The sequence below is a fragment of the Candidatus Tisiphia endosymbiont of Xenochironomus xenolabis genome (genome assembly GCF_964264705.1).
Lineage (GTDB): Bacteria > Pseudomonadota > Alphaproteobacteria > Rickettsiales > Rickettsiaceae > Tisiphia.
In genome coordinates this window covers 1-922,746 of the sequence record NZ_OZ183473.1, presented here as the reverse complement: position 1 = coordinate 922,746, position 922,746 = coordinate 1, and the positions used below count along the sequence as shown (strand labels likewise).

The 922,746-nt window shown below is 32.9% G+C and carries 827 protein-coding genes, 25 tRNA genes, 2 rRNA genes, 2 other RNA genes and 27 pseudogenes (1 of these 883 only partly in view); 413 read left to right on the top strand and 470 right to left on the bottom strand.

Going from position 1 to position 922,746, the window contains the following annotated elements; all coding sequences use genetic code 11:
• From ACFELY_RS04540 to ACFELY_RS04525, 3 genes are all read right to left on the bottom strand, one after another.
• Nucleotides 1–156, bottom strand: partial view of a cbb3-type cytochrome c oxidase subunit I gene (locus tag ACFELY_RS04540; RefSeq protein WP_375333750.1) — the start only. Its footprint begins 1,185 nt before the window's first position; 156 of the gene's 1,341 nt are visible here — the first part of the coding sequence; the start codon lies at nt 154–156; its stop codon lies off the left edge, out of view.
• 15 nt (nt 157–171) lie between these two features.
• Nucleotides 172–248, bottom strand: a tRNA-Ile gene (locus tag ACFELY_RS04535).
• Nucleotides 249–481: 233 nt separating this feature from the next.
• Nucleotides 482–557, bottom strand: a tRNA-Lys gene (locus ACFELY_RS04525).
• A gap of 121 nt (nt 558–678) precedes the next feature.
• Between ACFELY_RS04525 and ACFELY_RS04520 the strand changes: the two genes are divergently transcribed.
• A complete protein-coding gene (locus ACFELY_RS04520; RefSeq protein WP_375333749.1) occupies nt 679–1,410 on the top strand; it encodes a 3-deoxy-manno-octulosonate cytidylyltransferase in 732 nt (243 codons plus the stop codon).
• Nucleotides 1,411–1,544: 134 nt separating this feature from the next.
• On the opposite strand, the gene ACFELY_RS04515 is transcribed toward ACFELY_RS04520, so the two are convergent.
• From ACFELY_RS04515 to nuoN, 4 genes are all read right to left on the bottom strand, one after another.
• Nucleotides 1,545–2,471 (bottom strand): biotin--[acetyl-CoA-carboxylase] ligase, encoded by a 927-nt coding sequence (locus tag ACFELY_RS04515; RefSeq protein ID WP_375333748.1) that lies wholly within the window; start codon nt 2,469–2,471, stop codon nt 1,545–1,547.
• 263 nt (nt 2,472–2,734) lie between these two features.
• Nucleotides 2,735–3,313: an ankyrin repeat domain-containing protein gene (locus tag ACFELY_RS04510; protein WP_375333747.1), complete on the bottom strand. Its 579-nt coding sequence runs from the start codon at nt 3,311–3,313 to the stop codon at nt 2,735–2,737.
• Between the two features lie 133 nt (nt 3,314–3,446).
• Complete coding sequence (locus tag ACFELY_RS04505; RefSeq protein WP_375333746.1) at nt 3,447–4,247, bottom strand: glycosyltransferase family 2 protein; 801 nt, start codon at nt 4,245–4,247, stop codon at nt 3,447–3,449.
• Nucleotides 4,248–4,255: 8 nt separating this feature from the next.
• Nucleotides 4,256–5,659: an NADH-quinone oxidoreductase subunit NuoN gene (nuoN, locus tag ACFELY_RS04500; protein WP_375333745.1), complete on the bottom strand. Its 1,404-nt coding sequence runs from the start codon at nt 5,657–5,659 to the stop codon at nt 4,256–4,258.
• A gap of 605 nt (nt 5,660–6,264) precedes the next feature.
• Between nuoN and ACFELY_RS04495 the strand changes: the two genes are divergently transcribed.
• From ACFELY_RS04495 to ACFELY_RS04470, 6 genes are all read left to right on the top strand, one after another.
• Nucleotides 6,265–6,534 (top strand): helix-turn-helix domain-containing protein, encoded by a 270-nt coding sequence (locus tag ACFELY_RS04495; RefSeq protein WP_341759389.1) that lies wholly within the window; start codon nt 6,265–6,267, stop codon nt 6,532–6,534.
• A 222-nt stretch (nt 6,535–6,756) separates the two neighbouring features.
• Complete coding sequence (locus ACFELY_RS04490; RefSeq protein ID WP_375329958.1) at nt 6,757–8,019, top strand: M16 family metallopeptidase; 1,263 nt, start codon at nt 6,757–6,759, stop codon at nt 8,017–8,019.
• Nucleotides 8,016–8,717, top strand: a complete 702-nt coding sequence (locus ACFELY_RS04485; RefSeq protein WP_375333744.1) for a uroporphyrinogen-III synthase — start codon at nt 8,016–8,018, stop codon at nt 8,715–8,717. The genes ACFELY_RS04490 and ACFELY_RS04485 overlap by 4 nt, the downstream gene beginning before the upstream one ends.
• Nucleotides 8,698–9,360, top strand: a complete 663-nt coding sequence (locus ACFELY_RS04480) for a hypothetical protein (protein WP_375329960.1) — start codon at nt 8,698–8,700, stop codon at nt 9,358–9,360. Before ACFELY_RS04485 ends, ACFELY_RS04480 begins: the two co-directional genes overlap by 20 nt.
• A gap of 9 nt (nt 9,361–9,369) precedes the next feature.
• On the top strand, nt 9,370–10,434 hold the full coding sequence (locus tag ACFELY_RS04475) for a tetratricopeptide repeat protein (protein ID WP_375333743.1): 1,065 nt from the start codon (nt 9,370–9,372) through the stop codon (nt 10,432–10,434).
• Between the two features lie 121 nt (nt 10,435–10,555).
• Nucleotides 10,556–11,092, top strand: coding sequence for an invasion associated locus B family protein (locus ACFELY_RS04470; RefSeq protein WP_341759394.1), 537 nt, complete (start codon nt 10,556–10,558; stop codon nt 11,090–11,092).
• Nucleotides 11,093–11,343: 251 nt separating this feature from the next.
• On the opposite strand, the gene ACFELY_RS04465 is transcribed toward ACFELY_RS04470, so the two are convergent.
• The 7 genes from ACFELY_RS04465 to ACFELY_RS04435 form a co-directional block, all read right to left on the bottom strand.
• Nucleotides 11,344–12,585: an AmpG family muropeptide MFS transporter gene (locus tag ACFELY_RS04465; RefSeq protein WP_375333742.1), complete on the bottom strand. Its 1,242-nt coding sequence runs from the start codon at nt 12,583–12,585 to the stop codon at nt 11,344–11,346.
• A 185-nt stretch (nt 12,586–12,770) separates the two neighbouring features.
• Nucleotides 12,771–14,018: a histidine--tRNA ligase gene (gene hisS / locus ACFELY_RS04460; protein ID WP_375333741.1), complete on the bottom strand. Its 1,248-nt coding sequence runs from the start codon at nt 14,016–14,018 to the stop codon at nt 12,771–12,773.
• Between the two features lie 5 nt (nt 14,019–14,023).
• Nucleotides 14,024–15,418 carry an amino acid permease gene (locus ACFELY_RS04455; RefSeq protein WP_375333740.1) on the bottom strand — a complete coding sequence of 465 codons (1,395 nt, stop codon included), beginning with the start codon at nt 15,416–15,418 and terminating at the stop codon, nt 14,024–14,026.
• A 40-nt stretch (nt 15,419–15,458) separates the two neighbouring features.
• A complete protein-coding gene (gene mnmA / locus ACFELY_RS04450; protein WP_094649639.1) occupies nt 15,459–16,556 on the bottom strand; it encodes a tRNA 2-thiouridine(34) synthase MnmA in 1,098 nt (365 codons plus the stop codon).
• Between the two features lie 539 nt (nt 16,557–17,095).
• Nucleotides 17,096–18,784 carry a hypothetical protein gene (locus ACFELY_RS04445; protein WP_375333739.1) on the bottom strand — a complete coding sequence of 563 codons (1,689 nt, stop codon included), beginning with the start codon at nt 18,782–18,784 and terminating at the stop codon, nt 17,096–17,098.
• A gap of 362 nt (nt 18,785–19,146) precedes the next feature.
• On the bottom strand, nt 19,147–19,635 hold the full coding sequence (locus ACFELY_RS04440) for a hypothetical protein (protein WP_375329968.1): 489 nt from the start codon (nt 19,633–19,635) through the stop codon (nt 19,147–19,149).
• Between the two features lie 56 nt (nt 19,636–19,691).
• Entirely contained in the window at nt 19,692–19,973 is a 282-nt protein-coding gene (locus ACFELY_RS04435; protein ID WP_341759402.1) for a BolA family protein, read from the bottom strand.
• Nucleotides 19,974–20,049: 76 nt separating this feature from the next.
• Between ACFELY_RS04435 and ACFELY_RS04430 the strand changes: the two genes are divergently transcribed.
• The gene (locus tag ACFELY_RS04430; protein ID WP_375333738.1) at nt 20,050–21,261 is read left to right on the top strand and encodes an EAL domain-containing protein; all 1,212 of its coding nucleotides are present in this window, start codon (nt 20,050–20,052) and stop codon (nt 21,259–21,261) included.
• A 257-nt stretch (nt 21,262–21,518) separates the two neighbouring features.
• Here the strand turns inward: ACFELY_RS04430 and ACFELY_RS04425 are convergent, their stop codons facing one another.
• The 5 genes from ACFELY_RS04425 to acnA all read right to left on the bottom strand — a co-directional run bounded on the left by ACFELY_RS04425 (nt 21,519) and on the right by acnA (nt 29,258).
• Nucleotides 21,519–24,554 (bottom strand): efflux RND transporter permease subunit, encoded by a 3,036-nt coding sequence (locus ACFELY_RS04425; protein ID WP_375333737.1) that lies wholly within the window; start codon nt 24,552–24,554, stop codon nt 21,519–21,521.
• An 11-nt stretch (nt 24,555–24,565) separates the two neighbouring features.
• Nucleotides 24,566–25,225, bottom strand: a complete 660-nt coding sequence (locus ACFELY_RS04420; protein ID WP_375333736.1) for an amino acid ABC transporter permease — start codon at nt 25,223–25,225, stop codon at nt 24,566–24,568.
• 177 nt (nt 25,226–25,402) lie between these two features.
• Entirely contained in the window at nt 25,403–26,233 is an 831-nt protein-coding gene (queF, locus tag ACFELY_RS04415) for an NADPH-dependent 7-cyano-7-deazaguanine reductase QueF (RefSeq protein WP_375333735.1), read from the bottom strand.
• 1 nt (nt 26,234) lies between these two features.
• Complete coding sequence (locus tag ACFELY_RS04410) at nt 26,235–26,591, bottom strand: DUF4870 family protein (RefSeq protein ID WP_341759407.1); 357 nt, start codon at nt 26,589–26,591, stop codon at nt 26,235–26,237.
• Between the two features lie 18 nt (nt 26,592–26,609).
• Nucleotides 26,610–29,258: an aconitate hydratase AcnA gene (acnA, locus tag ACFELY_RS04405; RefSeq protein ID WP_375333734.1), complete on the bottom strand. Its 2,649-nt coding sequence runs from the start codon at nt 29,256–29,258 to the stop codon at nt 26,610–26,612.
• A 505-nt stretch (nt 29,259–29,763) separates the two neighbouring features.
• On the opposite strand from acnA, the gene ACFELY_RS04400 reads away from it, so the two are divergent.
• From ACFELY_RS04400 to rpsD, 4 genes are all read left to right on the top strand, one after another.
• Nucleotides 29,764–31,236, top strand: a complete 1,473-nt coding sequence (locus tag ACFELY_RS04400; protein ID WP_375333733.1) for a hypothetical protein — start codon at nt 29,764–29,766, stop codon at nt 31,234–31,236.
• A 447-nt stretch (nt 31,237–31,683) separates the two neighbouring features.
• The gene (locus ACFELY_RS04395; protein WP_375333732.1) at nt 31,684–33,027 is read left to right on the top strand and encodes a hypothetical protein; all 1,344 of its coding nucleotides are present in this window, start codon (nt 31,684–31,686) and stop codon (nt 33,025–33,027) included.
• A complete protein-coding gene (gene ccmA, locus ACFELY_RS04390; RefSeq protein ID WP_341759411.1) occupies nt 33,028–33,639 on the top strand; it encodes a heme ABC exporter ATP-binding protein CcmA in 612 nt (203 codons plus the stop codon).
• Between the two features lie 117 nt (nt 33,640–33,756).
• Nucleotides 33,757–34,374: a 30S ribosomal protein S4 gene (rpsD, locus tag ACFELY_RS04385; RefSeq protein WP_341759412.1), complete on the top strand. Its 618-nt coding sequence runs from the start codon at nt 33,757–33,759 to the stop codon at nt 34,372–34,374.
• A gap of 67 nt (nt 34,375–34,441) precedes the next feature.
• Here the strand turns inward: rpsD and ACFELY_RS04380 are convergent.
• Nucleotides 34,442–34,816, bottom strand: a pseudogene (locus tag ACFELY_RS04380) (transposase); the annotation flags it as partial.
• A 265-nt stretch (nt 34,817–35,081) separates the two neighbouring features.
• Here ACFELY_RS04380 and ACFELY_RS04375 point away from each other — a divergent pair.
• A complete protein-coding gene (locus tag ACFELY_RS04375; protein ID WP_375333731.1) occupies nt 35,082–36,284 on the top strand; it encodes a hypothetical protein in 1,203 nt (400 codons plus the stop codon).
• Between the two features lie 222 nt (nt 36,285–36,506).
• Here ACFELY_RS04375 and ACFELY_RS04370 read toward each other — a convergent pair whose 3' ends face one another.
• The gene (locus ACFELY_RS04370; protein WP_341759414.1) at nt 36,507–37,085 is read right to left on the bottom strand and encodes a ribonuclease HII; all 579 of its coding nucleotides are present in this window, start codon (nt 37,083–37,085) and stop codon (nt 36,507–36,509) included.
• Nucleotides 37,086–37,219: 134 nt separating this feature from the next.
• On the opposite strand from ACFELY_RS04370, the gene ACFELY_RS04365 reads away from it, so the two are divergent.
• A complete protein-coding gene (locus ACFELY_RS04365) occupies nt 37,220–37,405 on the top strand; it encodes a hypothetical protein (RefSeq protein ID WP_341759415.1) in 186 nt (61 codons plus the stop codon).
• A gap of 155 nt (nt 37,406–37,560) precedes the next feature.
• On the opposite strand, the gene ACFELY_RS04360 is transcribed toward ACFELY_RS04365, so the two are convergent.
• The 3 genes from ACFELY_RS04360 to ACFELY_RS04350 form a co-directional block, all read right to left on the bottom strand.
• Complete coding sequence (locus tag ACFELY_RS04360) at nt 37,561–37,923, bottom strand: TrbC/VirB2 family protein (protein WP_375333730.1); 363 nt, start codon at nt 37,921–37,923, stop codon at nt 37,561–37,563.
• A 170-nt stretch (nt 37,924–38,093) separates the two neighbouring features.
• Entirely contained in the window at nt 38,094–38,948 is an 855-nt protein-coding gene (locus ACFELY_RS04355) for a cytochrome c oxidase subunit 3 (RefSeq protein ID WP_341759417.1), read from the bottom strand.
• Nucleotides 38,949–39,472: 524 nt separating this feature from the next.
• Nucleotides 39,473–41,005, bottom strand: coding sequence for a patatin-like phospholipase family protein (locus ACFELY_RS04350; protein WP_375333729.1), 1,533 nt, complete (start codon nt 41,003–41,005; stop codon nt 39,473–39,475).
• 316 nt (nt 41,006–41,321) lie between these two features.
• Here ACFELY_RS04350 and ACFELY_RS04345 point away from each other — a divergent pair, with 316 nt between their 5' ends.
• From ACFELY_RS04345 to pal, 4 genes are all read left to right on the top strand, one after another.
• Nucleotides 41,322–42,602 carry an MFS transporter gene (locus ACFELY_RS04345; RefSeq protein WP_375329978.1) on the top strand — a complete coding sequence of 427 codons (1,281 nt, stop codon included), beginning with the start codon at nt 41,322–41,324 and terminating at the stop codon, nt 42,600–42,602.
• Nucleotides 42,603–42,672: 70 nt separating this feature from the next.
• Nucleotides 42,673–43,506 carry an oxygen-dependent coproporphyrinogen oxidase gene (gene hemF / locus ACFELY_RS04340; RefSeq protein WP_375333728.1) on the top strand — a complete coding sequence of 278 codons (834 nt, stop codon included), beginning with the start codon at nt 42,673–42,675 and terminating at the stop codon, nt 43,504–43,506.
• Between the two features lie 340 nt (nt 43,507–43,846).
• Complete coding sequence (alaS, locus tag ACFELY_RS04335) at nt 43,847–46,534, top strand: alanine--tRNA ligase (protein ID WP_375333727.1); 2,688 nt, start codon at nt 43,847–43,849, stop codon at nt 46,532–46,534.
• A 287-nt stretch (nt 46,535–46,821) separates the two neighbouring features.
• Nucleotides 46,822–47,286, top strand: coding sequence for a peptidoglycan-associated lipoprotein Pal (gene pal, locus ACFELY_RS04325; protein ID WP_375334134.1), 465 nt, complete (start codon nt 46,822–46,824; stop codon nt 47,284–47,286).
• 195 nt (nt 47,287–47,481) lie between these two features.
• Here the strand turns inward: pal and ACFELY_RS04320 are convergent, their stop codons facing one another.
• A complete protein-coding gene (locus tag ACFELY_RS04320) occupies nt 47,482–47,571 on the bottom strand; it encodes a palindromic element RPE2 domain-containing protein (RefSeq protein ID WP_410521666.1) in 90 nt (29 codons plus the stop codon).
• Nucleotides 47,572–47,656: 85 nt separating this feature from the next.
• Here ACFELY_RS04320 and dut point away from each other — a divergent pair, with 85 nt between their 5' ends.
• Entirely contained in the window at nt 47,657–48,097 is a 441-nt protein-coding gene (gene dut / locus ACFELY_RS04315; protein ID WP_341759421.1) for a dUTP diphosphatase, read from the top strand.
• Between the two features lie 277 nt (nt 48,098–48,374).
• Here the strand turns inward: dut and ACFELY_RS04310 are convergent, their stop codons facing one another.
• The 7 genes from ACFELY_RS04310 to odhB all read right to left on the bottom strand — a co-directional run bounded on the left by ACFELY_RS04310 (nt 48,375) and on the right by odhB (nt 59,787).
• Nucleotides 48,375–48,932, bottom strand: a complete 558-nt coding sequence (locus ACFELY_RS04310) for a VUT family protein (RefSeq protein ID WP_341759422.1) — start codon at nt 48,930–48,932, stop codon at nt 48,375–48,377.
• A gap of 507 nt (nt 48,933–49,439) precedes the next feature.
• A 5S ribosomal RNA gene (rrf, locus tag ACFELY_RS04305) occupies nt 49,440–49,554 on the bottom strand.
• A gap of 383 nt (nt 49,555–49,937) precedes the next feature.
• Nucleotides 49,938–52,697, bottom strand: a 23S ribosomal RNA gene (locus ACFELY_RS04300).
• Between the two features lie 416 nt (nt 52,698–53,113).
• Nucleotides 53,114–54,061, bottom strand: coding sequence for an Rpn family recombination-promoting nuclease/putative transposase (locus ACFELY_RS04295; RefSeq protein WP_375333726.1), 948 nt, complete (start codon nt 54,059–54,061; stop codon nt 53,114–53,116).
• A gap of 99 nt (nt 54,062–54,160) precedes the next feature.
• Nucleotides 54,161–54,889 carry a hypothetical protein gene (locus ACFELY_RS04290; protein ID WP_375333725.1) on the bottom strand — a complete coding sequence of 243 codons (729 nt, stop codon included), beginning with the start codon at nt 54,887–54,889 and terminating at the stop codon, nt 54,161–54,163.
• A 47-nt stretch (nt 54,890–54,936) separates the two neighbouring features.
• Nucleotides 54,937–58,545, bottom strand: a complete 3,609-nt coding sequence (locus ACFELY_RS04285; RefSeq protein ID WP_375333724.1) for a pentapeptide repeat-containing protein — start codon at nt 58,543–58,545, stop codon at nt 54,937–54,939.
• 42 nt (nt 58,546–58,587) lie between these two features.
• Nucleotides 58,588–59,787 carry a 2-oxoglutarate dehydrogenase complex dihydrolipoyllysine-residue succinyltransferase gene (odhB, locus tag ACFELY_RS04280; protein ID WP_341759426.1) on the bottom strand — a complete coding sequence of 400 codons (1,200 nt, stop codon included), beginning with the start codon at nt 59,785–59,787 and terminating at the stop codon, nt 58,588–58,590.
• Between the two features lie 298 nt (nt 59,788–60,085).
• On the opposite strand from odhB, the gene ACFELY_RS04275 reads away from it, so the two are divergent.
• Nucleotides 60,086–60,871, top strand: a complete 786-nt coding sequence (locus ACFELY_RS04275) for a hypothetical protein (RefSeq protein WP_375333723.1) — start codon at nt 60,086–60,088, stop codon at nt 60,869–60,871.
• 119 nt (nt 60,872–60,990) lie between these two features.
• Here the strand turns inward: ACFELY_RS04275 and ACFELY_RS04270 are convergent, their stop codons facing one another.
• The 4 genes from ACFELY_RS04270 to fabD form a co-directional block, all read right to left on the bottom strand.
• Nucleotides 60,991–61,983: a ribonucleotide-diphosphate reductase subunit beta gene (locus tag ACFELY_RS04270; RefSeq protein WP_375333722.1), complete on the bottom strand. Its 993-nt coding sequence runs from the start codon at nt 61,981–61,983 to the stop codon at nt 60,991–60,993.
• A 238-nt stretch (nt 61,984–62,221) separates the two neighbouring features.
• Nucleotides 62,222–64,051: a ribonucleoside-diphosphate reductase subunit alpha gene (locus ACFELY_RS04265; protein ID WP_341749238.1), complete on the bottom strand. Its 1,830-nt coding sequence runs from the start codon at nt 64,049–64,051 to the stop codon at nt 62,222–62,224.
• Nucleotides 64,052–64,180: 129 nt separating this feature from the next.
• Nucleotides 64,181–64,378 (bottom strand): hypothetical protein, encoded by a 198-nt coding sequence (locus tag ACFELY_RS04260; protein WP_375333721.1) that lies wholly within the window; start codon nt 64,376–64,378, stop codon nt 64,181–64,183.
• 118 nt (nt 64,379–64,496) lie between these two features.
• On the bottom strand, nt 64,497–65,426 hold the full coding sequence (gene fabD, locus ACFELY_RS04255; RefSeq protein ID WP_375333720.1) for an ACP S-malonyltransferase: 930 nt from the start codon (nt 65,424–65,426) through the stop codon (nt 64,497–64,499).
• Between the two features lie 68 nt (nt 65,427–65,494).
• On the opposite strand from fabD, the gene ACFELY_RS04250 reads away from it, so the two are divergent.
• From ACFELY_RS04250 to hpf, 6 genes are all read left to right on the top strand, one after another.
• The gene (locus tag ACFELY_RS04250; RefSeq protein WP_375334132.1) at nt 65,495–67,417 is read left to right on the top strand and encodes a lytic transglycosylase domain-containing protein; all 1,923 of its coding nucleotides are present in this window, start codon (nt 65,495–65,497) and stop codon (nt 67,415–67,417) included.
• A gap of 152 nt (nt 67,418–67,569) precedes the next feature.
• Entirely contained in the window at nt 67,570–67,944 is a 375-nt protein-coding gene (locus tag ACFELY_RS04245; protein WP_341759433.1) for a cupredoxin domain-containing protein, read from the top strand.
• Nucleotides 67,945–67,961: 17 nt separating this feature from the next.
• The gene (locus ACFELY_RS04240; RefSeq protein WP_341759434.1) at nt 67,962–68,777 is read left to right on the top strand and encodes an FTR1 family protein; all 816 of its coding nucleotides are present in this window, start codon (nt 67,962–67,964) and stop codon (nt 68,775–68,777) included.
• Between the two features lie 23 nt (nt 68,778–68,800).
• On the top strand, nt 68,801–69,349 hold the full coding sequence (locus tag ACFELY_RS04235; protein ID WP_375333719.1) for a septation protein A: 549 nt from the start codon (nt 68,801–68,803) through the stop codon (nt 69,347–69,349).
• A 285-nt stretch (nt 69,350–69,634) separates the two neighbouring features.
• A complete protein-coding gene (locus tag ACFELY_RS04230) occupies nt 69,635–70,009 on the top strand; it encodes a hypothetical protein (protein ID WP_375333718.1) in 375 nt (124 codons plus the stop codon).
• Between the two features lie 421 nt (nt 70,010–70,430).
• Nucleotides 70,431–71,006 carry a ribosome hibernation-promoting factor, HPF/YfiA family gene (gene hpf, locus ACFELY_RS04225; protein ID WP_341759437.1) on the top strand — a complete coding sequence of 192 codons (576 nt, stop codon included), beginning with the start codon at nt 70,431–70,433 and terminating at the stop codon, nt 71,004–71,006.
• A 335-nt stretch (nt 71,007–71,341) separates the two neighbouring features.
• Here hpf and ACFELY_RS04220 read toward each other — a convergent pair whose 3' ends face one another.
• A complete protein-coding gene (locus tag ACFELY_RS04220) occupies nt 71,342–71,680 on the bottom strand; it encodes a PIN domain-containing protein (protein ID WP_341759438.1) in 339 nt (112 codons plus the stop codon).
• On the opposite strand from ACFELY_RS04220, the gene ACFELY_RS04215 reads away from it, so the two are divergent.
• The gene (locus ACFELY_RS04215) at nt 71,633–71,875 is read left to right on the top strand and encodes a palindromic element RPE2 domain-containing protein (protein ID WP_341759439.1); all 243 of its coding nucleotides are present in this window, start codon (nt 71,633–71,635) and stop codon (nt 71,873–71,875) included. The genes ACFELY_RS04220 and ACFELY_RS04215 overlap by 48 nt on opposite strands.
• Here ACFELY_RS04215 and ACFELY_RS04210 read toward each other — a convergent pair.
• Nucleotides 71,848–72,096 (bottom strand): AbrB/MazE/SpoVT family DNA-binding domain-containing protein, encoded by a 249-nt coding sequence (locus ACFELY_RS04210; RefSeq protein ID WP_341759440.1) that lies wholly within the window; start codon nt 72,094–72,096, stop codon nt 71,848–71,850. The genes ACFELY_RS04215 and ACFELY_RS04210 overlap by 28 nt on opposite strands.
• A 501-nt stretch (nt 72,097–72,597) precedes the next feature.
• On the opposite strand from ACFELY_RS04210, the gene ACFELY_RS04205 reads away from it, so the two are divergent.
• Complete coding sequence (locus ACFELY_RS04205; RefSeq protein WP_375333717.1) at nt 72,598–72,924, top strand: DUF167 family protein; 327 nt, start codon at nt 72,598–72,600, stop codon at nt 72,922–72,924.
• Nucleotides 72,925–72,941: 17 nt separating this feature from the next.
• Nucleotides 72,942–74,801, top strand: a complete 1,860-nt coding sequence (htpG, locus tag ACFELY_RS04200; protein ID WP_375333716.1) for a molecular chaperone HtpG — start codon at nt 72,942–72,944, stop codon at nt 74,799–74,801.
• Between the two features lie 244 nt (nt 74,802–75,045).
• On the opposite strand, the gene ACFELY_RS04195 is transcribed toward htpG, so the two are convergent.
• The 6 genes from ACFELY_RS04195 to ACFELY_RS04170 all read right to left on the bottom strand — a co-directional run bounded on the left by ACFELY_RS04195 (nt 75,046) and on the right by ACFELY_RS04170 (nt 79,413).
• A complete protein-coding gene (locus tag ACFELY_RS04195) occupies nt 75,046–75,549 on the bottom strand; it encodes a CarD family transcriptional regulator (RefSeq protein ID WP_341759443.1) in 504 nt (167 codons plus the stop codon).
• A gap of 147 nt (nt 75,550–75,696) precedes the next feature.
• A complete protein-coding gene (locus ACFELY_RS04190; protein ID WP_375333715.1) occupies nt 75,697–75,819 on the bottom strand; it encodes a hypothetical protein in 123 nt (40 codons plus the stop codon).
• Nucleotides 75,820–75,860: 41 nt separating this feature from the next.
• Complete coding sequence (fabF, locus tag ACFELY_RS04185; RefSeq protein ID WP_375333714.1) at nt 75,861–77,120, bottom strand: beta-ketoacyl-ACP synthase II; 1,260 nt, start codon at nt 77,118–77,120, stop codon at nt 75,861–75,863.
• 9 nt (nt 77,121–77,129) lie between these two features.
• Nucleotides 77,130–77,375, bottom strand: coding sequence for an acyl carrier protein (gene acpP / locus ACFELY_RS04180; RefSeq protein ID WP_341752469.1), 246 nt, complete (start codon nt 77,373–77,375; stop codon nt 77,130–77,132).
• Between the two features lie 500 nt (nt 77,376–77,875).
• A complete protein-coding gene (locus tag ACFELY_RS04175; protein WP_341759445.1) occupies nt 77,876–78,775 on the bottom strand; it encodes a TerC/Alx family metal homeostasis membrane protein in 900 nt (299 codons plus the stop codon).
• Nucleotides 78,776–78,843: 68 nt separating this feature from the next.
• On the bottom strand, nt 78,844–79,413 hold the full coding sequence (locus ACFELY_RS04170) for a YqgE/AlgH family protein (RefSeq protein WP_375333713.1): 570 nt from the start codon (nt 79,411–79,413) through the stop codon (nt 78,844–78,846).
• Between the two features lie 165 nt (nt 79,414–79,578).
• On the opposite strand from ACFELY_RS04170, the gene ACFELY_RS04165 reads away from it, so the two are divergent.
• The 9 genes and pseudogenes from ACFELY_RS04165 (at nt 79,579) to recF (ending at nt 91,748) form a co-directional block, all read left to right on the top strand.
• Nucleotides 79,579–80,271 carry a CvpA family protein gene (locus ACFELY_RS04165; RefSeq protein ID WP_375333712.1) on the top strand — a complete coding sequence of 231 codons (693 nt, stop codon included), beginning with the start codon at nt 79,579–79,581 and terminating at the stop codon, nt 80,269–80,271.
• A gap of 110 nt (nt 80,272–80,381) precedes the next feature.
• A pseudogene (gene tatC / locus ACFELY_RS04160) lies at nt 80,382–81,136 on the top strand (twin-arginine translocase subunit TatC).
• Nucleotides 81,114–82,400, top strand: coding sequence for a serine--tRNA ligase (serS, locus tag ACFELY_RS04155; RefSeq protein ID WP_375333711.1), 1,287 nt, complete (start codon nt 81,114–81,116; stop codon nt 82,398–82,400). Before tatC ends, serS begins: the two are co-directional and overlap by 23 nt.
• A gap of 84 nt (nt 82,401–82,484) precedes the next feature.
• Nucleotides 82,485–84,923, top strand: a complete 2,439-nt coding sequence (locus ACFELY_RS04150) for a VirB4 family type IV secretion/conjugal transfer ATPase (protein WP_375334131.1) — start codon at nt 82,485–82,487, stop codon at nt 84,921–84,923.
• A 16-nt stretch (nt 84,924–84,939) separates the two neighbouring features.
• Nucleotides 84,940–88,320 (top strand): hypothetical protein, encoded by a 3,381-nt coding sequence (locus tag ACFELY_RS04145; protein ID WP_375333710.1) that lies wholly within the window; start codon nt 84,940–84,942, stop codon nt 88,318–88,320.
• A gap of 367 nt (nt 88,321–88,687) precedes the next feature.
• Nucleotides 88,688–89,389 (top strand): response regulator transcription factor CtrA, encoded by a 702-nt coding sequence (gene ctrA, locus ACFELY_RS04140; protein ID WP_375330003.1) that lies wholly within the window; start codon nt 88,688–88,690, stop codon nt 89,387–89,389.
• A 190-nt stretch (nt 89,390–89,579) separates the two neighbouring features.
• Nucleotides 89,580–89,930, top strand: a complete 351-nt coding sequence (locus ACFELY_RS04135) for a hypothetical protein (RefSeq protein WP_375333709.1) — start codon at nt 89,580–89,582, stop codon at nt 89,928–89,930.
• Between the two features lie 61 nt (nt 89,931–89,991).
• Nucleotides 89,992–90,660, top strand: coding sequence for a DUF5394 family protein (locus ACFELY_RS04130; RefSeq protein ID WP_375330005.1), 669 nt, complete (start codon nt 89,992–89,994; stop codon nt 90,658–90,660).
• Nucleotides 90,660–91,748, top strand: a complete 1,089-nt coding sequence (recF, locus tag ACFELY_RS04125) for a DNA replication/repair protein RecF (RefSeq protein ID WP_341759895.1) — start codon at nt 90,660–90,662, stop codon at nt 91,746–91,748. Before ACFELY_RS04130 ends, recF begins: the two co-directional genes overlap by 1 nt.
• Nucleotides 91,749–92,076: 328 nt before the next feature.
• On the opposite strand, the gene ACFELY_RS04120 is transcribed toward recF, so the two are convergent.
• The 32 genes from ACFELY_RS04120 to ACFELY_RS03960 form a co-directional block, all read right to left on the bottom strand.
• A complete protein-coding gene (locus ACFELY_RS04120; protein ID WP_375333708.1) occupies nt 92,077–93,825 on the bottom strand; it encodes an ABC transporter ATP-binding protein in 1,749 nt (582 codons plus the stop codon).
• A 571-nt stretch (nt 93,826–94,396) separates the two neighbouring features.
• A complete protein-coding gene (rpsT, locus tag ACFELY_RS04110; protein WP_250310928.1) occupies nt 94,397–94,660 on the bottom strand; it encodes a 30S ribosomal protein S20 in 264 nt (87 codons plus the stop codon).
• Nucleotides 94,661–94,684: 24 nt separating this feature from the next.
• On the bottom strand, nt 94,685–95,104 hold the full coding sequence (rplQ, locus tag ACFELY_RS04105; protein WP_094648910.1) for a 50S ribosomal protein L17: 420 nt from the start codon (nt 95,102–95,104) through the stop codon (nt 94,685–94,687).
• 14 nt (nt 95,105–95,118) lie between these two features.
• Complete coding sequence (locus ACFELY_RS04100; RefSeq protein WP_375333707.1) at nt 95,119–96,135, bottom strand: DNA-directed RNA polymerase subunit alpha; 1,017 nt, start codon at nt 96,133–96,135, stop codon at nt 95,119–95,121.
• A gap of 14 nt (nt 96,136–96,149) precedes the next feature.
• The gene (gene rpsK / locus ACFELY_RS04095; protein WP_094648908.1) at nt 96,150–96,536 is read right to left on the bottom strand and encodes a 30S ribosomal protein S11; all 387 of its coding nucleotides are present in this window, start codon (nt 96,534–96,536) and stop codon (nt 96,150–96,152) included.
• A 12-nt stretch (nt 96,537–96,548) separates the two neighbouring features.
• Nucleotides 96,549–96,926: a 30S ribosomal protein S13 gene (gene rpsM, locus ACFELY_RS04090; RefSeq protein ID WP_341749194.1), complete on the bottom strand. Its 378-nt coding sequence runs from the start codon at nt 96,924–96,926 to the stop codon at nt 96,549–96,551.
• A gap of 60 nt (nt 96,927–96,986) precedes the next feature.
• Nucleotides 96,987–97,625, bottom strand: coding sequence for an adenylate kinase (locus ACFELY_RS04085; RefSeq protein ID WP_094648906.1), 639 nt, complete (start codon nt 97,623–97,625; stop codon nt 96,987–96,989).
• A gap of 721 nt (nt 97,626–98,346) precedes the next feature.
• The gene (gene secY, locus ACFELY_RS04080; protein WP_375333706.1) at nt 98,347–99,648 is read right to left on the bottom strand and encodes a preprotein translocase subunit SecY; all 1,302 of its coding nucleotides are present in this window, start codon (nt 99,646–99,648) and stop codon (nt 98,347–98,349) included.
• 3 nt (nt 99,649–99,651) lie between these two features.
• Nucleotides 99,652–100,107 (bottom strand): 50S ribosomal protein L15, encoded by a 456-nt coding sequence (rplO, locus tag ACFELY_RS04075; RefSeq protein ID WP_094648904.1) that lies wholly within the window; start codon nt 100,105–100,107, stop codon nt 99,652–99,654.
• A gap of 10 nt (nt 100,108–100,117) precedes the next feature.
• Complete coding sequence (gene rpmD / locus ACFELY_RS04070; RefSeq protein WP_375330537.1) at nt 100,118–100,306, bottom strand: 50S ribosomal protein L30; 189 nt, start codon at nt 100,304–100,306, stop codon at nt 100,118–100,120.
• A 295-nt stretch (nt 100,307–100,601) separates the two neighbouring features.
• Nucleotides 100,602–101,144, bottom strand: a complete 543-nt coding sequence (gene rpsE / locus ACFELY_RS04065) for a 30S ribosomal protein S5 (protein WP_375333705.1) — start codon at nt 101,142–101,144, stop codon at nt 100,602–100,604.
• A 15-nt stretch (nt 101,145–101,159) separates the two neighbouring features.
• Entirely contained in the window at nt 101,160–101,516 is a 357-nt protein-coding gene (gene rplR, locus ACFELY_RS04060) for a 50S ribosomal protein L18 (protein ID WP_094648901.1), read from the bottom strand.
• Between the two features lie 23 nt (nt 101,517–101,539).
• Nucleotides 101,540–102,073, bottom strand: coding sequence for a 50S ribosomal protein L6 (gene rplF, locus ACFELY_RS04055; protein ID WP_341749199.1), 534 nt, complete (start codon nt 102,071–102,073; stop codon nt 101,540–101,542).
• Between the two features lie 9 nt (nt 102,074–102,082).
• Nucleotides 102,083–102,481: a 30S ribosomal protein S8 gene (gene rpsH / locus ACFELY_RS04050; protein WP_094648899.1), complete on the bottom strand. Its 399-nt coding sequence runs from the start codon at nt 102,479–102,481 to the stop codon at nt 102,083–102,085.
• A 16-nt stretch (nt 102,482–102,497) separates the two neighbouring features.
• Nucleotides 102,498–102,803, bottom strand: coding sequence for a 30S ribosomal protein S14 (gene rpsN / locus ACFELY_RS04045; RefSeq protein ID WP_341759454.1), 306 nt, complete (start codon nt 102,801–102,803; stop codon nt 102,498–102,500).
• A 16-nt stretch (nt 102,804–102,819) separates the two neighbouring features.
• The gene (gene rplE / locus ACFELY_RS04040) at nt 102,820–103,359 is read right to left on the bottom strand and encodes a 50S ribosomal protein L5 (protein WP_375334129.1); all 540 of its coding nucleotides are present in this window, start codon (nt 103,357–103,359) and stop codon (nt 102,820–102,822) included.
• A 2-nt stretch (nt 103,360–103,361) separates the two neighbouring features.
• Nucleotides 103,362–103,691: a 50S ribosomal protein L24 gene (gene rplX / locus ACFELY_RS04035; RefSeq protein ID WP_375333704.1), complete on the bottom strand. Its 330-nt coding sequence runs from the start codon at nt 103,689–103,691 to the stop codon at nt 103,362–103,364.
• A complete protein-coding gene (rplN, locus tag ACFELY_RS04030; protein ID WP_341759455.1) occupies nt 103,691–104,059 on the bottom strand; it encodes a 50S ribosomal protein L14 in 369 nt (122 codons plus the stop codon). The genes rplX and rplN overlap by 1 nt, the downstream gene beginning before the upstream one ends.
• A 305-nt stretch (nt 104,060–104,364) precedes the next feature.
• Nucleotides 104,365–104,610 carry a 30S ribosomal protein S17 gene (rpsQ, locus tag ACFELY_RS04025; protein WP_341750565.1) on the bottom strand — a complete coding sequence of 82 codons (246 nt, stop codon included), beginning with the start codon at nt 104,608–104,610 and terminating at the stop codon, nt 104,365–104,367.
• Nucleotides 104,611–104,614: 4 nt separating this feature from the next.
• Nucleotides 104,615–104,827, bottom strand: a complete 213-nt coding sequence (gene rpmC / locus ACFELY_RS04020; protein ID WP_094648894.1) for a 50S ribosomal protein L29 — start codon at nt 104,825–104,827, stop codon at nt 104,615–104,617.
• A complete protein-coding gene (rplP, locus tag ACFELY_RS04015) occupies nt 104,820–105,230 on the bottom strand; it encodes a 50S ribosomal protein L16 (RefSeq protein WP_341750563.1) in 411 nt (136 codons plus the stop codon). Before rplP ends, rpmC begins: the two co-directional genes overlap by 8 nt.
• A 15-nt stretch (nt 105,231–105,245) precedes the next feature.
• Nucleotides 105,246–105,902 (bottom strand): 30S ribosomal protein S3, encoded by a 657-nt coding sequence (gene rpsC, locus ACFELY_RS04010; protein ID WP_375330009.1) that lies wholly within the window; start codon nt 105,900–105,902, stop codon nt 105,246–105,248.
• Between the two features lie 3 nt (nt 105,903–105,905).
• Complete coding sequence (gene rplV, locus ACFELY_RS04005; protein ID WP_094648891.1) at nt 105,906–106,265, bottom strand: 50S ribosomal protein L22; 360 nt, start codon at nt 106,263–106,265, stop codon at nt 105,906–105,908.
• Between the two features lie 2 nt (nt 106,266–106,267).
• On the bottom strand, nt 106,268–106,546 hold the full coding sequence (gene rpsS / locus ACFELY_RS04000; RefSeq protein ID WP_094648890.1) for a 30S ribosomal protein S19: 279 nt from the start codon (nt 106,544–106,546) through the stop codon (nt 106,268–106,270).
• A 13-nt stretch (nt 106,547–106,559) separates the two neighbouring features.
• Nucleotides 106,560–107,381, bottom strand: a complete 822-nt coding sequence (gene rplB / locus ACFELY_RS03995) for a 50S ribosomal protein L2 (RefSeq protein WP_094648889.1) — start codon at nt 107,379–107,381, stop codon at nt 106,560–106,562.
• A gap of 1 nt (nt 107,382) precedes the next feature.
• A complete protein-coding gene (locus tag ACFELY_RS03990) occupies nt 107,383–107,679 on the bottom strand; it encodes a 50S ribosomal protein L23 (protein WP_094648888.1) in 297 nt (98 codons plus the stop codon).
• Entirely contained in the window at nt 107,676–108,299 is a 624-nt protein-coding gene (gene rplD / locus ACFELY_RS03985; RefSeq protein ID WP_375333703.1) for a 50S ribosomal protein L4, read from the bottom strand. Before rplD ends, ACFELY_RS03990 begins: the two co-directional genes overlap by 4 nt.
• A 5-nt stretch (nt 108,300–108,304) precedes the next feature.
• A complete protein-coding gene (gene rplC, locus ACFELY_RS03980; protein WP_341759897.1) occupies nt 108,305–108,955 on the bottom strand; it encodes a 50S ribosomal protein L3 in 651 nt (216 codons plus the stop codon).
• Nucleotides 108,955–109,278, bottom strand: a complete 324-nt coding sequence (rpsJ, locus tag ACFELY_RS03975) for a 30S ribosomal protein S10 (protein WP_094648885.1) — start codon at nt 109,276–109,278, stop codon at nt 108,955–108,957. The genes rplC and rpsJ overlap by 1 nt, the downstream gene beginning before the upstream one ends.
• A 165-nt stretch (nt 109,279–109,443) precedes the next feature.
• A complete protein-coding gene (tuf, locus tag ACFELY_RS03970; RefSeq protein ID WP_375333702.1) occupies nt 109,444–110,628 on the bottom strand; it encodes an elongation factor Tu in 1,185 nt (394 codons plus the stop codon).
• 87 nt (nt 110,629–110,715) lie between these two features.
• Nucleotides 110,716–110,789, bottom strand: a tRNA-Gly gene (locus ACFELY_RS03965).
• Nucleotides 110,790–110,810: 21 nt separating this feature from the next.
• Nucleotides 110,811–110,896: transfer RNA gene (locus tag ACFELY_RS03960), tRNA-Tyr, on the bottom strand.
• Nucleotides 110,897–111,185: 289 nt separating this feature from the next.
• Between ACFELY_RS03960 and rlmB the strand changes: the two genes are divergently transcribed.
• A complete protein-coding gene (gene rlmB, locus ACFELY_RS03955) occupies nt 111,186–111,917 on the top strand; it encodes a 23S rRNA (guanosine(2251)-2'-O)-methyltransferase RlmB (RefSeq protein ID WP_341759459.1) in 732 nt (243 codons plus the stop codon).
• Nucleotides 111,918–111,929: 12 nt separating this feature from the next.
• On the opposite strand, the gene ACFELY_RS03950 is transcribed toward rlmB, so the two are convergent.
• The 6 genes from ACFELY_RS03950 to ACFELY_RS03925 form a co-directional block, all read right to left on the bottom strand.
• Nucleotides 111,930–112,502 (bottom strand): NifU family protein, encoded by a 573-nt coding sequence (locus ACFELY_RS03950; protein ID WP_375333701.1) that lies wholly within the window; start codon nt 112,500–112,502, stop codon nt 111,930–111,932.
• Between the two features lie 26 nt (nt 112,503–112,528).
• A tRNA-Leu gene (locus ACFELY_RS03945) sits at nt 112,529–112,614 on the bottom strand.
• A 229-nt stretch (nt 112,615–112,843) separates the two neighbouring features.
• Nucleotides 112,844–116,551 carry a Sca4 family protein gene (locus ACFELY_RS03940; RefSeq protein WP_375333700.1) on the bottom strand — a complete coding sequence of 1,236 codons (3,708 nt, stop codon included), beginning with the start codon at nt 116,549–116,551 and terminating at the stop codon, nt 112,844–112,846.
• Nucleotides 116,466–116,996: a hypothetical protein gene (locus ACFELY_RS03935; protein ID WP_375333699.1), complete on the bottom strand. Its 531-nt coding sequence runs from the start codon at nt 116,994–116,996 to the stop codon at nt 116,466–116,468. The genes ACFELY_RS03940 and ACFELY_RS03935 overlap by 86 nt, the downstream gene beginning before the upstream one ends.
• Before the next feature lie 502 nt (nt 116,997–117,498).
• Entirely contained in the window at nt 117,499–119,610 is a 2,112-nt protein-coding gene (locus ACFELY_RS03930; RefSeq protein WP_375333698.1) for a Sca4 family protein, read from the bottom strand.
• Nucleotides 119,611–119,811: 201 nt separating this feature from the next.
• Nucleotides 119,812–120,354: a disulfide bond formation protein B gene (locus ACFELY_RS03925; protein ID WP_375333697.1), complete on the bottom strand. Its 543-nt coding sequence runs from the start codon at nt 120,352–120,354 to the stop codon at nt 119,812–119,814.
• A 134-nt stretch (nt 120,355–120,488) separates the two neighbouring features.
• Here ACFELY_RS03925 and ACFELY_RS03920 point away from each other — a divergent pair, with 134 nt between their 5' ends.
• Both ACFELY_RS03920 and ACFELY_RS03915 read left to right on the top strand, forming a co-directional pair.
• Nucleotides 120,489–122,069, top strand: coding sequence for a lysine--tRNA ligase (locus ACFELY_RS03920; RefSeq protein ID WP_341759464.1), 1,581 nt, complete (start codon nt 120,489–120,491; stop codon nt 122,067–122,069).
• On the top strand, nt 122,050–122,799 hold the full coding sequence (locus ACFELY_RS03915; RefSeq protein ID WP_341759465.1) for a TlyA family RNA methyltransferase: 750 nt from the start codon (nt 122,050–122,052) through the stop codon (nt 122,797–122,799). The genes ACFELY_RS03920 and ACFELY_RS03915 overlap by 20 nt, the downstream gene beginning before the upstream one ends.
• Nucleotides 122,800–123,046: 247 nt before the next feature.
• Here ACFELY_RS03915 and ACFELY_RS03910 read toward each other — a convergent pair whose 3' ends face one another.
• Entirely contained in the window at nt 123,047–123,814 is a 768-nt protein-coding gene (locus ACFELY_RS03910) for an NAD kinase (RefSeq protein WP_341749448.1), read from the bottom strand.
• A complete protein-coding gene (locus ACFELY_RS03905) occupies nt 123,805–124,473 on the bottom strand; it encodes a phosphatase PAP2 family protein (RefSeq protein ID WP_375333696.1) in 669 nt (222 codons plus the stop codon). The genes ACFELY_RS03910 and ACFELY_RS03905 overlap by 10 nt, the downstream gene beginning before the upstream one ends.
• Nucleotides 124,474–124,536: 63 nt before the next feature.
• Here ACFELY_RS03905 and ACFELY_RS03900 point away from each other — a divergent pair, with 63 nt between their 5' ends.
• Both ACFELY_RS03900 and metK read left to right on the top strand, forming a co-directional pair.
• The gene (locus ACFELY_RS03900) at nt 124,537–126,210 is read left to right on the top strand and encodes a ribonuclease J (RefSeq protein WP_375333695.1); all 1,674 of its coding nucleotides are present in this window, start codon (nt 124,537–124,539) and stop codon (nt 126,208–126,210) included.
• A gap of 74 nt (nt 126,211–126,284) precedes the next feature.
• Nucleotides 126,285–127,445, top strand: a complete 1,161-nt coding sequence (gene metK, locus ACFELY_RS03895) for a methionine adenosyltransferase (RefSeq protein ID WP_375334128.1) — start codon at nt 126,285–126,287, stop codon at nt 127,443–127,445.
• Here metK and ACFELY_RS03890 read toward each other — a convergent pair.
• The gene (locus tag ACFELY_RS03890) at nt 127,434–127,574 is read right to left on the bottom strand and encodes a hypothetical protein (RefSeq protein WP_341759468.1); all 141 of its coding nucleotides are present in this window, start codon (nt 127,572–127,574) and stop codon (nt 127,434–127,436) included. The two genes, metK and ACFELY_RS03890, sit on opposite strands and share 12 nt — an antisense overlap.
• Before the next feature lie 169 nt (nt 127,575–127,743).
• Here ACFELY_RS03890 and ACFELY_RS03885 point away from each other — a divergent pair.
• A pseudogene (locus ACFELY_RS03885) lies at nt 127,744–129,072 on the top strand (MFS transporter).
• Here the strand turns inward: ACFELY_RS03885 and ACFELY_RS03880 are convergent.
• The 3 genes from ACFELY_RS03880 to ACFELY_RS03870 all read right to left on the bottom strand — a co-directional run bounded on the left by ACFELY_RS03880 (nt 129,060) and on the right by ACFELY_RS03870 (nt 131,640).
• Complete coding sequence (locus ACFELY_RS03880; RefSeq protein ID WP_375333694.1) at nt 129,060–129,281, bottom strand: hypothetical protein; 222 nt, start codon at nt 129,279–129,281, stop codon at nt 129,060–129,062. The pseudogene ACFELY_RS03885 and the gene ACFELY_RS03880 overlap by 13 nt on opposite strands.
• A complete protein-coding gene (locus tag ACFELY_RS03875; protein WP_375333693.1) occupies nt 129,278–129,736 on the bottom strand; it encodes an HD domain-containing protein in 459 nt (152 codons plus the stop codon). Before ACFELY_RS03875 ends, ACFELY_RS03880 begins: the two co-directional genes overlap by 4 nt.
• A 407-nt stretch (nt 129,737–130,143) precedes the next feature.
• Nucleotides 130,144–131,640: an Npt1/Npt2 family nucleotide transporter gene (locus tag ACFELY_RS03870; protein ID WP_375333692.1), complete on the bottom strand. Its 1,497-nt coding sequence runs from the start codon at nt 131,638–131,640 to the stop codon at nt 130,144–130,146.
• Nucleotides 131,641–131,840: 200 nt separating this feature from the next.
• Here ACFELY_RS03870 and ACFELY_RS03865 point away from each other — a divergent pair, with 200 nt between their 5' ends.
• Genes ACFELY_RS03865 through ACFELY_RS03850 form a run of 4 tightly spaced genes read left to right on the top strand, consistent with a single transcriptional unit; the run spans nt 131,841 to nt 136,247 of the window.
• Nucleotides 131,841–132,236, top strand: a complete 396-nt coding sequence (locus ACFELY_RS03865; protein ID WP_375333691.1) for a hypothetical protein — start codon at nt 131,841–131,843, stop codon at nt 132,234–132,236.
• Nucleotides 132,236–133,549, top strand: a complete 1,314-nt coding sequence (gene tilS / locus ACFELY_RS03860) for a tRNA lysidine(34) synthetase TilS (protein WP_375333690.1) — start codon at nt 132,236–132,238, stop codon at nt 133,547–133,549. The genes ACFELY_RS03865 and tilS overlap by 1 nt, the downstream gene beginning before the upstream one ends.
• Before the next feature lie 11 nt (nt 133,550–133,560).
• Nucleotides 133,561–135,447, top strand: coding sequence for an ATP-dependent zinc metalloprotease FtsH (gene ftsH, locus ACFELY_RS03855; protein WP_341759473.1), 1,887 nt, complete (start codon nt 133,561–133,563; stop codon nt 135,445–135,447).
• Between the two features lie 14 nt (nt 135,448–135,461).
• A complete protein-coding gene (locus ACFELY_RS03850; RefSeq protein WP_341759474.1) occupies nt 135,462–136,247 on the top strand; it encodes a succinate dehydrogenase iron-sulfur subunit in 786 nt (261 codons plus the stop codon).
• A gap of 306 nt (nt 136,248–136,553) precedes the next feature.
• On the opposite strand, the gene ACFELY_RS03845 is transcribed toward ACFELY_RS03850, so the two are convergent.
• From ACFELY_RS03845 to ACFELY_RS03805, 9 genes are all read right to left on the bottom strand, one after another.
• Complete coding sequence (locus ACFELY_RS03845) at nt 136,554–141,878, bottom strand: autotransporter domain-containing protein (protein WP_375333689.1); 5,325 nt, start codon at nt 141,876–141,878, stop codon at nt 136,554–136,556.
• A gap of 276 nt (nt 141,879–142,154) precedes the next feature.
• A complete protein-coding gene (locus ACFELY_RS03840; protein ID WP_341759476.1) occupies nt 142,155–142,490 on the bottom strand; it encodes a transposase in 336 nt (111 codons plus the stop codon).
• 404 nt (nt 142,491–142,894) lie between these two features.
• Nucleotides 142,895–143,896 carry a GTPase ObgE gene (obgE, locus tag ACFELY_RS03835; protein ID WP_341759477.1) on the bottom strand — a complete coding sequence of 334 codons (1,002 nt, stop codon included), beginning with the start codon at nt 143,894–143,896 and terminating at the stop codon, nt 142,895–142,897.
• Nucleotides 143,897–144,227: 331 nt separating this feature from the next.
• Complete coding sequence (locus ACFELY_RS03830) at nt 144,228–145,154, bottom strand: S49 family peptidase (RefSeq protein ID WP_375333688.1); 927 nt, start codon at nt 145,152–145,154, stop codon at nt 144,228–144,230.
• Between the two features lie 3 nt (nt 145,155–145,157).
• Nucleotides 145,158–145,892, bottom strand: a complete 735-nt coding sequence (locus ACFELY_RS03825; protein WP_341759901.1) for a TlpA disulfide reductase family protein — start codon at nt 145,890–145,892, stop codon at nt 145,158–145,160.
• 123 nt (nt 145,893–146,015) lie between these two features.
• A complete protein-coding gene (locus ACFELY_RS03820; protein WP_375333687.1) occupies nt 146,016–146,642 on the bottom strand; it encodes a dioxygenase in 627 nt (208 codons plus the stop codon).
• A 230-nt stretch (nt 146,643–146,872) separates the two neighbouring features.
• The gene (locus ACFELY_RS03815) at nt 146,873–148,090 is read right to left on the bottom strand and encodes a type IV secretory system conjugative DNA transfer family protein (RefSeq protein ID WP_375333686.1); all 1,218 of its coding nucleotides are present in this window, start codon (nt 148,088–148,090) and stop codon (nt 146,873–146,875) included.
• Between the two features lie 315 nt (nt 148,091–148,405).
• Nucleotides 148,406–148,564: a hypothetical protein gene (locus ACFELY_RS03810; RefSeq protein WP_375330030.1), complete on the bottom strand. Its 159-nt coding sequence runs from the start codon at nt 148,562–148,564 to the stop codon at nt 148,406–148,408.
• Nucleotides 148,565–148,723: 159 nt separating this feature from the next.
• A complete protein-coding gene (locus tag ACFELY_RS03805; protein WP_341759481.1) occupies nt 148,724–148,924 on the bottom strand; it encodes a hypothetical protein in 201 nt (66 codons plus the stop codon).
• A 210-nt stretch (nt 148,925–149,134) separates the two neighbouring features.
• On the opposite strand from ACFELY_RS03805, the gene ACFELY_RS03800 reads away from it, so the two are divergent.
• The 4 genes from ACFELY_RS03800 to ACFELY_RS03785 all read left to right on the top strand — a co-directional run bounded on the left by ACFELY_RS03800 (nt 149,135) and on the right by ACFELY_RS03785 (nt 155,482).
• Nucleotides 149,135–149,656, top strand: coding sequence for a DUF3576 domain-containing protein (locus ACFELY_RS03800; protein WP_375333685.1), 522 nt, complete (start codon nt 149,135–149,137; stop codon nt 149,654–149,656).
• Nucleotides 149,657–149,703: 47 nt separating this feature from the next.
• The gene (gene leuS / locus ACFELY_RS03795; protein WP_375333684.1) at nt 149,704–152,247 is read left to right on the top strand and encodes a leucine--tRNA ligase; all 2,544 of its coding nucleotides are present in this window, start codon (nt 149,704–149,706) and stop codon (nt 152,245–152,247) included.
• A gap of 155 nt (nt 152,248–152,402) precedes the next feature.
• A complete protein-coding gene (locus ACFELY_RS03790) occupies nt 152,403–152,537 on the top strand; it encodes a hypothetical protein (RefSeq protein WP_375333683.1) in 135 nt (44 codons plus the stop codon).
• An 83-nt stretch (nt 152,538–152,620) separates the two neighbouring features.
• Nucleotides 152,621–155,482 carry a DEAD/DEAH box helicase gene (locus ACFELY_RS03785; protein ID WP_375333682.1) on the top strand — a complete coding sequence of 954 codons (2,862 nt, stop codon included), beginning with the start codon at nt 152,621–152,623 and terminating at the stop codon, nt 155,480–155,482.
• Nucleotides 155,483–155,600: 118 nt separating this feature from the next.
• Here the strand turns inward: ACFELY_RS03785 and ACFELY_RS03780 are convergent, their stop codons facing one another.
• The 5 genes from ACFELY_RS03780 to ACFELY_RS03760 all read right to left on the bottom strand — a co-directional run bounded on the left by ACFELY_RS03780 (nt 155,601) and on the right by ACFELY_RS03760 (nt 160,564).
• On the bottom strand, nt 155,601–156,683 hold the full coding sequence (locus tag ACFELY_RS03780; RefSeq protein ID WP_375333681.1) for a hypothetical protein: 1,083 nt from the start codon (nt 156,681–156,683) through the stop codon (nt 155,601–155,603).
• 14 nt (nt 156,684–156,697) lie between these two features.
• The gene (locus ACFELY_RS03775) at nt 156,698–157,030 is read right to left on the bottom strand and encodes a ferredoxin family 2Fe-2S iron-sulfur cluster binding protein (protein WP_375333680.1); all 333 of its coding nucleotides are present in this window, start codon (nt 157,028–157,030) and stop codon (nt 156,698–156,700) included.
• A gap of 26 nt (nt 157,031–157,056) precedes the next feature.
• Nucleotides 157,057–159,039, bottom strand: a complete 1,983-nt coding sequence (locus ACFELY_RS03770) for an Hsp70 family protein (protein WP_375333679.1) — start codon at nt 159,037–159,039, stop codon at nt 157,057–157,059.
• Entirely contained in the window at nt 159,030–159,530 is a 501-nt protein-coding gene (gene hscB, locus ACFELY_RS03765) for a Fe-S protein assembly co-chaperone HscB (RefSeq protein ID WP_375333678.1), read from the bottom strand. The genes ACFELY_RS03770 and hscB overlap by 10 nt, the downstream gene beginning before the upstream one ends.
• A gap of 518 nt (nt 159,531–160,048) precedes the next feature.
• The gene (locus ACFELY_RS03760; RefSeq protein ID WP_375333677.1) at nt 160,049–160,564 is read right to left on the bottom strand and encodes a hypothetical protein; all 516 of its coding nucleotides are present in this window, start codon (nt 160,562–160,564) and stop codon (nt 160,049–160,051) included.
• 385 nt (nt 160,565–160,949) lie between these two features.
• On the opposite strand from ACFELY_RS03760, the gene murC reads away from it, so the two are divergent.
• The 5 genes from murC to ftsA are packed head-to-tail and all read left to right on the top strand — an operon-like array spanning nt 160,950 to nt 166,344.
• The gene (murC, locus tag ACFELY_RS03755; protein ID WP_375333676.1) at nt 160,950–162,401 is read left to right on the top strand and encodes a UDP-N-acetylmuramate--L-alanine ligase; all 1,452 of its coding nucleotides are present in this window, start codon (nt 160,950–160,952) and stop codon (nt 162,399–162,401) included.
• A 56-nt stretch (nt 162,402–162,457) separates the two neighbouring features.
• Nucleotides 162,458–163,351 carry a UDP-N-acetylmuramate dehydrogenase gene (gene murB, locus ACFELY_RS03750; RefSeq protein WP_094649061.1) on the top strand — a complete coding sequence of 298 codons (894 nt, stop codon included), beginning with the start codon at nt 162,458–162,460 and terminating at the stop codon, nt 163,349–163,351.
• Entirely contained in the window at nt 163,344–164,309 is a 966-nt protein-coding gene (locus ACFELY_RS03745) for a D-alanine--D-alanine ligase (RefSeq protein ID WP_375333675.1), read from the top strand. The genes murB and ACFELY_RS03745 overlap by 8 nt, the downstream gene beginning before the upstream one ends.
• Complete coding sequence (locus ACFELY_RS03740; RefSeq protein ID WP_375333674.1) at nt 164,306–165,100, top strand: cell division protein FtsQ/DivIB; 795 nt, start codon at nt 164,306–164,308, stop codon at nt 165,098–165,100. The genes ACFELY_RS03745 and ACFELY_RS03740 overlap by 4 nt, the downstream gene beginning before the upstream one ends.
• 5 nt (nt 165,101–165,105) lie before the next feature.
• The gene (gene ftsA / locus ACFELY_RS03735; RefSeq protein ID WP_375333673.1) at nt 165,106–166,344 is read left to right on the top strand and encodes a cell division protein FtsA; all 1,239 of its coding nucleotides are present in this window, start codon (nt 165,106–165,108) and stop codon (nt 166,342–166,344) included.
• Between the two features lie 322 nt (nt 166,345–166,666).
• Here ftsA and hemA read toward each other — a convergent pair whose 3' ends face one another.
• The 4 genes from hemA to ACFELY_RS03710 all read right to left on the bottom strand — a co-directional run bounded on the left by hemA (nt 166,667) and on the right by ACFELY_RS03710 (nt 171,400).
• Nucleotides 166,667–167,911, bottom strand: coding sequence for a 5-aminolevulinate synthase (hemA, locus tag ACFELY_RS03730; protein WP_375333672.1), 1,245 nt, complete (start codon nt 167,909–167,911; stop codon nt 166,667–166,669).
• Between the two features lie 587 nt (nt 167,912–168,498).
• The gene (mutL, locus tag ACFELY_RS03720) at nt 168,499–170,493 is read right to left on the bottom strand and encodes a DNA mismatch repair endonuclease MutL (RefSeq protein ID WP_375333671.1); all 1,995 of its coding nucleotides are present in this window, start codon (nt 170,491–170,493) and stop codon (nt 168,499–168,501) included.
• A complete protein-coding gene (locus ACFELY_RS03715) occupies nt 170,493–170,651 on the bottom strand; it encodes a zinc-finger domain-containing protein (RefSeq protein ID WP_094649254.1) in 159 nt (52 codons plus the stop codon). The genes mutL and ACFELY_RS03715 overlap by 1 nt, the downstream gene beginning before the upstream one ends.
• A gap of 107 nt (nt 170,652–170,758) precedes the next feature.
• Entirely contained in the window at nt 170,759–171,400 is a 642-nt protein-coding gene (locus ACFELY_RS03710) for a phosphatase PAP2 family protein (RefSeq protein ID WP_375330042.1), read from the bottom strand.
• A 39-nt stretch (nt 171,401–171,439) separates the two neighbouring features.
• Here ACFELY_RS03710 and ACFELY_RS03705 point away from each other — a divergent pair, with 39 nt between their 5' ends.
• The 5 genes from ACFELY_RS03705 (at nt 171,440) to ACFELY_RS03680 (ending at nt 177,140) form a co-directional block, all read left to right on the top strand.
• A complete protein-coding gene (locus tag ACFELY_RS03705) occupies nt 171,440–172,186 on the top strand; it encodes an MBL fold metallo-hydrolase (RefSeq protein ID WP_094649422.1) in 747 nt (248 codons plus the stop codon).
• A gap of 1 nt (nt 172,187) precedes the next feature.
• The gene (locus tag ACFELY_RS03700) at nt 172,188–172,910 is read left to right on the top strand and encodes an amino acid ABC transporter ATP-binding protein (protein ID WP_094649421.1); all 723 of its coding nucleotides are present in this window, start codon (nt 172,188–172,190) and stop codon (nt 172,908–172,910) included.
• 26 nt (nt 172,911–172,936) lie between these two features.
• Complete coding sequence (locus ACFELY_RS03695) at nt 172,937–173,611, top strand: TIGR02281 family clan AA aspartic protease (RefSeq protein WP_375334127.1); 675 nt, start codon at nt 172,937–172,939, stop codon at nt 173,609–173,611.
• A 270-nt stretch (nt 173,612–173,881) separates the two neighbouring features.
• Nucleotides 173,882–176,167, top strand: a complete 2,286-nt coding sequence (locus ACFELY_RS03685) for an N-6 DNA methylase (RefSeq protein WP_375333670.1) — start codon at nt 173,882–173,884, stop codon at nt 176,165–176,167.
• Between the two features lie 382 nt (nt 176,168–176,549).
• Nucleotides 176,550–177,140, top strand: a complete 591-nt coding sequence (locus ACFELY_RS03680; RefSeq protein WP_375333669.1) for a hypothetical protein — start codon at nt 176,550–176,552, stop codon at nt 177,138–177,140.
• A 195-nt stretch (nt 177,141–177,335) separates the two neighbouring features.
• Here the strand turns inward: ACFELY_RS03680 and ACFELY_RS03675 are convergent, their stop codons facing one another.
• Entirely contained in the window at nt 177,336–178,166 is an 831-nt protein-coding gene (locus ACFELY_RS03675) for an SDR family oxidoreductase (protein WP_375333668.1), read from the bottom strand.
• Nucleotides 178,167–178,456: 290 nt separating this feature from the next.
• Between ACFELY_RS03675 and ACFELY_RS03670 the strand changes: the two genes are divergently transcribed.
• On the top strand, nt 178,457–178,744 hold the full coding sequence (locus ACFELY_RS03670; protein ID WP_375333667.1) for a hypothetical protein: 288 nt from the start codon (nt 178,457–178,459) through the stop codon (nt 178,742–178,744).
• 415 nt (nt 178,745–179,159) lie between these two features.
• On the opposite strand, the pseudogene ACFELY_RS03665 reads toward ACFELY_RS03670, so the two are convergent.
• The 6 genes and pseudogenes from ACFELY_RS03665 to ACFELY_RS03640 form a co-directional block, all read right to left on the bottom strand.
• Nucleotides 179,160–179,446, bottom strand: a pseudogene (locus ACFELY_RS03665) (IS110 family transposase); the annotation flags it as partial.
• A 142-nt stretch (nt 179,447–179,588) separates the two neighbouring features.
• Entirely contained in the window at nt 179,589–179,915 is a 327-nt protein-coding gene (locus ACFELY_RS03660) for a DUF721 domain-containing protein (RefSeq protein ID WP_341759501.1), read from the bottom strand.
• A complete protein-coding gene (locus ACFELY_RS03655) occupies nt 179,896–180,915 on the bottom strand; it encodes a UDP-phosphate alpha-N-acetylglucosaminyltransferase (protein WP_341759502.1) in 1,020 nt (339 codons plus the stop codon). Before ACFELY_RS03655 ends, ACFELY_RS03660 begins: the two co-directional genes overlap by 20 nt.
• Entirely contained in the window at nt 180,912–181,592 is a 681-nt protein-coding gene (gene radC, locus ACFELY_RS03650) for a RadC family protein (protein WP_341759503.1), read from the bottom strand. Before radC ends, ACFELY_RS03655 begins: the two co-directional genes overlap by 4 nt.
• Before the next feature lie 9 nt (nt 181,593–181,601).
• Nucleotides 181,602–182,393 (bottom strand): type I methionyl aminopeptidase, encoded by a 792-nt coding sequence (gene map / locus ACFELY_RS03645; RefSeq protein WP_341749368.1) that lies wholly within the window; start codon nt 182,391–182,393, stop codon nt 181,602–181,604.
• A gap of 76 nt (nt 182,394–182,469) precedes the next feature.
• On the bottom strand, nt 182,470–183,042 hold the full coding sequence (locus tag ACFELY_RS03640; protein ID WP_341759504.1) for a cytochrome c oxidase assembly protein: 573 nt from the start codon (nt 183,040–183,042) through the stop codon (nt 182,470–182,472).
• A 122-nt stretch (nt 183,043–183,164) separates the two neighbouring features.
• On the opposite strand from ACFELY_RS03640, the gene rpoH reads away from it, so the two are divergent.
• The 3 genes from rpoH (at nt 183,165) to hemW (ending at nt 186,370) form a co-directional block, all read left to right on the top strand.
• Nucleotides 183,165–184,046, top strand: coding sequence for an RNA polymerase sigma factor RpoH (gene rpoH, locus ACFELY_RS03635; RefSeq protein WP_375333666.1), 882 nt, complete (start codon nt 183,165–183,167; stop codon nt 184,044–184,046).
• 107 nt (nt 184,047–184,153) lie between these two features.
• Entirely contained in the window at nt 184,154–184,816 is a 663-nt protein-coding gene (locus ACFELY_RS03630; RefSeq protein WP_375333665.1) for a GNAT family N-acetyltransferase, read from the top strand.
• A 267-nt stretch (nt 184,817–185,083) separates the two neighbouring features.
• Nucleotides 185,084–186,370: a radical SAM family heme chaperone HemW gene (hemW, locus tag ACFELY_RS03625; protein ID WP_375333664.1), complete on the top strand. Its 1,287-nt coding sequence runs from the start codon at nt 185,084–185,086 to the stop codon at nt 186,368–186,370.
• A 461-nt stretch (nt 186,371–186,831) separates the two neighbouring features.
• On the opposite strand, the pseudogene ftsZ reads toward hemW, so the two are convergent.
• The 4 genes and pseudogenes from ftsZ to ACFELY_RS03605 form a co-directional block, all read right to left on the bottom strand.
• Nucleotides 186,832–187,822 (bottom strand): annotated as a pseudogene (gene ftsZ / locus ACFELY_RS03620) (cell division protein FtsZ); the annotation flags it as partial.
• 98 nt (nt 187,823–187,920) lie between these two features.
• On the bottom strand, nt 187,921–189,303 hold the full coding sequence (gene fumC / locus ACFELY_RS03615; protein WP_375333663.1) for a class II fumarate hydratase: 1,383 nt from the start codon (nt 189,301–189,303) through the stop codon (nt 187,921–187,923).
• 195 nt (nt 189,304–189,498) lie between these two features.
• Nucleotides 189,499–190,158: a DUF2278 family protein gene (locus ACFELY_RS03610; RefSeq protein WP_341759510.1), complete on the bottom strand. Its 660-nt coding sequence runs from the start codon at nt 190,156–190,158 to the stop codon at nt 189,499–189,501.
• Between the two features lie 126 nt (nt 190,159–190,284).
• Entirely contained in the window at nt 190,285–191,775 is a 1,491-nt protein-coding gene (locus tag ACFELY_RS03605) for a carboxypeptidase M32 (RefSeq protein ID WP_375333662.1), read from the bottom strand.
• Nucleotides 191,776–192,099: 324 nt separating this feature from the next.
• Between ACFELY_RS03605 and metG the strand changes: the two genes are divergently transcribed.
• Entirely contained in the window at nt 192,100–193,656 is a 1,557-nt protein-coding gene (gene metG, locus ACFELY_RS03600; RefSeq protein WP_375333661.1) for a methionine--tRNA ligase, read from the top strand.
• Nucleotides 193,640–194,140, top strand: coding sequence for a methylated-DNA--[protein]-cysteine S-methyltransferase (locus tag ACFELY_RS03595; protein WP_341759513.1), 501 nt, complete (start codon nt 193,640–193,642; stop codon nt 194,138–194,140). Before metG ends, ACFELY_RS03595 begins: the two co-directional genes overlap by 17 nt.
• A gap of 54 nt (nt 194,141–194,194) precedes the next feature.
• Here ACFELY_RS03595 and ACFELY_RS03590 read toward each other — a convergent pair whose 3' ends face one another.
• From ACFELY_RS03590 to lepA, 7 genes are all read right to left on the bottom strand, one after another.
• A complete protein-coding gene (locus ACFELY_RS03590; RefSeq protein ID WP_375333660.1) occupies nt 194,195–194,860 on the bottom strand; it encodes an ABC transporter ATP-binding protein in 666 nt (221 codons plus the stop codon).
• The gene (locus tag ACFELY_RS03585; protein ID WP_375333659.1) at nt 194,853–196,100 is read right to left on the bottom strand and encodes a lipoprotein-releasing ABC transporter permease subunit; all 1,248 of its coding nucleotides are present in this window, start codon (nt 196,098–196,100) and stop codon (nt 194,853–194,855) included. The genes ACFELY_RS03590 and ACFELY_RS03585 overlap by 8 nt, the downstream gene beginning before the upstream one ends.
• Before the next feature lie 2 nt (nt 196,101–196,102).
• Entirely contained in the window at nt 196,103–197,275 is a 1,173-nt protein-coding gene (locus ACFELY_RS03580; protein WP_375333658.1) for an MFS transporter, read from the bottom strand.
• Nucleotides 197,276–198,081: 806 nt separating this feature from the next.
• Nucleotides 198,082–199,350, bottom strand: coding sequence for an MFS transporter (locus tag ACFELY_RS03575; protein ID WP_375333657.1), 1,269 nt, complete (start codon nt 199,348–199,350; stop codon nt 198,082–198,084).
• A gap of 12 nt (nt 199,351–199,362) precedes the next feature.
• The gene (gene aspS, locus ACFELY_RS03570) at nt 199,363–201,177 is read right to left on the bottom strand and encodes an aspartate--tRNA ligase (protein WP_375333656.1); all 1,815 of its coding nucleotides are present in this window, start codon (nt 201,175–201,177) and stop codon (nt 199,363–199,365) included.
• Nucleotides 201,178–201,285: 108 nt separating this feature from the next.
• Nucleotides 201,286–203,262, bottom strand: coding sequence for a UvrD-helicase domain-containing protein (locus ACFELY_RS03565; RefSeq protein WP_375333655.1), 1,977 nt, complete (start codon nt 203,260–203,262; stop codon nt 201,286–201,288).
• Between the two features lie 210 nt (nt 203,263–203,472).
• On the bottom strand, nt 203,473–205,275 hold the full coding sequence (gene lepA, locus ACFELY_RS03560; protein WP_375330058.1) for a translation elongation factor 4: 1,803 nt from the start codon (nt 205,273–205,275) through the stop codon (nt 203,473–203,475).
• A gap of 194 nt (nt 205,276–205,469) precedes the next feature.
• On the opposite strand from lepA, the gene prfB reads away from it, so the two are divergent.
• From prfB to ACFELY_RS03520, 8 genes and pseudogenes are all read left to right on the top strand, one after another.
• A protein-coding gene (gene prfB / locus ACFELY_RS03555; protein ID WP_375333654.1) for a peptide chain release factor 2 occupies nt 205,470–206,574 on the top strand; the annotation gives its coding sequence in 2 pieces (ribosomal slippage) (nt 205,470–205,538 and nt 205,540–206,574; 1,104 coding nt in all).
• A gap of 298 nt (nt 206,575–206,872) precedes the next feature.
• A complete protein-coding gene (locus ACFELY_RS03550) occupies nt 206,873–208,387 on the top strand; it encodes an Npt1/Npt2 family nucleotide transporter (RefSeq protein ID WP_341759906.1) in 1,515 nt (504 codons plus the stop codon).
• 19 nt (nt 208,388–208,406) lie between these two features.
• Nucleotides 208,407–209,204: pseudogene (blaOXA, locus tag ACFELY_RS03545) on the top strand (class D beta-lactamase).
• Between the two features lie 262 nt (nt 209,205–209,466).
• The gene (locus ACFELY_RS03540; protein WP_375333653.1) at nt 209,467–210,957 is read left to right on the top strand and encodes a hypothetical protein; all 1,491 of its coding nucleotides are present in this window, start codon (nt 209,467–209,469) and stop codon (nt 210,955–210,957) included.
• A gap of 3 nt (nt 210,958–210,960) precedes the next feature.
• Nucleotides 210,961–211,140: a hypothetical protein gene (locus ACFELY_RS03535; protein ID WP_375333652.1), complete on the top strand. Its 180-nt coding sequence runs from the start codon at nt 210,961–210,963 to the stop codon at nt 211,138–211,140.
• A 400-nt stretch (nt 211,141–211,540) separates the two neighbouring features.
• Entirely contained in the window at nt 211,541–212,473 is a 933-nt protein-coding gene (locus tag ACFELY_RS03530; RefSeq protein ID WP_094648722.1) for an AEC family transporter, read from the top strand.
• Between the two features lie 36 nt (nt 212,474–212,509).
• Nucleotides 212,510–214,780, top strand: a complete 2,271-nt coding sequence (locus ACFELY_RS03525) for an NADP-dependent malic enzyme (protein WP_375333651.1) — start codon at nt 212,510–212,512, stop codon at nt 214,778–214,780.
• A 586-nt stretch (nt 214,781–215,366) separates the two neighbouring features.
• Nucleotides 215,367–216,062, top strand: a complete 696-nt coding sequence (locus ACFELY_RS03520) for an outer membrane protein (RefSeq protein WP_375333650.1) — start codon at nt 215,367–215,369, stop codon at nt 216,060–216,062.
• 120 nt (nt 216,063–216,182) lie between these two features.
• On the opposite strand, the gene rpiB is transcribed toward ACFELY_RS03520, so the two are convergent.
• The gene (gene rpiB, locus ACFELY_RS03515) at nt 216,183–216,617 is read right to left on the bottom strand and encodes a ribose 5-phosphate isomerase B (protein ID WP_094649443.1); all 435 of its coding nucleotides are present in this window, start codon (nt 216,615–216,617) and stop codon (nt 216,183–216,185) included.
• Between the two features lie 92 nt (nt 216,618–216,709).
• Here rpiB and ACFELY_RS03510 point away from each other — a divergent pair, with 92 nt between their 5' ends.
• Nucleotides 216,710–217,624, top strand: coding sequence for a LysM peptidoglycan-binding domain-containing M23 family metallopeptidase (locus ACFELY_RS03510; RefSeq protein ID WP_341759525.1), 915 nt, complete (start codon nt 216,710–216,712; stop codon nt 217,622–217,624).
• A 205-nt stretch (nt 217,625–217,829) separates the two neighbouring features.
• Here ACFELY_RS03510 and ACFELY_RS03500 read toward each other — a convergent pair.
• Nucleotides 217,830–219,617, bottom strand: a pseudogene (locus tag ACFELY_RS03500) (ABC transporter ATP-binding protein).
• A gap of 145 nt (nt 219,618–219,762) precedes the next feature.
• Here ACFELY_RS03500 and ACFELY_RS03495 point away from each other — a divergent pair.
• The 6 genes from ACFELY_RS03495 to ACFELY_RS03470 all read left to right on the top strand — a co-directional run bounded on the left by ACFELY_RS03495 (nt 219,763) and on the right by ACFELY_RS03470 (nt 228,314).
• On the top strand, nt 219,763–222,216 hold the full coding sequence (locus tag ACFELY_RS03495; RefSeq protein WP_375333648.1) for an AsmA family protein: 2,454 nt from the start codon (nt 219,763–219,765) through the stop codon (nt 222,214–222,216).
• Between the two features lie 403 nt (nt 222,217–222,619).
• Entirely contained in the window at nt 222,620–222,952 is a 333-nt protein-coding gene (locus tag ACFELY_RS03490; protein WP_375330065.1) for a hypothetical protein, read from the top strand.
• 127 nt (nt 222,953–223,079) lie between these two features.
• Nucleotides 223,080–223,628, top strand: a complete 549-nt coding sequence (pgsA, locus tag ACFELY_RS03485; RefSeq protein ID WP_341750472.1) for a CDP-diacylglycerol--glycerol-3-phosphate 3-phosphatidyltransferase — start codon at nt 223,080–223,082, stop codon at nt 223,626–223,628.
• Between the two features lie 283 nt (nt 223,629–223,911).
• Complete coding sequence (locus tag ACFELY_RS03480; RefSeq protein WP_375333647.1) at nt 223,912–225,318, top strand: hypothetical protein; 1,407 nt, start codon at nt 223,912–223,914, stop codon at nt 225,316–225,318.
• Nucleotides 225,315–227,579, top strand: coding sequence for a tetratricopeptide repeat protein (locus tag ACFELY_RS03475; RefSeq protein WP_375333646.1), 2,265 nt, complete (start codon nt 225,315–225,317; stop codon nt 227,577–227,579). The genes ACFELY_RS03480 and ACFELY_RS03475 overlap by 4 nt, the downstream gene beginning before the upstream one ends.
• 108 nt (nt 227,580–227,687) lie before the next feature.
• A complete protein-coding gene (locus ACFELY_RS03470; RefSeq protein ID WP_341759531.1) occupies nt 227,688–228,314 on the top strand; it encodes a bifunctional (p)ppGpp synthetase/guanosine-3',5'-bis(diphosphate) 3'-pyrophosphohydrolase in 627 nt (208 codons plus the stop codon).
• A gap of 348 nt (nt 228,315–228,662) precedes the next feature.
• Here ACFELY_RS03470 and ACFELY_RS03465 read toward each other — a convergent pair whose 3' ends face one another.
• The 5 genes from ACFELY_RS03465 to dcd all read right to left on the bottom strand — a co-directional run bounded on the left by ACFELY_RS03465 (nt 228,663) and on the right by dcd (nt 234,036).
• On the bottom strand, nt 228,663–230,189 hold the full coding sequence (locus ACFELY_RS03465; RefSeq protein WP_375333645.1) for an HlyD family type I secretion periplasmic adaptor subunit: 1,527 nt from the start codon (nt 230,187–230,189) through the stop codon (nt 228,663–228,665).
• Between the two features lie 11 nt (nt 230,190–230,200).
• Complete coding sequence (locus ACFELY_RS03460) at nt 230,201–231,958, bottom strand: type I secretion system permease/ATPase (protein ID WP_375333644.1); 1,758 nt, start codon at nt 231,956–231,958, stop codon at nt 230,201–230,203.
• Between the two features lie 310 nt (nt 231,959–232,268).
• Nucleotides 232,269–232,532: a membrane protein insertion efficiency factor YidD gene (yidD, locus tag ACFELY_RS03455; RefSeq protein ID WP_341759535.1), complete on the bottom strand. Its 264-nt coding sequence runs from the start codon at nt 232,530–232,532 to the stop codon at nt 232,269–232,271.
• 459 nt (nt 232,533–232,991) lie between these two features.
• Nucleotides 232,992–233,441 carry a protein-export chaperone SecB gene (gene secB, locus ACFELY_RS03450; protein WP_375333643.1) on the bottom strand — a complete coding sequence of 150 codons (450 nt, stop codon included), beginning with the start codon at nt 233,439–233,441 and terminating at the stop codon, nt 232,992–232,994.
• 28 nt (nt 233,442–233,469) lie between these two features.
• Complete coding sequence (dcd, locus tag ACFELY_RS03445) at nt 233,470–234,036, bottom strand: dCTP deaminase (protein ID WP_375333642.1); 567 nt, start codon at nt 234,034–234,036, stop codon at nt 233,470–233,472.
• A gap of 234 nt (nt 234,037–234,270) precedes the next feature.
• On the opposite strand from dcd, the gene ACFELY_RS03440 reads away from it, so the two are divergent.
• The gene (locus tag ACFELY_RS03440) at nt 234,271–234,738 is read left to right on the top strand and encodes a helix-turn-helix domain-containing protein (RefSeq protein WP_375333641.1); all 468 of its coding nucleotides are present in this window, start codon (nt 234,271–234,273) and stop codon (nt 234,736–234,738) included.
• A gap of 90 nt (nt 234,739–234,828) precedes the next feature.
• Here ACFELY_RS03440 and ACFELY_RS03435 read toward each other — a convergent pair whose 3' ends face one another.
• Nucleotides 234,829–234,960: a tetratricopeptide repeat protein gene (locus ACFELY_RS03435; protein WP_375333640.1), complete on the bottom strand. Its 132-nt coding sequence runs from the start codon at nt 234,958–234,960 to the stop codon at nt 234,829–234,831.
• Between the two features lie 297 nt (nt 234,961–235,257).
• Here ACFELY_RS03435 and ACFELY_RS03430 point away from each other — a divergent pair, with 297 nt between their 5' ends.
• Nucleotides 235,258–235,857 carry a bifunctional (p)ppGpp synthetase/guanosine-3',5'-bis(diphosphate) 3'-pyrophosphohydrolase gene (locus ACFELY_RS03430; RefSeq protein WP_375330072.1) on the top strand — a complete coding sequence of 200 codons (600 nt, stop codon included), beginning with the start codon at nt 235,258–235,260 and terminating at the stop codon, nt 235,855–235,857.
• A gap of 204 nt (nt 235,858–236,061) precedes the next feature.
• Here the strand turns inward: ACFELY_RS03430 and rsmA are convergent, their stop codons facing one another.
• From rsmA to ACFELY_RS03410, 4 genes are all read right to left on the bottom strand, one after another.
• The gene (rsmA, locus tag ACFELY_RS03425) at nt 236,062–236,898 is read right to left on the bottom strand and encodes a 16S rRNA (adenine(1518)-N(6)/adenine(1519)-N(6))-dimethyltransferase RsmA (protein ID WP_375334126.1); all 837 of its coding nucleotides are present in this window, start codon (nt 236,896–236,898) and stop codon (nt 236,062–236,064) included.
• Between the two features lie 14 nt (nt 236,899–236,912).
• On the bottom strand, nt 236,913–237,800 hold the full coding sequence (locus ACFELY_RS03420) for a hypothetical protein (protein ID WP_375333639.1): 888 nt from the start codon (nt 237,798–237,800) through the stop codon (nt 236,913–236,915).
• Nucleotides 237,801–237,824: 24 nt separating this feature from the next.
• The gene (locus ACFELY_RS03415; protein WP_375333638.1) at nt 237,825–239,972 is read right to left on the bottom strand and encodes an LPS-assembly protein LptD; all 2,148 of its coding nucleotides are present in this window, start codon (nt 239,970–239,972) and stop codon (nt 237,825–237,827) included.
• Between the two features lie 410 nt (nt 239,973–240,382).
• Nucleotides 240,383–241,120, bottom strand: a complete 738-nt coding sequence (locus ACFELY_RS03410; RefSeq protein ID WP_375333637.1) for a hypothetical protein — start codon at nt 241,118–241,120, stop codon at nt 240,383–240,385.
• 186 nt (nt 241,121–241,306) lie between these two features.
• On the opposite strand from ACFELY_RS03410, the gene ACFELY_RS03405 reads away from it, so the two are divergent.
• The 11 genes and pseudogenes from ACFELY_RS03405 (at nt 241,307) to ACFELY_RS03345 (ending at nt 253,652) form a co-directional block, all read left to right on the top strand.
• A complete protein-coding gene (locus ACFELY_RS03405) occupies nt 241,307–241,708 on the top strand; it encodes an Rrf2 family transcriptional regulator (protein WP_341748629.1) in 402 nt (133 codons plus the stop codon).
• 75 nt (nt 241,709–241,783) lie between these two features.
• A complete protein-coding gene (locus ACFELY_RS03400; RefSeq protein ID WP_094649487.1) occupies nt 241,784–242,899 on the top strand; it encodes a cysteine desulfurase family protein in 1,116 nt (371 codons plus the stop codon).
• Nucleotides 242,892–244,148 carry an IscS subfamily cysteine desulfurase gene (locus ACFELY_RS03395; RefSeq protein WP_375333636.1) on the top strand — a complete coding sequence of 419 codons (1,257 nt, stop codon included), beginning with the start codon at nt 242,892–242,894 and terminating at the stop codon, nt 244,146–244,148. Before ACFELY_RS03400 ends, ACFELY_RS03395 begins: the two co-directional genes overlap by 8 nt.
• 254 nt (nt 244,149–244,402) lie before the next feature.
• Nucleotides 244,403–245,395, top strand: a pseudogene (locus ACFELY_RS03385) (Rpn family recombination-promoting nuclease/putative transposase).
• 145 nt (nt 245,396–245,540) lie between these two features.
• Nucleotides 245,541–246,650: an Rpn family recombination-promoting nuclease/putative transposase gene (locus ACFELY_RS03375; RefSeq protein ID WP_375333635.1), complete on the top strand. Its 1,110-nt coding sequence runs from the start codon at nt 245,541–245,543 to the stop codon at nt 246,648–246,650.
• A gap of 356 nt (nt 246,651–247,006) precedes the next feature.
• The gene (gene iscU / locus ACFELY_RS03370; RefSeq protein ID WP_094649773.1) at nt 247,007–247,387 is read left to right on the top strand and encodes a Fe-S cluster assembly scaffold IscU; all 381 of its coding nucleotides are present in this window, start codon (nt 247,007–247,009) and stop codon (nt 247,385–247,387) included.
• 8 nt (nt 247,388–247,395) lie between these two features.
• Nucleotides 247,396–247,728: a HesB/IscA family protein gene (locus tag ACFELY_RS03365; protein WP_094649772.1), complete on the top strand. Its 333-nt coding sequence runs from the start codon at nt 247,396–247,398 to the stop codon at nt 247,726–247,728.
• Nucleotide 247,729: 1 nt separating this feature from the next.
• The gene (locus tag ACFELY_RS03360; RefSeq protein WP_375334124.1) at nt 247,730–249,187 is read left to right on the top strand and encodes an NAD-dependent succinate-semialdehyde dehydrogenase; all 1,458 of its coding nucleotides are present in this window, start codon (nt 247,730–247,732) and stop codon (nt 249,185–249,187) included.
• Nucleotides 249,184–249,516 (top strand): YraN family protein, encoded by a 333-nt coding sequence (locus tag ACFELY_RS03355; RefSeq protein WP_375333634.1) that lies wholly within the window; start codon nt 249,184–249,186, stop codon nt 249,514–249,516. The genes ACFELY_RS03360 and ACFELY_RS03355 overlap by 4 nt, the downstream gene beginning before the upstream one ends.
• 235 nt (nt 249,517–249,751) lie before the next feature.
• Entirely contained in the window at nt 249,752–250,942 is a 1,191-nt protein-coding gene (gene glf, locus ACFELY_RS03350) for a UDP-galactopyranose mutase (protein WP_375333633.1), read from the top strand.
• Nucleotides 250,943–250,952: 10 nt separating this feature from the next.
• A complete protein-coding gene (locus tag ACFELY_RS03345) occupies nt 250,953–253,652 on the top strand; it encodes a glycosyltransferase (RefSeq protein ID WP_375333632.1) in 2,700 nt (899 codons plus the stop codon).
• Between the two features lie 81 nt (nt 253,653–253,733).
• Here ACFELY_RS03345 and xth (ACFELY_RS03340) read toward each other — a convergent pair whose 3' ends face one another.
• From xth (ACFELY_RS03340) to ACFELY_RS03305, 7 genes are all read right to left on the bottom strand, one after another.
• Nucleotides 253,734–254,510, bottom strand: a complete 777-nt coding sequence (xth, locus tag ACFELY_RS03340) for an exodeoxyribonuclease III (RefSeq protein ID WP_341759550.1) — start codon at nt 254,508–254,510, stop codon at nt 253,734–253,736.
• Between the two features lie 14 nt (nt 254,511–254,524).
• Nucleotides 254,525–254,671 (bottom strand): hypothetical protein, encoded by a 147-nt coding sequence (locus ACFELY_RS03335; protein WP_375333631.1) that lies wholly within the window; start codon nt 254,669–254,671, stop codon nt 254,525–254,527.
• Between the two features lie 2 nt (nt 254,672–254,673).
• Complete coding sequence (locus ACFELY_RS03330; protein WP_375333630.1) at nt 254,674–254,949, bottom strand: DNA cytosine methyltransferase; 276 nt, start codon at nt 254,947–254,949, stop codon at nt 254,674–254,676.
• The gene (locus ACFELY_RS03325) at nt 254,936–255,607 is read right to left on the bottom strand and encodes a DNA cytosine methyltransferase (protein ID WP_375333629.1); all 672 of its coding nucleotides are present in this window, start codon (nt 255,605–255,607) and stop codon (nt 254,936–254,938) included. Before ACFELY_RS03325 ends, ACFELY_RS03330 begins: the two co-directional genes overlap by 14 nt.
• A 101-nt stretch (nt 255,608–255,708) precedes the next feature.
• Nucleotides 255,709–257,313 carry a transporter substrate-binding domain-containing protein gene (locus ACFELY_RS03320; RefSeq protein ID WP_375333628.1) on the bottom strand — a complete coding sequence of 535 codons (1,605 nt, stop codon included), beginning with the start codon at nt 257,311–257,313 and terminating at the stop codon, nt 255,709–255,711.
• A 156-nt stretch (nt 257,314–257,469) separates the two neighbouring features.
• Nucleotides 257,470–258,810, bottom strand: coding sequence for an exodeoxyribonuclease VII large subunit (xseA, locus tag ACFELY_RS03310; RefSeq protein ID WP_341759909.1), 1,341 nt, complete (start codon nt 258,808–258,810; stop codon nt 257,470–257,472).
• Between the two features lie 308 nt (nt 258,811–259,118).
• Nucleotides 259,119–259,634 (bottom strand): hypothetical protein, encoded by a 516-nt coding sequence (locus ACFELY_RS03305; protein ID WP_341759554.1) that lies wholly within the window; start codon nt 259,632–259,634, stop codon nt 259,119–259,121.
• A 383-nt stretch (nt 259,635–260,017) separates the two neighbouring features.
• Between ACFELY_RS03305 and ACFELY_RS03300 the strand changes: the two genes are divergently transcribed.
• Both ACFELY_RS03300 and ACFELY_RS03295 read left to right on the top strand, forming a co-directional pair.
• Nucleotides 260,018–260,293 carry an HU family DNA-binding protein gene (locus ACFELY_RS03300; RefSeq protein WP_375330082.1) on the top strand — a complete coding sequence of 92 codons (276 nt, stop codon included), beginning with the start codon at nt 260,018–260,020 and terminating at the stop codon, nt 260,291–260,293.
• A 149-nt stretch (nt 260,294–260,442) separates the two neighbouring features.
• Entirely contained in the window at nt 260,443–261,456 is a 1,014-nt protein-coding gene (locus tag ACFELY_RS03295; RefSeq protein ID WP_375333627.1) for an aminoglycoside phosphotransferase family protein, read from the top strand.
• A gap of 244 nt (nt 261,457–261,700) precedes the next feature.
• Here the strand turns inward: ACFELY_RS03295 and ACFELY_RS03290 are convergent, their stop codons facing one another.
• Entirely contained in the window at nt 261,701–262,585 is an 885-nt protein-coding gene (locus tag ACFELY_RS03290) for a M15 family metallopeptidase (RefSeq protein WP_375333626.1), read from the bottom strand.
• Between the two features lie 442 nt (nt 262,586–263,027).
• Between ACFELY_RS03290 and truA the strand changes: the two genes are divergently transcribed.
• Nucleotides 263,028–263,789, top strand: a complete 762-nt coding sequence (gene truA, locus ACFELY_RS03280; RefSeq protein WP_375334122.1) for a tRNA pseudouridine(38-40) synthase TruA — start codon at nt 263,028–263,030, stop codon at nt 263,787–263,789.
• 140 nt (nt 263,790–263,929) lie between these two features.
• Here truA and ACFELY_RS03275 read toward each other — a convergent pair whose 3' ends face one another.
• Nucleotides 263,930–264,421, bottom strand: a complete 492-nt coding sequence (locus ACFELY_RS03275) for a copper chaperone PCu(A)C (RefSeq protein WP_341759559.1) — start codon at nt 264,419–264,421, stop codon at nt 263,930–263,932.
• Nucleotides 264,422–264,508: 87 nt separating this feature from the next.
• Entirely contained in the window at nt 264,509–264,769 is a 261-nt protein-coding gene (locus ACFELY_RS03270; protein WP_341759560.1) for a DUF2671 domain-containing protein, read from the bottom strand.
• Nucleotides 264,770–264,884: 115 nt separating this feature from the next.
• Between ACFELY_RS03270 and ACFELY_RS03265 the strand changes: the two genes are divergently transcribed.
• From ACFELY_RS03265 to gltX (ACFELY_RS03245), 5 genes are all read left to right on the top strand, one after another.
• Nucleotides 264,885–266,654 (top strand): ABC transporter ATP-binding protein, encoded by a 1,770-nt coding sequence (locus tag ACFELY_RS03265; RefSeq protein ID WP_341759561.1) that lies wholly within the window; start codon nt 264,885–264,887, stop codon nt 266,652–266,654.
• A 115-nt stretch (nt 266,655–266,769) separates the two neighbouring features.
• Nucleotides 266,770–267,372, top strand: a complete 603-nt coding sequence (locus ACFELY_RS03260) for a peroxiredoxin (protein WP_341759562.1) — start codon at nt 266,770–266,772, stop codon at nt 267,370–267,372.
• A gap of 291 nt (nt 267,373–267,663) precedes the next feature.
• Complete coding sequence (gene dprA, locus ACFELY_RS03255) at nt 267,664–268,803, top strand: DNA-processing protein DprA (protein WP_375333625.1); 1,140 nt, start codon at nt 267,664–267,666, stop codon at nt 268,801–268,803.
• 2 nt (nt 268,804–268,805) lie between these two features.
• Nucleotides 268,806–271,235: a type I DNA topoisomerase gene (topA, locus tag ACFELY_RS03250; protein WP_341759564.1), complete on the top strand. Its 2,430-nt coding sequence runs from the start codon at nt 268,806–268,808 to the stop codon at nt 271,233–271,235.
• A gap of 14 nt (nt 271,236–271,249) precedes the next feature.
• Complete coding sequence (gene gltX, locus ACFELY_RS03245) at nt 271,250–272,584, top strand: glutamate--tRNA ligase (RefSeq protein ID WP_375333624.1); 1,335 nt, start codon at nt 271,250–271,252, stop codon at nt 272,582–272,584.
• Between the two features lie 226 nt (nt 272,585–272,810).
• Here gltX (ACFELY_RS03245) and ACFELY_RS03240 read toward each other — a convergent pair.
• Nucleotides 272,811–272,886: transfer RNA gene (locus ACFELY_RS03240), tRNA-Phe, on the bottom strand.
• Between the two features lie 211 nt (nt 272,887–273,097).
• Nucleotides 273,098–273,943: a peptidylprolyl isomerase gene (locus ACFELY_RS03235; protein WP_375333623.1), complete on the bottom strand. Its 846-nt coding sequence runs from the start codon at nt 273,941–273,943 to the stop codon at nt 273,098–273,100.
• A 139-nt stretch (nt 273,944–274,082) separates the two neighbouring features.
• Here ACFELY_RS03235 and secA point away from each other — a divergent pair, with 139 nt between their 5' ends.
• The 3 genes from secA to tyrS all read left to right on the top strand — a co-directional run bounded on the left by secA (nt 274,083) and on the right by tyrS (nt 280,566).
• The gene (secA, locus tag ACFELY_RS03230) at nt 274,083–276,815 is read left to right on the top strand and encodes a preprotein translocase subunit SecA (RefSeq protein WP_375333622.1); all 2,733 of its coding nucleotides are present in this window, start codon (nt 274,083–274,085) and stop codon (nt 276,813–276,815) included.
• A 503-nt stretch (nt 276,816–277,318) separates the two neighbouring features.
• A complete protein-coding gene (locus tag ACFELY_RS03225; protein WP_375333621.1) occupies nt 277,319–279,061 on the top strand; it encodes an ABC transporter ATP-binding protein in 1,743 nt (580 codons plus the stop codon).
• Nucleotides 279,062–279,285: 224 nt separating this feature from the next.
• Complete coding sequence (gene tyrS / locus ACFELY_RS03220; protein ID WP_375334121.1) at nt 279,286–280,566, top strand: tyrosine--tRNA ligase; 1,281 nt, start codon at nt 279,286–279,288, stop codon at nt 280,564–280,566.
• Nucleotides 280,567–280,677: 111 nt separating this feature from the next.
• On the opposite strand, the gene ACFELY_RS03215 is transcribed toward tyrS, so the two are convergent.
• The 17 genes from ACFELY_RS03215 to ACFELY_RS03135 all read right to left on the bottom strand — a co-directional run bounded on the left by ACFELY_RS03215 (nt 280,678) and on the right by ACFELY_RS03135 (nt 293,012).
• Complete coding sequence (locus ACFELY_RS03215) at nt 280,678–281,166, bottom strand: adenylyltransferase/cytidyltransferase family protein (RefSeq protein WP_375330094.1); 489 nt, start codon at nt 281,164–281,166, stop codon at nt 280,678–280,680.
• Nucleotides 281,159–281,503: an iron donor protein CyaY gene (gene cyaY, locus ACFELY_RS03210; protein ID WP_341759568.1), complete on the bottom strand. Its 345-nt coding sequence runs from the start codon at nt 281,501–281,503 to the stop codon at nt 281,159–281,161. The genes ACFELY_RS03215 and cyaY overlap by 8 nt, the downstream gene beginning before the upstream one ends.
• A gap of 2 nt (nt 281,504–281,505) precedes the next feature.
• Nucleotides 281,506–282,486, bottom strand: a complete 981-nt coding sequence (mltG, locus tag ACFELY_RS03205; RefSeq protein ID WP_375333620.1) for an endolytic transglycosylase MltG — start codon at nt 282,484–282,486, stop codon at nt 281,506–281,508.
• A 155-nt stretch (nt 282,487–282,641) separates the two neighbouring features.
• Complete coding sequence (locus tag ACFELY_RS03200) at nt 282,642–282,980, bottom strand: DUF2672 domain-containing protein (protein ID WP_375333619.1); 339 nt, start codon at nt 282,978–282,980, stop codon at nt 282,642–282,644.
• A 3-nt stretch (nt 282,981–282,983) separates the two neighbouring features.
• Complete coding sequence (gene ettA / locus ACFELY_RS03195) at nt 282,984–284,651, bottom strand: energy-dependent translational throttle protein EttA (RefSeq protein ID WP_375333618.1); 1,668 nt, start codon at nt 284,649–284,651, stop codon at nt 282,984–282,986.
• A gap of 118 nt (nt 284,652–284,769) precedes the next feature.
• Nucleotides 284,770–285,096: a PD-(D/E)XK nuclease superfamily protein gene (locus tag ACFELY_RS03190; RefSeq protein ID WP_375334120.1), complete on the bottom strand. Its 327-nt coding sequence runs from the start codon at nt 285,094–285,096 to the stop codon at nt 284,770–284,772.
• Nucleotides 285,097–285,114: 18 nt separating this feature from the next.
• Nucleotides 285,115–285,237 (bottom strand): hypothetical protein, encoded by a 123-nt coding sequence (locus ACFELY_RS03185; RefSeq protein ID WP_375333617.1) that lies wholly within the window; start codon nt 285,235–285,237, stop codon nt 285,115–285,117.
• Nucleotides 285,230–285,934, bottom strand: a complete 705-nt coding sequence (locus ACFELY_RS03180) for a DNA adenine methylase (RefSeq protein ID WP_375333616.1) — start codon at nt 285,932–285,934, stop codon at nt 285,230–285,232. The genes ACFELY_RS03185 and ACFELY_RS03180 overlap by 8 nt, the downstream gene beginning before the upstream one ends.
• A complete protein-coding gene (locus tag ACFELY_RS03175; protein WP_375333615.1) occupies nt 285,882–286,133 on the bottom strand; it encodes a hypothetical protein in 252 nt (83 codons plus the stop codon). The genes ACFELY_RS03180 and ACFELY_RS03175 overlap by 53 nt, the downstream gene beginning before the upstream one ends.
• 54 nt (nt 286,134–286,187) lie before the next feature.
• Nucleotides 286,188–286,412: a hypothetical protein gene (locus tag ACFELY_RS03170; RefSeq protein ID WP_341759573.1), complete on the bottom strand. Its 225-nt coding sequence runs from the start codon at nt 286,410–286,412 to the stop codon at nt 286,188–286,190.
• Nucleotides 286,413–286,504: 92 nt separating this feature from the next.
• Complete coding sequence (gene fsa, locus ACFELY_RS03165) at nt 286,505–287,155, bottom strand: fructose-6-phosphate aldolase (protein WP_375333614.1); 651 nt, start codon at nt 287,153–287,155, stop codon at nt 286,505–286,507.
• Nucleotides 287,156–288,028, bottom strand: coding sequence for a ParB/RepB/Spo0J family partition protein (locus tag ACFELY_RS03160; protein ID WP_250311630.1), 873 nt, complete (start codon nt 288,026–288,028; stop codon nt 287,156–287,158).
• Nucleotides 288,025–288,789 (bottom strand): ParA family protein, encoded by a 765-nt coding sequence (locus ACFELY_RS03155; RefSeq protein ID WP_341749395.1) that lies wholly within the window; start codon nt 288,787–288,789, stop codon nt 288,025–288,027. Before ACFELY_RS03155 ends, ACFELY_RS03160 begins: the two co-directional genes overlap by 4 nt.
• Entirely contained in the window at nt 288,764–289,363 is a 600-nt protein-coding gene (gene rsmG / locus ACFELY_RS03150; RefSeq protein WP_375333613.1) for a 16S rRNA (guanine(527)-N(7))-methyltransferase RsmG, read from the bottom strand. The genes ACFELY_RS03155 and rsmG overlap by 26 nt, the downstream gene beginning before the upstream one ends.
• Nucleotides 289,363–291,213, bottom strand: coding sequence for a tRNA uridine-5-carboxymethylaminomethyl(34) synthesis enzyme MnmG (mnmG, locus tag ACFELY_RS03145; RefSeq protein ID WP_094648990.1), 1,851 nt, complete (start codon nt 291,211–291,213; stop codon nt 289,363–289,365). Before mnmG ends, rsmG begins: the two co-directional genes overlap by 1 nt.
• A gap of 7 nt (nt 291,214–291,220) precedes the next feature.
• On the bottom strand, nt 291,221–291,643 hold the full coding sequence (gene ndk / locus ACFELY_RS03140; RefSeq protein WP_094648980.1) for a nucleoside-diphosphate kinase: 423 nt from the start codon (nt 291,641–291,643) through the stop codon (nt 291,221–291,223).
• Between the two features lie 88 nt (nt 291,644–291,731).
• The gene (locus tag ACFELY_RS03135) at nt 291,732–293,012 is read right to left on the bottom strand and encodes an MFS transporter (RefSeq protein WP_375334119.1); all 1,281 of its coding nucleotides are present in this window, start codon (nt 293,010–293,012) and stop codon (nt 291,732–291,734) included.
• 167 nt (nt 293,013–293,179) lie between these two features.
• Here ACFELY_RS03135 and ACFELY_RS03130 point away from each other — a divergent pair, with 167 nt between their 5' ends.
• On the top strand, nt 293,180–293,359 hold the full coding sequence (locus ACFELY_RS03130; RefSeq protein WP_375333612.1) for a DUF2706 domain-containing protein: 180 nt from the start codon (nt 293,180–293,182) through the stop codon (nt 293,357–293,359).
• Nucleotides 293,346–294,092: a ComF family protein gene (locus ACFELY_RS03125; RefSeq protein WP_375333611.1), complete on the top strand. Its 747-nt coding sequence runs from the start codon at nt 293,346–293,348 to the stop codon at nt 294,090–294,092. Before ACFELY_RS03130 ends, ACFELY_RS03125 begins: the two co-directional genes overlap by 14 nt.
• Before the next feature lie 67 nt (nt 294,093–294,159).
• Here ACFELY_RS03125 and der read toward each other — a convergent pair whose 3' ends face one another.
• Nucleotides 294,160–295,521, bottom strand: coding sequence for a ribosome biogenesis GTPase Der (der, locus tag ACFELY_RS03120; RefSeq protein WP_375333610.1), 1,362 nt, complete (start codon nt 295,519–295,521; stop codon nt 294,160–294,162).
• A gap of 177 nt (nt 295,522–295,698) precedes the next feature.
• Here der and tolQ point away from each other — a divergent pair, with 177 nt between their 5' ends.
• The 3 genes from tolQ to ACFELY_RS03105 are packed head-to-tail and all read left to right on the top strand — an operon-like array spanning nt 295,699 to nt 297,885.
• A complete protein-coding gene (gene tolQ, locus ACFELY_RS03115; protein ID WP_375333609.1) occupies nt 295,699–296,424 on the top strand; it encodes a protein TolQ in 726 nt (241 codons plus the stop codon).
• Nucleotides 296,424–296,858, top strand: coding sequence for a protein TolR (tolR, locus tag ACFELY_RS03110; protein ID WP_094649070.1), 435 nt, complete (start codon nt 296,424–296,426; stop codon nt 296,856–296,858). Before tolQ ends, tolR begins: the two co-directional genes overlap by 1 nt.
• Nucleotides 296,848–297,885, top strand: a complete 1,038-nt coding sequence (locus ACFELY_RS03105) for an energy transducer TonB (protein ID WP_375333608.1) — start codon at nt 296,848–296,850, stop codon at nt 297,883–297,885. The genes tolR and ACFELY_RS03105 overlap by 11 nt, the downstream gene beginning before the upstream one ends.
• A gap of 69 nt (nt 297,886–297,954) precedes the next feature.
• Here the strand turns inward: ACFELY_RS03105 and ACFELY_RS03100 are convergent, their stop codons facing one another.
• The 19 genes from ACFELY_RS03100 to ACFELY_RS03010 form a co-directional block, all read right to left on the bottom strand.
• Nucleotides 297,955–300,894: a hypothetical protein gene (locus tag ACFELY_RS03100; protein ID WP_375333607.1), complete on the bottom strand. Its 2,940-nt coding sequence runs from the start codon at nt 300,892–300,894 to the stop codon at nt 297,955–297,957.
• 26 nt (nt 300,895–300,920) lie between these two features.
• Nucleotides 300,921–302,207 carry a citrate synthase gene (locus ACFELY_RS03095; protein ID WP_341759578.1) on the bottom strand — a complete coding sequence of 429 codons (1,287 nt, stop codon included), beginning with the start codon at nt 302,205–302,207 and terminating at the stop codon, nt 300,921–300,923.
• A 112-nt stretch (nt 302,208–302,319) separates the two neighbouring features.
• Complete coding sequence (locus ACFELY_RS03090; RefSeq protein WP_341748633.1) at nt 302,320–303,525, bottom strand: dicarboxylate/amino acid:cation symporter; 1,206 nt, start codon at nt 303,523–303,525, stop codon at nt 302,320–302,322.
• A 149-nt stretch (nt 303,526–303,674) separates the two neighbouring features.
• The gene (gene cutA / locus ACFELY_RS03085; protein WP_094648709.1) at nt 303,675–303,989 is read right to left on the bottom strand and encodes a divalent-cation tolerance protein CutA; all 315 of its coding nucleotides are present in this window, start codon (nt 303,987–303,989) and stop codon (nt 303,675–303,677) included.
• On the bottom strand, nt 303,990–304,406 hold the full coding sequence (locus ACFELY_RS03080) for a 6-pyruvoyl trahydropterin synthase family protein (protein ID WP_375333606.1): 417 nt from the start codon (nt 304,404–304,406) through the stop codon (nt 303,990–303,992).
• A gap of 504 nt (nt 304,407–304,910) precedes the next feature.
• On the bottom strand, nt 304,911–305,852 hold the full coding sequence (locus tag ACFELY_RS03075) for a DNA-methyltransferase (RefSeq protein ID WP_341759582.1): 942 nt from the start codon (nt 305,850–305,852) through the stop codon (nt 304,911–304,913).
• A gap of 60 nt (nt 305,853–305,912) precedes the next feature.
• Nucleotides 305,913–307,304, bottom strand: coding sequence for a Ppx/GppA family phosphatase (locus ACFELY_RS03070; RefSeq protein WP_375333605.1), 1,392 nt, complete (start codon nt 307,302–307,304; stop codon nt 305,913–305,915).
• Between the two features lie 30 nt (nt 307,305–307,334).
• Entirely contained in the window at nt 307,335–309,104 is a 1,770-nt protein-coding gene (locus ACFELY_RS03065; RefSeq protein ID WP_375333604.1) for a type IV secretory system conjugative DNA transfer family protein, read from the bottom strand.
• A gap of 2 nt (nt 309,105–309,106) precedes the next feature.
• Nucleotides 309,107–310,099, bottom strand: coding sequence for a P-type DNA transfer ATPase VirB11 (gene virB11, locus ACFELY_RS03060; protein ID WP_375333603.1), 993 nt, complete (start codon nt 310,097–310,099; stop codon nt 309,107–309,109).
• The gene (locus ACFELY_RS03055; RefSeq protein WP_375333602.1) at nt 310,096–311,550 is read right to left on the bottom strand and encodes a TrbI/VirB10 family protein; all 1,455 of its coding nucleotides are present in this window, start codon (nt 311,548–311,550) and stop codon (nt 310,096–310,098) included. Before ACFELY_RS03055 ends, virB11 begins: the two co-directional genes overlap by 4 nt.
• 62 nt (nt 311,551–311,612) lie before the next feature.
• Nucleotides 311,613–311,990 carry a TrbG/VirB9 family P-type conjugative transfer protein gene (locus ACFELY_RS03050; protein WP_410521665.1) on the bottom strand — a complete coding sequence of 126 codons (378 nt, stop codon included), beginning with the start codon at nt 311,988–311,990 and terminating at the stop codon, nt 311,613–311,615.
• Between the two features lie 61 nt (nt 311,991–312,051).
• Entirely contained in the window at nt 312,052–312,792 is a 741-nt protein-coding gene (locus tag ACFELY_RS03045; protein WP_375333601.1) for a virB8 family protein, read from the bottom strand.
• Nucleotides 312,793–313,025: 233 nt separating this feature from the next.
• Nucleotides 313,026–313,475, bottom strand: a complete 450-nt coding sequence (gene mlaD / locus ACFELY_RS03040; protein ID WP_341759588.1) for an outer membrane lipid asymmetry maintenance protein MlaD — start codon at nt 313,473–313,475, stop codon at nt 313,026–313,028.
• Nucleotides 313,475–313,816 carry an NADH-ubiquinone oxidoreductase subunit NDUFA12 family protein gene (locus ACFELY_RS03035; protein ID WP_375333600.1) on the bottom strand — a complete coding sequence of 114 codons (342 nt, stop codon included), beginning with the start codon at nt 313,814–313,816 and terminating at the stop codon, nt 313,475–313,477. Before ACFELY_RS03035 ends, mlaD begins: the two co-directional genes overlap by 1 nt.
• A complete protein-coding gene (rnhA, locus tag ACFELY_RS03030) occupies nt 313,804–314,307 on the bottom strand; it encodes a ribonuclease HI (protein WP_375333599.1) in 504 nt (167 codons plus the stop codon). Before rnhA ends, ACFELY_RS03035 begins: the two co-directional genes overlap by 13 nt.
• A 50-nt stretch (nt 314,308–314,357) precedes the next feature.
• Nucleotides 314,358–314,840, bottom strand: a complete 483-nt coding sequence (locus tag ACFELY_RS03025) for a ClpXP protease specificity-enhancing factor SspB (RefSeq protein ID WP_341759591.1) — start codon at nt 314,838–314,840, stop codon at nt 314,358–314,360.
• A gap of 117 nt (nt 314,841–314,957) precedes the next feature.
• Nucleotides 314,958–315,300: a transfer-messenger RNA gene (gene ssrA, locus ACFELY_RS03020) on the bottom strand.
• Nucleotides 315,301–315,413: 113 nt separating this feature from the next.
• On the bottom strand, nt 315,414–316,124 hold the full coding sequence (locus ACFELY_RS03015) for a class II aldolase/adducin family protein (RefSeq protein ID WP_375333598.1): 711 nt from the start codon (nt 316,122–316,124) through the stop codon (nt 315,414–315,416).
• Between the two features lie 14 nt (nt 316,125–316,138).
• The gene (locus tag ACFELY_RS03010) at nt 316,139–317,308 is read right to left on the bottom strand and encodes a mechanosensitive ion channel family protein (protein ID WP_375333597.1); all 1,170 of its coding nucleotides are present in this window, start codon (nt 317,306–317,308) and stop codon (nt 316,139–316,141) included.
• A gap of 289 nt (nt 317,309–317,597) precedes the next feature.
• Between ACFELY_RS03010 and lgt the strand changes: the two genes are divergently transcribed.
• From lgt to ACFELY_RS02985, 5 genes are all read left to right on the top strand, one after another.
• Nucleotides 317,598–318,392 (top strand): prolipoprotein diacylglyceryl transferase, encoded by a 795-nt coding sequence (gene lgt, locus ACFELY_RS03005; protein ID WP_341759595.1) that lies wholly within the window; start codon nt 317,598–317,600, stop codon nt 318,390–318,392.
• Complete coding sequence (locus ACFELY_RS03000; RefSeq protein WP_375333596.1) at nt 318,371–319,450, top strand: class I SAM-dependent methyltransferase; 1,080 nt, start codon at nt 318,371–318,373, stop codon at nt 319,448–319,450. Before lgt ends, ACFELY_RS03000 begins: the two co-directional genes overlap by 22 nt.
• 154 nt (nt 319,451–319,604) lie before the next feature.
• The gene (locus tag ACFELY_RS02995) at nt 319,605–320,879 is read left to right on the top strand and encodes an HlyC/CorC family transporter (RefSeq protein ID WP_375333595.1); all 1,275 of its coding nucleotides are present in this window, start codon (nt 319,605–319,607) and stop codon (nt 320,877–320,879) included.
• Nucleotides 320,872–322,731 carry a heme lyase CcmF/NrfE family subunit gene (locus tag ACFELY_RS02990; RefSeq protein WP_375334118.1) on the top strand — a complete coding sequence of 620 codons (1,860 nt, stop codon included), beginning with the start codon at nt 320,872–320,874 and terminating at the stop codon, nt 322,729–322,731. The genes ACFELY_RS02995 and ACFELY_RS02990 overlap by 8 nt, the downstream gene beginning before the upstream one ends.
• Before the next feature lie 152 nt (nt 322,732–322,883).
• Nucleotides 322,884–323,564 carry an HD domain-containing protein gene (locus ACFELY_RS02985; protein ID WP_375333594.1) on the top strand — a complete coding sequence of 227 codons (681 nt, stop codon included), beginning with the start codon at nt 322,884–322,886 and terminating at the stop codon, nt 323,562–323,564.
• Nucleotides 323,565–323,919: 355 nt separating this feature from the next.
• Here ACFELY_RS02985 and ACFELY_RS02980 read toward each other — a convergent pair whose 3' ends face one another.
• Nucleotides 323,920–325,248: an MFS transporter gene (locus ACFELY_RS02980; RefSeq protein ID WP_375333593.1), complete on the bottom strand. Its 1,329-nt coding sequence runs from the start codon at nt 325,246–325,248 to the stop codon at nt 323,920–323,922.
• 356 nt (nt 325,249–325,604) lie between these two features.
• Here ACFELY_RS02980 and ACFELY_RS02975 point away from each other — a divergent pair, with 356 nt between their 5' ends.
• Together ACFELY_RS02975 and ACFELY_RS02970 are read left to right on the top strand one after the other, a co-directional pair.
• Nucleotides 325,605–325,859 carry a type II toxin-antitoxin system Phd/YefM family antitoxin gene (locus ACFELY_RS02975; RefSeq protein WP_375333592.1) on the top strand — a complete coding sequence of 85 codons (255 nt, stop codon included), beginning with the start codon at nt 325,605–325,607 and terminating at the stop codon, nt 325,857–325,859.
• Entirely contained in the window at nt 325,859–326,281 is a 423-nt protein-coding gene (locus ACFELY_RS02970; RefSeq protein WP_375333591.1) for a type II toxin-antitoxin system VapC family toxin, read from the top strand. The genes ACFELY_RS02975 and ACFELY_RS02970 overlap by 1 nt, the downstream gene beginning before the upstream one ends.
• Here the strand turns inward: ACFELY_RS02970 and ACFELY_RS02965 are convergent.
• The 4 genes from ACFELY_RS02965 to hemE form a co-directional block, all read right to left on the bottom strand.
• Entirely contained in the window at nt 326,278–328,230 is a 1,953-nt protein-coding gene (locus ACFELY_RS02965) for a primosomal protein N' (RefSeq protein ID WP_375333590.1), read from the bottom strand. The genes ACFELY_RS02970 and ACFELY_RS02965 overlap by 4 nt on opposite strands.
• Nucleotides 328,231–328,394: 164 nt before the next feature.
• The gene (gene hemJ / locus ACFELY_RS02960) at nt 328,395–328,832 is read right to left on the bottom strand and encodes a protoporphyrinogen oxidase HemJ (RefSeq protein ID WP_375333589.1); all 438 of its coding nucleotides are present in this window, start codon (nt 328,830–328,832) and stop codon (nt 328,395–328,397) included.
• Nucleotides 328,833–328,859: 27 nt separating this feature from the next.
• A complete protein-coding gene (gene hemH, locus ACFELY_RS02955) occupies nt 328,860–329,957 on the bottom strand; it encodes a ferrochelatase (RefSeq protein WP_341759604.1) in 1,098 nt (365 codons plus the stop codon).
• Complete coding sequence (gene hemE, locus ACFELY_RS02950; protein ID WP_375333588.1) at nt 329,935–330,954, bottom strand: uroporphyrinogen decarboxylase; 1,020 nt, start codon at nt 330,952–330,954, stop codon at nt 329,935–329,937. The genes hemH and hemE overlap by 23 nt, the downstream gene beginning before the upstream one ends.
• A 394-nt stretch (nt 330,955–331,348) precedes the next feature.
• Between hemE and ACFELY_RS02945 the strand changes: the two genes are divergently transcribed.
• Nucleotides 331,349–332,224 carry a pyruvate, water dikinase regulatory protein gene (locus ACFELY_RS02945; RefSeq protein WP_375333587.1) on the top strand — a complete coding sequence of 292 codons (876 nt, stop codon included), beginning with the start codon at nt 331,349–331,351 and terminating at the stop codon, nt 332,222–332,224.
• 49 nt (nt 332,225–332,273) lie between these two features.
• Here ACFELY_RS02945 and ACFELY_RS02940 read toward each other — a convergent pair whose 3' ends face one another.
• The gene (locus ACFELY_RS02940) at nt 332,274–333,041 is read right to left on the bottom strand and encodes an N-acetylmuramoyl-L-alanine amidase (RefSeq protein ID WP_375333586.1); all 768 of its coding nucleotides are present in this window, start codon (nt 333,039–333,041) and stop codon (nt 332,274–332,276) included.
• A gap of 335 nt (nt 333,042–333,376) precedes the next feature.
• On the opposite strand from ACFELY_RS02940, the gene trxA reads away from it, so the two are divergent.
• From trxA to ACFELY_RS02925, 3 genes are read left to right on the top strand one after another with little or no spacing between them, the layout of a single operon-like run.
• The gene (gene trxA / locus ACFELY_RS02935; RefSeq protein ID WP_375333585.1) at nt 333,377–333,700 is read left to right on the top strand and encodes a thioredoxin; all 324 of its coding nucleotides are present in this window, start codon (nt 333,377–333,379) and stop codon (nt 333,698–333,700) included.
• Nucleotides 333,701–333,716: 16 nt separating this feature from the next.
• Nucleotides 333,717–334,454, top strand: coding sequence for an ABC transporter ATP-binding protein (locus tag ACFELY_RS02930; RefSeq protein ID WP_375333584.1), 738 nt, complete (start codon nt 333,717–333,719; stop codon nt 334,452–334,454).
• Nucleotides 334,454–335,230 (top strand): ABC transporter permease, encoded by a 777-nt coding sequence (locus ACFELY_RS02925; protein ID WP_375333583.1) that lies wholly within the window; start codon nt 334,454–334,456, stop codon nt 335,228–335,230. The genes ACFELY_RS02930 and ACFELY_RS02925 overlap by 1 nt, the downstream gene beginning before the upstream one ends.
• A gap of 131 nt (nt 335,231–335,361) precedes the next feature.
• Here ACFELY_RS02925 and ACFELY_RS02920 read toward each other — a convergent pair.
• A tRNA-Val gene (locus ACFELY_RS02920) sits at nt 335,362–335,438 on the bottom strand.
• A 161-nt stretch (nt 335,439–335,599) separates the two neighbouring features.
• On the opposite strand from ACFELY_RS02920, the gene cmk reads away from it, so the two are divergent.
• The 5 genes and pseudogenes from cmk to ACFELY_RS02895 all read left to right on the top strand — a co-directional run bounded on the left by cmk (nt 335,600) and on the right by ACFELY_RS02895 (nt 341,880).
• Complete coding sequence (cmk, locus tag ACFELY_RS02915) at nt 335,600–336,250, top strand: (d)CMP kinase (RefSeq protein ID WP_375330129.1); 651 nt, start codon at nt 335,600–335,602, stop codon at nt 336,248–336,250.
• 200 nt (nt 336,251–336,450) lie between these two features.
• The gene (locus ACFELY_RS02910) at nt 336,451–338,196 is read left to right on the top strand and encodes a 30S ribosomal protein S1 (RefSeq protein ID WP_375333582.1); all 1,746 of its coding nucleotides are present in this window, start codon (nt 336,451–336,453) and stop codon (nt 338,194–338,196) included.
• Nucleotides 338,177–338,329: a hypothetical protein gene (locus tag ACFELY_RS02905; protein ID WP_375333581.1), complete on the top strand. Its 153-nt coding sequence runs from the start codon at nt 338,177–338,179 to the stop codon at nt 338,327–338,329. Before ACFELY_RS02910 ends, ACFELY_RS02905 begins: the two co-directional genes overlap by 20 nt.
• Nucleotides 338,296–338,530: pseudogene (locus tag ACFELY_RS02900) on the top strand (IS481 family transposase); the annotation flags it as partial. The gene ACFELY_RS02905 and the pseudogene ACFELY_RS02900, both read left to right, overlap by 34 nt.
• Before the next feature lie 158 nt (nt 338,531–338,688).
• On the top strand, nt 338,689–341,880 hold the full coding sequence (locus ACFELY_RS02895; protein WP_375333580.1) for an FAD-dependent oxidoreductase: 3,192 nt from the start codon (nt 338,689–338,691) through the stop codon (nt 341,878–341,880).
• Nucleotides 341,881–342,103: 223 nt separating this feature from the next.
• Here ACFELY_RS02895 and rplI read toward each other — a convergent pair whose 3' ends face one another.
• The 3 genes from rplI to rpsF are packed head-to-tail and all read right to left on the bottom strand — an operon-like array spanning nt 342,104 to nt 343,348.
• On the bottom strand, nt 342,104–342,655 hold the full coding sequence (rplI, locus tag ACFELY_RS02890; RefSeq protein WP_341759612.1) for a 50S ribosomal protein L9: 552 nt from the start codon (nt 342,653–342,655) through the stop codon (nt 342,104–342,106).
• Nucleotides 342,656–342,668: 13 nt separating this feature from the next.
• Nucleotides 342,669–342,953, bottom strand: a complete 285-nt coding sequence (rpsR, locus tag ACFELY_RS02885) for a 30S ribosomal protein S18 (protein WP_341750523.1) — start codon at nt 342,951–342,953, stop codon at nt 342,669–342,671.
• A 20-nt stretch (nt 342,954–342,973) separates the two neighbouring features.
• The gene (rpsF, locus tag ACFELY_RS02880) at nt 342,974–343,348 is read right to left on the bottom strand and encodes a 30S ribosomal protein S6 (protein WP_341759614.1); all 375 of its coding nucleotides are present in this window, start codon (nt 343,346–343,348) and stop codon (nt 342,974–342,976) included.
• Nucleotides 343,349–343,822: 474 nt separating this feature from the next.
• Here rpsF and ACFELY_RS02875 point away from each other — a divergent pair, with 474 nt between their 5' ends.
• The 4 genes from ACFELY_RS02875 to ACFELY_RS02860 all read left to right on the top strand — a co-directional run bounded on the left by ACFELY_RS02875 (nt 343,823) and on the right by ACFELY_RS02860 (nt 347,366).
• Nucleotides 343,823–344,533 carry a winged helix-turn-helix domain-containing protein gene (locus tag ACFELY_RS02875; RefSeq protein ID WP_341759615.1) on the top strand — a complete coding sequence of 237 codons (711 nt, stop codon included), beginning with the start codon at nt 343,823–343,825 and terminating at the stop codon, nt 344,531–344,533.
• A gap of 274 nt (nt 344,534–344,807) precedes the next feature.
• Nucleotides 344,808–346,031, top strand: a complete 1,224-nt coding sequence (locus ACFELY_RS02870) for a multidrug effflux MFS transporter (RefSeq protein WP_375333579.1) — start codon at nt 344,808–344,810, stop codon at nt 346,029–346,031.
• A 561-nt stretch (nt 346,032–346,592) separates the two neighbouring features.
• Nucleotides 346,593–346,669 (top strand) — tRNA-His (locus ACFELY_RS02865).
• 127 nt (nt 346,670–346,796) lie between these two features.
• Nucleotides 346,797–347,366, top strand: coding sequence for a hypothetical protein (locus ACFELY_RS02860; RefSeq protein WP_375333578.1), 570 nt, complete (start codon nt 346,797–346,799; stop codon nt 347,364–347,366).
• 37 nt (nt 347,367–347,403) lie between these two features.
• Here the strand turns inward: ACFELY_RS02860 and ACFELY_RS02855 are convergent, their stop codons facing one another.
• The gene (locus tag ACFELY_RS02855; RefSeq protein ID WP_375333577.1) at nt 347,404–347,745 is read right to left on the bottom strand and encodes a transposase; all 342 of its coding nucleotides are present in this window, start codon (nt 347,743–347,745) and stop codon (nt 347,404–347,406) included.
• A 124-nt stretch (nt 347,746–347,869) separates the two neighbouring features.
• Nucleotides 347,870–348,079, bottom strand: a complete 210-nt coding sequence (gene iscX, locus ACFELY_RS02850; RefSeq protein WP_341759619.1) for a Fe-S cluster assembly protein IscX — start codon at nt 348,077–348,079, stop codon at nt 347,870–347,872.
• A 216-nt stretch (nt 348,080–348,295) separates the two neighbouring features.
• Here iscX and ACFELY_RS02845 point away from each other — a divergent pair, with 216 nt between their 5' ends.
• Nucleotides 348,296–350,110 (top strand): Ulp1 family isopeptidase, encoded by a 1,815-nt coding sequence (locus ACFELY_RS02845; protein WP_375333576.1) that lies wholly within the window; start codon nt 348,296–348,298, stop codon nt 350,108–350,110.
• Nucleotides 350,111–350,129: 19 nt separating this feature from the next.
• Here the strand turns inward: ACFELY_RS02845 and dusB are convergent, their stop codons facing one another.
• Together dusB and ACFELY_RS02835 are read right to left on the bottom strand one after the other, a co-directional pair.
• Nucleotides 350,130–351,101 (bottom strand): tRNA dihydrouridine synthase DusB, encoded by a 972-nt coding sequence (dusB, locus tag ACFELY_RS02840; protein ID WP_375334117.1) that lies wholly within the window; start codon nt 351,099–351,101, stop codon nt 350,130–350,132.
• Nucleotides 351,102–351,347: 246 nt separating this feature from the next.
• Nucleotides 351,348–351,614 carry a hypothetical protein gene (locus ACFELY_RS02835; protein ID WP_375333575.1) on the bottom strand — a complete coding sequence of 89 codons (267 nt, stop codon included), beginning with the start codon at nt 351,612–351,614 and terminating at the stop codon, nt 351,348–351,350.
• A gap of 400 nt (nt 351,615–352,014) precedes the next feature.
• Here ACFELY_RS02835 and ybeY point away from each other — a divergent pair, with 400 nt between their 5' ends.
• The 5 genes from ybeY to lpdA (ACFELY_RS02805) all read left to right on the top strand — a co-directional run bounded on the left by ybeY (nt 352,015) and on the right by lpdA (ACFELY_RS02805) (nt 357,441).
• Entirely contained in the window at nt 352,015–352,512 is a 498-nt protein-coding gene (ybeY, locus tag ACFELY_RS02825; protein WP_375330138.1) for an rRNA maturation RNase YbeY, read from the top strand.
• A 5-nt stretch (nt 352,513–352,517) separates the two neighbouring features.
• Nucleotides 352,518–353,438 (top strand): hemolysin family protein, encoded by a 921-nt coding sequence (locus ACFELY_RS02820; protein WP_375333574.1) that lies wholly within the window; start codon nt 352,518–352,520, stop codon nt 353,436–353,438.
• Complete coding sequence (locus ACFELY_RS02815) at nt 353,435–355,069, top strand: ABC-F family ATP-binding cassette domain-containing protein (RefSeq protein WP_341759624.1); 1,635 nt, start codon at nt 353,435–353,437, stop codon at nt 355,067–355,069. Before ACFELY_RS02820 ends, ACFELY_RS02815 begins: the two co-directional genes overlap by 4 nt.
• A 364-nt stretch (nt 355,070–355,433) precedes the next feature.
• Nucleotides 355,434–355,967: a GNAT family N-acetyltransferase gene (locus tag ACFELY_RS02810; protein WP_375333573.1), complete on the top strand. Its 534-nt coding sequence runs from the start codon at nt 355,434–355,436 to the stop codon at nt 355,965–355,967.
• A 76-nt stretch (nt 355,968–356,043) separates the two neighbouring features.
• Entirely contained in the window at nt 356,044–357,441 is a 1,398-nt protein-coding gene (lpdA, locus tag ACFELY_RS02805; protein WP_375333572.1) for a dihydrolipoyl dehydrogenase, read from the top strand.
• A gap of 164 nt (nt 357,442–357,605) precedes the next feature.
• Here the strand turns inward: lpdA (ACFELY_RS02805) and ACFELY_RS02800 are convergent, their stop codons facing one another.
• Entirely contained in the window at nt 357,606–357,956 is a 351-nt protein-coding gene (locus ACFELY_RS02800) for an HIT domain-containing protein (RefSeq protein ID WP_375333571.1), read from the bottom strand.
• A 12-nt stretch (nt 357,957–357,968) separates the two neighbouring features.
• A complete protein-coding gene (locus tag ACFELY_RS02795; protein WP_341759628.1) occupies nt 357,969–358,328 on the bottom strand; it encodes a DUF2628 domain-containing protein in 360 nt (119 codons plus the stop codon).
• A gap of 109 nt (nt 358,329–358,437) precedes the next feature.
• Here ACFELY_RS02795 and hslV point away from each other — a divergent pair, with 109 nt between their 5' ends.
• The 3 genes from hslV to ACFELY_RS02780 all read left to right on the top strand — a co-directional run bounded on the left by hslV (nt 358,438) and on the right by ACFELY_RS02780 (nt 361,922).
• Nucleotides 358,438–358,983 carry an ATP-dependent protease subunit HslV gene (gene hslV / locus ACFELY_RS02790; RefSeq protein ID WP_375333570.1) on the top strand — a complete coding sequence of 182 codons (546 nt, stop codon included), beginning with the start codon at nt 358,438–358,440 and terminating at the stop codon, nt 358,981–358,983.
• A 107-nt stretch (nt 358,984–359,090) separates the two neighbouring features.
• A complete protein-coding gene (gene hslU / locus ACFELY_RS02785; protein WP_375334116.1) occupies nt 359,091–360,401 on the top strand; it encodes an ATP-dependent protease ATPase subunit HslU in 1,311 nt (436 codons plus the stop codon).
• Entirely contained in the window at nt 360,402–361,922 is a 1,521-nt protein-coding gene (locus ACFELY_RS02780; protein WP_375333569.1) for a YifB family Mg chelatase-like AAA ATPase, read from the top strand. It begins immediately after the preceding gene.
• A 142-nt stretch (nt 361,923–362,064) separates the two neighbouring features.
• On the opposite strand, the gene ACFELY_RS02775 is transcribed toward ACFELY_RS02780, so the two are convergent.
• Both ACFELY_RS02775 and ACFELY_RS02770 read right to left on the bottom strand, forming a co-directional pair.
• Complete coding sequence (locus tag ACFELY_RS02775; RefSeq protein ID WP_341759629.1) at nt 362,065–362,289, bottom strand: hypothetical protein; 225 nt, start codon at nt 362,287–362,289, stop codon at nt 362,065–362,067.
• 182 nt (nt 362,290–362,471) lie between these two features.
• Nucleotides 362,472–364,358 carry a DUF3857 domain-containing protein gene (locus ACFELY_RS02770; RefSeq protein ID WP_375333568.1) on the bottom strand — a complete coding sequence of 629 codons (1,887 nt, stop codon included), beginning with the start codon at nt 364,356–364,358 and terminating at the stop codon, nt 362,472–362,474.
• 365 nt (nt 364,359–364,723) lie between these two features.
• On the opposite strand from ACFELY_RS02770, the gene rpmG reads away from it, so the two are divergent.
• From rpmG to ACFELY_RS02740, 6 genes are all read left to right on the top strand, one after another.
• Nucleotides 364,724–364,894: a 50S ribosomal protein L33 gene (gene rpmG / locus ACFELY_RS02765; RefSeq protein ID WP_094649033.1), complete on the top strand. Its 171-nt coding sequence runs from the start codon at nt 364,724–364,726 to the stop codon at nt 364,892–364,894.
• A gap of 17 nt (nt 364,895–364,911) precedes the next feature.
• Nucleotides 364,912–365,247 carry a 30S ribosomal protein S16 gene (gene rpsP / locus ACFELY_RS02760; protein ID WP_341759631.1) on the top strand — a complete coding sequence of 112 codons (336 nt, stop codon included), beginning with the start codon at nt 364,912–364,914 and terminating at the stop codon, nt 365,245–365,247.
• Nucleotides 365,248–365,439: 192 nt separating this feature from the next.
• A tRNA-Thr gene (locus ACFELY_RS02755) sits at nt 365,440–365,514 on the top strand.
• Between the two features lie 26 nt (nt 365,515–365,540).
• Complete coding sequence (locus ACFELY_RS02750) at nt 365,541–367,286, top strand: ABC transporter ATP-binding protein (protein ID WP_375333567.1); 1,746 nt, start codon at nt 365,541–365,543, stop codon at nt 367,284–367,286.
• Between the two features lie 154 nt (nt 367,287–367,440).
• The gene (locus ACFELY_RS02745) at nt 367,441–367,611 is read left to right on the top strand and encodes a hypothetical protein (protein WP_341759633.1); all 171 of its coding nucleotides are present in this window, start codon (nt 367,441–367,443) and stop codon (nt 367,609–367,611) included.
• Nucleotides 367,612–368,158: 547 nt separating this feature from the next.
• Nucleotides 368,159–369,550 (top strand): ankyrin repeat domain-containing protein, encoded by a 1,392-nt coding sequence (locus tag ACFELY_RS02740; RefSeq protein WP_375333566.1) that lies wholly within the window; start codon nt 368,159–368,161, stop codon nt 369,548–369,550.
• Between the two features lie 236 nt (nt 369,551–369,786).
• Here the strand turns inward: ACFELY_RS02740 and fabG are convergent, their stop codons facing one another.
• The 5 genes from fabG to mnmE all read right to left on the bottom strand — a co-directional run bounded on the left by fabG (nt 369,787) and on the right by mnmE (nt 374,718).
• Complete coding sequence (gene fabG / locus ACFELY_RS02735) at nt 369,787–370,512, bottom strand: 3-oxoacyl-ACP reductase FabG (RefSeq protein WP_094648950.1); 726 nt, start codon at nt 370,510–370,512, stop codon at nt 369,787–369,789.
• A 65-nt stretch (nt 370,513–370,577) separates the two neighbouring features.
• A complete protein-coding gene (gene recA, locus ACFELY_RS02730) occupies nt 370,578–371,612 on the bottom strand; it encodes a recombinase RecA (RefSeq protein WP_375333565.1) in 1,035 nt (344 codons plus the stop codon).
• Nucleotides 371,613–371,927: 315 nt separating this feature from the next.
• Nucleotides 371,928–372,347: an RNA polymerase-binding protein DksA gene (dksA, locus tag ACFELY_RS02725; RefSeq protein WP_094649386.1), complete on the bottom strand. Its 420-nt coding sequence runs from the start codon at nt 372,345–372,347 to the stop codon at nt 371,928–371,930.
• 64 nt (nt 372,348–372,411) lie between these two features.
• Nucleotides 372,412–373,356: a tyrosine recombinase XerC gene (locus ACFELY_RS02720; protein ID WP_375333564.1), complete on the bottom strand. Its 945-nt coding sequence runs from the start codon at nt 373,354–373,356 to the stop codon at nt 372,412–372,414.
• Between the two features lie 3 nt (nt 373,357–373,359).
• The gene (gene mnmE, locus ACFELY_RS02715) at nt 373,360–374,718 is read right to left on the bottom strand and encodes a tRNA uridine-5-carboxymethylaminomethyl(34) synthesis GTPase MnmE (RefSeq protein WP_375333563.1); all 1,359 of its coding nucleotides are present in this window, start codon (nt 374,716–374,718) and stop codon (nt 373,360–373,362) included.
• 192 nt (nt 374,719–374,910) lie between these two features.
• On the opposite strand from mnmE, the pseudogene ACFELY_RS02710 reads away from it, so the two are divergent.
• From ACFELY_RS02710 to ACFELY_RS02685, 7 genes and pseudogenes are all read left to right on the top strand, one after another.
• Nucleotides 374,911–375,450, top strand: a pseudogene (locus ACFELY_RS02710) (glutamate dehydrogenase); the annotation flags it as partial.
• 273 nt (nt 375,451–375,723) lie between these two features.
• Nucleotides 375,724–377,334 (top strand): annotated as a pseudogene (locus ACFELY_RS07475) (palindromic element RPE1 domain-containing protein); the annotation flags it as partial.
• Between the two features lie 147 nt (nt 377,335–377,481).
• Nucleotides 377,482–380,001 (top strand): annotated as a pseudogene (locus ACFELY_RS07470) (NAD-glutamate dehydrogenase domain-containing protein); the annotation flags it as partial.
• 6 nt (nt 380,002–380,007) lie between these two features.
• Nucleotides 380,008–380,361 (top strand): helix-turn-helix domain-containing protein, encoded by a 354-nt coding sequence (locus tag ACFELY_RS02700; protein ID WP_094649412.1) that lies wholly within the window; start codon nt 380,008–380,010, stop codon nt 380,359–380,361.
• Nucleotides 380,358–380,567, top strand: a complete 210-nt coding sequence (locus ACFELY_RS02695) for a hypothetical protein (RefSeq protein ID WP_094649411.1) — start codon at nt 380,358–380,360, stop codon at nt 380,565–380,567. The genes ACFELY_RS02700 and ACFELY_RS02695 overlap by 4 nt, the downstream gene beginning before the upstream one ends.
• 5 nt (nt 380,568–380,572) lie before the next feature.
• Nucleotides 380,573–380,890: a cell division protein ZapA gene (locus ACFELY_RS02690; RefSeq protein ID WP_094649410.1), complete on the top strand. Its 318-nt coding sequence runs from the start codon at nt 380,573–380,575 to the stop codon at nt 380,888–380,890.
• Between the two features lie 239 nt (nt 380,891–381,129).
• Entirely contained in the window at nt 381,130–383,355 is a 2,226-nt protein-coding gene (locus ACFELY_RS02685; protein WP_375333562.1) for a DNA translocase FtsK, read from the top strand.
• A 196-nt stretch (nt 383,356–383,551) separates the two neighbouring features.
• Here ACFELY_RS02685 and ACFELY_RS02680 read toward each other — a convergent pair whose 3' ends face one another.
• The 4 genes from ACFELY_RS02680 to ACFELY_RS02665 form a co-directional block, all read right to left on the bottom strand.
• A complete protein-coding gene (locus ACFELY_RS02680) occupies nt 383,552–384,880 on the bottom strand; it encodes a DUF2748 family protein (protein WP_375333561.1) in 1,329 nt (442 codons plus the stop codon).
• A gap of 19 nt (nt 384,881–384,899) precedes the next feature.
• Nucleotides 384,900–385,532, bottom strand: a complete 633-nt coding sequence (lipB, locus tag ACFELY_RS02675) for a lipoyl(octanoyl) transferase LipB (protein WP_375333560.1) — start codon at nt 385,530–385,532, stop codon at nt 384,900–384,902.
• Between the two features lie 151 nt (nt 385,533–385,683).
• A complete protein-coding gene (gene hemC / locus ACFELY_RS02670; RefSeq protein ID WP_375333559.1) occupies nt 385,684–386,598 on the bottom strand; it encodes a hydroxymethylbilane synthase in 915 nt (304 codons plus the stop codon).
• A gap of 13 nt (nt 386,599–386,611) precedes the next feature.
• Nucleotides 386,612–389,098, bottom strand: a complete 2,487-nt coding sequence (locus ACFELY_RS02665) for a valine--tRNA ligase (RefSeq protein WP_375333558.1) — start codon at nt 389,096–389,098, stop codon at nt 386,612–386,614.
• Between the two features lie 45 nt (nt 389,099–389,143).
• On the opposite strand from ACFELY_RS02665, the gene ubiA reads away from it, so the two are divergent.
• Complete coding sequence (ubiA, locus tag ACFELY_RS02660) at nt 389,144–390,001, top strand: 4-hydroxybenzoate octaprenyltransferase (RefSeq protein ID WP_375330478.1); 858 nt, start codon at nt 389,144–389,146, stop codon at nt 389,999–390,001.
• 409 nt (nt 390,002–390,410) lie between these two features.
• Here the strand turns inward: ubiA and ACFELY_RS02655 are convergent, their stop codons facing one another.
• Nucleotides 390,411–390,821 carry a DUF2660 domain-containing protein gene (locus ACFELY_RS02655; protein ID WP_375333557.1) on the bottom strand — a complete coding sequence of 137 codons (411 nt, stop codon included), beginning with the start codon at nt 390,819–390,821 and terminating at the stop codon, nt 390,411–390,413.
• A gap of 65 nt (nt 390,822–390,886) precedes the next feature.
• Complete coding sequence (gene ykgO / locus ACFELY_RS02650) at nt 390,887–391,012, bottom strand: type B 50S ribosomal protein L36 (RefSeq protein WP_094648811.1); 126 nt, start codon at nt 391,010–391,012, stop codon at nt 390,887–390,889.
• A 407-nt stretch (nt 391,013–391,419) separates the two neighbouring features.
• Here ykgO and sdhC point away from each other — a divergent pair, with 407 nt between their 5' ends.
• From sdhC to ACFELY_RS02630, 4 genes are all read left to right on the top strand, one after another.
• Nucleotides 391,420–391,806 carry a succinate dehydrogenase, cytochrome b556 subunit gene (gene sdhC / locus ACFELY_RS02645; protein WP_375334115.1) on the top strand — a complete coding sequence of 129 codons (387 nt, stop codon included), beginning with the start codon at nt 391,420–391,422 and terminating at the stop codon, nt 391,804–391,806.
• Between the two features lie 23 nt (nt 391,807–391,829).
• Nucleotides 391,830–392,210 carry a succinate dehydrogenase, hydrophobic membrane anchor protein gene (gene sdhD, locus ACFELY_RS02640; RefSeq protein WP_375333556.1) on the top strand — a complete coding sequence of 127 codons (381 nt, stop codon included), beginning with the start codon at nt 391,830–391,832 and terminating at the stop codon, nt 392,208–392,210.
• 218 nt (nt 392,211–392,428) lie between these two features.
• Nucleotides 392,429–394,222 (top strand): succinate dehydrogenase flavoprotein subunit, encoded by a 1,794-nt coding sequence (gene sdhA, locus ACFELY_RS02635; protein WP_375333555.1) that lies wholly within the window; start codon nt 392,429–392,431, stop codon nt 394,220–394,222.
• A gap of 25 nt (nt 394,223–394,247) precedes the next feature.
• A complete protein-coding gene (locus ACFELY_RS02630; protein ID WP_341759642.1) occupies nt 394,248–394,901 on the top strand; it encodes a histidine phosphotransferase family protein in 654 nt (217 codons plus the stop codon).
• Here ACFELY_RS02630 and ACFELY_RS02625 read toward each other — a convergent pair.
• The 6 genes from ACFELY_RS02625 to grxC form a co-directional block, all read right to left on the bottom strand.
• Complete coding sequence (locus ACFELY_RS02625) at nt 394,898–395,455, bottom strand: phosphatidylglycerophosphatase A (protein WP_375333554.1); 558 nt, start codon at nt 395,453–395,455, stop codon at nt 394,898–394,900. The two genes, ACFELY_RS02630 and ACFELY_RS02625, sit on opposite strands and share 4 nt — an antisense overlap.
• A gap of 11 nt (nt 395,456–395,466) precedes the next feature.
• Nucleotides 395,467–396,693: an aspartate kinase gene (locus tag ACFELY_RS02620; RefSeq protein WP_375333553.1), complete on the bottom strand. Its 1,227-nt coding sequence runs from the start codon at nt 396,691–396,693 to the stop codon at nt 395,467–395,469.
• Between the two features lie 42 nt (nt 396,694–396,735).
• Nucleotides 396,736–396,981, bottom strand: coding sequence for a 50S ribosomal protein L27 (gene rpmA, locus ACFELY_RS02615; RefSeq protein WP_341750792.1), 246 nt, complete (start codon nt 396,979–396,981; stop codon nt 396,736–396,738).
• A 24-nt stretch (nt 396,982–397,005) separates the two neighbouring features.
• A complete protein-coding gene (rplU, locus tag ACFELY_RS02610; RefSeq protein WP_341759644.1) occupies nt 397,006–397,323 on the bottom strand; it encodes a 50S ribosomal protein L21 in 318 nt (105 codons plus the stop codon).
• 434 nt (nt 397,324–397,757) lie between these two features.
• Entirely contained in the window at nt 397,758–398,021 is a 264-nt protein-coding gene (locus tag ACFELY_RS02600; protein ID WP_375333552.1) for a hypothetical protein, read from the bottom strand.
• Nucleotides 398,022–398,290: 269 nt separating this feature from the next.
• Nucleotides 398,291–398,560, bottom strand: coding sequence for a glutaredoxin 3 (grxC, locus tag ACFELY_RS02595; RefSeq protein ID WP_094649417.1), 270 nt, complete (start codon nt 398,558–398,560; stop codon nt 398,291–398,293).
• A gap of 75 nt (nt 398,561–398,635) precedes the next feature.
• Between grxC and uvrB the strand changes: the two genes are divergently transcribed.
• From uvrB to ACFELY_RS02545, 9 genes are all read left to right on the top strand, one after another.
• Entirely contained in the window at nt 398,636–400,624 is a 1,989-nt protein-coding gene (gene uvrB, locus ACFELY_RS02590; protein ID WP_341759919.1) for an excinuclease ABC subunit UvrB, read from the top strand.
• A gap of 386 nt (nt 400,625–401,010) precedes the next feature.
• Nucleotides 401,011–401,319, top strand: coding sequence for a HigA family addiction module antitoxin (locus ACFELY_RS02585; RefSeq protein WP_341750787.1), 309 nt, complete (start codon nt 401,011–401,013; stop codon nt 401,317–401,319).
• Nucleotides 401,320–401,404: 85 nt separating this feature from the next.
• A complete protein-coding gene (locus ACFELY_RS02580; RefSeq protein ID WP_410521664.1) occupies nt 401,405–405,040 on the top strand; it encodes an acyl-[ACP]--phospholipid O-acyltransferase in 3,636 nt (1,211 codons plus the stop codon).
• A gap of 32 nt (nt 405,041–405,072) precedes the next feature.
• Nucleotides 405,073–405,882, top strand: a complete 810-nt coding sequence (locus ACFELY_RS02570; RefSeq protein ID WP_341748655.1) for a DsbA family protein — start codon at nt 405,073–405,075, stop codon at nt 405,880–405,882.
• An 895-nt stretch (nt 405,883–406,777) separates the two neighbouring features.
• Nucleotides 406,778–408,130, top strand: coding sequence for a transcription termination factor Rho (gene rho / locus ACFELY_RS02565; RefSeq protein WP_341759647.1), 1,353 nt, complete (start codon nt 406,778–406,780; stop codon nt 408,128–408,130).
• A 20-nt stretch (nt 408,131–408,150) separates the two neighbouring features.
• On the top strand, nt 408,151–409,095 hold the full coding sequence (gene mdh / locus ACFELY_RS02560; RefSeq protein WP_341759648.1) for a malate dehydrogenase: 945 nt from the start codon (nt 408,151–408,153) through the stop codon (nt 409,093–409,095).
• Nucleotide 409,096: 1 nt separating this feature from the next.
• Nucleotides 409,097–409,849, top strand: coding sequence for a YaaA family protein (locus ACFELY_RS02555; protein ID WP_375333551.1), 753 nt, complete (start codon nt 409,097–409,099; stop codon nt 409,847–409,849).
• Nucleotides 409,850–409,978: 129 nt separating this feature from the next.
• On the top strand, nt 409,979–411,007 hold the full coding sequence (locus tag ACFELY_RS02550; RefSeq protein ID WP_375333550.1) for a hypothetical protein: 1,029 nt from the start codon (nt 409,979–409,981) through the stop codon (nt 411,005–411,007).
• A gap of 413 nt (nt 411,008–411,420) precedes the next feature.
• Entirely contained in the window at nt 411,421–412,758 is a 1,338-nt protein-coding gene (locus tag ACFELY_RS02545; RefSeq protein WP_375333549.1) for an MFS transporter, read from the top strand.
• A gap of 188 nt (nt 412,759–412,946) precedes the next feature.
• Here ACFELY_RS02545 and ppdK read toward each other — a convergent pair whose 3' ends face one another.
• The 3 genes from ppdK to rpsU form a co-directional block, all read right to left on the bottom strand.
• Nucleotides 412,947–415,616: a pyruvate, phosphate dikinase gene (gene ppdK, locus ACFELY_RS02540; protein ID WP_375333548.1), complete on the bottom strand. Its 2,670-nt coding sequence runs from the start codon at nt 415,614–415,616 to the stop codon at nt 412,947–412,949.
• Between the two features lie 345 nt (nt 415,617–415,961).
• Nucleotides 415,962–417,152: a hypothetical protein gene (locus ACFELY_RS02535; RefSeq protein ID WP_375333547.1), complete on the bottom strand. Its 1,191-nt coding sequence runs from the start codon at nt 417,150–417,152 to the stop codon at nt 415,962–415,964.
• Nucleotides 417,153–417,478: 326 nt separating this feature from the next.
• Nucleotides 417,479–417,679 carry a 30S ribosomal protein S21 gene (gene rpsU, locus ACFELY_RS02530; protein ID WP_094649364.1) on the bottom strand — a complete coding sequence of 67 codons (201 nt, stop codon included), beginning with the start codon at nt 417,677–417,679 and terminating at the stop codon, nt 417,479–417,481.
• 108 nt (nt 417,680–417,787) lie between these two features.
• On the opposite strand from rpsU, the gene ACFELY_RS02525 reads away from it, so the two are divergent.
• Together ACFELY_RS02525 and ileS are read left to right on the top strand one after the other, a co-directional pair.
• A complete protein-coding gene (locus ACFELY_RS02525; protein WP_375334113.1) occupies nt 417,788–418,417 on the top strand; it encodes a COQ9 family protein in 630 nt (209 codons plus the stop codon).
• A gap of 25 nt (nt 418,418–418,442) precedes the next feature.
• Entirely contained in the window at nt 418,443–421,652 is a 3,210-nt protein-coding gene (gene ileS, locus ACFELY_RS02520) for an isoleucine--tRNA ligase (protein WP_375333546.1), read from the top strand.
• Between the two features lie 472 nt (nt 421,653–422,124).
• Here the strand turns inward: ileS and ACFELY_RS02510 are convergent, their stop codons facing one another.
• Complete coding sequence (locus tag ACFELY_RS02510; protein ID WP_375333545.1) at nt 422,125–424,704, bottom strand: N-6 DNA methylase; 2,580 nt, start codon at nt 424,702–424,704, stop codon at nt 422,125–422,127.
• A 196-nt stretch (nt 424,705–424,900) separates the two neighbouring features.
• On the opposite strand from ACFELY_RS02510, the gene ACFELY_RS02505 reads away from it, so the two are divergent.
• Nucleotides 424,901–426,766, top strand: a complete 1,866-nt coding sequence (locus ACFELY_RS02505) for an AAA family ATPase (RefSeq protein ID WP_375333544.1) — start codon at nt 424,901–424,903, stop codon at nt 426,764–426,766.
• A 504-nt stretch (nt 426,767–427,270) separates the two neighbouring features.
• Nucleotides 427,271–428,512: a hypothetical protein gene (locus tag ACFELY_RS02500; protein WP_375333543.1), complete on the top strand. Its 1,242-nt coding sequence runs from the start codon at nt 427,271–427,273 to the stop codon at nt 428,510–428,512.
• 317 nt (nt 428,513–428,829) lie between these two features.
• On the opposite strand, the gene ACFELY_RS02495 is transcribed toward ACFELY_RS02500, so the two are convergent.
• The 4 genes from ACFELY_RS02495 to ubiE all read right to left on the bottom strand — a co-directional run bounded on the left by ACFELY_RS02495 (nt 428,830) and on the right by ubiE (nt 438,389).
• Nucleotides 428,830–434,628, bottom strand: a complete 5,799-nt coding sequence (locus ACFELY_RS02495) for an autotransporter domain-containing protein (protein WP_375333542.1) — start codon at nt 434,626–434,628, stop codon at nt 428,830–428,832.
• 639 nt (nt 434,629–435,267) lie between these two features.
• Complete coding sequence (xth, locus tag ACFELY_RS02490; protein ID WP_341750883.1) at nt 435,268–436,059, bottom strand: exodeoxyribonuclease III; 792 nt, start codon at nt 436,057–436,059, stop codon at nt 435,268–435,270.
• Nucleotides 436,060–436,245: 186 nt separating this feature from the next.
• Nucleotides 436,246–437,628 (bottom strand): 2-polyprenylphenol 6-hydroxylase, encoded by a 1,383-nt coding sequence (gene ubiB / locus ACFELY_RS02485; protein WP_375333541.1) that lies wholly within the window; start codon nt 437,626–437,628, stop codon nt 436,246–436,248.
• Entirely contained in the window at nt 437,625–438,389 is a 765-nt protein-coding gene (gene ubiE, locus ACFELY_RS02480) for a bifunctional demethylmenaquinone methyltransferase/2-methoxy-6-polyprenyl-1,4-benzoquinol methylase UbiE (RefSeq protein WP_375333540.1), read from the bottom strand. The genes ubiB and ubiE overlap by 4 nt, the downstream gene beginning before the upstream one ends.
• A gap of 189 nt (nt 438,390–438,578) precedes the next feature.
• Here ubiE and mutM point away from each other — a divergent pair, with 189 nt between their 5' ends.
• The 5 genes from mutM (at nt 438,579) to ACFELY_RS02450 (ending at nt 441,630) form a co-directional block, all read left to right on the top strand.
• Entirely contained in the window at nt 438,579–439,397 is an 819-nt protein-coding gene (mutM, locus tag ACFELY_RS02475; RefSeq protein ID WP_375333539.1) for a bifunctional DNA-formamidopyrimidine glycosylase/DNA-(apurinic or apyrimidinic site) lyase, read from the top strand.
• Nucleotides 439,398–439,626: 229 nt separating this feature from the next.
• Nucleotides 439,627–440,019 (top strand): DNA-directed RNA polymerase subunit omega, encoded by a 393-nt coding sequence (gene rpoZ, locus ACFELY_RS02465; RefSeq protein ID WP_341759663.1) that lies wholly within the window; start codon nt 439,627–439,629, stop codon nt 440,017–440,019.
• On the top strand, nt 440,016–440,405 hold the full coding sequence (gene acpS, locus ACFELY_RS02460; protein WP_341759664.1) for a holo-ACP synthase: 390 nt from the start codon (nt 440,016–440,018) through the stop codon (nt 440,403–440,405). The genes rpoZ and acpS overlap by 4 nt, the downstream gene beginning before the upstream one ends.
• Before the next feature lie 201 nt (nt 440,406–440,606).
• Nucleotides 440,607–440,681 (top strand) — tRNA-Cys (locus ACFELY_RS02455).
• Nucleotides 440,682–440,700: 19 nt separating this feature from the next.
• A complete protein-coding gene (locus ACFELY_RS02450) occupies nt 440,701–441,630 on the top strand; it encodes a site-specific tyrosine recombinase XerD (protein WP_341759665.1) in 930 nt (309 codons plus the stop codon).
• Nucleotides 441,631–441,640: 10 nt separating this feature from the next.
• Here ACFELY_RS02450 and pheT read toward each other — a convergent pair whose 3' ends face one another.
• Together pheT and pheS are read right to left on the bottom strand one after the other, a co-directional pair.
• Nucleotides 441,641–444,022: a phenylalanine--tRNA ligase subunit beta gene (pheT, locus tag ACFELY_RS02445; protein ID WP_375333538.1), complete on the bottom strand. Its 2,382-nt coding sequence runs from the start codon at nt 444,020–444,022 to the stop codon at nt 441,641–441,643.
• On the bottom strand, nt 444,019–445,068 hold the full coding sequence (gene pheS, locus ACFELY_RS02440; RefSeq protein ID WP_375333537.1) for a phenylalanine--tRNA ligase subunit alpha: 1,050 nt from the start codon (nt 445,066–445,068) through the stop codon (nt 444,019–444,021). Before pheS ends, pheT begins: the two co-directional genes overlap by 4 nt.
• A 430-nt stretch (nt 445,069–445,498) precedes the next feature.
• On the opposite strand from pheS, the gene ACFELY_RS02435 reads away from it, so the two are divergent.
• Nucleotides 445,499–445,666 carry a hypothetical protein gene (locus tag ACFELY_RS02435; protein WP_341759667.1) on the top strand — a complete coding sequence of 56 codons (168 nt, stop codon included), beginning with the start codon at nt 445,499–445,501 and terminating at the stop codon, nt 445,664–445,666.
• A gap of 182 nt (nt 445,667–445,848) precedes the next feature.
• On the opposite strand, the gene ACFELY_RS02430 is transcribed toward ACFELY_RS02435, so the two are convergent.
• Complete coding sequence (locus tag ACFELY_RS02430; protein WP_375333536.1) at nt 445,849–446,448, bottom strand: bifunctional (p)ppGpp synthetase/guanosine-3',5'-bis(diphosphate) 3'-pyrophosphohydrolase; 600 nt, start codon at nt 446,446–446,448, stop codon at nt 445,849–445,851.
• A 321-nt stretch (nt 446,449–446,769) separates the two neighbouring features.
• On the opposite strand from ACFELY_RS02430, the gene ACFELY_RS02425 reads away from it, so the two are divergent.
• Nucleotides 446,770–449,766, top strand: coding sequence for an NB-ARC domain-containing protein (locus ACFELY_RS02425; protein WP_375333535.1), 2,997 nt, complete (start codon nt 446,770–446,772; stop codon nt 449,764–449,766).
• A gap of 20 nt (nt 449,767–449,786) precedes the next feature.
• On the opposite strand, the gene lpxB is transcribed toward ACFELY_RS02425, so the two are convergent.
• Nucleotides 449,787–450,950, bottom strand: coding sequence for a lipid-A-disaccharide synthase (gene lpxB / locus ACFELY_RS02420; RefSeq protein ID WP_375333534.1), 1,164 nt, complete (start codon nt 450,948–450,950; stop codon nt 449,787–449,789).
• Nucleotide 450,951: 1 nt separating this feature from the next.
• A complete protein-coding gene (locus ACFELY_RS02415; RefSeq protein WP_375333533.1) occupies nt 450,952–452,514 on the bottom strand; it encodes a phosphoethanolamine transferase in 1,563 nt (520 codons plus the stop codon).
• Nucleotides 452,515–452,553: 39 nt separating this feature from the next.
• On the opposite strand from ACFELY_RS02415, the gene ruvX reads away from it, so the two are divergent.
• Nucleotides 452,554–453,021 carry a Holliday junction resolvase RuvX gene (gene ruvX / locus ACFELY_RS02410; RefSeq protein WP_341759672.1) on the top strand — a complete coding sequence of 156 codons (468 nt, stop codon included), beginning with the start codon at nt 452,554–452,556 and terminating at the stop codon, nt 453,019–453,021.
• A gap of 173 nt (nt 453,022–453,194) precedes the next feature.
• Here the strand turns inward: ruvX and ACFELY_RS02405 are convergent, their stop codons facing one another.
• The 12 genes from ACFELY_RS02405 to ACFELY_RS02350 form a co-directional block, all read right to left on the bottom strand.
• Nucleotides 453,195–453,611: a nucleoside triphosphate pyrophosphohydrolase gene (locus ACFELY_RS02405; protein WP_375330182.1), complete on the bottom strand. Its 417-nt coding sequence runs from the start codon at nt 453,609–453,611 to the stop codon at nt 453,195–453,197.
• 416 nt (nt 453,612–454,027) lie between these two features.
• Nucleotides 454,028–454,104 (bottom strand) — tRNA-Met (locus ACFELY_RS02400).
• 52 nt (nt 454,105–454,156) lie between these two features.
• Nucleotides 454,157–454,384, bottom strand: coding sequence for a 50S ribosomal protein L31 (gene rpmE / locus ACFELY_RS02395; RefSeq protein ID WP_341759674.1), 228 nt, complete (start codon nt 454,382–454,384; stop codon nt 454,157–454,159).
• Nucleotides 454,381–454,674, bottom strand: a complete 294-nt coding sequence (gene rpmB, locus ACFELY_RS02390; protein ID WP_375333532.1) for a 50S ribosomal protein L28 — start codon at nt 454,672–454,674, stop codon at nt 454,381–454,383. The genes rpmE and rpmB overlap by 4 nt, the downstream gene beginning before the upstream one ends.
• Before the next feature lie 101 nt (nt 454,675–454,775).
• Nucleotides 454,776–455,522: a 4-hydroxy-tetrahydrodipicolinate reductase gene (gene dapB, locus ACFELY_RS02385; protein ID WP_375333531.1), complete on the bottom strand. Its 747-nt coding sequence runs from the start codon at nt 455,520–455,522 to the stop codon at nt 454,776–454,778.
• Nucleotides 455,519–456,001 carry a flavin reductase family protein gene (locus tag ACFELY_RS02380; protein ID WP_375333530.1) on the bottom strand — a complete coding sequence of 161 codons (483 nt, stop codon included), beginning with the start codon at nt 455,999–456,001 and terminating at the stop codon, nt 455,519–455,521. Before ACFELY_RS02380 ends, dapB begins: the two co-directional genes overlap by 4 nt.
• The gene (locus tag ACFELY_RS02375; RefSeq protein ID WP_375333529.1) at nt 455,989–456,720 is read right to left on the bottom strand and encodes an ABC transporter substrate-binding protein; all 732 of its coding nucleotides are present in this window, start codon (nt 456,718–456,720) and stop codon (nt 455,989–455,991) included. The genes ACFELY_RS02380 and ACFELY_RS02375 overlap by 13 nt, the downstream gene beginning before the upstream one ends.
• A 132-nt stretch (nt 456,721–456,852) precedes the next feature.
• Complete coding sequence (locus ACFELY_RS02370; RefSeq protein WP_341759678.1) at nt 456,853–457,587, bottom strand: coenzyme F420-0:L-glutamate ligase; 735 nt, start codon at nt 457,585–457,587, stop codon at nt 456,853–456,855.
• Nucleotides 457,577–458,242, bottom strand: coding sequence for a CADD family putative folate metabolism protein (locus ACFELY_RS02365; protein WP_375333528.1), 666 nt, complete (start codon nt 458,240–458,242; stop codon nt 457,577–457,579). Before ACFELY_RS02365 ends, ACFELY_RS02370 begins: the two co-directional genes overlap by 11 nt.
• Nucleotides 458,239–458,838 carry a dihydrofolate reductase gene (locus tag ACFELY_RS02360; protein ID WP_375333527.1) on the bottom strand — a complete coding sequence of 200 codons (600 nt, stop codon included), beginning with the start codon at nt 458,836–458,838 and terminating at the stop codon, nt 458,239–458,241. Before ACFELY_RS02360 ends, ACFELY_RS02365 begins: the two co-directional genes overlap by 4 nt.
• Before the next feature lie 4 nt (nt 458,839–458,842).
• Entirely contained in the window at nt 458,843–460,108 is a 1,266-nt protein-coding gene (gene folP, locus ACFELY_RS02355; RefSeq protein ID WP_375333526.1) for a dihydropteroate synthase, read from the bottom strand.
• On the bottom strand, nt 460,095–460,484 hold the full coding sequence (locus tag ACFELY_RS02350) for a dihydroneopterin aldolase (protein ID WP_375334110.1): 390 nt from the start codon (nt 460,482–460,484) through the stop codon (nt 460,095–460,097). Before ACFELY_RS02350 ends, folP begins: the two co-directional genes overlap by 14 nt.
• 387 nt (nt 460,485–460,871) lie before the next feature.
• On the opposite strand from ACFELY_RS02350, the gene ACFELY_RS02345 reads away from it, so the two are divergent.
• Complete coding sequence (locus ACFELY_RS02345) at nt 460,872–461,012, top strand: hypothetical protein (RefSeq protein ID WP_341759682.1); 141 nt, start codon at nt 460,872–460,874, stop codon at nt 461,010–461,012.
• A 74-nt stretch (nt 461,013–461,086) separates the two neighbouring features.
• Here the strand turns inward: ACFELY_RS02345 and ACFELY_RS02340 are convergent, their stop codons facing one another.
• Nucleotides 461,087–462,898, bottom strand: coding sequence for an AAA family ATPase (locus tag ACFELY_RS02340; protein ID WP_375334109.1), 1,812 nt, complete (start codon nt 462,896–462,898; stop codon nt 461,087–461,089).
• Between the two features lie 117 nt (nt 462,899–463,015).
• Nucleotides 463,016–463,894 (bottom strand): annotated as a pseudogene (locus tag ACFELY_RS02335) (IS982 family transposase).
• Between the two features lie 75 nt (nt 463,895–463,969).
• On the opposite strand from ACFELY_RS02335, the gene ACFELY_RS02330 reads away from it, so the two are divergent.
• From ACFELY_RS02330 to ACFELY_RS02275, 11 genes and pseudogenes are all read left to right on the top strand, one after another.
• A complete protein-coding gene (locus ACFELY_RS02330) occupies nt 463,970–464,272 on the top strand; it encodes an HNH endonuclease (protein WP_375333525.1) in 303 nt (100 codons plus the stop codon).
• A gap of 192 nt (nt 464,273–464,464) precedes the next feature.
• Nucleotides 464,465–465,217, top strand: coding sequence for an IS5 family transposase (locus tag ACFELY_RS02325; protein ID WP_375334093.1), 753 nt, complete (start codon nt 464,465–464,467; stop codon nt 465,215–465,217).
• A gap of 94 nt (nt 465,218–465,311) precedes the next feature.
• Nucleotides 465,312–465,884, top strand: a complete 573-nt coding sequence (locus ACFELY_RS02320) for an HNH endonuclease (protein ID WP_375333524.1) — start codon at nt 465,312–465,314, stop codon at nt 465,882–465,884.
• A 19-nt stretch (nt 465,885–465,903) separates the two neighbouring features.
• The gene (locus ACFELY_RS02315) at nt 465,904–466,440 is read left to right on the top strand and encodes an SMI1/KNR4 family protein (protein ID WP_375330194.1); all 537 of its coding nucleotides are present in this window, start codon (nt 465,904–465,906) and stop codon (nt 466,438–466,440) included.
• Nucleotides 466,441–466,442: 2 nt separating this feature from the next.
• Nucleotides 466,443–466,673 (top strand): hypothetical protein, encoded by a 231-nt coding sequence (locus tag ACFELY_RS02310; RefSeq protein ID WP_341759684.1) that lies wholly within the window; start codon nt 466,443–466,445, stop codon nt 466,671–466,673.
• A 27-nt stretch (nt 466,674–466,700) separates the two neighbouring features.
• Nucleotides 466,701–467,186 (top strand): SMI1/KNR4 family protein, encoded by a 486-nt coding sequence (locus ACFELY_RS02305; RefSeq protein WP_375333523.1) that lies wholly within the window; start codon nt 466,701–466,703, stop codon nt 467,184–467,186.
• Nucleotides 467,187–467,526: 340 nt separating this feature from the next.
• Nucleotides 467,527–468,984, top strand: a complete 1,458-nt coding sequence (locus ACFELY_RS02300; protein WP_375333522.1) for an NADP-dependent isocitrate dehydrogenase — start codon at nt 467,527–467,529, stop codon at nt 468,982–468,984.
• 49 nt (nt 468,985–469,033) lie between these two features.
• Nucleotides 469,034–469,330 carry a Na+/H+ antiporter subunit G gene (locus tag ACFELY_RS02295; RefSeq protein ID WP_375333521.1) on the top strand — a complete coding sequence of 99 codons (297 nt, stop codon included), beginning with the start codon at nt 469,034–469,036 and terminating at the stop codon, nt 469,328–469,330.
• A pseudogene (locus ACFELY_RS02290) lies at nt 469,327–469,626 on the top strand (hydrogenase subunit MbhD domain-containing protein); the annotation flags it as partial. The gene ACFELY_RS02295 and the pseudogene ACFELY_RS02290, both read left to right, overlap by 4 nt.
• 93 nt (nt 469,627–469,719) lie before the next feature.
• A complete protein-coding gene (gene mbhE / locus ACFELY_RS02280; protein WP_410521668.1) occupies nt 469,720–470,058 on the top strand; it encodes a hydrogen gas-evolving membrane-bound hydrogenase subunit E in 339 nt (112 codons plus the stop codon).
• Entirely contained in the window at nt 470,051–470,479 is a 429-nt protein-coding gene (locus tag ACFELY_RS02275; protein ID WP_375333520.1) for a Na(+)/H(+) antiporter subunit B, read from the top strand. The genes mbhE and ACFELY_RS02275 overlap by 8 nt, the downstream gene beginning before the upstream one ends.
• A gap of 21 nt (nt 470,480–470,500) precedes the next feature.
• Here the strand turns inward: ACFELY_RS02275 and ACFELY_RS02270 are convergent, their stop codons facing one another.
• Complete coding sequence (locus tag ACFELY_RS02270; protein WP_375333519.1) at nt 470,501–470,803, bottom strand: hypothetical protein; 303 nt, start codon at nt 470,801–470,803, stop codon at nt 470,501–470,503.
• A 240-nt stretch (nt 470,804–471,043) separates the two neighbouring features.
• Between ACFELY_RS02270 and ACFELY_RS02265 the strand changes: the two genes are divergently transcribed.
• The 6 genes from ACFELY_RS02265 (at nt 471,044) to ACFELY_RS02240 (ending at nt 477,520) form a co-directional block, all read left to right on the top strand.
• Nucleotides 471,044–471,691 (top strand): heme exporter protein CcmB, encoded by a 648-nt coding sequence (locus ACFELY_RS02265; protein WP_375333518.1) that lies wholly within the window; start codon nt 471,044–471,046, stop codon nt 471,689–471,691.
• Between the two features lie 112 nt (nt 471,692–471,803).
• Nucleotides 471,804–472,247, top strand: a complete 444-nt coding sequence (locus tag ACFELY_RS02260; RefSeq protein ID WP_094649011.1) for a DUF2670 domain-containing protein — start codon at nt 471,804–471,806, stop codon at nt 472,245–472,247.
• 42 nt (nt 472,248–472,289) lie between these two features.
• Nucleotides 472,290–474,833 (top strand): N-6 DNA methylase, encoded by a 2,544-nt coding sequence (locus ACFELY_RS02255; RefSeq protein WP_375333517.1) that lies wholly within the window; start codon nt 472,290–472,292, stop codon nt 474,831–474,833.
• A gap of 150 nt (nt 474,834–474,983) precedes the next feature.
• Entirely contained in the window at nt 474,984–475,511 is a 528-nt protein-coding gene (gene petA / locus ACFELY_RS02250; protein ID WP_094649207.1) for a ubiquinol-cytochrome c reductase iron-sulfur subunit, read from the top strand.
• Nucleotides 475,512–475,517: 6 nt separating this feature from the next.
• A complete protein-coding gene (locus ACFELY_RS02245) occupies nt 475,518–476,729 on the top strand; it encodes a cytochrome b (protein ID WP_341759693.1) in 1,212 nt (403 codons plus the stop codon).
• Complete coding sequence (locus ACFELY_RS02240; RefSeq protein WP_375333516.1) at nt 476,726–477,520, top strand: cytochrome c1; 795 nt, start codon at nt 476,726–476,728, stop codon at nt 477,518–477,520. Before ACFELY_RS02245 ends, ACFELY_RS02240 begins: the two co-directional genes overlap by 4 nt.
• 497 nt (nt 477,521–478,017) lie before the next feature.
• Here ACFELY_RS02240 and lon read toward each other — a convergent pair whose 3' ends face one another.
• Nucleotides 478,018–480,357: an endopeptidase La gene (gene lon / locus ACFELY_RS02235; protein ID WP_375333515.1), complete on the bottom strand. Its 2,340-nt coding sequence runs from the start codon at nt 480,355–480,357 to the stop codon at nt 478,018–478,020.
• A 91-nt stretch (nt 480,358–480,448) separates the two neighbouring features.
• Here lon and ACFELY_RS02230 point away from each other — a divergent pair, with 91 nt between their 5' ends.
• Nucleotides 480,449–481,447, top strand: a complete 999-nt coding sequence (locus ACFELY_RS02230) for a serine/threonine dehydratase (RefSeq protein ID WP_375334107.1) — start codon at nt 480,449–480,451, stop codon at nt 481,445–481,447.
• Between the two features lie 48 nt (nt 481,448–481,495).
• On the opposite strand, the gene ACFELY_RS02225 is transcribed toward ACFELY_RS02230, so the two are convergent.
• The 6 genes from ACFELY_RS02225 to erpA all read right to left on the bottom strand — a co-directional run bounded on the left by ACFELY_RS02225 (nt 481,496) and on the right by erpA (nt 485,747).
• Nucleotides 481,496–483,136, bottom strand: a complete 1,641-nt coding sequence (locus tag ACFELY_RS02225) for a glycosyltransferase family 8 protein (protein WP_375333514.1) — start codon at nt 483,134–483,136, stop codon at nt 481,496–481,498.
• A gap of 195 nt (nt 483,137–483,331) precedes the next feature.
• Nucleotides 483,332–483,865, bottom strand: a complete 534-nt coding sequence (locus tag ACFELY_RS02220) for a hypothetical protein (protein ID WP_341759697.1) — start codon at nt 483,863–483,865, stop codon at nt 483,332–483,334.
• Between the two features lie 39 nt (nt 483,866–483,904).
• Nucleotides 483,905–484,549, bottom strand: coding sequence for a hypothetical protein (locus ACFELY_RS02215; protein WP_341759698.1), 645 nt, complete (start codon nt 484,547–484,549; stop codon nt 483,905–483,907).
• A 124-nt stretch (nt 484,550–484,673) separates the two neighbouring features.
• Complete coding sequence (gene rplT, locus ACFELY_RS02210; RefSeq protein WP_341759699.1) at nt 484,674–485,030, bottom strand: 50S ribosomal protein L20; 357 nt, start codon at nt 485,028–485,030, stop codon at nt 484,674–484,676.
• A 27-nt stretch (nt 485,031–485,057) separates the two neighbouring features.
• Nucleotides 485,058–485,261, bottom strand: coding sequence for a 50S ribosomal protein L35 (gene rpmI, locus ACFELY_RS02205; protein ID WP_094648668.1), 204 nt, complete (start codon nt 485,259–485,261; stop codon nt 485,058–485,060).
• A 153-nt stretch (nt 485,262–485,414) separates the two neighbouring features.
• The gene (gene erpA, locus ACFELY_RS02200) at nt 485,415–485,747 is read right to left on the bottom strand and encodes an iron-sulfur cluster insertion protein ErpA (RefSeq protein WP_341759700.1); all 333 of its coding nucleotides are present in this window, start codon (nt 485,745–485,747) and stop codon (nt 485,415–485,417) included.
• A 441-nt stretch (nt 485,748–486,188) separates the two neighbouring features.
• Here erpA and ACFELY_RS02195 point away from each other — a divergent pair, with 441 nt between their 5' ends.
• The 3 genes from ACFELY_RS02195 to ACFELY_RS02185 all read left to right on the top strand — a co-directional run bounded on the left by ACFELY_RS02195 (nt 486,189) and on the right by ACFELY_RS02185 (nt 489,996).
• The gene (locus ACFELY_RS02195; RefSeq protein WP_341759701.1) at nt 486,189–487,340 is read left to right on the top strand and encodes a deoxyguanosinetriphosphate triphosphohydrolase; all 1,152 of its coding nucleotides are present in this window, start codon (nt 486,189–486,191) and stop codon (nt 487,338–487,340) included.
• A gap of 3 nt (nt 487,341–487,343) precedes the next feature.
• On the top strand, nt 487,344–489,077 hold the full coding sequence (argS, locus tag ACFELY_RS02190; RefSeq protein WP_375333513.1) for an arginine--tRNA ligase: 1,734 nt from the start codon (nt 487,344–487,346) through the stop codon (nt 489,075–489,077).
• 118 nt (nt 489,078–489,195) lie between these two features.
• Nucleotides 489,196–489,996: an SPOR domain-containing protein gene (locus ACFELY_RS02185; protein WP_375333512.1), complete on the top strand. Its 801-nt coding sequence runs from the start codon at nt 489,196–489,198 to the stop codon at nt 489,994–489,996.
• A gap of 198 nt (nt 489,997–490,194) precedes the next feature.
• Here ACFELY_RS02185 and ACFELY_RS02180 read toward each other — a convergent pair whose 3' ends face one another.
• A complete protein-coding gene (locus tag ACFELY_RS02180) occupies nt 490,195–490,608 on the bottom strand; it encodes a helix-turn-helix domain-containing protein (protein WP_375333511.1) in 414 nt (137 codons plus the stop codon).
• Between the two features lie 126 nt (nt 490,609–490,734).
• Complete coding sequence (gene rph, locus ACFELY_RS02175; RefSeq protein WP_375333510.1) at nt 490,735–491,460, bottom strand: ribonuclease PH; 726 nt, start codon at nt 491,458–491,460, stop codon at nt 490,735–490,737.
• 92 nt (nt 491,461–491,552) lie between these two features.
• Here rph and grpE point away from each other — a divergent pair, with 92 nt between their 5' ends.
• Entirely contained in the window at nt 491,553–492,134 is a 582-nt protein-coding gene (gene grpE, locus ACFELY_RS02170; protein WP_375333509.1) for a nucleotide exchange factor GrpE, read from the top strand.
• A 157-nt stretch (nt 492,135–492,291) separates the two neighbouring features.
• Here grpE and ACFELY_RS02165 read toward each other — a convergent pair whose 3' ends face one another.
• The gene (locus ACFELY_RS02165) at nt 492,292–493,170 is read right to left on the bottom strand and encodes a glutamine synthetase (protein WP_375333508.1); all 879 of its coding nucleotides are present in this window, start codon (nt 493,168–493,170) and stop codon (nt 492,292–492,294) included.
• Here ACFELY_RS02165 and pgeF point away from each other — a divergent pair, their 5' ends adjacent.
• Nucleotides 493,171–493,911, top strand: coding sequence for a peptidoglycan editing factor PgeF (gene pgeF / locus ACFELY_RS02160; protein ID WP_341759709.1), 741 nt, complete (start codon nt 493,171–493,173; stop codon nt 493,909–493,911). It begins immediately after the preceding gene.
• A gap of 21 nt (nt 493,912–493,932) precedes the next feature.
• Nucleotides 493,933–495,264 carry a hypothetical protein gene (locus ACFELY_RS02155; protein WP_375333507.1) on the top strand — a complete coding sequence of 444 codons (1,332 nt, stop codon included), beginning with the start codon at nt 493,933–493,935 and terminating at the stop codon, nt 495,262–495,264.
• 313 nt (nt 495,265–495,577) lie between these two features.
• Here the strand turns inward: ACFELY_RS02155 and ACFELY_RS02150 are convergent, their stop codons facing one another.
• Both ACFELY_RS02150 and ACFELY_RS02145 read right to left on the bottom strand, forming a co-directional pair.
• Nucleotides 495,578–496,204: a chloramphenicol phosphotransferase CPT family protein gene (locus ACFELY_RS02150; RefSeq protein WP_375333506.1), complete on the bottom strand. Its 627-nt coding sequence runs from the start codon at nt 496,202–496,204 to the stop codon at nt 495,578–495,580.
• A gap of 258 nt (nt 496,205–496,462) precedes the next feature.
• On the bottom strand, nt 496,463–497,284 hold the full coding sequence (locus tag ACFELY_RS02145; protein ID WP_375333505.1) for a YgfZ/GcvT domain-containing protein: 822 nt from the start codon (nt 497,282–497,284) through the stop codon (nt 496,463–496,465).
• A gap of 133 nt (nt 497,285–497,417) precedes the next feature.
• On the opposite strand from ACFELY_RS02145, the gene ACFELY_RS02140 reads away from it, so the two are divergent.
• Together ACFELY_RS02140 and ACFELY_RS02135 are read left to right on the top strand one after the other, a co-directional pair.
• The gene (locus tag ACFELY_RS02140) at nt 497,418–498,221 is read left to right on the top strand and encodes an RMD1 family protein (protein WP_375330213.1); all 804 of its coding nucleotides are present in this window, start codon (nt 497,418–497,420) and stop codon (nt 498,219–498,221) included.
• 136 nt (nt 498,222–498,357) lie between these two features.
• Nucleotides 498,358–499,032 (top strand): HD domain-containing protein, encoded by a 675-nt coding sequence (locus tag ACFELY_RS02135; RefSeq protein WP_375333504.1) that lies wholly within the window; start codon nt 498,358–498,360, stop codon nt 499,030–499,032.
• Nucleotides 499,033–499,036: 4 nt separating this feature from the next.
• Here ACFELY_RS02135 and ACFELY_RS02130 read toward each other — a convergent pair whose 3' ends face one another.
• Nucleotides 499,037–500,353, bottom strand: coding sequence for an MFS transporter (locus ACFELY_RS02130; RefSeq protein ID WP_341759714.1), 1,317 nt, complete (start codon nt 500,351–500,353; stop codon nt 499,037–499,039).
• Between the two features lie 27 nt (nt 500,354–500,380).
• Complete coding sequence (tsaB, locus tag ACFELY_RS02125; RefSeq protein WP_375333503.1) at nt 500,381–501,073, bottom strand: tRNA (adenosine(37)-N6)-threonylcarbamoyltransferase complex dimerization subunit type 1 TsaB; 693 nt, start codon at nt 501,071–501,073, stop codon at nt 500,381–500,383.
• Between the two features lie 198 nt (nt 501,074–501,271).
• Between tsaB and ACFELY_RS02120 the strand changes: the two genes are divergently transcribed.
• Nucleotides 501,272–502,663 carry a phosphomannomutase/phosphoglucomutase gene (locus ACFELY_RS02120; RefSeq protein WP_375333502.1) on the top strand — a complete coding sequence of 464 codons (1,392 nt, stop codon included), beginning with the start codon at nt 501,272–501,274 and terminating at the stop codon, nt 502,661–502,663.
• 284 nt (nt 502,664–502,947) lie between these two features.
• On the opposite strand, the gene ACFELY_RS02115 is transcribed toward ACFELY_RS02120, so the two are convergent.
• The 6 genes from ACFELY_RS02115 to ybgF all read right to left on the bottom strand — a co-directional run bounded on the left by ACFELY_RS02115 (nt 502,948) and on the right by ybgF (nt 507,034).
• A tRNA-Met gene (locus tag ACFELY_RS02115) sits at nt 502,948–503,024 on the bottom strand.
• 192 nt (nt 503,025–503,216) lie between these two features.
• A complete protein-coding gene (gene rpsI, locus ACFELY_RS02110; RefSeq protein WP_375333501.1) occupies nt 503,217–503,693 on the bottom strand; it encodes a 30S ribosomal protein S9 in 477 nt (158 codons plus the stop codon).
• Between the two features lie 6 nt (nt 503,694–503,699).
• Complete coding sequence (gene rplM / locus ACFELY_RS02105) at nt 503,700–504,167, bottom strand: 50S ribosomal protein L13 (RefSeq protein ID WP_094649573.1); 468 nt, start codon at nt 504,165–504,167, stop codon at nt 503,700–503,702.
• A 157-nt stretch (nt 504,168–504,324) separates the two neighbouring features.
• Nucleotides 504,325–505,581, bottom strand: coding sequence for a PQQ-binding-like beta-propeller repeat protein (locus tag ACFELY_RS02100; RefSeq protein ID WP_375333500.1), 1,257 nt, complete (start codon nt 505,579–505,581; stop codon nt 504,325–504,327).
• Nucleotides 505,582–505,595: 14 nt separating this feature from the next.
• Entirely contained in the window at nt 505,596–506,249 is a 654-nt protein-coding gene (locus ACFELY_RS02095; protein ID WP_094649571.1) for a DUF2659 family protein, read from the bottom strand.
• Nucleotides 506,250–506,278: 29 nt separating this feature from the next.
• A complete protein-coding gene (ybgF, locus tag ACFELY_RS02090; RefSeq protein WP_341759718.1) occupies nt 506,279–507,034 on the bottom strand; it encodes a tol-pal system protein YbgF in 756 nt (251 codons plus the stop codon).
• A gap of 411 nt (nt 507,035–507,445) precedes the next feature.
• On the opposite strand from ybgF, the pseudogene ACFELY_RS02085 reads away from it, so the two are divergent.
• The 8 genes and pseudogenes from ACFELY_RS02085 to ACFELY_RS02050 all read left to right on the top strand — a co-directional run.
• Nucleotides 507,446–507,796, top strand: a pseudogene (locus tag ACFELY_RS02085) (NUDIX domain-containing protein); the annotation flags it as partial.
• 92 nt (nt 507,797–507,888) lie between these two features.
• A complete protein-coding gene (locus tag ACFELY_RS02080) occupies nt 507,889–509,418 on the top strand; it encodes a hypothetical protein (RefSeq protein ID WP_375333499.1) in 1,530 nt (509 codons plus the stop codon).
• A 3-nt stretch (nt 509,419–509,421) separates the two neighbouring features.
• The gene (locus ACFELY_RS02075; protein WP_094648849.1) at nt 509,422–510,063 is read left to right on the top strand and encodes a hypothetical protein; all 642 of its coding nucleotides are present in this window, start codon (nt 509,422–509,424) and stop codon (nt 510,061–510,063) included.
• Between the two features lie 4 nt (nt 510,064–510,067).
• Nucleotides 510,068–511,087 carry an RP853 family protein gene (locus ACFELY_RS02070; protein WP_375333498.1) on the top strand — a complete coding sequence of 340 codons (1,020 nt, stop codon included), beginning with the start codon at nt 510,068–510,070 and terminating at the stop codon, nt 511,085–511,087.
• A gap of 4 nt (nt 511,088–511,091) precedes the next feature.
• Nucleotides 511,092–511,409 carry a DMT family transporter gene (locus ACFELY_RS02065; RefSeq protein ID WP_094648854.1) on the top strand — a complete coding sequence of 106 codons (318 nt, stop codon included), beginning with the start codon at nt 511,092–511,094 and terminating at the stop codon, nt 511,407–511,409.
• A gap of 95 nt (nt 511,410–511,504) precedes the next feature.
• Nucleotides 511,505–512,479 carry a tetraacyldisaccharide 4'-kinase gene (gene lpxK / locus ACFELY_RS02060; RefSeq protein WP_375333497.1) on the top strand — a complete coding sequence of 325 codons (975 nt, stop codon included), beginning with the start codon at nt 511,505–511,507 and terminating at the stop codon, nt 512,477–512,479.
• Nucleotides 512,463–513,395, top strand: coding sequence for a lipid A biosynthesis lauroyl acyltransferase (locus tag ACFELY_RS02055; protein ID WP_341759723.1), 933 nt, complete (start codon nt 512,463–512,465; stop codon nt 513,393–513,395). The genes lpxK and ACFELY_RS02055 overlap by 17 nt, the downstream gene beginning before the upstream one ends.
• Before the next feature lie 157 nt (nt 513,396–513,552).
• On the top strand, nt 513,553–513,777 hold the full coding sequence (locus ACFELY_RS02050) for a DUF2674 domain-containing protein (protein WP_341759927.1): 225 nt from the start codon (nt 513,553–513,555) through the stop codon (nt 513,775–513,777).
• Between the two features lie 540 nt (nt 513,778–514,317).
• Here ACFELY_RS02050 and ACFELY_RS02045 read toward each other — a convergent pair.
• The 10 genes from ACFELY_RS02045 to ACFELY_RS01995 form a co-directional block, all read right to left on the bottom strand.
• Nucleotides 514,318–515,262: an LD-carboxypeptidase gene (locus tag ACFELY_RS02045; RefSeq protein WP_375334106.1), complete on the bottom strand. Its 945-nt coding sequence runs from the start codon at nt 515,260–515,262 to the stop codon at nt 514,318–514,320.
• An 84-nt stretch (nt 515,263–515,346) separates the two neighbouring features.
• Nucleotides 515,347–515,799, bottom strand: a complete 453-nt coding sequence (locus ACFELY_RS02040; protein ID WP_341759724.1) for a 23S rRNA (pseudouridine(1915)-N(3))-methyltransferase RlmH — start codon at nt 515,797–515,799, stop codon at nt 515,347–515,349.
• A gap of 250 nt (nt 515,800–516,049) precedes the next feature.
• Complete coding sequence (gene asd, locus ACFELY_RS02035) at nt 516,050–517,063, bottom strand: aspartate-semialdehyde dehydrogenase (protein ID WP_375333496.1); 1,014 nt, start codon at nt 517,061–517,063, stop codon at nt 516,050–516,052.
• A 401-nt stretch (nt 517,064–517,464) separates the two neighbouring features.
• A complete protein-coding gene (locus tag ACFELY_RS02025) occupies nt 517,465–517,965 on the bottom strand; it encodes an ATP F0F1 synthase subunit B (RefSeq protein ID WP_375333495.1) in 501 nt (166 codons plus the stop codon).
• A 9-nt stretch (nt 517,966–517,974) separates the two neighbouring features.
• Nucleotides 517,975–518,454 carry an ATP F0F1 synthase subunit B' gene (locus tag ACFELY_RS02020; RefSeq protein ID WP_375333494.1) on the bottom strand — a complete coding sequence of 160 codons (480 nt, stop codon included), beginning with the start codon at nt 518,452–518,454 and terminating at the stop codon, nt 517,975–517,977.
• A gap of 5 nt (nt 518,455–518,459) precedes the next feature.
• Nucleotides 518,460–518,684 (bottom strand): F0F1 ATP synthase subunit C, encoded by a 225-nt coding sequence (locus tag ACFELY_RS02015; RefSeq protein ID WP_341749928.1) that lies wholly within the window; start codon nt 518,682–518,684, stop codon nt 518,460–518,462.
• A gap of 26 nt (nt 518,685–518,710) precedes the next feature.
• Nucleotides 518,711–519,439, bottom strand: coding sequence for a F0F1 ATP synthase subunit A (locus tag ACFELY_RS02010; protein ID WP_375333493.1), 729 nt, complete (start codon nt 519,437–519,439; stop codon nt 518,711–518,713).
• Nucleotides 519,439–519,717 (bottom strand): AtpZ/AtpI family protein, encoded by a 279-nt coding sequence (locus ACFELY_RS02005; protein ID WP_375333492.1) that lies wholly within the window; start codon nt 519,715–519,717, stop codon nt 519,439–519,441. Before ACFELY_RS02005 ends, ACFELY_RS02010 begins: the two co-directional genes overlap by 1 nt.
• A gap of 15 nt (nt 519,718–519,732) precedes the next feature.
• On the bottom strand, nt 519,733–520,614 hold the full coding sequence (locus ACFELY_RS02000; protein ID WP_375333491.1) for a DsbA family protein: 882 nt from the start codon (nt 520,612–520,614) through the stop codon (nt 519,733–519,735).
• A 466-nt stretch (nt 520,615–521,080) separates the two neighbouring features.
• Entirely contained in the window at nt 521,081–522,049 is a 969-nt protein-coding gene (locus ACFELY_RS01995) for a hypothetical protein (protein ID WP_375333490.1), read from the bottom strand.
• Between the two features lie 183 nt (nt 522,050–522,232).
• Between ACFELY_RS01995 and ACFELY_RS01990 the strand changes: the two are divergent.
• The 12 genes and pseudogenes from ACFELY_RS01990 to ACFELY_RS01935 all read left to right on the top strand — a co-directional run bounded on the left by ACFELY_RS01990 (nt 522,233) and on the right by ACFELY_RS01935 (nt 540,209).
• A pseudogene (locus ACFELY_RS01990) lies at nt 522,233–523,795 on the top strand (DHA2 family efflux MFS transporter permease subunit).
• Nucleotides 523,782–524,270: a Na+/H+ antiporter subunit E gene (locus tag ACFELY_RS01985; RefSeq protein WP_375333489.1), complete on the top strand. Its 489-nt coding sequence runs from the start codon at nt 523,782–523,784 to the stop codon at nt 524,268–524,270. Before ACFELY_RS01990 ends, ACFELY_RS01985 begins: the two are co-directional and overlap by 14 nt.
• Before the next feature lie 571 nt (nt 524,271–524,841).
• Entirely contained in the window at nt 524,842–527,763 is a 2,922-nt protein-coding gene (locus tag ACFELY_RS01980; RefSeq protein WP_375333488.1) for a 2-oxoglutarate dehydrogenase E1 component, read from the top strand.
• A 219-nt stretch (nt 527,764–527,982) separates the two neighbouring features.
• On the top strand, nt 527,983–530,247 hold the full coding sequence (locus ACFELY_RS01975) for a tetratricopeptide repeat protein (RefSeq protein WP_375333487.1): 2,265 nt from the start codon (nt 527,983–527,985) through the stop codon (nt 530,245–530,247).
• Nucleotides 530,229–532,628 carry a tetratricopeptide repeat protein gene (locus ACFELY_RS01970; protein ID WP_375333486.1) on the top strand — a complete coding sequence of 800 codons (2,400 nt, stop codon included), beginning with the start codon at nt 530,229–530,231 and terminating at the stop codon, nt 532,626–532,628. Before ACFELY_RS01975 ends, ACFELY_RS01970 begins: the two co-directional genes overlap by 19 nt.
• 52 nt (nt 532,629–532,680) lie before the next feature.
• A pseudogene (locus tag ACFELY_RS01965) lies at nt 532,681–535,170 on the top strand (UvrD-helicase domain-containing protein); the annotation flags it as partial.
• A gap of 3 nt (nt 535,171–535,173) precedes the next feature.
• Nucleotides 535,174–535,863 carry a PD-(D/E)XK nuclease family protein gene (locus ACFELY_RS01960; protein ID WP_375334105.1) on the top strand — a complete coding sequence of 230 codons (690 nt, stop codon included), beginning with the start codon at nt 535,174–535,176 and terminating at the stop codon, nt 535,861–535,863.
• A 191-nt stretch (nt 535,864–536,054) separates the two neighbouring features.
• Nucleotides 536,055–536,279, top strand: coding sequence for a hypothetical protein (locus ACFELY_RS01955; protein ID WP_375330242.1), 225 nt, complete (start codon nt 536,055–536,057; stop codon nt 536,277–536,279).
• Nucleotides 536,280–536,552: 273 nt separating this feature from the next.
• Nucleotides 536,553–537,461 carry a ribose-phosphate diphosphokinase gene (locus ACFELY_RS01950; protein WP_375333485.1) on the top strand — a complete coding sequence of 303 codons (909 nt, stop codon included), beginning with the start codon at nt 536,553–536,555 and terminating at the stop codon, nt 537,459–537,461.
• A gap of 118 nt (nt 537,462–537,579) precedes the next feature.
• Entirely contained in the window at nt 537,580–538,680 is a 1,101-nt protein-coding gene (locus tag ACFELY_RS01945) for an alanine racemase (RefSeq protein WP_094649178.1), read from the top strand.
• On the top strand, nt 538,670–539,443 hold the full coding sequence (locus ACFELY_RS01940; protein ID WP_094649179.1) for an MlaE family ABC transporter permease: 774 nt from the start codon (nt 538,670–538,672) through the stop codon (nt 539,441–539,443). The genes ACFELY_RS01945 and ACFELY_RS01940 overlap by 11 nt, the downstream gene beginning before the upstream one ends.
• A 4-nt stretch (nt 539,444–539,447) precedes the next feature.
• Nucleotides 539,448–540,209, top strand: coding sequence for an ABC transporter ATP-binding protein (locus ACFELY_RS01935; RefSeq protein WP_341759740.1), 762 nt, complete (start codon nt 539,448–539,450; stop codon nt 540,207–540,209).
• Nucleotides 540,210–540,297: 88 nt separating this feature from the next.
• Here the strand turns inward: ACFELY_RS01935 and ACFELY_RS01930 are convergent, their stop codons facing one another.
• Complete coding sequence (locus tag ACFELY_RS01930; protein ID WP_375333484.1) at nt 540,298–542,037, bottom strand: M24 family metallopeptidase; 1,740 nt, start codon at nt 542,035–542,037, stop codon at nt 540,298–540,300.
• Between the two features lie 28 nt (nt 542,038–542,065).
• Nucleotides 542,066–542,728: a helix-turn-helix domain-containing protein gene (locus tag ACFELY_RS01925; protein WP_375333483.1), complete on the bottom strand. Its 663-nt coding sequence runs from the start codon at nt 542,726–542,728 to the stop codon at nt 542,066–542,068.
• Nucleotides 542,729–543,108: 380 nt separating this feature from the next.
• Between ACFELY_RS01925 and ACFELY_RS01920 the strand changes: the two genes are divergently transcribed.
• Nucleotides 543,109–543,360, top strand: a complete 252-nt coding sequence (locus tag ACFELY_RS01920) for a hypothetical protein (protein ID WP_341759743.1) — start codon at nt 543,109–543,111, stop codon at nt 543,358–543,360.
• A 159-nt stretch (nt 543,361–543,519) separates the two neighbouring features.
• Here ACFELY_RS01920 and ACFELY_RS01910 read toward each other — a convergent pair whose 3' ends face one another.
• The 12 genes from ACFELY_RS01910 to tolB all read right to left on the bottom strand — a co-directional run bounded on the left by ACFELY_RS01910 (nt 543,520) and on the right by tolB (nt 550,680).
• Nucleotides 543,520–544,119, bottom strand: a complete 600-nt coding sequence (locus ACFELY_RS01910) for a hypothetical protein (RefSeq protein ID WP_375333482.1) — start codon at nt 544,117–544,119, stop codon at nt 543,520–543,522.
• A gap of 147 nt (nt 544,120–544,266) precedes the next feature.
• Nucleotides 544,267–544,677 carry a type II toxin-antitoxin system VapC family toxin gene (locus tag ACFELY_RS01905; protein WP_375333481.1) on the bottom strand — a complete coding sequence of 137 codons (411 nt, stop codon included), beginning with the start codon at nt 544,675–544,677 and terminating at the stop codon, nt 544,267–544,269.
• Between the two features lie 23 nt (nt 544,678–544,700).
• Nucleotides 544,701–544,940 (bottom strand): hypothetical protein, encoded by a 240-nt coding sequence (locus ACFELY_RS01900; RefSeq protein ID WP_341759745.1) that lies wholly within the window; start codon nt 544,938–544,940, stop codon nt 544,701–544,703.
• Between the two features lie 80 nt (nt 544,941–545,020).
• Nucleotides 545,021–545,782 (bottom strand): 3'(2'),5'-bisphosphate nucleotidase CysQ, encoded by a 762-nt coding sequence (locus ACFELY_RS01895; RefSeq protein WP_375330249.1) that lies wholly within the window; start codon nt 545,780–545,782, stop codon nt 545,021–545,023.
• A complete protein-coding gene (locus ACFELY_RS01890; RefSeq protein WP_375333480.1) occupies nt 545,779–546,564 on the bottom strand; it encodes a DUF2608 domain-containing protein in 786 nt (261 codons plus the stop codon). Before ACFELY_RS01890 ends, ACFELY_RS01895 begins: the two co-directional genes overlap by 4 nt.
• 58 nt (nt 546,565–546,622) lie before the next feature.
• Entirely contained in the window at nt 546,623–547,546 is a 924-nt protein-coding gene (locus tag ACFELY_RS01885) for a DUF2608 domain-containing protein (protein ID WP_375333479.1), read from the bottom strand.
• Nucleotides 547,547–547,600: 54 nt separating this feature from the next.
• The gene (locus ACFELY_RS01880; RefSeq protein WP_375333478.1) at nt 547,601–547,876 is read right to left on the bottom strand and encodes a hypothetical protein; all 276 of its coding nucleotides are present in this window, start codon (nt 547,874–547,876) and stop codon (nt 547,601–547,603) included.
• Nucleotides 547,860–547,991 carry a hypothetical protein gene (locus ACFELY_RS01875; protein ID WP_375330252.1) on the bottom strand — a complete coding sequence of 44 codons (132 nt, stop codon included), beginning with the start codon at nt 547,989–547,991 and terminating at the stop codon, nt 547,860–547,862. Before ACFELY_RS01875 ends, ACFELY_RS01880 begins: the two co-directional genes overlap by 17 nt.
• A complete protein-coding gene (locus ACFELY_RS01870; RefSeq protein ID WP_341759750.1) occupies nt 547,984–548,259 on the bottom strand; it encodes an AbrB/MazE/SpoVT family DNA-binding domain-containing protein in 276 nt (91 codons plus the stop codon). The genes ACFELY_RS01875 and ACFELY_RS01870 overlap by 8 nt, the downstream gene beginning before the upstream one ends.
• Nucleotides 548,260–548,683: 424 nt before the next feature.
• Nucleotides 548,684–549,223, bottom strand: a complete 540-nt coding sequence (locus tag ACFELY_RS01855) for a DUF1543 domain-containing protein (protein ID WP_375333477.1) — start codon at nt 549,221–549,223, stop codon at nt 548,684–548,686.
• A gap of 35 nt (nt 549,224–549,258) precedes the next feature.
• Nucleotides 549,259–549,334, bottom strand: a tRNA-Thr gene (locus tag ACFELY_RS01850).
• 20 nt (nt 549,335–549,354) lie between these two features.
• Nucleotides 549,355–550,680 (bottom strand): Tol-Pal system beta propeller repeat protein TolB, encoded by a 1,326-nt coding sequence (gene tolB / locus ACFELY_RS01845; RefSeq protein ID WP_375333476.1) that lies wholly within the window; start codon nt 550,678–550,680, stop codon nt 549,355–549,357.
• A 229-nt stretch (nt 550,681–550,909) separates the two neighbouring features.
• Here tolB and ACFELY_RS01840 point away from each other — a divergent pair, with 229 nt between their 5' ends.
• Nucleotides 550,910–551,203, top strand: a complete 294-nt coding sequence (locus ACFELY_RS01840) for a hypothetical protein (protein ID WP_375333475.1) — start codon at nt 550,910–550,912, stop codon at nt 551,201–551,203.
• A 251-nt stretch (nt 551,204–551,454) separates the two neighbouring features.
• Here the strand turns inward: ACFELY_RS01840 and cyoE are convergent, their stop codons facing one another.
• The 9 genes from cyoE to ACFELY_RS01795 all read right to left on the bottom strand — a co-directional run bounded on the left by cyoE (nt 551,455) and on the right by ACFELY_RS01795 (nt 564,046).
• Nucleotides 551,455–552,381 (bottom strand): heme o synthase, encoded by a 927-nt coding sequence (cyoE, locus tag ACFELY_RS01835; protein ID WP_375333474.1) that lies wholly within the window; start codon nt 552,379–552,381, stop codon nt 551,455–551,457.
• 11 nt (nt 552,382–552,392) lie between these two features.
• Nucleotides 552,393–554,606 carry a DNA topoisomerase IV subunit A gene (gene parC, locus ACFELY_RS01830; protein WP_375333473.1) on the bottom strand — a complete coding sequence of 738 codons (2,214 nt, stop codon included), beginning with the start codon at nt 554,604–554,606 and terminating at the stop codon, nt 552,393–552,395.
• Between the two features lie 188 nt (nt 554,607–554,794).
• Nucleotides 554,795–558,367: an autotransporter domain-containing protein gene (locus tag ACFELY_RS01825; RefSeq protein WP_375333472.1), complete on the bottom strand. Its 3,573-nt coding sequence runs from the start codon at nt 558,365–558,367 to the stop codon at nt 554,795–554,797.
• Nucleotides 558,368–559,008: 641 nt separating this feature from the next.
• Nucleotides 559,009–560,340 carry a trigger factor gene (gene tig / locus ACFELY_RS01820; protein ID WP_375333471.1) on the bottom strand — a complete coding sequence of 444 codons (1,332 nt, stop codon included), beginning with the start codon at nt 560,338–560,340 and terminating at the stop codon, nt 559,009–559,011.
• An 87-nt stretch (nt 560,341–560,427) separates the two neighbouring features.
• Nucleotides 560,428–560,512, bottom strand: a tRNA-Leu gene (locus ACFELY_RS01815).
• A gap of 21 nt (nt 560,513–560,533) precedes the next feature.
• The gene (gene dapE, locus ACFELY_RS01810; protein WP_375330259.1) at nt 560,534–561,688 is read right to left on the bottom strand and encodes a succinyl-diaminopimelate desuccinylase; all 1,155 of its coding nucleotides are present in this window, start codon (nt 561,686–561,688) and stop codon (nt 560,534–560,536) included.
• A 7-nt stretch (nt 561,689–561,695) separates the two neighbouring features.
• Complete coding sequence (locus ACFELY_RS01805; protein ID WP_341753060.1) at nt 561,696–562,124, bottom strand: universal stress protein; 429 nt, start codon at nt 562,122–562,124, stop codon at nt 561,696–561,698.
• Between the two features lie 24 nt (nt 562,125–562,148).
• The gene (locus ACFELY_RS01800) at nt 562,149–563,090 is read right to left on the bottom strand and encodes a TAXI family TRAP transporter solute-binding subunit (protein ID WP_375330260.1); all 942 of its coding nucleotides are present in this window, start codon (nt 563,088–563,090) and stop codon (nt 562,149–562,151) included.
• 320 nt (nt 563,091–563,410) lie between these two features.
• Entirely contained in the window at nt 563,411–564,046 is a 636-nt protein-coding gene (locus ACFELY_RS01795; protein ID WP_341748615.1) for an epoxyqueuosine reductase QueH, read from the bottom strand.
• Nucleotides 564,047–564,265: 219 nt separating this feature from the next.
• Between ACFELY_RS01795 and ACFELY_RS01790 the strand changes: the two genes are divergently transcribed.
• The 4 genes from ACFELY_RS01790 to ACFELY_RS01775 all read left to right on the top strand — a co-directional run bounded on the left by ACFELY_RS01790 (nt 564,266) and on the right by ACFELY_RS01775 (nt 573,143).
• Nucleotides 564,266–564,964, top strand: coding sequence for a M15 family metallopeptidase (locus tag ACFELY_RS01790; protein WP_341759760.1), 699 nt, complete (start codon nt 564,266–564,268; stop codon nt 564,962–564,964).
• A 609-nt stretch (nt 564,965–565,573) separates the two neighbouring features.
• The gene (locus tag ACFELY_RS01785) at nt 565,574–570,274 is read left to right on the top strand and encodes an autotransporter domain-containing protein (RefSeq protein ID WP_375333470.1); all 4,701 of its coding nucleotides are present in this window, start codon (nt 565,574–565,576) and stop codon (nt 570,272–570,274) included.
• A 689-nt stretch (nt 570,275–570,963) separates the two neighbouring features.
• On the top strand, nt 570,964–572,268 hold the full coding sequence (locus tag ACFELY_RS01780) for an APC family permease (RefSeq protein WP_375333469.1): 1,305 nt from the start codon (nt 570,964–570,966) through the stop codon (nt 572,266–572,268).
• An 8-nt stretch (nt 572,269–572,276) separates the two neighbouring features.
• Complete coding sequence (locus ACFELY_RS01775; RefSeq protein ID WP_375333468.1) at nt 572,277–573,143, top strand: M23 family metallopeptidase; 867 nt, start codon at nt 572,277–572,279, stop codon at nt 573,141–573,143.
• A 194-nt stretch (nt 573,144–573,337) separates the two neighbouring features.
• Here ACFELY_RS01775 and ACFELY_RS01770 read toward each other — a convergent pair whose 3' ends face one another.
• Nucleotides 573,338–574,528 carry an MFS transporter gene (locus tag ACFELY_RS01770; RefSeq protein ID WP_341759764.1) on the bottom strand — a complete coding sequence of 397 codons (1,191 nt, stop codon included), beginning with the start codon at nt 574,526–574,528 and terminating at the stop codon, nt 573,338–573,340.
• 388 nt (nt 574,529–574,916) lie between these two features.
• Between ACFELY_RS01770 and ACFELY_RS01765 the strand changes: the two genes are divergently transcribed.
• The 14 genes from ACFELY_RS01765 (at nt 574,917) to ACFELY_RS01695 (ending at nt 586,975) form a co-directional block, all read left to right on the top strand.
• Entirely contained in the window at nt 574,917–576,377 is a 1,461-nt protein-coding gene (locus ACFELY_RS01765) for a UDP-N-acetylmuramoyl-L-alanyl-D-glutamate--2,6-diaminopimelate ligase (protein WP_375334103.1), read from the top strand.
• A 219-nt stretch (nt 576,378–576,596) separates the two neighbouring features.
• Nucleotides 576,597–577,970, top strand: a complete 1,374-nt coding sequence (locus ACFELY_RS01760) for a UDP-N-acetylmuramoyl-tripeptide--D-alanyl-D-alanine ligase (protein ID WP_375333467.1) — start codon at nt 576,597–576,599, stop codon at nt 577,968–577,970.
• On the top strand, nt 577,970–579,055 hold the full coding sequence (mraY, locus tag ACFELY_RS01755) for a phospho-N-acetylmuramoyl-pentapeptide-transferase (RefSeq protein WP_375333466.1): 1,086 nt from the start codon (nt 577,970–577,972) through the stop codon (nt 579,053–579,055). The genes ACFELY_RS01760 and mraY overlap by 1 nt, the downstream gene beginning before the upstream one ends.
• Before the next feature lie 207 nt (nt 579,056–579,262).
• On the top strand, nt 579,263–580,090 hold the full coding sequence (locus tag ACFELY_RS01750; protein ID WP_375333465.1) for an IS4 family transposase: 828 nt from the start codon (nt 579,263–579,265) through the stop codon (nt 580,088–580,090).
• 127 nt (nt 580,091–580,217) lie between these two features.
• The gene (locus tag ACFELY_RS01745) at nt 580,218–580,445 is read left to right on the top strand and encodes a CopG family transcriptional regulator (protein ID WP_341748994.1); all 228 of its coding nucleotides are present in this window, start codon (nt 580,218–580,220) and stop codon (nt 580,443–580,445) included.
• On the top strand, nt 580,442–580,804 hold the full coding sequence (locus ACFELY_RS01740; RefSeq protein ID WP_094648949.1) for a type II toxin-antitoxin system VapC family toxin: 363 nt from the start codon (nt 580,442–580,444) through the stop codon (nt 580,802–580,804). Before ACFELY_RS01745 ends, ACFELY_RS01740 begins: the two co-directional genes overlap by 4 nt.
• A gap of 84 nt (nt 580,805–580,888) precedes the next feature.
• A complete protein-coding gene (locus tag ACFELY_RS01735) occupies nt 580,889–581,602 on the top strand; it encodes an SURF1 family protein (RefSeq protein WP_375333464.1) in 714 nt (237 codons plus the stop codon).
• 49 nt (nt 581,603–581,651) lie between these two features.
• On the top strand, nt 581,652–582,119 hold the full coding sequence (bcp, locus tag ACFELY_RS01730) for a thioredoxin-dependent thiol peroxidase (protein WP_094648947.1): 468 nt from the start codon (nt 581,652–581,654) through the stop codon (nt 582,117–582,119).
• Nucleotides 582,120–582,174: 55 nt separating this feature from the next.
• Nucleotides 582,175–582,873, top strand: coding sequence for an outer-membrane lipoprotein carrier protein LolA (locus tag ACFELY_RS01725; RefSeq protein ID WP_375333463.1), 699 nt, complete (start codon nt 582,175–582,177; stop codon nt 582,871–582,873).
• Nucleotides 582,874–582,910: 37 nt separating this feature from the next.
• An RNA gene (gene ffs, locus ACFELY_RS01720) (signal recognition particle sRNA small type) lies at nt 582,911–583,004 on the top strand.
• 151 nt (nt 583,005–583,155) lie between these two features.
• Nucleotides 583,156–583,485 carry an NUDIX domain-containing protein gene (locus tag ACFELY_RS01715; protein ID WP_375333462.1) on the top strand — a complete coding sequence of 110 codons (330 nt, stop codon included), beginning with the start codon at nt 583,156–583,158 and terminating at the stop codon, nt 583,483–583,485.
• Nucleotides 583,486–583,819: 334 nt separating this feature from the next.
• Complete coding sequence (locus ACFELY_RS01710) at nt 583,820–584,773, top strand: Rpn family recombination-promoting nuclease/putative transposase (RefSeq protein ID WP_375333461.1); 954 nt, start codon at nt 583,820–583,822, stop codon at nt 584,771–584,773.
• A gap of 325 nt (nt 584,774–585,098) precedes the next feature.
• A complete protein-coding gene (gene dnaX / locus ACFELY_RS01700; RefSeq protein WP_375333460.1) occupies nt 585,099–586,640 on the top strand; it encodes a DNA polymerase III subunit gamma/tau in 1,542 nt (513 codons plus the stop codon).
• Between the two features lie 11 nt (nt 586,641–586,651).
• On the top strand, nt 586,652–586,975 hold the full coding sequence (locus ACFELY_RS01695) for a YbaB/EbfC family nucleoid-associated protein (protein ID WP_094648943.1): 324 nt from the start codon (nt 586,652–586,654) through the stop codon (nt 586,973–586,975).
• Nucleotides 586,976–587,287: 312 nt separating this feature from the next.
• Here the strand turns inward: ACFELY_RS01695 and ACFELY_RS01690 are convergent, their stop codons facing one another.
• The gene (locus ACFELY_RS01690; RefSeq protein WP_375333459.1) at nt 587,288–588,613 is read right to left on the bottom strand and encodes a porin; all 1,326 of its coding nucleotides are present in this window, start codon (nt 588,611–588,613) and stop codon (nt 587,288–587,290) included.
• A 451-nt stretch (nt 588,614–589,064) separates the two neighbouring features.
• On the opposite strand from ACFELY_RS01690, the gene rimP reads away from it, so the two are divergent.
• The 4 genes from rimP (at nt 589,065) to rbfA (ending at nt 594,411) form a co-directional block, all read left to right on the top strand.
• Complete coding sequence (gene rimP / locus ACFELY_RS01685) at nt 589,065–589,556, top strand: ribosome maturation factor RimP (protein WP_341759775.1); 492 nt, start codon at nt 589,065–589,067, stop codon at nt 589,554–589,556.
• 14 nt (nt 589,557–589,570) lie between these two features.
• Complete coding sequence (gene nusA / locus ACFELY_RS01680; protein WP_341759776.1) at nt 589,571–591,064, top strand: transcription termination factor NusA; 1,494 nt, start codon at nt 589,571–589,573, stop codon at nt 591,062–591,064.
• Between the two features lie 470 nt (nt 591,065–591,534).
• Complete coding sequence (gene infB, locus ACFELY_RS01675) at nt 591,535–594,027, top strand: translation initiation factor IF-2 (RefSeq protein ID WP_375333458.1); 2,493 nt, start codon at nt 591,535–591,537, stop codon at nt 594,025–594,027.
• A complete protein-coding gene (rbfA, locus tag ACFELY_RS01670) occupies nt 594,028–594,411 on the top strand; it encodes a 30S ribosome-binding factor RbfA (RefSeq protein WP_341759778.1) in 384 nt (127 codons plus the stop codon). It begins immediately after the preceding gene.
• 236 nt (nt 594,412–594,647) lie between these two features.
• On the opposite strand, the gene ACFELY_RS01665 is transcribed toward rbfA, so the two are convergent.
• Entirely contained in the window at nt 594,648–595,466 is an 819-nt protein-coding gene (locus tag ACFELY_RS01665) for an IS3 family transposase (RefSeq protein ID WP_341758831.1), read from the bottom strand.
• A 7-nt stretch (nt 595,467–595,473) separates the two neighbouring features.
• Complete coding sequence (locus tag ACFELY_RS01660) at nt 595,474–595,773, bottom strand: transposase (RefSeq protein WP_375333457.1); 300 nt, start codon at nt 595,771–595,773, stop codon at nt 595,474–595,476.
• Between the two features lie 95 nt (nt 595,774–595,868).
• Here ACFELY_RS01660 and ACFELY_RS01655 point away from each other — a divergent pair.
• Nucleotides 595,869–596,368 (top strand): annotated as a pseudogene (locus ACFELY_RS01655) (DNA-3-methyladenine glycosylase).
• Here ACFELY_RS01655 and ACFELY_RS01650 read toward each other — a convergent pair.
• The 13 genes from ACFELY_RS01650 to ACFELY_RS01590 form a co-directional block, all read right to left on the bottom strand.
• The gene (locus tag ACFELY_RS01650) at nt 596,357–597,889 is read right to left on the bottom strand and encodes a hypothetical protein (protein WP_375333456.1); all 1,533 of its coding nucleotides are present in this window, start codon (nt 597,887–597,889) and stop codon (nt 596,357–596,359) included. The pseudogene ACFELY_RS01655 and the gene ACFELY_RS01650 overlap by 12 nt on opposite strands.
• Nucleotides 597,890–598,276: 387 nt before the next feature.
• Nucleotides 598,277–599,830, bottom strand: coding sequence for a protein translocase subunit SecD (secD, locus tag ACFELY_RS01645; RefSeq protein ID WP_375330281.1), 1,554 nt, complete (start codon nt 599,828–599,830; stop codon nt 598,277–598,279).
• A gap of 2 nt (nt 599,831–599,832) precedes the next feature.
• The gene (gene yajC / locus ACFELY_RS01640; protein WP_341759782.1) at nt 599,833–600,240 is read right to left on the bottom strand and encodes a preprotein translocase subunit YajC; all 408 of its coding nucleotides are present in this window, start codon (nt 600,238–600,240) and stop codon (nt 599,833–599,835) included.
• A gap of 183 nt (nt 600,241–600,423) precedes the next feature.
• Complete coding sequence (atpC, locus tag ACFELY_RS01635; RefSeq protein WP_341759783.1) at nt 600,424–600,822, bottom strand: ATP synthase F1 subunit epsilon; 399 nt, start codon at nt 600,820–600,822, stop codon at nt 600,424–600,426.
• Complete coding sequence (atpD, locus tag ACFELY_RS01630) at nt 600,822–602,255, bottom strand: F0F1 ATP synthase subunit beta (RefSeq protein ID WP_375334101.1); 1,434 nt, start codon at nt 602,253–602,255, stop codon at nt 600,822–600,824. The genes atpC and atpD overlap by 1 nt, the downstream gene beginning before the upstream one ends.
• 243 nt (nt 602,256–602,498) lie before the next feature.
• On the bottom strand, nt 602,499–603,380 hold the full coding sequence (atpG, locus tag ACFELY_RS01625; protein WP_341759784.1) for an ATP synthase F1 subunit gamma: 882 nt from the start codon (nt 603,378–603,380) through the stop codon (nt 602,499–602,501).
• 2 nt (nt 603,381–603,382) lie between these two features.
• Entirely contained in the window at nt 603,383–604,942 is a 1,560-nt protein-coding gene (atpA, locus tag ACFELY_RS01620; RefSeq protein ID WP_341759785.1) for a F0F1 ATP synthase subunit alpha, read from the bottom strand.
• Between the two features lie 101 nt (nt 604,943–605,043).
• Nucleotides 605,044–605,592, bottom strand: a complete 549-nt coding sequence (gene atpH, locus ACFELY_RS01615) for an ATP synthase F1 subunit delta (RefSeq protein WP_341759786.1) — start codon at nt 605,590–605,592, stop codon at nt 605,044–605,046.
• Nucleotides 605,593–605,618: 26 nt separating this feature from the next.
• Nucleotides 605,619–605,813: a hypothetical protein gene (locus tag ACFELY_RS01610; protein ID WP_341759787.1), complete on the bottom strand. Its 195-nt coding sequence runs from the start codon at nt 605,811–605,813 to the stop codon at nt 605,619–605,621.
• A 194-nt stretch (nt 605,814–606,007) separates the two neighbouring features.
• Complete coding sequence (lpdA, locus tag ACFELY_RS01605; RefSeq protein WP_375333455.1) at nt 606,008–607,396, bottom strand: dihydrolipoyl dehydrogenase; 1,389 nt, start codon at nt 607,394–607,396, stop codon at nt 606,008–606,010.
• Between the two features lie 191 nt (nt 607,397–607,587).
• Nucleotides 607,588–607,734 carry a hypothetical protein gene (locus ACFELY_RS01600; RefSeq protein WP_375333454.1) on the bottom strand — a complete coding sequence of 49 codons (147 nt, stop codon included), beginning with the start codon at nt 607,732–607,734 and terminating at the stop codon, nt 607,588–607,590.
• A 163-nt stretch (nt 607,735–607,897) separates the two neighbouring features.
• Nucleotides 607,898–608,191 carry a transposase gene (locus tag ACFELY_RS01595; protein ID WP_375330493.1) on the bottom strand — a complete coding sequence of 98 codons (294 nt, stop codon included), beginning with the start codon at nt 608,189–608,191 and terminating at the stop codon, nt 607,898–607,900.
• 283 nt (nt 608,192–608,474) lie between these two features.
• Complete coding sequence (locus tag ACFELY_RS01590) at nt 608,475–610,463, bottom strand: sulfatase-like hydrolase/transferase (protein WP_375333453.1); 1,989 nt, start codon at nt 610,461–610,463, stop codon at nt 608,475–608,477.
• Between the two features lie 491 nt (nt 610,464–610,954).
• On the opposite strand from ACFELY_RS01590, the gene ACFELY_RS01585 reads away from it, so the two are divergent.
• From ACFELY_RS01585 to ACFELY_RS01570, 4 genes are all read left to right on the top strand, one after another.
• Nucleotides 610,955–611,158, top strand: coding sequence for a hypothetical protein (locus ACFELY_RS01585; protein WP_341759791.1), 204 nt, complete (start codon nt 610,955–610,957; stop codon nt 611,156–611,158).
• 80 nt (nt 611,159–611,238) lie between these two features.
• A tRNA-Ala gene (locus tag ACFELY_RS01580) sits at nt 611,239–611,313 on the top strand.
• A gap of 325 nt (nt 611,314–611,638) precedes the next feature.
• Entirely contained in the window at nt 611,639–616,615 is a 4,977-nt protein-coding gene (locus ACFELY_RS01575) for a PEP/pyruvate-binding domain-containing protein (protein WP_375333452.1), read from the top strand.
• Between the two features lie 171 nt (nt 616,616–616,786).
• Complete coding sequence (locus ACFELY_RS01570; protein WP_375334100.1) at nt 616,787–618,601, top strand: AAA family ATPase; 1,815 nt, start codon at nt 616,787–616,789, stop codon at nt 618,599–618,601.
• Between the two features lie 311 nt (nt 618,602–618,912).
• On the opposite strand, the gene ACFELY_RS01565 is transcribed toward ACFELY_RS01570, so the two are convergent.
• A protein-coding gene (locus ACFELY_RS01565; RefSeq protein ID WP_375333451.1) for an IS5 family transposase occupies nt 618,913–619,676 on the bottom strand; the annotation gives its coding sequence in 2 pieces (ribosomal slippage) (nt 618,913–619,319 and nt 619,319–619,676; 765 coding nt in all).
• Nucleotides 619,677–619,850: 174 nt separating this feature from the next.
• Here ACFELY_RS01565 and ACFELY_RS01560 point away from each other — a divergent pair.
• On the top strand, nt 619,851–620,093 hold the full coding sequence (locus ACFELY_RS01560; RefSeq protein WP_375333450.1) for a hypothetical protein: 243 nt from the start codon (nt 619,851–619,853) through the stop codon (nt 620,091–620,093).
• A gap of 22 nt (nt 620,094–620,115) precedes the next feature.
• Here ACFELY_RS01560 and pnp read toward each other — a convergent pair whose 3' ends face one another.
• The 8 genes from pnp to ACFELY_RS01520 form a co-directional block, all read right to left on the bottom strand.
• Nucleotides 620,116–622,359, bottom strand: a complete 2,244-nt coding sequence (gene pnp / locus ACFELY_RS01555; RefSeq protein WP_375333449.1) for a polyribonucleotide nucleotidyltransferase — start codon at nt 622,357–622,359, stop codon at nt 620,116–620,118.
• 65 nt (nt 622,360–622,424) lie between these two features.
• Nucleotides 622,425–622,694 carry a 30S ribosomal protein S15 gene (gene rpsO, locus ACFELY_RS01550; protein WP_341749302.1) on the bottom strand — a complete coding sequence of 90 codons (270 nt, stop codon included), beginning with the start codon at nt 622,692–622,694 and terminating at the stop codon, nt 622,425–622,427.
• Nucleotides 622,695–622,714: 20 nt separating this feature from the next.
• Nucleotides 622,715–623,608, bottom strand: a complete 894-nt coding sequence (truB, locus tag ACFELY_RS01545; protein ID WP_341758836.1) for a tRNA pseudouridine(55) synthase TruB — start codon at nt 623,606–623,608, stop codon at nt 622,715–622,717.
• A gap of 441 nt (nt 623,609–624,049) precedes the next feature.
• Nucleotides 624,050–624,124 (bottom strand) — tRNA-Thr (locus tag ACFELY_RS01540).
• A 257-nt stretch (nt 624,125–624,381) separates the two neighbouring features.
• Entirely contained in the window at nt 624,382–626,364 is a 1,983-nt protein-coding gene (gene uvrC, locus ACFELY_RS01535; protein WP_375333448.1) for an excinuclease ABC subunit UvrC, read from the bottom strand.
• On the bottom strand, nt 626,348–627,745 hold the full coding sequence (locus tag ACFELY_RS01530; RefSeq protein WP_375333447.1) for a sodium:solute symporter: 1,398 nt from the start codon (nt 627,743–627,745) through the stop codon (nt 626,348–626,350). Before ACFELY_RS01530 ends, uvrC begins: the two co-directional genes overlap by 17 nt.
• Before the next feature lie 312 nt (nt 627,746–628,057).
• Entirely contained in the window at nt 628,058–628,492 is a 435-nt protein-coding gene (tsaE, locus tag ACFELY_RS01525) for a tRNA (adenosine(37)-N6)-threonylcarbamoyltransferase complex ATPase subunit type 1 TsaE (protein ID WP_094649111.1), read from the bottom strand.
• Between the two features lie 117 nt (nt 628,493–628,609).
• Nucleotides 628,610–629,380: a LicD family protein gene (locus ACFELY_RS01520; protein WP_375333446.1), complete on the bottom strand. Its 771-nt coding sequence runs from the start codon at nt 629,378–629,380 to the stop codon at nt 628,610–628,612.
• 88 nt (nt 629,381–629,468) lie between these two features.
• Between ACFELY_RS01520 and ACFELY_RS01515 the strand changes: the two genes are divergently transcribed.
• From ACFELY_RS01515 to ACFELY_RS01455, 13 genes and pseudogenes are all read left to right on the top strand, one after another.
• Nucleotides 629,469–630,173 carry a sugar phosphate nucleotidyltransferase gene (locus ACFELY_RS01515; protein ID WP_375333445.1) on the top strand — a complete coding sequence of 235 codons (705 nt, stop codon included), beginning with the start codon at nt 629,469–629,471 and terminating at the stop codon, nt 630,171–630,173.
• Nucleotides 630,174–630,253: 80 nt separating this feature from the next.
• A complete protein-coding gene (locus ACFELY_RS01510) occupies nt 630,254–630,541 on the top strand; it encodes a hypothetical protein (protein WP_239832631.1) in 288 nt (95 codons plus the stop codon).
• The gene (locus tag ACFELY_RS01505) at nt 630,538–631,182 is read left to right on the top strand and encodes a palindromic element RPE2 domain-containing protein (RefSeq protein WP_375333444.1); all 645 of its coding nucleotides are present in this window, start codon (nt 630,538–630,540) and stop codon (nt 631,180–631,182) included. Before ACFELY_RS01510 ends, ACFELY_RS01505 begins: the two co-directional genes overlap by 4 nt.
• A gap of 4 nt (nt 631,183–631,186) precedes the next feature.
• Nucleotides 631,187–631,507 (top strand): RNHCP domain-containing protein, encoded by a 321-nt coding sequence (locus ACFELY_RS01500; RefSeq protein ID WP_375333443.1) that lies wholly within the window; start codon nt 631,187–631,189, stop codon nt 631,505–631,507.
• A gap of 172 nt (nt 631,508–631,679) precedes the next feature.
• Nucleotides 631,680–633,743 carry an NADH-quinone oxidoreductase subunit NuoG gene (gene nuoG, locus ACFELY_RS01495; RefSeq protein ID WP_375333442.1) on the top strand — a complete coding sequence of 688 codons (2,064 nt, stop codon included), beginning with the start codon at nt 631,680–631,682 and terminating at the stop codon, nt 633,741–633,743.
• The gene (nuoH, locus tag ACFELY_RS01490) at nt 633,740–634,756 is read left to right on the top strand and encodes an NADH-quinone oxidoreductase subunit NuoH (protein ID WP_094649104.1); all 1,017 of its coding nucleotides are present in this window, start codon (nt 633,740–633,742) and stop codon (nt 634,754–634,756) included. The genes nuoG and nuoH overlap by 4 nt, the downstream gene beginning before the upstream one ends.
• 250 nt (nt 634,757–635,006) lie before the next feature.
• Complete coding sequence (locus tag ACFELY_RS01485) at nt 635,007–635,561, top strand: hypothetical protein (RefSeq protein WP_375333441.1); 555 nt, start codon at nt 635,007–635,009, stop codon at nt 635,559–635,561.
• Between the two features lie 21 nt (nt 635,562–635,582).
• Complete coding sequence (locus ACFELY_RS01480) at nt 635,583–636,500, top strand: Rpn family recombination-promoting nuclease/putative transposase (protein ID WP_375333440.1); 918 nt, start codon at nt 635,583–635,585, stop codon at nt 636,498–636,500.
• Nucleotides 636,501–636,583: 83 nt separating this feature from the next.
• The gene (gene nuoI / locus ACFELY_RS01475) at nt 636,584–637,063 is read left to right on the top strand and encodes an NADH-quinone oxidoreductase subunit NuoI (RefSeq protein WP_341759858.1); all 480 of its coding nucleotides are present in this window, start codon (nt 636,584–636,586) and stop codon (nt 637,061–637,063) included.
• 16 nt (nt 637,064–637,079) lie between these two features.
• Nucleotides 637,080–637,713, top strand: a pseudogene (locus tag ACFELY_RS01470) (NADH-quinone oxidoreductase subunit J); the annotation flags it as partial.
• A 78-nt stretch (nt 637,714–637,791) separates the two neighbouring features.
• Nucleotides 637,792–638,106, top strand: a complete 315-nt coding sequence (gene nuoK, locus ACFELY_RS01465) for an NADH-quinone oxidoreductase subunit NuoK (RefSeq protein ID WP_250310654.1) — start codon at nt 637,792–637,794, stop codon at nt 638,104–638,106.
• A gap of 14 nt (nt 638,107–638,120) precedes the next feature.
• A complete protein-coding gene (nuoL, locus tag ACFELY_RS01460; RefSeq protein ID WP_375333439.1) occupies nt 638,121–640,040 on the top strand; it encodes an NADH-quinone oxidoreductase subunit L in 1,920 nt (639 codons plus the stop codon).
• Nucleotides 640,041–640,358: 318 nt separating this feature from the next.
• A complete protein-coding gene (locus ACFELY_RS01455; protein WP_375333438.1) occupies nt 640,359–641,816 on the top strand; it encodes an adenosine deaminase family protein in 1,458 nt (485 codons plus the stop codon).
• A gap of 253 nt (nt 641,817–642,069) precedes the next feature.
• On the opposite strand, the gene mrdA is transcribed toward ACFELY_RS01455, so the two are convergent.
• The 6 genes from mrdA to dapF form a co-directional block, all read right to left on the bottom strand.
• Nucleotides 642,070–643,851, bottom strand: coding sequence for a penicillin-binding protein 2 (gene mrdA, locus ACFELY_RS01450; RefSeq protein WP_375333437.1), 1,782 nt, complete (start codon nt 643,849–643,851; stop codon nt 642,070–642,072).
• A gap of 152 nt (nt 643,852–644,003) precedes the next feature.
• On the bottom strand, nt 644,004–644,525 hold the full coding sequence (locus tag ACFELY_RS01445; RefSeq protein ID WP_375333436.1) for a hypothetical protein: 522 nt from the start codon (nt 644,523–644,525) through the stop codon (nt 644,004–644,006).
• Nucleotides 644,522–645,478: an NAD(P)H-dependent glycerol-3-phosphate dehydrogenase gene (locus ACFELY_RS01440; RefSeq protein ID WP_375333435.1), complete on the bottom strand. Its 957-nt coding sequence runs from the start codon at nt 645,476–645,478 to the stop codon at nt 644,522–644,524. The genes ACFELY_RS01445 and ACFELY_RS01440 overlap by 4 nt, the downstream gene beginning before the upstream one ends.
• A gap of 170 nt (nt 645,479–645,648) precedes the next feature.
• Complete coding sequence (locus tag ACFELY_RS01435; protein WP_375333434.1) at nt 645,649–646,569, bottom strand: Rpn family recombination-promoting nuclease/putative transposase; 921 nt, start codon at nt 646,567–646,569, stop codon at nt 645,649–645,651.
• Between the two features lie 68 nt (nt 646,570–646,637).
• Nucleotides 646,638–647,900, bottom strand: coding sequence for a tRNA (N(6)-L-threonylcarbamoyladenosine(37)-C(2))-methylthiotransferase MtaB (mtaB, locus tag ACFELY_RS01430; RefSeq protein WP_375333433.1), 1,263 nt, complete (start codon nt 647,898–647,900; stop codon nt 646,638–646,640).
• The gene (dapF, locus tag ACFELY_RS01425; RefSeq protein ID WP_375333432.1) at nt 647,893–648,702 is read right to left on the bottom strand and encodes a diaminopimelate epimerase; all 810 of its coding nucleotides are present in this window, start codon (nt 648,700–648,702) and stop codon (nt 647,893–647,895) included. Before dapF ends, mtaB begins: the two co-directional genes overlap by 8 nt.
• A gap of 347 nt (nt 648,703–649,049) precedes the next feature.
• Between dapF and ACFELY_RS01420 the strand changes: the two genes are divergently transcribed.
• Both ACFELY_RS01420 and ACFELY_RS01415 read left to right on the top strand, forming a co-directional pair.
• Nucleotides 649,050–649,247 carry a hypothetical protein gene (locus tag ACFELY_RS01420; RefSeq protein WP_375333431.1) on the top strand — a complete coding sequence of 66 codons (198 nt, stop codon included), beginning with the start codon at nt 649,050–649,052 and terminating at the stop codon, nt 649,245–649,247.
• Nucleotides 649,231–650,238 (top strand): IS4 family transposase, encoded by a 1,008-nt coding sequence (locus tag ACFELY_RS01415; RefSeq protein WP_375333430.1) that lies wholly within the window; start codon nt 649,231–649,233, stop codon nt 650,236–650,238. The genes ACFELY_RS01420 and ACFELY_RS01415 overlap by 17 nt, the downstream gene beginning before the upstream one ends.
• Nucleotides 650,239–650,456: 218 nt before the next feature.
• On the opposite strand, the gene ACFELY_RS01410 is transcribed toward ACFELY_RS01415, so the two are convergent.
• From ACFELY_RS01410 to nth, 3 genes are all read right to left on the bottom strand, one after another.
• Entirely contained in the window at nt 650,457–650,846 is a 390-nt protein-coding gene (locus ACFELY_RS01410) for a carboxymuconolactone decarboxylase family protein (protein ID WP_341758926.1), read from the bottom strand.
• A 128-nt stretch (nt 650,847–650,974) separates the two neighbouring features.
• Nucleotides 650,975–651,062: transfer RNA gene (locus tag ACFELY_RS01405), tRNA-Ser, on the bottom strand.
• Between the two features lie 70 nt (nt 651,063–651,132).
• Nucleotides 651,133–651,771, bottom strand: a complete 639-nt coding sequence (gene nth / locus ACFELY_RS01400) for an endonuclease III (protein WP_375333429.1) — start codon at nt 651,769–651,771, stop codon at nt 651,133–651,135.
• 51 nt (nt 651,772–651,822) lie between these two features.
• On the opposite strand from nth, the gene grxD reads away from it, so the two are divergent.
• A complete protein-coding gene (grxD, locus tag ACFELY_RS01395; protein WP_375333428.1) occupies nt 651,823–652,152 on the top strand; it encodes a Grx4 family monothiol glutaredoxin in 330 nt (109 codons plus the stop codon).
• 69 nt (nt 652,153–652,221) lie between these two features.
• On the opposite strand, the gene ACFELY_RS01390 is transcribed toward grxD, so the two are convergent.
• From ACFELY_RS01390 to ACFELY_RS01380, 3 genes are all read right to left on the bottom strand, one after another.
• Nucleotides 652,222–652,470, bottom strand: coding sequence for a transposase (locus tag ACFELY_RS01390; RefSeq protein ID WP_375333427.1), 249 nt, complete (start codon nt 652,468–652,470; stop codon nt 652,222–652,224).
• A gap of 94 nt (nt 652,471–652,564) precedes the next feature.
• On the bottom strand, nt 652,565–652,666 hold the full coding sequence (locus ACFELY_RS01385; protein WP_375330501.1) for a hypothetical protein: 102 nt from the start codon (nt 652,664–652,666) through the stop codon (nt 652,565–652,567).
• A 17-nt stretch (nt 652,667–652,683) separates the two neighbouring features.
• Complete coding sequence (locus tag ACFELY_RS01380; protein WP_375333426.1) at nt 652,684–653,067, bottom strand: hypothetical protein; 384 nt, start codon at nt 653,065–653,067, stop codon at nt 652,684–652,686.
• Nucleotides 653,068–653,368: 301 nt separating this feature from the next.
• Here ACFELY_RS01380 and ACFELY_RS01375 point away from each other — a divergent pair.
• Nucleotides 653,369–653,443 (top strand) — tRNA-Gln (locus tag ACFELY_RS01375).
• Between the two features lie 105 nt (nt 653,444–653,548).
• Here ACFELY_RS01375 and ACFELY_RS01370 read toward each other — a convergent pair.
• The 3 genes from ACFELY_RS01370 to ACFELY_RS01360 form a co-directional block, all read right to left on the bottom strand.
• Complete coding sequence (locus ACFELY_RS01370; RefSeq protein ID WP_375333425.1) at nt 653,549–653,758, bottom strand: hypothetical protein; 210 nt, start codon at nt 653,756–653,758, stop codon at nt 653,549–653,551.
• Between the two features lie 168 nt (nt 653,759–653,926).
• A complete protein-coding gene (locus tag ACFELY_RS01365; RefSeq protein WP_375333424.1) occupies nt 653,927–654,505 on the bottom strand; it encodes an IS3 family transposase in 579 nt (192 codons plus the stop codon).
• A complete protein-coding gene (locus tag ACFELY_RS01360; protein WP_375333423.1) occupies nt 654,505–655,050 on the bottom strand; it encodes a transposase in 546 nt (181 codons plus the stop codon). Before ACFELY_RS01360 ends, ACFELY_RS01365 begins: the two co-directional genes overlap by 1 nt.
• A 349-nt stretch (nt 655,051–655,399) precedes the next feature.
• On the opposite strand from ACFELY_RS01360, the gene ACFELY_RS01355 reads away from it, so the two are divergent.
• From ACFELY_RS01355 to ACFELY_RS01330, 6 genes are all read left to right on the top strand, one after another.
• A complete protein-coding gene (locus ACFELY_RS01355) occupies nt 655,400–656,011 on the top strand; it encodes an outer membrane protein (protein ID WP_375330380.1) in 612 nt (203 codons plus the stop codon).
• Between the two features lie 21 nt (nt 656,012–656,032).
• Nucleotides 656,033–656,983, top strand: a complete 951-nt coding sequence (locus tag ACFELY_RS01350; RefSeq protein WP_375333422.1) for an SIS domain-containing protein — start codon at nt 656,033–656,035, stop codon at nt 656,981–656,983.
• Nucleotides 656,983–657,648: an LPS export ABC transporter periplasmic protein LptC gene (gene lptC / locus ACFELY_RS01345; RefSeq protein ID WP_375333421.1), complete on the top strand. Its 666-nt coding sequence runs from the start codon at nt 656,983–656,985 to the stop codon at nt 657,646–657,648. The genes ACFELY_RS01350 and lptC overlap by 1 nt, the downstream gene beginning before the upstream one ends.
• Before the next feature lie 13 nt (nt 657,649–657,661).
• A complete protein-coding gene (locus ACFELY_RS01340) occupies nt 657,662–658,102 on the top strand; it encodes an LptA/OstA family protein (RefSeq protein ID WP_341758908.1) in 441 nt (146 codons plus the stop codon).
• Between the two features lie 30 nt (nt 658,103–658,132).
• The gene (gene lptB, locus ACFELY_RS01335) at nt 658,133–658,855 is read left to right on the top strand and encodes an LPS export ABC transporter ATP-binding protein (protein ID WP_375334099.1); all 723 of its coding nucleotides are present in this window, start codon (nt 658,133–658,135) and stop codon (nt 658,853–658,855) included.
• A 226-nt stretch (nt 658,856–659,081) separates the two neighbouring features.
• Nucleotides 659,082–660,332, top strand: a complete 1,251-nt coding sequence (locus ACFELY_RS01330) for a hypothetical protein (protein WP_375333420.1) — start codon at nt 659,082–659,084, stop codon at nt 660,330–660,332.
• Nucleotides 660,333–660,565: 233 nt separating this feature from the next.
• Here the strand turns inward: ACFELY_RS01330 and ACFELY_RS01325 are convergent, their stop codons facing one another.
• A complete protein-coding gene (locus ACFELY_RS01325; RefSeq protein WP_341758910.1) occupies nt 660,566–661,366 on the bottom strand; it encodes a DNA polymerase III subunit delta' in 801 nt (266 codons plus the stop codon).
• A gap of 1 nt (nt 661,367) precedes the next feature.
• Nucleotides 661,368–661,748 (bottom strand): hypothetical protein, encoded by a 381-nt coding sequence (locus tag ACFELY_RS01320; RefSeq protein ID WP_341758911.1) that lies wholly within the window; start codon nt 661,746–661,748, stop codon nt 661,368–661,370.
• Nucleotides 661,749–661,873: 125 nt separating this feature from the next.
• Here ACFELY_RS01320 and ACFELY_RS01315 point away from each other — a divergent pair.
• The 5 genes from ACFELY_RS01315 to ACFELY_RS01295 all read left to right on the top strand — a co-directional run bounded on the left by ACFELY_RS01315 (nt 661,874) and on the right by ACFELY_RS01295 (nt 666,486).
• Nucleotides 661,874–662,637 (top strand): IS5 family transposase gene (locus tag ACFELY_RS01315; protein ID WP_375333327.1). Its coding sequence is split into 2 segments (ribosomal slippage): nt 661,874–662,206 and nt 662,209–662,637, totalling 762 coding nucleotides; the frame shifts between segments, so codons are not numbered across the junction.
• 535 nt (nt 662,638–663,172) lie between these two features.
• Nucleotides 663,173–663,700, top strand: a complete 528-nt coding sequence (locus ACFELY_RS01310; RefSeq protein ID WP_375333419.1) for a hypothetical protein — start codon at nt 663,173–663,175, stop codon at nt 663,698–663,700.
• A 10-nt stretch (nt 663,701–663,710) separates the two neighbouring features.
• Nucleotides 663,711–664,130, top strand: coding sequence for an SCO4402 family protein (locus tag ACFELY_RS01305; protein WP_375333418.1), 420 nt, complete (start codon nt 663,711–663,713; stop codon nt 664,128–664,130).
• 137 nt (nt 664,131–664,267) lie between these two features.
• Nucleotides 664,268–665,974, top strand: a complete 1,707-nt coding sequence (locus ACFELY_RS01300; RefSeq protein ID WP_375333417.1) for a palindromic element RPE1 domain-containing protein — start codon at nt 664,268–664,270, stop codon at nt 665,972–665,974.
• A gap of 2 nt (nt 665,975–665,976) precedes the next feature.
• Nucleotides 665,977–666,486 (top strand): SMI1/KNR4 family protein, encoded by a 510-nt coding sequence (locus ACFELY_RS01295; protein ID WP_375333416.1) that lies wholly within the window; start codon nt 665,977–665,979, stop codon nt 666,484–666,486.
• Nucleotides 666,487–666,533: 47 nt separating this feature from the next.
• Here the strand turns inward: ACFELY_RS01295 and ACFELY_RS01290 are convergent.
• Nucleotides 666,534–667,297 (bottom strand): IS5 family transposase gene (locus ACFELY_RS01290; protein WP_375329687.1). Its coding sequence is split into 2 segments (ribosomal slippage): nt 666,534–666,940 and nt 666,940–667,297, totalling 765 coding nucleotides; the frame shifts between segments, so codons are not numbered across the junction.
• 72 nt (nt 667,298–667,369) lie between these two features.
• Here ACFELY_RS01290 and ACFELY_RS01285 point away from each other — a divergent pair.
• Together ACFELY_RS01285 and ACFELY_RS01280 are read left to right on the top strand one after the other, a co-directional pair.
• Nucleotides 667,370–668,431, top strand: coding sequence for a hypothetical protein (locus tag ACFELY_RS01285; protein ID WP_375333415.1), 1,062 nt, complete (start codon nt 667,370–667,372; stop codon nt 668,429–668,431).
• Between the two features lie 10 nt (nt 668,432–668,441).
• The gene (locus tag ACFELY_RS01280; protein WP_375330387.1) at nt 668,442–668,861 is read left to right on the top strand and encodes an SCO4402 family protein; all 420 of its coding nucleotides are present in this window, start codon (nt 668,442–668,444) and stop codon (nt 668,859–668,861) included.
• A 1,184-nt stretch (nt 668,862–670,045) separates the two neighbouring features.
• On the opposite strand, the gene tsf is transcribed toward ACFELY_RS01280, so the two are convergent.
• From tsf to cysS, 3 genes are all read right to left on the bottom strand, one after another.
• A complete protein-coding gene (gene tsf / locus ACFELY_RS01275) occupies nt 670,046–670,978 on the bottom strand; it encodes a translation elongation factor Ts (protein ID WP_341759864.1) in 933 nt (310 codons plus the stop codon).
• A 298-nt stretch (nt 670,979–671,276) separates the two neighbouring features.
• Nucleotides 671,277–672,164, bottom strand: a complete 888-nt coding sequence (rpsB, locus tag ACFELY_RS01270; protein ID WP_375330388.1) for a 30S ribosomal protein S2 — start codon at nt 672,162–672,164, stop codon at nt 671,277–671,279.
• 216 nt (nt 672,165–672,380) lie between these two features.
• Nucleotides 672,381–673,775, bottom strand: coding sequence for a cysteine--tRNA ligase (gene cysS, locus ACFELY_RS01265; RefSeq protein ID WP_375334098.1), 1,395 nt, complete (start codon nt 673,773–673,775; stop codon nt 672,381–672,383).
• Between the two features lie 341 nt (nt 673,776–674,116).
• Here cysS and rodA point away from each other — a divergent pair, with 341 nt between their 5' ends.
• From rodA to ACFELY_RS01240, 5 genes are all read left to right on the top strand, one after another.
• Nucleotides 674,117–675,217 carry a rod shape-determining protein RodA gene (gene rodA, locus ACFELY_RS01260; protein WP_375334097.1) on the top strand — a complete coding sequence of 367 codons (1,101 nt, stop codon included), beginning with the start codon at nt 674,117–674,119 and terminating at the stop codon, nt 675,215–675,217.
• 81 nt (nt 675,218–675,298) lie between these two features.
• A tRNA-Asn gene (locus tag ACFELY_RS01255) sits at nt 675,299–675,373 on the top strand.
• A 28-nt stretch (nt 675,374–675,401) separates the two neighbouring features.
• Nucleotides 675,402–675,617: a translation initiation factor IF-1 gene (gene infA, locus ACFELY_RS01250; protein ID WP_094649298.1), complete on the top strand. Its 216-nt coding sequence runs from the start codon at nt 675,402–675,404 to the stop codon at nt 675,615–675,617.
• 14 nt (nt 675,618–675,631) lie between these two features.
• Entirely contained in the window at nt 675,632–676,261 is a 630-nt protein-coding gene (locus tag ACFELY_RS01245; RefSeq protein WP_341758919.1) for a Maf family protein, read from the top strand.
• A 246-nt stretch (nt 676,262–676,507) separates the two neighbouring features.
• A complete protein-coding gene (locus ACFELY_RS01240) occupies nt 676,508–677,557 on the top strand; it encodes an IS110 family transposase (RefSeq protein ID WP_375333414.1) in 1,050 nt (349 codons plus the stop codon).
• Nucleotides 677,558–677,938: 381 nt separating this feature from the next.
• On the opposite strand, the gene ACFELY_RS01235 is transcribed toward ACFELY_RS01240, so the two are convergent.
• A complete protein-coding gene (locus tag ACFELY_RS01235) occupies nt 677,939–678,943 on the bottom strand; it encodes an N-acetylmuramoyl-L-alanine amidase (RefSeq protein ID WP_375333413.1) in 1,005 nt (334 codons plus the stop codon).
• Between the two features lie 280 nt (nt 678,944–679,223).
• Between ACFELY_RS01235 and ACFELY_RS01230 the strand changes: the two genes are divergently transcribed.
• Both ACFELY_RS01230 and ACFELY_RS01225 read left to right on the top strand, forming a co-directional pair.
• Nucleotides 679,224–679,526, top strand: coding sequence for a transposase (locus tag ACFELY_RS01230; protein WP_375334096.1), 303 nt, complete (start codon nt 679,224–679,226; stop codon nt 679,524–679,526).
• 489 nt (nt 679,527–680,015) lie between these two features.
• Nucleotides 680,016–680,141 carry a hypothetical protein gene (locus ACFELY_RS01225; protein WP_375330391.1) on the top strand — a complete coding sequence of 42 codons (126 nt, stop codon included), beginning with the start codon at nt 680,016–680,018 and terminating at the stop codon, nt 680,139–680,141.
• Nucleotides 680,142–680,292: 151 nt separating this feature from the next.
• On the opposite strand, the pseudogene ACFELY_RS01220 reads toward ACFELY_RS01225, so the two are convergent.
• From ACFELY_RS01220 to ACFELY_RS01205, 4 genes and pseudogenes are all read right to left on the bottom strand, one after another.
• Nucleotides 680,293–681,417, bottom strand: a pseudogene (locus tag ACFELY_RS01220) (IS3 family transposase).
• Nucleotides 681,418–681,615: 198 nt separating this feature from the next.
• Nucleotides 681,616–681,840, bottom strand: coding sequence for a hypothetical protein (locus ACFELY_RS01215; protein WP_375333412.1), 225 nt, complete (start codon nt 681,838–681,840; stop codon nt 681,616–681,618).
• A gap of 220 nt (nt 681,841–682,060) precedes the next feature.
• Nucleotides 682,061–682,927, bottom strand: a complete 867-nt coding sequence (locus ACFELY_RS01210; RefSeq protein WP_375333411.1) for a hypothetical protein — start codon at nt 682,925–682,927, stop codon at nt 682,061–682,063.
• An 80-nt stretch (nt 682,928–683,007) separates the two neighbouring features.
• Nucleotides 683,008–685,557 (bottom strand): hypothetical protein, encoded by a 2,550-nt coding sequence (locus ACFELY_RS01205; RefSeq protein WP_375333410.1) that lies wholly within the window; start codon nt 685,555–685,557, stop codon nt 683,008–683,010.
• 576 nt (nt 685,558–686,133) lie between these two features.
• Between ACFELY_RS01205 and ACFELY_RS01200 the strand changes: the two genes are divergently transcribed.
• From ACFELY_RS01200 to ACFELY_RS01145, 12 genes and pseudogenes are all read left to right on the top strand, one after another.
• A tRNA-Arg gene (locus ACFELY_RS01200) sits at nt 686,134–686,210 on the top strand.
• A gap of 563 nt (nt 686,211–686,773) precedes the next feature.
• Nucleotides 686,774–687,019 carry a hypothetical protein gene (locus tag ACFELY_RS01195; RefSeq protein ID WP_094648797.1) on the top strand — a complete coding sequence of 82 codons (246 nt, stop codon included), beginning with the start codon at nt 686,774–686,776 and terminating at the stop codon, nt 687,017–687,019.
• A complete protein-coding gene (gene ruvA / locus ACFELY_RS01190) occupies nt 687,016–687,618 on the top strand; it encodes a Holliday junction branch migration protein RuvA (protein WP_250311340.1) in 603 nt (200 codons plus the stop codon). The genes ACFELY_RS01195 and ruvA overlap by 4 nt, the downstream gene beginning before the upstream one ends.
• A complete protein-coding gene (gene ruvB / locus ACFELY_RS01185; protein WP_375333409.1) occupies nt 687,611–688,615 on the top strand; it encodes a Holliday junction branch migration DNA helicase RuvB in 1,005 nt (334 codons plus the stop codon). The genes ruvA and ruvB overlap by 8 nt, the downstream gene beginning before the upstream one ends.
• A gap of 425 nt (nt 688,616–689,040) precedes the next feature.
• Nucleotides 689,041–690,009, top strand: coding sequence for an FKBP-type peptidyl-prolyl cis-trans isomerase (locus ACFELY_RS01180; RefSeq protein WP_375333408.1), 969 nt, complete (start codon nt 689,041–689,043; stop codon nt 690,007–690,009).
• 11 nt (nt 690,010–690,020) lie between these two features.
• On the top strand, nt 690,021–690,914 hold the full coding sequence (gene thyX, locus ACFELY_RS01175) for an FAD-dependent thymidylate synthase (RefSeq protein WP_375333407.1): 894 nt from the start codon (nt 690,021–690,023) through the stop codon (nt 690,912–690,914).
• Nucleotides 690,915–691,521: 607 nt separating this feature from the next.
• Entirely contained in the window at nt 691,522–691,857 is a 336-nt protein-coding gene (rsfS, locus tag ACFELY_RS01170) for a ribosome silencing factor (RefSeq protein ID WP_341758898.1), read from the top strand.
• Nucleotides 691,858–691,935: 78 nt separating this feature from the next.
• Nucleotides 691,936–693,675 carry a cation:proton antiporter gene (locus ACFELY_RS01165; RefSeq protein ID WP_375333406.1) on the top strand — a complete coding sequence of 580 codons (1,740 nt, stop codon included), beginning with the start codon at nt 691,936–691,938 and terminating at the stop codon, nt 693,673–693,675.
• Between the two features lie 179 nt (nt 693,676–693,854).
• Nucleotides 693,855–694,331: an SH3 domain-containing protein gene (locus ACFELY_RS01160; RefSeq protein WP_375330499.1), complete on the top strand. Its 477-nt coding sequence runs from the start codon at nt 693,855–693,857 to the stop codon at nt 694,329–694,331.
• Nucleotides 694,332–694,460: 129 nt separating this feature from the next.
• The gene (locus tag ACFELY_RS01155) at nt 694,461–694,616 is read left to right on the top strand and encodes a hypothetical protein (protein WP_375333405.1); all 156 of its coding nucleotides are present in this window, start codon (nt 694,461–694,463) and stop codon (nt 694,614–694,616) included.
• Complete coding sequence (locus ACFELY_RS01150; RefSeq protein WP_375334095.1) at nt 694,609–696,051, top strand: patatin-like phospholipase family protein; 1,443 nt, start codon at nt 694,609–694,611, stop codon at nt 696,049–696,051. Before ACFELY_RS01155 ends, ACFELY_RS01150 begins: the two co-directional genes overlap by 8 nt.
• Nucleotides 696,052–696,196: 145 nt before the next feature.
• Nucleotides 696,197–696,941: pseudogene (locus ACFELY_RS01145) on the top strand (IS5 family transposase).
• 22 nt (nt 696,942–696,963) lie between these two features.
• On the opposite strand, the gene ACFELY_RS01140 reads toward ACFELY_RS01145, so the two are convergent.
• From ACFELY_RS01140 to ACFELY_RS01130, 3 genes are all read right to left on the bottom strand, one after another.
• The gene (locus ACFELY_RS01140) at nt 696,964–698,043 is read right to left on the bottom strand and encodes a hypothetical protein (RefSeq protein WP_375333404.1); all 1,080 of its coding nucleotides are present in this window, start codon (nt 698,041–698,043) and stop codon (nt 696,964–696,966) included.
• 172 nt (nt 698,044–698,215) lie between these two features.
• On the bottom strand, nt 698,216–698,497 hold the full coding sequence (locus ACFELY_RS01135) for an aldehyde dehydrogenase family protein (RefSeq protein WP_375333403.1): 282 nt from the start codon (nt 698,495–698,497) through the stop codon (nt 698,216–698,218).
• Nucleotides 698,494–699,257, bottom strand: a protein-coding gene (locus tag ACFELY_RS01130) for an IS5 family transposase (RefSeq protein WP_375329687.1) whose coding sequence is annotated in 2 segments (ribosomal slippage) — nt 698,494–698,900 and nt 698,900–699,257 — 765 coding nt in all. Because the reading frame shifts where the segments join, the coding sequence is not laid out codon by codon here. The genes ACFELY_RS01135 and ACFELY_RS01130 overlap by 4 nt, the downstream gene beginning before the upstream one ends.
• 72 nt (nt 699,258–699,329) lie before the next feature.
• Between ACFELY_RS01130 and ACFELY_RS01125 the strand changes: the two genes are divergently transcribed.
• From ACFELY_RS01125 to ACFELY_RS01100, 6 genes are all read left to right on the top strand, one after another.
• Complete coding sequence (locus ACFELY_RS01125) at nt 699,330–699,518, top strand: hypothetical protein (protein ID WP_341758892.1); 189 nt, start codon at nt 699,330–699,332, stop codon at nt 699,516–699,518.
• Between the two features lie 119 nt (nt 699,519–699,637).
• Nucleotides 699,638–699,943, top strand: a complete 306-nt coding sequence (locus ACFELY_RS01120; protein ID WP_375333402.1) for an IS4 family transposase — start codon at nt 699,638–699,640, stop codon at nt 699,941–699,943.
• Between the two features lie 120 nt (nt 699,944–700,063).
• Nucleotides 700,064–700,579: a pyrimidine dimer DNA glycosylase/endonuclease V gene (locus ACFELY_RS01115; protein WP_341748789.1), complete on the top strand. Its 516-nt coding sequence runs from the start codon at nt 700,064–700,066 to the stop codon at nt 700,577–700,579.
• Between the two features lie 77 nt (nt 700,580–700,656).
• Nucleotides 700,657–702,054 carry a palindromic element RPE1 domain-containing protein gene (locus ACFELY_RS01110; protein WP_375333401.1) on the top strand — a complete coding sequence of 466 codons (1,398 nt, stop codon included), beginning with the start codon at nt 700,657–700,659 and terminating at the stop codon, nt 702,052–702,054.
• A gap of 42 nt (nt 702,055–702,096) precedes the next feature.
• A complete protein-coding gene (locus tag ACFELY_RS01105; RefSeq protein ID WP_375333400.1) occupies nt 702,097–702,333 on the top strand; it encodes a GapR family DNA-binding domain-containing protein in 237 nt (78 codons plus the stop codon).
• 103 nt (nt 702,334–702,436) lie between these two features.
• Nucleotides 702,437–703,126 (top strand): Hsp20/alpha crystallin family protein, encoded by a 690-nt coding sequence (locus tag ACFELY_RS01100; RefSeq protein WP_375330362.1) that lies wholly within the window; start codon nt 702,437–702,439, stop codon nt 703,124–703,126.
• An 89-nt stretch (nt 703,127–703,215) separates the two neighbouring features.
• Here the strand turns inward: ACFELY_RS01100 and ACFELY_RS01095 are convergent, their stop codons facing one another.
• Nucleotides 703,216–703,821 (bottom strand): OmpH family outer membrane protein, encoded by a 606-nt coding sequence (locus tag ACFELY_RS01095; RefSeq protein ID WP_375330361.1) that lies wholly within the window; start codon nt 703,819–703,821, stop codon nt 703,216–703,218.
• 375 nt (nt 703,822–704,196) lie between these two features.
• On the opposite strand from ACFELY_RS01095, the gene ACFELY_RS01090 reads away from it, so the two are divergent.
• Nucleotides 704,197–704,364 (top strand): hypothetical protein, encoded by a 168-nt coding sequence (locus ACFELY_RS01090; protein ID WP_341758887.1) that lies wholly within the window; start codon nt 704,197–704,199, stop codon nt 704,362–704,364.
• Nucleotides 704,365–704,402: 38 nt separating this feature from the next.
• Here ACFELY_RS01090 and ACFELY_RS01085 read toward each other — a convergent pair whose 3' ends face one another.
• On the bottom strand, nt 704,403–704,744 hold the full coding sequence (locus ACFELY_RS01085) for an IS630 transposase-related protein (RefSeq protein ID WP_375333399.1): 342 nt from the start codon (nt 704,742–704,744) through the stop codon (nt 704,403–704,405).
• A gap of 458 nt (nt 704,745–705,202) precedes the next feature.
• On the opposite strand from ACFELY_RS01085, the gene ACFELY_RS01080 reads away from it, so the two are divergent.
• The 5 genes from ACFELY_RS01080 (at nt 705,203) to ACFELY_RS01060 (ending at nt 709,884) form a co-directional block, all read left to right on the top strand.
• Nucleotides 705,203–705,490, top strand: a complete 288-nt coding sequence (locus tag ACFELY_RS01080; protein ID WP_341758885.1) for a co-chaperone GroES — start codon at nt 705,203–705,205, stop codon at nt 705,488–705,490.
• Between the two features lie 52 nt (nt 705,491–705,542).
• Nucleotides 705,543–707,198 (top strand): chaperonin GroEL, encoded by a 1,656-nt coding sequence (gene groL / locus ACFELY_RS01075; protein WP_375333398.1) that lies wholly within the window; start codon nt 705,543–705,545, stop codon nt 707,196–707,198.
• A 687-nt stretch (nt 707,199–707,885) separates the two neighbouring features.
• Nucleotides 707,886–708,338 (top strand): hypothetical protein, encoded by a 453-nt coding sequence (locus ACFELY_RS01070; RefSeq protein WP_375333397.1) that lies wholly within the window; start codon nt 707,886–707,888, stop codon nt 708,336–708,338.
• Nucleotides 708,339–708,418: 80 nt separating this feature from the next.
• Nucleotides 708,419–709,609 carry a fatty acid desaturase gene (locus ACFELY_RS01065; RefSeq protein WP_341758883.1) on the top strand — a complete coding sequence of 397 codons (1,191 nt, stop codon included), beginning with the start codon at nt 708,419–708,421 and terminating at the stop codon, nt 709,607–709,609.
• Nucleotides 709,610–709,644: 35 nt separating this feature from the next.
• On the top strand, nt 709,645–709,884 hold the full coding sequence (locus tag ACFELY_RS01060; protein ID WP_375333396.1) for an exodeoxyribonuclease VII small subunit: 240 nt from the start codon (nt 709,645–709,647) through the stop codon (nt 709,882–709,884).
• Between the two features lie 127 nt (nt 709,885–710,011).
• Here the strand turns inward: ACFELY_RS01060 and ACFELY_RS01055 are convergent, their stop codons facing one another.
• From ACFELY_RS01055 to tgt, 3 genes are read right to left on the bottom strand one after another with little or no spacing between them, the layout of a single operon-like run.
• On the bottom strand, nt 710,012–711,493 hold the full coding sequence (locus ACFELY_RS01055; protein ID WP_375333395.1) for a UbiD family decarboxylase: 1,482 nt from the start codon (nt 711,491–711,493) through the stop codon (nt 710,012–710,014).
• Entirely contained in the window at nt 711,490–712,572 is a 1,083-nt protein-coding gene (locus ACFELY_RS01050; protein WP_375333394.1) for an LptF/LptG family permease, read from the bottom strand. Before ACFELY_RS01050 ends, ACFELY_RS01055 begins: the two co-directional genes overlap by 4 nt.
• A gap of 54 nt (nt 712,573–712,626) precedes the next feature.
• Nucleotides 712,627–713,712 (bottom strand): tRNA guanosine(34) transglycosylase Tgt, encoded by a 1,086-nt coding sequence (gene tgt / locus ACFELY_RS01045; RefSeq protein ID WP_375334094.1) that lies wholly within the window; start codon nt 713,710–713,712, stop codon nt 712,627–712,629.
• Nucleotides 713,713–713,998: 286 nt separating this feature from the next.
• On the opposite strand from tgt, the gene ACFELY_RS01040 reads away from it, so the two are divergent.
• Nucleotides 713,999–715,498, top strand: a complete 1,500-nt coding sequence (locus tag ACFELY_RS01040; protein WP_375333393.1) for an Npt1/Npt2 family nucleotide transporter — start codon at nt 713,999–714,001, stop codon at nt 715,496–715,498.
• A 59-nt stretch (nt 715,499–715,557) separates the two neighbouring features.
• On the opposite strand, the gene ACFELY_RS01035 is transcribed toward ACFELY_RS01040, so the two are convergent.
• Nucleotides 715,558–716,448 (bottom strand): aminoglycoside phosphotransferase family protein, encoded by an 891-nt coding sequence (locus ACFELY_RS01035; RefSeq protein ID WP_375333392.1) that lies wholly within the window; start codon nt 716,446–716,448, stop codon nt 715,558–715,560.
• Nucleotides 716,449–716,494: 46 nt separating this feature from the next.
• Nucleotides 716,495–717,247: an IS5 family transposase gene (locus ACFELY_RS01030; RefSeq protein ID WP_375334093.1), complete on the bottom strand. Its 753-nt coding sequence runs from the start codon at nt 717,245–717,247 to the stop codon at nt 716,495–716,497.
• A 168-nt stretch (nt 717,248–717,415) separates the two neighbouring features.
• Here ACFELY_RS01030 and ACFELY_RS01025 point away from each other — a divergent pair, with 168 nt between their 5' ends.
• Both ACFELY_RS01025 and typA read left to right on the top strand, forming a co-directional pair.
• Nucleotides 717,416–717,568, top strand: a complete 153-nt coding sequence (locus tag ACFELY_RS01025; protein ID WP_341749841.1) for a Sec-independent protein translocase subunit TatA — start codon at nt 717,416–717,418, stop codon at nt 717,566–717,568.
• Between the two features lie 834 nt (nt 717,569–718,402).
• Nucleotides 718,403–720,220, top strand: coding sequence for a translational GTPase TypA (typA, locus tag ACFELY_RS01015; RefSeq protein ID WP_375333391.1), 1,818 nt, complete (start codon nt 718,403–718,405; stop codon nt 720,218–720,220).
• 139 nt (nt 720,221–720,359) lie between these two features.
• Here the strand turns inward: typA and rimM are convergent, their stop codons facing one another.
• The 11 genes from rimM to ACFELY_RS00955 form a co-directional block, all read right to left on the bottom strand.
• The gene (gene rimM / locus ACFELY_RS01010; RefSeq protein ID WP_375330352.1) at nt 720,360–720,860 is read right to left on the bottom strand and encodes a ribosome maturation factor RimM; all 501 of its coding nucleotides are present in this window, start codon (nt 720,858–720,860) and stop codon (nt 720,360–720,362) included.
• Nucleotides 720,861–720,873: 13 nt separating this feature from the next.
• On the bottom strand, nt 720,874–722,229 hold the full coding sequence (locus ACFELY_RS01005; protein WP_375333390.1) for an MFS transporter: 1,356 nt from the start codon (nt 722,227–722,229) through the stop codon (nt 720,874–720,876).
• A gap of 333 nt (nt 722,230–722,562) precedes the next feature.
• Nucleotides 722,563–723,522: a D-alanyl-D-alanine carboxypeptidase family protein gene (locus tag ACFELY_RS01000; RefSeq protein WP_375333389.1), complete on the bottom strand. Its 960-nt coding sequence runs from the start codon at nt 723,520–723,522 to the stop codon at nt 722,563–722,565.
• A gap of 150 nt (nt 723,523–723,672) precedes the next feature.
• Nucleotides 723,673–726,306, bottom strand: a complete 2,634-nt coding sequence (locus ACFELY_RS00990; RefSeq protein WP_375333388.1) for an AsmA-like C-terminal region-containing protein — start codon at nt 726,304–726,306, stop codon at nt 723,673–723,675.
• Between the two features lie 253 nt (nt 726,307–726,559).
• A complete protein-coding gene (locus ACFELY_RS00985; RefSeq protein WP_375333387.1) occupies nt 726,560–727,396 on the bottom strand; it encodes a DMT family transporter in 837 nt (278 codons plus the stop codon).
• 309 nt (nt 727,397–727,705) lie between these two features.
• Entirely contained in the window at nt 727,706–729,517 is a 1,812-nt protein-coding gene (locus ACFELY_RS00980) for a pentapeptide repeat-containing protein (RefSeq protein WP_375333386.1), read from the bottom strand.
• Nucleotides 729,518–729,633: 116 nt separating this feature from the next.
• On the bottom strand, nt 729,634–730,215 hold the full coding sequence (locus ACFELY_RS00975) for a biotin transporter BioY (protein WP_375333385.1): 582 nt from the start codon (nt 730,213–730,215) through the stop codon (nt 729,634–729,636).
• Between the two features lie 124 nt (nt 730,216–730,339).
• Entirely contained in the window at nt 730,340–730,936 is a 597-nt protein-coding gene (locus ACFELY_RS00970; RefSeq protein ID WP_375333384.1) for a biotin transporter BioY, read from the bottom strand.
• Nucleotides 730,905–732,323: a sigma-54-dependent transcriptional regulator gene (locus tag ACFELY_RS00965; RefSeq protein WP_341758867.1), complete on the bottom strand. Its 1,419-nt coding sequence runs from the start codon at nt 732,321–732,323 to the stop codon at nt 730,905–730,907. The genes ACFELY_RS00970 and ACFELY_RS00965 overlap by 32 nt, the downstream gene beginning before the upstream one ends.
• 106 nt (nt 732,324–732,429) lie before the next feature.
• The gene (locus ACFELY_RS00960; protein ID WP_341749184.1) at nt 732,430–733,092 is read right to left on the bottom strand and encodes a hypothetical protein; all 663 of its coding nucleotides are present in this window, start codon (nt 733,090–733,092) and stop codon (nt 732,430–732,432) included.
• A 16-nt stretch (nt 733,093–733,108) separates the two neighbouring features.
• Nucleotides 733,109–734,155 carry an AI-2E family transporter gene (locus tag ACFELY_RS00955; protein WP_375333383.1) on the bottom strand — a complete coding sequence of 349 codons (1,047 nt, stop codon included), beginning with the start codon at nt 734,153–734,155 and terminating at the stop codon, nt 733,109–733,111.
• Nucleotide 734,156: 1 nt separating this feature from the next.
• Between ACFELY_RS00955 and ACFELY_RS00950 the strand changes: the two genes are divergently transcribed.
• Entirely contained in the window at nt 734,157–734,330 is a 174-nt protein-coding gene (locus ACFELY_RS00950) for a palindromic element RPE2 domain-containing protein (RefSeq protein WP_341758865.1), read from the top strand.
• 30 nt (nt 734,331–734,360) lie between these two features.
• Here ACFELY_RS00950 and ACFELY_RS00945 read toward each other — a convergent pair whose 3' ends face one another.
• Complete coding sequence (locus ACFELY_RS00945) at nt 734,361–734,495, bottom strand: hypothetical protein (protein WP_375333382.1); 135 nt, start codon at nt 734,493–734,495, stop codon at nt 734,361–734,363.
• A 476-nt stretch (nt 734,496–734,971) separates the two neighbouring features.
• On the opposite strand from ACFELY_RS00945, the gene ACFELY_RS00940 reads away from it, so the two are divergent.
• Nucleotides 734,972–735,331 (top strand): hypothetical protein, encoded by a 360-nt coding sequence (locus tag ACFELY_RS00940; protein ID WP_375333381.1) that lies wholly within the window; start codon nt 734,972–734,974, stop codon nt 735,329–735,331.
• Between the two features lie 1,021 nt (nt 735,332–736,352).
• Here the strand turns inward: ACFELY_RS00940 and ACFELY_RS00935 are convergent.
• The 5 genes from ACFELY_RS00935 to ACFELY_RS00915 all read right to left on the bottom strand — a co-directional run bounded on the left by ACFELY_RS00935 (nt 736,353) and on the right by ACFELY_RS00915 (nt 740,178).
• On the bottom strand, nt 736,353–737,012 hold the full coding sequence (locus ACFELY_RS00935) for a 7-carboxy-7-deazaguanine synthase QueE (protein WP_094649283.1): 660 nt from the start codon (nt 737,010–737,012) through the stop codon (nt 736,353–736,355).
• A gap of 19 nt (nt 737,013–737,031) precedes the next feature.
• Nucleotides 737,032–737,868: a rod shape-determining protein MreC gene (gene mreC, locus ACFELY_RS00930; protein WP_375333380.1), complete on the bottom strand. Its 837-nt coding sequence runs from the start codon at nt 737,866–737,868 to the stop codon at nt 737,032–737,034.
• A gap of 3 nt (nt 737,869–737,871) precedes the next feature.
• Complete coding sequence (locus ACFELY_RS00925; RefSeq protein ID WP_341758860.1) at nt 737,872–738,912, bottom strand: rod shape-determining protein; 1,041 nt, start codon at nt 738,910–738,912, stop codon at nt 737,872–737,874.
• Nucleotides 738,913–738,983: 71 nt separating this feature from the next.
• Nucleotides 738,984–740,072, bottom strand: a complete 1,089-nt coding sequence (locus tag ACFELY_RS00920) for an LptF/LptG family permease (protein ID WP_341758859.1) — start codon at nt 740,070–740,072, stop codon at nt 738,984–738,986.
• Nucleotides 740,073–740,101: 29 nt separating this feature from the next.
• Nucleotides 740,102–740,178 (bottom strand) — tRNA-Ile (locus ACFELY_RS00915).
• 178 nt (nt 740,179–740,356) lie between these two features.
• On the opposite strand from ACFELY_RS00915, the gene ACFELY_RS00910 reads away from it, so the two are divergent.
• Nucleotides 740,357–740,722 carry a hypothetical protein gene (locus tag ACFELY_RS00910; protein ID WP_375333379.1) on the top strand — a complete coding sequence of 122 codons (366 nt, stop codon included), beginning with the start codon at nt 740,357–740,359 and terminating at the stop codon, nt 740,720–740,722.
• A gap of 243 nt (nt 740,723–740,965) precedes the next feature.
• Here the strand turns inward: ACFELY_RS00910 and ACFELY_RS00905 are convergent, their stop codons facing one another.
• From ACFELY_RS00905 to ACFELY_RS00885, 5 genes are all read right to left on the bottom strand, one after another.
• Nucleotides 740,966–741,703 carry a transposase gene (locus tag ACFELY_RS00905; protein ID WP_375333378.1) on the bottom strand — a complete coding sequence of 246 codons (738 nt, stop codon included), beginning with the start codon at nt 741,701–741,703 and terminating at the stop codon, nt 740,966–740,968.
• A 15-nt stretch (nt 741,704–741,718) separates the two neighbouring features.
• Nucleotides 741,719–741,883 carry a hypothetical protein gene (locus ACFELY_RS00900; protein ID WP_375333377.1) on the bottom strand — a complete coding sequence of 55 codons (165 nt, stop codon included), beginning with the start codon at nt 741,881–741,883 and terminating at the stop codon, nt 741,719–741,721.
• Nucleotides 741,867–742,064 carry a hypothetical protein gene (locus ACFELY_RS00895; RefSeq protein ID WP_375333376.1) on the bottom strand — a complete coding sequence of 66 codons (198 nt, stop codon included), beginning with the start codon at nt 742,062–742,064 and terminating at the stop codon, nt 741,867–741,869. The genes ACFELY_RS00900 and ACFELY_RS00895 overlap by 17 nt, the downstream gene beginning before the upstream one ends.
• Before the next feature lie 151 nt (nt 742,065–742,215).
• Nucleotides 742,216–742,935 (bottom strand): outer membrane protein, encoded by a 720-nt coding sequence (locus ACFELY_RS00890; protein WP_375333375.1) that lies wholly within the window; start codon nt 742,933–742,935, stop codon nt 742,216–742,218.
• Between the two features lie 432 nt (nt 742,936–743,367).
• On the bottom strand, nt 743,368–744,627 hold the full coding sequence (locus ACFELY_RS00885; protein ID WP_375333374.1) for a hypothetical protein: 1,260 nt from the start codon (nt 744,625–744,627) through the stop codon (nt 743,368–743,370).
• Nucleotides 744,628–744,856: 229 nt separating this feature from the next.
• Here ACFELY_RS00885 and ACFELY_RS00880 point away from each other — a divergent pair, with 229 nt between their 5' ends.
• The 11 genes from ACFELY_RS00880 to ACFELY_RS00830 all read left to right on the top strand — a co-directional run bounded on the left by ACFELY_RS00880 (nt 744,857) and on the right by ACFELY_RS00830 (nt 756,140).
• Nucleotides 744,857–746,209, top strand: coding sequence for a TolC family protein (locus ACFELY_RS00880; RefSeq protein ID WP_341758930.1), 1,353 nt, complete (start codon nt 744,857–744,859; stop codon nt 746,207–746,209).
• 2 nt (nt 746,210–746,211) lie between these two features.
• Complete coding sequence (locus tag ACFELY_RS00875; protein ID WP_341758931.1) at nt 746,212–746,649, top strand: DUF2497 domain-containing protein; 438 nt, start codon at nt 746,212–746,214, stop codon at nt 746,647–746,649.
• Nucleotides 746,650–746,723: 74 nt separating this feature from the next.
• Nucleotides 746,724–748,217: a hypothetical protein gene (locus tag ACFELY_RS00870; RefSeq protein WP_375333373.1), complete on the top strand. Its 1,494-nt coding sequence runs from the start codon at nt 746,724–746,726 to the stop codon at nt 748,215–748,217.
• 500 nt (nt 748,218–748,717) lie between these two features.
• Entirely contained in the window at nt 748,718–749,428 is a 711-nt protein-coding gene (locus ACFELY_RS00865) for a B3/4 domain-containing protein (protein ID WP_375333372.1), read from the top strand.
• Between the two features lie 251 nt (nt 749,429–749,679).
• Nucleotides 749,680–751,593 carry a threonine--tRNA ligase gene (gene thrS, locus ACFELY_RS00860; protein ID WP_375333371.1) on the top strand — a complete coding sequence of 638 codons (1,914 nt, stop codon included), beginning with the start codon at nt 749,680–749,682 and terminating at the stop codon, nt 751,591–751,593.
• Nucleotides 751,594–751,960: 367 nt separating this feature from the next.
• Nucleotides 751,961–752,503: a translation initiation factor IF-3 gene (infC, locus tag ACFELY_RS00855; RefSeq protein ID WP_094648938.1), complete on the top strand. Its 543-nt coding sequence runs from the start codon at nt 751,961–751,963 to the stop codon at nt 752,501–752,503.
• A 14-nt stretch (nt 752,504–752,517) separates the two neighbouring features.
• Nucleotides 752,518–753,759, top strand: a complete 1,242-nt coding sequence (locus ACFELY_RS00850) for a pyruvate dehydrogenase complex dihydrolipoamide acetyltransferase (protein WP_341749232.1) — start codon at nt 752,518–752,520, stop codon at nt 753,757–753,759.
• A 57-nt stretch (nt 753,760–753,816) separates the two neighbouring features.
• On the top strand, nt 753,817–754,884 hold the full coding sequence (gene prfA / locus ACFELY_RS00845) for a peptide chain release factor 1 (RefSeq protein ID WP_094648936.1): 1,068 nt from the start codon (nt 753,817–753,819) through the stop codon (nt 754,882–754,884).
• A gap of 397 nt (nt 754,885–755,281) precedes the next feature.
• On the top strand, nt 755,282–755,734 hold the full coding sequence (locus tag ACFELY_RS00840) for a mobile mystery protein A (protein WP_341758937.1): 453 nt from the start codon (nt 755,282–755,284) through the stop codon (nt 755,732–755,734).
• Between the two features lies 1 nt (nt 755,735).
• Nucleotides 755,736–755,870 (top strand): hypothetical protein, encoded by a 135-nt coding sequence (locus tag ACFELY_RS00835; RefSeq protein ID WP_341758938.1) that lies wholly within the window; start codon nt 755,736–755,738, stop codon nt 755,868–755,870.
• A 63-nt stretch (nt 755,871–755,933) separates the two neighbouring features.
• Nucleotides 755,934–756,140: a hypothetical protein gene (locus ACFELY_RS00830; protein ID WP_375333370.1), complete on the top strand. Its 207-nt coding sequence runs from the start codon at nt 755,934–755,936 to the stop codon at nt 756,138–756,140.
• A gap of 145 nt (nt 756,141–756,285) precedes the next feature.
• Here the strand turns inward: ACFELY_RS00830 and rsmI are convergent, their stop codons facing one another.
• Nucleotides 756,286–757,140 (bottom strand): 16S rRNA (cytidine(1402)-2'-O)-methyltransferase, encoded by an 855-nt coding sequence (gene rsmI / locus ACFELY_RS00825; RefSeq protein ID WP_375333369.1) that lies wholly within the window; start codon nt 757,138–757,140, stop codon nt 756,286–756,288.
• A gap of 49 nt (nt 757,141–757,189) precedes the next feature.
• Between rsmI and ACFELY_RS00820 the strand changes: the two genes are divergently transcribed.
• The 3 genes from ACFELY_RS00820 (at nt 757,190) to ACFELY_RS00810 (ending at nt 760,116) form a co-directional block, all read left to right on the top strand.
• Nucleotides 757,190–758,332, top strand: coding sequence for a penicillin-binding protein activator (locus ACFELY_RS00820; RefSeq protein WP_375333368.1), 1,143 nt, complete (start codon nt 757,190–757,192; stop codon nt 758,330–758,332).
• 344 nt (nt 758,333–758,676) lie between these two features.
• A complete protein-coding gene (locus ACFELY_RS00815; protein WP_375333367.1) occupies nt 758,677–759,306 on the top strand; it encodes a lytic transglycosylase domain-containing protein in 630 nt (209 codons plus the stop codon).
• Between the two features lie 66 nt (nt 759,307–759,372).
• Entirely contained in the window at nt 759,373–760,116 is a 744-nt protein-coding gene (locus tag ACFELY_RS00810; protein WP_375334091.1) for a methyltransferase domain-containing protein, read from the top strand.
• A 95-nt stretch (nt 760,117–760,211) separates the two neighbouring features.
• Here ACFELY_RS00810 and ACFELY_RS00805 read toward each other — a convergent pair.
• Both ACFELY_RS00805 and lnt read right to left on the bottom strand, forming a co-directional pair.
• A pseudogene (locus ACFELY_RS00805) lies at nt 760,212–761,123 on the bottom strand (Rpn family recombination-promoting nuclease/putative transposase).
• Nucleotides 761,124–761,343: 220 nt separating this feature from the next.
• Nucleotides 761,344–762,843, bottom strand: a complete 1,500-nt coding sequence (gene lnt, locus ACFELY_RS00795) for an apolipoprotein N-acyltransferase (protein ID WP_375333366.1) — start codon at nt 762,841–762,843, stop codon at nt 761,344–761,346.
• A gap of 112 nt (nt 762,844–762,955) precedes the next feature.
• Between lnt and ACFELY_RS00790 the strand changes: the two genes are divergently transcribed.
• Nucleotides 762,956–763,753: an enoyl-ACP reductase gene (locus ACFELY_RS00790; protein ID WP_375330325.1), complete on the top strand. Its 798-nt coding sequence runs from the start codon at nt 762,956–762,958 to the stop codon at nt 763,751–763,753.
• A gap of 72 nt (nt 763,754–763,825) precedes the next feature.
• On the opposite strand, the gene ACFELY_RS00785 is transcribed toward ACFELY_RS00790, so the two are convergent.
• Nucleotides 763,826–763,902, bottom strand: a tRNA-Pro gene (locus ACFELY_RS00785).
• A 115-nt stretch (nt 763,903–764,017) separates the two neighbouring features.
• Here ACFELY_RS00785 and trmD point away from each other — a divergent pair.
• The gene (gene trmD / locus ACFELY_RS00780) at nt 764,018–764,728 is read left to right on the top strand and encodes a tRNA (guanosine(37)-N1)-methyltransferase TrmD (protein ID WP_341748588.1); all 711 of its coding nucleotides are present in this window, start codon (nt 764,018–764,020) and stop codon (nt 764,726–764,728) included.
• Nucleotides 764,729–764,732: 4 nt separating this feature from the next.
• A complete protein-coding gene (gene rplS, locus ACFELY_RS00775) occupies nt 764,733–765,158 on the top strand; it encodes a 50S ribosomal protein L19 (RefSeq protein WP_341748589.1) in 426 nt (141 codons plus the stop codon).
• Between the two features lie 178 nt (nt 765,159–765,336).
• On the opposite strand, the gene recN is transcribed toward rplS, so the two are convergent.
• From recN to ACFELY_RS00760, 3 genes are all read right to left on the bottom strand, one after another.
• Nucleotides 765,337–767,091, bottom strand: a complete 1,755-nt coding sequence (gene recN, locus ACFELY_RS00770) for a DNA repair protein RecN (RefSeq protein ID WP_375333365.1) — start codon at nt 767,089–767,091, stop codon at nt 765,337–765,339.
• 6 nt (nt 767,092–767,097) lie between these two features.
• The gene (locus ACFELY_RS00765) at nt 767,098–767,856 is read right to left on the bottom strand and encodes an outer membrane protein assembly factor BamD (RefSeq protein WP_375334090.1); all 759 of its coding nucleotides are present in this window, start codon (nt 767,854–767,856) and stop codon (nt 767,098–767,100) included.
• Between the two features lie 132 nt (nt 767,857–767,988).
• Nucleotides 767,989–768,073 (bottom strand) — tRNA-Leu (locus ACFELY_RS00760).
• 189 nt (nt 768,074–768,262) lie between these two features.
• Between ACFELY_RS00760 and ACFELY_RS00755 the strand changes: the two genes are divergently transcribed.
• On the top strand, nt 768,263–768,997 hold the full coding sequence (locus tag ACFELY_RS00755; protein ID WP_341758950.1) for a Bax inhibitor-1/YccA family protein: 735 nt from the start codon (nt 768,263–768,265) through the stop codon (nt 768,995–768,997).
• A gap of 118 nt (nt 768,998–769,115) precedes the next feature.
• Here ACFELY_RS00755 and ACFELY_RS00750 read toward each other — a convergent pair whose 3' ends face one another.
• Genes ACFELY_RS00750 through ubiG form a run of 3 tightly spaced genes read right to left on the bottom strand, consistent with a single transcriptional unit; the run spans nt 769,116 to nt 771,831 of the window.
• Nucleotides 769,116–769,664 carry a DUF6314 family protein gene (locus tag ACFELY_RS00750; protein ID WP_375333364.1) on the bottom strand — a complete coding sequence of 183 codons (549 nt, stop codon included), beginning with the start codon at nt 769,662–769,664 and terminating at the stop codon, nt 769,116–769,118.
• Nucleotides 769,661–771,073: a glutamate--tRNA ligase gene (gene gltX / locus ACFELY_RS00745; protein WP_375333363.1), complete on the bottom strand. Its 1,413-nt coding sequence runs from the start codon at nt 771,071–771,073 to the stop codon at nt 769,661–769,663. The genes ACFELY_RS00750 and gltX (ACFELY_RS00745) overlap by 4 nt, the downstream gene beginning before the upstream one ends.
• 8 nt (nt 771,074–771,081) lie before the next feature.
• A complete protein-coding gene (gene ubiG / locus ACFELY_RS00740) occupies nt 771,082–771,831 on the bottom strand; it encodes a bifunctional 2-polyprenyl-6-hydroxyphenol methylase/3-demethylubiquinol 3-O-methyltransferase UbiG (protein WP_375333362.1) in 750 nt (249 codons plus the stop codon).
• 242 nt (nt 771,832–772,073) lie between these two features.
• Here ubiG and ACFELY_RS00735 point away from each other — a divergent pair, with 242 nt between their 5' ends.
• The 8 genes and pseudogenes from ACFELY_RS00735 to ACFELY_RS00695 all read left to right on the top strand — a co-directional run.
• Nucleotides 772,074–772,862 carry a metal ABC transporter permease gene (locus ACFELY_RS00735; protein WP_341758954.1) on the top strand — a complete coding sequence of 263 codons (789 nt, stop codon included), beginning with the start codon at nt 772,074–772,076 and terminating at the stop codon, nt 772,860–772,862.
• A 119-nt stretch (nt 772,863–772,981) separates the two neighbouring features.
• Nucleotides 772,982–773,062 (top strand): annotated as a pseudogene (locus ACFELY_RS00730) (IS982 family transposase); the annotation flags it as partial.
• Nucleotides 773,063–773,647: 585 nt separating this feature from the next.
• A complete protein-coding gene (gene mraZ, locus ACFELY_RS00720; protein ID WP_094649792.1) occupies nt 773,648–774,106 on the top strand; it encodes a division/cell wall cluster transcriptional repressor MraZ in 459 nt (152 codons plus the stop codon).
• Nucleotides 774,103–775,050, top strand: a complete 948-nt coding sequence (rsmH, locus tag ACFELY_RS00715; protein WP_375333361.1) for a 16S rRNA (cytosine(1402)-N(4))-methyltransferase RsmH — start codon at nt 774,103–774,105, stop codon at nt 775,048–775,050. The genes mraZ and rsmH overlap by 4 nt, the downstream gene beginning before the upstream one ends.
• Nucleotides 775,040–775,450 (top strand): hypothetical protein, encoded by a 411-nt coding sequence (locus tag ACFELY_RS00710; protein ID WP_094649794.1) that lies wholly within the window; start codon nt 775,040–775,042, stop codon nt 775,448–775,450. The genes rsmH and ACFELY_RS00710 overlap by 11 nt, the downstream gene beginning before the upstream one ends.
• Before the next feature lie 286 nt (nt 775,451–775,736).
• Entirely contained in the window at nt 775,737–777,395 is a 1,659-nt protein-coding gene (locus ACFELY_RS00705) for a penicillin-binding protein 2 (RefSeq protein WP_341749410.1), read from the top strand.
• A 924-nt stretch (nt 777,396–778,319) separates the two neighbouring features.
• Nucleotides 778,320–779,048, top strand: coding sequence for an outer membrane protein (locus ACFELY_RS00700; protein WP_375333360.1), 729 nt, complete (start codon nt 778,320–778,322; stop codon nt 779,046–779,048).
• Between the two features lie 95 nt (nt 779,049–779,143).
• Nucleotides 779,144–780,706: pseudogene (locus tag ACFELY_RS00695) on the top strand (methyltransferase regulatory domain-containing protein); the annotation flags it as partial.
• A gap of 319 nt (nt 780,707–781,025) precedes the next feature.
• Here ACFELY_RS00695 and cydB read toward each other — a convergent pair.
• The 5 genes from cydB to ACFELY_RS00670 all read right to left on the bottom strand — a co-directional run bounded on the left by cydB (nt 781,026) and on the right by ACFELY_RS00670 (nt 787,728).
• Nucleotides 781,026–782,045: a cytochrome d ubiquinol oxidase subunit II gene (cydB, locus tag ACFELY_RS00690; protein WP_341758956.1), complete on the bottom strand. Its 1,020-nt coding sequence runs from the start codon at nt 782,043–782,045 to the stop codon at nt 781,026–781,028.
• Nucleotides 782,038–783,420 (bottom strand): cytochrome ubiquinol oxidase subunit I, encoded by a 1,383-nt coding sequence (locus ACFELY_RS00685; protein WP_375333359.1) that lies wholly within the window; start codon nt 783,418–783,420, stop codon nt 782,038–782,040. Before ACFELY_RS00685 ends, cydB begins: the two co-directional genes overlap by 8 nt.
• A gap of 240 nt (nt 783,421–783,660) precedes the next feature.
• Nucleotides 783,661–783,828, bottom strand: coding sequence for a type II toxin-antitoxin system Phd/YefM family antitoxin (locus ACFELY_RS00680; protein ID WP_375333358.1), 168 nt, complete (start codon nt 783,826–783,828; stop codon nt 783,661–783,663).
• Between the two features lie 65 nt (nt 783,829–783,893).
• On the bottom strand, nt 783,894–786,584 hold the full coding sequence (locus ACFELY_RS00675; RefSeq protein WP_375333357.1) for a glycoside hydrolase TIM-barrel-like domain-containing protein: 2,691 nt from the start codon (nt 786,582–786,584) through the stop codon (nt 783,894–783,896).
• Between the two features lie 229 nt (nt 786,585–786,813).
• Nucleotides 786,814–787,728, bottom strand: a complete 915-nt coding sequence (locus ACFELY_RS00670) for an RpiB/LacA/LacB family sugar-phosphate isomerase (RefSeq protein WP_341748652.1) — start codon at nt 787,726–787,728, stop codon at nt 786,814–786,816.
• 193 nt (nt 787,729–787,921) lie between these two features.
• Between ACFELY_RS00670 and ACFELY_RS00665 the strand changes: the two genes are divergently transcribed.
• From ACFELY_RS00665 to ACFELY_RS00640, 6 genes are all read left to right on the top strand, one after another.
• Nucleotides 787,922–788,236 carry a hypothetical protein gene (locus ACFELY_RS00665; protein WP_375333356.1) on the top strand — a complete coding sequence of 105 codons (315 nt, stop codon included), beginning with the start codon at nt 787,922–787,924 and terminating at the stop codon, nt 788,234–788,236.
• Between the two features lie 50 nt (nt 788,237–788,286).
• Nucleotides 788,287–788,526: a hypothetical protein gene (locus tag ACFELY_RS00660; protein WP_375333355.1), complete on the top strand. Its 240-nt coding sequence runs from the start codon at nt 788,287–788,289 to the stop codon at nt 788,524–788,526.
• 23 nt (nt 788,527–788,549) lie between these two features.
• Nucleotides 788,550–789,326 (top strand): IS630 family transposase, encoded by a 777-nt coding sequence (locus tag ACFELY_RS00655; protein ID WP_375333354.1) that lies wholly within the window; start codon nt 788,550–788,552, stop codon nt 789,324–789,326.
• A gap of 23 nt (nt 789,327–789,349) precedes the next feature.
• On the top strand, nt 789,350–789,577 hold the full coding sequence (locus tag ACFELY_RS00650; RefSeq protein WP_375333353.1) for a recombinase family protein: 228 nt from the start codon (nt 789,350–789,352) through the stop codon (nt 789,575–789,577).
• Nucleotides 789,578–789,766: 189 nt separating this feature from the next.
• Nucleotides 789,767–790,045: a type II toxin-antitoxin system RelE/ParE family toxin gene (locus ACFELY_RS00645; protein ID WP_094649613.1), complete on the top strand. Its 279-nt coding sequence runs from the start codon at nt 789,767–789,769 to the stop codon at nt 790,043–790,045.
• A gap of 12 nt (nt 790,046–790,057) precedes the next feature.
• Nucleotides 790,058–790,348 carry a HigA family addiction module antitoxin gene (locus ACFELY_RS00640; RefSeq protein ID WP_094649612.1) on the top strand — a complete coding sequence of 97 codons (291 nt, stop codon included), beginning with the start codon at nt 790,058–790,060 and terminating at the stop codon, nt 790,346–790,348.
• Here the strand turns inward: ACFELY_RS00640 and ACFELY_RS00635 are convergent.
• A pseudogene (locus ACFELY_RS00635) lies at nt 790,328–790,678 on the bottom strand (Tn3 family transposase). The gene ACFELY_RS00640 and the pseudogene ACFELY_RS00635 overlap by 21 nt on opposite strands.
• Nucleotides 790,679–790,912: 234 nt before the next feature.
• Nucleotides 790,913–791,845, bottom strand: a complete 933-nt coding sequence (locus ACFELY_RS00630) for a transposase (RefSeq protein WP_375334089.1) — start codon at nt 791,843–791,845, stop codon at nt 790,913–790,915.
• Nucleotides 791,846–791,935: 90 nt separating this feature from the next.
• Here ACFELY_RS00630 and ACFELY_RS00625 point away from each other — a divergent pair, with 90 nt between their 5' ends.
• The 16 genes from ACFELY_RS00625 (at nt 791,936) to ACFELY_RS00545 (ending at nt 809,515) form a co-directional block, all read left to right on the top strand.
• Nucleotides 791,936–792,454, top strand: a complete 519-nt coding sequence (locus ACFELY_RS00625) for a helix-turn-helix domain-containing protein (RefSeq protein ID WP_375329726.1) — start codon at nt 791,936–791,938, stop codon at nt 792,452–792,454.
• Nucleotides 792,387–792,938: an IS630 family transposase gene (locus tag ACFELY_RS00620; RefSeq protein ID WP_375333352.1), complete on the top strand. Its 552-nt coding sequence runs from the start codon at nt 792,387–792,389 to the stop codon at nt 792,936–792,938. Before ACFELY_RS00625 ends, ACFELY_RS00620 begins: the two co-directional genes overlap by 68 nt.
• 133 nt (nt 792,939–793,071) lie before the next feature.
• A complete protein-coding gene (locus ACFELY_RS00615; RefSeq protein WP_375333351.1) occupies nt 793,072–794,619 on the top strand; it encodes a portal protein in 1,548 nt (515 codons plus the stop codon).
• 4 nt (nt 794,620–794,623) lie between these two features.
• Entirely contained in the window at nt 794,624–794,917 is a 294-nt protein-coding gene (locus tag ACFELY_RS00610) for a hypothetical protein (protein ID WP_375333350.1), read from the top strand.
• 23 nt (nt 794,918–794,940) lie between these two features.
• Entirely contained in the window at nt 794,941–795,900 is a 960-nt protein-coding gene (locus tag ACFELY_RS00605) for an Rpn family recombination-promoting nuclease/putative transposase (RefSeq protein WP_375333349.1), read from the top strand.
• Nucleotides 795,901–795,904: 4 nt separating this feature from the next.
• On the top strand, nt 795,905–796,696 hold the full coding sequence (locus ACFELY_RS00600; RefSeq protein WP_375333348.1) for a hypothetical protein: 792 nt from the start codon (nt 795,905–795,907) through the stop codon (nt 796,694–796,696).
• A 287-nt stretch (nt 796,697–796,983) separates the two neighbouring features.
• Nucleotides 796,984–798,249 carry a phage capsid protein gene (locus ACFELY_RS00595; protein ID WP_375333347.1) on the top strand — a complete coding sequence of 422 codons (1,266 nt, stop codon included), beginning with the start codon at nt 796,984–796,986 and terminating at the stop codon, nt 798,247–798,249.
• Between the two features lie 59 nt (nt 798,250–798,308).
• A complete protein-coding gene (locus tag ACFELY_RS00590) occupies nt 798,309–798,878 on the top strand; it encodes a hypothetical protein (RefSeq protein WP_375333346.1) in 570 nt (189 codons plus the stop codon).
• 388 nt (nt 798,879–799,266) lie between these two features.
• Nucleotides 799,267–802,866, top strand: a complete 3,600-nt coding sequence (locus ACFELY_RS00585) for a hypothetical protein (protein ID WP_375333345.1) — start codon at nt 799,267–799,269, stop codon at nt 802,864–802,866.
• A 314-nt stretch (nt 802,867–803,180) separates the two neighbouring features.
• Nucleotides 803,181–803,555, top strand: a complete 375-nt coding sequence (locus tag ACFELY_RS00580) for a hypothetical protein (protein ID WP_375333344.1) — start codon at nt 803,181–803,183, stop codon at nt 803,553–803,555.
• 337 nt (nt 803,556–803,892) lie between these two features.
• The gene (locus ACFELY_RS00575) at nt 803,893–804,459 is read left to right on the top strand and encodes a hypothetical protein (RefSeq protein ID WP_375334170.1); all 567 of its coding nucleotides are present in this window, start codon (nt 803,893–803,895) and stop codon (nt 804,457–804,459) included.
• A 215-nt stretch (nt 804,460–804,674) separates the two neighbouring features.
• Complete coding sequence (locus tag ACFELY_RS00565; RefSeq protein ID WP_375333343.1) at nt 804,675–806,651, top strand: hypothetical protein; 1,977 nt, start codon at nt 804,675–804,677, stop codon at nt 806,649–806,651.
• Between the two features lie 17 nt (nt 806,652–806,668).
• Nucleotides 806,669–806,797 (top strand): hypothetical protein, encoded by a 129-nt coding sequence (locus tag ACFELY_RS00560; protein ID WP_375333342.1) that lies wholly within the window; start codon nt 806,669–806,671, stop codon nt 806,795–806,797.
• Between the two features lie 4 nt (nt 806,798–806,801).
• Entirely contained in the window at nt 806,802–806,996 is a 195-nt protein-coding gene (locus ACFELY_RS00555) for a hypothetical protein (RefSeq protein WP_375333341.1), read from the top strand.
• 282 nt (nt 806,997–807,278) lie between these two features.
• A complete protein-coding gene (locus tag ACFELY_RS00550; RefSeq protein WP_375333340.1) occupies nt 807,279–807,767 on the top strand; it encodes a hypothetical protein in 489 nt (162 codons plus the stop codon).
• Between the two features lie 119 nt (nt 807,768–807,886).
• Nucleotides 807,887–809,515, top strand: coding sequence for a hypothetical protein (locus ACFELY_RS00545; protein ID WP_375333339.1), 1,629 nt, complete (start codon nt 807,887–807,889; stop codon nt 809,513–809,515).
• 206 nt (nt 809,516–809,721) lie between these two features.
• Here the strand turns inward: ACFELY_RS00545 and ACFELY_RS00540 are convergent, their stop codons facing one another.
• The gene (locus tag ACFELY_RS00540) at nt 809,722–809,814 is read right to left on the bottom strand and encodes a palindromic element RPE2 domain-containing protein (protein WP_410521663.1); all 93 of its coding nucleotides are present in this window, start codon (nt 809,812–809,814) and stop codon (nt 809,722–809,724) included.
• 216 nt (nt 809,815–810,030) lie between these two features.
• The gene (locus ACFELY_RS00535) at nt 810,031–811,872 is read right to left on the bottom strand and encodes a hypothetical protein (RefSeq protein WP_375333338.1); all 1,842 of its coding nucleotides are present in this window, start codon (nt 811,870–811,872) and stop codon (nt 810,031–810,033) included.
• A gap of 286 nt (nt 811,873–812,158) precedes the next feature.
• Between ACFELY_RS00535 and ACFELY_RS00530 the strand changes: the two genes are divergently transcribed.
• The 3 genes from ACFELY_RS00530 to ACFELY_RS00520 are packed head-to-tail and all read left to right on the top strand — an operon-like array spanning nt 812,159 to nt 813,538.
• The gene (locus ACFELY_RS00530) at nt 812,159–812,305 is read left to right on the top strand and encodes a hypothetical protein (protein ID WP_375333337.1); all 147 of its coding nucleotides are present in this window, start codon (nt 812,159–812,161) and stop codon (nt 812,303–812,305) included.
• Between the two features lie 15 nt (nt 812,306–812,320).
• Entirely contained in the window at nt 812,321–812,968 is a 648-nt protein-coding gene (locus tag ACFELY_RS00525) for a hypothetical protein (RefSeq protein WP_375333336.1), read from the top strand.
• Between the two features lie 39 nt (nt 812,969–813,007).
• Entirely contained in the window at nt 813,008–813,538 is a 531-nt protein-coding gene (locus tag ACFELY_RS00520; protein ID WP_375333335.1) for a hypothetical protein, read from the top strand.
• Nucleotides 813,539–813,616: 78 nt separating this feature from the next.
• Here ACFELY_RS00520 and ACFELY_RS00515 read toward each other — a convergent pair whose 3' ends face one another.
• Entirely contained in the window at nt 813,617–814,114 is a 498-nt protein-coding gene (locus tag ACFELY_RS00515; protein WP_375329725.1) for an IS630 family transposase, read from the bottom strand.
• A 20-nt stretch (nt 814,115–814,134) separates the two neighbouring features.
• Nucleotides 814,135–814,620 carry a helix-turn-helix domain-containing protein gene (locus ACFELY_RS00510; RefSeq protein WP_341758975.1) on the bottom strand — a complete coding sequence of 162 codons (486 nt, stop codon included), beginning with the start codon at nt 814,618–814,620 and terminating at the stop codon, nt 814,135–814,137.
• Between the two features lie 241 nt (nt 814,621–814,861).
• Here ACFELY_RS00510 and ACFELY_RS00505 point away from each other — a divergent pair, with 241 nt between their 5' ends.
• The 6 genes from ACFELY_RS00505 to ACFELY_RS00480 all read left to right on the top strand — a co-directional run bounded on the left by ACFELY_RS00505 (nt 814,862) and on the right by ACFELY_RS00480 (nt 819,354).
• Nucleotides 814,862–815,146, top strand: a complete 285-nt coding sequence (locus tag ACFELY_RS00505; protein ID WP_375333334.1) for a hypothetical protein — start codon at nt 814,862–814,864, stop codon at nt 815,144–815,146.
• A gap of 31 nt (nt 815,147–815,177) precedes the next feature.
• A complete protein-coding gene (locus tag ACFELY_RS00500) occupies nt 815,178–816,125 on the top strand; it encodes an Rpn family recombination-promoting nuclease/putative transposase (protein WP_375333333.1) in 948 nt (315 codons plus the stop codon).
• Between the two features lie 4 nt (nt 816,126–816,129).
• The gene (locus tag ACFELY_RS00495; protein ID WP_375333332.1) at nt 816,130–816,579 is read left to right on the top strand and encodes a hypothetical protein; all 450 of its coding nucleotides are present in this window, start codon (nt 816,130–816,132) and stop codon (nt 816,577–816,579) included.
• Between the two features lie 477 nt (nt 816,580–817,056).
• Complete coding sequence (locus ACFELY_RS00490) at nt 817,057–817,335, top strand: hypothetical protein (protein WP_375333331.1); 279 nt, start codon at nt 817,057–817,059, stop codon at nt 817,333–817,335.
• Between the two features lie 95 nt (nt 817,336–817,430).
• Nucleotides 817,431–818,036 (top strand): transposase, encoded by a 606-nt coding sequence (locus ACFELY_RS00485; protein ID WP_375334087.1) that lies wholly within the window; start codon nt 817,431–817,433, stop codon nt 818,034–818,036.
• Nucleotides 818,037–818,634: 598 nt separating this feature from the next.
• A complete protein-coding gene (locus ACFELY_RS00480) occupies nt 818,635–819,354 on the top strand; it encodes an HD domain-containing protein (RefSeq protein WP_375334086.1) in 720 nt (239 codons plus the stop codon).
• Here ACFELY_RS00480 and ACFELY_RS00475 read toward each other — a convergent pair.
• Complete coding sequence (locus ACFELY_RS00475; RefSeq protein WP_375333330.1) at nt 819,284–820,612, bottom strand: MFS transporter; 1,329 nt, start codon at nt 820,610–820,612, stop codon at nt 819,284–819,286. The genes ACFELY_RS00480 and ACFELY_RS00475 overlap by 71 nt on opposite strands.
• Entirely contained in the window at nt 820,609–822,000 is a 1,392-nt protein-coding gene (locus ACFELY_RS00470; protein WP_375333329.1) for an MFS transporter, read from the bottom strand. The genes ACFELY_RS00475 and ACFELY_RS00470 overlap by 4 nt, the downstream gene beginning before the upstream one ends.
• Before the next feature lie 341 nt (nt 822,001–822,341).
• Here ACFELY_RS00470 and ACFELY_RS00465 point away from each other — a divergent pair, with 341 nt between their 5' ends.
• Nucleotides 822,342–822,761, top strand: a complete 420-nt coding sequence (locus tag ACFELY_RS00465; protein WP_375333328.1) for an HD domain-containing protein — start codon at nt 822,342–822,344, stop codon at nt 822,759–822,761.
• On the opposite strand, the gene ACFELY_RS00460 is transcribed toward ACFELY_RS00465, so the two are convergent.
• Nucleotides 822,728–823,491 (bottom strand): IS5 family transposase gene (locus ACFELY_RS00460; RefSeq protein WP_375333327.1). Its coding sequence is split into 2 segments (ribosomal slippage): nt 822,728–823,156 and nt 823,159–823,491, totalling 762 coding nucleotides; the frame shifts between segments, so codons are not numbered across the junction. The genes ACFELY_RS00465 and ACFELY_RS00460 overlap by 34 nt on opposite strands.
• Nucleotides 823,492–823,559: 68 nt before the next feature.
• Between ACFELY_RS00460 and ACFELY_RS00455 the strand changes: the two genes are divergently transcribed.
• Nucleotides 823,560–823,916, top strand: coding sequence for a hypothetical protein (locus ACFELY_RS00455; protein ID WP_375333326.1), 357 nt, complete (start codon nt 823,560–823,562; stop codon nt 823,914–823,916).
• Here the strand turns inward: ACFELY_RS00455 and ACFELY_RS00450 are convergent.
• Nucleotides 823,876–825,264 (bottom strand): MFS transporter, encoded by a 1,389-nt coding sequence (locus ACFELY_RS00450; protein WP_375333325.1) that lies wholly within the window; start codon nt 825,262–825,264, stop codon nt 823,876–823,878. The two genes, ACFELY_RS00455 and ACFELY_RS00450, sit on opposite strands and share 41 nt — an antisense overlap.
• 331 nt (nt 825,265–825,595) lie before the next feature.
• Here ACFELY_RS00450 and ACFELY_RS00445 point away from each other — a divergent pair, with 331 nt between their 5' ends.
• Complete coding sequence (locus ACFELY_RS00445) at nt 825,596–826,297, top strand: HD domain-containing protein (protein ID WP_375333324.1); 702 nt, start codon at nt 825,596–825,598, stop codon at nt 826,295–826,297.
• Here the strand turns inward: ACFELY_RS00445 and ACFELY_RS00440 are convergent.
• The 8 genes from ACFELY_RS00440 to ACFELY_RS00405 all read right to left on the bottom strand — a co-directional run bounded on the left by ACFELY_RS00440 (nt 826,260) and on the right by ACFELY_RS00405 (nt 834,400).
• Nucleotides 826,260–826,691 carry a proline/betaine transporter gene (locus tag ACFELY_RS00440; RefSeq protein ID WP_375333323.1) on the bottom strand — a complete coding sequence of 144 codons (432 nt, stop codon included), beginning with the start codon at nt 826,689–826,691 and terminating at the stop codon, nt 826,260–826,262. The genes ACFELY_RS00445 and ACFELY_RS00440 overlap by 38 nt on opposite strands.
• Nucleotides 826,692–827,000: 309 nt before the next feature.
• A complete protein-coding gene (locus ACFELY_RS00435; protein WP_375333322.1) occupies nt 827,001–827,600 on the bottom strand; it encodes an MFS transporter in 600 nt (199 codons plus the stop codon).
• The gene (locus ACFELY_RS00430; protein WP_375333321.1) at nt 827,597–828,988 is read right to left on the bottom strand and encodes an MFS transporter; all 1,392 of its coding nucleotides are present in this window, start codon (nt 828,986–828,988) and stop codon (nt 827,597–827,599) included. The genes ACFELY_RS00435 and ACFELY_RS00430 overlap by 4 nt, the downstream gene beginning before the upstream one ends.
• Nucleotides 828,985–830,376 (bottom strand): MFS transporter, encoded by a 1,392-nt coding sequence (locus ACFELY_RS00425; RefSeq protein ID WP_375333320.1) that lies wholly within the window; start codon nt 830,374–830,376, stop codon nt 828,985–828,987. Before ACFELY_RS00425 ends, ACFELY_RS00430 begins: the two co-directional genes overlap by 4 nt.
• The gene (locus ACFELY_RS00420) at nt 830,373–831,761 is read right to left on the bottom strand and encodes an MFS transporter (protein ID WP_375333319.1); all 1,389 of its coding nucleotides are present in this window, start codon (nt 831,759–831,761) and stop codon (nt 830,373–830,375) included. The genes ACFELY_RS00425 and ACFELY_RS00420 overlap by 4 nt, the downstream gene beginning before the upstream one ends.
• 177 nt (nt 831,762–831,938) lie before the next feature.
• On the bottom strand, nt 831,939–832,556 hold the full coding sequence (locus ACFELY_RS00415; RefSeq protein ID WP_375333318.1) for a hypothetical protein: 618 nt from the start codon (nt 832,554–832,556) through the stop codon (nt 831,939–831,941).
• Nucleotides 832,557–832,565: 9 nt separating this feature from the next.
• A complete protein-coding gene (locus ACFELY_RS00410) occupies nt 832,566–833,138 on the bottom strand; it encodes a hypothetical protein (protein WP_375333317.1) in 573 nt (190 codons plus the stop codon).
• Nucleotides 833,139–833,149: 11 nt separating this feature from the next.
• The gene (locus ACFELY_RS00405) at nt 833,150–834,400 is read right to left on the bottom strand and encodes a hypothetical protein (RefSeq protein WP_375333316.1); all 1,251 of its coding nucleotides are present in this window, start codon (nt 834,398–834,400) and stop codon (nt 833,150–833,152) included.
• A gap of 508 nt (nt 834,401–834,908) precedes the next feature.
• Here ACFELY_RS00405 and ACFELY_RS00400 point away from each other — a divergent pair.
• From ACFELY_RS00400 to ACFELY_RS00390, 3 genes are all read left to right on the top strand, one after another.
• Nucleotides 834,909–834,985, top strand: a tRNA-Arg gene (locus ACFELY_RS00400).
• Nucleotides 834,986–835,548: 563 nt separating this feature from the next.
• Nucleotides 835,549–836,301, top strand: a complete 753-nt coding sequence (locus tag ACFELY_RS00395; protein ID WP_375333315.1) for an ankyrin repeat domain-containing protein — start codon at nt 835,549–835,551, stop codon at nt 836,299–836,301.
• Nucleotides 836,302–836,537: 236 nt separating this feature from the next.
• Nucleotides 836,538–837,301, top strand: a protein-coding gene (locus ACFELY_RS00390) for an IS5 family transposase (RefSeq protein ID WP_375333314.1) whose coding sequence is annotated in 2 segments (ribosomal slippage) — nt 836,538–836,870 and nt 836,873–837,301 — 762 coding nt in all. Because the reading frame shifts where the segments join, the coding sequence is not laid out codon by codon here.
• A gap of 65 nt (nt 837,302–837,366) precedes the next feature.
• On the opposite strand, the gene lepB is transcribed toward ACFELY_RS00390, so the two are convergent.
• Nucleotides 837,367–838,179 (bottom strand): signal peptidase I, encoded by an 813-nt coding sequence (gene lepB / locus ACFELY_RS00385; RefSeq protein ID WP_375333313.1) that lies wholly within the window; start codon nt 838,177–838,179, stop codon nt 837,367–837,369.
• Between the two features lie 182 nt (nt 838,180–838,361).
• Here lepB and ACFELY_RS00380 point away from each other — a divergent pair.
• A protein-coding gene (locus ACFELY_RS00380) for an IS5 family transposase (RefSeq protein ID WP_375333312.1) occupies nt 838,362–839,125 on the top strand; the annotation gives its coding sequence in 2 pieces (ribosomal slippage) (nt 838,362–838,731 and nt 838,731–839,125; 765 coding nt in all).
• Here the strand turns inward: ACFELY_RS00380 and ACFELY_RS00375 are convergent.
• The 3 genes from ACFELY_RS00375 to ACFELY_RS00365 all read right to left on the bottom strand — a co-directional run bounded on the left by ACFELY_RS00375 (nt 839,055) and on the right by ACFELY_RS00365 (nt 840,761).
• Entirely contained in the window at nt 839,055–839,963 is a 909-nt protein-coding gene (locus tag ACFELY_RS00375; protein WP_375333311.1) for a hypothetical protein, read from the bottom strand. The two genes, ACFELY_RS00380 and ACFELY_RS00375, sit on opposite strands and share 71 nt — an antisense overlap.
• A gap of 53 nt (nt 839,964–840,016) precedes the next feature.
• On the bottom strand, nt 840,017–840,547 hold the full coding sequence (locus ACFELY_RS00370) for a hypothetical protein (RefSeq protein ID WP_375333310.1): 531 nt from the start codon (nt 840,545–840,547) through the stop codon (nt 840,017–840,019).
• A 138-nt stretch (nt 840,548–840,685) separates the two neighbouring features.
• Nucleotides 840,686–840,761: transfer RNA gene (locus tag ACFELY_RS00365), tRNA-Val, on the bottom strand.
• 307 nt (nt 840,762–841,068) lie between these two features.
• On the opposite strand from ACFELY_RS00365, the gene ACFELY_RS00360 reads away from it, so the two are divergent.
• The 4 genes from ACFELY_RS00360 to ACFELY_RS00345 all read left to right on the top strand — a co-directional run bounded on the left by ACFELY_RS00360 (nt 841,069) and on the right by ACFELY_RS00345 (nt 843,458).
• Complete coding sequence (locus ACFELY_RS00360; protein WP_375333309.1) at nt 841,069–842,010, top strand: IS110 family transposase; 942 nt, start codon at nt 841,069–841,071, stop codon at nt 842,008–842,010.
• Between the two features lie 282 nt (nt 842,011–842,292).
• On the top strand, nt 842,293–842,727 hold the full coding sequence (locus ACFELY_RS00355) for a hypothetical protein (protein ID WP_375333308.1): 435 nt from the start codon (nt 842,293–842,295) through the stop codon (nt 842,725–842,727).
• An 18-nt stretch (nt 842,728–842,745) separates the two neighbouring features.
• Entirely contained in the window at nt 842,746–843,111 is a 366-nt protein-coding gene (locus ACFELY_RS00350) for a transposase (protein WP_375333307.1), read from the top strand.
• A 20-nt stretch (nt 843,112–843,131) separates the two neighbouring features.
• A complete protein-coding gene (locus ACFELY_RS00345; RefSeq protein WP_375333306.1) occupies nt 843,132–843,458 on the top strand; it encodes a hypothetical protein in 327 nt (108 codons plus the stop codon).
• 215 nt (nt 843,459–843,673) lie between these two features.
• On the opposite strand, the gene polA is transcribed toward ACFELY_RS00345, so the two are convergent.
• On the bottom strand, nt 843,674–846,310 hold the full coding sequence (gene polA, locus ACFELY_RS00340) for a DNA polymerase I (RefSeq protein ID WP_375333305.1): 2,637 nt from the start codon (nt 846,308–846,310) through the stop codon (nt 843,674–843,676).
• A gap of 222 nt (nt 846,311–846,532) precedes the next feature.
• A complete protein-coding gene (locus ACFELY_RS00335; RefSeq protein WP_375333304.1) occupies nt 846,533–847,810 on the bottom strand; it encodes an MFS transporter in 1,278 nt (425 codons plus the stop codon).
• A gap of 129 nt (nt 847,811–847,939) precedes the next feature.
• Between ACFELY_RS00335 and ACFELY_RS00330 the strand changes: the two genes are divergently transcribed.
• From ACFELY_RS00330 to ACFELY_RS00320, 3 genes and pseudogenes are all read left to right on the top strand, one after another.
• Nucleotides 847,940–848,896, top strand: a complete 957-nt coding sequence (locus ACFELY_RS00330) for an Rpn family recombination-promoting nuclease/putative transposase (protein WP_375333303.1) — start codon at nt 847,940–847,942, stop codon at nt 848,894–848,896.
• 205 nt (nt 848,897–849,101) lie between these two features.
• Nucleotides 849,102–849,526, top strand: a pseudogene (locus tag ACFELY_RS00325) (DedA family protein).
• A 14-nt stretch (nt 849,527–849,540) separates the two neighbouring features.
• The gene (locus ACFELY_RS00320; RefSeq protein ID WP_375333302.1) at nt 849,541–852,453 is read left to right on the top strand and encodes a PD-(D/E)XK nuclease family protein; all 2,913 of its coding nucleotides are present in this window, start codon (nt 849,541–849,543) and stop codon (nt 852,451–852,453) included.
• Nucleotides 852,454–852,531: 78 nt separating this feature from the next.
• Here the strand turns inward: ACFELY_RS00320 and ACFELY_RS00315 are convergent, their stop codons facing one another.
• From ACFELY_RS00315 to ACFELY_RS00295, 5 genes are read right to left on the bottom strand one after another with little or no spacing between them, the layout of a single operon-like run.
• The gene (locus ACFELY_RS00315) at nt 852,532–854,001 is read right to left on the bottom strand and encodes a proton-conducting transporter membrane subunit (protein ID WP_375333301.1); all 1,470 of its coding nucleotides are present in this window, start codon (nt 853,999–854,001) and stop codon (nt 852,532–852,534) included.
• A complete protein-coding gene (locus tag ACFELY_RS00310) occupies nt 854,001–855,422 on the bottom strand; it encodes a proton-conducting transporter membrane subunit (RefSeq protein WP_375333300.1) in 1,422 nt (473 codons plus the stop codon). The genes ACFELY_RS00315 and ACFELY_RS00310 overlap by 1 nt, the downstream gene beginning before the upstream one ends.
• A gap of 5 nt (nt 855,423–855,427) precedes the next feature.
• On the bottom strand, nt 855,428–855,787 hold the full coding sequence (locus ACFELY_RS00305; RefSeq protein ID WP_341749485.1) for a cation:proton antiporter subunit C: 360 nt from the start codon (nt 855,785–855,787) through the stop codon (nt 855,428–855,430).
• Nucleotides 855,788–855,823: 36 nt separating this feature from the next.
• On the bottom strand, nt 855,824–856,570 hold the full coding sequence (virB9, locus tag ACFELY_RS00300; protein ID WP_341759259.1) for a P-type conjugative transfer protein VirB9: 747 nt from the start codon (nt 856,568–856,570) through the stop codon (nt 855,824–855,826).
• A 1-nt stretch (nt 856,571) separates the two neighbouring features.
• Nucleotides 856,572–857,267, bottom strand: coding sequence for a VirB8/TrbF family protein (locus ACFELY_RS00295; RefSeq protein ID WP_375333299.1), 696 nt, complete (start codon nt 857,265–857,267; stop codon nt 856,572–856,574).
• A gap of 462 nt (nt 857,268–857,729) precedes the next feature.
• On the opposite strand from ACFELY_RS00295, the gene ACFELY_RS00290 reads away from it, so the two are divergent.
• Nucleotides 857,730–858,971 carry an MFS transporter gene (locus ACFELY_RS00290; protein ID WP_375333298.1) on the top strand — a complete coding sequence of 414 codons (1,242 nt, stop codon included), beginning with the start codon at nt 857,730–857,732 and terminating at the stop codon, nt 858,969–858,971.
• On the opposite strand, the gene fdxA is transcribed toward ACFELY_RS00290, so the two are convergent.
• The 13 genes from fdxA to ACFELY_RS00225 form a co-directional block, all read right to left on the bottom strand.
• Nucleotides 858,968–859,288, bottom strand: coding sequence for a ferredoxin FdxA (fdxA, locus tag ACFELY_RS00285; protein WP_341753043.1), 321 nt, complete (start codon nt 859,286–859,288; stop codon nt 858,968–858,970). The two genes, ACFELY_RS00290 and fdxA, sit on opposite strands and share 4 nt — an antisense overlap.
• Nucleotides 859,285–859,986 (bottom strand): heme ABC transporter permease, encoded by a 702-nt coding sequence (locus tag ACFELY_RS00280; RefSeq protein ID WP_375333297.1) that lies wholly within the window; start codon nt 859,984–859,986, stop codon nt 859,285–859,287. The genes fdxA and ACFELY_RS00280 overlap by 4 nt, the downstream gene beginning before the upstream one ends.
• Nucleotides 859,971–860,819 carry a metal ABC transporter substrate-binding protein gene (locus tag ACFELY_RS00275; RefSeq protein ID WP_341759255.1) on the bottom strand — a complete coding sequence of 283 codons (849 nt, stop codon included), beginning with the start codon at nt 860,817–860,819 and terminating at the stop codon, nt 859,971–859,973. Before ACFELY_RS00275 ends, ACFELY_RS00280 begins: the two co-directional genes overlap by 16 nt.
• A gap of 60 nt (nt 860,820–860,879) precedes the next feature.
• Entirely contained in the window at nt 860,880–861,320 is a 441-nt protein-coding gene (locus tag ACFELY_RS00270; RefSeq protein WP_375333296.1) for a nucleotidyltransferase domain-containing protein, read from the bottom strand.
• 9 nt (nt 861,321–861,329) lie between these two features.
• Nucleotides 861,330–861,764, bottom strand: a complete 435-nt coding sequence (locus ACFELY_RS00265) for a nucleotidyltransferase substrate binding protein (protein ID WP_375333295.1) — start codon at nt 861,762–861,764, stop codon at nt 861,330–861,332.
• A 348-nt stretch (nt 861,765–862,112) separates the two neighbouring features.
• Nucleotides 862,113–863,318 carry a CCA tRNA nucleotidyltransferase gene (locus ACFELY_RS00260; protein ID WP_375333294.1) on the bottom strand — a complete coding sequence of 402 codons (1,206 nt, stop codon included), beginning with the start codon at nt 863,316–863,318 and terminating at the stop codon, nt 862,113–862,115.
• A 128-nt stretch (nt 863,319–863,446) separates the two neighbouring features.
• The gene (gene ftsY, locus ACFELY_RS00255) at nt 863,447–864,358 is read right to left on the bottom strand and encodes a signal recognition particle-docking protein FtsY (protein WP_375333293.1); all 912 of its coding nucleotides are present in this window, start codon (nt 864,356–864,358) and stop codon (nt 863,447–863,449) included.
• Nucleotides 864,355–865,341 (bottom strand): L-threonylcarbamoyladenylate synthase, encoded by a 987-nt coding sequence (locus ACFELY_RS00250; protein ID WP_375333292.1) that lies wholly within the window; start codon nt 865,339–865,341, stop codon nt 864,355–864,357. The genes ftsY and ACFELY_RS00250 overlap by 4 nt, the downstream gene beginning before the upstream one ends.
• Nucleotides 865,342–865,530: 189 nt before the next feature.
• Complete coding sequence (gene glyS, locus ACFELY_RS00245; RefSeq protein WP_375333291.1) at nt 865,531–867,675, bottom strand: glycine--tRNA ligase subunit beta; 2,145 nt, start codon at nt 867,673–867,675, stop codon at nt 865,531–865,533.
• Entirely contained in the window at nt 867,672–868,553 is an 882-nt protein-coding gene (locus tag ACFELY_RS00240) for a glycine--tRNA ligase subunit alpha (protein WP_375333290.1), read from the bottom strand. Before ACFELY_RS00240 ends, glyS begins: the two co-directional genes overlap by 4 nt.
• A 292-nt stretch (nt 868,554–868,845) precedes the next feature.
• Nucleotides 868,846–869,304: a DNA polymerase III subunit chi gene (locus tag ACFELY_RS00235; protein WP_375333289.1), complete on the bottom strand. Its 459-nt coding sequence runs from the start codon at nt 869,302–869,304 to the stop codon at nt 868,846–868,848.
• 33 nt (nt 869,305–869,337) lie between these two features.
• A complete protein-coding gene (gene prmC / locus ACFELY_RS00230; protein ID WP_375333288.1) occupies nt 869,338–870,222 on the bottom strand; it encodes a peptide chain release factor N(5)-glutamine methyltransferase in 885 nt (294 codons plus the stop codon).
• Nucleotides 870,219–871,157, bottom strand: coding sequence for an RluA family pseudouridine synthase (locus ACFELY_RS00225; protein WP_375333287.1), 939 nt, complete (start codon nt 871,155–871,157; stop codon nt 870,219–870,221). Before ACFELY_RS00225 ends, prmC begins: the two co-directional genes overlap by 4 nt.
• A gap of 26 nt (nt 871,158–871,183) precedes the next feature.
• On the opposite strand from ACFELY_RS00225, the gene ACFELY_RS00220 reads away from it, so the two are divergent.
• The 4 genes from ACFELY_RS00220 to ACFELY_RS00205 all read left to right on the top strand — a co-directional run bounded on the left by ACFELY_RS00220 (nt 871,184) and on the right by ACFELY_RS00205 (nt 874,550).
• Complete coding sequence (locus tag ACFELY_RS00220; RefSeq protein ID WP_341759246.1) at nt 871,184–872,077, top strand: uracil-DNA glycosylase family protein; 894 nt, start codon at nt 871,184–871,186, stop codon at nt 872,075–872,077.
• Between the two features lie 113 nt (nt 872,078–872,190).
• The gene (locus tag ACFELY_RS00215; RefSeq protein ID WP_375333286.1) at nt 872,191–873,009 is read left to right on the top strand and encodes a YihY/virulence factor BrkB family protein; all 819 of its coding nucleotides are present in this window, start codon (nt 872,191–872,193) and stop codon (nt 873,007–873,009) included.
• A 228-nt stretch (nt 873,010–873,237) separates the two neighbouring features.
• Nucleotides 873,238–873,570, top strand: a complete 333-nt coding sequence (locus ACFELY_RS00210) for a hypothetical protein (RefSeq protein ID WP_375333285.1) — start codon at nt 873,238–873,240, stop codon at nt 873,568–873,570.
• Nucleotides 873,571–873,893: 323 nt separating this feature from the next.
• On the top strand, nt 873,894–874,550 hold the full coding sequence (locus tag ACFELY_RS00205) for a queuosine precursor transporter (protein ID WP_341759243.1): 657 nt from the start codon (nt 873,894–873,896) through the stop codon (nt 874,548–874,550).
• On the opposite strand, the gene dnaJ is transcribed toward ACFELY_RS00205, so the two are convergent.
• From dnaJ to ACFELY_RS00170, 7 genes are all read right to left on the bottom strand, one after another.
• The gene (dnaJ, locus tag ACFELY_RS00200; protein ID WP_375333284.1) at nt 874,545–875,681 is read right to left on the bottom strand and encodes a molecular chaperone DnaJ; all 1,137 of its coding nucleotides are present in this window, start codon (nt 875,679–875,681) and stop codon (nt 874,545–874,547) included. The genes ACFELY_RS00205 and dnaJ overlap by 6 nt on opposite strands.
• A gap of 269 nt (nt 875,682–875,950) precedes the next feature.
• A complete protein-coding gene (gene dnaK, locus ACFELY_RS00195) occupies nt 875,951–877,840 on the bottom strand; it encodes a molecular chaperone DnaK (RefSeq protein WP_375333283.1) in 1,890 nt (629 codons plus the stop codon).
• Between the two features lie 67 nt (nt 877,841–877,907).
• Nucleotides 877,908–878,273 carry a hypothetical protein gene (locus ACFELY_RS00190; RefSeq protein WP_375333282.1) on the bottom strand — a complete coding sequence of 122 codons (366 nt, stop codon included), beginning with the start codon at nt 878,271–878,273 and terminating at the stop codon, nt 877,908–877,910.
• Nucleotides 878,270–878,566 (bottom strand): hypothetical protein, encoded by a 297-nt coding sequence (locus ACFELY_RS00185; protein ID WP_375333281.1) that lies wholly within the window; start codon nt 878,564–878,566, stop codon nt 878,270–878,272. Before ACFELY_RS00185 ends, ACFELY_RS00190 begins: the two co-directional genes overlap by 4 nt.
• A gap of 128 nt (nt 878,567–878,694) precedes the next feature.
• Complete coding sequence (locus ACFELY_RS00180; protein ID WP_375333280.1) at nt 878,695–878,973, bottom strand: transposase; 279 nt, start codon at nt 878,971–878,973, stop codon at nt 878,695–878,697.
• 41 nt (nt 878,974–879,014) lie between these two features.
• The gene (locus tag ACFELY_RS00175) at nt 879,015–879,281 is read right to left on the bottom strand and encodes a hypothetical protein (protein ID WP_375333279.1); all 267 of its coding nucleotides are present in this window, start codon (nt 879,279–879,281) and stop codon (nt 879,015–879,017) included.
• A 938-nt stretch (nt 879,282–880,219) separates the two neighbouring features.
• Nucleotides 880,220–882,043: an AAA family ATPase gene (locus ACFELY_RS00170; RefSeq protein ID WP_375333278.1), complete on the bottom strand. Its 1,824-nt coding sequence runs from the start codon at nt 882,041–882,043 to the stop codon at nt 880,220–880,222.
• Nucleotides 882,044–882,555: 512 nt separating this feature from the next.
• Here ACFELY_RS00170 and ACFELY_RS00165 point away from each other — a divergent pair.
• The 5 genes from ACFELY_RS00165 (at nt 882,556) to ACFELY_RS00145 (ending at nt 887,669) form a co-directional block, all read left to right on the top strand.
• Nucleotides 882,556–883,146 (top strand): transposase, encoded by a 591-nt coding sequence (locus ACFELY_RS00165; protein ID WP_375333277.1) that lies wholly within the window; start codon nt 882,556–882,558, stop codon nt 883,144–883,146.
• Nucleotides 883,147–883,281, top strand: coding sequence for a transposase (locus ACFELY_RS00160; RefSeq protein WP_367364826.1), 135 nt, complete (start codon nt 883,147–883,149; stop codon nt 883,279–883,281).
• A gap of 906 nt (nt 883,282–884,187) precedes the next feature.
• Nucleotides 884,188–885,849, top strand: a complete 1,662-nt coding sequence (locus ACFELY_RS00155) for a hypothetical protein (protein ID WP_375333276.1) — start codon at nt 884,188–884,190, stop codon at nt 885,847–885,849.
• A 68-nt stretch (nt 885,850–885,917) separates the two neighbouring features.
• Entirely contained in the window at nt 885,918–886,430 is a 513-nt protein-coding gene (locus ACFELY_RS00150; protein WP_367363885.1) for a hypothetical protein, read from the top strand.
• A gap of 264 nt (nt 886,431–886,694) precedes the next feature.
• Entirely contained in the window at nt 886,695–887,669 is a 975-nt protein-coding gene (locus ACFELY_RS00145) for an IS481 family transposase (protein ID WP_375333275.1), read from the top strand.
• Here ACFELY_RS00145 and ACFELY_RS00140 read toward each other — a convergent pair.
• Nucleotides 887,592–888,305, bottom strand: a complete 714-nt coding sequence (locus ACFELY_RS00140; RefSeq protein WP_375333274.1) for a hypothetical protein — start codon at nt 888,303–888,305, stop codon at nt 887,592–887,594. The genes ACFELY_RS00145 and ACFELY_RS00140 overlap by 78 nt on opposite strands.
• A 789-nt stretch (nt 888,306–889,094) precedes the next feature.
• On the opposite strand from ACFELY_RS00140, the gene ACFELY_RS00135 reads away from it, so the two are divergent.
• The 5 genes and pseudogenes from ACFELY_RS00135 (at nt 889,095) to ACFELY_RS00115 (ending at nt 899,951) form a co-directional block, all read left to right on the top strand.
• The gene (locus tag ACFELY_RS00135) at nt 889,095–895,436 is read left to right on the top strand and encodes a MobA/MobL family protein (RefSeq protein ID WP_375333273.1); all 6,342 of its coding nucleotides are present in this window, start codon (nt 889,095–889,097) and stop codon (nt 895,434–895,436) included.
• A gap of 48 nt (nt 895,437–895,484) precedes the next feature.
• Nucleotides 895,485–897,170, top strand: a complete 1,686-nt coding sequence (locus ACFELY_RS00130; RefSeq protein WP_375333272.1) for a hypothetical protein — start codon at nt 895,485–895,487, stop codon at nt 897,168–897,170.
• 144 nt (nt 897,171–897,314) lie between these two features.
• A complete protein-coding gene (locus tag ACFELY_RS00125) occupies nt 897,315–898,445 on the top strand; it encodes an IS256 family transposase (RefSeq protein WP_375333271.1) in 1,131 nt (376 codons plus the stop codon).
• Nucleotides 898,446–898,659: 214 nt separating this feature from the next.
• A pseudogene (locus ACFELY_RS00120) lies at nt 898,660–899,757 on the top strand (ISAs1 family transposase).
• Nucleotides 899,758–899,822: 65 nt separating this feature from the next.
• Nucleotides 899,823–899,951: a hypothetical protein gene (locus tag ACFELY_RS00115; protein ID WP_375333270.1), complete on the top strand. Its 129-nt coding sequence runs from the start codon at nt 899,823–899,825 to the stop codon at nt 899,949–899,951.
• An 18-nt stretch (nt 899,952–899,969) separates the two neighbouring features.
• Here the strand turns inward: ACFELY_RS00115 and ACFELY_RS00110 are convergent, their stop codons facing one another.
• The 10 genes from ACFELY_RS00110 to ACFELY_RS00065 all read right to left on the bottom strand — a co-directional run bounded on the left by ACFELY_RS00110 (nt 899,970) and on the right by ACFELY_RS00065 (nt 909,954).
• Nucleotides 899,970–901,193, bottom strand: a complete 1,224-nt coding sequence (locus ACFELY_RS00110; protein WP_375333269.1) for an IS256 family transposase — start codon at nt 901,191–901,193, stop codon at nt 899,970–899,972.
• A gap of 145 nt (nt 901,194–901,338) precedes the next feature.
• Nucleotides 901,339–901,710, bottom strand: a complete 372-nt coding sequence (locus ACFELY_RS00105) for a helix-turn-helix domain-containing protein (protein WP_375333268.1) — start codon at nt 901,708–901,710, stop codon at nt 901,339–901,341.
• Nucleotides 901,711–901,896: 186 nt separating this feature from the next.
• A complete protein-coding gene (locus ACFELY_RS00100; protein WP_375333267.1) occupies nt 901,897–902,043 on the bottom strand; it encodes a hypothetical protein in 147 nt (48 codons plus the stop codon).
• A complete protein-coding gene (locus ACFELY_RS00095) occupies nt 902,043–902,777 on the bottom strand; it encodes a hypothetical protein (RefSeq protein ID WP_375333266.1) in 735 nt (244 codons plus the stop codon). Before ACFELY_RS00095 ends, ACFELY_RS00100 begins: the two co-directional genes overlap by 1 nt.
• Nucleotides 902,778–902,799: 22 nt before the next feature.
• Nucleotides 902,800–903,597: a hypothetical protein gene (locus ACFELY_RS00090; protein WP_375333265.1), complete on the bottom strand. Its 798-nt coding sequence runs from the start codon at nt 903,595–903,597 to the stop codon at nt 902,800–902,802.
• Nucleotides 903,598–903,944: 347 nt separating this feature from the next.
• Nucleotides 903,945–905,174 carry a hypothetical protein gene (locus ACFELY_RS00085; RefSeq protein ID WP_375333264.1) on the bottom strand — a complete coding sequence of 410 codons (1,230 nt, stop codon included), beginning with the start codon at nt 905,172–905,174 and terminating at the stop codon, nt 903,945–903,947.
• Between the two features lie 246 nt (nt 905,175–905,420).
• Entirely contained in the window at nt 905,421–906,407 is a 987-nt protein-coding gene (locus tag ACFELY_RS00080) for an Rpn family recombination-promoting nuclease/putative transposase (RefSeq protein WP_375333263.1), read from the bottom strand.
• A 221-nt stretch (nt 906,408–906,628) separates the two neighbouring features.
• Nucleotides 906,629–907,342 (bottom strand): hypothetical protein, encoded by a 714-nt coding sequence (locus tag ACFELY_RS00075; protein WP_375333262.1) that lies wholly within the window; start codon nt 907,340–907,342, stop codon nt 906,629–906,631.
• Complete coding sequence (locus ACFELY_RS00070) at nt 907,339–909,372, bottom strand: type IV secretion system DNA-binding domain-containing protein (protein WP_375333261.1); 2,034 nt, start codon at nt 909,370–909,372, stop codon at nt 907,339–907,341. The genes ACFELY_RS00075 and ACFELY_RS00070 overlap by 4 nt, the downstream gene beginning before the upstream one ends.
• Nucleotides 909,373–909,426: 54 nt before the next feature.
• Entirely contained in the window at nt 909,427–909,954 is a 528-nt protein-coding gene (locus ACFELY_RS00065; protein WP_341759836.1) for a transglycosylase SLT domain-containing protein, read from the bottom strand.
• A gap of 31 nt (nt 909,955–909,985) precedes the next feature.
• Between ACFELY_RS00065 and ACFELY_RS00060 the strand changes: the two genes are divergently transcribed.
• Nucleotides 909,986–910,570, top strand: coding sequence for a hypothetical protein (locus ACFELY_RS00060; RefSeq protein ID WP_375333260.1), 585 nt, complete (start codon nt 909,986–909,988; stop codon nt 910,568–910,570).
• Between the two features lie 5 nt (nt 910,571–910,575).
• Here the strand turns inward: ACFELY_RS00060 and ACFELY_RS00055 are convergent, their stop codons facing one another.
• The 10 genes from ACFELY_RS00055 to traW all read right to left on the bottom strand — a co-directional run bounded on the left by ACFELY_RS00055 (nt 910,576) and on the right by traW (nt 922,495).
• The gene (locus ACFELY_RS00055; protein WP_375333259.1) at nt 910,576–913,446 is read right to left on the bottom strand and encodes a conjugal transfer protein TraG N-terminal domain-containing protein; all 2,871 of its coding nucleotides are present in this window, start codon (nt 913,444–913,446) and stop codon (nt 910,576–910,578) included.
• A gap of 529 nt (nt 913,447–913,975) precedes the next feature.
• Nucleotides 913,976–915,403, bottom strand: coding sequence for a conjugal transfer protein TraH (locus ACFELY_RS00050; RefSeq protein WP_375333258.1), 1,428 nt, complete (start codon nt 915,401–915,403; stop codon nt 913,976–913,978).
• Nucleotides 915,393–916,502, bottom strand: a complete 1,110-nt coding sequence (traF, locus tag ACFELY_RS00045; RefSeq protein ID WP_341759831.1) for a conjugal transfer protein TraF — start codon at nt 916,500–916,502, stop codon at nt 915,393–915,395. Before traF ends, ACFELY_RS00050 begins: the two co-directional genes overlap by 11 nt.
• On the bottom strand, nt 916,502–917,686 hold the full coding sequence (gene traN, locus ACFELY_RS00040; protein ID WP_341759830.1) for a conjugal transfer protein TraN: 1,185 nt from the start codon (nt 917,684–917,686) through the stop codon (nt 916,502–916,504). The genes traF and traN overlap by 1 nt, the downstream gene beginning before the upstream one ends.
• Nucleotides 917,659–919,122 carry a hypothetical protein gene (locus ACFELY_RS00035; protein WP_375333257.1) on the bottom strand — a complete coding sequence of 488 codons (1,464 nt, stop codon included), beginning with the start codon at nt 919,120–919,122 and terminating at the stop codon, nt 917,659–917,661. The genes traN and ACFELY_RS00035 overlap by 28 nt, the downstream gene beginning before the upstream one ends.
• Before the next feature lie 196 nt (nt 919,123–919,318).
• A complete protein-coding gene (trbC, locus tag ACFELY_RS00030) occupies nt 919,319–920,005 on the bottom strand; it encodes a type-F conjugative transfer system pilin assembly protein TrbC (RefSeq protein ID WP_341759828.1) in 687 nt (228 codons plus the stop codon).
• The gene (traU, locus tag ACFELY_RS00025; protein WP_341759827.1) at nt 919,975–921,090 is read right to left on the bottom strand and encodes a conjugal transfer pilus assembly protein TraU; all 1,116 of its coding nucleotides are present in this window, start codon (nt 921,088–921,090) and stop codon (nt 919,975–919,977) included. The genes trbC and traU overlap by 31 nt, the downstream gene beginning before the upstream one ends.
• Nucleotides 921,077–921,502 carry a type II toxin-antitoxin system VapC family toxin gene (locus tag ACFELY_RS00020; RefSeq protein ID WP_341750032.1) on the bottom strand — a complete coding sequence of 142 codons (426 nt, stop codon included), beginning with the start codon at nt 921,500–921,502 and terminating at the stop codon, nt 921,077–921,079. The genes traU and ACFELY_RS00020 overlap by 14 nt, the downstream gene beginning before the upstream one ends.
• The gene (locus tag ACFELY_RS00015) at nt 921,499–921,765 is read right to left on the bottom strand and encodes a type II toxin-antitoxin system prevent-host-death family antitoxin (RefSeq protein ID WP_094649825.1); all 267 of its coding nucleotides are present in this window, start codon (nt 921,763–921,765) and stop codon (nt 921,499–921,501) included. Before ACFELY_RS00015 ends, ACFELY_RS00020 begins: the two co-directional genes overlap by 4 nt.
• A 115-nt stretch (nt 921,766–921,880) precedes the next feature.
• On the bottom strand, nt 921,881–922,495 hold the full coding sequence (gene traW, locus ACFELY_RS00010; protein ID WP_375333256.1) for a type-F conjugative transfer system protein TraW: 615 nt from the start codon (nt 922,493–922,495) through the stop codon (nt 921,881–921,883).
• Between the two features lie 25 nt (nt 922,496–922,520).
• On the opposite strand from traW, the gene ACFELY_RS00005 reads away from it, so the two are divergent.
• The coding region (locus tag ACFELY_RS00005; protein WP_375333255.1) for a hypothetical protein at nt 922,521–922,746 on the top strand (226 nt) is incomplete at its 3' end.

The window sequence follows — 922,746 nt, the reverse complement described above, 5'->3', positions numbered from 1 at the left end:
ATTGGGAAATAGGGTAACTAATATAGGAGTGCGGAGCATTACCAATATTATTGAATACACCCCAGCAAGGGCAAGCGAGATTACCCCATTTCTAAGCCAGCAAATAGCTAATTTATTACGACTTAATTGATCAATTATATTATTCTCAAGATTCATAAAGAATACTTATGATGGTGGGTTTGAGAAGACTTGAACTTCCGACCTCACGCTTATCAGGCGTGTGCTCTAACCAGCTGAGCTACAAACCCATTAGACCTCTTGCAAAACTCTACTTCTGCTGGTAATTTGTACGTCGATGCGGTACTCAAATCCTCACGTACATTAGAGTACGCTGCGGTTCTGCGTTCCGCGTCTCCTTCAAATTCCTCAACATAAGCGAGTTTTGCAAGAGGTCTATTACTAGGAGGCGGTCTCCTAGTCTCCGCCTTTAAATATTGGCGGCGGTATTCATATACAACTAAGGGGGTTAACTACCCTGAAGTGGTGGGCTCGCCGGGATTCGAACCCGGGACAACCTGATTAAAAGTCAAGTGCTCTACCAGCTGAGCTACGAGCCCCAAACATAATGCTTAAAGACAAATTGTGTCCCAAAACAATATTCCAACACGCTTTACTTTATCGTTTAAAAAGGCTATCATGTCAACAATTATTTTGGTAAATATCTTTAAATGGTGACTTATGCATTCTGATGTTGCAATTATTATCCCTTCAAGACTTGATTCTGTTAGGCTTCCTAAGAAACCTTTACAATTGATAGGGGAACTGTCAATAATTGAACGCGTTCTAAGACAAGTACACTTAACCAAACTAAAAAATATTTATGTAGCAACTGACTCAGAAATTATAGCTAAAAAAGTTACTGATTGTGGTGGGCAATTGATTATGACAAACCCAGACTGCCAGACTGGTACTGACCGTGTCTATGAGGCATTTCAGGCAATACCTAACAATCATAATATTAATTATATCCTAAATGTCCAAGGTGACATGCCTTTTATAGAACCGGAATCAATTATTAAAGTTATTGAAAGCCTAAAGTCTAGTGACCATGATATTATGACCCCAGTAGTAAAAGTTGGTATAAACGCCGTAAATGGCAATAGTAATGTCAAAGTTATTACTGACCATAATGATAAGGCTCTGTATTTTTCTCGCAGTCTTATTCCTTATGGCTCTGAAGAATTTCTATATCACGTAGGAATGTATGGGTTCCGCAAAGAAGCATTAATTAAATTCATAAACTTACCTGTCTCAACTTTAGAATTAAGCGAAAAATTAGAACAACTAAGAGCCTTACAAAATAATATGTCCATAGGGGTATGTTATGTTAATAATATCCCCATTTCTGTTGATACCCCAGAAGATTTAAACAAAGCTATCAAATTTTATCAACAATTTAACCAAGGCTAATATTCTCCCGTCTATTAGCGAGACCACGCATAAGCGTCAATTTAAGAAAACAATAATTGAGAAACCGTCATTGCGAGCGAACGTATGTGAGCGTGGCAATCCATTTTTGGTTACTTTCTGGATTGCTTCGTCAGCTACGCCTCCTCACAATGGCTAGTTGGATTAGCTATAGGCAGGAAGTTTAATATCTCGGGACTAAGCAAGGTAATTATTTTCCCATCCTCAAGCTGAATTCTTATACCTCCATTTTCATCTATATCTTTAAAAATCCCTGAGATTTTTGTGTTTCCATCATTTACACTAACCATCTCGCCCAACTTATAAGCATTTCTAAGCCAATATTGTCTTATTTTACTAAATCCCTGTTCTTTCCATCTACTAAAATATTTTTCAAAATTAATCATCAAGATATCTAATAAATATTCTGTATCTTTTACTTCTATATTCTCATCAGATAAATTGGTTGCCAGTTGCTCAATATTTAAAGGATTTTCCTTGATGTTAATGCCAACACTTATAATAAGATAATTATTAGACCTCTTGCCTAACTCTACTTCTGCTGGTAATTTGTACGTCGATGCGGTACTCGAATCCTCACGTACATTAGAGTACGCTGGGGTTCTGCGTTCCGCGTCTCCTTCAAATTCCTCAGCATAAGCGAGTTTTGAAAGAGGTCTATTGTTATTTATACTAATAGATTCAAGCAATATACCAGATACTTTTTTGTCGTTTATCAAAATATCATTGGGCCATTTTAATTTGATAGAATTCTCTGAATTAGCTGTAAGAGAAGTAATAGTTTTATACACAACAATAGCCATAACAAAAGATAATTGAGGAAGATAACTGAGATTAATTTGATGCTTTAATAATATACTAACATGCAAATTCCCTAGATTAGAATGCCAAATTTTGTTATTTCTTCCACGCGATTTTGTTTGATTTTTTGCTAATATTACATAATTCCTATCAAGACAGGCCTTAGCCATCCTAATAGCTTCAGAGCTGGTACTATCTATTGTATCAAAAACTAGTAGCTTATATTTTTTCTGCCAAGACATAATTACCTCATAAAATTCAGGGTGATTTTAAAAGTCGTAGAAAAACAGTATAAAAATCCAAAGCATCATTGCGAGAAACCACTTTACTGCGACGCAACAATCCAAAAAGTAACCAAAATTGATTGCTTCGACCATTACATGCTCTTGCAATGACATATATGTACTCCAAACGTCATTGCGAGAAGGCGTAAACCGATGAAGCAATTTGTAAGTTAAATATAAACAATTAAAATTTTGTCAACATAATAGAGCCTAGCACTAAATTAAAAAATATCAGATAGCTCTGTTGTCATACCATCGCCTGATAATACTATATCATTATTAGGTACATCGTCATATAAAGAATTAGCAATATTATTACTTATTACTTTAGATAAGGAATTTACATTGTTAGATAATTCTTTTAAATTACTACTTATCTTAGGTGACAAATGCACTTGTTGTTGATTATTTAAAGTGTGTAAAGTGCGTAAACTGTCTATATGCCACCGCACTGCATCAACCAAAGAATCTGTGCTTGTCATTTTGAAATCATGATTTTCTAATAGTGGCTGCATACAAAGCCTTGCAAAAATAACATTTGCAATACCAATATCTGATGCTGTCTTACCATTATTATTAGCTATATCTGATTTTGCTCCCCATTCTAATAATATTTTAGCCATATCAGGGTGATTATTTTTTATTGCAAGGTGTAATGGAGTATTACCAAGTTTATTTTGAATGTTTACATTATTTTTGGTAAGGAAATGATTTGCTAAATCTATATCACCTTTTTCTACAGCTTTAAATAAGGCATAACCCCCGTAGCGTGCTTTATAAAAAAGTTGTTTCAATGACATATTTACCTCTTAATTATTTAGTGATTTCTTATTCCAACTAAATAAACCGTTTAATACGGTTTATTTAGTTGCTGGCACTATATAATAAAATTTCACCTTATGCAAGCACTTACTTTAATAATTCCATGTTTTCTTAGTTTTTATCATGTTTTTTATTATTTAAAATCTCTCTTGCTTTAGCGAGTCTTATAAATCGTCCAAAAGCAAGAATCATAGAGTCAACAAAACCATCAAAACCAAATACCCAATATCGTCTTATAAAGAATGATTTTAAAAAATAAAAAATAATTTCTGTAGCAATTCTTATTTTTGATGGATTCCTACCTAGTTTGACGAAATCTTCTGCCTGCTCGGAAGAATAAAAATTTGCCTTAGCTACCATTTGCTCAATTGACATGCCAGACCTATGATAAATTATACCATTTAACTCATAGATTTTGTCTTGTGGGTTAATATCTGGGTTAAATAACACCGAATCATGAGTAGTAGTACTCATATTATTAGAAAAACTACTATATTTACGGTTATATAATCTGATGAATTTATGATAAGGAGCAAAGCGACGAACTTTATGATCGTTACGGTGCAATATAACATTTTTAGTACGATAAGCTAAATAATTATCTTGAATATTTGAAGCAAATATAAATTCTATTTCATCCTGTAATTCTTTTGACAACTCTTCATCAGCATCAATATTTAATATCCAATCATTCTGACATAAACTCTCACCAAAAGCTTTTTGTTTAACATAACCACCCCATTCGTTAAAAATCACTTTGGCACCTAAATTTCTAGCAATTTGCACTGTATCATCAGTGCTACCACTATCAACAACAATAAGCTCCTCCACAATGTCCTTAACACTGTTAATAGCTCTTGCCACTCTAGCAGATTCGTTTTTTGTAATAATAAAGGCTGAAATCTTAAGCATATTACCCTTTAACTCATAAAGAAAGAAAAAATTAACAGAAATCCTATAACAAGGCAACTGACAAACCTTAAGCCTTGATATGTTGGTATTGACTCTGGCTGCAAACTTTCACTTACCTCAAAAAAGTACATAGACCTAACTATTTTGAGGTAATAATAAGCTGCTATAATACTGGTACCAATAGCTATAAATGCTAGAGTAAATTGTTCCTCTACAATAGCCTGATAAAAAATGAAATATTTACCAAAAAATCCTGCCAGTGGGGGAATACCAATCATCGAGAACATGATAATGGTAATCCCAGCAGCCAAAGCCTTACGACTATTCGCCAAACCCTTAATATCATCAAAATTTGCCGTATCAGCTTTTCCTCCCAGCAGAACAATTAAACAGGCAAAAAAGCCTAAAACGGAAGCAGCATAAATAAATATATATATTAATACAACATTATTACCTTGCTCACTATGCAAAGCAATCCCCATCAGAACATATCCAATATTTAGAATAGTGCTATAGCCCATTAGCCTTTTGAGGGAGGTTTGTCTAATAGCACCACCTGCCCCAACCAACATCGACAAAATTGCTGTTATTTTTATTAAATCAACTGAAATTTGTTGATAACCACCAACTACCATCGTCATTATATTTAATAACACCACTACATTGCCAAATTTTGTAGCAGCAGCAAAATAGGTAACTGAAGGAATTGGTGATCCTTCATATACATCTGGTGTCCAAGCATGCAAAGGACCACTAGATAATTTAAAGAAAATACCACTTAAAAAAAGTACTAAGCCACTTACTAACCCAATATTTGGCTGCGGTGATTGATTTAATTTTTGTAGAATATTACTATAATCTAAACTACCACCAAATCCGTAAATAAAAGACATCCCAAACAATGTCAGACAACTAATCAAACTACCTAGAATAAAGTATTTTAACGCTCCTTCTGATGATTTAATATTATACAAACTAAAGCCAGCTAGTACATATGCTGCTAGTGCTTGCAATTCCATAGCCACAAATAATAGCAGGAAATTACGAGCCGATATAGTAATAAAAATACCAACAGTCGAAAGCAGCACTAAGGTTATAAACTCTGTCTTAAATTTTTCATTAGTGATCTTACAATAATCATTATAAATTATCATGGTCATCACCGAAAAAAGTAAAACACAAGATTTACAAACACCAGTAAAGCTATTAGTAGCAAAGGAATTACTAAAAGCTACTGCCTCACCCTGAACGCAAGCAATAAAAAGTACAATCGATAATAATATCGTAATATTAGTAATGATTCTAGTTTTTTTGCTAAATAATACAGCAGATAATTGAGTAAGCAAAGCCACTAAGGTCAGCATTATCTCAGGCAAAATAATTATAAATTGTTTTAAAATTGGGCTTATCATATTTTAAGTTTTTGGATTTAGTATAATATAAATAGTTAATATATACTATAAGATCACTAGCACTAAGTATAATATAAAAATATTTAATTTTACATGATAGCTAACCAGGGCAATATTACACCAAATTCACAGACGTCATTGCAAGACTACGTAGTGGTTGTGGCAATCCATTTCTAACTATTTTCCTGGATTGCTTCGTCGGCTCATGCCTCCTCACAATGACGGAGGAGCTATCTAGCACATTAACGGGTTAGTTATATATCATCGTATCCGCGAAAACCCTTTGAATAAACTATACACCCATAAAGTCAGTATAATGTTTTTATCAATATCAGTTTAAAATAATATTTGACTTTATACGTCAATGACGTAATAATATTGATATGGAATATATAAAATCTCCTTTGTTTAATAAATTTGTTAAGTTCATATTTAACTGATGATAATTACGCAGACTTTCAATGGCATTTAGCCTTATACCCTAAATCAGGAGATATTATTCCTGGCAGTGGAGGACTTAGGAAAATATAAGATGAATGGCTAAAGAACGAGGCTGAAAACATTCCAGCTGCTATTTTAAAGAAAATAAAAGAGGAGTTAGGATTATGAAAATAAGACGAGATATCGGAACAGAAATTTTACAATCCATTCAAGAGATAAAGACAGGAAAGGGTAATGTACAGAAAATAGAAACAAAAGATGATATAGTGAATATTAGAAAGTACTTACAACTATCTCAAGTAGATTTTGCTGTTTTAATGGGGATTAATGTTAGAACATTACAAGAATGGGAGCAAGGGCGGCGTAAACCTAGGGGATCAGCTATATCTTTATTAAAAATAGCATCTAAACATCCCCAAATTTTTATTAACTAATTCACCTTACGCATAGCACTTAAAAGCCATAGGGAAAATAACCTGGCATCATTGCGAGCGAACGTACGTGAGCGTGATAATCCATGAAGTGATTAGATTAGAAATGAATTGCTTCGTCGCCACCAAAGTGGCTCCTCGCAATGACGGTTGGGGCTTATGTACTCCTTCCAATGACAACGTAATACTAAGCTATACTCTTTAAACTAATAAATAAGTAATAAAATGACCTTTAACTCAAGCAAACTTAACAATGGACTAACTGTTGTTACTTACCATATGCCTAATATAAAATCCGTAGCTATTAATCTCATTGTTAATGTAGGTAGCCGCTATGAACAATATTCAGAAATAGGGATATCTCATTTTCTTGAACATATGGCATTTAAAGGAACAACAACTAGAACTGCTAAGCAAATTGCTGAAGAATTTGACTCTATAGGAGGGCAGTTTAATGCTTACACCGGTCATGAACAGACTGTTTATTACTCAAAAATATTGAGTGAAAATTGTTATACGGCTCTAGAAATATTGGCAGATATCTTGCAAAATTCAGTTTTTTCAGAAGAAGAAATAGCCAAAGAATATCAGGTGATTTTACAAGAAATTGCTTGTGTACAGGATAATCCCGATGAGCTTATTCACGAAAAATTTTACAGTAGTGCTTATGAAAATCAAGCTCTTGGTCGGTCAATTTTAGGAACTTATGACAGTTTAGCAAAATTTGATAAGGAACATTTTAGCAATTATATTGATAAACATTATAATGCCGGAAATATTTACTTATCAGTGGCAGGAAATGTTGAACATCAACAAATTGTAGAATTTGCAGAAAAATTATTTTGTTCATTAAAAGATAAACCAAATAATCATTTTGAGAAAGCTAGATACACTGGGGGGCATAGTGTTATTACCAAAGAACTTGAGCAAACTACCTTGGTTCTGGGATTCGAAAGTGTACCCTATTTTAACATACAGCAATTATATCATACTCAAGCTCTGTCACTAATACTTGGTAACGGTATGTCATCAAGATTATTTCAACAAATCAGAGAAAAGCTTGGACTTGCCTACTCAATTGGTAGCTATAATAGCTCACACTATGATAGTGGGATTTTTGGCATATATGTTTCCACTAGTCATGATAAACTGCCATTTCTTGCAGAACAATTAGTCAATGAAATTAACAATATTTCTGTAGATATCAAAGATTCGGAAATTGATCGGGCTAAAATACAATTAAAAACTAGTATCCATATATCCCAAGAAGATTCATCTTATAAGTCAGAAGAAATTGGTAAGAATTTTGCTGTTTTTGGCAAATATTTACCTATTGAGGACACTATTGAATATATTATGAATATAACAAACCGAGATATCATAAATATTGCTAACAAAATATTTGCCAGCAAACCTACTTTATCTATCATTGGCCCTAATCCACTTGCCATAGATTATCAAAAATTATCTAATGATCTGGCTCTATGAAATCGGTGCTATTAACTAGAAGTTTAGAAGATAATTACGACATTATTCAAGAGTTGCAGCGTAATCATCAATGTAGCTTTAACTATATATGCTGTCCTTTATTGGAATATCAAACTTTGCCATTAGATGGTACCCTTTTATATGATTATCCTAATATCATTATCACTAGTAAATTTGCTGCTAAAATTCTAGCTGGACACCAAAATATCGAAAAGAAGAATATGTGGATAGTCGGTAATTCATCAAAATTAATTCTAGAACAAAATAATTTTATAGTGCAATATGTTGCTAGCAATGTACAAGAGCTGCTAGAAAACATTCCACCAGAAATATATCACCAAACCGTATATTTATCGTCAAATGAAATTACCCAAGATTTACCTCAAGCTATTAAAAGACACATTATCTATCAGGTAAAATATGCAACTAAGCTGCAGCACATAGCAGAAATTGAAAAGGGCATCAATTTTATTCTACTATATTCACAGAACTGCACTAAGACTTTTATTGAATTATTAATAAAAAATAATTTGCTAGAATCCTTAGCCAATAGTTTAGTTATTACTATAAGTAAAAAAGTAGCAAATATTATTAGCTCTTTTACTAAAAATGTGGTTTATTGTGATAATGGACAACCTCAGCAAATGTTAGAATTATTAATTTATAATGCCCAAAATAATGCAAAAATCAGAAACTAATATAATAAAAGTCCGTAGAAACAATTCTATTATTTTTACAATTATTTTGGTTATATTATTTGCCATATCGGTAACTTATATGACTTTTTTAAATAATAAAAAGACGGATTCTAAGTTATCTAATAACGCAACAATACAAGAAACAACCATACAAGAAATCCCCCCATCTTCAGATACTACCAATTTAGAGGAGAATGCACCTCAGGAAGATAATAGTTTAAATCAAGATAATTCTTCTGTAAGTACCCCCCACCAACCAGAACAATCTAAAGCCCCTTCCAATGTTTACAGTAATTATTTACTTAGCATCAATCTTCTGGTAAAGAATTTTCTGCAAGATAAAGATTATACAGAGCAACTTTATCAAATTGAAACTATGGAGTTACCTGCAAAAATAAAAAATATTTTGATAGATATGCACTATTATAATAAAAATTATTTACTTGATAATAATTTAGGTTTAGTAAGGGTATTTCCAAAAACCGATTGCTGGATCAAGCAATTTATCAAAATTGAAGAAAAATCTAGTAGCCTCAAAGATAAAGAAAAGCTGAAATTAAAAATAATAGGAAACCTAGATTATTTTATTAATTTCTTTTATTCAGAAGAACTACAACAAGAAAATTACAACAAGAATTCGTAGAGTAAACTAATGATAAGATTATTGATAATTTGTATTACATTTTTGTTGTTATATTTTAGTTTTTCTATGTTAAATCAACTTGATTCCAGGTTAACTTTAAACTTATATGACTATTATATAGAAACAACATTTTTTACTTTCGTTATTTTATATATATTACTTACACTTTCTACTGTTATTTCTTTTAAAATATTATGTTTAATTATTAATCTACCTACTAATTTAAAAGCTCTTTTCTTTGCTAAAAGAGCCAATAACGATAATTACTTACTAATGAAAGCTATGGCAGAATACGTTTCTGGTGAAAAATTAAAATCAGCAGTAACGAGCCAAAAAATATCTTACCGTTTAAGCCAGGAAAATAAGGTGTTTCATACTTTACTTTTAGCAGAATCAGAACTAGATATTTCAGTAAAAATAAAATATTTTCAGGAATTAGAACAATCTAAACATTATATTCCTTTTGTTACCAAAAGACTCGCACAAATACATTATCAGAATAATATGTATGACATAGCTGAGAATTATGCTGTTAGATCGTTTAACCTAAATGAATCTGATAGTGAAACTTTAGAAATTTTACTTAATTGTTATGCCAAACTTGCTCTATGGACAAAATTTGTTTTTGTGGTATCTAAACTTAGCAGAGTTGACGGACAGAAACTAGAGGCTCTTAAAAACAAAATAGCTGATTATTATGTTATAGCTGCTAAAAATATGTTAGAGACTAACCAAACAAAAGAGGCGATATATTATTTAGAATCAGCTATTAAACTTATAGCTTCCCATATTGAAGCACTAAATCTTTATCTATCTTTAAACTCCTCTAAATGGAGTAATAAGAATCTTGAGTTATTACAAACTGCCTTCACAGCAAGCCCATCTTTTGAAATTGTAGAATTATATAAGAAATTTTCTACCAATGACTCCTCGGAAATTTATGACGATCTAGCAAATTTAGTCGATCCTAAAAAATATTTAGGATTATTTTTGGCGATAGCTGCTTATTTAGATTTACCAGAAAAGATTCAAAATCTTAAACAGGAAATCAACATTTTTATCGCAGATGATTGACAAATGCATTAAATTTAGATATATTTCAGTTTTTAAGTTCGAATAAGCACGATTTCTGTATGGAACAACGGTTTGAGCTTATCTTTGCCTACCGGATAATATTAAATAATTAGTAAAATTTATGACAAAATGTGTTAAAAAATCATTGTTTGTTACAGCTGGTATTGCTGTAATGGGTTTAGGGTTATTTTTGGGTAATCCTAATAGAGTTGATGCTGCAGTTAAAGAAGGGCAAGCATTTTCAGATTGGGTAGTTAAATGCACCACAAGTACTGATAAAAAACGGGTTTGTTTTTTAAATCAAGCTCTTAATTCTACTAAAGATGACAAACAACAGGTGGTGGCTATATATCAAATAGGCTATTTTGGTAGCGGTAAGGAAAGAAGTTTAAGAATGGTACAAATAGTTCCTCCTGACGTTTCTGTTACTCCAGGTACATCTGTTATCAGTTCCAAAAAATTAGTTGCTCCAGGTAAGTATGTTAATTGCACAAAAGATTCTTGCCAGGCTATTGCTGATATACCAGACAGTGATCTTGAAACCATTTTATCAAGCGATGGCAATCCTGTTGTTGGTTTTATGAATTCAGTCGGTCAACAGGTAAATTTGCCCTTTTCTACAAAAGGACTTAAAGAAGGCTTGAAAGCTTTAAAATAGTAATTTGGTGAGCGTTAAAATACAAGACGTCATTGCGAGCGAACATATGTGAGCATGGCAATCCGGTGAAGCTTGTCATATTGCTTCGTCGACCTGCGGTTTCCTCGCAATGACGGCTGTGGACTTATGTACTCCTCTCCAATAGACGCTTGGCGTTCAGATTTTTTATTCATCATAAGAAAATAGCAAAAAAATTCGTGAACGCTCACATTTGTTATACAAGTTTTTGTGTAAACAATCCTTGAAATCATTCACTTCATTTTTACTTTTAGTAATGAGCTGATTTTTAGTAGCAGAAGGAGGGAAGGGATTGTTGTGATAATAATAAATGTAAAAAAGTTTTGCCATCCGAATTGTACAACAATATATCCTGAAATAGCTGGAAAAATCGATCGTGAAAATCCCATCATAGAAGTGAAAAACGAATATTGTGTAGCACGAAATTTACCTTGACAAATTGAAGCAATAAAAGCAATGTAGGCTGTCATAGTCATTCCACCAGTTATACTCTCAAAACCTGTCGTAATAAAGAATAAGGGTAGATTTTTACCATATATCTCTTGCAGAATAAATAATGTATGTGCTATGGCATGAATTACTCCAAATATCAGCAAGCTATCCAAGATATTCTTTTTTCTCATCACTGAGCTAGCTATTAGCCCACCAATTATTGCAGATATTATGCCGAAAAATTTCCCTGCACTAGCTATTTCAAATTCGTTATAACCAATATGTATCAGAAAAGGATTAATCATCATACAAATAAAATCATCTGGTAATCTATATAAAATAAGGAAGATTATTATTAAAAAGATTAAATAAAAAGATCCTACAGGTCTCAAGATATTTTGTATAAAGTTTGAACTATTTACCTTATAATCCTGACAAGTTTTGGAAATTAAGTCATGTTTTAATCGTAAGATACTCACAACTAAAATAGCAGAGCAAACAAGTACAGAAATGGCAAAGATTTTATATACATTATTCCATCCCAAGTAGCTTGATAGATAAATAGCTCCGGAACCTGATATTAGCATACCGATACGATAGCCAAAAATATAAATTCCAGAAGCTGCCCCTTGAGATTCTTTGGCAATAATTTCAGTTCTAAATGCTCCTAGGACAGTATCTTTAGCTGAACTTAAAAATGATATTATTAATCCTACCAGTGCAAACAATATTAGACTATGATGAGGATCCATGGTACTTAAAAGAAAAATAGCCAATGCCAACAAAATTTGGATCAGACAAATCCAAGATAATCTATGACCAAGTAGCTTACTTAACCAACCTAACTTTACAGTATCAAAAATAGGAGCCCATAAAAAATTGATAGAATAAGGTATTACGATAACAGCAAACATTCCAATAGATTGTAAATCAATATTTTCTTTAGCAAGCCAATAGTTTAAGGTGTTGCCTGTAATCATTAAGGTAAATCCGCTAGTTAAACCAAACAACCAAATAATGAACAATTTTGCAGGAGTTAACATAAGTATCTATTAAGAAAAAGTAAACGTTCATGGAAAAAAAGTTAAAGTACAAAACGTCTATTAGCGAGAAGGCATCAACTTAAAAAAACAATATTGAAAAACCGTCATTGCGAGGAGGCGTTAGCCGACGAAGCAATCCACTCTTTTATGGATTGACACGCCACCTACGGCATACCCTACAATTTTTATACATTAACTAATAATTCTACAATTTGCTCAAATTGCAATAGATATTCTTGCTCTTTATCAAGATCTTTTAATTTGAAACTATTACTCATTTGTTCATTATCACCAATAAAAATGGCATATTTAGCTTTCTGTAGATTAGCCCGGATCATTCTCTTGGCTATTTTGCCTTTGGCGTCTAAGGTAACAGAAATATTTTTTTGGCGTAATTGATTGGCTAAGATTAAACAATATTCTAAATTATTGTCACTAATAGGAAAGATAAATACTAGTCTGGCTTTAGATATGTTGTATTCTCTCATTAAAGCAAGCCTTTCGATTCCAGCAGCAAAGCCAATGGCTTTTGTCTCTGACCCGCCCATAATTTTGCTCAACCCATCATATCTTCCACCAGCAAGAATTGTCGACTGACTGCCAAGTTTGCTAGTAGTAAACTCAAAAGTTGTATGGCAATAATAATCAAGCCCCCTTACTAGCCTTGGGTTAATGATATATTTTACATTCAGTAAATCTAAGTATCTTAACACATCGTCAAAATATCTTGCAGTATCACTATTATAGTATTGAGACATTAAAGGGCTATTCGCAACTATTTTTCTATCATTTTCATCTTTTGAATCTAAGATCCGCATCGGATTTTTGACAAGTCGCTTTTGGCTATCTTCTGATAATTCTGACTTATAATCATTGAAATACTCTACCAGCTTTTGTTGGTAGATGGTACGAGTTGCAGCACAACCAATTGAGTTTATTTCTAAAGTTGTATCTTTATCTATTTCTAAAGCCTGAAGAATATCTAAGGCAAGCCTAATTGTTTCAGCATCGTTACTCGATCCTTCTTCTCCACCAATATACTCAAAATTCATTTGATGAAATTGCCTTTGTCTACCAGCCTGTGGTCGGTCATAACGAAATACTGGACCGCTTGAAAAGAACTTAATAGGTAATGTTTGTTGCAGGTTATTAGAGATAAAAGCCCTAATAATACCGGCTGTAAACTCAGGTCTAAGAGAAATATTATTATCACTCTTATCAAGGAAATTGTACATTTCCTTACTTATTACATCAGAAGTCTCTCCAAGTGTACGGTCAAAAACTTTAGTATATTCAATTATCGGCGTACTCATGGCTTGATAACCATAAAGTTCACCAATATGTTTTGCTGTGTTAATTATATAATCATGAATTATATAATCCGCAGGCAGTAGGTCTTTAGTACCACGTAATGGTTGTAGTGCATTACTCATACAAATTAAACTTGTCGTTTCATAAAGAACAATCTAAGAATATACAGAACAAACATTAGTGCAAACCAATATATTAATAATTGCCCTGCAATCATCAAATTAAAGTTACTATCAAACATTTGTATAGATAGTAAATATAGGCAAGCTATTAAAACAAATGGTATAATGATACATGCAGCAGGACATTTAAATGGTCTTGGAACATTTGGCATTTTTATTCTAAACAACATGACTATTACGGCAACTACTGAGTAATCAATTAGAGCCCCCATAGATGATAACTGAAAAAGAATTTCAGATGGACAAAATCCTCCTAATAATGCAGCAAGAGCAGAAAATATTAAGATAGTAATATAAGGACTATCGTATTTTGCATGCAGTTTTGCAAAACTCTTTGGCAATAACCCATCTCGGGCAATTACATAAAAGATACGAGATGTACCATAAATATTCATCATCAGTACTGTAGTCATACCACATACTGCTCCAGTAGCAACGATGGCAGAACCAATATTACTATTATTCAAGCTAAGAGCATAGGCAAGTGGCTGGTCATTATTAAGTTGATCAAAAGGGGCTATACCAGTGACTAGCCCAGCTATTATAACGTATACTATCGTTGCAATTACTAATGATCCAATAATACCGATCATTAAATCTCGGTTAGGGTTTTTGCATTCTTCAGCTGTAGCAGCTATTGTCCCAAAACCTGTCATAGCCAAAAATAGGATAGATGCCCCAACTAGCATATTATTGAAGCCAAAAGGTAAAAAGTTTTGCAAATTTGTCGCATCAAAATACGGTGTGGCAAACACAATAAACGCAAATATAGCTGCCATTTTTACAAATACTAAAATAGCATTTAGTTTTTTACTATCTTTCGTTCCTAAGTACAAAATAAAAGAGACAAACACTACAATAAGAAAAGCTGGTAAATTTATTATTCCACCATTACTAGGCACGGTCGTTAAAGCTTTAGGTAAATCTATCCCACCTGCTGACAATATGCCCTGAGCATATCCTGACCAGCCAGCTGCAACCGCACCAGCAGCAAAACCGAGTTCTAATATAATAACGCTACCAATTAACCAAGCAAATATTTCACCAAAAGCTACATAAGAATAAGTATAAATACTACCAGAAGTCGGTAACATGGTGGCAAGCTCTGTATAAGCAAAGGCAACAAAAATACATGTTCCGCCAGCAACAGCGTAGGATAGCATAACTGCAGGACCAGAATATTTAGCCGCTACCATACCTGTTAACACAAATACACCCGTGCCTATTATAGCCCCAAGACCCAATAATATCAGATCAAATGCCCCTAGAGTTTTGCTAAGACCACTAGTCTTCCCTAGCTCTTTTATTGATTCAAAACTTTTTCTTGTTAAAAAACTCATTAATCTCTCCAATTTTAATAATAGAAAATACTAAAAGTATTTATGCAATTTCTCTAGTAATCCATCCTCCACCAAGAACTCGAGCATTATCATATATGACACAAGCCTGACCAGGAGTTACAGCTTTCTCTGCAGACATTAACTTTACCCTAATTTCTGTATTACTTATCCTACTAATCTTGGCAAAGGTAGCAGGACGAGTCGAACGAATCTTAACTTGCACCTCAACTTCCTCTTGAACAACCATTTCTTTACCAAGCCAGTTAACATTCTTAATAGTAAATTCGGTAGAATCTAATGCCGAATCTGGACCAACATAGACAATTTTTGTATTAGGGTCAATTCTTACTACATAAAGTGGCTCATGAAAAGCTATGCCAAGTCCACGACGTTGACCTATAGTATAGTTGATAATACCATTATGTGTCCCGAGTTCAAAGCCGTCTACATGGATTATTTTACCTTTTTCATTAACATCGGTTCGGATATTACTAATTACCTTCCTATAATCACCATCTGGTACAAAACAAATATCTTGGCTATCAGGCTTATCTGCAACGCCTAAGTTAAATCTAGTAGCAATATTTCTTGTTTGCTCTTTGCTTAATTCTCCCAAAGGAAAAGATAGATAATTTAGTTGTTCTAAAGTAGTTGCAAACAAAAAATAACTTTGGTCTTTGGCAATATCAATACCAGTATGTAATTCTGCTCCATCTATACCTTCGACTTTCCGAACATAATGACCAGTAGCAAGACAGTCAGCTCCTAAATCTTTTGCTACTTTTAGTAAGTCCTTAAATTTAACTGACTGGTTACATTGTACACATGGCGAAGGTGTTTCGCCTCTAATATAACTATCGGCAAAGTTATAAATTACTGATTCTTTAAATTTAGACTCGTAATCCAATACATAATGCGGAATATTTAGCATATCCGCCACCATTTTTGCGTCATAAATGTCTTGCCCAGCACAACAAGCATTCTTTTTCTTGGTGGCTATGCCGTGATCGTATAACTGCAGTGTTATACCAATGACTTTATGTCCTTGTTCACAAAGCATAGCAGCCACTACTGAACTATCAACCCCACCAGACATTGCAACTACTATTGTAGATGGATTACTTATTCTATTATTCATTGCATTTATAGTAAATTTATGTTATGGTAAATATAGAATTACTTTAGTTATTGCAGGCAGTCTCCTAGATAAAAGAAACAATACATTAACCTAAATTCGATATAACAAATTATGCCAAATTCAGTTATATATAGCAGATTTTTTTGCTCCACTAATAGCTATTTTCATTATTTCTGTGATATTGCTTATTTTTTTACTTCCTAACTCAGTACATTACTATTACCCATTCTTTAAAAGGCTTATTCTTATCCAGAATTGAGGTTACATTATAATAAATTTATAGTTAAATTACAATAGGCTTTTAAATTGTCCTGAGTTTTATAATCATCCATCATTCTTAATGGCATTGTTGCATGAATAGAAATCAAGCTTGAGTCACGTGAGTGTTCACGGAGAAAAGTTAAAGTACAAGACGTCATTGCGAGCGAACTTACGTGAGCGTGACAATCCATTGTTCTTGGATTCCTTCTTGGCTTACGCCTTCTCACTAATAGATGTCTTGTACTTTAACTTTTTTTCTGTGAACGCTCACTCACAACTTATCGTTCAATATGCCGTTCTAAAGAATTACTTCTTTGCAATTTCTTCTGGTGGGTAAGGTTACTCTCTTTTTGCGATAAATCTGGCACAGATTTACTTCTTCGTAATTGTTCTATAACCGCAGGTGTTACGATTTCCTCAGCAGATTTCTTGGCAGCCCCCATAGCTTTAGTTAATGAACTATCACCTTTGACCTCAGGTTGTTCATAAAAAGGATCATGTGCTCTACCCAAATCTTTTAAAAAGCTTACCATACCTTTTGCCGCTGATACCAGTATATTACTATTTTTTTTCTTTTCTTTAGTTTCAGCTTCTTGTTCACTAGGCTTTTCATTAGATTTATCTTCCAGCTTATTTACTACTGCATGCAGCATAACTCGTTTTTGCTCATCAGTTAATTTTCTATAATCTTTGTCGTGGCTTATTTCAGTTAAAGCTTCTTGATATATATCAAATTTATTTTGTTTTTGTTCATCAGTTAACTTGAAATAATCTTTATCTCGGATCAACTCAGTCAAAGCAGCAGTTTGAATATTTTGTTTTTGGGCGATTTCACGCAGCTCTTGTAAATTCTGATAATTGGCAACATCACTCTTACGGAGTTCACCATTAATATTAATTTTAAATGCTGTGACAAGATCAGCTGATTGTTTTTCAGTTAACCCTGAGGTAATCAAAGTGATCGCTGAAGCCGTACCAGATTTAACCGCTGCAGCAATCTTAACAGGATTACCAGTGCTAGCTGCAACTATATTAGATGCTAAAATAGCTGCGTTCTTAATATTATCCATAAAAAATTTACTTGTACTAAATGCCATTTCTGCTTTGGAAGATACGTGATGATAATGTCTATTTTCTTCACCTGGGACAGATGTGGGGACATATAATTTATTTTCCAACAATTGAGCTAATTTGGAATCCAGTGTTAATAAATATTGTTGTTTGCTTATATCTCCTCGATTCTGCATTAATAGATCATTTTCTTGGGCAAGTTTACGAAGCTTTCTTATTTTAATAGTTTCAGCTACCATTCCGCCAGCTACCCCAAATAATGTTACTGCAGCCATAGCTAAGGCTATAGGGGGTGATATCCCAGATAATACTACTACTGCAAATATAGTCGTAATAACACGACTTACAGCACTACCAAGTACAATTTTGCCTAATCTTGTATTTAACAGCCAATCTACAGCTTTGAAAACCTTGGTATTTTTTGTCCAATTCCAAGCAGATTCAGCTTTATTAATTATGTAAGAAAACGCTCTTTTTATTTTTGATTCTGTCTTTATTTCTTTATTTTCTTGTTCTAAATATTTTAGAAATTCATTTGAAATTCTAATCTCATTTGTTTTAACCGATTTTAATTTCTCACTTTTTTCTTGCTCAATTATCGACAAATCATCCTTACTTCTTACTGCTTTTGCAGGAGAAGTAGCTTCTAACTTATTTGCACGTTCAAGCTCCATATCATCAAGGCTTTTTACAACCCTTGCTTTTCTTTCTTTTGGTTGAATTATTTGATTATCTAAAGAATTACTTAGTACTTCATCTAGAGGCAACACTTTTGATTCATCTGGCTTCTCTTGACCACTAAAATCTTCATTTATAGACTCCTCAATTGCAGTACTATTCGCCTCAGAACTTTTAAGGTTTTCAAACAACGTAGATTCTTTTTCATCATATATCATAATGCACCACACTCTAAATATAACATAAAGTTAAAGACTGATTCTATAGCTTTTCCGTCTATTAGCGAGGAACCACTTTCGACAATTGTACTACTTTAGTGGCAACGAAGCAATCCAGGAAAGTGATTATATTTGGATTGCTTCGTCACAGCGAAGCTGCTCCTCGCAATGACGCATAGGCGTCAGTTTAAGGAGTTAAGTAAAACAGTATACCCGCACATAAGCGTCATTGCGAGCCACCGTAGGTGGCGTAGCAATCCATAAAAGAGTGAATTGCTTCGTCGGCTAACCCCTTCTCGCAATGACTGCTTTCCAATTATTACCTTCTTAAACTAACGCCCATGCACAATAACGGGGTATAGCTATCTAACTATACCAGTTTTTACCGATAATGTTTTTTGTATCGTTCCCTTAAGCTTGCTTGTAGCTTTTTTGAGATTATCCCACGCTTTCTCTTGCGTTTTATCATCTTTAAGAATAGAAGTGAACACCGTTCCCATACTTTTTAAGAAATTTTTCAAATCTTTTGTAAACGATACATTTTTATTGAATGGAACCTTATCATGCAATTTTTCAAAAATCTCTCCTGCTCCAGCAGCGTCTTTCGCTTCTTTTAACCCTTCTTTTACTGCCTTAATTACAGGAACAAATATATCCTTTATATCGCCTTTTAAATTTTTTCCTTCTTTTTCTAAATCATTAAGCATATCCGCACCAACTCTTTTAACTTCTTCAAAAGTACTTGGAGGCTTTATGTCATCACGGATTTCTCTACGCAAATTTTTAGCCTCTTTAGCAAGATCTTCTTTTATAGACTTAACTTCTTTTCGTAACTTATCTACAAGTCCCATAATTCCTCCTTTAGGTTATAATTATTCCTAATATTCTTCCAACTCTATTTCTACCGTCAACTAGTTTGCTGTGAATCAATAAGCGATTTAGGTTTTCTCGTATCAATTGATAAGGCGTGTAACCCACTAGCTAACTCATCTGCTAAAAGATTGTTAATCATTTTATGTTGTTCTAGCAAGCTTTTTCCTATAAAAGCTGCTGCAAAAATTTTAATCCTAACATGACTCTCAGTAGTTCCACCAGTATGGCTGGCATGCTTGGCACTTTCATCAATTATTTCACAATAATGTGGTTTTAACACATCTAATTTGCTTTTGATTCTATTTATTTTGCTCATAATTCTATAATATAAAACTTTTACTTGTATCATTCTACTAGGATTTTAGTATTTAGTAAATTATATTAGTTTAGTTATGATAAAATTAGATACAAAATTTAGAAATTTACAATTTGAGCTTGACAAAGTAGAGCGTGGATATTGTATTTCTTTTAAGTTACTAAATTATGACGAATTGAATGCTATAATGGGCGATATTCACATAATTTACAAACTTAATAAAATTATTTTTGAAGTTTGTACTGAATTAATCACCGATTCCATCACATCGGTTTATAAACAGGTTGAACATGATCAAATATTATTAGTTTTATCTACATTAGACTCAAATATAGTCAAGGAAATTGCACTAAAAATACATTTATTATCCCAACTTTATGTTGACGAACTACTACCTACAGCTTATATGAATTGTAGTATTGCTAGCATAGAGTTTCCCAAATTTAGCAACAAAGCCGAAGAGATTTATAATTTATTAAACTGGCTAACTTCTTATCAAGGTGACCAAAATTATTATCGTGAGTATGACTCTAAATATTATAATATAGAATGCATTAAAGAATCCAATAAACAACTCAATCTCTTAAGAAAAGCACTCTCAAACAAAACAATGGTTTTTGCTTATCAGCCAGTTATTGACCGTAAAACAATGAAAGCTCATTACTATGAATGTTTATTAAGGGTTCCTGATACAAATAACTATCTGTGTTCTGTAGGAGCAATAATCCCAGAGGCTGAAAAGAAAGGTTTAATTTTTATAGTAGATCAAGTAGTGCTAGAAATGGCAATCAAAGAATTAGATGCTAACCCAGACTTGATGCTATCAGTTAATATTTCAAATATTGGCACATTAGATTCTCCTTTGCTAGTAATAGCAGAAAAATTATTACAAACATATGATGTTTCAGGAAGATTAATTATCGAAATTACTGAGACTAGCCTTAATCAGCATTATCAACAAATAACGTACTTCATGCACAGATTAAGAAAATACGGTTGTAAATTTGCTTTAGATGATTTTGGCTCTGGGTTTACTTCATTTAAACAGTTACAAAATCTGCCAATAGATATTATTAAAATTGATGGTAGTTACGTACGTAACATCACTAGCGATCTGCAAAGTCAAGACTTCATTAAAAGATTAATTAACCTCTCTGAGGATTTGGGTATTCAAACTGTAGCAGAATTTGTTGAGAATGGTAAGATAGCCAAATTCTTAATCAATCTAAAAATTGATGCTATGCAAGGCGATTTTTTCTCACCTGCCTCGGTTAATAGAATAAAATAATCAAATATAGTAAAGCAATTGAATTAGGTGATAATAGACTTCCTGCATAAGTCAATCTAGCTGGTGATTTTGTCGTCGAAACCCGCCTCCACTCCGTAACAATCGTCTATATACGCTGCGGTGTTCGGCTTCGTTTCTCCTAAAAATCCCCTAACTATTTTTGACTTATGCAGGAAGTCTAATATATGAGTGAGCATTCACCGTCATTGCGAGGAGTCAGTTCGCAATGACATTTTTATATATATCTATACATAACATTAAGTTAATGATTCCCTTTTAAAACTTTGATATAAAACTGGAATAACAAATATAGTAAATAGAGTACCAATAGTCATACCACCCACTATTACTAAACCAATAGACTTTTGAGCTTCGGCTCCTGCTCCTGAGGCAATAACTAATGATACTGCCCCAAAAATGGTTGCTAAAGTAGTCATTAGAATCGGTCTAAACCTTAAGCTAGAAGCTTTAGTTACAGCTTCTCTAATATTTAATCCTTGGCTTCTTAAGTTATTAGTAAATTCTACGATCATAATAGAATTTTTTGTGATCAAACCAATTAAAGTGAGCAAGCCAATACCACTATACATATTAAACGTATTACCAAATATCCAGAGTGCTAATACGCCACCAGTAAATGAAAATGGTACAGCAATAAGGATTAATATCGGATCAGTAAAACTTTCAAATTGTGCTGAAAGCACTAAGTAAATAAACAATAAAGCAAATAAGAACGTAGTAGCCATAGTACCTTCTGATTCAGCCTTTTTCTTAATTTCGCCAATATATTCTAGAATAGTGGTATTATTATCCAATAATTCATTAGCTATGTTATTCACTTGCTTTATTGCATCGGTAATTTTTTGGTTTGGGGCTAAATCTGCCGAGATGGTTACTGATCTAGCATTATTATAATGATTATAATATTTGATAGATACTTTCTCAACTATATTAGCCACGACATTTAATGGCAATAAATTATTAGTTGGTTTATTGGTTGATATCAGTATCTTACTAAAGTGTTCGATATTACTACGATGTTTTAAATTATACTGCATAGTTATATCATACAGTTCATTGCCCATTCTAAAATCACCAAGCCGCTTTCCTGCTAGCAAATATTGCAATGTTAACCCTATATTTTCTAAACTCACACCATAAAGGTAAGCTTTATCTCGGTTAACAATTACGTCAATGATCGGAGAGAAATCTACATTACCATAAACATTCATATTCATAAAAGCTGGTTTTTTCTTCATAGCATCGACGAATTTCTCTGATATTTGAACTAATTGCTCATATTCAAGCGAGGATTGCAAAGTAAATTCCACAGCATGTCCAGCATTGCCGCTAATTGGTGAACGGTGTGGCATTGCAAAAACCGATATTCCAGTTGTTTGTTGAAATTGCTGATTAAGTAAGTTTATTATAGTTGTTTGTGACATTGACCTTACTTTCCAATCTTTAAGAGGTATAAAACCATGACCATGCCACCCTTTTATTACTATCAAATAACCTGCGATATCTTTGTAAGAACTAAGTATTTTTTCAACTTCTATTATTGATTTTTCTGATTGTTCACTATTAGAACCTTGGGGACCAAAGAAGGAAAGATTCACAATGCCATTATCCTCCTGAGGAATAAACACCTTTGGGACAAAGATAAAACTAACGACTAGCAGCACTAAAGATAGGGCAATAATAAGCGAGAATTGCTTTTTATGATCAAAAGCAAGATTTAAATAGACCAAATACTTGCTTTGGACTAATTTAATAAACTGGTCAAATTTAACTAAAAACCCTAAGGAAGGTTGGTCATTTTTACCAATCATGCGACTTGCCATCATTGGCGTCAAAGTTAAAGCAACAAAACCAGAAACTAACACACAGAATGCTAAGGTCCAAGCAAATTCAATGAATAACTTACCCATATCTCCGTCAATAAAACCTATTGGTAAGAATACTGAGGCAAGTGTTATAGTCATTGCTATAATAGCAAAACCAATTTCCTTAGATGCCAGAGTGGCGGATTCCATAGCAGAATGCCCCATCTCATTGTATCTAAAAATATTTTCCAGCATTACTATTGCATCATCTACCACCAAACCAATAGCCAATATCATTGCTAAAAGGGTAAATATGTTAATAGAAAATCCTAAATAATACATGACAATAAATGTACCAATCAGCGATACAGGAATGGTTACAAGTGGTATCAGAGTGATTCTTACTGATGCCAGAAATAAATATACTACTATTATAACTAAAATTAATGCTTCAAAGATCGTGAAGAATACTGATTTGACTGAGGCATTAACTGGAATTGACTCATCATAGGCTATATCAATTGTTACCCCATTAGGTAAATTCTTTTTAATTTTATCTAGTGACGACCTAACCTCTTTAGATAACTCAAGTATGTTTGCCTTTGATTGTTTGACAAGACCAAGTATTAATGCACTTTTGTCGTTATATCTAACAATTGTATTATTTTCTGGAGGAGCTAAATACACTTTAGCAATATCTTGTAATCTTAATATACTGGCATCTGTTACTTTTAGTATAATTTGTTCAAACTGTTCTGGTTTACTTAAAGACCCATCTAATCTTACAGTAAAATCACGGTTGGCGGTTTTAATAATTCCTGCCGGATAATAGATATTTTGTTTTTTTATAGCATTTTCAATTTCCAACACCGACATTTTATGCTGATATAATTTTACCGGATCTGGCTCTATCCGCATAGAATAATATTTACCACCATGCACTTCTACTCGACCTATTGTTTCAAGTTTTTCTAAAAGGTTGACTACATTCTCTTGAGCAATCTGAGTTAATTGCAAATTATTATATACGTCACTACTAATGCTTAAGAACAAACTAGGATAATTATTAGCATCGTGCTTACCAATATAAGGAGCTTGCATATCTTTGGGAAATATATAGCTTATCTCAGCAATTTTAGACCGAACATCGTTTAAGGATACTTCGATATTAGCCGATGATAAAAATGTTAAAGAGATATAGCTACTACCTGTCGCACTTTGGGAAGTGATAGAATCAAGATTTTTTATAGTTTTTAGAGCCTTTTCAATACGAGTGGTAATTTCTTTTTCCATATAAAGAGCATCCGCCCCAGGATAATCTGCATATACTGTTATTACAGAAGAAGAGATATCGGGAATACCCCTAATTTGTAGTTTAGTAAAAAATACAGCTCCTAAAATAACAATTACTAGACTCAGAACTGTTGCAAATACTGGACGCTTGATGCATATTTCACTTAAATACATATAAACAAATCCTATTCAATACCAATTGTTAATTTTTTCTCAAGAATTTTGGCTAAGTTACTAATAATTATTACCATAACATAATAACAAAGCCCTGCTATTAACAGAGGCGTAAAATAAGTAAAATGTTCAGCCGACACTAGCTGAGCTCTCCGCATTAAATCCATTCCACCGATCGTTGATATAATCGATGATTCTTTGATTAGGTTAATAAGCTCATTAACCAATGAAGGTAAAATATTTCTTATAGCTTGCGGTAAGATGATATCTTTGATCATTAATCTTTCAGGTATGCCTAACGCCTTAGCCGCTTCAATCTGCCCCTTGTCAACAGCATTCATTCCAGCTCTAATTATTTCCGAAACATATGCCCCTGAATTTAATGAGAAAGCTATGGTACCTGCAGCGAATACTCCAAGCTTAATACCAATTACCCCAGGCAAACCAAAATAAATTATGCTAAGTTGGATAAGTAGTGGTGTACCACGAAAAATTGATGTATAAAAATTAGCAAATAACCTTAAGGCATGACTTTTGCTTACCTTACAAAATGCTAGTAAAGTACCGATAATCAATCCAAATAACACTGAAACTAAGCTATATTTCAGTGTTACTACCATCCCTTCTATAATATAGAATATAGAAGAGAAATCAAGTAATTGCTCAAACATCTAACACTCTTAAATTTCCTGAATTCGTTTCAATACAGGAGATAATTAAATCTATATTCTATAAGTCATTGCGAGACCATGTACCATTAGCTACAACTTACTTTTGCTCATATTTTTTCCACTAAAAATACCTTATTATAAATATATATACAACAAATTAATGCTAGCACTAAGTAATTATTGACGGATATGTCTTAAATTGCTAATTTTTGTAATATCTAGATTGCTACTAGACCTTATAGGGTTAATATCTATGCCCCCACGTCTTGTATATCTGGCATAAACAGTTAACTCATCGGGAGTACAAAACTTACTAATATCACAAAAAATACGCTCAACACATTGTTCATGAAACTCATTATGATTACGAAATGACACCAAATATTTTAATAAAGAACTATGGTCAATTTTTTTGCCTCGATAGCTAATTTGTACTGATGCCCAATCTGGTTGATTAGTCACTAAACAATTTGATTTAAGCAAATTAGAATATAGTACCTCATCGACGATCTTCGTATTATCTTCCAATAATTTTGGCAAATTTTGACTAATTTCAAAACTAGTAATCGTCACATCTAACCTATCGAGATTTATACCTGAAAAAGATTGCAGCCTAGTACCATCATATGACTCTAAATCTTTTAAAAACACTATTACATCTGACCCAAATATTAGACTTAAATCCCTGGTAATTAACTCTATTACTTGCTCTGAACTGCTAAGCTTAGTATTACTAAAAGAATTTAAGTAAAGCTTTAGTGACTTTGATTCTATAATATTAGGTGAATCGCTACTCACCATAAATTCCAATATCCGTATCTCAGGTTTACCAGTTTGGCTTAGCCAAGAGACCTCATAACAATTCCAAATATCAAAGCCATAAAAAGGTAAATAACCTATTATCTGTAATTGCTCTCTAGCAAATTTACGACTAATTGGCTGTAATAAACTATTATCATACACATCTATATACGCAGTTTGCTTGCCGAGTATAGTTTCCAAATCCATTTTATTTTATCCAGTAAGTCATGTAGTTCGGATGTTCTACACCATTTAATAAATATTTAAAACCCATAGCAATCCTTAATATAAACCACACCAACAAACATATATACAATACAGGTCCAATTAGTATTATAGTGGTTATTATAGATATCATCATACCAACAAGCCCTATCCAAAAAGTACGAAGTATAAAAATGTAATGACTGGCTAAATATTTATTTTTAATATCCTTATTAATATAAGCAAAAACTGCTCCAATAATAGGTAGTAAAGGAGCAACTATTCCACATAAAAATAATATATAAGTTACGACAAGATTAGTTTTTCCTGCTGCTATATATTTTTTAATTTCCTTATCCATTTTCATCTCTTCAACTTTTTAACTACTAAAATTCTTAACCACTAAGTGCATTATACTACCATATTTGATATAATCTATCTCATTATCTGTAAAAGCTTGTAATATTACGCCGATAGTTTCAATTATACCACTTTTCCTCTTGATAACACAACTAAGTTGTTTATAAGGCTCTACTTTATTACTTAAGCCTGTAATTGTAATATATTCAGAACCATCAAGTTTTAAATCACTTACCGTAGTAGAAGTGAGTACAAGCGGTAACACACCCATACCAACTAAATTTGACCGGTGAATTCTTTCAAAACTTTCAGCAATTACCGCTTTTACTCCTAGTAAACTAGTACCTTTTGCTGCCCAATCTCTCGACGAACCAGAGCCATATTCTTTACCTGCAAAAATTACTAAAGGGATAGAATGAGCCTTATAATCCTGAGAAGCGTCATAAATACTCATTTGTTGACCATTCCGTTGATTGATCGTTATCCCCCCATCAATTCCAGGACACATAGCATTTTTAATTCTATTATTGGCAAAAGTCCCACGCATCATTACTTGATGATTGCCACGCCGTGATCCATAAGAGTTAAAATCTGCTGGTAAAATACCCTGCTCGGTTAAATATTTAGCAGCAGGGCTTGTTTTACTAATATTTCCGGCTGGCGATATATGATCAGTAGTAATAGAATTGCCAAAGATGGCTAATATCCTAGCAGACTCTATATCCCCCAATTCACTGGATATATGCTCGATACCTTCAAAATAAGGTGGATTATTGATATAAGTGCTATTTTTATTCCAATTATAAGTATCACTTTTAGTTACCTTAATATTTTGCCATTCCTTATCACCTAAGAATATATCACTATATTTCTCCTTAAACATTTTACAGTCAATAGATTCCTCAATTATTTTCTGTATCGAATGTTGGGTAGGCCAAATATCCTTAAGATAAACATCCTTACCATCACGACTTTTTCCTATCACATCAGTCTCAAGATTAATGTTTATAGTACCGGTGATAGCATAAGCAATAACTAGCGGCGGAGAGGCAAGATAACTAGCTATGGTTAGAGGATGTACCCTACCCTCAAAATTTCTGTTACCAGATAATACCGAAGCAACAACCAGATTGTTTTTGGTAATAGTCTCTTCTATTTCCGGCAACAGTGACCCAGAATTGCCAATACATGTAGTACAACCATAGCCAACAAGATTAAAACCTAAATCATTGAGATATTGATCAAGCCCACTTTTCTTCAGATACTCTGTCACTATTTTTGAACCAGGAGCCAATGAGGTCTTAACCCATGGCTTTTTCACTAATCCAAGTTCTACTGCTTTTTTAGCCAGCAAGCCGGCAGCAACCATTACATTAGGATTGGAAGTATTGGTACAGCTAGTAATTGCCGCTATTACGACATCACCATGACTAATTGCATATTCATCAGTCACAGGGTATTTTTTATCAATATTAACATCACCTTTGGTTAAAGAAGCTAGTTCACTGTTAAAATTACTAGCGGCATTTCTTAGGTTAACTCGATCTTGCGGACGTCTTGGCCCTGCTAAAGAAGCTTCGATAGTAGATAAATCCAACTCTAATGTCTCAGTATATTCTGGAATAATTGTCGATTCGTACCATAATGACTGTAGCTTAGCATATTGCTCTACTAATTTTATGCGATTTGGCTCTCTAGCCGTCAAGTTAAGATATTTGATAGTCTCATTGTCAATTGGAAAGAAGCCACAAGTAGCACCATATTCAGGAGCCATATTTGAAATAGTTGCCCTATCTGCCAATGTTAAAAAGTCCAATCCATCTCCATAAAATTCGACAAATTTGCCAACGACATTTTTCTTCCTTAACATTTGGGTAATGGTTAGCACCAAATCTGTAGCGGTAATCATCCCATTTAAAGAGCCAGTCAATTTAAAGCCAATTACCTCAGGTATAATCATTGATAGAGGCTGACCAAGCATTGCCGCCTCAGCTTCAATCCCCCCTACTCCCCAACCAAGAACTGCCAGACCATTAATCATCGTAGTATGACTATCTGTACCAACCAATGTATCCGGATAAGCAAAAGTTCCCCCTTCTTGTTGTTTAGTCCACACAACATTAGCTAAATATTCCAAATTAACCTGATGACAAATACCTGTTCCCGGGGGTACTACTTTAAAATTATCAAATACTTCCTGCCCCCATTTTAAAAACTCATAACGCTCTATATTCCGAGCTACTTCCATTGTAACATTTTTATCAAAAGCTTCACTTGTTCCATAATAATCGACTTGTACCGAATGATCTATTACCAGATCAACAGGTATCAAAGGATTAATCTTTAATGGATTCTTCCCTAGTTTTTTCATAGCATCACGCATAGCAGCTAAATCAACAATAGCCGGAACGCCAGTAAAATCCTGCATCAGTACCCTAGCTGGCATAAATGGTATCTCAGCCTCAGATTTCCTTGCCTTAAGCCATTCTTTAAATAGCAACAACTTCTCTTGGCTACCAGTTAGACGCAGAACATTTTCAAATAATATCCTTAAACTATAAGGTAAATGCTTTAACTCAAGCCCAATATCACTTGCCGCCTTATTTATATCAAAAATTTTATAAACATCCTCTCCAACAGATATTTCTTTAAGATAATCATAATTCATACTAACCACTCCAAATTTGTTTTATAGCCAACTCGACTAGTATTATGCTGTCATTGCGAGCGAAAGTATGTGAGCGTGGCAATCCATTTCTAATCACTTTCCTGGATTGCTTCGTTGCCACTAAAGTGGCTCCTCGCAATGACTAAGTAATACTATTCGGGATAGCTACAACCATTAACTTTCATTTTGAGTATACACTAAAAATACCTAACACTAAGCTTTTCATGCAATTTAATTTGAAAAATATTTATATTTTATATCATCCCTGCGTAGAATGCTATCCCTGCTTATCTTAATGTCACCCCTGCGTAAGCAGGGGTCTAAAGATTCCCGCAATTGTTAAGAATGACAAAAAAAACCAGATTTCACTATTTTTATTAAACAATTTTAAAATTAAATCTTGACTTCTTTATGAAAAAGCTATTTTATCAATTTTGATAGTTTATATTAACTATCTTGTTAAAAAAAATGTTAACCAATGTTATTAAATAGGAAATAAATTTTTATGACACCAACACACAATATTAAAGCATCTAAACGTAGTAAGTATTTTAAAACTAAGAAAAAGGAAGATGAGAACGTAAAAAAAAGCCTTACTGAAACTCAGATGAATAGTCTGGAAAATGCCTTTAACCAACCAGATAGTAAAAAGTTACTTAAAAAATTCTCTGATTCAGAAAAAACAGCCTTCCTAAAATATATTATAAAAAAATACACCACCCTTGACGAGCAAGGAAACATTGACAAAGATATGCTTAACAAGACAGAGCTAAGCGAAGCTATCCGTCTTAAACTCGTTGAACCTGAGGCAAATCCTCAATCAGGCAATTTGCTTGATATGGCTGCTAAGGTTATTTCATCTATTCCTAAAGGGCTTGTCTTAGGGCTAATGGCCAGCGAAGCATTGAAAAGCGTTGGAGCATTTCCTACAGAATATAATCCTAATCATCAATCTGCAGAATCTCCAGAAAATTCTAATGTAGTTCATCATAGGAGTGCTCGTGACGCTTATTATAAGGTTATCAATCAAAACGCTACTCTACCAAATCAGCACTGCTTTGTACTTGAAATGGAGCAAAATTTATACAACGATTGGCTAATGTCTTCCTCTACAACAACACTATATGCTTACTGTCAGGATAAGCCTTGCGACCAAAAAGGCAATATTGTAGGAAATAAACGAAGGATTGACTCTAGCGAGTCAGCTAGTGAACTCGCCCCAGGTGCTTGGGTAGGCAAGAAATCTATAGGCCATGATAATGAAACAGTAATAACAGAATATTCCTTTGATGGACCTAAAGAAAATCCTATAGCAGGTTTTGTTACAATCGAACATACATGCCATGAACCAGCTTATCAGCTTGTAAAGGAGGCTGACCTTTTATTGGCTAAGAAGGAACCTCTAGCAGCTCTAAAAAAATACCAGGATGCTCTCGACCTACGTGAGAATTATTCTCTTGCATTGGAAGGTAGGGCTAAAGTATTAGCAGAATTAACCAAAACCACTACTGCTGAACCAACTTCTTCCACCTCTAACGAGAATTCTAGCACAACAACTACTACAGAAGCTTCTACTACTAAAGAAAATTCTTCTACTGCTATGCCGAAAGATACCAATACCCAGGCAAAATCTTCTACACCAACAGCACCACAAGACCAAACTACCCCTTCTAATGAAGAATGGACAGTGAAAGGTATAGTGGGTACTGCAGTTTCCAGTGGGGCTGCAATACTTACAGCATTGGCTGTTGCTGGTGTTCTTTACAAGAAAGGTGGCAATATTTACAATGCTTGTTTGAAGTATTTGAGTAAATCAGACCCAGAACTTAAAGATTGTAATGAGCATGGTGTATTTGAGTCAGATCAATTCATCCCAAGTAATGATAACGGTGATGCAAAGGTAACACAAGATTCATCAGTTTCACCGTCAGAAGTTTTACTGGCAGGAGCTGAGGACTCAGTAACATCAGAGGTATAAGTCGCTGAAAAAACAAAAACCGATACTATAACTAATCTACTAAGGCTCTTTATAGCCCCTCGCAATGACCTGGGTAAAACTCGTCATTGCGAGAAGCCACTTTAATTACAACAAAGCAAAAAAGTGACCAAAAATGAATTGCCACGACCACTATGTGGTCTCGCAATGACGATGAAATACTATTCAGGTTGCTATAATCATTAAACTTTTATTTTGAGTATACACTAAAAATACCCACCACTAAGCTTTTCATTTAATTTAACTTTAAAAAAATAAATATTTAAAGTAAATTATATAAGAACTTTTTAGCACACTGTTATTCACTTTTTATATAATTAAACCTTGACTTCATATATAAAGAACCTATCCTATCAATTCAGATAGTTTATTTTAACTATCTTGTTAGGTTAAATGTTAATTAATATACTAAAATAGGAAATAATTTTTATGAAAATTTTCTCTAGTTCTGCTGGACCAATATTTCTACTGGCTACTTCAGCCTTACATCCTACCGCTAATTCCTTTCCTATAGAAAGCACCACTAGTATACTCCCTAGTGATGCTTATTCTACTAGCCCAAAGGATCATACACTTTTAAGTAAGCTTGAAGGAAGTTACATTGACAATTCTGTAGAAACATTGAACCATTTTTTAAAAAAATTAAATGACTCTTTAAGTCTATCACAAAAACTATATGAAGAAGATTCATTTTCAAACACATTGGATGACGATTCTTTTAAACCATTCGACAATCTTCCTGAATGGAAGAAGTATAATACAAAATATCCCCCTTTAAACACATCTGTGGAAAGTACTATTACAGCTGAGACAGATTCTACTACTACTCCACTTGAAGTAAACTCTACTACTCCTGCGGAAAGTACCATTACAGCTGAGACAGATTCTACTGCTACTCCACTTGAAGTAACTTCTAGTATTTATGCGGAAAGTACTATTACAGCTGAAATAAATTCTACTGCTACTCCACTTGAAGTAACTTCTAGTATTTCTACGGAAAGTACTATTACAGCTGAGACAGATTCTACTGCTACTCCACTTGAAGTAACTTCTACTACTTCTACGGAAAGTACTATTACAGCTGAAATAAATTCTACTGCTACTCCATTTGAAGTAACTTCTAGTATTTCTACGGAAAGTACTATTACAGCTGAAATAAATTCTACTGCTACTCCATTTGAAGTAACTTCTAGTATTTCTACGGAAAGTACTATTACAGCTGAAATAAATTCTACTGCTACTCCACTTGAAGTAACTTCTACTACTTCTGCGGAAAGTACTATTACAGCTGAGACAGATTCTACTGCTACTCCACTTGAAGTAACTTCTACTACTTCTGCGGAAAGTACTATTACAGCTGAGACAAATTCTACTACTACTCCACTTGAAGTAACTTCTACTACTTCTGCGGAAAGTACTATTACAGCTGAGACAGATTCTACTGCTACTCCATTTGAAGTAACTTCTAGTATTTCTACGGAAAGTACTATTACAGCTGAGACAAATTCTACTGTTTCATCTACAGCATCCTCTCAAGAGCAAAACTCTAATCAAGGATTATGGTCATATTCTATAGCTTTAGGACTAACTATAATAGGGGCTGCTACTATGCTTATCAAAAATAAGTTTTGTAGTAATGAAACACAAGAAGAGTCAAATAAAGAGATGGATACGTTTGATCTATCAGATTTTTTAACTCCTGTAAACAATGTTACATTAGAACTTGATAATGTAGCACTTATGGCGGAGCCTACAGAGGATACTCAAGCATAAATGTTGTCATTTGAGCAAGTCACTCTTATTATAGAGCAAAAAAGTATCTTCACTAATATTAGTATGACTTTTTTACCGTCATCTATAGTTTATTTTCAAGGAACCAATGGTTGTGGAAAGACTTCATTACTTAGGATTGTAGCTAATATACAAAACCCAACAAGTGGCAATGTTTTGTATAAGTTATTGAATTGCAAATATTTAAAAAAACCTTATTGCAATTATATTGGACATAATCTTGGATTAAAATCTCAAATAACTGTATTAGAACATCTAAGATTTTGGTCCACAACTTACGGTTCCCTTGAAACATTAGAAGCTTCAGTACATTATTTTAAGTTATATAATATTTTGCATGAGAAATGTTACAGGCTTTCTGCTGGCAACCAAAAGAAAGTTGCCTTAGCAAAGCTCATTGCTTGCCAATCAAATTTATGGTTATTGGATGAAGTAGAAGCAAATCTAGATCAAGAAAATAAAGAATTGCTATATAATTTGATGATTTCAAAAGCAAATAATGGAGGGGTGATTTTGGCTACCTCCCACTCCAATATAGATATTAAGTCAGCACAAATAATTAATCTTGAGGATTATCTGTTGTTGAACAAATAACTTTTGATATTTCAAGAAATGAGGGTTGACTTTAGTTGTTAAAATATATATATTTTGATGTATACTTGATGGATTTCAATGTATATATTAAATGTTGAAATTATGAGATTATAGAGCGTGACAAAAATTATTAGTTCTAAATATAAGGCAAGCAGAAGACTAGGTGTAAGCCTGTGGGGCGATAGCAAAGATGCCTTCAATACAAGAAATTACCGTCCTGGTCAACATGGTCAGAATAGTATGATTAAAACTTCTGATTATGGGGTCCACTTAAAGGCTAAACAAAAGCTTAAATGTCATTATGGTCGGATTAACGAAAAACAATTTAGAAACACCTTTACTCTTGCACAAAAAATGAAAGGCAATACTGGTGAAAATTTTATAGGTCTATTAGAGAGAAGGCTTGATGCTGTTGTATACAGAATGAATATTGCCCCAACGATTTTTGCTGCAAGACAATTTGTCACCCATGGTCATATTAAGGTAAATGGCAAAAAGGTTGATATTCCAAGCATGCGATTAAAAGAAGGCGATGTCATCGAGCTAAAGGAATCAGCAAAACAAATTCCTGTAATACTCGAGACAGCTAACAAACAAGAAAATACCGTACCAGGTTATTTAACTTTTGATGCTCATTCATTGTCTGGTAAGTTCGTCAGAATTCCAGTAATTTCTGATGTTCCATACCCTTTTGAGCCAGAAGTACATTTAGTAATTGAACTTTATTCAAGATAGTGGACCAACCATCTATTAGTGAGGAAGATAGTAGGTCAACTGTCGAAAGTTAGAAGAGGAAGTGGTTTTAAACAGGGAAGTTTAAAACCTGTATGTGGTCAACGTCTATTAGCGAGGAAGACCGTAGGTTGACAAACAAATCCAGAAAAGCAACCACATCCCCTCTAAGTTTGTATTTTTCTCTATCATAAACAATTTCTGTTTTTCTATTTTTTCTGCCAGGGATAACGGTAATATTATTCTGAGACTCAAGGTTTGGTCTATTTTTATTACTATCATATCCACGATCTTGGATAACATCACATCCAACGATGTCTGCAGTTAACTCTTCTACTACAGCAATATCGTTCCTATTGCCAGCAGTTAAAAATCCTTCTATTATGTGCCATGATGTAGTCATAGCAAGATGTAATTTTGCACTCATTCCTCCTTTACTTTTTCCGTTGCTTTGCCCCCCCTTTTAAACCACACCCCACCTTCCAATAGATATAGAGGTGATAAATTCAATAAAGTGATAGACATATTAAACTGTGATATTCATAGTCTTGTAAGTTTTAGCCTACATATTGAAATATACCTGGCATAAACACAATATAAATTTTATCAGTAAGTAATTTTTTCTTAGCCAGAAGACTTGACTTAGTTGGATTAATAAAGTTATATTGTATAAGTGGATTTAAAAATATAAATTAATTTATGAGTGTTGTATGAAAAGTGGCAATGAAAATGATACAAGTTTAACCGTTGCCAATGAAGCGGTGAATAAGGTAGCTGAGGCTGTAATTACAGTGAGTGCTAATTTGCCAGCATCTTCTGCCGAGAAAAAAGATTTAGACGATATGGCTAAGATTCTAGTTGGTGCGATGAATGTCTTGGAAAAAAGTAACTCACTTCAAAATGTAACAGCTAAAGATATAAAAGAGTTGGAAGAAAAAGCTGAGAGCATTAAGAGTCGTTCGTCAATTGGTACCCAAATAAAGGCATGGTTTAAATCATGGTTCATCCCTCTCATTAATTTTTTAAAATCTCCGTTTAGTAAACAACATCAAGAAAAATTACAACAAGCAACAGAAGATTTTGTTAAAGGAACTGAGGATATACGGAAACAAACTATACAGGAACAAGTTGTGCAGGAACAAATAGCTGTAACTATTCCAGTAAAAGAAACCCCGGTGCAACCGTCTTTGGTGGGAACTCCTAAACCTCAAGTGATATCTACACCAGTACAGTTAGTAGTGCTAGAAAAAACCTCTATACAAGATGTTGTTCCAGGTGTTCCACCGCCCCCTCCACCACCACCGCCCCCGGCATTTACTACCCCACTTGATCCTTTGGCAACTCGAGGTAAGGAGAAGAAGTCAGTAAATCAAGCAGTTGCAGAACCAGTAGAGGATATGGTGAATGAATTGAAAAAAAAGCTTGAGGCATGGGTGGTAAAAGCTGGTGCAGTTGAATTTAAGCCAGACTCTCCTAAACATCTTAAAGAGTTCGCTGAATTTGACAAGCTGAGAAAAGATGAGATAACCCGCCAAACTAGACAAGACGAAATAGACACTCAAAGAATAGCAGCGGCACTGAAAGCAGAAGCAGAAAAGCAAGCAGCAAGTGCAAAAGTTCCTCCTAAGGTTGAACTTAATAAGGAAGGAGGAGTACCAATACCACCACCTCCTCCACCTATACCTGGTACAGCTGGTGTTCAACCATCTAAACCAGTAGTAAACAAACCCCCGGCAGCAGGAGCGAAGGTACAGGCGAAACCTGTTCAATTTGCTGTCGATAAGAATGCTATCATGGAAGCGGCAAAAGGCTTGAGGAAACTTAGTGAAGATTCTACCCCTATAAAACCAACAGAAAAGCCTGTGACAAATTTTAAAGCACATCTTAAACCAAGAGAGAGTAATAGTAGATAACTGCTTAGTCCAAAAGTTGTAGTAAGCGTTTACGGAAAAAGAGTTAAAGTACAATACGTCTATTAGCTAAAAGGCTTAAGCCAAGAAGCAATCCATTCCTGGTCATTTTTTGGATTGCTGCGTCGCCACAAAGCAGCTCCTCACTAATAGACGTTTGACGAGCAGATTTTTTATTCATCATAAGAAAATAGCAAAAAAACCGTGAACGTTCACAACCTAGTTTTATGATTGAAAGCTTTTTACCTTAAAACTTTTTCTATGGTAAGACGAAAGACCATGAAGGCTTATAGCGTTTAGATGCTCTTTCGTCCCATAGCCGAAGTTTTTGTGCCACATATATTCTGGAAATTCTTTGGCATATTCAAGTAATAAACGATCTCTAGTAACTTTTGCAATAATAGATGCTGCTCCAATAGAAATCGATAAATTATCGCCATTTACTATACTAATAAATCTTGGATCGTTAAATTTCATGTTACCATCTATTAATACTGTATCCGGTTTAACAGAAAGATTTGCCACTGATATAGTACAAGCCTTTTTAGTTGCTTCAAGGATATTAATTATATCTATCTCATCGTGATACACTATACCAACAGACCAAATATAATTTTGAGTTATTTGTTCATATAACAAATTCCTCCTTTCTCTAGTAAGTTTTTTGGAATCTTTGATACCATTTATGATTTTTGTTTGATCAATAATAACAGATGCAGCCACTACAGGACCAACTAGCGGTCCTCTACCAGCTTCATCTACTCCAGCTACTAATCCAATATATTTTTGTTCTAATTCAAACATAATACCTCTTATTTGTACAACTAACCTGATTAGTTTAGTATTTTTACATTAGTGGGAGTTGCCCCAATATCTAATGACAGTGGTAGGTATAGTGGGTATAGGTATACAACTCATGGGCAAATTTTGTAAGACCTATGTTGTTTGTAGCTGCTATGGCTACTATAAACTCTAACTCTGAACTGAAAGTATTTTATGAGAATCTGATCAATATAGGAAAAAAGAAAATAGTTGCACTGGTAACGTTAATGCGGAAGATCATTGTGATTGCAAACGCTAAGCTACGTGATTTAACTAGCTCCGCAGAAGCAATAAAAATTTAAACCAAATTTATTTAAATTTTTATTGCTAACATAATTGATCCATTCCTGGTCATTTTTTGGATTGCTTCGTCAACCTTACTGTCTCCTCGCAATGACTCTTGGTGACCGGATTTTTTATTCATCATAAAAAATAGTAAAAAAGATGTAGGGTACTATTATGTAATCGTTGAAATACCACATGTGTCATTACTTGAACCAGCTACTATATTTATAATTTCAGGAGCTTTAAACAATATTATAACCCCAGTTATAATAACTAGTGCCACTTCCCATTTTAATTGTCCTCTGAGAGTTTGAATTCCTAGAACAACTATACCAATAACTGCTATACCACGAGCCGTATTTCCACGAAATACTTTAATCATATTGCACAACACATTACCTACTGGATCAGCAGTAGCAGCAGCAGCAAAAACATCTGATGCTGCAATAATCAGAGCAACACTGCAAAGAACAAACAGCAAACGCAAGACAAAGTTATTATCAGACTGTTCAGAATAGGGTCTATAAATATTCATGTTTTACCTCATTAACGAATTATTAGACATGCAGCTGATTCTATATGGTAGTTTTTTACAATTCAAGGATTAATATAATAATAGTTGCAATCTAGTTGAATAATTGCCGGAGAATACAGGCTTGCGTGGTGTTTTAGTCACAATTTTTACAAGTTAGTTAATTCTAAAATTTATTTCCCAAGAACATATATAAAAGTGAATAAAAATAACCATACTACATCGACAAAATGCCAGTACCAAGCGGCAAATTCAAAACCTAAATGACCATTGCCTTTAACAAAATCACCTCTTCGTGCTCTATAATAACAAACAGTTAAGAATATAGTGCCAATTATTACATGAGTACCATGAAAACCGGTTGCTAAATAAAAATTAGAAGAATAGATACCGTCTTTAAATTTAAAAGTTGCATGATGATATTCGTAAGCTTGCATTAAACTAAAAAATATCCCCAATATTATGGTCAAACCAAGAGCTGTTACACAATCTTTCTGATTATTTTCCTCAACAGCATAATGTGCCCATGTTACTGTTGTACCAGATAATAAAAGAATCAATGTATTAATAAAAGGGATGTCAAAAGGATCAAATGTTTGAATAGATGCAGGAGGCCATATACCAGGCTTTACTACCCATACACCATCTAGCAATCCTACAGGAAAAAGACTTGCGTTAAAAAAGGATCCAAAAAATGCTGCAAAAAACATTATCTCTGACAAGATAAATAATGCCATACCTATCCTTAAGCCAATTCTTACTGGCTCAGTATGATGTTTTCCAATTAATCCCTCTTTAATTACATCTCTCCACCAGGAAGATAAACAAAAAATCACCGAAAAAATACCGACCCCAAAAACATATGTTCCAAATCGATATTGATGCATAAACATTATGCTACCAATAGCTAAAAGCAATAAGGCAAATGCAGTCAGAATGGGCCAAGGGCTGGGATCGACAAGATGGAATGGATGCTGTTTTCCTGGTACAGAAACAAAACTATTATTTTTAATAGACCCATGTAACATAAATTAAAGACTCATAAACAATTTATTGCTTGGTATATTCTATGCTATCTTCTATAAATATCAAGATATAGTCTTCAAAATAATCTTATTTTACTTGTTATAACTAACCCGATTAGCATTTATCTATAGTAAACTAACATCTATTTCTGGCGTCATTGCGAGCAAACATACGTGAGCGTGGCAATCCATGAAGCTTATTTATGGATTGCCGCATCCGCCGCAAAGCGGCTCCTCGCAATCTGATGTATCCCCACGAAATTGTTGCTACATGAAACCTAGATGTCAAGCAGTTTACGAACTATTTGACACGTGGAAAGTATAATCAAAACGCTATGTATTTTAAAAAATTTCTAATTTTGAGAATTTATTGCATTTTTTGACCTGATTAAATGTTCTTCAAACCTTGTGAAGTCTAGGGTTTACTAAAATCAATTAATTGGCAACTCGCATTATTTTGCAACAATTTCGTGGGGATACATCAGCTCGCAATGACACTTAGCGAACAGCTTTATAGACAACCCCAATTAATACACCGTATCAACATAATAATGTGCCATCTCTGACCCCCTTCCATCACAAGCTACTTCTTCATTATGGTATTCTTGAACACAGCTAATAGCATCATTAATAATATTATCTTCATGTTCAAACATTGAACTAAAAAATTTAAGAAATTTATTCTGAAAATGACTAAGTTCAGATATATTGATATTTTTAAAATTGCCATCAGCAATTAAAGGCAGGTGAGCAGACAAAGCTACAAGCTGTGCGTCATTTAATCCTTTTAAGAATACTTGCAGAACATCATATTCTTTGGGTGATAATTTCATTAAGCCTTCTTTTAAAGACTCAGCTTGCTTCTCACTTAAGTTTATCGCTAATTTTGCTTCAAATTCTTCTGATATTACGTGAGTATTAACAGTATCCTTATCTTGTCCTTTTTTGTCAATATTATAGTTCTCTTTATCCTCGCTAAGAACACTAGACTCCTCAACACTTGCATCATGAAGCTTTAAGCTTTCCTCTATAGCTTGAACATTCTTAACCAATGTTTCACATACATTTGCAATCAATTCTTTACTATCTTCGATATATTTATCAGTAGCCTTTTGTAATTTAGCCATATTCTCTGGTTTAGAATTATCTAATTTCGTAGACCCTTCTGGTACAGGAATTGAAATTTGTTTAAAATTTTTACCCAGGTCTCGTTGGACTTCTTCTGTAGCAGAGTCTTGAGCAATTTTCATTATGTCTCCTACTAGCCCATTAGCAATATGAGGTACTAGACCATCAAGGTGAGGTGGTAGAGGTGCTTTTTTTGCATGGGGTGATTTAAAGTTAATGGCAACAAGTGTCATGTTATCTAACAGCTCTCCTTGTTGATCGCGATTTAACCCACTTTTAAAATATTTTAGAGCTTCTGCCCCTGGACGATTCCAACCTACTCCCCCATCAACAAGAGTATGCTCTATACCGTTCTGATCGATAAACTTCACACCTTTAAAATAGCTAGGGGCTGCTGTAGTAGCGAGGACTGCAACTTTTGCTTTAACATCAGGAGTATTATGACTATCAAACATCTTCATAGACTTTTCTTCATTTAAGTCACAAGTAGTTATAAGAACACGACATAGAAGATCCTCAAGCTTCATATCACCTAAATGTTCGTCTAATAGTGCCTTAAAAGGTTTTTGGCTATATTTATGACTAAATATTTGCCCCATTTTTCCTGGATGATACCAGTGTTGAGGGAAAATATCAGCGGCAGCACTTTTAAATAGTTCTAAAGCTTCTTTTGCTGAAAAACGCGGTTCTGTTGATCCAGGTTCTTTAGGGATTGTTAATAAGACTGCAATTAATCCACCAACACTAGTACCAGTAATAGTCTGAAACATTTTAGATACAGGCATACCCGTTTGGCTTTCCATTTCTGCAAGTATCTTCAACTGCATAACTCCCTTGACCCCACCACCTGAAAGAGCAAGCACCGTGCCTACATTCGTAGAGGAAGGCAAATGATTCTCTGCCTCTTTGGTTATAGAACTTTTTCTAGCCATAAAATAACTCCATATGTTATATAGATTACTACATTTTGCTTAATTTTATTAGTAATGATTTTACAAAAAAGATCAAGCAATAGATGAAATAAGTTGCTAATTATTAGATAAAAATTAATTATATAGTAACAATTATGTTACTGCGAAACTAAGGGTTGACAAAACTGCAATAATATGGTAAATAAGGTTATGATATAATTGGTTGTCTAGATTTTTTTAAAGATACTTACCACAAGAAAATAAAATTATTTTACGCTTTATAAGTTGGTTAAGTTGTCTATAATCCGATTTAATTAAATTTATTGATAAGATATAGATGAGTAAACCTAAGTCCGTTTTTTTATCAGCAATTTCAGGAAATATACTAGAATATTACGATTTCACAGTATACTCAGTATTCTCACTAACGATTGGTCGTACGTTTTTTTCTGAAAGTTCAGAATTTATGCAAATAATGTTAAGTCTCTGTGTATTTGCAGTAGGGTTTGTTACTAGACCAATAGGCGGCATATTTTTTGGTTATATTGCAGATAAATATGGTAGGCGGATATCCTTGATTATTTCTATGCTTGGTATGACTATACCAACATTCACTATGGGGTTAATCCCTTCTTATTCTAGTATAGGAATTTGTGCACCTATAATATTGATTATAATGCGTCTCTTACAAGGTTTGTGTATTAGTGGCGAAGGTGCTGGAGCGGCTATTTTTATTCTAGAGCATCATCAAAATTTACGCCCAGGTTTTACAGCTGGTTTAGTAAATGGTTCAAACATTGCTGGTACATTAATTGCTATTCTTGTAGGAATTATTATTGAGCAATATTTTCATCATCTTGACTTTGCCTGGCGTTTCGCGTTTTTATTAGGTGGAGTTCTGGGGTTGGTTGGCTTTTATTTACGCCTTCGTGTATCAGAGACTCCCATTTTTAAAATGTTAGCTGAACAGAAAAAAACTTTAAAAGCTCCTTTTATCAACGTAGTAAGGACAGCTTGGAAGGCAATGTTTTTAACATTTTGTATTGGGGCAGTTGCTAGTAGTATCACATATTTAATAAAAACTTATACCAATGTGTATTACCGCGATGTTATGCATTTTGATAATACAACTGCCCTTATTTATTTATTATATGCCAACTTTATAGCAATGATATCTATGCCATTATTTGGTGGATTAACTGATATTATGGGAAAATTTAAGGTGCTAGTTTTAGTAAGTATAGCGGGCTTAATACTAATTTTACCTACTCTATTATCTATGTCATTACCGTCCATATGGCAACAAATTTTTGCTCTAACTATCTTGGGTATTCTTGGTGGGTCAATAGCTGGAACAGCCTATAGTGTCATTATAGTGTTATTTTCTCCTGAACAAAAATTTTCTGGGGTAGCTTTTAGTTACAATTTGGGTATTGCCATGTTTGGTGGCACTTCTAGTGTTATTTCGCGTTGGCTTGTTGAAGAAACAGGTTTGTTTTATGCTCCTGCTTTTTATATTATAACTATTTATAGTATATTTTTAGTTATCATTTATTTTATGAGAAATGAAATAAGACGATTAATTAAGGCTAATAACTACAAGAGAGAAATAAATTGAGAAATTATTTTTACTTAAAGTATTAGTGGAAGAAAATTTTGGGGTATAATGTAAATAAATTGGAAAAATTATGACAACTGATAAAGAAAAAACGATAACATGGTTTAGTGATTTACGCGATCAAGTATGTAGCAAATTAGAAGAAATTGAGCTTGAATATAGTAAGGCAAAAGGTTTAGAACCAGCAAAATTCATACGAACACCCTGGGATAGAAAAAGCGGTGGTGGTGGAGTAATGTCTATAATGCGTGGCAACTTATTTGAGAAAGTTGGGGTAAATATTTCTACAGTTTTTGGAGAATTATCTACAGAATTTAGTAAAAATATACCGGGTACGGAAAATAGTAGACAATTTTTTGCTACTGGTATTTCTATCGTCGCTCACCTTACTTCTCCATTAGTACCAGCAGTGCATTTCAACACCCGCTATATTGAAACTGCTAATCGTTGGTTTGGCGGTGGTGGCGACCTAACACCATTTTATCCTGATAAGAATGAGACAGCAAAATTTCATACTGCTTTTAAACAAGCTTGTAATAAACATGATCCAAATTATTATCATAAATTTACAAAACAATGTGATGAATATTTTTACTTAAAACATCGGAATGAACCAAGGGGAGTAGGAGGTATATTTTATGATTATTTAAATACCGGAGATTTTAACAATGATTTTTCTTTTACTAAAGATGTAGGACAAGCATTTTTAACAATATATCCTGAAATTGTTAGAACAAAAATGTTTCTACCTTGGAGCAAGGAACAAAAAGATTGTCAATTAGTACGTCGAGGCAGATATGTTGAGTTTAACTTATTATGTGATCGTGGTACATTATTTGGCTTAATGACAGACGGTAATGTTGAAGCAATATTAATGTCTCTGCCTCCAGAGGTACGCTGGTAGCCTATAATTTTTCAGAGGAAAGCATTGTTAAAAAAGATAAGATATACGTGAGCATTCACAGTTTTTTTGCTGTTTTTTATGATGAATAAAAAATCTATTTGCCAAGTGTCATTGCGAGGAGTCGCTTTGTGACGACGCGGCAATCCAAAAAATGGTCAGGAATAGATTGCTTCAACTACTACGTAGTCTCGCAATGACGTCTTGTACTTTTTTCCGTGAATGCTCACAGATATGCTTAATATATGACAATGCAGGACATCACATAATTTGAAAAATACAGGTTTTTCAGTATATATACTAAGTTCTGTTGACAAAATATTTTTTCAAGGATTATTTACTCATGACTAAACTTACCACTGAAGAAATTAGAAATAAATTTATAAGTTATTTTGTTGCCAATAATCATTTACACGTTCCAGCTAGTTCTCTTATTCCTCATAATGATCCTAGTTTAATGTTTGTTAATTCTGGGATGGTACAATTTAAAAACGTTTTTACCGGTCAGGAAAATAGAAATTATCAAAGAGCGGTTACTAGTCAAAAATCACTACGGGCTGGTGGTAAGCATAATGATCTTGAGAATGTTGGTTATACTGCAAGACATCATACATTCTTTGAAATGTTGGGCAATTTTTCTTTTGGTGATTATTTTAAGGAAGAAGCAATATATCATGCTTGGAATCTTTTAACCAAGGAATTTGCTATAGCTAAAGAAAAACTATATGTAACGGTTTATCATACTGATGAAGAAGCAGCTACCTATTGGAAAAAAATTGCTAATTTAAGCGATGAGCGAATTATTAAAATAAAAACCACTGATAATTTTTGGTCAATGGGAGATACTGGACCTTGTGGACCATGTTCAGAAATTTTTTATGATCATGGAGAGCAGATACAAGGCGGGTTGCCAGGAACGCAAGAGCAAGATGGTGATCGCTTCATTGAGATTTGGAATATGGTCTTTATGCAATTTGAACAAGTCGATAGTGATACTAGGATTGAATTGCCTAAAAAATCCATTGATACTGGTATGGGGTTGGAGCGTATTAGTGCTGTGATGCAAAATGTCTATAATAATTATGACACAGATTTATTTAAGGAAATAATCGCCTATACCGAGAATATAGTAAAAGTTAAGGTAGAAGGAGAGGCTAAGTTTTCTTACCGGGTTATTGCAGATCATTTACGAGCTTGTGCTTTTTTAATTAGTGATGGCATCATGCCCTCAAATGAAGGTAGAGGATATGTACTTAGGCGTATTATGCGTCGGAGTATGAGGCATGCCCATATACTTGGTAGTAGTGAACCTTTAATGTATAGACTGCTTCCTAAATTAGTAGAGATTATGGGAACAACTTATCCCGAACTGAGAAGGGCTGAGGATTTTGCCAGTAATATCCTGGAACAAGAGGAAATAAGATTTAAAGCAACTCTTGAAAGAGGTCTTAAATTACTTGATGATGAAACAAACCATCTTAGTAAAAATTCAGAGCTTTCAGGAGAAATAGTTTTTAAATTATATGATACATACGGCTTTCCTGTCGATTTAACTGAAGATATATTAAAATCTAAACAAATCTCCATTGATCTTGATGGCTTTAATAATAAGATGCAAGAGCAAAAAGATAGGGCAAGAAAATCTTGGTTAGGTTCGAATGAATCTAAAACAGATAAGATGTGGTTTGATATTAAAGCAGAATTTGGTAGTACCGAATTTTTGGGTTATTATTTGAATGAGGCGGAAGGTAAGATATTAGCTCTTATTAAAGATAATAAATTAGTTGATACTATAGAAACTAATGAGGAGAAATTTATTTTAATTAGTAATCAAACTCCTTTTTATGGGGAATCTGGTGGACAGATGGGGGATATAGGTTATATCAAATCTAACAACAGTAAAATTAGAGTAGTAGATACTGTAAAATATCTTGGTTCAATAATTGCTCATATATGTATTTGGCAGGAAGGAACCAACATTAAGGTTGGAGATAGTGCCGATTTTGCTATTGATGTCAAATATCGTAATAATTTAAGAATTCATCATTCGGCAACTCATATATTACATGCAGTATTACATCAAGTACTTGGTAAACACGTAACGCAGAAAGGATCGCTGGTAGCATATGATCGTTTACGTTTTGATATTAGTCATATGGCGGCATTAACCCAAAAAGAAATTATCTTGATAGAAGATAAAGTAAATCAGATTATTACTGATAATTCAAAAGTTACCACAACATTAATGTCAACAGACGATGCTATTAAAGCAGGGGCTATGGCTTTATTTGGTGAAAAATATGATTCTGAAGTACGGGTGGTAGCGATGAATTCGCTTGAACTAAATTCACTTGAGTTATGTGGTGGTACACATGTTACTAGAACTGGTGATATTGGGATGTTTAAAATTACCAGTGAAAATGCTATTGCAGCTGGCGTTCGAAGGATAGAAGCGGTTTGCGGTGAATTTGTCTTAAAGCTAATTAGGCAAAATGATGCAATGATTGAAAATATATCTACCGCCTTAAAAATAGGTAAGAATGAACTTATTGATAAGGTGAATAGTCTAATTGCTAGTAAGAAACAATTAGAAGATCAGTTAGTATCTCTGCAGGTCTCGATGCTTGATTTGAATATTGAACAGATTGCCAAAGAATCAGTCAATGTATCGGATATAAAGTTGGTCTATAAGATAGTACATAATATAGATAGTAAAATATTACGCTTATCTGCTGAACGAATAGTTGATAAGTCTGATAATCTTGTAGTTATATACATAGCTATGCCGGAAAAATCTAAAGAGGTTAGTGGTAGCACAGGGCATAATACTTGCAAATTATCTATTACAGTTGCTGTTAGTAAAAAAATCAGTAATAAGGTTCATGCTGGTAATTTGGCTAAAGAAATATCTATATTCCTTGGCGGTAGTGGCGGTGGTGGTCAAGCGAATATAGCTCAGGCAGGTGGTACAGATGTAAGTAAACTAGGAAAGTTACCAGATATGATAAAGGGGGTGTTATCAGAACTTTAACGGATTATAGTCAATTCAGGAGAAGTTGATGCTAGAAGCGATGGAGCGACGCCTATAAGTAATAGGCGAGTGACGAGTGACGACGTCACCAACTTCTCATCAATTGACTATAGATATATGGTATTTCTGACACAGATACTAAAGAGTTTAAAATGTAATATTAGAATAATTTTATGCTTTTAAGTAGTGATATGATATTATATAATGCAGGCAATGGGTGTTTGACAATTTTTTGTTAGGCAAATGTAAATCAGTAGCTTATTTAATAATTTAAGGAGTTTGTTATGATACTAAAAAAAACCACAATAGCTTTTTTAGCACTATTTATGCTTTCTGGGTGTGGTGCAAAGAAAAAACCGATAGATACGGGTATAACTAATGAAGTTGAGGAAAGTTCTCTAGCTTCTGATTTTGAAAGACGTGCTGGTGACAGGGTGTTTTTTGCTCTTAATAAATCAGATATTTCACCTCAAGCAAAAGAACAGCTAAGTAAACAAGCTAATTGGTTAAAAAGCCATCCTAAAGTGACAGCCACTATTGAAGGGCATTGTGATGAGAGAGGGACAAGAGAGTATAACTTGGCACTTGGTGAAAGAAGAGCAGAGGCTGTTCGAAAATACTTGGCTAATAATCTAGGAGTTGAGGAGAGCAGACTTGATACTATCTCTTATGGTAAAGAGAGACCAGCTGTTCCTGGTGATAATGAAGCAGCTTGGACACAGAACCGTAGGGCTGTAACTTCTATAAAATAAGGTATGTTAAATGATTTAAAGAATTGGAACTAAACAAGAACCTGTTCTTTAGAGCAGAAAAATATATAAAAGGGTCAGCATATTTATTGTTGACCCTTTTTCTATTATCTTAATATAATCTTTCAATAAATCTCTTTTATGTGATTAATAAGGGGTGATAGATTTTTAGGACGTACAAAATTCCCTTTGCTGCTATCAAATTACACCTTTGTTAACAGTATAGTCAATTGATGAGAAGTTGGGGACGTTGTCACTCGTCGCTCGCCTATTACTTATAGGCTTCACTCCATCGTTCCTAGCCCCAAATTCTCCTGAATTGACTATAATTATCTTTTATCTAAGATTTAAAAAAATAAAAAATATTATCTTTATGAACATTAAAGTTAAAAGATTAGAACATTCTGTAGACATTTTGCCTGGTTATGCTACCCAGCAGAGTAGTGGTATGGATCTAATAGCAGCAAATATTGAGCCAATAACTATAAAATCACAAGAAGTAAAGTTAGTACCCACAGGAATTTGCATAGCTTTACCTACTCATTTAGAAGCTCAAATCAGACCAAGGTCAGGTTTAGCACTAAAACATGGCATTACTGTACTAAATTCACCTGGTACAATTGATGCCGACTATCGTGGTGAGATAAAGGTAGTTTTAATTAATCATGCTAAGGAAGATTTTGTAATTGAACGTGGTATGAAAATTGCTCAGATGGTTATCGCTAGATATGAACAGATATTATGGGATGAGGTGGATTTGTTAGATGAGACACCTAGAGGTTCTGGTGGATTTGGTTCGACTGGAAAATTTTAAGTTATACTAGTACTACAGTTGTAGATTGAATGTGAGTGTTCACGGAAAAAAGGTTAAAGTATAAGATGTCATTGCGAGGAGGTTGCCAGACCGACGAAGCAATCCAGGAAAGTAATTAGAAATGGATTGCTTCGTTGACCTTACGGTCTCCTCGCAATGACGCTTGGTGATCAGGTTTTTTTATTCATCACAAAAAAATAGCAAAAAAATCGTGAATGCTCACATTCAATCTACAACTGTAGTACTAGGCTCTGTGAACGCTCACCTAATCTTTTTGTCATGTAAGATTATTGTCATGTATTTTTTGGACTAGAGATAATCCGCTAAATATACATATATAAGCTGTTAATGAATATACACATTTAAATAATACTTCTTGGTAAAATATCGATAAAACTCTACTTGTAGAGAATATATTTATGAAAAATCCTAACATCACAACACCATCTACAATGGCACACACTATCAAACTAATAAAATTCCTGGTATTAAAAGAATATGCTGATGATGACTTGAGATGTAAAAATACACTTGTACTACAATATGTTGACAGCAATACAGAGACAAAAGCTGCAAACACAACTCCCTTAATAGCATAACCATTAATATAATAATCTAAATTCCATAACAAACCAAAGCTTACTATCGTACTCAACACTACAGCAATCATAGCTTTTTTCTTGCCATATAGCTCGGATATAATATTGACAGTTAACGTTAAAAAGACAAATACTAAAGAACATTGAGCTATTTTATTAAAGAAATTTAATAAATAAGTAAATATACAAAGTAACGTCACTAATGGCATGTAAAATTTATTATTAATATGGTGCATATTCCTTTCCTCTTTTTTGGTCTAGTTTTTTGATTTATAATCCTAGATTATAACATAGTTGAATGATTTAAAGAATTGAAATTGAATGACAAGCGTGAAGTTTTAAATACACTCAAATGATTTAGAGAATTAGATTTGAAAATAGACCTCTTGCATAACCTAAAGATAATTGAGGAATTTTTAGGGAAAACGAAGTCGAGTACCACAGCGATGTACGTGAGGAACGGAGACGAGTTTTGACAACAAAATTACCAATTAGATTAGGTTATGCAAGAGGTCTAATGAATGGCAAGCACACGCAATAGTCATGGCACGTGGCAATCCATATAGTCATTGATGAGAAGTTGGTTACGTCTTCGCTCAATGCTCGCCTATTACTTGTAGGTGTCGCTCCTAGCCCCAAATTTTCCTGAATTGACTATAAATTGTCATTTTTAGCAACGGTGGGAATCTAAGATATGACACAAAACAGGATTGATAACCTTCATAAAAAAATTTGTATTGCAAGCTTGGCAGTGACTTACTCTCCCATGCCTCAGGGCATAGTACCATCAGCGCTACAAGGTTTCACGTTCGAGTTCGGTATGGGATCGGGTGTTTCACTTGTGCTATAACCACCAAGCTAGCAATACAAATTTTTTACATCATAAGTCAACAAATATCTTTTACAACTCTACTTCTGCTGGTAATTTGGACAATGATGCGGTACCTGAATCCTCACATACATTATAGTACGCTGCGATTCTGAGTCCGCGTCTCCTTCAAATCCTTACACATAAGCGAGTTTTCAAGAGGTATAGTTGGTAATTTTGGCGTCAAAACTCACACCTTCGCTCCTCACATACGTCTATGTACGCTGTGGTACTCGATTTCGTTTCTCCTAAAAATTCATCAACTATCTTTGACAGCCTCCTAGAAGGCAAATAAAAAAATTTAATGTTGATAAAACTGAAAACTTGGTATGTTTTTTACAGAATTAATGCTGCACACAAAGTACAACCTCAGCAAAGTAAATCAATCGAGCTATTAGTACCAGTTAGCTACACACGTTACCGTGCTTCCACACCTGGCCTATCAACGTGGTGGTCTTCCACGGCTCTGATAGGGAAGTCTAGTTTTGAGGTAGGTTTCCTGCTTAGATGCATTCAGCGGTTATCCTTTCCGTACTTAGCTACCCAGCTATGCCGCTGGCGCGACAACTGGTCCACCAGAGGTACGTCCACCTCGGTCCTCTCGTACTAAAGGCAGATCCTCTCAAACTTCCTACACCCACGGCAGATAGGGACCAAACTGTCTCACGACGTTCTAAACCCAGCTCACGTACCACTTTAATCGGCGAACAGCCGAACCCTTGGGACCTTCTCCAGCCCCAGGATGTGATGAGCCGACATCGAGGTGCCAAACGATTTCGTCGCTATGGACGCTTGGAAATCATCAGCCTGTTATCCCCGGAGTACCTTTTATTCGTTGAGTGATGACCCTTCCACTCGGGATCACCAGATCACTATGACCGACTTTCGTCTCTGCTCGTCTTGTCAGACTCGCAGTCAGGCTAGCTTATGCCATTGCACTCTAATAGTTGATTTCCGACCAACCTGAGCTAACCATCGCGCGCCTCCGTTACTCTTTGGGAGGCGACCGCCCCAGTCAAACTACCCACCATGCATTGTCTCGGATCCTGATTCAAGGATCGCGGTTAGATATCAAGAATCAAAAGGGTGGTATCTCAAGGGTGACTCCACAGTGGCTTGCGCCACCGCTTCATAGTCTCCCACCTATCCTGCACATCTAATTCCTAATACCAGTGCAAAGCTATAGTAAAGGTTCACGGGGTCTTTCCGTCTAACCGCGGGAACTCCGCATCTTCACGGAGAATTCAATTTCGCTGAGTCGATACTGGAGACAGCGGGGAAATCGTTACGCCATTCGTGCGGGTCGGAACTTACCCGACAAGGAATTTCGCTACCTTAGGACCGTCATAGTTACGGCCGCCGTTCACTGGGACTTCAATTCAGAGCTTGCACCCCTCCTCTTAATCTTCCAGCACTGGGCAGGCGTCAGACCCTATACTTCGTCTATTGACTTTGCAGAGCCCTGTGTTTTTAATAAACAGTCGCTACCCCCTAGTTTGTGCCACCTATAAATGGTTGCCCATTCACAGGTCATCCTTCTCCCGAAGTTACAGATGCAATTTGCCTAGTTCCTTCAGCATCGTTCTCTCAAGCGCCTAGGTATACTCTACCTGTCCACCTGTGTCGGTTTGGGGTACGGTCTTTAACGAGGGTGTTATTTCCTGGAAGATATTCACCGCACACGCAATCCAATAAGCGTATACAATTTACTATCTCCGTCACATCCCTCAGGTTCAGGAATATTAACCTGATTCCCATCGATTACGCCTTTCAGCCTCACCTTAGGAGCCGACTAAGCCTGCGCAGATTAACTTTACGCAGGAACCCTTGGACTTTCGGCGAGAATGTTTCTCACATTCTTTATCGCTACTTATGTCAGCATTCTCACTTCCGATACCTCCAGCAAACTTCACAGTTCACCTTCACAGGCTTACGGAACGCTCCGCTACCATCTGCACTATTAAAGTGCAAATCCGCATCTTCGGTACATGACTTGAGCCCCGTTACATTGTTGGCGCAGGAAAACTTATTTAGACTAGTGAGCTATTACGCTTTCTTTAAATGATGGCTGCTTCTAAGCCAACATCCTAGTTGTTTTGGTTTTCCCACATCCTTTAACACTTAGTCATGATTTAGGGACCTTAGATGGCGGTCTGGGCTTTTTCCCTCTCGACTATGGACCTTAGCACCCACAGTCTGTCTGCTATGCTGTACTCGTCGACATTCGGAGTTTGGTTGAGTTTGGTAAGTCTGTAGGACCCCCTAGCTCATCCAGTGCTCTACCTTCGACGGTAATCGCTATAACGCTCTACCTAAATAGATTTCGCGGAGAACCAGCTATATCCGAGTTTGATTAGCCTTTCACCCCTAGCCACAGCTCATCCCCTACTTTTTCAACAGTAGTGGGTTCGGTCCTTCAGCGGATATTACTCCACCTTCAACCTGGCCATGGCTAGATCACTCGGTTTCGGGTCTAATTCATCTAACTAAAATCGCCCTATTCAGACTCGCTTTCGCTACGCCTACACCTAACGGCTTAAGCTTGCTAGATAAACTAAATCGCTGACCCATTATACAAAAGGTACGCCGTCACAGAACATAAATGTCTGCTCCAACTGCTTGTAAGCATTCGGTTTCAGGTCTATTTCACTCCCCTTGTCGGGGTTCTTTTCACCTTTCCCTCACGGTACTTGTTCACTATCGGTCACTAGAGAGTACTTAGGCTTAGAGGGTGGTCCCCCTATGTTCAAACAGGATTTCACGTGTCCCGCCTTACTCAAGGACTCCAAAACTTTTTACCTATAAGGGGCTATCACCCTCTATGGCCAACCTTTCCATGTTGTTCTAGTTTTTATTCTGAAGCCACTGGCCTGGTCCGCGTTCGCTCGTCACTACTAACGGAGTCTCGGTTGATGTCCTTTCCTCCAGCTACTAAGATATTTCAATTCGCTGGGTTTGCTTCGCATAGCTATGTATTCACTATACGATACCTGCTAAGCAGGTGGGTTTCCCCATTCGGAAATCTTCGGATCAAAGCTTATTCGCAGCTCCCCGAAGCTTATCGCAGCGTATTACGTCCTTCATCGCCTTCTAGTGCCAAGGCATCCACCAAATGCTCTTATTTTATTTACTTTAATTTTTTCAAACTTGAGATTGTACGATGTGTACAGAACTAATTCTGCACCATTACAGTATCCACTCGCGATCATAGAATTTTTATTAATCGCAGTGTGTATTTAGTTTTCAGCTTTATCAACTTGTCAAACAGCTACAGGATTTATTTACCCTGTGTGAAGTTTTATACCGATTATTCAAAACAATGTCAAACATTATTTTATAAATAATTCCAGAGGCAGGCTAAAGTTACAACTAATAACAAAAAATACTCCATTATAAAAACGAATAATTGACATTGCCAGGAGACTGCCTACGATAATTAATTATATTTTGTGCCGTCCCTGCTCAATTTAATGTCATACCTACTTCGGTGCGGTATCCAGATTCCCGCCTACGCATAAGCATCAGCAGAAGTAGAATTTTGCAAGAGGTCTATTTTAGTCTCTCGATTTGCTTTTTAGATAAGCCTGTTAATTCAATGATCTCATTAATAGTATTATGTTTAAGTAGCATAGTTTTTGCTATAACTTTCATTGCTTCGGCTCTACCCTCGGCTCTACCTTTAGCCTCTCCGATTTTGATACCATCTTGTAGTCCGATTTGAATCCCTTCTTCTTTCCATACTTGAGCTATACTAGGCATAAGTTCTTCTCCTTTTTCTTTAGTTAAATTATTTTTTAGTATTTTTTCTAACTCTATTTTATCATTTTGCTCAATAAAGGTCAAAGTATAGCTCAATAGATTTCTTATATGGTCATGACCTATTGTTATTTTACTCAATTTAGGCAAGAGATAAGAGATTTCTTGCCATCTTTTCAGTAATTGACGTTCGTGGATGTGTTTGAGGAAAAATAACAAAATCCCAGACCATATTTTTTTCTTGAGTTCTTCATCGGGGATATCATGTACGTTAATAAGCTGACAATCATTTGTCCAAAAGCCTCTGGCTAAATCTGGATGGCTAAATAAATTCCATATATTGAGCGATGCGTTATATTTCTTCTTGCCATTATAAATTATTAGGGGATAAATTACTGGAAGGCGTTTAGCTTTATGATTATTAGTTAAATATCGATCACAAATATTAATCATGTATTTAAATAACCTAAATGCCATCATTTTATCAACAGTACTTTGATGTTCCAATAGCAAAAAAATATAGCCATCCTGATCATTAAACTTAACAGAAAATAATACATCAGAAATAGTTTCAGAAAGGTCTGGCTCAATAAAACTATCTTTTTCTAATTTTACAGTTGTGCTATCGATTAAAGCCAGTACATCTTTAGGCAAATGAGTTGCCAAAAACTCTTTAGCAACTATTGGATTCTCCATAGATTTGCGAAAGATTTCATCATGTTTTGGCTTGTCTAGAGTCATAATAAAATTTACTTATATATTCACCTTACCCACATCTATTAGCGAGAACACATAGTGGTCGTGGCAATCCCAAAAAAAAAATGATTATAATTGCTTTCCTTACTTTGCTAGAGTTCCACTATGCTCTCTTTTACTTCGCTCTATCAATATTGCTTGACCAAGCTTAGATGCTGGTACTGGTGAGGCAATTTCTATTTTTTTTACAGTGGCTTTAGTTAAATCTGCATTTTCTAACAAAGGATTTGCTTTAGCCTCTTCTTTTATATCACCAACAACTTTTATCTTATCTAAATTCATTGTTTTTTCTGGATGCTTTTTGTTATATTCCTGAATTGCTGGCAGAAGTGTAATTAAAGTACTGCCATCAATGGTAGCCCCCTCAAAGTCTATATGTTCTTTAAAAATAGCTTTCTTAAAAGAACATCCTTTAAGTACCGCACCTTTAATCGAACATTTGCCTAATGTTACCTTATTAAAGTTAAATCCTTCAACTTCGAAATTATCTAGGTTCATATCAATGGTCTCAAAAGACAATCCTCTTAAATCTTTATTAATTAAGGAATAATCCAGTATCGGTGAATATTCATTAGATAGACGAGCTTCTTGACTATACTGATAAGCCCGCTCTTGAAAAATTTTAGACAAATCTCTTTTGTCATTTGGTTTAAGATTAAGCAAAATATCTGCCATCATCTTGCTCATTTCTTCACCAATTACTTTTCTACGTGTTGAATTAGACACAAAATGCTTTTGAAAATTATGATTCAAAATATTAGCTACAGCTCCTACAACTAAAGTTAGAACTTTTTTATCAAATAATAAGCCCATCAATGGACGAACAATTGCCCCATATTCTTTTCTACTATATGCAGTAGTTATTCTCCTAGATCTTTAGAATGATCACCTAATACCTTAACAACTGCTTCACCTTTCAGTTTTAGTTTTTTACCCATCTTGGTTTCATTAAGAAATTTCTCAACCACAGGACCGAGATCTTTAGCATGTTTTATTAAAAGATCGGGGATTTCCTTCTGTAAAACCTTTTTGACATCAGGATTATCTTTATTAAATTTAATAAGAGAATCGACTAATTTACTAACCTTTTCTGATTGTTCAGATTCAGGTGCGTTCATAGTATCTTTAGTTTGCTCAATGATTAGCCTTAAACCGTCTCTGTCTTTTAAACAATTTTCAGTAAGCTCTGTTACTATCGGCAAGACATCAACAATAAACGGAATAGTTGCGGCTGTTGCATCATATACAAACTTAGGGTTCAAACCATAAAATCGTAAATTTTGTTGAACTTCTGGTTTATCCAAAAACTCTAGAATATTTCCTTTATTTTTAACAAAATATTGCGGTAGAGTATTTTTTAAGTCATAAGATAGACTTTGAACAACCTTATCAATATTATCCACAATAGACGATACCATAAATTTTTGTGTTAGTATTATTTCTTCTTTTCTGTCAGAAGATAAATTTCCACCACCAATCAACAGCTCTAAAGCAAGGTCTTGATGCTTCATATATGACTCATAGATTCCAACCACTTTAGGAGTATGATCTAATATTGTGCTACTTGCATTAATTGCCAGTGATATAGTATCGTCCAAAAACTCTTTGGACACGAATCTAGTAAATTTATCGTCTAAAATGTACCTAGCAATTTGGGTAATTTCTTTTTGATTAACTGGGTTGCGTAAAAACTCAACTAAGTCTTTCTTGACCACTGCTACCACTTGAGGACTAACAAATATTTCCAAAGCGTTTTTTATGATATTACGTCCTGATTTTTTATCAGGAATTATAAGATTCTTACAAATTTCTTGTACTTTTTTGTTTGATTCTCCTTCTAACACCCCACTTACTAAATTTACTGATAACGGTACTATTCTTCTAATAAAATCTTTATCTACTTCATCAAGTATATTAGTACCAACTTTCTTCTTGCCAACAACAGGATTTAATACAGCTTTTAAAACTGGCAATACAGCATATTTGGCTATAATGTCTTTCAAAAGATTAGATTGTTCTTCATTCAAACTAGCAACATGTCTATCAAGTACTGTACCAGCACCCTTGATCAAATGAGATGCATACTCCACTTGTTCTGTTTGTAATTTTTGTCTTGTTTCAACTAGCAACTCACCACTTGATAAATTTGAACTCACTTCTTGAAATTTAAGGAAATTTGCATACATATCATTTACATCAGGCATACTCTTAACAGTTGAAGGTAATACATTAATAGCATCAAGAAAAAATGCACCAGCCTCTTTTAACAGACCTACAGCAATATTCGGTGAATTATCTTTTTTCCGTTGCAATTCTACCTGCTCAAGTATTATTTGCTGTTCTTGGAGCTTCTGCGGGGTGATTTCTTGACCATTTTGAATAAATTTGCCTTGTAAATCACGCAAATCGCTACCAATAATATTAGTATCAACATCGATTATCGCTTTAGCCATGTTAGCCTCAGCTAATTTTGCTGCCCGTAAATTAACTCCTTCTAACCTAACCTTTTCGGCTTGAACTTTTTCCAATATTGCTTTTTGTAGGTTTGATCTTGTGAGATCAGCATTGGTAAAATTTACCTCAGTAAAATCGGCTTGCTGAGCTTCCATACGTCTTATTATACTATCCGAAAAATCAGCCTTTTTGGCATGAACTTTTGTTAGTGTACTATAACTTAAATTAATTCCGTGACCTCTAGCTCCTTCTAAAACAGCTTCGGTTAAATTAGCACATTTTATGTTAACATCTTCTAAAATCGCATTCCTAAAATTTGCATTTTGGGCATCCACCATGTTCATATTAGCTCGAATAAAATTCACCCCTTCAGCATTAATCTTTGTTAAAATAGCTTTTTCTAAATTTGCCTCATCCAATTTGACAAAACTATCTAACTCAGCTTCTGATAAATTTATACCTTTTCCTTCTATACCGTTTAGTATAGTATTTTGAAATTGTGCTTTATGTGCCTTAGCTTTACTCATTAAAGCATTCGATAAATCACTATCTATAACTTTACACTGCATTAAAATGGCCTGCTCTAATATTGCATGCTGCATTTGTACTTTTCGTAAATCTGCTGAGATTAAAGAAATACCCTCTAAATTTGCATGATTAAATGTTGAATTAGTAAATTTTGCACGATCCCAATTACCATTTTTTATATTCGCATAATCAAAATTAGAGTCGCTTATCAAAACTTCCTGACCATTAGAACCAGACATAAAAGCATGAACAAACTGGCTCTTATCAGTAACTGCTGATTTACTTAGATTACTGTTAAAGAAATTGGAGTTATCTGCTTTAACTCCAACAAAATTAGCCGCTACCAGCTCCGCACCTTCAAAGCTTGCTTCACTAACATCAGTACCATTAAACGCACATCCGGATAAAACGGAACCAGAAAAAACAGCCCCTCGTAAATCCGCCCCTGAAAAATCTAAGCCAGATAAATCGACCCTATCATGCCATTCATTATTAGTAGAAGTATCAACTCTACTTGAACAATCTGCAATAATTCTTGCTCCCGCCTTTATCTGCGATTGCTCTAATTTGCTTTTAGCAAAATCATTTAAACTTAAATCTTTATCATCCTTTCTCGCCTCTAAATATTTCTCTATATCCTCTCGAGCTAGACGTACATATTGAGTTTCTTGATCCCGCTGTTCTTTAGTTGACCCTCGTACATAAGCTGGATCAAAAATACAGCTCTCACTGCCAAAAATATTTTGAAAAGTTTTATGCATTACATTATCTTTTCTAGGAAATATTTTTTGCTCAACCATTAGCTTCAACTCTTCTACCAATCTGTCATATTGCTGATTACCAGTTTCACGCTTTAGTACTATCTTTGCTTGTTGCATATAACTTAAATTTGCATATGCATCAGCTACTTCTTTTGTCTTACTATTTATAAGTTCCTTCTGCTCTTTTTGGCGAACTAAATCACTTTTTATATCAGCATATTTTCTGCCTAAAGAAGAGGTCGTACTGAATTTTATTCCTTCAATATCATGTTCCTTACCCATTTGAGAATATCCCTTATAATCTTCAGAGAACTGACAATTAGCAAGATCAGCTCCTCTAAAATCTACATTTCTTAGAACAGTATTTTCGAAATAAGCCTGATTAAAATCAACATCGCAAAATACCGCATCCTCTAAATTACATCCTCTAAAAGTAGTATTTTTAAATATACAACCAGTAAAATCTCCTCCACTTAGATCGGTTATAGTATCAGTTATATTATCAGATACACCAAAAATCATATTAGATAAATCCGCTGCTACCACTACATTCTTATCAGGAAAATATATGTTCTTTAAATATTGGTTAAGACTCAAACTTCCCTTAGGGTCGTCTACCAAAGCTGCATGCTGAGCTGCAATATATTTCCCTATATCCTCAATAGTAGGACGATATTTCTTAATTTTAACAGCAAGATCATCAAAAACAGATTTTTCTTTTACCATAACTTCTACTCCTAATTACTTTTGTGCTTATCATACTATAACTTAGAGATTTAATAACAAACGATCTGGATTCTCAATTAATTCCTTGATTTTCACAAGAAAAGTAACAGCTTCCTTACCATCAATAATACGATGATCATAAGATAAAGCTACATACATCATCGGACGTATTTCTATTTTGCCATTAATCGCTACTGGTCTTTCTTCGGTCTTATGAAGACCTAAAATACCTGATTGAGGAGGATTAATAATAGGGGTTGATAATAATGAGCCATAAACACCACCATTGGAAATAGTAAATGTTCCTCCTGATAAATCAGACATCGATAACTTTCCTTCTCTAGCCTTTTTACCCAGACCGGTAATTTCTTTCTCAATACCAGCAAAACTCAATTTGTCAGCCTGCCTGACTATTGGTACTACTAACCCCTGCTCTGTTCCTACTGCCACACCAATATCGTAATAATTCTTATACAGAATCTCATCCCCTTCTATTTCAGCATTTACCGAAGCTACTACTTTCAGAGCTTCAATAGTAGCTTTTACAAAGAATGACATGAACCCCAGCTTAACACCATGCTTCTTCTCAAACTCTTCACGATACTGCATACGCAAATTAATAACTTTCAACATATCAATTTCATTAAAAGTTGTTAAAATAGCTGCGGTATTTTGCGATTGTTTCAAACGATCTGCAATAGTCTTACGAAGCCGTGACATTCTAACGCGTTCTACCGCCCCTGCATTTGCTAATGCAATATTGCTCACAATAGGTGATTCAGTTGCCTGTATAGATGAAGTTGTTGTTGGACTATTTATAAATCCTAATACATCTCCCTTAGTTACCCTACCCTCTCTACCAGTGCCTTTTATGTCATCTAATGACAGTTTATTTTCACTCACTAATCTTCGTACAGAAGGTGGGGAAGCAATGCTGTTTATATTTGCAGGCTGTTGTTGTACCTCTTTGCCTGACGTGCTAGGTAAAGCTACAGCAGAAACTGCTCCTTCGGTAATTTGCCCAACGCTATCACCGACAGATACCGTATCTCCCTCATTCTTAAATATTTTGCTTATTACCCCAGATGAAACTGCATTTACTTCCAACGTAACTTTTTCTGTTTCAAGCTCTAAAAGTAGTTCATCCACTTTAACCACATCTCCTTGTTTTTTATGCCACTTGGCAATAGTAGCCTCTGATACTGACTCTCCAAGGGATGGAACTGTAATTTCAATAGTCATATTATTTTATTCTCCAATTATATTCTATATTATACTATATATTATCTTCCCCACTAATAACAAAAATTGTTTTAGCACTCAAATGATGTTAAAAACATCTATTTTTTGCAGTCATTTTAGTATACTATTATTTTATTTATACTCAAATGATTTGGAGAATGGGGACAATAAACAAGGGGTGAGCGAACGGAACGTACATGAACACAAATATTTGCGAAACCAATTCTTCAAAGCAAAAGAGTATACCACTCAAGTAATAAAAGAGTATACCACTCAAGTAATATATTATAGGAATGCAATGAAAGATCGGAAAGAAATTGAGCCATATATGGCATATAAGCCTACTCAGGTATATAATGTCTTGAAAAATTTATCTAAAAGACAAGGATATAAACTATCAACAGAGACATATGAAAATCCGGGAAATCCTGAAAATAAAATCAATTATTATCTTAAAAAGGACAATAATTATATCACTACCCCATCTCATGATGCTGAAAAAGGCAGTCCGCTTACAACAACTGCAGCCCCATTAAAGGATACACTTGGAGTATTAAACCAAGATACTAATTGGAAGAGAGCAATAATTCCTATTTGTCAGTCTAACAAATATTTTCTTGGATTGTTGACAAGAAAACACTTCACATATTTAGAGTTGAATAAAGATAACGCTGGGAATATAACATCTCATCATCATGATTCCAAAGGATGGCTTAGTCGTTTTTATCCACTAAAACCAATTAGAGATTCACTAGAAGAAACATTTGGAAAAGATAGAGTTACCTTTAAATCATCATATCTAGGTCATCAAAAAATAGCTGATAATATAAATTGCGGTCGATTCATCCTGTCTTATATAAAAGACATTATTACTTCGGGTTCTATTAAAAATAAAATAAATCCTCAAACCCAAATAAATTTATTTAGTGATTTTGACACAACAATTAACAACCCACCTACCAATCCACCTAAGGAGGAAAAGATTTCACCTAAAACTAAAGTTCCAACACCATCTCCTCCCAATATGGTAGACCACGTATCTCTCATTAGTAAAAAACCTAATAGTTCAGTAAGAACACATTAACTGGTATACTCTTCTGCTTTGAAGAATTGGCTCCGTAAAACTTCGGGGCATTCGCATACTCACGTAGGTTTACTACGCCTAGCACGCTCACCCCTTGTTTTGCGTTCCAATTCTTCAAATCATCTGAGTATAGCACTCCTCCTACCATCCATATCAGCAAATACCTCTTCCCACGATCCAACAGTTGCAGCTTTGGTATATTCGGTTACCCTTGCTTCAAAGAAATTAGTAAGCTCCATACCGTTTAAGATTTCATCAAGCCAAGGCAACGGATTATTATCAATTAAATAAACCTCTTTAAGTCCAAGCTGCATTAATCGGCGATCAGCAATATAACGAATATATTGTTTTACTTCTCTAGCGGTTAACCCCTCAATACCACCAACTTCAAATGCTAGCTCAATAAAGGCATCTTCAAAATGAACAATAGTAGTACACGCCTCATAAAGACGGCTACGAACCTCTTCAGTCCATACTTCAGGATTTTCCCTAATAAAAGTTTTAAATAACATAATGATTGAATCAGTATGTAACGTCTCATCCCTTACTGACCAACTAATGATTTGCCCCATACCTTTCATTTTATTAAAACGAGGAAAATTAAGCAAAATAGCAAATGAGGCAAATAGCTGTAATCCTTCAGTAAATGCCCCAAATACTGCTAAAGTTGTCGCAATATCTTCTTTCGTTTCTACCCCAAAACGTTGCATATAGTCGTATTTATCTTTCATTTCTCTATATTTAAGAAATGCTGAATATTCAGTTTCTGGCATACCTACAGTATCAAGCAAATGAGAATAAGCCGCAATATGAATTGTTTCCATATTAGAAAATGCTGATAACATCATCAGTACTTCCGTTGGCTTAAATACCCTGGAATAATGTTTCATATAGCAATTATTTACTTCAATATCAGCTTGAGTAAAGAAACGAAATATTTGAGTTAATAGATGTTTTTCTCCAGGTGTTAAATTATATTTCCAATCTTTTATATCATCAGCTAGCGGCACTTCTTCTGGTAACCAATGAATTCGTTGTTGAACATGCCAAGCTTCATAAGCCCATGGATAAGAGAATGGTTTGTAGATTGGACTGGCATCAAGTAAAGACATATTATATTTCCTTTTTAATTTATTCGAATTTTAATTATACACCTCATTGCGAGGGGATGCTTTGCAACACCGTCATTGCGAGAAGGTCGCCAGACCGACGAAGCAATCCATATGACAAGCTTCATGGATTGCCACGCTCACATACGTTCGCTCGCAATGACGTACCTATTAATTCGTCATTGCGAGAAGTGCGTAAGCACTACGAAGCAATCTATATGACAAACCTAGATATCAAAAATTATTGACAGGCTAAACACTCATCATATTTAGAAGACTCTTCTTCTTGTTTTTTCTTATTAGCTATTTCAATATCTTTAAAATCTACTTTCTTGACATCGTGTGATACTTTATCGGGTCTTTGAATTGAGGTTGATCTACAATAATATAAACTCTTTACTCCTTTTTTCCAGGCTCTAAAATGGATATTATTTAAGTACATCTTACTTACATTACCTGCTAAGAAAAGATTTAGAGATTGAGATTGCGAAATATGTGGCGTCCTATCTGCTGCTAAATCAATAAGCCAATTTTGATCAATCTCATGTGCCGTTTTAAAAACCTCTTTTTCATGAGCAGATAAAAAAGTTAAATGTTGAACTGAGCCTTCATGCGTGGCAATTGATGACCAAACTTGATCATTATTAAAACCTTTGCTATTTAACAATTTTTCTAAATATTTATTACGTACATTAAAAGATCCGGTAAGAGTCTTTTGGATAAAACTATTAGCCGCAAATGGTTCAATTCCAGGCGAACTATTACCAGCAATAATTGAGATTGATGCTGTCGGAGCAATAGCTGTTTTATTACTAAAACGCTCTTTACTACCTACTTCATCTGCATCAGGACAAGACCCACGTTCATCAGATAAAATTACGGAAGCTCTATCAACTTCTTTATGAATATGTTCAAATATTTGGTTATTCCAAACCTTTGCCATTACCGATTCTACCGGCACATCCTTTAATTGTAAGAATGAGTGAAAACCCATAACCCCTAACCCTACGCTACGTTCACGCATGGCTGAATATTTTGCTCGCTCCATAGTGTTTGGGGCTTTAGTGATAAAATCTTCAAGAACATTATCTAGAAAACGCATGGCGGTAGGAATAAACTCTGGATCATTCTGCCAATCATCAAAATATTCTAAATTTACTGAAGATAGGCAACAAACAGCAGTTCTCGCTTTACCCAAATGATCAATACCAGTTGGTAAAGTAATCTCACTACAAAGATTTGAAGTTTTTACCTGTAGCCCAAGTTTTTTATGATGTTCAGGAATATATTTATTGATAGTATCAATAAATATTATGTAAGGTTCTCCAGTTTCTATTCTAGTAGTTAATAACTTCACCCATATCTCTCTTGCCTTAACTACCCGTACAACTTTTTTAGTATCAGGGCTAATTAAAGAAAAATCCTCATCATTTTCTACTGCTTGCATAAAGGCATCTGTTATAGCTATACCATGATGAATGTTCAAAGCTTTACGATTAGTATCACCACCTGTATGACGTCTTAAATCGATAAACTCCTCAATTTCTGGATGGTCAATTGGTAAATATATAGCAGCACTACCACGTCTAATTGACCCTTGGGAAATAGCTAAGGTCATAGAATCCACAACTTTGACAAATGGAATAATGCCAGAAGAAGTGCCTTTGCCTTTAATTTCCTCATTAATCGAACGAACGTTGCCCCAGTAACTTCCTATACCACCACCACGCGAAGCTAACCAAACATTCTCCGTCCAAAGGTCTACAATACCTTCTAAACTATCATCTGTTTCATTCAGAAAACAGGAAACCGGCATCCCTCTATCAGTTCCACCATTACTAAGAACTGGAGTGGCTGGCATAAGCCACAGCTTGCTTATATACTCATATAATTGCTGGGCATGTTGGGTATTATCAGCATAGTAGCTAGCGACTCTAGCGAATAAATCCTGAAAATCCTCTCCGGCTAATAAGTACCTATCCTTTAGGACGGCTTTACCAAAATTAGTCAATAAATTATCTCGTTTCTTATCAATTTCTATAGGAAATTTAGTATTTGCTTGCGTTGTCATGTTGTATTTCTTAGTTTTTGAATTAAGTTGTGATTATAACTGAATCTGATTATAATAAATGAAAAAAATCTAAATTATAGCAGATTTTTATTTTAACACTAAATACAAGAATTACTGAACTATCAATTACTAATCCCATTTATTCCCCCAATCCGTTAACTTTAAAGACTTAATAACATTAATGTCTTCTTCAAATCCCTCTATATCATCTTTATCAAGATGCGGTCCATTCTCAAAAAATTCATTTAATTCGCCCAACGTAAGCGTCGGCTTGTTTTGTGTTGGTACTAGCCTTGCCACTATACTTTGTTCCTTTTTTAATATCAAAACTTTCTCCTTGATAATGCACTCGTCCAATAATGTCTGAAAAAGATCGCACCGTATCTGTTACTGTAATGACTTTCGGCATTAATTCCTCACTCTTTAATTGTAGATAATAATATTATCATATAATTTTAAGAAATTCTTCCAATTCTGCTATAGTGGAAACATTAATCAAATTAAATTTATGGTCAGTTTTTTTCAGCATATTGGTCAAAACCTTACCTGCACCGATTTCAACTATTTGTTCTATTTCTAGATTTTCTAATTTATCTAAAGTTTGACGCCACCTCACTCTACCACAAATCTGTGAGATTAAATTTTTCTTTATCTCTATAGGATTAGTTGTTGGTTTGGCTGTAACGTTTTGTATCACCGGAACGAACGGCTTGTTAATTGTTATTTTATCTAAAGCTTGTGCCATTTTATCTTCTGCTGACTTCATCAAACTACAATGAAAAGGACTACTTACATTTAATTTAATAGCTTTGTATCCTAAATCTTTTACAATAGACATTACCCGCTGCACTGCCATAATCTCACCGCTAATTACTATTTGCCCTTTTATATTATCGTTAGCTATATCAAAATTGGTAATTTCTTTCATAATCTCTTCCAACTTTTCCAGAGGAATGCCTATACATGCTGCCATTAAACCCTCACCTAGCGGATAGGCTTCTTGCATGGACTTACTACGTACCGCTAACAATTCGGTAGTTACTTGTAGATTTATACTTTCTGCTGCACATAATGCACTATATTCTCCTAAAGAATGACCAGCAACATATGAACACAGATTACTAATATTGCTATTTGTTTGTTGTTTAATAACATTCACTATTGCCATAGAGATAGTCATTAGTGCCGGTTGGGCATTAATTGTTAAAGTCAAATTTTCACTTGATCCGTTAAAGATAATATGACTTAATTTTCTGCCAAGAGTATCATCGACAATTTCAAAGGTCTCTCTTGCTACTTGAAAATTATCATAAAACTCTTTTCCCATACCAACTATTTGTGATCCTTGACCTGGAAAGACAAATGCTCTATTCATAATAACACCTTATAATAATTATAATTTACCCACTGCCGATTATGAGAATTCAGACAATACTGTCAATGATTTTAATCATTCTAGAACTATTAACATCAGAGTCAATGGCATTGATCTATGATAAAGATACTTTTATTAAAAACACTTTTACCCATCTAGACAACAAAGAATGGCAAGATTGTGAAAAGATGGCAAAAGCTTCAAAAGATCAAGCTTTAATCAAAATTGTCATGTCTCAACAGTTCTTAGACCAAAATTATAAAAATAATAATTTTGCATCGGTAATAAATTTTATACAAGATAATCCCCACTGGCCACATATCAACAAACTAAAGGAGAGAGCTGAACAATATCTAAATTATGGCACAGACAAAACTTTAATCATAAATTGGTTTAATAAAAACCAACCAATCACGCCTTTAGGCTATAAGTTCTACGCTTTAGCTGCTAAACAATTAATAAAAGATCAACAGAAATTAGCAAAAATTATAAAAAACGGTTGGATTTATGGCGTCTTTACTGCTCCAGAAGAAAAACAATATTTAACTAATTTCAAAAATATATTACGTGAAGAAGATCATGTGAAAAAAATTGATCAATATTTATGGGAAACCGATATTAATAGTGCCAAAAAATATATGCACTATGTGAGTAATGGCTATAAACAAAATTTCCTTGCCCAAATTGCTATACTAAACCAGTCCAGTGACAGTGAAAAATTCTTTCAAAAAGTATCAGAAAAATATTATACACCTGCTTTATTATTTCACTATTTGGATTCCAAAAAAAAAGATATCCCCACCAGCAAAAGTATTGCTCTACTTAAAAAAGTAAAGCCAGATAACATACATTCTGCCCGTTGGGGTCGCCTACAATCCTATTACGCCAGAGAATTTATTGACCAAAAAGATTTTGCCAATAGCTATAAAACAATTACTATACCTCTTACTGTAAGCCATGAATATATCAGAGAAGCAGAGTGGCTTAGTGGTTGGCTTGCTCTTAGATTCTTACATAAACCTGACCTTGCTTTAAGTCATTTTAATAAATTTATGAAACTTACAACAAAGCCATTAAGTATATCAAGGGGACAATATTGGCTAGCTAGAACATATCAAACAAAAGGGGATATGAAACAAGCAAATAAATTTTATAATATGGCGGCTAAATATTCTGATCGTTTTTATGGGCAGTTAGCAAATATTGAGCTTAAAACGAATCACTTAATTCTACCACAAAAACCTAAATCCATTAAGCCTAATTTGGAAAATAGTGAAATTATTAGAGCCATAAAACATTTAATTAAATATGGTAAGTATGGTTTAGCTTTTTTATATGCTGATACGGCTATTAGAAAATCATCAGAGCCATCTGAAATTTTATTAATTACTAAGCTAATTAGCAGCTATGATAATATTTTCCATATGGTAGAAATAGCAAGAATCGCTTGTCAATATCATGTTTTTATTAAAGATTATGCTTTCCCTATCACGCATATAAAGGCAGTAAAAACCTCTCCTGTAGAGGAAGCTTTAACATATAGTATTATCAGACATGAATCGGGTTTTAATCAATACACCATTAATGACGCTAAAGGTCATGGGCTAATGCAACTTGAAAAAGCTGCTGCCTGTGATACTGCAGAATCTCTTAATCATCAATGTAACATTAAAAAACTAACCACTGATCCTGAATATAACATTATGCTAGGTAGCAATTATTTAAAAACACTGTTACAACGATTTGATGGGTCATATATTCTAACTATCGCATCTTATAACGCTGGTCCTAATACCATATCAAAGTGGATGGATCTATTTGGTGATCCACGAAAGCTAAAAAATTTATGGCAAGTAATTGATTGGATTGAGCTAATACCATATCCTCACACTAGGAATTATGTGCAACGTGTGTTGGAAAATATACAAGTTTATAGGACTATAATTAATAAAAATAATAATTTAAAATTAAAACACGATCTTTTAACTTAGTGGTAATACAATTATACTGTATAATATAGGAAGGATACTTATGAAATTATCAAAAAATAAGAAACAAAAAAACTATACTCTACTATATATACTTGTGATTATGATTATATTAGTGTATTTTGTAACTTTAATAAAGCTTTCGAGTTAAAATTATGAAAAGAAAAGCTACCATTGGACTCTTTATAGGCGTTGTTCTATTATCAGGAATAATAATTTTTATAATTAATAATAAAGTTGAATCTGAAAATAATACAGATAATGCTATATTAGAAATTGTAACAGTCATAAAAAATCATAGATTTGAGCCTGATGTTATTACAGTACCTAGTGGTAAGAAAATTCGTTTTATTATCCACAATCAAGATAATACTGTAGAGGAGTTTGAAAGTCATGATCTGCACCGCGAAAAGATCATTATGCCAAATGACTCTATAAATATAATAATTGCTCCTTTAGCTCCTGGTAAATATGATTTCTTCGGAGATTTTCACCAAGAGACGGCTCAAGGGTCTCTCATTGTTAATTAAATTTATTTACGGTTTAAATGTTTAAAATAGCGTTAGTAGTATTTAGAGAATGTCTGGAAATAGCTTTGTTGCTTGGGGTAATACTTGCTGTAACAAAACAATTAGAAAAATCTAGAATTTATGTAATTGCTGGGGTTATGCTTGGTACGGTTTCTGCTGCATTATTTGCTTTCTTTACTCGTACCATATCCATATCATTTAGTGGCATGGGCGATGAGATATTCAATTCTGGAGTTATTTTGCTAACAGTTGTGTTAATTGGTTGGACTATAGTATGGATGCAAGGTTATGCTATTAAGATAAAGCGACATCTTAATGATTTGTCCGTAAAAATTAGTAGCGGTGATAGTAGTTATATAATGCTAGTATTGATTGTTGCAGCAACTATCCTTCGAGAAGGAATGGAAATTATTCTATTAGTTTACAGTATTTCCTCAGTAGAGATTATTGACGCTAATAGTTATCTATTAGGACTAATTATTGGTATGGTTAGCGGGCTAACACTTGGTATCATTATATATTTAGGTTTTATAAAATTAGCAAACCAAAAATATATATTTCGCATATCTTCAATTTTACTAATGCTTATTGCTAGCGGCTTTGCAGCAGAAGCGGCTGGTATATTGACTTCTTCAGGAATTATTACTATTCTGCCAGACCAGCTTTGGGATAGCTCTTGGCTAATTTCAGATAAAAGTATCTATGGTAAATGCTTAAATATGATTACTGGGTATATTGCTAAGCCCAATGGCTTACAAGTCATTTTTTATATTTGTACTCTAGGTTTAATTAATATCTTCATACAAATAAAAATTAGATGCACAAAAAACTAGTAACAGAGAAATAAACCTAATTTATGCTTAATTTTTTACCGGAAGTTGCTCCTCTTATAGCCTTTTTTGTTGGCTATTTTTATGGCGGTAGCATGCAAAGTGCAACGTTATATATACTTATTACTTCAATTATTTGCGTTAGTTTGTGTTATTTTATAGAAGGCAAAGTTTCAAGATCATCATTAATATCTTCTGGAGTGTTATTAGTCTCAGCTAGTATAGTTTTGATCAGTGGTAACTCTATGTATATCAAGATCAAACCAACTATTCTATATTTAATTTTTGGTGGGGCATTTTTTATCAGTGCAGTAAGAAATAAGGCATTTATGAAATATATGTTTAATCATTTTATTCAACTTGAAGATAGAAATTGGAATATTTTAAGCTATAGAACCTCAGCTTTCCTCCTGTTCATGGCAGTATTAAATGAAATAATATGGCGTAATTTTGCAGAATCTACATGGGTTATATTTAAAATATTTGGAGCAATACCTATGATGTTCGTTTTCCTATTGCTACAAATACCTTTTATCTTAAAGAACAAACTGCCAGATTCAACAGATGACACGTGAGTGTTTACGAAAAAAAGCCGTGAACGCTCACAATATATTTACTACTAAAGGTTATAATTTTCTTACTATTTTAAACCATATCCGATAGAATCTTAGTACGACATCCCTTTATTTTTCGTTTCAATTATTCAAATCATTTTACCACATATATCTATAAATATTAAGATAGTTTAAAATATTTATAAATTTTTATCTCGAAACTATTAGTACAACCATAAAAATCATTATACTTCTTAGGTTCTGCATGCAGAACCTAATTAAAATCAATATAATGGTAATAAATTTATGGTAAATAAAGTAAATATATCTTCTAATGTTATTAAGTTCCCATCCCCATTTGAACGCCTTAAATCATACACTAATTCACCTGATGTCATTTTACGTAAAGCTATTATTACTCAGGCAATTATTGATGCAACCAATATATCAGAACTCCGTGCTGCAAAAAAGATAGAACAAGAAGCAAAATCATGGATTTTTGGTAACGGCGAATCTTTTAAGGCAACTTGTATGGAAGGTGATATTGAACCATCTTTTGTGGTAAGAGTAACCAAGGAAATTATAAGACTACATAAGAGTAAATCTAGTTTTAGGAAGCAATCACAACAAAATTCAGTAGATAGTAAAAATAAAAAACCATCATTTAAAACAAAACTATAGACATATTTTTTATCTATAAAATGACTATAACAAATATGTTATAATTTAGGTAAAATTACGACTATAATCTCGCCTTTTAGTTGAATGTCAACTAGCACAAATAGCTTAAAGTAAGTTCTAGGGCTTATATTTTAGCTAAAGAAATTATCAAGCCATTATAAAAATTCAAAATAATGGCTTGAAATTCATATGATTATACAGTAGTTGTATAGATAGTTGGGTATATACTCTTCTGCTTTGAAGAATTGTTTTTTGAAAATATCAGGGACTCGCATACTCACGTACCTCATGTACGCTGCCGTAGTCTCACCCCTCATTTTCAAGTCCAATTCTCCAAATCATTTGAGTATACTACGAGACTGCCTGCGATAACTAATTAATTATATTTAAGCTTAACTTGACTAAATTAAAAGGGGATTTTATGCAAGTATCAGTATCAGGTCAACATATTTCTATTGGCAATTCTTTGCAAGATTATGTAAAAAGCCGTACTACGCAAGTAGCAGCAAAGTACTTTTCTACTATAATTAATGCAAACGTACATTTCTCTAAACAAGGATTTCAACTGGTTTGCGATATTGTAGTGAATGATGGTACCGGCAGACATATAATATTGAAAGGCAATGCTGCTTCAGATGACATATATTCAGCATTTGATGCTGCTCTTTCTCGACTTGAAAAGCAGCTTAGAAAGTACAAATCTAAACTCAAAGATCGTCATGATAGAATTAAAATATCCGAGGCGGCACCTAAAGCAGTCAAATATATTATCACGCCCCATGAACATGAAGACGAAGATAATGTACCAGCCTCTGATAATCCTGTAATTATCGCAGAGAAATCTGTAGAAATATTAACTTTATCAGTAAGTGAAGCAGTTATGAAAATGGATCTTGAAAACCTGCCTGCTTTAATGTTTCAAAATAGTAATACTAATCGTATTAATATAGTTTATTACCGTCGAGATGGCAATATATCTTGGATAGATTCAAAATAGAATAATTTAAATTTATTCAGTAAATTTAGACTGGGTAATTAAAAGTCGTATGTGGTCAACGTCTATAGTCAATTGATGAGAAGTTGGTGACGTCGTCACTCCATCACTCCTGCTACCCAATTCTCTTGAATTGGCTATATCCGTCATTGCGAGGAAGACCGTAGGTCGACGAAGCAATCCATAAAAGTAACCAAAAATGGATTGCTTCGACCATTAAATGGTCTCGCAATGACGGAAAAGCTATCTAAAACCTGCTCCACCTTCTATAGTCAATTGATGAGAAGTTGATGATTTCTTAGAGCCGGAAACCAATAAAATAAATAACCACCATCATATTATTCTTTTTTTAGTTGTTTATTTGCTAAACTGAGTAATTTTTGATCAAAAGAAAGAATGGGTAAATCTGTAGTAACTGCTTTAGCTAGAAGAATACAATCAACTATATGCAAATTATATTTTAAATAATAATCTAAAGCTAATAAAAAATAGTTCTTATCACTTTGAATTCCTTTATAAGTTAGCATCTCAGATAAGGTCAAAGTTATTTTATCCCTGGGAACTTTATAGAAAGAAGATAAGACAAATATTACCTCCGTAAATACTGTTTGTTCAATTATAAGAGTAATATGACCAGTTTTAACTTGTTCAAATATTTCTTTGGTTTTACTAAACATTTCTGGATTATCGGCAATAAGATAACGAAGGATAAAGTTGCTATCACAAATATATTTCACTTCACTATAGTCAATTCAGGAGGATTTGGTGCTAGGAGCGATGGAGCGACGCCTATAAGTAATAGGCGAGCGACGAGTGACGACGTCACCAACTTCTCCTCAATTGACTATACCTTATTAGCTTCTTTAGAATAGGTATTATCAAGCCATGCTTGTTGTCTGATTTCATCAAATGAAGGTTCTGAATCTTTTCGATAAATAGAAAGAACTCCCCCAAGGTCACAGACAGGGGATAATATTAATTGATTATTATCATTAACCTCTAAGGTAACAATGTTAGATTTTAAAATACCTCTAACTTTCTTTGGTAAGACAATCTGCCCCTTAGAACTAATAGTAAACGTATTAATATACATTTGGATAATATCTAAATAGTTAATTTATATAATATAATATTTTATTATAGTAAAATAAATTACTAAATACAAATATTTTCATATAAAGTAAGATAGATTATAAGAGTACACAACTTGTACAAAATTAATATTAAATTGTTTTCATATTAGATCAGTTAATTTCTTACTTATAGATTTAAGGATGTATTTAGTAATTATTACTATATAGTCAATTGATGAGAAGTTGGGGACGTAGTCACTCTATCACTCCTAGCCCTAAATTCTCTTGAATTGGCTATATCCGTCATTGCGAGGAAGACCGTAGGTCGACGAAGCAATCGATAAAAGTAACCAAAAATGGATTGCTTCGACCACTATGTGGTCTCGCAATGACGATAATGGTTCGTTGCAAAGCAGTTTCTCAGCAATAATCAGGAACTTTAGTAAAAATAATAAAAATATTTTTTATAAAACACTTAGTGTACATTATAATTAGTATATACTCAAATCATTAGAGTAAACATGACCCAATTTTTTAACTATAACCCAGATAATAAGGTAGCCGTTCTTGCTCTTAAGGTTAAAGCTAATGCAAAGGCAGATAAGATAGGTGAGTTTATGATAATTAATGATAAACATTATCTAAAATTATTTATAAAATCAGTTCCAGAGGATGGTAAGGCTAACCATTCTATTATCAATTTTCTATCTAAAAAATGGAAAATTAATAAAAATAATTTTGAGATAATATTAGGTTGGACTAATAGCTTAAAATTATTAGCAATAAAAAATATTGAATTAGACTATTTAAATTTGCATTTAAAACACTATATTAATAACATTAAATAGTATTATAGGACTTGACTATGACCCAAGAAAAAAAGAAGTTTGACGCTGAAGTTGGTAAGATTTTGAACTTAATGATCCATTCTCTTTATACTAATAAAGAGATTTTTATGCGTGAGTTAATATCGAATGCTTCTGATGCTTGTGATAAATTAAGGTATTTAGCACAAAGTGACGCAAAACTTATTGCAGATGATCCTACCTTTAAAATTACTGTGAGAATTGATAAAGATAAAAAGCAGATTATTATTAGAGATAATGGTATTGGTATGAACCGAGAAGATTTGATCGATAATCTAGGAACTATTGCAAAATCTGGTACAGGAAATTTCTTAAACAACATGTCTGGAGATGCTAAAAAAGACAGTATGTTGATAGGGCAATTTGGCGTTGGGTTTTATTCAGCTTTTATGGTTGCTGATAATATTACTGTTACCTCAAGAAAAGCAGGAGAAGAGAAATCTTATGTTTGGCAGTCAGATGGTCTTGGAGAATATATGGTTGATGATTTTGACCATGATTTTACCAGGGGAACTGAGGTGGTTATTCACGTTAAGCCAGAAGAAGATAGTTACATTGATCACTTTAGATTGAAGCATATAGTTAAAAGCTATTCTGATCATATAGCCATACCTATATATTTTATTGATGAATCAACTAATAATGAAATACAACTTAACTCAGCTTCAGCATTATGGACAAGACCTAAATCTGATTTGACTTTTGAGCAATATAAAGAATTTTATAAAGCTTTGTCTTATTCGATGGATGATCCTTGGTTAACTATTCATAATAAAAATGAAGGTACGGTTGAATTTACTAATTTGTTATTTATTCCATCAACTAAGACTTTCGATTTATTTCACCCTGATCGTAAGAGGAGAGTGAAATTATACATCAAGAGAGTTTTTATTTCTGATGAGAATGTAGATTTAATACCTTCTTACCTAAGATTCCTAAGAGGGGTAGTAGATTCAGAGGATTTACCTCTTAATATTAGTCGTGAATCTTTGCAGCATAATAGTACTTTAGAGAAGATTAAGTCAGCAATAACCAAAAGAGTTTTAGGTGAACTCAAAAAGAAAAAAGATGAGTCTATAGAGGAATATAGCAATTTTTGGAGCAATTTTGGTGCTGCTTTAAAAGAAGGATTGTGTGAGGCAACTAGTGATCATGATAAATTGCTTGAGACCTGTATATTTAAAAGTAGTCTTTTAAGTAAAATGATTAGCCTTGACGATTATATTAGTAACTTTAAAGAAGGGCAGAATACTATATATTATCTTAGCGGCGATGATTCAGCAAAATTACTTTCTAGCCCTCAAATAGAAGGATTCTTAAGTAAAAATATAGATGTACTTCTGTTTACTGATACAGTTGATGATTTTTGGGTTAATGTTAATAGTAGCTATAAGGGTTATGCAATTAAATCCGTTACTAGGAGTGATATTGATTTAGAAAAATCTGAGCAAAAAACTGAAGAGACAAAAGAAGACAAGGACGAGTACGCTAAATTAACAGAATATTTTAAAGAAATATTAGGTAATTTAGTAAAAGATGTAAGGATTTCTAAAAAACTTACTCTAAGCCCTGCTTGTCTGGTAGTTGGTGATGGAGCTATGGATATTCGTATGGAAAGATTTTTAATTGAGCAAAAACAGTTAATGGCATCATCGGCTAAAATACTTGAGTTAAATCCTAAGCATAAAATTATTGAGAAAATTAACGCTGGTATAATCTCAAATAGTAGAGACTATGCTAACGAGGAGTTGGTGAAATTAATGTATGATCAAGCATGTATTCTAGAAGGTGAGCCAGTCAATGATACTGGTGAATTTGCAAAAAGACTCAATGATATTGTGCAAAAAGCTATCTTATAAGCTGAGCTTGGAAATCAATGCTAACAAGAAGTGAGCGTTTACGGAAAAAAAAGTTAAAGTACAAAACGTCATGGTTCAGAGCCGCTTTACGACGACACGGCAATCCAAAAAATGATTAGAAATGGATTGCTTCGTCGGCTTACTCCTTCTAACAATGACACTTGTGGCGAACAGATTTTTTATTTATCATAAGAAAATAGCAAAAAAACCGTGAACGCTCACGAAGTGACTATATATTCTCGATTTATGCAGCCAGTTTATCTTTCAATACTTCAACTAATTTATTAATTGCTTCATCAGGATTTATATTCTCAAGGATTGCAAGTTCCCCAGCAAGCCTATTTAATGCCGATTCATAAATAGTTCTTTCACTATAAGATCTATCACTATCAACATTCTTGTAGAGATCTCGTACCACTTCCGCTACGGCTACTATATTGCCAGAATTTATTTTACTTTCATATTCTTGTGCTCTTCTACTCCACATCCTATTACCTTGCTTAGCTTTACCCTGAAGTGTTGAATATATTATAGTCAGATCAGTCTTGCTAACAAGCTTTCTAAGACCCGAAATAGTCGCTCTATTTACAGGTACTTTTAGAATCATTTTGTCTTGGGGAAACGATATTACATAAACCCTAATATCAGCACCAGCTATGATTTGCTGTTCTACATTTACTATTTCTCCAACTCCATGGGATGGATATACAATTCTTTCTCCTACTTTAAATTCAGATGACATTGACATGCTTACTCCTTTCCATTATAAAAACTTAAATTATAGTCAACTAATTTGAATTTGCCTAAAAAAGTTGTTCCTCACCCTAAATGTTCTGTCAATAGAACCTAGGAATCAAATCCAACCGAATTAACCATTAGTTCTTTTGCAAATTCACTATACTAAAGATAATAACATAACTGTAGAGTATAACATATTTTGGAAGAATAACAAAGTGTAAGTTATAAAATTAAGGCACCCCTCTTTAAAACTTTCTTCAAGATAACCTATAAACTTCATGATTATACTCTTTTGTAAGACATTACAGCTAATTCGGTTAGCTATATTTTCTTAACAATTAAACTTGCATTAGTTCCACCAAACCCAAATGAGTTAGAAAGTGCGTAATTAATTTTTGCCTTTCTAGCTTCTAAAGGAACTAAGTCTATCTTTGCTTCTGGTACCGGTTTATGCAAATTTAGAGTTGGTGGGGCAATTTGATCCTGCATTGCAAGAATTGAATATATTAACTCCACGCTACCAGTTGCTCCAAGCAAATGACCGATAGATGATTTCGTTGACGACATAAGAATATTCGGCTTAGCTTCTAAAAATAATTTTTGAACAGCCAATAACTCTATACTATCACCAACCTGGGTAGAAGTACCGTGGGCATTGATATAATCAATAAGACTTGCATCAATTTTTGCATCTTTAAGAGCATAAAACATAGCTCTATAAGCTCCTCTTCCTTCAGGATGAGGGGAGGTCATATGATAAGCGTCTCCAGTAGAACCATATCCAATAATCTCAGCATAAATCTTGGCATTTCTGCTAATAGCATGCTCATATTCTTCAAGTACTACAACACCAGCTCCTTCTCCCATTATAAATCCGTCACGATCTTGATCCCATGGTCTTGATGCAATTTCAGGTGTAGAATTATATTTAGTAGATAACGCTCTTGCGGCAACGAACCCCGCAACTCCAACCGGAGTAACCGGCGCTTCGACTCCACCAGCAATCATAACATCCACATTACCATACTGAATCATCCGCATAGCATCTCCTATGGCATGAGCCCCAGTGGAGCAGGCTGTTGCTACTGCTTGATTTGGTCCAGTAAATCCGTATTTAGTGGAGACATGACCTGAAAGGAGATTAATTAATGAGGCGGGGATAAAAAATGGGCTAACTTTGCCATTATTTTCTTTATGAAACTTTACTGATGTCTCTTCGATCATCTTAAGTCCACCGATTCCTGAACCTAATATTAAACCTGTTCTATCTCCTGATAATTCATCTTTTACTTGCCACCCACTATCCTCGATTGCTTCAGTAGCTGCTGCGATACCATATTGGATGAATAAATCCATCTTATGTACATTACGAGGATCAATAAACTTCTCCGGGTTAAAGCCATTATCAGTTGAATGATCCACAATACCAGCTATTTTACAAGCAAGGTTGGAGGTGTCAAACCCGGTGATTGTCTTAATACCACTACGCCCACTTATAATACCATCCCAAGAGGGCTTTACACCAACCCCCAATGGCGTGACTAGTCCGATACCGGTTATAACGACTCTTCTAGTTGACATAATTATAACTTATGAATTATTATTTTTTTTTATATATTGTACCACATCAGAGACAGTTAAAATTTTACTAGCCTCTTCATCTGGTATATCACATTTATACTTTGCTTCTATTGCCATCATTAATTCAACTATATCTAAACTATCTGACTTAAGGTCCTCAACAAATCTAGATTCAGGAGTAATTAAATCCTTCTTTACTTTTAATGTGTTAGCAACTATTTCAATAACATCTTGTTCGATAATATTTTCATCCATAATTAGAACCTCATAACATAAATTAAATTTAGTAAAACATTCAAACTCTAGCCACTTATAACAATTTGTATAGAATAAACATAATTTCATACATAAGTAAGTTTCGAGTAGATCGATACAACAATTTCAAACTTCTAGCATAAAAATATATTTTATGCCAGCGGAAAATAAACAAGACGATAGCATTGTTTATAAATCTTCACATTTAAAGATGCCTATCACCTAACCTGTGAGTGTTCACGGTTTTTTTGCTATTTTCTTATGATAAATAAAAAATCTGCTCGCCAAACGTCATTGCAAAAAGGCATAGCCAACGAAGCAATTTTTAATCATTTTTTGGATTGCCGAGTCGCCGCAAAGCGGCTCCTCGCAATGACATCTTGTACTTTAACTTTTTTCCGTGAACACTCACCATAACCTAATCTTTTTAATTTTATGCTTTACAATAATTAAGAAACCATAGTTGTTTCTTATTATATAATTGTTAGCTTATTACATTATTATATACGCCTTTTCTTAATAATAGAAATAATAATGCCAAACGACAAAAGAATAATTGTCATAGCCAGTGTAGTATAAGATGGAATATCAATAACATGTTCAGCGAATATTTTTATACCAATAAATATTAATATTAATGCTAGCGAATATTTTATATAACTAAATTGCTTAACAACATTAGCTAAGCACAAGAATAAGGCACGTAGACCTAATATGGCAAAAATATTAGAAGTATAAATTATATAAGGATCCTTAGTGATAGCAAATATTGCTGGTATACTATCAATGGCAAACACAATATCCATAACTTCTATCATTATTAATGATGCAAAAAGAGGAGTAATGCTGATACCTTTGCTAGTTTTAACAAAAAATTTGTAACCCAAGATTTTGGGGGTAATGCTAAAGTATTTTTGTAGAATTCTATAAATAGACGATTCTTGCACTTTTAAATTTTTATTTGATAGATAAAAAGTTTTTATACCTGTAATTATAAGAATAATTGCAAAAACATATAATAACCAAGAAAATTTTGAGATAACAATGACCCCTAAATATATAATTATAGCTCTAGACACTATGACACCTAGAATTCCCAAAAACAATATTCGATGTTGATAGATCAAGGGAATAGAAAAAAACTGGAAAATCATTAAAATAATAAAAATATTATCCAATGACATGGCTTTTTCTATAAAAAAACAAGTGTAATATTCTTGGGCTTTTTCTCTTCCCATATCAAAGAAAATAAAAACACCAAAGAGGCATGCTATAATTAAGTAAAAAAGGCTAAAATAAATGGTTTGGCGAAAGGTTAATACCTTATTTTCTTTGTTAGCAAAACCAAGATCATAGATTAATAAACCTGCAATCACTATACAAAAAACAATCCACGTCAAATTCTCCTCCTATAAGCTATTATAATCATTTGAAGAACTTATTGCTTCAAGGCTATTGGTTTTTAATATTAAGCATTACCCATTCGTGAAGTAAAGTGCGATTCTTTGATACCAAGATTTTGCAAGGCATTGTGCCACTTATGCTCTGGACGACCAGAAAAAATAAAATCTTTATCACAATCTGTTATTATCCATAAATTATCCTTAATATCTGCTTCAAGTTGCCCTGCTTTCCAAGAAGTGTAACCAATAATAAATAAACTATTTTTAGGACCATGACCAGAAGCAATATCATGAGGGATTTGAGGATTAGAACTAACTGCTAAATGATTTTGAAACTTCAATAATAAATTCTCATTATAGTCATCAGAATGTAAGAAAAAACCACGATCATGCTCAACTGGTCCTCCCAAATAGATAGGCATCATAATATTACCTACCTGATCATCAGATATTTTAAAGAACGATTTTATTTCTATATGATTCACTAAATTATTGAAAATTAAGCCCATCGCTCCCTCTGCTGTATGAGATAGCATATAAACAAGTGATTTATTAAATATACCATCAAGCATATAAGGAGTAGCTATCAAAACCTTACCAGACAAATTATCAAAAATTTTATTGTTTTCATTCATAATGTTTATTGTACTGTTAAATTTATTTAGTCTATAATTATATTAATACACTAGCTTTTAGATACATATAGTGTTAAATTACACCTATTCAATAAAAATTTTGAATATGATAATAAATATATCCTACACTTATTCTAAACCTAAAGTAATTTTTAGAAAAGTCTAATGTTTACTTGGTTTGATATAACAATACTGGCAATTATTACCGCCTCATCAATGCTCGGAGCCTATGGGGGACTAATAAAACTTACTATTAGGTTACTCGGCTTTATATTTTCAGTTCTTTTTGCCTATTACTTATCTCTATACATTGCTGAAATTATTACTCGATATTTTATTAACCATATTGCATTGATAATTACCTCTGGAGTTATTTCATACATTATATCTTTGATCCTATGCTCTTTCTTAACCCACCAATTTCTTTTGATAATTTCCTTTATAAGTGGTGGAATCATTGACAAATCTCTAGGTCTAGCCGTCGGCATGCTTAGAGGTATGATTATTTGTTTGTTCATATTCCTAGTCCTAATAATTTTCTTTTCTGGTAGTTATTTACAAGCAAAAACCCTAAAAGACGTTATACAAAATACTAATATTGATAAATATCCAAAATGGCTTAAAGAATCCGCAACTACTCCCTATCTAGATAATTTAAGTAAAAATCTTATAAAGACTCTACCACAAAATAGTTTGGAATCCATTAAATTACCCATAAAATCAGAGATTGTTGATACTACAAATGTGTTAAAAGAATCACAATCTACAGAACCTCCCAATAAAATAGAAAAACTTCCTGAAGAACTCAGGCAAGAACTTGATGAAGTATTGTCGCAAGAATTAGAAAAAGATGACTAATTATATTTTTGCAACCAAAAAGAGCCAAATATAGAGTTACTTTAGTTATTGCAGGCGTTTTCCCAGGAGGATCCTACGATAGCGAAACTTTTACAGCAATATATTAATTTATGAAATCATATACCTTTAAAGAACATTTTTTAGAGTTAAAAGCTAGATTATTACGAATATTTGCTGCATTCATTATTGGTTTTATTATTTGTTATTATTTTAGCAGTGATATATATAATATTTTATTAGAACCACTTGCAGAATTAAGTCATACGAATATAAAAAGAGTGATCTATACTGGTCTTACTGAAGCATTCTTTACTTACATAAAACTTGCGGCTTTTGTTTCTTTTGTCATGATTATACCAATTATTAGCATAGAATGTTTTTTGTTTATAAAACCTGGACTATATTCACATGAGAAAAAATATGCAGCTTTTATCCTCTTTATGGCACCTATTTTGTTTTGGTGTGGGGGTGTCTTTGTTTTTTACTTTGTTATGCCGCGTACATGGCAATTTTTTTTGAGCTTTGAAGATCATAATGTCGTTATTCCACTAATTCTAGAAGCTAGAGTTAGCGAATATTTAAATTTAGTAATTCAGCTAATTATTGCTTTTGGTATAGCCTTTCAATTGCCTATTATTATGCTAATATTAAATTTATTAAAAATATTAACAGCAAAAGACTTAGTGAACAAGCGAAGATGCTCTATAATAATTATTTTCATTATTGCTGGTATTTTAACTCCACCGGATGTGCTTAGCCAATTTGCCCTTGCAATACCAATGCTTTTATTATATGAAACTTCAATTATTATGTGTAAATTTGTAGAAAACCGAGGAAATTAGATGTTAGATATAAAATGGATTAGAGAGAATAAACAGGAATTTGATGATTTACTTATCAAAAGGGGAATTCCTCCAATGTCCGATAAAATTACTAAACTAGATGAAAGCAAACGTCAGCTAACTAATCTTATTCAACAATTCCAGCATGCGAGAAAGAAAAAATCTAAATATTTAGGTAATATGCCTAACAAGAGTAGTAAGGAATTTGAAGAACTAAAGCGTGATGTGGACCATATAAATGAAAAATTAGAAGAACTGACTCTAAAATTAAATAGTAATCATCAGCTCAACGATATGCTGGAAGTACTGCCAAATCTTCCTGATGATGACGTACCATACGGTACTGATGGAAGTATGAATAAACTGATTAGAACAGTTGGAGATATTACCACCAAAGCATCTCCAGTACTAGCTAAGCAACATTTTGAGCTTGGTGAGAGTTTAGGGATGATGGATTTTGTACGTACTGCTAAAATGTCTGGGAGTAGATTTGTAACTCTCAAAGGAGATTTAGCAAAGCTAGAGCGGGCATTGATTAATTTTATGATTGATACTCATACTCAGGAATTTGGTTTTACTGAATTATCTCCTCCATCTTTAGTACGACCAGTTGCTATGTATAATAGTGGTCAATTGCCAAAATTTGCAGAAGATTCGTTTGAAACGGTGAATAATTACAGGCTAATTCCAACAGGCGAAGTACCTCTTGTTAATATGGTATCTGATACTATAATAGCTAGGGAAGAATTACCTATACGTTATGTTGCTTATACCCCCTGTTACAGATCAGAATCTGGGAGCAGTGGTAAGGATACTAGAGGTATGATACGTATGCATCAATTTGGTAAAGTTGAATTGGTCACAATAACTACTGTAGAAGAGTCTAAATGTGAACATGAATATATCACTAATGCTGCTGAGATTATTCTAAAAAAGCTTGATTTACCATATAGAGTTATGTTGCTTTGTACTGGGGATATGGGGTTTACTGCTCAGAAAACCTATGATTTGGAAGTATGGTTGCCAGGTCAGAATTTATATCGTGAAATTTCAAGCTGTTCTAATTGTGGAGATTTCCAAGCTAGAAGGATGAAAGCTAGATATAAAGAATTTGGTAGCAACGACACTACTTTTGCTCATACGTTAAATGGTTCTGGTTTACCAATTGGTAGAACAATAATTGCAATTCTAGAAAATTACCAGAATGCAGATGGTTCAATAACGGTTCCAGATGTTTTGGTAAGTTATATGGGTGGGTTAGAGCGAATTCACGCTACTAAATGTTAAGTATGAGAGATTAAGATAATTATGTTAAAAACAAAAGAATATAAGTAATATATGTTTATTTAATAGGTATCATTGGTGTTCAAAATAACTAGCAATTCGAGGAAAATTGATAAGGATTTGTATAATAATTCTGCAGAGAATTTCATTCCAATTGCTTGTCACTATAATGAAAACACTCTGTTAACTAAGAATGGAGAACTACTCCAAACTATCCAAATAAATGGTATTAATGCAGAAAATATTAGTGATAAGTTATTCAATTTACGAGAAGTAGTGCGTAATGCTATCAAGAAAAATGTTCATAATAAAAGTTTTGCATTCTGGATACATACGGTACGGCGTAAGACAAATTTAGATGACACAACTCCATACAATAAATTGTTACCAGCTAATATTCACAATCTATGGCAACAAAAGAATTATTGGGATGATAGATTTGTTAATACTTTATATATTTCAATAATTTATGATTCTGATAACATTAAAGTTAAAGACTTAAACTCTTTAATAGCTTCTTTGTCTTTTGATAAACTTATCAATTACCAAAATAACTACTTAGATAGTGTTTTTAAAATACTAAATAGTACTGTTGATACAATACTTTTGGATTTGCAAGGTTTTGGTGCAGTAAAGTTAGGAATAAGATTTGAAAGAGAGGAATCTTACTCTGATCTGATGTTTTTATATCGCAGAATAGTCCATCTTAACGAGGAATATTGTTTAGTACCGATTGCCAATTTATCTAATGCTTTAGCCTCTAATCAATATGCAGTTGGTAATGATAAGATTGAAGTAATAAGTCAACATGGTAAAAAATTTGCATCCATTATTTCAATAAAGGAATATCAAGAAGTATCATCGGATGCCCTTGATGGATTCCTACAATTACCTGTAGAATTAATAGCAACAGAAATATTTTATTTCGTTGATAAAAAAGAAGTATCTAAAGCATTTGAAGAACAGGCCTATATTTTACAAGTTAGTAAGGATGCTAAGCTTGCTGAGATTACAGGAATAGATAAGATAATGAATCTTGATGCTTCAATTCCAAACCAATTTTGTAAACAACAAATTTCCATTGCTATTATAGGATCGGACTTGAACAAATTGGATCAATCAATTGCCCAGGCATCTAGGGAACTTGCTAAAATTGGAATTGTTCATGTACGAGAAGATATAAACTTAGAATCGACATTTTGGGCACAACTTCCAGGCAACTTTTCCTATATTAGAAGGTTAGCCCCAACAATTATTGAAAATACAGCTGCCTTAGCTTCATTACATAATTTTCCAACTGGAAGCCAAAATAACATATGGGGTAAAGCGGTAACTTTGCTTAGAACGGAAAAAGGAACGCCTTACTTTATGAATTTTCATGCTAAAAGTAATAATAGAGGAAATGTTTGTATTTTTGGCACAGCTAATACTGGCAAGACAGTATTAACAAATTTTTTGATTTCTGAAGCTACTAAGTATAAGCCAACAATATTGTATCTTTCCAACAATAATGATTCAAAGATTTTTGTTGAATCAATTGAAGGGCAGTGGATTGAAAAGGAAAAAAATCTAATAAATCCATTTATACTAGATGATACTCTAGAATCAAGACATTTTATTGTTGAATTTCTTAAAATAATTTGTAATCATTCTTTTTATCCTCTAACCGAAATTGAATTAGCTTTTCTAGAAATCTTTGCCGATAAAATTCATAGTTTAGATAATAAGGATCGTAATTTTTCATCCATTTTAAAAGTAATCGATTTTTCAATAGAAGGTGGAGAGTTAATTAAACTAAAATTAACAGATTATGCAGAAGGTGGATTATATGATAGTATATTTGATAGTGATAAATTTCCTTTATCCGAAGGCAATATAATAGGATTTAATTTATATTCTTTTTCTGAAAAATCTTTTATTAAACGTTTTTATCCAACAGATAGAAAACTTTTAGAAGCATTCTCAATGAATTTAACTAAGCATAATAGTTTATGTGTAGGGTTAATATATGCTTTTAATTATCATTTAACTATTACAGGGAAGAGTCCAAAAATATTAGTAATAGATAATCTTGATTCCTTGTATAGACCAGAAAATTTTGATAACATATCAGAAATGATTTCTGATAGATTAATGAAAAATAATGGGATCATGGTTAGTAATTTTAATTTTAGTTATTTGCAATCGATAAAAACTAGGGTGTTACAGAATTGGTTAGACTTGACAGACACTAAAATTATTTTACCATCAGAAATAAAATTGCAATATTTAGAGCAAATTTTAGGATTAAATGAATCAGAAATAAAGAAATTATCGAAATTTACAATTACTTCTAGAATGTTCTTAATAAACCAAGACGATCAATCTATTGCTGTGGAATTAAGTATAGGAAGCTTAATTGGTATTATCAAGATTTTATCCTGTAGAGCTGAGGAATTAAAAATATATCAAAAAATATTACAACAATATCCAGGACATCCTGATAATTGGATTAATCCTTTGTATATGGCATTAAATCGTATTTAGTTAAAAGAGGAATTTGGTGCTAAAAAAATATTATCTAGTATTCTTCTTGTTGATTTACTCGGGCAATAGCTATGCAGCATCATTTTGGAATGAAGTTGCAAAATGCATAACTAACCCTTGCAATTGTGGTTATGGTAAGATAGATGAAACATGGAACAAAGTTGTCAAAAGAACAATATATCCAGACCCCTTGTGTCCACCATGGAACAAGCGGGATGGACGCGATACAGATAATTGCTTGGTTCAATTTGACCCCCCTAAAAGTGGAATTGGATTTTATCTGCAGCATTGTGCAGAACATACAACAGAAAGCTCCTATTTTGCCCCAAAAATTCGTATAAGAACTCAAAGTTGTAATGCATTTGCCTGCTGGAATCAATCCACTACTTTACATTGGGATGGTGAATGTGTAGTATGGCCTGGAGCTTATGCCTTACCCTTACTCAGAATTTGTGCTAGAGTTGCTATTCCGGCAGTTGAACCAACTCATCTTAATAAAACAGGAACGCCAGCAGATCCTGGTTATACTCCTGGAAAACACTTAAATGATGTTGGTTTTACAGAAGATGATAAATTGATCATTGGAGATGATGGAACACCTATTAAATTTGATAGACCAAAGTTGTGTGCATATAGTGATCCTGGTTTGGTAAATCTTGTTTCAGCTACCGGAGTTCACTTAGATCCGCTGGACTGGAATCCAGTGAGACAACCTCTTCATAAAACAGATGCGTTACACCCTCTTACAAAAGTCCTAATATTTTTAATAGAAATTAAGGAGGGGTTGAGTATATCGGGATTATTAGGTAAGTTGTTAGATATGATGGGTTCTGACAATACACCAGGTCTTGATACTATAAAAGAAATAGTTAAATGGATAGGAAGAATTTTTGAGCAGCAATGGATGTATGATATAGCAAAAGATATCCTAAAAACAATTGGTACACTAAATCGTACTGTTGATGATTATCAATTTGGTTGCGTTGAATTGCCATTTGGTCCTTTTCCACCACCATATTGTCCTAAATTAGGTAAATTCATTATTACTCCTACTACCAAATCTGTATGTAGCAAAAAGAATAAAAACGGTTTATTTGTTCAATCTTCAGATGCACCATGTGTAGTATCTAAATTAAGGAATAATCTTATTCATAATGTTGTACGTGTTAGTTTAGACAATCTTGTCCCTCTTTGTAAAAATAAAGAAAATCCTCAAGAAACCGATAAATGTGTAGTAATAAACAATCTTGGTCCATTTTCTTCAGCCCAAGGGATGCATATTGCTACCGCTCAACGTGATGCAATAAAAAAATGTTCAGTTGGTGATACAAAACCTTGCGTTAATACAAAAATTGACTTTAAATGTAGCATTACTGAAAATGGTTGTGAAGATGGCTTTAGAATAGTTTACGCACAAAAAGTAGGCAGTCACTCTACACCAAGTAGTTACTATGTTGATAATTTACCTGATTGTAATAGTAGTGGTGCAAAAGATAAAACTACCTGTCAAGAAATATGGGGGATTAATATTGGTGAGTTTATCGATGCTAATATTGAATTTCCCAAGTTGCAAAATCAGGATGGTAACAATTTATTAAAACTACAAAAAATCTTTGAACTCAAGGATAATAATGACAAGGAGCGGTCTTTTGCTGTATCAATTGTTAGAGATACTTTTTTAGATACTGACTTAGATCCTGCTTTTCGTTATGATCCAAAATCTATTTGTGTAACAGAAGGAGATCAGCTAATTGGCTGTGAAAAAAGAGTGACAGATGGCTACCAAATCTTAACCCAAAAATGTGGAGTAATTCCCGAGGTTATTTGCCCTAATAATAGCTATTATACCCCTCAATTTGTTGCGTCAATCCAAGTATTAGACAAAGAAGGGAAAGTGGTTGATTTAACTAGCACTGTTGTTACTCCATTGTCGATATACTCAACTGAGACACAAAAGACAGAAGAAATAATAAATTTAGCAGGATATAATTTTACTTCCTTCATGACATATATTTCTAATACTCCACCAGTTACATATACTGCTATGCCATTTTCTGGAAAAAAATCTATGAATCCTTTAACAATATATGGTGAATATAAAAACGACAAGGCTCCCTACGATACTGAAGGAAAACCTACTACAGATGCGGTATATTTGAAAGGTCTTGAATATATAAATGGTAAATATCTGCAAGGAGCAACGCATGGTTGTTTACAATTAAAAGATATAGAAAAATGTATTCCTGGAGTAAATAATACTAATTGTGTGCTAGCAAAACTACTTGAATCAGATACCATTGATTGCTTGAAATTTAAGGAAAAAAGTACCCAATATCAAAACTTTCTTCCTCTATGTAAAGGTACTACTAATTGTAAATCTAAAGAGACTGTGGAGGGTATTACAATTTATCAATGTGATAATGTGTATTGTTATGTAAATAATCGTAAACAAGGTGTTGAAGTATGTAAAGTCTCTTTAGATACTAATAATAGGATTTACCCCCCCTCATCACAAGGATATCCGATAAATACCGGACAACATTACGATTTTGCCTCTAAGGAAGAGGGCTATCCTATATACGATCAGAAGACTACTGCAATCCGAGATAAAACATCCCAGGAATTGGGTCTTTGCACCGCAATTGATGCCCCTAAATGCAAAGCAATTTCTACCCCGACTGATATTAGTGGTAATGCAACATGGAAGTCTGATAACATAAGTGATCCAGATACAGAAATAGGTCACTTGGCACAAGGTACTTGCAAGGATGGTTGGGTATTAATTGATCCGAATAAACCACTGCAGCGTTATTGCCTATTAAATATAGCTACTAAAAGCGTTGCTTTTGAAGCCTTACCGGAGGGAGTTGGTTGTAAAGAGAATAATGGTCTTAGTTTCAAATATACAAATGACTTTAAAAGTAATTTTCCTGTCAAAAATAGCTATGATACTTCAACTAAAATTGGCACTTTGGTACTTGGTGGTTCATACAATTCTACAGCCTATCTAATAAATACATTAAATTGGGCAAATTATGAGATTGATGTTCCCAATACTAATATGCTAACCTCTTTCACAATAGGTGGGGCTGATTCGTATTATGATGATTACTTAATGATTAAAGTCAATGATAAAATTATTTATACTGGTCCCCCTAATCATGAGTTTAAGGATATAGAATGTAGAGATTATCAAGCTGACAAATGTGTTGTTTACATTTCTAGAACTGGTAAAAAAGAAGATTTTGTGCAAGCTCCTGATATATATAAATCTACTAAGTTACCACAACTTGATCTGATGCCACATTTACGAAATGGTAAGAATAATATTAAGATTTATGTTGGAGTTATTGGTGGTGGGGTGTTGAATCTTACTATTAAATACCGATTAAAATAGCATAAATCTTAATATAACTAACCAAGGCTAACATTATACTCAATTTACAAAAGTCTATTAGCGAGGAGCTGCTTGGGTTAGTTATGGATTCTGTTAATAAAATTTAAATATAACTTGTTATATCAAATTCAGCTATGTAAAATATGGAAATTTATAGGAGTTTTCACCTACTAGGATTTCAGTATGCTAGATGATTGTTAAGGATTCGAGGATAAAATCACCTATTTTAAAGAAGAATGTTTACAACAACCTAATATATTTGAAACTTATTTTATAAAATTACTTGCTCTTATAAAGATAAAATGAGAACATAGCGTGTAACAAAAAGAATAATTTACTAAAAAAATTTGTTAAGGAGAAAGATGCAATGAGGGTATTGTTAGTAGAAGATAATAGTGATATAGCTAGTTCTATTGAATTAACCTTAGCTTCAGAAGGAATTATTTGTGAAGTGGTGGAGTTTGGTACAGAAGGAATAGAAATAGCAAAAGTTTACAATTATGATTTGATTATCTTAGATCTTATGCTGCCAGACATTAGTGGATTCGAAGTATTGCTAAGATTACGTTCTGCCAAAGTAAAAACGCCCATATTGATTTTATCAGGTATTACTACAGTTGATCAGAAAATCAAAGGGCTTACATGCGGGGCAGATGATTATATCACAAAACCATTTAACCGCGAAGAGTTAATTGCTCGTATTTATGCAATTGTTCGTCGTTCTAAAGGACATTCTGAGTCAGTGGTTAGGTTTGACAAGGTAAGTATTCATCTTGATACCAGAATTGTAGAAGTTGATGGCAAAAAGGTTCATTTAACAAATAAGGAATATGCCATTTTAGAATTATTAGTCTTACGTAGAGGAACAGTATTGAATAAGGAGATGTTCTTAGATCATCTGTATAGTAGTGTTGATGAACCAGAGATTAAGATTATAGATGTATTTGTTTGCAAATTACGAAAGAAATTAGCTGCTGCTGGTGGTACAAACTACATTGATACAGTATGGGGGCGTGGTTATATGTTAAAAGAATATGATGAACAAGATCCAATATTACATCATTTTTAAGGAGAAGTTATTAGACCTCTTGGATAACCTAAAGATAATTGGTAATTTTATTGTCAAAACTCGTCTCCGTTCCTCACGTACATCTTAGTACGCTGCGGTACTCGACTTCGTTTTTCCTAAAAATTACTCAATTATCTTTAGGTTATCCAAGAGGTCTATTGAGCCATCTCAGAAACCAAGATAGAAGATTATGATACCTAGCACGATAGAACTAACCGGTAAGGTCTATATTAAATATGTTGATCATATAGTAAATTCATATGTTGGGGATGTTAAGCTTTTGTTAAATGACGATGCATTAAGCCTTAATAAAGGGGACTATGAGAATTTAAAGTCAAGCGGTTATATTAAAGCAAAAATTTTTGATGGAGTTGTTTGGCAGAATATTAGTATAAGTGAATTATGTCCAGAAAAAGAATACAAATTTACTAAAAGACAAAAAGCTATTGACTCAGCCTTATTATGCAAAACTATAATTGAAGAGCTTCGAGGGGTTATGTTATATAGAACTTATAGAGGACACTTTACTACTCAAGAATGATTAGCTAATCCTTTTCCTGGATTTGCTTAGTTTGAGTAATTGGTAAATAGGAGGCTAACAAATGGAAACAGATAACAAAAAACCACAAGATTCTAGAAAATTAGCAGACCAAATTAAGGATGCATTGGCAGGTATCACTAATGATGATGAACTTGGATCCGATGAGGCAATGGAAATTTTCAATGAGTTAAGTGCAAACGACACTTTCGAGCAAGAGATAGAACAAATATTAGCTTGTCTTAACGAACAAACAATGGATCTAACAAAATTACAGACACAAATTATCATATTAATACAAAAATATTTAGGTAAACTTAATAACAAGAAATTAAATCTTAAAGTTGATGAACAACTTATCAGTAAGAATGTTACGGAAGTAAGTAGTTACTTAATGCAACAACATTCACAATTGGTAAAAGAAGCTAACCGAGGCTTGATAAAATCAAAAGACAATCTACATGGTATAAGTCGTCAATCTAGATTGGAAGCAAGGCGTTTAGTTAAAAATTTTGCTTTATACCAAGTTTATAAATTTATGAATCCTAAAAGAATAGCTGGAGAAACAAAAAAAGAAAATTTTGCTTATAATATGATTAAAGGCGGGATGGATTTAGCTACAAAATATGAAGGTGGAGCAAAAAGTGATATTAAATCATATTCTCCAGAATTTCTTAAAAAATTAAACAAGGCTCATCAGAATTTTAAAAGTGGTGGGAAGACAATTTATTGATTAATAATATTTACTTACAAAAATTAAAGCTACTAAATTATCGTAATTTTCAGGATTTAGAGATTAATACTGGTAATAACCCTATTATATTAATAGGAGAAAATGGTAGTGGTAAAACTAACATCCTAGAATCAATATCACTATTTTTTCCTGGTAAAGGTTTGAGATCAGCAAAATTAGATGATGTTTGTCAAAGAGGGGCAGATCATTGTTCGGCTTATGGGCTACTACACAGTAAACTTGGACTAGTTGAAATTTCAACAAATTTAAAACGTCAATCTAATAGGCGACTTACAGAATTTAACGGTGCTAAAATACAAAATAATGAATTGAGCAAGTTCTCTGCTATGATTTGGCTTACTCCCCAAATGGATGGTATTTTCTCTTCTGGTGTTAGTGATAGACGTAAATTCTTTGACAGGATTGTCTATAATTTTAATCCATCTCATGCAGGGATAGTGACTAAATATGAATATTATATGCATGAACGCAGTAAAATCCTATTACAAGATCAAGTTGATACAAATTGGCTTGGAGTAATTGAAGAGAAAATGGCGGAATTATCAATTCAAATTGCTATTAATAGGTTAAAAATTTTAGAACATATTCAAAAAACCATTGATGATTTGGATAATGACTTCCCTAAAGCTATTTTATCAATTAATGGGGTTATAGAAGAAAAAATATCAAAAAATTATGATATAGATGTAGATTTTATAAAAAATGAATTAGTGGGCTGTCGTATTCGTGATAGAATGTCTAATCGTACTAATTTTGGAGTTCATAAAAGTGATTTTATAGTTATTCATAAAGAAAAAAATGCCCCAGCTAAACACTGCTCTACCGGTGAACAGAAGGCTATGCTCATTGCAATAATACTTGCCCAAGTTAATTATTCTATTAAAGAAAATATCGCTATGCCTATTTTACTGTTAGATGAGGTTTTTGTCCATCTTGACAAGAAAAGGCGAGAATATTTAATTGATCTTTTCCTAGAATTAGGATTACAACTATGGGTAACTGCTACTGACTTAAATGGCATAGAATCCTTAACCAAAAAAGCAGAATTAGTGAAATTATATAGCTAGCCTTCCTAGTACTACAGTTGTAGATTGAATGTGAGTGTTCACGGAAAAAAGGTTAAAGTATAAGATGTCATTGCGAGGAGGTTGCCAGACCGACGAAGCAATCCAGGAAAGTGATTAGAAATGGATTGCTTCGTTGACCTTACGGTCTCCTCGCAATGACGCTTGGTGAACAGATTACCGCGTTGCAGCAAAGCTACTCCTCACAATGACAAGATAATGCTAATCGGTTTAACTATAGAGACTAGTTCATGTTTTTAATTTTTTGAGATAATTTACTGTGTAACGGTACACCAAGGGTATGATATTTATTATTTCATTCTACTATTAACTAAACTACCATGCCATTTACCTGGTGTTCCCATAGTTCCTTAAACTTACCATTTGGAATTGTAAGTAAGTCTAAAAAGCTTCCGTCTTCAACAATTTTTCCGCCTTCCATAACAACAATTCTATCTAAATGCCTTATAGTTGAAAGACGATGTGCTATAGCAATTATTGTTGTATTATTTATCTTGAGCATGGTATTAATGGATTTTTGAATTTCTTGTTCAGTGTGGCTATCAAGTGAAGAAGTCGCTTCATCTAAAATTAAAATGGGAGCATTTTTAAGAATAGCCCGTGCAATTGCAATACGTTGACGTTGCCCCCCACTTAGTTTTACCCCTCTTTCTCCGACAATAGTGTCGTATTTTGCAGGTAAAGTTTCAATAAATTCATGGATATTCGCTGCTTTTGCTGCATTTTCAATTTCAGTTTGTATGACATTTTCTTTGGCATATCCAATATTCTCACCAATTGTACGGTGGAAAAGCATAATATCTTGAGGAATTAATGATATTTGGGATCGTAAACTATCGGAAGAAATATCATAGATGCTTTGATTATCAATCATAATATCACCATTTACTGCTTTAAAGTTTTTGAGTAACAACGATATTAATGTTGATTTTCCCGCTCCAGAATGTCCAACTATCCCAACCTTTTGACCAGCTTTAATATTAAGATTTAGATTATGAAATATGCTGTTGTTTGCATAACTGAAAGATAAATTTTGAAATACAATATCACCCTTTGAGATATTTAATTGAAGCGAATTAGGTTTATCGATTGTATCTTGGGGAATTTGCATAACTGTAAATGCAGAACAAAAAGCAGCAACGTCTTGTAAAAAATCTTTAATCCTGATTGTTGTATCCCAAGCATTTTCAGTAAATAAAAATGCAAGGGACATAATAAAGGCAATGTCTCCTATTGAAATATCACCCCTATTGCGTATATGGATAACATAGAAAAATAAAGATATTAAAAATACCCAATAAAATAGACATAGTATTATAGATATAATTAAATCATACTTGTAATATTTGATAAGTAATGGGTTATGGATATTATTGTAATAATCTTGTATTTTTTGTAATTCACGTTGTTTGGTAACGAAAGAAAATATTGTAAAGATATTAGTAATACAATCTGCAACCGTTCCAAATAAGTGATACCAGGAATCTTGTTTTGCTTGCTCCATTTTAGCAAGCTTTGTAAAAAATTTAAATGATACAGGTGAGTAAATAACTGTAAATATTAAAACAAAAAGAAATATTTTTATATTAGTGCAAGCTAGGGCAATACCAGAAAACAATGTAATTAACAATGGTTTACTAAGCTGGAATTCGAGAGCGTTATGCATCTTATAGTAGCTATCACCAATTCCTTTTATCTTTCCAACCACAGCCCCAGAAAGATTATTTTGAAAAAATGCATATGGCAGATCAAAGCAATGTTTGCAAATTTTATCCAACATATTTTGGAAAATATAAGGCATGCATTTTAATTGAGCAAAATTATGTACACGCCATGCCCCATCAAGAACAACTTGCGCCCCTACAAATACCATTATTGGTCGCCAGCATTGTATAAAAGTAATATGTTGGTTTTGAGTAAATAAATCAATTAAAAGTTTTACAGCATAATTATGTATAATTGGATACACTCCATTGGCAAATGGAGCTATCATCATTATAAAATATTGATATTTATATGGTTTTATAACTGACCATAGAAAGAAAAACCGATTATTCATTTAGATAATCCCCATGCCTTAAATTATCAAATGGTTTAATAATAGACCTATTGCAAAACTCGCTTATGCTGAGGAATTTGAAGGAGACACGGAACGCAGAACCGCAGCGTACTCAAATGTACGTAAGGATTCGAGTAGCACATCGACGTACAAATTACTAGCAGAAGTAGAGTTTTGCAATAGGTCTTTTGCGTAAGTATTTTTTAAAGTGAGCCAGCAATGTTCTATAGGGTTAATGTCAGAGCTTGTCTGCAAACTAAGTAATAGAGATATACTCTTCTGCTTTGCAGAATTGTTTTTTGAAAATATCAGGGACTCGCTACTTACATACCTCATGTATGCTGCCGTAGCCTCGCCCCTCATTTTCAAATCCAATTCTCCAAATCATTTGAGTATAAATAGAATAAGTAATCGGCTTATAACCAAAAATTATGTTTTCACTAGAATCAGTAAGAAAACCATATTCTTAATAGCGACGAATCAATCCAGGGAAATAATTAGATAGATCACTTCATCGACCTACGGTCCCCTTATTAATATACGAAGTAATGCTAATCGGTAATTATGGAGGCTAATTCATGTTTTTAATTTTTTGAGATAATTTACTGATTTTACGTGAGGCGGTATTTAACTTGATAATATTCTTTGTTACGCCTTTCATTATTTCAGATTGTGCAACAATCAACGCTAATCTGGCCGATTCTTTTGAACCGCTAGCAACTTCTTGCAAAACTTTTTTTAAATAGGTTTTAATTCTACTCGCTCTATTCTTATTTATTAAAGTTTTTTTAATTGTTTGTCTTATTGCCTTTTTTGCTGATGAATGATTAGCCATATTTATTATTTTCCTACAGATTCATTAATTTTGTTCTTCATGATTATGACTTTCTGCTTGTGGAGTCATACAACCTTTACTATTTACATCTCTATCAACGAACTCAATATAAGCCAGTGGAGCCATATCGCCATAGCGAGAACCAGCCTTTATTATCCTAGTATATCCACCTGGACGTTCACTATATCTTTTACCTAAAACGCTAATAAGTTTTTCAGTTGCCACTTTATCTTTGATTTTAGCAAGCACCATTCTTCTAGTGGCTAAATCAGATTTCTTAGCCTTAGTTACTAGTACCTCAATATAAGGTCTAAGCTCTTTAGCTTTAGGTAAAGTTGTTTTTATTTGCTCATTCATCACAAGTGCCACAGCCATATTAGCAAACATCGCCTGCCTATGACTACTTGTTCTGTTGAGTTTTCTACCCTTAATTTTATGTCGCATATTGTTACCTTAAATTAATATGGATCTTCGTAACGCTTAGATAAATCCTGAATATTTTCAGGAGGCCAGCCTGCTACGTCCATACCAAATTTCAAGCCAAAAGTGGCTAATATATCTTTGATCTCATTAAGAGATTTTCTACCAAAATTTTGAGTTCTCAGCATTTCTCCTTCCGTTTTGATAACAAGATCTCCTATATAGATTATATTATCATTTTTCAAACAATTTTGAGATCTGACAGATAATTCTAATTCCTCAACTTTTTTCAACAAGGCTGGATTAAATGATAATTCTTCTAATTTATCCTGCTTATCTTCCATTTGTTCTTCAAATGTAATAAATAATTGCAACTGATCCTGCAGAATTCTAGAAGCAATGGCTATAGACATTTCAGGAGAAATACTACCATTAGTTTCAACGATCATAATTAGCTTGTCATAATCTGTAACCTGACCAACACGTGTATTATCAACTTTATAAGTAACCTTCCTTACAGGACTAAATAACGCATCTATTGGGATTACCCCAATAGCAGCTTCTGAATCAACATTACTCACAGCAGGAACATAACCTTTTCCTGTCTCACACACTAGTTCCATTTCAAGCTGGGCTCCTTTTGCCAAGGTACAAATCATATGATTAGGAGTTAATATCTCCACATCATGACCTGCCCCAATCATACCGGCAGTCACCACACAAGGTCCAGTAGCACTTAATCTTACAACCTTCTTTTCGGAAGAATGCATCTTAATGACTAAGGACTTAAGATTTAAAACTACATCAACTAAATCTTCTTTAACACCAGGTATAGCAGAAAATTCATGCACCACCCCTGGTATTTTTATCGAAGTTATTGCAGCACCCTGAAGAGAAGAAAGCAAAATTCTCCTCATAGCATTACCTATTGTTAAACCAAAGCCTCTCTCTAGAGGTTCAACTACAACTTTTAATATATTAGTATTCTTATCAGGACTGTCATACACGATCTTCGGCTTGATCAGTGAGTTCCAGTTTTTATTTAATAATAACATTATTTACTACCTATCTACACTCTTCTTCTCTTTGGCGATCTAACACCGTTATGAGCAACGGCTGAAACATCCAAAATTGAGGTAACTATAAAATTTTGACTAAACACTGCCCGCATAGCCGATTCTCTTTGCGCCCCTGCCCCTTGCACTCTAATTGAAACAGTTTTAAGACCATGCTCTTTTGCTGCTTCTGAGGCTTTATCAACAGTTATTTGAGCAGCATAAGGAGTAGCTTTTCTAGCCCCTTTAAAACCATGTGTACCGGCTGTTGAGAACGCTATAGCATTACCTTGCACATCTGTAAAAGTCACAATAGTATTATTAAAAGTTGTTTTTATATGAACAACACCAAGAGTGATATTTTTTCTTTTTTTCTTGATCTTAGTATTAGCCTGACTCATTATTATACCATATTACTTTGTAACTTTTTTCTTACCGGCAATTGCAATAGCTTTGCCTTTTCTTGTTCTAGCATTAGAATGAGTATTTTGTCCTCGCACAGGCAGTTTTCTTATATGCCTGAGACCTTGGTAACTTCTAATATCTTTTTTCTTCTTGATGTTAAGAGTTACTTCTCTTCTTAAATCACCTTCTACTTTATATTCTTTTTCAATAACACTACGTAAAACAATAAGTTCTTGATCAGTTAAGTCTTTAACCCTTTTACTCTCAGATATCCCAGTCTTCTGACAAATTTTTCCTGCAGCAGAAGAGCCGAGTCCATAAATATATGTTAAACTCACTACTAATCTTTTGTTTGCTGGAATGTTAACACTCGCTATTCTTGCCACAAATAATCTCCAAATTTTGATAACAACCAAAAGGGAATAATATAAAAATATCCCTTAAAGTCAAATAATTTCTAACATTTTATCTAAAACATCTTCTACTTCTTGCTTATCCTTACTTGCATCAACAACATAGAATTCACTATTATCTCTATAATAGCTAAGTAACGGATAAGTTTCTATCTTATATTCTTCTATTCTATGTTTAATAGTCTGTTCATCATCATCTTGTCGATGAATGAACTTATCCGATCCACAAACATCACAAACATTATCAATCTTAGGTTTAATAAAATAACTATTATAAATTTGTTTACAATTTGCACAACTAAATCTACCCAAAATCCTCTTAATAATTACTTGATCGTCTATCTCAAAAAACACCACTTTAATCTTTTGACTAGCAAATTCTCTAAGAAAGCTAGCTTGCTCTAGATTACGAGGATAACCATCTAGAACATAACCATTTTTATATATATCCTGAGTTAAAAACTTTTTAACTACATTATTTACCAATTGATGAGGGACAAGTTTTCCTTGTGCCATATACTGTTGAATTAACAACCCCTCTTCATTATTGACCTTTACCATTTGTCTAAATATATCGCCTGTAGACACATGAGGTAAATTTAACTTTCCTGCCAATAACTGCCCTTGAGTTCCCTTCCCTGAGCCAGGAGATCCTATAAGCACTATAATCACTTTAAACCCATCTTTAGATATATAACATAATATATACTTACCACTAAGTATAAAAGTACATTATTTTAAGAATTAGCTACAAAAACTCTAAAATATTCACAAAGCAATTTAAAAATCGCAAAAAAACATTCTACAAACCCAAAGAGTCTATTACTCAATAATCAAATTTTTTGCAAAGCTTATAAATAGTAGGTTGTTCAAAGGAAATTTGAATATATCCAAATCACAACATCTATCTTTAAACGCAAAATTTATCATTCCAGACTACTATTGTCATTCCCGCTTCAGTGCGGAATCTAGATACCTGCTTACGCAGATATGATACTAAGTCAAGCAGAGATGACATCTCTTACTATTGTCATTTCTGCGAGTTCTGTCATTCCCGCTTCGGTGCGGAATCTAGATGCCTGCTTACGCAGGTATGACATCTGCCCCTTGTGTCCACAACTGTTGAAAGTTAGAAGGTGGAACGGGTTTTAGATAGCTTTTCCGTCATTGCGAGACCACCTAGTGGTCGTGGCAATCCATTTTTGGTTACTTTTATAGATTGCTTCGTCGACCTACGGTCTTCCTCGCAATGACGTTAACCATATACGACTTTTAAACTATCTGGTCTAAAACCACTTCCTCTTCTAACTTTCAACAGTTGTACCCTTGTGTCATTCCCGCTTCAGTGCGGAATCTAGATACCTGCTTACGCAGATATGACACTAATCAAGTTTTAGTTTTTTAATTTCATTTTTTTTATTAACCCCTCATATCTATTGCTAAATAAATGAGTTTGAATTTGGGCAAATGTATCTAAAACAACATTAACAACAATTAAAAAACTTGTTCCCCCTAAAGCAAAAGATACAGAATATTTATTCATTAACATTTCAGGAACTATACATATAAAACTTAGATATATACCACCTATGACAGTTAATCTAGTTAGCAAATAATCAAAATATTCCGAAGTATTTTTACCAGGTCTTTTTCCAGGAATATATGCCCCATATTTCCTCAAATTATTTGCTGTTTCTTCTGAATTAAAAACTATTGCTGTATAAAAAAAGCTAAAAAACATTATCAACGCAACATACAACAAAATATATAGAGGTTTTCCATGCCCTAAATGGAAAGTTACTAAATTCATAATTTCCGAATTATTGCTAGAAAAATTAGCTATTGTTACCGGAAACAATAAAATTGCACTAGCAAATATTGGTGGTATTACCCCAGCAGTGTTAAGCTTAAGAGGCATATGAGTTGAATCACCACCATAAATCTTATTACCAACCTGTCTTTTTGGATATTGTACCAAAACTTTCCTTTGAGCCTTCTCAAAGAAAATTATCATGGCTATAATCAAAATAACTCCTAAACAAATAGCCATCACCACGATAGGAGACAATCCTCCACTTCTTGACAACTCAAACATACTTATAATAGCACTTGGTACTCCAGATACTATACCTATAAATATAATCAATGAGGAGCCATTACCAATACCTCTACCAGTAATCTGTTCACCAAGCCACATTAAGAATATGGTACCTACAACTAAGGTTATAACAGTAGTAACCTTGAAAAAAAGCCCAGGTATAATCACTACAGGACCTACATTAGTTACAACATGTTCCAAACTTATTGCCACACCATACGCCTGAAAAGAAGCTAATAAAACAGTTAAATATCTAGATAACTGATTGATTTTTCTTTTACCAGCCTCACCTTCTTTTTTTAAATTCTCTAACGGCTTGTAAATTATTGACATCAATTGAATAACAATTGATGCAGTTATATATGGCATAATTGCTAAAGCAAAAATAGACATCCTACCTAGAGAACCACCAGATAGCATGTTAAACATACCAAGTAAACCAGATTGGTTTTGTTCAGCCACACTGCTCAACGCAACCGAATCAATACCCGCTATAGGAATAAATGAACCAAATCTACATATTATAAGAGCTAGAATAGTAAAAATAACTCTATTAGCTAAGTCTTTATTAGATTTTTGTGTGGATTTTAAGCTCATAAATTACAATATTTGACCACCAACTTGCTCAATTATCTTTTTAGCAGATGCCGAATAAGCATCTAATTGAAACGATAAGGGACTATTAAATTCACCGCTGCTAACAGATAATAATTTAACCAACAACTTACTATTCTTAATTAACCCTACTTCAACTAACTTATCTTTTGTGATAACTTCCGTTGAATTCAAACGACTTTCTGATATTAAAAATTCTATATCGGCAATATTCACTACATTATATTTCTTAGAACTAGGACAATTAAACCCTCTCTTTGGTAATCTTTTAATCATTGGCATCTGCCCGCCTTCAAAACCCTTGATAGCTACACCAGATCTAGATTTTTGACCCTTAACACCTCTACCGCATGTTTTGCCTTTACCGCACCCAATACCGCGTCCTACCCTTTTTTTATCTCTCTTGGCACCAAAATTGTTAGATAACTCATTTAACTTCATTTTATAAACTCTAATTTATATTTTCTACTTTTAATAAATGTTGTACCTTTCTGATCATCCCTCTAATAGAGCTTGTATCTTTTAAAATAACAGATTTATGCATTTTATTTAAACCCAAGCCTATCAAGGTTTCTTCTTGATCATATTTACGACCTATAGTACTACCAATTTGGGTAACTTTAACTTTTGCATCATTCATTTTTTCTTTATCACTATTCATAAATTTCTACAACCCAATTATTACTTATAACATTACTTTAACAAGAAACTATAGCTATAGTCAATTGATGGAAAGTTGGTGACGTCATCACTCACCGCTCGCCTACTTATAGGCATAGAGTTTTGCAGGAGGTCTAATGCTTCATGCCACTAAAATAACTCACTCTAAGTGACTGCTCACTAATAGCCCAGTTTGATTCGCCTCATCCCAGATTTCACTGGTCTTCCACAATTGCGATATCTTTTTATCAGCCCCCTAAAGAATATAGCTCAAATTATTCTGATATTACTTCTTGTCGCCCTTTTATAGACTGAGTCGATATCTCATTTAAGTTCTTCCCTCTCCTTTCAGCAATATTCTTTGGAGAAGAAAGTTGAGATAACGCATCAAAAGTCGCAGCAATCATTGCATATACATTACTAGACCCTAAAGATTTAGCAACAATATCATGAACCCCTAAAGAATCAAAAATAGCCCTCATAGCACCACCAGCAATAACACCAGTACCCGCCTTGGCTCTTCTTAAAATGACCTTTGCTGCTCCACTTTTACCAATAACATCATGGTGAATGGTTCTACTCTGATAAAGAGGAACCCTAATCATATCTTTCCTTGCTTCTTGGGTAGCCTTAGCTCTAGCCTCTGTTACCTCTTTCGCCTTACCATGACCATAACCAACCTTACCGGATTTGTCACCAGCTACAATACAAGCAGAAAAAGAGAATTTTCTTCCACCTTTTACTACTTTAGTAACTCTGTTTACATCCACCAAAGTTTCGGTTAATGCTTCACCCATATTTTTTTTAGCTTTAGCCATTTCTTAAACCTAAAATTAGAAATTTATTTTCTTTCTTGCTGCATCAGCCAATGCCTTAACAACACCGTGATATTTATAACCACCCTTATCAAATACAACCTCTTGCACTCCTTTAAGCGATGCTCTTTCTCCTATCAACTCACCTACTTTTGTAGCTGTACCAACATTACAGCTAGATTTTTTTAACTGTCTAATTTCTTTATCCAAGGTTGAAGCAGAAGCAATAGTAATTGACTGTTTGTCATCTATAACTTGTGCATATATATGCTTTCCAGATTTAAAAATAGACAATCTGATTCTGTTTGATACCTTTGATATCTTAGACCGTACTCTAGCCTTTCTTGTCTCAAATCTTAACTTTGAACTACGCATACTTAACTTTTAACCCTTAAATTTTAGTTTTTCTTACCTTCTTTTCTTTGAACATACTGACCCTTACGTTTAATACCTTTACCCTTATATGGCTCAGGCGGTCTCTGCTTTATAATAATTGATATAAACTGACCCAGTTTTTCTTTATCAACACTTTGCAATATAATCTGATTCTGTTTAGGAGCGGTAACTTTTATATTCTGAGGTATCTCGATTTTAGTATTATGACTTTTAGCGAGCATTAAGTTTAAATATTTATCTTTCACCAAAGCCTTATAACCAACACCATTTATTTCAAGCTCTTCTGTAAAACCTTCACTAACACCTTTCATCATACCATTTATTATACTTCGTGCCGTACCCCACATCGACCTAGCACTTTTAGTCTCTGCTAATGGTTTAACAACAAGCTGATTATCTTGCAATGAAATTGCTATATTACCGGCAAAAGTCTTTGATAATTCTCCCTTAGGACCGACAACATTGACTTTCAACCCATCAAGCTCAACTTTTACCCCTTCAGGTACAGGGACTGGCAATTTTCCAACACGTGACATTTTTATACCTTAAAACACTTTACAAATTACTTCACCGCCAATCTTTTGGCTATGTGCTTCTCTATCAGATAACACGCCTCTAGAAGTAGAAAGAATATAAATACCCATATTGTTATAATATCCTTTTAATTTATCAATGGAAGAATAAATCCTCTTACCTGGTTTTGAAACTCTATTTATTTCACGTATAGCAGGTTTTCCATTAACAGAATATTTTAAATCCACCTCAATGTGACTTATATTATCATTCTTAACAACTACATACTCTTTGATATAACCTTCTTTTTTTAAAACATCCAAAATGGCACATTTTATTTTTGAAGAAGGTAGAGATATACTCATCAATTTACTTTTTTGACCATTTCTAATTCTAGTCAACATATCTGCTATATTATCTGTCATTGACATACGATAAACCTACTTTTTACCAACTTGCTTTAACTAAACCAGGAACCAATCCCTTACTACCAAGCTCTCTCAGCTTATTTCGTGATAAACCAAATTTACTGTACACTCCTCTTGGACGCCCAGTAAGTTCACACCTATTTCTAACTCTATTCATAGCTGAATTCCTAGGTAACTTAGCCAGAACCATCACTAGCGAAAATCTCTCTTCTAAAGATAAATTTTTGTCGTAAATCTTGTCTCTTAACTTAGCACGCTTATTATACAAACTTTGTGCCATCTTTCTTCTTCTATTATTCTTTTTTATAGAACTTACTTTAGCCATCTTCTTTCTTCAAAAATTAATTATAAAAAGGCAAATTAAAGCCTGAAAGTAATGATTTACCCTCTTCATTATTTGTAGCACTTGTAACAATCGTAATATCCATGCCACGAATTACATCTATCTTATCGTAATTAATCTCTGGAAAAACAATTTGCTCTTTTATCCCAAAAGTAAAATTACCTCTACCATCAAAACTTTTACTTGAAAAGCCTCTAAACTCTTTTATACGTGGTAGAGCAACAAGTACTAGCCTTTCGAGAAAATCATACATTCTATCTTTACGCAAAGTAACTTTGCAACCAACTTTCATACCTTCACGAAGTTTAAAAGTAGCAATAGACTTCTTTGCCTCAGTTACCAAAGGCTTTTGCCCTGAAATTAAAGTTAGATCATTAACAGCATGATTAATTATCATAGAATCAGCAACCGTTTCACCAACTCCCATATTAACAACAATTTTTATAACCTTAGGTATCTGATGTTTATTATCATAGGCAAACTTTTTTTGTAAGCTTGGGATAATCTCTTTACCGTATAAATCTTTAAACCTGAACAACATTACTTACCTTCCTTGCTGATAATTTCACCAGACTTCTTAGCTACTCTTACTTTAGAACCATCATCTAGAAATTTAAAAGCAATTTTTGTACCAGTACCTGTCTTAGGGTCTACATGAGCAACATTGGACATATGTATTGATAATTCCTTTGAAACTATGCCACCTTCACTTGCTTTACTTGGCTTAACATGCTTGCGTGCAATATTTACCCCTGAAACAATGGCTCTATTCTGTTCTGGGAAAACTTTTAACACTTTACCCTTTTTTCCCTTATTTTTTCCGGTGATAACAATAACTTCATCACCTTTCTTGATTTTTAACTTAACCATTACAATACCTCTTCTGCCAACGACATAATCTTAACGAATTTTTTTGCCCTTAATTCTCTAGTTACAGGACCAAAAACCCTCGTACCTATCGGCTCTCCCTGTTTATTCAAAAGTACTACTGCATTGGAATCAAATTTAATTGTACTACCATCTGCTCTTCTAACACCCTTTTTTGTTCTAACAATTAGAGCTCTATGTACGTCACCTTTCTTTACTTTTCCACTTGGCAACGACTCTTTTATAGATACTACAATAACATCCCCAAGATTTGCTATCATGTGATGTGAACCACCAAGCACTTTAATACACATAATTTTTTTAGCACCAGAGTTATCCGCAACATCTAAGATGCTCTGCATCTGAATCATAACTTACTTCCACTTGAGAATTTAATAACGCAACAAAATAAACAACCTAAATAACAAAGTCAAAGAATAAAACTCATCATTCTCCAACTTGTGCCAGAATATACTAAAATGATCTGGAAAATTGGATTTGGAAATGAGAGGTGAGTACACACAACGTACATGAGGTACGTGAATATGCGAGTCCTTGATATTTCCAAAAAGCAATTCTTCCAATCACTTTAGTATACTTTTTAATAAGTAGGTTTACAACATTTATACTAAGAAAAAACCGCAACAGACAAAAAACTGCACGGTTAAATCTATCATTAAAGTGACACCTTAACATCCCCTAACACCACCCAAGACTTAGTCTTAGATATAGGGCGACTTTCAACTATACTAACTTTATCACCATCCTTATACATATTTTCTGGATCATGAGCAGCATATTTCTTAGAAACTTTTACAATTTTTTTATACATAGGATGCTTAAACCTACGTTCCACTTTAACTGTAATAGTTTTATCGGTTTTTGAACTCACAACAACGCCCTGCAACACTCTTCTCGGCATTTTTCTATTCTCCAGTTTTTGATCTTGTGGTTAATTCTGTATTAATACGAGCTATTGTTTTTTTTACAAAAGAAAACCTACTAGTATTTTCTAATTCACCTAAAGTTTTTTGAAACCTTAGATTAAAAAGCTCTTTTTTAAACAAAATTCTTTTTTCGTGGAGTTCCTCCATGGTTTGTCCAACCAACTCCTTTGGTGATAACCCCAATTTACTCATAACGCCTCACTATCCTTGTTCTTACAGGCAATTTGGCACTAGCAAGCTCAAGTGCCCTAGTAGCTACATCATCTGTAACCCCTTCAACTTCAAACATAATTCTGCCAGGTGATACCCTTACTGCAAAAAATTCAGTAGAGCCTTTTCCTTTACCCATTCTAACTTCCGCCGGCTTCTTTGACACAGGCAAATCAGGAAAAATCTTAATCCATAACCTACCCTGCCTTTTCATACAACGAACAGCTGCCTTTCTTGCTGCCTCTATTTGCCTTGCAGTAACCCTTAAACCATCTAACGATTTCAAGCCAAAAGAACCAAAAGCTAGCATAGTGCCAGATTTCGCCTTTGAGGAAACTCTTCCTTTATGTGCTTTTCTAAATTTTTGTTTTTTCGGAGCTAACATTATCTTACTTCAAAATTAATTATGTTTCTTTCTATTTTCCACATGATCACCCCTATAGACCCAAATCTTTATACCTATAACTCCATAAGTTGTCATAGCTTCAGCAGTTGCATAGTCAATATCCGCTCTCAAAGTATGCAAAGGTACTCTACCTTCTCTATACCATTCTGTTCTTGCTATTTCAGCTCCAGCCAAACGCCCAGAACAAGCAACTTTTATACCTAACCCTCCTTGCTTAAAGCAAGCTTGAATAGCGGTTTTCATAGCTTTTCTAAAAGACACTCTTTTCTCAAGCTGCACAGCAATCGTTTGAGCAATAATACCAGCGTCTATATTAGGTTTCTTTACTTCATGTATGTTAATATATATTTCTTCTAAACAGGTAATTTTTTGGACATGTTTTTTTAATTTATCAATGTCGTTACCACTTTTACCTATAATAACACCAGGCTTTTTAGCAAAAATATTAATTATAACACTTTTATTAGAAGGTCTTTCTATTAACACTCTACTAACTTGTGCTTGCATATAGTTTTTATTAATCAGATTTCTAACCTCTAAATCTTGAATAAAAAGAACTTTATACTGCTTTTCAGCATATAGCACTGAGTCCCAACCTTTAATTAATGTTGGACCAACTCTAAAGCCATGCGGATTAACTTTTTGCCCCATATTTTACTTCCCCTCAACTTCAGTAACTGTAATATATAAATTACTAAAAAATTTATTAATCCTTGTTGCTCTTCCTTTAGCTCTTGGCATAATTCTTTTCATTACCAATGCCTTACCTACCGTTGCAGAAGTAACAAACAACGCATCAATATCTAAACCAAAGTTATTCTCAGCATTAGCAACAGCAGACTGTAAACATTTTTTTACATCTTTAGCAATTCTTTTCGGGGAAAAGGTAAGCTGAACCATAGCTTCCGATACTTTCATATTCCTAATAGAAGTTGCAACCAAATTCAATTTCCTTGGACTCACTCTAAGAGACTTAGCAATTGCTGTAGTCGAACCTTTATTCACCTTTACCATATTTATTTTCTCTTAACTTTTTTATCTGCCCCATGACCATGGAAAGTTCTAGTTGGAGAAAATTCACCTAATTTTTTACCAACCATTTCTTCACTGACAGTGACAGGTATAAATTTATTTCCATTATGCACAGCAAATGTCACTCCAACAAAAAATGGTAAAATTGTTGACCTCCTAGACCAAGTCTGAATCATTTCTGATTTACCGGACTCAATCAATTTTTGTACTTTTTTTATCAGATAACCATCTACAAAAGGTCCCTTCCAAACTGAACGTGCCATAATTACTACCTAATTATTTTCTTCTCTTAATAATAAACTTTGATGTAGACTTATTCTTACGGGTTTTCTTACCCTTAGTTGGGAAGCCCCATGGAGTCACCGGATGACGACCACCAGAAGTTTTTCCCTCTCCACCACCATGTGGGTGATCAACTGGGTTCATTGCAACACCACGAACATGTGGTCTCCAACCTAACCATCTATTTCTTCCAGCCTTACCCAAATTTGTATTTTTTTGATCAGGATTTGAGACAACACCCACCGTAGCTTTACAATCTAACGGCACCAACCTAAATTCTCCAGAGCGAAGTTTGATCTGAGCATAACCCGAATCCTTACCTACTAAATTAACCGAAGTCCCCGCAGATCTTGCAATTTGACCACCTTTGCCAATTTTCATTTCCACATTATGCAAAGTAGTCCCAATAGGGATAGATTTCAAAGATAAACAATTTCCAACTTTTATGTCAGCATTATCGCTTGACACTATTCTATCGCCTACAACAAGCTTTTGTGGTGCTATAATATAAGAATACTCACCATCATCAAATTTAATCAAAGCAATGAAAGAAGTTCTATTAGGATCATACTCTATTCTTTCAACTGTAGCGAATATATCTTGCTTATTTCTTTTAAAATCAATTATACGATAAAGCCTTTTATGCCCCCCTCCTCTATGCCAAGAAGTGGTTCTACCAAGATTATTTCTACCACCAGTCTTACATAAACCTTTAGTCAAAGGTTTATGAGGTTTACCCTTCCAAAGATCAGATTTATCAACCTGTATTAATTCTCTAAGAGATGGAGTAACTGGATTAAACTTTTTTAAAGCCATTTTATTTAATACCCCCAGTAAAATCAATAGTATAATCTTTTTCTAGCGTCACGATAGCCTTCTTTTGATCTGATTGTCTACCGTTAACACCTTTGAATCTTTTTTTCTTACCTTTTACATTCATGATGTTAACTTTTTTAACCTTAACCTCAAAAATTTTCTCAATAGCTGTCTTGATAGAAGCCTTTTCAGCACTATCAGCAACATGAAAAGTAAACTTATTTTGTTCAGATAAAATATTGCTCTTCTCAGTGATCACAGGATTCCTAATAAGATCATAATGTTTATAAGATTTCACTTCAACCTCTTTTCTAAAGCATCTACAGCTTCTCTTGATAACAAAACATAATCATGGCGTATTATATCATAAACATTTGTACCAATTTGTGGTACCGAAATAGTATTAGGAATATTTTGTACTGCCAAAGAAAAATTAGTATCAACTTCATTACCACTAACAATAAAATAACTCTTACCATGAAAATTATTTAATAATTTTGCAAGATTAGAAGTTTTTGATTCATCTAATTTTAAAGAATCTAATATTAACAATTTCCCTTCTGTCAATTTTTCTGACAATGCATGTTTTAAACCAAGTTTTCTAACTTTCTTTGGTAATTTTGTAGCATGACTCCTTACTACTGGACCGTGAGAAACCCCACCGCCCCTCATTTGTACAGATCTTAAAGACCCCTGCCTTGCATTACCGGTACCTTTTTGCTTAAAAGGTTTCTTTGTAGTACCAGATACTTGCGATACTGTCTTCGTTTGATGTGTACCAGCCATAGCTTTCGCTCTTTGCCAATCAACAACAAGCTTGATAATATCTTGTCTAACAAAGTCTATGGCAAATACTTCATGATCTAAATCAACCTCACCAACAACTTCATTTTCAAGATTTAATAATTTAGCTTTCATATAGTTTATCCTGCAGCTGTAATGGTTTTCTTAATAGCATCCTTAATGTAGACATAAGATCCTTTCGAGCCTGGGACATTACCACTAACTATGATTATACCTTTTTCTATATTAGTATCAACTATCTTCAAGTTCTGAATAGTAACTCTTGTACTCCCCATGTGTCCGGCCATTTTCTTATTCTTAAATACCTTACCAGGGTCTTGTCTACCACCAGTAGAACCATGTGAACGATGAGACACAGATACACCATGTGAAGCTTCAAGCCCTCTAAAATTGTGCCTCTTCATACTACCAGCAAAACCTTTACCAATAGTAGTACCTACAACATCTACAAACTGCCCAACAACAAAATGATCAACTCGCAATGTAGAACCTATATCAATGAAAAAAGAAGCAGAAATTCTGAATTCCTTCAATTTTTGTTTTGGTGCAACGTTAGCATTAGCAAATACTTGCCTCATTGGCTTTGTTACTTTAGATAATTTCTTATCCTTTACCCCAACAACCAAGGCGTTATAACCATCCCTTTCTTGGGTCTTTTGTCCCACTACTTGACAATCTTCAACTTGCAGAAAAGTAACGGTAGTTCTCTCTCCCTTTTCATTAAAAATTGAACTCATGCCAATTTTTCTAGCGATTAAACCGGTTCTCATCACTCAATACTCTCTAACTTAATCTCAACATCAACACCAGCAGGCAAATCAACTTTCTTTAAAGCATCAACAGTCTGAGGGGTTGGATAACTTATTATTAAAAGCCTTTTCTGAATTCTAATCTCAAATTGCTCCCTTGATTTCTTATTGACATGTGGAGACCTATTAACGGTAAATCTTTCAATTGTCCTTGGAAGCGGAATTGGACCAATTATATCTGCACCAGTTCTTTTAACAGCCCCTACTATCTCTCTAGTACCTTGCTCAAGCGAACGGTGATCAAATGACTTTAGACGAATTTTAATTTTTTGATTATTTTTCATTAACTAAACCTTTTTATAAACAGCCCGACCATCCAAAATACGCTTCTTTAACAGACTTGCTCAAATTTTTTGCAAACACAACTTGAGGCAAGTTCAATTAAAAGCATTTTGCCTAGCCATTAAAAAATAATCATCCTAAATTATTTCAGAATGATTATTTCTATGTTATTTTATAATTTTTGATACTACCCCAGCTCCTACTGTCTTACCGCCTTCACGGATAGCAAAACGTACGCCTTCTTCCATAGCTATCGGAGAAATCAATGTAATATGCAAATTCGCATTATCACCAGGCATAACCATCGTTTTACCATCTTTTAAAGCAATCTCCCCAGTCACGTCAGTAGTTCTAAAATAAAACTGTGGACGATATTTATCGGTAAACGCTGTATGACGACCACCTTCTTTAGTGGTAAGCACGTAAACCTCAGCTTCAAATTCAGTATGCGGAGTTATGCTCCCAGGTTTAGATAGTACCTGTCCTCTACATACCTCCTCTCTTTTAGTTCCACGTAGCAATATACCAACATTGTCACCAGCTTCACCTTGATCCAACATTTTCTTAAACATTTCCACACCAGTACAAGTAGTTTTTTGAGTATCCCTTATACCGACAATCTCTACCTCATCACCAACTTTTATTACACCTTTTTCAATTCTACCAGTAATAACAGTCCCTCTTCCAGCAATAGAAAATACATCTTCTATTGGCATTAATAATGGTTTATCTGTATCTCTCTTAGGCTGAGGTATATATTCATCAATAGCATTCATCAATTCTCTGATCGCAGCTTCACCTTCAGGTTTCCCTTCTAAAGCCTGCAAAGCTGACCCCCTGATAACTGGTATCTCATCTCCAGGAAAACCATACATTGAAAGAAGCTCTCTGACTTCCATTTCTACTAAGTCAACTAACTCTGGGTCGTCAACCATATCAACTTTATTCAAGAAAACAACCATTGTAGGCACACCTACTTGCTTAGCAAGCACTATGTGTTCCCTTGTTTGGGGCATTGGACCATCACAAGCAGATACCACTAATATAGCACCATCAGTTTGAGAAGCACCGGTTATCATATTTTTTACATAATCTGCGTGACCAGGACAGTCAACGTGAGCATAATGCCTTTTTTTAGTTTTATATTCAACATGGGCAGTAGCAATAGTTATACCCCTTGTCTTCTCTTCAGGAGCAGCATCAATTTCATCATAGTTAGTAGCCTTAGCACCACCTTCTTTTGACAATACTAAAGTTATTGCAGCTGTTAAAGAAGTTTTGCCATGATCCACGTGTCCTATAGTACCTACGTTACAATGGGGCAGGTCCCTCTCAAATTTTACCTTTGCCATAATTCATTCTCCACAATTTAAGATTTAATACAAATTTAACAATAAAAATAACAAATTTATCCAATTTCCAATTATCACCAATAGTTTTGGAGCGGGTGATGGGAATCGAACCCACGTGGCCAGCTTGGAAGGCTGGAGCTCTACCATTGAGCTACACCCGCGTATTTCACCTAACCAATCTGTGGTGGAGGAAGAAGGATTCGAACCTTCGTACGCTCACGCGGGCGGATTTACAGTCCGCTGCCATTGACCACTCGACCACTCCTCCAAAGAATTCACGCAAGCATTAAATAGCCTAATTAAAAGTAAAGCACAATATAAATTAGTGTAAATGCCAATAAATCTTCTTAGCCCTTTTCTTGAGTCTTCTAATAAGCTAATATTAAACTTATATATACTCGATGAAAATCAACAAATAATAAAACTATAGCTAAAATCTATACTAATAATTTCTATTAAAATTTTATTCACAGCAACTTAGAACGTTTATCTAGTTGTAACTTTCTATAATAAATAGTAGTTTGTGTCAAGAATAAATTACTGCAGGTTCTAATAAGATGAGAAATAAATCTAAGATTTCTAAAGATTTCTACTACATATATGGCAAACATCCAGTATTTGCAGCACTAAGTAATCCAAAACGTCATATTCAAAGAGTTTTATGTACAGAAGATATTTTTAATTTGAACAAAAATTTAATATCTAATCATCAATATGAAATTACCAACACAGATTCCTTAACACGCCTTCTTGGTCCAAATCATAATCATCAGGGAATAGCCGCTAACGTTAAAAGCATTTTCTCTAATCATATTGAAGATATTGACATAACTACTGCCAATTGTAAAGTAGCTATTTTAGATCAAGTAACCGATCCACAAAATATTGGTGCTATTATTCGTAGTGCGGCTTCTTTTGGTATCACAGCCATAATATTACCCGCCGATAATGCCCCAGATGAAAATGCCACTATAGCAAAAACAGCTTCTGGAGCTTTGGAACTAGTACAAATGGTTAAGGTAACTAATTTAAGGCGGTCAATAGAATATCTAAAGAAACATGGGTTTTGGATTATTGGTCTGGATGGTAAAGCAACCCAATCCTTAGATAATAAAATATTTTCAGATAAAATGGCAATAATACTTGGGTCTGAAGATAAAGGAATAAGGCGGCTAGTTAAAGAGCAATGCGATTATCTGGTTAAAATCCCAATTTCCAGTAAAGTAGAAAGCCTAAATGTTTCAAATGCTGCGGCAATATTGTTTTATTTAACCTCATTAATAAGATAGACCCCTAATATCTTAATCTTCTACAGCTTCAACCGATTCTACCTCAGGAATAAAGTGCTTAAGCATTGACTCAATACCATTTTTTAAAGTAATACTCGAACTAGGACAGCCATGGCAAGCTCCGCGAAGCTCTAATTTTACCACTCCATTTTCAAATCCTCGATATATTATATCACCTCCATCCATGGCAACCGAAGGACGTACACGTGTTTCAATAATTTCTATAATCTGCTTTTCAACTTCAGACATCTCGTCCAAATCATTTACACTAGATTTGTCAGTAGATATATTATTTTGCACATCAAACACAGTAAAACCAGAAGTAAAATGATCCATCATAATCATCAAAATTTCAGGTTTTAAAACCAGCCAATCACTTTCTTCTTCCTTAGTAATAGTAATAAAGTCACTACCAAGAAATACCGATTTTATGTTATTTACACCGAATAATTGAACTACCAAACTGCTTTTACCCCTTACCTCATCAAGATTACTAAAATGAACCGGTTGATTAGGGCTAATGGGTATATTAGGAAAAAATTTTATTGCATTAGGATTAGGAGTAATTTCAGTTTGAATAAACATATACATCTTCCTTGATAAAAAACAAATGGTACCCGCGGCCAGACTTGAACTGGCAAGGGCTTGCACCCCACGGATTTTAAGTCCGTTATGTCTACCATTCCATCACGCGGGCAGTAAGTTAGTTCAATCCTGACTACTTACACAGCTAACCACATTTGAAATAATCTGCTATTCCAAATTCACGTAGATTCTGTGAAGATTGCACAGACTAATAAAAAAAACATCAAAAAGCAAGTATTTTTATAAATTACCCATAATTATAAATTCAAAATGTAAATTGCAGTAATATTTTTGTACAAAGCAACTCCTACAGACCATTATTCCCATTACACTCCCTGACACTAAAGACCTCTATTAGTATATTGGCTATGTTTTTTAGGCAAAACTTTCCTATCTATAGGACTATTGGTGGTATGGGTAGCATTAGCATGTAATACTTGAGATGCTATCTTAAAACTAGCATCATCTTTTAACCTCTCAGATCGTCCATCTTGAGAAGCACCTGAATTTATACTAACAATATCACCAGAAGCATTTTTAACTATTCCTACATATTCTCCTTTGTTTTTAAGAACTTCTTTCTCAAGCTGTTCAAGGGCATATTTATTTACTGGTAAAGTATATATCTTACCATCACGTTTTAAATATAAAGGTGAATTCTTATCATCAGAACAAGCAAATATTTCTGTAGGCTTGGTTAGATGCACTAATTTACCATTATTATAGTGAGCAGTTAAATATACAGCATTTTCTTTACTAATACTACGTCCATTTGTATCTTGTACGGCAAAAGACATATGGCACGATCCCTTAATATCCATAGATAACGGTATATTTACCGTACGAGCATTTTTAATTGATTCTCCATCACTAGTTTTATATTCAACATCGTTATCATAACTCAATTTTTTCTCACTTATTATAGCAACATCCTTACCATTTTGTTGTAAATTAAAGCTTTTCTCTGCATCTTTACTTTGCCATATAATATCTTTATACTCAGATGCAAATTCTTTATGAATATCCGCATAACCTTTTTGTTCAATATTTTCTATATCTCGCAATATTTGTGTATCCTGAAATACCTCAGATAATTTATTGACATCTTCTTTGGCAAATTTAGCAAAATTGCTGCCAGATTCCAACCCACATTTATCAATAATCGGCTGGACTTGATCTCTTGACAATTTTTTAAAAGCCTGCAATATTTTATCATCATCATTATCGTGAAATAACATTTTATCAATAGTTTGTCTTTCAGTTATAGGAGATACTGTCTGTTCCTGAATAATTACCTCTGTCGTATTAGTCATAGCTTCCTTAGTTGACACACCACTACCCATAACCGGCTCTGTTCCCGTACCTACTGACCTCATCTCATTGCTAAGAACCTCATCCGTTTGCATCTCAACTTCACTTGTCTCCACCTTAACATTTAAACTTGCTAACTGAGCTAAAAGTTCAGCATTTTGGGATTCAAGCTCTGTTATCCTACTTGCATTCTTTCGGTTCTCTTGAGCCTGTTCAGCAGCAACCTTAGATTGTTTATCAAGCTCATTTTCAAGACTGTCTTTTTCTGCCTTTAATTCATTATACACCAAATCTTTCTTTACACTAAGTGCCTCTAGCTGATTTTTTGCATTTTTTTCTGCTTCTTCTAATTTAGTCGTGAACTGTTGCTGAGCATTAGTTAACTCTCCCACTTGAGTTTGTAAATTTTCAGTTTGTTCTTTTTCTTTTTCAAACTTTTTCTGCTCTACCGATAAGCTTTCTTGAAGTCTTTCTATTATTTTTTGCTTTCCCTCTAGCTCTTCTTGCCTACCTTGTTGCTCTGATTTTAGTTGAGATAAATCCCCTATTACCCCTTGCAATAATGCATCATTTACCGCCTGTAGTTTTGCTGCGTCTATTGCGGTCTGCACTAATTGTTTACTAAATTCCTCTTTATGCTTTTCTTCTGCTACATTTATCTCATCTTGTAACTTACTATTATCCGTGGCTAACTTGTCCACTTGAGTTTGCAACTCTTTACTATGATTACTTTCTACTGATAAGCTTTCTTGAAGTCTTTCTATTATTTTTTGCTTTCCATCTAGCTCTTCCTGCCTACCTTGTTGCTCTGATTTTAGTTGAGTTTGTAGATTCAATAATTTCTCACTTACTTCTCGTAGCTCTGTTACGCCTGCTTCGGCTCGCTCTGATTGTTTCTTAAGTTCCTCTTTATGCTTTTCTTTTTCTACCTTTAACTCATTTTGCAAGTCACCATAAGACTTGGTTAACTCGCCCACTTGAGTTTGTAATTTTTTAGTTTGCTCCTCTTCTTTTCCATATAATTCTTTGGTTTTATTTACTTCGTCTCTAGCGTCGGATAATTCTTTTTGGGATTTGTTCAACTCTTGTTGCTTTCCCTCTAGCTCTTCTTGCCTACCTTGTTGCTCTGATTCTAGTTGAGTTTGTAGATTCGATAATTTCTCACTTAGCTCTCGTAACTCTGTTACGCCTGCTTCGGCTTGCTCTGATTGTTTCTTAAGTTTTACCTCAAGCCTTTCTTTTTCTGCATTTAACTTATTATACTCTAAATCCTTATTTGCACTAAGTGCCTTTAGCTGATTTTCTGCTTCTTCCAATTTAGTCGTGAACTGTTGCTGAGCATTAGTTAACTCGCCCTCCTGAGTTTGTAATTTTTTATTGGTGTTCTCTAGTTTGTCTCTAGCATTGGCTAATTCTTCTTGGGATTTGTTTAGCTCTTTCTGTTTCTCTTGCTGTTGTGATTGCAGTTGGGTTCCCAGATTCGATAATTCCTTATTTTCCGCTTGTAGCTCTGCTAATTGCCTATTAAGTTCCTCTTTATGCTTTTCTTTTTCTACCTTTAACTCATTTTGCAAGTCACCATAAGACTTGGTTAACTCGCCCACTTGAGTTTGTAATTTTTTAGTTTGCTCCTCTTCTTTTCCATATAATTCTTTGGTTTTATTTACTTCGTCTCTAGCGTCGGATAATTCTTTTTGGGACTTGTTCAACTCTTGCTGCTTTCCCTCTAGCTCTTCCTGCCTACCTTGTTGCTCTGATTTTAGTTGAGTTTGTAGATTCGATAATTCCTCATTTTCCACCTGTAGTTTTGCTACATCTATTGCGGTCTGTGCTAATTGTTTACTAAGTTCCTTTCTATACCCTTCTTCTACTACCTTTAACTTCTCATCTTTTTCTGCACTAAGTGTTTCTAATGCTTCTAATCTACCTTTTAAGTCGCCATTCTCTTTGGTTAACTCACCTATCTGCTTTTCTAGCTGTACAAGTTTATTTGCTTCACCTATCCTTTCTAGCTCTTCTGCCCAATTAGGACCTTGAGGTGTTATAAGTTGTTGCTCTTTTTCTTCCTCCAATCCTTTTATCTTTTCCCGGAGTTCTTTTATTACTATTAGATTACCTCTTATTTGTTCATCTGCAGATAATTTTAATTTCTCTAATTGCTGGGCTAAACTATCTGCTCTATCTTTTTCAATATTAATCTTATCTCCTTGCTGTTCTATCAGATCATTCAATTTATTAAGCTCAATTTGATGTTTAATCGATGCGATAACATCATTAGTTCTTTCTTGTAATATAGGATATTGATTGACTATTTCTTCTCTCTCTTGTTTTGAACTAAACTGGGGAATTGAAGACTCTTGTTGCAATTGCTCTAATTTGGCAAACAACTCTTCTGCTTTCTGCTTGGTTTGTTTAATAATTTGATTCTTTTCTTCTATTTGATTCTGGATTAATTTTATTTCTTCTTCCTGGAGTTTGATACTTTCATATTGCTTCTTTAGCTCACTATCATCTTGCTGCGATATAATATTATCTATTTTTTTTGTTATATCTGCTTGTCGTTCCTCGAATAATCTTTGTAGTTCGGCATCATCTGCTAAATTATCAGATAAAGAGTAGTCCTTTAATTTCTGTTCTTGCTTTGTTAAACTTTCATGTTCCTTCTCTAGGTCTGTTATCATAACATTTAAAGCTGCAATATCTTGAGAATTTTTCTTTGAGTAATTTTTGTTTATCACCTTCTCCAACCAGTTGAGAAAATTCATCTCTTGTATCTCGATCCATCAAATCAATGTTCCCTTGTAAAAACAAATTGAACTTTTCTCTTGCACTAATCTCTGTTCTAATATCTTTATATTTTGATTCAATTTCATTCAATTGTGTCTTTAACGTGGTAGTCTGCTCTTCGATGGCTTTTTTTATTCCATTTTCTGACCAATCAGACAACTGTCTTTTAATTCCTTCCTGCTGCTGCCAAAGCCTTTGTAACAGTTCTGATGCATCATTATCTTGTTCTTGCAAATTCTCTTTTAAACTTTTTAACTCTATTTGCTTGTTTTTTATATCTCTTTGCAGTGATTTACAGACTATATCAGCTTCATTAAATATATTTTGCTCACTTGTTATTTCTGCTTGAAATTGGGCTATTTTGGATAAAATTTCTGTAGGTTCTGGTAATGACATTTTATTTACCTATGATTTAATTTATACAAGTATATTATAGTGTAAAATAGTTGTCTATAATATAGCAAAAAGTCAGCAATTCCTGATGAAGTTATAGAAACGGGATTATCAATTTAAATAATATACCACAAAGTAAAGCATGGTTGATATTGGTCTACAGGTGTGATAGGTGAGATAAATCACCATAGTGCGTTTATTATACGAACTAGTTTTCTTATAAAGCTTGTTTTCTAAGACTTTATGTCTTTTTCTATTTTTCAAATATTTGACCCTTTTTGAGTCTGTCATAAAGATTGTGAGAGTTCATGGAAAAAGACTAAAGTACAAAACGTCATTGCGAGACCATGTAATGGTCGAAGCAATCCATTTCTAATTACTTTCCTGGATTGCATCAATGCTACTAAAGTAGCTCCTCGCTAATGGTTGTGAGGTTAGATTGCTTCTAGGCTTACGCATTCTCGTTAATATACATCGTGTACTTTAACTTTTTTTCCGTGAACGCTCACAAACTATAACTGGTACCTTGAGGCCTAACAGTAATAATTGGTTTCTTCTTGGATACTTCATCAATTTTATCTAGTAGGAATACTTGTAACTGTATATTACCTTTAACATTAGTATGTTCTGCTTTCCGTTGTGTATGTCCTATTTTTGAGAATTCTTCTCCATCTACTCTCCTACCTTCTGTTATCAATCTAACCTGCTCTGCATCTGGTTCGTTTTTACCAACTTTCTTAAACTCTTCCCATCCTTTCTCCACTACAGCCTTTGATAACCCCCGCAACAAGCCTATTTTTTCTTGAGGGGTTGATAAATTTTTCAACTCTTTATCAATATCTTTCTTTTGATTTTCAAGTTCTTTACCTTCCAAACTTTTAGACAGCTCTCCTACCAATTTTGTAATATCCTCCTCACTTTTCCGAGCTAGAGGACGTATATGTTGTGATTTTAATAAACTTGCTCTGATACTTTCAGTCTTATCTCTAGCCTCACTATTTATTAACACAGCTTGAGAGATTCCAGGGGCATGTTCTACTGTTTTTTCTTCTATCTCTAATACCACTTCCTTCCTTTTAACTATATCAATAGGCACCATATTTTCTTGTGCTTTACACAACTGTGCTTCTTCAATACCTTGTCTAGATATTACCATAAGATCCGGTGCATCAATAGATTGTGAAATATCCACCCCCTGTCCTGGATTTTTGTTCACTCCTTGCATCGTTGTCTTATGTTCTTCTTGCGTTACTGGCATTTGTTCACCAGGCTTTATATGACCAACTATATCAGGGCTATCTTTTCTAGAGGTTATCATAAGATCCACAGATAATGGTTCGATAGATTGTGAAATATCCACACCATGCCCTAGATTTTTGGCAACTTCTTGCATCATTTCTTTATATTTCTGTTGCGTTACTGGAAAGGTATATATCTGTCCGCCATGCTCTATATAGCCAACTGCGTCAGGGCTATCCCCACTGAACTTCACTGGATGTGGTGAGCTAACCTCGACAAGCTTACCATCATCATCATAGTGAGCAGTAAAATATACAGCCTTACTTGCCGCAATATTTTTGCCATTCTGATCCTTGACAGCTAAAGATAAATGCATCGGACCATTATTATCAAGTGTTATCGGAAAATCTATCGTCCTATAATTGTTAATTGTAACGTTAGTACCATCACTCTTTTGTACTGTATGAGGAGGATTTATTTTATGGGTTGCTTCTGCTAATGTTGCAATTTCGATACCGTTTGCATCTCGTACCACCTGTTTCCTAGTAGTAATACCACTATCATTTTCTACAGCTCCATCCTTCCATTCCATAGTAGTGAATATACCAGCAAACTCCGTATGGACGTTTTGATAGCCGATAATTTCGACTTGCTCTAGAGCCCGTTTTAAATCTTTATCTGTTTTTAGAATCTCACTGATTTTTTCTTTATTTTGTTCATTTTCAAAGTACTTACGAAACTCATTTATATCATCAATTTTTTCTTTTTCTACTGTACCATTCTTTACTAAAGCTATAACTATTAGCTCCCTCTGCTTGGTTAATATCTGGGTTCTAATTGCTCGGGTTATAGGATCAATAGCTCGATCAGCAGCAGAAAAAACAGGAGTGTTAACATCAGAAAAAGATTCCCCTAATTCTATAGGTGGATTTTCCACTTCTGACTCTGACAAGAACAAGACGTCCTGGGCAAGTTCTTGGGGCTTGGTAGCAGCTACGATTGCCTGCAACTGCTCTTCATATTTTTGGAAAATTTTAGTAGGTGTTTTATCATCCTGTATGTATCCTGCTAATTTTTCAGCAAATTTATTGAACACTATGGATGGTGTTTCTATTTTGTCAGATTCTGGCAACTCATGTAGTTCTTCTATATTATTTCTAATTGTTTCAGCAAATCCATCTAATATAGATTTTTTCTCTACAGAACTAGCTACACTAGTTTCTAAGGTTCTCTTTACGATTTCAAACAAAGATAGAGCTATAGGTTCAGCTTCCTCAATATTTGTTTCTTCTCTACTTCTATTTACTTCTATAAGAAAATCTCCATAATATTCAAAATATTCTCTAGGATTTTTTTCTTCACTCATTTCTTTACCCATTGTCCCCACCCCATTCTTAAATTCTAATTATTATTTGATGCTAAATAATATTCTTCTTTAAAGCAACTAATTTGTTTTATTTTTAAGACAACCTCATTAAATAAGAAGCTCATTATTTTTCTAGGTTGAAAATAACTATTATATCATATAATTAGTTAGCACTAATAGCACAAGAGTATATTATATGAAAAATAATAATTTTTATTCTATAGTGATATTGTTTGCAGATTTAGTATTATCAGGATAAAGCCAAGTAAAGAGTACGCCAAATAATAAAGAGAGATTTAGTAACAAATTCCATTCTGTCATCGATATGCCAAATAATTTAACTGTTGCTTTGGTACAAGTCGCGATTGGTTGGCTATAAAATATCTCTTTAATATCTTGGATGGATAAGTGTTTAGGAATATGGATTAAAGTTGAACAAAGAACACTTGGATTAACTATTCCCCTTTCTACGGTACTATGATAGCCTGCTAATATGCAAGCACCTAATAAATTTAGAGTGATAAAAAATAAAGTATATTTGCTTATTTTTTTAATAATTAATGCTACAACTGAAATCTTGATGATAAATAAATATGGGAATCTTTGATAAATACATAAAGGACAAGGTATAAAATGTAATATATATTCAACAAAATAAGCTAAAGATAAGGCAAAGATGCATATGCAAATTAGGGTTATATGTAAAATTCTAAAGCTATCTTTACGAAAAAAATGTACAATAGAAGGAATAGTCATAAGTAAATAATAATTTTTAATCGGTTATTGTCTAAGAATATTGTAAAAAACTCAAGAGATATATTTATAAATTTACAAAAAACCATGTATATTTATAATCTTGGTAAATCGAATCAAACTTATGGATATTATAGATGTCAGAACTAGAAATTTTAGAAGATGCGGTTAAATCAAACGCTTGGACTTTTTTAGAAGCAAAAAGAATATTAGATCAATTGGGCGGCAAAACCCCAGCTAAAGGCTATGTATTATTTGAAACGGGCTATGGACCGTCAGGGTTACCGCATATTGGTACATTTGCAGAGGTTGCTAGATCTATAATGGTGCAAGAAGCATTTAAACAGCTATCGAATATTCCAACTAAGATGTTTTGTTTTTCTGATGATATGGATGGTCTGCGTAAAGTTCCAAGTAATATCCCCAACCCTGATATGGTGGCATTGCATATTGGCAAACCTCTTACATCTGTGCCAGATCCTTTTGGTAAGTGTGAAAGTTATGGGCATTACATGAACGCCAAACTTCGCTCATTCTTAGATAAATTTGGCTTTAAATATCAATTTGTTAGTAGTACAGAATGTTATAAATCCGGTTTATTTGATCAGATGATGCTAAAAGTCATAGACAAATATGAGGAGATAATGGCTCTAATGTTACCAACCTTTCGAGCCGAAAGAAAAGCAACCTATTCGCCTTTCATGCCAATTTGTCCAAAAACCGGCATTGTCCTGCAAGTACCTATTAGCAAAGTTGATCGTTTAAACGGCACTATTAGCTATCAAGATGAAGAAGGAAAATTGGTTGAAGTTCCTGTGACCAAGGGGCATTGCAAACTACAATGGAAACCTGATTTTGGTATGCGTTGGGCTTCGCTACAAGTTGACTATGAAATGTATGGCAAGGATCATATGACTAACGCCAGGTTATACTCTGGAATTTGTCGAATTTTGGGTGGCATTGAACCAGTACAATTTTTTTATGAATTATTTCTTAATGAAGATGGAGAGAAAATTTCTAAATCTACAGGCAACGGTATTACAGTTGATCAATGGCTACAATATGCCCCTATGGAAAGTATGGCATTATTTATGTACCAGAATCCAACAAGAGCCAAACGTTTACATTTTGATGTAATACCTAAAAATGTTGATGAATATATTACGTTTAATAAAAAATATCATTTAGAAACTGATCAAGTAAAGCGTTTTGCTAATCCAGTACACCATATTCATCATGGGAATGTGCCTATTATCGAAACTTTTGGCATTAGTTTTAGCCTATTGCTCAACCTAGCATCAGTTTGTAATCCGGAAGATAAATCGGTACTTTGGGGATTCATCAGTCAGTACGCTCCAGATGCAACACCGCAAAATGCTCCGTACCTTGATCATTTAACAGATTTTGCCATTGGTTATTATAATGACTTTATTAAAGCGAATAAGTGCTATTTAACGCCTAATATTCAGCAAAAAGTTATCTTACAAGAAATTAGCACTATGTTATCTTCTTTACCAGTAGATAGTACTTCCGAACAGATTCAGGAGAAAATTTATGATATAGGTAATAATCATGGTTATCATAATTTGCGAGATTATTTTAAAGAATTATATCAAATATTACTTGGTCAAACTGAAGGGCCAAGGCTTGGGTCTTTTGTTAAACTTTTTGGTATTCAAGATACTATAAATTTGATTGATGAAAAAAATAAGGCTTGACCAGCATTTAGTAGAATGCCAATTAGTTGATGATATTAACATCGCACGAAGCTTAATAATCCAAGGCAAAGTATATGTTAATCAGCAGCAAAATACTAAACCAGGTACGGGAGTATCAATTGATACTCGTGATATTATTATAAAACGCCCGATACATGATTATGTATCACGAGGGGCGTTAAAATTAATTGCTGCTCTAGACCATTTCAATATTGATCCACAAGGGCTGATTTGTCTAGATATAGGCTCTAGTACCGGTGGTTTTACTGAGGTTTTGCTTCGTAGAAAGGCTGAAAAGATTTTTGCAGTAGATGTCGGATATGGTGAACTACATCATAAATTGCGTAATAACCCTAGAATTTCAGTAATTGAAAGAACTAATGCCCGGTATTTAACAATTGAGCAAATTAGTTTGCCACCAGATATTATCGTTTGTGATGCCAGCTTCATTAGCCTTACTACCATATTACCCACTGCATTTGGTTTAGCAAAAGATAATTGCCGTCTAATTGCCTTAATTAAGCCGCAATTTGAAGTGGCCAAGAATGAGGTCGGGAATGGTGGTATTGTTAGAAGCCAACTCTTACATCAAAAAGTATGTGATAAAATTCAACAATGGCTAGAATCAAATTATAATTTTAACATATTTGGGGTAATACCCAGCCCTATTCTAGGAGCAAAAGGCAACCAGGAATTTTTAATTTATGGACAACGTATAAAAAAACTATAAATCATCCCAAAGCCAAAGAAGAAGAGAAATTGATTTTCCATAATAAAATTAGTGACCATAAAAAAGATGGGAAACCTATTGTATATTTAGATGAAAGTGGTTTTGCTCATGATATGCCTTGTACTCATGGTTATGCTGTAAAAGGATAAAGATGTTTTGGTTAGCAAGATTGGGGGGCTAAAGGACGAACTAATGTTATAGGTGCATTACTAGGAATACACTATTAACAGTTAGTCTTTTTGCCTTATTACTCATTAAATTGCTCTTTGATAATTCGATTTTCAAGGCTATTTTTTTTATCAAATAGTAATTTGATCATCTTGTTTTTTGCTGATTTAATTAATACTGACTTAATATCGTCAAATTCCTGAAAATCGGCAGCTGCATTTACTGGTCTTTTATTACTTTCTAAAATTTCAAATCTTATAGTAGTGGAAAATGGTAATAACGCACCGTGCCAACGTCTTGGACGAAAAGGACAAATTGGTGTTAGGCATAATACATTTGACTCAAGTGGTAAAATAGGTCCCCCGGCAGATAAGTTGTAAGCACTGCTACCAGCTGGAGTCGCAACCATTGCCCCATCAGCTACTAATTCACTCATACGTTCAACTTGATCAATTTCAATCTTAAATTTAGCTGCTTGGTTGGTTTTACGAAATATCGAGACTTCATTAATAGCTAGGGCGGTATAGGTTTTACTATCTACAGTTTCTACTTGCGTCTCTAAAGGGTATAAATGAGAAACTATTGATTCTTGTAAATTATCTATTAATTTTTCTATAATAATTGAATTCATTAAAAACCCAATATTGCCAGAGTTAATTCCATAAAAAGGAACGTTTAGGTGCATATAACGATGTATCGCATGTAATAATTCGCCATCTCCGCCAACTACAATAATTACTTCTGCTTCTTCCACTTTGCAGAATTTATAGAATAGTTCGAGCTGCTTAACTAGTTCTAACGATTTCGTGGAATTGTTAAAAATAATTGCAATTTTATTTATATTAATTTTAGTTTTTGCCAACATAAATACAATATATGGTTAATTATTAATACAAAAAAACATGATGCTAGTACATCACTTAAAAAATGCCCCCCCATTAATATGCGACTTAACCCAATTAATGAGCCGAAAATTAAGGTGATACTGTAGATTCTTGAGAAATATATAACAGGAGCAATATACGCAAGGCTAGTTAAACTATATCCCATAGCTGCATGTCCTGATGAAAATGAGCAGTTATGTACACATTCATTAGAAATTGAAAAAGCTCGAGTAAAATTTTTGGAACCATTAAAATTTTTAATTTGCACAGGACGAGCCCTACCAAAATGTTCTTTAAATAGATGATTCACCAATAATCCAGGACCTATTGATGTAGACAAAATTATATAAAAGCTCCCAGAAATAATAAGTCTATTAAAAGTTTTATACTTAACAATTAAGTAAATTAAGTATAATAATGTTACTGTAAGTAGTAGTTTAGTTAATATTGGAATAATTTCAAACAATAATTGGACAATGCTATTGTTACGGTAGATAAATCCATCGTTACTGTCGTAGAATAAATTTGAGAAATCTATATCAAAATTAGGAAATAGTACGATCAATAATAAGACTATACCAAAAGCAAATATGTTCGCATAAACTAAATTAGTATTAATCATAGACTAAAAGCCGAAAATAAGGTATAAAAATATACTTAAACCATACATAATATAGAAGTTAACATGCCATTCAACATTAAAAACCATAAAAATGCTTTACTATTCTTACCACTTGGCGGGTCGAATGAAATCGGCATAAACGTCAATCTATATCATTATAAGGGAAAGTGGTTGATGGTTGATTGTGGTAGCGGCTTTGCTGATAACTATTTACCAGGTGTTGATATGATAATTGCTGATATTAGCTTTATCGAACAATATAAAAAAGATTTGTTAGCTTTAGTCCTAACTCACGCACATGAAGATCATTTGGGAGCAATCCAATATTTGTGGAGCAGTCTAAAATGCCCAATATATGCAACTACCTTCACTGCAAATTTTCTGAAACTTAGATTAGCTGAATATGATTTTGCTAAAACTATAAAAATTCATGAAGTAAAACCTTCGGCAAAAATAAATCTTGATCCATTCCAATTAGAAATGGTACCGCTTACCCATTCAGCTCCCGAAATGCAAGCAATTATGATACGCACAGAAGCTGGCAATGTTTTCCACACTGGAGATTGGAAGTTTGACCATGATCCTTTACTCGGTGAAAAAGCTAACAAGGATTTACTAAAATCCTATGGCGATGAAGGGGTTTTAGCTTTAGTTTGTGATTCAACTAATGTATTTAATGCAGGGACTTCTGGCTCGGAAGGAGAAGTGCGTAAAAGTTTAATAGATATTATAGCAGGTTGCCCCCAAATGATTGTGGTAACAACCTTTGCTTCAAATTTGGCACGACTTGAAACTATAATTCATGCAGGTCAGATGGCAGGAAGAAAAGTAGTGCTATCAGGAAGAAGTTTGCATAGAATTTTGCTCGCAGCTCAGGAAAGTGGTTATATGAAAGATATTGCCCCTTTAATTGATGAGCGGGATGTTGCAAGATTTAAAAGGCAAGAACTTTTAATTATTGCTACTGGCTGTCAAGGGGAACCTCTAGCAGCTACTGCCAAAATGGCAAATAATAGTCATCCTAGTATCAAGTTAGCTCCTAAAGATACAGTTATATTCTCTTCAAAAATTATTCCTGGCAATGAAAAGAAAATTTTCCGTATGTTTAATATTTTCGTAAAAGCAGGAATTGAAGTGATAACTGAACGAGATCATTTCGTTCATGTTTCTGGACATCCATCAATTGACGAACTCAAGCAAATGTACGCCTTAATTAGACCTCAGATTTGCGTGCCAGTACATGGTGAACCGGTACACATACATGAGCAAGCAAAATTAGCTAGTAAAAATGGTATAAAGCATGCTATTGAAGTAGAAAATGGTAGCCTAGTATTACTTGATCCTCATAATCCACGTATTTTAACTAAAGTAACAACGGGTTATTTGGCTGTTGATGGCAATTATCTTTTACCAGCTGAATCATCAATTTTCAGAACCCGCAGACGTATGCGTGATGATGGTATAGTAGTTGCTTCTCTGATAATAAATAAGAAGGGCGAAATTACTTGTAGACCTATTTTATCTATGCCAGGACTTCTTGACTCTAATGATGATGCACAGCTAATTAATCTAATCAAAGATAATATTGCTGAAACAGTAGAAATTCAGAGAAAATCAAAAGGTAATCTCCTCGATGATCAGGTCGAAAATGCTGTAAGGTCAGCTATTCGCAAAATATTAAAACATGAAATGAATAAATCGCCTCTTATTATAGTTAATGTGGAGAAAGCTATTTGAATTAGGTTTTATTACTGAGACCCATTATTGAATAAATATAAATTATTTCTGTTAATCCAAAGAGTATTTTTATGATAAAAAATAGAATTTTCACCTCTGAATCGGTGTCTGAAGGACACCCAGATAAAATTGCTGACCAAATTTCTGATGCTATTTTAGATGCAATTATCACTCAAGATCCTAAATGCCGTGTTGCATGTGAGACTTTAGTGAAAACTGGTATGATTTTAGTAAGTGGAGAGATTACTACAAATTCTTGGGTTGATATAGAGCAAATAGCACGTGATACAGTAAGAGAGATTGGTTATAACGACCCAAGTCTTGGGTTCGACGCAGATTCTTGTGCTGTTATATCCGGTATTACCAAACAATCAGTAGATATAGCTATTGGTGTGGATAACCAAGATGAGGATATGATTGGTGCTGGTGATCAAGGGATGGTATTTGGTTACGCCTGTAATGAAACAGAAGTTCTGATGCCAGCTCCAATATATTATGCTCATAAATTAGTTAAGAGGCAAGCTAAATTACGTAAGCAAGGAATTTTGCCATGGCTTGGTCCAGATGCAAAATCACAAATTACTTTACGATATCAAGACAATAAGCCGGTTGGTGTTGATGCGGTTGTATTATCAACTCAGCATTATAGTCATGTAACTCATAGCCAGCTAGTAGAAGCAGTAATGGATGAAATTATTAAACCAGAACTACCAGCAGAATGGATTACTAAAGACACAAAATATTTAATTAACCCTACTGGTAGATTTGTTATTGGTGGGCCTATAGGAGATTGTGGGCTTACTGGTAGAAAAATTATAGTAGATACTTATGGGGGAATGGCTAGGCATGGTGGTGGTTGTTTTTCTGGCAAAGATCCAACAAAAATAGATCGCTCGGCTGCTTACATGGCTCGCTATATTGCTAAGAATATTGTAGGAGCTGAGATAGCGGATCGTTGTGAAATACAAATATCCTACGCAATTGGAGTGGCAGCTCCTGTATCTATTTTAGTTGACACTTTTGGTACTGGTAAATTAACTGATAATGAAATAGCGGAATTAGTAAATGAACATTTTGATCTAAGACCAGGTAGAATTATAAAACAACTCAAATTGCAAACTGCTTGTTATCAAAAAACAGCGGTATATGGGCATTTTGGTAGAGAAGATCAAGGATTTACTTGGGAACAATTAGATAAAGTGGCGTTATTACGTACTGCCTCACTAAAAAAATGACCATGCTTCATTTGGCTGCTCCGCTGTTACTGCATCTCTGAATTTAGAGTAAGTCTTATATTTCTCGCTTTCCTCCACCTTTCTAGTTTTTTCATACACTCCCTGTAATCTTAGCTCTTGCTCTCGCATTGCATTGGCTAGGTGTGCTTCTTTTTCCCCTTCTAATTTAGTTTATAGAATTGTGATATTATTACAACCAAAATTTATTATTTCAATTTTCGATACTATTTTTCTCTTGCTATTAATTAATCAAATCATCACTATAATTATTAGTGTTAATAAATATTAAGGTGAATTAATGATAGGATATCAGCAAGAACAAAGAAGCCTAACTAAAGAACAAAAACAAGCAGTAGGGTTACTGTCCGTTGGAACATTCTTAGAGTATTTTGACCTGATGCTTTATGTACATATGGCTGTATTTCTTAATGAATTGTTTTTTCCAAAATATGATCCTCATACTACCGCTATTTATTCAGCTACAGCTTTCTGCTCTACCTTTGTTTTTAGACCAATTGGAGCATTAATTTTTGGTTGGATAGGTGATAATATAGGACGTAAGACTACCGTTATCATAACGACTTTTATCATGGCTTTATCATGTCTTACTATGGCTAATATGCCTACTTATGCCCAAATTGGTATTACAGCTTCTTAGTTGATTACAATATGCCGTATAATGCAAGGAATATCCTCTATGGGAGAGGTAGTAGGAGCAAAACTTTATTTAACTGAACTTATAAATCCACCAATCCAATATCCAGCTGTTTCATCAGTGTCGATTTTTGGTACTTTAGGAGATGTTGTTGCTTTAGGAATAGCATCGTTAGTAACCTCCTATGGATTTGATTGGCGTCTAGCATTTTGGATGGGAGCAGGCATAGCACTAGTTGGTACAGTAGCCAGAAGAAATCTTAGAGAAACGCTAGAATTTGCTGATGCCAAACGTCAACTAAAAAAAACTTTTCAGCAGACTTCAAATGTTGCCAGCATAGATCTCAAAAAACTAGAAAATAATCCAATATGGACAGAAAAAGCTAATAAAATAACAATAATAGCCTTGTTTCTAGTAGAATGCATGTGTCCTGTATGCTTTTATTTTGCTTATATTTATTGCGGAAATCTTTTAAAAACTTCTTTTGACTATAGTGCTGCACAGGTTATTCATCAAAATTTTATTATCTCAATATGTTCCTTCTTAAGCACTTTGGTATTAGCATATTTAAGTTATAAAATATATCCGTTAAAGATTTTAAAAACCTTATTATTGATATTTTGTGTATTTGCTTTAGCTTGCCCTTATTTATTGAATAACCTTAATAGCTCCCTTGATGTTTTTTTAATTCAATTATTCATTATATTATTTGCACCTATCGGTCCTAGTATAGGACATCCAATCTTTTATAGATATTTTCCTGTCTTTAAACGGTTTAGTTGTGTTAGCATTACATTTGCTATATCTCGTGCCTTGATGTATTTAGTTACTTCTTTTGCAATTGTTTACTTAACTGAATATTGGCATCATTGGGGGATAATGATGATATTGTTTCCAGTTTGCATAGGTTTTACATTTGGACTATTTTATTTTGAAAAATTGGAGAAAAAGGCTGGGAATTATCCACAATAACTCCTATGTAGATCATGGTGAACAGAATGTGGTATAGCTAAATGTCGACAACATAATTCAATAATTTGTTTTGTTACTGTTGGTATTTTTAAATGCATAGATAAAGTTACAAAATGTATTACCGTCTCCTCTATAATCTTCTTAATTTTTTCAGGGGATTTTACACCAACAGTTTCTAGATTATGAATTCTATCAAAAATTTTAATCAATGCCACATCATATTTTTTTGCTGAAATAATATATTTAGTGTTTCTGCAGAGCTAATCTTGCCATGAGGCTTGACCCTAGTTAAGTCTTCTACTTGACTAGCAACCTTACTACCAAAAGTGTACGCAATCATCTCTTCGGTAAGTTCTGTATCTTCAATGGTATCGTGCAGTAATGCGGTAACAATCATGTCGGTTCTAAACAATTTTGGAACTGTTAGAGCAGTATATTCAGCAACCATATAAGCCACTTCAATCGGATGTGAGTAATACGGTCCGCCTGACTGCCTCATTTGACTGCCATGGTATTCTTTAGCGCAATAAATGCCTTTTTTGACTTCATCAATATCCACCGGCACAACTACTTGTTTATTTAGCTGTTCAAGTTTAGTAAGTAACCGTTCAGCGTAAGTACAAGACCTGTATTTTGAATTATCCCAACAGTTAATATCTTTCATACAATAACCTTAATTATTTTTACCTTTTTGCAATCACTTTAATTATCATTAGAATCGATTTTAAATTAGAAGTCAACTTATTTAATGGAAAAAATTAGATATTTTTCTATTAGAACAATATCCAATATTTTACTCGCATGGAATATGGTTTTGATGGTTAATACCCCCTTAATGTCATGTGATATTTTAGCAAGATATCTTTTATTACCTTCTGGGATGATTAGTTTATAGTCAATTCAGGATAATTTGGTGCTAGGAGCAAGGAGTGCATAGGCATCAGTTTAAGAAAATAAAGTAGAAAATCGTCATTGCGAGCCACCGTAGATGGCGTGGCAATCCATTTTTAATAATCACTTTTCTGGATTGCTTCGTCGACCTAAGGTCTCCTCACAATGACGTTTTTAGACTTACAATTTATTATCAGATAGCTGAGCTTGATACTCCTTATTAAGTGATTTAATCGTATATAGCCACAATATTACGATAACAAAAAATATAGCAGCGAAATAAGGGGTAGCTTCAACGAAGGTAAAAGAAGGAAGCAAGATAAAGAATGTTGACTGGATAATACCACCGCCAGATTTACCGAACCTACCACCTATCACTTCTACTGCCGCTTGTCCTTTTGTTCTAAGATCCTTATCAATAGGGATATATGCCATATTCTTGGTAGCATCAAATAGTGAATATTTTGTTGCCTTGCTTAAAATATTTTGAATCATTCCAATCATCACTGCTACTGCCAAAGGTCCAGAAGCGAATAGACCAGTAACGTACATCGCAATAGTGCTATCAAAGAAAATGAAGGCAAAAAAAGCAACCCCAGTAATTAACATCATCATAGGAGTAATCATCGCGGCGGTAAACCAAGAAACCCTTCTTAAGATATTAGAACCAACAACCATGAATAATATAGCTGTCACACCTTGCCAAGCCTGAAATTGTCCCATATACATGGTATAGTCTTCTTTGCTTGGATATAGTTGCTGAATCTTTGACTTCCATACACCTTCTACAAGATTTACTGACACACTATAAGATATAATGAGTAAGGCAATAAGCCCTAAATATTTTGAACTAAAAATCATTTTAAAGCTTTCTATAAGAGATAGCTTAACCTTACCTTTCTTGATTACTTTACTCGTTACGTCATATAAAGTAGGATCGGTTAAAACATGCTGATTCATCCATCTATACAATAACATGATAACTACAGCACTACCCATCATAATAACAAATAGTGGAGTGTATTTCAGATGTTCTGCAACTATTTGAGTTTCTGTGCTTAAAAAATAGCAAAGTATTATGGCAGTAACTGGTAAAGATAAATTTGCTAGCATACCAAACATAGAATAAAAGCGTTTTGCCTCTTCAGTCTTAGTAATTTGGTTAGCAAATTGCCAAAATAATAAGCTAAGCATCATACTTCCCCAAAGTTCTGATATAGCATAGAAGACTGCAAAACTCCACTTACCAACTACCCTAATAAACCACTTAAAATTGGGATACGCATTACTTAATGTCTCAATTGTTTCAGGATTAGGATGCACCAACTCTGGATATGGGTATAATACGAAAGTAAATAATACAAAATATGCTAGAAAAAAACTGGTCACAGCGTAAAAAACATTTTCTTGTTTTAAAAAGTCACAGAGTTTTACATAAGCAACCATAAAGAGTATTGCCATTGGTAAAACGACATAGGTTTTTACAAAACTTATTGATTCAGGACCAATAGCTGTTACGACAAATCCATCTTTTATCGACCTAAGGGTGGAATAGTTGAGCAAAATGCAAAACATCATAGCTGCCATAGGCAGAAACTTCTTATTTTCATGCCCTTCAATTGGCCAAACCACTCTTCTTAATTCTGAGAAATAACTATTATCTTTCACCTTATCCATACTGTTTTATTCATTATATAATCAGTGCACTTATATAGACTTATGTACAAAAAGTCAAATAAAATGATTAATTCTTTTCGTATATCATATATATTTATGATTAGTGTTAAGAAAGATAATAATGTATATTTATTTTGCTAGTTTTCACATTTAGCAATTAAATTTTAAAAGTTATATAAAAATATTTTAGGAGTGTATAAATGATAAAAAAAAATAGATTAGACTTTCTGTATAAGGCAACTACTATTGTAGGAGTGCTATTACTAAGCTCATATAGTATAGCAAATACTACGTCACCCACAATGTCAAATGCCAAACAAACTAATATTAATAGTACTACTGTTAATAACGATAATGAATTACAAAAAATTATTGATGAGTTCGGTTCTTATGCTGCAGGAATTTCAGCAGAACTGAGGGAAGAAACAAAACAATATCGAATAGAAGTTGCTAAAATTAACGCTCATAAACGCGAATTATATAAAAAAATCTCACAAGAAGCTCAAAACTATCTTGCTAAAGAACGGGAATATAAAAAAAGAATTTCAGATTTGAAAAAAAATCAAGAAAATCCTAAATCTACTAACAAGAAATAATGCTTTATCAACAATTTCAGCAGAATATAGAAAAGCTAATTGGTGATAGACCTCAAACAAGGTCTATTGCCTTAGCTGTTTCTGGAGGGTCTGATTCCATAGCCCTTTTAATGTTAACACATAAATGGGTCAGCACTAATAGTATTAATGAAAATATTAGTATGGTTGTGATGTTAGTTGACCATCATTTGCGGGAACAATCTAAGCTAGAGCATGAGTATGTTCGGGATTTAAGCCATAAATTGGGACATGAATACCACCTACTTCATTTCGATCACCAAAATAATTTTTCTAATTTACAAGCAAGGGCAAGAGAAGGGCGTTATCAATTAATAACCGATTTATGTAAAAAATTAGATATATTGACAATTTTGACAGCCCATCATTTGGATGATTATATAGAAAATTATTGTCTGAGATTAGAAAAAAAAAGTAGCATATTTGGACTTAGTGGTAGCCCTATTAATTGGTATAATAATGTTAAAATAGTGAGACCATTGTTTAACATACCAAAACAACGGTTAGTAACGTATTTAATTGCCAATAATATAAAATGGTTTGAAGATGAATCGAATAAATCCGACAAATACCAACGAAATATTATTAGAAAAAAATTATCTCAACAAGGAGAATATGTAAAAAATCAAATAATTTCTGAGCAATCTACAATTAACCAATTAGTAGAAGAAAAATTGCAACCTGAATTAATCGCTTGCATTGCCGAATCAGTAAAAATTTATCAATTCGGTTTTGCTACTATAAATTTATTACAGATTACAGGATTTTCTAGCGAAATAATACTACAGTTAATTAGTTTTGTCCTTATCATTATTAGCGGTAAAAATCGTAGTAGTAGATCAGAGCCAATAAGGATAATAGTGATATTATTACAACAACAAATGAATTTTACTAAAACATTACATGGTTGTGTGATAAAAAAAATTAATAATAATTTAATAATTTGCCGGGAATTTGGCAGAAGTTTGCCGATGGACATTAAACTTAACAATATAGATATTTGGGATGGTAGATTCCGTTTTACAGGAAGCTTTGCAAATAATTCAGGCTACTTAGTAAGTAATTTAACGATCAAGGATTATAGTAAAATAAGAAAAGATTTAGATTTAACAATACTAAAAGAGACAAGTTTCAATAACCATGTTGCTATTTTATTCACTCTACCAGTAGTCAAGATACTTGAAAAAGTTATAGCCATACCCCATATATCCTACTATAATGATGAGGGGTTGAGTAAGGGGCTTGATGTTGCTTTTTCTCCAAATTTTGTATCGCGTTTTACGCATTTCTGTTAGGTGAGTTGTAGATGAATAATCAAAGTAAGAATGTTCTAATTTGGGTATCGATTTTTGTTTTAATGGTACTTGTCTTTCATGTATTTCAAAATGATGGTTTTATGGGAGGAAAGAGTAATATCTCTTTCTCAGATTTTTTAACCAAAACTGATGATAAATCAATCAGTTCTGTTAAAATTCAGGGCAGAATAATCGATGGAACTCTAAGTGATGGGACACCTTTTTCGACCTATGCTCCTGACTATCCAGATCTAATAAACCGCCTAAATAGTAATGGTGTGCATATTGAAGTAATACCTCCTGATACCAAAATGAACCTGTTATTTAGCATATTCATTTCGTGGTTTCCAATGATTCTGTTGATAGGTGGCTGGGTATTTTTCATGCGTCAAATGCAGGGTGGCGGAAAAGCTATGGGCTTTGGTAAATCTAAAGCCAAGTTAGTTTCAGATAAAGGAGCGAAAGTTACTTTTAAAGATGTAGCTGGTATTGATGAAGCTAAAGAAGAATTAACTGAAATTGTTGATTTTCTTAGAGATCCAAGTAAATTCCAGAAACTTGGTGGTAAAATCCCCAAAGGCTGTTTGTTAATAGGATCGCCTGGAACAGGTAAAACTCTGTTAGCAAGAGCTATAGCAGGTGAGGCAAATGTTCCGTTCTTTAGTATTTCTGGTTCTGATTTTGTTGAAATGTTTGTTGGTGTGGGGGCAAGCCGTGTACGTGATATGTTCGAACAAGGAAAGCGTAATGCCCCTTGCATAATCTTTATTGACGAAATAGATGCTGTAGGTCGTCACAGAGGTATTGGCATGGGCGGTGGTAACGATGAGCGTGAACAAACATTGAATCAGATGTTAGTTGAAATGGATGGGTTTGAAGATAATGAAGGAGTAGTGATTATTGCGGCAACTAACAGACCTGATGTACTTGACACTGCCTTACTAAGACCCGGAAGGTTTGATCGTCAAATTACTGTACCTAATCCAGATATTGATGGTAGAGAACAAATTTTACAAGTACATTTGAAGAAGATAAAATGTGCTAAGAATATAATACCTAGAACCATAGCTAGAGGAACTCCTGGATTCTCAGGGGCAGAGCTTGCTAATCTTGTTAACGAATCGGCATTAATTGCTGCTCGTAAAGGCAAAAAAGAAGTTGATATGCTGGAATTAGAGGAAGCAAAAGATAAGGTGTTAATGGGCGTGGAAAGACGTTCTATGATTATGTCAGATGAGCAGAAAAAACTAACTGCCTATCATGAAGGTGGGCATGCATTAGTTGGGCTTTACTGCCCAGCTTCTGATCCAATTCATAAAGCAACTATTATTCCAAGAGGTAAAGCACTTGGTATGGTAATGAGATTACCTGAAAATGATCGGTTTTCTATACAGCGTGATAAAATGGAAGCTGACATAGCGGTAGCAATGGCAGGCAGAGTAGCTGAAGAACTTATTTTTGGTAAAGACAAAGTTACTTCTGGTGCTTCTTCTGATATTAAAATGGCAACCAGAATGGCTAGAGCTATGGTAACTGATTGGGGGCTAAGTGATGCAATAGGGCCTGTATATCATGGCTCAAGCAATGAAGATATGTATGCTAGTGGTAGGGGGGAAGGTCATACTTCTGTACATACCGCAGAATTAATTGATAGGGAAGTGAAAAATTTTGTTGAAAAAGGTTACGATTTAGCAAAAAATATACTAACTGAGCATATTAGTGAACTCCATCTATTAGCCAAAATATTAATTGAGCATGAAACATTGTCAGGGCAACAGATTAAAAACTTGCTTAGTGGTAGAGCTATGAATTCAGAAGAGGCAAATTTATTTCCAATGAGCAATGATGATAATGGTACTATAAAAATTAAAAAACCAAGTCGGAAAAAAGACTTGTAGAGTGGGGAATAGATATGGCAGAACTTAGATTACCACCTAATTCTAAAGTCGGTAAAGGTATAGTACATAAATATTCTGGGAAAGCGGCTAAGCTACGTAATGTTAGGATTTATAGGTATGATCCAGATTCTGAGGAAAACCCGAGAATTGATATTTACGAGTTAGATCTAGACAAAACAGGCCCAATGGTTCTAGATGCCTTAATTAAAATAAAAAATGAAATAGATTCTACTTTGACTTTCAGACGCTCTTGTCGTGAAGGGATTTGTGGTAGTTGTGCAATGAATATAGATGGAACTAATACACTTGCCTGCATTAAGCCTATTGAAGAAATTTGTGGTGATATTAAGATATATCCCTTACCACATATGAAAGTAGTAAAAGATTTAGTACCTGATATGTCGCATTTTTATGCTCAATATGAATCGATAGAACCTTGGCTAAAAACTGATACTCTTCCTCCTTCCAATAGTGAAAGATTACAGTCGCTTAAGGATAGAGAAAAATTAGATGGGCTATATGAATGTATATTATGTGCATGTTGTTCCACCTCCTGCCCAAGCTATTGGTGGAATGGTGATAAATATTTAGGTCCTGCGATTTTACTACAAGCTTATCGATGGATTGCTGATTCTAGGGATGAGTATACTGGAGAGCGTTTAGATGCTTTAGAAGATCCGTTTAAGCTATATCGTTGTCATACAATTATGAACTGTACCAAAACTTGTCCGAAAGGTTTAAATCCAGCTAAAGCTATTGCAGAGATAAAAAACCAAATAATACAACGTCATGGAGTGTAAACGGTATACTCTTCTGCTTTGAAGAATTGACTTCACAAAACTTCGGGGTTTCGCCACAATTGTCGGAAGTTAGAAGAGGAAGCGGTTTTAGACAGGATAGTTTAAAAGTTGTATGTGGTCAATGTCATTGCGAGGAACCGCGGCAACGCGGCAATCCAAAAAATGACTAAGAATGGACCAACTATGTTTCGCAATAAAAATTTAAATAAATTTGGTTTAAATTTTTATTGCTTCATCGGCTATGCCTTCTCGCAATGACGTTTAAGATACATATACGCCGACGCTTGGCAATCCAATTTTTACTCCCTAGAAATTCACTTTAACTTTTAAACTACCTTGGTGACCAATATATTTATTGGCAATGTTAGCGTTATAGGCAACACTATATTCCATCATATTGTGTTTTGCAGCTAAACTAGTACCAACAGTGAAGAATATCTTAGCAGATTTAACTGATTTGGTTTGTAATGGTTCATTCATCCCACCTAACCTTGCCTCAATTATGGGTGATTTCCCTTTGAATTCATAATTAATGTAGCCATGCAATTCTGGTATTAGCAGTAATTGGTCAAGTTGTATATTTGTTGCAGTTCTTAGACCCAAAATACCTTCAAATTTATTGTATAACCTATTCTTAACAATTAGGTTTTGGCATGCTGTACCAGTTTCCACATGACCGGCATCTATAAATTGTGAGTATCTTAGCCCAATTATTGGCGTAATAGTTAACTTTTCAGAAAGTTGATAACTATATCCGGTAAGTAGTTGTCCACTATAAGAAGTAGATTTATATTTAGCAACAGCTATACCTAGAGTAGTAACAGTTCTCTTATCAGTTGGGAGTACACGTCCTTCCAAATTTTTAACATTAGTTATGCCATATGATGCTATCGCTTCAGCAAACCAATTAGCTGAGAATTTATATAAACCATATATGGAAAAGACATTAGTATTACCACTAGTTTTATCACCAATTTTTTGATCTTTATGAAACATTTTTGTGTTAATTTGGCTATAAGCTGTACCAATTAGCAAATTATCATTTATCAAACTGTCGAAGCCAACTATCCCACCAGCTGACTTTGATTTATAACCGCTAACTCCTTTTCGCATTTTTTGGTCAGCAATACTATAAAATGGACTACCCCATATTCCATATAATATTACATTATCATCATCACCCGATGCTACAGGAACCTGCATGTTTTCAGACCTTAAAGTAATTTGGTGGGTAACTTGAAAAATTACTTCACTTATTACGTATTTTAAACTTTCTAGACCATCTTTCATTGAAGTTAAATTTTCATTACTAGACAATAGTTTCTCCATTGCCAATTGGGCATTATTTTTATCCATACAGCCAAGGTCATTTCTAAACTTAGCAGCATCACAGTTAATATCTGCCTCCGCTGCCTTATCCAATTGCTTAATAAACTGCTTTTTTTCTTTAGGCTTATCAGCAAATTCTTTTTCTAAAACTTCCTTAGAAATGTCTTTTGCATACAGGGTCAGATTGTTAGGATTAATAGTCCAGCTGACAAAGCGGTTTTGTTCACTTGTTGAATCTAAGGTAATTTTACTTGGGTCCAAGGTACTAATACCATTACCATAAACTGACGAAATCAGAATATATTTAGTATCATCAGAAATTTTGTTAACATCAGTCCGTCCTGCTATTGTTACAAGCAATTTGTCTAGTTGTGATAGATCCAGTTTACCATTACTCTGAATTTCTATATTACCACCTGCCGACTTTGACGAGTCATAGAAACTATGTAATTTTAGCTCTCCTACTAGTTTGGCATTACCAGCATATTTTAATTGGCTAGTTCCAAGATCTATGGTTAAATCTTTAGCGGTTAAATCACCAGTGATAGTTTGTTTTTCAGCTAATATAATTAGCTTGGCTTGACTGGCTTCAATGCTAGAAAATGCAATATTTTTTTCTAATATTACATACTTACCTGGCACAAAGGTTACAGGGGTTGTTGACATTACTTCTTCTTTAAACCATACGTTATCTGCTAATATCACCTGTCCATCCTTAATTGGAGCCTTAACCAAGGTTGCATTACCAAATTTCATCTTGGATGATGCCGTCTCAACATTTATCTCTTCCGAAACAATCTCCGTGCTATAGGTAAAATCCTTCAATAATCTTGGTATTCCTGATATCAATATAGCTCTTTCCTCAGTACCAGCAAAAGTTGCAGTTTTATTATCCTTAATGGTTATTTTCTTGGAGTAAATATCGGCTTTTACCGTGGAGTCACTATCAAAAGTTACATCAGACAATCTAAACTTATCTGACCCTAGATTACCATAAGCAACGCTACCACTCGATTCAAATATTACTTTACTACTATCAGAAGTTGTAGTTAACACAGCAGCATAGAGATTACTGTTAGTAATGCTAAGTGTATGATCACCTAGTAATTTAATCTCTTTTAATCTGTTACTATCTGAACCAACATCACCGACAATAGTAAGATTTGCATTTAATGCTAGACTATGTAAACCATTGCCAGCTGTTGTAATGTTACTTATAATACTATCTTCTTTTAATGTTAAAGTTGCATTTTGAGAACTAGAGAAATGAACATTAACCGCTGAAAATGTTTGAATAGTTTCTACATTTGATCCGGCTATTTCTATAATATTAGCCCCTATTTGGCTATTAATGACAATATCTTTTTTGTTATTAAATTTAACTATACCTAGTCCATTAATATTTTCAGCATTGACATCTTTAGTAATCTCAACAGTTGTACCACCTAGTATACGGATATTTTTAGCATTGATGAGATCATCAAACCTTACAGTACCAGCTTTAATTTGGATATTACCGACGGGATTCTTTTCTGTTCCGACAACACCGCTAATTCTGCTATTTCCCTCGAATATTAAACCAACTGCCTGTCCACCAGTTAAGTTAATACCACCTGCTAAATTAAAACCACTAGCAAGAGTTAATTTTTGTACGCCATTACCTTGGATTTCAGTAACGCTATGATTACCAGAGGCGGCTAATGTCACATTACCATTACCTGCTGTTAATAGTTTTAACCCATCAATTGCACCGCCTACTTCTCCATCCCCTAGGAATTCTAAAGTTGCATTTTCACCATCTTTTATAATACCACCGATTTTCTGCTTATCTGCCAGCGTAACTGTACCTTTCTTATGATCAAAATATACATCACCTTGGATACTACCATTGGCAGTTAATTGACCATCACCATTAAAAGTTACGTTGTTACTAATCAAACCACCAACTGTACCATCGCCACCATCACGAATAACCACATGTCCTGCAACAGTACCAGTCGTAGTACCAGCACTAGCAAAAACCACATTACCACCAACGTTACCGACTAACTTACCATTAGCATTAAATAACACATCAGTAGTAACGTTACCGATTAACTGAGAAGTAGCAGCAAAACCCACACTACCATTAACGGCACCGGTTAACTGACTAGCAGCACTCAAAAGCACATCACCATGAATACCGTTTGTTGTTACAGTACCAGTTATATCTGATATTATAGTATGAGCATATATGGTGGGAGTAATATTAAGATCCCCAGCACCAGAGAAGATTATCTCCTTTAGCTTAAGATTAGCAGTACCTAAACTAGCATCTCCTACTTTATTAATCGTTAACATTGTGTTAACAACAGGAGAATTAAATTCAACTACACCTTCTTTATCATTAATTGGAACCAAATTATTTGCTAAAGTTATAGTCTTGTCATCATTATCACTATTCCGTAATATTAATTTAGCATCTGGATCCAAGAAATTAATCCGATGAGTGGCATCAGTTAAAATATGAAAATCCCCATGTTTGGCATCCAGTACATAAATTGCTGGACCAGTAACAGCAGTACCAACACCACCAGCACCAGCAGAAGATTGTCCAATATCGATTCGAGCAATCGCGGCTGAAGTACCACTCTCATCGATAAATTCTGTAACAAACTTTGTATCATGAACAATGCTCAATTTCCCCGTGTTACTAATATCAACTTTATTAGCATTATCTCCTTTGATAGTCACCTTACCAAAGGCTGCAATGTGTCCTAGCTTTCTAGCAACTGTACCAAGAGATTTGTTACCATTAGCTTGTACAGTTAAAGTAGCATCGTTGATACCACTCATAAATACTATTCCACCACCACCAACAGCAGCATGCCCTGGTAAGTTATTCTCAAAGGTTATAATTCGCTCCTGTCTTATAGTAAATAATTCTAATCTCGACTCTGGATGCAAGAAGTTAACTTCTGCATCAGCAGGAGTAAGGAGATTAATATTATTAACTGAAGCATTTATTGCTAGAACCTTAGCAACAGGATCAACAACAGGGAAACCAACCTCACCTGGTATACCAATATTTATAGTCTTAATATTACCAATATCTTCATGAGTAGCTATGAGATCAGTTTGAACATTTAAAATACCATTATCACCATTAGCTATTGTTGCGTTGAAACTATGAGGATCAGCACCGTAAAATGTTAAAGTACCAGCATTAGCAAAATAAACTTCACCTGTAAAATTACCACCAATTTTTACAGTTCTATTGGCAACAGCAAAGTGGAGCGTTTCAGTAGAAACATCTTGTTGTAAGTCAACATCACCATCATTAATATTAATCAAGAATAAAGCATTATTCTTACCAATATTCCCAGTTACTGTACCAATTCCTGCAAAGTCTAATATACCGTTATTAGCAGCACCTGTGTTATCTACAGCACCATCGATTTTCTGACCAACTGCTAGGTTAATTGTAGCTGCATTATTACCATTGAAATCCACATTACCTATAATGTTGGTATGAGCATTGACTATAGCCTCAGCCCCAAATTTGAAAGTCTCTGCTTTAGCTACAGCACGCAAGTGTATATTACCTACTTCGTTAAAGTTTACTTCCGCTAAAGCATTATTAGCACCAATCTCTCCATTTACTGTAGCATATCCTTCGAAAGTTAATATTCCCTCACGATCAATATTTGTAGTGATATTACCAGTGAGTGATATATTTCCGGGATTACCAGCATCATCGTTAGCAGGTCGAATTACAAGAGTTGAGTCTGCTCCATTAAGGATTATGTTACCCAAGGCAGTATAGGTATTTTCACGTGTAGTGAAACCATGCTTTATATCTATAGCTTTAGTACCGGTTAAAGTTAAGGTTTTGCCAGCTGCTATAGTTATAGGTAACACGTTTTGTATATTATCTTTTTGTGCTTTTTCACCTCTCACTATAGAACCGATTGATAAATTTTCATTAACCGTAAGCATGCCGGGTTTGTTGCCAACTAGATTGATAGCAGTAATTATACGATCATGTACATTAGCATCAAGTGTAACAGGACCACTATAGAGAAATGCAGTGTTATCCCCAGGTGCTGCAGTATAATCTCCCACAGGATTACCATCCTTCTGTACTTTTTTCCAGTTCTTCTTATCTGCCGTATCTGATAACGTAATATCCTTCTTACTGAGCATCCTAAAACCATGGGTTACTTTACCAAAAGCAACATTGTTCCATCCCATACTTGCTATAACAGAGGCAACTGATACACTGGTCAGCAAATTTTTTAAGAATTTTTGTTTTTTAGCCATAGTTCTCCATTTTTATAAAAAAATAATTCGTTATTTCCAGGATGTTATACCTGCATAGACACGCTAGTGTTTGGGTTAAATTGGAGAGATACAGTTATATGTGGCATTAAGTCCTAGGACTTCAGGTCTAATGCCTGTGAGAACAACTCCAAAAAGGATATATGCATATAAACCTATTAGAAAAACTATCTAACAAAAGCAGTATCAGAGCATAAAAGTGATAGATATAGCAGGGTTTCAACACACAGAATCAGCTTGTTGTACAATGTTGTTTGGTTAACTAAGCGGTTGTAAGAGTTTAAGGTATCTTGTAATTAATGTCGGGATAAGGATGTTGTGAATATGTAGATTAAAGTCAAGTTTTATTGAAGGTTTATGTTTTTTTAACGAATAGGTAGCAAGAGTAAATAATATATGGACAAAGGCGTTTATCGAAGACCTATGTTTAGTGTGTTCAATATCCATTTTATTTTTTAGATAATCAAAAACTGTTTCAATTAAACCGTGCCTTCGAAGTAATAGTTTTTCTTTTAAATCCGTTAATTTATTTTCCATATTCTTCTTAATTCCATGAATCATTTTTAAGCCTCTTTCATATAAATTTAAGAACAAATTTTCTTGATATAACCTTTATCAGCAGCCATAATTCCAGTTAATCATTTTGTTAATTCTAGCACTGAAGTCCTATTATCTGTATTACATTTGATCGCTTCTAATATGAATGTTCACGCCAAGTGTCTATTAGCTATGAACCGCTTTGCAGCGACGCGGCAATCCAAAAATGATCACAAATGGACTGCTTCTTGGCTTATGCCTTCTCGCTAATAGACGTTTTGTACTTTAACTTTTTTTCCTTGAACGCTCACCTTCTAGTGCCATAAAGTTTCCTTTATTGTTGATTGTAAAATACCAATTATGTTTAGTGATATATACTTTATTCATAATACAAAAACCCTACTATATTCTTTCTACCATTGCAACCTTTTATTTATGATCAATATACACGAATAACATGATTATTTGTGGAGTATCGTGTTTTTTATGTTTTCAAGGGCTTTTTTTATTATCCTATTCAATCCAATTTTTGTATAGGCAGAAACTGCAAAAATCTCCTCACTGGTAATTTTTTGTAATTTGGTAATTTTGTCTTGAACTTCTTCCTCTGACAAAATGTCACATTTATTTAAACAGATTATTTCCGTCTTATTTTTTAATAAGCTTGAATATGATTCAAGTTCATTCCTAATAGTTTTATAATCAGCCAACAAATTATCACTTGTTGCTGATATCAAATGAATCAATAAATTACACCTCTCAATATGTTTTAGGAACTTATCACCGAGTCCATGTCCCAAATGGGCTCCTTCTATTAAACCTGGGATATCAGCTATCACAAATTCTTCATCATCCACATAAACAACCCCAAGATTTGGGCTTAGTGTAGTAAATGGATAATCAGCAATTTTAGGCTTTGCTGATGTCGTTGCTGCAAGAAAAGTGGATTTTCCTGCATTAGGTAAACCTATAAGACCAACATCTGAAAGTAGTTTGAGCTGTAAATTTACCCACATTTCTTCTCCTACGATACCTTCAGTTCTACGTCGCGGAGCTTGATTAATGGATGACTTAAAATGGCTATTACCAAGCCCCCCTTTTCCACCCTTAATTATTTCAAAAATTTGTTCATCCGCAGTAAAATCATATAGTAGAACATCATTATGTTCTGAAAATATTTGCGTTCCAACTGGTACTTGTAGGACTAAAGCTGGTTTAGATTTACCAGTTCGGTTTGCACCTTTACCATTCTCACCATTTTCTGCTTTAAAATGTAGTTTATACCTAAAATTTACTAAAGTATTAATATGAGAATTGCTCTTAAAAATAATGCTACCACCACGACCACCATCTCCACCGTCAGGTCCTCCCATATCGATATATTTCTCTCGATGGAAGCTAACCGCTCCATCACCACCATTACCCGCTTTTAAATATATTTTAGCTTCATCGATAAAATTCATAATTTATTATTTCAAGTTATTAAAAGTTGAGCATTCCGACAGCGTTCTAGCAATTACGTTGAAAGATATTGCAAGCTTCACAACCATCATTGCGAGGAGACCATGAGGTCGACGAAGCAATCCATATGATAAGCTCCATAGATTGCCACGCTCACAGACGTTCGCTCGCAATGACGTATGAGTATACTTTTCTGCTTTGAAGAGTATATACTAATTATAATGTACGCTAAGTGTTTTGTGAAAAATATTTTTATTATTTCTATAGCTAACCAGATTAGCATTACTTATATACGTTATTGCGAGGAGTCCATAAGGTCGACTAAGCAATCTATTACCGTATATTAAATCTATCATAGGTAATTTTATTATCTATCGATTCAATCAAGCTATCAGAAAATTCTTGCACGAAATCATGCCTTACCATACCAAGCTTTCTCTTAATCCATGATTGTTTATTAGCTACATATTTAATAGTTACATCCCCGTATTTCTTTTTTATAAAACTATACATATCATCTATACCATCAATTAAACCAAAATCAACAGCAGTTTGTCCAGACCAAAATTCTCCATTAAATAAAATATCATCTTCTTGAGTTAACTTACCGACTCGACGTTCTTTAACATAATCTATAAAATGTTGATGAATCTGTTTTTGTAGATGCTTAATAATTTTAATATCTTCCTTTTGCACTGGTTGAAATGGATCAAGAATAGATTTATTTTTACCTTCTGCATAGACTCTCCTTTCTATACCAAGCTTATCGATAGCAGCAGGGAACCCAAAACCAGCCGAAATAACTCCTATACTACCAATAATTGAACTCTTAGATGCATATATTTGGTCGCCAATGCAGGCAAGCCAATATCCACCAGATGCTGCTAGATCTTCTACAAAACTATACACGGGTATTTTCTTTTCCTGAGCTAACAATCTTATACGTTTACTAATCAGCTCAGATTGCACAGGTGAACCACCTGGAGAATTTATACTTAAACATAGAGCCTCAAGATTTTTGATTTCAAAAGCCTTGTCAATTAACTCATGTAGTGACTCAATAGTTAGCCCTGATTTTATTGAGCTTACTTTACCGATAACTCCACTAAGGCGAAGAACCGCAATCACCGGTTTTGATCCCCCGGAACCTATTACAGGTAACAAGGAAAATAATTGTTCTAACTTACCTACTTGACGTTTAGCAATTACCTGTTCAAATTTCGCGTCGGCAATTGAATTTTTATTATGTGCTTTATGCATTGGTTACTCCTTTTTTGTCTTTTCAGAAGCATTATGATCTTCCTTTATATTTTGTTGTACTTCTAGTTTTTTATCTTTCTGTTCTTTAGGTGCTAACTGTTTATTAACTGGTTGATTAATAGTTTGTTCACGGTAACTATTCTTGGGTTCTGGATGATTCCCAGGAATATTTGACAAAATAATATTCCGAACTTCTGTATCGTACCAATTAATGATACCAGCAAAACTTACTAACATTTTTCCATCTGGGCTAATTAGAATAGCAGTTGGTATACCTACTATTGAAAGAGCTTTAAATAATTGATTCCTAAAATCATGATAGATTGGTAAATATCTTATATCATAATTTTTATAATATTTTTGTATAACCTCTATGCCTTGGTAGTCTTGTGATACAGGAATTATGGCGAATGGCAGCTTTCTAAAATCTTTTTGCAATATATCTAAATCTGGCATTTCCTTAACACAAGACGCACACCATGTTGCCCAGAATACCAATAATATCGTTTTTCCTTCAAAATTATCAAGAGAATATTTTTCACCTTTATCATCGAAAAAAAATACCGTATCTGGAACGGGAGATGAATCAAGCATTTTTACGCCTGACTTGCTATAATCTAATGCAAAACTATTAGCGATGCACAATAAGTATGCTACAATCAAAAAAAACAGTTTACTATATTTTTTAATATACCTATAAACAATAGAATTATTGCCAACTAATTTATTAATTATCATGAAAAACAATATTTTTTTACCTCTAATATTATTAAGCTGCTTAATTTTAACTTCTTGTGGACTAAAAAAGCCATTAGAAAAGCCCATTGTAGAAGATTGTTGCGGATGTAAATAATCCAACCTTTAATATCTTTTGAATGTTCGTCCTGGCATCACAACCTTAAACTCATAAGTTTTGATGCCACTATGAACACTAGTCAGAACATGGCTAACTTCTCCGCAATTATCTAAATCAACCATTGAGTTAGATAAATATAACTTAGTTTGCAATTGCCCAAGATCCAAGTGCTCAACTCTAATGTTTACATTAGCAGTTTCACGACCAATTTTACTAGGGTATATAGTAACAAAATAGAATTCTCCTTTATTATTGGTAGTAGCCGTACCAAACCCGGTAAAACTTGATTTACTTACAAGATTTAGCATTTTTTTATTGATACGAGTACGAAGTGGTATATAGGGATATTTTCCATCACTTCCAACCTGCCATAAATATATTTTTGCATCTGATACTGGAACGCAATGCTGGTCTAACAATATACCCTTCACTATAATTTTTGTACCACGATAGACCGATTGTTGACCTGTGCTTCTAAGTAAGTTATTGGATGATTGAAACTCTAGCGGTTCATAATCATTTATTGTACTCTTAGTAATCTTACAGCAATTAAGCCTATTAGGATAATAGTTAGGTTCACTTGCTATAGCAATAGTAGAACACAAACAGATTAGAAATAATAACTTTTTCATGTTTTGCCACTTATGTTTAATTAGTTATCACAGACAGCCTTCTAGGTAACACAACTGTCGAAAGTTAGAAAATGAAGCAGTTTTAGAGGTCATAGTGACTAGAAATGAATTGCCACGACCTACTTGCGTGATCCGCAATGACGTTTGGGATAGTAAGAGCCTGTTTGTCTTTACCACAAAGTGGCTCCTTGCTAATGACGACATAATGCCAACCAGGTTAGCTCTACAAATCACCACAACACCGCTGGAGCAATAATTTTTTTCTTCATTTCCTCGTCATCATAATAGAAAACTTTTTTTAAAATTACTGGTTGCTCTTTGTCCATTAAAATAATTTGAGAATCTACTGGCAAACTCATGACTTGCTCCCAGGATAGCAGTTCTGTATTTTTTTCCCGATCTTGGCATATTTCAGATATAAGATTTGCCGTTTTATAATTATTAGCCCCAAATGCTATTTTACACGTACAGTCTGATATAATATTTTCAGTTTCATTTTCACCATAAACTTCCTCTATTTTGCCAATATTTGACGATATCAAGAATAGTTTAATTTTGTAACCACGAAAATAAGGCAAACATGATGTAAACATTTCCAATTTGCCAACTGAATAAAACTCATCCATCAATAAGCATACTACTCCGTTTTTCTCAGTATGACCAAGATTTTGGGCGGTATTTATCAACCTATCTGCCATATGGTTGTAGAATAATTGCAATACTGGTTGTAGCCTCTTAATGTCTGCAGGGTTTACTCCGACATAAAGAGTCATTTTGCTTACTTTTAAATCGGCAATATCGAAGTCTGATTTTGAAGTAGCATAATCAATGAATGGGTTAGTCCATGGATATAGATAATGACTTAGCTCCTTGATTATAGCATTTTGTTCTTTAGTAGTTTTGCTCAAAAAAGACGAGATTATTTCAAGACCATACTCATGAATTGTACCTTTCGCCTTATCAATTCCATCTGATAGTTCTTGAGCTAAATTCCTTTGTAACATTCTTGCTATTTCACCTAACGATCTTGTTTTGGTAGTATCGTTGCAAAGATATAGAACCAATCCAGTAAATAAGCTTTTGCTACTAGCATTATCTTTGATCAATAAATCAGCAATCTTTTGAATGTCATTGATTATTTCTCTGGAATCCGAATTAATATAATCCAGCGGATTATATCTATGAGTTTTGTCTTTACCCAAGAGCGGATTGAAGACAAAAATCTTATGTCCAATCGATGCTCTGTATCCACTTGTAAGTTGGTAATTCTCGAGCTTTATATCATGAACAACACATGACTCGGAATAAGTTAACAAAGTAGGAAGGACAAAGCATACCCCTTTACCAGAGCCATGTGGTGCTAGTAATAAAATAGGTTGATAACCTTCGGCATATAGAGGTTTGCCATTTTCATGGTTACCTAAAAATATTGCATTTTCAAAGGACATTTTGTAAACCGGAATTAAAGATTGCAAGTAAGTAAAAATATCATACGAATTTTATTCGTCCACCCAAATATTTTAGGATATAAACTCGGGGGATAAAAAGCAATCATAATCATTTTAAAAAGTATCTTTTTATAAAAGCTGTACTATAACTTGGACTTACGCTTATGATTTTTCCCTAAACTTACTAAAGTCCGGCAATCCCTTAAACTTTGCCAAGAAATTATAAATCATTGTTAGTAATTATGAGGTCAAATAAGTTATCACCGACAACTTATATGCAACAATACGGTTGGATGAAAAGAATCAAAAAATAGATTAGTTGCAAATCTTGTACTTACTACATAGGAAATTATAGGTAACTCTTAATTCTCCTGTTAATACTAACTCTAGTAACAGCATAGTATTAAGCTTATTAGCTATATCCCATACACAAGGTTGAGATATATTGTTGCCTTTCTGTATAGATATTATCAATCCACCTTAAAGTATCAAATTCTTGTTTTACAAAACTTAACATATTGTTAAATACTCCAATAATCACTCCAGTATAGTTAATTCAGGAGAATTTGGGGCTAGGAGCAATGGAGCGACGCCTATAAGTAATAGGCGAGCGACAACGTCCCCAACTTCTCATCAATTGACTATATCAGATAGACTATCTCCCAAAACATAAACTGCCCTATATTGTGTATTTATATAAGGTTGAGGTGAAGAACCAATTTGTTTAAATAACAAATCTGGAGTACAGTTTTTACAAGTGTTACTACAGTAGTCAGTAACGCTGATAATAATGACAGCAAAAGAAACTGGTTTATTGACTTCATGACAATACAATATTAATTTATTGTTTTATGTAAAATATTTTAAATCAAGAAGTTAAACAACAAATATTTTATTAGGAAAGACTACCACAATTAATTTAGTTCCATAATAAGAATTGCCGTTAAAGAACACAGGGCTATCTTTACATCATGTGGTTCCTATGATACACTGACAGCAAGTTGTCTAAAATAAACAACAAATGGTTATAAAAATATATAATTTATGAAAGAACATTTTAAAAGAACAATTATTGGGATAATGTCAAGCTTACTATTTTTCCCAATTTCAGTAATTGCCAGAGATTCAAACTATCCAGAAAGTGAACAAGAAAGACAGATGGAGGAAATGGGTTCGATAGTTGGCGCAGAAGGTTTGATATTTAGACCGGGCAGAATCAAGAATGAATCTACCAAAACGGAGATAGGTAACATCAATAAATATTTATGGCAGGCTTCTATAGAAACATTAAGTTTTGTACCTCTTGCTTCAAGCGATTCAATTGGTGGAGTTATTATTACTGAGTGGTATAGTCCAAAAGGAAAAGCAGATTTTCGATTTAAAATAAATATTTTTATAAAGGATAACGTTATTAGTCCGGATGCAATTCAAGTAAGAATATTTGAACAAACACTTAAAAATGGTAACTGGCTAGACAATCATACTGCTCCAGACCTAGTTAATAACATAGAAGATAAAATTTTACGAAAAGCTAGAGAATTATACATTAGTGCAGGGAAAAAATAATGTTATAGTATACTTACTAAAAAATACTAATAACTAACGTGTGAATTATGAAAAATATTGAGAAAAAATGGCAAAGAATTTGGCTTGAAGAAAAAGCTTTTGCCGCAAAAGACAACAGCGATAAGCCTAAATATTACGTACTTGAAATGTTACCTTATCCTTCTGGGAAAACTCATGTTGGACATTTACGTAACTATTCTATTGGAGATTGCATCGCTCGTTTTATGAAATCACGAGGCTATAACGTATTGCATCCCATGGGTTGGGATGCTTTCGGTTTGCCAGCAGAAAATGCTGCCATTAATAATAACTCTAATCCTAAAGATTGGACTTATTCAAATATTGCAACTATGCGAGATCAGCTAAAATCAATTGGCTTTTCATATGATTGGTCGAGAGAAATAACAACTTGTAATCCAGATTATTATAAGCATGAACAAAAATTCTTTTTAGAACTTTATAATAGAGGTTTAGCCTATCAAAAAGAATCTTTAGTAAATTGGGATCCTGTTGATAAGACTGTTTTAGCTAATGAACAAGTAGTAGATGGTCGTGGATGGCGTTCAGGTGCTTTAGTTGAAAAAAAATATTTAAAACAATGGTTTTTAAAAATTACTAATTACGCTGAAGAGCTATTAAATGAAATTTCAAAACTGGAATTTTGGCCTGATTCTGTTAAATCTATGCAGGAAAAATGGATAGGTAAATCGGAAGGAGCAAATTTTACTTTTAAAATTAAAGATCATCAAGCTAATATAGAAGTGTTCTCTACTCGACCAGAAACTATTTTTGGAGCAAGTTTTGTTGCAATAGCCTATAATCACCCAATAGTTGGGCAATTAGTGGATAAAAATAACGATATGGTGTTGTTTATTGAAAAATGTTCACAATTACACACTAATGCTGCAGTAGATAAATCTGAAAAAGAAGGGGTGTATACTAACCTTTTTGCCATTCACCCATTTGATTCGACAATTATTATTCCTGTCATAATAACAAATTTTGTACTAATAGATTATGGTACTGGGGCGGTTTTTGGATGTCCAGCTCATGATGAAAGAGATCATGCATTAGCAAAAAAAATGGGCTTGTCAATAAAGCAGGTAGTAATTAACCAAGATGTTCAAATGGACGTATACTCGGAACCTTACACGGGTGATGGTATGATGATCAACTCAGACTTTTTGAATGATCTTACTGTTCAGGATGCTAAACAAAAATCTATAGAAGAATTTGAAAAACGTGGTTTAGGAAAACGTACTATTAACTACCGTCTGAAGGATTGGGGAGTGTCTAGACAAAGATATTGGGGCTGTCCTATCCCAATAATATATTGCTCAGTTTGCGGAACTGTGCCGGTAACTGAAAAAGACTTACCAATCACTCTACCAAGTGATGTTATATTTTATGGAAATGGCAACCCTCTTGATTCTCACCCTACTTGGAAAGATACTAATTGCCCAAAATGTCAAAAACAAGCTATTCGAGAGACTGATACGTTAGATACATTCTTTGAGTCTTCTTGGTATTTCATCCGTTATTGTAACGTGGCAGCAAAAGATATAACCGACAAGCAAGTATGTGATTATTGGTTACCTGTTGATCAGTATATTGGTGGAATTGAACATGCAGTAATGCATCTTCTTTATGCCAGGTTTTTTACCAAAGTAATGAACGAACAAGGTTATCTTAGTATTCGTGAACCTTTTAATAATTTGCTAACTCAGGGTATGGTTCTACATGCTACTTATAAAGATGCTAATAATAATTGGCTTTACCCAGATGAGGTAATAAAACAGTCTGATAAGTGGATTAATAAAAATACTGGAGAAGAAGTAGTTCAAGGACGAATAGAAAAAATGAGTAAATCCAAAAAGAATCTTGTGGATTTAGAATCAATATTGACCAACCATAGTGCTGACGCTATTAGGCTATTTGTCCTCTCCGATAGTCCGCCAGAGAAAGATTTTGAATGGTCGGCAAATGGTCTTGAAGGCTGTTCTCGTTTTATTAGTAAGCTAGAAAATATGGCAGAAATACTAATTAATAGTGAAATAACGGAAGGTTCTAGTAATAAATCAAATAAATTAACAAAGCTTACCCATTATACTATTAAACATGTTACCGAAGAATTAAAGGATTTTAAGCTAAATAAAGCCATAGCAAGAATGCGGGAACTATTTAATGCTTTGTCAGATGAAGTATCTAAGGGCAGAGAAGGTAATGTTAATATAGTCAATTCATCAATTGACTATAGTGTTAAAGAGAGGTTTAGAGTCTTGATTATGTTACTTAACCCATTTATTCCACATATTACAGAGGAAATTTGGCAAAAATTAGGTAGTAAGGAAAGATTATATCAAACTTCCTGGCCTTCTTTCGACGAATCATTGTTGGAGCTAGAATCTTATACCATGGCTATCCAAGTTAATGGCAAACTGAGAGCTACACAAGAATTTGCCAACGTAACGAGCAATATTGAGATTCAGAATATGGTAATGCAATTACCCGAGATACAAAAACATTTAAGCGGTAAAGAGCCTAAGAAAATTATCATAATACCCTCGAAAATAGTAAATATCGTGGTGTGAGACTATTAAGTTACAAATATAAGGAATAATCAGAAGTTTTACAACCAAACTTTTAAATTATTATTATTTTACACGAGTTGGCGATATATTTTCTAAAATGCATACATGCTTAAATAAGCTGGGCAGATTTCTTAGAACATTAAATTACTAACAAAATGAAACCATTAACTATGCAAGAAGCAAGTAACGTCTTATCAGCTTGGACTGTTTTGGAAGTATTGTCGCCTCGAACATTTTGTAAAGCAGAAGACCTAGTAGGAGGAGAAAAAAGTTTAGTTGCTTTATTTTAGTTGCTTTATTAGATAATGGACTACCATGGGAGAATGGTGGCGAAGAAGTACCTCCTGAGAAAAAATTATTCTATCAAATAATAATGGGTTCGATTAGTCTTCAGAGTGTATTTTCTGCTTTAGTTAAAAAATATGGTGATACAAGTGTCGAATCAAAACAAGTATCAGGAGAAGCCATTACAGGGGTAATTACTGTAGATCAGCATGGTTGTCTTCTTAAAAATGATATATCTGTTAATTTATCAAGTTTTGCATGGGGTGCTCCTCAAGCGTTAAAAAATAGTCTTGAAAACTTAAGGGACTGGGCATTAGTTAAACAAAAAATGGAAATAGCTTTTGATGGAATCTTACGTAAAAAAGATGAAAATGGTAAAGAGCTTCCCTTGAATAAAATAATGATAGATGAGGCTTATACTTACCTTACTAATAATATTTATGGTATATCAGCAGAAATGCTAATAAATAAAAAATTTGCTCTCCGAACTTACGAATTAAGAAAAAAAGGTGATCCTGAATCAAGTAAAAAAGGTGATCCTGAATCAAGTAAAAAAGATGACCCTGAATCAAGTGAAAAAGATGGTCCTACTAAGACTGTATTACTTAACAGCTTTTACCTAAATGATTTAGCAAAAGCTAGTACTTTAATTGCTAATACTTTAGCTCAAAACCAAGATACTTCAAGTGCTTCAACAAACCTCTTACAATATTTAGGTGTGAATGACCTAAAACGTCAAAATATCCTAGATAAGACTGTTTTACAAAATATTCTTTCCCCTAAAAACATTCCTTCAGCAAGATGGCCTGGATTAGGACGACATCCTTTAGTATTACTTCAACAGGCTGAAGTTAATTTATCTATGACTGAACTAAAAGACAGTGGAATTCTTGCAATTAATGGACCACCAGGAACAGGAAAAACAACTTTATTACGTGATATTGTGGCAAAATTAGTTGCAGAAAGAGCAGAAGCATTACTGAATTTTGTTGATCCTGAACAAGCTTTTATTGATTCAGGGGAAAAAATACAAGCCGGAAAGGGGTGGTTCAAGATTTACAAATTAGATGAAAGACTAAAAGGTTTTGAAATATTAATCGCCTCATCTAACAATAAGGCTGTTGAAAATATTAGCACTGAATTACCTAGTTTAAAAGCCATTGCCGATAATGCAAATGATCTGCGTTATTTTAAAGCTCTATCTGATTCATTACTTGGAGGTGGAAGTTGGGGGTTGATTGCAGCAGTACTTGGCAATATGACTAATTGTAAGAATTTTAATGAAAAATTTTGGTGGGATAAGGATTTTAGCTTTTCAACATATTTAGCAGAAATAAATGGAAAACCGCAGAAATTCGAGATTAAAGATCCAGATAGTCATGAAATCATTGAAACTATATACCCTAAAATTATTGAAGAAAATAACCCACCGTCTAGTCATAGTGAAGCTTTAGAACGTTGGAAAGAAGCTAAAGAAAATTTTGAAAAAACATTAAAAGCAAGTCGAGATGAACTCTCTAAATTACAAGAAACAAGAAATTTAGTTGAAGAGTTAGAAAATTTAGAAAAAGAGTTAGGAAAGGTAGAGGATATAGAAGATTTTTTATTAAAACATGATAAATTAAAACCACATATTATTTGGTGTATTCTAAACACTCCTTCATTTCTTGCCTGGAGAGAAAAAAGGCAAAAGATTGTTCGTCTTAATTATAAAAAGAAAAAGATTGTAACATCCTCTAAAGAATTTGAAAATCATTTGATTGATAGTAGTTTATTTACAAAATCCTCTGAAGAAATGCACCTAGTGTCCCCATGGTGTAACGAACAGACACAATTATTACGCGATGAGGTATTTATTTCCGCTATAAAACTACATAAAGCATTTATAGATGCAGCAGCCAAACCTTTACATCATAACCTTGGAGCTATGATGAAAATTTTTAGGGATTCTTTTAACGTAATAGATAAAAGCACCACTGATTTTTTACTAGACTTATGGGCATCTTTCTTCCTTGTAGTTCCTAGTGTATCAACAACTTTTGCATCTGTAGAGAAAATGTTAAAGGATATCCCTGCCAATTCTCTTGGATGGCTTATTATTGATGAAGCTGGGCAGGCTTTACCGCAAGCTGCTGTAGGGGCTATAATGAGAACAAAACGTGTTATAGTGACAGGGGATCCTCTACAAATAGAACCAGTGGTTGATTTACCTGACAATTTAACAAAAAGTATATGTAAACAATTTTCAGTAGATCCAAAACGTTTCAATGCCCCAGAAGCATCAGTGCAGACCCTATCAGATTTTGCAAATTCATATATTTATGAATTTGATACTAAGCACGGAAGTCGTTTGGTTGGTGTGCCTTTACTAGTACATAGACGTTGTGGAAATCCTATGTTTGATATTTCTAATATAATTGCTTATGGAGAATCTATGGTTCACGCCAAGAGTTCTGATAGCAGCTCTGCAATACATAAGTGTCTTGGTTCTTCTAAATGGTTTGATGTTAAAGGAGAAGCGTCAGATAAGTGGTGTCCAGAAGAAGGGCAAAAGGTACTTGAACTATTAGGTACATTAAAGAGTGCTGGAATACAGCCAAATCTGTATATTGTGACACCTTTTAGAGTTGTTGCGAATAATTTACGCAAAATTATAAAAGATAGTCATATTTTAAAATCTTGGATAACTACAGATATCTATTCTTGGCTTAATGAGCGAGTTGGAACAATACATACTGTCCAAGGTCGAGAAGCTGAAGCGGTAATTTTAGTATTAGGGGCACAAGGATCAGACCAAGATGGCAGTCGAGTATGGGTAGGCAAATTTCCTAACATCTTAAATGTAGCAGTTACCCGTGCTAAAGAAGTTATTTATGTTATAGGAAATAGAGACTTATGGAAAGAAGTTGGAGTATTCCGTGAGCTAGACAGTAGAATTAAGTTGAAGTAGGACCACGTTTTGCTATATTATAAATTTCTTTCAATAAAATTTTATCAACTGGCTTATCCAAAAATTTATAGCACGTTCTATCTGAAAATACTTCTTTAACATTTCTTATTAATACCACTTAATTTTCTGGTATTTCTTTTTGCCAAGTATCAGTATTATTACTTTCTAAAGGTTCATCAGCATTTACCTTACTATCCTCTAGTTTAAACTCAAGCAGATTAATTGAACCTATATGTATGCCATTATCAGAAAACTCAATATCAAATTTTACCTTTTCATAAGTTGCTACTTCACTATCATCTGTCTTAACCACTTCAGATACAGAAGAATTAGCAACTTTCTCAATTATAGCCTTGATCATTTTTTTAGGTAATAGCAAATTATTAGGTATCAACTTATCGATGATATCATGATGATTAGTTAATTCAAAAGATAATTTACCTTTTGGTAAGTTACTCTCAAAAAATTGCAAAAAACCTATTAAAGCTATTTGGGCATTATCATCACAAGAGAAAACTAATCGGTCAATATTTAAATTTCTGATATCTTGATCAGTAGCAATATTTATTAGGGTGGCTAAATCAAGCTGAGCTGTTTTGAAATTCAAAAAATCTTCCTTTGCAGCGTATGACAAACGTAATTGTAAAGCTATATCTTCGCCATCCTGAGATTTTGCTTTATTGATTAAGAAAACCAAGTCACTAATATTAAAAATTTCCTTATCTTTCTGAATAATTGATAATAATTTATTGTTAACTTGCAAAAGCTTCACGATAGATTTTAGATTATCTCCACTAGACAATCTATATATAGGTTTATTAAATTTAACTAGTGCGGCAATATCTTCCTTCGACTGTACACTATATTCAATTAACTTACCACCAAAATTTTCTTGTTGTTTTATTGTTTGTCCTAAAATCAAGTTAGCTTTTTTAAAACTAAAATCGAATAAAAATATCATTTTTTCAGCAGATATTTCTTTAGAATTAATATGATCAATAAATTTTATTTTTGGCTCGACTAAACTAATCTGCAAACGGTAAGGGAAACCAGAAACTTTGACTTGGCTATAAGATATCTTAATATTATCTGTCTCTGAATTATTTATAGTACTTACCACATTACTTTTGATAGTATAAGCAACGGCAAACCATATTATGGTGTAAGTTAAACAAATAAAAAGTAAAATTTTGCGTATCACTTTATTATACTCAATTATAAATTAATATTACGGGTAGCAGATGGTAAGCGAACCCTTATACCGTCAAGATATTCAGTAACAATAATCTGACAACCAAGTCTTGAAGTATGAGTAAGACCAAATGCTAAGTCAAGCATATCTTCTTCTGCCTCGGAAGGACTTTTTAATTTGTGATAAAATTCCTCATCTAAAATAACATGGCAAGTAGCACATGCTAGAGAGCCTTCGCATGCACCTTCAAGATCAATATCGTTTTGATGAGCAATTTCCAAAATAGACAATCCTATAGGGGCGTCCACTATTTTCTCTGTCCCATCTTTATCTACAACAAAAATTACTTTAGGCATTAGTTATCATCCATCTTCAATTCACTTTAGTTTATTTCATTAATATGCTTACCTTTAAGTAAGCCTTCCACCGTGCTATTTAATCTTTCGGCAAGAAAATGCTCTGTTATACTCTCAAAATTTTTGCTACATTCTATAATGTAATCACGATCATTTGAGTCTATTGCTTCTTTTAGAGTTTTAATTGCCATATCAATTTTTTCCATTTCATTTTTTGCAAGAAGATTTGGCATCTCTCTAATAGCATTTTCTATATTATAAAGCAAAGATTTTGTGTTAATAATTGTTTCTTGTAACAATTTCTTATTATGATCACTAGCCGCATTTTGATAAGCATTTTCTAAAATCTCGGTAATCTCACTTTCATTTAAACCATAACTTGGTTTTATTTCAATGTTATGTGAGATATTACTATTTTTTTCTAGAGCTGACACTGACAAAATGCCATCTGCATCAATAGAAAATGTTACTTCTATCCTAACTCCCCCTGCTTTCATTAGTGGCAATTTTAGTTCAAATTTTGCAAGTGGCCGACAATCCTCTACCATTTCTCTCTCCCCCTGTACCACATGTAGCTTCATAGAAGTTTGGTTATCCACATAATTGGTAAACTCCTTAGTAACCGATATCGGTATAGGGCTATTACGCAGAATAATTTTTTCAGTAATTCCTCCATTTAGTTCAATACCAAGTGACAAAGGCACTACATCGATTAATAAGGAATTAATATTTGCAGAAGTTAGGTTCTCTGCTTGCAGAGCCGCACCCCATACTACCGCCTTATCTGGGTTAATATCTGAAAAAATAATAGTATTAAATGTTTGCCTTAAACTCTTACTAATTAACGGTATACGAGTTGAACCACCAACCAGGATAATACCTGAAATATCAGGGGTCTTTGCCTGTTCTAGCGTATCTTTAGTAATAGCTATGGTACGTTCTACTAATGGTGTTATTAACCTCTCAAAATTTTCTATATCTAACTCCAACATCTTTTCTTCATATATATAGCTAACCCGATTAGCATTTATCCGTAACAAACTGGTGTCATTGCGAGGAGGGACGAAGCCCAAACGAGGCAATCCATTTTTGGTTACTTTTATGGATTGCTTCGTCGCTACTAAAGTATCTCCTCGCAATGACGTTTGTAAATTGGGAGCAATACTAGTCGGATTATCTATAATACTACATTTATTTTGTACACTAAGTGTTTCTTTAACTTTTTTTGCTAATTTTATTAATTCGTTAGATGCTACTAATTTATATTTATCACAAAAATACTTCATCACTAAGTGATCAATATCATCACCGCCTAAAATATTATCTCCGCCAGTGGCAATAACCTGAAGTACGCCGGTTTGCATATTGAGAATTGATACATCAAAAGTTCCTCCCCCTAAATCATATACTAAATAACACCCTCTGCTTTCTTTATTGAAACCATACGCATAGGCTGCTGCTGTTGGTTCTGCAATTAACCGTAATACCTCAAATCCAGCAATTTTTGCTGCCAGCATTACTTCTCCTCTAGCAGCATCGTTAAAATGTGCCGGTACAGTTATTACAGCTTTTTTGACTTCTGAGTTTAATCTTTCAGTAGCTTGTTGCCTTAAATAGAGAAAGATTTGGGCGGCAATTTCCGGAACAGCCATCAATTTTCCAGCAAATTGCAGCCGTAATATTTCACTATCTAGGTCAATATAATCTTTCACTAAAGCAAAAAGTGTTGGGTTATTTTGTATATCGGATAGTTTCTTACCGAAGAGCCTTTTTATAGAGCGAAGATTATCGATTATATCATGATTACCCACAATAAAGCTTTCACCATGGAAGGCTATCACTGATGGGATAAGTTCTAAATCTTGATCATTTGTGATAATTTGTACCACTTGTTGATTTGACAAAGCAATTAATGAGTTTGTTGTACCGAAATCAATGCCAACGGCTATGTTCTTATCATTTTCTTTATGCTGGGAAGAGCCAGCCTCACTAATTTCTATTATTTGCATGATTTGATTTTTAGCTGAATATTATTAATTAAGTTTTTAAGATATTTAAATCTTATAGTACTATCAACGGCATCTTGCATATTTTGATTTTGGAATGCAGTAGTTAGAGATTTAGTAAGTTGTTGCTTTTCAAGAATCTTGTTATTTAGCATATGTTCTAACTTTGTTAAGTCTTCAGTAGTTTCAACAAACTCTAATTCACTCCACACAACATTTAATTGTTCCTTTGAAATACCTTGCCTAACCTTTAGGTCATCCAAAACTATATTGTTTAACAAGAGAAGATACTCAGCTCGTGCTAAATCGTCTTTAAGCATTGCATAAGCTTTATTTAGCTCAATAGAGATAGCCAAATTTTTTTGCTTTTCGGTGTTAGAGCTAGTTCTATCCGGATGATATTTTAACTGCATAGCGAAATATTGACGATCTAAGATAGGCAAGTCAATATCATATTTTTTTTCTATGTCTAATAACTCAAAATAATTGTGCATAATCATTAGACCTTACATAACCTAATCTAATCTAATTGGTAATTTTGTTGTCAAAACTCGTCTCCGTTCCTCACGTACATCTGAGTACGCTACGGTACTCGACTTCGTTTTTCCTAAAAATTCCTCAATTATCTTTAGGTTATGCAAGATATCTATTGTTTAGTGGATTAATTGTCAAACCACGTGATTACATTATACACTAGAAAATACTGAAATGTTAGAGAAAAAACAGTAGAAGTGCTTAGCACGACAAAGCAACATCGTTGCGAGGAGGCACTTCAGTGGCAACGAAGCAATCCAAGAAAGTGATCATATTTGGATTGCTTCGACCATTACATGGTCTCGCAATGACGCTTGGGAGATGTTGTAAGCCTTAAACATCATTGCGAGGAATCACCTTGCGGCAACGAAGCAATCCAGGAAAATGATTAGAAATGGATTGCCACAACCACTACGTGGTCTCGCTAATAGACGCCGGTTTACCACAACTAAATGCTAGTCAGATTAGATATATAAACTCAATATTTTTTAGCTTCACAATTAATTTTATTATTTTGTTTAAAATGTTCAAAAAAATCTGGAAAAAGCTCTCTAATATCTCTCGTATATAACGAAATAGTAGCATCACGAACAGGACATACTGAATAAATAGTTATCCCATTTGCTATAGAAAAACCAATTTCCATAACTGATGATAATCCTAGATATCCATTAACATTTACAACAATATGAGCAGCAGATTGTCTAATCTGTGCAAAAAAAGAATCCTGTGCAAGGCGAGCAACTTTTATACGATCAGAAGCTAAAAAAACAAATTTACCATGAGGTGTTTTTTCTGTAACACCTTCTTTAGTAGATAGAACTGTGATTCCATTATCTTGCAGAAAATGTGTGACAGCCAAAATCTCTTTCATATGCTTAGAATACGAACCACCTACAATCATCGATATTGAGGCCAGGACAACGTTAGATGTTATACACATATAAAGAAACAATGCCTTAACCAAATATATTCTTGTCATAAACTTTGTCATAAAAAACCTTTTTTATTGATTAATAATTCTCCTATTCCAAATTACCGTATGTTCACAATGCAAATTCTTTATAGAATATCATTGTTTCTTATAAATAAAACATTATTAATTGCAACAAAAATATCGTGGGATATGTTGTAAGCTTTAAACGTCATTGCGAGAAGCCGCTTTAGCGACGACGAAGCAATCCAGGGAAGTAACCACGACCACTACGTGGTCTTGCTAATAGATGCTGGCTAAATGCTAGTCGGATATATATAATATTTTTACAATATTTTTCTAATAACGCTTAGTGTACGCTATAATTGTTGTATACTCATCATTAGAGCTTGACCTTTAGTTAAAAACTGATTATGCAAGAGATAGACAATTAATTATTATATACATGTTTCTATTAGAGTTAAAAAAAATAAATGGGACTCTTGACACTATGCATTTTATCGGCATTGGGGGAATTGGTATGAGCGGCATTGCCGAAATACTACATAATCTCGGATATAAAGTGCAAGGTTCTGATATAGCTGAAAATTATAATACCACAAGACTAGAAAATAATGGTATTAAGGTTTTCCTTGGTCATCAAGCTCAGAATATTACTGATGTTTCATATGTAGTGGTCTCGTCGGCTATTAATAAAGATAATCCTGAAATTCAGGAAGCTATACGTAAAAAAATACCAATAATTAGGCGAGCTGAAATGCTAGCTGAATTAATGAGGCTAAAATGTTCCATAGCAATTTCTGGTTCGCATGGCAAAACTACGACTACATCACTCGTTGCCTGTTTATTTGAAGCGGCTGGGCTTTGCCCAACGCTAATTAATGGTGGTATTATTAATAATATATCCACCAATGCATATCTTGGATCTGGGAATTATCTAATAGCTGAAGCTGATGAATCTGATGCAACTTTCATTCACATACCATCAACGATCGCAGTAATAACTAATATCGATCCGGAACATCTAGATTTTTATCAGGATTTTGATAGTTTAATTAAAGCTTTTAAGAGTTTTGTAACTAATTTACCATTTTATGGTTTTGCCGTGGCTTGTATTGATCACCAAATTGTTAGAAAACTAGTAAATGACATATTTGAGCGTAGAATCATAACTTATGGAATAGACTCAAATGATGCTAACATACAAGCCTTTAATTTAAACTCTGATATTGAATCATCAACTTTTGATGTGCGAATTAGTCTACCTAACGTAAATGGGGTAACAACTATCGAACACATCACCTTACCTACTCCGGGAAGGCATAATATCCTTAATGCTCTTGCGGCTATCGCGATAGCCGTAGAGCTTGATTTTGGTATTAAAATTATTAAAAATGGATTTAATAGCTTTAAAGGGATAAAACGCAGATTCACTAAAGTAGCCGAATATAATAACGCTACGATAATTGATGATTATGCTCACCATCCGGAAGAAGTAAAAGCTACACTTGCTACGGCAAGAAATATTGCTAATAAGCAAAATAGTAAAGTTATAGCAATCTTCCAACCACATAGATACTCAAGGGTTAAATATTTGTTTGATGATTTTATAACTTGCTTTTTTGATGCTGATCAGCTGTATATCACAGATATATATGCTGCCGGTGAACAGCCAATAGACGGTATAACGGGAAGAAATTTAGTAGACAAAATCAAGGATACTAAATCTCATTCGATGGTATCATTTATCGAGAATCACCAGGATATAGCTGGTCTTATTGCCAAGGAAGCTATGCCAAATGATATAATAATTATGATGGGTGCTGGGAGTATTTCTGCTTGGGCAAATAATTTGCATCAGCAATTTACCCAAGAACGTCACTGCGAGAAGGCGTAAGCCGACGAAGCAATCCAAAAATTAGAATAAATCTGTAAAGTAGATATTTTATAATTATGCAAATAGCTGGTGAATATAAAAATAATTACAATTTAAGTCATTTAACTTGGTTTAAAGTTGGTGGACCTGCGGAGATATTTTTTAAACCATTAGATTCATCAAGCTTAGCAGATTTTGTCGCACAAAACCAACAACAGAGACCAATAACTGTTTTAGGGGCTGGATCAAATATTATTATTAGAGATGGTGGTATAGAGGGGGTTGTGATAAAACTTGGTCAGAATTTTACTAATATAGAATTAATGCCAGACCACCAATTACCGGCAGGGCAATTATCGGTAGGAAGTAGTTGCCTTAATTTTAATCTTGCTAAATTTTGTCAAATACATTCAATTACTGGTTTTGAGTTTCTAAGTGGTATACCAGGTACTATAGGTGGTGGAGTGGTAATGAACGCCGGTGCCTATAACTCGGAATTTAAAGATATTATCCTAGCAATTGAAGCAATAGACTCTAGAGGTAATTTTATTACCATCCCTAACGAAGAAATAGGTTTTAAATATCGAGGTAATAATTTACCACAAGATTTGATTATAACCAAAGCTATATTTAAGACAACGATGGGGGACAGTAATATGATCCTAGAAAAAATGAATGAAATAAGTAAAAATAGACTAGCAAGCCAACCAATTAAAGAACGTACTGGTGGTAGTACATTTGCTAATCCAGAAAATCATAAAGCATGGCAACTAATCGATAAAGCCGGCATGAGGGGATACAAAATTGGTGGGGCTTCCATCTCGCAACTACATTGTAACTTTATGATAAACCATGGCAATGCCTCTGCTGGTGATTTAGAAAATCTTGGGGATCTTGTTAAAAAAAGAGTATTTGAAAATAGTGGGATTGATCTAAAATGGGAAATTAAAAGAATAGGGAAATATGCATAAATATCAAACAAGTTTTATTGCTAATTCTAAGGTTACAATATTGAGTGATAAAGGAAAAAAACATGTGGCGGTAGTAGGTGGCGGTATGTCGGCTGAACGAGAAGTTTCTTTAGTATCATCTTCGGGAGTTAACAAAGCTTTGGTAGATAGTGGATATAAAGTTACTTTTATAGATATGGGAGTAGACATTGCCTCGGTACTTTTACAGATAAAACCGGATATAGTTTATAATTGTTTACATGGTACTTATGGCGAAGATGGTTGTTTGCCTGGGTTACTCAATATCTTGCGAATTCCTTATACTCATAGTGGGGTTCTCGCTTCTTCTTTAGCATTTAGTAAAATGCATGCAAAAGCATGGTTTGTTGCTAATGATATTAAGGTAGCCAAGCATATTGTCGTTAATAAATCTGATAACATTAAGGCCGATCCTATGCCAAGACCCTATGTTATAAAACCTATTGCCCAGGGATCAAGTATAGGCGTTGAAGTAATATTTGCTGAAGATGATTTTAACTTTGCTGATTATGATTTTCCTTATGGTGATCAGGTAATGATTGAAGAATATATTAAGGGACGAGAAATGCAAGTAGCCGTTTTAAACGGCGAAGCCTTAGGGGTATTGGAAATAAAACTCCTGAAGCAGCGTTTTTATGATTATGATACTAAATACACTGATGGATTTGCCCAGCATTTATGTCCAGCTCCATTACCACAAAATATATATAATGAGTTACTAGAAGAGTCGGAAAGAATATATCAAACAATGAATTGTAGAGGTGTGGCTAGAGCAGAGTTTATTTTTGACGAAAGTAAGAATGAAATTTTTACTATAGAAATTAATACCCATCCTGGTATGACTCCCTTATCGATTATACCAGAAATAGCTGCTTTACAGGGGATAGATTTCTGCTCGTTAGTGGAAAGAATCTTAGAAACAGCATGTATTGACACATGAAGAGGAATAAAGCGTCTAATAAGAAGAAAAAAGCCAATATACCTTTACGACGAAAGTTGGCAATGGTGTATATTAGAGTGGTATTTTTTATTAAAATTACCCTAGTAGTTTTGTTGTCTTCATTTTTCTTTACCAACTATTTTGCTCCTGTAAGACAAGAAATTATCCAAAATATTTATGAATTCACTTCTGATATTAGCTTTAGACTTGAAAATGTTTTAATAGAAGGGCAATATAATACTAAGGAAGAAGATATATTAGCAACTTTAAATGCTGATAAGGGTACGCCTATTCTTTCTTTAGACCTAGGAACAATAAAGAGTAATTTGCAACGCAATCCTTGGATTAAAAATGTTGTAATTATTGAGAGAAGATTACCTAATACTATTTACATAAGATTAACTGAGAGAGTGCCAATTGCTATCTGGCAATTTAACGAGAAAGTTTTCCTTATTGATGAAGAAGGATATAAAATTACTACTGATATAGGTACTTTCACTAATCTTCCTCATGTTGTAGGATTGGATGCTAATATTTATACTAACAAATTAATTCAAGATTTAGCAAAATACCCTGAACTAGCTAAGAAAATTGTCTCTTCGGTACTTTATGGGAAAAGACGATGGAATTTAAATCTAGAGCAAGGTATAACTGTTAAAATGCCAGATTCTGGGTTTGATCGTGCTTTAGATTACCTTGCAGGATTGGATATGAAAAATCTATTATTTAATCAAAATTATAAAACTATAGATTTACGAAATTTGAGTAAGTTTTATATAGAAAAATATTAAGAATTATGAAAGCCAGATTGTCTAACTTTTTAACTCTTGACCTTGGTAGTAGTAAAATAGCTTGTATTGCAGCATATATTGATAAAAGAGAAGATGCAAGAATAGTAAGCCAAGTTCTGCATCACTCAAAAGGTATTAAATCAGGAGTCATATTAGATTTAAAAGATGCGGAAAATAGCATAGTCGGAGCGATTTACGCATTAGAAAAAGATTGCGGTAAAAACATAAAAAAAATAACTATATCACTAACAGGCTATGGCACTAAGTCTTATTATGCAAATAGTAAAATAAAACTTTCTAATCAGCCAATTTCACCACAAGATATCAAAAAACTTATCAAAAAAGCCTTATTGGAATTCAAAATTAAAGACCAAGAAATTATTCATTATTTCCCTATAGAATTTACTCTTGATAATAATAATGCTATTGAAGATCCAATCGGAATGTTTGGCAAAGAATTAGGGTGTGAATTACATATTATCACAGCAAATTTTAATATGCTGATGAATATTACCAATTGTTTTGCAAAATGTCATGTGGAAATAAATAATATTATATTAGCAATTTATGCGTCAGGAATTGCTTGTCTTTCAGAAGATGAAAAAAATCTTGGCTCTATCATAATCGATATGGGGGCAAGAACTACCTCTTTTGGCGTGTTTGTCTCAGGCAAGTTAATATATACAAGCTACATAGATATAGGTAGCTTTCATATTACATCTGATATAGCAAAAGTCTTCTCAGTAAGCCTGAACGTTGCAGAAAAACTTAAGATTCTCTATGGTAATGCCATGCCATCTTCTCTTGATAAAGATAATATTATTAATTTAGAAGATTTTGAAATGGAAATTCCTGACAGTGGTAGACCAACAATTACCTCAAAATATCTTGCATGCGTCATCAGTCCAAGAGTAGAAGAAATATTATTGATGGTTCAAACCCAGCACGATAGAGTTGTGGCAGGCAATATGATCGCCTACCGCATTGTTATTACTGGTGGAGGAGCGATGCTCCGGGGAGTCAAAGAACTAGCAAGTAAAATTTTTGAGAAACAAGTACGAATTGGTAAACCGGAAATTTTACCAGGTTTTGCTGAAGATTATAATCCCCATATATATTCCACTGCTATAGGTATGGTAAAAACCCAATCTTTAAAAATACAAAAGAATAATTTTGATATTAATGATAATAATGATGCTAGTTGGTTTAAAAAATTTCTAATTTGGCTAAAAGAAAATATCTGATTACCAAGCGTCATTGTGAGGAGGGCGTATATGTGTCCCAAGCTTTTATTAGCGAGGAACCACTTTGGCGACGCGGCAATCCATAAAAGTGATTAGAAATGCTTTGTCGGTTACACAGAAAATAGCAAAAAAATATAGAGTACTAATCGCTAATAGACACCAGTTTACTATGGCTAAATACTAATCGAATTAGCTATATAATCATTTTACTATATATCTGCTTTTTAAAGACTTTTGTCCATAACCGTTTTATATAGGATTAGTCATAGGTTCACATGATTATTAAAGTCATTCAAGTACAACAACCAATTTACTATATTACCTACGCTGCGGGGTATAAAGGTAATTTTATTATAGAATGGGAATTGATGGATGGTGATATATCCAGTACACTAAGAATTTCAACAAGAGCTTTGGTAAGATCCTGAATCATTTTATCGGTATGGTTGGGTGTTGGAATGATTCTTAAGCGTTCTTTACCACGTGGTACTGTTGGAAAGTTGATATGCTGAACATAAATATTATAGTCATTCAACAACATATTAGAGGCTTGTTTGGCTTTAATTGGGTCGCCAATAATTATTGGTATAATATGGCTATCATTCTTAAAATAATTCACTTTAGCTTGATCAAAAGATTTTTTTACCTTGGCTATTACCTTTTGATAAGTTTCCCTTTCTATATTAGAATTTTTTAAATGACGAATACTTGCAGTTGCTGCCGAAGCGATAATTGGCGGTAAAGAGGTGGTGAATATAAAACCTGGAGCCGTAAGTCTTATAGAATCGATAATCTGACTATCAGCTGCAATATAGCCGCCAATAACGCCGTAAGCCTTGCCAAGGGTTCCCTGGATAATATTAATTTTATCAGCACAACCTTGAAGATCGGCAATACCAGCACCATGCTTGCCATATAGACCCACTGTATGTACTTCGTCAATAAAAGTTAAAGCATTATATTTTTTAGCTAAATTCACTATTTTTTCTATTGGAGAAAATAATCCGTCCATAGAATAAGCGGATTCAAAAACAATAATCTTTGGTCTATTAATATCTACCTTTTTAAGTAGTTCTTCAAGATGTTGAACATCAATATGTCGATAAATATGTTTTTCAGCTTTTGAGTTACATATACCAGAAATAATAGAAGCGTGATTTAACTCATCTGAGAAAAAAACTATATTAGGCATTATTTTTGCTAGTGTTGCAAGGGTGGTATCATTGGCAACATAACCGGAAGTAAAGACTAAAGCTGATTCTTTATTATGTAAGGTTGCTAGTTCTTGTTCTAATTCTATTATACAGCTATTATTGCCGCCTATATTTCTTGTGCCACCAGAGCCAATGCCATATTTGGCTATAGCCTCTAGAGCAGCTTTGGTAACATCTGGGTGCTTACTCATTCCAAGATAATCATTAATACACCACATGACAATTTCTTTATCAACATACCAAGCGGACGGGAAATTATCTGCCTGCCTTTGAACAGGAACAAATTCACGGTATCTGCCTTCTTGTTTAATTCTAGTTATGTGATTATCAAATATATTATTATAGTTAAACATTATATTAACCTCAATTGCCAGTTGCTAGGAGACCGTCTCCTAGACAAACAAAAAATTATAGAAATTTACTATTTTCATCAAAAATATGAAAACAATTTTTCCAATATTAGTGAGCATTCACGGAAAAAGAGTTAAAGTACAAAACGTCATTGCCAAGAGGCGTAGCCGACGAAGCAATCCATTCCTGAGCATTTTTTGGATTGCCGCATCGCCGCAAAGCGGCTCCTCGCAATGACAGCATGGGGTGCTTATTCGGCACTAATTCCAGTTAATTCACTATATCTATAAATATAACAGATTTTTTTGCTACACTAATAGTTGTTTTTATTATTTTTGCGGTATTACTTATTTTTTTCATTCCCTAACTCAGTAACTACTATTACCCATTCTTTAAAGGGCTTATTCTTATCCCAAATTAATGGATTATATTAAGCTATCAATAGACCTCTTGCAAAACTCGCTTATGCTGAGGAATTTGAAGGAGACGCGGAACGCAGAACCGCAGCGTACTCTAGCGTACGTGAGGATTCGAGTACCGCATCGACGTACAAATTACCAGCAGAAGTAGAGTTTTGCAGGAGGTCTAATTATGTACGTCCAAATAATCGCTCAATATCTTTGAGTTTGAGTTCAATGTAAGTTGGTCTACCATGATTACATTGACCTGAAAAAGGGGTTTTCTCCATTTGCCTTAACAATTCATTCATTTCTTCAGAAGATAATTTACGACCTGCTCTGATAGAATAATGACATGCATATGTTTCTGTAACATGTTCAATCAATTGAATCAAGGAAATATTTTCGCCAAGATCAGATAAATTATCTGCTAAGTCTTGAATAAGTTGGCTTATATTGATATCTCCTAATAGGCTTGGAGCCTCTGATACAATGATGGATCGCTCGCCAAATTTTTCTATGCTTAAACCTAATTTAGAAAGGTCTGCCTTCTTATTATATAATAAATCGGCTCTTTTGACATCTGGTAATTCTACTATCTCAGGTATCAGTAATCTCTGCTTAATTAGCCCATTATTACTTATCGTCTGTTTAATTTTTTCATATCCCAAACGTTCATGGGCTGCATGTTGATCTACGATAACAATACTATCTGCTGTTTGTGATATTATATAAGTACCGTGCAATTGTGCTCTTGCCGCTCCGAGTAACCCATTGTTACAATCGCTATGGGTATAGTCAATTGATGAGAAGTTGGTGACGTCGTCACTCGTCGCTCGCCTATTACTTATAGGCGTCGCTCCATCGCTCCTAGCATCAACTTCTCCTGAATTGACTATAGAGTCCTCTACTACCTCTACTTTAGCATGAGGTTGAGTCTTTATTAATGGCTGTTGAATATTAAAACTATTTTGGTTGGATTTAGGGAGAGTTAAATTTTGGGTTCGATAAGTACTGCTATTATCAGATACGCTCAAATTATGTGGAGTTAAATTATCCGGATATATTTTTTTTGAAGAGCTAGGACTTTTTTGTAATGGTATATTTGTTTTAACAGCATTATTAGTAGTTGCTGTATTTCGAAAAAGACCTAAGGCAGTTGTGGCAATATTCGTTGAAACCATATGACTTTTCGTGGCAAGGGCATCCTTGATAGAGCTTACCAGTAATCCCCGTATGGTATTTGGATCGTGAAACCTTACTTCTGTTTTGGCAGGGTGAACATTAACGTCAACCATTTGGGGATCTATTTGTAGAAACAAAACTGAAACTGGGTGTCTATCCCGAGCTAAGTAATCCTGATATGCTACTCTTAAAGCGATTTGTAGTAATTTATCCTTAACCGGTCTATTATTAACAAATAAAAACTGATCCTCAGCAGAAGCTCTATTAAAGGTAGGAATACTAGTAAAGCCATATACTGAAATTTCTGGTCTTTGTAGATTAATATGAACCGAATTTTCAATAAAATCAGAACCTACTATATCAATTATTCTTTGCTTTAGAATTTCGTCAAAATTACCATCTTGTCCTTTTACTTTTAGAATATTTTTACCATCATGAGATAAATTAATACTAATTTTAGGATGAGCTAATGCAATTTTCTTTATTACATCTAATGAAGCTGCAAATTCGGTTTTATCAGATCTTAAGAACTTTAATCTTGCAGGAGTAGCAAAGAATAAATCTCGTATTTCAATCTTAGTACCTTCGTTGTGAATGGTAGGCTTACTTCCTTTATTACTCCCACCACTAATTTGCATCTGATATGCTCTATCAGCTCCACGTGCCTTTGAAGTAATTAGCATCTTACTTACAGATCCTATAGAAGGTAATGCCTCTCCGCGAAAGCCAAAAGTGTGAATATTTAATAAATCTAGCTCATCAAGTTTAGAAGTAGTATGACGCTCTATGGCAATATTTAGGTCATCCTCAGACATACCTATTCCATTATCAGAAATAACAATAAGATTTTTGCCTGCTTGCTCAAGCATTATATCTATCTTAGTGCTAGCTGCATCAATAGCATTCTCAACTAGTTCTTTTACCACCGAAGCTGGTCGTTCAATTACCTCTCCAGCAGCGATACGATTTATAGTGCTATCTGATAGGAGTTTTATCTTCATTACTTAATTAACACAAATTTTTTACTACAATAAGGACACATAATAGAACCTTTGGTTGAATCAATTTCCAAATAAATTCTTGGATGATCATAAGGCGACTCTCTGCCAGAACATGATATTGATGTAGAGATAGTCTCAATAATTTCTACATTTTGCATAAAATTAAAGCTATATGAGAGTTTTTAGGATGATATCATTATAAAACATAAGTTGCATTTATTCAAAATAAAAATTAGGTAGATTAATGAAAGATTAAATTAATTAGTTATTGCAGGCAGCCTCCTAGCCATTTTATTAAGTTATTGGCAAAAATTCTAAAAACTATTCTGCCAAGTATGATAATTATTATGGTGATAAGGAAACTATAAATAATATCAGCTGGGTAGTGCATAGCAAGAGTAATACGTGATATCGCCACTAAAATAACAATCAAAATGGCTATAATTTTTTGTCTGATTGTTATATATGACCAAATACAGTAGGCAACCAATAATGCTAACCCAGAATGACTGCTTGGAAAACTAGACAAACATCTTTCAAGTTCAATATTAGCAATTGTTACAAAACTATTAATAGGCAATGAGCAAAATGGTCTAGGTAGATTAACCGAAAACTTAAGTAGAGCATAAATACAACCGAATATCGTATAAATTATACCAATCATTACCATTTTATTATATATAGCCCAAAATTTGCTCTGACGATGATTAAAATCTTGAATCTTTTTTAGCTGAGTGTAAAAATATATACAATATATCAAATAAGCGATAGCAAAGTTGGTAATATTAAAACAATAAGAGATAATTTGTAGAATATAAGCTATTATGCTAAAGTGGTTAGTTATGCTATTGATCCACAAGAATATTTCTTGATTAAGACCTTGGAAATTATATAAAAGTTCAAACATTTTCAATTTTAATTTTATTTGATTTAAGTAAATAATATTATGCTAGAAATAACAGTACTAGGGTGTGGATCATCGCTTGGTCTACCGATAATTAATTGTGATTGCAATACATGCACCTCGACTTCAAGTTACAATAAAAGAACTAGATCATCAATATATATGGATGATGGTAATAGTCAAATTCTTGTTGATTTTGGTTTCAACATTAAGGAGCAATTACTACGAGAAAAGATTAAAAAAGTGGACAGTGCCATATTAACCCATTATCATGCAGATCATGTTAACGGTATTGATGATCTACGTGTATTTCCATTCTTTCAGAAAAGACCTTTAGAAATTTTTACTGATAATGCTACAGCATTGAGAACTGAGAATCATCACCAACACTTGTTTGCTCCGGATAGACTGATTGCAAGACCGGTAGATTTTTTTGCAAAATTTAAAATTAACACTATAGAGGTACAATTTTTTAGACAGCATCATGGTCCTATAGATAGTTTAGGTATTAGAGTGGATGATTTTGTATATTCTAGTGATGTGGCAGATTTTCCGACAGAATCCAAACCATTCTTAAGAAATATCAAAGTGTGGATATTAGATTGTATGGCATACGAATCTAATGATTGCCATGCAGGATTAGATAAAATCCTACAGTGGGAATATGAATACAAACCGCAACAAATATTATTAACTAATATGAATCATTTTATTGATTATCACGAGATATCAAAAATATTGCCAAGCAATATAAAACCTCTATATGATGGTTACAAATTTATAGTTTAGTATGATAGTAGTTGATAAGGTTTCAAAAAAATATAGTAAAATTTATGCTGTTAAAGATGTTAGTCTTGAGTTCAAAAAAAAGGAAACTATAGCGATTATAGGTTCTTCTGGTAGTGGTAAATCCACTTTATTACGAATTATTAATGCGTTAGAAATACCTACTACTGGACAAGTGTTTATTGATAACAAAAAGTTAACTCAAAAGAATAAAAGGAAGCTTTGCCTTAAAATTGGCATGGTTTTCCAATCTTTTAATCTTTTCCCACACTTAAATGTTCAGGATAATTTAATATATGCTCCTGTTAATATTTTAAAAATGCAGCAGATGACTGCCATTTCTAAGGCGGAGAAATTATTAGAGCAATTTGGTTTAAAACAAAAAGTTACTGCTTTTCCTATCAATCTATCTGGAGGACAAAAACAGCGAGTAGCCATTTGTCGAGCCTTAATGATGGATCCAGAGGTAATGTTATTTGACGAGCCTACTTCAGCTTTAGACCCTGAAAATATTAAAGATATTATTGAAATTATCTCTTTATTAAAAAGTCAAATGACGATGATTGTTGTTACTCACCATATCAAATTTGCCAAAGCGATAGCGGATAGGATAATTTTTATGAATCACGGACAAGTTCTAGCCGATCAGCCAGCCGCAGAATTTTTTGAAAAGCCAAAATCTCATAGAGCAAGATTATTTTTAGAGAATATAGGTGACTTAATGTGAGCAATAAGAGTCTTATAAAATTAACAATGCTTTTATGTATTAGTACGGTCATTACCTTCTTGATACGTAAATTGGTAGATGCACAATTTCCTGGGTTCTCTTGGAGTAGCCAGAAAAGTATATCTTGCTTTGTAATGATTTTGATTATTATCAGTATCGTTTATAATTCCTTTAATCAAAAGGGGATAAAGATCGTCTCTATTCAGCTATTAATTTGGGGACTAATTTTTTTGATCATAATTATTGGTTACGCTTTCAGATTTGAATTAAATTATACCACACAACGAGTCGTATCCGTACTAATACCATCATATAATTGGGTCAATAAACAAGGAGAATTAGTGATTAGCCGTAGTAGCGACGGACATTTTTACATTGACGTATTGGTAAATGGAGTAAAAATTAAATTTATGATTGATACCGGAGCAAGTGATGTTGCCCTTACTACTAATGATGCTAAAATGCTAGGGTTTGACTTATCAAAACTACATTACACTAGAATTTACTCGACGGCTAATGGTACTAGTACAGCCGCCCCCGTGAAATTAGATAGTGTAGTAATTGATAACAGAGCTTTCTTTAGAAATATTGAAGCTCATATAGGTACTGGTGGTCTCGATATATCACTACTAGGTATGTCAGTATTAGAGCGTTTTAAAAGTTTCAGAATAGATCGAGATATGTTAATTTTAAGTTGGTGAAGCTATTCAAAAACTAGGAGATTGCAGGCAGTCTCTAGCGATGTATAGTTAATTCAGGAGAATTTGGGGCTAGGAACGATGGAGCGACGCCTATAAGTAATAGGCGAGCATTGAGCAACGACGTCACCAACTTCTTATCAATTGACTATACACCACAATACTTACAAAAATACGTTAATGAGTTCTGTTTTAGATATAATAACAGAGATAATTACGATATATTTAATTTGTTGGTACAACAAGCTTTTTTGTAAAATTGGAATATTCTTTATGTATACTAAAAGATTAGAAGCATCTGTAACGCATGATATCCTGGTTCAACTTGCTAATCTTGGTTGGATTGTCGATGAAAAAGACCCAAGATGTAACGTTTATCAACAAAGAGTGAAACTTACCAAACAAAAAGAATTACTTAACGGTAAAATACCTGACTTTGTACTATACAAGGAAGGAAGTAACGAACCAATAATAATAATTGAGGCAAAAAAACCAAATGAAACTATACAATTAGCAATGCATCAAGCATTGAATTTGTATGCTAAACCACTAAATACGCCGCTTATATTTGCTTATAATGGAAGTTATATTGAAACCCAATATTTGTATAATGGGCGTAATCTTAAAATTGACGGGGAAGATGTAAGGCAATTTATAAATCACCATACGGCACTCAGATTTGTTAATGAGGGCTCTGAAATACTATCTGCGGTAAATTTCATTCAGCATTCAAGAGACGAACTTATTAGGATCTTTAAAAGTGCGGCTAATTTACTAAGAGAGGATGGATTGCAAGCAGGGCTTGACAGATTTGGGGCATTTTCTGATATTTTGTTTTTAAAAATTCTTGATGAAATTTCCGTTCTAAAGATGTTGGGAGGTGAAGAAAATAAGTTAGATGAGTATCTTAGATGGAGTTCCTTTTCTCAGAAAAAAGGAAACGAGTTGTATCAATATGTGAAAGATGTTTTGTGGATTAAGATTAACAAGAAGTATGGTGATATTTTTAGCGAAGCGTTCCCTATTAATTCCCCTGATATTTTTGAAGAAATTATTTGTGAGCTTTCAAAACTTAACCTTACAGCTTCAGATAGTGATGTGAATGGTGATGCTTTTGAATATTTTTTAAAAAATGCTTACCAAGGCATCAAAATTAAAGATTTAGGCGAATATTTTACACCTAGAAACATTGTAAGAACAATGATAAGTATGGTTAATCCTAAAATTGGCGAAACCATTTATGACCCTTTTTGTGGTACAGGAGGATTTTTAATTGAAGCATTTAGATATTTAAAAATCAGAACTTCGTTTAACGACGAGATGCAAAATATTCTAAGGAAAAAAACAATTTACGGTTCTGAGATTACTGTTAATGCAAGAATTGCAAAAATGAATATGATTTTGTTTGGAGACGGACATAGTAATATCAAAAAACAAGATACCCTTTCTGACTATGTAAATCAAAAATATGATATTGTAATTACAAATCCACCATATTCGCAACAAACAAGGTTTGGGTATTTATATCCCATTCAATCAAATAATGGTGACGCTATTTGTCCTTTGCATTGCTTTGAAGCTTTAAAACCAGGTGGTAGAGGCTGTTTACTTGTAAAAGAAAATTTTGTTTCAGATGGGGGCAATGTTGGAAAGGTGAGAGAGTATATTTTTAATAACTCATCAAATGTTTCTATTGTTTCATTGCCAAGAAAGCTTTTTGAACCTTACACCCCAACAAAAACAAGTATTATATATTTCGAGAAAAACAGAAAGATCTCAGACACGTTCTTTTTTGCAATTAATGCGGTTGGTCATGAACTTAGTTCAAGAAAGAAGCCAATTAAGGATAATGATTTACCAGTTGCACTTGATGCTTTCAATAATAAAAAGGCTGTTGCAGAGATTGAATCTGCCATAATACCATCAACTGAAATAGCCAAGAATAGCTATAGTTTATGGATTTATGATTATTTAGATATTTTTGCTAATTTAAAAGGTGATATTATAAAACTTGGTGATTATATTGAGGAGATAACAGAAAAAATAGAACCGTCTTTACAGCCAATTACAGATTTTAGAATTTTAGGGGTAAGTAATAGTATTGGTATTTTTGACAATGAAATTTTAAAAGGCGAGGACATCAACCAAAAATATAAGCATGTTCAAGCTGGAGATTTGGTATATAATCCGCATAGGATTAACGTTGGCTCTTTAGGTTTAGTTTCTGAGGAGTTAAATGGTGGATATGTAAGTGGTATCTATATCGTATTTAGAGTTTTAAAAAAATTCCAAGATACTCTACCATCCGAATATTTATTACATGTTTTAAAATCAAAATATTATTTAGCCATTATTGGCAAATATGATACAAAGTATGGAGCTGTTAGGGCAAACTTAACTTATGAGCAGCTTTGTAATATACACATACCATTACTTAAAAAAAATGAAATGAAAGAATTTCTAGAAAAAATAAGTAAACTAAATAATATCACGGAAGAATTTCAGAAAATTAAAAATAACCTAAAAGAATCTATACATAAAATTTTACCTAATTTATGAATTAAGTATAATTGTCCTTGAGGATTGGTTGGAAAAATGTAAGTTGACTATTACTTTAAACTTAATAATAATATTAAACTAAAGAAAGTGGATATAAATAGTCTTTATATTATAATTAACAGTACAAATAATAAATTTGGATCTTGGTGGCTTAAAATTACGACTTTTAAACTATCCTCCAGACTTCCGCAAGAAAATGTTGAAAGATGGGAAAAGAGGATATGGAGGAGCCATAGAGCTGGGAAATGATTTTTTAGGCGGTTTGTTGTGCCTAGTAAACAATTTGTTATGATATAAAAATATATTATACATATTAATTCTACAGTTATCTATATGTACATACGTCATAAAAAAACACCAAATAGTCCAAGGCAATCAATACATGGTTGAAGGATACCGAGATAGCAAAGGTAATGTCAAACAACGTATTGTCCGACATTTAGGGGTATTCTTCGATGATACAGAAGAAGCCAAATTAGTTGCATTAGCAGAGGATTTAATTGTAAAGATTAAAGCTGAACGGGCAACAGCTTCCGGTCAGGGCCGCTTCTTTGCTGATGATGACTCAGCTAGCAAAAAAGGTCGCCCAGTCAAAAAGCAACTATCGGATATTATCCCTGTTAATCAAGTTAAATTAGACGAAATAGTTGAGACTGCTCGGCTTGTAGAAGGGGTGCATGAGGTAGGCGGATATGTTTACGATCAAATGGATTTCAACCAACTAATGCAACGTAAACGTGATTCTGAGATGCTTCGTGATTTGGTATTAGCTCGTATGGTAAAACCCGATAGTAAGCGTGGTCTAGCACAATATTTAAGCGAACAATTTGACAAAAACCATGATTTAGAAGCCATATATCGTATGATGGATAAGTTGCAGGAGCAGATACCTAAAATTAAAGAATTATGCTTTAAAAATACCTTGGCTCTAATCCCTAACAAGCAAGTAAGTTTAGGAGGCTACTTACAATAACTAAAGTAATTCTATATTTGACTCTTTTTGGCTGCGAATAAACATGATTTTTTTGAAATAGGTACACTATTCCTGCAAAAATCATATCTATTCTCTCCGAAAAATAGCTCAAAATATAATTAATTAGTTATCGCAGGTAGCCTCCTAGAATCGCAAAAGACCCAGGGAATATATCACTAAAAATATTTACTATCCCTAATAAGCAGTAGATTCACCCCCATCAAGTAGAATATTTGAGCCATTTAGGTGTACAGACTTATCTGAAATTAAAAAAGATATTAAATTGGCTACATCGTCGGTATGCCCATATGATCTAAGAGGTATAGCCGCTGTATCCAAAGATAGCTGTGCTTGAAAAGTGGTATTATTCAACTTAGCTTTTTCCTCAATTCTCTTCTTGTGATACTCAGTTAAAATTATACCTGGAGAGACTGCATTAACACGAATTTTACGAACAGCAAAGAATTGTACAAGGTTTTTTACTTCACCTATCCAAGCAAGCCGTAATACATTAGTATTCTGATAATTAGGCAAATAATTTTTAGAACTACTACCTGATATTATAACAATACTACCATTATTTTCGATCTTCTCTCCAAATATACGCAGTGCTTCAAGTGGAGCAACAAAAGTTTTTTGAAATTCTTCAGACCATTCTTGTGTACTTGGAAAACCATTTTTACGTAATGATGGTCTTGGACCAATTAGCACAACTGCTTTGAGTGATACTCCGTCTGTTTTATTTGCTGCAGCTTTAATAGTTTTAAAATCAGAAAAATCTATTTTTAGTGTTTCAACTTTTGTACTTGGATGTTTTGTTTGTAACTTATTTTTGAGAGATTTTAATTTTTTCTCATTTCTGCCAGTGATTAATAAATTATATCCTTCTGATGCCAGAGATAAGCAAACTGCCTCTCCAAATGCACCAGTTGATCCAGTAACTAGCACTGCACTACTTGAACTATCAGCAATAGTATAAGTTGAAAAACAAAATATTAATGTAAAAATAGTAATAAAAATTCTCATATAGCTATTAATTATTCCTTATTAGAGGAAAAAATATACTAATAAAGTAATTATGAGTCAATAACTTTTCCTGGTTTTGTCGCATCTATAAAAAATGACTAAATTTCTCCTTGAAAACCGCATGGCTTCCTTATCATTTTCTATGATTTTTCATTAGCAACCTATAGGGAATTTATTTTAGCAATGGTATATTATTATGAAGTCAACTATTTACAAAGTAAATTACCTATTATAATGGCAGATTATGGGTAATTGAAGAACAATTTAGAATCAATAAGCATAATTTGCAAATGCGACCAATTTTTCATTGGACAAGTAAGAGAATTGAAGCACATATTGGTATGTGCTATATGAGTTTTGCTGTGCTTAAACAAATAGAATATAAAGTAGCACTTACCCAAAAAATCAGTGTAACTAATATAGTTGAGTTATTAGTGGGAGTACAATCTTCAATTTTAAGGCATACAACAACAGGAGATTTGTATAGGCTACCAGGCAACATGAAAAATGATGCAAGGAAGATTTATAAAACCTTCAATCTTAAACGCTCAGATGCTATAGAAATATATCTAAAATAAGCAAATAATGTTGTGCCTAAAATCTACACCCCTTATAAACTAAGGCTTGCAAGACTTCCTCTTAATAAAAACTACGGAAGTCGGGAAGAAGGGTTAAGTTTGCAGAAACATCGAAACTTTTTAGTACATTGAACCTTGTATGGACCTACCAGATAATGCAAGAAAAAAATAATATATAACAGCAGAAAATCGAATGCAGTCATGTATCCGGCTTATAGTTAATAAATCACTTTAAATTTACCCTATAGCCCTGATGGAATTCGCTGGCTTACAAACTTATACTTATCATCTTTTCGACTTCTAAAGAGCCATTGTTCAGTTCAGTTTTTTCATAAGCTAAGGTTTGTCTTATTTACCATCAATATTATCATTCTTTCGCATATTCAGGATCAGAATCTATTAAATTTCTACTTACCTGTGCAATAACAAAACCAAATTCATGTAATAATCCCCTGATCTCATTAGCAAGTGCAGTAAGGTTTTTTACCACTCGCTGCCTTACTCTATGAATAAATAAAATATCTTGTTGCTCTGCAGTTTTGATAGGCACAAACCTCATATTAGGTCTTGCTACTGCCTCGCATATTGCTTCGCTATCTGCTGATCATTTTTATTATTTTTAACATAAGGCTTAACAAATTGTGGAGCCATTAGTTTTACATTATGACCTAATTTTGTTAATTCTCTTGCCCAGTGGTAACTTCCATATGGACCTCCTTATTGTTGTTTAGGATTCATTTCCTATCCTAGAAGATTAGCATTTGCTTCTCATTCTGTATATAGGGTAGGTCCATACCATTACCTTTATTGCTTAATTAATTCTTACCATAGCTTTATCTTTATATCAAATTATTTTGTTAAAAGTGCCATATATTGTAGTTTTTATGCTATGTATAGCCTTAAAGCCTAGATAAACCGAAATACGCTCAATGATTATCTGTTGATAGTATGATATTTCTAAAGCAATGCTCGAATTTTCTGCTTGTACATGTAAAATATTTATTAATTGTCCTTTCTCTTTAATTCTAGATATTTTTAGAGGGGTAGTTTTGCTACTAAATTTCGCTCCAACAATCTTATTCCAATTAATCATAATTTCTGCAAGCAATGGGTGCTGTTTGCCAAAGATTCTTCTAATAATTATGTTGATGTCATGGCTGAGTGGTTTCATGGGCAAAATTAATGATTGTAACCATTACTACTAATACAGCAAAAATAGTTGATACTAAAGGAAAATACAGAGAAGTGATGGATAATACCATCAGCAATATGTTGCATATTATAATTCTACACACTACTTCCCTATGACTTTTACCATTTTTCACTGCCTTTTGAAAAAAATGCTTTAAATGAGGTTGCCAAATCTTCTCCTTATTAAGTAGTCTAATTAATATGGTTAGTCCTCCATCGGTCATGTAATATAAGCTAGCAATAGATGAAGCAATAAATAAATGAATACTAGAAGCTGAAATAAGTATTAAACATAAACCTAATAAAAATCCTAGACTTATGCTGCCTACGTCTCCTATAAAAATTTTAGCAGGATGCCAGTTAAATATCAAAAAACCTATAGAACATCCCAATATAATGATATTAAGTACAATAATAAAATTTATATTTATTATTGTATCATACTTTAAATAACAAAGTATCAATATGGTGATGGATAAATGAATAGATTCAGCACCACTAATACCATCTATTCCATCAAGAAAATTGTAAATATTTAAAAAGGTAATCAAGTATATTATGGATAACACAAAATCAATATATAGTGGTAATTCGTGATGAAACAGTAATGCTGGAGATAAAAATAATATAATGCTTATTGTGGAACAAATTATGTGAATAATTAGTCTTATAAATACAGGAATAGAGACAAGATCATCTAAAAATGAAATTGTAGAAATGATCAGTAATAATGGTACAATTTTAATTGAGTTTATTAACATTTCTGTTACAAAATATTCATAGGTGATAAGACCAATTATTACCACTATTACTATAGCAATCCCACCTCCTCTTGGTGTAATTTTATTGTGTACTCTACGTGGATCTGGTATGTCCACCATTCCAAAAGATGGAAGATTAAAAATCAATAGCCAAGTAAAAAAACTTGTTGCTATAAAAGAGAACAAAAATAAAAAATTATAATTAATAAAATCACTCATAACAACATATTAGATTTAAAACTGAAATATTCATTAGCTGCAATAATTACGTGGTCATGGACAGATATATTTACATTAGCACAAGTTTCTACTATTTTGTGTGTTAGTTTAATATCAGTATTTGAAGGCTTACTAACACCACTTGGATGATTATGTACCAGTATAATTGCCCCAGCTTCATTAAATAAAGCTCTTTTAATTATTTCTCTTGGATATATTGTTGCCTGATCTATGGTTCCTTGGCTTAAAACTTCATCAGCAATCAGGACATTCTTTTTATTTAGAAATAAGATACGAAACTGTTCTGTTTTCATATTACCCATAGTTGCTTTCAGATAATCTATTAGAATGCTCCAAGAGCTAATGACATTTTGATTTATTACTTTTTGTTTTAGCATTCTATTAGTTAATTCACGCATAGTAACAAAATTTATGTATAAATTATCATTAGTCCCCTTAATATTAAGTAGTTTTTCTTTATCTGTATTTATTAAATCAGCCAGACTACCAAATCGCGTTAGTAATTCCTTCGCTAATGGTTTTACATCTTTTCTAGGTATTACAGAAAATAATATCATTTCAAGTAATTCATAATCCGCAAGATTTTCTGCAGACGTAACAATACGTTGCCTTAGACGTTGTCTATGTCCAATATAATGAGGAGTATCATCTTTCATATTGTTCTATTATAAATCTATTTTATAAGGTGGATATGTCAAGTGTTTTGGTGACAAAGTAAAAATGTCAAAACCATCTTTGGTTACCCCCAAACTATGCTCAAATTGTGCTGATAATGATTTATCACTTGTGGTAACTGTCCAATCGTCTAATTTACTTAGATGGGTAGAGTGATGTCCAGCATTTACCATTGGTTCAATAGTAAAAAACATACCTTCTTCTAATACCAAGCCAGTGCCAACTTTCCCGTAATGTAGAACATCCGGTTTTGTATGGAATATACGCCCTATCCCGTGACCAGTATAATTTCTAACAACTGAATAATTATGCTTCTCAACATAAGTTTGTATAGCATTTCCGATAGTTCCTAAATGTACTCCTGGCTTCACTAGTTCAATTCCTATCATCATAGCATCATAAGTAACTTGCACTAAGCGTTTTGCTTTAATTCCTACATCACCAACGTAAAACATTCTACTAGTGTCACCGTACCATCCATCAACAATTACGGTAACGTCAATGTTTATGATATCACCATTCTTAAGGAGTTTATCATTTGGGATACCATGGCATACTACATGGTTAACAGAAGTGCAAATTGATTTTGGGAAGCCATTATAGTTTAAAGGTGCAGGGATTGCATTATTGGATACAATAAAGTCATGGCAAAGATCATTTAAATAAATGGTACTTACCCCTGGTTTTACATAATTAGTAATGAAATCTAAGGTTTCCGCAGCAAGTTTACCTGCAATATGCATTTTCTTAAAGTCTTCGGCTGTATGAATGGTTATAGTCATAAAATAATTAACTTTTTTTATTAAAATTATCTATTGAAAGTAGAAATATATACTAAATTTTCACTTTTTTAAATTATTATTTGAATTTCATTGGATCTTTTTCAACAACCCTGACTTTATAGAAGCTATAAGATAGGGTTATTGTCTCAACATCATTCATTTCTTTATCTTCCTCAAAATCAGGGTCTATAAAAAATGTTACGGGCATTAACATTTTCTCTCTTGCTTTTAATAACTGTTCTTCAAAACAAAAACAATGTATTTTAACAAAATATTTACCGGCTTTATTGGGTGTAACATTATAAACGGAAGTTCCTATTATATCATCGTTGCTTAGATTTTCAGACTCGTAAAAAATTAGTGTATTTTGTCCTGGAATAACTGTAGCCCTTCTTTGTTTAGGAATAAATCGCCAAGGTAAATTACTATCAACATTAGAGTCAAATTCTATAGTTATCATTCTAGTTCCCTTTTTAGGGGAATATATATTAAATTCCTGTCTTACGGTGGTGCCGCCATAACCAGTGACTTTACAAAATAAATTATAAATTGGTATCGATGCAAAGCTTAAAAAAACCATACTAAATGCTAAGCTAACTAAGGCTAAGGCAAACTTCCTATTGGAACGTCTATTAGAATCTGTAAACATTTCTCTCTATTTGGATTGTAAAAAATCAAATTTTAACTTTTTACGAAAAGTCTATTTAAAATATCTTAAACTTATGATATTATATATTCGTTTTAATAAAACAACCTATTTTAAGGTATTATATGACTAACAAAATCAGTGTGCCAGTAATTTCTGCAGAATCAGGATTTTATCAATATTTGCAAAAAATTAATAAAGTTCCATCACTCTCACAAGAGGAGGAATTTTTACTTGCCAAAGCCTATCTTGAACAAAATGATCTAGAAGCTGCTCATAAGTTAGTAACTAGCCACTTGAAATTAGTAGCAAAAATTGCCATTAGATATAGGAATTATGGGTTACCTCTAAACGAGCTTGTATCAGAAGGAAATTTAGGTCTTATGCAAGCAGTAAAAAAATATAATCCTGATTTGGGTTTTCGCTTGTCTACTTATGCTTTGTGGTGGATTAAAGCTTCAATCCATGAATATGTCTTGAAATCTTGGTCTTTAGTTAAAATGGGTACTACGGCAGCACAAAAAAAATTATTCTTTAGCCTTGGTAAAATTAAGCATAAAATTGCCAACCTATATTCAAGGGCTGTCACAGATCAAGATTTTGTTCAAATTGCTCAAGAACTTGGAGTGACTACCAATGAAGTTAGTGAAATGAATGCTAGATTATCTGGTCCGGACTTATCATTGAACAATTTGGTAAATGGTGATGATAATAGTAGTAGCGAATTAATTGAATTTTTACCAGAAACTCGTCCAAGTCAAGAGCTAAGATTAATTAGCCAAGAGGATTCTGCTAATAAGCATAACTTGTTAACACAAGCGATGAAGATCTTAAATGATCGCGAATTACATATTCTTACTGAGCGTAAATTAACAGATTCTCCAAAAACCCTCGATATTCTTAGTATGGAATATAAAATTTCTAAGGAAAGGATTAGACAGATTGAAAATACTGCATTTGAGAAAGTGAAAAACTTTATACTACAACAAGTGCCAACACCTGTTTAAAATCTATTTAGATATTTCAGTCGTCATTGCAAGGAGACCGTAAGGTCGACGAAGCAATCCTTTCTAATTACTTTAAGTCATACGTTAGCATAAATACTGGGAAAAATATGGACAATGTATTCACTAATTTTAAGCTAGCTTTAGCTAAGAATAATGGTAGCTTTTTTGAGCATGATATTATCTGCAATAATGCGTTATTAAGATTGAGACCATTAAACACAGAGGATATATCCACGTTTGCTCGGTTCCATTCTGATTATGCCATTTGGAAATATTTTGCTATTAAAATGCACCAAGTACAAGATATGAACGACTACATTGATGACGCCATACAACAAAGAAAGTTGGGTTTGCGATATCATTTTGCTATTGAAGATCAGAAAACAGGGAAAACTGTTGGATCAACGGCTTTTGGGAATTATTCTCCGAAAGACAGCAGGATAGAAATAGGTTGGAGTTGGATAGAAACATTATTTCAAGGAAGTGGTATTAATAAAAATACAAAGTTTCTTTTGTTACATTTTGCGTTTGATTACCTGAATATGGAAAGGGTGGAGTTTAAAACAGATGCACTTAATGTAAGAGCTAAAGGTGGGCTTGTTAAAATTGGAGCAACTGAAGAAGGTGTGTTGCGAAGCCACACTCTCATGCCTGATGATAGACGCCGAGATACAGTATACTATAGTATACTTAAAGATGAGTGGGATACAAAATTACGATTAAAAAACTTTTCTGATTGCTCTAGTGATGTTCAAATTTTAATACTATAATGATGAATAAATACATACCATAACGTAACTTTATGGATATTTATGTGTTTATTGTTTTTCAACAATATTTATTTAGCCATAGTAAATTGGCGTCATTGCGAGCCACCCTAGGTGGCGTGGCAATCCATTTTAATAGTTTTTTTGGATTGCTTCGTCGACCTAATATCTCCTCGCAACGATAGTTTTTCAATTATTGTTTTCTTAAACTGACGTTTATGAGTACTGAGCGACGACGTCCCCAACTTCTCATCAATTGACTATATAAACATGAAAGAACCATTATCGATATATATACACTGGCCATTCTGTCTATCAAAATGTCCGTATTGTGACTTTAATTCTCATGTTTCAGATAAAGTAGACCATAATGATTGGCTGAAATGTTATGAGTTGGAACTGAATCATTTCAAGGATACTATAGGTCATAAATATATAAAATCTATTTTTTTTGGTGGTGGCACCCCATCTTTAATGAAGCCATTTGTTGTTGAAGGAATCATTAGCAAAATAGCAAATCTAGCAACAATAGATGAGTACACAGAAATTACTTTAGAAACAAATCCTACTTCATTTGAGACCGAGAAATTTAAAGACTTTAGATTAGCTGGAATAAATAGGGTATCAATTGGCGTTCAGTCTTTAGTGGAAAATGACTTAAAGAGTTTAGGGCGACAACATGATGTGGGGCAAGCAATCAAAACTATTGAAACAGCTCGTCGCATTTTTCCCAGAATATCTTTTGACCTAATTTATGCAAGAAGTAACCAAACTCTAAAAAGTTGGCAAGACGAACTGACCAATGCTATGCAACTTGCCTCAGGTCATATCTCATTATATCAACTAGTCATCGAAAAAGGTACGTTATTCTACAAATTGTTTAACGATGGGAATTTGACTATACCAAGCTCAGATCAAGCAGCTGATCAGTATGAATGGACTAATTTATACTTAAAGTCACAAGGATATCTTAGGTATGAAATATCAAATTATGCTATATTAGGTCATGAATGTAAGCATAATTTGACATATTGGCAATATGATAATTATCTAGGTATAGGCCCAGGTGCCCATAGTAGAGTTAATATGTACGATATAGTTAATTCAGGAGAATTTGGGGCTAGGAACGATGGAGCGACGCCTATAAGTAATAAGCGAGCATTGAGCGACGACGTCACCAACTTCTCATCAATTGACTATAGTGATTTTACATCTAATCTCTATAGTATCATGATGTGGCATAAGCCAGAAAAATGGTTGCAAACTGTTAAGAGCTTGGGCTGTGGCGTTCAACATATCAATAAACTTTCTATGCAAGAAATAACCGAAGAAATGTTGATGATGGGACTACGTCTTGAAAAAGGTATAAATATTGACCTTATACAAAAAAGAACTAGTAAACAATTATTTGAGATTTTGGATATACAAAAGGCAACATACTATAAAAAGCTAGGTTTACTTCAGTGGGATGAGGAGTTAGGCGATAAAGGTCATATTAATCTTACAAGTAAAGGTCTAATGTTACACAGTTATATAGTACCAAGGTTGTGTCCATAAAAACCACCAACTAGTAGGTTGTCGGCAGTACTCGAGATTTTTTACTATTTTCTTATGATGAAAGAATCCGTGAACATTTACAAATTATTTCGGTTTCCTTAAAAAAGCTGGAATATCATGGACATCAACGTCTACATCGCTCTTTTGAGAAATTGGAGGAATATGGTTTTTGATTTGCTCTTGATTTTGATTAGTATTGGATTTTAGTGAATTCCACATTCTACTGAGTAAAGATGATTTGGCATCTTTACTACTTATAGTTGATTGATTTGGTATATTAACTGATGTTGCTTGAACACTTAAATTTAAAGGTTGTATTTCAGAATCCACTAAATTAGCCTTCTCACCAGCATATTGAGCAAAATCTGGGATTTCTTCTAAAATAATTGTCTCTGTTAAATTAGGGTTATTAGCTACCTGTGCACAACTTGCAGGACTACTAGTTACTGATTCAATAGGTTGGGGTTTGTTGCTTATGACTTGATCAGCATCAATACCAGTAGCAACTACCGATACCCGAATAACACCATTTAATTCTTGATTAAACGTTGAACCAAAAATAATATTAGCATCGCTATCCCCTACTTCTTCTCTAATTCTATTAGCCGCACTATCAACCTCAAATAAGGTCATATCCGCACCACCAGTAATGTTAATTAACACCCCTCTAGCACCACGCATTGAGTTATGATCTAATAGTGGATTAGAGATAGCCGCTTCAGCTGCCTTAACCGCCCTATCCTCACCAGATGCTTCTCCCGTACCCATCATAGCTTTACCCATTTCACTCATCACTGTTCTAATGTCAGCAAAGTCTAGGTTAATCAGACCTGGCATGATCATCAAATCAGTAACCCCTCTGACTCCGGCATGTAATACATCATCTGCCATTTTAAAGGCATCGGCAAAGGTAGTATTTTCATTTGCTATACGAAATAAATTTTGATTCGGTATTACTATCAAAGTATCAACAAATCTTTGTAGTTCTAGTAAACCTTGTTCAGCAGTTTTAATTCTATGTTTTCCTTCAAAATGAAAAGGTTTAGTGACTACCCCCACAGTAAGAATTCCTAGCTCCTTAGCGATCTTTGCCACAACCGGAGAAGCACCTGTACCAGTACCTCCACCCATACCAGCAGTGATAAACACCATATTGCTACCTTCTAAATGCCCCTTAATCTCGTCAGCTGATTCTTCAGCTGCTAAAGCCCCGATTTCTGGAGACGCACCAGCTCCAAGACCTTTAGTAATCGCAACACCTAACTGTATTTTGTTGTCGCATAATGAATGTTCGAGTGATTGGGCATCAGTATTGGCAACAACAAAGTTTGCTCCTTGTAATTTGGCAAGTAGCATATTATTTATTGCATTACCACCAGCTCCTCCAACACCAAATACTGTGATAATTGGTTTAAGAATTACATTTTCTGGTGCTTTGAGATGTAAAGCCATAATAATATTTTACCTGTTAAATATAAATTGTTTTTAGTATAATAAAGAATCTGAAAATTTCTACCATAAAATATATTTCATAAAGAGCATCAGTCTAATTATACCATATTTTTTGCTACCACTAAGCGATCAAACTCCTCACCTGATAAAAAATTTAATTTTATAGCAGCTTCTCTTAAAGTTATACCTTCTTGATAGGCTTTTTTTGCAACTTTTGCCGCATTATCATAACCTATATGCGGATTTAAGGCTGTCACTAACATCAGCGATTGCTCTCTCAGCTTATTAATACGTTCTATATTCGGCTCTAAACCTTCAATACAATGCGTAACAAAACTATTGATGCTAGCAGAAATCAACTCTATTGACTGCAAAATATTATATATTATAACCGGCTTAAATGTATTTAATTCAAGATGACCGTTTGATCCGGCTATAGCTACTGCAAGATTATTGCCCATAACCTGCACGCAAACCATAGTCAATGCTTCAATTTGTGTTGGATTAACCTTACCTGGCATAATTGAAGAACCAGGCTCATTTTCCGGTAAATGTAATTCACCAAAACCACATCTTGGTCCCGATCCTAATAGCCTAATGTCATTAGCCATTTTCATTAAACTTCCTACTATGGTATTTAGAGTACCAGAAAATTCTACTAATGCATCATGAGTAGCTAATGCTTCAAATTTATTAGCAGCACTTTTGAAAGGATAGTTGGTATATGCAGCAACTTGATCAGAGAATCTTACAGCAAATTCTTTACGACAATTAATACCAGTCCCCACTGCAGTTCCACCTTGGGCTAAAAAATATACTCTTTTTAGTGATTCCTCAACTCGTTCTATGGCATAGGCTATTTGCGTTACATAACCAGAAAATTCTTGCCCAAGCGTTATTGGCGTAGCGTCCTGCAAATGAGTACGTCCTATCTTAACTATATTATTCCAAGCTGTAGCTTTGGTATTTAACGCCGAATGTAGGCTGGTTAATGCTGGAATTAATTGTTGTTTACTAGCGAGTATGGTTGCGATATGCATAGCAGTTGGAAACGAGTCGTTGGATGATTGTGCCATATTTACATGATCATTTGGATGAATTGGCGATTTACCACCCTTCTTGCCTACTAATTGTTCATTACCAATAGAGGCTATTACCTCATTGATATTCATGTTAGTCTGAGTACCAGAGCCAGTCTGCCATACTACTAAAGGAAATTGATCATCAAATTCCCCTTTTAATATTCTAGAGGTAGCTTGATCTATTGCTTCTGATATTTCAGGCTTAAGATCGCCTAATTCTTTATTGACCTTTGCTGCACATTTTTTTAAAATTGCTAGTGCCTTAATCAACTGAATAGGCATTTTTTGCTCGCCTATCTTAAAATTCTCAAGAGACCTTTGAGTTCCCGCCCCCCAGTAAAATTGATCGTCTACTTTGATTTCTCCAAATGAATCGGTTTCAATTCTATAATTTTTCATATAAATTTTTCTTTTTCGCTTTTATTATATTTATAACTAATCCGACTGTCATTACGAGGAGGTCGCCAGACCGACGAAGCAATCCATTTCTATTCACTTTTTCTTGGATTGCCGCGTCGCCGCTTTTAGCGGCTCCTCGCAATGACGGCTTGAGGACGTAAGGTCTTCTCGCAATGACAAGTCGGGTTAGTCAATTCACTCATCATCAACAGGGTTACCTGAATCATCAGTATTCAAAGATTGTTCATCAAACATGAAGAAAAAGGCTTTAATACTATTATTAGGGGTTTCTATGAATATAGCCCCATCCTGATAAATGCCATTATCTTTACTGTGTGGGTTATAGTTCCCCTGATTCAGATGTATATCATGTATACCTCTAGGAGGAAGTTGAGAATGTTGTTGTTTTAGCTGTAATCCATAAGGTACTACTTCCCTTGTTTCAGTATCATCATAAGACTCACCTAAAATACATATCTTTGTACCACGGATAATATGCATGTCTAGCAAAGATGAAATTTCTTGCCATGATTTTGCTAAACTATTCTTTAAATAATCTACTGGCAAAATTCCACTGCGAAAATAATCAAGTCTATAGGCTTGATTTAACTTATCTAAGCGAAATAATCCCTCATTTCCTAATTTAGCTAAATTAGTTAACAACTCATTATTATTCAACTGATCGACATAGTATAGTTTAACATTAGCTCTAGAATCAGACTGAATATCTATATTTACTTGATATTCTAATTTGTTGGCTTGTACTATAAGATTATGATGAGTCTCTGTGTGTTTTGTACGATCTTCTAAATCCTGTGATACGATTCCTTTTAGATAGGAATAGTTTGCCAACATAACAATATCCTTTATAAGAGTTAATTTATATTATATCAACTTGTCGGTGAGTCAATCATTTTAAGATTATTTGTTGTTTTGATAACCCAGTAAATTAGACTTCCTGCATAAGTCAATCTAGATGCATTAATATAAATATTTTTGTTTGAGATAGTTTAAAAATATTTCCGATTTAATTCGATCTTCACCCGTAGCGTCTTTAATTAATTCACTAGTACTTTTTAATGAGCCATAGTTTCTAAGATTATTATTCAAGAATTGGTTTATACCTTTGAATTCTCCTCTGGTGATTTCTTTTTTTATGTTATGATTCACTTCTTGTGCTTTTTTCATCAGCATTGAAGCAATAATTGCTCCGTTAGTATAAGATGGGAAATAACCAAAGCTGCCCATTGGCCAATGTATATCTTGTAAGCATCCATCTGTATCTGTTTGTGGAGTAATTCCTAAATATTCTTGCATCTTATTATTCCAATAATGTGGCAAATCATCCAAAGTTAGCTCTCCGCTAATTAATAATTCTTCTAATTCAAGCCTAACTATTACATGTATTGGGTAAGTAACTTCATCTGCTTCTACTCTAATAAAACTAGGGGAGACTCTAGTCATTAATTTGTAAAGATTTTCCCCAGAATATTCTTGTCCTTTAAATCCGAATTCGTCCTTAAGTAGCATTGATAAAAATTCACAGAATTCTCGTGATCTACCTACTTGCATTTCCATAAATAGAGACTGACTTTCATGGACAGCCATACCCTTAGCCTTGCCTACAGGTTGGTTTTTATATTTGCTAGGCAAGTTCTGTTCATATAAAGCATGACCTGTTTCATGTATAATTCCCATGATCCCTGAAATAAAATTACGTTCATCATACCTATTAGTTAATCTAATATCATCAGGAGTGCCTTGACAAAATGGATGAGCCGATTCATCTAATCTACCTTTAGTGCAATCAAACCCCATTATTGCCATAAGCCTTTTGGCAATTAGTTTTTGTTGTTCTTTATTAATAGTGTCAACTATAGGTAGGACATGTTCTTTGCTTTGTTTTTCTACTACCTGACTAATTAACTGCGGTATGGTTTTTTTAATATTATTAAAAACTACTTTAATTTCATCTAGTTTACGCTCAGGGTCATATGTGTCAAGTAAAGCATCATATTCAGTACAATTTAGGGTTTTGGCTTTAGATTTAGCCATTTCCCGTATACAATCTAATACTGTTTGTAGATAAGGTTTAAGTGATAGATAATCATTATTCTTTTTAGCATTTCGCCAGATTAACTCACATTTTGCACTAGCAGTAACATATTTTTTTCTTAAATCATCATCTATACAGTTAGATTCTACGATCCGTCTTTTTGTTTCTCGTAAATTTGCTAATTGCCAAATATCTAGCATATTTTGGTTTTCAGAAACAGTCTGTATTAATTCACCAAGTTTTGGTGATTTTAATCTAGAATGTGCTATGGAAGATAATAGTGATATTTCGTTTGTTCTACTATCAATCGATCCTTGCGAAATGTTTACTGCGATATCCCAATAAAGTATACTAATCACGTTATTAATTTGAGAGATTTGCTCTAATTCTTGTTCTAACAATGTATAATGTTTCATATAATTATTCCCTAATTCAAAAATTGTTTTAGCTATTTTTATAGTATACTAGTTTAGCAAAAATCACTATAATAAAACTTGATTTTTTTACATATATAACTAACTCGACTAACATTACTTTCAATTCACAGCGTCATTGCGAGAAAGACCTTAGATAGACGAAGCAATCCACAAAAGTAACCAAAATGGATTGCTTCGTCGCTACTAAAGTAGCTCCTCGCAATGACGTTGTGAATTGAAAGTAATGTTAATCGGGTTAATTGCAATTATCCAAATTTTGGATAATTAATTATAACAAATTTATGTTATTATAAATTGACCATTATGAAAAATACATATTACATTACTACACCGATTTATTATGTCAATGATATACCTCACATAGGGCATGCTTATACAAGTGTTGCATCTGATGTAATAGCAAGATTTATGCGTTTATCAGGTAAAGATGTGATGTTTTTAACAGGTACTGATGAACATGGTCAGAAGGTAGAAAAATCGGCTATTGCCAAAAATGTTGAGCCGCAAATATTTACTGATACGTTGTCTGAAACTTTTCGGACATTAATGCATTCAATGAACATTTCTAATAATGATTTTATTAGAACCACAGAAGCTAGGCATAAGCAAGCGGTAAGTAGTTTGTGGCAGACATTACTTGATAATGGTGATATTTACCTAGGTAGCTATAAAGGTTGGTATTCTGTACGTGACGAAACATTTTATAATGAATCAGAATTAACAGCCGACGGATTAGCTCCAACTCAAGCTCCTGTTGAATGGCTTGAAGAACCAAGTTACTTTTTTTCTTTATCAAAATGGCAAGATAAATTATTGGATTTTTACGATGCCAATCCTGATTTCATCAGACCAAATACCAGGCGTAACGAGGTTATTAGCTTTGTGAAATCAGGGCTGCTTGATTTTTCTATATCGCGTTCTAGCTTTAACTGGGGGATTAAAGTGCCAAATGATAAACAGCATATAATATATGTATGGCTTGATGCGTTAACAAACTATATTTCAGCTTTAGGATACCCAAATGATACAAGCCAATATAATAAATTTTGGCCAGCTGATGTGCATGTGGTTGGTAAAGATATATTGCGTTTTCATGCAGTATACTGGCCAGCATTTTTGATGGCAGCAGGATTGCCGCTGCCAAAATGTATTATGGCACATGGATGGTGGCTTAATGAGGGACAAAAAATATCGAAATCTATAGGAAATGTAATTGACCCACTGCAGTTAATAAAAGAATTTGGTTTAGACCCAGTTAGATATTATTTGATGAGAGAGATAATATTTGGCTCAGATGGAAGTTATTCTCGAAGTGGTTTTGTTAATAGAACCAATAGTGAGTTATCTAATAAAATTGGTAATTTGTTGCAAAGAACTCTAGCCTTTGTTTATAAGAATAATGATGCAAAAATTCCGTTAATTAGCCAAGAATCTATCAATAGCATTTATGAATCATTTTTAATTAAAACGTCACAACAAATTATATCAGAAAATTTAATATTTATGGATAGATTTGATATGAACTCGGTGTTAGAAAATATTATTACTTTAACTGAAGAAGCAAATATTTACATAGATCGAGAAGCCCCTTGGCAGTTAAAAAAAACTGATCCTATAAAGATGGCAGAGGTGTTATATACGCTACTTGAAACACTAAGATATATTGCTGTAATGTTACAACCATTTATCCCTGATTCAGCTAGTAAAATGCTTGATCAGCTTGCTGTGCCAGAGGACCAGAGAATGTTTAAACATTTAACCAAGGAGTTTAGTTTAACTCCAGGCAGCATCATTAGTCAGCCAGAAGCTATATTTCCAAGATTTCAGGAGATATTTAGTACAAATGACCAAAATATATAGATATATAGATTTACCAATTACTCTAACATCTTCAAATCATTTGAGGATGTTATTGATAGCGGATGGCAACTTCTTAACAGGTTTATATTTTGTTGGGCAGAGACACATGCCAATTTTAAGCAGTGATTATCATGAGCAGCAAAATTCTAGCATATTTGAGCAAATTTACCAAGAATTAATAGAATACATAAATGGTGCTAGAAAGGAATTTACCATAGCTTACCGTTTCACTGGAACTAATTTCCAAGAAAAGGTATGGTCCACCATCTCTACTATCCATTATGGTAGAGTGATAAGCTACAAGAATATTGCGGATTTAATATTTGCTCCTAAAGCTGTACGTGCAGTAGCAAATGCTGTAGCACGTAATGCTCTGTCAATCATAGTGCCATGTCATAGAATTATAGGTACTGATGGCAAACTAACTGGCTACGCTGGGGGGCTTGATCTCAAGAAGAAACTTTTAGAACTAGAAAAAAGTTAAGTGTTATTAGCTAATAGACACCAGTTTGCTATAGATAAATACTTATCAGGTTAGCTATAGCAATTCACCATATTTTAATTGATACACTCTATGCATTTTACTTGCCATTTCATGATTATGAGTTACCACAATAATAGAAGTATTCTTTTGATTAACAGTTTTGAGTAATAAGTTAAAAACCTCATTAGCTGTATTAGGATCTAGATTACCGGTAGGTTCATCAGCTAAAATAATTTGAGGATTATTAATTAAACTACGGGCAATAGCTACTCTTTGTTGTTCGCCACCAGATAACTCACCCGGCATGTTATGTATTTTATTAGCCAGCCCTAACTCTACTAGCAACTCTTCTGCTTCCCTGAAAGCGGATTTACGATTATTACCAGCAATCAATTTTGGCATTGCTACATTCTCTAAGGCAGTAAAATCTTTGAGTAAATGATGTCGTTGATAGATAAAACCTATATTATGCAATCTTATTATATGATCATAATTCTGGGAATAATTTATTGAATTTATTTCTACCACACCACTATTCGGGGTATCAAGTAAACCAGCTATATGCAGTAAAGTTGACTTACCACTACCAGAAGAACCTATTATGGCAACTAATTCTCCTTGCATTACAGTTAAGTTAACATTACTTAATACTTCAACAATAGATTTTCCCTGCTGATATTTTTTAGAAATATTTTTTAATGTTAATACAGCTTTATTCATAACGAAGGGCATCCACAGGATTCAATTTAGCAGCTTTATATGCCGGATAAATTGTTGCACAAAAACATAAAACTATAGAAATACTTGCCACTAATGTTATATCTTCTATTTTTACCTTCGATGGTAGACTATATAAATAATAAATTGCTGCTTCAAAAATTTTAGTACCAGTTATTTTTTCCAAAATATTTTTAATAGACTGAATATTATAAGCAAAGCTTGTACCCAATATTATACCTAAAACAGTACCTGGTACACCGATAAACATGCCGTTACAAATAAAAATAAGCATAATCTGCCGAGTACTTGCACCAATAGTACGCAGCACTGCAATATCTGAGGTTTTGTCTTTAACCAACATAAACAAACTAGAAACGATGTTAAAGGCTGCTACCATAATAATTAAGGAAAGAATAGTAAACATTGCTACTCTTTCAACAGCTAAAGCATTTAGAAACTGTAGATGCGATTTTTGCCAACTTATCACTCGTAATTTTGAGCCTAAAATATTTTGTATCTCCCAAGCATAAATTCCCGCGTTACTCGGTTCTATTGTTATTACCTCGATTAGATTAATAACTTCACCAAAAGACAAGAAATTTTGTGCGGCAATAAGCGGCATTAAAATAGTTGCCGCATCATAATCATATGCACCGCTAGTGAAAGTAGCCACAACCATGAACTCTTTAGATCTAGGCATACTACCAAAGGCAGTAGAAATTGAATTAGGAGAAATTAATTTTATTTTGTCTCCTGCTTGAATTCCTAGGTTATAAGCAAGTTCATTACCAATTGCCACCACATCTTTACCAGAAAAATCAGCAAAATCTCCGGTATTAACATTTTGTAAAATCTGATTTTTATATTTTAGTTCACTTAAATCTATACCTTTAATTACCGCACCACTATTTGCTCTGTTACCTAGGGCTAGAGCTTGACCCACAACGCTTGGAGAAATATGTTTTATATAATTTTTACTAAGTAACTTTTTGTTAATTTCATCATAATTTGCTATAAAACGTGATAATGGGGTTATGCTAATGTCACCATTAAGCCCAATAATGTTTTTAGTTAATTCATAATGAAAACCGTTCATAACGGACATGACCACGATCAATGCGGCAACGCCAATGGTTACACCGATCAAAGAAAAACCAGAAATAATAGAAACAAATTTCTCATTCTTCTTGGCTCTAAAATATCGGGCTGCTACTTTTAGAATAAAATTATTTTTTATCATTATTATAATTCAGATTCATTAAAAATCTTATCTTCTTGCAATAGTTTATAACAGAAAATCAATGCTATGACTATAGTGATACACATAACAATTGCTAATGATGTAAAATTACCCTGATAAAAATAGCTAGCCAATTGCAAACATGTTGCTGTAATAATCAATCTTCCTGAGGTAAATATAGCACTAAACCTGGCTTTAGCATTTGGTATGCTATCTAATGCAAGAGGTAATAATATATTACAAGGAAATATGCTACCAATTGCCACTAATTGTACTACTATTGTTATTGTTAATGGATCATTAGTTTTAAGTATAATCAAAATTATAGCAGCAATTATAAAAGCTACCAGTGCTGCAATACTAAAGAAAAAACATTTTTTCTGTCCAAACTTGTTTAATAAATAGCCATTGCTAAAACTAAAAGCTGAAAATATTGCTGCCAATGCTCCTTGATATAGACCAAATTGTTGAATAGGTACCCCTAAATCTCGCATATACAAGATAGGGGCAATACCAATAAACACCCAATAACTTTGAAATAAAAAAATCAGAGTTATTAGATAATAGATAGCTTTTTTAGACTTAAAGACTACGCTATATTCTCTTAGGGATATTTTTACATTATCATTTGCCTGCCCTTTGGGAATAAATAATATGCCGATTATCAAACACAAGACTCCCAATATTAACAGTATAGCAAAATTCCCTCGCCAACTAAGCAAAAAATTTACATAACTTCCTACTAACGGGGCAAAAGCCATAGCTAAGCTAATAGTACCATTTAAAGTACCCACCATTCGTTGTTGTTGTTCGACCGAATATATATCAGCAAGTACTAGATAGCAAAGCACTGCTACTCCAGATATACCAGCCCCTTGCAGGAATCTACCAAATAATATCATATAATAATCGATGGCAAACAGACAAAATACACTGCCAATCACAAATATTACAAGACCTATAAGAATAATTACTCTTCTACCAAACCTATCTCCTAAATTTCCAACAATTAGAGCTGTGAAACAATGGGCTATAAGATTTATTCCTAGTAAAAATTCGACCTTAAAAGTAGAAATATTAAAGGTATCTTGTAAATCTGGAAAACTAGGGACAAATAAATCTACCTCAGCCCCAACCAAAATTTCCATAATTATAATAGCAATAAACAAATTCATGCAAACACACTTTTGAATTTAAAAATGAATATATATTATATTTGAAACATGTCTAATAGTTTTCAACTTATTATTTAGATTATGTTCACGCGACTTATCTTCCAGATGGAGAGGAGTAAAAATTATGCTACGAGACGGGATTAGTATGCGGCACAATGTCTAAAAAATTAAATTTTCTTTACTGACTACATGTTATCATTTGCAGATTTTGTCATTTGGGGCATTTTGAAATCAAATAAATTGAACAAATCTTGCTGAGACTGTGTTAATTTTGGTAATCTTGCAACGACACAACCTTTTATATTGTAATATAAAAAACATACTTTATCCAAGTCTCTTATCGCTTCCTCAATCGCATAACAACCATCAAAGACAAACCATTCTTTCTTCTTATCCTGGTCAATTTCAACTACTATTTGGTTACTGTCTAATTTTAGGTTGATAAATTTATCTATTCGTCATTCTTTAGCAATTTTTTGAATATTATTTAAACCAATTTTTTGTTTTGCTCGCTTATGGGTTGATACAGATATATTACGCTCTTCTACCTTTGTAATCAGTTTTTCAATTCTGTTATTCCTATCAAATTCAAGTTTTCGGGCTATAGAACCATTTTTTCTTAAAATATATCTTTTACATGACTACAAATCCTATAACAAAATCCCTATAAACCTCTTTACCCTCACATTCTTAGCACTTTTCTATCTCGAAGATAAGTCGCGTCACCGCAAAGCGGCTCCTCGCAATGACGTCTTGTACTTTAACTTTTTTCCGTGAACGCTCACAAATTACTTGAATATGCATAGTTACAAACTAATACCAGTCAACTTGATTTTTCTTTTATAATCTTTCTCAAAACGCCTTACCATCAAATAGGCTAATATCACAAAGAAAATAAGATATATGATGGGGAATAATTTAAAGTTTAGATATCTCATTAATACTAGACATACATAATTTGCACTGCCAGACATCAACATTGCCCCCATAGTATGACCAAGACTTATTGCCCGGTAGCGATCATTAACAGCAAAAGCTTTTATCATAGTACCATGGGCAAGAGCATTGAAAGGGGCAACAAAACATGCAAGCATTAAACAAGAACCTAAAGCCAAATTAACCATTTGATAATTAACCGAAATAATAAATAATAAACTAGCTACAAGTGTACCAAATAGACTGATCTTAAACACTATCATTTGATTAAATCGATCAGCAAATAAGCCAGAAATAGGCATAGCAATTGCAAAACACACAGTTATCAGAACTGAAAAAACACTCATAATGAAACTAGTTTGTGGTAGAATCATAGGCAAATATTGTTTCATAAAGGTAATAGGTAGTTGATGTGCCACTCCAAATCCACCAGCAAGAAATACTACCATCAAAATGATTCGCCACTGTTTGCTAACTAAAGCAGCTAGGCTTTGAACCCTTATTCCATTTGCTTGATTTTTCTTAAATTCCGGTGTTTCATCTAATTTACGACGGAAATATAGAGTAACTAAAGCTAAAGGTAAACTAATTAAGAAAGGAATACGCCAACCCCAATCTGGAAAAATATGGGAACTAAAAAAATTGCTTGCCCCAATTCCTAGTAATAAGCCTAAAACTCCAGTACAACGAGTTATCGCCGAAGCGGTATATCGATATTTCTCCCCTAAATGTTCGATAACATAAATAGCTGCTCCGTCATATTCTCCAGCTACAAAAATACCTTGCATAATACGACACAAAACCAGAATTACCGTACTCCAAACCCCAATAGACGAGTAGTCTGGCAAACATCCTATAATCATAGTAGGTATCACAATTCCTATTATAGTAATAGTTAACGCCGTCTTACGCCCATAAATATCCCCTATACGTCCAAAAATTAGCGAACCAATAGGTTTTGAGAGATATGCCATCGCATAAACAGCAAAAGCATTTATTAGACTAGTTATATAATCAGTATTTGGAAAAAATTTAACAGCAATAATTCCAGCAGAAAAACCGTATAAACTATAGTCGTAATATTCAACGATTGTTCCTAGGAATGCTCCTATAATTTTATTTTTTGTTTTTTCTTTCACTTTTCATCTTATTTAAGCTCCTTCAGCTAGCAATTTATTTCTGACTGAAGGAGATAAGTTAATATTAAGCTCTTTTAAAGCTTTTTCATCAATATAATCAGGAGCATTCATCAATAAATCTTCCGCCTGTTGATTTAGTGGAAAAGCTATCACCTCTCTAATATTGGTTGAATCGGTTAATAACATAACGATTCTATCTATGCCAGGGGCTATTCCACCATGTGGCGGAGCACCAAATTTAAACGCTCTGATCATTCCGCCAAATCTTTTATCAACAATTTCTGGAGGGTATCCAGCAATCTCAAAAGCTTTATACATTATTTCCGGTTTATGATTTCTAATTGCTCCACTAGATAATTCAATACCATTACAAACAATATCATATTGATATGCTTTAATAGCAAGTAGATCATCTATTGTTTTAGCTGATTCTAATATCTCCATACCACCTTGGGGCATAGAAAATGGATTATGGCTAAAATCTATTTTTTTAGTTTGCTCATTTAATTCATAAAATGGGAAATCTATTATCCAACAAAACTCAAAACAATCTTTTTTAAGTAAAGCTAAATCCTCGCCTAATTTAGTTCGAATCTTACCAGCAAGTTTAGAGGCTTTATCAACTTTATCACAGGTAAAGAAGACAGTGTCACCATTTTGTAGATTTGCTAAAGACTTTAAATTTAATAGTTGCTCCTCTGTTAAAAATTTAACAATAGGTCCTTTAACTTGTCCATCTTCTAGAAACTGGATGTAACCAAGCCCACTTGCCCCCTCGGAAATTGCAAATTCTGCCATTTTGTCAAAGAAGCTTCTCGGTAAAGTAGAAGTTTTAGGAGCTGGTACCGCTCTTACAACATAGCCATTTTTTATATTTTCTTTAAAGATAGTAAAATTAGACTCTCTAAATAATTCGGTAACATCGGCAATGATTAGCGGATTTCTAAGGTCTGGCTTATCAGTACCATATTTTAACATTGCTTCTTCATATGGAATTTGGACAAAAGGGGTATTTGATACTGTCTTATCAGAAAATTTGCTAAATATTTCATACATCACCGGTTCAATAGTATTAAATATATCTTCCTGCGTAACAAAAGACATTTCTATATCCAATTGATAAAATTCACCTGGCGATCTATCAGCTCTTGCATCCTCATCTCTAAAACAAGGAGCTATCTGAAAATAACGATCAAATCCTGATACCATAAGCAATTGTTTGAATTGCTGAGGAGCTTGCGGTAAAGCATAAAATTTCCCAGGGTGTAATCGGCTGGGTACTAAGAAGTCCCTAGCCCCTTCTGGTGAACTGGCAGTTAAGATTGGTGTTTGAAATTCAGTAAAACCACCCTGCGTCATAATCTGACGTAGATGAGCAATAATTTGCGATCTTAGCATAATGTTATTATGCAACTTTTCACGCCTAAGATCTAGGAAACGATATTTTAGCCTAGTTTCTTCGGGAGAAATTTGTTCAGAATTCACCAATAATGGTAAAGCTTCGGCATTAGACTCAATTATAAACTCACTTACCAATATTTCAATTTTACCGGTCGTTAATGAATCATTTATTGTGTCATCAAGCCTTGCTACTACTTCACCAACAATAGTTATAACCGATTCATACCTTAACCGACTAGCAGCATCCATTAAACTTGGGTCTTGATCAGTAAATACTAATTGGCTGATACCAAAATGATCCCTAAGATCAATAAATACCAAATTACCATGATCCCTTCTTCTATGTACCCAGCCAGATAATTTTACTCTTTTTCCGACATCACTCAATCGCAATTCATTACAATTATGCGTTCTATATTTATGCATTTTACTCAACATATTTATTCTGTTTCTACCCTTCCTAATATAACAATATATCATAAAAATCAACTACACTAATAGATATATGCAAATTATTTGAGTATATATTAAAGATTAAAAAGAAAATTTGTGTTTTGTACCAAGGTAATTAAGTTGTTTGGTTGAAGAAGTTCTAACGCAAACATTATCCGGTATTTCCCTAAGAAATCTAGAAGGAGATGCTCTAATTATTTCATGAAACATAAAACGACTTTCGGCATAAGTAATATACAGCTCTTTCTTCGCTCTAGTAATACCAACATAAGCAATTCTCCGCTCTTCTTCTAAACCTTTCTCTCCATCTTCATTTAGTGATCTTTGATGTGGAAAAACCCCCTCTTCCCAACCGGGCAAAAAAACTAAATCAAATTCAAGACCTTTGGCAGCATGTAGAGTCATAATGCTAATAGAGCCGCCAAAATTTGATTCTAATGCTTCATTTTCCATTACCAAACTAGAATGTTCGATAAAGTCCTGAATATTATCAAATTCTGCAATTGCTCTAAGCATCTCATTAATGTTTTCAATTCTGCCAAGTGCCTCGTCAGTTTTTTCTTCTTGTAACATTGCCAGATAACCTGATTCTTCTAATAAAACCTTTGTCACATTAAGTGGCGGTTCAGCTTGATATCGTAAATTCCAATTATCTATGTTAGTAATCAACTTATTTAAACTATCTTTAACTTTATTTTTAACAGCTCCTTCTTGTAACATTTGACGAATAGCAACAAGAATAGATATATTATATTCAACTGCATAATCTTTTATTTGTTTTAATGTAGTATTGCCAATAGCTCTCCTTGGAACATTTATTATACGTTCAAGAGCCAGATTATCACTATCATTCAAAGTGATACGTATGTAGGCAAGTAAGTCACGTATTTCCATCCGTTCATAAAACTTAAGACCACCGATTATTTTATATGGTAATGCATTACTAATAAGAACTTCTTCAAATGCTCTAGTTTGAAAACCAGCTCTAACTAATATTGCAACTAACCCAGCATTATACTTACCTTCTGTAACTAATTTGTCAATTTCAGATACAACAAATCTTGCTTCTTCTTTATCGTTCCAACAAGATATAATTTTGACTTTTTGTCCATCATTTTTATCAGTCCACAAGGTTTTACCATGACGATTCTTGTTATTGTCAATTACACTGGATGCCGCTGATAAAATTTCTGAACTAGACCTATAATTTTGTTCTAATTTTATTACTGTAGCATCTGGAAAATCCTTTTCAAAACGTAATATATTACCAATTTCCGCACCACGCCAACCATATATAGATTGATCATCATCGCCAACGCAACAAATATTCTTTGTGCTACTCGCAAGCATCCTAGCCCAAAGATATTGGACAGCGTTGGTATCTTGATATTCATCAATTAAAATATATTGATATCGTTCCTGATAATGCTTTAATATTGCAGGATTTTTTATAAATAACTCATTATTGTATAGCAGCAAATCTCCAAAATCCACCACGTTAGATGCTAATAAATTTTGCTGATACTCGTCATAGATAGATTTAGCCACTTTATGAATCGGTAACTTAATGTCAGATTCCGAAAGTTTACACGGCAATAATCCTTGATCCTTCCAACGTGAGATAATAATATGCAATACTTTAGGAACATATTTTTTGGGGTCTATATTTTCTTGCTTAACTATGTCTTTAACCAATTTAAGCTGATCATCATGACTAATAATAGTAAATCTACTGTTTAAGTTAAGATTCAAATGATCTGCTTGTTGGCGTAAAATCTTGGCTGCTATAGAATGAAAGGTACCTATGTTCAACCCATAACAATCAATCATTTTACTGATTCGATCTTGCATTTCTCTAGCAGCTTTATTGGTAAAAGTAACTGCTAAAATATTGCTAGGTGACGCTAAACCCTGGTTAATTATGTTGGCTATTCTTGTTGTTAATACTTTAGTTTTACCAGTCCCTGCTCCAGCAAGTACAAGAAGAGGTCCATGTGCATGTAAAGCCGCTGCTAGTTGTTGGTGATTTAATGAATCTAGAAAGCTTTGTTGTGTCATTATCTAATGCCAATGGAAATGTTAATGTTCGCACTCACGTTAGGTATATTTAGCATGCTTTTCACTTGTTTGTTGTTCTCATTTGCAGGATTATTGAGTATATAGTTTTTTATCCTGAGCTTAATCCACAACAAAATATTCTAGCACATTAATCCTTTAACATCAAATATTAATACTTTTTCATTCTTTAGATTTACCCAAACCATGTCATCACTCATCTCCTATTCTAAGAGCAGCTATAAAAGCCGATTGCGGAATTTCAACATTACCAATATTACGCATACGTTTTTTGCCAGCTTTTTGCTTTTCCAATAATTTACGTTTACGAGTTATATCTCCACCATAGCATTTAGATAAAACATCTTTACGCATTGCTTTAACGGTTTCTCTAGCGATTATTCTGCTACCAATAGCAGCTTGAATAGCGATCTGAAATAATTGCCTTGGGATTAAATCGCTAAGGCGTTTACACAATTCTCGACCACGATATTCTGATCGTGATCGATGTACTATAGTAGATAGAGCATCAACTGGCTCGCTATTAACCAAAATAGATAATTTTACCAAATCACTTTCCTCATAACCATCCATTTCCCAATCAAAGCTAGCATAGCCTTTTGTGTAACTTTTTAACTTATCGTAAAAATCAAATACTATCTCATTTAACGGTAATCGGTAAATTACCATAGCCCTACCACCGACATAAGTTAATTCAATTTGTACTCCTCTTTTATCAGTACACAAAGATAAAACATTACCTAAAAACTCATCTGGCACTAATATTGTTGACTTAACCCAAGGCTCTAACATTGATTCTATATTTTGAGTAACAGGTAAGTCAGCCGGATTATGTATTTCTAATTGATGTCCATCACGCATATTAATCTTATAAACCACACTAGGAGCAGTAGTTATCATATCAAGATCAAATTCACGCTCCAGTCTTTCTTGCACTATTTCAAGATGTAGTAACCCCAAGAAACCGCAGCGAAATCCTAATCCTAAGGCAGTTGAACTTTCTGCTTCAAATTCAAAGCTAGCATCGTTAAGCCTTAATTTAGCTAAAGAATCTTTTAGATGCTCAAATTGTGAAGCGTCTGAAGGATATAATCCACAAAATACTACCGGTAAATGTGGCTTAAAACCAGGCAAAGGCTCCTTACAAGGTCTTTTTTCATCAGTTATTGTGTCACCAACTTTACAGTCGACAACTTGCTTGATTGAAGCAGTAAAAAACCCTATTTCTCCTGAATATAAAATATCTGATATATGTTTCTTAGGAGTAAAATACCCAACATTCTCAACATTATAACTACAATTGCTAGCCATCATCCTAATACGCATATTTTTGCGTAAAGTTCCATCGATAACTCTAACCAAAATTACTACTCCTAGGTAAGAATCGTACCAACTATCAACCAATAATGCCTTTAAAATATCTGTTTGATTAGTTGCAGGACAGGGTAGTCTATTAACAATTGCTTCAAGTACTTCTTCTATTCCTATACCACTCTTTGCCGAAATCAATAATGCATCGCTTGCATCTATACCAATTACGTCCTCTATTTGTTGTTTGACTTTATCAGGATCAGCGGCTGGTAGATCAATTTTATTGAGTACAGGAACAATTTCATGCTTATTATCAATCGCTTGATAAACATTTGCGAGAGTTTGTGCCTCAACACCCTGGCTACTATCTACCACTAATAATGAGCCTTCACAAGCAGCGAGTGACCTACTAACCTCATAAGAAAAATCCACATGACCAGGAGTATCCATTAGGTTTAGATAATAGGTATTACCATCTTTGGCTTTATAAACTAATCTAACAGTCTGTGCTTTGATAGTAATTCCCCTCTCTTTTTCTATGTCCATTGAGTCAAGTACCTGCTGACTCATTTCTCGAGCTACCAATCCTCCACAATATTCAATTAACCTGTCTGCTAAAGTAGACTTACCATGATCAATATGAGCGATGATTGAAAAATTTCTGATAAACTTTTGATTATTCATTGTATATGCGATATAATGTTAAAATTAGAAAAATGCTAACCCGACTCATCATTGCAAAAAGTAGCGAAGCTCGAACGAAACGATCCAATTTAATAAATAGTGGATTGCCACGACCTAACTTACGTGATCTCGCAATGACGTCGGTTTATCTTATCTTTATATAGTAAAATTCCATTTTATAGTAGGAAATAATAGTGCGTGCTGAAATTGAACATTATGTAAAAAAAATCGAACAGTCTTTAGAGCTGCTCAGGAGGTCACTTTGATTTTGATAACGCAACCAAAAGGCTTGTAGAGCTGGAAAATATATCAGAAGATCCAACTTTGTGGGATAATCAAGAAAAGGCTCAAAATATTCTGAAAGAAAAAAGACTTCTAGAGACTAAGCTTAATTCGTTTAAACAACTTCAATCTAATCTTACGGAATGTTTAGAACTTGAGGAGTTGGCGTTTGCCGAAAATGACCAGCAAGTTCTAGAACAAGTTCAAGAAGATTTAAGAAAGCTATCTATTATTGCCGGAAAATTTGAGACTGAATGCTTATTTTCTGGGGAATTTGACAGTAATAATTGTTTTCTTGAAATCAATGCTGGAGCTGGCGGTACAGAGAGTCATGATTGGGCATCAATTATGATGCGTATGTATTTGCGTTTCGCGGAAAGACAGGGTTTTAAAAGCGAAGTTATTCATCTTATTAACGGTGAAGAAGCAGGAATAAAATCATGTACTATTAAAATTGATGGCTACCAAGCATATGGTTGGTTTCGAACAGAATCAGGAGTGCACCGTTTAGTACGGATATCGCCTTTTAATGCAGCGGGCAAAAGGATGACTAGCTTTGCTAGTAGTTGGGTATATCCAGAAATTGATGATAGTATTGCAATTGTAATAGATGAAAAAGACCTTAGAATTGATACTTACCGTTCTTCCGGAGCTGGGGGACAACACGTAAACACTACTGATTCTGCCGTAAGGATTACCCACTTACCTACTAATATCGTAACACAGTGCCAAAATGATAGATCACAGCATAAGAACAAAGCACAGGCTATGAAAATGCTTAAAGCAAGGCTTTATGAACTAGAGTTAAAAAAACGTACGGAGGATATTCAAGAACAGAATGCATCAAAAACTGAGAATGGCTGGGGACATCAAATAAGATCTTATGTATTGCAACCTTATCAAATGGTTAAGGATTTACGTACCAATCATGAGACTTCTGATACTAAAGGTGTACTTGACGGAGATTTAGAAAAATTTGTTTCAGCTAGCCTATCAATTAGTGTTGGTAATATATAACCTCTCCGTCATTGCAAGGAGACCGTAAGGTCGACGCGGCAATCCAAACAAGTGACCAGATGGATTGCTTCTTGGCTTACACCTTCTCACTAATAGACGTCTTGTACTTTACTTTTTTTCTTAAGTTGATGCCTACGTACCGTTATACGAACTTACAAAACCATAATTAGAACTGCTGATTAATAAATATTCTTCTTGACTCACAAGACAAAAAACTTTAGTATAAGGTCCTAGCCAAGTAATAAGTAGGTTAGGGCCGTATATGGCAGTCATTTCTAAAATTTTTTCGTATCTTTCTATAACTCACAATACATCACCCACCTCAAAATTAACAAATAGATTGTCGGAATATGTTTTTCCTATCGAAAGGCAGGAATTATCTAAATTTCTATATGTAACATTATTGATGTTCTGTATTTTATTTATACAAAATATTATTAGAGCCTTAAAAGATAGTCTGATTAATACCATGATTGGTACCGAAACTGTATCATTCCTTAAATTTTGGGGGGTTTTGCCTTCGGCATTTTTGCTATCGATAATCTATGTAAAATTAGTAAATAAGATGAAGGGTGAACATATCTTCTACCTTATATTATCAATTTTTCTACTATTTTTCGCCTTATTTGCCTTTTATATTTTCCCTAATCATCTAGCATTCCATTTGAGTAGTGAGCATGCTGGCATTTTAATAAAGTCTTATCCGAATTTGAAATGGTTTATATTACTTTTATCTAATTGGAGTTTCTCTCTGTTCTATATTATAGCAGAATTATGGCCGAGCGTAATATTTGCATTACTTTTTTGGCAATTTGTTAATAATATAACCTCGGTGGAACAATCTAAAAGATTCTATCCTTTATTTGGTCTTTTTGCTCAAACGGGACTTTATATATCAGGTAAGTTTTTAGAAAATTTAGCTTATTTAAATCAATTTTTAATTAAAAAATTTGACTTACAACATACAGAGTCCGAACTTTCAGTACAAATCATATTAGGTTGCGTACTGGTACTTGGCTCAATAGCATTAGCAACTTTTTGGATACTGAATCATAAAATATTAGATAAAGCTCAAGTAGAAAAATTGCAATTTTCTGTCAAGAAACGATCACTAACTCTTACAGAAAGTTTTAAAATGATTATTGCTTCAAGATATATTAGGCTAATTGCTACACTACTTGTCTGTTATGGTATAGCTATAAATTTAGTTGAAGGACCTTGGAAAGCGTCAGTTTCAAAGATTTATAAAACACCTACGGAATTTGCTGCTTTTGTTGGCAATTATCTAAGTATCACTGGCATATTTACCATCTTATTTGTTCTTCTCGGCTCTAATATTGTAAGAAGGTTGGGCTGGTTTGCCGCAGCAATTATAACGCCAATAATAGTCTTTATAACTGGCATGCTATTTTTCTTAGTATCTAACTTTGATGGGTTTTCTGCTATAATAGTGGTTAGCTTTATGATAACTGATCCTTCTCTGATTGCTATTACAATGGGAATAGTCAACAATACTCTAAGTAAATCAAGTAAATATATTTTATTTGACTCTACAAAAGAAATGTCATATGTTCCTCTAGATACCGAACTTAAGACAAAAGGTAAGGCAGCTGCCGATGTAATTGGTACTAAGCTTGGAAAGTCAACAAGTGCCCTTCTCCAATCTTTAATATTTATTATTTTGCCTTGTGCAACTTACCAATCTATTTCTATATATTTAATGATAGTATTTGGTGTAATATGTATCATATGGATTTGGGTGATTAGAGAATTGAATAAAGAATACACTAAGCTTTGTAAGGTTTCTAATTGATCTATATCTTAAGGTAACAATGAAAAAAATAACTTTATTTTTAAGTATTTTATTATTATTTAGTACTTCAGCACTAGCAGAGACAAAATGCTTTTTAGCTAAAGAAAATAATAAAATCATCAAACAACAAGGTGATTGTAAATCACGTCATGCTCCTTGCTCTACGTTCAAAATTGCCATTAGTCTGATGGAATATAACGAAGGATTACTGATTGATGAAACTCACCCTGAGTTACCATTTAAAAAAGGTTATATAGATTGGCTTGATCGATGGAAACAACCTCATAATCCCAGTCTTTAGATGAAGAATAGTTGTGTGTGGTATTCGCAAATTTTAACGCAAAAACTTGGAATGAGTAAATTCCAAGAATATGTTACAAAATTTAACTATGGAAGTCAGGATGTTTCAGGTGATAAAGGTAAGGATAATGGATTAACAAATTCATGGCTATCTAGTTCATTGGAGATTTCACCTGAAGAGCAAGTCGTATTTTTACAAAATATTCTTGATAATAAGCTACCAGTAAGTTTGAAATCTCATGAAATGACAAAAAATATCCTATTTGTAGAGGATCTGCCAGGAGGCTGGAAGCTTTATGGAAAAACAGGTAATGGTTCCCAGCTTAGCAAAGATAGAATGCAGAAGCTAGCTCTCCAACAAGGGTGGTTTGTTGGCTGGATACAAAAAGATAATCGAATTATTGTATTTGCGAGTCATATTACAGATGACATTGAGCAAGATGCCTATGCAAACCTACGTGCTAAAGAAGAGGCAAAAGAAAAATTGATGCAAATAGTTCAACCCACCTATAAGTGATCTGTATGATTCACAGAACCTAATTGAATTTTATAGTTTCAATTTAATAGATATCAAACTAAAATATACAGCAAAATAGTCATCAAATTTTTATATTTATTCAATAAGCACAATAGTTTTAATTTAATTTGACAATGAGTTTTAAATGTATATACTGCATCATACAAACCGGACAAAACGGATTAAAGTCTAAATATAGGTGGGAAATGGTTAGTATTCTGTTTTCTAGTAACAATATTTTAAATTGATATGGAGTAAATTTATGGCGGGAATGAAAACAACTGAATCTAAATACGATGATGGAAAAAAAGACTTAATATTAGAAGCTTTAAAAGACGCATCTACTACAGAGAAAGGGTTAGTAGTAAATGGTGGAATCAACATTACTGACTCAATGTTAGAAAAAATAAGTTTTGAGGATATAGCCTATGCATTGAACCATAAAGAAGAATTTGCCGGACTTCTCAATGCAGTTGAGTCTATAAGTTGTAATTGGTTTAGTTCCCATATAACTAATTCTAATGAATTCGAAAATTTTGTTTTATCCTTTACTGATGATTCATCATTTAAACCAAAGTTTATAGAACTCCCCTACATAGAGAGTGATAATATTCTAGCTTTAAGTATAAAAACCGGAATAAATATTAGTAAGACACCTGAAAAAGATTCACAAAAGAAACTGTTAATTAAAGCATTCTATGATCAAATTAAAGAAAATAACGTTAATAACCTAACACAGGAAGAGTTAGATCAATTTGTTAAGAAGGCTTGTGATGAAGCTAAATCTACAGATGGCTTTTCTATGAAACATACACATGCTTTGCGTATTCTTAGTAAATTCGATTTCAGTAAAATTGATGAGGAATATTCTTGTATCCAAAAACAACTTACAAACTTATATGAAAAACAAGAAATAACATCTGAGTATTATCATTTGCAAGAAGAAAGTTTACATTTTTATTTAGATAAAGTTACCGGTAAAAATGCTGAAATGTGGCTAAAATACGCAAATGACTCAGAAATAGCACGTAAACATTATCATGGTGGTCATATTGGAATCAAAAACGCAGGGATTGGTATTACTGCTTTTATACCTATTATAGATTACCACGATCAAAATGATACATGGGTAGCGTTTGTTTCAAATAAACAACAAGACCTAAACAATATTGATCCCAAATCAATTGAAATGTCAGTTGCTATGGTGACATCGGAACACGCTCATTTTACTTCGCATGTCGGGATATCAAGGGGAACATTATACGAAGGAGCCTGGCATTCAAGTATTTCGCCTAAGCTTCATAGCTTCATTGCTGCTACCACTTTACAACATTATGGAAACAATATAGATACCTTAAATACTGTAAAAAAAGAGTATATGATAAATGTTCCAACTGTAGAAATGAGAGCAATATTGATTAAAGCATCTAAAGCTGCAGGACAAGAGGCAAATATTTTCATAGGAGATAATACTACAAAATGTAGTAACGAAACGTTAGAAGTTTTAACAAAGAGAGTTGAGGCTTGGAAAAAGCACATTGAGACTAGGAAAATTCTTGGTCAGAATGAAAGTGGCTATGAGACTTCTAATATCCAAAAAGCACAGCTTGCTTTAGATATAAAACAACAAGCACTGGAAAGAGAAGGTGTATCTGTACCTATAAAAGTTACAGAAGGGAAAGGTTATACGGAATATTTAAACTGGATTCTTCAAAACAAAGAAGGCAAAGTACTACATGATTTAAATCCTTAAGACATGGAGGGAGAATATGCTTGGTTTTTCAAAAGTGGCTGGTTGTGGAAGAGTATTGATGATTGTAATCCTGCAATAACATGTGATCTTGAAGCTCTAGCAGGTATGGGACATTTTGATACTAAGGTTGAACATGAATGTACAGTAGAAACGATTGGAGATAGCTATACATTAACTGAATAAAGATAGGCTATTTTCATCTAATCACTTTGGGAGTGTGGTAACATTTTGTTTGCAGAGCCTAGTGAGCGTTCACGGAAAAAAGTTAAAGTACAATACGTCTATTAGCAATAAGGCTTAAGCCAATAAGCAACCTAACCTCACAATCGTCTATTAGCGAGGAGCTACTTCAGTAGCGACGAAGCAATCCAAAAGTAATGGATTGCCACGACCACTACGTGGTCTCGCAATGACGGACAGCCTCCTACAACTTTAACGGGTTAACTTATATACGTCTTGATTTGCAATAAAACTCTGATATTATGCCAAGGTAGAAAGTTTAATCGTAACACATAATTTATAGCCTCTATAAATAATAATTGCTAATTACATAGCATTTGGTAATTGGGATAATCGTAGACTGATGAATGACATTTTCTCTAGTACATTACCTATTCTTTTGATTCCTTTGCTTGGTAGTATTATCAAAAGGAAATGGTTAACTTCTGAAGAATTTTGGAGGGGGATAGAAAAATTATCGTATTTCTTTCTTTTTCCTATCATGCTTTTCAATAGTATATCCGTAGCTGATTTAAATGCATCTTCTATAATAAGGCTGGTACTTGCATTAATCATCTCCTCTTCTATTATTGCTGTTGCTTTAATTATTTATCAGAAAAAAACCAACTTTGATAAAATTCAGTTTACTTCAACCTTTCAAGGGGCAGTACGTTATAATAATTATATCTTTTTTGGCGTTAGTAGTCCTCTTTTGGGGCAGGAAGGACTTGCTATAGTATCGGCGATTGCATCCTATATGATTATTTTTACCAATATCATATCAGTAATGATTTTCTCACATTATGTTCCTGATAGTTCTGTAGCTCAGAGTTCTAAAACTAGCTTTATATGGACACTTAAATTAATAGTACAAAATCCCTTGATTATCGCTAGTATTATTGGATTCCTTTTTAATTATTCTAATTTAGAATTACATCTTATCATAAAAAAAACCTTATCTACCCTATCTGATTCTGCTTTAGCTATAGGTATGCTTAATGTTGGAGCAGGTCTTAAATTCTTTATGCGTGGTACGATTCTGAAAAATGTATTATTTACTAGTTTTGTTAAGTTAGTGGCTTTTCCTATTGTTACAATAATAGTATTGTCATTAATGTCAATTACTGGTACTGCTAAATCAGTTGGGGTTCTATATAGTTGTTTACCATGTGCTAGTACCTCTTATGCTTTATCACGTCAGCTTGGTGGAGACCCAGAATCTATGGCATCAATTATTACTTTCACAACACTTTTTTCAATAGTTTCATTGTCAGTTCTGATGTGGATAAATATCTAATAGTAGAAAACTTGAAGTAATTAAGGAGTAACATTTATGGATGAAATGAATAAAATAAATTATCTCAAAGCCTTAGAATATCATAGCAATGGGAAACCAGGCAAAATTGCTATTGCTGCAACTAAGCCTTTGGATACTCAACAGGACTTGGCTTTGGCTTATACGCCAGGGGTAGCAGCACCATGTCTTGAAATTGCTAAGAATATAGATGACGTTTATAAATATACGGCTAGAGGTAACTTAGTTGCTGTAATAACTAACGGCACAGCCATTCTTGGTCTTGGTAATTTGGGGGCAGCTGCGTCAAAACCGGTAATGGAAGGAAAAGCTGTTTTATTCAAGAAATTTGCTGATATTGATTCTATTGATCTTGAAATAGATACTACTGATCCAGATGAGTTTATTAATGCCGTAAAATATCTTGGTTATAGTTTTGGCGGTATTAATTTAGAAGATATTAAATCTCCTGAATGTTTTATAATTGAGGAAAAATTAAAAAGCTGTATGCAGATACCAGTTTTTCATGATGATCAGCATGGAACGGCTATTATTGCTGCAGCAGGTCTTATTAATGCGGCATATATTACCAATCGTTCATTGGATAATTTAAAAATTGTAGTAAGTGGTGCAGGGGCGGCAGCGATTGCTTGTATTGAATTACTAATTGCTCTTAGTGTCGACAAAAAAAATGTTATACTATGTGATAAAATGGGGGTTGTTTACAAGGGTCGAAAAGAAGGGATGAATGAATGGAAGGAATTATACGCTGTCGAAACCGATTTGCGTACCATAAGTGATGCTATGAAATCAGCTGATGTATTCCTTGGTTTATCTTCTAAAGGTGCGGTATCAAAAGAAATGGTAGCTAGCATGGCTCAAAATCCCATTATTTTCCCGATGGCTAACCCAGACCCAGAAATTACTCCAGAGGATATACAGTCAGTTAGAAGTGATGCGATTATTGCTACAGGACGCTCTGATTACAATAATCAGCTTAATAATGTTATGGGATTCCCGTATATTTTTCGTGGAGCTTTAGATGTTAGAGCTACTACTATCAATCAGGAAATGAAAATAGCTGCAGCCCTTTCTTTAGCGGAGCTAGCAAGACAAGCTGTACCCGATGAAGTTTATAAAGCATATCCTGGTAGAAAAATGATTTTTGGTCCAGAGTATATAATTCCTGTGCCATTTGACCCAAGATTAATTACCACTGTTTCGATGGCAGTAGCTAAGGCAGCTATAGATAGTGGGGTTGCTAGAATTACAGATTTTGACTTCAAGAATTATGCAAAGGAATTGGAGAGCAGACTAAATCCTACCTCGCATTACATGAATCTGTTATTTGAAAGAATCCAACAATCAGTGCCTAAAAGAGTAGTCTTTGCTGAGGGCGAGGAGGAAGAGGTAATTAAGGCTGCTATTATTATGCGAGATGCTGGTTATGCTCACCCTATCCTAGTGGGTAGGTATGATAAAATATCTGCTGTTTTAAATAAAATAGGTATGAATTATGATTTAGATGGTATTACCGTAATGAATGCGGCTATTAACCAAAATCTTAATAAATATATAGATACTCTTTATAGCCAATTACAGCGTAAAGGGTATTTATACCGTGACTGTGCTAGACTTGTTAAAAGTGATAAAAATATATTCTCAGCTATCATGATAGCTTGCGGTGATGCAGATTGTATGGTTACTGGCGTAACAAAGAGCTATTATAATAGTTTAGAGGATATTATGAAGGTAATGGAACCCAAAAAGAATAATAGAATATTGGGATATTCTATTATGATTACCAAGGAACATAATATAATTATTGCTGATAATAGCGTGACTGAACTACCAAGTGAGCAAGATCTTGTAGAAATAACTTTGCAAACTGCCAGTATAGCAAGAAATATAGGAATGACGCCAAAGATTGCTTTACTTTCCTTCTCAACTTTTGGTAATCCAATGAGAGAAAAGGCAAATAGAGTAACGGAAGCTGTTAGAATCCTAGATAGGATGAATCTAGATTTTGAATATGATGGTGAAATGTCAGCTGATGTTGCTCTAAACCCCAATTTACGTAATTCATATAAGTTTTGTCGGTTATCAGGTTCCGCTAATGTCTTGATTATGCCTGGTTTGCATTCAGCTGCAATCTCAACACAACTATTACAAGAATTAGCCAGAGGTGTTTTTATCGGACCAATAATTAATGGTTTTGAATATCCGGTACAAATAGTACGAATGGGGGCATCAGCAAGTGAGATAACAAAAATTGCCACATTTGCTTGTATAGATGCAATAAACCTTTAGGAGGTTTAGTTTACCCGATATTGACGTCTATTAGCGAAACCACTTAGTACTCTCATCATTGTACATAGGTGTCAACTTAAGAAGTAGTAGTCGAAAAGGCGTCATTGCGAGCCACCTTAGGTGGCGTAGCAATCCATTCCTGATCATTTTTTGGATTACCGAGTCGCCGCAAAGTGGCTCCTCGCAATGACGGCATATTGCAAAGCTACTGCTTACAATGACGTAAGTTTGTTATATAGTCAATTCAGGAGAATTTGGGGCTAGGAACGATGGAGCGACGCCTAAAGTAATAGGCGAATGACGAGTGACAACGTCCCCAACTTCTCATCAATTGACTATAGGAAAATACTAATTGGATTAGCTATATAGATACTTTATATTGTGTTCTTATTGCCACAAATTATCGCAATAATATTATTGTTCAATGCTCATAGTAATTTTTTAAGTAGGCTGAAGACAAATATTATGCTATACACTTAAAGCTAGGTGACCTAAGTGGAATTTGAAAAGAATTTGTGTTTCACGGGTATTTATTTTAAGAGCCTATAAGGGATTCTTGTTTATTAATTTTTAAGGAGAAATATATATGAAAAAATTATTGTTAATTGCTGCTACTAGTACAACTCTTTTGACTTCTGCTGCATCATTTGCCGAAACAGGAGGGTTTTATCTTAAAGCCGAAGGCGGTGCAACTAGGTTGAATATGCTAAAATTTAAGATTGAAGATGCTAAGATTGGTGATGTTAAATTTAAACCCATTATTTCTGGTATTTTTGGTATTGGTGCTGGTTATTATATCATGGATAATGTTAGAGCAGAGCTGACAATTGACTTCCTCCTCCCAAATCCAGAATTTAAGAGTACTGTTACTACGAAGGTCTTAGATAAGGATGTATCTACAGAACTAACAAATAAAGAAGTCGTCAGATCATTATTGCTCAATGGTTATGTCGATTTATATGATGCAGGTATTGTTAAATTTTTTGCCGGAGCTGGTGTTGGTATGGCTCAAGTGCAACAGAAGATAACTACTACTGCAGACAAAGAATCAAACACTATGTCCTTTGAAACTGCTAATAATTTTGCTTATCAGTTGACTGCTGGTGCTTCTTTTAATGTGGCTGATGGCATAAACCTAGATCTTACCTATAGCTGGAGAGATTATGGAGAAGCAGGTGATGCAAAAAAAGATAAAGATAAGGACAAGAAAGACAAAGAAAAACCATCTAAAGCTGACATCAGAGGACATAACTTGATGGCTGGTATAAGATTTGATCTCTAATATAATAGTTTATCGATTCATTTCTTATTCTATAAAAGAAGGGGGCTTTTTAGCCCTCTTTTTTGTTATTTATTCATCATCATAAGTAAATTCGTGAACTCTCACATTAATTAGTGTCTCCTAGTTTATTTTTGATAATCTAGTACTATGTCTCCCACCTTCAAATTTAGTGGTTAAAAATTTATCGACCATTTGACATGCCAATTCTTCGTTTGGTATCTTAGCTCCTAGCACTATTATATTAGCGTCATTATGAGCCCTTGATCTTTCTGCCATAAATAAGTCAAAACATAAAGCAGCCCTTATGTCAGATGTACGATTTGCAGCAATTGACATACCTATACCAGTTCCACAAATTAAAATTCCTAAAGGAGCTCTATTTTCTAAAATTCCATCAACAACTTTTTTAGCATAGTCTGGATAATCGACTGCTTCTTGGTTATAAGTACCATAATCAAGGATAGATATATTTTTATTGTTTAAATAACTGATAATTTTATTCTTGAGTGAAAATCCTGAGTGATCACTGGCTATTAGAATGCTGTAAGTTTTCATAATTACGTAATCTTGGTAAAAAAAATACTAAAATTAATTGTACATTAAAGTTAGTTTATTGCATAATAAAATTGCAAATTTTTTGGTTAGTTATGAAAAACAATATATTTTTTATCTATTTTGTAATATTTATGATTTCTGGATGTGCTACTCAACTTCCAGCTCCTATTGAATATAATCGTGGAAAGAATTTTTCCCAAAAAGCTACAACTACAAAACCACCAACTACCACATATTCTGAAAATAATCATATATCAGAAAGTGATGAAGGCGAAATAATAGGTAGAGAGATTGACGAGAAAGAAAAAGAGTTTGATGCTCCAACTGGTTTCTTACAGGAACGCCATGCTATAAAGCCTCAAAATCAGGACGATATAATAATAGTCCCAAAAGTAAAACTAGATGATAATAAGATAATCTATCGTGAGGTTCAATCAGGAGAAACGTTAGAATCGATAGCCAATGAGTATGGTCAAACGGTTGAGCAATTAGCTGAGCTAAATAACATGTCTGCCCCATACCATCTTAGCAAATCTCAAATTATCATGATAAAAGTTAATACTGAGCTGTTAAATAAAAAAAATCAAGAAAGATCAATAAGAAAAAGCACTATAAGAGAAGCGGAAAATGCGACAAAATTTATCAAACCAATTGATGGTAAAATTACTATCAAATTTGGTGAACAAACATCTAAAGGAAAAAGCAAAGGGATTAATATTGCTGCAAAAGAAGGTGCTAATGTAAAATCTATTGCCTCAGGTAAAGTAATGTTTGCAGGCAATGATACAAAGTTTGGTAATTTACTAATAGTGCAATTAGATAACAGCGATCTTTATGTTGCTTATGCTCATTTACAAGACATAATTGTTCAAAAAGGAGCAACAGTGTCACAAGGAGAAGTAATAGGACATGTAGGGGGTACTGGAGATGCCGAATACCCTCAGCTGCATTTTGCTATTCGCCAGGGAAAGCTAGCTGTTGATCCGCTACAATATGTAAACTATTAGACCTCTTGCATAACCTAAAGATAATTGAGGAATTTTTAGGAAAAACGAAGTCGAGTACCGCAGCGTACTAAGATGTACGTGAGGAACGGAGACGAGTTTTGACAACAAAATTATAGTCAATTCAGGAGGATTTGGTGCTAGGAGCGATGGAGCGATGCCTATAAGTAATAGGCGAGCATTGAGCGACGACATCACCAACTTCTCATCAATTGACTATATCCTCGCTGTCCGGCAAAAATCCTCTATATTGTGCATCCCAGAGAGTTTTATATAACTCTCCTCTAGCGATTAACATAGCATGAGTACCGTCTTCCACAATTTTACCACGCTTGAATACTAAAATACGATCCATGTGTAAAAGTGTTGATAAACGGTGGGCAACAACTATAGTTGTAGCATTAGTGGTTTCCAAAACTTCATCTATAGATTTTTGAATTAAAGCCTCGGTTGGTGAGTCAAGTGCCGATGTTGCTTCATCTAAAATAAGGATGGGAGCATTTTTTAAAATAGCTCTAGCGATTGCAATTCGTTGCCGTTGCCCGCCGCTTACTTTTACCCCTCGTTCACCAACTATTGAATGATAACCATTGGGCATCTGCAGAATATCATCATGTATTCTAGCTTTTTTACAGGCTTCCTAAATCTCTTGTAAAGTAGCATCATATTTAGCCAGCTGCAAATTTTCTAGGATAGAACGATGAAACATCGTAATATCCTGTGGGATTACTGAAATATTGCTTCTTAGTGACTCTTCCGTTACCTGCGAAATATCATATCCATCAACTAAAATAGTTCCGCTTTGCAAATTGAAATATCTTAGCAAACATTTGATTAAGGTAGTTTTGCCAGCCCCTGATGTCCCAACTATACCAATCCTTTCTCCAGCTTTGATATGTAATGTAAGATTGTCAAATATATTATCTCCACCACTACCATAGTTGAAGGTTACATCTTGATATTTAATATCACCTTTAACAGAAGGAAGCAACTTAGCATTTTCTGTATCGGTGACATTTGAGATAGTATTAATAAAGTTGTATGAAGATTTGATAGCAGCGATTTTAGGATTAATGGAAAATATTATATTATCTAATAATTGATCAATCGCCCATTCAATTCTAAAAGTAATCACCATACTAATGGCAAAATCACCAGCAGTGATTTGTCCAGTTTTATATAAATATGCTACCACAAATATTTGAGCCGCTGCCATTAGAGTAATTAATATGCTATCAGTCAGGTCTACATAATAAGCATCATATACCCGAGTTTTTCGATCCCAACTTTTCCATTGATCAATGGCAGGCAGGAGCTTTAGTTTCAGTTCTGTCCAAACATTGCCAATAATTTTAATACCAAAAATATTAGCAACAGAGTCATTGATAATACCTACCGCTTCTTGTCGTGCCTTAGCATATTCTTCTTGTAACTGTATTTGTTTCTGGAGTAAAACTGATAATATTGGTACATACACCACAATAAAAACAATTAACACTCCGGCTATCTTGTAATTCATTGTACACAAAAATATTATGCCACCTACAACAACTACAATATCTCTCAAAGCACGACAAAGAATAGTGATAACAGTTATAATGCCATCTTGAAAATCAGTGATTTTACTGGCAATTTCTCCCGATAAATGTGAATCAAACCAATGCAAAGAATGTTTCATAGTCTTGTTGTAGGCATATTCAACGATTTCTGCCAGCATCACTGGTTTGTATTTAATGTCAAAAAGCCTAAAGGTAAAATATACCCCGTGGTGCATCATTTTATATAATACAAATATTAAGAGAAGTAGGGTAACATTGTCATGTGGATTCTTGGCAATAGTATTAATAATTTCTCTAATTTGATAATTAACAAAAATATCAAGTAGTGCACCACAGATATATATAAGGACAATGCTAGATAGGTATAGTCGATATTTGTAAGCCAAGGAGTATAAATATGATTTTAATGGATAATTTTGCTGTTTGGTAGAGACCATAAAATATTTCTTTCTAATTATGCAAAAATGCACTTCATTATAACAGATTATAGCTTCCCCACTAAGCACTTTTTTAGGATTTTTTAATTATTCTATATCATTGACAGAAACCAGACATCACAATATATTTAATAAAATAATTATAATGAGCAGTATAGTGCAAAAATTCCTAAAATATTCGGTGGCGTTATTTATTTTAATAATTGTTATATTGCTGATAACCCCTTTATTTATTTCTTTGGAATCATATAAAAAACTAGCCTCTGATAAGGTCAAAGAAATAACTGGTCGAGAACTACAAATCAATGGAGATATCAGCATTTCTTTGCTGCCCATTCCAACTATTATCGTTAAAGACCTAACACTTGCCTCTCTAGATGGTGCTAACTACCCTTCTTTATTGGATGTTAAGGAAGTAAGTGCTTCTATTTCTATATTATCTCTAATTAAAGGAAAGATCGACATTTCAACGATTGAAATCAACCAACCAGTAATTAATTTAGAACGGATGAGTAATGGTTTAGCCTCTTGGGAATTTGCCAAAATACCAACCAATGTTAGTACAACCCCAACTGATAAAATGAACGATAGCAAAGCTCCATTTTCTTTATATATCAACTTAATTAAAATTGTTAATGCTAAGTTAAATTATGTTGATTTTACTGATAAGACTAAAGGTAATAACCCTTCTCCAACAACCATAGATATTGACAGATTAGAAATCAAAGATCTTCATGGACCATCTGATTTATCCTGTAAGTTTTATTCTTCTGGCAAGAATTATAATATCAAAGGTAATATACAAGACAAGCAGGGTGTCATATCTTTAACGGCAGATTTAAATGCTCTGCAAGAAAAGGTTAATTTTTCAGGTAACTTTGCTTACGATAATATGACTTTTGCTGGACAACTTAAACTGGAAGGAACTGCTAAAAACCTACAAAGTATTTTTCCTGATATGTCTATCCCTAACGATTTAGATCATAAACTAACTTTTAACGTTAATAGTGATAAGAAATTATTAAAAATTAGTGATATTGATTTTACCGTAGGTAAGTTATTAGCTAAAGGTAATGCTAACTTCCACTTTCAAGATAATAAGGTAGATTTAAAAATTAAATTATTAGATAAGACATTTTCTCTGGCAACAAGCTTTGCTTATTTAGATCAAAATTTATCTCTAAATAACCTTAATTTTACTGTAAATAAAGCTAATTTAACAGGTAATGTAGGGGTTAAGGATTGGGATAAAGAGCTAGTTGTTTCTTATAATGTAAAAATTAGTGAGATAGCAGCCATTGCCAGTTTATTTGGCATGACTCTACCGATTAATCTTGGAGATATTTGGCTAAAGGGAGAGACTGTTAAACAACAAAATAAACAACAGAATTCTCTTAAAACTAATATAAATAAATTTACCGTTCAGTTAAAAAAGAATCCTATAAATCTTAGTGGAGCAGTAACTATCAATTTAGCTTCTACTAAACCAAATATTTTATCAGATATAACAATAGCTTCCTTAAATTTAGATGACTTAAGTGATACACCATCTCCTAATATGGCTGCTAATTCTGTGCAAAATGTAAATCATTCTGTTGTAGATAATTCTGTACCCTGGTCTAAAGATGTTATAGATTTATCATTTTTAAACAAGTTTGATGGAAATTTAACGTTAACTATACAGAAAATTATTAAAGGGAATCTGAACTTTGATAACGTCAAAACTAATATGTTGCTTGCCGGTGGTGTGCTAGATATTAAATCTATAAATGGTAATTTATATGGGGGAACTTTATTTGCTACTGGACAAATTTCTTCGCAAGTTAACCAACCTGTTAGCTTTAAAGCTACTCTTAAAGATGCTAAGTTAAAAAATATAGTTTCGCAAAATATAGCTTCACAGGGAAGTAAAATTAAAGTTACACAAGGGACTGTTAATTTTGTAACAGATATCAAAACAAAAGGTCAAAGCCAATCTCAATATGTAGGTAACCTATTCGGTACAGCAACATTAACAGCATCTGACGGTATAATTAGTGGATTTGATTTACAAAAACTATTAGATAACCTTAGAAATATTAAAAACCTAGCAACTATTTTAAAAATGCTCGATGTTTTCTTGGCAAGTGGTGAAACAAATTTTCAAAAGCTTGCGGTGGATAGTGAAATAAAAGAAGGGGTAGTTAATATAATAAACGGTAAATTAGATGTTGCTTCGTCAGAAGTCACAATTACTGGAAATGTTAACCTACCTAAATATACCCTTGATATGGATAGTACTATTAATGTAAATATAAATTCAATACCACCATTGAAAGTTCACCTGTACGGCAATCTGAATAATCCACGGCATAAACTTGATGCTAAAGCATTAAAGGAATATCTTACGAAGAATTTAGTAAATAGCGTGGTTGATGGCGTTAAGAAAGGCACAAAGCCTGAAGATCTATTAAAAAATATTATTGGGGGAAGAAAAAATAAACAAGCTACAGGAGAAGAAACACAAAATAATCAACAAAGAGAGCCTTCTAATAATAAGGATCCTATCAATAAAGTAAAATCTACCATTGAAAAAGGGTTAAAAGGATTATTTAAATAATATAACTAAACACCTAGTATATAGCTAACCCTTTAAGTTCCGTCTATTAGTTATGAGTCAGTTTGTAATACACCGTCATTGCGAGGAGGTCATAAACCGACGAAGCAATCCAAAAGTGATTAGGAATGGATTGCTTCGACCATTACATGGTCTCGCAATGACGTTGGAAGCTAAAACCATCATTGCGAGGAGGCGTTAGCCGACGAAGCAATCCTTTCTGGTCACTTTTTGGATTGCCGTGTCACCGCAAAGCGGCTCCTTGCTAATAGACGAAGAAGCTATAATTTTTCCATATGCAATAATCTAAATATTTATAATAATTTTCTGAAATAATATCTTTTGCTATTAGTGGTGGTTAAATTTTATGCTATATATATCTTGTAACTAATAATAGATGACTTTTATGGCAAAAATTAAAATAACAGAAGAAGAGAGAAACAGCTACATATCAAATGAGTCATTTTTGGAACATGTTTACAAATCGAACTCAAAAGCTCAAGGTCTTAAAAACTTATACAAAATAATCCTTCAACAGGATTTTACATGCTTGCAGAATAATGATCTTAAAAACGAAAAAATTATTGAGATTGAGAAAACTTCTTATTTATCTTCTATTCTTAAAGAGCATGAGTGTAGTATTTCTACACCAAAGTTAGGTTTTGCTTTAGCAATGAGTTTAGCAGAAGAGGATATAAAAGCATTAGGTGTTTCTGATAATGATAATACCGATGTTTAAGTTCTGGCAAGCTAGATTAGTTTTTTTGAGTTATTTTATAAAAAATGGTTTCTATTTTCTTAGATTTAGATCATAATCCATCGCTGTTGTTTCTAGAAAAAGATCAAGAAGTAAAAATTTATAATAAATGACTATTGACAAAAATATACCAAATTATCTGACGATAGCTCGTATAGTGGTTATTCCAATTATTGTAATGACCTTTTATCTAGATAGTTCTAAACTTGCTCATAGAATTGCAGCAATATTATTCATTTTAGCTAGTATTACTGATTTTTTTGACGGTTATCTTGCTAGAAAGTTTGATTTAGTATCAGGATTTGGTAAAATGTTTGATCCTATAGCTGATAAATTATTAGTAGGCTGTGTAATTATAATGTTGGTAAAAAAAGGAGCTGCAGGAGAGATACCGTGCTTATTAATTTTGGCTCGTGAATTTCTGGTAGCTGGCTTACGTGAATTTTTAGCTTTGATTCAAGTAAGTATTCCTGTATCTAGGTTAGCTAAGATTAAAACATTTACCCAAATGTTTGCTTTGTCAGTGTTAATTCTTGGTTCTAAAGGTTCGGGTATAATTTATATGGATTTAATAGGACAAATAGCTTTATGGGTTGCTGCACTTTTGACTATCATCACAGGATATTCATATTTGAAAGCTTGTAGTAAATATTTTTAAGATAACCTAGGAGGTTGTGAACAAATTAGCTCCTAAAATAAAATGTTACTATTCGTATAATTTTTTCTTTTGAAAATAATTATTTATTGTAACAGGAAAAAATTAAAGTTATTGACATAATAGTAACTTAGCGTAGCATAAAAAGTATGATATATAACTAAATAAATAGGTGTATTTAAGCTGTGGCACGTGGTTATTAAGCAGCTAATTAACCTAGATATTTTAGACATTACACAGAGCCTAGGGGATTTTGTGTGGATTTCAACTATTAGTTTATTGATTTATGAAACGACAGAATTTACCACATCTAGATAAGTTAAAACAAAATTTATCCAAGATATTTACCTTAATTTTTGTATTTTATATCACAATTATAATTTCATTATATAAATGTTATAATAATAAAGTTAAGATGGAAAAAGCACAGGTTCTGCAAACCCAATATAATAAAATAGTAGAAGTGAGTATGCATAAACTTACTTCTTTATCGCATCGTTTATCTAGTAGTATTGAGGAAAGTAATATTTCAATCAACAGTAATAGCAGTGAAATTGAGATATGTAATGAAGCATTAGTATGTACAAATTGTAGTCTTTTTCATTTTGGAGAATTATTAAACCGGAATATTCCGGAATTCATTCATTATAAGATAGAACTCAATAAAACATTTCTTTATTCAAACCTCAAAGTTCAAAATTATCAAATAGAGACAACATACCATATTAACGACTCTCACCAACTTAATATTAGTTTAGCGATTAATAGTGTATATTGGCATAAAGTAGTAACAGATATTAAAAAACCTTTCTGGCTATTAACTGCATTTATTACAGCTAATATGGTATTACTATATGTTCTCTTAAAAATATCATTTAGCAACTTCAACAAATCCTATGCATTACATTATCAAGATAAACATTTTGCAGAATTAGAACAACTCAAACTTAATCATCAGCAGGAATTAAAAGATTGTGAAACCTTTCTAATGAAAAAGATTTGGAATAATGATTTTAATAAACAAAAAGATTTGGAAATTAATTGTTTATTTGCTCAAGAAGCTAATCAAATATCGTTGCTTGATAATAATTCCGATAATCAAGAAGATATGCTCAAGGATTATAGGTTAAGAAACTTTGGTGATAAAGTACCTTGCTCTATAACATTGTACCAAGAAAATAAAATAGAAGAAATTGATACCACTAAATTAGCTGATTTATTTATTGATAGATTTAATCAGGAAGATGAGAATATATCGTTTAAAATTTCCAGTAAAGCAAAAATATTATATTTTTCTTCTAATGCAGCATTGTACCAAATCATTTATAGTGTTGTTAGCTATCTATTCTTTTTGTTAAAAAACCAACCTTTTATTACCAAGCATAATATTAAATTAACTATTGATAGTATAAAGCAAAAGGTGGTACTACATTTTGAATATGATGGTTATCCTATAATGACAGCACAAGAGCTGCTAAAAACGTCAAATAATTTTTTCAAAACCCATGCTAACCCTTTTCTACTTAATCTAAGTCAAGTATTTAATCTATTACAAACGAATGGTTATAACTATCAAGTAAGTCATAATCAAAGTAATGTTATAGAGATTTACTCAAATGATTTGAAGAATTGGAACAACCAACAAGAAGAAAACGTCATTTTATTAAACTCTTTAATTAAGAGAAAAAAATGAATAAGAATTTTTTGTTACTTATAATGTTAATTATGGTCAATGATTCATTTGCCCAAGAACAAATATCTAATTTGATTATACCAGTTAGTTATTTTGTAAGTCATGAGAAGCAGCGTAATGCACTTAAGGATAGCTTAAGTAAACATAAACAGGTAAGTATAGTAGGCACTAGCGGTATTGGCAAAACGCAATTTGTTAGAATGCATGCCTATGATAATAAGGCTGATTATGATATTATTTGGTTTTTTGATTGTAATGTTGATCTTAATGAGCAATTTGTCAAATTAGCTAAACAGCTTAATAGTATTAGAAATGCTAACATATCTGAAAATGCTACTTTAGCAAAGAAGGAAGTAATATCGTATTTAACTCACAAGGATAAGTGGTTATTAATATTTGATAATCTAAAAATTAATGAAAATAACAAAGTTCAAGAGTTTATTGATTGGGAGAGTAATGGAAATATAATATTTTGTTCGCAAGATAGTGAGAAATTACCTAACACTATAGAAATGGCTTTATTTGACAAAGATACTACCACTATTTTAGCTAATAATTTATTAAATAATAAAGACGAAAATGATATTGAATTTTTAATAAAAGCATTTAATGGTTACCCTATACTTATAGTTCAAGGCATTCAATTATTGAATAAGATCAAAGGTTTAGATAGAGAAGAATATAAGAATAAAATTTATCATTCAGCTGATAAAATAACAACAAACATTAATATGGCTATACAGGGATTAAAGCCTAGTGCAGTAAAGTTACTTAATAAAATAGCTTTACTAAATAATCAGAGTTTCTCAAAGCAACTACTTAGTGTCATTACTGATAGTAAAGATACTCTAGATGACGATATATATAAATTATCTAAGTTCCTACTGATTAGCAGCATTGATCCTAACCAAGGTAATCCTATTTTTGAGATGCATGATATTATTGCTAATAAGATCATGGAGCTAAATGGAGCTAAAAACAATAAAATGTATTTAGAAGATATTATTTTAAAACTACCTAAATCTAAGAATTCAGCGTTGTCGATACATGTATGGAGAGCATCAAAGACTATAAGTGAAAATCTGGAGATTCTTTTCAAAAATTCGGAAAAATATAATATTGGCATATATGCAATGCTTAATTTAAGAGCTAATTTACTCTCTTTATGCATAAATGATAGTAATATATGTAAAGCAAAAGAAATGATAGATTGGTTCGAACAAAAATATAAGGAAGGTAACTTTAAACTTTGGAAAATGTCCGAACATCAAAAATATCATTATGCTCGATATTTGGGAATAATAGGAGCGTATAATAGAGTGTCCTTAACAAATTTTGAAGTAGCTATTTCTTATGTTACTCAAGCATTAAAGATTTTAGATGATCTTAATGATTGTGATGCCTTAAAATTTAATTTACACTTACACCTATCTAAATCTCAAGTATCTTTAGGCAATATAAAAATTACTGAAGAACTCCTTGAAAAAATGCAAAAATTATTAAAACAAGGACTCCAAGAATCTGATGTATTTGTAATATATTCTTTAAAGGCAAGCTTATCTTTTATCCAAGGTAGATATGATGAGGCTTTAGTTTATATCGATAAAAATATTGAGGTACTTACAAAAAACGGATTACCCCCTAATAATAGATATTATACTTCAGCTTATCTACTTAGGGCGGCAATACTAAACTATCTTGGCAGATATCAAGAATCCTATGCTCAAGCTAAACAATTATGTAACATGCATCATTTACAGGATGAAATGATTGCTTATGCTTCCAAGCAAATGGCAAGGATTTACACACAATTGGCAAGAAGTGAATTGGGACTTGGTAAGATGGATGAATGTCTAGATCACATTAATAAAGCTATAGACCTATATTTAGCAAAGAGTAGAGATGTTAATGATACAAATTATTATGAAAATCCGGATCTAGCGGCTAGTTATGTAGTACAAGGTGAGATTTTATTTGCTCAAGATAATATTAAAGAAGCAATAGCATCTTATAAAAAAGCTTATACTATATATCATTATTTATATAAAGATAATCGTCAAAATATTGCACAAGTTAGTTACTTATATAGTCAAGCAGCTATAGCCGCCTGTAAATCAAAAGATTTATATAATTATAAATTCTTTGGTAAATCTCAAGTTAAAGAATTCGGCATACATCACCCTAATACTACTACCATGTTTGAATATTGTGAACAATATGACATGGATTTATGGAAAAAACAAGTTAAGGTTTATAACTAATTCGATAACAAATTGTATTATTAAAAGATATTATTTATAACTTAATAATTTAGTCATTGACAGGAAGTGGTAATTTTTATTAATATCTCTAAAATATTATAGAGTAATATGAGTTTTATGTTATATAATTTCCACAAGATTGTCAGTGCTATTGGTACTAGTTTGCATGAGAATTCTATAGTAGAGAACATATCATACAGGCTAAAAGACCCTACTTCTGTCTTAAAAAAGCTGTTAAGAAAGAATATTGATTTTCATCAATTAAATGACCTAGTGGCTCTTAGAATTATAGTTGATAAGCAAGAAGATTGTTACAAAGTATTGGATATTATTCATGATCTATATCCTAACAATCTTGAGAAATATAAAGACTATATTATTAATCCCAAACATAATGGTTATAGTTCTCTGCATACCGTGGCTGCCGTTGGTACACCTGGTCGTAATGTGGAAATACAGATACGAACCAATCAGATGCATGATATAGCAGAATTTGGTACCGCTAGTCATGGTGAATATAAAAAATCACAAGAAGCGAGAATAGAAGAATTATTTTCTACAACATTATCTAATATAGATGCTATTTATAGAGGACTAAATAATGCATACAAGCTTTTTGAACAGTTTAATTGGACTATGCTGGAGTTAGTTGCTTATGAACAAGAAATCCAAGATGTTTGGAATAATTGTCAGGGTGACTTGCAAGCAATACGTGAACAATTATTAGAAGAGTAGGGGTGTATCTAACCCGACTAACATTATGCCAAATTCACAAACGTCATTGTGAGGAGTGTGGAAACCGTACGACGAAGCAATCTAATGAATAGTGGATTGCCACGACCATTAAGCTCTGTGAACAAAATTTTAATTGTCTAGATTTTGACTCTTTTTAGCTGCAAATTATAAGATTTTCACTTAAAAACACTCAAAATCTAGACAATTAAAATTTTGTTCACCTATGATTGCTAATTTTCTAAAGAAATGGTTATTGGCAATATTCATGCGTAATTGATAATATTACAATCTCCTGTAATTTAAATTAGTTAGAATTATGATAAAACTACTATGAAATAGTTAGGGTTATCATTTCTCTTTAAATGCTCTGAACATAGTATCAGTAATAGGATCAAGTAAATATCTTAGGAGAGTCCTTGTACCAGTGACAATTTGGACTTCCGCCTGCATGCCGGGATGTAGTTCTAATTTTCTAGCTTTTGCGATCTTATTAAACTCATTCAGATCAATCTCAATTCTAGCAGTGTAAAAAGTCTCTGGACTTTGTTGCATTTGGTTTCTATCTTGTACAGTATCAGGAGATATTCCAATTACTTTACCAGTAAATAACGGCGTTGTTCTAGATTTAAAAGCACTAAAGCGAATCTTTGCTACCAGACCTTCATGTACGGAATCTATGTTCTTCTGTGGAACCTTTGCTTCTATTACCAAAATATCATTAGTTGGAGAAATCTCTAGAATTGGATTACCTGGTGAAACTACTCCACCTATTGTGTGATAGTTCAATACATTTATAATACCATCCACTGGTGATTTAATAACTGTACGACTCAAGGAGTCTTTGAGAGCATTAAATTGCTCTTTTAGATGAGCTACTTGTACTTGAGCCTCTTTTAGTTCAGTTAAGGTTCTTTCTGTATATTTGTTCTGTAAGTTAATAATACTAATCTCACTTTCTATGATCGCATGTTTAGTACCAGCAATTTCAGTTTCTGTCATAGCTATTTCACTTTTGAAATTAGCTTCCTTAGACTCAAGCTCTAATAGAGCGGCTTTTTGGGCAAAACCTTTTTCATGCAAAGTGTGCATTGCTTTTAAACGATCCTTAGCAACTTCTAGACTCTTGACATAAGCAACCTTCTTAGCTTGCAGCCCTTCTACCTTTTTATTCAATTGCTCGATCCTTTGATGTAAGGCATTTTTTTCGCTTTTATATACTTCTTTTTTAGAGCTAAACAAATTTTCTTGAGTATGTACAATCCTTACTACTTCAGGTAGATTCATCGCTTCTATTAATAATTCTGGAAACTTAATCTGATCTTGATTATCTCTTTCAGCAATTAATCGACTTTCTGTCGCCAAAGCGTGTCTATATTGACTTAAAGTACTTTCATACTGGGACTTAATTTTTGTATCTTCCAACTCTACTAATTTGTCACCTGCTTTAACTTTGTCACCTTGTTTAACAAAAATATTGGAAATAATACCTCCTTCTTGGTGTTGAATTATCTTCTTGTTACTATTTGCTACAACAACACCCACTGCCACAGCAGCACTATCAAGAGGAGCAAGACTTCCCCACAAACCTCCAACTAATACAAAGAAGATTATTATATATACCCCAAAAAGAATAGGAGCTCTAGCAGTTTGTACTACATCATTGCGATCAACATCATTATTTTTTGTAACAAAATTGACGAAACGATCAAGGTAATATAACGTATTTTGAATTGCCTTAGAAAGACCTACTACCATCTTTTGTGATAGAACACCTCCCTTTGATTTATTCGCGTGTATCAAGTCATTTTGTAGCGACAACAGCTGTTTAAGTTGCTCCGCTGTAAATGCTGGCTTATTAGTTGGCTTTTCTTCCATATATTTAAATTTTATTCGTTAATATGAATTACACCGCTTTGTAACAGTTTAACCCGATTTTGCATTTCTTCTTGAGTACCATAAAGAGCTACAGCTCCATCTTGTAATACCAATATCTTATCTACCACTGATAATACAGAAGGTCTATGAGAGATAACAACTACAGCAATACCCTTAGATTTTGCTTGCTTTAAAGAATTTGATAAGGCTATTTCGCCAGCTTCATCAAGATTAGCATTAGGTTCATCTAAAATAATTAATTTAGGATTACCATAAAATGCTCTAGCAAGACCAACACGTTGTTTTTGTCCACCAGAGAGATTAGAGCCAGCTGATCCAATATCCGAATCGTAACCATCCGGTAATCTTAAGATCATCTCATGAGCCCCGGCAATTTTAGCTGCCTCAATTACTTTTTCTGGATCAGCATTTTCAGCCATCCTAGCTATATTCTGTTTTATGCTACCACTAAATAATTCTATCCCTTGTGGCAAATATCCTACATGCTTACCAAAGTCTTCTCTATTCCAGCGATAAATTTCCCCACTATCAAGTCTAACAGTTCCTGATGAGGCTTTCCATACCCCAACTAGCACCTTAGCTAAAGTTGACTTACCTGCAGCAGAAGGTCCTATAACTGCTAATACTTCACCAGGCTGAACGGCAAAGGACACTCCCTTCAAAATATATCTTGGTACTGGTGGTTGTGGCATATGTGGAGGCACTGGAAACGAATAATAAATATTTTCTACAGTTAAATGTCCTTCAACATTTGGGATGGGCATTGCTTCTTCTCTTGATTTATACGAAGCAAATAACTGATTGATATTTTTATAAGATTTTAGAGCTCCACTCATACTTTTCCATAGCTCAATAGCATTATCGAAAGGTGCTAAAGCTCTGCCAACTATGATGGAGCTCATAATCATACCCCCAGTAGTCATATCTCTTCCTGAAGTACTAACAACAACATAAGCTCCAATACCAGTTACAAGCATTTGCATAATATTACGAATAAATCTAGAAAAATTAGAGATAGCACCATTACGATAACTAGCAATGGATTGCTTCTCCAAAGCAGCAATATTAAATTGGTGCCAATTTGCCGTGACATTTTTCATCATCCCCATAGCTTCTACAACTTCTGAATTCCTATTAGCAATATCAGCTTGGGTCATACCCTTTATCGAGAATTCAGTAGCCTCGCCAAGAGTTCTATTAGTTGCTGCAGCATTAAAGAAAGCCGTAGATACGATAATAATAGCACCAACTAATGTTAAAATCCCAATATATGGGTGAATTAAGAAAATTACTACTATATAGACAACACTCCAAGGGGCATCAAATAAAGTATTAATACCAGCACTAGTTACAAAAGTTTTTATTGTTTGAAAATCACGAAGTAATTGGCTAGCACCAGTATTAGTACGGGTTGCAGCAGCTGAAATAGAGTGACCAAAAATTACAGGGGCAACTGTTTTATCCAACCACTCACCAACTTTAATTAAGGTGAATGATCTAGCAATTTGTAATAATCCGTAAATAAAATAGATTGTGCCAATAATAATAGATAACCACATTAATGTCCATGTGTTACCGCTTCCTATAACTCGATCGAGAACTTGCAAGGAATAAAGAGGAGTTATCAACATTAATAAGTTAATAACGAACGCGAAGCTAAAAACTACCCAAAAAGCAATCTTGCACTTCTCAAGAGCTCTGTTTAGAGGGTTTGCTACTTGAGTTACTAATGCACTATTATTTTTCATATTACCATTATTATATCAATATTATTTTACCATATAGTTAGTAAAAATTATATTATTTGCAATATTTCCCAAGTCCAGAATTATACATGTTAATGAATAATATATCAACTTCTTTATTAGACTTAGAATCCAACAATAATATAAATGACTATTCCTATCTAAGAAAGTTTTGACTTTAAAACAATAAAAACAGCCGCATACTTTTACTTAAGTACGACAATGTTAAGTTGTTAATATACCAATTTTTTCATGGATTTCAACTATCTCGGTACATAAATTAAAAAATTACCTAGAAAAATATCCTGAAAGTCTATAACCTATTATGGTTTTTACCTTTATGTGAAGATAAAACATCTATAGGTACAGGGTCACATCCACCTTGACAAAAAGGATTGCACCTGATTATTCTCTTAATAAATAACCAGAGTCCTTTTATATTACCATGCATCATTATTGCTGATTTAGCATATTCTGAACATGACGGATAAAAACGGCAATTAATACCAAGTAAGGGAGAGATAAAAAATTGATAAAACCAGATAAATATAAGCAATAAATTAAAGCGATGTTTCATTTTGATCACGGTTACTTAAAAAATACGTTATCACACGAATTTGGTATTCTACTTAATATATCTTAAATATATCATATCTTCTTCTATATTCATAGATCTTTGTTAACAGTGTCTAGAGAATTTTATCTGAATTTTAACTAAAATTAACTATTTTTTTTATGAGTTCAGGGTGGCAATAGAGGACCAATTGTAGGGACTATGATTACACTTAAAGGACAATGTCATTGTGTAGCTATAGTACATATGTGCCAGTTTAAGGAAAAAAGATGTTTTCTAATAGTCTATTAGCGAGGAGCCATTTTAGTGGAGACGAAGCAATTCAAATTGTTTTAAGATTTTTCTTGGATTGCAGTGTCACCGCACAGAGGCTCCTAGCTAGTAGACGCTTGGCGAGCATATTTTTTATCCATTATAATAAAATAGCAAAAAAACCGCGAATGCTCATGCCTAGGGTTATAGTTAATTTTCACTTTCTCGCATTTTCTTGTGATATAAAGCACCAAAATCAATTGGATCAATCATCAATGGCTGGAACCCTCCATCCTGAGTGGCATCAGAAATAATCTTTCTTGCAAATGGGAAGATCATTGCTGGACAATGAATCGCTAATATCATCTGGTGTTGATCTTCTGCTATATTAATTAAGTTAAAAACCCCAGCATATTTCAAGTCTACTATAAATAGCTTATGCTTTTCGCTCATTGCTTTAGCTTCTATACTTAATTCTACCTCATAAAAATTTTCTTCAGGTAAATTAGAAATATTAAGGTCTAAGAATAAATCAATTTGTGGATTACGTTCCAAAGATACTAAAGATTCTGGAGCATCTGGACTTTCAAAAGAAAAATCCTTTATATATTGAGCATTAATAGCGATATGTGGCATATCTTGTGGATTAGAGTCTTTCATAACAAATAGTCCTTTTATATTAAGATTTTTAAGTTCTTGGCAAGGTAACACCTTGCTGTTTCATATATTTTCCATGACGATCAGCATAAGATGTATTACAAATTTGATCGCCTTTTAAAAATAAAAATTGACACGCTCCCTCATTAGCATAAATTTTCGCCGGCAATGGAGTAGTATTAGAAAACTCTAATGTTACATGTCCTTCCCATTCAGGTTCTAATGGTGTTACGTTAACAATTATACCGCATCTTGCATAGGTTGATTTACCAACACAAATAACTAATACATCTCTTGGAATCTTAAAATATTCAATTGTTCTTGCTAAGGCAAAACTGTTTGGTGGAATAATACAAACATCAACCTCTCTATCTACCAAGCTGCATTCAGTGAAATTCTTGGGATCAACTATTGCCGAATTGATATTAGTAAATATTTTGAATTCCTTTGAGACTCTTGCATCATAACCATACGAAGATAAACCATAAGAAATAATTCTCTCTGAGTTATTTAATTTAATCTGCGTATCGGTAAAAGGTGCAATCATATTACGTTCTACAGACATTTTTCTTATCCAATTATCAGACATAATGGTCATATATAATTACACATAATTATGGTTAAATTCCCGAGCTAATATAGATAATATAGTAAAAAGTTAAAAGCACTAAGTGTTTTTAGAATATTTTTATTAAATTAAATGATTTTTGTTCACAGAGCCTAAGTTTCTGCAAATAATAAATTTATTAATATCGATGAAAAATTACTTGATTAAGCTATAGCTTTGTATTATTAGTTGAAATAGATAGATAAGTATTAAATTATTATCATAATGGATGAATCTAATAAACCAAAAGAAAAAATAAACTTAATTATAGGTATGCGTTTAAAAAAACGTCGTATAATGTTGGGTATAAGCCAACAAGAATTGAGTGAAGCTATTAATCTTAGTGTAAAGCAGATACAAAGATATGAAGATGCTACTACCCCGATAGCTGGTAGTATATTGTATTTTTTTGCAAAATTATTAAATGTATCTATCAAGTATTTTCTTGATACAGATGAAGATACTGATACATCAGATGATTACCTATTTGATACACAAGATGATAATAGGTTTTTGAATGATATTATTGCAGAGGATAAGGTAGAATATTTAGTACCTTTAAAATACAATACAGGAAAAGAATTATCCTATCTTATTAAAGTATTTACCAGAATTCAAAATCAGCAGATTAGACAAAAAATAGTTGAACTTATTAGGTCAATAGCAGAATCTCAAGACACGGATACGGGATAAGAATAAATATAACTTAAATTAAATAGTCAACTAATTTTATTTTAATAAAAACAATAATTTACTTCCAATAGAAGCCTTTTATAACCAAAATTAATTGGCAACTCGCGTTACTTTAGAATCATCTTTACATAGTTGTATTGCTTTGTCATAATTTTTAACTGCTTCTTGGTAATTTCCCGTCTCAAAATAGACTGAATCATTTCTAGTAACGACACTTAACATATAGGTAAATATTAGTTATAATGATAGATATAATAAATTTTGTAATAACAATCAATATGGTGGCACCATACAGTTACGATTTACGTTTTAGAGTTATAAGCATTGTAGCCGTACCAGTAAATTCATCGTCTACTTACATCATAAGTTTTAAGTAAAAAACCAATTTCATATTGACGATCTTTTAATAATAATTGATAAACCAATTATTATATGATAACATTAGTATGTTATAATTAAAGGGTTTCCTTTCTAATATTTTTAAACAAATTCACTACATGGCTTTCTAGAGTATCAATTATGCAAGATACAAATGCTAACGATTTACGTAATATCATGGGTGCTATTAGTACTAAACTGTATGAAAATGACATAGTAGCTGAAGTATATTACAGATTAAAAGACCCTTATTCTATTTTAAAGAAGGTATTACGAAAGACTATTGCTTTGAAAGAATTAACTGACCTAGTTGCTTTTAGGGTTATAGTTGACAAACAAGAAGATTGTTATAAAGTATTAGATATTATTTATAGTATCTATTCTGTTAATATAGAAAAGTCTAAAAATTATATTGATAATCCTAAGAATAATGGTTACCGTTCTTTGCATGTCATAGCTGTAGTTGATATCTGTAAACGTAACATAGAAATACAAATACGAACCAGAGAGATGCATAATATAGCAGAATTTGGTACAGCAAACCATGATGAATATAAAAGAACGCAGGAAACAAAGTTAATAAGGAAGTTATTCTCTAATGTAAGAATTGCCGATATTAATACTGAGATAAATAATGCATATGATATTTTTGTCCGGTTTAATTGGACTATACCGGAGCTTATTGCTTATGAGCAAGCAATTGAAAATCTTTGTCATAATTTCCAAAATAATTTGGCATGATATATGCTCAAATAATTTAAAGAATTGGGACATAAAACTTAAGTAACGTAATGGATATACCCAACTTACAGAAAGAGAAGCATATACTAATCTTCTAGAAATAGGAATAAACCCAAGATGAAGATTACTACAATTGGTATAGATATTGCAAAAAGAATTTTTTAAATTTACGGTGTAGATAAGAATGGCAAGAAACGTAACAAGCTAGCTATATAGTAATTCATTTGAATATAATTTTGCTAAAGATAAATAATCTTGTGGTGATAAATTTTCAGATCGCGAAGAATTATCAATTTTTAATTCTGCTAGCAGATCTTCTATACACGAGGTTAGTGTCTTTAAAGATGATTTAATCATTTTACGTCGCTTGCCAAAGGCTAGTCTAGTTATTAACTCGACTTTTTCAATTAGTTCAGCTGTTAATGCATTATTGTTATAAGGTACGAGTTTAACTATAGCCGAGTTAACTTTTGGTACAGGGTAGAAAGCTTGCGGATTAACATCAAAGCATTTTTCAACTGAACAAAGTAACTGACATATTATTGATAATCTTCCATAGGATTTTGTACCAACTTTACCACATATTCGGTCTACAACCTCCTTTTGCAGCATTAAAGTCATACTACTTATTAATGGTAATTTTTTTAACCATTTTATGATTAACTCTGTACCTATTTGGTAAGGTAAGTTTGAAATAATAGTTATTTTGTTAGTACTTAAAGCTGATAGATCAAATTTAGTAGCATCCGAATGAATAATGTGCAGATTAGGGGACAGTTCTCTTATTTCCATAAGTAAAGGTATACATCTAACGTCAGTTTCAATGACAGTTAAAGATTTAGGGTTACAGGCAAGGATAGCTCTAGTGAGTCCAGCTGTACCAGGACCAATCTCTAAGACCAAATCATTTTCTTGCAGTCCACTAACTCGAACTATTTTATCACATAGGCTACTATCAAAAATGAAATTTTGACCATATTTCTTAATAGGAGCAATACCATGTTTGCTAGCATGCTTTGCAATTGAAGGTAAAGCACTCAAATTATTTGAGTGTATCACAAAGGTAGCATTATTTTGATATATGCTTTTTTACGCATATCATCAAAGTATTTTTGTGCTTTTTGCGACATTTTCTTATTAGCTAACAAATTTACTACGTAATTATTTTCATCGCTAGTAACATTAATCATCTTTTTGTCGCACATTAAGATTAATTTAAATCCATCTTGCATCTCGAAAACATTACTTTTTTCTCCTGTATTTAAATCTCTGAAAATTGTTTGCAGCGTAGAATCTAGAGTACTTAAATTCTGATTAATTACCTCTAATGTAGAAAAATCTTTATATAAAGATTCTTTGACATCAGAACAATTTTTAAGACGTTTTTGTAAATCACACATCTTATGCAAAGTTTTATCATCTTTATCTTGTGAAGTAAAAATCTGTGCTGATACTTCCGCATCTTTTGAATTTGTCGCTAATATTATATCATTAACTTCTTTTGCACTAATAGCAACTGATCTTGAAATACTAGATAAAATGTTCATTTTGATAATTTCGGCACCTATCTGGGATTTAAAATTATTAATATCTACAGATTTACTTTTCAAAAACGTAATTAACTGCCCTTTTGGCATTTTATTACGTTGCTCGATGGTTTCTATAGACTCATTTATCTCACTATCAGAACTTTTTTTACCGTTTACAGATTGATAAAGTAATACATCATCAATCATGCTGTTAATTGCCATCTTATCAAGTTGCTTATTTGTTTGAGAATCAGGATTAGGAATATTGTTAAGTGCCATAATCATGTGTTTTCTAGCTAGAAATTCATGTAAGGTAATTGGTTCATTATTAACTAATGCAACTATATTAGATAACTCTGCTTTTGTTATAGTTAGATTAAAAATGATGGTAACTAAACAAAATAAATGCTTCATATTTAACTTCTTCATATTTTAGGCTCACATATTTAATATTTTTAAACCTACAGAAATAGTAGGAACAGCAAAAGTCTTTTTTATCCCCCGACTACTATCTCCCATATAATTGTCTGAAAGTTTTCCGGCTATTCTAACACAATCATTCAAGTATGTCACCTGGATACTCTTAGAAAGAATATTTATTTTGTCTTTTGACCAATCTATTCTCATATCATAGGCAATGGACCAATTTTCTGCTAATTGATAAGTGAGATTATAATAAAGTTGTCTTACTTTGCTATCAATTAATTCATCTGTAGAATAATATTTCCGTAAATTTAAAATCCGAACAAATCCAGCAGTTAACTGAATTGTCTTAGAATTAAGGCTTCCACCTAATTCATCTCTAATGGGCTTAAAATTCTTACTTTTTCTAAATCTATAGAACAATTCTATTTTATCAGAAAGACTACTGGAAATTCTTCCAACATTTTCAATATTATCAACAGATTTACTATTAATAAGATTAGTATTATAGGTTTGTCCTAGAAATACACTTGAATAATTTTGTTCTGAAAGTATAGAAGAGTTAACACCATAACTTAATCTATTGCCAAATTCATGGTAATCTATACCACTATAGCGATTCGAACTGAATATATTATTTTCTGATAGTTCATATTTTGACGGATCGATAAAAGAAAATTTCTTATTAGAATTATGTTTACGTCCGATAGTTGCTGATATAATTGGTTCAACAAACAGGCTAGCTTTATCAAAGATTGATCCAACTAATGGATAACGCCAAGTATTTTGAATTTCTGGTATATTTCTAGTGAGAACCTTGTTAGTCCTATAATCATTTAAATATAGGTGATTAATAAAATAGACATCTGCTCTATTCCGCAAGGTAACATTAAATAAATGACCAGATGAAGTTAAGAAATTATTATCTACTGCCAGTTGTAATGCAACTTGCCCTAGTTCTCTTCCGCTTTTTTCTTTATAGATTAATGCATTATTCTCAACGACTAGGTTAGTAGTTTCATCATCATTTAAAGGTATAACATTCTTGGTTCTGACCTTGGGGAAAATTAATGGACTGGTACTACTAGAATCATTTATTCCCAATCCTTCAAAATACATTCCCTCCACTAATGAGTAATTGTAATTATTGACATGTTCCAAATATAACTTAGATGTCAAATATGAAGTATAATTATTATAATAGTTTTTTAAGTAAGCTTTATCAGAAGTACGTTCCAGCCTAAATCCGTATCGATAATCATTCTTGATGAAGTTACCATTGCTTAATAGATAATATGAGTTTACCTTAGTGTTTTTTATCGTTATATCACCATCATTTAAAGAGTAGGGTACTTTACCATAGTTAGCATCTAAAGATATATAATCACTTTCATTTGGTTTGTAACGAGTTTCTAGTTCAAAAATCGTATATGTAGTATCATGTTTTTTCCAAAAAAACCTAGGAGTTAGAGTAAAATCTAGATTGGATTTAGCTCTATAATATAGTGGTATCCCCAAAGCGTTATCCCGCCATTCAGGCATCAATATTCCTGATTTTGCAGGAGCCTTAGGTGTTGGGTGAGAAAAATATGGTGTATAGAAGATTGGGACACCATATATCTCAAAAAATAGATGCTTATAAACCATTATGTTCTTATTAATATCTATTTCAGTATTTTTGGCAGAAACTTGCCAAATAGGTTTTTGGTTGCATAGTATTTTACATGGGGTAAAGGTACTATTATGCAAACGAAAAACATCTTTATTAACTCTTTCCGCTAATTTTGCTGCTAAAAGAGTATTATCACCAAAATATAAAATAAAATCTGAAATTATTCCTGCCTTTAACTTATCTTTTAATACGACAAATTCTCCCAAAATAACTCTATTTTGCTGATCTATAATTTTAACATTCCCCTCAGCCCATAATGTATCTTGTTCTATATCGTAAATCAAGGAATTAGCTGTTAGAAAGTAACTATCCAATATAATTTGAACATTACCTTTAGCATAAATAAATTGTTCCTTGTGGTTATATTCAACATAATCTGTTGACAAAAAGCTAAACTGTTTGTTTATTCCTTGCTGTTTAAATTGTGCCAAACCACAAACCGGCAATAAAATAATAATTTTAATAATCAATAAATTGCAGAAAATTCGCATTTAGGATAATTTTTGAAGTAAGATGCTATATATATCATGTATACATCAAATTTGATATATTTATACGATAATTGTCTGAATATATGATCGTATTTGGCAATAAGCCTTTAAGGAGTTATTAGACTTCCTGCATAAGTCAAAAAACCCTCGGGATTTTTAGGAGAAACTAAGCCTACTACCTTTGCGTACATAGACGATTGTTACGGAGCGGAGGCGAGTTTCGACGACAAAATCACCAACTAGATTGACTTATGCATGAAGTATATTAATTTGATTGTTTCATCGGCCTACGCCTCCTCGCAATGACGTTTTTATGCTGTTTAATACTTATAGAATAAAAATTGTAGTACTATGCTAGGAGGCTACCTACGATAACTAATTAATTACTTTACTTAGGTTTCATCAACCAGTTAAGCTAAATCATTGCCATCCAAATTAGAACCAGTTATAGGTACAGTATCCAAAGTAGTATCCAAAATTTGCAATATCTGCTCGGTTATATTAGATACAGCTTTTTCTTCTGATAATTCTTTATCGCATATCTCAATAGTAGATTCTTGTTTTTCCGAAATATCTGTTATGATAATCTTTTCCATAGATTCTTGGTAAATAGGATTTTCTACGAATTGCTTAAAACCAAGGAAAGTAAATAACACCTCTTTTTCAATTGAAGGTTTGTCTGTTTCTGGTATTTCGCTAAAAAAAGCATTAAAATCTTCTTTCTGTACATTATTCAGACACCCTTTAGTTGCTGCTATCCAAGTTTTGAAAGACTCATTAATATCAGAATTACCATAATTACTGTTTAGTACTACTTGGAGTTTAGTTTTCAGTGCATCAAAGGCTGTTATAAACTTGTCTGTATCAGGTTTGCTTTGTTCGTCTAGATAGATGATATACGCTTTGTGTTTTGTCTCCTCCCTGTTGTTGCTGGAATCAGAAAGATTTTTGCTCTGTATTTGATACTGTTCGATCAGCTGATAAGCAGCACAAAAATACTGAGCCAACTCTAATATGCTAGAGTCTCGGATTTCCTCTACTGACTTTTTCTCAAACTTTGCTCGGATATCTTCTAAAGGGGTAAAAAATTCCTCATATTCTTGTATTTCTGCTTCTGCTGTTTCATAATTATCTTGATTCTTAGACATGGGTTACTCTCCATTTTAAAATTTATAATATGATTATTGATTTATTAGTTATCGCAAACAATCTCCTAATAAGTAAAGTTTAGTTACCAATTTCGCTACTGTCAATTGGATTTTTTTGTTAATAGAATACTTGACTAAATTAGTAGGATATTATAAGATATATGCTATAATGGTGGAGTCGTTTGTATGCAATTAACTACAAAAGGGCGATATGCGGTGATGGCAATCTTAGAAATTGCATCACAAATGTCGGATACGCCTGTTACCTTGGCTGAAATTTCAGCAAAACAACATATACCGGTTAATTATTTGGAGCAAATTTTTGCAAAACTGAAGAAAGCTAACATAGTTAGATCAGCTAAAGGTCGAAAAGGTGGTTATATCATTAATGAAAAATTAGATAAAATCAGGATTACTAATATTATTGATGCGGTAGATGAGAATATCGAAATGACCAGATGTTTAGGGAAATCTGGAAATAGTTGCGTACCTAATAAAGTGCAATGTAACGCCCATCATTTATGGTTGGGTTTAAGTCGGCATATAAGGGATTATTTTGATACTATTTCGATAGCTGATATGCTTTAGGTATACTTGACTTCCTATATTAACTAATATAAAAATTATTTTTTTACAACTTTTGTATTAGTGGGCTGAAAATTTATGTTATATTTAGATCATAATGCTACTACTAACATTCATCCTAAGGTTAAAGAGCTGATGGAGAATTTGATGATAGAGACCTATTATAATCCGTCTTCTATTCATACAAAGGGGCGTTATGCTCGAAGTTTAGTAGAAATAGCTAGGCAGCAGGTTGCGAAATCTGTTGGAGCTGATATAAACTCTAGGGAATATCAGGTAATTTTTACTTCCTCTGGTACAGAGAGTAATAATTTGCTGATGAATAATTATTACGATGGAGAAATTTTTGTTTCTAGTATAGAGCATTTATCGATCTTTGATCACACTAAATATCGGGATAATATTAAAATTATCCGCGTTGATAGTGATGGCATTGTTGATATTGAACATTTAGAGCAATTATTATCAACTAGTCAAGCTAGTAAAAAGCTAGTCTCTGTGATGTTGGCTAATAATGAAAGTGGTGTTGTACAAAACATACAGCAGCTAGTTAAAATTGCCCAAAAATATGGAGCGGTATTTCATAGTGATTGCGTGCAAGCAGTTGGCAAAATACCGGTCAATATTAAAGAACTAGCTGTTGATTTTGCTACTATATCAGCTCACAAATTAGGAGGAATGCAGGGTAGTAGTGCGTTGATTGTTAAGGCAGGAAATACGCTTAAAGCGATGATGATTGGCGGAGGGCAAGAGAGGAATATTCGCTCAGGTACAGAAAATGTGCTGGCAATTGCCTCGTTCGGGCTTGCATCATCAATAGTTACTAATGAGCTAGCAGATAGATATAATAAAATGAAGAAATTACAAACATATTTGGAGCAGAATTTACTTAACTATAAAAATGTTAAAATAGTGTCAAAGAATGTTGAAAGACTACCTAATACTACCTTGATGATTGTGCCAGAAACTGATGCACAAACTAAGTTGATAGCTTTTGATTTAAGGGGTATAGCGGTGAGTTCCGGCTCTGCCTGTTCATCAGGAAAAGTTGGCAAGTCACATGTGTTATCTTCTATGGGGGTTAGTGAGGAAGATGCTAGGTCTTCGATTAGAATCAGTTTCGATTATCAACAAACTATTGAAGATGTTGTGACATTTATTAAAGCGTTTGAAGAAGTATACTCAAATGGATAAATTAGAAAAATTAAGACAACAAGTAAAATTAACTGGTAAATCGCTACCAATTTATATGGATTATCAATCAACAACCCCTATGGATCCAAGGGTTCTAGAATGTATGTTGCCGTATTTTACTACTAAATTTGGTAATCCGCACTCTAGGAGTCATTCCTTTGGTTGGGAAGCTGAAGAAGCTGTAGAAATGTCAAGAGAGAAAGTGGCAAGGCTTATTGGTGCTGATTCTAAAGAAATTGTTTTTACTTCTGGTGCTACTGAATCTAACAATTTAGCGATAAAAGGTATTGCTAAATTCTATGGTAGTAAGAAAAATCACATAATAACAGTGATAAGTGAACATAAATGCGTTTTAGATGCTTGTCGGCATTTAGAAAATGAAGGATTTAAGGTAACATATTTGCCAATTCAGACAAATGGCTTGATTGATTTACAGCAATTAAGAAATGCAATAACCGACCAAACTATGCTGGTATCGGTGATGGCGGTAAATAATGAAATCGGTGTTATTCAGCCAATTAAAGAAATTGGCAAAATTTGTCGGGAATTAGGCGTATTTTTTCACTCAGATATTGCCCAAGGATATGGTAAAATCCCCATAGATGTTAATGATTGTAACATTGATTTGGCAAGTATTTCTGGGCATAAAATTTATGGTCCCAAAGGTATTGGAGCCTTATATGTAAGAAAAAAACCTAGGGTACGATTAGTGCCAATTTTAAATGGTGGTGGACAGGAAAGAGGTATGCGTTCTGGAACTCTCCCAACTCCTTTAATTGTTGGACTCGGGGCAGCAGCTGAATTAGCTCTATCGGAAATGTCGCAAGATGCTAAACTAGTAGAAGAGCTTTTTGATAGATTTTATAATAATATTACTAAACAAATTGCTGATGTCTATTTAAACGGTGATATGCATAAGAGATATAAGGGAAATTTAAATTTAAGCTTTGCTTATGTCGAAGGGGAGTCAATGATATTGGCTATTAAGGATTTAGCCGTTTCATCTGGTTCAGCTTGTACCTCATCTTCACTGGAGCCATCATATGTGTTAAGAGCTATGGGGGTTGACGAAGAAATGGCACATACATCGATTAGGTTTGGTATTGGTAGATTTACCACTAAAAAAGAAATAGATTATGCTGTAGAGTTAATAAAGTCAAAAATTAACAAGTTAAGAGAACTGAGTCCTCTTTGGGAGATGGTTCAAGAAGGTGTTAATTTAAAGCAAATTAAGTGGGCAATACACTAGACTCCCTGCATAAGGCAATCTAGGAGGCTGTCTGCAATCTGCTGGTAATTTGTACGTCGATGCGGTACTCGAATCCTCACGTACGCTAGAGTACGCTGCGGTTCTGCGTTCCGCGTCTCCTTCAAATTCCTCAGCATAAGCGAGTTTTGAAAGAGGTCTAATAACTAAAGTAATGATTTTTTTTGGATTGCCACGACCACTACGTGTTCTCGCTAATAGATGTGGGTAAGGTGAATATATAAGTAAATTTTATTATGACTCTAGACAAGCCAAAACATGATGAAATCTTTCGCAAATCTATGGAGAATCCCATAGTTGCTAAAGAATTTTTGGCAACTCATTTGCCTAAAGATGTGTTGGCTTTAATCGATAGCACAACTGTAAAATTAGAAAAAGATAGTTTTATTGAGCCAGACCTTTCTGAAACTATTTCTGATGTATTATTTTCTGTTAAGTTTAATGATCAGGATGGCTATATTTTTTTGCTATTGGAACATCAAAGTACTGTTGATAAAATGATGGCATTTAGGTTATTTAAATATATGATTAATATTTGTGATCGATATTTAACTACTAATCCTAAAGCTAAACGCCTTCCAGTAATTTATCCCCTAATAATTTATAATGGCAAGAAGAAATATAACGCATCGCTCAATATATGAAATTTATTTAGCCATCCAGATTTAGCCAGAGGCTTTTGGACGAATGATTGTCAGCTTATTAACGTACATGACATCCCCGATGAAGAACTCAAGAAAAAAATATGGTCTGGAATTTTGTTATTTTTCCTCAAGCACATCCACGAACGTCAATTACTGAAAAGATGGCAAGAAATCTCTCATCTCTTGCCTAAATTGAGTAAAATAACAATAGGCTATGACCATATAAGAAATCTATTGAGCTATACTTTGACCTTTATTGAGCAAAATGATAAAATAGAGTTAGAAAAAATATTAAAAAATAGTTTAACTAAAGAAAAAGGAGAAGAACTTATGCCTAGTATAGCTCAAGTATGGAAAGAAGAAGGGATTCAAATCGGACTCCAAGATGGTATCAAAATCGGAGAGGCCAGAGGTAAAGCTAGAGGAGAAGCCATAGGAGAAGCTAGAGGAGAAGCTAGAGGTAGAGCCGAGGGTGAAGCTAAATTAATAAAAATGATGATAAACAATGGTAGCTCTATTGAAGAAGTAGCGAGAATTACTGGACTATCTATTACTAAAATCAATGAATTACTGAAAGTACAGTAAATAACGAATTATTAAATTAGCTATAGTCAATTCAGGAGGATTTGGTGCTAGGAGCGATGGAGCGACGCCTATAAGTAATAGGCGAGCGACGAGTGACGACGTCACCAACTTCTCCTCAATTGACTATATATAAGTAAATTTTATTATGACTCTAGACAAGCCAAAACATGACGAAATCTTTCGCAAATCTATGGAGAATCCAATAGTTGCTAAAGAATTTTTGGCAACTCATTTGCCTAAAGATGTGCTGGCTTTAATCGATAGTACATCTTTAAAATTAGAAAAAGATAGTTTTATTGAGCCAGACCTTTCTGAAACTATTTCTGATGTATTATTTTCTGTTAAGTTTAATGATCAAGATGGCTATATTTTTTTGCTATTGGAACATCAAAGTACTGTTGATAAAATGATGGCATTTAGATTATTTAAATATATGATTAATATTTGTGATCTATATTTAACTACTAATCCTAAAGCTATAGTCAATTCAGGAGAATTTGGGGCTAGGAACGATGGAGCGACGCCTATAAGTAATAGGCGAGCGACGAGTGACGACGTCCCCAACTTCTCATCAATTGACTATAAAAGCCTTCCATTAATTTATCCCTTAATACTTTATAATGGCAAGAAGAAATATAACGCATCGCTCAATATATGGAATTTATTTAGCCATCCAGATTTAGCCAGAGGCTTTTGGACAAATGATTGTCAGCTTATTAATGTACATGATATTCCTGATGAAGAACTTAAGGAAAAAGTATGGTCTGGAATTTTGTTATTTTTCCTTAAGTACATCCACGAACGTCAATTACTGAAAAGATGGCAAGAAATCTCTCATCTCTTGCCTAGATTGAGTGAAATAACAATAGGCTATGACCATATAAGAAATCTATTACAGTATACTTTGATCTTTATTGAGCAAAATGATAAAATAGAGTTAGAAAAAATATTAAAAAATAGTTTAACTAAAGAAAAAGGAGAAGAACTTATGCCTAGTATAGCTCAAGTATGGAAAGAAGAAGGGATTCAAATCGGACTACAAGATGGTATCAAAATCGGAGAGGCTAAAGGTAAAGCTAGAGGAGAAGCCATAGGAGAAGCTAGGGGAGAAGCCATAGGAGAAGCTAGGGGAGAAGCTAGGGGAGAAGCTAAATTAATAAAAATGATGATAAACAATGGTAACTCTATTGAGGAAGTAGCAAGAATGACTAGATTATCTGTTACAAGAATCAATGAACTATTGAAAGTACAGTAAACTGGTGCTTATTAGCAAGGCGTTACTTTAGTAATAACGCCTATGTATAGCATAATACCTTAAATTTTTTGTTATTTTCATAATAATAAAAAAAATTGTAGGGTATGAAAAAATAAGCAATATTGCAAAAATAATGCAAATAACTATTAGTGGGTCAAAAAAATCTGTTATATTTATAGATATATACTCAAATGATTTGGAGAATTGGATTTGAAAATAATGGGCTAGGAGGCAGGCTCCTAGACTATGGCAGCGTATGTTAGTATGCGAGTCCCTGATATTTTTAAAAAAACAATCTTTCAAAGCAGGAGAGTATAGACGTATTAAGGTAGAATAATTATTAATATAGGAATAACATGGGTTATAGTTTAAAAGTACTGGATCATTACGAAAATCCGCGTAACGTTGGATCATTAGACAAAAATGATGCATATGTTGGGACAGGTCTTGTGGGAGCCCCCGCCTGTGGTGATGTAATGAAGCTACAAATTAAAGTTAGTGCAGAGGGAATTATTACAGATGCAAAATTTAAAACATTTGGTTGTGGTTCTGCTATTGCTTCAAGTTCTTTAGTAACGGAATGGGTTAAGGGTAAATCTCTTGACGAGGCTGGTAGTATAAAAAATACAGAGATAGCCAAGGAATTATCTTTGCCACCAGTAAAACTCCATTGTTCTTTATTGGCAGAAGATGCCATAAAAGCAGCAATACTTGATTATAAAACTAAAAACTCATAGTAATTATTATGAAAAATGTTATGTCATTGACTGAGGCAGCAGCTCAACAAATAAAGAGATTGATAGACAGGCGTGATAAACCATCTTTTGGTATTAGGATTGGTGTGAAATCTGGTGGTTGTTCCGGTCTATCTTATTATGTAGAATATGCTGATATCAAAAATAAGTTTGATGAGGTGGTAGAAGATAAAGGTGTACGAATATTAATTGACCCAAAAGCTCTAATGTATCTTCTAGCAAGTGAAATGGATTATGTAGAAGGTAAGTTTAAATCTGGCTTTACTTTTAACAATCCGAATGAAAAAGGTAGTTGTGGATGTGGGAAGTCGTTTAATGTTTAATATGCAATTACTAGATTTTGTTAATAAAAAAAACTATATAGATGGAAATTGGCTAGATTGCCAAGAACAGTTATCAGTTTATAATCCTGCCAATGATAAAGTGGTTGGGTCGATACCAAATTTGCCTAATGATTTAATTATTAGTGCTATTGACAGTTCTGTTAGAGCTTTTAAAATTTGGTCACAAACTTCTTTTGAACAAAGAATAACTATATTAAGAAAATGGCATTCTTTAATATTAGAGAATATTGATCAACTAGCCTATATAATTACCTTAGAACAGGGGAAAATATTAGAAAGTGCAAAGCTTGAGGTATTATATGGTGCGTCTTTTATTGATTGGTTTGCTAGTAACATTCATAACATTCAAGGTAAAATAAAGCCTGGAAAATCAATAACTCACAAGATTATCACCGAATTTGAGCCAATTGGTACGGTTTGTTCAATTACTCCATGGAATTTTCCAAATGCCATGGTAACAAGAAAGGTTGCTCCAGCATTAGCTGCTGGTTGTAGCGTTATACTTAAACCATCGGAATTCACACCTTTTTCTGCATTGGTTTTGGCTAAATTGGCAAATGATGCTGGGATACCAGCTGGAGTACTAAATATTATCACCGGTGATGCCAATAATATTGGACAAATATTTTGCAATGATTTTAGAATTCGTAAATTATCATTTACTGGTTCTACGAGGGTAGGAAAGATGTTATATCAGAATTCTAGTGCTACTATTAAGCGTTTATCTCTAGAACTTGGCGGTAATGCTCCATTTATTATATTAAGTGGTGTTGATTTAGATAAGACTGCCAGTGAGCTTATATTAGGAAAGATAAGGAATAGTGGACAATCTTGCACTTCGCCCAACAGAATATTAATTGAAGAAGCAATTTATGATGAATTTTTACAAATTCTTACTACAAAATTTGCTAATCTGAAAATAGGGGATGGTTTTGATTCTGAATCAGTTATAGGACCATTGATTAATAAAGCAGCTATAGATAAGATTTTAAAATTGATTGAAGATGCTAAAAATAAAGGTGGAGAAATCTTATGTGGAGGTAAAGCTCATGGTAATTTTTTTGAGCCAACAATTATTAGTAATTGTCAGGATAATATGGAGATTTTTAGCACAGAAATATTTGGTCCCATTCTTGCATGTTATAAATTTGGCAGTATACAAGAAGTTATAAATAGAGCTAATAATACGGAATATGGTTTGCAAGCTTATATATATTGCAATAATATAGCCATAGCTCAAATAATGGCAACAAAACTTGATTTTGGTATGGTATCAATTAATGATTCGCTGCCTGCTAATTGCAAGGCAGCATTTGCTGGGCGAAAAAATTCAGGGTTTGGAGTGGAAGGTTCAGATGAGGGAATATTTGAGTATTTAAATAGTAAATTTGTAAACTTGCATAATTATGCAGATTCAAGTCAATTAACTTTATTATGAGAAAGATTACCCTTGGTTTAATAGCTGAGTATATAGCTATTATTTACAAAATTAAATTTTATCAAATTCTCTATCATCGTAAAAGATATTATGTTGGCGAAATTGATATTATTGCTCTGCGTGGTAAACAACTTGTTTTTATAGAAGTAAAAGCAAGATGTTCTGACGTTGATGATAGAATATTATCAACTCATCAACAGATGAGAATAAAAAGAGCTACCAGTATGTTTTTAAGCTCTAACCCTAAATACCAAAATTATCAGGTTAGATTTGATCTAATAATTATTAAACCTTACAGTATACCCATTATTATTGAGAATGCTTGGTAATAGTGTCCTATTATTAATCGGATTGTGAACGTTCAAAGCAACCTAGGAAGCTATCTGCAACAACTAAAGTAGTTCTACTTTATGGTATTTATCATAGTCAGTCAATAACATTGACACACCTGGCAGTACAAAATATAATATACTTTAATATTGTTAGATGTATTCAATTCGTACTTGACATATGAGCAAAATAAAGCATTATGTTGTAATTTTAAAATTTATTTAACCCGAGTTTATGATTATATACGATTATATAATAGTTGGTAGTGGTTTTGCTGGCTCTATTCTTGCAGAAAGAATAGCCTCGCAACTTAACCAAAGGGTGTTGGTCATAGAGAAAAGACCCCATATCGCTGGTAATATGTATGATTATAAAGATGTTAATAATATATTGGTTCATAAATATGGTCCCCATCTATTTCGCACCAATGAAGATAAAGTAAAAAATTATTTAAGTAATTTTACTCATTGGTATCCATACCAACATAAAGTTTTAGCTAAAATAAACGACCAATTAGTGCCAGTACCATTTAATCTAACCTCTTTAGAACTTCTATTGCCAGTTGAAAAGGCCCTATTATACAAAGATAAGTTAATTGTAAACTTTGGTATGGAGACTAAAGTATCCGTTTCTAAGCTAAGAAATTTTGATGATGGTGATATAAGAGAGTTAGGGGACTTTATATTTGAAACATTATATTTGAACTATACAGTAAAACAATGGGGTGATAAACCAGAAAATTTGGATTTTGAGACCATAACGGCTAGAGTTCCTGTACATATTTCTTATGATGATAGGTATTTTCAACAAAAATTTCAAGCTTTACCAGTTGAAGGTTATACGGCAATGTTTGAGAAAATGTTAAGTCATGATAATATTGATATTCTACTAAATACCGATTCTAAAGATTTATTGAAAATAGACCTTAATAATAAAGCCATCCTTTTTAAAGGGCAAAAATATGAAGGTAATATAATATATACTGGTCCTATAGATGAATTGTTTAATTATCATTTAGGGGAGTTGCCGTACAGATCATTAAAATTCACAACTGAAACACATGACGAAGCTTTATTACAACGGGTAACTACTGTAAATTACCCCAATACCGAATTATATACTAGGATTACTGAGTATAATCATACTATGAGGGTACCTAATAACAAGAAGACAGTACTGATGTATGAATACCCACAAGAATATGATAGAACTAACCCTGAGAAGGATATACCTTATTATCCAATACCCAAAGATTGTAATAGTGAATTGTTTAATAAATACAAAGAAATAGCTAAAAATTTTTCTAGTCTAAGGCTGATCGGAAGACTAGCTGAGTATCGATATTATGATATGGATGATATAATATTAAGAGCTTTAAAGGAGTTTGAAGATATAGAATCATTAACTAAAATAACAGCTTTATAATTATTTGAGAATGACCCTCCCCATAGACCTAAAACAAAAAATTATTACGTTACCAACTAATAAACTTAATGGTTTATATGTAAAACATAATAAAGAAGATGATAATATCACAATCATTAACTCATCAAATGAACTAAGATCTATAACTATAGATAGGCAGTTTATCCTATTTAAGGGGAAACAATTTATTAGTTTGGTTAATAAAGGAACTTTGGTTAAGGGTGAAATATCCTTTACAGTTGCTAGAAAATTGATGTTTTTAAATTCAGAATTAGAAGTCCCTTTATCTAATCTAGAATGTTTTAAAATTGTGCTTACCTTAAAAGCTAACACAGAAGTTAAAATAAAACAATTTACTTATTACATAACTAAAAAAAGTAAATTTGACAATCCTGTTTCTACAGCTGATACATTGATAATTTCTCCTGGATATCCTAGTTCTGCAAACCTGTATAATTTTGGTTTTGTTCATACTTCTATTAAAGCTTTTACCAATCATAATATTAAGCCAGAGGTTTTTTGTCATGATGATAATAATAGTTTTGTAAATGAATTTGATGGTGTAAAAGTTTATTATAATAGTTTAAGTTTTTTAAAAAATATAATAACTAATTCTAATTTTAAGAGAGTTATAATTCATTTTATTAATGAGAAATTACAAGATATTATTGATAGTGTAATTTTTTATCATGGTATAAAAATTTATTGTTACATTCATGGTGCGGAAGCACTTTACAGATATCAAGAATCATTTTGTGTGGCGTATGATGGGACATATAATCCCTATATTACGACTTGGCAAATGAGAATAAAAGATTTAATGTATAAAAAATATGCAAATAATAAAAATATAAAATGGATATTTGCAAGCAATTGGTTAAAGGCAGAATCTGAGAAATATATAAATACCAATTTCAATAATTTTGCCATAATTCCAAATGGTATAGATACTGATATATTTAAATATGTTAAAAAATCTTCAGATGATAGGTTAAACATATTTACTTTAAGAAAATTCGATAATTACAATAACTATGCTTTAGATCTAGTAATAGAGACCATCACTATTCTTCAGAATAAAGAATTTTTTAATCAACTAAACTTTTTTATTTATGGAGATGGTTTATTATTTAAAGATTTCTCAAAAAAAATACGATATCCTAATGTACATTTTATTCAAGGATTTCATACTCATGCTCAAATTAGCGAGCTTCATAAAAATTGTGGTATAATATTCCATCCAACAAGACTTGATAGTATGGGGGTTAGTTCTTTAGAAGGAGTAAGTTCTGGTTTAGCGTTAGTTAGTTCTAATGTTTGTGGCATCCCAGAATTTATCAATCCTTCTTATGGTACTTTAAGTAATGATATAGAAAATCCGGAGTCTTATGCCAATATTATTGAGGATTTATTTTACAATCCAGATAGATTTTTAGAGTTAAGCGAGAAAATGTCTTATGATGTTGCTTCTAAATTTTCACGTAAAATGATTTTGGAAAAAGAATTACAATTATTTCAAAATGAACAAGAATTTTATATTAAACCTATAGAACATGAGCAAATAAAATTATTATGTATATGTGTTCCTGTTTACAATATTGAGCGTTATTTACCAAGATGCTTAAATTCTATTTTATCTTGTGAGAATAAGCATTTACTAGAAATATTAGTTATAAATGATGGCTCAACTGATAACACTCAATCAATTGCTGAAGAGTACCAAAATAAATTCCCAACTATTGTAACACTTATAAATCAAAGCAATAAGGGGCATGGTGGAGCAGTAAATACTGGTATTAAACATACTAAGTCAAAATATTTTAAAATAGTGGATGGAGATGATTGGGTAGATACTCAAGGGCTAGATAATTTCCTAAAATATTTAAATATGTTCGATGTTGATTTAATCTTACATGAATTATCGTATGACATGTTAGCTAATAGTACTATAAGAAGTGAGAATTGTTATACCCATCTTCCGTCTAAACAAATCTTAATTCTTGACCAAATAAAATTTGATTATTGGGGACCAATTTTATCAACTTCAACTTATAAAACTGATATTCTTAAGAAATCTAATATTATACTAACTGAAAAATGTTTTTATGTAGATATGGAATATAATGCGAAAGCTATACAATATGTTAAACAGGTTCTGTATTTAGATATACCACTTTATAAATATTATATAGGCAGACCTACCCAATCCATTGCGGCAACAGGATTTAAAATCCATGATCATGAAAAGATAATTCTCAATATTCTAAATTATTTGCAAACTAATGATAACACCTTATATAATAAGCGATTAATAATGAATAAAATGTTATTTCCTATGCTAAAAGGTCATAGAGATCGTATTTTGCAAGTCAGCCCTCTTAGCAAGGCTAATTTAGAATTTTTTAAGAAAGTTAAAGATATTAATAATATAATTAATTGGGATATTAATTCTCATGATATCAGTGGGGAATTAGATAATTACTTATCAAAAATGAGACTCGTTACAGTAATAGATATTAAATTTGATAAATGTTTTAGTTATATCAAATTATTTATAAAAAACTTATTAATAGCACCTTATACTCTAGGGTTGTTTACTTATAAAATACTAAACACTTATGATATCTATTATTTTAATAAGTATGCAAAAATATTAGCGAATATACTTATGCTACCAAAAAAAATAGCCAGTATAATATTAAAAAGATAATGTTCAGAAACCTCTTGTAAAAAAATTCGTACCTGCAGATAGCTTCTGAAGTATTATGAAACCTCTGGTTAATAGATTTAGCTAAATGATGGCGACAACGGGTATATGATCAGAAGGTTTAACTTTAGCTCGTAAATTATAATACATGTAGCAATTATCTAAATAATCTGCAACATTGCTCGAGGCAAGTATCATATCAATACGCATACCTTTATTCTGTTCAAAACAACCTGCTCTGTAATCCCACCAAGAGAATTCTTGCTTAGTAGGGTTTGATAATCTATATAAATCTTCAAAACCAGAATTTAAAATAATTCTCAATCGTTGCTTTTCTTCATTAGTAAAACAAGTAGTGTTTTGCAACTCTTTTGCTGAGTATACGTCAATATCAAAAGGAGCAATATTAAAATCTCCTCCAATTATTATCTTAGTATTAAGAGATTTCTTGGATTGTAAGTAATTAATTAAACTGTCATAAAACCTTAATTTCATCTCAAATTTATCACTACCCACTAATGAACCGTTAGGGGCATATAATGAAGTAATACTATAAAAACCTATTGGAGTTTGCACAGTGATTTCTATCATTCGTGCTTGGTCAGTACAATTAATATCCGAAAACTCTTTTATTACTTCATCAGCTGGAAATTTTGATAAAATAGCAACCCCATTATAGGATTTCTGACCATGCACATAAAAATTATACGCTAAGTCCGATAATTCATCAAAAGGAAATTTCTCAGTTTCACACTTTATTTCTTGTAGTAAAACAATGTCAGGATCTACTTCCGTTAGAAAGTCACGTAAATGTTGTAGTCTCATTCTTATAGAATTAATATTCCAAGTAGCTATTTTCATTTAAGACTCTTCATTTAAAGTTTTTCATTTATTGCTGTTACCAATCTACTATCAATAGCAAAGACATTTTGAATTGTCTTTACTACATCAGCGCGATCAATAATTGAATTTTTAAAAAGAGTTTCGACATTTTTACCTATATATGCATTTCTATTATTCATAACTACAATATTTTAATTGAATCATAAACACTACCAATCATTCTTGGTATAACAGCATTACCAAGTTGTTGATATCCTTTTAAGCCTTCTGTTACATAATGACTTTGTGAAAACCCCATTAAAGATTTGCATTCACTAATTGAAAGTCTGCGTATATTATTGTTTATATAGTATAAACCTGTTCTTGCACCAGCTCCACCACCAAAGGCTGATAATGTAATTGAATGCCCTAATGGGCTATAAATCCTTTCACCTTGCCCCCCTTTATTTAAAACCAACTCGTAAAGGTCTTAGCTCTCTATCTTTAATCTCTTTTTCAATTACTATATCATCTCTATCAATAAACAAATTTTTATCGACATTATTTTCCAGTATATTCTCAAGGTATATTTTTTTGTTGGTTTCCTGTGGTGGTGAATATTTAACCTTAATATCACCTACAATATCTTTTCTTATACAAACAAAATAAATACGTTCTCTTGCCTGCGGCACACCAAACAAGGACGCATTAAGTAGATGTCTGTATACTTTATATCCTATTTCATCAAGTTTTATATCTATCGTTTTAATAACATTACCATCATCAATATTCATAATATTTTTAACATTCTCAAGCAATAATATTAATGGTTTATGATATTGTGCAATTCTAATTATTTCATAAAATAATTTACCATTTATATCATGTAGACCATTTTGTTTACCCGAGATACTAAAAGGTTGACAAGGAAAACCGGCACATAAAATATCATGTTTTGGTATTTTTCGCTCAGAAATCTCAGAAATATCACCCATGGGCTTTTCTCCAAAATTCCTTTTATAAGCTTCTTGCACATCTTTATCAATATCGGATGAAAAAACACACTCCATCCCTTTTTCTTCAAGAGCTATACGAAAACCACCAATACCACAGAATAAATCTATAAATTTGTACATATAACTTCCTTGAGTAAATTTGTAAAAACCTCTGTTGGCATCAGTTTTCTATTATTATATTTAAAAACTTGTTCATTATCTCGATCATTTTCATTATTTATTTAGTTTGTTTTTATATTATCTGTAGGAATTTCTGTATTATCCGAACGAAAAGTTAAGTTTGGGATATTATAGTAGTAAACTAAAAGCCTACTAACAAAAGCTCCTACAAATACTGTAATAATAGAGTATTTTATTGTACTATAATCATGCTTATAAGCATAAGAATCTAACAATATACTAAAGATCGCACCCCACAATATTAATATTTCAAAATTAATTTCTCTAGGTATAGACTCGATATTTTTATCATGTTGACAAATTAGATTTCGGAATATTATACCAACACTAGAAGTCAAACAGGCAAAACATGGTCCCCAGAACTCTAATGGTTCAATTTTTTGTACAATTACAGTTATAACACCAATTATCATAAAAGATGTTTGCCCTAAGGAATCACAAACAATAAGAGTATTATTGCGTATTTTTTGGATAAAATCATCCTCATATAATTGCTTGTTATAATAAGCTAGTAATTTAATAGCAAAGAAACCAATAAGCACCGTTATAAAAATACGGCAAGTATAATATGGAGTTAAAATAAGACTGACATTAACACTGTGTACTACAATATCAAGTAAAATACATCCTAGTAAGGATGGTAACATTGCTAATACAAAAGTAACAAAAAACGTAGCATTTGTTTTAGCTGATATAATGATACCAGAAATTGCGAATGCTATACTCCCTATAACTCCAATAATATAACACCATGATGAATCGATAGATTTTAGCAGTAGGATATTATATTTATACCTTCCTACAATTTTTTTATATTCATCGCTATTGATAAATTCTTTAATTGAATTGTTAAACCTGGCGACTAAATTAGGAGATACAGTTTTCTTACTAAACATTAAATGTACAGGGGTTTTAATACCAGTAGGGATCTCTTCTATTTGATCTTTTTCTATATAGTTTAAAGTAAGAGCTACCCATGCAATCCTGTCAGCAAGAACCCCATCAATTTCATTACGTAGCAACCCCTTAAATAGCTCTGCATTACTGCCATATTTAATGATGATGTCATTATTACTCACCTGATTTAGGTATTCAGTAGTTCTGGTATTGCCATAAACAGCTTTTCTAGTTATGCCAAGACGAAAATTTAGTAAACGTATCTGGGCTAAGAATTCATTCGTATTATTAAAATGTAAATGTTTTCTTGCTGAACGTAAAGTAAATAAGGAAATTTCTGCAAGTCGATATGGGATAGAAAAATTGGCAAAGGCTGCTCTTTCCTCGGTATAAGTAAGTCCTGGCACCATATCACTTTTACCTTGTTGGATATTGGGTATTACTTGTTCCCAGGCAGAATCAGTATATTGTATGCCAATGTTAATTTTACTACTAATAGCATTGATTAATTCAATATCTAAACCGGTAATATTATGGTGTCCATTTTTAGTTACATGGCTAAATTGGTAGGGTTCCAATGAATAGCAATCAACAAGCAAATTATCTTTATCATGTACCCCTTCAGTGCATTGAGTAAAATATGTGTCAAGGGGATTAGATAGTTGATTACCATTTTCCTTATGATTTGCATAGGTAAAAAAGTTTTGTAAGATAATAATAATCGGGATGATACTCTTAAGTATTTGCATGGTGTACAGATCTCCTCATTAAATTCTACTTCAAGCTAATTAGAGTATATAGTCAACTCAGGAGAATTTGGGGCTAGGAGCGATGGAGCAACGCCTATAAATAATAGGCGAGCGACGAGTGACAACGTCCCCAACTTCTCATCAATTGACTATACACTATTTTATAGTGTGGACTAATATATCACCATCAAAAAATTTAATATTAAATTCTTGTTTTTTGCTTGCCATAACTTTTGATGTTATAAATTCTCCATCTGCTGATTTGATTACCGTAAAGCCACGTTTTAGTACGGTTTTGTAGTCTAAACTGGTAAGTAGTAAATTATTTAAATTTAATTGATGATCATAATTTTTTAACTTAGTGCTAATAGATTTTAGTGTATAATTAAATTGATGGTCTAATTCTAAAGACTTATAATCAACTATTTTCATAGGATTTAATATTTCTACATTCAGTGAATCAAGTTTTGCCTCTTTGAATTTAAGTAAATTGGGCAAAGACTCTGTTAATCTAAAACTTAGTTCATCAAGAAGCTGTTGATTATAGTCTATATAAGTAGTTAGACTCCTGGAAATATTAGTATTGGAGTTAACGGCTTGCTGTTGATATTTAACTAGCTGAATAATACGGTTAAGTAATGTCTCATAATACGAACTTATTGTGTAATTAAGGCTAGAAAGTACAGGTACGGCAAATTCAGCTGCCGCAGTGGGAGTAGGAGCTCTCTTGTCAGCTACTAAATCGATTAAAGTATTATCTACTTCATGCCCAACTGCCGAAATAATAGGAATATCTGAACTAAATACGCTACGTACTACTACTTCTTCATTGAATGCCCATAAATCTTCTATAGACCCCCCACCTCTTGCAACAATTATAACATCAGGTTTTATATTTTGTTCTAATTTATTAAACCCTTCAATTGCCCCAGCAATTTCACTTGCAGCATTGCCACCTTGAACAGTGACTGGCCATATTAGTATATGAGACGGACAGCGGTCATTAATACGGTGTATAATGTCCCTAATTACCGCCCCAGTCATTGAGGTAACTACCCCAATCTTATTAGGCAAGAAAGGTAATGGTTTTTTTGGTTTATCAAAGATACCTTCTTTTTCTAATTTTGCTTGCAATTCCTTAAGAATTTGCATAATAGCCCCAAGACCCGCGGGTTCAAGAGCTTCTACCGATAGCTGATATCGTGAATTTCCTGCATACCCAGAGAGTTTGCCGATAGCTACCACTTCCATGCCATCAACTGGGGTAAATTGCATTTTGGCAAGTACCGGACGCCAGCAAGTGCAAGCTAGAATCGCTGTATTTTCCTTAAGATTAAAATAACCATGACCAGAAGTTGCTATCTTAAGACCAGAAATTTCTCCCTTTACTCTAATATAACCAAAGTTATTTTCAAGCAATTCCTTAATCTTAGTAGAAATTTCAGTTACTGAGAGTTCTTGATTTACTAAATTAGTGACAACACTATTTTCTAGCATAAGGGACAACATAATAATTTTTATTATAAATTTTTGGCAGGGCAGTTTATAAAGTCATAAAAAACAACTAAACTGCCCTAGGCTGTGAACAAAATTTTAATTGTCTAGATTTTGAGTGTTTTTTAGCTGCAAATTATAAGATTCTTTTGAAATAGGTACACTATTCCTGCAAAAATCTTATTAATTTTCGCTTAAAAACACTCAAAATCTAGACAATTAAAATTTTGTTCACAAAACCTAGTTTTTTAAAACACAAACAAAGATTATCACTGAATTATTTTCTTTTGTCGATGGTTTTTATAATTGAACTATAGCAATTCTTTATCTCTTGTTTTCTTCAGATTTTCTTCTTCTTTTTGCTTACCTTTAAATTTTGTTAGAAATTCATCTGTTATGTATATAAGATCCATACTAAAGCTAAGATGAGGAGCATCTAGTATTATGGTACAATCACTATCTGCAAATTTAATTTCTTTATCACCCAACCTAGGATTCTGGCTATCGGTAAGTTTGTATTTCTCTGAAAGTAACTGATAAAATTCTGTGAATTTACTTTTATCTATCGTTAAGATTACTGCTTGGATAATGTTATCATCATTACATATTATTAGTAGCTTAGTAAGCCCCTCTAATTTGACATCTCTAACATTGACATAATAATTATACCCTTCCCAATGATTCTGTTCTTTTTTGGTGATATGATATACTTTCTCTACGTCTGATATAACTGTTTTATTTAATTCAAAACCTAAAGGAGTTGGATTAGCATTAACATTTAAGTCGAGAATTAAAATAAATAATATGTAAAATAGTCTAGTGAGCATAAAAGTTACCTTATATATATTAAATCATAATTTATAATATATAAACTATTTAGATTTTCAACTAGTCATTTCATTTAAACCAACATAAAATATAATAGCGATTAACTTCAAAAGTTATTTTTGACCAATTTTGTATTGTAGTTACTAGTGTAAACACATGCTAATTACAGTATAAGAAACTAATTTGATGTAAAATAGATACAATTTTTTACAATTAGGCTAGAAAATAATTATATTCAAAAATTCTAAATAAGTCTCAGTTGCAGTCAGTTTAGTGTCTGATATAATCTAAGCAACGAGATTAATAAGTCTTGCTGGCATCTTGGTATAATAAATACATTAATGTCTGATAATTTTAACAATCTATTTGGAGAGCTAATCATATGAATAAAGGAGAATTAGTAGCATTAATGGCTGAAGCAGGTCATTCAAAAAATGATGCAGAAAAAGCCCTTACTTGGGTTGTAGATAGTGTACTTAAAGCACTTAGTCGTGGTGAGGATGTTAACCTAGTAGGGTTTGGCTCTTTTCACATACAAAGTAGAGCTGCACGTGAAGGTCGCAATCCAAAAACTGGTGAAAAAATGCATATTGCTGCTTATAAACAACCAGTCTTTAGAGCTGGTAAGAAAATGAAGGAAGCCTGTAATAATTCTTAATTTTCTTAGAATTTTCCCTATAAAATATTATAGTCTGGCATAGGTTTACTTCTATAACATTTCAACAAGAAAGATATTATCCATTATACTTACGTATGGTATATCTTTCTTGTTATAATTATGAGATAGGCTTTATTAGAAGAATCTGTATGGAGAAATTGTTAGAATGGGAACGCCGAAATAAATTTTTTGATCTTGGATTCGAAGAAATTAAAAATTTGTGTAAAAAATTTTTAATTAGGAAAGATAAATTTATTGTTACCAAAGCAAAACATGGTCTTGCTAATACAAATTATATTATTGAATTCGAGAATAGAGATAAGTTTATATTACGTATTAATGTTCGAGATATAGAGTTAGGTAAAAAAGAATTTAAACTTTCACATTTACTCAATAATGAACCTTTAGTTCCAAAATTTCTTAGTTTTAATCCTATAAATGAAATAACAAACTATTTTTGTGGTTTTGTAGAATATCGTGAAGGTAATTTATTATCAGATTTTTTAACTGATCCTTCGTTTTTAGACTCAATACTAGTAATATATAGTAAACTTGGTGAATTTTTAGGACATTTGAGTACCTATAAGTTCCAAGAGAGTGGTTTACTTGATGCAAATTTATCAATCAGCAAAATTACTACAGAACATAATGGATATAATGTATTTATAAATTATATTTTAGATAAAATAACTAAGCCCAGAGTGAAAGCTAAGTTAGGTAAACAACTTTCTCATAGTTTAAAAAATAAAATTATTTCATATGAAAACTCTTTTCCTAAGGAATATAGTTATCAATTAGTGCATGGTGATTTTAAACCTTCTAATATTTTAGTTAAAAATATAGACGGAACATTAATTTTATCAGGAATATTAGATTGGGAGTTTGCTTATTCTGGTTCAGTGTATGGTGATATTGCAACTTTATTTAGATTTAAACATTTATTTGATAAACAATTAAAAGATAGCTTTATTTCTGGATACTCAAAAATGTCAAAGTTACTAGGCTTTGTAAACCTAGACTCAGATTGGGAGAAAAAAGCAAAATTAGTTGATTTAGTAAATTTATGTGATTTGTTAGATTCTAAAGATGAAAGACCTAACATGTATAATAACATAATAGAATTAATCACTGATACTTTAGATTTTATTGATTATCATAGCTAACTCCGATTAGTATTTAACCACAAAATTGCATTTAACGTGAGTGTTCACGAAAAAAAGTTAAAGTATAGTCAATTCAGGAGAATTCGGGGCTAGGAGCGATGGAGCGACGTCTATAAGTAATAGGCGAGCATTGAGCGACAACGCCCCCAACTTCTCATCAATTGACTATACTAAGTTAACAAAATTTTTAGTTAACTTAGTGGAGTAACAAAATTTCTATAGTAAGAAGAAATGGTTGTATTAATCACTTATTTACAATACATTTTGATAAAATCTCATATGCCTGATCTGGCGTTAGGCTTAATATTTCTGGTGATTTTTTTAAACATTGCATAAACATCTTAGAGTCTTTTTTATAAAGCTCAACAAATTGATTATTATTAGGATCAATTTTGTTAAGCATTTGCGGTGTTTTAGTGTAGAACTCAAAAAGAGTACACCCATCATTATAGTTCATAATGGCTAATAATTGTGCCATAGCTCGAGACGTTTGGAAATGCTGCCAATCTATAGGAGTGTTCCACTTTCCTCCCCAAACACTAAAACCATTTTCAGCGAAAAGATCAATTATTACTTCACTCATCCCAGGTCTAATATTGGTTCGATTGAGATAACTTGATCCTTCTGAAGGTTTTACAGTAACAAGCCCTGCTTGACTTATGTCACTTGGAATAGAAATATAAGGATTTTGAATTGGATTAATGTCAATTGCAAGACCGTATGAATGTACTGAAGGTAAACCGCCTCCTGTAATTTCACGACAACTGAAACTAGAACTATTGTTATCTGCCATACTTCTGTCATCATCACCATCATAATCTTCAATAGTACGCGCTTTAGCAATAGGATATTTTAAATCATATATTTTTTTCAAAATGGCGACAACACGCTCAGAAACAGCATCAAAAACAACTAGTTTTCCATCATGATGTATTACAGAATTAAAATCATAATAAGAGAATTTAATAAGTCTCAATCGATTTAGAGCAACTGGACATCCTTCATGCCACACTTTTTTCTTGATCATCTCTTGTTTCGATGATTTAGATAAAGGTTTTATGCTAAAATCAGCAGCATTTACTTGCGATATATTTATAAAAACAATACATAATAATATTAGCTTATACATATAATTTCCTGTGAACAAATTAGTTATCTCCGACAGTCTCCTAGTAACTATCACTATAAAAATTAGTAGTGTATTTTGAAAAGTATCCTAACCCAATAAAAGAGTCAAGCATTTATTGTTATACAAGCTAGCATAAGTCCTAAAATTCATATATAATGCCTGCTTAGGAGACTGTCTGATACCAGTTCTCGAAATTAATTAGTTATCGCAGGCAGCCTCCTAGAACAACAAAATTCCCAGTGAAGAGATTTTTATGATACTGTGTTTTGGTTTAGATTCTTGTTTGCACGATGATGATATAGTCAATTCAGGAGAATTGGGTAGCAGAAGATATGGCGTGAAGCCTATATGTAATAGGAGAGCTACGAGTAACAATGTCACCAATTTCTCATCAATTGACTATATTAAAGAGCATGAGAGTGATAATGACAATCCATCAATTTTGCAGACTGCTAAGAATTTAGATGTTTATCGATATAAAATTACCATTGAATATTTGGGTACGGTTTTTGTTGGCTGGCAGAAGCAGAGTGGTGATATATCTATTCAACAAACATTGGAAGACGGGATATATAAGTTTACTGGTGAAATAGTAGTGGTTCACGGAGCTGGCAGAACTGATGCAGGGGTTCATGCTTTAGGGCAAGTAGCCCACTTTGATTTAGTGAAATATATGCACCCTTATAAAGTTATGCAGGCTATCAACTATTTTGTGAGATCTTACAATATAGCGGTAGTTGATTGTGTTCTAGTAGACAAAGATTTTCATGCAAGATTTTCTGCTTTAGAACGTCATTATGTCTATAGAATTATCAATAGACCTAGCCAAGTTATAATAGATTTAAATCGTGCTTGGTGGATAAAACAACCTCTTGACGTTGAAGCAATGAGACGCGGGGCTTCCTACCTCATAGGACATCATGATTTTAGCTCATTTAGAGGTAAATTTTGCCAAGCAAAGTCACCTATAAAAACCTTATCCGAATTAATTATTACCCAGAAAAATGAAGAAATAAAAATATATTTTTCTGCTCGATCTTTTTTACATAATATGGTTCGAAATATTGTTGGTAGTTTAGTATTAGTTGGACGTAATATATGGCAAGAAGATGATATCCAAAAAGTGTTGGATGCCAAGAAAAGAGAAGCAGCAGGAGCAAAGGCTCCGGCATGTGGGCTGTATTTCCTTAGAGTTGACTATTAACTTATAAGTATGCACCCTAAGCGTCATTGCGAGACCACGTAGTGATCGTGGCAATCCATTATTCTTAGATTGCTTCTTGGCTTACGCCTTCTCGCAATGACATCTTGTACTTTAACTTTTTTTCCGTGAGACCCTTAATATTATTGGGTCTTTACTTCTACTTGTACAACTTTCTGAATGTTGTTATCGAAATATAAGAATAAATCAAATTTATCACCAACTTTTAGTATGGTCTTTAAATCCAAAAGCATAATATGCATACCACCTGGTTGTAAAATAGCACTAGTTTTAGTTGGGATAACTAGCTTATCAAGTTTTACCATTTTGCTAACACCTTTTTCATCAACAAAACTTCTATGTAATTCAACCCTGTTAGCGACATCGGAAGAAACATTTACTAAATTATAATCTGTATTAGAATTATTAACAATTTCAAGATATATTGCAGAATTATTACGTTTGCCAGCGTTAGTTGACATTGAAGGTCTTGCCCAAGCGTTTTGTGTGTCAATGGAAGCAGCTAATATCGCCGTATTATCCGGATTATTACTATTTGGAGCGTCAGCAAAGCAGACTGACAGGCTAAAACATAGGATGGCAGCAATGATGGTTATTATATTCTTAAATATCATATTGTCCTCATAAATTAAGTTACTCGAGTCATTCATTATAGTATACACTATGGTTACACATACACTAAGTATATTTAGTATATAATTCTAATTCTGGTTTATTTTAATAAATCTTTGTTTAACAGCATCCCAATTATAGTGGACATTTACTGTTTTAATTTCTGTAACTGTAATATCTCCATTAGATAACTGTGCAACATCAAAGCCTTTTTGGATAGATTCAGTAATCAGAGTAGTTGATTGACAAATATATCTAACATTAAAAAAAGGATTATTATTATCAATATCTAATGAATTGGTAGCTTTCTTAGTTAAGCTATTCAAAATAGGTATGTTTTTTTCTTTCATTCTAGATAACTTTAGATATTTTGTACCATTTTATAACAGTTTTGTGATAAGGTAGCAAGGTTTGTTTATTAAGTTAATTTAGTCTAATTAGTTTTTTTGTAATAGGGTGTGTACTGTGCTAGAAAGTTTTGATTTTTCAAACTCGTCAATAAGGCTATTTTTCTATTTCTTAAAGAAAAGAAAAATTAAACTAATCGTTTTAGGTTTGTTATGCATAATGTTGGGAATGATACCTGCTATTGATAGTGTATTGCTTCAAAAAATTATAAATTTGCTAGAGTCTTTCTCTGATGAAGAAGCTAAATATCTACCTTCCTCTATGATGTCTTGGGCAATAATATATGCAGTTTGGTGGATGGGTGTAAATGTTATATGGCGGGTTTATGATTATGTTTATCTAAAAACAATACCCTATATCAAAGGACAGATACTAGATGAGATGTATAATTATACTCAGTATCATAACCATAAATTCTTTCAAGAAAACCTTGCTGGTCATATTACCAATCGTATTACTGAAGCTTCTAGGTCTTTCGAAATGGTTCTATCGTTATTTGGTGAAAAAATTATATATAAACTAGCTATAATTGTTTTTTCTCTAGTAGCTATGTATTCGGTTCATCAAATATTTTCCACTATATTCCTGATATTTATTTGTGTTTTTATAGGAATTACTGTTATCTGCTCAAGTACAGTAAATAAATATTCAGTAAATTATGCCCGAAGTAAATCAATAGTTGCCGGTAAGATTGTTGACTTGATAGCCAATATTAGTGCAGTAAGGATGTTTACTTCTCATAAATTTGAACGTCAAAATCTAGAAGCAAGAATAGATAATGCGATAGTCAATGAACAAATTATGCAGTTTTTCATGTGGAAGCTACGTAACGTACTAGGAATAATCTGTGCTATAATGATTTTTATCATGATTTATTATTTGGCACAGCTTCGTAGTCAAATGCAAATAACTATAGGAGATTGTGTCTTGATACTTACTCTGTGTATGGCTGTTACTACTGAAATTTGGGATTTAACGCAGGAAATAGGGGATATGTTTGAAGAGTTTGGTTCTTTTAATCAAACTCTATCATTGATGAAGCCTCATATTATAAAAGATATTGAGAATGCCCATCTTTTAAAGGTTACAGAAGGTGAGATAGAATTTAAAAATGTTAGTTTTAAATATTATCATAATAATAATTTATTCGAGAATAAATCCATTACACTTTTGAAGCAACAGAAGGTAGGGTTAGTAGGATTTTCTGGCTCAGGAAAAACAACTTTTATCAATCTTATTACACGATTGCATGATATAGACCAAGGAGAAATTTTAATTGATGGGCAAAATATTAGATATGTAACTCAAGACTCTTTGCGAGATAATATTAGCATAATACCACAAGAACCAATCCTATTTCATAGGACAATTATCGATAATATTAGATATGGAAAAAAAGATGCTAGCTTAGAAGAAGTAATAGAGGCGGCAAAAGCAGCTCATATACATCAAATTATTACCACTATGCCAGAAGGGTATCAGAGCTTATGTGGTGAGAGGGGTAATAATTTATCAGGTGGTCAGAGACAGAGGATAGTAATCGCCCGGGCAATATTAAAGAATGCTCCAATATTAATCCTTGATGAAGCAACAAGCAGTTTAGATAGTGAGACTGAGAGCTTAATACAAGATTCTCTATCTTACTTAATGCAAAATAAAACTGTATTAGTTATAGCCCATAGATTATCAACTTTGTTAAATATGGATAGAATTTTGGTTTTTGATGCAGGTAGTATAGTTGAAGATGGAACACATGAGGAATTATTAAAAAACAGTAAATTGTACAAAAAATTATGGAAATCACAAGTAAAAGGTCTAATAATCTAAAATTCTAGTAATTTTTAAATTATTAGTTGAGTTATTTTGGATTTGGTATTGTAATAGGTTATAATTTTGTGTATCATAATAAATGTTTTTAATCATTATTAATTGGAGAATTTTAATGCAAGTGTTCGTTGGAAAAGCTGCTCCGGATTTTACAGCTAAAGCTATTATGCCTGATAATAGCATAGAATCTGAATTTAATCTTAGAAATTATGCTAAAAATCATAAAGTGGTATTGTTTTTTTACCCGCTTGATTTTACTTTTGTTTGTCCATCAGAAATTATAGCTTTTAATAATAGGTTAGGAGAATTTACTGAGAGAAATACAAAATTAGTAGCAATAAGCGTTGACTCGCATTTTTCTCATTTAGCTTGGAAAAATACCCCTTACAATAAAGGTGGGGTTGGTAATATCCAGATTCCTATGGTGTCAGATATTAAAAAGAGTGCGTCACATAGTTATAATGTACTACATGATGAAGGAATATCGCTGCGTGGTACTTTTGTTATTGATGAAACATTTATAGTACGGCATTTACTAGTTAATGATTTGCCAATTGGTAGAAATATTGATGAAGTAATAAGAGTGATCGATGCTATAGACTATAATACCAAACATGGCGAAGTATGTCCAGCTGGCTGGCATAAAGGTGATGAAGGTATTACTCCCTCACATAAAGGAGTGGCACATTACTTAGCTTCTAATGCAGAAAAGTTATAGCTGTAGTCAATCTGAACTAGTGCCGAATAAGCACCCATCGTGCTGTCATTGTGCATAAGTGTCAGTTTAAGAAGGTAATAATTAGAAAGCCGTCATTGCGAGGAGACCGTAAGGTCGACGAAGCAATCCATTTTAATCGATTTTTTGGATTGCTTCGTTGCCACTAAAGTGGCTCCTCGCAATGACGCTTATGTGCAATGACGCTGATGCTAAATACTAACCGGATTTATAACGTTGCCAATTAAAGTTAATTCACTAATATATAGTCAATTGATGCTGAAGGAGCTATTTTTGGATACTAAACCAGTATCTTACACAAAAGAAACTATTGACATCCTAAGATTGATTAGGAGTGAAAATGTTGGCTCAAGAACTTTTTGGAGCTTAATAAAGCTATTTGGTAATAGCAGTGCTGCAATTGACAAAATACAAGAATTTTCTCTGAGAGGTGGGCGTTCTAAGCCCGTAAGGGTATTTTCTCAGAGCGATGCAAGTAAAGAACTTGAATTGTTGCAAAAGCATAATGCTCAGATTATTACCTATAAATCTCCAGGATATTCAAGGTTATTGTTAGAGATTTTTGATTGCCCGCCAATATTAAGTTATAAGGGCAATATTGGGTTATTAGCACACGAAAGATGTTTAGCAATTGTTGGAGCAAGAAATGCTTCAGTAAATGGTCGTGCCTTTGCTGCTAAAATTGCTAAGGAATTGACTGATGCAAATTATATAGTGGTTTCTGGACTTGCTAGAGGTGTTGATACAGCAGTGCATCAAGTAAATACCTCTAAAACAATAGGAGTTATAGCTGGAGGAATTGATTATGTTTATCCCCCAGAGAATGTTAGATTATTTGAGCAAATCCAACAAAATGGCTTGATAATTGCTGAATTACCATTAGGTTCAAAACCACTTGGGCAACATTTTCCACAGCGTAATCGATTAATTTCTGGTATATCTCTTGGAACAGTAGTAATTGAGGCAAGTCTAAAATCTGGATCGTTAATAACAGCACGGTTTGCTTTAGAACAGAATAGAGAAGTATTTGCTGTACCAGGATTTCCGCTGGATCCTAGGTGTCAAGGTACTAATAAACTTATCAAGGAAGGAGCTCATATGGTGGAATCTACTGAGGACATAGAGACTAATTTACCACCTTTTAGCAAAATTATCAGTAAATCTAAGGATGTAGCAAATGATTCAATCGAAAATAATCAGTTTAGAACGTTAGATATCAAATATGATAATGTAATTACCAATGATATGCGTATGAGGGTTAAGGAGCTTTTATCTTCAACTCCTATAGATTTTGATTGTTTACATCAAACACAGCTACCTTTGCCGGCTATATATATGATAATATTAGAGCTAGAATTGGCTGGAAAAATAACCAGATATCCTGGCAACAAGATATCTTTAATTTATAAATAAATATGAAATTAGTAATAGTAGAATCGCCGGCAAAGGCGAAAACGATAAATAAGTATCTGGATAGTGATTTTAAGGTTATTGCTTCGTTTGGACATATTAGAGATTTACCATCTAAAAATGGTTCAGTTCTGCCAAATGAAGATTTTTCTATGAAATATGTTATATCAGATAAAGCAGAAAAATATGTTGAAGCAATAACTAAGGATGCTGCCAAAGCTGAAATGGTTTATCTAGCAACAGATCGAGACCGAGAAGGAGAAGCAATTGCCTGGCATGTTGCAGAAATAATAAAAGAAAAAAACTTGATTAAATCTAATGATTTCTTTAAGAGAGTAGCATTTGATGAGATTACCAAAAAAGCTATTTTACATGCAATGGACAACCCAAGAAATATTGATATTGATTTGGTTAATGCTCAACAAGCAAGGAGAGCATTGGATTATTTGGTAGGATTTACTTTATCACCGATATTATGGCGTAAATTACCGGGATGTAGATCAGCAGGTAGAGTTCAGTCTGTAGCACTCCGACTTATTTGTGAGCGAGAAGATGAAATTGAACGTTTTAAATCGCAAGAATATTGGGATATTACCCTTAATGTTCTGAATAGTAATAACGAGCCGTTTTTAGCGAGATTAACTCATGTCAATGGTAATAAATTAGAGAAATTCTCAATTATTAATGAATCGGCAGCTAATGATCTAGTCAAAGAAATAAAATCAAAGAATTTTCACATTGCATCTTTAGAAAAAAAGCAGCAAAAACGTCAGCCTCAACCGCCTTTCATTACTTCTTCGTTACAGCAAGAAGCAGCTCGAAAATTAGGGTTTACTGCTAAAAAAACTATGCAAATTGCTCAAAAACTTTACGAAGGCATGGATATAGGTAATGAAACGATAGGTTTGATTACCTATATGAGAACTGATGGTACTACCCTTGCTAGTGAGGCTGTTGAACAAATACGTCAGTTGATACATAAGAATTTTGGTGATAAATATCTACCAGCTAGCCAGCGAGTTTATAAATCTAGAGCCAAAAATGCTCAAGAAGCTCATGAAGCTATTAGACCAACCAATGTTACTCTATTACCAGAAAAATTAAAGGATACACTAGATAAAGATTATTATAGGCTTTATGACTTGATTTGGAAAAGGACGATAGCCTGCCAAATGGAAAATGTTATTATTGATTTGGTGGTCGCTCAGCTTGATACAGCAAATAAAGAATTCACCGCCAGGGCAACTGGTTCAATTATTGCCTTTGATGGTTTTTACAAAATTTATCGTGAGGGTCTAGATGATGAAACGGAAGAAGAAAATAGGCTTCTACCATTACTACAAGAAGGAGAAAAATTAACTACAACTTCAGTGAATCCAGCACAGCATTTCACCGAACCACCACCAAGATATTCCGAAGCCAGTCTCGTCAAGAAGCTTGAAGAACTTGGAATTGGTCGTCCTTCTACTTATGCTTCTATTATATCAGTATTGCAAGATAGGAACTATGTGGTTGTTGAAAAAAAACGTTTCTTTCCAGAGGAATTAGGGCGTTTAGTGACAACATTTCTGACAGGGTTTTTCAAAAAATATGTTGAATATGATTTTACAGCTGATCTGGAGAATGATTTAGATGAAGTGGCAGAAGGTAAAATAGAATGGAAAAATTTACTAAAAAAATTCTGGGATGGGTTTAATAATAACGTAGAAATAGTTAGTGATAAGAAAGTATCTGATATAATCCTTTATGTTGAACAAGCATTAGATTATCACCTATTTGGAGAAAAATCAGAAAGTAACAATTCGAAAAATTGCCCATCCTGTTCTACAGGGCAATTAGGGTTAAAGCTTGGTAAGTTTGGAGCATTTTTAGCTTGCAGTAACTATCCTGAATGTACTTTCAAAAAACAAATTACTTCGAAGAATAGTGATATTGTTGATATGGCTGAAGAGAACAAATTATTAGGAGTAGATAAAGAGGGTCATGATGTTTTATTAAAGAAAGGTCCATATGGTTTTTATGTACAGACTAGCAAACCAGTTGCCAAGGGGGAAAAACCAAAGCGTGTGTCATTGCCACCGTCAGTAGCACAAAATGACGTGACTCTTAGTTTGGCTCTAAGGCTTCTTGAGTTACCGGTTAAGTTATGCCTACACCCTGAATCTCATCAAGAGATTATACTGGGTATAGGTAGATATGGTCCGTATCTTAAATATCTTGATAGGTTTATTTCAATACCGAAAAGATACGATCCTTTTACCATCACATTAGAAACTGCTGTGGAAATAATTGAGGCTAGTAATAATAGGCTGAAGAATAAACCGGAGAAAGATACTGATAAGCCAGGAGTAGTGGTAACAACAATTCCTAAAAAGAATATTAGGACAAGGACTGGTGCTGCAAAAAAAGTAACAAAAAAGAAAAAAGCAAAATAAGCAGTTAGAAAATTATGAGAAAAGTTATCACAAGATTTGCCCCCTCACCAACTGGTATGTTGCATATAGGTAATACTATGACAGCTCTGATAAATTGGTTATATGCTAGAAAGCATAATGGCATATTTATTTTAAGGTTTGATGATACCGATCTTAAACGTAGCAAACAACAATATAAACATGCCATTGAAGAGGATTTTAAATTTTTAGGACTTAACTGGGATCAAACTTTTTGCCAATCTGATAGATTTGATAAGTATGAAGCAGTAAAAGCATTATTATTACAAAAAAATAAATTATATCCTTGTTTTGAGACCCAGGAAGAGCTGGAATTAAAGCGTAAGTTACAACTATCTAGAGGGCTTCCTCCGATATATGATCGTGCGGCTTTGAACCTTACTGAACAACAAATAAATGACTATATTAGTCAAGGAAGAAAACCGCATTATCGATTCTTGGTATCGCATACTCCAATTATTTGGCAAGATATGATTAAGGGTGAAGTTAAATATGAAGGCAAGAATATTGGTGATCCGATAGTTATCAGAGAAGATAATAGTATGACTTATATGCTTTGTTCGGTTGTTGATGATATTGATTATGGCATTACCGATATTGTTCGGGGCGAGGATCACGTAACTAACACTGCCATTCATGTGCAAATGTTTGAAACTCTAGGGGCAAAGGTACCAAATTTTGCTCATCTTAGTCTAGTTATCAGTCGGGATGAAAAAATATCTAAAAGAACAGGGGGATTTGAGATTGCTGCTCTAAGGGATAAAATTGGATTAGAACCAATGGCAATTAATAGTTTCTTTAGTTTGCTTGGCTCATCATCGCCTATTATACCATTTAAAAATTTAGCTGGGCTAATAGAAGAGTTTGACATTAATAATTTTTCTAAAAGTCCAACAACTTATTTACCAGAAGAGCTAGAGCGTTTAAATCATAAATTACTAATTAGCTTGAGTTTTGATGAAGTAAAAGATCGCTTAAAAGAGATTAAAGCTGAACAAATAAATGAGCAATTCTGGTTGGCAGTTAGAGGTAATTTACAAAAATTATATGAAATAAAAGATTGGTGGAATATTTGTTATTCCCCCTCTAAAGTTGAAGGATTAGATAAAGAGTTTTTAAAACAAGCAGCTACCTTATTAATAGACGAACCAATAACCATCGATAGTTGGAGCATATGGACTAAAAGAATTATGGAAATAACTGGTAAAAAAGGTAAAGAAGTATTCCTACCTTTAAGACTTGCTATAACAGGAATGACATCTGGACCAGAAATGTCAGTAATATTACCTCTGCTCAGCAAAGATGAAATTATAAAAAGACTAACAAGTTGATTTTTCGGGTTGTTGAATGAATATAAATCTGATCGCCAAACGTCATTGCAAGAAAGCGTTAGCCGACGAAGCAATCTCTACTCTTTTATGGATTGCCACGCCACCTACGGTGGCTCGCAATGATATCAATTATTTTCTGCAATTTTTAAATTGCCATGAAGGTTATTTGCAAGGCGAGTCACTAAATAGACCAAGAAGCTTTTTGGCAAATTTCATTTGTTAAAGATGGTGGCCAGAGCAGGAATCGAACCAGCGACACAAGGATCTTCAATCCTTTGCTCTACCAACTGAGCTATCTGGCCGTTTTTTACTAAAGGTCTATAGTCAATTGATGAGAAGTTGGTGATGTCATCGCTCAATGCTTGCCTATTACTTATAGGCTCCATCGTTCCTAACCCCAAATATCTCCTGAATTGACTACAAAGGTCTAGCGTTTGCAAAGAGGTAAAGAGACCAAAATTTGTTTTAAAGCATGATCTCTACCCTTAGCACATCTTTGAATATAATACTAGGCTATTTTTTAGCCTCATCTGTTACTTGTGACTGTGGTAACATTATTTTGACATCAGCTTTACTCTCAAGATCAGCGACATACTTTAATATAGCATCCCTACTAAGCCTATTGGTTATATTAGCGGTAGCTTCCTCTTTAGAAGGTATCTGTGCAGGTCTTTTGTCAAGAACCATAATAATATGCCAACCAAACTGAGTTTTAACCGGAGAAGAGATTTCATTTACTTTCATTGATAATGCTTTATTTTCAAATTCAGGTACTAATTGTCCAGAAGTAATATAGCCTATTTCTCCGCCATTTTCTTTAGAACCTTCATCTTTTGACAAATCTTTAGCAAGCTTAGCAAATTTTTCTCCTTTATTAAGCCTATTTTTTATATTTACTGCTTCTTTTTCAGTTGCAAGCAAAATATGGCTTACTTTTACTTCTTCTTTTCCTTTTAAGCTAGCAACTAGCTTATCATATTCAGCATTAATCATCTTCTCATCAACATGAGATTTTACATAACGCTCCATCAATTCTTGTTGAATCATTTGATTTTTCGCTATATTCAATTTAGCTTGAAATTCTTTTGAAGATTCAATATTAGAATTTTTAGCTTCTTGCTCAAACAATTTTGTATGGATATAACCACGAACTAACATTTCCTGTATATTTGCATTAAGATCAGAAAATTTCTTACCTTTAGCACTTGGTTGGTTATCTAAAGAAGACTGGAATTGCTGCATAATCTGCGATTCTTTTACTTCGCCACCTTTATAAGTAGCAACAACTTTATCTTCGTTAGCGAAAGCACTGCTCGCAAGTAAGCTAGCAGATAAAAAAGCTATAGATATTCTTTTCATTTGTTATCCATTTATATTTATTATTATGGCTAGATTTTATAATGATAACCACCTGGCGTCAATAGCTATTTACAATTTGTTTGATAAATATTATAAAATACCCTATTTTATAAGGTTATTTACAGAATTTAGGATATAAATGTTTTCTTTACTTAAAAAATTATTCGGCACAGCAAACGATAGAAATATCAAAAAACTATTTTTAGAAATTGAAAAGATTAATTTGCTTGAACCATCGATACAAAAGCTTTCTGATGATCAATTGAGAAATAAAACAGAGCAATTTAGGCAAAGATTAAAAGATGGGGAGTCATTAGATGACCTAACCTATGAAGCTTTTGCTGTCGTACGAGAAGCTGCAAGAAGAGTCTATGGAATGAGGCATTTTGATGTTCAGCTAATTGGTGGATTGATATTGCATCGTGGGATGATTACTGAAATGCGTACAGGGGAAGGAAAAACTTTAGTTGCCACATTACCGGCATATTTGAATGCTCTTACTGGTGAAGGAGTACATGTTGTTACGGTAAATGATTATTTAGCAAAACGTGATGCTGAGTGGATGGGGAAGATATATAATTTCTTAGGATTATCTGTTGGGTGTATCGTTGCTAATATCAGTGACAAAGACAGACATGATGCCTATAGAGCAGATATTACTCATACAACTAATAACGAGCTTGGATTTGATTTTCTCAGAGATAACATGAAATATAGCGAAGACTCTAAGGTACTTCGTCCCTTTAAATTCGCTATTATTGATGAAGTTGACTCAATTTTAATTGATGAAGCAAGAACTCCACTAATTATATCGGGTCCAGTAGATGATCGCTCGGATTTATACACTAAGATTGATAAATTGGTTTGTCAGTTTAAAGATGAAGATTACGAAAAAGATGAGAAATTACGAACCGTTAATCTTACTGAGGATGGTATAACTCATGTAGAATCAATGCTTGTGACCAATAATCTTATTGAACAAGGTTCAAGCCTTTATGATTTTGAGAATTTAAGTTTGGTTCATTATGTCAATCAATCATTGAGAGCCCATATTCTCTTCAATCGTGATGTTGATTATTTGGTGCGTGATGGTAAAGTGATGATTATTGATGAATTTACTGGGCGGGTGATGGAAGGTAGACGTTATTCTGAAGGGTTACACCAATCACTAGAGGCAAAAGAACATGTGCCAATTCAAAACGAAAATCAAACTTTGGCTTCTATTACTTTTCAAAACTATTTTAGGAATTATCCCAAATTATCAGGCATGACTGGTACGGCAATGACCGAAGCTACAGAGTTAAAGGACATATATAATCTTGATGTACTAGCTGTTCCTACTCATAATCCAATCACTAGGGTTGATTATGATGACGAAATTTACGGCAATAAACACGATAAATATCAAGCTATTATAAAATTAATACAAGAGTGTTATGATCGCGGTCAACCTGTTTTGGTTGGAACGGTTAGTATAGAGAAGTCTGAAGAAATTTCTAAGTTACTTACCATAAATAAAATAACCCATAATGTTTTAAATGCAAAATTTCATCAACAGGAAGCGTTTATTATAGCTCAAGCTGGACGATTTAAAGCTGTGACTATTGCGACAAATATGGCAGGTCGTGGTACCGATATTATGCTTGGTGGTAATCCGGAAATGCTAATAGAGCAACTTTCTCTACAAAACCTACCTGAGGAACAGTATCAATTAGAAATGATCAAAATAAAGGAGCAAATATCTGAAGAGAAGCAGCGGGTAATAGAGGCTGGAGGGTTATTTGTTATAGGTACCGAAAGACACGAGAGTCGTAGAATAGATAACCAGTTGCGAGGAAGAGCCGGTAGACAAGGTGATCCAGGTAGTACAAAATTCTTCTTGTCTCTAGAAGACGACCTTATGCGTATTTTTGCTTCAGATCGTATTTCTGGAGTCCTAAGAACGTTAGGTTTAAAAGATGGTGAAGCAATCCATCACCCTATGATTAGCCGTTCACTTGAGAAGGCTCAGCAGAAGGTTGAAGGACATAATTACGAGATACGTAAAAATTTATTACGTTTTGACGATGTTATGAACGATCAACGTAAGATAGTTTACGAACAACGCACTGATATCATTGCATCAAACTCTGCCCATGATTTTTTAGCTAGCATGACAAAAGAACTAGTAGAAAAAGTGGTATTAACTTTCATTCCCCCCGGTTCTTATAGGGAAGACTGGGATGTAAATGCTTTAACAGGAGAGTTGCAACGTATTTTTGCTATAAAACTAAATCAAGAATCTATAACCAAGGCTAATGTCACCGAAATAGAGGTGACATCTAATGTTGTGCAAATGGTAAATGACCTATACCAGGCAAAGAATGAAGCATATAGCGTTGACTTGATGAATTACGCAATTAAATATATTCTACTAACAACTTTAGACCAAGTATGGAAAGATCATTTACATAATTTAGATCATTTACGACAAGGTATATCACTAAGGGCTTATGCTCAGAAAGATCCACTTAACGAGTATAAAAGAGAAGCGTTCAATTTATTTGAACAAATGCTTGATAATTTGAAGGAGCTATTTATCCAGAAAGTTTGTCATCTTCATATGGATACTAGCCACATTAAAAAAGAATCAATGTCTTTGGCAAACAAAACACTGCAAAAGACCATGCGAGAAACTAGGGAAGACCCTGCTTTTAGTAAATATAATGCAGGGATTAGTATTGAAACTCAGCTTAAACCTATTAAAACTCAAGTCAATCCACAGGATAGAATACCATCAGATCAATCAAGTTGGGGAAAGGTGGCTAGAAATGAGATATGTCCTTGTGGTTCCGGTAAGAAATATAAATATTGTCATGGAAGTAATGAATAAACCTCTCCGACAAATTATTTCATTCCCGCTTTCCATTGTCATTCCCGCGTAGGAGGGAATCTAAGACCTCTGCTTTCGCAGGGGTGAAACAAAACAGGATTGCTTTGTCGTACTTTAGCACCCCTCGCAATGACGTTTAGGGTGCATATACGTCATTGCGAGACCACGCAAGTAGGTCGTGGCAATCCATCTTTGGTTACTTTTATGGATTGCTTCGTCGACCTACGGTCTTTCTCGCTAATAGACGTTGACCACATACGACTTTTAAACTATTCGGTCTAAAACCGCTTCCTCTTCTAACTTTCAACAGTTGTGCGGCTTACGCCTTCTCGCAATAACGATGTGTTGCAACAGTAATGTACTGAGTTAAGGAATAAAAAAAAATAACCAATACCGCAAAAATAATAAAAACAGCTATTAGTGGAGCAAAAAAATCTGTTATATATAGATATAACCGAATTTGGAATAATTAGTTATTCTAATTCTTAAACAAAAAATAACTCATGCAAAATAAATCTATTATTACATTTTTTTGGCACCATATAAAACCATATAAATGGTTTTACTTGGTTATGCTACTTGTCCCTACTATAAGTAGTTTTTACCCGTCTGCCAATTATTATGCGATTAAATTATTTCTTGATACAATAGTAGCACAAGAGAATCTAACTTATAAGTTAGTTTTACTACCGATTATAATATTCACGTCTGCACAAGTGATTTTACCTTTGGTGTGGCGTATCGGTGACATAGCAGAATGGAAGGCTGAGCCTTATGTGCGACGTTCTATATTGCTCCAATCATACGACTATGTTCAGCACCATTCTTATTTGTTCTTCCAAGAAAGTTTTACAGGAGCCATAAGCAGCAAAATCAAAGGTATTTTGGATGGGTATGATAAATTTTGGGCGGAAATGCATCACGGATTGCTGCAAAAGTTTCTTAAATGTGTTGTGAATTTTTGTACCCTTAGTCTTGTTAACACAAATCTTGGCATATTTGTACTAATATGGTGTAGTTTTTACGTACCAATTATGTATAAACTCTCAACTAAATTAAACCAACTATCTTGCTTAGAATCCGAAAGTAAGCATTTTATAATTGGGCAGATTGCAGATAAAATTACTAATATTATTTCGCTTTTTTCTTTTGCTTCTAGGGCAAGAGAATTAAAGGCACTAGATAATAATATATTAAATGATTTTATTCCCAAACAGCTAAAAGTATACAAATATAACTTTAAGACTCAAATAGTAGGTGTGTGCTTCTATTTTGTTTTGTTTGGTTTTATTCTATTCTATATGCTGTATTTAAGAATACATGGCTTAATTTCTGTTGGAGATTTTGCTTTTGTTTTTGGTATTGTCTTGGTTGTTGCAGACGATATCTGGAATGCAACAGTTTCATTGCAGGATTTTACTAGATCAATGGGTGATTTAAAAAGTGCGTTGTCAATAGTTACTGTCAACCAGCAAGATTTGGATAAACTTAGTGCAAGTCCGCTAATAGTTGATAAAGCTATTATTGAATTTAAAAATGTAAATTTTGGTTATAACAAAGAACTGATCTTTAAAGAGCTAACTTTTTCTATTAGTCATGGTGAGAAGGTAGGAATAGTCGGTCATTCTGGTAGTGGCAAATCAACACTTATTAATCTCTTGTTACGTTATTTTAAAGTTACAAATGGTCAAATTTTGATAGATGGACAAAATATTGACGATGCTACTCAAGACTCATTACGACAAAACATCGCGGTAATCCCTCAGGATACTTTGTTATTTCATCGAACCCTGATGGAAAATATTAGATATGGAAAACAGGAAGCAACTGATGCGGAAGTAATTGAGGCAAGCAAAAAGGCACATATCCATGAATTTATTACAACATTGCCAGAAGAGTATAATACTTATGTTGGAGAACGAGGTATCAAATTATCTGGTGGACAACGGCAAAGGGTGGCAATAGCGAGAGCTATTCTAAAAGATGCACCTATTCTTATCTTAGATGAAGCAACTTCTGCACTTGATAGTCAAACTGAGCGTTTTATCCAAGATAGCCTTAACTTCCTAATTCAAGATAAAAGAAAGACTGTGCTTGCAATTGCCCACCGCTTATCTACTTTAAAACATATGGATAGGATAATTGTGCTAGATAAAGGGGTAATTATTGAAGAAGGCACACATACTACATTAATTCGTAATAAACATAGTCTATACAAAAAATTATGGAAGTTACAAGAAATTTAGGTTAGGATATAGTCAATTCAGGAAAATTGGGTAGAAGGAGCGATGGAGCAACGCATAAGTGTAAGTTTAAGAAAATAAATTGCAAGCCATCGTAGGTGGCGTGGCAATCCATTAATCACTTTTCTGGATTGCTTAGTCGACCTACAGTCTTCTTTACAATGACGCTGAAGAATTTTGTGTACATCGCCTATGTTCTATTGTTTAATTTTATTATTTTGTGAATAATTATGTTTATTAAGGATTTTGAGAATAAAGGTTTTTTATATCAATGTACTGATTTAGAAAAACTAACAACACTAATGAACAATAGTAAAATATCTGTTTATATTGGCTTTGATTGTACAGCTCAATCTTTACATGTTGGGAGTCTGATGCAAATTATGATTTTGCGTCTATTGCAACAATATGGTCATAAACCAATAGTAATCCTGGGAGGGGCGACTAGTAAAATTGGTGATCCTACTGGTAAAGATGAGGCAAGAAAATCTTTAACAAAAGAAGAAATTGCAAAAAATGCTGAAGGTATAAAAAAATCATTATCAAAATTTATTAAATTCGGTACTGGGACAAATGATGCAATATTAGTTGATAATTCAGAGTGGCTCGAATCGTTAAATTACTTAGATTTTCTTGGCAAATTTGGTAGTTTTTTTTCTGTGAATCGTATGTTATCTATGGACTCGGTGAAATTACGTTTGGAAAGAGAACAGCATATGAGTTTTTTAGAATTTAACTATATGTTACTACAAGCCTACGATTTTTATCATTTAAATAAAGTATATGGTTGTTCTTTACAAATAGGTGGTAGCGACCAATGGGGTAATATAATAATGGGCGTTGATTTTACCAGGAAACTAACTGGTAATGAAGTTTTTGGTATGACTACGCCATTATTAACAACTGCTTCTGGCAATAAAATGGGCAAGTCTGTTGGTGGGGCGGTGTGGTTAAATGAAGATATGTTAAGCCCATATGATTATTATCAATATTGGCGAAATTGTGAAGATCAGGATGTAGTTAAATTTGCTAAATTATATAGTGAGCTAGAGGAAGGTAAAATGCAAGAATTTATCTTACTTGCTGGATCTGATATTAATGGTGCCAAGAAGCAATTAGCCTTTAATTTAACAAAACTTTGTCATGGTAAACAAGCAGCTATAACAGCCTTAGAAACAGCTACAAAGGTTTTTGAACAAGGAGAAATCGATATAAATTTACCATCTATCTATATTGAACATAGCAGGTTAACTATAGGTATTCCGGCATATGAATTGCTTTATGAACTAAACCTTGTTGAGTCAAAATCTGAGGGGCGTAGGCTCATTAGAGGGGCTGGAGCTAAAATCAATAATCAACTAATCGAAGATGAAAATATGATGATTAATTTGACTTTTATGCAGGATAATCAAGTTATTAAAATCTCTGCGGGTAAGAAGAAACATGTGTTAATAAGGTTGAGGGAGTATGGTGGTTCCCTTTCTCTAGACAAAAATTTAGCAATTTAGAGATATAATTCCCATAAAATTAGTATTGTTACTATTATGAAGTGAAGGTAAGCATTTATAATATCCTGCAATAAATAAAGCTGTTCAAAAATCAAACATACATAAGGTGAGTCATTTGACTATATTACTGGTGCTAAACACTGCTCCTATTTCTTGGTCTCTTACTAAGTCAGTAACTTCAATCACCTTTGCTCCTATAAGTTTAGCTTGAATCTGTTTATTGCTAAGTTGAGGATCATTCTTTGTTATGGCGATTATCGACGGACAAGTATTTTGTACTAATTTATTATAGTCATCAAAACCTTTAAGTTGAGGTAACATAAGTACTTTATCAACAAAACTTAAGCTACTTAAAATTTCTGCACGTTGCAACTGATTATGGATGACTTCACGTTTCTTATAATTATTAATAGTTTCATCTGGTTCCAAAGCTACAATTAGATAGTTTCCTTGAGCTTTAGCATTACGTAAAAACTGTATATGACCATAATGCAATAAATCAAAACATCCTCCAACTAAAACTAGTTGATTATTTTTTGAACATTTATGCAATAATGTACCATTATAATAAATTATTTTTGTGTGATTATCTTCAACCATATTCAAATTCTCCAAATCTTTTTAAGTTTTTGAAGCATATTCTGAAATTAATTTTTAGCTCCTGTTCTAAAATGGCAACTAGCTCATCAGATGATTTTGATTGCCATCTATCAGCAGCGTAATAAAAATGGTAAGGACCACTAATTGGCGAAGATAGCCAAATTTCCTTAGCAGCTGAGTGTTTATTAATAACAAATATGCCTTGGTTGGTAGTTAAAGTTAAAATATCACCCTGGAAATCAATATCGATAAGGCAATCCTTATCTTCTGTTTCAATTATCTCTGCAATTAAAGATATAGTTTGTTCAGCTAATTTAGCAAATTCAGTATTATCCATGCTTAAGGTTCCTTCAAAGTTTTACGATAAGCCTTAACGTGCTTACTATGATCATTAAAATTATTAGAAAAATTATGCCCTCCCGCACCGTTACCAACAAAATATAATGAATCAATTTTAGCAGGATTTACTACAGATTCTAGAGATTTTATTCCAGGACAAGAAATAGCTCCAACTGGTAAATTAGCAATATAATATGTATTATAAGGCGATTGCATTGCAAAATCTTTTTTAGTTAATGGTCTTGTTAGTTTATCTTTCCCAAGTGTTATAGCATAAATTGTTGTTACATCTGATTGTAGTTTCATATGTTTTTTTAGGCGATTTAGAAATACAGCGGCAATTGAAGGTTTGTCGGAGTTTAAGCTAGCTTCCTTCTCCACAATGGATGCTAAGATTAATACATCAAGGCGAGTTTTTAATGGAGAATCAGGTGATAATTTTTCCATAATTTTGTCGAGCTGTAAAGACATTAATTTTCGCATTTTATCAATGATTTGCTCTTTTTGATCGCCATATGAAAAGAAATAGGTAGATGGCATTAAAAATCCTTCCGGAATTGTTCCTATAATCTCTCCCATTAATCGTTCTTCGCTATTAATTTTTTTTATTATTTCATGGACAAGCATACCTTCAGGTATAAGCATTTTATGAATAATTGATTTACCACTGGATAATATCCTTAGAGTTTGCATAGGAGAAATATTTTGAGTAAAAATATATTCCCCACTCTTTATAGAATGTTTTAATGAATATATTTTGGCAAGAAAGGCAAATAAAGCAGGATATTTAATGATGTTATGATCATTTAATGTCATAGAAATTTGATCAGTTGACAATCTAGGTTTGATTATTACCGTCTTGTTTTCTACAAGTTCCCCAGGGGCAAATAAGTAAAATATACAAAAATTGATTCCACTGACTAGTAGAATCAATGTAATAGTTACACAAATAAATTTTATTTTTAGTATTTTCTTAAACAAGATACACCTAATAAGAGTTAAACAGATTCATATAATTATATAGTCAATTCAGGAAAATTTGGAGCTAGGAGGCTGCCTACGATAACGTCCCCAATTTCTCATCAATTGACTATAGCACAAAATAAGCTGGCACTAATAGCATATGAAAAAATTTATTATTTTTTATGATTTTCCAATATATTCCCATATTCTGTACTTTTTATTTTTATAAGCTTATCATATTTTACTTTAAGTTCATTTAGGGAATAATTACCATCATAATATCCTTGGATATTAATAATTCTTTCTAAATAAAAGTTCAACTTCTCAACATCATTTTCTACAATATCATTATCAATTTTTAAATCTTTTGTAATATATGTTAATGCCTGATTTTTGACTGCTGAGCAGTATAATTTAAATTCTTGGATTTTTTTTATAATCATAGGAATATCTTCTGGCTTTGTTACTATCATTGCTACTAACATAACCACTAATATTTCTCCTATAGACATATTTTATACTAATTTTTTATGACGATATTTAGGATTAATAACATTTTCACCTGTTAAATTAATCATATAATCATGATAATCTTGGTAATTTCCTTCAAACCATGTAGCATTTCCATCTTTATCAAAAGCAATAATATGGGTTGCTATTCTATCTAAAAACCAACGATCATGGCTTATCACTAATACACATCCAGCAAAATCTAAAATAGCATCCTCTAAGGCTCGTAATGTGTCAACATCCAGATCATTCGATGGTTCATCAAGTAAGATAACATTAGCTCCTTCTTTTAATAATTTGGCTATGTGTGCCCTATTACGTTCACCTCCAGAAAGTTGTCCTACTTTCTTTTGTTGATCGCCCCCTCTAAAATTAAAGGCTGCACAATAAGCACGACTTTTCATTGATCTAGAACCAAGTTGTAGCTCCTCAAGACCTGAAGAAATTTCATGCCACACAGTATTGTTATCATCTAAACTATCCCTTGATTGATCAACATAACCAAGTTTAACAGTTTGTCCTAATTTAATAGAACCGTGATCTGGGTTGGTTTTACCAGTGATAATATTAAATAAGGTAGATTTGCCGGCTCCATTTGGACCTATAATACCAACAATCGCCCCTGGAACCACCTTAAAACTAAAATCTGATAACAGTACCTTATCATCATATCTCTTTGCTATATGTTCTGCCTCTATGACTAAATCGCCTAGACGTGGACCATTAGGTATAATAATTTGTGCCACGCTTGATTTTTGTTCTTTTTGTTTGAGTAACAGATCTTGATAGGCAGTAATTCTAGCCTTGCTTTTTGATTGCCTTGCCTTTGGTGATTGGCGTATCCATTCAAGTTCTCGTTTTAATTGTTTATTCCTATCATCATCTTCTTTATCTTCATTTTCTAATTTTGCTTGCTTTTGTTCAAGCCAAGCACTGTAGTTAGAATGCCATGGAACACATCTACCTCGATCCACTTCTAATATCCAATCCGTTACATTATCAAGAAAATATCGATCATGGGTAATAACTACTACTGTGCCTTTATAATTTTTTAAGTAATTTTCTAGCCAAGAGACCGATTCAGCATCTAAGTGGTTTGTTGGCTCATCAAGTAATAACATATCAGGCTTTTCTAGCAAAAGTTTACATAATGCCACTCGCCTTTTCTCTCCACCTGAGATTTTTGTAACATCAGCATCTTTATCTGGACACCTTAATGCAAACATAGCAATCTCTATTTCTCGCTCTAAGCTCCAAGCATCACAACTATCTATTTTTTCCTGTAGATCAGCCTGTTTTGCTAGAAGTTCATTCATTTCATCATCGGACATTTCTTCAGCAAATTTATTGCTTATTTCATTAAATTCGTCAATTAAGGCTTTTTTATCATTTAAACTTTCCATAACATTATCGAAAACATTTAGAGTAGGATCAAGATATGGCTCTTGAGCTAAATAACCAACTTTAACCCCATTAGCCACAAAAGCCTCACCATCATATTCTTTATCAATAGCTGCCATGATTTTTAGAAGAGTAGATTTACCTGCTCCATTTGGACCAATAATACCAATTTTTGCCCCTGGTAAGAAGGACAAATAAGTTTCCTTTAAAATTTGTTTACCGTTGATGGTCTTACTTAAACCATTCATAACATAAACATATTGATACGACATAATCATTAATTCCTTTATTTTTTGTAGTTTATTTGTAGTTTTTAAATAGTTAGTGAAACAGATTAATCTTACATGAATTTTTTAATCATTAAATTTGTAAATTATATACATATATAGCCTAAATATTTTGTTTGTTTGTCCAAGTTGTAAATTCAGACATACTAAAAACACCTTTTAAGTTTCCATGAACTTGATCTTTTAACCATTGTAAAGCACCTTTTTTGTAACCATCTCCATCTATAATGATAATAGCATCATAAACACTTTGTTTTTTAATATTTAATATTGTATAAGGGTATTTTTCATCTGCAGAACCGCTTGATTGTTGCCACTTAGATTCAATAACAAGACAATTAGAATGTTTTATAGGATGATATAGAATAAAATCACATTGCCAAACAGTATTATAAATAGTTTTTCCTAAATTAAATTGCCTAGTATAAATTGGTTGTGCTAATGTTTGTTAAGCAATAAATCTAATCTTAGGAACAAAAACGTAACCTTCCCTAACAAGACGATTATTTATAAATACCTCAAGTTCATTCCCTGTTTTATTTGCAATTGATCCACCTTGTGTTTTATTCATAATTTCTAATCAAAACCTCTTCTGCATTTTTCCTTTCATTAGCTTTACAATTAATAGTGCGTGGTGCTTCAATAATCTCTATATAAAAATCTTTATACATCTGCTTTATAAACTGAATATTAGAATTTGAAAGCATAAAATATACACCCTTATCGTTTAACTCTTTACATTTTTGATAAAGTTTTATCTGATCTGTTTCTATAAAATCAAGTTTGGTATATTTAGTAAAAGATGCATTAGTTATAGGATGATAAGGAGGATCAATATAAACAAAATCACCCTTATTTGGAGAGACTTTGCTGAAATCTTGATATTTTATGTCAACATTTTGTAGTAATTTACTACAAGCTATTATAGTTGTCTCATCAACTATTGCTGGATTTTTGTATCTCCCCATAGGCACATTAAATTCACCTTTTTTATTGACTCTATAAAGCCCATTATAACAGGTTTTATTAAGATATATAAAACGTCCAGCAACTTCTATATCATTATCATTAATAAATTGTTTTCGGATTTTGTAATAATACTCTTCACAATGATTTACTTTATGTTTTGCCAGTAGCTTTATTAATTCTTGAGGTTTATTTTTAATCACAGCATATGTAATAACTAAATCTAGGTTTATGTCTGATATAGTTGCACTAGCTGGAGCAAGAGCAAACAAAAGTGCTCCTCCCCCTACAAATGGGTTCATAATAGCTTTTATAAGTTTGTGGCGTTCTCGAGGATAATTCTTTTATTAAACTTCTTTTTCCACCTACCCATTTTACAAATGGTTTTGCCTTATCCTCGTTTTCAATTATCATGTCATCATTTTTTACTACAGCTTTTCCTATCCTTGATAAAGCTTCATTAAACGATATTTCTAAATTGTTTAATGATTCAATTTTCATAAGAATTTACCAAATATTTTTTGACATTTAAAAGAATGTTATTAAACATATTGCCTATTTAAAGATAAATTCATTCAAATATCTTTCAGTGTGTTTTTCACTTATAGAATGATAAACACCAAATACTCCATGCTTAAACAGCACATTATAGAAGTTTTGTAATACTCTAGATAAAATTGTCGAACCAATAGTTATATTATTCATCGTTGTTTTTTCTATGGTTTTTATCTTAACCTTTTCAATAACCTGTGCTTTGACATTACCACTTCTTTCTACCATAACCAAACTGTAAGCTCGTTCACTTGGCAATTCGTAACTTTTGCAAAAACATATTTGCATAAATGTTTAGGTTATACAAGTATATAATTTTCTTAAATTTTTAACCCCGATTTATTCCAATCCTTATTAAAAATCTCTAAACCTGAATCTGTTAGTGGATGATTTAATAATTGCTTAATAATTTTACCAGACATTGTCGCAACATCAGCCTTATACATAGCAGCTTGATAAACATGGTTAGGGCTTCTTATAGATGCAGCAAGGATTTTTGTTTGATACTGATAATTATCGTATACTTGTCTTATATCACTTATTAAACTAATACCATTTTGACCTATATCATCAAGTCTACCGATAAAAGGTGATATATAAGATGCTCCAGCTTTTGCAGCGATAAGTGCCTGATTAACAGAAAAGCATAAGGTCATATTCACTTTTTTTCCTTTACCTACAAAATATTGGCACGCCTTAATACCGTCCCATGTCATAGGTAACTTAATCGCAATATTACTGGATATTCCTAAAATTTTATTACCTTGATTAATCATAGTATCAACATCATTAGCAACCACTTCAACGCTAACATCAGAAGTTATTATCTTACATATTTCTGCAATAGTTGATACAAAGTCGTATTTTGTCTTAGACATCAAGGAAGGATTAGTAGTTATGCCATCAATTATACCTAATTGGTTAATCTCATCAATTTCTTTAATATCAGCACTATCTAGAAAAATTTGCATTTAATTTAACCTCGATAAAATTGAATCAAGTTCTTCTAAATTACTATAGTGAAATATCAATTTCCCACCAATTGGGTAATCTTCAATAGTTACTTTTATATTAAATCTTTCTGACAATGATTTAGCTAATAATTGTAAATCATTCTCTTTACTACTCTCTTTTAGAAGACCTCTCCCTATACGTTTATCATGTTCTGGGGTTTTTGTATATTCATTTTTAGACCAATTTCTTACTATATCTTCAGTTTGACGAACACTTAAATCATTCTCAATAATATGATTAGCTATTACCTCAGCTTGCTGGTGATTAATTAGACATCTTGCATGTCCCATAGTTAAAAGCCCCTCATTTATTTTATCTTTGATAGATTGTGGTAACTGATTTAGTCTTAATAAATTAGCTATATGACTACGGCTCTTGCTAACTTTTTCTGCTAATTGCTCTTGTGTATAACCAAACTCTTTTATTAATCTCTCAAATCCTTCCGATTCTTCTATAACAGATAATTCCTCTCTTTGAATATTTTCAATTAGAGCTATTTCTATAATTTCTTTATCTCCTATATCTTTTATAATAGCAGGAATATCAGTAAGCTTAGCCACCTTACAAGCACGCCAACGTCTCTCACCAGCTATAATTTTATATTTCCCATCACTGACTGAGCTAACAATAATTGGTTGTAACAAACCATTATTACTTATGGAATCGGCTAATTCTTTTATTTTATCATATTCAAACTTTTTTCTTGGTTGATTATTCCTAGCTTCAATTTTATCAATATCTATAATTTTTACTAACTCATCCTTCTCTACAGTAAAAACTTCTTCTCCAAGCAAAGCTGATAATCCTTTGCCTAAATTTTTATTTTTCATATATTTCTACCTAAAATCTCTTTTGTAAGTTCTATATAAGCAATAGAGCCAGTACATTTATGATCGTAGATAATTGCTGGTTGACCGTGAGATGGTGCTTCAGATAGTTTTACATTCCGTGGAATAACTGTCTTAAATACCAATCCTCCTAAGCATTTTCTAACATCATTCTCTACTTGCTCAGTTAATCGATTGCGTTTATCATACATAGTAAATAAAATGCCGGCAATTTTTATTTTAGGGTTTAAATTCTTTTCTACAATTTCAATTGTTTTTAGCAAATGACTTAATCCTTCTAATGAATAAAAATCACATTGCATAGGGATTAATACATAGTCACAAGCCACTAATGCATTAACTGTCAATAAGTTAAGAGAAGGAGGGCAATCTATAATAATGTACTCATATTTATTGACTAATTTATTTAACAAATTTGATAATAAATATTCACGCTTTTGTATACTTAATAAATCTATCTCAGCACCTGATAAATTAGTGTTAGCTGTAATTATTTGTAAATTTGGAATATTCGTTTGTATTATGGCTTCTTCAATCGTTTTTGAACCAATTAGTACCTGATAAATAGTAACTTTTCTATCCTGTTGGCTTATACCAAAACCAGTGCTACTATTTCCCTGAGGATCTAAATCTATTACCAAAATCTTTTTACCCATTACAGATAAAGCTGTTGACAAATTTACAGTAGTTGTGCTTTTTGCAACTCCACCTTTTTGGTTAACTACCGCAACTATTTTTGTCATATATGTTACTAATTTCTAAAATCTTACTATTATTAGAAGTCTCACTATCATATATAGAATGACAAAAAGACCATCTCTTTTTAGCAATCTCAATTTCTTGTTGATATTTCTCACCTTTAAATAATAAATACTTATTTCTTACATTAATATGTTTAGTATAAGCCAATATTTTATCTAACTGAGTACAAGCTCTAGAAGTTAATATATCACAATCTAATTTAACACTTTCTATTCGTTGATTAACCACATTAATTTTATTACTAGAAATTTTGGAAGCTTGCAATAAAAAAACAGATTTTCTTACATCAGACTCTACTAAAGTAACATTCTTTATCCCGGCAATAGACAAAACTATTCCTGGAAATCCACCACCTGAGCCAAAATCTATTAAATGAATATTTTGGTCATTTATGTACTTCATTAGTTGTAAAGAATCTAAGATATGTCTCACCCAAAAATCATTCTTGGTATTACAAGAAACGAGATTAATAGCTTTATTCCATTTCAACGTTAATGATTGATACTTCTCAAGAGCTTCTAATACTTCACGTGAAACACTACTATAATTGTACATTAATGTCTATATTTTGTTTTTATATAAATTATAATTGCTATTAAAGCAGCTGGAGTAACCCCAGATATTCTTCTAGCTGCACCAATAGTAGCTGGTTTGTGATACTGGAGTTTTTCCCTTACTTCTGTAGACAAGCTGGGTATTTTGAAGTAATCAATATCATCATCTAATAATTCTAGCTCTTCTTCTTTAAATAATTGAATATCTGCATTTTGTCTAGTCAAATAAGAAGAATATCTTGATTCAATACAAAGATAATGAAGAATTTTTTTATTTAATGAAATAAGCTCTGGAAAGATTTCTATCGTTTTATCAACACCAAAATTTGGTAATCCTAGTAAATCAAAGGCTGTTTTATATGAACCATCTTGTGCGATAGAGACGCCCAGGTTGGCTAATTTAGTAGTTGTTAAAGAGATAGTTTTTACAATGTTTTCTACCTTATGAATATCGTCACATTTCTTACTAAAAACTTCTTTACGTAAATTAGATATAATACCAATATCTATAGCCATTTGAGTTAGTCTTAAATCTGCATTATCTGCCCTAACCGAAAGTCTATATTCAGATCTAGAAGTAAACATTCTATAAGGCTCTATTGTACCAAGAGTGATTAAATCATCAATCATAACACCAATATAGGCATCTGCTCTAGTCAAAATAAAATTTGATTGATTTTTTAGTGATAAGGCTGCATTAATGCCAGCCATAATTCCTTGCCCCGCGGCTTCTTCATAGCCAGTGGTGCCATTAATTTGACCAGCAAAATACAATCCCTTAATTTTTTTCGTTTCTAACGTTATTTTTAACTCTCTAGGATCAACATAATCATATTCTATTGCATATCCTGGTTTTAACATAGTGGCATTTTTAAGACCAGGAATTGTTTTTAGCAATGCTAATTGTATATCTTCAGGTAATGATGTAGATATGCCATTTGGGTATATAGTATGGTCGTCCAAGCCTTCAGGTTCTAAAAATATTTGATGACTTGCTTTAGAGAATCTAGTAACCTTATCTTCAATGGATGGACAATATCTTGGTCCTATACTCTTGATTTGTCCAGAATACATAGCTGACTTATCTAAGTTATTCCTAATAATTTCATGAGTTTGTTCAGTTGTTCTAGTAACGAAACAATTTATTTGCTTTATCTTAACAGAAGTTGTGAGTTCGGAAAAAGGGCGTGGCACAGCATCTCCAGCCTGCACCTCTATTTCGTTATAATCAATTGTTCTTCCATCTATTCTTGGAGGAGTACCAGTTTTTAACCTACCAAGAGCAAAGCCGAAAGATTTTAGTGCGTTAGATAAACCGTATGACGGCTTTTCACCTATTCTACCCGATGGAATTTTTTTATCTCCTATGTGAATGAGTCCGGATAAAAATGTACCGGTAGTTAATATAACTTTTTGACATTCAATTCTAGTGCCATCATCTAAGGTTAATGCTTTTACTTCAGAGTTGTGTATCTCAATATTTTCTACAGATGCACATAAAATTGTCAAATTTGGATGATTTATCAAGGCATTATACATAGCTTTTTTATAAAGCTTTCTATCAGCTTGAGCTCTTGGTCCCCAAACTGCTGGACCTTTGCTTTCATTAAGCATCTTATAATGGATACCAGCTTGATCTATAATTTTACCCATGAGTCCATCAAGAGCGTCTATCTCTTTTACTAAAGTACCTTTTGCTACCCCACCTATTGCAGGGTTGCAAGACATTTCACCAAGATTATCTAGTTTTAAAGTAATTAAAAGAGTATCTATGCCAAGACGTGCAGCAGCCGAAGCTGCCTCACAACCAGCATGACCACCGCCAATAACTACAACGCTATACTTCATAATCATTGTGTTATTCTACAATTTCTTTTTCAGCAAAGAAAAATCTCACTTCTCTTTCAGCACTTTCTAAAGTATCAGAACCATGTATACTATTTTCCTCAATATTTTTTGCAAAATCTTTTCTAATAGTACCTAATTCAGCATCATTTGGATTAGTAGCTCCCATTATTTTACGATTTTGTAAAACAGCATTTTCTCCTTTAAGAACCTGCAAAACAACCGGACCGGAAGTAATAGACTCTATTAAACTATTAAAAAATGCTCTTGATTTATGTTCTGCATAAAAAATTTCTGCTTGATCTCTAGTTAAAATAGTCATTTTTTGAGCTACTATTTTTAGCCCATTATTTTCTAAGTAAGAATTAATTTTACCAATTAGATTTCTTTTCGTAGCATCTGGCTTAATCATTGAAAACGTATATTCTTGAGTCACAGTAAACCTTTATTAATTTATTATTAACATTTATATAAATTTATATATTTTTGGCAAGTAAATTCTGATAGTACAGTTAGGTAACATGTTATACAGTTCTTCTAGAGCTATAATTCCAAGTTAAGGAAAGAATTATTGCTCCCAAGAAAGCGGACAGGCTAAAAAATAAAAAAACGCCATTCCACCCTAAGTTATCAGAAATCCAACCAACACATACGCCAGCCAGTGCAGCACCAAGATAACCAAATAAACCTGAAAGACCATTAGCTGTACCAACGGCTTGTTTATTAGTAAAATCTGCTGTAGCAACACCTATTAATACTTGTGGTCCAGATACAAAAAAACCAACCAAAGCAAGAGTAATAATACTAAATATTTCATACTCATTTGGCATTTGCCAAAATAAAATAATAGTAAAAGCTAAAGCAAACATAAATACTGAACCAACTGGTCCACGTCGTCCCTGAAATATTTTATCTGACATCCATCCAGCAACAATACCACCAGTTAAACCTAAAATGTCATAAGAAGCAACTTGCCAACCAGCTTGAGCAATAGTAATGTTTTTTAGCTCGCACAAAAATACAGGAGCCCAAAAAATTATACCTGAACGCACAATATAAATAAACATGTTGGCAAAACACACATACCACATTAATCTATTACAAAATACAATTTTTATTAATTGAGTTGTTAATAAATTATCACTATCAAGAGATATATCACATTCTTTGTACTCTTCCACTATAGGTAAATTAACCTCACTGGGGGAATTACGTAATCTATTGAATAGAAATAATGATACTAATAATGCAATTATTCCAGGAATTATAAACGCTGCTTTCCAACCGTAAGCATCTATTAAATAACCACATACTATCATAGTGATTGCTCCGCCAATTTGATTAGAAGTGGCTCCTAGAGACCATTTCATTCCTAATTCCTTAGAAGCGTACCAATAAGTTAACATACGTGTTGCAGGTGGCCAACCCATAGATTGAAACCAATTATTCAGAATCCACAAAATACCAAGTGATGTTATGCTTGAAGCAAAACCTGATAACAATGTTACAACACCTACACATATAAGACCAATTACCATAAATATACGAGCATTTGATCTATCACTTAAGAATCCATTACATAACTTTCCTATACCATAAAATATAGAGGCAGTTGTTAAAATCCAACCAAGTTGAGTTTTGGTTACATCAAAATGCTCCATTAAAGCAGGCATTACAATATTAAAATTCTGACGACAAAGTATGAATGTCGAGTAACCAACAATTATCGAATATAAAATTCTAATACGCCAACTATTATACTTTTTTGCATAAGGAGGTTTTTCTTTAAAAGGTATATTTGCCATCATTTCCTTGATTTATCAATTTTGCATTATATATCTTTGTCAAGAAAAATACCACAAGCTATTATGTTTTTTATATCTAAAACTTATTTTTCATCAAATATACTTGAGATATATTGCAAACTAGGATAACTTACGTATAAACTCTAAAATTATTTTAAATGACAATTATGACAAAATTATTAAGATTTCTTCTGCCTTTTTTTGTGTTATTGCAATTATTATCATGTACCTCTAGTCCTCCTTATGAGATTAAAAGTCCTTGTGTATCTATTAAATCAACAGATCCGTCTGGTATTAGAAACCCATGTGTTCGTAGACCAGTAAATTTAACCATTGACATCGCTTAAAGATTTGCTTCATTACGTACACAAAATCAGTAGACTTTATGATTATCTTATAGATTACATCTTACCAGCAAGATGCTTGTCTTGTACCGAAATGACTGAAACTAAAGAGGATTTTTGTCAAAATTGTTGGAAAAAACTTGATTTTATTACAAAACCCTACTGTATTATTTGTGGTAGTAGATTAGATATATCAATTTTAGATAATATGTGTTGTGCAAAATGCTTTCAACATAAACCTTGTTATGATAAATCTCGTAGTCTAATTAAATTTAATGAGCATAGCAAAAAAATAATTCATGCCTTTAAATACCAGGATAAAACTATTCTTGCTAAAACTTTTAGTAAATTATTTTATACACACTATAATAGTGAAATTCAAGACATTGACTTAATTATTCCAGTTCCCATGAATAGGTTCAAGAGGTTGTTTAGAATGTATAATCCTGCTTTGATTCTAGCCTTAGAAATTAGCAAATTAGCAAGAAAGTCGTTTAGTCCGGATGTATTAATTAAGTCAAAATGGACTAAATCTCAAACATTTTTATCTAAAAAAGAACGAGAAAAAAACTTATCAAATAGCCTTATACTCAATAAAAAATATCAGATTATAGGTCAAAAAATATTATTAGTAGATGATGTATTGACCACTGGAACTACAGTTAACAAATGTGCTAAAATCTTAAAAGATTCTGGAGCTGAATGTGTTTATGTTATGACAATTGCCATGACATAAGTACCATAGGGCTACGCCTTCTCGCAATGACCTTATACTTTAACTTTTTTTCGTGAACGCTAACATTCTATGATTTTACATATGGATTTTCAGTTTTAGTATAAATAAATCTTATTGGAACACCTGGTAAATTAAAAGCTGCCCGCAAGTTGTTTATAAGGTACCTAGTATAACTATCAGTGATTTTTTCAGGATTATTGGAAAATAGCTTAAAGGTCGGTGGACGAATTTTTGTTTGAGTCATATATTTAATTCTAACACGTCTCCCGCCTTTTTGTAAGGGTAACGGATGCTGTTCAAGGGCAAAACCTAACCAATCATTCAGTTTACTTGTTGTAATTTTTTTATTCCATAAATTATAAATTCTGATAGATTCATCTAGCACCATATTAATATTATGTTTTTTTAAGGCTGATATGAATATTATTGGCAATCCTCTAACTTGCGGTAGATTAGTTTCTATCTTATAAGCAAATTCCTCTTTAAATTTATCCTGATCTCTTCTCTCAATCAAATCCCGCTTATTAACTACTATAAGCAAACTTCTGCCTTGATCTATAACATAATTGGCAATATTTAGATCTTGTTGTTCTAGAGGAGTTCGTGCATCAACCATCAGAATAACTGTATTAGCAAACTTGATGCTATTAATAGCGTCAGAAGATGATAATTTTTCTAAGGATTTAGTAACCGTTCCTTTTTTTCTTAAGCCAGCCGTATCAATTAATTTAAATTTATTATCATTATATAGCCAATCAATTTCTATAGATTCTCTTGTTATACCGGCTTCAGGCCCTGTTAATAATCTTTCATTGTTAATAATGCTATTAATAAAAGTAGATTTTCCTGCATTTGGTCGACCACTCACCACTATTTGTATATAGTTAGCTTTTATTGGATCGGTTAATTGGTCAGTTAATTCTTCCTCTCCATCTTCGTTTTCTAATTCTTCAGTTATTGCATCGTATAAATCTGCCATACCAACACCATGCTCAGCAGAAATTGGTACTACATTATCAAAACCAAGCTTGTAATATTCTTTAGCAAAGTCAAATCGTCCTTCACATTTATTAACGATTAACACAGATTTCTTATTATATCTTCTGATAAAATTAGCAAAAAACCGATCTTCAGGTAACACCCCCTCCTTGCCATCTACCACAAGACATAGCAAATCTGCCTCTATAATAGCTTCCATAGTTTGTTGCATCATTCTATATTCTAATTTTTCATCTTCTGCTTCTTCTAAACCAGGAGTATCAATTACCGTAAAATCGAATGGGCCAATTTGTGCATCAGCGTATTTTCGGTCACGTGTTACCCCAGGGAGATCATGTACGATTGCCTTTTTCCTGATAGCTAAACGATTAAAGAGCGTAGATTTTCCGACATTGGGTCTGCCAATAATTGCCACAATTTTTTTAGTCATGTCACTTCATTTTATCATAATAACGCGTTAACACTAATATCAAATCATTTGAATATTAGCAATATTTGCTATATTATTAGCACTTAATTATATAAAGTTAAACAGTTTATTGTACCTATCAGGGATTTTGTATATAGTTATTCAAAATAACATTTTAAATAATATATAATGGCAACAATGAGCACAAATAACAATATTAATGATGTTGTAGAAATTACAGCACAAAGTGGTTCATCAATTTTTTCTCTGATATCGTCATCTGATATCATCGGAAAATCTGTTATGATAATTTTAGTAATTGCCTCAATCTGGGCATGGACTATTATTATAGATAAGATACTCCATTTAATTCAGGTAAGAAGGAAGATTGCAGTTTTTGAAGTTACTTTTTGGTCTGGAACAGTTTTAGACCAATTATATGAAACTACCAAAAGAACAATCAATAATCCTCTTGCTGCAGTTTTTGTAGCCGCGATGAATGAATGTAACCGTCAAAGTTCCAAAAACCTCACTGATGCACTTAAAATTAGTCATAAAGAGCGAATAATACAATCTATGTATTTGATCAGAAATCGTGAAATTGAAAGATTAGAACAAAATTTAGGTTTTTTGGCAACTGTTGCTTCTAGTACACCATTCATAGGATTGTTGGGTACTGTCTGGGGAATTATGCATAGTTTTCAGTCTATTGCAGCATCAAAAAACACCTCACTTGCTGTTGTCGCCCCTGGTATTGCAGAAGCTCTACTTGCAACGGCAATTGGCTTATTTGCGGCAATTCCGGCAGTGATTTTTTATAATTACCTTTCCTCGCAAATAATTAAGATTAACAACAAAATCGATGATTTTATTAATGAGCTTAGTTCTATATTATCAAGAGCTATAGATGAAGGAAAAATGTAATGGCAATACAATTACGCAACTTAGGTAATCAAAGAGCAAGAAGTAATTTAGTCAGCGAGATTAACGTTACACCACTCGTTGATGTTATGCTAGTATTGTTAATTATCTTTATGATAACCTCTCCAATGCTAGTATCAGGTATTAATGTTGATTTACCAGAAACAACTTCTAGCCCACTATCAGGACAAGATGAGCCGTTAGTGATTAGTATTAACAATAAAGGAGAATTATATTTATTAGAATCTAAAATAGAAAGACAAAATTTGGCTAGCAAGCTAACTAATATTACAAAAGAAAAAAAAGATACTAGAATTTTTGTAAGAGGAGATAAAAATGTATCCTATGGTGAGGTAGTTAGTGTTGTAGCTGAAATCCATGCAGCTGGCTTTTCTAAAGTAGCACTAGTTTCAAATATTAAATATAATGAAAAATAATAATATTGTTTCTGTCTCTTTTATTTGCTCGGTAGTACTTCATTTACTAATAATTTATTTCTTTTTATTTGGTCTACCATCATTGTTTAAAAAGCTTCCTGAAGAGCAAGTAATAGTTTTTGAAATGTTACCGATTAGTAATCAATCTAATGTACCCAATAAAACTAAACAGCCTGAAAAAGCTATAGAGAATCAAGATGCAAAAAAGGTAGAGCAAAGTAAACCTGACTATGTAGAAGAGAAAAAACCTGTAGAGAAGGCTGTTGAAGAAAAGAAATTGGTAGAAGACAAACCGGTAGAAGAGAAGAAGTCCATTGAAGAGAAGCCTATTATTGAGGAAAAAAAGCCTATAGAAAAGCCTATTATTGAAGAAGAAAAGCCTCTAGAAGAAAAACCTATTATCGAAAAAAAGAAGGCCATAGAAGAGAAGAAACCTACAGAAGTGAAAAAGCCTACAGAAGAAAAACCTATTATCGAGAAAAAGAAGGCTATAGAAGAGAAGAAACCTACAGAAGTGAAAAAGCCTACAGAAGTAAAGAAGCCAATTGAGAAAAAAAAGAAAATTCCTAATAAGAGCGACTTAGATTCTTTGCTTAAAAATTTAGAGCAATCATCTGAAGGCTCTAATGCAAAGTCAAATAAACAAGCAAGAGCCAAAGAAAATAAAGAAACTCAGGAATCGAAAGGTTCATACGATGACACGTTAGCTCTTTCTATCAGTGAAATATCTTTAATTAAGCAACAAATAGAGAGATTATGGAGTAAGCCTATTGGGATACAAAATCTTGAGCAGTTAAGGGTAATTTTGTATATTGCTTTAAATAAAGATGGTAGTGTTAAAGAAGTAAAAGTAAAAGAAACAATATGTCCAAATATAACGAAAACAGCTTGTGACGCTCTATCTGACAGTGCAATGAGGGCAGTATGGCAAGCAAGCCCTATTAATAATCTAGACCCTCAGCGTTACGATAGCTGGAAAGAATTTAATTTTCTTTTTAATCCGAGTAATAGCAATTCCTCAAATTAATTTTTGGGATTTGATATAGAATATTTTAGGATATAAGAGCCTAGGTGCTATACAACTTTTAGCTAACTCTTATGATTCTTCTCCAATACAGCTTACTTCATCATATGGGCTAGGATAATCTTCAATGTTAGGATGACTTTCTTGAGGAACATTTAAAGTAGAGTCTTCTTCCTGTGTATGATAACCTGCACCAGAAACTTTTATAACATTAATAGCATTAGACTTAAATGCCTTTCTTATACCAGCATGGTTAGTTTTGTGATCAAATTCTATTAAAACAGCACCATTATTGTTCTCATAAATTTTGCTTGCCCATAACCTAGTATCTTCATTTATTTTAAGTTCTGGAAAATATTTTTCTAATATTTTAATCCCACTATTAGTATAATTTTTTACTATACCTTTAGTTAAAGCATTGATAAATGCTTTCCGTGTAGAGTCCTCTAATGAATCTAGCAGATTAGGGGCAATCATAGCATAAATATTATGGTGTTTCTTACTAATACTAACAATATCTTTATTCTTTGTTGTATATGATACCTTGTCAGGAATGTGCCAAATTTGATAATTTTCTTGATGAAGATCAGAAATCTTATCATGAAAGGGTTGAGTACTCTTTTTAAGGTTTTGATAATATTTATGTATAATTGTCCAGTGGTTTAAACATTTTGTAACAAAACTTTCTTTGTATAAGGAATCTTCTTGAGTAGTAGCAGTATTATTTGCTTTAGTTTCAGACTTTTCTTCAGAGCTGTATTCTTTTGAAGCATAATTAGATGCCTCAATATGCTCACTAGCCGGAATTACAACCTGTTGTTCTTCACTAATATGTTGTTCTTTAATACGTTGTTCTTCACTAATAGTTTGATTGATAATTTCTAAAGCAAAAGTAACTTCATCATCTTCAGTGATGTTACGAATAATGTTTTTAAGTTTTTCTCCTAATTTTGGATCTATTGTAGTATCTCTTGATAATAGATAATACTGACATATATCAAGTATGTTTTTATAGTAACTGAAAAATTTTCCCTTTATGGCATTACACGCATTGTATGTTTCTTTAATATAACCCCAGTTCACTTTTAGAAAATCTTTATTCTTATCTGCAAATGCCTTTAACATCAAACCTAATTTAACCTCATAAAGGTAAACTTCAGGTTCTATTTCATATTCAAACTGTTTGAATTTATAGGGTTTTAACAATTTTGTTGCGGTATCTAAATGATTTTTAGTTTGATCTAAGTTTTCAATAGCTAAATATAATTCTGCCACTTTTATGTTAGTTATAGGATCTTTCTCTAGATGATAATTGTTTCGGAGCTTATCTAAAACTTTTTGATAATTTATTTGTTCTATCTCATTTTTAGACCAATTTTTTAAACAACCTAAAATCCTTAAGGAACTCTCAGACGTGGTACTCTCAAAATTCGGGTCATTAATTATCTCCTGCATAGCGTTAACACTACACTTTCCTGTTTGCATAATGAATGCATTTAAGAATTTTGTAATAGTTGTATGAATTCTTGGGCTTTGTTCTGAAAAAGCTTGATCAATTATTTTTAGATTTTCCTGTATCTTTTTAACAAATTGTTCAGAAGGATGATATGAAAACAGTTCTATAAATATTTCTAGAGCTTCACCAGATAATTTAAATTCTTTAACTAAATAATCAAGGGTACGATTTTTAAATGGACCACTTTTCATATTATATAGAGCCATTAATAAACCATACAAATCCTCCTCTATCTGAGTACTATTAGCATATTTCATTAATTCTAATGATACTTCAATTGTTTCTTTTAAGTCGTTCTTATGCTTACAGTAATTAAGTCGTAGACTATAAGCATGGTGTTTCATACTATTGTCAATTATTAGACTACTATTATCCTTAGTATGTAATGCAACTATTTCTCTAGTATAATTATCTAATGAATCTTCATCTGTTTTTGTTAATATCCCATTTTTATTATATCGCTTTATTAACTCTTCACCTAACTCTTCATAGTAAACCCGCTTCAAGAAATCTGATGGTATATCTTTGACAATAGAACGTATTATTTTTATGTAATTATCAATATCTGTATCTTTATAACATTCCCTTAGAAATGCATTTACAACATGAAGCTCATAACATTCATCATTAGTCTTGGGAGAAAATAATCTCATACATCGAGGAATATCATCTGTTTTGTAATTTAAGATAGCATCCAAACAGTCTAAAAGTTCTGCTGACGTCCCTAAATCTTCTGCTAACACACTCACTTTCTTGGCTATACATAAATATCCTTCTGATTTTCTCATGGATGTAGACGAATCTTCTTCTAATTTTTTTTTAAATTTCTCTACATTTTTATCGTAATCTGCTTTATTAGGGTTTTGTGTTATTTCTAAAGAACTCTTAGCACCTTTGTCTTTCAAAAATTGAATTAATTCTTTGTTTTTCTTTATATCTGAGTTAATGTTTAATTGACCATGTAAAGATTCAACCAAATCCAGTAATGTTAGTTCATCATTGGTTAATCTGTTAGGATTAAATAAATTCTTACCAAGAGCTTCACTATTCACTAAATATTTGATAACACTGTTCTCGTCTTTCTTTATCTTTAAATGCTCACGAGTGGATATAAGCTTATATAATATCGTCCCACATAGTTGAAAGATTTTTGCAGTCTCATCTATTTTTTGAACAGAACTTAATAAGAATTGCTCGATAATATTTACATATTTTATTTTTTTTTCATTAGTTATATCAGCTGCCCCGAGGGAACGTAAAATATGTTCGACTATAAAATCTCCCATAGTAGATTCACCATGACCATGTATAAACTGTAAAGATATAAAATCCTTTAAAGGTATAAGTAAAATTTTTTCTAATTGCTCAAAGTGTTTTTGTTTTATACTAATATTACCTGCTGAGCTGCTAGCTGATAAGCTAGTATTTGTAGACGTTTCTGCAGAATGCTTCTGTTTTGCAGGGTATTTATGTTTTGTAGAGTATTGTTTTTTCATATAAATAAAGCTACCTTATTTTTTAGCTATCTTTTATCAAAAGGCATAAATTCTCTTTGTACATACCCAGTATATAATTGCCGAGGTCTGCTAATTTTTTGTTCTGGATCTTCATGCATCTCTTTCCATTGCCCCATCCAGCCGACAGTTCTTGCCATAGCAAACAATACTGTAAACATCTGTGATGGTATACCCATAGCCTGATAAATAATACCAGAATAAAAATCAACATTCGGATAAAGCTTGCGATCGATAAAATATTGGTCATTGAGAGCAATTTTTTCAAGCTCAGTAGCAATTTGTAATAAGGGGTTATTACGGTTCCCTAACTCATCTAATACTTCTTTGCAAGTTTCTCTAAGTACAATTGCTCTTGGATCATAACTTTTATAAACTCGGTGACCAAAACCCATTAATCGAAATGGATCATTTTTATCTTTTGCCCGTGCGATATATTCCGGAATACGGTTTATGGTGCCAATCTCTTTCAACATGTTAATTACTGCCTCATTAGCTCCACCATGGGCTGGTCCCCATAAAGAAGCTATGCCAGTACTGATACAAGCAAATGGATTAGCTCCGGACGACCCGGCTAAACGTACTGTTGAAGTGGAGGCATTCTGCTCGTGATCAGCATGAAGGATGAATATTTTATCCAAGGCATTCTTTACTACCTGATTTACCTTATATTTTTCACAAGGGGTTGAAAACATCATATAGAGAAAATTTTCAGTAAAATCTAGACTATTATCAGGATAGATAAAAGGCTGTCCTATTGAATATTTATATGCCATTGCCGCAATAGTTGGCATTTTGGCGATCATTCTAATAGCAATCAACTCACGCTCATTTTCTTCTACATTTAGAAAATCTGGATAGAATGCAGATAAAGAACCAACCACAGCCAACATAATTGCCATAGGATGATCTGATGGACAAAACGCCATAAATAAATTTCTAAGCTGCTCATTAATCAAAGAATGATAAGTAATTTTCTGAGAGAAAGATTTATATTGATCAATAGTCGGCAATTCACCATTTAATAGCAAATAGGATACCTCTAAGAAATTACTTCTTTCTGCTAATGTTTTAATATCATATCCCCGATATCTCAATATCCCCTGATCACCATCTATATATGTCATAGCTGATTTACAAGCTGCTGTAGACATAAATCCAGGATCGTAAGTGAAATAGCCTGTTAATGAATATATACTGCTAACATCAATAACATCTTGACCGATTGAGGCTCTTTTGATTGGTAAATTAAAGGTTTTATCTCCTATTTTTAGTTCAACATTTTCTACTTTCATATATCCTTCATTTTTTCATAATGATGCCAATTTACTATTGCTAACACCTTCTCGGGTTAACCATCATGTTACTATATCATATTTTTATTGTCCACTAATACCAAAATTCTAATTATATTGAGTTATATGTATCTTTATCCAGAGTACCTTCACTATTATCGATAATCAAGGTAATTGTTGCATCCCCTGTAATATTAATGGTCGTACGTAACATATCTAATATCCTATCAATTCCAGCGATTATAGCAACCCCTTCAATCGGTAAATTGATCGAAGACAGTACCATAGGTAGCATTATTAAAGAAGCTCCAGGAATGCCAGCTCCACCTATAGACCCGAGAGTTGAGGTAATAATGATTACTAAATAATCATGCAATGCTAAATCTACACCCATCATTTGGGCAAAGAATATAGTGGTAAGAGCTAAATTTATTGCAAACCCATCCATGTTTATCGATGCACCAAGTGGTAATACAAAAGAAGTGCTAGATTCAGATATACCTAGTCGTTCACGACAAACTTGCATAGTAGTAGCAAGCGTTGCTTTACTACTAGAAGTAGAAAAGGCAAGCACTTGATATTCTAGACTTTTTCTATAAAAAGGTAATGGTGATATTCGACAGAATAGATAAATTAACATGCCAAAAATACCATATTGACATATCATAGCAATAACTACCGCAACAACTAATTTGGACAAACTAATCATTACATCAAAGCCCTGAGTACCAACTATCCAAGCCGTTAAAGCAAATGCACCATATGGAGAAAGCTGAATGATCATTGAGATCATTTTTAACACCACTTTTGATAATATATGAAATAAATTCTTAATTGGTTCAGCACTAATACCCATTTTATTTATCACAAGTCCAAAAAATATTGCAAAGAATACAATTTGTAAAACATTAGAATTGGCAAATGAACCTACTACATTCTCAGGCACAATACTTACAAAAAAGTTAAGTATGTTAAAGGATTTTTCTTGCGGTATAGTTTGTGCAACATCAAAGTTAATATGTACACCATGCCCTGGCTTTAATATAAGAGCAACTGTAATACCAAAAACTACGGCAAAGAAGGTCGTGCCTAAGAAAGCTGCAACCGCCTTTAACCCTACTCTACCAAGAGAAGCAGGGTCATTCATACTAGTTATACCCGCTACTAAACTAAAAAATATTAAAGGAGCAATAATCATTTTTATCAAACGCAGGAAAATATCTCCTAGCGGTTTTATGTAAGATACATATTCAGGAAAATATATACCAAACACTATACCTAAGATTAACCCCAATGTAACTTTTTTCCATAATTTCATTATTATACTTAATTAAATTAAAGAGTGTTTTAAACTTATTTTGCTGATTTCAGGTGAATGTCTATAATAAAAACTAGCTGTACTAACTAATTACAACTCTTTTTACCATAATTGAGTAAATCTTAATTCTAATAAACACTCTCTTAAAATTAGATACTTTGAGTTACCCAGTTTAAGTACGCCGGTAGCCCATCTTGAATGTCGAGCTTTATTATTTGAGGAAGATCATAATTGTGTATATCAATAATCATCTTTTCTATTGCATTGTAGTTATCAGACTTGGCTTTTACTACAATACGAAATTCTGGTACAGAAGATATCTTACCTTCCCATTTAAAATAGCTGACTATATTGTCTACTTGTATGCAAGCAGCTAGATTTGCTTCCAACAAACTAATGGTTAGTTTGTCTACTACTTGCTGGTCATCGGTCGTAGTTAAAATTACACAACATCTTTGTACCACTTATACCTCAACAAAGCAATTAGGTGTTTCAAATAATTTGACTTTTGTAATAAAAAAGGAACTATTAGTAAACAATAGTGGCAAAATATCCAACTTTAAGTGCAACGCTATATTCTCTGCTGTTGGATTTTGTTGCATATAATATATTTTCTGACCAGTCCAATCACATATTTTATCTCCTATCTCTTTATCATTTTGATGTAATATAATATTATGATCAAAATTATCATCTATCCAGTTTTTTATTACTGATTTTAGGTAACTGAAATCTACCACCATACCAAGATTATTGGTAACATCAGATACAGCGGTAACTTCAAGGACATAACGATGACCGTGTAAAAATTGACATTTATTCTTATGCCCGATCACCCTATGAGCTGCATCAAATTCAATTTTGCGAGTACATTTTATCATAATTTCTTGTTCAGTATCTTATATTACCCAAAAATATTTTGTCAGCAATGGTGTAAACGTCATTGTGGGAAACCACTTTAGTTGCGACGAAGCAATCCAAATTTATAGTAATTTTGGTGATTATATATTTACTTCCCCTATATCAACCAGAATTACATAGACAGGCACAGAAGGAAAATGTCTTTTTAATTACTCAATATCGTAAACAAATTGTTCTCCATAAGAGACACCTATTGACATTTGTTGTTGTAAACTATGACATGGTACTATTTCTAGCCCTACATCAGCCTTATCTTCATTAAAAAAATATGAGAAAAAGCATTATTTAATTCTTTTGGCGAATAAAGCATTTTTCCTTTGCTTGTTTTCTCTTGGCTGACCTTATTTTTCTTTATGTCATTTATCGCTTTTATTGATTCATGAACTTCTTGAAAAATTTTAGGATAATCAACTTGTAAAATTTATCTTCCCCCAAGATGAGAATATTCATAAACTATTTTCATATTATACTGTTTCAGGTTCATAGACGGGTTTATTCATTTCTCTAACCCTAATAATTCCGTTTAATGTTTCTTTAATTCTTTTTCTTGAAATATTTACATATTTTTTATCTATTTCTGCACCTATACATTTTCTGGAATTTTTTAGACTTGCAACAAAAGAACTACCAGAACCAACAAAAGGATCTAAAACAATATCATTTTTTTTGGTCATTGATAAAATCAACCTTTCAACTAAACCGACGGGAAATTGACACGGGTGTTCCGTTTTTTCTATATGATTACTTTTTACATTTGGAATATCCCAAACATCTGATGGGTTCTTACCTTTTGGATTGCAAGACAATTCCCCTTTTTTGTTACCTTTAAAATATTTTTTATTAGGATATTTTTGAGGTATCCTAACAGCATCTAAGTCAAAGTAATAATTGTCAGTTTTACTAAACCACATAATAGTTTCGTGTCTTCCAGAGAATCTTTTTGAAGCATGTAATCCATGTCCAAAATGCCAAATAACCCTATTTCTCATTTTCATTTTTAATTCTGAGAATATAGGATATAATAAAATATCTAAAGGTATTACTTCTCCATTTTCCACATAATTACCAACCTGCCAACAAATATGTCCATCATCTTTTAGCACTCTATAACACTCATTAATGACTTCTTTTTGCCAATTATAATATTTATTAATATCTAATTTTTTTTCGTATTCCTTACCTATGTTATATGGCGGTGATGTTATTATTAAATTTATACTGTTATCTGAAATCTGTTTTAATAATTTCATACAATCACCTTCAAATAGAATTGCTTGATTATTTAAATCAAAACTATTTTTTAAGATATTATGTTCTTGTTTTTGACAAGGCAATTTATTCACAAATTCACTAAAACTATAATTCTTTTCCTGTATTTCAGGTACTCTAATTGCTTCTTGTGCCATATTCTAGAAAGTTAAAGTTTTTTATAAGTTAATTTAGTATTAGATAAGTTACTTAGAAATTCAACAAATATTCTTTCGTGCTAAACCTATAGCTTTCAAACGTTCACACAGTTTTGCAAAAACTTGTTTTGGTAAAATATTTAGTGTAGAAATTTCAATATATTTATCATCTTTTAATTCAAAAGAAAAAGATGGTGACTGAAATCTTGGTCCATCAACCTCTCTAGCAATTTTTATAAAATTACCCATTATATAACTGTTACAATAATCATACTGAGAAATCATTCTTTTTGCCAGCCTATTAATATATGTATCACTTTTGGATGCATAGCTAAGTGCAAGAGCGTTACTCAGCATTAACCGTTGACGATGACTAAAAGGAATATCTGAAGCTAGAATAAATTCAACAATAAAATTAGAACGCAGTGTTCTATCAATATTCTTATTATATTGTGCAAGCATTACGACCAAAGCAATTATACTAATTGTTGTGGTATCTGGTTGAATTAAGATAGGTCTAATAACTTCTGTATAATTTTTGATATTGCAAGTAGCCTCGTCAAAATTTACTAATGTCTTGATTCGTTCATAAATAATATCTTTTTGCTGTTCTTCTTCAGGAAGGCAATCAAATCTAACACCTTCTTTTAAACCATAATTTGAAATTATTACCTTTTCTGGTGAAAAGACATTTAACATAGATTGTGCCACTAAAATTGCATTACCATGAATTTTTGACTTGTATTGCTTTTTCTCACTGATAGAATTAGCCAATCTTTCAAGATACAGCTCAAATTCCTTACTGTTTATTTCAAGGTTATGTAAGTTTTTAAGAGGGTAATGAACAAACTCCATATAAGAACGCCCCATTAATCTTAAAGCTCCTCCTATTAAGTATAAGTTTTGGCAATGTAATTCTTCAAATTCTTTCTTGATCATTTGACTAATTATATCAATATCATCAAAGTGATTATTAGCGATTATACCAGTACCTAAAGGTAAAGACTTTAAGATACCAACCTTTCTGTCTTTAATTTGAACAAGCTCAAGACTACCACCACCTAAGTCTGCTACTATACCACAGGCATCATTAATACCAGAAATTAATCCGGTAGCTGTAAGATAAGCCTCGCGGTCACCAGAAATAATTTCAATATCAATATTAAATTTTCCCTTAACTATCTCCCTAAACTCTTCCGCTCTTGGATGTCCTCTAAGTACAGCAGTAGCAACGCATTTAACATCTGTTACTGATAACCTATCAAAAATATGTACCAAATATTGTAACGACAAATATGCTTGATGCTTTATGTCTATGTTATCTAGATTAAGTAAATTAATAATATCACTTTTAAATTTATCATTAAAAATTTCTGGAGCTCCAAGCCTATCACATTCATAAACTACAGCTCTCACGGCATTATAACCAATATCAATAATAGCTGAACGCATAGAGATTTATCTTACTTCTTACTTACAAAATTAATCTTCTTTAGTGGTAGAATCTGTATTTTCTTGATCCTCATCTACATTATTTTTATTTGGATCATAAGGTTTTTGAGTTGGAACAAATGTAGGGGGTAATAATCTATTTGTAAAGAACTTATCTTCATAATACTTAATTTTTAAAGATTTTATAGGCGGGAAAGATTCAATTAAAACGATTTGTTCATCTTTTGGCAGTTGAATTACTTCTTGAGGTAAAAGCAGAGCTCTTGAAACTTGTGATACATTCTGCGTTCTTGTTGAAATATTAAGATCAAAAAATATTGGTTTACTATAAGATCGTTGTTCAACTGTTTTATTACCAACTAGCTGAGATATTAAGTTAGCTGTTTCATAGTTATTAGCTGCAAAAGTAATACGATATGTAGAATTTGACAGAAACGAATTCATACCAGCATCCTCATAAGTTCCTTTGAGCTGTTGAGTATCTTGGATAATCAAGAATAGGCGAACTCTATATCCCCTGAAGAATGCAATACCAGCTTTAAATGTTTCCATTTTTCCTAAAGTAGGGAATTCATCAAGTAAAAACATCACCCCATAAGGCTCTTCTTTTAGATCAGGCATTTTACGACTTAAAAATTCTGTAGCTTGCTGGTAAAAAACCTGCATCAGTTTTTGCAAACGTTGTATGTTATCAGGAGTTAGACCAACATACACTGTTGTTTTAATCTTTTTAAACTCAAGTATATTAAAGTCAGATGAGGCAGTAGCAGCATCAATAAGGGGATTTGCCCATAATTCTAAGGAGGAGTTCATTGTTGAGATAACACCTGAACGTTCTTTATCTGCTTTTTGTAAAAATGCTGCTATATTCATATAGGCAACAGGATGTATTACTTTGCCTAAAGTATCTAGAACTACTGCTAAATTATACACTACGTCATCACTACGCATTGTTCTCACCACTTCACCAAAAGATTTAGTTTTTGTCGGATCAGCAATTAAGTATAGTACCACACCGAGAAATAAACTACGTGCCTCATTATTCCAAAAATCTTTTTCAGGCATAATCAGATTTGAGATTTTTTGTACGTCATCCACCATTTGACCTGGTTTGGTACTTACCCAATCTATCGGATTGTAGCAATGAGTTATCCCATCAGGATTTGATGGTTCCCAAACAAATACACGTTGCCCTTGTTTTTGCCGCCAACCACTTGTAAAACCATGATTCTCTAGCTTAATATCATGCACTATCATAGAATGTTCCCAAAATAATAAATTGGGAATTACAAATCCTACACCTTTACCTGAACCGGTTGGGGCGAAAAGTAAAGCATGTTGAAACCCATCAGCAACAAAATACCCACCACTATTAGTACCAAGTAACATACCATGTTTTGCACGTAAATTAGCTCTACTTATATCATCTTCAGTAGCCCAACTAGCATCACCATAAACTTTCTCTGGCTGAGTAAAAAATTGTAAACTTTTTATTCTTTTAAAATTTTTCCAATAGAATATGATAACTATAATTGTTGGCATAGTCAGAGCTAATATTAACTTAATTTTTAAGTAATTATATGCTTGGAGAGTTAATTGTGACCACACACTAACTAGCCAATAAGACCACTTATAAGCTATGTCTATGGCTACTAAGTCAATATTTAGGGCTCTAGTTTCGTTAGTAATAAATGCAACTATCGCTCCACTTACCCATATCGTACAAAATATTACCAATGGGTGTATTATAGCATGCCCTAAAATGTTACGAGTAAGTTTTTGTATTTTATGCCATTCCATCGTTAGCCTTGCCTATTCTTACTATAGTATATTTCTGAGACATATCTTTTACCGCCACTACCTCGCTTTAATTGTACCACAATATCGACGACCGCTAATATATATTTTTTTACCTCATCCGGTGGCATACCTAAACTAGCTTGCATAACCATTAACTTAAGTTGTTCTATAGCCATGGCTGGTGTATCAGCATGTAAAGTAGATATAGAACCAGGATGCCCTGTATTAATGGCTCGTAAAAAACTAAATGCTTCAGCCCCCCTAAGTTCACCGACAATAATTCTATCAGGTCTTAGACGTAAACACGCCTCAATCAAATCCTGAGTAGTGACTTTTGCACGACCTTGCCCCCCTTTTGAAGCTAGGAGATGTAATTTATTAGGATGGCTTGTTAGAATTACCTCTCGTGCATCTTCCACAGTAATTAATCGCTCACTACTTGGAATTTCTGCTAAGGCAGCGTTAGTAAAGGTTGTTTTACCAGTTGATGTTCCACCACTAATAATAATATTTTTCTTAGAAATTACCGCATGCCGAATAAATTCTTTAATTTTATTTTCTTTCAGATAGTTGTTTAAGATTTCTTCATTCTCGTCAATCAATTCCCCTGTAGATGTTGAATCAAAAGCTCCCATCTTGTCATATTGATCTAGCGTAAGACTCATTGCACTACCTTTCCTGATAGCATAGCCAACATAACCCGGTTCACAAGCAGGAGGAAATACTACTTGGATACGGTAACCATTGGGTAATGAGGCGGAAAGTAAAGGTCTTTCTTCGGAAATTATCTGATCAGTTGACTGAGCTACCAACCTACCAAGTGATATAAGATGTTCAAAATCAAGCTCAGGTACCAATTTACAAAATTGATCTCCTTTCTTTTCAATCCATACTTCTCCTGGTTTGTTTACCATTATCTCATTAATACCATCTTCTGCGAATAATTCTTTAAATGGTAATAGAAAAGTCTCTAATGCCGCAAAATTATCACTCATTTTATTAATCTTGATTTTCTTAGTACAGCTTGAGGAAATTTATAATCTTTATTAACATAAATTTTTATTAACGTACCTTGATCTATGGTAATAGTTGGTTTAAATGCCTGTTGCTTCATCATATCTTTCACAGTATTGCTAACATCAGTAAATGCTTGTTTTGAAGCTGCTTGTGCCTGAGTTGGAGTGCTAGCATTTGTTGTACTAGATAACAAACTAGCTGCTGCACTAGTTACTGCACTCATTAATGCTATAAGTCTTTGACCAGGTTGCGAACCAGTTGGATTACGAGCAGTATTACAAGCCTGCATCATTGAAATATATGCCGTTGAGCTTTTATCAGTAATGGCATTCATCACATTAGTACATATCTGTGCAATTTTAACATCCTCAGTACCAGAACTATTATTAATACTTTGTGCCAAATTCTGTATATTAACAGCGATAGCAGTATTAGCAGCAGTAGCTTGTGCATTAACTGGCGGAGCTACCACCTTGTCAAGAGCATTGGCAAGTACAATATTAAATGCTGATGATAATACAGCATTGGTTAACCGCTCTTTAAATTTATTATCTACTCTTCCTTGTTCGCCTGGTCTTCCAAGATTATCAACAGCCAAAGCATCTAAATTAATTGTATAACCGCTTGATAGATCAATACGATTCCATATTATGGAAATTCGACCATACGCTCCATCAGTACCAGTTGCATAAACACCAAAAATCTTTGACCCTTTAGGAATTAAAATAATCTTCTCCTTTTCAGAGAATACATCTCTGCTAATTATTGCTCTTATCTCTCCACCAAAATCAGTATTAATAGCACTCTCTAATACCGCTTCCATTATCTTACCACGAGCCAGAACAAATGCCATATCCCCACGATCTTGGAAATTTGCTTCTTCGGCAATTTGATCCGGTGTTTTTTTCTCTGGAACTCCTGCAATTAATACTATAGCAGATTTTCTCTTTGCTTCACGACGGTTCTTTTCCTCCTCACTTTCAGTTAATTTCCCAGGAAGAGCTGTTGGCGTAACGGAAGGAAGAGTAGCTTTGTCAGCATTACTATCTCCTGAAGGAGGTGGTAAAGGAACTGTTGGTTCAGTAACTTTAGGGGAGAGAAGTTGTTGAGGAGGTGGTGGTGGACGCTCCACAGGTGCTTCCAGCTTAGGTGCTTCTGGTAATTTTGGAATTTCTGGTATATTTTTAGAGTTATCTTGTGTCGGTTTAGTAATATCAGTAGGTGCTGACGGAGCTACTACCACCTCAGATTGTTTATTATCACTAAGAAAAAGTTTAAAAAAAATAAATATAAAAACAGCAGAAATGGCAAGCAAAATCACAATACTTTGCTTAGGATTAGTTGCAACTTTTGACAGTTCATTTTGAACTTCTGGTACGTCTTGTTCCTCTGTACCAGATTGAAAAGTAGTATTATCTTGTTCTGCCATGTTAAATTAATATCAATTTATAAAAAAATCGTCTAAAATGTAGATTAGAGCTAACAATAAATTTATTGTGTAGTACTAAAGGTTTTCTTAGGATAATAAAACCTAACTACATACACCAAATCCTTTTCACGTCCTTCTTCCAATTCTTTAGATACAACATCGAATTGGTAAGTTCTTTTATTCGTTATTATAGTCATATTTGTTCTAATGTTTTTTTCCAACGGCTTAATGAACAATCTATTTGCCAACGGAGTCATTTTCCAAGCATATGACTCTCCTAGAACAATATTTTGTATTTCCTCATTTTTGGCAAATTCTATACTTGACTGAAACCCAAAATGTAGAACTAATAAATAAACCTCATTAGGATTATGTATATAAGTTTTAATTCTGTTATCAGTAGTTATGGCTAGATCATCTAAATCATTATCTATATGCATATTACCTGTATAAGCATTGACAATAACCGAATGCAATAATATTATTATTGAAAAAAGAAGTCTAGCTATTATCATCATCTACCCTGTACTCATTAATTTGAAATCCTACTGGATTAATATCTCGGTCTGCATCTGTTAATTCCATTGGAATATAGGAGAAACTTACTACAGCTATTTTATTAAAAACCTTTCTATCACCTGCTGTTTCATTAATAGAAAACCTAATCATATATTTATTTTTATTTTCTTGTAAATTTCCTTGTAATTTTGACCAAGATTTAATTAGTAAGAAAGTTGTGTTATTTTGACCATAAATTAAAACTGGATCTATATCTTTATTTTTTATGTAGCCAAGATAGTTATAATATACTGAATTTGAAGATAACAACCTAACCCTTCTACGTGCTTCAGTATCAAAATCAACAGGATTATATGTTTCCCTAGCTATTAAATATTTTTTAATAAAATATCTTGAAAGAGCATCATTGCCACTTAATATCTCCGAAGATATTGGATTAACAATCGTTGCCATACCTGTACTATTATCAATTTGGATAACAAAAGGGCTAAACTCTCTTGAATTTATTACTATAGTTACCGCTGCTATAGATGCCATTACTAAAAGTATCAGTAATATAGATATTACCAACAAGATATTACGCTGTACAATGATTTTATCAGATCTTTCTTCGTACCAATTCCTAGTAATTTTAACAGAGTTACCAGACTGAACATTTTTGGGTTCTATCGTGGGATTAGTAGGTGATTTTAGTATATTTAATACATTCGCTAATTTAAACATTGTGATTATAACTTATTTCATTTTGTAATATAACCTGAATTCGATATAACAAGTTATGGCAAAATCTGTTATATCTATAAAATATAGCAGATTTTTTTGCTCCACTAATAACTGTTTTCATTATTTTTGCGATATTGCTTATTTTTTATTCCCTAACTAGTTAATATAATAATCCTTGTCACTACAATTATACACTAATTTGCAATGTACACTAATAGGATTTTTAATATTATTTATTTTTTACCAAAGGAATAAATTAATTTACCTATCAAGGATTCAATATTAACCGCCGACTGAGTGTATTTTATCTGCTCACCTATCGCCAAATTCTCTTCAGATGAACCTGGAGTTACGGATATATATCTACTACCAAGTATTCCACCTGTAACTATTGCTATACTAGTGTCTTTAGGTAACTTTATATCGTTATTGATGCAAATCGTTAATAAGGCAAAAAAACTAGTCTTATCTAAAGTTATATCAATTACTGATCCGATTTTTACACCAGCTAACATCACATCACTTCCCCTGACTATCCCTTCAGCATTTTGAAAATTTGCTTTAAGCATATACCCAGATTCAACTCTTGATGAGTTGCCAATTTTATAAGCAAAAATAAAAAAACCTATAGCAACTAATATTACTATAAAGCCAACTAAAGTTTCTATAACATTCTGTTTCATTATTTTGATTCACCTAAAGGTTGCCACCTACTATATTCGGCTTTGGTTGTCTTATTTTTTACTATCTTATGCGACAAGCTAGTACCAGTGATATTAGGAAGATAATCTTGTTGCCAGTCGAATTTATCATTATTGATTGGCACTTCATTGATCATATAGTGCAGCCAAGCATGCCACATAGAGGGAACTTTTGATGCTTCTACTTTACCTTTATAAACCACCTGTCTTCTAGCTTGACCTAAATAATCAAGCTTTTTACTTTCATAATATTTGTTACCAAATTGATCTTTCCCAATTTCCTTAGAGAAAATAGATATAAAAAAATTATCTATGAATGACATTTGAGCATTTTTATGGCAGTTTCTTTTCCCTTAACAGCCAGACTATCGGCTATCTGATTTCCCTTATTATTACCATGACCTTTAACCCAATTCCAGATAATAGAGTGTTTACCTAGTTCGTCGTACAATTTTTTCCATAAATCAACATTCTTGATAGGATAATTGTTGTTTTTATGCCAGTTATTTTTTATCCAGCTGTTAATCCACTGAGTTATTCCAAGCTGTAAATACTTACTATCTGTATAAAGTTCTACACAGCATGATTTTTTAAGAACTTTTAACGCTTCAATTGCTGCTGTCATTTCCATGCGATTATTAGTAGTGTGTAGCTCATGACCAAATATCTCCTTACAAACTCCATTAAATTGTAACAACGCCCCCCAGCCGCCTGGTCCAGGATTACCTGAGCAAGCTCCATCAGTATATATGATAACTTTAGGTAAACTCAAATGATTCTGTGAATCTGTTCCATAAAACGACGTGGTACTCATGTGATCACCTCTTATTTTAAGCTCCAATTCTTCAAATCATTTGAGTATATCTATACTGGTTTACGGGGTTTCCGAAACTTATCCAAAACTATTATATTATCTGCTGAATTAGATTTACTGCTAGAATCAACACTCCCCTTGATTGTTTCTCTTTGTTTTGCGTCCGATAATTGATTAGATTTGATTGCTTCTGGCTTAAATTTTAGGCTATAACCACTATTAGGATCAACAAAACTGATCAGAGAATCAAATGGTACATTAATCGTTTCTTTGATACCATCAAAACTAACTGTTATGGAAAAGCCATTGATTCCTACGGTTAAATCTTCAAATTGATATTGCATTACTATAGTTATTTCTTTTGGATAGCGTGCTTTTATCCTAGAAGATAAGACCACGGCAGGATTGTCAGTTCTATAAGAAATATACAAGATTTGATCCATCTGCAACTTATCCGCACGAACTCTTGTAAGAATCTTTTTTACAAATTCCAACATACATTCATTAAGAAATTGTTGATATGAGTTGTTCATAGTTATAAAATAAATAAAGAAAATAACACTTTGGAGGCTACCTGCAATAACTAATTAATTCTATAATCTTCTGTTCTGCACTTATAAACTAACGGTCAATCCAACATAATTACTATTAGTGGGGCTTTTTCTGTTGCCCGGTTAAGCCCCCAACCGCGTAGGATTAAGCAGCTAGTGCTTGATTTCCTACGAAACGTTCATTATCATTTGCGTTTCTTTTTTTAACCCAAAGACACAAGGTCCGGCGGAATTATACCGAGTAAAGATAATTTTTTTATTAAGCACGTCGATCCTATTTCGCCCCCATAAAGTTTCGCTTACAAAATATACTACAACTTATTTGGTGGAAGCGCCGGGTACCGCCCCCGGGTCCGCAACCTCTATTCTAAATTATGTTTATTACTATAGCTACAAAAATAGCAATTTTATATTACATCAATCATAATGAGATGTAAAGGCTAATTTTAACACAGGGCTACCTCATATAAAAACAGTAAATATTGTAAGCGTTCACGGTTTTTTTGCTATTTTCTTATGATGAATAAAAAATGTCGGTACTATACCATAAACCTGTTAAAAATTTTTCCTAGCCGTCTTGAGCAAATTAAGCCAAGCTATCCAGTCACGTTTGCCTAAATCTTCCTCAAATGACAATAAATCTTGCACTGATTTCTTGCAAGTTTCTGGAGATGGTATGATTAACTCCTGATTTGTTGAACATGCTAAACATTGGGTTTTACATGCTTGCTCTAAATGATAAGTATAAAACATCGCTTCATGTATTGTCCTGCCACAAGCTAATATTCCGTGATTACGTAGAAACATAACATAATTCTGCCCAAGATCGTCTAGTATTTTACTAGTTTGATTGGAGGTCAGTATAAGAGAGTTATACTCATGATAAGATAGTTTTTCATAAAAATGTAGTGCCCACTGACTTATTGGCGTCAATCCTACTCGCATAGATGATACAGCAACAATTGCTGGAGTATGCAGATGAAAGATAGATAAAATATCCGACCTTTCTTTGTATATATTACCGTGAGTAACGTAGCCGGTTTTACTATAATTATATTCATTGCCCTTTATAATTGTTCCATCTAAACTAACTTGCAGTAAATTATCGCTAGTTACTTCCTCAAACCTTAACCCAAAAGGATAAATATAGTAATAGTCAGCTCCTTTAGGTCTTGCAGATAGATGGGTATATGTATGATCATCGAAGCCCAGAATTGCAAGAATTTGGTAGGCAGAAGCTAAATTAAATTTGGTTTCTAAAGTCATTATTATATCCAGTTTTAATTATTACTATTTTGAAATATTTTTAATTTGAGATCAGGTAGCACCGTCATCAAATGATCAAAAATATCTGATTGGATATCTTCAAATAGCCCCTTCCTCGTTTCATGGGTAAAGACACATAACTCTATTGGCAGACCATTAGGGGTTGGAGTCAACTGACGCACCAGAAAGGTGAAATTTTGTTGATAGATCATCGGGTGATTTTTCAAATATTCTTTTATATATAGCCTAAATATCTTGATATTTGTTACATAATCATCTAGCTGTTTCAAATCCACTTTATCCATTACTTCCTTTAGCAAATATGGTGATTTTTTTAACTCTTGTATAAATGCTATAGTCGAAACCGACAAAATACTGTTTGTGTCAATACAGATTGCTCCCTGAATCCTTTTTGCCATTGAGTCAGTTATACCACGTGAGTTCACTACATTAGTCGTTAAAAGACTAGATGTCGGTATTGTTGAAATAGTCTGATCATTATTCCTAATTCTAACTAATGTAATAGTAATTTTCTCTACGGTACCTTCAACATTATACTGACTAATACTAACAAAATCACCAATTCGTATTATATCTTGCGAAATTAGTTGTAAGCTTGCTAGCAAAGCCACAACCGTATCCTTAAATAGAAAGGTTAACAACGCTGCTGCTGCTCCCAAGCTAGTAAAAAATGCACTAAGAGAAACATTCAAAATGTTGGAAATAATGATAATGGTAGCAACCGAGATAATAAGTATCTTTAATATTTGAGTGTATAAACTTAAATATGATTGGATGGAAATTGTCAGTCTGCTTCGATAAATATCCGCAAAAGCATCGATAAGAGATAGGATTAGCATTGTAACGAAACTACCTGTATAGAGTATTATCACAACATTCTTGATGCTAATCATCCAAGATAAAGTAGGAAATGTCTGTAAGATATTATCCCAAAATATAAGGTATAAAGCTAGTAATGTATGTAATAAATATGTGTATATAGAATATTTTTTAAATATTTTCTGATAATCAGGATGCCATTGATTAATATAGTTTTCAAACATTGAAAATATTATTGTCTTAATAAAAATAATCAATGGAATGATTGAAACTATCATAATTATTAACATTAAAATTTCTTGATTGTCTTCATGATAAAGATCCAATAAATATTGTACTAGCATATAAACTAACCTTTCTGATGGCTATTACGTTAACGATAAATAACATTAATTTGGGATAAGAATAATTATTTTTCTACCCAATTCATATAGTATACAACAATTATAATGGGCACTAAGTGTTATTATGAATATTTTATAAAAAATATTCACACACTTCTCGTAATGACGTTTTTATGCTGTTGTAATACTTATATAATAAAAATTGTATTATTGCTATGGGTCTAATAACACCTAACATTTTTTCCTACTACTACTTGCAATCGATAAAGTCTGTGTATATAATAAACTTATGCTCTTTCCAAATATCAATCCTGTTATTTTTTCTATCGGACCATTTACCGTTTATTGGTACTCCATGGCTTACGTTTTGGGTATACTAGTTGGGTGGTTCTATGCTTACAACATTATAAAAAAATTCAAACTTAGTATTACCACGGAAATTTTCGAAAATTTTATTACTTGGGTTACTTTGGGCATCGTAATAGGTGCTAGATTAGGTCACGTGTTACTATATGACCCTATTAAATATTTTTTTAACCCTATTGCCATTTTCAAAACCTATGAAGGCGGTATGTCCTTTCATGGTGGTATTATTGGTATAGCCCTATCATGCTATTTTTTCTGCCGCAAATATAAAATTAAATTCTTTTGTTTAGGTGATATAGTAGCTACAGTTGGTCCTATCGGTTTATTTTTAGGTAGAATAGCCAATTTTATTAATGGGGAATTATATGGCAGAGTGACTACAATGCCATGGGGAATGATTTTTCCAAATAGCGATCTACAACTAAGACATCCCAGTCAACTTTATGAGGCATTTTTTGAAGGAATTGTATTATTCTTAATTCTAGCGTACACCACTTTTAAATATAAAAGCATAAAAATCTATAGTTTGAATTCTGCTATATTTCTAATATTCTATTCGGTATTTCGAATTATTATAGAAATGTTTCGTGAGCCAGAAGATTGCTATGCAAGTCTTATTTTTAACAATGTAACTATAGGGCAATTTTTATCACTACCTATGCTAATAATGGGGATTTATTTAATAATACGAATTAAATGCCAGTCGACTCCAAAATAAGAAAACTTATTGAGCAAAATGGTAGTATTAAGCTTGATGAAATGATGCTCCAAGTAACATCTGTAACCCCTTCTTCCTATTACCAAAAACAAGATAAGTTGGGTTGCTTAGGAGATTTTACAACAGCTCCAGAAATTTCTCAGCTTTTTGGTGAAATGATAGCTTTATGGACTATTGACCAATGGTATAAAATGGGTTGCCCACAGAAAACTAATTTAGTCGAATTGGGTCCTGGGCAGGGAGTGTTAATGCGAGATTTGCTAAATGTTGCTAAATTAGTTCCAGAATTTTACCAATCTCTCTCTATAGAATTAATTGATATTAATCCTCATTTTATCAAAAAACAAAAAACAAACCTAAAGTTAACAGGTCTCCCTATCAAACACTATAAATCCATACAATATATATCTAAAATTCCTTCTATTATAATAGCTAATGAATTTTTTGATGCTATGCCAATTAAGCAGTATATTAAAAGCAAAAAGCTTTGGTACGAGCTAACACTTATTATTGACCCAGCTGATGGTAAGATTAAATTCGATAAGATAGAGGTTAGTAAGGAGTTACAGCGTTATTTACTGCAAGAACACTCAAACGCACATGATGGAGCAGTAATAGAAGAATCACCTAAATCGTTAGAAATCGTAAAATTTATCAGTAAGCATATAATGCAATTCGGTGGGGCTAGCTTAATTATCGATTACGGTTATGATATAGATCCAATAAAGAGGACGCGTAACCAATACAACCCTACTTTACAAGCGATAAAAAATCATAAATATTACCCACTACTTGAAACTTTAGGAGAAGCCGATTTGTCAGCCCATGTTGACTTTTATGCCTTAAAGACAGTAGGTAGAAATATAGGAATAAATGTGTATGGATCAATAACTCAACGTGATTTCTTAATTAGCAATGGTATATTATTACGAAGTCAAATTTTACAAAGTAAATTACCTATTATAGAGGCAAATATCATAGCAAAACAAGTTGATAGACTAATTGCTCCCAATAAAATGGGACTATTGTTTAAAGTATTGATCTTTGTGCAGAAGTAAGGTATTAGTTTATTATAAGGCTTAAACTTTTATAAATTTTTGCCTACTCAGGAAAGAGATTGCCTTCGCCATTTTTTCAGCAAAAAAGTATTAGGGGAATTGTTCAGTTAGCAATATAATCAGCTTTATACTAAATAATTTATACAAAGGATCAATGACTATTTTCTTGATAATCATTATTGTTCTAATGATAGGATGTTCCGCACTACTCTCAGCTACTGAAACGGCTATAACCGCCTCTTCTCCTGGGAAAATACAAAAATTTAAGGCAGAAGGCATCAAACGTGCCACGATTGTATTACAGGTTCTAAAGAAAAAAGAAAAGGTAATTGGCACATTACTAATTGGTAATACCTTATTTAATACTGTTTGTACTACGATTGCTACCAGTATATTTATCGACTGGCTAGGTGATAATGGGACTATTGCGGCATCAGCAATTATGGCTTTCTTAATAATTGTTTTTGGTGAAATAATACCGAAAGCTATTGCTGTGGCAAAAGCAGAACAGTTAGCATTATTCACTTCTCCAGCTATTATATATCTTTTAAACATTTTGAGACCAATTAACTATATCTTTGAATTGATAGTTAAAGGGTTTTGTTTTATTTTTCGTATTAATCTACAGCAAAATATCTCAGGAGCAGAGGAAGTTAGGGGAGTTATTGAACATTATCATCAAGAAGGTAATGTTTATAAATCTGACCGTGATATGTTAGGCGGTATATTAGATATTAGGAAAATGACAGTATCTGAAATTATGATACACAGAAGCAACGTAATAGCCATTAATATAGATTTGCCTAAGGAGGAGATAGTAAGGAAAGCATTATTATCCAGCCCTCACACCAGAATACCATTATGGAAAGATACTCAGGACAACATAATTGGTGTACTTCACATACGAGATCTACTCCGAGCTCTCTATGAAAAAAATAACGATGTAAAAAAAATTAATATCGAGGAATTAGTAAGTCAGCCTTGGTTTATACCTGATAATGCTTTGGTCACTCATCAACTTCATGCTTTTAGAGAGAGAAAAACCCATTTTGCTTGTGTTGTTGACGAATATGGTGATTTACAAGGTATTATTACTTTAGAAGATATCTTAGAAGAGATTGTTGGTCCTATTATTGATGAACATGATTATCCTATTAACACAATTGTAAAAAAATCTGAAGTGGAGTTTATTATTGACGGATCTGTAACTATAAGAGATGTAAATAGAGAACTAAATTGGAATCTACCTGATTATAATGCAAATACCATAGCTGGCTTGATTATCCATGAAGTTGAGCGTATTCCCAATCAAGGAGAATCTGTCAAGATATTTAATTTAAATATTACTATTAACAAAAAAATAGGCAACAGACTTGATAGCATAAAAGTCACTGTTTTACCAAATGAAGAACTTGAAAGTGATAAGTAGTCTTGGCAATTATCTACAAATATTGGCAATGCTGTTCAGTGTACTAGCAGTTATTACTGCTTCATATCGTGCAGGTACTTTATTTTTTTACTGTAGCTGGCTGTCAACATTACTATCTTTTTTGCTATTAGTATGTGGATTTATTATATCGGATTTTTCTATACAGAATGTTTTTCTAAATTCTAGTACATTAAAGCCGCTAGGATTTAAAATTGCTGCCAGTTGGGCGAGTCATGAGGGGTCTATCCTGTTGTGGCTGTGTTTATTGCAAACTATAGGCGTTATTTATATTGCACTATTTAATAGCCATCCAACTCGAGTCTACCACATAATTGTACTAGCACTAATACAATTATTGTTCAGTAGCTTCATTTATTTTACCTCCAACCCATTTGACAGCCTATCATTCCATCCCACTCAGGGTCTCGGCTTAAACCCTATGCTTCAAGATATTGCCCTAATAATACATCCACCTATATTATATCTAGGTTCGGTCTGTTATGTCGCCCCTTTTACATCGGCTTGCGTTATGTTGCTCACCTCTAACTTAGACTCGGCTAATCTTAGAGCTATTAAAATATTTAGCAATTTAGGAATAATTTTTTTAACCTTAGGAATAGCCCTAGGATCATGGTGGGCTTATAGAGAACTCGGCTGGGGTGGCTTTTGGTTTTTTGATCCAGTAGAAAATATTTCCCTACTACCATGGTTGTCGGCTATCTCTCTACATCACTCAATCTTGGTAACAATCAAATCTGGACGAATGAAAAATTGGACGATAACCTTATCCATCCTCACTTTTTTGTTCGTAGTGTTCGGTACGTTCTTAGTACGCTCGGGGCTAATCACCTCAATTCACTCTTTTGCCTCATCAGCTGAGCGGGCAATCTATATGCTGGCAATATTTGCTATTATTGCCATATCAAGCTTAGTTCTACTACTAGTAAAAGGGCAAAATATCACTCAACCTGATTCGATAGGATTAGACAAACACCAATTCAAGCACAAGCTTATTGTTTGGGGAAGTATATTTTTCTTAACGGCTCTATTAGTATTACTATGTTCCACCATTTACCCCGTAGTTTATTCTTTATTATACCAAGAATCTGTTACCATTAGTGAAAGATTTTTTATCAATAATTTTATAATTTTTATCATCCCAACGGTTCTACTAGCTGGTATCGCTCAAAGAAATCATATAAGAAAAAAAAACCTACTCATTTTAGTTTGTTCTTTTGCAATAACGTTTATCAGCTCATACCAAATTCAGTATGGCTTCATTTCAGCATGGGCTGTAACATTTTCTCTTTTTCTAATAATACAAAATTGTTATTATGTATTAACAAAGAGCCATTTTTTTAGAACCAAACTAAAAGCCAATATTACCATGATCTTAGGACATTTAGGCTTTGGCTTACTTGTTTTAACTATTACTGTTAATTCATTATTACAAAGTGAAGTAGATTTTATAGGCAAAGTTGGAGACAAGGTGACAGCAAAGGGATTTGAAGTTACTTTAAAAGATATTAGAGTATCATCAGCCCAAAACTATTATCGGCAAATTGCTGAATTTTGGATTCAGGATCAACAAAATAATATCACTATATTAAAACCTGAAAATAGATTTTATATAATAGAAAAACAACTATCCCAAGAAAGTAATATATATTCTTATTTAACTTATGATCTTTACGCGGTGTTAAGTAAAATTGATGATGATGTAATTCATGCAAAAATATATTACAAACCAATGATGAGTCTTATCTGGTTATCTATTATACTTATAGCCGGAGGATTCTTAATTGGACTATTTAGTCGCTCCGTCAAAAGTTTAGGAGGTTGCCTACGATAACTATTAATTAGACTATACTCGATCTCATTGCTTATGAGCAGGTAATTGAAAACATTTGTCATAAATTCCAAAAGAATTTTAAAATATATCATAAAATCATTGGTAATATTATTTTAATTTAATGTACAATTAAAATAATGGAGAGGTATTTTATGGAAGATCTTAAAAATTGGCAGACAAAGTTTAAGCCTTGCGAATATTCTGCTAAGTTACTTAATAAATTGATTTTACTAAATGAAGAAGTAACTCAACCAGTAGATATCAGAGAAATTATCAAAGCTATCTATTACGCTAAGAAATATCATGATAGTCAAATGAGGCAATCGGGTGAACCTTATTACTCTCATCCAATAGAAGTAGCTTACATGGTTGCCGAATACACAGCCCAAGAAATTCGCCAATTGTTTAGAACTGACATGATCGTTACTAGTTTACTGCATGACACGATCGAAGATACAGCCCTTACCAAAGAGATGATTGCTCGAATTTTTGGGAGTAACGTTGCTAGCCAAGTGGAATCTCTAACAAGGATCAAACCTTACGGCAAGATTAGCTCCAAAGAGATTTTGAATTTATTATCTCAACAAAAGAGATTTGACGTGGCATTAATTAAATTATTTGACCGTATTCATAACCTACAAACACTAGGGGTTAAACCACCGGAAAAGGCACTGAAGATAGTTAAGGAAACTATAGCCTATTTTGTAACTCTTTGTTTCTACTTGGAAATACCAACAGCCGAGCAACAATTAACAGATCTCTGTTACCAAAACTTACCTATTACCCATGACCCACTTGATCTAGGTTCTGTGAAAAAAATTTTAATTGTCTAGATTTTGACTCTTTTTAGCTGCAAGTTATAATATTTTTTTGAAATAGGTACACTATTCCTGCAAAAATCTTATCAACTTTCGCTTAAAAACACTCAAAATCTAGACAATTAAAATTTTTTTCACGGAACCTAGTACTACAGTTGTAGATTGAATGTGAGTGTTCACGGAAAAAAGGTTAAAGTATAAGATGTCATTGCGAGGAGGTTGCCAGACCGACGAAGCAATCCAGGAAAGTGATTAGAAATGGATTGCTTCGTTGACCTTACGGTCTCCTCGCAATGACGCTTGGTGATCAGGTTTTTTTATTCATCACAAAAAAATCGTGAATGCTCACATCTAAACTACAACTGTAGTACTAGACTATACATTTCTTTGAGTAGATGATTTCAGCTGATTTTGCCAGATTTTCAAAATGAGATAACCCATAGACAAAACCGATAATTGTCGGAATCATAATAAACCATATTCCCCAATTGCCAAAATACTCAATAAGGTAGACAAAACCAAAAGAGCTAATAACATACATTAAAGCACGAGATCCAGAAAATGTAATGCTAGCACAGGTAAAACGTTTTAATATAGGAAATCTTTTTAAACAAATGGGAATAGCAGGACTTAGGCATTTCCCAAATAAAACTATAAAGAATTGAATGAAAAATAACTGACAAGGAGAATTAATATTATTTAATAAATAAGGACAAAATATCATAAAAATAGAAAATATTAGCAGTATAATTTTCATGGTTACTAATGGATACACTTCTAAACTTAAATAACATAATATTAATGTGATTAACACCTCCATTAGACAAACAATAAAATTATGATAAATAACTTCGGACAATGTGTAACCAAAGCTAGTTTTTAAAATATTACCACAATATATATAAATAAAATAAACACATACCGGTAAGGCACATTGTAATAAAAAGAAAGCCATTGCTGTTTTTTTATTAACTTTTTCTTGTAAAAGAGGATAGTCTTGTAAAATATTTATATCTGTATTAGTTTTTTTTAAAACTTTTTTTATTCGATGCTTTGCATCAGCAAATTCTGGTGTCTCTCTTAATTTTGTACGAGCTACTGAACCAATTAATGCAACTATTGCACCTATCCAAAATGCCATACGCCAGTTAAAGATATGAGAAGCAACAAGTGAGGCAACTCCTAAAGCAGCTAACGTTCCTAGGATAGCACAAACCCCTATCAATCCAACACTTGCATATTGTATAGGTGGATGAAGCATTTCAGTTAAATAAAGTTCTGCCCCTACTATTTCACCCATAGAAGATATACCTTGAACAGCTCGGCAGATGATCGCTATCCAAGCCGCTAAGCTCCCTATTTGTGCATAAGTAGGCAGATTAGCCATAACAACACATGATACAGCCATTGTAATAGTTGTGATGATAACTGTTTGCTTACGCCCTATATTATCACCTATCCATCCAAATATTAAAGCACCTAATGGTCTAAGTAAGTAAGTTGAGCAAAAAGTAGCTGCATAATACAAAGAAGTAGTGTGTGGGTCGGTTTTGGGAAAAAATAATTCATTAAGAAATATCGCCATGTGAACATATATCATCAAATCAAAATATTCAAGGAATGTTCCTATTGACAATAACCACATAGTTTCTTTTTGTTGTTTTTTTAAACTTCTTTGTTCTTGAGGGTACCCTATCATTTTTTTACCATCAATAGCTTGGCTATTGATGATAGCAAGAAAAAAATAATATTAAAAGTAAAATAATAAAATTTAGTAAACAATATCACCAAACATTAATAAATCTTCACTTGAGAGCTTGTCCGCAAACTAAAATTAAGATATAGTTAATTCAGGAGAATTTGGGGCTAGGAGTGATGGAGCGACGACGTCACCAACTTCTCATCAATTGACTATAGCTCAAAATATGATTAATTAGTTATCGCAGGTAGCCTCCTAGTATTATCAAACTTACACCAGAAATAATATTGACATTATCAGATATAAATATAAACTAGTTTAATACTAGTTTATATTTAATTTAATCAGCAAATATTATGAAAGAAAAGCTTTCTAACCAAATTAGTGCATTTGAAGCAAAAACACATTTTTCTAATCTTATTAAAAGAGTAAAAGATGGGGAGAAATTCACTATTTTAAAACATAATGCACCAATTGCAATTCTTATGCCCATTCCTTCCCAACAAAGGTTCAATATTGAAGAAGCAATAAAAAATCTTGGTGAATTTCGTCAAGGAAAAAAACTCGCTGGTTTATCTCTCAAAGAGTTAATAACAGCAGGAAGAAAATAATGACTAAGTCTTTTATATTGGATTGCTCCGTTACTATGTCATGGTGCTTTGAAGATGAATTTGATAGTTATTCCGAAATGGTTCTTAACTCTCTTACTCAATCCAAAGCTTTGGTACCACCACTTTGGAGCCTTGAAGTAATCAACGTTTTGCTTATGGCTGAAAAATGCGGTAGACTAAAAAATGCTGACTCAACTAGGTTTATAGATTTGTTAGGTTCTTTAGCAATATACATTTCTGATTTATCATTTTCTATGTCTGAGATTATAAATACCGCTCGTAGTAATAAACTGACCTCATATGACGCAAATTACTTATTATTGGCTATGCACGAAGGATTAGGTATTGCTACTAAAGACAATGATTTAATAAATGCTTGTCAGATAAATGGAGTAGAGATTTTTTTGGACATAGTCAATTAATGAAAATTCTTAGGATCAATGTCTATTTTCAAGTGACAAAAAGAAGGGATTTTGATTAAACTTAACCATATTTGCAAGAATTTCTGTAGATTAAATTTCCTATCTACTATGATTAAGATACGATAACGAAATTTTCCTGCTAATTTAGACATTAATGCACTAGATGGTCCAAGTATTCGTGCTGAACTTTTTGGAGCAATGGCAACTAAATTTTTGGATATTTCAAACACTTTATGCTCACTTTTTCCAGATAAAATTATCGATGCCATTTTGGTAAAAGGTGGCATATTTTCTGCTTGTCTTGTTTTAAGCTCATATTGCAAAAATTGATCTCCTCCATTTTTTATATAGCTAAATATAGCATTATCTGGATAATAACTTTGCATTAATACTACACCTTTTTTATCTTCTCTTCCTGCCCTACCTCCAACTTGATGAAGTAATTGATAATTACGTTCACTTGATCGTAAATCTCCACTATTAACTGTTCCAAGATCAGCATCAATAACACCCACTAAGGTAAGATTGGGAAAATGATAACCTTTAGTAATCATCTGAGTACCAATTAAAATATCAATTTCCAAATGCTCCATTTTATATAGTAATTCTTGTATGTCTTTAGATTTTTGAGAATAATCTTTACTAATTACAGCAATTTTACTATCAGGAAAAATACTCCTAGTTTCTTCTTCAATTCTCTCAATTCCAGGACCACAGATAGTTAAAGAATCTTTTTCTAAACAATCTGGACAAAAAATATGAATCCTACTCTGATAACCACAATAGTGACATTCAAGTTTTTTACTAGATTTATGTACCACTAACCAAGCAGAACAATAATTACAAGTAAAACGATAACCACAAAGCTTACACAACATTAACGGAGCATAACCTCTACGATTTAGAAATAATAATACTTGCTCTTTGCTTACCAGCTTTTCACGAATTAACTCTATTAACTTTGTAGATAAATAAGAATTTTTTGGTAAATTCTCCTTCTTCATATCTATTATTTGAATTTCTGGTAAAGTTGCATCTTGGTAACGACTTGACAATTCAATTAATTGATATTTATCTGTATTTACATTATAAATTGTTTCAATAGATGGAGTAGCTGAGCATAATACTACTTTTGTTGCAGATAGGCTTCCCCGCAATATTGCTACGTCACGAGCATTATATAATATACCATCATCTTGCTTATAAGAACTATCATGCTCTTCATCAATAATAATTAATCCAAGACTAGGGTACGGTAAGAATAAACTACTTCTAGCACCAATTATGACTTTAATTTCATTGTTCAGCAAACCTCTTAAAATCATCTTTTTCTGAGCTTTAGTAACTGCTGAATTCCATATTATTGGATTAAAGCCAAATCTTTCTATAAAACGATTTATAATTTGTTGACTTAAAGCAATTTCTGGTAACATTATCAATATTTGCTTACCTTGCCTCAAATATTTAGCTAATAAATGAAAATAAACTTCTGTTTTACCTGATCCGGTTAATCCCTTAATAATTGATGGTTTATCTGATTGACCTAATAGAGAAAGTGCCTTTTGTTGATCTATTGAGAGGGGTGGTAAAGTAAAATCTTTATTTAATTCTTGGTGTTTTACTTTTATAGGTTGCTCAGCAATATCAATTGGTAAAACCAATTTTGCAATTGAACCAAGCTCTACCATGTAATAATTAGCAGCCCACTTAATTAGCGATAATATCTCTTGATTAAGTTTAAATTCAAGTGGTACTTTCTGTTTAATAGATTTGATTTTGTTATATTTCTCTGAGACTTCAATATCTAACTGCCAGACTATACCAGTTAATTCCTTATTTCTAAAAGGAACTATTACTAAATCCCCTATAGCTAATTCTAATTTATTTGGAATTGAATAATCTAATGGAAAAAGATTAGCTAATGGCAATAATATTTTAGCAATTTGCATTAAAATTCATTTTTATACTATTTTATCATATTAAACTATATAGTCATTGGGGCTAGGAATAATACCTATAAGTAATAGACAAGCGACGAGTGGAAACGTCCCTAACTTCCCATTAATTGACTATACATTATTTTTTCAATACACTAATAGGTAATTACATAAAATTAATCAAATGGTTTAACAATAACCATAATAACCGCTATGATCATCAATAATGCCGGCACTTCATTGACCATACGATAAAATTTCTCAGAATGATTATTTTTTCCATCAACAAAATTCTTTCGCCATCTAGATAATAAACCGTGAAAAATAGTTATGCCTAAAACTGCTGTCATTTTTATATAAAACCATGTTCCTAAAGCTACTAACCCATATATATAACTATTGATTATACCTAAAGTATAGGTACTTATCATAGCAGGATTCATAATTATTCTGAGCAACTTACTTTCCATTAACTGAAATGTTTTATCAGATTCACTCCCTACCGCCACTCTAGAATGATATACATATAATCTTGGCAAGTATAATAAACCCACCATCCAAGAAATTGCCGATATAAGATGGAATGCTTTAAACCATAAATAATAACTAGCCATTAATATTATCTCCTGTTACTTAATTTTTTAAATTCCTGAATTGAATATACAAGGACACATAGTAAAATTACCAGGACATATTTTCTTGTTAATTGAACTACATATCAAGTTTTTTGTTTCTTCTCCACAATCAATTAAATTTGATATCATCTTAGTTAGACTATTAATAAATAATTCATTTACCCCCACAGTGGGAGTTCTAATATATTCTATCCCATATTTGTCAGCTATTTTTCTATATTCAATATCTAATTCTACTAATGTTTCAACATGCTCTGATACAAATGCTATTGGAACTATTATAAGAGGTTTATTTTCTTTACCAGCTATTTCAATTTCATCCTCTGTGTTAGGTTTTAACCATTCCACCGGACCAACACGGCTTTGATAAGTTATTTTATAATCTAAATTATCTATGTTAAGATTAGACACTATATTTTCTACAGTTTTTTCAATTTGCCATTGATAAGGATCACCTGCTTTTATTATTTTTGTAGGTAATCCATGAGCTGAAAATAATATGCGAAAAATATCTTTGTTTTTTAACTTTTTTAATGATTTTTTTATTAACAGTAAGTGAGATTTAATAAATTGATCATCAATGGGATAACAACAAATAGTTTTAATTGGTATATCTAAATTTGAATGTATATTTTTTTGAAAAGAAGATACAAAATCTTTAATCGAAGACCCAGTAGTAGTGCTAGAAAAATGTGGATATAATGGTAATAATATTATTTCTGAAGGATTATATTCATTTATTCTTCTTACGGCTTCTTCAGAATTAGGAGAAAAATGACGCATTGCTATAAAAACTCTAAAATCATCATTTATAGTATTTTTTAACTTTTCTATAATAGCATCTTTCTGAGATTCTGTTTCCTGTAAAATAGGTGATTTATTACCTATTAGAGAGTATATTTTTTGAGATTTTTTATTCCTGGTAATTGATATTATTTTAGCAATAATAAATCTCAGAGGATTTGGTAGATTAATAATCGCTCTGTCATAAAATAAATTAAATAAGAACTGCTTAACTGAGCTTAAACTCTCTGGTCCACCAAGATTAAAAAGTACAATAGCTACTTTTTTTTGAGAGATTTTAATATCTAAATTTTCTGACATAATTAACTAAAAACTCAACATTTTCAACTGGTGTATTTGGTAATATACCATGTCCAAGATTAAATATAAAGTTCTTTTTTTTAAAATTTAAAATTATTTTACTAACTTTTTCCTCAATAATCTCTTGATTAGTAAGTAATATAAAAGGATCTAGATTACCTTGTACAATAATTTTTTCGCTCCATAATTTCATAGAACTAACCGGTACAAATTGATCCACCCCAATAACATCTACACCAGTATTATTAATATATTTTTCATATAAAAGCCCAGAACCTCTTGGAAAACCTATAATAGGTAAGTAAGGAAATTGTTCTTTTAAAGCTGTTACTATTTTTTTTGTTGGTTGTATAACAAACTGGTCATATTCTGTCTCTTCTAATATCCCTGCCCATGAATCAAATAATTGTACTAAGTCCGCTCCAGCTCTTACTTGTCCTATTAAGTGGATAATAGTCTTCTCAGTGATAAAGTCTAGAAGTTCTTGTGCTAAATTATTATTTTCATAAATAAATCTTTTACTTGTCTCAAAATTTTGTTTACCTCTTCCTTCAAGCATATAAGTCATTACCGTCCATGGACTACCGGCAAAGCCTATTAGTGCAGTATCAATTGGCAAATTTGCTTTAATTTTATTTATTATCTCATAAACTATATTTAATTTTTCACTAGAATTTTCTTTAAGATATTTAAAATCTTCTTTTGATTGAAATTTACGTAATATTGGTCCTATATTTTCTTCAAATTTAACATCCCAGCCTAGTGCATCAGGTAAAACAAGAATATCAGAAAAAACTATAGCTGCATCAAAATTATATCTTCTTATGGGTTGTAAGGTAACTTCTACAGCCTTATTAACATCATAACATAAATTTAGGAAACCACTAACAGTTTTTCTTATTTTTTGGTATTCAGGTAAATATCTACCAGCCTGACGCATTAGCCAAATTGGAGTATAATTATTATTTTTCTTAAAAGTTTGTAATATCTGGTTCATAAATATAGTCCATATTAATCATATATAGTTATATAGTATTTTTTTAGTTGTTGTAGAGATTGTTTATATGTAGATATATTATATATACACGTAGTTATACACATTTTTTATTGTTAAATTACTTAGTATAATATATTGATTGTAATTATTACTCACATTATTTATATAATTATTTTTTAAGTGGATAATTATAGTAATTTATGTGTTTAAAGTTAGGAAATGTGATGGATATTGGATATCTAGCATTTTACACACAAAATTATCCACAAAGTTATTCTTTGTATTTTATAGGTTATTAACCTCTTGATACATGATATATATACCTAATTACTGGTTAATTTTAATATAGATATTAAAGTATGAATAAAGAATTATCCACAAATACTAATAAGTTATGAACAAGCTAGTTATTCACTTGGTTTCAGACTCTTCAGTACAAGCAGTTAAGCATGCAGCTCATACTGCTTTGTCACAATTTAGTAAAATTGAGTCAAAATTATATCATTGGCCAATGTTAAGAAATGTAGAATTGTTGAATGAGGTTTTGAGAAAAATTAAAATGAAGCCAGGCTTGGTATTATACACTATTTTAGATTATGAACTAAGAAGAAATTTAACTAAATTTTGTTATGATTTGAAAATTCCTTGTATTTCTGTCGTAGGTAGAATCGTAAAAGAAATTTCAGCTTTTTTAGGTGTAGAAACAGAAGGAAGTTTAGTTTATGATTATGAATTTGATGAAAGTTATTTTGATAAAATTCATGCTATTGATTATACATTTAGACATGATGATGGTCAGATGACTAGTGAATTAGACGAAGCTGATATTATTCTGGTTGGTCCTTCTAGAACCTCAAAAACACCTACTTCTGTATATTTAGCATATAATGGATTTAAAACGGCAAATATACCTTATATACATGGTTATCCATTTTTAGATATTTTAGGAAATGTAACAAAACAACTTATAGTTGGTTTAGTTATTGATCCAGCTAGATTGATTGAAATAAGAGAAACTAGAATGCATTCTTTACAGATAAGCGATAATACTAGCTATACTAATTTTAAAATAGTCCAGGAAGAATGTATGCAAGTAAAACAAATTTGTGAACAACAAGGATGGTCGGTAATTGATGTTTCAAGAAGATCTGTAGAAGAAACTGCTTCTGTGATTATGAAACTTTACTATGATCGTAATAAGTCTGTTTTAACAAATTATGCTAAACAGCGAATGTTTAAAAGTACAAGAGGTCATTGCGAGACCACATAGTGGTCGTGGCAATCCATTCTCCTCGCAATGACGCTCGAATTACATATTGTTATATGATTAAAGAATCACCTACTAAATCAACGACAGGATTAGGATGAAGATTATCTAAAACATATTGATCTGCTTCAGACCAACTGTTTGATAATTCTTGTTTTGGGACATATCGCGCATTAAATTTCTCAAACCATTGTACAGTTTTGTTACCACATATTCCATCAACTGAAATATTATAACCATGATTTTTTAACTGAGATTGAACATTAGAAACTGTTTCTCCTTGAGCATCCTTGCGTATTAGTATTTTTTCTTGTTGTTCTTTTGTAGTGTCTATAAATTTACCAAAACCATCTTCTGCAAGAGTTTTCCAAGGAAAGAGTTTTCCAGGTGCCACATGTTTTTCAGCTACTTCACCAAGACCAACAAGATCATCCTTAATATTTAAATCAGGATATCTTTCTTTAATATCTGTAAGACATGCTTTTAATCTGTCTATTTGAGAAGATGTAAAATTACTTTCTGAATCATTAACAAGCATGATAGATATGCCAAAATCATTAACTTTTTTTTGTCCTTTCCAACTACTATTGCCGGCAAAAAATGTTTTTGACTCTAAGTCATTATGATATTGATATTGGTTACCATCTTTATCTATTATGTAATGTACACTTGCTCCTCTTCCTTGCAAAGCAATTGATGCTTGGTCTAATGTTGGGCTAACTGAATAGGTTAGCACAACACAACTTGGTTCTATTCCTTCTCTAGGTGCAGAAAATTTACAATGATTAGTACGACTAATACCATTATTTTGCTTACTCATTTGATCCTCCTCATGATAATTTTAATTTTCTTGAAAGTATTAAATATGTACATATGGCTAACCAAATAACATTACACCAAATTTAGATGTCTATTAGTCAGAAGATAGTAATTAATAACGATGAAGTAACCCAGGAAAATAATCAGAAATGGTTTGCTTCATAAAATTATGCCCCCCTGATAATAGATGGAGTAATGCTAATCGGATAGCTATACTTAAAAAAGTATAACTATAATCTTGGCTTATGCAACAAGTTATTGCTAATATGTAGGAACTATTGTATCTTAAAATTTATGATATATTAGTGTGTTTAATAACTAAATAATTAAGGGACTATGACAAGTAATATAACAGATGATTCTTTTGATAAAGAAGTTTTACAATCTACTGATCCTGTATTAGTTGATTTTTGGGCTGAATGGTGTGGACCATGCAAAATGTTGACTCCTATTCTTGAAGAATTGAGTAAGGAATTGGTAGGAAAGGTAAAAATTGTTAAAATGGATATAGAGCAAAATCCTAATACACCTTCAAGTTTAGGTATCCGTGCTATACCTACGATGATTCTATTCAAAGATGGCAAACAACTAGCTACTAAGACTGGATTATTTCCTAAAAATGCTATTGAAGAATGGATTGATTCTTCAATAAAAATGTAAATCATGTTTTTAGTATATGACGTCTAAACTAGTATCTATAGAAATAGTTGATGGTTTTGTTGAAGGAATCAACAATCAACAAAGAGTAGAAAGCTTAAGGCGTTTTCTTATTAAAGGTGGTAGTATTTTTCCTTCGTCAATTCCTATCTTAAATAATATAAATTTTTCCTGTAAAACAGGTGAAAGAATTGCCTTTATTGGTAGTAATGGTTCTGGAAAAAGTTCTTTGCTTAAGGTAATTGCTGGAATTTATCCATTAAAATTTGGAACAGTTAAAGTTCATGGTGATTTTGCCGCTATCATTGAGACTGGCATAGGATTTGAGTTAGAACAAACTGGCAGAGAAAACATTAAAATGCTTATGCTTTATAATAATATGTTAAGTAGATACAGTAAAGAATTAGAACAAGAGATTATAATTTTTTCTGAACTAGGTAGTAAGATAGATTTACCAGTAAAAAATTATAGTTCTGGTATGTTATCAAGATTAGCTTTCTCTGTATCGGTTTTTCAAGATGCAGATATTCTTTTGCTAGATGAAATTTTTGCTACTGGTGATAGTTATTTTGTTGAAAAATCTACTAATTTTATGAAGAATAAGTTACAAAATATACCAATTCTAATATTAGTAAGTCATCAGGAAAATATTATTAGGGGTAATTGTAATAGATGTATATTATTAAAGGAAGGTAGTATTATCGCGGATGGCAATCCAAGTGAAATATTAGAAATTTATAATAGTGGGAATTACTAATGTTAAAGTATTTTTTTTCCAAAAAATACTGGTTGGCAGTAATATTATTAACCCAAGCTTCTATATCTCGTCAAAATAAAGATTCTTTCTTGGGTTCATTATGGGGGTTAGTTCAGCCTTTTGTCTATATAATAACTATTTCATATTTTGTTGGATTTTTACTTAAACAACCAAGAGAAACAATGATTATGAATTTAGTTGGAGCTATACCATTATGGACTTTTATTACTACTAGCTTAAATATATCATCAAATTCATTAATTAGTCGTAGTGGAATTATAAAAAAGATCATAATTTCTAGAACTATCTTTCCTATATCGGATAGTTTGGCACAAGTTTATACTCTAGTTTATTCATTTGCAGCTATGTATATAGCTTTTATCATCTTATATCCTGAAAGACTTAGTGTAAATATATTTTTTGTGCCAATTCTTGTCTTACCGTTAATTATTTCTGTATGTAGTAGCTCTATTGCCTTTGCATTTTTAACCCCATATATACGAGATGTTCCTCAAATTTTAAATCTAATTTTTAGTGTTGTATATTGGAGTATACCAATAGTGTATCCATATTCTATGGTACCAGAATCAAAAAGGATACTCTTTGAAATTAATCCTATTTTTCTTGTTATAAGACCAGTTCAATTCCTAGTAACAGAAGGAATACTGCCAGATGCATTCGTGATTATCAAGTCTATTATTGTAACTGTTATTGTTACCTTCTTTAGTTATATTAGTTATAGGTTTTTTGCTAAAAATGTCATATATTATGTATGATACTTTTTAACATGGTTAAAAATAGATTTTTTTGTAGGTCAAATTTCAGGATTTTTGTCTGAGAAGTGGCATATGAGTTACATATGAAATGGTTATTAAGACTATAAAAACCCTGAAAGCCTGATAGGTACTGGTGGGCGGTAGTGGACTCGAACCACCGACCTTTACGATGTCAACGTAATGCTCTAACCAACTGAGCTAACCGCCCTTATTTTCTCATGATTTAATTTTATACTTAAATCAACAAAATATTCAAATATACACTAAAATTTTTGTAGTAACATGTCTAATATATAATAGCTTCAATTTCAAGTTTTATTTGCATTATTTTAAATATTCAGCTAGAATCTGCCATAAAATTATAAGTAAATGACCTTAAAATCTCAAGCTTTGGATATCTGCAATAATTTTGTAGTGGCACTGGATGGTCCAGCGGCATCAGGTAAAAGTACAATTGGACGAATGTTAGCACAAAAACTTGAGCTCACCTATTTTCAATCAGGTATTGTATACAGAAGCCTTGCTCTTTCTTGTATAAAGCAAAAAATTGATCTTACTGATATAAATAGAATAATTGAATTATCTAAATCCACGGAATATATAAAAAATTCAGAACTTGATAGTGAGGTTGTAGGTAATATAGCCTCACAGCTTGCCGTTATACCGGAAGTAAGAAATAATCTGGGAATATATTTGGTAAAATTAATAAAAACAATTCCTAGAATTGTAATGGAAGGTAGAGATATTGGAACAGTAGTGGCACCGAAGGCTGATTTAAAGATTTTTATTAAAGCAGATATTGTTATTAGAGCAAAAAGAAGGTATAAAGAACTGCAAAAGAAAGATGGAGAATGTCTTTTTGATGTAGTTCTAAAGCAACTGGAAACGAGAGATAAAAGAGATATAGAGCGTGATATCGCTCCGTTAACTGTCTCTCCAGGAACTTTAGAAATTGATACTTCTTATCTATCACCAGAAAAAGTGATTGATAAGATTATGGAGTTTATTTTAGTTAGGTAATATCAACATATTTTATGTGCAATAGGTTGTTTTATCTACATTTATTAACCATTCATAGTTAATTTAGTTGGATTTGCTGATCAGTGTGATAGAAGTGAAACCTAAAATTAGGTCAACATCTAAGCAACTCGCTCGATTAAATTCAAATCAATTAACTATATTTATTATACTAGGTGGCACAACTAGTATTAGAGAATAATATGCAAAAAATTAAGAAAAAATTTGTTTCCCAACTTGCAGAAATTAGCCTTCAATCTCATGAAGATTTTGCACAAATGCTTGAAAGCATAAGTACTAGCCATATAAAAGAAGGTACTGTTGTCAAAGGTCAAGTAGTAGGTATCGCCAAAGGAATTATCATAGTTGACGTTGGCTTAAAGAATGAAGGTAGAGTTCCGGTAGAAGAATTTGCCTTGGCTAGTAATCAACCTTTACCAGAAGTTGGTGATATAGTTGATGTATATATTGAGAAAATTGAAGGTCGCAATGGTAGAACTATATTAAGCCGTGAAAAAGCTATTAGAGAAGAATCATGGGGACATTTAGAAATTGCATGTGCTCAAAAGCAGTTTGTGGATGGTGTAATATTTGGGCGTGTTAAAGGGGGATTTACCGTTGATGTATCAGGGGTTGTTGCTTTCTTGCCTGGAAGTCAGGTAGATGTTAGACCAATAAAAGATATTTCTTCGTTAATGGGTATCAAGCAGCCATTCCAAATTTTAAAAATGGATAAGAAACTTGGTAATATTGTGGTTTCTAGAAGAGCCATACTTGAGGAATCAAGATCTGAGGCTAGGGATGAAATGTTATCGAAAATTAAGGAAGGGATAATATTAGATGGTACAGTAAAAAATATCACTGATTACGGTGCATTTATTGCTTTAGGTAGTTCAGGTAATGTAGACGGTCTATTGCATGTTACTGATATTTTATGGAGCAGAATAAATCACCCTTCAGAAGTTTTATCTCTAGATCAAAAAGTTAAGGTTATAGTTATAAAATTTAATGAAGAAACTAAGAGAATTTCACTTGGTATGAAGCAACTTGATCATAATCCATGGCAAAGTATAAAAGAAGAATTTCCGGTTGGTACGATAATGACCGGTAAAGTAACAAATATTGCTGATTATGGAGTATTTATTGAGCTAAAAGATGGTATTGAGGGTCTTGTACATTCAAGTGAAATTAGTTGGGTGAAATTAAATCAGCATCCTAAAAAAATGCTTACTATCGGTCAAGAAGTGCAATTCACCATTTTAGAAGTTGATACTGATAAACATAGAATATCTTTAAGTATTAAACAATGTCAAGATAACCCCCTTATTGAGTTTGCTAAGCTTAATCCAATAGGTAGTATAATTAAAGCTCCAATACGGAATATTACTGACTTTGGTATGTTTGTAGCACTTGATGATAACATTGATGGCATGATTCATGAAACGGATATAAGCTGGGAAGGTAATGGTACTGAATTGTTAAAAACATATAAAAAGAATGATCAAATAGAATGTAAGGTTCTATCAATTGATATTGAAAAAGAACGTATAAGTTTAGGTATTAAACAATTAAGTGAAGAGATGCAGCAAGATGAATTTGAGCTGTACAAAAAAAATATGATCGTTACTTGCTTAGTCACTGCAGTTCAAGATGATAGAATAGAAGTGGCTTTAGACGATAAAGTATCGGGCTTTATCAAGAAGGCTGATCTTTCTAGTGAAAAAACCGAACAAAAAACTGAAAGATTTGCCCCTAATGACAGAATTGATGCAAAAATCATCACCATTGATAAAGCATCTCGTAAAGTTACTTTATCAATAAAAGCCCTTGAAATAGACAGGAGAGAAAAAGCTATCAAAGAATATGGTTCTGCTGATAGTGGTGCTAGTCTAGGAGACATACTTGGAGCAGCTCTTGACGATAGTAAAGATGATAGTAAAAAACAATAATGGTGTATTAATAACAGACTTTTTGCATAAGGCTACTAGGTGTTTAGTCCCAGGGTATAATGGAGTATATTATAAAGAATTACCATCAAGAGAGGAATTATGGGACAAATATTACACGGCTGTGCCAAAATGACAGAGGCAATAAGTTTTGCAATCCAAAGTAGTCAAGAGAGCTTAAAGAGGTTTAGCAAGAAAATATTCTATTAATCCTAAAACAGTTGCTAAGTGGAAGAAACGAACTACATTACAAGATAGTTGTATGGGTTTCAAAGAACCATCTTCTACAGTATTAATTTCTGAAGAAGAAGCTATGTGTATAGTATTTCGTAAACACTTATCTTTTCAGTTTAGCAAAGCGTTACTTTAGTAGTGACGAAGCAATTTAAGAAAACGAGTGGGTTTACTTCATTTCAGCAAAGCTACTGTCGCAATGACGACGTAATGCTATTCGGGTTAGCTTGTAGCCTACAAAACCATAATTAGAATTACGGTATGACACTTGTTCTTGGTTTAAATTCCGGTTTAGACTTTGTTGATTTAAACAATTTACAAGGTCTAAAAAAATTAGATGAAATTTTTTTAAATTTCCTGTGTAGTCATAGTTATTCTCTCTATCAAACTATTTTATCATTAAGAACTAATCCTGAGCAAGTTGATCAGAAATATTACTCAGATTTTTTATTAGAAATTTCACCTATTTTTGATGATTTTCTAGCTGAATTATTTGATATCGAGCAAGAAATAGCAAATATAAGACTTAGCCATCAAGAGTTTGATATAATTTACGAATGTAAGAGAAAATTTGTTCAGCGTGTTGCAGTAAAAAAATATCCTTATGAGAAATTACAAGAGATTGATTTTGCTAGTGTATCAAATTCTCTAGAAAAACTTTTGAAAGTAGGATGTCACCCTTGTGGTATGTGTCATCCTGCTTTGGTACGGGAACTAGATTTCCACCTATGCGAGAATGACAAAAGTGATTTTACGAATAAGTTTGCTCGTCAAGTAATGGAATGGCAATTAGATGCTGAAAAATATGCTTCTGAGTTAGATATAGCAGCAAAATATGCGGCTTTTATGGTTTACAATAATGTTGAAAGCCAATTATTTTCTCTACCCCAAAAAATAGATAAAGATAATCTAATAGACCATGAAAAAGTCGCTAAGTATAGAAACAATGCAAGAATAGGATTTGATTATTTAGATTCTACGTCCAATCTAGATGTAGTTTTAAATAATACTCATTATTGTATCTATTGTCATAAACAGGAAAAAGACTCATGCTCTAAAGGGTTATTATCAGCAATATACTCAAATCAGAAAAGTATGCTGTCAAAGTCGGGATGTCCGCTGAAGCAAAAAATCTCTGAGATGAATTATGTAAAATCAAAGGGATTTAATCTAGCTGCCCTTGCTATTATTATCATTGATAATCCAATGGTAGCTGCTACTGGTCACAGAATTTGTAATGATTGTTCCAATGCTTGCATCTATCAAAAGCAACAAGCTGTGGATATTCCTCTTGTTGAATCTAATATCTTAGAGACTACTCTGCTTTTGCCTTATGGGGTAGAAATATATTTATTACTTACCAATTGGAATCCGCTTAACATTTTTGCTCCTTTACCAAATCTTCCAACTAATTATAAGGTTTTAGTAGTTGGTCAAGGACCAGCTGGCTTTAGTTTAAGTCATTATTTATTACGGGATGGGCATGATGTAGTAGCCATAGATGGTTTAAAAATCACCCCATTGCCTTTTGATGTTAACCAACCTATTAAATATTGGTCTGATTATAAAAAAAACTTATCAGAGAGAATACCAGGAGGCTTTGGCGGAGTAGCTGAATATGGTATTACTCCAAGATGGGATAAAAATAATTTGACGATATTACGTCTGATGTTACAAAGAAATAGTCGGTTTAAGATTTTTGGTAGTGTAAGCCTGGATAGCAATATAACTATGGAGCAGGTATACCATTTGGGATTTGATCATGTTGCCTTGTGTACTGGGGCTGCTAAACCCAAAATCGTTGAGATGAGAAATTTTCTTGCAAAAGGTGTTAGAACAGCTTCCGACTTTCTAATGACCTTGCAATCAGGAGGAGCTTTTTTAGAGCAATCTATCACTAATTTACTTATCAGGATGCCTATTATCATTATTGGTGGTGGATTGACCGCTATTGATGCAGCAACTGAAAGCTTAAATTATTATAAATTACAAGTAGAAAAGTTTTTAAAGAACTATCAGTTATCAGTTGTAAAGAATGGTAAAAAGCACACAGAGCAACATTGGACAAATGAGGATAGATTAATAGCTGAAGAATTTATTTTGCATGCAAAATTATTTAAGCAAGCACAAACTAGACCATCTATCAAGCAAATCCTAGACGAATTAGGCGGAGTAACAATTTGTTATAGGGGTAAATTAAAAGATTCTCCTGCCTATAAGTTAAACCCTGAGGAAGTGATGTATGCTATGGGGGATGGTGTAAAATTTGTTGAGGATATGATACCTTTAGGTATTGATGTTGATCAGTACAACTATACCCAATCGATAGAATTTGATAATTTAGGTGTAAGAAAAAAATTTAAGGCACGAACTGTACTGATGGCAATAGGTATCGATAAAGAGGTAGTAAATAATCATTTAGAAGATAATATAACATATTTTGGTGATTGTAATCCTTTATACTCTGGAAGTGTGGTTAAAGCCATAGCAAGTAGTAAAGAGGGATATAAAAATATCGGAGAAAAACTTACCAAAAATAGTCCAATTTTTCCTGGTAGTTATATATATTTCTTTGCTAAACTAGATTATCTATTAACGAGTCGTATTGAAGAGGTTAATATTCTATCTGATAAGATAGTAGAGCTTGTAATACATTCTCCTCTTGCTGCTAAGAATTTTCAACCAGGGCAATTTTTCCGTTTGCAAAATTATTCTAGTGATATTGCAAAAATTATTGAACCTTTGGCTATTGCTGGAGCTTATGTTGATTCAAAAAATGGGTTAATTCATTTGATAGTTTGGCAAAGTGGTAAATCAAGTAATTTATGTAGATATTTATCGAAAAATGAGCAGGTAGTACTAATGGGGCCTAATGGTAAGCCAACTGAGATATTAAAAGATAATAATATAGTTCTTATTGGAGGAGGGGTTGGAAATGCTGTTTTATGCTCAATAGCCAAGGCTCTTAAAAATAATAATTGTAAAATTATATATTTTGCTGGTTATAAAAATTTACAAGATAGATTTTATCAAGAAAAAATTGAAGAATCAGCTGATATAGTAGTTTGGTGTTGTGAAGAGGGGATTTTATCAAAAAATCGGTCGAAAGATATTAGTGTTAAGGGTAATTTGCTGTATGCTATAATGGGGTATTGTTCTCTCTGGGAGAATTTGGCTATAGATAGGATAATAGCCGCCGGTGTTTCAGAAATGATGCAAGCTATAAGAGATAAAAAAGATGATTTTTTTGGTAAAAAACCCCAACTAATAGTAAGCATTAATTCTCCTATGCAGTGTATGATGAAAGGTATTTGTGGGCAATGTATTCAAAAAATTACAGACAAAAATAGATATATTTTTACTTGTGCCTGCCAGGAGCAAGATGCAAAAATAGTCGATTTCATAGGGCTTAAGAGTCGTTTAGAACAAAATTCTCTGCAGGAAAAATTATAGTTAATTTTTCTTATAGTATATAGAGTTTGTCCGCAAACTAAAATTAATTGGAATGAAAACGTGATTTTTTTGGCTATGAGTTGATTACTTCTTGGTAGGATACTTACTTCTATTACTTAGCTTTTGGACAAGCTATGAAGAGTGGAAGAAAATTTCAACAAAAAATAATCACCAACTAGATCGACTTATACAAGAAGCCTCTTTTCAAAACTAGTTTCTAATCTTATATTGCTCCATCGTTAGGAGTAAAATTTTCTTGTTGATCAAAACTCTCAAGAGGACTAATAGCATCTTGCTTGTTGCTCCTTGCATAATCTTGTGCTTCAGATTCTGATCGTGCCACAATTACTGTTATGTTTGTGCTAAGATCAGCGTGCAACCTGACCTCTACCACAAATACACCTGTTGATTTTATTGGCTTGTTAAGAATGATATTTAAATGTGATATTAACTGTGAAGAAGCCTTAGATAAACTTTCGGCAATTTCTTTATTATTCACTGAACCAAACAACCGACCATCATCAGAAGACTGTCTAATAAAGACCAGTTCTTTACTACTTATGATATTATTAATAGCTTCTGCCTCAGATCTTATTTTTAGGTCTTTTTCCTCAAGATCATGTTTTTGAGTTTCTATGAACTGTTTATTAATCTCTGTTGCCCTAATTGCTAATTTCCTAGGGATAAGATAATTACGAGCAAATCCTTTTTTTACCTTAAGAATTTCTGCAATTTTCCCGAGCTTTCTTACGGGTTTAATCAAAATAACTTCCATTTTATTCCTCTGCTCAAACTTGAAACACAAAAGGTAACAATGCTAGAATTCTAGCAATTTTTATAGCATTTTTCAGTTTTCTTTGTTTTTTGGCACATACATTGGTGATCCTGCTAGGTAGCATTCTGCCACCCTCCGATACAAATTTTATTAACAAGTCAGGATTCTTGTAATCAATTATTGGAGCATTTGCAATAGAGAGAGGGCAACCTTTACGTTTTCTAAAAAACACCCTTTTATTGGTTCTATCAGCCATTCTAGTCATTGACTTGGAGTCAGTAGCATCATTTTCAAACATTTTAATCTTTTCCAATTTTATTATATTGAGTCTTTATTAATTGTTACATCCACTATTTCTTCATGGTCTAAACTTTTACTTCTTAAAATCGGCGAAGGTTCAATACTTATTGAATCAACATTTATGTTAATAAACCTAATAATATTTTCACTTAACTTCATTTTCCTTTCCATTTCAGTTATCACTGAAAAGTCAGTTTTAAGTCCCATAAAAATATAATGCCCTTTTTTGTTATTACCAATTTTATAGGCTAAACTTCTTAAACCCCAATATTCAGTTTTAACAACCTCACCATTACTATCTTCAACAATTTTAGTAAAATCATCGGTAATTTTATCTACATCAGCAGACGAAATATCTTGCCGTATGATAAAAACTGATTCGTAAAAAGCCATATATAAGAATCTCCAGCTACAAAATAAAGTTATTTATAACAATAAAAAATATTTAATTCAAGTGTTATCTTTACTATAAGGCATAATTAATGAATCTACTAAATAATCTTTTGATTGCATAATTGCAACCGTTTTGCACGGACTGTAAACAAATAATTAAATTAGTAGACTTATGTTAATAAATTTAGTAGAAATTTATTAATTAATTCGATAATATTGCACTTTAAAAAGTTAAGTTTAATATCATTACAATAATTTACAATAATGTAATATTAGACTCTTGCATAACTAAATTATACTCTTTTGCTTTAGAATTGGTTTCGCAAAACTTTGGATATTGATGTACTTATGCTTAATAGCTGTATACGTTGTCTTAACTCCACCTTTTGTTTATGCTCCAATTTTTTAAATCATTTGGATATACAAGAGAAGAATTTAGTTATGCCTAAAATCTTCATTTAATTAGTATTTAAAATGTTTGATAAATTACCACCTAGAATTCTTATTATAGAATCAACTAAAAGCATTAACGCTTCTTTATCTAATGTTATAGAGAGAGCGTGGTTTAATCTTATTAGGGCTAATACAGTAGAAAAAGCTATATCTTTTTCTACTGTAAATCATCCTGATGTCATTATTATTGATTCGATAGTACAAGATAAAGTTGCTACAGATATAGCAATTACAATAAGAGAAATTGACGGCTTAGCGAAAGTACCAATAATTTTTTTGTTACACCCTGGAGAGTTTCCGTCTAACTATACTTTAGAAGATAGCAACTTTGTTGCTTGTCTCATTAAACCATTCACATCAGATCAATTAATGCTCTTAATAAGATCTTTATTAAGACGCTCTAATTTAATTCTACAAGATAAAGTTATAAAGTATAAAGAAGTAAGTATGGATCTTACCACTTATAAAGTAACTAATAACGGTAGGATAATTCGTTTAGGACCAACAGAATTTAAGATTTTACAACTTTTCATAAAATCCCCTAAAGTAATATTTTCTCGCCAAGATATTGTAAATAAAGTGTGGGGAAAGGATGCGGTTATTGATCTACGTACTATTGATGTACATATAAATAGAATAAGAGCATCTCTAAATAACAAAGACTCTGAAGTATTTATAAAAACTGTTCGTTCCATAGGGTATTGCCTTGATTTACCAGATATTCAGGATTAAAGTAAGAAATTATCAGAAATTTCTCATATAATTCTTGTAAAAGATATACAACTTGCAATTTAAAAAAATTGGTGTAATATTCTGAATACTTTAATAGACCTCTTGCATAACCTAATCTAATTGGTAATTTTATTGTCAAAACTCGTCTCCGTTCCTCACGTACATCTTAGTACGCTGCGGTACTCGACTTCGTTTTTCCTAAAAATTCCTCAATTATCTTTAGGTTATACAAGAAGTCTAATATATATAAGTACAAACCAATAGCTTAGTTGTTATGAAATCAGATAAAATTAAAAACACCCTGATTATACCATTATACATTATTATATTAATTATTGCAATACCGATACTAAGCGAAACTATTTATACTCCCTCACTTCCTAGCTTAGCCAAGGATTTAGCAATTAGTGCTAATTTAGCTGAATATACCCTTACTATTTATTTGTTTGGTTTTGCTGTTGGGGTTTTAATGTGGGGCAACTTATCTGATTCTTATGGACGTAAGCCTTGTCTACTTATAGGATTTTTAATTTATGCTTTATCATGCTACATTTGTTATCTATCAGATAATATAAATATGTTACTAGCTGCAAGATTTATGCAAGCTTTTGGGGCTAGTGTTGGGTCAGTATTAGGACAAACCATAGTTAGAGATGCAATAAACCCGCAAGATCGTGGTAGGATATTCTCAACTATAAGTATTGCTATGGCTCTTGCTCCTGCTATAGGACCAATTATCGGTAGTTTGGTAATAAAATTTTATCATTGGTCAGCTGTATTTCTTGTATTAATCGTAATGGCAATATTAATTATGTTGTTAGTATCAGCTAAACTTCCAGAAACTAACCAAAATCTAGAGGTTAAACGCTCGATTATTATATTGTATCAAGAATGTTTTAATAAAATGATCAGAGATATAAGATTGCTCGGTTTCGTATTTTTAATTGGAGCAGTGAATGGTATTACATTTGGCTATTTTGCTGAAGCACCTTTTTATTTTATTTCAGGGCTAAATATGGCAACTTCATCATTTGGTATGATAGCATTCTTTATGTGTATTCCCTCAATTTTAGGTGGGCTGATATCTAAAAAGATGCACAAATTGCAAATAACATCTGACAATATTATTTTTGCAGGTGTTAAGCTTATGTGTTTAGGATCTCTGCTATTCTTTTTATCTAACTATTTTAATCTAATTAATAAAGATGATGTAATCTGCTCTGTATTCCAAACTTTATTATGGATGGGCATGATTAACACTGGTGCTATGATGGTAATTCCCAATTGCATCAGTCAAGCTTTGGAAAATTATGGTCAATTTGCTGGTACTGCTGCCTCACTTTCTGGTTTTATGTATTATGTAATTATCGTAGGTTTCACAATACTAATGGGATATATGCATGACGGAACATTGATACAATTACCATTATTTATACTGAGCATTGCAATTAGCATGATGTTAGTGTTTTATGTTGCCATTAATAAGAAACAGATATAAGTCAATTCAGGGGAGGTTGGTGACCATAACTGTTGAAAGTTGAAAAGAGAGCTAAATTATAACTAAAGGTTGTGTATAAATATAAACTCAGGGTAATTACCATACAAACCCGTCATTGCGAGCTGATGTATCCCCACGAAATTGTTGCAAAATAATGCGAGTTGCCAATTAATTGATTTTAGTAAACCCTAGACTTCACAAGGTTTGAAGAACATTTAATCAGGTCAAAAAATGCAATAAATTCTCAAAATTAGAAATTTTTTAAAATACATAGCGTTTTGATTATACTTTCCACGTGTCAAATAGTTCGTAAACTGCTTGACATCTAGGTTTCATGTAGCAAGAATTTCGTGGGGATACATCAGATTGCGAGGAGGTCGCTAGACCAACGAAGCAATCCATTTCTAATCGCTTTTCTAGATTGGATTGCTTCGTCGACTACGCTTCCTCGCAATGACGCTATGCTATTTTTTCTATTACTTTTAAATACCATGCTTAAGGTGAGATACAAATATACTTGACTTACAGGTAATAATAATTTACTTTAATGCAGGTTATATGGCGGATGTAGCTCAGTTGGTTAGAGTATCAGATTGTGGATCTGAGGGTCGCGGGTTCAAGTCCCGTCTTTCGCCCCACCTTCTCGAGGTTCTACAACTTCACTCAAACATTTTTATTTTGGTTTTATTTTGGTTTTCCAGCAAAACTCCCCAAAATTGACCTACAAAATAGTCTATTTTTAACCGTTTTTCACGGGGAGGAAGTATGACAGAATCGTTAACTTTTTCCGATAGCTTAGTTAAAAATCCAGATACTATTTTCTATAATATAGTCGGTAATTTCGTCCCACCTGAATGGCGAAACCTTACTAATAATTGTGGTAAGCAATTAAGTAAAACTTCTCGTCAGCTCCTGTCGTTGATAGTTTCCCGTCTACAGTTTTATAATAAGGATAAGCAAGTAGAAGAATTACAAGAAGGCTATCATTTCTTCGAAAAAGAACTAGGAGTTTGCCAAAAACGGATTGCACAATGTCTAAGAGAATTACAAACAAGTGGGTTCATTAATTTCACTTTAATTACTACGATTAAACATAATCTAAAATGCCGCAATATTTTATGTATCAAACTCCTTAAGAAATTTATAAGTTTTCGTAAAGCTAATGATAATTCTTCTAACTCTAATTATACAAATATTCAATCTAGCCATCAAAAAATTTCAACTCAGCAGGAAGAAAAATTTAACCCAAATGGCAAAAAATTTCCCCCACACAATATAATAGATAATAATATATCTATATCTTTATCTAGATGTAAAAAAAATGAAAAAAATTAAAGTTTGCCAGAGCTTGAGTCAACTGAGGAGAAAGATTTTAATTCACCACCTGAGGCAACGTTAATCTCAGTAAGTGAAGCTTTCCCCTACAATTCCATAGACTGCAATTCCAGCGATGTAGCTTTAACTGATGACGAGTCAGACCCAGATTCTGATTCAACAGGCGGGGCTTCAGGAAATAGCGGAGATCACTGCTCTGTGCCTTACTCTTAAAACCTTGTACTAACAGTTCAAGACCTTGTTTTTTCCAGTTACTTATCTGTGTAGCATGAACCCCATACTTGCTAGTTATCTGGGCTATAGTTAATTCCCCCTTTATCGCCTCTATGACAATTTTAGTTTTTTCTTCCGCACTATACTGCTTAGCTTGTTTTTTCATCTCTAGCTCCTTATTCTTTTGCTAAAGAATTCTATCTCATTTCCTCTTATTTTTTGTCTAAATTTGGGGGACCATTATATTACCATAAATCTCCATTTAATCTTACAATTTAAAAAATTTGCTATTAATTCTCAAAATGACCCTCTTTCATTTCTCTCCAAGCTTCAAGAATTTCTTTTAACACCTCCTTATTTGTTTCAATTTCGTGGTCATCAAAATCACTCAATGATTTTATTAAGTCCTCAAGATCTTTTAGTGTTAATTCAGATATATCTTCATCTGGATAGTTTTCTTCTAAGCTCATAGCAATTTCGTCAACATCATTCCAATGCATTATTTTCCCCTATATTATTTTTATAGCCAATTACTATTACCATTTAATCAACTCTACCAATAAATAATATATTAGTGCATGTTTATAATAGTATATTATTAAAGGGGGTGAGATTATTATACAACTAATATGCTGTTTTGCTTTGAAGAATTGACCTTGCTTGTTTTTTAGTTTAAACTGATAGTCGTTCAATATTATAGTTAGTTAGAGGTGCATATGCCATTAGATGAAGGAAAAAATAATGTATTGTTATTTAATATTGGTGGTAGTCATGAAAGCCAAGAAACTCAGCATAGCACCAATATGTCTAAATTTAGCTCAGCAATATCAACTATTGAGCTTAAACCCCACATACAAGATGGTAAACTAGATAAGGAAAATATAGTAAGTGAAATATTTGATAAAGCTGAGAATCTAGGAAAAACACCCATACTTAATATACAATTTAATTCAAATATGGAAAAACCGTTATTTGATGAAGATGATTTAACGGATTTAAAAAACTTAGGGGTCAAGGTTTGTTTAACCTTTAGCAATTATAACTCACAAGCTCAAAATCTACAATCTAGTTGGCAACCTCTTCTTACCGGGGTCAACCATGTGTTTTTTGCTAATGCTAATGACCAAATTAGGGCTGTGGCTGAAAAACATGTAGCAAAAGAAAAAACTTCGCACATCCAATCTATGCCAGTTAGCAATTTAATAGAGTCAGAGATTCTAAACAGACCTCCTAATATATTATTGTCAGGGGGATTACCTAATAAAGAGAGATTAACTGAGGTAGTAAAAGCAGCAAAAGACTTAGGTAATACTAGGGTAATTATAGCCAGCAATCCTTCATCTATCGATGACGTAGCTAATATTATTGCAAACAAATTTGATATCATTAACCAAGATCAACAATTAGGTATTAAGTTAGAAGTTGAAGAAATTTTAAAAGATAAAGTTGGTGGGGCTAAAAAACTGGAAAATTATATATCACAATTATCTCAACAATTCCAAAAAGATATTGGTAGAACAGAAATAAATCCTATTGATATATATTTTGACCTATCTGAGCCGCAAAAACTTCAGAATCTTGCCAAGCAAGCTAAATATACTGTACCGCTTCAACAGGGATACACCATTGAAAATTTTACTAATGGTTGCATCCCATTGGGTCAAGGTCAGGGAAGAAGTTCTGATATTACTGCTGAAGTTAAACAAAGGGAAGATGTTCCTGGCATTAACAGCGTAACTGTTCATGATATGCAAGAGAATCTAAATGAATATAAACCAGAGAATGTCCTTAAGAGAGTTATCAATGCTTTTAAACAAATGGCAAATGAAGAGGGAAAATCGATACCGATACTAACAAAACAAAACAAGGTAGAATCCTCTCAGGAAAATAATCTAACAAAAGAGAATTATTGGTATAATGATTTGGATATATCCAATTTACTAAAAGCCTCATTAAACGAAAATGTTTCTATCCAACCAGCTGTATCACTAGCTTCTGAGCAGTATAACAATGAAATGTTACGACATGTTATGCTTGAAGCTATCGCATCGGTAAATAGTGGAAAAGACTATGCTGTTATGCCAATTAATACGGGACATGAACACTGGGTTAGTTTAGCAATCACTAAGGATAGGGATAATAAGATAGTATTTACCTATAATGATCCTATGGGAACGGAGATAGAGCAAAGATCAAAGTTGGTAGAGATGATTAAAGAAGTTTGCCCTGATAATGCTAAAATCGTTGATTTAAAGACTAAACAACAACAAAACGATAAAGATTGTGGACCTTTCATTGTAGATAATTTAATTAAAATGGCAAAAGGCGAGAAGATTCTTACTACTGAACAATCTCAAGATATGGGAGCAAAATTACGTAAGGGGCAAGCAGAAACAATGAACATCGAAAAAATCAAGAAAAAAGCTCATGATATAAGAAAAACCATAACTTCCTCTACATCTCTACCTCGTTCTGTTACATCTTCTGCTATTAGGAGCAATAATCGCTTTAGAGGGAGTAGTATTGCTTAAGAGATGAGGGGTTACAAGGTTAAAAACATTTTTCATAAAATTCAGTTATCTTGTCTTTAACCTTAACTGGATCAAGCATTATGTTAACTCCTCCTCTAAATTCCGCTGAGTTTGCTAAACCACTACTATACCAACCTATATGCTTTCTCGCTAGCTGAACGCCGGTATCGTTCCCGTAATATTCTAGCATGGAATCATAATGACTTAATATCACTTCTAACTGCTCTGCCATTGAAGGGGAGGGTAGTTCTTCTCCTGTTGCAAGATAATGGGCTATTTGAGAAATAAACCACGGTCTACCATATACTCCCCGACCAACCATTATACCATCAGCCCCCGATTTTTGTAAGCATTCCTTAGCTTTAGACAAGGAGGTAATGTCTCCATTAGCGATAACGGGAATCTTTACCGCATCCTTAACCTGTCGTATAAACTCCCAATCTGCTTGACCAGAATAAAACTGGCATCTTGTCCTACCATGAATGGTGATCATTTGTATACCAGCATCATAGGCTATTTTTGCTAAATTTGGGGCATTCTTAGTTTGTTCATCCCAGCCAGTACGCATTTTTAAAGTTACTGGGATTTTTACCGCTTTTACTGTAGTTTCTAAGATTTTTGCCGCTAATTTCTCATCTCGCATTAAAGCAGAACCAGAATAGCCGCCAACTACTTTTTTAGCTGGACAACCAAAGTTTAAATCAATAATCTTGGCTCCCATATCCTCATTCATTTTAGCTGATTCTGCTATTATATCGGGTTCGCATCCAGCAATCTGTACGCATGAACCAGTAGCATCATCTTGAATGATCGCACATCTTTGTAAAGATTGCCTTGTTTCAATAATCATTGCCCTACTAGCAACCATTTCAGAGATTACCAGACCTGCACCAAATTTTCGTACTAATTTTCTAAATGGTAAATCAGTAACCCCCGACATTGGGGCTAATATCACCGAATGAGGTAGCTGAATATTGCCTATTTTTATCATCAACTTATTTTAATTGCTTAAATCAGGATTATAGCTGAATAAGAAATAATTTTGCTAGAAAATTATGAAGTTTATTGATTTTAATGACTCATCTTACGTATGGCATTTACAGACCATATATATTTCGTCATTGCTAGGAGTATTTTTGCTACAACGAAGCAATTCTAGTTACTTTTTGAATTACTTCGTTGCCTATGTTTCAATGCTTAGATTTATCTATAGCAAAACCTATTGAATTAGGTGATATTATGATAAAGTAATATGCATATCTCCTATAACGTCTATGCTATAATCCTCGCCACCATAGTTAAATTCTAGATGACCATCAGGGGTAAGAGATAAAAAGAGGAGATGGAAATCATGTCCTGTAAGAGTGACAGTACGCCCTCCTGCCCTTACAGTTAATGATTCTCCAAAAGTCGAATCTCTAACAACTACAGCAGGTTCTGCTGCTTCTATTCTTTCTTCTGTTCTCAATATTCTTGGTGTATTTGGTATATTAGGGGCGGTCATAATATTTCTCCTATTTAAAAATTATTTTGTGCATTATATATAGTTTAATTTTTTACGCAATATCTTATACGTTTTTAAAGATTTTGTATGAAAAAAGCTGATCGATAAGCGTCATTGAGAGCGAATGTATGTGAGCGTGGCAATCCATAAAGCTCGTATAGTCAATTGATGAGAAGTTGGTGACGTTGTCGCTCAATGCTCGCCTATTACTTATAGGCGTTGCTCCATCGTTCCTAGCCCCAAATTCCCCTGAATTGACTATAATATGGAGCAACTATGTTTCGCAATAAAAATTTAAATAAATTTGGTGTAAATTAATTATAAAGCTATATAATTAAGGCTATTTAAATCAATTGTAGAAGCTATATTTGCTCAGCCATATTCAACAACAAATTATATTATGAAAATCAATGTGGAAATTATTCGCACTTATCAAGATTGGGAAAATCATAAATTTATCAATAAACTATTAGTGAAGAAGGTTGCGTGTGCTATACTAAGTAGATATAAGAATTTTAAAGGAGTTGCAAGGTTTGAGCTAGCGATATTACTAACTGATAATAATGAAATGTTAAATTTGAATAGCCAATTTTGTGGTAAGGAGAAACCTACAAATGTGCTATCATTTCCTGATATAGAATTAGACTTTCGGCATTTACTTGAATTTACTCCTAATGTAGGTTATATGTATTTGGGAGACATAGCTTTTGGGTATGAAATAATTCAGAGTGAAGCGATAAGTCAAAATAAAAGCTTTAGGGATCATTTTATACATCTTTTGGTACATAGTATTTTGCATTTACTTGGCTTCGATCACCAAAATGACGAAGAAGCAACTATTATGGAAAATTTAGAAGTAGAAATATTAAAGGATTTTGCTATTGTTTCTCCATATTAACAATTATGCTAGGTTATGTGAAAAAAGAAGATATTTCCTCTATTAACTCTAAAAAGGCTATGCTTACAAATCCTTCAAAATTTGATATTCTTAAGTCTTGGTTTTTTCGTCTGTTTTTTAAAGAAAAGATAGAGTATAATTTTTATTATACTATTAAAAAGCTAAAATCTAACAGTAAGAAAATGACGTTAGAAGAACAAAAGATTTTCATGAATCTTTTGAAATTTGGTCACAAAACTGTAGAAGATGTAATGATCCCTAGATCTGATATTAAGGCAGTAAAATTAACCACTAGCATAGAGGAATTAGGTCAAATACTTAATAGCAAAATACCTCATACTAGAACGTTAGTTTATGATGAAACTTTGGATAATATAGTTGGTTTTATTCATATAAAAGATTTGTTTAAACTCCTTGTTACTAAGCAGAATTTGCCGTTAAAAAGAATAATTCGTAAGCCTATCATCTCTGCTCCTTCAATGAAATTGATAGATTTACTAGCAAAAATGCGAAGAGATCGTGTACAGATATCTATAGTTGTTGACGAATATGGTGGAACTGATGGCATTGTAACCATTGAAGATATTATGGAAGAGATAGTTGGTAGAATAGATGATGAACATGATAAAAAATCGGATATTGATAATTTTAAAATTATCAATAGTAATACCATTTTATCAAATGCTCGAGTGAAGGTTGAGGAGCTTGAATTGGCTCTTGGAGTGAAGTTAAAAACAGAAAATGATGAATTCGATACAATTGGTGGTTTAGTTTTAGCAAAAGTAGGTAATGTGCCTTCGGTTGGTATTAAAATTGATATTGAGGAACAGGTTGAACTTGAAGTAATCGAGGCAGATCCGAGATCACTTAAGCAGGTTAAATTAAAATTAAAAAATGGTGCATTATTACCTAATTATACCTTATGATTATCGCAACTAATTTAGCCATGAGTTATGGTGCAAAAATATTATTTACCGATGTAAATGTTCATATCAAAAATGGTAATAGATATGGGCTTGTTGGAGCGAATGGTGCTGGTAAATCTACTTTTTTTAAAGTTCTAATTAAAGAAGAGGAAGCAAGTATTGGTGAAGTCAATATAGTTAAGAAGGCTCGTATTGGTTGCTTAAAACAAGATCAGTTTCTTTATGAAAATACTTCAATTATTAATACTGTTATTGCTGGTAGAAGCGAATTATGGCAGGCTCTACAAGAAAAGGAAAAAATATTAGGGAATGAGAAATGTGATGAGGAAAGCGGTTATCGGTTAGGTGAATTGGAACAAATTATTGCTGATAATGATGGATATATCTCAGAAATTTTTGCCATTGAGTTACTTCTAGGTTTAGGGATACAAGAAAAATATCATCATCAACCATTATCCGTTTTATCCGGTGGCTACAAACTTAGAGTATTACTAGCCCAAAGTTTATTCAACAATCCTGATATATTATTACTTGATGAGCCGACCAACCATCTTGATATAGTATCGATTTATTGGCTAGAAAATTATCTAAAACAAAAATTCAAAGGTGCTTTAGTATTTATTTCGCACGATTTGACTTTTCTTAATAATATTTCTACCCATATTTTGGATATAGATTACGGTACCATCAAAACTTATACTGGTAATTATGATATTTTTATTCGTGATAAACAGCTAATTGCCGATCAAAAGCTTAAGGATCTCACTAATATAGAGAAAAAAATTGCTACTATGCAGGTTTTTGTCGATAAATTCCGGGCTTCCGCTAACAGAGCTAAGCAAAGTAGCTCACGAGAAAAGCAAATAGAGAAAATGGAATTACCTGATATACAAAAAAGTTCACGTATTAGCCCGTATTTTAATTTTAAGCAAAAAAGACCATCTGGAAAATTAGTGCTACAAGTTAAGGGTATTTCTAAAAATTATGAGAATAAAAAAATATTAAATAATGTAAGTTTTACTGTAACAAGAGGAGAAAAAATTGTTATTATTGGTCCAAATGGTATTGGTAAATCTACTTTACTAAAAATCCTTCTTGGTAAAATATTCTCAGATTTGGGAAGTTATGAATGGGGATACGAAACTCAAATTTCTTATTTTGCTCAGGATCATCATGAATTACTCAATGAAAATATCAACGTTATTGATTGGTTATCCAACCAAATACCTACTGAGAATGACAATACGTTGCGTAGTATATTAGGTCAATTATTATTCCGTAAAGATGAAGTAACTAAGAATATTTTAAATTTGAGTGGTGGGGAAGGAGCTCGTTTATTATTAGCCAAAATTATCTTAGAAGAAAGTAATATATTGGTATTAGATGAACCAACCAATCACTTAGATATTGAATCTAAGCATATGCTAAAAAATTCACTAATTAACTACCCAGGTACTCTAATATTGGTAACTCATGATAGAGATTTTGCTAGCAGTATAGCCACAAGGATTATTGCACTATCCCGCCAAACTATTACTGATTTTAAAGGTAAATATCAGGAATATTTAGCTAAATATAGCAATGATTACTTAGATAGTAATTGGGTATTGGCAAATAAGGCGGGGAAGTAATCTATAGTCGTGAGTGTTCACGGAAAAAAGTTAAAGTACAAGACATCTATTAGCGAAAAGACTTAAGCCAAGAAGCAATCTAACCTCACAACGTCATTGCGAGAAGACCGTAGGTCGACGAAGCAATCCAGAAAAGTGGTTAGAAAGGATTGCCACGCCACCTACGGTGGCTCGCAATGACGGAAAAGCTATCTAAAACCCGCTCTACCTTATAACTTCCAAGAGTTGTGGTGTAAGCCGGCGAAGCAATTCATAAAAGTAACCAAAAATGGATTGCCACGCCACCTACGGTAGCTCGCAATGACGTTGATACTTTAGATGGAGTCAGAAATGATTAACACCAACAATAAATACATAGTTTGATATGAGTAAATATACAGAACTAAATGATGCTAAGATAAGTTTTTGCCTAGCTCAATCACGGGATGAAGATTTAATAAAATCTTGGTTTGATAAACCACATATTAAACATTATTGGGACAATAGTAGCGATCTATTGGAAAACCTACAAAATTACTTGCAAGGTACGAAAGATATTTTTGATTATTGGCTAGGCTTTTATGATATGCAACCCTATGCGTTAATAATGACATCAGATGCAAACGACTCTACACCAGAACATCTACTATCTTGGGTTAAACCTAAGGAAATCACTTGGACTATAGATTTTATGATAGGACAAGAAAATTTTCTAGGATTGGGTTTAAGCTCAATGACCTTAGCAAGATTTATAAATACAACAAAACAAGTTAGCACTTGGATAATTGATCCTAGTGAATCAAACCATAAAGCAATTAGTGCCTATAAAAAAGCTGGTTTCAAAATAGTTGATAGTTTTGCTCCATCTACAGGCTATTTTAAGGATGTACCACATTATTTAATGATTTTGAAGAATTAAAAAGCAATTATTTTTTAGAAACTATTAGTGTTGGTATGTTTATGGTTTATAATGCTATTATTATGGAGGAAAATATATGAAAGAATTTGATTTAATAGTGATTGGTGGTGGTCCGGCTGGTTATACAGGAGCAATAAGAGCAGCCCAGTTGGGTATGAAGGTTGCCTGTATAGAGAAAAGGGTGACGCTCGGTGGTACTTGCCTAAATGTTGGCTGTATTCCTTCCAAAGTATTACTAAATTTTTCGGAGAAATATCATGAAGTATTGAACCATTGTGCCGATATTGGCATTATAACCTCAGCCAAACTTGATTTACAGAAAATGATGACTAAAAAAAGTCAGGTAGTATCAGACTTATGCAAAGGCATAGAAGGTTTGTTTATAAAAAATAAAATCACTAAATTTACAGGAAGTGCCAAGTTTATTTCAGCCAATCTTGTAGAAATTACTAACGGTGCATCAGTTGAACAAATATCGGCTAAGAATATTTTAATTGCTACTGGCTCTGATATTATTGAAATGCCCAATATTACTGTTGATGAGGAATATATAGTGTCATCAACAGGAGCCTTGAGTCTTGCTAAAGTTCCGGAAACTATGGTAGTAATTGGTGGGGGTTATATCGGTTTAGAGCTTGGTTCGGTATGGAACAGGCTTGGTTCCAAAGTAACGGTTATTGAATATGCTGGAAGTATTGTGCCAGCTTTAGATAAAGAGATTATCAGTCAATTTACCAAAATCCTACAAAAACAATCTATTGAATTGCGATTAAACACTAAGGTGATATCTGCTGAGAAAAAAGCAGGAAAAGTTATTTTAAATATACAACAAGCAACTGACAATTCAGCACAACAGGTAATAGCAGATATAGTGCTAGTAGCCGTTGGTAGAAAAGCCCATACAACAAATTTAGGTCTAGATAAATTAGCCATTAAAACGGACAAACAAAATAGGATTACGGTTAATGATCAGTTCCAAACAATAATTCCTAATATTTATGCTGTCGGTGATGTAATTGCTGGACCTATGCTCGCTCATAAAGCAGAAGAGGAAGCTGTTGCTGCCGTTGAAATTATGGCAGGTTTAGCAGGTCATGTTAATTACAACCTTATTCCAAGTGTCATCTACACTTATCCAGAAGTGGCAAGTGTTGGCTTAACAGAGGAGCAATTAAAAGAAGCTAAGATTGAGTACAAGGTCGGCAAATTTCCATTTTTGGCAAATAGTCGAGCGAGAAGCACAGGTTGTACTGATGGGATGGTAAAAATATTGGCTGATAGCGTAACGGATAAAGTACTTGGAGCGCATATTATAGGCCCTTCAGCTGGTACTATGATTGCAGAGCTTGTAGCATTTATGGAATTTGGTGCTTCTTCAGAAGATATAGCAAGAACTTGTCATGCCCATCCTACCTTAAGTGAAGCCATAAAGGAAGCAGCTTTGGCTGTAGATAGGAGGGCTATTAATTTTTAGGAAGCTTTATATTGACTTGAGCGTTCACGGTTTTTTGCTATTTTCTTATGATAAATAAAAAATCTGCTTGCCAAGCGTCATTGCGAGACCACGAAAGTAGGTCGTGGCAATCCACTATTCTTATTGCTTCGTCGCCATTAAAGTAGCTCCTCGCAATGACGAACCTATACCAACTTAGAGATAGTTCTTCCACCAATAATATGGAAATGAAAATGAAATACACTTTGTCCGGATCTAGCACCTTTGTTGGTAATTAAACGGTAGCCATCTTGCTCTAAACCCACTAGAGACGCAATATAAGATAGTCTGGTGAAATAATTTTTAATTTCATCGCCAGAAGCTTTAAGGATAAAATCACTATAATCAACATATTCCTTTTTGGGTATAACTATTACATGTACCGGAGTTACAGGATTTATATCGTTAAATGCTATTAGATTCTCATCTTCATATATTATCTCTGCTGGTAGATACTTGCCAATAATTTTCGCAAAAACATTGTTTTTATCATACATATTCATTATACCCTAATTCTTATCGACCGCTAAGCATTTTAAAAATTTTAATTCAGCTTCTATCTCAGATTTTGCTAGTATTATCTCTTCAAGTTGGTATTTCTTTCGTTGCAGATCATATTCTCTCATATCGCTACTAAAAAAACCAAATATTAACATAATAGCTATTCGACTGGCAAAGGTAAGATAAGTAAAACCTAAGCTTGATATAGCTACACTTATTATTAAAGTAATGATTAGTGCTATCCACATTCTATGATATAATGCCCAAAACATATTAAAAAATGCAGCAAATAATGAAAAACCCTGCTTGATAATGATAAAATCATTATCTTTTTTTTGAGGATTAACATATATTGAATAAATATTCATAAGAGAATCTTGTAATTATGATACTGAATGATTAGATTACTTAAACACCATAATAATAAACAAACAACTAAACATCAATAGCTAAACATCAATATTTAGAAGATTATTTATGTCAGATAACTCATTACACGGGACTACTATACTGTGCTTAAGAAAAGGCGGAGAAGTCGTGATTACCGCTGATGGTCAGGTTTCCCTTGGTAATACAATTTTAAAATCGACAGCCAAAAAATTAAGAACTATGTTCAATAATAGTATTATTGCAGGCTTTGCTGGCTCTACTGCCGATGCTTTAACTTTATTTGAAAAACTAGAATTAAAGCTAGAAAAACATTCATACCAGTTACTGAGAAGTGCAGTAGAATTGGCAAAGGAGTGGCGTAGCGATAAATATTTACGTAAACTTGAAGCAATGATGATTGTTGCAGATAAAAAAAATATATTAATTCTAACTGGTAATGGTGATGTAGTTGAACCTGACGGGGATGCTGCTGCCATTGGTTCTGGTGGATTATATGCCCTGGCAAGTGCTAGGGGATTAATGTCTTCTGACAATAACCTAACTGCAGAAGAGATTGCTTTAAAATCAATGCATATTGCAGCTGACATTTGTGTTTTCTCTAATCATAACATTATTTTAGAAAAAGTTATATGAGTACTAGTATTAAGAAAAAATCCGCGGGAATTCCTGCTAAATCTGTAAAAACTTCGGTTAAACCTGTAAGAACTCCACCTAAATCAGTGGAAATTCCTGCTAAATCTATGGGATTAACTCCTTCTAAAATCGTAGCTGAGCTTGATAGATTCATTGTTGGACAATATAAGGCCAAAAAAGCTGTGGCGATCGCTTTACGCAATCGCTGTAGGCGTAGAAATGTAGCCGAGCCACTTCGTCAAGAAATCGTTCCAAAAAATATTTTAATGATTGGACCAACTGGAGTAGGTAAGACTGAAATCGCTAGAAGGCTTGCTAAGCTTAGCGGCTCACCTTTTCTTAAAATAGAAGCCACTAAATTTACTGAAGTAGGATATGTTGGACGAGACGTTGAGTCAATAATACGAGATTTAGTGGAGATAGCTGTTAATACCCAAAAAGCTAATGCTAAAAAAGAAGTTATTGCTAATGCAACTTTAAAAACTGTAGAAAGAGTATTGGACGCTTTAGTAGGCAAATCGGCATCAGTTGAGACTAAAGAGAAATTTCGTCTTAAGCTTGAAAAAGGTGAACTCGATGATAATGAAATTGAGATCAATATAGCAGATTCAGGTAGCATATTTGGTGGTAATTTTGAAATTCCTGGTATGCCAGGAGCGGCTATGGGGGTGTTAAATGTTTCTGATATGATCAGCAAAGTCATCGGTACTAGTAAAACAAAAAACAAAAAAATGCTAGTTAAAGATGCTATGTTAACTATCTTGGCTGAAGAGTCAGATAAATTGATTGATCAAGAAAAAATTACTCAAGATGCATTAGTGCTAGTACAAAATGATGGTATAGTATTTTTGGATGAGATTGATAAAATCACTTCAAGACCTGAGGGAAAAAGCTCAGAGATTAGTAGAGAGGGAGTACAGAGGGATTTATTACCTATTATTGAGGGTACAACAGTTAATACTAAGTATGGTCCTGTAGAAACTGCTCATATATTATTTATAGCATCAGGGGCTTTTCATTTATCAAAACCATCTGATTTATTGCCCGAGTTGCAAGGAAGGCTACCTATTAGAGTAGAGTTAAACTCACTCACTAAGGAAGATATGGTGAAAATCTTGGTTGAACCAGAATCAAGTTTAATAAAACAATATTCAGCCTTAATTGGCACCGAAGGGGTAGAATTACAATTTACTGATAAGGCAATAGATAAGATTGCTACTTATGCAGCAAAAGTTAACTTAGAAATTGAAGATATTGGAGCAAGAAGATTGCATACTATTTTAGAAAATTTATTGGAGGATATAAGTTTTAATGCAAGTGACATGAAAGAAAAAAAGGTAGTTATGGAGGATCATTTTGTCGACCAGCAATTATCAAAAATTATCAAAAATCTGGATTTAGTAAAATTTATTTTGTAAATGATAGTTCATCTTGGCAGTTTAACCTTTAGTGGTATAGACATTATTGATGTCGATGTGCAAGTACAGATATCGCCAGGTATACCTAATTTTACTATAGTAGGGCTAGCGGATAAAACCATTGGTGAGTCTAAAGAAAGGGTTAGGGCAGCTCTGTCTTCCATAGGTCTTGCCCTACCTGCCAAGAAAATACTTATAAATTTAGCTCCAGCCGATTTGGTTAAAGAGGGTAGTCATTTTGACCTTGCTATTGCTTGTGCCATACTTAGCAGTATGAAAATTTTACCAGCTGGAGAAATGCAAGAATATCTAGTAATAGGGGAATTATCTCTAGATGGTTCTATATTACCTGTCAGTGGAGCTTTGCCTGCTGCTATTGGTGCTGCAGCTAGAAATAAAGGGCTAATTTGTTCAAAACAGAATGGTCAGGAAGCTGCCTGGTCTGGCAATAATAATATTTTGGTAGCAAGTAATTTAATAGAGTTAGTTAATCATTTTAAAGGTCTGCAAATATTATCATCACCAGAATTAGAAATTGATACTAGCATCATAAATTACCCTGATTTCAAAGAAATCAAAGGGCAGAAAACAGCCAAGCGAGCTTTAGAAATAGCGGCTTCAGGTGGTCATAATCTATTAATGTTTGGTCCACCTGGTACTGGGAAATCGATGCTGGCACAATGTATACCTGGCATATTACCCAAAATGCGACCTGAAGAAATATTAGAGTGCAGTACTATAGCAAGTGTTGCTGGCAAGTTAGCAAATGGCAAACTATCAAGGACTAGACCCTTTCGTGCTCCTCACCATTCCTGCTCGATAGCAGCAATGGTCGGTGGTGGTGTGGGTAAAAGAGTAAAGCCAGGTGAGATTTCATTAGCCCATAATGGGGTATTATTTTTAGACGAATTACCAGAGTTTCCACCTAATGTTATCGAATCTCTAAGGCAACCAATTGAAACCGGGGAAATACTAATTGCTAGATCAAATTCGCATATTAAATATCCAGCTGACTTTCAGCTAATAGCCGCAATGAATCCTTGTAAATGCGGTTATTTAAGCGATCCACATAAAGCATGTTCAAGAGCTCCAAAATGTGGTAGTGATTATCAGATGCGTATTTCTGGTCCAATCATGGATCGATTTGATCTACATATAAATGTAGGCTCTATCGATTCATATAATTATAATTTAATAGGAGATGATACAGAAGAAGGGTCTGAACAAATAGCCAATAGGGTCGAAATAGCTCGCAATATTCAACAAACTAGATATGAAGGATATAATATCAAAACAAATAATCGTTTGGATGGGCAACTGCTTATTGAATATGCACTACCAGTTGATGATGGAAAAGATTTACTTAACGAAGCAGCTACAAAATTTCGTATATCAATGCGGGCATATAATAGAATCTTACGAGTTGCAAGAACGATAGCTGACCTAGAAGGTTCTCGCAATGTCTATAAGATACATATTGCCGAAGCACTAAACTATAGAAAAATGGATAATAATCCATAAGAATAGGAATACAACCGTCATTGCGGAGGTGTAAGCCGACGAAGCAATTGTAAGTTAAAAGTATGGTATCCATGAAGTAACCAAAAATGGAATACTTTGTCGACCTTACGGTCTCCTCGCAATCTGATATATCCCCACGAAATTAAGCACGACAAAGCTCCGTCTTTATAATAGATGCTAGGGGTTCTACCAATGGTTTTATGGCATGCAAATAATTAAATTCAATAATAAATTTCCCAAGGGTAAAATACAAATAAATCTTTTTATCTTTTACTGTGTTAGGTTGGAAAATTCTTTGCATACCTTGGCTATAGCCTACCACACCTATAACCCAATATGTTATAATAACAATGGCAGATAGTAACATTAAAACTCCCCATCTATTATTACTTCATTTAATACTGTTTTTACATCCATAACCTACTATTTCCATCATCATTAAATAATGATGATATTCTATCAATTCTTGCTATTTTGCAACAATTTCGTGGGGATATACATCAGCTCGCAATGACTTTTTGTACTTTAAATTTTGTTCACAGAGCCTAGTTACTCACCTAATATTATCGCAACTCGAGCAAATTCATTTTCTAACTTAGTTTTAAGATTTTTATACTGAGAAGTTTTTAATTCTTCCTGGGTAATCAAGCTCTTTTTTATGGTTATTATATCTGTGAATACAGTATCTTTATCCTGATATTTACATGATCTATTCACATATATCCAGGGAGTATCAATCTCAAAGTTTAATTTTTTACAATCTTTAACTATAATATTTTTGATAATCATATATTTCTTGTTAGTTTCAGGCATACCTATAAAGATGTCTGATATCTGGTCAGAAGCTGTATGGGTGATATCATCTGATCTATTAGACTTTGAAGTTAAAGCAACCCCCATATTTGTTTTAGAAATTCTATTTCTTTGCTGTAATGCATATTTGATTGTAATATCTTTAACAATACGAGAAGTAAGATCAGGTAATTCTAAGAATTTTTTGTCTTCTTCATTAAGATATTCTCCACTCAACCTGCGGAAAGTAAAATCATTTAACTGTTCAGTTGAATAATATAATCCCCAACCACTCATGCTTGATGCCACTTCTCCCTTCATATCAAACTGACCAGACAACTCTACAATATTATTTTTTATAACTAATTCCTCGCGTGATATAGCTTGTGAAGTTTCAGGCTTTATATTGGCAACTTTGGTATAACCAGCTTCTTGAGTATCTAAGACCAATGCTATTTTATTAGCAACATCTGGGAAAATTCCTTGTGCCATACTAACAAGATTTGTTGGATCAATCCAATATACTTTGCCATTTTTATTAGTTACTTTAAGCATCGTATGATTAAAATTTCCCATGTTAGGTAAGGCATCTGGATTAGAAAAATTAGTAATACCTCGCATTACAAAAATAGGTTGAACTTTATAATCAAGTTTTTGCAAGATAGCAGCAGTACTTGCAGAAAAATCTTTACAATCACCAATTTGCGAACTGGCTACTTTTTCTAAATCTCTAGGAAAGTAACGACCTGATACTGTTCGCCAATCACCCATATATTGGATTTTTTCATTTAATGCAGAAGTGACAAAATTAATTTTTTCTTCGTCGGTATTCTTGTCTGCAGCAGATTCGGCTATATTCATGAAAATTGCAGGAAGTGGTTGGTTAATTACACTAGAATACCCAGGAGCAAGTTGTTTAGCCAAGTCTTGCCATTTGGTTAAACTTGACAAGGATACCCAAGTAGTATGCTTAATATTTAATATAGCATGACTTGGTTCATTTGTTATGGAATCGTAAACAGGCTTTGCTAAGATAATTTCTGCCGAATGAAAATCACTTTCAGCATCTTTAATAACTTTTAATACGCCTTTTGGATCATTTACTTTAATGTTTAGAGGTAATTTAGAATTGATCTTAGTATGACTTGCATGAAAATAACTGCCCATACCGTAAGATAAATTAGTACCATAAAAATTATCTACAGGCACTTTTGTTTCAACATACTTATATTTTAAATATATTTCTGCTCCAAGTTCTGCTTTAGGAAATGATATGGTTATTTGTCTTAGTTGATCAAAACCTTTACCAAAAAAGGCTAGTGGTTTATCCTCAGTCATATCTTTAGTGACTATATATTCTTGTCCATTATAAATAGTTTTAGCTTCTAATATAGAAATATGAGAACTATATTCGTTATAAGTCAAACGATATTGGGAGAAAGCATCACGCCCTGATTCTTTTAGTATTTTTGCATGCATTTCCGTTATTGTTTCAGAAGTACCATCTTGGTTAATATTAATATTGTCGTTATAAAATTTAAACTCAACAGGGGCATCTTCATACCTACTCCACCTAGCTTGAGCGGTAGGGTTTATTACAAATACTAATAATATTAGGTGCAGAAAAGATTTTAAATAACTCATTATATAATCCTATAAAAAATTAGTTGTTAGTTGTATAGCTAACCCGAATATGTTTTAGATATATCTTAAATATAACAGATTTTTTTGATCCACTAATAGCTGTTTTCATTATTTTTGCGATATTGCTTATTTTTTTCATTTTTCAGTTATTATTAGTAGCAAAAATTATAAAGTTTAGCAAGAAAAAAAGCAGCAAATATTCACATGGCATTTTAAAGGTGGTATAAGTTTAAAAGTCGTATTTTACTCTTGACTATTTGTTAGCTTACTTTTATTATGACTGAAAATTTGTAAAAACTACAGAAAATTTTGTAAAAACTACAAAAAGATAATACAAAAAGATAATACAAAAAGGTTTGATAGTTGTGGCTAAAAAAAATAAAAATGTTTTGGTAAGACTTGTTAGTACAGCTGGTACAGGGTATTTTTTGGTAAAGAAGCGCAATCCTAAAACTCAAACTGAGAAGTTAGCATTTAAAAAATATGATCCGGTAGTTAGGAAACACGTTCCTTTTAAAGAAGAAAAGATTAAGTAGTGAAATAGTAGGAATATATGGCAACAAAAATTCGTTTGGCAAGAGGTGGGGCAAAAAAACGTCCCCATTATAGAGTGGTTGTAGCAAATGCAACAGCTCCTAGAGATGGTGATTTTTTGGAGAAGGTAGGTACTTATAATCCTATGCTTGTCAAGGGTGATGCAAATCGTGTAATTCTAAAATCTGATCGTATAGAATATTGGTTAAGTACTGGTGCTCAACCTACAGAGCGTGTGGCAAAGTTTATTGAAGAAGCTGGTATAGCACTTCCAGCATCGATCAAAAAGAAAATGGAAATAAAAATTAAGAATCGTAAAATAAAACCTCCTAAGAAAGAGTCCAAAAAAGCTTAAATAACATGGCGTAAGCTGAAGAATTAATTATAAGTCTAAAAAACGTCATTGCGAGGAGCTGCAAAGCGGCGACGTGGCAATCTATAAAAGTGATTAGAAATGGATTGAGGTTTACACCTCCTCGAAATGGCGATGTGTTGCAAAGTATCTCCTCGCAATGACATTAAAGGTCACACGAGCTTTTTCTTATCTGCCGGATTAGCTCAGTGGTAGAGCAACCGCCTTGTAAGCGGTAGGTCGTCAGTTCAAATCCGACATCCGGCACCACAGCAAGTAACAAAATTATTTTTGTAATGCATAAGACAATTCCTTGTAGATTTATCAACTATTTAAAGTTCTATAAATTAGATCTCGCAATTGTCATGTTGGCATTATTATGTGTGTCAATTTCTTTGCTAGCAATAGGTGGAGCTTTTAGGCAGTTAATCGATAGCGGTTTGAAAGGAAATTATCTACAATCAATCAACCAATCAATATTATATATTAGTATTTTAATATTAATTTTTAGTACGGGTAGTTTTTTCCGTTCTTATTTCATTAATAATATTGCTGAAAAAATCGTTAGTCAAATTAGGCAAGAGGCTTACAGTAACATAATTAATTTCGATATTGTTTGTTTTGAGGATCTCAAAATTGGTGATATCATTTCCCGCCTGAGTGTGGATATAGAACTTATTTATAAGTTGATTGTCAATTTTCTCTCTTTTTTTGTTCGTAACTCAATAATGCTAATTGGTGGAATTATCTTAATGTTCTGCCAGAGTCCTAAACTCGCTGCGATTGTCATTATTATTATACCATTATTATTGCTACCACTAATAAAATTTGGCAAATATGTACGAAATTTATCAAAAAATGTTCTCCAATCACAAGCCAATATTACCGCTAATTTAGAAGAGAGCGTATCAAATATTTGTGCAATACAAGCCTTTAATCAGCAGGCAAATAAAGTAGCGGCTTTCAATAAGCAAATTTCTGATTATTTACAACATGCGGCAAGTCGTTTAAAAGTCCGTTCAGTATTTTTTGCTTTGGCTATTTCAGTTATACTATTCTCCATCACTATAGTTATATGGGTAGGTAGCAGAGATATAGTACAGGGTCATTTATCATCAGGTCAGATGATATCATTCATTTATTACGCTATCATCGCTGGTGTAAGTAGTGGGGGTATTTTTGAGCTTTTAACTGAAGTCCACTCATCTCTTGTAGCCTCGGAAAGAGTTTTTGTTCTTATAGATTATACTTGCAAAAATCAACTAACTAATGTTCCAATGGGTGATTATCAAGATAATAAATCTTCTTTGAGTATAGAGTTTGACAATGTAAGTTTTGTCTATCCATCAAGATTAGACAATTTAGTTATAGATGATCTGTCATTTAAGATAGATAAAGGTAAGTTTATTGGTATAGTTGGCAGATCGGGTGCTGGTAAAAGTACTATTATGCAATTAATGTTAAAATTTTATTTTCCTGAGAAAGGAACAATTAGAATTGCTGGTCAAGATATATCCAAAACTCAAGATCATCAGATAAGACGCAAGATTGCCTATGTTCCACAAGATTCAAGTATTTTTTCTGGTACAATTAGGTCAAATATTGCTTTTGCTAAACCTGATGCAAGTATGGAAGAAATAATAGAAGCAGCTAATAACACCGGTATAATGGATTTTGTCCAGAATCTTAAAGAAGGATTAGATACTGAAATTGGTGAGAAGGGTATTAGATTATCTGGAGGACAAAAACAACGAATAGCTATCAGTAAGGCAATTCTATATAACCCAGAAATTTTACTTTTAGATGAAGCAATGAGTGCCTTAGATAGCGAAAATGAACAAAAATTATTGAGTAAATTGCAAGAAATAATGAAAGGCAAAACTATATTATCGATTGCTCATCGTATTTCAAGTATAGAACAGGCTGATGAAATTTTGCTAATTGATCATGGAACGTTAATTGCTCGGGATACTCATGTTAAATTGTTAGAAAAAAGTGAAATCTATAAAATAATCTGCCAAGAACAATCAATAAATTTGTAAAGAATCATTATAATAATAGATATTTTAACTAAAATGACACATAGTTATCATATTAATAATTTATTTTTATATTGGAAGGTAATTTTATCAATTATTTGACTTGAATATTACGCAGTTTAAGCTAGAATCACCAATACAAAAAATGAGGTTTATTATGAAAAATTTATTAACTATTATTCTAACTTTAGCTTTCTCTATTTCTGCTTTTGCTGGAGCAACTTCTGAGAAAAAAGATTCAACTACTACGGATCAGCAAGAAGAAACTACGGATGCACAAGATCCAAGCATGAAGAAGAAAGACGACAAGAAAGAAGAAAAGAAATAATTTCTTTATTCTACAGGCTGGTATAGGATATTTTCTATACCAGCTCTCTCTTTGGAGTACTGCAAAAAAGCAGTATCATTTCTGTAGGTTCTTATCCTATTGCTATTCTTCCGTTATATCCCTTAGCTATACGTAAACTATTGTTATTTTCGCGTCTTATCTTCGAGATAGAAAAGTGCTAAGAATGTTAATGTAAAGAGGTTTGTAGGGATTTTGTTATAGGATTTGTAGTCATGTAAATGATATTTTTTGTTTGATATTATCAGATTCCAGAGATATAATCTCTTTCATGTATATTACAATCGTTCCAAACAGAAATTCTCGCCCTGCAATATTGCTTCTTGGCTTACGCCTTCTCGCAATGACGTTTTTATTGCTGTTGTAATACTTATAGAATAAAAATTGTATGGTACTATCGGAAGAAGAATGTACAAAATTTTTACCATAGCTTTTTTTCAAAAAATAGAGTATACTTTAATTAGATTAATTTTCAAAATAATTTTGATTCTTCAACAAAACCACAATTATTAACTAAAGAATATCAAATATGTCAAAAAGCACTTACAACTCAGTTACCCAAAAAGCAATATTTGCTGCGATACAATCAGTTAATCTACCAGCGATAAAACATTTATTGTCTAACAATGACATTGATTTAACAGTACAAACCACTACTGAGTTGAATATTCCTGGAATAGAAAAAATGGACTATACACATCTTACGCCTTTCTCTGCACTATGTGTATTGTATAAATACTGTCCAGGTAAGCATAGAGAAATATTAGATGCGTTTGATCAAATGTTTAATATTTTCTCAAAGTCAAATAAATATACCAACCCTGTAGATTCACAGGGTTGCACAGAATTTATGTGGGCTGTGTCGACAGGAAACCTTGATTTGATTAAAAAATCTTACGAGCTTATAAAGCAATGTGCTAATTACAACGTTAATCAGCAGGATAAAAGTGGTCGTACAGCTCTACATATGGCTGTGCAAAATAAGGTAGAAAAAGAAATTATTAAATATTTAATTAACGTAGGGGTAACAGTAGACTTACCGGATTGTCGAGGAAGGACTGCTTTATTTTACGCTACATCAGTAGACGATTTATCGGAACAAGGTAATAACCCGCAGGTGTATCTAAAGCTAGCAAATATACCTCTAGCTAATGAGTTGTTAGAGGATGGTGCTAGTCCTAATATACCATACCATGGAAAATATTTGCTATCAATGCTATGTGAGTATATATGGCGATTAAAAATCTATATAAAGTCTACTGATACTAAGGAACAGCTAAAATATGGGGCAGACATTAAAGGCTGTATCCCTATAGTAGAAAATCTAATAGACAAAATAATACACAGCGAAAAGTTTGATCATACTGCTAAAGATGCTGATACTGGCTTTACAGCTGTACACTGGCTATGTGAGTTAGGTGAGAAAGGTCCTGCTCTTTTACAAAAGTTACAAAACCTTGGGGCTGATATAAATCAGGGTGATGTTAGCGGACGTTCTACGCTAAATTGGTATTCTGATTATAACGTTCTTTCAATAGTAAAAAAACTGTTAGAGCTTAATAAAGCAAATGTAAATACACAAGCTCTTAATGGTGAAACTGCAGCACATGCTTTGTTTTTCAATGCAAGTAAGATTAATTCTGCTAAAGCAAAATTACCAACATTAGAACTTTTGTTAAATCACAACAACAAACCTCCTTATGATCCAACTTTGACTATGCAAGGTTTTACTGCTAAAGGTTTGTTACAGTTAATAATAACCCAGCATGGTGATAATGAAGACCTAAATAACTGTAGCAAATTATTAGATGAGTATAAGGAGTGGTATGATGAGACAGGTGTAAAACTATTAGAGGAGTGGCATAATGAGCAAGCTGCAATATTAGGGGCAGAATTGGCTAGTTTTAATCTCTATGAATAAATTATAGGACTCTATCGCTCATCTATAGCTAACTCTACATAACATACGCCAAATTTGTAGACGTTTTTAGTAAAGAGTACACAAAAACCTAGACCCTCTATTAGCGAGGAACCATTTTTGGTGGCATTGATGCAATCCAAAAAAACGATTAAAATGGATTGATACGTCAGTGCTTAAGCCTCCTCACTAATAGACAGCACGATGGATGTTTTTCGGCACTAATTCAGGTTAATTGACTATACCAGCACCAATCCACCATTAACATGGATAGTTTGACCAGTGATATAAGAAGCTTTGTCACTTGCTAAAAAAGCTACTACATTTGCAACATCTTCAGGGTTTCCCAAAGTTTTTAGAGGAATTTTTTGCATTATCGCTTCTTTTTGAGTTTCATTTAATTTATCGGTCATATTTGATTTAATAAAACCAGGAGCAACTGCATTAACTGTGATCCCTCTACTTGCCACCTCAAGGGCTAAAGACTTTGTCATACCTATCATCCCAGCTTTGGAAGCACAATAATTTGCCTGCCCTGGATTACCAGAAACTGCAACCACAGATGCTATATTAATTATTCTACCATAACGAGTTTTCATCATTTTTTTTATCGCTTCACGATTTAGAATAAAACTAGCTTTTAAGTTTATATTTATAACTTGCTCAAATATCTCATCGGACATTCTTATTGCTAGCATATCGTTAGTGATTCCAGCATTACAAACTAAAATATCTATTTGTTCAAGATTAGCTACCAAGTTATTACATTCCTCGCTATTGGCTAAATTGCATGGTGCTATCGTATAATTATTTTTTAAGTTATTACCCAATTCTTGTAGTTTTTCTTGGTTACTACCACTAATTATTACATGGCTACCAAGAGAGTGTAATAGCTTAGCAATGCTACCACCAATTGCTCCAGATGCTCCAGTAATTAGAGATTTTTTATCAGTTAAGTTTATCATTTTAGCTCCAATTTGTAGTTATTTAAGTATATTAGTTAACCAGAATAGTACTTAGCAGATATTTGTTATTCATCCTCTTCCATAATTACTGTTTCACTATCAAAGCTAATATTATGAGAAGATTTTTGACGAATTAGCTGTTCTATTTCATAGCAGATAGCAGGGTGTTCTTTCAGGTAATGTTTAACATTTTCTCTACCTTGTCCTATACGAATGTCTTTATAGGAAAACCAAGAACCAGACTTTTCTATTATTTCCAATTTAACACCAAGGTCTATTATCTCGCTTTCTTTAGAAATACCACTACCATACATTATATCAAATTCTGCAGTTTTGAATGGTGGTGAGACTTTATTCTTAACAACCTTGACCTTAGTTTGACTACCTACTACTTCATCTTTATCCTTGATTGATGAAATTCTTCTGATATCTAGCCTTACTGAGGCATAAAATTTTAAAGCATTGCCACCTGTGGTAGTTTCTGGACTGCCAAACATGACGCCTATTTTCATTCTAATTTGATTAATGAAAATAATTACACAATTAGTTCTGGAAATTGATGCGGTGAGTTTCCTAAGTGCTTGGCTCATTAATCTAGCTTGTAACCCCATATGGGAGTCACCCATTTCGCCTTCAATTTCTGCTTTAGGCACAAGGGCAGCAACACTATCAACAACGACCATATCAATAGCTCCAGAGCGTACTAGAGTATCAGTTATTTCAAGAGCCTGTTCACCAGTATCTGGTTGAGAAATAATAAGCTCGTCAATATTTACTCCTAATTTTTTGGCATATGCTGGGTCTAAAGCATGTTCTGCGTCAATAAAAGCACAAGTGCCACCTTTCTTCTGTGCTTCAGCAATTACATGTAAAGTTAAGGTAGTTTTTCCCGAACTCTCTGGTCCAAAAATTTCAATAATCCTTCCCTTAGGGAGACCGCCTATACCAAGTGCTAGGTCAAGTCCTAGCGATCCTGTTGGTATTGCCTCAACGTCTACAGCTCGACGTTGCCCAAGTTTCATAACCGAACCTTTGCCATAACTTTTTTCAATTTGGCTAAGTGCAGCAAGTAGTGCTTTTTCTTTGTCTATAACATTCATTTTTAGAATCTGCTAAATAAAATCAAGTTAAATTTATAAAGTAACATACGAGAGAAATCCAGTAAAATAATATCACGACGATTTACAAACCACAACTAAAAATAGAAATATAACCATTCCTTATTTCTTTATATTTTCTTCTTATAGCTAATCCTTGTTGTCATTGCGAGGAGCCGCTTTGCGGCGATCCAAAAAATGACCATGAATGAATGCTTCTTGGCTTAAGTTTTCTTACTAATAGACGTCTTGTACTTTAACTTATAAATTTATCTGACAATGTAATAATAAAGTAACATATAATGGGAGAGAAAATCACTATAAATCTATATGCTGCTTTTCATAGCTTTCATGTCGCTCTTGCGATTCAATACACAAAGTTGCAACGGGTCTTGCTTCTAAACGTTTTAAACCAATTGGTTCTCCAGTTTCTTCGCAATAGCCATATTCATTTTTTTCTATCCTTACCAAAGCCTCTTCTATTTTATCAATAAGCTTACGATACCTGTCTCTTGTTCGTAACTCTAGTGCCGTATCCGTTTCAATTGATGCCCGATCATTAAAATCTGGTTCATTCCAATTTTCTTCCTTGAGATGGTTTAAGGTTTCCCTCGATTCTTCCAACAAAGAACGTTTCCATTCAAGAAGTTTTTGTCTAAAATATTCTAACTGTTTAGGGTTCATATATTCTTCGTCGTTAGAAGGCTTATATCCTTCCAGTAAGGTAATTCTAGACATATAGGTTTCTCAATATTAAAAGTATGGATAATATAACGTATAACTAAAAATTATGGCAAGAAGATTATAATATTTTGCTATCAGATTTTGATATTGGGTGGGCATTATTATAAATATTCTCCAAATGTTTTAGACTAACCTTAGTATAACGCTGGGTAGTTGATAAGCTTTTATGCCCAAGTAATTCCTGAATAGACCTTAATTCTGCTCCATTTTCAAGTAAGTGTGTCGCAAAACTATGCCTAAAGGAATGAGCTGATAAATGTTCCGGTAAACCATAGAAGCGACGTAATCGTATTAATTCACGATTAAACACTGGAGCTTGTAATTTTTTACCCAACTTACCTAGAAATATTGGGTCTTTTTCACCGATACTATAAGGTAATTTATTTAAATATTGTTCTATAAAATCTTTAGCTATTGGCGTCCATGGTATTATCCTCTCCTTTTTACCCTTTCCTGTTATTTTTATAAACTCTAAGTCTTGTAGATGAGATTTAGTTATCGATAATGCCTCAGATATTCTAAGCCCAGCAGCATAAATAAGCACCAATAGGGCTTTATTTCTCAATTCCACCCATTCTAAATCAGTAAAATTATCAATATGTTCAATAGATAATTGAGCGTCATCCTGCGATAAAGATTTAGGTAATATTTTAGCTTTCTTAGGACTTTTGATGGAAAAAATGGCATGGCAAGTAATATTAGTGGTCTTTTCTAGATATTTATAAAAATTCTTGATCGCCGACAAGCCTCTAGAATTAGAAGCTGCTAGGTAATTATCTTGCTGCCTTTTAGAAAGCCAGCTCCGTACTAGCCTTATATCAACTTGCCTTAGAGAATTAATGGTTATGATTTCCGAGTTATAATGATTTAGGAAATTTAGAAAATTTTCTAAATCATTTTTATAAGAAATTATCGTATGTTCCGAACAATTTCTTTGTAATTTCAGATATTTTTGCCATTTATCTATCAACTCTAATATTTCTTGTTGTTTTTTTTGAATCATCGATTATTTACCTATACAAAAATTACTAAATATTTCTCCTAACACTTCTTCAACGCTAATCTTACCAGTAACATTACTCAAACTTCTAATAGCCATTCTAACATCTTCTGTAGCTAACACTAAGTCATTTTCGCCATTAAAATTCTCATTATTGAATTTTTTTAAATATTCTAAGGCTTTTTCTATAAATGCTCGTTGACGTTGTCTAGTAATATGCGGGGTTTCGGTTAAACCAGCTATATTATGAGCAATATTTTCAATTTCCTTTAACAGACTATCCATCCCAATATTATCTTTTATAGAAATCTTTAAATAATTTTTCTTTAATGTATCTTTACATATATCTATTTGACACTTATCATCTAGCAGATCAATTTTATTGATCAATATTATTGTATTGTCATCAATTAAATTATCCAATGAGGGTGAGTTGCTTAATTTTACCGCATCAAGCATAACTATTTTGATATCAGCCATTCTTGCTAATTCAATTGCCCGTTTGATGCCTTCTAATTCTATTAAATCATTACTATCCCTTATGCCAGCTGTATCTTGTAATATAATTGGATATCCTCCAATATCTAGATGTCCCTCAATTATGTCACGAGTTGTTCCCTCAATATTTGAAACAATGGCAACATCTCTTTGCATCAAAAAATTAAGTAAGCTAGATTTACCAACATTAGGAGCTCCTAAAATGGTTAATTTAATGCCTGTTCGAAGTAATTCCCCACGTCTATTATCGTCAAGATGTTTTATTATAGCATATTTAAGTTCACCACTAAGAGTCATAACCCTATTTAATATTTCTTGCGGAATATCTTCATCGGGGAAATCAATATAAGCTTCTAGTAAACCAATAATAGTCAGTAAAGTTTGTCTCCACCCATTATAAAGTGTTTCGAGTTCTCCTCCAACTTGCTTAACCGCCTGCCTATGTTGCCAAACAGTTTCAGCTTCAATTAAATCGGCAATACCTTCTGCCGCAGTTAAATCAAATTTACCATTTAAAAACGCCCTACGGGTAAATTCCCCAGGCTCTGCCATTCTTAAACCTTCGATGGTTAACAATGTTTCAGTTAGCATAGCAGCAATTGCTATACTGCCATGAGTATATATTTCTACTACATCTTCTCCAGTAAAGCTAGCTGGAGCTTGGAAGTATGTTACAACTGCTTCATCAATTAATTCTTGATTCTTAGGGTTGATAAGTTTTTTACAGTACATGACTCTAGGAATAAACGTAGCATTATCATTTTTAATTAGGTGTTTTAATGCAACCAAGCTGTTAGATCCAGAAATACGAAAGACTGCAACACCAGCTTTTCCTGGTTTAGAGCTTTGAGCAAAAATAGTTTCCATGATGGTGCGAGCCTCTTGCTAAGTAATTTATTTTAATTATAATACATTAAATAGCTTAGTCTGGGATAAGAATTATGCTAATCTAAATAAGTTTTTGAGAATACAGGTGTTATTAGACTTTCTTTATAAATCAATCTAGTTGGTGACTTATGTAGAAAGTTTTTTGAAACAATAATAAACTTTGGTAACAATATGACAATAGAAAAAGTTACAATAAATAAGGCTGCAGAGAGAGTGTCTTTATCTTTAAGTAGACTTACTTGTCAAGTGCCTAATTATAAATCAGAAATTTTATCATTAAGTAAGGTAAAAAATGGAGAGCCACTTTTTAATAAATTTATACAAAAATTTTTAGTTTATATTCCTGTAGATTATAGGTTTAGAGATAGACAAGAATTATTTGGCGAGTTTGCTTATAGTGCTTTTCAGTTCTTTAAAGAAAAGCAACCTAGTAAAAGGAAATTGCAGATTGTCAGTACGGTAATTGAAAATAATCCTGCTATTAATATTTTGTTATTGAACGAAAATAAATCATTCATAGTTGATTCGATTATTTGTTTGTTAACAACTCTCAACTTGAAAGCTAAATTTTTACTTCATCCTGTTATAGCTTGCGTAAGAAACAATGATGGTCATTTACAAGAAATATTGGATGTAAAGCAAGATAGTGACGAATCTTTAGTACATATAACTATTTTAGGGAATTTTGATCAGAGCGATATCAATTCTTTAGAAAATTCTCTGAATAAAACTTTAGATCAGGTCGATACTACTCATAATGTGTGGTCTAAATTATTGAACAGAGTAACAACGATTTCAAATGAGATTCAAAATAATCAACAATTACACAATAACTATTTAGATTATAATGAGTCTATAGATTTCTTAAATTGGTTAAAAGATGATAATTTTACTTTTTTAGGTATGATTAACTTTGATCTAATTTCCAAAGATTTTTCCTCAGAGGAAGGTGTCCAGAAAATATGGCAAGGACAAGATACTAAAAATGAAGTTATTGATATTATTGAACGCTCAGCAAGCCCATTACATAACAATAAATTAGTCATTTTAGGTAAAATTAATACCCTATCAAGTGTACATAGAAATAACTTAGTAGATTATATTTTAATCAAGAAGATCGATCAGGATAAAAAGTATCTTTCAGGTAGCATAATTTTTGGTTTATATAGTTCTGCAATATATTACCAGCTAATTACTGATATTCCTATATTAAGACAAAAGCTACAATTCGTTCTAGATAAATCTGCCTTTCCGACTGATGGATATAATACCAAAAAGCTTAAAAGTATAGTTCAATCTCTACCGAAAGAAGCTTTGATACAGATTGATGAAGGTGATCTATACTGTATGTGCTTACATGTACTTTCAGGTATGATGAGTAGAAAACTCAAATTATTTATTCAACAAGATTGGTCTGGTTCTTTTATTAATATCATAATATTCTTATCAAGAGATCGTTTAACACCAGAAGTACATAGTGCCATAAATTGTTATTTATCCGATACACTTAATGGGGTAATATTATCAGATTATATGGCAGAAGTGGCAGAAAATTTTTCATATTTATTTGTTACGTTAGAGGTGCAGAATAAAAATAGCCTTAATTTTGAAGTTGAAATAATAGAGCAAGAATTAGATAAACTTTCCACTCGTTGGAGTGAAGATTTTTATCATAAATTATGTAAAAATTTTGGTGAATATCAGGGAGGAGTAAATTTTAAACTTTTTGATCCAATTTTTCCTATTGATTATAGAGAGAAATTTAATGGGCAAACAACTTTAATAGATATTGAGTATCTAAAAGAGGCAAGTATTTATCACAAGCCTATATTTAATTTAATTACTATAAATAATAGTGAATTCCGGCTAAAAATTTACAGTCCTGCTCCCAAATTAGCTCTTTCCGACCTACTACCATCTATAGAAAATTTGGGATTCAAGGCTATAGATGAACAAAGCTTTGCTATAAAAGGAACAGAAGATATTAGATTTCCTGCAAAAGTCGCTTATGCTGAGGGATTTGAAGGAGACTTGGCACGCAGAACCGCAGCGTACTTAAAGGTACGTGAGGATTCGAGTACCGACTCGACGTACAAATCACCAGCAGAAGTAGAGTTTTGCGGGAAGTCTATTAAAGAGAGTTGGATATATGAGTTCACTCTCGAACCATTAATAACTATTGAAGGCAATATTGATTTGCTTAAAGCCAATGTAGAAGAGGCTTTAGATAAAATATCTCTCGGACTTTTAGATAATGATTCTTTAAGTAAATTAATAGTGTTATCAGGATTTAATTGGTGGCAAGTTAAGTTAGTCAAAGCATTAACTAGATATTTACATCAAACAGGCTTTATCTATGGTAAGGGTTATGTTCAACTGACCTTAATAAAGCATTTTCTATATACTAAAATGCTAGTTGATTTGTTTGATGCTAAATTTAATCCGGCAAACTTTTCAGATGAACGTACAAAAACTATAAAAGACAGTATCCTTAGCTATCTTAATAAAATCACTAGTAGCAGTGAGGATAAGGTTTTAAGGCATATGTTTGGTACTATTGAAGCTATTGTTAGAACTAATTGCTATCAATCTAGTTCTATAGTCAATTCAGGAGAATTTGGGGCTAGGAGCGATGGAGCGACGCCTATAAGTAATAGGCGAGCGACGAGCGACAACGTCCCCAACTTCTCATCAATTGACTATAATTTGCAGAATGGAGATAACAAACATAATATAGTCTGTAAAAATTATTTTTCTTTTAAATTTGATTCAAAAAAAGTTCCTAATTTACCTTTGCCAGTGCCATTTGCTGAAATATTTGTTTATGCTAATGATTTTGAAGCTATTCATTTACGAGGTGGCAAAGTATCTCGTGGTGGTATTAGATGGTCTGATAGAGGAGAGGATTATAGAATAGAAGTATTAGGGCTAATGAAAGCACAAAGTACCAAAAATTCGGTCATTGTGCCTTTTGACGGCTCAAAAGGTGGGTTTTTCGTTAATTTCACTGATGATAATATGACTCGTCAAGAATATATGGCAAGAGTTATAGAATGTTATAAGAATTTTCTCCGTGGTTTACTTGATATCACTGATAATATAGTTAATGGCAAAATTGTCCAACCACAAAACACTATTATCTATGATCAGGAAGATCCATATTTAGTAGTTGCAGCAGATAAAGGTACAGCAACGTTCTCAGATCATGCGAATAGTATATCTGCTGAATATAATTTTTGGTTAGGTGATGCTTTTGCTTCCGGGGGATCAGCCGGTTATGACCATAAGAAAATGGCTATTACTTCAAAAGGAGCGTGGATTTCTGTAGCAAGTCATTTCTATGCTATGGGTCTTGATATACAAAAGGATCCTATTACTGTTGTTGGTATTGGTGATATGTCTGGGGACGTCTTTGGTAATGCTATGCTTAGGTCTAATGCAATAAAACTTGTTGCGGCATTTAATCATAAACATATATTTATTGATCCACAACCCGATCCGATTATTAGTTTTAATGAACGTATGAGATTGTTTGAGTTACCTGCATCAAATTGGTCTGACTATAATCAACAGTTAATTTCAAAAGGTGGCGGGGTTTTTGAACGAAGTAGTAAATCTATTTTGTTATCGGCAGAAGCTAAATCATTGCTAAAGATAGATGTTGACCAACTAACCCCAGAACAGCTGATTAGAGCTATTTTACAAGCAGAAGTTGATTTGATATGGAATGGTGGTATAGGAACCTATATAAAAGCTTCGACAGAAAGTCACCTAGATATAGGTGATAAGGCAAATGATAATCTGAGAGTCAATGGTAAAGATATTAGAGCTAAAGTAATAGGGGAAGGTGGAAATATTGGCGTATCGCAACAAGGTAGAATAGAATATAGCAAGCTCGGTGGACAGATAAATACTGATTTTATTGATAATTCAGCTGGTGTTGATTGTTCAGATCATGAAGTAAATATAAAAATCGCTCTTAATCAAGCTATGGTTTCTAAAAAAATCAGTTTAGAAGAACGTAATAAACTACTGTTTGCTATGACCAAACAAGTTGAAGAGTTGGTATTAGTTGATAATTATAAGCAGAATCAAGCGATTAATATCATGCAATTATCTCGTATTTCGACTATTGAAATATTTAGCCAATTTATTGATACTTTACAAGAAGAAAAATTAATTGATCGAACTGTTGAGTTCCTACCAACTAGGGAAGAGTTAAATAGAAGGGCTCTTAATAATGAAAGTATAACTCGTCCTGAGCTTTGTGTATTACTTTCTTATAGTAAACGCTCAGTCTATCATGATTTAATAACAGCAACATTCTCAAAAGATAAATATTTTGAGTCTTATCTGATTAATTACTTTCCAGCATTAATGCAAGAGAAATTTCGTGAAGAAATTTTATCTCATCCACTTAAGCATGAAATTATTCGAACCGTTGTAACAAATAAAATTATTAATCAGTTAGGTGGTCCATCACTTAATCTTATAAAACGTGACACTGGTGCTGCTCTTTGTGATATAGTTCGTTCATATACCATTATTTGTGAAATTTTTGATTTAGATAATTTATGGACTATAGTGGAATCTCTAAATGCTATAGAATATAAAGTTAAAATTGACATGTTTACTGAACTTGCTAAAATTATGCGTAGAGGCATCTCCTGGTTTTTAAAGCATATAAAACATCCTATCAATATTAGCGATACCATTGATGAATTTTATCAACCATCTAGAATGCTTAGCAAAGTGGTGAGTAAATTTCTCTTAGGAGAAGCTAAAAATAAATTCGATGATAAAGTTAAGCAATATGTTTTGTTGGGAGTGAAAGACGAGATAGCTCAAAGGGTCGCAACTCTCGATAGCTTAGTGTCAGTTTTTGACATAATCTATATTGCCAAAAGAACCCAGGCTACAAATAATGATGTTGCTAGTTTATATTTTGCTACTGGTAGCAAATTTAGTATTGATTGGCTTCGTAAATCTTGTGATAAACAGCTAAATGATTCTTATTGGAATAGATTATCAACGCAATCATTAAAAGATGACTTGTATGATAAACAAAGACAATTATTAACTAAAATAATTAACAAATCCAAAGTAAATATTGATTTAGATTTATGGATTGATAATAATATAGATTCTGCGTCTATTTTCCTAGATTTTGTCAAAGCAATTAGATTGCAGGAAAATATTGACTTAAATATTTTAATTTTAGCAAATAAGAAGTTTGAAACCTTCTTGCGTAAACTTGAGTAGCGTGTTATGTCGTCATCCCTAAAACAAGCAAGAATAGAGTCTGGCAAAACTCTTGAAGAGATATCTGATTATTTGAAAATTAGAAAGCAATATTTAGAGGCTCTTGAAGAAGGAGACCTAAGTTCAATGCCAGCGGAAGTTTATGTGAAAGGCTATCTTAAGTTATATTCAAATTATTTAGGGATAGTTTTGGATACAGGTGAGGAAGATGAGCAGGAACTCCCTAAAGATATTGATTTCAAAAATAGGGCTGGTTCAATGGTATCTGATTATAAATGGAAAAAACAGCTCATTATAATTTCTATTTTAACATTAATAATAATTCCAATAATTTTTCACTTAATATTACCATATGAATGACAATAAATACTGATTTGTTACTTAAATTAATGCAAGAAGTGGATCAAGGGATTGAAGGTCTTTTGTCGGATATTGCAGAACAGCATCAAGAAATTAATAGACTGAAAGATGAAAATAAATATCTCAAGGATAATTATACAAAAATACTTGAGCAAATAGCTGTATATATTGCTGAATTGGAAGAAATAAAACATAAAAACACATAATATAGATGTCTATAGTAACAATAATACTAGGTAGCAAAACTTTCCAACTGGCATGTAGTGACGGATCGGAAGAAGAATTGTGCAATCTTGCAGCCAAGTTAAATGAAAATATTACCCAGATAAAAAAAGCTAGCCCATCAGCATCATTTGAACTATTATTAGTTATGTCTGCCTTAAGTTTACAGGAACAAGTACAAAATTTGACTAATAAAATTGCTAAAATCGATGGTGATAAAATACCTTGTGAAGAAGAAAAATTTGCAGAAACATTAAGTACTATAGCAGGATATTTAGAAGAACTTGCACGAAAGATTGGAAAGTGATATTATCGTAAAATACTTGGAATATTTACTTAAAAAACACTTTTTAAAACAGAAGAGTGTAATAGACGAGCTACTTGGTTCGTGAGCTTAACGTATTGCCCTGGGACTATAATTTTTACTATTAGGAAACATTCCTGTCTGAGTCTATTATGCAGATATATGGATTCCATTTATATATACTAGGTTCTTTGAGGATCTTAGGCAACGACCAAAGTGGTTCATTTTTTTAGGCAATTTTTGTGTTATACTACATCAACAGGATTCTTACTAATAATAGAGTGCGGTCTGCTCTATTAATGTTGGTAGGCTGCTTTACTACTTTATTACTAGTAACTTATAATCCAGACGATCCTTCCTTTAATTCTGTGACAGCCAAATATCCAAGTAATTTATTAGGTTATTTTGGTTGTTATTTGGCAGATATTTTTTACCAATTTTTTGGTATAGCGTCGTTTATTTTACCCATTTGTTGTTTTTTTTGGTCTTTGAGTGTGTGGCGTTTAGAGAAAAAATGTGTTACCATCCGGATAATGGTGATGCTGCTTTCAATTATATCATTACCGATAGTCTGCACTAAGATAAAAATTGATTATTTACCGGCTGGTGCCGGCGGAACAGTCGGTACTATTATTTACCCACTAGTCAAACAATTAGATGCTAGAGCCGATTATGCTTTAATTATTGTCACGTTTATTTTATTATTTTTACTGGCAGAAATAAAATTTTCAGCTTTTTGGAATGCTATAATTAAATTACTCAAAATAATACCTTATAAAAAAATTATATCCTTACCTACAACATCAACAAATAGCAACTCAACTAAACCAGTTTTGATAAAAAGGACTCCTTTTGTTAATCAAGAAGAAGCTTCATATGCTGACAAAATGGATGTATCTTTGGGGAAAAATAATGATCCACAATCTCATTATTTAAAGAAACAATCTGCATCAAGAAAAGAAAATGACCAATTACCAGACTTACCACCTATCGAATTATTAAAACAAGCTGATAGCCAAAATATAAAAGTGGAAACTTTATCAGAATTACAACATAATGCCCAAATATTGTTGACTGTTCTTAATGATTTTGGTGTTAAAGGTCAGGTCATTAATATTAATCAAGGTCCGGTTGTCACCTTATATGAATTTGAACCAGCTGCCGGTACTAAATCTTCTAGGATTATAGGTTTATCAGACGATATTGCCAGATCATTATCTGCAATATCAACTAGAATAGCTGTAATACCGGGTAGAAACGTCTTAGGTATTGAATTACCAAATAAACAACGAGCTTTCTTTTGTCTAAGAGAATTAATTGAAACCCCAGAATATCAAGATAATAGCATTATGCTACCATTGATTTTAGGTAAGGATTTAGCTGGCAAGCCTTTTGTTGCAGACTTAGCAAAAATGCCCCATTTATTAGTTGCAGGTACGACTGGTTCAGGTAAATCAGTGGCAATTAATGCGATGATAATTTCCCTACTTTACCGTTATACCCCAGAAGAATGTCGGTTAATAATGATCGATCCTAAAATGCTTGAATTATCAACCTATGATGGCATACCACATCTTCTAACCCCAGTGGTTACCGAACCAAACAAAGCGGTAGTAGCCCTTAAATGGGCAGTAAAAGAGATGGAAAATCGTTATAGAGCAATGTCAAATATTGGGGTAAGAAATATAGCTGGCTATAATGCTAAAATTTTGGAAGCTGCGTCAAGCGGTAAAATATTAGAGCGTTCTATCCAAACAGGATTTGATTCAGAAACCGGCAAGCCTATTTATGAAACAATTGAAATGAATATGGAGAAATTACCGTTCATTGTAGTAATTGTTGATGAAATGGCTGATTTAATGCTGGTAGCTGGCAGGGATATCGAATTATCGATACAACGTCTTGCTCAAATGGCAAGAGCTGCAGGTATTCATATTATCATGGCAACTCAAAGACCTTCTGTTGATGTTATTACTGGGGTAATTAAAGCTAATTTTCCAAGTCGTATCAGTTTTAAAGTAACTTCTAAGATTGATAGTAGAACTATTCTTGGTGAACAAGGCTCTGAACAGTTACTCGGTATGGGAGACATGCTTTATATGGGTAATTCGTCAAAGATTACCAGGGTTCATGGTCCATTTGTTGATGATAAAGAGGTAGAGAAAGTAACCGAATATTTAAGAGCAACAGGAACTCCTGAGTATCTTTCAGCAGTGACCCAACAACTAGATGATGATGAAGTAAATGTTGAAAGTTCTGGAGATGATTCAACTAGTGACGAGACTCTATATAAAAGAGCGGTACAAATAGTACAATTAGAACGAAAAGTATCAATTAGCTATATACAAAGATGTTTACGAATTGGTTATAATCGAGCTGCTACTCTTGTGGAGAAAATGGAACAAAATGGGGTAATATCCCCTCCTAACCACACTGGTAAAAGAGAAATATTATTGCCAGAAAGTTAGTGAGTGTTCACGGTTTTTTTGCTATTTTCTTATGATGAATAAAAAATCTGCTCGCCAAACGTCTATTAGCGAGAAGCTGCTTTGCAGCGACGCGGCAATCCAAAAAACTAACCAAAAATAGATTGCTTCGTCGCTACTAAAGTAGCTTCTCGCAATGACGTTTTGTACTTTAACTTTTTTTTGTGAAAGCTCACCATTATATTTCCCTGACTTGTTTAAATACTAACTTTTTTTCTCTAAATATGTTTATTTTATGAAAAAAATTCGCTATAGATCGTGGCTTTGACATATCGCGTTTGTAGCTTTGCTTAGTCATTGATCCATAATTAGAAATTAAAGAGGGTATAACTTCAGAGTAATATACTTTATATAATCCTTTCATTGTTTCCATAGTTGTTAAATATCCCCATTTCATCACCTGTTGTGGTACTCTGGCTAGAGCTTCTATACAAGCAATTGTTTCTTCGACTTCAGGGTCGCTACTCTTATAAACATCTGCGACTGGTGCCAAATTAAACTTCATATCTTCGATCATAGCTCTAATCATCAGTCCCATATATTGTTCTTTTGCGAACCTCTTAATAAAAAGTAATTTTCTCCTATGAACAGAAAATAAAAATTTCTGTTTATAAATCAATCCAAGTAATCTTGCCCAATAAACCCTTATGCCATGTACCTTATTCTTATTATAAAATTCTACCTTTTCTTCATAAGTAATCATTTGCCTCATTCCCATAGAAAGAAGATTGGCTAATAATTTATTACAATTAATAATATCATCCTGCCTCGCCTGTTTTACGTGAGGCGTTGCTTTTGTTCCAGAGAAATTTGCTGAATGACGACTTATTTGACGACCACTCGCATCTCTTTTAATATCAGCAAAATGCCCGAGTTCTTGCCCAGCTATAATTTGTAACCTAGCAACTGCTGCCCATCCATCACCATAAGTTGGATGAGTTTTGTCATTTTCAGCAAATGGATTACCACCACAGGACACAAAGACTGCAACATTCTTGCCGTCAGTACTTTGCATACCACTATTGGAGCCAGAACGTTGCCAATCAACTATATCCATCATATCGCCAATATTATGGGAGTAAGTAATAAATACTTGAACCTTATCATGCAATAACCACCTAATAACTATAGGATGGGCTGACTGAACAAAAATCCTTGTTAATCTTTCAGTAACTAATGGGTTAACTGGCTGTAACTTTTGGATTTGTTTTTTCAAATCTGTATAAATCGATGCCAGTTTCTTATCAGATAGAGAAGATTTATATAAAGACCTAAATAACTGATTAGTTTGTTCAATTAAATTTGGTTCTGTTATTTCCTCTTTACTTACCATCAAACTAATATTGAATTTGGGATCAGAAAATCTTGCAAAATTACAACTATTATCGGTATCTATTCTAAGTTTACCCGATTTGATTAATTGCTGAGCTAATTGTTCATATTCTATCTGCATATCTTCAGGATAGATAGCAGGAACCTTATCGAGTATATGATAAATTGAACTCATAATAGTACACTTAATATTTTCATTTTCTATCTAGAATCTCAAAAAATTTATCCTTAATAACTTCATCAAATTGCTCTAATGTTATATCAATACCAAGTTTCTTTAACGAGGTTACCGGTACATCCCTTAACCCACAAGCAATAATTCCGGAGAACATATCAAGATTTGTTGAAATATTTACAGCAATACCATGATATGCAATCCATTTCCTAACCCTAACGCCTATTGAGGCAATCTTTGCCGGTACATCGTTTTCTTTTACCCATATTCCTACCATACCATTAATAGTAAAAGCTTTGATTCCAAAATATAACAGGCTATTTATAATCCATTCTTCCAATAATTTAATATATAGCTTTAAATCTTTTTGTCTCCATTCTGATGCTAAATCAAGAATAGGATATATAACTCTTTGTCCGCTACCATGGTAGGTAAATTTTCCTCCCCTATTAGTATAAATTACTGGTATATCTCCAGGGTCTAGCAATTCATTTGCCTTAAAACTAGTACCTGTGGTATAGATATCCTTATACTCAACTAAATAAACAACCTCTTTCGAGGATTTATTAATTAAACTAGTAACCTTATCTTCCATTAATTTTACCGTATCTTCATATTCTGAAAGACCTGATAAGGTAACAAATTGTACCATAATTAGTAAGATATTTTATATTTAAGGAATATTATAATACACAAATAGGCTACCACTAAGAAGTAAAATAGAAAAAAATGAAATAATAATGCAGAAGTAAAATTGTGCAAGAGGTCTATTCAATTCTTAAAAGCAAAACAGTGTCTTAGACTCAAGATATCATATTCTTGGCAGCTTTTATGCCAGAATTTTTAGCATCTTTTGAATCGGAAGTTTCGCTATGAAAAACTATTTTACTGCCATCAAAATTGGCAAGCATAAACTCCGTATGAATAACCTTATCACGTATACTTAAATCATTTGAGTATACGTATGTTGAATAAGCAGCTATAGGGGTTTTACAATCTGCATCTAGATATTCTAAAAATGCTCTTCCCGCCTTCATTAGTTCCCATGTTTCAAGATGGTTAATTTTATTACATATCTCCTGCATTTTGTTATCATTTTTTCTTATCTCTACCGCTATAACTCCCTGCCCTACAGATGGCAACATCTCTTTTATATCTATTAAGTGGCAATATTTTTCATCAAATAGCCCCAATCTTTTCAAACCACTATAAGCGAGAATGGTCGCATCAACATCACCTTGCATTAATTTTTTTATTCTTGAATCAACATTTCCTCTAAAAGTAACAATTTGTAAATCAGGTCTTTTTCTTTGTATTAGGATTTTTCTACGTACTGAGGATGTACCAACTATACTGGCAAAAGGCAATTCTTCTATTGATTTATAGTTCAAGCAGACAAATACGTCTCGTGCATCTTCTCTCTCAAGTACAGCACATATCATCAATTCTGACGGTAATTTACAAGGTACATCTTTAAAGGAATGTACAGCTAAATCAATTTCTTCATTTATAAGAGCAGCTTCTATTTCTTTTAAGAATAAAGCCTTCCCACCTATATCATACAGATTTTTATCCTTAATCAAATCGCCAGAGGTAACTATTGGGACTATTTCATAATTTATCTGTGGATAATGAATTTTAATTTGGTCAATTACTAAACCTGTCTGAATCAAAGCCAGAGTACTTCTTCTTGTACCTATTTTTATTACCTTCTTCATCGATGATTTATTGTCAGTATATTATATTAACTACAACTTCATCATTCTTTAAAACTTGATTTGTTGATGAAAATTCTTCAACAAATTCTATTTTATGAGAAGATGTAACATTTTTAAGGTCTATCGTTAAGTCATTAGGAAGTTTTTCTCCTATAATTTCTAGTACCTTAATATTAGCTTTAACTGACAAATTCTTTTCTGCTTTAGCTTTTCTAACCAAATCTAGTATTTTAATAAGCCTATCAGGTTGAATTTGCTCTACCGGGAAAGAGAATTTTTTGATTTGAGACCAATTACCTCGACTATGGATAGATTTTGTACTATATAATATTTGCCAAATTTCTTCTGTTATATGCGGTAAGAAAGGGGCTAATAATTTGAGTAAAATTTTTATCGAATAATATAAAGTGATTATAGCACTATACTGCCCTCTATTGTCTGAGCCATCCATGTTATAAGCTCGGGTCTTAGTGATTTCAAGATAATTATCACAAAATACTGACCAAAAAAACTTTTCTATTGACTCCATAGCATCGGTATATTCATAATTATGCATATCTGATTCAACTTTATCTACTAACTCAACTAGTTTTACTATTAACCATTGGTCAAACTTGTGACAAATTTTGCTTTCTATATCAGGAATCTGGACATTTTTATCTAATGGATCTAATTTGTCAAAATGAATAGCCGCAAATTTGCAAGCATTCCATAATTTATTAACAAGTCTCTTCCCATTTTTCATTACCTCTTCAGAGTAAACAGTATCAGCTCCAAGCCTAGATTTAGAAGTCCAATAACGCATTACATCAGCCCCATATTGCTCAAGTAATTTTTGTGGTACAATAATATTCCCTTTAGATTTTGACATTTTGCTACGATCGAATGCCAGGCACCACCCACTAATCATAATGTTTTTCCAAGGTAGGGTATTTTCATGCAATTGGGCTTTAAGTACTGTGTAAAAAGCCCAGGTTCTAATAATTTCATGAGCTTGTGGACGCAAATCAGCTGGAAATAATTTGTGGTGACGCTCAGCATCTACGTTAAACTTTTCAGATATACCGTGACTACTTAATTGCGGTGAGATTGCACTAGTAGCCCAAGTATCCATAACATCATAATCTGGCTCTACCTCTTCTCGCGAATAGCCAATTGGCAAATCTTTGGTTGGGTCTACTGGCAGTTGTGTTATATCTGGAAATATAGCTTTGCCTACTTCTCCAACTCGTTTAGAATACCAAACAGGGAATGGCACGCCAAAATAGCGTTGACGACTTATACACCAATCCCATGATAAACCATTTATCCAGTTCTCAAGCCTAATTTTCATATTTTGGGGGTGCCAATTAATTTCATTCGCTCGTTGCATTAAAACATCTTTATGTTTTATCGTGTGAACAAACCATTGCGGTATGGTAAGTATCTCTAGTGGAGCCCCTGAACGTTCAGCACATTTTACTGTTTGAGTGATTTCTACTTGTTTAACTAATAAATTTTTCTCTTTTAAGATTTCTATAATTTTACTTCTAGCATCTTTTATTTTTAAGCCATTTATCTGATTATAAGAAGATGAATTTGATAATTCGTCTGATAAATCCATGATACCTTTTTTATCTATAATAATTTTTATAGGTAAATTATGAACTCTCCACCAAGTTATGTCGGTTACGTCACCAAAAGTACAACACATAACAAGCCCGGTTCCTTTATCTATTTGAGCTAAATCATCTGCTAAAATGGGTACTTTAACGTCAAATAGCGGTGTTATGGCAAATTGACCTTGCAAATGTTTGTATCTATCATCATTTGGGTTATAAAATACTGCAACGCAAGCTGGTAACAATTCTGGTCTAGTAGTAGCAATAATAATCCTCTCGCCCTTACTGGTCTGAAAAATTACATCATTCATCATTGAAGTTTTTTCTTGGTCTTCGATATCAGCTTGTGCTAAAGCCGTTTGATCAACTGGATCCCACAATATTGGTTGATTATTGCGGTAAACTTCTCCTTTATTTACTAAGTCTAAAAATGACATTTGTGACATTTTTCGTGATAATGGATTAATTGTCTGATACTCCAAAGTCCAATCAACCGATAAAGCCATTTGATTAAATAATGAACGAAATTTTTCTTCTTCAGAAATAACAACTTCTTTACATATTTCAACAAATTGCTCTCTTGCCATATTTGTTGCTTTTATCTGCTTTTGTTTTTCAACTAAACGCTCGGTAGGCAAACCATTATCATCAAAACCGATTGGATAAAAAATATTTTTACCTAGCATCCGTTTGAAACGAACCATGAAATCAGCCTGGGTATAACTATAAACATGTCCTATATGCAGTTGCCCTGAGACTGTTGGTGGTGGAGTATCTACTACAAAACTATTTTCCCTTGTTTCATTTTTATCCCAAAGATAAATTTTTTGTTCTTGCCAAAATTTTTGCCATTTTCTTTCGCTTTCACTAAAGCTATAATCTTTTGGAAATTCCGTCATAATAAGACTATTATAATTAAATTAAACCAAGATATATCATAATTAATAGTAATGCCAAATAAATTTTTCCTAAGTCTCAGTTTAATGAGGCTGCAAAATCCTACTGGATATCTGTTAGTATTCTTCTCAGCATGCTTTGGGGTACTTCTTACCAATATTACAATATATAATTTAGTAAAATTATTACTATTATTCTTTATCGGAAGTGTCGTTACCAGAGGAGCTGGTAGCGTTCTTAACGATATTTTTGACAAAGATTTTGATAAATATGTGTTACGAACAAAAAATAGACCTTTGGCTAATGGCTCATTGAAAGTAAGTGACGCGATGATTTTGTTAATTATATTATCAATTATTTCCTTAACCATTTTATTATCATTAAATAAAACAGCCATTTACTTAGGGTTTTTCTCCTGCATCATGATCATTTTATATCCACTAATGAAGAGAATTACTTTTTTCCCACAAATATTTCTAGGGCTAACATTTAATGGAGTCTTGATTGGTAATAGTGCAGTAATCGATAAAATATCACTAGAAGCTGTTATTATGTATATTGCCTGCTGTTTTTGGACTATCGGTTATGACATTATTTATGGCTTTATGGACATAGAGTACGATAAAAAGATTAATCTCAAATCAATGCCATTATTTTTAGAAAAGAAAAACTATAAACTGCATCTATATGTTTATTATACCATTTTCATAATATTATTCATAATTGCTAAAATTATAGCAGCTCATCACCTTAACTATATAGCTATCCTTTGTGCTTATATGATGCTGATTTGGCAGGTAATAACATTAGAAATTTCAGACCCACAAAACTGTCTTACTAGATTTAAAAATAACAATTATGTCGGTTTGATTTTGCTCTTAGGTTCGTTAGACTTAGCTATGTGAGTGTTTACGGTTTTTTTTTCTTATGATGAATAAAAAATCTGATCGCCAAGCGTCATTGTGCATAAGCATCGGTTTAAGAAAACAATAATTGAGAAACCGTCATTGAGAGGAGACCGTAAGGTCAACGAAGCAATCCAAGAATAATAGATTGCCACGCCACCTACGGTGGCTCTCTAATAGACGACTTTTCTACTTTATTTTCTTAATATGCGTCATTGCGAGACCACGTAGTGGTCGTGGCAATCTATTATTCTTGGATTGCTTCGTCGACCTTACGGTCTCCTCTCAATGACGGTTGTGAGGTTAAATTGCTTCTAGGAGGTTGCCTGCGATAACTAATAGGAATCTTGTACTTTAACTTTTTTCTCTGAACGCTCACAATTAATCTTGCTGTCAAAATTACCGATGCTTATTTACCCAAAGATTTCTGGGACTGAGAATGGGCTTGTTGTTCAATATTTGCAGCTCTTGATGTAACTTGTTGCTTAATACCAAGGTCTACTACATGCTCATACTTCATACCGTTATTTAACAATGTGTGACCAAGATGATTTACTAATTCTAGATCCTCTTTAGAAAATTTATTAACAATTGATTCTGTAATTTCATACAAGAACTTCCACGATAGCTCAACCTTTTCTTTTAGAGTTAGCTTCTTGGTATTATCTGCTTTATTAAATGGTGCATTAAGCTCTTGTGCATTATTAGTATCCTTGATAAGCATACTAACAGACGCATTTTTGCTCTTCTTATAAACAAAGAATATAATAAATACTACAAGTAGACCTACTGCAATGATTATCAAATTAGTATTTTGCATAAGATCCTCCATCTAAAATTAAATCTTAGAAATTTAATCAACAACGTATGAAATTTCTAAATTATCTAACCTTGCTTAGCTTTAAACCTTTTAATTTTCTTGTTTATTACAAGAATTTTACCTTTTCTTTTTACAACCTGGCAATCTTTATCTCTTTTCTTTAGAGATTTTAACGAACTTACAACTTTCATATAAAATTTATCCTTTGATATTATTTAACAAAAACTTTAAAAGTGATAAATCAACTTTTAAAATTTTGCTATCTTAAATTAAAAACAGCAATAGTACTACCTTCCTCAATTTTGTCAACAAAAGTTTTCATGAGGTGGTTATGTTTTAGAATATAAATATACTCAATTAACCTAAAGAGTTGCAGAAGTGGTTAATGCTCTAAAAATTATCATTGCTTCATGGAGATGAAAAATATTTTTTGCTAAATCTATTCCTATTATGTTATATTTCATTTTGGGTTTCCCTATTATTGTTCATTCTATATATAGGATATATCCATGCATGGCATCACAGTGAAATTGAGATGACATTTTTTGTACCATAGACAATTAGTTTTACTTATAAAATGTAATTTATGACAAAATATATGACAAAAACAAAGCAGGAAATTTATAATAATAGACCAACTTCTCCTCATTTAACAATATATAAAAAACAGATCAGTGCTGTTTTGTCTATTGTGCATCGTATGACGGGGATAGGATTATTTTTTGCATTATCAGTATTGATATGGTGTTTTATTTTATTATCTTTTAGCAAATTTAATCCTGAATATTTACAGTTCTTTAAATGTAGAGTATTTAAAATCCCTCCAATATTTATAAGTTTTGCCTGGTTTTACCATTTATGTAATGGGGTGCGTCACTTAATTTGGGATAGTGGGCGTTGCTTTTCAATAAGAGCTATTAACTTCACAGGCTGGTTTGTTGTAATAGCCTCAATAGTTATGACGTTAGCTTTTTGGTTGTTATAGTCAATTTAATTTATGGTCTCTATATGAATACTAATTTAAGGACAGATTTAGCAAAAGCTAAAGGAGTTGGTTCGGCAAAAAGTGGCTCTAGTCACTGGTTACATCAAAGAATCACTGCTATTATTTTGGCAATTTGCTCTATTTGGCTAATAGTCTTTATTAAATGTAATATTGGCAAGGACTTAACTCATTTTGTTGGTACTTTACAGAAACCTTACAATATTGTGCCTTTGGGCATATTGATTATTACCACCTTCTATCATGCCATGCTTGGTATGCGAGTGGTAATTGAGGATTATGTTAGTTGTATCAAGCTTCGTATTGGGTTAATTATATTTTTGCAAATATTTTGTATTATAACGATTGCATTCTTAGTGGTAGCATTATTTTATGCTATACTATAGCTAAATGGATTGCTTCGTCGGCTTTCGCCTCCTCGCAATGACGCTTGGGTTTATAAATCGTCATTGCGAGGAGCCACTTTAGTGGCGACGCGGCAATCCATGAAAGTAATTGCTTAATCGTGTTTCGCTACTCCTTGCTAATAGACTGAATAATATTAGCCGGATTAGCTATAGGTTAAAATTATTTGAGTATTATTTGGAATAAAAGGAATTTATGAATGTCTACTAAATCTTATAATATTGTCCACCATCAATTTGATGTAGTGGTAGTTGGAGCTGGAGGAGCTGGTCTTAGGGCAACTTTTGGTATGGCAAAAGAGGGGTTGAGTACTGCTTGTATTAGCAAGGTTTTTCCCACTAGAAGCCATACTGTAGCGGCACAAGGTGGTATCAGTGCCTCTCTTGGTAATATGGGGCAAGATGATTGGCGTTGGCATATGTATGATACCGTAAAGGGTTCGGATTGGTTAGGTGATCAAGACGCGATTGAGTATATGTGTAAACATGCAGCTGCCGCGGTACTAGAGCTTGAACATTATGGGGTACCTTTTTCACGAACAGAAGAAGGTAAAATTTATCAGCGTCCTTTTGGTGGTATGACGACAAATTATGGCAAGGGGCAAGCTGCCCAAAGGACTTGTGCTGCAGCAGATCGTACGGGTCATGCCATATTACATACTTTATACCAACAAGCTTTAAAAAATAAAGCTCAATTTTTTATTGAATATTTTGCCATTGATTTGTTAATGAATAATGGAGAATGTGTAGGGGTAGTTGCTTGGAATCTTGATGACGGGACAATACATTGTTTTCATTCTCACTTAGTAGTATTAGCTACTGGCGGATATGGTAGAGCTTATTTTTCTGCCACAAGTGCTCATACTTGTACCGGTGATGGAGGGGGAATGGTGGCAAGAAGCTCCATTGCCTTGCAGGATATGGAATTCGTTCAATTCCATCCAACTGGTATATATGGGTCTGGCTGCTTAATTACAGAAGGTGCTAGGGGAGAAGGTGGTTATTTAGTAAATGCCAATGGTGAAAGATTTATGGAACGATATGCTCCAGCCGCTAAAGACCTTGCTTCAAGAGATGTGGTTTCAAGAGCTATTACCATGGAAATCAGAGAAAATAGAGGCGTAGGTGAGCATAAAGATCATGTATTCCTACATTTAGATCATTTGTCGCCGGAAATTCTTCACGAACGTTTACCGGGTATTTCCGAAACAGCAAAGATTTTTGCTGGGGTTAATGTTAACACCCAGCCAATACCGGTATTACCAACAGTACATTATAATATGGGGGGAATACCAACAAATTACCATGGGCAAGTTATTGATAAAGATCAGGATAATCATCATAAAATTATTCCTGGATTAATGTCGATTGGTGAGGCTGCCTGCGTTTCAGTACATGGAGCTAATCGATTAGGATCGAACTCTTTGCTTGATTTAGTGGTATTTGGTAGGGCGGCAGCAAAAAAAGCTGCTGAAATTGTTAAAGTGGGTCAACCACATAAGGTTCTACCTCAATCAATATTGGATAAAATAATTAGCAGATTTGACGGTATACGTCATGCTAAAGGAGAAATACCAGTAGCTGATCTAAGACTCAAAATGCAAAAAATTATGCAAAATCACGCAGCAGTATTCAGAACTCAAGAAGTTCTAGATCAAGGGATAGAGCTGATTGATCAGGCACGAAAGGAATATGCTGATATTCAGATCAATGATAAATCGTTAATATGGAATAGTGATTTAGTGGAAGCACTAGAATTAGCTAATTTATTAGACCAAGCAGTAATTACTATGCATTCTGCTGCCAATAGAAAGGAAAGCAGAGGAGCGCATTCTAGAGAAGATTATTTAGAACGTAACGATGAGGAGTGGATGAAACATACACTTGCTTGGATTGACGAACAAGGTAATGTCAAACTAGATTATAAACCGGTAACTCTTACAACTTTAACAGATGAAGTAGAGGCAATTCCGCCAGCTAAAAGAGTTTATTAAAAATATAGTTTATGTTATATAGTTTATGTTAAATTCAATAAGCCCAAGTTTAATAAGGCTGAGCCAAGCTTTAAATGAAAAAATATGTCACGATTTTGCAGGAACAATAGGTGCTATAGATAATAGTATTGGCTTAATAAAAACTATAGCTTATAAAAAAAAGGCTATTAAACTGATTCAGGATAGTACTAATAGGCTGATACGCTATTTACAGTTTTATCGTTATTTATATTCCCTAGCTTCTGAGGATAGCAAGACTTCTATTGTAGAAGTTAATAGATTAGCTACTGATTTTTTAAAATCAAAAAATCATAATATTGAACTAATATTTACAAGGTTATATAGCATAGATATCAATGACCATATAGCCCAGATTATCATCTGTTTAATTGTTGTAGCATCTAATAATCTATCCAAAAATGCTATTATTAAAGTTGAGCTGGAGATACAACATGATAAATTTATTGGTATGAAAATTGTAGTAATAGCCACAAATCTCAAATTTGATCAGAATAAAACAGATATTTTGCTTGGAACAGGAGCCAACTCTTCAGATCATTCCAGTATAACTATAGAAAATGTTCACGAATATTACACTTACTACTTAATTACAGAGTATGGCTATAAGTTATTGGTCACTCCATTAATCGATTCAGTGGAGTATACTCTTATGCTTTAACCAAACCAATCTATTAGACTAAAAGTGATAGCGTAATGCATAACTGAAGCAAAAACTGCTGCAGCAATATCATCTACCATAACGCCAATACCACCTTTAATATTGGCATCAAGCCAATTTATTGGCCATGGTTTGATAATATCAAAGAACCTGAACAGAGCAAAAGGTAAAGCCAATAAAAAGATAAAATTTAGTACAGGCGAACTTAAATATTTTGTAAGTCCTGAATAATTCATAAAAAAAACGGAAGGAAAGCTTAATATTAATGTTAGCATTTGACCCACTACCTCATCAATCACCACTTCTCTTGGATCCTCTTGCTTACTATAGTGTATATATATTGAGGAAAAATATGTGCCTAATATAAATAGTAACAGGCAAATCAAAAAAGCGATAATAAAGATACTAATAAGTTCTACTTGCATGGAAAGATATAATATCCAGTAGCACAAAGGGAAAGCAGCCAGAGAGCCAAATGTACCAGGACAATATTTTATTTTACCTATATAGAAAAAAGTTACAATAAATTCTGCAAATTTGTATCTATTAAACATAATAACCCTACTTAATTTAATTTATCTAGCTCAAATAGTTGATGCAAGCAACGTATAGTTTTTTCAGTATCAAGGTCTTTTATTAGCAGAGAAATTTTAATTTCTGAAATTTGTATCATTTTCACTGATATATTTTGTTTTTCCAGTTCAGTTAATACCATATCAAGAAAATTATGGTCATTTTTAATGCCGTGACCAATAATCGATACTATAGAAATTTGGCTATCGATAATAAAATTATTTATCTGATTAGCATTCTTTAGATCATCTAGCAAATGCTGTAATTTATTTTTATCGGATAATTGGATAATAAAGCTATATTGTCGATATTCCTCAATATTTTCCATTAATTCTAGGTGAATATTATGGTTAGTGATCAGGTTGCATATCTTAGAAAAATTTAATTGAGTGGAATTTACTACTAATTTTAATAAATTTTTGTTGGAAGTAATGCCGGTAATTTTTTTATTTTCCATAATTTTTTCTCTAGATGTTATTAGTGTACCACTATCTTCATGGTATAATGGTAGTGAGAACGACGATAAAACGCGTATGGGTACGTTATATCTAATAGCCGCTTCTAAGGAGCGTGGATGCAACACTTTCGCTCCACAAGATGCAAATTCCAGCATTTCCTCAAAACTAATCTGTGATAATTTCTTTGCTCCAGGAACAATTCGTGGATCAGCAGTAAAAACCCCTTCTACATCAGTGTATATATCACATCTATCAGCTTGCATAGCAGCTGCAATTAACGAGGCGGTAGTATCTGATCCTCCTCGACCAAGTGTTGCCAACCTATTATTATTACTGATACCCTGAAATCCAGCAACTATCGGAATGATATCTTGTTTAATACATTCTGTTAATAAACTAGTAGAGATTTGCTCAACCAAAGCTTTGCTATAATTATCATTGGTTAAGATTGGTAATTGCCATGCTAGCACAGACCTTGCATCTATGCCTTGTTGTTGTAGCTCAAGGGCAAGTAAGGAGGCTGTTACCATCTCTCCACTACAAAGGGCAGCATCATATTCTGCCAGTTGTGAACTAGTCTTAAGACTAGAAACCTCATTGCATAAAGTAACTAGCTGATTGGTAACACCAGCCATAGCCGAAACTACGATTATTAATTGATTAGCATGTTGCTTTTCAAGCTTAATAATGGGAATAATTTCTTTTATTCTTGCAATGTTAGCAACAGAAGTTCCGCCAAATTTTTGAACTATTATGGACATAAAATCTGATTAGTGTCATTCCCGCGAAAGTAGGAATCTATATCATACCACATTAACTATTTTATGGGTTCTCCTAGTAGAGAATTCTACTTTACCTGCAACCAAGGCAAATAACGTATGATCTCTTCCAAGCCCAACATTTTTGCCTGGATAAAATTTAGTACCACGTTGCCTAACAATTATATTACCTGATATGACATATTGCCCATCATATTTTTTAACACCTAATCTACGACCGGCTGAGTCTCTACCATTTCTAGAACTACCACCAGCTTTTTTGGTTGCCATCTATAATACCCTTAATAAATCCCGTTATAATTTAGTAATGTCTAATATTTTCAGTTCAGTTAATTCCTGCCTATGACCATTCTTACGACGATAATTCTGGCGACGTTTTTTCTTAAAAACAATAACCTTATTATCTTTAAATTGGTTAGTAATTTCAGCAGTAACAAGAGCTCCTTGAACCATTGGCGTACCTATAAAAGATGGCTTGAAATCTTCACCAATCATCAACACCTGATCAAGTTGAATTTTTGCACCTCTCTCGCCGTCAATTTTTTCTATTTTGATTACACTGTTTTTGCCGACTTTATACTGCTTTCCGCCTGCTTTGACGATTGCGAACATGAAAAATATCCTAAACTAAAATTTAACAAAACTAAGTCGGCATTATATTACCACCATCTATTTTAGTCAATGGAAATTCGCAAATAATTAATAAATGTGGATTGCCACGACCTACTTGCGTGGTCTCACTAATAGACGTATATACAGCCCAGAGGTTATTATAGTCAATTGATGAGAAGTTGGGAACGTTGTCGTTCAATGCTCGCCTATTACTTATAGGCGTCGCTCCATCGTTCCTAGCCCCAAATTCTCTTGAATTGACTATACCAGGAAACGATGGTGAAAAACCTTTAAAGACGGGCTACAAAATTGGATTTTTAGGTGACCAAAATAGAGTCTTCGCCACAAGTTTGTTAAGAAAAAACAGTGAAAAAACCGTGAACACTCGCGGTTGAGTGGTACTCACAGAACCTAGGTAAGTCTAAATATATAATTCAATTATTTTCTTTCTTTGTATCTTGAGTATTATTGATAGTTGTTGATTGCTGTTGCTTCATCAATTTGTTCTTTTCTTCTATTGAATTAAGGAAAAAATAAGTAAATGTTAGAAATCCAATTAACATAGGAATAAAAACAAATATAATGGCATTGCGTTTTCTAACAGATTCTTCACGATCTAAACGACTCTCCGGTTCTTCATATGTTTCCCCTAATTCATTACGCCATACATCTTCTTGTTCTGAATTATTTTCTAGCATTTTATACCTTCTATTAAGTATTATTTACAATGGTTTAGATTATTTCAAGGTTTCTAAAGTAACCTAATTCTAGATAGTTTGCTACTAATAAATATAATTTTCTTGAAATATGTAGGATTAAATCTCAACTGTTTCGTATAATTATCACTAAACAGTAATCCCTTCTATCTAAGTCTTTTCTTGTTCATAAATTTCCTTGATCTCATCTAACTCTAACTGCAAATCAACATAATACATTTTATTATCATCAAAAAATTTATTTGCTGGTATTACTTCACTAATTCATCTAGTTTACCTGCTTTTTCAAGTTCATAAAGAGCGTCGCACCCACCAATATGCTTACTATTAATGAATATTTGTGGTAATGTACGTTGTCCACTAGCTTTATGCTGTAGTTCTAATCTTTGCCTCTCATTATAATTATCTACGATTATTTCTTCGTAAGATATATTTTTTTGATTAAGTAGCTTTTTGGCCTTAGTGCAATAGGGGCAATGTGTTAATGTATAAATAATGACCGTGACAAATATGTTTTTCATAAAAGTTATCCTATTTAATTGGTTATAAAACTATTATCTACATATAATAACAAACTAGCAAGTTACAAATTAATGATAAATAATTTTTCGATAGTATCTAAATATAGTCCAGCTGGCGATCAGCCAAAAGCAATTAATGAAATCATTAAGGGGCTTGAATCGGGATTGCCTTCACAAATACTTTTTGGCATTACTGGTTCCGGTAAAACCTTTACTATGGCAAATATTATTGAGAGAACCGGTCGACCGTCACTTATTATGGCTCATAATAAAACGTTAGCTGCCCAAATTTATTCAGAAATGAAGGCAATTTTTCCAAATAATGCCGTTGAATATTTTGTATCATATTATGATTATTTCCAACCCGAAGCATATATTGCAAAAACCGATACTTATATAGAAAAAGATTCTTCGATAAATGAACAGATAGATTTATTAAGACACTCTGCTACTAGGTCTCTTTTAGAACGTAGGGATGTAATTGTTGTATCTTCTGTTTCTTGTATTTATGGTCTTGGTTCACCGGGTCTTTATTATCAGATGACTATAAGTCTTAAGTCTGGGGAAATTTATGCTAGAGATAAATTGCTCAGTGACCTAGTAAGCTTACAATATAAGCGTAATGATGTGGGATTTGAGCGTGGTACGTTTAGGGTAAAAGGTGATAATATTGATATATTCCCAGTACATTATAACGATAAAGCTTGGCGATTGTCATTTTTTGATAATAAACTGGAATATATCAGCGAATTTGATCCGCTTACAGGTGAAAAATTAGCTAAATTGGAGCAAGCTGTGATTTATGCTAAATCGCACTTTGTAACACCTAAAGAAGTAGTACAAAACGCCATATCACAAATTGAAGAGGAGTTACAACGACGTTTAGAATTTCTTAATACACATGGTAAGTTAGTAGAAGCTCAAAGGTTAAATCAACGTACCCAATATGATATGGAAATGATGATGGAGACTGGCAGTTGTAAAGGTATTGAAAATTATTCTCGGTTTCTAACTGGTAAAGCAAATGGACAGCCACCACCAACCCTATTTGAATATTTACCTAAAGATGCCTTATTATTTGTTGATGAAAGTCACGTATCTGTTCCACAAATTAGAGCAATGTATAATGGTGATAGGGCTAGAAAAACCGTACTAGTGGAACATGGGTTTCGTCTTCCGTCAGCCTTAGATAATAGACCATTAAAATTTGAGGAATGGCAAGATTTTAGACCTCAAACGGTTTTTGTTTCAGCTACACCGGGATCTTTTGAATTGGACGAAACAGCAGGGGTTATGGTTGAGCAAATCATCAGACCCACAGGGTTACTTGACCCAGAATGTATTATAAAACCAGCAACTAACCAAGTTGAAGATTTGCTAAGCGAAATTCAATCGACAATAAATAAAGGATTTCGTATCTTAGCGATAACATTAACTAAAAAAATGTCAGAAGATTTAACAAATTATCTCCAAGAACTAGGGTATAAAGTATCATATTTGCACTCTAATATTCATACTCTTGAGCGTATTGAAATCATCAAAGATTTACGCCAAGGTACTATAGATATTATTGTTGGTGTTAATCTATTACGAGAAGGTTTAGATATTCCGGAATGTGGACTTGTTGCCATACTCGATGCTGATAAAGAAGGCTTTTTACGCTCGGAAGTTTCGTTAATTCAAACTATTGGTAGAGCTGCAAGGAATAGTCAAGGAAGGGTAATACTCTATGCAGATCGTATTACCAACTCTATTGACAAGGCAGTAAGCGAGACATATAGGAGAAGAAAAATTCAAGAAGAATATAATAGACAGCATTCTATAATACCCCAAACAATTAATAATCATATCCATGCACTAATTAAATTAGAAAAACTGGATAGTAAGTTAGGTAATAAAAAACAAGCTCATATATTATTGGATAATCCAGTAAAATTAAAAGCTCATATCAATAAATTAAAAAAAGAAATGTACTCAAAAGCTAGCAATTTGGAATTTGAACAGGCAGCAAAAATACGAGATCAAATTAATACGCTAGAAGAAGCCGCTTTAGAGCTAACTTAGTTTACTCACCTTATGCATAAACCCCACAACTGTTGAAAGTTAGAAGGTAAAGAGGGTTTTAGATAGGTTTTCTGTCATTGCGAGACCACTACGTGGTCGTGGCAATCCACATTCATTAGATTGCTTCGTCGCTACTAAAGTAGCTTCTCGCAATGACGCCAAGCTATTTTCTATATGACTTTATAAATGTCATGCGTAAGGTGAGTTAGTTTAAAGTACCTCTCTATAATTTGATGAGTTAGGGGATGAAAAAATAAGCAATATTATAAAAATAATGAAAACAGCTATTAGTGGAGCAAAAAAATCTGTTATATTTATAGATATAGCCGAGAATTTGACATAACTTGGTGAGTATTCACGATTATCATAAATAAAAGGTAACTTATATGTATAAAATTAATCCGGTACACCCTGGCGAAATACTTAAGACTGAATTCCTGGAACCTTTTGGTATTTCGGCTTATAGATTAGCTAAAGATATTGAAGTACCAATTAATAGAATAACAGAGATTGTAAACAAACAAAGAAATATTAGTACTGAAACGGCTCTGTTATTGGCAAAGTATTTCAGCTTATCAGATAGTTTTTGGATTAGGATACAGTCAAGATATGATGAGGCAGTTACTAAGGAAAAAATATTTAACCATCTTGCCTCTATTCACCCTTTAGCTACCATGGGAAAAGGCATCATGTAATATAATAGGTGGTTTGAATTAGATTATTTGACATAAAGCAAGGAATTGCATACTATACCGCCATTATAATGTCTTTGGAGAAAGCATGTCATCAAATCGGTTATATTTATTTCGAGATACGCGTTTTTTGCCTATCTTCATAGTACAATTTTGTGGTTGTATGAATGATAATATACTAAAGAATGCGTTAATTATATTAATTACCTATAAACTATCTAGTCAATTGGTGGAATCATCCCAATTACTTGTACTCGCTGCTAATACTATCTTTGTATTACCTTTTGTAATATTTGCAAGTATTGCAGGGCAAGTAGCTGATAGATATGAGCGATCAACTTTAGTTAAAATCATTAAATTATTTGAACTAACCATAGTGCTTTTTGCTACTTATGGATTTTTTGATAATAGTTTAGTAATACTGTTTTTATCTATATTGTTTATGGGTATACACTCGACATTTTTTGGACCAATCAAATATAGTGTTTTGCCAGATCATTTATATCGAGATGAGTTGTTGGGAGCTAATGGATTCGTTGAGGCGGGAACATTTATTTCCATTTTAGTTGGTACTATTATTGGAGGATACTACACTATAAGTGGCAATTTAATAATCACTATTCTGATAATGATTGCGGTAATTGGCGTTATTGCTAGTTATTTTATGCCAAAATCAAATAATTCTAATTGTGAAATTAAAATAAAATTAAATTTATTTCGCGAAAATATAGAAATGATTAAATATGCCAAATCTAAAAAGCAAGTATATTTAGCAATTCTTGGCATATCTTGGTTTTGGTTTATCAGTGCGGCAATACTTGCCCAAATTCCAGCTCTTGCTAAAAATACTTTTGGAGCAGATGAAAATGTTGCTAATTTGTTTCTTGCGACATTTTCAATTGGAGTAGGGATTGGTTCTTTTTGGTGTAGTAAGATTTTGGGGAATGAAATTACCACGAAATATGTTTTTGTTTCAGCGATTGGTGTCAGTATATTTGGTATTGATTTATTTTTTGCCAGTCGAATTAGTGCAGTTCATTATGAACCGGAGCAATTAAAGAGTATATTTGTCTTTTTATCTAAAAAGCATAATTGGCGGATTATTATAGATTTATTTTTTATAGCTGCTATTGCGGGGTTATATATTGTTCCGCTTTTTGCAGTATTACAATATCTTAGCTCCTCAGCTCATCGTAGTAGAATAATTGCTATAAATAATTTTGCTAATGCTGTGTTTATGGCTGGGTCTACTGCAATACTTTCGTTGTTATTCTATTGGGAATATTCGATACCATCGGTTATATTATTTATTAGCATACTTAACATAGTGGTAGCTTATTATATTTATCAATTAATTCCTGAAGTAAAAATAGTACCTTTTGCTGTTAACCGAGCTATTTTAAAATTTATTTTTGATTGCATGTACAGAGTGGAAGTAAAAGGTATTGAAAATTTTTATAAAGCTGGCAAAAGATCAGTAGTTATCGCCAATCATATTTCATATCTTGATCCTGCATTACTGGCAACTTATTTACCTGAAGAAATGACTTTTGCCATTAATACAAATATGGCTAAAGTGTGGTGGGTAAAACCATTTTTAACGATGGCAAAAACTCTACCAGTTGATCCCGCTAATGCAATGGCTATAAAGAGTTTGATTAGGGAAGTGCAAAAAGATAAAAAAGTTGCTATCTTTCCCGAAGGAAGAATAAGTATTACTGGTTCCTTAATGAAGATATATGAAGGACCTGGCATGATCGCTGAAAAAGCTGATGCAACAATTTTACCTGTAAGAATAGATGGTACACAGTTTACTAATTTTTCTAAACTTAAAAATATACTAAAAACACGGATATTTCCTAAGGTTACTATCACTATTTTACCACCAGTAAAGTCTCCTGCTAATCAGAATATGGATAATAGGGAAAAGCGTAAATATATAGGTCAGGCTCTTTATGATATTATGACTGACATGATATTTGAAGGCTCTGATTACCAGAATACTATATTTCAGTCTCTCCTTGAAACAGCAAAAGCTTATGGTTTTAACAAAACAATAATACAAGATATTGATGATAAGTCTGTTACCTATCGTCAATTAATATTACAATCTTTTACTTTAGCAAATTTAATAAAACAGGATACAGAAGTAGCTGAATATATAGGTATTATGCTACCTAACATGGTTGAAACGATTGTTACTTTTTATGCTATGCAAGCCTGTTCCCGTAGACCGGTCATGATTGATTATATGAGTGATGTTAGCAATGTAGTGACCTCGTGTAAAACAACGTCAGTAAAAACCGTCTATACTTCAAAACAATTTGTTGAAAAAGCTGGGTTGCAAGAAATGTTGGCAAATATCTTAGAAGTTAATATAAAAGTCATTTATCTTGAAGATTTAACAACAAGAATTACTTTATATTTAAGAATTAAGGCTATGATAGCTAGCTTTTTCCCACAGAGTTATTATAGTAATATGTGTGCTAGTTATGATGACAATGATCCGTCGGTTGTAGTATTTACTTCAGGCACTTCAGCTTCCCCTAAGGCTGTAGTATTGTCGCATAGAAACCTACAAGCTAATAGATGCCAGGTTCTAGCTAAGTTACATTTTAGTCTAGATGATTTTGCCTTTATGGCTTTACCATTATTTCACTGTTTTGGTTTATCTGGCACAATAATGATGACGCTTAACGGTATACCAGCCTTTCTTTATCCTTCTCCTTTGCATTATCGGAGTGTTCCTGAGGTAATATATGACATCGGAGCAACAATTATATTTGGTACAGATGTATTTTTATACAATTACGCCACCTGTGCTCATCCTTATGATTTTTATTCTATAAGATACGTGTTTGCCAGTAGTGAGAAACTTAGGAAAGAAACAACGCAATTATGGCTCGATAAATTTGGTATAAGAATTTTTGAAGGATATGGTGCGTCTGAAACAGCTCCAATAATAGCGTGTAATACTCCCATGCATTATCGTGGTGGAAGTGTAGGTCGTTTGATGCCCAAAATAGAATATTATATTAAACCAATTAACGGAATAGAAGAGGGGGGGCAATTATTTATTAAGGGACCAAATATCATGCTTGGCTATATGCACTCTAATAATCCTGGAGTTATTCATCCAACATCATCAGAAAATTTGGGTCTGGGCTGGTATGATACTGGGGATGTTGCAAAAATTGATAAAGATGGTTATCTTACCTTATTAGGTCGTGTTCAACAATTTATTACAGTAGACTTCTTTCATAACTCTACTTCTGTTGGTAATTTGTGCGTCGATCCGGTACTCGAGTCCTCACGTACACTTAAGTACGCTGCGGGTCTGCGTTCCGTGTCTCCTACAAATTCCCTAACAGAAGCGAGTTATGAAAGAAGTCTGGTAGAAGAACTAATTTCGTTGGTATTAATAGAGGATTTAGCTAATATAATCGATGTTAATAGTAGACATGTAGCTATTTGTCATGATGATGGTAATAAAAACAGACAAATTTTTCTCTTTACCACCAGTCAGATTATTAATAGGGAAAATTTTATAGAAATGATGGCTAAAAATTCGCTATATTCGAGACAAAATACTGAATTAACAAAATATTTTCCAGAGATTATCCATGTTAAAGAAATACCGATTCTACCAATAGGTAAAGTAAATTATCGGCAAATAACTAAAATGCTTGAAAATTATGGAAAAGCAACTAGAATGCTGGAATGAGGTAAGGAACCTATATTTAGTAGAAAAGAATTATGCATAATGTTATTAGTAAAATATTATTGATTATCGTCGTTGTCCTAATAGCATTATTTGCTTATAAAACTATGAAGACTCCTAATGCTGTTTCTGCTACGGTTTCGATTAATGCTGCAGATCAGTACTCATTAGATAAAAAAGAAAACATAGAGAAAACTGAAAAAATTGTAAAAGAATATTTACTAAATAATCCTGAAGTAATAATTCAGTCAATAGAAGGTCTTCAACGACGTAAAATGCAGGAAATGGAAATAAAAACTGGTGAATATATCAGAGATAATAAATCTGAAATAGAAAATTCTCCTACATCTCCAGTACTTGGTAATTCCAATGGGGATATAATCATTGCTGCTTTTTATGATTATAATTGTGGTTATTGTAAAAAAGGTAGTTATTTTATTAATCAGTTAATTAAATCAGATACGAGCGTTAAAGTCGTTTTGCAACTATATCCACTTCTTGGTGAGGCGTCTAATTATGCAGCAGCTATTGCTTTAGCTGTTTATAAGACCACTCCTGATAAATTTCAGGATATTCATAACGGTTTAATGGAGCTAAAACCTATCACCAAAGAATCTGTAGAAAAATTGCTTCTCGCAAATGATTTAAATATTGAAGTAATCACAGAAGAAATTAATAAGGGGGAGATACAAAAGCTTCTCGAGAAAAATGTTAAATTAGCAAAAGGTTTAAAAATACAGGGAGTTCCTGCCTATATTATTAATGGTAAATTAATTGCAGGAATGATGGATATGGAACAATTGCAAAGAATAATTGCCGATATAAAAAGCCAAAATAAATTATAATGGTATAGTGGTATGATAGTACCCTACATTTTTTTACTATTTTCTTATGATGAATAAAAAATCTGCTCACCAAGCGTCATTGCGAGGAGACCGTAAGGTCGACGAAGCAATCCAAAAATGACCAGGAATGGATTGCTTCTTGACCCACGCCTTCTCGTAATGACGTTTTTATGCTGTTTAATACTTATAGAATAAAAATTGTAGGGTACTGTTATACTCAAGTGATTTGAGTATGTTCAGCTATTGATTGTAACTTTTTAATTATTTTTGGATGGTTGTTTATGTAAATATGTTTGACAAATGTAAAATAATTTGATAAATACTTAATACTAGTATCAATTCCCAAAATTAAGTTAGTTACCCGAAAATATAAATGCTCTCTATGTTCTACTTAAGCCTAGAAGGTTGCCTGCGATAACTAATTAGTTATTTCCGACCGCCTCCTAGCTGGGTTGTTGGAATTTTGTGATACTAATTCCTCAAATTATTAGAGTAGCAGTCTAAACCTTAATCTTTCGTAGGTTTCATGATTTTCCCGGTTTTTAAGCAATAAACCTCTTTTCAAAATAGCCATGAGAGAGGAATTTTTAATAAAAAATTAATCGAAAAATCGTAACTAGTACTTAATAAATGTACACAATGATTCCCTCGATTGATTTTGACAACAAAATGACCTGAAATAATAATTTCTAGGAGGCTGTCTGCTATAACTAATTAATTATATTTTGAGCTATTTTTCGGCGATAATAAATGTGATTTTTGGAGGAATAGTGTACCTATTTCAAGAAAATCATGCTTATTTGCAGCCAAAAAGAGCCAAATATAGAATTACTTTAGTTATTGCAGGTAGCCTTCTAGCACAGTCTAATCTTAACTAATCTAAAGAAAATAAAATATGACAAGAAATACAGTGACTGATAGTAAAGAACCATATGATAATCATTACAATAATAGTATCAAGTATGATAGTCCTAATAAAGATGGTATTGTTACCATCAATCTCAAACAATTAAAACGTAAATCACCTGAAGAGTTGCAAGTACAAGCAGAAAATCTTAACATTGAGAACTCTAGTGCTTTGCTAAAGCAAGAGCTAGTCTTTGCTATACTCAAGAAATCTGTTGAACAGGGTGATTTGATTTCAGGAGAAGGTGTACTGGAAATTCTACCTGATGGGTTTGGGTTTCTTAGATCCCCAGAGGTAAATTATTCCGCCGGTCCTGATGATATTTATATTTCTCCAAGTCAGATTCGTCGTTTTGGACTACGTACAGGGGACACGGTAGAAGGACAAATTAGGGCTCCAAAACCAGGAGAACGTTATTTTGCATTACTGAAAGTAAATAAAGTTAACTTTGAAGAGCCTTCTAAGGCATATCATAGAGTACATTTTGATAATTTGACTCCACTTTATCCTGAAAAAAAATTATCATTAGAACTAGAAGATAATAGCAAGGATTTTAGTACCAGAATAATTGAATTGGTGGCTCCTATGGGTAAAGGACAACGTGCATTGATTGTTGCTCCACCAAGAACTGGTAAAACTGTTCTATTGCAAAATATCGCCCATGCTATTACCACCAATAATCCAGAAGTATTTTTAATCGTTCTGTTAATCGACGAACGCCCAGAAGAAGTTACTGATATGCAGCGTTCAGTGCGTGGTGAAGTGGTTAGTTCAACTTTTGATGAGCCGGCTATTAGGCACGTTCAGCTTGCAGAAATGGTTATTGAAAAAGCTAAAAGGTTAGTAGAACATAAAAAAGATGTGGTAATATTGGTTGACGCAATAACAAGACTTGCGAGAGCTTATAACACTGTTGTACCATCGTCTGGTAAAGTTCTTACAGGAGGGGTTGATGCAAATGCATTACAACGACCAAAAAGATTCTTTGGAGCGGCGAGAAATATTGAAAATGGTGGTTCATTAACTATAATAGGAACTGCTTTAATTGATACCGGTTCGCGTATGGATGAGGTGATCTTTGAAGAATTTAAAGGTACTGGTAACTCTGAGATAGTTCTCGATCGCAAAATAGCTGATAAACGTATTTACCCTGCTATTGATATTACTAAATCTGGTACACGTAAAGAGGAGTTATTGGTTGATAAAGCTATTTTAACAAAAATGTGGGTTCTTCGTAGAATTATTAATCCAATGGGGACTATAGATGCAGCAGAATTTTTAATTGATAAACTTAAAAATACTAAAACTAATACAGAATTTTTTGATTCAATGAATTCGTAAAATGCTTTTCAGGAGGAAGTATGACTAAAAGAACAAAGATTGCTTTAATTGGCAGTGGCAATATCGGTGGAACGCTTGCACATTTGATAGGCTTTAGAGAACTTGGTGACGTAGTTATGTTCGATATATCTCAAGGCTTTCCGCAGGGTAAGACTTTAGATATATCACAAGCTGGAGCTATTACAGGGTCGGATGCAATTACCACAGGTACTAATGATTATAAAGATATAGAAGGTTCAGATGCTATAATTGTTACAGCCGGAGTGCCACGTTTGCCCGGAATGAGTCGTGATGATTTAATTAATGTTAATAGTACTGTTATAAAAACTGTGGCTAGCAACATTAAGCAATATGCACCGAACGCTTTTGTTATTGTTATAACCAATCCGCTTGATGCTATGGTTTATGTAATGTTAAAAGAGAGTGGACTACCTAGCAATAGAGTAGTTGGTATGGCGGGGGTACTTGACTCAGCAAGATTTAACCTTTTCCTGGCCCATGAATTTAATGTTTCTGTAGAAAATGTTAGTAGTTTTGTCCTTGGGGGGCATGGTGATTCAATGGTTCCTTTGGTTAGATATTCAACAATTAATGGGATACCAGTTTTAGATTTAGTAGAAATGGGATGGTCAACGAAGGAACGTATTAACGCAATAATAGATCGTACAAGAAATGGTGGTGGAGAAATTGTTTCACTACTTAAAACGGGTTCTGCCTATTACGCTCCGGCAACATCTGCTATCGAAATGTTAGAGAGTTATCTAAAAGATAAACGCAAAATATTAAGTTGTGCTGCTTATCTTCAAGGGGAATATGGAGTAAACAATATGTATGTCGGTGTGCCTGTTATTATTGGTAAAAATGGTGTGGAAAAAATAGTAGAAATAAAATTAAATACTGAAGAGCAAGATTTATTTAACAAATCAGTAGATGGAGTTAAAAAGTTAATTGAGTCAGTAAAATAGTATGCTCAGTATAATCTCACCAGCGAAAACTCAAGATTTTACTTCTCAAATAGTGGGGTTGCCATCGATGCAACCCCATTTTTTTACTAAAACACAAGCTCTTTTACAAATATGTAAAAATTTGTCACAAAATCAGATTAAGCAGTTAATGGGGGTTAGTGATAAACTGGCTGAGCTTAATTATCATAGATTTCAAGATTTCGATAACCAACCTCAGAAGCAAGCGATATTTGCCTATGATGGGGATGTTTACAATAACATTGATAGGCAGAATTTTACCGCAGAGCAGTGGGATTTCTTGCAAGGACACACGTTAATTATATCAGGTTTATACGGTGCACTAAGAGTTTTTGAAAAAATAAAACCTTATCGACTAGAAATGTCAACAAAATTGCCAAATTTTGAAAAATTATCAAATTTTTGGCAAGACGATATTACCAATTATATAAATCAAATATTAGCAACTCACCAAAATAAATATCTCATCAACCTAGCATCCAATGAATATTCCTGCGTCATTAATCAGAATGATCTTAAATACCCAATAATTAATATATATTTTAAAGAAAGAAGAAATAATAAATTACAAATAATAGCAATAAATTCCAAAAAGGCTAGGGGCAGCATGTTTAATTTTATTGCAGAAAATCTTATAGACCTACCGGAAAAATTAAAACACTTTTCTAAACAAAATTATCAATATAGCGAAACCGAGTCTTCCAATAACGATTGGATATTTGTTAAAAATGCATAAGTTGCAACATTGTCATTACATTTAAATTTAAAGCTAATAACTTGTAATTATATCTGCTAATTATATTTAAACTTTTTGCTATTTTGATTATTATTTTATTAATGACTTATAAAATTAGTGGAATTATTTATGGAATTTAATCGTAACAAAGCAATTATTGGTTTTATTAAAAGCAAGGAAGGTCAAGAACTTACTGCTGATCAAATAGTTGATTGGTTAATAGAAAAATATCCTGAAGAAATCAAGAAAAAAGCAGAAAGAAGTAAAAGTAAATCATTTGTTAGGGCAATTACTGAAAAGCAAAAAAATGGCATTATGCGAAAAATTCTTAAGGGAGAAATGCATAAAAATTGGTTTAAAAGCATACAGAATCAGGAACCTAATATTAAAAAAGAAGACTATCCACTTAGATATTATTATACTATAGTCAATTCAGGAGAAGTAGATAGCAGGAGCGATGGAGCAACGCCTATAAGTAATAGACGAGCATTGAGCGATGACGTCCCCAACTTCTCATCAATTGACTATAAAGAAACTAAGCAGGTAGAGATAAAATATACTGAAAAAGAACCAAACATAAAAGAAAAAGAGATATACCCAAAGCTTTTAGACTTTCTTTTACAAGAGTTGCGTGTTCATAGCAAAATTATTAATGACAAATGTTCTTCAAATTATAAAGGTACTAACGGTAATAAATGGTTACATCCTGATCTAGTAGGAATGAATGATCTTACTAAAGATTGGGCATTAGCAATCAAGGATTGTGTGCAACAATTTGCCGATAAAAAAGCTAAGCTTTGGTCTTTTGAGGTAAAGGTTGTAATTAATAGGGCGAATGTACGACAATCTTTTTTTCAAGCCCTATCAAATTCCTCATGGGCTCATTATGGATATTTAGTAGCTTCTTCTTTAGTAGAAGGCAAGGGTGGAAGTACTTTACGGGAGCTGGAAATTCTTGCTGCTAGACACGGTATAGGATTTATTTTATTAAATATAAAAGATCAAGCTGAGAAAGGTCGAATACTAATCCCTGCAAAAGAAAGGTTAGAAATTGATTGGGATATGGCTAATAGATTAGTTAAAGAGAATAAGGGATTTGAATCTTTTATAGGAGAGATTAAAGATTTTTGTATGACAGGGAAAACTAGACTTTCCTAATGGAAGAACAATAATTAGTACTTTGTGTGTTTTTAAACCTTAAGCCGAAGAGCTGTAATTATAGTGTCCTACAATTTTTATTCTATAAGTATACTCGAATGGTTTGGAGAATTGGTTCCTGCAAATACTTGCGGGGTCTTCATGTACTCGCATAGCTCATGTACACTGCCGTAGGTTCGCCCCTCATTTTCAAATCCAATTCTCCAAATCATTTGAGTATAAAACTCTCATGCTATATTAAGACCGTGATGTTGTTACAACCAAAAATTTATTATTTTAACTTTTCTATACTATTTTTCATTGCTATCATTAGTCAAATCATCAACTATTATATAATAAGTATATTAAACAGCAAATAAAAGTAACATGGGAAATATACACTATAGGAAGTCAACAATAACATTAAGTCAGTTATGAGTGAACTTGTTCAAGAAAATACCAGGATTATTCCTGATCGGCAGACTAGCCTTACCAGAGAACAAAAAGAAGTTGTGGGGCTGCTTTCAATAGGAACATTTTTAGAATATTTTGATTTGATGCTTTATGTGCATTTAGCAGTATTATTAAACGAGTTGTTTTTCCCTAAATATGAGCCTTTTGCCGCATCTATGTTAACGGCTTTTGTATTTTGTTCTACTTTTATTTTTCGTCCAATTGGTGCATTAATTTTTGGCTATATTGGAGATAGAGCAGGGAGGAAAGCAACGGTTATTATTACTACCATTATGATGGCAATTTCATGCGTCATAATGGCAAATGTTCCAACTTATGCTCAAATTGGTATTACCGCTTCTATAATAATTACGGTCTGTCGTATACTACAAGGTATGTCATCAGTAGGCGAAATAGTAGGAGCAGAACTTTATTTAACAGAAACTATAAAACCTCCTATACAATATCCAACAGTAGCTTTTGTTGCCGTTGCTTCTGTTATCGGAACAACAGCTGCACTCGGAATCGCTTCTCTCGTTACATCATATGGCTTGAATTGGCGTCTTGCTTTTTGGATAGGAGCAATAATTGCTTTAGTTGGTGGGGTTTCCAGAACGACTCTCAGAGAAACACCTGATTTTGTTGATGCAAAACTTAGACTAAAAAAGAAATGTGAGAAAGCTAATATTGATATCAAGGAACTTGCTAATGCTCCCATTTTTAATAAAAAAGTTAATAAAAAATTAGTGTTATACTTATTTATAGTAAATTGCGTTTGGCCAGTATGTTTTTATTTCGCTTATGTACATTGTGGTAGTCTTCTAAAAAGTTCTTTTGGTTATAGTGCAGAACAAGTAATACATCAAAATTTTATTGTCTCAATAATACAGTTAGTTGGTATGTCATTTATAAGCTATTTAAGTTACAGGATATATCCACTGAAAATTTTAAAAGTGAAGTTAGTGATATTCTCTATTTTTATTGTATGTTCTCCTTATATTTTAAATAACATAACTGAACCATTTTTTCTATTCTTACTTCAAGCCTTTCTTGTGCTATTTGATTTTGGTCGCGTACCAGCTGTTCCAATATTTTTCAAATATTTCCCAGTTTTTAAACGTTATACTTATAATAGTATGATATATGCTGTATCACGGGCTTTGATGTATGTTATTACTTCTTTTGGAATTTTATTTTTAACAAAATATTTTGGTCATTGGGGGTTGTTAATTATTATGATTCCAATAAGTGTAGGATTTGCTTTTGGTTTACGTCATTTTCAAAAATTAGAGAAGGAAGCTGGTATTTATGTTGAATAATTTTTGTAGGTTCTAACGGAGATTCAGTACCTAACAAATGTTTGTAACATAAATTAGTTAATGTATTTTCTAGCTGTTTTGTTCCACAATACATACTAATGCTTATAAAATTTTTACAAGTCTCTTCTACAATTTTCTTAATCTTCTCAGGCGATTTTATACCAATAGTTTGCATATTAGCTATATATTCATGATTGATAACCATCAGCTTTTATTGTTGTCTGAGCTGCGGCAATCCTTGCTATAGGGATGCGGTATGGTGAACATGATACATAATGCAAACCAACTCTATGAAAGAACTCTATAGAATGAGGATTACCAGCATGCTCTCCGCATACGCCAAGTTTTAATGTAGGGTTGCTCTTTAAACCACGTTTTATAGCAATTTTTATTAACTCCCCTACCCCTTCCTCATCTAATTTACTAAAAGGATCAAATGCAAAGATTTTTTTCTCCAAATAATCCGGGAAAAATGAGGCTACATCATCTCGAGAAATGCCGTATGTTGTTTGGGTCAAATCATTAGTACCAAAACTAAAATAATCTAGCTCTTCAGCAATCTCTCCAGCTTTTAAAGCTGCTCTTGGTAGCTCAATCATCGTACCAAGAGTAAAATCAAACTTGCATTTGTTAATATCTTCCATGTTAGTAATAACATCTTGTATGTATGTCTTTAAGATTTTTAGTTCATTAACATCACTAATTAAAGGAATCATTAGCTCCAGAATAGTATTGATATTTTCTTCAACTTTTAACTCTCTGATAGCAGTAAAAATTGCCCTTATTTGCATTTGATAAATCTCAGGATAAGAAATACCGAGGCGACATCCTCTATGTCCAAGCATAGGGTTTACTTCATATAGTGCATGCAAGCGTTGTTCCACAACAGCTAACGGTAAATTCATCACCTTTGCTAAGTTTCTTTTATCATCCTCTGTTGTTGGTAAGAATTCATGTAGAGGCGGGTCAAGCAATCTGATATTTATCGGTTTACCCTGTATAATTTTAAATAACGCCTTAAAGTCTTGAATTTGTAAGGGCAATAATTTACTAATAGCATGTTTCCTTCTCTCTAGATCAGGAGCAATGATCATTTCTCGTACTAATGGTATTTTATCATGGTCAAAAAACATATGTTCTGTTCTGCATAAGCCAATTCCGCTTGCCCCAAATTTTAGGGAAACCCCTGAATCTAAAATAGTTTCGGCATTGGCTCTAACTTTTAAAGTAGCAAATTCATCTGCCCAATCCAAAATTGTTTGAAATTCCTTAGTAAAAGTAGGCTGAGTTAATGGCACCTCCCCTAAGAAAATTTTCCCCGTTCCGCCATCTATAGTTATTAAGTCACCATAGTTGATGATAGTATTACCTATTTTAAATATCTGTTTTTTCTCATCTATTACCAAATCATTTGCCCCGCAAACACATGGTTTTCCTAACCCTCTAGCAACTACCGCAGCATGAGAGGTCATCCCACCTCTGGCTGTTAGAATACCGGCTGAAACATACATACCGTTTATATCTTCAGGGCTAGTATCATGACGTACCAAAATCACTTTATGGTGATGCGACATTTTCTCAGCATCATAAGGAGAAAAAACTACTATACCAGTAGCAGCCCCTGGAGAAGCTGGTAGCCCTTTAGAGATATGGTCTAGAGTATTGCTATAATCAATAGCCGTATGTAAAAGCTGAGTTAGCGATTCCGGCTCTATACGCATTATTGCTTGTTGTTTAGAAATCAGCCCTTCTTGCACCATATCCGTAGCAATTTTAATGCTGGCTAAAGCTGTTCTTTTGGCGGTACGTGTTTGCAAAATATACAAAACTCCGTTTTGTACGGTGAATTCAATATCTTGTACGTCCAAGTAATGTAACTCTAACTTCTTACAAATCTCTTGTAATTGTTCAAATATTTGTGGCATAACTATTTGCATTGAACAATCTACATCATGCTCGTTGGTAATAGGGCTTGGGGTTCTTGTCCCTGATACCACATCCTCACCTTGAGCATTTATTAAATATTCACCAAAAAGCTTATTTTCACCGGTTGCAGGACAACGCGAGAATACTACGCCTGTAGCAGAATTATTTCCTTGATTACCAAAAACCATTGACTGGACATTAATCGCCGTACCCCAGTTATTGGGTATATTATGTAACTTTCTATAAGTTACCGCCCTATCCCCTGCCCAGGATTTTAATACGGCTTTTATTGATTGTTCTAATTGTTTATATGGGTCAAAAAGTGATTCTTTACCATGAGATTCTTCCCCATGATTAAAAATTATTTTTTTAAACTCTTCAACTATTATTCTTAAAAAATCTCCTGTAATTTCTTTCTCTTGATAGATATTACATTTAACCTTATGCATCTCAAATGCATTTTTAAATAAACCATTTGAAATTGATAGCACCATTGATCCATACATTTCTAAGAATCGTCGATAGCTATCAAGAGCAAAAATCTCATTTCCAGTAATATTTGATAGTGCATCGCAAACTTGATCATTATACCCAAGATTAAGTATAGTATCCATCATACCAGGCATCGAAGCTCTTGAACCTGAGCGAACGGATAATAATAATGGATTATTATGATCACCAAAAACCTTGCCAGTAGAATTTTCTAAATTTTTAATAGCTATCACTAAATCATTATTAAAATTCTCAGGCAAACTGTAATTATTTTTATAGAAATAATTACAGAGTTCTGTAGTAATAGTAAAACCATCAGGAATAGGTAAACTTAAGTTAGACATCTCGGCAAGACCAGCTCCTTTACTGCCAAGCACGTCTTTCATTTGAGCATTACCATCCCCACCTTTAGTACCAAAATAATAGATCCATTTGTTCATAAATACCAAAACAATTTACTTTTTATGTCACCCCTGCCCAACTTTGTGTTACCCCTGCGTAAGCAGGTATCCAGATTCCCGCCTACGCGGGAATGACAAAGGGGACAGTGTCACCCCACAACTGTTGCAAGTTAGAAGAGGAAGCGGTTTTAGACCGGATAGTTTAAAGTCGTATGTGATCAACGTCATTGCAAGAAGGTGTAGCCAACGAATCAATCGACAAGTTAGTATAGACTTAGATTGCCGCGTCACTGCAAAGCGACTCCTCGCTAATAGACGCTTGGCGAACAGATTCTTATTCATCATTTTCAAATCCCATTCTTTAAATCATTTGAGCAGACAGGTCTATTTAATAACCTTTGGGATAGCAACTGTACGAGTATGCCATAAAGTATATATACCCTTAGCTATATTCTCGCTAGCAGAATAATACTTAGCTCGTGTATTATTAGGTAAATGAAGATGCATATTCTCATCAATAATTGATACTCTTCCTTCATTAAACTCGTTTTTTATGTGTCTTTTATGGGTTTCATTCATTGTAGAGTTATAATACACTGTAACAGTTTTAGCAGGTAACATATCTACGGTTTCTGAGACCATAGAAGTAGATTCACCTGGTACTATAATCAAGCTATGCTTGTTGTATAAAACAGCTCCAAGAATAGCCTTATACATACTTGGTTGCCCTTTCTTGAAGTCAAATAATTTAAATGGCACACGATTTTTTTGTAGAATTTCTTGGAAACTTGACGTTACCACATCCATTATACTATCTTTTTCATGTACACTAAGTTCTTTATTATGTTGACAATCATATTTTCCTGTACGTGGTCCATTAGATACTAATACAAAATAATTGTTTTTTAGTGCAAGATTACTAACATATTCAGCTAACTTCTTTGCTTCTTTACCTGTATAGCAATGATATGTACCATTTTCTGGTACATCCCCTGCTAAAATCACTGCTAAAAATTTATCAGAGGGCTTATCGAAGGAAGAGAACATAGATTTAAATGCAGCATATTCTGATTCAATATCAGATAGTTGCATATTGTGTGCTACCCCATTAGTAGTAAGGAGTATAGTGTTCACACCAGTAAGCTTAGTATTTTGCTTGTCTAATGCATGGCTAGGTAAGGCTATTATGTCTGCACCAAAGAAATCATCACGTTTTTCTTGGACAAGTTGCTTGTGTGATAAAGTACCATTATCTAATAGTTGGTGAGAAAGATGTACTGCGATAATCTTCTTTGCCAGTTCAGGATATGACTTTAATTTAGTTATTAATTCTATGCCGTAATAACCAACTGAAACTATAATGGTAAGATTTTTGTTATTGCTAATTTGATCCTTAACGGTTTCTAATTGCGATTTATCGTACTCCTCAACATTTAGGGTAATAGACCTACTTTTAAAGTACTTCTCACTTTCTCTTGCTACTCCTAGTAATTGACTACGATCCCCAACAAAAGCTTTATCGCTTATGATATACAAATTAGCTTTCTTTGTTTCAGCTGCGTGGGTGTGGAGCATAAAAGATGATATTATTAAACCTATAAAAAAAATGTAGCAAGAATATGTTCTAATAATCATAATATCTCAAATATTAACCTTAGATTTGCTTATAAGAAAGAAAAAATGTCATTCATGCTTCAGTACGGGATATAGATTCCACACTGAAGCATATAAGCTTCATTGCAAGGAGACCAGACCTTAGGTCGACGAAGCAATCCAGATTTATCTAATGTTTGGATTGCCACGACCACTTTGTGGTCTCGCAATGACGTGACGTTGAGAGATAAAAACAGTCATTGCGAGGAGGCGTAGCTAACGAAGCAATCCAAGAACATTAAGCTCGCTTAACCTTCCATCATTTGCTTACGAGCAACTTTTCTCTTCCTTCTTTCTGTTTCTTGATCCTTACGGACACGTTTTACTGAAGGAGGTTCATAGAAACGAGACATTTTCATTGAACGAAAAACAAGCTCTCTTTGCATTTTTCTTTTCAAATTTTTAATTGCTTGCTCACCATTCCCAGCATGAACATTTACTAGTATCACTTTTAATTACCCCCTTTTCGTGCAAATTAGATTGTTGAATGATATGAACATTATCTATATACTAAATGTATATGTCAAGATATTATGTCAATATTAAAAGATGCATTTATGACTATTGAAGAGAAATATCATAGTTTAAAAGTACAATTTGTACAGACTTTAGCAAAACTGCTAGTTTTTAACGAGTGGAATGATAAATTATTAGCAGATACGGAAACAGAATGTGGTTTTGTTAAAGGATATTGCCATATAATTTTTCCTGAGGGGATAAGGGAAATAGTTGATTTTTTTGAAAGCTGGCAAGACCAGAAAATGCTGGAGTTATTATCTCAGCAGGAAACTCCGATTAAAATAAGGGATAGAATTGATTTAGCCTTAAAAATCAGAATAAAAGATGGTATAGCTAAACTTGTACATTTGAGGAATCGTAGTTATTTTGCCATACCATCAAACAGCATATTTGCAACAAAAACAGCCTTTCGTACTTGTGACTTAATTTGGCGTTATGCAGGCGATAAGTCTATAGATTATAACTATTATACTAAGAGAGGTCTGTTACTCAGTGTTTATATAACTTCAATACTCTATTACATTCAAGATGAGTCAGAAGATAATATAGATACTGATAAATATATTACTAAATCTTTATCCAATATCATAACTATATCCTCTAAATGTAAGAATATGTTAAAGCTACCAAACCCTGTCGATATACCAATTATTCGACTATTTTTATAATATACTTTCTGTAATCGAGACTATAATGACTAAAAAACACTACCCAGATATTCAATCTAATGTTGATTTTCCAACAATTGAGAGAAAGATTTTAGCTTATTGGCAAAAGCATAATATTTTTCAAAAAACTATAGATGCTAGACCATCAGTAAAAAATGATAAGAATAACGAATTTATATTTTATGATGGTCCCCCTTTTGCCAATGGACTCCCACATTATGGACATTTGCTAACTGGGTTCATCAAGGATGTTTATGCACGTTATCAAACCAGTAGAGGCAAAAGAGTTGAGCGACGCTTTGGTTGGGATTGTCATGGACTACCTGCTGAGATGCAAGCAGAAAAGGAGTTGGGTATTTCTGGTAGAACTGCCATTATCAATTTTGGTATTGATAAATTTAACGAGCATTGTCAATCATCGGTGATGAAATATGCTGATCAGTGGCAGAAATATGTTAATAGGCAAGCAAGATGGGTGGATTTTGACAATTCCTATAAAACTATGGATAAAGCCTTTATGGAATCTGTTTTGTGGGCTTTTAAAGAGTTATATAATAAAGGGCTTCTTTATGAATCAATGAGGGTAATGCCTTATTCTTGGGCATGTGAAACGCCTTTATCCAATTTTGAAACTAGGCTAGACAACTCATATAGAGAGAGAACTGATAAGGCGGTTACGGTAAGTTTTGTACTTAATGAGAAATTGCCAGGTTCTGTGCAGTATAATGAGTATAGAATGCTGGCATGGACTACGACGCCATGGACTTTGCCGGCTAATTTGGCATTAGCCATTGGAGCAAATATTGAATATGCTTTAGTGCCAAATGGTCAGGTTTGTTATATTTTGGCAAAATTTGCTTTAGAAAAATATCACAAAGAATTAGGGCTTAGTGCTGACACAAATTATGATATAATTGAAGGTAAGTGCTTATTAAACATGAATCTTACTTACCAACCATTATTCGATTATTTTTCCAATCATCCAGGTAGTTTCAAAGTACTTTCTGGAGATTTTGTCGTCGAAGGAGACGGTACCGGTATCGTACATATGGCTCCCGGTTTTGGTGAGGAAGATCAAATTCTTTGTCAATCGCAAGGAATAGAACTCGTTTGTCCTGTAGATAATGCTGGGAAATTTACCAAAGAAATTTATGATTTTGTCGGTTTGCAAATATTTGATGCTAATGATCAAATTATTATTAAGCTAAAAAATCAGGGAAATTGGTTTAAAACTGAGCAATATATTCATAATTATCCGCATTGCTGGCGTACTGATACCCCTCTTATATACAAAGCAGTTCCTTCTTGGTATGTGAAAGTTACCGAATTTAAAGACAGAATGGTTGAATTAAATCAGCAAATTAACTGGATACCCTTGAATATTAGGGATAATCTATTTGGAAAATGGTTAGAAAATGCTAGAGATTGGTCAATTAGCCGTAATAGATTTTGGGGGACGCCTCTCCCAGTCTGGAAGTCGGATGATCCGGCTTATCCTAGAATTGATGTGTATGGTTCAATAGAAGAGCTAGAGAAAGATTTTGGGGTAACAATCGTTGATTTGCATCGACCTTTTATTGATCAGCTAACTAGAAAAAATCCAGACGATCCAACCGGTAAGTCAATGATGCGTCGAATAGAAGATGTATTTGATTGTTGGTTTGAAAGCGGCTCTATGCCTTATGGACAAGTACATTATCCATTTGAAAATAAAGATTGGTTTGAAAAGCATTTTCCTGCTGATTTTATAGTGGAATATTCAGCACAAACACGTGGTTGGTTCTATACTTTAATGGTATTGTCAACTGCCTTATTTGACCAACCACCTTTTTTAAATTGTATTTGCCATGGAGTTATATTAGATAGTACCGGACAAAAATTATCAAAGCGTCTTAATAATTATGCTGATCCATTAGAATTATTTGATAAATATGGTTCTGATGCTCTAAGAGTCACTATGCTTTCTACAAACATAGTTAAAGGTCAGGAATTATTGATCGATAAAGACGGAAAAATGGTTTTTGAGAGCTTACGTTTATTTCTTAAGCCTATTTGGAATGCCTACCATTTCTTTACTATGTATGCTAATGCTGACCAAATCAAAGCTGAACTAGACTTTAATTCTCAAAATGTGCTAGATCGTTATATTTTATCAAAACTAAAAATATCAGTACAAAAAATTCAGCATGGGTTAGATAATTTTGACAGTCAAATAGCCTATAGTAACATTGCCGATTTTTTTGAAGTATTAAATAATTGGTATATTAGAAGAAGTAGAAATCGTTTTTGGAAAAGTGAGAAAGATCAAGATAAGAAAAATGCTTATAATACCTTATATAGTTGTATTAAAATAATGTCGTCCGCTCAATCTAGTTTATTGCCATTAATTTCTGAGGAGATTTATTTGGGACTCACCGGGATAGAACCGAAAGGTGAGAGTAGACTTTCTGTAAAAGAGTTTTGTGGGAAGTCTAGTGTTCATTTGACAGATTTTCCTACACTAGATAAGATAGAAGTGGATGATGATTTGGTTAGCACCATGGATCAAATATTAGATATTTGTAGTAATGCTTTATTCATTAGAAGTAGCGAGAATATTCGGACTAGACAACCATTGAGCAGCTTAACAATCATTAGCAGCAATAATGAGCTATTAATAAAATTTGAAGAATTGATTAAAGATGAAATCAATGTTAAAAAGGTAATTTATAAAGATGATGTAGAAAATTATGCCGATCATAAATTATCGATTAACTTTCCTAATTTAGGTAAGCGTCTACCTCATAAGGTCAAAGATATCATAGTAGCTTCTAAAAAGAATCAGTGGCAACTTACTCCTGAGCATCTAATAATAGCCGGAGAGAAGCTGAATAATGATGAATTCTCTCTAGCCTTACAACCTAAAAATGCTAAAGGTACAAAATCTTTAGCTAATAATCAGGGGCTAATATTGCTAGATTTGGAAATAACACAGGAATTATACGAAGAAGGTATAGCGAGAGATTTAATACGCTTTATTCAACAAGCGAGAAAAGATGCCAATTTTACTATAAATGACAGAATTTTCCTAGAGATTATTGGTAAGCCAGATTTTATGCTAATAGTCCAGCAACATAGTAAATTCATTCTCGAACAAACCTTAAGTGAATTTGCTAGCAATTTTACGCCAGACTATATGACCGATATTGAATTAGATTCAAATACGATAAGCATAAGAGTGTCTAAGCAGTTTTAGATTGCTTTTCTGTTATAGTCAACTGACATTTTTACAGTAGTTTTGTCTGACAAATGTGCTAATAATTTTACCCCGCAACTGTCGAAAGTTAGAAGAGAATTTAGGTTCTAGGTAAGACACTTTAAAAGTATAGTCAATTGATGAAAAGTTGGTGACGTCGTCACTCGTCGCTCGCCTATTACTTATAGGCGTCGCTCCATCGTTCTTAGTGCCAAATTCCCCTGAATTGACTATAGTATATGGTCAACATCATTGCGAGTAAGACCGTGGGTAGACTAGGTAATCCACAAAAGTAACCAAAAATCTCTTCGTCGACTCACGTCTCCTCACAATGACACCGGTTATTTTTTGCAACTTTTAAACTGCCATGATGACCTTTAAAACCTTTTCCTTTTCTAACTTTCAACAGTTGTGGAGGCTTATCCCCGACAGTCTCCTAGCCTTAACGAATTGATAAGGGCGGAGATTAAGATTATAAACCAATATCAACTTTTATAGTTTCTATTTTTTCAAGTTCTCTTTTTATATTAGTCTTTATTTCTTCGATTTTACGATATTTTTTTGCTATCTCCTGTTGTTTTGGTAAATCAAATTCACCTGCTGTAGTAATTGGAATTTTGACTTCAATATTTCTTGTTCTTTCTATGGTTGGCTTATATTCCCAATTAAAGTTATTTTTATCTAATGCTTTTTGTAATTCAAACGATAGATATAAACAATCAAGATTATCACATTTTGGAATATACAATCTTGCATCTCCATTTATGCTAAATTTATGTTTTGACCTATAAAAAACTGTGCCAGCATATCCATTAGTAGTAATCTGGATAGATTCCACCTCATGATCAAAATGATTTATATAACCTAAAACACCATCTTGTTTGGTGTTTGCTGAGTAGACAGGATACGAACCTTCATGTTCTTTAATATAAGTCTTAGTGTATTTTGCTATTCCCTTTTTTATATTAAAAATATCCTCTATTTTGATACTTTGGCAACGTCCGATTTCATTATCAAATTTATAAAGAACGCTATCTTGCAATGATTTACTAAATTCATTACAGATCATTCCTAAATCCCTAATTATATCGCTAAATTCACCAATTGAAACCATTTGGTCTGTTTCTCCAATAGCTAACTCAATTTTTTCTTCTTTACTCCACCATCTTTCTACAGACCAATTTTTACCACTGTCAAATTCATTTATCAAAACTATCTTACATCTCTTATCATGATTAAGATTTGCAAAATACTTCTTATTACCCTTAAAAGCGTTATACAAATTAACAGCTTCTTTTAAGTCATCTTGCTCAATATCAAATCTATTTACATCTCTGCTTTCACCAATTTCACTAACTAAATAGGTGAATACTGGATCAGTCTGAATATCAGAAATATCGAATTTTTTTGTAATCGCTAAAATATAAGTCTTTTTGGTCGTTGTAAAAAATGTCTTTAATGGCAAAGAAATAATTGCATCAATATAGCAACTATCTAAAATATATTGCCTCAAATTTTTATCGTTCTGTCTATTAAAAATTCCATCAGGAATAACTATAAAAGCCTTACCACCTTTCTTAAGAGCTTTCATAATCCACTCCATGAAAAGCCCCTCAATACCCATGGCATCTATCTTATAATAATTTTTTAACGTAGTATTTTTAGCTATCTCTTCTTTTAAATTACTACTACCACTTGTTACATAAGGTGGGTTTGTTAAAATTAAGTCATATTTTTCTTCTTCTGCTTCTGAAAGCGTACCAAGTATCGAGTTTGTTTTTAAAATAAAACTCTCATTAAATATTTTGGCAAATTCCTTAGTTAATCCAATATTATCTTTTATCAGTTCACAAAAATAAATAAGCATATTGGCTTTTGCTAAAATGATGGTTTTTTGCTCATCTTTATCAAAACCCTTATCAAAACCAGCTATTTTAACTTTTTGTATTATTTTATTGTTTTCAACTTTAAAGAGCTTATCAAGATCGTTCTTTATAAATTCTAATGGAGATTTCCCCACTCCACAGGCTGGATCACAAATAGTCATTCCTTCTTTTAGCTCACCTTCTGCCATTTCATTGATAGCACGGACAACTTTAATCGGAGTAAAGAATTGCCCCCAATTCTTTTTACTGATACTTTCTTTTAAAAAACTCTCGAATAACTTACTTTTAAAATCATGATCAATATGTTCAAGTTTTCCATAATTTTTAAATTTTTGTAGAACTTTTTTAAAGACTATTCCGTAACCATCAACAGCTTTTTGTTCTTTGCTGATAAATATGCTACCATTTATTATGGTGGTCTTGTCTAAAGCATTTTCAGGAAACAGCTCTTTTATTTGTGGCCTGATAATATTTGCATAATGTTGTAAAACTGTATTAGTTTCATTGCCTTCTTCATACATCCCAAGTAAAGTGTAAAAATTATAAGTACCTTGCAATATTTTTAAATCACTTAAATATTTGAATATAAATAATTCAACAAATGTGTATAAGCAATTATCAGGGGTTGCACCGCTAACACTCCAAACATCTTGCCATATTTGTTTTGCTAAATCTGTTGGATTGACTAGTTCTTTTGGTAAGATTCTATCATTTTTCTCATTTATTGATTGTATTATTTCATTGATAACTTTTGGTAAGTTTATATCTTTAGAATCAAAAGGATATTTAAAATCATTAGCTTCTTGGGTTTTCACGGTATTACCAGTAGCAACATTAAACCATACCGTCTCTTTGGTATCAGTTGCAATAATTAATTTTGTTTTTAGTTTTTTGGCAACCTCAATTTCTTGCAGAATGGCATTATTTTTTTTATCCTTGGTATTAAAATGTTCAGGTGATTTAAATTCCACAATAGCAATAACTTCTTTTTGTTTGGTGATAATGGCATCAACTCTCTTGTTTGATACATTCCCATAATCTATACTTCTTATTATATCAGATTTTTTTAAAGCACTAATAGTTGTTGAACCAATATTATAAAAATTCCAAGTCCCTATTTTTTCAGGATTCTTGATTAAATCTCGTTGCAGAAGTTCTTCGCTCATAATTAAATCATCCAATTATTCAATAACAATTTAAAAGCCGCGTTATTGTTCCTTTAGTTATATCCAAAACAAAACCCATCAACAATAGATACTTAAGATATTTGTCAAAAAGATAATTGCTGGTGCTGTTAGCTTATTTATGCTACACTTTCTTAAAGCAAATATTTATAGTAATTCTCAAATATAATATAATAATATGACCTTTAAACTTTCTGATCTTAATACAACAGTTAAAGATATTAGTACCATTCAAGGTAAAAATAAGCCGCCAAGAATGCTAGTAGGTACGGATGAGTTCTATGACTTGGTTGTTAATAGTGATGTATTTGTTGATAAAAGTCTAATGATTCAAGAATTACTAGAGGACAATGGTAAGGTTATCCTAATCACCAGACCAAGACGTTGGGGTAAGAGCTTGAATATGAACATGCTCCAGAAATTTTTTGAGATAGAGGTGGATCAAAATGGTGTTCCTTTCCCTACAGAAGATAGAGTAAATAACAAGCTATTTATCGGGGGTGAAGTAGATTTAGGACTAGCAACAGGTAGAAAAAAGTTACTTAAGAAGTTGAAAATAGCTCAGTACCCAGATGTAATATCTGAGTACCAAGGTCAATTTCCGGTGATTTTGCTCAATCTTAAAGATGTAAAAGGTAGTAGTTATCAAGAAATAGAACTAGGTATAAAGGATCAAATTATAGAATTATTTGCAAGTCATCATTACTTAAATCATCATGTAACAGAAGATACAGGACTATTAAATAATGCCCAAAAAGAAAAACTAAGGAGATATTTTGATGGGAAACTTGAGAGAAATGACTTAAAAGATAGTTTACGGGTTTTGAGTGAAGTACTGTACAAACATTTTGGTCAAAAAGTTTATATATTGATCGATGAATACGACACGCCGATCAATAGTTCGTATATTGAATTTGGTGATAAATTAAAAGAATTTGATGATGTACTAAAAATATTCCGCGGGATGTTTGGCAGTAGTTTAAAAACTAATCCTTATTTAGAAAAAGGGGTAATAACCGGCATATTACGAGTTGCTAAAGCTAATTTATTTTCGGATTTGAATAATGTTAGTGAATATAGCTTGCTTGATGAAAAATATTCTAAGTTCTATGGTTTTACTCAAGCAGAAGTTGATGAGTTATTAACCAAAGTACCAACAGCAACTAATCCTGAACAAATTAAAGCTTGGTATAATGGTTATAATTTTGGCGGAGAAATCATCTATAATCCATGGTCGATTATGCAATGTTTAGCTCATAAAGGCAAGCTTGACCATTATTGGCTTGATAGTGGGGGAACTGGTCTTGTTGATAAAGCATTATTGTCAGATGGAATGCAGGAAGATTTACAGAGCTTAGCTGCCGGAAAGGCTATTATCTCACCGATTGTCAAACAAATTAGTTTTGCTAATATCAACAAACCAGTAGGATTATTTAGCTTGTTGTTATTTAGCGGTTATTTAAACCCTATTGCTAAAAAACCAGAAGAAGATATTTATGAATTATCGGTACCAAATAAAGAGGTACGATATATATATAATGCCAGAATGCTCCAATGGGTTACTGATCAGTTACAAATTGATCACTCTCGATATTATTCTTTTGCTACTTTGCTGCCGGCAGGTAAAATAGAACAGTTTAAAGAAAGGTTGCAAGAATTATTGCTCAATGCTACTAGTTTTTATCAAACAGGCGAGAAAAAAGCCGAGCTATTTTATAGTGGCTTTATGCTAGGTTTGATTAATACCTTAGCTTCCGACTACATAATAGACAGTGAAAGAGAAACCGGTAGCGGTAGGGCGGATATTGTGCTACTACCCAAGATAGGTAAAAGTGACAATGCTATTATTATTGAATATAAAATATGTAAATCTCCTGATACTCTAGAATCTGTTGCCAAAGAAGGGTTAGATCAAATCGTGAGAAAAAAATATGAGGCTAAAATAAAAGAACACTCTCATGTTCAGAAAATTATCAAAATTGCTATGGCTTTTTGCGGTAAGGAAGTGGCTCTAGAATATCAGATTGATGTGGTGAATCTTTAAACTATTTAATATATAAATACAAGAATCCTAAATAATAACAATAAATTAATATTTCTTTAGGTTTTTGTAATATATATGGTGATATTAAATCTTCCAGGAGGAGTCAATAAGGCTTTCTAAGCAAAATTCCTATATATTACAAAAATCTGAGGAAATAAGTTATACTTTATTGTACTAAAATTGTTGTGATTATTTTGTTATTTTATTAAAAAATTAACAATTTTCTTAACTTTTTTATTTGCACAAGTTATAACTTTCATTCATCATATTAAAAATAGCTGTCAAAATGGTTTGTCATTTATTGATTTAATATTTTGGTCTGTTTCCTATATCTTTAGCCTTACATATAAGGTTTATTTGTAAAGATTATAGGTTTTTACTTTACAAGTTTATAAAATATCGCTATGCAGTTAGCAATTATATCCAGAGTAAGAAAATTGGATTAAACTACTAGAAATTATTTAGAATAATTTAATATTAATTAAATTTATGAGGTAAATGATTATGGCTACACTTAAAGAAATTATCAAAGCCTTGAAAGCAGGCGATGATCGTAAAAAAATAGATTTGAGATTCAGCCAGATAGGAGATGAGGAGGCGAAGGTATTAGCCCAAGCCTTACAAAATAATAAAACTGTGACAAAAATAGATTTGGGTGCCAACCAGATAGGTGATGAGGGGGTGAAGGCACTAGCACAAGCCTTACAAAACAATAACACTGTGACGAAAATAGATTTGTGGAACAACAAGATAGGCGATGAGGGAGCGAAGGCACTAGCACAAGCCTTACAAAACAATAACACTGTGACGAAAATAGATTTGCATTGGAACCAGATAGGCGATGAGGGAGCGAAGGCACTAGTCCTCGCCTTAGAGAAAAATGATACTGTAATGCAACTAAGTTTAAATAACAACAATATAAGCGATAATTTAGTTAACCAAATATATGATATTATAGGTGTAAACAAAAATACAAGTAATCTTAACCCTTCAGTGACAAGCATAGAATTTAAGCACAACAAGAATCAGATAGGATATAAGGAAGCAAATGCAATAGCCAAAGTCTTAGATAACAATAAAACTGTGACGACAATATATTTGGAAAATCAGATAGGCGATGCGGGGGCGAAGACGATAGCACAAGCCTTACAAAACAATAGCACTGTGACGATACTAGCGTTACGATGCTGCCAGATAGGCGATGAGGGGGCGATAGCACTAGTACAAGCCTTACAAAATAATAAAACTTTGGAAACGCTAGATTTGTGGGGCAACAATATAGGCGATAAGGGGGCGAAGGCAGTAGTCCAAGCCTTACAAAATAATAAAACTTTGAAAAAGCTAGATTTGAGGTGGAACTGGGTAAGCGATGAGTTATTAGAGGATATAAATAAACTATTAGAGAGAAACCAATTACAAGCAGAAGAATTATCTAAGAAGATCGAACAAGGAATAGATTCTGTACAAGAAAAATTGGTTTCTGGCGATAATATAAAAGTAGAAGAGAAACAAGAAAACTTCGAAAAAATACAACAATTAAAGCGTGAAACACTAGAGATTGTTATGCTACTAAAATTACAGAAAATGCAACAATCACAACAAATAGAACATAGTTCAGGAACAAAAATTATTAGTAATCATAATCTTAAGTTGTTATTGTCTAACGTAAGTAATTCCGCTGAATTGTATGAAGCATTAGAGAGTTTGTTAATTGGAGATATTGAGCCTCTATCAGAAGGGGTTTAGGAATTTATTACAAAAACCTAAAGAAATATTAAACTGATTGTTATTATTTAGGTTTTTGTATTTATTAGAGATTAGTGTTAAACCATAGACAATTTGCCCAATTTTTTGTTGTGGATATCTAGTACTACAGTTGTAGATTGAATGTGAGTGTTCACGGAAAAAAGGTTAAAGTATAAGATGTCATTGCGAGGAGGTTGCCAGACCGACGAAGCAATCCAGGAAAGTGATTAAAAATGGATTGCTTCGTCGGCTATGCCTTCTCGCAATGACGTTTAAGACACATATACGCCGACGCTTGGCAATCCAATTTTTACTCTCTAGAAGTTCACTTTAACCTTCAAACTACCTTGATGACCAATATATTTATCAGCAATGTGGGCATTATAGGTAACACCATATTCCATCATATTGGATTTCACAGTTAGACCAGTACCAACAGTAAAGGAAACCTTAGCAGGTTTAACTGATTTTGTCGGTAATGGTTCATTCACCCCACCTAACCTTGCATCAATTTTTGGTGATTTTCCTTTGAAATCATAATTAACGTAACCATGCAATTCTGGTATTAGCAGTAATTGGTCAAGTTGGATGTTTGCTGCAGTCCTTAGACCCAAAATACCTTCAAATTTATTGTACGACGTCTTCTTAACAGTTAAGTTTTGCCATGCTGTACCACTTTGCACATGACCGTCATCCATAAATTGTGAGTATCTTAGCCCAATGGTTGGCGTAATAGTTAACTTTTCAGAAGGTTGGTAATTATACCCGGTAAGTAGTTGCCCACTATAAGAAGTAGATTTATATTTAGCAACAGCTGTGCCTGTAGCAACTTTCTTATTATCATCAAGAACTAAACGTCCTTCTGCGTTTTTAATATCGGTTATGCCATATGATGCTACCGCTTCAGCAAAAAAATTGCTTGGGAATTTATATGAACCATATAAAGAGAAGAGATTAGTAATACCGTTAGTTTTATCGCCAAATTTCATATCTTTATGAGACATTTTTGTATCAATTTTGCTATAAGCTACACCAACTAGCAAGTCATCATTTATTAAACCATCAAAGCCAAATATACCACCAACCGATTTTGATCTATAACCACTAATTCCTTTTCGCATTTCTTGGTGACCAACGGCATAAAATGGACTACCCCATACTCCATACGTTACCTTATCATCATCACCCGATGCTACAGGCATAATATTCACAGACCTTGAAGCAATTTGGGAAGCAACTTGAGAAATTGCTTCACTTACCATAAATGCTAATTCCATTGAAATTGGATTTGTATTACCAGGTAATAGTTTATCCATTGCCAAAGCACGATTATCTTTATCCATTAGACCAATTTCGCCCAAGTACTTAAAAGCATCACTATCTTTATCAGTTACATTATTCAACTGCTTAAGAAGAGCCGCTCTGTCAGATAAACGGCTAGCAGCATCAGGGTCTTGTGTTTTTGCTGATTCTTTATCTAATTCTATTACGTCTTTTTTTATAACTTGCTTATGAATGTCCTTTGCATGCAGAGTCAGATTGCTAGGATCAATAGTCCAGCTGACAAAGCTGCTTTGTTCATCGATTTTCAAGTCAACTTTACTTGGATCCAAACTAATACCATTAGCATCAACTGACGAAATCAGAACATATTCAGTCTCATCAGGTATTTCACTAATATCCGTCTGTCCCGCTATTGTTACAACCAATTTGTCTAGTTGTGATAGATCTAATTTACCATTACTCTGAATTTTTATATTACCACCAGCTAATTTTGATGGGTCATAGAAACTGCGTAATTTTAGCTCTCCTGTCAATTTGGCAGTATTACCATATTCAACTTGGCTAGTTCCAAGGTCCATGGTTAAATCTTTAGCGGTTAAATCACCAGTAATAGTTTGTTTTTCACCTAACATAATTATCTTGGCTTGATTGGCTGCAATGCTAGCAAACTTAACGTCTTTTTCCAATATTGCATACTTATCTGCAGCAAAGGTTACAGGAGCTGCTGACGTTACTTTTTCTTTAAACCAGACATTATCTGCTAATATTACCTCTCCACCATTAATTGGAGCCTCAACCAAGGCTCCACTTTTAAACTGTATCTTGGATGAGCCTTCAGCATTTATTTCTTCCGAACCAATTTTCGTGCTATAGGCAAAATCTTTCAATAACCTTGGTACTCCTGGCACATCTATAGTTCTTTTCTCAGTACCAGCAAAAGTTGCTGTTTTCTTATCTTTAATGGTTATTTTCTTGGAGTAAACATCACCTCCCGCCGTAGAATCACTATCAAAAGTTACATCAGACAATCTAAACTCATTTGTTCCGAGATTGCCATGAGCAACACTATCATCCGAGTTAAACATTACTATACCGCTATCCTTATTTGCGGTAGATATATTGGAATATAAACTATTACCAATAATGCTGATTGTATGATTACCTAGTAATTTAATCTCTTTTAATCTGTTACTCTCTGATCCAACATTACCGGCTTTAATGGTAAGATTGGCATTTAATGCTAGACTATGTATGCCATTACCAGTTGTTTCAATATTACTTATAATGCTTTCCTCTTTTAAGGTTAAAATTGCCTCTTTAGAATTAGAGAATAAAACATTACCCGTTGAAATCTTCTTAGTAGCTTGTATATTATCTCCGGCGATTTCTATAGTACCGGTCTCTATTGGAATATTAAGGATCAGCTCTTGTAGGTTATTAAATCTAACCGTACCTTCTCCTTTAATAGATTTGACAGTGAAATTTTTAGAAATCACAGTAGTTGCACCTTTTGCTATCTCGATCCTTTCTTTAGAATTGATTGAATCGCCAAATGCTACAGTACCAGCTTTAATTTGGATATTACCGACAGGATACTTGTCTGACCCAACAACACCACCAATTATGCTACTTCCCTCGAATATTAAATTAACTGCCGCTCCGCCAGTTTTGTTAATAGCTCCTGTTGAATTAAACTTATCAGCAAAAGTTAAGGTCTGCGTTCCATTCCCTTGGATTTCTTCAATGGTATGCTTACCAGCACCTAATGTCACATTACCATTACCAGCTTTTAATAGTTTTAATTTCTCAATTACATTGGTTACTGCTCCATCCCTTATAAACTCTACAGTTGCATCTTTACCATTTTGGATAGTACCAACGATTGTCTTATTATCTGTCAGAGTAACTGTACCTTTATGATTATCAAAATCTACATCACCTCTGATATCACCATTGGCAATTAATTGACCATTATCACCATTAAAATCTACCTTACCAATCTCACCATTAACGGTACCAGCAGCACCAGCATTAACAGTCACACGTCCTGCGGTACCAGTCACCGTACCACCAGCAGCAGCAAAAGTCACCTTACCAGTAACGTTACCTTCTAACCGACCAGCAGCATTGAAAGTTACATTACCCGTAATATTATTACCACCGGGGATATTAAGTATAGCAGTCTTAGTAAAATTAACATGACCAACAATATTGTTTGTTGTTATCGTACTAGTTACATCTAATATTATATCATGAGCATATATGGTGGGTGCGATATTAAAATCCCCACGACCAGAAAACTTCACTTCTTTTAACTCCTGAGTGTTGGTACCTAATGACTGAACTCCTGCTTTGGTAATCTCTAACGTTACACCACCATTGACAGAGTCTAATTCAACTATACCATTACCACCTGCTATTGGACCTGGGTCTAGAGTATTAGCCAAAGCTATAGCCTTGGGAGCATTATCACTATTCCGTAAGATTAATCTAGCATTTGGAGCCGAGAAATTAATTCGATCACCAACATTAGCTAAAATATCAAAATCACCATGTATTGCATCTAGTACGTAAGTTGCTTCACCGGGAGCTTGAAGGTCAGCAGTGGCAGCAGTAGCATCTCCGAAGCCAATATTAATTATAGGAATCGCAGCTGAGGTAGCACCATTATCGGTAAATACCGCTCCCTCAATAACGTTTAACTCAGGAACATGCTGTAGATCAAGCCCATTAGCAGCATGACCTGCGATAGTCACCTGACCACGTACATCCAATCTAGTCAGTAATTGACCAGCTATTCCAAGAGTTTTTGCACCAACAAGACCATTAGAATCTAAAGTTAAAGTGTGCTCACGATCACCTGTACCCTCCAACGACAGAACCCCGCCACCACCAACAAGTCCTTCTAAGTTACCACAAAAGGTTATAGTTTTGTTGTTAGCACTACTATTCCGTAATGTTAACTGAGCGTCTTGATGCTTGAAACGAATTGCCTTACCATTTAAAATATCCAAATTACCCAAATTAGCATATTTGGCATCTAGTACGTAAGTTGCTTTACCTACACCACCACCGACTTCTGCTGCCCCAATATTAACTGCAGCGATCTGGGCTGAGGTAGCACCATTATCGGTAAATACCGCTCCATTAATAACGTTTAATTCAGGAACATTCTGTAGATCAAATCTATCAGCATCACGACCTGCGATAGTTACCTGACCACGTACATCCAATCTAGTCAGTGCACGAACTGCTCCAAGAGTTTTTGCACCATCAGAATCTACAGTTAAAAGTCCGCCTTTACCCTCCAACGACAATATCCCGCCGTTAGCACCAACAACTCCTTCTAAGCTCTCATGAAAGGTTATAGTTTTGTTGTTAGCACTACTATTCCGTAATGTTAACTGAGCGTCTTGATGCTTGAAATTAATTGCCTTACCAGCAGTCAAAATATTAAAATCACCATGTTTGGCATCTAATATGTAAGTTGCTTTACCTACAACACCACCGACTTCTGCTGCCCCAATATTAACTGCATCGATCTGGGCCGAGGTAGCACCCTCATCGGTAAATACCGCTCCATTAATAACGTTTAATAAAGGAGCATGGTGTATATCAAACCCATTAGCAGCACGACCTGCGATAGTCACCTGACCACGTACATCCAATCTAGTCAGTGTACGACCAGCTATTCCAAGAGTTTTTGCACCATCAGAATCTAAAGTTAAAGTGTTACCATTTGCACCCTCCAACAACACGGTTCCCGTATTGGCAAGAGTTCCTGGTAAGTGATTATGAAAGGTTATGGTGCTATCTGCATTTGTATATAATCCTAATACCGAACCTGCATTCAAGAAATTAATTTCTTGACCCGCACCACCACCATTACCAAGAAGCTCAACATTACCAGCGGAAGCTTCTATTATCAGGATACCAGGAGCAGCAGCAGCACCAATATTTATGGTCTGAATATTACCAATATCTACATGGGTAGCTTTGAGTCTACCCTGAACATTTAAAATACCATGCTCACCATTAGCTATTGTTGCATTAAATGTCTTAGAGTCAACCACTCTTAGTCCACCATTAAATGTTATCGTTCCTCCTGCACCGAAATTAACTGCACTTGCACCTGCAATTGCATTATCTCCACCTCCAAAATTACCAGCAATTTTTACCTCGCTGGCGTTATTAAATACAAGTCGTCTAGTAAAAACGTCTCCCCGTAATATAACATCTCCACCAGCAGCATTAGCACCTATATTAATCTGGGCTAAAGCAGCCGCATTAGTACCAATATGGCCAGTTACTGTACCAGCTTGCTTAAAGGTTAATATTCCCTTACCATCAGCATTCGTAGTGATGACAGCATTAGCCTCAGGGAGGATGGCATCATGTTCTAGTACAAGTGTAGAACCTTCACCATTAAGCGTTACAGCCCATAATCCTGTATGTTCTACTCCAGATAATGTTAATGTCTTATTGTTACTAATGGTAGCAGGCATATGATTTGCACCAACCTCAGTTACTTTACCTGTTATCTGAATATCACGATTTATTATGATAGAACCATCTTTTGTCATAGTTATATCAGTTATATTACCCTCACTTATTGCATCAACTGTAAGGGTAGTACCAGCCTCATTAAAATTTAGGGCACCACCAGCACCACCAACACCAAATCCAGCGATAGCACTAAGATTAACAGCACCACCAGCACCACCAATATCAGCAGCAGCAAAAGCCCCACTGCTTCCGCCTATGCTTGCGACAATGGAGGCAACTGACACGCTGGTCAGCAAATTTTTTAATAAATTTTGTTTTTTAGCCATATATTTTTACCATATTCCTATTAAAAATTGTCATTGCGAGACCACGTTAGTGGTCGTGGCAATCCATAAAATGTTAGAAATGGATTGCTTCGTCGTGCGGTTTCCGCACTCCTCGCAATGACGTATATGTACCTCAAACGTCATTGCGAGACAACGTAAGTAGGTCGTGGCAATCCATAAAATGTTAGAAATGGATTGCTTCGTCGTGCGGTTCCCACACTCCTCGCAATGACGTATATGTACCTCAAACGTCATTGCGAGACCACGTAAGTAGGTCGTGGCAATCCATAAAATGTTAGAAATGGATTGCTTCGTTGTGCGGTTTCCGCACTCCTCGCAATGACGTATATGTACCTCAATCGTCATTGCGAGACCACGTAAGTAGGTCGTGGCAATCCATAAAATGTTAGAAATGGATTGCTTCGTCGTGCGGTTCCCACACTCCTCGCAATGACGTATGCGTTTAAAAATCGTCTTAAGTAACACTCTTATACGATACAGATACACCAAATCTAGTACAACATTCTTTAATTGTACAATATGCTATCATATACACTAGGTCATGTCAATAACATTGCCTCAATAAATTTAAACGCAGGTGTAATTGGTAGGTGTAATTGCGAGAAGGTGCGACAATTTTTAAACATAGGCGTCTAATGTTAAAAAATAAGGCACATGATCAGAAGGTTGAAGCCATCCCCTAGCTTCTGATAAGGAGCTGACCGATAACATCTTATCTTGTAAGTTACAACTAGTCCAAATATGATCTAGTCTACGTCCCCGGTTAGATTTTTGCCAGTCTATGTTTCTATAACTCCACCAAGTATAAAATTTTTGATCATACGGCACGAAATGACGGCTACTATCGATAAAACCTAGGGAAGATTGTAACTCCAACAAGGTTGAACGCTCTATATCTGTGTGGCTAACAACATTTCGCAATTGACGACTCGACCATACGTCATGCTCATATGGTGCGATATTTAAGTCTCCGGTTATGATCATCTTACTATTTTTACTACGATTATTAGTCAACCATTGTTGTACTAATTCTAAATATGCCAATTTATGTTTAAATTTCTCATTGATCTTTACATCAGCTATATCTCCACCAGCTGGTACATAAAAATTATGGATTTCTATACCCAGAACTTCAACTGCTACATGCCTTTTATCACTATTATATAATTCAAGAGAGAATCTATTAGTAATAGGAATTTTCGATAAAATTGCTACTCCATTATAAGATTTTTGCCCTGAATAATATATATGATTATAACCCATATCATTAATAGCTTGATGAGGAAATAACTCATTAACTGTTTTGGTCTCTTGGAGAGATATAATATCAGGCTGATGTTGATCAATTAGCTTCTTAAGCAAATCAAGTCGCAAACGTAGAGAGTTAATATTCCAAGTTACTATTTTCATTTATTAAATCTTTCCGATATTTCTATTACTAATCATTTCTGGATTGCTTCGTCGGCTTACGCCGCCTCGCAATGACGTTATCTGTCATTGCGAGACCACATAGTGGTCGTGGCAATCCATTTGGATTGCTTCAATGCTATTAAAGTAGCTTCTCGCAATAACGCCAAGCTATTTTCTATGTAACTTTTAAATACCATGCGTAAAATGAGTTACTAAATGCTTTAAAAGCCTAATCACCTTTGCCTCTGGGCTAAGATTTTTAGCTGCCCATTTCTTGATCCATGGTTCTATAAGCTGCCACATATTAATTTCTGGATCGAGCTGTTGTCCCACCCCTTCAACTACTACTATAGTTTTCTGTAATAATAGCAATTGTGGTTGCACCTCCATACCAAAATCTTCAGTAATTTTAAATAATTGGGCAAGTAACTTACCTATAGAAATATTTTTGACAGCATATCCTATAATCGGTTCGCTCACTGCTCTACAGGCTTGAGCAAAAAGATCAAGATCGGTATTTTTATCTATATAACCAACTCGAAGATGGACAAGTGCTACTAGCTTATAGTTTTTACTTAAAAAACCAAATAGGCTCTCAGCAATTGCCATTCTATCTTTATCAGGTAATCTACCCATAATACCAAAATCTAGTAACACTATGCTACCATCTGACCTAACTAGAATATTGCCAGGGTGCAAATCTGCATGAAAGAAACCATCCCTATATACTTGATTAAAAAACATTATAGCAAATTTTTGAGCTATTTTAGCTGGATTTAAGCCCTGTTCTATCAGCTTATCTCGAGCATAAATTGATGTTCCATCTACCCATTCTGTGGTTATTATATATTCATGCGTCAGTTGCCAATAAATTTTAGGAATATATATATCAACATCATTTTGGAAATTGTCAAACAATTCTGAGGCGGCAGCTGCCTCTAAACGTAGATCAAGCTCAAACTTCATAGTAGCATTAAATACATCCATTACTGCCACTAATCGTAATCTTTTTAATTTTGTCGATATTCTTGCTACTAGCCTAGCCAGAATATATAAAAGTTTAATATCCTTATTATATGTGTGATGAATTTCAGGGCGTAATATTTTTACCGCAACCAACTCACCTGATTTCAGCCTAGCTTTGTGTACTTGAGAAATCGAAGCCGCCGCAACTGGTATATCCTCAAAGGCGGAAAATAACTCATCGGCACTTTGTCCAAAAGACTCCTCAATAATCTGTCGTGCGATATCGCTACTAAAAGGTGGCAACTTATCTTGTAGAGATTGCAAATAATTGGTAATCTTAACTCCTATTAAATCTGGTCTGGTGGAAAGAGTTTGCCCAAATTTTATATAAACAGGTCCTAATTTTTTAAAACAATTAGTTAACCTCATACCAAAATCGTCTTTTGGTAGTTTAAATAAACCAATCGGATAAACTATTATGGTTATCATCCAACCAAGAATTCTTAACCTAGATGGTAATTTTATGGTACCTGGATAAGTCAGAATTTGCTGCTTGCTTACCACTCTTAATATATGCAAAAAATTCAATAATAAGCTAATCATTTATAACCACTATGAATAGCAGCGATTCCTAAGTGAAGATTCTTATAACTAACATCGCTAAATCCAGCATCCTTTAACATAATTGCAAAATTCTCCTGATCTGGGAATAAACTAATACTTTCTACTAAATATTGATAAGCTGCTTCGTTGTTTGCTACAATTTTACCAATCTTAGGAATAATATTAAACGAATAAAACTGGTATAATTGCTTCAGACCCTCATATTGCATTTTAGAGAATTCTAAACATAGAAACTTGCCCTTAGGCTTTAGTACGCGATAAGCTTCTTTTAGGGCATTGTCAATTTTTGACACATTTCTAATACCAAATGCTATAGTATAGCAATCGAAACTATTATCAGGAAAAGGTAATTTTTCCGCATCAGCTACGACATACTCTAATCCATGTAATATGTTACTATCAACAGCTTTATTACGAGCTATCGTCAGCATGTCTAAATTTATATCACACAAAGTGACTTGGGGCAATATATTTTGTTCCTTAGCTCGCTTTATTATCCTAAAAGCTATATCGCCGGTGCCACTTGCAATGTCCAATATATTTGATGTTAAATTAGGAATTTGCCTAACAAATTGATCTTTCCATAGACGATGTATCCCTAAACTCATTAAGTCATTCATTACATCATATTCATTAGAAACGCTAGAAAAAATATCTCTAACCATATCTCTTTTCTGCTCAAAGGACACTTTGGAAAAACCGAAATTTACTTGACTAGGGAAGTCGTTATTATTATCCATATATTTCTACGAGTTTATATTGCAAATAATTATACTCTTCTATTCTGAAGAATTATTTTAGTATATACTAATTATGATATGCACTAAGTATTTTATGAAAAATATTTCTCTGAGATGACTATTAGTGCTAAGTTGTTTATGTGGTATACATGGTATATAATAAATTAACAATAGTAGTAAAATGTAAAAATGCCAGAACTTCCTGAGGTTGAAACATTAAAACGCTGCCTAGAACAGCGAATACTAGGGGCTACCATAAATAAGCTTGATAAAAGACGGGATAATATACGCTATAGACTGAGCGATCATTTAGAATCAGATGTAAAATCAGCAAAAATTATCGCTCTAAAACGTCGAGCAAAATATTTGCTAATTGATCTAGATAATTATTATTCGATTATTGTCCATCTTGGTATGACGGGTAGACTAACACTACAACCTAGCGATTATCAGCTACAAAAGCATGATCATGTGATTTTTTCTTTGGGGACTTGTGAGAAATTAGTTTTTAACGATTCACGACGTTTCGGTATGATTTATACCGGGCAAACAAAGCTCCTTGAAGAAACATTTTTAGCGAATTTAGGCGTAGAACCTCTGTCAGAGGATATGTCTTATGAATATCTAAAAATAAAATTGCTGAATCGCTCTGTTCCGATAAAAAACTTGCTAATGGATAATCGGATTATTGTTGGTGTTGGTAATATATATGCCTCTGAGAGCCTTTTTATGGCTAAAATACATCCAGGCAGATTGGGTAGTAGTTTGTCAAACAATGAAATAAGTAATTTGTTGTTAGCCGTCAAACATGTCTTAACAAAAGCCATATCAGCAGGCGGAACTACTCTCAAGGATTTTGTTAGCGGCGATAGTAAACCTGGTTATTTCCAACAAGAATTACAGGTCTATGCACGAGAAAATCAAAACTGTTTGAACTGCCAGGGAATAATAAGGAAAATAAAGCAATCCGGTAGGGCTAGTTTCTATTGTGCTACTTGCCAAGAATAGACTTCTTGTAAAACTCTACTTCTGCTGGTAATTTGTGCGTCGATCCGGTACTCGAATCCTCACGTACATTAGAGTACGCTGCGGTTCTGCGTTCCGTGTCTCCTACAAATTCCTCAGCATAAGCGAGTTTTGCAAGAGGTCTAAAATAGGAAGTAAAAATTCTATCCTTGAAATATACTTAGTTACTAAGTATACTTAGTTGAATTCTGTAAAATAAAAAGAGAATGTTATGGCTAGAATAACGATTGAAGATTGTATTGGAAAAATTCATGATAGGTTTGAGCTGGTAGCTCTGTCGGCTCAAAGAGCAAATGATATAAATTCTGGTAGCAAAATGACCATTAGTAACGTTAAAGGTGATAAGGCAACTGTGCTGGCATTACGTGAAATAGCAGCTGGTCATGTAACAGTTTCTACCCTAAAAGCCCAATTGCTAAAACGCCTTCGAACAAAAAATAGAATCGATCCTATCGATGAAGAAAACACTGATTCTTCTCTTGATGAGGTTACAGAAGACTTTGATTATTTACCAAGTGGCTCAGATATCAGTGTTACTGAGGATTATTCTGATTTAGATGATCAAATGTTTGATGATAATATCAGTGATAACGAACAAAAATGATTATTGGCATTGGTACAGATATAGTACAAGTTCCAAGAATAGAGAGGATATTAAACCTATATGGTCAACGTTTTATAGACAGAATTCTTTCTAAAGAAGAAGTGCAAAAGCTAACCTCTCTAAGTAAAGACCGATATGGTTGTTTTTTGGCAAAAAGATTTGCTGCGAAAGAAGCAGTTAGTAAAGCCCTTGGTGTTGGAATTGGCAGAAATTTACGATTTAAAGACATCTCTGTATTAAATGATGATTTAGGAAAACCGTTTGTTTGGATTTGCCATCCTGAGAATCCAAACAAATTTGAACAGAATTTTGGACAAATTAAAATTCACTTATCTATTTCAGACGATTACCCAACTTCTGTAGCGTTTGCAGTCATTACCTCGTGAGCGTTCATGGAAAAAAGTTAAAGCACAAGGTCATTGCGAACGTACGTGAGCGTGGCAATCCTTTCTGAGTATTTTTGGATTCCCGCGTCGCTGTAAAGCGGTTCCTCGCTAATAGACGTCTTGCACTTTAAACTTTTTTCCATGAAGGTTCACAAATAAGTTGCCTTTTCCTCTAATATTGGTTAGGATTCAACGTCTTTGGGCTAGGTAGCAAAGTGGTAATGCCGTGGACTGCAAATCCTCAATGCGCCGGTTCGATTCCGGCCCTGGCCTCCACAAAAAATATACTAATATGATGGGGTTTATTGAGCAATTCCTAGAAATGATGATAGCTGAGCGTGGAGTAGCTAATAATTCCATAGTTAGTTATAAATGCGATCTATTAGATTTTCAGAAATTTTTATTGCAAAATAAATTATTAGAGCTAAATATTAAAGCTGAAAATATTAGAGATTGGGTCGAATATTTAGCAGAAAATGGCTTGCAAGCAAGATCAATTAACCGGAAGATATCAACTATAAAAAACTATTATGAATTTTTAATTAGCGAAAAACATACAAATTATAATCCTACTTTGATGGTAGATCTACCAAAATATCAAACTAAACTTCCTGCTACATTATCGATCGATCAAATCAAAACTTTACTTTTATATTGTAATCAAGATAAAAGCCCTGATTCCGTACGCCTAAAAGCAATGATTCATTTATTATATGCAAGTGGGTTACGTGTTTCTGAGCTTGTCAGTATTAGACTAACTGATATTTTAGTAAATCAAATATCCCAAAATATTAAAAGAATATTTTCTATAACCGGTAAGGGCAATAAAGAAAGAATGGTGATCATCAATGAACAGGCTGCCCTTAGTTTGCTAGATTATTTAACTATTCGCAGTAACTTTATCAGCAGAAAACATTTAAAAAGTCAAATTTACTTATTTTGTTCTTCTGCCGCTAGTGGTCATATGACTAGACAGAATTTTGCAATTCTTTTAAAACAAGCAGCTATTAAGGCTGGGTTAAATCCAGATAATATCTCCCCACACACTTTACGTCACAGTTTTGCTAGCCATTTGCTAGAAGGTGGTGCAGACCTTAGAGTAATCCAAGAACTACTTGGGCATGCTGATATTAGTACTACCCAAATATACACCCATATCCAAACAAAGCATCTAAAACTTGCCTTAGATCGTCATCCGCTTAAGTCAGCTATAATCAAACGCTGAGCGTTCACATTTATTCTCTTAATTTACCTTGGAATTTCTCGTAAGCAGTTGCAATAACTTCCTGGTTTAATAAATTTAAGTCTGCTTCATTTAACGTCCGATCATCTGCTTGAAATTGCACTTTAATTGCCACCGATTTTTTACCGGAAGGCAGTTTATCTCCTGAATAAACATCAAATAGATCAACTGATTTTATCAGTTTTTTATTAGAATTTTTGATATAAGCAATTATCTTGCCAACCGGTTGTTCTAGATCAACTACAAAAGCATAGTCTCTAAAGGTTGGTTGGAAGTCGGAAACAATAAACTCGTCCCTTTTAGCAAATTTTGCTTTAGCAAATGGTATATTGGCAATATTTATCTCAAAGGCAAATATTTGGCAGTCAATATCAAAATATTTTAATATAGAGGGATGAATTTGTCCAAAATATGCTATGACATTCTTACCAAGTTTTATAATGTTTGAGTTTGTCGGATGGTAATAAGGTAAATCAACAGGAGCAAATTGGCACTTATCAATAGGTAAACCTGTATAATTTAAAACATTTTCTAAGTCAGATTTAATGTCAAAAACATCTACGGGGCGGGCTGTAGAATGGCAATCTTTTTCGTTATATAGCCCACATCTTACCGCCGAAGCAAAAATCAATTCGCCATCGGATGCGCAAGAGTTAAAGATTGGCCCCAATTCCATCAAAGCAATATCTTTGATGGATCTTGTTAGATTCTTTTGCACTAATTTAAGTAATTTGGCAATGATGCTAGGTCGCATATAATTATTATCAACATTAATAGGATTTAGCAAAAATAGCTCCTCTTTCATTGGAGCAAATAATTTTGCTATTTCACTATCCATGAATGAGTTTGTTACTACCTCATCATACCCGCAACTGGCTAAAATTCTTTTAATATCAGAAACTCTTCGTTGTTCTTTAGGTACAATCCTTGCTAGTTGTATCTCTGGTAATTTAACCGGCTGTAACTTGTCATAACCGTAAATACGAACAATCTCTTCAACAATATCTTCTTTAATTGTGATGTCATGTCGCCAGGAGGGTATGGTAAGTTTGAGACTATCACCTATATCTACTACAATAAAACCAAGCTTCTTTAGAATATCACAAATCTCGGTTTTGCTTAGGTTTAGACCGGTTATTTTAGCTAGGCAATTGATAGGGAAGTCCAGGGATTTTTGCTCAAGGGTGAGTTCCCCATTATACACTATATCAGAAATTTCACCTCCACAAATAGCTAAAATCATTTTACTTGCAATATTTAAGGCTTTTAAGGTAAATTTTTGATCAATATTACGTTCAAAACGATAACGCGAATCAGTATCAATCTGCAGATGCCTACCAGTTTTAGTAATATATTTAGCAGAAAAACATGCCGCTTCTAGCAGAATATTTTGTGTTTCAAGCCCACAGCTACTACTATCTCCTCCTATAATACCAGCAAGAGCAAGTATTTGTCCATCATCTTGCACTACCAAATCTCCTGCATCTAAATCATATTCTTTGCCATTTAAAGCTGCAAATTTAGTTTTTTCTTTAAGAGTTGTAACTTGGATATTATCTGATAATTTACTTCTATCATAGGCATGCATTGGTTGCCCGAAGCTATATGATATGTAGTTAGTAACGTCCACTATAGCCGAAACTGGTTTTACGCCAATATTTTGCAATAATTGTTTTAACCAATCAGGGCTTAGCTTATTTTGTAAATTTCTTATTTCTCGAAATCCGAATAAAGGACACGCCTCTTTATTTTCTACTTGTAAACTCAAGCTAGATTTAAATTCTCCGGCAATTTCCGCTATCTCTAGTTCTTTAAGTGTACCAATACCACTAGCAGCAAGATCTCTAGCTATACCATAGACGCCAAGAGCATCGCCACGATTGGGGGTAACATTAATATCAAAGACAGGATCGTTATACCCATAATATTGTATAAGTGACTCGCCTATTTTAGCCTCTTGCGGTAGTTCTATGATACCTTCTGAATTAGTACCAAGTAATAATTCCTCTTCCGAACATAGCATACCACAACTTTTTTCTCCACGAATTACCGATTCTTTAATTTTAAATTTACCATTTGGAATTTCACAACCAATTTTTGCCAATACTACTTTAATATTCTCCCTAGCATTACTTGCTCCGCAAACTATCTGTAAAATTCCTTCATTAGTTTGGACTTGACATATCTTAAGTTTATCCGCCGAAGGATGGGGTTTAGTAGCTAGTATGTGAGCTACTTCAAAATCTTTTAGCTCCGCCCTTCTATCTACGATTTCTTCTACTTCTAGACCGAGCATAGTCAAGCGTTCAGCAATATCTGTAACAGAAACATCTGTATCTAAGAATTTTTTTAACCATGATAGAGTAAATTTCATCTTGTTAACCCCCCAGCTAGAGTTGGTATATCAAAAGCAGAGAAATTATAGTGTTTCAACCATCTTATATCTCCTTCAAAAAATTGCCTAAGATCTTTGATCCCGTATTTTAACATAGCAAAACGTTCAACACCTAGCCCAAAAGCAAACCCTTGATAATGATCACTATCTACATTAACATTTTTCAGAACGTTTGGATGAACCATACCGCAACCAAGTACCTCAAGCCATTTATTGCTATCGGGCATCTTAATATCCACTTCGGCAGATGGTTCAGTAAATGGGAAGAAACTTGGTCTAAAACGTATTTCAATATTTGTTTGTTCAAAAAAGTCTTTGATAAATTCCGTGATAAGGTATTTTAAATGCCCCATATTAATATTTTCATCGAGTACTAGACCGTCAATCTGATGGAACATTGGTGTATGCGTCATATCGGAATCTGATCTATAAGTTCTACCAGGAGCAATAAACCTAAAAGGCGGTTTATCATTTTGCATGGTTCTAATTTGTATTGTTGAAGTGTGAGTACGTAGTAACAGAGGATCGGCTCCTTCTTTTGCTTTTAGGTAAAAAGTGTCATGCATCTGCCTGGCAGGGTGGTCTTCATAAAAATTGAGGGCAGTGAAATTATACCAGTCATTTTCGATATTTGGACCATCCTTAATGGTTAGCCCAAATTTTGCAAATACTTGAATTAATTCTTCGGTAGCTTGGGTAATTGGGTGAATACTCCCCTTCTTGTGCTGTCTAGCTGGAATGGTTAAATCTGTCTTTTCTTCAGCAAATTGCTTATTTAATTCAAATTCTTCCAAAATAGTTTGTTTTGCTTGTAGCAAATTACTAATCTGCTCTTTAAGCCGATTAACTATCTCACCTAACTTTTTGCGATCATTTGGTTCAAGATCGCCCAGTTTTTTCATTTCTTGAGTGAGTAAACTTTTTTTGCCAAGAAACTCTACCCTAATTTGTTGTAACCCTGATAAAGTTTGAGTTGCCTCGATACTGCTTTGAGCAGATTCTAATATTTGGTTTAGATTATCCATAATTAAGTTAATTTAAGTAATAATATCAAGTAAATTAAAGGAGATTAGACTAAGTTTCATCAGATGTCTAGATTAAATAAATTATTATTGTTGTTTCGGATTGCTAACCCGACTAACATTAAGCAAAATTCATAGATGTCTATTAGTGAGGAGATACTTTAGTAGCGACGAAGCAATTGTAAGTTAAAAGTATGGTATATAGATATTGAAGCTAATGTAAATAGTGGTTTATATTGACTTTAAGGGGTATTAAGCAATAGCCATAATAATGAATATTGTTGTGTGGGTGTGAGCGACCGTGTAGCAATTAGTTTTAATACCGAACGGTTCCTGGTACTCTAGCCCAAATCCCCGAGACGTTTAAATAGTTAATGGGGATGCTTTTGCACGTCCGCTTACAATCGTAAACATTAAATATCTCGAGGTATGTATGCTATTATATAATAATTTTATCGGTATTGATATAGGAAAATTCAATTTTGTTGTTGCAATTCATGGTATAAAAGAAAATCGGAGGCTTGCTGTCCGATATGAAAAAGATGATCTTTCTTTCCTCTCTTTTATCGCTCTTGCTGCTATTAAATTATACCTTTGTTAACAGTGTCTAGATCATCCTATAAACTGTATATTATCTGCCATTTCATTCTCTTCTAATGGTCTTTTTCTTCTCTTATTTTTTCTTTATTTTCTAATGCAAATTAGTATAAGGTTTTAGATTTTAATTTATTTTTAATTTTTTTTAGCTTTTGGACAGGCAGAAAAGTTACTCAATAACTTTATTCAATTGTCATCGTACAAATTATAACAAAGATTTTCAATTGCCTGCTCATAAGCAACGAGTTCTGCTATAGTCCAATTAAATTGCCTAAAAATATTATATGCGTTATTGATCTCAGTATTAATAGCAGTTGTATTAATCTTCTGTTTAGAAAGTAACTTTCTTAGCTTTACTTCCTGCTTTTTTTTATATTTATCATGGTTTGCTGTGCCAGATTCTGCGATATTATGCATCCTCCTGCTCCGTATTTGTATTTCTATATTACGTTCATAGATACCAACTACAACTATGACGTGTAAGGAACGGTATCCATTATCCTTAGGATTAGCAATATAGTTTTTAGACTTCTTGATATTAATAGAGTAGAGACTGTAAATAATAGCCAATACTTTATAACAGTCTTCTTTTTTATCAACTATAACTCTAAAAGCAATTAGATCAGTTAATTCTTTCAAAGTGATAGTTTTTCTTAATATCTTCTTTAAAACAGAACAAGGATCTTTTAACCTATAATGTATTTCAGCTGCTATATCATTTTTGTCCAATTTACTACTAATAGAACTTATAATATTACGTAAATCGTTAGTATTTGTATCTTGCATAATTAATATCTACTATAGTTGCAGTGAGCCTGTTTAAAATATTTTCTATTTTACAAATAATTTAAATTATAGTTTAACTTCCTAGGAGGCTGTCTAAAATAACTAAAGTAATTCTAGCCTGGAAGATATTTATTAAAACCTTAAAAATTTAATTAATTAAAAAATATTAAGTATTATACATTATTTCAATTATTAAAAAGCATTAAGTATTATACGTAAGTAAAAAATACATAGACATAATTCAGAGAATTAAGCAGACTATATCTTATATTTTAAATACAATCCTCAAGAGTATGAATAGTAGTTTAAATAATATATATTATGGAAAATAAAGAAAACTTGTGTCCACAAGAGATTTGTAAAAAATATTTGTTAACAATTAACAATATTAGATTTACATCAAGAGAAATAGATGTAATAGCATGCATTATGCATGGGAAAAACACAAAAGGAATAGCTAATTTTCTATCAAATGAGGATAAACAGCTTGAAATTAGAACTATTGAAAGTCATATTTCTAATATCAAACGAAAAATATCAACAAATGCCCGAGAGGGGATTATAAACTTTATAGAAAAATCTGATAAATACAAACTAATACAGAGTTATTATTTCAGTTTATTAATTCAACAAAAATTCAGAAAAGTCTTGAAGGAAATATTAATATTAACAAAATCTGATAACATATCATTTTTTATTGTTTTGCAAGACATAAAAAATAATGGTTCAGGAAACAATGATTTAAACTTGTTGATCAATAAGATACGTAGTGATTTACAACTTATAGGAATAGCCGTTTTTGTAGAACTGCTAGAATACCTTAAGAATACGCCTATAGTTTTAGGCAAGCACAAGCACAGAGGCAAAAAGCAATTAAGGCAATGTACCATCTATGTTTTAGCGGTAAATGAAGATAATATAGATAAACAACAGGAAGGTGATAGTTCTATTATTATGTCTAATGATCAGGATATCTCTAAAGTATTTTTCCTTACACCGCAAGAAGAACAATATATAAAATTTTTACCTAAACAAGCTAACTTTGAATATATTGACATATCCCCATCCAAGCAATATTATTTTATTTTCTTAGAAATTATCGCAAGAATTTTTTCTAATGTGAATGTAGACAACACTATTCTTAAGTTTAGTGAAAGATATAATAATATTATATCAAATAATTCCGATTCAGTTTCTCCTCAATCTCATTTAACAGATAAAAATATTCAAGGTAAGGCTAAGAATATTTACCTACCAATAATTGGTGTATTGGTTTTGATTATTTGTAGTATTTATCTTTTAATATTTAGCCCAACTATTGAAAAAACAGTTAAGAATCAAGAATCAGAAGTGCAATGGTCTAAACTACAATATCCAATAATATTTCCTAAAAATCTAACTAGCTGGAATATACCTAGACAAGATCATGTTTTTATTGGTAGAGAAAAACTATTGAGGGATTTGTATAATAAATTACATTACAATCATACATCTGATGTAACAAGTAATTTAGCAATTACTGCATGTGCTGGACTTGGCGGAATAGGCAAAACACAATTAGCCTTGCAATATATGAATCATACAAAACATCCTTATACACTTAAAGTTTGGTTTCTTGCAGAAAATATTGATCATTTATATAATAAATATGTTGAATTTGCTAAGTTATTAGGACACGCAGAAGTCATCTATACAAGAGAAAGCATTATCGCTTATGTTAAACAATGGCTAGCTAAAAATCCAGGGTGGCTTTTAGTTTATGACAACGTAAACAATTATCGTGAAATCGAACCATTTTTACCAGAATCTGGCGGATATGTGATTTTAACAACTCGTCAGCGTTATTGGCCAACAAAGTTTTCAGTGTTGCCTATTGATATCATGACAGAAGAGGAGGCTATCAAAACAATAAAGACCTTAATACAGCGAAATATAGCAGAAGAACAAAATACTATAAAAGAATTAGTTGGAGTTTTAGGATATTTACCCTTAGCACTGGTGCAAGCTGGTGCTTACATTAAACAAAAACATATCACTATTCCAGAATATTTGGATCTTTATAAAAAGTATGAAACAGAATTATTATCGGACAACACTTTTTTAGATGAAACAAATACCTATAATTACCCAGTAGCAATAACCTGGAATATTAGTTTAGAGGCAATTGTTAGAGATACTAAAATTAATAATAGACCACCTATAGCTATTGAGCTTTTAACAGTATGTGCTTACCTAGCACCAAATAAAATCTCTCGTAAACTATTACTCAAATGGTTACAAACAGCTTATCCTCATTTACCATCTCCACAATTAACGTTAAACAAACATATTGCTCTATTGTGGCAATATTCAATGATCAATTATGATGACAATGATAATATCGCTATTCATCGCCTAGTACAGGCAGTATTACGTCATCAACTTAGTCAATCGTTAGACAGTAAGGATAATATTTGTTCTACCTTAAATTTAAGATGGTTTGAGTCATTATTGCGGTTTTTTATAGATAATGAGCATGAGTTTAAGCTAACTAATTCTTTTCAACAACTTCTTGAAACTAGTCGGCAATTTAAAACTAAATTTAAGAATAAATATAATGAAGATCTTGCGGCAATGGACTTGATGATTTCTTCGGTCTATTTTCACCAAGAAAAATATGAAAATTTTCTAAAGATAGTTGATAAGGTTAATAAATATTTGCAGAAAACTGAAGGCTTAGAAATATTAAAATGTAAAATTCTATATGTATATTCGGCATATTTTTGTAAAATTGGTAATTATCAAAAGGCAGAACAAAAAATAAATACAGCAATTAAAAGATATAATAATATAAAAGTAGGTAAATCAATAAAGAATAATGATGTGAGAGGTTTAAAGGCGAAATTATTTTACCATAAAGCTAATCTTGTCTTAGCCAAAAATAAAAAAGCAAATAAAATTGATAGAAATAAACTAGAAATAGAAACGTCTATTAAATCAATTCAAGAAGCAATAGCTCTATTTAAGGAAGTTCATAACACTAGAGACTTTTTACAATCAATAGAATTATATGGAAAACTCCTTATTTTGACCAATCAAGTTGATAAAGCAATAGTAGAGTTTAATAAGCATAATGATTTAATTGAGAAAACGGCTGATAATCTAATAAAAATGTTTTTTTATATAACTTATTCAGATGCTTATTTTAGCAAGGGAGATTTCAACAAAGCTTTAGAATATTGCGATAAAGCTAAACAACAAGCAGAGAAATTACATCTTAAGAGTGAGATAAACAATATTAACAGTAAAGAAAAAACTATTAAGAGCTTATTGCAATAAAATTGAATATTTTTATTTTTTCAGCTTAAACATTCTGACTTTATGATATGGGCTGCAACAGTTGATGGAGAATTATGCCCTTTTAAACCTAATTCTATTAAGATTTTTTGGCTTTCTCTTACTTGTTCAGCAGCTTTTTCTTTATCAACTAACAGTGATGTAAGCCTTGCTACTATATTTGATTTAGTACAGTTAAATTGAATGAATTCTGGTAATATTTCCTTATTAGCAATAATATTAATCAAAGAGACGTAAGGTATTTTTATCAATAATTTTATTAGAAAAAAACTTATGATATTTAATTTATAAGCAACAATCATTGGCGTATTACAAGCAGCAATTTCTAAAGTATTAGTACCAGATTTTGCTAAAGCAAGGTCAGAGGCAGCAAAAATCTTGAGCCGATCACTTGAGAACTGGTAATTGAATGTTGCATCTGATAAAAATGCTTTAATTAAAGACTGATGACTAGGATCGGCCAGGACAAATATCACTTGAAGATTAGAGAACTGCTTTGCTAATAAATTAATTGCTTCTATAAAGATAGGGGCATGCCTTATTATCTCACATTTACGACTACCGCAAGTAACACATAATAATTTTGAATGAATAGGTATTTGTAATTTCTGCTTTAACTGTTGTTTATCTTTATCATCATAAAAATACTGCTCTAATATTGGATGACCAATATACCTACAATCTAGCCCAACTTTTTGGAAATATGGCGGCTCAAATGGTAGCAAAGCTAACAAATAATCGTAAATTTTAGCGTATTTCATAGCCCGGGAAGGTTTATATGCCCAGACCGATGGGGCAACAATGTGCATAATTTTTAAGTTAGGTCGTGCTTCTCGAACCTTCTTTACCACTCTATAAGTAAAGCCTGGTGAGTCTATAGTAATTAATAAATCTGGATTATGTTGAATAATATCGTCAATAGTTTGTTGAATTAAATTAGTGAGCCTAAAAATATGTGGTATAATTTCGACGAAGCCCATGAGATTTATTTGACTAATCGGAAAAAGGCTACGCTCTAACCCCGCTTCTTCCATTTGGGGTCCTCCAACACCAACAAACTCTAACTTCATTTCCTCCAGTTTATAGAGTTCTTTTAGACTTCGTATCAAACGGCTCCCTATAAAATCCCCTGATATTTCACCAGCAATTAGGTAAATTTTAGCCATTTTACTTCTTACCACATAGGCTTAAACTTTTTTCAATCACTGTCGAATGGATACCAACACAATTAAGAATCGAATGAAATACATAGTCATGACTAATTTCAGTACCTAAATGATTAGCTATAGAACTCACCAAGTCAGGATGTTTCTTTTTAAATTCATCCGATACCCAAACTAAGAAAGGTACTGTGGTTTGTTCTGGAGTCATTGTTCCACCGTGACCGTAATAACCATGCTCTCCTAAAGATTCACCGTGATCAGAAACATACATTAAAATGGCATTATTATTTTTTAATAAATCTATTACGTTATATAAAAAAAAATCAGTATACGCAATAGTGTTATCGTAATCATTAATTAACTCTTCAGGCTTACAAACACTTTGATCTACCATAGCATAAGAATCACACTTAGGAATAAATTTTTGGAATTCTTTAGGATATCTAGCAGAATATTTCCAATGGCTACCACTTGTATGAATAACTAAAACCTCTTTAGTAGTAGAATTATTTACAATACTTTTAACATAAGGTAACATTTTTTCATCATACTCATTCATTCTTAATAAAGCAGAGCCGCCTGGTACTATGGTAAACTTAACCTCATCATAAATGGCAGATTTTTTTTTACTATCTAAACATTGTAACAACCTTTGAGTTCCAATCCAATTAGTATTAAAACCAAGTGTGGTAAAAACTGATAAGAAGCTCGTGTCTTCCATGCTTTTCTCTAAATCTCTAGCAGGATGGCGAGACATAAGAGATGGAACTGAAATATATGTATGATTAGACGAAGACTGTGCTTTAAATGAAAAAAGATTTTCAACAGTACTTAAATATGGTGTAGTATCCCTGGTATAACCGTTAATAGCAAAATGATCAAACCTGGCTGATTCTCCTATAACAAGTACCGCTATAATATTTTGATCAGATTGATCGGCAAAAGAAAATTTCTTGTTTATATCCTCACGCATGGTGTGTTTACTATTAGAAAAACATAAATATGTATTATGTAGATATTGAATAGGAAAATAACTGTCTAGCAATTTAAACTGTGGTGTGATAATATTATTAACGGTAATTAAAAGGCAAATTGCTGATAGTAATTTTGTAACAAATAGTTTACTATCTAAAATGGAGAAGTGTTTCATTGTATAAACACAGCTAAATAAACTGAAAACTAACCAAACAACTAGCTTAATGCTGACTATTTCGTATACTTCATTAAAATCGGTGGAGAAAAAACTACCCATCATTTCTTTTGTAGGAGAAATTCTAAAAAAATATAGGTAATAGCTGGCAATTGCCCCTGTTATAAATAAAAATATTGTTCCAATTATAAAAACAAGCCGATGGATAGTTAAACCAAAAAAAATGATAAAACAAGTAAAGTAAATATACAGAAAGTCTTTACCTAACTCCAATATCGCTTTTACAAAAGTTACCTTGTAGTAACTGAATTTGTAACAAGAAACTACTGAATTAAAAAATATGAAATAAATAAGGGCAAAAACTAAAGATAGTTTTATTAATTTACTATCTAGGTGTTTTTGAATTAGCTCTGACATAATAAACACGTACTTTGTATAGATTGTAACTTAGGTATCATGATAATAGCAACATTGCAAGAATTTTTTCAGCTTCTACACGCTAATAAACCAATTATTGCCATAGATTATGGAATACGGAAAACAGGCATCGCTATTTCAAATCAAGAACAGAGTATTGCTATGCCGATAAAAACTATTTATGAAACGAGAGAAGAAAATAAGATTAAGTCAATATTAGATTTAATCGCAACTTATTCCATCTGTGGTATAGTCATAGGTTTGCCTATTAGTATGAATGGTCACTCTAGTGAGCAAACTACAATTGTTTTAAAATTCAGCACAAAACTAAGCTTTGCGACAAATCTTCCTATATATCTACAAGATGAAAGACTTACTTCCCTTGCTGCCAATAGCTTATTAAAATCGTTAGGGGTAAAGAGACGAGAACGTAACCAAAAAGACGATTCAATTGCAGCAAGTATGATTTTAGAGACTACTTTAGATTCTATTAAGAAAGTTCGATAGACCTATAGCTTAACCGTGAGCGTTCAAGGAAAAAAAGTTAAAGTACAAGACCTCTATTAGCGAGAAGGCGTAAGCCAAGAAGCAATCCATTCCTAACCATTTTTGGATTGCCGCGTTGCCGCAAAGCGGCTCCTCGCAATGACGTATGACCTAAAAACCGTGACCGCTCAAAATTATTTCGTATCAGATGGTTTTATTTCAGGATATTTTTCTGGTCTAGCTAAAAAATAACTAATATCTTTGTTGTCAGAGGACATTTCTATATGAGAGCTATAAATACGATTATCAAAACCACCATTTTGCTGCTTCTTAACAAGCCGCTTTGTTTCAATTTGTTCCATCGATAAGTTGTATTCTTTGCCTAACGCATAAATCACTTCAAGCAAATCAGCTAGTTCTTCAGAAACCTCATCTAGTGTTTTTGCCTCAATCACTTCCTGTGTTTCTTCCAACAATTTATCTTTAAGACGCTGAATATGTTCATCTTCTTTCATACTGCGTTCAAATACCGAAATCCCACGCGAACGCATAATTCCTGGTACTAAATCACGAATGAGTTTATTAGTTTTGAAACAATATCTTTCCGTCATAATTTTCTTATACCCATCTTCTATAGCTAACCCAAATAAGTTTTAGATATCCCAGACATCATTGCGACGAGGCGTGAGACGCACAGCTGTCGAAAATTAGAAGAGGAATCGGTGTTATAGGTCATCTTTTGGTTACTTTTATGGATTGCTTCGTCGACCTAGGGTCTTCCTCGCTAATAGACGTTAACCACATACAACTTTTAAACCCTCCTGTCTAAAACCCCTTCCTTTTCTAACTTTCGGCAGTTGTGACATTCTCGCAATGACGTTTTTATGCTGCTATAATTATAGAATAAAAATTGTAGGGTACATGCTCAAATCCTCACATACATTAGAGTACGCTGTGGTTCGAGATGAAGCGTCCTTCAAATCCTTACACTAAGCGAGTTTTGCAGGAGGTCTAATACCGTTGTAGTTGGTTGCGGGGGTTGGATTTGAACCAACGACCTTCAGGTTATGAGCCTGACGAGCTACCAGACTGCTCCACCCCACGATAATAGATATTATTAAAGATATAACTAACTTCAGGAACAAGCAGAACTTGCTTAGGCTTTTTTACCGAAACTAAGCCCAGCAAATTTTTTGTTAAAGTCACTGACATTTTTGTTAGATTGGTTAACAACATTTCCAGATTCTTTAGTCCATGCTGGATGCTTCCTATAATCAACATCCATCAAAATCTCTTCTGCATGACCACCGGAATTTGTCTCAAAAACATCATTACTAATGATAATTTTGAACTTTTTATATTTCGGATGTATTCCAGCTTTCATAATACAGCACCAACTTTTTTCTCAGCTATCTTTTTTTTAATCACTTGTGCTTTGTCCGAAAGTATATCACTTGATATTTTAAGCATATATTCATCAAAACCACCTACCTTCTCGACAGAACGTAGACATTTAGCATTTACCGAAAGCTTGTATTCCTGCCCAGTAAGCTCACTAGCAAACCTTACCACTCTAAGGTTTGGCTCAAAGCGTTTTCTAGTTTTTCTTTGCGAGTGTGACACTTTATTACCGTGTAAAACACCAACTCCACTAAGCTCACATCTACGAGACATCGTGACTCCTATAATTATTCATCAATATCACGTAATTATACTACTATTAGGGCTTTATGTCAATATCTACAGCTGTAAATAATACAAATATTTGTTAATTGTTAAAACTTTTGAAGAGATGGCAACATATCGCTCATTGAATAAAGAGCCGGTGGTTTATCAGATATCCAGATTGCCGCCTGAATTGCCCCATCAGCAAAGGACTCTCTTGACCCATGATGTTTTAGAGTAATGGTTTGGTTATCTCCTAAAAATAATACTTCGTGTTCTCCATGCAAACACCCACCTCTAATAGAAGTAATGCCAATTTCACCAGCCTGCCTTTGTCCTTTTACAGTACGATCAAAGATCGCACATTGATTAAAATCTAAATTTCTAACTTTTGCCACAGCCTTACCTAACATTATCGCCGTACCGGACGGAGCATCTTTTTTCATACGATGGTGACAATCTAAAATCTCTATATCGTAAGTATTATCTAGAATTTCTGCCGCCTTTTTCGCTAGCATCGCTAGTAAATTTGCCCCTAAACTCATATTAGCTGAATAAAATATTGCTAGACTTTTGGAAACTTCATGTAAACGATCAAGTTGATAGTTAGTCAGACCAGTAGTACCAATAACTAATTTGTTGTTGTACATAATGGCATAATCAAGCAGTTTGTCCAATATCTCGCTACTAGAAAAATCAATAATCACCTCAGAATTTTGACAAAATTCAGCAAAATCCCTTATGCTATTTTTTCTAGAAAATGTAGCAGAAAGCGTACAGCTATTTAATCCATGCATTTTTTGAATTATCATCTGCCCCATTTTACCGGTAGCACCACAAATACCTATAGAAATCATTTTAACTCTCTATATTGCCTTAAACAATGCACCAATGGTTTTAAATTATTTTTTACCATAGTACTTATCACTTTACCAACCAATATAACATGATCCCCCACTTCATATTGACTAAATTTGTTGCACTCAATATGGCAAACTGCTCCTTCAATCAAAGGGCAATTAGTAATTTGTCCTAAATTATATGAAATACCAGCAAATTTATCAGTATTAAACTTAGAAAAATGTCTAGAAATATCCTCTTGATTTTCAGCTAGAACACTAACAGCAAAATACTCACTACTAGTAAAAGCACTCATACTAAAGGATTTTTTATTAATACAAAACAATACCAATGGCGGTAACAAGGAAACCGAGGTAAAAGAATCTGCCGTAAAACCAAATAGCTTGTTATTGTATAAAGTAGTAATAATAGTAACACCCGTAGGAAAAGTGCTAAGAGCTTGTTTAAATTGTTCAGAATCCACTATTGCAGCCATTTTTTAGTAATGCGACTAATTGTACCATCTTTTTTTAATTCACTAATAGCTTTATCAATATTTTCAACAAGTTTAGAATCTTTTGGCATAGCGATAGCAAGCTCAGATGAGAATTCTGTTAAACTAAAACTATCAAGATCAGGATTATTCTCAATAAATTTCTTAGATTGCGATTCCTCTAATACTACCACATCTACAACTTTCGATTTTAATTCTTCGACTAGCATTAAATTATTTGACAAATAATTTGTTCTAATATTAAACTGCTTGGCTAAATCCTGAACTATCACTGCCCATGTTGTACCAAGTTGCACACCAACAATTTTATTATCCAAATCTCCAACATTTTTCAAATCATCTGCTGTTCTATATAATACTGATACGTTAGTTGTTACATAAGGGGCTGAAAAGCTAATGTGTTTCTTACGTTCTTCAGTCACTGTTAATCCAGCAATTACTATATCAACATTTTCACTAGCTAAGGATGCAAGTAAGCCATTAAAATCAAAATTTTTAATTATAACTTTCTTCTCTAATTTTTCTCCTACAGCATTAATAATATCAATGTCAAGTCCCACTATTTGCCCATTTTGAATAAATTCGTAAGGGGGATTATCTGCGGAAGTCGCAACTATTAAGTTCTTTTCCTGAGGCTTGTTATCACAACCAACTATCAAAAAAGAACATATAATAAGGAAGAAAAGCTTTATTAATTTCATAAAATTAAAAACTATTTTAATTATTACTATATTATCGCACTTCTTGCACTCATATACAACAGACTTTTTGAAATTAGCTGAACTACCTCATGAAAGAAAGTAGATATTTGTTGTTGAGCAAGTAGCATTGCTTTACTTTGGACACCATTTGGCAGCACGTAGTAGCGGAGAATATAAATCTTCATCCATAGGAATCAAGATATTTTTCTCTTCTTCTATTGTGGGAGGTCTATCAAGAAAGTAAATTTTAGGTGCATCTTTAATGATAGCAATAGGAGTTTGTTCATTACCTTCACCCATAACAAAAACTGCTGAAGTCGCCAAAGCATCTAAAATATTCACTTGTGTAACCCTTAATGGACTATTATAAAGATCAGGTTTATCAATATATGAATAAATGGGTATAAAACCACACCAACCAAGAGTGATACCTGTTACACCTCGTCTCATGATTGTTGTATGGCTGTCCGTAATCACAACACCAATCTTTTTAAGATTATGTCTCTTTTTTAAATATTCCCATATCCAAATAACTGTTTTTTGAATATTCTCAGGATACAAAACATATACTCCATGTACGTTTGATTCATCTATACCTGCAGAAGGTATAAGTATACCATTCTTGATAGTTAAATAAAGATCATAAGGATTACGGTCTGTTTCCAACACTAAATCTGCTTCTTGCTTAATCAATAAATTCTTACATATACTATCCTTTGAAACTAAACGTCCTTGTATGATGCTAATTATCTTGGATGTTATAGCAACAATATCTTCATCTACAAGCTCTTGGATATATTGATCTAAAATTTGTTCCAAACAATCATTAACCTCAATCCTGTGAGTTTTTATACCTTTAACAAGCATGACATTCTACCATTTTCATCATCCCATCAAGAAAGAACCATAGTAATTTAGCTCCTTCTTTTGCTCCATAAAAAACTTTCTGCTGATCGTTTTTGTTAAGAGACTTTATCAGACTAACTAATTGTTCTGTATGCCATTTATCAGCTTCTTGATGAACAGAAAAAAATTGCAATGTTTTATTATCTTGAATTCCATAATGCTTTTTTAAACCATCAATCTTAGAAGCAGCAACTTCTGGTGTTTGCCTTTCATAGGCATATAAAGCCCCTAATCCCGTCGGATAATCTGTTCTCACTAGCTCCAAATATCCTTCAACTAGTTTGCAAGTTGAAACTAATTCTGGAAAATTTGGGATTGACTCCCTTGATACACCTATCCCTTCAGCAAAGCGTAACCATAATTCAGGATGATTATCATCACCTTTCTCCTCATCAATCAAATTCTCTAGCAAAATTTGTCTTGCTTGAATCTTATCACAAAGAGTATGGATTTGACTTATATATCTAGGAAAAGCAGAAACATGATGATAGTATTCTCTTACATAGATTTGTAATATTTCATGTTTCAATAATCCTTCATTCCATAACTTATAAAACGGATGTTTAAGTAAATGAAATACCTCAAGAGATGTATTAAGGTTTGTGCAAAATATCATGATATCTCCTTTATATTTGTAAGCTTACAAATAGTATAATTAGGGTGTTCTTTTAAAATTTTTTCATCCCATCCTTTAAAATATCTTAAATCAATGGATGTATCACCAGAATATAAGTGGTGTATTTTTGTTAGTATAAAATGAGAAATCAGATTATGTTCTAAAAATAAATTAGCAATCTCAGCTCCTCCAATCATAAAAAGTTTCTTTACTAAGTTTAAAGATTGAATATATTTTAGAAACTCATTCAATGAACTTACTATCTTTACATCGTTGGAAATACAATGATGATTACGAGAAAAAACAATAATATCTCTATTATAATCAATTGATGAGAAGTTGGTGACGTCGTCACTCGTCACTCGCCTATTACTTATAGGCGTCGCTCCATCGCTCCTAGCCCCAAATTCTCCTGAATTGACTATAGTTAGCGAAGTTTTTGGTATTATGTTATAAGTCTTTCGTCCCATAATCATAATATGTCCACTAGTTGTAGCTCTAAAATGCTCAAGTTCTTCAGGATAACTCCAAGGTAAAGAGTTTCTATCACCAATAACTCCTTGTTGCGTTGCTGCCATGATACCTATTATCTTCATATGATTACCCTATTGATGTAAAGCTTTGATAGGTTGTAAAAAATCGCATATGGTTCCTTACATTATGAACACGCAAAAAATCTACCTTATCTTTTAATGCAAGGGAAGTAGCAATAGTTTCAATGTCCCGATTCTTAGCATCAACTGTAGAAAATGCCTGAATATAGGATTTTCTGGAGTGTCCAACCATAATTTGAACATCTAAGCTCCTGAGTTCTTGAACATATCGTAAAATCTCTATGTTTTGATATGACGATTTTCCAAAGCCGATACCTGGATCAAGGATAATATTTTCTTGAGAAAAGCCGATATTTAAGAGACGCTCAATGGATTGCTTTCCCCATTCTTTTATCAAACTAATAGGTCTATGTTCTAAAGATAGAATTAATTCTTGATTAGGTGGAATACTCAATGAATGCATGAAACATAGTTTACAACCTTTCTCAGCAATGCTCTTCAGAGTTCTATTATCAAAATCACCTTTGACATCATTAATCCAACTAATCTGATAATTTTCAAGAAGCCGTTTAACAGTAGATGACCAAAAACTATCTATGCTAACTTTAAGCATTCCTTTATTTATTAATGTTGTAATCCCATCTAGAACAGGCTTTAATTTATTATATTCCTCCTCTGGTGTATGAATTACAGCACCTGGTCTTGTAGATTGAGTCCCAATTTCAATAATACTAGCACCATCACTAGCTAATTCTTGAATTTGCTCAATTGCTTTATCTGGATTGTTAAATTGTCCTCCATCTGAAAAGGAATCATTTGTAACGTTAACAACCCCCACAATTGCAGGATTTAGAACAAAGCTTTTAGAAAAAGAATTTGTTAAAGGCATCTTTGTCCAGGGCTGTACTTCCATGAGGGCTAAAAGATGTTGTAAGAATGGTCGAGTACTTAATTCTGGATGCGGTATTGTAAGCTGAGGAGTATTGATCTCAAGTTCATCCCAAAGTAAAATATCTAGATCAATAATACGAGGTGCCCATTTTTCATAAATAGCCAATCGCCCCATATCAGATTCTATCGATTTCATGGTTATAAGTAGTGCATCGGGTGATAAATCCGTCTCTCCCGCAACGATCATGTTTAAGAATGGTTTATTCCAAGATGGAGGAGTGTTATCTGGCAAAATCGCTTCGGTTTCAAGTATAATTGAAGATTTAGAATTTCGTAAACAGCTTTGTGTTAATAAATTCACAGCCATATTTAAATTATTAATACGATTTCCTAAATTAGAACCAAGACTAATGTAAATCATTGTCCCCTCCTTTACTACATAAAGCAGAGCAGTAAGTAAAAGCAATATCTCCATGAACATCTTGGATGGGCGGTGACATTTTACGTGTTGTTACACTGACCGATTGAACAATATCACGATATCTCAATAAAGATTTATCAATAGCATGATAAACTTCTATCGTTAAATGTTCTATCAGATTAAACTGTTTAGTTTGGCAAAGAAATTTAATACTTTGAACAAGCTCAAGATAACAAATTGTATCTTCAAGTTTGTCGGTAGTTGTACCTTTTGGTGGGGCTGTAAATTCTAACTCAATATTAAAACTAACTAATTGCGAATGAAATTTTTCTTGATCACTACATCCAAGATGAATCCATATCCGTAAATCTGAGATTATAAGCTTTAAAAAATTCTTATTGAAAATTTACCTCTTATATAAGTTTATAAAAAAGACTTGTCTAAAAATAGGCATTAAGTACCTTATTATAATAATATAGAGAATATATTGAGTCAATAATTTTTTGTATAAGTTCTATTTTTTATATTCTGGTCACCGCTTTATTAAATTGAATATTACTAAGGTACTTTTTATTATTAATGCCATAGAGACTAAATTCGCTAACTTTTCTTCTTGTTCTAAAATCTCAGGTAACACTTTCCAATATGATATTTTGAATCTATAGGTTTATTTGGACAAGCCAAAAGATGTTATCACCACACATTCAGCCTAAATCAGGATGAAAATTTTAAGGTTGCAGCTTACAAGAAAATTGCTAACATTATGGTTAATGCTGCTACTCAAGAGCAAAATTTTATTACCAAAGCAGAGGAGCAGAAATTTGACAATTGTGACATGGTAGATGAAACATTTACCAAAAATTTACTTGGCGACATAGTTTTAAAATGTGATTTATACTGCTAAAAATTGCAAAGCAGGGAAGCATATCTTTAGTAGTTACCCATGTATACATATTATACAAGTGCTTACGCTCATCATTAGAGCTTCGTTACTTCATATTCTAACTCCATATTTTTTCCACAAAATGCCATCGAAATTTTTAATATTTGTTTTACATGCTGATATTCTTTTATCCTAGTATCATATTTCTTATCTATAATTTGTTGTAAGCCAGTTTTGGCTATTTGAGCCAAATCTTCTGAGGATTTAGCGATTTTATACTCGATAATCATCGCTTTATCACCTTTGCCAATTTTTGGAATCATCACAACGTCAGCTCTGCCATCCCCTGATTCTTGTTCACTTGATATTATATAATTAGGAGTTAACATATTAATAAAGCCAAGCATAAAGCCACTATAAAATAATTCGGCTTTTTTCTCTCCTGTTTGGTGAAAACTAGTAGAATTAAGTAACAATTCCTGCAGACGCTCTTTAAACGCCTCTATTTTACCATCTGGTAATAGAGTAACAAAAGAATAATAGCCAGAATTATCAATTTTTATTTGTTTAGTAACCCATTGTAGCATTCTCTTTTCATAAATATATTTCACCTCGTAGTTAGGAGCAGATAAATCATAAATATCTCTTTCTGGCATCTTGGTAGTTGTATTTAGGTAACCACTAAATAATAATAAGCTAAATAACCCTTCTGGTTGGTTGATATCAGCAAAATTTATATGTTTAGTAATAGAAGAAGTAATAGTTTTACCTGCAACTAAAGCCTGAATATCTGTTTGCATCTCATCTGAGAGCAATACATGATCAATCCAACCAGTTCCACCACTATCAATCCAATAATGATCAAGCTTGCCTTTACTTGCCAAACATTGCATAATTGACCATGGATTATAAATGACTTCTCCACCAAAATTATAGCCATTATACCAATTTTTAATTTCTTCTGGCTTCGTAGTGGTTGGTACTTTAGTTAATAATTCATCAACTTCTGCTTGAGTAAACCCGTAACTGCTAGAAAATCTTTCATCTAGTAAACTACATTCAGTTAAATTATTCAAATCTGAAAACAAATTAGCCTTAGCAACACGCAATATACCGGTAATAACACCTTTTTGTAATGAATCATTGGTTTTAAGACTATTACCAAATATTGCACGAAATAGAGCTAATACTTCCTCAAACTCTTCTAGATTATTGCCAAATTTCATATAGGCACTATTGATTGGCGTATCATATTCATCAATTAATATGTAAACTTTTTGATTAAAATGTTTATAAAGTAAATCACTTAGAAATTTTAAACTATTTTTAATGTCATCTTCTATTAATTTGCCTGTGAAATATCTTTGTAATATTTCCTTTTGTGCATCAATCAATAATTTTTCATCTTGTTTTATATAACGCTCTAAATAACGATGCCTGGCAAATAAATTAATTATTTGACTTTTGATCCCCACTTCAATTTCTTCATAATTACTGCCCCTAACGCCTTTGAAACTTATAATAATAACTGGGAATTGACCTTGACGTTTCATAGAGTTTGCTACATTAGCAATTTTTAATGGCTTTAGTTCTTTAGTTTCATCAAAACCTAAATCTACCTCTCCACCAGTAAATAGTTTATAATTCATCTTTTGTTCTTGTGGCAGAATCCGCCCTTGCTCATCCACCTCTATCTCAAAAAATCTTCGCACCATATCCATATTCAAGCTCTTCCCCCACCGTCTTGGGCGGGTGATTAAGGTGACTTTACCACTATCTTCTAATAATTCTTTGATCATTAGACTCTTATCAACAAATATGTCGCTATTAATCAACAAATCGTAGAAGTCATCGGTACCAACAAACATTCTTGGTTGGTAATTAATATTATTTTTTTCTTCTATCATTGTTTTCACCTTTTCCTTCCAACTATAATATCCATTATACTACTTTTTTATTGTCCACTAATAGCTAATTAGCAAAATTTTTATAATTCTTTGTTTTTTTATAACGCGAGTTGCCAATTAATTTTGGTTATAAAAAGCTTCTATAGGAAGTAAATTTTTGATAGAAGGTTTACGATCCTGCAACTGATAATTGATTAAACAAGATATCATATGGCTAAATGCATTAGTAACCGATCTATGCCTAGAATGCTCTAGTTTATCAAGAAATTTAAGTTTGCCTATTACGCTTTCTATTAAAGCTCTCTTCAGCAGCATAATCTTATCCATGATAGGCATTAACATGTTTTTCATATTCTTTTTTACTCACGTTATTAGCTGAATACCTTGCGAATATAGGTCAGTAAATAATTCTTGGGATATATACCCACGATCTCCAAAAACCTTACCAAAAATTCCACTAATCATTGATTCTAGCCCTTTCCGATCATCTTTATTGCCACTGCTAAAAGATAGCTTGACCAAATTACCATCTGTATCAATAATTAAATGTAATTTAAAGCCAAAGAACCATCCTTTGGTAGTTTTGCCACGTGCTGCTATTCCTTGGAAAACTTTATGTGAATAGATGCGATAGTTTTGGCATACCGCTATACTAGTAGAATCAACAAAAGAAAGACCTGTGCATTCCTTAAGTAAATGATGCAATAATACTACTAAATATGGCATGTTTCTACCTATTAATTTGGTAAAATGTTGGTAACTAACAAGCTTAAAATCTTCTTGATGGTCGTGCATAATTGCCTCTTGGTAATAATGTTTAAAACAGTCGTAGCAAGAATCATAGTAACCAAGTAATATTGTTAGCACTTCACTTGTGGATAAATAATTACTTATACCTGGTTTAGCTATGCTACTATTAATTACAGGAAAATTATTTGACAAACTTTTTATAAAATCATCGACAAAACAATAAATTGTAGTAAAATCTTTTTTCATAGGTTATTTTTTATTATTGGAAATCATAAAATAACCTATACTCCTCTTAAAGTCTACCTTCTACACTTACATTAATTGGCAACTCGCGTTGAATTAGAAACCTTATTTCCTGAAGGAGTTCGGTTTAAAGAAAGTGGTTGTCCAGATTTTACTCCTTATGCAATTAAAGAAGTGGTGTTAGAAGGTTTAACAGGTAAGAGAAAAAGCGATGGACGGCGTGCAACTGCAGAATTCGGTCTAATAAGCAAGCCAGATGACTATACATGGCATCATGTGGAAGACGGTACAACGATGCAGTTAATACCCAAAAAATTGCATACAGAAGTTTGGCACACCGGGGGAGCATCGTTATTAAAAAGTAATAACAAAAATAAGTGAATATAAAGTAACAAATCAAGAGTTGCAAAATATCGAAACTAAAAAAATTTGTGAGTTACCTAAAGAATATAGAGAGTTTTTACTAGGTTCTGTTGACAAAATTTTATGTTAAGTTATCAGAGTAGAATAAAGAAGTTGCAATAGTAAGAAGAAATGGTAGTTTCTAGTTATCGAAACCAAGAAACTACCGATATGAAGTATTACATAGAAGACCAAGCATGGGAAGCAATTTTATCATTTTTCAAGAAAAAAAAAGCTATACACAACAAGAATGAGGAAAAAATAAGACAGTTTATTGAAGCAATATGGTTTATTGCTAGAACAGGTTGTCAATGGCGTCTTCTGCCTGATTATTATGGTTGTTGGTACAGTGTTTATCGCAGATTTAAGAGATGGGTTGACAAAGGTATATGGGAAGCTTTAATGGATCATGTTAAAGTAGATGTAGATATTGAATCAATGATGATTGATGCAACTATTGTAAGAGCACATGCTTGCTCATCTGGATATATTAAAGGTAATCAAGAGGAAGCAGCTTTAGGTAGAAGCAAAGGTGGTTTTAGTACTAAAATTCATGCCCTCGTTGATGCATTGGGGAACCCACTGAAGTTTATACTAACTGCTGGGCAAAGAAATGATATCACTCAGGCTGAAAATCTTACTAAAGATGTTCAGAATACGACGGTGATAGGTGATAAAGGATATGATAGTAGTGCGTTTGTAGAAAGCCTAGAAAATAAGGGGTGTGAGGTTGTTATACCACCAAAATCTAATCGTAAAGTACAACGTGAATATGATAAACATATTTATAAAGAACGCCATTTAATTGAATGTTTCTTTGGTAAAATCAAACATTTTAGGCGTATATTTTCTAGGTTTGATAAAGCCCCAGCCACCTTTTTAGCCTTTCTAAATTTTGTTGGAGCTTTAATATGGTTACGTTAAAAATTTTGTCAACAGAACCTAGCATATAATGGTGGTAAACCATATTGGAACTGTTTTGAAATGGCAAATTATTTTTTAGATGGTAGATCAGATTTTGATTCTGTTCGTTTTTTTTTATAGTATTTGCTTAGACAGTAACGCAGTAACCAAGAACTACGATATTTTTGAAATGATGAGAGTACATCAAAATAGAATACCAGACGAGCTATTAACTATTGCTACCGATTCATTAGGTAATGAAATATGTCTTTGTGTTAAAGGAGAAAAATATGGAAAGATATTTTTTTGGGATCATGAGGAAGAATCTCCTAGAGGACAAGAGCCTTGGTGGGATAATATTTACCTAATAGCTAACAATTTTACTGGTTTTATCAACGGTTTATGTAAGTTTGATGAAGATGACCAAGGTAATGAAATAAGACGTTTTCAAGATGGTACTGTAAAAATAAATGGTCATCCAGACTGTATTCCTCATGCAAAAATATCAATTGAAATAAAAAAATTAACCTGTACTCGTGAGAAGGATATAAGGATGGCAAATAAGGTGTCTGGGTTACAAGAAACTCCAGACGATTGGACTTGGCATCATGTGGAAGATGGAAAAACTATGCAATTAATACCATATGCTTTACATAAAGGAGTTGAACACACGGGGGAGCAGCAGTAAAAAAAGCAGAGAGAAAAAAATGATAAATAATATTAAAGTAGTAAAATCTCACAAACCAACAAATTTGGAAGAAATAGAAAAATTTGAGCATTTAATACAAGCTAAACTTCCTGGTGATTATAAACAGTTTTTATTAAAACACAATGGCGGACATCCATTGACCGCTACCTATAAATTAAATGAACCAATTAATGCAAAGAATGATGAAATTAGTGTTGATTGGTTTTATGCTTTATATGATGGTGATGTATCAAATATTACTACCCATTTTCAGCAATCATATAACGAAATACTTGGTCAATTTTTGCCGATTGCAGATCAAGGTGCTGGAAAATTATGCCTAGGAGTAGAAGGTGAAGATTATGGTAAGTTATATTATTGGGTTACTAATTGGAGTTTTTGGAATGAGGATGATTTAAATTATCTTTATTTTGTGAGTAATAGCTTTACTGATTTTATTAATGGATTATATGAAAAAACGATTCAGAATAATAATATCATCAGATGTTACCAAGATGGTACTGTGACAATAGAGCCATTACAAAAGCATGAGTAAAGATGGATAGTTTTTACAATAAAGTAATGGTTCCAAAACAAGCCCCTTGGTGGGAAAATATTTATCTAATTTCTGATAGTTTTACTGAATTTTTAGAAGGTTTATATGATTATGATATAGATGAGCAAGGCAACGAGATAAGGCGTTACCAAGATGGTACTATAACCAATCTGGGGACAAATAGAATCCAGAATTTCCAGTGGATCATGGTAGTAAATGGCAATCTGATGTAAGAAATTATTGGAAATGGAGAGTAAATAATGATAAATAAAGATATAGTTAATAGTTGTATAAAAAGAGTGTCTTTATTAAAACAGGATAGTAAACCTGAATTATCAGAAGAAATGGTAAAAAACGTAGAAATAAAACTTAATATATTCTTTCCAGAAGATTTTAAAATATTATGTAACTTTTATGGATATGACTTTTTTCGCTTATTTTCTTTTTATAATTTTGAAGATGAAGAAGGAGTGATTGAGGAAACTAAGTATTATAGAAAAAAGCACAATTTACCTAGTAATTATTTAGTATTATTTTCTGATGATGTTTCTTTTGTATTATTGAAAATAATCTCAACTGATAAGTCTAAAGTTATTTGGTGTGATTATCAAGATTTTTTTAAATTATGTGAGGGGCATCCTATGCAATATAACCCAACAATTTTCCCGAGTTTTGTAGATTTTTATGAGTATCTTTTAGATGAAGAAGAAAAAATCCGTGCTGAAGATCAGCTTCTCGATGATTAATAATAATTTCTTCTAAATTATTATATTTTTTTCATTCTGCTACTTAGTGCTAGTGATTTTGTGGTGTATATTATAGCAAGTTAAGAAAATTAGTTGCTATGTTAAATCTCATTCAGGGAAGGCTAGTTATAGTTAACCCGGCTAATATTACGCCAAATTCACAGATGTCTATTAGCGAGAAGGTTACTTTACAACATTACGTCATTGCGAGAAGGCGTAAGCCGACGAAGCAATCTAAGAAAGTGATTAGATTTGGATTGTTTCGTCGCAGCAAAGCTACTCCTCGCAATGACTTTGGTTTGATACGAATGAATGTTAATCTAATTTGATAGAGGTTATAATGAAAGAATTCACGCCTATTACAGTGGCTTATGGTGATGGTATAGGTCCAGAAATCATGCAAGCGGTATTATATATTTTAAAGGAAGCTTCTGCTAGAATACGTATAGAAGTAGTGGAAGTAGGAGAAAAATTATACCAGAAGCATTATACTTCAGGGATATCACAAGATACTTGGCAATCATTGGCAAGAACTAAGATACTTCTAAAGGCACCTATTACCACCCCTCTAGGTGGTGGGTATAAAAGCTTAAATGTAACTCTTAGAAAAGCCCTATCTCTTTATGCTAATGTTCGCCCTGCTATTTCTTATGCTCCTTTTGTTAAAACACTACATCCACATCTAAACGTAGTGATAGTAAGGGAAAATGTTGAAGATTTATATGCAGGAATTGAATATCGCCAAACTCACAATGTTTATGAGTCTCTTAAGCTAATCAGCCGAGTTGGTAGCGAAAGAATTATTAGATATGCCTTTGAGTATGCAATAAAAAATAATCGTAAAAAGGTCACATGTTTCAGTAAAGATAATATTATGAAAATGTCTGACGGGATTTTTCATAAGGTTTTTGAGGAAATTGCTAATGAATATAAGCAGATTCAAGGTGACTATTATCTTATAGATATCGGCACTGCCAGGCTAGCAGCCCAGCCAGAATTATTTGATGTCATTGTAACTTCAAATCTGTATGGTGATATTATATCTGACGTATCTGCAGAAATTTCTGGTTCAGTAGGACTCGCTGGCTCTGCTAATATAGGGCAGAATTATGCTTTATTTGAAGCTGTACATGGCTCTGCCCCGGATATTGCCGGTCGTAATATAGCTAATCCTTCTGGTTTGCTTAACGCCGCAATTATGATGCTAGTTCACATCGGACAACATGATATTGCTGCATTAGTAGAGAATGCCTGGAAAAAAACTATTGAGGATGGGGTTCATACTGGAGATATCTACAATGACAAAATATCTAGCAAAAAAGTTGGTACTACGGAATTTGCCGATGAAGTAGTGAAAAGACTAGGTACTGAACCTTCTACCCTCAAAGTAGCCGCATATTCCTCAGTAGTTGCTCAACAACAAACTATTGAATATATATATTCGATTAATAGTAAAGAAGTTAAAGAATTGGTAGGTAGTGATGTATTCATACAGATGGTGGCATTGACTGCCCATGAGGTAGCAGAAAAAATTCAAACTATCAGTTTAGGTGACTTAGAATTAAAAACCGTATCTTCCATGGGACTTAAATTATGGCCCAGAGATGAGAGATTTGAATTATTATCTGATCATTGGTGTTGTCGCTTTATGGCAAAGAAGGATGGAGAAAGAATAACCCATTTATCTATAGCCCATTTACTTGAACTACTTAGCCAGGCGGAAATAGATTTTATTAAAATTGAGAATCTTTTTGAATTTGATGGGAAAGCAGGGTATTCACTTGCTCAAGGAGAATAGCTAACCATAGCACCCTGGTTAGTTATAAATTTAATTTTTGAGGATATTTATGATATCTATTATTGGTTATGGATTAACCCTACTTGGAATTATAGCAATATTTTCTGGCATTGTTGGGCTTTTTCGATTTCCTGACTTTTATACAAAAATTCATGCTGCCAGTGTAATTGAATGTTGTGGAGTACCTTTGTCGCTTGTTGGGCTTGCTTTTTTACAACATGATTTTACTAGCTCTTTTAAATTGCTTTTTGCGGCTATATTGATTTTAATATTAAATCCGGTATCTACTCATGCAATTGGTAAGGCTTCCCTATTAAGCCCAAATAACCAAAAAGGATTAAAATGATTGATCGCTTATTTGTTATACCAGACATAATAAATTTCCAACTAGCTAGCTGGTTGCTTGTGGGAATCTTGATATTACTTGTTGTCGTATCAATTAAGCTGATATTTTGTAACTCTTTATTAGAAACAGTGATAATAAACTCTATGTTTAGCTTACTTATTGGTTTATCTTATCTACTGATGGATGCTCCCGACGTGGCAATGACTGAAGTAGCTCTGGGAACCTGTTTATCTAGCTGTGTATTTTTAGGGTTTCTAAGCAAACTGTCAGCCGTACAGAAAAGTAATAGACCTCCTGCAAAACTCGCTTATGCTGAGGAATTTGAAGGAGACGCGGAACGCAGAACCGCAGCGTACTTAAGTGTATGTGAGGATTCGAGTACCGCATCATTGTCCAAATTACCAGCAGAAGTAGAGTTAGGCAAGAGGTCTAATCTTAAACCAACACGAGTAATAAGTTCAGCAATTATATGCATAATTTTTATAGTAGTATTAACCTTCGCAGGGATTGATTTATTAGAATATGGAGCGATAGATTCTCCATTGCAAAACCATCTAACCAAATATTATATTGAACATACTAAAAGTGACATTGGTATTCCATCTTTTGTTGCAGCCCTATTAGCTAGCTATAGAGGGTATGATACTCTTGGAGAAACTGCCGTCATTTTAATTGCTGGAATATCGGTATTATTACTATTCTCACAAAAAATTACTAAAGATGCTTAAAATAATACTGAGAAATTTTATTATTATAAAACATTCTACTCTTTTTATCTTACCCTATATATTTTTATACGGTCTATATATTCAAATTAATGGTGATGCATCACCAGGGGGCGGATTTCAGGCTGGTACTATATTTGCTTCTACGATAATTGGTTTTGATTTAGTTCATGGTCAATTTAAATTACGGCAATATTTCTCTACTGATTTACTAGTTGGTATGGCTACTATCGGAGTATTGATCTATGCCCTAACCGGTATGGTATCAATATTATTTGACGATAATTATTTAAATTATTATTCTTTGGCAGATGATAAATCGCTAGCTCAACATATTGGTATTTTTACCATTGAGATTGGTGTTGGACTTTGTGTTGCATCGGTTATGTGTTTGATATATTCTATTATTACTGTTGAAACATAATAAGATAGTGAACAGAATTCTTTATAGTGCATTTTCGGCCATTAATAGAACATTTATATCATTATTTTGATTAGTTGGTATATCACCATTTATTACACCGCCATTTATAGGTTGTAAGGGAACTTCTGCTAACTGATCCAGCCCTGCTTCAGTATTAAAATAACGATCCGGCATCATACATTTTAGCACCTTATGTATGCCTAAACAAACAAGTAATCCAGTTGCTACTACCACGACGCTCCCAAGTCCTTTAGTAAAATAGCCCCATTTACTATTCAAGAAACTATTATCTTTTGACAAACCATCACCTGTATTATTGAGCATAGTTATATCTCCATTATTTGTTATAGTCATTTCATTTCAGAATAATTGGGTAGTAGGAGTGACGAGTGACAATGTCCCCAACTTTTCATCAATTTACTATATATTTAAAAATTTTTCCAAATTCTTAAGTTGCAGTCATTATTATGTTTGTTATAATTAACCAGAATAATAGCTCCATTAGAAAACATATGCAGACAGAGCCAAGACCACTCTTAATTCAATCAATTCTACTATAGTTATATGCATAAACTAATACAGCTGATCAAATGGGAATATTTAATTCAAAATCGTATTAATAATCTTAGTAAATATCTATTTATATTCTTTTTATTTTGTATTTTCAGTACTGCTTTAATTAATGACCAAACAGATATTAAAAAATTTGGAATTATTTTTTCAGTAATTGTTTTGCCGATAGCTCTAATTGGCTTTTCTAGTCTAATATTTCAGCAAGATGTTGAGGACGGAAGTTTAGAGTTACTATTATCTAGCTTCAATGAGAGTGAAATTATTGCCGCTAAATTAATTACCATAATTGTTAGTTCCCTCACCAGTGCTTTATTAAATATGCCAATAATTTATATTATCTTCGATCTTGACATGCTAACAGTAAGCTATCTTTTGATCAATCTAATTCTATTATTAATTTTGTCCAGTAGCCTATTAGTTTTAATTGGAGCTGTTCAAAGCTATTTTAGGTCAAATACTAATCTATTAGCAATATTAATCATGCCGCTACTAATACCCAACATAATACTTAGCGGTCTTGTTTTACAAAATTTTGATAATATCAATCTAATTTTTGTTATGATTGGTATCAATATGCTCCTTGTACCAATAATATTTTATCTCTCATCCTATCTAATTAAGAATATTTACAACATTTAATTTTAATTATACACTATACTGACCCTTGCACTAATAAAAAAATTGTTATTTTTTTACAATTCATGTAATTTCTACTCGTAGATTTTTTAACTATTTTTCGGTAATTATATATATGTGGCAAGCTTTAAGAAGACTAATAGCAGCTAACCCTATGGGAATGTTTTTATGGACTATCATAGCCAAATGGTACGTTATGATAGCTGTTGCTTCTCTGGTAATATTATTTTGGGTAGCTAAAGGACTCGAACAAATTGGACTTATCAGCTATATAACAACTGCTACCACTGAAATTCTTGATACGTCAAAATCAATTGCTCAACATTGTACTCCAAAATTAGGTCCCAACTTTGAAAATTTAACCAATTTTTGGAAATGTTTAGGAGATCCACCAAAATATGAGGTTAGAGAAGAAACCGGTGAGAAAGCTTTAGAAGACGGATTAAAGAAGTTATTGCCTAAAGATGGAACTGTACCGGAAATGCTCCCTTATCGCAATCCTTATGACTCTCCTGACAATTCTAACGATAGTGATGGTAAATCAACTGATGGCAAATGAGAATAATATAAGTATAAGCTAGGGTAATCAATAAAAATTAGTATGTTAAAGGATGGATACATTAATGACTTTGCAACAAACAAAGCTGTAGATTTAAAAAAGCCTGAAGAAAAAGTACGACAAGAATATGAAAAGATATTGTATGACGACTATTTTTATGACAAAGAGCAATTAGATATTGAAGTTTCAATACAAATGGGTAGCTCTGTAAAAAAAGCAGATATTGTAATATATAAAAATAAATCAAAAAATAGAAATCAATATAGCGATATACTTGGTATTGTTGAGGTTAAAAAGAAAAGTAGAAAAGACGGTTTAGAACAACTGACGAGTTATATGCAAGCTACTTCTGCTTTGTTCGGAGTTTGGACTAATGGAGAAGAAATTGAATATTTATATAAAAATTCTAAAGGAGAAGTAAAGAAAGATTGTCTATTTAACATACCGAAAAAAGGAGAAACGATAGAAGCAATAGGTAATATAACAAAAGATAAATTAAAACCTGTTAAAAATCTAAAACCTGTTTTTAGGCGTATACTAAATACTTTATATTCTAATACAAATATTAGTAGGAAAGAAAAGCTTGGAAGCGAAATGATTAAACTAATCTTTTGTAAGATTATTGATGAGAAATATGAACTTAATAGTCTGCCAAATTTTAGAATAACAACAGAAGAAATGGAGACAATAAATAATGATAAAAGTGAAAATGAAGAAATTAAGATAGCACAATATGGTAAAGTTAAAAAACGAATACAAAAATTGTTTATAAAAGTAAAAGAAGAATTAGAAGATGATGGAATTTTTATTACAAATGAAGAAATAACACTTGATGCAAAATCAATTGTTTATGTAGTTGGAGAACTAGAGCAAATCGCATTACTAAAAACTGAAAAAGATATAGTAGGGGAGGCTTTTGAAACTTTTGCAGAAAGTAAATTAGTTGGTGAAAAAGGTGAATTTTTTACACCTAGAGAAATTGTAAAGCTTGCAGTGCAAATTTTGGATCCATCCCCAAATCAGACCATTATAGACCCTGCTTGTGGTAGTGGTGGTTTTTTAATATATGCACTTGAACATGTTTGGAAAAAAATGGATCATGATCGAACATATAAAAATTCAACAGATATAAATAGGTTAAAAAAGCAAATAGCCGAAAAGTGTTTTTATGGATTAGAGAAAGAAATAGATTTAGTTAAGATATGCAAAGCATATATGACAATTATAGGTGATGGTAAGAGTAAAATTGTTCAAGAAAATACATTGCATCCAATTCATGAATTCCAGGTAAAAACAAAAGAATTAATTACAACTCAAAAAGACGGTGAAATTGAACTAAACACTTTTGATTTTGTTGTTACAAATCCTCCATTTGGTAGCAAAATCAAGGTTCTAAAAGAAGACTGTAAATATTTTGAACTAGGGCATCAATATAAAAAAGAAGGTAATTCTTTTATAAGAACTAATAAAGTAAAAGAAACTGAACCTCAAGAGTTATTTATAGAAAGATGTTTGCAATTATTAAAAGATGGAGGTAAACTTGCAATAGTCTTACCAGAGACTTACCTTCATGCCCCTTCTAAAAAACACGTTCTAGATTTTTTAGTTAAAGAAAATAATATTATTGCAGTTATAGATCTACCTCATAATACTTTTAGACCTTATTGTAATGCGAAAACTTGTTTATTAGTATTAGAAAAAGGCAAAAGACAAAATAGTGATATTATCATGGCTGTTGCAGAAGAAATGGGGCATGATCATACTGGAAGATTAATTTATAGGTACGATAGTACAAATGAGGTATTTACAAAAGAAATTTGGGACGATACAGAAACCATAAGAAATGAGTTGTTATCTAAAAAATTCAATAAAAATACCTTTATAACTTCAAGTTCTGATATCACCAATAACGTTTATGTACCACGCTATTACTGGAAAAAAAAAGAAGAAGAAATAAAAGAGATAGCTAATAATCAAAAATTTAAACTTATTACAATTAACGAATTATTAAAGCAAAATATTTTACAAGCATTTAACGGACATGGTTCACCGCCAAGCGAGTATAAAGGGACTGGAACAGTCCCTTATGTTAGAGTGGCTGATATAATTAATTGGGAAATTTACAAGAACCCAACTGCATTAGTACCAGAACATATATATCATAAAATCAAAGGTAAGAATGGTTTGTCTTTACAACAAGAGGATGTAGTCTTTGTTCGTAGAGGAAGTTATAGGATAGGGTCTGTTGCAATGATTTCAAAATTTGATACGAATGTTTTATTGACTAATGAAATTACAACTTTTAGAATTATTAATCAACATAACATTTACAATATTACATCGTATTATTTTCTATTTGCTATGTCTCATTCAATTACACAAAAACAGCTATATAACAAAATATTCATAGACACAACTCTACCAAATATAGGAGATAGATGGAAGGAACTTTTAATACCTATTCCGTTAGATAGAAATAAAACTTTAGAGATTTCAAATAAGATTAAAGATACATTTACTCAAAAATGGCAAGCTTTGGACAAACTATCTTTTTTAAGGGATGAGTTTGGTGATATTGTAACATAGTTACATCCAATTCATATGAAAATATTGCTTAAGGTATCTAAAACTTATTCGGGGCTATATATACTGCTTTAACCTTAAGCTATACTTGATTTTTTATTACTTTTATAGTAACATATTACACAGATATCTATAAATTATACTGATCAGTTTATGTCAAATACTAATTGTTATGATAAGGCAACTCGTAGAGATTTTATAACCTTAACTGCTAGCAGTATGGTTGTGGTTGGAGCAGCGTGTGCTACCTATCCTCTTGTTAGTTCATTTAACCCTTCAGCAGATGTTCTTGCCCTATCTTCAATAGAAGTGGATTTATCTCATATCCAACCAGGGCAAACTGTTACTGTTAAATGGCAAGGCAAGCCAGTTTTTATTACTAATAGAACTCCAGAAAAAATCGCTGAAGCAAGAAATGTAAATCTCGCCGAGCTAATGGATCCTGAGCTTGACCAAGATAGAGTTAAATCTGGGCATGATAAGTGGTTGGTGACTATAGGCATTTGCACCCATTTGGGTTGCGTACCGCTTGCAAACCAAGGCGATTATGACGGTTGGTTTTGCCCATGCCATGGCTCTCAGTATGATTCATCTGGTCGAGTACGCAAAGGACCAGCTCCTTTAAATTTGGCTGTTCCACCATATGAATTTATTTCCGATACAAAAATTAAAATCGGATAATTATTTATGAATGAAAGTAATTATCCTGAAGAATCCAATCCAAACAAATCCAATCCGATCATAGAATGGATCGACTACCGACTTCCTATTTTCTCGTTCTTTAAACATCTAGGCGAATACCGAACACCCAAAAATTTGAGTTACCTATGGAACTTAGGGTCAATAGCTGGTATTGCCTTAGTAATTCAGATAATCACTGGCATTATTTTGGCTATGCATTATACCCCTCACGTCGATTACGCCTTCGAGAGTGTTGAAAAAATTATGCGTAACGTCAATTATGGCTGGCTAATACGTTATATACACTCAGTTGGGGCATCAATGTTTTTTGTTGTCGTTTATCTACATATCTGTAGAGGGTTATATTATGGCTCGTACAAAAAACCTAGAGAGTTATTATGGCATATAGGCATAATAATTTTTCTTATCATGATGGCTACTGCCTTTATGGGATATGTGCTGCCTTGGGGACAAATGAGCTACTGGGGAGCAACTGTAATCACCAATTTATTTTCAGCTATACCTGTCATTGGCAAATCGATAGTTACCTGGCTTTGGGGAGGTTTTTCAGTTGATAACCCTACACTTAACAGATTCTTTGCTTTACATTATTTATTGCCTTTTATTATAGTAGCTTTAGTCTTACTTCATTTAGTAGCCCTACATGTTCATGGTTCAAATAACCCCAAGGGTATCGATGTTAAATCCCCTAAAGATACTATTCCTTTCCATCCATATTATACTGTAAAAGATTTTGTTGGATTTGGTGTTTATTTTCTAATATTTGCTTTTTTTGTCTTTTTCAAACCAAATTATTTAGGACATCCTGACAATTACGTACCAGCTAATCCTTTGGTTACTCCAACTCATATAGTTCCAGAATGGTATTTTTTGCCATTTTATGCTATTTTACGGGCAGTACCGTCAAAGCTAGGTGGGGTAATATTAATGTTTTCTAGTATTTTGTTATTATTTATTTTACCTTGGCTTGACAGCTCAAAAGTTAGAAGTGCCAATTATCGACCAATGTTCCGTATAGCTTTTTGGCTGTTCATAGCTGATTGTTTGGTACTTGGATATCTTGGAGGAAAACCAGCCGAAGACCCTTATATTACCTTAAGTAGATTTGCTGCTACTTACTATTTCTTTCATTTTTTCGTTGCAGTACCACTAATTAGCAAGTATGAGAAAACTTTGCCATTACCGGATTCTATATGAAAGATAATAAAATTACCTCTTATATCAAATTTTACCTGTGTTTGTTAATTTTGTTAGTATCCAATACTATCACTGCCAACGAAGCATTACCTACAAAAAAGATTGCTTGGTCATTTGATGGAATTTTTGCTAGCGTTGATAGAAAAGCTGCCCAACGTGGCTTTCAAGTCTATAAAGAAGTATGTAGTGTGTGTCATGGTCTTTATAATTTATATTATCGTAATCTTAAAGATATAGGATTTTCAGATGAAGAAATTAAAGAAATAGCCAAAAATTATACGGTGCAAGATGGACCCAATGATGCAGGAGAAATGTTTGAAAGACCAGCTCTACCATCTGATCCATTTGTTCGCCCCTATCCTAACGAACAAGCAGCAAGAGCAGCCAATAACGGGGCAGACCCACCTGATTTATCATTGATCATTAAAGCAAGACCTGATGGGGCAAATTATGTATATTCTATACTTACTGGTTATACTAATCCTCCTGAGAATTTTAAATTAATGCCAGGATTAAGTTACAATCCATACTTTCCGCATAGTCAAATTGCCATGCCAGCTCCACTAACAGATGGACAAGTACAATATATAGACGGAACAAATTCATCGGTAGAACAAATGGCTATGGATGTTACCGTATTTTTACAATGGGCTGCTGAACCTGAAATGGAAAACCGTAAATCTATGGGTTTGAAGGTAATGATATTTTTAGTAATTTTTACAATTTTCTTTTATATTTCTAAAAATAGAATTTGGCAAGATGTTAGGAACCCTCATGAAAAAAATGGATAAAACTATAAAAAAAGGTAAGCGTTCACAGTTTTTTTGCTATTTTCTTATGATAATATCTCTCCACTACTGTAATATATGGCAAAAGTTTCCACTGGCATCAGATCGATTTTTAGGTTCTATGAACAAAATTTTAATTGTCTAGATTTTAAGTGTTTTTAAGCGAAAATTAATAAGATTTTTGCAGGAATAGTGTACCTATTTCAAAAAAATCTTATAATTTGCAACTAAAAAGAGTCAAAATCTAGACAATTAAAATTTTGTTCACAGAGCCTAGTACTACAGTTGTAGTTTAGATGTGAGCATTCACGATTTTTTTGTGATGAATAAAAAAACCTGATCACCAAGCGTCATTGCGAGGAGACCGTAAGGTCAACGAAGCAATCCATTTCTAATCACTTTCCTGGATTGCTTCGTCGGTCTGGCAACCTCCTCGCAATGACATCTTATACTTTAACCTTTTTTCCGTGAACACTCACATTCAATCTACAACTGTAGTACTAGTTAGTAACTGTAAAATTATTATTGACCAAAGCTAATTTTAGCACTTCATCTACAGTTGATACTGATAAAATTTCTAAACTCTTTTTTATATTCGGTGGAATATCTTCTAAGTCTTTAACGTTATCTTGAGGTATTATCACCGTTTGTATACCACCTCGGCTGGCAGCTAATAATTTTTCTTTTAGTCCCCCAATTGGTAATACTGTCCCCCTTAGGGTGATTTCTCCAGTCATTGCTACAGTTCTGTTTACCGGTATTTTGGTCATAAGTGAAACAATAGTGGTAAATATTGCACATCCAGCAGATGGACCATCTTTTTGAATCGCTCCAGCCGGTACGTGTAAATGGATATCAAGATCTTTATAATCTTCGTATTTTAATCCAAAACTACTAGCTCTAGAACGAAAACAGCTATAGGCTGCTTGAGCAGATTCTTTCATTACATCCCCAAGTTTACCAGTAGTTTTAATGTCTCCTTTGCCATGAAATGACAAGGCTTCAATGGTAAGTAATTCTCCGCCAACTTCTGTATAAGCAAGTCCCGTAGTACTACCTATTTGATCTTCTTTTTCAGCTAGACCAAAATTATATTTCCTAACTCCTAAATATTCTTCAAGATTAGCAGATGATATTGATATGTTTTTTATTTTTTTGTTACTCAAAATTCTTTGCAATACTTTTCTTGTAACAGAGCCAATTTCTCTCTCAAGCGATCTTACTCCTGATTCTTTGGTATAATATCTGATTAATTCTAAAATTGCTCCATCATCAATAGTGAGTTCATTTTTCTTCATTTCATGCATTTTCAATTGCTTTGGTATTAAGTAGTTTTTGGCAATTTGTAATTTTTCTTCTTCAACATAACCAGAAATGTTAATGATCTCCATACGATCAATTAGAGCTCTGGGCAGATTATAAGAATTAGCTGTTGCAATAAACATTACCTCTGATAAATCATATTCTACTTCTAAATAATGATCAACGAAATGACTGTTTTGTTCAGGGTCTAAGACTTCAAGTAATGCAGAAGCCGGATCACCTCGAAAATCAGAACCCATTTTATCAATTTCATCTAATAACATAACGGGGTTATTAGTTTTAACTTTTTTTATTAAATTTATAATTTTTCCTGGCATAGAACCAAGATATGTTTTTCGATGTCCCCTAATCTCCGATTCATCTCTAATACCGCCAAGAGCAAATTTAGTATATTTCCTACCCATCGCTTCAGCAATGGATTTGACCAATGAGGTTTTTCCAACTCCTGGTGGACCGATTAAGCATAATATAGGTCCTTTAATTTTTTTAGAACGTTGTAACACTGCTAAATATTCAATAACACGCTCTTTGACTTTCTCAAGACCAAAGTGATCACGATCCAAAATTTCTCTAGTTTTATTTATATCAGTTTTATTATTATCAAATTTCCCCCATGGCATGGCTAATAATGTATCAAGGTAATTACGAACAACTGATGATTCACCTGACATTTGATTCATAAGCTTTAGCTTTTTCAGTTCTGCTTCAGCTTTTTCTTTTGCTTCTTTTGAAAGTTTTAAGGTTTTAATCTTTTTTTCTATATCAGAGAAATCAGATTTATCATGTTCGAGTTCTTTTTGTATAGCTTTCATTTGTTCGTGCAAGTAATAATCACGCTGAGTTTTCTCAATTTGTTTTTTTACTCGCAATTGTAAAGCTTGCTCTGCATCTATTTGAGCCATACTAGATGTTAATGTATCTATTATAGTTTTAATTCGTGATTGAGGTTTGGTCTCCTCTAACAAAGTTTGTTTTATTATTAATGGTACAGTCAAATAAGAAGCTAGTACATTAGTGACATAACTAAAATCTGTTGGATTTTTTGCTATTTCACCAGTTATCGTTTCTATTATTTCTGGATTAATTTTTTTATGAGTCTTAGTATATTTTGTAAATAACTCAATAACATTTGCTGTGGAAACTTTTAAAGATTCTACATCAATTACCTCTTCATCATGTAGTATGCTATATTCAGCTTCAAATATCTCTTTATTAGTGATGTTATGTAGGGTAACCTTATCGATTGCTTCAACTAGAATTTTGGCATTATTCTGTAACCTTACTGTTTGTATAATTTTAGCAATTACTCCTGTAGAATGAAGATCTTGAATATCCGGAGTATCTTGATCTTGTTGTTTTTGTAATACTAATAATATATATCTATTATTATCTATAATTTTAGTATTAAACAAAGCTTTTAGAGACTTTGACCTACCGACAAATACAGGAGCGATCATACCTGGAAATATCACCATGTCTTTTAATGCGAGTAAGGGTAATTTTTCTTTATTTGTCATATTAAAAACCTTAAGAAATTTATATACTAAAGAGGATGGTAGCTATATAATACCGTCTTACTGTGATTTCAAGCTACATTTAGTTTTATATATGCCTTCATCGCCTCAATCTTCCAATATCATATCAATAGCAAGCAATAGGGTAAAACAATATCTTCATTTGACCCCAATAGTTCAATCTGAAATTTTAGATAAAATGCTTGGTCATAAAATTTTCTTTAAAATAGACTCGTTACAAAAAACCGGAGCATTCAAGGTTAGAGGGGTATTAAACCACTTATTAGAGTTGCAAGAACAAAATTGTTTACCAAATAAAGTTGTTGCATATAGTACAGGTAATCATGGAATTGGTCTTGCTTGGGTAGCAAAAACCCTTAACCTTAATGCAAGAATTTATTTACCAGAAAATACCTCTCCAATTAAACAACAAACAGCAAAATATTATGGAGCAGAGGTTATACTAACTAAAACTAGACAAATGGCAGAAGATAAAGCAAAGAGTGACATAGAAAATGGTTTTTACTATTTGCATCCTTCCGATAGTGATTCTAGTATAGCTGGGGCTGGTACGATGTGTTATGAAGCATTGCAACAATTAGGATTTAGCCCAGATGCCATTTTTGCTTCTTGTGGAGGTGGGGGGTTGCTTTCTGGATCATATTTAGCGAAAGAATTACTATCTCCATCCAGCTTGCTGATAGGTTCAGAGCCGCTTAATGCCAACGATGCTTTCTTATCGATTAAGCAAGGTTCGATATATAGGTTTACTGATTCACCAAGTACTGTAGCAGATGGTTTACGTACTTTAGCAGTTTCACCACGTACATTTAATTATCTAAATAAACTTGATGATTTCTTTCTTGCTGATGAACATTCTATATATTATTGGACCGCTTGGTTGGTTCATTTGCTACGAATTGCCTGTGAACCATCATGTGCTTTAAATATGGTTGGAGTAGTAAATTGGTTAAAGAAACAGTCAAAACCTAAGAAAGTTTTAGTACTTATATCAGGTGGGAACATTGATCCTATTATTTATCAGGAGCTTTGGAAGGGAGAATATCTTGCTAATTTGCCTAGGCTATTATAATTACTTATTGTACTCAAATCATTTGAGTATATACACTCTACAGAAAAACTATTTAGGGGAGTATGGCGTCCCCCAAGGCGTTAATCCTCTATAAAGCCAATATTCTTTGTAAATATCGTCTAATTTTTCTATCTGTGCTTTTTCCACACCCCCAGCCCAAGGTTTTGTTCCTGAATAATGTAAAATAAATTTTGTATAATAATTTGTATTGGTTGTGCTTGATCTATAACTAGGTGTATGATTCCATTTATGTGAAATATGGTTAATTCTATCGTTAAAAGCTACATTTATTATATCTTGTTCAAACATTGAAAGAGAACATACAGTATTGTTTAATGAATTTATTAAACAATCTTCTGCTTTATTATTTCTCATATTTTCTAAATTAAACCACATAACACCGGCATTTATATAAAAATACGGTAAAGCATGATTACACCCAAGTTCGTTATGACCAGGATTACCGGCATCATAGCTACCTGCCACAAAATAATCCGTCATATCAATAGTTTTAAAATAGCTTAAATCTCTTAAGACTATTAAATCAGCATCCAGCGATAATACCAAGGTTAAATTCGGCAAAATTTTACTAAAAAATGGTCTATAGCTTATTAAAAGAGGCCAGTCACAATTTTTAAATTTACTTTTTATTAATTCTATCGGCAGTAAATTATTATCAACATTTATAAAATTTATTTTGTAAGGCCTTATATCCTGCATAGATGACAGTTTTTTTTGCGATTCTATAGATATAGGGTCTTCCTGATCCATAATAAAATAAAAATCATAGAAGCTATCTAAGTCTGAATTTAACAAAGCTGATGCAATGGTAGTTGCAGCATGTACTGCATACTTATCATTTATAACAAGAGCAATATTAGTAACATTATTAGCCTCTATTCCGCTTAAATTCAAGGCTCGTTGATAGTTAGCAACGGCTGTCTTAAGGTCTATGTTCGCTTTCTCTAAAACAGAAGATCGACCTAATATATTAATCATGCTAAGCCTATAAAAAGCTTTAGCTGATAATTCAGGAATATTTAATGCTATCAGCTTATTAAGAAAAGCTACTTCATCTTGCATGTAACCACTAAAATATTTTAGTAAATCTTCTTCTTTTAAGTCTTTAATAAAAGAAAAAATCTGTTCTTTATGATCTTTAATAATAATATGAGCTAAATTAAGGGCATATTCTGATTTATATAATAAATCTAAAGAATAGCTGCTATTTTTTATGCCCCTATATAATTCAGCTTTTTCCTTTTTTAAAAGTTGTAAACGTGATAAACAATCGTAACCTTTGGCAATTGATATCCTATCTACCGCTTCTTCAATTTGGAAAAGACAAACCTTTTCAATGTAGTCTTTTCTTTCATCAGTTAAAAAATTATTGTTTAGATCATTAACCACCATATCAAATTCAAAACGATTTTTTCTTAAATTTGAGTAAATACGAGAGTAAGTATAATCATTTACTCTTTCGGCAACTGATATTTTCCCATTTTGAATATTATCATTATTTTGCAGTGACACTAAGTCATTTGAAAGTTTTTTTATTTTTATTTTTCTTTTGTCATAAGAATAACCTCCTAATATACATAATGATATTATTAGAAGAGCTAATGCATATTTATATTTTTGTATCCTTATCTTCATTATCTTTCTCAACGCCTTAGGTTTTGTAAACATTTTTCTTTAATGTGCATAATGCTCACAACAACCTAAGATATTTTGATGACAAAACTCCCCCTAAATGCAACATGCACTTCTCATTCTAAAATTTTAAACAAATGAAAGTATAACTATTGTATTAATTCATTTCTAACTTTCATAAAAAAGATATTATCATAAAAAATTTTTTATTTAAACATAGCCAACACGACGTTATTCCACACTCTTTTTAATCGCAAGAACTTCTGGTGATAACTGTATTAATCTTGTCTGTAACCTAGGTAATAATTTTGGTTGATATTTAGATAGGTATTGCTCTGCACTATTTTTATTATCAATTACGTTTATTGCGTGATGAATTGAGAAAGATTTGCTTATATCAAATTCTAAATTACCAATATATAAGACATCGCCTCCTTTAATAGAAAAACTTGCTATGTTACGAAGATTTGCAATAGAACGAACGACTGTAGGAAACCAACCTTTATCAGAAATAAATCCGCTGAGAGAGTATGTACCCGGTTCAAGAACTTGAACTTGACTTTTAATACCAAAAGTAACTTGAGTTTGATTTTGCTCGTTACGCCACGTAGCATCGCATAGGGTAAAACTTCGTGCCAGATAACATGAACCTAATACCACAGCCTGTTTATTTTCTGCAATAGATATCAATTGCTTTGTCGAAATGCTTGCACACCCAGTCAGCAACATAATCAAAATATATAACATGAATATAGATTGCTTCATCACATCGTTCCTTGGTTATCAAATTTAAACTTAATTCAATTACTTCTTAACAAATTCTGTATTAATAACATTATCCGAGTTCTTAACTTCAGCAACATACGGTGATAGCTGAATCAATTGTGTACGTAATTTATCTGAAAACTTAGGATAGCGTTTCTCTAAAGCTTTTTTTGCTACGTCTGTATTATTATGTACCGAAATTGCTTTCGCAATTATAGCAGAACTTCTGAGATTAAAATCCATATCACCAATGTACAGCACATCTCCACCTTGAGCATCGAATGTAGCAATATTGTGAATATTATCGGCAGTATATGTGTTTATATACCCTGCCCATGAATCACTCTTATATGCCGTAAAATATGTAAGGAAATATTTGCCAGGTAGGACAGCATGGATGCATATTTGCTGAAATTTTGATGATTCCATCATTTCAGTTGGGTGTTCTATATCCGATCGTCCAATTATACCTCGTCCTTCAGTTATACTCCAACCAGTCTGACAAGGCTCAGGATCATAATCTTTAATTATCAACCCAACCGGAGGGGTTGATGCCATACAACTACTTACTATAAGAGCCATTTCACCACGCTCAACTGCATCCAGTTGTTTTTGGTTCACGGTAGAAGAACACCCGCTAAATAATAAAGGAAAAATGAGGAGTATTAGAACTAATCTTTTCATAATATGATTTTTTAAAATAATTATTTAATTATAGCAAAAAATTAGAGAGATTTTAAAAATCGCTAATACTCACTAATTTTGTGTGCATCACCTAAGTAGGATGACATAAGCAACAAAAAATATATTATTGCAACTGAGCCTTAGCTTGAGCCACTATATCTGCAAAACCTTGCGGGTTGTTAACTGCCAATTCAGCTAGCACCTTACGATCAATATCTATTGCAGCTTTTTTAAGCCCACCCATAAATTGGGAATATACTAAATCATGCTCACGCACTGCTGCATTAATTCTTTGTATCCAAAGCCCTCTAAAATCACGTTTACGATTTCTACGATCCCTATAAGCATATTGTAGAGCTTTTTCAACTTTCTCAATTGCTACCTTAAAGCAATTATTAGACCGCCCTCTATAACCTTTAGCAAGTTTGAGAATTTTTTTATGGCGATTTTTTGAAATTTTTCCTGATTTTACGCGTGACATATCTCACCTATTTCCTTAGTTAAATTGTTAAATTCCATATGGAAGGAAGAATTTTTTTAAATTCTTTGCATCTTGAGTACAGAGAATCGTTGTTCCTCTAAGGTTACGAAGTTGAGCTTTTGTCCGACGTCTCATGAAGTGTTTTTTACCAGCTTGAGTAGCACAAACTTTACCAGTAGCGGTAAGCTTAAAGCGTTTTTTTACAGCTGATTTTGTTTTTAACTTAGGCATTATTAATTCCTTATATTTGGTATTTTAAGACTGTATAGCAAAAATTAGGCATACCAAAGCCATATTGCTACAAATCTAGTATAATGTTTTTAATGAGTTATTGCAAGTTAATTTTTTATACAACACTAGCTATGAGTGTTCACAGCCTAATTATCACACAGAGAAAGAGTTGCCACACCCACACTTAGTTTTTGCATTGGGATTCCTAATTTCAAAATAGGAACTGCCTAACTCTTCGATAAAATCTATTATACAATCAGCCATAAATGGCTGTGATATTGCATCGATAACCACTTTGGTATTATCTTTTTCTATAACATAATCATCTTTTGTTATGTCATTACTTGGCACGAGGGCGTAATTATAAACAAACCCAGAACATCCCCCACCATCAACAATTATTCTAAGAACTAAATTGGGATTATCTTCCAATTTGATTAACTCGCCCACTCTTTTAAAAGCATTATCGGTAATTTCTATTGACATGACATGATTATATTATTAAAGACCCTTAAAATAATCCTAAAAAGCTAATTTTGCAACAGCTTCATTTAAAAACCTTGAAAAGCTTAGTAGGTGATTCTATACTATAGTCAATTCAGGAGAATTGGGGACTAGGAACGACGAGTGACGACGTCACCAACTTCTCATCAATTGACTATATAGCTAATCCGGTTAACATTATGCCATTAATATTAGCAAGAAGTAGCATCGCACGACAAAGCGATCCTGTCTTCTGTCATCCCTACGAAAGCAGGGATATTAGATTCCGCACCGAAGCGGGAATGACAGGGTAAAAACGTCATTGCGAGGAGCCGAAGGCGACGAAGCAATCTCTTGTTGCTTTTTGGATTGCTTCGTTGCTACTAAAGTAGCTCCTCGCAATGACAGAGAGGTTATCTAGAACATAATATTAGGAGTTAATATATGCTTGCTTCATATGCAGTAGACCCCAGCAATAGTAGGGGAAGATTGTTTAACGAATATCCTACAGCTTACAGAAATGAATTTGAACGAGATCATGATCGTATAATTCATTCAAAGGCTTTCAGGCGTTTGCAATATAAAACCCAGGTTTTCATTAATCATGAAGGCGATCATTATCGAAATCGTCTTACTCACTCAATTGAAGTTTCTACGGTTGCCCGTTCTATTGCTAAAACTCTTAACTTGTCAAGTGATTTGGCAGAAACTATAGGTCTTGCCCATGATCTTGGACATACTCCTTTCGGTCATGCAGGAGAGGTAGCTCTAAATAAGTGTATGCAAGACTATGGTGGATTCTCCCATAATGCTCATTCATTAAAGATTCTTACTAAAGTAGAGAAAAGATATGCAGCTTATGATGGATTAAATTTGACATGGGAAGTGCTAGAAGGAATTGTCAAACATAATGGCCCTTTAATAAATAATATACCTGAATATATAGTAGAGTATGATTCACAACATAACCTTGACTTAACTCATTACTCCTCAGCTGAAGCCCAAATTGCTTCGTTAGCTGATGATATTAGTTATATTTCCCATGATTTAGAAGATAGTGTTGGTGCTAAGATTATTGACTTTAATCATCTAACGGAAATTAAATTTATTGATCAATATGCTTTTGAAATTAAGTCTCAATTTGAGAATATAACAACAACTCAGCTTATATATGAAGTAGTACGTAAATTAATCAGCGATTTAATTGATGATTTACTACTACAAACAAATAATAATCTACAGAAACAGAAAATAATTACAACCGATGATATACGCCATCTTGATTATCAGCTTGTTGATTTTACTGATGAAGCAAAAGAGCGTATAGTAAAAATTAAACAATTCTTGTATGATAAAGTATATAAGCATAATAAATTGACCTCGATGCTTTTAAAGTGTCAAAGAATCGTACAAGATTTATTTAAGATATATATGGATAATATTGATTTACTACCATTTAGTTGGAAAGAATTAATTATACCAGGGAATACAAAATCTAAAGCTGGTATAATAGCAGATTATATAGCCGGCATGACTGACCGGTTTGCTATTCAAGAGCATCAAGATATTTATTCCTTCAATTCTAATAATATTTAATTTATGAATATATTTAATAAATTACGTAACGATATCATTAGTGCAGGCAGAAAAATATGCGATAATGATGATGTGTTACAATTGGCAGATGTTGAAATTCCTAAAGATAAGTTCAATGGGGATCTTTCAAGCAATATAGCTATGATTATTGCAGCAAAACAAAATATCAACCCTAAGGAACTAGCTATTAAATTTAAGGAGATATTAACGCCTCTACCATATATTGCCTCTATAGAAGTTGCCGGTCCAGGATTTATTAACTTTACTATTAAAGCCGATATGTGGCATAACTCTATTAATGACATATTACTAGATAAAGAGGAGTTTTTTAAGGTTAATTTTGGTAATAATCAAAAAGTCAATATTGAATACGTCTCTGCAAATCCAACTGGTCCTATGCATATTGGTCATGCTAGAGGAGCTGTGTATGGCGATGCTTTAGCCAAGGTTCTAGATAGTACCGGCTATATTGTTACCAAAGAATATTACCTTAATGATGCCGGCTCCCAAGTGGATGACTTAGCTAACTCAGTTATGTTACGCTATAAGCAAGCATTAACAAAAGAAGATATCGTGATACCAGCAGGGCTTTATCCTGGAGAATATTTGGCAGATATTGGGCAAAAATTGGTAGAAAGATTTGGAGATAAATTATTAACAGTGCCGGATAGCGAACGTCATGAACTCGTTAAGAGGTTTGCAATAGAAGAAATGTTAGTGATAATTAAGCATGATTTAAAGGAGCTAGATATTGAACACGAGGTATTTTTTTCAGAAAAATCACTGCATGATAGTGGCAAGATTGAGGAAGTTGTTCAGTTGCTGAACGCAATGGGGCTAATATATGAAGGGCAGTTACCCCCACCTAAAGGCAATGCAGATGAACCTTGGGATTCAAGAACTCAAAAATTGTTTAAATCTACTGCTTTTGGCGATAATCAAGATAGACCAATAGAGAAATCTGATGGTAGTTGGTCATATTTTGCCTCTGATTTAGCTTATGCTAAGGATAAAATAGATCGTGGATTTGATCATCTAGTTTATGTTCTAGGGGCAGATCATTGTGGTTACGTAAAAAGAATTGAGGCAATAGTTAAGGCTCTTGGTAGAGAAAAAGTTAAAGTTGATGTTAAAATTTGTCAATTAGTAAATTTTGTTGACAATGGTATCGCTGTAAAAATGTCAAAACGTAGCGGTAATTTTACTAGCGTGCAAGATGTAACAAATGAGGTAGGTAAAGACATAATAAGATTTATAATGCTAACTCGTAAAAATGATGTTACTCTTGACTTTGACCTAGCAAAAGTAAAAGAACAATCAAAAGATAATCCAGTGTTTTACGTACAATATGCTTATGTTAGAACTATGTCTATATTGGAAAAAGCTAAAGAATCTATGCCAGAAACATATAATAAATTCTTAGAAAAAGAGTATGATTTGTCTTTACTTTCTACTGAAGAAGAAATAGAAATAATTAAACTGCTTGCTTTATGGTCAAAAATCTTAGAGACTTCAGCAAAATATTTTGAACCTCACAGAATAGCTTTTTATTTGATTAATTTAGCTTCAAAATTTCATGCTTTATGGAATTTTGGCAAAGAGAATAATGATTATCGGTTTTTAATTGAAGATAATATAGAGCTAACTGTTGCTCGCCTTGCTTTAGCAAAATCTATTCAAAAGATTATAAAAGTTGGTTTTGATGTTATAGGGGTAACGCCTATGAATAAAATGTAACTATTATAGCTAACCTAATTAGCATTACAGTCAATATACAGAAGAGCTACTTTAGAGCGACAAAGCAATTATCCTGCACCGAAGCAGGGATGACACAAAAAAGTTATTTATAAAAAATATGGTTAATCGTATTTTTCTAATTATTATTTTTCTCTCAATACTTAGTGCTATTACATATTTAGTGTATACTAATTATAATCAAGATAGTGGTGGTCAGGTAGTGACGATTTACCATGATCAATCGCCGACAAAAGTTAAGCCACAAGATAGCGGGGGGATAGTAATACCAAATGCCAATAATATAATTTATGAGAATTTACAACAAAAAAAGATTAGTAAGCCTATAACGTTGCAACCTGAACCGGAAAAGCCATTAAATATTACTAAACAAAAATCAGTACAAGGTGATGAAGATATTGACTCTATAGATACAATCTTATTTGATATAATAGAAACTGATCAGGTTAAGCATAAGAAACTCAAACTAAGTAAAAATGAAGATGGGACGGAAGTAATTTTACCTAATATAATAAAAAACGAACCGGTACAAACAGAGAGTTTAATAGAACAACAGCCTAATTCAAATAAGGCAGGTCTAAATATAATAAAAGTTACTGAATCGCATCGTAAGATCGATGATACGCAGTTATTAAATAAGTCAAATCAAGGGGGGTATAAAATCCAGATAGCTTCGGTAAAATCTGAATCAGAAGCCAACCAAGAAGGGGAGAGAATCAAAAAAAAATATGCGAAAATCCTTAATAATAATACGGTGATAAATATCAAAAAGATACAATCTGATAAAGGGAGTTTTTTCTATTTAGTCTTAGTAGGTAACTACCAAAATATAAACCAAGCTAAAGCTATATGTAAGAAACTTTCTGACAATCATCAAGCTTGTATAATTACCAACCATTGATGTGTCAAATTGTGAGTGTTCACCAACGTCATTGTACATAGGAGTCAACTTAAGAAAATAGTAGTTGAAAAGGCGTCATTACAAGCTATCGTAGGTGGTGTGGCAATCCATTTCTAATTACTTTTCTGGATTGCTTCGTCTGCTTACGCTTCCTCGCAATGACGTTTGGGACTCTAGAACTTATTCGGGTTAGATATATTAAGGCTTGTGATATTTATCAATCATCCAATTTATAAATGTATTATCAACAGACTGCTTTTTTAGAGAATATTCATATACTTCTTTTATTAGAGCTGTAAGATTGGCAAATGAAAAGTTTAAATTTTTCTCAGTTAACATATTAATAGTTACACTAGTGGATTTGCTAAAGATTTTCATCTGATCAACAGTCATCACCTCAAGGTTTACTTCGTTATCAACAACAAGAGCTTCCAAATTAACATCTAATGCCTTAGCAATTAATTGTAAATTAGTAGCACTAGGGTTTTTTGAACTACCGTATAAAATACTATAAACAGTATTTCTACTTATTCCAGTTTTCTTCTCTATCTCTACCGCATTGATATTTTTTTGAATCATTAATGAGTTAAGTTTGATTTGTAAGTTTACCATAAATAAAGCTTTGTCTATAAAAATTAATATTTTTAAATATTAAAGGTATATTTATTAAAAAGTAAACAACTAATAATTAATTGTTTTTATAGTCAGACTAGTTTTTGAACCTTAAAAGGTAAAATATTAATTCTTACCACTTAATAATATTTGATTTTGCAACTTGAATAGATCAGAGGTTGCACTTCTTGCCAATTGTAGCATAGCATAAAATTGTTCTTCAGAAAAGGGGGTTTTTTCAGCTGTACTTTGAATTTCTATTATATTTCCATTGTCGGCAAAAACAAAATTGGCATCTACCTCAGCATTACTATCTTCTAGATAATCAAGATCAACTATTGGTTGCCCTTTATATATACCACATGAAATGGCTGCTACTTGTCTAATTAAAGGGTTAGTTTTAATAGCCTTCCTAGCAATTAATGCTCTAATTGCTAAATGAAGTGCAATATAGCTACCAGTAATTGCTGCTGTTCTAGTTCCGCCATCAGCATTAATTACATCACAATCAAGGATGATTTGTTTTTCCCCCAAGGCTTTTAGATTAATTGCCGTACGCATCGATCTGCCAATTAGCCTTTGAATCTCCTGAGTCCTACCTGACTGCTTTCCTTGCGTTGACTCACGCTTCATACGCTGGTGAGTTGAACGTGGTAACATACCATATTCAGCACTTATCCAACCTTGATTTTGCCCTCGTAGAAATGGCGGGACATTTGTTTCATAGGTTGCACTACATATTACATGGGTATTGCCAAACTTAACAAGACACGAACCATCAGCATTAAGCAGAACTGAAGGTTCAATTGAAATGTTACGTAATTGATTATTTTTTCTATCAAAAGCTCTCATAGGTTATTACTTAGTTAAAATTGACTTGAAAATACAAAGATTTACACTATATGTTAAGAAAGTAGATTTTTGCAAGAAAAAAGGCTGTAAATATGGAAAAACAACAAGAAAACAATAATAATCAGGAAATTGGTGCTGACACTGATGAGAAACTAATAAATGAAGTAGAAAACCAGCTTTCCGATGACACCATAATGTTACAAGATAGCTTGCAAGAGATTGCTAGTTTAAAAAACCAAATTGAGATTTTGCAGGATAAGTTGCTAAGGACAATAGCCGAATCTGATAATACTAGGAAACGTCTAGAAAAATCAATTGAAGAGGCAAGAGACTATGCAATTTTTTCTTTTGCTAAAGATTTGCTCAGTGTTAATGATAATCTTTCTAGAGCTTTGGAGCATAAGCCACAAAATATGGAAGGGGATATAGCTAATATTATTACTGGAGTAGAGATGACTAAAGGTGAGTTGACTAGCATACTACAAAAACATGGTTTAGAGTCAATAGAACCATTATTAGGGGAAAAGTTTGATTACAATATACATCATGCAATTTCACAAATACTATCAGATGAATATGATCAAGATAGCGTCATAGCAGTTATGCAATCAGGGTATAAGATAAAAGATAGGTTACTTAGACCTGCTACAGTGCAAGTATCGAAGAGAATATAGCTAACACGTTAAGGTTCTAGATAGTTTTTACGTCTATTAGCTAGGAAGTAGCGAAGCACGATGAGTAACCCATAAGAGCAGTGGATTATCTTGACCACTACGTGGTATGGCTAATAGACAAAGCAATTTTAACCCTAATTCGTTATATTCTCTCTATTTATAAAAAAAACTGTAAATTAAATAATTCTAATGCTTCTGCTAATGATTTTGGTAATGGCACTAAATTATATTGTTGATCAAAAGCATTACCATATATTTTGCTGATATTATTAATTTTGTCAGGAAATTCTAGACCTAATAATATAGAATTTAAAATAGTGAAAATTGCCAAATAAGGATCGGTTAGTGGGCTTGCTATTCGATGTTCTAGTCTTCTAGGAAACGAGTCAGGAATACGTACAGCAACAGTTCTATTGTTATTACCAAAAGACACATTAGTTGGTGCCATAAAATTTTCATCTAAACGAAGATAATCATTTTCATTCGGCATAAATACCAAAAAACTATCGAGCATATAATGACAGATGCTCTGCCCTATTATATCTAATGAATATGGATTGTCACGACCACTACGTGGTCTCGCAACGATGCTTGAGGAAGTTTGCTTTGTCGCTACTAAAGTATCTTCTTGCAATAACGTTGAAGAGTCTACAAAATTTACATGAAAATGCATACTACTACCATAATCACTCAGAAATGGTTTGGCAGAAAAATTTACCTTGCCCTGCAAATTTTTTGCAATAATTTGTATTTTAGACTTAGTGCTACTAATTTTTCCTATATACTCAATTATGTTAGTAGAAGGTGGTAAATCTATCTCAAATTGATTATCGCCTTTTTCTTTCTTAACTGTTATGCCAAGCAGAGTTTGTAATTCGAGTGGATCAATATTTTTACTTAAATAAAATTCTATTTCCACTCCAATGCAAGGTATTAACGAGTAATCTGTTTGAAATTTATTGATGATTTTTTGCAATGCATTGCTTTTTTGCAAATGATCTGATAATTTATATATGAATTTTTGTGGGGTTGACATGTGGATGAATTTATAAAAAATAAAGTTTATTATAAAATTTTTGATAAAAGCTTCAAGCAATCTAGTCATGTTTATAGTAAAAAAAATAAGTTTGCTGTGCCTAATCACTTAGAAACAGTTGAAAATAATAGGCTAGCAGTAGTTAAACATTATGGTGCAGAAGATATTGTTATTTTGCAGCAAGTGCATGGCACCCAAGTTGTTGATGCTGATTTAATTACTGATAATGACATTGATCCGGAAGCTGACGGGGTTGTTACTACCAAAAAAAATCTAGTACTAGCAATACAGACAGCTGATTGTGCTCCCGTTTTGTTTAGTAGTAAGGATGGCACGGTTATAGGGGCTGCTCATTGTGGTTGGCTTGGGGCTAAAGCTGGTGTCATTAATAATGTGGTAGAATTAATGCAAAAGAAAGGAGCAACAAATATTAAAGCTCTTATTGGTCCTACTATTCAACAATATTCTTATGAGGTTGATCAGGAATATTATGATAATTTTATAAATCAGCAGCCTAATTATTCAAGATTTTTCATTAGATCTTCGAAAAAAGGACATTATATGTTTGATTTACCAGATTATGTAGATTTTCAATTAGAAAAAGCTGGTATTAAAGACATGACCATTATAGTAGAGGATACCTATAGTAGACCTGAGAGATATATAAGTTACCGACGTTGCTGCCACACTGGAGAATTATATAACACCACCATATTATCTACTATTGTAATTAAAAACTAAAAATGTATTTAAGGAGATATTATGAAATCACATAGTTTTACATCTGATGATGCTATACAAAGTTCGGATAAAAATTTACAATTTATAGCAGAATGCTTTGATCCTAAATATGACAAAGATTATAAAGATGAGATTGAAGTACAACGTAGATTTAATAAGGATATAGAACGAAAAGCGGTCTTTTATATTGAGACTCCAAATGGGGGGCTAGTAGACCTAGTAGCTCAGTGTAAGGTAGGTAAAGATGATGAGTATAAAGTAACCTATCAAGACATGCATAAGGCATTAACCAATGATTATAAATTGTCAACACAACAAACAGAATATATTTTAGCAGCAAATTATCAAGGTGGTATAGCTGGAGGTCTGGCTGGATTTACCGAGTTGAAAGCAAAAACATACAATAATTGCTACTATATGGATGGTATGAATGTTATAGAGAACGAGTGGGCAAGAAATGGCGATATGTCCAAAATTATTATAGATAAAGATAATAATGTATCATATGTCGGAGGACAGATAATCATGTTTGATTGTAGTGTGGAAGCTTTGCCATGTTCAGACCTTAGAGATATGGTAGGTACAAAATTTAATAGCCAAGATTTTATGGCAATAAATATTACAGCTACACTAGGAAAATTAGGAGCCACTGTTCCAACAGAGCAGGTAGTAATTGATGTAGCTGGCACTGGAGATGTTGCTAGTAAAATTATCAATGACCTAAAAACAATAGAAACAAAATGTCCTACCAAAAATCCAACATCAATTATTGAGACTAATGGTACTTTATCAAAGCAATTAGTAACTGCTCCTCTTAATGCTGAACAATATAAAGAAGCTGTAACAGAAAGAGTTTCAGAAATTTTACATTCTGAACAAGATGAGGCTAAAGCAATAACAACATTAAAAAAACTAGATGGTGTTAAAGAGGCTTTAGCTGATTTGCTAGTAAAACAAATTGACCAAGCAATAGAAGCTCAAAAAGATAAAAAAACAGATAAATTAAGTGCAGAGTCAATTAACGATATTGCTAGAGAAACTGCTAGGCAGTTAAGTAAGTTTATTGATCAGCCAGACAAATATACAATGAATAAATTTTCTAAAGATTTAGTAAAAGAGCGAGCTACTTCATCGGGTGTGATAGTTCCAAGGAAAAATTTTGTTAAAAAAATTTGTCAGTATTTAAAAAATAAATGGCACGGATATTCTTACGATAAAAGCAAGATAGCGGCACTTGAACAATTGCATGATAAAGCAAAAATTGTAGGACAGGCAGCAAAATCACATATGTCATCTAAAATATCAATATCACCACCTCCACATAATAAAAAAGAGGGGGCTAGGACAATTTGAAAGAGTTATCGCAAGCAGCCTCCTAGTACTACAGTTGCAGATTGAATGTGAGTGTTCACGGAAAAAAGGTTAAAGTATAAGATGTCATTGCGAGGAGGTTGCCAGACCGACGAAGCAATCCAGGAAAGTGACTAGAAATGGATTGCTTCGTTGACCTTACGGTCTCCTCGCAATGACGCTTGGTGATCAGGTTTTTTTATTCATCACAAAAAAAATCGTGAATGCTCACATCTAAACTACAACTGTAGTACTAGTTTGATTATGAGTAAATTTAGCTTATCGAGATTATATGAGATAAAACCCGTATCCTTTTCTAATTTTCGATAGTTGTGCTATATACCATTTTACGCATAGTAATAAAACCTTGAGGAGCAGGATTGTTATCGACAAATTCCAGTATTTGTTTGGCATTTGCAAAGGCTGTTTTTGAGGTAGTATCAACTGTTAAATCATATTCACGCAAGCTACTTGTGTGAACTCTGTCTATTTGATCATTCGATAAACCTATCGCACGATCACAGCGTAGAATTTCTCGCTCCTGCATCACTGAAAGATCACAGAAAACTCCAACAAAATAGACAATATAGCTACTCAAGGTTTTTATGTAAGATTTGAGACCGGAGTCATCAAATAATACTTCATCAATAATAATATTATTTCCTCGGCTTGCAAGCAGATTGGCAAAATCTGGCATTACACCAAAAAGTTGCTCACCTTTTTCTCCACTCTCAACCCGCATAGTTGCCCCCCGATCATTTGTTCCTGACACAAAGGTAAAATATTCAGTAGATACTTTATCATTATATGAGCATGGCATCATATTGATAAAACTATCTACACCAAAAGTAAGCCAAGAATCCTTACTTAAATGTTGTATTGATCTTGCGATAGATGTTTTACCGGCAGAACCACATCCATTTAAAAATATAATCTTACTCATCTTGTACCTTCCTGATATTTTTTATTGCTACTATAACTCTCCCAATTTGTCTAGAGCAAATTTTTATAAATGATTAGAGGAATACAATAAAATTAGCTATAGCAATAAGTTAGGATATCAATAAATTAATAGAAGCACCATGATAGAAATATTATCACTACAGAATATAAAGAGTTTTTAGAACAGTTAAAAGCCCGTGTATCTATAAGTCGTTATCAAGCAGCCCGATCTGTTATAGTCAATTGATGAACAATCGGCTTAGCTATAACGCCAAGGTGGAACAGCCAAAGAAACTGGTAAGTTTCTTACAGTAATAACTGTATCTGCTAATGAATAATAATCATCCACCCTAATTAAAGCTATTGCCATGTTCTGATAAGCTGAACATACTACGCCAATTTTTATATTATTGGCGATAATTTCATCGTCTTTCGCGATATCTAAACTACCAACATTACCGGAATCTATGTTAATGGATAATTTAAATATTTTTTTTCTTACAACTCCTTGGTATTTTGTTCTGGAAACAACTTCCTGCCCAATATAACAACCCTTACTGTAACTTATAGCATTTAACTCCTCAGCCCCATATTCGATGGGAATAGACCTATTAGCAATTAAATCATCATAGCCATCAACTATGGCAAAATTATATTTATCCTGCTGATATAAGCCTTCTATTCTGGTGGTTGTTAAAAAATCATCTTTATTAATAATTGAACGAAAACCAAGTTGGTTATAACGAGGGTCTTGGTAGCTATTAAGTGGCAATTGCTGATTTGAGTAAATAACCTGATAGGCGTTAGTTAAGTCATTCACTTCAATTTTAGCACGTAACTTGTAATGCACTAAGTGATTTTTAAATAAATCAGACTGATTAATATTTATATCAATAAAAAACCTCGTTGCCGATAATTTCAATACAAAAAAATCAAACAAATATCTTCCTTGGTTAGTTAGAGCATAGCTATAACAATAATCGTTATTTTTTATATCATTAGTGATCAAATTATGCAAAAAATTCATCGCATCATCACCAGAAACTTCAATTATTGATCTATTTGTTAATATTTCATACATAACTACCAACTATTACATTTTAATTGACTTTGTAGCTTTTATAACTACTATAGAATAATGAAGCAACAATTGTTTGCCATAAATTATTTATTATATGAGATGCACTTCCTACTGTACTACTTCTGAATACAAAATGAACGATTTAGTAATAAACCTCAATAAAATCGGTCTTGAACCTAAATATTTCGATGATGTACTATATATTCAAAAAGAACAAGGGGAAAATTTAAATCCTATCGATGTTTTCTTTTTCCCTTTCGGTTGCGTTACTATATGGGGAGCTGAAGAAAGCCAAGAAAAAATGCTCCTTGCAGAAATAGCAGCTCTTAAAACTAATCAAAATGACGAGCTAGTTTCTGACTTTATTTATTTTGATTATGATGAAGCTACTGGTAAAACATTTATCGATGAAGAAAAAAACCAAATCATTCTTGCCGATAAATCAACTTTTATAAAATTATCTATCTCGCATGCTTTAGCTCAGTCAGTTAAGCTTAGTGTACTAGAAAAATCGGTAAGTAATCTAATTGTAAAAACCACCCCAATTCAACAAGAACTAGCCAGTACAGGTAGTGTATCACTTTCCAAAAAAGAAATATCTCAACAAATTGGGATATTATTTAACGAACGATACTCAATTAATTTACACAGCGATATACTGGATACTCCTGAATTCTTTTGGCGTCGTCCTAGTTACGAACCTTTATACTTAATGACTGCAGAGTTCCAAGATATTCAAATTCGTCAGAATATTCTTAATAATCGACTAAATATGATTCATGAACTTTACAATATTTTGTCAAATGACTTAAACTGTAAACACTCTACTAGACTTGAATGGATCATTATAATATTGATTACTATAGAAGTTGTGCTATCCCTTGCTCATGACAATCTCTTTTTCAAAATAATTGACTATTTTATAGATAAGATTTGAGATTTTGGATAGAATAAAAAATAACTGATGCAACTTATCTACAAAAATAAAAATATTCATCTTTTTATAAAAAAAATATAATAAATACTTAGTGGCAACTTAATTTTGAGTTATAATTTATATTATATAAAGTAATATGGTAATTTTTATGGAATTTCTCGATCAACAGCTAAAGTATGAAAACTGTCAATATGCTGATAGGCTACTCAAAAAACTATCTCAACTGAACCAACAAGTAATTTCACCAATAGATATTGAGGAGATTAAAAAAGGTATCTGTTACGCAAAAAAATATCATGGTAGCCAAATGCGACAATCCGGTACCCCATATTATTCTCATCCAATAGAAGTAGCATATATGGTGGCTGAATATACAGCACAAGAAATGCCTGAATTGTTTAGAACTGATATGATTATTACCAGCTTACTGCATGATACTATTGAAGATACAATACTTACTGAAAATATTATTGCTAAGGTTTTTGGTACGCAGATTGCCAGCCAAGTAGTAGATTTAACTAGGATTAAATCTTATGGGAAGATCAGCTCAGCAGAAACATTAAATTTATTATATAGTCAAAAGAAAGATGACGTTTTATTGATTAAGTTATTTGACCGGCTTCATAATATGCAAACTATTGGATATAAATCCCCAGAAAAGATTAAGAAGATAGTTGATGAAACAGTACAGAGTTTTCTAGCAGTATGTATTTATTTTGGTTATATAAAATTGGAAGAGTATTTGTTCAAATTATGTTGTAATTCTACATCTGTAGGATATAACACAAATGAGCTAGAAATTACTTATTAAATTATTAAACATTGCGTAACTTCTCCAACATTTCAAAATGACGCAAACCAAATCCATATGCCACAAGGAAGGGTACAAATAATATTACTATACCCCAATTACCAAAAGAATCTATTAAATAAACTAATCCAAAAGAAGTAACAATAAACATTATCGCACGTACCACAGCAAATGAGATACTGACACATCTAAAACGTTTAAATACAGGAAACTGCTTATAAAATATTGGAGTCGCTGGAAATACCCTTGGTCCAAATATCACTATAAAGAACTGCAATAATAATAAATGGGCAGAAGATTGAATATTATTCAATAAATACGGTAAGAATATAATAGTACTAGCAAAAATTACTAACCTTGTCTTTGAAATTTTTAATGGAGATATCTTATAACTTAAATAAGTATATGCAATACCAATAAGTAGATATGTTATTGCAATAATCAAGTTATGAGCAATAATTTGCTGAGAAGTATAATTGAAGATGGTTTTAAGTATAGTACTACAATGCATATATAGGAAATAAAAACAAATTGGTCCAGTAGACTCAATTGATAAATAAGCCAATATAGTTTTTATATTAATTTTCTCATTTAACATTTCTTGATTAGTAACATCCTTTTTCTCTAGACCAAAAGCGTTAAGTTTCTTTACCAATCTTTTGGTTGCATCAGCAAATTCTGGAGTTTCTCTAAGTCGTGTCCTTGCTACAACTCCAACCATGGCAATCACTGCACCAAACAAAAAAGCATATCGCCATTTAAATCTATATGAAGTAACAAGTGTTGCAACACCTAAAGCGAATACTGCCCCTAGATCAGCAAATATCGAAATGGCAGCAACAACAGGATATTGTATGGGTGGTTTGGTTACTTCTGTTAAATATAATTCTGCCCCTACTACTTCTCCTAAAGATGACATGCCTTGCACTATACGACAAATAGTGATTAATGCAGAAGCGGTAATACCAATTTGTGCATAAGTGGGCAAACTAAACATCACCAAACAACAAAACGCCATCATGAAAGTTGTGATAACTACCGTAGCTTTGCGACCTACTTTATCGCCTATCCAACCAAATAGCACAGCACCAATTGGGCGGAAAACAAAAGTAGCACAGAAGGCGAAAGCCGACAAAATACTAGCTGTATGCGGATCACTTTTGGGAAAAAATAACTCATTCAACAATACTGCCATATGTATATAAAGCATCAAGTCAAAATACTCTAAAAATGTACCAATTGACAGCAAACCAACCGCTTCTGCCTGCTCCCTAGTTAGATTTCTTTGTTTTCCTTGATATTTTATTCCGGCAGAAACCATAATATTTTACTCCATAAGTAAGACTAGCTAACTCTGTTTAATCTTCACATCAGCCATTCTAATATATAATGGCTCGATAGAGTTAGAAAAATTACATTTTTTAGCTATTTTATCAGCTATATATTGACATATATGCCATGCCTTAATTTTAGTGAAACGCGGTAAGATTATTACATTTTCTAAATCCTTAATCTTGTCGTATATCATCTCTAACCCACTACCAGCACAGACTTTAATAATATTATCTTCTGTATTTAATAACTGCCCAACTTGGTCATAATTTATCAATAAAGGAATAGATGACTGTCCATCTTGATCAAAAACCTGGCTATATAATTGCTCTCTATATGCATTAAGAAAAATAAAAAACTTAAAAGTAACCTTTTTGTTATGGTTATTTACTTGCCTAGTGGCTCTCCGCCAGGAATACTCAAAATTAGATATAGTAGTACCTATGATATTGGTACTTAGCAAAATGCCTTTTGCTACTGACAATCCTACCCTAATACCGGTAAAACTACCTGGACCATTTGTAACGGCTAGGTAATTTAAGTCATGGTAAGAAAGATTTGCTATTCTCAGAGCTTCTTCAATCATTGGCACTATTGTTTCAGCCTGCATAGAGGGTCTTAAATCCTCGATATAGGCTAAAATAACTTTATCTTCAGAAATCGCAACAGATGCACTATTATTTACCGTATCCAATGCTAAAATTTTCATTTATACTATCAACTCTTTAAATCACTTAATTAGACCTGTTGCATAACCTAATCTAATTGGTAATTTTGTTGTCAAAACTCGTCTCCGTTCCTCACGTACATCTTAGTACACTGCGGTACTCGACTTCGTTTTTCCTAAAAATTCCTCAATTATCTTTAGGTTATGCAAGAGGTCTATTATACTAAAATAGTAATGACAATGGAAATAAATAGAACAATTTTTAGATTGTACGATATTCGTGGAAGCAGTCTGCTGGATATTAATACAACTATTGCTTATAAAATTGGATTTTGTTTTACTAAACTGAGTATATCTAAACAAGGGAACAAAATATTGATAGGGCGAGATGGTAGATTAAGCTCCCCTGCCCTTTACCATGCTTTGGTTAATGGCATTATCTCAGCTGGTGGACAGGCTATCTCAATAGGAGTAGCCCCCTCTCCTATGCTATATTTTGCTGATAAGATATTTAAACCACAAGCTAGTATAATGATCACAGGTTCACATAATCCCAAAGATGATAATGGTTTTAAGATGTTATCGCAAGGCAAGTCTTTTTTTGACCAACAAATACAACATTTACTAAATAGCATTCTACATACTGATTGGTCTAATATTCCTGATAAGTTTGCAACATCATCTATAGTGAAAGAGCTTGATATCACAGCTCAATACATAGATCGGATTTTACAAGAAATAACTATAGAACCTAAAGTAAAAGTAGCATGGGATCCAGCTAACGGTGCGGCTGGAAATATTACTGAGCTATTAGCACTAGGGTTACCTAACAAAAATATCGTTATCAATTCGGAAATTGATGGTAATTTTCCTAATCACCACCCAGATCCCACTATTGCTAAAAATCTAGAACAACTAATAGAAGTAGTGAAAACCCAAGATTGCGATATTGGTATTGCATTTGATGGAGATGCCGATCGTATAGCCATTATAAGTAAGAAAGGACGAATAATTTTAGGCGACCAGATTCTTTGTATATTAGCAAAAGATATAATTGATCAAAATCCACAAGCAACTATTATCATGGATATTAAATCAAGTAGTGCCATATTTAATCAGATTAAGTCATATGGCGGAAGACCGATAATGTGGAAAACAGGTCATTCCTTTATTAAAGACAAGATGCAAACAACTAAGGCATTACTGGGCGGCGAAACTAGCGGTCACATATTTTTTGCTGATAAATATTATGGATATGACGATGCAATTTATGCTGCTCTACGGTTTCTTGATTTATTATCAAGATCAGAAAAAACCTTGGACGATATGATAGATGAGCTACCTAAATGTTACAGCACTCCTGAAATTAGCATCCCGGTACCAGATGATCTCAAATTTGATATTATTCAGCAAATAAAAGAGGATTTAATTAGCCAAAATATCGCTTTCAATGACATTGATGGTATAAGGATTGACTTACCAATTGACTCTAATGCATGGTGGTTACTCCGAGCCTCTAACACTGAAGACAAAATTATTGCTAGATATGAATCAGATAGTTTGGAAGGAATGAATATTATAAAATCTGAACTTTCCTCTTTACTAGCTAAGTATGGTTTGAAGCTAGGTTAATAATATATAACACTAACCTAATTGTAAATAGTAATAATAGTATAGCCAAGTCCTAATAAATAGGATATAATAATGTCATTATGACACATTCAATAGATTTTCGAAAAAAAGTATAAGATATGGCTAATCCCCTATCTCTTCTCTCAACAGTCCCCTAATAGACGCTTGGTGATCAGATTTTTTATTCATCATAAGAAAATAGCAGAAAAACCGTGAACGCTCACCACTAATATATTGATTGGACAGAGAGTTTTGGACTACAGCTTGTAATCCTTAAAGTTAGGTGGTAGCGAGGGAGGGACTTGAACCCCCGACACGCGGATTATGATTCCGCTGCTCTAACCAACTGAGCTACCCCGCCATGATGGAAAGAGCTTCAATACAAAAAAGTAAGCCCCTGTCTTCCTCGCAATAACGCTAACCACATACGATTTTTAAAATGTATGCCTAGTATAGTCAATTGATGAGAAGTTGGTGACGTAGTGGCTCAATGCTCGCCTATTACTTATAGGCATCGCTCCTAGCCCCAACTCCTCCTGAATTGACTATATCTTTAACGTTTAGAGAACTGAGTACTTTTTCTAGCTTTATGCTTACCATATTTTTTCCGCTCTACAACTCTTGAATCTCTTGTTAAGAAGCCAGATTTGCGTAGAATACTGTGAAATTCTGGGGCAATTTTATCAAGAGCTCTAGCAACGCCATGTAATACAGCCCCCATTTGTCCTGATTTTCCGCCACCTTTGACAGTACATATTATATCATATTGTCCAGAAGTTTTGGTTACAACAAATGGTTGTAAGAGAGATTTGGTATGAGATTCACGAGTAAAATATTGCTCAACATTTTTTTTGTTAACAATTACTTTACCACTACCACTTTTTAACCAAACTCTAGCAATCGCATTTTTCCTTCTGCCTGTACCGTAAACCTTGTTATCACTGTTTTCTGCAGATGGTTTTTGCTTAACTAACTTACTCTGAATTGGACTATTCTTAGTGTTTTCACTTTTAAGCTTCAATGTTGTCATAATTCACTATTTTTTATTCTTGGTATTTTTGCTTGCAAAATCATAAAATTCTGGTTGTTGAGCTTTATGCGGGTGTTCATTCTCTGCGTAAACATATAGATTACTCATTTGTTTTGATCCCAGAACATTTCTTGTGATCATTCTTTTTACAGAGAGTTTAATGACTCGTTCAGGGTGCTTACCAGCCAGGATTTTTCCAGCAGTTGTATCTTTTATTCCACCCGGGAAACCAGTATGACGATAATAAATTTTACCATCTTTAAGAGCTGATTTTTTACCTGTCAAGCAAATATGTTTGGCATTAATTATTACTACATAGTCACCACAATCTAAATGAGGAGTGAAGGAAGGCTTATGCTTACCGCGTAAGATTTTAGCCACCTCACTAGCAAGCCTACCTAATACAAGGTCTTTAGCATCTATAACCCACCACTTCTTTTGAATTTGCGATGGTTTTGCAGAATAAGTTTTCACGTTATATATCTTTATTAATTAGAATTATACTTGGAAATGGTACAAAAATTGCTGTTGCCATTCCCCAATCTGAGCTATATTAAATAGCATTATAACTAGTGTTTTGTCAAGATAAATGTACAGTATATTAAATATATACCATAATATAGTCTCTTGACTAATCTACCAACATAATTTTTTTATCAGTAATAATATACATAGCACCACAACAGGTTTTGCCTTGATATTCAATATTTTTAATAATTTTACTAATTACCGGAGTGGTGCTTAAATTACCATTAACATCTGATTGGAAACTATATAATTCACCTTTAGTAGAGATAATATTTAAATTCCAATCTTTTTCCCCAGTTGTTTTAGCAATTATCGGGGCTAAAAATGATGAAGCTTTAACTTTTTTGATATCTTTTCCATCGTTTAAATCTGCTACAAACTTAACTTTACCAAATTCAGTGCTTATAGCAGCTACTTGTCCAGCATTATTTGTTACAAATAAACTATTGCCAGCTAAAGACATTGATTGTACATCATAAGCTTTAATTTGCCATAGGATATTACCGGTTATAATATCTAGCTTTATTATCTTGCCGGCACTATTAGCTATATATATATGAGAGTTATTGACAACAGGTTTGCATAATATAAAAGCTGCCTCAAAATTTGGTAAACCTATTTCTTGCTGGCTAGATAAATCGTTAGTCCACAAAACTTTGCCGCTATTAGCTTCTAGAGCAATAATTTGCCCTGAATTATAGTTTACTATCACATAACCATTCTGTACTATTGGAGCAACATGATAACTTGATGACAAAGTTTCAATTATACCTTCATGTTGCCAAACAAAATTTAATTTCTCAATATTAATCGCTAATATTTGATTAGTTATTGTTTGAACTATAATAGTATGATTATTAATTAATACTGGTTTTATTCTAGTAATATCAGGTAATTCTTTTCTGATTATTTCATGCCCTGATTTACTATCTAAAACTACCAAAAATCTTGAACCATAGGTAACGTATAGTTTATCATTATGGTGTAATATTCCACCACCAGAATAATAGTCACTTTTGTTAGTACTTATATTATACGACCACATAATAGCTTTGTCTTTCATAGAAAAGGCGGAAACATTACCTTTATTATCTATGGTATAGACAACAGCTTTCTTAAAAATTGGCTCGGCTATTATTTTGTGTTTTGTAACAGTATATTCATTATTCTGAAGCATCTCAGGGCTAAATATATCGGTTTTAGCAGAATCCACTTGAATTGCTTCATTAGTTTCTACAGATAATCTAGGAGTTAATTCTACAATATTTTTTGTTTTTTTACTTATTAGATCACAAGAAGTTAGCATTAAAGGTAGTAAAAAAATAATTAATCGTTGTTTTGTCACAAGTTGTTTTGCCATAATCTAGACCTTTATTATTGTAAATTTGCAAGTAAAGCTTTAGCCTGCTCTTTAACTGTTTGAGTTGTACTTTCTAGTGATATCAACTTTTTTAAAGTATCTTCGGCTAAATCTTTTGAGTTGTTATTAATATACCAAATTGCTTTGATAATATTTGCTGTCCCAAAAAATGGTTTATTTTCATCATCAAAATAATTTAAATATTTCTCGATTTCATTAGTGTTTACATCAGATGAATTTGGTTCATCTATCATTAAACTCAACCAAACTAGATGGGCATAGGCATTTGTTAATTCATCATAATTGTTGTTATCGATAACTTTTTTTAATAAAGTTCTTGCTTCAATAAAATCTCCTTGGTGTATTTTGATACTAGCTTGCTCGATAGCAGCTAAACCACTTACTTTATTAGTACTTGTTGTCATTAAATTATCCAAAGACTTTATAGCAAGCTCTTTGTTATCATTAATAAGGGCTATAGATTTAGCTAAAATATCACCTGTCTTTTGGTTATTCTCTATTGCCTTTCTATCACGCCAATTATTTATTAACATAAATAATATTACTATAAGTGTAAGGATTATAGTGATAGGAAGAATTTTTTTAAAGTAATAAAGTTTTTTTTCTTCATTTTTATCACTTAAAACTTCTTGCAAAATGTCAGTCATGATTATTTACCAATTATTATTCATATATCCTAATGTTTACAAGCAAATTTAATTCTTGCCTCCTTAGCTCTTTTTATTGAGGTAGCTGGTCTATTTGGAAACTCTGCTTCAAGTTTATCAAGAATAGAACATGCCTCTTGTCTTTTTTTAAGCTCTCCAAGAGATAATGCTAATTTTAGCAATGAGTCAGAAGCTTTGATCCCTTTTGGCGATTGTTTATAACCTTTTAAATAATTTATTGCGGCTTTATCAAACATCTTACGTCTAAAAAAAGATTCACCATACCAAAAATAAGCATTACTTAACAAAGGACTCTTAGAGTAATTTTTTAAAAAATTTGCAAATTTTTCTTCAGCCTCTGTTAATTTATTATCTTTTAAAGCGGCAAGTGCTAAATCATAAAGTTGTTTATCTGCTGTCACTCCCGAAATAGGTTTTACAACATCAGTAGCAACAACTTCTTTCTCCACTTTTTTAGTAGATGGTATATCAAAGACATCATTAGCCACAGAATCATCTACTGAATTTTTTGATGTATCGCTACTATCTTGGGAATTTGTTACCTCTTGTTTTGTCGAGTTTAAAATTTTCTCTAATTTACCAATAGTATGCTCAATTATTTCAATTCTGCCAAGTAAATGTTGATTTTCTTTTTCTAAACCATCTAATCTTTCCGTATAATCATTAGAGGTATCAAATTTCAAATTTTTTCTAGTAATTTGATTATCAGCTAATACTTGCGTAGCAATCAAAATAATCAATAAATATATAGAAATTATTTTCATACATTAATATTTTATTTAAAGGTTATAAAACCAGCTGAGTATACTAGAAATTTTATAGTAATCTATAACTTTTCAGTTCAACTTGATTTTTTATAGTTAGTTCACCTTACGCATAGCATTTAGGTCATAGGAAAAATAACCTAGCATCATTGTGAGAAGGCGTAACTATTTTTCAACGCAAGTGTCATTGCGAGACCACATAGTGGTCTCGGCAATTCATACTTATTGGATTGCTTCGTCGGCTTATGCCGCCTCGCAATGACGCTGATACTAAATACTAATCATCTTAGCTATAATTATAAGTTATGGTATGTGCAATGACAAGAAATGCATTAATTAAGCTAGTTCATCTAGTTATTATATCTTGTGATAATAAAATTCTCTTAGAAGCGTACAAATACCAAAGTCTTTGCTGGTTATTTTGCTCTTCCAGGAGGTAAGATAGATAGGAATGAATCTCCCAAAATTGCTGCCCAGAGAGAAGCTAAAGAAGAGATTGGCATATTACCCAGATTAGATGATATTGATTTGATATTAAAGCCATATTATGGTTGGAATTTGGAAAATAAGGAAAAATATTTAAACTATTTCTATAGAATAAATAACTTTATAGGTATAATTTCAAATAAAGAACCAAATTTATGTGAAAAACTTGATTTTTTCTCTTTCGATAATATCCCACAACCTATCGTACCTTTTGTAAAACCTTGTTTAGAAAATTTAATGCAACTTATTCTTAAAAAAAATGATAAAGATACTTAGTGGAGAGATTATCACATGCTATAATACATTTTTCATCTAACTAACTATAAGTTAAGTACTAATCTATGATTAATATACTCAATCGATTAAAAATGCAAGTTTTTATAAAAATGTTGCACAAGCTTGTAGCATATTTTTTGTATAAAAAAAATATTATTATCCTAATAGGAGATAAAGGTACATTTCTTTGTGCTTTGGTTCACGATAAAGTTGTAGGTAGTTTATTTGTCCCTGATGAAAAGCAAAATAAATTAGATTCCTATAAAGAATTTTTTGCTAAATTCAAGAAACATTATGTTTTCTTCTTATTAAGCGGTTCTGAATGTCAATTACGTCATGAGCTAGTACCTGTACTACATTCAATAGTAACAAACAATCCTGTGGAGAAGTTTATTGAAGAGTATTTTCCTGCAGATTATATAGTTGGTTATAGTGTTTATAACATCAATACCAAGCCTAGTGAGGTGTGGAATAGTTTGATTGTCTCTAGTCCTTATACTCCTCCTTTAAGTAAACTACTTGAAAATTTGCTGGCAAGTGATAGCCAAAAATTTGGTGGGATTTATTTTTTATCTTTAGAGTTGCAAACAATTATCGATAAAATTGTAAAAAATGTTGAGAATAATAAATATAGTGAATATTTACAAATTTTTGTATGTATTTTAAATAGCAGCGGCATTAAACTTGTTGTTAAACACCAAGGTAATATAATCTCAAAACAAACATTGGACTATCCAGCTGATAAGTCAGATTCATATATTCAGGGTATAATCGAACAAGAAGTGGAAGATTGTTTGATATCTTGTAAAAATTATATTGATAATCTAGCCCTTAAAGTTTGTATAATTTTCATAGTAGACCAAAATTTAAAGTTGCTATTAGAACAATCCAATTTTGCTGGACATCCAGTAATATGTCAGTCCAGTGAGATATTAGGTATAGTCAATTCAGGGGAATTGGATAATAAATTTTCAGATGGGATGATCGTTAAATTATTTAATGAACAAAAAAGCTTTCTAGCCTCTAATCAATATTTAGAATCGATAGCTAAACTTAATCTTATCAGCTCTTTAGTTTTTAAACCACTTATTACTATAATAATAATATTGATATTTGCCGCATCTATTATCAAAGTTAAAACCGTAGCAAATTACAAAAAGTTAGATATTTTAAATTCACATTATTTTAGTACTGAGCAGGATTATTATAATGTTAAGCAGACCTATCCATATCTTCAAAACGCTACTAATTTAGCTGATTTATACGTCTTTGAATCATTATTACAAATTCCAGCACCAATACCATTTGATTTGTTAGAAAAGTTTGTAACAAATTTACCACCTAGTATTCATATAGAAGAGGTTAAATGGCAAAGGTTGGATCTAGATAATACGTTATCATCCTCTAATCAGTATATAAAAATTGAAATATCATTGAGACTTGTAGTTAATGATATATTAGTCGAAGAGGCTACTAAATTTTTAGAACAAGAAATTGCAAATTTTAGTAAAATATTTAGCAATATGGATATTAAATTTACAATATTTACTGACCAAATATTAGATTTATCTAATAGAGTTGTAATACCGGCATCGGTTATTATTACTAAAAAGAAAGGGTAAAAGATGCTTAAAAATTTTATTATTCATCTAAAAAATGTTATATTTTTTAAGTTTGCTATATGTTGTTTGTGTATTTCTAGCATTTTATGGTTGCTGCAAAGTCTTAATAAAGATTATATGGAGTCGATTAGCAAGAATAACAATATTGCAGAATCCCTAGCTCAAGAAACGTTAAAGCTATATTCTATAATAAATTCAAAAAATAAAATACTAGAGACCTATGCAAGATATACGAAATTATTATCTATTTCTGCTAGACAAAGTTGTTTAGAGAGAGCAAGGTTAATAATGAAAATTGATAGTTTGTCAAAAAAATACAACCTAAATGAGCCGATTACTATATCGATTAAACAAGAATTCTTAAGTGGTATTAGATCAGATATGGGAACAAAGCAAGATACTATAAAGATAAAGAATTATGATGTTTACATAAGATTCTCTACTAAAGATTTTGTAACATTCTCGACAATCATAAAAGAAATATACTCTTGTATGCCGGAAAATACTATTGTACTATCTATAGACGTCAAAAAAGAAGATGTATTAGAGCCCAAGGTTATTTATAAACTATCAACAGAAAGAACCCCTGATGTGATTTTTACAAAACTCAACATGCGTATAAGAGAAATAACAACAAATAAATAAAATTATGAACATCTTCAACAGTACAAATATTTCTATATGCAGAAAAAGCATATGTGAAGAGTTAATTAATAATATAACAAAACAAACATGTTTAACACTTGCTAATGTCATAGCTATTGATTACGAAATTAGACTTAAATCAATACCTGAAATTAATGTGCATATAGGTAATTGCATTGGTAAATTACGAACTTTTTTTGGTCAAAAAGTTATTACCGATGAGAGTTTTTCAACAGTTTTAATGTTATTTTCGGTAGCAATCTCTTCAAGTGCAGTAGACTATCAGGATAAAGATAATATTCTAAACAAATCAGAAGATATAGTAGTTGATACAATAATAAATACAAATTTTGGTGAGGCAAACTCTGAAGAAAGGGAAGTAATAAAACGAGTGGTAAAAGATTTGTTGGCAGCAAAAAATAATTATGAATTAACAAACTTTATTCAAGTTGAACCAGAAATATTTCGTACAACGGTAATGCATGCGGTAAAAAAGTATCAACAGCCCAAAGAGGTAAGTGATAATGTTCAATTGGAAATTAATAGAATAGTAACTGTTGCAACAAAACATAATAAGAAAATGGAAATATTTAAACAAGCAACCAGCAAAATTATAACTGCTATTAGTGTTTTAGCAGTTGGGGCGATTAGTGTTGCAACAGCCGGGGCTACATTTGCTTTTATGGTAGTCCCGGCTTCTATTCTAGCAATAGAATATGCTCCCAAAATAGGAGAGAAGATGGGGGGGATGATTCTTAGTGCTGATAAATCGATGAGTGAGGAAGAACAAAAAATTACTACTCTAAAAACTAATTTGTTAAAAAATAATAAAGAATTTTTGACCAAACAACAATCAGTAGAGCATAATGTTGCAAAGGAACATCTATTGAGTAGTGAGGTAAAGTCTGTAGCTAATCAAAAACATAACAAATTAAATATAATAAAAACTCAGGTACAGCCTAACTTGCCTAATAAACAATCTTCACAAAATAGCAAGTCCTCAGGATATGTTAAACAAAGGTAATAATATGCTAGTAACTTGGATTCTCCTTATATTTGCCGGATTATTTGAAATAGGTTTTTCTATATCGTTGAAATTGTCAGATGGTTTTACCAAAATAAAACCTATTATAGCTTTTATTGGTTTTTCAATATTAAGTTTTATTTGTCTTAGTAAAACTCTGGATAAACTACCTCTTGGTACTGCTTATCTTCTATGGACTGGTATCGGAGCGGTAGGAACAGTAATAGTAGGAATAGTGTATTTTAATGAGCCATATTCTGCTATGCGAGTTTTCTTTATTAGCACTATGATAATTTCCATGATAGGTTTGAAGTTATCTTAACCCATTTACCTTAGGTATAATCCATGGCAATTTATTGCTTCGTTGACCTATGGGCTTCCTTGCAATGACTTTGAGCAATATTACTTATAATAACTATGATCAGGCTTATTTACCCTAAATTTTGGCAAAGTAAAAATATTATTGCCTACTTATTATTACCATTAAGCTGGTTATATCTTTTTGCTAGTTATCTACGAAGGATCACAGCTCAGCCAATAATATTTCCTTGTAAAGTAATTTGCGTTGGTAATATAAGCATCGGGGGTACTGGTAAAACTCAAATAGTAATCTTCCTTGCTCAACTATTGAAAGCTATTAATATTGATTTTATAATTATCACTAAAGGTTATGGTAGTAATCTTCAAGCAGCGTTGTTAGTTGAAGCACACCATACAGTAGCAGATGTCGGGGATGAAACAGTAATGCTGTTAAAATATGGTAAAGTCATTGCCGCAAAGAAAATTCAAGATATAGAGCCTTTTATAGAAAAGATTAAGCCAAAGGTGATTATAGTAGATGACTCGATGCAGAATCCTAATTTTCATAAGGATATTGTTATTCTGTCAGTTGATGCTAATAGATTATTTGGCAATGGGTTCTTAATTCCAGCTGGTCCTCTGCGTCAATACCCCAAACAAGCTATTGACAAAGCTGATATAGTTATTTCAGTAGGTTCTGATTCTTTTCTCTCATATAAGAAGTATCCATTTCTATACTCAAAGCAGAAGAGTATACAAGCTCAAATAGTTCCCTCTATAAATATCGACAAGACAAAAAATTATTTTGCCTTTAGTGGTATAGGAAATCCTGAAAGGTTTCTCTCTACATTAGAAAATTATGGATTGCAGTTAATCGGTCATAAGATTTTCCCTGATCATCATCAATATTCTGCAGAAGATTTAGAATATTTAAAAGAACAATCAAAAAAATCTAACTCTCTGCTAATAACCACTAGAAAAGATTACGTAAGAATATGCGATACTGATCTGTCCGTAATATGTTGCGATGTGCATTTATTATTAAATAATCAACAATTATTAGTAGATTTAATATATGAAAAAATTATTTAAAAATATTATATATTTACTTGAATATTTTTTTGTTTTAATAGTACTAAAAATACTAGGGGCATTGGGTATTGACAAATCTGTAAATATTTGTCGATACTTAGCAAGGAAAATAGGTCCTTTGTTACCAGTTAATAAAGTTGCAAAAGAAAATATTCAAAATATTCTTGGCAATAATCTATACACAAATGAAGGATCCATAAATTCTCAAGCAATCGTTAATCAAGTATGGGATAATTTTGGCAGTTTTATAGGAGAATTTCCATATGTTAATAAGATGTCAGAGGAAGAATTATCTAGACGAATAGAGATAAGTGGTCTTGAGAATATAATAGGATTCCAGAAATCACAGCAACCATTCTTATTCTTTACCGGACATTTTGCTAATTGGGATTTTGCTCTTAAAATTAGCAATAAATTTTATCATAAATTTGCTATTATCTACCGCAAATTAAATAATCCTTATGTTGACAAACTAATTAACGATACGCGTATAAGTAATGATATAAAGCTAATTCCCAAAGGAGCACAAGGTGCAAGAGAGCTAATATCTGCCATCAAATCAGGGTATTCCATTGCCATGCTGGTAGATCAAAAAATGAATAATGGCATTGAAGTGCCACTTTTAGGTCAGCCCGCCATGACTGCTCAGGCAATTGCTAAAATTGCATTACAGTTCAGCTACCCAATTATACCATTACAAGTGGTTCGCACTAATAGTAATAACAGTTATTTTAAAATTATTATTCATCCGCCAATAAAATTACAAAAAACTAATAATAATCAAACAGATTGTTATAACATAATGGTTACTATTAACCAAATTTTAGGTAATTGGGTTAAAGAAAACCCAGGTCAATGGTTCTGGTTTCATAATAGATGGAAGAAGAATAATAATAAATATTCCAAGATTAAGTAATTGCAATTACTTAATAAATATGTATACTCTCCTGCTTTGAAGAATTGATACCGCAAATATACCTGCGAGGATATTCGCCTACGTACCTTTTTTACAGTTAAATGTGAGTCGTAGGTAAAACATGCATTTTTATAAAAATTTAATAAAAAATAATGTTATGATAAGGGTAACGCCTCCTCAAAAAATTATATCTTTCTCTGAAAATAAGTCTGACTTAGAAAAAATTACTCAATTTATTAAGGATGGTTGGGCAATAGTAAAGTTAATACCTTATGGTAATTATTTTATTGGTGTCATGGAAAAGATGCAGCATGACCACACTATAAATGACCAAGATAGAACTGTTTATATACCTCCAAGAAAAAAGATCATTTTTACTTGAGAGTTTTCTATTTTCTAGGGTGTGAACAAAATCTAGATAGTTCCTCCGTCATTGTGCATATGCGTCAGCAATTATCTTTTTTACTTTTTTATAAAAACAAATAATAGTGGATTCTAGTGAAATAAAGCTAAATCGAGGACTAGCTGAGCTTTATAAGAGTAGCAGAAATGGTGCTAGATGAAATTATAAGCTACCTACAGGTTATTAAGTAAAAATCTACAATGTGATATTACTAAGGCTAATAAAAATGAAATAAGCTTATACAAGGCTATGAGCTATTGTAAGGAGATAATAGGAAGAATTTATAATGATTTAATAAAAGGTTTAGTTAAAAGCCTTGAGAAATTTTTACTAAAATTGCAAAAATTTGCTCAAAAATCCAGGAGAAAAAACAGGTCTTCAACTTTCAGATATGCGGTTTATAGCATGTTTTCTTTTCTCCTTAAACTAACGCCTATGCGTCATTGCGAAAAGCTACTTTAGTAGCAACGAAGCAATCCAAAAAAACGACCAAAAATGGATCAACTATGTTGAGGTTATTTAATAGCATTGCATTATTAATTCAAACTGATTATCATCAGTAACAATAATTTTTGTATCAGTGTTGTAGATAATTGGATCATTAACTCGTTCATGACCGAATCTATTGGTCTTAAATATTGGGATTTTTAAGGTAGCCGCAAAATCAGTAAGAGTCCTAATCATGGTCTCGTTATCATTTCCACAAGTTCCAAATATTATAGCGTTTACTCGTTCTAACAGCCCTGCTTGTTTTAAATGATATAAGATACGATCTATTTGGTATGGCTTTGTATCAACATCTTCCAAGAAAAGTATCTTATTTGCCGTTTTTATTTGCCATGATGTACCTATAGATGTTTGTACAATGCTTAGATTACCGCCTGTAAGATTACCTGTAACGATTTTACTGGATTTTGCCGCAAGGTTAAGTGCGGATAATCCTTTAATTTTAGCTTGAGTTTCTTTACCAGAAATTATTTTTGCTATTTTTATAAAATTTTGACGATCTTTAGTTGGCTTAAGTATTTCAACGATACCATTACCATGAATTGTCTTCCAACCCCATTCTTGCGAAAAGAAAATATGTAAAGCTGTCATATCACTGAATCCTATAAAAAACTTTTCCTTTATCGGTTTCTTTAAGCGTTGTAAGTCAGGAATTAATTTAGCTGAACCATATCCCCCACGAAGAGCCCATATTACGTTATTTGATTGATCAGTTAAGGCCTTTTCCAAACATAATAATCTTGTTTGATCATCGGAAGAATGGAATAGGCTTTTTCCTTTAAAGCAATCATTTGGAATATTTAGTTTTAACGAAGTAATATTTCTCAAATTAGATAATATTTCATTGCTGACTCCTGAAGCAGGAGCAACAACAGTAATTTTTGTATCTTTCAATAAATTAATAAATTCTGCATTATTCTTGTTGAACTCTGAATTAGCAAATGCTGATAAGGACATAAAAATAACTGGTAGGAAGATTGTATGAATTGTTAGGAGCCTAATATGTAAAAGATAATTGTTAAATTTCATAGAGTAGTATACCTATTTATGATATGGATGGTTTTCTATTATGGTCTGAGTCCGATATATTTGTTCTAATAATATTATTTTTGCCATTTGATGGGGCATAGTCATTTTTGAAAGGCTAAGATGGATATTTGCTTGTTCAAGAATCGATTTATCTAAACCGAATGCACCACCAATAATAAATTGTATATTTTTACCTGATTGCAAATTATTTGTTATTAATTTTGTAAATTCATGACTATTATAACTATTACCAATAATGTTTAGTACTATTTTACAGGATTTTTCTTCTAAAAATTCATTAATTAATTTACCTTCAAATTGTTTGATTTGTTCAGCTGGTAATTTTTTTGAATAACAAATTTCTGTGGATTTTATATTATATTTTATCAATTTTTGATAATCTCTGGCAATTGGCTGATAATAATTATTAAGTTTACCAACGGAAATTATTTGTATTTGTCTCATTACTTTATTATTGATTAATTAATTTAATTATACACCAAAAAAGTTATGCACTAAGTAAAAGTTAGAAATTTATATTGACTTTTTATATATTTTTAATTAAAATGTTAACGAGCTTTAATATATACTTTAAGCAATTATGGCAACATATCTTGGCTATCAATAACATATAAAACTGACCTTAGCATAGTTACCCAAAATAAGTATTTTTTATTTACCCACAAAGTTATCCACAATTTATTCTGATTATTTGTCAAATATACTTGATTAGCTCTTCAGCAATATGCACAGCATTTAAAGCTGCTCCTTTACGTAAATTATCAGCTGTAATCCATAAATTAATGGTGTTTTTTTGACTATGATCTTGTCTAATTCGTGAGACATAGACCATATCCGTACCTACTACATCTTTGGGAGTGACATATTGTATTGGATATAAATGACAATTAACCTCAATAGAGTCTGATTCTTTAAGAATCTCTTTTACTTCTTCCGCATTTATTGCCCCACTAAATTCAACATTAACTGAAATAGCATGACCAACAAACACCGGTACTCTAACACAAGTTACACTAGCTTTAGCATGTGTTCCTATAATTTTTTCTAATTCCAGGGCGATCTTAGATTCTTCACTAGTAGAACCATCTTTATTAAAGCTACCTATATGCGGGAATAAATTAAAAGCTATTTGATGTGGAAAAACTTTAGGTTCAATGTCCTTAAAAACATATTTTGCCTTGGTTTGTTCATACAGTTCTTCCATTCCTTTTTTGCCTGCTCCGGAAGCTGACTGATAGGTTGATATAACCAGTCTCTTAATCTTTACGGCATTATCCAAAGGCTTTAACGCGGTAGCTATAGGAACAGTACAGCAATTCGGATTAGCTATAATATTTTTAATAGTATAATCTTTTAGGCTAGCCAGATTAGCTTCTGGAACTATCAAAGGAACATCAGGATCAAGTCTGAAAAATGATGATTTATCGATAACTACGCAGCCTTGCTTGGTAACCATGGGTATATATTTCTTTGATATTTCTGATCCGGCTGAAAAAAAAGCAATATCAATTTTACTAAAATCTACACCATCTATATCAGTTATTTTTATAGTACCATCTCCAAAACTAACCTCTTTACCATTAGATTCACTCGATGCTATAGCATAGATATTATTAATTGGCAAACTTCTCTCAAATAAAATTTCTAGAGTTTCTCGCCCAACATTACCTGTTGCCCCAATCACTGCGATATTATATTTTTTTGTCATATATAATCTATATTACATTAGACCTCTTGCAAAACTCTACTTTTGCTGGTAATTTGGACAATGATACGGTACTCGAATCCTCACGTATATTAGAGTACGCTGCGATTCCAGGTTAAGCATCTCCTCCAAATTCCTCAGCATAAGCGAGTTTTGTAAGAAATCTATTTTAAATTTATAATGGTAAGCATTCACGGTTTTTTTGCTATTTTCTTATGATGAATAAAAAATCTGCTCGCCAAACATCTATATAGCGAGGAGCTACTTTATAGTGACTAAACAATCCAGGAAAGTAATTAGAAATGGATTGCTTAGACCATTGCATGGTCTCGCAATAACGTATTGTACTTTAGCTTTTTTTCCGTGAACGATCACTTATAATTGCTGGTTTGTAAGTTCAAATCTCAACCTCTTACAAATTTCTCAGAAGGTAAATTTTCCATGAGATTTTTGGCTATTTCACTATCTGACATACTATTATTTTTTGTAGATTGCATATATGTAGCTACCAATTCTACCATTTTATCGCAAAACTCAGACTGCAGCATTTGAGAAGCTTCTAGTTTTTGCCTATTCATTAAGTCTATAGTCTCGAGTTTCTTGCTTTCTAGAAACTTATCAATTTCTGCGTTTTGTTGTTCAATTAGATTATTGGCAGTTTCTTTGCCATCTCTGAGCATTTCTTCTCTTAGAACCTCAATCTGTTGTGTTTGCTTTACAGCATCTTCAAATAATAAGTTCATATCTTCATTAAGCTTTTGGGCTTCTAAGACTTGGTTTTTGATAGCAATAATTTTGTCATCTAACGATCTTAAAATTATATTTTTTATTGGTCTATAGACTAAATATACAAAAATTAGGAAACAAATAGCCAGCCAAAATCTTTCGTCAAATAATTGTATCATTTTATCCCATTATTTTATCTTTTTGTAAGACTTTTTTAGTAATTCTATATCAACCTGTTGATTAGTAATTTTTTGAATTAATAATTTTGCTAAATTAACACATGCATCATTTTCATCAAGCCAAAACGACTTATTAATTGTTTCTATGTCATGACGATTATTTTCAATTTGTACTTTCAATTCATTATGGAGCTGCTTTTTTTTTGACAAAAAAGCAGCTTCCATCGCATCTTTAGCTTCTTTCTTAATATTTTCTACGATATTTGATGTTTCTTCCAGCTTACTAGCACATTGCTTATGCAGACTATCAGCTTTTGCTGCAAGTTCTTCTGTACTAGCAACATTAGTATCTATATAATCTTTCCTATTCCTAAGAATTTTTTCAGTTAACGGTACGATGAACTTATGAACTAGAAGATATAAGAAACTGAAAGCAACTACCAACCAAAAGATTTGCGAACAATAAAAAACAACGTCAAACTGAGGCATAGTTCTTAAATAAATATTAGCAAAATTGCAATTACAAATGAGAATAAACCCATAGCCTCGGTAAGTCCTGCACCAATTAATGCTACTTTTTGTAATTGTTCAGCAGCTGAAGGGTTACGAGCAATTGAAGTTAGCAATGCACTGAATATATTACCTACACCAATGGCAGCACCTAGCATACCAATAGCCATAAGACCTACACCAATAAATTTTAGAGACGTTATGTCCATATTATATAAACTCCTAATAAAAATTTCTAATGTGAATTTACAGCATCATTCAAATATACACAAGCAAGAATTGTAAATATATAAGCTTGAAGTATTGCTATAAAAATTTCAAATCCAATAAGGATAACAATTAGGGGGATTGGTAAGAATTTAAGGAAAATCATTGATGAAACTATAAATCCTGCCATCACCTTTAATAATACATGTCCTGCCATCATGTTAGCCGCTAATCTTAAAGATAAACTTATGGGTCTTGCTAAATATGCAAATAATTCTATTACGATCATCAGCGGAGCTAACCACAGGGGTGTACCTTTAGGTAAAAATATTGATAAAAAATGCAGACCATGATTAATAAAACCAATAATTGTTACCATAAAAAATATCATAATTGCTAAGGCAAACGTTACTACTATATGGCTAGTAACAGTGAATCCATAAGGGATCATTCCGAGCAAATTACATAATAAAATAAACATAAACAAGGTGAAAATGAATGGTATGAACTTACGCCCCTTCTCTCCAACATTTTGACTTAACGTCACTGTAATTATATCATAAATTATTTCAGCACTAAGCTGTAATCTAGACGGAATAATTTTTTCTGATTTTAAAGCTAAATAAAAATACAACAGAGCTATAACCCCAGCAAGTACCATATACAAACTGGAATTGGTAAAACTAATATCAAAACCAAATAAGTTGATTTCTACTAGTTTCTTTATTGCAAATTGATCTAAAGGACTATGGGACATTATTTCTTAATATTTAATTTTTGCCAAATTATTCTAAAACCTGCAAGCATGCCTATCAATAAGAATATTATAACACAAAATGGTTTAGAATGAAACAATTTATCTAATGTAAAACCAACAATTAACCCCAACATCACGCTAGAAACTAGATATAATGCAATAGCAAACGCATCAATTTGTTTTTCTGGATTAAGCTTAGGACATCGAGGATTATTTGTTTTAAGTTTCTTAACTCTTTCTTGGATATCTTTTAATTCTTCTAATTTTTTTTGTTCCACATGTATACATTTCTATCATTTAGGTATAGGGTGAGTAGTAGAGTTTTCTAATGCTTTATCAATTGTCTTAGAGAGAGTTTGTAAATCATAGCCGCTGGTCTGTATGCCATTAACAAAGAATGCAGGTGTACCAACAAAATTTGGGACACTAGCAGCAAGGTTAGTATTGGCAAGTAATATTTCAACAATCTGGTTATTATTAAGACATTTAGCATAAGTTTCTGCTGACATTCCGCCAATTTGAGCTATATTTGTTAGCAATTCACGATATCTATTACTGCTTCCCCATTTATCTTGTTGCGATAGTATTACACTTTGGAATTTAAGAAAACTATCTGTATTATTTTGACAGCGCTGTAAAATTGCTGCATCTAAATCCTGTTTATTACCAATAAATTCACGAATTATGTAAGCAATTTTATTAGGGTCAATATATTTCTCTTTAAGTTTCGGTAAAATTGTGTCATGGTAATAAGCACAATGCGGACAGGTTGGAGAATAATACTCAACTACTACTACATTTGCCTTGACATTACCAAGAACTATATCATTTTGGCTAACATTGAACGTTGGCTTATGAGGCATATGTTGTATGCTAGCAACCTGTACATCAGTTTTTACATCAGCAGATTCAGCTTTTGCAGAATTATTTGTTGTCCCTAAAGACTCCTCCTTGTCAGTTAAAGTCGTAGGGTCTTGCTGGTCTACTTTCTGATTATCTACTATTATATCTAATTTATCATTAGCAGGGTTGTCATCATTTTCTTCCGGCGGTGCTTTTTCCTGACTTACCTCTACCTTATTATCAGCTAACTTGTTTTTATTATTAGATGTATCACTTTCTTCTGAGCATGATATCAACAATAATGAAACTAGAATTATAATGATAGTATGCATAAGTCTGGATATACTTTTTAAGTTAAATTAAAACACAAATATTATATAAATATAAAGTTTTACTTACCTTTAAGCAATAAAAAATGTGAGTACTCACGGTTTTTTTACTATTTTCTTATGATGAGTAGAAAATCTATTCGCCAAGCGTCTATTAGCGAGGAGCCGCTCATAGCACCCACAATTTTTATTCTATAAAGTATTACAACAGCATAAAAACGTCATTGCGAGACCACGTAGTGGTCGTTATATATTATTTTTTCTTGCATTATCGGGTAGGTCCATACAGAAAGTATTCTAGGAAGCTACCTGCAATAACTAATTAATTATATTTTGAGATATTTTTTGGCGAGAATAAATATGATTTTTGAAGGAATAGTGTACCTGTTTCAAGAAAATCACGTTTATTCACAGCCAAAAAGAGCCAAATATAGAATTAATTAGTTATCGCAGACTGCAGGAAAGGAGTTTATCTACTATTACCAGGCTTTTGCCTAGTTATTAGTGGTTTTGCTGGTAATTTTGCTGGAGTGCTAGGTAGTGCTTTTCCTGGTCTAACCTTTTGCAAACTCTGTCTAACCTTTTGCACATTCCGCCTTATTTCTTTTGTCTTTAATTCTTGCTTTCTTAATGCTTGTACCTTTTTAAGTGCTACTAATGGTTCATTTAGCTTCTTAACATCTGCTTGCATTTTCTCTAATGTCATTTGTTGGTTCTGCTGCTTAGAAGAGTCTTGAATTTGTGGATTACCAAGGAGTCCTTTAATATTATCAACAATAACATCTATAATAGCACTTACAATTTTTGCAAACCAACCTGTTTGCTTAGATTTTGTCATTGATGGTTGTAAGGTATCTCTATCACTCTTATCGGATTTAGACGGTTCTTTAACTAATGGCTCTGGCGATGTTGCAGGAGAATTAGTCTCTAACTTATTATCCTTTGGACGGGCAGCTACTTTATCAACTACTTTCGTTGTTGGTTTTATCGGCTGAGGTTGTTTAGTCTCATTGTCTTTTAATTTCTCAACTTTCTTTTGTGGCTTTTCGACAGTTGGTGTTGAATCTTTTAACTTTTTAAGCCTAGCCTCTAATTCTTCGACAGTTGGTACTGGTGCAGGATTTTTTAACGCTTCTTCCGTAGGTCTTGGATCTCTTATGGCTTTAAGTCTAGCTTCTAATTCTTGATCTTTTTGTTTCCCTAATGCCGCACTTTTCTTATCTAAATTAACTTCAGACTGCATTTCCTCTATTAATTTATCTACTTCCTGCTCAGAAACAGAACCAGCAATTCTATCTAATGAATCATTGAATACGTCCGCCACTTTTTCGACTTTAGATAATTCTCTATCTAAATCGTCAGATACTTTTTCAAATTCTTCATTAATATTTTGTATTTTATTACTCAAAGAATTAGATTTTGTATTTTTCTTGGACATATTATAACCAATTAGTTATTTTATACACTATGTATTAATTATAATCTATTCTATTAGTTCCTACTAGTAATTTCACTAAAATATATATTTTTTTAAGTCTTTATACTTGTAAAATTGTTAATTTTGTGATATACATACTATGCTATAATTGGTATGTGTTTAATTCCTTCAATCAACTAGCTAATGCTCACACAACAAGCTATTCCTTCTCCCCCATTATCAAACAAGCAGCTACTTGCATTTTTTGCAATGACAGTCGGAATGTTTATGGCAATATTGGATATTCAAATTGTTGCCAGTTCTTTATCAGTTATTGCCGCGGGGCTTTCTGCTTCTAGCGATGAATTATCCTGGGTTCAAACGTCATATCTTATAGCGGAAGTGATTATAATCCCAATAACTGGTTTTACCGCTAGACTTCTTTCTACTAGAATTTCTTATTTTATTGCTGCTTTAGGTTTTACTGTTATGAGCATTCTATGTTCATTGGCAACCAACATAGAAACAATGATTATTTTTAGAGCTTTACAAGGATTTTTTGGTGGAGCAATGATACCAACAGTCTTTAGTACAATATTTATAATTTTTTCTGTTGAAAAACGTCCAGCAGTTACAGTGATAGTAGGACTAATCGTAACGATGGCCCCAACACTTGGTCCAACACTTGGAGGCTACATTACTGAATATTTATCTTGGCATTTTATGTTTTTACTCAATGTAATACCTGGTATTTTTGTTTGTGTGATCGTATATTTATATGCTGATTTTGACCAACCTAATTACGATTTGCTTAAGAATTTTGATTTTCTCGGTATTATTTTGCTGACTATTACTCTTGCTTCTTTGCAATATGTTTTAGAATAAGGAAATAAAAAAGGTTGGACAGAGAATAGCTTAATATTATTCCTTATCATCCTGACTGCTGTTGGGTTCATTACGTTAGTTATTAGAGAACTAACATTTTTTAATCCAATCTTAGATTTAACAGTTTTTGTTAACAAGAATTTTACTTTTGGTTGTGTGTATTCTTTTGTTATAGGTATAGGACTCTACGGTGCAGTATATTTATTACCTTTATTTTTATTTACCATAGCTGGTTTTAATACTGTACAAATTGGTTTTACTATGATGATTACGGGTATCGGGCAATTTCTATCGGCTCCACTTGCCGGAAGGATGCTGGGTTCCGGAATAGATTTAAGAATTATGCTGACCATTGGTCTTGCTATGTTTAGTTTAGGATGCTATTTAAATAGTTTTTTAACAGCTGATGCTAAATTTGTTGAGTTTTTTTTACCGCAATTTATTAGAGGATTGGCGATGATGTTTTGCTTTTTACCTACCAATAATCTTGCTTTAGGGAGTATGAGTAAAGACAAGATAGGAAATGCTAGTGGTTTATATAATCTTACTCGTAATCTTGGAGGAGCCGTTGGTATTGCAATTATTAGCACTCTTCTTACAGATAAAACTAAGATTTTTAGTCAATATCTAAATGAGAATATTTCATCCACTTCACCTTCCGCTCTAATGAAGTTACAGTTTATGGGACAATTATTAGATGGCAAAGTGGTTGAGCCAGAAAAAGTATCATATTTTTTATTAGCCAATAATATAAATAAGGAAGCATTTGTCATTGCGATAAATAGCATATTTGGTATTATAAGTGCGTTGTTTTTTATGGTAATGATCTTTCTACCATTTACATCAACTGTTAGAGGTGGAAAAGGATATGATGCCCACTAAAATCTTTACTTTAATTATGTTGTTATTGATATTGTTTGGTCTAACAGGCTTACCTACAGATGTTTTTACGTTGTTGATTTCCTCGATTATTGTCAGTATAACTTATCTTTTTGCGATAAAACTCAATTTAATGCCCCGTAGGGTTTATTTAAATTATCATTCTATACTATATTTTACTTGGCTAATTAAAGAAATACTGCTATCTAGCTTAGGGGTAATGAAGATTATATGGCGGAAGAATCTTAATTTGCAACCAGTTTTTGAGTGGATTGATTCAGAGCAAAAAAACGATACTAGTCTTGTAGTATATGCTAATTCTATTACCCTTACGCCAGGAACTGTAACGCTTGACATAGCAAATAATATGTTATTGGTGCATGCTCTGGAACAATCATCAATTGACAATTTAAAGTTTGGTGATTCTACTATGAGCAAAAGGGTACAGCAGATTTGCTGTCGTGGCAAAGAGGCATGAGCCATAGTACTCTACAATTTTTTATTTATTTCCTTATGATGAGTAAAAAAGCTTACTGCTAAGCGTCATTGCGAGGAGCTACTTTAATAGCGACGAAGCAATCCATAAGAATTAGTATAGATACATCAAGACTATATGGATTGCTTCGTAGGCTTACGCCTCCTCGCAATGACGTTTTTATGCTGTTTAATACTTATAGAATAAAAATTGTAGAGTACTATGGGCATGAACCGACGAAGCAATATAACAAGCTTCGTGGATTGCCACGCTCACGTACATTCGCTCGCAATGACGTATAAGCGTCAGATATAAGTTTAAGAAAACAATAATTGAGAAACCGTCATTGCGAGGAGACCGTAAGGTCGACGAAGCAATCCAGAAATGATTAAAAATGGATTGCCACGCCACCTACGGTGGCTCGCAATGACGTATGTGCCTATAAGTCGTTTATTAGCAATAATGGTCAATGAAAAAAAATAAGCAATACCGCAAAAAAAAATGAACACAGCTATTAGTGGAGCAAAAAAATCTGCTATGTTTATAAACATAACCTAATCAGGAATAAGAAGTTATGGACAAAAACTTTAAACAAACCAGCTTTTTATTTGGTAGCAATGCTATCTTTATAGAAGAATTATATCAACTATATTTATCAGATCATACAGCAGTTGATAAAAGCTGGCAAAATTATTTCCAAAATATTGAAAATAATATAGTCAATTCAGGAGAAGTTGATGCTAGGAGCGATGGAGCGACGCCTATAAATAATAGGCGAGCGACGAGTGACGACGTCACCAACTTCTCATCAATTGACTATAATAGCCATCAGGTTACAAAAAGCATTGCTCATATTATCACTTCGCCTTGTGAAAGAGGGGAGGGGCTTGATACGGATTTTTCTACTGTTACTAACAAACTTAGAGTAAAAATGCTGATTGCCAGCTATCGCAAATATGGACATTATTTAGTAAAACTAGATCCATTGAATCTTGAAACTCTTAAAACGAAAAGTCAGTTGAAGCTTAATATAGAAGATTTTGGTTTTACTAAAGATCAGTTGAATAATATTATAGAAATTGATGATCAATTTTTTGGAATAAAATCATGCACAGTTAGTGAACTGGTTAATTTGCTCGATCAAACTTATGCTAAAGATATTGCTATAGAGTTTGATCATCTGACAAATGAAGATGAAAAAACCTGGCTTTGTGAACAAATGGAAAGTAACGCCCAAGCTCTTAATACATTAGACTTTCTGCTAAAACAAGATAAGAAGGATATACTACAAGATCTAGTGGAAATTGAGGGATTTGAACAATATCTACACACAAAATTTCCTGGAGCAAAGCGTTTCTCGGTAGAGGGGGGAGAGGCAGCTGTAGTAGCTATAGATAAAGCTATAGATATGTCTATTGTTCATGGAGTAGAAGATGTCGTAATAGGTATGGCACATCGAGGAAGACTTAGTACCTTAACTAAGGTAATGACTAAACCTTATAAAGCTATTCTATCTGGATTTATGACTGGCAGTATCTTGTCAAATGATTTAGGTATTTCGAGTGATGTAAAATATCATATTGGCTATTCGTCAGATCGAATAAGAGGTCAATCTAAGGTTCACCTCTCTATGGCAGATAATCCTTCGCATTTAGAAGCGATAAACTCAGTGGTAGCTGGTAAAGTACGAGCAAAACAAGACAACATTCAAGATGTTAATCGTCAAAAAGTAATGGGTATTTTAGTGCATGGTGATACTGCTTTTTGTGGTCAAGGTGTAGTAGCTGAAAGTTTATTTATGTCGAATTTAAAGGCTTATCATGTTGGCGGAACTATTCACTTTGTTATTAATAATCAGCTTGGCTTTACAACAAATAGTTATGATACCAGACCAAGTAGATATTCTACTGAATTTGCTAAAATAATTAATAGTCCAATTTTACATGTAAATGGTGATAATATTCAAGCTGTACTCAAAGCTACTAATATGGCAGTGAATTACCGACATAAATTTGCTAGAGATATAGTCATTGAGATCGTATGCTATCGTAAATACGGTCATAATGAAGGTGATGAGCCTATGTATACTCAAGGTGCTATGTATAATGTAATAAAAAATAAACAATCCCCAGCAACAGTTTTTGCCAATGAACTGATGGCAGAAGGAATAATTGACCAAAATCATTTTCCTACGTTAAAAGAACAATTTAAACTAAAATTAGATCAAGAATATGAATATGCTAAAAATTATCAAACACAAGCTCAGTACTTAGAGGGGTTATGGTCTGGTTACACTAGGTCAAATGCTAAAATACTCTCTACTGGTGTTAGTAAAAATACTTTAAAAGAGCTTGGTATAAGGCTTTGTCAAATACCAAAAGATTTCCCTTTAAATCCTAAACTTGTAAAATTATTTGAATTAAGAGCAAATATTTTAAAGAAAGATAAACCCATCGATTGGGCAACTGCAGAGCAATTAGCATTTGCCAGTCTATTAAATTCAGGTACCAGAATACGTTTTACTGGTCAGGATTCTGAGCGTGGCACTTTCTCTCACCGTCATGCAGTATTGCATAGTCAGGTAGATAATAGTACCTATACACCATTAAATAATTTATCACAAAGCCAAGCAAACTTTGAAATTGCTAACAGTAATTTATCTGAATATGCGGTTTTAGGTTTTGAGTATGGCTATTCATTAGTTAATCCAAAAAATTTAGTAATTTGGGAAGCTCAGTTTGGCGATTTCGCTAATGGAGCTCAAATAATTTTTGACCAATTCATTTCCAGTAGTGAAAACAAATGGCTCAGAATGAGTGGTATAGTAGTGCTACTACCACACGGATTGGAAGGGCAAGGTCCAGAGCATAGTTCTGCAAGATTTGAGAGATTTTTACAGCTTGCTGCTGAAGATAATATTCAAGTTACCTATCCTACAACCCCAGCCTCATTTTTTCATTTATTACGTCGTCAAATATACAGTAATATTCGTAAACCACTAATAGTAATGTCACCAAAATCTTTATTAAGACATAAAATGGCTGTATCCCCTCTATCGCATATTGATGAGAATACAAGTTTTGTACCTGTACTAGACGAAATTAATGAGACGATAAATGCCAAGGAAGTAACACGAGTTATATTATGTAGTGGCAAGGTATACTATGATTTATTAGAAAAAAGAGAAGCAAAAACTATTTCAGATATGGTAATTATTAGAGTTGAACAATTATATCCGTTTGAAAAAGATGTTATCATTAAAATATTAGGTAAATATAATAAGGCTAGGGAGTTTATTTGGTGTCAAGAAGAATCTAAAAATATGGGAGCGTGGAATTTTATTAAAGACCACTTAAATGACACCCTAAAAGATATGTCAATTAATAATCAATTTAAATATGTTGGTAGAAATGAATCTGCTTCACCTGCCGTTGGTACACTTAACATACATAATGAGCAGCAAGAAAAATTACTTGAAGAAGCTTTGGGCAAATAGTTAAGGGATTGCCACGACCACTACGTGATCTTGCAATAACGATGGTTGTTTTTCCTACGACTTCTAAACTATTCTGGGATATACTGCTATAAAATCAATAATTGACAATAGTTGAAGAATATAGTTAAATAAATTGAGATGAGAAAAAATATGAATGAATAAACCAAAGATAACAAATAGTAATGTAATTTTCCTGAAACCATTCACTAGGAATAAAAAATGAATAAATATTTAATATTATTAATATTGCCGCATAATTCATTTGCTCAACAACAAATATCTAATTTTGTTGCACCAGTTACTTATTTTGTCAATCATGTTAAACAATTAAATCTACTTAAGAATAATTTAATTAAATATCGACAAGCAAGTATTATAGGCACCAGCGGCATGGGGAAAACCCAACTTGCTAGAATGTATTGTTATGAAAATCAAAATAACTATAAACTTATTTGGTTTATTGACTGTAATTTAGATATTAATCAAGAACTACTAAAGCTAGCAAAAGCTATTAATAGTACGGCTAATAACTCTACTAAATCTAATCTAATATCAGAAGATATAAGATTAGTCCAAAAAGAACTAATGAATTATTTATCAAATCAAGATAAATGGTTACTAATATTTGATAATCTAAAGGTAGGTCAAAATAAGAAAGTTCAAGAGTTTGTTGAGTGGGAAAATAATGGACATGTTATATTTTGTTCCCAAGATAGTGAAATATTACCGAATATAGTCAAAATGACTGCCCTTGCAAAAAACGACGTCAGTATTCTTGCTAACAATATTTTAGAAAATAATGATCCAAAGGTAGTAGAATTCTTGAGCGAAGAATTTGCTGGTTATCCTATCATGACAGTACAAGGGATACAATTATTAAATAATGTAAAAGGTTTAGATAAAGCCGGGTATAAGGAAAAAATTCAAAAATCAACAGATAGAATTAAATTGAACATTCTATTAACTATCAATGAATTAAAACCAAATGCTAGAAAATTATTAAATAAAATAGCTTTAATAAATAATCAAAGTTTTTCAAAAGACTTATTAAGTTTTATTACGGATGATAAGAGTACCATAAATGATGATATTTATCAATTGTCTAAATTTGCCTTAATATCTAATATTGATCCACAGGAAACTAACCCGATCTTTGAAATGCACGATGTTGTTGCTCAAAAAATAACTGAAATTAATGGTAATCAGAATAATAAAATTTATTTAGAGGATATCGTTACTAAATTAGTCGGATCTGTGCCAAAAAGGAACTCGGTAAAAGCTCAGTTTTTTAGAAAAGCGAGAACTATACTTGAAAATTTTGAAATTCTTACTAGGAATGCGGTAAAATATAATTCAAGTATATATAAACTTCTGCAATTGAATGCACAGCTAATGATGCAATATGTGAATTCTGTCGATTACCTTAATGTAGAAAAAGTAATGAATTGGTTCAATGAGAATGATCAAAATGGGGCTGGTAAATTTAATTTATGGTCGATGAATGATGATGAAAAATATGCATATGCATTGTGTTTACAAGTAATAGCATGGCAATATGCTGTTAATTGGTCTAATTATAGGGTAGCAATAAATTATTGTACAAGAGCAAAAGAAATATTAGACACTATAAAAGGTTATGAATCTTTATGGAGTTTATATTATTCTTTAGCAATGTATAATATCCCATTAGGACAGGTTGAAGAAGCAGAAAAAAACATTCAAATTATAGAACAAATGCTTAATCAAGGTTTAATGGATAAATATGATATATCTTATATACATAGCGTTAAAACAGAGTTATTATTGCTACAAGGGAAGTATAATGAAGCATTAGAGCAAAATAATAAAACTATAGAACTAGACACTAAAAGTGGATTAAGTCTTGAAGACCTATTTCTTATAGAGCTTTATGTACGAAAAGTAGAGATATTAAATCATCTTAAAGAATACCAAGAAGCATATACTCAAGTTAAACAACTATATGATTTGTGTCAATCCACCGAGAAAGATGTTCATGAAATATTAGGTCGTATTTATAGTCAAATGGCAAAAAGTGAATTAGGGCTGAGTAAACTAGACCAAGCCTTAGAGCATGTTAACCAATCTATCCCCATATTTTTAGCTGATGAACGTAGGAATCCCAAAGATGCAGATTATTCAGAAGATCCAAATTTAGCTGCTAGTTATGTAATACAAGGTGATATTTTATTTGCTCAAGATAAAATAAAAGAAGCAATAGAGTCCTATAATAAAGCTTATACCATATATTATTACTTATATAGGGATAATCGTAAAAATGTAGCTCAGGTTAGTTATTTATATAGCCAAGGAGCAAAAGCTGCATGTAAAGCAAAAAATTTATTTAGTTATAAATTTTTTGGTAAACCGCAAGTCAAGGAGTTTGGCATAAATCATCCTAATACTGTATCTATGTTTGAGTATTGTAAACAATATGATATGGATTTATGGGCAAAAGGAAACTAGATTTTATATATATAGTCAATTCAGGAGAATTTGGGGCTAGGAGAGATGGAGCGACGCCTATAATTAATAGGCGAGCATTGATCGACAACGTCCCCAATTTCTCATCAATTGACTATAGATATTTAATAATATTAATATTATTAATAATGCCTCTTAATTCATTTGCCCAGAATCAAATAGCTAACCAGCTATCTAATTTTGTTGCACCAGTTACTTATTTTGTCGATCATGTCAAACAACTAGCTTTGCTTACAAACAACTTAACTAAATATCGACAAGCAAGTATTATAGGCACCAGCGGCATGGGAAAAACCCAACTTGCTAGAATGTATTGTTATGAAAATCAAAATAACTATAAACTTATTTGGTTTATTGATTGTAATTTAGATATTAATCAAGAACTACTAAAGCTAGCCAAAGCTATTAATAGTATGATTAATAACTCTACTAAATCTACTCTAATACCAGAAGATATTGTATTAGTACGAAAAGAAATAATGAACTATTTATCGAGTCAAGATAAATGGTTAATAATATTTGATAATCTGAAGGTAAGTGAAAATAAGAAAGTTCAGGAATTTGTTGATTGGGAAAATAATGGGCATGTTATATTTTGTTCCCAAGATAGTGAAATATTACCGAATATAGTCAAAATGACTGCCCTTGCAAAAAACGACGTCAGTATTCTTGCTAACAATATTTTAGAAAATAATGATCCAAAGGTAGTAGAATTCTTGAGCGAAGAATTTGCTGGTTATCCTATCATGACAGTACAAGGGATACAATTATTAAATAATGTAAAAGGTTTAGATAAAGCCGAATATAAGAAAAAAATTCAACAATCAACAGATAGAATTAAATCGAACATTATATTAACTATCAATCAATTAAAACCAAGTGCTAGAAATTTACTAAATAAAATCGCCTTAATGAATAATCAAGGTTTTTCAAAAGACTTACTAAGTTTTATTACTGATGATCAACGTACATTGAATAATGATATTTATGAATTGTCTAAATTTGCCTTAATATCTAATATTGACCCACAGGAAGCTAATCCGATCTTTGAAACGCATGATATTATAGTCCAAAAAATAGCAGAGATTAATGGTAGCAGGAATAATAAATCTTATTTAGAGGATATTATTACCAAATTAATGAATTATATACCAAAGAATGCAGTAAAAGCTCGTATTTTTAGAAATGCTAAAACTATACAAGAAAATTTTGAAATAATTTTAAGAAATTCAGAAAAGTATAATATAAATATATATAAAATTATGGCTCTTAATTTACAAATAATGGTTCAACATCATAATTCTCTTAATTATTCTATTGTAGCAAAGAAGGCTATTTGGTTTAATAAAGCCGATCAGGAAGGAAAATTTAAATTATGGTTAATGAATAATGATGAAAAATATGCATATATAAGGTATATGCAGACAATAGGTCTTTATCATATAAGTTATTCTAATTATAGGGCGGCAAGAGAATGTTTTATAAGAGGACAAGAAATATTTGAGAATGTTGCAGGTTATGAATCTTACAAATGGACTTTATTCTATAGTTTAGCAATATGTAATATTATTTTAGGGCAGGTTCAAGAAGCCGAAAAAAACATTCAAATTATGGAAAAAATGTCTAATGAAGGTTTAATGGATCAAAGTGAACTAAGCTATATACATATACTTAAAGCACAGTTATTATTTATACAAGGAAAGTATACTGAGTCATTAGAACAAAATAGTAAAACTATAGAAAATTTCATTAAAAATGGTCTAAGTCCTGATGATCTATTTTTTATACCTCTTTATACACTTAAAATAGAAATATTAAATTATCTTGGAAAATACCAAGAGGCATATGAGCAAGCTAAGAAATTGTATAATTTATGTAAACATTGCAAAGATCCTGAAGCACTTGGTTGTATTTATAGTGTAATGGCAAGAAGTGAATTAGGATTAGGCATGCTAAATCAAGCCTCAGAACATGTTAACAAGGCTATCTCCATATTTTTAGTCGATGAGCGTAGAAACCCCAAAAATGCAGATTATTTGGAAGATCCAGATTTAGCTGCTATGTATGTAGTGCAAGGTGATATTCTATTTACCCAAGATAATATAAAATCAGCAATAGAATCCTATAATAAAGCTTATACTATATATTATTACTTATATAGAGATAATCGTAAAAATATGGCATATGTTAGTTATTTATATAGTCAGGGAGCTAAAGCTGCATGTAAAGCAAAAAACTTATTTAGTTATAAATTTTTTGGTAAACCGCAAGTCAAGGAGTTTGGCATAAATCATCCTAATACTGTATCTATGTTTGAGTATTGTAAACAATATGATATGGATTTATGGGCAAAAGAAAAATAGATTTAGGGCGTGTATACTCAAATGCTTTAAATAATAGGGTTCCTTTTATAAAATGAATGAATTACAACAACAAGCATCAGATCCCCAATATTCTGTTTGGGTTTCTGCCTCAGCCGGTACAGGCAAAACCAAAATTTTAACAGATAGAGTACTCAGATTGCTGATTGAAGGGGTGGCATTTAACAAAATTTTATGCCTAACTTTCACTAATGCAGCTGCCCTTGAAATGCAGAGTAGAATTAGAAATAAGCTTGCTAAATTTGCTGTAGATGGAACTGCTAAATTGACGAAAGGGTTAAGTTTATTACTTACTAGGGAGCCTTTAGAAAGTGAGGTGCAATATACCAAGACTTTATATTACAGACTACTAAACTCTGAAGATGGAATTAACATTTATACTATTCATGCTTTTTGTAAAAAGATGCTTAAATTATTTCCTTTGGAATCGAGTATCAATCCAGAATTTCAGATTCTTGATGATATTACAGCACAAGGGGTTATTAACAAAATAAGAAACCAAATTTATTTAGATCCAACTTATAACGAGCTGATTAGTTTCTTTTTGACAAACTTCCATGAAGTAACCATCAATGATATTTTTTCTGAAATAATCCAGCAAAAGATTAAGTTTAAGAAACTATTTGCTAAGCAGGTGGATTACAAAGAACATCAAACTATTAATTCTTATGTTCCTGAGCAATTATCAGAACTTTACAGCCATGCTCGGCAATTACTGGCAAAATACTCAATAGCTATTAACCTAGATCAAGAAATTCAACTATTTTTTCTTACTAAAGAATGTACTAAGCGTAAGAATATGCTGTCTAAATCTATAGCAACAAACTATCCAAAATTATTGAATGAACTTGAATATATTCAAGAAAAAGTTTTTCAGTTAGGGCAGCAAACTAAAATGCAAGATATGGAAAATTATTCAAATTTGTTGTGTAATTTGGCAAAAATTTTTCTTGATAAATATGAGTCCTATAAAACTGAGAACAGCTTACTGGATTATGATGATTTAATTTATTTGACACAATTATTATTAACAGATGATACTACCAAAAATTGGGTGTCATATAAACTTGATGGTGGAATTGAGCATTTGCTTGTTGATGAAGCACAAGATACTAGCCCTGAACAATGGAGCATTATCACTGCAATTATAGCAGAATTTTATTCTACCACTAAGCATAAAAATAGTACTATTTTTGTTGTGGGTGATGAAAAACAGTCAATTTTTAGCTTCCAAGGAGCAAATCTTAGCTCTTTTAATTCTGTTAATGCAAATTTATGCAAAAAATTCTCTGAGGCAAATAAAAATTTCAAAAATATTACTCTTGAATGGTCATATAGGTCTACTGAAAAAATTATCGATATTGTCTATCTAATTTTACAACAAATTAAAAACACTACCCCTCAATTATTTACTTCTGAGAATCCTAAAATTTTGCCATTTCGTCAAAATGATAAAGGTATAGTAGAACTCTGGCCACTAGTTAGAGGAGAGAAAGAGAGTAAATTATTTTGGCCCTTACCAGAAGAGCATAATAAATCCAAATCTGCTCAGCAAGTACTTGCGGAACAAATCGCTAATTTTATAAAAAGCCAGATAGCAAGCCAAAGAATCTTACATGCCACTAATTCCGAAGTTAAAGAATCAGATTTTATGATTTTGGTACGTAAGAGAGATGAGTTGGTTTTTGAAGTTATTAATTGTCTTAAGCAACATGGTCTACAAGTAGAAGATGTTGATCGAATCACTTTAGATAAAAGTTTATCAGTATTAGACTTAATAGCCATAGCAAAATTTGTGCTACTACCTCAAGACGATTTGAATTTGATTGGTCTATTAAAATCCCCAATAATCGGCATGAGTGAACAAGAACTACAGTTGCTTGCAGTTTCTCGTGGCAAAAATTCTATATGGGAATATCTGCAAAATATACCAGAATATACAAATATATATAATAAGTTATGTTATTTTTTACAAATATACAAAGTTGCCAATTGTCGGAATTTTTTCTCATTGATTGTCGATTGTTGGGATATTAGAAAAATTCTAGTTGAATCTAATGGATTTGATAGTAATGATGTAATAAATGAATTGATATATTTAAGTATAAATTATGCTAATAATATAGATAGCTCGCTGCAAAGCTTTGTTTATTGGTTTGAAAATAACAAAATTGATGTTAAAAGAAACTTAGAATCGTCAAGTAAGATAAAAGTCATGACTGTTCATGCTTCTAAAGGGCTACAAGCACCGATTGTTATCCTGTGTGATACTAGCTCAGTGCCAACTAACAGCAATAAATTTATTTGGGATCAAGATGGTAAGGTGTTCTCTGTCCCTCAATCATCTAATAGCCCAGAATTTTTTAAAGCTCTCAAGGAACAGGAACAACAAAAAGACTTACAAGAATATATCAGACTACTTTATGTGGCAATGACCAGGGCAGAAGATCATTTAGTGATATGTGGTTATCAGTCAAGTGGTAATAAGCTGCCACAAAATTGTTGGTATGAGTTAGTTTCTAGAGCAATGAATATGCATGGTAAGCTACATGAGAATGGGATTATAGTTTATGAAACAACTAAAGAGTACGAAGATTATTTTCCTTGTGAAAATAAGGAGGATATTAGACCTCTTGCAGAAATTGACAATGACCCAATAGCTAATAAGAAGTTGATAGAATGGCTACCAAATTTTTCTGTTATTAATAAAATCACCAAAGGTACCAAGCAAAATTATTCAGTTAATTCACCTCTTATAGTTAATGATCATTTGGAATATGGTAGGATATTTCATAAAATTCTAGAAGATGCCATAAAGATTAATGACTTCTCTAGCATCAATAAACACCCATTTATTGATAAGTTACCAGCAATTTTACAAGAGAAAATTCACAAAAATATTGATAAGTTACTGAATAATGTAGAATTTATGATACTTACTTCTCAAGAACTAAAAACTGAGGTAACTATAGGAATAAATCTAAATGATGATGTTAAGATAGGAAGGATTGATCTACTTGCCATTGATACGAAGAAAATAACCATTATTGATTATAAATCCGATGCCAAGCCACCTAAAAGCTGTCAATTAGTTAAGGAATCTTATATTGATCAGTTGAATTTTTACCGACATACAGTAGCGAAGCTGTATCCTGACAATGAAATTATTTGCAAAATTTTATGGCTAGAAGATGCTAGCTTCATGACTATTAGTTAACCGTAACGGATGAGTGTTCACGGAAAGAAAGTGAAAGTACAAAACTTCATTGCGAGCTGATGTATCCCCACGAAATTGTTGCAAAATAGCAAGAATTGATAGAATATCTTCATTATTTAATGATGATGGAGATAGTAGGTTATGGATGTAAAAACAGTATTAAATGAAGTAATAATAGATGGGGAGTTTTAATGTTACTATCTGCCATTGTTATTATAACATATTGGGTTATAGGTGTGTTAGGATATAGCCAAGGTATGCAAAGAATTTTCCAACCTAACACAGTAAAAGATAAAAAGATTTATTCGTATTTTACCCTTGGGAAATTTATTATTGAATTTAATTATTTGCATGCCATAAAACCATTGGTAGAACCCCTAGCATCTATTATAAAGACTGAGCTTTGTCGTGCTTAATTTCGTCGGGATATATAAGCTCGTAATGACATATAAAGTAATGCTATTTAGGTATACTCAAATGATTTGAAGAATTGGCTCCGTAAAACTTCGGGGTATTCGCGTGTTCACGTACTTCATGTACGCTCCGCTCGCTCACCCCTTGTTTTACGTTCCAATTCTCCAAATCATTTGAGTATAGTATAAAAATAATAAAAATATTTTTTATAAAATGCTTAGTGTACCTCATAATTAGTATATACTACAGAAACTTGATAAATTATATTAATTAGCATGAAAATTCTTGCAGGTCTTAGTCACAAAAAATTAGCTAGACATTTAGCTAAGGAGCTAAATTGTCAATATGTGGAAACTTACATTACAACTTTTGACGATAGTGAGACAAAAGTACAAATCCTTGAGGACGTACAAGGGTGTGATGTTGTTATAGTGCAATCTACTTCTAGACCAACTAATAACCACTTGATGGAGCTTTTATTATTAGTGGATACGGTAAAAAGAGCAGGAGCCTCAAAAGTGACTGCGGTTATACCCTATTTGGGCTATAGTCGCCAAGATCGTAGATATGATAATTTTTCTCCAGTCCCTGCTCGTCTGGTAGCAAATATGTTGGAAATTGCTGGGGTTGATCGCATAATAACTGTTGATTTGCATTCACAGCAATTAGAGGGATTTTTTAAAATTGCTATACAAAATCTTGAGCCAATCAGTTTATTTGCTCCGATTATTAAGAACTATAATAATGCTATTATTGTGTCTCCAGATATTGGTGGTTTTGTACGTATAGGTGCAGTTAATAAGCTTTTTAACATGAACATGGCTGTTATTAATAAAAGCAGGGATAGCACGGATCAATGCCAAATGTCAGAAATAATAGGTAACGTTTCAGGCAAGCATTGTTTATTAATTGATGATATTGTTGATAGTGGAGAAACCCTTTGCAAGGGGGCTAAGCTATTAATGGCAGTAGGAGCATTATCTGTTGATGCTTTTGTGACTCATCCTGTGCTTTCTGGGTTGTCTAAGAAAAATATTGAGAATTCTGATATAATGAACATCTATATAACCGATACTATAGAAACTACTGATTTACCTTCTAAATTTCATATAATATCCGTTACTCCAATTATTGTAGCAGCATTACAATCTATGCAAGATTATGACAAGATTATGAGGATTTAGGATTTTATTATGCACAATGCTCGTTGTACTCTTGAAATAGATTTAGCAAAAATTCGTAGTAGCAGCATTACAATCTATGCAAGATTATGACAAGATTATGAGGATTTAGGATTTTATTATGCACAATGCTCGTTGTACTCTTGAAATAGATTTAGCAAAAATTCGTACTAATTATCGTATTATTTCTGAAATTTGCAAAAATTCAAAAATTGCTGCTGTGGTAAAGGCTAACAGCTATGGACTTGGAGCCGATATTATCGCACCAGCATTACAGATGGAGAATTGTCAGAATTTTTTTGTAAACTCAGTTAATGAGGGGGTAGAATTACGTAAAGTGTTAGGAGCGAAACCTAATATTTTTGTGTTTCATGGTGTATTTTACAATGATGTTGAGGAATTTGGTAATAGTAACTTAATTCCGGTACTTAATAGTTTGCAACAAATTGCCATATGGCAAAAGTTTGCTGCTAAAAAACAACAAGTATTACGTTGTACAATCCATGTTGATACTGGTATGCATCGTTTGGGAATGGCTGACATAGAGATGCAACGTATCATAGATAACCCTAGCCTATTATCTGGTCTTGAATTACAATATGTTATAAGTCATTTATCTGCCTCTGAAATAGCAGATAATCCTTATAATTTACAACAATTAACAAAATTTAGATATTATCTAAACTATTTACCAACAGCTAAAGCTAGCTTAGCTAATTCTAGTAGTATATTTCTAGGACAAGAATATCATTTTGACTTAATACGTCCTGGTGCGGCATTATATGGGCTTAATCCTTTGGGAATTTCCTCGAAAAATCCGATGCATAACCCAATTAGGCTGACTGCTCCGATAATACAATTACAAGAATTACCGCCAGAAAGTTATATTGGTTATAATATGACTTTTAAAACAAAGCGTAATAGATTGATTGCTACCTTGCCTCTTGGTTATGCTGATGGTTATTCTAGAGCTTTTAGCAATTGTGGAGAAGTTTGTATTGGTTCCTACTTAGCTCCTGTAGTTGGTAGAGTATCGATGGACTTAATTACCATTGATGTTACTGAACTACCACCAAATGAAATATTTTTAGGGCAACAAGTGGAGATTATAGGGGATTATTGTACCCCAGATAAAATAGCTAGTGTAATAAACACCATTGGTTATGAAATTCTTACCATGCTCGGTGACAGATATAAGAGAGTATATAAAAATGATTATTAAGATAGTTAATTTATTCGGCAAACATACTATTGCTTTCGCAAAAACTATAGGAGCTTTTTCTCTATTTACTATAGCGGTAGTTACTAGTATTTTTAGGCGTCCCTTATATGGCAACTTACTATTCAAGCAGTTGTTATCTATAGGCTTTTATTCCCTACCAGTTGTTGCGATGACTACCTTTTTTTCTGGGGCTGTACTGGCATTACAAAGTTATACAGGTTTCTCTCGTTTCTCGGCTGAAAGTTCAATAGCTACGGTGGTAATTCTGTCAATAACTAGAGAACTTGGACCAGTTCTTGCAGGTCTCATGGTGGCTGGTAGGGTTGGTGCATCAATTGCCGCTGAAATAGCTACAATGAGAGTGACGGAACAAATAGATGCTCTTTATACTTTGTCAACTGATCCAATAAAATATTTAGTTTTGCCAAGGGTGCTAGCTGCCGTTATTACCTTACCATGTTTAGTATTAATCGGTGATGTATTAGGAGTAATGGGTGGCTATTTGGTAAGTGTTTATAAGCTTAATTTTAATAGCTCTAGTTATATGGTAAATAGCTTTAAGTTTTTACAATCAATAGATGTTATTTCTGGTTTGGTAAAAGCAGCGGCTTTTGGTTTTATTATTTCAATAATAAGTTGCTATAGTGGATATTGCTCTGGAACAGGAGCAAAAGGAGTCGGAACTGCTACAACTTCGGCGGTAGTAAGTTCCTCGGTGCTGATTTTAATCAGTAATTACTTAATAACAGCATGTTTTTTTTAAAGTTATGAATAACCAATCAAAAATAAAAATACGTTCATTATATAAATCTTTCGGTAGCCGAAAGGTACTTGATGGTATAGATTTGGACATAAAGCAGGATAGTTCGATAGTAATCCTTGGCGGTTCAGGAAGTGGTAAATCAGTACTAATTAAGACGATAGTTGGGTTAATACAGCCTGATAAAGGTAGTATAGTTGTTGATGGGGTAGAGACTGTCAATATCTCAAATAAAGATAGATTTAAAATGATGGAAACTATAGGCTTTCTATTCCAGGGTGGAGCTTTATTTGATTCTCTAACTGTTCAAGATAATATTACGTTTTTTGCTGAAAAATTGTATAAATTATCTCCCAAAAATAAACAAGAGTTAGCGGCATCTAAACTTAATTCGGTAGGTTTATCTAGTAAGATACTCAATCTTTATCCATCTGAACTTTCTGGGGGGATGCAGAAAAGAGTATCTTTAGCTAGGGCTATTTGCGGTAATCCTTTGATTCTTTTTCTTGACGAACCAACTACCGGTCTTGATCCTATCATGGCTAATGTTATTAATGAATTAATAATTAAAGTTCAAGAAGAACTAAAAGCTACTACCATTACCATAACCCATGATATGAATAGTGCTTATATGATAGCTAAAGAGGTTGCTATGATTTATCAAGGGAAGATTTTATGGTTTGGAACAAAAGATGAGATAAAAAATAGTGATAATCCCTATTTGCAACAATTTGTTAATGGTTTAACTACTGGACCAATTGAGGTGTAAGCGTTCACGGAAAAAAGTTAAAGTACAAAATGTCATTGCTTCGTCGGCTACGCCTTCTTGCAATGACGTTTGTGAATTTGATGTAATGTTAGTTGGAACTATATGGGAAGAATAATTGATTGCCTAACCATTGCTGTCCTCTAATTGACAATAGGGGATAAACTTGTTGTTTAATTTTTTGATAATATTGTTTTATATAACTTATTTCATCTTCATTTAGCATTTTATAATCTATTAACTCCTTTGCATAAGGAACCATGGTAAGAGTATCAAACTCTAAATAATTTACATCCTGTAAGCTATTTCTGATATACATCAAATTTTCTATTCTAATACCAAATTCGTTGATTTTATAGTAACCAGGCTCATTAGACACAATCATACCTGGTTGTAAAATCACGTTACTACGTAAATTAATATTTTGTGGTCCTTCATGGACATTTAAAAAGCTACCAACCCCATGACCTGTACCATGCGGATAATCTTGCCCATCCCTCCACAAAAATTGTCGAGCTAATACATCTAAATGGCTTCCTGTAGTAATATTGACCGGAAACTTAATCATCGATAGAGCAATATGTCCCTTAAGAACTTGAGTATAACGTAATTTTTGCTCCTCGGTAGGGTCACCTATAGCAAAGGTTCTGGTTACATCAGTAGTACAGCCTTTATATTGTCCACCAGAATCAATTAATAATATACCTTTACCTAAGATTTTTTTTGTTTGATGGCTTGTTGCTCGGTAATGAATTATCGCACCATTTTCCTTAAAACCACATATAGTTGGGAAACTATTCGTAACATATTGATCTTGCTTAGATCTAAATTCGGTTAATATTTCTCCTAAATCATACTCAGTTTGATCTTGTAAATTTGGTAGCTCAAACAAATATGCCAAGAATTCACATAGTGCCACCGCGTCATTAATATGAAAATTAACTGCGTGTTTAATCTCAATATCATTCTTAATTGCTTTCGATAGTTGACAAGGGTCGTTAATTTTTTCTACTAGTTTATTATTGAGCAAATCCATAATGTAACTTGAGGCAAAATTTTCATCAACGAGAACCTTATTAGCATGACCCAATATACCGGCAAATCTTTCTTCCGATAAAATAGTTATGTCAGGGCGAGCAATCATAATTTCTTGATTAGCTCTATTCGGGTTAGTAAATAAATATAGTTGGTCTTGAGTGATTAGAACTATAGCGAGCATCAATGGTGAATATGGAGTGTCACTTGCTCTGAGATTTAATAGCCAGCATATTGAATCTGTTGAAGTAACAATCATCGTATCGGCGGAATATTTAGTTAGTAGATTGCGGCATATGGCAATTTTATTACTATATGATTGACCAGAAAATTTATCATCATGAATATATATTTTTGATGATGGCTGATCAGGTTTATCATACCAAATTTGGTCTATCAAATTATCAGATATCTTCTGTAAACGGGATCTTATTTTAGCAAATGTTTGTAACTTAACATTAGTAAAGAGTTTCGAATCATATCCCAATATACCATCATTACCTAAATAGTCATCCCAAGGAAAATGTGCTAAATCTTTAATATCAAAAATCTTAAAAGTTTCTTGATCTAGTTCATGTTTACTTTGTTCTAGATAACGACCATCTGTAAAAAATACCGCCTTACCTTTGCAGATCACCGCAATACCATTTGATCCGCTAAAGTTAGTTATATATTGCAGTCGCTTAGCACTTTGATGAACATACTCATTAAGATATTGATCGTTACATGGTACTATATAGCCATCTATTTTATACTTAGCAAATAGCCCTCTAATATTACGGATACGTTCTTGCATTAAACAACCTACTATTTACCCAAAAGAATTATCTGCTTCTTTCACTATGCGGTTTCTTAGTTACAGAGCTAACATGGCGGGGTACAGCCTTTCCATCAGCCGGAACCTTAGATATATCATTTTTGATAGATTTGCCGATAAGTTGAGCGGTTTTTAGAACTTCAGGACTTAGGTTTTTTATGTTATCTAAAGGTTTTTCTATCTGCTGTTCTCTTGCGAGATTTGGAGTTCTACCAATCATCCCATCAATAGACACTTTAAAAAAATCGGCAAGAAGTACCAATGTAACACTAGATAGCATTTTTTGAGTATCATCTTCTTTTAAAAAAGGACGTAATGCATCTTCACTAAGACCAAGTTTTTTCCCTAACTCAGACTGAGTTAAATCATTTTTGACTAGCTCCTTATTGATAAAACTCCTTAAATTAGCACTTAATTCTTCAGGAGATAGTTTAGCATATTGTTGTTTTTCTCCAGAGTCAAATTCCTCTCTACCCAACAATTCATTGACAGAGCATTTAAAATAATCAGCTAGTTTGAGTATGTTTTTTATCTCAGGACGCCGATTATCTAGCATCTTCCTCATAGTAGTTTCAGGAACATCTGAAGCCTCAGCTAGTTGACCTACCTTTAGCCCTTCCTCCTTCATCTTTTTATTAAGGAAATCCTTTATATTTTCAAACCAACCCATTAAACATAATCTTTTATAAATTTATCCGTGAAAAACGGTTTTTTTTCTTGACAGAAAAAAAACCTTATAGTAAAGTTGTTTGTCTTACCAAATAAATTTAACAAATTCTTTCAGTAAGATAAACTTTAGGAATCGTAACCATTTTACATATAAATTCAACCACTTGTCAATATGTATAAGTTGAATATAAGAAAAATGTTATTAACCCTAAAAACCCAATCATAAAAGGAAATGCTTTATGAATATATACAATATTTATCTGATAATCAAATATATTATTGCTTATTTAGCAACTTTTTTATTAAAAATGCAACCTAAATTATTATTTTACTCAACAATTAATAGGAATATTTTTCCTATTATCATAATCAGGGGGTTTTGTGCAAAATGATCTTGAGGATAAAAAATTCAATATAAATGATAAAGATATAAAACAGCTATATAGCAAGATTATGACTATATCAGGTTACATAATTGCTATGAGGTCAGATTGTCTAAAAGAAGCTAAAAAGACTGAGGATGCTCTAAAAACTCTAATCAGACGTACATATGATATTAGAGGTGGACTTTGGATATGTTTGATTACTATATGGTTTTTAGTCATACTTTTTCTGCAAAAAACTTTTAGTTAATACCTACACAGTCAATTAGACTTCTTTTGAAACTTTACTTCTGCTGGTAATTTGTGCGTGATACCGGTACCATACTCCTCATGTACATTTGAGTACGCTGCGGTTCGAGGTGAAGTGTCTCCTACAAATCTTTGTGCATAAGCGAGTTTTGAAAGAAGTCTATTTTCTCTTTTTTCTTCTCTTTAATCCTTTTTTTGTCATGGGCTGAGAAGGTGGGGTTACTTGCGGGGCTAATTGTGGAATTAGCTTATAACCACAACAATTCATTTTTAGCATAAAATATAGCAATGTTGTTTGTACTAAATATAGTGATATGAAACGATAGAGCCAATCACTAGCTATAAAATACTGTATAATTGCATTAAACACACCACCAACATTAATGTAAATAATAATAAACCAGATATCGTCAGTAATTTTACCACTTCTAGAAATCTCAAAATTCTTAGTAGAATAATGTTTTAGAAAATTAATATGACTATAGCTAAAGCAACTAATAATTAATGTTATAGCAGAAACTATACCTATAAAAAAATTTAAATTAATGAGTTCTTGTAAATCTCCTGTCTTGATATAATCAGATAGTGCTTGTTCCGTCCAACTGCTATTGGTTAATTTTTGGTTTATATATTCAAAAGATTTAAATCTTAATATGATTGGTATTATACTGTAAGATACCAATGTGTAATTATATCTCATAGCAAATAGCCATAGTGGTATTTCCCTTTTAATCATGTTAGTAAATGCTAATCTATTCATAAATTATCTTTATTAAGCCCTTCTTCCATTAAATTAATAAATTCATCTAACTTTTTTCTATAAAAACTCTTCTCTTGAATTACAAGAATTAACATTAATACCTTGAAAAGGCTCTTCTATAATTTTTTTGGTCTAATATTAATTTCTTTAAGTGCCAACAGTCCAATCTAATAATTCTAATTCTTTAATACGTTGAAATTCTGATAAGTTATTAGTAACACAAATAATTTTATGCTCTAATGCGGTGGCGGCTATTAAAACATCATATGCTCCTATAGGCTTACCTTGCTGCTTTAGCAATGCTCTAATTGCAGCTGCTATTATTGCAGTACCATCATTAAATGGTAAGATACTAATAAGACTTACTAGGCTTTGCCATTTCTTATACAGCTTATTCATCTGCTGACTTTGTTTTATATTAAAACCATATTCTATCTCCAATAAAGTTACAACAGATATACTTAAGTCACTAGGACTAACCTGTTGCATTTGTTCTATAACATTAACCTGTCCTCTGAGAAAAAAGGATATTGTGCAAGTATCTAGAAGGTATTTCATAATTTATGTTGCCCTATATTTCATTAAAACTTGTGATCTTTTGGTTCTAACATACTTTGCCTTAATTCCTTTGTATCTGGGTATAAATCTCTTGTGTCTTTATCAAAACTAAAAATGCCTTCTGACCATTTTGTTTGTTTATGACTATTAATCCAGTCAGTTAATGCTTCATTTATTATGCTATTTCTACTTTTGCCTGATAATTGTCTTTGCTGCTCTAGCTCGTTATATAAATGATCGTTGATATAAATATTAAAATTCATATTAAACCTCCTATTTATTTAGTTATTTACTATATAACATGTTATATCATTAAGAAAAACATAAATATTTTTCTTTGTTATTACAATGAAGTAAGAATAGGGAAATATCGACTATACGCATAGAAATGAGGGTTCTGGAAATTCTTCTTTTGATAAACTAATTCATTGCCATCTAGATCAACAACATTTCCACCATTAGCTTTAATTAGTGCATGACCTGCTGCGATATCCCATTCCATAGTTGTCCCAAATTTGGGATAAATATCGGCTTTCCCTTCTGCTATTAGACATAATTTAATTGAGCTTGGTATGCTAACTATTTCGGTAATTAAATGTTTTTCTAAAAATTTCTTAATCTTTGAATTGGAGCAGCGTGAGCTAACAACAGCACTATAATGATTTCTAGGTAAGGCATCAAAACTTACTGCCACATCATTTTGTTCAACTCGCAAAATATTATTAACATCTGTATAATGTAATTTCTGTATGGATGGTTGATAGATAAAGCCAATAACAGGCATACCATTTTTTATCAAGGCAATATTTACTGTATATGTATCCTCACCTTTTACATAACTTTTTGTCCCATCAATCGGATCAATCAACCAAAAATGCTCTTTATTTAAAGCAACTGGCTCTCTCTCTTCACAAATTACAGGAATATTTGGTGTTAACTTTGTTAAACCATTATATATAAAATCACTAATTTCTTTATCAGCATTTGTTACAGGTGAATTATCATCTTTATAACAAACTATTAGCCCTAAATCTCTTGTCATTAGAGCAATTCTTCCAGCATCGGTAATTAAACTTTTTAACGATCTAATTAAATTAACTATCATTTGTTATTTTCTATAAATTGCTTAGCCTCATCATCTTCTAACCACTTTCCTGTTTTTAATAATATTTCTTGTTGAACTTTCACTATATTATCCTGTGGAATACCCTTTAATTCTGTAGCAGCTAAATATTCTATACCATAATAATTGAGATCAACTGTCTTTAGAAAATTATCTATATCATTTAATTCACTTTTTTTATTCTCAAAAATTATAATGTTATTAGGTAAAATATTTGTGATACGCATGAACTCATATAGTGCCTGAGATTTATTTAAAAAATCAGTAAATATTATGCCTTTATAAAAAATCGGTGACCTTTTATCATTCTCATCAAATTTTAATATTTCTTTATTATTAACTTTATCAGTAAATTTAATACCAAGTCTACTTAGTTGCTCATACTGCCATTCCTCATAATTTTCAATCCTTCTACATGCTGGGTTAATTTTAGTAAAGCCAAAAACCAAAGCCCCAGAACTCTTTAGCTTATCAATAAATTTCGACCAATTAGCTTCTACCAACATAACTTGTCTTTGCAGTAGCAACTTAGCAATTACTTCATCTATATTGGAGCGATACTTTTTTAAAGCAGCAAGCTCCTGGGTAAACCCCCCATAAGGATTGGCATAACGAAACATATTAGACTTAGGCGTAACTATTGTATCATCAATATTGATTAGCACTAAGCTAGATCCATCAATTTTTTCAAATAAATTTTTTACTGTAACAGAATCTATGGAATAAGTGGGAATGATTATTGCATAACTCGTATATGGTAGCATAACAAGAATTAATAATAATTTTGACTTATGCAGGAGGTCTAACAATTTTAATAAAAAATTATTTTTTATTGTCATATGGATTTATGTTTTTCTGATTCTTAATTTTAACATTGCTTCTTTTTGTAGCATTTATCTTATTAATCAACTCACTAAATAATTTTACAAAATCACGAGAGTTAAATATTGATTCTTTTGTATCAGATAATCGATAATTATAACCAATAAACATCACGTTATCGTCATAATTTTTGAGTTGACTTTCCATCGAAATTAGCTCACTAGAATTTTCATCAACCATTATTAGAACTTTTGGCATGAACTTCACTTCTATTAAAAAGTTTAATATTAACCGAAATGAAGGACTATTATTGCTACTCAATATACCTTGATAAAATGTCTGATAAGTATTATCAAAAGGCTCCATATTATTAAAAATAAGATAATTATGTTGAGGGAAACTATTAGATAAGTCAATATTGAATTTTTTTAAATAATCAGCCTTCCATATTTCTAGTTTCTTTATATTGTTAAAGTTACCAGTTAGACTACGGTCACTAACAATTACTGGACTTCCTTTATCCATTATACCTTTTATAAATTTAGGTAAATTACTATCTAGTAACTCATTTTTATACTCTGTAAACAATATTGTATCAATATAAACTACCTTTGATGCTTTAACTAATTTAAATAATTCAGATAGTTTAGATAATTCATTTTTATTCAGTTGGTTAATTGGAGGAAAGAATGATTTGAATATAACTTTGTCTCTCCCTAAAACCAACAGGATATCCTCAGGAGGATAATTATTGCATAATTCTTGATATTCATTATTTATTTGCTCTAAACTATTAGTCTTAACAATCTTGCCATCTGCTATTAAGGGCAATAATAGTAGTATGCAAGCAATATATTTATTGTATAATTTGATACTTTTCAAAGCAAAATCGTATAGCTTTAATTTAGTTTCTCTAGTTAACATGGTATTTGCTCTTATTTTTAGTCATTGCAAAAGCAGAGTTTCAAAAGAGGTCTATTATCTTGCCATTATGAATTCAATATCAATATCCACTTTTTGCCATATCTTACCACAAGTAAGTATAGGATAATTTTTAAACATTGCTAAAGCAATACAACCCCTATCGCCTAAGGATAAACCATACTGTTTTGTTTTTTTAATTATTTTTGCTGTTATTAATGCCTGTTCTTCACAAAAATCTATAATTTTAATACCAAAAAGTTTGATCAGATTTCGACAATCGTCTTCTGTTAAATTTTGTACTTCAATACAATATTTATATAACTTCCGCAATATTTATACTTGAGATTATGGCATGTTTCAAATTCTGTCTTACAGATTCATACCCAGATTCTTTTGCAAATAGCATTATAAGAGCGGAAGAATCAAATACTATCTTATTAGCCATTTTTTATATTTCTCAATTCTTCTATCTGGTATTCTTCATGCTTTTTGTTTATAAAATCATCTACTACTGAATCTTTTTTATCAGTTTGATTTTTTATAAAAATTGCATGCATCTCATCTATTATTTTATTAGCACTAATTATTTTTACTTCATCTTTATAAATTTCTAGATTAACTTTATCACCAGGTTGTATATTAAGCACTCCTCTTATTTCTGACGGAATCAATACTCTACCATGTTGATCCATACTTGTTATTAGTTTTTCCACAATCTATACCTAAATGTTTATTTAAATAGTTTAACATTTAATATAATATGTCATTTAAATAAATTACACAATAAACTTATAAATTGCTGTCGATAACAAGGCATACCCTACAATTTTCATTCATCATCATAAAAAAATAGCAAAAAAACCGTAAACATTCACTAGACCTCTTGTAAAACTCGCTTATGCTGAGGAATTTGAAGGAGACGCTTCACCTCGAACCGCAGCGTACTCTAGTGTACGTGAGGAGCAAAGTACCGCTATCACGTACAAATTATAGTCAATTCAGGAGAATTTGGGGCTAGGAGCGATGGAGCGACGCCTATAAGTAATAGGCGAGCGACGAGTAACGACGTCTCCAGCTTCTCATCAATTGACTATACCAGCAGAAGTAGAGTTTTGCAAAAGGTCTACAGAGATATGATTAATGGTTTTTTAGTTTCTGATAACCATTAACTATGCTACTTTCTTTTTTTATACCAGTATATTCAAGAGCAATATAATAATTGCTAACTTCAGAAATTCTTATACATTCATCTATATCATGGATATTATCGCTGTGTTGCATTTCTTCGTTCTTCGGGGCCTTCTCTCTTGCTTTTTCAATTGCTTCACTTCTTGATTGGGCAACTACCAAGGTCATAAAATGGTACTCTCCAAAGGAATTATTTTTATATGAACCAAGATTTACAAAAAACAGATAATTCTCACTAGCCGTAGGTTTTGTTTCGTGAATATGAATATTAAAACCATCAATACTATCCGCTATAAACCAAGAATCAATATGTAAAGATACAGGTGTACCAATCCATTTGTTTTTAATCTGTTGAGACATATCTATATTTGATTTCCCAATTACAAAAACCACATCATGTATTTCTATATTGCATCCTTCAATCTTACCACCAAGGTAAAAAATACCCAATTTAGGATAGTTAAACATAAAATCATGAAATCGTGGCATATAAAAAGTTCTCAACAAACAAATAAGATTATTCATGGTGCCGATAGAGGGAATCGAACCTCCGACCTACGCGTTACGAATGCGTCGCTCTGCCAACTGAGCTATACCGGCGAGATGTTTATAAACTTGCGTTAGTTTAACATTTTTGACCATTCTGGGTCAGAAGCATCTTGAGGGGTGATAATTTCTCTTTCATTATAACCGGTTAAATCAATGGAATATATACGATTTCTCCCAGCTACTTTGTTTCTAGGAGGCCAACCTTTAGCAAACATAATTATCCTACCATTGGTTGACCAGCAAGGACTTTCAACCAGATACCCACTAGTTATAATTCTTTCACTATTTTCCTCACCATTAGCAAGAGCTTTCATCACCCCAATGGTAAAACCCTCTCTAGAAATTTTAGTAAAAGCTATATAATCCCCTCTAGGTGACCAACTTGGTGCATAATAATTTCCCCCGCCAAAACTTATACGTTCAACATTTGAACCATCAGAATTCATAATATATAATTGCTTTGATCCACTTCGATCAGAATTAAAAACTATCTTAGTACCATCCGGTGAATAACTAGGAGAAGTATTAATACCAATGCCATTGGTCAACTGCTTAGTTGCCATGCTATTCAAATCAATTTCAAAAATATGGGTAGCCCCATTTCGTGCTATTGACATTATAGCCTTGTCCCCCTGGGGTGAGAATCTTGGAGCAAAGGACATACCAGGGAAATTACCAACCAGTCTCTCTTTACCTGTTTTAAGATCACGAATATAAACATGTGGTTTTTGCTTTCGTGCATACGATAAATACATAATCTTATCTGCTTGCGGCGAAAATCTTGGAGTAAGAACTAGATTTTTACCGTCTGACAGATATTTATGATTAGCACCATCATGATCCATCATAGCTATTTTCTTTACCCGTTTTAGATAAGGTCCACTCTCTGACACATACACTATTCTCGTATCAAAATAACCTGAATCGCCAGTAATTTTCTCGTAAATTTTATCAGCTATTTTATGTGCCACCCTACGCCATAAATTTGCTGACACTTCAAAAACCTCACCTATAAGATCTTTTTCTAAACTTACATCCCATAATATAAAACTAACCTTTAGCTTGCCAGAAGATAGTTTGATAACTTCACCATTAATTAGCAGATTAGCATTAATTTGTCGCCAAGCAGCAAAAAGAGGCTTATGTTTTATCCCTAGAGTTTGTTCTATAAAAGAAGCAGTAGAAATAGGACGAAACATACCAGAACTTTTTAGGTCATTAGATACTACGCTAATTATATCAGCACCAATTACACTATTGCCACTATTATCTGCATCAAATTTATTGATGGCTATCGGCATTGGATCAACATGTCCACGCTCTATAACTATAGTTTCTATTGCATAGCTATTAAAGTTAGCAACTACTAATAGTATAACAAATAAATACTTGATCACTAATCCCACCTAGATCATTTTTTAACAAATCATATCAATTTTTTTACTAGCTATATTTTATTAGCTACACTATAGCAGATAAATTGTAAAACACTAAGTATTAGAATGTAAAAAATAATAAATTTTATGAAAATAATGAAGAGATGCTTATACCTTGTTATCGACAGCAAGAATACTAATATTTGACATTCATAAATGATCAAGATACAATCGACATATGTGGCATAAAATGTTATATTATGCACAAATCGCTAGCATGGATATTATGGAAGTTATACGTACAAAATTAGGGGATGGTGGCAGAGTCATTATTCCATCAATCTTTCGTCACAATCTTAATCTAATGGCAGGAGATGACATTATATTACATATGAAGGATGAGACAATTTATATTACCACTCCTAATCAAGCTTTATCCAAACTACAAACAAAGGTGAGAAACCATATTAATGCCACTAATCAAAATGTTTCCCTTGTTGATGAGCTAATAGCCATGAGACGTTTAGAGGCAAAGCGTGAATAATAATATTATACTTGATGCTTCCGCATTACTCATACCCATATACACTGCTGATAGGGTTTGGACTCAACTACAATTAAATAATGCAGATATTAAATTAATTCGCTGAATTCCTACAAAAATATATCCAGACAAGTTGTAACTGGACATTAAATTAACTTATCTTCTATTCTTTCTAACTGCCAAAAGAATATTTAGTTATTGGAGTATAAAACACTACTTAATTAATTATCTCCGACAATCAATTAGTCAGATTAGCTGTAATTTCGAAAGAAATCCAATGTTAAAAAAATACTGAAAAGATAAAATATTGAATAGGCAAATAATTTCTTAGCCTGTTTATTATCTTTATCACGAAACAAAGAAACAGCATAATATAGAAAAATTAGACCTAATATAAATGCCGTAAGCAAATATAAATGATTACTTATTCCTAAGCAAAATGGCATAAATGTAGTAATAAACATAATTATACTATAGGCAAGAATTTGCTTCTTAGTATAATAATCTCCCTTTACTACCGGCATCATCGGAACATCACAATTTTTGTAGTCTTCTGAACGAAAAATTGCCAATGCCCAAGAATGCGGTGGTGTCCAAGTTAAAATAATCATAAATAAAGAAAAAGAGCCAAGAGAAATCTCATTAGTCACCGTTGCCCAACCAATCATAGGCGGTAATGCACCTGCCACCCCACCAATAACTATATTTTGCATGGTTGAACGTTTTAGCCACATAGTATAAATGAAAACATAATATAATATGGTTATTAATAACAATAAAGCAGATAGCAGATTAACACAAAGACCCATCAGAAAAACTGAAAAGAAGGCAACAACCACACCAAAAGCTAAAGCGTCCTGTGGTTCTATAACCCCGGTAACTAGAGGTCTATTTTGCGTACGTTTCATTATGGCATCAATATCTCTATCATACCACATATTAATAGCTGCACTACTACCAGCTCCAAGCGTAATACAGAGCATAGCAATGCACGCTATAAATGGATGAATTACGCCTGAAGCAAGCCATAGACCAGAAAAGCTGGTAAATACCACAAGTGCCATCACTCTAGGTTTCATCAGCATAATATAGTCCATAACAGAGCTATTAGACCTTTTTTGACTAGTATTAATCTCTAGTTTTGCAAGAGGTCTAATATAATTAGAGGAATTATTCATATATCTTTATCTCAAGAAAATTTATTATTTCTAGGAAATCCACTAGGAGGGATTTTGCCAACAGAGCCTCGTCGTCCACGAAATGGTAAAAGATCTTTCTCTACCCTAGTCTTTTCTCCTATTTTCCAGCTTAATCCTAAACTACTATCAAATATCTTAACATCCATCAGTTTGGCATCTTTAAATTTTTGCAGAGTTACGCCTTGTCCTCGTTTCATTATTGGTACTTCATTGAGATTAAATACTAATAATTTCCGGTTTTCACCTATACAAGCAAGACAATCGCCATCTACTGGTAAGCAAGTAATACAATAATGATTTTCAGGAACTTGCATAATTTGCTTACCAAGTTTAGTTTGGGCTACTACTTCATCTGAATCAATAATAAATCCTTTGCCAATACTACTGGCTAGTAAAAGCTTTTGGGTTGGTTGATAGACACACATGCTTACTATTTCTTCATTACCAATATCTATAATCAGCTTTATCGATTCTCCATTGCCTTTCCCTCTAAATATATTATCGCCTAGAATAGTGAAAAAACGCCCCGATGCACTAAATATAAGGATTTTGTCAGTAGTATAAGCCTCAAGAATAAAGTTTTCTGCATCGCCTTCTTTGTATTTTACAGTTGATAAATCATTATTATGACCTTTCAAAGAACGAATCCACCCCATTTTGGAACATATTATGGTGATAGGTTCTTTGGTTATGAAAGCTGAAATATCAACAATCTGAGCGACAATATTAGCCTCTTCAAAACTAGTTCGACGCATGCCTAATTTAGTAGTAAAACCAAACTTTGTTTGCACCATTTTTACTTCTTTCTTAACTATTTTCTTTAACTCATTCGGATCCTGTAAAATTTTCTGCAGATTTGCATGTTCTTTTTCTAGCGAAGTATGTTCGTTAATAATTTCTTGTTCTTCCAGTTTTCTTAAAGACCTCAACCTTGTATTGAGAATTGCTTCAACTTGCAGATCAGTTAAACTAAATTTAGCGATCATTATTTGTTTAGGCTCATCTTCTTCACGAATAATTTTGATTATTTCATCCAAATTTAGGTAAGCTATTCTTAAACCTTTAAGAATTTCCAATCTATGTTCAATTTTGCTAATAAGAAATTTGGATCTACGAGTAATAATATTTTGTCGGTGTAATAAAAATTCCTGCAATATTTCCAGTATATTAGCTACTTTAGGAATATTATTTGAACCTATAACATTCATATTAAGCTGGATTCTATTTTCTAGAACAGTTAATTTGAATAATGACTCCATAATTACATTAGGGTCACAATTACGATCTCTAGGTTCAATAATTAACCTTATATCTTCTGTCGATTCGTCTCTGATATTACCGATCAAAGGAATTTTTTTATCTTTTAACAAGCCAGCTACTTGTTCGATAAGTTTAGATTTTTGTACTTGATAAGGTATTTCAGTAATTACTATCTGATATAAACCATAACTTAAATCCTCTTTGACCCATCTTGCCCTTACTCTAAAACTACCACGTCCTATACTATAGGCTTGGTGGATTGAATCAATTCTATCTACAATTATGCCACCTGTTGGAAAGTCAGGACCTTTGACAAATTGCAAAATATCGTTGACCTTTGATTCAGGATGGTCAATTAAATATATTAGCGCATCACATAATTCATGTAAATTATGTGGGGGGATACTGGTTGCCATACCAACTGCTATACCTTCTGAGCCATTAGCCAATAAATTAGGAAACATAGCAGGCATAATTACTGGTTCAGTATCTGAATCATCATAGGTAGCACGAAAATCGACGGTATCTTGATCTATATCTGACATTAATAAAGTACAGATTTCTGTCATTCTTGATTCCGTATAACGCATAGCTGCTGCATTATCGCCATCAATAGAACCAAAATTTCCCTGCCCATCAATTAATGGATATCTGAGAGAAAAACTTTGGGCAAGACGTACCAATGTATCATAGACTGCACCATCACCATGTGGATGATATTTACCGATTACATCACCGACAACTCTTGCACATTTCTTATATCCTGAGGCTGGTTCTAACCTTAATTGCAGCATAGCATATAATAATCTACGATGGACTGGTTTTAACCCATCACGAACGTCAGGCAAGGATCTTGACATAATTGTTGATAGAGCATAAGAGAGATAACGCTCTGATAATGCATTACCAAAATCTATATGTTCTATTTTAGCATCATTGGTCATAAAAAACTTTTTCTTATATTTATTTCCGATAGTATAATACCCTAAATATATACTCACACTAATACAAAAATAGTATTAAATAGTAAAAATTATACTTTTTATTTTAATGGTTCTATATTTTACTAATTTTTACATTAAAGTGACCTTAATTTTCTTTGCAAATCCATAATTTAATATCTAGATATTAATTAAAATTTAATTAGTCCATTAAAATAGAAAGAGTGGGTAATAAGGTCTTTTTTAAAACTATAATCATAACCAGCCCCTAGTTTAAATGGTAAGACAGATTGTACGTTTACATAACCTCCTAAAGTATATTTCACATTCTTTGCAGATGATCCTACAGGTTTTATGATGGGAACCCCTATTGGGGCTTGATGTGATGTGTTAGTAAAAGTAATTACGCCTGTTGGATTATTCAGTAAAAGAGTATTATCTAATTTGACGTGAATTTCCGGAATAATTGAAATATTTTCTACCAAAATATTTTTACTTAAACTTATTCCAGTTTCAAGTAATATTCTTTTGCCTTTCTTAGTTGGTACATTAATGTTAAACTCTTTCCTATATTCTGTAAAATTGTTTATTAAAAAATGATCAAATGTTATTCCTACTATTGGTTTGAACAGAAATTTATCTAAATCCATTTTATAGTAAGTTTCAAGTTTTGCACGTGTTACATAACCGTTAGTCTTGCTATTAATTGCAATATTATTCCGTTCTCCTTTGTTTTTAATAAAGGCTTTACCATATTTGAGATAAGAATTCAGATATATATTTGGTGATAATGTATGTTGGGTATAAATTGCCGCTACATGTAAAATAGTATTTTGCTTATCATTAAAGATGGTTTGCAATCTAGTATACGAATTTGCAAGAGCATATGCGATTCCTATAATAAAACTATCCAGGGGGCGTGCATCAAAACCTAAAATAAAACCTTGCTGATTATTTTTAAAGGCTAAAATATTTCCTTGTTGCTGTTGTTTGGTAATAGAGCTGATAAATTGAATCCATCCTCCTTTTTTAATATAATCATTATCTCCTGACGCTACCACATTTACCGTAGAATTATCTGTTAATGTATGGTTAGTTAAAGCATTAGAAATCGTATCCAAATAGTCAAATTCTATATATGTAGTATATTTCGATATATCTTGCTCAACATCAGGGTTAATAGGTGAAATATAACTATTTTCTTCAGCTAATATTTGAGAAGATGGAATTGCTACTGAATTTGGTTGTTCAGATTCTAAATTGGTTTGCTCAATGCTTGAATCTGGTTGTTCAGATTCTAAATTGGTTTGCTCAGTGCTTGAATCTGGTTGTTCGGATTCTAAATTGGTTTGCTCAGTGCTTGAATCTGGTTGTTCGGATTCTAAATTGGTTTGTTCAGTGCTTGAATCTGGTTGTTCAGATTCTAAATTGATTTGCTCGGTTTCTGAATTGGCTTGTTTAGCTACTAAAGTTGGTTGTTCGTCTGCTTGGTCTGGTTGTTTAACTACTGAAGACGGAGGGTCATCTACTGGAGCCGTAGGTTCAGCTGCTATTGGCTCCTCTTCTGCAAACAATGTTTCTAACCCTAGGTTGTCTCCAAATATTTCATATGGATCAACATCTGCATTATCGTCTACAGATACTGCAGCTTGTTGAATTACTTCATGCACAGGTTTCTCAGCTGCTACATCTGTTTGTATAGCTACTGAGGTTTGTTGTTCATCTACTATATCTGTTTGTGTAGCTACTGTTTTTGTATCTATGGTATTTGTGTGTTCAGATACTAGGGTAGGATGGGCATCTACTGTAACCGTCTTTGTTGCTGGATGCATATCTGTTGTTGTAGCAATTTCCATTACTGAAACTTCCTCGATTATTGGAGCCATATATATTACTGGATCTGCCATTACTGTAGCCTTTTCTGTTACAGGAGAGGTTACTGTTACTGTAGCCGTCTTTGTTACTGGAGGTGCATCTGTTATTGTAGCAATCTCTATTACTGGAACTTTCTCAGTTATTGGAGCCATATGTATTACTGGAGTTGGCATTACTGTAGCCTTTTGTGTTATTGGAGAGGTTACTGTTACTGTAGTTGTAGCCGTCTTTGCTGCTGGAGGCATATCTGTTGTTGTAGCAATTTCCATTACTGGAACTTCCTCGATTATTGGAGCCATATGTATTACTGGAGTTGGCATTACTGTAGCCTTTTGTGTTATTGGAGAGGTTACTGTTACTGTAGCTGTAGCCGTCTTTGCTGCTGGAGGCATATCTGTTGTTGTAGCAATTTCCATTACTGAAACTTCCTCGATTATTGGAGCTATATGTATTACTGGAGTTGGCATTACTGTAGCCTTTTGTGTTATTGGAGAGGTTACTGTTACTGTAGCCGTAGCTGTCTTTGTTGCTGGGGGCATATCTGTAGCTCTCTCCATTACTGGAGATGGTTCTGTTATTAGAACAATAGCTGCATGCCCAATAATACCCTTTTTAGTGGTCTCCAACTCATCTCTCAATGATAACGAATTTCTTGTTGTAGGAGGTATATCATCTGATGACTCATCTTCAGAATCTACCCTTTTTCTTTTTCTAGATATTTGTTGTGGAGCAGTTTCATTAGATTCTGTGATTGTAGGTGATGGAGTATCTCTTGCTAAATTATCCAAAGAAGCATATCCTTCATCTTCCCACAGTAGGCGTTGTTCTCTGGCACGTTTTATACTATCAACGATTTGCTTATAGTTATCTTGTCCATCATTCTCTTCCGATATCTGAGATTCATCGGATATATTCCTTTTGGGCTGAACTATAGTTGTATTGGTTAGTAATTCAATATTATCATCTAGAGCATGTAACTTAGATTCAAGGGTAAGTCTTGTTTCTTTTAATTCAGCAATCTCAGTTTTTTTCTTATGGATAGAACCTAACAGTTGGTCGTATGTATTGATTTGTTCTTCGAGTAGTGGTTTTTGATCTTCTATATCACGTATATTTTGTCCTAAGTATGTCAACTGTTCGTTTGCTACTTTAAGTTTAACAGAAAAAGTTTCTTCTGCTTCTGCAACTCTATCAAAAAACTTCCCTTGTATTTCTTGAAGTTTAACAGAAAATTTTTGTTCTGTTTTTTGACTATTATAGTCTTCTTTAGGATTAAGTAATTCTAGGTAATCTTTTTCTAGTAAATCAAGCATTTCCGTTAATTTATTTCCATCTTCAGATGGTTTTATTATTATGTTTTCTGGGTCTACTTTTTTTAATTTCTCATGAGTGTCATTAACAATAAACCATATTTGTTCCATGTTCTCTTTAAATTCAGCAAAAGAAATTTGTTCTGTTTCTTTACTATATAATGGCAAATTTTTGATCTCTTGTTGCTGTAAAATTGAGAGCATTTCTTCACTCTTTTGTTTCTCTAAATTATGTTCTCTTTTACGATCAAGTAATTTTAAATACTCTTCTTCTAGTGCATTAAGTTCTTCTTGTAATTCATTTCCATTTATTTGTAACTGTTCTTGTTCTAATTCTTTTAATTCATCACTGACTTTATCAATAGCATTCGATGTTGCCTCTATTTCATTTTCAAGGTGATGTCTATGAGTAAATGGACGTGGGTGAGAGAATTGTCCTATTTCTTCATTAAATCCTACTGCCAAGACATCAGATACGTCAAATTTTTGCAATAAGAAAAATAAAAAAACAAAAACTAGATACTTTTTTACTAAATGTCTATTCACAAAACTATTTTGTGGCATGCTAAATACAACCATTCTATTACCTATTAGTTAATTTATTTGTTAAAAATTAACTAATATTAATATAATTGTCATAGCTAAATAAAGCAAAAAGTGCATTTATAGTTTTATTCTTAGGAAATTAGGCTGTTGTATGTTGTAAAAAATCATAATTATAGATTAAAATCATATCATTAATAGAAATACGATTAATAAAACTAAGAATTACGAGAAGCAAGGAAAGTAAGGAAAAACACTAAATAATATAACCGCAGTTTGACATAAAGACGATAAGAAAGTATTTGAAAATAAACTGTGAAGGACGTAATATTCTCTAAATGATAAAGTAAAATTGGAGAATGTATCTATGTCTTACCTCACTGAGATTTTATACATAATTGATGATTTTGCAAGCCATTTGAAGGAGACGCTTCACCTTGAACCACAGAGTAATCTAATGTACGTGAAGATTCGAGGATAGTACCCTACATTTTTTACTATTTTCTTATGATGAATAAAAAATCTGGTCACCAAGCGTCATTGAGAGGAGATCGTAAGGTCGACGAAGCAATCCAAAAAATGACCAGGAATGGATTGCTTCTTGGCTCACGCCTTCTTGCAATGACGTTTTTATGCTGTTTAATACTTATACAATAAAAATTTTAGGGTGCTATGAGCTATACTACCCGATCTTCTTCTTGTGTTAAAAATTCCTCCAGCTTTTCTCTTGTGTAATCTTTTTCTTCTAAGATTACTTCATTGTCAAAAATATGTTGTACTGTTTTTTCTTCTAATAATGGACCTTTTAAGTGCTCAATAGATCGAGGATTTTCTTGATAGAACTTTAATATTGCTTTTTCTTGACCCGGAAATCTCCTTGCTTGAGCTATAATAGCATTTTTAATATCATCCTGTTCAATACGTAAATTCTTAACTTGCATATATTCTGATAACATCAGACCTACTCTAACACGACGTAAGGCTAGCTTATTATAGTACTCATTAATTTCTGCTTCTGATTTATCTTTAAATATTGAATCTGAGTCGTTACTTTTCTCTGTTTGAGATTTTAAAGTATTTACTTCCTGAGATATTAAAGATTTGGGAACATTAAACGTTAATATCTCTTCTAATTGGTCAAATAATCTCATTTTCATTAAAGTATGTATATGCTCCCTATATTCATCTGCTATACTTTTAGAAATATTAGTACGCAATTCTTCAACTGTTTTACAATTAAATTTCTTAGCAAACTCATCATCAACGACTATTTCATCAGCAGAATGTACCGCCTTTACCTGAACAATAAATTTAGCAGGCTGACCTGCAATTTGTTCCATATGATATTCTTTTGGGAATGTAACATTAACCTCTACCTTATCTCCAGCTTTACTACCAATAAGCTGATCTTCAAACCCATCAATAAAAGCTCCACTACCAATTACTAATTTGTAATCTGTAACTTTACCACCTTCAAAAGGCTCATTATTGACATAACCAATCGCATCAATAGTAACTTCCTGCCATTTTTCTACTTTCCCTTTATTTTCTTTAGTATAATTTTTTGACATAGACGCAAGTTTATCTATTTGCTTATTAATATCCTCTTCCTCAATTACTAATTTTGGATAAGTGATTTTTATTTTTTTGAAATCTGGTAATTCAATGTTAGGTAGTAGCTCAAATTTTAGAGTAAATTCTAGATCTTCATTATCTTTATCACATAAATCTCCTAATTGAGGATTACCTACTGTTTTTAGTTTATGATCTTTTATAATATGCTGTACTGCGTGATTAATTTCATGGCTTACCACATCAGACCTAACAGATTGCTTATATTTTTGATTAACAATGTTGATTGGCACTTTCCCAGCACGGAATCCATTGAGTTTAACTTTTTTTGATAAATTATCTAATTCTTTTTGCACTTGATTGGCAATTTTAGAAGAAGGAAGAACTACTTTCACTTCAAAATTTAGATCTTCATTTTTAAGTTCTGTGACTTGCATACTAAAAAACTCATTAGCAATATTAAAATATCATGCAAAAACTTGAAGGGCTGCAAAATCACTCCAATTTTTGCGTTATTAATTTAGTGGTGCGGATGGAGGGACTTGAACCCCCACGCCTTGCGGCGCTAGAACCTAAATCTAGTACGTCTGCCAATTCCGTCACACCCGCATAGTGTATCTTGACTATTTATCAACTAGTCTCAGCTAAAAATTTTGTCAGACAGTCATAATACACATGATACAAGTTTTGTAAATCGCTAACTTTTGTATATTCATTAATTTTATGAGCTGTCTCAGACAATAAGCCAAATTCCACAACAGGACAATAATCTTTAATAAACCTCGCATCAGAAGTGCCACCACTAGTAGATAATTTTGTAGATATTTGAGTTGTATCAGATACTACTTGAACAAAATCAGCAATTAACCCTGTTGGTTCTTGGATAAAACAATCAGCTGAAGATACACTACTTAATTCATATTTAAATTGGTATTTAGCACAATATTTGTTAATTATCTGATCTATCAAATCTGTTATGCTAGATAATGAATGAAGATCATTAAAGCGAACATTAAATTTTGCTGTAATTTTCCTAGGGATTACATTAGTGGTATCATTACCTACATCAATAGATGTAATTTCTAAATTTGACTGTTGAAAAAATTTACTCCCTTCATCTAATCGATAATTAACCAATTCATTAAGTATTTGAACTAAAGGATGAATCGGATTATTGGCTTGCAATGGATATGCTACATGCCCAGCTGTACCATATAGAGCTAAGTTAAAGTTAATACTTCCACGTCGACCAATTTTTACGGTATCCCCTACTTGCTGTTCATTTGTTGGTTCGCCTACAATAGCAAGATCGATCAAATTATTATCATGTTGATGCAAATATTTTAGCATTTCTACAGTGCCATATTTACCACTTCCTTCCTCATCGCTAGTAATTAAAAAACTAATTGAACCATTAGGAACTTTAACACATTCAATGAACTGCAAGCTAGCAGCCAGAAAACATGCTATCGCTCCCTTCATATCGACAGTTCCCCTACCATAAATCTTCTCACCCACTTTACTTGCTATAAAAGGATCATTAAGCCATAATGCTCTATCACCTGCTGGCACAACATCAACATGTCCAGCAAAACAAATATTAGGACGGGCAGTACCATAAACAGCATAAAGGTTGGTTACTTTATAATTATCTTCACCAAATATTTTGGTTTCAGTCTTAAAACCATTTTTTTCTAATAAATTACTAATATATTCAATACAACCGCTACTATTAGGCGTTACTGATTGAAAACTAATCAATTTTTCAAGAAGTTGTATATACATATTCCAACTATTCTCGGACAACCAAAACAGATACCCCAGAATGCCGCACAATTTTCGACGCATTAGGACCTAGCATATAATCTCTAAGCTGTGGTCGTACTGCTGAAATAATAATTAAATCAGCTTTTACTTCATTAGCATATTGTATTATTTCATCATAGACCGCCCCTCGACCAATATGTAATTCAACTTCGATCTCCTCAGGTACATATTGCCTAATTAGCTCTGTTACCTGTACCCGATATTTTTCTTTTTGGTCTTTTGCCCAGCTTTTAGGCAAATAATCCTCGACCATTTTCATACCAAAATCCGAGATGATATAAAGAAAATGTAATTTGGCATTAAAGATAGTAGCAAAACTTAAAGCCTTTGGTAATATTGCCTTAACCGATTGTTTATCCGACAAATCTAATGGTATTATTATATTTTTAAACACAATTAACAACTACTCCGATATTTATTATCTATTTCTTACTGCTGAATGTTTTGGCAAAATAAAATTATTAGTATCAGCAAAATGATTAATATCAATATTATATAACATATAATTAGAATGTTTAAAATGTTTTACATTTTTATGAAACATACCAATAAATTTATCCAATAATTTAGCATCCATACTACTGTTAGTAACTAAAATTGCCGTTACTGCCACTGTATTCAAATCTGCAGTGATTCCAGGATATAATCTTTTATCCAGCAATCCCTTATGAAAAGCTTTATTAGTGGCTAGTAATTGTTCAATTTTATCATTTTCCATAGGTATAAAATCAACCCCACAGCTATTAGCAGTAAACCCTACTAAAGCGTTAGGATGACCTACCGTCATAATCATCACATCAATTTTACCATTACAAAATTGTTTTATTGACTCTTCGTAACTCATTTCATCGCAATCTATTGGCTCTTTGGTAAAATTATATAACTTCCTGATAGCATTGTAAGTAATGGTATTACTAGACAATGACAAACCATTTGATATTCTCTTCCCTTCAATATCTGAAAAGCCTTTTATCTTATCCTTATCCTGACTTTTTACTACAACAGTAAAAAGCTCGTCATATAAATTAAGCACCTGACGCATTTCTTGCATTTTCTCTGTATTGGCATAATGCCCAATAGCTTCAAACGCTTCCAATGCTATATTGGATTGCACCAAAGCTAAATCTATCTTACCTTCTCTTAGCAAATTTAAATTTTCAACACCTCCATTGGTAGGTACTACTTCACAATTTACAGTTTTATCAGCTAAAGTCATGGTTCTACACAAATCCAATCCGATAGAGTAATAACCTTTCAAAATCGAACCAGAACCAATTCTTATTGTTTTTTGCGAAGCTAAGACACAATTATTAGTGCAAAACAGACAAAAAACTACCAATAAAACTCTAAAATTGTTCATAAATATAATATACACTATAACTAATTGACCACTAATACTTTTTAAGATAAATAATTAAAAAAATAATATTCTTTACCCTATCAGCAACGAAGCAATGTCTCAACGTCATTGCGAGACCACGCAAGTAGGTCTCAGCAATCCATTTTTTATTGCTTTTATGGATTGCTTCGTTGACCTACGGTCTTCCTCGCAATGACGTCTGAGGGGCTTTGCTTCGTCGCAGCAAAACTACTTCTCGCTAATAGATAGACTTAGCTATAAACTACCCCTACTACTATCGATAATCAAGATAATTGTTACAGTGCATATATAAAAAATTCCTATTCCTTATAATATTCTTCTCCAATTTCAATTTCAGCCCGGTTATTTGACTTACGCCAATTATTGCTGTCCCTTAGTGAGTAGATACAGCCACAATATTCTTGCTTATAAAAATTCTCACGTTTAGCTATTTCGTACATTCTACTACTCCCGCCTGATTTTCGCCAATTATAAGTCCAGTAAGTTATTCCATCGTAATGAGAGGCAGCTTTAATGCCTGATTCATTAATTTGATTCATGTCTTTCCAGCGGGAAATGCCAAGAGAGCTGGTAATAACTTTAAAATCATTCTCATAGGCATAAAGGGCTGTGCGTTCAAAACGCATATCAAAGCACATAGAACAACGTTTGCCTCTTTCTGGCTCCCATTCCATACCTTTGCTTCTCGCAAACCAATTTTGTACGTCGTAATCTGCATCAATAAAATTGATACCCATTTTTTCAGCAAAACGAATATTCTCATTTTTACGGATTTCATACTCTTTTTTAGGATGAATATTGGGATTGTAGAAAAAAATAGTTAAGTCAATACCAGACATCAACATTTTCTCCATAAGTTCTCCTGAACATGGAGCACAACAGGAATGTAGTAGAACTTTATTTTCACCATTTGGTACTGATAGGATTTCATTCATAATTAGTTAGTAATTTTTTTATAAATTTTAAAATAACATACGATATAGCTAATCCAAATTCATTAGATTTAGATTGCTTCGTTGCCGCTAAAGCGGCTCCTCGCAATGACGTAAAAGATATTGCATTGTTTTGTAGAAAAATGGATAATAAATTATTATTTTTTATTAACAATAATTTTGTCACTAAGTATTGAATATTAGTCTAATTGAGAGATAATTATGTTGAATAAAACAACTAATTTGCCTAAAGGTTTTGAGTATTTGGATCAAATAGATCCAACCATAATTCAACAAATGATGTATTATAGTACTAGGAATTTTATAGGAGAGAGGATTAGGGGCTATAAGGCTCCTAGAGCTATACTAACTAAACAAGCCGCGATTGCCCTAAGAAATGTTCAGCAAGATATAAAAAATGATAACTATTCTTTGGTAGTTTATGATGCTTATAGACCACAGAAAGCTGTACAACATTTTGTTGCCTGGGGAGAGGATAGGGCTGATCAAACAATGAAAGAATCTCACTATCCATACATTAATAAGACTGAAATCTTTTTGTTAGGTTATGTTGCTAAGCAATCACCTCATAGTCGCGGAAGTACGGTTGATCTAACTATTATTGAACTTGGAAAACAATTACATAGCAACCCTAAAATGATCAAAAGAACCATAAAAGATGGTCGTTCCATACCTTATTTTGATGATAATACGGTTGACATGTATAGTTCTGTAGACCTTATGGATTCAGTATCTTGTCATGATAGTGACCTAATTGATCAACGTTACTTACAAAATCGTAATTATTTACGGGCAAAAATGAAAAAGTATAATTTTGCAGAATATTTGCCTGAATGGTGGCACTATACTTTACAAGACGAGCCTTATAAGGATCAGTATTTTGATTTTGATGTTGAATAAGGTTTATAGCTAACCTGTTACTCCATCATTGTGAGAAGCTAGTTCGCAACACATCGTCATTGCGAGACCACGCAAGTAGGTTGTGGCAATCCATGAAACTTGTTATATGGATTGCTTCGTTGCCGCTAAAGTGGCTCCTCGCAATGACGCTTCAGTTTAAACCCGTCACGACTCCTTGCAATGACGTTAAATTTTAACCTTCCAAATCAATATTGTTTCAAATATAACACAACTAAACACAACTAATAGGAATTTATGAAAAAATACTCTAAGTAGCTTGTAATTAATTAATTTTACATATATAGTACTTGCGTGGATATTCTAAAAGGGTTTTATGTAGAATAGATAGTGTCATCCATGTAAAAAGGCTGTCGTCTCTGCAAAAAAGGTGTCGTCCCCTCAAAAATGATGTTATTCTTAGCAACGATGGGAATCTAAAAAACCTGATATTCTCGCTGTTGCTAAGAATAACATAAGATGAGGGGAAAATAACCAGAACTTCGTGTAGGAGGGACATAATTAGAACACGGAAAGGACATTACAGGTTTTAGAGTTAATTACTCCAAGAAACTGATTTAGAAAATAAATTAACTTAAATTAGGAAAAATTATGAATAACAAAAGAAAAAAAAGCAATTTCTTGAAAAATTTGCTGACTACTGCTTCTGTTGCCTCGGTGATAGTTGGTGCAAGTAGTTCAGCGTTTGCTGTGACTAGGACGGTAGTAGGTCACACCGACCTACGTGCTGGTGGAGGTCTAGATGGTGGAACCCCATTTATTACAGGACAGGATATTATCTATGGTGGTGGTGGTGCTTATAATTTTGATGCTAACCTTGTTGGGGGGCAAAACATACACGCAATTAGCACTGGTGGTGCTGCTGCTGTTAATGCTCCTGGTCTGCTAACTATTAGCACTGGACCTACATCTATTGGTTCTATCGGTGGTGATGCTAATCATGCTCATGTTCTTAATATAGCGATGCTAGCAGATCAAGTTGTGACTTTAACTGGTACTGGTGGGGGTACTAGTGCTATTGCTCGTAACATTTATGATCGTTTAGGTGCAATTACTTTCAATGCTGGTTCGATCTTAAATATTGCTCCTGCTAATCCTGATAACCTCGTTTTTGCTAAGGCTACAATAGTTGATGGTCAGAATGCAACATTGAATATTAGTAACCCTGCTTTCATAACAGAATTCAACAAACACAGTTTTGCCTCAGCTAAAACAATTAATATCAACGATGGCAGTACTGTTCAATTTAGCTCTAATGCTATTGGTTTTAATACATTACACCTTCAGCAAGACCGTGATAGTGCTATCAACTTTGGTACTACTGGTACAGGTAAATTGTTACTTACTTCTATAAATCCTGGTGCCAGGGATTTTGTAGTTGACTATGGATCGCTTGGTGGTAAAAATGCTGGTACTCTTACGGATGATTATGGTGTAATTAGTTTTGATACTACAAATGTAGCTGGTGTGCTTTCTTCTAAGGTTGTTAATACAGCCGTAATCGGTCAAGATAAGGAGCATAGAGCTAAGAAACTCATAGTTATTAATGCTGGTAATGATGCAACCATTACAGGGAAAGTATATAGTAAGGAAATTGAATTACACGCTGGAAACGTCACTTTTGGGGGTGGTGAAGTTGATGTAGGTGATGATGGAAAAACAAAAATGCTTGTTGACTCAGCAGTGGTTCTTCAAGATAATACCAATCTTGGTGTAGTAGACTTAAATAATACCAACAGTACAATTGAAGTTGCTGTTGACAAAACACTTACAGGAAAATTTTATGGTGATACAAAACATCCTAATAATATAACAGGAAAAATACATTTTGATGGTAATGGTACATTTAACGGTCAGGCAGTTAAGTTAGCTACTATTGAAGTTGAAGGTGCTAGTACTTTGACATTTTCAGGAGGAACTGAGTGGAACGATGTAACGGAAATAAAAGTATTGGCAGCTAATGCACATCTTAAATTTGCTGACGGTTATAAATTGACTGGTCATATTAATAAAACTGCTAATATTTTTGCTCCAAATCTAACTTTCTTAGGTGATGCTGAAATTAAGGGTACTATTTGTCAGGGTGGAATCCTTGGTAAGATTAATATCACTGATAAGGATAAAACAGTAACATTAGATACTGATACGATTACCGCTGCTAATATCTTTACTGAGACTGGTGGAGGAACATTAGCCTTAAATAATAAATCTAACAATGTAACCATTACAGCTCGAATAAGTGAAGTTGGTGGTGGTACTATTAATGCAAGTGCAATGACCTCTAACAAGGATTTAATAATTGAGGGTGATATAGGAACTGATCCTTCTCAAACCAACTCTAAGGCTTTAGATAAAATAGTATTGGCTGGACAGAATCTTAATTTTGTTGTTGTCCCTAATGCAGGTTTTGTTAATGTTGGTGGAATTGATTTTAGCAAAGAATCTTCGACAGTTAAGTTGGATATTGCTGATGTTAAGTATGCCTTGGGAACCTTGGAAAATGCAGAGAGTGCTAAAGTTGTAATTAGTAACAATATCTCACTATATAATACAAGCACTGCTGATAAAGGTATATTAAAGGAAATTCAGTTTAAAGGAGATAATATTTTAACTCTATATAGTGGTAATGATATTGTTGCTGGCTCTATAACAACTGAAAATGCTGATCAAGGTACTTTAATTTTTGCTGGCAAATCTACTCTGAAAGGTAATATAGGAAAAGAGAATCGTAATTTTAAAGAAATCCAAGTATTGGAAGGTATTGAGGCAACTACATCTGGTGTAGCTTACCTTAAAGAAGATGTACTCTTGGCAAACAGATCTGTATTAAATATAGATAGTAACTATTACGTTAAAAGAGTTGTTAGTACTGACGCTGCTGGTGTTGGAACACTAAGATTTGTTAATAAGGATAAGGTAGAATTAGTAACATCTCAAATTCGTGCTACTAATGCTGGTAATGCGATCGAGAGCTTAGAACTGAATGGTGGTAATGTTCTATTAGTTAATAACAGTATATCATTCAAGAATATTAATTTCACCACTAAAGATAAAGCTATCTTAGAGTTAGATAAAGATATGCAACTTGCGGGAATAAATGTTAAGAGTAGTGCTACCGAAAGACCTACAATTAAGTTGACAAACGAAAAAGATGATGAAATTAGTGCAGGTCAGCATATTGGAGAAAAAGATCATTATGTTGATATACAACTTACTAAAGATAATGCTTTAAATGTTAAAAGCCAAGATGCCTTTATTGCTGTAAGCACTACAACTAATAATTCAGGTGTTGTTAACTTTGAGGTTGCTGGTGGTAATAATTTATTAGTCGATTATTTAGGTTCTGAGAATAACCGCTTAAAAGAGGCTAATTTTAAATCAAATGTCGAAAACCGTGGTAGTACCCATGTTAAAAAAGCTACGATTTATGATGGTATAACTTATACAGCTAGTGGAACAGTAGCCGGTGATGTATTAAATATTGGTAGTACTAATGGTGGTGCTATTGCTAGCTTTAAGGATGGTGTTGTTTTAAAAGATACTCTGATCAATGTAGGAACAAATAACAAAATCAACTTTGAAGGTAATGCTACAATTATTAGTAATATTGGTAAATCTGACAATAAATTTGAGGAAATTAAATTTAATGGAGACAAAAACAGTACTGCAACCTTGGGCTGTGATTCTATAAGTGCGAAAACAGCTAACTTTGGTAAAGAAAAGATTAAAGTTGCTGCTAATGTTACACTTGATGCTGTTTCACATATCGATGCAAATATTGATTTAGGTTCTAATAAGCTATTCTTAAAAGAAGGCGGAACTTGGGGAAAAGATGTTAGTATTACAACTACATTAACTGCAAATGGTGAACTTGGTTCTATTAAACTTGGTAATACTGTTGCTGGTGATTTACCAGTAAATGTTCAGACTATAGGTATTCACATTATTGATGATGCTTCTTTACAGGATTATCGTGATACTGCATTTACCCTCATAGATGGTGATAAATACTTAGTTATGAAAGATGGTAAAATCACACTCATTGGTGGAATGCCAACCACAAACCGTGCATATACTGAGTGGGCTATTGAAAGTAGAGATGGCAAACAAATGATTACACGTAAGGTCAATGAACGCCAAGGTATGAAAAGTGACTTGAATCAGTTTGGTCATGATCCTATCAATGATCAAAATGTTGAGGCACTTCTTACTGCAAAACGTGGTACTGATGGAGCAAAATTTGCGGATGATGTAAGTCTTATACTAGATAAGAAAGAACGTAAGGATGTCATGGATAAACTTTTCAATAGTGAAAATGCTCATGTAACCACAGCATGTGCTGACGCTGCTCGTCGTGTTGCTGATAGTATTGATAATATAGTACAGAACAGAAATACTAAAATCGCTGTTAGTTCTGGGTCTGATGATGGTAATGCATCAATGGGGGCATGGGTTATGCCATATTATAGCCAAGCTACTCAGGATCAGGATAAAAAAGATAATTCTATTGGCTATACATCAAAATCTTTTGGTGGAGTCTTGGGTTTCGATACTTTATTTAATGAGAATCTAACAATCGGTGCTGCTGTTAATGTCGCTAATACTGATATGAAATTTAAAGGTTATAAAGACGAAAAAACCAAAATTGGTACTTTTGGGGTCTCTCTTTATGGGTCACAACAACTTGATAAAGATTTCTTTGTACAAGCTGTGGCTTCCTTTAGTTCAAGTAAAATTGACAGTAATGATGTTAGAAAAGTATCTACTAAGGTCCATGCTAGTGGTAAGGAAACTGCTAAAGCTAGTTATGATTCTACATCTTTCGGTGGAGAAGTATTATTTGGTTACAATGCTAAACTAGCTGACTCAGTATCACTAACCCCGACTGCTGGAATTCGTTATACAAGGTTTAATGATGCAGAGCATAAGGAAACTGGTACAACACATCAAAATAAGATATTTGCTAAGAAAGAAGCCAATATAGTTGAAGCTGTTATCGGTGCTAGAATTGCAACTACTATAGATACTGATGGTATTGCAATAACTCCTGAACTACATGGTTCTGTTTCTCACAAATTAAGTGGTAAGTCAGGAAAAGTTGATGCTAGATTAGATGGCATGACTGATCCGTTTGTTACTAGAGCTGAGAAAGGTGGCAAAACATCATATAATGTTGGTGTAGCTATTGGTGCTAAAGCCGGAGTTATGGAGTATGGAGCTGGTTATGATGCATATTTAGCTAATAAATATGTTGCTCACCAAGGTACTCTGAAAGTTCGTGTAAACTTCTAAACTAATCATTTAAGTTTACTTATCTATTACTACAAAAGGGCTTCCTTTCCAAAAGGAGGTCCTTTTTGTTTGTATACTCAAATGATTTGGAGAATTGGGTTTGAAAATGAGGGGCGAGTACACGCAGTGTACATAAGGTACGTGAGTATGCGAGTCCCTGATATTTTCAAAAAACAATTCTTCAAAGCATTTGAGTATATAAGTTCAGCAAAGTTCTCAACATAATAATAAAAATATATTTACAATCCTTAATCAAAATGGTAAACAAGTAGATCAGAAGTCTAGTAAATGGCTTGTTGAGAAATTACAAACTGATGATCAATAGAAATAAGTTGATTGCTTTTACTAACGGAATGTTTATTACTAAACAAACCTACGATAAGAACACTGTGTAACGATTATTCTTACTTCAATTTGGGTTTGAAAATCATCCACTAAGAGGCTGCCTGCGGTAACTAATTAATTATATTTTGAGCTATTTTTCGGCGAGAATAAATATGATTTTTGAAGGAATAGTATACCTATTTCAAAAAAATTATGTTTATACTCAATAATATATTATTAGTGTATAGTTTACAAAAACTTGAGTAATTGATTTATCAATTTTCAAGTTTTTATTTTTTTATGTACAGTTTGTAATTATTACAGCCTGAAATAAGTTCAGGGTTTATCATACAATACAGGATTATATGTCACAAAAGCTCGGTTTTTGGTCAGTTTTTGCTTTAGTTATTGGTAGCCAAATTGGCACCAGTGTTTTAATATTACCAGCAAGTTTAGCACCATACGGTATTTTTAGTTTAGTTGGAGGAGTAGTATCCTCCTGCGGTGCTATAATTTTAGCACTGTTATTTGCTATACTTTGTTACCGATTCCCACAAACAGGTGGACCCCATGTTTATTTAAAAAAGGCATTTGGTAATGATGTAGCATTTTTTACCGGCTGGACTTATTGGGTTATTTCATGGGTTAGTACGGCTGTAGTTGTTATTTCAGCTATTACATATTTAACACCTTTAATTGGGGTGAATAATAGTTTTGTGATCTTAATTTTGCAGATATTATTGTTATTTGCTATTATGTTGCTAAACCTTAAAGGTGTGGAAGTAGCAGGGCGAGCTGAGTTTATACTAGCAATTCTAAAATTCATTCCATTAATAGTAGTGCCAATTGCGGCATTATATCAGTTTGATAGTAATAATTTTGTTATGGATAAGCAAATAACTAATTTAACTTTTTCTCAAATTCTTGGTAAGGTAACATTATTAACATTCTGGGGATTCATTGGTTTAGAATCAGCAACTGCTCAAGCTGGTTCGGTAATGAACCCATCAAAAACAATACCAAGAGCTGTAGTAATAGGTACGCTTTGTGTTGCTATTTTATATCTCATTAATAGCGTTGGAATAATTGGTTTAATCCCACCAGAAGACTTAATACATTCTAAAGCTCCTTATGTAGACGCTACCCAAATAATTTTTGGTGGTCAGTGGCATCTACTTATTTCTTTGATTGCTTCAATTATTTGTATTGGAACGTTAAATGCTTGGGTACTAATCAGTGGACAAATTGCTTTGGGACTTGCCCAAGACGGCTTAATGCCATCTTTTTTTGCTAAACAAAATAAAAATGGTGCTCCAATTTGGAGTTTAATCATAAGTTGTATTGGAATATTATTATTATTGATTAGTACAACCAATGAAGATTTATCAGAACAAATTACCGAAATAATTGATTTTTCCGTTATCTCTTTTTTATTTGTATATCTAGCCTGTAGCGTAGCTTTTTTAAAATTACTGCTAACAAAATCAGAAAAATCTTCAACATCTCAATGGTTAATTGCCCTAGGATCAATGACCTTTTGCCTATGGATTATTTATGAAACACCATTAAATGTTACAATAAAAGCTATCTCATTTGTATTAAGCGGAATACCTGTTTATCTTTGGTATAAAAAGCAATCGTTTCTTAGGTTATGTAAACAAATCTTATAAGGATATAAATGCTTAAGTCCTGTATATTATTATTAACTATAATATTATTCCTACAAGGATGTAGCACCTCATCTGTCAATAAGACATTTTTAAACGTCACGGCACAACAATTACAAAAAGATTACAAACTAAATCACAGCACTTTAATTATACAATATAATTTAGCAGCACTAAGTAAAAATAACTGCATTTATGCAAAAAATTTTGGTCTCATTATTAATAATGAAAAATATAACAAGGCTTTTTTACAAAAATTTAAAACTATTGGAGCTAAGAATATTAATAGCCAAGCAATTAATAACCAGGCAATGATTAAATCAACTAAGATCAAAGATTTGCTGATAAAGTTAAATTATAAGTATAAATTCTTATCTAAAACAGAATTACAACTTGTTCAAAAAGCTAGTAATAAAAATAGTTCTGATAATATTAAGGAGCTAGGACAATTAGATAAACTAACTGCTACTATTCCTATAATGTTACCACAATATAATGTAAAGGTTACTAGTCATTATGGCATGCGTAAGCATCCTAGGAAAAAACAAAAAAAATTCCATTGCGGAACAGACTTAAAAGGACACAAAAACTCTTCCATTTATGCCTCTGCTGATGGAATAATTACCACCGTAAGGCGAGAAAGTGCTTATGGAAATTTGATAGAAATAAAACATTCAGATAAATTCATTACCAAATATGCTCACTTAAAAAAAATACACGTAAAAGAAGGAGATATGGTTATTAAAGGTCAGAGTATTGGAGTGCAAGGTAATAGTGGTAACAGTACAGGAGAGCATTTGCATTTTGAGATTTGCCTCAATAACAAGCATGTTAACCCATTTGACTTCATATCACATGCTTGCAACTGTAATACTTAATGAAAGAAGTCTATTGCAAGGAGCTACTTTAGTAGCGACGAAGCAATTTCTAACTATTTTCTTGGATTGTTTCGTCGGCTTACGCCTTTTCGCAATGACATATATGTACCCCCATCGTTATTGCGAGACCATGTAATGGTCGAAGCGATCCATTTTTGATCACTTTCTGGATTAGCTATATTAAGCAAGTAATGCTACCGACTCTTCACCGCCCATATAGTAGCTAAAGTAATCATTGCAATATAAACTCCTATAGATATAGAAGAGTCAGTAAAGTGCCAAAGAGCTATGCACACTGCAGGAGCAGAGCGTCCAAATATTGAAGTACCTAAAGCATCACCAATACTAACCAGCATATATTTATCTGAACCATGAAATAAGCTATTAAGCCAATAATTTAGTGGGCATAAGAAAGTTACCCCTAAGGCAATAATCCACAAACGGACAAAATTAACATACCATATAGAAGCATCAGTCATATATAACCATAATGGTACTATGCTAATAAATAGAATGCTAGTACTTACGATCATTACATCCACAGGACGATATTTTTTAACAAAATACCCTATTAATGGAATCATTGCTGCATCTACGATTAATAAAAGAGTATTAACACTCATCATCGCTTCCAAAGATATAGAGGTAATAAGAGGGACAAAACTATTCATCACTACAAAAGGTATGACATATGTCATATAGGAAAAGCCACTAATTATAGATATACGCAGAATATTGTACTTATTATTCAATATCACATTTGATGGGTAAGATTTTTGTTCTATTGCTCTTTGAGACATATTGGAATAACGTCTAAGATAAACCCCTACAATCCCTGTACTACCTCCTAATATAAAACATAAACGCCAATATTCATGGTGACTAGAACTAATTAGAATTGCACTGACAGAAGAGGCAATAATAATCCCAAACATTGTTGATAGTTCGTATAGGTAAGATGCTTTCACTCCTCGACTCTGCGTTTTATTTTCTACAATATATAATTTGGCAATACAATGTTCTCCTTCACCAAAAATTCCTAACATCATTCGAATAATAAGCAGCATCAATGGTGAAAACCAGCCAATCATTTGATAAGTTGGTATAATTCCTATTAACATAGTGGTAATAGCCACCCCTATTAATGAATAGGATAGAGCCAAAGTTGCCCCTCGTTTTTTTGCAATTATACTAAAAATTATTGAACCAATTGGTCTGGTAATTATTGAAGTTGCTAACATGCCATAGGTTAAGATCAAAGCAACTATAGGGTCATCTTTGGGAAAAAAGACTATTGATAAAATTGGAGCAAGAAAGCTATAAATATTCGTATCGAAATGATCTAGACTATTACCTATTAAAATTGATAAATCTTTCTTTTTCATGAGAGACCGTAAAATTTTTGTCAAAAATTATCTATAGCTAACCCGATTAGTATGTTATCCATAGTAACTGGTGCTATTAGCGAGGAGGCACTTTGTGCAACACACCGTCATTGCGAGGAGAGCGTAAGGTCGACGAAGCAATCCATTTTTGGTTACTTTTATCGATTGCCGCGTCGCCGCAAAGCGGTTCCTCGCAATGACACCTATGCACAATGATGGGAGTGCTGCGTGGTCTCGCTAATAAGTGTCTGTGAATTTGGTTTAGTGTTATCATACTAACTCTTTACATAGGTTACCATACGTGATAAACACACTTATATACTATTTAATAATTAATTAGGCTATATTTAAATTGCAAAAACTATTTGATAATAAAATTATCTCTCAGATGAATTCTTGCAGTTTGTGCTGTGACTCTAGACTAGCTAAAGCTGGCGATATATTCTTTGCGATTAAAGGAGCAAGCTCTGATGGTAATAAATTTATCGATGATGTAATAAATAAAGGGGTGAAATTCATTATTACAGATGATGCTGAGAGCTTAAACAACCCCAATATTACCGCCAATGATGTACATATAAATCTTGTGAGTGATGCACGGTTGGCACTGAGTCAAGCTGCTAATATTCTCTACCCATTATTACCATCATATATGATAGCTGCTACTGGTACTAACGGTAAAACCTCGGTAGTATCATATTGTAGGCAACTATATACATTATTAGGAGTACCAAGTTGTTCTATTGGGACTATTGGCGTAGAATGTGCCAGTGGTTTGGATTTAAGTGTTCAAGACATTTTAGACAAATCCCCGGCTCTCACTACTCTTGACCCTATAACTTTTAGACATATTTTACATAAGCTAGCTGAGAATAACACAAAATATGTAGCTTTTGAGGCTTCTAGCCATGGTTTAGATCAACAAAGATTATGTGGTGTAAAAGTAAATGCTGCTTGCTTTACTAGTTTTAGTCAAGATCACCTTGATTATCACCAAAATATGGCTAATTATCTTTTAGCCAAACTAAAATTATTTACAGATAATTTATTGCCAACAGGAACGGCTGTGTTAAACTCAGAAATAGCACAATTAGATTATATTAAACATTATTTACAACAACGTAATATAAAGTTTTTAACAGTGGGTATGAATGGCGATCTGAAAATTATCGACAGTACAATTCCTGGACATAAGGTTCCTGGACATAAGGTTTGTGACTATAAAGGGCAAAAATATAATTTTACTACTGATATAGTTGGTAGTTTTCAAGCTAGTAACTTACTGATTGCCGTTATGATGGTGCATTTGACTGGCTTTCCTTTGGAACAAGTTATATCGAAGTTATCGCAAGTTAAAGCAGTTAAAGGGCGTTTAGAGAGAGTAGGTAATAGTAATGTGTTTATCGACTATGCTCATACCCCAGATGCTTTGGAAAAAAGTTTACTGGAGTTAAGAAAAATAAAATCAGATAAGGGGTTATTAAAAGTAATTTTTAGCTGTGGTGGTGATAGAGATAGCAGTAAAAGACCATTAATGGGGCAAGTTGCGGCGAAAATTGCTGATGAGATTATTATTACTGATGACAATCCAAGAAACGAAGATCCAAAATTAATACGGCAACAAATTATACCAGCTATTATAGCGATCACTAATAGTTTTATAGAAATAAAAAATAGAAAAATAGCAATTACTGAGACGATACATAATTTACAAAAAGATGATATTTTGCTAATTGCCGGCAAAGGTCACGAAAATTATCAGATAATCGGTAATAAAAAACTACCCTTTAACGACTTCGATATAGCCAATAAAGCTCTACAAAATAAGAATAAACTTATTGACAATTAAAGCAAAATTGGGGTAAGAATTGTCTTGAATGTTAGCGTTCATGGAAAAAGTTAAAGTATAAGCGTCATTGCGAGGAGTGGCTAGCGACGAAGCAATCCATAAAAGTAACAAAAAATGGATTGCTTCGACCATTACATGGTCTCGCAATGACATGACGTCTTGTACTTTAACTTTTTTCTGTAAACTCTCATTTTTGAACTTTACGTAAGATATAATATAATGATTTGGTCAGCAAGAGACTTGAGTAATGCATTGAATATAGAGGTACATCCTGATATTCATGGTGGACAAGTTCAATTCAATTCTAATTCCGTTACAGATGGTGATTTGTTCATTGCTCTTAAAGGAGCTAATGATGGACATAATTATGCATTACATGCTCTAGAACGTGGGGCAAATGCGGTAATTATTAGTCAGGAAATAACAGGGCTGCCTGATGAAAAAGTAATTATGGTTCCTGATACCTTAACTGCTTTGCATCAGATGGCAGAGTATAAACGGCAGAAATCCCAGGCGAAGTTTATTGGGGTTACTGGCAGTAGTGGTAAAACTGGAACTAAGGAAGCAATCAAAACTGTACTAAGTCACTTTGGCTCTACTTTTGCTAGTCGAGGAAATTTCAATAACCATCTTGGTGTGCCTATAAATCTTGCTTCTCTGCCGGATGATATAGAATATGCTGTTTTTGAAATGGGTATGAATCATCCAGGAGAAATAAGAACTCTAACAAAAATGGTTAAACCTGATATATCAGTCATTACTACAATATCAGAAGCTCATCTTGAATTTTTTCAGTCTCAACTGCATTTGGTTGATGCTAAATGTGAAATTTTTGAAGGAATGTCAAAAGATGGTATAGCTGTTATAGATTTAGATAGCCCATATTATAACCGAGTTTTACAAAATCTTAAGCAATTATCGATTAATAATATATATAGTTTTGGCACATCACCATATGCAGATTGTAGCTTAATATCATATGAATATCAACAAATTACCCAACAAGTTCGTTTACGTTATTCGATTCATAATACTAAAATAGATATCAAGATTCCCCTTGTACCAGAACATTATGCTAGAAATTATACTATCGCTCTTCAGATGTCAGCCATATTGAACTTAGATATTAATGTAGCAGCAAGACAATTAAACAAAATATTATTAATGGATGGTAGGGGTAAGCTAATCAATGCCAAATATCATGGTCAGGACTACCAAATTATCTGCGATTATTATAATGCTAATCCAGAATCAGTAAAAGCTGCTTTATTATATCTAAAACAGCTTAGTGGTAAGAAAAAAATTGCTATAATAGGTGATATGTTAGAATTGGGAGACAATTCGATAAAATTCCATAAAGATTTAATACCAGCAATTCTCGATTCTGGTGCCAACAGAGTTTTTTTAGTAGGCAATAATATCCAATATATCTATCAATCTTTGCCAGATGAAATAGAAAAAATACATTTTGATAATGTTGATCTGTTAATAGAAAACTTAAGTAAATTACTTAAGGGCAATGAATTAATCTTAATAAAAGGGTCAAATAGTACCCAACTTAGTAAAATCATCCAATCTTTTGAGTTACACTAGTGATATACAACCTTCTTGCCCCCTATATACATAAGTTGCATGTCGCAAATTTATTCCACTATATTACTTTCCGTATAGGGTTTGCCATATTATTTAGTTTGACTATTTCTTTTTTGATAGGACCTAGAATAATTAGAATTTTACGAGATTTACAAAAATATGGTCAACCAATTCGTGACTACGGACCAGAAACCCACAAAGCAAAAGTAGGGACACCAACTATGGGCGGGATAATGATTATCCTCAGCGTTTGTCTTTCTACTCTCTTATTCTCTGACCTTACTAATAAATATATATGGATAGTGTTATTTGTCTTTATTAGCTTTGGTATACTTGGTTTTATGGATGATTACGCTAAAGTAACAAAAAACCACCATAAAGGAGTTAGCGGTAAGAAGAAATTATTGTTTCAGTTTACTATTTGTCTAATTGCTTGTTTATTGTTAAGGGATGCCAATAATCAAGGAAATAACCTGCTGACTATTCCATTTTTTAAGAATTTGTTGATTGATTTAGGATTGTTTTACATTCCCTTTAGTATGTTTGTTATAGTTGGAGCATCAAATGCGGTGAATCTAACTGATGGTCTTGATGGCCTTGCCATCGTGCCGATTGCTATTACTGCAGGTTCTTTCACCTTAATTATTTACTTGGTGGGTAATAGTTTCTATGCAAATTATCTGCAAATTATTTATGTAGCAAATATTTCTGAATTAACTATCTTTTGTGCTTCAATTGTTGGTGCTAGCCTAGGATTTTTATGGTTTAATGCCCAGCCAGCAGAAATTTTTATGGGAGATACTGGTAGCCTAAGCCTCGGCGGTGCTCTTGGTATTGTTAGCGTTATTGCCAAACACGAATTTGTTCTAGCAATTATTGGTGGATTGTTTGTTATTGAAACTTTATCAGTAATTATTCAAGTATATTATTTTAAAGCTACCCGTGGTAAAAGACTTTTCAAAATGGCTCCGTTGCATCACCATTTTGAAAAACATGGCTGGTCAGAGTCAAAAGTTGTGATACGTTTCTGGATTATAGCTATAATATTTGCTCTAATTGGTTTGTCTTCGCTAAAACTAAGATAGGAATGCATTTAAAAATCGTCATTGCGAGCTGATGTATCCCCACGAAATTATTGCAAAATAGCAAGAATTGATAGAATATCTTCATTATTTAATGATGATGGAGATAGTAGGTTATGGATGTAAAAACAGTATTAAATGAAGTAATAAAAGAACATTGTCCTTTTATACATAATAATCGTTTAAATGCGTTAATTTTGTACAAGAGGGATGAGTTTACCTTTGTATCAACATGTGTTTGAAGAAGGTGAATTAAAGGGCAGAACGGTAGAATTTCTAAATAAATTAAAGAGTATAATACCTGAGGGTAAAAGTGTTATTGTGATTATGGACGCTGGCTTTCATATTGAATGGTTTAAGGAAATAGAAAAACAAGGGTGGAGTTGGGTGTGTCGGGTACGACAAGGAAAAGATTTAAAATTAGCTAAGAATGAGGATTGGATATCAGTTGAAAATTTCATGCCATCAATTGGTTCAAAAACGATGGAATGTGGTACGATTCTGCTAACCAAAGCTCATAAATATTCCTGCAGAATGGTTACAACTTGCAAAGTACCTAAGGGGCGAGTGCAGAAGGTTAGCAGGAATCGTACTAGCAGCAAAACAGCAAATGGTTCATATAACAAAGCTGCAAAAGAACCTTGGATATTGGTAACTAACTTAAGTTCTGATGAATATAAGGGAGCGGAAATAGTGAGGTTATATAGCAAACGTATGCAAATAGAGGAAACGTTTCGAGTGATAAAAAATCATCAATTTGGTCTTGCTGGAAGATATATTAGAACTTTAGATGTGAATAGATGGGGAGTTTTAATGTTACTATCTGCCATTGTTATTATAACATATTGGGTTATAGGTGTGGTAGGCTATAGCCAAGGTATGCAAAGAATTTTCCAACCTAACACAGTAAAAGATAAAAAGATTTATTCGTATTTTACCCTTGGGAAATTTATTATTGAATTTAATTATTTGCATGCCATAAAACCATTGGTAGAATCCCTGGCATCTATTATAAAGACGGAGCTTTGTCGTGCTTAATTTCGTGGGGATACATCAGATTGCGAGGAGGCGTAAGCCTATGAAGCAATTGTAAGATCATTCTTGAAAAAATTAATAAAGTACATTATTATATATCAGATAATGATAACTAATATAGTAGCATAGTATGAGAACTATTATTGATATACCTGACATGCAAGTAAAAATTTTGAATCAACTATCAAAGAAAAAAAAAGTGTCGAGGGCAGAAATTATAAGACAAGCTTTGGCTGACTACATAACCAATTATACTAAAAGTAAAAAAGGCTATAAATCAGCATTTGGTATATGGAAAGATCAAAAATTGGATGGCTTATTATATCAACAAAAATTACGTGGTGAGTGGGGTGAATGAAAGTATTATTTGATACTAATATATTGATAGATTATTTGTTAGGACATACAGTGGCTAGTAAAGAACTTGAGCAATATAAAGATTGTCAAATTAGTATAATAACTAAAATGGAAATATTAGTTGGAGCGTCAGAGGATAACGACGAAACCACCAGAGAGTTCTTAGATAATTTTACCATAATTGACTTAAATAAAGAAATAGCTGAAATTGCCATCTCTATTAGAAAAGAGCATAAAATCAAACTACCTGATGCAATAATATGGGCAACAGCTAAATATTGCAATGGTTTGTTAATAACTAGAAATACCAAAGATTTTCCTATTCATGCCTCTGACATAAAAGTTCCGTACAATATATAATTGATAGAATGGGAATTCTATGAGATTATTTGGTTGTACATGAGTATCAACTTTCCAGTAATCGACCTCAGTTTAATAGGAATTATGATGTCCAAGACTTTAAAAATCGGTAAGTGTCAAGTACAGTTACTACCTTTATTGCTTACTATATTAGCATTTGTCATCCTCTTATCACTGGGGTTTTGGCAAGTTGCTAGATTACAGGAAAAAGAACTATTTTTAAGTTCAATAAAAAATAACCTTAATAATTCTCCTCTTGATATAAAAACACTTAGTGTAGATAAATTATATGCTAAAGTAAAAATGAAGGGGCATTTTTTGGTTGGTAAGAATTTGCATCTTTATGGACGTAAATCAATGGCCACGGAAAAAGATGGTTATTATTTAGTCAGACCTTTTCAAACTGATGATAACAAGATAATCTTAGTTGCCCTAGGGTGGTTTGCTGCGAGGTATAAGAAAGATATTGATAATATAACAGATGATTCGACGGAAATTACTGGTGTGATTCTCCCTGGGGAGAAAACCAAGCTGTTTGTCTTAGATAATGATGTTAAAAATAATGTTTGGTTTACTTTAGACTTAACTCAAGCATCTGATATTCTTGGTTTAACATTAGAGAATTTTTATTTAATTATGGAAGGTAAAGGTAATCACTCTGATATTCTTAAAGCTCTATCGATTAAAAATTTGCTGAATGTCAGAAATGATCATTTAGAATATGCCATTACTTGGTTTGCTTTGGCAATTTCATTAATAGTGATTTTTGTAATTTATCATTTGCCTAAAAAAAATTAGAGTGTAAACTGGACTATGAGACGCAAAAAAGTACAAAAAAGGAGTGGTTATGATATTAAAAGTAGGCGATATTGCACCAAATTTTACTATGCCAATAGGCGAAGATAGTAAAATCAATTTATCAGATTTATCAGGTAAGTTTGTTGTATTATATTTTTATCCGAAAGATGATACACCAGGCTGTACTATTGAAGCAGGTGATTTTAATAGGCTAAAGCCAGAATTTAAAAAAATGAATACCGTAATTGTTGGTGTATCAAAGGACAGTTTAGATTCTCATGACAAATTCAAGAAAAAATATTGTTTGGATTTTGATCTTGCGTCAGATTCTAACTCTGATACTTGTGAAAAATATGGAGTTTGGGTAGAAAAATCGATGTTTGGTAAAAAATATATGGGGGTCGAGAGAACTACCTTTTTAATAGACAAAAAAGGTACGATAGCTCACATTTGGTCAAAAGTGCAAGTGGCTAAACATGCTGAAGATGTGTTGAACCAGCTGCGGAAAATAAATTGAAATAATAATATCTTCATGTAGTATACAAAACAAATGTAACTTTATGTAGGTATAAATGACTAACTGGTTTTGTAAAGGTATTATTGTTGTTTATTTTCTTCTAACTATAACCCATGCAGCTCATGCTGAAAATTTTTTTGTAGTTAAAAAACAGGCTGAACAGTTAGAGAATAGACCTGTTGACAACCAGGCTATTGACCAGCTCAAAATATATTTACGGGAAATAAAATCTATTGCTGTGGATTTTATCCAAGAAGATTCGGCGGGAAATCAGGCTAAAGGGAAGCTGTTAATTAATAAACCTGCGAAATTTCGCTGTAATTATTATCCACCATTTCCTTTGGTGATTATTGGTAATGCTAACTATGTGTCGGTATATGACTATGATATGAAACATGTAAGTCGCATTAAGGCAGAGGAGAACGTATTTAATTTTTTGTTAGAAGACAGCATAGATTTTGATAAATATTTTAAAATTGAGTCGACGATAGAGCGAGATAGTATGTTTGAAGTTACTATTTATCATACTTTATCAGAGCGACGTAGTCAAATTACCTTTGACAAAGAGACTAAACAGATGAAAATGTTAAAAATACTTGAGGATGACAATGTTATTACCATAAAATTTAATCATATTGCAAAAGTACAGAATTTTGATGATGATTTGTTCAAGCTCAAACATCCAGACATATTTGGAGCACCAAAGAGACTGAACAAAAGCGATATAGAAAAAAAATATAATTTAGCTAGTTAAATAGCTTGCCTATAGATGAAAAAAGCACTATTTTATCACATGCTAGTAGTGGGCATTGGCTCTGTTCAGTTGGTCAGGTTCGAAAGGAAGCAGCCAAAATAGTCTCTGGTGGGTCATTACTAGCATATATATATTAGACCTCTTGCATAACCTAAAGATAATTGAGGAATTTTTAGGAAAAACGAAGTCGAGTACCGCAGCGTACTAAGATGTACGTGAGGAACGGAGACGAGTTTTGACAACAAAATTACCAATTAGATTAGGTTATGCAAGAGGTCTATTATGAAAATAAACAAAATTCATGCTATTGCACGGGCTTATATAACAGATGAAGATTCTGTGTTAGTTGCTGACAATGGAAAAAATCTATTTCTGCCTGGTGGTCACATAAAGTATCAAGAGCCAATTCATACCGCATTATCAAGAGAACTAAGAGAAGAAATTGGTCTAATTAATTTTGAATTAGGCAACTTTGTTGGCATGATAGAAAATATATGGGATTATAATTGCAAAGCTGTTCATGAGCATTGCATAATTTTTAAAGTTATTTCAAAAGATTTATCTATAAATAGAGAAGTTAAATCAAAGGAAGATCACTTAAAATTCCATTAGATAAAATTTAATGAACTGATAAATCTTAACTTTTTACCTGATGGTTTACATAATTTATTATCTAGATACGAAAAAGATGGTTTATCTCACTTTAAATCATTAATTAACCAATAAATGTGGATTGCCACACCACTACCTGTTCTTGCTAATGCACTAGTTATGGAATAATAAAATAAGCAATATCGCAAAAATAATGAAAACAGCTATTAGTGGAGCAAAAATATCTGCTATATTATAGATATAACAGATTTTGCCATAACTTAGTATACAAAATATTAAAGGAAGAACGGCACAAGTTTGGCTAAATGACAAATTAATCAGTTAAGTTAGTCAAATGACAAAAAAGTTAAAGCATGATTCATTAGTTAAAACAATAATGGCTGATCCTGTGGCAGCCCAAGAATTTTTGGAATATTATTTGCCGAATGATTTTAAGAGTTTAGTGGATTTATCAAAGATAACAGTAGAAAAAGAAAGCTACATAGAGGAATCTTTAAACAAAAAATATAGTGATATAGTATATGGAGTTGCTACCAAGAATCAGGGTAAGGCTTTTGTGTATGTGTTGATTGAGGCTCAGTCGGGCGTTGATTATTGGACAGCTTTACGATTATGGAAATACACATTATTATTGTGTGAAAGGCATAAAAAAGGAAGAAAGAAATTACCATTAGTATATAATTTAGTAATTTATAATGGTAAAGAAGTGTATACTGCCCCTAGGAATTTATGGAGCTTATTTACCGATGCAGTTATAGCCAAGAAAGTGATGACAGAAGATTATCAATTGGTCGATTTACAAAGCATGTCTGATGATGAAATAATGAAGAAGAAGCATGTTGGGATGTTAGAATATATGCTAAAACACATCCATCAACGAGATATGATAAAGCTTTGGGAAGAATTTCTACAAAGGTTTAAATTAGAGATATTAGTAGATAAGGAAAAAGGCTATATTTACATAAAATCATTTTTATGGTACACTGATGCTAAGCTTCCTGAAGCAAAGCAATCAGAATTGGAGGAAGTACTAACCAAATATTTATCAGAAGAAGAACAAGGTGTTATTATGAGAACTATTGCACAAAAATATATCGAAGAAGGCGAAGCTAGAGGTATCCATATAGGTAAAGTTGAGGGTAAAGTTGAGGGTAAAGCTGAGGGTAAAGCTGAGGGTAAAGCTGAATTTGTAAAGCTACTGTTAAAGAATGGCAATTCTGTGGGGTCAATTGCTAAGATGACAGGTATGTCTATTAATGAAATTAATGAATTGCTGAAAATGCAATAATGGGGGGTCTCCAAATCTTTTTAAAAAATTCTTAAAAAATATTTTTAAAATTTAGATTGCTGTAGTTGTGGCTGTGGAATTGTGGAGAACTTCGTTAGAAGTTACCCCTAAATCTACAGCCCGCTAAGCTCGCTACCCTCAAAAACTAGCTCGTTTTAGCAGCACTAATGTTATAGCCAATTCAGGAGAAGTAGATAGCAGGAACGATGGAGCGACGCCTATAAGTAATAGGCGAGCATTGAGCGACAACGTCTCCAATTTCTCATCAATTGACTATAAAACTCAATAGGACAAGAAAATTAGTAAGAAACAAACTTGGGGTACCGTGACCAAAACAACAGATCAGTATATTACTTTCGCTAGAAAATATCGTCCTACTAATTTCTCTGAGCTATACGGGCAAGAAGTTTTAACAAAGATTCTAAATTATACTATTCAAAAAGATCGTATATCTCAAGGTTATCTTCTTACTGGTATTAGAGGAGTTGGTAAAACTACGGCAGCACGTATTGTTGCTAAAACTATTAATTGTATCAATCCAATAGTTAAAGGTGAGTATATTAAGCCTTGTGAGGATTGTCAGAATTGTAATAGTTTTAACAAAAATAATCATCCTGATATAATTGAAATGGATGCTGCCAGTAAGACAAGTGTTGATGATATTCGTAAAATAATAGAAAGCAGTGATTATAAGCCGCTAATTGGTAGGTATAGTATCTTTATAATTGATGAAGTTCATATGCTGTCTAAAGGGGCATTTAATGCGTTACTTAAAATTCTTGAAGAACCACCAGCCCATGTTATATTCATATTTGCTACTACCGAACCACAAAAAATTCCATTGACCGTAATTTCTAGATGTCAACGCTATGATTTAAGAAGATTAACATTTGATGATATTTTCCAATTAATTCAAGAAATTGCCAAAAAAGAACAGTTAAAAATTGAAATAGAGGCTCTTAAAATAATTGCATCTAGATCTGATGGGTCTGCTAGAGATGCAGTTTCAGTACTAGATCAAGCAACAAGTTTGGGGGCAGGGGAGGTTATTACCCCTGAAATCGTTTATCAAATACTTGGTTTAGTTGATACAGCTAGTATCATCAAATTCTTTGAGTATATTATTCAAAAAGATGCGGCTAAGTCGATTGATTTAGTAAACCAACTTTATATCTCTTCAGCAAATTTAGAAATTTTTGTAGGCTTAGTTGCTGATTTTAGTGCCTATCTTAATAAGGCAAAGATATTACCTGATTATCAACATCCTATATATTTACCTTTTAATGATCAGGTTACAGCTATTTTAACAAAAGTTACCCTTTCTCAATTGTCTATTATCTGGCAAATATATAGTAAAGGGATTATAGAAATGAAAACTTCCCATAATCAGTTAATAGAAGCTGAAATGTTGGTGATAAAATCCATCTACTCACAAATGTTGCCATCATTAGAGGAATTAGTGGATATACATAATGAAGGGGGGCAATTAGAGCAACCAATATTACAACAATCAACTCAAAATCATCAAATTACCGCTTCTCTTGTGACTGATTTTCTGGAGTTTTTACATTTGCATAATGAAATGGAAATTTATTACAGATTGCTAAACCAAGTGGAATTAAAATCTTTTGCACTTCAGACTATGGAAATCGCTGGAAATGATCTGAATAATAAAATAAGAGAGCAAATTGCTAGCTTGTTATTTGCTTGGTCAGGTAAAAACTGGAATGTTATCATTACCAAGCAATCCCAAATAATCACTCTTAAAGAACAATTGATGAATAAAGTAAAATTAAGTAAAGATTGGGAAATTTTAACAAAACACTTTCCAAATGTCACGATTTCGGATATCCTATTAAAGAATTAAAGAGATGTAACATGGTAAATTTTAATCAATTTTTAAAACAAGCTCAGTCAATGCAGAAAAAAATGCAGGAAATGCAAGAGCAAATGGCAAGTACTGAATATTTTGGGAAAGCTGGTGGTGGGTTGGTAAATATTACCGTTAGTGGTAGAGGAGAGGTTCGTAAGGTCTCTATTGATGCCTCTTTGCTTAAAGAGACCGAGAAAGAGTTGCTGGAAGATTTAATTGTTGCAGCTTTCAGTGATGCAAAAAGCAAAGTTGATGAGGATTCACAAAATTCTATGCATAATGCTTTTGGTAATATTGGTTTACCACCTGGGCTAAAAATGCCATTTTAAATCCTTGTGACATATTTAATAACATTCTTGTAAATGTTGAAGGATATTGTGAGCGTTCACAGAAAAAAGTTAAAGTATAAGACGTCTATTAGGGAGAAGGCGTGAGCATAGTCCCCTACAATTTTTATTCTATAAGTATTACAACAGCATAAAAGCGTTATTGCGAGAAGGCGTAGCCTACGAAGCAATTCATTTCCGGTCATTTTTGGGATTGCTTCGTCGACTTTACGGTCTCCTCGCTAATAAACGCTTGGTGAGCAGATTTTTTATTCATCATAAGAAAACGGCAAAAAAACTGTGAATGCTCACAAGTTAGAATTTAAGCCTTGTGCCAATAAGAGCAACAGTACCTCTAGTTTTTGTTTTAGGAGCTTCAACAAAATAAACTGGTTTACCTTTAGCTTGGAAATAAGATATTTCAGCATAAGGCAACAACCCTGGTGTTACTAAATACTGAGTACCAAGACTTATTGTATCAACAGTATTTTTATACCTTAGCGATCTAAAATAGGAAACACTTGTTTTCATAGGTCCCTGCCCATAGGCAATTGCCCCCTTATAATATTGCGTGTTACGACCAACTTTATGGTAAGCTTTTGAAGTTAAACTTTTACCTAAATTACCATAAGAAGCTGCACAGGAAATATTACCGTAAGTAAAGATTGCTCCTAAATTGTAAGCAGCTAGATTTGATAGCTTATGTCTAGATAACACCTTGTCATCGGGGTCTAATACTATAATCTTACTAGCTGGTTTACCATACTCTCCTGTAATGCCCACTTTTACTGATACATCATCTATAATTTCATATTTATAGGATATTCCTGCAGAAATCGCATCTCTGACATTTTGATTTATAATCACCTGATTATCTTTACCACCATTTATATCTGGTACTTTTACTTTAGTTACACCAACCCCTAATTTACTCAATCCATTATCGTCTAAATTTTTTAGACTACGATTACCACCAGTATTTGCTGAATCAGGAATATAAGAAATACCAAACTGAAAACCTTGCATTTCCGGGGTATAGTAAGAAACTTTTCTAGATGCCTCTGTTTTACTACTGATGTCATCAAAGCTATTGCTGAACGAATCCATGTGAGAAGTACTGCTACCGGATGTGTCAAAATCTGGCTTTAGACCCTTATATTTCATGTTGTCATCATCTAGCACTGCAAACTTACTCCAACCACAACCACCAAGTGGTACAGCAGTTGAACCAGTACCAACACCTATCTTAGAAGCAGCACCATCAGGAGATCCTAACTCTACTTTACCATAGCCTGTTGCTAAAAAAATATGAGAACCATTATAAGCTGCAGAAAGTTTTGGTTTAGTTGTTGGTAGTAAAACTATTTTAGCTCCAGCTGTTACATCATTCAATTCTTGCTTGACAGTAGCCATAAAAGCAGATTCCGTATAAAATCCAAGATTTTTCTTATTATCAGTAATATTTTTACTTGTCCCTGACAATTTTTTCTGATTTCTATAACCAGATTGGAAATCAAAACATCCTTCTAATTTTATTTCTGTATCTGAAGCAGCATCAGCATCAGCTGGAGTAGTACTACCACTAGCGAATGCTATGCTTGAAAAACAAGAAAGACATAGTAACATCATTAATTTTTTCATTGTAATACCTAAATTTCAATTCACTTATCTTCATTCATCTATACTTAAACACAGACCAATTTCTTATTTAAAACTATAGCATAAGATAAATCATAATGTAACTAAATAACTCATAAATAGCTGTGTTCACTATATAAATAGGCTAGTTGTAATAGTAAATTTACAACTATAGTAATATTTTTTAATTGTTGCTAATATCATAGAAATATTGTATTTTAATTTAGTGGGTTGAAATTGTTGTGAAGAACAAAGGTGGGTTTAACCCACCTTTTTTATTAGATTTCCGGCATAAGTCAATCTAGTTGGTGATTTTGTTGTCAAAACTTGCCTCCGCTCCGTAACAATCGTTTATGTACGCGAAGGTAGCAGGCTTCGTTTCTCCTAGAAATCCCGAGGGCTTTTTTGACTTATGCAGGAAGTATATTGAAGTATTTAAAATATTTATATAGTAATGAAAACTATAGAGCAACAAATTATTAATGCTATCCAGGATAACCTAAAAGACCTTGGGTTTGATTTAGTAAAAGTAACTTTAAAGGGTTCAAGCCATAAAGTACTTGAAGTGTTAATAGATAGATTAGATGGCAAAAAGGTTAATATAATAGATTGTCGTAATGTTAGTAGAAATATCTCGGCAATCTTAGATGTTGAAGATATAATTAGTGATAAATATTTTTTAGAAATTTGTTCAGCAGGTATCGAACGTCCATTAATAAAATTTGAAGATTATACTAGATTTATCGGTAGAGAAGCTACCATAAAATTAAAAGAATTACTAAATGGTCAAACTCGATATCAGGGAAAGATAATTAAAGCTGAAAATAACAAAGTTTATCTGAATAGTAATGGTAAAGATATAGTATTTTCATTTGATATGATAAAAAAGGCTTCTTTGGTATTAACAGATGAAATGTTCAAAAATTTAATGAATAAAAAATCTTAAAAGGCAGTGACATTATGGTCAATATTGGTAACATAGAAATTTTACAGATCATAGAATCTGTAGCTAGAGAAAAGAACCTTCCTAAAGAATCCTTACTTTCGGCAATGGAACAGGCTGTACAGGCTGCAGGACGTAAGAAATATGGCAATGAACATAATATAAAAGCTGAGATTAACAGAAAAAATGGTAATATTAGTCTTTTTAGAGTCCTTGATGTAGTAGATGATGTAGATGATTATTTTACTCAAATTTCTTTAAGTAATGCTACTGAGAAGAAATCTGACGCTAAAATTGGCGATAAAATTTATGAACTCTTACCACCCATTGATCTTGGGCGTGTTGCAGCTCAAACAGCTAAGCAAATAATAATACAACGCGTTGGTGAAACGGAAAGAGAAAAACAATATGAAGATTTTAAAGATAAGAAAGGTGAGATTTTAAACGGTATTGTTAAGAGAGTAGAGTTTAATAATATCATAGTTGATCTTGGTCGTGCTGAGGCAATAATTAAAAAGGAACAGCTAATTAGAGGAGAAAACTTTAAAATTAATGACCGTATTAAAGCGTATGTACAAGATGTAAGATTGGTGTCTAAAGGTCCACAAATTTTTCTATCTAGAAGCGATGACCAAATGCTAATAAAATTACTTGAATTAGAGATTCCAGAGATTTATGATAATATAATTGAATTGCGAGCTATAGCCCGTGATCCTGGATCAAAGGCAAAAGTTGCAGTATTTGCTTCTGATTCTAGCATTGATCCTATAGGTTCATGCGTAGGAATTAAAGGTAATAGAATTAGAGCTATTACTAATGAACTTAATGGTGAAAAGATAGATATAATATTATGGAGTAAGAATATTGCCCAGTTTATTATGAATGCATTGGCTCCTGCAGAAATTGCAAAAATTGTCATCGATGAAGATAAAAATATAGTTGATGTAGTCGTATCTCAAGATAATTTGAGTCTGGCAATCGGTAGAAGAGGTCAAAATGTTCGTTTAGCATCTAGGCTTACTGGCTGGAATATTAATATAATGACCGAAGATCAAGAATCTAAACGAAGAAGTGATGAGTTTCGTTCTGCTACCGAGTTATTTATGGAATCATTGGATGTTGAAGAAGTGATAGCACAACTGTTATCTGCTGAAGGTTTTACTTCTTTAGAACAGTTGGCTTCTAGTAAGATTGAAACTTTAATGAACATCGAAGGGTTTGAAGAAGAATTAGCAACTGAAATAATGGAACGATCAATAAATTATGTAAATGCTAAGAATGAAAAAATTATTATTAAGCTTGAGGATTTAGGTGTTGAACAAGAATTAATTGATGTATTGGATTTACAACCAGAATTCATATTAAAATTAGCTGAATACGGTATAAAGACTATAGAAGATTTGGGAGAGCTAACAGTTAATGAGTTTAAATCATTAGTGCCTAATTCTAACATGGTAGATAATGATATCGAATTACTAATTCGCACAGCTCGTACTGGTGATGATGAGTAAGCTGTTTGAGTTGGGGAGAAATATTTGGTTATGGATGTTTCAAATCCTAGAAAGTTAAAAATTTTTTCAAATAATTTAACATTAAGTATTAGTACTCAGAATTTTATTGATATAATTTAATTAGTTATCGTAGGTAGTTTTCTAGTATAATATTACCAACAAAGATTGTGAGCGTTCACGGTTTTTTGCTATTTTCTTATGATGAATAAAAAATCTGTTCACCAACCGTCTATTAGCGAGGAGCCGCTTTGCGGTGACGTGGCAATCTAAAAAATGGTCAGGAATGAATTGCTTCTAGGCTTATGCCTTCTTGCTAATAGACGTCTTGTACTTTAACTTTTTTTCCGTGAATGCTCACAAAATAATTCTTCAAATCAGAAGAGTATACTATCTGCTAATCGTTGAATTAGGTAGCAGAATTATTTACAAAACTTTAGCATATATAATTGCTATTTAAAGGTTTAATATTTATGACGTATGACCAGGAACCTAAACCAAAGAAATTAACACTTGGTGGCTCAAAACTCTCGCTTAACAAGCCCTCTAAACCTACTAATGTTACTAGAGGTTTTGTTAGTTCTGCAAAAACTATTGTAGAAGTTAGGAAGAGTAGTACTCCAACTGGTACTTTGTCTTTTAACAAACTTTGGTCTAATGGTTCTACTGCTCAGAGCGGGGAATCTGCTGCTGGAGAAGAATTTAATAGACGCCTAACTATTTTAAAAAAAGCAGCAGAAGATGCAAAATCTAAGGGTATTGATAATAAGATTAGTACTCTTAGTAAACTTGCAACTATCAATCAATCTGTGTCACAAGACTGTTTAGAAGGTATCCCAGAAAATATCCAGGATGATGACTCACAAGATATTGAAAATGATTTTGAGGTACCTCCTACAACTCCATCTTCGCAAGATAGAAATCAATCAAAACCCTTTGTTAGATCACCAGTGATTGGTTCTCAGAGCCATTTTGGTGTTGCACTTGAAGATATTTCTTCAACAGATAAGGTTGGTGACAATAAAATAGTAGTGCCAAAGGTTAAAATTGAGGAGCCTAAAAAATTAAAAAAGGCAGATATTTTCAATATGCTTGATGCAGACGGAAGTGATAATGCCGGTAAGACTAGAAGCCTTGCCTCAATAAGAAGAGCAAGGGAAAAAGAAAAACGTAAAGCTTATCAACAAACACCCGACAAAGTGTATAGAGAAGTTATTATTCCTGAAGCCATTTCTGTCGGAGATCTAGCCAATAGAATGTCTGAGCGGGCAGCCGATGTTATAAAAGAATTGATGAAGCTTGGCATCATGGCTACGACCAGCCAAACAATCGATACAGATACAGCTGAACTTATTGCTACGACCTTAGGGCATACAGTAAAAAGGGTGCAAGAATCCGATGTTGAGAATATATTGATTAGTGAAGCTGATAAAGAAGAAGATTTAAAACATAGAGCTCCTATTGTAACGATTATGGGACATGTCGATCACGGTAAAACTTCGTTACTTGACGCTTTAAAATCAACTGATTTGGCAAGTCAAGAGGCAGGTGGCATCACCCAACATATTGGTGCTTATCGGATAACATTGCCTGATGGTAGGGCTATTACTTTCATTGATACTCCAGGGCATGAAGCGTTTTCAGAGATGAGGACTAGAGGTGCTAAGGTAACTGATATAGTAGTTATAGTAGTTGCAGCAGATGATGGAATCAAGCCGCAAACGATTGAAGCAATTAATCATGCTAAGGCAGCAAATGTCCCGATAATTGTTGCAATAAATAAGATTGATAAGCCGGATATTAATCTTGACCGAATTAAGAATGATCTGTTAATGTACGATTTAGTTAGTGAAGAATTAGGTGGTGATACCATAATTGTACCAGTTTCCGCTTTGAAGAAAACTAATTTAGATAAGTTAGAAGATGCTATATTATTGGTGGCAGAAATGCAGGATATTAAGGCTAACTTTAGCGGACTCACTGCTGGTGTGGTCATAGAAGCAAAAGTTGATAAAGGTAAAGGAGCTGTGGCTACTATATTGGTACAACGTGGTACTCTAAGAAATGGAGATATAGTAGTTGCCGGAACGAAATATGGTAAAATTAAGAGAATGAATAATGATAAGGGAGTGGATATTACCGAGGCAGAACCAAGTTTACCAGTAGAGATTTATGGTTTAAATGAAGCTCCGCGGGCAGGAGATCAGTTTAATGTAGTACAGAATGAAAAACAGGCTCGGGATATTATAGAATATCGTGAACGATTGGCAAAAGAAAAGAAAATTTCTGTTACTCAAAGATCAAGCCTAGAAGAATTGTTCCTAAAAGCTTCTGGCAGTGCTGGTATGATAAAAGAATTACCAATAATTGTTAAAGGTGATGTACAAGGTTCGATTGAAGCAATTGTTACTAGCCTATTAAAGCTACCAAATGATGAAGTTCGTGTAAGAATTTTACACCATGCAGTAGGTGGAATATTGGAGTCAGATGTTACCTTAGCTAAAGCATCCAATGCTATTATTATTGGCTTTAACGTTAGAACTAATAATAATGCTTTTGCTATGGCAGAAAAAGAAAAAGTGGATATTAGATACTACTCTCTTATTTATAATTTACTAGACGATGTTAAATCAATACTCAGCGGTATGCTTTCACCAATTATTCGTGAGCAATATATTGGTACAGTCGAGATCAGACAAATATTCACTGTCTCAAAAGTTGGGAAAATTGCTGGGAGTTATGTTACTAAAGGTACTATTAAAAGAGGTGCTAGGGCTCGCTTATTACGAGACAATATCGTTATTCATGAGGGAAAAATTAAAACTCTCAAACGTTTTAAAGATGATGTCAAAGAAGTTCATGAGGGCTTTGAATGTGGTATCGCTTTTGAAAATTATGAGAATATCGAACAATTTGATATTGTAGAAGTTTTTGAAATTATTGAAGAAAAAAAACAATTATTGTAAATGCAAAAAGTTTCAGATAGAGAAAAATCTTCAAGACAAAAAAAAGTTGCAACATTAATAAATGCAGCATTAGTGGAAGTACTAAGACGTGGTAAAATGTTAGATGAACGATTGATTAATTGTCCAGTAACTATTACCAAAGTCTTAGTTACAGCTGATTTAAAAGTAGCAGATTGTTACTTTTTACCGTTTAATACGGTTTTTAATAAAATACAACTTACTGAATCTTTAAATAATTCGAAATATGCTATAAGAAATTTTATAACTGCTAAAATTAATTTAAAATATTCACCGGAAATTCGTTTTCATTATGATCACGGATTTGATAATGCCGATAAAGTTGATAAATTATTGAAGCAAGCTGAGACTAATAGGATGAGCTAGGACAAAATAGACTTACCTAGCATAAGTCTATCTAGTTGGTGATTTTGTCGTCGAAACTCGCCTCCGCTCCGTAACAATCTTTTATGTACACTGCGGTTGTTCTGCTTCGTTTCTCCTAAAAATCCTGAGGGCTTTTTTGATTTATGCAGGAAGTCTAATATATAAGGTGGTCCCCTTTGTCTAGACAAAAATTTAGATAAATAGAGATATAATTCACAAAAATTAAATTGTTGTTTTTATACAATATTTTTTTCAAAATATACACATTCTGGAGTTTTATAATCCAAAGTTTGATGCATCCTTTGTCTATTATAAAAGTCCATATATTCGTTAATTGCTGTCTTTGCCTCCTTTACTGTTGTTAAAATAATCCGATAAATTTTTTCCTGTTTTAATGATCGCCAAAAACGTTCAATAAAAATATTATCTAAGGCTCGTCCCTTACCATCCATACTAATCAAGATATTATGTAGCTTTAGCATACTAATAAAATTCTCCGAGGTAAATTGTACTCCTTGATCAGTATTAAATATTTTTGGCATACCATATTTTTCTATAGCGTCTTCAAGGGCTGTTACACAAAATTCACTTTCCAAACTAATGGAGATTCGCCAACTTAGAATATAACGACTATACCAGTCAATAATAGCTACTAAATATACGAACCCTTGGCTCAGTCTTATATACGTTATATCTGCACTCCAAACCTGGTTTGGCAATACTATTTCTAATCCTTTTAGTAAATAAGGATATATTTTATGTGCCTGATTCCTCTTGCTTAAATTTATTTTAGGATAAACAGCTTCAAGACCCATTATCTTGTAGTAACGTCTAACAGCTTTACGACCTACCGAAAAACCTTGGGCTTGTAAATATTTAGCCATCCGCCGCATACCATAATATGGATGCATAGTATAGGTCTCATCAATTATTGCCATAATCTTGATATCTTGTTCACTAATACCAGTAGGTTGGTAGTAATAGGTTGACCTGCTAATATCCAATAACTTACACTGTTGTACAATTGTTAACTTATTATGATTAGGCTCTATCATATTACACCTAACCTTTAATTCCAAACAATGCAGATTTTTTTTTGAGCCAGTCACACTCAACGCTTAACTGACCAATTTTCTCATATAGATTCTTGATTAACCCCTGCTGATTTGGGTCAGCACTCTGTGTTTTATTCTTAAAACCTTGTACTAACAACTCAAGACCTTGTTTTTTCCAGTTACTTATCTGTGTTGCATGAACACCATACTTACTGGTTATCTGGGCTATTGTTAGCTCTCCCTTAATTGCTTCTATGACAATTTTGCCTTTCTCCTCAGCACTATATTGCCTTACTTGTTTTTTCATCTCTAGCTCTCCTTGTTTGCTAAAGAATTCTATCTCATTTTTCTTATTTTTCTGTCCAAAATATTGGAACCATTATAATATATGAGCATTCACATATGTCTACAATACTTCCAAAAACATTTTACGAAAGAAATACGCTTATTGTATCGCAGGAGTTACTTGGAAAGGTTTTGTGTTTTGGTAATATAGAGGCACGAATTATTGAAACAGAAGCTTATGTTGGAGAAGATGATCCTGCTTGTCATGCAGCCAAGGGGTTAACACCTCGTACAAAGCTTATGTATGGTTCTGCTGGTAATTCCTATGTATATTTAATTTATGGTATGTATTATTGTTTAAATATAGTAACAGAAAAACTAGGATTTCCAGCTGCTGTATTAATTAGAGGAGTGTATCAATATAAACCTTCACAAATTTTACTTGATGGACCTGGAAAATTATGTCGTACCCTTGGAATTAATAAAACCCAAAATGCTCAAGATATGACTAGTAATAAATCCTTTTGCGTTATTGACGTAGGTGATACACCTCTACTACCCCTAGAATTGGCATTAGCAAAGGTACCGATAAACTTTGGCGTTATTTAGTACGATAAATGATCCAATACATCCTGAGTCCATAAAACCATTTGACCAATTATCCATACATTCTCTTCTTTGACTTCTGGCATTGGCGGTATTGTTTCAGGATACTTACGAGTTTGAAACAATAATTGCTCGATAGAATGCCCCGCTTCATTAGAAACTAGTAGATTATTATTTTTCCATAGCTCTGCTATCAAGCACGCCAGTTCAGAATGAATAGTTGGGACATCCTGTTTGGAACTAAAACCTACTCCTTCGACTTTAATATGATAACCTTTTTTATCCAATCCATATTCTTGTAATATTTTATCAACTTCTCTTTGAGTAGCAATTGTTTGGCGTTGAATGTAAGGATTATTGCTGATAAATAAAATAACATAATCTTTTTGCTCACCAAACTCCCCTCTCAATATCTTCTTAACAAGAATCACTGCAGCATCATAAGCAGTAGTAGCGGTATTAGGTCTTGAGTTATTGTTGCCCAGTTCGGTATTTATTACTTCAGCTGAGCTTCTCTGCTCCTTATTAAGGAAGTTATTTAATAAATCCTCACTCATCAGGCTTTCTGTGAGCTTTGTTTCATCTGTAGTTGCATAATTAGGATATACTCTTCCAGGAAAGAGTCCTTTGGGACATTCTTCTTTTGTGGTATATTTAATGAAGGGCTGTATTGGATTTAAGGCAATATTATGATTTTGAGCAAGTAATTTAAGATAGGCCTTCCCTTCCTCTGTACGAGCTGAATCTTCTCCAACTAATAAAGAAGCATCTAATTTATTGATATCCCCCTTATCTTGCCATATTTTTAGTAATTTATCGTATGTCTCTGGGTTAATACCATCAATATTAGCCCATAATGGTCTTGCTCCGGCTAATACTAATACTGGTCCATTAATTTTAATTTGTTCTGTTATTTTATTATGATAAATTATCCGTGCCAATAAGCCAATTCTAGAGGTTCCAGCAATCCAGCTTTCAGCATATTCCTGATGTTGGGGTGGTATTTCATCAATAAGCCCTAATTGTTTGGCAGCATCAATATATTGAGAGGCATATTTAATCATCCAATTTTCATTGGTTAGTTCATTACGTTCCTGACCAACTTTACGATTAAATGCATTCTGAGCAACATATAGTAACCAATCTTCAACATCTCGTACACTCAATTCATTAGTAGCTTTAAATAAATTTTTACGCAATAATTTAGCATCGAATTGATCAGGAGCATCTTGAGTAGCTCGAGATTTCATTAAACTTCTAGAAATTGAAGCAAATATTTTTTCTGAATTACCAGTTTTATCAAAACATGCTAGATCACGCCATAATTTTTCTGGTTGTAAATATCCGGCTAGATGAAGAATCTTTAACAAGCTGTCTTGCTGAGTTGGGGAAGTGAAACCTAATCCCTTAGCAGCTATCTCAAATTTAGAAAGTTCTGACGAGCGTTTATAACCTTCATATGTTACCCCAGTAAACATCCCTGTTACTATAATAGGTAGCATCATTTTTTGTAAGAGTTTAGCTTTAGACATATTGTAAATCCTGTAGTTTAATTATTGTGTTATCCATACTAATACTACATGTCACCCCTACTCATCTTGTCATACCTACTCTCTTGTCATACCTGCGTAAGCAGGGGTCTAGATTCCGCACCACAACTGTTGAAAGTTAGAAGAGGAAGCGGTTTTAGACCGGATAGTTTAAAAGTCGTATGTGGTCAACGTCTATTAGCGAGAAAGACCGTAGGTCGACGAAGCAATCCACAAAAGTAACCAAAGATGGATTGCCACGACCACTACGTGGTCTCGCAATGACAGAAAACCTATCTAAAACCCGCTTTACCTTCTAACTTTCAACAGTTGTGGTTCCACACCGAAGCGGGAATGACAAACTCACTAGTCCTGTATGGACGGTTATTACTACAATCCCAGATTTTTTGGATTTTGGTATTTAATCCAAATATCAATTAACAATTTAGTAATAATAATCGCAGAAAACATCGATGATATTATACCAATAGTTAGTGTTACCGCGAAGCCTTTTATAGCACCAACACCAAACATAAAAAGTAAAAATGCCGCTATCAAAGTTGTCACGTTTGAGTCAAGAATTGTCGCAAAAGCTGATTCAAACCCTGTCCTTATAGCATACAGGTTAGATGCCCCCTTTTTAAGCTCTTCCCTTATTCTCTCATAAATGAGTACATTGGCATCAACCGCCATGCCAATCGTTAAGATTATACCAGCAATTCCCGGTAGAGTTAATGTCGCTTGGAAAAGTGACAATAAAGCTAGAATATAGAGTAGGGCTAGACTTAATGCTATATTGGCAAAAATTCCAAGAATTCCGTACGACCAAATCATAAATATCACCACACTGGCAAAACCAATCATCCCTGCTTTCTTACCTGCCTCTATTGAGTCTGCCCCAAGATTTGGCCCTATGGTTCGTTCCTCTATTATCTTTAAAGGAGCTGGTAACGAACCCGCTCTAAGTAATAAGGCTAATTCATTGGCTGATTCAACAGTAAAATTACCTGAAATTATACCGCTTCCTCCAAGAATTGGTTCATTAATTACTGGAGCACTTAATAATTTGTTGTCAAGCACGATCGCAAGCCTTTTACCAGAATTATTTTTGGTTATTTCTGCAAATAATTTGCTACCAAGATTATTAAAGGAAAAAGCAACGGCTGGTTGAGTATTTTGGTTAAAAGAAGCTTGAGCAGTTATTAGCTGCTCACCACTAACAATAACTTTTTTCTTAACAACTACATAATATTCTTTTTTATCTGAATTTTCTCCTTTAACTAAGATTGAGCCAGAGGGTAAACGCCCATTTATTGCTTCTTGTATGTTGGCATTTTCGTCAACTAAATGGAAGGTTAATTTTGCAGTTTTACCAAGAATATTTTTCAGTTGTTGTGGGTTTTCCTCACCTGGTACCTGGAGCAATATATGTTTATCACCTTGCCTCTGTATGTTAGGCTCTTTGGTACCTGTGCTATCTACTCTCATTCTAATTATTTCAATTGATTGAGCAATTACTTTTTGCCTTAATTCGGCAAGTTTAGAATCATTATAACTAAGCTTAATATTAAAATTATCGTTTTCTACAGTAATTTCTCGGTCAATTTTACCTAAAATCTTTTTTACTGTTTTGTAATCTTCTGGGTTTCTTAATTCAAACTGCACCATGTGATTTTTAGCAATAAGATTTTTATAGCCTACCTTATCTTCCCGTAAATATTTCCGTAAATGGTCAGCCAAACCTTCCATTACATCATTTAAATAGGCGTCAAAATCGACATCTAGCAATAGATGAGCACCACCTCTTAAATCAAGCCCAAGATTTACCCTATAATTGGGTAATATTTTTGAATCTATAGTTGTAAAATTAGGTAAAGCACAAATAAAAGCTCCTATTGTACATAAAATAGACAAGAATATTTTCCATTTAGCAATATTATGCACCGTTATTTTCCTTTGTCTTTTTTACTTTTATTAACAGCTATAGCTTCTTTTTTATTACGACTTGTAATATCAAGTATTGCAGATTTTAAAACTTTGATTCGTATATTTTCAGATATTTCAAGGTCTATTGTGTTGTCAGCATCGTTAATCTTGCTTACTATGCCAAAGATTCCGCTATTAGTTACTACCTCTTCGCCCTTTTTTACGCTACTCACCACACTTTCTTTCTCCTTACGACGTTTTTCTTGCGGTCTAATTAGGAAAAAATAAAATACAATGAAAATTAATACCATCGGCACCATGCTTGTTAATACTGACTGCATGGATGATTCAGGTGCTGTTGGAACTACTTCTACAGTTTCTTTGATTGCTATTGTATCGTCATCTGCATAGGCATTTTCTGTAAACATAATATATCTCCTAATGTTTATCTTTTACTGTAGTAAAAGTAGTTGTGTTAATTAGTAAACTACGTCATTGCTAGGAGTGTGTAAACACAACGAAGCAATCCATCTCTAATCATTTCTTTGGATTGCTTCGACTACTACGTAGTTTCGCAATGATGTAGTAATGTTAGCTATATAATGACATATTTACTCAAGATAAGTTAGCAAAGATTCATATCTAGCTATATCCAACTTAATAATGTCATTTTTTGTATCGTCATTTTCTTGGTTTATTTCTTTTTTTAAAAATTCTATTTTTTCAATTATTTTATTTGGTTGCAAATTGCTAGTATCAACAGCGAATTCAGTTATTATATTTACCTTGCTATCCGTAACCTCAGCTAATCCTGAACAGACAAAATATTTGAATACAGAATTATCTACTGTTATTTTTGTCAATCCAGCTTTCAAACTGGCAATCAATAATTCATGACCAGGTAAAACCCCAAATTCCCCTAACTCTCCTGGCATTATTACTTCTTGAGCCTGCTTATCAAACAGCACATTTATTGGTGTTACAATTTTAACCCTAATTGTTTTATTCATTATGCTACTTTGGCTTTAAGTGTTTCAGCTTTCTCTACTGCCTCGTCAATACTACCTATCATATAAAAAGCAGCCTCTGGTAAGTGATCATATTTACCAGAAACCAAGCCATGAAACCCCTCAATAGTATCAGCTAAACTAACAAGCTTTCCAGGCATACCTGTAAATACTTCAGCAACATGGAAAGGTTGAGATAAAAAGCGTTGAATTTTCCTTGCCCTGGTAACAGTTAATTTATCCGCTTCTGATAACTCATCCATTCCTAGAATGGCAATGATATCTTGTAGCGACTTATAGGTCTGTAAAACTTTTTGCACCTCACGAGCAACTGAGTAATGTTTTTCTCCAACAATTGCCGGACTTAGCAATTGTGAACTGCTATCGAGAGGATCTACTGCCGGATAAATACCAAGCTCAGCAATTTGTCGACTAAGTACAGTCGTTGCATCCAAATGAGTAAAAGAGGCAGCAGGAGCAGGATCAGTTAGATCATCGGCTGGCACATAAATAGCCTGTACCGAAGTAATTGATCCAAACTTTGTTGAAGTAATACGTTCTTGCAACTCACCCATATCAGTTGCTAATGTTGGTTGATAGCCCACTGCCGAAGGTATTCTACCTAAAAGAGCTGATACCTCAGAACCAGCTTGAGTGAAGCGGAAAATATTATCGACAAAAAACAAGACATCCTGTCCTCCATCTAAATCTCTGAAACTTTCGGCTATAGTGAGTCCAGTTAAAGCAACTCTAGCTCTTGCACCGGGCGGTTCGTTCATTTGTCCATAAACCAGGGCTACTTTAGATTTTTCTGGATTTTCTAGATCAATTACATTGGAATCAATCATTTCATGATACAAATCATTGCCTTCTCTAGTCCTTTCTCCAACTCCGGCAAAAACCGTATATCCTCCATGAGCCTTGGCAATATTATTAATAAGTTCCATAATTAATACTGTTTTTCCTACTCCGGCACCACCAAATAATCCAATTTTTCCTCCTTTTGCATAAGGAGCTAGGAGATCAATGACTTTAATTCCTGTAGCCAGAATGTTTTTTTCAGTTGATTGGTCAACAAAGTCTGGGGCTGGTCGGTAAATTGAAGCACATTTAGTGGAATTAATTTCACCTCTTCCATCAATTGGTATACCAATTACATTCATTATACGCCCAAGAGTCCCAGTGCCAACGGGTACCTTAATGGTATCCTCGGTATCGACCACCTCTTGACCTCGTACTAACCCTTCTGTTGGATTCATAGCTATACATCTAGCAATATCATCACCTATATGCTGTGATACTTCTAATATCACCTTTTCTCCATTATTATAGCACTCAAGTGCGTTGAGAATCTTCGGCAATTTCCCACCACTATTAAATTGTACATCAACCACAGCTGAGATAATTTGCACAATCTTACCAATAGTCTTGCCAATAATTTTTGTCATATTTTACCTTACATTATATTTGTCTATCTATAGTAAATTAGACCCTAATTGTCATTACGAGAAGCTACTTTAGTAACAACAAAGCAATCCATTTCTAATTACCTTTATGGATTGCCACGCTCACATACGTTCGCTCGCAATGACGGAACTGATTTACCAAACGTCATTGCGAGGAGGCGTGAGCCGACGAAGCAATCCATTCGCTCATGAGCATCCAGCAACCTAATTAATTTATATAGCTTCTGCTCCTGCAATAATTTCAATTAAATCCCGAGTAATTAAATCTTGCCTAGATCTATTAAGTGTTAGTGTTAACTTATTAATAAGCTCATTAGCATTTTTTGTGGCATTATCCATCGCTGTCATTCTAGCTCCTTCTTCACTAACTCTACTTTGTAGTAGAGCATAATTAATTTGTGCGGTTACATAAAGATTAATCATATTCAAAATAAGCCCTTCACCTTCATATTCATAGCTTGAATATTGCTTATTTGAAGATATTTGTTTTTCAATTGGTAATATTTGCTGTTTAGTTGCAATCTGTGTCATAGCATTTTTACATTTATTAAAATATATTTGACAATTGCTAATTTTAGAACTACCTACCATCTCCATTAGTTTATCTTTAACCTGAAATGCCAAATTATTATTATGATATTTAGGAAAATCAAAATAATTGTCAATATAATGGGAATATTGCCATTTTAATAGATCATAACCCTTTTTACCAATAATCATCAGTCTTACTTGTTTACCAGCATTTTCCAAATTTGTAATATCAAATTTCACTTGCTTGGATACTGAAAAATTAAAAGATCCACATAAACCGCGTTCCGAGGCAACTACTATCAATAAGTGCGGTCTATTCAAATCACTTGGACATGATTCTTCTGAGAAGAATTTTTTCTCTTCTTCAGCCATATCCTGTAAATTATTTCTAGATGCCATATTAGCCATTATATCTCGTAGAGTCTCAATATAATCTTCTGAGTCCTTAATTTGGCTTTTGGCTTTGGTAAATTTGGTAGCCGAGACTATTTGCATAGCCTTAGTAATTTTTTGCGTTGATTTAACACTTTTAATACGAGATCTTAATTGTTTTAAACCTGACATAGCTACCCAACTTTATTGTCAGTAAGAAAGTTCTGTACAAATTTTTCTAAGAAAATTTTTAACTTTTCTTCCGTTTCTTTAATGATTTGTCCCTGATTTTTAATGGATAATAAAATATCGTTTTCTTTAAGTTTTATTTCTTGGAGTAATTTAAGCTCAAATTCTTTTACTAACTCAACAGGAATATTATCGAGATAATTTTTCACCCCAGCATAAAGACTAACCACTTGCTCTTCAATAGGGAAGGGGGCATATTGATCCTGCTTCAATATCTCGCTTAGTTTTGTCCCATGTGAGATAAGTTGTTTAGTTGAACTATCTAAGTCTGAACTAAACTGAGCAAAAGCGGCTAATTCTCTAAATTGTGCTAACTCAAGTTTGACACTTCCTGCTACTTGCTTCATAGATTTTACTTGTGCAGCTGATCCTACCCTACTTACTGAGATACCAATATTTACCGCTGGTCTAATACCTTTATAAAATAGCTCATTTTCTAAAAAAATCTGTCCATCAGTAATTGATATAACATTGGTTGGAATATATGCGGAAACATCACCTGCCTGGGTCTCAATAATCGGCAAAGCCGTAAGAGAACCACCACCATCTTTATCCGACATATTTGCTGCTCGTTCCAGTAACCTAGAATGTAGGTAAAATATATCTCCCGGATATGCTTCACGTCCTGGTGGTCTTCTGAGTAATAGTGAAATTTGTCTATAGGCAACAGCATGTTTACTCAAATCATCGTAAATCACTAGTGCATGCATACCATTATCACGGAAATACTCGCCTATACTACAACCAGTGTAAGGTGCCACATATTGTAACGCAACAGGATCAGAGGCGGTAGCGGCTACAACTACTGTATATTCCATTGCTCCTGAATCTTCTAATTTTTTTACTACCTGAGCGATAGTCGATTTTTTTTGACCAATAGCTACGTAAATGCAATAAATCTTATTTTTTTCATCATTGTCAAGATGAGCTTGTCTTTGGTTAATAATCGTATCGATAGCAATAGCAGTTTTTCCTACTTGCCTGTCACCAATAATTAACTCCCTCTGACCCCGACCAATAGGAATTAGAGAGTCGATCACTTTAATGCCTGTTTGCACCGGCTCTGTAACGCCTTTTCTAGCAATGATCCCCGGAGCGTTTTCCTCGATATTTCTATAGCTATCGGTTATAATTTCGCCTTTACCATCAATAGGATTAGCCATACCATCAACGACTCTACCAAGCAATGATTTACCCACTGGCACTTGTATAGTCTTACCAGTTCTTTTTACCGAATCACCTTGTTTTACTTTTCGGTCACTGCCAATCAATATGATACTTACAGAGTCTGTTTCGAGGTTAAGAGCAAGACCTTTCACTCCTGAAGCAAATTCAACTACCTCGCCAGCCTCGACATTATCGATACCATATACTCTAGCTATACCATCCCCAACTGTTATAACTTGTCCTACTTCTCGTAAATCGCTAAATTGTTCAATATTAGCAATTTCTTTTTTTAGTACTTCAGCAAGTTCAACAGCTTTTAATTTTTGGGTAGAACCCATAATTATTTACCTCGTAAATCTTATTTAATAATTTTTAATCCAAACGTCATTGCGAGACCACATAGTGGTCGTGGCAATCCATTTCTAACTATCTATATAACCTAAATCTTTGCAGTCTTTAAGGTTTTCGTTATTTTCTCTAACATTCCAGCAATAGAGTAATCCCTAACCATGCTATCATATTGTATAATAATACCACCAATAACTGACTGATTTTGACTAAATTTTATCGCAACTTTCTGCTGGAAATCATCTTCTAAATATTTAGTTAGCCATTGTTTTTCTTTACTATGCAGAATTTTAGCAGAAGTTATTGTTACCATCTTAATATTTTTGTTTCTATTAAGTAGTTGTTGGTATAATACCACTATGCTTGATAAAATAGGCATACGTGAATGCTTTAGCAATATTAACAAAAACCTCTTAACTATAGATTCAACATTAAAGTTTTTGGTAATTAATTCAATTATTTTACATTTATCAATACCCTTTACTATAGGAGAAAATATAATAGCCTTGATTTGTGGATTATCGTTGATAAATTGATCGATAATCGTAACCTGCTCAAATATTTTATCTTCCAAAGCATTAGCTAGTGCATTATCAAATAACGCGGAAGTATAATTTAGTACTAGTTTGTTGTTGTTCATTATGTTGTTATATCCAAAAATTCTAACTAAACCAAGCAATAATAAGCCACGTAAAGCCAGGAAAATAAGCCATGTAAGATTGCCCATAACACAGAATGGTTGATATTAAATGAAATAGCCATAGCCAGTGCCGAACCAAATGATACACCATGCCGCATAACAATATTTATTCGCCGCTTCCGTGGAAAAGCTTCATAATCCTCTACATTCATCTTACTCATTGCCTGTACTCTATATCTAAATAATATTACACGTCATTGCGAGGAGGCGTAAGCCGACGAAGCAATCCAGGAAATCGATAAATTTGGATTGCTTCGTTGTACTAAAGTAGCTCCTCGCAATGACAAAGTAATGTTAGCTATACTTTATAACACAATCTATCATTACCACTAAGTATATTTTAAAAAAATTTTGCTTAAATATGAATGGACCTACCGTAAGCCTGCAATACTGACTCACCCATCATTTCAGATAAAGTTGGGTGAGGGAAAATGGTATTGATTAAATCAAGCTCTGTACCTTCCATAGTTCTAGCAATTACATAACCTTGAATTAGCTCGGTAACCTCTTCGCCTATCAAGTGTGCTCCTAACAATTCCCCAGTTTTTGTATCAAATATCGTTTTAATCATTCCTTCAGTACAGCCATCAACCAGGGCTTTCCCATTAGCGATAGATGGGAATTTGCCAATTTTCACTTGGTAACCAGCTTTTTTCGCTTGTTCTTCAGTAAGCCCTACACTAGCAATCTGCGGCGAGGAATAAGTACAACCTGGAATATTACGATTTTCTAGAGGATGAGCTTTAAGACCGGCAATAGTTTCTACAGCAATAATACCTTCATGACTTGCCTTGTGTGCAAGCCAAGGGGGAGATGTAACATCACCTATTGCATAAATTCCTTGTTCATCAGTTTGCATAAACTGATTGGTAACAATATGCCCTCTATCTATTTTTATATTAGTTTTTTCTAAATTAAGATTTTCCGTATTGCCAACTATACCAACTGCCATAAGCAAAGTTTCAGCTTGTATTTTGTGGTTCTTACCTTCTATCTCAACTTCAATCATAACATGATCTTGTGTTTGGCTATGATTTAACAACTTACTATTAGTATGAATTTTTATACCCTTTTTCTCAAAAATTTTTCGTGCCATTAAAGAAATTTCTTCATCTTCAGCTTGTAAAATCCTATTTTGTACTTCAATTATGGTGACGTTTGTTCCTAAAGAGTTATAAAATGAAGCAAATTCTATACCAATCGCTCCTGATCCAACTATAATCATAGATTTTGGTAATTTATCCAAAATCATAGCCTCCTTAGAAGTAATAATTTGCTTACCATCTGGTTTAAATCCATCTAAAATCCTAGCTCTTGCACCTGTAGCAATTATTATATCTTGTGCTTTAATTGAAATTTTTTGACCGTTACTATCAATATTTACCACTTTGCCAGCTCCAAGTACAGCAGTGCCATCAATGACCGTAACCTTATTTTTCTTTAGTAAGGACTTAATGCCAGATGTTAACTGCGTCGATATATCTCTAGAACGCTGTACTATTTTTTTTAAGTCAAAGCTTGGTTCATTGACTATAATACCATAATCTTGAGCATGCTTAATTTTCTGAAATAATTCAGCTGATTTAAGTAGGGCTTTTGTTGGTATACATCCCCAATTTAAACAAACCCCTCCTAAATGCTCTCTCTCAATCAACACAACTTTTTTATTTAGTTGTGCCGCCCTAATTGCCGCAACATAACCACCAGGTCCACCGCCAATAATTGCTATATCATAATTTTCCATTAATATTTCCAGCTATTCATTCATTGCTTTTTTAATATAGCCTACTATAACTATAGTAATAAAAATGGCTACTGAAATTTATAATAAGTTTGATTTTTTATACCTCTATAAATTAGATGTTGTTAACAAAGGTGTAATTTAATAGCAGCAAGAGCGATAAAAGAGAGGAAAGAAAGATCATCTTTTTCATATCAAACAGCAAGCCTCCGATTTTCTTTTATTTTTCCAAAGAATCTTTCAATAGCTCCTCTAAGTTTGTATGTTTCTCTATTATAAACTAATTTCTGTTTTTCTATTTTTTCTGCCAGGGATAACGGTAATATTATTTTGAGACTCAAGGTTTATTTTTATTACTATCATATCCACGATCTTGGATAACATCACATCCAACGATGTCTGCAGTTAACTCTTCTGCTACAGCAATATCGTTCCTATTGCCAGCAGTTAAAAATCCTTCTATTATGTGCTATGATGTAGTCATAGCAAGATGTAATTTTGTACTCATTCCTCTTTTACTTTTTCCTTTGCTTTGCATCCCCCTTTTAACCTACCGCTGTGTTGATATAGTTTAAAGGTTGTGCTATCCGTAATTACTATGTTAATTAATAATTTCTTACTTTGTTGTAAGATTATTAAGATTTTCCACCATATTCCTTTTTCGCTACCTCTTTTAAAGCGTTGGTAGATGGTGTGCCAACATCCATAGCATTTTGGTAAATTCCTCCACGGTATCCCGGTTCTTAATACATACATTATTGCACAAAATACCTTATAATGGCTAATCTTTGGGGGCATCTTTTCCAAATATAACTCTTCTCTATGATTGCTTCTATTTCGTTTTCAAAAAATTCTTGTTTTACAGGAAATAATCGCGAATCCATTATATATCTATTCCTTTTTTCTTAATATATCTCAAATAATATCATATCTTCTTCTATATTCATATATCTTTGTTAGCAGTGTCTAGGAAAGTACGGCAACAATAATTTATCTCAACATACATCTATGGAGCTGCTTACAATGACGTTTGGCGAGCAGATTTTTTATTTAGTACAAAAACCGTGAACACTCACAGAATCTATTCTCTCATCTTACCCTGAATATATAAATCATAAGCTATTTGATAAAAACTAATAGCTTCTTCTACTAGACTAGGAATATTATCAATCTCTATTTTATAGTCAATTGATGAGAAATTGGGGACGGTGTCACTCGTCGCTCGCCTATTACTTATAGGCGTCGCTCCATCGCTCCTAGCCCCAAATTTTCCTAAATTGACTATATCTTCATTAACTAATTTATAAGTTTTTGGTTGTTCCTGTGGGCGTAAGATAACTAAATGATTATCCTTCATAAACCCAAGCAATTGGTAAGTACTGATAAAAGCTCTGTTTGCCGGCGTATTTAATATATCTTGACCAAAAAACTTACTATTATACGAAAAATTTAATAATCCCAAAATAGTAGGGGCAATATCAATTTGACTTGCTAAATTATCAACTATCTGTGGTTTTAATATATTAGGAGCATATATTAATAGAGGTATGTGATATTTATTAATTGGTAAATCAGTTTTACCAGCACTTGACGCACAATGGTCAGCTGTGATAACAAAGATAGTATTATCAAACCATGGGCGAGTTTTAGCTAATTCAAGAAACTTACCAATAGCATAGTCGGTGTATTTAACTGCTGCATTACGCCCACCACCAGATGCCAGATCAATTCTACCTTTGGGGAAAGTATAAGGACGATGGTTAGAAATAGTCATAATTAATGAGAAAAAGGGTTTGCCTTCATTATAATTTTGATCAGCTAACTCTAGTGATTTTATTAATATATCCTCGTCAGCTACTCCCCAAATATTAGAAAAACTTATTTCATTTGATTTTAGATTACCTCGATCAACTATATTATAACCATTACCATGAAAATAATTCTGCAAATTATCAATGTAACTATAACAAGCGTTTATGAAGTTAATAACATAACCTTCATTCTTAAAAATAGTACCTATATTAAATAGCGATTGATTCTCAGGTCTACGGATAATGGAAGAACCAGGAGTTGGTGGTACTGATAAAGTAATAGCTTCTAAACCTCTTACTGTTCTAGTTCCTACTGCATATAAATTGGTAAAAAATATGCTTTGATCAGCTAATCTATCTAAATTTGGCGTAATATTTTGTTGATTGCCAAATTTGCCCATGAATTCAGCACTTAAACTTTCCACGGTAATGAAAATAATATTATATTTCTTACTATTAGAAGAATTAGCTTTGATATAACGTGCTATAGTAGAGTCATCTGAGTATAGTTCTTTGTTTTTTGATAAACTAGTGCGAACAGTATCTAAAGCTTGGTTTTTATCAATTACTGGATAAAATTTATTATAATCTAAGCTATTATTAAAATAGGCAGAGAAAAACTCATATGGACCGTTTTTAGCAAGTTCGATAGCATATTTATTAAAATTAAAAGCAATTTTATTAGGATTATAGAAATTAAAAGCAACTAGGCTAAGCAAAAATAGCATTATCGTGCAAAGAATATATTTCTTACTATTTATTATAGTACTTGCTTGGTTAATTATGTATTTTCTAAAGAAAAAAACAATTAATAGTGTAATAACTATAATGGCTAGTAATATTTTTATATAAGGCAAAGATTCCTTTACAGTACCAATAATCTCATGGGTATAAATTAAATAATCTACCGCAATAAAATTAAATCTAACACTGAACTCATCCCAAAAAGTAATCTCGGCAATTGTAATAAATATTAAGAGAGCAATGGTACAGAAATAACTAACAAGGCAACAGCTTAAATACAACAATTTATACCGAGCCAATAATTTATGGAATCCAATGATCAGCAGTAAAATTACCGGTAAAAAATAACAAAGAGATACTAGATCATTGAGACTGCCAATAACAAAAATTGACACTAGATCAGATATGGTTATTTGTTGTTGCCATAAAGCGTATGAGCTTAATAGGCTGCGGGTAATAAACTGAAATATTAGATAAATTCTAACAATAGGAAAATTGAACAATGTTTTTATCATCTAGCAAGGTTTTTTAAATTATCAGAGATAATATCCTAACTTTAATTGCTAGGCAATTAGCAATTAAAGTTAGGAGACATAAATACTAATTAAGTTAGTTATAAGCTAGTACTTTTCAAATCATTTGAGTATATATGTTACAGCTTTTCCTTGACAAATATTAAAGGTGAGGTATTTTGTAGTTACATTAGTATACTTGAATGATTTTACTAAATTTGGAATATAATGGCGATGCTAGGAGATAATTAATTAGTTATCGTAGGCAGTCTCCTAAACGTACAAAACATACGTGAGCAAAGTATACTCAAATGCTTTGAAGAATTGTTTTTAATATTAGGGATGAAGTAACATCACATACCTCATGTACGTTATACTTGCTTGCCCCTCATTTTCAAATCCAATTCTCCAAATTACTTTGAGTATATTTACGGAGCCAATTCTTTAAAACATTAGAGTAATATATAGAAAAATATTTGAGGTAATTACATAATATGTCAAAAGCTAAAACAGCGTCTAAAAATAACCCAACTTCCAGAGAGCAAGCTAAAGAGTATTTTCATAATGGACAAAAAATTAGACCAGTAAAACTTATATCCGGTAAATTTTCTTTTTTGGCAGCAGAATATGACGTCTCAGGAGACTTAGTAGTTGGTTCTGATGGTAAGGCATTACCTTGGGACAGAACAAAAATTTAACTTGAGATAGAATTTGGAAATAAGGTTATTGACCTTACATATGAAAAGGTATATAAACTACCTGTTCATTAATACGGTTTGGGGATGTAGCTCAGGGGTAGAGCATCTGCTTTGCACGCAGAGGGTCGGGGGTTCGATTCCCTTCGTCTCCACCATTCGGCACAATTTGCTACTTTTTGCATTTCTGTGAATGGAAAAGCCAGAACGTAATGCAGCTTACAGCCCTCGAGTGTTAGGTTCGAAAACATAAAATTTAATAATTCCCTTTTTTCAACAATTGTCGAACCTTTAAAAGTTTCATAGGCGTTTTGGCTTATACTTATAAGCTCTGCAAGCTTTTTAGAAAGCTTATCATCTACTTTGTCATAACTCTTAATTAATTCAATTAATTCATATTGTCTTTCCTTTAATATTCTGAGAATTTATATTAGTGAGGGTAAAAAATATGTTATAATAATTAAAAATAGCAATTGAGGGATTGTGGCAGGAGAAGAGAATAATGAGGTTGTAGATGTTGCAGGTGGAACATCGCGTTACTCGGAGAAGATTGAGGATGATGCTAAATCATTTGGTTATAAAGCAGCGAATTTACTCAATTTGCGGGAGGTTGTTAAGGAATTTAATGAATTACTTGCGACAAACCAAGATAGTCAATTAGGGGATAATATTATCAAGGTTCAAGTGCCAGCATTTGAGCCAGTAAAAGGTGATGTAATAAAACGGCATTTAGATACACATGCTCCGGAATGGGTAAAACTCTTCCAGAAATTTGCTGATACTTATCAAGCACAGTCCAAGAAAGATATTTTAAGCGATGATACTATTACATGTTTAGAAAATTTACAAAATTGCATTATTGATTGTTTTAATCAGCATGATTTGGATCAGAAGTTATTTGATAGTTTCTTACAAACAAATAAGATTCAACCTGGTCAATTATTAATGGTACGTAGTACAGGGGTTCATGAGGATAAGGCGGATATGGCTAATCCTGGTGGCAATGAGAGTCTGCCTTGCAAGGCTAATATTCGCGAGATATCTCAGGCACTTGGTCGAGTTGCTGCTTCATATGTCGGTCCTAAATCTTTGGCACAACGTTTGATAGCTCGTGATCAGCACATTACTGACTTTCCAGTAATGCCAGGGTTAATTCAACAAATGATTGGTGAGGGAATGGGTGTTAGCCAGACTGCAGATAGTCAAAATAAAGTACCTGTATCAGGGGTGATCTATAGTAAAGACGGGGCAAGCAGGTTGCAAGTAGCTCCCGGTCATGGTGAATATGTCGTTAATAGTAAAGGACTGGTAGATAATTTTTATATTAGTACCCAAGGGGTAGTATATTGTGAAATTGCTGCTAAAGATTTTCGCTTGCAGCCCAAGTTAGATGAGGATAGTCAGAAAATCAGTTTAGAGCGGCAAGAGAATCCAGCTGAGCTGAAATACCAACCATCAATTGCTAGTGATGTGGCTTATTATGCCCATCAGTTTGCCCAGCATCTGGCAAAAGAATATGGCAAGAGGATGGATATAGAATTTGTTTATAATCCTGATGATCATCAAATTAATATAGTACAAGCTCGGGCAATTCCAGAAGGGTCAAGAAAAGGGCTTGAACCATCCGCTATTTCTCCGCAATTTTTGGCTGATAATAAAGCTAATATGACTACCATACAAGGTTTGCAGGTAATTACTCCAGAAATCAATAAGGTGGCAGTTATTACTGATCCAAGTCAAGTAATAATCTGTAATACCATCGAAGAAGCTCTGACTCAATATAATAAGAACCATGATAAGATAGTAGGGGTTATAGTGCAACAACCATCGCCTGATACTTCGCATGAGGCTGGAGTGTTTAATGCTAGTGCTATACCGGTAATGCAAGTGAGTGATATTGTGGCAGTGCAGGAATTATTGAAGAAAAATAATCATTTAATCATCGATCCACAACATAGTAGTGTCTACCAATTATCAGAAACAAAGTTTCAAGAGCTTGATCCAATAAATATTGAGAAAGCATTATATGATACAGGAATTGTTGCCAAAGGCATATATGCTTCAAGCTTGTCTGGCTATGTAACACCGATTAATTATAGTTTTTCTAAAGAAAATTTAAGTAAAAATCCAGTAACTTTAGATAAAAACCCTAGTATTGGGAAATTGGCAAACGAGGCACAAGCTGGCAATAAGCTTAGTACCGATCAATTATTATCGCTGGCTTACCAAGCTATGAATTTTAGATTACCACAAAATGTTGAAGCGTCATTGCAAAACAAGGCTGAAAAATTACGAGATAATATTGCCGCATTATCGCTACCTAAAATAGGTGAGAGTAATGAGCAAGCTAAAGAGGCACTAGGCTATAATTTAAGAGCTGTAACTGATAGCTATAATAAAGGGGCAATCTCGGCTGATCTATTTAAACAAACTATGATAGCCGGAGCTGAATTGTCGGTACTGTTTGATAAAATGCAGCATCTATCTAGCCATACTCAACAACAGCGAGAGCAAGCTTATCTAGAATATTTTAACGTTCAGAAGAAATTTACCGGTATGATTATTGGGGCTGGCGGCAAGAATATTTTAGCTGATTCCTTGGCAATTAGTTTAAAACAAAATAAATATGCTAAGCAAGCTGGGGAGCTAATCAATAAATTCCTGCCAGACGGAACAGCAACCGACAAGCAAAAAGTTTACCTAACTGAAAGCATAAAGCTTGCAGATTATTTCCTCAGTAAAGAAAAGCAGCAAGAATGGCTGCAATTTTGTGGAAAGATTTGTACGGCAAGAACAGACGATAATAAATTAAACGAGTTGCCAGCTGCAAGATTAGGAAAATTAGTAAATCAACTAGTATCGCTGGGAGTGCATCAACAATGGCTTAATTTAATTTTCACCGCAGATAATAAACCTGAGCATTCACTACAGACACTAGATAAATTAGAACAAGATTTTAAAGATATTGATCTTAGCAAAATCCAGAAAGCTAAAGCAACGATTGATAGTATGCAAGCCCAAATTCCGCAATGGAGTGACCCAGCCAAATTCTCTGGGTTATTTAAGGGATTACAGGAAAATATTAGCAGCCTTAACCGACAGTTAAAATGGAATTCTCAAGCAAGTAATCTAGAAAAAATCTTGATATTAGAGCAAGTTAATCAATTAACTGATATTCTTGATAAAAGTACCAAATCGCTTGAGCGCTCAACCATTTATCCAGACAATGCCAAAGACAAGAATGGCAATGATCTACAAGTAGCCCATTTCAAAGATATGGTCGGTGAGTTTTATGATTTGATGAAAGTCTGGGTGGCTGAAGGGAAGTTTAAGGGCGATGAGTTAGCACAAAACTCATTGGAAGAGATAATTAGATCATTTCAAGTACAAGGTAAGCAAATATTAACCAAAAATCAATTCAATCCCTCTCCCTATTTTTCTGTAGACAGAGCAACGATAAATATTACAGGAGATAGAACCCTTCCTGATACTTTAGAAGATATATTGACCTTAATACACCAAAATATGATTGTTGTTATTACCGATCTGGCAACAGAGACAAATAAAATTCTGTACCAACAACTGCCTAATTTGGTTAAAAATTTGGATATAGCTTTTAATAATGAGCTTCTAGATTCAAGTAATCCTTATTATTCTGACAGAATATCAAATCTTTCTACTATGATTAGTTTAAAAGACCAGACTGTAATAATAGAAAAAAATATTCCACTACGTGCTCATTCCTGTATGGCCAGTATTAAATATAATGTTAAAGATGGAGCATTTGTTAAATTTACTATGCTCGGTTTTAATGAACAGAATAGGTGGGATAATATTACGCTAGATACTTACCTTCAATTTACTAAAGCAGGGATAGAATTTGTAATACCACCACGTCATGACAAAGAAAAGGGGATATTTGAATATGAAATCAAAATTAAAGAAGAACAAATTGAATCATTAATAGATATGATAAATAAATCTATAGATATTAGCTATAAACTTTCTATAGAAAATAAACCCCAAGCCTCTGAGGTAAAACAAGAGTTATTAGTTGATAGGTTAGATTTACTAAACGAATTCTCTAATGCAGAATTAAATAAAGTTGCTAATGTAGCAAAGATTATGCTAATAGAACCAGAGAAGTTTGGTCAATTGGAGTTATTGGATGATAGTAACCTTGCAAAACTTACAACATTTCTTCCGTTTTGCAATAAAAATGAACTGGTTAAAGCTATTATAGGTAATTTTGAATTGTTACCTGAAACATTACAAAATCTTTATATAGACAATATCGCAGATAGACCAGAAACACTTAATAGTTCAACATGGGAGTTCTTAAAAAACGAATCCTCTTATAATCAAAATATTTTTATAGATAAACTCTTTGCATTACAAAATAGTGCAGATGATAAATCTTTAAACTTATTCAAAGATATATTAATCCAAGGCTCAAAAGATTTAGTAAGCGTTCTAGATCAAAACACACAATTGTTTTTTATAGAGGAGCTTTTCAAGTTACAAGATAAAAATACTCTCCATACCACTCTTAATGAGATATTGATAAATAATTCAGAAAATTGGTTACAAAATCTTAATTCTTCTAATAAATCTGTTTTAGCATCAAAATTACTTGAACAACAAGGCTTTGAAAAAACAGACGATAAAATTAGATATCTAACATCAAATAATGCGACAGAATTGTATGTAGCTGGTATTAAATTTATTCAGCTAGCAAAATTACAACCAGATGACATTATAGCACTAACATCAGATAGTGCGGTAAAAATATTTAAGGAGAAGTATGCAACATTTGATCAATTAGAAAATTTAGAATCAGATAAAATAAAGCTTTTGATGTCACCAACTATATTAAACATGTATGAGGAACAGCGTGCTACATTTGATGATCTAAAGGATACAGAGTTAGAGAAAATACAATATCTGATATCATATGAGGCACAAAGAAATTACGCTAGAGGAGTTGCTTTCACCCTCCTAAAACATTATGGTCTAGAAGAAGGAAAAAAATTAGCAGATACATATGAAGCTAATCCTACCAAAGCCGATAAGCAGCAAATAAAAAAATGCGTAGAAGCTATAACAAGGGAATATCCTGATAACAGCCCGGAGTTTAATAAAGCAATTAATGATTTTGTTGACAAATTAGCTATCTCTAGACAGATTACTAACAAAGGAGCAGACAACAGCCCTGAGGAAACAAGAAAATATCTAGTAACTACTTTAGAACAATTAGCAGCAGATGATCCTGCATTAAGCACCCCACTGGAACGTATTAAATTATCGAATGTAGTACAATATCCTAATCTGCAAGCAGCAATTAGAATATTAGTTAATCATGGGGTTACAGTAACTAAAGACAGTAATATGTCTATAAATCATGAGAGTTCTGTTGCAATATCATTAACAGCATCTTGCCATACAACTCAGAGAAGATAAAATGAAGTGAGCGTTCACCAATTTTATTAATTTTTATAGTATCCTACATTTTAATAGAGATACTAAGAGATATATTATAATTTTATAGTAAAAATTTTGCTAATTAGCTATTAGTGGAGAATAAAAAAGGAGTATAATGGATATTATAGTTGGAAGGAACAGGTGAAAACAATGATAGAAGAAAAAGATAAAAATAATATTAATTACCAACCAAGAATGTTTGTTGGTACCGATGACTTCAAGGCATTATTACTAAATAGCGATATATTTGTTGACAAAAGCCTAATGATTAAGGAGTTATTAGAAGATAGTGGAGCAGTCACACTCATTACCCGCCCAAGACGTTGGGGTAAGAGTCTGAATATGGATATGGTTAGGAGATTTTTTGAAATAGAAGTAGGTGAGTATGGCAATCCTCTGCCACAAGAACAAAGAGTGAATCATAAGCTGTTTAGCGGAGGAGAGGTGGATTTGGGTTTTGATGAGACTAAGATACTAAAGCCATTAAAAATTGCTAATGTAGCAAACTCTATGAAACGCCAAGGTCAGTTTCCAGTTATTATTATAAGTTTTAAGGGCGTTAGGGGAAGTAGTTATCAAGAAATTGAGGTGGGAATTAAAAGTCAAATAATTAATTTATTTGCCAAGCATCGTTATTTAGAGCGTTATATAAAACAAGATGAAAAATTATTGATTGATGCACAAAAGGAAATATTACAAAGATATTTTACAGGAAAGTTAATAGAAGATGACATTAAAAATAGTTTGAAATTTCTAAGCGATTTACTTTATAAACATTTTAATCAAAAGGTCTATATATTAATCGACGAATATGATACACCAATTAATAGTTCCTACATGGAATTTGGTCATAAAGAAGAATTTAATCAGGTACTTAAACTATTTCGGGCAATATTTGGCAATAGTCTTAAAACCAATGATTCATTACAAAAAGGTGTTATTACCGGCATATTGCGTGTTGCTAAGGCTAATTTGTTTTCAGATTTGAATAATTTAACTGAATGTAGTTTACTAGATGAAAGATTTTCTAGCAGTTACGGATTTACTCAAGCAGAAGTTGATGAACTATTAACTAAAGTACCAACCACTACAAAGCCAGAAGAGATTAAAAATTGGTATAATGGCTATAATTTTGGTGGAGAAGTCATTTATAATCCATGGTCAATTATGCAATGTTTGGCAAGTAAAGGCAAGCTTGATCACTATTGGATTGATAGTGGTGGGACTGATTGGATTGATCATGTACTGCTCTCAGACGAGATGCAACAAAATATCCAGGCTTTAGTTGCAGGTAAAACGATTACTTCTTCTATTACTAAACATATAAATTTTGCTGATATTAACAAACCAGAAGGGTTATTTAGCTTATTATTATTTAGTGGTTATCTAAATCCTGCAGCCAAGATGTCAGAACAAGATATTTACGAACTATCTATCCCTAATTATGAGGTAAAATATATCTACCAAAAAAGAATGGTGCAATGGGTTAGTAAACAATTAGATATTGATAATTCTGGCTATTATTCTTTCGTTACTTTATTACCAGATGGTAGAATAGAGGAGTTTAAGGAGCGTCTGCAGGAATTGTTACTTAATTCTACTAGTTTTCATCAAACAGGAGAGAAAAAAGCTGAATTATTTTATAGTGGCTTTATGCTCGGCTTTATTAATATGCTAGGTTCTAGTTATATAATATCAAGTGAACAAGAATCAGGGGATGGCAGAGCTGACGTTGTGATGATTCCAAAAATTGGCAAAGGTGATAAAGCGATGATTATCGAGTATAAAATCGCTAAATCCTCAGAAGAGCTAGCAGATATAGCTAAATCTGGTTTACAACAAATTATTAATAAAAAATATGATAGTAAAATAAAAGAGCATTCACACGTAAAACAAATATTAAAAATTTCGATGGCATTTTGTGGAGAAAATATGGAGTTGCAATATGAGGTAACGAAGCTCTAATAATAGAGCTTAATTACTTGGATAATAAGCAATTTATTATCTCCCGACCTCAGTGTTGTTGTGCCAAAGAGTGGCTGACAGAACAGGAAATGATAAAATTTCTAGGCACAACAAATTATTTATTTGTTCGAATATAAAAATTTCAAAATAATTGTCCTGATTTGAAGTAGTTGAGATTTAATCTTACATTTAGTAAAATAAACAAATTATTAAATAGAGATTAAAATGAATTTAAATCAGAAAATAATAAGACCAAAAATAGGATTAGTTGAACTAGCAAAAAGCTTAGGAAATGTATCTAGGGTGTGTCGTTACGAGATTTGAACCCACATTAGTAAAGCCCTTAAACAAAGACCCGCCATGTATGATTTTGTATTTTTAGCATATCTTGTTGCTATACCACGCCATTCTTTAAATTTTTGAAATGTATTTTCAATAATGTGCCTTAGCTTATATAGATATTTATCTATCTCTCTTTGAATCTTCCTGTTTCTTTTTGATGGTATTACAGGAATTATGTTTGCATTCACAGCCGATTCTATTATGGCGTTTGTATCGTAAGCTTTATCAGCCATAAGATGTTGTGCCTCCATATTCTGGATTAACTCACAAGCTTGAGTACAATCATTTCTGGAACCTTCTGTAACAATAATTCTGACCGGCATACCATACGCATCCACGGCCATATGTACCTTTGTATTGAGTCCCCTTTTGTGCGACTAACCGTTTGATTCCCGCCTTTCGCTCCAAGTCCTGCTTTGTGAGTTTTTATAAATGTAGAATCTATCATTAACCATTCAAAATCAGGAGCATTTATAAAAATATTTAGCAAATTCTCCCATATCCCATTATCACGCCATCTACAGAATCTTCTGTGTACATTCTTCCAATTGCCATAATCAGGAGGCAAATCTCTCCATGGAACTCCCGTTCTAAATATCCACATCACTGCATTTATAAAAGTTCTATTGTCTCTTGCAATACCTCCCCAACAACCTTTCTGACCAGGTAAATTACTTTCTATCTTATTCCAAAGCTCATCGCTTATATCATGTCTTCTATGTGCTAAACTCATTGCTTCTTATCGCCTATTTTTATTACTACAATTATAATAATAAATCACATAAAATTATGCAATCACAATCTCGTGACGATATACCCTAGGATCGTAAGCCTTCTATCAAAAATTTACTTCCAATAGAAGCTTTTTATAACCAAAATTAATTGGCAACTCGCGTTAAATAAGGATTTGACACTGGTTGAGTTTACTCCTCTTACTGGCAGGATGCACCAACTTCGATTCCATGCGAAAATGCTAGCTTGTTCCATATTAGGTGACAGAAAATATGGAACTTTAGAAGCAATAGCTTTATCCAAGGAGATGTTACTACATGCCAAAAAAATAATCTTACCTGAGAAAATATTTGGTAAAGAAATAATAATTGATACATCCTTACCAAGTTATTTCCGACAATATACTAACCTTTCCTGATACGAAAGGTTAGTAGTGTGAATTAATTAAAGTATTTTCGTTCTTTAGTTACTGTTTCATCTTCATTAGATGGTTTGTTATTTTGCCATTTTTTGGCAGATTCCCGTTTATTGTTATTAATATCAGCGTTATCTTTATAAGGCTCAGATTTATGATTAGTCGTAACGTTTGGAGTAACGGTAGCGTCAATATTTTTTATGGTTAACTTGGCTTTGCCTTTATTGTCAAAACCAATAAGTTTAACTTTTACCACATCACCATGTTTTAAAACACTAGACACAGACTCAATACGTTCCTTCGAGATTTCACTAATATGGATAAATCCATCACGATTACCTAAATAATTGATAAACGCTCCGGATTCTAATATTTTGACAACTGTTCCATTGAATATGCCGCCAATTTCAGGTTCAATGGCAATTAACTTAATCTTGGCAATTGCCATATCTAGCTTTTCTTTGCCTATCGCAGAAACGGTTACATTACCATCGTCACTTATATCAATTTTAGCTGACGTTGTATCACAAATTTCACGTATTACTTTACCACCAGGTCCTATAACATCTCTAATTTTATCTTTATCAATTTTAAAGCTATAAATACAAGGAGCGTATTGGCTAACATGGTTATTGGTTTTATTAATAGCCTTATCCATTTCTTGTAGAATATGAATACGACCACTCTTTGCTTGAACTAAAGCCTGCTTCATTATTTCAAATGTTACGCCAGATATCTTAATATCCATTTGTAGGGCGGTTATACCTTCCGTACCACCAGCTACTTTAAAATCCATATCTCCAAGATTATCTTCATCCCCAATAATATCAGATAAAATTACAAATTTATCGCCTTCTTTTATCAAGCCCATAGCAATACCTGCTATAGGGGTTTTGATCGGCACTCCAGCATCCATAAGTGCCATTGAACCACCGCAAATAGTAGCCATGGATGATGAGCCATTAGAGGCGGTAATTTCTGACACTACCCTAATGGTATAAGGGAATTGTTCTTTAGTTGGCAACATGCGGTTAATGGCTCTCCATGCTAGTTTGCCATGACCTATTTCTCTGCGACCAGGAGCCCTTACTGGCGTTGCTTCTCCTACTGAATAAGGAGGGAAAATATAGTTGAGCATAAAACGCTCTTTATATTCGCCGTCTAAACTATCAATAATTTGTTCATCTTGACCAGTGCCAAGTGTAGTAACTACTAAACTTTGTGTTTCTCCTCTAGTAAATAAGCTTGAACCATGTGTTTTTGGCAATATCGCAATTTCACAAGCTATGTTTCTTATGTCGGCAGGCTTTCTGCCATCTATACGAGTATTTTTCATTAATACGTCCTGACGCAGTACTTCTGATTCTACTTCTTTAAGAGCAAATTCAATTTGTGAGTTAGTAAGATTATTATTCGCAATATCTTCTGCAAAGTGCCGCTTAATTATATCATAAATGTTCTTTACCGCTAATAGTCTTTCTTGTTTTAATTTAATAGCAAAAGCCCGCTTAATATCTTCTTGCACTATGCTGCTAATTTGTTCTTTTAAGCTAGCAGGGAACAAGCTAGTAGGCTGTAATTTAGGCTTTCCAGCAATTTTTACTAAGTCATTAATCAATTCGATTACAGGCTGTAATGCCTTGTGACCAAACTCAATAGCTTCTAACATTTGCTCTTCGGACAATAGATCGGCTTCAGACTCAACCATCATAACTGATGTGTCAGTTCCTGCCACTACTAAGTCTAGTTTACTAGTCTTTAACTGGTTAAATGAAGGGTTTAGGATAAAATTACCATCTATCAAACCGACTCTGCTGGCTGCTACTATATGTTGATATGGTGCTGCAGATAAAGCTAATGCAGCAGATGCTCCAATAATTGCTAGTATATCACTATTACACTCAGGGTCATATGAAAGAACAGTACAGATTACTTGCGTTTCATTAAGAAAAGCTGGGTGAAATAATGGTCTAATTGGTCGATCAATCAAGCGTGAGACTAATACTTCTTTTTCCGATCCTTTACCTTCTCTTTTAAAAAACCCCCCTGGTATTTTACCAGCAGCAAATGCCATTTCTTTATAATGGATAGTAAGAGGAAAGAATCCTATTCCTTCTTTTGGCTCTTTGGCACTTACGGCAGTACACAATAAGACAGTTCCTCCCATTTTTACCATAACTGCTCCATCAGCTTGACGAGCAATTTTACCAGTCGTTAATTCAAGTGTTCTTCCACCTAATTCTATTGTTTTAACTATTTCTTCAAACATTCTTTTTCCTTATTTAATTAACAAAAAAACCCGGCTAATTTTTGATTCTTTAGCCGGGTTTTATTTTACTTTCTTATTCCTAGTTTATTGATCAACGACAAATATCTGCTTAAACTTTGTTTTTTGATGTAATCTAATAATCGACGTCTACGACCAACTAACATTAATAATCCCCTTCTCGAGGAAAAATCTTTGTGATTAGTTTTAAAATGCTCTGTTAAATTGCTGATTCTTTCAGTTAGAATTGCACATTGCACTTCACTAGAACCAGTATCATTTTCTTTAGTAGCATATTCTGCAATTAATTGTTGCTTACGCTGTGTTGTAACCGACATCAGTAATCTCCATGTTTATTTTATAGGTTAAATACTCGTAAAGAATTAAAGCAATTTTCACTCAAGCTACCAATTGCCAACAGAGAGTCTTGATATCGAATCCAAACTAATTCAATCTTTTCAAGACAATCAAAATAACATTTCTGACCATAAATAATTTTTTTAGCTTGGTCAGTAGTAGCATCAAGTACCAGGATGTCGTCCAGTACTGCTTCAATTTTTATACTTCTTTTTTCAAGAAATTCTTTTATTCCTTGATTTTGTTCATCAAGTTCTGTTAATTTAATAGCATTACATGCTGTAAATATTCCAACTTTAGTACGCTGTAATTCTAGCACAAATGCTAAACTTTTCAAGGATAAAGCAATATCTTCTGCTAAAGTTCTTACATACGTTCCCTTAGAGCATTCCACCCTATAGGTAGCTTGATTATTTTGATGATCAAAATTAAGACATTCCAAATTATATATTTGGATATTCCTAGGGGTTAATTCTACTGCCAAATTTTCTCGAGCTAATTTATAAGATCTAACACCGTTAACTTTTATAGCAGAAAAGGCAGGGGGACGCTGTTTAATCGTAGATATGAATTTTTTACAGATATTATGACAATCGGTTTCGTTAGGAATATGATCAGTAACAGCTATTACTTTACCTGAGGCATCTGCTGTATCAGTTTGTTTACCAAACTGCACCGTAAAAATGTAGGTTTTTTTTGCATCTACCAGAATTCGTACTAATTTTGTTGCTTCACCAATTGCCAAAGGTAATACCCCTTCCGCTTCAACATCCAAGGTTCCGCAATGACCAACTTTAACTCCTAAAAGGTTTTTTTTAACTATAGAAACAAGCTTTGCTGAGCTGATGCCCTTAGGTTTATAGATATTAAGCCAATAATTATTAAGATGAAACATTATTAGCATCCTTATATTTAGATTAGTAACTCACCTTACGCATAAATCCCGTGGCAATTTAAAAATTGTAGAAAAGTACAAGACGTCTATTAGCGAGACCACGCAAGTAAGTCGTGGCAATCCATGAAGCTTGTTATGTGGATTGCTTCGACCATTACATGGTCTTGCAATGACGATAATACCTGTATACAAGGCGTTATTGCGATGAACGGCTATAGTTAATTCAGGAGAAGTTGGTGACGTCGTCACTCGTCGCTCACCTATTACTTATAGGTGTCGCTCCATCGCTCCTGCTACCCAATCCTCCTGAATTAACTATAGTGACGAAACAATCCAAAAAAGTGACCATAAATTGATTACTTCTTGGCTTAAGCCTTCTCGCTAATAGACGTCTTGTACTTTAACTTTTTTTCTGTGAATGCTCACAAAGTTTGAGATATATGGTGCCGCTAGAAGGAATTGAACCTTCGACCACACCATTACCAATGGTGTGCTCTACCTCTGAGCTATAGCGGCATAGTTTTAGATTCTATAAAATATATGATCTTTTTGACATATTTTGTTTTATTGGTCAAGCAGAAATTTTAAAATTATTGAGCGTTTACGGTTTTTTGCTATTTTCTTATAATGAATAAAAGATCTGCTTGCCAAGTGTCTATTAGCGAGGAGCCGCTTTGCGGCGACGTAGCAATCTACTCACCAAACGTCATTGCGAGACCATGTAGTGGTCGTGGCAATCCATTAATCTTGCTTCGTCGCTACTAAAATAGCTCCTATTTATTATGTAACGATGTAAAAATGTTTTTTGCAAGGGTTTGGCTTATACCATTGACTTTAGATAATTCATCAATAGTGGCATCACATATTGCTTTATATGAGCCAAAATAATGTAACAAGGCTTTCTTTCGGGTGACACCAATTGAACTTATGTCATCTAGACTAGAAACTTTAATGGCTTTGGAACGGCGTAGCCTATGGTTTTTTATAGCAAAATTATGTGCTTCATCCCGCAAAATTTGTAAATATTTCATGACCGGAAGACTCTTATCGATTGTAAAAGCCTCTTTATTAGGCATATGAAATTGTTCACATCCAGCATTTCTGTCAGGTCCTTTTGACATACAAACAACTGGAATTTTAAGATCAAATTCTTTCATTATTTTTTGTACTACAGATAGATGCCCCTTGCCTCCATCGATAATCATTAAAGTTTTATAGTCAATTGATGAGAAGTTGGTACTTGCATGCTCATTTGGTAGATGTTCTTTTTTTAATCTAGTAAATCTTCTTGTTAAAACGATTCTTAACATCTCATAATCATCACCTTGGGAATTCCCTTGGGGAATAGATATATTAAAAATTCTATATTCTTTTTTATCGAAACCTGATTGGTTAGCAACAATCATGCTACCTACGGCAAATGTTCCCATAATGTGACTATTATCATAAACTTCAATTCTATCTGGTATGGTAGGCAGATCGAATAATTGTTGTATTTGTTGAAAGATAATTTGATTTTTAGCAAATTGTTTTAAATGCTGATTAAGTGATAACTGGGCATTAAACTCAGCATTTTCTAATAATCTTATACTCGAATGCTTTGAAGAATTGGCTCCGCAAAACTTCGGGGGATTGGCGTACTTACATACTTCATCTACGCTCCGCTCGCTCACCCCTTGTTTATTGTCCCCATTCTCCAGATCATTCGAGTATAGTCTGATGTTAAATTTGCTATTCCCACTCAATTGTCTAATAGCCTTGGTTACTAATTCTAGATCAATGATAGGATGGTTTATAATTATCTCATTCGGAATTTGAGCATTTTGATAAAATTGATTTATAAATTGTGTCAATATTTCTGATTTATTACTGTCCTCCGTATGAAACGGAAAGTACGCTATATTCCCATAAGACTGACCAAATCTATATACAAATAGCTGAATACAATAATAATTATTCTTTTCAACAATAGCTATAACATCAGCGTTTTTAATAGAATTACTAGATAAAGTTGATTTTAGTTGGATATAACTTAGCGCTTTTATTCGGTCTCGTATTTCGGCAGCTTCTTCAAAACGTAATTGTATACTTAATTCTTCCATTTTGTGAGATAAAGTTTTTTGTAATTCTTTAGTTTTACCATTTAAGAAATTCTTTACTTGGCATACTAGTTCACTATAATTTTCTTTACTAATTTTCTCAACACATGGGGCAGAACATCGACCAATTTGGTACTGTAAACAAGGGCGTTTGCGATTGTTAAAATAATTATCACTACAAGACCGTAATTTAAAAATTTTCTGTAATTCTTTTAAGGTAGTATCGACTTGCTCTGAGGAAACAAATGGACCAAAAAACTCGCCACCAGATAAGTTCTTTCCTCTATATTTAATTAATTGTGGGTAATCAACATCTAAGCGTAATTTAATATAAGGAAAAGACTTATCATCCTTAAGTAATACATTAAACTTAGGTTGAAATTTTTTAATTAACTGGGCTTCGAGCAATAAAGCTTCAACCTCAGAATTAGTAACATTATACTCTAAATAATGCGTTAGAGAGATCATTAATATTGTTTTATTATCAAGATCAGTTTTAATATAGTTAGTAAGACGTTTTTTTAGATTCTTAGCTTTGCCTACATAGATAACTTGCCGATCAGCTTTCAGCATTTTATAAACTCCAGGCAGGCTAGGTGCATTCTCGAGGTGATATTTTATTAAATCACTGCCTATAAGTTTAGAATTTTGTAACATAACCGAGCCTTTTTCTAAGTAATCCTATGCAAAAAACTAACAAACTACACATAGTACCAATAAAGACACCCTTTAGTCGAAAATTACTAGCAAAAAAATATGTCCAAATGCAGAAAGAGGAGGCTCCACTTAATCCGCATAGAATCATCATTCTTTGTGTTATAGTGATGTTGAAAAAGGCAAATATTAGAGGAACTAATATTATTGGTCCCCAAGACCCGGTGATAAACACTACTAGATCAATTACATTATCAAATTTTAAAGCGATGATTATGGCAAAACTTCCGATTACAACATTAGTAATTCTAGTAATTAGCAATAATTTCTTTTGATTCTGTATTTTAAAAATAGGAGTCAACAAGTCTTTCACTAGAGCTATTGAGGTAACATTTAAATCAGAATCAGCAGTAGACATGACTGATGCAAGTAAGCCAATTATCACAAAGCCTTGTAACCCTGAAGGAACTATTTGATCAATTAGGTGTGGCAATGCTAAATTAGAAGAGTAGTCGGGGTAAAGATTATAGGCGATTAACCCATTTAAGGTTATAAATATTAAAAATATAGCATATATACTTGATTTTATATATATAGCATTACTAGTCTTTTTGGCATTATTGTTAATTAAAGCTCTTTGAATAAAAATAGGATATAAGTTCATTACATAAAATCCTAGCATAGCAGTTATCGTATTAATAAATAGCTCACTGGCAAAATTATTATGATGAATAAAATATACTTTTTCAATAGGTAATTGGTTGATAAAATCACTAATACCAATTTTGTTAAGACCACATATTGCAATAATTGGCAAAGCAATTATCATCGCGAAGAATTGTAGTAAATTAGTAAACATAATTGATTGTAACCCACCAATAGTTGTGTAGATAATAACAATCCCATAACTTAATAGAGTTCCTTCTAAGTAGTTAATTTTTAAAATATATTGAAAAATATATCCACTAACACTAATTTGGGCAGCAACAAAGCCTATAGATACCATAATAGTTGTGATGCCAGCAATAAAACGTCCTGTTTCTCCATAATATTTTGCCATTATATCGCCAACACTTTCTGCTCCATAATGTTTAGTTATTTGGGGTACAAGATAAATAGCTATTAGTATATCGACTGGTATAGAGAGTATCAGTCCATAACTATACGATAAATCACCAGAAAAAGCTTTTTCTGCAATACCCAAAGTAGTAGCTCCGCCAACCGATGAAGTAAAAATAGTTGCAACTAATAATATCCTGCTATTTTTAATCTTGTCTTGAACGGTAGCATAATTGGCAAAACCTCTAAGTCTAGATCTATAGTAGATACCAATAACAAGTATCGATATCAAATATAGTAATACAATAATATTATCAATGGTCATTACTAATTATTTTTTGTTGAATTGAAACTCAGACATACTTCGTATAACCTGAATTAGTGTCGAATAAGTACCCATCATGCTGTCATTGCTAGGAGGCATAAGCCTCCGAAGCAATCCATTTCTACTCGTTTTCTGGATTGCTTCGTTGCTACTAAAGTAGCTCCTCGCAATGACTCTGAGGTTAAATACTAATCAGATTTATAACGTTACCAACTTCTCATCAATTGACTATAACAGATTTTTTTGCTCCACTAATAGCTGTATTCATTATTTTTATGATATTGCTTATTTTTATCCCGAATTGAGGTTAGATTATGAGAAATGATAAATACTACAAGATCGTTTATTATCTTCGAGTATTTGTAGATGAATTTTAGTTATAGGTGGCGGTAATATTTCTTCAATTATTTCTGGCCATTCAATTAGACAAATATTGCCCTGCAAGGCTTCTTCTATACCTAGTTCATAAATTTCTTCTAAATAATTTAAACGGTAGAGATCAAAATGATAAATCATAAATTTTGAAGTCTTGTAGATTTGTAGCAAATTAAAAGTGGGGCTGCTGATATTAATATCAGATTCACAAAAATGCTTTATAATCTCTCGACAGATAAATGTTTTTCCACAACCTAAATCACCTGAAAAAGTTATAATTTTATTAGACTCTAAATTTTTAGCGATAGTTTGTGCAAACGATATAGAGTCTTGTTCGTTATTTAAAATAACCGACTCTTTTTGAAACTTCATTAAGCCTTCAAATTTTGATGTTTAATCCACAAGTAAGTATAGTCTAACATATTAATCCTATAAATCAAATATTAACAGTGTTTATTCTAATTCCTCGATTCTGTTGAATTCAACTAACTATTTAATTAATGGTTTGGGAATTACCCGATTTTCTAAAGGGCCAGTTGGTTTAGCTGGTTCTAATAATTTCGGAGTTAAAATAAATTTAGTCTTTTGTTCAATAGGTGAAAGGGTAACATGAAAATTATGCGGTTGTTGAATTACAGCATATTTATCCCATTCCGGATAAGCTCTATCTAAATTTCCTTTAGATTCATTAGGACCATAAATTTCAATCTCACCAAATTGATATTTTTTCAGTGGAAATAATTCATTTATATAAAAGAAATCATTGGGAAATCTATGTAGTGTTCTAAAATTACTATATAAAAACTTGTCATCTTTTTGCCGGAAGATAAAAATATCTATACAAACCTTAGAACATATCGTGTAAAAACTTTGATGACGAACTTTATAACCTAACTCTGTGAAATCCGTTAATATATCTTGTAATCTGATTTCATCAGCATGCATTATGCCAATATCTAAGTCATCATCAAAAGGTATAATACCTTGGTGTCTTACTGCTCCAAGAAGCGTGCCGCTCTCAATCCAATAATTTATGTTATGTTTAGTCAATATTTCATGAGTGTCTTTCATTAATTGGTATAAGTGTAGGGCTGTATCTGCACTAATTGTATATTTCTGTACTTGTTGGTCGGTAGGAGTCACATACCTCCATTGGTGATCATAAAACTCTACATAACCTCGATACAAACCATAGATAATTATAATTATCCCAACTACTTTAAAGAAAAATTTATTAGTTTTTTTATTTTTTTTGTGCATACAGGTTTCTTATATTTATTTTTAGTAGACTTGTCATATATTTTATACTATTAATTGAATTAGTTGGAAATTAATACAATTAATAGCGATGAAAATAAAACCAGTAATTATGGCTGGTGGTCTAGGAACAAGATTATGGCCATTATCGAGACAAATGCAACCTAAACAATTCATCAAAATATTTGATAATTTTAGTTTAATCCAAAAAACTTTGATTACCAATAAAACTTTAGGCAAACCAACTTTAATAATTGCTAAGGATTATGAATCAATAGCACAGGAGCAACTTAGAGAGCTAAATATAGAAGCAGATTTAATAATAGAGCCTGTGGCTAAAAATACAGCATCATGTGCGATTATATCAGCTATTCAAGCAAAGAATAATGGCTATGATACGATTATATTGCTGCCTTCTGACCATTATATACACAATGTTAATAACTACTTAGATACTATTAATAAATCTTTGAATTATTTGGCAAAATTTGGTATTTGTACTATTGGCATTAGACCTAGTTTTGCGAATAGCGAATATGGTTATATTAAAATAAAGAAGTTATTAGCAGATGGAATTTATAAAACTGAACAATTTGTAGAAAAGCCTACTATTCAACAGGCACAAAATTATTTAGAAGAAAATGACAAATATAAAAATAGCAAATATTTTTGGAATTCAGGAATTTTTATTTTTAATATAGATTTTATTTTAGAGCAGGCTAAATTATGGCAAAAGGAACTACTTAAACATGCATATAAAGCGTATTATTTTGCAACTAAAATTGTGGTAATATAACTCTTGCTTTAGAACCATATCTACATATTACACCAATTTCTTTAGACTATGCTATAATAGAAAATATTAGGCAAATGATTATGATAGAAGCCAATTTTAGTTGGAATGATATTGGTAATTGGCATTCTTTATGGCAAATGCAAGAGAAAGACACAACCAATAATTACTGTGAAGGTGATGTGATCAACATTGATAGTACCAATTCATATATTAGCTCTAATAATAAGCTTACTGCGGTAATAGGAATGGATAATATAATAATTATTAATACTAAAGATGCGTTACTGATCGCAAATAAGTCAGAAATCAGAAAAATAAAGCAGCTGGTAATAGAAATGACCGAAATTGGACGAAAAGAAATATTATGAACTTGCGTGAGAATATAAAAAATTATGTCAGCAATTTTCAAGAAGAAAATGAGTATAAACAAAGGATGTTAGACTTTTTAGATAATTGTGAAAATCCTTTTAGTAGAGAGACAAAAGAAGGGCATTTTACTAGTTCAGGATTTTTGCTTAATTCTAGTAAAACAAAATTCTTATTGATGCATCATCGTAAGTTGGGTAAATGGTTGCAGCCAGGAGGGCATTGTGATGGTAATAATGATCTTTTAGCTGTAGCAATTAAAGAGGCTCAAGAAGAATCTGGAATTTTAGATATTGAGGCAGTTTCTAAACAAATTTACGATATAGATGTTCATTTTATTCCTACTATAGTCAATTCAGGAGAATTTGGGGCTAGGAGCGATGGAGCGACGCCTATAAGTAATAGGCGAGCGATGAGCGACGACGTCCCCAACTTCTCATCAATTGACTATAATGCTAAAGAGCAGGAGCATTATCATTATGATGTGAGATTTTTATTAAAAACCGTTTGTAACGATTGTTTTGTAAAAAATGCCGAATCACATGATTTAAGATGGCTAGATTTTGCTGGCAATCACCAAGAACTCCTGCTGGATGATTCAGTAAAAAGGATGATCAAGAAATATATCCAAATAATAAGTTAAATTAATGGTAGCAAAAAAGTTTTATAGAAATAAGGAAGATTTTATTTGTGAGATGTGTGGTGAATTTATCCAAGGCAATGGTTATACTAATCATTGTTCAATATGTTTCTACAGTAAGCATGTAGATATTAATCCTGGCGATAGGGCATCTGGATGTAATGGGCTAATGCAACCAATTTCTTATAAAATAGATGGTAAAAAAGGTTTGGTCTTAACCCATAAATGCCTTAAATGTCGAGAATATAAAAATAATAAGCTTGCTGATACTGATAATATGGAAAATTTGCTAAATATTTTTAATTATAAGTTATTTTTGCAAAATTGAAAAATTTAGATTAGTGAGTAGTATATAATATGGTATACTTCAAATAATTTGAATTATATAGTCAATTCAGGAAAATTTGGGGCTAGGATCGACGACGTCACCAACTTCTTATCAATTGACTATAGAAGAATATATAATTTTGACATAATGTAAAACTATAATATGAACATCAATGATAAAACTTACTATAGATGATATTGAAATTGAAGTAGAAGAGGGTACAACCGTATTTCGTGCCTGCAGCAAGCTTGGTATAGAAATCCCCCATTTCTGCTTTCATGAACGTTTGAAAATTGCTGGTAATTGTCGTATGTGCCTGGTAGAGATGGAAAAATCCCCCAAACCTATCGCCTCTTGTGCTACGCCTGTTGCCCCAGGTATGGTGATCCATACTAATACTATCGGCGTTAAAAAGGCTCGTGAAGGGGTAATGGAGTTTCTATTGATCAATCATCCTCTAGATTGTCCTATTTGTGACCAAGGAGGTGAGTGTGATCTACAGGATCAAGCATTTAAATATGGTGGAGCACGTTCTAGATTTTTGGAGAATAAAAGGACAGTCAAAGACAAATATATGGGACCTTTGATTAAAACCCAAATGACTAGATGCATACAATGTACAAGATGTATAAGGTTTGCCACTGATATTGCTGGAATTGAGGAAATAGGAGCTCTTTATAGAGGAGAGCATATGGAAGTTACCTCTTACCTTGATCGTAGTCTTGCTTCAGAGTTGTCAGGCAATATTATCGATGTTTGTCCAGTTGGAGCATTAAATTCAAAGCCTTATTCTTTTAAAGCTCGTAGTTGGGAATTAAAGAAAACTGAATCAATAGATGTATTTGATGCCCAAGGTTGTAATATCAGGATCGATAGTAGGGGGGAGGAAGTAATGAGGATATTACCTAGGGTTAATGATGACATTAATGATGAGTGGATATCCGATAAAGCACGATTTGCTTATGATGGTTTGAAATATCAAAGGTTAGATTCTCCGTATATCAGACAAAATGGTAAATTAGTTGAAGCCTCTTGGAATGACGCTATTGCCCTAGTAGCACAAAAATTACAATCGCTTGCCGGTGATCAAATGGCGGCGATCGCTGGAACACTCGCCTGTACCGAATCAATGTTTTTATTAAAAACATTGTTACAGAAGCTAGGATGTAATAATTTTGATAGTAATCAATTTAATTATAAAATAGACCGATCTAGTAGAGGAAACTATCTATTTAACACAACGATTTCTGGACTTAAAAAAGCTGATCTTGCTTTGTTAATTGGGGCAAATATTAGGCAAATAGCTCCAGTCCTTAATGCTAGTATTGGTATATTACAAAGAGAGGGTAGGTTAAAAATAGCTCGAATTGGTAATATTAGCGATCAAACTTATTCTATCAATGAATTAGGGGCTAGCCCTGAAATAATTAAAGCAATAATATCAGGAGACCATCAATTTTCTAAGGAGTTGGCAGCCGCAAAAAATCCAATAATAATCATTGGTGATGGAGTATATTCTCGGGAGGATGGTTATGCTATTTTGGCACTCATTCATCAGATGGTGGATAAATATAAGATAGTTAGAGAGGATTGGAATGGTTTTAATATATTGCATAACCATGCGTCAATGGTCGGTAGTTTAGATATAGGTTTTAGCCCTAAAAATTCTAGTGCTAAGGGTGGTGGTAATGGGGTTTATGAAATCTTACAAAAGGCAGAAATAGGTGATATCAAATTTGTCTATTTACTAGGTAGTGATGAGATTGATATGAGTAAAATCAAATCATCTTTTGTTGTATATCAAGGGCATCACGGTGATAATGGAGCAAATGCAGCAAATGTTATTTTTCCTGCTAGTAGCTATACAGAGAAAGATGCTATTTACCTAAATTTTGAAGGAAGACCACAATATGCTAGGGCGGCAACTAATCCAGTAGGACAAGCAAAAGAAGATTGGCTTATTATAAATAACCTAGCCAGTGGTTTAGGGCTAAATCTTGGTATGAATAATTTAGTTGAAATAAGAAATAAGTTGGCAGCAGAGTTTCCAGTATTTGACAATATTTCTGAAATAATGAGTGGTGACTTTATAAAATTTACCTCTACAGATAAATTACTTAACTATGATATAGTTACTAAACCGATAAATTATTACATGACAGATTCAATTAGTAGGGCATCTATTACTATGGCAAAGTGTTTGGAATCAAAACAAGAAAGGGAAAAAGTTGCATGATATCGTTATTTCAACAATATCTATTGCCGTTAATTATTGTGGCATTGAAAGTCCTATCTATCACTATTCCTCTTTTGCTGTGTGTAGCATATCTTACCTATGCTGAGCGAAGAGTAATAGGTTTAATGCAGTTAAGAAAAGGTCCAAATGTCGTTGGATATTTTGGGTTGTTGCAACCAATTGCTGATGCAGTAAAACTATTATTTAAAGAAACAATTATACCAAAGCAAGCTGATAAAATATTATTCACCTTGGCTCCTATGGTTACCTTTGTGCTTAGTTTAATTGGTTGGGCAGTGATACCTTTTGATAAAAAACTGGTATTAGCTGACATCAATGTTGGTGTTTTATATATTATGGCAATCTCATCATTGGGGGTTTATGGTATAATCATAGCTGGTTGGGCAAGTAATTCGAAATATGCTTTCCTTGGGGCTATTCGTTCGTCGGCTCAGATGATTTCATACGAAGTATCTATAGGGTTGGTGATTGTTACTGTACTTTTAACGACTGGAACTCTTAATCTTTCAGAAATCATAGAAAGGCAACAATTATTGCCTTGGTGGGTTGATTTGATGTTGTTACCTATGGCAGTAATATTCTTCATATCAGTACTTGTAGAAACTAATAGATTGCCTTTTGATTTATCAGAGGCTGAATCTGAACTGGTTGCTGGTTATAATGTTGAATATTCTTCGATGGGTTTTGCCTTATTTTTTCTTGGTGAATATGCTAATATGATTTTAGCTAGCGGTATGACCACAACATTCTTCTTAGGTGGTTATTTCCCGCCTTTTGGCATTAAATTCTTGAATTTTATACCAGGCTTTATTTGGTTTATAGTAAAAGTTGGGTTGTTATTATTTTGTTTCTTATGGATAAGAGCGACATTACCTAGATATCGTTACGATCAGTTAATGCGTTTAGGTTGGAAAGTATTTTTACCTTTTACTTTATTTTGGGTGGTGTTAGTATCAAGTGTTTTAATGTTTACTGGTAATTTACCAAACTAGCTAAAATAATTCACCTTACGCATGGCATTTAAAAGTCATAGGGAAAACAACCTGACACTATTAGCGAGGTGCCACTGGTGGTGGACGAAGCAATGAATGTGGATTGCCACGACCTACTTGCGTGGTCTCGTAATGGCGTCTTGTACTTAATTCTGCAATTTTTTAATTGCCACGGGGTTTATGCGTAAGGCGAGTAAGTAATGAATGCCTTTATTAGTTAATTTATAAATGAATTTTATAGGAGAATTTTATGGGAACATATTTAACCGTTGGCATAGTGCAAAATATTGCAGTCGATAAGAGACGCATAAAGTATCCAGATATAACAGTTGAGCATATTACCAGGCGATTAAACGATGAACTAAATCTTGATTATTATAATTATAGTGAAGATAATGACGGATATTACTGGGAAATTAAACCACAAACTCTTGAAGGAAACCTAGTGGATTTTCTAGATGCTCAATTCCAAATGTACACAAGTAAAAAACATAGAAATATGCAAGAGGTTATTGAAAAATTAACAAAAACTAAGAACGGCGAAGAAATAATAAAATTAGCCGCAGATGAACATTTTGTTAATTTTCAGTTAGTTGAGCAAATAATTGAATATGTAGAGGTAATCCGTGACAACGGCTTTAGCGAGCATATCTGCCTATGTTACAGTTTAATCTCGTATTTTATGGATGGAAAAATCATCATGGAAGGTTACGGTGGGATGTTCAGATATTTTGAACATAATATACGTTTGCAAAGAGAAAAATACCCTTTAGCAGATTGTATAAAAGTCATGATTACTAGTTAAAATAAATATAGAGTTAGATTTATGTCAAATATTAGTCCTAGGGTTGATATTGCCTTTAAAAAAATCTTCGGAGTTGAAGAGAATAAGGATTTGCTTATTTCGCTGATCAATTCGATTGTATCTAGAGAAGACCAAGTAACAGAAGTACAACTTCTCAATCCATATAATCCAAAAAATTTCAAGAGCGATAAATTGTCAATTTTAGATATTAAAGCTCAAGGAAAAGATGGCAAAAGATTTAATATCGAAATGCAAATTACTGATGCGGATGATTATGACAAAAGGGCTCTGTATTATTGGGCAAAGTTATATACTGAGCAATTAAAGAATGCAGAGGATTATGCTACTTTATCGAAAGCCATTGGTATTCATATATTAAACTTTACCTCTATTTTACATGAAAATAAATATCATAATGTGTTTCATATAGTAGAAAAAGATAGTGGTTTGTTATATTTCAAAGATTTAGAATTGCATACTATTGAGCTAAATAAGTTTACTAATAATCCGAAGGAACAGCTGACGGACATAGTAAAGAAGGTAAAAACCTCTCTTGATAGATGGAGTACTTTTTTAACGAGACATGATTTGCTGAACAAAGATAATTTACCTAAAGAGTTAAATGATGCTAGCCTAAAAAAAGCCCTGACAGTTCTGGATGTGATGAATTTCACTAAAGAAGAACGTGATTCATATGAAGAACACCTGAAATGGCTACGTATTGAAGCTAACACTCTCAAGAAAGCACGGAGGGAAGACAAAGAAGAAGGTAGAGTAGAAGGTATCCAAATTGGTGAAGCTAGGGGAGAAGCTAAATTAATAAAAATGATGATAGAAAATGGCAGTTCTATTGAGGAAGTAGCGAAAATGACAGGTCTATCTATTACCAGAATTAATGAATTATTGGAAAATAAAAATGACCCTGGATATCTTTTGTAATTAAATAAATTAACAAACTAATAAGAAAATAAATTGTAAAACATACTTAGTGCTACAAATTTTTGGTGTATAATGAAATGAAAATAATTAATTACCTGAAGTCTTTTTTGTTATTTGAAATAGTATCAGGGCTTAGTCTAACTTTGAGGTATTTCTTTAAACCTAAAGTAACGATAAATTATCCCTATGAGAAGGGGCGGATAAGCCCAAGATTTAAGGGTGAACATGCATTAAGGCGTTACGCTAATGGTGAAGAGCGTTGTATTGCCTGTAAGCTTTGCGAAGCAATTTGTCCAGCTCAGGCTATTATTATTGAGGCAAAAGAAAGAGCAGATGGTAGTAGGCGTACTACTAGATATGATATTGATATGACTAAGTGCATTTATTGTGGTCTATGCCAAGAAGCATGCCCAGTTGATGCGATAGTGGAAGGTCCTAATTTTGAATTTGCTACTATTAGTCATCAAGAATTGCTTTATGATAAAGAAAAATTATTGAAGAATGGTGATATGTGGGAGCAAGAATTAGCAATTAAGCTACATAATGATTATAAATATAAATAGTTACGGGTAGATAATTATGGAAATGTTTTTTTATTTATTTGCCGGGCTAATGGTTATAAGTAGTGTTTTGGTGGTCATGAGTAAAAATCCTGTTTATTCTGTGTTATGGCTGATCTTTACTTTCTGTAACAGTTCAGGGCTAATGATTCTATTAGGAGCAGAATTTTTAGCAATGATGTTGGTTGTAATATATGTTGGAGCGGTAGCAGTATTGTTTTTGTTTGTTATAATGATGTTGAATATTCGTTTTGTGGATATTATTGTACAATTCAAAAAAAACTTATTGATCAGTATGACTGTAGCACTCATTATGTTTGCTGATCTTGTTTTGATAATTTGCTTAGGTGTACAAGGTATAGTGTTAGATAATATGGACTCTTCAGAGATAGCTAACCATACTATAGTCAATTCAGGAGAATTTGGGGCTAAGAGCGATGGAGCGACGCCTATAAGTAATAGGCGAGTGACGAGCGACAACGTTTCCAACTTCTCATCAATTGACTCTAATACTCATGCTATTGGGCAGGTACTATATACTGAATATATGTTACCTTTCCAAATTTCAGGTATTATTCTATTTATGGCAATGATATCTTGTATTACTCTAACTATTAGGCATCGTAGTGGAGTTAGGAGGCAGGATATTGCCAAGCAACATGCTAAAAACAAGGATAATTGTATATTAATGGTTAAACCGCGTTTAGGTGAAGGAGTGGAAGAAATTCAATATGATTAGTACTATTACTTTGGAACATTATTTAATTTTGTCGGCACTGATTTTTAGTATAGGAATGGTCGGTTTGTTTATGCATCGTAAGAATGTCATAACAATTCTGATGTCGATTGAATTGATGCTGCTAGCTGTCAACATCAATTTTGTCGCATTCTCTGCTTATGCCCATGAGATATCGGGTCAAATTTTTAGTATAATAATCTTAACAATAGCAGCTGCCGAAACTTCTATAGGTCTTGCAATATTATTAGTTTATTTTAGAAATAAAGGTTCGATAGAGCTGAGTGATATGAATCAGATGAAAGGGTAATTTTAGGAATTGGTATGGTAAATGCATTAGCAATATTCACGGTAATGTTACCATTAATATCTGGTATGATTAATGGTTTGTTTTGTCAGTGTTTTAGCAAGAAGCAAGCAGCTTGCATTGCCACTATTGCAATAAGTTTAGCGGCAATATTCGCTAGCTTTATATTTTATAATGTGGCAATAAACAAAGCCATTATTCATCTAATTTTAGCAAAATGGCTAGTAATTGGTGAGATGAAGATAGATTGGGCAATTTATGTCGATCAGCTGACCGCTATTATGTTTATAGTGGTTACTTGGATTTCAGCGGTGGTACATATTTATTCTCTTGGCTATATGGCAGATGATGAAGGGTTACCTAAATTTCTATCATTTTTATCATTATTTACCTTCTTTATGCTAGCTTTGGTATCAGCCGATAATTTTGTCCAATTATTTTTTGGTTGGGAAGGTGTTGGTTTATGTTCGTACTTATTAATTGGTTTTTGGTATCAAAAAGAAGCGGCAAATAAAGCAGCAATTAAAGCCTTTATCGTCAATAGGATAGGGGATTTTGCCTTTATAGTGGGGATTATTACCATTATTGTTTATTTTGGGGTAGTTGATTTTGCTAGTGTATTTGATAAAGCCCAATTATTGTCTAATATACAATTGAGTATATGGGGTTTTACAGTATCGATAATTGACATAGTCTGTTTGCTATTATTCCTTGGATGTATGGGCAAGTCGGCTCAAATTGGCTTACATATATGGCTACCAGATGCTATGGAAGGTCCAACGCCAGTCTCAGCACTTATTCATGCTGCAACTATGGTAACAGCTGGAGTATTTTTAGTAGCTAGGTGTTCTTATTTATTTGAATATAGTGTAGGGGTATTGAGCTTTATTGCTATTATTGGCGGTATTACCTGTATATTTGCGGCAACTATTGCCATAGTTCAGAATGATATAAAAAAAATTATTGCCTATTCCACTTGTAGCCAGCTTGGCTATATGTTTCTTGCTTGCGGTGTATCAGCTTATAATGCTGGTATTTTTCATTTAGTTACTCATGCATTTTTTAAAGCTTTATTATTTTTATCAGCTGGTAGTGTTATTCACGCTTGTCATCAGCAAGATATTTTTAAGATGGGTGGTTTGAAAGATAAAATGCCAGTTACTTACTGTAATTTCTTAATCGGCTCACTGGCACTGATCGGTATTTATCCTTTAGCTGGATTTTATTCAAAAGATGCTATTTTAGAGCTAGCATATAGTAGCGGTGGGGTCATAGGTACTACAGTGTTTATTCTTGGAATTGTGGCGGCAATTTTGACTGCTATTTATTCTATGAAAATTATCTTATTAGTATTTCATGGCAAAACTAGATTAACTATAGAGCAATTTAATCACGCTCACGAATCACCCAATATTATGAATCTGCCACTTAATCTTTTAGTGGTAGGTAGTTTTGTTGCGGGGATGATAGGTCATTATATTCTTGCTCTTGACAAACCAAATGGTTATTTCCTTGATAGTATATTCAATATTCATATTTATCAAAGATTAGCAAATCATCCACCTATTTATATAAAATTATTGCCAATGGTTTTGGGATTAATGGGTATTGTTTTGGGTATTTATTTGTATAAGAATATTATTGATAAAGTGAAAATAACATTTATGAGGAAATTGTTAATACATAAATATTATTTTGATGAAGTGTATGACTTGCTGATAGTAAGATTAGTTGCCAACTTAAGTAAGCTATTGAATTTGATCGACCAAAGAGTCGTTGATAGATTTGGTCCAAGTAATTTTGCCAAAACAGTAAATTACTTTGGAATTTTGGTAAGTAGATCGCAAACAGGCTACATATTTAATTATACTCTATATATAGTTTTATTTGTAGTTGTCTATATTACTTTTTTTATAGTTTTACAGCAGATTCATTAAAATATAGTTTGTGTTGAATAGTAATTATGCTACAATATATATTATTAAAATTAATAGTATTGTTATAAATCCCAAAACGTCATTGCAAGGGAGCGACGATGCGGCAATCCAGGAAAATGATTAGAAAGGATTGCTTCTTGGCTTAATTTCTCGCTAATAGACGTTTTTTACTTTAACTTTTTTTTTGTGAATGTTCACACCCGATTAGCTATATTTGTACATAGGAACAATCATATGAAAATAATGTTAGACTTCGTAAAACCCATAATTTCACTAATACTCATAACCTTCATTTTATTAATTTGTAGTATATTTAATATGCAAACTCACGCAGACACTGTAAAAACAAATGAAAATAATCATTATCTCATTACACGTGATTATTACAATAGTTTGATCACCTCTAATACTCTTCCTATAGCAGAGCTTGGTATGTTGGTAAATATATTGCCCAAGGGTGGTGATATTCATCATCATTTTATCGGTGCTATTTATGCTGAAACTTTATTAGATTATGTTAAGAAGGAGGGATTTTGTATTGATCCTAACAGTTATGAAATTCTTAAAAAACCTACGAAAAAATGTATGACTGTAGATGAGATACGTGCTGATATACACAAATATAATCAGCTCGTGTCACTTTGGTCAATAGAAAATTTTAACAATCATTATCACAAACAGTTATCACCAGATGCCAGATTTTTTGATTGTTTTAACTATTTTGCTTGGTTAGAAGACTATATTATTAAAGATGGTTTGATAGATTTGAAGAATAGGGCAGAAGCAGAAAATGTGCAATATATAGAAACTATATTTCCTTTTGCTCCTATTAGTACAAACGTTGCTTTAGATGAGATTAATAAGTTAACAAGTAATACAGATGATCTTGCTATTAATCAAGTTTTAGCAAAAGCTACGTCATTATTAGATCAGGATAAAGTTATACACCAAGCTATTACTCACTATTCAACAATAGTAACAGATGCATCGAAAGATATTGACAATGATCACTTTACTCTGAGGTTTCAACCATATGTATTCCGTGAAAGTAAGCCATCTATGGTATTTTCTGGTTTGTATTCAGCCTTTTCTTTAGCACAAAATAATCCTAAAATAGTTGGGGTGAATATAGTCGGTACAGAAAACTCAGTTGTTGCGATCAAAGATTATATATTACATATGAAAATGTTTCGTTTTCTTAAACAAAAATTTCCTAATGTTAAATTATCTTTGCATGCTGGTGAATTAGCATTAGGGCTAGTTCCTCCAGAAGGGCTAAGTCATCATATTTGGGATGCCATATTGATAGCCGGAGCAAATCGTATTGGTCACGGAGTAGATATTATGCATGAATCTAATCCTTACCAACTAATAAGAACATTAGTGGAAAGGAATATACCTGTTGAAATTAATTTAAGTAGTAATGAATTTATTTTAGGAGTCTTAGGTGATGACCATCCTATCAAGCTATATATGCGTTATGGGGTGCCAATCGTAATCTGCACTGATGATGCAGGAGTATTACGCAATAATTTAACTCAAGAATATTTATTATTTATTAGTCGTTATAAGCCATCTTATGATCAATTAAAACAAGTCGTCTATAATAGTATTAAATATTCTTTCTTAACGGAAGAGGAAAAGAAAAAACAACTTAATTTGCTTGATAAAAAGTTTCTTCTTTTTGAAGAAGATATAGCTCTTCATAGCAGTTTTTTGATAGGGAGACTTCAGAACTCATTTGGAGAATTGGAACGTAAAATAAGGGGTGAGTGAACAGAGCGTACAACTAGGTTCTGTGAACAAAATTTTAATTGTCTAGATTTTGACTCTTTTTAGCTGCAAATGATAACATGTAGTCAGTAAAGAAAATTCAATTTTTAGACATTGTACCGCATACTAATCCCGTCTCGTAGCATAATTTTTTCTCCTCTCCATCTGGAAGATAAGACGCGAAGGTAGCAGGCTTCGTTTCTCCTAAAAATCCTGAGGGTTTTTTTAGACTTATGCAGGAAGTCTAATAATTGAGTTAGCTATATTTATCAAGTACCATAGTCATAATTTTTTTAGCTATAGGAGCTGCCACCCTGCCTCCACCTCCGCCATGATCGACAAAGACCAGAATAGAGTAACGAGGTTGTTGATAGGGAGCGAACCCGGCAAATATAGCATGGTTACGCCTTTGCCAAACAACTGATTTACTGCTTAAATCATCATCTATATTAGCTTTTGCTTGCACTTGTGCGGTACCTGTTTTACCAGCTAATTGATGTCCTTCTGCTAAAATCCTACTATAATAGGAAGTTCCTCCTTCAGTATTAACTGCTTTATACATGCCTTCTTTTAAAATATCTAAGTATTTTTGATTGATGTTAACCTGATCAAATACCGATATATCTTTAGCAATTCTAGGATTATACAATTTCCCATTATTAGCAATTGCTGTTACAAACCTAGCTAACTGGATTGGAGTAGCTGATAAAAATCCCTGCCCTATCGATAAGTTAAGAGTATCACCAATTGTCCATTTAGAGTTAAATTTTTTCATTTTCCATTCTTCTGAAGGAAGGAAACCTGAGGCTTCTCCAATCAAATCAATACCAGTTTTTGTACCGAAACCAAAATTTCTTGCCATATCTAATATTTTTTTATGACCTGTTAAGCGAGCTATTTCATACATATAAGAGTTACAAGAATGCTTAATGGAATTATACATATCCACTGTGCCATGACCATGACGACTCCAGCACCGAAAGCTATTAGTACCTAATACCGAATCCCCAGTACAATTAACCGTTTTATCCGGTTTAATTCCACTCTCTAAACCAGCTAAAATTGTAATAATTTTGAAAATAGAACCAGGTGGATAAGTACTTTGTATGGTTTTATTAATTAACGGCTTATAAGGATCATTAATTAAACTTTGCCAATAATCTTGAGACAATTTTACAAAATTATTGGCTTCAAATACCGGCGACATAGCCAGCACTAAAACATTACCGTTATTTGTATCAATAACTATCGCCGAACAGCCTTGTTTAGTTAAATAAGGCTGCACTCTTTGTTGTAACTCTGCGTCAATATTTAGATGTAAGTCCTCTCCTTGTTGACTTGGAAGATTGGTAATTTCTCTGACTTGTTTGCCTAAAGCATTTACTTCTATCTGCTTATAACCAAATTTCCCACGTAACTTTTCTTCATAATATTTTTCTACACCAGATTTACCAATATTAAAATCCCCTAAATTATTGATTTCTAGCTCTTGTTTCTCTTGCTCATTAATCTGTCCAGCGTAACCTATTACATGACAAGCGGCTTCTGAAAAATGGTAAAATCTTACATAACCGACATCTACAAAAATAGAAGTTAAATTTAACTTTTGTTCCTCAATGAGTGACATTTGTTGCCAGCTAAGATTATCTAATATCAGTAAAGGAACACGTTTATTGGCTTTTTTTATTTTTTGATTAATGTAATTTTGTTTTTCTTCAGTTAGTTGCAAGATATTTGCTACTAGAATTAATTCCTGTTTGTAATTAGTAGTCTCATGCATATCCAGTAATAACCTAAAACAAGTTTGGTTGGTAGCTAGAACATTACCGTTAACATCATAAATTTGTCCCCTGAATGGCGGCACTAGAATAAAACTTATACGATTTTTATCAGATAAAGTACGATATTTATCACTTTCAAATAACTGCATGTAAAACATTTTTCCAGCCAATAATGAAAATAATGTCAGTTTTCCTGAACCTATCAGAAAAGACCGTCTTGATATTAACTGGTTATGTAATATTTTATTATTTAGCATATTTTTTTGATAGCGATTCCTATTATGTTTTTGTAGTACTAGATACCAAACGTCATTGCGAGACCATGTAATGGTCGAAGCAATCCATTGCTAATACTTTTCTGAATTGCTTTGTCGCTACTAAAGTAGCTCTGAGCCATGACGTTTGGGGGTTAAGCCTCCTCGCAATGACGTTTGGGGAACAATGCCTTATCAAGAGGAATTCGTAGCAAATTATAGGAAAATATCGTAGTAAGATAGTGCATTAACATCGTAAGATAACCTTGGGAAGATAGACCTTTAGTTAAAATTAGCAAATATCTAAAATGTAATATAAAAAAATAATATAACCCAAAAATCAGGAAATTTGTTAAATAACTTCTAACTATAAAGAATTTTCCAGCAAATTGTAAAATTATGTGAGCAGTTACAAGAACCAAGGAATTTGTACCAATTGGCATAGAATATAATTGGTCAAAAATTATTCCTACTAAAAATATTAGCCAAAAACCAATATGATAAAATGTAGCAAAATAGTAAAGTAAACTAACTTCAAAAGCTGGAAAAATAACAGTTTCTGTGTTAATTCTAAAATTTTCTAGTGGAAAAATTACTAATAACAAACAACATTCTAATAATATTATTTTACTAACTATTTGTGATAATGTTTGTGGTAATTTGCTAAAGAATTTCATATTATTTTCAGTTCTTTAATTACTGATTCAATAATAGGCAGTACTAGGTCATACTTTCTTATGAGATCCAATACCAGTCTAGCAGATTCTAGCCCTTCCACTAAGTATAAATTTTGATTTAAAAAATTTCCAACATCTAAATGTTTACCAAGCTCATAACCAAATCTAGTATTTCGTGATTCCTTAGAATAACAAGTTAGCACCAAATCCCCTAATATACCTGGAACACATAAAATAGAAGCATCTCCAAGCTCTCCATCAATAGCCTCAGATAAAATTCTTATTTCTTGAATTGCTTGAGTTATAAGCCCGGCTTTTGCATTTTGTCCGTAACCTTTTGCATCATACCAACCACTCTTTATTGCTATAATATTCTTAACAGCCGATGCCACTTGCATCACTACCATATAGTCAGTTATGGTCAACTTAAATTGTTGAGATGCCAAGCTAATTGCTAGTCGTTTGGCAAGATTAACATCTAAAGAAGCAATGGTTACTGAAGTTAATAAATCTTGAGCAACTTCTTTAGCGAGGTTAGGTCCAGCTATAAAGGCTAAAGGATTAGCTGGTAATATGGCTTTTACTTTATCAGATAATAACTCCGTAGGGTCTCTGCCAAATCCTTTAGTTGCAACTAATAATGCTACGCTTTCGGATATCCCAGCATCTTTTAATATCTTCAAAGTTTCCTGAAAAACAAAAGATGGTACCGCAATAATTATTACTTCTTTGTCTAGTAAAGCTGACAAATTATCACAAGGAACTAGATTAGTTGGTAATGTAATATCAGAACCAAGATATTTACTATTAGTTCGATTATTTAATATTTCCTCGATAATATTATTCTCACGTACCAATATCGACACATCCTCATAGCACCTTGCCACTTGACAGGCTAGTGCAGTTCCCCAGCTACCGCCACCATAGACAGCAATGCTTTTAAATTTTTTCATAGCAATTATTTATATAGTGAATTAACTTAAATTGGCAACGTTATAAATCCGATTAGTATTTAGCCTTAGCGTCATTGCACATAGGTGGCAACCTAAGGAAATAGTAGTTGAAAAGACGTCTATTAGCGAGTCCTAGTTAGGTGGCGTGGCAATTGTAAGAATCCTTATATTTATTCTAATTCTTCAATTTGCTCTTTAGTTAACCCAGTAGATTGAGATATTATCTCAATCGATATTCCAGCTTTCTGAAGATTTCTTGCCACTTCGAAATTTCTTCTAGCTTTGCCTCTAGCTTCGCCTAGCTGGATACCTCTAGCTTCACCTTCCTCAATATATTTTTGTGCAACAGTTCTCATAATGTTCCCTTTTTCTTCTTCTGACAAATACTTAGCTAGTAGCTCTTCTAATTCTGATTGTCTTGCCTCAGGTAATTTTATGTCAGTGTACCATAAAAACGATCTTAAGTAAATATAACCATTCTCTTTATCAATTAATATCTCTAATTTAAACCTTTGAAGAAATTCTTCCCAAAGCTTTATCATATCTCGTTGATGAATATGCTTGAGCATATATTCTAACATCCCAATATGCTTCTTCTTCATTATTTCATCATCAGACATGCTTTGTAAATCAACCAATTGATAATCCTCTGTCATTAATTTCTTGGCTATAATTGAATCAGTAAATAAACTCCATAAATTCCTAGGAGCAGTATACACTTCCCTCCCATTATAAATCACTAAATTATATACTAATGGTAATTTCTTTCTTCCTTTTTTATGCCTTTCACACAATAATAATGTGTATTTCCATAATCGTAAAGCTGTCCAATAATCAACGCCCGACTGAGCCTCAATCAACACATACACAAAAGCCTTACCCTGATTCTTGGTAGCAACTCCATATACTATATCACTACATTTCTTGTTTAAAGACTCCTCTATGTAGCTTTCTTTTTCTACTGTTATTTTTGATAAATCTACTAAACTCTTAAAATCATTCGGCAAATAATATTCCAAAAATTCTTGAGCTGCTACAGGATCAGCCATTATTGTTTTGACTAATGAATCATGCTTTAACTTTTTTGTCATAAAAGAATATTAAATTGATAAAACTACATATATCTCTATCAGATTTTGACTTATGCTAGGTAAGTCTACTATACCAAAATTTCTGAAATCATATAATTATCCTCTACAGCAACTAACCGAGCTTTAATAATTTGCCCAACGTCAAAATTACCTTGCAACTTTACCGGAATAAAATTTTCTGTATGAGCTATGTTATTTTGCTCTACAAGTAATTCCACTTCATGCCCTATATTCCTTTGGAAAAATTGTTGTAATTGCTGCTTCCCTGTTACCCTTAAAATTTCTGCTCTAGCTTTTCTAACAGACTTTGCTACTTGCGGCATTCTGGCAGCTGGAGTTTCCTCACGCTCAGAATACGGGAAAACATGTAAATATTGCAAATCCGCCTCAGAGATAAGTTTTCTTGTATTCTCAAACATTACCTCATTTTCCGTCGGGAACCCAGCTATAATGTCTGCCCCGAATGATACATTTGCTCTTAAGTTACGCAATTTATGACAAAAATCAATAACATTTTGACGATTATGGCGACGTTTCATACGCTTAAGTATCATGTCATCACCAGCTTGTAAACTAATATGAAAATGCGGCATAATTTGTGGAGCATAAGCCATCAAATCAAACAAATCATCATCGATTTCAGCTACATCAATGGAAGATAATCTAAGCCTTTTTAGCTCCGGAACCAACCCTATAATCCTTCTAATCATCTGGGCAAAAGTTGGAACTCCTGGTAAATCTGGTCCATATGCCGTAACGTCAACCCCGGTAAATACTACTTCATTATACCCATTAGCTACTAATGTCCTTAACTGCTGTACTATCACTCCCATTGGGACTGAGCGACTATTGCCTCTAGCATAAGGTATAATGCAGAAGGTACAACGATGATTACAACCATTCTGCACTTGAATAAAAGCCCGAGATTTGCCATCAAAGCTAGCCACCAGATGATTAGCAGTTTCCGTCACAGACATTATATCATTTACTGCTACTTTTTCGTCAGTAAATTGATAATTGCTAGCAATCAATTTTTCCTCATTGCCAAGTACTTTGTCGACCTCAACCATATTAGCAAAAATATCTGGGTTATTTTGAGCAGCACAACCAGTAACAATAATTCTTACCTTAGAGTTATTTTTCTTAGCTTTACGAATTGCTTGACGTGATTGTTTTACAGCTTCCTCAGTGACAGAACAAGTATTAAACACCATGACATTTTCTAAACCAGAAAGAGCTAGGTTAGTTCTAATCACTTCACTTTCATAAATATTTAATCGACAACCAAAAGTTACAACTTTTTGAGTTACGACTTCTTGTGGTTTAGCCATAAAAAAACTCTCCACGTACCACTAAAGCAGCAGAACCAAGCATTATGATATTCTCCCCTTGTTTTGACATTTGTAGACTACCTAATTGAAATACCACTTCACAAGGAGAGCTAACAAAGCCAAGCTTTACTGCTGAAGCAAAGCTAGCACATGCCCCACTACCACAAGCAAGAGTTAAACCAACTCCTCTTTCCCAAACCGATAAATAAATTTTATTATCCTTGATTGAAGCAAAATTAACGTTAACCCCATCAGTAAACAACTCTTTTGCTTGTAATTTCTCTCCAATTATTTCTTTATCTTTAGTAGCTAAATCACTAAAAATAATAAAATGTGGATTGCCAATATCAGCACAAATAACTTCCTTGATATCAATCATATAACGTTCCATAATTGGCCAAATCTTTTCGGCTGAAGGCATCCAATCTTCCTCAAAACTAACTATCCCAGTATTTACCTCGATCTCGTTGTCACTTAATATCTTACAAGACAATTCTTTTCCGTATATTCTTAAAGTAACTTCTGTTATACCGAAATCAAGATATAACAATTTGGTAAGACATCTTGAAGCATTCCCACATAATTTGGCACTTGAGCCATTCTGGTTATATACAGCCATTTCATAGTAATTAGCTTTTTGATCGTAAATAATAAACTGATCACAACCAATACCAGTACGACGATTGGAGATATTTAGCGATAATTGCTGTAAATCACAATTTATAGGTAAATCACGCTGATTGATAATCACAAAATCATTACCTAATCCATGCATTTTAGCAAAATTGATTTTTTTAAACACGAGAATATCTTTAGATTATACAAAAGTCTATTATACTAAATATATATAAAAATATGTAGTAAATAAATAGACCTCTTGCATAACTGTTGGTAAATGGTTATATTTTTTGTCTGTACTTGATTAGTATTACTGTCATTGCACTCCGATCGTCATTGCAAGGAGACCGTGGATCAACGAAGCAATTCAAATCTAATGAATGATAGATTGCCACAACCTACTTGCGTGGTTTCGCAATGACATATATGGTCAACGTCATTGTGAGCTGATGTATCCCCACGAAATTATTGCAAAATAGCAAGAATTGATAGAATATCTTCATTATTTAATGATGATGGAGATAGTAGGTTATGGATGTAAAAACAGTATTAAATGAAGTAATAAAAGAACATTGTCCTTTTATACATAATAATCGTTTAAATGCGTTACTTGATGTTGCAGAAGGCTTGCGATATAGTCAGAATTTGTCTTTGAGTGCAATTGGCAGGAACTTGAGTGGTGATAGTAAAGTAAAACATAAAATAAAAAAAGTTGATAGATGTATATAACAAATCTTTATATAACGAGGTTGATAGTCTCTATAGTGCTTTATCATATTTCATATTTGAGTTTATCAAGCATTCTAATGATGAAAGCGTTGTGATTGATTTATGTTATCTTAAAGATGATCGCATGGTACAAATGCTAAGTACTCAATTTTGTACAAGAGGGATGAGTTTACCTTTGTATCAAGATGTGTTTGAAGAAGGTGAATTAAAGGGCAGAACGGTAGAATTTCTAAATAAATTAAAGAGTATAATACCTGATGGTAAAAAGGTAATTGTGATTATGGACGCTGGCTTTCATATTGAATGGTTTAAGGAAATAGAAAAACAAGGGTGGAGTTGGGTGTGTCGGGTACGACAAGGAAAAGATTTAAAATTAGCTAAGAATGAGGATTGGATATCAGTTGAAAATTTCATGCCATCAATTGGTTCAAAAACGATGGAATGTGGTACGATTCTGCTAACCAAAGCTCATAAATATTCCTGCAGAATGGTTACAACTTGCAAAGTACCTAAGGGGCGAGTGCAGAAGGTTAGCAGGAATCGTACTAGCAGCAAAACAGCAAATGGTTCATATAACAAAGCTGCAAAAGAACCTTGGATATTGGTAACTAACTTAAGTTCTGATGAATATAAGGGAGCGGAAATAGTGAGGTTATATAGCAAACGTATGCAAATAGAGGAAACGTTTCGAGTGATAAAAAATCATCAATTTGGTCTTGCTGGAAGATATATTAGAACTTTAGATGTGAATAGATGGGGAGTTTTAATGTTACTATCTGCCATTGTTATTATAACATATTGGGTTATAGGTGTGGTAGGCTATAGCCAAGGTATGCAAAGAATTTTCCAACCTAACACAGTAAAAGATAAAAAGATTTATTCGTATTTTACCCTTGGGAAATTTATTATTGAATTTAATTATTTGCATACCATAAAACCATTGCTAGAACCCCTGGCATCTATTATAAAGACGGAGCTTTGTCGTGCTTAATTTCGTGGGGATATATCAGATTACGAGGAGGGTGTAAGCGTAAACACGATGAAGCAATCCATTTTTAATTATTTTTTGGATTGCCCGTCGCCATTAAAGTGGCTCCTAGCAATGACTCCAGGCTATTTTCCCTATGACTTTTAAACACCATGCGTAAGGTAAGTAAAATACTGATGTTTAAAGACTTCTCTAGGTTTTTTAATCCAGAATTCGGGTTATTAAAGCGTTTTTAAACTTATAGCTATTCTATTTAAAGCGTTCATAATCGAAATACAAATAGTAATATCCACAATTTCCCTCTCAGAAAAATGTTTGAATATGTCATCTTTAATTTCATCAATCTTTTCAAATGAGCTACATGTTATGGATTCACACCACTTTAGAGCTATAATTTCCTTTTTACTAAATACCTCTTTAGTAGAGAACCAAATTGGTAACAAATCTAGTTTCTTTTGAGGAACATCATGCTTTCTGGCGTCTGAAAGATGTAAATTACAACAATAGAAGCAACCATTTATTTGCGATACCCTTAGTTCAATTAAGTATCTTAGCCCTTTATCAAGGGGGGAGTTATCAAGACTTTTATAAGATTCATATAGGCATGACATTGTGTACTTAGAGATTTCTGCATAGTTCATGTTTTTCCTTTTAATTTAGGGCGTGTCATCAATTAAGTTGACATAAATATCTGGCTTTTCCATTCACAGAAATGCAAAAAGTAGCAAGTTGTGCAGAATGGCGGAGAGGAGGGGATTCGAACCCCTGACACGTTACCGTGAACACGCTTTCCAGGCGAGCGCCTTAAACCACTCGGCCACCTCTCCATAACTACTACATACACATATTCAGAATAAAGAATTATCCCGAATTTATCTAACTAAAACTAATTATTTGCTACTTCAAATAATTGTTAGCATAATATTCACAACATTCTTTAACTGGGCAAGCAGGACAATTTGGTATTCGTGCTTTGCAGATATACCTACCAAGTAATATTAACCAATGATGAGCGTGTTGTAACCATTTTGTATCGATAATTTCAACTAATTCAAATTCCACTTTTTTGGGAGTATTACTACTTGCCAGTCCCAATCTTTTAGAGACTCTGAATACATGCGTATCAACTGCCACAGTTGGCTTACCAAATAAGCAATTCAATACTACATTAGCAGTTTTTCTACCAACTCCTGGTAATTTAATTAACTCGTCAAAATTATTTGGCACCTTGCTGTCATACTTATCTATCAAAATACGAGAAAGTGCAACAATATTTTTTGCTTTGGTCATAAATAAACCTATTGATCGTATATAATTCTTTAACCCTTCTTCACCGAGTTCTAATATTTTTTCCGGTGTATTATATTCTTCAAACAAAAATCTTGTTGCTTTATTAACTGAAATATCAGTTGCTTGTGCGGATAATACCACAGCTATTAATAGAGTAAAATTATTAATATATTTTAGTTCTGTTCGGGGAGTAGTATTAGTCTGGCTTAAAATTTCAAAGATTTTATCTACTATTTGATCTTGCATAATATAACATTTAAGAGTAAAAAGAAGTTATAATTTTTACCAGGTTTGGAGATGTTAGAGAATAAAAATTTTGATTTTATAACAAATGAAATTGCTAATAATGATGTTGTGTTGTTTATGAAAGGCACTAGTAATTTTCCTCAATGTAATTTTTCTGCTATCGTTGTTTCTATCTTAAAAAAACTTGGCATAGAATTTCGTGATATTAATGTTTTGACCAGTCTTAGCTTACGTGAGGATACCAAATCTTTCAGTGATTGGCCTACCATACCACAGCTTTATATAAAAGGGGAATTTATAGGTGGCTGTGATATAGTACGTGAAATGTATGAAAATGGTGACCTTATTTCATTATTGAAAGATAAACATATAATACCTTAAGTAAAACAAAAAATAATTATTCAAAGCAAAATATTATACCAATTGAAATAATTAACGCGGTATATTAATTCACTCTCTATACATAATTGATTTTACTAAATTTACATTTTTACTAAGTTGATTCCAGGCATAGCAAGCATTAGCAACGATATCTTCGTATACACCGTAACATTGATTAGATAGGAAGTGATTTTTGATCCACTGCCAAATTTGTTCCATTGCATTTAATTCCGGTGCGTATGGCGGAAGTGGTACTAATGTATGTTGAGATAAATCGTTGTTGCCGTACTTCCTAGGGCAGCTCCCACGTTTAGCCATATGCGACTTAAGCTACCTTGCTGTCCAATTCTAGTTTCATCCTGCGAGCAAATGTCAACCTTACTCAAATCAATATCTTTTGGTAATAATACTTTTAGCATATTGGCGAAGTTTTTTTATATGTATTTTGAGTTGCTTGATTAGATTTTGGGTGTAATGAACGAGAAGTGATCCAGCTAAAATCAAGTCGATGTATAGTATTGTAAACTGTTTTTAAACTACATTTAATATAATATGTTCAAATAACATATTATGTAATTCCTTTCCTGTTATATAACCACCTGTCTTACTTTCACTTAACATATTTATTTTATCAGACAGAAAAGATTCTTGTAAGCTATTGAATTTTCTAAACGCACCACTCCTATGTGATTCAAATAATCCATCAAAGCTAGAATTTCTAAATCTTCTAAGCCAAGATTGTACTGTTTTCCAGTGCGATCCAGCTATTATCGATACAGTTTTCAATGACCTGCCTGATTGCAGGTGATGCATTGCTAATAAGCGTATACGATTTCTTCCGTGCGACTCGTTTTTCATTAGGCATATGAAATCATGCTCATGAAAACCTTTTGGTAATATTAATGTTCTTGCCATTTTAGTACCTGCACAAACTTATACTTCCATATCATAATATACCTCCTTAACTATTTCAATTGGTATTACAATTACTTATATCACATTTTCAAGATATAAGAACCTAGCTTGTTTGACTAGCTATTCCATTAAAAAATCTAATTTAAACTTCATACTTTCTAATCACTTATCCTAAACTGGCATTATTAGGGTTAGCTATAATTATGTTATACTATATCATTGTGAATTGCGTCAAGTATAAGGTAATTGTATAAATTATTTGACTAGAGAATTGTTTGTTGCTATAAGATTCTTAGAGTGATGGGGCGTAGCCAAGTGGTAAGGCAACGGTTTTTGGTATCGTCATTCGGTGGTTCGAATCCATCCGCCCCAGCCATTCGGCACAACTTGCTACTTTTTGCATTTCTGTGAATGGAAAAGCCAGAACGTAATGCAGCTTACAGCCCTCAAGTGTTAGGTTCGAAAATATAAAATTTAATAATTACCTTTTTTCAGCAATTGTCGAACCTTTAAAAGTTTCATAGGCGTTTTTGCTGATACTTATAAGGCCTGCAAGCTTTTTAGAAAGCTTATCATCTACTTTGTCATAACTCTTAATTAATTCAATTAATTCATATTGTCTTTCCTTTAATTGAGTTTTCTTACGAAAAAATTCTTCTCTAGTTAAGGTGTCATCTGCTAAGAAATCCATCAATCTATCGAGTTTATTTTGAATAACGGTATGCTCTTGTTTTAATTCACCAACTTCACGGTTAAATTCATGAGCCTTGCCTTTATTGAAACTTTAAGGTGGTCCCCTTTGTCTAGACAAAAATTTAGATAAATAGAGATATAATTCACAAAAATTAAATTGTTGTTTTTATACAATATTTTTTTCAAAATATACACATTCTGGAGTTTTATAATCCAAAGTTTGATGCATCCTTTGTCTATTATAAAAGTCCATATATTCGTTAATTGCTGTCTTTGCCTCCTTTACTGTTGTTAAAATAATCCGATAAATTTTTTCCTGTTTTAATGATCGCCAAAAACGTTCAATAAAAATATTATCTAAGGCTCGTCCCTTACCATCCATACTGATCAAGATATTATGTAGCTTTAGCATACTAATAAAATTCTCCGAGGTAAATTGTACTCCTTGATCAGTATTAAATATTTTTGGCATACCATATTTTTCTATAGCGTCTTCAAGGGCTGTTACACAAAATTCACTTTCCAAACTAATGGAGATTCGCCAACTTAGAATATAACGACTATACCAGTCAATAATAGCTACTAAATATACGAACCCTTGGCTCAGTCTTATATACGTTATATCTGTACTCCAAACCTGGTTTGGCAATACTATTTCTAATCCTTTTAGTAAATAAGGATATATTTTATGTGCCTGATTCCTCTTGCTTAAATTTATTTTAGGATAAACAGCTTCAAGACCCATTATCTTGTAGTAACGTCTAACAGCTTTACGACCTCCGAAAAACCTTGGGCTTGTAAATATTTAGCCATCCGCCGCATACCATAATATGGATGCATAGTATAGGTCTCATCAATTATTGCCATAATCTTGATATCTTGTTCACTAATACCAGTAGGTTGATAGTAATAGGTTGACCTGCTAATATCCAATAACTTACACTGTTGTACAATTGTTAACTTATTATGATTAGGTTCTATCATATTACACCTAACCTTTAATTCCAAACAATGCAGATTTTTTTTGAGCCAGTCACACTCAACGCTTAACTGACCAATTTGCTCATATAGATTCTTGATTAACCCCTGCTGATTTGGGTCAGCACTCTGTGTTTTATTCTTAAAACCTTGTACTAACAACTCAAGACCTTGTTTTTTCCAGTTACTTATCTGTGTTGCATGAACACCATACTTACTGGTTATCTGGGCTATTGTTAGCTCTCCCTTAATTGCTTCTATGACAGTTTTGGCTTTCTCCTCAGCACTATATTGCCTTACTTGTTTTTTCATCTCTAGCTCTCCTTGTTTGCTAAAGAATTCTATCTCATTTTTCTTATTTTTCTGTCCAAAATATTGGAACCATTATATCTGCGCATTGGTCACCTTCTTATTTTTTTACCAATATCTAATTTGCCTCATCCTAATATTTATGTCAACTTAATTGATGACACACCCTAGTTATTTAATAAATATTATTTCTGAGAAATAAATATATTTGAACCACGTCGTTATTCATTATTTTATTCTACAAAAAAGGGGGCTTTTTAGCCCTTTTTTTTGTTGTGTACTTGGTTATTTTACAAAATAAGCTGGCTAATAAGTATAATTTATAGTAAAATTTAAATAAAAAAATAGAAGCATGAGAAATTTATTATTACTAACGATCACCAGCATTTCACTGTTATTTTCTGTTTCTTCTTGGGCTATTGAAAATCAATTTTATTTGAAAGCCGAAGTTGGGACAAGTAAAATGAATAATGTTAAGTTAAATGATAAAAAATTAAAACATAATATGGCTGGTATTGTTGGTGGAGGAGGTGCAGGTTATTACATTCTAGATAATGTTAGAGCTGATCTTATGCTTAATTTTTTTGCTAATCAGCAATCAAAGTATTTTTTTGCCGGTACAGACTCAAAAATTAAATCCCAAATTACTACTTTAGTGCTTAGTGGTTATGTCGATGTTTTTGATATAAGCATTTGTGAATTCTTTATTGGGCTTGGTGCTGGGGTTGGTCAGCTGAAAAACGAAATTATCGGTAATAATAAGCTTGGTGCTTCAACTTCTACTAACAAAAAAAATAATCTAGTTTACCATCTTACTCTTGGAGTTGCTGCCAAATTAGCTCCTGTGGTAAAAGTTGAGATAGCTTATAGTTGGAAAGATTTTGGTAGCACAAAAGAGAATTATATTAAGTCATTGCCTTATAAAGGTCATAATGTAACGCTTGGTATAAGGCTTGATATATAATTTGTTAGGGTTAGAGTAAAAATGCACTATCATCGTGACGTTGCCAAAAGAGTTGTATTAAAAGAATCTACTGCACTAATTGAATTATCTAATAATATTCCTAGTTGCTTTGACAATGTAGTAGATCATATAATTAATTGTAAAGGCAGGATTATTTTAACTGGTATAGGAAAAAGTGGTTATATAGCCCATAAGATAGCAGCAAGTTTTGCTTCTACTGGTACGGCTGCTTTTTATCTGCACCCAGCTGAGGCTAGCCATGGTGATCTTGGGATGGTAACTGAAGGCGACTTAATTTTCATGTTATCTAATTCAGGAGAGACCAAAGAATTATTTGATATAATGAAATATTGTAAGCGATTTTCTATAAAGATAGTTGCCATGACTATGAATGCCAACTCTACTATAGCAATCAATAGCGATTTCTTATTATTAATACCAAGAATTAATGAAGCATCCTATATTGCAGCTCCGACAACTTCCGCAATAATGATGTTATCTCTTGGAGATGCACTTACCACTTCTATACATGAAGCTCGAGGTTTTTCGGAAGATGATTTTCGGCTATATCATCCTGGAGGAAAGATTGGAAGTAATCTTATCAAGGTGGAAAGTTTAATGAGGGTAAAAGATCAGTTGCCTTTAGTATATGCCGATACTTCATTTACTGATACTATATTAGTTATGAATCAAAAAAGCCTTGGATGTGCTATAGTAGTAGATAAAGATTTAAGTTTGGTTGGTATTATAACAGATGGAGATTTGCGTAGACATATTAACGATAAAATAAATATGAAATATGCATGCGATGTAATGACTTCTAATCCACAACAAATTTCTTCCTCGAAATTAGCAGGAGAGGCCTTAGGTTTCATGAATAGCAAATCAATTACTAGCATACCGGTAACTGAAAATAATATAGTTATTGGTATTGTGCATATCCATGACTTACTTCGGGCAGGAATTAGTTAATGAATGTCCATGATAATGTTGGTAGTATTATGGTTAAAATTCCCTTCATCGATAAAAGTAGTAGTTCGATCATTTCATCTTATAGACGTTCAATTAGTATATCAAAAATCTTATCTTGTTTAGGGCTAGTACTAACCTTATACTTAATTTATATCAATTTTAATCCAATTAATAATAATTTAGAATTAATTGAAAACAATAGTGGGGATAGCTCTTTTACCCCAAGTGATAAAACAAATTATGAAATAAAAATTTCAAATTCAACTTTTAAGGGGTTAAGTAAAAACTTAAATCCTTACCAAATTCAGGCTGTACAAGCGGTTAGGACTTTAGATAATAAATATGCATTAGAAGAAATTAAAGCTAAATATAAAATAAATGACAATAAACTATTAGTGATCAATGCAAAAAATGGTATATTGAATGAGAATAGTCATATGTTAGAATTAAGAGATGATGTCCAGTTTTTTTTAGGAGAAAGCATATTAAAAGCACAAGAAGCCCAACTTAATTTACTAAATAAAGAAACATTTAGTAGAACAGGTGTGATATTGTCTTATAAAAATTGTCAAATTACTTCTGATAATTTTAATTCCACAAATGACAATAATATTATAAATTTCAAAGGTAGCGTATCAACGATTATTGATGTATCGGATTTTTAGCATGATTTGTTATATGTTGCTTTTCCTAATAATGAACTCAGCAATAGCTTGTGGAGAACCCCCATACTCAAAACATTCTAGTATGGATAAATTGTATATTAATTCTGATAATTTAGTAATTGATCAGATTAAGCAGCAAGCTTTTTTTACGGGTGAGGTGATTTTATGGTTTGATGATATAATGGTGAAAACGACTAATTTAGAAATCTTTTATAAAATAGTTGATAATAAAAAAACTATTAATTACATATCTATACCGTCAAACTTGACTGCTAAGAGGAATGATGGTCAGGAATTATTAATTGCTACCTCTGCCAAATATTTTGTGGAAAGAAAAGAGCTAGTCCTGCTTGGTGACGTAATAGTACAAAATAAGAATGGTATTATAAAAACCGACAAGCTAGTATATTATACGAAACTTAATAATGTAGATTACAGTAAATCCAAGGATTAATTGGAACAAAGAATTATGTCACCTTTAATAATAGATAAATTACAAGTAAATAGTATTTCAAAATCTTATAATAAGAGGGTGATACTAAACGACGTATCTCTTCAATTAAAAACAGGAGAAATAGTTGGTCTTTTTGGTCCAAACGGTGCAGGTAAAACTACCTGTTTTAGTATTATTATAGGGCTTACCAGACCAGATAGTGGGGCATTATTTTATAACGATCATGATATTACTCATTTACCAATTTATTTACGAGCTAGGTTTGGTTTTAGCTATCTTCCTCAAGAGCCATCAATTTTCCGTGGGTTATCTGTTGGGGATAATATTAGATTAATGCTAGAGGCTTTAGAAAATGATCAAGAAATTATCGAACAAAAAACATTAGATTTGCTTAAAGAATTTTCTATTCTCCATCTAAAAGATATGCCGGCAACAGGATTATCCGGCGGAGAAAGACGTAGGCTAGAAATTTCAAGAGCAATAGCATTAGACCCTAAATTTATTATGCTTGACGAACCACTTGCAGGTATTGATCCACTAGCGATCGAGGATCTTAAAAATTTGATCGTACACTTACGTAACCGTAATATCGGCATCTTAATCACTGATCATAATGTTAGAGATACCCTCAATATAGTGGATAGGGCATACGTTATTTACAACGGAAAAGTCCTATTAGAAGGAACCCCACAAGAAATAGCTACAAGCTATCAAGTAAGGGAAGTATATTTAGGACAATCTTTTTCTCTGTAACAGGCTCTGGTGACGATATAACCATTACTTACTATAAGACGTCATTGCAAGGAGGCGTGGGCCGACGAAGCAATCCACTATTCATTGGATGTTATTTTTTATACAACTTTGAAATTAAATCTTGACTTCATATATGAAAAACCTATTTTATCAATCCAGGTAGTTTCTGTTAACTATCTTGTTAAACTAAATATTAATCAATATTATTAAATCGGAAACAATTTTTATGAAATATTTCTCGCCTTCTTATCTTCTTACCACATCTCTTGTTCTACTTTATACTACAACCTCAACTTTAGCTAGGGCTACAGGTTCAACTTTAGCTAAGGTAGTCTTTACAGGAAAAAATACGGGTATAGAAAAAGATAGTACTTCTGAGCTAGATGTATCATCCCTACCGTCTATTTATCAATATCATAATGATCCAGCATTGGTAAAAATAATTAAAGAAGCTACTGAAAAACCTACATACGATGACCCTGTAGATAATTCTGATGTAGCTCTTCATAATAGAAGTAAGCGTGCTGCGGATAAGATCGTAGAAGTAAAGACCCTTACTTTGCCAAATGGTAGCTGTGTGATGGTTGGAAAGGGAGAAGTGTACACTCCTAAGCACTGGCTATTTTCTCCAGAGCGAACTAACTTATATGCCAAGTGTTTAGTGGATGAACCCTGCCAAGATCAGAAATTTACTTCAAGCGAAGAAAGGGAGAAAGTTACTTGGGGAGATTCTTTACGAGAGCTAAAAGTATTAAGCTCTACGGAACCGCAAACAGCACAGATAGTTTTTACATATCAGGAACGTTATAAGAGTGGTCAAAGAAACACTTATGTTAAGAAATACAAATGTGGTTTACCATCTTCATCGCATTATGAACATTTTAAGGAATGCAAAAGTTTGAAGTCTAACGGTAAACATGAGGAAGCTCTAGTAGAATGCACTAAGTCTCTTGAAGCACATCCAAATTTTGCACCAGCCAGGAAATTGTTGGATGAGCTGAACACAATACTAGAACCAGTAGTTACTACCATTGAACCATCTTCTTCTACCTCTTTTATTGAGGAAAACTCTACTATTATAACGGAAGAAACAACTACTTCCGTAGACCCTTCTAATGCTGCATTTAAGGACATTGCCGCTCCTACAGCAACGCCACAGGAACAAACTACTATAGGTCAAGAAGGAAAAGTAATGGGTGCAGTATACGGAGCGATTGCAGTTATTGCTACAGTAGCAGCAGCTGCTACTGCTTATACTTGCAAGAAAGTTAAGGATATTCATTATAAACGTTGTAATGGCGTGCAAAAAGCAATAGTTGCAGCAGAAGATATCCTGTCTGATACCGGTGAGATTATGTTATCCCTACTACCTGGGACAGACCTCGCACAAAACGTATTTACAATAGTTGAGAGTGCTGTATATATGGCAGAAGATGTAGTTTCAACGATAGGCAATGGAAGTGAAGCAACAGCGTAGCTGTATAAATTACCAAAAAAACAGTGAGCATTCACGGAAAAAAAGTTAAAGTACAAGACGTCATTGCGAGAAGGCCCCTTACAACACCGTCATTGCAAGGGGGCGTAAGCCAACGAAGCAATCCAGAAAACGATCAAAAATGGATTGCTTCGACCATTACATGGTCTTGCAATGACTCTAGAATATGGATTGCCACGACCACTACATGGTCTCACTAATAGCGTATGATATATTTAAGTTAATTCTTCTATTAATGCTATGGTACTAGCCCTTAGGTCTAGATCATAATCTATAGTATTATTTATTATTCGCTTAATATTGGCAAATTTTGTTACCAAACAATCAGGTGAATTAGAGGATAATTGATTAAATATTTTATTCTCTAATTCATTGAATTCAATATTGATATTAAGAGATTTCTTAGTAATTCTATTCACTAGATATAGCATACTATAAGCAAAATCTCCCCATAATTCTTTGTTTTTACTGGTAAACTCTGCTATAATATTTAGCCTCGCTTTAGGGTCTGAACAATTGGCAATATATGTAATAAATTTAACATATATCTCACTCCCCACTAAGCGATTTTGTGATTTTATATTAATTTTAGCACATCTAGATCTTATAGTGCTGATTATGCCAGCGGCTCTTGAGGTAATTAAGAAAATAAAACTATCTTTTGGAGTATCTTCTAAAAGTTTAAGGCAAGAATTTGCTGCATTAAGATTCATTAGATCGGCTTGATAAATAACAGCCACTCTATATTTAGATATTGACGATGTTTTATAAAAAAATTGCTGTAAATCTCTAATTTGGTCAACAGATATATCTTTGACATTAGTGGTAACAGAATTATCCCTTGCTACTAACCGATAATCTGGATGATTTTTTAATTGAATTTTATCTTTAAATAAACTGGTTTCTATAAATATTAGTAAATTCTCTAAAGCTTTTGCCGTATCATCCACGTCAATCAGCCAACTATTATAAAGCCTGCCTTGTTTAAATCTATATTCAAGATATTCTTTAATCATTCTATTTAACTCCACTTATCAATTGATCATCCTCATTGTTGCATGCTTTTTCACTCATCCGACACTGCTTCTTAAATTCCCTGATTTCAGTAAGTAACATTTCGATATGTATTTTTATCTCTTCTGAAAAAAATAATCCATGTAATATTTTATCTTCTTTCTTACCATTTATATGAATAAGCTTTTTTAATTCTTGGTATAGTAGTTTTACTTCTTCTATATCCTTGGTAAAAATGCTGGGAAAGTCCTTGCTACTCTCGGCAATATTTTCACTGTTAACCCAAATATTGTAAAGCCACTTAATAGAAATCATGATTAATATTATTTCCATAATGAGCATGCCAACTACTAAGATCATTAATAACTGTATTCTATTATCCATATTAGTTAACCATAAGACTACAAAAAAAAATAATGAAGTTTGACTAGGGCGTGTCATCAATTAAGTTGACATAAATATTAGGATGAGGCAAATTAGATATTGGTAAAAAAATAAGAAGGTGACCAATGCGCAGATATGCTTTAAGAGATGATCAATGGGAAAGGATAAAGGATATTTTACCTGAAAAAGAAGGAGACGTAGGAGCAAGTGCCAAAGATAATAGATTATTCGTAGAAGCTGTATTATATAGATATCGTGCTGGTATACCGTGGAGAGACTTACCAGAAAGATTTGGAGATTTTAGAGTAATTCATACAAGACATACACGTTGGAGCCAAAAAGATGTATGGAAGAAGGTTTTTGAACTACTTACACAAGATGCAGATAATGAATATAGTATGATTGATTCAACGATTGTTAAAGCACATCAACATAGTACCGGAGCTAAAAAAAAGTCATAGTAGATGACCAAGCAATAGGTCGTAGTAAAGGTGGTTTATCAACTAAAATTCATGCAACTGTTGATGCTTTAGGAAATCCGACAGCTTTTTATTTAACCCCTGGTCAGTCGCATGATTTACAAGGTTCTGATGCTTTAATGGAAACTTTGACAAAAGCGGATACCGTAATTGCAGATAAGGCTTATGATGCTGAGGCAAGAATGAAGAATAAGATAAAAGATAAGAATTGCACTCCTGTAATTCCATCCAAGAAGAATCGTAAATTTCCTGTAGAATATGATGTAGAGCTTTATAAGTATCGTCATTTAATTGAAAATTTCTTTGCAAAACTTAAACAATCTCGAGGCATTGCTACGCGTTATGATAAACTAGCTCAGAATTTTCTGGGAGCAATTTATTTGGCTTCTTCTGTAATATTACTTAATTGATGACACGCCCTAGTGGAGAAAATTTGTGTATGATCATAGTTACACCTCGATAATGGTTGTAATTTAATAGCAATGCTATTGGATTAATTTCACTAGTAAGTACTTTTTGTCTGTAAAACTTTTGAGTACTTACTAGTTTATAACCTAAATGTAACATTCAAGTTTTAGCTTTATTAATAAGCTAAACGCTTGAGTGTTACACTGGATTTTTTAGTTTGAGATTATAGCTAACCCGATTAGCATTACGCGTCATTGTGAGGAATACAGAGTGAAATTTGCACTTTTGCAACGTTACTATCCCCGTTACCGGGTTGTACTATTAAAACTTTAGTACTCATAAGCTTCTCTCCTCTAATTTTAATTGATATTTTAAAAACTATTTCAACTAATATATGGTCAATTTATCATGAAAATTGGGGCAAATTCTTAAAAATCTGCTATAAAAACGCTATAAAAACATTATTTTTAAAATCATATTTTTATTAAATTATTACCCTAATATTCAAAAAAATATGTTAATTTGAATACTTAATTGATGACGCACCCTAGTGATCTATCATTGAAAAAACATATTGAGAATGTTACCGGCATTACAAAACCTGTAGACCTTAAACTAGAACAATATACAACGTCTCTTAAACAATATGAAAATTGGCCTCAACTATCAAAACTTGTTGAAAAAGTGCCAGGAGAGTTTGGTGTAGCAATACCTAACAAAAAAAATATAGGTTTAAGATGGCAAATGCAGGATAAAGATGGTATGCATAATATCAGGATAGATAAGGCTGATTTATTATCTGATTACCCTATTCAACAAGTAGATCATGTTATAGTAAGTTATAATGGTAAGGTTATTGATTATACTGGTAAAAATTATATACTTGAAGATAAAACAACCAAAGCAACATATAAAATAGAACGTAGTAAGTTTGACAGTGGGACAAGAGGTGTAGAACATGGATTTGATATAAATACACAAGTAAAGAAAACTGCAAAACATCTAGATGCCCATATTCCAGCAACTGAATGGATTAAATGGAAAATTTTTCATAAACCAAATTAAAGGGTAACATATGATTATAAAATTTTTATCTCGTCCACAATTTCGTATGGAAATTGAAAGTGCATTTGAATGTTTAGCTGATTATGAATGGCAAATGCAAGAATGGGTAGAAAAAAGAACTCCTAATCAATATTGGTATGGTTTATTATATTATGTCTTAGATTCATTATATAATATGTGTGATTTGGATGAATATAAAGAAAGTAATATCGGTGATATGTTATATGATGAAGATGAGGCTCAACAAATTCATAGATTTTGCAAATGGTTTTCTGATTTGTTAGATTTTGAAATAGGTGAGCGAAAGCCAAATACAGATTATTTAAATCACCCAGAATGGTCTAAAGTGTATACTGGAGCCAAAGAGATGTATGAATTGATGGATAGAAATGATAAAAAATATCATTTCTCCGAAATAGCAAATGGTTAAAGTGCTTTATACTCAATTTGGAAGATCAGCCCCTCAATGATTAATAATAATTTTCTCTAAATTATTATATTTTTTTTCATTCTACTACTTAGTGCTAGTGATTTTATGGTGTATATTAATTATCAGCCTTGGAGGAAGTGACGCCAACAGCAATTACTCAACAATCAGATAGGGTTGGTAAGAGTTTGATGGATCATTACCAACATCAGCTAGCAAATCCGATAATCCAGGAAGGAATGCAACAAATATCTTTATCTGAAAAAATCACTGATACGCTGCTTGGCGATTCTTATCGTTTGAATGACGCTATAAGAGACATACAGAGTCGAAATGGTCATAGAGTGGTAAATCTGGCTGATCCAAAAATAATAGCAGTAGCGGCTGGTGATGATGATGGCACTATAACGATGCGGGGTAAAGAAAAAAGCAGCAATAGACCTCTTGCAAAACTCGCTTATGCTGAGGAATTTGTAGGAGACACGGAACAGAGAACCGCAGCGTACTCAAATGTACGTGAGGATTCGAGTACCGGATCGACGCACAAATTACCAGCAGAAGTAGAGTTTTGCAAGAGGTCTAATAGTAAGCCTGCTCTAAAGATTGATCCACACAATACTAATGTTCAGCCTGGACTAACTATTGGGCAGCCACAAAAAAGCCTTTTTGGCACAGGCGAGAAGCCTCTTTATAGCTTTAATGCAGCTGGTAGCGGCGAGATAGCACTGCCCCTAAAGTTACTAGGAAAACCCCCACCGCAAATTACTGTTCCTCCAGACATACCACCTAGCAGCAAGTCAGCTGCTGAATCAACCGAGTTTAAATGGACTGAAGAGGGGATAACAAAGTTGCTTGCCGCTAATCCTGCAAACAAGATAACACAACCAATACCACCATTAGACATAATGGTTAGAGATCAATCACTGCCGACTACTTCAAGAACGGTAGCTACTTCTGACATATCAGTAGAGGAAAGCAATATTAAAAATTTAAGCGATGATGAGCTAAGAACCGCATTTGGGTCAGTAACAAGTGGTATAAAATATATTTTCTTTGGATCGGGTGAATATGGTGCAAAAATAATAGAAGAACATAAAAAACGATTTCCTGAGGCAGAAGGACAAAAAAATATAGAAGCATTAGGACTAAGACTATCTTCTGATCCAATATCAGCAATAATTAAGGTAGGAGTGGAAAAAGTTACTGGTACTAAATTACCAGGTGAGATTGACCCTACAGATTTTATACAGAAAAGAATTGGTTTACCTAATGTTAGTGGTGCCAACAAGCTAGGAAAAGACACAGCACCAAAGCCTAAAATTATAGAAGGAAAAGCAATTGATATTAATAATCCAGAAGTACCAGGAACATCTGGACTATCAAAAGAACCACACCTTCCAACCCATACTAGTGATATTACTGCTAAAACCAAAATTATAGAAAATCCTTATTTAACTAAAAATTACTTGAAAGAAATTAAAGATATTACTAAACTTCCAGTAGATGAAAAACAACTGCCTCTACTTAAAGAAGCTTTAAAAACTCAGGAGTTTGAGAAATTGGATGCGATAACTTATAAAATGCACAAAGCGGAATTTAATAAAATGAAAAAACAATTAAGAATGGAATGGGAACAAAATACTGGACAAAAATGGCCGGTGTATCAAGAACATTCCGTTCCAGATAGAATAGGTCAACCATATGATGCCCATCATATAATTCAAGTAAATCATGGTGGTCCAAATACTTGGTGGAATATTCATCCTGCTCATGGTTTAGAAGAGCATACTAAAATTCACGGAGTAGGATCAAGAGCAAATGAAATTTTTAAACCTAAAAAGAAATAATTATGGGAAAATATGATTATTTAAAAAAATATATAAATAATAGTAAAGCAAAACATCCTCGTAACAGTTTTACTAAAGTTAATCTTCAAGATATCGAATATGCAGAAGATAGATTAGGTTTTCAATTGCCAAAATCTTTAAAAGAATTTTGGGTAGAAATAGGATCTGGAGTTTTAAATAAATCAATCAATGGAAATGAAGCTTTTGATTATGCCAATTATATATTCTTCCCGCAACAAATAGCTGATATTATGCTCCTTAAAGAGAAGAGTGATTATATATTACCTGAGGCGGTAGAATATATTGAAGAAGGTTATATAAAAGATGATGATGTTATTTTCTTTGAAGTAGCCGATATGTCAAGTTTTCTAGTGATGAAACCTAGCTCTGATAAACCAGATGCTGTATACGATGAAATTGGTAATATTATAGAAGAACATTTTGAGAGGTTCATTTGGCGATTATACCATGAATCTCCAGATTATTATTTGCGTGTTAATAATTTCAGCTAAATTATTATATTTTTTTTCATTCTGCTACTTAGTGCTAGGGTGCGTCGTCACGAGATTTGAGCCCACATTAGTAAAGCCCTTAAACAAAGACCCGCCATGTATGATTTTGTATTTTTAGCATATCTTGTTGCTATACCACGCCATTCTTTAAATTTTTGAAATGTATTTTCAATAATGTGCCTTAGCTTATATAGATATTTATCTATCTCTCTTTGAATCTTCCTGTTTCTTTTTGATGGTATTACAGGAATTATGTTTGCATTCACAGCCGATTCTATTATGGCGTTTGTATCGTAAGCTTTATCAGCCATAAGATGTTGTGCCTCCATATTCTGGATTAACTCACAAGCTTGAGTACAATCATTTCTGGAACCTTCTGTAACAATAATTCTGACCGGCATACCATACGCATCCACGGCCATATGTACCTTTGTATTGAGTCCCCTTTTGTGCGACTAACCGTTTGATTCCCGCCTTTCGCTCCAAGTCCTGCTTTGTGAGTTTTTACAAATGTAGAATCTATCATTAACCATTCAAAATCAGGAGCATTTATAAAAATATTTAGCAAATTCTCCCATATCCCATTATCACGCCATCTACAGAATCTTCTGTGTACATTCTTCCAATTGCCATAATCAGGAGGCAAATCTCTCCATGGAGCTCCCGTTCTAAATATCCACATCACTGCATTTATAAAAGTTCTATTGTCTCTTGCAATACCTCCCCAACAACCTTTCTGACCAGGTAAATTACTTTCTATCTTATTCCAAAGCTCATCGCTTATATCATGTCTTCTATGTGCTAAACTCATTGCTTCTTATCGCCTATTTTTATTACTACAATTATAATAACAAATCACATAAAATTATGCAATCACAATCTCGTGACGATATACCCTAGCAATGATCCATATAAAATGCAAGTAGCAGAGTATAGAATAGGCGGTGAGGTTACCGGATTAATATTACGAACAATAAAGGATAATATTCAAAAGGCTACTGATCAATTGCCAAAGACCAAAGCACTGCTTACAACACCATTTGCCTGTGCAGGAGAGATATTAGGGTACGTAGTTAATCCAGTAGTAAGCTACCTTGATCCTAAGGGGAAGATTAGGCAAGCTATTGATAATATTCCAGATGAAGGAACCAAAACGTTACTTGGTATAACGGGAGGAGCTGCTTTAGGAGTAGGAGTTGGTCTTGCGGTTAAGGGTGCGGTTGATACTGCTAAGAAAGTAGTGCTAAAAGCAGCAGGTATTGAGGCAGTTGGTGGTGTGGGTAGTGCTTTAACAGCTACTGAGGGTGCCGCTATTTTAGGCAAGGGTGCAGTGGTTGGTGAAGTTGCTGGAATTGGTGAAAATACCCTAGTTGGTGATTTGGGATTGGTTGAAGTTGGAGAAGTGAAATTAGGGACATCAAATGTAGCTAGTGATCTATCATTACAAAAACATATTGAGACAGTTACTGGCATTAAAAAACCTTTAGACCTTAAACTAGAACAATATACAACGTCTCTTAAACAATATGAAAATTGGACTCAACTTTCAGATTTAACTAAAAAAGTACCAGAAGAATTTGGCTTACCAATATATAACAGAAAAGATATAGGTTTAAGATGGCAAATGCAGGATAAAGAAGGTATGCATAATATCAGGATAGATAAGGCTGATTTATTTGCTAAACACTCAACTCAACAGGTAGACCATGTTATAGTAAGTTATAATGGTAAGGTTATTGATTATACTGGTAAGAATTATATAATTAAAGATGAAGCAACTGGAGCAATATATAAAATAGAACGTAGTAAGTTTGACAGTGGAACAAGAAGTATAGAACATGGTTTTGATATAAATACACAAGTAAAAAAAACTACAAAACATCCAGATGCCCATATTCCAGCAGATATGTGGGTTAAATGGAAAAGTTTTCATAAACCAAATTAAAGGATAACATATGTTAGTAAAATCTTTGTCTCGTCCACAACTCCGTATGGAAATTAAAGGTTCATTTGAATATTTAGCTGATAATGATTACCAAATGCAAGAATGGGTAGATAAAAATTATCTTCACCCCTATTGGGACAGTTTATTATATGATGTCTTAGATACATTATATAATATGTGTGATTTGGATGAATATAAAGAAAGTAATATTGGCGATATACTATATGATGAAGATGAGGCACAACAAATTCATAGATTTTGCAAATGGTTTTCTGATTTGTTAGATTTTGAAATAGGTGAAAAAAAGCCAGATACAGATTATTTAAATCACCCAGAATGGTCTAAAGTGTATACTGGAGCCAAAGAGATGTATGAATTGATGGATAGAAATGATAAAAAATATCATTTCTCCGAAATAGCAAATAATTAAAGTGCTTTATACTCAATATGATTAATAATAATTTCTTCTAAATTATTATATTTTTTTTTCATTCTGCTACTTAGTGCTAGTGGTGTTGTAGTGTATATTATAGCAAGTTAAGAAAATTAGTTGCTATGTTAAATCTTATTCAGGGGAAGTTAGTTATAGCTAACCCGGCTAATATTACACCAAATTCACAGATGTCTATTAGTGAGAAGGTCACTTTACAACGTTACGTCATTGCGAGCTTATATATCCCCACGAAATTAAGCATGACAAAGCTCCGTCTTTATAATAGATGCCAGGGGTTCTAGCAATGGTTTTATGGTATGCAAATAATTAAATTCAATAATAAATTTCCCAAGGGTAAAATACGTACTTCAATTAGGAATAAAATTAATTAAACAATCTTATAGTTGTTTTAAATATTCTCTTGATTCAGTTATTATAAAGTTGCTTAAATTATATGATTTGCAATCAACTTAGCATTTTTGTCCAGTAGTGTGATTATTTATAGGCGTCGCTCCATCGCTCCTAGCACCAAATCCTCCTGAATTGACTATATATTATCTGGTATATTGCTATTAAAAAACCAATCTATAATAGACCTCTTGCATAACCTAATCTAATTGGTAATTTTGTTGTCAAAACTCGTCTCCGTTCCTCACGTACATCTTAGTACGCTGCGGTACTCGACTTCGTTTTTCCTAAAAATTCCTCAATTATCTTTAGGTTATGCAAGAGGTCTAATATATATTTGGTATTATATCTTAAATTATCTAAATTTTTGTCTAGACAAAGAGAGTAACCTTAGATAATCTTAACATATTATGAAGATGCTAATTACACAACAATCTGATTTGCAACAAAAGATCGATTATATCTGTTGCTATATTGAAGTTAAAAAACAATGGGATGAAGAAGACTATCCTCAAAATTAGTTGAGAATCAATTATAAATTGTTATTCCCGCCCACTATTGTCATTCCCATTTTGGTGCGGAATCTAGACCCCACACCAAAGCATAAGCGTCAGTTTAAGAAAGCAATAATTGAAAAACCATCATTGCGAGCCACCATAGGTGGCGTGCAATCCATTTCTAATCACTTTTCTGGATTGCTTAATCAACCTACGGTCTTCCTAGCTAATAGGCGTTGACCACATACGACTTTTAAACTTCTCAGTCTCTCCTGTTTATTTTTGTATAACAGCTGCCACTTCGTCTGCAAAATTTTTATCTTCTTGCTTTATACCTTCACCTAGTTCATATCTTATAAACTGAGTAATTTTAATCGAAGCTCCTAATTCTTTTGCCGCATTATCAATAACTTGAGAAATTGTTAATTTATCATCAAATAAAAAGTTTTGTTCAAGCAAAACAACTTCTGCTAGAAACTTACGTATTCTACCTTCAACCATTTTTTCAATGATATTGTCAGGCTTACCAGAAGCTTTTGATTGTTCAAAGAATATATCTTTTTCACGTTCAACTAAAGTCTGATCCAAACTCGATACATCTAGACTATAAGGATTATTTGCTGCTATATGGGTGGCGATTTTTTGCCCTAATTCTAGAAGTTTAGCTTTTTCTTTGCTAGTTGACTGTAAACCAACAAGGACAGAAATCTTACCTAGCCCCTCAACCACAGTGTTATGTACATAAGATGCCACCACACCTTCTGAGACCTGTAAGACATCCACGCGACGTAGATTTAAATTTTCACCAATTGTAGCAATATTGTCTAATATTTCTTCATCAACTGATCTGCCTGTTGATGTTTTTGCTAATTTTAGTGACTGTAAATTTAGTGCTTGTAAATTACTTTGATGCAAAGCTAATGTTGCAATATTTTTAACCAATTGCTGAAATTTATCATTTCTTGCCACAAAATCTGTTTCTGAATTTACTTCTATAATAACTCCAACATTATCTTTAATGTGTATGGCTGTTAGCCCTTCAGCAGCAACTCTATCTGATTTTTTTGCGGCAGCTGATAATCCTTTTTTTCTTAACCAATCAATAGCTGGTTCAAAGTCTCCTTTTGTTTCAAGCAAAGCCTTCTTGCAGTCCATCATTCCTGCACCAGTTCTTTCTCTTAATTGTTTTACAAGTCCAGCATTTATCATATTATTCTCCTTATTAAGGTTATAAGTTATTTTAATTGAATTTGGGAAAGCGATGGCATCCATCCCCGCCTTAAGCAGGGCAGTTAAAAATTGTAGAAAAACAGTCTAAAAACCCAAAATGTCTATTAGCAAGGAAGATCATAGGTCAACTAAGCAATCCATTTCTGGTTATTTTTATGGATTGTTGTCGACTTACGCCTCCTCACAATGACACTAGCAGTTTTTCTTATGATTTTTAAACAGACATGACATCTTTCCACCTTAAGTACTCTTGTGATTTGTGAGTATACATATCTAGTTATTTTGTTGTTGTAGCAACTTCTGTAATCTCCAAAGCTGTTTCAAACTCTGATTCAGCTGCCTTTTGGTTGTTTAGTTCAGAAGTTTTAGAAAATTTCTTGGTTGGCTTTAACTTAGTAATAGCTTTGACATTGGTATTTTTTTCTTCATGAGTAGCTATACTGCCTAAATCAACACCAGATGCAGCTAAAGCTTCTTCTATACCAGCAAGTACAGCATCGGCAAACAAGCTACAATAAAGTCTAATAGATCTTATTGCATCATCATTACCAGGAATAGGGTGATCTATATTGTCTGGATTAGAGTTAGTGTCAACAATAGCAATTATTGGAATGCCCAACTTTACTGCTTCTTGAATTGCCAAATGTTCCTTATTAGTATCAATTACCACCAGCAAGTTTGGTTTTGTTCCAATATGTCTAATACCACCTAAGGATTTAAGTAATTTATCCTTTTTACGGGTCATTTCCAATATTTCTTTTTTGGTATAAACAGAATATTCTTCTTCATTTTCTAGAATTTTCTCAAGATTATCCAACGTTTTTATTGAAGCAGAAATTGTTCCCCAATTGGTTAACATACCTCCAAGCCATCTGTGGTTAACGTAATATTGCCCACATTTCTCTGTATATTCAGCTATTATATCACTAGCTTGGATTTTAGTACTGACAAATAATATTTTACCATTTTTCTTAACAGTTTCATATATTACATTGAGAGCCATTTGCATTAGGGCAGCAGTTTGTTGTAAGTCAATTACATGAATATCATCCCTGATACCATAAATGTAAGGTGCCATTTTGGGATTCCAACGTGAAGTTTTATGACCGAAATGCACTCCAGCATCAAGTAATTCTCTGACATTAACAGCTTTTAATTTAGACATTATTTAATCTCCTTGAAATGTTAGTTATGTACCTCTACATAATTAGTAGCAGGTACTCCTCCGCAAGAGTTGATACCAAAAAAACTGGACTAACAATTAGGCTCTTACGTGTGAATTTTGCTTATCATATTTTAAGCAAGATTCATTATATATTTAATGAATATATTTGCAAGGAATATAGTCTTTATTTTTCTTATTGACCAAAAGACTCATTAATCAAACTTTTCTCCAAATAGTTGATCCATCTGGTTTATCTTCTAGAATAATGCCATCTTGCAATAAATCTTGGCGAATTTGATCGGCTAATAGCCAATCTTTTTGTAATTTTGCTCGTTGTCTTTGGGCAATAAGCTGCATAATTAATTGATCGCCCTGTTGATCATTTATTGCATAATCGAACCACACGCTAGCTGGCTTGGTCATTAGACCTATAAAATTGCTGCAAGAAAGTAAGTAAGACGCATATTGGTATTTATCTTCTTCTGTGGTACTGGCAAAAACCAATTTGGCATAATCGTTGATTATTTTTATGGCAAGAGGGGTGTTCAGATCATCAAATAAGCTTGAGCAAAATTCTTCTGGAACATTCTGAACATCAAGCTTGTTAATATCTAAATTTTCTATCGCTCTATACCAATAATTTATTGTTTTTTTAGCATCTTCTAAAGCCTTATCGTTGTAATCTAATGGTTTGCGGTAATGGCTGCTCATTAGCAATAACCTAATCACGTCACCTGGGATTTTCTTATCTATCAAATCTTTTACCGTAATAAAATTATTGAGCGACTTACTCATTTTTTCACCATTACAGGTTAAGAATCCATTATGCACCCAATATTTAGCAAAGTAAGAGTTCGGGAAAGCACAGGTACTTTGTGCTATTTCATTAGTATGATGAGGAAAAATTAAATCTGCTCCACCACCGTGAATATCAAAATTTTCTCCTAGATATTTATAGCTCATCGCTGAACATTCTATATGCCATCCTGGTCTACCTCTTCCCCAAGGACTATCAAAATTTGCCAATATTTCTTCATCTTTATTGGCTGGTTTCCATAAGACAAAATCATGGGGGTGCTTTTTTGATAGATTATTTTCAATACGTACTCCTTCTAGCATTTCATTAAGATTACGATTTGATAATTTTGTATAATCTGGAGAGGTAGAAATATCAAAATAAACATGGTTATCTGCCATATAAGCATGCTTTAGGTCAAGTAATTTTTGAATAATCATCACCATATCATCAATATGCATAGTAGCTTTTGGTTCGATATTTGGTGTTTTGCAACCTAGATATTGCATATTACAATGAAATTCTTCTGTAATTTTGGCTGTTAAGTCAGCAATAGTTATTTTGAGTTCTCTGGCTCTATTTATTATTTTGTCATCAATGTCGGTAATATTACGGACATATTTTATATGATTTTTACCAAATATTTTACTTAGTGAGCGATATAAAATATCGTATACTACTACGGACCTAGCGTTACCAATATGGGGGTGATCGTAGACAGTTGGACCGCAAACATACATTTTCACTAGATTATTATCTAGCGGTACAAAAACCTCTTTATTGCGAGTTAGTGTGTTATGTAATAATAATTTCATGTTCTTTATCGTTGTGTTAAACTTTGTAGCTAATCCGACTAACATTACACCGTCATTGCAAGGTAGCAAAGCAATTTCTAATTATTTTTTGGGATTGCTTCGTCGCTACTAAAGTAGCTTCTAGCAATGACGTTGGGTAAAAATACTTCCGTCATTGCGAGCGAACGTACGTGAGCGTGGCAATCCATGAAGTTTGTCATATGAACAATTGCTTCGTTGCCACTAAAGTAGCTTCTCGCAATGACTGAGTAATATTATTGGGTTAGCTCTAAAGAGCATAATTATATAATATTTATTATTGTTTTATAGTTAATTTTTATGGATATCTACCTAAAATGTCAATTCAAGGAAATTATTTTGAAAAACTAAAAAAACTACCGATTACTTTAATTATTCTTATTAGCATAATTTGTAGTATTGGTTTTGTTGTACTATATTCCGCTTCGGATAGTAATATTCAACCTTGGGCATATAAGCAGATGATGATTTTTTTTCTGTTTATACCAATTGTGATAATTATTACGATTATTGACATAAAATATATATTTAAGTTTTCATATATATTTTATATTGCAGTTATTATCTTATTAGTTAGTGTTGAGCTTTTTGGCTCTATTGCTATGGGAGCAAAACGTTGGATAGATTTAGGAGTTATCCGTTTGCAGCCTTCCGAACCGACAAAACTAGCAATAGTGTTAATGTTAGCTAGGTATTTTCATCAATTAAAAACTGAAGATTTTACCAGATTTCATAAGATTTTATTGCCTATAATAGCTGTGATAGTACCAGTTTTACTGATAATAAAAGAGCCGGATTTAGGTACTGGAGTGATTACTATCATTATTGCTAGTGTTATTTTCTTTGCTGTTGGTTTTAGAGTAAGAAATTTTATGATAATTGGTATCATCGTTGTTACTTGCGTACCGGTTATTTGGCAAGTGATGCATGATTATCAAAGAAAAAGAGTCATGGTTTTTTTGGATCCTGAGAAAGATCCGCTTGGAGCTGGCTATAATATTATCCAATCAAAAATCGCTATTGGCTCTGGTGGGTTATGGGGTAAAGGGCTTACCAAAGGTAGTCAAAGCCATCTAAATTTTTTACCAGAGCATCAGACCGATTTTATCTTTGCTACTTTTGCTGAAGAATTTGGTTTTGTTGGTAGTTTGTTTCTATTAATTCTTTATTCGGCAATTATAGTAATTTCATTGATGATTGCTACTAATTGTCGAACAACATTTAGTAAATTGATGGTAATAGGCATAACATCGATCCTATTTAGTCATGTATTTATAAATATAGCTATGGTGATGGGATTATTACCAGTAGTGGGCGTACCTTTACCATTTATATCTTATGGTGGTACAATGATGGTATCAATGCTTATTGGCTTTGGATTGGTAATGAATGCTCAAATACACCAGCATAGTAGTAATTTTTAATTTATTTTTTATAGAAAAATAAGAAAACACTGGACCCTAGTCAAAAGATTTGTTATAAGAAGTCTAGCCAAAGGCGAATGTTCCTCGGTAGCTCAGTGGTAGAGCAAACGGCTGTTAACCGTTCGGTCGCTGGTTCGAGTCCGGCCCGGGGAGCCATTTTAAATATAATTTAATTTAAGTTGTAATGACCAAAGAAGAGCTAATTAATTTTGAAGGGGTTGTCCTTGAGCTTTTACCTAACGCAACTTTTAGAGTGAAGCTAGAAAATGGTCATTTTATTATCGCCCATACTTCTGGTAGGATGCGTAAAAATCGTATTAGGATACTTGTTGGGGATAAGATAACAGTGGAAATGACTCCTTACGACTTAACAAAAGGTCGTGTTATCCATCGTCATTAAGATTTTTCATATTTATGTCAAATGTAGAAGATACTTCTTTAAAACAACATAATATAGATGTAATTCTAGCATCACAATCACCGGCAAGGCTTGAATTGCTAAAAAGAATCAAAATATTTCCCACCCAAATTATTCCTGCTAATATCAATGAAACAGAATATTTGCGAGAATTACCAAATCAATTAGCGATAAGATTGGCACAGGAAAAAGCAAAAGCTGTTGCCCAAAAAATAACTGGTGAAGCTATAATTATAGCAGCTGATACTGTTGTAGCTCGCGGCAGAAAAATATTACCCAAAGCGTTAACAAGTGAAGATGTTAGATATTGTCTTAATATTTTATCTGGAAGACGTCATAGGGTTTATACAGGGGTCTGTATAATAAAAAAAACTTCCGAACAACTCTTAACACGACAAAAAATAGTGCAAACTATAGTCAAGTTTAAAAAACTGAGTCATCAAGAGATAGAATTTTACTGTAGCCTAGATGAAGGAATCAATAAAGCAGGTGGTTGCATGATTCACGGCTATGCTGAAGCTTTTATTCCTAGCATATACGGATCATACTCCAATATTATGGGATTACCACTATTGGAAACCATGCATATGCTTACTTCTTTGGGTTTTAAAAATAATTCTATGTAAACCTTAATTGTGAACGTTCACGGAAAAAAGTTAAAGTAGAAAACGTCATTACGATAAGATGTAAGCCAAGAAGCAATCTAACCTCACAACCGTCTATTAGCGAGGAGCTACTTTTAGTAGCATTGATGCAATCCAGGGAAGTAATTAGAAATAATGGTATGGACCCTACCCTATATACAGAATGAGAAGCAAATGCTAATCTTCTAGGATAGGAAATGAATCCTAAACAACAATAAGGAGGTCCGTATGGAAGTTACCACAATTGGCATAGATATTGCAAAAAAATTTTTTCAAATTCACGGTGTAGATAAAAATGGTAAGACAATATTAAAGAAAAAATTAATGAGAGAGCAGGTTCTAACTTTTATGGCTAACTTACCAAAATGCTTAGTAGGCATAGAAGTTTGCGGTGGTTCTAGCTATTGGGCAAGAGAATTAACAAAACTAGGGCATACTGTAAAATTAATAGCCCCGCAATTTGTTAAGCCTTATGTTAAAACTAATAAAAATGATCAAGCAGATAGCGAAGCAATATGCGAGGCAGTAGCAAGACCTAATATGAGATTTGTGCCTATCAAAACTGCAGAGCAACAAGATATTTTATTTATTCATAGGGTAAGGCAACGATTGGTAAAAAACCGTACAGCTCTTGCTAATGAGATCAGGGGGTTATTACATGAATTTGGTTTTGTTATTCCGCAAGGAATTAATAAAATTATGACAAAACTAACTGAGATTTTAGATGAAGGAGCTTTAAGCCAGCTAAGCTATCGAACGTTTAGTGAGTTAAAAGAAGAATTTCTGGAGAATGATAAAAAAATAAAAGAATTAGAACAAAGATTAAAAATTATAGCTAGCCAGTATAGTAATCACCAACAACTAATGACGATACCAGGTATAGGGTTAATTACTGCTACAGCCTTAATAGCGTCAATAGGTAATGCTAGTTGTTTTGAAAATGGTAGGCAATTATCAGCATGGCTAGGATTAGTGCCAAGGCAACATTCTAGTGGTGGCAAAGATAAGTTGCTTGGCATTAGTAAAAGAGGTGATATATATTTACGCACTTTGTTGATTCAAGGAGCAAGAGCAGTACTGAATAGTAAAATAAGATTTACCACGGAAGAGCAAAAATCTAAAAAAGATTATAGCAAGTTTACCGAGTGGATGTTTAATTTATCTGAACGAAATGGGCATAATAAAACAACTGTTGCAGTAGCTAACAAACTAGCAAGGGTGGTGTTTGCGGTACTCAGTTCAGGCAATGATTATACCGAGAGTAAAGTTTGTAGCTAAAGAATTGGTACAAACTAGTTGTTGACGAGAGAATATTATAGGTAAATAGAAATTTAATAGATTCTAATCCGGAATATGCGAAAGAATGATAATATTGATGGTAAATAAGACAAACCTTAGCTTACGAAAAAACTGAAATAGTCAATGGCTCTTTAGAAGTCGATGAAATGATAAGTATAAGTTTGTAAGCCAGCGAATTCCATCAGGGCTATAGGGTAAATTTAAAGTAATTGATTAGCTATAAGCCGGATACATGACTGCATTCGATTTTTTTGCTGTTATATATTATTTTTTTCTTGCATTATCGGGTAGGTCCATACATGGATTTATCGGCTTATGCCTCCTCGCAATGACGGTGGTATAACTAATCAAATTAGCTTATTAACCTAGCAGATCATTTAATACATTCTCACTATTTTCACTCCAAGTAGCTAATATCCCTCTGGCATCCTTATTACTAGAATTGTTCCATAATATATCCCATTGTTCTCTGAGAGCAATATTATTTAAAATATCTCCCGTATAATGGATATTAAAAGCCAACATAGCTGATATGGTGCCTTCATCTAATAGACCTAGATTTGAGTTATCTGCTTTTATAATTGGATAACCAAATTTCTCAAGTAATTTCTGCACTTCTTCAATCTTATTCCTATCTTGCTTTGTTTTATCATTATAAGATATTATAACTTTAGGGTTCTCTTTTCTTGAAACAAAAGAATAAAGTCCGAGAGATGCTTTAGCAAAGCTATCCCAAGGGAAATATATACCAGGATCTATTTTTCTACCTGGAGCCCAATCACTATGACCTATTATTAATTTTGGATTTATTTCATATTTGGATACTAATGTTTTAACTAACTCAATACTGGCATCTATTTGCTGATCAGTAAAAGGTTCCTTACCAGAAGCAATGTGTTCAATACCAATAGACCAGCTGTTCATATCATTATCAAGTATTGAAGTCACAATATGGGGATTAAGCGTACTATTTTCTTTTAAATTATTTGATTCATCATCTGATCCATGAACCCCACAAAATTTTGAATTCATAAATGTTGGATCAGCTGGGTCAAGATCACTATCTGCTTCTAATTTTCCTCTACCAGCATGCCAAGCCCTATACTGATCTGGTACAAGTCGATAAATGGTACCATCAGTATTTATTACATAATGAGATGAAACATTTGATGTATTCCTGGTAAATAATGCGATAGTTTCAGCAAAATCACACTCCGTATAATGCATTACTATCCATTTAGCAGCACCATTATTCTTTCTCAAGTTATAATTATTACATTTCCCTGCCTCAGGTTTTGCTTGAGGATCAGGTGGGATATCATAATTTGTACGTAAATAAGTAGTATTAATATTGTTATCGCTCATACTGGTATTCCTCTTGCTAAGTTAATTAGAAGGACGGATGCAAGGTTTTGTTGCATCTGTTACCCTTCTGTAGTGGACTTAAGAAAACTCAAAATTGTTTGTTTCAAGTTCTCCATGCTAGTATATAATATTTTATGCTTTCACTAGGTTCTGTGAACAAAAAATTTAAATTTATGTAAGAAAATGGTAGTCTTCGGTTATTCAAGACAGAAGGACTACCAGAATAAAGTATTACATAGATTCGAACGCATGGGAACAAATTTTAGATTTTTTGTGACAAATAAAAGGTATACATACTCAAGATGAGACAACTTTAAGACAGTTTGTAGAGGTTATATGGTTTATGGTAAGAAGTGTATGTCAATGGCGTCTTTTACCATCTTCTTATGGCTGTTGGCGTTCAGTGCATCAACGTTTCAAACGTTGGGTTCAAGGAATATGGGAACAATTAATGCAATATGTGCAAGTTGATAAAGATTTAGAATCTACCATGCTTGATGCCACAATGATACGAGTACATGTCTGCAGTAGTGGTTATAAAAAGGATAGTCATGAACAGGAAAGTTTAGAGAATCTGTCATAAAGATTGTGTGTGTGCCAAGAAAAGGTGCATTAGTCTTACAGGTGAAAGTCCTGTTATGGAATGAGTAGCTAGCTCCACCATATAGCGAGTCTTGCACTACTGAAGGTAACGACAGTGGTGAAGCGTAGACAGCGAAACATTCGAGCCGAAACCAAATGGTGAACGTGATAGCCCCGAAATTTTATTGGTAGTGGAAGCTGATGTTCTACACAAGACAGTAAGCCACAGAAAACTGGAGGTCAATCTAGCAAATCCAACAGTTTTCAACCACCGGGGTCTCAGGCGTCAGCGAGTTTGTAGAGATTAATGACACAACTTGGGAAGTCCTTATAACTCTTACTGGAAAGTAAGTATCTAAAGTACAAATGCCAAAACATAAGGCTTTGGAGATGGTGTAAGGATGGCTGAGTCGGCTGTAGTAGTGATGAAACTCCGTAATGGGAGTGGAGCAAAGGGCTGGCAGAAAGGTAAGAACGTAAGGGGGAAACAATGACCGTACACAGAGACGGAAACTCATGGTTAATAAAACTTGAACGTATAAAGCTGATAGCATTACAACATCAACAAATAAAGTTCAATAATCTTGAACATATTATTGATTTAGAGATGTTATGAGAATAATAAGGTTAATACACCTATCTTGCTTTTCGGGAGCCGTATACGGTAGTTCCGCACGTACGGTTCTGAGGAGGTAAGGTGGTCCCCTTTGTCTAGACAAAAATTTAGATAAATAGAGATATAATTCACAAAAATTAAATTGTTGTTTTTATACAATATTTTTTTCAAAATATACACATTCTGGAGTTTTATAATCCAAAGTTTGATGCATCCTTTGTCTATTATAAAAGTCCATATATTCGTTAATTGCTGTCTTTGCCTCCTTTACTGTTGTTAAAATAATCCGATAAATTTTTTCCTGTTTTAATGATCGCCAAAAACGTTCAATAAAAATATTATCTAAGGCTCGTCCCTTACCATCCATACTAATCAAGATATTATGTAGCTTTAGCATACTAATAAAATTCTCCGAGGTAAATTGTACTCCTTGATCAGTATTAAATATTTTTGGCATACCATATTTTCTATAGCGTCTTCAAGGGCTGTTACACAAAATTCACTTTCCAAACTAATGGAGATTCGCCAACTTAGAATATAACGACTATACCAGTCAATAATAGCTACTAAATATACGAACCCTTGGCTCAGTCTTATATACGTTATATCTGTACTCCAAACCTGGTTTGGCAATACTATTTCTAATCCTTTTAGTAAATAAGGATATATTTTATGTGCCTGATTCCTCTTGCTTAAATTTATTTTAGGATAAACAGCTTCAAGACCCATTATCTTGTAGTAACGTCTAACAGCTTTACGACCTACCGAAAAACCTTGGGCTTGTAAATATTTAGCCATCCGCCGCATACCATAATATGGATGCATAGTATAGGTCTCATCAATTATTGCCATAATCTTGATATCTTGTTCACTAATACCAGTAGGTTGATAGTAATAGGTTGACCTGCTAATATCCAATAACTTACACTGTTGTACAATTGTTAACTTATTATGATTAGGCTCTATCATATTACACCTAACCTTTAATTCCAAACAATGCAGATTTTTTTTTGAGCCAGTCACACTCAACGCTTAACTGACCAATTTTCTCATATAGATTCTTGATTAACCCCTGCTGATTTGGGTCAGCACTCTGTGTTTTATTCTTAAAACCTTGTACTAACAACTCAAGACCTTGTTTTTTCCAGTTACTTATCTGTGTTGCATGAACACCATACTTACTGGTTATCTGGGCTATTGTTAGCTCTCCCTTAATTGCTTCTATGACAATTTTGCCTTTCTCCTCAGCACTATATTGCCTTACTTGTTTTTTCATCTCTAGCTCTCCTTGTTTGCTAAAGAATTCTATCTCATTTTTCTTATTTTTCTGTCCAAAATATTGGAACCATTATAATCATTACAAAGGCAAAATATTATCCAAACTTTTCAAGCTTAGAGCAAATATTATTACTACAATTCTATCACTTTCCTTTCTAAACTTAAGCTAATATTAGATTATAACCCCAACAAATATTTAATCTTTAGTTGTGACTTTTAAATCGCCCTGATTCCTACCTCCTTTTTTAGCACTTGCAAGGCTAGTAATACCTTTATTGCGAGCAAAGCTATGGATACTATGTATATGGCTTATTGAGAAACATGTAATTTTAGCTATTAGATGGGCAGACATTTTCTCGCTTACCCTTAGGTATAAAGCTTGGTAACGCCTGAATTCATCTTTGCTATTACTATTATTCATCAGAACTCTTACTTCTTCTGGATTTATTTCTAGTTTTTGATATCCTCTTGCTATTGTTGTACACTCTCATTTGTTAGAGTTTTTTTATATCATATATACTGCTCTATTGATAGTGATTTAGTATTAGTATAATAAAAATTTAATATTTTTCTCCTCTTATCCTAGTTCTATTTTTCTTATTAATTCAATCTACAACTGTAGTACTAGGTAAGTATATTGTTCAGCGTTGATTTTGATTTTCTATAGCTTTAGCTTTATTTCTTACTGTTGTTATTTTTTGCACCCTTTTATCATCAGCATCCATAATAATATGCTTTATGGTATGCTTAATTGTTATACCTTTGAAATCAATCTCTTTAAGGTCAATCTCAGGAAATAATTTTTGTTTTTGTTCTTGTTTTTTTGTTGTAATCTTAGCAATATCGCTTTTTGGAAATACTGTTTCATCAAAATTTTGGGGATCAATTTTCTTAAGAGTAGTTAATTGTTTATCTGTGATATTCTTAATATCTACAGTCTTATTATCATTAAAAACACCCAATCTATTTGCAGCTTCGTTAATGTTACCAGTTGCTAGGAGCTTTGATATTCTCTCTTTAAGAATGCTGTTAGTGACTTGATGAGCAACAAGTTTCTCATTAATCTCCATACTTCCTGTCTTTAACTCCTCTGCCGCAAATTCATTGCTTTTTCTTTCATGAGCTACCATTACTTTTACAGCAATTTTATCTAATGTTTTCTTATCAATAGTAAAAATTTTATCCTTTCCTTCATTTTTGCCACTAAATGCGATATTATCAGCTATATATTGTGTAATTTTCTGGCGATTAACATTTAAGTATTGCGAATCCAAACTTGATAACGATGAATGTAGTATAGAAAAAATTTTATCTTTTTCTTTTGGTTTTAATGATACTCTTAGTTTTCCTTCTTTCTGTGTTACACTGTTAATAACGTCTACTAATATATCTGTAGCAAAAGATTTACTATCTCTTGAGCTATTCCCCTCTTTAGTAAGCTCATCAAACCGTGCTTTACTTGTAACTTTACTCTGAGCTATTTCTGTCAATCTTTCTTTAGGAAACATAATTTCATCAAATAGTTTTGGATTAAACTTCCTGATGTCTACTATTTTTTCTGTTGTATGTTCAGATGGTTCACTGGATTTTATTTTTTTACCAGTTCAGACTCTGGATTAAAGATTGTTGTTAAAAACTGCGATAACTTCTCTGCTATCTGCGAATCTTTCAGCTGATGATTATAAATCCCTTCATTAATCTTCTTAGCAACAAATTTATCATTTTTAGCACCGTCAAGTCTTTTTATGTCATCTGCATATTTAGTTAATATTTTATCACTAACAGTAATGTTATTACTAAATAAGCTCTTACTCGCATCTTTTTTAATATTTTTTGCAATAGTTTTGGCAATAGCTTGTTCTTCAGTTTTTAAATAGTCGACGTCAAGTTGTGATAATTTATCAGATAATTTCTCAATAATTTTGTTTCGTTGTGAATAGTCTAATTTTCGTTTTCCTCCTTCTTCAACTAGTTTAATAGCTTTATGTATTATCTGCGTACTTAATACCATCTCTTTAACATTATCTGAAACCCCTAGTCCTGTAGATTTCTCTACCTCTATACTATTATTGACCTGGACTTCTCTTGCAAGCTTAAATTCTTTTTCAAAATTCGTTGGTGCTATATCTCTAAACCATTGCCATTGTTCTCCTGTAATGTTGGCGGCTTGTTCTGCAGTTAATTGTATCTTACCATCTTGCAGCGATGGTTCTGTACCTAAAATAATTCTCATCTCATTAACTGTAACTGCATTATTTTCTATAAAGTTTGATAATGTTTCTGCTAACTCAGTATTAACATTAGTCATTTCTGGATTAATTTCTATAGGAAATTGTTCTTTACTAGCAGTTGATTTTTCTACAACAGCCTCTTCTACTACTTCAGCTACTTTTGACAATATTTCTTGTTGCTCACTAAATTGCTTATTAATATTATCAGCAGAGATGTTTGTAACTTCTTGCGGTACTTGCTCTGTTATATCTTGTCGTTGTACTCGTTGTGTTAAGTCTTGCTGTTCTTGTTGTACTATATTTTGCGATAGAATATTTTTTTCTGGCTGCTGAATATCCTCATCCATAGAAACATATCCTTCGTCTTCCAACTGTTGGCGTTGCTCCATCTCAAAACTGTGCTGTTGAACTTTTTCAGTCTCTACATTTATAGATTTAACTTCATCTGGTATTTCTTGAAACAAATTTCTATTAAATCCTACTGGGTTAACTCTTATTAACCCCTTGAGTTGCTCGACAGTAACATGTTCAACTTGTTTGTCAGTTAAGCTTAGCGATTTTGCATTACCAGTAATTTTATTCTCTTCAGATACCCCCAGTACTTTATTTACATAATCAAGAGAAATCTGGTTCTCTTGTATAAATGTTGATAATCTCAGAGCCAACTCATCTTTCTTTGCATTAAGCAAAGGATTAATTTTTTCTTCAATAAATTGGTTATTTCGTTCAGCATATTTTTCAGTTATTTTCTGAGCTATTTTTTTAACTTTATCACTAGCAATGTGAAATTCCTTTCTTAATTCAGAGATAGCCGTTTTACCTTGTGTTATCTCATGGGTAATATTTGTTATAATAGCTGTTTTATTCTTCTGCAGAAATTGTGGATCAAATTTATCTAGTACCTGAGATAAATTCTTCTTAATTTTCTTTGCAGTTGTATCAGAAATCTTTAACTTTAATTGTTTTATAGATTCATCTATTGTACTACTTACCATTTCTTTAGCTGCTTGCCAGTCTTTTGTTTTTTGCTCACCAATATCCAAAGCAACTTTTTGCGAGTTATCCTGTTGAGGCATAGATTTTTGGGAAACGAGCTGTCTACCCTTCTCCGAAGAAGTGTTCTTAGCTTTTTCATTCTCAGTCTCTAATTCCTTGATAAAAGCATCAACCGATTTAATAGCTGCACTTGAAATCTCCTCTTGGTCAAGTTGAGAGAGTTTGTCATCCCTATCTATCAATTGACCATTTTTTACTTTTAAGGATGTATTTCCTTGCCGAACAAAATTTTCAAACTGCTGTAGTTTTTCAGCAGGAAAGTTTCGTTTATCCTGGTTAAGAATTTCCATAGTTCTAGCAACAACTTTATCTGCATATTCAACCTTGCTAAGCTTCTGTCCTTGCAATTTTAGCAAAGCCTCTTTAGTAGCTTCCATAGGAATTTTATATTCCTCTCTACCTAATCCAAAATTTGTTAGTTTACCAGCGAAAGCACTACGCTCTTCAAGTGGCAAAACAAAACCTTTTAAGGCACCTTCAGTCTTTGCAACTTTAAGTTTAAGTTTATCTAATTCTTGATCAGTACTTATAAATTTAGAGCATAATTCTGAATTTAAGGCAATAGTATCAACAAATTGTTGTATTTTGTCATCTGATAGACTTGTACGAAAATTTTCTGCTCCCAAACTTTCTATTACACTCATAGATGCTTCATTAAACTGTAATATCTCGTCAGCGTAAATCTTCACATTAAAAGTTTCTTTATACTTACCTAACCTACCTATCAAAGCATCTATATCTTTAATTTTTTCCGCAGCCACTCGTGATACCTTATTAGGTACAGCCATACTCTCATCATCTGAACCATAAGCTGAATCTAAGCTAACATCATCACCATCTTTTTTAGACATACTATCCTCTTAAGCATATTAAATTTTATTAGTGAGTAAACGTTAAGTATTGGCACTTACGTCCCTCATTAGATATATATGTTGTCTTCAAATTTCAAAGCCACTGTCAACCTATCAACATAATTAAAGATTAAATCACAAAAATATTATTACCTCAAGAATAATCGTACTTTAGGTTCTTATATCTTGAAAATGTGATATAAGATCCTAGGAGGTTACCTGCGATAACTAAAGTAATTCTGTGCTTGTTCGCCCCTTATTTTCAAGCCCAATTCCCCAAATCATTAGAATATAGTTTTTGTTGGAACAGTTTAGAGAAATTCAAGCTATTCTCTTAAAAATTAGCTGACATTTGAAAGTTTAAAATTCGTTAGCACTTCCTAAGTTTTTATAGTATAATGTAGTTAGATGATAGATGTATGCTCTTCTGCTTTGAAGAATTGTTTTCGTAAAACTTTGGGGCATTAGTGTTCTTACTTAGGTTTACTAAGCTGTTCTCGTTCACTCCTTGTTTTATGACATAATTTTTTAAACTATTCGAGTATATTTTTTATTTGAGGTATATCAACAAATTAAGCATTCGTAGCTCAGCTGGATAGAGCGTTGCCCTCCGAAGGCAGAGGTCGTTGGTTCGAATCCAATCGAGTGCACCATTCTTCGATTTTAGTACATTTTACGAACATATCAAATGGTGAACGTAGCTTAAAGTCTAGCTTCCCGTCTTTCAATTCCAGGTTCGCAAATACTAAATTTACCAATTTACGTTTTCCCTCAGTAGTCGAACCTTTGAAAGCTTCTGCTGCTCCGGAAGCCATTTCTACTAAGTTGATCAGGCATTCTGAATATACCGCTCTGCTAGTTGGTAAAACATGGGCGAAACCTTTTGCATCTGTAACGTTAGCAGGAGTTAAAGCAACTTTATTAATCAATCCAGGTTGTTCTCTGAATAATCTAAAAATCTTAGATAACATATTTTATAATACAAACACAATAACTTTTTTAATTATATAGTCTAAATATTAAATAAATTATGATTAGCAAACTAAAAAGTAAAATAAATGAAATATTTTACTTATTATATCATTATTGGTATTAGTGTGTGCAATATTTAGTGTATTATTGAATAATTAGAATTGCTGGGTTAGAGTTTACTTTCTCTATCATTTATTCAAATATTCTATTATTGTTATTATATTAAATAGAAGAGGACGCCACAATGAAAGATATCTGTAAAAAAGTTAAATGTATAGTATACTTGCTTATATATGGGCTGGTCACTTGGATTATCGCAAAAATTATACTTATATCAACATTCCCAGATGATGGGCAATGTCACTGCTCCGAAACTCCAGCCTTACTGCATTATATTTTGGCTTTGATAGTAACTACAGCCCCAGTGATAACTTATATATGTACGAAAAATTGTAAGCTGAAAACAAAATCTGATACTAAAAAATTATGATTGGTAAACTAAAAGGCACAATAGATGCATGTTTTAATGATTATGTCATTATTGATGTTAATGGTGTTGGGTATTTAGTGTATTGTAGTAGTAAAACTCTAAATAAATTAGTGGTTAATGAGTTTTGTCAATTATTTATCGAAACGCATGTAAGAGAAGATCACATTAATCTTTATGGCTTTTTATCACTCGAAGAAAAGTTTGTTTTTAATTTATTACAATCAGTAAACGGTATTGGGACAAGGATGGCTTTAGCTATTTTATCAAATTTATCACCTGAGCAAATTCAATCAGCGATAGCTAGGCGGGATAAAGAAGCTTTTAAAGCCGTTTCCGGTGTTGGACTAAAATTAGCTGAACGAATTATCATAGAGTTAAAGGATAAAGCCTTAACTAACCTTACTACCAATCTTCCCATCGATAAGAATGATAGTGATTTATCTAAGATATCATCTGATGCTACATTAGTTTTAACCTCACTTGGGGTTAATAGAACTGAAGCCCATAATTTGGTACAGGAAATTATTGCAAAGGATCCTGATCTCTCTATTAATGAGCTAATTAAACTCGCACTAAAGGCCCGTAGTTCCAATGTCTAAAAACCCAGTTTCTAAAAATGTTTTATCAGCTGATATATTGCCAAACGATCAAGAGTTCTCTCTACGACCTAGCTATTTAAAAGAATTTGTTGGGCAACAACAGATCAAAGAGAATTTATCTATTTTCATCCAAGCCGCTAAAAATAGGTCAGAACATTTAGACCATACCTTATTTTATGGACCGCCTGGACTTGGTAAAACCACTCTTGCCCAAATTATTTCTAAGGAGATGGGAGTAAATTTTAAATCCACTTCAGGACCTGCTATATCAAAAGCGGCTGATCTAGCTGCTATACTTACCAATTTGCAAGATAATGATGTGTTATTTATTGATGAAATTCACCGTCTTAGCACCAATATTGAAGAAGTATTGTACCAAGCAATGGAAGATTTTGCTCTGGACATAGTTATTGGAGAAGGTCAAGCCGCAAGGTCAGTAAAAATCAATTTACCCAATTTTACTTTAGTTGGAGCAACTACTAGACTAGGTCTATTGAGTAACCCTTTAAGAGATAGATTTGGTATACCACTACGTTTACATTTTTATAATGTGGCTGAATTAAAACTTGTTTTGAGTAGAGCTAGTAAATTGCTGGCAATTAATGTAACCGATGAGGCGTTAGAAGAAATAGCAAAGCGTAGTAGAGGAACTCCAAGAATTGCCCTTAGGCTAATTAGACGGGTGAGAGACTTCGCTTCTGTCGATGATCAGCTAGAAATTGATAGGAATATTGCCAATCTCTCGCTGAATCGATTAGAAGTTGACAAAATAGGTTTAGACAGTAATGATTATAGATATTTAAAGTTTATCGCTGATAATTATGATGGGGGTCCGGTCGGTATAGAAACAATTGCCGCAGCTCTATCAGAACAACGCGATGCTGTTGAAGAAACTATCGAACCCTATCTAATACAAATAGGGTTATTACAACGTACCCCAAGAGGCAGAGTTATTACCAAAAATGCTTTTGACCATCTGGAAGGTTGCCTGCAATAACTGAAATATAGTTGACCCAGAGAAGTGATGATTTGGATTGCTTCGACTACTACGTAGTCTCGCAATGACCTTGGAAGCTAAAATCGTCATTGCGAAGAGGCGAAAGCCGATGAAGCAATCCACTCTTTTATGGATTGCCGCGACTACTACGTAGTCTCGCAATGACCTTGGAAGCTAAAACCGTCATTGCGAAGAGGCAAAAGCCGACGAAGCAATCCACTCTTTTATGGATTGCCGCGACTACTAAGTAGTCTCGCAATGACCTTGGAAGCTAAAATCGTCATTGCGAAGAGGCGAAAGCCGATGAAGCAATCCACTCTTTTATGGATTGCCACGCCACCTACGGTGGCTCGCAATGACGGAATAATGTTAGGCATGGTTAGCTATAAAACCAAACTAAAAGATACTTAAAGAAGAAATATTATATGCAAAAAGCTCTAACTTTTATAATTGCTGCCGCAATTATTTACTCTATTGTACAAATGAAAATGCAATCTCCGCCTGAGGAAAATGCCCCTAAGGTTCAGACAAGTGAAGCTGAAAGTAATAACAATACTAGTACCCCTGAGCAAGCAAATATACCATTAACTGGTAATTTCCTTGAAAAAACTGTTTCAAAAGTTTTGATCAATGCTCTTAAAACAGAAGAAGGTCGACTATTCTTTGAAAATTTACTACAACCAACTAACAAACCTATTGCTGATGGTAAATATACTATAGAGGTTAATAGAGATTTAATTCAGCCAATGTTTAAGATTAACACCTTTGGTAATGGGACTGTCGGTCCAGCGACTTGTGGTCATGTAGTTACATTACATTACCAATTATTGGATATTAACAATAATTTACTTAGCGAAAATACTAAAACCTTTACTCTTGGTTCTAGAGTGATTATGCCAGGAATTGATTCTGTAGTAGTAGGGATGATGGTTGGACAAACCAGACAAGCTATATTTCCTACAAAATATACATCTTCTAACGAAGAAAATAAACCTTATAGGGTTAATATTGTCTTAAATTCAATATTACCTAATAATTTTGTTAATAGTAATGAAGTAAAGATATTTGATGATGAAATAGCTTATAGGATGCCATTATTATGTGGAGATAAAGTAGGAATTGACGCAAAAATTACTAAATTATCGAATGGGCAGGTACTTTATGATTCGGCACAAGAAGGGAAAAAGCTAGATATAAAAATTGGCGATATTAATTACCCATTAATTGTATCATATGCTCTACATGGTAAAGTACCAGTTGGCACTAGAACAGTAATTGCTAAAGGTAAGTTATTTAAAGCCCTTGGTTCTAATATCAATAAAATGCTTAATCAAAGTAAGATTCCTGTGGACGAATATTTAATGCTGGAATTAACGAATTTTCAAACAGATTAATTGGGGAAAAAATGCACGATACTACTTACAATACTAAAAGAGCAACTGTACCAGCTCTCGAACAATTATTATTTGAACCGATAAAAGTACTAGACCATGGTTTCATTAGAGTTATTGATTATATGGGGGATGATAGTAGCATAGTACAAGCAGCACGAGTATCATATGGTAAAGGGACAAAACAACTAAGCCAAGATAAGGGGCTAATTAATTACCTGATGCGTCATAAACATACCACACCATTTGAAATGTGTGATATCAAATTTCATATTAAACTACCTATTTTTGTTGCAAGACAGTGGATACGTCATAGAACTGCTAGTGTTAATGAATATTCAGCTAGATATTCTATATTAGGAAATGAATTTTATTTACCAGAAAAACAGAATCTTGCTGCTCAATCTACAATAAATAAGCAAGGAAGAAGTGATGAAAAAATTCCAGAAAAAATTGCAGATAAAGTATTAGTGCTACTAGAAAAAGATGCTAAAATATGCTATCAGCATTATACTGAAATGATGAATCAGGATGAACATGGCAATATTATTGATGAAAATACCTTAGGTATTACTAGAGAACTGGCAAGAATGAATTTAACTTTGAACTATTATACAGAATGGTATTGGAAAATTAATTTGCATAATTTGTTAAATTTTCTGTTACTCCGAGCCGATTCTCATGCCCAATATGAAATCAGAGTATATGCAGAAAAAATGCTAGAAATAGTACAAGCTTGGGTACCTTTTACGTATGATGCCTTTAAGGAATATAGGCTAGAGGGTAATAATATTTCTAAAAAAGGACTGGCTGTCGTAAAAAGACTAATTAATAAAGAAGATGTCACGCTAGAGTCTAGTGGTATGACCAAAAGAGAATGGGATGAATTAATGCAAGTTATAAAATAAGTTAAGATACAATGGACTGAAAAAACTATAAGACTTATAATTATTTCCTTGATAAATACTGGGCTAGTTCTGGAGCAAATAGAACTGTGCATGTACCTAATGCTAATGAAATATGGAGTGGAGATATTACGGGACTGTTGAAAGAAGAGATAGGTATGGTATAATGGGATCGTTGAAAGATAAAAATTCTTCTCTTTCATATTATTTTTCTTGATGGCACATAGATGAATTCCCCTACCAGCACAATCCAGATTGAATATCTACACTATATACTCAAATGATTTGAAGAATTGGCTCCGCAAAACTTCGGGGTATTCGCGTGCTCACGTAGATTTACTACGCTCCGCTCGCTCACCCCTTGTTTTACGTTCCAATTCTCCAAATCATTTGAGTATACCAAAATTTATTGCCACCTTTGCAGCCAATCCTATCTTGTTTATCATATGCAATTTTCGGCAGAGATTCTAATTTGTTCAATTTTTTAATCATTTTATCATGAATTTCAAGACAAACATTGATAAAAAGCAAACTAGCAATATAATAATATATCTTGGAATTATGCCAAAAATGTCATCATTTTCGATTCGAAAAAAACAAAAGGATAATTATGATAGAAAATATTGAACTATTAAAAGAGTTTGTAGTTAAATGTTTAGAAGAAAAAAAAGCAGAAGATATACTGGTAATAGATATAAAACAAAAAACCACATTAGCTGAATATATTATTTTTGCAAGCGGACGTTCCACTAAAAATGTTGGAGCAATTGCTGAATATTTATCTTTAGAGTTAAAGAATCAAGCTAATGTCAATACTAATATTGAAGGACTTGCACAGTCTGAATGGGTATTAATAGATGCTGGAAATATATTAGTTAATATTTTCTACCCAGAAACTAGAGAACATTTTAAGTTGGAAGAAATGTGGAGAAAAAAAATAAATTAAAAATATTAGATTTTTTACTGAAAACTATTTAGTGTAGTTAAAAAATAATGTATAAATATTTCTAAAGAAAAGGTGTAAATGGAAGAACATATTCTTATCAATATTATAATTTTAATAGGAACTGCTGTATTTGTTGTAGCAATACTGAAACGTCTTAACCTCAGCCCTGTTTTGGGATATTTAATTGCCGGAGCGGTAATTGGTGATAATGGATTCAGGATCGTAACCTATGATCAGACAAAATTCTTAGGAGAATTAGGAGTAGTTTTTTTGCTTTTTGCTATAGGTTTGGAATTATCTTTTGAAAGATTAAAGGTAATGAGGAGGTATGTATTTGGTCTTGGCTCACTGCAAGTATTAACAACTGCTATAATAATTGCTGCCGCTGTTGCTCTAATTAGCGGTAATAGTGGTGCTGCAATTATTATTGGGGGTGGTCTTGCTTTATCCTCGACGGCACTTGTCATGCAAGTGATTGAAGAAAGCCGTAGCCAGGCGACTCAACTCGGGCGTATATCCCTAGCCATTTTGTTATTACAAGACCTCGCAGTTGTACCACTGCTAGTTATTGTACCGCTATTTGCTAGCGATAGTAAAATTTCTTTAGTATCAGCTCTAGGGATAGCTTTGCTTAAGGCTATCATTGCTCTACTTGCTATATTTGTTGCAGGTAGGGTATTGCTAAGACCTTTATTTGGGTTCATTTCATCGGATAATGGTGATATAAATGAGCTGCCAATTTCCATGACTTTATTGGTAGTTTTGTCAGCTGCTTGGGCAACAGAATATTTTGGTCTATCACTTGCTTTAGGAGCTTTTGTTGCAGGTGTTCTGGTTGCAGAAACAGAATTTCGATTGCAAGCTGAGGAGAGTATATATCCTTTCAAAAGCTTATTGTTAGGACTATTTTTTATGAGCGTTGGTATGAATATCGACGCACAAGAAATATATGCTCAAATATCAACTATCCTAACTTGTACTGTTGCCTTGATCATGGTAAAAACATTAATTATCACCGCCTTTTGTATCTTATTTGGTTTTAATCGGGGAGTGGCATTGCACGCCGGTTTATTGTTGTCACAAGGTGGGGAGTTTGCTTTTATCTTGTTTGGTCTTGGTAAAGAAACTGGGGTTATTGAAGAGAGTACGGCCAATGTGCTTTTATTAGTGGTGACATGTACTATGGCACTAACTCCACTACTGGCAATTTTAGGCAGGAAACTTGCTGAGAAACTTGATAAGCAGCTTGGAAAAACTCCAATACAAATTATAGAACTTGGGGCAAGAGATTTAACAAACCATATAATAATTGCTGGTTTTGGTAGCGTTGGTAAGATGGTAGCATCAGTGCTAGAAGCTGAAGGGATCAATTATATAGCATTAGATGTTAATGACGAAATTGTCAAAGAAGAAACAGCTAATGGATTTCCAGTTTTTAGGGGAGATGTATCACAAATTGATACGTTAAAAGCCGTAGGAGCAGAAAGGATTTTAGCTCTAGTGCTTACAATGAATAATAAGGTTACTATCAAAAAATCTCTTCGAACAATCTCAAGTAATTTTCCAGATATTGAGGTTATTGTAAGATTAAAAAATTTACAAAATGCTAGAGAATTTTATGACGCTGGAGCAACCACAATCATACCAGAAAATTATGAGACTGGGTTACAGCTTGGTGGAACTATTCTAAAATTTATTGGTTTGAGTGAATATGAAATAAATCGTATCAAAGGGCAATTTAGGTCAGGTAATTATGTAACAGCTAAGCGAGATGATGCATTGAATGAATTAGAAGAAAATGATTCAGAGAAATACTAGGTGTGTTACTCATGGCGGTCAAATTACATTTATACTCTTCTGCTTTGAAGAATTGGCTCCGTAAAACTTCGGGGTATTCGCGTACTCACGTAGGTTTACTACGCTCTGCTCGCTCACCCCTTGTTTTACGTTCCAATTCTTCAAATCATTTGAGTATACTATTACAACAAAAACTATATATGGGGCTATATATTTCGATTGTACTTATCTTGACCACTATACCTTTACTAACAAAAGCAGATAATCAGAGGTTGCCTATACCAAGATTTGCCTCGATAAAGGCTAACGAGGTAAATGCTAGAGTTGGTCCTACGATAAAAGCCCCTATAGAATGGGTATTTATAAAAAAAGGGGAACCGATAGAAATTATTGCAGAATATGAACAATGGAGGCAAATTCGTGATATTAAAGGAGAAGGAGGTTGGGTACATTTGAGTGTATTATCCGGTAAAAGGTCGGTGATTGTAGTAAGTCCAGAATTAGTATCTCTTACTAGAGTACCTAACGATCAAAATAAAATTGTTGCAAGAATAAGTAATTATGTCCGTTGCTTACTTAAAAAATGCAAAAAAGATTATTGCCAAGTATGTTGTAAAAATTATACTGGATGGCTACCTAAAACAGTATTGTGGGGAGTTTATAAAGATGAGTGTTAAAAGTAAGCAATAATGTTTTAGGATACTGCCTGCAATAACTAGGTTGTAAACAAAATTTTAAGTTTATCTTTTATGTGTTGTTATAAATTTTTATTTGTTATAATATTAAACTTATAGTAACTTAATATTATGAAATTTTTAAATTATGTTATGGAGGTTAGGATGAGTACAAATCAAATGGAACAAAATAAAGTTCTTTGTCTTTCAGGTGGTGGAGTAAAAGGAATAGCTGAGTTAGTCGTGCTACAGAAAATAGAAGAAATAACCCAGCAAACCCATATCTAAATTATTTAATATTATTTCTGGCACTAGCGTTGGTGGATTAATTGCAGCATTGTTAACAATTCCTAAGGAAGAAGGATCAACAGAACCTCGTTATTCAGCCAAAGAAGCTTTAGAATTATTTGAAAACACTGCTCCTGAAATCTTTCCTAAAAATTGGTTTAATTGGGGAATAATAAAACACAAATATAGCCAAAAACCTTTGGAAGAAATATTAGAAAAACATTTAGGGGATAACAGGTTGGATGATAGTCTGTGTCGTCTTATTATACCAGTTGCTGATTTGAATGAGGGAAGAGATAGTATAAAAATCTTTGATAGCGAAGATAAACATAGTATACATATTAGAACAAAGGATGTACTTCTTGCAACTACAGCAGCACCGACCTATTTTAAAGCGGTTGTTAATAAGGAAGCTGTAATGGATTATGATTATGCTGCCGGCAAGCCTTATGCTTTTGCGGATGGTGGTCTTGGGGCTAATCGCCCAGCTGCTATAGTACTACAGGTGCTTAAAGAAGGTCATACCTATCATGAACAAGCAGACATTATGGAGCGTACCACAGTTTGTTCTATCAATTTTGGTGTAGATAAACAAATAAAAGCCCAAATACCGTCAGCTAATTTTGATGGGGTATTAGGATGGTTGCTTAACGGCTTAGTTGATATAATTATGAAAAATGATGAAGAAGGTGATGCAACTGAGGTTAGGTTAGATCTAACAGGTGAAGGACAAAATACAGAAATAGTGTTGCCTATTACCAAAGAATGTAAAAATTTAGATGATTCTAGTAAAAGTAATATAGCAAAATTAAAGATAATCGCTGAACAATATCTAGCAAATAATTCCAAGTTGGTACAGGATTTATGTGATAGATTAATGGCTAGTTACCAGGATAATCTTGAGGAATCTAAACTCTTAAACACAAACTCAAATGCAATGCTAGGTGATGAGAATAATGATGAAGGATATGAAAGTAATAACAACTTAAACTTTGATATAGAAGAGACTATTGTAGAACCTAAAGTTTCAGTAACGGTAAGTGCTAAGTTAGAACCTGGTAATACCTTAGCTAACCGGGATACAGAGTCTACAATTAACGCAGCAACGCTACAAAAAGCTATTCAGTGGATTAAACATAACCATGAAAATACATCAGAATATTTACAATATTTAGAGTATTTAGAGAATGTTAAGTATCCTACTGTAGAGTTAGATATTGCTGAGATTGAATCATTACCTGAAGAAGTACAAGAGATTATTCAGTGGATCGTAAGTTTAGATGCAGAGAGTCGTTCAGGTGTGTTACAAAATATTAAGTCATTAATTTCTGACTCTTATGAGGGTATCTATACTACCTCTTGTGATCAGGAAATGATGGAACTTGAAGGATTAGAGCCTCAGTACGAACAGGTCTTAGTCGACTGTGTCTCATAAAAAACTAGGTGAACATTTATCTTTAGTAGATTTACCTAGGTTCTGTTGACAAAATTTTATGTTAAGTTATCAGAGGAGAATAAAGAAGTTGCAATAGTAAGAAGAAATGGTAGTTTCTAGTTATCGAAACCAAGAAACTACCAATATGAAGTATTACATAGAAGACCAAGCATGGGAAGCAATTTTATCATTTTTTAAGAAAAAAAAAGCTATACACAACAAGAATGAGGAAAAAATAAGACAGTTTATTGAAGCAATATGATTTATTGCTAGAACAGGTTGTCAATGGCGTCTTCTGCCTGATTATTATGGTTGTGGTACAGTGTTTATCGCAGATTTAAGAGATGGGTTAACAAAGGCATATGGGAAGCTTTAATGGCTCATGTTAGAATAGATACGGATATGGAATGATGATTGATGCAACTATTGTAAGAGTACATGCTTGCTCATCTGGATATATTAAAGGTAATCAAGAGGAAGCAGCTTTAGGTAGAAGCAAAGGTGGTTTTAGTACTAAAATTCATGCTCTCGTTGATGCATTGGGTAACCCACTGAAGTTTATACTAACTGCTGGGCAAAGAAGTGATATCACTCAGGCTGAAAATCTTACTAAAGAAGATGTTCAGAATACGACAGTGATAGGAGATAAAGGATATGATAGTAGTACGTTTGTAGAAGCAAATAAGGGATGTGAGGTTGTTATACCACCAAAATCTAATCGTAAAGTACAACGTGAATATGATAGACATATTTATAAAGAACTGTACTTAATTGAATGGTTCTTTGGTAAAATCAAACATTTTAGGCGTATATTTTCTAGGTTTGATAAAGCCCCAACCACCTTTTTAGCTTTTTTAAATTTCGTTGGAGCTTTAATATGGTTACGTTAAAAATTTTGTCAACAGAACCTAGTCATGTATCAAGATTATTATCCTGAATCACATCCCATAGTAAATTCTGAAACCATTTATCGTCCGTAAATACCTCAGGTTTAGTAATTAACAGATAATTATAATCTTCTCTACTCCACACAGCTTCAAAGGGTCCCACCTCTTTGTTTCTATATGCAACATAAACTTCTTTATCACCTATCTTTAAAAGATAATGCTCAAATTTTTGAGTAATGTCTGGCTCTGGGGGATATTTTATACTATGATTTTCAGAACTAGACCATACCACAACTCTAATATTTACATCTCTATCATTTTGGTATGAATATATAAATTCTACCCTACCTGTTTTTTCCATTTCTGAAGTTTTAAAATAGTAAAAAACTGTATCAAGGTTATATTTATAACTGTCAGGTATGCTAATTTTTAATTTATCTATAAAATCAGGCAAATTAGGATATGAAAAAGCTTTCTGATACTTTAGTTCTTTACTTGAAGAGGATTTCCAAAAACTAAATGGTACATTAACTATATTTACACTACCTGAATATGCATAGCTTAATTCTGCATAAGTTTTACCAAGTAACTGACTTTGTGCTTTTAAATCAGCTGGCTTTAAATATCTTATGAGTTCCTGTAAATCAACATTTACTTCTTTACCAGCACTGTCTTTAATACAAACCTCAGTTGTAGTTCTATTTTGTATAATTGATAATGCTTGTTCATTTCTATAGTTTTTTCCTATCCAACCTACTTTGCTATTAATTACAAAATGTAAAGGTTTTGGAATTAATGTATGGTCAAATTTTATATTATTAGCCCAAAGAGATGGACAATCATAAGCAGGAGGAGCCCAGTCATAATTAAACTGTTTCACTTCAATAGTACTTTTTGTTAATTTATCATGTAACTTAATTTTATAAGAACTTCTTGGATAATCTAAACGTATGCTTTCTTCTCTAAAACTGTCTTCTGTAATTTGATACCTATCAGGCAAATTATTAAAATAATAAACTATAAAATTTGCTTTTTGTAGTGCAAGTTTTATATGATTAGATACACTGCTTACATCAAAACTGCTAAAATAATTTTTATACTTCATAAAATGTTCTTAGTTATCAATTGCTGCTCCTATAAAAAATATAACATTTATTTTTTGATTAAGGTATAATTTTTTTGAGTATTTACAATTTTTCCTTCAAAGGGGTAAATAGTTGATTACAATTTACAGTCATGCATTTTTGTTTTTCGCACGTTCCGTTACTTTGATCCAACTATACTGAGCAGTAAGAAACCCATGTGGTTTTTATTTCAGAGTAATTGCTAAGAGCTTCTAAAGATCTATCTCTTCCTATTCCTGATTGTCTAAACCCACCAAAAGGATTTATAATATTTCCATCTGTTATTTTATTTATAGATAAATTACCTACCCTGATATCTTGTCCTAAAAGCAAAGTCCTACCTAGATCGTTAGAAAAAATAGAAGCAGAAAGACCGTACTTTGAATCATTAATTTTGTTTATGATATTCGGTAAATCCTTAGGGTGCGTCGTCACGAGATTTGAGCCCACATTAGTAAAGCCCTTAAACAAAGACCCGCCATGTATGATTTTGTATTTTTAGCATATCTTGTTGCTATACCACGCCATTCTTTAAATTTTTGAAATGTATTTTCAATAATGTGCCTTAGCTTATATAGATATTTATCTATCTCTCTTTGAATCTTCCTGTTTCTTTTTGATGGTATTACAGGAATTATGTTTGCATTCACAGCCGATTCTATTATGGCGTTTGTATCGTAAGCTTTATCAGCCATAAGATGTTGTGCCTCCATATTCTGGATTAACTCACAAGCTTGAGTACAATCATTTCTGGAACCTTCTGTAACAATAATTCTGACCGGCATACCATACGCATCCACGGCCATATGTACCTTTGTGTTGAGCCCCCTTTTGTGCGACTAACCGTTTGATTCCCGCCTTTCGCTCCAAGTCCTGCTTTGTGAGTTTTTACAAATGTAGAATCTATCATTAACCATTCAAAATCAGGAGCATTTATAAAAATATTTAGCAAATTCTCCCATATCCCATTATCACGCCATCTACAGAATCTTCTGTGTACATTCTTCCAATTGCCATAATCAGGAGGCAAATCTCTCCATGGAGCTCCCGTTCTAAATATCCACATCACTGCATTTATAAAAGTTCTATTGTCTCTTGCAATACCTCCCCAACAACCTTTCTGACCAGGTAAATTACTTTCTATCTTATTCCAAAGCTCATCGCTTATATCATGTCTTCTATGTGCTAAACTCATTGCTTCTTATCGCCTATTTTTATTACTACAATTATAATAACAAATCACATAAAATTATGCAATCACAATCTCGTGACGACATATCCTAGGTTCTCTGATAAATTATTTATTAATATAGCTGATCGCGAGGGTGATTTTTATGAATTATTGCAGGAATACGATAAGGAAAAAAGCAAAGCACATATCATTGTTCGTGCTAAAAGTAATAGAGTTTTAGATTGCGGCGATGAGGAATCAGAAAAAAACTATGGGAAAAATTAATGGCTCAAGCAGTTGTGGGGCAAATTAAATTATATTTTAAGACGCTGAAAAGTGGTTGCAATATTGAAAAATTGCAGTTAGAAAATATAAATAGATTATAGAATTGCGTAGCAATTTATATGATTATTGCTTGGAGGGTTTTATTTTTAACATATATAGGCAGATACCATCCGTCACTTAGTTGTGAATTATTTTATGAAGAAGTTGAGTGGAAATCGGTATATATTATTGCTTACAAAAAGCCGCCACCTAATAATGCCCCTTCGATTGGTAAAATAAATAAGATAATCGCCGTATTCGGTGGGTTTTTAAATAGAAAAAGTGATAAAGCTCCGGGCATTAAATCTATGTGGATAGGACTCCAAAGGCTAAGGGACTTTACTTTGCCTTTCAAAACTTTTAATTCATTAAAAACTTATGGGTAAAGATATGACGCTAGAGTACTCTGCGGTTCGAGGTGAAGCGTCTCCTTCAAATTCCTCACATAAGCGAGTTTCGAAAGAAGTCTAATAATAAATTATATTGTTATTTAATAGATAAAATTTATGAATATTTTTGTTACCAATAACTGTCCTATAATATCTGCCCAAGCCTTGGATAACAAACGGGTAGTTAAAATGGTTTTAGAGACAGCCCAATTGTTAAGTACCGCCATATTCATTAATAGTGGTGTTACTTATCAGCATATCTACAAACCAACTCACATGAAGCACCCATGTACTATCTGGGCGGCATTGAACATTGGCAATTGGGACTGGTTATTTCAGCATTTTTTAGCATTATGCGAAGAATATAGTTTTCGTTATAACAAAAAACATGCGACTACAAGGTTATTACCATATTTGTTAGAACATAGAGCTGATATTCAAGATGGCATAATAACTCCATTTGCTAATTGTACTAAATCAGAAAGTATGCAGGTGGATTTTAAGCATATTAGCGATCCTTGCGAAGCTTATAGAAAATATCTCAATGCAAAATGGCACTATGATAAATTACCACCGAAATGGATTAACAGAGAACCACCTTTATGGTATAACCCCCTATTTCTCATCAATTGACTATATACTGCAAAAATAATGAAAACAGCTATTAGTGTAGTATAAAAATCTGCTATATTTAAACAAAATTGATAATTATGGCATTGCATTACATGAACAAGATTTATAAAACCCCGATATTTACACTATATTTGATATTAATTTGTCTCTTAATATTACCTATTAGACCTCTTGCAAAACTCGCTTATGCTGAGGAATTTGAAGGAGACGCGGAACGCAGAACCGCAGCGTACTCTAGTGTACGTGAGGATTCGAGTACCGCATCATTGTCCAAATTACCAGCAGAAGTAGAGTTAGGCAAGAGGTCTATTGTTACTGTTAAGGCAGAGTCTCCTGTTAAAGCAGTGACATCTAGCACAGAGGAAAATAATAATATTACTCGCCATCCTGATACTAATGCAATAACCCTTGAAGCAAAGCAAGCAATAGTCATAGATTATGTTACAGGTAAAGTGTTGTTGGCAAAGAATGCTTATGAGCGTATGACTCCTTCATCAATGACCAAAATAATGACATCTTATCTTATTGAGGAGAAAATTCAAAAGGGCGAGGCGTCGTTTGATTCGCATTTTATTGTAAGTGAGAAAGCTTGGCGTATGGGAGGGTCAAAGTCTTTCATGCCTCTAGGTGAAATGGTACGTCTTGAAGATATTTTGAATGGTATTATTGTTCAATCAGGAAATGATGCTTGTATTGTAGCTGCTGAAGGATTGTACGGAACGGAAGAAAATTTTGTTGAGGCTATGAATTTACAAGCACAGAAAATAGGTATGAAGGATACTCATTTTGTTAATGCTAGTGGTTGGCCAGCAGAAAATCACTATAGCACTGCCTATGATCTTGCCATACTTAGTATGGCTCTTATTAAAAACCACCCGGAATTTTATCATATTTATAGTAAAAAATATTTTACTTTCGGTAAAGATCAAAAAGGTCGACCTATTACTCAAGGAAATCGTAATCTTTTATTATACAAAGATATTGGATGCGATGGTATTAAAACCGGTTTTACTGATAATGCGGGTTATGGTATGGTAGCATCATGTATAGATGATGGGCGTCGTTATATTATGGTTGTTAACGGTCTTAGTTCTATGAAAAAGCGAGCGGATGAATCTCTAATGCTATTAGATTGGATTAAGCAAAACTTTATTCACAAAAAGTTTTATGCTAAAGGTGATATAATAGAAGAAATTAATGTATGGCTTGGTGTAAAGGATAAAGTGCAACTTGTAGCAGCCGAAAAGTTATCAATGGTTGTGCCACGTTCTAACCAAGAAAAAATTGATATAAAAATATCGATACCACCAACTGTTTCAGCTCCTTTAAAGGCTGGGGATATTGTTGGTAAAATAACTGTAATTGTTGACAATGATGTGCAAGAAATAGCTCTTCTTGCTAAAGAATCCATTGACAAAGTAGGATTTTTGAAGAGAATAGCTTGTTACTTTAATTATTTATTTTTTAACAAATAATTTGGTAATTGGCATTTTACTAAAATTATAATATTTATAATTATGACAGAGATAATCGATTCACAAGATTTAATTGACACTATCAGTAAACTTGAGAAGCTAGAGGAAGAGAAAAACGAGTTAACTGATCTAATAAAGGATGCTTATGAAGAAGCTAAACATAAAGGCTATGATATTAAGATAATTAAGCATGTTCTGAAACTTAAGAAAAAAGATAAAGACGCTCTTGCTGAAGAAGATAGCCTAATAGAAATATATCGTGGAGCATTGAATATTTAATAATTATTTGTAAAATATTGCTATAATTAAATGCTTATTCTTATTGAATTTAGTACTCACGATATTATATATATTATTATACAACTGAATATATGGAGTAGATATGATAAGCAATTATGTAAGTAATTATCAACTTAAGAGTGATAATGCTCAATTAAATAATACTAATAATCTATCATCAGTAAATAAGCTTAAGAAAAAGATAACCCTTGGTGCTTTGTTAATGGGTATATCTGTGACAAGTGGGGTAAGCGGGTTGTGGTATGATATTAATGCTTATGCAGCTTTGCCAAAATCACAAGATACATCTACTGCTACAGTATCAGAACAACAAAACAAAGCTGATAATTATTCAGAAATTTATGGCAATCCATTTGTACAATTATCGCAAGAAATGGATAAATTATGGAATAGATTTACTATACGCCATAATGGCTTTATTTTTGACTCACCTATTGTTATGACTAGTAGCTTAAATAGTTATTTAGATATTAACGACAAGCAATATACTTTGAATATTGAGATACCAGGTTTTGATAAAGAGCAGATAAAAATTGAATTGCAAGGAGATTATTTAGTTATTACTGCTCAAAAAATTCAGAATGATCAGGTTAAGGGTGATAATAAATATTCTGGTCAGCAAGCTCGTAATGTGTTTCATCAGAAATTATTCTTACCAAAAGACATAGACCGAAATAATATTTCATCAAATCTAAAGAATGGAGTATTAACTGTTATTTTACCAAGAACTCCTATTAAAGTAGAAGATGTAAAAACTATTCCTATTAATTAGGTTTTATTCTATGTTCTATAATGGATTGCTTCGTCGGCTTATGCCTCCTCGCAATAACGCTTGAGATGCATATACGTATACTAGCTATATTATTCATATTTAATTGCAACATGTTTTAATCGATTATTTAGCTCCATTATCACTTCTTGCGTAATATTTAAGGTATTTTTAGCAAATAAAATTTGAGTACTAGGTATAACCAAATCAAGATTATATTTTTCTGCTAAATCATTTATAATTTTTATAGTTGTTTCGTGTACCTTGCCTAAACCTTCAGAATGAGCCTGTTCAAGACGTATTTTCCTATCTTGTATTTCTTTTTGTACTATGTTTACTTTTTTGTTAAAAGCATCAACTTCTTGTTCAAAGGCTGATTCACTTAAAGAGTTACGTTTTTCCATTAATAGATTATCTATTCCTTTAAGTTCTACATCCTTCTTTGATAAATCTTGTCGAATTTTTTTACCTATCTGGTCTGCAGATTTCCTTATAGACTGGATTGCTACAGAATGTTCTAGAATAGAATGTATATCTACAATAGCAATTCTTGCAGCAAATCTGTTGTCAATATGGCTATTGCCTCTATGACTACGGATCATAAGGCTGCTATCAACATTTGCATTAGACGCATGAGTATTTGAATAGTAGTTAACTACTAAACAACTTATTATTGTTAACCAAATATAATGTTTCATATTTTTAATTGTGAGCGTTCACTGTTTTTTTGCTATTTTCTTATGACGAATAAAAAATCTGCTCGCTAATCGTCTATTAGCGACGAGCTGCTTTGCGGTGACGCGGCAATCCATATTATATTAATTTTTATGGATTGCTTAGTCGGCTTACACCTCCTCGCAAGAGTGAAGAGTGGGGTTTAAAAAATTCTTCCCAACCCCTTATATATATTATCGTTTCAAATACTTCATAAATTCCTTAAAAAGCTTCTATATTGTTTTTATAGCGTTTTTTTGCCAAAATTCCTCAAAATTGACCTACAAAAAGGTCTGTTTTTAACCGTTTTTCACGGAGAGGAAATATGACGGAATCATTAATTTTTTCCGACGGTTTAGTTGAAAATTCCAATACTATCTTTTATAGTCGGTAATTTTGTCCCACCTGAATGGCAAAACCTTACCAATAATTGTGGTAAACAATTAAGTAAAACTTCTTGTCAACTTCTATCTTTGGTAGTTTCTTGCATGAAAACTGATAACTACAACAATACACAAGAATTATAAGAAGGCTATCATTTTTTCTAGAAAGAGCTAGGGGTTTGTCAAAAACGGGTTGCACAATGTCTAAGAGGATTACAATTTACAATAGTTTTTTTATAAGTAATATTTAAACGTTTAAGAGTACTCCAAATCCCAGTCTTACTTACTTCCAATCTCTTTGCCCTCTCATAGTTGTAAGCATTAGGATATTCTTTAATATCTTGTTTTAATAATTCCATGTCTATTTTGCTGGCAGATTCATTACGAGTTGCCCTAGGCTCTAGTCTGTTTGTCCAACGAACTAATGTTGTCTTCCCTATACCAAAAAGTTTTGATGTTTCCGCAAAACTTAATCTTTCTTTTATCTTAAATGCTTTCTTTTGAAAATCTATTGAATATGTCATAATGACATTATTATATCCTATTTATTAGGACTTGGCTATAGTAGTGCGTTTGTAGGAAGCTTAGAAAATAAGGGGTGTGAGGTTGTTATACCACCAAAATCTAATCGTAAAGTACAACGTGAATATGATAAACATATTTACAAAGAACGGTACTTAATTGAATGCTTCTTTGGTAAAATCAAACATTTTAGGCGTATATTTTCCAGGTTTGATAAAGTCCCTACCACCTTTTTAGCTTTTTTAAATTTCGTTGGAGCTTTAATATGGTTACGTTAAAAATTTTGTCAACAGAACCTAATATTATTTAAAATTAAGTCTCGTATCGTATAAAAAAATTGAACATAGCGTATAATTACTTTGAAATTAATTAAAAAATTTTCTTTTATCCCTTGAACTGTTACAAAACCAAACATATATAGAATACACAATGTGTAAGTATTAATTTTATGGAGGTAAGAATGTCTTTTAGACCGTTGCATGATAGAATTGCGGTAAAACCAATTCAACAAGAAGAAAAAACACTCGGGGGAATTATTATCCCTGATACAGCTAAGGAAAAGCCTATGCAGGGGGAAGTAATAGCTGTAGGAAAAGGAACGAGAGGGGAGGATGGTACTATCCACCCATTAGAAGTTAAAGTAGGCGATAAAGTACTATATGGCAAATGGGCTGGTACTGAAGTTAAAGTTGATGGTTTAGATATGATAATCATGAAAGAAAGTGATGTCATGGGCATAATTAGTTAATAATTTAGATAAATTATTATAAGAATTATTTAATTTGTAAGGAGAATATAATATGGCAACAAAATTAATAAGACACGGCTCAAATGCACGTGAACAAATGCTAAGAGGTATTGATATTTTAGCTGATACCGTAAAAGTAACATTAGGTCCAAAAGGTAGAAATGTTGCAATTGAACAGTCATTTGGTACACCAAGACTAACCAAAGACGGTGTAACAGTGGCAAAAGCCATTGAACTAAAAGACAAAGCCCAAAATTTGGGAGCTCAATTAGTAAAATCTGCGGCAAGTAAAACATCTGATGTTGCTGGTGATGGAACAACTACCGCAACTGTTCTAACTCAAGCAATAGCAAGGGAAGGTAACAGAGCGGTAGCAGCTGGCTTGAATCCTATGGATATAAAACGTGGTATAGATTCAGCAGTTAATTTAATAGTTGAAGAAATTAAGAAAGCTAGTAAGAAAATCAGCAGCCAAGAGGAGATTGCTCAAGTTGGTACTATTTCATCAAATGGTGATAAAGAAATTGGTGAAAAAATTGCCGTAGCAATGGAAAAAGTTGGTAAAGAAGGGGTAATTACCGTTGAAGAAGCTAAGAATTTTAGTTTTGAAGTAGATGTAGTTGAAGGTATGATGTTTGATAGAGGTTATCTATCACCATATTTTGTTACTAATTCCGAAAAGATGGTAGCTGAATTAGAAAATCCTTTTATCTTATTATTTGAAAAGAAATTATCAAATTTACAGCAAATGTTACCAGTGCTTGAAGCCGTAGTGCAATCAGGACGTCCTTTATTAGTAATTGCTGAAGATGTAGAAGGAGAGGCACTTGCTACCCTGGTAGTGAACAAATTACGTGGTGGGTTAAAAGTTGCTGCAGTTAAAGCTCCTGGATTTGGCGATAGAAAAAAATTCATGATGGAAGATATCTCTATTTTAACAGGTGGTAAGCTTATTAGTGAAGATCTTGGTATGAAGCTTGAAAATGTTAATATCAAAATGCTAGGTACTGCTAAAAAAGTTACTATCTCCAAAGAAAATACTGTCATAATTGATGGTGCTGGTAGTAAGGCAGATATCGCAGCTCGTTGTTCTCAAATTCGAGCACAAATTGATGAGTCTAGTTCAGATTACGATAAAGAAAAATTACAAGAGCGTTTAGCTAAACTTGCTGGTGGCGTAGCTGTCTTAAAAGTTGGTGGTGCTACTGAAGTTGAAGTAAAAGAAAGAAAAGATCGTGTAGAAGATGCTTTGCATGCTACTAGAGCTGCCGTGGAAGAAGGCGTTGTTGCTGGTGGCGGTGTTACTCTTTTCTATGCGGCAAGAGCTTTAGAGTCACTAAAAAGTGCTAATGCAGATCAACAGGCTGGTATTAACATCGTTAAGAAGGCTCTGCAAGCTCCAGTAAGACAAATTGCAGAGAATGCTGGTATGGATGGAGCTATTGTAGTTGGAAAACTTACTGATAGCAAAGATAAAAACTTTGGCTTCAATGCTCAAGATATGACTTATGTTGACATGATTAAAGCTGGTATTATCGATCCAACTAAGGTCGTGCGTACTGCTTTGCAAGATGCAGCATCAGTTGCTTCTTTGATTATTACTACTGAAGCATTTATTACTGATGAACCAGCTGATAAAGACGAATCTGCTATGCCACGTGGTGGTATGGGCGGTGGTATGGGTGGCATGGGCGGTATGGACTTCTAATACCACCAGGAGTCTGCCTGCGATAACTAATTAATTATATTTTGAGCTATTTTTCGGCGAGAATAAATATGATTTTTGAAGGAATAGTGTACCTATTTCAAGAAAATCATGTTTATTCGCAGCTAAAAAGAGCCAAATATAGAATTATTTTAGTTATTGCAGGCAGATTCCTATCTTTTACCTACGAATAAGCTTTATTATCCACCCCTATTGATGTATCTGGTAGAAAAAATATATTGGGATTATGTATCAGTGAAAATTAAGGAGCAAAATTTTGGTTTGGTAATTTTACTGAGATATAGATTTAACAATTTGAGGACTTGCTTCATATTTTAATATAACATCCGACATTCTATTTAACACATCCTCCATTGAATGAAATAATTTGTTGTAGAAGAATTTTTCTTTTATTTCTCTTAACAAACTTGTGGCAAAAACTCTATTTTAGTCATCTCAAAACCCAATTTTGTAGCCTGTCTGTAAATATGTAATGATCTGTAAATTGTAATCAATTACTTTCTGGAATTGGATAATATCATGCTAAGTTGATAGTGATTTGGTATTATTTCCTGCATATACTTGATAGTCAAATAATTTGATTAGAATTTTTAAAAAAGTGGATGACGGGTATTAGTGCAAGAAAAAATTTTGGTATAATGATATTATACAAGAATTAATGAGATTTTTATGATTACACTACTTGCTTCAATAACGGGCTTTATTAGCTCAATTATTCCAGAAATTTTAAAAATTCTAAAGGATCAAAATGATAAAAAACATGAGCTTAATCTTTTAGATCGGCAAATTGAAAGCCATAAATTAGGGAATACCAAACTGCTCTCAGAGCTTAACACTTCCAAAGACATTGCGGAGAATAATACTTTATATTCAACATATAAATCAGGCATTAATTGGGTTGATGCCTTAAATGGTTCAGTTCGTCCTGTTCTGGCATATAGTTTTTTTATTATGTATGCCTATGTCAAATATGTGCAATATAAAACTATACAAAGTACGGCAATCCTTGTGGAATATCTTGATGTTTTATGGAATATAGACGATCAGGCTATTTTTGCTGGCATTATTAGCTTCTATTTCGGACAGCGTATGCTTAATAAATTATGGAAACGTAAAATGTAATGCAACATATTATTTGTATATTGTGACATAATATGCTACAATACTGCCTAAGAATTTTATTTAATTAAAAGATTAGATATATGCTAAAAAGAATCGTTTGGAGCATTTTCTTTGTTCTAATTATATACCCAATTATACTTTCATGCTTGGTTATAAAATACTATGCTAGCTATAAGATAGGTCTATTTGAGATAAGTCTGTTCATAGCTGGCTATTACGGCTCTAATATTGCTGTTGGTGTTGGATTGCATCGTCTATGGTCGCATCATGCCTTTAAAACAAATAAGGTGGTGGAGTTTATTCTTGTTATGATGTCAGCCGCTACTTTCCAAGGACCAGTCTTATCTTGGGCATCAAATCATTATAAGCATCATACTTATACTGATAAAGATCAAGATCCGCATAGCCCATTAAAGTTTGAGAATAGAATTTTAGGGTTTTTATGGTCACATATTGGATGGATGATAATTGATGGAAGCTATAAGTCCATTGACCGAGTTACTATGGTTAAACTTGGTAAAAATAAATTGCTGAGATGGCAATTAAAGCATTATTGGCAAATTTCTCTATTTATGAACACTATAGTACCCGCATTAATAGGTTATTTGATTGGTGGTACTATCATCTCTGCTTATGTTGGGTTCTTGTTTATTGGTATGGGTAGAGCATTACAACAACACGCAACTTTTTGCGTTAATTCTCTATGTCATTTTGTTGGTAGCAAGAAATATTACAAAGGTACTGCCGGGGATATTTGGTGGATGGCATTATTCTTATTAGGTGAAAATTGGCATAATTTCCATCATGCATTCCCATCAGATTACCGTAATGGTGCTAAATGGTATCATTTTGATGTCCATAAATGGATAATATATGTGATGAGTAAATTAGGGCTGGCTTGGAATTTAGAAGTTACTCCTGAAGTTAGGATACAAGCGAAGGTGAATGAGACTAGTAAATACCTAATAGAGGGAAGAAAGCAACAATTAAGTTTACTGCAAGATAAAATTAATCAGTTGGGAGAACGAATATATGTAAAACTTAACGAGCTTGAAAATTCTTCTATATCGATTAAAGTGCAATTACAAAAATCATTTATAGAAATTCAGGAATCACTGAAAAAGCTTGCTGAACAACTACATTCATCAATTCAGTTAACAGAAGAATCGTCAGAGCGATTACTAAAAATTGCTAGTAAAAAAATTAAAGATCGTGAGATGGCAATTTATAGATTATATAATGAACTAGATAGGAAATATGTTAGGAACTAGATAAAATTGAAACAACAAATAATAATAGAGGGGCGATGCCAAACTTGACATCTATTGAAAATATGAGCTTTGAAGCTGCCTTAGCAGAATTAAAAGAAATTGTAAAAAAAATTGATACTGGTGAGGAAAGCTTAGATTCATCGATTAGTAGCTTTGAAAGAGGGGTGTTACTAAAAGAACGCTGTGAAAAAAAGCTACAGGCGGCTAGATTGAAGATTGAAAAAATCACTAAGCAAGCAGATTCGGCTATTATTATAGAAAAGATAGAGCTATAGCTTATAGTACCTAAGTATTATAAACAGCATAAAAACGTCATTGCGAGACCATATAATGGTAGAAGCAATCCATTCATGGTCATTTGGATTGCCGCGTCGCCGCAAAGCGACTCCTCGCAATGATATTTCAGATACCCAGCATACCCCAAATTTTATCAATTTTTTCAATGACTTTACTAGTCATTTCTATTTTCTTTCCCCAAGCTCTATTAGTCTCTGGGGACATTTTATTAGTTGCATCTATCCCCATTTTACTACCAAGTCCTGATACAGGGGATGCAAAATCAAGATAATCTATTGGCGAATTATCAATAAACGTGCTATCTCTAGAAGGATCGCTCCTAGTTGAGATTGCCCAAGCTACTTCCTTCCAATCTCGAATATCTATATCATCATCTACCACAATAATAAATTTGGTATACATGAATTGTCTTAAAAACGACCAAATCCCCATCATTATTCTTTTTGCATGACCTGGATAAGCCTTGCGGATAGATACAATGGCAATTCTGTAAGAACAACCTTCAGGCGGTAACCAAAAATCAACGATTTCTGGAAATTGTTGCTGAATTATCGGAGTAAATATTTCATTTAATGCCACGCCAAGTACCGATGGTTCATCTGGAGCTTTACCAGTATAAGTGCTTAAATATATAGGTTGCTTTTTCATGGTAATAGCCTTAACATTAAAGACTGGAAAATATTCAACGTCATTATAGTAACCTGTATGATCACCAAATGGTCCTTCTGGTAGATATTCATCAAAACTTACATGCCCCTCTATAACAATTTCGCTATAAGCTGGCACTTTCATATCTATACTAACACAATTTACCAATTCAATTGACTTGCCTCTTAATAATCCAGCAAAATTATACTCAGACATATTATCAGGCAGCGGCATAACAGCCGCCATAGTCACAGCAGGGCTTGCCCCAATAACCACTGCAGCAGGAAAAGGCTCTTTTTTTGCTGATGATTGCCAACGTTTATGTTGTTGTGCTCCACCTCGCATTTTAAGCCATCGCATAATAAGTTTGTTACGCCCAACTACTTGCATTCGGTATATACCGAGGTTAAAATTATCTACCTTCTCTAGACTAGGTCCTTTAGTAACAACTATTGGCCAAGTGATTAATGGCGAAATATCAAGAGGCCAACAGGTTTGTATCGGTAATATATTAACATCAGGATCATCAATTATAACTTCCTGGCAGGGAGCTTTTGATAATATTTTTGGCGACATAGCCAACATTCTTTTTGCCAATGGCAACATGGCAAAGGTTTCTTTAAAGGAAGAAGGTAGTTCGGGGGCTTTAAGAAAAGCTAGCAATTCTCCGAATTTCCTTAAATCTTCTTTACGTTTCAAACCAAGCCCCAAGGCGATTCGCTCAGTACTAGCATATAAATTAGTTAGAACTGGCATATTAGATTTAGTTCCATCATTTTTAATAACATTTTCAAACAGCAGAGCCGGACCATCTTGTATTAAAATTCTTCTACTGATTTCTGTTATTTCAAGGTTAGATGATACGGGATAGGATATACGCTTAAGGAGTCCATTTTGTTCAAGAAGTTTTATAAATTGTGGTAAATCTTGGAAACTCATATAATTTTACGAAAATATAAATATATACTTAAAATAATAGCAATAATCATGTTAGCATAACAAGCAAAGATAAAATTTAAATCTTTTGAAGCAAGATTTTGTAATACAAAATGCAAGTATGTGATAATTATGGCAGAAATTGCCGTAATTAGAATCTGTCTTAAACTAGATTTTTTATTATAAGGCTGTCGTAAAAAAACCGATAATGTAAGAAAGACCAATACAAAATTATACATAGGCCAAATCAATCTTTGGTGTCCCTCAGCAATTAATTTAATCTTCCTTTGCTCTGATAAAATATTGTTGGGTTTTAATAATTCATCAATATAATACTCATTGATTTCCCGGCTATATTCCTCCCTCACCAATTTTTTACCATTATTACTAACTAATTCTACGATTAGAACATCAAATAATAAATTATTTAAATTACCATTATGATCATATACCTGCCTAACTCCATCTTTTAACTGAAAAGACGAGCTGTTATTATATATTTTAAACACCCCGTATCTAGAAAACAAGATTGCATGATTATCATGCTTACGATTATCAAAAATGATCAAATTTTTCATAGTGCCATCAGGTAATTTTTTATCAAAATAAACTGTTATATCTTTAGAAATTGGATTAAATGTCTTCTCATCTAGAATATTGGATGCATAATTATTCCTCATAAAAATAAGATCTGATTTAAGCTTGCTATGAGATAATGGCAATAAACTAATCGAAATATAATAAGCAAATAACGTAACTACCAGAGCTACAATCAACGCTGGACTAGCTAGTTGGATATTATTTAATCCCAAATTTTGCAAAATAATTATCTGACGTCTCTCACTCAAAGCATTATAAGTATAAATAACAGCAATAACAGTTGCAAAAGGTAATAAAATAAACAACAAAGATGGAATAACTAAAATAATTAAATTTAAGAAATCCTGAGCTTTTATTCCCTTATCAATTAAGTACAACATCTTTAATATCTGAGTAATCCATACAAGGCTAGTGACTGAGAAAATAATTATTACCAAGGATGGTACTATATTTCTTATTATATAACGTTTATATATCAACATTCTGTAATCATTTATAGTCTTTCAAATATCTATACCATGCAAAATTATCGATAACTAATGCATAAAATCAAAGTCTTTTCCTTGTTGAATATATTGCCTTATTCTTGACATTAATTCTTGGAAATACACCAAATTATGCCAAGTCATAAGTACTGCTCCTAAAATCTCTTGGCTCTTTACCAAATGATGCAAGTAAGCTTTATTATAATCCTTACATGTTGGGCATGGGCAATCATCTTCAAGCGGCTCCTGATCATCCTTATACTGACTATTGCGAATATTTACTACACCATATTTGGTGAAAGCTTGACCATTTCGACCAGAACGCGTTGGAATAACACAATCAAACATATCTATTCCCCTGGCAACTGCCCCAATAATATCATCTGGTTTACCAACCCCCATAAGGTATCTTGGCTTATATTTAGGTAATAAATCTGGAGCATAATCTAGCACTTTAAACATTATTTCTTGTCCCTCACCTACTGCCAGCCCTCCAATAGCATAACCTTCAAAATCTAATTCTACCAAATTCTTTGCTGACTCGGCACGTAATTCCTGATAGATATTTCCCTGTACAATACCAAATTGACCATAACCTTCTCTTTGAACAAATGCTTTTCTCGATCGAACTCCCCATCTAGATGTTAATTCCATCGATGATTTTGCTTGCTCAAATGTTGCCGGATATGGGGTACATTCATCAAACGCCATGGTAATGGTACTATCTAGAAGATATTGGATATCTGTTGCCCGCTCAGGACTTAACATATGCTTACTACCATCAATATGCGAGTTAAAAATTACTCCTTCTTCTGTAATCTTACGTAGTTTTGATAGGGACATTACCTGAAAACCACCTGAGTCGGTAAGTACAGGCTTTGACCAATTCATAAATTTACGTAAACCGCCAAACTTGGCAACTCTTTCAGCCCCTGGTTGCAACATTAAATGATAAGTATTACCAAGTATTATATCAGCTCCGGTAGATTCAACTGCTTCTGGTAACATGGCTTTTACCGTACCTTTCGTGCCGACCGGCATAAAAGCTGGAGTACGTATTTGACCATGCTTAGTAGTTATAATACCAGTTCTGGCCTTTTTATGTTGAGATTGTAAATCAAATGAAAATTTTTGCACTGCTAATTTACCTAAATCAATTTGCACATATATCTAACCCTATTGCTCTCCCCCTATACAAAGTATTACTAATTGGTATAGCAATTTTTGATTTTTTATACAAGATAAATCTAAATAGCTTGACATATGAAGGTTAATAATATATAAGTTCCTAACCTGTATATTTTGTACAAATAATCCTTAAGCAATTAAGGAAGAACTCTTGAATATTTTCAACTCATTAAAAGATCACTCTTTAAGTTGATACATGCATTGAGTTTTTTTTTTGTCTTAGGGAACCCTTATTATGACTAGTATACAGTCAAATTCATTTAGCAGCAAATTCAGAACTATCTTTTGGCCTATCCATAATCATGAACTCGGGAAATTCATACCGATGTGTGGTTTGATGTTCTGTGTCTTATTTAACCAAAATATATTAAGAATTTTAAAAGATAGTATTTTAATTTCAGAGATTAGTGCTGAAGTAGTCAGTTTCACTAAAGTTTATTGTGTAACACCTGCAGCGGCTCTATTCGTTATAATCTATGCTAAGATGCTTAATCATTATAGTTTTGAGAAGATTTATGGCTATTTAATTACCTTTTTTATTAGTTTCTTTATTGTTTTTGCTTTCATCATTTATCCTAATGTCCATATTTTCCACATTAATCCAAATTCGCTGGAACAAATTATGGGGAATTATCCTCATTTAAAATGGTATATAGCTTTAATTGGTAATTGGAGTTATGTGGTTTTTTATACATTATCTGAGCTTTGGCCCAATATCTTTTATGTTTTACTGTTTTGGCAGTTTGCTAATGAGCTTACTACAACAGAAGAAGCAAAAAGGTTTTACACTCTTTTTTCATTATTTGGTAATTCTGCTTTAATATTTGTTGGCTTTTTGATGTCAAACTTATCATCTGCTAACACTATAGCTAAGTATTTTTTTACGGTACCGGACAACAAAACTATATTGGTAAAAATATCAACAAGTTTTGTGGTAGTTGCAGCTGTTATATCATATTTACTTGTAAGATTTATTAGCAAAAATGTTTTTACCAATCCAACATTTTATGCAAAGGCTAAATCTGCTAGATCGACTAAAGATGGAATGGGATTAATCGAAAGTTTTAGATATATCATAAGATCAAAATATTTATGGTTAATGCTAATTTGCTCTGCTGCTTTTGGTTTATCAATGAATTTGGTAGAAGCTGTATGGAAAGCAAAAATAAAAGAATTATACCCCACTGTTAATAGTTATGCAGAATTTAATAGCCTTTATATTCTTTGGACTGGGGTTACTATCATGATAATGACTATAATAGGCAACAATATAATGCGTAGTCATAGCTGGTTTGTTGCGGCTGTAATTTCGCCAATTATCATGATGGTTACTGGTACATTATTCTTTATTTTAATCGTGTTTGATCATCAAATATTGTCTCTATTTGACAGTGCTATTCTTATGACACCACTGGCTCTTGCGGTATCAATTGGTGCTTTACAGAACATTCTAGTGAAAGGTACTAAATATTCAATTTGGGACACCTCTAAAGAGATGCTATATATCCCTCTAGATAAGGAGCTAAAAACCAAAGGTAAAGCAGCTGTTGACGTTATTAGCTCGAAAGTTGGTAAATCTTCGAGCGGATTAATACAGTCAGTTATTTTTACATTAGTACCAACAGCAACTTTTAGTTCTATTTCACCATTTTTAATGGGAGTATTTATCATTGTTTGCATTGCATGGATTTACTCGGTAAGAAAAATATACTTTGAATATAAGAAAATTGTCTAACCTGTAGCTAACCCTACTAATATTATACCAAATTCACCTGCCAAAAAGGTGAGCTATATCTACTGATTGATTTTCATATTAACAAGCAAATCATCAAAAATTTTTGTAAGGTCTGCCCAAACAAGCCCATCACAACTATCTTCCAAAGCCCAAACCCAGGAGAGTACAGCTTGAACAAAACACCAATTGCTAATTCGTTGAGTATCTAAACCTAAGATAGTTGCAAATTTAGTGATACGATTTGCAATAATACTTTCAACATTTTTTAAGGCAAGGATTTCAGGAAAAGGATTACGAATAAAGGCTGCTACCTCATATGCTTGTTCACCAATAACCCCTTTAGGATCAATAACTACCCAATCATCACCATTTTGCAGAATATTATCATGATGTAAGTCGCCATGCAATAAAACTAACCTTGACGATGTATTAAGTAGCTTATCTCGCAATTTTTGAGCTTTTTCTAAATAATAGGTTGGGATATCCCATTCTTTATCTAGTACTGACAACCAATCATTAATACAAGGAAAACCTTCTACAGGCAACAAATATCCTCGGTGTAATCTTGTCATTACATCACATGCTATTTGAATAGCCTCACAATCTTTAGTAGGAAAATAGGATTTTAATGATATACCAGGAATAGCCTTATCAAGTAGTAATAAACCACTGTTTTCAGCCAAAACCTTTACACTGCCAAATCCCCAGAAAACTTTTGAAGCTACTAATTCTCTCCTAAGCCCTTCAATATCTAGCCCCAACTTTAAAATGATCGGCTGATTACCTTGAAAACCTTCTAGAACATAGTGGTAGGTCAAATTTTCAACTGGCTTTAAGTCAGACAAACCATACTTTCCAGCCAATTCATCGACAATTCTTGGTAAATCATCTAACCAAACTTTACCTTGATCACCATAGATATTAATGATATTAGTTTTGAATGTTTTCATATTGATATATCTGATTCTTTCATACTAGGTTCTGTTGACAAAATTTTTAACGTAACCATATTAAAGCTCCAACAAAATTTAGAAAGGCTAAAAAGGTGGCTGGGGCTTTATCAAACCTAGAAAATATACGCCTAAAATGTTTGATTTTACCAAAGAAACATTCAATTAAATGGCGTTCTTTATAAATATGTTTATCATATTCACGTTGTACTTTACGATTAGATTTTGGTGGTATAACAACCTCACACCCCTTATTTTCTAGGCTTTCTACAAACGCACTACTATCATATCCTTTATCACCTATCACCGTCGTATTCTGAACATCTTTAGTAAGATTTTCAGCCTGAGTGATATCATTTCTTTGCCCAGCAGTTAGTATAAACTTCAGTGGGTTCCCCAATGCATCAACGAGGGCATGAATTTTAGTACTAAAACCACCTTTGCTTCTACCTAAAGCTGCTTCCTCTTGATTACCTTTAATATATCCAGATGAGCAAGCATGTGCTCTTACAATAGTTGCATCAATCATCATTGATTCAATATCTACATCTACTTTAACATGATCCATTAAAGCTTCCCATATACCTTTGTCAACCCATCTCTTAAATCTGCGATAAACACTGTACCAACAACCATAATAATCAGGCAGAAGACGCCATTGACAACCTGTTCTAGCAATAAACCATATTGCTTCAATAAACTGTCTTATTTTTTCCTCATTCTTGTTGTGTATAGCTTTTTTTTTCTTGAAAAATGATAAAATTGCTTCCCATGCTTGGTCTTCTATGTAATACTTCATATCGGTAGTTTCTTGGTTTCGATAACTAGAAACTACCATTTCTTCTTACTATTGCAACTTCTTTATTCTACTCTGATAACTTAACATAAAATTTTGTCAACAGAACCTAGATAAAATTAACAATATTTGCTATAATAACTTTAACTTAAAACTTACAAAATTGATATTATGGGAATGAGCTTCAGTCACTTATTAGTGATCTTATTAATTATCTTAGTATTGTTTGGTGCTGGTAAATTGCCTCAAGTAATGTCAGATCTTGCTAAAGGTCTTAAAGCTTTTAAGGAAGGAATAAAAGATGATAAGAAGAAAGATGAATAACGTTAATGACATTGCCTAAAAACAGTTGATAAGATGTCCAAAGATTTAAAAAGATAATAATAGACCTCTTGCAAAACTCGCGTATATACAAGGATTTGAAGGAGACGCTTCACCTCGAACCGCAGCGTACTCAAATGTCATATCTTTGCCCACAAGTTGCAAGAGGGAGAAAATAGTGTAATAATATCAACTAAGGAAATCATAAAGTTGGTATTGGTATGAATAAATGGATAGAAAGTGAAGTAGAATGTGTAGATTTGTGAGATGAGAGATTAAACACACGGTTCAAGAAAATTTGATCGCAATTTTCTGATATAGTCAATTGATGGGAAGTTGGTGACGTTGTCACTCGTCGCTCGCCTGTGACTTATAGGCGTTGCTCCATCGCTCCTGCTACCCAATTCTCCTGAATTGACTATAATTCATTAAAAACTTATGGGTAAAGATATGATGCTAGAGTACGCTGCGGTTCGAGGTGAAGCGTCTCCTTCAAATTCCTCAGCATAAGTGAGTTGTGCAAGCGGGCTATTTTTACAATGGGTATACTCAAACAATTTGGGGAAAGCAAAAAACTCATAATCTAATAAATCAAATTTTAAACTTTTACAAGTGAAATTATTTAAGTCAAATGAAATTATATAGTTAACTCAATTAGCTATACTTCCGTCTATTAACAAGGAGCTATCTAAAACATTAATGGGTTAGCTAATAGTTGTAAGATGGCAAATATAGAATCTATAATTTAAAATACTATACAAACAGTATAAGAACTCTATTCCCTTTTGATCTATTATGCTCTATAATGCAAATCAAAAAATATATTAAAGGTTTTTGATGTCTGCTATTCGCAATATTGCCATTATCGCTCACGTTGATCATGGTAAAACCACTCTAGTTGATAATATGCTCAAGCAAAGTGGGACTTTCCGAGCAAACCAGGAAGTAGCAGAACGTGCTATGGATTCAAATGATTTGGAACGTGAACGTGGTATAACCATTTTAGCTAAATGCACCTCCCTGATGTGGAAAGATATCCGTATCAATATAGTTGATACTCCTGGTCACGCTGATTTTGGTGGTGAGGTAGAACGTATTCTTACTATGGTAGATGGAGTCATATTACTAGTTGATTCTTCTGAAGGCACAATGCCTCAGACAAAATTTGTGTTGTCAAAAGCTCTGAAACTTGGTTTAAAACCAATTGTTGTTATCAATAAAATTGATCGTCCTGATAGAAGAGTAAGTGAAGTAGTCGATGAAGTATTCGAATTATTTATGGCATTAGAGGCAAATGATGAACAATTAGATTTTCCTATTATATATGCTTCAGGACGTAGCGGTTGGGCATCGCGTCACTTAGACGATGAGCAAAAAGACCTTGCTCCACTTTTTGATTTGATAGTATCTCATGTGCCTACTCCTATCGCTGATAGCGAAGATCCTTTTTCTATGCTTGTTACCACTAGAGAATATAACCCATATTTTGGTCGTGTACTTACTGGTCGTATCCATAGTGGGACAATTAAGACTAACCAAAATGTTAAAGTGCTTAATTGTGATAATATGGCAATTGAAAATGCTCGAATAAGTAAAATACTCTCATTTCGGGGACTAGAACGTGTAGCTGTTGATGTTGCATATGCTGGAGATATTATTGCCATTGCTGGAATTCAGGATGCTACTGTAGCGGATACGATATGTACCCCTGAAATAACTGTAGCACTGCCATCCTTACCTATAGACCCACCAACATTATCTATGACCTTTGGGGTAAATGATTCTCCTCTTGCTGGACGAGAGGGTTCAAAGCTTACAGCAAGAGTTCTGGGTGATAGATTAATGCGAGAGATTGAAAGTAACGTAGCTATACGGGTCAGCCAAACTGAAGAAAAAGATGCTTTTCAAGTTGCAGGTCGTGGTGAGCTACAATTAGGAATATTAATCGAGACTATGAGACGTGAAGGTTTTGAGCTATCAATCAGCAGACCATGCGTATTATTCAAAGAAGATGAACAGGGGAAGAGATTAGAACCAATTGAAGAAATCCAAGTTGATGTTGATGATGATTTTGTTGGAGTTGTGGTTAAATCACTTGCCATACGTAAAGCAGAAATGACTGATATGCGTCCATCTGGCAGCGGTAAAACTAGAGTAACATTTTTAGGACCATCACGTGGTCTGATTGGCTATCACGGTCAATTCTTAACTGAAACTCGGGGTACCGGTGTTATGAACCGTGTTTTCCATAGCTATGCTCCCTATAAAGGAGCTATTGAAGGAAGGCGTAATGGAGTGTTAATTTCTAATGGAGATGGTGAAGCTGTTGCCTATGCTCTATGGAATCTTGAAGATCGTGGAAAAATGTTTATAAACCCTAATGAACTAGTATATCAGGGAATGATTATAGGAGAACATAATCGGGATAATGATCTAGAGGTCAACCCTCTAAAAGCCAAGCAATTGTCAAATGTTAGGGCTTCGGGTAAGGATGAAGCTATGAGGCTTATCCCACCAACCATTATGACATTAGAACAATCTATCAGCTATATCGAAAGTGATGAAAGGGTAGAAGTTACTCCTAAATCAATTAGACTTCGTAAGGCAATGTTGAATCCTAACGACCGGAAGAGATCGGAACGACGCGAGGGCTAACTTTTTGGGGTCATCTTGAAAATGATTGGGAATGGATTGCTTCGTCGGCTTACGCTTCCTCGCAATGATAATTGTAGTACATAATACGTCATTGCGAGACCATGTAATGGTCGAAAATTCATTTCTAATTGAATTTATTTCAGGATGACTCGAATTTTGTAAGAATAGCATGTTCTTTAGTAATTACTGGAAAAAATTGTTTGTTAAAAGGAAATAACTCTAATGTTTTATTGTTAACAAACTCAATTTCAATGATATCACCTGCATTAAAATTAAAGATATTGGTAATTTTTCCGATAACGACTAAATTGCTATCTAGCACTAATAAACCTCTTAAATCTTCAATGTAAAATTCGTCTTCACTTAATGTAGGAAAATCTGACCTATGACAAAAAATCTTACATCCTTTTAATTCTTCAGCGGAGGTTCTATTATTCACTTGGTTAAATCTACATATTATATCACCTTTAGAATTTTGACTAAGTAGTTTAAGAATAATTTTTTCTCCTAATTCATCAACTAAATTCATTTTAATGATATTAGTATTTGGCATAGTAAAAGATTTTACTATAACATTGCCCTTTATTCCTTGTGCTGATAGTACTACACCAACAAAAATTAAACCTTCTTTTATAGACATTATTTGAGTACACCTAATTCATTAAGAGAAACCATTTTTTCTTTTTAGGATAATTTCCAGATGCTTTCTCTAATTTTTCAAAATGCAATATGCCAAAACTATATCCAATCATGATTGGAATTGTAATAACCAGCAATCCATAATTACCTAAATATTCTGTTAAATAAATAAGCCCAAAAGATGTGATAATATACATTACCGTACGTGATATAGCATGTATAAAAGCACAATAAGTAAAACGTTTAAAGATAGGGAAATATTTGTAAAAAATTGGTGTGGCTGGAATGGTACGAGGTTCAAAAAGCACCATAAATGATTGGAGTAAAAAAATATCAAAAGGGGTTCTAACATTATCTAATAAGTATGGATAAATCAAAACAAAAATCCAGAAAATTACTAGTTTAATTTTTAAAATCACTATAGGATATATATAATAACTTAAATATATTAATGGTAAGATTCCTAATATTTCTACCACTGAGACGAAGAAATTTTGATGAATGACTTGCTCAGTTGTATAACCAAAATTACTTCTAAGAATTTCTCCACAATGAATAAATATTAAATAAAAATATACCGGCACAGCACATCTTATAAAAAAAAGAGATAAGGCTGTGATTTTATTAACTTTCTTTGTCCAAATAGGATCATTTTTTAGTATATCTTGTGCTTCATTAATGTCTACAAAAATTCTTTTCATTCGACGTTTTGCATCAACAAATTCTGGTGTTTCTCGTAGAGTTGTCCTATCTACTGAACCAATTAACGCAACTGATGTACCAAACCAAAAAACATAACGCCAATTGCAATTGTAATAGATAGTAATAGATGCAATTCCCAAAGCAAATGTTCCCCCTAATACAGATAAGAAAACCAATAGTGATATAACTGAATATTGTTGTGATGATTTTATAGTTTCGGTCAAATATAGTTCTGCCCCTACTATTTCTACCATGGAAGTAATACCTTGCATAATACGACATATTGATAAAATCACAGTAGCAGTGGTACCTATTTCAGCATAAGTTGGTAAATTAGCAATGATAAGACAAGAAATTGCCATCATAAAAGTGGTGATAATAACGGTTGCTTTACGTCCTATATTATCACCAATCCATCCAAAAACTAATCCTCCTATAGGTCGCAATAAATATGTGGAACAAAGAGTAAAAGCTAAAAGTAATTGTGCTGCATGTGGATCATATTTTGGAAAAAAAAGTTCATTAAGAACTACCGCCATATGTATATATACCATCAGATCAAAATATTCTAAGAATGTACCGATTGAGAGTAACAAAACGGCCTTTTTTTGTTTTTTAGTTAGATTGCTTTGAATATGCGACCCTTCTTCTTGTATCAATCTGCCCATTTTTGCTTTTATATTCTCCCTATTCACTAAGTAGCTCACCTTACGAACCCCGTGGCAATTTAAAAATTACAGAAAAGTACAAAACGTCTATTAGTAAGATCACGCAAATAGGTCGTGGTAATCCACACTCATTAGATTGCTTAGTCGTCACCAAAGTGGCTCTTTGCTAATAGATAGAAGTATAGCTAATCGGGTTAGTTATATACTCGAATGATTTGAAGAATTGGCTCCGCAAAACTTCGGGGTATTCGCATGCTCATGTACTAAATGTACACTCCGCTCGCTCACCTCTTGTTTTACGTTCCAATTCTCCAGATCATTCGAGTATACCTCCTAACTTTGAACAAGTTTTTTTTTGTTTTTTACTTTAAGATTTGTTGCAACTTTAGTTGACTTTATTTTTCTGCTATATGTTTTTGATGGTACCGTTATCTTTGCTATCAATTTATTAGCCATTGTCTTATTATTGCTCGGTTTATCAAAATGCGTATCTAATAGTTTTACCATTTGCAAATTTCTAGACTCAGCAGATCTGCCACCAGTGACAATAGCAACCAATGATTTGTTTTTTCTAGTTGCAGCAGTAATCAAGTTATAGCCAGCTGGAGTGGTATAGCCAGTTTTTAACCCTTCAACTCCTTCATAAGTTTCATTCACTTTATTATGCCCTCGTATAGTTTTACCTCTAAAAACAAAGTTATTTCTAGAAAAATAACTATAATATTTAGGAAAATCTCGCTTAATAGCTATAGATAATTTAGCAAGATCCCGAGCGGTAGTTTTTTGACAAGGATGATGCCATCCAGAAGCATTTTTAAAATAAGTATCTCTCATACCAAGCTGATGGGCCCGAATAGTCATCAACCGAGCAAATTTTTCCTCACTACCTTTAATATTTTCAGCTACGACCATAGCTGCATCGTTTGCAGATTTAACAATTAGGGCTAAAATAGCCTCTCTTACAGTAATAGATTCTTTTGCTCTAAGTCCTAGCTTACAGGGCAACATTCTCTCTGCGTTTTTTGAAACATATAATTTTTGGTTCATTGATAATCTGCCAGATTCTACTGCTTCAAATAATAAATACAAGGTCATTAGTTTTGTCAATGAAGCCGGATATATTTTAGTAGTAGAATTTTTATCATGCAAGATTCTACCAGTATTGTAATCTACAACAAGACTTGTCTGAGTTGGCAAAGATACCGGTTTTTTTGCAGCATAAGCAGGACATGAACTTATACTAAATGTTATTATACAGGAAAAAAATAGCAATAGTTGTAATCGCATTAGCATAATTATATGGTTTAAAAATCTTCTTGTTAAGATATAGTCAATTGATGAGAAGTTGGTGACGTCGTCACTCGTCGCTCGCCTATTACTTATAGGCGTCGCTCCATCGCTCCTAGCATCAACTTCTCCTGAATTGACTATAGAATAATATTACTAGTCGGCAAGGTTAAAATTATTGTTTTGTAACTGTGGATTTTTTTTGTTCTCTAAAGCCTTTGTTAATTCAGTTTCATCTAACGTTTTTATAGGGTCTAATATAGTACCTGATGTTTTTATTTTAAGATTTATAGGAGTATTTTGATTACTAGAGTCATTTAAATTAAGTTTTGAGTCTGCTATATAGAAAGATAATATTGAAGATAATGTCATGTCCCAATTATATACATTTACAGCTAATGATGCAGACCCGCTAGTATATTTCGTATTAAATACTACACCTTTTATTGTAGCTATGCCATTTTTTAACTGAATGTTGCCACGCAAACTATCTAATTCAGTTTGCCCTTGATACATAGCATGGGCTAAATCTTCTTTTAAATATTTAAGATTATAATCTTTATTATTAACTTTTTCTATAAATGAATCAATGGAAAAATTACTAATCTTAGCATTTTTTATGACAAACTCTGATTGAGTGCTAAGCTCATATAACAATTTTTTTAAACTATCACCATTAGTGGCGAGTGTTCCATTGATACTCATTCCCCCGTAATTGTTTAGTAACCCTTTTGGAAAAATATTAGATAATTGAGCTAAATCAATAGAATTTAGGGCATAAACAAAGTTAAGAGTATATGGATCTAATAAAATATTACCTTCTGCTGCTAATTTACCAGAAAGTAAATTTGCTTCAAGGTTACTGATCTTAAATAGGGCATTGTTATTTGCTAAAGCAAATTTAATATTTTGTAATACTAGATCATTCTGCGTTATTTTTGATAACATGCCATCTAATTTTAACTCTATTTTTTCTAAATCAAATTCATTTAGTAATTTATTTCGTAGATTAAGTAAAGATTCAGCAGTTAAATAGTTAACATTAAGAGAACCATCATTTATTGTAACTTCTAATTGTGGTTTAATATTATTTGCTAACAAATTGGCACTAAGATTGATGTAATCACTATTGGTTCTTATATCAAGATTACTAATTTCAATATTACCTGGCGAAATATTTGCTAATATATATGCTTTCCCAAATGAACTATCTCCCATAAGTATATCATTGATCGTGATATCAAAATTACCTAAATAATTAACTGTTCTAATGGGAATATATTTAGCTAAGTATGATTCATCTTTCATATTTTCTGACAAACTTTTGGCAAATTTTACCAATGGTGAAATTATTGGATAATCCTCTCTATTTAAATCTATCGAGGAAAAGTCAAGAATAGCTATAAAATGCGGCATAGAACCAATAAATCTAGCCGTAATATTACCGGTAACTTTAGTATTCTCAGTTTTTAGCATAAGATTTTGTAAATATACATCTATTAAAGTTAGTTTTAAATCTGAGGATAAAATAAAAGCTGTAGGCTTTTTACTAACTGCCTGTTGATAACCTAAAGTATTCAATACAGAATTAAGGTCATTATGTTGCAAGTAAATTGTGCCGTCAAATATACTTCTTACTGAGTTTTGAGTTACATTACCTACAAATTGAAAATTTCCTCCGGATTTTATTGTACCAGAAAAATCATTAACCACTAATACCCCTTTGTCTAAATTAAGCAAAATTTTAGTATTATTTAATACCTCATCGTTATTTAATATTATTTGATCAACTAAAATATTGGTGATAATTGATTTATTCTCAAAGAGAAACCTTAACCCAAAAATTGAATTGCTAAATTGTTTAATATTATTTGATGAGGTAATCAGTGATTTTGCATCTATCTTAGGAAAATGTAATTTTATTATACTAGTAACATCATCACTTTTATTCAAATATATTGAACCATTACCTGCTAGTGAATTAGAATCTATAATTATATTTTCTAGCTTAAGTAATTGGGGAGTAGGTAAAATATCAAATTTTATATTTATCTTTTCATTCGGATTAAATCTTCTAAACAAAGAATCTAAATCTGGTATAAGAATATGTAATATATCAGCTAAATGTTGTATTAGATATTCTGCTTTGCCATTTATCAGTTTAGAGTCTATATAGGTTTCTAACAGGTGAAAATTATAATCACTATTAGCGATAGTAAGGTCAAGATTTATTTGATTAGCATTTCTTTCAAAGAATCCGTATAATTTTCCTACATACCCCCCATTTCCCTTGAATGAAATTTTACTAGAAACAGGGTTGTTTTTAAATAGAGAGCAGTTATTTAAAGTAAGAATAGGTTGGTTATCTTTATTTAAAATAGTCAGATTTTTAACATCAAAATTTATATCTATTATACCATTTATTATCAATGAACTAACTATCCTATCATGGTTTATAATGTCAAAATCCTGCTCATCTGAATATATTGTGGCATTATTTATGGTTACAGCACTAATTTTTGGTCTAAGAATTAATAATGACCACGGAGCAAAGTAAATTTTTATATTTTCTAATTCTAGCCTGCCATCTTCTTTTATACGATCAATAGTCAAATAAGGTCTAGGAAATTTAGTTATTTTTATGTTTTTTAGATTTTGAGGAGAAATTTTTAATTCATTGACAAAACTGTTACTGACAGAATTATAGTCAACAAAGTTTACAGCAACTAATATAGAGCATATTAACAATGAAATAGCAATGATAGTAGATATAATTATTTTTCTTATCATAAAAGATTATCCAATATCCAATATTACTAGGAGGTTGTCGAAAATAGTTCAAAATATAATTAACCTGAATTAGATATAACAATTTATTACAAATTCGGTTATATCTATAAATATAACAGATTTTTTTAATCCACTAATAGCTGTTTTCACTATTTTTGCGGTATTGCTTATTTTTTATTCATCATAAGATGATAACAAAAAAATTCGTGAACGATCACTAAATATGTTCCCAGAACTTTGGTTTGCTTTCTGATCATGATTTTTGTCTCTTGGCTATATATATTCCACTTGAGATTATTATTATTGCTCCAACAATTGAGAAAATATCTGGTATTTCTTGCCAAATAACTATACTTAAAATTAAAGAAAATAAAACACTGCTATAAGCTAAAATACTCGTTTCTGTAACTAAACCAATTTCTAATCCTTTATTTAATAATATTTGGTGTAAAAGCATCAACAGAGCATTGATTGATAACAAGACCCAGTCATTTAAAGAAACTTGTGTTATAGCAAAATTCATTAAAAAAGGTAACATACTAAGAGAAGCTATCCCAAAATAATATACTAATACTCTATCTGAATTTTCTGTTTTTAGTAAATTTTTTATTGATATGAGAGTTAGTGCCATAAATATTCCACTAAATAATCCAAAAATTGCTCCCAAATTTATAATTTCTCTTGATGGTTTTAATATTAATAAGCACCCAATAAAGCCAATTATCGCTAAAAATAATAGTTCTTTGTTAATAGATTTATCAATAAAAATGCCAGTTATTAGTAACACCCAAAGTGGAGAAAGATTTGTAAGTACACTGACATTAAAAAGAGACAAGTAATTTACTGACGAAAACATGCAATACCAATATCCTATGCCTAATAATCCCCTGCTAATTAATGCCCAATAATGTTGCGACACTATTAATCTACCATGAGACTTTATAACTTTTGGTAAAAAATAGATAGTACAAAGAAAAAATTGTGAAAATACCACTAAAGAAATAGGAACACTGTTGTTAAGGGATTTTATTATACTGGCTTTCATTGCTCCAAGTCCAAATGCACTTAAAATATATAATGTTGCTTTCATGAGTTTATACTTTGGTTAGTTTATTAAAACTTTGTTGCACATCAGTAAGTAAAAATTTATAAGGTATTATGCTATACATAAGCGTCATTGCGAGAACTGGAGAAGCACGACGAAGCAATCCAAAAACATACGCTAATAATATCTTTGTATAAATTGGGTTGCTTCATCGCCACTAAAGTGGCTCCTCGCAATGACTCTTAGAACTCAGCTTTTTCCCTCAAATTGATACGTATACAGAATTACACTTTTATGATAGAATAAAAAATGTAAGATGCTATGGTAAAAATTCCCTTTAATTGTTTACAATAGTTATTCTATATTTTTACTACCCTGATCATCAAGACCTTTGGTGCCATCCAACTTTGCATTAACTAAAGATATTTTACTAACAAAAGCTCTGATAAAATTAACATTTGTTAAATCAGTATCATTAAAGTTTGTATTATAAAGTTTAGCGGATTCTAAATTGCTACCAATAAGCGACGATTTACTGAAATCTGCATTACTTAGATTTGCCATAGTTAGATTAGTATTTTGCAATATACAATTCTGGATTATAGCATTAGATAAATCAACTCCTTTAAGAACAGAACCTGAGAAAATAGTTTGGTTAAATACCAGACCTGACAAATTTAAACCTTGTAAATTGATATTTGATAAGTCTTTCACCTGTTCTAAATCTTTTACAGAATATATAGTGTTTACTGACTTAAACTTATAAAAGTCCTGACTATTTAATACAATATTTCTATTGAAATCTGAATTAATAAAATCAGCATCTTTATATCTCACGTTACTTAATTGAGAATTTATGGTTGGTGAACTATCAAAAATGACTTCTGATAAATCTGAATTTATGATAGCTATCTGATAAAAATGGCTATCAACAAATTTTATCCCATTTAAAACAGTATTTTGTATCAGTGCTTTAGTAAAATTTACCGTATTAAATTTAGTAGCAGAGAAATTAGAGTTTATTAATTCACTATTGGTTAAATCAGAGTTAATAATAGTTGCTTGCTTGACATAGCTATTATTCAATGATACGCTGGTAAGATTGCTATTCTCAATATGAGCATTAGCGATATTAATTTTATTTAACTTGAGCAAAATGCTATGGCAGTTCTTTATTGATAGCTCCTTTATAATAGCATCATTAAAATGAGCATTATCCATCACACTATTTTGAATTTGTACTTGATTCAATTGCACATTATTCAAATTGGTATTTTTTAAATTACAATTCTCAATAATTGCATTGGCAAAATCTGCAGATTGAAAGGAAGAGAAAGAAAATAACGAGTTAGTAAGCTTTATATTTTTTAATTGAGCTTGATTAATAATAGCATGAGTAAAATCTGAATTGCTAATCACCGCTCCAGTAAAGTCCACCCCAGTTAGATCCACAGATTCACAATAACAATTAGTCATATTGAGGTAATTAGCTAATATTTGCCGTAAATCTGTACCATAAAAAATAGAATTTGAGATAACTGCTTTTTTAAAACTACCTTTTGCTAAATTACTTTTTTGAAAATTAGAATTACTGATCATAGCCTCATCAAATACAGCTCTAGTAAGATTTGCATTTTCAAAATTAATATTTTCTAAATTAGCTTTGACAAAGTCAGTGTCCTCAAGATTTGATTGAATAAGATTACTATTTCTAAAATGAGTATTCTCAAACATCGATGCTTGAAAATCTGCACCATAAGCTGATATATTTTTTAATATAGTATTAGAAAGATCACTTTCTTGAATTATAGATTTTGTTAAAATTGCATTCTCAAAATTTGTTCCTGAGAAATCTACCCGTGATATTTCACAGAAACTTAAATCAACACCAGAAAGATCCTCATTTATCAGTTTAACACCTACTAGTTTTAAGCCTCTAAGATTTGCACCAAATTTATTTTTAATATTTACTGGTACCTTATTTTTATTTTGCTCTGCTATATAATTTCTAATAATGAGACTTTGACTATTAGATAACAAACCATCTGCATCTCTTGAAGAATCTGAACATCCGGTAAGAACTAAAAGCAAAGTTACAATAAAGAATTTTACACCGCCATGCGATATTACAGGTTCCTGTCTACGTGATATAGAGGTAACCGTCATTGCGAGAAGCAGCAAAACTGCGACGAAGCAATCCAGATTATTTATTGTGCTACAAGTTTTCCTAGATTGCTTTGTCGTTACTAAAGTGCCTCCTCGCAATGACCTTGTTATTTGAATCATAAAATAGTATTCTTTCTGCCTTTTACATAAGAATATGTAGAAGAAAATATTAGCATCTTTACTAAGCCACTCGGTATAAATATTATAAATCCACTATAAATAGCTTGTTTAATTCCTATAAATGTTGCTAACCAACTAACTCCCAAAAAGTAAATTATAAGATGTCCTATAAGACAAGTACAAAATATACTCAAATAACGTGAGTATGTTCCAGTAAATCTTTCAGAAAACTTACTGTTAAGTATACTCATCACAGGAGTAGCGATTAAATATCCTATCAGATAACCACCTCTTGCACCAAACAAAATATGTAAACCACTTGATAGCTCTGCAAACATTGGTAGCCCTGCCACGCCAATTGTAATATAAGCTAAAACCGTAGCAAAACTAAGTCTTGGGCTATAAGTAACAGCAATAATACAAATCACCACAGTTTGCATGGATATCGGCACTGGTTGGAGAGGAATAACGATTTGTGAGCCAGCAAATAGAGCGGCTACCCCCAGCATTACTTTAGCAATTACAAGATAGTTATTAGCTATGATAGTTGGTAAAGTTGTTTTATTCATAATTGTCATAAAAATCCTCGTCATTAAATTTATTACTAGGAATATGTAAATTGAGTAATTTCAATTTACGATGTAATGCTGAACGTTCCATACCTACAAAGGTAAAATAAAACTACTTTCACTAATATATATTTTAAAGAGTGTTCTTTCTACCTCTTATATAGTAGTAATATAAAGAAGAAAATATTAGCATCTTTACTAAGCCACTCGGTATAAATATTATAAATCCACTATAAATAGCTTGTTTAATTCCCATAAATGTTGCTAACCAACTAACTCCCAAAAAGTAAATTATAAGATGCCCTATAAGACAAGTACAAAATATACTCAAATGACGTGAGTATGTTCCAGTAAATCTTTCAGAAAACTTACTGTTAAGTATACTCATCACAGGAGTAGCGATTAAAAATCCTATCAGATAACCACCTGCTGCACCAAACAAAACATGTAACCCACTGGATAATTTTGCAAATATTGGCACCCCTGCCACGCCAATTGTAATATAAGCTAAAACCGTAGCAAAACTAAGTCTTGGGCTATAAGTAACAGCAATAATACAAATCACCACAGTTTGCATGGATATCGGCACTGGCTGGATAGGAATAACGATTTGTGAGCCAGCAAATAGAGCGGCTACCCCCAGCATTACTTTAGCAATTACAAGATAGTTATTAGCTATGATAGTTGGTAAAGTTGTTTTATTCATAATTGTCATAAAAATCCTCGTCATTAAATTTATTACTAGGAATATGTAAATTGAGTAATTTCAATTTACGGTGTAAAGCAGAACGTTCCATACCTACAAAGGCTGAGGTCTTAGAAATATTATTATTAAACCTATGCATCTGAGCAGCTAAATATTGTTTTTCAAAAACCTCCCTTGCCTCTCGGAGCGGCATGATCATTATATCAACATTATCTTCCTGCTTTGCAGGACTAGAACCATTAACTAAAATTTCTGGTGGTATCATAGTTGGTTTTATCACTTGATTATTATTTGAAGATAACGGATTCATAATTAAAGTCCACTCTATTACATTACGTAATTGCCTTATATTACCTGGCCAACTATAAACTTGAAAAGCGGCAATTGTTTCATCAGAAAACTCACGTGTTTTTAAACCAGAAAACTTAGAAAGTTGCTTAACAAAATACTTCACTAATGCAGACATATCATCCTTTCTCTCATATAAAGATGGAACTTTTAGGGAAATAACGTTTAATCGATGATATAAATCCTCCAAAACTTCTCCTTTACTTATCTCTTCTTGTATAGTCTTAGAAGTTGCAGCAATAACCCTTATATCTAGTTTTATTGGTTTACCTCCTGGCTTATGAAACATTTGGTCTTGCAAAAATTTAAGTAAGTTTACTTGCACTGAAACTGGTAAACCACTAATTTCATCTATGTACAAAGTGCCACTATTTGCTACTTCTAATATCGAAGGACGTCTAATGTCCTGGTTATCTATTCCCTTAAATAATTCTTGATGAATACGGTCAGGATCCATACATACTGGACTAAAGATTACGAAAGGTCCACTAGCCCTTTTTGATTTCTTATGAATTAACCGAGCAGCTAGTTCTTTACCACTACCAATTTTGCCTTGAATAAATACTCTACTAGTAGCTAAAGCAGCTTTTTCAATATCAGACTTAAGTTTGGCGGTAATGTGAGAGTTACCTATAAGCTCAGTTTTATTAATAACCTTTGATTTTAGATCAAGATTCTCACGCTTTAACTTAGTTGCCTCACAGGCCCTTTTTAACAAGATCACTAGCTTATCATGACTAAACGGTTTTTCTAAATAATCATAGGCCCCCATTTTGATAGCATTTACTGCAGTTTCAATAGTACCATGCCCGCTGATAACTATCACAGGCATTAGCGGGTAACGTTTTTTTACTATCTCCAGAACTCCAAGTCCATCAAGCTCGCTACCCTGCAGCCAAATATCTAAAATAATTGCTGAGGGGGTTTTTTCATGAAGTATTTTTAAAGCCTGCATGCTATTAGCAGCAGTTTTGGTAGTAAAACCCTCCTCTTTTAAAATATCTGAGACTAAATCTCTAATATCTGCTTCATCATCAACCACAAGAACATCTATAGACATCAATTTTTCCTAAAACTAATTATTGAAATTATAGGTTAATAGCTAATATAAAAGAAATCAACTAATTTTTATAACATTTTTACCACATAATCAAAACTATACAATTTTCCTATTTAAGTGCATGTTTGATAAGAGAGATGGTAACAGCTTGCTTACGAACTAATGCATAGTGCATTATTACATCCAATAATTTGATTATTTGATCAAATTGTCGTGGTAAATTAATTAATAAATATTCAATTACACAGTCAGATACCTTAACCGACTGATCGGAAAAATATTTAAAGATTAATTTGCTCATCAATTCATCATCTGGCTGATTTATTTCTAACCTTAGAACAGAATTGATTCTTGATGATAAATCCTGTAATGCAAAATTATTAGCTAAACTTCCTGTAGTCATCAACAAATATTTACGACACTCACTTATTAAATTAAAACAATGGAGGATATTTCTTTCCTGCCAAAATTCTATATCTTCCATAATAAAAGCATTATACTTCATAACATGCTCTGCACTAAGTATATCTGAATCTTTTTTTATAAAAAATGCATTCGACAAATTTTGCCATATTTTACTAAGATATGTTTTACCAGAGGAAGGAGGTCCATAAAGCAAAATTGTAAACTCATAGGGTTTACTGCCCCAAATTCTCGACCAGTTTTTTATTGAATTGTATGCGATTTGATTAGAAGGTGAATTAATAAAATTATCTAGAACATATCGATCATTACCAAATAATGGTAATATATATTGCTGGGAATCTCGCATAATTAATAGATAATCTTTAACTCTTATAAAACTTACTAGATTTATAAAAATCGATAGCAGCTAAAAACAAAACTTTTATTATACTGGCAATTGGTATAGCAAATAATATACCCAAGAAACCAAATATATTACCTAATGCAAGAACTGCAAATATTATCCAAAGGGGATGTAGACCGATCTTATCACCTATAATTTTCGGTGATAAAACATATCCTTCAACTATTGTGCCAACCAAATAAATAATGATTATATAAAATAATGTACTGACCATACCAAAAGCAAAATAACTAACAATCATGGTAAGCGAAAAGGATATTAAGATGCCAACAAATGGTATAATTATTGAAAAACCAGACAAAACCCCTAACAATAATCCTAAATCTACACCAAGAATCGACAAAGAAACTCCGTAATATATTGATAATAATAAACAAACATTTAGCTGTCCCCTTATATAAGCAGACAGGGAAGTATTAATGGCTGATAATATTTTTAGAATTTTCTTTTTACCTTTCAAAGGTAGTAAAAGGTTTATATTTTCTGACATTGTTAACCAATCTCGTAAAAAATAAAATAATATAAGTGGTATTAATAAAATCAATACAAATAAATTGATTGTTACCATAGTAACATGCCAAATATTATTAGCAAGCCCTGTGATCAACAAAAATATACCATTAACAAAGTTACTAATAGAATTTTTTATATTATCAGCAATATCTGGATCTATTGAATAAAATTTTGCCGTAATAACAGGTATTAATTCAGTTTGTAAATAATCTTTATAAGCTGGAATTTTACTAATTAGCAAAGTTGTTTGTTGATATATGATAGGCAGCAACACTACCATTACTATAGCAAAAATGCTAAAAAATAGAAAGGAAATTACTGAAACCACTATAGTTCTAGATAATTTATATCGTAACAACAGATTATCAATTATAGGCTGTAATATATATGATATTATCCCAGCTATAAAAAATGGCATCAATATATTAGAGATCAGAGTCAAAGTTACTATAATAGTGCCAACAACAATAACCCAAAAAATAGTTTTATCCAAGATGGTTCCTTTTCTTTTATCAATTACTGCAAAGTATATAGTCAATTCAGGAGAATTTGGGGCTAGGAACGATGGAGCAACGCCTATAAGTAATAGGCGAGCATTGAGCGACAACGTCTCCAACTTCTCATCAATTGACTATAACTTAACAAAAAATTTTGTCAACAGAACCTAGCAATAAACCATATTGCTTCAATAAACGGTCTTATTTTTTCCTAATTCTTGTTGTGTATAGCTTTTTTTTTTTCTTAAAAAATGATAAAATTGCTTCCCATGCTTGGTCTTCTATGTAATACTTCATATCGGTAGTTTCTTGGTTTCGATAACTAGAAACTACCATTTCTTCTTACTATTGCAACTTCTTTATTCTACTCTGATAACTTAACATAAAATTTTGTCAACAGAACCTAGGAGTTTGTCAAAAACGGGTTAAACAATGTCTAACAGAATTACAAACAAGTGGGTTCATTGATCACTCTTTAATTACTACGATCAAACATAACCTAAAATGCCGCAATATTCTATGTATTAGAATTCTTAAAAAATTTATAAGTTTTCGTAAAGCTAACGATAATTCTTCTCACTTTAATCACATAAATAATCGATCTAGCCATAAAAAATTTTTCACTCAACCGGAAAAAAATTACCACTCAACTGAAAAAAATTTTTCTCCACTCAATATAATAGATAATAATATATCTATATCTTTATCTAGATATAAAAAAAATGGACAAAATTGTGGACAAAGTTTGCCAGAGCTTGAATCAACTGAGGAGCAAAGCTTTAATTTGCCGCAGGAGGTAAAGGTAAAAAGAGGTGAACAAAATTTACCAGAGCTTAAGTAAGGGGGTGCTAACAGTTCTCATTACAAGTGTAGTATACAAGTATTTTCATCCTTCTCAGGATGTTAGGTACCATCAATCAAATATGCAAAATGGATATTCTGGTAGAAGCTTTGATACAAAATATGTTACTCCATTTTTAAGAAAATATGAATTTCCATCAATGTCTGAAAGTGGTTGGCTAACTCGTTCTCTTGAGCAACCTTATCCATATATATTAGACTACAAGGGAAAAATATCACCAAAAGAAGTCGCCGAAGCTTTTTTATTAATTCTTAATCTTACCACCTCTAATTGTAGTTCAATATTTTCTCTTGCTAACTCCTGTAAATAAATAAAATTTTAGATTGTTATATATAGTAAATAAAAAGTTTTGTTTTATAGAAAAATATTCTTGTTATATAAGAGAATTTTTGATATATTGATTGTTATAGTCAATTGATGAGAAGTTGGGGGCGTCGTCGCTCCTGGCCCCAAATTTTCCTGAATTGACTATATAAAGAATTTTTTACAAAGCTCATCAATTTATACAATTTGGAGGTTTAATTATGTCTGTTAAGAGAATTATGGAAAAGGTAAAAAAACTGTACAAGGTATAGAGAAAGCTAAGGCAAGGCAACCTAAAAAGCCAGAGCCTAAGAAAATTAATTGTTTTGATATAGACTTGGACAATGTTGTAGATTAGCCCTTATTAATCTTAACGTTAAAAAAATCCCTGCAAAAGTTGCTAATGTTGTGACAACTACTGTACTAAAAGATCCGGTAGCTATGGCAATCGATGAAGATAGTATGCTAATAATAGGTCACCATGGGGAGATATTTGAGATTTCTATTAATAACTAGACATCATTGCGAGAAGGTGCATAGGCATTAGTTTAAGAAAATAAAGTAGAAAAATCGTCATTGCGAGCCACCGTAGGTGGCGTGGCAATCCATTTCTAATCACTTTTTTGGATTGCTTCGTGACCTTACGGTCTTCTCGCAATGACGGTTTCTCAATTATTGTTTTTTTAAACTAACGCTTATGCAAGGAGGCGTAGTAATGTATTCGGGTTAGCTATGCAAGCATAACTGGTTTATTGCTTATGTTGAATGCTGAGGTTAATTATGTTTAAGTGGGATCAATGTCTGTTATATACAATCAGGATGACGTTATATATGACTATCTTGTTTCAAACGATACAATATCTAATTGAGCATAATATAGGTTTTTATGAACTTTTCTTTAGCAAGGATGTATTATACGATACCCTTTACTCACTATTTTTTTGGTTTATTTTTTCTATAATTCAGTATTACTATAAGTATAAAAATAAAAAACTTTGACAACTATATTGGTAGCTTTATTTAGTAACCTAATCAATACCCAAAATCTTATGGACTTGTATAGAAAGGCGATAACCGTACTTAAGTGCCAAATCAATAGCCAGTTGTTCATTCTCTTTGTTTAGCAATGGGTTGTTTTGATCCATAGGCTGGATAAATACTGGTATATTATATTTACTTTGCCCGACTTCAGGTATGTTAGAATATTCTGGTATATTTTTAGCTACTAAGAATTTTATGGCATTAATGCGAGATAGTAAATCATTTCGCAATAAGGAATAACCATTTTTTGCAGCTTTGGGTGAGCAAACTATATGCACTTTATCTGGAATTTCACGATATAACGTGCCATTAGTTTCTATTTGCACTATATAATCCAAATTTATTAATTTATGACACAATAATTCTATAGGTTGACGAAAAGGCTCACCTCCAGTTATAACCACTAATTTGACATTAATCGTAAATCTTTGGACTTCTTCGATAATATTATTAATAGTCAATATATTAAAATCTTCAAAGTCGGTATCGCAAAAATTACAAGCTAGATTGCATCCACCAAGCCTAATAAAGACAGCAGGCATACCAACAAAAGGCCCTTCTCCCTGAATAGTCTTAAAGATACTTTTAATCTCTAGGCTAGTCCCGTCATTAAATATTGCTGCCCTTTTGGGATTTTGTCCAAACATAAAATATAGTATAAAAGATTCATTGTGGAAGTAATATGCTGACAAACTTAGTTTTAGATAAGTCAACTATAGGTTTTACAAGAACATTTTCTGAATTTGCTTTGTTTACGTAACCAACTGTTATGCCATAAGGATAAATATTTCCATAACCAGAGGTTATAACTTTTTCACCTTTTTGGACCAAGTGGTTTTTTGATAAATAGAGTATTTTACTACCGTTACCATATCCACTCATAATACCTTTCTCTTTTGAAGAGGTTGTAGTGATCGGAATTCTAGAATTCACGTCATTAACTAAAATTATCTTAGAATAATTGTTGCTTACCTGTATTACTCGTCCAACTAATCCTTTACTGTTGGTAACTATTTGATCAATTGCCACACCATGTTTTGCACCAGCTGACAGTAAAGCAGTTTTGCTGAAGGGATTTAATGAGACGCTTAACAATTTAGCACTAACATAGCTATATTGCTCTTCTTCTATAACTGATAATAGTTGTTTTAGCTCTCTATTTTCAGATTGGATTAAATATATATCACTCTGCAAGCTCTTTAATCTTGCCACCTCTAATTGTAATTCAATATTTTCTCTTGCTAAGTCCCGTAAATAAATAAAATTTTGGGTTATTAGGTTAATTTGTTTAAATATATTTTCATGAATTAGCAAGCCACTAAACATAACATGTCCAACGATTTCAAGAGACATAGAAGAGAGTCTTTTTGGAGTAGCAATAAATAAGTAAAGCGAAGCTATGGTAAAAAATAAAATCAAACCACGTTTTGCGGTGACAAGTATAAATTTAGCTAACCCTGCTATTCTACTAGGATTCTTTATTCTATTTGCTAGTAATGCCATTTGTTAATCTTGTTTAAATAACACATGCTTTAATTTTTGAAAATCTTCTAATACTTTTCCTGTGCCAAGAGCTACGCATGATAAAGCCTGTTCAGCAACAATTACCGGTAATTTAGTTGCTTCTTTTAGAACATGATCTAGGTTTCGAAGTAATGCTCCACCACCAGTCATAACAATCCCCTTATCTACAATATCCGATGAAAGTTCAGGGGGGGTGCATTCCAACGCTACTTTTACTGCGTCGACAATTTGGCTGACTGGTTCAATTAGACTATCAGCAATTTGTTTCTCGTTTAGTAGCATTTCTTTAGGGATGCCATGAATTAAATCCCGCCCTTTAATTTCCATTACTCTTGGTTCTAAACTATCATCTACATAAGCAGCACCAATCTGCTTTTTAATTTTTTCTGCTGTAGCTTCACCGATTAGCAAATTATAATGCCTTCTAATGTAGGAAATAATAGACTCATCCATTTTATCACCACCAACCCGCACTGATCTAGCATATACAATACCGCCTAATGATAAGACGGCTACTTCTGTTGTTCCACCGCCTACATCAACAATCATTGAACCAGTTGCTTCTGTTACTGGTAAGCCAGCACCTATTGCTGCTGCCATAGGTTCCTCTATAAGATACACATCTCTACCACCTGCACTCTCCGCTGCTTCTTGGATAGCTCTACGTTCAACGGGTGTAGAACCTGAGGGTACACAAATTATAATCATTGGACCAGTAAATGAGCGGCGACTATGTACTGTTCTGATAAAATGCTTTATCATCTCCTCAGCCCCCTTAAAATCAGCTATAACCCCATCTTTTAGTGGTCTCTTAGCTTCAATATCGGTTGGGGTGCGTCCTAACATATTTTTTGCTTCATGACCAAATGCATATGGTTTAAATGCTCCATCCACTTTAATCAATGCAACTACAGAAGGTTCGTTTAATACGATTCCTTTGCCTTTGACATACACTAAAGTATTAGCAGTACCAAGATCTATTGCCATATCACTTGCAAATCTACTGAAAAATTTTGTTAGCATTTTTATTTCTCCAAAGTCTTAAGTTCTAACCATCTTATATCAATTCTCAAGATTAAATACATTTGAATATATCAAATTTTCTTAGAATGCATAATAACAAAATTACTGAAAAATAATATACATATATTTGGTAATAAAATAGCTAAGAAAGGAGGAGTTGCATTATATGCAAGTATTTTAAACAACACCTCTAATAAAGAATAAATAATAAAACCTAAAAATAAACCAATTACTAAAATTTTTTCCTGAGAATTATCACGTTGCCTAAGGCTAAAAAAGCATGCTGCTAAAATTACGGTAGTAGCCATAATTATAGGTTTAAATAACTGTTTATAGAAATAAATCTGATAATTAGTTATGGGTAAGCCAAATTTTACTAATTGCTGAATTATATCTGGTAAATCCCAAATAGCAATCATTTCAGGGGTTATAAAACTATTTAGTAAGTTATTTATTGACAAATTTGTTGGAATGGCAAAATTCTCATATTGCTTGAAGTTATTAGCATCCGAAAGTTTTACAGAAGTTAATTCAAAATTATTATCGATTAAAATAGCATATTGAGCATCAATTCTTTTTACGAAGCTATTTTCATTATCCAAGAATAATATAATAACCTTATTTAACTTATTATTCACTATATCAATAGACCCAGCCTGAATAATTCTTTTATTGCCTTGGTAATTTTCAAGAAATAGTAAACCCGATTTTGATATGCTAAGATTAGTAGCTGGCTTTTTAAGCAATTTTGCTTGTAAAGATTCATATTTATGTAAGCCGAGTGTACCAATAGGGTTACATATAGTTATTAATATTATACCAAGAATAATCGCTGCAAAAAATGGAACAGCAATAACCCGCCAAATATGTATACCATTGCATAAAATAGTTATTAATTCGTTATGTTTAGTTAGTCTTCTTAGAAAAAATAACATTGCAATAAAGCTAAGCAGAGAAGCTACTTCATTAGCCAAGTAAGGTATTTTATATAATACTAGTTTCCAAAAAGAATGTGTGGGAATATAAATATCTTTAAATTTCTGTAAAAGATCAAAGATATTTGAAAGAATTAAAACCCCAATAAGCAGAAGCAATATACCGATAAAATAGCTACAATATAGTCTAAATAGGTAAATTGAAAGTATTCTGAAATTAATCATTTTAAAATAAAATGTTCACCTGTTAATTTTGGTGGGCCCGGCAGGACTTGAACCTGCGACAACACCGTTATGAGCGGTGGGTTCTAACCAACTGAACTACAGGCCCTTTTATAACGATTGATAAGTTTTATATAATTATTAGCTTTATAAGTCTAGTAAAATTTGTATAACACTTGAAAAAGTTTTAATTAATTAGTTACCTTCGACAGGCTCCTAGGTTCTGATCAATTTTCTGCCATATTTATTTTGTTTTACAGCTATAATAATATATTGCTTTAAAAAACATGATTCCCAATGTCCAACTTGAGATTATTAATTCTATTATTTTGTATTTTGTGGCTAGTTCTGGATTTACAACGTGCATATACCCAAAAAAATATTTGATTGAAAAGATGATGATTATCAATATAAATGGTTGCCACGATCCTGGAATAATTATTTTATTATTATTAATTTGCATAAGTGGTTTGTCAAAAAATTGCCAATTAACAATAATAGATATAATTAGTACTATAAAAAATAACATTAAATCTTTCATACTAGAATATCCTTTTATAGAAAATAACAAGAAAACAACAGGAGAAATAAATAATTTTGGTGGTGATATAACTCTTTGCTTAGTTGCTTTAACTCCTATAAAAATTAAGTAACCAAATAATAAATATACATAAAATGGTGTAGCCTTTAAAAAATATAAGATTTGCATGTTTATTCCTTATAAATTTAAATGATTAACATATAACTAGCCCGACTACTCTTCATTGCAAGGAGTATATAAGCCTCAAACGTCATTGCTAGGAGGCGTGAGCCAACGAAGCAATTTCTAATCAACTTTTATGGATTGCCGCGTTGCCGCAAAGCGGCTCCTCGTAATCTGATGTATCCCCACGAAATTAAGCACGACAAAGCTCCGTCTTTATAATAGATGCCAGGGGTTCTAGCAATGGTTTTATGGTATGCAAATAATTAAATTCAATAATAAATTTCCCAAGGGTAAAATACGAATAAATCTTTTTATCTTTTACTGTGTTAGGTTGGAAAATTCTTTGCATACCTTGGCTATAGCCTACCACACCTATAACCCAATATGTTATAATAACAATGGCAGATAGTAACATTAAAACTCCCCATCTATTCACATCTAAAGTTCTAATATATCTTCCAGCAAGACCAATTTGATGACTTTTTATCACTCGAAACGTCTCCTCTATTTGCATACGTTTGCTATATAACCTCACTATTTCCGCTCCCTTATATTCATCAGAACTTAAGTTAGTTACCAATATCCAAGGTTCTTTTGCAGCTTTGTTATATGAACCATTTGCTGTTTTGCTGCTAGTACGATTCCTGCTAACCTTCTGCACTCGCCCCTTAGGGACTTTACAAGTTGTAACCATTCTGCAGGAATATTTATGAGCTTTGGTTAGCAGAATCGTACCACATTCCATCGTTTTTGAACCAATTGATAGTATGAAATTTTCAACTGATATCCAATCCTCATTCTTAGCTAATTTTAAATCTTTTCCTCGTCGTACCCGACACATCCAACTCCACCCTTGTTTTTCTATTTCCTTCGTTCTGCCCTTTAATTCACCTTCTTCAAACACATCTTGATATAAAGGTAAACTCATCCTTCTTGTACAAAATTAAGTACTTAGCATTTGTACCATGCGATCATCTTTAAGATAACATAAATCAATCACAACGCTTTCATCATTAGAATGCTTGATAAACTCAAATATGAAATATGATAAAGCACTATAGAGACTATCAACCTCGTTATATAAAGATTTGTTATATACATCTATCAACTTTTTTTATTTTATGTTTTACTTTACTATCACCACTCAAGTTCCTGCCAATTGCACTCAAAGACAAATTCTGACTATATCGCAAGCCTTCTGCAACATCAAGTAACGCATTTAAACGATTATTATGTATAAAAGAACAATGTTCTTTTATTACTTCATTTAATACTGTTTTTACATCCATAACCTACTATCTCCATCATCATTAAATAATGAAGATATTCTATCAATTCTTGCTATTTTGCAATAATTTCGTGTGGATACATCAGCTCGTAATGACGTCTTGTACTTTTCTGCAATTTTTAAATTGCTATGGGGTTTATGCGTAAGGTGAGTTAGATATCAAACCTTATACCAGTCATTAAATTATGCCCTCTGTAAGCACTTTTATATAATTTGGGATCATCCTTGTCATTACCTTTAGAACTTGTTTGTCCATAATCTCTCCAACTATAGGCAAAATCTAATTTTATGCCATTAACCAAATTAAAAGAAACCCCAGCAGTCAACTGATAAGCAAAATTATTAGCATTCTTAGAGGATATAGAAAATACTATTGTTTCAGATTTACCTTTCTCATTAGTTGCAGTTGCAGTACAAACTCTTTTCTCTTGCACTTTTGCCATACCAACACCAGCTCCGACAAAGATCTTAGCAATACCACCTGCATCATACAAATCAACATAGCCACTAAGCAATAATGATTTCACCCTGCTTTTAATTTTTGTTGTTTCAGATATTTTATATTCATTAAATTTAGGCTTTTCAAAGATAAAAACTCCGTTAAAAGATCCTCTATGCTCTGGATTGGCAAGGATGCTAAGTGTTAGCTCTGCTCTAACATTATCCATTAGATAATAACCAACACCAGCACCAAAAATACCAGAAATAGAAGATTTCAGCTTTAAACTAACGTCAGCATACTCCCAGTTTATAGTACTCAACTTACTTGCACCACCTTCGGCTTTAAGATAAAACCTCCCTGTTTCAGCAAATGATGCAGTAGAAGTCAAAAAAGCTGTACTGGTCGCGGCAACCAACAATAATTTTTTCATATGCTTGCTCCTATATAAGTAAAAAAATTTTAATAGACTTTCAATTAAATTCTAACAAATCTTTAATTTTTTATGCAAGATTTAATTACAGATTAACTATATTTTATTTTTGTCAAAGACTGAAAAAGCACAAAAAAGAAAGGGGTTAAAAAAGCCCCCTTCTTTTGTAGGAATAAAAATAATGAATCAATAAACTATTGATTATTAGATATCAAAATCTTAATCTTATATACTCAAATGATTTGAAGAATGGAGACAATAAACAAGAGGTGAAGATTTATAGTGATTCCTCGCTAATAGACGGTGGTGTGTGTTCATGCTGACCAAATGTTTGTTGGTAATAGTAAGTTTCGCAAGGGTATAGTTAATTCAGGAGAATTTGGTGCTAGGAGCGACGAGTAACGACGTCACCTCAATTGACTATAACACCTGTTACCTTTCTCGTACTACGCCTTGGGTTTTGTTGCTACTATTGCCAAGTGCTACTTTCATAGCATTACCAATCTGTACTAGTTTTGATGGCGGTTTTAAAGTAGTGTTTAATGATGTAAGATCTTGCAAAAACTGTGTAGGGATAATATTTTTTGTTTTGTCTTTAACTAAATTTGCAAAAGCTGTGATGATTTTTTCTCTGTTGGGTATTAATTTGACTGCTTCTTGTATTTGAGATGTGATAGTAAATATATATTTTGTTGCTTTATAGCAACAATCTAACTTCTCAATGATAGTTTTATTAGGATTTAAGGTAGATAGGAGATTTTCTTTTATACCATATAATTCTGGTTCGATTAAATTTTTTAGATATTTTTCTTTATTTGGCATATTTCCAAGGATTTTACTTACACCATCACGTATAGCACTAACAACCCTAATTATACCACTCTTATTATAAGGAAGTTCTTCGGATAAGTCAACAAGTTTTTTAAAATATTCTTTTTCTTTTGGCTCTTGTCTAACCGATTTATTAATTTTCTTCAAAGAGTCTACATCTAACCCTAATTCTACTACAGCTACCGGTGAAACTCCTGTTATTTCTGCTATTTCAGCAATTTGTTTAGCTTTACAGTATTTTTCTTTAAGGTCTGGATGTTTTTCTATTTTTACTAATTTTTCTTCAACTACTCCTAGTTTTGCCTTCCAATTATCTACTGTCTTTGTTAGATTTTCCGTACTGAGAAAAGATTTTACCGAATCTAACAAGCCACTTCCTTTGAGTACCAAACCGACTATCGGCATTTGTATAGATATTAAAGCAATTAATAAATTCCCGCAAAAATCAATGATCTTTTCTGACGCTCCAGGATACGAGGCATTTAGTTTGTTTTGAAACTGTAAAATACTTTCAAGAATGTTTATTATGTATTCAATGAAAGTACTTTCAAAAAACAACATTTCCTCCTTTACTCGCTCTTGTTCGTCAAGATATAGGTCTAATTCATCTAAGGAGTTGCCGACTGTTTCTTTGAAATATTCAGCTATTTCTCGATTTTGTTGTTGATCATTCGAATCTGAATCGATAAATATGTCATATATATAACCAGCTCTTTTTTTTATACTCTTTAAGTTACTGGAAAACGTTTTGAGTTTTTTCATAGAATCAAATTTCAATTGCTTTATAGTACTAGCAATAGAAGTGTTCGATAAGATACTAGGTAAAGCACTTTCTGCAAGGAGAGAATATATATTAGGCATAATAAATTATTTATATTTAAATTTTTGAATCGATAATTTACCAACTGTGCTTAAAGATAATACAAATAAAAACTATAGTTTAAAACTGTTATGTTGCTCTCAAGCTTAGTTTTTGATATGTTACATATTGGCTTTATCACAATAGGTCAATTTTTAGATCAATGATATCTTTAACTTATTACAGAAGCTAGCAAATTTTTTTAACATAAACATATTTAGAAAATCAACTATGTATAAATTTACACATTTTGCCATTATCATTTTGTTCAATTGTTCAGTTTTTGCTGTCGACTTACCTGATGCTTTATCTAGTGCATATAATAATAATGGTGAATTACAAATCATTAGACAAAACTTTTTAAGTGAGATTGAACAATTTTCTGCAGCTTTCTCAGGTTTTATGCCTAATATATCTTATAATATTAACTCTAACATTAGTAAGAATAAACCGAATAGTCAATATGCTCCTAATTCTTCTAAAAAAGAGACAAAATCACAACAAAACACTTTTATATTAGAGCAGCCTATATTTAGTGGTGGTAGTAGTGTTGCAAATTTGAAAGCTGCTCAGTCAGCTTTTAGAGCATCGCGTGCTAAATATTATGCGGAAGAACAGAGGGTTCTTTTAAGCTTAATAAAAAATTATCTCGATTGTTATGATGCAAAAGAGAAATATGAGATTTCTGAAATTAGTGTAAAAACTAACAAACATCAATTAGCAACCATTGAAGAAAAACTAAAATTAGGTGAAGCAACATCAATAGATTTAGCTAGTGCCAAGGCAAGTCTTGCAGTGGCTGAGACTAATAGATTAAACCTATATGCTAATTATCAAGCAACAAAAGCAACCTTTAGTCGAGTTTTTGGTATAGAAGCGGATGATATTGCTATGCCTCCTATGCCAGACAACTTACCTAATTCATTAGATGCTTTAATAGAGAAGGCAGTAAATATTAATCCTAGCATAGACAGTACAAGACATAGTGTTAGAAGCCATAAAGCTGCCCAAATAGCAGCAATGGCTGAACTTTTGCCTAAGGTAAATTTTAGAATTGAGTCTGGTAAAAACATCTATACCCCAGAGACTCCAATGACTAATAATAGCAGAAGTACTACATCAACTTTATCAGTTAACATACCTATTTATTCTCATGGGGGTAGCGAATATTCAAAAATTAGGAAAGCTAAAAATAGTACTAGGAGTGCTGTTATTCAACTTGATGATACAATAAAACAAATACGGGCAAGTGCTATTGGTAGTTGGGAAGGATTTGAAGCAGCAAAATCTAAAATTATCGCCACATCACAAGGAGTAGAAGCGGCTCAAATAGCTTATGATGGGATAATGCAGGAGGAAATTGTTGGCTCTAAAACAGTCTTAGAAGTTTTTACTGCTGAAGAAAAATTATATAATGCTAAGATATCAAAAGTTGATGCATCCAGAGACTCTATTTTAGCGGCTTACCAAATAAAATCTTTACTAGGGGAATTAACTGCAAAAAGCTTGAAATTAAAAGTTAAATATTTTACTCCTGAAGATGAGTTTAAAGGACTCAAGAAAAAACTTATTATAGGTTTTTAATTATGAGTAAAAACCATAAGAAAAACCAAGATATGTCAATTGAAGAGATATTGAAATCAATTAAAGGGATGATTGATAATCGTAATGAACCCCAATCTAATGATGACGATATATTAGAATTGACTAATATAGCTTGGAATGAAGAAGATAAGCTAGAAGAGGATAGTACACATAGTCAATTAGCAGAAGAACTATTGGAGGAATCCTTGATATCCGATAAATCTGCAGCAGAAACTACTAAGATTTTCCAACATTTCTCGAAAACAGCTCGAGAGATTAATATAAATGCTTCGAACTCTAAGGTTAAAACGTTAGAGGATATAGTTGTTGAGATGATACGACCACAATTGAGTCAATGGTTAGATAAAAACTTGCCTTTATTAGTAAAGCAGTTAGTAGAAAAAGAGATTCAAAAGTTATTGCCAAATGATCAGAAATAACTTAGTGCAAGAAGTAAATTATGTTATAATCAGCGTAATGTGAGCTAATAATATAAAATAACGTGAGAATTCCAATGTACTTTAATAGAACTCTTGGAAATGATAGTAGGAGTTTCGTCATTCTAAAATTATTAGCTAGATTAAGTTACAGGAAATTCTTAATAACCCTTCTAATAACTATTTCTTTGTTTATAGATAGGGCTTATTCTGATCCACCTCCTCTGCCGTCTCCAACGTTGCCACAATTAGAAAATGATAAAGTGAATAAACACAAAGAAGATCCACAAGAGACAGATTCTTTAATGAAAGAAATACAACAATTTATGCACTCCAAGAAAACGGATGATCAAGCACCAGAATCAGTAAAACCAGCATCTAAACCACAAGATAACAGTAATGAAGCTAGTAAAGAAGAAGGGGAGACAGATTCTTTCATTGATTTAGGAAATAATAAATTACCAATTCTAGACAATACTCTATATGATAAAAAAATAAATAACCAAAAAAAATCGGAGCAATTAGATAAAATTCCGTCCCAGAAAATTGAGCTAGAAGAATCCAGTAAAAACAACAATAATAATATTAACAACAATTCTCCTGCCCTGCCACCAACTGAAAATCAAAATATAGAGAGTCAAGATACTGTACCGCCTGTAACTATGCCTGATAAAGAGAAAAATTCAGTAGAGTTCCCGCAAATAGGTAGTGAAGATAAAAAGGAAGTGGTTACGCCTAACTTAGATATATTACCTTCTTCACAAGAAAAAAAGCCGACTGAGGCTCAAGCAACTCCCTATATCATACCAGCAATATTACCTAAGGAAAATACTGAACCTAAAGTGACTGAACCTGCCATTGTACCGGTTATTCCTAAAGGCTCCCCAGTTTCTGTGACACCACAAGCTCAAACACCTGTACCAGTATTCGTAAAAGATAATAAGCCATCAGAGCAATCTAGTAAGGTTGTTGAAGAGAGATCAGTAAATAACAAACAGCCTGATAAATCTACTCCAATTGCTAAAAGTTCAACTAGTAGCATTAAAGAAATATCACCGGAAATGGCTCTGTTCATAGAAGATGAAAAACAAATGTTATTTTTGCCAGATGATGATATAGTATTAGGAGAGCTTACAGAAGAGGCAAGATTAAATCAAATGCCGATATATGCATTTATTCAAACGTTTAAGAGAATTTATGATAGTGAGCATAGAGAGAATCAAAGAAAGATAATAAATAGGTTTATTGATAATTATAATAGTGATGTGTATATTACTAATAATATAGTAAATGATGCAACAGATAAGGCGTTTGAGGCGGTTAGAAAAAATAATTTATTTGCTCTTAGGACTCTTTTGGATAATTATTCAATCATTCAAAAAAGGGGAGATGATAATTACACTCTTTTACATGAAGCTGCAGAAATTGGCAATTATTATATGGCAAAATTTTTGATTATGCGTGGGGTAAACATTAAGGCTACTGATTATCATTATAGAACAGCATTGGAAATCTCTGATGAGCAAAATAATAATGTTAGTTGCTTGATCAGAAAGGCAACAGCAAATTAGTCTCGAAGAAAGCTATGGCTAGGAGGTATAGTGGAGGAAGAGTTGACTATTTGCTGAATAATCCCTCCAACTGAACACCAGATTAAAGAGGGGTTGAGAGCAGATATATACTCAAATGATTTGGAGAATTGGATTTGAAAATGAGGAGAAAGCATACGCATAAGCATCAGTTTAAGGAAAACGAGATGAAAAAGCTATAGGGAGATATGACTTAAGATTGTATAATGAGGATTCACACACACAATTAATAAGGAATCCATACATGAGTATACAAAAAAATAAAAGTTTTTTTACATCATCTAAATTAAAAAAACTTGCTCAAAAATCCAGAAAAAAACAGGTCTTCAACCGTTCAGATATGCGGTTTATAGCATGTTTTCTTTTCTCCTTAGACTGACGCCTATGTACTATCACAAGCAGATGGAGCTATACCAATAATTGATGACAATTCATTGCTACTATAATTTTTATTCCCTAAGTTTAAATATTGGAGATTTAATATGAAGAACGTTGTAGGAGAATTTAACAGACGAATATCTGTCAGTAAAGAATGGATAGAAGCTTCAGGAGGAATTCTAACGTTAGGAGTTGTCACAGCAAAGGTACAAGTAAGTCCATTAAACCAGAGCTTATGGGATTTATTACAAGATAGTGGAAAAAGTCAAAAAAAATATGATCCTAAAACAGTTAGTGATATTATCCCAATTAAAGCTTTACGCGATACTTATAAGAACTTAGGAGTAAAAGTTTCTAGTTATCAAGGGTCTAATGAAGCCTTATTAAAAAGAATTCTTTCAGATAAAGGATTATATCAAATTAATACTGTTGTAGACATAAATAATTATATCTCTATTATTTCACTACGATCTGTAGGCTCTTATGATTTATCTAAATTATCAGGAGATATTGAGTTTCGACCAGGAAAAACAGGAGAAACTTATATTGGTACTACAAAGAAAGCAATTAATCTTGAGCATTTACCTGTATTATGTGATCAGGATGGACCATTTGGAAGCCCAACATCCGATTCAAATAAAACCCTAATTCATAACTCAACAACTGATCTTATTACAGTAATTTTTAGTTTTGATGGAGAACAGTTGTTAAAAGAACAAATGCATGAAATGACAAGGTTATTGACCCAATATGCTGGTGCTACTAATGTGCGTACTTACTCGATCAAAGATTTACCTCAAGAATTACTAGTATAAGATATCACTGATGTTGTAGAAACTGTAAAAACAGAGAAAGAGTTAAAAGAAAGCACTGAGGAAGATAAAATGGTTGTAGGGACACTAATATGATAATGCAGTAGTAAGTCCAACAGATAATAGGTCTAATATCAATAACCTATTATGTTATGGTTAGCTATACGTCTGTTAGTGAGGAGTTCATTAAAATTTAAGTTGAATATAAGCTATTAACAATATAATATGGAGATGTTGAAATTAGATAAGATACAATGATTACTATTACTTTTCCAGATGGAACACAAAAGCAATTTACAAAAAATATTACGGGGTTGGAGATAGCTAGTCAAATCTCTACTTCTCTAGCAAAAGATGCTTTGGTTATTGAGGTAAATAATGAGCTAAAGGACTTAAGCTTGCCGATAGAATTTGATTGTAATTTAAGAATTCTAACCTATAAAGATTCTAAATGCTTAGAGGTAATACGTCATGATGCTGCTCATATAACAGCGGAGGCAGTTAAAGAATTATTTCCCAATATCCAGGTAACTATAGGGCCAGCTATTGAAAATGGCTTTTTTTATGATTTTGCTAAGGAGCAACCTTTTTCATCGGAAGATTTGCTGAAGATAGAAGCAAAAATGCATGAGATTGTTAAAAGAAATGAGAAAATCACTAGAGAAGTATGGAATCGTGATCAAGCTATAGAATTCTTTAAATCAATTGGTGAACATTATAAAGCTGAGATAATCTCGGAAATTCCGGACAATGAGGATATTACCTTATACCGGCAAGGTAATTTTATTGATCTTTGTCGTGGTCCGCATGCTCCATCAACTGGCTTCATTAAACATTTTAAATTAATGAAAGTAGCAGGAGCATATTGGCGAGGTGATAGTAAAAATCCTATGCTACAAAGAATCTATGGTACAGCTTGGGCAACAAAAGAGCAGTTGGACAATTATCTGTATATGCTTGAAGAGGCAGAGAAACGTGATCATAGAAAATTAGGGCGGGAACTTGATTTGTTCCATTTTCAGGAAGAAGCTCAAGGTATGGTATTTTGGCATGATAAGGGTTGGAGCATATACCGCATTATCGAACAATATATCAGAAATAAAATTAGAAAAATGGGGTATATTGAGGTAAAAACTCCGGTACTTGTTGATAAAAGCTTGTGGGAATCTTCTGGTCACTGGGAGAAATTTAGGGAAGATATGTTTGCTCTAAATCTTGCTGATGATAAAACGCTGGCTATGAAACCAATGAATTGTCCATGTCATGTGCAGATTTTTAAGCAAGGTATCAAAAGTTATCGAGATTTACCATTGCGTATGTCTGAATTTGGTTTATGTCATAGAAACGAGGCATCTGGAGCATTGCATGGTTTGATGAGAGTAAAGGCTTTTAGGCAAGATGATGCCCATATTTTCTGTACCGAAGAGCAAATTAACAGTGAGACAGTAAAATTTTGTAGTCTCTTAACCGAGATTTATAAAGATTTTGGTTTTTCGGATATAAAAATTAAATTTTCAGATCGTCCTAAGGTAAGGGCTGGCAGTGATGAAGTTTGGGATAAAGCCGAAAATGCTCTAAAAAATGCCGTAAAAGAAGCCGGTTATTCTTACATATTAAACCCTGGTGATGGGGCATTTTATGGGCCAAAACTAGATTTTTGTCTTAAAGATTCAATAGGTAGAGAATGGCAATGCGGTACTCTACAGGTTGATTTTGTCTTACCAGAACGTCTTGATGCCCACTATGTTGCAGCAAACGGTGAGAAAAATAGACCAGTAATGTTGCATAGGGCTGTAATTGGTTCTTTTGAACGATTCATTGGTATATTAATTGAAGAATATGCCGGACGATTCCCTCTATGGTTAGCTCCTGTACAAGTAGCTATTGCTACTATCACTAGTGATTTAAATGATTATGCACTTGAGGTGCATAAATTATTGGTTAGTGAAGGGGTAAGGTCAGATATTGATATTTCGCCTGAAAAGATTAATTATAAAATACGTTGTTTTTCTAATGATAAAGTGCCTATAATAGCTGTTGTTGGTAAACAGGAAATGGCAAATAATACTGTGACTATAAGACAACTCGGATATGATCAACAAGAAATTATTTCTTTAGAAAATCTAGTAAAGCTTGTGAAAGATCAGAATACCCGCTATTTAACGTAAGTGGTATTTTGAATATAGCTAAATGTCATTGCGAGTCCACTCACTCCTTCATTGCGAGGAGCTGCAAAGTGGCAACGAAGCAATCCATAAAGGTAATTAAAAATGGATTGCTTCGTCGGCTCACGCCTTCTCGCAATGACGGTTGTGCTTGTAGTTTGTCATTGCGAGCGAACATATGTGAGCGAAGCAATCCATTCTTCATTAAGAAATAGATTACTTCAATGCTACTAAAGTAGCTTCTCGCAATGACAGTTGAGGTTTATGTACTCCTTGCAATGACGAGTTAACTAGAATGGGTTAGTTATATGCTCAAAATAATTTGAGTAATAATATAATTTTATTTAAACAATAATTATGGAGAAGTTTTATTTCTGGAGTTAAGAGCAGTAATTTTCCGAAGGCTAATAGGGAAATTAGGGCTAGTCAAGTTCGTTTAGTCGGTGAAAATGGTGAGATGCTTGGCATCGTCAGTATTAGGGAAGCTTTGGAGTATGCCGAAAAGGCTGCTTTAGATTTAGTAGAAATTTCACCAAATGCTGAGCCTCCTGTCTGTAAGATATTGAATTTTGGTAAGTTTAAATATGATAGTAAAAAGCGTATTCAAGATTCTAGGAAAAAACAAAGAATTATTGTCCTTAAAGAGATGAAGTTTAAGCCAAACATTAGTCAGGGTGATTTTGATGTGAAGCTTCGTAAAATCAAGGATTTTTTGAAGGAAGGTGACAAAGTAAAAATCTCCTTATGGTTCAAAGGTAGAGAGATTATCCATAACGATATTGGTATGAAGTTATTTGACCTTATATTGTTAGAACTAGAAGGTTTGGCTAAGATTGATTCTGCTCCTAAAATGGAGGGTAAACAGATAATTATGTTAGTCAGTCCTAATACCATAAAAATACCAACGAACTAATTAGAACTAATATTATGCCAATTAAGATTCTCATGCCTGCTCTATCCCCAACTATGACTGAAGGGAATGTTAGCAAATGGCTAAAAAAAGAAGGAGATAAGGTTGTTCCAGGGGATGTTATAGCAGAAATAGAGACAGATAAAGCTACTATGGAAGTGGAATCTGTAGATGAAGGGGTTCTTGCTAAAATAATTGTACCACAAGGTACAGAGAATGTAGCGGTCAACTCACTTATTGCTGTATTACTTGAAGAAGGTGAAGATATAAGCTTATTGGATAATTTTATAGCAAGTAGTGATAATGTAGCTAAATCATCTGAAAAGCCGGCAATAGTTGTAGAGGAAAGTAAATCAGTTAATTTAACTCCGGAAAACAAAACAATAAAAGATACTGCTAGAGTATATGCCTCGCCTTTGGCTAGAAGATTAGCAGCTATTGATAATATTGATTTGTCAAATATTCAAGGTAGTGGACCACATGGTAGAATAATTAAAAAAGATGTATTATCCTACTTAGTGCAACCAACAAATAGTGGTAAGATTAGGGCGGTGAACAGAAATAACCAGGAGTACAGGTCTGTCCCCAATAACAATATTCGTAAAATCATCGCTAAACGTTTGCTTGAATCTAAACAAACCATTCCACATTTCTATCTCTCAATAGAATGTAATATGGATAAGTTGCTTGATATTAGAGAAGATATCAATAAATCGCTGATAGAAGAGAGTAATATTAAAATTTCTGTCAATGATTTTGTTATTTTAGCAGTAGCCAAAGCTCTAAAAATTGTACCGGAAGCAAATGCCAGTTGGGATGAATCTGCTATTCGATATTATAATAACGTTGATGTATCAGTTGCTGTAGCAATCGATAACGGTCTTATAACACCTATCGTCAGAAATGCCGATCAAAAAGATTTGGTGACATTATCCCGCGAATTACAAACTCTTATAAAAAAAGCCCGGGATAATAAATTAACTCCTGAAGAATTTCAAGGGGGTGGTTTTTCCGTCTCTAACCTAGGTATGTACGGTGTTAAGAGCTTTAATGCTATAATAAATCCACCACAAAGCTGTATCCTAGCAATAGGAGCAAGTTCAAAACGTCCAATAGTTGACAATGATCAGATAAAAATTGCTACTATGATGGATGTTAGCCTTTCTTCTGATCACAGAGTTGTTGATGGTGCTGTTGGAGCCAAATTTTTGACTTCATTCAAAAAATTTATAGAAAGCCCTGCATTGATGCTTATATAATTTCTGATTTGCATCTTATCTTCATCACAACTTAAAACTTAAATCATAGAATAAATTATGAGCTTTTCTGATAATCTAGTAAAAATCTTAAACAAATATGAAGAAATATCAAAAAAATTAAGCACTGGTATAGTCGGAGAAGAATTTATCAAAGCATCGAAGGAATATGCTGGACTAGAGCCAATTGTTCAAACAATTAATGAATATAATAATTCTATAGCCGAGTTACGCGATATCAAAGAAATGGCACAAGAGCCAAATTTAGACCATGATACGCAGTCGATGATATATGATGAAATACATCGTTTAGAAGCTCTGATGCCTAAACTAGAAAGGGCGGTAAAACTTTCTTTGTTACCAAAAGACGAAGCTGATACAAAAAATGCTATTATCGAGGTAAGAGCTGGTAGCGGTGGAGAAGAAGCGGCATTATTTGCAGCAACTTTATTTAATATGTATCACAGATACGCCGAATTAAAAAGCTGGCGTTTTGAAATATTATCAATCTCAGATACTGGTATTGGCGGATATAAAGAAGCATCAGCCCTGATTCAAGGACGCGATGTATTCTCTAAACTTAAATTCGAATCAGGCGTCCACCGAGTGCAAAGAGTCCCTGAGACTGAGTCAAGTGGGAGAATCCATACTTCGGCAGCTACCGTTGCTGTCTTGCCTGAAGCAGAAGATGTAGACGTTAAGATCGATGACAAAGATTTACGAATTGATACATATCGAGCATCGGGAGCAGGTGGACAACATGTCAATACCACAGAATCAGCGGTAAGAATTACCCATTTACCAACTGGTATTGTCGTTGCCTTACAAGACGAAAAATCACAGCATAAAAATAAAGCTAAGGCTATGAAAATTCTTCGTTCTAGGGTTTATGAAGCAGAGCGATATAAAAAAGATATGGAAAGAGCCGAAGTACGTAAAGGTCAAGTTGGTTCTGGTGATAGATCGGAAAGAATTCGTACCTATAATTTCCCACAAGGTAGAGTCTCTGACCATAGAATTAACTTAACTCTCTATAAAATAGAAGATGTCGTAAAAAATGGACAGTTAGACGAATTTATTGAAGCTTTAATATCAGCTGATGAGGCAAAAAAACTTTCAGAAGTTTAAATATACTCAAATGATTTGAGTATATTTAGCTTATCCGTATATTAGTGAGATCACTTAAGATATCCCAAACGTCATTGCGAGGAGTACATAAGACCCAACCATCATTGCGAGGAGGTGTAAGCCGACTAAGCAATCCATAAAAATTAATAATATGGACAATTGCTTCGTTGCCGCAAAGCTGCTCCTCACAATGACGCTTGGCGATTTTTTATTCATCATAGGAAAATAGTAAAAAAAATGTAGGGTACTATAAAGAAAAAGACCCAATCCATTAATCTACAAAACCCCTTTTGGAAAAAATATGTCCTTCTGATTGATTATAATTTACAATATATATATTGCATTTATTTGTATATTAAGTAATATATATATTGTAAATATTTATTGAATTATTTTTATGGATTGGAATATACGGAAACTTACTTGTAAACAGTTAATGTATCAATTAACTCCTTTAAATGGCTTTATAACACCTCCAACAGGTTGGCTAAAAACGATACGTAAAGCAATTGGGATGAGTACTGCTCAATTAGCTAAAAAATGTGCTGTAAGCACACAGCGTATTTTACGCATAGAGCAGGATGAAATCCTTGGACGTACTACTTTAACCACATTAGAAAAAACAGCCGAGCAACTTGGATGTAGATTAGTATATGCTTTTGTACCAAAGAAGGATTTTTTAAAGATAATTGAAGAACAAGCTGAAAAAAAAGCTTTAGAAAAGTTAAATAGGATATCACATTCAATGGTACTTGAGGATCAGAAAGTAGTAAATAAAATGCAAAAAGACCAACTTGATTTATTAAAAGATCAGCTAATGAGAAAAAATATAAAATCTTTATGGGAATGAAATGCAGTTTGTTTATCCAATTGGGGCAACACCGCTTAATAATGATGAAATATACAATTTGATACCCAAACATTTGACTACCCAGAATGAATTAAATGAATGGGAACAATATAATATTGTAATAGGAGAAGAATGAGCATTTAAACATAAGAGAAACCAAATATTTTTAATAAAGTTTGCTCAAGATATGCATAAGAAAATGTTTAATAAAACTTGGACTTGGGCTGGCAAATTTAGACAGCATCAAACTAATATAGGAATAGAAAGCATCTATATAAGACAAGAATTAAAGATGTTATTTGATGACACAATTTATTTAATAGAAAATAAAACGTATGGAATAAGGGAAATAGCGGTTAGACTACATCATAGACTAGGCTCTGTGAACAAAATTTTAATTGTTTAGATTTTGAGTATTTTTAAGCGAAAATTAATAAGATTTTTGCCGGAATAGTTAGTTCTATTTCAAAAAAATCTTATAATTTGCAGCTAAAAAGAGTCGAAATCTAGTAATTTAAATTTTGTTCACAGAGCCTAACGGGTTAATATAATTAATCACTTGAACTCTTGAGCCTGTTAACTATAGCATATATTTCTTTCTTGCTGTAGCTTTTGCCAAAATTTTCATTAGCCGTATCTGTAATACTTTTGGCACTCCATCCTTTAGATAAGTACAAATGTATAAATTTTTCTAAGTCATCTGCTAGATTAGCTGCATTAGCATCTTCAGAAACACCGGAAATTAGCAATACTATTTCCCCTTTGATAATATTCTGTTTATAGAAATTTATAACGTTTTCTATTAATCCTGACTTTACTTCTTGGTGCAATTTAGTAAGTTCACGTGCTATACATATTTCTCTATTGCCAAAAACAGCAAGAGCAGTATGTAACGATTGCTCTATTCTGCTAGCAGTTTCAAAAAAAATCAAAGTTGCTTTTATGCTAGATAATTCTGTGAAAATCTTCTTTTTACCTTCAATGGTTTTTGGTAAGAATCCAGCAAATAAAAAACGATCTGACGGTAATCCAGAAATGGGTATAGCGGTAGTTAATGCAGAAACGCCAGGTATAACATCTATGTGATAATTAAGTTTTCTCAACTGCCTAACTAATTTATAACCAGGGTCAGAAATTAACGGTGTTCCAGCATCAGATATTAGGCTGACTATTGCTCCATTATCAATGAGCTTGCAGATAATCTCTCTTGACTGGTTATCACTATGATCATTATATACTTGTAACTTGGTCTTTATATTATGTTTTACTAGTAATTTTTTTGATATTCTGGTATGCTCGCACAGTATTACTGTAGAGTTTTTTAGTGCTTCTAAAGCCCGAAATGTTATATCATCTAAGTTACCAATAGGTGTTGAAACAATATATAGTCCTGGTTTAAAGATCATGATTTAACCCCAATTGCCAATTATCCCTAATTAAGATAAAGTAAGTATTATGAACAGTATAAAGCAAAAATTTTTAAATATCACCTTATCATTTATATGTCTTGTCTCTTTATTTTCTTGCCAATCTAATAAAGAGCCTATTGTTACTCCTACAACGAAAGAAGTTGTGCAAGAAACTCTAGAAGTGGCAATTTTAATGCCTCTAACGGGAGAAAATTCTACATTAGGTAGACAATATAACCAATTAATTAAAATGGGTCTAGAAGATGGTTTAAAAACTTATGTCCATGTCACTTCTTATGATGGCTCTAATGAGCAGCAGGTACTTGCTGCAATGGATAAAATATTAGCTCGTAAAACAAAAATTATTCTAGGACCATTATATTCAAACCTTACTTCTCTAATTGCCAATAAAGCTAAAACGCATAACATTTTTATAATTACCATGTCTAATAATCCTGTATTGGCAGACCAGAAACTTTTGGTATTTGGGCATGCTCCATCAAAGCAGCTTACAAAAATAATTAATTACTTTGCAGATAATGATTATAAAAATTTTATTGCCCTGCTACCTTCAGGGCGTCATGCACAAACAACAAATCAACTTATTCAAAATATACTAATTCAGAAAAATTCTACCTTAGTGCGGAGTGAATTTTATGCTAATATACCAGAATCAATAGAAAAAGCGGTGTTAACTGTCTCAAATACTGTTGATAATTTAAATGAAATGGAGGATACAGAAACTAAACCTGTAATTTATCTGTCGGATGATGGTAAAAATCTAAATTTGCTTTTTGATAGTATTCATAAGCATAATTTAGATAAAAAAGCAATTATAATAGGCGATAACAGAATAAATATTGATTATTCTGAACCGGTGGATATTATCTTTACTGGTTCATTAAATATTGTAAATAGTAATATAATAGAGAGAGCTAAAAATATAGGCATTAATCATTTATCTTTCATGCACGCTGTGGCTTATGATTTAGGAAAAATAACATCAAAATATATAGATACTAACTTTACGGAAGAACGATTTTTAGCAGCGTTGAATAGTACAGCTCCATATATTGGTATATCAGGTAATATTCACTTTATCGATTCAATAGCCCAAAGAGAGTACGATATAATTAAGAAAGAAAATGGCTTGTATAGCACTATTTCAAAAAGTGCTGACAATTTTTAATACAGTGTTGTTTATTGCTATACCATAGGTTACTGTAAACGACATAGATGTAAACTATAAGTGTTCATCATTCATTATTCAAATCTAATAGAATAGTATAAGAAACTAATGCAGGTGTAGAACCTAGCACCTGCATTATTTTCAGGTGCCAATTTCTTAAGTCATTTTAGTATATAACATTAAAAACCGAAGCAGAACTTGTCTTGTAGAGAAATTTTTAATATACTACAAATATACTCAAATCATTTGAGTATACAAAATAAAATTACGTTTATACTATGTCCATTAGGTTGATATTAGCCCTATATTTGTTTTGCCTTTTTCCTTTATATTCATATGCTAATATGGATGCGGAAATTGCTGAATCACATAAATGTTCAAAGATGTTTCCTTACTTCGAAAAAACACACCAAATTCCTCCTGATACCCTACACTCAATAGCTTTAAAAGAATCTGGCAAAAAACATACTGAACATAAAATCATGGTGGTTTGGCCTTGGACTGTCAATGTTGAGGGGAAAGGGTATCATTTTAATACTAAAAGAGACGCGATAGCTTTTGTAAAAAATCAAATTATTCAAGGCAAAGAAAATATTGATGTAGGATGCATGCAAATTAACCTAAAACACCATTTAAAGGCGTTTAACTCCTTAAATCAGGCTTTTGATCCTGAGCAAAACGTTGCTTATGGTGCTAAATTTCTCAAAGCTAAATATGATCAGTTAGGTAGTTGGCACAAAGCCATCGCCTATTACCATTCAGCTACCCATGATCTTGGCTATAAATATAAACAAGATGTTATCAAGATTGCTAACAATATGGACTTGTATAAAAATTCTGTTAATATGTATAGTGGGAATTACCCTAATAATATCGCTACAACGACCCCAACAAATAAACGAAGACCTTCATTTGTAAGTAATATTAGGAAATATAAGAGTGGTATTATGGTAGCACTACCACGAGCTAGCTAGATTTAGGTAACAATTATATTTGATCGTGATAAGTTAAAATTTAACCGTGAAAAAGTGATTCATAATATCGCTAAATGTTGGTTTTTTCAACATGCAGCAGAAGATATTATTGAACGTTTGAGTATTATTGATAAAAAATTTCCCCATATTCTAGATTTAGGGGGGCGTACTGGTCAATTAACAAAACTATTAGTGCAGAACTATAACTATGCTATAATTGTAGTGACTAATGCATCTAATACTATGTTACAATCCTTTGAGCATAATCAAAAATTGCTACTTGATGAAGAAAATTTACCTCTTGAAACAGCTAGTTTTGATCTAGTAACTTTTTCCTTAGGTTTACATTGGATCAATGATGTACAAAATTTTCTGTCACAAATAAAACGTATTTTAAAACCAGATGGTCTATTTATTGCTAATTTTATCGGTGGTAACAGCCTAAAGGAACTACGAATGAAATTTATCGAAGCTGAAATAGCAGCAAATCGCCCTCACTTCCAACATGTTTCCCCTTTTATACATTTTGATCACGTCACACCTTTGTTACAACAAGCAGGATTTACAGAGATTATCGTTGATTATGAAAATATTCAGTTGAGCTATAACAGTCCTTTAGATTTTATTAGAGAGCTAAAGAATATTGGAGAATCTGGGGCATTACTGCAAAACCCTCATAACCTAATATCAAAGCAAATGCTTTCTATTCTAAGTAATACTACGTCGACTTTCACCGAACAAATTAATATAATTAGTTTCATTGCCTCTCCGACTAAGAATAGCATAAAAACTTGTTACCTCCTAAATTGACATTTATAGCTCAGTACACGACAAGAAGATTAAGGAGAGGATAACGTCTAACCAATTGTCGATTTTTAGAGCAGTAACAGTTTGAAGATCGTAAGTCATTTTAGATTTTCTATTTGAGATTTACTTAACTTAGTGTATTTAATAATTTTTTCCATCAACTCATTGTTTAATAGCATTTCTTTTGCCATAGATATTCTTTCTTCCGCTCTACCTTCTACTCTACCTTCCTCTTTACCTTCCTCTTTACCTTCCTCTTTACCTTCCGCTCTACCTTTATCCTCAAATTTCCTGATAGTATTAGCTTCGATACGCAGCCATTTGAGATGGCCTTCATAAGCCTCTCTTTCTTCATCAGTAAAGTTCATAACATTTAGCACTGTTAGAGCTTTTTTTAAGGCAATGTTGTCCAGTTCTTTAGGCAAATTATCTTTGTTAAGTAGATCATGTCTTGTTAAAAAAGCTAACCACATATCTAGAGGGTCTTTTACTTTTTTCAGTATATCCGCTAATTCCTCATGAGAATTATCAGTAAACTTATTAAGCTCAATAGTATGTAATTCGAGATCCTTGAAATATAACAAGCCACTATCTTTTTCGACTATATGGAAAACATTGTGATATTTATCTACTTTAGGAATAGAAGTAAAATTAAGTATATGAATACCAATGGCTTTGCTTAAGGTCGAATAGTCCTGAGCTACCTTTAATTGCTCAGTATATAATTTAGCCTAGTAATATAAAGCTCGCTTATCATAATCAGCTTCGTCGCTAATTTGAATCTCAATATTGAACCTTTTGCCATCAACAGATTTGGCTTTAACGTCTAATATTGACAGTTTATCATTCTTAAAGTTTTTAGGGTTATATGGATTAAGCAAAGTTACCTCTGCCACTTGATCCTCTTGTCCAACGATAGAATTAATCAAGGATATCAGCAAATCCTTATTCTCTTCTACACCAAATATCTTTTTGAAAGCTAAATCCACGCGAGGAGTTATTTTATCCATATATATGCTGCTATTAGTAGTTATTAGTACCTAAGAAACAGTATAGCACACAAACTATAAAGCACTAAGTAATATAATGTGAAAAATAGATAATTGGTTAGGCGTTATCCACTCTTTTTTCCTCTCCTTAATCTTTTTGTCGTGTACTGAGCATTTATAGTCAATTCAGGGGAATTTGAGGCTAGGAACGATGGAGCGACGCCTATAAGTAATAGGCGAGCTACGAGTGACGACGTCCCCAACTTCTCATCAATTGACTATAGCTAATTAAGATAAATATTATTGCTAATAAAGCACATATATCGCCATATTGGGAGTATAAAGTTTCATATTTCAGTTTATTTGGTAATAAACTATCTATATAACCTACTTCATTGAGAGTTCGTTGTTGAATAATTCTACCTACCGGGTCTATTACAGCCGATATACCATTATTAGCTGTTCTAAGCATAGGAAGACCGTTTTCTATACTACGCATACGACTAATTTGTAAATGTTGGTATGGACCAGAAGAGTTTCCATACCATGTATCATTAGTAACGTTAATAATCACATCTGAAAGTTTATTACTCGTTTGAACGAGATTTGGAAAGATTGCTTCATAACAAATAAGAGGTTTTATGGTTATAGCAGGTTGGTCAATACTAACCAATTGTTTGCTTCCTTCAGTATAATCTAATAACCCAGGGGTTAATTTCTTCAATGGTAATATCCATTTAAGAGGCATATACTCACCAAATGGCACTAAATGAGATTTATGATATTCAAATAATTTGTCCCCTTCTTTTGTTAAAGCGTATAAACTTGTATAAATTTCAAAATCATCTCCCTGTTTACCATTATTTGTTATACCACCAGTAATTAAAATTGCCTTTTTATTTTCTAGCATCTTTAATATTTTCCTTTTGATTGGTTTATAGTCATATGGTACTACCATAGCGGCCTCCGACCATATAATTAGGTCTACGTCACCTGGTTTTTCAGATAATGCAATATGAAGATTTAAATTTTTCCAAAATTCTTCAACGTCCCATTTAGCAATTTGTGGAATAGTTGGCTGAACTAATCGAACTTTTATATTTGAGAAATCGCTAGGATTGTTATGTAACCTTAATAAACCGTAGGAAGTTATTAGAGAAAATATTATTAATGAATTCACTAATAATATTTTTAATAGATTATATTGTTTAGTAAATAGGTGATAAAAACTAGTTGATATATATATTACAATAAAACTTAAACCATATATTCCTATAATACTAGAAGACTGGATGAGAGTATCGGAAAATGAAAAAGCGTATCCAAGTAAATTCCACGGCAATCCGGTAAATATCCATGATCTTACCCATTCAAAAAATACCCAATAAAGGCAAAATATAAACTGATATAAATTATTATTCTTCGCTAAAAACCCTAAACCGCAGGTTATAGCGATGAAACAAGCAAGAATAACTGGTAAACCAAATAACGCCAATGGTATCGCCCACCAAAATTCATCAATATAAACAGTGACCCCTATACTAATCCAGTACATATTGACTAAAAAATGCCCAAAACCAAATATAAAGCCTAATATAGAGGCTTCTTGCCAACTATTAGCAATTTGTACTTGATAACATAGTAGTGCCAAGAAAAATAACCCAGGTACGAAGAAAGTTGGAGCAAAAACTAAACCGCTAACCATACCTGAAATAAGTAGAAATATTTTGGATAAAAACATTAGTGCTATCTATTATTAGTGTTATACTTTGGTTATATTTTAAAAGTTATTTACAAAAATATACATAATGCTATTGTTTGAGCAAGGTCTAATTATAAAGTATGGAGAATATATGCAAATTGTGGGTTTACTTGATGGTAAAAAAGGACTAATTACAGGCGTCGCTAATAATTTGTCAATATCTTGGGCTATTGCTCAAATGACCAAAGAACATGGTGCTGACTTAGCCCTTACCTATCAAGGAGAAATGCTTGAAAAACGCGTTAAGCCCCTTGCTGAGGAAATTGGTTGTAATTTTGTTGCTCCATGTGACGTAACCGATGAACAGTCACTTGATAATTTATTTAAACTTATTGAACAAAAATGGGGAAAGCTTGATTTTTTAGTTCATTCTATAGCTTTTTCTGATCGAAATGAATTAAAAGGTAGATATATAGATACCACATTACCTAATTTTCTTAATAGTATGAATATATCATGTTATTCTCTAACTGCTATGGCAAAGCGTGCAGAACCTTTGATGAAAGATGGTGGGAGTATCCTGACTCTAACTTATTATGGCTCCCAAAAGGTGGTTCGTAATTATAATGTGATGGGACTTGCTAAAGCTGCATTAGAATGCAGTGTAAGATATCTTGCAACTGATATGGGGTCAAATAACATCCGAGTGAATGCCATATCAGCTGGCCCTATTAAAACTCTAGCATCTAGTGGTATTAGTGATTTTAAAACTATGCTCACTTCCCATGAGGCTACTTCACCGTTACGCAGAAATATTTCGCCTAGTGATGTTGCAGGGTCTGCTTTATACCTGCTGAGTAGCTTATCATCAGGAGTTACCGGTGAGATACATTATGTAGATTGTGGGTTTAACACTATAATAGGAACTAATAATGGACTAATAGAATGAACCTACCCGATAATACAAGAAAAAAATAATATATAATAGCAAAAAAACTGAATACAGTCAGTCCATTATATATGGTCGGGGCAGAGAGATTTGAACTCCCGACCCTCTGGTCCCAAACCAGATGCGCTACCAGACTGCGCTATGCCCCGAATAAATGATAAAAATTAAACACTAGTACTAAGTAGATTGGTATTGTTTAATTATATAGACTATAATACAAGCCAAATCAATTTTTTTGTTTTAAAAATTCAGCATATTTATAAAATGTCTTCATTACATACCTCAATATTAACCATATTTCCAGAAATGTTTCCTGGATCTTTACAATATTCCCTTGCAGGGCAAGCCTTAAAAAAAGGTATTTGGTCTTATAATGTGGTTAATATAAAAGATTTTGGGTTAACTAGACATAAAAATGTTGACGATGAAGCTTATGGCGGTGGTAGCGGACTGATAATGCGTCCGGATGTACTTGGTAGTTGTTTAGATAATGTTTTGTCTTCAAGTCCTAATACCCCAATATATTACCCATCACCAAGAGGAAAATTATTTAACCAAAATATTGCTCATCAAATTATACAAGAAAAACAAATAATAATTTTATGTGGACGATTTGAAGGGATTGACGAACGTATAATTGAAGAGTATAATGTTAGAGAAATTAGTATAGGGGATTATATTTTATCTGGTGGCGAGGTAGCAGCCCTTACTATTCTCGACTGTTTGATTAGACTACTTCCGAATGTATTAGCAAACCAAGATACATTGCAATCAGAGTCTTTTGAGAAAAATGGTGAATTTGCTGGATTGCTTGAATGCCCTTTATATACGAGACCAGTAAAATGGAAAAACAGAGAAGTTCCAAGTGTTTTGTTGTCTGGTAATCATCAGTTAATTAGAGATTGGAAAAGTAATCAGTCTATGGAGATTACTAAAAAACGTAGACCAGATTTATTAAATTTTATAGGAGTTTAAAGCGATGAATATTATTGAGCAATTTGAACAACAGCAAATTGCAAAACTAACCGAAAATAAAGAAATCCCTGATTTTAAGGCGGGAGATACTGTAAAGGTCACTGTAAAGATAATTGACCGGACAGTCGAAAAAGATGGCAAGGAAAAATTGTTAGAGAGACTGCAAGCATATGAAGGTGTGGTAATTGCTAGAAGAAATAGTGGAGTTGCCTCTTCTTGCGTAGTTCGTAAGGTCAGTCATGGTGAAGGCGTAGAGAGACGATTTATGATTTTCTCACCGATGGTACATGCAATTGAAGTTGTAAAATATGGTGTAGTACGTCGTGCTAAACTCTATTACCTAAGAAACCTAAGTGGTAAAGCAGCTAGAATTAAAGAAAAACTTCAAGTAAACACTAAAAAAATAAATAAGAAAAAAGTTGTTGCTTAAGAAGGATACAGCTATCTCGCAAGGTGCATATACGTCTTTAGCAAGACCATGTAGTGGTTGTGGCAATCCATTTCTAATTACTTTCCTGGATTGCTTCGTCGGCTACGCCTTCTCGCAATGACTTTTAAGATATAATACATCTCATTAATTTTGTGTGCATCACTTAGGAGGCAACCTCCTAAGGCTTAAGCAACTCTTTAGCTGCTTTTAGGCTCGCATCGGTAATGGATTTTCCTGAAATCATGCGAGCAAGCTCAGCTTGTCTTTCCTGAAGATTCAGGCTTTTTACCGTAATTTTAGTAGTTTCATCCAATTGTAGTTTGTTGACAATAATATGCTGATCTGCTTTACCTGCTACTTGAGGTTGGTGAGTAATAACAATTACTTGGGCAATAGAGCTAAGCTTTTTAAGTTTTTCTCCAACTTTATCAGCCACAATACCACCAATTCCGGTATCTATCTCATCAAAAATAATAATGTCTTTCAGTGATTTATCAAAGAGACAAGTTTTTAGTGCTAACATAAACCTTGATAATTCGCCACCAGAAGCAATTTTATCAATAGGTGCAAGTTGCATACCTGGATTTGTTGAGGCAACGAAACGTATATTATCAATACCATCAGACATCTTGCATAATAGCATCTGACTAGTTCTACCTTCCGTATTTTGCTTAATTTCTTCTAAAAACTCCTCGCTTATGTTTAATTCTGCAAAATTTTTATTATTGGTTTGGTTGGAAGGATTATTTTTAGGTGCTATTTCTACTTTAAAAATCGCCTTTTCCATTTTAAGCTGTTCAAGCTCTTTTTGTACAGCTAATTCTAGATTTTTTGCACTAATAGAACGCTTGTATGATAAAGCTTCAGCTAGTTCAAAATATTTTTTATGTTCTGCTAGCTTATTAATATCTAGGATTTTAACATTATTGATTTTATTTTTAAGGGCATTTAATTGTTGATTAGAATTATCAAAAAATTCAGGTATTTTATCGCAAGAAATATTATATTTTCGTGCTATATCACGAATTTTAAATAGCCTTTCTTCCACTTCGTCTAAGTTAAATTCATTTCTATCAATGTTATTAATAATATTCTGTAATTTTATACGTGCTTCTTCTAAGCTATTATAGCAATCATCTAAATTTAATGAAATAGAGGCAAATTCTTCGTTTTGCTGTAAGTTACGGTTTATCAAACGTTGAGCATTATTAATTGACTTATTAATTTCAGGGACTTCAAGATATGATAATATATCTTGGGTCACTTGTATTTCTTTATCACGATTTTGTAAACTACGCCTTATAGTAACAAGCTTTTCTTCTTCTCCTGTTTGATAATCAAGAGCTTCTAATTCTTTGGTAACAAAGGTTAAATAATCTATTTCTTGTTCTATAGCATCTTTATCTCTGGTAACTTTATTGATTTCTTTGGTAGTTGTCTGTAAAATATCAAAATGTTTTGATAATTCAGACCTTAAATTTACAAGCCCTCCATAATCGTCCAAAATGTTAATATGGAAGGAAGGGCTAAGAAGAGAAGTATGACTATTTTGCCCATGAAGTTCAAATAAATAATCTGCTACTTGTTGCAAGGTACTTATCGTTACTACTTGATCATTAATAAGAAATTTCTTACGGTTGTTAGGTTTTTGAATACGTTTTATTAATAATTCCTGGTCATACTCAATATTAAATTGCTCCAAAAGCTTTTTTAAATCATCATTGAGAGTGAAGGTCGTAGCAACCGAACAGTAATCACTCCCATGTTTTATTACATTATCAGAGAATTTGTTACCTAAAGAGAACAAAATTGCATCTAGCAAAATAGACTTACCAGCTCCGGTTTCTCCGGTAATTACACATAGCCCCTTTTCAAACTCTATCTCCAATTCGTCTATCAGAATAAAGTTCTTAACCGAAAGACTTTGTAACATTATATTTCATTCTTTTAAAGAGTTATTAATTAGTGAGTAGCAATATTTATACCAAGTACTGTCCGGATAGTTATGACCGAGTACCGCGGCATATTTCTTTGCTTCATTGCTAAGACCTAGCATTAAATAACTTTCCACTAAGCGATAAAGTGCTTCTGGTATATGTGATGTAGTTTGGTAATTATCGACGATAAGCTGGAATCTATTAATAGCAGCTATAGGGTTATTTTGTTTGAGATAATAACGACCTACGTCCATTTCTTTACCTGCTAAATGATCATTTACTAAATCAATTTTTAAAGCTGCATCAATTGAATATTTTGTTTTTGGGAAAAGTCTTATCACATCTTCAAAACTCTTTTTAGCTAAAAAGGTTCTTGATTGATCAAGTTGTACATTCGAGACTTGCATATAATAGGATAATGCCTTTAGGTAATAGGCATATGCAATATCTTCATGCATTGGATGAAGCTTAATAAAGATATCCAGTACATCTACTGCTTCTTCATACTGACCTCCGAGGAATAAAGAATATGACTGCATCAACTCAGCTTGAGGAGTCATTTTATTACCAGGATCTTGATAAAAAATCCTCGAAAATTCTTCGGCAGCTTTCAAATATTGTTGCTTTTCCAGTAAAATAAGACCATCATTGTATAATTCTGGAGCTGGAACTATTAAGTCTTCGTCCGTCTTCTTAGTTTTACAACCAGATAGGATTAAGCAGGTAGTGATTGTATAAAATAATAATTTTGCTAATTTCATCATAGAACTTGATAAGTTTTTTAAACTTAATTTATACACGAAACATCAGGAATTATACAAGATTATTTTAAAAATTATTATTTAACATAGATTTTGAGAGTTATTAAACTTATCCTAGGTAAGTCTATTTATTGGTACCTCTGGCCGGACTTGAACCAGCACGCCTTTTGAGCTGTAGATTTTGAGTCTACCGTGTCTACCATTCCACCACAGAGGCTTTGTCAACAAAATAGCTATATCTTTGTACTATGTAAATAAGTTATTGAATTAAAACTAAAATAATATTTCAGAATTTTCTTCTGTCAATAAACTTCTATAAGACATATTTAGAATTTTCTTCTTGAAAATAAAAGGTTTGCATCCTATACTATATAATATAAATAACAACATATTCATGGGGTTTCTTATGATTGATTATACAAAAACTTTTACTGCCACTCAGAAAACATATGATGCGGGGCTGAGGGAGTACATGCTGAAAGTCTATAATTATATGGCTTTGGCTTTGGTGTTAACTGGAGTAACAGCTTTTGCTACTATATCATTCGATCCATTGACCAGGCTTTTATTTCAGACTGCACCAAATGGACAATTTATAGGCAATACTGGTTTGGGAACGTTGGTAATGATTTCTCCTGTAGGAATTGCTTTGTACTTCTTTATGGGATTCGGCAAGATGAGCTTAGATACTACTAAAGTGTTATTTTGGGTTTATGCTGCTTTAACTGGTATGTCTCTAGCATCTCTTGGGTTTATCTATACAGGAGAGTCAATTGCTCGAACTTTCTTTATCTGCTCATCTGTTTTTGGAGCAATGAGTCTTTATGGATACAGTACCAATAGAGATTTAACATCAATGGGATCATTTGTTATTATGGGATTGTTTGGTCTTCTCATTGTATCATTGGTTAACATGTTCTTACAAAGCTCTGCTATATATTTCGCAACATCTCTAATTGGGGTTGCTGTATTTATGGGGCTTATTGCATGGGATACTCAAAAAATTAAGTCGATGTATTTTATGTCTGGTGGTGGAGAATTAGGACAAAAAATGTCTATAATGGCTGCTTTTAGCTTATATTTAGACTTTATCAACTTGTTCTTATATCTTCTAAGATTCTTTGGTAATAGAAGAAACTAGAACTGACGTCATTGCGAGGAAGGCGAAGCCGACGAAGCAATCCATAAAAGTAACCAAAAATGGATTGCCACGACCTACTTGCGTGGTCTTGCAATGACGTTGAAAGATATTGCAAGCCTCAAAGCCTAATAAAACTAGTTTTGATGGTATAATCTTTATTAGGTCCTAAAATCTTATAACTCAAGTCAAAAGAATCTTTATTTAAGAATATGTAACTAGCTTGATAAATATCCAAGTTACACTGATGTATAGCTTCAGCCTGGCAAGGACTACCCGAGATAAAATGCATTTGGTAAAATAAAGTATTGTTATTCTCATTAACAAAATACTTTACAATTTTGTCTTGTTCTAGAGAGTATATATATTCCTTAAAGGCTTTTACCTTAGTGCTACTACCGTGATAGTTGACATCAAGTTCTTCTCTATATAATATAGATGGATATTTTGAATATATAGGCTTTTTATCCTCTATAAAATAAGCAATTCCTTTAGCTGTGCCATAATTACCTAAAATTCTCGTAATAGTATAGGTTCCAACTAGGTTGTAGAATATATAGTCAATTGATGGGAAGTTGGTGACGTCGTTGCTCAATGCTCGCCTATTACTTATAGGCGTCGCTCCATCGTTCCTAGTCCCAAATTCCCCTGCATTGACTATATGTATCATTTCCCTAATTCCTTAGCGTCCTTATACAATAACCTATCAATAGCATTTTCTTTACCAATTATAGCGATAATTTCAAAAACACTTGGGGAAGTAGTCATACCTGTCATTAAAGACCTAATGGGTGACATGATATCTGCAAGTTTAATATTATTATCCTTGGCAATTTCTTTAAATTTTATTTGAATTGAGTCTTTATCAAAATTTGCTAGATTCTCCAATTCCTTTATAACTTGTCCCACCAAATTTTTATCACAATTATTGATCAGTTCTTTAGCTTCTTCAGAATAGATAATAGGAACATTAACTAAATAAATCCTAGCTAGTTTTGCTAATTCGACTAAATTGGTACTTCTTATTTTCAAACTTGGCATTGCTTGTCTAATATATTCCTTTTCTTTCTCAGTAACTTGATAATTTTCTTGTAGACTCTGACAAGTCATTTCTGTTAATGTTTGGTCATCAAGCTGACGTAAATAATGAGAATTTAAACTATCCATTTTGGCAAAATCAAGACGAGCTGGTGATTTACCTAGCCCATCAAGGTCAAACCATTCTATAGCTTGGGATCTTGAAATAATCTCGTCATCTTTATGACTCCAGCCTAATCTTAGTAAATAATTGCACAAACTCTCAGGTAAATACCCCATATCTTGGTAAGCCTTTACTCCAAGAGCCCCATGTCTTTTAGATAATTTCGCTCCATCATCTCCATGTATTAACGGTATATGTACCATATGTGGTACAGACCAGCCAAAAGCTTGATAAAGTATTTTTTGACGAGCCGCATTAGTTAAATGGTCATCCCCCCTGATAATATGGCTAATCTGCATATCGTGATCATCCACCACTACCGCTAACATATAAGTAGCAGTACCGTCGCTACGTAACAACACCATATCATCAAGGTGCGAATTTTCAGTAGTAACATCTCCTTGTAAAGCGTCATGAATAATTGTTTGCCCAGTTTTTGGGGCTTTCAAGCGGATAACGGGGATACTTTTCTGCTCCTGCGAATTAGAAGGTGGTACATCCCGCCAAGGGCTTTCGAACAAAAAATGTTGTTTATTAGCTATGGCACTATCTCGCTGTCTATCTATTTCTTGTTGAGAAGTAAAGCAATAATAAGCTTTCCCCTCATCTACTAACTTCAGAGCAGCTTGTTTGTATAAATCATTTCTTTTAGACTGAAAAACTACTTCTCCATCCCAGTTTAAACCAAGCCATTTCAAGCCGGAAAATATAGCATCTACTGCATCTTTGGTTGATCTTGCTTGATCAGTATCCTCAATTCGCAGCAAAAATTTACCGTTATGGTGCTTAGCAAATAAATAATTAAACAATGCCGTCCTTGCTCCGCCAATATGCAAAAAGCCAGTAGGAGATGGAGCAAATCTAGTAATTATAGTCATATTTTCCTTTATTTAGTTAAGTAAGCAAAATAATTTACATCTATATCATCACTCAACTGCCAACGTCCATTAACGATATTATAGGTTAAGCCTTTGAGTTCTTTAAGCCCAATATTATTATCATTGAACATCGAGTAAATTTCCGATGGTTTAAGAAATTTACTATGATCATGGGTGTTTTTGGGTACCCAATTAAGTAGGTATTCTGCCATCAAAATAGCTAGCATATATGATTTCACTGTACGATTAATCGTTGAAATTATAATCATACCATTTGGTTTTACTAAGCTAGCCAGGTTTTTTATAAAATCACCAGGGTTATCTATATGCTCTATTACTTCTAAACACAGCACCACATCATACTTATACTGTTTTTTATTTAAATCATCTGAATATACTAACTCCTCAATAGTTGATTTAAGATATTGTATATTCAAATTTTGTTCCGAGGCATACTGTACTGCAATATCTATATTACTTTGTAGAGCATCTATGCCGGTAACTATGCCATTTAATTTACAGAGAGGAGAGGTAATTAATCCTCCTCCACATCCTACATCTAGAATTTCTAAATTTGAACAAGGTAATATGTCATCCTGCACGTTAAAATGCTCTTTTATCTTGTCTATTATGTAACCAATACGAATTGGATTTATTTTATGAAGAATTTTAAATTCTCCATCTTTCTGCCACCATTGGCTAGAAATCTTACTAAATTTTTCTAGCTCTATTTGATTAATAGAAGATTTTGTAGACATATTCCTTTACTGGTTATAATATTACTAATATTATAACTAACCCGAATAAGTTCTAGAATCTCAAACGTTATTGCGAGGAGACGTAAGCTGACGAAGCAATCCATTTTTGGTTACTTTTATAGATTGTCGCGTCGCTAATAGACAGAGTAATATTAATCGGGTTAGCTATACAATAATATATACCACAAAAATAATTAAGCACTAAGTGCTATTCTCAACTTATTTATTAAAAATCGTATTAAATGCCTCTAATAATATTAACTATAATTCTAATCAGTTTAATTTTTGCCCCTCTTGGTTGTCTAAGTTTATGGAAAAAATATATTTATTTTGGTGATGGTCTGTCACATGCTAGTTTACTGGCTGGAAGTATTACTATTCTGATCCATTTGCCTGTTGTTTATTCGGGGTTAGTTGTCGCTATTATTTTTGCTATCTTAGTATTCACCCTAAAAAATAGGTCAGGTGGTAGTAGTGTAGTAATTTTAGTATCAAATTTTATGTTATCTTTGGCTTTGGTAGTAAGTTATATGTACCCACTACAGATTAAAATTACTAGCCTATTATTTGGCGATATTTTATCTAGCTCCTTAAATGATATATTAATTTTATCAAGCATATTTGTGTCAGTTATTTTTTTCATTTGCTATTTCTACCGTCAAATTATTCTAATTGTAATTAATAGAGATATTGCTCAAATTAAAGGAATAAAAGTAAGAACCATTGAATTGGCATTTTTGTTACTTTTATCTTTATCAGTATTCTCAACTATTAAAATTGTTGGAGCACTGCTCGTCACTAGTATCTTGCTAATTCCAGCCATGACGGCTAGGATGATTTCTAGTAACCCTGCTCAAATGATTATCAATTCAGTTATCATAGCTTTAACTGTAAATTTCCTTGGTTTAACAGCATCATTATACCTTGATGTACCAATTACACCAATAATTACTGTAATAAATACCATGGTTTATTGTTTGTTCCATATAATTTTACGAGCCAACAAAGTAGGCTTTTCTAGATCATGGTAATTAGTTACAGTCAATAGTTGATATAGCACCCCTACTAATGCGAGTATAGGATAAGGAAAGTTTAGAAGTATAGGAAGGATAAGGGTTGCAAGTAATGAAGCTTAAAGCTTTGTGAGCTAATGACTATAATATTATATTTTTATTTATCACCTTGTCGTGATTTTAAAAATTACTATCTATATCACCTATCATACAAATACAATTTATGCTCAGATTGAACTATAGTCAATTGATGAGAAGTTGGTGACGTCGTTACTCGTCGCTCGCCTATTATATATAGGCTTCGCTCCATCGCTCCTAGCACCAATTTCTCCTGAATTGACTATAGCTAAAGATCATTGCCAGGAGGCACAAAGCTAGAGCGAAGCAATCTAATGAATGTGGATTGCCACGCTCACATACGTTCGCTCGCAATTATGACTTTTTAAATTTAAGCTTATGTGTTCCATCTACCCAATCCTTCTGAATTGACTATATACATTAAATAAGTCACAATTAATAAAAATTCATAAATTTTTTACAAACTATTTAAAACCTTCTTGACTCTATAATTATAGTACAATATCCTAAAAATTCCATATAATCCCAAATTATCCCAAATATGACCAAATCTAATTATGGAATAATTTGTACAGGGTATGGTTATATGGCTAATTTGATTTGTATTTAATCGGATAATGTCTTTCATTCCCGCGTAGGCGGGAATCTAGACCCCGCACTGAAGCAGGGGTGACACTAAGGCAAGCAGGGATGACACTACCAATTATTGGAAGGTAAATAGGTAAATGAATATTTTTTTGTCAAAATATATAAATAATCTTGATAAGAAAGGTAGGGTTTCGGTACCTGCTAGCTATAGAGCAGCTTTGTCTAGCCAGTCATTTAATGGGGTTATTGTCTATCCGTCTTTTAGAAATAAGTGTATTGAAGCGTGTAGTTTAAAGAGGCTTGAGGAGTTAAGCCAAATGATTCAAACCTTAGACCCATATTCTGAGGAACGAGATGCTTTTGAAACAATCATTCTTGGCGAGGCTATCCAACTTGCGTTTGATGGTGAGGGTAGGGTGATTTTGCCTAAATCTTTAATAGAGCATTCTGACATATCAGAGCAGGTTTGTTTTGTAGGAAAGGGATTAGTTTTCGAAATTTGGCAGCCGCAAAATTTTGAGACCTATCTTTCTTCAGCTCGGCAAATTGCTCAAAATAACCGTTTAACTCTTAAGAATATTAATAAGGAAATATGATACAAGAGTCCTCTCATACAGCTGTGATGTTAAATGAAGTTAAGGAAGTCTTGTGTCCTAAAGATGGTGGAATTTATCTGGATTGCACTTTTGGTTTTGGTGGTTATAGTAGAATGATACTCGATTCTTGTAATTGTCAATTAGTGGCAATTGATCGTGATCCAAATGTTATAACTTACGCCAATCAGTTGATAAAAGATTATCCTGGTAGAGTGAGATTTATTCAAACAGGGTTTGCTGAAAGCTTTTCAGAATTAGGTTCATTGAAATTTGACGGCATAGTTATGGATTTAGGGGTTTCTTCTATGCAGATTGATTCTGGCGATAGGGGATTTTCCTTTACTCATGATGGTCCACTCGATATGAGAATGAGTGGAGTAGGGCAGAGTGCTGCAGATTTTATAAATAATGCTGATGAACAAGAAATAGCTGATGTGATTTATAAATATGGCGATGAGTCTTATTCTCGAAGAATCGCTAAAAGAATTGTAGAACATAGGAGGTTAGAGCCTATTAGCAATACAGCAAGGTTTGCTCATATTGTTCGTAGTAGTATAGGTTTTCGAAAAGGTAAGATAGATACTGCTACCAAGAGTTTTCAAGCAATTCGCATTTACATTAATGATGAATTGGGTCAATTAGAAAGATTTCTAAGTAATAGCAAAAATATTCTATCAGCAAATGGTCGCCTAGTAATTGTCTCATTTCACTCATTAGAAGACCGAATTGTTAAGAATTTTTTTAAAGCAAATTCTGCTAAGTTAGTTGCCAGGTCTAAATATGCGGCAAAGGTTTTTACTAAAGAAAATTCTAAGGAATGGCTTAAGATTATTACAAAGAAGCCATTATGTCCATCGTCTAGAGAAATTGCACTTAATCCAAGAGCAAGGTCTGCAAAGTTAAGGGCTGGACAGAAAATAGAGGGTGCTATATATGGCGGTTAGAATATTTAGTTATATAGCTGTCTGTACTATAATTTTTTCCATTTATGGGTTATTTAGAGTAAAAGATAAGGTTATTATCTTACATTATCAGCTTGGAGAGGTTTCAAAACAACTGATTGATGAGAGTAATAGAATTCACGTGTTAAAAGTCGAACAATCATACCTTACTTCTCCAGCTAGACTAAGAAAATTATCATCACTTTATTTACAATTAGATACTGTTAAAGTTAAGCAAATGATTAGTGATCCTTTAATGCCTGAAAGTAAGAAATATGCCAAGTCTCATGAAGTGAGTGGTTCATATTTTAATAAAACCAATGTTAAGTGGCGTTATAAAACAACTCCTAATAGTAAATATATAAAAACTGTTTCAACTAAAAAATCAGAGTATATTCGATGAAAGGTACTCTTTTTGCCTATGAATACGCCATTGTAAGGAGGCGTAAGCCGATGAGGCAATCTAATGAGTGTGGATTGCCACGACCATTTCATGGTCTCGCAATGACGGAAGGACTTCTTACCCACTGGTCATTGCGAGGAGGTACTTTAGTACCGACGAAGCAATCCAGGAAAGTGATTAGGAATGGATTGCTTTGTTCGAGTTTCGTGGTTCATCGCAATGACGCGAGTAGGTTATGAGTAATAATATAGTTTTATTAGCATTGATAAAAAATACTATAACTAAAATGAAAAGAAGTTTTAGTAATATTATTTTATGGGATATTTGTGCTGACAATACCAAAATCAGATTATTCATAGTTAGCTTTTGTTTTGCTGTGTTTTTTTGTGGGTTGTCATACCGCTTAATAATCGTTGCGACTAATGGTTATGTTAAGCCAGAATATCAAGTAAAGAGTAGTAACTTTAGAAAAGAGATAGTAGACCGCAATGGTAATTTATTAGCAGTTAACTTACCCTCTTCCTCATTATTTGTTAATCCACAAAAAGTAATCAACCCAGAGCAATCTTTAGAAAGATTATCTAAAATCTTGCCTGAGATTGATAAAACGAAATTACTTGCAGAACTAAAGGGTAATAAAAGTTTTGTGTGGGTAAAAAGGGATTTATTGCCAAAAGAACAAGAGGCGGTGTTAAATTTGGCAATGCCAGGCTTTAGTTTTGAACAAGAACAAAAGAGGATATATACTTTCTCCAATTTATTATCACATGTTATAGGATATGTGGGTAGGGATTTGGCTGGTCTTGCTGGGTTGGAAAGGAGTTATGACAAATTTTTAACTAATTCAGATTTTGACTTAGCACAGCCAGAACAACTTAAAAAACCACTTGAATTATCTATAGATGTAAGATTACAGAATATCCTAAATGAAGAAATAGATAAGACATTAAAGGAATTTAGTGCAATAGGAGCGGTAGGGATAATTGCCAATCCTAATAATGGTGAAATTCTAGCTCTGATTAGTAAACCTGATTTCAATCCACATTACCCGAGTAGTGCAAAGCCAGAAGAGTTGTTTAATATGGCAAGTCTTGGTATTTATGAGATGGGGTCGGTATTTAAAACCTTAACTATGGCTGTAGGTTTTGATACTGATGCTATAGCAATGAACGATGCTTATGATATTAGCTATATGAAGGTAGGGGCGTTTAATGTAAAAGATTATCACCCAAGGCATGGGTGGCATAGTGTTCCAGAAATTTTTCTGCATTCATCAAATATTGGGGTTAGCCAAATTATGTTAGAAGTCGGCAAAAATGATTTCAAAAAATACTTAAAAAGATTAGGGTTACTAGATCAGCTTAAAATTGAATTGCCAGAGAGAGGCACCCCTCTGTTTCCATCCGATAAGAGATGGAGTGATTTAACGAGTGTTGTAATGTCATATGGTTATGGTATTTCAATTAGTCCTTTACACTTTATACAAGCAGTATTGCCGGTAGTGAATGGTGGGACATTATATGATTTGACTCTAATCAAAAGACAAGATGAACCTCTTGTTGGCACAAAGGTTTTTAGTGAAAAAACCTCTAAGCAAATGAGTGAATTATTTCGTTTTGTGGTAAAAGAAGGCACCGGACGTAGAGCTGATGTAAAAGGATATCTTGTTGGTGGGAAGACTGGTACGGCTGAGAAATTAACGGCAGATGGGCATGGCAAAAGAAGGTATCTTAAGAATAGCAGAATGTCATCATTTTTAGGTGTATTACCAGCTTCTAATCCACAATATGTTATTTTTATAATGTTTGATGAGCCAAAAGGAACAAAGGAGTCCTTTGGTTTTGCTACTGCCGGCTGGACTGCTGCTCCTACCGTTGGGAGAGTCCTTGAGCGAATGGTGTCACTATATGGAATAGAGCCGATTGAAAAAGGTGAGGAATTGTGATTATTAAATAGTGAACATACGCTATGATGTCCTTGCGACTTATCTTCGAGATAGAAAAGTGCTAAGAATGTTGAGGTAAAGAGGTTTGTAGGGATTTTGTTATAGTGTAAATGATGTTTTTTGTTTGATATTATCAGATTCCAGAGATGTAATCTCTTTCATGTATATTACAATCGTTCCAAATAGAAATTCTCGCCCTGCAATATTGCTTCGCACTTCCTATCGTGAAGGTGGAAAAATATTAAATAAAACTCTAGTTAGTACTACAGTTGTAGATTGAATGTGAGTGTTCACGGAAAAAAGGTTAAAGTATAAGATGTCATTGCGAGGAGGTTGCCAGACCGACGAAGCAATCCAGGAAAGTGATTAGAAATGGATTGCTTCGTTGACCTTACGGTCTCCTCGCAATGACGCTTGGTGATCAGGTTTTTTTATTCATCACAAAAAAATCGTGAATGCTCACATCTAAACTACAACTGTAGTATTAGGATAACTTATTGAATTTTCTAAACGCACTACTCTTATGTGATTCAAATAATCCATCAAAACTAGAGTTTCTAAATCTTATAAGCCAAGATTGTATTGTTTTCCAGTGCGATCCAACTATCATAGATACAGTTGCCTGATTGCAGGTGATGCATTGCTAATAAGCGTATGCGATTTCTTCCGTGCAACTCGTTTTTCATTAGGCTTATGAAATCATGTTCATGAAAACCTTTTGGTAATATATGTTTTTGCTATTTTAGTACCTGCACAAATTTATACTTCCATATATAATACCTCCTTAACTATTTCAATTGGTATAATATGGTTACGTTAAAAATTTTGTCAACAGAACCTAAAATTGCTGCAAAAAATTTTTTATGTTGACCTATCAGTGGATGGTTATATAATCCACGGTTTCTATAAAGATAAAATTGTATAATGAATAAATTAGCAAAAATATTATCTATAATTTGTATATATTTCTTGTTTTTTACCAAAGCTCAGGCAGATGAGATTGAGGCTGATCAGAGATTTTTTTATATTGGGGCGGAAGCTGGCATAGTAAAGCCGGTGGTAGAGAAATTTCGCCATGATTCGGGTACTGACTTTACTTTAAAAAGGTCTAAGATGTATAGCGGTAAGATTGGTTACAGCTTCTACCCACAAATGGCTATTGAGTTTTCAGCAACACATCATCCACAATACCGGCTAAATTATGTTTTACCCAAACAAGAGGTTGCCGGTTTAATTATACCACAAACTCCAGGTGCCACTAAGATAATTTCCAATTTATATATGCTTAATATTGTATATGATTTTGACAAAATTAAAGAAGTAACTCCTTTTATCATATTAGGGGCTGGGATTGCCCAAGTAAAAGTTAGTTCCGCTTCCTCTCGTTGGAACTTAATGGATGTAGAGTATTTTAGAATTAGAAACACTCGTAGTAATTGTTTTGCTTGGCAAGTAGGTCTTGGGATTTCTAAGGATTTATCTAGTAATTTTAGCGTTGATATAGCAGTAAAATTACAAGCTGCTCATTCCATAAAGATTAATTATGATACTTTGGATATGCAAACTCAGAAATTTATCCCAGCAATTCCTATCAAAAAAACCATAGGGGTTGGAGAGTTTGGTATAGGATTTACTTATAGATTACCAATTTAATGTAAAAAGACTATTAGTGTATTAAGTTTTTTAGTATATAATGCATTTAAATTTAGTGTGGAGAACATATGACTACTGATTTAGAGCTTACCTCAGCCTCTCATAATACATACGATGAACTACCTTATGAAAGCTATCCGTATGCTTTAACCGATCCGTACCACCTACAAACACTTGCTGTGTTATTTGGTATGAAACCACCGGCTGTTGAAACTGCTAGAGTTTTGGAGCTAGGATGTGCTGCAGGAGGTAATTTAATACCTCATGCTGTTAATTATCCTAAAGCACACTTTATTGGAGTCGATCTATCTAAAGTACAAATAGATGAAGCTAATAAACATAAAGAAGGATTAAATCTTAAAAATATAGAATTCCGACATTGTTCGATTACAGATATTGATGAATCATTTGGTAAATTTGATTATATAATTTGTCATGGGGTAATCTCTTGGGTGCCAAAATTTGTTCAGGATAAAATTTTTGAAGTAGGTAATAAAAATTTATCAGATAATGGTATTGTGTATATTAGTTATAATACCTTACCCGGCTGGAATATGATTCGTACTATAAGAGATATGATGCTTTATCACTCAAATACCTTTAATAACATTAAAGATAAAATTGCTCAATCTAGATTATTACTTGAATTCATTAATGATAGCTTGGAAGCTTCCAACTCTCCTTATGCTCAAGTGTTACAAACTGAAGCTAGTTTGCTTGCCAAACAAAATGATCATTATTTGCGTCATGACCATTTAGAAGAAGATAATGTACAATATTATTTTCATGAGTTTATGGATGAGGCTAAGAAAAATAATTTGCAATATCTGTCTGATTGTAGTGTCTCTACCATGTATTTAGGAAATATGCCAGCAAAAGCAGTGGAAAAATTACAAGCAATAAATGATATTGTTAGAACAGAACAATATATGGATTTCATTACCAATCGTCGATTTAGGTCGACCTTACTTTGCCATAATAGTGTTAAATTAAATAGGTCTATCAATAACGAAGATATTACTAAATTTAATATGACATTTAATATAGTGCCAGAAAAGCCTTTTGTTGATATAGATATTAACTCACTTGAACCAGAGAAATTTTTTTATAATGGTAATAAGGATAATAGTTTATCAACATCTTCTCCTTATATGAAAGCGGTACTCTATACTTTCTCTGAGAATATCAATAATCCGATGAGTTTTGATAAAATTGCTGTTAGTAGTAATAAAAAATTGCAAGGAGCAAAACTGAATGAAATAAAGGCTGAATTTTTAGCTAATGCCATGAAGTTAGTGTTGCAAGGATATATTAATATCACCTTACAAAATACTAGGAAAGAAGTAAATCTTGATAAACCTAAAACATCAAAGCTTATTTCATATCAGGTAACTCATACATCCAATATGTGGGTAACAAACCAAAGACATGAAGTGGTAGCTATCAATCTTTTTGAGAAATTTGCTCTACGATATATGGACGGTAAGCACGACCACAAGCAAATAATTGAATCTGTCATGCAGCATGTTACTTCTGGTGAGATGACCTTAAGTCGTGATGGTAATAAAATTGAGAATATTGATGAAATCAATAAAGAATTAGCATCATTCTTGCAGCCTACATTAACTAAGTTTGTCGCTAATGCTTTGCTGATTTAAAGATAGGATATTGCTAGGTTCTGTGAATAAAATTTTAATTGTCTAGATTTCGAGTGTTTTTAAGCAAAAATTAATAAGATTTTTGCAAGGATAGTGTATCTATTTCAAAAAAATCTTATAATTTGCAGCTAAAAAGAGTCAAAATCTAGACCCAATTAAAATTTTGTTCACACCTAGTAATATTGCTTATCCAAATATAAAAAAGATAGCTTTAATTATACAGGATAATGATAGCACAAATATTAGCCCCACTAAGTATAAAATTACAAACCAAAGCCATTGTTTGCATTTCTGAGAAATAAAAATTTTTCTCAATTTACTAATACATTGGGTGATGAGTTGATTTTCCACGGAATATATAATAACAATAAATTGTGTAACCTAATATTATCGGTAAAAGTAACGCAGCTCCTACCAACATTAGAGATTGTGATTCGGCTATTGCTGCCGATTGCCATAAAGATATTTGATATGGTACGGTAAAAGGCCAAATGCTTAAAATTAGCCCTAAATAGCCCAGAGTAAAAAGTAAAACTGAGTAACAAAAAGGTTGGTATTCTTTATTTTTATAAAGAGTGGTGAATAACATAAATAATGTAAAAATAGTTAAAATAGGAATGAATGATAGATATGCAAAATTAGGCATAGTAAACCAAAATATACGAATTCTCTCGTTTAAAAATGGTACCCATAAACTTACTAGCCCCATAAATAACATAACATAAATTAATACATATGCTGCAGATTTACGAGCCCATATTTGCGTATCTTTGTCAGTTTTCATGATAAGCCAAGTACAACCAAGTAGGGCATAACCAAATACCAGAGCAATACCGGTCATCAGAGAAAAAGGGGTGAGCCAATCAAAAGCATCGCCAGCAAATACCCTGCCATCCACTTTAACGCCTTGGATAAAAGCTCCCAGCATAATTCCCTGAAATAAGGTGGCAATGATAGAACCAAAATGGAAAGAATAATCCCATATGTAGCGATCCTTTGGAGTGGCTTTAAATCTAAATTCAAAAGCTACCCCGCGAAAAACTAAGCCCAAAAGCATTGCGATAATTGGTATATAGAAGGCTGACATCAAAATTGCATAAGCCAGTGGGAACGCAACAAATAATCCACCACCACCTAAAACTAACCAAGTTTCATTACCATCCCAAAATGGTGCTATGGAATTCATCATTTTATTGCGGCAATCTTGAGTAGGAGCAAATGGAAATAATATACCAACCCCCAGATCAAAACCATCTAGTAATACATACAGAAATATTGCTATGACAATTAGTCCACCCCAAACTAAAGGTAAATCTATATAGGGAGCAAAGTTAAGCATGGTTGTTATCCTCCTCTATTGGATTTCCTAAACTGTGGAAACCATATGTCTCTTCTTTTATTATTATAGTAGGTCCTTTCTTTATTAAATCTATAATATAATAAGTGGCACTGCCAAATATAAAAACATAAACTATCACAAAGGCAATTAATGAAGTAAAGATATATTGCCCTAGTACTGGTGAAGATGCTTCAGATGTTCTGATTATATTATATACTATATAAGGTTGCCTACCAATTTCCGTAACAAACCATCCGGATAGCACGGCTACAAAGCCAGTTGGCGTCATCAACATACACCAATATTGGAACCATTTAGTATCAAACAATCTTTTACGTAAATATAAGACTACGGCAATCACCCCAGTAATTATCATCAACATACCGATTCCTACCATTATTCGGAAACATAAAAATACTATTAATACCGGGGGGCGATTTTCTTTTGACCATTCTTTTAGCCCTTGTACTTCTCCATCTAAGCTATGGGTCAGTATTAAACTAGCAATTTTTGGAATATCTATCGTATATTTTGTTGTTTCTTCTTGATCTGATGGCCAGCCAAAGACCCTAAGGGCAGCACCTTTTTCTGTATCCCAAATACCTTCCATAGCAGCAATTTTTGCAGGCTGATGTTCTAGGGTATTTAACCCGTGTTGGTCGCCAATAAAAAGCTGTATTGGAGCAACAAATACTGCCATCAACATTGCCATACCAAACATGATTTTAGCATGGGCAACAAATTTTCTCTGTACAAGATACCAAGCAGCGACGCCACCAATAACAAAGGCTGTAGTTAAGTATGATGCAACAATCATATGACAGAAACGATATGGAAATGAAGGATTAAAAATAATTTCTAACCAATTTGTCGGATATAAAATATTATCGGCTCGTACTTCATAACCAGTAGGAGTTTGCATCCAGCTATTAGCTGACAGAATCCAAAAGGCAGAGATAATTGTACCAATTGCCACGATTAAAGTAGCAGCAAAATGCATTTTCTTACTAACTTTATTCCAACCAAACAACATCACTCCAAGAAAAGACGATTCCAAAAAGAAGGCAGCAAGCACTTCAAAACCGAGAAGTGGTCCAAGTACATTACCTACCTTATCAGAGAAACCTGACCAATTAGTACCAATTTGGTAAGACAGAACAACGCCGGATACTACCCCCATACCAAAGGTAATAGCAAAAATCTTAATCCAAAATTTATATATTTCTTGGTAAATATTATTGCCAGTTTTGAGCCATAACCCTTCTACTACAGCCAGCCAGTTAGCAAGACCAATTGTGAAGGACGGAAAAATTATATGGAAGCTTATAGTAAAAGCAAATTGTATACGAGATAGTAGATTAGGATCAAATTCCATATGATTATTTCAATTGATATTACAGGTGCATACGTCATTGCGAGAAGGAATAGCCGACGAAGCAATCCATTTTTGGTTATTTTTTGGATTGCATCAATGCTACTAAAGTAGCTCCTCGCTAATAGACGTCTTGTTACTTTAACTTTTTTTTCGTGAACACTCTATCCACATCTTTATAGCTTAAAAAATCTTCCCAATCGGATAATTGAAAATTAATTTCTTTAGCTAATTTCCTAATTCTTATACTGCCATTTGGACACTATCAATATCTTTTACGAGACTTACTGGTACTATTTTTGCAGTTACTTTACCTCTTTTGGTAATTAATATTTCTTCACCTTTGCTTGCCCGATCTAGTATTTTAGAAAAATGAGTTTTTGCATCAAAGGCTGATATTGAGTTTTGCATATAACCTACTAGTTTCTTGTCTAGTTTATTATAATAGTTTTGATAAAAAAATCTATCTTTAATAATTATCGTAGGCAGCATCCTAGTACATAATTTTCAACTTCATCGATAATTCCTTGTATTTCTACTGTTAAACGAGATAATTTCATGGAGATAATCCTAATTTGATATTGATAATTCCGATAATATAATAAGACAAAATCTCCCGGTTGATATTTGATAAAATTTGCCGGCATGATAAATCTTAAAATTTTAGTTTCAGTAGCAGCATTTTTTAGGATTAGCTGCCCTAATCTTTCCGCTTCCAGGCAAGATAGTATAATAGGTAGCCTTAAGACTGGAATAGCTCTATGTGAAAAATTCTCACTATTTATTTGGCAAAAGCCATTATTATAATTATCACACCGATCAATAAAGTTTAGCCCTAATTTACTAATAATGCTAGTTTTAGAAATTTCCATTTGTTCTAAATAACTATTGCTTGATAATTTAACCAATATTTTTGAACTAACCTTACAGAGAGGTGAATATCCACGCTTGGTAAATTTAATTTGTTCCTGATAAGCTATGATATCAAAGAAATATATAATCCTTAGAGAGTTAATAATATCAATGCAAGATAACGCTTTATTTAATACCAACCCTTCTACCGCTTCATCAAGAGTAGATATGTCGATGTTCTTTAGTGGAATATTGCATCTATAAGACAATTCAAGAATTATTGCCGCTAAATTACAAGCCCCAAACTTATTATTCACCCAATGTCCTTTTGCCCATAAGTTACCATCTCGCCAAATATTATTATGGGGCCAAGCTGGATAAGGTCTGGCATCCCAAGTCCATAAAAACATTTGTTCGATATATTCTTGTGTTTGCCAATATTCAATAAATCCCCGTATAGCTTTACGCTGAATGGAAAAATCAACTTCACCAGTAGAATGTTTTGGTACTCCGCCATCAATACATAAAGGATCAAAGAATATATTAGGTTGATTAGTTGCTTTATCAATAGAAGGGAAACCAAACTCTGTAAACCAAATTTTCTTCATTTTTGGTTGCCATTCTGTTGTTATCCCATCAGGATTGCGATGATAATTCTCCCACCAATATCTTAAATTCTTCCAAGCATAATCTTCTGATAATTGACGTTGACTATTATTGTCATCTACAAAGTAATCATATCCTTCGCCTGATTGCCAACCTTTAATGATTTCTTCTGACGAAATTCTGGAATTTACCGTTCTTGTTACAGGAAAGTAAGCATCAATACCAACAAAATCTATATATTCTGAGGCAAATAACTTATCTAAATTATACCATCCGTCTTTGGTATGGTGATATTCTGACCAATCTGCAGCATAAGTCACAAGTACATTATCACCAACGATATTTTTAACTAATTTTGCTAGTTTTATCAGTTCCATAACAGCAGGAAAATTATTATGTTGATCTCTGATACTAGTTAAACCTATTAACTCAGACCCGATTACAAAACTATCAATATGATCCTTAACTAACTCAGCATAATGTAGAATGAAATCATTATAACCTTGATCTTTATTAAAAAAATCTACTACCGAACTTATCGAACCTGTCAAATGACCCCGCCATGGTTTTTGCCAAATATCCAAAAAAAACATTGGATAAAACATGATTTTAAAGTTTCTACGCTTTAATTCCTGTAAGTAACGTATGATACTCGCATCATTGACTGTACCACCATATTTAGGGAAATTATCTGCATCTCGTGATACTAATCTTGCCGTATCACGTGAATATTTACCAACTTGCCATTGTTCTGAGTATTGGGTATGCGGATCATTAAATTCTACGGCAGGTTTGATAATACAATTTTTAATATCCAAACTATCGCCAAACCAGCATACAACTGGTGCAACCCATTTGATATTAGGACATATAATTTTCATTTGATCCAGACTATAAACACTATCAGCAATGTTACGATAATTATTGGAATTTATTGGTTTTTTATTGATCACACCCCCCAAAGAATTGGTAATGGTTTTATACTGTATTAGGCAATCATAAACAAATTCCCCTGAACCTGGGATAATGTCAACCGCCTCAACCAAATCCTCTACGCTCTTGCTTTCAACATGACTAGGAATATTAGCTTTCCTGGTTACTTCAAAGGAGAAATTTGGTATAGAATTATTAAAATCAGCTAATGGTAGCTCTTCAAATACCGCGTAGCTTAATCCACGGAAAGCTGGTACTTGCCCTTGAGGATCAGTCGCAGCAATTAAAGGATCGGCTATTTGCTCTTCTGACCCTAAATAAAGCCTGAATGTATATTGTTCAAGATTGAGCAACTGATCATTAGCCCATACTCTACTAATTTCAGCAATTTCACCTTCACATATGGCAACTGCAAAGGATAAATAATATTCGCATTCTGTTAAATTATGGATGGCGGTAGTTCCTTGAGTATCTGATACACCTGGTTGTGTAACGTTGGTAATTTGTACTTCCTTAATTTGGTTTGCCCAAATTATTTTACCATTGACCCTTGCCGTACCAAAAACTAACGCTATTGGATGTCCATAAACAGCTTTTGATAGGACAAAACTCTCCCTAATATTTTTAAAATGATAATATTCCTCGGGTTGATGATTTAAATATTCTAAATAATCACCTAATGTCTTACCTGCAAATCGTCCAATAGTTGATAATATACCTCCACCAAAAACACCACCTATGCTACTTCCTATGTTACCTAGAATCTGACTAAACATATTAATATCTTATATTTTTTAGTTAATATAAGATACTATATCACATAATATCTCTGCACTAAGTGTATCGACTCATTTAATTTATATTTTTTTGTTAAAACTAAAATTTACCTCTTAACCCTTTACATACATCAATTGACTATAACGACTCATTAAGAGCTTGTAGATTAGCTTTACTAAACATCGCTCGATCAGCTATAAAGCATACATCCTCTATATTATCTTATTTTTATGCATTTAGGATTTGTGAGAAAATATCCATCTTTGAACCTTGCTCAACATAATTTTTTATAATAGTTTTTAGACTTTCTGGCAGAATAACTATATTATCAATTTGGTCTATGGGCTTCCAAATGAAACTATGGAATTTATGATCCATTGCTACAGGTGGATGAGATAAATCTAACCCCTTAATATCAATATTATATACAATATTTAATTCATGATAAATTGATCCTTTACGCTTCCAACTGCATTCCAATATACCGGCAAACTCTGATTCCTCTATCTCTAGATTCATTTCTTCCCATATTTCTCGTTTCAAAGCTTGTAAAGATGGTTCATTATATTCAACATGCCCACCTGGCAAGAAAAAAATATTTGGTGGAAAATTTGGATTATCAGATGTAGCAGTAGTAAGCAATATGTGATTATTATGAATAATTATTCCACGTACTATTACATTGATACCAGTATCAATGTGTTTTGTTTGTGATAATTCTAATTTTTGTACACATGCTGTATGCTTTTCACCAGTGAAGTTTTCTGTAACAAATTTTTCAATTATATCCTGAGATTCTTCTAAAGAGGAGTTTTGGCTACCTAAACATACAACATTTGCATTAAGCTTTTGCCTAGTTTGTATAGAGTCTTCCGTTGATCGTGATATAATTGCCCTTATATGGGTAAATCTATTGAGTGCAATAGCTACTTCTTGACCACTCTCGCATATCATCACCCCTATGTCTTCTGTATTTCGGAGCCTATCTGCTAACAATCTAGAAATATCAACATAATCTAGTGGAGAATCATCATCAATACCTAAATCCTCAGATTCAAAACCACTTAAATTATGCTGATCTATCAGAGCTTTACGCAATTCTATGCCACGATAATCGCTAGCATATACCAACTTTCTACTCATTACAAATTCTCCTAGTATTAATCGATTTATCCTTCAAATCCTTAACTATAGTCAATTGATGAGAAGTTGGTGACGTCGTCGCTCAATGCTCGCTTATTACTTATCACACTACTGGACAAAAATGTAGGAAGGGTTGAAAAGGCTAGCAAATAGAATATTTTAGATAGGATACACAAAAAATCTTAGGTATTCTATGTTGCTAGCCAAGTTATTATTTAATCATTTTAAGATGATAAATTCAAGATATAATACATTTAAAGGCATAATAAAATCGTTAATTTTATGTCGAGGTAGTAAAAAAAATATGGCAGAGGAAATAGAAGGAAATACTTTGTTAGATTCAAAAATAAAATCTGTATATAGATTTTTAGAAAAAGATTTTATTAATATTGATGACTATTACAAATTTATGACCCCTCTTCTTCCTGAAGGTAAAGTCATATTATCATTAGATAGGACTACTTGGGAGTTAGGAAAAGAGATTAGAAATATATTAGTATACTACTAATAAATGAAGGGTTGCAAAGATAGGAGAGATATTATAGAGTATATGATATTATGAGCAAAAATGTATTGACAGAAGAACAAAGAGAAAAATTGAAGGAACGTCATAAGACAGAACGAGACGGACGGATACGTGATCGTATTAAGGCAGTTTTGATGTATGACGATGGGTATAATAATGTAGAGATTGCTAAGGTACTACTCCTGAGCCACGAAGCGATAAGAAAACATATTGTTGATTATCAAAAAACCAATAAGCTTAATACCACAATGGAGGTAGCACAAGCAAATTAAATGATGTTGAGCAGGCAGAATTAGTGAATCACCTAGAAGCAAATAATTATGTTTATGCTAAAGATATCATGCATCACATTGAGAACAAATATGGTGTGACATATACGATAACGGGAGTAACAAAATTACTATACAAACTGGGGTTTGTTTACAAGAAGCCGAAAGTGGTACCAGCTAAGCTGGATTTTGACAAGCAAGAATTATTTAAGTTAAATTACAGTTTACTAAAAGGGAATCTCAGAGATAAGGAAGCCATATATTTTATGGACGGTGTTCATCCTCGGTATCAAGCAAAGGCAAGGTGCGGTTGGATAAGAAAGAACCAAGATAAGACCTTACCAACATTCAGTGGCTGGAGAAGAAAGCACATGATTGGTGCTATTAACCTAGTTAATTTACAGTTAGTAAGCACAGAGAGTCCCAAAATAAATGGGGAGCAGATAGTTGATTTCCTACAGAGATTGGAAGAGGAGAATAGTGACAAGGAAAAAATATATTTAATCTGTGATAATGCTAGTTACCACAAATCCAAGAAAGTGAAAGAATATCTAGCAAATAGTAAGATAGAGATGGTATTTTTACCGCCATACAGTCCAAATCTTAACCCAATTGAGAGATTATGGAAGTTTATGCACAGTATTACAACTACTAATAAATTTTATCATAATTTTGAACAATTTTCGGAAGCAATAAACAAATTTTTTAGCAACATCGCCGATTATAAATATAGGTTACGTACCTTAATAAATGATAACTTCCAAACTATTACTGTTAACCATTTCTGCAACTCTTCAGGTTAATTGAGTATATTACCAATAAGGTGATGATTACGGTATTTGCTATGGTAGCAGAACTAGAGCGTGATTTTATATCTGAACGTACTAAAGAAGGTTTGCGTGCTAGAGTTGCCAAGGGCATTAAACTTGGTAAGCCCAAAGGAACATTACAAAAATCGATGTATGATAATGATCAAGAGAAAATCTTTCATTTGTATAAACTTGGAGTTCCCTTACATAAAATTATTTCTACACACCTTCTCTATGGTAAATAATGGTCACTGAAAAAATATATTGAAAAACGATACCCCCAACTTTAGATTTTCCTAAACTTAACGTAGCTTCCAGTTAAAATCAAAAAATAACGTGGTTTCCCGTTACACCCAGATAATTATCTCAGATAATTATCTTGATAACTATAACGTTATATGTTACAATTATGATAAGGCAATATTATTTATAATATGATCAAAACTTTCAGCCATAAAGGTCTAAGCAATTTCTTTAATTATGGTGATACTACAAAAATACAAAGTGATCATATAAAAAAACTCAGACTGTTATTAGCTAACTTAAATGCTGCAACTAAGGTAGAAAACATGAATTTACCAGGACTCGGACTGCATAAGCTGCAAGGCAATATGAAAGACTTCTGGTCAGTTAAAATTAATGGTAATTGGCGTCTGATATTTCATTTTAGTAATGGAGATGCCTATGACGTTGATTATTTAGATTATCATTAAAGCAAGGTATATATGTTCAATCCTCCACACCCAGGTAGTATATTAAAAGAGTTGTATTTAGAACCTTTAAATTTAACTGTCACTGAAGCATCTATATCGCTTGGAGTTACCCGTAAAACTTTATCATTTCTGATCAACGAAAAATCTAGTATCAGTTCTTCTATGGCTATTCGTTTATCTGCTGCATTTCCAAACACAAGCCCTGAATACTGGCTTAATCTTCAACAACAGTATGATATTTGGAATGCCAAAAAAAATATTGATGTTTCTCATATTAAAATATTACTTCACATGTCTGCTTAAATTAAAAATATGTAACGGATAACCTCTTTGCTTTTCGGAAAAAAAGAGAGTCCATAAAACAATTATATTCTGAATAATGGTTTTACACATAGCCGATATTTCCTGATCTTCTCGATAGGCTGCAGTGACTTCTTCGCCTGCAAATGAAACAGCAGTAGCAAATTTGTTAGCTAACTCGCCTTTGTTTAGTTGTTTCTCAATGGTTTGTCACCAAGTAATATCATCGATATATTTTAGTACAAAGATAGATTTAATAATCCTACCAAATTCTTTTAGTGCTTCTTGGAGAGGATGTTGGTTAGCATAGTTGTAGTGGCTCGCTTTCGAAATGACATTGGCTTGCTTTCATTGTAAAAACCGGCTCAAATTAAATGACTTTTTAAATTCAATCTGGGGTTTTAACGGAGAATCTATTTTTCCCGACTTCAGTGTTGTTGTGCCAAAAAGTGGTTGACAGCTCAGGAAATGATAAAATTTTCAGGCACAACAAATTATTTGTTTGAGTATAAAAATTTCAAAATAATCCTATAATAATTATTAGCTTTACTACTTGATTATCGAGTTTTACTCTCCTGATGATATTAAATAAGGAATAGTACTAATCGGTAAATTCATTGCTTTATAAATAATCTTTGCCTCATCTGATACCGGGGATGGAATGCCAAATACTCTTTTATCTTTAATGTGTACTACACTGGTAATCTCCACCCCAATTAGTGCCTTACGTAATCGTTCCGGTGATAGTTTAATTGACTGTAAATTTACCCGATATTCTAAATGCCTGATACATACTAACGCCATAAAACATAAAGCAATATGTGCCTTGATTCTGCTAGGACTCCAATGATAAATTGGTCTAATCTTAATATCGTGTTTACTAACTCTAAATGTTTCTTCAATTTGCCACAATCCTTTATAACGAGACAATATATACGCTACATCAACATTTTCTAGGTTACTAATAACTCCATGCAAACCGTCCCATTTGCTATCTTCCTCTATCTTTTGCTCGTTCACTGCAAACTTATCATTATTATTAATTATTAAATATTTTTTATAACCACTAGCAGAAATTAACGACTTAACTCCTTTACTTCTGTTCATTTTTTTCATTAATTTCTTCAATGCTTGCTCTCTATCTTGAGCATCTTTATAAGCCCTTTTGCTACTATAGCTCATAATCAGTTTGCGACCCTTTTCAGCTAGTTCAATTATTTTTCCCTTATATTCTTCTGCATCAACGGTTAATGGCTGATAATCATCACTATTTAAGATTTTAGCTGTAATATCCTTAGTCATATTCTTAATTTTAGCACCTACTATATATTGATAGCCAGCTTGTTCTAATAGAGCTAAATTTTCATTATTCAACATACCGCTGTCTGCTACAAACACTACTTTATCAATAGCAAACCTGCCTTTCAAGCTATCTAAAGCTTTCAATAAAGTATTACCTTCATAGGTTGCACCAGGAAATATCTCATAACCGATTGGAATACCATTATTATACCAATTCCCAAATTTAATTTAGTATAAAGATGAGAAAAATAGGTTATAATGTAAAAGATAGATAAAATTAGGAATGTAATGGGTACTCATCAAAAATTAATAACAGAAGATTTATACAAACAGGCTATAGCTCAACTTGCAAGTACGAACAAAGAGAATAGGATCGCTATTAGGTTAAGAGCTATAGTAGCTGCAAAAGAACATGGTATTGGTATGGTGTCTAAAATATTTGATATCACAACTAATACGCTAAGAAACTGGATAAAAAGCTTTGCCCAAGGCGATGATAAAAATCTTGAATATAAAAAAGGTAGGGGAAGGAAAAGCGATTTAACGGAAAGCTGCTATGAAGCAATAAACAAATGGATACAAGAAGATTGTAACATAACAATAAAAAGTATCGTCATAAAACTTAAAGAAAATTTGGGAATTAATGTAAGTAAATCGGCTGTACACAGGGCATTGCACAAGCTTAAGTTTGCGTACATTACTCCAAGACCAGTGCATTACAAACAGAATAAAGAAACTCATGAACAGTTTAAAAAAAATTCAAGAAAAAATAACAAGCAATCCAAGAAGTTTTTTGTATTTCTTTGATGAATCGCGTTTTGGAACTCATTCTAAATTAGGTCATGGTTGGTTTCGCAAAGGTATCAGAACTCAAGTTAAAATCAAAATAGGTTTTCAGAATTTTTATGTTTACAGTGCTGTTAACCCAATAACAGGAGATGATTTTAGCTTAATGATGCCAAATGTTAATACTATGTCTTTGAACATGTTTCTTGCGGAAATGTCTAAACATATAGGCGATCAAAAAGCCATTGTTGTTATGGATTGTGCTGGATGGCATAAGGCTAAGGACTTAGTGGTTCCTGCTAATATAGAAATTCTTTATTTGCCACCATATTCTCCTGAATTAAATCCTGCGGAGCGATTATGGGAACATTTAAAGTCTGAGACTATAAAGAATAAAGTATACAATACAATTGAACAATTAGAAATAGTAGTATCTTCCTCTATTAAAAATTTAAATACCTTGCTAATTCAATCTATTTGTTGCATGAATCATTTACTAAATTAAATTCGGGAATTGGTATTATACGATAACGAGTTCATCAAGAAACTCAAGAAAGTGTCAAAGAAGCTTGGTGAGCCGTATTTAAACCCAAACTCAACCATAAACCCAAACACGACACGTAATATGGTGACAGCTTATGGCTGATAATGATTTAAACAAAAAAATTGAATATTTTGACAATCTCAAGAGCAAGCGGGAGAAATGGCATCATATATGGGATGAGCTGAAGAAATATGTTTGTCCACAAACTGAGAGTAATAAGGTAATATTTGATTCAACTTCTATTTGGTCAAGAGAGCAATTAGCATCAGGTTTACAAAGCTTACTGGTAAATCCAGCAATGAACTGGTTTAACCTTACTATAGTCGCTGAAAATGGCGAGCAGCAGCATTTAGACCCTACTGAACGCAACATGCTAGCCCAAATGCTAGAAAAAACCCTAATGGATATATTCAATAATCCGTCTTCTAATTTTTATAGTCAAATTCATCAGTTTTTTTTAAATCTCGCTGCCTTTGGCACCGCAATATTTTATGTTGAAGAAGATTTAGAATTAACCCAAACTCTGTTCTTCCGTAATATTAATTTACAGGAATGTTATTTTGAAGAGAACAAGTTTGGCTTTGTTAATACAATGTACCGACTATTTAGTATGCCAATTAAAACTGCATCGGCTAAATGGGCAGAATTTGCCCCTTTCAAGGAAAGGTTAGCCCGGAATCCTGATGAGATAGTAGAAATATTGCACATAGTTAGCCCACAAACTCAAAATCATAAGAATAAAGCCAGAAAACCAACGGCAACACTTGAATATAATTCGGAATATATATACCTAGCTGAGCAAAAAATTATTAGTCAATCAGGTTATTCTTATTTCCCGTTTTTTGTAACACGGTGGGTAAAAGAAGAAGGTGAAGTATATGGCTATGCTCCAGCTCATCATGTGCTACCTGATATTAAATTACTCAATAGTTTAAGACAAATCACCCTAAAAGTAGCCCAGAAGCAGCTAGACCCACCATTATTAGTGCCAAAAGACGGATACTACTTGCCACTATATACTACGCCAGGTAGTGTTAATTTCTACCGTAATGGTATGGCAGATAAAATAATACCACTAACTGGTATGGAAAATATCTTACCTACTGAGATAGAGCAAAATCAATGTCGTGATGCCATATACAAGGCATTTTATATTGACATATTCAGGATGCAAAAGGAAAATAAAGAAATGACTGCTACCGAGGTACAAATTAGAACGGAGGAACAATATCGTTTAATGTCTCCAATGGTTGGTAGAATCGAGAGTGAGTTGTTAAATCCGTTAATTATGGCGATATATCAAACGCTAATCAAATATAACAGAGTACCAATCTTAGAGGGAACAACAAGCCAGCCTGAGATAGAGATTGAATATGTTTCGCCATTATCCAGGGCCCAGAAAACATCAGCAATATCAAGCGTTGAGCAAGTATTAGGTTTCTTCCAAAGAAGTGGAATCAGTAACTTTTTTCCTGAGATTTATGATAATATCAACTGGGATGAATGTTTTAAACTATTTTTTGAGCTGCGAGGCTCCCCAAACTCAATCCTCAAGAATGAGCAAGAAGTATTACAAATAAGACAACAACGTAAGATGATGCAAATGCAACAGTTACAACAGCAACAGATACAAGGGCAATGATCAAATGAAACTATCAATTAACTCATCATCCCCACCAAATTTACTAACAAAAGAGCAATTAAAATCAATTTATTTGAAGCTTTTTAGTGGAGAAGATGGTAAAATAGTATTAGAGGATTTAGCCCAAATGAGTGGCATATATCGTAGCAATTTTGTTCGGCAAGAAAGTGATTACACTGCCTTCCTTGAAGGGCATCGAGCATTGTTCCTATATATATGCTCACAGGCTTCAGAAGATGATGGAGTTAATAATATTGATGGTGCTAAAATGAACCAGATAAATAAAGGCAACATTTAGTAATAATTAAGAGGCTATATTATATGTTTTTATCAAAATTTCTTGACCCTAAAAATGATTTTTGTTTTCGCCAAATTTTTGGTACTGAAAAGAATAAAGATATACTTGTTCATTTTTTAAATGATGTCCTAAAATTTGAAGGTAGTGACAAAATAACTAATGTGGTATTTTTACCAACTATCCAAGACCCTGATATTGCTATTTACAGAAAGTCTATAGTTGATGTGTTATGCAAAGATCAACATGGTAATCAATTCATCGTAGAGATGCAGGTAAGTGAACATAAAGGATTTGAGAAAAGAGCTCAATATTATGCTGCTAAAGCATATTCTAAGCAAATACTCAAAGAAGATGAAAACCATAAAAAGTTGGCAGTATACGCTAAATTAAAAGGAGTAATATTTTTAGCAATAGCAGATTTTGTGATGTTTGACGATAAAAAACATTGGAAATCAAAACATTGTCTTTTAGATACAGAGAGCTATGCCAATGATTTAAAAGATTTTCATTTTGTTTTTTTAGAACTCGAGAAATTTAATAAAACTATTAATGAGCTGGAAACTATTGAAGAGAAGTGGATGTATTTTTTTAAGCATGCAGGGGATAGTACATTAACCTTAACAGATATAGAGCATTTAATAGGTAAGGATGAAATTATTAGGAGAGCCTTTGAGGCTGTAGACCAAGCTAGCTGGTCAGAAGCAGAACTTAATACTTATGAGGAAATAACTAAAGCCCGTCTTGATAATTTAGCGGTAGAGCAGCAAAAAATTGAAGATGCTGAAGCTAGAGGGGAAGCTAGAGGTAAAGCTGAAGGAAAAGCTGAAGGAAAAGCTGAAGGTATTAAAGAAAACGCTATAGTCATGGCAAAAAAAATGTTGGCTAAAAGAAAGCCAATAGATGAAATCATTGAATTTACCGGGCTAACCCTTGAAAAAATAGAAAAGTTAAAAGACGAAATGGAAAAGCTAAGAGAAGAATAAGCAGATGAGCAAAGAACTAATTGCCAATAACTATGAAACTACTCCTACTTCCTCTGGTAATGAATGGTTAGCTAATATGCCGGAGGAAATACGTAAATCTGAGTCACTGGGTAAATTCAAGGATGTATCATCTTTAGCCCAGAGCTATTTAGAGGCAGAGAAGAGCTTAAATCAGCGAGTCGCTGTGCCAAAAGATGACAGCTCTGATGAAGAATGGCATAAATTCTATTGCCGTTTGGGATTGCCTGAAGATAAGAGATATACTGACAAACGATCCAAGGAAGATGAGGAGTATTTAGCTCGTTATGAGGACATGTTTTACCAAAGCGGATTATCTAAAAGGCAAGGTGAAAAGCTGCTTAATTCTTTGTATGGTTTTTCGCAGGATTTGCAGAAACAGCAACAAAGTGCTATCGAGCAAACACGTAACTCTCACATTGATTGGCTAAAAAATACTTATGGTAATGTCTTTGATAATAAAATGACAGTGATGCAGGCAGCCTTATCTAAGTTTGGTACTAAGGAATTGGCTGGATTAATTGAAGATTCGCATTATGCACCAGCTTTAGTAGATTTATTAGTACGAGTCGGTGAAACTTTAAAATCTGACTCGTTAGTAACTGGTAAAGAGCTACCTGGCATTAACAGCCGAGAGGCGGCATTGTCAGAGATAGATAAACTTGATTCTGACCCCGAGTTTGTGGTAAAATTAAAGACTAAAGACCATACGGGACATGAGCAAGCTGTTAAACGTATGCAACAATTATATAAAATCGCTTATGATAAAGAACAATGAAAAATAACATAAATTAACGTAACCAACCAATCATTAAAGTCATGAAGTAGGTGACAACTCATTTTAAGGCTGCAACTTCGCAATAACCTAATCATAAAAGAGCCACTAATAGCATAATACTCTTCTGCTTTGAAGAATTGGTTTCGTAAAACGGCGGGGAATTCGCGTACTCACGTAGGTTTACTACGCTCCGCTCGCTCACCCCTTGTTTTACGCTCCAATTCTCCAAATCATTTGAGTATAGTTGTATCGCACTTTAAATATTGATAGATTATTGAGGAGAAAATATGGAACAAATAACAGATGGTCTTAAAGAACAATTTGCCAAAAATATCAGCCTAGTCATTCAACAAGAAGGCTCTAAACTACGAAAATGCGTTACTAATGGTACGCAGGATACTGAGGTAATTAGCTTTGAGTCAATGACTACCCACGAGGTGGAGAGTAGGAATCGACGGGCAATTGATCCTGAAGATCATTTACATGGACATTATACTGATGCTGGAGATCCTGGTAGATTAGAACAAATAGAATTTAAAATCCCAACTATTTCAAGACGTTTTTTGACTGCTTCTGCCTATCATTGGAACGCTACTATGGATAGAAATGATAAGTTGAACCTACTAACCGATCCCACTTCACATTTTCCTAAAATGGCAGGTTGGGCTATGGGTAGACAACAAGATAGAGTAATTATTAGTGCTTTTGCCAGTCCAGTTCGAGCAGGAAGGACAGGTAGCAATGTAATTAACTTCGACGTAGCTAACAATGTGGTACCAGTAGGAATTAGGGTTACGGATAGCAATTTAACCTTAAATGCTCAAGCTACGGTTGCTGCTAATAGAGGGGTCATTGACTCGCAAAGAGCAGGGCTAACTGTCGACAAACTAATAAAAGCTCATCATATCTTAAAAAAACGCTCTTTTGGTATGTATGATAAATTATACTTACTATGCTCAAGCAATCAAATCTCAGACTTGTTACGTGACCCGCAAATTACTAATTATGACTATAATAACGTTAGAGCTTTAGTAAGTGGTGAAGTTAATAGTTTCTTAGGATTTACCTTTATTACTAGCGAGATGTTGGGTGGTATATTTGATAATACTGGGGAGGGGAATCAATCTAGATACGCTGTTAGGGATTGCTATGCCTTTAATGAAGGAGCTATAAGATTTAACACGGTCAGTGGTTCTAACAAGAAGGGCATTGAAGAGCTAGTACAATATCATTATGCCAAGGTGTTATATTACAGTGAAGCCTTTGGAGCTAGCCGTGATAATGAACAAGCAATAGTGGTAATTAAATGTTTAGAGAATTACGATCGTAACAGCCATCGTGGTGAATTATGGAAAGCAATAGAGGAGATGAATCACAAAAGAGGTGTGCATAGCATAACAATGCCATGGCAGATGTTTGGCAATCAATGTCGGAATATAGATAATACAGAGGATATTGAAGATAATGATTTAACAGTAATTGCTAATAATAATTTAGCTATGCCACAAACGGCTGTTGCAAGAAGACCAGTCGGCGGTGGTGGTGAGGCGTAGATGTCTAACTACAAAATTTATGCATGAAAAATTTGTATTATTTGTAGCTGAGTGTAATTGTGAAATATGAAATTATCAAGAATGCAGTAGTGTTACTTGGATCAAATGTTAGTATTAGTAGCATTGGTGGTGGTAGAGTATCAAAAGCCGAGGAATTATGTGAGGAATTTGTTAACCCTGCTATTGAAGATACTATATTAATGGTTAAATGGTCATTTGCCTTACGGAGAGTTGATAATATTGAAGCTAACAAAGCTAATAGACATAACTTCACCGAAATACCAGATATTGACGATTGTATTAAATGTGCAGTAATAGTACCGTCTAATCTACAATTTTATACGGAGGCAGGTAAGATTTACTTTAAGGGCGGTAAACTTACCTCGCTGTTTTACTACAGCAGAAATATTGTTGATAATTTACTAAATAACGATACGACTATTTGGCAACAAGTGCCTGCGAGCTTTAAGTTATTAGCGGCTTTATCGTTAGCCTCACAAGTATCATTTGCTATGTATTCAGATAGTTTGTTTGCTGATGGACTAAAGAAACAATATTTAATCAAACTAGAAGAAACAAGAAGGATTTACGCGGTTGATTATAATCTGATTAATTCCGGCGAAGTGTAATATTTAAAAATCAAATTATGTTAGACATAAATAACATAATTAATCCAAGAAGTAGAGTATAATAAAACTTTGAAATATTTGAAATATGGGTTATTCTGGATATAGACTCTAAAAAGAAACTATCAAGAAATAGAACTGTTATGATTAAATCCTTTCTGGGTTAGCTATACGATAATAAAAGGGCAACAAACAAGGCGATAGAGTATTTCACCCAAAGCTGTAGTCCAATACGCTAACAATTTCAGTCCATATATTGCTAGCTTTTTTATAATACATAGCTAACCCAGAAAGGGTTTAATCATATATTTTCATAATAACCTAATATTTTAAATCTCTCAAAATTTTATTATACTCTACTTCTTAGATTCATTCTAACCATGTTAGCAATATGCAACAAGAACAATTTGTTTACTCACAAAAAAATAACTTTTCAGGTGGTGAGTTAACGCCAACCATTGAGGGCAGAACTGAGCTAGCATTGTATCAGAATGGCGTTAAAAAGTTGATTAACTTCATGCTACTGCCGTCAGGTGGTATTATGCGTAGACATGGTACACAATTTGTTCATTTGTTCAGCGATAATGTGCCAAAGAAAATGGCAGCAGTGATGTTCTCAAGGAAATTATCTTACTTGCTGGTTTTTGAATCGCATCAGCTAGAGACTCGTTGCTTATTCTTTGTTGGTGGGGAATTGTTGTTAACTAGTAAAGTTATACAGGATGAGGGGCAAAATTTTCATTTTCGTCCTAAGGATTTTTCTTATGTAGTATTTCAAGGAATTGCTTATATCTCCTTTGGTGATAAGAGACCAATCTTTAAATTCTCCATTGACCCGCAAGTTATTGAGCAATTTTACCAACATATTGAAGAGCAGGCAAGAAAGAGACAGGTAGAATATGGTGAAAGAGCCGAGATAGCCTCTAGTAGCAGCTATGAGCTAGCCAGCAATTTCCCTGGTAAAGAGAAGATGTTTATTATTGAACCACTGAAATGCCAAGTTAATTATTTTACTGTAGGGCAAACCGGATATAATAAAATACAAAAACCTTTTAATGAAGTAATCTATGGAGCGGAAGTAGATAAAATTAACGATACACTAAAAGACCTTTACCAGCGAGCAGCAAGTTTATCATATACTAATCAATCTCCCATCTACCAAGCACAGCAGGAGAAATTATATTGTACTTCAGTGGTTACTTTTGAAAACCGGTTATGGTGCTTTGGAGTCAATAAAAATATTCATTCAATTTGGGCAAGCTATAAGGGTGATTTTAGGATGGCATATAGAACCCTGCTAGAGGCTCGTAATCCTTTAAGTGCTTTTTCGGCAACTTTCTCCTCCTCAACTTTTGATAATGTCCTATGGTCGGTGCCTTTTGCCGATGAATTATTATTAGGCACTAGTGATGGCATCTATTTAGTGAAAGAAGGAGATCGAGCTAAGGGAGAATTTGTCAAAATCCATAAAGAGATTGAGCTACCAATATCACCACTGAAACCAGTAATAATCGGTAAGACCATCTTTTTTGTTGAAGGTAATGGTTGTAAAATTAATAGTTTGTATTATTCACAAGAAAAAGGTGGTTTTCAGATATCAGACATCACTGCCTATGCTGAGCATATATTTGCTGGTGGCATTAGACAAATTGTCGGCTGTAATAGTCCCTTTTCAATGATAGTGGCAGTGTTAAAAAATGGCTCTTTTGCTAGTTTTATCTATTCACATGATTTAAAAATTATGGGTTGGTCGCAACATTGGCTAGGTGGTAATGGTCAAGTATTAGGCATCACGCCGATTTATGCGGAAAGTGCCGATATGCTATATCTGCACGTTCGGAGAAGTGATGATACTGGCATAAGCAGTAAGGAATATCTAGAAGTACTGCAAACTCGTTATTTTTCTGCCAAGCATTTTGTTACCGATAAAGCCGTTTATGCTGACTGTCACGTTAATATCCAACAGCCTGGAGAGAATGCGGCTTATCGGTCAATGATACAAGCATTAAAGGACGATAGTGCTTATGAGTTTAGAGGTGATATAACCAAATTAGAGCATATTGTACAAGCTCAAGCAGAAACTATCTTAAGACTTAAGTTAGATAATGTCGGTAATTCTTTTAAATACAAAAACAAGCTAATTGCTAATTATGATGAATATAGACCCGAAATAGAGAATTTTTTACAAAAATATTATCAAAATTATTTGCCTAAGATTATGAATATTTTGGCGATATCTTTTGCCTATCATCGAATATTTTCGCGTATTTATGCGGAATTAGACAATATATTTTTAAATAATCCTGAAAGCTTTGTAACAATCGAGCAATTATTATATGATGGTGAGCGGCTTGGTGGTGATATTATTGAAGCTGTGGAAGGACTAAATGAAGGTGATGTACCAGCTATTTTAAGAGATGGTGGCTTGATGGAATATCTGCCTAATAGTGCTTTTTCTTTCCGTCCAACTATTTGTTTGCAAATAAAAAAGCTAAATACCGAGCTAATCAGGTTCATTGCTGGCACGGTACAAGACATTATGGCAACTGCCAAGCAGAATATCGATCTACAGTTTGAAATAAGTAGAGAAATACAAGAAATGCGATCAGCAGTTAGCCATATTAATAAGAAAATATTGCTATATTATGCCCAGCAGGATAGTGATAAAAAATCAGGACTGCTAGTTAATTTAAAAAAGTTTTTTGCCAAAACTGGAGTGGATTTTTACCCAGAATTGCTAAATATTGCTCATCCAGAGCTGACTAAATATATATTTGGTGAGCAAAGCAAACAATTAATTAGCCAGCAAATTACTGAATTTGACCAACATACTAACAAGCAACAAATAAACGATAAATTATCAACTATTACCAATCAATTAATCGATAAATTACAACAAATACATAATGACAACAAGATTAATGAGCTAACCAATTTTAAGAGGCGAGAAGAAATAGTTGTTTGTCTAAGAAGTATCATACTCGATAAACTATTAAGTAAAGATGTTCGGGAATATATTTTGTCTGATAGTTTTAGTCAAACTATCGATAGGATTATAGATGAAGCAACAAACAAAATTGCCCCAACAATGGCAAGAGATCGTAAATTCTCATTATCGTCCTCTAGAGCGTCGGTATATAGCGAAGAAGATTATACTGATCCACTAGCGGGTAAAATATTTGAGCAAATGCAAGAACTCAAAGAAGGGCTAGCTTATTTGCAGCGGAACATTATTGAGTATTGTCAGTTAATTATGCCGAGCTTTCATCCAGCTTTACTAAAAGATATTCTTGAAGATGAGAAGAGCATAAAATTAGAGAAATATTTATTGTTATCAAAAAGATATTTTCCTGTTTTTAAAAAACTATTTCCTGATATTGGTGGTTATGAATTAAGTAGTATAGCTCGCAACTGTCTGCCATCATTCCAGCAAATAAATATTGCCACTATATTACCAATCTTTCAGAAAATAGCTGTGTCTATTATTGGTGATGAAGAATTACATGATTTACGAATTATCGATAATGAGCTGATTAAACTAAAACATCCGGTAAGACATTTGTCGGTAGGCTTTCCTTATTCTTCGATATTACAGACTTTCCCTCTGATATTCCCAGATGAAGTAGAACATGCTCCGAAAAAAGATGCGGAACTTGGCTTGAAGGTCTTTAATAGTAAAGGTGGTTATATTGAAGAAAGGCTTGATAATGGGCAAATAGATCGGCAGCATATTAATAGTAGATATGTAGATAGTGATGCATTGATTAGATTGGTTAATGATAAGAAATATTTAACAACATCAACAGCTACTAAAGAAGTGTGTGACTTATTTACCACTCCCTATCAATCAGGTTGGATAAATTTTATTATGCACGGGGAAATTAAAACTGATATTGATGTGACTTTTAAGGTCGATAAACCTTATCCAGTTAGTATATTAAAAATCTATGCTAAGGCAAAAATCTTGCCAAATTATAAGGGTGGTGGATGAAATGAAATTATGAGTTTCCATAAATTTTTATGAAATTAACCTATCATAGAAATACAAAAATTGTTAAATTGCAACAGAGATTATAGTTTAATAAAAATTAATAACCTTAGGAAGCAATCTTTAAATTATCTTAAATAATACAATTAAAATATCTATTGAAATGTGTAATAAATCATATTAGCATAATATTTGCTTAGTGTTTTGCTTAACAATAAAAGCATAAATATTTTGCAAGTTGATAGTTTACATACCATAAAAAAGTATAATTAAAAATATTTGTAACTTAATAATAATTAATTTGGAGGTATTTGAATATGAGTAAAGACAACAATCCAGGAATCGGAAAAACTGACGAAGGTATTAAAATCTGGACAACGCCTGAAGAATGGAAAAAAATCAGAGAATCACTTGAGACTGCACCAGACAAGAGAGATAAACAAGAACAAGAAAAGAAGCCTGTGCAGAAATATAATAATGATCAAAATGTGTACTGTGTTACCGAAATAAAATATGATAATCATTCCTTAAACGATCTATTAACTGTAAAGGGGGATAAAGATAAGCATGATTTGAAATATTTAATACCCACAGCACTTAGTTGTGTACCACCATTATTAGATGCAGATGATACTATGAATAATTACGGCATGATAATAGGCACCACCACTAATGAAGAAGATACCTACTAGTCTAACAAGAATGGGAGAGAAGCATAAATTAAGATCGTTCTTTAGACTGTATCAATTTAGAGACTTCTCCCCAAAAATTAGCTACTACTTTATATTTTCTTAATTATCAGCTTGGTAAGCTTTTCTTTAAAGCGAGAGACCCCCACTAACCACAAGGGTCATAACGCCAACCGAGTTCCCCAGTCCAAGTACCAATCGGATAATGCCCTATTCTTCGAAAGAATCGACTGCCAAAAGCAGATTTTTCAGTACATTACACAACTGATACTAGTTATAGTATAACATATTTTTGCAACAAATTAAATAGCTAAAAATCTTTAAACGGTAAAAAATAGCAATGTTTGATCTCCTAAATTTTTTCTCGAGCGGGGCAAGTATATTTGCTACAGGAGCGTCTTTATTTAATACTTACTCCCAACTTAGAAGTAATAAAGAGAAAACCAAGCAAGCCTTATATGAGCAGCAGCATTTATTAAGACAGCAACAAGAGAATGTCAGGTTTGACCGTCAACAACTAATCGAAAGAACTGCGGAATATGGAGCAATATCAAGTTATCATGTTGATATGCTGAGGCAGGAGCAGTTATATAATCGCCAACAATTGGGCTATAATATCCTGAAAACTGGTATTGGTATCACTGGCACTGATTCAGCTGGTTTATTGCTACGGCATATGGCTTATATGGATGAGATGAAGGCAAGAAGTGTAGAAGCTGAACATTTTCACCAAAGACCAAGATCAAACTTAAATACGGCAATGATTGATTTAAACAAGGAAGCAATTAACCGTAATATTGGTTCGATTAGGTCAGCTTCACCTTGGCAAAATCTTGGTACGGTTTTAAGTGGGGTGTCTGATCTTGCTAGGATAGCAAGAATTAATGAAGGGACAACAGAAAAGTAAAAAATAAGAATACTGCAAAAATAATGGCAATAGCTATTAGTGGATGATAAAAATCTGTTATAGTCAATTGATGAGAAGTTGGGGACGTTGTCGCTCGTCGCTCGCCTATTACTTATAGGCGTCGCTCCATCGCTCCTAGCCCCAAATTCTCCTGAATTGACTATATATAGGAAGTTTAATAAAAAAGTGACCAAATAAGATGGAATGGCAAGAAGATGAAATGGCAAGTTATAGCTGGGATAAGTCAGAAGATTAATGAAGAAGCTAAAGGCTATTTGATACGTAAACTGGAGAAAGATGCTAGCGTAGAAATGCCTAATTTATGGGCGGATTTTATTAAAGAGACCACTACGCATTTGCATCAATCACAGAGCAATATTGAGGTAGTTAGCGATAACAAAACTGGTGGTTTTGGTTGCTTGACGCAATTTGATGAATTTCATCCGGATTTTTCAGAAAATAACAAACCGTTCATCGAGTATTTTTTAGGTAAGTATGATAAGCGGGCTGTAGATTATCTGCAACAAGCCAAAAACCCACTGACCAGGCGGATGTTGCAAGCCAAGATTAATGAATATAAAATATCTTTAGCTGGACATATAAGCCATACAGAAGCCAAGCTGATTGATGGTAAACGTAACCATTTAGCAATTGAAGCTATCGAAAAGTTTAAGATTGCTACTTATGATAATCCTGAACTTTATAGTAGTAATTTACAAGATAGCATAATAGCTATTAGCTCTTTATCATTACTGCCGCAAGAAAAAGAACAAATGCTGATGAATGCTAAACAAGCTTTGGCATTTGCTGCAGCACAAGGTACTTTAAAGCATTCGCCGGATGCTATATTAAATCCCAATATAGTTGCTGAATGGAAAGAAGCTTTATCGCTTGAACAAAGGGTTAAGCTAGAGGGGCAAGCAAATAATCTAATACATCATCAGCAATTAATGAGACAACATCAACTTAGTTCGCTTACCAATGCCCATTTGCACAGTATCCTAAATACTGGCAAAGGTGTTGATGGCGTTGAAAATCTACTACAAGCCAGCTTTAATATTGATGCTCCACGATTATTGCAATTCAGAACCCAAGAAGTTTTGTATAAGCAGGCTTTTATTGTCTCGCAACAATTAAAATACCTACCATTCAACCAATGTCATGAAATATTACAACAAATTGCTCCAAAGAGCGGAGATGTTGATTATGACAAAAAAGAGCAAATATATCATATTTTACTAGAGCAGTTTAACAAACAGCTTAAATTGGCTCAACAAGACCCAGCTAGATTGGTTGAGGAAAACGGCGAAATACCTAAAGACATGCCATTGTTACAACGTTTATTGCTTAGGAAACAATTGCAAGAACAAAAAGGCATTCCTAGTTACGATCAGAGATATTTAATGAACAAAGAACGTGATGAGTATTTAAAAAAGATTGAGACTAAAGATGTTAACCAAATTAAACAAGTCACTGATAGTATAATTAGTCTGCGAGATGATGATACAGAAGGCGGGGAACAATTTGGCTTGGAGATAATGGACGAAATCTTAAGGGGTAAGGAAGATTTAGAGTGTTTGACTCAATTCTATGCTGAAAGTAGACTTTACGACCGTAAGACTGCGTCAGCCTTTATACAGATGATCGCATTAGTTAATGAGCTATCATTAAAAAGTCAGCCATTATTTATCAATCATGAAATGACAGAATTTAACAAAGAAATTGACAAAAATGATATATTAAAGCTATGGAGTAAGGATTTAGCTAAAACTGATATTCAAAACGAAACAGAGATTAACCAAACACGGCAAGCCATAAAATATTTAGCTAAATACTACCAACGTACGGAAGATTTACCAATTGACAAAGCAGTAGAAAAAGCAACCCAAGAATTGATTAGTAAGGTCTATATGCGACTAGATAGTAAGAATATAATAATACCCCGTCAGGTGGTAGCACAACGTATGATTATTGATTTGAATGCTGATTACATAGAAAGTAGTCTAGCAGAGCTGCAACTTGCTATTATTAGCGGTAATATCGCTTGTGATTATGGTACTATTGTAGCTAAGGGTAGTGGTAGCCATATTATCGATAATATCAACGACCCAACAGGACAATATGTCGCTGTAAAAGTACGAGAATCTTTACAACAAGGCAGATGGAAACTAACGCCTATTATACTTTCCTGACGAAAGACGGTCAGTATATGCCAGTTATGACAGAAAATGGTAATATATTAAAATTTGATTTGATAGAACTCAACAAGCCTCAAGCTTTAGAGCGACAAAAGCAAAGGTTATTACAAGGTATCTCTGAATCATATTCAATAAATTAGTACGATGAAAAATAATGACAGCTTAAATAATTACTTAGATTATCAGGCAAATAGCAAACCAATTCACCAACGTTACTATTCTACCTTATTACCGGAGCGTATATCTTATAATAGTGTCTTTGATTTGTTAGGTAGCAGCAAAATGGATGTTTTGCGGGCAGTTAGTAGCCAAGCTTATGCAGATAGCCCAAACCTATAAACCTTACTGCAAGCTTTTGCCCCACAAAATATTATTGATCCTGAGTTACAGGATATTGCTGAATATTTTAAAAATTATAATAACAAATTAACCAAGGAAGAGTTTGAGCAAAAATATAGTGAATCAGGTTTAAAGTATGACCCTAATTTTACCAATCAACTAGTAGAAGATATTTTAGAGAGGAAAAAACAGCGAGAAATTAATGACTATATTATTGCGGCAGGTAAAGGCGGATTAGTTGAGGCTATTGGCAAATTTGGAGCTGAGATAGTATTTGGTAATTTGTCACTAATTAACATTGCGGCTAGCTTCGTGCCTATTGGTAAACCTGCAATGTGGGCGGCAACTGCTTTAAAATATGGCAAACTTCCAACAACCTTAGCTAAGGGCTTGGTCGGTGGGGCGGTAGGTCAGGCAGCTATCGAACCATTTCTTTATAATGAGCGGCATGTTGAACAAAGACCATATGACTTATCAGATAGTTTGGTTAATATTATAGAAAGTGGTTTATTTGGTGCAACTTTGCACGGTGTTGGTTATTCGGCTAAATATTTGCGAGACAGATTATACGTGTATTCCAATAAGTTACGTCCGGAAGTTGAGACTTTACATCCGATAGTTGATAGTCAGTTAAAAGATAATATTGATACTGTACTAAAAGAGTCATCTCCTGAATCGATGGAGAAAATAGTGGAAACTGGGCAAGTTGATAGTCAGGGTAACAATGGTAATATTGAAAACAATTCTTTATTAAGTTTAGCTGAGTTGTAAGCAAAGAAGTTACAATTAATTACGGCAGCCGAGCAACAATATCCTTTATATTTTGCTCAACTGCAGAAAATAGCAGAATTACAACAACATATGCAAGACCAGTTTGGTACTAGGAGAATATGGGTTGTAATCCTGAGTTAATGCTACAATCGATCAAAGGTACTTTTACCAGGGAGCTACAAGAGTTAGCGACTAAAGACCCAACTATTTTAGGGCAACTGGCAGTGCTTAGTAATCCAAACAGTTTTATCAATCAGTTAGACCTAATGCTAGGAGTTAAACCACAAATACCCTCAGTTGACCGTATCCTTGGAGCTTATCGCTCTTGGAAATGTATGGCAAATCTTGGCAAAGTGGTACTTTCTTCAATTCCTGATATGATAAGTTTTGTTAGTGAGTTACAGAATAATGGCATACCACTACTGCAATCTTATGCGAATATCTTACAAGTGGCGGCAACAAGCTTTAATGGCGAAAAGAAAAAAGAACTTGCTAATTTGCTTGGTGTGGCGGTAGATTCACTGCTTGGTCATAGTCATTGTCGTTTTGCAGGAGAATACCCAGTATCTGGGAGCATATTTAAACTTACCAATGCATTTTTTAAACTAAATTTTATGGAATGGTGGGATAATAGTTGGAAATCGACAATGGGTAATTTGTTATCACATAATTTAGCGTTACAAGTCAATCAGCCCTTTAACTCGCTATATCATAATTTACAGACTTTGCTTAATAGATATGGAATTAATGAAAGTAACTGGCATCTTTATCAGCATTTAGTCCAGCAAATAGACAATAAGCCATATTTAATACCCGATATGGCACTATTACCTGATAATTTATTAGACCAACATTTACAACAAAGTGGTAATAGACCTCTTAATATAATAGACTGCCTGGATAAGCCAGAGATAGTTGAGGGATTTTTAGGAGAAATGAAGCCGAGTACCGCAGCGTACATAGACGATTGTTCGGAACGAAGGCGAGTTTCGACGACAAAATCACCAACTAGATTGGCTTATGCAGGTAGTCTAATTAGACTAAAGCAGGATTTAACCAACAACTTACGAAGATATTTGCTTGACCGGGTTGATACAGCTATTGCCACTCCTCATATTGCCGAGAGAAATGCCATATTATTTGGCAATTTAGGCATTAAGCCAGGTTCACCAGCTGCCGCGGTGATTCAGTGTATCATGCAGTTTAAAACTTTTGCTTATACTTACATTACTAGACCCTTAAAATCAGTAACTATCGATCAAATACCAACTCATCAACAAATAGGTAGTGGCAATTTGTTTGATTTAGGAACATGGCAGGATATTGCTAAAACAATGAGAAACCCAACTAGTATTAAAATGTTGTTTCAGTTATTGCCAGGTTCCATAGGGCTTGGTTATTTATCGATCAATGCTAAAAGGTTGGTGCAAGGGGAAGAGTGGCTTGATCCACACGAAGAAGGAGTATTTATGGCATCCTTATTACAGGGCGGTGGTCTTGGATTATTTGGGGATTTTTTCTTTAATGAGTATGATAGTCATAATAATCTGCTTAAAGCTCTAGCAGGAACTATGGGTAGTGACATTATTGATTTTGGCACAATAGTTACTTTAATCAAAAATGGTGAGTTGGATAAGGCAGAAGAATTGCTTAAAAAATCCCTTCAAAGAAACATCCCAGGCAGAAATCTCTTCTACCTACAACCGGCTTTGTGTGGTTTTCATGAATGTAATAGCTTGCATTGGTAAGAACGTCATTGCGAGAAGGCTTAAGCCAAGAAGCAATCCAATAAGTGTGGATTGCCGCGACCACTATGTGGTCTCGCAATGACAGATAACGTCATTGCGAGGATGCGTAAGCCTCCGAAGCAATCCATTCCTGAGCGTTTTTTGGATTGCCGCGTTGCCGCAAAGCGGCTCTGAGCCATGACGCCAAGCTATTTTCCCTATGGCTTTTAAATATAGTCAATTGATGAGAAGTTGGTGACGTCGTCGCTCAATGCTCGCCTATTACTTATAGGCGTCGCTCCATCGCTCCTGCTACCCAATTCCCCTGAATTGACTATACCATGAGCAAGGTGAGTTACTAATTGAATTTTATTGTTTCAATTTAACAGATATTGATTAAAAAACTCAAAATTATTATTGATGGCTTTTGGTATTCCCGGTTATTTCAATCCATTGCTTATCCAATGGTTGGTTTACCCCAACCATTGGATAAGCATATATTTGCCATGCTGGCTGTTGTTACGATATACAACCAGTTAATCTATATGATGCGAACTATCTCCTAAAACCGGTGTTATTGGGTCATCTGTAGCTAAGCCGATTGACGTATGTTCGCTAATATTTGGTAGATGACTATCAGAATGCTGTGCTAAAGGAGCCTCAAGACTTACTTTTTGTTTAGGTGCTAATGAGCTTTCTTGCAATTCTATCGCAGAAATATTATTCAACTCAATTGTAAACTCATTTAACAATTTTTGTATTTGAAGGTTATGTTTAAAAGTTTGTTCATCAGTATGTTGCTTTAATTCTCTCGCAGTATTAAGGTAAATAGTTGAGTCACTTTTAAGGAAATCACGCAAGATAGTTCCTGGCATCTTGAGTTCAGGATGTTTTTCATACAAATCAGTTAATTGTTGGTTATTTTTCAATTCAACCTTTTGTTGATCATTTAGTGATTCAACATTTATGTCAGAATCAAATGAAGGTTTCAATCCCTCTCCTACAATAAATTCATGATAGCACAAAAATTCAAGGGGCTTTTTTAGATCAAATGTATTAGTTTGAACATCAATCTCGTCTGTGTTCATCAAATTATTGTTCAATATATCCAACTCTACTAAAAACATTTCTTCTACTTCCCTAATAATTTCTACTATCTTAGAGTTAAATTCATTAATCTTGTCTTCCTTGAATCCTAAATGTTCCAATACTGTCTGCATTATTTCTGTTAGAGGCTTTGATCTGGCAGTAAACGATAATTGTTCTATTCCATCTTTGTGAACATGTACTGTGTCTTGGTATAGAGACTGGGCTATACTTTGTTCTAACGCAGGTAAAAGGAGTTCCCCATATTTTTCACTGTATCCCTTGAGTTTATTCAAGCAACTATTTTGTTCACTGTCTTCTTTGTCCAAAGACAGTAACGGAGTGCCATCAGTATCTAGAGTTATTTCAGATATGATTGGTTTAAATGCTTCACTAATATCTTTTATTTCTTTATTACGTTGCAGTTTCTTGTTTATGTTTTCTATAACAGTATCGTCTATAAGCACATATTCTTTTAGATTAATATTAACAAGAGTAGTATTGCTTTCCAACATTTCAGCTATTGCTTTTATTCCTTCAGCACCTATACAATTGTATGATAGTTCAAGGTTAGTAAGGGTCTTATTGTTCTTCAAAGATTCAACTATTGCTTTTATCCCTTCAACAGTTATACGATTGTGTGATAGATCAAAGTTAGTAAGGGTTCTATTGCTTTCCAACATTTTAGCTATTAATTCTACAGCACCATCTTTTATATTATTTAATGATAGATTAAGACTAGCAAGGGTGCTATTGTACACTAATAAAGCCTCAACTATTGCTTTTGTTCCTTCAGCACCTATAAAATTGGATGATAGATTAAGGCTAGTAAGGGTCTTATTTTTCTTCAAAGCTTCAGCTATTGCTTTTGCTCCTTCATCACCTATAAAATTGGATGATAGATCAAGGATAGTAAGGGTCTTATTGTTCTTCAAAGCTTCGGCTATAGACTTTATTATATTAGTTGAATCATTAGCTGCTGTATCACCTAAACCATTAGCTGCTATATTAAGTTTAGTAATATTAGAATTTTTTAGTAAATCTACGAAGCTCATATTGTTTTCATCAATGCGATCACAGTAGGGTAAACTAACTCTAGTAATATTTGTATTACTCTTTATAAAATCAACTAACTCAGCTAGATTGATTTTATAACTACCTGGATTATTCGCTATATTAGCGTTTATCTCATGTAATTCAGTTTCTCCAAAGCAAGAACCTTTGAATATTGCTGTTTTGGGTAAATCTAAAAAATTACCCTCTTTTACATATTTATTAAAATCTATTGTCATTGTTTTTACCTATATTAAAAGTTAATGGTTTTAGTGGGATAGACTAATTTGTTTGTAATTTTTCACCGTATTAAACGGGTTACTGAATGCAAATTATCAGATATAATTAATATTGCAAGCATTATTTTTATAAAAAAAATTATTTCATAATCTTAACCTATAACTTTAAAATATACTAATTCATTTTAATAAAAATACGATGTAAAAATATCACAAAATATGATGCAAATGGTGATTTTTTATGGTATAATAATTCCCTTGAAATACAGATACTACAGGGGATTATATGCGAAAAATTACTGTCGAATTTAACAAGTTACAAGATATTGAAAATCTTAAAAAAATCATGAAAAATGTTTACTCAAGTAATAGTGATCATTTGCCAGATATTGCTAAATTTCATTTGGGCGGAAAGATTTTTACACCGAGCTAGGTGGATAAAGCGGAGTTGCACATAACAACTAACAACGGCACTGAAATTATAACATTTTCTAACGCTGCACTAAGCTTTTATTTAGGCACCCAACATCCTTTCACTAAAGTAGCTATGACCTCTGAGGATGAAGGTAATTATATCGTCCTACCTTGGAACTTAGGTAGTCAAGCTGGTAGAGATAATCTGAAAAACCTAATAAACCGAATTCCTAGCAATATTAGAGAACTAAAATATATCATTTATGTTAAGGATTATGAAAACCTAAGCAGCCTTAGCCTTGAGAGTAGTAAAGACTTAAGCCAAATCATAACCTCACTAGCTAGTTTGCACCTATCAGATATTGCGGCAGAAGATGAAACAGAAAACTTGGTTAATAAAATAGATGATTTAGAAAAACAAATAGAAGATTTACAAAATAAGCTATACATTCGGTTGCAAGCTGATAGAAACCAAAATTGGACTGTAGCCTTACCAAAAATCAGCCTAAGTGCTGGTAGTAACATAGCTGCAAACATGAATTTTAGTGGTTCTATGATAATAGCAACAGGCGTGATGAATCATGCCATTATTGATAATGTTGTAGGTAATGTTACTCTTGATCTTATTAATAAGAAACTAATTATTGGTGGTAATAGTTGTGGTCGTGTTAATGTTGCTTAAGCCCAATAGGTCTAATATTTAATAATTTTTGAGATTTATATGATAGCGATATTAAGTGCCTTTATGTGGTTCTTCAGTAGTTTTTTACCAGAAATTTTGCATTTTCTTAAGGATAAGAAGGACAAAGAACATGAACTTAAATTAATTGAGATGCAAATAAAAGCTTTAAAGACTGGTCATAGTGCTAGGCTTGAGGAAATCCAAATTAAGGCTGATAATGATGAAAGTAAGTATTTATATCAATATGCGAGTACGCAAACAGCCAGTAACAGCGATAATAATTGGTTTGATTTTTTAGCTACCAGCGTTAGACCAATGATCACTTATATATTTTTTCTGCTCTATGTAGCATTAAAATTAGCCATCTTCCTAAAATTTGGTGCATCAGTCGACACCATATGGAGCAGTGAGGATCAAGGTATATTTTGTGCGGTTATTGGTTTTTGGTTTGGTCATCGAGCTTTTGGCAGACACCGAATTAATGGTTATGGTAATAATAACAGTTATGGCAATGGTTACGGCTATGTAAATGGCAACGGCAATGGTAAGGTTAATGGTTACAAATATTGATAGTAATAGTAAAGCAGAATATATCATTAAAATATTTGAAGGACTAAGATTACAACCATATTATACCAATTCCCGAATTTAATTTAGTAAATGATTCATGCAACAAATAGATTGAATTAGCAAGGTATTTAAATTTTTAATAGAGGAAGATACTACTATTTCTAATTGTTCAATTGTATTGTATACTTTATTCTTTATAGTCTCAGACTTTAAATGTTCCCATAATCGCTCCGCAGGATTTAATTCAGGAGAATATGGTGGCAAATAAAGAATTTCTATATTAGCAGGAACCACTAAGTCCTTAGCCTTATGCCATCCAGCACAATCCATAACAACAATGGCTTTTTGATCGCCTATATGTTTAGACATTTCCGCAAGAAACATGTTCAAAGACATAGTATTAACATTTGGCATCATTAAGCTAAAATCATCTCCTGTTATTGGGTTAACAGCACTGTAAACATAAAAATTCTGAAAACCTATTTTGATTTTAACTTGAGTTCTGATACCTTTGCGAAACCAACCATGACCTAATTTAGAATGAGTTCCAAAACGTGATTCATCAAAGAAATACAAAAAACTTCTTGGATTGCTTGCTATTTTTTCTTGAATTTTTTTTTAAACTGTTCATGAGTTTCTTTATTCTGTTTGTAATGCACTGGTCTTGGAGTAATGTACGCAAACTTAAGCTTGTGCAATGCCCTGTGTACAGCCGATTTACTTACATTAATTCCCAAATTTTCTTTAAGTTTTATGACGATACTTTTTATTGTTATGTTACAATCTTCTTGTATCCATTTGTTTATTGCTTCATAGCAGCTTTCCGTTAAATCGCTTTTCCTTCCCCTACCTTTTTTATATTCAAGATTTTTATCATCGCCTTGGGCAAAGCTTTTTATCCAGTTTCTTAGCGTATTAGTTGTGATATCAAATATTTTAGACACCATACCAATACCATGCTCTTTTGCAGCTACTATAGCTCTTAACCTAATAGCGATCCTATTCTCTTTGTTCGTACTTGCAAGTTGAGCTATAGCCTGTTTGTATAAATCTTCTGTTATTAATTTTTGATGAGTACCCATTACATTCCTAATTTTATCTATCTTTTACATTATAACCTATTTTTCTCATCTTTATACTAAATTAAATTTGGGAATTGGTATAATATCAACTGGGATGAATGTTTTAAACTATTTTTTGAGCTGCGAGGCTCCCCAAACTCAATCCTCAAGAATGAGCAAGAAGTATTACAAATAAGACAACAACGTAAGATGATGCAAATGCAACAGTTACAACAGCAACAGATACAAGGGCAATGATCAAATGAAACTATCAATTAACTCATCATCCCCACCAAATTTACTAACAAAAGAGCAATTAAAATCAATTTATTTGAAGCTTTTTAGTGGAGAAGATGGTAAAATAGTATTAGAGGATTTAGCCCAAATGAGTGGCATATATCGTAGCAATTTCGTTCGGCAAGAAAGTGATTACACTGCCTTCCTTGAAGGGCATCGAGCATTGTTCCTATATATATGCTCACAGGCTTCAGAAGATGATGGAGTTAATAATATTGATGGTGCTAAAAAGGGTAGTAGTTTACAATAGTAAAAAAATATTTTTATGATGAGGATAAGTTATGAGCAGTAAACCGCTGATATCGTTGGACTACGCAATTAAATTTTTACTCAAGAATAAAGGTGACTATGAAATAGTCGAGGGATTTATTTCGGCGATACTTAAAGGTGTTGGTGGTTATCCAGCAGTAAAAATCATTGCCTTGCTTGAAAGTGAAAGTAATAAAGAAAGTGAAAACCTAAAGAAAAGCATTGCTGACGTTATTGTTGAAGACCAACAAGGTCATAAATATATTGTTGAAATAGATCGCACATATACTAGCCTCTTTCTCCATAAAGCTTGCTTTAATGCTAGTCGATTGATTGTCGATAGTATTTATGCTAGTCAGGATTATACTAGTATCAAGAAAGTATTTCATATCAACTTAATATATTTTCCATATGCAGGGCTGAAATCGCCTTTATGTCACGGTAAGACTATTTTTAGAGAAATCGACCGAGAACATCCTATAGACGTACATCTTGCTGATAGTAAAGGTAATGAAGTGAAGCTTCATAATGTATTTCCAGAATATTTTATTATTTCCGTACCACTTTTTAACGATATTGTAAAAAAGGAAATGGATGAATGGTTGTATTTTGCTAAACATTCTGAGGTTAGAGATGATTTTAAATCACCTTATATGAAGAAAGTAGCTGAGCGTCTTAGCATCCTAAAAATGACTACTCAAGAACGTATAGATTATAATAAATATGTCAATGAATCCTTAAAGCAACGTGATTATATAGTTTCAGCTGAGCAAAAAGGTAGGGAAGAAGGTATTGAAAAAGGTAGGGAAGAAGGTATTGAAAAAGGTAGGGAAGAAGGTAGGGAGGAAAATGCTATAGCCATAGCAAAGAAAATGCTGAAAGAAGGCTATCCTATGGAAGCTATAAGTAAATTGACCGGGCTAACTCTTGAAAAAATAAAGAAGTTAAAAGAAGAGATAGAAACGTTAAAAGAAGAATAAGCAGATGAGCAAAGAACTAATTGCCAATAACTATGAAACTAGCCCTACTTCCTCTGGTAATGACTGGCTAGCTAACATGCCTGAGGAAATACGTAAGTCTGAGTCACTTGGTAAATTCAAGGATGTCTCATCTTTAGCTCAGAGCTATTTAGAGGCAGAGAAGAGCTTAAATCAGCGAGTCGCTGTGCCAAAAGATGACAGCTCTGATGAAGAATGGCATAAATTCTATTGTCGGCTTGGATTGCCTGAAGATAAGAAATATACTGATAAACGATCCAAGGAAGATGAGGAGTATTTAACTCGTTATGAGGACATGTTTTACCAAAGCGGATTATCTAAAAGGCAAGGTGAAAAGCTGCTTAATTCTCTGTATGGTTTCTCGCAGGATTTGCAGAAACAGCAACAAAATGCTATTGAGCAAACACGTCACTCTCACAAAAATCCGACTCGTTAGTAACTGGTAAAGAGCTGTCTACAATTAATAATCGGGATGGGGCATTAGCAGAGATAGAAAAACTTGAATCTGATCCTGAGTTTGTGGTAAAATTAAGGAGTAAAGACCATACGAGACATGAGCAAGCTGTTAAGCGTAGGGAACAATTATACAGAATCGCTTATGATAAAAAACAATAAAAAATAACGCAACCAACCAATCATTAAAGTTATGATGTAGGTGACAACTCATTTAAGGCTGCAACTTCGCAATAACCTATTATAAAAGAGCCACTAATAGCATAATACTCTTCTGCTTTGAAGAATTGGCTTCGTAAAACTACGGGGAATTCGTGTACTCACGTACTAAATGCCACACTACTGGACAAAAATGTAGGAAGGGTTGAAAAGGCTAGCAAATAGAATATTTTAGATAGGATACATAAAAAATCTTAGGTATTCTATTTTGCTAGCCAAGTTATTATTTAATCATTTTAAGATGATAAATTCAATATCTAATACATTTAAAGGCATAATAAAATCGTTAATTTTATGTCGAGGTAGTAAATATAAAAATATGGCAGAGGAAATAGAAGGAAATGCTTTGTTAGATTCAAAAATAAAATCTGTATATAGATTTTTAGAAAAAGATTTTATTAATATTGATGACTATTACAAATTTATGACCCCTCTTCTTCCTGAAGGTAAAGTCATATTATCATTAGATAGGACTACTTGGGAGTTAGGAAAAGAGATTAGAAATATATTAGTATTATAAGTATCTTATGATAAAATTGCTATGCCGTTAATCTATAAAATAATTCCTTACAGAGGTAAATGTACTGCTGATGATCAAGTTGAAGTAGTTGAAAAATTTATCGAAAATTTGGGGTAGCTAGAATAGATGTAATTACTGGAGATAGAGAGTTTGATAATGAAAAATTAATAACTTATTTAAACAGTAAATCTATTAATTATGCTTTAAGGATTAGAAAAACAAATAGAATAATGAATAAGGAAGGAGAATGGATTAAAGTTGTTAATCTTCAAAAGAGCAAAATACTAAATCTAGAAACACAGTTTTATTCTATACCAATAAAATTAGATCATATCAAATTAGAGAGCGGAGAATATTTATCGGTAGTATATAGTAGAAATATGAGCAACGGGGCTAAAATATATCGACGAAGATGGGATATCGAGTCAGCATTTAAAGGATGCAAGAGTAATGGGTTTCGAATGGAGGATAGCCATATAAAGGACAAAGTGAGATTTGAAAGTTTTATTAAATGCATATTTATATCTTATGCGATAGCTATAAAAATAGGGTCAATTGAAGAACTAAAACAACCAGTCAAAACGAAGAAAACATTAGGGTGCAGGGCTTATTCCGTACTTCAATTAGGAATAAAATTAATTAAACAATCTTATAGTTGTTTTAAATATTCTCTTGATTCAGTTATTATAAAGTTGCTTTAATTATATGATTTGCAATCAACTTAGCATTTTTGTTCAGTAGTGTGATCGGTAGCATATTTAAAACTAATTGTTGGTTAGTATATCTACTAAAATAGTGTATGTCAATAATAAGAAATATAGAGGCACAACAAACGTCCTCTAATTAACAAAACCTTTTTTCTCCTGCTTTTTCTATACACTTATCTTTAACTATTTTCCGAAGTCAGGAAACTCCTTTCATATCTACGACTACCCGCACCATAGTGGGGGCGGTTGCTGTGTCGTTGACGTTCTAACCCTAGATAAAATCATTTAAAGGCGATTTAATTGCCACTGCTTGGCAACTAGATTGAACTATCGGCATCCATAAAAACTTTGTTCATTTAGACCGAAGTATTGATTATACTGAATTAAAACAGATAATATTTTTATATTAAAGTTAGAACAATAGAAACAATTATAGTTGGAAATATATAAGACTCAATTGATTTATATCTGAATATAACTTAAATATAACAGAATACTTATTATTTTAAGAAGTATATAATAAATTATTTGCTAGTATTTTAATTTTTAGTTTAGTATACTTTATAATTAAAATGATATAGTGGATATTAAAATGGGAGATATTGATAATTGGGAAGAAAAATATGAATCTTGTAACTATTCTGAGAGGTTAGTCAATAAATTATCCGAACTGAACCAACAAGTAACTATACCAGTCAATATTTATGAGATTAGAAAAGGTATATATTACGCAAAAAAATATCATGGTTCGCAGATGCGACAATCCGGCGATCCTTATTATTCTCATCCAATAGAGGTAGCGTACATGGTTGCCGAATATACAGCATTAGAAATGCCAAAATATTTCAGAACTGACATGATCATTACCAGCTTACTGCATGATACTATTGAAGATACAACTCTTACTGAAGAGATGATTACTCGGCTCTTTGACAAGCTAATTGCCAGTCAAGTTGTAGATTTGACCCGGGTGAAATCTTATGGGAAGATTAGTGCAGCAGAGACATTGAATATATTATTTCAACAAAAAAAATATGATGTCTTATTGATTAAGTTATTTGACAGGCTTCATAACATGCAAACTATTGGTGCTAAATCAGTGGAAAAAGCAATGAAGATCATTAATGAAACTATGGAATATTTTGTAATTCTTGCTGTATATCTTGGAATACCAAAAGCCGAGAAGCATTTTTATCAACTGTCTCTAAGTGTTCTTAATAAAGAACCTATCTTTCAAAAGATTATTTTATCTCATGGTTTGAAAGGCTCATTTCCAATCCTTCAAAATGATTTCTACCGTAATAATATATAGTAAGTGCTGGAATTATAATTACTAATAAGCCCCAATGGCTAAAATATTCAATTAAATATACAAATCCAAAGGAGGTTATGACATATATTAAAGCCCGTGATAAAGCATAAATAACAGTAGAATATGTAAAACGTTTAAATACAGGAAAGTGCTTATAAAGGATTGGAACTGCTGGAAATCCAGTAGGACCTAAAATAATTACAATTAACTGAAATAACCACAACTCAAAAACATTGGTCAGATTATTCAATAAGTAAGGACAAGGTAAAATAACTACTGCAAAAACTATTAATCTTATTTTAAGAATTTTTAAAGGATGTATTTTATAAGATAAGTAAGTCAATAGCATGGCATTTAACATTGATATCATAGAAACACCTAAATTATGACTGATAATTTGTTCAGTAGTATATTTAAAGGTGTTTTTAAGAATATTACTACTATATACATAAGTTGTATAAAACCATATAGGCCAAGTAGATATTAAAGCAAAATTGGATAATGCTGTTTTTATATTTACTTTTTCGTTCCAAATAAGAGTTTTTTCAAACACATTAGTATTGATGACTAATTTTATATTCTGTTTTACACGATGTTTTGCATTAGCAAATTCTGGTGTTTCTCGAAGAGTTGTTCTAGCTACTGCACCAACCAAAGCAATTCCGGCTCCAATCCAAAAAGCTCCACGCCAGTTCAATCCAATTGACATGGTGAAAGTTGCAACACCTAAAGCAGCAGTAGTGCCTATGGATATAGCAATAGCAAGAAATGCAACTACTGGATATTGCATAGGAGGCTTTATTAGTTCAGTTAAGTATAGCTCAGCCCCTACTACTTCTCCCATAGAAGACATGCCTTGTAATATACGGCATATAGTAATCACATAAGAAGCAGTAATACCAATTTGAGCATAAGTTGGGAGATTAGCCATGATAAGGCAAGAAAATGACATTAAAAAAGTTGTGATGATAACAGTTGCTTTTCGTCCTATATTATCACCTATCCAGCCAAATATTAAAGCTCCTACTGGTCTTAAAATATATGTTGAACAAAAAGCAAAAGCCGTCATTAGAGAGGCTGTTTTAGGATCAGTGGGTTCAAAAAATAACTCATTTAACAATACCGCCATATGAACATATAGCATCAGATCAAAATACTCCAGGAATGTTCCAATTGATAGTAAGCCAATAGCTTCTTTTTGTTCTCTAGTTAAACTAGTATGGGTAATTCTGGTGTTTTCTTGAACTAATTCACTCATAATTGACTCGAATAATTGTTTTTTTCGGAATAAGTAGCCAAGTTTCTAAAAGCAATAGGTAAACCGCCACACTCTTTTGCCAACTTTTCAAAATGCAATAGCCCGTAAGCAAAACCGATAATCATCGGAACCATAAAGACCCATAATCCCCAATTGCCAAAATATTCTATAAGATAGATAGAACCAAAAGAGGTAACAACACACATTAAAGCCCGAGATATAGCAAATGTCATGGTAGCACAGGTAAAACGTTTAAATACCGGAAATCTTTTATAAAGAATGGGAAAAGCAGGACCTAAACATTCATGCAATAACGCCATAACGCATTGCATCAAAAATAACTGATAAGGAGCATTAATATTATTCAATAAATATGGACAAAATATGATAAAAATAGAACTGATGATCAGTATAATTCTTACGATTGACAATGGATATATTTTAAAACTTAAATAACATAAGATTAACGCGATTACAAGCTCCATTAGACAGACAATAAAATTATGATGAATAACCTCAGCCGTTGTATAACTAAAATTAGCCTTAAGAACAGTGCTACAATATACATAAATAAAATAAAAAGTTACCGGTCCAGCACATTCTAATAAAAACAAAGCTATTATGGTTTTTTTATTAACTTTTTCTTGCAATATGGGATTATCTTTTAAGGTAGCTGTATCAGTATTAGTTTTTTCAAATATTCTTTTTATTCGACGTTTGGCATCAGCAAATTCTGGTGTTTCTCGCAAAGTTGTTCTGGCAACAGAACCAATCAATGCCACTGCTGCACCAAACCAAAATGCCATACGCCAATTAAATCCATGCAAAGTCACAAGTGATGCAATGCCTAATGCCCCTAACCCCCCTAATGCAGTAAAAACTCTTAATAATCCTACACTTACATATTGGGCTGGTGGCTTAAGTGTTTCCGTTAAATAAAGATCTGCACCTACTAATTCGCCCATAGAAGACATACCTTGCACAATACGACATATGGTCACTATCCAAGCCGCTACACTTCCTATCTGGGCATAAGTGGGCAAATTAGCTATGATAGTACATGACATAGCCATCATAAAAGTTGTGATGATTACTGTTGATTTACGCCCTATAGTATCGCCCAACCGACCAAATATTATTGCCCCAATAGGTCGGAAAACAAAGGTAGAACAAAGAGCAAAAGCCGTCATTAAATAGGTTGTGTGAGGATCAGTCGGCTCAAAAAATAACTCATTAAGAAACGTTGCCATATGGACATATAACATTAAGTCAAAATATTCCAAGAAAGTCTCTACTGAGAGTAACCCTACAGCTTTTTTTTGTTCTTTAGTTAAACTAGTCTGCCGATTAGGGATAATCCTGGTGTTTTCTTGAACAATTTTACTCATAGTTGACTCAATGTTATTGTTGACTTCATATAGTTCATATTTTCCATAGTTACTTTGTATTTGCTGTTTAATATACCTTATAATAGTTGATGATTTGACTAATGATAGCAAGGAAAAATAATATAGAAAAGTTGAAATAATAAATTTTGGGTTGTAACAATATCACAATCTTAATATAAGCATGAGAGTTCCACCGCAACTTGAGAAGACAAAAATAGAGGATGTAACTTAAATATAACAAAAAACTTATTATTTTAAGAAGCATATAATAAATTATTTGCTAGTATTTTAATTTTTAGTTTAGTATACTTTATAATTAAAATAATGTAATAGGTAGTTATATGGAAGATATTAATGATTGGGAAACAAAGTATGTAAATTGTAAATATGCTGATAGGTTAGTCAATAAACTAGCTGAACTAAATCAGCAAGTAACTATACCAGTAAATGTGAAGGAGGTTGAAGGAGGTATATATTACGCCAAAAAATATCATGGTTCGCAGATGCGACAATCCGGCGATCCATATTACTCCCATCCAATAGAGGTAGCGTATATGGTTGCTGAATATACCGCAGTAAATATGCCAAAATATTACAGAACCGATATGATTATTGCTAGTTTACTGCATGATACTATTGAAGATACAACTCTTACTGAAGAGATGATTACTCGGCTCTTTGACAAGCGAATTGCTAGCCAAGTGGTAGATTTGACTAGGGCGTGTCATCAATTAAGTAATATTACAGAAGAAGCCAAATAAATTGCTCCCAGAAAATTCTGAGCTAGTTTATCATAACGCGTAGCAATGCCTCGAGATTGTTTAAGTTTTGCAAAGAAATTTTCAATTAAATGACGATACTTATAAAGCTCTACATCATATTCTACAGGAAATTTACGATTCTTCTTGGATGGAATTACAGGAGTGCAATTCTTATCTTTTATCTTATTCTTCATTCTTGCCTCAGCATCATAAGCCTTATCTGCAATTACGGTATCCGCTTTTGTCAAAGTTTCCATTAAAGCATCAGAACCTTGTAAATCATGCGACTGACCAGGGGTTAAATAAAAAGCTGTCGGATTTCCTAAAGCATCAACAGTTGCATGAATTTTAGTTGATAAACCACCTTTACTACGACCTATTGCTTGGTCATCTACTATGACTTTTTTTTAGCTCCGGTACTATGTTGATGTGCTTTAACAATCGTTGAATCAATCATACTATATTCATTATCTGCATCTTGTGTAAGTAGTTCAAAAACCTTCTTCCATACATCTTTTTGGCTCCAACGTGTATGTCTTGTATGAATTACTCTAAAATCTCCAAATCTTTCTGGTAAGTCTCTCCACGGTATACCAGCACGATATCTATATAATACAGCTTCTACGAATAATCTATTATCTTTGGCACTTGCTCCTACGTCTCCTTCTTTTTCAGGTAAAATATCCTTTATCCTTTCCCATTGATCATCTCTTAAAGCATATCTGCGCATTGGTCACCTTCTTATTTTTTTACCAATATCTAATTTGCCTCATCCTAATATTTATGTCAACTTAATTGATGACACGCCCTAGGGTTAAATCCTATGGAAAGATTAGTGCGGCAGAGACATTGAATATATTATATTCTCAAAATAAAAAAGATATTTTAATAATAAAACTCTTTGATCGACTTCATAACATGCAAACTATTGGTGCTAAATCCCCTGAGAAAATTAAGAAGATTATAGAGGAAACTTTACAAGGGTTTGTAATCCTCGCTATATATTTAGAGATACCAGAAATAAAATTGAATTTTATAAAAATGTGCTTTCAACATTTATCAACCACACACTGTTCGACATTGGATTTGCACAGTCTTTTCGATAATTTCCCGTCTATTTTCCCAATTTTCCAAGGTTTTCTTCGGAATAAATAGCCACGTCTCTAAAAGCAATAGGTAAATCGCCACACTCTTTTGCCAACTTTTCAAAATGACATAGTCCGTAAGTAAAACCGATAATTATCGGAATCATAATAATCAATAAACTCCAATGAGCAAAATAGTCAGTAATGTAAATAAAACCAAAAGAGGTAATGACATATATTAAAGCCCTAGATGCAGCAAATGCAATACTAACACAGGTAAAACGTTTAAATACCGGAAAGCATTTATAACAAATGGGAAGAATAGGAGAGAAGCATTCAAGTAAAAGTATAACGAATTGAATCAAAAATAACTGATAAGGAGCATTAATATTATTCAATAAATACGGACAAAATATGATAAAAATAGAAGATATGAACAGTATAATTTTCATTGTTAATAATGGATGCACTTTTAAACTTAAATAACATAATATTGACCTAGTTATAAACTCCATTAGACAGACAATAAAATTATGATGGATAACCTCAGAAGTTGTATAACCAAAGCTGGTTTTTAAAATATTAGCACAATATATATAAAGAAAATAAAAAGTTACCGGTCCAATACATTGTAATAAAAACAAAGATATTACTGTTTTTTTATTAACTTTTTCTTGCAATACTGGGTGATTTGTTAAGTTAGCTGTATCAATATTAGCTTTTTCAAAAACTTTCTTAATTTGACGTTTGGCATCAGCAAATTCTGGGGTTTCCCGCAAGGTTGTTCTAGCGACAGATCCAATCAATGCCACTGCTGCACCAAGCCAAAATGCCAGACGCCAGTCAAAATCATACGAAGTAATGAGTGAGGCAACTCCTAAAGCCCCTGTACCCCCTAAGGCAGCAAAAGCTGACATTGATCCGACAGTTGCATATTGGGCTGGCGGCTTAATAGTTTCCATTAAATAAAGCTCTGCCCCTGTCATCTCTCCCATAGAAGATATACCTTGAGCAGCACGACAGATGGTCACTATCCAGGTAGCTGTTACCCCTATCTGAGCATAAGTAGGCAGATTAGCCATCACCAAACATGAGGCAGCCATCATAAAAGTTGTGATGATCACTGTTGCTTTTCGTCCTATAGTATCGCCCAGCCAACCAAATATTACTGCTCCAATAGGTCGAAAAACAAAGGAAGAACAAAAAGCAAAAGACACCATTAAAGAAGTTGTCTGAGGATCAGATGGTTCAAAAAATAACTCATTAAGAATCCCTGCCATATGAACATATAGCAGCAGATCAAAATATTCTAAGAAAGTCCCTATTGAGAGTAACCCTACAGCTTTCTTTTGTTCTTTTGTAAGGCTAGTTTGCTGATTAGGGATAATTCTAGTGTTTCCTTGAACAATTTCACTCATAGTTGACTTAATGTTATTGTTGACTTCGTATATTTCATATTTCCCATGTTACTTTTATTTGCTGTTTAATATACTTATTATATAATAGTTGATGATTTGACTAATGATAGCAAGGAAAAATAATATAGAAAAGTTGAAATAATAAATTTTGGGTTGTAACAATATCACAATCTTAATATAACCATGAGAGTTTTACCGCAACTTGAGAAGACAAAAATAGAGGATGTAACTTAAATATAACAAAATACTTATTATTTTAAGAAGCATATAATAAATTATTTGCTAGTATTTTAATTTTTAGTTTATTATACTTTATAATTAAAATGATATAGTGGATATTAAAATGGAAGATATTGATAATTGGGAAGAAAAATATGAATCTTGTAAATATGCTGATAGGTTAGTCAATAAACTAGCTGAACTAAATCAGCAAGTAACTATACCAGTCAATATTTATGAGATTAGAAAAGGTATATATTACGCCAAAAAATATCATGGCAGTCAAATGCGGCAATCTGGCGATCCATATTACTCCCATCCGATAGAGGTAGCGTATATGGTTGCTGAGCACACAGCATTAAAGGTACCAAAATACTTCAAGACTGATATGATCATTACTAGTTTGTTGCATGATACTATTGAAGATACAACTCTTACCGAAAACATGATTGCTAGGGGTTTTGGTGAACAAATTGCTAGTCAAGTGGTAGATTTGACCAGGGTGAAATCTTATGAAAAAATCAGTGCGGCAGAGACAATGAGTATATTATATTCTCAAAATAAGAAAGATATTTTAATAATAAAACTATTTGATCGAATTCATAATATGCAAACTATTGGTGCAAAATCTCCTGAGAAGATTAAGAAGATAATAAGAGAGACTTTAATTACATTTTTGTCAATAACCACAACTATTAGCGGGTTAGAATTAGAAAATGAATTAGCTCAATTATGTTTAAATGCTTTGGAGAAACACAATAGCTATAGATTTTCTTTTAATCATAACTTCCAATTGCCATCTCTAACTTTTTAAAATGAGAGATAGCAAATGCATAGCCCATAAGGATTGGAATAATCATGAATAATAACCCCCAATGACTAAAATAATCTACCAAATAAACAATACCAAAAGAAGCAGCAGCAAACATTAAAGAACGTGATAAAGCAAATATAAAGCTAGTATATGTAAAACGCTTAAATACTGGGAAATGCATACAAAATACAGCAAAACCTGGGAAACCTGTAGGAGCAACTACTGTAAAAAATATTTGAATAAAAAATAACTCCATTGGACTTGATATATTCTGTAATAAAATAGGGCATATAACAGAAAAGATAGAAAATATTATTAATTGTACTTTAAGAATCTTCAAGGGATGTATTCTGTAAACAAGAAAGATGACTATTATACAACTTAATAGATCCATTAAAGTAACGATGAAATTCTGATGGATAATTTGTTCTGCACTATATTGAAAAGTATTTTTTAGAATATTACCGCAATAAATATACCCTATATAAAACCATATAGGACCAGTACATTCTATTAAAAAATAAGCTATTGTAGTTTTTCGGTTAACTTTTTCTTGCCAAGCCGGATTAGATTTTAGCTCTTCTGTATCTATATTAGCTTTCTCAACTATGTTTTTTATTCGTTTTTTAGCATTGACAAAATCAGGTGTTTCTTTAAGAGCTGTTCTTGCTACTGCACCAATTAACGCAATTCCGGCACCAAACTAAAATGCCATACGCCAATTAAATCCAAAAGAAGTAACTAATGAAGCTATACCTAAAGCTGCTGTTGCTCCTAAAGCTGAACAACCTGTAATAAGTGCAACAGTAGCATATCGTGTCGATGTCGATTGCTTGACCATTTCTGTTAAATAAAGTTTAGCTCCGACAATCTCCCCCATAGAAGACATACCTTGAAGAATACGACAAATAGTGATAAGCCATGCAGCACTAACACCAATTTGCTCGTATGTTGGTAGATTAGCCATTACTAAACAAGATAGTGACATCATAAAAGTTGTGATGATAACAGTTGCTTTACGCCCAATATTATCACCTATCCAACCAAATATTAGAGCCCCAAAAGGTCTTAGTAAGTAAGTGGAACAAAATGCAGCTCCTGAAAGAATAGTTGCAGCATGAGGATCAGCTTTGGGGAAAAATAGCTCATTCAGAAGAACTGCCATATGAACATATAACATTAAGTCAAAATATTCGAGGAATGTTCCAATTGATAGTAACCCTACAGCTTCTTTTTGTTCTTTTGTAAGGTTGGTCTGGCGATTAGGGATAATTCTAGTGTTTTCTTGAACAATTTCACTCATAATTGACTCGAATAATTGTTTTTTTCGGAATAAGTAGCCACGTCTCTATGAGCAATAGGTAAATCGCCATACTCTTTTGCCAACTTTTCAAAATAAAATAGCCCGTAAGCAAAACTGATAATTGTTGGAACCATAATAATCCATAATCCCCAATGACCAAAATGATCATAAAGATAGGTAAAAGCAAAAGCAGTGATTACATACATCGAAGTTCGAGATATAGCGAATATAACGCTAACATAGGTAAAGCGTTTAAATACCGGGAAGTTTTTATAACAAATTGGAAGAGCAGGAGCTAAGCATTCATACAATAAAATCATAACAAATTGCATCAAAAATAATTGACAAGGAGAACTAATATTATTCAATAAGTATGGACAAAATATGATAAAAATAAAACATATGATCAATATAACTCTTAGGATTAGTAATGGATATATTTTTAAACTTAAATAACATAATATTGATATGGTCAGAAACTCAATTATACAGACAATGAAATTATGTTGAATAACTTCAGCCATAGTATAACCAAAGTTAGTTTTTAAAATACCACCACAATATATATAAATAAAATAAAAACTTACTGGTCCAGCACATTGGATTAAAAACAAAGCTATTACTGTTTTTTTACTAACTTTTTCTTGCAATATTGGATTATTTTTTAAGCTAGCTGTATCGATATTGGCTTTTTCAAAAACTTTTTTGATTTGACGTTTGGCATCAGCAAATTCTGGTGTTTCCCGTAAGGTTGTTCTAGCAACAGATCCAACCAATGCCACTGCTGCACCAAACCAAAATGCCAGACGCCAGTTAAAATCATGCAAAGTAACAAGTGAGGCAATTCCTAAAGCTCCTAACTTTCCTAGGGAACCAAAAGCCCACATTAATCCGACACTTGCATATTGCACTGGTGGCTTAAGCGTTTCCGTTAAATAAAGTTGTGCCCCTGCCATTTCTCCCATAGAAGATATACCTTGCACAGCCCGGCAGATGGTCACTATCCAAGTTGCCATAGCTCCTATCTGAGCATAAGTAGGTAAATTAGCCATCACCAGACATGAGGCAGCCATCATAAAAGTTGTGATGATTACTGTTGATTTACGCCCTATATTATCACCCAACCAACCAAATATTACTGCTCCAACAGGTCGAAAAATATAAGTAGAACAAAAAGCAAATGCCATCATTAAAGAGCTTGTCTTAGCATCAGTTGGTTCAAAAAATAACTCATTAAGAAATGATGCCATATGGATATATAGCATTAAGTCAAAATACTCAAGGAAGGTTCCTATTGAGAGTAACCCTACAGCTTCTTTTTGTGCTTTTGTAAGGCTGGTCTGGCGATTAGGGATAATTCTAGTGTTTTCTTGAACAATTTCACTCATAGTTGACTCGAATAATTGTTTTTTTCGGAATAAATAGCCGTGTCTCTAAAAGCAATAGGTAAATCGCCACACTCTTTTGCCAACTTTTCAAAATAAAATAGCCCGTAAGCAAGACCGATAATTATCGGAATCATAACAATCCATAATCCCCAATGACCAAAATAGTCAGTAAGGTATACAAAACCAAAAGAGGTAATGATATGCATCAAAGCTCGAGATATAGCAAATATAATGCTAATACAGGTAAAACGTTTAAATACCGGAAAGCATTTATAAAGAATGGGACCAGCAGGACCTAAGCATTCATATAATAAAACCATAACCAATTGTATCAAAAATAATTGATAAGGAGCGTTAATATGATTCAATAAATATGGACAAAATATGATAAAAATAGAGCATATGATCAGTATAATTTTTATGGTTAGTAACGGATATATTTTTAAACTTAAATAAGATAGTATTGATATGGTTAAGAACGTCATTAGACAGACAATAAAATTATGTTGAATAATTTCAGCCATGGTATAACCAAAATTAGTTTTTAAAATATTACCACAATATATATAAAGAAAATAAAAACATACCGGTGAAGCACATTTTAATAAAAAGAAAGCTATGATGGTTTTTTTATTAACTTTTTCTTGCAATACTGGGTGGTTTGTTAAGCTAGCTGTATCAATATTAGCTTTTTCAAAAACTTTTTTGATTCGACGTTTGGCATCAGCAAATTCTGGAGTTTCTCGCAAGGTCGTTCTGGCAACAGAGCCAACTAATGCCACTGCTGCACCAATCCAAAATGCCAGACGCCAATTAAAACCATGCAAAGTAACAAGTGAGGCAACCCCTAAAGCACCTACCCCCCCTAAGTCACAACAAACCCCCATTAACCCGACAGTTGCATATTGGGCTGGTGGCTTAATGGTTTCCGTTAAATAAAGTTGTGCCCCTGTCATCTCTCCCATAGAAGATATACCTTGCAAAGCCCGGCAGATTGTTACTACCCAGGTAGCGGTAACCCCTATCTGAGCATAAGTAGGTAGATTAGCCATCACCAGACATGTCACAGCCATCATAAAGGTTGTGATGATTACTGTTGATTTACGCCCGATATTATCACCCAACCAACCAAATATTACTGCCCCAACAGGTCGGAAAACAAAAGAAGTACAAAAAGCAAACGACATCATTAAAGAAGTTGTGTGAGGATCAGTTGGTTCAAAAAATAACTCATTAAGTAGCCCTGCCATATGAACATACAACATCAGATCAAAATATTCTAAGAAAGTCCCTATTGAGAGTAACCCTACAGCTTTTTTTTGTTCTTTTGTAAGGCTAGTCTGGCGATTAGGGATAATTCTGGTGTTTTCTTGAACTAATTCACTCATAATTGACTCGAATAATTGTTTTTTTCGGAATAAATAGCCACGTCTCTATGAGCAATAGGTAAATCGCCACATTCTTTTGCCAACTTTTCAAAATGAAAGAATCCGTATGCGAAAGATATAATTGCAGGAACCATAATAAACCATAATCCCCAATGACCAAAATGTTCAATAAGATAGACAAAACCAAAAGAGGTAATGACAAACATTAAGGCTCTAGATGCAGCAAATGTAATACTAGCACAGGTAAAACGTTTAAAGACTGGAAAGCTTTTATAGCAAATGGGAAGAACAGGAGATAAGCCGTCAAGTAAAAGTATAACAAATTGAACCAAAAATAACTGATAAACAGCATTAATATTATTCAATAAATACGGACAAAATATGATAAAAATAGAACATATGAACAGTATAATTTTCATTGTTAATAATGGATTCACTTTTAAACTTAAATAACATAAAATTAACCTAGTTACAAACTCCATTATACAGACAATAAAATTATGATGAATAACCTCAGCCACTGTATAACCAAAGTTGTTTTTTAAAATATTACCACAATATATATAAATAAAATAAAAACTTATAGGTCCAAAACATCGTAATAAAAAGAAAGCAAATACTGTTTTTTTATTAACTTTTTCTTGCAATATTGGGTGATTTGTTAAGCTAGCTGTATCGATATTAGCTTTTTCAAAAATTTTTTTAATTTGACGTTTGGCATCAGCAAATTCTGGGGATTCCCGCAAGGTTGTTCTAGCAACAGAACCAATCACTGCCACCGCTGCACCAAACCAAAATGCCAGACGCCAATTAAACCCATGCGAAGTTACAAGTGAGGCAACCCCCAAAGCCCCTATACCCCCTAAGGCAGCAAAAGATCCTATTGATCCGACAGTTGCATATTGGACTGGTGGCTTAAGCGTTTCTGTTAAATAAAGTTCTGCACCTATTATTTCACCCAGAGAAGACATGCCTTGTACAACCCGACAAATTGTTACTATCCAGGTAGCTGTAATTCCTATTTGGGCATAAGTAGGCAGATTAGCCATCACCAGACATGAAGCAGCCATCATAAAGGTTGTGATGATCACTGTTGACTTACGTCCTATATTATCGCCCAACCAACCAAATATTACTGCCCCAATAGGTCGGAAGACATAAGTAGAACAAAAAGCAAAAGCCATCATTAAAGAAGTTGTATGAGGATCAGTCGGTTCAAAAAATAACTCATTAAGAACTCCTGCCATATGGACATATAGCAGCAGATCAAAATATTCTAAGAAAGTCCCTATTGAGAGTAACCCTACAGCTTTTTTTTGTTCTTTTGTGAGGCTAGTCTGGCGATTAGGGATAATTCTGGTATTTTCTTGAACTATTGTACTCATAATTGACTCAATGTTGTTGTTGACTTCCTATAGTTCATATTTCCCCAATGGTTATTTTGTTAAACATAATTTTTATTCTGTCATTGCGAGCGAACATACGTGAGCGTGGCAATCCATAAAACTTGTCATGGATTGCTTCGTCGGCTCATGCCTCCTCACAATGACGTTTTCTAAACTCTACATAACTACACAACAGCTAGAACCCTCAGAATACGCCGTTTCATCTACTTGTCCAAGCGGATGCATAGAACCCTCAAAACGAGAAGTAGATGCCCCACCTATTTCATCATAAGGAAGTATTGGTAATGACTGAGCTTCTTTACAATGATACTCTAATTGTCCTTGAGCCCAAACTGTATCTGCTGAAGTTATCTCTGCATCCTTGTTGGGATATTTTTTAGTAATTACCTTGATAGCCTTAAGCCATTTTTCGGCTTCTAACTCCACATCTTTATGATTCCGTTGAGGTAGCAATTCCTGACAAGATGAATCACCTAATTTAGCTCCAATAGATACATAGAGTTTATCTTTATATTCGCTCTTCTCTACTCCCAAGCCTTCACGATAAAGATAGGCAAGCCCAGCAGCCGCCTCTCCTTTACCAAATAGTAAAGCTTCTTTTAATTCAAAATGCATCGCTTTAGAACCACTAATTACTTCTGGTGTTAATCCATGTTCCTCTATTATGATATTTACTTTACTTAGACCATCTAGAGCATGGTCATATAAATTATTAGCCGTCCTAATTAAAGTTTTGGCTTGGTCTAGATAATTACTCTGCTTTAATTTTGTCATATCGTTTACCTACCTATATTTAGTTTGACCTTTAGTATTCTTCTTGATATTGCTTGGAGTAGATGATGGAACATACATAGCTGCTGGATACGATGAATGCTGTTTTCCACAATAATGTTCCAATTTTCCTTGAACCCAAACTGTATCTGCTGAAGTTATCTCTGCATCCTTGTTGGGATATTTTTTAGTAATTACCTTAATAGCCTTAAGCCATTTTTCGGCTTCTAACTCCACATCTTTATGATTCCGTTGAGGTAGCAATTCCTGACAAGATGAATCACCTAATTTAGCTCCAATAGATACATAGAGTTTATCTTTATATTCGCTCTTCTCTACTCCCAAGCCTTCACGATAAAGATAGGCAAGCCCAGCAGCCGCCTCTCCTTTACCAAATAGTAAAGCTTCTTTTAATTCAAAATGCATCGCTTTAGAACCACTAATTACTTCTGGTGTTAATCCATGTTCCTCTATTATGATATTTACTTTACTTAGACCATCTAGAGCATGGTCATATAAATTATTAGCAGTTCTAATTAAGGTTTTAGCTTGATCTAAATAATTATTTTGCTTTAATTTTGTCATAGCTATCCACCTTATTTAGTTTGTCCTTTAGTATTTTTTTTTACATTGTTTGGAGTAGTTAAAGGCGAAATTTTATCTTCTGCTGAAACAGTAGCTTTACTTATCATGTGTTTAACATTTAGGGGGATTTTAGCTATTTCTCCTTTTTCCACTTTAGTAGCTTTAATATGTTGTTGTGAAGTGTCGTCATTTCCTAACCCATCGACTTCATACTCTGATTTCTTTTCCCTTTTTGACCTATCTATGACCTCACTGCGGAGAAGTGTATCTTCAATCTTTCCATCATTAGTAACAGCATTATCTTGGTTTTTGAGCAAAGTAGTAAATTGCTTTAATATTTTGTGTTTCCCAGGATCTGTGCCTTTACATTCTTCGGCTATTTTATCGATTTTTGTGTATTGCTTTTGAGCTTCTACTTTAGCTTCCTCCAATTCTTGAATTCCAGCATCTACCTCTTTTTTCTGTTCCATAACTTTTGCCAAAACAGGCTCAAATGCCTTGATTTTCTTATCCTGATGCTTTATTAGTTCCTTTGTATTAATTATAGTTGGTGATTGAGGTTTTTCTGTCTTTTCCTTGGCAGTAAGCTCATTGCCTAACCTTTTTCTTTCTGTTAGCAATCCCTGATGATGAGTACTTACTTCATTATAATGTTTGTGTATTTCGTCACGATGTTTATATAATTTTTTATATTCTTCGTTTTGTTTTTTTATCTGTTCTTCTGTTTTTATGAGTGGTAGTAGTTTATTTTGATTTACATCCCCATCTTTTTCAAGATCTTTAATTACATCATCTAATTTAGCATTCTCGTCTTTCATTGCAGATAAATACTCATCTGCATCTTTTGTAAATTCTTTATGTTGTTCTTCCAATCTCGCAGTTTCCTGGTGAATTTGTTCAAGTTTTGCAGCTTCTTTTACTTCCCTCTCTAATAAAGATGCCAGCCTATCGGCTTCAGCCTTTCTTTCTTCTGCTAATTGTTGTGAAAGTACAACTTGTTCAGCTCGCTCTTCTCTTTCTCTAACGAATGCTTGTAAATTTTGTAGTTTGGCTAATGTCTCTGGTGGAAGATTACTACTCAATAAGCTGGTTATGGAAGCATTAAGCCTTGCCAACTCAGCTGGATTAGTAGTATGAATCTGTGACCTGATATCACGAACAGCATTATCAAACTGAGCTAAATAAGCTGTATCTTTCTGCCCTTTATTATTTTTATCGTCTTTGTCGTCCTCAAAATCATCAGCCATATATCGTGTTTTCACCGTGTTTAAATCTTGTTAGCAATAGTTATAATTTTAATTAAATATAACCTACATTAAATAGTCAACTAATTTTTTATTAAAATATATTTATTTTTTGTTAATAAAAACAATATTCAATACTCTACACTCTACTCGCATGGGATATGGTTTTGATGGTTAATACCCCCTTAATTTCATGTGATATTTTAGCCAGGTCTCTTTTTATATAATTTTTGCTCCTCTTCATCTGGAAGATTAAGTAGCTATTCCATTAAAAAATCTAATTTAAACTTCATACTTCCTAATCACTTATCCTATTACTTGCATTATCAATAAGCGTTATGTAGAGAAAAGTTATTATTTTTCGCTTGAAAAAAACGCTTTTAGCTGATATAAGACAAACAGCTTTGTATATACTATTTTGCGTATTTGAATTTCTTTTTCATTTATCATGGAATCACATGCTTTATGGTAGCTAGCGTCTGCTCAAATTCAATTATAAGTAGGTCTTGAAAGCATGCGAGTATACGCACCCTTAGCTCAGCTGGATAGAGCAACGGATTTCTAATCCGTAGGTCAAAGGTTCGAATCCTTTAGGGTGCGCCAACACCATAATCAATTAGGCAGAAGACGCCATTGACAACCTGTTCTAACAATAAACCATATTACTTCAATAAACTGTATGAGAAAATTGAACATATTAGAAGAAATAAGCAACTACAAGATAACCTTTGAAGATATAGAAGGAATCGAAAGAATTAAAAATTAGACCTCTTTCGAAACTAATCATAAGAGTTCAAAATTATAAATTCCAGCTATAAGATTAAATCTTGACTTCTACAATTTATTACTGTTAACTGATACAATTAGCCCTATGTTAACTAACACCCACAATTTCGGATTAACTTTGTTAATCCAAAATTGGAATAATAATGTAAACAATTAGGCTAGAAGCGGTTCGTCGCCTGATTGTTAAAATAATAAAAATGGCTAATAATCTTGTTTTTAATCTGAAAAATAAGATTATTAGCTAAAAATCAGGTGCAAATGCATTTGTAAAACCGCTTCAAGAATGCATTTTCCTTATTACTTTACCAGTTTTGGATTAGAACTTTTAAATTCTAATCCAAAACTGAGGTTAACAATAAAATGTACAATATGAATATTATATGCCCCTAAGTGAAAGAGAAAATGATAAATTTTGTGATTTAATTGAAGCTAAAGAAGTTTCTGCTATACAAGAATTTTTAGCAACTAAGCCAAATTTTAATATGAATCAATCAATACTTTGTATTTCATGTTGCTCTTTTTTACAGTTTGCATTAACGAACAGTTCTTTTGATGTTATTAAACTATTAGTCGAAAACTCTATAGAGAGTCCTGAAAACTATAGAGATGGAAGAGGTAATACTGCTTTTCATGATGCAATACTCTTAAACCAACCTAAAATATTAGCATTTCTTATAAAGAAATATCCTCATTGCGTTAATACTGTAGATGATAGTGGCAATACTTTGATACATATAGCAACTCAACAAAAAAATATTGATGCAACACTAGAACTTTTAAACACAGGAGCAGACTATTCTCTATTAAATAGCCAAGGAGTAGCAGTAAGTTTTATGCCTTTATGGAAAGATAATAATCAATGTCCATTAAAATTAACTCAGCTCTATCATAAGCTTATTTCTTTTACTAATGTTACTCCAAAACTTAAACAAGAACTCACAACTATAACAGAAGAAATACCATCGCTGAAAAATTTAACTATGGTTACAATCAAAGAATTAATAGGGAATATGGATGCGGCGATACTAGAACTAGAGATAACTAAGGGATTAATAACTTCAATAAATAATATGTATCCTATATATTTGGACTATGGTGAAGTAGCTGAAACACAATCATTAGGCTTAGCGTAATGGAACGTACGAAAAACGAAATACATTGCTTGTATCCATAATTTGAAGTAGTTGAGATTTAATCTTACATTTAGTAAAATAAACAAATTATTAAATGGAGATTAAAATGAATTTAAATCAGAAAATAATAAGACCAAAAATAGGATTACTTGAACTAGGGCGTGTCATCAATTAAGTTGACATAAATATTAGGATGAGGCAAATTAGATATTGGTAAAAAAATAAGAAGGTGACCAATGTGCAGATATGCTTTAAGAGATGATCAATGGGAAAGGATAAAGGATATTTTACCTGGAAAAGAAGGAGACGTAGGAGCAAGTGCCAAAGATAATAGATTATTCGTAGAAGCTGTATTATATAGATATCGTGCTGGTATACCGTGGAGAGACTTACCAGAAAGATTTGGAGATTTTAGAGTAATTCATACAAGACATACACGTTGGAGCCAAAAAGATGTATGGAAGAAGGTTTTTGAACTACTTGCACAAGATGCAGATAATGAATATAGTATGATTGATTCAACGATTGTTAGAGCACATCAACATAGTATCGGAGCTAAAAAAAAGTCATAGTAGATGACCAAGCAATAGGTCGTAGTAAAGGTGGTTTATCAACTAAAATTCATGCAACTGTTGATGCTTTAGGAAATCCGACAGCTTTTTATTTAACCCCTGGTCAGTCGCATGATTTACAAGGTTCTGATGCTTTAATGGAAACTTTGACAAAAGCGGATACCGTAATTGCAGATAAGGCTTATGATGCTGAGGCAAGAATGAAGAATAAGATAAAAGATAAGAATTGCACTCCTGTAATTCCATCCAAGAAGAATCGTAAATTTCCTGTAGAATATGATGTAGAGCTTTATAAGTATCGTCATTTAATTGAAAATTTCTTTGCAAAACTTAAACAATCTCGAGGCATTGCTACGCGTTATGATAAACTAGCTCAGAATTTTCTGGGAGCAATTTATTTGGCTTCTTCTGTAATATTACTTAATTGATGACACGCCCTAGCTTATTTTCAATTCAGATGTATCAAAATTTTCTCACCAATTTTTCGGTAATTTTAGTTGTCGCTACACACATTATTGTATTTTTCTGCATAAAGAGAGGTAAATAGTCTGTTAAATCTAATAGATGCCAGCCAAGTACCAACACGGAGTATTTGATTAATTATCCCAATATCACTTTGCCATAATTTTTCTTTTGTAGAAAAATAAATAAATTGTCCTTTGGCAATAAAGTTTTGAAATGGCACAAATCCTAGATCTATCCTACTATCATTCGATTCATCTCTGTTATCACCAAGAAAGAAATATTTCCCTTCTGGTACATAAAAGATTTCGGTATTACCATATTGATTTTTTAATAAATGATTATCTTGTTTTAATTTATAAGAAAAATAATTTACGCCGTTAGGTAATACTTCCTTATATTTTATATAATTTCTGCCTTGTTCACTTTTATATGTTCCAACTTCAGTACGGTCTATAGCTTTATCATTTATATATACTACATCATTGATTAATTGTATTTTATCTCCAGGTAGCCCAATTAACCTTTTTATGTATCGAGGAATATTCATATTATTGGGTGGGCGGAAAACTATTATATCTCCTCTTTGTGGCTGCGACGCCAATATTCTACCATTAAAAATATTAGGATAGAAAGGAAAAGAATAATTGCTGTATCCGTAAGAATATTTTGTTGAAAAAATATAATCATGCTCCAGCAATGTTGCTTTCATTGAACCTGTTGGCACAAAGTAATTTTCCGTCACAAAAAATTTTATCATCAGTACCAAAAATATTCCAAAGATAAAAGATGAGAATTCTTGTATTGATGTTTTTTTGTTAGTAGCCTTACCTGTTATTTGCATATGTAATAATTATTTATAATGAGTAAACCCGGGTAATAATAGTCCATTACCATGTTGAAATCCAGTAATATTTTGATGAGTGTCAATAACATTCTAGGATATGTCGTCACGAGATTGTGATTGCATAATTTTATGTGATTTGTTATTATAATTGTAGTAATAAAAATAGGCGATAAGAAGCAATGAGTTTAGCACATAGAAGACATGATATAAGCGATGAGCTTTGGAATAAGATAGAAAGTAATTTACCTGGTCAGAAAGGTTGTTGGGGAGGTATTGCAAGAGACAATAGAACTTTTATAAATGCAGTGATGTGGATATTTAGAACGGGAGCTCCATGGAGAGATTTGCCTCCTGATTATGGCAATTGGAAGAATGTACACAGAAGATTCTGTAGATGGCGTGATAATGGGATATGGGAGAATTTGCTAAATATTTTTATAAATGCTCCTGATTTTGAATGGTTAATGATAGATTCTACATTTGTAAAAACTCACAAAGCAGGACTTGGAGCGAAAGGCGGGAATCAAAAGGTTAGTCGCACAAAAGGGTGCTCAATACAAAGGTACATATGGCCGTGGATGCGTATGGTATGCCGGTCAGAATTATTGTTACAGAAGGTTCCAGAAATGATTGTACTCAAGCTTGTGAGTTAATCCAGAATATGGAGGCACAACATCTTATGGCTGATAAAGCTTACGATACAAACGCCATAATAGAATCGGCTGTGAATGCAAACATAATTCCTGTAATACCATCAAAAAGAAACAGGAAGATTCAAAGAGAGATAGATAAATATCTATATAAGCTAAGGCACATTATTGAAAATACATTTCAAAAATTTAAAGAATGGCGTGGTATAGCAACAAGATATGCTAAAAATACAAAATCATACATGGCGGGTCTTTGTTTAAGGGCTTTACTAATGTGGACTCAAATCTCGTGACGACACACCCTAAATCAATCTGGTATTTATCGTCACATACTCCAAAAAAACTACATCTAGTCAGCAAGTTATAAGCAGTATCAGGCTCAAAAGCTCCAACAATCTTGCGTTGCAACTGATTCAGTGGGTTAACACCCTTACTAGCTTCTATCTTCCGTAAATAAGCCTCTCTTGCCTTAATAGCATTGTCCAACTTGAAGTTAAAGTTTGGGTTATTTGCCACAGATGGTGGACGCATTTCATGAATCAAAGTTTTTTTCATGTAATTTAGTACTGCTTGCTTGCTAGGAAAACGATTATTAGGAGAGTTTTCACTATGTTTAATCAACAACTTATTAACATAACTCAATTCGTAGTTACGACCTGTTCTCCTTCTTAACAAAGCCGCATCTTCCTCAGTTAATGGGTAAAATTCCTCTAGCTTCCTAGGCGAATACCAACCTTTAGCCTTTTTAGCAATATTGCTAATCCAACTTGCAGCTTCCGGCTCTTGCTCAGCCTCATTGCTACCTGAAGAACCGCCTGTTAAGTCTAAATCTGAGTCTGACTCATCATCAGTTGGAGATGCGTCGCCGGAATTACTGTCTGGGGAATTGTAAGGTAACGTTTCACTTACTGAGCTTACCGTTACCTCCTGAGGTAAATTAAAGCTTTGCTCCTCAGTTGACTTAAGCTCTGACGAATTTTGTTCACCTGAACTTACCGTTACTTCAAGCGGCAAATTAAAGCTTGGCTCCTTAGTTGACTCAAGCTCTGGTAAATTTTGTTCACCTCTTTTTACCTTTACCTCCTGCGGCAAATTAAAGCTTTGCTCCTCAGTTGATTCAAGCTCTGGCAAACTTTGTCCACAATTTTGTCCACAAAAACAATCCTTTTTACCGCATCTAGATATTATAGATATATATATAGATGTATTTTTTTTTTGATTTTTTTTACAGTTGAGTGGTAATTTTTTTCCGGTTGAAGTGAAATATTTTTATGGCTAGATTGAATATTTATACAATCAGAGTGGTAAGAATTATCATTAGCTTTACGAAAACTTATAAATTTTTTAAGAGTTCTAATACATAGAATATTGCGGCATTTTAGGTTATGTTTGATCGTAGTAATTAAAGAGTGATCAATGAACCCACTTGTTTGTAATTCTATTAGACATTGTTTAACCCGTTTTTGACAAACTCCTAGCTCTTTTTCGAAAAAGTGATAACCTTCTTGTAATTCTTCTGATAGTTTATCTTTTTGGTAAATTTGTAGGCGAGAAACTATCAAAGACAGAAGTTGACGAGAAGTTTTACTTAATTGCTTACCACAATTATTAGTAAGGTTTCGCCACTCAGGTGGGATGAAATTACCAACGAAATTATAAAAGATAACATCAGGATTTTCAACTGAAGCGTTAGGAAAAATTAATGATTCTGTCATATTTCCTCCCCTTGTAATAGGGTTAAAAATAGATTTTTTTGTAGGTCAAATTTCAGGATTTTTGTCTGAGAAGTGACATATGAGTTACATATGAAATGGTTATTAAGATTATAAAAAAACTGAAAGCCTAGAGGTATATGGTGGGCGATGAGAGACTTGAACTCCCGACATTCTCGGTGTAAACGAGATGCTCTACCAACTGAGCTAATCGCCCGCTTCTTTAGCTTAAGGCAGATATTGCCCCATTTCCTCAGAAAAATCAAGTTATTTCTAAAATTATTTAATTTTTAGATATAAATTGTGTGATTGTATCTTGAAATAAGTCTTTAAAGAACTAGAGTAAAAGCAAGGAGTGATACCGATCGTGTGATAGGTTAAGAGAGACCGAGTGAATCTAAGGTACCTCCTTGTAGGTGAACTTAAGTAAAATACGGACGGTAGCGTGATAGGAAAAGATCGAATTTACAATCAAGTAAAAAATACTTAAGGTAAAGGTAATTATATTAGAAAAGAGAATAAAAATGAATAACAAAGAAATATTTATAGGAATAGACGTCTCTAAGGAAACCCTTGATATCTCAATTGCAGGTAAACACTATAAAATAGCTAACAGTAAGGAAGCCCTATCAACCTTTTATAATAAGTATATCATGGGTTGCAAAGCTGTGCTATGTGTATTGGAATCTACAGGAGGTTATGAAAGTAGCACCATGCGTATTCTACAAGAATATAGCGTACCTGTACACAGAGTTCACCCAAATAAAGTACATGTTCTTGCAAAAGCTAAAGGTCATTTTGCAAAAACTGATAAACTAGATGCTATCTTACTAGAAAATTATGCTAAGTTTGTTGCTGAAGAAGAAAAAGGTGATGAATTCATATCTGAGCAAGAGCAACATTTGAAAGAGCTACGTTCCATGGAACATAATCTAGAAAATTATTTAAATACTAATAAATGCAGACTTGATCATACTAAAGATAAAGCAAAAGCTTATCTTCAAAACCAAATTGATTTTACTAAAAAACAACTTGTTGGAGTTAGAAAAGATATTGAACAAATAATAAATGATGATCCAGTTTTAAAATCCAAGAGTAATTTATTAACCAGCTATAAGGGTGTTGGTCAAAAGATAGCTAGTGTATTGTTGATAGAATTACCAGAGCTTGGAAAATTTAATCACAAGCAAATTGCAAATTTGGTTGGGGTAGCTCCTAGGACTTTTCAAAGTGGTAAAATGACAGGGAAGGCACACATTAATGGGGGCAGATTCTTTGTCAGAAAGGCACTGTACATGGTGGCTTTAGTTGCAGTTAGATATAACGAAAAAATAAAATTAGTTTATAATCGTCTTATTGCTGCTGGTAAGTCTGCAAAAATTGCTTTAGTGGCGGTAATGAGAAAAATTATTATTTGTTTAAATGCTATGTTAAAAAATAATAAAGAATTTACTCTTGACTTTTAAGACGGTAGATTCATAGACCTTGTTACAAGGTAATTGTCAGATGAAATTACGACTTGTATTTTTGTAGACTTCCTGCATAAGTCAATCTAGTTGGTGATTTTGTCGTCGAAATTTGCCTTTGCTCCGTAACAATCGTCTATGTACGCGACTTATCTTCGAGATAGAAAAGTGCTAAGAATGTGAAGGTAAAGAGGTTTGTAGGGATTTTGTTATAGGATTTGTAGTCACGTAAATGATGTTTTTTGTTTGATATTATCAGATTCCAGAGATGTAATCTCTTTCATGTATATTACAATCGTTCCAAATAGAAATTCTTGTCCTGCAATATTGCTTCGCACTTCCTATTGTGAAGGTGGGAAAATATTAAATAAAACTCTAGCTAATTTGACTAGCTGGGATAACTTGCGTATTGAAGCTTTTAAAAAAATGCTTAAAGGTGAATTTGATGGTTTAGAGGGGGTACCAGAAATTGGTGAAAGTTTTGGAACTATTTTTCTGCTAAAAAGAATTGCTGATGAAATTGGTATTATCAAGGCTCTTGGCACTAAAAATAGGCTGGCTCTTCTAAGTTTGTTTTTGGTTTTAGCACGTTTTGCTTATCAAGGTTCTAGGCTTTTCAGCGTAAAATGGGCAAAAGGTCATGCTATATCCGATATTTTATCCGTTGATTCATTTGATGAAAACCATCTATATCAGGCTCTGGAATGGCTAGAATAGAATCAGGAAAAGATAGAAATGAAATTATTTAAAACTTATCAAAAGCAAAATAACACTCCTCCTGTTATGCTTTTATATGATATCACTTCAAGCTATTTTGAAGGAACAGAGAATGAGCTTGAAGAATATGGCTACAACCGAGACAAAAAGAAAGGCAAAAAGCAAATCGTTATTGGTCTGCTGACTGATGATCATGGTGAACCTTTGGCTGTTAGAGTATTTAAGGGTAATAGTGCCGATTCTTCTACTATTTATGCTCAGATTGAACTAGTAAAATCTAATTTCGGCATTAAGAATATCGTCTTTGTTGGTGACAAAGGAATGATTAGGGGGCAGGTAAAGAGGCTATTACCAAAGAGGGATGGGGTTACATTACAAGCTTAAGTAAGGTTGAAATTGAACTGATGAGTAAAGAATTGGTTGATAAAGCTTACCATAATTTACATGAAGTAGAAGCAAATTTTAGCAGTATGAAGACAAGATTACTAGAAGTACGACCAATATTTCTAAGGAAAGGCAGCAGAACGAAAGGGCATGTATTTGTGTGTATGTTGGCATTAAAAATATGGCGACATATGAAGAATAAGGATAAAGTATGTTTTTTATATTACAATATAAAAGGTTGCGTCGTTGCAAGATTACCAAAATTAACACAGTCTCAGCAAGATTTGTTCAATTTATTTGATCTCAAAATGCCCCAAATGACAAAATCTGCAAATGATAACATGTAGTCAGTAAAGAAAATTTAATTTTCTAGACATTGTGCCGCATACTAATCCCGTCTTGTAGCATAATTTTTGCTCCTCTCCATCTGGAAGATAAGTCGCTAGTAGGTGTAGTCGACGAAGCAATTTAAAAAATGCTCAGGAATGGATTGCCGCGTCGTCACTAAAGTGGCTCACTCGCAAGGACAACATGATGGGTGCTTATTCGGTACTAATTCAGGTTAATTGACTATAGTATGCATATTTATCCAATTATCTCCTACCTTGGTTTCGACAATGAGCGGAACCATTAATTTAGATGAATTTTCCATAGTAGTTTTAATTAGTTGGGTCGCTAGTTCTACTTCATCAATGGGCGATTCAAAAAGTAATTCGTCATGGATTTGTAAGATTAGCTTGGTTTTCAATTTTAGTTGTTGAATTTTACGGTCAAGATCAATCATCGCTATTTTGATTATGTCGGCACTAGTCCCTTGGATTGGAGCGTTGATTGCTGCCCTTTCGGCAAATTGCTGTAAAGAATGTTTTTTATCATAGATTAAGGGAATAAAGCACTTTCGTCCGAAGAGATTTAGGACATAACCATGCTCTTTGGCGTAGTTTTTTGTATATTCCATATATTTTTGAATTTCTGGATATTCTTCAAAATATTTCTTTATATATTCAGCTGCTTGTGTAGAGCTAATATGTAACTGCTTTGCTAGTCCAAAAGCACTAATACCGTAGATAATGCCAAAATTTATAGCTTTTGCTTTATGCCGATGTTCGGAAGTTAACTGCTCTTTAGTAATTTTAAATATATTACAAGCGGTTTTACTATGAATATCCTCACCATTAACAAAAGCTTGTTTTAAAGAAGGTATATCTGCCATGCTACTTAATATTCGCAGTTCAATCTGTGAATAGTCCGCTGAAATTAATTTATGCTTATCTTCTGCAATAAAAGCTGCTCTGATTTTATTACCTTCTTTCGAGCGAATTGGTACATTTTGTAAATTGGGTTCTTGAGAACTAAGCCTACCAGTACTAGTTGAAGTTTGTAAAAATGTTGTATGCACCCTATGAGTTATTGGGTTTATTTGCATAGGTAAACTATCCGTATAGGTATTTTTTAATTTAGTAAAGTGACGCCATTTTAGCAATAAATCAGCAATAGCAAAGCCACTTTCGCTAATTTTTTCAAGAATTTCTGCACTAGTAGAATAAGATTTTGCTTTTGATGACAATTTACCAAAGGGTAATTGCATTTTTTCAAATAAAATTTCCCCCAGTTGCTTTGGTGAAGCGATGTTAAACTTTGTTCCGGTAATAGCAAAAATATTATGTTCTAATTGAGTAATTTCACTGCCAAATTCATCCGATAATTGTTTAAGATATGGTGAATTGACCTTAACCCCAATTTTTTCCATTTTATCTATTATATAACATAAAGGTAAATCAATATCTCGATATAGTGTTAAGGCATGGTTATCTTTTAGTTCTAGCAACAGTTTTTGGTAATTATCACTAAAGCCGGTAACTACTCTCGCTAAATTGTCTAAACTATCCTGCTGTATTCCATCAAATGGATTCTTCTGAGGCTTGCCAGCAGAAATTAGATATTGCATTAGTTCAAGATCTTCACATGAATATACTTCATTATCGATAAAGAATTTTAATAATGATTTAAGCTTATAGGTGATTTTCTTAATAGATTTATTCTTTAGCAATTGAAGAATATCAGCCATAAACCATTGTTCCAGGTAATTTTGACGAAAATCGTAAGCAAGTAAATCAGACATATTGCCAGAAATTTTAGCAATAAACTTAATATTGTAGCATTTACCATCAATTGATAAAATTATAGAAGGAGTTTGCCCAGGGTAATCGGATAAATGAATATTGATAATCCCATATTCTTCTGCCTTAGCTAGCATAGCATCAAGCTGTTGTTGAGAAGCAACTTCTTGAATTATAATTTGCTTAGTAGGTAAAGATTCGTTGGTAATTTGTATTTGGAATAAGTTCTCCACTCTTTTATTTAGAGATTTAAAACCATATTCTACCAGAAAATCAGATATTTGTTTGCTATCAGGTTGGGTATACTGCAATAAACTAAAATCTAAATCGATATCAACATTATAATCTAGACTAAATAATTGCCAGGAAATTAAGGCTAAATCTTTTGAGGAGCTGATGATTGCTCTCTGGCGATCGTTAGTGATTTGATCGAGTGAATTTAATAGCTCTGCTAATGAACCAAATTGTTTAATAAGTGTTGCCGCAGTTTTAGGACCAATGCTTGGCACGCCTGGTATATTATCGGACTTATCGCCGATCAACGCCATTACTTCCCTGATTTTACTTGGTTCTACACCAAATTTCTCTATCACGTCATCTTCGGAAATATATTTTGCTTTTATTGGGTCATACATTTTAGTATGCGAATTAATTAATTGCATTAAATCTTTATCAGAAGAAATAATGATAGTATTTTGTTGTAATGCAGAAGCTTTATGGGCTAAAGTGGCAATTATATCATCTGCTTCATAACCAGCTTTCTCAATCATTGGAAAATTTAGGCTATTTGCTGCAAGGCGAATAAGTGGTAATTGACTCTTTAAATCCTCTGGTATAGGGGGTCTATTTGCTTTATATTGCTGATAAATTTGATGACGAAAATTCTTACCACCAGAATCAAAAACTACAATAGCATGTTCTGGCTTAAAATCATTCAATAGCTTTAACAACATTGAAGTAAAACCATAAAGTGCTCCAACAGCTAAGCCACTCGGAGAAGTTAACGGTGGCTGAACATGGTAGGCTCTAAAGATAAATCCGTAGCCATCAATTATTAATAAAGTATTTTTATTAGTCATTTTGTTATTGGGTCAAATTGTTATATTTATGTATACTCAAATGATTTGAAGAATTGGCTCCGTAAAACTTCGGGGTATTCGCGTGCTCACGTACTTCATGTACGCTCCGCTCGCTCACCCCTTGTTTTACGTTCCAATTCTCCAAATCATTTGAGTATAGTATACAACAATTATAATCTGCACTAAGCTTTATTAGTAATAATTTTATAAATAATATTATATTTAAGCTGAAACAGGTTCTTCCACAAATCCCTTGATTGATATTTTATTTGACTTTTTAGACAAACAGCAAAAGCCGATAATTCCGATAAGACAACAAATGGGAACTATAGAAATTGCCACAATAAAATCATAGTGACTATAAATAGGAGTGCCAGATTCACTCAGTAATCCGTCCCAATTATAAGAGATTAAATAACTCATAATTTTGTGAAAGAAATGCCCAAAAGACATGTTGATACAATTGACTATCGCAACGGCAAGTCCAATAGATTTCTCCGTAACAAGGTTACTGACAATGGTGAAGATTAGAACCTGATAACAACAAAAAATTCCTAATAAAAACATTAAAGAACTACTAGTAAAGAAATTTAATGAAGGACAATATAATAGAATGATAAAAATTACTATTGTCAGCAATCCGGTGATAGTTATTATAGCATCAGATGATTTTACTAAATTAGCAATAAGAGCAAGTATTGGACCGCCAAGACACATCCCTATATAAACAAATGAGGTAGCTAAGTTACTATCCATATCATTCATTTGATAAATTTGTTTGAAAAATGGAATAGCCCATACATCAGCAAAACCTTCCAATGCTCCTACCATTAAACCACCAAAAATTCCGATTAACAGAATAGTAGGGTTTAATAAGAGTTTCAATATCGATAATTCGGAATCTAGAGTAGTAGTAGAATTGCTACTTACATCATCATTTTTTATCAATAAAATCATTAGTCCAATAATAAATCCGATGGCAGCTAAACTATTAAAAGTTACGTCATAACCAAAATGGGTGAATAATAGTTTCATTGGAGTAATAGCAAATACTGCTCCAATTAAGCCAAAAGTAAAAGAAAGCCCTAGCATTACGGAGTGGTATTTAGCTGGAAAACAGCTTCTAGTAATTTTAGCTACTGATAAAAACCCAACAGCAGAACCAGCTCCAATCATAAATCTACCAATGAGTAAATAATTGAAATTTTCGCTGGCAACAAAAGTTAAAGTACCAAGAGAAGTAACCAAGATAGATATGAATGTAACAATTCTAAAGTTAAATTTATCGAGCATTATGCCAATTGGTATTTGCATCCCTGCATAACCTAAATAATAATATCCAGCAACTGTACCAAATGCTATGGTATCAATGGCAAATTTTTGCATAATTTCTTCTCTAAGAATTCCAGTCGAAAGTCTTAATATAAATTGAAAGGCAAAAAACATGCTGGCAAGAGACCATAATAAAAATGGTTTTTTCAAGGATAGAGCTGTATTCATAAAAAATTTAAATTATAATAACGTTGTATTTTAAGGTGTTAAATTATAGTATTGAATAGTATTTTGTCAAACCTTTATAGACAGGAGGTTGTAGGAAATAACTAAAGTAATTAATAGGGAAATGGTATTATGACTCTAGACAAGCCAAAACATGACGAAATCTTTCGCAAATCTATGGAGAATCCTATAGTTGCTAAAGAGTTTTTGGTAACTCATTTGCCTAAAGACGTGCTGGCTTTAATCGATAGTACATCTTTAAAATTAGAAAAAGATAGTTTTATTGAGCCAGACCTTTCTGAAACTATTTCTGATGTATTATTTTCTGTTAAGTTTAATGATCAGGATGGCTATATTTTTTTGCTATTGGAACATCAAAGTACTGTTGATAAAATGATGGCATTTAGGTTATTTAAATATATGATTAATATTTGTGATCGATATTTAACTACTAATCCTAAAGCTAAATGCCTTCCAGTAATTTATCCCCTAATAATTTATAATGGCAAGAAGAAATATAACTCACCTCTTAATATATGGAATTTATTTAGCCATCCAGATTTAGCCAGAGGCTTTTGGACGAATGATTGTCAGCTTATTAACGTACATGATATTCCTGATGAAGAACTCAAGAAAAAAGTATGGTCTGGAATTTTGTTATTTTTCCTTAAACACATCCACGAACGTCAATTACTGAAAAGATGGCAGGAAATTTCTCATCTCTTGCCTAAATTGAGTAAAATAACAATAGGCCATGACCACATAAGAAATCTATTGAGCTATACTTTGACCTTTATTGAGCAAAGTGATAAAATAGAGTTAGAAAAAATATTAAAAAATAGTTTAACTAAAGAAAAAGGAGAAGAACTTATGCCTAGTATAGCTCAAGTATGGAAAGAAGAAGGGATAGAGATAGGGCTACAGGATGGTATTAAAATCGGAGAGGCTAAAGGTAGAGCCGAGGGTAGAGCCGAGGGTGAAGCTAAATTAATAAAAATGATGATAAATAATGGTAGCTCTATTGAAGAAGTAGCGAGAATGACTAGATTATCTGTTACAAGAATCAATGAACTATTGAAAGTACAGTAAACTGGCACTTATTAGCAAGGTGTTACTTTAGTAGCGACTGAAGCCAAAGGTAGAGTCGAGGGTAAAACCGAAGCAATGAAAGCTATAGCAAAAACTATGCTACTTAAACATAAGGCAGAGCAAATCGAGAGAGTAAAATGACTGACCCTCGAATTGTTAGGCTCTGTCATTTTTGAATTTATAATTGATGAGACTAGTTTGAATTATGGAGCAGTTTGAAGCATATTCGCTATTATTTACTGATAGTTTAGTAGGTAATTTAGTTATAAGTTTAGATAGTGAACTAATTGTTTATTCTATGAAGATGTTTGGTGTTTATAATAATTTAATAATACTTATTGTAGCAACTATTGCTTCATTAGTTGCTACTAGTATAAATTATTTTTTTGGTATAATGTTATTAAGAGTTTTTTATCTTGCTAAAAATGCACAGATTTATACTAATCAGCAATTATTATCTCAATTTTTTTTAAATATAACATATTTATATTATGGTTTATGCTAATACCATCGTGGGGAAATTTTATTCCTTTAATTGCCGGTTTTACTAAAACAAATTTTATAAGGGTTTTAGCTATTAGTGGTGTTATTAAATTATGCTATTATACCTATAGCATTTATATAATATAACTAATAAGGAATTAATGAACCTCTATAGAATTAACCCATCATTATCGTTTTTAGATATATTAGCTGATTTTATTTTAGATAATTTCAGTGAGAAGAATTCTATTAGCAATCTTAAGGTTATATTGCCGAGTGGTTTTGCTTGTTGGAATTTACAAAATATTTTGATTAACAAACAGCATATTGCGATTTTGCCAAATATTATTCCTTGGTCTAATATTATGGCTGAAGGTGAAGAAATTTTTGCTATCGCATCAGAAAATTTACAGCCAATAACGTTTTTGCAAGAAAAAATTATCCTGGCAGAAATCATTCATAATTATCATGATTTACAATTCAGTATAACCCAATCTTTACAATTTTGTTCAACAATATCTGAGTTATTTTACCAGCTAGCTGGTAATAATTTATCGATAGATTCGGTAAATGAAATAGAAAAAATCAATCCATCGCAACATTGGAGTGTTATTTATCAATTTCTTAAATACGTCCATTCTGAATGGCAAGAGAAGATAAAATTGTTAGGAAAGCAAGATCGGCTAAATTATCAGGTCACTATGATGGATGCAGAGATAGCAAGGCTGAAAAGAGCTGATACTAGTTTGATAGTAGCCGGTATAGTAGGGCATAATCCCATATCATGGAATTTCTTAAAGAATGTTGCTAATTCATCGGATGGTTTTATAATTTTACCGCCTATTAGTACGTGTCATTCCCGCGTAGGCGGGAATCTAGATATAGTCAATTTAGGAGAACTTGACTATAGCTATAATCCTGAAGAAGATTGCTTATATAACTTTAAAAAATTACTGACAATTCTCAATAAAAATTTATCAGATTCCCAACTTTTGGGTAATAAGCGGTCAGATCATTTGCTTTTCGATCGGATAATTTGTAACAATATATACTCGGATGATCTGGAGAATTGGAACGTAAAACAAGGGGTGAGCGAGAGGAGCGTAGATGAACTACGTGAGCACGCGAATGCCCCGAAGTTTTGCGGAGCCAATTCTTCAAAGCATTCGAGTATACCTGATGAGCCTAAACGATTAGCCGTAGATCATATAAAATATTATGAGCTTGAAGATATTTTTCAAGAGGCAGAGCAAATAAGTCTGATTTGTCAACAATTTTGCCAACAGTCTAGTGATAAGAAAATAGCTATTATTGTCAATAATCAAACAACCAAGAATTTTTATTGTAATTTTTTGACCAAATATTCCCTAGAATTCCAAGATTTGCTAGGTAATAATTTATCAGAAACGCTAATTAGTTCTCTAATAATTGCCATTAGTGAAATATTATGTAATGATTTTGATATAAAAAAGTTATTTTTACTATTAAAGCATCCTTTGATTAATCATAAATTAGTTCAAAGATTAGAGATTTTAACGAGTGGTAAAAACCGCTTTATTCGACAATCTAGCCAAATGCTGTTTTTAGTAGAAAAAACCAATGATAATGAATTAATAGAATGGTCTAAGAAGCTAATAAACTTACTTTATAGCAATAGTGGCAATAATTTTGCTAAAATATTAAAATCTTCGATTAGCATTGCTGAAAAACTTTACCGAGATATTTGGCATGAGCAGTCAGCTGCTGAATTATCAAATTTTTTATCGGAGTTAATAAATACTAATTGTAATTTAACCTTAGATAATAAAAAAGATTTTCCAAAGTTACTGAAGGGTTTAATGTCTAATTGTAAGTATTTTGCTCATAATAATTATTCTAAAAATATAATTATTGGTAAAGTAGAAGATTTAATATTACTTAAATTTGATTTAGTAATTTTAACTGACTTTAATCAAGGATGCTGGTCATCATCCTCATCTATCAGCCAATGGATTAATGAGCAAACGTTAAAAAAATTACATATGGTTGTTGGAACTTCTATCGATCAATATTATTTTTATTTATTTCTGCATAATGCCCAAGTAATAATTACTAGATCAAAAAGACAGGATGGTAAATCTGGTTTGTTACCATCGAATTTGTTACTAAAATTGCAACTTATTGCACAACAAAGTTTGATTTCAGAAAATTATTTAACATATTTATCAGAAAGTGACTTAGTGGATGTACAAAATAATGTTAATATTAATATGGTTGAGTCAATTAATCGTAGTAATCATGTGTATAGTCCAATTTTTCCTGATACAATATCAGTTACTGATATAGAAATGTTAATACGGAATCCTTATAGTTTTTATGCTAAGAAGATTTTGAATGTCAGGAGTAGAGATAGGGTAGGGCAGGAGCCTAAAATATCTGAATTTGGTAGTTTTGTTCATAAGGTTTTAGAGCAATATTCGAAAAATTATAACAAGTTAGAGAATAACAAAATTGGCTTAATATTGGATATTAGTAATAATCTGTTACAAGATGTTATCTTACCAACCTATACGCAAAAAATTTGGCAAATAAAATTTATGCCTATTGCTGAGTCTTTTGTTGAATTTGATGAACAACGTAGAAATGGTTGTAAATATATTTATTCTGAAACTAGAGGAGCAATTTCATTAAATATTGCTGGGCAAGAATTAACAATAATTGGAGTGGCTGATAGAATTGAGATAGATGAGTTTGGGGCAGCGAGCATTATCGATTATAAAACCGGTAGCTTACCGAGTAGAAAAGATATAGAAACTGGGTTATCCCCGCAGTTGATAATTGAGGCGTTAATGTTACAAGAAGGTGGTTTTGGTATGCAAATCCATAACGTTAAACAGGTTGTTTACGTAAAAATTTCTAGCTCAAAGCCAATAATCCAAACTTTAGAGATAGAACTCACTAAAGAGGAATTGGCTAGGCATAAACAAGGTATGATACGATTACTAGAATATTATATAACGAATAAAAGCTTTTCGTATGATATTGATTTACTAAAACACGATGACTATGCCTACTTGGCTAGGAGAGACGGGTGATAGTATATCAAGTAATGCTAGAACTATTGACTATATAACTTAGTTAATTCATATGTAAACGCTTATGATAAAACATACTTACCATATAAATATAAAAAACTTCTTAATAAAAATCTGTATAAAATAAAATAATACGATGCAACATGTACATATAATTAGGCTAACCATCATGGCAGTAGGCAATTTATTTTCTGAAACCATTTTAGAACTATTAGCTATAGTTGGCTTATAAATAAATATCACAAGCTTTGCTAAATAAAGTGCAGAGAATAAAGTACTTAAAGCTAGCACACCCATAACTAATATTTGATTTTGTTCAGCAGCGGCAAGCATAATATAAAACTTACTAATAAAACCACCAAAGGGGGGAATGCCAATTAACGATAAACTTGCAATACATACCATAAAGCTAGTTTTTGGCATTTCTTTACCAGCGTTGATTAGGTCAGATATCTGGTTAGTCTTCTTTAAGCTATAAATACTTCCCATTCCATAAAATAAACAGATTTTAGTAAATGAATGTGAAGATAAATGTAGGATAGCTGCTCCTATAGATTTTGAGGTAAACATCAAGCTACTAAGTAAAGCTATCCCTAATTGGTTAATCGTAGAGTAGGCTAGAATCTTCTTAATATTATCACTAGTTAATGCCTTAAAGGAACTATAAAATATGGTGATAATAGGTAAGAAAATGATCCAATTAAATTCGGCAAAAATAGAGTGTAAATATTTAAGACCAAAAATATATATCAGAATTTTATAAATACAAAAAAGTCCAGTTTTAACAACTACCACTGCATGTAGCAAAGCACTTACAGGGTAATGTGCTACCATTGCCGCTGGTAACCATTGGTGCAAAGGATATAAGGCTGCCTTCGATGTGCCAAAAATAAACATTAATAACAAAATTATGGTTTGATTTTTGGAAAAATAATGCTCGATAAAACCTTGGGAGGTAAAGTCACCATGCCCTGCTTTAGCATAAATAATTATTATAGCTGGCAAGAATAGTAATATCCCTGAGATCATCAATATTTTTAAATATTTATAGACTCCTGCCATAACTTTATCTCCACCACTATGACCAATTAATGGAGCAGTTGATAATGTTAATATTTCATAAAAAATAAACATCGTAAAGAGATTTGAAGATAATGCTACCATCCCCCCAGATAATACGCTTAGATTAATGAAGAATAGAAAACGACTAGAATTATCAATATTATTAATTGCCAAATATTTAGTGGTGTAAATTAATGCACAAATCCATAAGAAGCTCAGTAAGGTTAAGAAAATGAGACTGAGAGCTTCTAAATGCAATCCAATAGCAAAATTACTAAAGATGGTTATTGATAGATTGGCTCTTACGCCCTTCAGAAATAACCAATCAATAACTAAAATATTGACAAAAAAGAAGCTACTAATGGTAATTAATAAAGAGTTACGCGTATTATTATCACTATTACTGATAAAAGGTGTAACTAAATTTAACATAGCTAAAAGTAAAGTTGATATAATCAAAAAACTAGGGGTAACAGAAGGGTACATTAATGCCCTCCTAATAGTTGTAATTGGTTTAAGAATATTGGTAGGAGAAGTTGTATTACACTAACAAAAATTAGCCCATAATATTTATACTTAGTGCTAGACTGTAATAGTGTATAATTAGAGTGATGCCAACATAGTTTTTTGGCAATCTTATAATGATAAAGTAATGACATAGCAGAACTGATAACAACAATCACCAACTCGAGCCACAGATTTTCAACAATCAACAACTCAAAAATAGAAAGCTTAATGAAAAACATACTACTTATTGGCAAACCACAGCTACAAATTAGACTAAATACTACCAAGACACGCCATAACATACTGGTACTGGGTACGCTATGAGTATCAAAATAAGCAATGATTAGAAATAGAGCAATCTTATTAAGGCTATCAGCTAACAAAAATGGAGTTAGGATTAATTCGCCTCTAGGAACAACTAATAGCAAAAATATATAACCAATTTGTACTGCCGAAGAATATATCACAATATTTCTGACTTTTTCTTTGCTTCGGCAAGCAAAATATGTACATAAAATAATAGTTACCAAAGCGATCGGTTTGATAAAAATTGCTAAATCATTAATGATTATACTATAGTCAATGGTAAAATGAATGAACCTCAATATTATATAAATACCCATTATACTAGAGATACTGGCAAGATACGTCAAAATGACCGGAGCAACCGAAGAATAGCTTCGAATCATCCAAAAATGCATCGGGAAAAAAGCCGTTTTTAATATAGCTCCAATTAGAAAAAAACTAATAGCTAGCTTGACTATTTTGCAGTCATAATTTGTTTGAAGTAACATTGAAACATCTGACATATTGAGACTACCAGTACTACTCAATAAAAATCCAATGGCTATTAATATCAGAGTTGCCCCGACTGTACCGAGCATAAGATAATCGAAAGCACCGATAACAGCCTTGGGGTTATTACCCTGTGCCATTAGGGCATAAGCACTTAATGAAGATATTTCAATAAATACATAAAGGTTAAAAAGGTCATTAGTACTCAATATACCGAGATATCCGCTATGGGCAAATAATAAAAGTGCGTAAAATAACGATTGCCTTTTTTGATCAATAAATTTAAGTACGGTAGTTGCCAGCAATTTGTTACAGAAAATTAGAAAAAATAATAATACGCCATTAATGTAGGTAATTATAGGTTGATTCAGGTAGTCTAGTCTATATTCAATACCTATTGGGGCATGCCAATTACCAAAATCATATGATATGGTACCTTTATTAATTACCGATAATCCATAAATACTTAAAAATAAACTTAGTGCAATCGAAATAACTGCTATAATTCGAGTGACACGCACATAACGAAAAGTTAGTATTGAAAATAACGCCCCAAAAAATGGCAACAATACTTGTAAAGCTGGAAAATGTTTAATTAATATCATTTATTTCAATCATTCGGAGTCGCTTCGCTAGAATTAATTTCATGCTCCGATATAGTATTAAATTGCTTAGAGATACGATAAATTAAGCTAAGCCCTAATGACAATGTAGCAAAACCAACAACAATAGCCGTGAGCATTAGCACCTGAGGTAATGGGCTTACATAAAGCTGAGAATTCTGCAGTAAACTACGCTCAATTGGCACAATACCCCCATTTACCTTACCAAGCATCAGGTAAAAAATTAGCACAGAGCTTTGCATAACACTAAGCCCTATGATTTTACGAACATAATTATCACTGATTAACATTATAAACAAACCACTAGTTAATACGAGCAGTGTTAAAAAATATAAAATTTTTGAGATATATATAGCTTCTAAAAACATTGTTCCTTAACTTAATTAATACGGTTTAAATGCTTCATTAAACACGCATACTATTTTCTTACCATGACGTATTGACAGTTTGCGAAATACCTGTTCGATAATTACCATATTAGCATTATCTTGGGCAAGTCGATAATTTACCATCGATTCTCTAAGAGCTTCATCAACTGCAAAAATAGCTGGTAACTCAGCATTTTTATCTCTAAATTGTAAGTAAGTATACACTCCATCATCAAAAATTTTAATTGGGGCAATCGATTCATTACCACTTATCGAATAATTAAAATTATATTTCTCAGGATGAGATAAATCTAGGTTAGCTGAGGATGTAACATAAGTTTGCAAATAATCCCCTGAATTTTCATCATCAGGATAGATAAATCTTAAATTAAAAACCATTTCTGGATCTCTCATATCCGAAGCTTCTGCAGCATATAGTTCAAAAAAGTAAGTTCGCTTGTTAGTAATAATCGTCATATTAGTTGTAGCATCTTGTTCCATTGGCTTAATGAAAATTCGATGACCAGCTGGTACTATTTGCCAAGAAGTAGTATCCCCCATGGAAATACTAACTATTTCTTCCTCTTTTGCTAGCTCTATACTAGCCTGATAACCGTAGTATCCGGTGAACTTAAATACATCATCGGGACTATACACCATTACCCTAATTCTGCTATCGATCGGCAATGGTCTAGATTCTCTAACAGCCAAAGCAGTATTTACAGAAAATACTACCACAAACAATATTATTAATCGCTTCATCTTATTTCTTACTTTTATCTTCTATTAACTTAAGTCTGTAACCAGTAACCACAAAATTAAAATTTGAGTTAGGAGGTAAATGGATGTTAATGGCATCTATTTCAAAATTTATTGTTGCTTGCCACACCATATTTTCCAAAATATCATTAGCGGAGTTTTTTGCTATCGATGTAAATATGACCTCAGCCTTATTATTTTTATGATAAACCACTGATAATATATTAACAGAACGCCTTAAGGATCTTTGGTAACGCATAACTGGTGACAATGAGTTGTCAATATTCATAAAATTGGCAAATTGTCTAAATATTATACGTGTAGAACTATTCTGAATAAATATAAACTGGGGGCGAAGAAAATCATAATCATAAGATTCTCTGTGTATCACGTAATTTCTAATCATAATATCTGCAATAGAATTGATAGCATCATTTTTTATATGATTAGCATCAGTTATCGTCGCACTTTTAAGAGATTCAGCACTAATTGCGTATCTTACCTGTCGAACTGCTGGTAATAAAGTCTGAAAATTAACCACCACAGCTAGAAATAATACAAAGAAAACTACAGTAAATATCAACAAAAATGATCTTTGTACAAGCGGATATAGGTATTCAAAATTATACCATCTTCTAGCATCAACAAAATATTCACCAGACTTAATATATTCTTGAACAGAACTTAATACCTTATCCATTAGCCTAAAATAATTGATTACCTTAATTAAGCTCTGTGTACAGAACCTAATATCGGATTCTAGCACATATTAGCAAAGAAGTTATTATTTTTTTATAAAAATTATTCTTTTATACCTAAGTTTTGGATTAGAATTTAAAAATTCTAATCCAAAAACTGTTAAAGCAATAAGGAAAAATGCATTCTTGAAGCGGTTCTACGAATGCATTTTAACTTAATTTTTAGCTAATAATCTTATTTTTCAGATTAAAAATAAGATTATTAGCCATTTTTATATAGCTAACCCGACTAACATATATGCTAAATTCACAGATGTCTATTAGTGAAGGGCTACTTTAATAGCAACGAAGCAATCCAGGGAAATGATTAGACTTTCCTTATCCTAAAATCGCATTTATATTGAAATGAGAAGGGAATTGTGGTATTTAATCTTCCAAGACTAAAAGGTGGATATAACTCCTGAATGTTAACTAATCACATAAGTTCTTATTTTATTTGTTTCTTCTTGCTAGGTATAGTGGCGGGAGGAAATTTTTCATTGGTCACATTTACTATTCATTACCAATTATCACAAGCAGGATATTCAACTGATATTATTGGCTTAATGTTTCTAACCTCTATGCCATATTGTCTAAAACCAATATTAGCGCCATTTATTGATAAATATTCTGTACCTATTATATGTAAAAAATTTGGTCAACGTCGAGGATGGGCAATAGCTGTACAAGGATGTTTATTAGTTACTACTAGTGGATTTTTAATTATAGCTCCCCCTGTTAACATCGTTATTACTGCCATTTTAAATTTTACTATTTCTTGTTGTGCGGCAACTCAAGATATTATTTTAGATGCCTATCGTATAGAACGCTCTGTAACAAAGGAAGAGCTTTCAGTTGCTACAACTTTCAGTGGCACTGGTTTTCGCATAGGAATGCTGATTAATAGTACAGGAGCATTATATGTCTCTTGCTTCTTTAATTGGTACTGCGTATATCTATGTACCTTTTTTATAACAATGGCTGCCCCACTAATAATCTTATGCATGCAAGAGCCTGCTACAAAAAAAACTGAACATATTTTTACTAATTTAATTTCATTTAGCCAATATTCTAAAATCATTGGTGATAGCTTACTATTATTAAAACGACACCATCCAAATTGGATATTGATTATGCTGTTTGTCTTTCTATATAAAGCAAGCGATTCAATTACTATGGCAATGAGCTCTCCCTTATTTATTGACTTATCCTTTACCTCCCAAGAAATTGCCTCTATTTCAAAAACCTATGGATTCATGCTAATGACCTTAGGGGGAATTATTAGCGGTATTCTAACTACAAAAGTAGGGATATCTCGAGGTTTACTAATATGCGGTATTCTACAATTACTATCCCCCTTAATGCTAATGTTTTTATCTATAGTAGGTCATGATCTAGTTATATTTACTATAACAATTACTGTACAGAATTTCTGTTGCGGACTTGGTAATACCACTCTTGTTATTTATCTTTCTAGTTTATGTAATGGCGAATTGATCGCCACGCAATACTCAATTATTTCTTCTTTTAGCTCCTTTGTACGTATTATTTTATCCTGTTTATCCGGTATTTGTGCAAACTATATGGATTGGTCCAATCTTTTTTTATTCACTACCTTATTTAGCATGCTATTTGTATTAGCCTTTTTAAAGATACGTAAAAGTTAAGCTCTCTCCATATATTTTTCGAATTTATTTTTCTCGTTTTGATATTTATCTGCATCCGGTAGGGCTGGTTTCTTAACCGTAATATTTGACCATTTACTGGAAAAAAACTTAGCTCTCTCTATCCAGTCAATCAGCTGTTCTGATTCTGGCTTAATAGCTTTAACCGGACACTCACTCTCACATACTCCACAATCAATACATTCGTCGGGATTAATTACCAACATTAACTCCCCTTCATAAAAGCAATCGACAGGGCATACTTCTACGCAATCAGTATATTTACATTTTACGCACTCATCGGTAACAACATAAGTCATAAATTGTCATACTCCTTGAATTTAGCAATTAACATGCAAGATCTCAAACCCAATACTAATAGAAAATATAGTATAGCACTTATAAACATTAGCACTAAGGGTAATAACATAGAATTATCGATAGTCGGACTACCTAGCCTTAAAACGCTTGCTGGCTGATGTAAACTATACCAAATATTTACCGAAAATTTTACTATGGGAACATTGATAAAGCCAATTAAAGCAATCACCGAGGCTGGTTTTTCAGTACGGCTTATCCTATCACCACTATTCACCACCACGATATAGCTTAAATATAGTAAGAATAATACGAACATTGAGGTAAGTCTAGCATCCCAAACCCACCAAGTTCCCCAAATAGGCTTTCCCCATAATGCCCCTGTTACTATACTAATCATACAAAAAACTGCCCCAATAGGAGCACCTGCTACTGCCATTAAGAAGGACATTTTAGTTTTCCACACTAGGTTAGACAAACTACAAATAGCTATAAATGTATAAATACCTAGTGCCATCCAAGAAGCTGGTACATGAACATACATAATCCTAACCATATCACCTTGTTGGTAATCTGGTGGCGATACTATCAAAGCTTGGTATAACCCCAACCCCATTACTACTAACATTGCAACTAGCAATAATGGTAACATGGTTCGTACTAGCTTACTAAAAAAATAAGGATTTAATAATTTAAGCATTTAGACACTTGATTAATTATTTTTAAATATTGATTATAAAATAAATCACTATTGATGTTAGTCGCTTGCCAATTCTCACTTTCAACCTCCACTACTTCTACTTTAAAATTTTTATAAAGAGCAACATCTTGCTCTGTACTTAGTAATAAACATTTACTATTGGACATGCTTAATAAATGCTCAAGATTACTGATATATCTCAGACTTTTCTGATCAGAGCTATATAATCTTGCAACATTTTTTTGGCTATTATTAAAAAAATATTCTAGACTGTCACTAAGTAAGATAACGTCTGTTAAAGACGTTAATCTTTGATGTTTGATTTTCGTAAGCTCCTCTATTTGTTTTTTTGCTTCTTCAAGATTTTGGTAAATAGCTGAACTAATCTCAGGAAATCGTTGAGATAATACCTGAAATAATTGTTCTAATAATAGTTTTACATTGTCTAAATCAAGCCAAATATGCCAATTATCATAAGAATTATTACTAATAACTCTTAACCCATTAAAATTACTAATTTTAATGACATTTTTACTATGACCATTCATTAATTTGCCAGCAAAGCCATCAAATTGCTCATCTATATAAAATACAATATCTGCATTTTTAACTTTTTTAAGATCACTAGGTCTTAAATTATAATGATGCGGACAATCATTGTTATTGGCAATAGCAACAATTTCTGCCTGGTCTTTCACTAACATCGCTATAATGCTTGCTAGTGGGGTGATACTAGTAACAATTTTCACCTTACTTCTACTTGCAAAAGCTCCATAATTAAATAATATGATAATTATAGCAATAAAAATGCTAGCACTAATATTAATTTTCATTTTTTTTAATTTTTTTATGATGAATAAATAATTTGTTCACTAACAGACGTTAGTTTACTACTATAAACATTGATTTTTATCTGTATAGTCAATTGATGAGAAGTTGGGAACGTTGTCGCTCAATGCTCGCCTATTACTTATAGGCGTCGCTCCATCGTTCCTAGCCCCAAATTTTCCTGAATTGACTATAAAATGATCATGTGTAAATAACAACAACATATTATTATCAATATGATCCTTAAGAGGAGAACAGGTGATCAAATCATAAACTTGTAAGTCTATTTTGATTGGTAAATTACTGTCATTAAGTAGCGTAAATATACGATCCATAGTCTTCTCATCAAGTGAGCCATAAATTACTAAGTCAATATCGGAGTTAGGACGGTAAAGACCAGTAGCACGTGAACCAAATAAACCAACACGATCGATTTTCTCTGAGAAGGGCAACAAAATACTACGCAGTGTATTTAATTGTTTTGCACTTAATCCATGGTTAGACATCTTTACCTTCTATATTCTGCTGGCAAGTTCCAACATTTTTAGATTCATGCTCTCTAATTCAGGGTAATAATTTTTTTCAATATCTATAATAATCTTCTCAAATTTTTTGAAGTCATAAGTATGTGACATTTTATTACGAGAATCTAGAGCATCCATCCATATTTCACCATTGTTGATTAAGTTAGCAGCTATTGATGCTTTAATTACATCAGCTGGGGTAACGGTTTCCAGTACAACACCTTTATATTCCAGATAATCTTTAAGCACTTTCCATGTCAATTCCCATGTATATTCGAAACGTTGAATAATTCCTTCTTGTTCTAACTGGCTTACCTTACGTTCTCGCATTATATATATAGCCTCACGTAATAAAGCAAAAGCACGTTTAAAATTATCAAAACGATATAACCAACGAGGTTTTTCTAAGTTACTAAGTATAGTCATATTAACTCTGTATCTAATATAGTCAATTGAGGAGAAGTTGGAGATGTTGTCTCTCAATGCTCGCCTATTACTTATAGGCGTTGCTCCACATAGGCGTCAGTTTAAAAAATAAAGTAGAAAAGTCGTCTATTAGCGAGCCACCGTAGGTGGCGTGGCAATCCATTTCTAATCACTTTTCTGGATTGCTTCGTGACCTTACGGTCTCCTCGCAATGACGGTTTTTCAATTATTGTTTTCTTAAACTGACACTTATGTGTTGCTCCATCGCTCCTAGCCCCAAATTTTCTTGAATTGACTATAGCATTTTCCTAATTCAGTGCCTTAAGAATTTATTGTATGATAATTATTCTAATTCTTCAAATCATTTGAGTATAATTCAAGTAATTGATGCTTATTAAGCGTAAAATCACTTTCTATCCAGGATTTTTTTAATTTACCTATCACTGTGCCAATATCTTTACCATGAATATTTATTTTCTGTAAATCATGCCCATTTACTGGAAATATTGGTCGTGGTTTGGATTTATATGTATCTAGAAATTTATTTGCTGTAGCTCTGTTTAATTTGCCTAATGATAGCAAGATATTTATACATTGTAGATAATTAGCAGGATAATCTGCAGTTTCCCACCAAATTTCTCGTAATGTAAATTCGTTGATTTCTTGATTTATAAACCTATATATAGTAATGATTTTGTTTGCTTGTTGCCGAGAAAATTTTAAATTTAATAAATCACTTAGTGATAAGTTCTTTATGTGGTAGAATAAAAGTGAATATCTAGCGTAAGGCTCTAAGGAACCGCAATTAATTGCTTCCATCAAAGGTTTTTTATCAAACTTACTAACTGGTAATATTATTTGCAATATGCCATTATCAAACATTTGCTGCAAAATATTTGGACTATTATCTGAGATAATCAATTTGTCCATCTCCCATTTTACCCGTTCTTTTGATAAGAATTTGAGATTTTCTCGCAATTTAATACAAGCATCTAACCCATTAAGGTCTAATTGTCTTGCATAATAGCAGGAAAAACGAAGAAAACGTAAGATACGTAAAAAATCTTCCTGAATTCGTGCAAATGCCTCTCCGATAAATATTACTTTTGATTGTTGTAAATCGTCTATTCCACCAAAATAATCATAAATTTTATGCTCAAATGGACAATAACTTAGTGCATTAATAGTAAAATCTCTTCTAGCAGCATCCTCCATAAAATCGTCAGTAAAAACAACTTCCGTGTGCCGACCATCACATTTCATGTCTTTTCTAAGTGTAGTAATCTCAAATGTTTCATTATTTAATAAAGCTGTAACTGTACCGTATTTTATGCCAGTTGGGATAACCTTAATGTTGGCTGCTGATAAAATATCTGTTACTTGCTGCGGTAATAAATTGGTTGCTATATCAATATCATAATTGACAACATTAAGGATAGCATCACGAACAGCTCCCCCGACAACCCTTGCCACTCCACCACCTAGTCTAATTATTGACAAAATTTCTTTGTAATAATTGGATTGAATAGATAATTCTCTTGTTATAATATTCATTATAGTTCCACTATTGTCATTCCCGCTTCGGTGCTGAATCTAGCCCCCTGCTTACGCAGGGGTGACATCTGGATTTTTGTTATGGATTGCTTCATTGTTCTAAAGTAGCTCCCCGCAATGATGCCAATTTAATTCCCTACTAAACTACTAGCAAATGCAGCCGGATCAAACGGCTTTAAATCATCTACCTTCTCTCCTATCCCTAAAAAACATACTGGTAAGGCGAATTTTTGCACCACACCAACCACTACACCAGCTTTTGCCGTACCATCTAATTTAGTAACTATCAGACTTGTTATATTAGCAATAGCAGTAAATTGCTCGACTTGGTTATAGATATTTTGTCCAGTAGTTGCATCAATTACTAATATACTATGGTGGGGAGCTGTATCATCAATTTTCTTAATAACCCTAACAATTTTTGCAAGTTCTTCCATCAAATTCTTCTTGTTATGTAACCTACCAGCTGTATCAATAAATAATATATCCACATCATTTTTTATGGAAGACTGCATAGCAAGATAAGCAACACTAGCAGGTTCAGCTGATTCTTCGCCAGTGATAAACATTGAACCACTTTTATCAGCCCAGCTAGATAATTGATTAACAGCGGCGGCTCTAAATGTATCACAAGCGGCAATTGCTACTTTCTTACCTTGTTTACGATAAATACTAGCCAGCTTACCTATTGTGGTAGTTTTTCCTGAACCATTAACGCCACAGACTAATATGACATTAAGCTTTTTATCGTGTAATTCAAAATTTTTACTAGCCTTGATCAATAATTGCTCGATAATGTTGGCAAGCTGCTCTTTGATTACCAAGCTACTTACTTCTTTATCAAATTTGATAGTTCTTAGTTTATTGACCAGTTCTATTGCCACAGAAGCAGTTATATCTGCCGATATTAACAACTCCTCTAATTCACTTAAAGTTTGCTCATCTAGTTTTTTTTTATAAAATATTTGGTCAATGCCCGAAGATATTTTATTGGAACTATTGACTAATACCTGTTTTAATTTAGTAAATATAGAGGTCATTTTATTGCCGCTCTTTTAAGTCTGTCATTAATTGCAACACCGATACCAATTTGTGGGATAGAGGCAACGGCAATTGCTAATCCATTTAATTCTGCATAATTATCCAATATTCTAAGACTGGCAAATAAGTTGCTAGCAGCGATAATTAAGTCTCCAGTTAAACTTAAATTAAGCGAGAAATTGCCATCCAGCTTACTATTAGCAAAATTAAGACCTACCTCATTAGCTTCCAAACTCTCTGCATTCAGTCTCATTTTCACTTTTGGTGAGTAATGTTTATTGATCATCCCTGGGGCTTTAATTTGTATCAAGGAAGGAGCTTTGTCTATTTTCTTACCAAGAACCTTCTCTAACGCTTCCAACGTAATAAAACCGTCTCGCAAAATAGTTAAGTTATTAGTAGTACTATCTACTATGGTTGATTCTATACCATATTGACACTTATAATCACTCGAATTATCTTCTAAAATAAAAACATCTTTCTCACCTGAAAAATGCTCTTTTACATGATCTAGAGTAGTAGCACTAATGTAACCTGATGGGTTAGCACTAGGTGCCGCTATCGGTGTGTCAGATTTTCTTATTAGCTCCAAAGCAATATTATGCGATGGTATACGGAGTGCAACCGTTGTTAGTCCGGCTAATACTGATTTAGCGATATTGGCTTCACTTTTTAATGGCACAACAATCGATAAAGGTCCAGGCCAAAATACTTCACTTAATTTAAGAGCATCTGCATTAAATTCCCCGATAGTTTTAGCTTGGCTCATGGTTGCCACGTGAACAATCAGAGGGTTTATGCTTGGACGCTTTTTTACCTTAAAAATTTTCTGACAAGCCTGTTCGTTACTAGCATCTGCTCCAAGTCCGTATACTGTTTCTGTGGGAAAGGCTACTATATTACCAGATTTAATAAATTTGGCAGCCTGATCTAATAGACTTGCTACATAACTCAATTTAGTGGGTAATTTTGTCGTCAACATTTATCTCCTTTCCCTAATTGCCTAACTTAAAGGTCATTGCGAGCGAACGTACGTGAGCGTGGCAATCCATGAAGCTTATCATATGGATTGCTTCGTCGCCACCAAAGTGGCTTCTCGCAATGACGATTGAACCAAAAAACGACTCCTCACAATGGCGTTTAAGACACCAATCTAATTCATTTGTACTAATCATAAAACACTAAATTTTGCTAATTTATTAAATAATTGTCTAACCATTTTTAATAACAATAAACGATTATTAGCAATTTTACGATCTTCATCTTTAACCATCAAATTATCAAAAAAATCATTGATAGGTTTCAACATTTCCAGTAGTCCTCTCAATGCTTTAGTAAAATCCTTTTCGGCAATGGATATGTCTATTTGCTTAGAAACGTTTCCCAACGATAAAAATAATTGTTGCTCATATGGTGAAATAAAAGCCTCCTGATTAACATCTCCTGCTATATTATTACCTTCTAATATATTATTTGCTCTTTTGTAAATAGTTAATAAATTCTTACCCTCATATCCAGCTAGAAACTTTTGTAAAGCACTAAGCTTTATTTCGCTAATCATTAAATCTCCTTCAATATCAAAATCAAGCACGGCATTAATTAACGATAGATCATAATGATTTTTGAAATAATACTTGGCTCGCTCTTCTAAAAACTCTAAAATTATCTGACTACTTTTATTATATGTTATGTTCTCTTCAGAGTATAGCTGAATTACATACGCCACTAATTGCTTAATATTAATAGTTAGTTTATTAGCTAAAATTGTCCTAATAATACCTAATGCTTGTCGTCTAAGTGAGTAAGGATCTCTTGAGCCACTTGGTTCTTCTCCTATTAATATCAAACCTACTAAACTATCCAATTTATCGGCAATAGCCAATATTGCAGTATCCCCCATTGGTAAACTATCCGATGGACCTTGTGGTTTATAATGGTCTCTTATTGCCAAGGCAATCTGATCATTTAACCCTTCAGATTTGGCGTAATAATATCCCATAATACCTTGCAATTCGGGGAATTCTCCCACCATTTCCGTTGTTAGGTCGCTTTTACAAATTCTAGCTGCTATTTGCAAATCCTGACTTCCTGGATAAGTCGATCTAGTTGGTGATTTTGTCGTCGAAAATCGCCTCCGTTCCTCACGTACGTCTATGTACGCTGCGGTACTCGGCTTCGTTTCTCCTAAAAATCCCTCAACTATCTCTGACTTATCCAGGAAGTCTATTATATAATTACAAATATTAGCGATTCTCTCCGTTTTTTGTCTTATATTACCAATCTTTGCGTGGAAAGTTATCTGCTCAAGTTTTAATAATCTAGATTCTAAGCTGTTAGACAAATCCTGCTGATAAAAGTATAAAGCATCAGATAATCTAGCAGCCAATACCTTTTCGTTACCACTTACTATAATATTTTGATCATGTCGCATATTACTAACAAAAAGAAAATAAGGAGCGAAATTACCAGCCTGGTCAAAAGTACTAAAATATTTCTGATGGGTACGCATTGAGCTAATCAGTACTTCACTAGGTAACGTTAAAAATATCTCAGGTATTTTACCGACCATAACCACTGGCAATTCTGCTAGCCCTGTTACTTCTTCTAATAATCTCTCATCATCTTTTATTACTAAATTAAGTGGTTTGGTTATTTCTGATAGCTGATTTTTTATTATCTCCTTGCGTTCTTGTTGATCAATAATGACATTACTTTCCCGTAGCTTGTTCTGGTATTCAGAAAAACTGCCTATAACAATCGGTTTGGGACTAAGAAATCTATGCCCAAAAGTAATATTATTTGCCGTCAAATGCCCATATTTAATTGCTAGTATTTCACCATCAAATATACATAAAATATTCCTAAGCGGTCTAATCCAACTTATATCATAATTCCCCCAATACATAGATTTTGACCAAATATACTTACTAATTGCTTTAGGAATTATCTCTTGCAATAATATTCGTATATCGGTTTCTGCGGTACTCTTTACTATTATATAATATAATTGCCCTTGCACTAATAGCGTAGACAATTTATTTTGCTCAATATTATTTGCTCGACAAAATCCTTCTATAGCTTGTTGTGCTGCCGAAACTTTTGGTCCTCTTATGATAATTTCTTTTGCTGGTATAAATTTCGGTAAATTTGTAATATATATAGCAATACGCCTAGGTCCAATAAATACCTGAACATCAGCAACAATCTCACTTTCCTGTAAGATTGTTGTAAATATAGTTTTATAAGCTTCGGCTGCATTTTTTTGCATCAAAGCTGGTATCTCTTCGCTAAAAAGCTCTAATAATAACTCACTCATATTAATTCTTCTTTATCTTCTAGTTCTAACCATTTATGACAGCATATTTTTGCCAAATTACGTATCCTGAGTATGTAAGAGGCTCTCTCTGTTGCGCTAATTACTCCCCGAGCATTTAACAGGTTAAAAAGATGGCTAGCTTGAATACAATAATCATAGGCTGGTAACGGTAAATCTGCGGCAATTAATTCATTACATTGTTTTTCACTATCAATAAAATGCTGAGATAATATTGCTGTGTCAGCTAATTCTAGATTAAACTTAGAAAATTGCTTTTCAGCAGCAAAATCTACTTCACCATAGGTTAAAGCTTTTTCTCCAACCTGACCATTCCAGTCAATATTTTTAACTTCATTGATACCTTGTATATAAAGTGCCAGACGCTCTAAACCATAGGTAATCTCACCAGCCACTGGGCGACAATCAATACCACCAATTTGTTGCATATAAGTAAATTGCGATACTTCCATACCATCACACCATACTTCCCAACCAAGTCCGGCAGCTCCAAGACTAGGAGACTCCCAATCATCTTCAACAAACCTAATATCATGTTTTTGCAAATCTATACCAAGACATTCAAGGCTTTTTAAATATAGTTGTTGTATATCGTCATGAGATGGTTTTAGTATAACCTGAAATTGATAATAATGCTGCATTCTATTAGGATGCATGGCATATCTACTATCATGAGGACGCCGAGAAGGTTGAACAAAAGCTACAAACCAAGGTTTTTTACCAAGAGTTCGTAATACAGTGGCAGGGTGAAAAGTGCCAGCTCCAACGTGAGCATCATATGGTTGTAAAATTGCACAGCCATAATCCTGCCAATAATTTTGCAAGGTCATGATAATTTGTTGAAATGATAATTTTTGCATATTGGTAAATTTATTTGTTCCTTCAAAAAAATAATATAGCTAACCTGATTACTATTAGTTCGTCATTGCGAGGAGCCGCTTTGCGGCGACGAAGCAATCCAGAAAAGAGATTAAAAATGGATTGCTTCGACCATTACATGGTCTCGCAATGACGAATTATAGGTACATACGTCATTGCGAGGAGCTACTTTAGTAGCGACGCGGCAATCCTTTCTAATCTATTTTATAGATTGACGCGTCGCCGCAAAGCAGCTCCTCGCAATGACGAACTAATACTAACCTGATTAGTATATTAAATCTTACTCCACGTTCCCATTGGACTCTGTTTATAACAATCAATTATCGGTGTTGCAATAGTTAGTTCACTTATTGTTTTAATTATTAAACTTAAATTATCTAAAGCCTCGTATATTATAATTACTCTCTGAAAATGTGCAAAATTTTTGTTATTAAGAATTTCTTGTATATCAAATGGGGCAATAATTATTAGGATGGTAGCCTGATTAGGATTCTCTAACTGATGAGTAATATAGACTGGTTGCTTTTCTGGTAATGGATCAAGTTTACTACCATGCGGAATAAACTGTTTTCTAGAATAAGTCCATATCATCTTATTTAGTGATTCTTGCACTTCAATATCTGGAACTAAAACCACAATTCTCAAATTGCTATGGTAAGATTTTTCTACTAAAAGACAGCTTGTTTTATATACTAATCCTTCAGTAGTGTGATAAAAACTAAATTGTTGCATGATTTTTCTCTTTTCTAAATCTTAAGTAATTTATCAATTATATTGATAGTTGCTATCAACTATCAATAGCCCTCTATCTAGACCTTCTAGATCCTTATACACTTGCAGAACCGTATAGCCATGACTTACAAAAATTTCTGTAACAGATGCCGCTTGATTAAAGCCAATCTCTAAAAATAATTTACCATTTTGTTTTAAAAAATCCTTAGCTTCTTTAGCAATTATGTAATATGACGCTAAACCATTATTTTCAGCAAATAAAGCTAAGTGTGGTTCATATTTTAGGGTCTCAGGAGACATATAAACAGTATCATCAAAGGAAATATAAGGTGGATTACTTACAATAATATCAAATTTTTGCTTTTTTAAATTCTCAAACCAGTTACTATTAACTATTTTAAATCTATCAAAAACCTTATATTTTATAGCATTTTGACGAGCAATAGCAATAGCTTCATTACTTATATCAGTAGCAGTTACATTAACATTGGTATTAGCATTTAGCATTTCTAGTAATAAGCTTATAGCAATACAGCCGCTACCAGTGCCAAGTTCTAATATTATTAACTCTGTTTTGAATGAACAATTTTTTTTAACATCCTTTAAAATCACATCTACAATAGTCTCGGTATCTTGCCGAGGAATAAGTACTTTATCATTTATAATAAATTGGTAACTATAAAATTCCTTATATCCTACAATATAGGCTATTGGCTCTAGTAACCTACGTCTATTAACCAAATTCTCAAAAATAGTTTGTTGTTGCTGGGTCAATTCTTCTTCTGACCTTGCTAATAGATATTCAATAGACTTATTAGTCGCATGTTGCATCAATATGCGTGATTCTAAGTGGGCTGATTTAATACCTACTGCTTGCAATTTGCTAGTAGCATAAATTAAGGATTCTTTTATATTCATGCGATTATCCCCGTAATATCCGGTGGTAAGGGAGATTCAAATTCTAATAATTTACCGCTTACCGGGTGGGAAAAACTTATATACCAAGAATGTAATGCTTGCCTCTTGAAATCCATTAATTTTTGTGGTACTATGCTAAAATTACAGTTAAGTTTTTTGCTATTTTTGCCATAAGTTTGGTCTCCTACTACAGAATGCTTTAAATGACTTAACTGTACTCTAATTTGATGAGTTCGCCCGGTAGTAAGCCGACATTCTAACATACTTATAATACCATTAAAAAATATTTTCTCCGTTTTATAATGAGTAATTGCCTCTTTACCTCCAAATTTTAAAACAGTCATTTTCTGTCGTATGATACGGTCTCTACCAATATTATTTCTTATGACTCCTTCTTGTGGATTGATAATACCCCAAACTAAAGCTTTATATTTCCGCACCAAATTACGGCTTTCTATCTGACTTGCAAGATGTACATGGGCAAAATTATTTTTTGCTACCACCATAAGTCCTGATGTATCTTTATCCAAACGATGAACAATACCAGGTCTTTCCAGCCCGCCTATGCTAGATAAAGATTTTGCATGGTGTAACAAGGCATTTACCAAGGTATCCTGGTGGTTTCCGCTGCCAGGGTGAACAGTCATACCAGCTGCTTTATTGATGACTATTAAATCTTCATCTTCATAAAAAATATCAAGTTTAATATCAGCTTCTTGCATCGTTAAAGGGTCAGGGTCTTTAAAAAATACTGAAATAATGTCATTCTCCTTGACCTTAAAGTTAGAATCAGAAATAATCATACTGTTAACTTGTACTTGGGAGTCACATATCATCTTCTGAACTTGGCTTCTAGATGTTTTACTAATAAGACTTACCAAAGCCTTATCAAGTCTAAATCCATCTAGATTTTTGGGTATATTATATTCTTCCATTACTTGAAATATTTTAAAATAATAAAATGACTCATTTAACAAAAAAAATCAACCAACTAAAATGGCTGCAAGCAATTGGTATAGATTATTATTTATCAGAATCAACTATTAATCAGCAAAAAATACAGATAAATTCTAATATTAAGAAAAAAAAGCCAATGACAGCTCCTATATATTCAAATGATTTGAAGAATGGCAACAACAAACAAGAGAATAGTGTGGTAAACTTAAGTAAAATGAAGCAGGTGAGCATCCCTACCACTATTTGCGACAACAATTCTTCAAACCATTCGAATATACAACTTGCTAGATCTTTGGCTGACTCAGCTAGCAGTTTAGAAGAATTACAAACACTATTAATGGGTTTTAACGGTTGTGATTTAAAGAAATTAGCTAATAAAACAGTATTTGCTGATGGTAATCCACAAAGTTCCATAATGTTTATTGGAGAAGCACCGGGTAGTAACGAAGATGTAGAGGGAATACCATTTTGCGGTGAAAGCGGTAAATTACTCGATAATGTTTTAGCCTCTATCAATATTTCAAGAAAACATAATGCTTATATTACTAATACGGTATTTTGGCGACCACCAGCCAATCGCCAACCAACACAAGAAGAAATAGATATTTGCCGACCTTTTGTGGAAAAACATATCGCTTTAATAAATCCAAAATTAATTGTTTTAGTGGGAAACGTTGCAGCAACTAGCTTACTTGGCAAGAATGCTGGTATAAGTAAAATCAGACAAGAATATTATTTATATACCAATCAGTATCTTAGCAAGCCAATTCAAACCACTTCTATCTTCCATCCTGCTTACCTGCTTAGACAGCCAATGCAGAAAAAAACTACCTGGTATGATTTAATAAAAATCCATGATTATATCAATACCAACGTCATTGCGAGCGAACGTATGTGAGCGTGGCAATTCATGAACGTATCATATTCGACCATTATATGGTCTCGCAATGACGGAGAGGCTATCTAGAGCCTTAAATAGTTAACTAATATAAAACAAAATAAAGTCATTTGATGAAAAGAATTATAAGATGCCTATATCAGGCAATTTTAAAAACAATTGAACATGATGGTGTTGAACATTCAGGGTATATGTCATTTATGATACTCATGGCATTTTTTCCTTTTTTAGTTTTTTTATTAGCATTAACAAGTTTTATTGGTGCTTCAGAACTCGGGCAGAATTTTATAACTATCTTTCTTGAGAGTATGCCAGAATTGGCTACTGACTCAATAAAAACTAGGATAAATGAACTTAGTAAAACTCCACCTCAAAGTCTAATGACCGTAGCGATAGTAGGAAGTATATGGACCGCATCATCTTTTGTTGAATGTTTAAGAACAATCTTAAATAGGGTATATGAAATAAAATCACCCCCTCCATACATAAGACGAAGATTACTTAGCATATTACAGTTCTTAGTAATCAGCATATTCGTTACTTTTGCTATGTTCATTTTAATTATAGTGCCAATAATATTGACAAAACTTCCGATGATTTTACAAATAATGGAAGAACATATGCTAACTTTAACTATTTTTCGATATGTTATAATTTTTTGTTCATTATTTATTACCTCATCATCATTATATTATATCGTTCCTAATATAACATTAAATTTTACAGAGGTATTTCCTGGAGCTTTATTAACAGTAATTTTATGGGTGATAAGTGGATATTTATTATCTACTTGGATAAGAAGTTATAACCAATTAAGCATAATATATGGTTCACTTGGTGGTATAATAATAACTCTAATGTTCTTTTATATTATTAACATGATTTTTATATATGGTGCAGAATTTAATTATTTGCTAAAAAAACATCACTGAATTGTTAAATAAAAGTAAATCTTTGTTTACTTTTGTGAAATTTTTGTTGCGTCCTAGCTAAAATAGTAGTACAAGCCGTTTTGTTAGGATATGTGAAGGACATGGTTGTAATCCTTATAGCTAACCCGAATAGGTTGTTGATATTGTTATAAATTCCTACCATTATCGTCAGGTCTATTCAAACTTCCTGCACATAGCCTGGTTATTTTAACTAAAAAGATTATTATTATGTCTAAACAACAAGATACTATATCATTTAAAATTGATGGGATACACATACCATTTAAAATTGACGAGAGATACATCGTTGAGATACAAAATTCTAAGATAATACTTGAAGCTGTAGAAAATTTGCATATTCCAAATCCAAATATTCTAGGGATACTTAGTATATTTGATGGACTTAATATACCTGTATATGATGATTTTAAATATAAGTGTACTGTAGAAAACGCTCTATTAAAATTAGAAACAGCATATGTTCCCCAGAATATACTAGATAATATAGCTCCCTATTTATCCTTGTACAACAAAAATTTCAATCTATACTGGAGTCTGTAGATAAACATGTTTTAGAGCTGCATGATTATAGTAGTGGTTATAGTAGTGATGCATCTAATCTTACGGGAGAACTTCCTTCAGGTGACTGATAACAAGATGTTATCTCTGTGAAAGTAGATATCTAAAAAAGTCATGAGATATTATAGATTTCCACCCATGCTGGAATGATATTACTCTTGGTTTCATAACTGGATTGCTTCGTCGTCGTAAAACGACTCCTCGCTAATGGACGGTTGTAAAGCTTGTAATATCCCTCAAACGTTATTGTGATACCACGCAAGTAGGTCGTGGCAATCCATTGTTAATCACTTTTTAGTATATATATGCAGTTAGAAGAAAAATTTTATGTTTCCTTATGTGCTTTATTTGTTGTGTTAATAGTAGTTAGCAACCTAGTATATCAGAAATTTGTTTATTTACCTATTTTCTCTATTTATACATTTGAGCTATCTGTTGGTGCGATTTTTTATCCGGTCACTTTTCTAATAACTAACTTAATATCAGAGTTTTATGGAAAAGAAAAAGCACAATTTTGCGTTAGATTGGCAACTAGCATAAATATTTTAGTATTATGTATTATAAGTTTTATGGGTTATCTACAAGCTACTGACTGGTCAAAAATTGATAATAATACTTTTGATTCGGTATTTGGGGCATATAGCATTTCACTGTTTGGTTCAATGATAGCTAGCTATACAGCTCAGATGATAGATATAAGACTTTATTTACTGATTCGCAAACTTACAAACAATAAATACCTTTTTCTAAGAAATTTGAGTAGTGCAATATCGTTATTTGTTGATACATCAATCGTAATTATCTTTGTTACGATTATTGGGGTGGTGCCTTACGAACAAATGATATCTTTAATATTTAATAGTTATTTATTTAAACTATTTTTTACCATAGTAACCACCCCGATATTTTACTATGTGGTGTATTATATCAGAACTTTATCTGATCCAAAAAATATGTTATGACCATAAGTTTTTCATTTTATTGAAAAAACTAGCATCATCTTCATCTTTGTCGCTTGTCAATTCTGTATCTAGCATCTCTAGTAATTCTTTTTGTTTTTTAGTAAGATTTTTCGGTATCTCAATATGGATGTGGGCAAACATATCCCCTCTAATGGTTGATCTAACCTTAGACATACCTTTACCTTTTAGTCTTAGTTGTTCGCCATTTTGTGTGCCGGCTGGTATTTTTAACTTTACCTTACCACCTTCTATGTCTGGTACTTCTACTTCTCCACCTAAAATAGCTTTAATGAAACTAATAGGTAGTCGACAATGCAAATTAATTCCATCAACTTTATACAGGTCATGTGGCTTAATAGTAACAAAAATATACAAATCTCCATTACTGCCTCCTCGCATTCCGGCATCTCCTTCACCAGTAAGTCTTATTCTTGTGCCTTCCTCAATACCAGCTGGAATATTTACCAATAAATTCCTATGTTGTGAATGACGCCCTTGACCATGACATTTTTTACATGGATTTTTAATTATTTGCCCTGCACCTTGGCATTTTGCACAAGTTTGTTCTAAGGTAAAGAAACCCTGTTGTATTCTTGTAGCCCCGCGTCCTCCACAAGTATCACATTTGGTCATGCCAGTATCATTATTTTCTGAACCACTACCGTTACATGGTGAACACTTTACTTCACTAGTAAAGCTAATATTTTTCTCGATACCACGAAATGCTTCTGACAAAGTAACTGTGATTTCATATTTTAAATCTGAACCTCTAACGCTAGTGGACTGGTGCGACCTTCTTGCCCCGCCACCCATAAAATCATTAAAAAACTCACCAAATATATCATTCAAATCATGATTCCCCCCTCTAGAAGCCTGCCTTCCAGCTGACGATGCTGCTCCTGAATTATGAAAAGCCTCATGTCCAAAACGATCATATGCTGCTCTTTTCTGCTCATCTTTTAGTACATAATAAGCACTACTTATTTCCTTAAACTTTTTTTCTGCTTGTTGATCCTGTGAATTACGGTCAGGATGATATTGCATAGCTAATTTATGATAAGCCTTTTTTATTTCTGCTTGGCTAGCAGTTTTATTAACTCCAAGTACTTGGTAATAATCTTTTGTAGACATAATAAGGATATTTTATTTTAAATTTTATTTTTAGCCAAAACGTCATTACGAGCAAACGTATATGAGCGTGGTAATCCATTTTTTCTGGATTGCTTCGGAGGCTTACGCCTCCTCGCAATGACGCTTGAGATGCATACATGTCATTGCACATAGGCTTAAGAAAATAATAATTGAGAAACTGTCATTGCGAGGAGACCGTAAGGTCGACGAAGCAATCCAGAAAAAATGGATTACCACGCCACCTACGGTAGCTCGCAATGACATAGTAATTACTTATTACTTACATCCTCGTAATTAGCATCAACTACTTTATCGTCATCACTTGCCTTAGCTTCTGCATTACTATCATCTTCTGACGGAGATTTATACATAGCTTCTCCAATTTTCATGCTTGCTGCCATAAGAGTATCAGTTTTCGCTTTAATTTCTTCAGGATTATCTGACTCTAAAGCTGCCTTTAACTCTGTTATAGCATTTTCTACTTGTTGTTTATCACTAACTGATATTTTACTATCATATTCTTTTAGAGTCTTTTCAGTTGAATAAATCAAGCTATCGGCATTATTTTTAGCTTCAATTAATTCACGACGCTTTTTATCCTCATCAGCATTTTTTTCCGCATCTTTGACCATTTGTTCAATTTCTGCATCACTAAGCCCTCCGGAAGCCTGGATAGTTACTTTCTGTTCTTTACCACTAGCTTTATCTTTGGCAGAAACGTGAACTATACCATTAACATCAATATCAAAGGTTACTTCAATTTGTGGTGCTCCTCGTGGGGCAGGAGGAATACCATCCAGATTAAATTGCCCAAGTAGCTTATTAGCAGCTGCCATTTCCCGTTCACCTTGGAATACTCTAATCGTTACCGCATGTTGGTTATCGTCCGCCGTAGAGAATGTTTGACTTTTCTTGGTAGGAATAGTTGTATTACGATCAATCAGCCTAGTAAATACCCCCCCAAGAGTTTCAATACCTAAAGATAAAGGGGTAACATCTAGTAATAATATATCAGTAACTTCTTTGTTTAATACCCCCCCTTGAATAGCAGCCCCTAGAGCTACGACTTCATCAGGATTTACTCCTCTATGTGGTTCGCGACCAAAAAATTCTTTTACCTTGTCAATAACTTTTGGCATTCTAGTCATACCGCCAACTAGCACTACTTCCTGAATATCTGAGGCTTTTAGCCCAGCATCTTTTAAAGCTTTCTTACATGGTTCTATTGTATCATCAATTAGCGTTGCCACTAAGGATTCTAACTTTGCTCTAGTAAATTTTATATTTAAATGTTTAGGACCTGAACTATCAGCTGTAATATATGGTAAATTAACATCGGTTTGCGGTACAGATGATAATTCTTTTTTAGCTTTTTCGGCAGCTTCTTTCAAACGCTGTAAAGCTAAAGGATCTTTGCGTAAATCCATACCACTTTCTTTCTTAAATTCATCGATTAAATAATCTAGAATTCTCGAATCAAAATCTTCCCCACCAAGGAAAGTATTACCATTGGTAGATTTAACCTCAAATACTCCGTTACCTATTTCTAAAATTGATACGTCAAACGTACCGCCACCAAGATCATAAACTGCAATTATTTTGCTTTCAGCTTTATCAAAACCATATGCTAAAGCTGCGGCTGTTGGTTCGTTGATTATCCGTAATACGTCCAAACCAGCAATTTTTCCAGCATCTTTGGTTGCTTGACGTTGTGCATCGTTAAAATATGCTGGTACAGTAATAACTGCTTGCGTTACCTTTTCACCAAGATAATTTTCAGCTGTTTCCTTCATTTTTTGCAGAATATAAGCACTAATTTGACTAGGTGAATATTTTTCTCCGTTAACTTCAACCCAAGCATCATTATTAGCAGCTTTTACGATTTGGTACGGTACAAGGTCTTGATCTTTTTTAACCATAGGATCAGAAAAACTTCTACCTATCAATCTTTTAATGCCATATAAAGTATTATTTGGATTGGTCACAGCTTGACGCTTTGCTGGTTCGCCAATTAACTTTTCACCACCGCTAGCAAATCCTACCATTGAGGGAGTCGTTCTAACTCCTTCGGCATTTGCTATAACTTTCGGTTCTTTCCCTTCCATTACTGCAACGCAGGAATTTGTTGTTCCTAAATCTATACCTATAATTTTTGCCATATACACTCCTAATTCCGATTAAACAATTCAACTTAACAAGTTCTGATATAGTAATTTACAATCTATTTTACAAGAGGTGGTGATGAAAAAAATCATGAGAATACCCACTATATGGGAGTAGGGTAGGGCATTTGGACGAATCACCTATTTCACTTTGCACATTTCTACGATTTTGAATTCCCCTAATCTTTTCTTTATTAGAACCTTCTCTTACTTCGATTAATCCTTGCTCTAGATATTTTAACTTAGAGCTTTCAGCATAAAGAACCATATGCTGAAAAAACTTTGTGAACTTACCCACTAACTTATTACCACCATTCCAATAAAGATCCTCAATCATCAGCATCTCGTTAGGTTTTAGCTTATCCCAAGACTTACCATAAATATTTTTTAGTTCGATGCGATTAGCAGCACTCTTATAGTCGTATATCATTCGAGATTGCTCAGTTGTAATAGTTTGCTGACCATTATAAACTTTATCAATGATATTAACCCCTGAAATATTGCCTGCCAAACAATTTTTGCTTCGGGATTATCCATATTAAAACCTATCCCTATAGTCTTATTTCCTTTAATATCTTTATATATTTGTAATATTTCATTTTCATTGCCTTTAATAAAAGCAAGTGCCATTTCTTGATAAAATTGTAAATGTTCTGGCTTAAAAAGATTTAGACCATGTAATTTATCCCGTAACTCAGCGGCAAATTTTATACTTACTACCATAAATTTATAACCATTATTATCTTAAAAAAATCAATAATAACAGATTTTTAGCTAGCACTAAGAGTGTCAGCACAATTTTTTATTAGAACGATAATTTTAATGATCCCTGATGACTGGAATAGTTATTATTAGAAACTAAATAAATTATATGTTGTCATAGTTTCTGTTGATCCACGTTTTATAGTAATACTGTACCAACAACCATAATAATCAGGCAGAAGACGCCATTGACGACCTGTTCTAGCAATAAACCATATTGCTTCAATAAACTGTCTTATTTTTTCCTCATTCTTGTTGTGTATAGCTTTTTTTTTCTTAAAAAATGATAAAATTGCTTCCCATGCTTGGTCTTCTATGTAATACTTCATATTGGTAGTTTCTTGGTTTCGATAACTAGAAACTGCCATTTCTTCTTACTATTGCAACTTCTTTATTCTCCTCTGATAACTTAACATAAAATTTTGTCAACAGAACCCAGCTCTTTTTCGAAAAAGTGATAGCCTTCTTGTAATTCTTCCGATAGTTTATCTTTTTGATAAACCTGTAGGCGAGAAACTATTAAAGATAGAAGTTGACGAGAAGTTTTACTTAATTGCTTACCGCAATTATTAGTAAGGTTTCGCCATTCAGGTGGGACGAAATTACCGACTATATTATAAAAGATAGTATCGGAATTTTCAGCTAAACCGTCGGAAAAAATTAACGATTCTGTCATATTTCTCCCCCGTGAAAAACGGTTAAAAATAGACCTTTTTGTAGGTTAAATTTGGGGACTTTTGGCGAGAAACCAAAATAAAACCAAAATAAAAATGCTTTTAAAAAATTATAATAAACCTGGGAGGGTAATACATATCTGGCGGACCCTAGTGGATGATTTACGAACCCAAATCGAGGTAAGAATTGTTATAAATCAGCACCTGTATTTGTAACACTTGTATAGTGTGATAACTATATTAGCAGCTTGTGCGTACCAACAACTCTAATTACCTAGCCATAATTATAGTGTTGGTACACAAGCAATTATAAATTTAAAAGAATTGAAAGCTAAACTTCCTATAGATTTAATACGTAACATGTATTAGCAAGAGTTTGCACTAAATCTTTTGTCATATAATGTTTTAGTCAGGTAATAGTTCTTTCCATTGCTGCTGCTTTATGATTAGCTAGACCACCAAACTTCCTATCACTTTTACACAATAGCAATTATGTATAATGTAAACTCTCTCAATATTTTTATTACAAAATACTATACTAATTTTAAAGGTTTTGTTTGCTTTGAATTCTCTCTACTAATTTATACTCTAGATTAATGGTAGATCAATTTAATGGCTTTTTGCGGCAAGGAAGTTGCCCTGCAATATCAGATTGATGTGGTATTTTAAGTCTAATATATAACGTTACAATGCTAATAACTCTAGCCTCTGAAACGTATAAAACTTTTCATGGTTCTGAAATCTCCCAAAAACGCAAAATGATAAAATTCGTATTTCAGAACCTTGAACTGAATGGCAAAAAACTTGAGACCTTTCTATGTTTCCCGTTCGATATTTTTGAAAAAACGACAACTCGTACCGAATGGCGGGGCGTAGTGAACAATTTCCGAACCCAGACAGATACTAAATTGCTTATTATCCAAGTCATGACGCTCTATTATTAGAGCTTCGTTACTTCATATTGCAACTCCATATTTTTCCTACAAAATGCTAAGGAAATTTTAAGTATTTGTTTAACGTATTGATGTTTTTTTATTTTAGCATCATATTTCCTGTCAATAATTTGCTGCAAGCCTGTTTTGGCTATTTGAGCCAAATCTTCTGAGGATTTAGCGATTTTATACTCGATAATCATCGCTTTATCACCTTTGCCAATTTTTGGAATCATTACAACGTCGGCTCTGCCATCCCCTGATTCTTGTTCACTTGATATTATATAATTAGAACCTAGCATGTTAATAAACCCAAGCATAAAGCCACTATAAAATAATTCGGCTTTTTTCTCTCCTGTTTGATAGAAACTAGTAGAATTAAGTAGTAACTCTTGCAAACGCTCTTTAAACTCCTCTATCCTGCCATCTGGTAATAAAGTAACGAAAGAATAATAGCCCGAATTATCAATTTCTATTTGTTTAGTAACCCATTGTAGCATTCTCTTTTGGTAGATATATTTTACCTCATAATTAGGGATAGATAGTTCGTAAATATCTTGTTCTGGTATCTTGGGAGCTGGATTTAGATAACCACTAAATAATAATAAGCTAAATAACCCTTCTGGTTGTCTAATATCGGCAAAACTTATTTGTTTAGTAATAGAAGAAGTAATAGTTTTACCTGCAGCTAAAGCCTGGATATCTTGCTGCATTTCATCTGAGAGCAGTATATGATCAATCCAATCAGTCCCACCACTGTCAATCCAATAGTACTCAAGTTCACCTTCTCTTGATAAACATTGCATAATTGACCATGGATTATAAATAACTTCTCCACCAAAATTATAACCATTATACCAACTTTTAATTTGCTCTGCGTTGGTATTAGTTCCTATTTTACCAAACAACTCATCAACTTCTGATTGAGTAAAGCCATATTGGATTGCAAATTTTTTGTCTAATAGACTACACTCAGTCAAATTATTCAAATCTGAAAGCAAATTAGCCTTAGCAATCCGTAAGATACCAGTAATTATGCCTTTTTGTAATGAATCATTGCCTTTAAGACTATTGCCAAATATTGCACGGAATAGTTTAAGTACTTGATTAAATTCTTCTTTATGACCAAATTCTAAATATGCACTATTAATTGGCGTATCATATTCGTCAATTAGTATGTAAACTTTTTGATTAAAATGTTTATAAAGTAAATCACTTAAAAATTTTAAACTATTTTCAAGCTCTACTTTGTTAAACTTTCCAGTAAAATATCTAGTTAATTGCTCTTTTTCCACTTCTTCCAACAAATATTCTTTCTCACTTACATAACGTTTTAAATAACGATAATTGCTAAATAACTTAATTATTTGATATCTGATTTTACTTTCAATTTCTTCATAACTACTTCCTCTAACGCCCTTAAAACTTATAATAATAACTGGGAATTGACCTTGATAGTCTAAAATAATATCTGGATACTCAGATATTTTAAGTGGTTTAAGTAACTTTTTTCTACCACTTGCTAACCCCAAATCCACTTCTCCTCCGCTAAACAGCTTATAATTCACCCTTTGTTCTTGCGGGAGAGGCTGACCTTGTGCATTCACTTCTATTTCCATAAATCTCCTAACCATATCCATATTCAAGCTCTTCCCCCAGCGTCTTGGACGGGTGATTAGGGTGACTGCTCCACTATCTTCTAATAATTCTTTGATCATTAGACTCTTATCAACAAATACATCACTATTTAGTAATAATGTTTTGAAGTCATCGGTACCAACAAACATTCTTGGTTGGTAATTAATATTATTACTGGTTTGTTCTTCTGTCATATAATCTTACTTTTCTAATATCTATTATTATACTCCTTTTTTATTCTCCACTAATAGCTAATTAGCAAAATTTTTGCTATAAAATTATAATATATCTCTTAATGGCTCTATCAAAATGTAGTATAATGCAAATTAAGAGCTGAATTTGTTGTGAGATTTATACACCTTGTTACAACAAATAATGTAAGAAGAAATATAATGGTTCCCAAAATTTAGACAAAAAATTAAGAGGAAATGAGATAGAATTCTTTAGGAAAAGAATAAGGAGCTAGAGATGAAAAAACAAGCTAAGCAGTATGGTGCCGAAGAAAAAACTAAAATTGTCATAGAGCCAAATTGCTAAAATTTTGTCTAGACAAAGGGGACCACCATAAAGTATTATTTAGGAGACACGATATCAGCTATGAAAATTGGAGTATGCATTCACTTTCGTCAGTTAGTTATTTTCTGTAAATTAGAAAAAAATATGATTCTTACGCCAATATTTAAAAATTATATAAATATGTATCTGCATGCCAAATGTTGGGGTAGTGTTTTTATTGAAACGTTTTACTAATGTTGTGCCTAATAAGTTATATATAGAGGTTTGCGACATGATTAATGGTGTAAATTCTTCGGACTATATTATTAAGCAACTGAGTGATAAGCATAAAATTGGTGAAATTCATTTTATATTAAGTGAATTAGAACGTAAAAATTATATTCAAGAAAATACTAAGACTACTTCTTTAATATCCTGCTTTGACCAGCAGATAAATGACTTTTTTAAGAGCGATGTTTTGATGTTATCAGAGATTAATCTGATAAACATTAGTGAAATTGATGATAAGATATATCAAGATTTATTAAATACTTATAATATTAAAATAAATAACCAAGATGATTATACTTTAGTAATTACTGACAATTACCTTGATAAAAGATTAGCGATGATAGCTAGCAAGAAAAAATGGTTTATATGTAAACCTACCGAAAGCATTATTTTCATAAGTAGTATATTTCCTGCTACTATAGTACAGTTATGTATAGTTCATATGGTTCGCAATTCAGTGAAGTATGTCTCATATAAGGATTTAAAGGAAGTGACCACAGATTTGAAGTAAATTTATACAACAAATACCATTGAATTTGTCAATCGTCAAATTAGGAAAATTATCAAAAATAAGGGGATATTTCCAGATGACAAATCAATTCAGAAAATAATATTTTTAGCTCTGCAAAATGCAGCTAAAAAATGAACCATGCCCATAAAAGATTGGTCATTAGCTTTGAATCAATTTGAGATACTTTGTGGAGATTTTAAATGTGATTTATTGGTATGTACAAAATAGAACTTTGTGAGTAGGTCTAACCAATCACTCAATTAGACCCCTCCTCAGAACCGTACGTGCAGAACTACCGCATACGGTCCCGAAAAGTAAGATAGGTGTATGAACCTTACTATTCTCATAACATCTCTAAATCAATAATATGTCCAAGATTATTGAACTAATATTTGTTGATTTTGTGATGCTAACAACTTTATACGTTTAAATTTTGTTAACCATGAGTTTCCGTCTCTGAGTACGGTCATTGTTTCCTCCTCACGTTCTTACCTTTCTGCCTGCCCTTTGCTCCACTCCCATTACGGAGTTTCATCACTACTACAGCTGACTCAGCCATCCTTACACCATCTCCAAAGCCTTATGTTTTGGCACTTGTACTTTAGATACTTACTTTGCAGTAAGAGTTATAAGGACTTCCCAAGTTGTGTCATTAATCTCTACAAACTCGCTAATGCCTTAGACCCCGGTGGTTGAAAACTATTGGATTTGCTAGGTTGACCTCCAGTTTTCTGTTGCTTACTGTCTTGTGTAGAACATCAGCTTCCACTACCAATAAAATTTCGGGGCTATCACGTTCACCATTTGGTTTCGGCTCAAATGTTTCGCTGTCTACGCTTCACCGTTGTCGTTACCTTCAGCAGTGCAAGACTTGCTATATGGTGGAGCTAGCTAATCCTTCCATAACAGGACTTTCACCTGTAAGACTAATGCACCTTTCTTGGCACACACACAAAATAAATGATTGACTCTTTATAATTGATCTCATATGCTAACTACTATTATGCTAACTACTATAATTAATTTTTACCTGGGGAAATTATGGCAAAAAATGACAGTCCATCAAAATCACCTAATGTTATAAAAACAAGAACAGATACTTCTGATTCTACAGAACAAATCCTAAGCACAATACCTAAACACCATAAATCTCATCTGTATACTTTTATTGAAAACCTCTTTAAGATGGATATGAGTCAAGATGTATTGGTAGATATTGTAATTAATGATGACCTTACTAATCCATGTGATAATCGAACTACAATAGTAGGACGTCCAAAAGTATTAGGAAGTGCAACAAAACAAATGCGTCATGTGACTCCATATTCTTTTATAGAAGCAGCTATAAAAGCAAAAATTGAAATAACAGAAAAGTCTCATGGGTATTACTCTTACATAGATAGTATAGTAGAAAATATTAAGCCATTAATAAAAAGTAAGAAAGGTATCTGTTTAACAGCAGATCAATATTCTAAACTAGTTTCTAATATTACACTACAAGGTAAGAAATCTGAAATATTTAAATTATCTACTACCAGCAATGAGTACTACCTAATATCTCATAATAAACTTATAGAACAGTTCAAGAATTGTAATGATTTCCCACAAGATGAAAAAGATAAAGCTGAAACAGATTTTAGTACTAAATTTGAAAAATATATTACCTATGGTATAGAATATCTCACTGGAAAAATATTGGATTCAGAAGATATTAACACCATAACAATAGTTTGTGAGGGAATTGCAAGAATAATATTAACTTTATTTAATCAAGATAAGTATGCAGCTTTTCCAGAAGAAGGGAATTCTATGTTGGGAGAAATTCGCATATATAAAGATAAAGATGCTGCAAATAAACCATTAAAACAAAAATATGAAGTATTCTCTCATCAAGAAATAACGAAAGAAATAAGTACACTACCTATTAAGACTGCTATAGCTAGATATGATTTACACATTAGAATTGTAGATAATGAGGGGTCCACAGTAAAAAGAGTAGCAAAGGTATTAAAGATTATAAACTCATTAGTATCTAGTAAAATTTTTGATAAAGAAAATGTAGAGGATATAAAATATCAAAAAGAGTATAATGAGAAATATAATTTTACTGTAAATGATCCAAATCTTACATGCAGGGACAAATACAATGAAGATATTGATATTAAAAACAATTTAATGGATATTTTTCAATACCATGTAGCAAAACACTTATACTCTGTATTTGATTTTAAACCATTAGAGAAAAATATATTAGCCCCTAAACAAAAAGGAGATACGAAAACAATTAAAATATATCCTTCTGCTACCGGTATAAAAACAGCAGAATATTTAGTGCAAAGCGGACAAGAATATAGAGACTTGCAGTATAATTCTAGGAAAGGTTATAATGATGATGCGATATTTCGTTGCAAGATGACTGATGAAGAAACTATAAATGTGTTAAAGGATAAGGTTGTCAATCATGTCATTATTTCTCTTTTACCTTTTAAGGCATTAGAAGTTGGATGTATATTCGATAAAACACAATGTAAAAGTACTACAATACTTGAAGCCTTTTGTGAATTAGTAAAAGCAAAGTATGAAGCAGCAGGAGAGATACGGTTGGGTAATTCATGGATGGACGACGTACAATGTGAATGTTCTATGTATTTTGCAGATGTATTAGGTGAATCAAGAGTTATGGAAGATAATTATAATATTTAACTAGTATAATTATGCTGTAATTTTTAGAATAAGATTCTAGTTATAACAATTTAATTAAAGGTAATTTTATGTATAAAAACGTTTCACAAAGTGCATTAAAAGAAGCTAGTACTCAGTTTTTGGTTAGTGCAATTAGAAATAATTGTATGGAGTCGATAACATCATGGGTAGAAGAAAATTTAGTAAATGAAAGTTCTAATACTACTGCTGATAAAAAAATTGCCTTTTTTGAAGCAGAAAAATCACTGATTATTGAATATATTATGGAAAATGATTTTTCTGGGTTACAAAATCTTATGGATGCAATTGATAATAAAAAATTTGAAAATAATCAAAAATTAAAGGTAAATGAATGTAGAGTTTTAGCAAATGCTATAATAGAGAAAAAAAGATATTGTGAAGAAAAAAAGAGCGTGCGTAAAGATCTTCACGATAATCTTTATAAATTACTAGATACTAAGTATAATGAGTTAACAGATGAAAATTACAGAAGTAAAATATCAGAAAAAATAACAGAAGCTTTATCAATTGTTACTATTATGGGAGATGAGGGTTCAAGTGGTAGTACAGATAATTTATAGTTTTTAGTTCCTCCGTTATGTGCCAAGCAAAGTGCGTAAGGAACAGCTGGAGAAAATCCAGTCTACGTAAAGAATAGCCAATAATGCGGGATTCTATATTTTATAAGGTGTATCCCTTTGTCTAGACAAGAACTTAGATGTGTGGTTTATACACCTTATTACAACAATAATGTAAGAGGAAGTATTATCTAGTTGCTAAAATTTTGATTTATAGAGATTATTACAATAACAATATAATATTAGGAATATAAATAATGACAGACCATGGATTCTAAAGTTCAGCTTCGTCTGGTTGAGCTATATAAGCAGTCGAATCATGCAGGAAAGGTATGTACACATTATGGCATTTCACGTTTTACCTTGCGTAAGTGGTATAAACGTTATGAACTACTAGGTGAAAAAGGATTATACGATATTAGTAGTATACCAAAAGCTTTTCCTCTTCAAAAAAGAAGTGAAACAAATGAAAAGCTTATAATTAATTTAAGGAAAGAAAGAAATTTAGGTGCTAGACGTATTCAGAGTGAATTAAAACGTTTGTATGGCATCTCATTTTCTACAGCTACCATTCATAAAGTGCTTAAAAAATATGCAGTAGCACCACTACATCTCAAACGTCATTATCGAAAACAACTCAAACGCTATAGCTGTAAAGTACCTGGAGAAAGAGTACAAATGGACGTTTGCAAAATTACTAAACATTTATACCAATACACTGCCATAGATGATTGTACCAGATATAAAGTTTTAGCTTTATATAAAAGACGTACTGCAGAGAATACTTTAGATTTTTTGGATCAAGTTATGGATCGTATACCTTTTCCTATACAACGTATTCAAATAGATAGAGGGCAGGAATTTTTTGCTTATGTGGTACAAGAATATTTGCAGAAAAAGAATATCAAGTTTCGCCCTATCAAACCATTGTCTCCTCACTTAAATGGTAAGGTAGAAAGAACACAAAGAACAGATTTAGACGAATTTTATAGTAGCACTGATCTTAAGGATCAAGAGATTCAGAGTGAGCTTATGATTTGGGAAGAGTATTATAATAAGCATCGATCGCACAGTTCTCTGCATGGCATAGCTCCATGGGAAAAATATAAAGAACTCGAGCATACTATTCCTTCTATAGAAAAAGTACATAAAAGTTATGATTCTTCAAAGGAAACTTTTGCTATACAAAATTACAAATACGATCAGGGATTTAAAGCTGCTATTAAAAATAAAATATATTAAGTACAAAAATACAAGTCGTAATTTCATCTGACAATTACCTTGTAACAAGGTATATGAATCACACATGTCAATCAAAGATGGACTAATTCTGATATCATACTTACACAATCTTTCTGATAGACCCGATTTTTTCTCTATAATAATCTCACCGGTGAGCCAGTGTGTTTGTGTTATATTATAAGGCAATAATATTTTTGCTTTTCCTTGCATCAATGGGTTTAATTCATCAAAAACATCTCTCCTATCATCTCTTTTTCCATAATCAGGTTCAGGTTGTTTTGATTTATCCAGAAAAAAATCTAACGGTATACTCTTTTCAGCACTATCTACAGCACCCGAATATAAAATATAATAAAGATCATTATTTTTACCCAATTGGTTTTTAAGAAGAAATGAACACTTAGCATCACTTACATCATCTTCAAATCCACCTAATCTATGTTTGATAACACTAGTAACATAAGTGTTGATATTATCATCAGTATACCAATACTTGGGGTTAATTGTGAGCTTATTTGTGTTATTTTCATCAACTTGCTCGTGAACCCTTTGAGAAGGGGGACTAGTTCTACTATCTTGCTTTTTCGCCTCAGGACTTGCTCCAGTTGGACTTGATGGGAGTCTTTTGTTTATCATATTAATATAACCTTAACAATGATACTTATGAGTCATAAAAGCTATTCATTAATAATTTTTACTCAAAATAAAGTAATGTATTAAAAAATTTCAGTATTTAGTTTATGTGTAAAACTCATAAACCTTATTATTAAGTCATATATAAGATGATCCTGCAATTTTCTTATTCTAAATTGGTATTCATAACTTAATACTAAAATAATTTTTAAGGTAAAGCAATAAATATTTTTTGGTTAAAAATACTTTTTTAACAATTTCGTCTCATGCTTCTACTTTAATATAGAGCTTCCGTAAAATGCAAGAAAAAATAACATTTAATAGCAAAAAAACAAATGTAGTTATGTCTTCAATTTATAGTTAATAAATTAGCTTAATTTATTCTATGATCCTTGTATCTTGTGTATGAGTAGTATAATTCAAAAAAATCAAGAATTTGCTAGTAAACTTACCAATTTTGGAACTGGTGTATTAATATGATTACTATCCGTTTTAATTAACAAATGGTACTCCAAAACTTACACAATCAATGTAAAAGACCCATTATTTAGCATCTCTGAGATTGTATCATAGATATCCTTTCATTGTTTTATCTAAGCCACTATGGAGATTTTGCTGCCTATATGAATCTTACCACACAAAATAAGCTGATTTATTTACGTCCAAGGTTTTAGCATTGACAGCTGGAATTCCGATAGGCGCACTTGGGCAAACTAGGTTTACCTAGTTTGCCTGCGTTCAAAGATTCGGTTCTTGCCTTTGCTATTACCCAAAACTCACGGCTTAGATAGTATGGCAATATATCATTGTAGTAAATCAGAAGTACAAAGAAGCAAGGGACATAATGCCGTTGCAGCAAGTAGCTATATTTCAAGAAGTAAATTGCAGCTTATTACAACTGATAATAGTACAAAAGAGAAACAAACTATTAGCTATAATTCTACCAGCAGAAAGGGGCTTGCTCATAGCATAATTCTAGCTTCAGATGACGCTCCTAGTTGGGTATACGATAGACAAGAATTATGGAACAGAGCAGAAAGTGTAGAAACAAGAAAAAATGCTGAAACAGCTAGAAAGCTAATCATAGCTTTACCGAAAGAATTAACCCTACAACAGAATATTGAACTTATCGAACAATTTGCTTTGGAGTGTTTAGTTAGTCATGGCATGGTAGCAGATATAAACATTCATTATGACAGTGAAGATAATCCACATGTTCATATTCAAATGACTACCAGAAAACTAATACGTTCACTGGAAAATGACCAAGTAGTTTTTGGTGAAAAAGGACGCGATTGGGGAAGGAGGAAATTTTTATATTATTACCGAGAAAATGTAGCTCATTTCATCAATTTGTATTTAGAAAAACATGGGGCTTTAGATAGGGTATCACATTTATCTCATAAGGCACGGGGCATTGATTTAGTACCAACTATCCATGAAGGAGCAGCCCATTATATAAAAGACTCAAAATTAAGATTAATAAATGAACAAATACTAAAAAAAAATGCTGCCAAGATTAGAACAAATCCAGAGTTAGTATTTGATAAATTATCGATTAATAAGCCAGTTTTTACTAGGGAAGAAATTGCTATAGCCTTATCTGATGCGTTAACTATAGATATTGAGTTAGGGCAAACAGATAAACAATTAGATGGTGGTAATAAACAAGGATTTCAGCAACGTTTAAGAGAAATAAGCAAACAATTAGTAGTAGAAGATTTACTAATAGAAAGTTTAGTAACAGAAAATGTAAAGGAAAGTCCTAACCAAGATTTAACTATTTTGGCAGATGGTAGTAGTAAGCAAGATAGTGAGCTATCTAGCACTAGTATTGTAGAAGGTAGTAATACTACTGGTAGTATTACTACTATTGATCATAGCAGTCATAATAGTACAGGACTATCAAATGTTGAGCTATTGGATCAAGCATATTCTACTGAATTTATGCGACTCTATAGTAATTTGTTGGCGTCTGATAAGATTAGTTTAATAAATCCTAGTGATTTAAAAGGTCGTACTTTGTATGCATTAACCAAAAGGGTAAAGTTAGAACAGAGATTTATTACCACAGTAGAAGAGTTACAGCACAGTCAGAACCATAATTTGTTTATTGATGATAGGGCAATAGGTTCTATGAAAGATAAATTAATTGGCAGTATTCAAAAAGTTGGTATGGCTGTGCAGGAGGTAGTAAACAACAAGGTTGGGTTACAGATCGAGCTAATCAAGGAACAAAATCATTCTTTAACAGAGGAACAACGCAAGGCAATAATAGATATTGTATGTGGTAAAGATATTAGCGTATTGGAAGGATACCCAGGAGCTGGTAAGACATTTGTCATGCGGGAAATAGTACGACAATATCAAAAAGCTGGTTATCGGGTAGTAGGGACTGCCCAAAGTAGTAGTGCTACAAAAGTTCTGGAAGGTGCTACTGGCATTGAAGCAAAGAATACAACACTATGGCGTAAAGAGTGGCAAGAAGCTAGGGGGCATGAGTTCGAGTTGCCTTTACGAACTGATTATTATACAGAAAGAGAATACCAATATCCAGATAGAGTGGAGAGTAATTTTAGTCAGCAGAAAAATGTTAGTGCCGAGTTAGACAATAAGACCGTATTCATCATAGATGAAGCAAGCATGATTGAGCTGGCGAATATGGATTATTTGCTAACTCAAGTATTAAAGTCAGGGGCAAAAGTCATAATAGTAGGTGATAACAATCAGCTTTCTGCTATTGGTATGGCAGGTGCTTTTAAGAAGATATGCACTATTGCTGATATTAGTAAATTAACTGCAGTAATGCGTCATAAACATCCCGATGAATATACTAGGGAACTACAGAGAGAAGCTACCAAGCTAATGGGTCTTTATAAAATAGAAGAAGCATTAGCGATTTACCAAGAACTTGAAATATTTAATATTTATGAGAATGAGAAAATAACTAAAGAAGCATTGGTAGAAAATTATGTTAGTGAGTATCTAGTACAAGCCAAGAATTTAGCCAGGGATGATTTAGTATCGATTAGGTCGATAGTAATAGGTGCTTATACTAATGTATCGGTGAACTATTTTAACATAGAAGTAAGAGAAAGACTAAAACAGGCTGGTATTTTAAAGGGATTGGGTGGCAACTTTAAATCTGGTCATGAGATGGTAGAATTATTGCGAGGTGAGCAAATAGTTTTCGTCAGTAATAAGGCAGAATATAAGGGTTTTTATGGAGTACTAAATGGCGAATTAGCAACAGTTATAGATTTTACTGCTCCAGATAAATTTGGTCATGGCATAGTGAATTTGTTGGTACATAAAGCAGATGGCAGTAAAAAGATAGTCAAGATTGATACAGCTGACTCACTATATCCAGTTAGGTTTAAACATGGTTATGCGGTGACTGGTTATAAGTTGCAAGGTGAGACGGTGGATTATATGAAAGTATATTATGAATCTACTATAGGTTATGAAGCCTTTAACGTGCTAATGAGTAGGTACAGATACGAGGTAAATCTGTATGCAGCTCAAGATGTATTAGAAGATATTGTTTATAAGAGAGTGGAAGAAGATGCGGAAAAAGGACGAGTACGATTTAGTGTAGAAGGATATAGCCTACAAGGTAAAGGTAAAGAACGAAGAAAACAACCGGTGCCTAGCTGGTATATTGGTTTAACTATAGGGGTCAGTAAAAGAGTCAATAATAATTTAGCAATTAATTATCGTAAATTTGATAAATTAAGTCCTAATGAACAAGTCATTAAGAATTATCTAGAATTTAGACAAGTAGTATTTGATTTGCACGGTAAAATGCAAGAATGGCAAGAGCAACAAGAAAGACCTATTAAACTGGCTGGATTATATGGAAGATTAACCACAACTGCTAATGTAGAGATAAAAAATGCGAGAGAAATTACTATAGATTCATATGGTTTAATACTTAATCGATCTACTCAGGAGGAAACCACTCCCTCTGAACTACAATCTAGCAAGGAATTTAAAAAAGTAGAATTACAAAAGACTCCTATTAATAAAAATAGTGAAAAAATATCATGGTCAAAATTATCAAGAGAAAAGCGAAATGAGCTTATTTGGAATCATCTCTCAGAACATGATAGGCAGATACTTGCAGCTACATATGAAGAGCTAGCAGAGAGCAAGAAGGAGTTAAAACAATGGGCTAAAATTATTTGTGATAATTATCACGGTAGTGTTAAGGATAAAGCTATTGATAATTCTGACATTAAGGATCAAGTAAGTATGGGTGATAGAATTATCCAACTTGATTTAAATTATCAGACGATTCAAAAGCATGCTGGTTATTCAGCTGATAAGTATTTTTTTAAAAAGATCAATCAAGGAGCGACCTTAATTACAAGTAACCATTGGAGAAAGATGATGGAAATTTGTTATGGTTTAAGGACGCAAAATATTACAGTACCAAATATATTAAATAGCCAAGAGATAGTTAGTACAAGCAATATTAACACTGATTGGTTAAATATTTTTACTACTAATTTAGCTGACTTGCATGAATTTATTAATGAAACTAAGTTGTCATTAATAGAAAAAACTGAGCTATTAGAGAAGACTAACGTTGAACATCAAGAGATAAAAAAAGAGTTAAAGGAAGTAACTCATTATCGGGAGAAATTATTCCCAGAATTCTTAAGCCGTATATATAAAACCCCTATACCAGAAATATTGCAGAAATGGCAAAATTTGTTAGTAGAATGTCGGTATGAACAATTAGCAGATGCCATTTCTAAAGTAAAGCAAAATCCTAATTTACTGGGTAGTTTGAGAGGTATTGGCTTTAGTACAGTTCTGGGTATTAGCCGGCGTCGGAAAGATGCTATTAGCAATTTCGAGGTCATAGCAAAAAGGTTTAGAAATTATGAACAAGGGGCAATTAAAGCACAAGAACTGCAAGACAAACTAACAACAAGAAATTATCAGAAGTTACTTGTAAGCTTAGCAAAAGAAATAAGGTTGTTAACTGATAGTTTGCCTAATGAATATGAACAGAGATTTTTAGATCAGCTTGATCTTTTACAAAAGGATGGCAAATTAAATATAGAAAATTTGGCAGCAATAGTAAAGACAGACGAGTTACGAGGTCTTCTTTATGAATATTATAGATATATTAATAATGCCAATAATAATGCAAAATTGGCTGAATCAACTAAATCAGCTGACATACAAGGTGAAAATCAGCAAGAAATAACTAGCAGCCTACCAATTAAAATAGATAAAACAGAAACTAATGAAAATAAAACTAACAAATATAATAGAGTTAATGCAACTAGAAAGAACAGATTAGACTTTAATGAAGTTAAGCAAAGTTTAACTGAATATAATTATCGTAATATTTTTGAGAGTTATGCTAGAAGGATTAATGGTGACAATGTAAGATTTAAAAAGACTAGTTCTGAGATTAGTCTTGGTAGTTTAACTATGAATTTAAGAACAGGATTATGGATTCGTCATAGCACTGGAGAAGGAGGTAATATATTTTCTTTTGTTCAGAAGGCTCTATACTGTAGTAAATTAGAAGCGTTAGAACGAGTAGCGTTGACAGCTGGTATTAGTGCTAAAGAAAATAATTATTATAATTATCATAATGACAATGAAAGAAATAATAATAAGCAACCACAAGAGAGTAAGGGGCATGAAGAGGTAATAAAGAAATCAATTAATGAATGGTATGCACAGCCTTACGTTCCTGACTATGCACCTAAATTCGATCCAAAAATTCATTTGGCTGGTTTACTAAAAAGTAACACTGTTGATGGCATCTATTATTATAGAAATAATCAAAAGCAACTGATAGGTTTAACAGTGAGATTGGTCAGCCGTCAAGATGGCAAGAAGCAAGTACTACCAGTTAGCTATTGCCACAATGAATCATTAAATCAAGAAGCATGGAAATTAAAGGGTTTTAGTGATAATGGTTATAAACCAATCTATCATATAGATAAAATAAAAGATGAGCAAAGGACTATATTGATAGTAGAAGGTGAAAAGACTTGTGATAAAGCACAAGAATCACTACCTGATTATATTGTACTATCGTGGCTGGGTGGTAGTAATGGAGCAAGTAAAGCAAATTGGCAACAACTTACCGGTAGGGAAATAGTAATTTGGGCTGATAATGATCAAGCAGGTATCACAGCAGCTAAAACAATAGGACAGATGATTAATGAGGCTAATGGTCGTATTGGTAATGTAACCATCATTGATCCAAGTAGGTTAGAATTTAATGGCACTATCAATGAAAACATCTTACCAGAAAAATGGGATTTAGCTGATAGATTACCAGCAGGTTTAAATATAGATAATCTCAAGGAAGCTATTAGAAATGGTCAGCAGCAAAATATTTCATTACATAATAGTCAGTCTATTGCAGCAGGACTACAGCAATTACTACCACAATCCCAAGAATTAGCGATAGGAGAAAGAATATTGTGGCAAGCTAGAAGTGTTGGTACTCTACTTACAAGAGAACAAATAATACAAGAAGCTACAACAGAATTTAACTGGCAAAAAAAGCTTACCTCACCAGAAGCTAAATACTATATGAAATATGCTGAAACTACAGGAAAGGACGGTAGTAAACATGAATTTTTAGGATTACAAGATGGTATATATCGAGATACATTAGTTGCTATAGCCAAAAATGGTAAAATTAAGGATAAAGAATCTTTAAAACTACCAGAATTAATACATGAATTGCAAAGTGAGTATGAGCAAAAGCACAGGATTAGTCAGGTTGGTTCTCACCATAGCTTCGGTGATGATGAGCATTATCAATCTCACATCAAAAGTTTAGAGTTGTACGGTAGCGATAGAATAGAGCTATATCACATTATGGTTAGGGACGTAAGCTTGTTACATCAAGAGCAATTAAGTGGGCTAAGAGGTAGAATAATTAAAAGTCAGCAAAAAGTCATTGAGCAGAAAATATACGAGCAAATAAAAACTTACCAAGTAAAGCAAGCTAGAGGTCAGACAAGCAATAAATTAGATTATGATGATAAAGTAAAAATAGCTAGCAAAATCTATGATAATCTTTGTAGTAGTAAATTGTGGCAAAGTTTAGTAGTACAAGATATAACCTACATGCAAAAATTACAATAAGAACTACAGCCAGAAGTACAAAGGACAAAAAAGCAAGAGTTTAATAATTTGCCACAACCTATACCTATAAAACCAATTAAGATAAAAAATAATAGTTATGAGGAAAGAATAGAAAAGATAGTAGAGAAATATAAAGGACAAAACCATGATTCTGAATTGATAAATAAATGGACTGAAGAATTAGCAGAACTAAAAACATATAATGCAGGTAGTTTAAGTAATATTATTAAGATAGGGGAAAGAAAAGGCTTAGAGCAAGCATTGAAAGAAATAGTGAGTATTAATGCTGATAAGAATAAAGAATTAAGGGTGCTATTTGAAGTATATAAGGATAGGATAGATGAAATACAGAAATTTAATGATAAGTTAACTATAGAATATCTAAAACATAAAATAAAACCATTAAAATATAATGATATGGTAAAGGCAGTAGAGCAAATGCGGGTTGATAGTTTTAGAGATTGGATAATTCCACAATTTAATAAAATAGAAAAGGAGCGGCAAGAAACACAAGAAGTTAACGGATTATTGAATAGCCTCGAGCAAGATAGGGAATTAAGCTTAAAGATATCTAAGGAATATCAGAGCTTAACTTATAATGTATCAGAGGAAATGAAGGGGGAGAGCATAAATGATAAAAGTAGAGTATATGACAGTCAGCCTGATCTATTAGAGAATATAAAAAGAGATAGTTTATATATAGCAAAATACAATATATGGGAAGAAGAGTTATTAATTAAAGAATTAAAGCGAAATACGTCAGAACTAAAGGGTAGAGTAGCACCATTAATGTTTAAATTTAGTCAACTTCATTGTAAGAAGCAAGTTGCTCAAGATATAAAGGTAATAGAAGAACAAGGGGTATTAATTAAAGACAATAAACAATTTAAGACTGTTCAAGGTTATTTAGATGACTTAATGAATAATAAGGAAATAAGACCTTATATAAGAGGAACTGATCTTGATGGGATGACCAAAAATCATGGAAAGTATATTAAATCAGTGTTTACTAAGTATCAGAGTAAAATAGAGACAATAGTTAAACTACAGCCAAAATATGATATAGAGCAACTAAAAAATAAGATAAAACTAGAAGATGAGAAGGAAGTAGTTAATTTACTAGGGTCAGAATGGTTAAAAGCATTCAAAGATTATGTAACACCCAAAAGAGCTATAATTAACAAAGAGAGAGAAGAAGCAAAATCAGTGAGTGAAGTTTTACAGCTATTAAAAAAAGAAAAAGATTTTTGTCTTGATATGTATAAGCAATATAAAGAGGTGGTAGATTATTATAGTAAAAAGGAGCAAGATCATTATTTCCTGACGATAGCTAACTTGCATAAGGAGCAACCTGAACTACTAAGCAATTTAGCGAGAGATATAAATAATGTCAGTAGATTTAAGATAGGAGGAATTTATACAGGAGATAGTATAGAAACAGATGACAAGCTAGTAGAAAAGATAAAAGATACAACACAGGTAGGGATGCTGGCTAAGCAACTATATAAGGCATGTCAAGCACATGTATTAAAAGAGATAAGTCCTGAGCTAAAAGAGCTAAATAGTCATGGAATGGTAAAGATTAATGATAATATTTATGATGAGATAGACTATTTAAAATATAGGATGAATGATAAGCTACTTGCCCCGTATTTGAAAAATACAACCGTAGAAAAAAGACTAACAGAGATATGTAGGCAACAGCAACATTTAGAACAACAAAAACAATTATAGTTGGAAATGTATAAGAGTATAAGGTGGTGGCTCTGTCCAAAAAACTGTGTAAATTTCCAAATTAGGGAGTCTGTCATAAAGATTGTGTAAGTTGAAAAAAGTATTAAAAATAAGAATAGTAAAAAACACTTGCACGAGGTTAATATGAAGAAGAAAACAAAAACAACAAATCCATCTGTAGAAAAAGTAGTGTCAGAACTCTTGTCACAAAGCAATCCATCAGAAATTTTTGGCAAAGATGGTATATTCCAAGAGTTAAAAAAACAACTAGTTAATAAGATTCTAGAAAAAGAGATGGAATCGTATATTGGATATGAAAAGCATTCCAAGGATGAGAAAGAATCTGGAAACAGACGCAATGGTAGTTATGAAAAGACTATAATAGATGAAGATGGTCGGAATATAACAGTAGATGTTCCAAGAGATAGAGAAGGAGAATTTGAGCCTCTATTAATTCCTAAGGGAGTTCGACAATTTAAAGGGTTTGATGAGAAGGTAATATCTCTGTATGCAAGAGGTATGACCACAAGGGAGATACAAGGACATTTAGAGGAAATCTATTCTAGCAAAGTATCTGCAGAGCTAATATCTAAAGTAACTGATGGAGTTTTAGAGGATATTATAAGTTGGCAAAATCGTCCCCTTGATAGTATATATCCGATAATATATCTTGACTGCATATATGTTAAAGGAAGAGATAATCATACTATAATAAATAAAGCAGTTTATATAGCTATAGGTGTTAATATGGAGGGTAAGAAAGAGCTACTTGGTATTTGGGTTGGCAAGAATGAAGGCTCTAAATTTTGGATGCAAGTGGTAACTGAGCTAAAGAACAGAGGAATTGAAAAGATATATGTTGCTTGTGTAGATGGTCTAAAGGGCTTTCCTGAAGCCATAAATAGTGTTTTTCCTAAAACTATTGTACAATTATGTATAGTGCATATGGTTAGGAATTCTACCAAGTACGTATCATATAAAGATTTAAAATCGGTAACAGCTGATTTAAAGAAAATTTATACAGCAATAAACGAGTCGGAAGGGATTAGAGAGCTACAAAACTTTAGTAAAAAATGGGACGAAAAATATCCAGTAATTTCTGACATGTGGCAACGTCTTTGGTCAGGTATAGCCCCGCTTTTTAGCTTTCCTGAAGGGATTAGAAAGGCAATATATACTACTAATACTATTGAATCAGCCAATCGTCAAATCAGGAAAATTATTAAAAATAAAGGGGTATTTCCAGATGACAAATCAATTCAAAAAACAGGGTAATTTAAAAGTCACAACTAGAGGTAGAAGTGAGTAGAGAGAATTTATAGGATTAGAATAAGATTAAAGAATTAAGAATATGCTGGAAGCTAGGAAACAAGGCGTTTAAAGAGAAAAGGTAATAGCAAAGATCAGACGCAATAAATAGTTGCAAAAAATAAACAATTATGTAAAATACTCCGTCATAAGATATTCAACTACAAATAACGGAGCATTTATGACTGTAACAAACTTTTTATCAGAAGTCAAAGATCCAAGAAACATGCGTGGGAAAAGGTATAATTTAGCAGCGATATTGCGGTTAATTGTTGCAGGTCTGTTGTGTAATTGTAATAACATAGCGTCTATAGCAAGATTTAAGAAATTTTTAAGTAAAAAACTGTTACAGAATTTAGGTTTTTATGATGGCATTACGCCATGTTATAGTACGTTAACTATAATATTACGTAAGATGAATCCAAAGGATTTACATGATGCAATTGTAAAAGTAATTAGCGAGATGAAGGGAACTAAGGAGTTTGAGGAAGTGCATATAGATGGTAAAACTTTGAGAGGTAGTAAGGATTTAGAGAATAGAGCAATACAAGTTTTAACTGGTTTTAATAATAAAACTAAGTGTGTAATTAGTTTTGAAGAAATATTGAACAAAGACGAAAATAAAGCAATGTTAGAAATACTACAAAAATTTGACATACAAAGAGCAACTATCACTACCGACGTAGCCTTTGACCACTCAGATATATGCGAAGAAATAATACAACAAGGTGCTGATTTTGCTATATGTTTAAAGGGCAATGAAGCAAATTTGTTGCGAGCAACAAAGCAAGCTTTTAGCAATAGCAAGTAGGAAAATGTACGAACTTTTGAGAAAGATGTTGAATATAATCATGGTCGTATTGAACAACGAAAAATAGAAGTAATAGATATGCCTTGGGAATATCTAAATGGTCACAGACATATAAAGCAATTATGTAGAATTACTAGAAGGCGTGAGCAAAAAAACAAGGGAAATTGTACCGAAGAAACGGCATACATGATTACAAGCTTAAGCAGCAGTGCTTCTGCTGAAATGTTATTGGATTTAAATAGAAAACACTGGAGTTGTGAGAATAATTTAAATTGGGTAAAAGACAGGGTATTTATGGAAGATAAATCAACAATTCGGAAAGATAATGCACCTATCGTTTTATCATTATTACGGAGTTTTGTTATATCAATAATAGCTACTATTTCTACTAAAATTACTGAAACTAGGGAATATTATAGTCATTACAAACAATCTGTTTATACTTTATTCTGCAACCTCAGATTGTGACTTTTAAATTACCCTGTCAAAAAATAATATTTTTGGCATTGACAAACGCCCAAAAGAAGTGGACAATGCCAATTAAAGATTGGTCAGTTGCCTTAAATCAATCTGCCATACTTTGTGGTACTGATGACCAAAAATGGGAAAATGTCGATCAAAGATGGACTAATTCTGATATCATACTTACACAATCTTTCTGATAGACTCAAATTAGGTCATTAAATTTTATTAATTCTATCCTCAAATTTAATCATCAAATGAGCCATAGCTTCGTTCCAATTTTGGATAGGCATAGTCCATTTTTTGGTCATATAGTCAATTGCCAAATATAAACTTTTAAACACAGCATTATCACTAGGAAAAACACGCTTATTATTTGTTACTTTACGCAATTGACTATTAACAGATTCAACTGAATTAGTGGTATAAATTACCTTTCTAATTGCCTCTAGATACCCTAGAAAAATCATTAAATTATTCCAGTTATTATACCAAGATTTGGCAATTTGTGGATATTGTTTATTCCATTTTTCTTCAAACGATACTAACGCCAAATGGGCTTGTTCTTCCGTTACTGCCGTATATATCGGCTTTAAATCACCAGCTAATTGCTTCCTATCTTTATACGATACATATTTTAAACTATTTCTAATCTGATGTACAATACATAATTGATGTTCAGTTTTTGGATAAACTGCTTCTATCGCCTCAGACATACCAGTAAGATTATCACTACAGGCAATCAGTATATCTTTTAGTCCTCTATTCTTCATCTCAGTAAAATTACCAAGCCAAAATTTTGCTCCCTCATTTTCACTAAGCCATAACCCCAATATATCTTTTCTACCAGATAAATCAATTCCTAACGCAACATATACTGCCTTGTTGATTATCCTTTTGTCTTGCCTGACTTTTACTACTAAGCAATCAAAAAATACTATCGGATATATCTCTTCTAATGGTCTACTTTGCCAAGCTTTTACATCATCCATTACATCATCGGTAACCTGACTGATTAAATTCTCACTTACTTCAACATTGTACAATTCTTGTAATTGAATCTTAATATCAGATACACTCATACCTTTAGCATATAATGATAGTACTTTGTCATTAAAACCATCAAAACGTTTCTGTCTTTTCGGTAGTATTGTTGGCTCAAAGGTACAATGCCTATCTCTTGGTACTTCTATCTCAACAGCCCCATGTTCGGAGATTAGTTTCTTGCTAGTGATACCATTACGAGCATTATCATTATCTGCACGACTGTATTTATCATAGCCTAAATGATTATTCATTTCTGACTGTAGTGCCTTCTCTATTAAGCGTTTGGTCAATTCTTTTAATAAACCTCCTTCTTTTAGTATCGTGCTTACATCTGTATTATTATCTATTAATAAATCTACTGCTTGATTTATTGATTCACTAGTTTTTTTATTCATGTAATTTCCTTTTTTGTTATATTTTTATATATAACCTATTTTGAAATTTACACAGTTTTTTGGACAGAGTCTTAATTTCCTAAAAGTTAGCTTTTTTATATCAAAAATTTACCAATAACTGTATCAGTACTTTCCCCTTACTATGTTACTCTTTAATCAGCGAGTGTATCAATGCATTAACAGCCTGTTGATATTCTGGGTTACGGATTTTCATAAAATTCCTCGACACCTCTATACACAAACGCTGATGCTGAGTTTGGACAGGCTCAATATTTTTAATATCTTCTAAACCTTCATAAAAATAACCAATATTTTTTTCTAATGCCTTAGCAATAAGAATTAGCCTACTTATTGATATTCTATTGAAACCAGTCTCATATTTTTGTAATTGTTGAAGTGTTACATCTATTGTTTTTGCAAGTTGCTGACGTGACAAACCTTTAGCAAGCCTTAGAGAATAGATTTTTTGTCCTATCAATTTATCAATTTTGCTTATATAGTCATTGTTTCTTGCCATAATTAATTATAGTATTTTAAGTTCATATCGTTCTTTTTTAAATAATTATCCCAAAAATTTTTAATCTTTCCTAAGAAAGTTGGTTCTCCCACAGTCATCCAAGAAATTTCATCAAATAATAATAAACACTTACCTGTCAATAGTCGTTTACCAACTGCCCATAACACATCACTTCAATCATCATACCTAGTAGGGTGTTTTAAATTGCTGTGCTATTTGTCTTGAGAATTCATTAAGCTGCTCCTTAGCTGTTACCCCTTTTTCTGGTGACAGTCCTTCAAAACTATAAAAATTACTAAACTGTTTGCTAAATTCTTCATTTATAATCGTCACTAAACATTAATTCCTTCTAGTTCACGTTTTGCTTTTCTTAATGCCTCTTTTTCAATCATAATTCCTTGTCTCTCATACCGCTTACGAACCCTGCTAAACTTAACTACCACCGCTTTTTTGCTACTATAATTTTTAGCATAGCGGGTTAATTTAGCATCTCCACTTGGTAAGAAAACTAAATCATTTAATTCACAACAATCGATACACTCTGCATCATCACCATTTTTGAATAACAAACTACCTTTAAATAATTCCTTATGGAATTTACTACATTCCGCATCGTTAATTAAACAAAATACTACTAAATCTGGTGATTTTTCCCATTTATTCCTAAGCTTTGCAATTTTATTCTCACTAAGCATTGGTGATATGTAATGGGTAGAATATTTTCGCTCAATAGTTGACTGCCCACTTTTACTGAATCTTAGCCTTATTTTAGATTTTGTATTATGTGACATATAAACTGTTTCGCTTGGCTTAGGACCTTTGTCTAATGCCCATTGTTCTAGATATTGCAAAGCCAATATTAATTTATTTAGATTAACTTGAATAACCTTTTCAAGAAATGGCTCTTTACCTTGTCGCCAATTTTTTACGTGTATAGGTTGAAGCCATCCTATAGTAATCATAATATCTATTGGACTTACATAATCTTGGCAGCTTAGCATTTGCTGAGCGGCATTAATTACCCTTTGTTGCAATGATTTCTCGACAATATGAGTTTGTTGTTGCATATTATTAATATTATCAAAATCCCTAATCATCTTCTTCTAAATCATCATTTATTCGAGATAATAGCTTTTTTATAGCATCTATCGATGAATAGCTGGTATTGCCACTATAGTGTTTCATGGCAATTGTACTCTTAATTATAGATCGCATAGCTAACCAGCTAGTTAATCTGTTATGCGACCTTTTGTCATAGGATATAGCTATTTTTTCTACCTCATGATAATCATCTGATTCTTTCGTTCTAATATATGACTCAAATCTCTCCCATTTTTCTTCTGGATCATCACTCTTTTCTTGTTTATAAATTTCCTTGATCTTATCCAACTCTAACTGCAAATCAACATGATATATTTTATTATCGTCAAAAAATTTATCGTAATCCATATCTAATATCTTTGGGGAGTTATTTCGATCATTTGTAACAGTCAGTTTATTAGAGTTAGCAAAATGAGTTATTTCCATAATAGTAGGTGGTATATACTTCGCTACAAAATCTATTATATATACTGCCCTTTTTAATGATCTTAAGTCCATGTGTAAAACATAATTTCTTATATGACCATATGCTAAAGCTACTGGATAAAGTTCTTGAGGTACATCTTGATAATGCACATCTAAGCCCAACCTCTTTGCTTCTTTATAATATGAAATTACAAACTCTTTATTATCCCATTCAAAACTTACACATTTAAGCTTTTTTAAAGCCTTAATTAGCAAATATTCATTATGAATTTTGTAATATAACCTCACCGGCATAAGAGGTTCATTAGTAGCGGTGTAAACTATGATCTTCTGAGGACTATTATCTAAAGTTGCTAACATAAATTTTTACTTTATTACTGCTAAAAAATTAGACCCTACTTTTTTAACAAGGGTTTTGTATTATTTATTATAATAACATGAATTCGATATAACAAGTTACTCCAAAATCTGTTATATATCTTATAAATATAACAGATTTTTATGCTCCACTAATAGCTATTTTCATTATTTTTGCGATATTGCTTATTTTTTGTGAGCGTTCACGGAAAAAAAGTTAAAGTAAAAAACGTCATTGCGAGAAGGCTTAAGCCAAGAAGCAATCCATTTAAAAATTAAGAATTTAGGGGAAAATTGAAAAATCATTATTTGATATATAAATAAATTGGTTATAAAAGCATAACCGAATGCTATTGCTCTCCTCTATATCTTACCGTTCCTGGTAACTCTTGTGAATTGAATATATCATCATCTTTTTTAATTAGTAGAGGATTACCAACCATGCTACCGAGTTTAGTTGTAAAAAAATCCTGAGATATATTAGCTCTTTGCAGCGAAGCTACATTAATTATCAACTTGTCCTTTTTTAACCTTATTTCCCCAAATATACGATACGATGCTTTACCACCTTCACTCTGTATGATCGCCCCACAATATAATGGTAATTTGTTAGGATCAACTAAATTTGGTATTTTATCTTTAATATCAGGATAATTAAGACCATCATATGCTGTACTATCTACCCAAACCCATGAATTAGCTGCATCTTCAATCAAATCTGGTAAACTATTTAGTATTTTCGATATCTTTCTTGGTTCTGTAATAACGTCAAACTCTATACAATAAGGTTGTAAAGGGTTGCCTTCATAATCAAAAAACTCGTGATAATCTTGGTAATTGCAATGATATAAATACCATTGCTCTAATATTTCCTTTGCCCACATCTTCTTTTGCATAAGACGATTATGATCATTATCTTCAAACTTTTCTTCATTTAACATTGATGCCATAAGAAATGGATTATTCATAGCTTCAGTCATCATCTTAATAATATCAACAGATTGTATGGCAATTTTTTCCGGTAAGGCTATTAAGGTATTGGAAATCTGATATTTTTTCGGTTTTGCCTTATACTCTATTTTAATCAATCGAGTTGCTACAATCTGACCAACTTTTATATTTTGGCTCAAAGTTTTATCTAGCACAGTAAAATGATCGACACTAGATTCAACCATATCCTCTAAATTTACTGATTGCCCAACTTTTACCGATGTTACCTTATATATCCCAAGATAAGAATTATTTAAAGCCTTGAGATACCTTTTATCCTCAACTGTAAGCAGTTCCGCATGATTCTTAAGTATATGATTAATACAGTTCCACGCTTGTCCTTCAAGGATATACTCATTAGTAATACAAAACTCTATAGCACAATTTTGTGCAATCATTGCGAAATTTTTGTTTAACTTATTTTCTATTTCCTTTAGAAGTTCAAGGCATCCTATAGATTTCCTACCATTTATATTAAACGATTCTGAATCAATTGTTTCTTGCAAAAAACAACTACTCACTTCATCTATAAGATGATAATATTTTTTATCTAGTTTGGTAATATAATACCATAGTTTATTAATATTCATAATGTACTAAATTCAATCATCAACTATTACCAACTTTAGCTGGCAGCAATTTATTAGTAGAAAACTTTAAGTTGTAAGATATTTATATTCTGAATAAACTTGATAAACAGGATCAAATTAAGAACAGCTAAGGTATCTGCACTCTGGGTTACCCATCCAAAACCTGGTAAACCACCCTCCCGCAGTAAAACTTGCTGATTTTGGCTATTTTATTTATCACCCTAAATATTAATATATTTGTAATAATTATATTATCAATTCTTCTATTTCTTTTTTAGACAAACCAGTAGACACAGAAATTATATCAACTGACACACCAGCTTTAAGCAAATTCTTAGCTACAGTTTTTCTTTCCTCTACTTTACCAATCTGGATTCCCTTCTCTTTACCAATCTGGATTCCCTTCTCTTTACCAATCCGGATTCCTTTATCCTCACCAATTTGTAAACCTTCTAGTACGCCTTCTTCTTTCCAATGTTGTGCTAAACTACCCATAAGTTTTGTACCTGTTTCCTGATTTAACTTACTTATTAATAACTTTTCTAATTCTACTCTATCCGATTGGTTTATTCTTGTCAATGTGTAACACAATAGCAGCTCTAAGTAATTATAACCAATAGTTATCTTGGTTATTTCAGGTAACATATCGGCTACTTCCTGCCATTTCTTCAGTAGATCACGTTTCTTGATATGCTTCAAAAAAAACTCAAGTATCCCTGACCACACCCTTTGTTTCAACTGCTCATCAGGAATATCATGAACATTAACTAGTTGGTAGTCATTGATCCAAGCACTTCTTGCTAGCTTACTGTCTTCAAATAAATCCCATAAGTTCCTTGGGACATTATATTTTTCCGTACCATTAAAAAATATTAGCGGATAGACTAGTGGTAGGGTCTTGGTCTCATGATTTAAAGTCAAATATCGATCACAAATATTAATGAAATATTTGAATATTCTGAATGCCATGAAGTGGTCAGGCGAACTTTGGTGTTCAACTAATAAATATAGATACCCATCCTTATTATTATCAAATTTTGCCGAAAATAACACATCCGAAATAGAATCTCTTAAATCTAGCTCTATAAAACTGGTATTTTCAATTGTCAAACTAGGGAAATTTACTATATCCTTAATATGTTTAGGTAAATGAGCATGCAGAAATTCATGGGCTACTAGCGGATTCTCCATTGCTTTGCGAAAAATTTTGTCATGCTTTAAACGTTCTGTCATTTTACCTAGCTATTTTAAGAACTCCCATATGTTTTGACATAAAAACTTTTAATAGACAATATTATATATATGCTTTGCTATAAAATCTATTATATATATTATCATTTTTAATGATCTTAAGTCCATATGCTAGATTGATAAAATTTAAATTACTCTATTTTGATCCTTTTGAGCTATAAATTATAAGATTTTTTTGAAATAGATGTCAGGTATGATTGCATTTAATCCTTGATTATTTGTGCTTTATTACAAAATTTACCTTGCATATCAAATATTTGTACTACTCCTTCTGTATGAACATCGTGAGCTTTTTCAACCACATATTTTTGCCGTGGTGGAAACCATTGTAATACAAAATAAAGGACTGTGGTTGAGGTAATAATTGATGAGATAAGACTAATTGCTACCATAAAAAAGAAATTTTTACTACGATCAATCCTAAAAAATTCAATATTACCTTTAATCTTGTTTAAAGTTTGAATGCAGCCATTAATTGCTGTAGTCATTTCTTCTATTTTCAATTGGTTATTATCTTGAATTGTCCTAGCCACTTCAGGAGCAATAGTTATTATGCTTTTATTTAACTTTTCATTTAACTTTTCTGGTATTTTGCTTAAAATATAACACTCTTCACTAAGCTTGGACAGATTCTTTTTAAAAGTTTCTAACTGAACATTGATATTATTACTACATTGTTTGATAGAATCATTAAAAGATGCTAAGATATCTTGTACCTCTCGTTTAATATATGGCAAATCTTCAACAAGTTCCATACATTCGGTAAAGTGCTGGTCTAGTTTATCATAAATTATTGCAAAATCAGATAATGTGATATTTGATAAAGCTTGTTTATTCTTTGGCTTATTTAGGCTTTTATTATTTAATTGCACTTGTTGATGCGGTAAATCAACATCATATGTTATTTTTTTACTCATTGCTTATCCTTAAATGTTTCGTTATTGTTTATTTTAGTCATAGCAACATATTCTTGCCTAGCTTCTTGCCACCAAGGTTGTTCTTCTTGTTGATCTTGTGGCACTTGAGGTATTACTTGCTCACTATCTGTTTGACTTGTCGGCTTATTTGAAATATGAGGAATACTGGTCTCCTGAAGATGATAATTAATAATGGAATTATTATTAGTAGCTCTATTTGCAGCAACAAATCCAGGATGTTTAAGCGGAACATCAGAGGCTATTGGCACTTTAATTCTAGCTATTCTAGCTTTTGGCTCTGGTAGGCTGACAAAACATTCTAAATCTGCTAAAGTAGCAAGATCATTGGTGGTAATCAAAGCTTTACGTTTGGTGCCTTCAGTATAGCTGACACCATCGCGAAACTCATGAGCACCAAAAGAAGTATTTTTTTGGGACGTGGCATATTCCAGTTGCCCAAATATCTCAGTAATAATTTTAGCAGTAGCTGGTTCGTCACTTCTAAAGAGAAACTTAGTAGCAAATTGCCCAAATATAGTGCTGCCCTGTAGCATGCCAAAATTATCGAATATTTGATTAATTGATTGAGTTGCACTAAGTATACAACCACCATATTTTCTGGATTCCGATATTAAAGTAGAAAAGCCAGATAAATTGCCTAGAGAAGCTAACTCATCGATAATAAACCACATGCGTCTTTTCTCGTTGATACCTATGCCAATTAAACATGAGATCGCTAGCTCAAATAAACAAGCAATGATAGGCATCGTGACATTTCGCATATCTGGTTTAGTACTTAAAAATAACCAGGCAGAGCTTCCTTGCTGAATTTCAGCAAAATATTCTGTCAGTGAGAATTTTTTCTCAGACTCAAATAACAGATTTAAGGGTTGAGTGCTAGTTGCCAGTACTGATAAAATAGAACTAGCAGTAGTCTTATTACTAGCTGTTAAATATCTAGCAGCTAAGGTACCAGTCAGCCTATTCTTAAGCTTATCCCAGGAAGATAAACTCAACATCTTTTTCAATTCGATAATTGACTTGTTGCCCTCTGTTACTAAAACTTGTACACAAGCACAGAAAATAGTAGCAGCACTATTCTCCCAAAATGGATCAAAGCCACTATTAGTTTTCTTGCCAAACTTAAACAATACTTTAGCAAATTTATCTAACTTTGGATCAAAATATTTTGCCTGTTCTGAATTAGGTATATTATTACTATCAGAGCTAGTGTCAGCCCAGAAATCCCAAGCATGAGATCTCGCATCTAACGGATTAAAAATAATATCTCCTCTATCAGGATTATAGTATCTTTCTATCATTTCTCCTGTTTGATCTACCACTAAGGCTGGTTGTTTAAAGTTTCTGATTTGTGGAATTAGGTTATTAAACAAATTAGTTTTACCAGAACCTGTAGTACCAATAGCTATGATATGTCTGATTTCACTATCTTTAACAAGTCGCATATCACCTACAATGAATTTACTTGCTTTATTAGCTTTATGTAAATAATTAGTGATTTCTTTGGCATATTTGATAGTACTACCGCTGATCTGTTTTTCTATTGATACCGACTTACCAAATTTTGTCCAAAGTAGGAAAATTAGTACAAAAATACCAAACATCAGCCCAAGGCAGAATAATAACTCAACTTTGATAAAACTAACCAGATGATAATAATTCTTACTAAATTGCTGAGAAGTTAAGATCACTTTCGGATTAATATTACACTTATATAAACCATCCTGGTTATAGGCGTTTATGGTGGTAATATGTTCATATTTTTTACTTTTAGGATTAATTATTGTTCTAATAGAACGTATGCTATTATCAAACTTACTGACTAGTAAAGCTTTTTGATAAGTTACAGCGGCAGATAAATCATATAGTTCTAGCTTGGGATAAGCTAGAACTATGGTAATTATCACACTGACTACACACGAGATAGCAATAGAACGACCAAATACCTGCAAAAACATCCTGATCTTATGTAAGAATATTTGCCCACCACCAATAAAATTATTTAGCATATGAATCCCATAGTTATTGTTTCTTTCTCCTTTCATTTATGGGTTGTAACCAGACTACGTACCATCAGAATCGTCAAGCCATGATAACAACACCTTTCTTGAATATTGCCTATGATGATGAGGTTTAGCTGAGTGATATAGCCTTACTACCTTTTGCCAATCACCGTGCTTCCCATATAAATCAGTTAACAATTTTGCCGCATATTTAAGGTTATTTTTAGGGGTAAGCATTTCATTGATGCTGCTAAAATTACAACCGTGCCAGTGCCAATTTATTTGAGCCAGTCCTATATCAATATTGGTATGTCCTTTCTTTAGATAAGAACGTATAATTTTAACTGCATCTACCTGGGATTTCGCAATGAAAGCTTTACCTGCTACATTTACTGCATAAGCTTTTAGTCCAGATTCTACTTCAACAATGGCTTTCAACAAACCGCTTGGAATATTATGCTCTTTTTCAACCATGGTAATTAATTCAGATAAATCTTGGGCAAATGTTATATTTTGTGAAAAACTAAATATTATAACCACCAAAATCTTTATTATTGCTTTACTTAAAATAGTAAACCATGATATCATCGATTTGAGTATGCTAAACTTAAGGTTTGTTATGAATTGGATCAAATCACGGCTAAATAAAGATAATTTCTGGAATTTAATGTTCTGGTCTGGGGTGGTTTTTAGTGTCTTTATGGTTATATTGCTGGACGAGTTATTACATAATAAAGTTGTCAATTTTATATCAGCTTGGATAACTATATTGTTAGTACCATATTTAATTGCTAGATGTAATAAAGTTAAATATACAGAGGACAAAATATTTCTAAATAGTGAAGGGCAAAATTTAATGAATAGGTTACCTAAACAATTATTTTGGGTAATACTTTTGATGTTTGCTGTTACCGTATGGGTTGGTTCCATGCTGGATACCCATTGGAAAGATGTTAACGATTTTATTTCATCAATTTTGATAGTTGGTACTTTGTTATCTGTTCCTACTTTATATTTCATATATAAAAATTGTCCTATTTCTATTTTATTTAACAAAAATGCTTGGCAACAAGAAATTATAGGTATGAAAGCAGGGACATATAATTCTAATGTCCATTCTTCTACCTTTAGTTCCAATAACATATATTACACTGGCATTGAACATCGTAATCTACCTGGTAATATGTATTATCATAGAAAGTAAATCTTTCACTTATAATCTTTTGGTTTACCTTGCCTTGCATTTTGATAAGCTCCTTTGTTAAACTGCCAGCCTTTTGAGGAGCCTTTAGCTGCTCCTCCTATAGTCTTACCAGCTGCACCAAATGTTACAATGTCTAAAGCTCCAGCTGTTGTTCTGGCTATTTTTCCCTGCCCAAGCCTATCTTCTTCATACTTATCAATCTCTGCCTGTAAATCTTTTCGCTCAAGTTGATTAACTTGCCGGATATTATTATATTGTTCAGAATTTTTATCCGTTACTTTTTTACCCTTGTTTTTTAGTTCTCCTTCTTTTTCATGAATATTTGCTGCAAATTCATTAATATTAATACCGCTTTTTGTTGCTACTTCTTTAACTTGCGATTCAGGATTTCTATTAATTTGCTTATCATGTTCATTGCTAAAATCATTCAATGCTTTTTCTGCATGCTGACCCGATACTTGTTGCTTACCGCTATTTATTTCAGGCATTAAATTTTGTAATTCTTCAGATGCTATTTTATTCCATACTTTCATCACGTCAGGATGCCTTTTGTCTACTAGCTTCCTCACGGAGTTTGCATCCATACCAAACTCTATTACACAGCGGTCTAACACTTCTTGATACATATCTTTGTTAACTGTCGCTGATTCTAATTCAAGTTTGCTTTTTGTTTTGTACCAATTATCTACTGTTTCTTGACGCATTGATACTTGTGCCTCTAATCTTTTCTGTTTTTCATAGCTGTTTCTTACTGCATCACTATAATGTTTCTCAGCACTATTATCTTTTCCCCATACTTCGCTTGATGCTGCTTTGACTATATTGTTGTAATCTTCATGAGTATTATTTTGTTTTGATGTATCATTATCCTCCATAAAAGACTGATCGCTCATATTTCTAGCAGTAACTGAACCTTCTACGCTACCAGAGACACCAATACCAGTAAGTCCTTTTAGTGGAGTAGACGCAGTCATAGATGCTTTCAATGCTGCATCTGTTGCTTGTTGCCAACTATATCCATATTGTTCTTTAAGAGTTCTTACGTTGTTTATTGCTCGTTGAAGTGACTTGCCTTGCTCTCCCATTATATCATAATTACAACTTTCCCCACTATGTTCACGTTGTGCTAAGCTGGAAACAAAATCAGCTGTTTTACTAAAGGTATTACTCTTTGCATCTGATAGGGCTCTTTGATCTGACTTCAACAAACTTTCAGACGTGTGTATGCCTTGAGTCACATGATTTTGGGCTGTTTGTTCCAGATTAAATTTGGTAATACCAACCGAAGTATTAATACCTTGACCGCCAGTGTAAATTACGTTGCCATCAGGATTATTGCGAGCTATACTACCATCAGCCTGTTGCCAGCTATTACCCCCTTCAACATATTGCATATTATGGTCGGTCTTATATCCTGATTTCATATATTGCTGACTGTTCCCTTCTGAAACATTATCAATGCTTCTATTACCACTTGCTGCCTCTGCTCCTATACTACCACCTGTTGCTTGCAGCCCACCAATAATTGATCCAGCTAAGTGACCAAGACTGCTAACTCCACCTTGCATAATAGCAAATGCCAAAAATGGTATTACCATTTGTAAACCTGCTGCTACTGTTACTATTGTATCAACATGATTGGTGATTGTACTGCTACTACTGAAACTTAACATTAAATTTGAGCCAGTCTTTAAATGACTATACGTACCCATGATCATATTAATGATGGCATTTAATGCTGGCCATAATTGTAGTGATGCGACTAGGGTTAGGTAAGAAGTATATTTTGCTATGCCACCACTAAAGATCAACATTGGCACTAAGAACATAAATGATGCATAGACTATACATTTTATTACCACTAGTAACATTGGGAGATATAAGCTTGCCATATCACTTGATAATAGCCAGCCGCTTTCTTGATTAGTTCGTGCTCGTGCCATTGCATAGTTACCGGCTGTATAGTCAGATAGACTATTGATCATCATTTGCTGACGTAGTATGTCACCTGCTTTTTGACTGCCACCATAGAGTGCTTTAATATTTTTCTCTAAAACATTTGATATAATTGATGAGCTAGTTGATGGAGTATAATTTGATCCACCTCTTGCTAAAGCAAATTCTGTATTGGCATTTTTTGATACTACTCTTTTGATTTCTTCATCAAAATAATTTTCAAAGAAATTTACTGCCTCTCTACAAGTGACATTACGCATTTTATCTCCTATTCGCAGATAAAGACGAGTTAAAGTTCCAGCTTTGCTACTTACTAATTTCCAAATATCTGGAGTATCTATTAATTGTTTAGGAGTAAATTGGTAGCCGATCATTGCTGGAAGTACAATACATTGCTTGATAAAAGATCGCATATTTTCTACAAATTCTGGGTCTTTTATGCGAACCTGACGTAATTCCTTTTTTAGTCTTGCACCAAATAACATCCCATAATTATAATAAGAAAATGTAGATGACCCAGAAACAAGAGACTCTATCGGTGCATATACTTGCTCAAAACCTATAGTGATCAAATGACCAAATTCCTCTAATATTCCAACAGGAAGAGCAAAAGCTATGGGAATATTATCAACCTTGCCTATTCTTTTAGTGACATGATCTTTAACAATCATTTCTGTTTTAGGTAGTAATAATGTGTTAATTAGTATAATCATACCAAGTACTTTAAACACATATGCCCGCCACACCATATTACTATTACTATACGACATTTTTACTGCATAATAGCATCCGGTAATTATGCATAGACTATTTACTAAATCTGTATAAAATTCACTATTGCGAAACATTGCCAGACCATTTAACACATAGTACAAAGCATCGTAATAACCGTAAGTGTGAATTGTTAAATCAAGTTCCATATTTCCTACCTATTTTCCTTTTCTTCCCTTCTTTCTATTATAGCTAATCAGATTAGCATTTAGTCATAGTAAACTGGCGTCTATTAGCGAGAATCCACTTTAGCGTCGAAGCAATCCAGAAAAGTAATTAAAATGGATTGCTTCGACCATTACATGGTCTCGCAATGACGTATGTATGTACATCTCCAACATCATTGCGAGGAACCAGTTTGCAATACACCGTCATTGCGAGCCACCGTAGGTGGAGTGGCAATCTATAAAAGAATAGATTGCTTCGTCGGCTTACGCCTTCTCGTAATGACGGCATAATGCTTAATCCATGCCAATTTCACATTTATCCACTCACCTTACGCATAAACCCCATGACAATTTAAAAATTCCAGAAAAGTACAAGACATCATTGCGAGACCACGCAAGTAGGTCGTGGCAATCCACATTCATTAGATTGCTTTGTCGCTACTAAAGTAGCTCCTCGCAATGACGCCATGCTATTTTCTCTATTACTTTTAAATGCCATGCGTAAGGTGAGTTATCCATCTATCTCATTAGTCGACATAAACTCCTGAAACTTCATCTCAAAGTATTTTTCCTCTTGCAACATTCTCATTTTGGTTTGTTCGATAATATTATACCGCCTAAAGGCGTTCTCTCTGCTACCCACCAAAAAGCTAATAGTATTATTTACTTCCTGTTCAAAACTGGTAAATACTCCTATATCTGCCAGCTGCAAGTAAGATAACTCTGATACTGCTTCAGAAGTTTGCTGTAATAATTTGGTAAGATAATTAGTTACCACGTCATAGCATAAGGTTTCAACAAACTCAGCCATGCGGACTGTAAGGTAGCTATTATCAGCGTTAGTGGCAAGTTCTCTCTGTATCTTGTTAGTTAGTGCTATGGATGATAAAGCTATTAAGTTTTCCTCTTCTTCAGTAAAATCACCATTATTAGTTTTTATTTTTTTAACCATCGAAACTAACATATTATCAATACTGCCATATAATGTATCGCTAGCTGATAATCTGGTTTTTGCTTTTTGTGGCAGCAAGCATAAATTTGTTTCATCACACTGATACTGCTCAACATCTACATTACCGTTTCTTATTCCAATAAATTCCTCTATTAATTCTTTATTAACTAGTGATTTCTTATGAATTATAGAACGATGTCCTTCACTATCTTTTTTGCCAATAATAGTCCCTGATATACTCATTAGTAATTCTTTGAAACTAGTTACATCTCCACCACCACTTGCTTTCTTGGTAAGAGCTTTCCATACCAAATTAAAATTATCACCTAGTAAACTTTCGAGTTCTTTATTGGTTTTGGTTGGGTCTCCATTATCCTTTTTAGCTTTATCTCTAATATCTGCCATATCGCTTCCGCTTTTGGTCATTGCCAAGTCACTCTGGCGAGTAAGCTCTGCTCCTTTATTCATTCTGCTAGCTATACCATTACTTATCTGAGTAGCCATATCGCAGGAATTAATGTTGAACTGGTTAGTGTTTCTTTGCATTTGTTCTAAGTAAGTCATAATGTTTTCACATTGAGGGCAGACTGTTTTAATAGCCATAATCGACACATAGCCACCAACATTTTGTACCATTTCTTTAAAAAATTGTTCCATAGCAGAACTTTTGAGAAATGATAATGCCCCACCTCTTAAATCAAGTTGTATTCCACATGGAAGACCACCAAGTTTACAGCTAGGAGCTTGGAAGTTAACAAGCTGCAAATCTTCTATAGGTGGAGACTTAATTAACACTGATCCACCAACTATATGCCCCGATAATTGATCATGTACTATCGCAGTTTTACTAACATTACTCATGGTACCTTTTGGCATAACGCTTTTAATCAGTTTCTCTATACCGGCATAACTATTACTGCTTGCGAGTAAGTATATTGCTAATAAGCAATAAATAGATAATTCCCGTATGAAGTTTCTAATTATCATTTTCCGCTACCTGAGTTTTTTCTTTAGCTATTCTCTTCGTTCCTTCCATCTTATTCAGATATTCAGCAGCAAATATTGCAGCTTCCTCAAGCTCTGACATTGATGCTGCTCCTCTAATTAGTTCAAAATTGATCTTACTGTCATTAGTTACAACTACTATTGTTGGGGTACGTTGCAAGTTTAGCTTATCAGCCAGCCCTTTATTTTGATGAGTTTTAAAAATTTTACTTGTGCTGCCATCCAGGCTTACTGCTTCTACCTTAAATCGGTATTTTTTAGCAAAATCATTAAGTACCGGTTCAAGTATTGTGCAATAAGGACAAGTTGAGGAAAAGAATACAAAGAGTTCTATCTTGCTACTAAGCTCTTTAAGCTTGTTAGTTATTTCCTGTTCATTAATCTCTTCTTTTATTCTTCTGCCATATAGGTTAATTGGGTTATCAATTAAATTGATAATTTCAGGATAAAGAAAATTCACCATCCTAAAGGTATGAGCAAGTTTTAAGCTATCTTCTAGCATCTGTGCCTCCTTTTCCTTATATCTCCTTGCATGTTCAATATTTTCTGGATATCTAATCATCATAAATTTTAACTCCTCTAGTTCCTGGCTAAACTGCTCTACTTCTTGTCTTGCTTTAGCGTATTTTTGTTTCTGTATTTCCTTTAAGGTTAACTCTTTTTGTTTGTTAGCCACCTTCTCAGCTTTTTCTTTTTCCTCAAACCATATCCAACCACGGTAACGTTGATCAAAGAAGTTACTTGCATAACAATAGTTAGGGATGCAGTAATTAGTGGCAACTATGCAAATTAATAATATTTTCAAAATATATGCATAGCTAACCCGACTAGCATTTAGCCATAATAAACTGACGTTAGTGCAAGAAGGTGTAAGCCGACGAAGCAATCCATTTCTAATCACTTTCTTGGATTGCTTTGTCGACCTACGGTCTCCTCGCAATGACGTTTGAGGGGCATATATGTCATTGCGAGAAGCCACTTTAGTGGCGACGAAACAATCTAGAAAAATGATTAAATTTGGATTGCTTCGTCGGCTTATGCATCCTCGCAATGACGTTTGTAAATTTGGTGTACTTGCCATTAATCGTCTCCTATTTTGGTACTCCAACCAGATTTATTATTTCCTTTATTATGAGGATTATTATCTCCTTTTCTGATGTTAGAGGTTGCTGTACCTTTTATCCTGATAGTAATGTCACCGACATTTGGTGCTTTATATTTTCCAGCAAACTTAAGCTTAAAGTCTTCAATAAATTCAGTAAGATCCATTTTGTCAAAATCCAGATTCTGCAATTCTGCTAAAGTTAATCCCCGACAATTAGGGTTGCCGCCACTACCAAAATTCTTTTCCGTGCTACTGATAAGTCCCTTGGCATATAATTGTTTTCTTCCTTCAACCTGAACAACCTTTTGTAGTGAATTCCCAAAGCAACAATAATGATGCTTTACTACTGTCTTCATTATTCCCCTATTTTCTTTTCCGACATATACGCATAGATTCTTCTTGCGGTTTTCAATTAATTGTTTTTCATCGCTATTGCAGTGGGCACCTAAATGGTTGCCCCAACCCTTTAGACTAACTGCACAGCAATTGATATAACCAGTAGCCTTCTTACTACAATGGCTATTAAAACCAGCAAATATTTTAAAATTAAAATCCTTTGCATCTCTTATTTTGCTCACCATGTAAAGCTTGGAGACTGAATCCATCATCTCACCATTAGTCTCGTAGCTTTTATCAACACAGTTACCATCTATACAAGGTACCCCCCTGCAAACTAATCCTTCTTGACCATCTTTTTCAGTTAGTCCCATTCTTGCCTTTTGATTCTCTACTTCCGCTGGTATCCATCTCTTACACGAAAATTCTCTTTGTAAGTTTACGCAATTACCATAGCTATCCCATGTCAGACACTCCCTATCTGCTACAACGTAGCAATGCCGCCATTTAACACAGTCATTTTCAGATGGATATATCTGACAAGTCTTTCCATAACCATATTGCCAACATGGTCTAGTAACTTTTACCCCTTGAATAATTTTCTCACTATTAATATCCAGACACACCCTAGGAGTATCAGCACATTCTACACTCCCTACCTTGCCATCATGCGTCCTGTAAGACGGGGTAAACTTTGTTTTAATCCCTTCGGTATATTTCATCGCCCCCGCCATAACAAAATTACTGTTAAACAGCAATAACATTGGTAGTAAGGTTACTAGCAATACTAACCATTTTACGGCTGGGTGATATTTAGTATACATTTCTCACTCCAATTCTCCTGCCAGTTCAAACAAATACGCTCACTCACATCTAAATTAAAACTCACTCTATTTGCTCCAAGACTAATCGCCTTAATCTCCAATCTATTCGCTCCCTGCCTAACATGAGGCAATAAGTTTACTACTCCAATCCTAGACCTATCAGCTATACAATCTAAACCAAGAGCATATTCACTAACACCAGTATTAACTTTCGGATAACTAGTAACGATGTTTACTCTCCTACCAACCACACCTACATATTTTCTCTTCCCTTTAGTCTTAACTTCCTTATGACCATTCAAAAATAAGTTGTTGCCACCATTAGGACCAACAAATATCACCACACCATTTAATTTGATCATAATGAACATACCGTAAGTAACATCAGTTAGCTGTAATCTGTTGATCGTCAGCAGATTAGTGGTTACATTAAAATCTACGTACCAATTTGCTTCATCAGCACTATAAGTTGTTCCACTCGATTTGTTTATGAGACCGAAAAATACTGTACCTCCACCATAACTATAAGCTGTTCCACTTGATTTATTTATGAGACCAAAAAATGTTGTATCTCCACCAGAGCCATACTTCTCTGCAAAACTAATATGTTTAACCGAACCTGCTAAACCTTGATTGTACTTCATATTCGATCCATTCATTGTCAGTTCGGCTACCTTCTCAGCAAAGTGCAAACATTGAGGTATTAGTTCATCAACGCAACGATATTTGTTACGTAGTTCCTCACATATAGTTTTGTCATAGATTGTATCTCCCTTATCCCGATCGAGTTCCTTTATTAACTGGATATAATACTGCGGTTCTATTTCCTTATTGCCCTTAACTTGCTTACAATCAATATCTAACCTTTTCAAAAAACCTAATAAGCTCGACATCATTTGTCCTGTTCCTTCAGTTATGCTATTTGCATCATCTTTATGTCTCATCATTCCAGGTCTAGAGTAATCAACTAGATATTCATTAACCCAAGCTTCTTTAAATGATTCTCTTATTCCAGAACCTTCAAGCTCTTCTGCCCTAATATTACTTAATTCTGCTCCTTTAGTTCTTGCCTGCTTACTACCAACTAGATCATTAAAACCTGTTTCAGATTCAGCTCCTTTTACTGCAGATACCTTTTGTCTTTCTAAAACTTGTTCAAACCCTTTATAGTTCTCTATTTTCTCATTAAATAACGGGTCTACTTTATTGACATTAGTTTTAGCAGTAGGTTCAGTATATACAGCTAAGCTAGTTAGATGCCAAAAGGGTAGCAGAGCTACACTGAGCCTTAGCAAACAACAACTCATATACCAAAAGTTTTTAAATATTATTTTATAGCTAACCAGATTAGCATTTAGCCATAATAAACTGGTGTCATTGCGAGTAGGCGTAAGCCTACGAAGCAATCCATTTCTCATCACTTTTCTGGATTGCATCAATGCTACTAAGGTAGCTCCTCGCAATGACGTTTGAGTTGCATATATGTCATTGCGAGCGAATGTACATGAGCGTGGCAATCCATGAAGCTTGTATATGGATTGCTTCGTCGGCTCGAAGCCTCCTCGCAATGACGCTTGTGAATTTGGTGTAATGTTAATCAGGTTAGCTATATAATTATTTGTCATTTTAAATTTAATCATTTTTCACTAACCTCTCAGCTTCTTGTGATAAATCACCATTAATTGCAAATTTCTCTAAAGCCTTTTTAACGGAGATACTGCCAGTAATCTTATCGTAAGTGACTTTGCAAGATTTACCAAAACACCCATCTAAGTAACCTTGTTGTTTAACCAGCAAAATAGCTGGGACAACATTAATACCAAAATGGTCAAAGGCTTCGTCATCTATTTGCATACTACCTACTTCACCATTTTTTGATATCGACATAACTAGTTTGGTAAGTTCTTTAAAGCTACCATTGGGTAATCCCTTAAATACCAATGTTCCACCATATTTAACTGCTTGTTTATGATATATCCTCAGTAAATTACCTGGCATCCCGCTACTTACAAATATCTTAAGCACTGCTGAATTAATAAGTTCTTTGTCCCACAATTCTTTATCACTGCAATTTTGATGTTGTTTCAAACAATGTTGCTCATCTAACTCACGCAACTTTTGTAAAATAGCTTCTCTTGTTAATATTTGTCCTGCCTGTCCCAATTCTTTAGCCCAATCTCGCTGCTGATCAGTTGCCTCAATATTTTTTATATTATTTAGCAATTCGCTATTAGCGTTGCTGATATTTTGTGCTATAGTTAAGTGACTAATGCCAAATAGTAATGCAACTAAAAGGCACAACAATTTTTCTTTCGCCATACTAAGTACCCCCAATCTTGTCCGTCATACGGATATTCTTTAAATGTTGAATACATCATGTCACTTAAGCCCAAAGACCAGCAACCAATGCTGCTGGATGTTGATACTGGGTTGACCATCTGTAACTTATATTGACTCTTTTTGATCTTTAATGCCCTAGATTTACGGCATAATTTACCTCCACCTGTTAGAGAAGTGTTTTCATCAGTTGACGTCTCCTGTGCTAATCCTATTCGGTGCATCTTGGCAATTATTCGGGTAGCTAGTAAACTACTACTCTGAACTCCGCCAACATGATCAGCATTTGCTCCTGAAAATGGATACATATTACCCCAACAACCAGCACACCAAAACATGCTATCTAATGGCAACCTGACTGTACTACTTGCACAATCTAAAGCACAAGCTGCTTGGGCTATAGGGTTGGCAAATAAAAAAGCTTCAGGATTTAACAGGCTCTGCAATTTCTCATCATTCCAAGTAACATCAAATTCACTCATATAAGCCACATCAAAGCTATTTTGTTCTAAACAAATAAAATCAGTGATAAGTTCAAGCCAATAAATCAGTGGGTAAACATAATAATGAACATGGTAAAAACTATCGTGAACATGCCTATCATCGTATCCTCTATTAAAGCTACTAATCCTTTTTGCATCCGATCCAATAGGTACTCCACCAAGATTAGTCATACAATAAGGCGTTCTTGTAACATCAATAAGTCTTACTGGTTCCCAAAATCCTATGGTTATCCCTGGTACAGGAATATTTGATTTAATACATAAACAAACTGGTGATGAGGGATTTTTTGTGTCTCTTTTTTTAGGCATAACACCGCTACCAATAGTAATGACATTGCCTATACTTATTGGTAATATGCAGCTCCAACAAATGTCAGTAATTGGATTGACAAAATGCCCTTTACATGTGATACTGGCAGATACTGAAAATGGCATAAAAAGAGCCACTATCAGTATGATGCTTAACCGTGTCTTTGCACCTTGAGCTGGGTCGCCAAACTTTCTGCTCAAGGCTGCATTATTGATATTTATCAACTTTTTACCTCTTACATCATTTAAATCCAAATTCCTCAAAAGGATTTAGTAATTTCACTCCAAATTTATTAAAATGTTTGGTATTACGAGTAACTAAAACCATGTCATGAACTATTGCTTGTGCAGCAAGTAGGCTATCTACCTGATTTGTAGCATCAATAGCAAGTAATTCTCCCCAACATTTACATACATCTATACTATCTATACCAATGGTTCTAGCGGTATAATTTTTAATTAAAATATCTTGCCACCTTTCTAAACTTAATGATGCTACTAAATCTGTCTGTCTCTTTTTAGCAATCCCTTTTTGAATCTCACCGATTGTTAAGTAACTTATATATAATGATTCTATAGCTACTTGATATAACCAAGATATTACTTGGCTATTTGGACTTTTCTTACGGAACTCTGACAATATATTAGTATCAAGTAAATATCTCATATATCAATATCTTCCCTAGCTTTACTTGGTTTTCTTTCAAATAAATCCTCATCATCATCGTTATCAACTTTTGGTATGGATAATAAAAATTCTTTAAATGACATAGGGGGTTTTATTTTATCACCTATATAATCTTCCGCTGAGATAATATAGACAGCTTTATGCCTCTTCTTATCATTTACTAATTGAGGTTGCCCGTTTTCAGCGAGTTCAATAATTTCTTCAAAATGTTCCTTTGCCTCTTGTAACTGCCATTTTTGCATAATTTACCTCTAATTTTATTAATTTAGTTATAATACCATTTTAACATTATTAGACCTAGCTCAAACTTTAGGTTAAATAGTTTCATAGTGCATTATAACTGTTTTTTTGCACCCACTAATCGATTTCTACTTCTCTTATTCTTAATAACTTGCCTTCTTGTTCTATTATCGCTGGGACTTGCTCAATTTTAAATTTTGTCGTTAAAATTCCTGCTTGATCAAAATATACTTCTCTATTTAGTTCTTTCTGTAAATCCAGCGGTCTGCCAGCGATTAATATTAATTTGTCTTCTTCCTTTATTACTTCGTTGCTTTGTTGCTGCCTAAACCACTCTACTTGCAAGCTATCTTTACCATTAATAAATATTAGTTTCTTGTCTAAACTCATGTGATCTAATGGGTTCAATCTTGTACCTAGGGCATAAAGTAATTTGCCATCAGGTAAAATAATATCCTCTTTTACTATATAGCTTGGTTCATAGGTAAAATTTTGTGGTTTTTCAGTTCGTTTTATATTTGTAACAAACACAGGTTCTTCTATTCTATTTTTAGCAATTTTTAACATTTTTCTTTGCTCCTGTTCTATATCAACTAGCCTTAGTTTTCTTTGGATCATTGTTAAAAATCCTTCTTCTTTAACCTCAAAAATTGTTCCATATATACCAAAATCCTTGGCAATAGTTATTTGTGGTAGTAAGCTTACTAAAGCTAGTATTATTAGTTGTCTCATTTATATTTAGTTCACTTAGTTTTTTATGTTTGCTTTTTTAGCTACTCCGATCAGTAATTTAATCCATAGTAAACTGATGTCATTGCGAGGAGCTACTTTAGCAGCGACGAAGCAATCCAAGAAAGTTGGTAGAAATGGATTGCTTCGTCGGCTCACGCCTTCTCGCAATGACGGTGTAATGTTAATCGGGTTAGCTATATATTTACCTTTGTTGAGTTCGCTTATATTTTTTTTAAATCTTTACCAATTTC

Bases quoted from the DNA above. Each gene is read 5' to 3' on its own strand.
- ACFELY_RS04520 (WP_375333749.1), top strand. From the start codon at position 679: ATGCATTCTGATGTTGCAATTATTATCCCTTCAAGACTTGATTCTGTT.
- ACFELY_RS04515 (WP_375333748.1), bottom strand. From the start codon at position 2,471: ATGTCTTGGCAGAAAAAATATAAGCTACTAGTTTTTGATACAATAGAT.
- ACFELY_RS04510 (WP_375333747.1), bottom strand. From the start codon at position 3,313: ATGTCATTGAAACAACTTTTTTATAAAGCACGCTACGGGGGTTATGCC.
- ACFELY_RS04505 (WP_375333746.1), bottom strand. From the start codon at position 4,247: ATGCTTAAGATTTCAGCCTTTATTATTACAAAAAACGAATCTGCTAGA.
- nuoN (WP_375333745.1), bottom strand. From the start codon at position 5,659: ATGATAAGCCCAATTTTAAAACAATTTATAATTATTTTGCCTGAGATA.
- ACFELY_RS04495 (WP_341759389.1), top strand. From the start codon at position 6,265: ATGAAAATAAGACGAGATATCGGAACAGAAATTTTACAATCCATTCAA.
- ACFELY_RS04490 (WP_375329958.1), top strand. From the start codon at position 6,757: ATGACCTTTAACTCAAGCAAACTTAACAATGGACTAACTGTTGTTACT.
- ACFELY_RS04485 (WP_375333744.1), top strand. From the start codon at position 8,016: ATGAAATCGGTGCTATTAACTAGAAGTTTAGAAGATAATTACGACATT.
- ACFELY_RS04480 (WP_375329960.1), top strand. From the start codon at position 8,698: ATGCAAAAATCAGAAACTAATATAATAAAAGTCCGTAGAAACAATTCT.
- ACFELY_RS04475 (WP_375333743.1), top strand. From the start codon at position 9,370: ATGATAAGATTATTGATAATTTGTATTACATTTTTGTTGTTATATTTT.
- ACFELY_RS04470 (WP_341759394.1), top strand. From the start codon at position 10,556: ATGACAAAATGTGTTAAAAAATCATTGTTTGTTACAGCTGGTATTGCT.
- ACFELY_RS04465 (WP_375333742.1), bottom strand. From the start codon at position 12,585: ATGTTAACTCCTGCAAAATTGTTCATTATTTGGTTGTTTGGTTTAACT.
- hisS (WP_375333741.1), bottom strand. From the start codon at position 14,018: ATGAGTAATGCACTACAACCATTACGTGGTACTAAAGACCTACTGCCT.
- ACFELY_RS04455 (WP_375333740.1), bottom strand. From the start codon at position 15,418: ATGAGTTTTTTAACAAGAAAAAGTTTTGAATCAATAAAAGAGCTAGGG.
- mnmA (WP_094649639.1), bottom strand. From the start codon at position 16,556: ATGAATAATAGAATAAGTAATCCATCTACAATAGTAGTTGCAATGTCT.
- ACFELY_RS04445 (WP_375333739.1), bottom strand. From the start codon at position 18,784: ATGATATATGATGAAAAAGAATCTACGTTGTTTGAAAACCTTAAAAGT.
- ACFELY_RS04440 (WP_375329968.1), bottom strand. From the start codon at position 19,635: ATGGGACTTGTAGATAAGTTACGAAAAGAAGTTAAGTCTATAAAAGAA.
- ACFELY_RS04435 (WP_341759402.1), bottom strand. From the start codon at position 19,973: ATGAGCAAAATAAATAGAATCAAAAGCAAATTAGATGTGTTAAAACCA.
- ACFELY_RS04430 (WP_375333738.1), top strand. From the start codon at position 20,050: ATGATAAAATTAGATACAAAATTTAGAAATTTACAATTTGAGCTTGAC.
- ACFELY_RS04425 (WP_375333737.1), bottom strand. From the start codon at position 24,554: ATGTATTTAAGTGAAATATGCATCAAGCGTCCAGTATTTGCAACAGTT.
- ACFELY_RS04420 (WP_375333736.1), bottom strand. From the start codon at position 25,225: ATGTTTGAGCAATTACTTGATTTCTCTTCTATATTCTATATTATAGAA.
- queF (WP_375333735.1), bottom strand. From the start codon at position 26,233: ATGGATTTGGAAACTATACTCGGCAAGCAAACTGCGTATATAGATGTG.
- ACFELY_RS04410 (WP_341759407.1), bottom strand. From the start codon at position 26,591: ATGGATAAGGAAATTAAAAAATATATAGCAGCAGGAAAAACTAATCTT.
- acnA (WP_375333734.1), bottom strand. From the start codon at position 29,258: ATGAATTATGATTATCTTAAAGAAATATCTGTTGGAGAGGATGTTTAT.
- ACFELY_RS04400 (WP_375333733.1), top strand. From the start codon at position 29,764: ATGACACCAACACACAATATTAAAGCATCTAAACGTAGTAAGTATTTT.
- ACFELY_RS04395 (WP_375333732.1), top strand. From the start codon at position 31,684: ATGAAAATTTTCTCTAGTTCTGCTGGACCAATATTTCTACTGGCTACT.
- ccmA (WP_341759411.1), top strand. From the start codon at position 33,028: ATGTTGTCATTTGAGCAAGTCACTCTTATTATAGAGCAAAAAAGTATC.
- ACFELY_RS04375 (WP_375333731.1), top strand. From the start codon at position 35,082: ATGAAAAGTGGCAATGAAAATGATACAAGTTTAACCGTTGCCAATGAA.
- ACFELY_RS04370 (WP_341759414.1), bottom strand. From the start codon at position 37,085: ATGTTTGAATTAGAACAAAAATATATTGGATTAGTAGCTGGAGTAGAT.
- ACFELY_RS04365 (WP_341759415.1), top strand. From the start codon at position 37,220: ATGTTGTTTGTAGCTGCTATGGCTACTATAAACTCTAACTCTGAACTG.
- ACFELY_RS04360 (WP_375333730.1), bottom strand. From the start codon at position 37,923: ATGAATATTTATAGACCCTATTCTGAACAGTCTGATAATAACTTTGTC.
- ACFELY_RS04355 (WP_341759417.1), bottom strand. From the start codon at position 38,948: ATGTTACATGGGTCTATTAAAAATAATAGTTTTGTTTCTGTACCAGGA.
- ACFELY_RS04350 (WP_375333729.1), bottom strand. From the start codon at position 41,005: ATGGCTAGAAAAAGTTCTATAACCAAAGAGGCAGAGAATCATTTGCCT.
- ACFELY_RS04345 (WP_375329978.1), top strand. From the start codon at position 41,322: ATGAGTAAACCTAAGTCCGTTTTTTTATCAGCAATTTCAGGAAATATA.
- hemF (WP_375333728.1), top strand. From the start codon at position 42,673: ATGACAACTGATAAAGAAAAAACGATAACATGGTTTAGTGATTTACGC.
- alaS (WP_375333727.1), top strand. From the start codon at position 43,847: ATGACTAAACTTACCACTGAAGAAATTAGAAATAAATTTATAAGTTAT.
- dut (WP_341759421.1), top strand. From the start codon at position 47,657: ATGAACATTAAAGTTAAAAGATTAGAACATTCTGTAGACATTTTGCCT.
- ACFELY_RS04310 (WP_341759422.1), bottom strand. From the start codon at position 48,932: ATGCACCATATTAATAATAAATTTTACATGCCATTAGTGACGTTACTT.
- ACFELY_RS04295 (WP_375333726.1), bottom strand. From the start codon at position 54,061: ATGACTCTAGACAAGCCAAAACATGATGAAATCTTTCGCAAATCTATG.
- ACFELY_RS04290 (WP_375333725.1), bottom strand. From the start codon at position 54,889: ATGGGCTTATTATTTGATAAAAAAGTTCTAACTTTAGTTGTAGGAGCT.
- ACFELY_RS04285 (WP_375333724.1), bottom strand. From the start codon at position 58,545: ATGGTAAAAGAAAAATCTGTTTTTGATGATCTTGCTGTTAAAATTAAG.
- odhB (WP_341759426.1), bottom strand. From the start codon at position 59,787: ATGACTATTGAAATTACAGTTCCATCCCTTGGAGAGTCAGTATCAGAG.
- ACFELY_RS04275 (WP_375333723.1), top strand. From the start codon at position 60,086: ATGAAAGATCGGAAAGAAATTGAGCCATATATGGCATATAAGCCTACT.
- ACFELY_RS04270 (WP_375333722.1), bottom strand. From the start codon at position 61,983: ATGTCTTTACTTGATGCCAGTCCAATCTACAAACCATTCTCTTATCCA.
- ACFELY_RS04265 (WP_341749238.1), bottom strand. From the start codon at position 64,051: ATGACAACGCAAGCAAATACTAAATTTCCTATAGAAATTGATAAGAAA.
- fabD (WP_375333720.1), bottom strand. From the start codon at position 65,426: ATGAATAGAGCATTTGTCTTTCCAGGTCAAGGATCACAAATAGTTGGT.
- ACFELY_RS04245 (WP_341759433.1), top strand. From the start codon at position 67,570: ATGAAAAGAAAAGCTACCATTGGACTCTTTATAGGCGTTGTTCTATTA.
- ACFELY_RS04240 (WP_341759434.1), top strand. From the start codon at position 67,962: ATGTTTAAAATAGCGTTAGTAGTATTTAGAGAATGTCTGGAAATAGCT.
- ACFELY_RS04235 (WP_375333719.1), top strand. From the start codon at position 68,801: ATGCTTAATTTTTTACCGGAAGTTGCTCCTCTTATAGCCTTTTTTGTT.
- ACFELY_RS04230 (WP_375333718.1), top strand. From the start codon at position 69,635: ATGGTAAATAAAGTAAATATATCTTCTAATGTTATTAAGTTCCCATCC.
- hpf (WP_341759437.1), top strand. From the start codon at position 70,431: ATGCAAGTATCAGTATCAGGTCAACATATTTCTATTGGCAATTCTTTG.
- ACFELY_RS04215 (WP_341759439.1), top strand. From the start codon at position 71,633: ATGACCAGTTTTAACTTGTTCAAATATTTCTTTGGTTTTACTAAACAT.
- ACFELY_RS04220 (WP_341759438.1), bottom strand. From the start codon at position 71,680: ATGTTTAGTAAAACCAAAGAAATATTTGAACAAGTTAAAACTGGTCAT.
- ACFELY_RS04210 (WP_341759440.1), bottom strand. From the start codon at position 72,096: ATGTATATTAATACGTTTACTATTAGTTCTAAGGGGCAGATTGTCTTA.
- ACFELY_RS04205 (WP_375333717.1), top strand. From the start codon at position 72,598: ATGACCCAATTTTTTAACTATAACCCAGATAATAAGGTAGCCGTTCTT.
- htpG (WP_375333716.1), top strand. From the start codon at position 72,942: ATGACCCAAGAAAAAAAGAAGTTTGACGCTGAAGTTGGTAAGATTTTG.
- ACFELY_RS04195 (WP_341759443.1), bottom strand. From the start codon at position 75,549: ATGTCAATGTCATCTGAATTTAAAGTAGGAGAAAGAATTGTATATCCA.
- ACFELY_RS04190 (WP_375333715.1), bottom strand. From the start codon at position 75,819: ATGAAGTTTATAGGTTATCTTGAAGAAAGTTTTAAAGAGGGGTGCCTT.
- fabF (WP_375333714.1), bottom strand. From the start codon at position 77,120: ATGTCAACTAGAAGAGTCGTTATAACCGGTATCGGACTAGTCACGCCA.
- acpP (WP_341752469.1), bottom strand. From the start codon at position 77,375: ATGGATGAAAATATTATCGAACAAGATGTTATTGAAATAGTTGCTAAC.
- ACFELY_RS04170 (WP_375333713.1), bottom strand. From the start codon at position 79,413: ATGAATGAAAACAATAAAATTTTTGATAATTTGTCTGGTAAGGTTTTG.
- ACFELY_RS04165 (WP_375333712.1), top strand. From the start codon at position 79,579: ATGTTTACTTGGTTTGATATAACAATACTGGCAATTATTACCGCCTCA.
- serS (WP_375333711.1), top strand. From the start codon at position 81,114: ATGTTAGATATAAAATGGATTAGAGAGAATAAACAGGAATTTGATGAT.
- ctrA (WP_375330003.1), top strand. From the start codon at position 88,688: ATGAGGGTATTGTTAGTAGAAGATAATAGTGATATAGCTAGTTCTATT.
- ACFELY_RS04135 (WP_375333709.1), top strand. From the start codon at position 89,580: ATGATACCTAGCACGATAGAACTAACCGGTAAGGTCTATATTAAATAT.
- ACFELY_RS04130 (WP_375330005.1), top strand. From the start codon at position 89,992: ATGGAAACAGATAACAAAAAACCACAAGATTCTAGAAAATTAGCAGAC.
- ACFELY_RS04120 (WP_375333708.1), bottom strand. From the start codon at position 93,825: ATGAATAATCGGTTTTTCTTTCTATGGTCAGTTATAAAACCATATAAA.
- rpsT (WP_250310928.1), bottom strand. From the start codon at position 94,660: ATGGCTAATCATTCATCAGCAAAAAAGGCAATAAGACAAACAATTAAA.
- rplQ (WP_094648910.1), bottom strand. From the start codon at position 95,104: ATGCGACATAAAATTAAGGGTAGAAAACTCAACAGAACAAGTAGTCAT.
- ACFELY_RS04100 (WP_375333707.1), bottom strand. From the start codon at position 96,135: ATGTTATTATTAAATAAAAACTGGAACTCACTGATCAAGCCGAAGATC.
- rpsK (WP_094648908.1), bottom strand. From the start codon at position 96,536: ATGAGTCAGGCTAATACTAAGATCAAGAAAAAAAGAAAAAATATCACT.
- secY (WP_375333706.1), bottom strand. From the start codon at position 99,648: ATGAGCTTAAAATCCACACAAAAATCTAATAAAGACTTAGCTAATAGA.
- rplO (WP_094648904.1), bottom strand. From the start codon at position 100,107: ATGAAGTTAAATGAGTTATCTAACAATTTTGGTGCCAAGAGAGATAAA.
- rpmD (WP_375330537.1), bottom strand. From the start codon at position 100,306: ATGAATGATGCAAAAGTTAAAGTTACCCAAATTGGTAGTACTATAGGT.
- rpsE (WP_375333705.1), bottom strand. From the start codon at position 101,144: ATGGCTAAAGCTAAAAAAAATATGGGTGAAGCATTAACCGAAACTTTG.
- rplR (WP_094648901.1), bottom strand. From the start codon at position 101,516: ATGCGTAGTTCAAAGTTAAGATTTGAGACAAGAAAGGCTAGAGTACGG.
- rplF (WP_341749199.1), bottom strand. From the start codon at position 102,073: ATGTCACGTGTTGGAAAATTGCCAGTCCCTGTACCTGAAGGGGTAAAA.
- rpsH (WP_094648899.1), bottom strand. From the start codon at position 102,481: ATGTCAATGACAGATAATATAGCAGATATGTTGACTAGAATTAGAAAT.
- rpsN (WP_341759454.1), bottom strand. From the start codon at position 102,803: ATGGCTAAAGTAAGTTCTATAAAAAAGAATAATAGAAGAAGAAAGATG.
- rplX (WP_375333704.1), bottom strand. From the start codon at position 103,691: ATGGTTAAGTTAAAAATCAAGAAAGGTGATGAAGTTATTGTTATCACC.
- rplN (WP_341759455.1), bottom strand. From the start codon at position 104,059: ATGATTCAGATGCAGAGCATCTTAGATGTTGCGGATAACTCTGGTGCT.
- rpsQ (WP_341750565.1), bottom strand. From the start codon at position 104,610: ATGCCGAGAAGAGTGTTGCAGGGCGTTGTTGTGAGTTCAAAAACCGAT.
- rpmC (WP_094648894.1), bottom strand. From the start codon at position 104,827: ATGAGTAAATTGGGGTTATCACCAAAGGAGTTGGTTGGACAAACCATG.
- rplP (WP_341750563.1), bottom strand. From the start codon at position 105,230: ATGTTAGCTCCGAAAAAACAAAAATTTAGAAAAGCACATAAAGGAAGA.
- rpsC (WP_375330009.1), bottom strand. From the start codon at position 105,902: ATGGGGCAAAAAGTTAATCCGCATGGCTTTAGAGTTGGTCCAACATTA.
- rplV (WP_094648891.1), bottom strand. From the start codon at position 106,265: ATGGTAAAGGTGAATAAAGGTTCGACTACAGCAATTGCTAAGTCTCTT.
- rpsS (WP_094648890.1), bottom strand. From the start codon at position 106,546: ATGGCACGTTCAGTTTGGAAGGGACCTTTTGTAGATGGTTATCTGATA.
- rplB (WP_094648889.1), bottom strand. From the start codon at position 107,381: ATGGCTTTAAAAAAGTTTAATCCAGTTACTCCATCTCTTAGAGAATTA.
- rplD (WP_375333703.1), bottom strand. From the start codon at position 108,299: ATGAAAGCTAAATTATTAAATCTTGAAAATGAAGTTGTTGGTGAGGTT.
- rplC (WP_341759897.1), bottom strand. From the start codon at position 108,955: ATGAGAACCGGTTTAATCGCTAGAAAAATTGGCATGAGTTCAATTTTT.
- rpsJ (WP_094648885.1), bottom strand. From the start codon at position 109,278: ATGAAAAATAATCAAAAAATTAAAATTCGTCTAAAGTCATTTGATCAC.
- tuf (WP_375333702.1), bottom strand. From the start codon at position 110,628: ATGGCAAAGGTAAAATTTGAGAGGGACCTGCCCCATTGTAACGTAGGT.
- rlmB (WP_341759459.1), top strand. From the start codon at position 111,186: ATGAGAAATAAATCTAAGATTTCTAAAGATTTCTACTACATATATGGC.
- ACFELY_RS03950 (WP_375333701.1), bottom strand. From the start codon at position 112,502: ATGTTTATTCAAACTGAAATTACTCCTAATCCTAATGCAATAAAATTT.
- ACFELY_RS03935 (WP_375333699.1), bottom strand. From the start codon at position 116,996: ATGTCATTACCAGAACCTACAGAAATTTTATCCAAAATAGCCCAATTT.
- ACFELY_RS03930 (WP_375333698.1), bottom strand. From the start codon at position 119,610: ATGGGTAAAGAAATGAGTGAAGAAAAAAATCCTAGAGAATATTTTGAA.
- ACFELY_RS03925 (WP_375333697.1), bottom strand. From the start codon at position 120,354: ATGACTATTCCTTCTATTGTACATTTTTTTCGTAAAGATAGCTTTAGA.
- ACFELY_RS03920 (WP_341759464.1), top strand. From the start codon at position 120,489: ATGTCAGAACTAGAAATTTTAGAAGATGCGGTTAAATCAAACGCTTGG.
- ACFELY_RS03915 (WP_341759465.1), top strand. From the start codon at position 122,050: ATGAAAAAAATAAGGCTTGACCAGCATTTAGTAGAATGCCAATTAGTT.
- ACFELY_RS03905 (WP_375333696.1), bottom strand. From the start codon at position 124,473: ATGATTAATACTAATTTAGTTTATGCGAACATATTTGCTTTTGGTATA.
- ACFELY_RS03900 (WP_375333695.1), top strand. From the start codon at position 124,537: ATGCCATTCAACATTAAAAACCATAAAAATGCTTTACTATTCTTACCA.
- ACFELY_RS03890 (WP_341759468.1), bottom strand. From the start codon at position 127,574: ATGCGAGAGCAAGAGCTAAGATTACAGGGAGTGTATGAAAAAACTAGA.
- ACFELY_RS03875 (WP_375333693.1), bottom strand. From the start codon at position 129,736: ATGAAAGATATTAACTGTTGGGATAATTCAAAATACAGGTCTTGTACT.
- ACFELY_RS03870 (WP_375333692.1), bottom strand. From the start codon at position 131,640: ATGGATAAGGTGAAAGATAATAGTTATTTCTCAGAATTAAGAAGAGTG.
- ACFELY_RS03865 (WP_375333691.1), top strand. From the start codon at position 131,841: ATGATAAAAAAAAATAGATTAGACTTTCTGTATAAGGCAACTACTATT.
- tilS (WP_375333690.1), top strand. From the start codon at position 132,236: ATGCTTTATCAACAATTTCAGCAGAATATAGAAAAGCTAATTGGTGAT.
- ftsH (WP_341759473.1), top strand. From the start codon at position 133,561: ATGAATAATCAAAGTAAGAATGTTCTAATTTGGGTATCGATTTTTGTT.
- ACFELY_RS03850 (WP_341759474.1), top strand. From the start codon at position 135,462: ATGGCAGAACTTAGATTACCACCTAATTCTAAAGTCGGTAAAGGTATA.
- ACFELY_RS03845 (WP_375333689.1), bottom strand. From the start codon at position 141,878: ATGGCTAAAAAACAAAAATTCTTAAAAAATTTGCTGACCAGTGTATCA.
- obgE (WP_341759477.1), bottom strand. From the start codon at position 143,896: ATGAATTTTATCGATGAAGCTAAAATATATTTAAAAGCGGGTAATGGT.
- ACFELY_RS03830 (WP_375333688.1), bottom strand. From the start codon at position 145,154: ATGCATAAAGCACATAATAAAAATTCAATTGCCGACGCGAAATTTGAA.
- ACFELY_RS03825 (WP_341759901.1), bottom strand. From the start codon at position 145,892: ATGATAATTAATAAATTAGTTGGCAATAATTCTATTGTTTATAGGTAT.
- ACFELY_RS03820 (WP_375333687.1), bottom strand. From the start codon at position 146,642: ATGAAAAAGTTATTATTTCTAATCTGTTTGTGTTCTACTATTGCTATA.
- ACFELY_RS03815 (WP_375333686.1), bottom strand. From the start codon at position 148,090: ATGTCCTTTGAAAATGCAATATTTTTAGGTAACCATGAAAATGGCAAA.
- ACFELY_RS03800 (WP_375333685.1), top strand. From the start codon at position 149,135: ATGAAAGAACATTTTAAAAGAACAATTATTGGGATAATGTCAAGCTTA.
- leuS (WP_375333684.1), top strand. From the start codon at position 149,704: ATGAAAAATATTGAGAAAAAATGGCAAAGAATTTGGCTTGAAGAAAAA.
- ACFELY_RS03790 (WP_375333683.1), top strand. From the start codon at position 152,403: ATGAAACCATTAACTATGCAAGAAGCAAGTAACGTCTTATCAGCTTGG.
- ACFELY_RS03785 (WP_375333682.1), top strand. From the start codon at position 152,621: ATGGGTTCGATTAGTCTTCAGAGTGTATTTTCTGCTTTAGTTAAAAAA.
- ACFELY_RS03775 (WP_375333680.1), bottom strand. From the start codon at position 157,030: ATGCCTAAAGTAATTTTTGTTGTAGATAAAGATGGGACAGAGAAAATA.
- ACFELY_RS03770 (WP_375333679.1), bottom strand. From the start codon at position 159,039: ATGCAAATAATAGAAATTAGTGAGGCTGGCTCTTCCCAGCATAAAGAA.
- hscB (WP_375333678.1), bottom strand. From the start codon at position 159,530: ATGCACAATTATTTTGAGTTATTAGACATAGAAAAAAAATATGATATT.
- ACFELY_RS03760 (WP_375333677.1), bottom strand. From the start codon at position 160,564: ATGACAAAGTTTATGACAAGAATATATTTGGTTAAGGCATTGTTTCTT.
- murC (WP_375333676.1), top strand. From the start codon at position 160,950: ATGTTTCTATTAGAGTTAAAAAAAATAAATGGGACTCTTGACACTATG.
- murB (WP_094649061.1), top strand. From the start codon at position 162,458: ATGCAAATAGCTGGTGAATATAAAAATAATTACAATTTAAGTCATTTA.
- ACFELY_RS03745 (WP_375333675.1), top strand. From the start codon at position 163,344: ATGCATAAATATCAAACAAGTTTTATTGCTAATTCTAAGGTTACAATA.
- ACFELY_RS03740 (WP_375333674.1), top strand. From the start codon at position 164,306: ATGAAGAGGAATAAAGCGTCTAATAAGAAGAAAAAAGCCAATATACCT.
- ftsA (WP_375333673.1), top strand. From the start codon at position 165,106: ATGAAAGCCAGATTGTCTAACTTTTTAACTCTTGACCTTGGTAGTAGT.
- hemA (WP_375333672.1), bottom strand. From the start codon at position 167,911: ATGTTTAACTATAATAATATATTTGATAATCACATAACTAGAATTAAA.
- mutL (WP_375333671.1), bottom strand. From the start codon at position 170,493: ATGAAGATAAAACTCCTATCAGATAGCACTATAAATCGTATCGCTGCT.
- ACFELY_RS03715 (WP_094649254.1), bottom strand. From the start codon at position 170,651: ATGCAAAATGTAGAAATTATTGAGACTATCTCTACATCAATATCATGT.
- ACFELY_RS03710 (WP_375330042.1), bottom strand. From the start codon at position 171,400: ATGTTTGAACTTTTATATAATTTCCAAGGTCTTAATCAAGAAATATTC.
- ACFELY_RS03705 (WP_094649422.1), top strand. From the start codon at position 171,440: ATGCTAGAAATAACAGTACTAGGGTGTGGATCATCGCTTGGTCTACCG.
- ACFELY_RS03700 (WP_094649421.1), top strand. From the start codon at position 172,188: ATGATAGTAGTTGATAAGGTTTCAAAAAAATATAGTAAAATTTATGCT.
- ACFELY_RS03695 (WP_375334127.1), top strand. From the start codon at position 172,937: ATGCTTTTATGTATTAGTACGGTCATTACCTTCTTGATACGTAAATTG.
- ACFELY_RS03685 (WP_375333670.1), top strand. From the start codon at position 173,882: ATGTATACTAAAAGATTAGAAGCATCTGTAACGCATGATATCCTGGTT.
- ACFELY_RS03680 (WP_375333669.1), top strand. From the start codon at position 176,550: ATGGTTGAAGGATACCGAGATAGCAAAGGTAATGTCAAACAACGTATT.
- ACFELY_RS03675 (WP_375333668.1), bottom strand. From the start codon at position 178,166: ATGAGAATTTTTATTACTATTTTTACATTAATATTTTGTTTTTCAACT.
- ACFELY_RS03670 (WP_375333667.1), top strand. From the start codon at position 178,457: ATGCGACCAATTTTTCATTGGACAAGTAAGAGAATTGAAGCACATATT.
- ACFELY_RS03660 (WP_341759501.1), bottom strand. From the start codon at position 179,915: ATGAAACCACTCAGCCATGACATCAACATAATTATTAGAAGAATCTTT.
- ACFELY_RS03655 (WP_341759502.1), bottom strand. From the start codon at position 180,915: ATGAGTGATTTTATTAATTATAATTTTTTATTTTTGTTCTCTTTTATA.
- radC (WP_341759503.1), bottom strand. From the start codon at position 181,592: ATGAAAGATGATACTCCTCATTATATTGGACATAGACAACGTCTAAGG.
- map (WP_341749368.1), bottom strand. From the start codon at position 182,393: ATGACTATAACCATTCATACAGCCGAAGACTTTAAGAAAATGCATATT.
- ACFELY_RS03640 (WP_341759504.1), bottom strand. From the start codon at position 183,042: ATGTTTACAGATTCTAATAGACGTTCCAATAGGAAGTTTGCCTTAGCC.
- rpoH (WP_375333666.1), top strand. From the start codon at position 183,165: ATGACTAACAAAATCAGTGTGCCAGTAATTTCTGCAGAATCAGGATTT.
- ACFELY_RS03630 (WP_375333665.1), top strand. From the start codon at position 184,154: ATGGACAATGTATTCACTAATTTTAAGCTAGCTTTAGCTAAGAATAAT.
- hemW (WP_375333664.1), top strand. From the start codon at position 185,084: ATGAAAGAACCATTATCGATATATATACACTGGCCATTCTGTCTATCA.
- fumC (WP_375333663.1), bottom strand. From the start codon at position 189,303: ATGAAAAATTATAGAATTGAAACCGATTCATTTGGAGAAATCAAAGTA.
- ACFELY_RS03610 (WP_341759510.1), bottom strand. From the start codon at position 190,158: ATGTTGGCAAACTATTCCTATCTAAAAGGAATCGTATCACAGGATTTA.
- ACFELY_RS03605 (WP_375333662.1), bottom strand. From the start codon at position 191,775: ATGAAACATTATACATTGTTAGAACAAGAATTAGAGCAAATCTCTCAA.
- metG (WP_375333661.1), top strand. From the start codon at position 192,100: ATGAAAAATACATATTACATTACTACACCGATTTATTATGTCAATGAT.
- ACFELY_RS03595 (WP_341759513.1), top strand. From the start codon at position 193,640: ATGACCAAAATATATAGATATATAGATTTACCAATTACTCTAACATCT.
- ACFELY_RS03590 (WP_375333660.1), bottom strand. From the start codon at position 194,860: ATGAATAAAGCTGTATTAACATTAAAAAATATTTCTAAAAAATATCAG.
- ACFELY_RS03585 (WP_375333659.1), bottom strand. From the start codon at position 196,100: ATGATAAAAAATAATTTTATTCTAAAAGTAGCAGCCCGATATTTTAGA.
- ACFELY_RS03580 (WP_375333658.1), bottom strand. From the start codon at position 197,275: ATGAATTTGTTTATTGCTATTATAATTATGGAAATTTTGGTTGGGGCT.
- aspS (WP_375333656.1), bottom strand. From the start codon at position 201,177: ATGCATAAATATAGAACGCATAATTGTAATGAATTGCGATTGAGTGAT.
- ACFELY_RS03565 (WP_375333655.1), bottom strand. From the start codon at position 203,262: ATGACACAACAAAGCTTTCTAGATTCATTAAATCACCAACAACTAGCA.
- lepA (WP_375330058.1), bottom strand. From the start codon at position 205,275: ATGAATAATCAAAAGTTTATCAGAAATTTTTCAATCATCGCTCATATT.
- ACFELY_RS03540 (WP_375333653.1), top strand. From the start codon at position 209,467: ATGGCGGGAATGAAAACAACTGAATCTAAATACGATGATGGAAAAAAA.
- ACFELY_RS03535 (WP_375333652.1), top strand. From the start codon at position 210,961: ATGGAGGGAGAATATGCTTGGTTTTTCAAAAGTGGCTGGTTGTGGAAG.
- ACFELY_RS03530 (WP_094648722.1), top strand. From the start codon at position 211,541: ATGAATGACATTTTCTCTAGTACATTACCTATTCTTTTGATTCCTTTG.
- ACFELY_RS03525 (WP_375333651.1), top strand. From the start codon at position 212,510: ATGGATGAAATGAATAAAATAAATTATCTCAAAGCCTTAGAATATCAT.
- ACFELY_RS03520 (WP_375333650.1), top strand. From the start codon at position 215,367: ATGAAAAAATTATTGTTAATTGCTGCTACTAGTACAACTCTTTTGACT.
- rpiB (WP_094649443.1), bottom strand. From the start codon at position 216,617: ATGAAAACTTACAGCATTCTAATAGCCAGTGATCACTCAGGATTTTCA.
- ACFELY_RS03510 (WP_341759525.1), top strand. From the start codon at position 216,710: ATGAAAAACAATATATTTTTTATCTATTTTGTAATATTTATGATTTCT.
- ACFELY_RS03495 (WP_375333648.1), top strand. From the start codon at position 219,763: ATGAGCAGTATAGTGCAAAAATTCCTAAAATATTCGGTGGCGTTATTT.
- ACFELY_RS03490 (WP_375330065.1), top strand. From the start codon at position 222,620: ATGGCAAAAATTAAAATAACAGAAGAAGAGAGAAACAGCTACATATCA.
- pgsA (WP_341750472.1), top strand. From the start codon at position 223,080: ATGACTATTGACAAAAATATACCAAATTATCTGACGATAGCTCGTATA.
- ACFELY_RS03480 (WP_375333647.1), top strand. From the start codon at position 223,912: ATGAAACGACAGAATTTACCACATCTAGATAAGTTAAAACAAAATTTA.
- ACFELY_RS03475 (WP_375333646.1), top strand. From the start codon at position 225,315: ATGAATAAGAATTTTTTGTTACTTATAATGTTAATTATGGTCAATGAT.
- ACFELY_RS03470 (WP_341759531.1), top strand. From the start codon at position 227,688: ATGAGTTTTATGTTATATAATTTCCACAAGATTGTCAGTGCTATTGGT.
- ACFELY_RS03465 (WP_375333645.1), bottom strand. From the start codon at position 230,189: ATGGAAGAAAAGCCAACTAATAAGCCAGCATTTACAGCGGAGCAACTT.
- ACFELY_RS03460 (WP_375333644.1), bottom strand. From the start codon at position 231,958: ATGAAAAATAATAGTGCATTAGTAACTCAAGTAGCAAACCCTCTAAAC.
- yidD (WP_341759535.1), bottom strand. From the start codon at position 232,532: ATGAAACATCGCTTTAATTTATTGCTTATATTTATCTGGTTTTATCAA.
- secB (WP_375333643.1), bottom strand. From the start codon at position 233,441: ATGAAAGACTCTAATCCACAAGATATGCCACATATCGCTATTAATGCT.
- dcd (WP_375333642.1), bottom strand. From the start codon at position 234,036: ATGACCATTATGTCTGATAATTGGATAAGAAAAATGTCTGTAGAACGT.
- ACFELY_RS03440 (WP_375333641.1), top strand. From the start codon at position 234,271: ATGGATGAATCTAATAAACCAAAAGAAAAAATAAACTTAATTATAGGT.
- ACFELY_RS03435 (WP_375333640.1), bottom strand. From the start codon at position 234,960: ATGTTAAGTGTCGTTACTAGAAATGATTCAGTCTATTTTGAGACGGGA.
- ACFELY_RS03430 (WP_375330072.1), top strand. From the start codon at position 235,258: ATGCAAGATACAAATGCTAACGATTTACGTAATATCATGGGTGCTATT.
- ACFELY_RS03420 (WP_375333639.1), bottom strand. From the start codon at position 237,800: ATGAAGCATTTATTTTGTTTAGTTACCATCATTTTTAATCTAACTATA.
- ACFELY_RS03415 (WP_375333638.1), bottom strand. From the start codon at position 239,972: ATGCGAATTTTCTGCAATTTATTGATTATTAAAATTATTATTTTATTG.
- ACFELY_RS03410 (WP_375333637.1), bottom strand. From the start codon at position 241,120: ATGTCTAAGAATCAAGATAATTATGAAACAGCAGAAGCAGAAATACAA.
- ACFELY_RS03405 (WP_341748629.1), top strand. From the start codon at position 241,307: ATGCAATTAACTACAAAAGGGCGATATGCGGTGATGGCAATCTTAGAA.
- ACFELY_RS03400 (WP_094649487.1), top strand. From the start codon at position 241,784: ATGTTATATTTAGATCATAATGCTACTACTAACATTCATCCTAAGGTT.
- ACFELY_RS03395 (WP_375333636.1), top strand. From the start codon at position 242,892: ATGGATAAATTAGAAAAATTAAGACAACAAGTAAAATTAACTGGTAAA.
- ACFELY_RS03375 (WP_375333635.1), top strand. From the start codon at position 245,541: ATGACTCTAGACAAGCCAAAACATGACGAAATCTTTCGCAAATCTATG.
- iscU (WP_094649773.1), top strand. From the start codon at position 247,007: ATGGGTTATAGTTTAAAAGTACTGGATCATTACGAAAATCCGCGTAAC.
- ACFELY_RS03365 (WP_094649772.1), top strand. From the start codon at position 247,396: ATGAAAAATGTTATGTCATTGACTGAGGCAGCAGCTCAACAAATAAAG.
- ACFELY_RS03360 (WP_375334124.1), top strand. From the start codon at position 247,730: ATGCAATTACTAGATTTTGTTAATAAAAAAAACTATATAGATGGAAAT.
- ACFELY_RS03355 (WP_375333634.1), top strand. From the start codon at position 249,184: ATGAGAAAGATTACCCTTGGTTTAATAGCTGAGTATATAGCTATTATT.
- glf (WP_375333633.1), top strand. From the start codon at position 249,752: ATGATTATATACGATTATATAATAGTTGGTAGTGGTTTTGCTGGCTCT.
- ACFELY_RS03345 (WP_375333632.1), top strand. From the start codon at position 250,953: ATGACCCTCCCCATAGACCTAAAACAAAAAATTATTACGTTACCAACT.
- xth (WP_341759550.1), bottom strand. From the start codon at position 254,510: ATGAAAATAGCTACTTGGAATATTAATTCTATAAGAATGAGACTACAA.
- ACFELY_RS03335 (WP_375333631.1), bottom strand. From the start codon at position 254,671: ATGAATAATAGAAATGCATATATAGGTAAAAATGTCGAAACTCTTTTT.
- ACFELY_RS03325 (WP_375333629.1), bottom strand. From the start codon at position 255,607: ATGTACAAATTTATAGATTTATTCTGTGGTATTGGTGGTTTTCGTATA.
- ACFELY_RS03320 (WP_375333628.1), bottom strand. From the start codon at position 257,313: ATGCAAATACTTAAGAGTATCATCCCGATTATTATTATCTTACAAAAC.
- xseA (WP_341759909.1), bottom strand. From the start codon at position 258,810: ATGCTAGAAAATAGTGTTGTCACTAATTTAGTAAATCAAGAACTCTCA.
- ACFELY_RS03305 (WP_341759554.1), bottom strand. From the start codon at position 259,634: ATGCTCACTAGACTATTTTACATATTATTTATTTTAATTCTCGACTTA.
- ACFELY_RS03300 (WP_375330082.1), top strand. From the start codon at position 260,018: ATGAATAAAGGAGAATTAGTAGCATTAATGGCTGAAGCAGGTCATTCA.
- ACFELY_RS03295 (WP_375333627.1), top strand. From the start codon at position 260,443: ATGGAGAAATTGTTAGAATGGGAACGCCGAAATAAATTTTTTGATCTT.
- ACFELY_RS03290 (WP_375333626.1), bottom strand. From the start codon at position 262,585: ATGTATAAGCTAATATTATTATGTATTGTTTTTATAAATATATCGCAA.
- ACFELY_RS03275 (WP_341759559.1), bottom strand. From the start codon at position 264,421: ATGATATTTAAGAATATAATAACCATCATTGCTGCCATCCTATGTTTT.
- ACFELY_RS03270 (WP_341759560.1), bottom strand. From the start codon at position 264,769: ATGAAAGAAAAAAACATACCTATTTTGAATAGCTTAACTAAGAAAGCT.
- ACFELY_RS03260 (WP_341759562.1), top strand. From the start codon at position 266,770: ATGCAAGTGTTCGTTGGAAAAGCTGCTCCGGATTTTACAGCTAAAGCT.
- topA (WP_341759564.1), top strand. From the start codon at position 268,806: ATGAAATTAGTAATAGTAGAATCGCCGGCAAAGGCGAAAACGATAAAT.
- gltX (WP_375333624.1), top strand. From the start codon at position 271,250: ATGAGAAAAGTTATCACAAGATTTGCCCCCTCACCAACTGGTATGTTG.
- ACFELY_RS03235 (WP_375333623.1), bottom strand. From the start codon at position 273,943: ATGAAAAGAATATCTATAGCTTTTTTATCTGCTAGCTTACTTGCGAGC.
- secA (WP_375333622.1), top strand. From the start codon at position 274,083: ATGTTTTCTTTACTTAAAAAATTATTCGGCACAGCAAACGATAGAAAT.
- ACFELY_RS03225 (WP_375333621.1), top strand. From the start codon at position 277,319: ATGCAAAATAAATCTATTATTACATTTTTTTGGCACCATATAAAACCA.
- ACFELY_RS03215 (WP_375330094.1), bottom strand. From the start codon at position 281,166: ATGGTTGAAGATAATCACACAAAAATAATTTATTATAATGGTACATTA.
- cyaY (WP_341759568.1), bottom strand. From the start codon at position 281,503: ATGGATAATACTGAATTTGCTAAATTAGCTGAACAAACTATATCTTTA.
- ACFELY_RS03200 (WP_375333619.1), bottom strand. From the start codon at position 282,980: ATGTCTATAGGAGAAATATTAGTGGTTATGTTAGTAGCAATGATAGTA.
- ettA (WP_375333618.1), bottom strand. From the start codon at position 284,651: ATGTCGTATCAATATGTTTATGTTATGAATGGTTTAAGTAAGACCATC.
- ACFELY_RS03185 (WP_375333617.1), bottom strand. From the start codon at position 285,237: ATGAATAAAACACAAGGTGGATCAATTGCAAATAAAACAGGGAATGAA.
- ACFELY_RS03180 (WP_375333616.1), bottom strand. From the start codon at position 285,934: ATGAACCCATTTGTAGGGGGAGGAGCACTTTTGTTTGCTCTTGCTCCA.
- ACFELY_RS03175 (WP_375333615.1), bottom strand. From the start codon at position 286,133: ATGAAAATTGAATCATTAAACAATTTAGAAATATCGTTTAATGAAGCT.
- ACFELY_RS03170 (WP_341759573.1), bottom strand. From the start codon at position 286,412: ATGGTAGAAAGAAGTGGTAATGTCAAAGCACAGGTTATTGAAAAGGTT.
- fsa (WP_375333614.1), bottom strand. From the start codon at position 287,155: ATGCAAATTTTTCTAGATAGTGCTGATATTAAAGAAATTGATGAGATT.
- ACFELY_RS03160 (WP_250311630.1), bottom strand. From the start codon at position 288,028: ATGAAAAATAAAAATTTAGGCAAAGGATTATCAGCTTTGCTTGGAGAA.
- ACFELY_RS03155 (WP_341749395.1), bottom strand. From the start codon at position 288,789: ATGACAAAAATAGTTGCGGTAGTTAACCAAAAAGGTGGAGTTGCAAAA.
- rsmG (WP_375333613.1), bottom strand. From the start codon at position 289,363: ATGTACAATTATAGTAGTGTTTCACGTGAAGTATTAGAAGCTCTTGAG.
- ACFELY_RS03135 (WP_375334119.1), bottom strand. From the start codon at position 293,012: ATGGCAAATATACCTTTTAAAGAAAAACCTCCTTATGCAAAAAAGTAT.
- ACFELY_RS03130 (WP_375333612.1), top strand. From the start codon at position 293,180: ATGACAAAATTATTAAGATTTCTTCTGCCTTTTTTTGTGTTATTGCAA.
- der (WP_375333610.1), bottom strand. From the start codon at position 295,521: ATGACTAAAAAAATTGTGGCAATTATTGGCAGACCCAATGTCGGAAAA.
- tolQ (WP_375333609.1), top strand. From the start codon at position 295,699: ATGAGCACAAATAACAATATTAATGATGTTGTAGAAATTACAGCACAA.
- tolR (WP_094649070.1), top strand. From the start codon at position 296,424: ATGGCAATACAATTACGCAACTTAGGTAATCAAAGAGCAAGAAGTAAT.
- ACFELY_RS03105 (WP_375333608.1), top strand. From the start codon at position 296,848: ATGAAAAATAATAATATTGTTTCTGTCTCTTTTATTTGCTCGGTAGTA.
- ACFELY_RS03100 (WP_375333607.1), bottom strand. From the start codon at position 300,894: ATGAAAAAACAATACTCTACAAAACATAAATACCCTGCAAAACAGAAG.
- ACFELY_RS03095 (WP_341759578.1), bottom strand. From the start codon at position 302,207: ATGAAAGTAGAAAATGTTGAACTAAAAATAGGAGATAAAACCTTTAAT.
- ACFELY_RS03090 (WP_341748633.1), bottom strand. From the start codon at position 303,525: ATGAAATTATGGAAAAAAGTTACATTGGGGTTAATCTTAGGTATAGTG.
- ACFELY_RS03080 (WP_375333606.1), bottom strand. From the start codon at position 304,406: ATGATAAAATGTACTCGCAAAATTGAATTTGATGCAGCTCATAGGGTG.
- ACFELY_RS03075 (WP_341759582.1), bottom strand. From the start codon at position 305,852: ATGGCACAAGAAGCAATTAGAGTACCTGAAATACAGGAAAAGAATTAT.
- ACFELY_RS03070 (WP_375333605.1), bottom strand. From the start codon at position 307,304: ATGCGTTCAGCTATTATTGATATTGGTTATAATGCCGTGAGAGCTGTA.
- ACFELY_RS03065 (WP_375333604.1), bottom strand. From the start codon at position 309,104: ATGGAATGGCATAAAATACAAAAACTTACTCGTAACATTTTAGGGCAT.
- virB11 (WP_375333603.1), bottom strand. From the start codon at position 310,099: ATGAGTGATAATTTTGCGGCATTAGAGACTTTTCTATTACCATTTAAA.
- ACFELY_RS03055 (WP_375333602.1), bottom strand. From the start codon at position 311,550: ATGGCAGAACAAGATAATACTACTTTTCAATCTGGTACAGAGGAACAA.
- ACFELY_RS03050 (WP_410521665.1), bottom strand. From the start codon at position 311,990: ATGCATATAGATAATGATTTAGATGATCTAGCCATAACTACTGATAAC.
- ACFELY_RS03045 (WP_375333601.1), bottom strand. From the start codon at position 312,792: ATGTTTAAATTAGCGAATGTATTAAATATACTAAAATCACCTACTAAT.
- mlaD (WP_341759588.1), bottom strand. From the start codon at position 313,475: ATGAAACAGAATGTTATAGAAACTTTAGTTGGCTTTATAGTAATATTA.
- ACFELY_RS03035 (WP_375333600.1), bottom strand. From the start codon at position 313,816: ATGTCATTCATAGATAATTTTTTTATATCTATTTTCTCTAAGGAAATT.
- rnhA (WP_375333599.1), bottom strand. From the start codon at position 314,307: ATGAGTACCACGTCGTTTTATGGAACAGATTCACAGAATCATTTGAGT.
- ACFELY_RS03025 (WP_341759591.1), bottom strand. From the start codon at position 314,840: ATGAACAACTCATATCAACAATTTCTTAATGAATGTATGTTGGAATTT.
- ACFELY_RS03015 (WP_375333598.1), bottom strand. From the start codon at position 316,124: ATGACTTTAGAAACCAAATTTAATTTAGCTTCTGCCTACCAAATTCTT.
- ACFELY_RS03010 (WP_375333597.1), bottom strand. From the start codon at position 317,308: ATGCTAGTACAATATTTATTGGATCTTTATCATGAAGACAATCAAGAA.
- lgt (WP_341759595.1), top strand. From the start codon at position 317,598: ATGCTCTTTCCAAATATCAATCCTGTTATTTTTTCTATCGGACCATTT.
- ACFELY_RS03000 (WP_375333596.1), top strand. From the start codon at position 318,371: ATGCCAGTCGACTCCAAAATAAGAAAACTTATTGAGCAAAATGGTAGT.
- ACFELY_RS02995 (WP_375333595.1), top strand. From the start codon at position 319,605: ATGACTATTTTCTTGATAATCATTATTGTTCTAATGATAGGATGTTCC.
- ACFELY_RS02985 (WP_375333594.1), top strand. From the start codon at position 322,884: ATGGAAGATCTTAAAAATTGGCAGACAAAGTTTAAGCCTTGCGAATAT.
- ACFELY_RS02980 (WP_375333593.1), bottom strand. From the start codon at position 325,248: ATGATAGGGTACCCTCAAGAACAAAGAAGTTTAAAAAAACAACAAAAA.
- ACFELY_RS02975 (WP_375333592.1), top strand. From the start codon at position 325,605: ATGAAAGAAAAGCTTTCTAACCAAATTAGTGCATTTGAAGCAAAAACA.
- ACFELY_RS02970 (WP_375333591.1), top strand. From the start codon at position 325,859: ATGACTAAGTCTTTTATATTGGATTGCTCCGTTACTATGTCATGGTGC.
- ACFELY_RS02965 (WP_375333590.1), bottom strand. From the start codon at position 328,230: ATGCAAATTGCTAAAATATTATTGCCATTAGCTAATCTTTTTCCATTA.
- hemJ (WP_375333589.1), bottom strand. From the start codon at position 328,832: ATGGCTAGTTATTATTTATGGTTTAAAGCATTCCATCTTATATCGGCA.
- hemH (WP_341759604.1), bottom strand. From the start codon at position 329,957: ATGTCAGAAAATTTAGATATTAAAATCTCTCAAAAAAAAGTAGCTATT.
- hemE (WP_375333588.1), bottom strand. From the start codon at position 330,954: ATGAACCAGATATTACAAACTTTTAAGAAAAATAATAATTATACTCCA.
- ACFELY_RS02945 (WP_375333587.1), top strand. From the start codon at position 331,349: ATGAACAAGCTAGTTATTCACTTGGTTTCAGACTCTTCAGTACAAGCA.
- ACFELY_RS02940 (WP_375333586.1), bottom strand. From the start codon at position 333,041: ATGAGTAAGCAAAATAATGGTATTAGTCGTACTAATCATTGTAAATTT.
- trxA (WP_375333585.1), top strand. From the start codon at position 333,377: ATGACAAGTAATATAACAGATGATTCTTTTGATAAAGAAGTTTTACAA.
- ACFELY_RS02930 (WP_375333584.1), top strand. From the start codon at position 333,717: ATGACGTCTAAACTAGTATCTATAGAAATAGTTGATGGTTTTGTTGAA.
- ACFELY_RS02925 (WP_375333583.1), top strand. From the start codon at position 334,454: ATGTTAAAGTATTTTTTTTCCAAAAAATACTGGTTGGCAGTAATATTA.
- cmk (WP_375330129.1), top strand. From the start codon at position 335,600: ATGACCTTAAAATCTCAAGCTTTGGATATCTGCAATAATTTTGTAGTG.
- ACFELY_RS02910 (WP_375333582.1), top strand. From the start codon at position 336,451: ATGCAAAAAATTAAGAAAAAATTTGTTTCCCAACTTGCAGAAATTAGC.
- ACFELY_RS02905 (WP_375333581.1), top strand. From the start codon at position 338,177: ATGATAGTAAAAAACAATAATGGTGTATTAATAACAGACTTTTTGCAT.
- ACFELY_RS02895 (WP_375333580.1), top strand. From the start codon at position 338,689: ATGACACTTGTTCTTGGTTTAAATTCCGGTTTAGACTTTGTTGATTTA.
- rplI (WP_341759612.1), bottom strand. From the start codon at position 342,655: ATGGAAGTTATTTTGATTAAACCCGTAAGAAAGCTCGGGAAAATTGCA.
- rpsR (WP_341750523.1), bottom strand. From the start codon at position 342,953: ATGTTTGAAAATGATGCTACTGACTCCAAGTCAATGACTAGAATGGCT.
- rpsF (WP_341759614.1), bottom strand. From the start codon at position 343,348: ATGGCTTTTTACGAATCAGTTTTTATCATACGGCAAGATATTTCGTCT.
- ACFELY_RS02875 (WP_341759615.1), top strand. From the start codon at position 343,823: ATGTTTGATAAATTACCACCTAGAATTCTTATTATAGAATCAACTAAA.
- ACFELY_RS02870 (WP_375333579.1), top strand. From the start codon at position 344,808: ATGAAATCAGATAAAATTAAAAACACCCTGATTATACCATTATACATT.
- ACFELY_RS02860 (WP_375333578.1), top strand. From the start codon at position 346,797: ATGACAGAATCGTTAACTTTTTCCGATAGCTTAGTTAAAAATCCAGAT.
- ACFELY_RS02855 (WP_375333577.1), bottom strand. From the start codon at position 347,745: ATGAAAAAACAAGCTAAGCAGTATAGTGCGGAAGAAAAAACTAAAATT.
- iscX (WP_341759619.1), bottom strand. From the start codon at position 348,079: ATGCATTGGAATGATGTTGACGAAATTGCTATGAGCTTAGAAGAAAAC.
- ACFELY_RS02845 (WP_375333576.1), top strand. From the start codon at position 348,296: ATGCCATTAGATGAAGGAAAAAATAATGTATTGTTATTTAATATTGGT.
- dusB (WP_375334117.1), bottom strand. From the start codon at position 351,101: ATGATAAAAATAGGCAATATTCAGCTACCTCATTCGGTGATATTAGCC.
- ACFELY_RS02835 (WP_375333575.1), bottom strand. From the start codon at position 351,614: ATGACCGCCCCTAATATACCAAATACACCAAGAATATTGAGAACAGAA.
- ybeY (WP_375330138.1), top strand. From the start codon at position 352,015: ATGAAAATCAATGTGGAAATTATTCGCACTTATCAAGATTGGGAAAAT.
- ACFELY_RS02820 (WP_375333574.1), top strand. From the start codon at position 352,518: ATGCTAGGTTATGTGAAAAAAGAAGATATTTCCTCTATTAACTCTAAA.
- ACFELY_RS02815 (WP_341759624.1), top strand. From the start codon at position 353,435: ATGATTATCGCAACTAATTTAGCCATGAGTTATGGTGCAAAAATATTA.
- ACFELY_RS02810 (WP_375333573.1), top strand. From the start codon at position 355,434: ATGAGTAAATATACAGAACTAAATGATGCTAAGATAAGTTTTTGCCTA.
- lpdA (WP_375333572.1), top strand. From the start codon at position 356,044: ATGAAAGAATTTGATTTAATAGTGATTGGTGGTGGTCCGGCTGGTTAT.
- ACFELY_RS02800 (WP_375333571.1), bottom strand. From the start codon at position 357,956: ATGTATGATAAAAACAATGTTTTTGCGAAAATTATTGGCAAGTATCTA.
- ACFELY_RS02795 (WP_341759628.1), bottom strand. From the start codon at position 358,328: ATGAATATTTATTCAATATATGTTAATCCTCAAAAAAAAGATAATGAT.
- hslV (WP_375333570.1), top strand. From the start codon at position 358,438: ATGTCAGATAACTCATTACACGGGACTACTATACTGTGCTTAAGAAAA.
- hslU (WP_375334116.1), top strand. From the start codon at position 359,091: ATGGGATTAACTCCTTCTAAAATCGTAGCTGAGCTTGATAGATTCATT.
- ACFELY_RS02780 (WP_375333569.1), top strand. From the start codon at position 360,402: ATGATAGTTCATCTTGGCAGTTTAACCTTTAGTGGTATAGACATTATT.
- ACFELY_RS02775 (WP_341759629.1), bottom strand. From the start codon at position 362,289: ATGTTACTATCTGCCATTGTTATTATAACATATTGGGTTATAGGTGTG.
- ACFELY_RS02770 (WP_375333568.1), bottom strand. From the start codon at position 364,358: ATGAGTTATTTAAAATCTTTTCTGCACCTAATATTATTAGTATTTGTA.
- rpsP (WP_341759631.1), top strand. From the start codon at position 364,912: ATGGCAACAAAAATTCGTTTGGCAAGAGGTGGGGCAAAAAAACGTCCC.
- ACFELY_RS02750 (WP_375333567.1), top strand. From the start codon at position 365,541: ATGCATAAGACAATTCCTTGTAGATTTATCAACTATTTAAAGTTCTAT.
- ACFELY_RS02745 (WP_341759633.1), top strand. From the start codon at position 367,441: ATGAAAAATTTATTAACTATTATTCTAACTTTAGCTTTCTCTATTTCT.
- ACFELY_RS02740 (WP_375333566.1), top strand. From the start codon at position 368,159: ATGTCAAAAAGCACTTACAACTCAGTTACCCAAAAAGCAATATTTGCT.
- fabG (WP_094648950.1), bottom strand. From the start codon at position 370,512: ATGATAAACTTAACTGATAAAAAATCTCTAATTACTGGAGCATCTGGA.
- recA (WP_375333565.1), bottom strand. From the start codon at position 371,612: ATGAATGTTATAGACAAAGAAAAAGCACTACTTGCTGCACTTAGCCAA.
- dksA (WP_094649386.1), bottom strand. From the start codon at position 372,347: ATGTCTAGAATTACCTTACTGGAAGGATATAAGCCTTCTAACGACGAA.
- ACFELY_RS02720 (WP_375333564.1), bottom strand. From the start codon at position 373,356: ATGATTCAAAAAAAACAACAAGAAATATTAGAGTTGATAGATAAATGG.
- mnmE (WP_375333563.1), bottom strand. From the start codon at position 374,718: ATGGAAACTATTTTTGCTCAAAGCTCTAAACCAGGAAAAGCTGGTGTT.
- ACFELY_RS02700 (WP_094649412.1), top strand. From the start codon at position 380,008: ATGTCGTCATCCCTAAAACAAGCAAGAATAGAGTCTGGCAAAACTCTT.
- ACFELY_RS02695 (WP_094649411.1), top strand. From the start codon at position 380,358: ATGACAATAAATACTGATTTGTTACTTAAATTAATGCAAGAAGTGGAT.
- ACFELY_RS02690 (WP_094649410.1), top strand. From the start codon at position 380,573: ATGTCTATAGTAACAATAATACTAGGTAGCAAAACTTTCCAACTGGCA.
- ACFELY_RS02680 (WP_375333561.1), bottom strand. From the start codon at position 384,880: ATGAGTTCAATTTATCATATACTCGATAAGGTTCCTGCTATCTATCCT.
- lipB (WP_375333560.1), bottom strand. From the start codon at position 385,532: ATGGTACAATTTGTTACCTTATCAGGTCTTTCAGAATATGAAGATACG.
- hemC (WP_375333559.1), bottom strand. From the start codon at position 386,598: ATGAAGAAGGTAATAAAAATAGGTACAAGAAGAAGTACTCTGGCTTTG.
- ACFELY_RS02665 (WP_375333558.1), bottom strand. From the start codon at position 389,098: ATGACGGAATTTCCAAAAGATTATAGCTTTAGTGAAAGCGAAAGAAAA.
- ACFELY_RS02655 (WP_375333557.1), bottom strand. From the start codon at position 390,821: ATGCAAAATACTAATTTGATAATCATTGCAGTAGGTCTACTTGTAGTA.
- ykgO (WP_094648811.1), bottom strand. From the start codon at position 391,012: ATGAAAGTTGTAAGTTCGTTAAAATCTCTAAAGAAAAGAGATAAAGAT.
- sdhC (WP_375334115.1), top strand. From the start codon at position 391,420: ATGACAAAAACAAAGCAGGAAATTTATAATAATAGACCAACTTCTCCT.
- sdhD (WP_375333556.1), top strand. From the start codon at position 391,830: ATGAATACTAATTTAAGGACAGATTTAGCAAAAGCTAAAGGAGTTGGT.
- sdhA (WP_375333555.1), top strand. From the start codon at position 392,429: ATGTCTACTAAATCTTATAATATTGTCCACCATCAATTTGATGTAGTG.
- ACFELY_RS02630 (WP_341759642.1), top strand. From the start codon at position 394,248: ATGTTAAATTCAATAAGCCCAAGTTTAATAAGGCTGAGCCAAGCTTTA.
- ACFELY_RS02625 (WP_375333554.1), bottom strand. From the start codon at position 395,455: ATGTTTAATAGATACAAATTTGCAGAATTTATTGTAACTTTTTTCTAT.
- ACFELY_RS02620 (WP_375333553.1), bottom strand. From the start codon at position 396,693: ATGTCCATAATAGTTCAAAAATTTGGCGGAACTTCTGTTGCTAACATT.
- rpmA (WP_341750792.1), bottom strand. From the start codon at position 396,981: ATGGCAACCAAAAAAGCTGGTGGTAGTTCTAGAAATGGTAGAGACTCA.
- rplU (WP_341759644.1), bottom strand. From the start codon at position 397,323: ATGTTCGCAATCGTCAAAGCAGGCGGAAAGCAGTATAAAGTCGGCAAA.
- ACFELY_RS02600 (WP_375333552.1), bottom strand. From the start codon at position 398,021: ATGCTAGAAAATAATTCAGAACAAGAAGATGTATGGCGTAATGAATTA.
- grxC (WP_094649417.1), bottom strand. From the start codon at position 398,560: ATGAAAAACATATTTGTCACGGTCATTATTTATACATTAACACATTGC.
- ACFELY_RS02585 (WP_341750787.1), top strand. From the start codon at position 401,011: ATGTATAAAATTAATCCGGTACACCCTGGCGAAATACTTAAGACTGAA.
- ACFELY_RS02580 (WP_410521664.1), top strand. From the start codon at position 401,405: ATGTCATCAAATCGGTTATATTTATTTCGAGATACGCGTTTTTTGCCT.
- ACFELY_RS02570 (WP_341748655.1), top strand. From the start codon at position 405,073: ATGCATAATGTTATTAGTAAAATATTATTGATTATCGTCGTTGTCCTA.
- rho (WP_341759647.1), top strand. From the start codon at position 406,778: ATGACAAGAAATACAGTGACTGATAGTAAAGAACCATATGATAATCAT.
- mdh (WP_341759648.1), top strand. From the start codon at position 408,151: ATGACTAAAAGAACAAAGATTGCTTTAATTGGCAGTGGCAATATCGGT.
- ACFELY_RS02555 (WP_375333551.1), top strand. From the start codon at position 409,097: ATGCTCAGTATAATCTCACCAGCGAAAACTCAAGATTTTACTTCTCAA.
- ACFELY_RS02550 (WP_375333550.1), top strand. From the start codon at position 409,979: ATGGAATTTAATCGTAACAAAGCAATTATTGGTTTTATTAAAAGCAAG.
- ACFELY_RS02545 (WP_375333549.1), top strand. From the start codon at position 411,421: ATGAGTGAACTTGTTCAAGAAAATACCAGGATTATTCCTGATCGGCAG.
- ppdK (WP_375333548.1), bottom strand. From the start codon at position 415,616: ATGAACAAATGGATCTATTATTTTGGTACTAAAGGTGGGGATGGTAAT.
- ACFELY_RS02535 (WP_375333547.1), bottom strand. From the start codon at position 417,152: ATGCTCCACACCCACGCAGCTGAAACAAAGAAAGCTAATTTGTATATC.
- ACFELY_RS02525 (WP_375334113.1), top strand. From the start codon at position 417,788: ATGACTATTGAAGAGAAATATCATAGTTTAAAAGTACAATTTGTACAG.
- ileS (WP_375333546.1), top strand. From the start codon at position 418,443: ATGACTAAAAAACACTACCCAGATATTCAATCTAATGTTGATTTTCCA.
- ACFELY_RS02510 (WP_375333545.1), bottom strand. From the start codon at position 424,704: ATGAGCGAAGAACTTCTGCAACGAGATTTAATCAAGAATCCTGAAAAA.
- ACFELY_RS02505 (WP_375333544.1), top strand. From the start codon at position 424,901: ATGACCTTTAAACTTTCTGATCTTAATACAACAGTTAAAGATATTAGT.
- ACFELY_RS02500 (WP_375333543.1), top strand. From the start codon at position 427,271: ATGGCTACACTTAAAGAAATTATCAAAGCCTTGAAAGCAGGCGATGAT.
- ACFELY_RS02495 (WP_375333542.1), bottom strand. From the start codon at position 434,628: ATGGCTAAAAAACAAAATTTATTAAAAAATTTGCTGACCAGCGTGTCA.
- xth (WP_341750883.1), bottom strand. From the start codon at position 436,059: ATGAAAATAGTAACTTGGAATATTAACTCTCTACGTTTGCGACTTGAT.
- ubiB (WP_375333541.1), bottom strand. From the start codon at position 437,628: ATGATTAGCTTATTATTGAATTTTTTGCATATATTAAGAGTGGTAAGC.
- ubiE (WP_375333540.1), bottom strand. From the start codon at position 438,389: ATGGATAATAATAACGACTTCCCTAGTCAAGTAAATTTCGGTTTTTCC.
- mutM (WP_375333539.1), top strand. From the start codon at position 438,579: ATGCCAGAACTTCCTGAGGTTGAAACATTAAAACGCTGCCTAGAACAG.
- rpoZ (WP_341759663.1), top strand. From the start codon at position 439,627: ATGGCTAGAATAACGATTGAAGATTGTATTGGAAAAATTCATGATAGG.
- acpS (WP_341759664.1), top strand. From the start codon at position 440,016: ATGATTATTGGCATTGGTACAGATATAGTACAAGTTCCAAGAATAGAG.
- ACFELY_RS02450 (WP_341759665.1), top strand. From the start codon at position 440,701: ATGGGGTTTATTGAGCAATTCCTAGAAATGATGATAGCTGAGCGTGGA.
- pheT (WP_375333538.1), bottom strand. From the start codon at position 444,022: ATGAAATTTACTCTATCATGGTTAAAAAAATTCTTAGATACAGATGTT.
- pheS (WP_375333537.1), bottom strand. From the start codon at position 445,068: ATGGATAATCTAAACCAAATATTAGAATCTGCTCAAAGCAGTATCGAG.
- ACFELY_RS02435 (WP_341759667.1), top strand. From the start codon at position 445,499: ATGCTATTATATAATAATTTTATCGGTATTGATATAGGAAAATTCAAT.
- ACFELY_RS02430 (WP_375333536.1), bottom strand. From the start codon at position 446,448: ATGCAAGATACAAATACTAACGATTTACGTAATATTATAAGTTCTATT.
- ACFELY_RS02425 (WP_375333535.1), top strand. From the start codon at position 446,770: ATGGAAAATAAAGAAAACTTGTGTCCACAAGAGATTTGTAAAAAATAT.
- lpxB (WP_375333534.1), bottom strand. From the start codon at position 450,950: ATGGCTAAAATTTACCTAATTGCTGGTGAAATATCAGGGGATTTTATA.
- ACFELY_RS02415 (WP_375333533.1), bottom strand. From the start codon at position 452,514: ATGTCAGAGCTAATTCAAAAACACCTAGATAGTAAATTAATAAAACTA.
- ruvX (WP_341759672.1), top strand. From the start codon at position 452,554: ATGATAATAGCAACATTGCAAGAATTTTTTCAGCTTCTACACGCTAAT.
- ACFELY_RS02405 (WP_375330182.1), bottom strand. From the start codon at position 453,611: ATGACGGAAAGATATTGTTTCAAAACTAATAAACTCATTCGTGATTTA.
- rpmE (WP_341759674.1), bottom strand. From the start codon at position 454,384: ATGAAAGCTGGAATACATCCGAAATATAAAAAGTTCAAAATTATCATT.
- rpmB (WP_375333532.1), bottom strand. From the start codon at position 454,674: ATGTCTCGTAGATGTGAGCTTAGTGGAGTTGGTGTTTTACACGGTAAT.
- dapB (WP_375333531.1), bottom strand. From the start codon at position 455,522: ATGATTTCTATAGGTATTTGTGGTGCTACCGGTAAAATGGGGCAGATG.
- ACFELY_RS02380 (WP_375333530.1), bottom strand. From the start codon at position 456,001: ATGGCTGCAATAGTGGATTCTGAACAATTTAAACAAGCTCTTAGCACT.
- ACFELY_RS02375 (WP_375333529.1), bottom strand. From the start codon at position 456,720: ATGAAATTAATAAAGCTTTTCTTCCTTATTATATGTTCTTTTTTGATA.
- ACFELY_RS02370 (WP_341759678.1), bottom strand. From the start codon at position 457,587: ATGCTTGTTAAAGGTATAAAAACTCACAGGATTGAGGTTAATGATTGT.
- ACFELY_RS02365 (WP_375333528.1), bottom strand. From the start codon at position 458,242: ATGATATTTTGCACAAACCTTAATACATCTCTTGAGGTATTTCATTTA.
- ACFELY_RS02360 (WP_375333527.1), bottom strand. From the start codon at position 458,838: ATGAAGATAATAGGTATCATGGCAGCAACGCAACAAGGAGTTATTGGT.
- folP (WP_375333526.1), bottom strand. From the start codon at position 460,108: ATGATTTACATTAGTCTTGGTTCTAATTTAGGAAATCGTATTAATAAT.
- ACFELY_RS02345 (WP_341759682.1), top strand. From the start codon at position 460,872: ATGGTTAATGCTGCTACTCAAGAGCAAAATTTTATTACCAAAGCAGAG.
- ACFELY_RS02340 (WP_375334109.1), bottom strand. From the start codon at position 462,898: ATGATAGAAGAAAAAAATAATATTAATTACCAACCAAGAATGTTTGTT.
- ACFELY_RS02325 (WP_375334093.1), top strand. From the start codon at position 464,465: ATGAAGTATTACATAGAAGACCAAGCATGGGAAGCAATTTTATCATTT.
- ACFELY_RS02315 (WP_375330194.1), top strand. From the start codon at position 465,904: ATGATAAATAATATTAAAGTAGTAAAATCTCACAAACCAACAAATTTG.
- ACFELY_RS02310 (WP_341759684.1), top strand. From the start codon at position 466,443: ATGGATAGTTTTTACAATAAAGTAATGGTTCCAAAACAAGCCCCTTGG.
- ACFELY_RS02305 (WP_375333523.1), top strand. From the start codon at position 466,701: ATGATAAATAAAGATATAGTTAATAGTTGTATAAAAAGAGTGTCTTTA.
- ACFELY_RS02300 (WP_375333522.1), top strand. From the start codon at position 467,527: ATGAAAGAATTCACGCCTATTACAGTGGCTTATGGTGATGGTATAGGT.
- ACFELY_RS02295 (WP_375333521.1), top strand. From the start codon at position 469,034: ATGATATCTATTATTGGTTATGGATTAACCCTACTTGGAATTATAGCA.
- ACFELY_RS02275 (WP_375333520.1), top strand. From the start codon at position 470,051: ATGCTTAAAATAATACTGAGAAATTTTATTATTATAAAACATTCTACT.
- ACFELY_RS02270 (WP_375333519.1), bottom strand. From the start codon at position 470,803: ATGCTCAATAATACAGGTGATGGTTTGTCAAAAGATAATAGTTTCTTG.
- ACFELY_RS02265 (WP_375333518.1), top strand. From the start codon at position 471,044: ATGCATAAACTAATACAGCTGATCAAATGGGAATATTTAATTCAAAAT.
- ACFELY_RS02260 (WP_094649011.1), top strand. From the start codon at position 471,804: ATGTGGCAAGCTTTAAGAAGACTAATAGCAGCTAACCCTATGGGAATG.
- ACFELY_RS02255 (WP_375333517.1), top strand. From the start codon at position 472,290: ATGTTAAAGGATGGATACATTAATGACTTTGCAACAAACAAAGCTGTA.
- petA (WP_094649207.1), top strand. From the start codon at position 474,984: ATGTCAAATACTAATTGTTATGATAAGGCAACTCGTAGAGATTTTATA.
- ACFELY_RS02245 (WP_341759693.1), top strand. From the start codon at position 475,518: ATGAATGAAAGTAATTATCCTGAAGAATCCAATCCAAACAAATCCAAT.
- ACFELY_RS02240 (WP_375333516.1), top strand. From the start codon at position 476,726: ATGAAAGATAATAAAATTACCTCTTATATCAAATTTTACCTGTGTTTG.
- lon (WP_375333515.1), bottom strand. From the start codon at position 480,357: ATGACAAATAAAGAAAAATTACCCTTACTCGCATTAAAAGACATGGTG.
- ACFELY_RS02230 (WP_375334107.1), top strand. From the start codon at position 480,449: ATGCCTTCATCGCCTCAATCTTCCAATATCATATCAATAGCAAGCAAT.
- ACFELY_RS02225 (WP_375333514.1), bottom strand. From the start codon at position 483,136: ATGTTTACAAAACCTAAGGCGTTGAGAAAGATAATGAAGATAAGGATA.
- ACFELY_RS02220 (WP_341759697.1), bottom strand. From the start codon at position 483,865: ATGAAGCAATCTATATTCATGTTATATATTTTGATTATGTTGCTGACT.
- ACFELY_RS02215 (WP_341759698.1), bottom strand. From the start codon at position 484,549: ATGAAAAGATTAGTTCTAATACTCCTCATTTTTCCTTTATTATTTAGC.
- rplT (WP_341759699.1), bottom strand. From the start codon at position 485,030: ATGTCACGCGTAAAATCAGGAAAAATTTCAAAAAATCGCCATAAAAAA.
- rpmI (WP_094648668.1), bottom strand. From the start codon at position 485,261: ATGCCTAAGTTAAAAACAAAATCAGCTGTAAAAAAACGCTTTAAGCTT.
- erpA (WP_341759700.1), bottom strand. From the start codon at position 485,747: ATGTCAATAGAAATTACCGATAATGCTTTTAAAAGAGTGGGCGAGTTA.
- ACFELY_RS02195 (WP_341759701.1), top strand. From the start codon at position 486,189: ATGCTTGCTTCATATGCAGTAGACCCCAGCAATAGTAGGGGAAGATTG.
- argS (WP_375333513.1), top strand. From the start codon at position 487,344: ATGAATATATTTAATAAATTACGTAACGATATCATTAGTGCAGGCAGA.
- ACFELY_RS02185 (WP_375333512.1), top strand. From the start codon at position 489,196: ATGGTTAATCGTATTTTTCTAATTATTATTTTTCTCTCAATACTTAGT.
- ACFELY_RS02180 (WP_375333511.1), bottom strand. From the start codon at position 490,608: ATGGTAAACTTACAAATCAAACTTAACTCATTAATGATTCAAAAAAAT.
- rph (WP_375333510.1), bottom strand. From the start codon at position 491,460: ATGAGAGCTTTTGATAGAAAAAATAATCAATTACGTAACATTTCAATT.
- grpE (WP_375333509.1), top strand. From the start codon at position 491,553: ATGGAAAAACAACAAGAAAACAATAATAATCAGGAAATTGGTGCTGAC.
- ACFELY_RS02165 (WP_375333508.1), bottom strand. From the start codon at position 493,170: ATGTCAACCCCACAAAAATTCATATATAAATTATCAGATCATTTGCAA.
- ACFELY_RS02155 (WP_375333507.1), top strand. From the start codon at position 493,933: ATGAAATCACATAGTTTTACATCTGATGATGCTATACAAAGTTCGGAT.
- ACFELY_RS02150 (WP_375333506.1), bottom strand. From the start codon at position 496,204: ATGAGTAAGATTATATTTTTAAATGGATGTGGTTCTGCCGGTAAAACA.
- ACFELY_RS02145 (WP_375333505.1), bottom strand. From the start codon at position 497,284: ATGTATGAAATATTAACAAATAGATCAATAATTGAAGTTTCTGGTGAT.
- ACFELY_RS02140 (WP_375330213.1), top strand. From the start codon at position 497,418: ATGAACGATTTAGTAATAAACCTCAATAAAATCGGTCTTGAACCTAAA.
- ACFELY_RS02135 (WP_375333504.1), top strand. From the start codon at position 498,358: ATGGTAATTTTTATGGAATTTCTCGATCAACAGCTAAAGTATGAAAAC.
- ACFELY_RS02130 (WP_341759714.1), bottom strand. From the start codon at position 500,353: ATGGTTTCTGCCGGAATAAAATATCAAGGAAAACAAAGAAATCTAACT.
- tsaB (WP_375333503.1), bottom strand. From the start codon at position 501,073: ATGAAAATTTTAGCATTGGATACGGTAAATAATAGTGCATCTGTTGCG.
- ACFELY_RS02120 (WP_375333502.1), top strand. From the start codon at position 501,272: ATGGAAATAAATAGAACAATTTTTAGATTGTACGATATTCGTGGAAGC.
- rpsI (WP_375333501.1), bottom strand. From the start codon at position 503,693: ATGACAACATTGAAGCTTAAAAGTGAAAACACTAAGAATAGTCCAATT.
- ACFELY_RS02100 (WP_375333500.1), bottom strand. From the start codon at position 505,581: ATGGCAAAACAACTTGTGACAAAACAACGATTAATTATTTTTTTACTA.
- ACFELY_RS02095 (WP_094649571.1), bottom strand. From the start codon at position 506,249: ATGACTGACATTTTGCAAGAAGTTTTAAGTGATAAAAATGAAGAAAAA.
- ybgF (WP_341759718.1), bottom strand. From the start codon at position 507,034: ATGAAAATAATTTCTATATATTTATTGATTATTTTGATTGCTACGCAA.
- ACFELY_RS02080 (WP_375333499.1), top strand. From the start codon at position 507,889: ATGCAAGTTTTTATAAAAATGTTGCACAAGCTTGTAGCATATTTTTTG.
- ACFELY_RS02075 (WP_094648849.1), top strand. From the start codon at position 509,422: ATGCTTAAAAATTTTATTATTCATCTAAAAAATGTTATATTTTTTAAG.
- ACFELY_RS02070 (WP_375333498.1), top strand. From the start codon at position 510,068: ATGAACATCTTCAACAGTACAAATATTTCTATATGCAGAAAAAGCATA.
- ACFELY_RS02065 (WP_094648854.1), top strand. From the start codon at position 511,092: ATGCTAGTAACTTGGATTCTCCTTATATTTGCCGGATTATTTGAAATA.
- lpxK (WP_375333497.1), top strand. From the start codon at position 511,505: ATGATCAGGCTTATTTACCCTAAATTTTGGCAAAGTAAAAATATTATT.
- ACFELY_RS02055 (WP_341759723.1), top strand. From the start codon at position 512,463: ATGAAAAAATTATTTAAAAATATTATATATTTACTTGAATATTTTTTT.
- ACFELY_RS02050 (WP_341759927.1), top strand. From the start codon at position 513,553: ATGATAAGGGTAACGCCTCCTCAAAAAATTATATCTTTCTCTGAAAAT.
- ACFELY_RS02045 (WP_375334106.1), bottom strand. From the start codon at position 515,262: ATGTCCTTATCAGCATTTGCTAATTCAGAGTTCAACAAGAATAATGCA.
- ACFELY_RS02040 (WP_341759724.1), bottom strand. From the start codon at position 515,799: ATGAGACAAATACAAATAATTTCCGTTGGTAAACTTAATAATTATTAT.
- asd (WP_375333496.1), bottom strand. From the start codon at position 517,063: ATGACAAAAAAATATAATATCGCAGTGATTGGGGCAACAGGTAATGTT.
- ACFELY_RS02025 (WP_375333495.1), bottom strand. From the start codon at position 517,965: ATGATACAATTATTTGACGAAAGATTTTGGCTGGCTATTTGTTTCCTA.
- ACFELY_RS02020 (WP_375333494.1), bottom strand. From the start codon at position 518,454: ATGCCTCAGTTTGACGTTGTTTTTTATTGTTCGCAAATCTTTTGGTTG.
- ACFELY_RS02015 (WP_341749928.1), bottom strand. From the start codon at position 518,684: ATGGACATAACGTCTCTAAAATTTATTGGTGTAGGTCTTATGGCTATT.
- ACFELY_RS02010 (WP_375333493.1), bottom strand. From the start codon at position 519,439: ATGTCCCATAGTCCTTTAGATCAATTTGCAATAAAGAAACTAGTAGAA.
- ACFELY_RS02000 (WP_375333491.1), bottom strand. From the start codon at position 520,614: ATGCATACTATCATTATAATTCTAGTTTCATTATTGTTGATATCATGC.
- ACFELY_RS01995 (WP_375333490.1), bottom strand. From the start codon at position 522,049: ATGTCCAAGAAAAATACAAAATCTAATTCTTTGAGTAATAAAATACAA.
- ACFELY_RS01985 (WP_375333489.1), top strand. From the start codon at position 523,782: ATGATGCCCACTAAAATCTTTACTTTAATTATGTTGTTATTGATATTG.
- ACFELY_RS01980 (WP_375333488.1), top strand. From the start codon at position 524,842: ATGGACAAAAACTTTAAACAAACCAGCTTTTTATTTGGTAGCAATGCT.
- ACFELY_RS01975 (WP_375333487.1), top strand. From the start codon at position 527,983: ATGAATAAATATTTAATATTATTAATATTGCCGCATAATTCATTTGCT.
- ACFELY_RS01970 (WP_375333486.1), top strand. From the start codon at position 530,229: ATGGGCAAAAGGAAACTAGATTTTATATATATAGTCAATTCAGGAGAA.
- ACFELY_RS01960 (WP_375334105.1), top strand. From the start codon at position 535,174: ATGAATATGCATGGTAAGCTACATGAGAATGGGATTATAGTTTATGAA.
- ACFELY_RS01955 (WP_375330242.1), top strand. From the start codon at position 536,055: ATGTTACTATCTGCCATTGTTATTATAACATATTGGGTTATAGGTGTG.
- ACFELY_RS01950 (WP_375333485.1), top strand. From the start codon at position 536,553: ATGAAAATTCTTGCAGGTCTTAGTCACAAAAAATTAGCTAGACATTTA.
- ACFELY_RS01945 (WP_094649178.1), top strand. From the start codon at position 537,580: ATGCACAATGCTCGTTGTACTCTTGAAATAGATTTAGCAAAAATTCGT.
- ACFELY_RS01940 (WP_094649179.1), top strand. From the start codon at position 538,670: ATGATTATTAAGATAGTTAATTTATTCGGCAAACATACTATTGCTTTC.
- ACFELY_RS01935 (WP_341759740.1), top strand. From the start codon at position 539,448: ATGAATAACCAATCAAAAATAAAAATACGTTCATTATATAAATCTTTC.
- ACFELY_RS01930 (WP_375333484.1), bottom strand. From the start codon at position 542,037: ATGCAAGAACGTATCCGTAATATTAGAGGGCTATTTGCTAAGTATAAA.
- ACFELY_RS01925 (WP_375333483.1), bottom strand. From the start codon at position 542,728: ATGGGTTGGTTTGAAAATATAAAGGATTTCCTTAATAAAAAGATGAAG.
- ACFELY_RS01910 (WP_375333482.1), bottom strand. From the start codon at position 544,119: ATGAATAGATTAGCATTTACTAACATGATTAAAAGGGAAATACCACTA.
- ACFELY_RS01905 (WP_375333481.1), bottom strand. From the start codon at position 544,677: ATGAAATACCTTCTAGATACTTGCACAATATCCTTTTTTCTCAGAGGA.
- ACFELY_RS01900 (WP_341759745.1), bottom strand. From the start codon at position 544,940: ATGAATTTTAATATTTATATCAACGATCATTTATATAACGAGCTAGAG.
- ACFELY_RS01895 (WP_375330249.1), bottom strand. From the start codon at position 545,782: ATGATAGTTAATTTAATTAGATCGTTAAAAAGTTTAATTACCGATGCT.
- ACFELY_RS01890 (WP_375333480.1), bottom strand. From the start codon at position 546,564: ATGCTACCATATACGAGTTATGCAATAATCATTCCCACTTATTCCATA.
- ACFELY_RS01885 (WP_375333479.1), bottom strand. From the start codon at position 547,546: ATGTTAACTAGAGAAACTAAATTAAAGCTATACGATTTTGCTTTGAAA.
- ACFELY_RS01875 (WP_375330252.1), bottom strand. From the start codon at position 547,991: ATGGCTAATAAGATAGTATTTGATTCTTCCGCTCTTATAATGCTATTT.
- ACFELY_RS01855 (WP_375333477.1), bottom strand. From the start codon at position 549,223: ATGCCACGATTTCATGATTTTATGTTTAACTATCCTAAATTGGGTATT.
- ACFELY_RS01840 (WP_375333475.1), top strand. From the start codon at position 550,910: ATGTTATATTATGCACAAATCGCTAGCATGGATATTATGGAAGTTATA.
- cyoE (WP_375333474.1), bottom strand. From the start codon at position 552,381: ATGAATAATTCCTCTAATTATATTAGACCTCTTGCAAAACTAGAGATT.
- parC (WP_375333473.1), bottom strand. From the start codon at position 554,606: ATGACCAATGATGCTAAAATAGAACATATAGATTTTGGTAATGCATTA.
- ACFELY_RS01825 (WP_375333472.1), bottom strand. From the start codon at position 558,367: ATGGTTGTATTTAGCATGCCACAAAATAGTTTTGTGAATAGACATTTA.
- tig (WP_375333471.1), bottom strand. From the start codon at position 560,340: ATGCAAGTCACAGAACTTAAAAATGAAGATCTAAATTTTGAAGTGAAA.
- dapE (WP_375330259.1), bottom strand. From the start codon at position 561,688: ATGTATATACAACTTCTTGAAAAATTGATTAGTTTTCAATCAGTAACG.
- ACFELY_RS01800 (WP_375330260.1), bottom strand. From the start codon at position 563,090: ATGAACAATTTTAGAGTTTTATTGGTAGTTTTTTGTCTGTTTTGCACT.
- ACFELY_RS01795 (WP_341748615.1), bottom strand. From the start codon at position 564,046: ATGAATGAAATCCTATCAGTACCAAATGGTGAAAATAAAGTTCTACTA.
- ACFELY_RS01790 (WP_341759760.1), top strand. From the start codon at position 564,266: ATGTTGAATAAAACAACTAATTTGCCTAAAGGTTTTGAGTATTTGGAT.
- ACFELY_RS01785 (WP_375333470.1), top strand. From the start codon at position 565,574: ATGAATAACAAAAGAAAAAAAAGCAATTTCTTGAAAAATTTGCTGACT.
- ACFELY_RS01780 (WP_375333469.1), top strand. From the start codon at position 570,964: ATGTCACAAAAGCTCGGTTTTTGGTCAGTTTTTGCTTTAGTTATTGGT.
- ACFELY_RS01775 (WP_375333468.1), top strand. From the start codon at position 572,277: ATGCTTAAGTCCTGTATATTATTATTAACTATAATATTATTCCTACAA.
- ACFELY_RS01770 (WP_341759764.1), bottom strand. From the start codon at position 574,528: ATGAAAAAGAAAGATTTATCAATTTTAATAGGTAATAGTCTAGATCAT.
- ACFELY_RS01765 (WP_375334103.1), top strand. From the start codon at position 574,917: ATGAATTCTTGCAGTTTGTGCTGTGACTCTAGACTAGCTAAAGCTGGC.
- ACFELY_RS01760 (WP_375333467.1), top strand. From the start codon at position 576,597: ATGATTTGGTCAGCAAGAGACTTGAGTAATGCATTGAATATAGAGGTA.
- ACFELY_RS01750 (WP_375333465.1), top strand. From the start codon at position 579,263: ATGAGTTTACCTTTGTATCAACATGTGTTTGAAGAAGGTGAATTAAAG.
- ACFELY_RS01745 (WP_341748994.1), top strand. From the start codon at position 580,218: ATGAGAACTATTATTGATATACCTGACATGCAAGTAAAAATTTTGAAT.
- ACFELY_RS01740 (WP_094648949.1), top strand. From the start codon at position 580,442: ATGAAAGTATTATTTGATACTAATATATTGATAGATTATTTGTTAGGA.
- ACFELY_RS01735 (WP_375333464.1), top strand. From the start codon at position 580,889: ATGATGTCCAAGACTTTAAAAATCGGTAAGTGTCAAGTACAGTTACTA.
- bcp (WP_094648947.1), top strand. From the start codon at position 581,652: ATGATATTAAAAGTAGGCGATATTGCACCAAATTTTACTATGCCAATA.
- ACFELY_RS01725 (WP_375333463.1), top strand. From the start codon at position 582,175: ATGACTAACTGGTTTTGTAAAGGTATTATTGTTGTTTATTTTCTTCTA.
- ACFELY_RS01715 (WP_375333462.1), top strand. From the start codon at position 583,156: ATGAAAATAAACAAAATTCATGCTATTGCACGGGCTTATATAACAGAT.
- ACFELY_RS01710 (WP_375333461.1), top strand. From the start codon at position 583,820: ATGACAAAAAAGTTAAAGCATGATTCATTAGTTAAAACAATAATGGCT.
- ACFELY_RS01695 (WP_094648943.1), top strand. From the start codon at position 586,652: ATGGTAAATTTTAATCAATTTTTAAAACAAGCTCAGTCAATGCAGAAA.
- ACFELY_RS01690 (WP_375333459.1), bottom strand. From the start codon at position 588,613: ATGAAAAAATTAATGATGTTACTATGTCTTTCTTGTTTTTCAAGCATA.
- rimP (WP_341759775.1), top strand. From the start codon at position 589,065: ATGAAAACTATAGAGCAACAAATTATTAATGCTATCCAGGATAACCTA.
- nusA (WP_341759776.1), top strand. From the start codon at position 589,571: ATGGTCAATATTGGTAACATAGAAATTTTACAGATCATAGAATCTGTA.
- infB (WP_375333458.1), top strand. From the start codon at position 591,535: ATGACGTATGACCAGGAACCTAAACCAAAGAAATTAACACTTGGTGGC.
- rbfA (WP_341759778.1), top strand. From the start codon at position 594,028: ATGCAAAAAGTTTCAGATAGAGAAAAATCTTCAAGACAAAAAAAAGTT.
- ACFELY_RS01665 (WP_341758831.1), bottom strand. From the start codon at position 595,466: ATGATAGAGCCTAATCATAATAAGTTAACAATTGTACAACAGTGTAAG.
- ACFELY_RS01660 (WP_375333457.1), bottom strand. From the start codon at position 595,773: ATGAAAAAACAAGTAAGGCAATATAGTGCTGAGGAGAAAGGCAAAATT.
- ACFELY_RS01650 (WP_375333456.1), bottom strand. From the start codon at position 597,889: ATGTCTAAAGCTAAACTCTTACAAAAAATGATGCTACCTATTATAGTA.
- yajC (WP_341759782.1), bottom strand. From the start codon at position 600,240: ATGTTTACAGAAAATGCCTATGCAGATGACGATACAATAGCAATCAAA.
- atpC (WP_341759783.1), bottom strand. From the start codon at position 600,822: ATGAATAAAACAATTAGGGTTAAAATTGTAACACCAATAAATGTGCTG.
- atpG (WP_341759784.1), bottom strand. From the start codon at position 603,380: ATGTCAGGTTTAAAACAATTAAGATCTCGTATTAAAAGTGTTAAATCA.
- atpA (WP_341759785.1), bottom strand. From the start codon at position 604,942: ATGGGTTCTACCCAAAAATTAAAAGCTGTTGAACTTGCTGAAGTACTA.
- atpH (WP_341759786.1), bottom strand. From the start codon at position 605,592: ATGAACAACAACAAACTAGTACTAAATTATACTTCCGCGTTATTTGAT.
- ACFELY_RS01610 (WP_341759787.1), bottom strand. From the start codon at position 605,813: ATGAGTAAGATGAATGTAGAGGATTATGAAGCTTTTCCACGGAAGCGG.
- lpdA (WP_375333455.1), bottom strand. From the start codon at position 607,396: ATGGAAAATTATGATATAGCAATTATTGGCGGTGGACCTGGTGGTTAT.
- ACFELY_RS01595 (WP_375330493.1), bottom strand. From the start codon at position 608,191: ATGCCCCCAAAGATTAGCCATTATAAGGTATTTTGTGCAATAATGTAT.
- ACFELY_RS01590 (WP_375333453.1), bottom strand. From the start codon at position 610,463: ATGATAAAAACATTGTTCAATTTTCCTATTGTTAGAATTTATCTAATA.
- ACFELY_RS01585 (WP_341759791.1), top strand. From the start codon at position 610,955: ATGTCAAAAGCTAAAACAGCGTCTAAAAATAACCCAACTTCCAGAGAG.
- ACFELY_RS01570 (WP_375334100.1), top strand. From the start codon at position 616,787: ATGATAGAAGAAAAAGATAAAAATAATATTAATTACCAACCAAGAATG.
- pnp (WP_375333449.1), bottom strand. From the start codon at position 622,359: ATGTTTGAAGAAATAGTTAAAACAATAGAATTAGGTGGAAGAACACTT.
- rpsO (WP_341749302.1), bottom strand. From the start codon at position 622,694: ATGTCGGTTACAACACAGCGTAAGCAACAATTAATTGCAGAATATGCT.
- truB (WP_341758836.1), bottom strand. From the start codon at position 623,608: ATGTTTCATCTTAATAATTATTGGCTTAATATCTATAAACCTAAGGGC.
- uvrC (WP_375333448.1), bottom strand. From the start codon at position 626,364: ATGTTACAAAATTCTAAACTTATAGGCAGTGATTTAATAAAATATCAC.
- ACFELY_RS01530 (WP_375333447.1), bottom strand. From the start codon at position 627,745: ATGACCATTGATAATATTATTGTATTACTATATTTGATATCGATACTT.
- tsaE (WP_094649111.1), bottom strand. From the start codon at position 628,492: ATGAAGTTTCAAAAAGAGTCGGTTATTTTAAATAACGAACAAGACTCT.
- ACFELY_RS01520 (WP_375333446.1), bottom strand. From the start codon at position 629,380: ATGCACAAAAAAAATAAAAAAACTAATAAATTTTTCTTTAAAGTAGTT.
- ACFELY_RS01515 (WP_375333445.1), top strand. From the start codon at position 629,469: ATGAAAATAAAACCAGTAATTATGGCTGGTGGTCTAGGAACAAGATTA.
- ACFELY_RS01510 (WP_239832631.1), top strand. From the start codon at position 630,254: ATGATAGAAGCCAATTTTAGTTGGAATGATATTGGTAATTGGCATTCT.
- ACFELY_RS01505 (WP_375333444.1), top strand. From the start codon at position 630,538: ATGAACTTGCGTGAGAATATAAAAAATTATGTCAGCAATTTTCAAGAA.
- ACFELY_RS01500 (WP_375333443.1), top strand. From the start codon at position 631,187: ATGGTAGCAAAAAAGTTTTATAGAAATAAGGAAGATTTTATTTGTGAG.
- nuoG (WP_375333442.1), top strand. From the start codon at position 631,680: ATGATAAAACTTACTATAGATGATATTGAAATTGAAGTAGAAGAGGGT.
- nuoH (WP_094649104.1), top strand. From the start codon at position 633,740: ATGATATCGTTATTTCAACAATATCTATTGCCGTTAATTATTGTGGCA.
- ACFELY_RS01485 (WP_375333441.1), top strand. From the start codon at position 635,007: ATGGGAACATATTTAACCGTTGGCATAGTGCAAAATATTGCAGTCGAT.
- ACFELY_RS01480 (WP_375333440.1), top strand. From the start codon at position 635,583: ATGTCAAATATTAGTCCTAGGGTTGATATTGCCTTTAAAAAAATCTTC.
- nuoK (WP_250310654.1), top strand. From the start codon at position 637,792: ATGATTAGTACTATTACTTTGGAACATTATTTAATTTTGTCGGCACTG.
- nuoL (WP_375333439.1), top strand. From the start codon at position 638,121: ATGGTAAATGCATTAGCAATATTCACGGTAATGTTACCATTAATATCT.
- ACFELY_RS01455 (WP_375333438.1), top strand. From the start codon at position 640,359: ATGCAAACTCACGCAGACACTGTAAAAACAAATGAAAATAATCATTAT.
- mrdA (WP_375333437.1), bottom strand. From the start codon at position 643,851: ATGCTAAATAATAAAATATTACATAACCAGTTAATATCAAGACGGTCT.
- ACFELY_RS01445 (WP_375333436.1), bottom strand. From the start codon at position 644,525: ATGAAATTCTTTAGCAAATTACCACAAACATTATCACAAATAGTTAGT.
- ACFELY_RS01440 (WP_375333435.1), bottom strand. From the start codon at position 645,478: ATGAAAAAATTTAAAAGCATTGCTGTCTATGGTGGCGGTAGCTGGGGA.
- ACFELY_RS01435 (WP_375333434.1), bottom strand. From the start codon at position 646,569: ATGACAAAAAAGTTAAAGCATGATTCATTAGTCAAAACAATAATGGCT.
- mtaB (WP_375333433.1), bottom strand. From the start codon at position 647,900: ATGGCTAAACCACAAGAAGTCGTAACTCAAAAAGTTGTAACTTTTGGT.
- ACFELY_RS01420 (WP_375333431.1), top strand. From the start codon at position 649,050: ATGGATGTAAAAACAGTATTAAATGAAGTAATAAAAGAACATTGTCCT.
- ACFELY_RS01410 (WP_341758926.1), bottom strand. From the start codon at position 650,846: ATGTCATGCCTATATGAATCTTATAAAAGTCTTGATAACTCCCCCCTT.
- nth (WP_375333429.1), bottom strand. From the start codon at position 651,771: ATGCAAGATCAAATAGTAGATAAAATCTTTGAAATTTTAAGCCAGACT.
- grxD (WP_375333428.1), top strand. From the start codon at position 651,823: ATGTTAGAGAATAAAAATTTTGATTTTATAACAAATGAAATTGCTAAT.
- ACFELY_RS01390 (WP_375333427.1), bottom strand. From the start codon at position 652,470: ATGGCTAAACGTGGGAGCTGCCCTAGGAAGTACGGCAACAACGATTTA.
- ACFELY_RS01380 (WP_375333426.1), bottom strand. From the start codon at position 653,067: ATGGCAAGAACATTAATATTACCAAAAGGTTTTCATGAGCATGATTTC.
- ACFELY_RS01370 (WP_375333425.1), bottom strand. From the start codon at position 653,758: ATGGATTTCTTAGCAGATGACACCTTAACTAGAGAAGAATTTTTTCGT.
- ACFELY_RS01365 (WP_375333424.1), bottom strand. From the start codon at position 654,505: ATGGGTCTTGAAGCTGTTTATCCTAAAATAAATTTAAGCAAGAGGAAT.
- ACFELY_RS01360 (WP_375333423.1), bottom strand. From the start codon at position 655,050: ATGAAAAAACAAGTAAGGCAATATAGTGCTGAGGAGAAAGCCAAAACT.
- ACFELY_RS01355 (WP_375330380.1), top strand. From the start codon at position 655,400: ATGAGAAATTTATTATTACTAACGATCACCAGCATTTCACTGTTATTT.
- ACFELY_RS01350 (WP_375333422.1), top strand. From the start codon at position 656,033: ATGCACTATCATCGTGACGTTGCCAAAAGAGTTGTATTAAAAGAATCT.
- lptC (WP_375333421.1), top strand. From the start codon at position 656,983: ATGAATGTCCATGATAATGTTGGTAGTATTATGGTTAAAATTCCCTTC.
- ACFELY_RS01340 (WP_341758908.1), top strand. From the start codon at position 657,662: ATGTTGCTTTTCCTAATAATGAACTCAGCAATAGCTTGTGGAGAACCC.
- ACFELY_RS01330 (WP_375333420.1), top strand. From the start codon at position 659,082: ATGAAATATTTCTCGCCTTCTTATCTTCTTACCACATCTCTTGTTCTA.
- ACFELY_RS01325 (WP_341758910.1), bottom strand. From the start codon at position 661,366: ATGATTAAAGAATATCTTGAATATAGATTTAAACAAGGCAGGCTTTAT.
- ACFELY_RS01320 (WP_341758911.1), bottom strand. From the start codon at position 661,748: ATGGATAATAGAATACAGTTATTAATGATCTTAGTAGTTGGCATGCTC.
- ACFELY_RS01310 (WP_375333419.1), top strand. From the start codon at position 663,173: ATGACGCACCCTAGTGATCTATCATTGAAAAAACATATTGAGAATGTT.
- ACFELY_RS01305 (WP_375333418.1), top strand. From the start codon at position 663,711: ATGATTATAAAATTTTTATCTCGTCCACAATTTCGTATGGAAATTGAA.
- ACFELY_RS01295 (WP_375333416.1), top strand. From the start codon at position 665,977: ATGGGAAAATATGATTATTTAAAAAAATATATAAATAATAGTAAAGCA.
- ACFELY_RS01280 (WP_375330387.1), top strand. From the start codon at position 668,442: ATGTTAGTAAAATCTTTGTCTCGTCCACAACTCCGTATGGAAATTAAA.
- tsf (WP_341759864.1), bottom strand. From the start codon at position 670,978: ATGATAAATGCTGGACTTGTAAAACAATTAAGAGAAAGAACTGGTGCA.
- rpsB (WP_375330388.1), bottom strand. From the start codon at position 672,164: ATGTCTAAATTAAAAGCTGTTAATGTCAGAGAATTACTTGATGCTGGA.
- cysS (WP_375334098.1), bottom strand. From the start codon at position 673,775: ATGAAATTATTATTACATAACACACTAACTCGCAATAAAGAGGTTTTT.
- infA (WP_094649298.1), top strand. From the start codon at position 675,402: ATGACCAAAGAAGAGCTAATTAATTTTGAAGGGGTTGTCCTTGAGCTT.
- ACFELY_RS01245 (WP_341758919.1), top strand. From the start codon at position 675,632: ATGTCAAATGTAGAAGATACTTCTTTAAAACAACATAATATAGATGTA.
- ACFELY_RS01240 (WP_375333414.1), top strand. From the start codon at position 676,508: ATGGAAGTTACCACAATTGGCATAGATATTGCAAAAAAATTTTTTCAA.
- ACFELY_RS01235 (WP_375333413.1), bottom strand. From the start codon at position 678,943: ATGAGCGATAACAATATTAATACTACTTATTTACGTACAAATTATGAT.
- ACFELY_RS01225 (WP_375330391.1), top strand. From the start codon at position 680,016: ATGACCGTACACAGAGACGGAAACTCATGGTTAATAAAACTTGAACGT.
- ACFELY_RS01215 (WP_375333412.1), bottom strand. From the start codon at position 681,840: ATGAATAATAGTAATAGCAAAGATGAATTCAGGCGTTACCAAGCTTTA.
- ACFELY_RS01210 (WP_375333411.1), bottom strand. From the start codon at position 682,927: ATGTTTCCTAAAGAAAGATTGACAGAAATAGCTCAGAGTAAAGTTACA.
- ACFELY_RS01205 (WP_375333410.1), bottom strand. From the start codon at position 685,557: ATGTCTAAAAAAGATGGTGATGATGTTAGCTTAGATTCAGCTTATGGT.
- ACFELY_RS01195 (WP_094648797.1), top strand. From the start codon at position 686,774: ATGAAAGATATCTGTAAAAAAGTTAAATGTATAGTATACTTGCTTATA.
- ruvA (WP_250311340.1), top strand. From the start codon at position 687,016: ATGATTGGTAAACTAAAAGGCACAATAGATGCATGTTTTAATGATTAT.
- ruvB (WP_375333409.1), top strand. From the start codon at position 687,611: ATGTCTAAAAACCCAGTTTCTAAAAATGTTTTATCAGCTGATATATTG.
- ACFELY_RS01180 (WP_375333408.1), top strand. From the start codon at position 689,041: ATGCAAAAAGCTCTAACTTTTATAATTGCTGCCGCAATTATTTACTCT.
- thyX (WP_375333407.1), top strand. From the start codon at position 690,021: ATGCACGATACTACTTACAATACTAAAAGAGCAACTGTACCAGCTCTC.
- rsfS (WP_341758898.1), top strand. From the start codon at position 691,522: ATGATAGAAAATATTGAACTATTAAAAGAGTTTGTAGTTAAATGTTTA.
- ACFELY_RS01165 (WP_375333406.1), top strand. From the start codon at position 691,936: ATGGAAGAACATATTCTTATCAATATTATAATTTTAATAGGAACTGCT.
- ACFELY_RS01160 (WP_375330499.1), top strand. From the start codon at position 693,855: ATGGGGCTATATATTTCGATTGTACTTATCTTGACCACTATACCTTTA.
- ACFELY_RS01155 (WP_375333405.1), top strand. From the start codon at position 694,461: ATGAAATTTTTAAATTATGTTATGGAGGTTAGGATGAGTACAAATCAA.
- ACFELY_RS01140 (WP_375333404.1), bottom strand. From the start codon at position 698,043: ATGAAGTATAAAAATTATTTTAGCAGTTTTGATGTAAGCAGTGTATCT.
- ACFELY_RS01120 (WP_375333402.1), top strand. From the start codon at position 699,638: ATGATTATTGCTTGGAGGGTTTTATTTTTAACATATATAGGCAGATAC.
- ACFELY_RS01115 (WP_341748789.1), top strand. From the start codon at position 700,064: ATGAATATTTTTGTTACCAATAACTGTCCTATAATATCTGCCCAAGCC.
- ACFELY_RS01110 (WP_375333401.1), top strand. From the start codon at position 700,657: ATGGCATTGCATTACATGAACAAGATTTATAAAACCCCGATATTTACA.
- ACFELY_RS01105 (WP_375333400.1), top strand. From the start codon at position 702,097: ATGACAGAGATAATCGATTCACAAGATTTAATTGACACTATCAGTAAA.
- ACFELY_RS01100 (WP_375330362.1), top strand. From the start codon at position 702,437: ATGATAAGCAATTATGTAAGTAATTATCAACTTAAGAGTGATAATGCT.
- ACFELY_RS01095 (WP_375330361.1), bottom strand. From the start codon at position 703,821: ATGAAACATTATATTTGGTTAACAATAATAAGTTGTTTAGTAGTTAAC.
- ACFELY_RS01085 (WP_375333399.1), bottom strand. From the start codon at position 704,744: ATGACATATTCAATAGATTTTCAAAAGAAAGCATTTAAGATAAAAGAA.
- ACFELY_RS01080 (WP_341758885.1), top strand. From the start codon at position 705,203: ATGTCTTTTAGACCGTTGCATGATAGAATTGCGGTAAAACCAATTCAA.
- groL (WP_375333398.1), top strand. From the start codon at position 705,543: ATGGCAACAAAATTAATAAGACACGGCTCAAATGCACGTGAACAAATG.
- ACFELY_RS01070 (WP_375333397.1), top strand. From the start codon at position 707,886: ATGATTACACTACTTGCTTCAATAACGGGCTTTATTAGCTCAATTATT.
- ACFELY_RS01065 (WP_341758883.1), top strand. From the start codon at position 708,419: ATGCTAAAAAGAATCGTTTGGAGCATTTTCTTTGTTCTAATTATATAC.
- ACFELY_RS01060 (WP_375333396.1), top strand. From the start codon at position 709,645: ATGCCAAACTTGACATCTATTGAAAATATGAGCTTTGAAGCTGCCTTA.
- ACFELY_RS01055 (WP_375333395.1), bottom strand. From the start codon at position 711,493: ATGAGTTTCCAAGATTTACCACAATTTATAAAACTTCTTGAACAAAAT.
- ACFELY_RS01050 (WP_375333394.1), bottom strand. From the start codon at position 712,572: ATGTTGATATATAAACGTTATATAATAAGAAATATAGTACCATCCTTG.
- ACFELY_RS01040 (WP_375333393.1), top strand. From the start codon at position 713,999: ATGACTAGTATACAGTCAAATTCATTTAGCAGCAAATTCAGAACTATC.
- ACFELY_RS01035 (WP_375333392.1), bottom strand. From the start codon at position 716,448: ATGAAAACATTCAAAACTAATATCATTAATATCTATGGTGATCAAGGT.
- ACFELY_RS01030 (WP_375334093.1), bottom strand. From the start codon at position 717,247: ATGAAGTATTACATAGAAGACCAAGCATGGGAAGCAATTTTATCATTT.
- ACFELY_RS01025 (WP_341749841.1), top strand. From the start codon at position 717,416: ATGGGAATGAGCTTCAGTCACTTATTAGTGATCTTATTAATTATCTTA.
- typA (WP_375333391.1), top strand. From the start codon at position 718,403: ATGTCTGCTATTCGCAATATTGCCATTATCGCTCACGTTGATCATGGT.
- rimM (WP_375330352.1), bottom strand. From the start codon at position 720,860: ATGTCTATAAAAGAAGGTTTAATTTTTGTTGGTGTAGTACTATCAGCA.
- ACFELY_RS01005 (WP_375333390.1), bottom strand. From the start codon at position 722,229: ATGGGCAGATTGATACAAGAAGAAGGGTCGCATATTCAAAGCAATCTA.
- ACFELY_RS01000 (WP_375333389.1), bottom strand. From the start codon at position 723,522: ATGCTAATGCGATTACAACTATTGCTATTTTTTTCCTGTATAATAACA.
- ACFELY_RS00990 (WP_375333388.1), bottom strand. From the start codon at position 726,306: ATGATAAGAAAAATAATTATATCTACTATCATTGCTATTTCATTGTTA.
- ACFELY_RS00985 (WP_375333387.1), bottom strand. From the start codon at position 727,396: ATGAAAGCAACATTATATATTTTAAGTGCATTTGGACTTGGAGCAATG.
- ACFELY_RS00980 (WP_375333386.1), bottom strand. From the start codon at position 729,517: ATGACGGTTACCTCTATATCACGTAGACAGGAACCTGTAATATCGCAT.
- ACFELY_RS00975 (WP_375333385.1), bottom strand. From the start codon at position 730,215: ATGACAATTATGAATAAAACAACTTTACCAACTATCATAGCTAATAAC.
- ACFELY_RS00970 (WP_375333384.1), bottom strand. From the start codon at position 730,936: ATGACGAGGATTTTTATGACAATTATGAATAAAACAACTTTACCAACT.
- ACFELY_RS00960 (WP_341749184.1), bottom strand. From the start codon at position 733,092: ATGCGAGATTCCCAGCAATATATATTACCATTATTTGGTAATGATCGA.
- ACFELY_RS00950 (WP_341758865.1), top strand. From the start codon at position 734,157: ATGGTTCCTTTTCTTTTATCAATTACTGCAAAGTATATAGTCAATTCA.
- ACFELY_RS00945 (WP_375333382.1), bottom strand. From the start codon at position 734,495: ATGGTAGTTTCTAGTTATCGAAACCAAGAAACTACCGATATGAAGTAT.
- ACFELY_RS00935 (WP_094649283.1), bottom strand. From the start codon at position 737,012: ATGTTTGGACAAAATCCCAAAAGGGCAGCAATATTTAATGACGGGACT.
- mreC (WP_375333380.1), bottom strand. From the start codon at position 737,868: ATGGCATTACTAGCAAATAGAATAAAGAATCCTAGTAGAATAGCAGGG.
- ACFELY_RS00925 (WP_341758860.1), bottom strand. From the start codon at position 738,912: ATGCTAACAAAATTTTTCAGTAGATTTGCAAGTGATATGGCAATAGAT.
- ACFELY_RS00920 (WP_341758859.1), bottom strand. From the start codon at position 740,072: ATGATTAATTTCAGAATACTTTCAATTTACCTATTTAGACTATATTGT.
- ACFELY_RS00910 (WP_375333379.1), top strand. From the start codon at position 740,357: ATGATTCCCAATGTCCAACTTGAGATTATTAATTCTATTATTTTGTAT.
- ACFELY_RS00905 (WP_375333378.1), bottom strand. From the start codon at position 741,703: ATGAGTTTACCTTTATATCAAGATGTGTTTGAAGAAGGTGAATTAAAG.
- ACFELY_RS00895 (WP_375333376.1), bottom strand. From the start codon at position 742,064: ATGGATGTAAAAACAGTATTAAATGAAGTAATAAAAGAACATTGTTCT.
- ACFELY_RS00890 (WP_375333375.1), bottom strand. From the start codon at position 742,935: ATGAAAAAATTATTGTTGGTTGCCGCGACCAGTACAGCTTTTTTGACT.
- ACFELY_RS00885 (WP_375333374.1), bottom strand. From the start codon at position 744,627: ATGCCTAATATATATTCTCTCCTTGCAGAAAGTGCTTTACCTAGTATC.
- ACFELY_RS00880 (WP_341758930.1), top strand. From the start codon at position 744,857: ATGTATAAATTTACACATTTTGCCATTATCATTTTGTTCAATTGTTCA.
- ACFELY_RS00875 (WP_341758931.1), top strand. From the start codon at position 746,212: ATGAGTAAAAACCATAAGAAAAACCAAGATATGTCAATTGAAGAGATA.
- ACFELY_RS00870 (WP_375333373.1), top strand. From the start codon at position 746,724: ATGTACTTTAATAGAACTCTTGGAAATGATAGTAGGAGTTTCGTCATT.
- ACFELY_RS00865 (WP_375333372.1), top strand. From the start codon at position 748,718: ATGAAGAACGTTGTAGGAGAATTTAACAGACGAATATCTGTCAGTAAA.
- thrS (WP_375333371.1), top strand. From the start codon at position 749,680: ATGATTACTATTACTTTTCCAGATGGAACACAAAAGCAATTTACAAAA.
- ACFELY_RS00850 (WP_341749232.1), top strand. From the start codon at position 752,518: ATGCCAATTAAGATTCTCATGCCTGCTCTATCCCCAACTATGACTGAA.
- prfA (WP_094648936.1), top strand. From the start codon at position 753,817: ATGAGCTTTTCTGATAATCTAGTAAAAATCTTAAACAAATATGAAGAA.
- ACFELY_RS00840 (WP_341758937.1), top strand. From the start codon at position 755,282: ATGGATTGGAATATACGGAAACTTACTTGTAAACAGTTAATGTATCAA.
- ACFELY_RS00835 (WP_341758938.1), top strand. From the start codon at position 755,736: ATGCAGTTTGTTTATCCAATTGGGGCAACACCGCTTAATAATGATGAA.
- ACFELY_RS00830 (WP_375333370.1), top strand. From the start codon at position 755,934: ATGTTTAATAAAACTTGGACTTGGGCTGGCAAATTTAGACAGCATCAA.
- rsmI (WP_375333369.1), bottom strand. From the start codon at position 757,140: ATGATCTTTAAACCAGGACTATATATTGTTTCAACACCTATTGGTAAC.
- ACFELY_RS00820 (WP_375333368.1), top strand. From the start codon at position 757,190: ATGAACAGTATAAAGCAAAAATTTTTAAATATCACCTTATCATTTATA.
- ACFELY_RS00815 (WP_375333367.1), top strand. From the start codon at position 758,677: ATGGATGCGGAAATTGCTGAATCACATAAATGTTCAAAGATGTTTCCT.
- lnt (WP_375333366.1), bottom strand. From the start codon at position 762,843: ATGTTTTTATCCAAAATATTTCTACTTATTTCAGGTATGGTTAGCGGT.
- ACFELY_RS00790 (WP_375330325.1), top strand. From the start codon at position 762,956: ATGCAAATTGTGGGTTTACTTGATGGTAAAAAAGGACTAATTACAGGC.
- trmD (WP_341748588.1), top strand. From the start codon at position 764,018: ATGTCTTCATTACATACCTCAATATTAACCATATTTCCAGAAATGTTT.
- rplS (WP_341748589.1), top strand. From the start codon at position 764,733: ATGAATATTATTGAGCAATTTGAACAACAGCAAATTGCAAAACTAACC.
- recN (WP_375333365.1), bottom strand. From the start codon at position 767,091: ATGTTACAAAGTCTTTCGGTTAAGAACTTTATTCTGATAGACGAATTG.
- ACFELY_RS00765 (WP_375334090.1), bottom strand. From the start codon at position 767,856: ATGAAATTAGCAAAATTATTATTTTATACAATCACTACCTGCTTAATC.
- ACFELY_RS00755 (WP_341758950.1), top strand. From the start codon at position 768,263: ATGATTGATTATACAAAAACTTTTACTGCCACTCAGAAAACATATGAT.
- ACFELY_RS00750 (WP_375333364.1), bottom strand. From the start codon at position 769,664: ATGATACATATAGTCAATGCAGGGGAATTTGGGACTAGGAACGATGGA.
- gltX (WP_375333363.1), bottom strand. From the start codon at position 771,073: ATGACTATAATTACTAGATTTGCTCCATCTCCTACTGGCTTTTTGCAT.
- ubiG (WP_375333362.1), bottom strand. From the start codon at position 771,831: ATGTCTACAAAATCTTCTATTAATCAAATAGAGCTAGAAAAATTTAGT.
- ACFELY_RS00735 (WP_341758954.1), top strand. From the start codon at position 772,074: ATGCCTCTAATAATATTAACTATAATTCTAATCAGTTTAATTTTTGCC.
- mraZ (WP_094649792.1), top strand. From the start codon at position 773,648: ATGAATATTTTTTTGTCAAAATATATAAATAATCTTGATAAGAAAGGT.
- rsmH (WP_375333361.1), top strand. From the start codon at position 774,103: ATGATACAAGAGTCCTCTCATACAGCTGTGATGTTAAATGAAGTTAAG.
- ACFELY_RS00710 (WP_094649794.1), top strand. From the start codon at position 775,040: ATGGCGGTTAGAATATTTAGTTATATAGCTGTCTGTACTATAATTTTT.
- ACFELY_RS00705 (WP_341749410.1), top strand. From the start codon at position 775,737: ATGAAAAGAAGTTTTAGTAATATTATTTTATGGGATATTTGTGCTGAC.
- ACFELY_RS00700 (WP_375333360.1), top strand. From the start codon at position 778,320: ATGAATAAATTAGCAAAAATATTATCTATAATTTGTATATATTTCTTG.
- cydB (WP_341758956.1), bottom strand. From the start codon at position 782,045: ATGCTTAACTTTGCTCCCTATATAGATTTACCTTTAGTTTGGGGTGGA.
- ACFELY_RS00685 (WP_375333359.1), bottom strand. From the start codon at position 783,420: ATGGAATTTGATCCTAATCTACTATCTCGTATACAATTTGCTTTTACT.
- ACFELY_RS00680 (WP_375333358.1), bottom strand. From the start codon at position 783,828: ATGCAAAACTCAATATCAGCCTTTGATGCAAAAACTCATTTTTCTAAA.
- ACFELY_RS00675 (WP_375333357.1), bottom strand. From the start codon at position 786,584: ATGTTTAGTCAGATTCTAGGTAACATAGGAAGTAGCATAGGTGGTGTT.
- ACFELY_RS00670 (WP_341748652.1), bottom strand. From the start codon at position 787,728: ATGAGTAGAAAGTTGGTATATGCTAGCGATTATCGTGGCATAGAATTG.
- ACFELY_RS00665 (WP_375333356.1), top strand. From the start codon at position 787,922: ATGTTGCTAGCCAAGTTATTATTTAATCATTTTAAGATGATAAATTCA.
- ACFELY_RS00660 (WP_375333355.1), top strand. From the start codon at position 788,287: ATGAGCAAAAATGTATTGACAGAAGAACAAAGAGAAAAATTGAAGGAA.
- ACFELY_RS00650 (WP_375333353.1), top strand. From the start codon at position 789,350: ATGATTACGGTATTTGCTATGGTAGCAGAACTAGAGCGTGATTTTATA.
- ACFELY_RS00645 (WP_094649613.1), top strand. From the start codon at position 789,767: ATGATCAAAACTTTCAGCCATAAAGGTCTAAGCAATTTCTTTAATTAT.
- ACFELY_RS00640 (WP_094649612.1), top strand. From the start codon at position 790,058: ATGTTCAATCCTCCACACCCAGGTAGTATATTAAAAGAGTTGTATTTA.
- ACFELY_RS00625 (WP_375329726.1), top strand. From the start codon at position 791,936: ATGGGTACTCATCAAAAATTAATAACAGAAGATTTATACAAACAGGCT.
- ACFELY_RS00620 (WP_375333352.1), top strand. From the start codon at position 792,387: ATGAACAGTTTAAAAAAAATTCAAGAAAAAATAACAAGCAATCCAAGA.
- ACFELY_RS00615 (WP_375333351.1), top strand. From the start codon at position 793,072: ATGGCTGATAATGATTTAAACAAAAAAATTGAATATTTTGACAATCTC.
- ACFELY_RS00610 (WP_375333350.1), top strand. From the start codon at position 794,624: ATGAAACTATCAATTAACTCATCATCCCCACCAAATTTACTAACAAAA.
- ACFELY_RS00605 (WP_375333349.1), top strand. From the start codon at position 794,941: ATGTTTTTATCAAAATTTCTTGACCCTAAAAATGATTTTTGTTTTCGC.
- ACFELY_RS00600 (WP_375333348.1), top strand. From the start codon at position 795,905: ATGAGCAAAGAACTAATTGCCAATAACTATGAAACTACTCCTACTTCC.
- ACFELY_RS00595 (WP_375333347.1), top strand. From the start codon at position 796,984: ATGGAACAAATAACAGATGGTCTTAAAGAACAATTTGCCAAAAATATC.
- ACFELY_RS00585 (WP_375333345.1), top strand. From the start codon at position 799,267: ATGCAACAAGAACAATTTGTTTACTCACAAAAAAATAACTTTTCAGGT.
- ACFELY_RS00580 (WP_375333344.1), top strand. From the start codon at position 803,181: ATGAGTAAAGACAACAATCCAGGAATCGGAAAAACTGACGAAGGTATT.
- ACFELY_RS00575 (WP_375334170.1), top strand. From the start codon at position 803,893: ATGTTTGATCTCCTAAATTTTTTCTCGAGCGGGGCAAGTATATTTGCT.
- ACFELY_RS00565 (WP_375333343.1), top strand. From the start codon at position 804,675: ATGAAATGGCAAGTTATAGCTGGGATAAGTCAGAAGATTAATGAAGAA.
- ACFELY_RS00560 (WP_375333342.1), top strand. From the start codon at position 806,669: ATGCCAGTTATGACAGAAAATGGTAATATATTAAAATTTGATTTGATA.
- ACFELY_RS00555 (WP_375333341.1), top strand. From the start codon at position 806,802: ATGAAAAATAATGACAGCTTAAATAATTACTTAGATTATCAGGCAAAT.
- ACFELY_RS00545 (WP_375333339.1), top strand. From the start codon at position 807,887: ATGGGTTGTAATCCTGAGTTAATGCTACAATCGATCAAAGGTACTTTT.
- ACFELY_RS00535 (WP_375333338.1), bottom strand. From the start codon at position 811,872: ATGACAATAGATTTTAATAAATATGTAAAAGAGGGTAATTTTTTAGAT.
- ACFELY_RS00530 (WP_375333337.1), top strand. From the start codon at position 812,159: ATGCGAAAAATTACTGTCGAATTTAACAAGTTACAAGATATTGAAAAT.
- ACFELY_RS00520 (WP_375333335.1), top strand. From the start codon at position 813,008: ATGATAGCGATATTAAGTGCCTTTATGTGGTTCTTCAGTAGTTTTTTA.
- ACFELY_RS00510 (WP_341758975.1), bottom strand. From the start codon at position 814,620: ATGGGTACTCATCAAAAATTAATAACAGAAGATTTATACAAACAGGCT.
- ACFELY_RS00505 (WP_375333334.1), top strand. From the start codon at position 814,862: ATGAAACTATCAATTAACTCATCATCCCCACCAAATTTACTAACAAAA.
- ACFELY_RS00500 (WP_375333333.1), top strand. From the start codon at position 815,178: ATGAGCAGTAAACCGCTGATATCGTTGGACTACGCAATTAAATTTTTA.
- ACFELY_RS00495 (WP_375333332.1), top strand. From the start codon at position 816,130: ATGAGCAAAGAACTAATTGCCAATAACTATGAAACTAGCCCTACTTCC.
- ACFELY_RS00490 (WP_375333331.1), top strand. From the start codon at position 817,057: ATGATAAATTCAATATCTAATACATTTAAAGGCATAATAAAATCGTTA.
- ACFELY_RS00480 (WP_375334086.1), top strand. From the start codon at position 818,635: ATGGGAGATATTGATAATTGGGAAGAAAAATATGAATCTTGTAACTAT.
- ACFELY_RS00475 (WP_375333330.1), bottom strand. From the start codon at position 820,612: ATGAGTGAATTAGTTCAAGAAAACACCAGAATTACCCATACTAGTTTA.
- ACFELY_RS00470 (WP_375333329.1), bottom strand. From the start codon at position 822,000: ATGAGTAAAATTGTTCAAGAAAACACCAGGATTATCCCTAATCGGCAG.
- ACFELY_RS00465 (WP_375333328.1), top strand. From the start codon at position 822,342: ATGGAAGATATTAATGATTGGGAAACAAAGTATGTAAATTGTAAATAT.
- ACFELY_RS00455 (WP_375333326.1), top strand. From the start codon at position 823,560: ATGACACGCCCTAGGGTTAAATCCTATGGAAAGATTAGTGCGGCAGAG.
- ACFELY_RS00450 (WP_375333325.1), bottom strand. From the start codon at position 825,264: ATGAGTGAAATTGTTCAAGGAAACACTAGAATTATCCCTAATCAGCAA.
- ACFELY_RS00440 (WP_375333323.1), bottom strand. From the start codon at position 826,691: ATGGATCTATTAAGTTGTATAATAGTCATCTTTCTTGTTTACAGAATA.
- ACFELY_RS00435 (WP_375333322.1), bottom strand. From the start codon at position 827,600: ATGAGTGAAATTGTTCAAGAAAACACTAGAATTATCCCTAATCGCCAG.
- ACFELY_RS00430 (WP_375333321.1), bottom strand. From the start codon at position 828,988: ATGAGTGAAATTGTTCAAGAAAACACTAGAATTATCCCTAATCGCCAG.
- ACFELY_RS00425 (WP_375333320.1), bottom strand. From the start codon at position 830,376: ATGAGTGAATTAGTTCAAGAAAACACCAGAATTATCCCTAATCGCCAG.
- ACFELY_RS00420 (WP_375333319.1), bottom strand. From the start codon at position 831,761: ATGAGTACAATAGTTCAAGAAAATACCAGAATTATCCCTAATCGCCAG.
- ACFELY_RS00415 (WP_375333318.1), bottom strand. From the start codon at position 832,556: ATGACAAAATTAAAGCAGAGTAATTATCTAGACCAAGCCAAAACTTTA.
- ACFELY_RS00410 (WP_375333317.1), bottom strand. From the start codon at position 833,138: ATGACAAAATTAAAGCAAAATAATTATTTAGATCAAGCTAAAACCTTA.
- ACFELY_RS00395 (WP_375333315.1), top strand. From the start codon at position 835,549: ATGCCCCTAAGTGAAAGAGAAAATGATAAATTTTGTGATTTAATTGAA.
- lepB (WP_375333313.1), bottom strand. From the start codon at position 838,179: ATGCAAATAACAGGTAAGGCTACTAACAAAAAAACATCAATACAAGAA.
- ACFELY_RS00370 (WP_375333310.1), bottom strand. From the start codon at position 840,547: ATGACAGAATCATTAATTTTTCCTAACGCTTCAGTTGAAAATCCTGAT.
- ACFELY_RS00360 (WP_375333309.1), top strand. From the start codon at position 841,069: ATGAATAACAAAGAAATATTTATAGGAATAGACGTCTCTAAGGAAACC.
- ACFELY_RS00355 (WP_375333308.1), top strand. From the start codon at position 842,293: ATGTATATTACAATCGTTCCAAATAGAAATTCTTGTCCTGCAATATTG.
- ACFELY_RS00350 (WP_375333307.1), top strand. From the start codon at position 842,746: ATGAAATTATTTAAAACTTATCAAAAGCAAAATAACACTCCTCCTGTT.
- ACFELY_RS00345 (WP_375333306.1), top strand. From the start codon at position 843,132: ATGAGTAAAGAATTGGTTGATAAAGCTTACCATAATTTACATGAAGTA.
- polA (WP_375333305.1), bottom strand. From the start codon at position 846,310: ATGACTAATAAAAATACTTTATTAATAATTGATGGCTACGGATTTATC.
- ACFELY_RS00335 (WP_375333304.1), bottom strand. From the start codon at position 847,810: ATGAATACAGCTCTATCCTTGAAAAAACCATTTTTATTATGGTCTCTT.
- ACFELY_RS00330 (WP_375333303.1), top strand. From the start codon at position 847,940: ATGACTCTAGACAAGCCAAAACATGACGAAATCTTTCGCAAATCTATG.
- ACFELY_RS00320 (WP_375333302.1), top strand. From the start codon at position 849,541: ATGAACCTCTATAGAATTAACCCATCATTATCGTTTTTAGATATATTA.
- ACFELY_RS00315 (WP_375333301.1), bottom strand. From the start codon at position 854,001: ATGTACCCTTCTGTTACCCCTAGTTTTTTGATTATATCAACTTTACTT.
- ACFELY_RS00310 (WP_375333300.1), bottom strand. From the start codon at position 855,422: ATGATATTAATTAAACATTTTCCAGCTTTACAAGTATTGTTGCCATTT.
- virB9 (WP_341759259.1), bottom strand. From the start codon at position 856,570: ATGAAGCGATTAATAATATTGTTTGTGGTAGTATTTTCTGTAAATACT.
- ACFELY_RS00295 (WP_375333299.1), bottom strand. From the start codon at position 857,267: ATGGATAAGGTATTAAGTTCTGTTCAAGAATATATTAAGTCTGGTGAA.
- ACFELY_RS00290 (WP_375333298.1), top strand. From the start codon at position 857,730: ATGTTAACTAATCACATAAGTTCTTATTTTATTTGTTTCTTCTTGCTA.
- fdxA (WP_341753043.1), bottom strand. From the start codon at position 859,288: ATGACTTATGTTGTTACCGATGAGTGCGTAAAATGTAAATATACTGAT.
- ACFELY_RS00280 (WP_375333297.1), bottom strand. From the start codon at position 859,986: ATGCTTAAATTATTAAATCCTTATTTTTTTAGTAAGCTAGTACGAACC.
- ACFELY_RS00275 (WP_341759255.1), bottom strand. From the start codon at position 860,819: ATGAAAATTAATATTAGTGCTAGCATTTTTATTGCTATAATTATCATA.
- ACFELY_RS00270 (WP_375333296.1), bottom strand. From the start codon at position 861,320: ATGTCTAACCATGGATTAAGTGCAAAACAATTAAATACACTGCGTAGT.
- ACFELY_RS00265 (WP_375333295.1), bottom strand. From the start codon at position 861,764: ATGACTATACTTAGTAACTTAGAAAAACCTCGTTGGTTATATCGTTTT.
- ACFELY_RS00260 (WP_375333294.1), bottom strand. From the start codon at position 863,318: ATGAATATTATAACAAGAGAATTATCTATTCAATCCAATTATTACAAA.
- ftsY (WP_375333293.1), bottom strand. From the start codon at position 864,358: ATGACCTCTATATTTACTAAATTAAAACAGGTATTAGTCAATAGTTCC.
- ACFELY_RS00250 (WP_375333292.1), bottom strand. From the start codon at position 865,341: ATGTTGACGACAAAATTACCCACTAAATTGAGTTATGTAGCAAGTCTA.
- glyS (WP_375333291.1), bottom strand. From the start codon at position 867,675: ATGAGTGAGTTATTATTAGAGCTTTTTAGCGAAGAGATACCAGCTTTG.
- ACFELY_RS00240 (WP_375333290.1), bottom strand. From the start codon at position 868,553: ATGCAAAAATTATCATTTCAACAAATTATCATGACCTTGCAAAATTAT.
- ACFELY_RS00235 (WP_375333289.1), bottom strand. From the start codon at position 869,304: ATGCAACAATTTAGTTTTTATCACACTACTGAAGGATTAGTATATAAA.
- prmC (WP_375333288.1), bottom strand. From the start codon at position 870,222: ATGAATATAAAAGAATCCTTAATTTATGCTACTAGCAAATTGCAAGCA.
- ACFELY_RS00225 (WP_375333287.1), bottom strand. From the start codon at position 871,157: ATGGAAGAATATAATATACCCAAAAATCTAGATGGATTTAGACTTGAT.
- ACFELY_RS00220 (WP_341759246.1), top strand. From the start codon at position 871,184: ATGACTCATTTAACAAAAAAAATCAACCAACTAAAATGGCTGCAAGCA.
- ACFELY_RS00215 (WP_375333286.1), top strand. From the start codon at position 872,191: ATGAAAAGAATTATAAGATGCCTATATCAGGCAATTTTAAAAACAATT.
- ACFELY_RS00210 (WP_375333285.1), top strand. From the start codon at position 873,238: ATGTCTAAACAACAAGATACTATATCATTTAAAATTGATGGGATACAC.
- ACFELY_RS00205 (WP_341759243.1), top strand. From the start codon at position 873,894: ATGCAGTTAGAAGAAAAATTTTATGTTTCCTTATGTGCTTTATTTGTT.
- dnaJ (WP_375333284.1), bottom strand. From the start codon at position 875,681: ATGTCTACAAAAGATTATTACCAAGTACTTGGAGTTAATAAAACTGCT.
- dnaK (WP_375333283.1), bottom strand. From the start codon at position 877,840: ATGGCAAAAATTATAGGTATAGATTTAGGAACAACAAATTCCTGCGTT.
- ACFELY_RS00190 (WP_375333282.1), bottom strand. From the start codon at position 878,273: ATGATATACGACTATAAGAGTGCTGCTAATCGCATCGAACTAAAAAAT.
- ACFELY_RS00185 (WP_375333281.1), bottom strand. From the start codon at position 878,566: ATGGTAGTAAGTATAAAATTTGCCGCTGAGTTACGGGATAAATTACAT.
- ACFELY_RS00180 (WP_375333280.1), bottom strand. From the start codon at position 878,973: ATGGCAGTTTCTAGTTATCGAAACCAAGAAACTACCAATATGAAGTAT.
- ACFELY_RS00175 (WP_375333279.1), bottom strand. From the start codon at position 879,281: ATGACAGAATCGTTAATTTTTTCCGACGGTTTAGCTGAAAATTCCGAT.
- ACFELY_RS00170 (WP_375333278.1), bottom strand. From the start codon at position 882,043: ATGACAGAAGAACAAACCAGTAATAATATTAATTACCAACCAAGAATG.
- ACFELY_RS00165 (WP_375333277.1), top strand. From the start codon at position 882,556: ATGCCAAATGTTGGGGTAGTGTTTTTATTGAAACGTTTTACTAATGTT.
- ACFELY_RS00155 (WP_375333276.1), top strand. From the start codon at position 884,188: ATGGCAAAAAATGACAGTCCATCAAAATCACCTAATGTTATAAAAACA.
- ACFELY_RS00150 (WP_367363885.1), top strand. From the start codon at position 885,918: ATGTATAAAAACGTTTCACAAAGTGCATTAAAAGAAGCTAGTACTCAG.
- ACFELY_RS00145 (WP_375333275.1), top strand. From the start codon at position 886,695: ATGGATTCTAAAGTTCAGCTTCGTCTGGTTGAGCTATATAAGCAGTCG.
- ACFELY_RS00140 (WP_375333274.1), bottom strand. From the start codon at position 888,305: ATGATAAACAAAAGACTCCCATCAAGTCCAACTGGAGCAAGTCCTGAG.
- ACFELY_RS00135 (WP_375333273.1), top strand. From the start codon at position 889,095: ATGGCAATATATCATTGTAGTAAATCAGAAGTACAAAGAAGCAAGGGA.
- ACFELY_RS00125 (WP_375333271.1), top strand. From the start codon at position 897,315: ATGAAGAAGAAAACAAAAACAACAAATCCATCTGTAGAAAAAGTAGTG.
- ACFELY_RS00115 (WP_375333270.1), top strand. From the start codon at position 899,823: ATGCCAATTAAAGATTGGTCAGTTGCCTTAAATCAATCTGCCATACTT.
- ACFELY_RS00110 (WP_375333269.1), bottom strand. From the start codon at position 901,193: ATGAATAAAAAAACTAGTGAATCAATAAATCAAGCAGTAGATTTATTA.
- ACFELY_RS00105 (WP_375333268.1), bottom strand. From the start codon at position 901,710: ATGGCAAGAAACAATGACTATATAAGCAAAATTGATAAATTGATAGGA.
- ACFELY_RS00095 (WP_375333266.1), bottom strand. From the start codon at position 902,777: ATGCAACAACAAACTCATATTGTCGAGAAATCATTGCAACAAAGGGTA.
- ACFELY_RS00090 (WP_375333265.1), bottom strand. From the start codon at position 903,597: ATGTTAGCAACTTTAGATAATAGTCCTCAGAAGATCATAGTTTACACC.
- ACFELY_RS00085 (WP_375333264.1), bottom strand. From the start codon at position 905,174: ATGAATATTAATAAACTATGGTATTATATTACCAAACTAGATAAAAAA.
- ACFELY_RS00080 (WP_375333263.1), bottom strand. From the start codon at position 906,407: ATGACAGAACGTTTAAAGCATGACAAAATTTTTCGCAAAGCAATGGAG.
- ACFELY_RS00075 (WP_375333262.1), bottom strand. From the start codon at position 907,342: ATGAGTAAAAAAATAACATATGATGTTGATTTACCGCATCAACAAGTG.
- ACFELY_RS00070 (WP_375333261.1), bottom strand. From the start codon at position 909,372: ATGCTAAATAATTTTATTGGTGGTGGGCAAATATTCTTACATAAGATC.
- ACFELY_RS00065 (WP_341759836.1), bottom strand. From the start codon at position 909,954: ATGATATCATGGTTTACTATTTTAAGTAAAGCAATAATAAAGATTTTG.
- ACFELY_RS00060 (WP_375333260.1), top strand. From the start codon at position 909,986: ATGAATTGGATCAAATCACGGCTAAATAAAGATAATTTCTGGAATTTA.
- ACFELY_RS00055 (WP_375333259.1), bottom strand. From the start codon at position 913,446: ATGGAACTTGATTTAACAATTCACACTTACGGTTATTACGATGCTTTG.
- ACFELY_RS00050 (WP_375333258.1), bottom strand. From the start codon at position 915,403: ATGATAATTAGAAACTTCATACGGGAATTATCTATTTATTGCTTATTA.
- traF (WP_341759831.1), bottom strand. From the start codon at position 916,502: ATGGCAAGTACACCAAATTTACAAACGTCATTGCGAGGATGCATAAGC.
- traN (WP_341759830.1), bottom strand. From the start codon at position 917,686: ATGTATACTAAATATCACCCAGCCGTAAAATGGTTAGTATTGCTAGTA.
- ACFELY_RS00035 (WP_375333257.1), bottom strand. From the start codon at position 919,122: ATGCAATCCAGAAAAGTGATGAGAAATGGATTGCTTCGTAGGCTTACG.
- trbC (WP_341759828.1), bottom strand. From the start codon at position 920,005: ATGGCGAAAGAAAAATTGTTGTGCCTTTTAGTTGCATTACTATTTGGC.
- ACFELY_RS00020 (WP_341750032.1), bottom strand. From the start codon at position 921,502: ATGAGATATTTACTTGATACTAATATATTGTCAGAGTTCCGTAAGAAA.
- ACFELY_RS00015 (WP_094649825.1), bottom strand. From the start codon at position 921,765: ATGCAAAAATGGCAGTTACAAGAGGCAAAGGAACATTTTGAAGAAATT.
- traW (WP_375333256.1), bottom strand. From the start codon at position 922,495: ATGAGACAACTAATAATACTAGCTTTAGTAAGCTTACTACCACAAATA.